Raw genomic sequence first — 922,746 nt, 5'->3', positions numbered from 1 at the left:
GGGGATGTAGCGGCTCCTGATGCCGTATTGCCACTGGAGGTAGTCGCGCACCGGCAGGGAGTCGGCGATATAGTGATGGCTGTAACGGACCGCCAGGCTTTCGGCATATTTCAGAAACGCCCGGACCGGCCGGGAATATTTGGTTCGTTTCCACTCCAGCCCGTCCATATTGTTGATGATGACCGGCCCTTTCGGATAAAGCGGCCCCCACACCGAACTGCTGGTGTAGCCTAAGAGCAGGAGGATGTCGAAATTCCGCCGCCTTGCGTCCAGCAGACATTCCAGGTCGTATATGAATTGCCCCGGCGTACCGGGAGGATTGTACTTACGCAGGAGACGGACGCCTTCCCAGGTATCCTCCTGGTAGGGATGATCGTGGGGGCAGTAGACGCTGACGGTATGCCCTTTCCCGACGAGCCCCTTCGACAGATAAGAGGCCACTTGTTCAAATCCGCCATAGTGGTTGGGGATGCCCCTGGTGCCCAATATGCCAATGTTCAATTCCATGCCAAACGGTTTTGCTGTATGATCGTATAGAAGGCGCGGGCACTTTCCGCCCGCGAGTATAAACGGGAAACTTCGTTCGACACCCGCCGGAGATATTCCGTACCTGGTGGGGTATGGATCATGTCCAGGAGCTTGTCCGTGAGCTCGGACGTACACCGGGGATCAAACGTATAGGGATCGAAAAAACGGAAGTCCTCCATGGCCGTGCTCCGGGAGCAGAGCACAGGCGCCCCGCACAACGCGGCTTCCAGGGGCGGGATGCCAAACCCTTCCGCCCGGGAGGGATAGACAAAAAGACGGCAGGCTTTATAAAAGGCCGCAAGGTCTTCGGGTGTTACGGCCTCCAGCCAAAGGACGCCCTGCCGGTCCAGCCGCTCCTGCAAACCGGGCACCTTGATGGACGCGGCTCCGATCAGCACCAGGGCGATCCCTTGCCTTTGCAGACCGGAAGCCCGGTAGGCGTCCAGGAGCAAGAGGTGGTTTTTGCGGGGCTCCACACGGCTGACGCAAAGGATAAAGTTGTCCAAACCAAACTCCCGTCGCACCCGCGCTTCCGCTTCGGCCCGGCTGGAGAAGACCCTCGCCAGGCCCACGTCCACCGCGTTGGGAATGATGTGGATGTCCTTTTCCCGGACCCGGTAGTGCCGGGCGATGCGCCCCTTTGAATAATCCGACACGGTGGTCATGACGTCTGCGCGCCGGAGGCTGTCCCGGAAAAGTATTTTCCGGATCCACCGGTACAATAGGGGATAATCACCCGGATAATCCAGGTAAAGAACGTCGTGTAGGGTGACGATGGAACGCGTAGCCGTCCGCCAGGGCACGCCGATATATTGAAAGTGCGCATAGTCGAACCGGTACTTCCGGAGGTACCGGGGTATGTCGTACAAAAAGCGGACGAAGCCCGGATATGTCTTTTTATAGGGGAGGATATGCGTGTCCGGCAGCTCCGGGAAAACCCGCCGTATGCAATCCGGGTCATACGTCCCGAAATAAATGTCCAGCCCCGGGTAGCGGTCGAGCAGCTCCGCATACAACTCCCTCAGGAAGCTGTGCGTCCCCTGGTAGCCCTTGTCCAGGCTGTGGGCATCCACAAATATCGTCACTGGTCTAGCTCCGTTCATAACCCGAGAAGTTGAGCGTCCGGTATAAAAAGACCAGCAGCCGGCCGGGGAGGTAGGACAACAGCAGCAGGTACAAACCTTTGCGGGTGTAGTGCCGGTCGGAGAGGACCCTGCGTGCATGTTCCCTGGCCTTCCGGGGCTGGGCATTGTTCCACAAATATTTTTTGGCAAGCAAGACATGGTAGGCCTGTTCTCTTTCGCCGCTTTGCTCCTGGGACTTGATGACCTCCAGCAGCAGTTTACCCTCTGCGGCGTGTATGGACTCTTTGCGCAAAGCCTCGTACTTGGTGTGGAGGTACAAGGGACTGCGGCAGGTCTCGTCCATGGTCAGCGAATTGGGATTGAAGCGCACCCGCATCAACACCTCGGGCATATTGTAGACCTTGCCCACACGGATGAGCCTGCGCCACAACAAGTGGTCTTCAAAACCATGCGCGTGGACGTTGTAGCCCCCCAGGGAGCGAACCGCATCCCTCCGGTAAATGACGCTGGAATGAATGAAGGGACAGATCTTATAGGAAAGCCGCCGGATCACCCGGTCGGTGTTCCCGGGCGGGCGGTAGGTAAATACAAAGCGGCCTTCCATGTCCGCATAATCTACCATGGACCCCGCCAGGACATAGTCCGGGCTTTCCCGCATAAAACTGTACTGGCGCTGGAGACGATAAGGATAGCAGATGTCGTCCGCGTCAAAACGCGCGATCAACCCGGAACGGGCGATACCCAGCCCCGTGTTGAGGGCACCCGCTATCCCCTGGTTGGCCTGCCGGATCAACACGATCCGGGAATCCCTGAAGGATTGCACGACCTCCGCGGTGCCGTCCGTAGACCCGTCATCCACCACCACCAATTCAAAATCCGCAAAGGTCTGGCCCAGCACCGAGGAGATGGCTTGTCCGATATAGCGTTCCGCATTGTATGCGGGCATCAATACAGAGAGTTTCATACGCCGTCCATATAAATCATGAGTTCGAATAACACCACTATCGACAATTGTTCAAACCAATAACCCATGCAAAACGCACCCGCCATCAACCCCAGCAGGGGCCAGGCCGCCGCGTTGGTCTTTCCCCTGAGCCGGTCGGCCCGAACAGCCTTGCGCGCAAAAAAAACCAGGTACCCACCCACAAAAAGCCCCAGGCCCAGCAGCCCATATTCCCCCAGCAACTGCCCCGGCACACTGTCCGGGGTATTGACCAGGGAGTGGCTTTCCTTCGGCCTGGAGAAATAGGCAAGGAAAAGATCCAGGTGGTACTTTAAAAAATCCGGGTGGATGTATGTCCAACGACCCGGGTACCCGCCCGCGACACCCAGACCGGTCGCCCGGAACGCCAGCTTGCTGGAAAAATTCCCCGGGCCGTCTCCCAAAAACACCCTGGTGGGATGCTCCCGGTAAAACGAAACGAGGTCCTTCAATGCCAGTACCTTCCCAGGCACGTGGCCGTTCTGCGGCAAGCCCGTGGCTGAGGACCGCGGCAGACCGGAAAGGTGCGCCGCGACAAACTGCTGTACCCGGCGTTGTTCGTCGGTGGTATCGGCCCGGCTTTGATACGGCGCGGAATTGATGTCGGGTTGCGGGATCTCGGGTTTGGCGGTCCAGGCCGGGGCCACGGTTTGCGCCTTTATCCTGGCGATGCCCGCCTGTTGTACACTGTCCATGTAGTGACGGGCAAACATCTCACGGTCCGATGGACCGGCGCCCGCTGTAGTAGCCTGGTCGTTCTGCGTCCGGTGCATCCACCGGTCAAATGTCTCGTCGACATAGGCCTGGTTCTGCGGCGTCACCTTGCCCATAAAGATGACCCCCATCAACACACACAGAACGATGCCTCCCTTTTGCAACCGGTCCGACCGGAAGATGAACATCCACGCCATCACCACCAGCAACAACAGGTTGGTGAAATTGCTGCCCGTAAGCAGCAGACAACCCATACAACAAAGCATCATCCACCCTTTTCGCCTGGTCAGAAAAAAGACAACGCCGAAGGCGTTGATCAATGCGTTGGTGGTCGACGTATCAAAGGTGACGCCCCGGATGAAGTCACCGGTGCGGATAAAATATTTTTGGTACATCCCCTGGTAGAGATAGGGGTTGAGCGCCTTTATTTCCCACATAATCCGGCCCAGTTCGCAAAGCGATACGAGGATATTGATGAGAAAAAAGACCGTCAGCGTGCGCTCGACGTCTCCTTCCGAAAACCCGCGCACCTGTTGAGCGGCACCCGCACACAAAATCCAGCCAAACAACGCCAGCGCAGCCACCAGGTCATAGTGCGGTGGCACCGATCCCCGGTGCAACAGCCACTCCACTACCGTCAAAAGAATGATCCCGATATAAAACGGCGGTATCTTTTTGGAAAATGCCGGCTGGTACAAAAACGCCAGGATGAGCGCAGGAATCTTGACCGCCACCTTTACGTCCAGGAACAACAGCAGAAAAAGGAGCAACCCTACGTCAATGGACCCGTGCAAGAAGGGCGGGGTCCATGTCAGAGCGCGTCTTTTCCGTTTGCTCAGGTGCGGGGCCAGGGGAGCGGCAACTGTCGTCAATTCATCGATCATCTCCCTTTTGTATACGAGAGAGACACGGGCAAGGTTGCCTGTTTATACAAATCGAAGACGCAGATAAAAAAAATCCCGGGGACGGATGCGGCCCGTAAGCACCAGGCCCACGAGGTAAAGCAAACTGGCGGCGCATAAGCGCGCCCATCCGGTCAGCCACGCCGTCCCCACCATCGCGCCCCCCACGCAAAGCGCACACAACACCTGTGTTCCCCAGGCCTCCGGAACGCTCACCTCCTCGATCCCCTTGTGGTACAACAAGGTCTGCACGAATATAGCGCCCAGGAATGCCACCGCCGCGCCCTCGTTCCCAAAACGGGGGATCAACAAAACATCCCCCACCACGTTCAGGACAAAACCCACGGCAAACGCCTTTAGGATCCAACCCAGCCGGCCATGCGCAAAGTGAATTGTCCATAGGTAATTATTGAGGTAAGTCACCGGGAGACAAAGCGACAACAGGAAAATGGTCCGCACGTTCACCGACCCATACATACCACCCGTCAGCGGGTCCACCACGGGCACCCAGGCCAGGTTAAGCCAAAGGACGGTTCCCCACGCCATCACCAGTTCTGCCCGGAGAAGGCGGTGGAGCACCTCTGCCCTGTCCGACGTCATTTCCCGGACCCAGCGCGTAAAAAGGGGCACCAGCAAAGGAGCCAGCGCCAGCAACGGCAGGGACGCCACCTCGAAAGCCTTATAGGCAAAGCTGTATTCCGCCAGCCGTGCCGCCGATACGAAAATGCCGATGAAGATCCAGTCGAAGCGGGAAAGTGCGGAGGAAAAAAGGACGACACCGGCCTGGGGGAGCGACTCCCGGACAAGGGCCACCCAGGAGAGGCGCTGCGTCGCCGTCGCTGTGTACAGCCCTCGCCCCAGGTACCAGCTCACCCCCCACTCCGCCGCATCCCCCGCGATAAAGATGCCGGTCAGCAGCGGCACCGACCAATTCCCCGTCGCCCAACACACCAGGATCGCCGCGGTCTTGACAACGGTGGATACGATCGACATCCTCATCAGGATCCCAAACCGCTCTTTACCCGCCGCCAGTTGTTTGTAGGGAAGCGCCCAAAAAAGCAAGGTCTTGGCCAACGCGATCCCCGGCAGGAACAGGTGCGGTTTGAAAAAACCGGGGAACAGAAACCAAAGCATCAGGACCCCGGCATAAGCCCCTACCCCCACCCAACCCACGTGGGCCCGGTAAATAGACAGCAGGGCCCCCGGATCGTCACCCGACGCGATCCGTTTGACGACCAGGGCATCCAAGCCCATCCCGAGGAGGGTATACCCCGTCAGACAAACTGCCAGCGACCAGTTCAGCTCGCCAAAGACGTCCTTGGAGAGCCCCCGGGAAAGGGCAAAGAAAAGGAGGACCCCCAAGGCCTGGTTAAGGCCGAATTGCAAAGCGCTGGCCGATATGTGCCGGAAAAACCGAGGCATCGCCTCCAAAGTACGGGGAAAAACCGTGTGGGTTGCGCAGGACATCAGTACATTTGCGCCATGTGCGATTTTACCTTCCCGATGACCACCAGCCCCGAAAGCCTGGTCGAAAAAATGAGCAAGTCCATCAGCGGCATCGGCGGAACCCTCACCGGTGACGCCAAGGCAGGGCAATTTCAGATCTCCACCCCCGTCGGCAAGATCACCGGCAGCTACCAACTGGCAGACCAGAACCTGCAGATCCACATAGAGGAAAAGCCTTTTTTTCTGTCCTGTGGACAGATCGAGGGGCAGCTCAAAAAGGCACTGGAAGGTGCATAAAAGACCACATAAGCGCATCCAATAGGTTGATTACCTATCTTTACCAAAATTAAATGGCCTATGTCACTACCCGTTAATAACAAAGGAAAAGGAAAAAAAGACGGCAAAAACGCCGGCGGTGCCGCCGGGGGATCCAAATTCATCGTCAAGGCCACCGCCAAGGCCGTGGGTGGCAGTAAAAAGATCATGAAGACGGGCGGGACCCGGGGGAGCTGACCAGCTTCATCACGGCTTCCTTATACACAAGACCGATCGGGATCTCTCCTTTTGCCAGGGTAACCGAATTCCCATAGATACTGCGGATCCGGGAGATGGACACAATATAGGACCGGTGGACGCGGATAAAGCGCCCGGAGGGCAGTTGTTTTTCCATATCGCCCATGGTTTGGAGGGTGACCACCGTGTACCCTTCCGCCACGATCTTCAGGTAGTCGCGCATCCCCTGGATGTAAATGACCTCCGCAAAATTCACCCGGAAGAATTTCCCGCCGGATTTTACAAACATAAAGTCCTCCCCTGGAGTATCGGGCAGACGGCTGAGCAGCCTGCCCGCATCCACCTTTTGAAGGGCCTTGGAAAACCTGTCGAAAGAGATGGGTTTTAACAGGTAGTCGATCACGTTGAACTCATAGCTTTCGAGGGCATATTCCGCATACGCGGTGGTCAGGATGACCAGCGGCGGATCGGGAAGCGTGCTCAGGAAGCTCAAACCGCTCATCCCCGGCAAACGGATGTCCAGGAACATCAGGTCGACCTCGCTTTGCTTCAACGCCTCCCGGGCTTCGGACGCCGTACGGTAAACCCCCACCAGTTCAAAGGAAGAAATGCGTTCCAGGTGACGCCGGATCACCTCCTGCGCCAGCTCTTCGTCCTCTACGATGATACAACGGATCAAGCCACCTTGGATTTGAGGATTAAAGATACGGTGAAGGCGTTCTTATTGAGCATGATGTCCAGGTGATAAGCATCCGGATAAAGGGTTTCCAGCCTTTCCTTGGCGTGTTGCAGCCTGAGCGCGCTTTGACGCGAAGCCTCTTTGTCCGTCTGGATAATGTCCAGCTCATAGGAGCCCGGGTACAACAGGTCCAGCAGGCTCTTGCTGTTCGTAATGCCCTTGCCGTTGATGCGCTTCGCCTGGGATTCGATGTCCGCCTCCGTGCTGTTGATGACGTTCAGCACAATCCGTCCCTGCCCGATCTTTAGCGTGATGTAGATGAACGGTTCGGCATAATCATTGTCCATCGCGTGTTTAAAGCCATTTTCTATAAAGGCAAGGAAAATAAACGGCTCGATCATCACGTCCTTCGGATCCCCTTCCACGCTAAACCGGATGTCCGCCTTGTGCCGGATTTGTTCGAGCGCAATATAATTCTGAATAAAAGCAATTTCCTTCTCCAGCGGTATCTTCTCCTCGTTGCATTCGTAGATCAGGTACCGCATCAGGTCGGCCAGCCGCACCACCACCTCCGGAGCCTTGTCCGACTTTTGAAGACTCAGGGAATAGATGCTGTTGAGGGTATTAAAAAGAAAATGCGGGTTCAGTTGCGACCTCAGGTAGCGAAGCTTGAAGAAAAAGCTTTCCTCCTGCGCCTGGGTGACGCTCTCTTTGTCTTCCACAAACCGGAGCGCAAGGGCGATGACCACCGACAAAAACATGTTGATGAGGATCCAGATGCTTTCCCTGACAAACGTCGGTGTCGAATACATAAAGAACGCCTTTTCCACCTCTTTTAAGGGGGCAAGGGACAGTAAGGCATACACGCCGAGTACCAGGCCATGGATCAAGACGAAAAGCCCTACACTCAGCAAGCCAAACATCCCAAACCGCCGCGCGATCAGGTGCCCCCATACCGCCTCCCGGGCATACAACATATACACCGGCCAAAGCGCCAGGTTGATATTAAACAGGATGATCCACATCCGGGCGTCTCTCGGAAAAAGGGTAACGCTATTGACCAATGGGTAAATCAGCAAGAGGGGCAGCCAGAACAAGGACACCGCCCGGGGGCCGCGCATCCTTTTGCGGTCATTATCGTATTCCATATTGTGCGTACCTTTTCCATAAAACTACACAGCGGTTACCACAAGAACGAGGGAATTCGACCAATGCAGGACAATCTCCGACAAACTTTTACCGGCCTGGCGGGCATCCTTTTTGTAGCCCTCCTGGCCTATACGATCACCCACCACGAGCTCTGGGGAGACGAGATCCACAGCTGGAACATCGTCAAAGCCAGCAGTTCCCTCGCCGCGCTGTTCCACAACATGCGCTACGAAGGACATCCCCCCCTGTGGTACCTCCTCCTATATCCCCTCACCCGTCTGACCCACGACCCCCGGGCCATGCAACCCCTTCAGTTCGTCATCGCCTGCGCAGCGATGGGGTTGCTGCTGTTCCGCTCGCCGCTGCCGCTCTTTGCCCGCCTGCTGGCGCCTTTTGGGTATTTCTTGTTGTATGAATACGGGGCCTTCAGCAGGAACTATGCCATCGGGGTGTTGCTGGCGTTTTGCATTTGCATCGTGCTGGCCCGCGCGGCTCCGATGCTGCCCGCTGCTCAGCGCGGGGCCGACGAGCCCGCGCTCCCGGGACGGCAGGCCGGGGGCTCCACTCCCACTGAGCGCGGCGCGGGGGCGCGCCCCCGCTTCCGCGTCTGGCTGTACTACCTTTTGCTCTTGCTGCTATCCAACACCCACCTCCTGGGCTTGCTGCTCGCGTTCAGCTTTCACGCCTGGTTCCTCCTGTCGCCGCGGAAGACGTCGCGCCGGAAGCTGTCGCTCCACCTGCTGGGTTTCGTGGTCCTGTTGCCTGCGGTCTTCTTCATACTGCCTCCGGGTGACAGCCAGATGAACGCCGGTTTCTGGCTCCACCACTGGGACCTGCACCGGCTGACGCCATCCCTTCAAGCACCACTCCGCGCATTTCTCCCCATGCCCGCCTGGTGGGAGGACCACTGGTGGAACACCGAATGCCTCCTCGGCTGGAAGAGCCTGGCCCTTTTTGGCGCACTGGCAGGGCCCGTGTTGGGTTGGATGGGTTTGACGCCCCGTGGCAGGGTGCTCTTTGCGATCAATTTTATCGTCACGCTTCTTGCCGGGCTCGTGTTCCCGCTGACCAGCGCCAGGTATACCGGATTTCTGCTGATCGGGTGGTTTGCGGCAGCTTGGGTGGGGACGGCCCGCGACGGCGGCGGCCGCAGCGACGCGGACACCCGCGGCGGTGTCGGCGCTCCCGCCAGGCCCCGCCGATGGCCGGCCCTCCTCCTTCTGGCGCTGCAAATACCCGCCGCCGTTTTTGCGGTCTGGCAGGACGGGCATCGTCCCTTTTCACGGGCGGATACCGCTCCCCAGTTGGTGGGCGAGGTTCCCGTAGGCGCGCGACTGGTCTGCGACTACTGGGCCCTCAACCCCCTTGCCGCCTTTACAGACAGCGCATTTTACTGTATAGACCTCGGGGAAAAACGGGCCTTCCTCCGGTGGGACGGCGACTTTGCCGCCAGGCTTCAACGACCGGACCGTTATGTGGATGGCGCGCGCCGCCTCGGACCGGGGGCGCTGTACCTCATCTCCACGGCCTCCCCCCCGGAACTGGAGCGGGCAGCCGGCCCCGGTTTCCAGGTGCGGTTAATAGACTTCAGGGATGGTGCGATTGAGAAAGGCAGTAACCTTTATCTGTATGAGGTGGACACCATGGGGAGCCATTGACGCTCGCCTTCGCCGTACAAGGTGCTTTGACGCAACCCCCATTTGTGGAGCCGGTAACTGAGTGCCACGCGCAGGACGCCGAGCCCGTAGACGACACTGGCCCTGAAATGAATGCTGGAGGCATCCGGGAAATAGGCCGTCGGGCAGGTGACCTCCGCGATCTCATGACCCTGCATACAGATCTGGGCCAGGAGCTCGTTGTCAAAAACAAAACCGTCGCTGTTCCGTTTAAAATCGATACCCGCCAGTACCCGGGCGGAGAAGGCCCGGTAACCCGTATGGTATTCGCTTAACTTCTGCCCCATCAGGATATTTTGGACCAGCGTGAGCACCCGGTTGAAAAAATATTTATACCGGGGCATTCCCCCTTTGATGGCCCCGCGTCCAAGGATCCGCGACCCGAGGACGACCGGGTACACCCCCTGTGCGATCAGGGAGGCCATGGCCGGGATCAGCCGGGGCGTATACTGATAATCGGGATGGAGCATGATGACGATGTCCGCCTCCAGCGCCAGGGCCTTTTGGTAACAGGTCTTCTGGTTGCCCCCATAGCCCTTGTTGCAATCGTGTTCGATGATGTGCCGGATGCCTAGGCGGCGGGCCACCGCCAGGGTTTCGTCCTTGCTGGCGTCGTCCACCAGGATCACCTCGTCGACGATGTCAAAAGGAATGTCACGATAGGTCCGCTCCAATGTGCGGGCGGCATTGTAGGCCGGGAGGACGACGACGATCTTTTTGTGCTGGAGCATGTTGCTCGTAAGTACGAAAAGAGTGCCCCCGGGGTTGCGGGGCCGCCCGCCCGCTTTGCGGGCAGAATCAGTAGATTTGACGCATGAAGGTCTTCCTGGGCACCATCCTCCTCCTGGGCTGTCTGCAAGGCATCGTCAGCTGCGTCCTGTTGTTTCGCTCCAAACGGCACAGGCAGGCCAACCGGCTGCTGGGGGCATTGATCCTGGTGATTACCCTGGCGACCCTAAGGGTGTACGGCAACGACGAAGGGTGGTGGGACAAAGGGCTGGTACTCATACTGGTCGGGAACTTTGTCCCTTTTTTCCTGGTCATGGCGGCTGGCCCGTTGGCCTATCTGTATGTGCGGGCGTGCCTGGATCCCCGGTTTGTGTTCCGGAAACGGGACCGGATCCATTTTGTGCCCGTTCTTCTGGACCTGGTGCCCGTGATCACGGTTTGCATTTATGTCGTACTGCTGGCGTTCGGGCGGGTAAAACCCGGGGGCGGGGCCTGGGGAAATTTTATCGATTCCTATAATGTGTACGTGGATATACCCCGGTGGATTTCGGTGACCGTATACGTCCTGGCGGGGTGGAAGATGCTAAAGGGCGCGCCGGATAGTACCCGCTGGATACGGCATTTCCTGACGGGTCTTACAGTTTTCCAGGTCATCTGGCTGATCAACCTGATCCCTTATGAGTTTCCAGCCAGCGGCAACTGGATGCTGGATCACCTCGACTGGTATCCGCTCTATATTCCCATGACTGTCCTGAGCTATTGGTTGGGGATCAAGGGATATTTGTCTTCCCAGTTGATGCCGGTGTCGGGTGCATTGCTCACAAAGACGATGGCTCAGCAAACGATACGCACGCTGGAAAAGATCATGAAAGAGGACAAGGCGTACCGGAACCCCGACCTTAACCTGGCCCAGCTGGCCAAACAGGCGGGCGTACCCACGAAAACCGTATCGACCGTGTTGAACCAACACCTGGGGCAAAGTGTAAACGAATATATCAACGGGTACAGGATTAAGGAAGTACAGGAAAAGTTGCTGGAAGGTGGGGCCAGGGAGAGGACGATCGCGGGGTTGGCCTATGAGTCGGGGTTCAATTCTTTGCCGACGTTTCAACGGGCTTTTAAGGCCATCAGCGGGGTAAGCCCCAAAGAATTTCTGATCAAATCCGGTATTGAATAGGTCTGATGGAGCTTCGGGTCTTGTTTTGCTTCCATGAAACACTACCTGATCCTTCTCGCCCTGCTGCCCTTCGCGGCCAGCGCACAGTATGCCGGTGAATACGGCACGGCCGATACAACCCTTTTCCAGATCCTCCAACGGCCGGACGGATATTACTTATCCACCGAACATTACGGGAATATCCGGATGATCCCGGAAGGCGGTGGCCGGTTTACCCTCGACAGGGTAAAACCGGTGGCCATCGTCGATTTTGACACCAACAGCACGGGGCAGGTCACCCGGATGCTCGTGCACCAGGCGGGCCGCTTTACCTGGATCAAAGACACCCTTTCGGCGTCCCTGTTGGGGAGCTATCACCAGGATATAGACGCGTCTCTTCATATCCTGATTCACCAGGACGGGGAACAGTTGAAAATGGAAACCAAAAACCTGGATCAACTGAAACGGGACAAATACCGGGTCCTCGATGACACTTATACCTTTCAACGGGACCGGAACGGGCAAGTGGAGCGCCTGTTGATCGACCGGATCGGGGAACAGGTGTACCTCCCCCGGAAAAGCCAGGGGCTACAGCCGGCCCTGCGCATGCACGCGCCGGACCGTCACCTGGGGTTTACCCGGGCGGATACGCTGGAAGGAGCACCTTTACCGGCCAGGACGTGCTACGACGTCCTTTTTTACGACCTGGACGTAGCGCTGGACCCGTCACAACGGTCGGTCCAGGGGCGTAACCGGATTCGCTTCCGTGCGGTGCGGGATTTTGACAGCCTGCAACTGGACCTGTATGCCAACCTCCGGATCGACCGGATCCTTTACCAGGGGCACGAGCTGACTTATCACCGGGAATACAATGCCGTTTACGTGGATTTCCCCTCCACTGTATCACAAGGGACGCTGGGCGAGCTCGACGTCCAATACCATGGCAAACCCATCCTCCCGGACCCTTCGGTCCTGCAAGGCGGCATCCTCTGGTTGCACGACACCCTGGGAAACCCCTGGGCGGAATCCGTTTGCCAGGGAACGGGTGGCAGCCTTTGGTGGCCCGGCAAAGACCTGTTGAGCGACAAACCCGACAGCATGCGCATCACCTTGACGGCGCCTGCCGGGCTCACCGCCATATCCAACGGCAGGCTCCTTTCTACCCATAAAATGCCGGATGGGCGGAGCCGTTTTGAATGGTATGTCAGTTACCCCATCCTCAACTACAACGTGGTTTTTTACCTGGGAGACTACGTGCACTTTTCAGACAAGCGCATAGACTATTACTGTCTGCCGTACAGCCTGGACAAGGCGAAAACGGTTTTTGGCGGCGCCCCGGCCATGATGGACCTGTATGAACGGGATTTCGGCCCCTACCCTTTCGCCGGCGACGGGTTTAAGCTGGTGGAAGCCCCCTATCCCATGGAACACCAAAGCGCGGTCAGCCCGGGGCCCATTACCCCCTTGCCAGGCGGCACTTATGACCAGGCCGAGGTCATCCGTACCCTCTGGCACGAAAGCGCCCATGAGTGGTGGGGCAACAGTGTCAGTTGCGCAGACTTCGCTGACCTTTGGATACACGAGGCTTTTGCTACCTACACAGAGGTCCTGGCGTATACCGCTTTTTCCGGTGACAAAGCGGCGGCGGACTACCTCCGGGCACAGGTACCGGTAAACAAGGAGCCCATCATCGGGGTGTACAACGTCAATTATTTCTACTTGGGCGATATGTACAGCAAAGGGTGCCTCCTGTTGAACACCCTGCGGCATGCCATCCACAACGACTCGCTTTTTTTTGGCGCCCTCCGGGGTATCCAATCGCAATGGCGCTTCCGCTCCATCACAACGGAAGACCTGATCCGCTCCTTCAACGCCTTCACCGGAAAGGATTATACCTGTGTATTTGATCAATATCTGCGGCATACCGCCCTGCCAGTGCTGGAATGGTCCCTGCAAGACCGCCGTTTCCGTTACCGCTGGCAAGCGGACGTCCCGGGGTTTCAGATGCCCATACGCATAAACCTCGGGCCGGTCCTGCTCTCCGCCACCAGCGAATGGCAGGCGTTGAATCTCCCGGAGTCGGCCAGCCCCGAAGACCTGCGCGTAGATACGGACGAATTTTATGTACGGACAGTGCACAACTAGTATTCCAACCGCAACCCAAAAGATGGAAATATACCCAACCCGTCATCATAAGTCTTGCCGGTGATCGGCTGAAACTCCTCCCCGGCCTGGTCATAATAATCCAACAGGTCCACAATATCGACAAAGGCAACCATTGTCTTTTTCCCCCACCGGACCCGGTAGTCCCCGCGGATGTCCCAACTGATGAAGTCGTCGAGACGTCGGGTGGCACGGCCCGTGATCTCCTGGGAATAGCGGAGATAGGAGGGGTCCCCAAAGACGTCGCTGTGGATCACATAGGCATCCTTGGGCCGGCCTGTGGCATAACGGAATTTGGTGGAAAAGGCCCAGCGGTTGTTGGGCTGATAGCTGGCCAGGAGGCTGACGATATGGGGCTGGTCATAGTCGAAGTTGTACATACCCCGCCCGTCATGGTCGTCCCTGCGCGAGCGCATGTAGGAATAGCCGATCTGGCCGTAATATTTGCTGGACAATCGTTTCGTAAGGCTTACATCCACCCCGTAGGCGTAGCCGGTGCCGTTGTTATTGAGCAGGCTTTGACCACTAAAAGGTTGTACGATGAGATCGTTGAATTGTTTCCCCCAGGCTTCCGCAACCCACTTGAGGTCTTCGGAGAAATAGTGTTTGTACCCAAGGATGTATTGGATGGTTCGTTCTTCCTGAAGCCGGTGGCCGGAAGGTTGTCCACCGATATCTTCGGGGAGGGGGTCTTGGTAAAATATGCCGGTGGCGAAATTGATGCTCCGGTGGGCGTCCAGCAGGAAACTCCCGCTCAGACGGGGGGAAAGTGTTTGCTGAGCAGAGAACCAGGTGTAATCATAACGAAGACCGGGGTTGAGCACCAGCCAGGGAAATGCCGTCCAGGAGACGTTTGAATAAACGGATGCATTCCAGGCGCTGCTATGCACCGAGGCATTAAACAGTGCGGGCGTCAGCTCCAGGTAGTTCTGGCCGGGTGCCCGAATATCGTCTTCCGTAAAGGTATACAGCGTATCGGTATGTGTCAGGGTCTGGGCGTTGTCAATAGACATCCACGAGGCGTCGACGCCGGCGGTTAGGGACATCCGTTCCCAGTGCTGGACGAAAACAGACCGGTATCCTGCTTCGGCCTGGTCGTTTTGACTATGCTGCAAACCCGTTTCATAGCGGATGTGGGACTTATCTGCAAAGTTCCCCTGGCTATCGGCTTCGGGATAGGCAATACCCAAGTCTGCCCGGGCGTTCAGCGAGCGGTAATACACGACATTTTTCCAGTAACTGTTCTTGCTCGTCAGTGTCCTAAGGTTCAGCCCTGCAAGGAACTTGTTGTTGGTCGTCGTCACCAGATCGGTGCTTTGAATGGTGGTTTGTTGCTTGACATCATCTATACCCAAGGTATACTTCTCCGGATTGTACATGACCAAAAGAGATAACTTGTTGTGTGCGTTCAAAGCCGTTGTCGTTTTGAGCATATAGTCACCATACATCGGCAACCCGACGTCCTTTAGGCCGACCACCTTTTCCAGCAAATAGAAATTCTGATAACGCGCCGTGGCGAACATACTGGTGTTCTTATCCATATACGAAGGCCCGTCATAAATCAGGGTAGCGCCCAGCAGGTCCACCTGGGCGCTAAAGGAAGGCGTTTCCCGGTTGCCTTCCTTGATACCCAACCCCAGGTAAGACGACGACTTCCGTCCGTATTCCGCCCCGAAGCCCCCACCCTGGAAGGTGGCATTGTCGACGACCCGGGGCGCAAAAATGCTAAACCGGCCACCGTTGGGATCATTAAAAACGGATCCGCCGCCCGACCCTTCCAGGTGGGATACCGCTGTCATAGGAATATCGTCCACCATGTAGACATTGTCTCTTACGCCTTGTCCGCGCACGGCAATGGCAGAAAACTGTCCACCGCTGCTGGTGACCCCTGGAAGGATGCCGATCACCCGGAAGATGTCCCCCTGAGCTCCCGGTGTGCGGAAGATCTCTTCCCGGGAAAAGGAGTACGTGGAAACAGGCAACGCAGGGTTTTGCTCGTTCCGGAACGTTTTTATCGTTACTTCCTTTAACGACGATATATTATTCAGGAGTTCCGTTTCAAGGTAAAAAGTCTTCCCCGATGTAATGACGACCCGGTCTGTTTCTTTTGGTTGAAATCCTACGCTGCTCACCTGGAGGATATATTCCCCTTCGGGGATCCCCTTTATGGAATACATACCCAAGGTATCCGTAACGGTCGTCCAGCGGGTATCCTTAATAGAAACGACGGCAGCGGGTATCGGTTGTTTGGTGGATTGTTCCAGGATCCGTCCTTTTAAGCTACCCTGGGCGAATGCGGTACCCATAGTCATAAGGACCAGGCAGCAGAATAATGCGCATTTCATACGATTTCGGTATTTATATGATAAAAATAAACCGAAATCGAAGTATTAAATACCGGTAACGAAGTTTTTACATAGATATTACACCGAATTCGAATATCATGAAAAGTTTAAGCAAGCGCTTAATGGGCAAGATGTGTCTTTACTGAATGGGGCTTAAAGGTGAATCTCTGGGCCCGGACGATGCTCATTCCCGGTGCCTGACGCGGCCGTGGATAGTCCTCCCCCGGGCCTTCTACAATAGCCAGGAACAAAAGGGTGAGGAGCAAACGCGGGGCCATGTCTTGTATTTACCGCAAGGTATGGTTCCGTTGCAGGGACGTATCCAACGATGGTGTGGAAAACCGGAATTTGTGGGTCAACGACGGGAGCGAGAGGGCAAACAGCGGCAACGTAGTGTACGGTTGGGAAAATTTTGATTAAATTGATCTTTTGCTTGCTATGCGACTCCTTCTTTGCACAGCCCTGGCGCTGGTCACCCTGATTGGCCGGGCCCAGCACCTGGACCGGCGGCTCCAGAAACGGGTGGATTCCCTCACGCAGGGCTTTCATGGCGATGTGGGTATTTATATATACGACCCTGGTCGGGACCGGTATGCAGCGTGCCAGCCGGATGCTCTTTTTCCGACGGCGAGTATCGTCAAGATCAGCATTCTCCTGGGGATCATGGACAAGATCCGCACGGGCGCCCTGGATTACCACCAGCGCCTGACGTATACGGATTCGCTTTTCTTTAAAGAAGGAGACGATATCCTTTCGGACTTTACACCGGGGAGCACCATCGAATTGAGCAAGGTGATGATGCTGATGCTGACGATCAGCGATAACTGTGCGAGCGTTTGGCTACAGGGGCTTGCGGGCGGGGGTACCCGGATCAATGCGCTCCTGGATAGCCTGGGTTTTTCAAAAACGAGGGTGAACAGCCATACACCGGGCCGGAGCGCCGACTGGGAGCGATATGGCTGGGGACAAACGACGCCCCGGGAGATCGTACACATCATGGACAGGATCGTCCGGGGCGAAGTGTTTGATCCGAAGTCCAGCGCGATGATGCTTCGGTTGTTGGGCCGTCAGTATTGGGACGAGGAGGCTTTGTCGCAAATCCCGGCGGGTGTTTTTGCGGCGGACAAAAACGGGGCGCTGGACAGTAGCCGGAACGAGGTGGTGTATGTCCATGGCAGACACCCTTACATTTTCAGCATTTTTACAAAGAACAATACGGATACGCGGTGGACGCAGGACAACGAGGCCTGGGCGCTGACGCGACGGCTTTCCGCGTTGCTTTGGACCTATTATCGATGACATGAAGACGATCCTTGCTTGTTTGGTGCTTTGTTGTGTAAAAGGGTATGGGCAAAAAGCGGATACCCTGACCTTGCTTTTTCCTTACAATCAATCCATACTGGCACCGGGAGACACGGCCCGGATCAAGGGCTTCATGCATCTGCCCCCGGGCCGGGTGATGACGGGGTTGAGCCTTGCGGGACACTGCGACAATATCGGGGGAGATCCGTATAACGATAGCCTGTCCCAGGCACGCGTGGATGCGGTGCGGCGGTATCTCCGGGGATTGGGCATAGCGGATACCCTGCTGCGCACGACACGGGGATACGGCAAAAGGCAGCCACTGAACGACAACGGCAGCGAGGAGAAACGCGCACTCAACCGGCGGGTCGAAATGATCCGATACACGGGAACGGCCACAGGGCTGAGGACGGGGCCGGGCGACTCCGTATCGAGGGGTGGTGACTCCCTGATCGAATGGAACGAAGGCCCCCTGTCCGCCCTCTTTAAGGACCCGGCGTCCATGCCGGGCAAAACCGTCGTCCTGCGCAGCGTCAACTTTTATGGTGGACATCATTACCCCGAGCCTTCTTCTTATAAAGCACTGAACGAACTGATCCGGTTGATGGCGGAGCAAAAGGGCCTGCAGATCGAAATACAGGGTTTTGTCTGTTGTCTGCCGGACAGCGTGGACGCGCTGGACCTGGACACCCACATCATCAATCTCTCCACGGCAAGGGCCCGTTTTATCTATGACTATCTGGGCGCGCATGGTATCGACACGGCGCGCATGCGGTACAAGGGATTCCAGGCGAGCTACAAGCTCTATCCGGACGAACGCAACGAGCGGGAAAGGGGGGCGAACCGGCGGGTGCAGATCAGGGTCATCGCCTGGAAGCCGGGGTGATCAAAATGCTCGTCGTATCCAGGTAGACTTTTACATAGAGTTGTTCGAGGATGCTTTTGTACACGAAAAAAGCATTATTTGTGCTGGGCAGCTTCATGTCCGCGCTAAACCCGTTTTTCAGGGCTTCATACGCCCGGGACGCGTCCGCGCTGTCATAAAAAAGATTTGTCCATTCAGCGGGTACCCTTGACAGGGGCTTGAGCGCCATCCCATTGCCATAGAAGGCCAAAGGGCTGGTGAATTCGGTTACGGAGAGGTATTCTTCTTTTTTGTCAATGGCCTTTTGTATATATAACAGCTGACACTTTAGGTGATTGCGGACGCGGGCCAGGATAAGGGCGTCGGGTTCCTTTTGACGGGCGGGTATTTCCCAAAGATTATTCTGGAGGCTGAAGGCATCCTGCGCCGTATCATCGATGACGGGTCCCGCCTCATAATGCAGGTTGACGTCCATGGGATGATCCACCCCACTGGTTATAAAAAGCACGAGGTCACTCCTCCAAAAAGAAACCACCTTATACCGGAAGGTGGTACCGTCTTCCGCGACCAGGGTCAGTTTATTTTTGTCCAGATTCCATTTCCCGTACCGGAATAGGGTCTGGATCTTCGCGGTGAATGATCCGTTGTCGTAAAATCGAAAAAAGCTACCCATATCTTCCAGGGGAGGCGTCATGGGGAGGCCCTCATTCGTTTTGCCGATGCGGGGCGTCGAGACATCTACCAGGGACCAGACCTTTCCGGTCAACCGCGGTTTGAGCGAACACGAGGTGAGCAAGACAAGGAGGATGAAGAAGGACATGGGTTTCATGTCCTCAATATACGGACGTACGCGCATATACGTCCCCGTAATCAGCCCCCGGCCTTAACAATAATGTAACCTTCCGTTATCGGCCTATTCATATCTACTTGGCAACTTTGAATAACCAACCCATTCAATCATGAAGCCAACCGGGATCCGTGTTGCCCTACCCGTATTTCTATTGGTTTTACTATCTTCGGCGAGGGAGAAACACTCCATGGATGACCTACCCCTCAATATGATCCAGGTCATCGGCTCGCACAACAGCTACAAACAAGCCATCGACCCGCCGCTTTTCAACATGATCCGGTATATGGGGCAGTCCATTGCCAATTCCCTGGACTATACCCACATCAGCCTTTCGGATCAGCTTTCGATGGGCTTATGCAACCTGGAGATCGATCTGTATGCGGACACGCAGGGAGGCAAGTATGCCCATCCGAAGGGACTTTCATGGGAAGGCCGGGCCAGCCGGGACTTTCCTTATGATCCGGCCGGGGAGATGAAGGCGCCGGGTTTTAAGATCATGCACATCCAGGACATCGATTTCCGGAGCAGTTGCCCTACACTGACCGCCTGTCTGAACGAGTTACGGGCATGGTCAGACGCCCATAAAGGACACCCGCCGGTCTTCATTACCGTCAATGCCAAGGATGACCGTATCCCGGGCCTGACAAAGCCGGAAAAGTTCACTGCCGGCGTTTTTGACCAACTGGACAAGGCGCTCGTTGAAGGCCTGGGCGCGGACAAGCTGCTCACCCCGGACGACGTCAGGGGCAGCGAACCTACGCTGGAACGCGCGGTTCTGGACGGACATTGGCCTACCATGAGCAATGCTAAAGGAAAGTTTATTTTTATCCTGGATGAAAAAGGCAAAAAACGCGCCGCGTACATGGCCGGGCATCCTTCGCTGCAACACCGCGTTTTGTTTGCCGATGCGCCCTCAGGGACACCGGAGGCGGCTTTTCTGATCATCAACGATCCCATCAAAAACCTGGACAAGATCCGGGAATATGTGCGGCGGGGCTATATCGTCCGGACCCGCGCGGACGAGGGCACGACGGAGGCCCGGCGCAACGACCTGAATCGCTTTCGCGCCGCCTGCGCGTCGGGGGCGCAGATTATATCCACGGATTACTACAGGGAAAGTACCTTGTTCTCTTCTCCATACGTCATCCGGTTCGGAGAGGGGGGATACCTAAGAGAAAACCCACTCATGGGAGATGAGCGGGTTTTAGCGCGGCAATGATTGATTCCTTGTATTTAAAACACCTGTGTAATCGACTCGTTGTTGTTATTCAACACATCAATGAGATTGGTACCCGCGTCATAAAATACCAGGCCTGTATTTTGCCCGATACTTTGATTGTCGAACGCAAAGCCGCGATCGCCGATATACCCGTCGACGTACGTGGGATCGTAGGGGAAAGCATACCCCGCGAGCCCCTGGCCCAGTGAGCTAAAATTGGAATTGAAACCGCCCGAATTCCGTTGCTCTACAGCAAATACCCCTGTTCCCGGACGATAGCAAAACAGCGCGTCCTGATGCCCGTTGCCGGTGAAATCATAGGCGAATATCCGATCCTGTGGCAGACCGACGCTGAATTGCGGGAACCCGCTGGATGTTTGGTATACAGGGCTGAAGGACCCGTTTACATTTTGCAAGACCCATACGGCCTCATTGCCGGGACGATAACAAACAAGATGGTCCATTAAGCCGGAGCTATTCCAGTCATACGCGATGATCTGGTCCTGAAGCTGATTCATATTGTACCCACCAATGCCGCCGCCTTCAAACACGGGAGAAAACGTCCCGTTTACATTCTTCAATATCCAGACGGTTGCGGCAGAACCGGACCTGTAAATCAATAGGTGATCCATTTTGCCGCTGCCGTTATAGTCGAACGCGATGATCTTGTCTTGAACCTCGGAAAGGTCAAATCCGCCGATCCCGGTGGAAGATTGAAAAACGGGGACCCAGCTTTCCGTCTTTAGCCGCCACTGCAATATCCAGACCGTCTTGGTCCCAGGCCGGTAACAGAGGAGACAGTCGTTGTGTCCCGAACTGGTATAATCAAAGGCGATGATTTTATCCGCTGCAAGGTCCAGCGCATTGTCGCTGGCCGTCCTCGGCCCTCCCAGAAGGTCATATCCTCCAATGCCCGTGGTTGACTGCCAGATCGGAGAAAACGAATTGCTGTTGTTCTGCATAATGGATATCAAACCGGCCCCGGGACGGTAGAGCAGTATATGGTCCATTTTCCCGGTACTGCCTACACCGTTAAAGTCAACGGCAATAGCCCTGTCGTTAACGGAGGTCAGGTTATACCCGCCCATGCCGGAGGTAGAGGCTTTCGCTCCGGAGGAAAGGGACAGCGCTGAAGGCCCGCTTTTCCGGCAGGCCGCCAGGATGGAAAGCAGGGCAATGACACCGAGGATTTTGATTTGGTTCATGGTTATATTTTTGGCAATGAATATAAGTAATCCTACCTAACAGACTGGACAACTTGGAGAAAAATCCGGGCTGCGCCGCAAAAAACCACATAGATTATACTGACATTCAATGACGTAAGCAAAAACAAATCCCTCAAAATCAGATAATAAAAAAATGTCGTACCTTCAGGATGCCTTACAGGCGTATAAACACTAAATCCGATCCCATGAAGACATTCAACATTCTTTTGTTGGCGGTCCTTTGCAATGCATTGCTCATCTTTGGCATTCTGGTCGCCATCAACATCCCCGACCTCGATCGTCTTTCACAAACCAACTGGCTTACTTTTGCACCGATCGCGGTCGTGTACGCCATCGTCGTCGCGCTGCTCGGTTTATTGATGGGAAGCGTCGTCAACGGATTGCTGGTGTATCCCAAAAAACGCTGGCGCAACTTCCGCATCAGCCAGCTGAACGTAGGCCTTTTCTTCCTGGTGCTGGTCCTTTATTTTGCGTGGGCCACGGGTTCGTTTGGCAACAGCAACAACGATCCGTCGAAGAAACACGTAAGCCAGTCCTGGATGCACGGTGATTTGTTGTACAAGGACATCTCGGAAAGAGGGTTCAAGGCATTTTAGCCTTTGAAGTGATACGTAAAGGTGAGGAGGTAGTACCTTCCCAGCATCTGCCCATAATTGTATTGTTTCATGGTGGGGGTGATGACCTCGTTTACGCTGGCAGATTGATCGAGCAGGTCGTGGGCGGACAACTTCAATTCCCCCTGTTGCCTTTTGAAAAAAAGATGGGCCAGGGAGGCATTCCATACGTACGTGGTGGGGTTAAAACCCACCGGCCGGCCGCTGTAGGCGGTATAGGTGAGGTCGCTGCCCAGCTCCCATCCGTTCCGGCTATAGTATAGCCCGTCTACACGCAGGTTTTGCACCGCATAGTGGGTGTTTTGCGAGGGCTCTGCGGAATACACCGCGATGTTGTACGCAGGGTGGTAGCTGACATTCAAATCGAGGTGATCGGGCAGGCTGCTGGTCCATTTGATATTGCCCGCCAGGGTATAATTGCTGGACGTGTTCAGGATGCCGTTTATGTAGCCGACACTGTGCATATCCCCCAGGTCCAGCCCCAAACCGACATTGGAGGCAGGGTGTTTTAACCGGAATCCATAATCGAAGTTCCCCGAAAGGTTATAGTTCCCATTCAGGTTGGAATAGGTGGTGGTATCGACCCCGGTGGCCAGGTTGACGGTGGTGCGGTCGGTGACCTGGTTCTCCGTGACCGAGGCCCGCACGGAGGCAAAAACATGGCTGAAGTCTTTTCGGCTAAACGTCCGGAAAGAAACGCCCACCGAATGGGTAAACGACTGCCGGAGCCCGGGATTACCAATGATCACATTGAGGGGATTGCTGTTGTTCACCAGGGGCTGGAGCGCGGTCAGCGGAGGCTGCGTCGTCTGGCCCTGGTAGTCTATCCGGATGCTTTTACCACCCTTGGGCATAAAGTCAAGGGTGGCCAGGGGGGAAAGGTTGAGGTATCGTTGCGACAGGGTGGTGCCGTTACTGAGGTTGTTGCTTTGGTTCTCCCCGTCCTGGAGGTTCAGGCCGGCCGTGGCCTGGAGGTGGTTGCTCCCATATTGGTACCGGAGACCACCGGAGTGTTTCCAGTATCGGTCGGCAAAAAGATTGGTCAGCAGCGAATCCGGTACATCATACCGATGGGTGGTGCTGTCCCACTCGCTGGTGGCGCGGCCGGTGCGAGACCGGACGAAGGAATAGCGGTAGTCAGCCGTCAGGGAGGAGTGTTTGCTCAGGGGCTCGGTATAAGATACCGCCACTCCATACGAGAAGTTTTTGTTGGGATCGGTGTAGTACTGGTTCGCCGAGGCGAGGCTGTCCGGGCGGCCCGGGTTGAAATAGGTGTTTTGGTATTGATTGGTCCCGCTGCCGGTCCCGTTGGTGGCATTGATGTCCGCCGACACCGAAAAGTTCCGTCCTTTTTTCCCCAGCCGTCGTCCCCAAAGGATGGAGCCGCCGCCGTTGGTGGTGGAATTGGAACTCCCGGACGTACTGTTGGCGTTATTCAAAGGAACCGTCACTCCCTTGATGGAGGTGGAGGTATTTTGATTGCTGCTGACGTTCGAATTCACCGACCCGTTGGCCCGGATGGTCAGGTGGTCGGCGCTGTCCAGGTCGGTCTCAAAATTCAGGTTCAGGTTTTGACCGTTGCCATGGTTTTGGCTGCCTGATTGCTGGGTTTTAAAGATCGAGCTGTCACCCGGGATCAGGTTCTCGGTATAAGACCCCACCGATGAATTTCCCTTTTGGCCGTTGGCCTGGTAGCTACCGGAAAACTGGGTTCGCTTTGTCCATTGGTCGGAGAAATTGATCCCCCCCATCAGGTTCCGCTGGGTGCCACCCATGACGGGTGTGGTATTATCCGCCCGCCCGATGAGGGAGTTCATCATGTTGCCGTGGAATTGGTGCAACCCCACCCGACCCGAGTAAAGGGTCTCGTTCCCATCCCCACCGGCGCCGGCCTCCGCCTGTCCGAACAAGCCTGCCTTGATGGATTTTCGCAGCACGATGTTGATCGTTCGGATACGGACACCATCGTCCACGCCCGTAAACTTGGCCTGGTCGCTTTTGTCGTCAAAAACTTCTATGGTCGCCACCATGTCCCGGGGCAGGTACCGGAGCGCGACCTGGAGGTCGTTGCTAAAAAAACGTTTTCCGTTGACGAGGATCTGTTTGACGGTATCCCCCTGGGCCATCAAGGTACCGGTCTGCAGGATATCTATCCCGGGCATCTTTTGCAGAAGGTCGCCTACCGCCGCGTTGGGCCTTGTGTGGAACTGGTCCGCTGCGTAGCTGGTCGTGTCCCCGTGTACGCGCACCGGTCTTTCATCCCGGACGACCACGTCCCCGAGTTCCGCCATGGCAATCTGCATGTAGATCCGTAGACGCACGATGTCCGGCTGGCGGTCGCTTAGACGGATGCGCCCCCACCAGGTGCGATACCCCTGAAAGCTTACGGTCAGCAGGTAATCTCCCAGGGGGAGCCGGCCAACACTAAAGTTATTGCCCCGGGTTAAGGCCGTAGCCGCAGTGGTCGTGTCCTTACCTACGATCCGTAAGAGACGAACGGTGGCCCCGTCAAGTACTTCGTGTTGGGTCGTGTCCAGTAAACGGCCGCTCACACTCCCCTGAAGTTGGGCCGCGGCGGGGCAAGTTATCAAGAGCAGGGCAAACCAAAGGGCAGCAAGACGCATATGGCAAGATAACGCGTCTTTTCCAAGTATGGTATACCGCCCGTCACGCCCTAGGGTTGTCGCGCCCTAGGGTTGTCGCGCCTGGAGCAGCGACATCGCGAGCGTCCAGCTAAAAAAGCCGCCGCCGCCGGCCTGTTGTATCACTGGCAGGTATGAACGATCGAAGTAGGCCGCCAGCGACAATGCATACAACCCGTTTTTGGGATCGAAAAGCGTCCCCGACTCGTACCCCTTCTCGTGGTTCTTTCCGCGCTGTTGGTCGAAGGCCACCTTGCTGTTGACAAACTCCCCGTGGGTCTTCTCACCGGTCATGTAGGGCAGGAGGTAGTCGACACAGTGTTTGATGGAGGCACCTTTGGGGGTTTGCCAGGTGAAATAGTCTTTGCCGGTGGCGCGCTGCAGCACCATACAGGTCCTGAGCAAGGGTTCAAGGTCGTAAAGGTGGTAGTGAAAAGCGTCTCTTTCGAGGAGGTCCCAGGTGGTGCCATCGGCGTTGAGGTTGACGGCCAGCTGTGCTTCGAGACCCTGCCGGCAGATGGTGTCGTATACTGTCGTATGGATGGTGTACGCAATGAGCGTGACGATCTTCAAACGATGGGAGTTCCAGTTGTTGAAGGAGGTGGTTTTCCCGGGTCTGGCGTACTTGCTGAAAGCTTCGGCGGCGGCAACGCTGTCGAGCCAGGCGTCGACCGGGGACCGGTCCGCGGTGGAAAACTCGCCGCGCACGAGGTCGTAGCCGGTGATCATGTCTTCGAGCTTTGTCTCGTCGATGGGGTCGCCGGTGGCTTTGTTGGTGCGCGCCCAGGCGAGCAGGTAGTCGCGGGCTTTGTCAAGGTAGCGTCTTTGGCGATCGAGCCGGTAGACGAGCGCCAGGCTGTAGACCTTCTGCCCGTCTTCGACAGCCTTGAGGCTCGCCGTCTTGAGGGGGTTACCCTGGAGGAGCCCCTCGGACCGGATCTTTTCGATGGGGTTGGGGGTCTGTCCGAGGGCCTCGTCGGCGGCGGTCTTCAGGGGTGCGAAAACGGTTTTGTACGCGTCGCTGGTGTCGATCAGGTGACGAAGGGTGGACAATTCCGTTTTGTTCAGACTGACGAATTGGGCGCGAGTGCCAGCGGCGAGGGCGACGAAAAAGAGTATAAAGGGGATGCGCGTCATCAATAGCCGGGATTTTGCACAAGGTTCGGATTTACATCCAGTTCACTTTGTGGTATAGGGAAAAACAAATGGTTGTTGTCGATGGTGTACCCCTGGGCGGCCTTGATGGACTGGTATTTGCCCAGCCGGATGAGGTCCCAGCGTCGTTGCCCTTCGGCTCCAAGCTCCCATGCCCTTTCGTTGACGAGGGCGTTGATGAAATCGGAGGAAGCGGGGGTATTGGTAAAAGTAAGCAATTTGTTCGCAAGCCCCGCCCGGGTCCGGACCTGGTTGATGCCGTTGAACTTGGTGGGGTCGGCGGGGTTGATGTTGTTGAGGGCTTCGGACTGCATGAGCAGGACGTCGGCATAGCGGAGCACGATAAAGTTGTTGCGTCCGCTGGCACCGGCCTTAACACCGGGGTCACGGTACTTGGAGATCCAGTGGAAACCGCCGGAGACGGTGCCCACGGCGACGTCACGGCGGATGGTATCTTCGGGATCAAAGGAGTTGAAATAGGAATTCAGCGCGATCAACGAACCATATCCTCCGTAGGTGGGGAGTGTGGTGGGATCGAACATCCGGTTGGTGAGGTTGACGGCGTTGGGGGCCGCGCCGAACTGGATGCTGAACAGGCATTCTGGACCGTTCTTGGTACCCACGGCAAAAATACTGGCATAGCTGGACACCAGGGTGAGCACGGTGGGATTCGCCTGGGCATACGCGATGACCTTGTTGCACTCGGCAAGCGCGTTCTGGTTATCGGAGGCGTTGGCAAACGAGGTACTTGCGTGTTGGAGGTAAACCCGGGCGAGCATGGCGGAAGCGGCTTCGGTGGAAATCATGCCGATGTCGGCAGTGGGGATCTGGGCCATGTGGACGCAATTGGTCTCGGCATACTGGAGGTCTGCGATCACCTGGGCGTATACCGTCGCGGCGGCGGTCCGTTTGGGGTAAAGGGGTACGCTATCGGAATAGGGCGCCAGCAGGAGCGGGACGTCCCCATAAGCCCGGACGAGGTCGAAATAGGCCATGCCCCTCAGGAAATGGGCGTTGCCCACGATGTTGTTCCGGGTGGGCACGTCCATGTTGATCCCCGGTACGTACGCGATCACGTCGTTGGCGTTTTTGATGAGCTTGTAGCTGTTGACCCACCAGTTGGTGACCTCGCTGTTGGTGCCGGTATAGGTACCCGCGTACAGGTCACCCCGGTCGCCCGAAATGGGATTGGGGTACCACATATCCATGGGGTCGCCGACGATGTATACGGTCCGCTGGTAATAGGTCTGGGCCTGTAAGGGGGAAAAGACGCCGTTGAGCGCGGTCTGGGCGTCCGCGGCGGTTTTATAGAAATTGGAGGGCGTCAGAAAGCTGTGGGGGGTTTCCGTGAGCTGTTTGGTACAGGAAACGCTGGCCAGCAGGGCGAAAAATCCTATGATTCGTTTCATGACAATCGTTTTTTAAAATCCAAACCGTACGCCGACCAGGTAGGTCCGGTAGTTCGGATAGGCATTGTAATCGGTGCCCAAAGAAAGGGCGTTGCTGGTGGGAAAAGAATTGACCTCGGGGTCATAACCGGGATAAGACGTGATGGTGGCCAGGTTCTGGACGGTCGCATACACGGACGCGGACTTGAACACGGCGGTCATTTTGGGGAGCGGCAACTCGTAAGACAAGGTCACTGTCTTGAACCTCAGATAGCTCCCGTTTTTGATCACGTCGCTGGTGACCCCCATACTCCTCCGGAGGACGCTGCTGACCCTGGGGAGCGTATTGCTGGTGCCGGGTCCCGTCCAGCTTTCCGTACCGATATAGGCCAGGCGGTTGAAGTTGTTGGACCCGTTTTGCACTTCGTACAAATTCTCGTCGAAGATATTGTTCCCATAGACCCCCTGGATAAAGACGTTCAGGGTGAACCGGCCGTAGGTAATGGTATTGGTCATCCCGTAAGTGAACTTGGGCAAGGCGTGACCGATGATGGTCCGGTCGGAACCGTTAATAAGGCTGTCCCCGTTCAGGTCTTTGTAGATGGGGTCTCCGGGCTGGACGGCTTGTTTGGTACCGCTTTCGGCGATCTGTTGTGATGTCTGCCAGATGCCGTTGAAAACGTAGCCGTAAAAGGAACCGATGGGTTTACCCACCAGCAGGATCCCCGACTTGAAGGTAGCGGACGGGAATATGCTGCTGCTCAGGTCCCCGGCATAAATCTGCTGGTTGCTGCCCAGGCTCAGGACCTTGTTGCGGTTGGTGGAAAAATTGAGGTATGTCGACCACTTGACCTTGTGGGTTTCTATATTCCGGCTGTTGATCCCAAACTCGAACCCCTCGTTTTGCACCGCCCCGGAATTTTCCAGGATGCTGGAGTAGCCGGAGGTTTGCGGGATGCTGACGTTCAACAGGAGGTTCGAGGTTTTTTTATAGTAGAAGTCCCCGGTAAAGGTCACCCGGTTGTTCCAAAGACCAAGGTCCAGCCCCGCGTCGAAGGCGGCGGTGGATTCCCAGCTCAGGCTGGGGTTGGGGATGTTGCTGGGGGAAATGCCGACGACCGGGGTGGGCGTTCCGCCCAGGGAATAGGCGTTGTTGGAATAGGCGGATAAAGATTGATAATCCCCGATCTCCTGATTACCTGTCACCCCATAGCTGGTCCTGAGTTTCAGGTCGCTGATCTTTTTGATCCGGCGGATAAACGGCTCCTCCGACAGTCTCCACGCAAAGGCCCCGGAGGGGAAGTAGCCCCATTTGTTGTTGGCCCCGAAACGCGAAGATCCGTCCGCCCGCATGGTGAAGGTGAAGAGGTATTTGTCCATGAGGCGGTAGTTCAGCCGCCCGAAATAGGAAGAGAGCACGTTGTCCTGGTAGGAAGAAGCGGGCGTCCCTGGTGTACCGACGCCTAAGTTGTTGGATCCTTCGGCATTCGTGGAAAGGTTGGTGATGCCTTCACTAAAGCTTTTCTGGTACCAGTGCTGGAAGGTAAAACCGCCCACGACGTTGATGGCGTGGATGCGGTTGAATTCCCTATCGTAGGTGATGGTGTTTTCGTTGAGCCAGGTATAGTTCTGGGTAGAGCTTTGGGAAGCGGACCCGCCGTTGGCGGCCGCAACGTAGAGGTCGGTGGGGACGAACTTCCGTTCCCCTCCGTTGAGGTAATCTACGCCAAAGGTGCTCCGCAGGTGAAGCCCGCGAAGCAGTTCATAGTCTGCAAACACGTTGGTAAAGGCCCTTAGTCCATAGTTCCCGTCCTGGGCCTCGTTGGCATACGCCACCGGGTTGCCGATAGGAGACACGATCGGGCCTGGACCGTTGACATAGGTATAGGCACCGGTGCTGTCCCGGACGGGGAGGATCGGGCTGAAACGGACGGCATCCCACAGGACGCTGGGCGTAGTCCCGCCCCCGCTGGTATTGACCGTGGGCGCGTCCTGGTACCCGTAGGACGCCTGGGACGACACGGCGACATGGACTTTCCCCATATACTGATCCAGGTTGAAGTGGACGATCCCCCGTTTGTAATCGGACCCGATGATGATCCCCTGCTGGTCAAAATAGTTCAGACCGAGGTAGTACTTGCTATCCTCGGTTCCGCCGCTCAACCCCACCGACATATTCGACACGGGGGCGACGCGGAAGATCTGGTTTTGCCAGTTGGTACCGGCGCCCATGGCGTTGACCTGGGCCTGGGTATACGGTGGGGGTATGTTGGTATTGTTGAGCTGGTTTTGCTGGGTCTGGAGGGTGATGAGGAAGTTGCCGTATTGCTGGGCATTCATCATCTTGTATTCTTTCGTGACCTGTTGCTCGCCCGTATAGGCTTCGATCGTCAGGGAGCGGCCTACCCTGCCCCGGCGCGTCGTAATGATGACGACCCCGTTGGCACCCCGGCTGCCGTAAATGGCCGTGGCCGAGGCGTCTTTGAGGATGTCGATGGATTGGACGTCCGAAGGATTGATGGTGGTGATATCGGCCCCCGCAAAACCATCAACGACGTACAGGGGTTCACTGCTTGAATTGATCGAGTTGGTTCCGCGTATCCGGATGGAGAAAACGGTGCCCCCGGGTTGAGACTGGCTTTGCGTCACCTGTACCCCGGGCACCTGCCCTTCAAGCATCTGGTCCGTACCGATCACCGGCACCTTGTCCGCATCGCGCATAGGGACGGAAGCCACCGCCCCGGTCAGGTCTTTTTTCCGGGTGGTCCCGTAACCGACCACCACAACGTCCTCCAGCCCCTTGGAGGTTTCCTTGAGGACGATCTTTAGCGGGGTTTCCTCCGCTTTGATTTCGGTGGATTCATAACCGATGGCCGTCACGATGAGGATGGGATTTTTCGTCCGGCGAACGTCGATCGAAAAGGATCCGTCATCTGCGGCGATCGCACCGGCGCTTCCGCCTTTTTGGTGAATCGTAGCACCCGAAACAGGGTGACCGGTCGCGGACACCACCGTCCCCGTCACCTTGATGGTTTGCGCCTGTAGCGGGACATAGGCGCATAGCAGCAGTAAGAGTGGAAAAAATAGTTTTGGCATGGCAATCGTTATTAAAAAGAACTATAGAAGGTTTGACAGCAGGCGTCCCTCCTGGTCCCCGGTGATCTTTTTGATCATTTCGGGACAGGTGGTACAGCCATATCGTTGGGCGCTCCTCAATAAAAGGGGCACCGCATTTTTGAATTCAAAGGGATGGATCTGCGGACCCGTCCACGGCTTGTCCCCGTCGAGGAAAGGCAGGATGGCGTCAAATGCCTTTTGGAGCGATTTCCCTGAAGGAGACGTCCACGTCCAGAGGTTGGTCGGGGTTTGTTCCGACATCTGGGCGATCACATAAAACGCGTTCAGCACAAAAACCGAATAGTGCAGGGAAGTCGTCCGTTTCAGCTCCAGGGGGAAAAGGCCGTCGTCGTTCATTTCCGCATCCAGCCTTCCGGCCGCCCTCAGCGCAATCTGGTTCGCCAGCTGTGTGCTGTCCAGGTAAAGGGCAATGGACAGGCTTTGGGCATCGTACCAGACGCCGTGGTTGTTTTTGGCATGCATCTCGTCCAACCCGATCGGGCTGGTCTGCAGCCAAAAGAGGAAAGACCGGAACCAGTCTTTGAGGCCCTTTTGATCACCCGCTGTCCAGGCCTTCGAAGTCTTTATAAGGTCCACCCCATCGAGGAGGAACGCAAAATTCCGGGTTTCGATCAACCCCGGCGCCCGCCCGTCGGTGACGCCTTTTACGGCCTGTCCGAAATTCAGGTTGGGGTTCATCCGGGTAGCGGTATCGAGGAACCATACGCGCAAAAGCTCCGCCGCATGCCGGGCATACTTCTCTTCCCCGGTGAAATAATACGCCAGACCCAGTGTATAGACGCCGTCACAAAGTTTGGTGATGTTCTCCTTGTCCTTATAGTTTTTGACTTCGGGGTTGACGTCTCCATCCCTGCCTATATAAGGTACCCCGCCCGGCTTTGACGGGTCGGGCCAGAAGTAGGGCGCGATGCTCATATAATCGTGCTTGCTGCCGCTGGGCGGCATTCCATCCTTTTGCATGACACTCACCGGTCCCCAGCCCAAAAAACCGTCGGCGTCTTCCCGCAGTTGGGCAAACGCCTTTTGACAGGCCGGGTCATGGGCCTGTACCGCGCGCTTCCTTTCGGCAAGCAGGCGGAAGTCCAGTTTGATCATGTCGGACCTGGACAACAGTTGTGTCTGTGCAAAAACGTCCTTATACAAAGGACACAGGAGTAAAGCAGCAAAGAACATCCTTTTCATCAGCAATCAATTTTGGGCGCTATAGCAAGAAATCCTCACGGGTGGGGCTAAACGCATCGACCAGGACACCCTGTTCCAGGCATACCGCCCCGTGCACCAGGCCGGAGGCTACGTAGTAAGCATCTCCTCCTTTCAACACCCTTTTCACTCCGTCCATTTCTATCTCGAAAACACCGCTTTCGACGTAGGTGATCTGCGAATGCGGGTGATGGTGCAAGGGGCCGATGCCCCCGCTCTCGAAACGCACCCGCACCACCATCAGGCGATCGTCATACGCCAGTATTTTCCGTTGAACACCATCACCCACACTTTCCCAAGGAAGGCTTTCATCCTCTACAAAACCTTTAACCAGGCCGTTTATCTTCATAGTTGCATTTCCATCAATATTATTTCAAACATGGGGCGAATGCGGTCTCCTGTGCAGAAAAAGATTTCAAAAAAAATCCCCTAATCTTTAATTTTCATTCAGTATTTCCAGCGAAGTACCTCTTTTTTTTAAATATTCTCTCACCGGCAACGTTTCCGGTAACGCTATCGGCAGTTGGTCCATCGGGCATATTTTTCCCCCTATCTTTATACCGTAATGAACAAACCCGCTACGATAAAAGACATCGCGCAAAGGCTGGGGATCTCCATTTCGACGGTGTCGAGGGCCCTCAGAAATGCACCCGATATAAACGCCGAAACCAAACAGGCGGTGGTCCTTTTATCAGAGGAGCTGAACTACCAACCCAACAAGCTGGCGTTGAGCCTGCGTCAAAAACAAACGCACACGATCGGGGTGATCGTGCCCAATCTGGATTATGTCCTGTCCACGATGATCCGGGGCATCGACGAGGTCGCCCTCGAAGCGGGCTATACGGTCATGGTCTGTCAAAGCAATGAATCGTTCGGCCGGGAAATCCTCAACACGGGACGGTTGCTGGACAGCCTGGTCGACGGGTTTATCGTGTCCGTGTCGAGCGAAACGAAGATCTTCGATCACTTTAAAAAGGTACAGGCCAGAGGGCTACCCATGGTCGTGTTCGACCGGGTCACGCCGCACCTCACGGCGCCGAGCGTGCGCCTGGACAACGAAGAGGGCGGGCTGCTGGCCACCGAACACCTGTTGGACCAGGGGTACAAACGGATCGCGGTGCTGGCGGGTCCGGCTAACTTAGGCGTCAGCAACAGCCGGGTGGACGGCTATCTCAAAGCGCTGAAAAAACGAAAGGTCAATATCGACAGGCAATTGGTCGTTCACTGCGACTTCAACCAGAACTATGCGTACTACGCCACGCTTGAATTGCTGGCCATGCGCAAAAGACCGGACGCGATCTTTACCATCAGTGACCGGATGGCGCTGGGGGCGATGCTGGCCATTAAGGAAAAGGGACTCTCGATGCCCCACGACATCGGCCTGGTGGGTTTTAACAACGAGCCCATCGTCAACCTGCTGACCCCTACCATCTCCAGCGTCGACCAGCCGTCCTTTGACATGGGGAAGGCTGCGGCCAAGCTGTTTATCGAGGCGATGCACAACCAGGAGGATATGTATCATGTAGAGGAGGTGCTACGACCGAAGCTGTTTGTCCGGGAGTCCTCGAAGAGGCTTTAAGAACGGGTCAGGCATTCGCGGTACGGAGCGCGGCGATGCGCTCGTCCAGGCCCTCCGGGCCCCCTTCGAGCAAGGCCCACCGGACGAATTCGATCGTCTCCTGCGTGTGTGCTTCCTTCCGCCCGGTCGCCGCGTTGACACGGGTAAAGCTCGTCCAAACGATCGCCTTCAACTGCCGGAGCGGCTCGTCCCACATCTGTAACTCCACGTGTAGTTCCGTGTCGGTCCAACCGATCAACGCAGACCGGATGGCTACGCGTTCGTTATAGCCCGCGGGGCGCAGGTAACGGATGTCGTGCCGGTTGACGACAAAACCGATCCCCCTTTTGGCCCACTCATTGAGTTCGATCCCATAGTGATCACGGAGATGATCCTCCCGGGCATTCAGGAAATAATCGATGTAGCGCCCGTTGTTCAGGTGCCCGAAAGGGTCGCAGTCGCTGAAACGGATGGTATAGAGGGACATAGGTTCCTTTTCCATAATTCAGTATTTTAGCCGGACAAACATACACCTTGGAGTATAGTCAACGGTGTTCACCACCCCTCAAAAATATTTTTTATGCGGATCGGCGAACTTTCCAGAAAGTCGGGCTTTAGCAAGGATACTATCCGGTTTTATGAGAAAAAAGGCCTGATACGGCTGGAAGACCGGACAAGGAACCGCTTTGCGTTCAAGGACTACCCGGAGTCCGTCCTTCGCCGGTTGTGCGCCATCCGGCAGATCAAGGAGTACGGTTTTACCCTCCAGGAAACCCTGGGCATCATCACCCTGATGGAGGAAGGGGTGATGCAGCCGGAGCGGGGTATCCGTTATGTGCAACGAAAGATCGCGCGGATAGACGAGACCATCCGGCAACTGGTGGCGACCAGGACGAAGCTGGCGTCGATCGTTTCCGAGGACGCCGCCGGCAGGTGTGTCATTGGCGACATTATGGAGGGTTGTCTATGATCACCGCCGAGATCCCCATCCCACACTATCCCTTCGAACCGGATCCCGCGACGGGCAACCCCTGTTTTCGTGCGTTCTGGTACGATCGTTCGTCGGGCTATGTAAAGCTTGACTTCCTGGTGCCGCACCGGAAGGATTATTTTTTCCTGAGTTTTGTCAAGAACGGGAGCAGCCGGCACTGGGTGGACATGAAGCCCTACGTTTTACAGCCCAACACCTTTTATTTTACGGTCCCGCACCAGGTCCATCTAAAGGAAGAACCCAAACCTATCTCAGGGGTGGGCATCAGCTTTACCGAGGAATTCCTGGCACTGGACGAAAGCGGTTTTCTCAAAAACCTGCCGCTGATCCGGAACCCACAGGGCGGCCACGAGCTTACCTTAGGCGAAGCGGATGTCGTATTCGTGGAAGGCCTTCTTGGCCAGATCCTCGCCGAATACGGCAACAAGGGCCCCTGGCACCAAAACATGCTGCTGGCCTATACGAAAGTATTGCTGATCTACCTGAGCCGGTTGTATACCGAACAATACAGCGCCGCTGCGTCTACGCCCGACCGGGTGTTGCTCCACCGTTTCCTGTCCATGATCGAGGAGTCGTTTGCAGCACTCCACGAGGTGGCGGACTATGCGGACAGGCTTCACCTATCTCCAGGTCATCTGAGTGACGTGGTCAAGGAGCAAAGTGGCAAGCCCGCTATCGTGCACATCCATGATCGCCTGATCGTGGAGGCCAAGCGCCTGTTGTTCTATACGGACCGGGCCGTTAAGGAGATCGCGTTCGAGCTGGGTTTTGAGGACGCGTCCTATTTCAACCGGTTCTTTAAACGACTTACCCAGCGCACCCCGGTCGAATACCGGACCTATATCCGGGAAATGTACCATTGAAACCTTTCAGAGTGCAACGGGCTTTTTATACGCGCTGTCTAGCTTTGTGTCATGAAAAAGACAGCACTCATCACAGGCGCGAACAAAAGCATCGGTTTTGAAACCGCCAGGCAATTGGCGCAGCAAGGGTATTTCGTGTATATCGGTAGCCGGGACCTCGCCAAAGGGTCCGCCGCCGCCGCAAAGCTTCATGCGGAAGGGCTTTCTTCGGTAGCGGCCCTGCAACTCGACGTCACAGACCCGGCTTCGATCGCTGCCGCGCGGGCTTCCGTGTCCTCGCTCGACGTCCTTATCAACAACGCCGGCATCAGTGGGGGCTTCCCGCAACCGGCCTCCACCACCACTTCGGCCCTGGCCCGGGAAGTGTATAATACCAACGTATTCGGGGCCATGGACATGGTCGGCGCCTTTATCGACCTGCTCCACCAGTCTCCCGAGCCCCGGATCGTCAATGTGACGTCCTTGCTGGGCTCCCTGACCCTGCACAGCGATCCCAGGTGGAAGTTTTACGCCATCAAGGGCGGCGCCTACGGTCCTTCCAAATCGGCCCTGAACGCCTATACGGTGGCGCTGGCTTATGACCTGAGGGATACCCCCTTCAAGGTGAACGCCGTGTGCCCTGGGCATACTGCTACAGACTTTAACCGCCACAATGGCCCGGGCTCTGTGGAAGACGCGGCGGCGATTATCGTCAAGTACGCTACCATCGGGGCCGATGGGCCTACGGGGAAGTACTTTAGCAATGACATTCCGGACAGGGGGGAAAGTCCGTGGTAAAATCCGCCTATAAGGCGGCCAGCGTACGTTCGATGGCTTTCAGACAGCGCCCGATCTCCCCGATCAGGGGGGCGGCATCTTTGTCGCCGTCCGACACTTCCAGTTCCCGGGACAAAGCCGCCAGGGTCGTCATCCCCGCGGATGTAGCGGTGCCGTATAAACGATGGGCGAGGGCCCTTAGACGCCCGTTGTCGTTTTTTACTTGTTGAAGATCCGTTCTCGTGCGCTCCAGGTCTAGGGCCGTGGCTTGCAGGATGGCCGTTATCGCCTCGCTCGTGGCAGCGTCACCCAGGTTTTCCTTCAGGCGGTCGATGTCAAAGGCCTGGCGGGGGAGCCATTGTTCAAACACCTTGACCAGGGTATCTTCCCGGAAAGGCTTTGCGATAAAGTCGTCCATGCCGGCGCGGAGACAGTTTTCTTTTTCCCCGGCTACGTTGCCGGCCGTGAGGGCGATGATGGGGATGTGCTGATGGGGGTAGCGTTGTCTTAACAGGGTCGTGGCCTCATAGCCGTTCATCTCGGGCATCTGCACGTCCATCAGAATGAGGTCGGGTAACAGGCGTTCGCAGGCGAGCAGCGCTTCCTTCCCGTTGCGGGCCACCCCGATGTCCGCCGCGGGGAGCAGGTTGGCGATCACGGTTCTGGCCAGGATGATGTTGACTTCGTTGTCTTCTACGAGCAAAATGCGAACCGCCTGACCGTTCGATACCGGTGTCCGTGTTTTGGTCTCCCGGGAGCGGTCATGCGCGCGGAGCCCGGCGAGCGACCGGTAGAACTCCTCCATCTTGATGGGTTTCATCAAACGGGCGTCGACATCCAGGTCCCTGGAGGCCTGGATGATTTTGTCGTCTTCGGCGGAGCTATGCAAAAGTACAAACGGCGCAGGCCCCTCGAATTCGTCCCGGAGCATCCGGATGGCGTCCAGCCCGTTCATACCCGGCATATAGTAGTCCATGATAATGACGTCATAGGCCTGTCCCTTGCTGACCTTTTGAACGGCCTCCTGCCCGCTGGCCGCTTCATCGCAGGGGATGCCCTTCAGGGAAAGCATATCCCGGATGATCGTCCGGTTATTTTTATTGTCGTCGACCACCAGCGCCCTTCGTATACCGGGCAACGCTTCCCCCTGGTACGGGGCCTCATACGAGGCCATGACGTCCAGGTCGAAGAAAAAAGTGCTGCCTGCGCCGGGTGTACTTTCCAACTGAAGCCGGCTGCCCATGAGGCCGAGCAGCTTGTTGGAGATGGTCAGGCCCAAACCGGTGCCCCCGTATTTTTTTGTCGTAGAGGTGTCTTCCTGCAAAAAGGCTTCGAAGATCTTGCCTTGTTTCTCCGGTTGTATGCCGATGCCGGTATCCCTCACCTCGAAACGGATCGTCGCCTGGTTACCCTGGAGCTTTCGCTTCAAGGCCACCTTGAGTTCTATCTCTCCTGCCTCCGTAAACTTGACCGCGTTCCCCAGCAGGTTGATCAACACCTGCTTTAAACGGATGGCGTCCGCCCAAATATACCGGGGGAGCTCCGAAGAAAGGTCGAGCAGCATCTCCAGCCCTTTGCGCTGGACCTGGTAGGTCACGATGTCGCTGGCTTCCCCGCTGAGTTGTAAAAGGTCGCACCGGTCTACGTCCAGTTCGAGCTTTCCGGCTTCTATCTTTGAAAAATCCAGGATGTCGTTGATGATGTTCAGCAGCGAATTGGCCGACTGGTTGACGATCGTCAGGTATTGTTCCTGGCCCTCGCTCAGCTCGGTCCTTAGCAGGAGGTCGGTGAACCCGATCACCCCGTTCAGCGGGGTGCGGATCTCGTGGCTCATATTGGCCAGGAATTCGGATTTGGCGAGGCTGGCCTGTTCCGCCTGGCGCTTGGCCCGCTGCAACTCTTCTTTTTGCATCCGTTCCTCGGTCACGTCCTCGTTCAAGGCCATGACACCGCCTATCTTCCCGTCGTGTCCGGTCCAGGGCCGTATTTCCCAGCGCAGATACATGTCCGGCCGCCCCGGGTGCTGTATCCGGTATTCCCCCTTTTCCACCGCGCCGAGGAGACACCGTTTGTAGATTTCCTTCCACATTTCTTCCACCTCGCCAAACACCTCGGTGATGGTCCGGCCGGCCACGTCACCCACCTTTTGCCCGAACATTTCCAGCCAGCGGCTGCTGCAGGTGACAAACCGGAGCTCTTTGTCCAGCATGGCCATGGCCGCGGGTGCGTATTCCACAAACGCCTTTAGCAACGCCTCATTCCTTCTCAGCTGCGCTTCCAGGTTATACCGGTCGGTGATGTCCAGGGCGTTGCCAAAAACGTATGCCGTCCCGCTCGATCCCTTTTCCAGCACGTTACTAAACAACCAGATCCGCATCGCTCCGCTCTTGTGCTTCGTCCGCATGATCCCGCTGACCTTCCCCATCGCCCGTATCGCCTTCAGATATTGGTGCAGTTCGTGATGATACTGTTCCAATACCACGTCAAACAAGGTCATCTGCCGAAGCTCTTCCAGGGAATACCCCAGGCTTTCCGCACTCGCTTCGTTGACTTCCAAAACCCTTCCGTCCAGGTCATGGATACACATCAGCCCTTTGGCGTTCTCAAAAAAACCCCTGTATGCCTCCGGTGGAAGGTCCATCATATCAATATTCAAAGCAAATATTGGACAGATATGTCACAAATGGGAGAGGTCCGGATTAAGTGGTTGATTATGAACAAAATGAATACCCGTTATTCCGTCCGGAGGCGCTGGGCCGGCCGGGCGGCCGCCGCGCGCAACGTCTGGTAGGAAATCGTCACGAGCGCAATCAGCAGCGCCAGTATACCCGCGAGTGCGAATATCCACCAGCTGACCTCCGTCCGGTAGGAGAACTGTTCCAGCCAGCGGTGGATTGCCCACCAGGCGACGGGAGCGGCGATCAGGAAGGCGATGACCACCAGGAGAAGAAAGTCCTTGGTGAGCAGGGCAAAAAGGTTGAAAAGCCCCGCCCCGAGGACCTTCCGGATGCTGATCTCCTTCATCCGCTGCTGGGCCGTGAAAACGGAAAGCCCGAGCAGCCCCAGACAGGAAATAAATATGGCCAGGGCCGCAAAACCCAATGCCAGGTGACCGACGACCTCCTCGCTCCTGTATTGACGGACGTATTCTTCGTCCGAAAAGCGGTAGTTGAACGGGAAAGCCGGGTTCAGGCTTTTGCACAGCCTTTCCAACCCTTTGATGGCGTCACCGGTTTGTCCCGCGCGGATACGGATCAGGGCGACCGTCAATTGGCTCAGCGTATCCAGGTGGATCACCATCGGCTTGATTGGTTCGTGCAGGGATTGAAAATGAAAATCCCTGACGACACCGATAATACGACCCGGTTTGCGCCAAAAAGTAAGCGGTTGCCCGATGGGGTCTTTGTAGCCGATCTTTGCCAGGGCGGCTTCATTGATGATATAGCCGGTCGAATCCGAGGGAAGGCTTTTGTCAAAGTCCCGCCCATAGCGCATTTGGAGGCGAAGGGTGCTGACAAAGTCATACCCGACGGAGGCCCACGAAAACTGTATTTTGGCATCAGGATCCTTCCCGGTCCACTTCAGCCCGGAGGTCCCGTTGGCAATGTTCGTCGGGTCGTTGGACATCCCTGTCATCGCGATGACTCCCGGGATCTCCTGTGCTTCCTGCTGGAACAATTTCAGTTTGGTTTTCAAATTGCCTTCCAGGGGAATATACACCAGGTTCTCCCTGTCATACCCCAAATTCGTCTGTTCCAGGAAGCGGATCTGCCGGGACACCAGGATCGTGGCAATGATCAGGACGATGGATAAGGTAAACTGGAAAACCACGAGGGTCTTCCGAAGCCAGGTTCCACCGGGGGATGCCCCTTTCAGGACTTTGATCGGTTGAAACTTCGAAAGGACAAGCGCGGGATAACTACCCGACACGATACCCGTCAGGAGGATCATGCCAACCAATGCTGTCCAGAAAAGCACGTGTTGATAAGGAAGGCTCACTTGTTTCCGGGTGAGCTCGTTAAAGGCAGGCAAGGTCAAGACCACCAGCAGGAATGCCACTCCACCCGATAGCAGGGCGATAAGGATTGCCTCCCCCATGAATTGACGAATCAGCGCCCCGCGTACCGCACCGATCACTTTCCGAACCCCGATCTCCTTCATCCGCCGCACCGAACGCGCGGTCGTCAGGTTCATGAAATTGATACAGGCGATCAAGAGGATAAATGCGGCCACCAGCGAAAACAAATGCACGTACGCGATCCTGCCCCCCGCCGGTTTTCCCGCTTCAAATTGCCCATGCAGGTAGACATCCCGAAGCGGCTGCATACCCATGGTCATAGGGATTGCCTTCTTGTCCAGGTAAGGGTCCATAAAATGCAGGAGCTTTGCGTCGACGGCCGCGGGGTGCGCGTCCGGGCGCAGCATGATAAAGGTCTCGGGTCCGAAATTGGTGATGTCCCTCGCCCACCCGTTATTTTCGTCCAGGAAGGTTTCCCAGTTCAACACAAAATCATCCTGAAACATCGTCCGGACGGGCATGTCTTCGTATACCGCCTTCACCACGAGGTCTTTGGTATTTTCATACCGGATGGTCTTTCCGATGGCGGCTTCCGGGCTTCCAAAAAAGTGCACCGCCATTTTTCGGGAAATCGCGATGCTTTCCGGGCTGTTCAAGGCATCGCCCGCCGTGCCTTCCAGCAAAGGGAAGCTAAACATGCGAAAAAAATCCGGCCCCGCATGGGCGCCCGATTCCTTAAAGATCTTGTCTCCCACCTGGAAGGTATGTTGCTCGTTCCAGGAATGGGGAGTGGCCGCGACGATGTCGGGTATCCTCCTTTTCAGCTCCCCGTACAACAAAGGGGGTGTTCCATAAGAACCGTCGATTTTCCCTTCAACGAATGCAGCCCCGTATACCTTATACAACTGCCCGCTGTGTTGGTGAAACCGGTCGTAGCTCCACTCATCCCTCACCCACAAAAGGATGAGCATACTGGCGGCCAGCCCCAGGGCAAGGCCAAGAATATTGATAATGGAAAAGGCCTTGCTCCGGGCAAGGTTTCGCAGGGCAATGGTCAGGTAGCTTCGGAACATGCCTTTGTGCGCACTAAAAAAATGCCATGGTTTTTAAAGTTGGCATTCAATCGTTTACGCCGCCGCACGGCCGTCTACTGTTCGTTTTCAGTACACCGTTTTGACCGTTGCCGGGCAACTATTCTTTAGGAAGCCGTTCCATATTGGACCGCAACGCCCGGTAATACCTGACCGCGTTCCGGTATTTCTCCACCTCCCCCCAGCCTACCTGCCAGGTCTTGCTGCTGTATCCGTCCCCTGCCTGATCCCGCAGCAAGACACCGGTTTCTCCGAGGTCATAGTGATAGAAATCGTGGCCGTCGCCTTTATACTTGATGATGGTCGCGCGGGGCGTACGCCCGCTATCGGCCTGCCGGAACTCCACCTGGCCATTGTTGATATAAAGTACCTCCCCGTCGTCATTATAATAGTCACTGTACCTGGTCTTGACAACCGGTATATCCAACATCTTTTGAAGGGAGGCCGGGGTGACTGTTTCCTGGAATTGCGCATACCAATATTCTATTTCCGACCATTCTTCCAGCAAGGCCTCCCACAGGGGTTGGGTCATCTCCGCGAATGTTGCGTGCTCGCTTCGCCTGGGATCATAATAATACCAGGCGGCTTGTTCCGATTCCCTGCACAAAACGGCCAGGCGCCCGTTTTCATACCGGATCAAAATGCTTTTGCCTTCCTTTTGTAAATAGACCTGTTCCGAGAGCGTTGTGTCCCGGTTAGCCAATACCCTTTTAAAAATATCCCCTCTCCAGTACTCCAGCATTTCAGTGTGTTGGAAAACCGGCGACTCCCTTAGCCTTTGCAGGTTTGCGGGGTTAAAGGTTTTGCTGCCAAATACAAATGGAATAGCTTCTTCCCTGACGGGTTCGATATGCTCCAGCAAAACCGGCAGCCCCTTCTTGATCCGGTCCATCAGGTTCCAGGAGGCGATCCAGTCTTTCCAACTGCTGGCCCAATCCTCCAGCTCGTTTTCACCGATCAGGCAGTCCGGTTGGAAAATGGTGTTCAACCGCTCCCGGTCGTACTCGTCCTCTCCTTCGTCCCAAAGAAAGTGCGCCACCTGTACCCGGTTTTTTGTCTCGAACCTTTTTACGTCAAAACTGTAGTCGGTCGAGATAAAAACATGGAAGGTCATAAGGCCTTCTACTTGCAGATTCCCGTGGTTATAGTCCCCCCAGAACAGACCCGTGACCGTCAGGTCACCACATACGTAGACTTCCTGACCACCCACGATCATATTGTCCACCACCAGGTTTTTTTTGACGATCAGACCTGTGGAGCCATCGGTTTCTTCGCAATAGATGTTTTTGATCTTGCAATGGCCGGTCACGAATAAGGCTATAACACCCGGCTGGTCGTCAAGGTCGAGGCTGTCGGCTTCAACATCCCCCTCTATAAAGGCTATCGATTCATCGTCCAGTTCGCCGGGGTTATGCTGGTCGCGCTTGACCAGCCAACTGTCGGGGGGGAGGAGGTGTTTAAGGTCTATGAATTTTTGTAGTGTTTGCATAGGTGTTGCAAATATAGGGAGTTTGATTTTTTCTCTACGCCCCCGCTTTCGCTCATACTACAAGTCCCCTCCGTTGAAATACGGATTTCCCGGTAATAAGTCGTTATCAGCCACTATGGGTTTTTGTCACCCCTTACCTTTGCGCCCGTTATAAGGTTTTTTAAGAAGAGATAAGGTTTAATGGTTAAGGCTTTCCGGGCGCTCCTTTTGGGGCGCCCTTTTCATTTGGACTCCTATTCATGAAAGACCCAAAAGGGGCGCTTTTTTTAAACTTTGAAAAATTCCTGAAATTCATTAATCTTATCTAATTATTACTCCTTATAAGCGTCTTGGAACCCTCTTTCGATGACAACGACCTCTACAAGGGGATCTCTGAAGGAGATCCTTCCGCTTTCCGGGCCCTGATTGCTTTGTACTTCCCGGTACTGTGCGCCTTTGCGGAAAAGTATACCCCGGACGCGGCCCTGGCCAAGGACATCGTCCAGGAGGTCTTTATAAAGTTGTGGAGCCGGCGGCCGGTCTTTGAGTCCCTGGGGGGGCTGAAGGGGTACCTGTTCGTGGCCGTCCGGAACGGATGCCTGAACCTGATCCGGGACCGGGAGCGGCTGGAATCGAGACATCAAAAGGCCGCGCCCGAACCGGAGGACAACGACCGCCTCCTGCAAAACATCGTGGAATCAGAATTTATCGCCTTGATATATAAAACCGTCAGGGAGCTTCCGGAGAAGATGCGGGTGATCTTTTACCTAAGTTATGAGGAAGGGATGACGGTCGGGGAAATCGCCCTTCGGCTCAAGATGAACCTGAAGGCGGTCAAAAGACAAAAGTACCGGGCGGTGCAAACCCTGCGAAAAAAGCTGGGGCGACGCCCGGGCACCTTGTTGTTCATCCTGACGGTTATGCAATCCATTGATTTCCATCACTAGAATTTTTTTAGGAGGCGTGGGGTCGATTCTTTGGTGGTGGTGTCTTAGGGGTGATGAACGAGGAGAAAGCAGTCTATATTGCCGCGCTGTTCTATAAGGAACAGGAACAGATACCCCTGACCGAACAGGAGAGGGCCGACCTGGACGAATGGCGGGCGTCTTACGGCGGGTTACCCGACCGCCCGGAGGTGATCGCCAAGGTCAAACGGCTTGGGGAATACGACGCCGAAACAGCGGCCAATGAAATTTTCCAGAGGCTTGGCATCCTGGAAAGGTCCATATACCTACGCTGGATCTCCGTTGCAGCCGCGGTGCTCCTCCTGGCAGCCGGGGGCACCTGGGCGTACTTAGCTACCCGGGTAAAACCGAAACCGGTAGCGGTCCTTCCCGCCCAGCCCCGGGATATTGACCCGGGCACCACCAAGGCGGTGCTGCGTCTCTCGGACGGACGCCGGATCACGCTCGACAGCGTCCACAACGGCGTGGTCTTGCAACAGGGAAATATCAAGATTACCAAAGCCGGCGGGCAGCTCACCTACATCCCCACAGGAAAAACCGCGGCGGTACTTTATAACACCATGACAACGCCCAGGGGCGGGCAGTTCCGGGTCATCCTCCCGGATGGAAGCAAGGTCCTCCTGAATGCCGCTTCGTCCCTCACTTATCCCAGCGCTTTCCAGGGACAGACCCGGTCGGTGACGCTGACCGGGGAAGCCTATTTTGACATTGCCCCCGGCAAACAGCCCTTTGAGGTGAGCGCGGAAGGCGTGGACACGCGGGTACTGGGCACCCGATTCGATGTGATGGCCTACCCGGATGAGCCCTATCTCCGCACCACGCTGGTGGAAGGAAAAGTGCAGGTAGCCGGGGTAACCCTCCTGCCCGGCCGGGAAGCCCTGGTCGATCACCAGGGGCTACGCGTACAGGATGGAGACATAGAACGGGCGATTGCCTGGACCACGGGCTTCTTCGAGTTCCAGGATGCCGATATAGCCACCATTATGCGGGAAGTCTCGCGCTGGTACGACATCGACGTCGTGTTCACCAAAGGGGATTACCCGGGCAGGTACGGAGGCCGGATGAGCCGGTACCTGAAACTGTCGGAAGTGCTGGCCTTCCTGGAGGGTAACGGCATTGACCATTACCGGCTGGAGGGAAGGAAGCTGGTTGTTTCGCCATAAGAGCCTTTAACGATTGTAAACTATAAACTGCTGTCAATTATGTTAGCAAGCTGCTATGTGAGACCCCCGTTCACCATTCTTCTTCTGGCACTTTGTCTGAACGTCTCGGCCAGGAGCTTTTCCCAAAAGGTGACCCTGTCCTTCAGAGACGTGCCCCTGTCCCGGGTGCTGGACGAAATTTCCAGGCAGACAAATGTATCCATCATCTACCGGGAAGATGTATTTCACACCAGGGTATCCGTCCACGTCCGGAATTCCACGGTGGAGGAGGCCCTGGAAGCCTGTTTGAGGGGGCAACCCTTAACCTACCGGATCGAAAACAACAGTGTCCTGATCCAGGAAAGACCAAGCCCCCCCGGGGGCCCCTTGGAAGGCAAGGTCGTGGACGAACGGGGATCGCCCCTGGCCGGCGTGACCGTGGAGGTGAAGGGGGCGCAGCAGGCGGCTGTCACCGACGACAAGGGGGTTTTCTCCTTTACTTCGATAGACCCGGACGCTACATTAGTCGTTTCCTATGTCGGTTACCAGACGGAGGAAATAAAGCTTAGGGGCCGGTCATTTTTGGACATCCGGCTTACGCCATCCACCAAAGCCCTGGACCAGGTGGTCGTTATCGGGTATGGTACCCAGCACAAAAGGGACGTTACGTCGGCCATCTCCACCATAGATACCAAAGACATCTCCAGCCGGCCGATCGTCAGCGGCGTGGAAGCGCTGACGGGGAAAGCACCCGGCGTACAGGTCACGGTTCCCTCCGGGACACCCGGAGGAGACCTTTCGGTCCGCATCCGGGGTGTGGGCTCGCCCAACGGATCCGAGCCCCTCTACGTCGTGGATGGCGTACTCACCAACGATATCCGCGGCCTCGACCCTGGAAACATCGAGTCCATCAGCATCCTTAAGGACGCCTCCGCGGCAGGGATATACGGGGCGGCCGGTTCCACCAACGGGGTGGTGATGATCACGACGAAGAAGGGCGCCAAAGGCAAAGCCAAAATAGAAGCCAGCACCTACACCGGCATCCAGCAGATCGTCAAAAAGATCGCCGTGCTCAACAACCAGCAATGGCTGGACCTGGAAACGGAGATCTTTGGGACGGCACCCACCATTCCTTCTTACTATAACCTCACGACGACGAACAACAACTGGCAGAACCTGATTTACCATTCCGCGGCCCAGACGGGCGCCAACGTGGGCATGTCGGGGGGATCCGAGAAGGGAACCTACTACTTAGGCGTAGGCTACCTTACCCAGGACGGGATCATGGTGGGCTCCAATTTCGACCGCTACTCCGCCAAACTCAGTGTGGACCAGAACGCCGCCAACTGGCTTTCGCTGGGGGCCAACCTGAACTACAACCGGTCCAACCAGCGGACCGTCCCCCAGGACGAATCGGCTCAGAATGGAGGAGCGGTAATCGCCGCCCTGGTCACGCCGGAATACATCCCGATCAAAATGCCTTCCAATGCGCCTTATCCGGGCGTCTATGGGTATAGCTCTTTTTATTCGGGGGACAACCCGCTGTCGGACATCTACAACAATACCAACAGCACCCTGGAAAACCACCTGTTGGGAGACGCATACGTAGAAGTGAAACTGCCCTGGGCATTGAAATACCGCAGCCAGTTCAATATCGTGCTGGACAACTCCAACTACAATTACTTCCTGGATCCCTACAACAACCTCTACGGGATCACGCTGCAGGGCAAAGGACAAAACAACTCCTCCGAGACGTTCCGCTGGGCCTGGGACAATACCCTGACATTTGACAAGACCTTTGGGGCCCACTCGATCAACATCGTGGCGGGGACCTCCGCCCTGGACGAAAATATTTTTCTGTCCAGCCAGTCCGGCACCGGCTTTTCCTCCAACGCGGTGCAGACGCTTAACGCCGCCAGCGCCCAGTACTCGATCAGCACACAGAAATTCGAGTGGACCACCCATTCCTACTTCGGAAGGTTTATGTATGCGTATAAGAACCGCTACCTGTTGACCGGTACGCTCCGGGCAGACGGCTCTTCCCGGGTCGGGTCCAACAACTACTGGGGGACCTTCCCCGCCCTGTCCGCCGGTTGGAAAATCTCCCAGGAAAAGTTTATGCAGAACGTCCTCTGGATAGAGGACCTGAAGCTGCGCGCGGGCTGGGGCGCCACGGGCAACCTGCCGCCCTATACCGTCCTTTACCCCTCCTACACCCTCCTGAGCGCGGGCGCCAGCTATGCCTATAGCGGTTCCAATGTGGAGCCCGGTGTCAGCCCGGGAACCCAACTGGGCAACCCGGCCATGAAATGGGAATCGGCGCACCAGACCAATGTCGGTTTCGACGCCGGTTTCTTAAGCCACCGGTTATCCGTTTCCGCCGATTACTATTATAAGAAGGTCTACAATATGATCTTTACACAACAGCTTCCCCTGACCACGGGGGGCCTTGTTACCGCGGTGAACCTGCCCGGTTATGACGTCAACAAGGGCTTTGAATACAGCATCGACGCCACCGTCATCCACACCCACGACATCAGTTGGGACGTCACCTGGAACATGTCCATCAACCACAACGAAATGGAAGGTCTGGACACGGCCATTTCTTACCAGACCGGGGGCGTAACCGTAGGCGGAAGCAAGGCGCCCATCTATACCGGTCTTATCAAAAACGGGTATTCCCTGGGGACTTTCTACGGCTACCAGGCCCTGGGGGTCAATGCGGCTACCGGGAACATGACTTACTCCGCCAACCCTACCAGCTTAGGTTCCGCCCTTCCAAAGTATACCTTCGGCCTTGGCAGCGAATGGCGGTATAAAGCCTTCACCCTCTCGCTTCTCTTTGACGGGGTGCAAGGAAATAAGGTATACGACGAAACCAGGATGGAGATCGAGAACCTGACAGGATACAACAATGAGAGCGCCGCCGTCCTGGCCCGCTGGAAAAACGACGGGGATGTGACCGCCATCCCCCGCGCCCTGGACAACGGGACGACCAACGCGACGGCGGCCGCCCTGTTGCAAAGCCAGATCGCCTCGAACTATGTGGAGAACGGTTCCTTCGTGCGCCTGCGCAACGCCACCTTAGGCTACGCCTTCGACCCGAAGGTGCTTCGCCGTCTGGAACTCTCCGGCCTGCGGATCTATGTGACGGCTCAAAACCTCTTTACCATCACTAAATACAAAGGATACTATCCCGAGATCAACGGCTTCGGCCAGGGCACCAACAACCAGGCGGTCAACGCCGGCGTCGGCGCCACGCTGATGGCCCTGGGTATCGACAACGGGGCTTATCCCGTCGCCCGGACCTATATCGTCGGTGTAAATATTCAACTCTAAAACTTCGATCCTATGTCATGTAGAATATATGCAGCGCTGACTTTCGTTTTTGGTCTCGCTGCCTGTGGAAAAAGCTTCCTGGCCAAAACGCCGGAATCCAACCCGACCACCGGGAACTATTATACCTCGGCCGTCGCCGCCGAAAACGGTCTCACGGGCGCCTATCACGACCTGATCAACGGGAACTTTTACATGTACGACAACTTCATGAACACCGACGGACGATCCGACAACTGCTTCGTGAACGGAGACAATGTGACTGCAGAACACCCGCTGGAGAATTTCACCTTAACTGCCGCCAATACCAACGTGCAACGGGACTGGCAGGAGATGTACCAGGATATAACCGCCGCCAATATCATCCTGGACAACGTACCGGGCATCGACGACCCGGTGTGGAATGGAACCAACCGGAAGGTGCAGATCCTTGGAGAGGCCCGGTTTCTCCGGGCCCTGGCCTATTATTGGCTGGTCACCGAGTGGGGTGCCTGTCCGCTGATCCTGACCACCACCAACGGCGGCAACTATTATCCCCCCAGGGACAGCGTTTCTACCGTCTATGCCCAGATCGAAACCGACCTGAAATTTGCGGACAGCGTGCTTCCGGTCGCACCCTACAACGGAGAATACGGCCGCGCGACCAAGGGGGCGGCCGACGCACTCCTGGCCAAGACATACGCCCAGTCAGGGGATTATACCGATTGTCTCTCCTTTTGTAACAAAGTCATCAACGGAGGCGCCTATTCCCTCGTACCCAACTTTGCCAACCTTTGGGGACTGGCGAACAAGAACAACGCCGAATCGATTTTCGAGGTCCAGTTCACCGGAACAGGCACCCCCTACGCCAACTGGGGCGTGGAGCTTTTCGCCTACGTCTCCTCGGACGGCTGGCCCAAACGGGATATTGGCGCCTGGGACCTTGTCCGGACCTTTAAAGCTGCAGGGGACACCCTGGTCCGCTATAAGACCACCTTCAACTGGCAGATCGCCAACGCCTCCTTCAACATGCCCTCGGGCGCCTGGAACGCCGATTCCGTCATCCCTTTCATGCACAAATACCCCGACCCCAGCGGCTTTAACAGCCCCGACAACATCGTGGTGCTGCGACTGGCCGACATCATCCTTCTCGCGGCGGAAGCCAACAACCAACTGAACAATACCGCCGCCGCCATCGGCGAGCTCAACCAGATCCGGAGCCGGGCGGGCCTTCCCCCCACAACGGCGGGCACTCAGGCTACCCTGGGACCCGCCATCTTGTTGGAGCGAAGGCTGGAGCTTGTCGACGAGTGCAGCCGCTGGAATGACCTGCTGCGCGCCGACGCCAACGGTTATCTCAATGTGGTGGACCTCATGAACAGCCAGACGGATGTGTATGGAAACAACCTCAATTATAACGTCGCCGCCGACAAGCACCAGTACCTTTTCCCGGTACCCTTGCAGGACCTTCAGTTGAATAAAAACCTGACACAAAATCCCGGATACTAACCCTGTAAAACCGATAAAATCTTTTGAAAGACAGGCGCCCCGGCCCCCTCCAGGTAAGCCATCGTATACTTCAGGAGGGCCTGAATATTGGCGGGACTAATATCGTCCATGGCGGCCTGCGCCTGGGGCAATACCGGCTCCAGGCGATAAAATTCCAGGCCGCTGCGGGACAGGCCGGCCAATTGGTTGCACGATACCTGCTGTACGGAATCCATAATCACGTCGAGGATGGTCCTCCCTTTGTTGAGGTTGCATTCCAGGTCATACATGGGAAAGACCGCCCAGGGCGTACCGCCCCAGTTTCCGTTCCTTGGCACGCGGTCAACCCAGGTGGAATTTTTTTCGATGGCCACGCCCGCACCCCCCGGGTAAACACCCGTTCCCAGCGAGATGAGGGCGATGTCATTAAGGCTGCTGGCCAGGCCGGTGCGGAAAGCCTCGGAGACCGCCCACACGGCGGGGTTATTGGACATGACGCCTCCATCTACCACCCAACGTTCCGAAGCCGGGGAAGTGACTCCGTTGCCGCCGCCGACGTGCGCGATCGGGAAAAAGACAGGGGCTGCACTGCTGCTCCGGGCAGCTTCCCATACATAGTAGTCGTCTTGCTCGCTGATGGCTGCATCCGCCCAGTTAAAAAGGTAAGGACCATAATCCACACCAGGCTGGGGGCTGCCAGGGCATTGGTCTTTGCTGTTGACCGCGTAACCCGTTGTAAACATCTGCCTGACCCGGGCACCCGGCAATGAAGTGACCACTTGTTTGGCCAGGGAAAGGCTGGTGTCTGCGCCCAACTGGTTTTGCAGGTACGGTTCTACACCATTGCCCTGACCGTCGTCTGCAAAATAGGTGGCGCAGAATTCGGTGTCGCATTCCTGCGGGACAAAGATCCTGCCGCCCTCGTTCTCGTACATGTCAAGCACCTCGCCGGCGGAGTAAGGGTGTAGTCCTATGCCATTGGGATTGGTCGTCGTCAGGGCCGCCGCAATAATCCCGCCGGTGGAGGTCCCTCCGATGATGTCAAACATCTGGTAACAGGACTTGCCGGTCATCTGCTCCATCTGTGAGAGTATGAACGCAGGTATAATACCCCTGATGCCGCCTCCGTCGACGGCCAGGATGATGACTGATTTGTTGGACATAAGTGTAGGGTTTGAGCCGGAAAAATAGAGCGGATGGTTAGCCCGGGGAAGGGTATTTTTATCTGAAAATCATCCCCGTCATGGTGTTGTATCAAAACCGCACAGCCGTGTATTAAAAACGGACGGATGAAGCGCGGAAGGGTGAACTATTTCACTGATTATGAATACAAAAGAGGAATAGGACTAATTTTGGATGATCATTTCCAAATTTTCACCCAACATGATCCGTAATTATATCCGCATAGCCTGGCGTAGTCTTTCTAAAAACAGGGTGTACACGATCATCAATATGGCGGGGCTCGCCACCGGCATGGCGGTGGTGATGCTGATCGGCCTGTGGATCCGGGACGAGCTGAACTACAACAAAGACTTCGCGCATTATAACCAGGTGGTGAGGGTCATGCTGACACAAACACGGGGAAACGAGGTCAGTACCAGCTTTTCGACCTCCATTCCGCTAGGAGTGGCACTGCGAACCCAATATGCAGCCGGTTTCAAAAAAGTGGCAACGACCTCGTGGAACGCTCCACATATTCTAACGGTGGGAGACAACCAATTGAGCAGGCAGGGTATGTTCGTTCAGCCGGACATGTTGGACATCCTGGCTTTGCAAACGGTGGATGGGCGGAAAGCAGTGTTGAACGACCCCTCCTCGATCCTGATCACGCAATCGGTCGCTATCGCCTTATACGGTCATGCCGACGCCACCGGGCAATCTTTAAAATTTGGTGACAGCACCATCTTCCGGGTAGCAGGCGTCATCCCGGACATGCCGTATAACTCGGACTTCCGGGATGTCTATTACTTCGCCCCGTGGGCCAATTACGTAAGGACGCATCCCTGGGTGAAAATGGCGGAAGGTACATGGAGCGAGAATTCTTTTCAGACTTTTGCGCAGCTGGAGGATCACGTTGACCTGGACAAGTTGCGTGACCGGGTAAAAAGCGCCGAAGATGGGCACGGTCAGACGGACAAGCCCGTTGTTGTGTTGCACCCGATGAGCCGCTGGCACCTATACAATTCATTTTGGAATGGGAAAAACACGGGTGGATCCATACAATATGTATGGATGTTCGGCCTCATCGGGATTTTTGTCTTGTTGCTGGCGTGCATCAACTTCATGAACCTATCGACGGCAAGGTCGGATAAGCGGGCCAAAGAAGTAGGCATCCGCAAGTCGGTAGGGTCGATGCGCGGCCACCTGATCGGGCAGTTCCTGAGCGAGTCCATCTTGATGTCGCTGCTGTCGTTTCTGCTGGCACTCGCATTGGTAGCGGTAGCATTGCCATGGTTCAATGCCGTTTCCGATAAACAGATGCACATATCCTGGGGAAACCCGGTCTTCTGGTTACCGGCGTTAGGGCTGACGTTACTGGTGGGCCTGATCGCGGGTAGCTATCCTGCGTTCTACCTTTCCTCTTTCAAACCGGTGAAAGTGCTGAAAGGGGCTTTCAGGGCAGGGCGGGCCGCCACGCTTCCGCGGCAGATACTGATCGTGGTACAGTTCACCGTATCCGTTGCGCTGATCGTCGGAACGATTGTCGTCTACCAGCAGATCAACTTTGTCAAAGACCGCCCTGTAGGTTATTCACGGGAGGGATTGATCACGGTAAGCCTCCTCAACAATGACATCCCGAACCATTATGCCGCGCTTCACGAGGAGCTCCTGCAATCGGGGGCTGCCGTGAGCACGTGTATGTCGAGCAGCCCGACAACGGATGTCTGGAATAACCAGAGTGGCCTGACCTGGGAGGGCAAAGATCCCACGATGACACCTACCTTTTCGATATTCTGGAATACGATCGACTATGGTGCTACGGTGGGCTGGCAGGTTTCCGCAGGCCGGGACTTCTCGCAGCGCTTCCTCTCGGATTCCCTGGGGATGATCCTGAATGAGACAGCGGTCAGGTATATGGGGTTGAAAAATCCCATAGGTGCGCAGATCAGGTTCGTACATGGCACGGCCAATCCGATATATTATCATGTCGTCGGGGTGGTGAAGGATATGGTGATGCAATCGCCCTTTGCTCCTGTCAAGCAAGCCGTTTATGTGCTCGACAACAACAATAATGTGAATGTGCTGACGGTGAAGATCAACCCGGGTTTATCCGTCAGTCAGGCGCTGCCGGCCATCGGGCGGATCATCAAAAAGTATAACCCCTCTGTTCCGTTTGAATACACCTTTAATGATGAGGAATATGCCCGGAAGTTCGAGCTGGAGGACCGCGTAGGGAAGCTGGCGGCCTACTTCACCGTGCTGGCGATACTCGTCAGTTGCCTGGGTCTGTTTGGCTTGTCCAGCTTCATGGCGGAACAACGGATCAAGGAAATAGGGGTGCGGAAGGTCCTGGGCGCGTCGATCGTCAGTCTTTGGGCGTTGTTGTCGCGGGATTTCCTGTGGCTGGTGGGCCTGTCGTTTTTTATCGCGATCCCATTGGCTTATTATGTCATGAGCGGATGGTTGTTGCGCTATGCCTATCGGGTTCCCCTTTCGATTTGGGTCTTTGTGGTGACCATGGGACTGGCATTACTGATTGCGCTTCTGACCGTGAGCTGGCAGGCGCTGCGCGCGGCACGGGCGAATCCGGTGCGGAGTTTGCGGACGGAATAAGGGCCGCGGCATCTGTCATATTTGTTGGATTAACCTGATAAATGCATCAAGCGTATGGGCGCCTTCCACTTCCTTTTTATCAAATACCATGAAATATTTGAAATCACTCCCTGCCTTATTCGCCCATGCCTGCCCTAAACGGATTTTGGCATGGCTGTCGCTGTTATCCCTGTCATCTCCTTTGGCTTCCAATAATATCGTCTTGCCGCTTTTGGTTCGAACAATAAAATCCGGGTAGTGATTAATAAACCCATTGATACGAAAACCTTTTTTCTCCTTATTTTTCGTCCAGAATAATACCGATGGCACATTAGCAATGTCATTGATGACCTTTTCCTCGAAAGAATTCATCTGTGCTTCCTTTTAATAAAGAGATTTGGTAATGTCCTTTGCCGTCTCACCCGGCGAAATCTGCAACTTTAATGTGTAAGACGGCTTTACAAAGAGTTGATCGGTATCTAAAGAGTCACGGAATGTCTTTTCTGCCGCTACGACCGAAAGGGCGTCTATTTTCTCCTTTATCTTCTGTATATAACTATACTCATGGTCTACAAAATCTTTGAACTGTTCGTCCTTAAAGCCTTCTAAAATCCTTATTATATATTTCTTTAACTCTTTGTCGTCTATGGCGTAGATATTGCCGATCATATCTAAAATGAGTGCGGCCAAATTTTTTATCCTATTTTCCTTTTGAGAGGGATCAAGAATATACTCCTTTATCCTGCCGGCAATTTTACCGTCCAACTTTACAAAAGTTGGGGTGTGGTCCTTCTTGGTTTCGTCCAGGTCCACTTTAAAAAGGTCCGCAGAAACGCCATCAAAAGAAATATGCGTGTCTGCTTTCCCTAATTCAAACTCCTCCAGTAAACTCTCTTTCTCCAATAAAACATCTCCCGTACCCGAGCTAAATAAATTGAGTACAGGGGTTTTCAAGTAGAACTGCGGTATCACTATTTGCGACGCCTCTTCTTTGAAAACCTCCTTCATATCGTACTGTTTTACCATACCCGTCAATTCGTTTGGCAATGGAGCATCATTATTTTTTTCCGCCATGGCTATTTTCTCTTCAAATTCGGCATTCTGCGCTTCAGCTTGCGTCAAAATTGCATCCACCGACTTGGAGTGATCAATCCTTGTAAAATCCGGGATTCTCCTGGCGTCAATATCATCCGTCCAGTCCAACTGGCTCACTTTGTCCTGACTGCCAGCATCCTCCAGTTGATTTTCGTCTGCCAGCTTATAGTCCTTGTCGCTGAAACCCGCATTGTTCAGGCCTTCGACAATGTGTTGCAATGTATCTATAAACTTTGACGAAGCCGTAATCACATAACTGAAATTCAGGAAAGGTGCGTTGTTTTTTGACACATAAGGCAATCTTAATACCCTACCCAGAATTTGCGTGACATCAACGGCAGAACTCTTGTCTGCCAGCGACGCAAGTATGTAAGCAAACGGACAATCCCAACCCTCCCTCAAGGCATTTACGGTGATAATATAGCGAACAGGACAAGCCTTGTCCATTAACCCATTGGGATATTTTGACGTATCATCGAACTCCTTCAATTCATTTATATCCGCCGTTTTTATCTTTATTCTCTCCGCGGGGATTTTTAATTCAATCAGCTTTTCTTTTAACTTTTCAAATGTGGTATTATCTTTCGCGTTTCTCGGTTGGGCCTGAAACAGGACAATGGGCCGGATATACTTACCCCCGTTTTCCTCATCTTCTTTAGCCTGCAATTCCAATCTACGCTGCAATTGCAAGGCGGCGTTAATCACTTCCGTTTTGTCAGGCTGGTTATAGACAATGACAGGCAATTTTACCATATTGTCTTTCTTCAATTCTATCGCATCAACAAAACTGATAATGTTGCTATTACTCCTTGGCGTTGCCGTCAAATCAAGAATGAAGCAGGGGTTTAATTCTTTCAGCATCTCAATACTCAACTCACTTTCCGCATTGTGACTCTCATCGACCACAACTATTGGGTTAAGGTACTTGATGACCGACCCCAGCGTAAGCTCGTCTCCTTTTGCAATCAGCGTCTCAAACGATTGTAGATTCCCGTTTTCCTGAAACACCTTTCTATCCTCCATTTTTCTTGCCCGAAGACTGTCAAAGCTGAAGACCATGATGCTTAGTTGCTCTTTTATAGAAGTGGCATTGAACCCACTTCCCATCAATAAAGCAGCCTTGTCGAAAACTTCAACTTTATTTCGAAAATGCGCATTTATTTTCTGTCTGTAGGGGTGACTGGTATCCCGAAGATTTTTTATGGTCTGATCCAAAATCGTGATGGAGGGTACAAGCCAGACAACGGCCCTGGGTCTATTGTGATCAAACGAGTCAAAAATTGTCTTGAGCGCATTGCAAGCAATAAAAGTTTTCCCTCCTGCCGTTGGAACCTTGACACAGATATGAGGCACCCCGGTAATATTGTCCTTATACGGCTCGACAGCTTTACCTGGCAACGGCTTCACCGGGGTAACAGGATGCGTTTTCCAATAATCCTGAAAAGCGTCTTCTATAACCTTTGATTGCTGAATTTTTTCCAAAAACCGGTCAAGGTCTGTAATAACATCCTGCTGATATCTTTTTAGCTCCATATCGTACCGCTTAAAATCTGGTTATATCCCTGGGTATTTTTTTAAAAACGATATTATTTCTTGTCATGAAGTCTTTTGTAAGCAAGCACTTGTCGGCATAAATTACATATTGTTCCGCCCTGGTTTTGATGGTGCTCAAAAACTGGTGATTCAACGTGGTAACCCCTCCGGTCTCGTAGTGAAAGTAATAAGCGGTTTCGTTGATTTTGTCTAAGAAGTAGTGGTTGTCTTCGCTCGCCCCAGATTCAAGTGCTTTCTGCGTTTCGGTGTAGAAAATGTAGTTTCGGATTTTCTCTACACCGACAGATTCATTAAAGCCTCCATCTTCATTAAAAAGCGGTTCTCCCAACTCATAGAAATCAAACCCGCCTGTTATTCCTCCCTTAATAACCCTTCTTACCCTTTCAGCCGTTGTCGTTTCAGCAATATTATTGAACGCTCCATTCTTATCAGTCTCGTCTACCTGCACCAAAATAAATTTCCTTTTGCCTTCGTCTTTTTTATTCAAATCCAAAACGGCATGCCCCGTTGTCCCGCTACCGGCGAAACTGTCCAGAACAATTGCCTCGTTATCAAAATACGTAATCGAGTTTATCAAGTAGGAAACAAGTTGGTACGGTTTGGAATAATCAAAAATCCTATCCGTTCCAAATAATTCCCTTAATGTTTCATAGGCATCATCGGTGGTTGCGCTAAACTCCCTACCGTCCAAAAAAGACGGAAATCCTTTATGCTTATCGTCCGAATTTCGAAACGCCCTCGGCTGAAGGTTTAAGGTATTAATCACCAGTTGCGTTTCATTCTGCAATTCATTGTCTAAAAATGACTGACTCCAGATAAAAGGAGCTTCAATTATAAATTCGTTTGTAATTACTCCTTCGGCTACCGTGATGTCGGTTTTCAAATGAACCGCACTTGTACCGCTACCATATTTCCCCGCACGATATTCCCCTTCTTTCAGTTTCGTTTTCACCGCGCCTGCAGGGAATTTCAATTCCCCGGTGGCGTTGGTTCTTTTAACCAACGGCTGTGACTCTTCGCTATTGGGCTTGCCCCCAAAAAGCAATAATTTCTTCTTTTTACGATATGCATAAATGTATTCTGTCAGACTCACAAATTCCTTTGAGAGATAAGAGCCCTTTCGCTTCTTGAACCAACTAACCTTTCCGATAAAATTACCCGTACCCCAAATTTCATCCATCAATAATTTCAACGTCGCCTGTTCATTATCATCTATTGAAACGAAAATCGCCCCATCATCTGCCAACAATTTGTGCAACAGCACTAATCTCGGATACATCATGCAACACCACTTGTCGTGTCTGCTTAAGTCCTCCCCTTCTGTTCCCACTACTTTCTTCAACCACTTCTTTAGTCTCGGATCATTTACGTTGTCGTTGTAAACCCAATTCTCCGTCCCGGTATTGTAAGGAGGGTCAATGTAGATGCACTTTATTCTTCCTTCATATTCCGGCAGCAACGACTTTAGGGCCTCCAAATTATCCCCGTGAATGATTTTGTTTCCACTTTTGGTTTCTGTTTCCGATTGCAATCCGTTATCAAAACCATAAGAATGTTCAAGAACCTTGTAGGGCACATCCATATGATGATTTATAACCTTGTCTTTCCCTATCCAATTTAGCGTGGGCATGTATCACAAATCTTTTAAGAGATTAAATATAGTCAATATCACCGGCAGTGCTGTTTATCACCTCTGAAAGCTCCCACTTAATCACCTCCCAATATTTACCCCGAAGGCATATAGGATCAAAGTCACCATCAGCTTTCGAAAAATCAATAAAATTTCTGCGTATCGTTGATTCATTATGATTGTAGGGATAGCGTTTTTTATGAAGCTGAATCATAGCATCCAACGTAAGGCTATCCAGGAGCTCATGTACATCAAAAAAATCCTTCTTCCGTGCCTGCCGTTGGACTATATCAATTTTCATTGCTGCGATTTCTTCAATGGTCGCCATTCTGATACCGTCCTCAACAAGAGGCGGCTGAATAAAAGCATCCGTATAATACAAATCCAATTTTATCGCTTCCCTGTCATTTTCTCCAACCATATATGATGTTCCCATTCCTATTGGCCCTTGAATTCGAGGGGTAACGTATGGAAACTGTTCGCGCAGGTATTGATCAATGACATCAAAACCTGCGCTGTTATATTCATCGTCTGTAAACAAATCGATATCATCAGACATTCTATGCCCTAATTGAAGGCTCAGGGATGTACCGCCAACAAGTCTAAACGGAGCAAATAATCCCGCCGCCATAAGCTTTCTGAGGGCCATTTGAAGAATGGGCCGCGTTGTATTCCAGTAAAGCCTAGACATGAGGACTATTCTTTAGTATCCTATCGACTTGTTCTTTCCCATAAAACCGGACAATTTCCGCCTTTTCTTCTTCGTTACCTCGTTCAAAAACACGATCGATAACCGCGGCCTGTTGCTTCTGCCAATCTATTTTTTCGATTCGTGTATCCCAGAAAAGAACAGGACGCAATTTGGAGAAGTCAGGTCTATTTTTTTCACTGCGCTTACGTTTTTCCTGTTCAATATCATAAAAGATCTGAAGGGTCATCAGATACCCTTCTTCCAAGCCCAATGCCTCCTCTATCCGCAGGGACAATGCGGTATTCATATTCCTTCGTCCATTTAAAATCGCAGCCAAGGTCTGGGGATATTCATCAATGGATAAAGCAAATCGCCCCTTTGGCAGTTTTCGCTGCCGGAGTTCCCTTTCTAAGATGATACCGGGATGTATACCTTTTACGATTTGAATCGTCGGATGCATAATGCAAAAATAAACATTTTTGATAACACAGTTTTGATAATTTTGAAGAAATTTTCTAATTTGGTACGGAAAACCGCCCCCCTTTTGTCTCTCTATAAAAGCCATATAACGCACCATGGAGAAATTCCTTTTCATTATCCGCGAAGACCTGGTCAGGCTGGGTACGTTAAGCGAAGACGAGCGTTATGACGCCATCAAGGAAATGGACCTGTGGGTGAAAACATTGGTGGCCAAGGGGAATTATGTCGGGGGCGATGCTTTGCGGATAAAGGGCAGCTATGTGAGCAAGGACCGTGTGGTTTCCGACGGTCCGTTCATAGAAGCAAAGGAGGGCATCAGCGGATTTATGTTTATGCAAGCCAGGGATTTGTCGGACGCCGTCTCCCTCGCGCAAACCTGCACGCTGGTGAAAAGGGGCGACATGGCCATTGAAGTGCGTCCGATGATGGATGTAAAAGATATAAGGGAGTTAGGTGATGAACCGAGAAGAGCAGGCGGTTGACCTGTTATACAAGACCCATTTCGGGAAAATGGTTACAGCCATGCTTCAGTTTTCGAGGGACATAGACCTCGAATGGGCTGAAGACCTGGTACAGGATGCCTTTTTTTCCGCACTTTCCACCTGGAAGCACAAAGGCATCCCGGAAAACCCGGCCGGCTGGATGTATAAGGTTTGCAGGAACAATGCCATCAATTCCCTGAAAAGGAATAAAACCTTCAAGAACCCATTCGAGGGGGACCCTGCGGCCGACGCGGCGGCGGAACCGGACGAAAGCGTTTTTGACGACCGGAAAATGCAATTATTGTTCGCCTGCGCGCACCCCCGCCTGTCGTCCAAAATGCAGGTGGTGATAACGCTGAAGTACGTGGTGAACCTGAGGATTGAATCCATATCGAGGGCATTGGGCATGACGGTCGACGGTATCGATAAAATGCTGGCAAGGGCGAAGCACCGGATAAAAATGGAAAGCATTTTTTTGAAGGAGCCTTCCCCCCGGCAATTGACATCAAGGTTACCCGTCGTGCATAAGATCATATACCTCATCTTCAATGAAGGATACCGGGCGGGCAGCGGCAGGGAATTGGTCCGCCAGGACCTGTGCGAAGAAAGCCTGATCATGACCAAGTCCCTGCTCGACAACCATATTTCCGATGGGGATACGGCCGCGTTGTACGCCTTGCTTTTGTTCAACGCGGCGAGGCTTGGGGCCCGTTTTTCGGCAGCGGGTCAACTATTGGACCTCGAAGAGCAAGACAGGACGTTGTGGAATAAGGATCTGATTGCCCTGGGCAATCACTACATCCGCCAGGTTAACATGGATCATGTCTCCTCCTACCACTATGAAGCGGCGATCGCCTATCTGCATTGCCATGCCAAAAGCTTCGCCGACACAGACTGGTCGACCATCACACAATTATATGCGAAGTTGTTGCAGGACAACCCTAATCCATTTGTCGAGCTTAATTATGCCATTGCCCTCTATTATGACCGTCAGGCACCGAAGGCGTTCGGCATTCTCCATGATTTGCAACAGACCTTCCTGGAGCGGTACTACCTGCTGCACGCCACCATGGGGAAATTGTATTTTCTGGAGGGGGAATACCGCGAAAGCGACCGGCATTTGACGAAAGCCCTCGCCCTAACAAGTTTTCAGGCGGAAAAGGATTTCGTCCAAAAAATATTATTGAAAAACTGAGTATCAGAGATTAAAAGAGGTAGAGCCATGAAACCCGCATAAACTGCGGGTTTCATCGTTTGTAGAATCCCCCCCGTTAAATCACCCTATAAACTCTCAAAAATTTGCCCTATTTTAAGCTCCATGAGGCACCAGCTTCTCCTCTTTGCTTACCTGTTTTCCCTTGGCTGCGCAGGCGCCCACGCGTTCACGCCAACCGGGAATACACTTTCTGTTAAACACAGCAGGAGATTTCAATTTTCACTGCCCTCAAACCTCGGGGATGGACACCAATGGATATTGCCCGACACCTCCTCTATGAAGCTCATATCACATGTGGCTATTGACAACAAAGATTCCACGGGATCCACCAATGTCGAGGTATTTACACTACGCCCGCTCCTGAAAGGAGATTTTACCCTGGCATTTTACCGGATCCGGCCTTTCGATAACATTACTGACAGCGCGGGGGCTCAAAAGCTATATCAAAAAATTCATGTTAGATGAAAGCATTTATTGTTTGTCTACTTCTGACGCTACAAGGGTTTGCCGAGGTGTATGCCCAGGACCATCCGCTAGGCTATCTCCCATTGACCAGCGATCAAAAGGCAACCATCAAGAAGAACCAGGATCTTTTTTTTGGCAGTGAATATGTGGATTATGATGATCACGATCATCCATTCCCTCAAATTGACTATACGGAACGTCATATTGATTTAAGGGATTGGGGTCTGGTAAGCCCGGTAAAAGACCAAAAAAGTTGCGGAAGCTGCTGGGTTTTTGCGACTTTGGCAACCTATGAATCCTCGTATGCCTTTCGGAATAGCAAAGCAATCGTCAACCTTTCCGCACAAAATGCGTTGAATTGTTCGGGGGCCGGCAATTGCATAGGGGGAAATCCTGCCATGTTGCTTGATTGGTGGGTAAGTAGAAGAGTGTTGTTGAAAAACGAATTTGATCAGCCCTATAATGGCTTTTTTGGATCGTGCTCCGATGTCATGGGGAAATACAAAGCCGTTGCCTGGGATTTCGTAGATGCCAGCAGGTTCATTCCCTCCACCACAGATATAAAAAGAGCGATAAGCCGCCATGGAGCTGTATTGGCCGGCGTTTCGGCTACACTCAGCTTTGAAAGGCTCAGGGGAAGTTATACGTACAACGAATCCACCAATCTCAGAACCAACCATGTCATTTCCATCGTTGGATGGGACGATGACCGGGAGGCCTGGTTGGTCAAAAATTCATGGGGCACCCAATGGGGCGACAATGGCTATGGATGGATAGGCTATGCCAGTAACCTGATTGGCGCATCAGCCATGTGGGTAGATGCCGAAGTAGACAATACCCTTCAGCCGGACAACAATGACCAGGACAATCATTCTTTCAAGGTAACGGACAACCTTTCCAACGACCAGGTATATGAAGAAGTCTATCTAACCATCAACGGTAAAGTCCAGGTATTCAGCCTGGGGACTTCCGGGCAGAAAACCGCCACCAAAACATTCCATTTCGATCCCAATCAGGAGGTGACTTACAAGATATATTCAAAGACCATATTCAAGGATAACAATGGCAACACCCGGCTGGGCATAGGAACGGGGGAAGGAAGTATTCATATCGACAATAACGAAGACCTGCACATCTACATCACCCGATTCCTCAATGACGACAGAAGCAAATACAACATCATTATAAAGAAATTCACATGAAACATCTTACCTCATTGATGCTGGCTGCCCTCTTTATGATGGCCGTAAAGAAAGAGGCCTATAGCCAATCGCTGAACTATCTTTCTTCCGAATACCTGGTCACCGAGGACAATACCATTTGCTCGCAGGCCCAGGCCAATTTCGCCATGGACATAGACCTGTCCAAAACCAATTTGGCGAACATCCTGGAAGCACTCAATCTATCCGCCTACAAGGTCGACGTTGTCATGTGTAATCAGATAAGGCATTCGGCTTTGGCCTATTTGGACCACAATACAGGCAGAAAGTATATCCTGATCAACGGCAACATGTTAAGTGACCTGGACACCCGCTATTATTCACACCTGTTCATCATTGCACACGAGTTCTCCCACTTATACCTGAATCATTTCGAACAAACCGATCTCACCCAGGAAAACAAACGAAGAATGGAATTAGAGGCGGACAAGAATGCCGCCATGTTGGTCAAAAAGCTGGGCGGAGCGATAGATGATTGTTACTACGCCCTGGACCAGTTACACCATCCCACGGTCGACACCTATTATGACCATCCTACCAAAGACAAAAGGTATGCTGCAGTCTTGGAAGGCTGGAATATGGATGCCCCCGCCCCCACCAATACCGTTTATTCTAATTACACGGACTACTTCAATGATTTAGACGATATTTCCCTTTTGAAATATACCAATAACGTAGGCGCATACGACTTCAACCACTATAAGGAAAAGCATCCGGATATGCAGCCAAAATCCATTTTCTATTACCAGAATGCGTACTGGGTGGTTTGGGAAAAGGCCGAGGCCGGCAGCGCCTCGCGGTATTATTGGAATTACGATGAATTTCCCCAGCAAGACATACAATCATACCTGGACAATGGCTACAGGTATCAATTCATCGAAAGAATAAACGATGCATGGTTCATAGTGCTTAGAAAATCTTCAAACCAGCCGGCCCAGAAAACAGTGGATATATCCAAATATGATTTGGAGAACTTCACAAGGTCTTATTCATCGTTGGTGGTAGACAACTTAAAGGCGGGGTATACCATTCAAAACCTGATCGAAAACAGCAATGGCAACTATACGATATTCTTCACCTACACGGGAAACCAGACCTGGGCCTTGAACTTTTTTCCTACGTACGATGAGTTGATCAGTTGGCAGCACAATATGGAAAATCAGAATTTTAATTTCATGAGCTTCTTTAAATATGTCGACGGCCGCTTTTTCGGTTTCATGGTCAACGATCCTCAGGTAAACAACTGGCATATCAGGGCTCTCGATGTGAACAGCCTGGATGAAGTGAAAAATTTCATTAAAGATGGGTTCAGCGTGGCCAATATTACTGCCGATCCTGAATATATAAGGTTAACCCTGGCGAAAGGAAATTAAAATGAAAAAACCCGACCGAAGTCGGGTTCTGTGCCCAGAACAGGAATCGAACCTGCACTCCATTGCTGAAACCAGATTTTGAGTCTGACGCGTCTACCAGTTCCGCCATCTGGGCAATAAACGCTGCGGTGTAGCAGCGGGGTTGCAAATGTAGCCAATTCTTCCAAAATGGTAAACAATTTTTAAGGCCGTACATTTAACCCATGTTGACGATTGGCTTGATCAAAGAAGGCAAGGTCCCGGCGGATAACCGGGTGGCGTTTACCCCTCACCAGTGCCAGTGGCTACAGGAGCAGTACCCGGACTTAAGGATTGTGGTGCAAAGCTGTCCAACGCGGTGTTTTAGCGACCGGGAGTACCAGGCGGCGGGTATAAAGGTACAGGACAACCTGGAAGAGGCGGACATCCTCCTGGGCATAAAGGAAGTACCGAAGGAGCTGCTCATCCCGGGGAAAACATACTTTTTCTTTTCCCATACCAAAAAGAAGCAGGCGGGGAACCAGGCGCTTTTCCGGGCAATCCTCCGCGAAAAAATCACGCTCATCGACTATGAATGTCTCACGCACGAGGACGGGCAGCGGATCCTGGGGTTCGGGTTCTTTGCCGGTGTGGTGGGCGCGCATAACGGGATCATGGCTTATGGCCGCAGGACGGGTGCCTTCGCGCTGGGGCGTGTCTACCAGAGCAAACACTTCAAGGGGCTTATCCATACCTATTTTGAACTGCGGTTACCACCGCTGAAGGTCGCGGTGACGGGGACGGGACGGGTATCCTCGGGGGTGTTGGAGATCATGAACCTGATGGGGATCAAGGAGGTGGAACCGGAGGAGTACCTGAGGAGGAATTATGCCTACCCGGTCTTTGCCCACCTGAGGGGGCAGGATCTTTATAAACACAAGCTGACCGGGGGCTATAGCCGGGAAAGTTTCCACCTGCAACCAGGGGAGTATGCGTGTTTGTTCGAGCCTTACCTGGCACAAACCGACGTGTTGATGAACGGGATTTACTGGAGCGCGGATATTCCACCCTTGTTTATGATGGAAGACATGCGAAAGGCGGATTTCCGCATAGCGACCATCGCGGACATCACGAATGATCTAAAGGGGTCGATCCCCTGCAATATCGGGGACTCTACGATGGAAGACCCGGTCTACGGGGTGGATAAACAAACGGGGCAGAAGACGGCTCCTTATCTTCAGGGGAGCGTGGACGTGATGGCGGTGGGCAACCTGCCGAACGAGCTGCCGAGGGATGCCTCTCAATATTTTGGCGAGCAATTTATCAAGTTTGTTTTGCCGGAGCTTTGGAAGGTCCGCAGCGACCTGCTCAAAAGGGCCACGATGGTCCGGGAGGGGCAGCTGACGGAGGGGTTCCGGTACCTGGAGGACTACGCCGGGCTCACGTGATCGCGCAGCACCCGCACCTGGTCCCGCGCGATCTCCATCAATTGTTTTTCTTCAAAAAGTGTCGTTGCCATGTGCAGGGGCAAGTGTGGGCTTTCAAGGGCGGTCTCATACGCCTTCTGGGCAGTATCTTCCCCAAAAATACAGCCGGCCAGGATGGCACGACGGCTGTGGTTCTCCGCAACCGGAGTCACATTCGCCCACATTTTATAAATGGAACCGCCCAGGGAATCGTCGATGTCAAGGTCGCCGCCCAGCGCCTGAAGCTCGGTCACCAGCACCCTCCGGAAACGCCGGCTCTGGTCTATATTCCTGACAAATAAGATGTTAAGATCGGCGTCTTCGGGCTTTAGGGCTTCGAGGGCCTTCATATAAGCGGCGATCCGGTCGTTGTTGACGCGGATGAGGTCATTGAAAAGATCGAGGGTTTCCTTGGTAGCGACGTCTTCCATGAACGCAGTTTTTCTCTTTATAAGGAAAAAAAGAATGCCAGAACCGCTGCACTATAGATATAGGTAGTAATCCTTTAACAATTCTTTGCATTCCGGTCCGTAGTCTTCTCCAATCTTGATGATCCACTGGTGGGTTAACGTAGGGGGATCGTGGCGTACGTCCAGGCTTTGTCTTTCCAGCCAAAGCATCGCCCGGAAAGGGGAATGGGCGGGGGTTTGCTGTAGGAACACCTGTTCCCGGCAAAAGAACCCGAGGTCAAGGGCATCGCTCAAAAAGGAGTCCAGCCGGTGAAAGGGGATAAGGACCCCGGCAATACCATTGGCAGTGAGGTCTCTGAAGATGGCCCTTAACATTTGAGGAAAAGTAAGTGTTTCCCCGTGACGGGCGAGGTTTCGACCGACCTCCGGGCTGGGCAGGTCATCCTCGAAAAAAGGAGGGTTGCTGATGATCGCGTCAAAAGAACTGGAAAAAGTAAAATCATTGATGTCCCCCGGCACAACGCGGAGACGGCCGGACCAGGGGCTGGAAGCCATGTTACTGGCTGCCTGAATCGTAGACGATTGCTGGATCTCTACACCGGTAATAAAAGCAGGGCATTGCTGGGCCACCATGAGGGCGAGCAGACCGGTCCCGGTCCCGATGTCAAGGACGCGGCTTTCATCTCCGACGCGCTCTTTGAGTACGCCGGCCATCCAGGCGCCGAAGATACAGGCATCGGTGCTGACCTTCATGGCACATTGGTCCTGGAATACGGTAAACTGTTTGAATCGAAAAAATGGGTTGGCCATACCGTGAGCCTTACGGGGCACAAGCTACGAAATTTTGCGGCGCAAGCACCCGGTGGCGGCCCGCGGCTAGCGCTGCCCCCCCACGATCTGCTCCAGCGTCTGGGTAAACCCCGCCCCTATCGGCACGCAAAAGTCTCCCAGCCACACCTGGGTCTTTTCGATGCGATCGATCCGGTTCCTGTTGATGATGTACGAGCGATGGATGCGGAAGAACTGGTTCCCGGGGAGCAGCGCCTGGGCTTCGGCCATGGTCAGACGCGACAGGATCTTGCCGGTCGGCGTGATGAACTGCATATAATTGCCTGCGCTTTCCACGAACAGGATGTCCTGTAAAGAGACACGCACCTGGTCATAACCGCTTTTTACAAAAATAACGGGGGACGCAAAATCCTTATTGGTACGGAGCTGCAGGAGCTCCTGGGCTTTGTTGCAGGCTTTGAGAAAGCGGCTGAGTGAAAACGGCTTCAGCAAATAGTCGATGGCGTCGAGCTCAAAACTTTGAACGGCGTGTTCAGCATACGCCGTGGTAAAAACGACCATGGGGGGCTGGGGCAGGGATTTGAGGAGCTCCAGACCGGAGATGTCGGGCATTTTGATGTCCAGGAAAATGAGGTCGGTCTTATTCTTCTGAAGATAGTCGAGGGCCTGGAAGGCGTCGGTAAAAGAGGCTCGGAGGTCCAAGAATGGCACTTTCTCCGCGAGGGATTTCACGACCTCCAGGGCTATGGGTTCGTCGTCTATGGCTATAGCGGTCATCATCGTCTTTGCGATTTGAAGGTACGCTATTCCTCCCTCAACCCCTCCACCGGATTCCCCAAAGCCGCGCGCAGCGCATGTCCGCCCACCGTGAGCAGGGCCACCCCCAGCGTCACCCCACCGGTCAGGAGGAACACCCACCATTGGATGCCGATGCGATAGGCATACCCCTCCAGCCACCGGTGGGCAAAGTACCAGGCTAGCGGGGCGGCAATGACGAGCGCCACGAGCACCAGCCGGGAAAACTCGACGGACAAAAGCCGGACGATGGACCCAACGGAAGCGCCAAGGACCTTCCGGATGCCGATTTCCTTGTGCCGGTTGACGGAGACAAGGGCGGCCAGGCCAAAAAGACCCAGACAGGCGAGCCCGATGGCAATCCCCCCGGCGAGCCCGAGGATCTGGATCCAGCGGGTTTCGGTGGCGTAAAACCGGTTCATTTCTTCATCCTGGAAGTTATATCGGAAGGCCAGCGAAGGGACCAGGGTTTTCCAGGTCCGGGCCAGGAAGGGCAGCACGATGGACGGGTCCCCGGCGGTCACCCGGACATAGATATGATTGACTTTTAGCCGGGCCGGCCAAAAAAACAGCTGGGGCCGGACCTGCTGGCTAAGGCTGACAAAGTTGAAGTCCCGGACAACGCCGATGATGCTGTAAGGGATCTTCCTGCCGTTGTCATCGGCTTTTTCGAGGACCTGGTCAAGGGCACTGTCCAAAGGGATATGAAATTCCTGGAGCAGGGCCTGGTTGACGACCACGGCGCCCGTGGAATCGGAGGACATGTTCCGGTCGAAGTCACGGCCGGCCAGCAGGGTCATCCCCATCACGTCGATATAACCGGGGGCCACGGGGTATTCGATGGATCCCCCACCCTTTCCCCTGAAGGAATAACCGCTGCCCATAAAGCCGCTGCCTTCGCCCAAACCAATCTCGGCGGAAGTCACCCCTAAAACGTGGGCGTTACCCAGTGCACGACGGCGGAAAGTACGATACACCCGCGGGTCGTCCACACCTGAAGCGTCTATATCGATCACGTTTTCCTTATGGAAACCGAGGTCCTTGTTCCGCATAAAGGAGACCTGCTGAAGAATGACAAAGGTCCCGGTGAGCAGACCCGCCGACAATACGAACTGGGCGACCACGAGGGAACGCGTAAAGAGGTTGGACCCGCGAAGGCGAACCTTGCTTTTAAAAACATCCAGGGGCTTGAACCCGGAAAGGACTAGGGCGGGATATGCGCCCGCCATCAGGCCTGTCAACACGGTCAGCCCCGTCAGCATCCACCAAAGCTCGGGAAAGCGGCTGAAACTGAGGTGCAGGGCGACACCGGTCAGGGAGGATACAAGGGGCAACAACAGCGCCGTGAGCAACAAGGCCAGCAGGGCGGAGACGGTGGTAAGCACCAACGCCTCCGCCAGGAACTGGACCACCAGATGGTTTCGCCTGGAGCCGATGACCTTTCGGACGCCGATCTCTTTGGCCCGGCTGGCGGAACGGCCTATGGACAGGGTCGTAAAGTTGATACACGCGATCAGAAGGATACCGGCCGCCATGGCGATGAGCAGCCAGACCTGACGGGGTTCCACCGGGTCGCCTGTGCCGTCGATGTGTGGATTGGTATGGATGTCCGTCAACGGTTGGAGCCGGAACGTAATGGGCGGGGTGCCCTTGCCATTCCATTGTTTTCGCTGGATCAGGTCGCGTTCTTCGTCGGGCAAATGGCGCTCCCGGAAGGCCACCATCTGCGCCACGGACAGCTTGCTGCCGGGTTTGAGTTGTACAAAGGTCTCGTCTCCCATGGTCTCGTACCAGTCGGTGAGCGCGCGGGCGTCGGCATGGACCAGGGCATAAGGATACCCGATGAGCAGTCCGAAATTGAAGATGGAATTGGAGGGCAGGTTTTGCGCGATACCGGTGACCTGGAAGGTCTCAAAGGCCGTGTCGATCTTGACCTGGAGAAAGCGGCCGGTCACATCCTGGCGTCCGAAAAGCCGGGCGGCCATGTCCTGGGTCAGGACGATGCTGTGCGTTCCCTCCAGAACATGGGCCGGGCTCCCGCTGACCAGGGGAAAAGAAAACATCGAGAAAAAAGGAGTGTCTGCAAAGGATACGGAAAGGCGGGAGACCTGGTCTCCCACCTTTACAAGTACCCTTCCCCGCGTACGGAAACGGACGAAGCGTTCCACCTCTGGTAGATCCTGGGCGAGGGCGGGTCCCATCGCCATGGATAAACCGGCGTAGCCTCCGGGTTCCCGGTCGGGAAGCCCCTCGGCCCACTCGACGACGCGATAAATGTCCCCGGCCCTTTTGTGGAACCGGTCGTAGCCCGATTCGTTCACCGCATACAAAAGAAAAACGATGAAACACGTGAGGCCTACGGACAAACCAAGTACGTTGATCAGGGCAAGGGCTTTCTGCCTGCCCAGGTTGCGCAGGGCAACCTTGCAGAACTGTTTGATCATGGCTATACTTTCTAAGAAAAAATGCGTTTCACGGCGCGCGGCGCCCACTTATCGCGATCCGCTCCGAGACGACAGCACTTGTCGTCTGAATTTCTTCCACAACTGACTATACGACTGCCCCTCGCTCCCGCCGACCACCGTCTTCCCCATCTGTTCCTTGGCAGTACGCGAGTCTTCAAAAAACTGGTCCACCGAGGCCTTATCGGCTTCCAGGGACTTCTCTGCGTAATAGGCTTCCAACTCCTTTTCCCGCTCCGAGGCCAGCCCGGCGCGATACACCCCGAGCTCGGTGGCCTGGGCCAGCCTGGCCTCGTATTCTCCTTTGGGCAGGAGCAGCTTGCTCAACACCGGCATCACTTCGATCAGGGTAATGATCAATATGATCAGCTGGTATCGCGTCCGCAGAGGGGCGTGTTCCTTGAGCAGGTCGCTCAGGGCCTCCACCTGCGCGAGAAATCCGTTGGAAAGGTTGGCGGAATAATCCTGTTCCTTGACTTTATTTTGCGCTTCGATGGTGTCGAGCTTGGACTGGTACAACGCGATCTGGGGATCGTTCTGACGGAGGAGTTGGTCCTGCGCGTCCTGGCTTTTCAGGTATTCCTGTTTTTTGACCCGGGCGACAGCCGCCTCCCCGATCTTACCCGATCCCCCGGTACCGTCGGTTTCCTTAATATAGCCGTCCTTCAGGAATTTCACCTGGTCGGCGCCCGCGGCCTCCTGTTGCTGAAGCGCCTTGATGTGCGTCTGGTAGTCCGCGACCAGCGGCGCGTTGAGCGTGGTCAATTGCTGCCTGAACGTTTCCAGTTTCTTTTCCTTGTTCAAAGCCATCTGGCTTTGAATGTCCTTTTGGAAAAGCATCAACACGATCGGCTGCGACAAAAACAAGCCGATCGTCAACGCCAGTGCCAACCGGAAGACCACGGGCAGCCAGCTCCCCGATTTGCCCATGGCGGCGATCAGGTTCCGGTCGATGGCGAGGATGGCGAGCCCAAAGAAAACCGCGAGCGCGCCCACGATCAATTCGTCGTCGATGATGGTGGAAAAAAAGTAGCCCCACGCCAGGGTGGCGAACATCCACGTGATCAGCACCGACATACCGATGATGCGGTAGCGCTCCTTTTCGGCGTTGCACTCACGCATGACGTCCGCGTCCACGGTGGCCAGCCACCACAGGAACCGGGAAAAGCCGTCGGGTTCTTCCTTGCGGATCGGGGGCTGTCCGAAGGGCGGGTTTTTGCTCGACCGCTCCGCCCTTTCTCTCAGGGAAATGTTGTTACCGTCCATGTGGGAACAATAGGGTTAGGTGAATAAAATATTCGGTTTGGGATTGATGGATCGACAACTCGTGCCGTCCGGGGTACAAGAGTTGGAGACGCTGACGCACATTTTCCAGGCCGATACCGGAACTGTTCTCCTCAGGGTCTTTTTCCGGGGACGGATGGACGCTGTTGTAGACGTCGAAGTAAACTTTATCAGGCGTACACGTCAGGGATACCTTGATCCAGCTTGGTCTGATCAGGCTGATGCCGTGTTTGAAGGCGTTTTCCACAAAGGGGATCAGCAACATAGGCGCTACGGTGTGCTGGCAACCGGCCTCCTCCAGCATCGTGTCTATCCTTATCTTGTCCGAGGCCTGGGTGCGCAGCTTCTGCAGGTCGATGTAGTTGCGCATGTACTGAATCTCCTTTATTAACGGAATACCATCCTGCATATTGTCGAAAAGCATAAAACGCATCATATCCCCCAGCTTTTGGATGCCCTGGGCGGTGTTTTCGCTCCGTTCCTGGATGGCCGTACCATAAAGGGTATTGAGCGCATTGAAGAGGAAGTGGGGATTGATCTGGGACTTTAAAAAATCCAGGTTGGCGTTGGACGTGCTCAGGGCGGAGGCCAACTGGTTCAAACGACCGGTTGTCTTGCGGCCGTACAGATAAAGTATCCAGGTCAGGGGGGTGACCAGGACAAGGATCCATATATACGTCACCACCAGCACCGCCCCGGGGTCAAAGGAAACCGACCCTATCGTCGCCTCGAACACCAGCACGACCGGCACGCACATGGCAAAAGAAAGAATCAGATACAACGCCCAATACTTCCACCAGGACAACCGCTTTTGCTCCCTATACGGGATCAGCCAGTTATAATTCAGGGCGTGGACCAAAAAGGCCAGGGGCAGGGCACAAAAAGCAACAAAAATCATAAAGTCAAGCGCATCCCGGCGCACAAAAAAGACCGCGGCTATGGCCGGTACCCATATAAAAAGAAAGGCCTGAAAATGCGTCATAAAGGACTGCGCCTTCAGGCTTCGTTTGCTCCGCGACATCAACGCCGGTATGACATAAACCCTGATCAGGATATACGCCGTTATCAGCGCCATAAATTGCAAGGCCATGATGAGTCCGCGGCTGAAAAAGGTCACCAGCCTGCCCGCCAGCCGTTCCGGCCCGGTATAATTCTCGCTATAGCCCGGGCTTCCCAGAAAGGTATTAAACGCAAACAACAACGTCATCGCTCCCAGGACGCCCAGCAGGAAGGTGATAAAAGCATCATTTCTTTTGGTTTCGAAAAAGCGCGGATACCCCAGGAACATCACCGCCAGGAATCCTCCATAATAGAACAACGCCGGGAGGATGTGGGGCAGGAAATAATTCATGACATAGTTAAACCGCAACCCGGAATTCCAAAATTCCCGCCGTACATCGGCCACCGACGCCTGGCCTGCCCCGTCCATCCAGGCCAGGGAAGCAGAAAGCGATACAGTGACGAGTAAGGTGGCCACCCAAAATTCCAGCTGTCGTAGGTTCATGCGGTAAACTTTCACACAATGTTACGGCGCCCGGCGGGGCCGGAAGTCATCATGTGACGAACCGGTGAAAAGATGTGACAAACCCGCCGGCTGGGTTATGCCCATTCCGCCCTTGCGCTCGGGCTGACCGAAAGGTCTGCAAACTGCCCCGCCTGATAGAGGTACCACGCCGTTTGGGCGATCATCCCGGCATTATCCGTACAATATTGAAAAGCAGGGATATACGTATTCCACCCCCGCCGCTCCCCCATTTCCTTCAGGGCCGTACGAAGGCCGCTGTTGGCGGATACGCCCCCGGCGATACACACCTCGCGGATGCCGGTTTCCTTGGCCGCCCGGCCGAGTTTGTGGAGAAGGATGGTGACGATACGGTGCTGGATAGACGCGCAAATGTCGTCCAGGTTTTTGCGGACGAAATCCGGGTCGGCACGCTTCCCGTCCTGGAGAAAATAAAGGATGGAGGTCTTCAGACCGCTGAAGCTAAAGTTCAGACCCGGGATCTGAGGCTCGGGGAAAGCAAACCGTTCGGGGTTCCCGGAGCGCGCGTGTTTGTCGATCAAAGGCCCCCCGGGATACGGCAGATCCAGGAGCTTGGCGCTTTTGTCAAAGGCCTCGCCTGCCGCGTCGTCCAGCGTCTCCCCCAACACCTCCATGTCCAGGGGCGACCGGCAAAGTACAATCTGAGTATGTCCCCCGCTGACCGTCAGGCAAAGGAAAGGGTAAGAAGGCGCCGGCTCCGCAATCAGGTTGGCCAACACATGGGCCTGCATGTGGTGCACCGCGATCAGGGGCTTGTCCAGGGCAAGCGCCAGCGATTTGGCAAAACAGCTCCCCACGAGCAATGAACCGATCAACCCCGGTGCCTGGGTAAAAGCAATGGCGTCCAGGTCGGTGACCGTAACGCCCGCCTGTTTGAGGGCAACGTCCACCACCGGGACGATGTGCTGCATGTGGGCCCGGCTCGCCAGCTCGGGGACTACCCCACCAAACTGCTCATGGACCGCCTGTCCCGCGATATAATTCGTAAGGATCTGTCCGTCCTTACAAACCGCTGCGCTGGTTTCATCACAGGAAGACTCGATGGCGAGGATGGTCGTACTCATGGCCGCAAAGGTACGCCATAGCAGCCATTAGCTGCGAATGGCCTTGACGGGGTCCATCCTGGCGGCGATGGACGCGGGGATGATGCCCGCGAGCATGCCGGTGAAGATGCAAAAGAGGACCGATCCGAGAAAGAGGCCGAAGGAAATGGAGACGGTAAAATGGACGACGCTGCTGAGTAAAAAGGTCAGGAGGAAAACGAGGATGAGCCCGATGACACCGCCGAGTACGCAAAGAAAGGCGGATTCCAGCAGGAATTCGAGGAGGATGGTCCGGCGTTTGGCACCGATGGCCTTTTTGAGGCCGATCATGGGGGTCCGTTCCCGGACGGTGACGAACATGATGTTGGCGACGCCGAAGATGCCGACGATAAAGGACAGGATGGTGATGGCAAAGCCCCCGAGCGTCATCCCGCCAAAAATGGAATTGAGTTCGCTGGTGCCGCTGGTGACGTCGTTGAGTGCGAAGTTGTCATCTTGTTTGGGGCTGAGTCGCCGGACGGCGCGCATGACGCCCCGGAGCTGGCCCTTGACCTCGTCGAGGGGGATGCCTTCTTTACCGCGGACGAGGATGGCCATGTCCTGGTTGTGGACGTTGGCGAACGAGGTGCAGAACTGGTAGGGAATGACAACGACGTTGTCAAAGTCCCATCCGCCGATGAGCGAGTTGCCTTGTTTCCGGATAACCCCCACGATCAGCACTTTGTGTCCCTTGATCTCTATGGTTTTGCCAACGGCGGTGGGGGGATCGTCAAACAATTTCTCAGCGGTGGTGTAGCCCATGACGGCCACCGGCGTCCCATACTGAAACTCGGAGGGGAGAATAAAACGCCCATAACCGACGTCGACGTTTTGAATGAGGTTGAACTCTTCAGTAACCCCGTACCAGTTGACGTTGGTCAGGGCAAAATCTCCGTATTCGAGGTTGGTCTGACCATTGAAAAAAATAGCGGCGTGTGCAGCATAGTCCGCGCGCTCCTTGATAAACCGAAGCTCTTCGTACTTGGGCGTGGGCCGGCTGAGGTACTTCCACCAGGGGTAATCCGCCCCCCCGCCCCAGGGCCATTTCTGGACAAACACCGTATTGGTCCCCATGGCTTTGAGCTCTTCGTGGACGGTGCTGTCCAGGCTGTTAACGGTGGCGAGCACCGCGACGATGCAGAAGATCCCGATGGTGATGCCAAACAGGGACAGGAAGCTCCGGAGCCGGTTCTTTCTGAGCTCGTCCATCGCCATGCGAAAACTGGTGGACAGGATGTTCAGGGTCTTCCGCATGTTTCAAACCTACGAAAAAAAGTCGTACCTTTGCGCGCCCATGAACAAGTATAACGAACAGATCCAACGTCGCAAGACGTTCGCCATTATTTCGCACCCGGACGCCGGTAAAACGACGCTGACGGAGAAATTCCTCCTGTTCGGGGGCGCCATCCAAACGGCAGGCGCGGTCAAGAGCAACAAGATCAAAAAGCACGCGACGAGCGACTTCATGGAGATCGAACGGCAGAGGGGTATCTCCGTGGCCACCTCGGTCATGACTTTCGAGTATCGCGGGATGTTGGTGAACCTGTTGGACACACCCGGCCACAAGGATTTTGCCGAGGATACCTACCGGACCCTGACCGCGGTGGACAGCGTCGTGCTGGTCATCGACAGCGTCAACGGGGTCGAGGAACAGACGCGCCGGTTGATGGAAGTCTGCCGGATGCGGGATACGCCCGTCATCGTCTTTATAAACAAGATGGACCGGGACGGCAAACAGCCCTTCGACCTACTGGAAGAAATCGAAAAAGAACTACACATCAATCTCCACCCCATCACCTGGCCGATCAACAACGGGCGGGACTTCAAGGGGGTATACAACCTGTTTGACAAAAACCTGCTCCTATTCACCGCCAATACCAAAGCGGCGGGAGATGATACCGTGCTGATCGAGGACCTGTCCGCACCGGTGCTCGAAGACAAGGTCGGCTTGTCCGATGCCACCCGCCTCCGGGAAGACGTAGAGCTGATCGACGGGGTATACGGGGAGCTCAACGTCCCGGATTATCTGGCCGCCAAGGTCGCACCCGTTTTCTTCGGGAGCGCCATCAACAACTTCGGGGTAAAGGAACTCCTGGACACCTTTGTCCGGGTCGCCCCCTCTCCCCTCCCCCGGCCCACCAACGTCCGGGTTGTTCCTCCCGCCGAGGACGCCTTTAGCGGTTTTATTTTCAAGATCCACGCCAACCTCGACCCGAAACACCGGGACCGGATCGCGTTCTTACGCGTCTGTTCCGGTCGTTTCCAGCGCAATACGTTTTACCACCACGTCCGCCTGGACAAGGATGTCCGTTTCAGCAACCCCTATTCCTTCCTGGCCAGGGACAAGGATGTCATCGAGGAAGCCTTTCCCGGGGACGTCATTGGTCTCTTCGATACCGGCCAGTTCAAGATCGGAGACACGCTGACGGAGGGGGAAGACTTCTTCTATACAGGGATTCCGTCCTTTTCCCCGGAACTGTTTAAGGAACTGGTGAACAAGGATCCGATGAAGACCAAACAACTGGAAAAAGGCATCCGCCAGTTGACCGACGAGGGCGTCGCCCAGCTCTTTACCCAGCACGGGGGAAACCGGAAGATCATCGGCTGCGTGGGCGACCTCCAGTTCGAAGTTATCCAGTACCGGCTGTTACAGGAATACGGGGCGGCCTGCCAGTTCAACAGCCTGCCTTTCTACAAGGCTTGCTGGATCACCTCGGCGGACCCCAAAAAGCTGGAAGACTTCGCCCGCTTCAAACCCTCGAACATCGTGGAAGACAAGGACGAACACCTGGTTTATCTCGCGCAAAGCGAGTGGTTCCTCAATACGGAGCGGACCAACAATCCGGATATCGAGTTTCATTTTACGTCGGAGATACACAAGTAGGCGCTACGCGCTTCAGGCCGCGCCGCGCGTTTGCCGGAGGGCGCAGCCTGGGCGCCTACGGCTGCCGCAACTCCAGCGGCGTCGCAGGCGGCACCTTTTTGCCCGTGATCATACCCTCCAGGTGCTCGACCCAGCGCTGGGTCGCGGGACAGTACTCGACGTTCTGTTTGTAGACGTGGATGTAGTCGAGGGTTTTGCGCTTCGTCAAGTGCGGGAACCCGGAGCAATCGGCGGGACGCACCTCGTAGATGGAGCACTTGAAGTCCTCGGTATTAAAAAACTGGCAGGGACGCGACTTGTTCATCCAATCCCCGTCCGTATCCTTGTACAGCCATTTTTTGCGGAATTCGTCCGGGGTCATGGACAGGTGGGCGGCAATGCGAATGACGTCTTCCTTGGTAAAGGTCGGGGTCATGGACCGGCAGCAGTTCCCACAGGTCAGGCAATCCACCTCTTTCCACGTCAGCGCATCGGCCCCGACGGCCATGTGTTCGATCCCGGGAGGGGGGTCGTTTTCTATCCGGGTTAGGATGCGGCGGAGCCTCGGTTTTTTATCTAGGAGTTTTTTCCTGAACGAGCGGAGATTCATCTGGGAAGTGCGAATTTTGAAAAATAAAGGTCGAAAATAAGGCAAAATTGTTGTAGCGCATGTGGGAACCGTATAAAAAGGGGTTCAAGGCCTATCTTCAGCTGGAGCGATCGCTCTCGCAGCACTCGGTGGAGGCCTACTTGGGGGACGTGGAAAAGCTCACCCAATACCTCCTTTTTGTCCAAACCCCTCAAAAACCCTCGGAGCTGACAACGGACGACCTCCGGAAGTTCCTGCAATGGGTGGCCTCCCTGCACATGACCCCGTCCTCGCAAGGGCGTATTTTGTCCGGACTCCGTTCTTTTTACAAATACTGTCTCCTGGAACAGATCGTGCAGGCCGACCCCACCGAACTGCTGGAGGGGCCAAAGCTCAAACGGGCGCTGCCCGACGTGCTGAGCTTTGAGGAGATCGAATCGATGCTGTCCCAGATCGACCACAGCACCCCCGAAGGCGGACGCAACCGGGCCATCCTGGAAACCCTGTACAGCTGCGGGCTCCGGGTGAGCGAACTCGTATCCCTGCGGCTTTCCTGTCTGTACCCGGACGTGGGCTTTATCCGGGTGATCGGCAAAGGAGACAAAGAGCGGCTGGTGCCCATCGGCAGGGCCGCGCTGAAATATATCGGTATTTACAGGGAGCAAATACGGGTGCACCTGCCGGTCAAACCGGGGAGCGAAGACATCGTCTTTCTAAACCGCCGCGGCAGTGCACTCTCCCGGGTGATGATCTTTTATGTCATCAAGGCCCTCGCACAGAAGGCGGGTATTGCCAAAAACATCTCCCCGCATACCTTCCGCCATTCTTTTGCGACCCACCTCGTGGAAGGCGGGGCGGACCTGCGGGCCGTCCAGGAAATGCTGGGTCACGAAAGCATCACCACCACCGAGATCTACACGCACCTGGACAGGGAGTACCTGCGGAAGACGTTGCAGGAGCACCATCCGGGGTTTCAATAGTCGTCCACGGCCCTTGCGCCGCCCACGACGACGACCGGCTCCCGTTCCAGGCGGACCGTAACTTCTTTTGTTCCCACCTTGGAAGGGGGATAACGCATCCTCATTGTCCGTGGGACAAACCCTGCCGCTGAAATGGTATAGATGACGCCCCGGCGCGTACAAGCCGCGCGGATATCGGCGCCTGGGATCACCCGTCCGCCCGTGTCGACAACGGTGATCCGGACGGAAGGAATATCCCGGTCCGGGTTGACCGCTACTAAGCCGGTGAGCGCGCTGTGCACGGTGTCTATCCAAATCGATGGTAGTGTCTTATGCGTAACGATGGCGTTCCCCTGCGTCGTCTGTCCAGTCGCCCGGAGACATCCCAACAGCAGCGCCAGTATCCAGCCAAAACGGGAAGGAGCAGGGCGTAGCGGCCGCCGCAACTGTCCGGTAGTAAACCGACCGCAGGTAGAACCGGCAGCCGTTTGAAAATACCGCAGCACCTGCTCGTCAGTCAACCCGGTAAAATCGACGACTTGTTTAGCACACGCCGCGCAGTGGCGGCCTTTGTCCGTGGGCGTCATCTGATCCCAGGAAGCGGTGCAGGGTTCGGGGATATGTATTTGCATCGGCTGTTTATTTAATGACTACAGGGGATGATACGGACCCCGGGGACGGTATTGGGTTCCTTCAAACGCGTCATCCCGACGTACATGGGCTGCACCGGCCGGCTGGATAAATCCACCGTCCTCCGGACAGGGGCATAGCCGCAACTGTATATCATCAGGGTCAGCCTGGCGCAGCCGGCCGGTGCGATACAGGTACAAAGGCCATTCCCGTCAGAGAGGACGAGCAGGTTGGTTTCGAGGACCGAGATGGAGGCGTTGAGCATGAAGCCGCTCTCGTCCATGGCATAGACATATACAGGGGTCTCGACGAGCACATCAGGCAGGGCGGCCGACGGAAGGGGCAGCGCCAGGGGCGGAAGCGGCAGGACCACAGGGGGGAGGGGCTGAACCGGGGACGGGAGGCGTTTGCCCGGGGGCGGGAAGCGCTGAGCCATGAGCGGGTCCGCCGAGGTCCGGGGAGCCGACGCGACTTGCGCCCAAAGGCCGGAGCGCACCGCGATAAACGCACACAGGATAAGTATAGCTTTCAGCATGACACCGTTTTCCATAGAGGTGCAGCGGCCCGGGGAATTACACATCCTTTTTCCTTAATTTTCTACCCAGATGTCCTTTTTACGCTCTATAAGGGGGAAAAGACCGGATCCGTCTCAGCCGGACGAATTTTTGGTAAAGGCTTACCAGGACGGGGGGGACCTCCAGGCCCTGGCGGACCTGTACGAGCGGTATATGGACCTGGTCTATGGCTTGTGTGTGCGTTACCTGGAAGACCCGGAGCTGTCCAGGGATGCCGTCATGGGGATTTTCGAGGTCCTGGTTCGGGACGTCGCCAAGTACCCGGTCCAACATTTCAAGTCGTGGCTCTACCGGGTGACACGGAATTACTGTCTGATGCAACTCCGTTCGGGCGGAAAGGGCAAAATCGTGGAATTCGGGGCGGATTTTGTGTATTCTGAGGAGAATCCGCACCTTAATGGAGGCGAGGAGGAAGAAACCTTCCTGCGGCTGGAGAAGTGCCTGGAAGCGCTGCCAGCCGAACAAAGACAGGTAGTGGTCCTTTTTTATAAGGAAAATAAATGTTACCAGGAGATTGGAGCGTTGACAGGTCAGGAATGGAACAAGGTCCGGAGCCACATCCAGAATGGGCGAAGGAACCTGAAAATATGTATGGGGGAAAGAACGCATGTTCAAAAAGGAGTCCGATAAAACCATTTTTACGGCGGAGGACATCGAGCGTTATCACCAGGGCTTGATGACCCCGGCCGAACGGCACGCCCTGGAAAAGGCGGCGCTGGAGGACCCCTTTTTGGAGGAGGCCCTGGAGGGCTTTGCGGGTTTACCCCCCGGACAGGCGTCAAAAGACTTGTCGATCCTCCGCCAACGGCTCGCGGCCCGGGTACACCGGAACCGCGGTTTGGGTGTTTGGTGGCGGGCGGCGGCGGTGGTCGTGGTCATGGCAGGGGCCGGGGGGCTGGCTTACCGGTATTGGTGGGCGGGCAGCCCGGAGAAGAGGGTGGCTGCGGCGCAAAAAGCGCCTTTGGCGCAAAAAGTTGCGCCGCCCGCGACGCCAGGCGCATCGCACGCGCCGGAGGGGCCCGCGCCAACGACGCCGGAGAGGCACGCACCAGCGGCGGAGGGGCAGGCGCCAGTCGTACCCAGGGTGCAGGCCCCGAAGACAGAGGCGTCCGGCGTGAAGAACCCCGCGGCGGCGGCCACGGCGGCGGCGCCTAAGGCGCAAGCGCAGAAGCCACGCACAGCAGCGGCGCCCGCGCAAAGCGCGGCGTTGCTCAGTGCTGCGGCCCAGGAGTCCAGGGCGGTACCGCCGGTGGCGGCGCCCACAACAGCGGCGCGAAGGCCGGCAGCGCCCGCCGCACCTCAGGCGCAGAAGCAAGAGGCAAAGGCATTTGATACCTTGGCGCGGGGGGTGGACGTAACGGTCACGGGAAATGTGGCGCCGGCCGCCGACACGAGCTATGTAACGATGCCCCATGCGGGAAACGCAACGACGGTCCCGGCGGGAAACGCAACGATGGCCCTGGCGAGAAACGCCAACGCACTCGATATCAGGATCAGAGGGGTACCCGACAGGAAAACCTATTTCCAGAACCACATCACCGATGTCTTCAACCAGCCGATCTCGTACGCATCCATCCGCGTCCTGCCCTCGGGGCGGGAGTGGTCGGCGGACCAGAACGGTTTTTTCCGGCTGGGGACGACGGATACTGCCACCAAAGTACTGGTTACCGCGGTGGGGTACGCGCCCCGGCAGTTTAACGAAGACGAGCTGAAGAACCTGCCTTCTCTTCAACTGATCCTTGACACGGCCCAACTGGACAAGGTGGTGGTGGTGGGCATGGGTACAAAGAAGAGCAAGCCGGACCTGCCGGATACAACCGGCGCCGAGCCGCTGGAGGGGTGGAGCAATTACAACGACTACCTCACCAACAATATCCAGATGCCCGACGAGGCGCTTCAAAACCACATCCACGGGTATGTGCACCTGACCTTCCAGGTGGACGCAACCGGCAAACCCACCAACGTCAGCGTGACGAAGTCTCTTTGCAATCCGTGTGACGCGGAAGCGGTCCGGCTATTGTTACAGGGGCCGAACTGGAAAAAGGCAAAGGAGGGCAAAAAAGTAAAGGGGAAGCTGAAAGTGCACTTTTGAACGGCGGGCCCCGCGCGTGCGGGTATGAACGCGGATTGTATTAAAAGCGGACAGATTGCGCCCGCATTTTTTTTCCAACAAATTACTTACCAATCCCTTAGACCTTTGGCACCGAAATCGTGCGAGAAAAGGGTATGCTGAAACACTATATCCGGATCGCCTCCAGGTCCCTGCAAAAAAATAAGGGCTATGCCTTCCTCAACATCCTTGGACTTGCAACGGGGATCGCCTGCGCGGGGCTGATCTTTCTTTGGGTGGAGGACGAGGTGACGTTTGACAGCAACCAGGCGAACCGGGATCGGGTCTACGTGGTCAAGGTGAATGACCAGGAGGACAAGGGCGTTTTCACCCATACCTCGACGCCGGGTCCGCTGGCCCCGGTGATGGCGACGATGCCGGGGGTGGAAGCAACCTGCCGGACAACGGAGGGAACGGATGCGGTGATGTTCCGGGTCGGCGACCGGTCGATGAATGCGTCGGGCAAATACGTGGAGCCTTCGTATTTCAGCCTGTTCACGCTGCCGTTTGTGGAAGGGGGCGTGTTTACGCAACGGCATTCGATTGTGATCACGGAGAGCGCGGCAAAAAAATTCTTTGGGAGCGTTCAGCATATCGTCGGCAGGACGGTGAACATGGACAACAAACAAGACTACGTGGTCTCGGGGGTGATCAGGGACTTTCCGGCGAACACCTCCCTACCCTTCGAGTGGGCGGTACCGTTTGACGTATTTTTCCGGGACAATGAGCACTTTCATAAGTGGAACAACTTCGGCATCACGACGTATGTGGAGTTAAAGCCCGGCGTGGATCCGGGGGTGTTGAACCGGCAATTGCTCGAACCCCGTTATGATTTTACGACCCAGAAAGTAGAGAGCGAAGTGTCGACGGTGCACCTCTTTCTTTTTGGGATGAAGGACTGGCGCCTGCGGGACCAGTTCGATAACGGGAAACCAACGGGAAGCGGGCGCATCACTTATGTGCACCTGTTTTCGCTGATCGCCTGGATCGTTTTACTGATCGCGTGTATCAACTTTATGAACCTGGCCACGGCCCGGAGCGAAAAGCGATCGAAGGAAGTGGGCGTCCGCAAGGTACTGGGAGCCGGCAAACCGGGGTTGGTCGGCCAGTTTATGGGCGAAGCGCTTGTCCTCAGCCTTGCGGCGACGCTGGTGGCGGTGTTGCTCATGGCCTTGGTATTGCCCGCGTTTAACCTGTTGGTCCAGAAAAACCTGACCCTCGACTTGTGGAAACCCTTGCACCTGGGGGCCTTGTTCCTTCTGGCCCTGGTCTGCGGCCTCGTCGCAGGCAGCTATCCGTCGCTTTACCTGTCGTCTTTTAACCCGGTGTTTGTGCTCAAAGGCATCCGTTTGAAAACGGGGAGCGCGGCCCTGATCCGCAAGGGGCTGGTGGTCCTGCAATTCACAGTATCGATCGTGCTGATCATTGCGACCGTTATCATCTACCAGCAGATTCAGCACGTCAAAAACAGGAACCTTGGATTTAACCGGAAGGACCTCGTGCAGATCCCGCTGCAAGGAAACCTGCTGCCGTCTTTTACCGCCCTCCGCCAGGAACTGATCGACGCGGGCATCGCAAAAAACGCCGCGCTCACCGATCACGTCACGCTGGAGGCGGGGAACAATACCGGCGGCATTGGCTGGGTGGGGAAGCCCCCGGCGAGTAACGTCATTATTTCCGTGCGGTTGACCAGCCCGGAATTTATGTCAACCCTGGGGATGCACATCCGGGAGGGCCGGGACTTCGAAGCTACCGATACGATGCACTTCATGGACCCGGCGCACATAAAGGATTTCCCGGTTATACACGTCCTGGTGACGCGCAGTATGGAGCAATTGATGGGGGGCGGTAGCGCTGTTGGCAAAACCCTCACGCAGGACGGCAATCTTCACGTCGATATGGTCGTGGCGGGTGTCGTGGACGACTATATGTACGGTGATATGTATGGGCATCCCGATCCGGTGGTATTTTGGTGTATCCCTCAATTCACCACGTATATGTATGTGCGCCTGCGGCCAGGCATTGCCCCCGACGTGGCCATCGCGAAAATGACGGCGCTCTGCAAGAAATACAACCCCGGCTATCCTTTCGATTATTTGTTCGTGGAGGATCAGTTTAATGACAAGTTCATGAGCGAAATGCTGATCTCGAAGTTGTCGCGGGTCTTTGCGGCACTGGCGATCCTCATCTCCTGTCTTGGGCTTTTCGGCCTGGCCGCCTATACCGCGGAACAGCGCGTCAAGGAGATCGGCATTCGCAAAGTGTTGGGGGCAACCGGCGCACAGATCGCAGAATTGTTGTCGCGGGATTTTATCCGCCTGGTGCTGCTGTCCTGCCTGATCGCATTCCCGGTCTCCGGTTGGATCATGCACAACTGGCTGCAAGGCTTTGCATACCGCATCGGCATCCAATGGTGGGTATTCGCAGTGGCGGGTGCAGCCTCGATCCTGATCGCGCTGGGAACCGTCAGCTTCCAGGCTATCAAGGCGGCAGCGGCTACTCCTGTGAAAAGCCTTCGGGCCGAATAATCATTCTTTTTGGGAAAAACAGGGAACCCAGCCAGGCCAGGACAACCACGCCCAGCGCGCCCACGGCATTGAGCCAAAGAAAACCGATGGGAGACCATTTGAAAAGCGCGATCACGAAACATTCCACGACGACCGCGCTCCAAAACGTCACGCTGCCCCCGGCGCGTTTTACATAAAACGCCACGAGGAAGATCCCGAGAATGGTCCCGTAAAAAAGCGACCCCAGCACATTGACGGCTTCGATGAGGCTGCCCAGGCGGGAAGCGAACTGGGCGGTCAGGATGCAAAAAAGCCCCCACCCCAGCGTATACCAGCGGGACCACCGGACGTCTTCGTGGTCGGTGCACCGGCGTTGGATAAATTTTTTGTGGATGTCCACCACGGAACAGGAGGCCAGGGCGTTGAGCGCAGCGGCAATGCTGCCCCAGGCCGCGAGGAATATGACGGCAATCAGGAGCCCCACCATGCCCATGGGCAGATAGTCTACGACAAAACGGAGGAAAATATAGTTGGTGTCGTTGTCGTCACCGCCCCGGAGACCGGGTTTGTCCAGGAGGGCGCGGTAGTCCTGGCGTAACCCCAGGTCCTTTTGATGGAGTTCGTTCAACAACAGACCGGTTCGGCGTTGTACGACGGTGTCCCCCCGGTGGACGGCGTCTGCGTAGGCGCTGACGGCCAGTTGTTTTTCCATGGACAAAGTATCGTACCGGGTCTGGAGGGCGTGACCGGCGCTTCGGTAAGCGGAGGTTTCGACACGGTGTGTCTGGACCTTGTTGAAGAACAACGGCGCCGGGTAGAATTGGTAAAATACAAAGACCAGCGCCCCGAGCAAGAGGATGGCAAACTGCATGGGGATCTTAACCAGGCCGTTCATGAGCAGGCCGAGCCGGCTTTCGCGTATACTCCTGGCCGTAAGGTACCGGCCCACCTGTGACTGGTCGGTGCCGAAATACGACAACGCGAGAAAAAAGCCACCGATCAACCCGCTCCAGATATTGTATTTGTCCGTCCAGTCGAATCCCCCCTTCGATACGCCCGTCGTCAGGGCGTTGAGACGGCCCAGCCGGCCGCTGATGTGGAGGGCCTGCCAAAGCCCCACACCCTGCGGCAGGAGGTGGATGACCATATAGGCCACGATGGCCAGCGAGGCAAAGATGACGATCAGTTGGAGCTGCTGGGTATAGGCTACGGCCCGGGCGCCACCGGTCACGGTGTATACGATGAGCAACCCGCCCATGACCGCGTTTGTCCAGTAGATGTTCCAGCCGAGGAGGGACGACAGGATGATGGAAGGCGCATAGATGCTGATCCCCGTGGAAAGTCCCCGTTGCAGCAGGAAAAGCGAGGACGTGAGCGTCCGGGTTTTGACGTCGAAACGGCGCTCCAGGTATTCGTAGGCCGTATAGACCTTGAGCCGGTGAAAAAGCGGTACGAAGACGATGCACAACACGATCATCGCCAAAGGGAGTCCAAAATAGTATTGTACAAAACGCATCCCGTCGGTGTACGCCTGACCGGGCGCTGAGAGAAAAGTAATGGCGCTGGCCTGGGTGCCCATGATGCTGAGCAGGATGATGTACCAGGGCAGGCTCCGGTCACCTAAGAAATATCCATCCAGGTTTTTGGAACCGCGGCTTTTCAGCACCCCATATATCGTGACGCCCAAAAGTGTGGTGACCAGCACTATCCAATCGATGACGCTCATGCGAAGGCTTTGGTGAACCAATACAGGGCGCCTATACAGAGGAATAGGACGAGAAGGACGAGCCCATACCAGGCTGTCCAGTTCCCGAATAAGGGAGCACGCTCGTCGGGGGGACTATTCTTCTCTTTCACGTCTTCCCCGGCTTCGTGAGAACAACAGCAATCCTATGCCGCCGCCAACGAGGACCCCCACGGCCATTTCTTTCCAGAGCATCCCCAGGGCGATTCCCAGGACGACGCCCACGACCAGCCCGAATTCCGGGCCTTTTCTGTTACTACTTTCAGACATCCTAGACAGCAATTGATCGGCAAATATAACCCCCTTTGTCCGGGGAGAAAGGGTTATTGTACGGGCGGCGGTGCGAGCAGGTTGGCAAACAGCCGGTACGCCCCGGGAACGCCCGCCGGCAGTTGCCGGAAGAAGGCCAGGGAGGTATAGACGAACTTGCCCTTTCCATAGGCCCCTACGATGAGCGATCCCTTCTGGATAGCTTCGCCCGGGTCGTGCATGCCCAGGAGCGCCTTATAGTGCGGGTCCAGACCGTCGGCGTCCACGTAGTAAAGCCCTCTTTCCTGGATCCAGCCGTCAAAGTCTTTGGGGGTGATCTCATTGGGATAGTGGAACGCAGCATTACCCGGCTCCAGGAAGGAGACGTCGGCCGCCTCATCGGTCACCCGGCCGCCCCCCACGTGGAAAGCATAAGGACCAAGGGCCGGCGTAACGAGTCCGTTCAGGTTGTTGTACTGTTCCAGGAGGACGCCCCCGGCCTTGACGTAGTCCATCAGCCCCGGCATGACGTTCCGGAGCCAGGGTTGGGTGTTGAAGGCCCTTACCCCGGTGATGATGGCGTCAAAACGGCCCAGGCCCCCGTCCAGGAGGTCGGCTTCGTGGAGGATGGTGACGTCGTACCCCATCTCCTCCAGACAGCCGGGCATCTTGTCCCCTGCACCAACGATGTAGCCGATGTGCTTGCCCTTGACATTCACGCGCTCCCCAATCACCTTGGTGGAGGTGCCGTGGAAGTAGTGGATAAAAGGAATATGAGGATAGTCGATCTCCTTGAGTCCCGCGCTGTAACCAGCCACGTGGTCACCTTCCTTTAGTTGGACACTGACGTCGAAGACACTGTCCCTGTCGATAAATTTTTCATTATAGGGGATCTCGTACTGGTACGACTTATCCCGTTCCAGGTCCACCGTCCCTTTGTCGATCTCCATGACCTGGCCTGGTTTGGCGAGTCGAACGGTCATGCTCGCCCCGTGTATGTCGGTCGTGGGCACGACCGTCAGTTTTAACGTCGGGCGGAAAACGGGCTGCAGGTTGCTCAGGATCGTGCCTGGTGTGAAATAAACCAGGAGCGCGGGTACGATTTCCAGCGGCTGGTAGAGCTCGCCCCGTACCGGGTCGGTGTGCCTGTACATAACGGGCAGGGCCACCCGCCGGTCATCGCCGCCCTGTGCTACCCATATAAAGGCAGACAGGGGTGGATCGTTTTGCGGCTTCCCGATGTCGTGCTGATCTTCCACGGAAAAACGCCCCTCCGTCTTCTCCCGCCTCAGCCAGTACGGCTGGGACAGGGGTTCCCCCTCCCAGACATGGAAGGGGATGGTAAACGACACGGGGATGTTCGGGGACAGGGTAGCCGTGATCGCCGTGTCTATTGTCCCCACCATGATATGCGTGACCGTGATGGGTTCCGGTCCGCGGTTGACCATCGATACGGTCACGGGGGCCGTTTCTCCCCGCACCAGGTAGGGCCGGGTCACAAAGGCTTCCGTCCAAAGGCCGCTGCACGCGTTTTCCAAAAGATGCAATTGGTCCAACTTATAATTCCACCAGATGCCGGTGTGCAATTCCGCCACCCGGCCGGTCAACCGCTCCAGGGCGGGCATGCTGGCGGAAGGATGTAAAGGGTCAAAGCTGTTAATAACTGAATCGATGGCGGCATTGATCTCCGGTGCCCCCAGCCTGCTCCAGTCGGCAGTTACACCGTCCAGGAGGTCGTTTTTCGGTGCGTCCCCGCCTACGGTTTGGAAGTATTCGAAGGACCGGCCGCGGGAAGCGGCCACGCCGAAGCCCTGGCTTTTATGCTGGCTGCGGCTTTCCGCGGCGATCTCGCCATAGCTTTTCCCCAGGAGTGCATTGTAGGTGCCCACGTCGATTTTGAACTGGTCTTCCGACGTCGTGTTGTTCCCCCCGAAATTGAAGGTATTCCAAAGGATGCGTTTGGCCTGCCAGGGTTTTACCCCCAGGGCAAATTGCTCGGGAAAACGGTTCGGATCCGCGGCTGCCGTAAAGGCTTCCCGGGCCAGGATGGCCGAAGCCGCGTGGTGTCCGTGTCCCGCCCTCCGGTCTTCCGGGAAACGGGTGATGATCACGTCCGGCTGGAATTTGCGGATCACCCAGACGACGTCTGCCAGGATGGAGTCCTCCCCCCAGATCTTTAGCGCCTCCTGGGCCGATTTGCAAAATCCGAAGTCATAAGCCCTGGAGAAAAATTGTTCCGCTCCATCGATGCGGCGCGCCGCCAGGAGTTCCTGGGTGCGGATCAGCCCCAGTTCGATCCCTTGTTCATCCCCCAGCAGGTTTTGCCCACCGTCCCCCCGGGTCAGGCTCATGTACGCCGTGCGGACCTTTCTTTCCCGTGCCAGGTAGGCCAGCAACCGGGTGTTTTCGTCATCCGGGTGCGCCGCTATATACAGGACGGAGCCCACCACTTTGAGTTGCTGCATCAACTGGAGGATGTCAGCACTGCTGTAGGAGCGGGGGGCCTGGGCAGAGGTGGAGGTGATTACACTGATGGCTGCTATAGTCGGCAGGAGTCGTCTGAGGATCATCATGAAAAGTGGCCCCGGCTTTTGCCCCGGGGCCACTGCAATTTAACACTTCGGCGCTTATGCCGGCTTCTTCTTGCCCAGCTCTTCCAGGAGCTTGAGCCCCAGAAGCCCGTTGACGGGTCCGCTGCCGTTGTCCGCACCGGCGATGAGGACGTCGGGCATGATCCGGATGTGTTCGGATCCGATGGCTTCCATGACCTTGAGCTGGGTGAAGTTGTCCCCGCCCATGGCTTCCACGGCCAGTTTGTACGACTCGGCGCTCGACTTACCGATCGCCAGGATCTTTTCGGCTTCGGCGTTACCCGTGACCGCGATCCTTTCGGCATCCGCCTTGGCCATGAGCTCGGTCTTTTCGGCTTCGGCCTTGGCCAGGACGCGTACCTTTTCCGCCTCACCGCTGGCCAGGAGTTTCACCCGGTCGGCTTCGGCGTTGGCCTGGAGCCGGACGCTGCTGGCGTCACCCGTGGCTTTTTTCACGGAAGCGTCGGCGATCCTTTCGGCGATCCACACACCCTGGTCCGCTTTGACGACGTCCTTTTGGATCTCGGCGATGGCGGTTTCCTTTTCCAGGGCCTGACGGGTCTCCTGGGCCTTCATTTGCGTTTCATAAGTCACCTTTTGTTCCTCCGCGATCTTACGGTCGGTGAGGGTCTTCATCAGGCTTTCGGGGGGTACGATGTCCCCGATCAGGGTATCCACCCCGTTGACGTTGTACTGGTCCAGGACGACCCCGATGTGCATCTTGGCCTGCTCCTGCCGTTCCTTACGGCTTTTCAGGAAGTCGATCACGTCCGCGTCCTGGGCCGAGTTACGGAAATAGTTCCCGATGGTCGGCTCCAGTACTTGGGTGACAAGGTTGCTCATGTTCCCGAAACGGCCGATGACCTTCGGCGCCTCGGTCGTGGGGATATGGATGATCTGCGACACGTCCAGGTTAAAGGAGAAACCATCCTTCGAACGGACCGTGATCGTGCTCAGGTTTTTGTCCAGTTGGTGCGCCTCCGACCGGGTATTCGCCCAGTTCAGGACGAGGTTGGTCGTAGGCACCAGTTCCACCTTCATGATATACGGGTTGATCGGGTACTTACCCGGTCCAAGGGGTTCGGCCCAAACCCCTTTGTTCCCGCGGGCCACAATGTTCCCGTGTTTAAAAGAGGCCCCGCTCAGGTCTTCCCCGTCATTCCCCACGAAGGAGATCACTACACCGACGTAGCCGATGGGGATTTCGGTCATCCGGACCACTTCCACGCTCGCAAACCAGGGGTTTAGGAAGTAGGAACCCGCCAGGATCACCTGTTCCTGCAGCCCCTTATGACCGCCTTGGTTCAGGAAGGTGTCCACGTCCTGGAAGTTGTTGTGTCCCTGGATCGTGCGGCCCGCAATCTGGCCCGGGTCCAGCACCTTCCCTTCCTGGGTGGTGACGATCCCCACCCCGCTTTCCGGGACATGGATCATGTCCGTCACCTCGATGTCAAAAAGAAGGGTATTGACACGGTAAGAACCCGGTGTCATGATGGCCGTTTGCCGTCCTTTCTGGCCCCCGTTTTTGAGAAAGGCCTCGGCGTCCTGGAACGAGTCGCACTCCACACGCCGGGCGAGGATGTCCCCGGGGAGAAGTTCCTTCCCGTCCTTGGCCAGCACCAGCCCGATCTTCCCCGTGGGGATCACCGTAAAAGGTTCAAAGGTCACCGTATATTGCCAGGGCCATTTAGCAAAATACACCCCGGGCGCCAGCGTTTTTGCCTGGAAACCGGCTTCACCGGCCGTAGCGACGATACGGCCCACCGGTAGTTCCTGGCCACCCGAGAGTTTAAATTTTTTGGTCACGATACCGATCCTGTTCTCCGGCACGATGATCACGCCAAAGAATACGCGCAGAATGACTTTGTAAAAGATCAAACAAAGCAGGGGAATACCAATCAACAGGATCCACCTGAGGGTTTCAGTTTGTGTCATAGACATTATGGTTTGGGTATGTAAAAAAAACATTGCTTGCGCCCTCCTGGTGGGGCGCCGTCAGGTATATGCACACGACTGCGGGCGGCCTTTTACAGCGCCTTGCGTGCACTCGTTTTGTTAGTCAATTGTTGGGAGGAAAGTTGTTGAAGATTCTCAGACCAAGAGAAGTAACTGACAGAAGGATTGCCTTATGGCGTTTGTCCGTTTCCATTGTAATGTTGGAATTACTTCACAAAGTTAATATAAAAGAAATCGTGTTTGCAAGACAATTAACAAAAAAGGGGACCGCCCTGCTGATGGACGGTCCCCCGGCTTGACATGAGGCGGAATACTACTTAAACGTCTTCAGCTTAATGTATTCCTGCAAATCGTTAGAGACAAAACCTTTGTTTTTCATGGAAGTAATGTACTCCGGCGTAATTTCCATCGATTTCAGGGCGACCAGCGTGTGCGGCGGAATATCTTTAAATCCGAGCGCCGCATATTCTTTTACAAATCCAGGCGTGATGCCTTGTGATTTGAAAGAAATTAGTTCGTGCGGTTCCAGGTGGGCATACCCTGCGTCCTGGAGCTCTTTGATATATGTACGTTCCACGCCCATCGATTTCAATGCCACCAGCTCATGAATGGGCAGGTCGGTGTAACCCAGTTCTTTCCAGGACCGGACATAATCTGGGGTGATATCCATCGATTTGGCGGCGATGAGTTGGTGCGGTTCCAGGTCTGTCAGCCCGGCTGCCTTTAACTCCTGTATGTAACTGGCGTCTACCTTCTGCGACTTCAGACCCACCAGGTCATGGATCGACAAGTCTTTATATCCTGCATCCGACCAGGACTTGACATACGCAGCGTCGATGTCCATCGACTTGGCGGCCATCAGTTCGTGAGGACCCAGGTCCTTTAACCCCGCGTCCTGCAGTTCTTTTAAATAACCGGCGTCGACGTTCATGGATTTCAGACCGGCCAGCTCATGCATCGCCAGGTCTTTATACCCCAGTTGCGCCCATGTCTGCGCATACGCCGGGGTGATGCCCATGGCTTTGGCGGTCGTCAGCTCACGCGGTTCCAGGTCTTTAAACCCGGCGGCCTGCCATTCTTTTACAAAGTTGCCGTCCACGTGGAGCGCCTTCAGCGATACCAGCTCATGCGGATCCAGGTGCGGATACCCCAGTTGTCTCCAGGAGTCGATATAGGCCGCATCGACCTTCATCGCGCACAACGAGCACAGATCGTGGATGGAAAGCTGTTTATAGCCCGCCTGCGCCAGGTCCTCCACCGCCTTCCGGGTCACATTCGCCCGGAAGACACGAAACATCTGGTCGTCCGATACATCGGCAAGCCCATGGCTTTTTAGAAAGACTTCAAAATCACTATTCTCTTTAAACGTAAAGTGACCATAGCCCTCGTTCCCGTCAAACAACCCGTTCAACACAAGCGTCCCCGCTTCCCGGGTGATCGTAAACTCACTTTTCGTCGTAGGCAGGGCCGAGAATTCCGACTTCAAAAACCACTCGGTATTCGTCCAATTGTCGTTCGCGTCCCCGCTCCGCATCGTCATTTCTACCGTATCTCCATCGATGGTGGCCATCCAGGTGCCGCTGCGATGGTCGCCATCGACCCTTATATCCACATCGGGCATCGGGTTGACATCGATGACGGGGGTGACCACCGGGTGTACGTTGACCATGGGCATCGGGTTCGGGACCGGGACCGCAACACTTACATCTAAGGGGTCCGGATTGGCAACGACAACCGGGTTCGGAACTACCGCGTATACCTGGGGTTCGCTCTCTCCATCCCGTTCCGTGATCGTACGTGGATTGCTGTTGGTATCTATTTTGTTCTCGATCACTTTCCTGACCCGGACTTGTTGGGCCTGTTGGGCCTTTTGGACCTGTTGGGCGGTAACCGCCAGCGTATGGTTAAATACGCAGACCATAACGGCCAGCAAAGGGACCAGGAAAAGATACTTCCAGGTCGTACCGGCCGAGGATTGTTTGGAATGCATCATTAGAATTCGTTTTTTGAGCAGTGATTGGTTATAGTTCGAAGTGATGCTCAGGGGCAGGTGCGGGACCGACACCTTCAGCAGGCTCAATTGATAGTTCGAGGGATTGATCCGGGGATTGTTGATCATCGCCGCGTCGGTAAGAAATTCGAGGTTATCCTCCAACGCCCGCCTGTACCACCAGGCAAAAGGATTAAACCACTGCAGGACGATCCCCAGCTCCGCCAGCAGGATGTCCACGCTGTGCCGCCCCCGGGCGTGCACCTTTTCGTGGGTCAGGATCTGCTGATAGGTCTCCTCGTCATACAACGAGGGATTGATAAAGATAATGCGTCCAAAAGAGCAGGGCGCCTTATCCCCCTTCGTCTCCACGATCCGGAAAGCCCCGTCCCGGATCACCTTCCCCTGCTTCACCTGGTACCAGACCACGACGAACTGGAGCAACAGGTTGAACGCAAAGATCAGGACCCCGCAGAAGTAGCCGTAATAAAGGATGGTCAGCACCAGCGACAGGGTGATCCCGTCCCAGATCCCGGGTGTCTCCGTGGTGGCCACGGGGGCCGGGCGATCGGGTGTGTGGGGGCCCGTGAGCGTCGATTCGACGGGCGCGGTGGCATGCGCACGGGGCGTTGCGGCGGGCGCGGTGCTCGCATATGTCGCGGAGGGCGCGTTGCTCGCATAATTTGCGGTAGGCGCGGTGCTCGCGGTAGGCACGGTGTTCGCAGTAGGCGCAGTACTCACAGTAGGCGCGGTGTTCGCGGTTATTATCGCGGCGCGTGCGTTTTCATACGCGGGGCCATTCGTGCGCATCGCATTGGCGGGGGTACGCATCGCTTCCGTCGTCGCTTTTTGAACGGGAGCCTTGGTCTCCGGGCGGATCGCAGCGGCGGTGAAGGGGCCGAACGTCTCCGGGTCGGGGGCCGCCGTGCCGGGCGCAACGGTGCTGGGGACGGATGTCGCGGCAGCGTCCCGGGCAGGTGTCGCAGCAGCGCCCTGGGCGGATGTCGTCGCGGGCAAGACCTCCTCCATTCGCTCGCGCAGCGACCATGCCCTGGGCACGGGAAGCAGCGGCAACACAAAGGAGCAAGCAAGCCCCCCCAGGAAAAACCACCGGTTCAACCGGAAAAAGGTCTCTTTGTGGAGCAGCAGGCGATAGAAGAGGAAGTAAACCGCCGTGACCATCGCAACGTACATGATATAGGGTATCATGGCTTCTTGGATTGTATGATTTTCAAGATCTCCTCCAGGTCCGTTTGGGATATTTTTTCTTCCTTGGCGAAAAAAGCGAGCATACTCGGGTAGGAGTCATTAAAATATTGTTTCACGATGTCCCCGAGGGTGTGTCTCTGGTAGGTTTCTTTGGAAACGACAGGGAAATAACGGAATGTATTCCCAAAGGCTTCGTGGTCCACAAACCCTTTTTCCTCCAGGATTTTTACCATGGTCGCCACCGAATTGTAGTGGGGTTTTGGGTCGGGCAGACCGGCAATGATATCCTTGACGTACGCCTTTTCCAGACGCCAAAGGACCTGCATGATCTGTTCTTCCCGTTTGGCAAGTTTTTGCATAGCTATATTCTTTTGGTAAACCTAATACTAATTAATTAGTTTTTCAACTAATCGATTAGTTTTTTGGAGGAAAAATAGGCACCCGGCCCCCGGCCGGCACCCAAAAAAGGGCCGCCAAGGGGGTGCCAAAAAGGTAATCGACTGAATGTCAATGGGAAAAACGGAGCCAACGCCTGGCGGGTGTTCGGTTACGATACGGGAACGTGTGCGGAGCGTACGGGGCCCTGGGGATTCCGGCGGATCCGGGTGCCCGACGGGGTGGACCGGCGGGGGTAGCCCGGCGGGGTGACCTGGCGGTGGTGGCCCGGCGGGGGTAGCCCGGCGGGGTGGCCTGACGGTGGTGGCCTGACGGTGGTGGCCCGGCGGGGTGGCCTGACGGTGGTGGCCTGACGGTGGTGGCCCGGCGGGGTGGCCTGGCGGTGGTGGCCTGGCGGTGGTGGCCCGCCCGATGCAGTTGTCCTCCTGCATCATTCAGTTATTCTCTTCACAAAGCACTTGTCGTTACGCAAGAACCCCATATGAAACAAACACTATTTTCAGTTACCCGAACCAAATCAATAGTCCATGAAACGCATTCTCTTTCCTTTGCTTGCATTTTCCGTGCTCCTCCTGACCGCAGGTTGTAAAAAGGACCTGAAGTCTTCCGTTGACTTAAGCAAAGGTGCAAAGGCATATAGCTCCAGTTGGCATGCGACCACGCCCACCAGCCAAATTATCCGTTTCGACCTCGATGACGGCCACGGGTCGAGCTGCCTGTTGTATTATGACCTAAGCGAGGACGTGGTCAAGCTTACTCAGTTTGTCGGGGCCAATATTACCGATTTGTGGTTGACCGAGGGGTTTCAGTTGGATGATGGTCAGTCTATCAATATCGGCCAATTTTATGACTACGTCATCGATCCTTATAACGCGACTGGTGGACTGAATGCCATCCCCTTCGATGCAAACGGCACGGGACATGAGGATCACGTGCTCCTGTATGCTCCGGGACAGGGCATAGCCTACCTTTTGAAATACGTGGGCGGAGGTGTTTGGCATTTGGATTGGCCATCATCGCTACAATATACAGGGGGAATCGGAGGCTATGACCTGATGAACGTAGGCGACAAAGTTATCTCCTATGATTACGGCAGTGGCGCCAAGAACGCGCTGATCTGTTACCGGCCGGGTTTTGGAAACATTTGGGTGATCACGAATACAGGCTCGGGAGACGCACCCGTTTGGAACGCCGTGGTAAGAGGCAGTGGCGGTATCGGCGGGTTTGACCTGAAAGGAGTGACGGACCAGGTGGTCGCCGAAGACAACTCTCCGGGGGTCATGGACCTGGTTTGCTATCGACCGGGATATGGTTACGTCTGGTATTTACACCACAATCAGTATAGCACCACTTTTTCTGCCCAGTATACCACCAGGAACGGGTTTTTTAATTTCAGTTTCCTGGATTTCCAGGACCGGATGATTGCCACCAATTTATCCGGGAGCACCGCCTCTACTGCCAATAACGACATGCTCTGCTATCGGCCTGGTGCCGGGATTGCCAGCCTCGTAGTCGATCATATGTACGGCAACACGGTAAATGGCGGGACTCCTCAAGGCCTGTATTACCCCATGACCATAAATCCTTATATCCCCAATACTACCTACACAGACATAGGAGACCACGTACTCAACTTCAACGCCAACGGCCTGGGAAACAGCAGCCTGGTCTTTTACAGCAATGGAGGCGGCAATCCATCGGAGGTGTATGAACTCAATCCCAACACGAATTCATACATACAAATTTATTAAGATATCCATACAGCCTCCGGCCGGTGCTCAAAAAAGAAGCCGCCGGTGCAGTTGTTTTTTAAAAGACGCAGTTATTTTATAAACACGGCATTTATCAACATGTAAGGATAGTTAATTATAATTTTTCCCGCTTCACGCAATAAAATATTTATCCAGATCGAAAGGTGTGATTTGAAATTATCCCTACTTTCGATTTCGAAAACTTCAAACCTTGAAAAAACCCAGTTAAAACCAAAACCGTTTTTCACATCTCTTCAGCCTCGTAACATCAAACAGGAAATTCCTGTATTTCATTAACGCGCATCTGCCTCACCGGCACGATCGACAGGATTCTATTGCCGTAAACTGTAAACCTATAATTACCTAAACAAATCAATTAAACTATGAAACGCAATTCCAGCTTCGTTTTGGCTCTGGCAGCGCTTGTCCTGTCCGCAGGATGCAGTAAAAACCCTCTTTCCTCTTCCGTCGACGTGTCCAAGGGCGCCAAAGCGGGCTTCCCGTCGAACTCGTATTGGCAAACACCCAGCGCCGCAGGAAGGCTTATCCGCTTTGACATCGGTGATGGCAACGGGTCGGACTGTCTGTTGAGCTATGACCTCGTGAACAACTTTTTTTCGATCACGCAGGTTAGCGGCACTACCGGCACCACGATCATTTCCGACAACCAGGGGATCCCGATGGCCGGCGGCTCCTACTTCAGTCTCAACGAATATGCCGGTGATGTTACCGACAATTTCAACGAGATCGGCGGCATCCACATCATTCCCTACGATGCAAACGGAACAGGACATGAAGATCACCTGTTGCTCTATATTCCGGGGCGCGGGATCTGGTACCTTTTCAACTATGCCGGCGATGGAAAATTCAACGTCCAGGGGTCAGGCACCAATGGGATCGGCGGTTACGATCTCGCGGGATCGACCAAAACGGACAAGATCATCGCTTATGACTACGGCAGCGGTTACAAAAATGCCCTGATCTGTTACCGTCCGGGCAATGGCTATGCCTGGGTGATCGAAAATACAGCGTCAGCCGGGGCCACCCCCAACTGGGTAGCCGTTGTAAAAGGCTCCAGTGGGATCGGCGGTTTCGACCTGAAAGGGACGAGTGACCAGATCATCACAGAAGACTACAACCCCGGTTATCAGGACCTGGTCTGTTATCGCCCCGGCTATGGCTATGTCTGGTACCTGACGCATACGCCCAACAGCACGAATTTTACCGCGAGCTATACTTCCCGTAGCGGTCTCTCTGCCAATGGCTATACCAGCAATTTCATGGATTATCAGGACCGGATGTTCCCGAGCAATGTATCCGGGAGCACGGGAAGCACTGCCAATAATACGCTGTTCTGTTATCGTCCGGGCACGTCCGGCTCAAGCAACGTTTTTGCAGTCAGCGGCAACACCGTCAGCGGGGGTGGAACGTATTCCGGGTTGAGTTACACCATGCCCTACAACCCGTACGGTTCTCCCTATACTTATATTGGGGATCATGTGCTGAGCTTTAGCGGCAACGGATACGGTAACAGCAGCCTGGTATTTTACTCCAACGGAGGCGGTAACCAATCTCAGATATACGAGTTGAATCCCCAGACGTCAACCTATTCTCAGGCATATTAATCGAGTCAACCATGAAACACCATTTCAACCTTCTTCTTGGCTTATCCGTGCTCATCCTGACCGCAGGATGTAGCAAGAACCCGCTTACGTCGTCTGTTGGTCTTACCAAAGGCGCGAAAGCAGGGTTCGTGTCAAACGCGGATTGGCAGGCGCCCAGTGCCACCGGCAGGGTCATCCGCTATGACATCGGTGACGGCCACGGGTCGGACTGTCTGTTCACCTATGACATCGGAAACGGGCATGTCACGCTCACACAGGTCAGCGGCACCAACTCGACCACCATTTATTCGGGCACCGGGATCCCGACGCTCAACGCGGGTACCATCAGTGTCAGCCAGTATAACACCGATTGCACGGATAATTTCAACGAGCTCGGCGGGGTTCACATCATCCCCTACGACGCGATCGGGAACGGTCACGAGGACCATCTGCTGTTGTATATTCCCGGAAGGGGCATCTTATACCTCCTGCAATATAATGGCAACGGCGAGTGGGAGGAGGATTGGCATTCCACGACGGGCATCGGCGGATACGACCTCGCGGGAGCAACCAAGACGGACAAGATCATCGCCTATGATTATGGCAGTGGTTATAAAAACGCCTTGATCTGTTACCGGCCGGGCAATGGGTATTGCTGGGTGATCGAGAATACAAACGTCGTAACCGCGCCCATCTGGACCGCGGTGGTAAAAGGCAGTTCCGGTATCGGCGGGTTCGACCTGAAAGGAACCAGCGACCAGATCATCGCCGAGGACTATAACCCGGGGGCCATGGACCTGGTGTGCTATCGCCCCGGTTATGGTTATCTTTGGTACCTGACCCACAGTGCGAATAGCACGAACTTTACGGCGACCTATACCACCCGTAGCGGTTTCAACAATTTCAACTTCGAAGACTACCAGGACCGGGTGTTTGCCAGTAATATTTCAGGGAGTACCGCCGCCAACGCGGACAATACCCTGTTCTGTTACCGTCCGGGCGGCGGCAACGTGACCGTTGTCGATGCGGTGAGCGGCAATACGGTCAGTGGGGGCGCTCCTCCGGGTGGCTTCTATTATTATCCCTTTTCCTACAATCCGTATGGATCCCCCTATACTTATATAGGAGACCATATGCTTAACTTTGCCGGAAACGGATATGGGAATAGCAGTCTGTTGTGTTATTCGAATGGAGGCGGAAGCTCCCAAGTCTACGAATACAGCCCGCAGACACAAAACTATACCCAGGTATATTAAACCATGAATAGCAAGCCATTTTTACTGGCAGTCATACTTTTATCACTCAAGGCCTCCCTCTTCGCGCAGACCCTCGTCGGCGTGGAGGGGGGCCTTAGTTATAATACCTATCATACGAATATCGCCAACAGGGCGGCAACCAGCCTGACTGGCAATTCGGGTTTCACCGTCGGAATTCCGATCCTCTACAGGATATATCCCTGGTTATACATTACTGCCATCCCGGGACTTGTGCAAAAAGGGTATACCATGAACCGGACGGATTCCCTGGCGGGCGAATACGACCGGCACAAGAACACGTACCTTCAACTGCCCGTCGGCGCCCACCTGGAGTACGGGGGACGACGCCTTCGGTTCGGGTTGGATGCGGGGTTGTATGCCGGCTATTGGCTGTATGGACGGGTCAAAGGCCGGACCGCGGATATATTTAACGGCACCTCCGCAAACGGTGGCGAGCAATTCCAGCTCGACAGCTACAACCAGTCCTATTCTTTTCTTTCGGAGCGGGATAACCGCTGGGAAGAAGGATGGTGGCTCGGGCCGGGAATACAATATCTGTTGACCGGTTACTGCCGGGTAACGGTCGCGGCCAGGTACTATCAATCCCTGACCAGCCAGGAAAAAACAGCGGCCAGCGCCATACCCGCCTATAACCGCACCTGGACATTTTCGATCGGTGCTGCATGGTCAATACACAAGTCAAAACCGCGCACATGAAGCGATACCGGCCATTCATACTGCTTTCCCTGATAACCTTGGCGGCCTGCAAGAAAAATATCTCCAATCCTGTTAGTGATTTGCCCCCATCGACTTTTAGCCAGGCATTCGACGAATTCTGGAATGAGCTAAACGTGAACTATGTGTATTGGGATGTCGATACGACCAACTGGGACGCAATGTACCAGCGATACAAACCACTGTTCGACAGCCTGAAGATCGACGACACGGCTGACCTCTCCAAGTCGGTTGGTTATTTCCGTCAAATGACCGATGGTTTGATCGACCACCATTTCTCCATTGCCTTCACCAACAACGTGCTGAAAGACTCCAGCGTCATTCCATCCTATGATCAATGGCGAAAGGATCCGGCCTTCCGGTTTCCCTATTCCTATATCGGAACGGATGAACGCTACCTCGATTCGGGCTACCGCATGGGGAATAATCTGCTACCGGGGTCCGGCAACTACGTCCTGGCGGTTTCCGGGACGATCCACGGCAATATCCTGTTCTTTACCTGTAACCAGTTCCAATTATCCGCCTCCTTTGGGTCAGTGGCGGGCAACGGCGTTCAGCTGGTGTTGAATTATTTCTTCCAGCGCCTGGAAAACCCCACCGGCCTGAAAGCTGTCGTACTGGATTTCCGCGACAACCCGGGCGGGGACGTCAACGACCTGAATTTCCTGGCGGGACACTTTATCGATCAGTCGTTGCATTTTGGCTATACGCGCAACAAAAGCGGCAACGGCCGGCTGGATTATACGCCCTGGATCGATGCGGCGGTGGTACCCCAGTCGGGTGCCCAGGCGGTTACGCTTCCGGTCATCATCTTAGCCGACAAATATTCCCAGTCCATGGCTGAGATCATGACTATGGCCTTGCGAACCCTGCCCCAATGCCGGGTGGTGGGCGAAACGACTTTTGGGGCCACGGGGCCTTTCGCGGCCAATGCCCTGTACGATGACGGTTCCTTTTCATTGCCGGGCTTTCTTTCCGTGACCACGTCCTCCGTCGAATTCAAATACATCGACGGGAAAATGTATGAGGGAAAAGGGTTCCCCCCGGACTATCCTGTAGCCTTCAATGTGAAGGCGCTGGATACCCTTGATGATCCCCAAATGGATAAAGCGCTGTCGCTCGTACAATAACCGCGGCGGGCGTTTAGTTGCCCACCATAAACACGGCATTGCAGAACAACAGTTTGCCGTTCTCCCAAAAGTCGCGGAACAACGGATCGTCGGCGAGGAAGACGATTTTACCGCGTCCCATGTCCTCGACACCGAAAAGAAGGCCGTCCTCCATTTGTTGTCTGGCCTTGCTGCCGACAAAGCCGCTCACATAGTTGTCCTTTTTGAGAATGCCGACATTCCAGCCCTCTTCCATGAATTGGTAAACGGTATTGTCCTGGCGGAGGGTGTAGTAATAGGAAGGAAAACCAAAGGCCAGGGGATGGGTATTGTCAAGATCGACGCGGTAGATGGCGCCGGGCACGGATCCGCGCAGCTCATCCCGGTCACGGTTGGCGTAGTCTTTCAGATAAGCGTAAGGATCCGTTTTGTCTTCTTCGTCCTTTTTGTCTTCACCGCTCTTTTTGGCCTTGAATCCCCAATCGTTATTGGCAAGACCGGTAGCGGCGCTTTCCAGGGCAACCAGCCGGCCACCCTGGTTGACCCAGGCGCGGAGGGCGTCGGACACTTTTTTGTCGGTCATCCAGGGATAGTATCCGTCGGGGAGAATAAATACGTCAAAGGCATTCCAGTCGATCCTTGCAAAGTTCGAGGCGTTGACAAGGGCAAGAGGGTATCGCAGCTCGTGTTCGAAAAGGTACCAGATCTCTCCCGCAGAAGTGGAGGAAATATTGTCCCCCGTGAGCACAGCCACCCGGGGCGTCTTGAGCGGCCGGACTTCGCTGCTGCCAAAGTCAAAACCTTTGTCGACGAAACCGGTGCTCAGGGGAACCGGTGCAACGTCGTTTATTTCGGCCACCTGCGCCATCAATGAAGGGAAATCGTCCTTTACACTGGCATTGCCTGTGGCGAGGATCAGGAGGGAACCTGCGCCAAAGGTCCGTCCACCCTCTTCGAAGGGGCGCTGGTTGACGCGGACCTTTACGTGGTGGCTGACCAGGTAGCTCATGGCTGCGGCGCTGTGGATGTCGGTCCAGGGGATGAGGTAGCCGTAGGGTGCGGCGCCGGCCGCTGTCGCGGGGGCGGCGGTCGCGGGGGCGGTGGTCGCGGGAGCGCGGGCCGCTGTCGCTGGGTCGTTGGTCGCGGGAGCGCCAGACGAAAGCGGCGGGTACGCGACCCAACCGGTGTCCACGGGGAGTGGCGCCAGCAGGTGCACTGCGGGGGCTTCCTTCAGGGCGATGGTATGGAGCCCGTACACATACGGCAGGGACCATGCTGTGATATCGTAGGTCGCCGAATCGCTGATTTTGGAGTCGGGCTCGAACAGGACTTTGACGAGTGTAGCCTTGACCTGGCGGGCGGGGATGACGAGGTCTCCCGGGTGGAGGGTGTAGGGCGCGCCCTGGGCGCGGGTAAAATAGTCCCAACCCCTGACGGAACCGGAGGCGGTGCCGTAACGGACCAGGTTTCTATCGAGGAGGGCGCGGAGGTCATTGATCCGGCCGGTGGAGGCGCTGTCGGCGCAAACCACGTAGGCCTGATAGGGTCCCTCGCCGGTTTCGGCGCTCCGGCGAAAATAAGTGTGGAATTCGCGGATGAGGTCGGTGGCGTGTTGGGAGCCCATTTCGATGGTGCTTATCCCGGTTGTGAAGTGGTGCAGGATGCGGTCACGAAGGGTCAGGGTGTCGCCGGTTTCGGTGAGCACCGCCAGGCCTCCGCGGGGTCCCCCACCCTGCTCGTACGTCATCCCGATGGAGCCGTTGTAGATGGGGTAGGTATCGCCATAACTGGGATAAAAGAGGTCGAATTCCTGTTTGGTAAAAAAGAGCCAGCCGTTTTGGTCGAAATAGCGCGCGTTGTTTTTCCCGATGGCGACCTGGAAGTCGCGTTGCCAGCGGGTGATGACTTCGTGGTAGGGTTCCGCGGCGGGTGCAAAATAATACGGCGCGTCTACGCCCTGTTCGTGGTAATCGACATGGACCTGGGGCAACCACTCGTTGTAGAGGGCTACGCGCTTCCTGGATTCGAGCTGGGTTTGCCAGAACCAGTCACGGTTGAGGTCGAAATTGTAATGGTTGGTTCTGCCCCCGGGCCAGGGTTCGTCGTGCTCCCTGGCAGGCCAGTTGGGATCGGGGTTGTCACCGACGACGCCATTGAACCAGTGGACATAGCGGTCCCTTCCATCGGGGTTGAGACAGGGATCGATGATGACCAGGGTATTCTTGAGATAGTCCCTGGCACGGGTGTTGGTGGGATCAACCAGGGCGTACAGGGTTTGCATGGCCGCCTCCGAGGAAGAGGGCTCGTTCCCGTGTACGTTGTAGCTGAGCCAGACGAGGACGGGTGTGGATTCGGTGGGCGCTTCGTCGGTCAATACACCGGCCAGGCGCAGGTTGTTCCGGCGGATGTCTTCGAGATGGGCGATGTTGTCCGGGTTTCCTATAAAAGCGACCATCAGCGGCCGGCCTTCATTGGTTTGGCCATACTTCTGGAGTTTGACCATTTGGGGATTGGCGGCGGCCACCGCTTCGAAATACTGTACGATCCTGTAGTGGGGCGTATAATGTGCCCCCAGCGGATAACCCAAAAAGGCTTCGGGAGAAGGTGTTTGCGCGCAAAGGGTGGTGGCCTGGGCACACAGGATCATCAGCAGGAAGCGGAATTTTTTCATACATCCGTAATATAGACTTATTTGCGTAAATTTTGGTGACATCGACACACATGAAGAGGCATACTTTAATCCTGTTACTGTTAGGGTTCACCGTTAGCGGTGGATTGCGCGCGCAAAAGGTCGTTACGGCCACCCACGGGGTCGTCGTTTCGGCGCATGCCCTGGCCAGCCAGGCAGGGCTGGACATTTTGAAAAAAGGAGGGAATGCCGTGGATGCGGCGATCACGACCGAATTGACCCTGGCGGTGGTTTTCCCCGGGGCGGGGAACATCGGCGGGGGCGGTTTTATGATTGCCCACCTCGCGGACGGACGTTCGCTGGCGCTGGACTTTAGGGAAGCCGCGCCGGAAAAGGCGTCCAGGGATATGTACATCGACAGCACGGGGAAGGCCCGCACGGACTGGTCACAAACCGGACACCTGGCCTGCGGGGTCCCAGGAACCATTGCGGGCATGTTCGCCGCGCACCCATACGGCCGCCTTCCTTTCCGGGAGCTGATCCAGCCGGCGATCGACCTGGCGGAAAACGGCTTTGTGCTGAACGAATCGGAGGCCGCGAACCTCAACAACACGCGGGAAACCTTTTTGAAAAACAATACCGTTCCCATCGCCTTTGTACGGGACCGGCCCTGGAAAGCCGGAGACACGCTGGTGCAAAAAGACCTGGCTGCCACGCTACGGCGTATCCGGGACAAGGGAGCCAAAGGATTTTATGAAGGCGAGACGGCGGCCTATATTGTTGCCGAGATGCATCGGGGCGGGGGCCTGATCAGCCTGGAGGATCTCCGGTCGTACAAGGCGAAGGAAAGAGCGATCCTTACTTTTCCCTACCGTTCCTACACCGTCCTGACCATGCCTATGCCCAGCAGCGGCGGGCTTTTACTGGGTCAGATGCTCAAAATGATCGAACACAACCCGGCCCTGGCGCAAGGGTACGCCTCTGCCGCCGCCGATCAGCTCATGATCGAAGCGGAGCGGAGGGCGTTTGCCGACCGCGCCACATTTATGGGAGACCCCGATTTTGTAAAAGTCCCGGTCGTCACCCTGCTAAGTGACAAGTACCTGCAGGGCCGGATGCAGGATTTCACCCCCGGTAAGGCCGGCAGCAGCCAAAACATCCAGGCCGGTGTCATTGCCCCCGAGAGCACCGAAACCACGCACTTCGACGTTATCGATAAAGACGGCAACTGTGTCTCCGTCACCACCACCCTGAACGGCTGGTACGGGAGCAAGACGGTCGCGGGGAAGGCGGGCTTTTTCCTCAACAACGAGATGGACGACTTTAGCATTAAGCCTGGGGTCCCCAATATGTTCGGGGCCATCGGCGGAACGGCCAATGCCATCCAACCCCACAAACGCATGCTCAGCTCCATGACCCCGACCATCGTGCTCCGGGACGGCAAACCGTTCCTGATTGCGGGTACGCCGGGAGGGACGACCATTCCGACCTCCGTTTTCCAGACCATAGTAGACATCATCGATTTTCACCTGAGCCCGGAAGACGCCGTCAACGTCCCCAAGTTCCATCACCAATGGCTTCCCGACGAGGTCGACCTCGAAAAGGGATTCCCCGATACTACGGCTGCCTCGCTGGCACAGATGGGATACACCCTCAAACACTGGGGCCGGATCGGGGCGACCGAGGTGATCATGATCCAGCCGGACGGCACGTATAAGGGTGTCGCCGACGGCCGTGGCAACGACGCCGCCGCGGGATATTAAAAACTTCTTGTTATGTCGATAGCCTCCATGTACAAAGAATCTTTGCTCAACCGCCTGTTCGCCCTGCGCGCACTGGGCGACAAGACCTTCGATCAACTCTCCGAGGAGGAAATGTATTTCCGGCCCGAAGACGGGTCCAACAGCATCGCCGTGATCATCCGGCACCTCCATGGCAACATGCTGAGCCGGTTCACCAATTTCCTGGTGGAAGACGGTGAAAAATCCTGGCGCGACCGGGACGCAGAATTCACCGATGAGCGCGTCCCGAAATTTCAACTGCTTTCGCTTTGGGAAGACGGGTGGGCCTGCACGCTTGGCGCCATCCACGCTATGTCGGACGCAGACCTGGAACGTACGGTCACGATCCGCGGGGAACCCCATAGCGTCGTCGACGCCCTCAACCGCAACCTTGGCCACTCGGCCTATCACGTCGGCCAGATCGTTTACCTCGGCAAGGTGATCCGGGCGGGCGCCTGGAAAAACCTGTCGGTGCCCCTGGGCCAATCCAAAGAACATACTGCCGCGATGCGGCGGAAATTCGGGCAGGAGCCATGAGTGCGGGGGAGCACCCGCAGGGCGCGGGGCCTGGGGGCGCGGGCGCTCACGGAGCCCGGAGGGAGGCCGCGGGCCCCGCGGACGCGCCCGGGCGGTTTATTCACCTGGATGGGCGGACCTACCTGTTTTTCTCCGGCTATTCCTACCTGGGGATGTCGCACGTGCCGGCTTTTACGGAATTGTTGAAAGAGGGGATCGACCGGTATGGTGTCGTCTTTCCCTCTTCACGGGTGTCCAATACGCCGCTGCCGTTGTATCGCCACCTGGAGCATTACCTGAGCCAGCTCACGGGGTCGGAGGCAACGGTGTCCTTTGCCTCCGGCTACCTGGCCTGCCAGGCGGTGGGGCATTTGCTGGCGGACGCAGGCGAGGTGCTGGTGGCGCCGGGGACACACCCGGCGACGGGGTTGGGGCGGAGCGCGCACGCGGCGGGCGGTACCGGTGCGAGCGGCGGTGCGGGCGCGAGCGGCGCGCACGCGGCGGGCGATGGGCACGCGGCGGACCCTGCCGCAGCGCCGGCTTACGACGCCTGGTGCGCGTGGGTGCTCCGGCACACGCGGTCGTCCGCGGCGCGCGCATTCGTCCTCGTTATGGATTCGGTAGCCCCGCTGGAGGGCTCCGTCCACAACTTCATGTTTCTGCAGGATCTGCCGAGGGACAAGCGGTTTATCGTGGTGATCGACGACTCGCACGGGATCGGGTGGATGGGGGAGCACGGGGAAGGGATCAGCGGGGCGTTGATGCGGCTGCCGCACGTCGAATATGTGTTGGTTTATTCGCTGTCGAAGGCGTTGCATGTACAGGGAGGCGCGGTGGGGTGTACGCAGCGGATGGCGGAAAGGCTGAGGCGTTCGCCCTTTTATACGGCGGCGACGGCGATGGCGCCTTGTTTTGCCCACGCGTTGTTGCAGGCGGGGCCGCTGTACGAGGTGCAGCGGACACTGCTGGCCCGAAATGTGGCGGCGTTGACGCGGATGGCGGAGGGAACGGGGCTGGTGCCGACGCGCACGCCGGTGTTCCTCTGGGGCAATCCGCCGAGCGAGGGTCAGGCGCCGCGGAGCGCGGACGGGGTGCCGCGGGACGCGGACGGGGCGCCGCAGGGGCTGGGCGCCTACCTGAAAAGCGAGGGCATCCTGATCTCCTCTTTCGCCTACCCCGACCCGGAAGGCCCCCCCGTGGAACGGGTCGTCGTGAGTGCCCTGCACCAGGAAGAGGATATGAAAATGTTAGCCGGCCGGCTGTTATTTTTCCCACCATCCTTACACTAATAGCGTATTGGAACTGGCGAACCGACAAAATGAATTCGCTCGCCTCATGGAGGCGAACCGGGCCTTGATCTTCAAGGTCTGTCACCTGTATGGCAAAACGGAGGCGGATCGCGAGGACTTGTTCCAGGAGATCGTATTCCAGCTTTGGAAGAGCTTTTCGACGTTCCGCGGGGAAGCGGCTTTTACGACCTGGATGTACCGGGTGGCGCTGAATACGGCGCTTTCGGGGGTCCGGAAGGATCAGTTGGGGCGGCTGACGACGTATGTGGAAGAACTGCCGGTTCATCTGGCGCAGGACGACCGGGGGGCGGAGGTAAGGGAGCAAATGGAGCAACTACGGCGGGCCATTGACCGGTTGAGCGGGGTGGAGAAAAGTATCGTCATGCTCTACCTGGAAGAAAAGTCTTACGAAGAAATGGAGGCCATCCTCGGAATCAAGGTGGTCAACCTAAGGGTAAAAATGAACCGGATCAAGGAAAAACTCAGGAAGTTAACGCACACACCCGTTTGAACATGGAACTAGATCAGCTTAAAGATTCCTGGCGTCAACTGGACGACGCGCCGCCGCTGCGGGTGGACCTCCCTGCCCTGTTGCAAAAGGCAGAGAGGGCTGCGGCCGGGCCCCTAAGGCGGATGAAACGGAACGTCCTTTTGCAGTCGGTGACCCTGGTCATTGTGTATGTGCTGGCCTATACACAGTTCCAGGGGCCGGAGCGGATACCGGTCGGCGTCTTTTACCTGCTCATGATCCTCACGGCGGGCGTCTATTATGGTAAGAAGTACCGGCTGCTCAAAAACATGGAGAACATCCGGGCGGACGAGGACCTGCTGACGAATTTCACCCACCAGTTGGAACGCTTCAAAAGCCTGATCGGGCTGGAGCTGTGGATTACCTATATGTTGCTGCTCCTGGTGATGTGGTTTGTGTGCTGGCTGTTGTGGGCGTACCAAAGACACGACTTCTATTCTTTTCTGGGTTTGCCGCTTCACCGGGGACAGGAAGCCCTGGTCGTCGGGGGCTGGACCTTGTGCGCCTTTGCGCTGATGGTACCGGGTCATTATGTGACGATCTGGTACAATCAGCGGCGGTATGGACGGCATATCGACGCCCTGGAGAAGACCTTGCAGGAGTTGGAGCAATAATGCCTACTTTTAGGGCATGTACCGTTTGCTTCTGTTCCTATTGTCTGCACTCCTGGCCGTATCCCCGGGAGCGAAGGCCCAGCAAAACTCCCTACTCTGGGAAATCAGCGGACGGGGTCTTCTCCATCCCTCCTACCTTTTCGGGACGATTCACATGATCTGCCCGGATGATTTTTTCCTGACACCGGCGATGAAGTCGACCTTTGAAAAGGCCCATACCGTATACCTGGAAATCAACCTGGACGATCCTTCCGCACCGATGAAGCTGATGGGGATGATCCAGTATAAGGACGGCCGGAAGCTGAGCGACTTTTTCGATTCGGCGGACTACAAGGACCTGGGCCGGTTTGTCAAGGACTCCATGAAGATGGACGTGCACTTTTTCGAAAAATTCAAGCCGCTGATGCTGTACAGCATGATGAGTGCAAAGATGCTGCCCTGCGCCAAGGAACAGGCGTACGAGACGGAATTTGTCGAGATGGCCAGGGACCGGAACAAACCGATCCGCGGACTGGAAACCATGGAAGAACAGGTATCGATCTTCGACAGCATCCCGGGTAAGATCCAGGCGGGCATGATCATGGACATGGTACGGCATTACGATTCCCAGAAGCTGGACTTTCACCGTATGGTGGCCTTTTACAAGGCCCAGGAGGTGGACTCCCTTTACCAGATGCTCCAGGAGTCGCCGGATACAAAAATTGACCAGGACCTGCTGCTCAACCGGCGGAACCGCAAATGGGTGCCCCTGATCGGGGCGGCCATCCGGCAGGGGCCTTGCTTTATTGCCGTGGGAGCGGGACACCTCGGGGGTCCCCAGGGATTGCTGAGCCTGCTGCGGCGCCAGGGGTATACTGTTAAACCTGTGCAATAACGCTCGCCGGACCACCGTTTGGTATTATTTTTAGGGATTGGTTTACTTTTACGGTGCATGTCGGTATTCAGAAAGATCAGCCGTTTTTTTATACGCCTTGTAGCCATCCTGCTACTACTGGTCCTGTCCCTGTGGCTCCTTATCCAGACAGACCCGGTGCAGAACTGGTTACTGGGCAGGGTAACGACTATTCTTTCCCGCGACCTGAAGACCTCCGTCAGCGTCCGCCACATCAACTTTATACCATTTAACCAGGTGGCCCTCCAGGGGGTGCTGGTCCGGGACCTGCGCCAGGATACCCTGTTGTATGCCGGGGCGGTCAACGTCAATATTACCGACTGGTTTTTCCTCAAAAGTGCGTTCGACCTGGAATACATAGGCCTCCAGGACGCGCGGGTGAACCTGACGCGGTCGGACTCGACCTGGAACTACGGTTTCCTGGTGGATTATTTCTCCACGCCGGGTCCGTCAAACGGGTCCCCAAAGAAAGGAGCCGCCATTTCGCTCAAGGAGGTGCGGCTGTCGGATGTGGTCGTGTCCCAGGTGGACAAATGGATAGGTCAGGACATGGTCGTGGAGGTGGGGCATTTGCACCTGCAAGCCAATGAGGCCAACCTCAATACCAAAAAAGTAGATATTGACGCGTTGTCGACCACACGGCTGAGCTTTATGTTAAAGAATTACCCGGGGAACCGGCCGGATTCGCTGAAACCGAAGGATACCCCGATGCCGAAGGATACCCCGGTGCCGAAGGAGGCGTCCCGGGTCGCCGCGGGGAAGGGCCCCCACCCTTTGGAATGGAACGAGGACGGCTGGGTCGTCTCCATCCACCAGCTGAACATGGACGACTGCCGGTTCCGGAACGAGGGATATACCCCCGGGCGGGGGTTGTTTAGCTGGTTTGATCCCCAGCACATCGACTTTAACCACGTCAACGCCCACATCAACCATGTCCGCTTTGAAAAAGATACCCTGTCCGCCTCCATCGCGACGCTGGGGACAAAGGAGCGGTCCGGGTTCGAGGTCAAAAAACTGACGGCGCACGTCAAATTCACCCCCCGGGCGATGGAGTTCCGGCAGCTCGACGTCACCACGAACCGGAGCAGGCTCCGGGATTATTTCGCGATGCGGTACGAGAACTTCAACGATGACATGGCGGACTTCGTGAATAAGGTGAATATGAAGGCGGACCTCAAAAACAGCCTTGTTTCCACGGACGACATCGCCTTTTTCGCACCTGAGCTAAGGACCTGGAAAAAACTGGTGGACCTGACGGGTAAGGGAGAGGGGCCGGTGGCGGCCCTCAAGGGGCACGACCTTACCCTCAAAGTGGGGCAGACGACCTTTATCAACGGGGACTTTTCGATGACGGGTCTCCCGGACATCAACCGGACGGTCATGAATTTTTCCCTGAACGAGCTCCGGACGACCTTTGACGACGCATCGGACATCGTGCCGGAGCTTCGGCAGGTGACCGAACCCAACCTAAGTACGCTCCGGAGCATCCGTTACAGGGGCAGCTTTACCGGGAAGATCGACGACTTTGTCGTTAACGGGGACCTGCAAACCAACCTGGGCAGGGTCGTGAGCGACCTGAACCTGACACTGCCGGAGAAAGGGACGCCTTCCTATAAAGGAAAGATCACCGTCACGGAATTTGACCTGGGAACCCTCACAGGGGTGGACGAGGTCGGTAACTTCAGCTTTGACGGCACGGTGGATGGAAAAGGGTTTTCCTTCGACCAGCTCGACGCCACCCTCAAGGGTCAGATCGCCGACGCGAACATCCACCATTATACATACAAAAACCTCACCGTAGAAGGGGTTTTCCGCAAAAAGCTTTTTGACGGGACCCTGTCCATAGACGACCCGAATGCCGCCTTTGCCCTGAATGGGAAGATCCAGTTGGACAAGGCTGCCCCTGTCTTTAACTTCGACGCGGACATCACCCGCCTGAATTTCCAGCCCCTGGGGCTGATCGACAGGAACCTGGCATTCCAGGGGAAGCTGGCGTTGAACTTTGCCGGGCGGAACATCGATGACTTTACCGGTACCGCCAGGGTCTTTGACGCCACCCTGAGCAACGAAGGGGAGCCCTTGTCTTTCGATTCCCTGAGCCTTACGTCGGATACGCTGGAAGGTAAAAAGGTCCTCACCCTGCAAAGTCTCCCGGTGAACGCGCGGGTAGAGGGACAGTACCATATCCTGGAGCTGCCGAAGGTTGTCCAGTGGTACCTGGGTAAGTACTACCCTTCGTACATACAGCCCATCGCGCAGCCGCCCTTGCAGGAGGACTTTACTTTCGCAGTGCATACCGACGACGTAGAAGATTACCTGGACCTTTTGAAAATGCCGTTGTCCGGGTTTGACAACAGCGATATTTCAGGCCGGATCAGCACGGTGAACCACGTCTTCAACGTGGACGTGAACGTGCCCGAGTTTGGCTATAAACAGTTTGACTTTAGTGACATCGACCTCAAGGCCCAGGGGGATGACCAGCGCATCCGCCTGGAAGGCCTGCTGGGAGAAATCGACCTGAACGACTCGCTCCGCCTGCCCAACACCCGGATCAGCATGGCCGCGCAAAATGACAATTCCGTCATCGCCCTGGAAACAAGCGCCAACCAGAACCTGAACTCCGCCATCCTCACGGTCAAGGTGCACAATACGGCCGACGGGATCAGCGCGCATTTTGACTCGTCCTCGTTTGTGCTCAACGACAAAAAGTGGTTGATCGCCTCGAACGGCGAAATCGACCTCAAAAAGAACTGGATCCAGATCAGGGACCTGAAGGTGTCTTCCGCCCTGGAACAGATAGCGCTCTCCACCCATCCTTCAGAGACGGACCCCGCATCCAACGACATACAGGCGGACCTCACCAATGTCACCATCGAGGACCTGCTCCCATTGGTGTTAAAGGATCCCCGGCTGGAAGGACAGCTGAACGGCACGGTCGTCATGCGGGATCCTTTTGGCAAGATGGCCTTGGAGACAAATACCCTGGTCAACCGGTTCCGCTTTGAAAGCGACTCGATAGGAAAGGTGGAAGCCACGTCTACGTATGACGGGAGCGGGCACCTGAAGTTCCACATCGGCTCGGACAACCCTCACTATAACTTTGACATCAACGGGGGGCTCGACCTGAAGGATTCGCTCAACCGGAGCATCGACGCCTCGATTAACCTCAACAATACCTCCCTTCACCTGCTGGAACACTACCTGGACTTCTTGTTTTCGGATATCGACGGGACTGCCACCGGGACCATCCGTTTGACGGGTCCCCTGAGCGATCCGCAAATGACGGGCCGGGCAACCGTCCATAACGGGAGCCTGAGGATCAATTATACGCGTTGTAAATATTTGTTTGACAACGAGGACATCGACTTCACACCGGGCGTGATCGACTTCGGGCAAATCACCCTGCGGGATACCCTCCACAATACCGCCATTCTGCAAGGCAGCATGAACCACGACTTCTTCAAGGACATGAGCTTTAACCTCCGGTTGAATACGGACAGGCTGCTGGTGCTCAATACGACGGCCCGGGACAACAAAAACTTTTATGGTAAGGCAGTGGCCAGGGTAAACGCTTCCCTGACCGGGCCGGAATCCAACATATTGCTGAAGATCAACAGGGCTGAAGCGGTGGACAGCTCCAATATTTACCTTCCCAACGGGGCTTCAAAAGCCGGTTCGTTGCCTACGTTTATCGTATTCAAGGAATACGGCCGGGAAATGCAGGGGGAGGAACCGGAATTCCGGAGCCCGTCCAATTTTACGGTGGACATGAACCTCCAGGTCAACAGCTTTGCCACGATCTATGTCCTCCTCGACCCGACCAACGGGGACGTGGTCCGGGCCCAGGGGAACGGGAACCTCCTGATCCGCGCCGGTACCGCCACCCCGCTGACGATCAACGGCACCTACAATATCGAACGGGGGGAGTATACGTATATCTATTCGAATATCGGGCTGCGGAGACCTTTTTCACTGACCGACGGGAGCATCCGCTGGACGGGCGATCCCTATAAGGCATACATCGATATCAACGCGTCTTACCTGGCCCAGGACGTCACCCTTCCCACGATCATCACATCCACGCTGGCGACGATCGTGCAGTCGTCAGACATCATCATCCTTTGCCACCTGACCAACACCCTGGACCATCCGGACATCAACTTTGAATTCCAACTACCCCCGGACAACCCCTATAAGGGCGACCCAGTGGTGGCGGCGCAACTCAAAAAATACGAGGATGATAAAAGCGAAATGAACAAACAGGTGGCCAGTTTACTGGGTTTCGGCACCTTTATCTCCAGCCAGGATGCCCTGGCCGCCAACCCCAACAGCAGCACCATCGTCGCCAATACCCTGGGCCAGGTGGTGGCGGGCCAGTTGAGCAACACCGTTCGCGAGCTTGTTAAAAAGGTGTTGAAAAACAATACGATAGATCCTTATATTTCGATCAACCCGGCCTTTGCCATCCAAAACGCCAACCAATCCAACTTCAACTGGGTGACCAATGCCGGCAAAGCGGGGATCAATAAGTACTTCCTCAGCGGGCGGGTGATCGTCAAAGCAGGTGCCACGGTCGACTATTCGACCGTCCCTCTCTTTACACAGGGCAACACGGACCTGCTGACCTCACCGGACCTGGCGGCCCAATGGAGCATCACCCCGGACGGCCACCTTCGCCTCGTGGGGTATAACCGTACGAACTACGACATGACATATGGGCGTTCCAACCGGACGGGGCTCAGCCTGAACTACCGGAAAGACTTCGACCGGCTCATCGACCTTTTTGTCAATGAGCGCAAGCGCGTGAATGCGAAGCGTCCGGCGCCGCCGTCGGGGGGGACAAACTAAGGGCGCCCCTTGTGAGGGCGCCCCGGCTTATTTCAAAATTTCGTGTCCCAGGCGGTCCCGCTTCGTTTGCAAATACCGCTCGTTGTGGGGATTAGGATCGATGCGAATGGGCACCGTCTCAACGATCTCCAGGCCATATCCCAAAAGACCGGCCCGTTTCCGCGGGTTGTTGCTCATCAGGCGGAGCTGGGTGATCCCCAGGTAGCGCAGGATCTGTGCACCCACGCCATAGTCCCGGTCGTCCATCCCAAAACCCAAATGGAGGTTGGCCTCCACGGTATCCATACCTTCTTCCTGGAGCTTATAGGCCTTGAGCTTGTTGAGCAACCCGATACCGCGGCCTTCCTGGTTCATGTACAGGAGTACGCCCTTGCCCTCGCGTTCGATCATTTCCATGGCTGTGTGGAGCTGTTCGCCGCAGTCACAACGCATGGACCCCATGATGTCCCCGGTGAAACAGGAAGAGTGTACCCGGGTCAGGACCGGCTCCCCGGGCTCCCAGGAGCCCTTGATCAACGCCAGGTGCTCGTTTTTGGTCCCCTTTTCGTGGAAAGCGATGAGTTTGAAATGCCCCCATTTGGTGGGCATGTCTACCCGGACGACCTCTTCGATGAGGGAATCGGTTTTCAGGCGGTATTCGATCAGGTCCTTGATGGATATGAGTTTCAGGTCGAAGGTTTTGGCGATGACCTCCAGTTGGGGGAGCCGGGCCATGGTCCCGTCCTCGTTCATGATCTCCACCAGAACGCCCGCGGCGTCAAAACCGGCCAGGCGGGCCAGATCGATGGTGGCCTCGGTATGCCCGGTCCGGCGAAGAACGCCTTCCTTTTTGGCCTTCAGGGGGAAAATATGCCCCGGTCTGCCGAGGTCCTCGGGGGTCGTGGCGGGGTCGATCAGCGCCTGTACGGTCTTGGCCCGGTCGTGGGCGGATATGCCCGTGGTACAGCCGTGACCGATCAGGTCGACCGATACGGTGAACGGGGTTTGGTGCAGGGCCGTATTGTTGGTGACCATGAGGTCCAGTTGGAGCGCCTCGCACCGGTCTTCCGGAAGGGGTGCACAAATCAGCCCCCTGCCGTGTTTGCTCATGAAATTGATGATCTCGGGGGTGACGTTAGCAGCCGCGGTGATAAAATCGCCCTCATTCTCACGGTCTTCGTCGTCCACGACGATGACCAGTTTACCTTGTTTTATATCTTCTATAGCGCTTTGTATACTATCCATAAACACTCCTTTATAGTAATGCAAAATTAGTGAATTCGGGGGTCTTCCCCATCTGTCACCACAAGCGGCTCATAGTCAATACGTGGTCTTCCCCCTCTAGGAAAGCTTGCTTCGTCCTAACAATTTGTTAATATTTAGCTCAAAAATCTGAAGATTTATGTTTTTTCTTTGCACCCAAGAAACTAAATAACACCATCATGAGTCTGAAGAAACTGCTTTTGACTATTTTGGTTGCCTTGGGCCTACCTACCTTGCTGCTAGCTCAAGAAACCACCTCCGGCGTCTCGGGGAAAGTCACCAACAGTAAAAATGAAGCACTGGGCGGGGCCACGGTCACCGCCATCCACGTTCCCTCCGGTTCCAAATACCATGCGTTGACGCAACCGGACGGCGCCTTCCATCTTTCCAACATGCGGGTCGGCGGTCCCTACAGGATCGAGATCTCTTATGTGGGCTATGGCACAAAAACATTTACGGACCTTACCCTCCAGTTGGGATCTCCCCTGGACCTGACGGTCACCCTGGCGGACGCCTCCCAAACGATCAGCGAGGTGACCATCACCGGGTCGAGGAACAAGAATGCCCTGATCAGCCCCGAGCGGATGGGCACGTCTACCAACTTTTCCCTCCAACAACTGAGCATCCTCCCGACCACGGGGCGTAACGTCGATGACTTCACAAGGCTGGTGCCCCAGGCACAACCCCGCAAGAGTACGGTGGACGGCAGCACCCTGGGTGTCTCTTTCGCTGGGGAAAGCAACAAGTACAACCAGTTCACGATCGACGGCGCCAACGCCACCGACGTGTTTGGTCTGGCGGCCAGCGGCACCAACGGGGGTCAGGCTTCTTTGAACCCCATCCCTTTTGACGCCATCGACCAGGTACAAGTGATCCTGGCGCCCTATGACGTGACCCTGAGTGGTTTCGTCGGTGGCGGCGTCAATGCCGTCACGCGTTCAGGGACCAACACCCTCCACGGTTCGGTCTATGGGTTTAACACCAACCAGTCCTTCGTGGGGAAACAAGCCGTCACCGGCAACTCTTACGGGAATTTCAAGGACTGGACCTATGGCGCCCGTCTCGGTGGCGCTTTCATCAAGAACAAATTGTTCTTCTTCGTCAACTATGAAGGAGAACGCAAGTCCAACCCGGTTTCCTACATGCCGGGCAGCGCCACTTCCCAGATCCGCACCACGGCCCTGGACAGCATCACCTCTTTCCTGAAGAACGAGAGCGCTCACCCCGGCTGGAGCTACAATCCCGGCGCCTACAACGGGTTTAATACCGACAAACACTCTGATGCCGTATTTGCCCGCATCGACTGGAACATCGACGAGAAGAATAAGCTGACCATCCGGCACAGCCTGGTGAAGGGGTACAACTTCATCTTCTCCGACGCTGCTTCCAGCGCCTATTTCTACAACACGGGTTACCGTTTCAACTCCACGAACAATTCGACCGTCGTGGAATTGAACTCCAATATCTCAAACAAGGTATCCAACGTACTTCGCGGTACCATGACGATCACCAGGGACAACCGGAAGACCCCCGGCACCCTGTTCCCTTACGTCAAGGTGTCCGACAACGGCGCGACCTATTACTTCGGCACGGACGTGAGCTCACAGGCGAACTCCCTGGGTCAGAATACCTACACCATTACGGACAACCTCAACCTCTACGCGGGTAAAAATACCTTCACCTTCGGGACCGACGACGAGTTCTATCACTCGAAAAACGTCTTCCTGCAAGGGATCGTAGGGAGCTACACCTATGCCAGCCTCGCCAGCTTCTTTGCAGACGCCGGTGGTTCCGCCACGGCTTACCCGACGGCCTATTCCACGGTGTATTCCACCGACAAGAGCAACCCCGAGCCGGCGGCCAAGGTGTCCGCAGGCCAGTTCTCCCTGTACGCCCAGGACGCCTACCAGGCAGCCCCCAACTTTAAGCTGACGCTGGGGATCCGCGCCGACGCGCCCACGTTCTTTACCAAACCCGCGGACAACACCACCTTCAATTCCACCTCCCTGGCCACGAGCAACGGGGTCGCCACCAACCAGGTCGCCAAGACCGCGGTCGTGCTTTCTCCCCGCGTCGGTTTCAACTGGGATGTGAAGAACGACAAGCAAACGCAGATCCGTGGCGGTGTCGGCATCTTTATGGGCCGCACGCCCTTCGTCTGGCTGTCCAACCAGTACAGCAACACGGGCATCGGGACAATCTCCGGTAGCCTGAACGCCGCCCAGGTCGTGACCGACAACGTCCACTTCAACCCGACCAGCCCGTACCAGCCGGCGCCCTCCGGGATCCCCCTCGTCATCAACGTCACCGACCCGCACTACAAATACCCCCGCAGCCTCCGCAGCAACCTGGCCATCGACCAGCGCCTGCCCTGGGGGCTCGTCGGTACCCTGGAAGGCATTTTTACAAAGACCATCCAGGACATCAGCTATCAGGACCTGAACCTCGCGCCCTCCCAGTATACGCTGGTGCTCGGGAACACCACCCGCCCCTTCTACGGTTCGCGGAACAATGCCAGCTACGCCAACGTCCTGGAACTGACCAACACCAAACAAGGGTACGGGTACAGCATCACCGGCAAGATCGAAAAGCCGTTCAGCCATGGCTGGACCGCCAGCGTAGCCTACAGCATCGGCCACTCTTACGCAACCAACAACGGGACGTCTTCCGTCGCCCTTTCCAACTGGAGGTATGCCTACAACGTCAACGGCCTGAACAACCTGAGCCTGGGACACAGCAACTACGACCCCGGGTCCCGCGTCATCGCCTATGTGGGCAAGCGCTTCGAATACGGCAAGATCTTCTCCACGAGCCTGGGTCTGATCTACTCCGGTACCTCTGGTCAGCGCTTCTCCTATGTATACTATGGGAACATCAACGGGGACGACGGTTCCACGCTGAGCGCCCCGACCAAACCCAGCACCGCCGGTGGGGCCGACCTCATCCAACTGCCCGGCGACTCCACGCAGTTCGTCGCCCACGGCGGCCTGACCGCTACCCAGCAGTGGACCGCTTTTCAGCAGTTCGAGAATTCGACCAAATACATGCGCAAGCACATCGGTCAGAATACAGCCATCAACGGCGACATCATGCCCTGGGAAAACCACTTCGACCTGAAGATCGCCGAGTCCATTGCGTTCTACAAAGAGCATACGCTGACGATCACCCTGGACATCTTCAACGTAGGCAACCTGGTCAGCAAGACCTGGGGCCGTGCCTACTACCTGAGCAACCAGGAAAGCCAGCCCCTCAACGTCGACCACTTCACGGTCAGCGGCAACACGGTTAAACCCTACTACTACTACACTCCCCAATACGGTCTTAACGCCCAGACGGGCAAGCCCTGGGGATATGCCGACTACGAATCCCGCTGGAGCATGCTCCTCGGATTGCGGTATAGCTTCTAAGTATCATACCTATACAAAAAGGGGGTGTCTCATGAGGAGACACCCCCTTTTTTTTGCGCTCTAACAATTTGATAATGTGCTTAATTAACGATCTCTTAAATTAATTGTTTTCTTTGCGCCTCGAAACTAAAACTTAATATCAAATTATGAGATTGAAGAAGCTGCTGTGCACCATCATGGTCGCGCTCCTCATGCCATGGGCTCTCCTGGCGCAGGAAACGACTTCAGACATGCAGGGACGGATTACGGACGGGACCAACGGCCTGGCGGGTGCTACCGTCATCGCCCTTCACGTTCCCACCGGTACCAGGTACTCCACGACAACCCGTAAGGACGGACGTTTTAACCTCTCCAATATGCGCATAGGCGGCCCGTACACCATCACGGTCACCTACACGGGCTACCAGGAACAAAAACAGGAAAACGTAACCCTCGTCCTTGGCCAAACATTTTTTGCGGACTATTCGATGGTACAGGAAACCAAGCAGCTCCAGGAGCTGGTGGTGACCGCGACCCGCCAGAACAAGATCTTCAACACCAGCCACACCGGTCAGCAGGAGATCATCACCCGCACCCAAATGGAACAGCTCCCGACGGTCACCCGTTCGATCCAGGACTTCACGAGGCTGGAACCGACCGCTAACGGTCTCAGCTTTGCCGGGACCAATCCCGGCATGAACAACGTGACGGTGGACGGGGCTGACTTCAACAACTCCTTTGGTCTGTCCAGCACGCTGGGGGGCCAGGCAAACGCCCAACCCATCGCCCTGGACGCCATCGACCAGATCCAGGTCAATATCTCCCCGTATGACGTCCGCGAAGGCGGTTTTACCGGTGCCGGTGTCAACTCCGTTACCCGCAGCGGGACCAATAAATTCCGGGCAACCGCTTATGACTATACCAAAGGGCCCGGCAACATCGGATACCACGTCGACAACATCATCATCCCGCGGACGCCCTTTAACTATAACGTCCTCGGCGCCAGCCTGGGTGGCCCCATCGTGACCAACAAGCTGTTCTTCTTTGTCAACGCCGAAGAAGACCTGCAATCTGCGCCCTCCACCAGCTATGTGGCCTCTACCAACAGCAACCCTCCGTCGCAGGGGTCCGTATCCACTGCCAATTACGATTCGCTCAATGCCATCGTACAATACCTCAAAAATAACGGCAAGGGTTTTAGCTATGACCCCGGTGCTTTCGAGAAGTACTCTTTCAAAACCAACAGCTACAAGGTCAACGCGCGCGTCGACTGGAACGTCAATGCACACAACGTCCTGACGCTGAAATACAACTACCTGAAATCTTACGCCGACCAACCGGTCAGCAACAGCCGCGCGGTGGGTGGCAGCGGCCTGGTGACCACGCAAACCGGAGCCGATGCGAGTTTCTACTCCCTGCCTTTCGAGGGCAGCAGCTACCGGATCAACAATGACCTGAACATCTTTATCGTTGAACTGAACAGCCGTTTCGGTAATTCCGCGTCGAACAAATTCCAGGTCGGGTATACCCGCGAACGTGACTTCCGGACGTCCCTGTCCTCCTCCAGCACTTTCCCGCTGGTGGACATCCTAAACAACGGACAGTACTATACGACCTTCGGGTATGAGCCGTTCACGTACAACAACAAGCTCTTCATGGACTCGTACCAGCTGACGGACATCTTCTCCCTGTACAAAGGGGCTCATGAAATCACGTTCGGCACGCAGAACAGCTATAAAAAGTACCAGAACGCCTTCGCACCCTCCTGGAACGGTGTATACCAGTTCGCCAGCCTGGACGCCTTCTTAAACGGGGCCAACGCGGAATACTATGCACAGGACTACTCCACCCTTCCGGGCGGTGCCTTCCCCTGGGCGTACGCCGGGGCCACGAACCTGAGCCTTTTTGCCCAGGACAAATGGCGTGTTACCAATTTTTTCACCCTGACCTACGGCATCCGTGCCGACTATACCACCTACCAGAACAAGTTCACGGACAACCCGCACTTCGACGCCCTGACCTTCCTGAACGGCGCCCAGTATAACGTGGGGTCCGCACCGAACGGCTTCCTGGTAGTATCCCCCCGCGTCGGCTTCAACTGGGACGTCAAACACGACCGGACCTTGCAGATCCGTGGCGGCGCCGGTGTCTTCGAAGGCGCCCCGCCCTTCGTCTGGATCGAAAACCAGGCTGCCAACAACGGGGTACAGATCGGTTCTTTTACCGAAAGCAATGTGCCCTTCTTCCCCACGGCCCAACAAGGTCTTAATTATTACCTGACGTCCAAGGGCCTGAGCCAAACCTCCACGCCGACCGGTTACTCGGTCAACGTTGCAGCAAAGGACCTCAAATACCCGACGAAATTCCGCGCCAGCCTTGGTATCGACAAGAAACTCGACAACGATTGGGTGCTCACGGGTGAGTTCATCTACTCCAAGGACATCCACGGCACCTACATGTACAACGCCAACCTGAACGAATCCCACGGTTTCGCCATCACCAACGGGGACGTCGCCAATGGCGGTGATACCCGGACGCGCTTCCTGACGACCACGGCGGGCAGCAACAAGTACTACTACCAGGCCACCAGCTTGAGCAATCCCAACCTTGGTTCGGTCATCGTCCTGGGCAATACCTCCAAGGGGTATTCTTACTCCGCCGTCGCGCGTATCCAGAAAAACTTCCGCAACTTCAACGCCAGCCTGTCCTACGCGTACAACAACACGATGACCGCCATGGAGAACGGAAGTACCGCCTTGAGCCTTTGGGCGGCCAGGCCGGTGTCGAATACCGATCCCAACAAAGCTACCCTGGCGCACCCGAGCTGGTACCAGCCGCACCGTGTCATCGCCAGCGCCAACTACAAGATCCCCGAGGGGAAATTTACCTCCACTACCCTCGGCGCGGTTTTCGAGGCAGCACCGGCCGGCGCGACCTCGTACGTCTATAACGGCGACCTGAACGGGGACGGTAATTCCAGCAACGACCTGATCTATATCCCGAAGTATGCAAAGGACATACAGCTGATCGACGTCGGATCCATCTCCGCCGCGAACCCCAACGGGGTCACCATCGGTACGGCTTCCGATCCCCGGACTTCTGCGCAAATGTGGACCCAGCTGAACAATTTCATCAGCCAGGACCACTACATGAACAGCCACCGCGGCCAGTATGCCAAGGCGAACGCGGTTACCCTGCCGTACTACAAGCGGCTTGACCTGCACATCGCCCAGGACATCTTCTTCTCGACCAGGAAGGGTGGTGACAAACACCAACTGACGCTCAGCCTGGACCTCGTCAATGCCGGTAACTTCCTGAACAGGTACTGGGGGCTGCAGAAAAGCGCAAGCAGCACCAACTTCATCAAATTCGAAGGGATGGCCAGCGATGGCAAAACGCCCCTGTTCTCGTTCCCTTATGCGGACGCCAAGAACCAGGTTCCCCTGGTCAATTCCTTTAGCTACAACACGGCGCTTACGAGCACTGCCAACGGCCAAACCTTCTACGGTTCCAGGTGGCAGATGCAGTTCGGCTTCCGGTACACGTTTAACTAGTCGTTCGATCCGATCTGTTCTATAAAGAGGGGGTGTCTCATAAGACACCCCCTCTTCTTTTTTGGGAGTCACAATTCCATAATATATATAAACAAAAAATTAGATTATATTCGGAATACTACTCAATCAAACCTAGCTCTCGCATGAAAAACAAACTCACGGCCTTTTTGCTGCTGATAGCGGCAATGGCCTCCTGCCGGAAAGACGGCAACCAAACCACCTCCACGTCCACGTCTTCTCATCCTCTCCCCTTACAGTATCATCCCGCCGAACAGGCTTTCCCCGGTATCCAGGGCCAGGTCATCGGCATACAGCACGGAACGGACAGTATTTATGTCGAGAAAAAAGGCGGCTATTACGTCTGGATGGGTGACATCATCCTGGATGAAAAAGGCTTCAAGGCCCTGCAAAAACCCGAAGGGATCACCACCGACAATACCTTCACGGAAGATCCCTCGACCCTATGGCCGAGCGGACAGGTCTTTTATACCATCAAATCGGGTTTCAGCGCCGCCGAACAAACGGCCATCACCGACGCCATGACCAGCTGGCAAACGAATACACCCATCCGTTTCACGGCAAGAACGAACCAGACAAACTATGTGCTGATCGAACCGGGTGCCACCGGAAGCGGCTTCGGTTCCAGCGGCATAGGGATGACGGGCGGACAACAAACCATCAGCCTGGAATCCGGGAACGTGAACAACCCGATTACCGCCGGTGTGGTGATGCATGAGATCGGGCATACCATCGGTTTTTTTCACGAACAATGCCGTGCCGACCGGGGAGATTGGATCAATGTCAATTACAACTTTATATATCCGAATAACTCGTCCAATATCTATCAATATCAAACCTATTACGAAAGGAACCAACTGGGATGGCAAATCTCTCAACTCGATTTCAATTCCATCATGATGTATTCTTCCTTCGATTTTTTGCAACCCGGCACCACCAACTATCCCATGACCGATTTGAACGGGAATCCCTTTTTCAGCCAGCGGGATTTCCTGTCGGCGGGAGATATCGCCACGGCCTTTTATATGTACCACCCCGTATACGTGCGGGTCACTTATACCACCACGGATAGCGAGGACGACCTGACCTATGTATACAACGCGGGAACGGTAACCGCCAACTTCTATTCCGATGCCGCAGGGACCGTCCCGGCTACCCTCACATACCCACTCCTGTTGAACATTGGGGTTACCTCCACCAACGACTGTCAGTCTTATGTAACGGAGAACACCAACATCATCATCAACGCCGGCAATCCTGGTACCGTGTCCATAGGGCAGTTCCAGTACACCAACACCTATGATGCCAACGAAGACCCGATCTCGTGCAGCAGCTCCACCGCGGGCGTGGCGCCGGGGGTCGGCTACTGGCAAATTAATTAATATCTAAAACCTTTCGCTTCTCATGAAAAACAATTTCCCAGCCTTATTGCTGCTGGTAGCGGCAATGGCTTCCTGCCGGAAAGACGGCAACCCGCCTGTTTCTACGCCTTCCCAAACGTTTACGCTCCAGCAGCACCCGGCCGAGAAGGCCTATCCGGGGATTCAGGGGCGGGTCATCGGTATACAGCATGGGTCAGACAGTATCTTTGTGGAAAAAAAAGGCGGGGGGTATGTATGGATGGGGGACATCCTGCTGGACGAACAACACTTTAACGCCATGAAAAAATCAGGCACCATCACGACCGACAGGACCTTTACAGAAGACTACACCCGCCTGTGGCCCAGCGGACAGGTATTTTATGCCCTCGATCCGAACTTTACCGCGACAGAACAAGGGTTCATAAACGATGCCATAGCCGATTATCAAAATAATACACCGATTCGGTTCACCGCCCGGACAAACCAATCCAATTACATTTACATCCAGCGGGGCGCCACAGGGACCGGTCTCTATTCCACCAGCATCGGCATGGCGGGAGGACAGCAAATCATCAATCTGGAAGGAGGGATGTTCGGGCCGGGTGAGATCGAGCACGAAATGGGGCACGCCATCGGATTTTATCATGAACAGTGCCGAACGGACAGAGACGTTTGGATCAATGTCAACTACAACTACATATACCCGAACACCCAGTCCAATATTTATCAGTACCAGACGTACGACGAAATAGGCTCCAGCGGGTGGCAGATCGATCAGTTCGACTTCAATTCGATCATGCTTTATTCTTCCTACGACCTGGTGCAACCCGGCACCAACAACTATCCGATGACGCTGACGAATGGGCAGCCCTTTAACAGCCAGCGGAATGCCTTGTCTGCCGGTGACATCGCCACGGTTTTCTACATGTACCAACCGGTGTATGTGAGGGCTACCCTGAACTATACCGACGACGAGAATGATCAAACCTACCAACATTCGGAGGGAACGGTCAGCGTTAATTTCTACTCGGATGCTGCCGGAACGGTTCCCGCCACCCTTACTTATCCGCTCGAATTGAATTATGCGGTGGTTACCACAAGCGATTGCTCGGGTACGATGGGTGTAGAAAATACCTTTACGATCATCCCCGCGGGAAACCCGGGCACCGTGACCATCGGGAACTTTTCGATGACCTATACCTATGATTCCCAGATGGACCCGCTCACCTGTTACAGCCAGACTACCGGGGTGGCGCCAGGTGTGGGTTATTGGCAGATCTATTAGCCGCTTCGAGCATCAGCAGGTCCGCCAAAACGATGGCCGTCATAGCCTCCACGATCACCGGCGCCCGAAGGGCGACGCAAAGGTCGTGGCGGCCTTTGACGGAAAACGGTTCAACCTGGCCGGTTTCCCAGTTGAGGGTTTGTTGTTCCTTGGGGGTGGAGGAGGTGGGTTTAATAGCAATCCGGAAAACGAGCTCGTTCCCGTTGGTGATGCCGCCTACGATCCCACCGGCGTGGTTGGTGCGGGTATGGCCTTCGGCGTCCAGGATGGCGTCGTTGTGCTCGCTGCCGAACATACGGGCCGCGGCAAAACCGGTCCCGAATTCGATACCGCGGACGGCGGGGATGGCCATCATGGCATGCGCCAGCAGGGATTCGGCAGAATCCCAGAAGGGTTCGCCCAACCCAATGGGGAGCCCGGTCGCGCGGCATTCGATGATACCGCCGACGGTGTCTTTGGCGTCGATCGCCCTTTGAAGACCGCGTTCCTGGTCGGGTTCGCCGGCGACTTCGGCGATCACTGCGGTGATGGTCGCTTGTGCGAGGAGCTTTTTTGCGATCACGCCCGCGGCGACGATCCCCGTGGTGAGGCGGGCGCTGAAGTGGCCGCCTCCCCGGTAGTCTTCGAAGCCCCCGTATTTATGGTGGGCAACGAAATCGGCGTGTCCCGGTCTGGGTGTAGCGCGTTGTTTCTCGTAGTCCCCGCTGCGGGTATTGTTGTTGTCAAACAGGATGGTGATGGGCGCTCCGGTGGCATGGCCGTTGAAGATCCCGCTTTTGACATGAGGGATGTCGTCTTCCTTTCGGGGTGTGGTGCCCTTGGCGCCGGCTTTACGGCGTTCCAGGTCGGGGGTGAAATCGGTCTCTTCCAGGGGAAGACCGGGCGGGCACCCGTCGATGGTCACACCCACGCAGGGGCCGTGGGACTCGCCGAAAATATGTACCCGGAAGATGCGTCCAAAACTGTTCATACGTTCGAATTTACAGGTACCCCCCACGCGCGGAGGTGGTCATAGAAGTCGGTATACGATTTGTTGACGGCCTGGGCCTCTTCGATGACCACCGGTCCATCGGCGCCCAACGCTGCCACGGCGCAGGCCATCGCGATCCGGTGGTCGTGACGGGAGTGTACCCGGGCGGCCTTGACGCCGGTACCCCCGTGGATCCGCATCAGGTCCCCCTCCACGTCGATGCGTATACCCATTTTGCCAAATTCCTGCTGGAGGGTAGTGGCGCGGTCGCTTTCCTTATGCGCGAGGCGGCTGGCGCCTTTTACTATGGTCTGCCCGTCCGCATAAGCCGCGAGCGCCACCAGAGGCGGAAAAAGATCGGGACAATCGGTGGCGTCGAACGCGAAGGGTTTCAATGGCTGTGACGAAATGAGGATCTTTTCTTTCGATACATGCATGTTCACACCCGAATCCTGCAAAGCATTCAGGATCGCTTTATCGGCCTGGGTGGAATGCGGGTCGAGCCCGCGGACGTCGACATTCCCCGCCACCGCGCCGGCGACGAGCAGGAACGCGCCTCCACTCCAGTCGCCTTCCACGGTATAGTGAAGGGTACCGGGTTGTGCCTCTGCTTTTCCAAAATGAAACGTCCGGTGGTCCCGGTGGGTCACGTTCCATCCAAAGTCTTTTAGGACGCTTAGGGTGAGGTCTATATAAGGTTTGCTCTTGAGGTTGTCCACGGTGATGACCTCGTCTTGTGCGCCGGAAGCGGCGTACGCCATGAGCAACCCGGTCAGGAACTGGGAGCTGAGCGAGCCGTCCACGGTGATCGGGGCGGGTTGCAGAGGCCCCTGTATGGACAAAGGCAACCGCCCTCCATTGGACGTGATCCTTATGCCCAATTGGGGGAAGATCTCGTCGAAAAAATGCAGGGGCCGGGTAAGCAGGCTTCCTTCCCCGTCAATGTGCAAGGGAAGGTCGCTCATTGCGGCGATGGGTGTAAACATCCGGACACCCAACCCGGATTCGCCGCAATTGATCTCGGCGCTTCGGGGATGGACGCCCAGGCTTTGGATGTTCAAAGAGTTGTCTGTTCGCTCTATTTTGGCCCCCAGTTTCTGTATGGTATCGATGGCGGCCCGGTCGTCGTTGGAATGACCGGGGTTGTGCAAAACGGTCAACCCTTTGCGCAAGAGCGCGGCGGCACAGGCCCTTTGCATCGAGCTCTTGGAAGCAGGTGCATACATGGGCCCGGCGACCCGGGAGGGTTGTATGGAAACGATCATGATGTCACGAATTCAATGAGTAAAGACTGAAGCCCTTCGAGGGGAATGGACTGGATGATCCCCTGGCCTATTTTATTGAGCAGGATGTAGTTCATGGCGTCAGCGGCCCGTTTTTTATCCATCTTGAGGATGTCCCAGGCCTTATCCACGTCGAAGACGGCATAGGTAGGCAACCCGTACTTTTCTAAAACATCCACGACGCGTTCGGTCTGTGTGAACCCGGTGAGCCGGGCCGACAGATGACAGGCTACCGTCATGCCGATGGACACGGCGTGCCCGTGGGGGAGGTCGTACATGTTCTCTATAGCGTGGCCCAGTGTATGGCCGAAGTTGAGGAGCTTGCGTTCTCCCTGCTCGAACTCATCGGCCTGGACGACCTTGGTCTTCAGCAAGGCGTTGCGCCGGATCAGTTGGGCCAGCAACGCTTTGTCGCGTTTGAGCTTGGCGAGCGTATTCTCCTCCAGCAGCTTGAACATGGGGGCGTCTTTGATACAAGCGTGCTTGATCACTTCCGCCATGCCGTTGATCCACTCGGATTCCGGCAGGCTTTTGAGCAGGTCTATGTCGTACAACAGGAAAGACGGTTGACGGATCAACCCCACCATGTTTTTATAAATGCCTACGTCGATCCCGTTTTTCCCACCGATGCTGGCATCCACCATGGCCAGGATGCTCGTCGGGATAAAACCGAATTGGAGCCCCCGCATATAAATGCCCGCTACATAACCGGTGAGGTCCGTGATGACGCCTCCACCCACGCCCACGATCCACCAGCTTCGGTCCGCCTCGAAGTCCAGGAGCTGGTCGATGATGGCGTTGACCGTTTCCTGAACCTTGTACTGCTCACCCGGCTTGAGGACGATGGTGTTCCAGTCGCCAAAGAGGGCCTGGTGGTGGGCGAAGACGTGCTCGTCGGTGACCAGCACGGTCTTCGCCCGGGGTACAAGCTCCTCCAGCCGGCGGGCGGAGGTATCGAAATAATAGTCACAGGAAGCGTTGGAAAAGGAGACTCTAGTCTTCATTCATCACTTTGTTCTGATGACGGATGCTCTCCAGGTGCACTGCATCGAAATACTTGGTGATAAACTCCTTGCCCAGACCCTGTTTCTCCCCTTTGCGAACGGCGCGTTCGAGGATTTCATTCCAGCGGCTGGTCTGGAGGATGGTGATGTTGTTCTCCTTTTTGTATTGTCCGATCTTCTCGGCGATCTTCATGCGCTGGGCCAGCAGGCTCAGGAGTTCGTCGTCGATGTGGTTGATCTGTTCGCGCAGCTTGGCCAGGGCGTTGAGGAATTCCTCGGCCTGGGTGCTTTCGTGCCTCCACTTGATGGAGTCCAGCATCTCGGCCAGCTTCTCCGGCGTCACCTGTTGCTTTGCATCGCTCCAGGCTTTGTCAGGGTCGATATGGCTTTCGATCATCAGACCGTCGTACCCTAAGTCCACGGCCCTTTGGGCGGTATCCTGGAGGATGTCCCGGCGGCCCGCCATGTGGGAAGGGTCGCAGACCATGAGCAACTCGGGGTTGCGCCGGCGCATTTCGATACCCAGGTGCCACATCGGGGCGTTGCGGTATTCCGTATTCCCGTAAGAGCTAAAACCCCGGTGGATCAGACCGATGGTCTTGATCCCTGCCTTGGCCACGCGTTCAACGGCGCCGGTCCACAGCTCCAGGTCGGGATTGATGGGGTTTTTGATCAGGACGGGTACGTTGGCACCCCTCAGGGCGTCGGCGACTTCTTGCACGCTAAAGGGGTTGACCGTGGTGCGGGCCCCGATCCAAAGGATGTCCACTTCAAAGTGGAGGGCGTCCTCGACTTGTTTGCCCGTAGCCACTTCCACCGCGGTGGGGAGGCCGGTGAGCTTCTTGGCCTGTTGCAGCCAGGGAAGCCCTTTGGTGCCTATGCCTTCAAAACTGCCCGGACGCGTACGGGGTTTCCAGATACCGGCCCTGAGGGCGTCTACCTTGCCGGTAGCGGCCAGGCGGGTGGCGGTCGCCAGCACCTGTTCTTCCGTCTCCGCGCTGCACGGACCGGAAATGATGAGGGGTCTCTTGCTCAACACCGCCGTTATGTCGACCGGTGTGGTTACTGTCGCTTCCATATATGTAGTTTTACCTGTTTGCTTCGTTCATGCGGATCTTCCGACCCTTAAAGGTTTTTCCGTCTATGGCCCGGATCATTTTCGAGGCCGATTTCTTGTCCACTTCCACCCAACTGTTCATTTCCTTGAGGTCGATACGGCCCAGGACTTCTTTGCGCAGGTCGCTCATGTCCAGGATGAACTGGAGGAAGCTGGCCTTATAGAATCCGTCTTTGATCCCCAGGTTGATGAAGAGCTTTGTGAATTCGCCATTGCTTTCAAACCTTCTCCGGTCGCCGCCTCCGCTTGCAGGCGCGAAGTCCCGGCCGCCGGCGGTGCGGGGCGCTTTGATATCGCGCACATTCAAATCGGCCGCGTTCTCGTAGTAGCGTAAGAAGCGGTCGAATTCAAGGGCGGCAAAGCGTTTGACGATCTCTTCCTTGGAAATATCGGCGAACTTCTCCTCGATCATCGGTACAAAGGCCTCGTAGTCCCCATGGCTGGTATCGGCGTTGAGGATCCGGTCCATGAAATAGTAGAACTGTTTCCGGGTGACGTCTTTCCCCGTGGGGATGTCCATCTTGTTCAACCGGATCTGGTTTACGCGCTCGATTTGTTTGAGCTTGAACGTCTCCCTGGAATGGACGATCGACAGGGCGATCCCGTTTTTCCCCGCCCGCCCGGTACGGCCGGTGCGGTGCGTGTATACTTCTACGTCGTCGGGTAACTCATAGTTGATGACGTGGGTGATGTTGTTCACGTCGATCCCCCGGGCGGCCACGTCGGTGGCGACAAGCAACTGGAGGCTTTTGTCCCGGAACTGGCCCATCACCTTGTCGCGTTGTACCTGGGTCAGGTCCCCGTGAAGGGCGTCAATGTCGTAACCGTCCCGGACCAGCTTTTCCGCGATTTCCTGGGCGTCGAGCTTGGTGCGGGTAAAGATGATTCCATACATCCCCGGGTTAAAGTCGATGATCCGCTTGAGGGTTTCGAACCGGAGCGGTGCGGACGTCACATAGTATTGGTGGTCGATGTTGGCGTTCGCCGTGTTCTTTTTCCCCACCGTCACTTCCACCGGTTCCTTCATATACCGCTTGGATACCTGGCGAACGGCGTCCGGCATCGTGGCGCTGAACAACCAGGAGCTTTGCCGGTTGGGCGTGTTCTGGAGGATGAATTCGATGTCGTCCCTGAAGCCCATGTTCAGCATCTCGTCGGCCTCGTCAAGGACGACATAGTGGATGTTCTGGAGGTCGATCGCCTTGCGTTCGATGAGGTCGATGAGACGGCCCGGGGTGGCAACCACGATCTGTACGCCTTTGCGGAGGTCCTTGATCTGGAGGCCGATGGACGCACCGCCGTAAACGGCGGTCACGTGCATGCCGGGTATGAATTTCTTGAATTGTTCAATCTCGTTTACGATCTGCAGGCAGAGTTCGCGAGTGGGGCAAACCACCAAGGCCTGCGGATAGCGCTTCTCGACTTCCAACAGGTGCAGCAAAGGCAGGCTGAACGCAGCCGTCTTTCCCGTCCCTGTCTGTGCCAGCCCGACAAAGTCCTTTTGCCCGCCCAGGAGCACCGGGATCGCCTTTTCCTGTATCGGCGTCGGTGTCTCAAAACCCAGGGCGTCTGTGGCTTGTATCAGTCTGGCATCCAGTCCCAGCGCTTCGAATGTACTCATTAGTCAAAAATTTGTGTAAAGGTAGCGCTATTTATTCAGCACCCGCCTGATCTCTCCGGCCTGTTCTATCAACTCCTTTAAGTAGGTGTAGTTTTCTTTTTCCAGGCAACTTTTGAATTTTCGCAACTGTGTGATGTGTTCGTTAAGCACGTCCAGTACGTTTTCCCGGTTCTCGCGGAAGATCGGCACCCACATCGAAGGATTGCTCTTTGCCAGGCGCACGGTGCTTTCAAAACCACCGCTCGCCAGCGTAAAGATCGCGTCCTCCTCCTTCTCCTTCTCCAGGACCGTGTTGGCCAGGGCAAAAGACGTGATGTGCGAGATGTGGCTGACGTAGGCGGCGTGCATATCGTGGCTTGCCGCGTCCATATACACCTTGCGCATCTCCAGGTTATCGTATACCTGCTCCACCAGCGCCAGGGCATCCGGGGCCGAGTCTTCCCGGTCACAAATCACCGCGGCTCTCCCGGCAAAAGCGTGGTGTTCCGCCGCCTGGGGCCCGCTAAACTCCGTCCCCCACATGGGGTGGGTGGCCACAAAACGCGCCCGGTTCGGCAGTTTGCGGGCGGCAGCGATGATGCCTTCCTTTGTAGAGCCCACGTCCATGACGACCTGGTCTGGTTTGAGTCTTGTTAACACCTGGGGCAGCAGGCCCGCCCCCGCGTCCACGGGTATGGCCAGGATAATCAGCTTTGCCGCATCCACCCCTGCTTCCAGGGACGCCCCTTCGTCTATAATGCCCAGCTCACGGGCCTTTTGCAGGTGTACGAGGCTGCTGTCCACCCCGATGACCCGCTCCGCAAAACCTTTTTCTTTTAGCGTGAGCGCCATCGAACCACCGATCAAACCCGTACCGACTATCGCGACGACCATACTGTTGCTTTTATACGTTCCATGGACTGTTCCAGTTTCTCTTCCGTGGCGCAAAGGCTGACGCGGATATACCCGTTCCCCTCCGAACCAAAGATGCCGCCCGGCGTGATAAATACATTCGACCCATACAGGACGGCGTCGCTCACGGCGTATCCGTCTTTATAACCCTCAGGAATAGACGCCCAGACAAAAAGGCCGACCTGGTCCTTGTCGTAGGTGCAATTCAATACATCCAGCAACTGGAAGACTTTTTCCCGACGCTTTTGGTAAACCGCGTTGACGGAGTCATACCAATCCTTCCCGAGTTCCAGCGCCTTTGCCGCCGCCAGTTGTACCGGGAGGAACATGCCGCTGTCCATATTGCTTTTGAACCGCAGGACTTCGTTGATCCGCTGTTGGGCACCGAGGAGTGCGCCGATGCGCCAGCCCGCCATATTCTGCGACTTGCTCAGCGAATTCAGCTCCAGGACAACGTCCTTTGCGTTTTTTACTGCCAGCAGGCTTTCTGGCCGATCGTTGAGGATAAAAGAATACGGGTTGTCGTGACAAATCAGGATGTTGTGCCTCCGCCCGAAGTCAACGAGGCGTTCGAAAAGTTCCTTATTGGCCCGTTGCCCGGTAGGCATGTGCGGGTAGTTGACCCACATCAGTTTAACCTTTTTAAGGTCGGTCTTCTCCAGCGCCTCCCAGTCGGGGGCCCAATTTTTTGAGGCGCTTAGGGTATACGGCACCGGTGTTCCCCCCGCCAGCTTTACCGCGCTTTGATAAGTCGGGTACCCCGGGTTGGGGATGAGGGCCTCGTCTCCCTCGTTGAGGTACGTCATGCAGATGTGCATGATCCCTTCTTTGGACCCGATCAGCGGTAGGATCTCCGTATCCGGGTCCAGGTCCACGCCATACCAGGTATTATACCAGCCCGCGAAGGCCTTGCGCAGGACGGGAGAACCTTTATAGTTCTGATAACCGTGGGTATCCGGCCGGGCCGCCGCTTCCTGGAGGGTCTTGATCACCTCCGGGTGCGGGGGTTGGTCAGGGCTGCCGATCCCCAGGTTGATCACCTGCCTGCCTTGACGGTTCATGTCGTCGATCTCGCGGAGCTTTGTCGAGAAATAGTATTCCCCGATGCCCTCCAGCCGTTGTGCTGTCATGCTGTCGTTCCTTTTTTGTAAATACCGTAAACTTTTAAATCCAGGGTCAGCTTCCGAAGGTCGTGCAACACGTCCTGGAACTGTTCTTCCGTATCGAACTCCATATCCACATGGAAAAAATACTTCCACTGGCTACCGGGTATGGGGAACGACTGGAGCTTGCTCAGGTTGATCCCCCCTTCGGCAATCCGGGTCAAGACCCGGGCCAGGCTCCCCTGGCTATGGTCCGTCTCGAAATACAGGGAGGACTTGTCGACTTTTGCGATGGTCTCCGCCTCCCCTTCCCTCCGCAGGATAAGGAAGCGCGTATAGTTGTTTTTCAGCGTATGAATGTCCGGGGCGATGATGTCGAGCCCGTATAATTCGGCGGCCGCCTGGCTCGCGATCGCCGCGATATGTTTGGACCGGTGTTGATGTATGTGCTTGGCACTTAACGCTGTATCTTCGGTTTCAAGAAGCTTCCAGGGGCGTTTGTCCAGGTAATCCATACACTGGAGCAGGGCCATCGGATGGGAATGCACCTCTTTTATGTCGTCCAAAGATACACCCGGGTTGACCATCAGGTGCTGGCGGATCTGGAGATACACCTCCCCCACGATCCTTAATTCACTCTTTTGCAACAGGTTATAATTCGGAAGAATGCTCCCGGCAATCGAGTTTTCAATCGCCATCACCGCTCCCGCCGACAACGTGGCGTCCGAGGCGATCCGGACGACGTCCCGGAAGGTAGCGCAGGGAATGACGTTGATCCGGTCGCCTAAGAAAAGCCTGGCGGCTTCCTGGTGAAAGCTGCCGGCGTAGCCCTGAATGGCCACACCCTTTTGCAGGTCCTCTTCTGAAAGTTCAATTTCTGCCATATCGTAAAAAAACGAATCCCGGCCGTTTGGCCGGGATTCTTTATGTTTTGTGTGTGGTTACATTTTAACAAAAGCATCCCGGCCTACCTGTAAAGTAGAAGTAAAAAAAGTAAAAGAAACCGGTATTTGCCTTAGTAGTCAACATGTTTTCACTGATGGACCAAAATTAGGCGAATATGTCTAAACAATCAAAGAAATCTTTAGAAAAAAATTAGGCCACTCTTAGAAAAGAGCGGCCTCTAACGATTGCTTGCCATATGAAAAACGTTTGACGTTCCACTGGAAAGGTCAACTTAACACGGAAGCAATCTCATGTCAACCTGTACCCGTCCGGGGACGGGCGTTCCAGCGGTCGAATTATTTCTTGGTAGTGTCCTTCTTTGCAGAAGTGTCCATCTTTGCAGCAGAAGTGTCCATCTTCTTTGCGGAAGTGTCCATCTTTGCAGTGGTGTCGGCAGTAGCAGCCTTGGCGGTATCACCGCTGTCGGTCTTAGAACCTTCGGAGTTACAAGCAGTTGCGAAAGCGATAACGCAGAATGCAAACAATACCTTTTTCATCATGATGTTTTTTAATTGTTTACTAATGGTTTGGGGTTTATACCTGAATTAAAAAAAGGTAACCCACCTTTTAGAAAAAAAATAATTTTACCGTCTTTTGGGTTACAAATCGCCCCATTTCGTATTAATATTTGCCTATAGTGAAAACCGGATCAACGGACGAACAATTACTGGCTGGACTGGCACGCAACGACAAGAACGCCACGGAGACCCTGTACAGGGAGTATTTTGGTATGATCCAGGCGTTCATACTCAATAACAACGGATCGAGCGAAGACGCAAGGGATATTTTTCAGGAGGCGATGATCGTGTTGTATGAAAAAGCAACATCCGGACGGTTTGAACTGACGGCCCAGGTAAAGACCTACCTGTATTCGGTTTGCCGGCGGCTCTGGCTCAAAAGGCTCCAACAGGTACAGCGTTTTGGCACCCCGGTGGAGTCGATGCCTGAGCTGGTGCAGGTGGAAGAGGACCTGGAGGCCCACGAAAGACGGAATGAGGCGTTTATGATGATGGAAAAGGCGTTGGGACACCTGGGAGAGCCTTGCAGGAGTTTGTTGGAAGCGTATTATCTGCAAAAGAAAAATATGCAGGAGATCTCCGAACACTTTGGATATACCAATGCGGAGAACGCCAAGAACCAGAAATACAAATGCCTTACCCGACTGAAGAAAATGTTCTTTACCCAATTTAAAAGCGGGAACTGAGATGGACGAAGTATTATTACAGAACGCGGTGGACAGGTATTTGCGCATGGAAATGACGCAGCAGGAACGTCTTGTATTCGAGGAACTCCGGCGGACCAACCCGGAAGTGGATCAGTTGGTCGTGGCGCATTCCTTTTTCCTCCAGGAGCTGGAAAGGTTTGGGCAACTGAAAGAATTCAAGAGTACCCTTAATACGGTGGAAGCGGAATTGCTGGAAGAGGGCGCGATCAAGCCCGAACGGCTCACCGCGGGTGCCAGGGTCTCCAATATGTGGATACGCTACCGCCGCACCATCGCCGTGGCGGCCTGTATCGGCGGGATTACCGCCGTGTGCATTAGCGGGATGATGCTGGCGATTGCCCCGAAACACGACGCCAGGCTGATGGAACTGGCCAATAAGGTCAATTCCGTAGAAAACTCTCAAAGGGTGTTGCGTCAGCAGCTCAACGAGGTGACCAAGACCATTACCCCTTCTCCTGCCGAACTAAAGGTGTCGGGGACCAGTTTCCTTATCGACGGCCGGGGTTACCTGGTGACGAGCGCCCACGTTGTAAAGGACGTCTCCAGCGTGTTCGTCGCCAACCACAAAGGCGACAACTTCAAGGCCCGGATTATTTTTGTCAATCCCCTCCAGGACCTGGCCATACTGAAAATAGAAGACTCCAACTGGACGACCTCCGGTCCGCTTCCCTACGGGATCAAACGGACGGGAGCGGAACTGGGCGAACCCATTTTTACATTAGGTTATCCCCGGAACTATGCCGAAATCGTGTACGGCGAGGGCTACCTAAGCGCCCAGACGGGTTATAATGGAGATTCCATCAGCTGCCAGATCACCGTGTCTGCGAACCCCGGCAACAGCGGTGGACCGGTGCTTAACGAGAAAGGCGAAGTGGTCGGCATCCTCAGCACCAAGCAGCCCCAGACAGACGGCGTTGTATTTGCGCTGAATGCCCGGAACATATATAGTGCCCTGGACTCTCTGAAGAAAGACACGACCAATACCTACCCAACGATCAGGGTCTCTTCGGTATCGACCATCCGCTCCCTCGACAGGGTCGACCAGATCAAGAAGATCGAGGATTGTGTGTACATGGTCAAGGGGTATTGATCTCTTTGCGATACACCACGCCGTCTTTCATGACCAGCCGTATTTGTCTTACCGCATGTATGTCTTTGGACGGATCGCCGCTGACGACGATGATGTCCGCGAGATAGCCCGGTTTGATGTTCCCCAAAGAATCCCCGATCCCGAAGACACGGGCGTTAACGGACGTCGCCGACTGGAGAACAGCCAGGGGTGACATACCGTACTCCACCATCGTTTCCATCTCCCGGGCGTTGTCGCCATGCGGGAAAACGCCCACGTCACCCCCCATAAGGATGGTCACTCCGTCGGCGAGAGCCTGCCGGAAGGCACGGCGGGCCTGGGTGACGCGTTGGGGTTCGGGGTCGATCCCCTTGCGCCAGCCCTGGTAGCCGGCGATGGCTTCCACCGCGGAGAGTGTGGGACAAAGCGCGACCCCTTTGATGCGCATGAGGCGGAATACGGTATCGTCTCCTCCTTGTCCGTGCTCGATGGTGCTTACGCCGGCATCGATGGACAGGATCATTCCAATTTTCGTCGACGAGTGGACGGCGACCATGCGCCCGCTGAAAACGGCGGCAGATACCGCCGCCTTGAGTTCGTCCTCCGTAAAGGTGGGTAGATTTTGGCCTCCCGGTCCCCAACGGTAGTCTGCATACAGTTTGATGACATCCGCCCCGTGGCTGACCTGCTCCCGGACCTCGTGCGTGATCCCCTCCACCCCATCCGCCTCGGCGGCTCCCTTGGGCAGATCCACGTCGGAAGACTCGCTTTTAACACCATAGCTACCCGTGGCGACGATGGCCCTGGTCGCGACGAGCATGCGGGGGCCGGGGATCACCCCTTTTTGGATGGCCCGTTTGAGCCCTACGTCGTCGTACATACAACCTTCGGTCCCGAGGTCACGGACGGTGGTAAACCCCGCCATGAGCGTGGCTTCGGCATGGGTAACCGCGCGCGCGGTGCGTTCCGCCCTGGACTCCTTGGTCACCTGGTCGTCCCAGGAGACCTCGTTATAAGGATGAAGGAATAGATGGGAGTGGCCTTCGATCAGTCCCGGCAACAGGGTGCATCCAGGGAACTCCCAGACGGGTGTGGTTTCCGTCCCCGCCGGCCGGCGGCCATGGGTCGCCTCGACGATGCGTTTTCCGCGGACCAGGACCCAGCCGTCGGCATGGATATCGGTTCCGTCAAAAAGAAAGGCGGCGTGCAACAGGCGGGCGGTGGTATCCTGCGCCCGGGCCTGGCTTGTGCACGCCGCCCAACACAAAAGCGTTATAAGAATTTTACCACTGAATGGTGATCGGATCATTGCTGTTGTTGAATTCAACAAAATACAGCTTTTGATCCTGTGAAATCCGCGTAGTTTTCCCGTTTATTTGGACGTTATCCCAGCCAGTGGCGCCGTGGAGGACGACCCGCACTTTTGAAAACCGGGTAGGATAGCCGGCGTCAGCTTTTCCCAGTACAATCCGTCTGGCACCGGGATCATAACGGATTTGGCGCCGATAGCTTTTACCCTGCTCATAGTCATAAGTATGTCCATCGTCCTCGTAGTAGTCAAAACTGCTGCCGGTTGCCCCCTGCCATACGTGGAGGTAAAGGATGCCGTCCCCGGCTTCCTTGGTATCCTGGATCACCGCCTGTTCAGGGATGATGGCGCCCGCGCGTACGAAAACGGGAAGGTCCGTCAGGGGGCTGCCGACAAACTGGCTATCCCCGCCCGGATAAGCCTCGTCCGTACTAAACCGGTACCAGGTGGTGCCTTTCCCGGGGAGGTAGACATCGGCAATCATGGTTTTTGAATCCACGGGGCAAACCAGGAGGTTATCCCCAAACTCGAATTCCGTCCCGTATTTGTCTGTATACACCGCACTGTCGTACGTATAATGGATCGGCAGCATGCGGTTCACCGGCATACCCGTTTTATGGGCCTGGTAAAAGGCGCTGTAGAGATATGGAAGGAGGGCGTAGCGCTGGCCGATGACGTGACGCATGATCTCCGTGGTGGCCTCCCCGTATTCCCAGGGCTCATGGTAGCGGTTGTTGATGGCCGTATGGTTCCTGTACAAGGGTGCATAGACGCCCAAAGACATCCAGCGTACAAAAAGGTCCGGGCTGGCGTCCCCCGAAAATCCGGCGATGTCCATCCCGACAAAAGGTACGCCACTCAATCCCATGCTGTTCAAAAGACGGTACCCCAACAACATGTGCTCGTCTTCCGGTCGGTTGTCCCCGGTCCAGACGGCGGAATATTTTTGAATCCCTGCGTAAGACGCCCGGGTGAGGTTGAAGGGCCGTTCGTTCCCGCCCATGTCCTTTTTGGTCCCTTCAAACGTCGCGCGGGCCATTTGCATCCCGAATACGTTTTTCACGGCAGCTAATGTAGTCCGGTTGTTGCCGGTTCCAAACTCCACCACGGTCGGGATTTCTTTACCGCCTAATACAGCGGGTTCGTTCATATCGTTCCAGAATCCACGGATACCGTTGTCGGTATGAGACGCCTTGAAGTTGTCCCCCCACCAGGCCCGTACCTCCGCCCTCGTAAAGTCCGGGAAGTTGCAACGCCCCGGCCAGACGGTCCCGATATAGGGTTTGCCCCCGGGATAGCGGGCAAAAAAACCCTTGGCCGTACCCTCTTCATACGCCTTATAACCGGTTTCTATCTTTACCCCCGGGTCGATGATGGTCACTACATCAAATCCCATGTTTTTGAGGGAATCGATCATCTCTTTCGGATGGGGAAAACGTTCCTGGTTCCACGTAAACACCTTATAATGATCCATGTATTGGATGTCCAGGTAAATCACATCCGCCGGGATCTGTTTGATGCGAAAGGTCTTTGCCGTTTGCAGGAGCTCCTGTTCCGTCATATACCCCCAGCGGCACTGCTGGTACCCCAGGCTCCACAGCGGGGGCATGGGCGTCCGGCCCGTCAGGGACGTATAGTCGGCGATGATCCCGGGGACGGTGGACGCTCCGAAAAAGTAATAGTTCATGTCCCCATCCGGCGCGCCGAAGTAGTAACGGTCGTCGTCCACGCCGCCGCCGAAGTTGGCAAATACCTTACGGGTATTGTCGAAGAAGATGCCATAGCAGACCTTGTCGTGCACCCCGATAAAAAACGGGATAGACCCATAGATCGGATCCTTGTCCTCCGCATACCCATAGGCGTCCGTATTCCAGTTGACAAAACTTTGTCCCCTCCGGTCCAGGGGCCCCGTCTTCTCCCCCCAACCGATAAACTTCTCTCCGGGTGCCATCTGGCGATAGCTGGTCACCTGGGGTCCTTCCCAACTGATCCCCAGGGCGGGGTCGTCTCCGCTTAGGAAATTTCCTTTTTTATCCTGGAAAGAAACCCGGAAGGGGGTTTTGGTAATTTTTATCGTGAGCGAATCGGTGGTGAGCGCATCGTTCTCCGCCTTTATCCATGACCTGTGGGGGGTAAGGTCGTCGATAGCGTAGGAAAAATCAGTTTTGGGTGTTTCCTTGGTTACCCGGACCCTTATAATGGTCGGAGAATAAGCGGTGATCGTCGCGTAGCCGTTGTCCAGTTGAAAGGCGTACCCTCCCGGAATGGCGTGGGTTTGGACGACATTTCCGGCCTGTTCACTCAGACGGGTGGATTGTGCATAGACACTCGTACCCGCCCACAGCGCGGCCATCAATAGCAAGCATGGTTTTCTCATCAGATTGTTCAATGAGGCCGCAAAATAGGCAAAAGGTTGCTTAATGTGTATTTTTTACACAACATTTTGTCCGTTTTCGCTGTTGGGCGTGTCGTCCATCCATCGCCTCCCCCGGGTCAGCCGGGCGATCAGCATGGCCGAAGCCGTATCCCCGGTTGCATTGACCACCGTCGAGATGGGGTCGGTGACCGTCCCCAGCAGGATGATCGGCGGCAGCGCCTCCGGAGGCAAGGTCAGCACCGAGAGGGTCAGGACCTCGCCAATATACCCCCCGTTGGGAATACCGCCCTCCACGATGCTCACCAACCACGCCAGACCGATGGCCAGCAAAAAGCCATACAACGGGGAAATAGCCGGGTGGAAAAGCGCAAAAAGCAGGTACATCTTCACCACCTCGCAGATCGCAGACCCCTCTTTATGGAGGGGACCGCCAATGGGAATGACCAGGTTGGCGATCAGGGGCGGTATCCGCATCTTCCCCGCCGCCTCAAGGTTGGCCGGGATCGCCGCAATGCTGCTGCTCGTGCCCAGGGCGGTGGCCGAGGGTATGATGTTGTTCCGCCAATAGGTCTTTAGCGCCCATTTCCCCCCTGCCAGGAGGGCGTAGAGGCTAAAGAAAAATATATAGTAAAAAATACTCACCCCGCTCAGCAATGCGATGGCCTGGCCATAAGCCCCCAGGACGCCCCCACCCCAGTTGGCCACCTGGCAGGCGAAATATGCGCCCAAACCAAAAGGAGCGGTGTACATCACCAGGGCCAGCAGTTGTTGCATGACCTCGTTACCGGAGGTCAGAAAGGCCCTGAAGGGCTTCCCCTTCTCCCGGGCTCTTTGAGTGGCGAATCCCGTCCCTACCGCCAAAATGATTAGCGCCAGCATGCTCTTGCGGCTAAAAAGGGAGAAGAATTCCTGGACGGTGAACAGCTGGGTGAGGACGTCTCCGGCGGAGCGCGTGTCCGCGGGGGCCGCTTGGGCCGCGGGGGCCGCGCCGGGTCCGCCGGTCACGTGGACCGCCGAGGTTGTTGTGACCGACACCGGGTGCAGCGGCCAGCACCACAGCGCCACGACCGTGACCAGGGCGCTCACGATCACCGTGCCCACCAGGACAACCACCGTCATCCTGGCCACCTTGCCGATGTGCGCGGAAGACTCCACCCCGGCGATGGCGGAAGCGATGGCGAAAAAGACCAACGGAACGACGACGGTAAAGAGCAGATTCAGAAAAATATTGCCGGCCGCCTCCAGGAAAAGGATGCGCTTGCCAAAAACGAGACCGAGGATACAACCGGCAAGGATACCTCCCAAGAGAGAAAGCATGCTACCGTAGTGAGACCAGAAACGTGTCATCTCCGAATTTAAGACTTCCGCGCGAACTGGGCGCGGATCGTCTTGAGCTCGGTATCGGAGAGGGTGGATGTTTCGTGGAGCAGGCGGACGAAATACGTCAGTTCCTCGTCGCTGTCGGGGCAGCCGGTATTGTTCCCCCAGCTGCCAGGGGCCGCCCCTTCCGGTTTTATCCGTGAATCCTGGAGGACGGTCCCGTCGGGATTAATGATGAGGAAAAAGGGAATGCCTTGTCCTTGGGCCCCTGCGTACTTGGTATACAGCTCCATGGCGCCCGGGTTGACAAGCGCCGCCTTTGACCCTGTCTCCAGGATCACCAGGTGGGTGACCACATAGTTTTTTTCGAACAGTGGCTGACATACGGGCGCCTTCATGATGCTGTCCATGCGATGGCACCAGCCACACCAGGACGCGTGAAAGATCACGAAGACCTTGCGGTGCGTGGCGGCGGCCTCGCGGTAGGCGGCGGCAAGGACGCTGTCCGCCGAAGGCGGGGCTGGCGCAGGCGTCGCGACAGCGCGGCTGGCGGGCCGTGTCGCCGTGGCGGCCTTCATCGGCGCGGCGCCGGCGGCCGCGACCAGGGTCGTCCATGCAATGACGGCTGTCAGCGCGCGCTTCATGCCCAAAGGTTGGACGGGTACTCGCCGCTCGCAACGAGGGACTGAATGCTGTTGGTGACAAAAGGAGCGTCCTCCTGGTACGTGACGCCGAACCACTGGCTGGATGTGGGTACCAGGTCGACCGCGCCTTCGCCGCTGCGGATGAATTCATCGGCCACCAGCGGGATGAAGAACTCGCTTTTCAACTCCTGGCCATGGCCCCTGAGGAACTCGGTGAATTGTTGCTTGGTGATCTCAAATATGTTGGGGTGAAAGCACCAGAAGTTCATGGACACCTTGGAATCGACCGGCACCTCGTGTTTCCCGGTTTCATCTTCGTATACGATCTTCCCGTTCTCTGGATAGATCTTCGTGCGTTCGGTGATGCCGGTAAGATGGTTGTTGGCATCGACGGTGCAGACGCCCCGGCTGACCGTACCGTGGTCGGAAAGGGTTTTGCGCAGTTCGTAGCCTACGATCGCATAACGGTCGGGGGCTACGCGTTTATCGAGGAAGCCGCACGCCTTTTCGAAGGCGTCTTTGCCATAGAAGTCATCGGCGTTGATGACGATAAAGGGCTCGTTGATCTTTTGCCCGGCACACAACATGGCATGGGCCGTTCCCCAGGGTTTTGTCCGGCCTTCCGGTACGGTAAATCCTTTGGGCAAGTCGTTGAGTTCCTGGTAAACGTATTCCACTTCCACCTTACCCTTCAACTTCGGTTCGAAGATGGCCTTGAACTCCTCGGCAAATTCCTTGCGGATGATAAAGACGACCTTTCCAAATCCGGCACGGATGGCGTCAAACAGGGAATAATCCATGATGGTCTCCCCCGAAGGGCCGAATTTCTGTATCTGTTTGAGGCTTCCGCCGTACCTGGAGGCCATACCGGCGGCCAGGATCAATAAGGTGGGTTTCTGCATGGTGGTGCGAATATAATCCAAAAAGCTTTCATCTTTGCCCGGTGTACACCGGCGACTTCCTGCGCAATTTGCTACAAAAACCGATACCGCTTGCCCCCCTGGACCTAGGGGGGGAGGTGAGCGGGGCCGTTGCCCGGCTCGATCTCTTACACCCGGTGGTGTCGGGGAATAAGCTTTTTAAATTGTGGTATTACCTGGACCGGTACCACCGTGAAGGATATGAAAGTGTCGTCACGTTTGGAGGCGCGTATTCCAACCACCTCGTGGCCACGGCCTTTGCCTGCAGTGAGATGGGCATACCGTGCATGGGGGTGGTGCGGGGGGAGGAGCCCCGGCGTTGGGGACAAACCTTGGAAGACTGCCGGGCGCTGGGGATGCAGTTGGCGTTTGTGTCCAGGGAGGAGTACCGGGCGTTGGCGCGCACGGAGGCGGGGGCTGCGGCCCGCGGGGCGCTGGTCATCCCGGAAGGCGGTGCGGGAGCGCTTGGGATAAGGGGCGCCGGGTTGATCCTAAAAGCGATTGCGGAGCAACATACTTTTTCTCACATCCTCATGGCCGTCGGTACCGGGACGACCTTGCAGGGCATAGACCGCGCCCTTCTGCCCGGGCAAAGGGCGGTGGGCGTCCCTGTGATCGCCGTGCCACCGGAAGAACAGGCAGCTTTTGCGGAGCGCCTGGGCGGTGTCGGACTGGTGCACGGCTATTCGTTGGGGGGATATGGAAAACATACCCCCGGATTGCTCGATTTTATGCGGTCCTTTTATGAACAACAAGGGGTGCCTACGGATTTTGTGTATACGGGGAAGGCGGCTTTTGCGCTGATGGACCTGGCGCACAACGGGTATTTTCCACGGGGGAGCCGGGTCCTTTTTTTGCATACGGGGGGTCTTCAGGGAAACCGGTCCTTATCCCCCGGGGTGCTCGGATTTTGAGTTCAGGCCCTATTTTTGCAGATATACAGCACCATGCGACTCCAAATCCTTACGACCGCCATTATCCTATGCGTTTTCTCAGCCCTCACTCCGTGTACCCGCGCCACCGCCCAGGACACTTTGCCTAAGTTCCAGGTAATCAATGCAAAAGGAAGGATCATCGTGGCCTTTTACAATCCCTATGTCTCTGCCCTTCAGGTCAACGTGGAGCGTTCTTATGACAGTGCGAAGAATTTTACGACGATTTATGCGCTGTCCGAACCTCGCCCTGGTGTGTATACGTACAACGACGCCAAGGCACCGACGGTCCGGATGTACTACCGGGTGTTTATCCAACTGCAATCCGGCTATTCCTTTACGCACGCCGATACCCCTGTCATATTTATAGCACCGCCCCCGGCGATCAAAAAGATCGAGGAGGCTGCGCCTGCCGGTCCTGCGTCGATTACCCTGTCCCCCAGGAAAAAACCCGAGTGGGAGCCCTCGACGCATATTTTTACAGACGATTACGGGAACGTCAAAGTGGAGTTGCCACCACCGGGCGCCAAAAAATACCTGATCAAATTCTACGACGACCAGCAACACTTTCTTTTTGACATGCAGGATATAAAGGACCTGCCGCTGACGATCGACAAATCGAATTTCCTCCACGCCGGCTGGTTCAATTTCGAACTGTACGTGGACGGGGTATTGCAGGAAAAGAATAAATTCCTTTTAAGTAAGGATAACTGACGGTTTCAGGGTGGCGCCAAACACCTGCTCGAAGTGATGTTTTACCCTCGTTTTTACCTGAGACTCGTCCACCGGGCCGCCCAATTCCTTGTTCAGCGAAGTCACCTGTTTCTGTTGTATGCCGCAAGGCACGATATAATTGAAGAAATCCAGGTTGGTATTGACGTTGAGGGCCAACCCGTGCATCGTGATCCAGCGGCTGCAACGGACGCCCATGGCGCAGATCTTGCGTTCGCGGCCGGGCAGCGTGGGATCGAGCCACACGCCGGTTTCACCGGGGCTTCGCTCCCCCTTTAACCCGTAGTCGGCGAGGGTCCGGATGATGACCTCTTCGAGGTTCCGGAGGTACTTGCCGATGTCGGTACCAAAATACTCCAGGTCAAGGATGGGATAGGCCACCAACTGACCCGGACCGTGAAAGGTGATGTCCCCTCCCCTGTTGGTCTTGAAGAACCCGATACCACGGCGCAACAACTCGGCATCGTCGATCAGGACGTTTTCGATGTGCCCGCTTTTGCCCAGGGTATACACCGGTGGGTGTTCGCAAAATAAAAGACGGTGGACGGTCGGCAGGCCGTTCATCCGGGCCTGTACGTTCTCCTGTAACAAGCGCTCCTGGTAGTCCCAGGCTTCCTGGTAGCCGATGCGGCCGCAGTCCTCGAAGAAGACGGTTTGCATCCGGCAAAGGTAGGAAAACTCGTCGTACCTTTGCGGACATGATGGACAGCGAAGATATCGTGCTCGACAACGGGGATGCCTCCGAAGAGCTCTATGTCCGCCGGAATATCCGCGTGGACAAGGGGCAGGACCTCTTGCGCATCGACAAGTTCCTGATGACCAGGATCGAAGGCGCTACCCGGAACAAGCTCCAGCAGGCCATCGAAGCCGGGCTGGTGTTGGTCAACCAGCAGCCGGTCAAACCCAATTACAAGGTGAGGCCGCTGGACGAGATCGTCTTGTACTCGGAAGAAAGCCCCGAGTCCACCGAGATCATCCCCGAGAAGCTCCCGCTGAATATCGTGTATGAAGACGATCACCTCATGGTGCTGGACAAGCCCGCCGGTATGGTCGTCCATCCCGGTTGCGGGAATTATTCGGGCACCCTGGTCAACGGTGTCGCCTATTACCTCCGCGAGCAGCAACCCGACCTGACCGAAATGCAGCTTTCCCGCTTCGGCCTGGTCCACCGCATCGATAAAAACACCAGCGGGTTGCTCGTCCTTGCCAAAAACGAAAAAGCCAGCGCCCACCTGGCCCGCCAGTTTTTCGACCATACCGTTGACCGCCTTTACCTGGCGCTCGTCTGGGGTGACTTTGCCGAAGACGCCGGTACCATCCGCGCCCATGTTGGCCGCCACCAGCGCTTCCGTAAAATCATGGCCGCCTACCCCGATGGCGACTACGGCAAAGAAGCCGTGACCCATTTCCGCGTGCTCGAACGCTTTCACTATGTCAGCCTGGTCGAGTGCAAGCTCGAAACCGGCCGCACACACCAGATCCGCGTCCACATGCAACATACCGGCCATCCCCTCTTTAACGACGACACCTACGGGGGTGACCGTATCGTCAAAGGCACGGTCTACACCAAATACAAACAATTCGTCGACAACTGTTTCGCGCTCTGCCCCCGCCACGCCCTCCACGCCCGCACCCTCGGGTTTACCCATCCCTTTACAGGGGAGCGGCTCTTTTTCGAAAGTCCCCTGCCTTCCGACATGGGGTTTGTGATCGAGAAGTGGCGCTCGTATGCGGCGCACCGCGAGGCGTAAGGGGCAAAAATAAACCGCCTACAGAAGTAGGCGGTTTCACTACACATGATAAATATACCTATTGGGCAATAGCGGTATTTTAGGGTATGACGACGAGCTTGCCTATGTACCGTTTGGAGGTGAACCCAACGATCTGCACGATGTACACCCCTGGGGACAGGTGTGAGGTCGGCAGTTGATAGGTTACCTTGCCGTCACCCGACTTGAAGTCGTCCTCGTAGACGCACTTGCCGTTCATTTCGAATACCTTCATGTGGAGCTGGGTAAAGCTCTCGTTGAGGTAGAATTGAACAAAGCCAAATTGGTGGCAAGGGTTCGGGTAGAAGGTCAGCGACTCGATCGCGTCAAACGGGTCGTAAGGTTTGACCCCGTAACCGTCGGGTTGCTGGAAGCCTTCAGTGACGTCAAATTTTTCCAGGTGGTCGAAGGCGATACAGGGTTCCCCTACGGTGTAGGAGACCTCTACCGCCGTGTACCGGCATTCCAATCCCCAGCCCTTGTAGGGAATGGAGTCGGAGCCACCACCGGAAGCGACCACGTACCAGGCCGGACCCGGCAGCGACTGGGCTGAAGCGGCGCCCGCGCTGACCAAGAGCGCCATTACAGCGGCCGCGAAGATCGATGGTTGGATGATCTTGGTCATACATTAAGGTTTTGCCAGTTTCTTTTCCAGTTCATTGAGCCTTTCGGTCAGGGCATCGATCTGGGCTTGCTGGGCCTGTTGTTTGTCAACGACGCTTTGCAGGTCCTTGATCTTCTGCTCGTCTTCCTGAAGCTTCCGGTAAAGGCCCTGAACAGCGGCCAGGGAAACACCGGAAGGATCGATGGTCGAGATACTCTTATTGTCGATGCCGAGGTGGAACTGACGGTAGAAGTCCTGGGCCATGGGGCCGATGTGCTTTGTCTGCAAGGGGTCGCCTTTATAATTCCAGCGCGTGATCGGGATCTCGTTGATCCTTTCGAGCAGCGTATCCAGGTCTATGGTCTCAAAATTCTCCTTGCGGTTGACATCGGAAGTATAACTCCATACACCGCCGGCACGGGCGAGATTTGCCGTGTTGCCGGAACCCAGGTTGATTTGCATGGCGTAAGTCGTCGGGTTAGCGACTTCCACACCAAAACCAAAAGCCTTGACGGTGCTTCCACCGATGACATAAGAATTGATATTGTTGGCGGTTACGCCGTCCCCAAGAGCAAGAGAGTTGTCTTGGTTCGCGGTGGCGTTGGTCCCGACAGCAATGGAATTGTTGGCGGTGGTGCTGCTGTTCCCGGCATTGGCACCGTCCCCGATGGCGATGCTGCTCATGGAACCGTTGCCTTGATTGTTGACGGTGGCATTCACCCCCATCGCAATCGAGTGGTTATCGCCTGCATAGGCGAAGTTACCAATCGCAACGGCATAGTCGCCAAATGCGGACGCGGAGAACCCGACGGCGGTACCGGCATTCAGATTTTGTCCCATGGCAAAGGAATAGGCACCGACGGCGGTAGCCCAGTCACCGGCAGTCGTCGCCCCGGCGCCAACCGAGGTGCTACCCGAACCGTCTACGTAAGCATGTTCACCGACAACGACGGCGCTGTCCGATGAATTGCTGGCCAGTGTGCTATCCCCGATGACGACCATGTCGTCACCGTCTGCGTTGGAGGCACGGCCGATGCTGACGGAGTTTACACCGCCCGTCCGGGCGCGTGTCCCGAGGGCAATGCCGTTGTCGTTCCTGACGCGGGCCAAAGTACCCATGGCCAGGCCTTGCTGAATAGACGCTCCGGTGGAATCTTCCACGATATCCGCGCCAGCGCCTACGGCGATGTTGTTGGAACCGTTACTGATCCCCGGTGCGGCACCGGGTCCAAGGAAAATATTCTGGGAACCACCGGTCAATATACCGGCTGTATTCGCACCTAAGATTACGTTCTGTGAACCGGAGGTCGTATTGATGGCCGCCGCATAACCCATCGTCGTGTTGAGGTTTCCCTGCAGACCGGTGGACGTAGAGGCATTACCTGCCATCGCTTGCGCACCGACGATCGTGTTACCGTTACCGGTAGCAGTGGTGGAGGCGGCGCGTGTACCCAGAATCGTATTGGCGTTACCGGTGAGGTTTTGGGCGGCAAAGGCACCGGCCACAAAGTTACTGTCCCCGGTAGCGGAGTTCTGAGAAGCCGCATACGCACCTAAGAAGGTGTTGTAGCCCCCGGCGAAGTTTTGACCGGCATTGGCACCGAAATAAGAGTTGCCTGCGTCGCTCACTCCGCTCTTGGAATTGGCGGCGGTGAGGGCACCGGCCTGGTAACCAAACATGCTATTGAGAAGGGCGCCCGTGGAGTTGTCCCCGGCACCGGCGCTATATCCCATCAGGGTATTTTCCTTACCCATATTGCTCATACCGGCTTGAGCACCGACGAATACGTTGTACCCGGCGGCATTGGACTTACCGGCATTGTAGCCTAAATAAGTATCGTAGATGGCGTTCTGACCGGCATAGGAACCGTTGGCGCTGTCTCCGACCATGATCGAGGTAAAAGGTGCCCCCGAATTGATACGGAAGGCCTTTAGCATCGGGTGGTAGTCAAAGTTCAGCACAGGGGCGACGGACACCGAGTCGTTCAGGTTCATCGAGCCCACCATGTCGAACGTCGTCAGGGGGGAAGGATTGTTGATCCCGACCTTCGGAAGGTTGGCATCATTTAAGATGTTCCCGTTGGTGGCTTTCCAGAGGGAGTCGCCGGCTGCTGCAGGAACAATTTTTATTTTGGACTTATAGATTGTACCGTCGGTATAGGTTGCCCCAAACGTAGAGTCGGGATTGACGTATACGGAGTCCAGGCCCTTGCCCGGACGGCCGACGATCTTTGTAACCGAGTTCCAGGTACTGCCGTCGGTAAAGGTGAACGACAGGGTCGAGTCACTGTTGAGGGCGGTACTTGAAATACCGGTACCGGCAGCACCTGTGGCGCCGGTGGCACCCGTAGGACCTGCGGGACCTTGGGGACCCGTGGAACCGGTGGCGCCTGTTGCGCCGGTGGCACCCGTTGCACCAGTAGGGCCGGCGGGACCTGCGGGACCTTGGGCGCCGGTAGCGCCGGCAGGACCGGTCGCACCGGTGGCGCCTGTTGCACCAGTCGCACCAGTGGGGCCGGCGGGGCCGACAACAGAGGTGGTCGTGGTGAGCGTGCTACCGTCGGACAAACTCAATACAAGGTCGCCGGAAGCATTTATGGAAGCACCCGTCACGCTGACGCCAGCGGCCCCAGTCGCACCGGTAGCACCCGTGGCACCGGTAGCGCCAGTTGCACCCGTAGGACCGGCAGGGCCGACAACGGAAGTAGTTGTGGTGAGCGTGCTACCGTCGGACAAACTCAATACGAGGTCGCCGGAAGCATTTATTGAGGCACCCGTCACGCTGACGCCAGCAGCCCCAGTCGCACCCGTGGCACCGGTTGCACCTGTAGGACCAGCGGGACCCTGCGCGCCCGTGGCGCCAGTAGCACCGGCGGGACCAGTCGCACCCGTGGCCCCGGCAGGACCGGTAGCACCAGTGGCGCCGGTCACACCCGTGGGACCGGCAGGCCCGACAACGGAAGTAGTCGTGGTGAGTGTGCTACCGTCGGACAACGTCAACACGAGGTCGCCGGAAGCATTTATTGAGGCACCCGTCACGCTGACGCCAGCGGCCCCAGTCGCACCCGTGGCACCCGTAGGACCAGTGGCGCCCGTGGCACCGATAGGACCAGCGGGACCCTGCGCGCCCGTGGCGCCAGTAGCACCGGCAGGACCAGTCGCACCCGTAGCCCCGGCAGGACCGGTAGCACCTGTGGCGCCGGTCGCACCCGTGGGACCGGCAGGCCCGACAACGGAAGTAGTCGTGGTGATCGTGCTACCGTCGGACAAACTCAATACGAGGTCGCCGGAAGCATTTATTGAGGCACCCGTCACGCTGACGCCGGCGGCGCCAGTCGCGCCCGTAGCACCGATGGGACCTTGCGCGCCTGTTGCACCAGTCGCACCGGCAGGGCCAGCGGGGCCTTGGGCGCCAGTCGCACCCGTAGCACCGGCAGGACCAGCGGGACCGGCAGGGCCGGTGGCGCCCGTGGCACCAGTCGCACCGGCGGGACCTGTTGCACCCGTAGCACCAGTCGCACCTGTCGCACCCGTAGGCCCGGCAGGCCCGACAACGGAGGTCGTCGTGGTGATCGTGCTACCGTCGGACAACGACAATACGAGGTCGCCGGAAGCATTTATTGAGGCACCCGTCACGCTGACGCCGGCGGCGCCGGTCGCACCCGTGGCACCGGTCGGACCAGTGGCGCCGGTGGCACCCGTAGGACCAGCGGGACCCGCAGGGCCGGTGGCGCCCGTGGCACCGGTAGCGCCTGTAGCACCGGTTGCCCCCGTGGGACCGGCAGGGCCGATGATGGAAGCGGTGGTTGTTGCAGTCGTACCGTTGGAAAACGTCAACACCAATTGCCCGGAGGCGTCGACGGAGGCACCGGTAATGGTGATGGTTGCACCGGCAGGCCCAGTGGCACCGGTAGCACCTGTAGCACCTGTCGGGCCGGCGGGGCCTTGCGGACCGGCAGGACCTTGGGGACCTGTGGCGCCCGTGGCACCTGTTGCCCCGGTGGGGCCGGCGGGGCCGGCCGGACCGACCACGGAACTGGACGTCTTGGTCGACGTGCCGTCGGAGAAGGTCAGCACCAGTTGCCCGGAGGCGTTGATGGAGGCACCGGTAATTTTAATGGTCGTACCGGTAGCTCCGGTGGCCCCGGTAGCGCCTGTGGGACCGGCGGGTCCGGCAGGGCCGGCAGGACCGTCGGCACCCCTGATGGGACCGATGTTGGGCGAGGTGGAGCCGTCGGAATACGTAAAGGTCAGGGTGTAATCCGAATTAAGGGTCACCTTGACGATACCCGTCCCCTGGGCACCGGCAGGACCGGTTGCACCCGCAGGACCCGCGGGGCCTGCTGGACCGGCAGGTCCGATGATGGAGGAAGACGTCGTGGTCGTAGTGCCGTCCGAGAAGGTCAGGACCAGGTCACCAGAAGCGTTGATGGAGGCGCTTTTGATGGTGATCGTGGAACCCGTGGCGCCTTGCGGACCGGCGGGACCTGCGGGCCCATCCGGACCGGCAGGGCCTTGGGGACCGGCAGGACCTTGGGGGCCTTGAGGGCCGGCGGGGCCTGGTGTACCACCGTTCGCGGCATAGAGTGCGTAAGGCACGGCAGCGAAGGGGTTGTTCCCCAGCTCGATAAAGCTGTTGCCGGTCAAATCCTCGGCCATCAGCTCTACCTTTAAATACTGGTTTTGATTTTTCCACGGAATGGTAGAAAAGGTTCCTTGCGTCACCGTCCCAGTTCCTATCTGGCAGGAAAACTGACCATAGTAGTTGGTTGTTAATTGTTGTGTTTCCTGGTACTGTACAGCACCATTATTCCCTGCGGTGATGGTAAACCTCAGGGTCACACTTTTGTTGGCGATGACAACGCCCCCTAGGGCCCTGGCAACCGCCTGGTAATTGATCCCAACTTGCTGAGCTCGGATGGTGGTGGAGAGGAAGCACGCTACCAAGAGTGCATAGAGGTACTTGGTTTTCATATGTAGATTTTAAGGAATCTATTAGGTACGGTATTGGACTTTCACGTTCTCATAACAATATTACTTAAAGTTTTTTTAAATACATAAAATCCATAAAAAAAGGGTATTCTCCGCAATTTGTAGTTGGAGAATACCCTCAAAGTAGTTTGATTTCTACCTAGATATCAATCGCTTCGCCGTAGGCGGCGGCAGTGGCTTCCTTTACGGCTTCGCTCATCGTGGGGTGGGGATGGATGGCAGCCAGGACCTCGTGGTAGGTCGTTTCGAGCTTGCGGGCGACCGAAACTTCTGCCACTAATTCAGTGACATTGTGTCCGATCATGTGGGCGCCTAAGAACTCACCATACTTGGCGTCAAAGATGACCTTTACAAAACCATCGGTGTTGCCTGCTGCGGTTGCCTTCCCGCTGGCGAGGAAGGGGAATTTGCCGATCTTCAGTTCATAGCCGGCGTCCTTGGCTGCCTTTTCCGTCATACCTACGGAGGCAACCTGGGGTTCGCAATAGGTACAACCCGGTACGTTCCCGTAATCGAGGGGTTCCGGCTGGTGGGCCAGTTTCTTTTCCGTATAGGCAATGGCCTCGGCGGCCAGGATGCCTTCCTTGGTGGCTACGTGCGCGAGTGCGGGACCGGGGATACAGTCGCCGATGGCGTAGATCCCGGCAACATTGGTCTGGCAATATTTATCGGTAACGATGCGGCCTTTTTCGGTTTTGATCCCGTTTTCTTCCAGACCGATGCCTTCGATGTTGGCGGCAATACCGACAGCACTCAGGACGACGTCGGCTTCGAGGGTCACTTCACCGGTCGGTGTCTTTACTTTGGCCTTGACCCCGCTACCCTTGGTATCCACGCTGGTCACCTCGCTGGAGGTCATGATCGTGATACCTTGTTTTTTGAATTGTTTTTCCAACTCCTTGGAGATGTCCTCGTCTTCCACCGGTACGATCCGGGGCAGGAACTCGACGATGGTCACCTTCGTGCCGAGGGTATTGTAGAAAAAGGCGAACTCGCTTCCGATAGCGCCGCTACCCACGACGATCATGCTTTTGGGTTGCTCGGGCAGCGACATTGCCTTGCGGTATTCGATGACCTTGGTTCCGTCGATGGGAAGATTGGGCAACGTACGGGCGCGGGCGCCGGTGGCCAGGACGATGTATTTGCCTTCAACGATTTGTTTTTTCCCGTCAGCAGCCGTCACTTCCACTTTCCCTTTGCCGGCCACTTTGCCAAAGCCCATGATGACGTCGATCTTATTCTTCTTCATCAGGAACTGAACACCCTTGCTCATCTTGTCGGCCACACCGCGGCTGCGTTTGATGACGGCGCCAAAGTCGTGTTTGGCGTCCGTTACATTGATGCCATAATTCTGGCTATGCTTTGTATATTCGAAAACCTCGGCGCTTTTCAGGAGGGCCTTGGTAGGGATGCAACCCCAGTTCAGGCAAATGCCGCCCAGACTTTCCTTTTCTATGATCGCTACTTTAAATCCCAGTTGAGAAGCTCTGATAGCAGCGGGATAACCTCCTGGGCCGCTACCTACAACGATTACATCGTAAGCCATAGCTAATGATTATTGATGATTTAAGGAAGCAAAAGTACTGGATTTTATTTTAATTTTGCAGGTCATGCGCAAACTCAAGACCGTGGAACTCGGGCGCAAGTCCGTGGAGGAATTCAGACAGTCTGAGAAACTGCCCGTGACCGTGGTCCTGGATAACGTCAGGAGCATGCACAACGTCGGGTCTGTTTTCAGAACAGCGGATGCGTTTTTGTTGGGTGGTGTTTGTTTGTGCGGCTATACGCCCCGGCCTCCACACCGGGACATTCAAAAAACGGCCCTGGGTGCCACGGAATCGGTGGACTGGTCGTATTATGAAACGACGGAGGAAGCAGTAAAGGCGCTCCGGGCGCAGGGCTACCGGGTCTGGGCGGTGGAGCAAACCACGAACAGCACAGCCTTGCAGGATTTTGAACCGAAAGGACCGACCGCGGTGGTGTTTGGCAACGAAGTCGATGGCGTTACGTCCTCCGTTCTCCCGCTTTGCGACGGGGTGCTGGAAATCCCGCAGTGGGGCACCAAGCACTCGCTCAATGTATCGGTCGCTGCGGGTATTGTCTTATGGGAAATCAGAAGATCTTTTATAGTATGACAACCTTCAAGAATTACCTAAGCCTTGTCAAGTTTTCGCACACCATCTTCGCCATGCCCTTTGCCATGATCGGCTACTTCACCGCCGTATTGCGCACCGGTCATGGATTCAGCTGGTTCACCTTTTTGCTGGTGATCGCGTGCATGGTGTTCGCCAGGAGTGCCGCGATGGCCTTCAACCGCTGGCTCGATGCACACTTTGACGCTCTCAACCCGCGCACGGCTTTACGCGAGATCCCCGCGGGCATCATTTCCCGGAGCAGCGCACTTTGGTTCGTCATCGTCTGCTGCCTGCTTTTTATCGGCAGTACGGCATTGATCAACCGCCTTTGCCTGTTCCTGTCTCCGGTGGCGCTTTTCGTGGTCCTTTTTTACAGCTATACCAAACGCTTTACCGCGCTTTGCCACCTGGTCCTGGGCGTGGGACTATCCCTCGCGCCCATCGGCGCCTACCTGGCGGTGACGGGGACGTTTGCGCTTTTGCCCGTGCTGTTCTCTTTTGCCGTGGTGTTTTGGGTGAGCGGTTTCGACGTCATCTATGCGCTCCAGGACGAGTCCTTCGACAAGGAGCAGCACCTGCATTCCATGCCCGCAGCCGTTGGCATACGGAGGGCCTTGCGCATCTCCGAACTCCTGCACGTCCTTAGCGCGGCCAGCGTCATTGCGGCGGGCGTTTATGGTCACTTCGGGGTTTGCTACTGGATCGGGGTCGCGGTATTCGTGGGCATGTTGATCATGCAGCACCGCCTCGTCAAACCGGGAGACCTGAGCCGGGTGAACCTGGCGTTTATGACGACCAATGGGATCGCCAGCGTGGTGTTCTCCGTGTTTGTCGTGGCGGATATGTTCCTCTTCAAGGGACCGCTATAGGAGCGACGCGCCGCAAGTCACCCTTAGCGGATCAACCGGAAGTTGAACGGATACCGGTAGGGCACCCCGTTATTCGTCCGGATGCTGGCGACGATCACCAGGATGATGTCGACCAGGCGGACAAGACCCAGGATGCCGGCCAGGCCGAACACGCCGGTCAGGACGTGCGGGGCCGAAAACAGGTCGAACGGGCTGCCGAAAAGACCCGACAAGCCCCATGACCCGAAGAACGCCAGACCGAGGACGATGCTCAAGGCGAGGGAGATGATATAGATGGTGATCTGGAAGTTTAACGATTCTTTACCCTGCTCATCGACCTCGGGGGATTCGCCCCGCTTAATGAGCCAGATGATGAGGGGGCCGAGTACGGCTCCCCAGGTATAAAAAAGCATCAGCAGGGCGCTGAGGTGGCAAAGCATGGTCCATGTTCTGGTTTCGCTGGCGGAAAGGCTCATGGTGTTTGATATTTGAAACCTAAAATACACATTTTTTGATGGGGAGGATACTGGCCATCGACTACGGGAAAAAACGCACGGGCCTGGCGGTGACCGATCCGTTGCGCATCATCGCCACGGGGCTCACCACGGTGGAGACCCCGCAGCTTTTTACCTGGCTCAAGAACTATATGACCCGGGAAACCGTCGATCTCATACTGATCGGGATGCCCACCAACTGGGACGATACCGATACCAACGCCACCCCCCTGGTCCGGCAGGCGATCGCCCGGCTCCGGAAGGAGTTTCCGCATATTCCCCTGGAAACCGCGGACGAGCGCTATACGTCGAAAATGGCCACCCAATCCATGCTGGACAGCGGGCTGAAAAAGAAAGAACGGCGTAATAAGGCACTGGTTGACGAGATCGCGGCGACGATCCTTCTCCAGGACTATCTGCGGGCCCAAAACGGATAAAAACGTACCTTTGCCGCTTATGATTCTTCCCATCGTCGCATACGGCGCCCAGATCCTCCGGGCCGAAGCAAAAGATATAACGCCGGATTACCCGGACCTGAAAGAACTCCTGGAAAGCATGTGGGAAACCATGTATTATTCCCAGGGTGTCGGCATCGCCGCGCCCCAGGTCAACAAACCGATCCGGATTTTTCTGGTGGATACGGCCCAGGTTTTCGAGCGTATGGATGACGAGGAAAAAGAGGAGTATGACGACGATCCGGGCATCAAGCGTGTTTTTATAAACGCCCACGTCCAGTCGCTGGACGGGGATGAATGGGCCTATAATGAAGGCTGTCTCAGCATCCCAAAGATCCGGGAAGACGTCCTGAGACCGGAAGAGATCACGCTATCCTACGTCGACGAAAACTTCGAACCCCATACCGAAACCTTTTCAGGTCTCACCGCAAGGGTCATCCAGCATGAATACGACCATATAGACGGCAAGCTTTTTATCGACTACCTCAAACCCCTCCGCCGGAAGCTGCTCAAGGCCAAGCTGGACGATATTTCCAAAGGAAAAGTTTCCGTGGACTATAAAATGACCTTCCCCAAATAAGGCATTATCCTTGATGTATTATCGCCTATGACAAACCGGATCTGTCTTTGCCTGATCGCCCTGGTACCCCTCGCCGCTCTAAAGGCCCAGGACACGAGCGTCAATGTGCAGGGCCGGTATATCCAGCTCAGCGAGGTCGTTGTCCGCAGCGACATCGACGTCCGCGATTTTATCCGCCGGGTCCAGGAAGACACTACATTTTACAAGGCCTTCAAGAACCTGCGCGTCCTCAGCTATTCTGCGATCAACGACATCCGCATGGTGGATAAACGCGGCAATATGGTGGCCAGCCTCAACAGCCGCACCCACCAGAGCCGGATCGGCAATTGCCGGACCATGCAGGTCCTCGATGAAAAAACAACCGGGGACATCCGGGACAACGAGGGCAACTGGAACTATATCACCGGGCAACTGTATGCCGCCCTGTTCTTCACAAACGGCTCCGTCTGCGGCGAAACCAATATTGTGACGGGTGCCGTGCACAACGTCGAAAATCTCAGCGGAATGGAGAAACACAAGGAGCAGCTCAAGCTTCTTTTTTTCAATCCGGGCAAACCCATCCCCGGCGTCCCTTTCCTAGGGAACAAAATGGACATTTTCTCCCCGGATGCGGCCAAGCGCTATGACTACAGCATCGACATGCAACGGTACAACGGCCAGGACTGTTATGTTTTCAAGATCAAAGCCAAGGACGACGCCAAGGGAAGCGTCGTCATCGATGAAATGACAACCTGGTTCGACCCCAAGACCATGGACGTCCTCGGGCGCGTCTATGACATGAGCTACGACGCGGGCGTCTATGATTTTAACGTCCACATGGAAGCCCAACTCAGCAAGTATGGCGACCTCCTCGTCCCCACCCTTCTCCGTTATAACGGCAACTGGGGTGTGCTCTTCAAGAAACGCGAGCGCGGGATCTTTACCGCGACCCTCTTCGATTTCGGAAAGTGACCCCTGTATCAAAACCGGACATCATTTTGCCGAAAGCGAACACATCCACTCATAGCTATCAAGCATGACCCCCTAATTATCAACGCATTGCCACTTGGCACCACGCTTGGATTGCATGTACCATCTCATGTCTACAATCGTGAAGAAGGTTTAGTTTTCAGCACGCCCCCCGTCCTCCACGGGGGGCTTCCTTTTTCTATTAAAATCATTCATAGGTGGAGTGCACCGGTGCAAAGGTTCGCGTGTGTCTCAGCAAAGGGGTGTGTCTTTTTCCCTCTTTTCCGTAGGTCTTAAACACGCAATGTGGGCCTAAATCCTACGGAAAAGAGGGAAAAAGACACACCCCTTTGCGGTCCCGCAGCCCGGTGGCGAATTTGAGCAGGGAAGGGCGGGTCTCGCGGGCCGGTGGCGGGGCAGGGCCAGACCCGCAAGGAGGAGATTCCGGCTTTAATTTTGTATATTATCCTACAAACCAAGAATCTATGGATATTTTTCCCGTGCGGGTCCTCTCGACGAGGTGGGTGACCCATGACGTCAGGCAATTCATGGTGGATAAGCCGAAGGGGTACAGCTTTGTACCCGGGCAGGCGACGGAGGTGACGCTTCCGGGGGATAAGTGGAAAGGCGAGCGGCGGCCGTTTACGTTTACGGGGTTGAATGAGTGGGACCATCTGGAGTTTACGATCAAGATTTACAAGGATCATCATGGGGTGACGGAGCAGTTGGGGAAGATCGAGGTGGGGGACGAGATCGTCTTGCACGATGTCTGGGGCGCCATACAGTATAAGGGGGAGGGAACGTTTATTGCGGGCGGGGCGGGGATTACACCTTTCATCGCGATTCTGAGGCAGTTGCGGCGGGACGGTGCTTTGGGAAACAACCGGCTTATTTTCTCCAACAAAACGGAAAAGGACATCATCCTGAAGGAGCAGTGGGATGAATGGCTGCGGGGGCGCGTCCAGTATACCCTGACCCGGGAAAAGGTGCCGGGTTTTGGATATGGGAAGATCGACGAGGCCTGGCTGAAGACGAACATCAGCAACTTCAAACAACAGTTTTATGTCTGCGGACCGGACGGCCTGGTGGCGGATGTCAAAAAGGCGCTGGAACACCTGGGGGGAGCGGATACATTGGTGACTGTGGAATTGTAAGGATAAAATATGAAATACATCTTGCTTACGGCGCTGGTTATACCCTGTTTGGTTTGCGCACAACTCAGGCCCGGGTTCGACCCTCGTGAATACATCCGGTTGCTGGAGATCAGCAACCGGCAGATTGATACGCCCTGGAAAATGAACGACCGGATGCTCCCGGAGCCAGCGGGTTGCCGGCTGGTCTACCGGTCGCCGGTAACGGGGCTGGATAACCGCTGGGACCTTTGGCTGGACGGGGACTCGGTGGGGATCATCAGCATCCGGGGATCGGTCGGGCGGGAGGAATCGTGGTTGGAAAACTTTTACTGCGCCATGGTACCGGCAACGGGTATCCTCCAATTGAACGACAGCACTTCCTTTCACTATAAACTGGCGGAAGACTTCAAGGCTTCTGTCCACGTGGGCTGGCTCATCGGCATGGCGAGCCTGGCGCCGACGGTGGTGGAGAAAGTAAAAGAATACAAAGAAAAGGGTGTACGGTCTTTTATCATCATGGGGCACAGCCAGGGCGGGTCCATCGCCTTTCTGCTGCGGTCCTACCTGTATTACCTGGACAAAAGCCTCGTGATCAAAACCTATTGCAGCGCGGCGTCCAAACCTGGCAACCAGTACTATGCCTACGACTTCGACTTTATTACGCGGGGCGGCTGGGGGCTGCGGGTCGTCAATACCCGGGATTGGGTGCCGGAGACGCCTTTCTCCATACAGACCCTGCGGGATATGAACCCTGTCAACCCGCTGGCCAAGGAGTCATTTTTCTCCAAAATATATTTGGGGAATGATTATAAAGAGCTGGACGAGGCGACGACGCAGGCCGCCGCGACGTACCGGAAGGACCTGGGCGAAAAGTTGTTCCAGAAGGTCCGGAAATTCCTGCCGGAGCTGGTAGAACCCAAATACGACCCGACCATGAACTATACTCCGGCAGGCACGACGGTCGTGTTACCCCCCTACCCCGGGTATGACAAGGCGTTTGTGGGTTCCGCCCTGGCCGTGATGGTGCACCATGGGCTCAGGGCCTATTACGAGTTGACGGTGCATGATTATTAAACCGTTTACCGGCGTTTTACCCCCCTTTACCGACCTTCCCGCCCCCCCGGCCTAAAGCGGCTTGTAAGCCCCGTTATAGGCGTTTAGCTTTGTGTCATTGTTGATCAAATTCTGATAAAATGGAACCAAGGGATATTCAAGACGAGCAAAAGGAAGAAAAGCCGAAGCCTGGTGGTCCCCGCTTTAAGAAGAACCCCACGGCCTGGAGGATACTGGCTGGATTTTTTGTGGTGCTGGCCGGCTGCGCCTTGTTGTTGCAGCGCCTGGGATACTTTTTCCCCTGGTGGCTGTTCACCTGGCCGGTGCTCCTGATCGGGATCGGGTTGTTCACCGGAATAAAAAGCGGATTCCGCTTTTTCGGATCGTTCATCCTGGTCGCGATCGGCGCCCTTTTCCTGGCGCAGGAGGTCTTCAAGGACTTCCAGATCGAGCGCTATATCTGGCCGGCGGTCATCATCACGATCGGGTTGGGGGTCATGTTCGGACGGAACAAAAAGTGCGGTCACTGGGGCGGTCACCCCTGGGGCGGGCAATGGGGAGGCCCCGGAAATCCCCGCTTCAAAAAGCGTTGGGAGGACAAGATGCAGGCCCGCTGGGGAAACGACTGGCGGCAAAAATTCGAACAAATGCGCCAGGAAAAACATTCCTGGAGAGAATTCGAACACCATTGGCGGAAGTCCCGGTATAACCCCGGGGCTTCCACCCCCGATGGGGAAATGATCGAGGTCAATGCCGTCTTTGGCAGCTCCAAGCGCACCGTCCTTTCCAAAAACTTTGCGGGCGGGGAGATCAACGCCGTCCTGGGGGGAGCCGAGGTAGACTTCAGCAAGGCGGACTTTACCGGCCGCATTGTCCTGGAGGTCAATTCCGTTTTTGGAGGCACCCGTATCATTCTCCCGCCGACCTGGACGGTCATTTCAGAAATGGACACCGTTTTCGGCAGCCTGGACGACCACCGTCCCACCCAACTGTTACACCCTGACCCTGAAAAGGTCCTCGTGCTGCAAGGCGCTTCCGTATTCGGGGGCACCGAGCTCAGCGTCGGATAAGCCAAACACCTACCACACCAAACTCTTTTTTATGAACTGGTATCTTGCGAAAATTTCATTCCAAATCATTTGCGGCGAAGGGAACCATCATCCCCAGTTTGACGAACAGCTCCGGTTGATCTCGGCACGAGATGAGGAAGAAGCCCTCCAAAAGGCCAGAACCATCGGCCGGAAGGAACAGGACACCTTCCTGAACCAACACCAGAAGCTGGTCCAATGGAAATTCATCGACGTGTCGGAGCTCTATAAGATCAGCGACCTGATCGACGGTGCTGAGCTGTATTCGAGGATCGAAGAACCCACGAACGCGGATACCTACATCGAGCTGATCCACCGGAAGGCACAACACATCGAATCCCATACGACTCACTCCCTACTGCAACTCGTCTGATGGCAAAGCCTCCGATAACAGTGACCCGTTTTAAGATCATCTTCTCCGCCTGCTGGCTGGCGTGGGCGCTTGCGAACACCTGGCTGCTGGTGCGTTTTGGGTTCAAGCCGTATGTCGCTTTTGATGACGCTTTTGTCACCAACGGCTTGTTTTGTGCGGCCTCCGTTATGCTGAGCAACAACCTGGGGTATTACCGGCCCCGTCAGGGAAAGATCTATATCCTGTTGATATGGGGGCTGGGCCTGGTCGGTATATGCATCGGCCTGGACCACCTGCTCCTGTCCTCCCTTCTCCCCGGGGAGACGGCTTACCTGGACTTCCTGTCCAAATCGCTCCCGGCCCGTTTTTGTCTCGGGCTCCTGCTCCTTGGTTTTACCGCCATGTTGAGCCTGTTGTGGTATAACATGGAGGACCAGCAGGAAAACGAGCGCCGGCAAAATTCGACGGAGCGCCTGGCCCGGGACGCGGAACTGTACAACCTCCGCCAGCAACTCCAGCCGCACTTCCTTTTCAACAGCCTGAACTCGATCAGCGCCCTGGTCTGCAGCGAACCGGAACAGGCCCGCAAAATGATCCAGCAGCTATCCGAATTCCTGAGGGGAACGATCAAAAAGGACGAGCAGTCCCGGGTCCCCCTTTCCGAGGAGCTGGAATATTTACAACTTTACCTGGAGATTGAAAAAGTCCGGTTCGGGCACCGCTTGTCCACGGTGATCGAAAGCGACGAAGCGGCGAAGATCCTCACGATCCCTTCGCTTTTGCTGCAACCCATTGTGGAAAATGCAATCAAGTTTGGTCTTTACGACACAACGGAAGCGGTGGAGATCCGCATCAGCGCCGCCGCAGTACAAAAGGACCTCGTCCTTGAAGTGACCAATCCCTTTGACCCGGAAACTTCGTCTCCGCGCAGGGGTACGGGGTTTGGGCTGAATTCGGTGCAAAGAAGGCTTTACCTGATCTATGCCCGCAACGACCTGTTACAAACTTCCGTATCCGGAAACTTATTTACGACGATTATTAAAATACCACAGATACATGATCAAAGCGATCCTGATTGATGACGAGCCGCTGGCCAGGGCCGTGCTGAAAGAATACCTCCGGGACTACCCGGACATCGAGGTGGTGCAGGAATGCAACGACGGCTTCGAGGGCGTAAAGGCGATTCAGCAACACAAACCGGATTTACTTTTCCTTGATATACAAATGCCGAAGATCAACGGTTTCGAGATGCTCGAATTGCTGGAACAACCACCCGGCGTCATTTTTACAACGGCCTTCGACGAATTCGCCCTAAAAGCCTTCGAGGCCCATGCAGTGGACTACCTGCTCAAACCCTTTAGCAAGGACCGGTTTGCCAAGGCGCTCCAAAAATGGAAGGACCATGCGCCGGCCGTCACCCCCGCGCTCCTCGATACCGCGGCGGAAGCGCCTCAACAACAGGAACGCGTCGTCGTAAAGATCAACGGCAAGATCAAAATCATTCCTGTCGAAGACATCGAGTATATCGAGGCGGCCGACGACTATGCGCGCATCTTCACCAAAGACGGCAATTTTCTAAAGAACAAGACCATGGCCTTCTTTGAAAAAAGCCTGCCTTCTTCCGATTTCGTGCGGGTCCATCGCTCCTACATCCTCCATGTGCGGCAGGTGACGCGTATCGAACCATACGAAAAGGACCAGCAGATCGCGCTGCTAAGGGGCGGGGCGAAAATTCCCATCAGCAAAAACGGATACGCCCGGCTTAAACAGGTACTCGGGCTTTAATGTCCCGAGGCCTGTGCGCTGCCAAAGACTTTTTGAAGGAGTGCGGTCGTTCGCGCGGCAGGATTGGCGCGGATGTCTTTTTCCTGCAGGGAGATTTCGTAAAAGATACCGTCCAGTGCCTTTCGGGTACAATACGCGACCAGGTCGGGGTTGACTTTTTTGACAAAGGGTGCCTTATTATAGGTATTGAAGACGTCGCCCCAGTATTTGGTGGCGTCGGTCTTTTGCAGGGAGGTATTGATGATGGGTTTGAAGGAAGTCGTGAGCGCGATGGTCGTCTTTACCCGCAGGTAGTGGGTGGCGGCGGTGTCCCCTCCCTGGAGCAGCCCAAGGGCGTCCTGGATCGTCATCTGGGTAATGGCATTGAGAAATATCTGGGCCGCCGACTTGGTGGCGTCTTCCGCCGCACGGTTCATGGATAGGATGGCCTGGTCTACCTGGGGGCCAAAACCCATACCCCTTAGGGTATTTTCTACCTTTGCAGCCTCGGGCGGCATCAGGATCTTGATGGCCGCATTCTTAAAAAATCCATCCACCGCGGAAAGCTGGGTCGTTCCTTTCTGGACACCGTTGCTGAGCGCTTCTTTTAGAGCGGATCCCACGTCCCCCTGGGAAAGGCCACCGCCACCGCTGACGGCGTTTTGGACATCCTTGAGAATTTGCGCCTGGGCGGCCGGGGCGGCCAGGAGAATGAAGAGTACTAGGGCGTATTTCATGCCGTTTTGCATAAGGATTGTAATTTTAGCAGTGCTAAATGTAGGCAAACCCGCGCTTATGGCAATGGAGAACGCAACTTTCAGTATCTGGGAAAAAGAAAGCTACCTGGGTCCCCGGGATGTCGTCATCGTCGGAGGCGGGCTGGTGGGCCTTTGGAGCGCCTGGTTTCTCAAGCAGGCCCATCCTGCGCTGACGGTTACGCTGTTGGAACGGGGGCTGTTGCCCTCGGGGGCCAGTACGCGGAACGCGGGGTTTGCCTGTTTTGGAAGCCCGTCGGAGATCCTTGCGGACATGGCTTTGTCGGGGCGGGATGCTGCCCTGGCCCTCGTAGACATGCGGTTTCGCGGGTTGGAAATGATGCGCCGCCTTTTGCCGGATGCAGTTACGGGGTTTGAAGCTTGTGGAGGGTATGAGTGTTTTACCAGTGCCTCCGTGTTGGACCGCCTCGATGCGTTAAACGCGGACCTCCGGGAGATCACCGGGGTTTACCCAGTCTTTTCCCCCGCGGATGAGCGCCTGGCCTCCCTGGGCCTCACTGGTTTCGACCATCTGATCGCCAATCCCCTGGAGGGGGCGCTTCATTCCGGTCAACTCGTCCGGGCATTGACCGCGCGGGTACAGGATCTGGGGGTTACCTGTCTGACCGGGGTCACCGTACAGGGGTGGGATGAGGGGCCGACCGGTGTAAGGGTCCGCACGGATCGCAGCTTTTCGCTGGAGGCGGGTCGTTTACTCCTGTGTACCAACGGGTTCACCAAGGAGTTGCTTTCCGTCGACGTCACCCCTGCCCGGGGCCAGGTCCTGGTGACGGCCCCCATACCCGGTCTAAAACTCCGGGGGACCTTTCATTTTGATGAGGGATTTTATTATTTCCGGCACTTAGGCGACCGGGTCCTGCTGGGGGGTGCACGCAACCGGGCCTTTGCCGAGGAGACCACGGCGGTCCTGGAGACCAGTCCTACGATCCAGGGAGCGCTGGAAGCCTTTCTACGGGACCACGTCCCCCAGGCGGCGGGGGTTCCCATCAACCACCGCTGGGCGGGGATCATGGGCATGGGGGCGGAAAAACGCCCGCTGCTAAAGGCGGTGAGCGACAAGGTCTTTTGCGCCGTCCGTTTAAGCGGGGTGGGCGTGGCAATCAGCCCGCTGGTGGGGTCGCAGGCGGCGGACCTGGTTCTGGGTAAGGCCTAGACCGCCCATCCGGTGGAGGGGCACTTGGTAGCTTGGCACTTTTTTTTGCTCCGGTTGCCCAACGTTTGATATAACATGGCCCGTACATGACCATATCAAACATTCCCGATGAAACAATTTTACCTCCTGACATTATTGTGCTGCCTTGGCCTCACGCTGGAGGCGCAGCCCATGGATACCACCACTTGCTCTTTTGGGCCTGTATCTTTTTCCTACACAACGGATACGCCCTTTACCGTTCACCTGACGGCCCTTCCCAACGACACCGGTTTGTCGTATAAATGGGCCTTGGGGGATGGGGATACTGCCTTTGGCAGGGTGGTTACCCATAGATATTCGTCCAGCGGTCCGTACACGGTCACCGTTTTCGTTTCTAACGGCACCTGTACCGGCCAGTCCACGATGAACGTTGTACCCGGGCCTCCCCCACCCCCTCCACCCTGCAGCGTGACCATTTCTTCGCAGCCGGATACCGGTAAGACCTATACCTTTTCCGTCTCCGCCTCCAACCCTGGTGGCGACAGCACTTTTGCTTACCGCTGGTTGATCAACGATAGCGTGATCTCCAGGGCACGAAGCTTCGTGTACACCTTCCCAAAAGCCGGTACTTACCAAGTGTGTGTCTTCCAGACCTCACCGGATTCCAACTGCAACGCGGAACAGTGTGTGCAGGTGACTGTTCCGGGAGATACCACCGGCACGCCCTCCTGCAGTGCTGCTTTTGCTTACTTCGTCAACGGGAATTCCGTTCAATTTTACTCGAACGATACGGCACCCGGCGTGGTCAATACCTGGTATTTCGGGGACGGCAGCGCACCGGGGACCGGACCATCACCCGTGCATGTGTTTGCCCCGAACCAGATTTATTCCGTATTACACCTGGTGTCCGATTCCGCCCATCATTGCCAGGACTCGTCCTCCCAACGCATTACCATCGGCCGTCCTCCCTGTTCCGTGACCATCAGTACCCAGCAGGATACCGGAATGACGTATACTTTTACCGCCGCCACCACCAATTTTGGTACGGATACCTCTGAAACCTATCGCTGGTACATCAACGCTACCCTTGTCTCCACCGCATCGAGTTTTACGTACACCTTCCAGCTGGCCCGCGACTACCAGGTCTGCGTCCTCCAGACCTCGCCTGATTCGGGTTGCACGGCGCAACAATGTATAACCCTGACGGTCCCCGCCGACACGACCACCCCGCCGCCCCCCGACACTTGTTCGGTATTCTTTGTCTACAGCATGGATACCCTGCATCCCGGTTTGGTCGCCTTTCATGCAATAGCCACACCGAAGTCTGACTCGACCGTGTATACCTGGTTTATCAGTACCGACTCCGGATCGACCGGGCCTGCGATAACGCCGGTTACGCTGACGGGAAGCAACCCGGAATACACCTTCCAGGACAATGGCGAATACGCTGTGCAGCTCACGGCGGCTACGCCTGGCTGTACGGCATTCACGGACCAGGTCATCACCATCAGCCATATACAGAACACCCGCATAAAAACATACCCGAACCCGGTCACCGACATCGTGCACGTCAATCTTAATTTACCGGTGACAGAACCCATCCGCGTCACTATCTACAATGCAGAGGGTGTTCCGATGGATGCGTTCCAGACGGGAGGCGTGAGCGGGTTGAATATCCTGAGCATACCCGTGAAGAACCTGTCCAGGGGGATCTATTTTATGCACATACAATATGGTAATACGAGCAGGGAAAGCCGGTTTCAAAAACTGTAAATGCCGCCTAGCGACGACGACATACGGATATTGATCAAAGGTTGCTTGGATAACGACCGCAAGGCACAGGAGCAGGTGTATAGCATGTTCTATGAGGCCATGATGCTCCTGTGCCTGCGGTATACCAAAAATGAAGCGGACGCCGTAGAGGTATTGAACAACGGTTTTCTGAAGGTGTTTAAAAAGATCGGCCAGTATGACCCCTCCAAGGCCGCTCTTTCCACCTGGATCAGGAGCGTTATCGTTCACGCGGCGATCGACTTTATCAGGGTGCGAAAGCCGCCCCTGGTTTCGATGTCTCCTTCCTACGAGGAGGCCTCGCCCATCGAAAACGTGGCCATCCAAAAGATCGCCGCCGGGGAGTTGCTCGCCTTGGTACAACAATTACCAGGCACCACCCGGCTGGTGTTCAACTTGTACGTCATGGAAGGTTTTAACCATAGGGAGATCGCCTCGCTCCTGGATATGAATGAAGGAACAAGCCGCTGGCACCTTAGCGAAGCCCGAAAACTCCTGAAGCAAACCATTCAATTACAGCAAGTGAAAACATGAGCGACCAAAGGGAAAATAGGACAACGTGGGAAGAGATCCTCTCGCAGGCGCAGACGCCGCCGCTCCCGGCTTCCTGGAAGGCCATGGAAGGGCTCCTGGACCAGGAGATGCCGGTTCGCCGGGGCGGGCGCGGTTGGCGATGGATGCTGCTGCTCCTGCTGTTGCTGCTGATCGGCGTTTGCCGGTTGTATAGGGGCGGGGGGCGCAGGGGGGACCCTCCCGCGGTGGCGACTTCCGCTGCAGCGGGCACTGCCAGAGTGCCTACTGCCAGGACACCCTCTGCGGAAGCGCCTTTTCTGGCGGCGCCAGAGGACGGGTACACACAGCATGCGGGACGTACGCCGGAGGTGGTGGTCACGCCCGAAACGGAAGGCGCTGGATCGGTGAGCAGCGCACCGGGCGCTGGAGAAGCCTCCGGGCGGGGCCTTGATGAGCGGGCTTTCGGTGCGCCGAACGCCGATAAGCAGCCCCCCGGCGCGTGGACCTTTGGCGCGCGGCAGACAAAAAACGCGCATGACAAGCCGACGGGGGAAACAGCAGGCATTGTCGGCGAGGACACCGCCGCAGGCGAGCAGCCCGTGAGCGGGCAGCCGGCAGGCGAGCCCGCGACGGACACCGCGGCAACGGCATCCGACGTTACAAAAAAACAACAAACATCCTTCACCCGCTCACCCTCAACCATCGCGCCCGCGCCGGCTCCGCAAAAACCGGCGCAACAGAAACCGGCGCCGCAGAAATTGGCGCCGCCCAAAAACAAAAAACCGCCCCCGGTGCCGGACGGCCCCTACAAGGGCATTACCGCCGGTATCGGCCTGAACCAGTTTTTCCCCGTGGGCCAGCAGGTCAATGCCCATTTCAACGCAGAGGGCACCAACGGCACGATCACCGACTACCTGCCGGTGCCGGTGCTGCGGTATTTTTTTAGCAGGAAACTGTATGTACAGGTAGAAGCGCAATTCAATACGCCACAGTATACAGGTAAGAACGTGCTTGCCAGTGAGACCGTTGACTCCAGCAATCTGGGCGGCGCCACTGCCAATTCCGTGTATATCCGGAAACTTTTTTACTTCAACCTCCCGGTCAGCATATACTACAGCCCGATCAAGCATCTTTACGCAGGGGTCGGTCTGGAGTATGCAAGATTGACCAACGGGGTGGCGGATTTTCAGGCGAGCCAGTCCTATGGGACAAACGGCCAACACGACTCCATCCTGTATACCAAAATCCAGACATTTAAAGGCGACTCCATTTATCAAAAGCTCCGGACACACGAATGGCGGTTAACCGGAGACCTGAACTACCAGTGGGAGGGTTTTACGCTGGGGGTCCGGTACAATTGGTCATTAAACAAGTTTATCAACGTACACGTCTCCAGCACCCAGGTCACACAGTCCCGGAACAGCTCGCTTCAAGTATATCTTAGGTATACGTTATGGCGGCAAAAATCCTTGCGTAAGCTAAAAAAATAAGGTACTTTTCTTAAAACATTGCTTATGCACATCATCTGGACTCTGATTCTTGGCGGCCTGGCCGGTTTTATCGCGGGCAAACTTATGCGTGGAGAAGGATTTGGCATCCTGTGGGACATTGTGGTCGGGATCATCGGCGGTTGGGTCGGCGGCTGGATCTTCGGCCTTATTGGTCTCCACGCAGGCGGCACTTTCGGTTCCTTTATCGTGGCCATCATCGGTGCCGTCATCCTGATCTGGGTCATACGCATGATCAAGCGCGCCTAGTGCCCCATCCAAATCACTGAATTGCCCGTTCCAAATTCATTGTCCTCCCACAGGGGGTTACCGGGATCGATCATCCACTCTCCGTCGGCGATAAATTTATACAAATGCTTGCCGACCGACAGGTGGACACTGAAGATCCAATCCTCCCCTATGCGTTTCATGAGCAGGGAGCCGGTAGTCCAGGCATTGAAATCCCCCGCCAGAAACACCCGGGTCACGCCCGCAAACCCGTGCAACCGGAAAGTATAGTTGGGTGAAATGATGACATAGGAGTCGTCTGTCCCTTTTGCCGTGTTCTGCACGAAATAAGGGTTCTCCGGGTCGGGGATCGATTTGCCATCGACGATAAACCGGTAGCTGTAGTTGCCCGGTCCGAGGACATAAGGGAGCGCCCAGCCCGTGCTTGTTTTTCGCATCAGCAGTTCATAGGGTTTCCATCCATTAAAGCTCCCGGCCAGCACAACACTGGTGGCGGTGCCGTACCCCTTCAGGAAGAAACGATGCGGCTTTCCGATCGTGACAACCGAGTTGTACCCCTGGGCGCCGTCCGGCAGTTGGGCAGGGTTTTCCGGGTCCTGGTACCAGGTACCGTCGACGACGTATTTGTAGGTATGCGTCCCGGCCGCCAGGTAGATGTTCACCTGCCAGCCTGATGCAGTCTTATCCATGTTTAATTCGTGAGAAGCCCAGTTGTTAAAACTGCCCGCCAGGCAGACCTCCCGGGCGTTCCGGAAGCGGTTGAGCGTAAAGACGAAGTTGGGTTTGTAGTATACCGAATTGACGTTGCCTTGCCCGTCGTCTTCCTGGAGACGGTTGTCCACATCGATGGTCCAGCCGCCGTCGATGATGAATTTGTACCAGTATTTACCCGGTCCCAGCTTGACGTTCATGATCCACCCGCTATCCGTCAGCGTCATCCGAAGCGCGGCGTTCTGCCAGTTGGTAAAGCTGCCCGCCAGCAGGACGCCCCGCGCGCCGGTATGGCCGCGCAGGAAAAAGGTCACCATTGAATCCTGCACCAGGAAGGGATACTTGTGGATAAACCGGTTAAACCCATACAAAAGGTTGTCGTTCTCTGCCGGGAAAAGTTCCGCGAAGGTGGGATGCTCTTCCGTGATCTTCATCCTTTTGCCGACATCGCCTAAGTCGTCCGGTCCCGCGACCTGTTTGGACAGTTGGAGGACGCCCCTCGAATCCCGCTCGACCCTCCAGCCCTTTTTTTTCAGCCCATTGTAGTTGCGCGTGATCAACACCCGGCTCAAATCCATGTCGCCCAAGTCGTACCGGACGACAAAACTGTCCAGTTGCATTTTGCTGAGGTGCACAGGCAGGGTGATGTACATACGGCCGTTCATCAGGGTGAATTCCTGCGCCCGGCCCTGCAACACGAGCAAGACACCTATCAGAAGCCCTATGACCGTCCGCCTCATTTCCATATATACATTTTGCGGCTTACAAAGTTAAAACCTATTTTATGCAAGGAGAGAAAATCGAAGCTGAGCATCCCGTCGATACAATTGTTATAGGCGTCACACATGCTCTGTAGGTTGGTGATCAGGACGGGGAGGGAGGCAATCGTCTGGTCCCCCAGTTGCAGATCCTTCAGGTTCCCATAAAGGGCGTCTACCCGGGTATTGCCGCTCCCGCTCAGGTGTACCCTCCGGGTCACCTCGACGCTTTCAAAGACCTTGTTCGGCAGCCGGCTGTCGAGGACGCTGGTCTCCGCCCCGCTGTCGACGACGAAGCGCAGCTTTTTACCCTTCAGGGTGGTGTGGACGATGATTTTGTCGGCGTCCAGGTCTATGGGCACCGTGCCATAAGCGGAGGTATCGTTGAGCAGGGCGCTTCTGTACCCAGGACCATCTTTCCGGGTGAGCAGGTGCAGGTAGATGAGGCTTTGGTCATAGTCGATGATGACCTCGAATTTTTCAAAGAGTTTCATGCCCAGCAAGCCGAATATTTTTACCCCCTTTGTATTTTCTATATGTCCGAGGTTGATCAGGTCTGCGTCGAGGTGGAAGTAATGGACCGGACCCAGGTGAACACTGTCGACATGGGTCTGGAGCGCGTTCACTACCGCCCCGGTCACGCCCCCGCTTTCCGTAGGGTTGGTGGTCGGATACCGGCGGAAATAGGTAATGTTCAGGACCAGGTTGGGGGCGCCGGTGTCAAAGACGAAAAAGCCGTCCGTGGTATCCGCCTTGGCCCTGACCAGGATGAGGTTCCCTGCCCTTGTAAAGGGCAGGATACAGGTGGCCGAATCGCTGGTGACGACGGGATCCAGGGTAATGACGAGCGGGCGGCGGCCGGGCGGCGGGTCTTTCGGGTCGCCCGGGTCCGCCCGGACGGGCGCAGATATACAGATCCACCATATAGCCAGCAGGCAATACTTCACACTTCAAAATACACTATTTTTGCGTCGATTTAAGCAATCGATATGGGTCAAAAAATGGGGTGGTTACCCCTTGTCTTACTTTTCCTGGCAACTGCCTGCAACCACGACAGCGGCGATTCCACCAGCAACGATCCGCTGGCCCTCCATTATAAGATCATCCGCAAGCTTCCCCACGACACGACCGCCTTTACACAGGGGCTGGAGTTTTTTAAAGGCGTTCTTTACGAGGGCACGGGGGAAAAGGGCGAGTCCCAACTGCGGAAGGTAGACCTGGCCACCGGTAAAGTGCTCCAAAAAGTGGACCTGGATAAGGCGTACTTCGGGGAAGGGATTACCATCTTCGGGGACAAGATCTACCAGTTGACCTGGCAGAACCATGTCGTTTTACAGTACGACCTTTCCTTTAACCTGCTCCGGCAATTCACGCTCCGCACCGAGGGTTGGGGAATGACCCACGACAGCACCCACCTCATCATCAGTGACGGGTCCTCCATGATCTATTACCGGGATCCGGCTACCCTGGATTCGGTAAGGGTGATCAATGTGACGGATGGGAGCAACCTCGTTAACAACATCAACGAGCTGGAATATATCCACGGCTTTATCTATGCCAATATCTGGCAAACCGATTATATCTATAAGATCGATCCGGCCACCGGAAACGTGGTCGGAAAGGCCGATTTCTCCAACCTCCTCAAACACGAAGGCGAAACGGTGTATGACAGCAACGCCGTGCTCAACGGGATTGCGTATGACGACCAGACCGGGAAACTATACATCACCGGGAAGTACTGGCCGGCGATGTTTGAGATTCAGTTCCAATAACTCCGCGCTAGCGGCACACGTAGATGACCGACGAGCATAGCGCGGTATTGCCCCATGCCTTCCCGTTCGAGCGCAACCCGGTAAACACCGCCCCGATCAGGTTCTCGTGTCCGCTTTTGTACCGCTCGCTGAGCATGCTCACGTAAAAGCTGTCAAACCACATGGGTTGCAGACCGGTCACGCGCAAACCCACGGGCTGGAGCAGGCGCTCCATGGAGGCCGGGGAGAAGTGATACAGATGCCGGGGCACGTCGTAGGCCGCCCAGGCCGCCCCATACCGGTCCGCATCAAAGGAAGTATAGTTGGGTACCGCGATGATCAGGGTTCCCCCGGGTTTTAAGAGTTTCCTGAACTGGTCCACGTAGGCCTTCAGGTCGTGCACATGTTCCAGCACGTGCCAGAGGGTGATGACGTCGCAGGACGCAGGGGGCAGGTCAAACAGTTCGTGTACGGGCTGTACCGTCAGGCCATACAGCGAAGCCGCCTTCTCCCGGGCACCCGCGTCGGGTTCCAGGCCTTTGACCGTCCAGCCGGCAGTTTGCATCGTATGTAAAAACGCCCCCGTCCCGCAGCCGATGTCCAGCAGGTCTCCGGCTTTTTTCCCGGAGGCACGCTCCACGAGCTTTCGTTTGGACTGCAAGGTATAGGCGCGCACCTTATGGTAAAGACTGTTGACGAGGCCTTCCCTGGTGTCGCTGTGCGATATGTAGGCATCCGACTGGTAATAGGGACCAATATCTTCGATTCCCGGTACGTCCTGGGTAAAACGGACGGTGCAGCCGTCACAATGCCAGATGGCGAATGTTTGGCCGGATACCGTATAATCTTTTGCCTCCAGGGCGGGATGGATCGTGGACGCCCCGCAGACGGGGCAACGGTCGTAATGGATCATGCTGGTGCAAAGAAAAGGCTTTTACGGCGTATTCTGCGGCAATGCCTGCTGGTTCCGAAAAGCATCGACGTGCCCGTTATGGTCATACATATAATAGGCCAGCACGGTGATGCCGATCACGGCAAGAATCAGCGCCCACACCCACCAGCGGGACCGGCGGCGCGACGAAGCCTCCTCCTGGAGCAGCTCAGCCATTTCGGTATTGGTCTTTTCGGTATCCCCCACCTGGATCGTATGCTCGGCGTTGGGGTGGATGACCCTTTCAGCGGCAACGGGAGGGAAGGCAAAAATAGATTTGGAGGTCAGGTCGAAGGTCATATCCCCGGCAATGCCTTTGCGGATGATGCCAAAACCGTCCCATTCGAGGGGAACGCCCTTTCGGATACCTTCGACAGCCGCGGTGCAAAAGTCATCCAGTTGCCGCTCGGCCACGGCCTCGGAGACCTGCATACTGCGGGAGATAAACCGGACCTGGTCGTGGTGCGCCGGAACGGGTATTTCCGGGGTGATCCGGGCAGCCGGCGTGGGGGGCAGGATACGCTTGTTGACGATGTCCGTCTGGCTGGCCCGGATATAGACTTGCACGAAGCCGATACCCGGGAGGCCCAACTGCTGGTATTGCAGCAAATATTTTAAAAGGATTTCCTTCATATTTTTCTGTCGCTAGCGTCGCTGGCCGAACGAAAATACAACTCCCCCCAGAATATTAAAGCCGAGCACGTCATATTGATTCCAGCGCTGGTATGTGTTGTTCAGGATGTTGTTGCAATCCAGCCAAAGTCCGACGGTTTTGGAAATATTGAACTGGATGCCCGCGTTGACGTCGAAGGCGCCGCTCTGCTGTGCTTCGGTCTTGCCCAGGGTACGGTAGTACGGCCCCTGCCAGGTAAAGAGGTCGGCCTTGAGGGTGACGTCCTTGACGGGTTGCCAGCGCAGCTTGGCGTTCAGGTCGAAGGGCAGGAGCTCCCAGGGTTCGGGCTGGGACGACTGACTGATAAAATTATTGATGTCGGCCCCCACCGTCAGGCTGAAATTTCCCGGCGCGGTAAACCCGAGTTCACCGTGGACCTGCAACTCGTTCAACTTGGACTCCTTGACCGTCTCAAAACCCATGCCCGTTATCGTATCGTTGACAAAAAGCGGCAGGTCGGCGTATGTTACATAAGACATTTTAGCCATATACGTTACATGGGGACCGGCGCTCCCTTTGATCCCGCCCCACAGGTTCCTGACCTCGGTGTTGTATTGCGACAGGGGTTGGTCTACATAAGGGTTGAGGCTTTCGAGGTACTGATAGGTATTCTTTTGATAGTACCCGTTCCAGCCTCCGATCAGGGAGAGCGGTTCGGTGAGCTTCAGGCTGAAATCGATGTGGGGAAAAAGATTGAATTTCCCCCCCGCGCTGTTGTCCCAACTGGGGTTGATCCCTGCGTTGAGGGTAAAGACCTCATTGTGATAGTTCAGGACGGGTGTGACATAAAAGATGTTGTTGGTGATCGTACTGGCCAGCGAATCGGTTTTGTAGAAGGTGAGGTCACCCGCGACATTGACACGGAAGGCCCAGTTGTCGCCGAAACGACGCTCCAGGGGTACGGACACCAGCGCATTGATCTCGTTACCGCTCCGGTTGTCCCTAAAGACGTTGAAGTCGACGTTGGGATCGTAGGAAAAGCCATATTCGTTGGAGGTCGCGTTGCGAAGCCCGACCTGTGCGTGAAACGTCGTGAAATTGTGGGCGATCTGGTCCTGGGAAAACGTGTACAGGCTGTGGTTGTAGCCATACTGGTTGTACTCGTCGAGCTTGTACCCTACTTTGCCATAGAGGATCGAGTTGCCGGTATGGACATGGCCGTCGGCCTGGACGGCGGTATTGCTGTAGTTCTGGAACTGGATATTGCCCTTGGAGGATATATGGCTTGCGTAAAGGCCAAACATGTTGTCTTTGTTCCCAAAGCTAAACCCGGCCTCTGCATAAGGGGTGGTAAAATTGCCAAACCCGGCCTTGACATAGTTCGCGTTCTCGTGGATACCGTTTGAGTCGGGCTGCATAATCATCGGCTCCAGACCGGCGGGGAGATAGCTGAAGTACAGGCTGGGGGCGGGAATATCATAAGTCAGCACGGGGAGCTTGTTGTCCACGGCCGGAAGGGTGGCGTTAAAGTTGATCTTGGAAGCGGTCTGCAAAACGGGTTTATACGTGGACGTCACGTTGACCGTACGGTTGGGCAATACCGTGTCCTTATCCTGGGCGTGTACCGTAAAGGACCCGAGCGTGGCCATGCCTATCAGTAGAATGTTGCGTTGCTTCATATCTTATTGATCACCGATTTTGGAATGTTGGGCTTCTTCCGCTTTGACCTGGTCCAGCCGCTGTTGGGCGAGCTGTTTCAGTTCGGGAATAGAGGCGTTCTGCGCAATGCTCTGGAAGGTCGCCTTGGCGTTGAAATAGTCCTTGCGTTTGTCATAGACATCCCCCAGCAACAAGTAAGCTTTGGTCACCCAGAGGTCGTATGACCCGCTTTTGTTGATGACCTCGAAACCGGCCTTTTCCGCGGCATTGAGGTTGTTCTGGTCCAGGAGGATGTGGGCGATCTCGTACCTCGCTTCGGCAGCCCATTCGCCCCGGTTGAGGGAAATAACGGTTTTATAGGAGACGGCCGCCTGGTCGTCTTGACCCTGGAGCTGCTGGTTTTTCCCGGTGACCAGGGCACCCAGCGCCTTATCGTCCGAGCTCAGTCCTTTACGGGACAGCAGGTCGCGGGCCACGAGGGAGGCGGAGTCATAGTGCTGGAGCGCGTATTGACAACGGAGCATCCCCCTCAGAGCCTCCATCTGGTTCTGGTCGCTGGTGGCATAGTCCCTCAACCGGCTGAAATAAATGCTGGCCGAAGGGATGTCCTTTAACTCGAAATAGGCGATCCGGGAAGCCGCCAGTGCGGACTTCTCAGCGTATTTGCTGTCCCCCTGGCCGACCACGTAGTCGTAACCGGCGAGCGCTTCCGGCCATTTCTTTTGCTGGGAAAGACACTCGGCACTATAAAAGTGAGCGGGGATCAGGTGCGCCCCCTGTGGGTATTTGGCGATATAGTCGGCAAACTGGCGTACGGCGTCGGGACAACTGCCGTTGTCGTATTGAAGCTGTGCCGCCGCATACGTCAGCGAGTCGGCCTCGCTCCCCGAGACGCTTTTGCCCGTCGTATTGGCGTAGGATATATAATCGCCCGGCCTTCCCAGGTCGACGTAGATGGACTTGATATTCGCCAGGGCCTCGTCGGCTTCGGGGGCGTTGGGGTATTGCTGCACGAGCTGTTTGTACGAAGCCAGCGCAGCGTCGGTTTTATTCAGGTTATAGTTGACAACCCCCAGCTTCAGGAGCACCTTTGGTTTCAGGGTCGTCGCAGAGGGATCCGCCGCGATGTTGTTGAGGTAGGGTATCGCGTCCGAAAAGCGTTCTTCCGCGATAAGGGTGTTGGCGATCTCCATGTTGCTTTCGGACACCAGGCGGCTACCCGGATATGTCCGGGCCACCTGCTGGAGCAACTTCACTTTAGCATTGCCGTTAGTGATGCCCGCGATCATCGCTTCCTGGTAAAGCGCATAGTCGCTCCCCTGCCAGTGGTAGGTCAGTGCCAGGTCGTAGTTTTCCTTGGCCCTTCGATAGTCACGCGCTACGAAATAGCAATCCCCGGCCCTTACATACGCGTCCTGTTCGACCGCGGGGGTTCCAATGGCCGGTGTCGCCGTCCTGGCTACCTGCTGAAAATACCCAAGCGCCTGGTTGTAGTCCTGGAGTTGGAAAAGACAATACCCCATGTCATACCTGGCTTCCTTTGCACCAATGTCCCCCTGGCCGGTCCGGCCGCTCCTCAGGTATTGATCGAGGTAGCGGATCGCCGTATCGTATTTGCCGGCTCTGTACGCCAGCTCTCCTTTCCAGAAAAGGGTCGGGGCCAGCACCTGGTCGTGGTAGGGCGCCGCCAGCACCTTCCCAAGCAGGTCGTCGGCCTCGGTGAGTTGCTGGTCGTTGATGTACTCCACCGCGCGTCCGTAGAGGATGCGGGGATACAGGCGCTGGGTCGTTTCGGACGGGTTCTGAATGCCTTGCAGGAGTTCGAGCGCTTCCCGGTAGTTGCTGGTGTTGGCCAGCAGCCCCACGAGCAGCTCCCGGGCTTCCGGCGCATAGGTGGACTGGGGGTAGGCCGACAGGAATTTCTTCAGGCTCGTCAGCGCGATGTTCTGGTATCCCAGCTCGACGGACAGCTTGCCGTAGTTGAACAGGGACACTTCCCGCTGCTGGGGATAGCTGCTGTTGTCGGCGCAAAAAGAAAACGCGTTTCGGGCGCTCGCTTTCTGCCCGGTCTTCAGGTAGGCGTCGCCTAATAGGTACATCGAGCTTTGGCTGAGGGAATCGGTCCGGTCGCTCAGTTGCTTGAAACCATCAATCGCTTTGTCGTATTGGGCATTCTGGTAATAACAATAGCTCAGCTCGTACATCTCCTCCCTCGTGATCTTGTCGGATCCGTTCATATACGCTTCAAGGTAGGGAAGCGCCTTGGCGAATTCTTTTCTTTCAAAATACATGTGTCCGACCAGCCGGTTTAACTCAAGGGCGTAGGAGCTGCCCAGGTATTGCTTCAGGACGGCCGCGCCCTTGCTCAGGGCCTTGTCCTTCTGACCGAGGAAATAGTAGATCTCGGTTTCATAAAAGGAAGCGGTACCCTGGTACGCAGGGTTGGCCTCTGCCTTTTGAAAACAGTCCAGGGCTACGGGAAACTGTTTGTCCGCATAGGCGATATAGCCGTAATAGTAGTTCGCGTCCACATAATGGGGATCACCCGGTACCTGGCGGATCGCGTCAAGAAGGGGTTTTGCCTTGTCGTATTGTTTTTCGCTGAAATAGGCGTATCCCAGTTCAAACTTCTGCTTGGCAATTTCGTCGTTGCTCAGGTTGGCGATACCGGCCCCCTCCAGGTAGGTCAACGCCTTGGCGAAGTCCTTGCGCCTGTAGTAGTAGTCCCCTAAGTAGAACGACAATTCCTGGACCCGGGCCTGGTTGTTAACGGAATTGATATACTCCTTGGCCGGTTCCACCGCGTCGTTCTCGTCGTCCAACAACTGACTGGCATAAAGGTAAAAGTAGATCTCATCCGTCTTGAGCGACTGGGGATCGGCGCCCGGCTCCCTTAATCCCTGCTGGAGCTCGCGAAGCAAAGGCAGGGCCAGGGTATATTGCTCGTGGTTGAAGAACCACTCCGCCTGTTTGAATTTCGCATCGGGGTCTGTATGAATCGCGGAGGGCTGGGCCTGCAAGGTGCATATACAAAAAACCAATCCTGAAAGGAGAATCAAGTGCTTCGTCATGCTATGGATTAGGTATATTGATGATAATAACGGCTTTTTCACAGGTTATAGTATGTAAAGATACAAAAACCGTACCTTCGCCCCTACCCTATAGCAGTATATATGAGCAAATTAACATCCACCAACTACTCTGAAGGCGCATTCAATTTCGCCACGCTTATCCTGCGGCTTGCTTTTGGCTTCATCATCCTTTGGCACCATGGCGTTGAAAAGCTGATGAACTTCTCCACCCTGCAATATACGTTTCCCGACCCGCTTCATATCGGGCACCGTATTTCGCTCGTGCTCGTGCTTTTTGCCGAGGTGCTGTGCGGCGCCCTGGTCATCATCGGTTTTGTGACCCGGATCGCACTCATACCCCTTATCATCACGCTCGGGGTTGCCCTGGCCATCGTACACCGCCACCAGGGACTGATGAGCACGGAGCTGGCGTGGCTGTACCTGACGGCGTTCCTGGCCCTGCTCTTTGTCGGGCCCGGGCGGATCAGCGTGGACGGGATGCTGAACTAATTCGAAATGTTTATAGCAACGACGCAGGTCCGCGTCCGCTACGGCGAGACCGACCAGATGGATGTGGTCTATCATGGCAACTACGTAGAATACTTTGAGGTGGGCCGTGTAGAAGCCATCCGCACCTTGGGCATCACCTACAAGGAAATGGAAGCATCGGGCGTCATCATGCCCGTCATCGAATGGACCGCGCGTTTCCTGCGCCCCGCGAAATACGACGACCTGCTCACTATCCGAACGACCCTCCGGGAACTCCCGGAGGGCCACCGGATCACCTTTCACCAGGAAGTCCTCAGCGAAGCGGGGAAGCTCCTGACGTCCGGGAAAGTCTTGTTGTACTTTATGACTGCGGGGGACATGCAACGGACGGATATGCCGGCGGCGCTTCGGGAGAAGCTGGTGCCGTTTTTCACTTGAGTTCATCTAAGATTTTCCACATCTTGTGCTGGATCTCGGTCCCATTCCCGTCATAGTTGTTGATGATAAAAGCAAAAGTATATTTCCTTCCATCCTTCCCCCCCACATACCCCGCGTAGGCACGAGCCCCACCGATGGACCCGCTTTTCATCGTCATCCCGTCGATCACCGGCAAAGCATCATAAAACGCGCGGAACCACGGCCGCTTCCGGGCATACTCCAGGACCTGTACCAGGCCAAACGCCGTCACCCGGTTCTGGGGGGATAACCCGCTCCCATCCTGGATGTGAAACGCCGTCCGTTCCACACCTCTTTTAATCCAGAAGTCCCGGATGACCGACACGCCGGTGTCGGTAGCCGCCGTCCCCGTCTTCTGAAGGGCCAGCGTCCTGGCCAGCGCTTCGCCGTAGAGGTTGATGCTTTTTTTCAGGAACCAATAGACAAGGCTGTCCAGGGAAGGCGAAGGAAGGCTGCCCATGACCGTGGCAAAAACCGGGAAGGCCCGGTGAGCCCTTGTATAGTCGAGACTGTTCTGCACACTCCCGTCGAGTGCAATATTCCAGGTTTTCAAATTTTCGGCCAGCGCATTGATGAAAAGCCGGCCCGGATCCGGGATAGACCCGGCAATCGTTATGTTCTTTCCGTCTGCCGGGATGCTGCCGTTTACATAACCCAGTTTTGTGAGGGGTGCCCAGTAAATATTGCTTTGATCACCGCTGCCCTTCGGGCCGGTCGTCAGCTCATTGAGGAGGGTATCCCCCTCCAGGGCCGGTCTTTGCGCAACGATCCGGACACTGTCCCCCACCCTGTCCCCGGGTTCGAGGTCCAGGTCGTACTGGTTTTCGTGCCAGTTCAACCCCTGGGCGCCGGCCCCGTAATAGTTGCCTAAGTCTTCCCACACCCACCCGCGGGGTACGGGCTGCAGGGGAAAAGTATGGTCGTCCAGGAGCAGGTTGCCCTCGATTCGCGTGATCCCCGACGCCTGGAGGATGCTGTGGATCGCCTCCATGACTTCTTCCGGGCGCGACCCTGCATACCTCCAGCTCCCCAGGCTCGGGTCTCCGCTGGCGATGATGTACAGGTTGCCCCTGAGCACACCGTTTTGTATCGACCCATCATAACCGATGCGTGTCTGGTATTGGAAATCCTCCCCCAGAAGCTCCAGGGAAGCGGTGGAAACGATCACTTTCTGGCAGCTCGCGGGGGCGAGACCGGTCTGGCTGTTTTCGTCCCAGATCGCCTTACCCGTTGCAGAATCTTTTATGTAAAAGCCATAGATGGCGTGGGTCATTTGGGGGTCGGCGCGCAGGGCCTTGAGGGCTTGCGCGAGGCGGGCGCCAAGCGGCGAGGGCTTCGCCGGGGCTTGCGCGGGCTTTGCCGTGGCGCCGCCGGCCGTGGGCGCGGTTTTCGCGGCGGCCGCTGCCGGGGCGGTTTTCGTAGCTGCCGGGGTCGCGGCTCCCGTGGTCGCGGTTTTCGTCGCGGCTTTCGCCCCGCGCGTGGCCGCGGGGGTGCCCGCCGGGGGCGTCGTCTGCCCCGCTGCGCGGGCACTGATAACGGTAACGCTTATCCAAAAAAGAAGAGTACGCATCATTTCGATATACCTTTGGGCCCTAAAGTAGGTTTTTCCATGGAAAAAGTGCTGGCCAGCATCATAACGATAGGAGACGAACTGCTGATTGGGCAGACGGTCGATACCAACAGCGCGTGGATCGCGCAACGGCTCAATGCGATGGGTATATGGGTACACCGGAGGGTCGCGGTGGGGGACCAGCGCGACGCCATCTGGAAGGCCCTTGATGACGAGTGCGCCCTTTCTTCCATCGTCCTGGTGACGGGCGGGTTGGGGCCCACCGCGGACGACATCACCAAACCCTTGCTGGCAGAGTATTTCGGGGGGAAGCTCGTCGTCGACGAGCGGGTCCTCGCGCACGTGCAATACCTGTTCGAAAAAGTGTTCCGCCGCCCGGGTCCTATGCTCGAACGGAACCTCAAACAAGCCGAAGTACCGGACGTTTGCACGGTTCTTTTTAACCGCATCGGCACGGCGCCGGGCATGTGGTTCGAGCGGAACGGCACGGTCGTCGTTTCGATGCCGGGGGTACCCGCAGAGATGAAAGGGTTGATGACCGACGAGGTGCTGCCGCGCTTGCAACAACATTTTAAAACGCCCATCATCGCCCACCGGACGGTCTTCACGATCGGCATGGGCGAGTCTATGATCGCCGAACGGCTAACGGGGTTCGAAGCCGGGCTGCCGGACACCGTCAAGCTGGCGTATCTCCCCCATTTCGGCACCGTCCGCCTCCGGCTGACGGCCACCGGGGAAGGCCAGGACATCGACGGGCTTTTCGCCACCCTTTGCGCCCTTGTCAAAGACATCACGGTGGTCGCCGAAGACATCAGCCTGGAAGCCTATATCGGGCGCCTTCTCCTCGAAAAAGGCAAAACCCTGGCGACAGCGGAGTCTTGCACCGGTGGGATGCTGGCGGAAATGTTGACCAGCATACCGGGCTCGTCCCGGTATTTCCTGGGGAGCGTCGTCTCTTATTCGACTTCTGTAAAGGAAACGCTGCTGGGTGTGGATGCGTCCGGAGGCGTTTACAACGAGGCCACGGTCACCCAAATGGTGAAGGGGGTGCTGGAACAAATCCCGGCGGACTACGCCATCGCTACATCCGGGATCGTCGGCCCTGACGGCGGTTCCGAAGAGACGCCGGTGGGCACCGTGTGGGTGGCGGTCGGGACCAAAACGCGCATCAGTGCCAAGGTATTCCATTTCCGGTGGGACCGGGGTATCAATACGCAACTGGCCGCGATGAATGCACTCAACAACTTACGGTTGTTTGTGCTGGAAAACTAGTACTTTTGAGCGAAACTCCTTTGCTATATGGCTATTGTTGACCTGGTTATGCCGAAGATGGGCGAAAGCATCATGGAAGCCACGATCCTCCGCTGGAACAAGAAACCCGGGGAACCCGTGAAACAGGAAGAAACCGTCCTTGAGATTGCCACCGACAAAGTGGATAGTGAAGTCCCCTCCACCGCCGAAGGCGTATTGGAGGAAGTGCTGTTCCAGGAAAACGACGTAGTCCCGGTGGGGACGGTGATCGCTCGCATCCGTACGGAGGTGGGCAGCGATGCCGTACCGGCACCCATGCCCGCACCGGCTCCTGCCGCAGTTGTTTCCGCCGCTGCCTCCGAGCCGGACGACGTCGAGGAGCTCATGAAGGCCGTCCCTTACCAGCCACAGCCCGTCACGGTAAACGGCGCCGCTTCTTCCGGCGGGGCCCGCTTTTACTCTCCGCTCGTCCTCAACATCGCTTCCAGCGAAGGCATCACCTTGTCGGAACTGGAACATATCCCCGGGTCGGGGAATGAAGGCAGGGTCACCAAAAAGGACATCCTCACGTATATAGAACATAGACACGCCGGTGGTGTAAAGGCGGCGCCGGGTGAGGCGTCCCGGCTCGCCCAAAGTGTGCCGGCCGGTTCAGCTCCGGCCGCAGATCGGCCTTATGCGGCGCCGGCAACCACACCGGCAACCGCACCCGCGTCTGCGTCCGCCGCAACACCCGCCGAACCGGCGGTTGCCGTCAACCCCGCCGCTTATTCCGGCCAGCACGTAGAAATCGTCGAGATGGACAGGATGCGCAAGCTCATCGCCAAGCACATGGTGGATAGCAAGCACACCAGCGCTCACGTCACCAGCTTCGCCGAAGCAGATGTGACCAACATGGTCCTTTGGCGGGAACGTATCAAAAAGAGCTTTGAGCAAAGGGAAGGGGAAAAGATCACCTTTACCCCCCTCTTCATAGAGATCATCGTCCGTTGCCTGAAACGATATCCCTGGCTCAACAGCAGCATCGACGGAGACAAGATTATCATCAAGAAGGACATCAACATCGGCATGGCTACCGCCCTGCCCACCGGCAACCTCATCGTCCCCGTCATCAGAAACGCCGACCAGCTCAACCTCGTCGGGCTGACCAAACAGGTCAACGGTCTGGCCGCCGCCGCCCGGACGGGCAAGCTCAAACCCGAAGACACCCAGGGCGGTACTTTTACCCTGACCAACGTCGGTACCTTCGGAAGCATCATGGGGACCCCTATCATCAATCAACCCCAGGTCGCCATACTGGCCGTAGGCGCCATCAAGAAACGCCCCGTCGTCGTGGAGACGAAGGAAGGAGACAGCATTGCCATCCGGCACATGATGTACCTGTCGCTCTCCTATGATCACCGGGTGATCGACGGTGCCCTCGGATCTACCTTCCTGAGCGCGGTGGCAAAGGAACTGGAACACTTCGATCCGCACCTGACCGTATAAGTTAAACGTCCGTTATAGTCGATAAAATTTGCCTGGAATTTCGTAAATTCCATAAGGAACGCTTAAGGAAAAGGGGCGCGCCCGCGGCGCCGCAACACAATTATCGACTATGAAGACGTTAAGTGAGACCTGGTTCGCCGAAGGGTACATTGATTTCGAGCTGAAAAAGTACACGTTGCTGGCTTATCTCCAGGAGGTGAACCGCTGCTTCGACGAGAATAAGCTGTATCCGCAGCTGTCCGATATTATTTTCCATTACAACAACCTCTGCGCCTTCCGGGAAAACAAACAGATCCTGCAAAAGTTTTTCCCAAAACGGCTGTCGAAGATCGACCTCGAACGACTCCAGCTCCTCTACGAGCGAATGGTGGAAGACGAGGATATCATGCTCCAGTTGGAGGAAATCATCCAATTTGCGATCGGCCGCCTGACACCGACGATCCGGAACGGAACCGATCTTTATGAATTTGTCGAGGAACGCCTGTCCATCACACCCGTGGGGCTCATCCCGTTGGACGTTCAGGAAGGCTATATGTTCCTCAGCAACGGATCCACGCGCCAGACCCGGGTGTACCAGTATCGCCTGTCCATCTTCGAGAAACACGACGAGAAATACCGCGCCATCAAAACCGAATACATCGAAACCCGGCGCCGGAGCATCGTGTATACCTACGAACAAATAAAGGCGGAATTGCTTCGCTCCCGGGCGACCCTGCCTAACCCGGCGGTCTACAGCGTGGAAACGGAGCTCACCTACCCGCTGGAGGAAACGCTGTTACCCATCGCCAAACGGAGGTTGGTGCGGTATCTGACCACAGCGGCGTAGGGCGGCAGTGCCGCGCTCTGGCGAGCGCCTATTCCCCATCGGCCTCCAGCCCCCACGTCCGCCCCTTGGCGGTGGCGGGCACCCCCTCGGTAAGCCAGCGCGCCGGACGCGCGCCCTTCAGTTGCCAGTCGAAAAACTGCTGTTCCCGGATCTGTATGTCCTTACGGTTGCGGCGTTCCATGAGGTTATGCGCCTCGCCGTTGTACGTCAGCATCCACACTTGTTTGCCCAGGCGTTTCATGTCGGTGAACATTTCTATGCCCTGGTACCAGGGGACAGCGCCGTCTGCGTCGTTGGCCATAATGACCAACGGCGTGGTGACCTGGGGTAGGTGGAAAAGGGGGGAATTCTCGATGTACAGGTCGGGGCGCTGCCAGGGTGTGGCGCCGATACGGCTTTGGGTGTGCTCATACTGGAACTGCCGGTTCATCCCCGACTCCCAGCGGATGCCCCCGTAGGCGCTGAACATATTGACGACGGGCGCGCCGGCCCAGGCTGCCTTGAACAGGTGGGTGGCGGTGATGAGGTAGGCGACCTGGTAACCGCCCCAGCTTTGCCCCTGGATGCCGAGACGGGTGGCGTCGACATAGGTGTTTTTGCAAAGGGTCTTGACCCCGCTGACGACATAGTCATAGGCGCTTTTGCCCGGGTGGCCGATGGTATACCGTATGTCCGGGGTGAATACGAGGTAGCCCCTGCTTACAAAAAACGGGATGTTGAGCGCACTGGGCGTGGGCGAAGGCGGCAAATAATGGTACAGGTCGTCCGAAAGGCGCTCGTAGAAATAAGTGATCATGGGATACTTCCGGTGCGGATCGAAGTCTTCGGGGACATACAGGATGCCGTCCGTCTTTTTCCCCTGAAATGTCGTCCAGTGTACCAACCGCGCGTGCCCCCAGTTGTACCGGGCCTGTTGGGGGTTGATCGCACTGATACAAACGGCGGACGAGAGGCCGCCGCCGGAAGACGGCTCGCCGCCCACCCAAAGGTCGGCAGGCATTTCAAAGGTTTCACGGGTGAACAAAAAACGGTCCGCACCCTTTGCGCGGATCAGTCGCCGGAATGTATAAGGACCATACAGCGGGCGACCGCCATTCAGCAGCGCAAAGCCCGAGTATTTGGTACTGTCATTAAACACGTCCAGCCATATAGGTTTCCGAGTGTCGATCGCGCGTTCCTCCTTGTCCAGGAGAACGTACCGGTATTGATCCCTGTTCCGGCGGCCGGACGTCAGCCTTTCGGGTTTACCAGCGCCCTGTGGATCCAGCGCCCAGATGTCGTACCGGTCATACACCCACACCGCACTGTCCCCCTTTGTCCAACCCGCTATGCCATAGGAGTCGGGCTCATTAGGTTGGTCGTTTTGCTCGTCCGCCAGGAGGGGGCGCACCCCCACAGAGATTTTCCGAACACCCCCTTTCGGGGTATAGGTCGAATATTGCCGCTCCTTCATGTCATACCAGGCAATGTAGTGTCCCAGGGGAGAGATCGTGGGCGTACCGTCCACGTCCTTCCGGACCAGTGTGACCGTACCCGTGACCGGATCCACCGCAAATACGTCTTTGTGCGTCCGGCCTTCCCATTGCAGCGGGATGCGCTTTCCAAAGTCCGTTATTCCCAGGTATAGCGGGCCGTCCCCTTCGTCCGAAGGCACCACCGTGGGCATCTTTATATCCGCCAGTTGCGTAAAGGTCTTGCGTTCCAGGTCATATACCGAAAGATAGCTTCGTTTGAGCTCCTTGTCCCTGTCCTTTAGCTGCATCGGCTGGAGGTAATCGTCTTTATAGTTCCAGATGTCGAGGTGGGCTATTTCCGTTTCCGCCTGGGTTGTATCCTTTGGGGGCGCCACCGGCGCTGTACCCAGCAACAACCGTCGTCCGCTCCGGCTGAACACTACGTCTCCGTTTTCACTAACGGTCCAGCCCACCTTCATCCCCCCGGTCGTCCTGGAGACCAACAATTGCGCGCTATCCGTCCCCGGTGTGTAGTAGTACAAATGAAAAAAATGCAACAGCGCTGCTGTGGAATCCTGGTCCGCCAAAAAGGCAACCTGTCTGCCCGTATCGTCTATGGCGATCTTCCGGTAGTCGTAACCGCTGTGCAGGATCGTATCCGTCTCTTCGTCGTGCCAGACGCAAAACCCGCGGGTGACGATCGAATCCTTGGGCCGTCCGATGAGGCCAAAGGCCAGGAGGTTGCCGCGCCTGGCGAGCTGGTACTCTCCTACTCCCTGCCAATGCTCTTCGTGCCCGGTATTGAGGTCGCGGAAGACGAGGTCGGCGCCTTCCGGTTTTTTGGGCGCGGGGGCGTCGTCGCCGTCGGCCGCGTCCCCCCGCGAGAAGTAAAGGTCCGCCGCCGAAAGCGGCCGCTTTGGTTTCGGTCCGCCGGCAGGCTCCGCCTCGTAGGCGACGCAGTCGCCTTCTTTATCCGGGAGCTGGAAGCTCTTGACGCGGGGGGCGCGCAAGATTGTTTTACGCTCCAGGTTGAGGATGCCGAGGGAATCCTTTGGACCGTCCTCGGGTTTTTTCTTTTTGATCCGGGCCTGGCGGATGTCGGTGTATAACGGTTTGATGCGGAAAACGAGGAACCGGCTGTCGGCGGTAAAGGCGGCCATATAGCCCCGTGGGATCGGGAGGCGATAGGATGTGTCGGGGTTGGTGACGTACAGGGTCCCGTCTCCCTCCTGTATGTCCACGGTATAAGCGATCCATTGACCGTCGGGGCTGATCAGGCGTTCGCCGATCGATTCCCAGGTGTCGTAGACGCTGTGGTCGAGCGGCTTTTTGGACTGGGCGGTGGCCGCAGACTGGGCGATCGCGGCGGTTGCGTTGAGGGTGAAAATGCAAAATAGGAGGCGTCTCATGTCCGATGGTGGCTTTGACCCTGAATTTAATAAAAACCCCGTTACCGGGTCATGATCGTCAGGTATTGTACCCAGGGCCGATCTTCCTTGACCGGAGCCAGGCGATGTTGCCGGTCCTGCGTTTTTTGAACTCCTCCAGCAAGGCGGCGACGGGTTGCTCTTTCATGACGTCCAAATTCCTGAACCGGTCAAATGGAACAAATCGCTTGTCTTCCTTGTCTGAAAGGATGATGTCAATCCTTGGAATCCAGTTCACGGCTTCGCACTCGATAAGATGGCAAAGGACGTCATGGGGGCTCCAGGAGTCGCCGCCTTCGTTATTCATCAGCCATGCGGGGGCCAGGCCCTCCAGCAAATTATCGAGCACGTCGGGGGTGCGTTCCAGCAGGGCGAGGGTGTCGTTCAGGTCAAATGGGATCATTCGCCGAAGGTAGGAAATGTCCGCGAGCGGCGGCGGCCACGGCCGCGCCCGCGGCGACGCGGAACTAGGACGCGATGCCCGCAGGGGTACGACGTCCGGCGCGTAGCAACCGCAACATCTGTAGCGTCACGGAAAGGATAATCAACCCAAAGCCGATATAAAACCCGCCACCGAGGTAGCGGTTCTCATGGTATACGAGGAACGCCAGGATGATGCCGTAAACGGGTTCGAGGTTATACGTAAGGGTGAGGGTGAACGGGGTGATCTTGCGAAGGGCGTGCAGGGAAAGGGTAAACGCCAGGACGGTGCAAAGCCAGCTGAGCAGGAGAAGCCAGCCGAAGTTGGCCCAGCCGGGGAAGAAAGAGGGCTCGGGGAAAAAATGCAGGTAAACCGGCAACGCCAGGGACCAGAAAAGAAAACCACCGGTCAGCTCATACAGGGTGACGTTATCGGAGGTGTGGTCGGTGACGAGGCGTTTGTTGGCGAGCGTAAAAAGACAGCTCAGGAGGGCGGCGATCACCCCCAGGATGATACCGGTCTTGAAATGCGGGTCAAACTGGAAGATGCAATAGATCCCGCTCATGCACAGAAGCCCGAGTGCGATCTCCTGGAAGGAGACGCGGCGCCGGAAAAAAAGGGGTTCGAGCAGGGAGGTGAACAACCCGGAAGAGCTCAGGCAGACGAGGGCAATGGAGGCGTTGGCGTATTTGATACTTCCGTAAAAGAAAACCCAGTGGAGGACGACGAGACAGCCAACCCCAAAGGCACGGAACAGGGGTACGAGACCGAAGCGTTCGACGCGGCGTTGGTATAGGAGGAGTGCCCAAAGGGAGACGACGGTGAGCGCCATGCGCCACCAGACGAGCAGTCCCTCGTTGAGGGTGATGAGGCGACCGAGGACGGCGGTGAAGCCCCAGAGGAAGACGGCGATGTGCAGTTGGATCAGTGCGCGCTTCATACGCGACCCTTTAGGAACCAGCGGTCGAAAACGAATGAATCGTCTCAGCGTTGTTCTTGACGCGAATACGATAGTTCTTGAAGAGGCTTTGCCACTGTATCTTCATGACCCCGAGGATGCCCTCCTTGACGATGTTGCGGTTCATTTTGGACGTGCCGAAACGACGGTCGGTGAAGGTGATGGGCACTTCGACAATCTTGAAGCCGAGCTTCCAGGCGGCAAATTTCATTTCGATCTGGAAGGCATAGCCTACGAAGTTGATCTCGTCGAAATTGATGGTGGCCAGGACTTCCCTGCGGTAGCAAACAAAACCTGCGGTGGAGTCGTTGACGGGCATCCAGGTCACGAGACGGGTATAGATAGAGGCTCCTTTGGAAAGGAAACGGCGGTCGAAGGGCCAGTTCTCCACATTTCCCCCCCGGACATAGCGGGAGCCTACGGCTACATCGCCCTTGCCCTTGGTGCAGGCATCGTACAATCGGGGGAGGTCTGCGGGATTGTGGGAAAAGTCTGCGTCCATTTCGAAGATGAAACGATACCCCCGTTCCAGCGCCCAACGGAAACCGAAGATGTAGGCGGTTCCAAGGCCGAGCTTCCCTTTGCGTTGTTCCAGGTGGAGCAGACCCGGGTATTGGGGTTGCATTTCCTGGACGATGGCAGCAGTACCGTCGGGGGACCCGTCGTCGATGATGAGCACGTGGAAATCCTGATTCAAATCCATAACCGCCCTGATAATCGCCGAAATGTTCTCGCGCTCGTTGTACGTGGGTATAATGACTAACTTTTCCAACAGGTTGTGTTTAAAGGAATTCACGAATATAGTAAGATTATCCCTTTTTTAGCAAAGTACGGTTTAGGATCTCCGTGAGCTTCTGCTTGGTGTGCAGGGGGAAATCCCCCTTCATCATCCAATCATAGTATTGGGGCTCGGCCTTGAGCACCTCCGACACCGGCCGGCCTTTGTGTTTCCCGAAGTTAAAGACCTCCACACCGTTCTCGAAAACCATCCGGCGGGCGAAGTCGACAAACCGGTCTTCACCTATGTGTTTGAGGAGGGACTCCACGGTTTGCCCCAACTGGGGGTAACGCACCACCTGCGCCTCCAGGACTTCCAGGGTGGCGGCGGCGTCCGCCTCGGCGCTATGGGCGTCCTCCAGGATCTTGTCGCAATAGAACTTATACGCAGCCCCCAGGGTTCGCTGCTCCATCATGTGGAACACTTTCTGGACGTCCACCAGGCGCATATGTTGCATGTCAAATTCCATGCCCGCCCTCAGGAATTCCTCCATCAGCAGCGGAATATCGAAACGGTTGGAGTTATAACCGGCCAGGTCGCTTTGACCGATAAACTGTTTGATCTCGTTGGCCACCTGTTTAAACGTCGGTGCGTCTTTGACCATCTCGTCGGTAATGCCATGAATCGCCGTTGTAGCGGGCGGAATGGGCATCTGGGGGTTGATCAGTTTGCGCTTTGTCTGGCGGCTGCCATCCGGGTTTAGCTTGATGATGGCGATCTCCACAATGCGGTCTTGGGATAATTGGGTGCCCGTTGTTTCAAGGTCTATAAAAACGAGCGGCCGCGTTAATTGTAAGTTCATGTAGTCGAATGTTGAAACCGGGCTGCAAAAGTAGACAAATTTAAGCCATCAAAAGTACCGGAGCTCATCAGGACGAGGTTGGCATCCTGGTAATCCCTGGCGTTGAGCCAGGCCAGCAGTGCTTCCGGCGTATCGAGAACGGCCAGACCGGGCTTCCCAAAGGCCGCCGCCACTTCCGCCGGATCCAGGGGGGGCAGCCGTTTGAGCGCCAGCGCGTGCTGGCTGTAAAAAACGGCGGCTTCGTCGGCCGGGTCGAGGGCACCTGCATATTGGGGCAGAAAGGCGGCCTGGAGGCTGCTGTAGGTATGGAGCTCCAGGACGGCAATGAGCTTCCGCCCGGGGAACTGGTCCCTGACCGCCTGGATGGTAGCTTTGACTTTCGAGGGGGCATGGGCGAAATCCCGGTAGGCGGCAGACCGGGGGCCTCCATAGAGCCACTCCAGGCGTTTGGAAGCGCCCTTGAAAGTCGACAAGGCCCGGACGAAGTCGGCTGCTTCGATGCCGAGGGCTTTACAGACGTACCAGGCGGCGTGTGCGTTGAGCAGGTTGTGGTTCCCGAACACGGACATGGGCGCGGTATGGCCTTCGAGTGTCAGATAGGTCCTGCCGTCCCTGACCTCGTGTGCAGGCACTCCGTAGGGCTGGAGACGGATATTCCCCTGGTGCTCCCGGACGAGTTTGTCCAGGACGGGGTCGGTTTCATTATAAATCAGCAATCCCCCCGGCTGGATTTTGTCCAGGAAAATCCGGAACTGTTCCAGGTATCCTTCGAAGGTGGGGAAAACATTGATATGATCCCACGCAATCCCGGTCAGGATGGCGATTTGGGGGAAAAGGAAGTGGAATTTGGGGCGTTTTTCCAAGGCCGAGGCCGGGTACTCGTCTCCTTCGCAGATGATCAGCGGCGCCCGGGTAATCCTGACGGAGCGGTCAAAACCCTCCAGGCGGGCGCCCACCATATAGTCGAAGTCCTTGCCCAGGGTCTTCAGCACGTGCATGATCATGGACGTGGTCGTCGTCTTTCCGTGGCTACCGCCCACCACTACGCGGGTTTTGTCCCGGCTTTCCTGGAAAATGTATTCGGGAAAGGAATAGATCGGGAGTCCCAGCTCGCGGGCGCGGATCAGCTCGGGGTTGTCTTCCCTGGCGTGCATCCCCAGGATCACCGCGTCCAGGTCCGGTCTGATCTTCTCCGGGAACCAGCCAAAGGCCGGGGGAAGAAGCCCCAACGCCCGCAGGTTGCCGGAGGCCGGCTCAAATATCTCGTCGTCGCTTCCGGTCACCCGGTATCCCTTTTCATGCAGGGCGATGGCCAGTTGGTGCATCACGCTACCCCCGACCGCTATAAAATGAACGTTCATCTATTCCGTGAATTCAAGTAACTTTAGCAAAGTAACCCGTTTTTAGTATATGAAACACCGACACATCATCCTGGCCGTCTTATTGGCGCTTATGGCCTGTGCTTGGGGGAGCTGTAGCTCCAGCAACCGCATGGGGTGTCCCGCTAACAGGCCATACAAGTATCATTATTAATGGCTTAGAAAAAACCGGGGGCAAAGACTACCTACGTATATATTTTTGTGTATATCTTTGACCCATCGGACCCCAGCGGTCCCGGCAAATTTCGCCGCTTTCACGGAAAACCACTTCCCATATCCCCCTAGTCTTGTTAACATTGTGCTCCGGTTCACCTGAAACCATGTTAACCGGATCTTCTCCGTCCAACGCATCCTTTTGAATTGCTCAACGTGTTCCACGGGAACACATCCGTTTGTCCCTGTAGCATTTTTTACTTACCTGCAAAACCAAAAATGTACCGAGCAATGAAAAAGAATGCAATTGCCGTTGTTATCCTCGTCGTATTGATCGCCACCGTCATGGCCAGCTGCGGAACGTCTTCCTCGCTGAAAAGAAGCCGCATCGGTTGCCCCTCCACGAGGTATTCCATTGGTTATTAAGAGCCGCAGCGTACCTTTGCGGCATGAATTGGATCGATTTGACCGATGCCTCGGGCGTTGACCGGCTTGTCGAGCAGTCAAAAACGAGGCCCCAGGTGATCTTTAAGCACAGTACCCGCTGTTCGATCAGCAGTACTGCGAAGTTCCGCCTGGAAAGTGCCAAAGGAAGTGAAACTGTGGACTTCTATTACCTGGACCTCCTGTCCTACAGGAGCCTGTCCGGGTTGATCGCCGAACGTTTCGGGGTGCCCCATGCCTCTCCGCAGGTATTGGTCATCAAGGACGGGCGGTGCGTGTTTGACGAAAGCCACCTGGGGATCCGTATGGACGAGATCCTGGCCCAGGCGGCCGCATAGAATTGCGGCGGCGACCTAAGCGGACAATTTAGGCCGCCGCCGCAATATCGCTAATGATTGCCCCGCACCTTTTTCATTTCTTTAAGGATTTAATCGGTAACTTGGCGGCAAATTTTCCTTCCTATCCACGGCACGGCACATACACGAAACCGCAAGGAGCCATTCAGGGATTTGGCTTCTAAAGCACTTGTATCCGTCGCCTATTTACTTTTCTTCAGCGTTCAGATTTGTTTCAGGTATACCGCCCCGTCGGTGGACCTGGACGAATATGCTTCGGTCATCAAAACCAGCGGGCATACCGGACCACAGGTGCAAACCATCGTCACCGGAATTGCCCAGCACGGTAAGCGTCACATCCTCAACAAACGCTTTCAGCCGGGGGACGCCGCTGCGGTGTCTTCCCTGGAATTCCACCTTGAACCGGTGACGTATCCCGTCCTGGAAGTATTCATTCCCGCCGTCGACCCGATCGTTTCCAGGGATCGCGCGGCTGCCTTGCTGAGGGGCCCCCCTGTGCGTGTGTGTTAGCCTTCCCTTTCTTTATCTTTTTTGGCTGGCCGATTAGCCTCGTATAGGCTCATACCGCCAGCCTCCACAAATACGCTTTTTTAATGATACGTGCAGCATTAAAAAGACCCATCACCATCCTGGTGTTGTTCATGGGCCTTTTACTGTTCTCCATCATGGCGCTCCGGAAAATACCCATCGATATTTTCCCACAGCTTAACCTCCCCGTTATCTATGTCATCGAGCAATACGGGGGGATGTCCGCGCGCCAGATGGAGGGCTTCTTTGCCACCCGCATGCAGGACCAGTTCCTATATGTCAACGGTGTCAAAAACATCGAAAGCAAGAATATCCAAGGCCTGTCCCTGATCAAGCTGACCTTTTATGAAAGTACCGACATGGCCGAAGCCTCGGCACAGGTCGCCTTGCAGGTCAACCGGACCATGGCCTTTTTCCCGCCGGGCGCCCTTCCGCCCCAGGTCATCCGTTTCGACGCCTCCTCCCTTCCGGTGGGTGAGCTCGTCTTTAGCAGCAAGACCCGCACCCTGGCGGATATTTTCGACCTGGCCATGACCCGGATACGGCCCCTTTTCGCCACCATTCCCGGGCTGACCGCTCCCCCGCCCTTCGGGTCCAACGCCCGGACGGTGGTCATCAACGTCGATCCGCAGAAGCTCCTGTCCTTCAATCTCTCCGCCGACGAGGTGGTGAATGCCATCACACAGAACAACGCCATGACGCCCTCCGGGAACCTCCGTGTGGGCAATATTATGTACGTCACCAGTGTGAACTCCCTCGAAGACCAGGTCAAGGAATTTGGAGACATTCCCATCAAAAGCAACGGCAGCACGTCGGTCTTCGTCCGCGACGTGGCGAAAGTGGAAGACGCCACGGACATCACCGTGGACTATGCCCTGGTGAACGGCAAACGGTCCGTATACATGCCCATCGTCAAGACGCCGGACGCGTCCACACTTACGGTGGTCAACATGCTCAAGGACAAGATCGCCGAGATGAAAAGCCTGTTGCCGCCGGACGTGGATGTGAGCTATAAATTCGACCAGAGCGTTTTCGTCATCAACGCTGCCAAAAGCCTGATGACCGAGGGCATCCTGGGGGCCATCCTGACGGGTTTGACGGTTTTACTTTTCCTAAAGGACTGGAGAAGTAGCCTGGTGGTGATCATCACCATCCCGATCTCCGTTTTGGGGGCCATTTTTTTCCTCAATCTGACAGGCCAGACGATCAACATCATGACGCTGAGTGGCCTGTCCCTGGCCATCGGTATCCTCGTCGACCAGGCCACCGTGACGATAGAAAACATTCACCAGCACCTGGAGCGGGGCAAAAGTAAGCGGCGCGCCATCCTGGATGCCTGCCAGGAGGTTGCCTTCCCGGAATTCCTGATCCTTCTTTGTATCCTGGCGGTGTTCGCCCCGGCCTTTGTCATGAATGGCGTACCTAAGGCCATGTTCCTGCCGCTGTCCCTGTCGATCGGGTTTGCGATGATCGTGTCTTATGTGGCGGCGCAAACGCTGGTGCCGGTGATCTCGAACTGGCTGTTGAAGCACGGCGGGCCGCTGGTGCCGCATGGCGACGACGCAGCTACCGCGCACAGCGAACCACATGCGACGCAGGTCGGCGACGGTGCAGCCACCGCGCAGGAGGCGCAGAGCGCCCACGGCGCCCACGCGCAGGAAGAGGGCTTCTTCCAACGCATGAAAGACGCGTTACACAGCCGCCTCGAAAAATGGATGCCGCGGCGGAAGACGGTCGTCCTTTTGTACCTGGGTCTTTCGCTGACCGGCGCGGCGGTCTGTCTGACGGTGATCGGCAAGGACCTCCTGCCAAAGAGCAACGTAGGCCAGCTCCAGCTCCGCCTCCGCGAACCCGACGGCACACGCCTCGAAGTCACCGAACGCGCCACCAAAGGCGTCCTCGACATCCTCGACTCTACCGTCGACCACCACATCGACGTTACGTCCGCTTATGTCGGCCTCGTCCCTTCCAGCTTCGGCAGCTCCAACCTCTATATCTTCAACAGCGGTACCCACGAAGCCGTCATCCAGGTCAACCTTGACGATCACTTCAAGGGCAACGTCGAAGAACTCAAGGATCAGCTCCGAAAAAACATCCTGGCTCGCTACCCTGAACTCCGTCTCTCCTTCGAGCCCATCGAGCTCACCGAGAAGATCATGTCCCAGGGCGCTTCCACCCCCATCGAGGTCCGCGTCGCCGGCAAGAACATCGAGAATATCGAACAATATGCCGACAGGCTCGTCGATACCCTAAGTCATATCTCTTTTCTCAGGGATGTCCAGATCGCCCAGCCTCTCAAATTCCCCGTCGTCGACATCAATGTAGACCGGCAGCGTTTGTCCCTGATGGGGCTTAGCCTGGACAATATTTCCAAGAGCATCACCGACGTGACCAGTTCCAGCCGGTTCACCAATAAGAACCTGTGGCTGGACGACCGGAACTCCTACACCTACCAGACACAGGTGGAAGTACCGGAATACATGATGACCTCCCTGGAACAGCTCCGGAACGCGCCCCTGGTTGCAGGACAGATGCGGCCCGTCCTCTCCGACGTCGCCACCATCCGTATCGATACCTTGCCCGGGGAATACGACCGGTCGGGGCCGAGGCGTTTTGTCACCGTCAGCGCCAACATCTACAAAAAGGACCTGGGCGCCGCCACCAACGCCGTCCAAAAAGCCATCAATTCCCTGGGCACGCCGCCCTCCGGCATGGTGGCCCAGATCAAAGGGATGTCCTCCCTCCTGACCGAAACCCTGGATTCGCTTCAAAGCGGGCTCCTGGCAGCCATCATCGTCATCTTGCTCCTGCTGGCCGCCAACTACCAGTCCTTTGGGGTCGCCATCAGTGTCCTGGCAACGGTGCCGGCGGTGCTCCTGGGCTCGCTGGTCATCCTCCTGGCGACCGGGGCTACCCTCAATCTGCAGTCGTACATGGGGATCATTATGTCCATCGGCGTATCCGTCGCCAACGCGCTGCTGATCGTCACCAATGCGGAAAACCTGCGGCTGGAATACAAAGATCCCTTCAAGGCCGCCATCGTCAGCGCCGCTATGCGTTTCCGGCCCATCCTGATGACCAGTGCGGCCATGATCGTGGGGATGATCCCTATGGCGAGCGGCCTCGGGGAATCGGGCGACCAGACCGCCCCATTGGGGCGCGCCGTCATCGGCGGACTAGCCGCCTCGACTTTCGCCGCTTTGTTCATGGTCCCCCTCGTGTATGGCTGGATACAGCAAAAAACATCCTTCCGGTCGGCTTCCTTGTACCCTGGCGACAATGAAGATGAACCAGGTGATCTTATTCAAACTACTCATTAACTTATCCGATATGAATCGCGTTACATTACTGATACCCTTTATCATTCTCCTGGCCGCCTGCGGGCACCAACAAGAAGCCGACCCCGCGGTCGCCTCCGCCGCAGCGCCCCATTATTCGCTGGCCGCAGCCAGTAAAACACCAGTGGAACAGGTAGAACAGCTCCCTGCCCAACTGGCCGCCTACCAGGAAGTATCCATCTTCCCGAAGGTCAATGGATATGTGCAATCCGTCCTTGTCGATATTGGATCTCACGTCCGGCAGGGTCAGCTGCTCATGGTGCTCGTCGCCCCGGAATTGGAACAAGCCACGCTTCAGGCAAAAGAGAAATTCGAACGCGCGAAGGCGGACTTTACGATCAGCAAGGAAGAATACGAACGGCTTACAGAAGCTGCAGCGACACCGGGGGCCGTGTCTCCCCTGCAACTGGCCGCCGCCAAGGCCAAAGCCTCCGCCGACAGCTCCCTCGCCAATGCGGAAAGGGCCAATTGGCAGCAACAGCAGGTCATGGGTTCCTATCTCAACGTCACGGCGCCGTTCACAGGGGTGATCACGGCCCGAAACGTCCACCCGGGCGCCCTCGTCAGTGCGGCAGCCAAGGATGCGCCCCCCATGCTGGAGCTAAAACAAATCGAACACTTGCGTCTGCAGGTGGACATACCGGAACATATCGCGGAAGACCTTCGCAATAGCGACACCCTGTCCTTTTACCTGACGGCGTACCCCGGGAAAGCCTTTACGGGACGCATCGCCAGGAAGTCGATGAATATCTCGCCTCAATTCCGGAGCGAGCGGGTGGAACTGGATGTGTATAATCAAAGCGAAACCCTTACGCCGGGTATGTTCGCCACGGTATTGTTCACGTCAAAGGGGAATCCCAGCGCGCTATCCGTTCCCAAATCAGCGGTCGTCACCTCCACCGAACGGAAATACGTCATCGTCATAATAGACGGGAAAACCCACAAGGTCGACGTGTCCACGGGCAATCAGTCCGCCAGCCAAATCGAGGTCTTCGGAGCGCTGAACCCCGGGGATTCCGTCATTGCCAACGCCAACGACGAAATCAAAGACAACATTACCATCAAGCAATAAACCGGACCAACATGATCATTCAACATATACGAAGGTTCTACCTGTGCGCCGTCTTGGGACTCGTGTCGGGAGCCGCCTTCTCCCAGGCTACGGGTTCGACTGCGGCTACGACTGCGCAAGACAGCACGGGCGGCCCCCTGTCTGTCCTCGTCGACGCCGCCACCCGCCATCTTCCCTTGCTGTCTCAGAAAAAGGCCCTGGTGAGCAGTGCGCAGGCAGGTGTTTCCTATGCCCGAAACAGTTTTCTGCCCAGCGCCATGGCGCTGGACGAGGTGAATATGGCATCCGCCAATTCCCTCCCGGGGGCTTACGAGTCTTTCGGCATCATCCCCTCCGTGAGCAGCAGCGTTCGCAGCGCGGAGAACTGGCAGGCGGCCACCGGGAACATAGGCGTGCTGTACAGCGAATACGAGCTCGTCAATTTCGGCCTTCGGAAAGCAAAGGTCAGTAACGCTCAGTCGCTCGTCGGCGTGCGCCAGGCCGACCTGGATTTCCAAACCTATCTCCTCGAAGAACAGGTCAGCAAGCTCTATTTCGAACTCCTGAAGAGCAAATACCAATTGGCAGTCGATCAACAGAATATCCTCCGTTATTCGACGGTCGATACCGTGATCCACGCCCTGACCTTCAGCGGCATACGGGCAGGGGTCGATTCATCCCTGGCCCAGGCGGAGCTGTCCAAGGCCCGGGTAGCCTATAACGAGCGGCTGGGCACCATCGCCCAGCTTACCCAGGAGATGGCCTACCTCACCGGCCTGGCTCCGGACAAGGTAAGCGTAGATACGATGGCGACACACCCGATGATGCCTTCCCTGGATACCCCCGCGGGTAGCAACCCCTTTCTCAACTATTACCTTCAGCAAAAGCAGTATTACCTGTCCTCGGAAACCCTGGTGAAAAAAAGCTATCTGCCCAAGATCATCCTTTCCGGGGGCGCCTGGGGCCGGGGCTCCAGCATAGCGTATAACGATCAGTACAAGGACATGGGCACCGGCCTGGGCTACCAACGGTACAACTATATGGTTGGGCTGACATTTGCTTATAACCTTTTCGACCCTGTCCATCGGAGAGACGCGCTAACGCAAGCCCGCTTCGAAACCCAATCCACGGACTACGCCCTTCAGCAGGAGCAATTAGACCTGAATTCGGCCGCAGCCCAGGCCCAGGAGGCCATCCGGGAAGCCGAGGCCAACCTCCGGGAGATCCCCATTCAGATCAAGGCCGCCGGTGATGCGTATAACCAAAAACTGGCACAGTATAGGGCCGGCCTCATCAACCTGGTGGACCTGACCGAAGCGACCTACGTCCTGTATAGCGCCCAGATATCTTATGCCGAAACGCTCAACAACTGGTACCTGGCGAATCTCGACAGGGCCACCGCGACAGGCAACCTCAACCAATTTATTCAAAGCATCAAATAACCCTCCTGATGATACGAGCAGCCTTAAAAAGGCCCATCACTATCCTGGTGATGTTCATGGGTCTTTTGTTGTTCTCCGTGATGGCCGTGCGTAGCATACCCGTTGACATCTTCCCCCAGCTCAACCTACCGGTCATCTATGTGATCGAGCAGTACGGAGGGATGTCCGCCCGCCAGATGGAAGGTTTCTTCGCGACCCGCATGCAGGACCAGTTCCTGTATGTCAACGGTGTGAAAAATATCGAAAGTAAAAACATCCAGGGGCTCTCCCTGATCAAGCTCACCTTCTACGAGAATACCGACATGGCCGAGGCCTCCGCCCAGGTGGCCCTGCAGGTCAACCGGACCATGGCCTTTTTCCCACCGGGCGCCCTGCCACCCCAGGTCATCCGTTTCGACGCTTCTTCCCTACCCGTGGGCGAACTCGTCTTTAGCAGCAAGACCCGGACCCTGGCGGATATCTTCGACCTGGCCATGACCAGGATCCGCCCCCTGTTCGCCACCATCCCCGGTCTTACCGCTCCCCCGCCCTTCGGGTCCAACGCACGGACGATGGTCATCAATGTGGATCCCCAAAAACTCCAGGCATTCAACCTCTCTGCCGACCAGGTCGTGAACGCCATCACCCGGAACAACACCATGACCCCTTCCGGGAACCTCAGGATGGGCAAGATCATGTATGTCACCAGTGTGAACTCCCTGGAGGATAGTGTCCGGAATTTCGACGACATCCCTATCCAAAGTCAGGGAGCGGCGACGGTGTATGTGCGGGACGTAGCCAAGGTGGAGGATGGGACGGACGTAACGGTCGACTATTCCCTGGTGAACGGAAAGCGTTCCGTCTATATGCCCATCGTCAAGACCCCCGATGCCTCCACCCTGACGGTGGTCAACACGCTCAAAGAACGTATCCCGGAAATGAAAAGCCTGTTGCCGGCGGACGTGGAGGTGAGCTATAAATTCGACCAGAGCGTTTTTGTCATCAACGCCGCCAAAAGCCTGATGACCGAGGGCATCCTGGGGGCGATCCTGACGGGTTTGACCGTTTTGCTTTTCCTCAGGGACTGGCGGAGCAGCCTCGTGGTCATCATCACCATCCCGATCGCCATCTTAGGCGCCGTGTTTTTCCTACACCTCTGCGGGCAGACGATCAACATCATGACCCTGAGCGGTCTTTCCTTAGCCATCGGTATCCTCGTGGATGAATCCACGGTGACTATAGAGAACATCCACCAGCACCTGGAAATGGGTAAGTCCAAGCAGCTGGCGATCTGGAACGCCTGCCAGGAGATCGCTTTCCCAAAGCTCCTGATCCTGCTCTGTATCCTGGCCGTCTTCGCGCCGGCCTTTGTCATGAATGGGGTCCCCAAGGCCATGTTCCTGCCGCTGTCCCTGTCGATCGGGTTCGCCATGATCGTCTCCTTCTTGTCGTCCCAGACCATCGTACCCGTGATCTCGAACTGGCTACTGAGGGAGGAGATGTACCGGCACGCACACAAGGAGGAAAATGACTACTTCGGAATCGTCAAACAAGCCCTCGCCGACCGGCTGAAAAAATGGATGCCCCGTCGAAAACTCGTGGTGATGATCTACCTGGCCTTCACGCTCACCGGGGCAGGCCTCTGTCTGGTCATCATCGGCAAGGATCTCCTGCCCAAAAACAACGTGGGCCAGCTCCAGCTCCGCCTCCGCGAACCCGACGGCACACGCCTCGAAGTCACCGAACGCGCCACCAAAGGCGTCCTCGACATCCTCGACTCCACCGTCGACCACCACATCGACGTTACGTCCGCTTATGTCGGCCTCGTCCCTTCCAGCTTCGGCACTTCCAACCTTTATATCTTCAACAGCGGTACCCACGAAGCCGTCATCCAGGTCAACCTTGACGATCACTTCAAGGGCAACGTCGAAGAACTCAAGGATCAGCTCCGAAAAAACATCCTGGCCCGATACCCCGAACTCCATCTCTCCTTCGAGCCCATCGAGCTCACCGAGAAGATCATGTCCCAGGGCGCTTCCACCCCCATCGAGGTCCGCGTCGCCGGCAAGAACATCGAGAACATCGAACAATATGCCGACAGGCTCGTCGATACCCTAAGTCATATCTCTTTTCTCAGGGACGTCCAGATCGCCCAGCCCCTCAAATTCCCTGTCGTCAACATCGCCGCAGACCGGCAAAGAATCGCCATGATGGGGTTGAATTTGAGGGACGTATCAAAAAGCATCACCGACCTGACCAGCTCCAGCCGCTTTACCGACAAAAATCTATGGCTGGACAACCGGAACTCCTACACCTACCAGACACAGGTGGAAGTGCCGGAATATATGATGACCTCCCTGGAACAGCTCCGGAATGCGCCCCTGGTCGCGGGACAGGTGCGACCCATCCTCTCCGACGTCGCCAGCCTTCGTATCGATACCTTACCCGGGGAATACGACCGGGCGGGACCGAGGCGTTTTGTCACCGTCAGCGCCAACATCTACAAAAAGGACCTGGGCGCCGCCACCAACGCCGTCCAAAAAGCCATCAATTCCCTAGGCACGCCGCCCTCCGGCATGGTGGCCCAGATCAAGGGAATGTCCTCTTTGCTCACAGAAACCCTCGACTCCCTTCAGAGTGGGCTCCTGGCGGCTATCATTGTCATCTTGCTCCTGCTGGCCGCCAACTACCAGTCCTTTGGCATGGCCATCAGCGTCCTGTCCACCGTACCGGCGGTGCTCATCGGCTCCATGACCTTATTGCTGGCAACCGGGGCCACCCTGAACCTGCAATCGTATATGGGGATCATTATGTCCATCGGCGTATCCGTCGCCAATGCGCTGTTGATCGTGACCAATGCAGAACACCTCCGGTTGGAATATAAGGACCCGTTCAAGGCCGCCATCGCCAGCGCCTCCATGCGTTTCCGGCCCATCCTGATGACCACCCTGGCGATGATCGTGGGGATGATCCCCATGGCGAGCGGCCTCGGGGAATCCGGTGACCAGACGGCACCGCTGGGACGCGCCGTCATCGGCGGGCTGATCGCGTCTACCTTTTCCGCCTTGCTGATCATCCCGCTGGTGTTCGGCTGGATCCAGCAGAAAAAGACCTTTGCCTCCGTTTCTTTGCTACCGGAGGATGAGGAACCAATGGCTTTAACCCTTACAGCGTGATGTACCCATTATGTGTGAAAACGGCCGGCTCTTCTGGGCCGGCTTTTTTGTGCTCAAACCTTCGCTGAAGAAGGAGGCAATGTCACGATAAAGGTGGTACTCCGAAGGTCCCGGTCCCCGGTCACTTCGATCGTGCCCTTGTGCAGGCGTATGATACTCCGGGCGAGCGTCAGCCCGAGTCCCCAGCCGCTATAGTCGCCGGCGGTGCCCCCCCGGAAAAAGGGCTGAAAGATTTTGTCGTAGTCTTCCTCGTTGATGGGATTGCCGTTGGTGGTGACGCAAACGCTGATCCCCTGCCGGGCATAGTATAGGTGTACTTCTACAGTATGGTCCGCGGCGTATTTACAGCCGTTCTCCACGACATTCCGAAAGGCACTGTAGAGGAGCTCATAGCTGCCGAACACCAGGCAATCGGGTTCGTCCTCGGGGAATTCGCCGAAATGAAGGTCGACAATATATTGCCGGCGGAGTTGCCCCATGTCGGAGGCAACCTTTAGCAAAACCTCGTCCACCCGGACGCCCGTCAGCTCCATGCCTCCACTCGTGTCGGCCTTGGCCAGCTCCAGCAGGCTCCGCGTCAGGCGGCGCAGTTGGATGACGTCTTCGTGGACGGACAACAAGACCTGTTTGTATTCCGCTCCGCCGCGCTCCCGTTGCAAGGCTACTTCGAGCTGGCTGGAGATGGACGTCAGCGGCGTCGACAGCTCGTGGGACGCATTGGCGATAAACCGGCGTTGCATATCAAAGGATTCCTGGAGACGGTCCAGGAGACGGTTGAAGGTATCCGCCAGCTGGCTCAGCTCGTCCTTATTGTCCCCGGCGTCGATACGGTGCGCCAGGTTGTCCGAGGAAAGGTCGTTGACTTCCCGGATGATGGTCGTTACGGGCCGGATCAGGCGTCTTGCAAAAATGCTGCCCGCGATGGCGGTCAGCAACACCGACACGGGAAGGCTCCCCAGGAGGATCTTGAGCAGCTCGTCCAGGCGGGCCAGCCCTTCGACATCGCGCGCCGCTACCGCCACGATGACCTCCTTTCCCCCTGCCCTTCGCTTCAAAGCGATCGCCTCCCGCGTGTCCAGCGTAAAAAAGGCTTCGCCTGTCCGTCCGACCGCCTGGAGCGTTTGCGGATCGAGGGCGAAACGCTGGGTGTCCTTGCCCTGAAATTGAAAGACCGGTGGCTCCCCGGCCTGGAACAGGGCAATCGTGCGCCGCGGCAAAAAACCCGCCGACAGCGATGAATCCATACCTGACAGTCGCGCATAAGCGCTGTCCCCTAAGAGGTCATACAATTGCGCGCTATAGTTGGCCCTGCTTTTCAGGTGAGCCCGGAAGGCTTCCCGGCGCTCCAGGGCGAAAAGGTAATACACCGACGCGGCGAGCAGGGCGATGATCCCGCTCACCAGCAATACAAACAACAATTGTATTTTATACCTAATGGTCAAAGCAGATGGTCTTTGAGGATGTACCCTCTCCCCACCAGGGTATGGATCAATTTGGGGTTGAAATCCCGGTCGATCTTTTTACGCAGAAAGTTCACGTATACATCGATCACATTGGTCCTTGTTTCCCAGTCGATGTCCCAGACATCCCGGGCAATGTCCACCCGGGACACGATCTTGTTCTTATTCCGAACGAGGTATTCCAACAACTGGAATTCCTTGGCCGTAAGCGCAATCGCCAGGCCGTCCCGGGTCACTTCCTGTGTGTCCAGGTACATGGTCAGGTTGGCCGCGTGGAGATACCGCTTTTCAGCGACAAACGCCGGAGACCGTCTGAGCAAGACCCCGACACGCGCCACCAGCTCCTTGAAGTCGAAGGGTTTGACAATATAGTCGTCCGCACCCGCCTGGAAGCCGTTGAGCTTGTGTTCGGTCGTACCCAGGGCGGTCAGGAGGATGATTTTGGCGTGCTCGTCGGAAGCCCGGACGAGCCGGCAAAGCTCGTATCCGTCGAGGAGGGGGAGGTTGATGTCGATGATGTACAGGTCATAAGGGGTCTCCTGGGACCGTTTTTTACCCTCCAGGCCGTCCCGGGCGATATCCACCGAAAACTGTTGTTCACCCAGCCCCTGTTGCAGGGATTCCGCGATCTTTCTTTCGTCTTCCACCAGGAGAATGCGGGCGCTTTCCATGAGACAAAGATAGCTTCCGGCAGGGGGCGGTGCGCATTTTAATCCCCTTTTAATCACAGACGGTAAATCCTGTTAAACAACGCCCCGGATTTTCCGGAACGCCGCGTCCCTGTTTACTTTTGAATCAAATAACAGCATCATGAAAACACTATTTTTTCTACTCCTGATAGGGGCCGTGTCCCCCACCCTTGCGGCGTATAAACCGACAGGCACCGTCCCTGCCGCCGTGACTTCCTCTTTTGAAAAACGCTATCCCGACGCCCTGGTCAAAAAGTGGATGCCGGTGAGCCTCAATGACTATGCCGTCCGCTTCAAGCTCCATGACGTCAAGTATACCGCCGTTTTCCAAACCAATGGGAAATGGGAAAAAACCGTCCGGATCTACGCGCCGACCCACCGGATTCCCGATGGCGTCCGGCAGGGTTTCCGGCACAGCGGGTATGAGGGTTGTAACATCGACGGGATCAAAGAGGTTATTACACCCGAGGGAAGCACGTATGTCATCGCGGTGGATGATGGCAATTACTATGATTCCGATCACCACGACGTCTTTACAACAGATTACCTGCTGACCTTTACAGCGGATGGGAAAATGATCGGTGCGCACAGGGCGGAATTCCGCGACAGCGCGGGGTTGTAACTCAGGTCTTCGCCCCGGGCAGCTCGAAGCTAAACGCGGACCCATACCCCGGCTCGCTCCACACCCCGACGGTGCCCCCCTGGGCTTCGATAAATTCCTTGGAAATAGCCAGCCCCAGACCGCTGCCGGTCTGATCCCGGTTGCCGGGAACGCGAAAGTACCGGTCGAAGAGTTTCGGCAGGTACTTTGCATCTATACCGGGGCCCTGGTCACGGACGACAAAACCCACGGTCCCTTGGTCGTGTGCCTGTACGGTCACCGTGACGAGCCCATCCTCCCGGGAATAGCGGATGGCGTTGGTGAGGTAGTTGATCAGGACCCAGGACGACTTTTCCGCATCTGCATAGACCAGATAGTCTTCGTCCTGGACATCCGTGACGATCTGGATGCTTTTCTGGTGGGCCTGGAAGGACACCGCTCGGGTGGCCGTTTCTACGATCAGCGAGGGCGCCACGAGGTTGATCTGGAGCTGGATACGACCCGTCTCCGCCTGGGTGAGGTGGAGCAGTTCACCCGTGATGCGCAGGAGACGGTTGGCGTCGTCGGTGACCTGGCCGACCAATTCCTTCTGCTCCGCGTTCAGGGCACCGACCCGTTCGTCTTCCAGGAGGCGCCCGGCCATTTTTATGGAGGACAAGGGGGTTTTGAGCTCGTGGGAAATCGTGGCGATAAAATTGGTTTTGGCCTCGTTTTGCTCCTGGATGGGGCGGGACACCGCCTCGGGGAAGTTCAGGATAAAGAGCAGGGCGACCAGGGTCAGGGCCGCAACGATCAGGCTCATCCAGAGAATGGCCCGGTGGGCCGTATTGGTCGCCACCTGGCTTTTGCGCTGGATCGGCCGTTCGTTGACTTCGGAAATGCCATAAAGAAGTTGCCGGACACGGGGGTAAAGGGTGCTGTCGGCGGGGTGCTGTTTCAGGCTGTCGAAAGCGGCCCTCAGGGCTGAAGTAAGGGCGCCCTCTCCTGGTTCGGTAACGTTGTGCTCCTGGAGGACAAGGGCGCGTTCAAAAGCGGCGAAGCCAGAATCGCGCGTGTCCAGGCTTTCCAGCATGGTCCCGCAGTAAAGCACCGAATTCTGGTTGTCCCGCAGGACCGCCTCCGAATCGGCAGCGAGCCGGTGAACGGAATAAATACCCACTGCACCCAGGGCAAGGATGACCAGGAAGAGGAAAATCAGGCCCGCGGTGAGTTTGGTTTTGAGTTGCATGTCCCTGTTTTTACCGCCCTTCGTCCAGCTTATACTCGTCGATCTTCCGGTAGAGGGTCGTCAGCCCGATATTGAGCAGGCGCGCTGCTTCCGCCTTGTTCCATTTGGTATGGTTTAGGACGCGCTGGATGTGTAATTTTTCTACGCTCGCCAGGTCAAAGGCACTCAGGACGTGGGGCGCGCTGTGGGGAACGGACATCTGGATGTCGAGGGGGAGGTCTTCGGGGGAAAGCACACCGCCCTCCGCCAGGATAACGGCCCTTTCCAGGACGTTTTTGAGCTCCCGGATGTTGCCCTTCCATTCATGGGCCTCCAGGAGGCTCAGCGCTTGCGGATCGAGGGTAAGCCCCTTCCGGTTGGTTTTACTGGAAAAAACCTCCAGGTAATGGTTGGCCAGGGCCGGTATGTCGTCCTTTCTGGACCGCAGCGGAGGCAGTTCGATGGTAAACACGTTGAGCCGGTAGAGCAGGTCTTCCCGGAAGTGACCCGTCTTGACTTCTTCGGCGAGGTCGCGGTTGGTCGCCGCGATGATCCGGACATCCACCCGTAAGGTCTTGGTGTCCCCTACCTTTATAAACTCCTTGCTTTCCAGGACGCGGAGGAGTTTGGCCTGGAGCTCCATCGGCATTTCACCGATCTCGTCAAGAAAAAGCGTGCCCCCCTGGGCTTCTTCGATAAGTCCCTTTTTGTCCTTCGTTGCCCCGGTGAACGCCCCGGCCTTGTGGCCGAAGATCTCGCTTTCGAGCAGCTCTTTGGAAAAGGCGCTGCAATTGATGGCGACAAAAGGTTTGTTTTTACGGCTGCTTTCCTGGTGGATGGCTTGCGCAAATACTTCTTTTCCGGTACCCGTCTCTCCTGTCAGCAAAACGGTCGTCGGTGTATCCGCTACTTTTCGTGCCAGTGCAATGGCCTGGCGGAGGGAGGCTGACTTGCCGATGATGCTGTCCCAGGCGTATTGTTTGCCCACCCGGGCTTCAAGCTGGGTGATGCGTCGCTGCATCTGGACGCGTTCTTCCGCCCGGGCCACGAGCGGGATGATCTTGTCGTTGTCGTCGCCTTTAGTGATATAGTCAAAGGCGCCGTTTTTGATGGCCTTTACACTGTCGGGTATATTCCCATAAGCAGTGAGCAGGATGATCTCCGTCAGCGGCGACTTTTCCCGGATCTGCTGGACCGCCTCCACCCCGCTGCCGTCGGGGAGCTTTACATCACAGATGACAACGTCGATTTCCTGTTGTTGCAGCGATTGCAAACCCTGGCGGAGGTTGCCCGCCTGCAGGAGCTGATAGCCTTCGAGTTGGAGGATACGAGCCAGGAGCTGGCGCAGCTTCTCCTCGTCGTCGATGATCAGAATAGTGGAGGACATAATCTTACAAAAGTAACGACTGGCGCGGGAAAAATTGCGCAATCGATTGATGCATTTTTAGTTGGAAAAGATCCCGATATTCACGCCATGCATACCAGAAGAGACTTCGTCAAAAACGTATCCCTGGCGTCTGCCGGGCTATTTGCGGGATCCAATGTATTGGCCGGATCCCTGATACCGGGTTTGAACCTGGACGCCAAAGCGGTGCGCCTTGGCATTATTGGCGTGGGTTTCCGTGGGGAAAGCCACCTTGCGCTGGCACTCCGCCGCCCGGACGTGGAAGTCGTCGCCATCTGCGATGTGGATGACCAGATGCTCCAAAGGGCGCACAACATCATTGCCAAATCCGGCAAACCCGCGCCAAAGGTATTTACCGGGAGTGACTATGCCTACCGTGACCTGCTTGCCCTCCAGGGGTTGGACGGGGTCATCATCGCCACGCCCTGGGAATGGCACGCGCCCATGGTGCTCGACGCACTTGCGGCGGGGATCAAATACGTGGCGACGGAAGTCATCCTGGGGATCACCCTCCAGGACCATTGGGACGTGGTCAAGGCCGCGGAAAGCCGGAAGGCGCACGTGATGATGCTGGAAAACGTCTGTTATCGCCGGGATGTGATGGCAGTGCTGAATATGGTTCGACAGGGTGTTTTTGGAGAGCTGTTGCACCTCCAGGGAGGCTACCAGCACGACCTGAGGGGCGTGAAGTTCAACGACGGCCAGCCCCCCTACAACCACGGCGTGGAGTTTGGCCCCAAGGCCTTCTCCGAAGCCCGCTGGCGGACCAACCACTCGGTACACCGGAACGGCGACCTTTATCCTACACACGGCGTCGGTCCGCTGGCTATGATGACGGGGATCAACCGGGGGAACCGCTTTTTGTCGCTGTCCAGTTTTGCCACCAAGACCCGGGGGCTGCACAATTATATCGTGGCAAACGGCGGAGAAAACCATCCCAACGCCAAGGTGCGTTTCCGGTTGGGCGACATCGTGACCACACAGCTCCACTGTGCCAACGGAGAAACGATGCTTCTCCAGCACGATACCAATAACCCGCGCCCCTATTCCCTGGGCTTCCGGGTACAAGGCACCGAGGGGCTTTGGATGGACGTGGCGAATAGCGTCTATGTACAAGGTAAAAGCGCACACGAGGACGAGTGGGACGTGGCCACGGACTGGCTGAAGAAATACGACCACCCGCTTTGGCAACGCTGGAGCAAGGATACCGAGGGCGCCGGGCATGGAGGCATGGACTTTTTTGTACTCCATGGCTTCGTGGAAGCGATCAAGAGAGGTGTCGCCACGCCGATGGATGTCTACGACGCCGCCACCTGGAGCGTCATCACCCCTTTGAGCGAGTCGTCCATCGAGCTAGGATTCCAGACGGTGGATTTCCCCGATTTCACGAGCGGGCAGTGGATGTACCGCGCCAACGATTTTGCGGCGGGAGACGAGTTTTAGGAGGGCCTGCACGTACAGCGCCCCGAGCAACGGGATCCGCAAGGCGTTGAGCTTATTGAGCCGCCACGCCGCCATGGGGTCCAGGTGCAACACCGCGGACAACCCGCGGAGCGTCCCGCATCCATAACAAGGATGCCCGGTCATCAGCTTGAACAAACAAAATGAAAGGTCCCGGTCTCCTGCGTGATAGTCCACGCAAAAGACCAGGACGGGTGCCGCCAGGAGCGCAAGCGCCCAGACGGTGCGTTTACTTCCTGACCAACGGTCTGCCCAGGCCATCCCGGTAGCTGCCAACGATGATCATAATAAGGTCTACAAGCTGCCAGATACCACACCCGCCGAGGGTGAGGAGTTGGGCGATGCCGATGCCGGTCTTTTTGGTGTAAAAGCTGTGTACGCCTAACCAGCCGAGGAACCAGCAGAGGAGAAGCGCGGTAAGCCAGTCATAGCCGACGAGGTCTGGGTCGGCGACTTTGGATACGGGTACATTGCCTGTGAGAACGCCGCATTTGACGCAAACGACTGCGTTATCGTCGATCTGGGCGCCGCAGTTGGAACAATACATAAGCGGTTCTTTGTTTTTGTACGCCCAAGATAATGATTATTTGGAGGCCGGCGTTATTTTCGTATTCGACAGCGCGGATCCGTCCCGGATCTCTTCCGAAGCCGCCGTTACCAGTGTATCTCCTTCCTTTAGGTCTCCATACACCTCGATCCGCCCGCTGGCTTCCCGGCCGGTCTTTACGGTAATCCATTCGGCCTTGCCGTTGTTGGCCCGGATGACAAAAATCTTCTCAGTCGAATTGACGACGGCCGTGCGCGGTACCAGGAAGGTGCTGTCATTGGAGGGCAGGGGGACGCTGACCTCGGCGACCATACCGGGCAGCAGTTGATTCCGGGGGTTTTCGACGTCCATTTCTATGCGTTCAGAGCGGAGACGGTTGTCGATGGCCCCGGCAAGCCGGCGGACGCGGGCGGTAAAGGGCTGGTTGGGCAGGGCCTTGACCGTGAATTTGACAATGTCCTTGTCGCTAAGATAGCCGGTGTAGAGCTCCGGCACGGAGACGACCAGACGCAGCAGGCTTTGTTGCTGGAGGGTGAACATCGGCAGGTCCTGGCCCTTGCCCGAAGGACCGACATAAGCCCCCGGGTTGATGTTACGCGCGCTGATGACGCCGCTGAACGGCGCCTTGAGCACGAGGTAGTCCCGGGTATCCACCGCTTCCTTCAGGTTGGAGCGCGCCGCTTCGAGCTGGGCGGAGTCCGAATTCTTGCGGGCGGCCGCCTGGTCCAGGTCGTTCTGGGAGATCGTGCCCGGGGTCAGGCTGGTCTCGTACATGCGGTCGTAGTTGGCCTTGCTGGCGATAAATATGGATTCCTGCGCCTTGACGCGGGCGGAGGCGGCGTCGATCTGCGAGGTAATCTCCGGGGCCTCCATGGTGGCCAGGATCTGCCCGGTGGTCACTTCGGAGCCAATATCGACATACAGCTTTTTGACAAAGCTGTTGACCTTTGCATAGAGGTCTACCTGTTGATAGGCGATCAGCTCACCGGGAACGTTGAAATCGGTGGAAAGCTTTCCCTTTTGCAACGCGAACGTATTCGTGACCACGGGCGCAGCAGCGGTCGTGTCGTTGTCGGGTTTGGCGGAGGAACTGCCGCAGCTGTCCATGAGGAAACCGGAAGCCAGCAGGGCGCCGAGAATCAGGCGGCTATTGATGAGCGTCATGTTCATACAATGAAGGGATAAAGTGTTCACTTTCTTTGTCTTCGGGGTCCAGGGACACCGACTTCGTGGAGGTCTTGTTCTGTACCCACGAAAATACGAGGGGCAGGATGAAAAGGGCGGCAAAAGTAGAGGCTACGAGCCCGCCGATGACGGCGCGGCCCAGGGGAGCGACCTGTCCCCCGCCCTCGCTCAAACCGGAGGCCATGGGGACCATCCCGACCACCATCGCAACGGCGGTCATGATGATGGGCCGGATACGAAGACCGGCCGCTTCTTTGGCGGAAGCTACCGCGTCCCCATTCTTCATTCGCAGGGTTTCTGCGTTGGTGATCAGGAGGACGGAGTTGGAGATCGATACGCCCACCGACATGATGATCCCCATATAGCTCTGGAGGTTGAGGGTTTCTCCCATCGCCATGAGCAGCAGCAGGGATCCCAATATGACCGCGGGCACCGTAAACAGCACGACCATGGAGACCTGGAAGGACTGGAAGTTGGCCGCCAGCATCAGGAAGATGACGACGATGGCGACGATCAGTCCTGTCTGTAAACTGTCCAGGGTATCCGTCAGGGTCGGGCTGAGACCACGCACCTCCAGGGAAATGCCGCGGGGCGTGGGACCAAGCTCCTGGAGCGCCTTGTTGACGTCCCTGGTGGCGGTACCCTGGTCCGTATTATGAAGGTTGGCCGTCACCGATAGTTCCGAAATGGCGCCGATGTCGTCGGCCTCCCCATAAAGGGTGCCCTTGGTGATCGTCGCGACGTCCCCCAATACAGGGCGCGGCTGGTTCGACTGTAGCGGGATCTCTTTGATGTCGTCGATGCTCGTCATCTGGTTCTCCGGTACTTCGACCTGGACGAGGTAACCGAGACCCACTTTCGGATCCATCCAAACGTTTTTGTCGGTGAACCGGGAAGAGCTTGTCGCGGGAACCATGGCCCGGCCGATGCCGTTGACATCGACCCCCATCTGGGCAGCCCGGACACGGTCGATGTTGATGTTGATCGCCGGGTAGCGGATGGACTGGCCGATTTGCACGTCACGCATATAAGGGATCCCTTTGAGCTTGTCCACAATCTTGAAGGCCTCGGTCTCGTTTAATTCGTGGTTTTTGCCGGAGATCATGATTTCCACAGGTGTGGGCGATCCCTGCGAAAGGATCTTGTCGGTGAGCTCGATGGGTTCAAAGGAAACCCTGACCTCGGGTTGGGTTTCGGACATCGCTCTGCGGAAGCGCTCCTTCAGGTCTTCCAGGTTGACCTTATAGCCTTCCTTCAGGGCGACCTGGAGCACTCCGTCCTGGGGCCCGCTCATAAAGAGGTAGATGGGGTCCGTGGAGAAGGTGGAGGGGTGGTTTCCCACAAACGCGGAGGTGATCTCCACGTTGTCATGTCCCACCAGGCTGTCCAGGATGTGGAGGGTCCGGATCATCGTCATTTCCGTCCGCTCCAAACGGGTACCGTCCGGGTTGCGCAGACGCACTTGGAACTGGCTCCCGTTGGTCCGGGGCAAAACGTCCCGGCCGATCCGGCTCAGCAGAAAACCGGACACCAGCAGCGTGAGCACCACATACACGATGGTGATGATGGCCCGGTGCGGGAAAAACCGGTCCAGGAAACGCAGGTAGCGCGCCCGGAAGCGATCGAAAAGGGGCACCTTCCCGCTTTTAGTGCGGTGCTCGGCCACCACGGCGGTTTTGTCCGCCCAGCCTTTGTCCCGCCCCTCGGCATGCAGCGCCTTGAACTCCTCTTCGTCGGATTGTTTGCCTTTGTTGTGTCCCTTCATCAACCAGTTCCCCATGACCGGTACAAAGGTCTGGGCCATGAGGTAGGAGGTAATCATGGAAAAAGCAATGGCCAGCGAAAGCGGCATAAAAAGCGATCCCGGGATACCGCCCATGGTAAACGCGGGGGCAAAAACCGACAGGATACAAAACAGGATGAGGAGTTTTGGAAAAGCAATTTCCTTACAGGCATCCCAGATCGCCAGCGACTTGGGTTTGCCCATGTCCAGGTGTTGGTGGATGTTCTCGATCGTCACCGTCGATTCATCCACGAGGATACCGATGGCCAGGGACAGACCGCTCAGCGTCATGATGTTGATCGTCTGTCCAAATAAGTTGAGGAAAAGTACACCCGAAATGATACAGGTGGGGATGGTCAGGATGACGATCAAGGCACCCCGGACGTCCCCGAGGAAAAGAAGCACCATCAAACCGGTCAGGATGGCCCCGATCGCCCCTTCGCTCATCAGGCTTTTGACCGCATTGATGACATAGACGCTCTGGTCGAACTCATAGGACAGCTTTACGTCGGGGGGAAGGTTGTTTTGAAAACGGGGGATGGCCTTTTTGAGGTTTTGAACCACCTCCCAGGTGGAGGCGGCGGCGGACTTGGTGATCGGCAGGTAGACGGAGCGCTTCCCGTTGACCAGCGCATAGCTGGACGTAATGTCCGCACCGTCCTCCACCTTTGCCACGTCCTTCAGATAAAGGTTCTGCACCCCTTGTCCCACGTACAGGGGAATATTCTCGAAGTCCTTGACGGTGGGCTCTGTGGCATTACTGGGCGTAAGGTAGTTGATGTCCCCGATCCGGACGTTGCCCGCCGGGGTGTTTTGGTTGTTCCGGTCAAGGGCGGCGACCACCTGGTCGGCCGTCAGGTTATGTATCCTCAGCAGCTCGGGATCCACCTTGATGACGATCGTCCGGACGTTCCCCCCGAAAGGCGCGGGGGATACCAGCCCGGGAACGCTGGTGAACTGGGCGCGGACATACACGTTGGCCATGTCCATGAGCTCGTTGTTCGACCGGATCGGGCTGCTGAGGACAAGTTCTCCCACGGGCAGGGTCGATGCGTCGAACCGGAGGATAAAGGGGGGCTGGGAACCCGGTGGAAAGATCGCCTGGGCGCGGCCCGCGTAAGCGGTGACTTCCGCGGCCGCCTGGGCCATGTTCGTACCGGGATAAAAGGTCAGCTTGATCAGGGTAAGCCCCTGGATATTCTTTGTCTCGATGCTTTTCACACCGGAGACGTACAACAGCAGGTTGACGTATTGCTTTCCGAAGTAAGCCTCCATCTGGGCCGGGGTATACCCACCGTAAGGGTGCGACAGGTAAATGACCGGCAGGTCGAGCTGGGGGAAGATGTCGATCTTGATCGAGTTGACCGCCTTGATTCCAAAGAAAAACAACCCTGCTACCAGTACCAGTATCGAAATCGGTTTTCTAAGCGCAAATTTTATGATTCCCATGACCTTTCGCGGTTTTTAAAATGCAGTGATGAACAAATCCCAGTCCCCGGTGGCCGCGGCCTTGAGCAAAAGGGCCTGCCAGACGTTGTTATACGCGATGTCCCGGTCGATTTCCGCACGGTTCAGCACATACTGCGTCTGGGTAAGGTCGAGGATGTTGGCCAGCCCGTGGTTGTACAACACATTTTTCTGGTTGAAGGCGTCCTGGGCGGCCTTGACCTGCACGGGTGCTTCCCGGTAGTTGCTCAGGGCGTTGGTGATCCGGGTCTCCGCCAGCACGCGCTGGGCGGCGAGCCTTTGGTTGATCAGCTCGTACTCGTCCCCCAGCCCCAGGGAGGTAAACCGCTGCGCCGCTACCTGTTCGTGGATGCGCAAAGGGTTGGTCAGGTTCCAGGTCACCCCGATCCCGACCAGGTAGTTGATCCGTTGCACACCCACGCCCTGTCCGTAGGAATGTGTGTAGGCGTCAGGGTTAGCCGCGCTGTAGTTATAGTCGAACCCGGAGCCCCTGCCCTGTGTCAGACCGAATAACGAAAAAGTGGGGTAGTTATAGGTCTTCAGGTATTTGGTCTCTTCATCGCTCACCGCGATCCGGCTCTTATAGAATTTGAGCAAGGGGTGGTCCTGGGGGTTGACGGTGGAGGGCGTGATCATCGTCGAGGGGACCTGGGACAGGAACAAGGTGTCCAGGACAAATTCTCCCGCGGGTACGCCCATCAACTGGGCGAGCTCGTTGGCCCGTTGCTGTTCGGCGTCGACGGCGTTGGTCAGTTCGATCCGCGCCGCCGAAACCTCCGCGTTGGCCTGAGAAGAATCCACCCCCGGGTTGAGCTGCCCCTTTACCCGGGCCAGCACCACCCTTTGCACGGCCTGGGCACGCTCCAGGTTGCTTTCCTGGGTATGGATCAGCTGTTGGGCGGCCAGGAGGTTCAGGTACGCACCGGCCACCTCGATTTCCTCCTGGAAACGTTCCTGGTATAGGTCGCTGGTGTCCTCTTCCAGGACACGGCGGGCAACCGCTACTTTTTCCTTATACCGGCCAAACGCAAAGAAGTTCCAGTTGACATTCGCCAGGTATAGCGCGCCAAAGGCCGCGGCATTGTTTTGGTCGGGGAAAACAGGCCCGGAGGAAGCGGCCGTCAGCCCGGTAAAGCTGTACAGGGGTCCGTTCTGGCCGTTAACGGTCCCATAATCCTGCTGGGCGGATACCGTCAGGTCGGGGAGGTATTCCCTACCCGCTTCCTTGACTAAGGCCCTGGAAGACTGCACATAGTGCGCTTTGGCCTTTAACGTCGGGTAGTTGGCCAGGGCCGTTTGTACCGCCTGTTTGAGCGTAAGCACCTGGGCGGTGCCAGGAAAGACGCTACAAGTTGCCCCTACAACAAAAAGAAAGACGATTGGAAGTTTTAACATTATGCTAAAAGGATTAAGTCCTACGAGATCCCGGCAAGCTAGCGTCGCAAAGTAGTGAGGGTGCAAAGGTACAACGGCTAGCACTATGAGGGAAATGAATTAACTTTGTGTCTTCGATTAATTTTATTCATACATGAACATCGGTCTGCACCATTTTCGTCTGGTCGATGCCATCGTAAAGGAGGGCACCCTGACCCGCGCCGCGGACACCCTACACCTTACACAATCGGCTCTGAGTCACCAACTAAAGGAGCTGGAACACGAACTGGGTTTGTCTGTTTTTTTTCGCAACGGAAAGCGCCTCGAACTCACCCCCGAGGGTACCCGTTTTTTACACGCCGCCGAACGCGTATTAGCGGAACTCATTTCTTTGGAAGCGGATATGCGGCACATCAGGGACGGTGTCAGCGGCACCCTGCGCGTCACCACGCAGTGCTATACCGCCTATCATTGGTTGCCCGGCATCATCAAACAATATAAGCGTATTTCGCCAAGCGTCAATATACATGTCGTCTCCGCCGCCACTTATGTGCCGCTCGAATACCTGCTCCGCGGTGACGTGGATATCGCCATCGTCCGCAATAAGCTGGACAACCCGCGGATCAACTACGAACCCATCTTCGAAGACCAGGTATTCGCCATCCTTTCCAAAAACCATCCGCTAGCGGGCAAATCCCACTTCTGCACGGAGGACTTCGAAGGCCAGGAGCTTTTTCTCCCGTTCAACGACCCCGCTTCCGGGAACATACCGGTCATCGAGAACCTGATGAAGGCGCACCACGTAACACCGCACCATGTGCACCGCATCCACTATACCGACGCCATCATCGAAATGGTGGATGCCAACTTAGGCATCAGCACGCTGGCGGACTGGATCGTCCAGCCCTACCTGGAGAACCGGGATATCGTGGCCCTTCCCCTGCCCGCGGAAGTGGCGAACCGTACCTGGTGCGCCGCCACTTGCAAGGACACCCCCGCTATCCGGGAATTCCTCAGGTGCCTGAAGCTGCACTTCCAAAACATCCCCCTACCTTTATCGTCCGATGCGGTATGAAGCCATCACGATAAAGGACATCGCCAAAGCCCTGAACCTCTCGATATCCACGGTATCCAAAGCGCTCCGGGACAGCTACGAAATCAGTGAGGATACCAAGGACATGGTCAAGGCATACGCCCGGGACCATAACTACAAACCCAACCCCATTGCCCAAAGCCTGAAAAAAGGCCTGAGCAAATCGATCGGTGTGGTGGTGTGTAACATCGACAACCATTTTTTCTCCCAGGCCATCAACGGCATGGAAGTCGTGGCGGGCAGCCGCGGGTACAATGTCATCATCACGCAAACACACGAATCCTTTGAGCGGGAGGTGGCAAACGTCCGCCACCTCTCCTCCAGGTCCATAGACGGGTTGATCGTCTCGCTCTCGGCGGAGACTGAGGACATCGGCCACTTCAAACAGTTGCACGACCAGGGTCTGCCCATTGTCTTTTTCGACCGGGTGACCCCGGAGATCAAGACGCATACTGTTATTTCCGGGAATTTCAAGGGCGCCTACGACGCCACCCTCCACCTGGTCGCCCAGGGTTATACCCGGATCGCCCAGATCACCAGCGCCAACCAGTTGTCCATTACACTGGAACGCCTGGAAGGCTACCGCCAGGCGCTGGCCGACAGCGGCATTCCCCTCCGGGATGAATACGTCCGGTTTTGTCCGCACGGGGGCATGATCCAGGCCGAAACCGAACAGGCCATCCGCGGGCTGCTGGCCCTCGATCCACGACCCGAGGCCATCCTCACCGCCTCCGACCGGCTCAGCACGACCACCTTTAGCCTGCTGAAAGAAATGCAGGTGGCCATCCCCGGGGAAATGGCCATCGTGGGCTTTACCAACTCCGTTTCCGCCCACATATTCGACCCGCCTTTCAGCGCCATCATGCAACCGGCCTTTGATATGGGGAAGCAATCGATGGAGCTGCTGGTGCAGCTGATCGAGGCCAAGCGGCCGGTCACGGAATTTGAGCGAAGGGTGCTGGATGTGGAGTTGCGGATAAGGGCGTCGAGTCAGCGCGCGCGCTGACGCGGGTGGCGCGGCCGTGCGAAAATTTGTGGCTATTTTGCGAATAATTGTTAATATTACACTTAATATTCGCCGATTATGACGTCTACGCTCCGCACGATTGCTGTCTGCTTGTTGGCCTTTGGCGCCACCACGGCCTTTGGCCAGGCTACCCTGACCGTTACCGATACTTCCACCCAAACCATCAGCCGCTTTATTTACGGCCACTTCGCCGAAGACCTCGGCCGTTGCATCTATGACGGCTTTTGGGTGGACGACTCTATGAAGGTGCCCCGGAAAGACCGGATCCGCCTGGACGTGGTGGAAGCGCTAAAGCGCATCAAGGTGCCAGACCTGCGCTGGCCGGGCGGTTGTTTTGCGGACCAATACCACTGGAGCGACGGGATCGGTCCCCGCGCCCAGCGCCCCACCCGGGTGAATACCACCTGGGGGATGATCCCGGACGACAACAGCTTCGGTACCCACGAGTTCCTGGAGCTTTGCGGGCTGATCGGCTGCGAACCCTATATCGCGGGGAACGTTGGGTCGGGTACGCCCCAGGAAATGGAAAACTGGCTCGAATACCTCAACTATGGCGGTAAAAGCACTTTGTCCGCGCAGCGCGCCGCGAACGGGCATCCCGCACCTTACAAGGTGTCGCTATGGGGTGTAGGCAATGAAAGCTGGGGTTGCGGCGGAAGCATGACCCCCGAGTTCTATACCGATCAATTCAAACGCTACGGCGAATTCTGCAAGGACTACCCCGGCACCCACCTGAAGAAGATCGCTTCCGGTCCCAACTCCGACGACTACCATTGGACGGAGGTGTGTATGCAACGCATTCCCGCCTGGGATATGTACGCGCTTTCGATGCACTATTATACCGTCGTGGGGGACTGGGACCACAAAGGTTCCGCCACCCGCTTCGGGGAAGACGAATACTTTACCGGCATGCGCAAGTGTATGTTTATGGACACCCTGGTCCGCAAACACAGCGCCATCATGGACAAATACGACCCGGCCAAACGCGTGGCCCTCGCCGTCGACGAATGGGGGATCTGGACGGACGCCGAACCCGGCACCAATCCCGCGTTTCTTTACCAGCAAAACAGCCTGAGGGACGCCCTGATCGCCGCCACCACGCTAAACATCTTTAACAACCACTGCGACCGCGTACGCATGGCCAACCTCGCCCAGGCGATTAACGTCCTCCAGGCGTTGATCCTGACCAAGGGCGCCCGCATGGTACTCACGCCGACCTACTATGTCTTCGAGCTGTATAAGGTGCACCAGGACGCACGGTGGATACCCATTTCCCTGAACAGCCCGGACTATACCTATAACGGGCAAAGCATCCCTGCCGTAAACGCCTCGGCCTCCAGGGACCAACAAGGCCGGGTACACATTTCATTGGTGAACCTGGATCCCAACAAGGAGGTGACCGTTTCCGCAAACATCCAGGCGCTGCATGTCCGGTCCATGTCCCAAGAGGTGTTGACGTCCGCCCACTTTACGGACATCAACACCCTTGACGAACCGAATAAAATAAGGCCGCTGGCTTCTACTGCCGAGCCGCTTTCCGGGGACAGTTTGTCGGTCACGCTGCCGCCCGCGTCGATTGTGGTGGTGGAGCTTAGGCCTTAATACTGATCCGGACCATCTTCGGGCAAAGGAAGTGCATCAGGATCCACGCCAGCAGGTAGGCTACGGCGCAAATCGCAAAGATGATGTTGTAGCCCACACCCAGGTGGCCAAGCGCCTTGAAATGATCAAGGACAATTCCCGTGATGAGGGGGAAAACAACGCCCCCCAGGGACCCGGCCATGCCGCCGATACCCACGACGGAGGAGACTGCGCGTTTCGGGAACATATCGGAAGCCGTCGTAAAGATGTTGGCGCTCCAGGCCTGGTGGGCAGCGGCGGCGAGGCTGATGAGGCCCACGGCGACCCATACATGGTCGGTGAACCGGATCAGGATGATCGGGAAAACGCAACACGCAAAGATGAACATAGCGAGTTTCCGGGCTTTGTAGTCGGGAAAGCCCTTGTGATGGATGAGCCAGCCCGACAAATAACCGCCCAGGATGCTCCCGAAACTGGCGACTGTATAGATCACGGATACATAGACCCAGGACTTGGTGATGTCGAGGTGATAGGTGGCGTTGATGTAGCTGGGCACCCAGAAAAGGTAGAACCACCATACGGGGTCCGTGAGCAACTTGCCGACAAAAAAGGCCCAGGTTTGTTTGACGCCGAGGAGGGTTACCCAACTGATCCGTGTCTGTTGCGCGGCCGGGAGCTCGTCCTCATCATCGGAAAGAATATGGTCGTATTCCGGTTGTTGTACCCGTTTGCCCAGTAAACGCTGGGGTGTATCGTAGAAAGTCAGCCAGAACGCCAGCCACAAAAAACCCAGGGCGCCCGTGACGAGAAAGGCCGAACGAACACCCCAGACTGCGCCGCCGACGCTGAGCAGGAGGGCGATCAGGGCGGGCCCCAGGATAGCCGCGACGTTGGAGCCGCTGTTAAAGATCCCGGTCGCCAGGGCCCGTTCCCGTTTGGGGAACCACTCCGCCACGCTTTTGATGGCCGCGGGAAAGTTGCCGGACTCACCCAGCCCAAGGGCGGAACGGGCGATCCCAAAACCCAGCGTGGTTCTCATAAATGCGTGGGCCATGGCGGACAGGCTCCAGATGATGATCGACCATGTATACCCCAGCCTGGAACCGATGCGGTCGATGATGATTCCAAACACCAGTAACCCCAGGGCGTAAGAGGCGGTAAAGGCCATAACGATATGGCTATAGTCCTGTTCGGACCATTGGAGCATATTGGCCAGTCTGTCCTTGAGAAGACCGATCACCTGCCGGTCCATGTAGTTCACCGTCGTGGCAAAGAAGAGAAGCGTGACAATCGTCCACCTGTATTTTCCTATGGCTGTCTTGGGCATCGTGCGCACAATTTAACGATAAATCACTTCAACCCGGCAATCGGTACGGCGTCCATGTCCGTATAGGTGTAATTTTCCCCGGCCATGCCCCAGATAAATGCATAGTTGGCCGTGCCTGCGCCGGAGTGAATGGACCAGGGCGGCGAAAGAACGGCCTGGTGGTTGGCCACCAGAAGATGACGGGTCTCGGCGGGTTCGCCCATGAAGTGAAATACACGGTGCCCCTCGGGGATGTCGAAATAGAAATAGGCTTCCATCCGCCGGGTGTGGGTGTGCGCGGGCATCGTGTTCCAGACACTGCCGGGCTGTAGGATGGTCAGCCCCATGACCAGTTGGCTGGAGGAAATGCCCTTGTCGTGGATGTATTTGTAGATGACTCTTTTATTAGAGGTCAATGCGTCACCCGTTTCAACCGGCGATGCCTGCTCTTTGGTGTAACGGGTGTTCGGATAGGTTTGGTGGGCGGGAGAAGACAAAAGATAGAATACGGCCGGTTGGGTGGGATCGTCGCTGGCAAAGGACACTTCTTTAGTCCCCTTACCTAAGTATACACAATCCATACGGTCCGCCTCGAAGCGGGTGCCGTCAGCGTGTACTGAGCCCTTCCCGCCTACATTGATGATACCGATTTCCCGGCGCTGGAGGAAAAAGTCCGCCTTCAGTTCGGAGGGGTTGTCGAGAGCGACCGGTGTTTTACCGGGTATGGTGCCGCCGACGATGACGCGGTCGTAGTGCGAATACACCCACGTCAGTTGCCCCGGCTTCATCAGGTCTTCGATCAAAAAGTTGTCGCGCAGGTCCCGGGTACCCATGCCCGCGGTTTCTTTAGGGCTGTTTTGAAAACGTATCTGCATTGTTTTTTTTTATCGGCCCATCCAACCGCCGTCGACGGTCAGCAAGGTTCCTTGTACATAATCTGAGGCCGCGGAGGCGAGGTACACGGCCGCGCCCTTGAAGTCTTCGGGCTGTCCCCAGCGTCCCGCGGGAATCCGGGAGAGGATGGCCCGGCTGCGGTCGGGGTCGCCCCGCAGGGCTTCGGTATTGTCGGTGGCGATATAACCCGGGACGATGCCGTTCACGTTCACGTTTTGGGAAGCCCATTCATTGGCGAGGGCCTTGACCAGGCTGGCCAGTGCACCCTTGCTGGCCGCATAACCTGGCACGTTGATGCCCCCCTGGAAACTCAGCAGGGAACACGTAAAGACGATCTTGCCCCCACCTTTTTCCAGCATGTGCCGCCCGAACTCACGGGCCAGGATAAAAGGGGCGTCCAGGTTCAGGGACATGACCCGGTCCCAGTATTCGTCCGGATGCTCCGCGGCGGGTTTGCGGAGGATGGTGCCTGCGTTGTTGAAGAGGATATCGATGCGGGGATGGTGGTCCAGTACTTCCCGGATAAAGGCGTAGAGCGATTCCCTATCGGAAAGGTCGGCCTTGTAGGGTGTAAAAACGCGCCCCAACGCCGTCACTTCCTTCTGGATCTCGCTTCCCTGGCGCTCCAGGGAGCCCGCCACGCCGACGATGTCGGCACCGGCTTCGGCCAGCCCCAGCGTAATGGCACGCCCTATCCCCTTGTTGCAACCGGTCACCAGCGCAATCTTACCGGTGAGGTCGAATAATTGGTTCAGCTTCATTTAGTCGCTAAAAATAGGGGATGCCCGCGAGCCGCCCTTTTTTTTTCACGCAAACGTTGTCGTAACCCAGCGCACCGTGACCAGCAACTGGCCCGTGTGGCGCATGGTATGCTCCGCGGCGTGGAACAAAAGCCCCATCACCGTAGACGGTAGTTGTGCGCGACCTACGCCCCGGAAGTCGGTGAAGGTGGCAGGGTCGGTGCCCGCCAACTGGGCAAGCGATTTTTCGACCTGGCGGTCGAGACGATCGAGTAGGGTTTCTAACGATTCTTCCTTTAGCCCCTCTTCTTTCAGCGCACTTAGTTGCAGCAGCGCGGGCACGCCCTCTACGGGGCCGGAAAGCCAGTATTCTTTCATTTGAGGTATTGTTCCAGGTAATGATAGCCTACCCCGGCGATCAGCAAATAGCTTTCCAGGTTGTAGACCGCCCCGTGACCACCGGGCGGATAGATCCTCAGGTCGGCGTCCCTACCCGCGTTGGTCAGTGCCGTCAGGAGCTGCATCGTATGCGCGGGGTGCACATTGTCGTCGCTCATGGAATGGATCAGCAGGAGGTGTCCCTGCAGGTTGGCCGCATACGTTTCGCAGGCGCTCTTGCGGTAGCCGTCCTCATTGCCGGCGGGCAAACCCATGTAACGTTCGGTATAAATGTCGTCATACAGCCTCCAGTCGGTCACCGGGGAATTGGCGATACCGGCCTTGAAGACCCCCGGGTGCGTCAGCAGGGTGTAAACGGTACTATACCCGCCATAACTGGTCCCCATGATGGCCATACGGGTGCTGTCCACGAAGGGGAGGTTGCTTAGGAAGCGCGCGGTTTCGGCAAAGTCGTTGCTTTCCCAGCGGCCCAGTTGTTTGTAGACGATCTTTAGAAAGGCGCTCCCATACCCCGCGGAGCCCCGGTTGTTGACGTCCACCACGATGTACCCATTCTGGGCAAGCCATTGTCTCCATCCGTCGATCGCAAAACGGTTGTACACGTTGTGCGATTCGGGTCCTCCGTAGACGTCGAAGACAACGGGGTATCGTTTGGAGGAGTCGAAGTGAAAGGGTTTGATCATCGAAGCGTCCAGGGTTGTCCCGTCCGTCGCCGTCACCTTGAAATATTCCGTAGGCGCGTAAGCATATTGCTCCAGGAAAGCAGCCCCCGCGCTTCCATCGGCCAGGATCTTCAGGGTTTTCCCGTCCCGGTCCCGGAGTGCCACCTGTGTAGGTGTACCGGAGTTTGAATACGTATCCAGGTAAAAACGGGCATTGGGGCCCATGTCGATGTCGTGATAGCCTGCTTCCTGCGACAACCGCTGTTTCCCTGTCCCGTCAAAATGGATGCGGTACAACTGCTGTTCGAGGGGGCCGGCCTCCCCGGACAGGTAATACAGGGTTTCCGTGGCAGGGTCTATCCCCGTAACCTTGAGCACGTCCCAGTTCCCGCTGGTCACCGTCCCCAATGTCTTGCCGTCATAACCGTAACGATAAATGTGGCTGTAGCCGGAACGGTCGGACACCCAAAAGAATTCCTTTGTTTTTTCGGGGAAGTAGAACATATCGTCTACGCCCGTATAAAAATTGAAAATGGAAATCCAGGTCTGGTTTTTTTCTTCCAGGACGACGCGCCTTGCACCGGTCCGGACGTTAAAAAAGTACAGCTTCAGGTGGTTCTGCGCCCGGTTCAGCGTTACCAGCGCCACGACGTCAGGGTCGCTGGTCCAATACATCCGCGGTATATAAAAGTCTCCCTTTTCTTCAGGTTCCAGCCAGACGTTTTTATGGGTATGCACGTCCACCACCCCTATCCGGACCGAGGGGTTGGGGTCCCCCGGGTCGGGTATGGGTATTTGCTCATACTCCGGGTGGGTTCCTTCGAAATTGGTCATCTGGAAAACGGGGACCTTGCGCTCGTCGAAGTGCCAGTAGGCGATATAGCGGCTGTCCGGGGACCAGTTCCAGGCCTGGGCTTTGCCAAACTCTTCTTCGTACACCCAGTCATAAAAGCCGTTGAATTCGCCCACGCCGTCGTCGTGGGTCAGCTGTGCTTCCTTGCCTGCGCCCAGGTCGTCCACATACATATTTCCTTCCCGTACGATCCCCACCATCGATCCGTCCGGAGACAGACCCGCGCTACGGGCGTCTTTGGCGGCGAGCCGCAGCTCTCCCGCGCCAAGGTCGTACACATAAAAGTCCGACACCGTCGACCGGCGAAAGATCTGACGCGGATTGGACGTAAACACAAGGTGCTTCCCATCCGCAGCCCATTGAAAGGATTCATAGGAAAAAACTTTTCCGGACCCCGGAAACCGCAGGTTTTTGCCCTTCAGCACGGGATGTTCTTCCCCAGTAGCGGGGTCAAGCGTAAGGATGCCTTCGCTTTCCGTTTTATAGGAAAGCCGGTTCCCTCCTTCTATCCAGGTAACCTGGCTGGGGCCGGGGGATTCCCCGAAACGGTATGCGGTAAAAAGGGCGTCTTTGAGGTCGGTGTATTCCTTTTTGTCCTGCGCCTGTACGAACAGCGGGAGGACGAAGACCAGGGCGGCGATCCGGCGCATGCTGCGGGTTTTTAGTCAGGGCAATATAGCCCTTTTTGAAGCACCGCCCCTCGTCATATCTCAACAGCCACCGGCCGCCCAGGTGTCAGCCAAACCAACCGCGGTCCCAGGTCGGACATTGCGATGTGCTCATGGGTGAATTCGGCGCTTTCCTGAAAGTGCTCCCAGCCCTGCATGTGCGTCGGGATCACTTTATTTACCTTCAAGGCCCTGGCGGCCTGTATGGCTTCTTCTGTAGTAAAAGTAAGGTGTTCGTTCCCGATCTCCTTGGGGAAACCTGCGCGGCCGACGTGCAACAGGGCCGTATCGACCCGGAACCTGCGGCCCACTTCGAGTACCCCGTCAAAAAGAACGGTGTCCCCCGATATATACAAGACGCCATTAACCTGCCCTTCCCATTCGATCACAAAACCGATGACGTGACCGGCCATTTGGTGCAAGGCCTCGGTCGATCCGTGCCGGGCCGGGGTGGCGGTTACCTTTACATTCCCGGTAGTGAGGCTGTTCCATTCGGTGAGACCGGCGACGTTGTCCTGGCCAAGACGCTCTTTTGCCTCCGGCGTGGAGATTACCAGCGGTACCGTCCTGATAAACGCCCGGCCCGCATCGTCAAGGTTGTCTTTGTGCTGGTCGTGGCTCAACAGCACGAGGTCCACGCGGCCTATTGTAGCGGGGTCCAACGCGGGGCTCCCGGTCTTGTGCAGGATCCTGCCTGAACCGGACTGGTAGGTGCCACCTGCCTTGTCAAAAGCCGGGTCGGTCAGGATGACGAATCCGCCCAGGTCGATCCGCACACAGGCGGTGTCAATTTGCGTAAAGGTAACTTTCATAGCGCCACAAATGTACCTCCATTCCCCTACCTTGCCCTCTTATGATCGAATCTTTCCACAGAACCGAAGGGGATGTCAATTTTTCCCCCGCCCGCCAGGGATGGTATGCCCTGATCAGGAATGGCGAGACCGCGCGTTACCTGGAGGAGGACGAGCGTTTTTTCCTGCACCAGTCGATGTCAACCCCTTGCCTGGACGTGCTGGAGGCCTGTGAGGGTATTTACCTCACCGATCTCCAGGGCCGGCGATATATGGATTTCCACGGCAACAACGTCCACCAGGTCGGGTACCGGAACGCTTTTGTGATCGACCGGGTCAAGGCGCAGATGGACGTCCTTCCGTTTAGCCCCCGCCGGTATACCAATGCACCCGCCGTGGCCCTCGCATCCCGGCTGGCAGGGTTGATGCCCGAAGACCTGAACCGGGTGCTTTTTGCACCTGGCGGAACCAGCGCCGTTGGTATGGCCCTCAAACTCGCACGGCTGGTCACGGGGAAGCACAAGGTCATTTCCTACTGGGATTCTTTCCACGGGGCCTCGCTGGACGCCATCTCGGCGGGTGGGGAACGGGAATTCCGCAAGGGCATGGGCCCGCTGATGCCGGGGGTGGAACGCATCCCGCCCCCCGAAACCTACAGGGGTGTATTTGGTTCCGAACCGGCGTACGCCGATTACCTGGAATACGTCATAGAAAAAGAAGGAGACATCGGCGCCTTTATCGCCGAAACCGTCCGCAATACGGACGTACAGATCCCGTCGGCCGCCTATTGGCAGAGGGTGCGTGAGATTTGTACGCGCCACGGTGTACTCCTCATCCTGGACGAGATCCCCATCGCCTTTGGTCGCACCGGCCGCATGTTTGCCTTCGAGCACTACGGCATTACGCCCGACATCGTTTGCCTGGGGAAGGGGTTGGGCGCGGGCATCATCCCGATGGCCGCCATGGTTACACGGGATGCCTACAATATCGCGCCCGAAGTATCGCTCGGGCATTACACGTTTGAGAAAAACCCGTTGGGTTGCGCCGCCGCCCTGGCCATGCTCGACTTTATTGACGAGCAACGGTTATTGGACAAAGTCGCTTCGGACGAAGCGTTTATGCGCACCCGTTTGGAAGACCTGCGGCAGCGCTGCCCGCTCATAGGGGATGTCAGGGGCCTGGGGCTTCTTTGGGGCATAGAGCTCGTCCGCAACCGGGATACCCGGGTCAAGGCGGTCGCCGAAGCCGAACAAGTCATGTATGCCTGCCTGGAAGCAGGGCTTAGCTTCAAGGTATCTCAGGGGAATGTGCTGCAGCTGTCCCCGCCCCTCGTCATTACCCGCGAAGAGCTGGAGACAGCCTTGCACATCCTGGAGAAAGCGCTTCTTTACCGGAAGTAGATATCAACCTGTCCGCCCGGGGAAGCGTTGGATACCACGACCGCCTTTTGCGCGGAACCGGACACGGCCTGGGCGGTGCTCCAGCTCAGGGATGCATTGGTGCTACCCTGGAGGATCTGGATCGAGCTCATGGCCACGTCGCTGTTGGGCGGGTACATGGTACTGGGGGTTGTTACGCCGTAGGATTCGAGGGTTTCCGCGGCCCAAAAGGCTTCGGGCACGTTGTTCACCTGGAGGGCCGTGGAGGAGGGATAGCCCGTGAAGTAGCAATAATAGCTGTAATTCCCCCCGGAAGCGGCGGTTTCTTCCATGATACCCTGGAGCGAGGTGCCCGCGCTAACCGTGGCCAGTGAGCCATAAAACGCCTGGCTGCTGGACACATACCAGTTGGTGATGGCCCAGTATTTCCCTCCGCCGGCGGCAGACGGTCCCCATTGCAAAACCGGCTGGATAATGTAGGAGGTGGAGGTTAACCCGTCCTGCATACCGTTGAACAGGAAAATGGTTTGGCTGCCCTGGCGGGTCGGCGCGGAGGGCACAGTCCAGTTGGTCGTGAAATACGTGATCGGCTTCGACGTGTTTGGGTTCGACCAATACGAATACGCGATCCAACCGGAAGCCGCGGGTACCAGAGCGGATTTACCGGGGTTGTAACGGTCTTCCAGCGGTTTTACTTCCCCGAAGTCTTCCACCATCCGTCCCTCCCGGTCGACCTTTTGCAGACGGCCGTGGGAGACGCTGAGGGAAAAACCGTCGCCGATGAAGTGGACTTTGGACCGGTCCATATATCCTACGGGCGTGAGCACCTGGTCCGTAGGAGTCATCATCGTGTCTTTTTTACAGGCAGCAAGGGCGAACAGGGTGGCGATGGCCACGAGTTGAATTCTTTTGAAAGGAGTCATAACGATTAGATTTTGGCCGTAAATTTATCTAGCCGCTTGGACCGTTTCCGGAGAAAAAATGATGATTTTGGGAATTTCGAGCCCTTTTTAAAATTATCTTATCTTTAAGCGGTGACCGATTACTTGCTATTTATCGATACAGAGGCGACGGGGCTTCCCCTGAATTGGGAGCTACCCTATTCCACGCCGGGGAACTGGCCCCATGCGATCCAGGTGTCCTGGCTGGTTTACAGCCGGGAGGGAGTAAAGATCAAAGAGGAAGACCACTATATCCACGAGCCGGGGATCACCATCAGCCCGGACGCCGCGCGGATACACCGGCTCCGCCGGGACTTCCTCCAGATCAACGGCAAACGCCGGGCTTCGGTGTTGCAACTGCTGGAGGCGGACCTCGCCCGGTACGAGCCTTTGCTCGTGGGTCACTTTCTGAACCTGGACCTGCACGTTCTGCGGGCGGAGTACTTTAGGGAAGGGATGAGCGACCCCACCCGGCAGTTGCCGACGTATTGCACCATGCTGGGCAGCAAGCACCTCCAACCCAACCCATCGTTGCGGTACCTGAAGCTGGGGGATCTTTGCGAAACTCTTTTCGGACGGGCCCAGCAGCATCCCCACGATGCTTACTGGGACGCCAGGACGACGGCTGATTGCTATTTCGAGCTGGAAAGGAGAGGACAGATCCAAACATTATGACCAAACCCAAAAGGCGGCAAGAAGACTATACCGTATTTGACCAGCTCTACTCGCGCAAAATCGACGAGGTGGAGCAAAGAGCCATTGTTTCCTGCCCGGGGGACACCCCGGTGTATGTGGCGGCGCGCGTCATGGCGGAGCACAAGGTCAGTTGCCTGTTCATCACGGCGGCAGCTTCCCCGGAGGCGCTACGGCCGGGTTCCGTGCTCGGCTACGTGACCGACATCACCCTCCGCGACAAAGTCATCGCCCGCCAGGGAGACACCGCGCAGCCGGTGGAACAGGTCATGGATGCCCCTATCGTCACCATTTCATCTGACGCATACGTATATGAGGCCCTGCTCCTGATGTTCCGGACCAAGGCACGTTATCTTTTGGTGGACAAAGAAGGCGCGTTTACCGGTTTCCTTAGCCGTAATAAGCTTCTGACCGAGCAGGCACAATCTCCCCTGGTCTTTATCCAATCGGTCAAATCGGCGGTGTCGGACGAAGAGCTGAAGCGCAGGTGGGAAACCGTTCCCCGGATCGTGACCCAACTCCTGGACCGGGGTGTGCGCGCATCGATCGCCAACCAGGTCATCACGACGGTGACGGACACGATCGCGCTCAAAGTCATCGAAGGGGTGATCGAAACGATCGGGCCTCCACCCGCACGTTTTGTCTTTATGGTGCTGGGTAGCGAGGGCCGTAAGGAGCAAACGCTGAAAACCGACCAGGACAACGCCATCATTTACGAGGACAAGGCCAACGAACACCGGGAAGAGGTCAGGGCGTATTTCCTGGACTTTGCCGAACGCGTCTCCGAGCGGCTAAACGACATCGGTTTTGTCTATTGTACGGGCGATTACATGGCCAAGAACCCCAAGTGGACGCATTCGCTTTCGCACTGGAAACGCAACTACCTGACCTGGATGGAGGAATCGGTGCCCGAAAACGTCATCAAGTTTTCTACTTTTTTCGACTGCCGTTGTCTGTACGGGGACGAGGATATCCTCCGGGAACTCCAGTCCTTCTTAGACGCCGAGCTCCAGAAGCCCCACGAAAAACTTTTTGCGGCGATGGCGCAAAATGCGCTCCAATACCAGCCACCCCTGACCTGGCTGAAAAATATCCGCACCATTACCCAAGGCGAGCGGGAGGTATTTGACATCAAAAAAGCCATGACACCCATCGTCGACCTCGTCCGGGTATACGCCTTGCGCTACCGCGTCTTCGAGGTCAATACGGGGGAGCGCCTCCTGGCCTTGCGGGACAAGGGCGCCTTTACCGAAAACGAATACCAGGAATTGTCCCAGTCGTATTACCTGCTCATGGGAATGCGGTTGCGCAAACAGGCCCGGCAGATCCTACAGGACCACGTCAAACCCGACAACTTCATGGAGCTGGAGGGTCTGACACGCATAGAACAACGGACGCTCCGGGAAATATTCAAAACCATCGAACACTTTCAGGAGCGGATCCGGGTGGGTTTTACCAATAATTTATTTGGATAGGCGGGTGTCTTCCAGCGCCTTCAAACGCGCTTCAAGCCCGGCGATCTTCTTGTCCGCCTCCACCTGGTAAAGGGTCAGCTCTTCCACCTTGCGCATCAACACCGATTCCATGTTCCCCAAGTCCAGGCCTTTCGTTCGAATCTCCGAAGCCGCGGGTACCCCAGGCAGGTGACCGTGTTCCCGTATATAGGCTGATACAACTGCCAGGGAATCGAGGGGATAGTCCGGTGCGAAAACATAATCGGGCCAGTTGGCGTAGTTTTTCACGACCATCTTCGTGGCGATCGCGGAACCATTTACCGCCAGCGTATATCCGTCGTTGGTCGTGGTGCCGACACCGAGGGTTCCCGTCATGTAGGTATTGGAATTGACAAAATATTCGAAGGAAACGACGTAGGCTGTACCAGGGTCGGTCGTTTGCTGGTTGGTGGCGGTCCAGGAGCCGGTGGATGCCTGCACTGTATAAAAGGAGTTCCCCACGTAGTTATAACAATGCGCGTATACGGTATAGGCTGTGGCAGAAACGCCCGATGCGTTAGGGACGATCTTGATATTGTCCACCATAAGGGCCCGTTGGAAAGTGTTGGCCGTAGCATCAAAACCATAGCCATTAGGATCCAGGGAACCACCGTTACTGGTGCGAAGATGCAATTCCACAATTGCATTCTGGGATATCTGCGCATTATACCCCGAACCGCCAACGATACGGATAAATGCGTCATTTCCGCCTTGTGGCAGTGTCAGCGTACCCATATTTATCCAAGCCGGCGACCCACCGGTTTGGTTATTCAAGGTGCTGGATACGAAATAGGGTTGGGCCATAACGCCCGTACAGAGGAGTGCCAGGAGGCAAGCAAAAAGAAAGGATTTCATACGAAGTGCGTGTTTACACTAAATATATACTTTTCCTTAGCAGGATACCCATCTTTTTTCCCTGTTGCTCAGCGCCGCGGCTTCTATCACGCGCATCACGGCCAAACCTTCCTCCGCGGTGACCGGCAAGGGGCGGTTGCCTTCCAGCGTTTCCGCGAGCTCCCGGTAAAAATCTCCGTAGTCGCCTTTTAATGAGGGCACCGTCTGACGCCCCGCGTCGGTATGAAGAAGCCCCCACTCGCTTTCCGGGTCCTCTCCGGCAGACGGTTTCCCCGCCGTCAGGTCTGCTTCCTGTACGTCGCTCCGGCTCTTTAAGAAACTCCCGTTTGCCCCATGCATCACATACGCGGGCAGCGCCTCCCTTACGAGGTAGCCCGACTTCAAACGGACCGGGAACCCTCCGTAATCGAGGACGATTTCCATATAGTCTTCCACCCGGGAGGTGGGACGTTGTATCCGCAGGTCCGCCCAAACGGCCTCCGGCCATCCGAACAGTTGCAGCGCCTGATCGATAAGGTGGGGCCCCAGGTCGTAGTGGATGCCGGTACCCGGGCCCGGCACTTCCTTGTGTGTCTTCGGGCTGAGGACCCGGTTGTACCGGTCGAAGTGGATCTCCGCCTCCGCCATGTTGCCGAGGACACCGGAGTCGATGACCTGTTTGACCGTCCGGTAGTCGCTGTCGTAACGGCGGTTTTGAAAGACGGACAGATAGAGGCCATTTTGCTCTGCGATAACTTTGAGCTCTGCCGCCTCCGCCACCGTCGCGGTGAACGGCTTTTCGACGACGACGTGTTTGCCCGCCAGCAATGCTTGCTTTGTATAGGTATAGTGCGTGTAGTTGGGCGTATTGACCACCACCAGCGCTATGGCGGGGTCCTCCAGCAGGGCTTCCAGCGAGCGGTAGGTGCGGATATCCGGGTAGAGGGCTGTGGCGAGGTGCTTGTCCCTTTCCCAGACGGCATATAGGCGGTACTCCGGGAGTGCATGGAGAAAGGGCGCGTGGAAGACGCGACCGGACATTCCGAAGGAGAGAAGCGCAGTGTTGATGGGCATACGCTAAAATTACAACTATTCGACGACCCGGATGTCGTCAGGATGCTCCGGCTTTAGGGGCACCCCTTGTTCGGTCGTGATGCTGACGCGCCTGAGAAAAATGTCGCGGGCATCCTTAGTTGTGAGACCGGTCCTCGCCGAAATGCGCACCCTGTCAAAATAAATCCCGTGCACCGGCATTTCCGGCAACCCGGTGAGGGCGATGGCCTGGGCGGCGCCGCGGCAGTAGACGTTGCTGATGTGGAAGCCGGTAAAAATCGGTGTCTTCCCGGGTTTGGGCGCGGTGCGTTTGTTCGGGTCGGCGCCCGCGGGCATGTCTTCGTAGTACGTGTTAAAGGAAATGGCTTCGTGGACGATGTCGGTCATAAAGATGTTGTCCACGTATACTTCCCGGACGAGACCGCCGCGGCCGGCATTGCTTTTGACGCGGATACCGATGTCCGTTCCGACGTAGTCGCAGTCGGTCACGAAGATGCGGCGCATACCGCCGTCAGTATTGCTGCCGATGACAAAACCGCCATGGGCGTGGTAGACGTGGCAACCGGCGATGACGACGTTTTCGAGGGCAGCCGAGTCGGGGGCAGTCATCCAGTCTCCGCTGGACTTCATGCAGATCCCGTCGTCCCCGGCGCTCACGTTGCAGTGGTACAGCAGCACGTTTTTACAGGCGCTGATGTCGATGCCATCGCCATTTTGGGCGTAGTATTCGTTAAAGACGTTAATGCCGTCCAGGGTCAGGTCGGTACATTTGTTCGGATCTACGACGAATTTGGGTGAATTGCGAAAGGTAACGTCTTTGAAAAGGACACGGGTACAACCCACCAGGTTGATCATATAAGGCCGGTAGTCTTTGGCCTCGGTCCCGGGCCACCAGACGGTATTGTTGTTGCTGAGGGTCCCCCCCGAGGCCAGCATGGCCTTCCATTGGGCGTCGGTGACCTTTTCCTTTTTTACCGGTCTCCAGGCGTCTCCTCCCCCATCCAGGATGCCGCCGCCGGTGATGGCAACGTCGTGGAGGTTTTCGCCATAGACCAGGGGCGTCGGGTTAGACCCTTGCGGTGGATATTGAGTCCGGTCGCGGGTAAACTGGATCAGCGCGCCGCGCTGTACCTCCAGGTTGACATTGCTGGCCAGCCGGATCGGACCGGTGAGCCAAAGACCCGGGGGGACGATCACCCGGCCACCTCCCGCCTGGGTGCAGGCGGCGATGGCCTTGGAGAAGGCCGCGGTATTGAGCGCCTGGCCGTCACCGATAGCACCGAAGTCGGTGATCAGGAAGATGCCCTGGCGGAGCTCCGGCAAGGCCGGCAGTGCCATCGGGAAAGGCGCCGCGCGGACATAGTCCTGGGCGGAGCGGACATCGCCCGCCGTGGAGCGTGCCTCGGACTTGTCCTGGGCACGCGCGCCCGTCAGCAAAAAGCAGGCGAGGACGAAGCAAAGCGTTTTCATGACCAATTAAAATATTGCTTGGCGTTATAATAACAAATATCCTGAATGACCTTCCCCACCCAGGGGATATCCCCGGGGAGCTCGCCCTTTTCGATCTCCTCACCGAATATATTGCAAAGTGTCCTGCGGAAATACTCGTGCCGGGGAAAGGACAAAAAGCTCCGGGAATCCGTGAGCATACCTACGAAGTGGCTGAGCAGTCCCATGTTGGACAGGGCGTTGACCTGGCGGATGATGCCGTCTTTCTGATCGAGGAACCACCAGGCCGACCCAAACTGGATTTTGCCGGCCACGCTGCCGTCGTTGAAATTGCCGGCCATGGTGGCCATGAGTTCGTTATCGGCGGGGTTGAGGTTGTACAGGATGGTCCGCGCCAGGCGGTTGTCCCGGTCGAGCTTGTCCAGGAAGGTGGCCAGGGTTCTTGCCTGTGGAAAATCGCCGATAGAGTCCCAGCCGGTGTCGGGTCCAAGCTGGCGCATCATGCGGGCGTTATTGTTGCGCAGGGCGCCTAAGTGGTATTGCTGCACCCATCCTTTTTCCCAATCCCATTCGGCAAAATGGGTAAGCATCGCGGATTTGAATTTTCGTTGTTCGGTTTCCAACAGGGTCTTCCCGGAACGGATCTTGGCGAAAATCGTGTCGATCTCGGACCCGGTGAATTCTTCGGCATAGATCTCCTCCAGCCCGTGATCGGAGAGGCAACAACCCATGGAAGCAAAGAAGTCGTGCCGGTTTTGAAGGGCGAACAGGAAGTCGTCAAAGGACGAAATGGCGATGTCGGTCACGGATTCGAGCTTCCGCAGGTAGGTATTGAACCGGGCCGGGTCGGACACGTTCATAGCGTTGTCGGGCCGGAAAGCCGGGTACATTTTGACCGCGGCGCCGTCTTTCCGGAGCTCGTCATGATACCCCAGGGAGTCGACGGGGTCGTCGGTGGTACAGATGATCTCCACCTTCATTTTCTCTAAAAGATGACGGACCGAATGGTTCTCGCACCGGAGCAATTCGGAGCAATGGTCATAGATACGCCGGGCGGAGGAGGGGCTTAAGAGTTCCTCCACGCCAAAATACCGCAGCAGCTCCAGGTGGGTCCAGTGGTAAAGAGGGTTGCGCAAGGTGTAAGGGACCGTGGCAGCCCACTGTTCGAATTTTTCCCAGTCGGAGGCGTCTCCCGTGCAAAAGCGTTCTTCCACGCCATGGGTACGCATGGCCCTCCACTTATAGTGGTCGCCGTACAACCATGCCTGCGTGAGGTTTTCGAAGCGGCTGTCCCTGGCAATGGCCTGGGGCGGCAGGTGACAGTGATAGTCGATGACCGGGAGGTCCCGTGCAAACTCGTGATAAAGGCGCTCGGACGTGGCGTTAGACAGTAGGAAGTTGTCGCTTAGGAATGGTTTTATCATCTCTTTAAAATTCTATGGACTCCGGGTCCCACCGGGCACCAAACACCCAACCGGAACGGATGTCACCGGGCAAAGGCGCGTTTTGTGCAAGGTTGTCGGCAAACCAGGGGTAGTCACCACCCATGCGGTGACAGTTATAGTAATATATTCGTTGGCCCCACTGGAGCCGGTTGTTGGTTTTTATAAGGGTAATGGGCTCATTCGCCAGGTCAGTGGAGAACGAGCAGTTCACCAGGTAGAATTGGGCGTCCCGGTGGTAACGGCCCAGGTGAAACCCGGGATACCCTTCGAACGAACAATCCCGGAGCACGGTTTTCGCGTCCGGGTTGGCCGATCCATCGTGCCAGATGCTGGCAGGGCCCTCCAGCGCGATGAAATGACAATGTTCGGCATACGCCCAGCCGCGGGGACAATAAAAGTCGACGCCTCCTTCCATCGTGCAGTCCTTGAAATAAAACAACCCGTCCTGAACATTCCACGGGCTTACGGTGTCGCCCCCGAAGGACTTAAAAACGCAGTTTCGCGCGCGAAGGCGGGTCGTGGCAAAGGTCCGGAGCGCCATTTGGTGGCCGGTGCGGGTGACCTTGCGGTGGCCCGGCGCGGCCGGGGCGGCGGCACCGGATGAGCCCGGGGCGCGCGCAGCGCCGCCCGACGCGTGGGTGCCGGCTGTATCTAAGGCGCAAGCGATCACGGTATCCTGCGTATGATCGAAACCATAACTGTTCTCGATGGTAAGGTTCACCAAATCAACATCGCTGCCGGAGGCATTGACGGTAGCCACGCCCCAGTCATCCTTATGGTCGCAACGCCATATATCCCTGGCGATGGCCTGGGTGATCACGGTCGTGGCGGGATCTTCGCCCACAAGGGCCACGTGACTTTGGGTGAGCGACAATTTCTCCCGGTAGATCCCCGGCCGTATGTCGATCACACGCTCATGCCCCGCGTCGTCAGGAAGGCTGTTGAGCGCTGCCTGTATGGTGGTAAAATCGCCCTTCCCCGAAGGATCGACGACGACGTGCTGCACCCCGGTGGTATCGGTATGCAAAAACACTACACCATCGCCGATCAAGAGCGGGGCACCGACAAAGCGCAGGCTGTCGAAGGTAATGTCGCGGCTGCCGGTGGTCCGGATGACAGGCCCCGTCTTTGGATAGAGCTGTACATCGCGCAACAGGACGCCGGTGGCATACCGGCAGTCCATACCGGTGGTTGTCGTCAGGCTTAGGTGCTCCATCCGGACGTCCTGTACGGGCATCTCGGGCAGCCCGCGGATAAAGATGGCTTTGGAAGCGCCGTTGCACACGATGTGGTCCAGGAAGAAGTGACGGAACACGGGCGTGCCTTCGTCGACTGGCTTGACGGCGACGGCGGGCTCGGTCCTGGTTTCACCGGGTTTGGGAACGGGGTCCTGGGCCATATAGTACATGTCGAAGAGGATGGCCTCTCCGGCTATGTCCTTCATGTAGATGTCGTGTACGTGGATGTTCTCCACGACGCCTCCCCGGCCCCGGGCCGATTTGAAGCGCAAACCGACGTCCGTGCCTAAGAAGGCGCAGTCGTATACCTCCATGTCCCGGACACCGCCGCTCATCTCGCTACCGATCACAAAACCGCCATGGGCGTGATACACCGTGCACCGGCGGATGACCGCGTGTTGGGTAGGCGCGCCCCGGCGCCGCCCTTCCTCGTCCCGGCCGCTCTTGATACAGATCCCGTCGTCCCCGACGTCAAACCGGCTGTCTTCCACCAAGACGGTGTCGCACGACTCGATGTCGATGCCGTCGCCGTTTTGGGCATACGGTGGGTTTTGCGCAAATATTTTCCGGACGGTGAGGTCCCTGCACAACAAGGGATGGATACACCAGGCGGGGGAATTGCGAAACGTCACGCCTTCGAGGAGCACGTGCGTGCACCCATGGAGATAGATGAGGTTGGGTCTCAGGAAATCTTTGATATCCGCATAGTCTTGCACGGAAGCGCCTTCGTGCCATACGCCCGGGTCCTTTGTCTCCGACCCTTTGAGCGCGGAGGCGGAAGGCCACCAGGTTTTCCCACCCGGTGACAGGACGCCGGTCCGGATCTGCCGCGCCCATACATCAGCGGGGGCCTTTGATTGTTTGAGCGGCCGCCACGCGTCTCCGCCCCCATCGATCACGCCGTCCCCTGTGATGCTGATGTGGTCTGCACCGGTTGCGGAGATCGGGGATTGGTTGCGGACCGCTTCGCGGCCTTCCCAATTGCCCCTGACGAGAGGATAGGCGTCGAAGTCACGGGTGAACTGAAGGACGGCACCTTTGGCCAGGTGAAGGTCCACCCCGCTTTTCAACACCAGGGGCCCGGTTAACCACGTACCGGCGGGTACGAGGACAGCGCCCCCGCCCTGGCGGTTGCAGGCGTCAATGGCGGCTTGTATGCCAACGGTAGCGAGTTTGCCGGGTTGGGCGCCAAAGGTGACGATAGAGACGGTATCCCGATGGGATCCGTAAACGAGTAATGCCAGGAGCAATCGAATCATAGCCGTAATCTGCTAACGATGCTACGCAGATATTCCATAAGGATAAAGGGTTTCAGGACTTTTATTTACGCAAACGTTCCCGAGGGAGTTCGCCTGTTTTTTCGTAAACTTACAGCACGATTACGCCCAGCCACATGAAATTCGAAGCGGTCACCATCAAGGATATTGCGAAGGCGTTGGGACTATCGACCTCTACGGTCAGCAGGGCCCTCCGGGACAGTTACGAGATCAGTCCCGAGACCAAACAAGCCGTCCTGGAATACGCCCGCCAGATCAACTACCGGCCTAACCCGATCGCGCTGAGCCTGAAGGAAAAGCGCAGCCGGTCCATCGGCGTGGTGGTGTCTGAAATCGCCAACAGCTTCTTTTCCCAGGCCATCAACGGCATCGAGTCCATCGCTTATACAAAGGGATATCATGTAATCATCACCCAAAGCCTGGAGAGTTACGAAAGGGAGGTGATGAACATGCAATTCCTGAGCTCCCGGTCGGTGGACGGCTGTCTTATATCGGTCTCTTCCGAAACCAACGACTTTACCCATTTATCCGACCTCTACCAAAGAGGGCTCCCCATCGTTTGTTTCGACCGCGTGGTGGAAGACATCGCTTGTCACAAGGTCTCCGTGGATAACGTCCAGGGCGCCTATGACGCGACCAGCCACCTGATCCGGAGCGGGTTCCGGAGGATCGCCTTTGTCGCCAACGCCGAGGTGTTGTCCATCACCCGGGAAAGACAGGCGGGGTATCGTAAGGCCCTCGAAGACCATGGGCTTTCCTTTGACCCCTCTATTGTACAATATTGCACCCACGGCGGCATGCGGCTGGAAGAGGTGGAAACGGCGGTCCAGGGGCTGCTACAGCAACCCCTGCGCCCGGACGCTGTTTTTGCCTCCTCCGACAAGCTGACCACCAATTGCATGCGGTACTTCCGAAAGGAAAAGATCCGGGTCCCCGAGGACATGGGCGTCATTGGTTTTTCCAACCTGGATCTGACCGATCTCCTGGCGCCGCCCCTGTCGGTCGTGCGTCAACCCGCTTATGAAATGGGCCGTCTGGCGGCCGAGCTCCTGATCCGGGTCATCGAAAGCAAAAAGCCTGAAACGGCCTTTGAAAAACGCGTGCTGCCCGCGGAGCTCCTCGTCCGGGAATCATCCCTGAAGGGGAAAAGGTAAGTCGTTTTGCTCCCGCATACGTTCGTATTCTTCCTTGGGCATTTGCACCAATAGCGGATGCTTGCGGGCGCGTATCCAGTGCAACAGGTACAGGAGGTCGCTTTCCTGCATGGCCGTGCAGCCCGCCGTACCCTTCCCGGCGCTCCGCCAGATGTGGAGGAAAATACAGGATCCTTTTCCCGGAACGGGTTTGTCTGCATTGTAGTTGACAAAAAGTCCCCAACGGTAAAGGGTATCCTGCCGGTGCATGTATTCAAAGCTGTGGTAGTCGGTCGAGGCGGAATCCTTTAGCAATAGGGAGTTGTAGTACCTGGAATGAATGTCGTCCACGCACACGAGGGTGTCGGCCGCACACACATAGGGGTTTTTGATCCAGGACGCGCGGCGGGCGTAGCCGAAAGCAGTACCTATGCTGAAGATACCGGCGGGGGAACGGTTGTCTCCTTCCTGTTTGACGGGTGCCCCTTCGATAGGCAACGCTTCCCCGAGTCCCATACCGGCGCTGCCGACTACGACGGGATGATGAAAACATTCCTTCCAATGGCCTTTGTGCTTTTCAAAACCATACATCGTGCCGTCTACGCTGTTCCAACCGTCCGTCACGACAACGAGCACCTGTTGGGAGCGGGAAAGTTGCGCCCATGAAACGGAGGCCCATAAAAGACATGTAAGGCCCAGGATAGATTTTCTCATACCCTAAAATAGCGTTTTCCCGCCCAAAATTTTGTCTGGCGTATAGGCGGCGGCTTCCATCGGGTCGAGCTGGCGGCTCCACCCCACTCTCTTACCGGGAGCCGCGCCCGGTCCGGTGGAGCGGAACTCCGAAAACCGCGCCGTTTTCTCCCGGGCGGGGTTTTTCCAGTTGTTCCATCCTTCGGGCAGGATATGCGCGCCCATCGTGCAACGGATATACGCGGCAGCAGCGTGCGCCCTCCAGGGTCTCCCCAGGAAAACCTTGGTCACGCCCGGGTCTGCCGTCAGCCGGCAGTCCAGGAAGACGATCCCGTAGCGGCTGTCCGCCGGGGTAGAGGGCGCGGCGATATAGGAATCCCTCAAGCTATGGATCTCACAGTGGTCGAGGACTGCGGTGGCGGCGCCAAAAACAAAGTCCGTGGTGCCTTCGATATAACAGTCCTTATAGTATTGCAGCGTACCCGGTCCCTGGCAAAACAACACATCCTGGTTCCCCAGCAACCGGCAGTGGTCAAAGGACGCGCGCGACCCGCTGACCTCCAGGGCCACGGCCTGGCCGGCATTCAAAGGGGCGTCGTTGGCGATCGAGAGGTGTTCCGCATGAAAGGCATACCCCTCCACCCAACAGGTGGCGGAGACCCAGGTATTGACAGTATCCCCCGGCGCCAGGACGCTCCCGGTATGGAGGCCATAAGTAATGACGGTGCTGTCCTCGGACTCACCCACCAGGCTGATGTGGTCCCGGCCGGGGGCGATCAGCACGCGTTCGTGGTAGATACCCTTTTTGATAAAGATCGTATAGGTCGTGTCGCTCCCATAGGGGATGGCGTTTACGGCGGCTTGTATGGAGCGAAAGTCACCGGAACCGTCGGGGGCGACGGTTACACGGTGACCGATGGCGAGAGACAGCAAAACGCAAATAGGTAATGGGCTCAATATCCGGGATTTTGTGTCAGGTTATAGTTGGCATCCAGCGAGTGTTGCGGGATCGGAAACAGGTTCGTATGGAAAGATACGGAATCATAATACCCGGCAAACCCGATAAACCCGCCGCTGGTCGTCAGGAACGTATTGATGATGCTCCCCGTGGCGCCCCCGCCCAGCCAGTTGACCTTCGTGGTGTTCGCGGGTGCGGTGGAAGGTTGTTTGACAAAGAACGAGTTTGCCCATAAGGCGACGTTGTCTGCCGTAGACCCTTTGTAATAGTACATGGACGTCGGATAGTTGTTGTAAGGGGCCTCCCCGTAGCCCATCGCCACGAGGGTGTTGCGTGCCAGCTGGAGTTTTGTCCACAGGAGGTTCCAGCGGATAAGGTCGAAACGGCGGACGCCTTCGGCTCCGAATTCGCGGGAGCGTTCGTTCACCAGGGCATTCTTAAACCCGGCATAATCGGTCGGCGGCGTACCGGCCAGGGTGGTGTTTCCGCCGTAAGCCCTTGTCCGGACCTGCTGATAGGCCGCGGTGCCGGTGGCGGTAGGGCCGTTGTTGATCTCGTTTTCCACCTCGGCATACATCAGGAGGATATCGGAATACCGGAGGATCGGATAGTCGAGCCCGAAGTACTGGGCGGACGAGGTGCCCGGGGAAGGGCTGATCCAGTCCCGCCGGAACTTACCGTCCCGGATGGCCGAAGACTTCTGACCAACTTTTGTAAAGTCGGCGTTGGCGTCATAAGGGGCGATGGTCACGTCCCTGCGCAAATCCGTCGAATCGAACAGGTAGAAGTAAGAAGGAAGGATGGCAAAGCTGGAATTGCCAAGACTGGCAAACCGGGGACCGTTATAGTAGCCCAGCTTGCTGTCGGTGCTGGAAGTCCCCCCCGTCATCCCGACCTCGAACATGATTTCCCCATAAGTATTGTCGATCGTATGGGCGCAGATATAGTCGTGGAAAATGGACCGGAAGCTGGGATTCAGGGCGTGGTGCCCGGAGTTCATGATCGCCAGGCATTCGGTGTCGCAGATGTTGTAATAGACATTGGCGTTGCTGCCCTGGACCATCTGGCCGTTGCTCCGGAGCGAGTACCCCGCCCGGTACAAGGCGATGCGCGCCCGGAGCCCCTTGACCGCGCCCTTGGTAAGGCGTTCGTCCACGCTGGTGATGATGGGGTCTCCCCTCCAGGGTACCAGGGACTCCGCCTGCTGGAGGTCCGCCAGGAGCTGGTCGTAAATGCTGTCCCGGTCGGTCTTGTGGAGATAAAGGGTGGTGGCGAGGAAGGAAGGTACATAGCTGGCGGGTATATCCCCCCAGTTGCGGATCAGCTCGAAAAAAAACTGCGCCCTCAGGGTCAGCGCCTCTCCGTACATCCGATGGAGCTGGGCTTGCTGGGTGGCCGTCCCCTGGGTATACAGGGCCATCTTGGGGATATAATAGATACATTGGTTGGCCCTTTCTATACCGGAATACATTTGCTCAAAGGGCGATTCCAGTTGAGCGTTCTGAGCCGTCAGGTGGTAGTGGGCCATGCCCTTCCTGTCCTGGTCGTCCCCGGTGGGGCCCATGGTCTCGTCGTTGTCCGTCCAAAAGTACATGCCCACCACCTTCCCGTAGCCCTGGTCCCCGGTCAGCTCCTGGTACACGCCCAGGATGGCCTGCTGGGTGGTCGTCACATTGCTGAAGACCAGGCTGGGTACCTGCCCGGAGATAGGGCTCAGACCCAGGAATTTCTTACACGCACCGAGGCAAAGGAGCGCCAGGACGGCGAAAAGTATATAACGAAGTTTCATATAATCAGATTAAAGAGTCAGGTTTACGCCAAATACATAATTCCGGCTGCGGGGATAAGCGGAATAGTCCACGCCCGGCGTTGTCGGCGTAGCCCTCCGGGTGTTGACTTCCGGGTCATACCCGCTGTAGTGCGTCCATACATACAGGTTGTTGCCGGTAACGTATATCCTCAAACGCGTGACCTTGGCGCGGCGCAGGAGGTTGGATTGTACCGTATAGCCGATCGAGACGTTGTTGAGCCGGATAAAGGAGCCGTCCTCCACGGCCCAGGATATGGGATTAAACACGGTGGAACTGCCGGATACCGAAGGCTGCCATATCGTGGCGTTTTTGTTGAGGGCGGCCAGGGCGACGGGGTCCTTGACGAGGTTGCCGTTGTCGTCTACGTTGCGCCAGCGGTTGTCGAAGACCGACAGGAGGTTGGCGCCAGGGGTGTACCCACTCGAAAACTCGATGCGGTTGGCGTCGAAAATCTTGTTCCCGTAGGAGAAGTTGACAAAAACGCTGGCGTCAAAGTTCTTCCAGATGAATTGCTGGTTGATCCCGCCAAAGAACTTGGGTTGGGCGTTCCCGATGATCGTCCGGTCGGCCGCGCTGATGGCCGAATCCCCGTTGAGTCCTTTCAGCTTCATGACCCCCGGTTGTGGTGCAGTGCCGGTGATGCCGACGTCATTGGCGACGCCTTTTTTAAGGGTATAGGTCTGTGTGGTGGCGTTATAGTTAAAGTCGCTGATCTGGTAAAAGCCGTCGGATAAGTATCCGTACATGGACCCCACCGGTTGTCCCTTCTGGATGATGTAGTCCGACGCGGTACCGAGCGCGCCCGAAGCAACGGGGATGGGCGGCAGACCGCCGATATTGGTGATGATGTTCTTGTTAAAGGAAATATTGAAGCTGACGTTCCAGCTGAAATTCTTGCGCTGGACCGGGAAACCGGAGAGTTGTTCTTCAACGCCCTTGTTGGACGTAGACCCGATGTTCTGGAACTGGTTGTTGTACCCCGAGCTGGTGGGAAGGCTCGGGTTATCGATGAGGAGCTTTTGGGTATTGTCCCAATAGACGTCTGTCGTCGACGTCAGGCGTCCCTCGAAAAGGGAGAGGTCCAACCCCAGGTTTTTGGTGTGGGTGACTTCCCATTGCAACAGGTTATTCCCCAGCGAGGATGGCGCAAACCCTGTATTGAGCTGGCCGTTCAGCCCATACCCCACCGGCGTCGTATTGGGCGCGGTGCCCGTGGCCGTCACGAACTGGGTCAGGTACAGGAAGTCGGGTATACGGTTGTTCCCCGCCGTTCCGTAGGTGGCGCGGATTTTCGCGTCATTGACAAATTTGAGTTTCTGGAAAAAGGGCTCATTGGAAATCCGCCAGGCCACGGACGTCGAGGGGAAATAGCCCCACATCCGCTGGGAGCTGAACTTCGAACTGCCATCCGCCCGGAGGGTGGCGGTGGCAAAAAAGGTCTTTTCATAATCATAGGTCACTTTTCCAAAAAACGAAGCAATCCGGCTCAACACATCCGAAGACGTGGGAAGGGGTTGTACCGATCCTACGGGCGGGGCCACCAGGTTCATATTGGCCAGTGCCGTGGCCGCACTGATACCCACCGGGAAGTATTTGGTGGTGATGCTGTACCCCTTGGTCTCGGTCTGGTAGATCTCCTGACCCGCCAGGACGCTGATGGTGTTGTGGCGTGCAAACCGGGAAGTACCCTGGGCATTCGTATAGGTCAGGACGTTGGAATTGTTGAGCGTGGACACCACGGTCGTGGTGATGCTGGCAATCGGCAGGCTGGCCCCGTTGAGCTTGGAATTGATGGTGAGGGTGTCGTCAAAGGCGTCCGCCCTCAGGTTGTTGTTGTCGTACCCAAAGGTGCTCCGGAACGATAACCAGGGGGTGAAAGTATAGTTGAGGTAGCCGCCCATATCCAGGACATTGGTGGTATTGCGCCGGTACTGGGCGGCGCTGAGCAGGATGGGGTTGATGAGGGAAAGGCTGTTCCCGGCAGAGACGTCCGTCCCGTCGATGAAATAGGCCCCGTTATAGGTTTGGGGATTCTGGCCAAAAATATACGGGGTGTAGCGAACGGTCTGCCGCAGGTTACTAAACGACTGTACGCTGGAGGTGGTCGTCGTTTCGCCGTTGGTCGTCCCCGCTCCATCCACCACCTGGTTGTTGTAGCGGAACGATATGCCCACTTTCAAACGGTCGGTCACCGTCTGGTCCAGCCGGAAGTTTGCCAGCTTTCGGCTAAATACGGAATTGAGCATGATCCCTTTTTGTTCGTTATCCGTAAGACTTACATTATACTGGGTCGACGCATTTCCCCCGTTCAGGCTTACATTGTGGGTCTCGAAAAAGGCATGCCGCCCGAAGACCAGGTGTTGCCAGTCGGTGGCCGGCTTGGTTTTATAGGAGGCTACGTCGGACCAGTTCTGGGCATACATCTGTATCACCGCCGAGTCCTGGGGGGACAGATAGTGGTCCCTTTCCCACTGGTACTCCACATAGTTGTAGGGATCCATGACGCCCAGTTCCTTGGGCAACTCGGAGAAACCCACCAGGCCGTTATAGGAGATGGACATCTTGCCGTTGGTGTTGCGCCCGCCCTTCGTCGTGATGATCATGACGCCGTTGGCACCCCGGGCGCCGTAGATGGCGGTGCTGGCAGCGTCCTTCAGAAAGTCGATGGAGGCGATATCCTGGGGCGCCAGGAAGGACAAAGCGTTGTCCACCTGTACCCCGTCGACGATGTATAGCGGGGAATTGTCCTGGGTGATGGACCCACCCCCCCGGGACTTGACGACAAAGTCGGAACCGGGCGCGCCCTGGTCGCTGGTCACCTCCACACCCGCCAGGCGGCCGGAAAGCGCGTCGGCGGCGGAGTTAATCGGAATATCCTTGAGTTGCCGGGCGGTCACGCTGGACACCGCCCCGGTCAGGTCCCGGCGCTGTACGCGCTGGTACCCGATCACAATCTCGTCTTCGGCCGACGCATGGGCCAGCCTGACCGAGAGGGGGGCATCCCCCTCGATCGCCACCTCCTGGGTGGTGAATCCCACATAGCTGACACTGATCCGGTGGCGGTGACCGTCTTTGGGTACACTAAGGGTAAAGGCCCCGTTGGGGTCGGTCTGCACCCCCTTTTTGGAACCCGCCAGGACGACGGAGGCGCCTTCGAGGGGATTCCCCGTATCATCCGTTATCCGCCCGTGGATGACGGTTACCCCGGGGGTCTGCGCAAGGAGGAGGGAAAAGCATGGCAAAAGCGCCAGGCATAGCAACAGCAATCGTTTCATATAGCGGTAGTTCTACCGTCAATTCTACTCCGATATTTCCTATACAACCCTACATATAATGAACTTTTTTTACGCAATCGTTCCCGAGAACGTTACTGGAGGAAAAGGGTGCTATAACGTTATAGGCGCCCGGGAATCCGCAATTACCTGCATAAACGCTGGGAATTCCCGGAAATGCTGTATCTTAGGCTGGCTTATCAGTCTCTAACCGCCTGTATGAAATACGGCCTGCGTATAATCCTTATCCTACTTCTGATTCCGGCGATGTCCCGGTCCCAGGAGTTAAACGCTTTACAGCAGGCGCTCCCCACCATTAAAGACAGCAACCAATACGTAGACGCCCTCAACAGGATCGCCCTCCTTTCCTATCAGCACAACATCGATTCCTGCCAGGAATACGCCCGGAAAGCCTTTGCCATCGCCGTACGGCGGCAATACGACAAGGGCAGGGCCGACGCCCTCAACAACATCGGGATCGTCTATGACCTGGCGAACAATCCCTCCCTGGCCTTCCGTTATTACAGCGACGCCCTGGACATCTATAAAAAGATCAAGGATTCAGCCCAGGCGGTGGAAGTGACGATGAACATCGCCCTCGTCCTCCAGGAGCGGGGGGAAGACGACAAGGGGCAATTGTATTTCAGGAACGCCATCGACTGGGGACGGCACCTGCGCAACGACTCGGTCATGGCCCTGCTGCTCGTCAACTACCTGTCCCTCTACCTGGACCATATCCCTCAGGATTCCTTCCAGATCTACCTGGACAAGGCCCGGTATATTGCCACGAGGGACCATGACCAGGACGCCATGGTGATGGTCACCCAGACAGAAGGGATGAACGACCTCCGGATCGGCAAACGATCCATAGGCGTGGCCCTGCTCAAGGAAGCGGCCACCACGGCGCTGGCCCACGACGCCAACTATGTCGTCCTGGACATCCTCCAGGCTTTGGGCGACTACTTTATAAAGGACGAACCCGATACAGGTCTGGCGTACTATCAGCAGGGTTTACAGATTGCGGAGACACAACACTACAATACCTACACCAAGTCTTTCTCCCGGATTCTCTACGACTACTACCACGCCAGGGGAAACCTGGCGGGTGCCCAGCCGTACGCGGAAAAGCTCATGACCATCTATTCCGGAGAGGACACCACCAATGTATTCTCCGGCGTCGACTATATCGACTATGCCGTGGCGACAAAGGAGCTGGAGAATGCCCGGACCCGTGACCAAAACCGGAAACTGGTGATCCTGATCCTAAGCATCTTTTCGATTTCGGTCGCCGCCATCGGTCTGGTCCTGTTCCAGCTCTACCGGCTCAAACAACAACACGCGGTCACCCTGGAAGCGCTCAACAATGTCGTCAACGAACGGAACAACCAGCTCCAGCAAAAACACGAATTCAACAACAAGCTGATCTCGCTCCTGGCCCATGACTTCCGTCAGCCCATCAATACCGCCAAGAACCTCACCCTTCTCCTCAAGGACCCGGATGCATTGTCCCGGGACGAAATGCAGCTCCTGGTCCAAACCATAGAAGTATCCTCGGACAACGCGATCGATATTTTCGAGAACATCCTTCAATGGATCAAACGCCAGCTCTCCGGATTTAGCTACGAACCCGTGCCCCTTTCCCTAAGGGAATTGGTGGACGAGGCCATGCGTCCCTTTTTACCCACCGGTGAACAACGCCATGTCGCGCTGGTCAATGCGGTGTCCGAAACCATCACTATCCACGCCGACCGGGAGCTCCTGCAGTTCATCAACCGGAACCTGATCCACAACGCGGTCAAGTTCACCCCGGACGGCAGCTTTATCACCGTTTCCGCGCATTTGACCAGGAATGAGGTCATCGTCTGTATCCAGGATGAAGGCAAAGGCATCAATCCTTCCAAGCTCCCGCAACTTTTTGGCGCCAAGAAGGAGCTCAAATATGACAGTGAAAAGGAGAAGGGCGCGGGGGTGGCGCTGATGATCTGCAAGGACTTTGTCGACCGGATGTTTGGGCGGATCTGGGCGGAAAATGGGAAGACCAAAGGCGCGATGTTCTACTATGCGCTGCCCATTCCAGGAAAGTAGCCGCTCATTTTGCTGTCCGCCGCTTTGCCGCGCCCGGGGCCGCGCGATGCCTAGTGCCGTACGAGATGCCCGTCGCTCAGCTCGATCACCCTGTCGCTGCGGTGAGCAAAATCGTCGTCATGGGTGACGGTGATGATCGTCTGTCCCCGTTCACTCGTGAGTTTCCGGAAGATATCGAAAACGATCTCCGAGTTCCGCGAATCGAGGTTCCCTGTCGGTTCGTCCCCCATGATGATAGAGGGGTTGTTGATCATCGCCCGGGCAATGGCGACCCGCTGCTGTTGACCGCCCGACAGCTTTGACGCCAGCTTGACTGCCTGATCGCGAAGGTCGAGGCTGGACAGCAACTCCAGTGCATCGGCTTCGACTTCCGCCCGGGGCTTGCGCTTCAGCTTCAGCCCGGGCAGCATGACGTTATGCAAGACGCTAAACTCCGGCAGGAGGTAGTGGAACTGGAAGACAAAGCCGATATGCGCGTTCCGGAAAGCGGCGAGCTCGTTTTGGGTCTTGCCCGTCAGGGTTTCTCCGTTGATGGACAGCGTTCCTTCATACCCCGTGTCCATTGTCGACAAGACATAGAGCAGCGTTGACTTTCCGGAGCCTGACTTGCCGACCAGGGAAAGGAATTCTCCTTTGTGTGCTTCGAAGCTGATGTCCTTCAGGACCTGGAAGCGCTCGGGCTGGTCAAAGTATTTGACGATATGTTCCGCCCTCAGGGCGATGGTTGCAGACATACTATCCTCTTATGATTTCTACCGGATCGATTCTGGAGGCCTTCCGGGCGGGCAGGTACCCCGCGACGAAGGTCGTGGCCAGGCCAAAAGCAAAGGCGTACAGGTAGTCCTGCCAGCGGTAAGCCATCGGCAGGTGCTCCAGGTTGGCGATCCGGAACGGTATATGGTTGACGGTGACCGAGACCGTATACCCCAGCCCCAGCCCGATCACGCCGCCCACGACGCCGATCACCATGGCCAGCGTCAGGAAGATCGTGGTGATGTCCCTCCCCGCAAAACCCATGGCCTTCAGGATGGCGATCTCCCGTATCTTCTCGTTGATGGTCATGTTCATGATGTTGTAGATGCCAAAACCCGCCACCAGGAGGATGGTCAGGGACACCGCTACCGCAATGATGTCCCGGAGCCGGGAACCCGCTTCCAACTGCTGGTTGGACTCCGACCAGGACTCGGTTTTATAAGGGAAGACCGGGGCGATCCGGTGGGCCACCGCGGTCGCCTGGTGAAAGTCGGCGATGTTCACCTGTATGTCGGTGACATAGTCTGCGTTTTTGGAGAGGAGCTGGCGGGTGGGTCCGATGGCGAGGTACGCCTTTGTTTTGTCGACGCTGGTCACGCCCGTCTCGAAGGTGCCGATGACCTTAAAGGTTTTGCTGACGCCATCCGGGGTGAGCACATTGACGTTGTCGTCGACCTTCAGACTGAGCGTTCTGGCCAGGCCCGTGCCCAGGAAAACCCCGTCGCTCCGGTATTTCAATTCCTTCCAGTTGCCTTCCTTCATATAGGTGGAAATGTGAAAGACCTTGTCTTCGTTTTCGACGTCCACCCCGGACAAAGTACCGTTGACGTGGTTGGCCCCGTTCCGGAAAAATACATTCACATTCACCTGGGGCGTGATCGCCGTTAGCTCCGGTTGCTGTCGGAGAAAAGCAAGGATCTCCCCGGAATGTTTGATGCCCTCGGTATACTGGATGATGCGGGCACTCCGGATAAAGGCGATCGTACCCGCCGGCCGGACCTTGCTCACCAGGTCGGTGTTGTCCGCCGGACCGTCGTTATACACCCGGATATGGGCCAGGGAGCTAAAGGCCAGGTCTGTCTGGATGTCGTTTACGCCCGTCATAAAGCTGTTCATGAACACATACATGGAAATACCGAAGGTGACGCCCAATACGGCAACAAGGGTCTGCTTCAGCTTTGACGTGAGGTAGACGGTGGCGATTTGTTGGTTGGTAGACCCGGCCATGGCTATTTCCGGTTGGGTAAGGTGATGTCGTCTTTTTCACTTAGCCCGCCCAAGACCTCGGTATAATCAAGATTGCGGATCCCCGTCTGGACAACGCTATCCTTGCCACCCAGGGAGACTTTATTCCCGGGTTCGAGGTAGACCGTGGGGATGACCAGGGCCGACTTTCGCTCGTTGATGATGATGTTCGACTGCAACTGGGTTCCGTCCTTAAGCTCCGGTGGTACTGTACCGGTAAACATCGCTTCGGCAATAAATGCCTGGTTGCTGTCGTCGAAAGACGGGTATATTTTGGTAAGGGTGGCATTATAGACCTTGTCTTTGTCGGTGTTGAGGGCAATCAGCACTGCCTGGCCCGGCCGGACTCTTTGGATGTCATCCTCCGCGATATACAGCTTCGCGTAAATTTTCCCCGCGGCCAGGGTCGCCAGGACGTCCCCTTTCCGGACCAGTTCCCCGGCCCGTTTGTTGACCGTCAGCACGACACCCGGATGGGCCGCCGGGACCAGGAAATAGTCGTTTGCCAATTCCTGTATCCGCAACTGTGCCCGGGCGTTGTCCACGCCTAAGGAAAGGTTGTGCTCCAGATCAGCTTTGTTTTTCCTGAGGACCTGGAGACTGGTGGCCGAATTCTGCATCGCCAGCAGGGCATTGTCATAGTCCACTTTTGCCACGGCCTGGGTGGGCAACAGGCGCTCGTAGCGCCGGAAATTGGTGGAATCGACCTTGTATTTTTCTTCTGCCTGTACGATCTGGAAGGTCAATTGTTCAAGCTGGGGCGATCCCGGTTCGTTGTTAACGCGGGCAAAACGATAATTATCGCCCGCGTTGGCCACCTGGGTCAGCTGGGTCCGGCCGTCGATACGGAAAAGAAGACGGCCCGAACCCACCGTATCCCCTTCGGTTACGTAAGCGGTGAGCAGGTAGCCGTCCGCGTTGGCGGTGACTTTGTATCCATCCTTGGTTTCGATGTCCCCGCTGGCAAATACAGCGTCCACGATGTCCCGGCGGACAGGATGGGTGGATTCCGTACGACGGCAGGAAACCAGAAGGACGAGGGCGGCCGCAAGTATTTTTTTCATACACTATTCTTAATTCCTGGCCAGGATGGACGCCTGGACGTTCAGGAGGTTGCTCATATTGTTGAGGTAGGTATTCTCCGCATTCAGGTAATCCTCAAACGTCTTCAGGTAGCTGTCTATCGCCAGAAGGCCTTCCGAAAATTTCGCCCGGGACAGTTCAAGGTTCTGCCCATACAACAGAAAGTTGTCCCTGGATACCTGGACCATGTCCAGGTAATCCGCGTACTGCCGGCGCAACAGGTCATCCGCCTGCAGGCTTTGCAAACGGGCGTCGTCGTATTGAAGGTTCGCCACGGCTTCCGACACCCGGGCGCTTTTCCAGTGTTCGAGGTTGTAAAAGCCGGTGAACAAAGGCACCGACAGGTTCAACCCGATATAGGAAAGGTTGTTCCAGGCGCCGGGTTTGAAGGACAGGGCGAATTCGTCCCGGAACTGCTGGACGCCGAGATAACCGTCCAACCCAAGCGTGGGATAAAACGCGGTTGCCCGTTCCCGTTTGGTCAGGATCGCGCCTTCGACTTGCGTGCGGTAGACGTCCAGGTTTTTGTCGGGGCCAAGGGTAAAGGCGGTGCCTGCGGTTAAGCCGGCGCCCGCGGCAACTTCCTGACGCAGGTCTAGCCGTTCGCTGATACTCAGACTATCCCCCGGTCCCATCCCCAGCAAAACGCGCAGGTTCTCCAGGGCCTGGTCGTGCAACAAACGGCTCTGGGCCAGGTTGGAACGAACGTTGCCCGCGTCGATCTTCGCCAGGTTGACCGCGCTGGCGTCCGTCAGTCCTTCCCGGAGACGCTGCCCGGTCATTTCCACGAGGCTGTCCGCCAGGAGGAGGTCCTGGCCTGCCACGAGCGACGCCGCATCGGACACAAGCAGGGTAAAGTAACCCCGGGCGGTCTGCTCCTTCAGGGTCTGCTCGAAATAGGCCGCCTGGGCCTGGTTCAATGCGATGGTGTTGGTGGCAATGCGGTTGTCCAGGACCGATGTCCAGTTGAATACGGTCTCGGTGGCCGTCAACCCTGTTCCATAAGTATAGTGCTTTCCGAACTGGACGTTATAGGTGGTGCCCGGACGGCCGACCAATTCCCCGGGAACGGGTGTCACGGCCAGCGACAGGTTGTCCTGACCATTAAAGGCGCCGCCGACGCTGGGGTATAAAAAACTCCGGGACGCCGCCCGGTCTATCCTGGCCTTTTGCACATTGAGCGCGTATACCCTTTGCGATGGGTTATCCCGGCGTACCTTTTCCCACAACACGGCAAATGAGGAAACGGAGGTCAAGCGGGTACTGTCCTGGGCCCGGGCCGGCAGAAACAGGCCGGTCAGGAGGACAACGATGAGGGTCTTCTCCATAACGGGGCAAATATGGGGAAAAGTAAGCATGGACCTTCTCTTAAACCCGGTGAACTGAACATTTAAAGGGGCGGATTGACAGATTTTTCGACCCACCGGAGAAATTCGCTCACCTTTAGCCGGCTGACGACCACCTCCTCTGCGGGCGAAACCTTTGTATGTACGCGGACTTTCCTGTTGACCAGGGGTTCTATGACCCGGATGGCCTCCCGGCTCAGGATCATCTGGCGGTTGATCCTGAAAAAACAGACCGGGTCCAGGGCTGCTTCCATTTCCTCCATGCCTTTGAAGAGCGGGTGTTTTTCCCCATCAAACGTATAGAGATAGGTGACTTCATTTTCGAGCGCCACCAAGGCGATGTCCCTGGCGGCTACGGGGTAGATCTTGTCCCGCACCTTTACGAGAAACTTGCGGGCAGCCTGGGCAACCGCTTCGGTGTCCGACGCCAGCACGCGACGGACCACGTCAAGACGGGCAAATACGCCGGCGATGTCGTTGTCTTTGAAAGGTTTCAGGATATAGGCAATCCCCCCGGAACGGAAGGCTTCGAGGGTGTATTCTTCGTAGGCCGTACAAAACACGACCGGCGATACGACCTCCGTTTGGTGAAAGATGTCGAAGCTGGTGCCGTCCGCCAGGTGAATATCCATGAAGATAAGACCGGGAGGGGCCGTCCGTTCCTCCAGCCAGCGTACGGTAGAACGGATGCTGTCGCAGATACCGACGACCTCCGCTGCCGGTTCGGCCTCCAGGAGCATGTCCCGGAGCAGGCGGGCGGTCTTTGGCTCGTCCTCTACGATGAGAATGGTCATGACGGGACAAAGGTAAGGGATACCTCAAAGGTATCGGCGGTCTCGGTGATCCGGACGCCGTTGTCGACGCCGAGCCATTCGTAGCGCTTGCGCAGATTAACGAGGCCCACGCCGCCTGTGGATAGGCCTGCGGTTGCGGCGCCTCCCGTGTTTGCGGCGGCCCAGGCCGCTGCCTCGGACGCCCACGTTGCGCCTTTCGGGCTCCGTCGGTTCGAAACGACGAGACGCCCGTCCCCGTCGACATGTATCTGTACGCGGAGTGGGTATTCCGCGGACACGACATTATGCTTGATACAATTCTCGACGAGCATTTGAAGGCAAAAGGACGGCACGCGACCATCGAGGCTCGCCTCCGGGACCTGGACGGATACGGTAAAGGCTCCTTCGAAACGGGCTTCCAGCATGTAGAGGTAGGAGTGTAAAAAGTCCAGCTCTTCCGACAGGGGCACCGTAACGCCTTCCTTACGGTTCAGCAATTGCCGGTATACGTCGGAAAGGTGCAGGATGAACTGCTCCGCGGCGGGGTTGTCCGGCCGCACCATCGACCGGAGCGTTCCCAGCGAATTGAACAGGAAGTGGGGGTTGACCTGTTCCCTGAGAGCATCCAGCCGGGCCTTCAGGTTTTCGTTGAGTAATTGCTGGTTGTGCAGGGCAAGGGCTTTTTCTTTCTCCCTCGCCTTCAGGGACGACTGGACGAGCAGGACGAGGATGACGGCCATCACGAGACGGACAGCAATAAACACCTGCGGGATTTCCCCTCCCACGCGGTAGGGACCCAGCCAGGCCAGCAAGGGCTGCATTCCCAGGACCAACACCGCGTTGACGGGAATGTATACCCAACCCTTCACCCCCCTGTCGCGAAGCACCTGGTTGACCATCCAAGTGAACAACAGGAGAATAAAACCGACCCCCCAGGAGAAAAGGACCTTCCGGTAGTCGATACCCTTGCGGATCACGTCATTGTTGACCAGGTTCAAGGCGGGCACCAACAACGAGAAAAGGAGGCCGAGGGGGAGTTGTTTGCGCATAGCGGACCGGTGTAAAATAGTTATTTTTTACCGGCTCGACCATTTACTGCGGCACTAGCGCCGCGGTTTTGGCCTGGACATAGGCCGCACCGGTGGCTTTGCTTTCTGCCGGGACAACACCGGGATGGGTTTCACCGGTTTTATCCTGAATTTGTTCAGGTACATGCGCATCTGGGAAGGGACAAACCGGACGCACTTTTGAGAGAGTTTAATGAATGGGATCCTCCTTTCACAGACCCACTTGTCGATGGCCTTGACACTTACGCCCAACACCTCGGCTATCTCTTTCTTATTCAATAGCTTTTCCATACTACAAGGTTCTAAAATATTGCTTTTATACACTTTATTGCAATAAAAATATAGCTTTGCAGGGAAACTTCATAATATTATATTGTCAAAAACAAGAAATGAGTATAAAAACGGATATTGAACGGGTGCTCAAGGACCTCAGACGATATGGCAAGGACCGGCGCACGATCGAGCAGGAACTCCGGTACTCACCGAATTATATCGATCAGATGTTGTCCAAAGGCGGCAACGCACGATTTTATACTGCTTTGAAGCGTTACCACGACATGCTCACCCAGCAGGCCCAGGAGGAAACGGTGGTGCGGGAAGACCCGGCTCCTTACGGAAATGCATTCTGGTCGTATATCCCCGAATACAGGCATTGCAATTACGCAACCACTGCCCACGGAAGCGCCATGCACCCCTTGATCCTCCACAACGCCATCGTGGGCGGTAAGCTGCTCTCCGACCCGGGATTCGTCGTCTACGGGGAAATATACATCATACGCACCCAGAACGGGATGGAGACGATCCGTTATGTCCAGCCGGGAGCCGGCGACAACCTTCTACTGGTAGCGCTAAAGGAAGGCGTCCCGGCCACGGAGTTGCGCAGGGAGGACATCGAGTACATGTATCATGCGCAGTTCGTCGTGAATCCGTTGTAGGATCAGTCGTTTTGTTTACCGGGAGGGGGTGGCAACGGCGGCGGTGCGTGCGAAACGACGCCGGACCGCGTCACCGTAGCGATCCGGATGTTCATTTTTGTAAACAGCGCGTCTTTGTGAAAGGACAAAAGCTATTTTTTTCATGGCAAACTTTGATAAACGACTTGTTCGAATTTGGCTGCCAGGTCTCCATGGCTGTTGGGGGTCTGCTGGGTCATGATGAGGCAGACCAGCTTTGCCTTGGGATCGGCCCAGTAGGTCGTCCCGAAAAACCCGCCCCACGAAAACGTACCCTCGTTGCGGGCTCCGCGGGCCGCTCCCTTGGCGCTGGTGATCTCGAAGCCCAGGCCGAAGTTATCGGTGCCGTTAAAAGGCGCGTCGAGCTGGCCGCTGGTCATCAATTCCACCGTGCGGGGGGCGAGGATGCGGGCGCCGTTGTAAATCCCTTTGTTGAGCATCATCTGGAGGAAGACGGCGTAGTCCCAGGCTGTGGAAGTCAACCCCGCGCCACCGGAGAAATAATGCTTGCGCACAAGTGGATAATCCGGGTCGATGTCATGTTCACCTTGTGCCCAGCGATGGATGTGATGCCCGTCGTCTTCAGTATACACCGCGCTGAGCCGGCCGGCCTTGGCCGCCGGGACGTTGAAATAAGTGTCCTTCATGCCCAGGGGGCGGAACAACCGCTCCCGCAAAAAGGTCTCCAGGTCCTGGCCGCTCATGACCTCGATGAGACAACCGATAAGGTCCACACTCAAACCATACTGCCACTTTTCTCCCGGCTGGTGAACCAGCGGTAACGCGGCCAGGGCGTTCATGCGTTCTTTCAGGTCCTTGTCAAAAACGCCCAAACCGGAAGGGATACCCGCCTTTGCATAGATGGCTTTCATCGCGTCGCTGCCGATCCCGGGATAGTCCAGACCGGATGTATGGGTCAACAGGTCACGGAAGGTAATTCCCCGTTTAGCCGGGACCGTGGTATAGGTGGTGTCCGTCTTATTAAACTGATCCAACACCGTCATCTGCGCGTAAGCAGGCAGAACGTCCGAAATGGGTTCGTCCAGGGTAAACCGCCCTTCTTCCCACAATGTCATCAGCCCGACGCTGACGATCGCCTTTGTCTGCGAAGCGATGCGGAACAATTCGTCCGGCATCATGGGCTTCTTCGCCTCGGCGTCGGCATATCCATAGCCCTTGTTTTGGATCAGCCGGTTGTCTTTGATGACCAGGGTGACGGCCCCCTTGATCCACCCGTTCCGGACGTATGTATTGACCAGGGTGTCGATACGCCCCAGGCGGGTATAATCGATGTCTGCCGCGGGGGAGGGGTGTTGCTGGATGACCTGGGCACCGGTGGTGCACCAGGCGAATACAGAGAGGAGAAGCAGGGCTTTCTTCATATGGACAATATAGGTCAATTTTGCCGCCTGGGGCCTACCTTTATGTAAAACCTTGCCCATGGTACGGTCTTGCTTCCTGGTTCTGTGCACCCTTGCCCTCGGCGTCTGCACTTCCGCCCAAACCGCCCCGGGGGGGCCACCCCGGGAGTTGCCTCCCAGGCAGGCGCCGCCGGAGACTCCGTAAAGGCCGTCGTGACGCAATTGTTCGATGCCATGCGCAAAAGCGACTCTGCCCTTATCCAGGCTTGTTTCGCGCCTGGCGCGCTCCTCCAGTCACTGGACGAAAAAAAGGAGCCCGTCACAGTGGTGACGGACCCCATTTCGCAGTTTGCCCACATTATTTCCGCGCTGCCCGTGGGGGCGGCCGACGAGCGGCCTCGTATCGACGCGGTCAGGGTCGACGGGAACCTGGCGACCGTATGGGCGCCTTACCAGTTCTATTACAAGGGTACCCTACACCATTGTGGGGTGGATTCCTTTCAACTGATCCGTTCCGGTGGCGTCTGGAAGATTCAGTACATTATCGATACGGAGCACCGCTGTCCATAAACTACGTATAAAAACGGATTTACAAAGTCCCCGGTTCTAACGATTTTTATGGAAACAAATACCATGAATAACAATTTGGGCAAGAAATTAACCCCTAAAGAGCTCCTCAACATCAGGGGTGGGAATGCATGTCTGAGCGGCAATTCGAGCTGCACAGTGGAACCCCTGCGGTGCTGTCCCGGCCTCGTCTGCAATGGCACTACCTGCGTGAAAGCTTAAGGGAGGGGACGCGCCCCGAATATCTCCGCCAGCTTCGCGTCCAACTGCGCTTCTGTGGGATTATATAACACGATGCGGCCTTCCGGATCGAGGAGGACATACATGGGGATGTACGCGCTCAGGTAGAGCTGCCCTACCCTTGCCGGCATCATCGGCTTGGGGAACTCGTCGCATACCTGCGTCCAGGGCATCTTTTCCTGATCCATTGCCTTGAACCGGCTATTCCAGTTGGAGTCATCTGAAACGCTGACGATGTCGAACACCTTGTCGGGGCAATGCTAACAGGGCTCCACCCAGCGGGGATGGCTTTCCCTCAGGGATAGCACAAGCTGTCCCTGAAGTCGATCATTTGGTATTACCGCTGATCGAAGACAGGATGAACCTGGAGCTGCCGCGCCGCATGACTGAGAAGTCCGGCACCACCTGGCCAGAATCCAGAGCCCTGCACATTGGTGGAAAATGCAGGAAAGCGCTGTTAATTTAGACAAATCCACAGTCCTCCGCCTTCATTGACGCAAGGCCCAATGCAACAGTCCTCGTTCATCTGACAGAGCTGTCCCTTTTCTTTGCAACGCCCGACTATGCACATACTGCCGGAGCAAATTGTCCCCGGGGGGCATGGCGGAAAGCCTGGACCACACGGTTGACCACCACCTACGATTCTTTTCATGTCGTCCTTTGAAAGTCTCTCGGCGATTTTTGATAACACATTTATTTTATCCATCATTTCTATGGTTTTACCCTATAAATTACTACAAAAAAGGAATTCTCCAAAGCTGTCATAGTCCCTCCTTTGCCTTCCTCAGGAAAATATCCCCGCTGATGGTCTCCAGGTCGATGGATTTGCCCCCACCCCCGTTCAGGGTCGTGACGACATTCCCCCCGACCTGGTGAAGGTAGTGTTTGTCCTGCACCTCCAGGTTGAGGTTGGAGTACATGTTGCCGCTGATGGTCCTGAACTTCAGGTCGGCCTTTTGAGCGGGGTTGACGGCCATGTCAACGAACCCGCTGATAGAGTGGGCGCGGACGGCGCCGGTCTGACCGGTGATGGTGATGTTGCCGTTGATGGTTTCGATCGAGACGTCGGTGCCGGCGGGCACGTATACCGTAAAGGCCGCCTGTACATTGTTACAGTTGCAATTGCAGCCTTTGTTCTCTTCGATCTTTTCCAGCCGCGTCTTTACCTCCACCTTGTCCGGCGATTTATCGAACGTCACGACATATTTGTCGTTCTCCTTGTTGTCGTTCACGTCGATGGATCCTTTGACCCAGACCTCGTTTTTGTCCCAGGTCACGACCTGGATGGAATCGACGATCTGGATGTCCAGCTTTACGTGGCCCCCCGCCCCCAGGGGGACGTGCTCGTCCACGAGCCGGGGCGTCTGGGCCCTTGCCGCGGCGCTGCCGGCGGTCAGGAGCAGTAGGGTGATCAATGTTTTCATGGTCTATCCTTTTCTTAAGTAGATGTTGCCGCTGATGTCGGTGATCTTGAAGTCGACCCCTCCTCCGTTAAGGTTGGCCTTGACACTGCCGCCCCCGACCTTTTGCATATCCTTGCTGGCCTGTTTCAGGTCGAAGTCGGTATACATCCCTCCAGACATCGTGCTCATCTCCAGGTTGATCGGCGCACTGGCGGGAAGGGTCACGTCGATTTCGCCGCTGATGGAAGCAATGGAAATGGGTTTGTCTTTGGACACCTGTGCAAAGGCAACCTTAATGTCGCCGGCGATGGTCGAGAGTACCAGCGGCCCGGTGACGTTTTTAAGGGTGATGTCGTGGCAGTTGTCGACGTCCACTTCATTGGTCATGTTGGAGATAATGACCGCCGAGGAACGCTCGCATCCCCTTTTGACCGTGAGCCGGAGGTTGGAGGGCACCTTGATCTTGTAGTTGGCGTCCCGGTTAAACGGAAGCACGCCATGGACAAAAATGTGTCCGCCGTCTTTCGTCACGCTGAGACCGATCCCGGTATTGTCGTCGCCACCGGGAAAAACGGCTTTGAGACCCTTGGCACGTTCGGGCGTTTCGCCCATGCCCTCGGTGGTAATGACGATTTCGTTCCCGCTGTAGCCTTCTATGGGCAGGTCGCCATTGATGTCTTCCAGGAAAAGCTGGGCGTCTTTGACCGACGATACGTCGATCTTGTATTCCTGTGCGTGCAGGGTACGGGAAGCCAGGAGCAAGGCGCCCAGCGCCAGCCCATAAGTCAGAATCTTCATAATATGTGTTTGGTTATAGTTTGTTCAGTTCTTTGCGGGCCATGTCTTTGACCTCTTTGAGCGTCTTTTGGTTGTCGAGCAGGTTCCGGATCGGCTGTATGGCCTTGGGTTCCCTTCTTTCGCCGAGGATATTGATGAGTACGATTTGTATGATGGGTTCGGTCTGCCGGCCCAGCGACGACACCAGGGAGTCCGTTACCGCCCGGTTGTCGTTGTACCGCGCCAGGGAATATAGTGCCGCCAGGCGTACGTTCACGCTCTTGTCGGTGTTCAAGGCCCCCACCAGGGCATTGATGACCCGCTGGTTCGGCGCCGGTATCTCCTCTGCATAGTTGACGGCCTTTATCCTTTCGCTGGCCGATTCGTTGCCCAGCATATTGATCATCAGCGTTTCCTTCACGTCCTTTACCGCATTTTTCAGGTCGGCTACCTCCTTGGAAGAGGCGGCTTCGGAGCCATTGTGTATCCGGTATCCGATACCGATCCCCAGGAGAAGGATCGCTGCCGCCACCGCCGTTTTCCCGAGGGCCGACCACCAACTCATAGCGACCAGCTTGCCGGCGTCCCGGCGCTTCGACGCCTCCATTGCCACCGTTTCCGCTTCCACCATCGCAAGGAAGTTATCCTTCAGCGCAATGGAGGGTCGAAGGGGCCGGTCGTTTTCCATGGCTTTAAAAAGTTCCCTGATCTCGCTCGACGCCTGGCTACATTCCGGGCAGGTCAGCAAGTGACGGTCCACGTCGGCCTTCAGGGAAAGGTCCAGCGTCTCGTCTATCAATTCCGGCAACATCGCCTGTACTTCTGCACAAGTCATGTGAAATAGTATTGTCTCAGTTCTTTGATGGCCCGGTGTATCCGGACCTTGATCGCGGGCACCGATATATCTTTGATCTGTGATATTTCGTCGTATTTCAACCCCTGGTAGCGGCTCATCACGATCAGCTCGCGTTGCTCCGGGTCCAGTTTTAACAGAGCCGCATCCAGTTGCACCAGGTGGTCCTCGTTATACCGCTCTCCCCCGTCCGCCAGCCGTTCCAGGTGCTCCTCCGCGTGTTTGTACCGGTCCGGGCGCTTTGCCTGTTCGTTGCAAAAATCCACATGGATATTCCTCGCCATCCTGTACACCCAGCTTTTAAAACTGCCCTGCTCGACATTAAAGGTCAACCGGTACTTCATCACCCTGTAAAAAAGCGTCTGCGTCAGGTCCTCGCTCGCCGGTTTGTCGAACGTCAGCTTCCAGAAGAAGTTGAACAGCTTCAAATGGTAACGGTCGAACAGCTCCGTCAGTTCCGACAGGTGGCCTTCTTTGACCCTCAACATTATTTTCTCATCGGACAGTTCGACCGGCAGCATTCGGCTATTTTGGGGGTTTACATCTATTTATACCCGGGGATGGGGAAAAGGTTACCGGAATTTCCGTATTTTTTCTTGTATGCGGTATATACTCTTATTATCGATCCTGTTTGGGCTGGCCGCGCCTATGCGGGGGCCGGAGCCCGTTGGGGGCCTTGAGCCCGCCGTCCGGGGACCTGAGCCCTTTATCCTCGAACATGAGCGCGACATTGCCCAGGTCCAGCCGGGGCCTCATAACGGTACGGGCACCACCATTGCGTATAGCTTTTTTGCCCATGCCCAGGGGCTTACCCTGGTTTTCCGCAAACGGGTCTTGCTGCCGGGGGCGTCCATTGGGTACCACCTTCAGGAGAAGGATGAGATCTACTATATTCTCAGCGGGTCCGGCACCATGCGGATGAATGACAGCTCCTTTACCGTTCGGGCGGGGGATGCGGTGTTGACCCGGCCGGGGAGTTCGCATGGGGTGTTCGCGGGGGCGGATACATTGGTGGTGTTAATCAATTACTTGCAGAAGTAATAGCTTGTTCTTTGTTCGCGAAATGCGAACAGTGTTTTAAATTATGATTTACATTTTGCAAATTGTAAATCGAAAATGTATCTTTGGGCATGCGAAGTCACAACGGCATGCGTCCTCAGGATATCGTCATCCTATTGAAGGTTATTATCTACGGAGAGCACCCCTGGCAAAACAAGGACCTGGCGAGTGAACTATTTCTTAGTCCCGCAGAAATTTCATTGTCCCTTCAGCGAAGTGCTGTTGCAGGATTGATTAACCCCGAAAAACGGAGGGTACACCGGCAAACACTGATGGAATTTATCGAATACGGGCTTCATGTTGTATTTCCTGTTATCCCCGGTGGCATTGTCAATGGACTTCCAACGGCGCATTCACATCCTTTTATCCAACAATTCATTAAGAGCGAACGAGCCTACGTGTGGCCAGACGCCATGGGGAAGGTAATAGGCGAGTCGATCCTTCCGCTTTACGATAATGTCACTCACGCCGCCGCAAAAGATGATGATCTTTACAAGATGCTTGCTTTGATCGATGTGATCAGGGTGGGCAAAACGCGGGAGCTTAAGATCGCGATTGAGGAATTACATCGGATAATATTGTAGCCGTATGAGCGATCACACAAATATTGTACGCATCAAGGCAGTGAATCAAGCGCTTGCCGGCCTCTTAGGGCAGAATTTTGTTTTCGTAGGGGGTGCTGTTTCGTCGTTGTATGCCGACCGTGAAACGAGAGAAATCCGACCTACAGATGACGTCGATGTCTTGGTTGAAATCTACACCAGGATGGCATTTGCGCAACTGGAGGAGCACCTTCGTTCATTGGGATTTAAAAATGATACCAGTGCAAAATTTGTCGGCCGGTTTCTCATGGACAACCTAATCGTTGATTTTATGCCTCTGGAGGAAAAAATACTGGGTTTCAACAATAAGTGGTATCTCGAAGGGTTTAAGAACTCCATATTGATAATACTGGACGAGCGGAATACCGTCAATATTTTTAAAGCGCCTTTTTTTCTAGCCGCCAAGTTTGAAGCATTCAAGAGCAGAGGGAAAAATGATGGACGTGTCAGCACTGATTTTGAAGATATTGTCTACGTCCTAAACAATAGAAGCAGTATATGGCAAGAGATGGCAGAGTCAGAAAGTGTGTTAAGGGAGTACTTAAAAACTGAGTTTGCCGATTTGCTTGCCAACCGAAACGTAGAAGAATGGCTGAATGCGCATATTAGCTTTTCAGCAGGGGCAGCGAACACCTATCTATTGCCCAACATTAGAAAATTCGTCACTGACTAACCAACGTCACAAAACTCCCCTCCTCCAACTTCAAAGCCACCTTCCCCCCCACGACCTTCAAAGGCGCCTCCACCTCCATCGACTTCGTCGCACTCGTCACATACACGCGAAGGGTCTTCACTGCCGCCGGCACCCCCTCGATGAAAGCCTCGCAGGTAGCCCCGTTGTTCACAATATGAATAGCAAAGCCCCCCTTGGGTGGATTGCCGAGGGCCGCGCATTCGATGTCGGAACGATCGCAGGATACGGGCAAAAAGTGCAGACCAAAAGGTGTCGCGGACAACTGCCGCAGGTTCCAAAACCGCTGTGTAGGACGGAACATGCCGTTGTCCCCGCAAAGGCCGTTACCGGCCAGCAGGGAATAGTCGCTGGTCAGTTGCCAGGGAAGAATGCTGGTAGGTTGACAGACACCCAGGATACGGGTATAAATCATGATCTCTTTCAAAGCATACGATGGATCCTGGAAAAGCACGGGGTACCTCCAGGCGCCTGCGTCTATGCCGCCCTCGGCAACAAGAAGGGGTACGCCCAGCTGGGTGGCCGCGGCCGACCAGGGGCTGAGGTGGGCGGTGTCCCAGCCCCTCCAGGCATGGAAGGACACGGCGCCGATATACGGGCGGGCGGCAGTGTCGGCCAACGCCGGTTGGATAAAGGCTGGATCGAGCGCGTCGCCGTTGTCGCCCAGCAGGAGTTTCGTATGAAGGCCGCGGGAAGCGAGATAGGCGCCCAGGGCTTTGATAAAGGCGTCGTGCTCCTCACCGGTCATGCGGACGTTGATACCGATGTTGGATTCGTTGAGGGAAAAATACCTGACCTCGGTGCCATAGTGGTCGTGCAAACAGGCGATATAGTCGGCGATGGACTTGCAAACGTCCGGAATACGGGTGGGGTCGAGGTGATTGTTTGTGGGTTGGTAGGTCCCTTGAACGGCCCAGTCCGGGGCGGACCAGGCGGACAAAACAATAGGGATACCCATTTTGGAAAGACGGGCGGCCATGTCCATGGCCTGCGTGATGACCGTGGGCAGGTGGCCAAAAGAATCCAGGGGATGGTCGTCCAGATGGGGTTGCCAAAACCGCCAGGGCAACTCCACCCTCCCCCACGCGACGCGAAGATGGCTGAGGTTGTAGTCGATGACCGGCGGATCGAGCCTCGGGTTTTGCAACCGGAAGTTGCCCCCGATTCCGTCGAACACGCGGCCGGGGTGGTCGGCATGGACCGTCAACTGTACAGGAGCGCGGTCGACCGGGCCGCTTACCCGGAGGTCGATCGTCGCTTTAAGGGTATCCCCCAACGAGACGTCGCCCTCATGGAGGGGGATGTTGGCCTGGGTGGGCGTGCCGGAGTAAAGGGCATGGCTGCCGGACGGCAGCGTATAGACGATCGTGTCGGGTGGCCCCGCTTCCACGGGCACCTGCAAGGAAAAATAAATGCCTTCCAGGTGTTGGTCGGCGGCGGCATAACAGGTAAGGTGCACCCTCGCGCGTCCTTCGCCCAGGTCTTCGACTTCTTCGGTGAAATAAAGGCTGTCGATACGGGTCGTCACCCATTGACGGTGGCCATCCCTTCCGTACCGGGGTTGTTGCTTATCCCTGGCGGTGCTGACGATTAGCGTCCCATCCCCGGAGACGACCCTCAGACTGGTCATGAACGGGATAAACCGCCCATGGAGCCGGATGCCGTTCAGGTTGCCCCAGGGCTCCAGCTCAACCTGGGCAAGGGTCGGGGCAAAGGGCAGGGTCGTGAGCAGCAGCAGGGAGAAAAACAGCTTCATGGTTTCTTGATGTCTATCGAATAGGTAAACTTGTCGGCACGATAGAAGCCTGTATTGTATTCGATGGGCCGGTCTCCCGGATCGTAGACAAACCGCTCCCGGAAAAGGACGGGCGCGTGAGGTTCCATCCGCAGTTTCCTGGACACAGGACCCGCCAGCCGGGCACTGATGTGTTCGCTGGACCGCACGACCACGACCCCGAATTTTTCTTCCAGGAGGTGGTACAATGGACCGGAAAAGTCTTCGTGTTCCGTCAACCCGATCCGGGGATGAAAAAAGCTTTCGAAGTACACAAAAGGTTCACCCGCCGTGCCCCTCAGCCGGGACAGTTTGACGACATTGCGGTGGAGGGGGATGTTAAAAAACTTGGCCACCTTTTCGTCCGCCTTTACCTTTTCCACCCGGACGTCAAGGTTTTCCACCTGGACACCTTGCTGGAGCATTTCTTCCGTAAAGCTGTACCAATGATCCAGACCGGTAGACAGGGCACGTTGGGCGACTTTTGTCCCTACACCCTTTTTGCGGACGAGGAGTCCTTCGTATTCCAGCTTATTGGTTGCCTGGCGGATCGTATTACGTGACACCCCCAGCCGGTTGGCCAACTCTACTTCCTTCGGGAGGAAATTCCCGCTTCGGAATTCAGGAGCGTCGATCAGTTTTCTGATCAGCTCCTCGACCTGGGTGTGGAGAGGGATCTTGCTTTGGTGGTTGATCTGCAGCTTCATGAAGGGTCAAACCTACACATTTTGTGGCAGAAGTCCCGCTGGGGAGGGAAAAAGTGCCCGCCGGGCGGCGACTTCCCGGGCGCAGGCGCCCTGTGGGGCGGGCCGGCCGGGGCCCGACTCACCGCGCCGCCGCGGCTCCGCCCAGCCACTGCAACGCGTGCACGATCAGGCTATCCTGAGGTGCACTATCGAAAGTGTGGGACAGCTCAACGTTTGTATGATGCTCATAGTCGATGTCGTTATGCCCCATATTCAGGTAGATCATCCGGAAACGCCGGTTGGTCCACACAACGGGATAATAGCCGCTGTGCCAGATCTCGGATGGCTTTGGCCCGGTCCCCAGCGGGAAGCTGGAGGGGTCTATCGACGCCAGGATGTCTATATCGGGGTTGGTGCGGAGGTCTTCGGACCAGCGATACCATTCGCTGGGGGCGGTGGTAAACCGGGCGGGCAACCCTTTGGTGGCCGGGTGGTTCGGGTCTTCGACGCGCAAAACAGCGGATACCGGTCTCCAGGTATTGCTGACATAGGAACCCGAACCGAGAAACGTGTGGTGATACCAGGGCCAGTTATCCGGGTAGTCTGATGGGGTCAGCGCAAAAGCAGCAAAGTGAAAACCCATCCATCCCCCGCCGCGCTCCATATACCGCTGAAAGGCCGCCCGCTGGGCCGGCGAATCGGGCCGGGTATCCAGGAAAAGCACGACCTGATACCGGGAGAGGACGCTGTCGTTGAGGTCATTCCAGTCCCGGGTGGAGTCGTAGGTGAAGTGGTAGCGGGCCGCCATCTCCGGGAACCAGCGGTTGGCCTCGTGGACAAAGCTGATGTGGGCCTGGTCGTTGCGGGCAGTATAAAAAGCCAGGACGTGGAAAAGGATAACGGTCGCTTTATTCATTACGTCGAGGGTTTAGAGATACCAGGCCTCACCGGGCGCGGGTGCCAGGTACACCTTGTCGCCCGCCGATACACCGGTTTCCCGGGTATTGACGGTAAGCGGTCCCGAACCGGTGGACACCGTGACGTCAAAGGAATCGCCTAAGTAGGCTACCCTCGTCACCGTTCCGGGGATACCCTGACCGTTGATCTGCAGATCGGCGGGCCGGAGAAAACGCCTTCTCCCGTCTGCATCGGGGATCAGGTTATAGTCCCCGAAAAGGCCGCCCACGTATTCGTTCGCCGGGCAACGGTACACCTCTTCCGGCGTCCCCGTTTGAACGATCACACCACCCCGCATCACGAGAATCCTGTCCGCCCAGGGAAGGGTGTCCATCGGGTCGTGGGACACCAGCAAAACGGTCAGCCCCAGTTGCTCCCCGATGTCCTGTACCACGGTCTTGAGGATACCCTTATGAATCAGGTCCAGGTTGGAATAGGGTTCGTCGAGCAGGAGAAGGCGCGGAGCGCCCACCAGAAGCCTGGCCAGGGCAATGCGTTGTTTTTCCCCCCCGGACACCTGGTGTGTCTTTCGCTTTAAGAACGGCGTAATCCGGCAGATGTCGAATATCTTTTGCGCCGCTTCATCCGGCAGTTGATTGGCGTAAGCCAGCACTTCCTCCACCCGGTAGTTGTTGCGCAACTCGAAGTGCTGGGACAGGTAGGCAATGCCCGGGTGCCCCATGATGAGTTGTTCGTCGGGCCCCAACACACGTTTGTCCAGAAAGAGGACCTGACCCGCGTCGGGCTGGGTATACCCCGCAATCATTTTCAAAAGGGTGCTTTTGCCGGAGCCGGACTCCCCCACGATGGCCAGGCGTTCGTGTTCCTGTTGGGAAAAACGAACGTCTTGGACGACCGTGAGGGAGCCTTCGGTTTTGCGGATGTCGGTTACGGTGAGAAATTTCATGCGCTCAAAGGCGCAAAGATACCGAACCCGCGACAAATACGCGCCGGGCCTGCGCGTCAATTGCACTTCGACAGGTAGTCGTTGTTGTCCTGCTCGCCCCAATACGGCTTCAGTATGGACGTCGTATCCTGGCGGGCAAAAAGCTCCTTTGCCTTTTCAAAATCCGGTTTTGCCTTATCGGGCCCGCCTCCCCAAACTTTGGGTTTGTGGAACAGGGGCACCCCTTCCAGGTAGTATATACGGGGATTCGAGGGGTTCACCTGTTTGGCCTTTGCCAGGCTCGCATTAAAGACCGGCAGACACGTTTTCCACCGGCTGGAAGGGTTTACCATCATACGGGCATAGGCCACATACGCGGTAAGCACCTGTCCTTCGTCCGAGTTGGGGTGGAGCGCGTTCATCTGCGCAACAAATTTGTCCGCCTCGTCCAGCAAGGCGTCTTTTTTCGCCGCTTCGTCGACCTTTTGGGAAATAAACGCTTTGGCGTAGGCCGCATAATAATTGGCGGCCCACTCCTGGCCCCAATGGGCGGCGATCAGGGAAAACCGGTTGCCCGCCTGCATCAGCGCACCTTCGTCCCGGGCGGACATCAATTTTGTGTAGGCGTCCCCGAGGGAACCGCTAAGGCTCTGGGCTCCTGCGCTACCTACCGTCAGGAGGGCCAGGGCAATGAACATCATTTTTTTCACAAATCATCTTTTTTGAAGGCAGTTAAAGAAAGGTATACACCAAAAAGAACCGACCTGTTCTGAGGCGGAAGCACCGGTACCTTCACCGCCCCGTCGGCGGAATACCGGTATCCGAGTACATTCCGGTAATTGGTCAGGTCGTCCACGTTTACATAAAAAGCAGCAAATACCCTGTGAAAGGTGGCGAGGTAGCTCACCTTGCCCGAAATATTCTGATAGGCAGAGGCCCGGTCGCCAAAAAAAGTGGCGGACGCCGGGTTATAGTAGGGCCGGCCGCTGGCATAGTTGTATCCCGCGGAGGCAAAGACGTGTCCATTTGCCGAGAGATACTTCAGGATCAGGTTGAGGTTGTGGGTGGACACGAAGTCAGGGGTGGCCTCTGCCAGGTAGTTCTGGTACAACCGCCGGGTGTCCACATAGCTATAGGTAATCCAGTAGTCGATGTAAGGAATACTGACCTTATCCCTCCAAAACACGTCAAACCCCCGGGCAAAGCCATACCCTGTATTGTCCACCGTACCAAAATCCGTACGATACGGATTGGGGGTGTACGGAACACCTTGCTCCCGGACCAGGTGGCGGTACCGTTTGTAGTAGGCTTCCAACCGGAAAGAACGGTTTTCGCGGATCCATTCGTAATTGACCAGATAGTGGATGGCCTCCTGGAACCCGGGCCGGTAGCCAAAAAGAAGGTAATTGGCGGACGCCTCCTCGTAGAACAAACCGGTGGCCGCCCCCAGTTGGCCGTGGATGCCGGTACGAACCGCCAGCGCCATCCGGGGCGACGCATCGGCATTGCCAAGAAGGGCGCTGTACTCCGCCCGGAATCCCGGTCTCACCGCGAGCCAGCGAACCGGTTTATACTCCGCTTCGGTGTACCCTGCCAGCAGGGTTTCGTCAAAGGTCCCCTTGAGCGTGTCATACTGTTCCCTGTACCCGAAATGCTGTACTTCGCTCCCATAAGTCAGCCGGAAATGGGACCGGTCCTGGTAGGTCGCCTCCACCCGGGCCTGTACACGATGGTCATAACGCAGAAAGGGCGTGTCGTTCCAAAGAATGTTGTCCTCGTTGTTGCTGTACCCAAGGTCGGTCAACAACCGCCAGCGCCCCGACAAAGGGCGGGCATAAGAATTATACAAGTCGAAATTCTCGTTATGAAGGTTATAGCTTACCAAGCGGCCATAGTCGTCCGGATCCGGTACATCCGCCCCCGTATGGCTGGTGCCGTAGGAAAAATTCACCTTATACAAACCCCCATCCGCCGCCTTCGACGCCCATTTTGTCGTCACGCCCGCATAGACCGGCTTTGCAAAAAACGCGTCGTTCGTTTTGGACAATCCATAGTACGGACCGAAGTCTGTATAATTCAGAAAATACTCCAGGCCGTCGTTTCCGTTGCGCAACGCCCCCGACAGGATCAACCCCGCCACGTTCGCCGAAAGGGAGACGCTGGTGGTGTCCGGGAGGTCCGTCGTTTGCAACGCCAGCACGGACGAAAGGGCTTGTCCATACCGGGCCGGATAGCCACCGGTACTAAAAGAGGTCCCCTTGAGCTGAAAAGGTGTAAACCGGCTCCGCTGCCCCACCCCCGGCACGTCGCTGAAAAAAGCGTTTTGCTGCGTGGCGCCGTCGACGACCACCACCGTTTCGCTCGCGTCGCCTCCCCGTACAAACAAACCCGTTTGGTCACCTCCGTTGCGCTGTACACCCGGCAGGTTTTGCACAGCACCCACGATGTCCCCCGTCGACCCCGCGTTTGACATAAGATCCACCGGTTTCAACACGGTCAGCAGGCGGTCGTCCGTGGCCTCAATGGTCCCGGCGGTGATGACCACCTCCCCCAGGTCCTTCGCCACCGATGTCATCCGGAGCTCTATAGTATCCGCCCCCGGTGTGACCGTCACCTCCAGGTCCTTGAATCCGATAGCCGTTACCACCAGGACCAGGGGCCCCTTTTGTTCCGTCTCCAGCGAAAAGTATCCCGCGGAATCCGTCGAAGCGCCCTCCAGTGTGTTCTTTATCGTTACGGACGCGAAGACGACCGGGTGGCCACGGCCGTCCGTGACACGGCCGCGCAGCGCAATTCGCGCATGCGCCGCGCCCAGGGCGCCTGTCGCGGCTGGCTGTGGCTGCGTCCCCCGGGCGCTGGCCACTGCGGCCAGGAGCAATATGATAGAGAAAAAAAAGGTTTTCATAACTAATGTAGTTTATATTATAAACTAAAAGAATCAAAAAAAACCGCGTGAGCGGGATCACAGGGCGCGGCGTGAGCCGCAGGCCACGGGCGAATTTTACAGGTGCAAGTACTTCTTTATATCCTTCACATACCGCTCAAACGCGCGCTTCCCCTCGGGGGTAAGCTTGCAAAGGGTATGAGGGTAATTATTTTGGTATTCCTTTATGATCTCGATGTACCCTGCCTCTTGCAGCTTTCTGATTTGTTGGCTGAGGTTGCCCTGGGTTGTGCCGGTGACCTCCAGCAGGTGGCTGAAGCCGGCCTGTTTCAGGGGAATCAGGGCGGAAACCACGGCCAGGCGGACAGGCGTATTCAAGACAGGATCCAATGAGCGATACATCACCAATACATTAAGAACCGGAACGCCGGAGCATATAGCCAGGTACGAGGTAGCCGGCGATAAATACCAATCCTTGTAACAATGCTTTATAGGGATCGGGGAGGAACACCGAGGCCATCGAAGCGAGCAGGAACAGGGCGCCCCCTGCCACGAGGGGCCGGAAACGCATGACGGCTCCCGTCGCAAATGTTCCGATCCCGCCCATCAACAATGTATAGGTAAAGGGCGTATTGCCCTGGAAAACATTGATGAGCACTACGAGGATAAACCCGATCCCCACGGCGAGCCAGAGCTTGGCCATGTAAAAGTCAAGATAACTCTGCACGGTCATGGCCCTTCGACGGAAATACAGGAAGGTCAAGACGATGCCCACCGCGGCCGCCACGGGAAAGGGCAGGAAGCTCAGCCGGAAACCGGTGAACTCCTGGAGGCCAAAAGACAGCAGGCTGGCCCCGGCCATCAGCCATCCCCAAAGCAGGAAACAATAACTGTGCTCCCGGATATTGTCCCGGGTCCTTGCGATCACCGAAGCGATCAGTTGCAGGCTCTCCGCGGGCTGGAGGGTGTCGTCGGTCGTATCCATACAAACAATTTACTTTATAAAAGTAATGTAGTTTATAATACAAACCAAATTTATTTTGCAGCCCGGAGCGCGAGAGGCGCCCGCCCGGAGCGCGCCGCCGCGGGGCGACGGCGACGCGGGGCGACGCAGCGGCGCGTTACCCTAGGGCCGCGGTATAAAGAGAATCTTACCCGTAAGGGTCTCCGGGACAATGAATTCCACGCCGTGGACGCAGAAATCGGCCGGGCCGGCAATAAAAGTGCGGGCAGCACCGGCGCCGCCGCCCAGCGGCACCTCGCTAACCGCGTGCGACCGCAGGTCCAACGCAAGAATCACCCCCTTTGAATCCTGCACACCTCTCCAGTCGGAGAAGTAAAGGGTATCCCCCACCCGGTCTACCCCATCGAGGAGACCACGGTAGTTGCAAAGGGGGGTGACGGAAAAGGAAGAAAGATCGATGGCGACAACACGGCCGTCGTTGCTGCCCCAGTGACCGACACCGACACAGTACAACAAATGATGCGCGCCATCGTAACAAAGGCCGTTGGCGCCGGTGACGGTATCGGACAGAGGCAGGGCACGGCAGGACAGCGAAGAGAGGTCTATCTCGTAGACCTTTCCGTTGTCGGTGGCGGAGGCGTAGAGTTTGCCGTCGCCGAGGGCGAGGTCGTTGAGGAAGTGGGTGCCGGGGATGGGGAGGTCGAGGACGCGACGGCGGGTAGGGATGTCGATGCCGACGATGTGGTCGATATCGGCGACGTATAGGGTCTGCCCGTAGAGCGCCATGCCTTTGGGGGCATCGAGGCTGTCGAAGAAGTGGGTGACCTTGTGGGTGGTGAGGTCGACGCAGCTGATGTAGCCGTCTCCGTCTTTGCCGGTGGCATCGAGGGTGCGGCCAATGTTGGAGACGTACAAAACGTTGCCGGAGGGAAGGACGCTTTCGGGGTGATCGAACCCGGAAATCAGGGACAGGACAATAAGAAGGAAGTACATATTTTTTTTCCTTCAAAACTACCCGCGCCGCAAGACAGCGGGTTTGGTCTATCGTCCAAAAAGTATCGCGGGCGGTTCAGGGGCGAGCTGGCGCTGTTTGGGCGTGATGCCGTAGCGTTCTTTGAAGGCATGTATGAAGTGGGCGAGGTTTTGGAAGCCTGTTTCGTAGCAGACTTCGGTGACATTATACCGGGCGTCGGTCAGGAGGAGGTGGGCTTCCTGGAGACGGCGTTGCTGGATCCAGCGGCGAGGGGGCATGCCGTAGACGGTTTCGAATTTGCGCTTGAAAGAGGACAGGCTTTGGCCAGCGAGAAAAGCCCATTGTTCGAGGGTAAGGGGTTCCTTGTAGTGGGCTTCCATGAGGGCATGGAGGGGATCGGAGGGGGCGGTGGGGCCTTTTCGCAAAAGGGTGCTGAAACCCTTATTGGCAGGGGCGGTGGCGAGTAAGGTAAGGAGCTCACGGATCTTTAATGGAAGAACCGTTTCGAGCCGGGGCTTTTCATAAAAGCGGTCGAAGTAATGGGAGAGCTGGGCGACGAGGTCATCGATGAGGGGGTCCTGCCGGAGCAGCATGACGGGGTCCAACGAAGCAGAGACAGGTTCAGAGGGAAGAAGGAGCGAAGCCAGAAACGCGTCGGAGCACCGGATGACGAGCGTCACATAACCGCCGGGGCCGTTTCCTCTTCTTTCAGTGCGGAGGTAGTTGCCGCGGGCGGCAAAAAAACCTTCGCCGGGGCCGATCTCTACTTTGCCACCGGTGTGGTAGAGGTGTTTGCGGCCTTTCAGGACGAGGGAAAGGATGCTGTGATCCAGGGACAGGCAGGCCCGTTCGGTGTCCTCGTATTGCACATAGCGGACCATCCGAAGGTCGTCACCGGCGGAAAGGACGTGTTGGGGGGCTGAAAAAATGTCCTGCATGACGTGGCTAAGTTAGCCAAATTGCATAAGTTTATCGCAATGCAGAACTATGGCTTCGTCCTGTTGATCTTAGCGGTCATGATCGGGTTGTCGGCGCTGGCGCAAAAGGCGCGCGTCCCTATGCCGGTATTGTTGATCACCGCGGGGATCGTATTGGGGTTTATTCCTTCTGTGCCAAAGGTGGAACTGGACCCGGATGTGATTTTCCTTATTTTCCTGCCGCCGCTTTTGTTTGATGCGGCTTTTAATATACCGGCGGCGGAATTCCGGGAGAACCTGCCGACGATCAGCACGCTGGCGATCACGCTGGTCTTTATCACGACGGCGGGGATCGCGGTGGCGGCGAAGTTCCTGATCCCGGGGATGACGTGGCCGCTGGCTTTTGTGTTGGGGGCTATCTTGTCGGCGACGGACGCGGTGGCGGCGCTGAGCATCACGAAGGGGCTGGGGCTTCCGCACAAAACGACGACGATCCTGGAGGGGGAGAGCCTGGTGAACGACGCCTCGTCGCTCGTGGCCTACAATTTTGCGGTGGGAGCGGTGACGGGACTGGCCTTTGTCTGGTGGAAGGCGGGGATCCAGTTTGCCATCCTGATGGCGGGTGGATTTCTGGTGGGCTTTGTGTCGGGCAAGGTGCTGTCGATCATCCTGACAAGGTTAAAGGAGAATTACGCGGTATCGGTGAGCTTTGTGTTCCTGGCGCCCTTTGTGACGTATCTGCTGGCGGAAGCGTTGCATGTATCGGGAATCATTGCGGTCGTGGTGTTGGGGATCGGCATCGGACAGTTTAGCAATAAGGTGCTGCCACCGCACCTGAAAAATCAGGCGAAGGCATTTTGGGAAATCATCATCTTCCTGCTCAACGGGCTCATATTTATCCTGATAGGGTTGGAATTTCCATTTGTGATGGCGCACATCGACCACAAGCGGATACTTCCCTACCTGGGATATGCGCTGGTCATCACCGTCGTGGCGCTGGCGCTGCGGATGTCGCGTATTTTCCTTCAACAGGCAGGGCTTCAACGGGCCTTCCAGTCGACGCGGAGACGCCGGAAGCCAAGCGAGGCAGCGCTTTTGGATACCCGGACGAGCCTGATCATCGGGTGGTCGGGTATGCGGGGGATTGTGTCCCTGGCGATTGCGATCGGTTTGCCGTATACTTTTCCAGAACGCGGCATGATCATCTTTATATCGGTGGCGGTGGTGCTTTTCACCATCTTCGGCCAGGGGCTGACGCTGCCGTGGCTGATCCGGAAACTGGAAAAGCGTCTGCCGATTTAGCGTACGCGTTCACCTAGTTGGCCGGAGAAAAAACAAAATGGCTATTACATTAGCCGTATGAGAACGCGACTGGCCTTGACGGTGCTGGTCTGCTGCTTTTTTGCCCTTCAAACCAACGCCCAGGCGAAGCTCAGGGGTTCCGTAAAAGGCGCAGTAGCGGACACCGCGGGCAAACAAAGCATGGAGGACGCTACGGTGTCCCTGACACCGGAACAAGACTCCACCAACATCCAGTTTGTCATCACGGACAAACATGGGGCTTTCCAGTTCAGAAGCCTGCCCGTGGGCCGGTACCGGCTGCTGATCACCTTTGAGGGATATATGCACATTGCCAAAGCGTTTACCGTAAGTGCTACGCACGCGGACTATGACTATGGCACCTTATATATGCAAAGGATCACGGACAAATTGCCGGACCTGGTGATCCAAAGTCCACCGATTACCATCAAAAAAGATACGGTCGAATACAACGCGGATATGTTTGCCACCAAGCCGAATGCGGTGGCGGAGGATCAGATCAAAAAGCTACCGGGGATACAGGTGGACGCGAGTGGCAACATCACTGCCCAGGGGGAGAAAGTGCAGCGGGTATTGGTGAACGGGCGGCGGTTTTTCGGGGACGACCCGAAACTCGCGACGCGCAACCTGCCGCCGGACATCATCGAGAAGTACCAGGTGTTTGACGACCTGGACGACCAGAGCAAGTTTTCGGGGTTTGATGATGGGAACAGGGTGAAGACGATCAATATCATTACCAAAAGGGACAAACGAAAGGGCTATTTCGGGCGGGCGATCGCGGGGCTGGGGACGGACGAGACGTATAACGAGAGCGCCAATTTCCACCGTTTTAACAACGACCAGCAGATCTCGCTGCTGGGAGAGGGCAACGACATCAACAAACAAAACTTTACAGTCCAGGACATCCTGGGGTCCTCGGGGAGCCGGAAGGGCAGCGGGGGCGGGCCGGCGGCGGCCACGTACCAGGGCGGATCGGGGATCACCACGGTCTGGGCAGGGGGCGCCAACTACAGGGACGACTGGGGGCCGAAGATGGATGTGGCCGGCAGTTATTTCTACAACTATAACCATGTCTCTACGAATACCCAAAGCCTGACCGAGCGCTTTTTTGACCAAAACCAGGATACCTCCAACACGACGCAGCGGACCTCGCCTGCCATCGCGCGGACCACGAACCAGCGCGCGAACTTTAACCTGGAGGACAGGATCGATTCAAACGACGCTTTGGTCGCCCGCCCCAATATCGCGTTCCAGACGACCAGCCCGAACTCCTCGTCCGTTTCCTCCACCGTGGACCAGAACGGGCGGCCCATCAACAGTTCCACGTCAAACGCCTATGGCACCACATCCGGCTTTAACATCAACGGCTCGAACCTGACGTACCGGCACAAATTTGGCAAGGCACACCGGACCCTGTCACTGGACCTTACCGGGACGGTGAACAACAACCAGGGGGACGGATACAACAACGCGGTCAATACCTTTTACAACCTGGATTCGACACAGACGCTCAGACAGTATTACAACGATACGCTGCGGTCGGCCACCCTGAGCCCTACCCTGTCGTATACGGAACCGGTGACACGGAACTCCATCTTCGAGCTGAACTACAACCATACCTATACCAAAAACGTCGCCACGAACAACACCTACGACTATGACAATGCGGTGAAAGGCTATACGAGCTTTGACAGCCTTTTCTCGAATTCCTACCGGTTCCTGTCAAACTCGGACCGGTTTACGCTGAACTACCGGGTTCAAAATCCCCGGTACAACTTAAGCGTCGGTTCGGGAGTCCAGTTTATCCATTTCAACAGCCTTAATACGACAAAGGACATAGACGTGGCGCACAGCTTTGTGAACCTGACGCCCACGGTCAATTTTACGTATTCGTTTTCCTCCTATCAGCGGCTGCGGTTCTATTACATGGGCCGGACGGGGACGCCGTCCGCCTCCCAGCTCCAACCCCTCACAACGACCAGCGACGACATCAACTATACAGTGGGCAACCCGAACCTGAAGCCGCAGTTTACACACAGCATCCGGATGCTGTACTCGTCCTTCAACCCCTCTAACCAAAACGTGCTGTTCGCGACACTGAACGCGAGCACGATCGTCAATGACATCCAAAGCGAAATCACACCCAACAACAAGGGCGGGCAAACGACGACGTCGGTGAACCTGAATGGGACGTACAATGTGGCGGGTTATTTCGAATATGGGTTTGCCCTTAAACATCCGAAGTCGAACCTCAATTTTATTACCAACATTAATTACAACCAGAGCCAGACGCTGGTAGACTCAGCCCATGACTATTCAAAAAATACTGGCCTCTCCGAAGAACTCTCCTGGACAACAAACATCAAAAAGAACTTTGACATGAACCTGAGCGCGAATTCCACCTATAACATCGCGCTCAATACGTTGCGGCCCAGCCAGGACTTTGACAACTTTTCGGAGGTTGTCACGGCGGAAATCACGGCCTATACCAACAGCGGCTGGCTGATCGCCACGGACTTTACCTACACGTATACCAACAACCGGACGCCGGGGTATAACGCCAGCGTGCCGCTCCTGAGCCCGTCCATCGCCAAGGAACTTTTTAAGAAAAAAAACGGGGAGCTCCGATTAAGCGTCTTCGACCTTTTGAACGAAAACACCTCGGTCAGCAAAACCGTGAGCCTGAACCAAGTCTCGGACAGCAGAACGACGACGCTCACGCGATACGTGATGCTTACTTTTACGTACAATCTAAACAACTTTGCCGGTTCCAAGCAACGGCGGATGCCCGGGGTCTTCCCGGGGAGGTTCAGGGATGGCGGCTTTGGCGGAGGAGGCGGTTTCCGGAAGGGAGGCTAATTTGCCGCTTTCTTCCAAAGTTGGTATCTTATCGGCGCCATGCCCCGTCCCTTATTCATATTGCTCATCTTTGTCTGCTGTGTCCGGCCGGCCATCGGCCAGGTCAGGATCATCACCGGTACCGTCGTGGATTCCGCCAGCGGTTCACCCCTTCCCAATGTAAGCGTGACCGTCAAGGGCGCGCGGGCAGGGCGAATCACGGACGCGCAGGGGCATTTTAGCATCGAAGTGACAGGGAGTGCCCGGCGGCTGGTGTTTACGGCCACGGGCTATAAGGCGCTGATGGTGACGGTTTCCGACACTACGCCTATAAAGGTGGCGTTGACAGTCGCCTATACCTCCATGGCGGAAGTGGTCGTCAAAAGCAAAAGACACTACCGGAATAAACACAACCCCGCGGTGGAACTGATCCGGGAGGTCATTGCCCACAAGTCCCGGAACGCACCTTCCTCCTACCCTTTCCTGACTTTTGACCAGTACGAAAAGCTGCGCCTTTTGTCGGACCAGCCGCCGCGTTTTCTCCGGGAGGGAAGCGTGCTCAGGAAATACAGCTTTATCCTTGATAACCCGGACACGACCCTGGTGCCGGGCAAACACCTCATTCCGCTGTATATGGAAGAAACCGCCTCCCGGAATTATTACCGGCTGTCACCCCTAAGGCGGAAACAGGTCATCCTCGGGCACAACCGGGTCAACTTAGGCGAATACGTGGACGCGGGCGGGATCGGCGCCATCATTGCCTGGATGTACAACGACTTTAGCGTGTACGACAACACCATGACGATTTTTACGATCCAGTTCATGGGGCCGCTGGCGGACCTGGCGCCACAGTTCTATATGTATTTTATCCGGGATACGTCGGTAGAAAACGGGACAAAAGTGGTACACGTTTCTTTTATGCCCCGCGACCCGGAGGACCTTCTTTTCCGGGGGGAATTATACATCGCCCTGGACAGCAGCTATGCCGTCCGGAGGGCGGACCTGCAAACGGGAAGCCACGCCAACCTGAACTGGGTCCGGTCGTTTAATGCCCACCAGGAATTCGAGAAGGGTCCGTCGGAACGGTACTATCGTTCCCTGGCGCGCGAGACAGCCTTTCTGAGTCCGTTTCCAAAAAGCAGGGGCTTTTTTGGAGAGCGGACGATGATCGTTCGCCAGGTGAATGATTCGACCTTACCCGACTCGGTTTTCCACGGGTTGCCGGTGGATACGACCCTGGCATCGGTTCCTTTGCCGGATACCTTTGCCCGCCCCGTGCCCCTGACCCAAAGCGAGGCGGAGACCTTTACGCGCATCGACAGCCTGGCCCGGATGCGGTCATACAGAAGAACCATGGATATCCTCACCCTGCTCTCGGTGGGGTACAAAACGCTGGGGCCCATCGACCTCGGCCGGGTGGGCAACTTTTATTCCTTTAATCAGCTGGAGGGGCAACGGTTCCAGGTTGGGGGCCGGACGAACACGCATTTCAGCACGCGCTATTTTGGAGATGGATACATCGCCTACGGGACAAAAGACAGACAGTGGAAGTACAACCTGACCGCTACCTATTCGATCAACCACAAATCGATTTATACCTATCCCTTTCATTTTATACAGGTCAATTACCAGCACGACGTAAAGAACCCGGGGCAGGAAACCGAATTCACCCAGAACAATAGTTTCCTGTCTTCCTTCAGCCGCGGCATTGGCGGCAAATGGCTGTACAGCGACGTGGCGAGCGTGTCCTATATCCGGGAGTTTGGAGACCACTTTTCCAGTACCCTCCAGGCGAAATACTGGCAACAAAGCCCGGCCCAGTCGCTGGTATACCTGTATGGCACCGATACCGTCCGCCACCTCACGACCACCCAATTGTCCTTTACGCTGGGCTGGGCGCCCCATCAGCAATTTTACCAGGGCAAACTGACCAGAAGGACGATCACCAATAAATACCCGGTCCTTTCGCTTCAATATTCCAGGGGCATCAAGGGGCTGGCGGGGGGCGAGTACAACTATGACGCCTTTCACCTGAACGTGTTCAAACGCTGGTATGTCGCACCCCTGGGTTTTACAGACATCACCCTGGACGCGGGGCTGATCACGGGCAATCTGCCTTTCCCGCTGCTCGTGATTCACCCGGCCAATACGGCGTATTTCTATAGTTTCAGCGCCTACAACCTGATGAACGTGGCCGAATTCGTCAGCGACCACTACGCGGGGTTGAACCTGGAGCATTATTTCAACGGCTTTTTCTTTAACAGGATCCCGTTACTCAAACGGCTACGCTTACGCGAAGTCGTCGCGGGAAAGATCCTGTTCGGGGGCGTCCGCAGCGAAAACGATCCCTTGCAAAACCCGGAGCAGATGAAGTTCCCGGCGCTCAATGGAACCAACACCATCTATACGCTGGGGAGTTCACCGTATATCGAGGCGAGTGTGGGGATTTACAACATCTTCAATATCCTGCGGCTGGATTATGTACAGCGGTTTACCTATCTGGGGCACCCGGGTATTTCCACCTCGGGGATACGCTTTAGTACCAGCTTGGATTTCTAAGATTTTCCCGATATTGGTCCCATGAAAATCGCCACCTATAACGTCAACGGCATCAATGCCCGTTTGCCGGTGCTTTTGCGCTGGCTCGACGAATCAAAACCCGACGTCGTCTGTCTCCAGGAGCTCAAGGCTACCCTGGATAAAATACCCGAACAAGCCATCAGGGAGGCCGGGTATGAAGCCCTTTGGCATGGGCAAAAAAGCTGGAACGGCGTAGCCATCCTGACCCGTGGGGCACAGGCCCACGAGATCCGCCGGGCGCTCCCCGGAGACGCGGAGGACATACAAAGCCGGTATATAGAGGCGGTGGTCGGGGACCTGACCATCGGCGGTTTGTACCTGCCCAACGGGAACCCCTACCCGGGTCCGAAGTTCGATTACAAGCTGAGCTGGTTCGAGCGGCTGAACACCCACGCGGCGGGACTGCTGGCTTCCGGCAAACCCGTCATCCTCACGGGTGACTACAACGTCATCCCCACCGGGATCGACGTGTATAAACCCGAGCGCTGGGTCAACGACGCCCTTTTCCGGACGGAAACGCGGGAAGCTTTTAATACCCTGGTCGGCCAGGGTTGGACGGACGCCATCCGTCATCTTTATCCAAGCGATGTAATTTATACGTTTTGGGATTTTTTCCGCGATGCATACGGGCGGAACGCAGGTTTGCGGATCGACCATTTCCTGCTGAGCCCTTCTGTTATAGGACGTTTAAAAGCCGCCGGTGTGGACAAACACGTCCGGGGTTGGGAAAAGTCAAGCGACCACGCGCCGGTGTGGATCGAACTTTCCTAGCGCATCAGCATCAACGTCCCTGTCCGGGTGATCTTACCGCAGGCCGTTTCCGCCCTGATGACAAAGACGTAGGCGCCCGGGGGCTCCGGTTGCCCGCCCACGGTGCCGTCCCAGCAGTCGGCGGGGTCTTTCGTTGAAAAAACCTTAGTGCCCCAGCGGTCGAAAATATCAAACTCATCAAGCGTCACCTGTCCCCAGGTGTGGATCCCAAAACAGTCGTTGTGTCCGTCTCCGTTCGGCGTGAACCCATTGGGGATCATAAACGCTCTTTTGACCGGCCCGGCATCCTTGATCGCCACTGTATCGCTGGCGGCGCACCCATCGGAGTCTATGACTTGGGCCACATACGTGATCGACCCGTCCAGTTCGGCCGTGGGATTGGCGACGGTGGCGTTGCTCAGCCCTGTGGCGGGTGTCCAGGTATAGGTCGCCCCACCTTTTGCTGCGGATACTTGTATGGGTACGCCCTCGCAACCCGTGATCATCACTTCCGCCTGAACGGGCGCCGGGTTGACGACAATCTGGTTGCTGTCGGCTGCCGTGCAACCATCGTTCGCGGTATAGCTATACAGGATCGTGTGTGTTCCCACTCCTGCGTCAGCCGGTGTGAAATTTCCGGCCGCATCCGTACCGGGTCCCGAGTACGCGCCGGAACCCGGCAGCCCTGTTGTTTCGGAGGCGGCGGTCAGCAGTTCCGGGGCGGCGTTGTAACATATCGAGCCCGGGCTGTTGAATTGTACAACTGGGTTGGGTCTGGGCGTCAGGGTGACTGACGGCGTGTCGAAGCCGCTGCGGCGCTCGCAGTACTTGTCAACGACCCAGAGCAGGTTAAAGGTGGTCTGTTGCGAGAGCGGGAGTGTAAGGGTTTGTCCCGGGTCGAGAAACGCGGTGCCGCCCGGAGAAAGTTGCAGGAAAAATGGTCCGGTCCCACTGCTGGCCGTAAACCAAAGCGTCGCGGAGTCCGATCCGCAGTTGGCGATACCGGCAATCCCACCCTGTGGTAAAGGCTTCATCGATACGTTGACCGTCTCTGTTGTATCGGTGCTACAGCCGTTGGAACCTGTAATGTTCGTAAGGGTATAGGTGCCCAGGGCCGGAACCGTGATGAGCGACTGATACACCCCTGGCAGCCCTCCCTGCGTATAGGTATGGGTCCCGTCCGTATAGCTGATCGTAAATGGAGCGGCCCCCTGGGTAGTGTTGTTGAACGTGTTGAACGATATACTGGGGCTATCGCCGGTGCAAACCGTATCCCCTATCAGCGTCCCCTGGGGCAAAGGCGCTACGTACACCTGCTGGCAATAGGAAGTTTGGGTCGGCAAACCCAGGTCGACCATTAGGTTTATATCGTATACGCCCGGGTTCGGATAGGTAACAGGCGCGGGGTTTTGAGCGGAAGACCCGGGAATGTCCGAGCAACCGGCGAAACGGAGCCGGGTCAGGGAGTTGCTATTGGCATTGGGGACGAAAGTATAAATGTCGTTCCCCACCCGAAAAAGGTCTGAAAGGGAATGCGGAAAGCTGAAATTGCCGATATTCCCCAGGTCTGTAGCCCCTGGTACGGTGGTAGGATCGTTGCCAAAATAAAGCTTAACCAGGTCATTGTTGTTCATACCGGTGACGAAACCGTATACCCCGCTGCAGGTTGTAAAAAGAACGATGTCCCTGGGGGTGTTCAGGACGCCGCCCGGGTTTCCTATGTTGACCCCGGTGGGGGTATTCAAAAGGGATGTCCCGAAGTCCAGGCGCGTCAGGCTGTTGCTGTTCATATTGGCTGTCAGGCAATACCAGTTGCCGGCATATTTCACAAACGTCAAACCACACGGATAGTCGAGGTTTCCGATATTGCCCATATTGATCCCCGTGGGCAGATTGGTGAAATCCGGTCCAAAACTTAGCCGGGTAATCGTATTGTCGATGACATTGGTCGTAAAGCCATAGTAGTTGCCCCCTTCGAACCCGATATAGAGTTTATGGGGCAGGTTAAGGCCCCCCACGTTACCCCAGTTGGTGGCGGTGCCTGGATTTGTCAGGGCATTGCCGAAATCGACCTTTACGACCCGAGGGGAGGAATTTGCGGACTGGTTGCCGCCTCCGACCATGATAGCGGTCCAATTCCCGTTGACTTTCAGCAATTGGATGCCCTCCAGTTGTTCGGGAATAACGCCGCCAAAAGTCCCCAGGTCTTCCGCCGTCGGATTATTCAGAAGGCTGTTGCCAAACCGCAACCGGATAAGGTGACCTTCGGCGTAACAAGTGACCAGTCCATAAAAATTCCCGTCTGCATCCTGGACATAACAACCGAATACCGGGTTGTTCACGACGCCGTTTGGATTACCCAGGTTCACGGCATCCGGGTTGGCGCTGAAATCCGCCGCGCAAAAGCTCCAGTAATAATTGGTCGCGCCCACGGAGGTATTGTTGACCGTGAGGGGGGTACCCGCGCAAACCGTGGCGGGGACGGTAAAGCTGGCCGTCACTTGCGCGGCAACAGGGCTATAGAGCAGGAACACCGTGGGCAGGAGTAGGCAGCAAGATCTATTCATGGCTAGGGTAAAAATATAAAGAAATTTCCGTCCCTTTGTCCTAATCAGATCCTCCCGGTTGTCTATACGGCATTAATCACCCAAAAAATCATGGTTATGAAAGAGTTCGCATTATTATTCCGTGTCAACGAAGACCGCGCCACCGTCAGCCCCGCCGAAATGCAGGAGAGGATGACGAACTGGATGAACTGGATGGGAGGGATCGCCGCCCGGGACCGGCTGGTCAGCAACGGCAACCGTCTGGGCGTTAAGGGGTCCAAAGTAGTGACACCTGATGGGTTGGTGTCCGACGGCCCGTATACCGAAGTCAAAGAATTCATCAACGGCTACATCGTGATCAAAGCCCCCACCGCCGAAGAAGCCGCCGAGATGGCCAAAGGCTGTCCCATTATCACTGGCGGGGGTGGCAGGGTCGAGGTCCGTCCCCTGGTAACCCCGGACAACCAGGAATAAGATGATCGCACAGCTCTACCGGGCGGAATACAGTAAGATGGTGTCCGTTCTTTGCAGTCGGTTTGGGATCGAACAGATCGACGCCGCCGAAGACATCGTCAGCGAGACCTTTTTGTCTGCCGCGGAGACCTGGGGGTTGAAGGGCGTGCCGGACAACCCGGTCGCGTGGCTGTACAAGGTGGCTAAAAACAACGCGCTCAACGGCCTGAAACACGACAGGGTCTTTCGCGAGCGCGTCCGGGGCGCGTTGATCCGTGAAGCAGCCGGCAGCCTGGACCCCGACCTGGATTTCACCCCCGAAGGCATCGCCGACAGCCAGCTACGGATGCTATTTGCGGTTTGCCATCCGGTCATTCCCCTGGAGGGACAGGTTTGCCTGTCCCTTCGGGTGCTTTGCAGCTTTGGCATCGACGAGATCGCCCGCGCGTTGCTGACCAACGCATCCACGGTCAACAAGCGATTGTACCGGGCCAAAGAAAAACTGCGGGCCGAACACATCCCCCTCGATGCCGTTTGCGGCCCCCGGCTGGATGCCGTGCTGATCACCCTTTATCTCTTGTTTAACGAAGGGTATTATTCCGCCAGTCCCGACCACGTCCTCCGAAAGGACCTTTGCCTGGAAGCCATGCGGTTGGCCTACCTCGTGGCCCAGCACCCGCGCCTGGTCCGCCCGGATGTCTATTCTCTCCTGGCCCTCTTCTGTTTCCAGGCGTCGCGTTTCGACGCCCGTCTGGGACCGTCGGGCGAACTTATCTTGTACGAAGACCAGGACAGGTCATGTTGGGACCGGGAGCTCATCGACCGGGGCAATTATTTTTTTGTGCAAGGCTGCAAGGCTGATACACCCGGCCGGTATCACCTGGAGGCGGCCATTGCCTGGTGGCATACCCACCCCGCAGAGGACGAGGAAAAGTGGTCTCAGATTCTGAGGTTGTATAACCGTTTACTCGTGGTACACTATACCCCTGTCGCCGCTTTGAACAGGGCGTATGCTTTTGCACGGGTATACGGGAATGCCAAGGCCATCCCGGAAGTGGAGAACCTCGACCTCGACGGAAATCTTTTTTACCATAGTCTGCTCGGGGAGCTCTATACAGGGGTGTCTTCGGACAAAGCCACGCAACATTTTGAAAGAGCTCTGGCGCTCGCCGACAGTGCGGCCGAAAAGGAAGTGATCGCGCAAAAACTTGCCCACCTACAGACTGCCTGACTTTGCGTATCTTGTAAGCCCTGTATGAAGCTCCTTCTTTTTTGCACGCTTGCCGCGCTCACCGCGTGTATGTCGGCGGGTAAACCCGGGCCGGGTTTTGCCGTCGTGGAGTTGTTCACCTCCGAAGGCTGTTCCAGTTGTCCTCCTGCCGACCGCCTCATAGCCCGGCTGGCCAAGGAATACGGCGATGAGCCGGTATACATCCTGGCCTATCACGTCGACTATTGGGATCATCAAGGTTGGAAAGACCGCTTCAGCAACCATGCGTTCACCGAACGGCAAGGCCGCTACGCTGAATGGCTGCGCCTGTCTACTGTATACACTCCCCAGGTGGTCGTCAACGGCGTCGCGGAAAATGTGGGATCCAATGAGGCGTTTCTCCGCCGGGTCATTGCTTCCGGTTTGGCGCAGCATCCGGAGGGTTCCCTCACACTTCATGCGGCGGCCGGCCGTTCCGCTGTTGCTGTCTCCTTTCAGACCACGGGTACCTTCCCGGGAGCCTCCCTGGTGCTCGCCCTTGTACAAAAGGACGCGCAAACGGACGTCAAAGCCGGGGAGAATGCGGGCAGAAATCTTTCGCACGTACAGATCGTGCGCGCGTTGGACACCGCCGATCTTCATAAAACGGCCGATACGTTGGCGCTTCCCGCCGATTATACCCCCGGAGGATGGGAAGTCATTGGGTTTGTGCAACGCGCCTCCGATGGGCAGATTCTTTGCGTCGCGCGTTGTAATATTGACGGGGAAAAATAAGCGCGTGTAGTTCTCTTTTCCGCGCTCAAAGCTTATCTTGGTTTTACTATGGGAGTGTTCGCCTCTTTCTCCGGCATCGTCGGCAAAAACTACCAGGAAGTCGTTAAAAGCCTTGTCCGCTTCGCACAAAACCGCGGCGGCGCCTTCGAACCGGCGCAGGTTAAAGGAAAACCCGATCATTTCTGTATACTACAACAACAGGGTGCGCACACGACGATTTCGTATCCGGACTATTTTGTAGAATGGGACGAATGCGCCGAATTCCTGTCCCAGGATTTGAACACCGCTGTTTTCTCCTTTCATGTCCACGACGGCCTCTTATGGCTGTATACGTTTTTTGTAAACGGGGAAACGGCGGACCAGTATAGCCCGATGCCCGACTTTTTCGAAAAGCTCACCGGGGAGGAGGTCCGGCGATGGGATGGCAATGTGCAGGTACTGGCTCAATATATACCCGGTCTCGATCCTGTCGCCACTGGAGAATACCTGGTGCGGTGGGAAGGGGTCAGGAAAGACGCCGTGGAGAAACTACGAGGCTTTATTGGTTTAATCGGGCTCCCTTACCCTTTTGACGAAAATGGTCGTCCGACGGGGCAGGCGTATCGGTTTTGGACGCATGCGTCGCCTTTGGAGGAAAAGGAGGAGCCGGCTTTCGAGGATCCGAAAAAGCCTTGGTGGAAATTCTGGTAGAGATTTTGCAGATCAACCACCGAAGATTTTTCGGTAGTTCTAAAATATTGATTATCAAATACTAGGCCGTGACTGAAGGAAAAGGGGAGATTATAATATACGAAGGTGACGCTCAAATCGAAGTAACCCTCCAGGATGACAACCTATGGCTCTCACAACGCCTTATGGCTGAGCTATTTGACAAAAACAGTGACACCATCGGGGTCCACATCAGGAATATCTTTGATGAAGGTGAGTTGCCGGAAGATTCAACTACCGAAAATTTCTCGGTCGTTCAGCAGGAAGGCAATCGCAAAGTCAAAAGGACGGTCAAATATTACAACCTCGACGTCATTCTATCCGTGGGCTACAGGGTGAGTTCCAAAAGAGGAACTGCCTTTCGCATTTGGGCCAACCGGATATTAAAAGATTATCTGGCAAAAGGCTACGCCTTAAACGAGAAAAAACTAAAAGAAAAGACCGAGCAATACGAGAAGCTGAAGCAAGCCATGAAACTGCTGAGCAATGTCATGGAGACCAAGGCCCTCAACTCCGACGAAGCCACAGGTCTTATAAAAGTGGTCACCGACTACGCCTATGCCCTGGACGTACTGGACCGTTATGATCACCAGCGTCTTGAAATAGACGCCACATCCACGCGAGACCTGTTTCGGATCACCTACCCTTCCGCCATTGATGCCATCAAAGGATTGAAGGATAAGTTTGGGGGAAGTGCGCTTTTCGGCAACGAAAAAGACGAATCCTTCCACGGTTCACTTGCCGCCATTTACCAGACCTTCGATGGAAAAGATCTCTACCCAAGTGTAGAGGAAAAAGCGGCGAACCTCGTGTATTTTATCGTAAAAAATCACTCGTTCTCCGACGGCAATAAACGGATCGCGGCGTTTCTTTTTGTCTGGTTCCTGGAAAAAAACGCCCTCCTCTACCGGCCGGACGGTTCCAAGAAAATCGCCGACAATGCATTGGTCGCCTTGACCCTCATGATTGCGGAAAGCAAGCCGGAGGAGAAGGATATGATGACGACGGTGGTCGTCAATCTAATTAATGCCAAAAATTAAGGCTATATTTGCCCCAATGAAAAAACAACTGTTATACTGTAATCCGCTCTGTTGCGTCCCGCAAGGACACAGGCGATCTATTGTATGACATAAGATATTTGCATACAAAAAGCCCGCCTGGTTCTTACCATGCGGGCTTTTTGTATTCCCCAGGAGCATGTACCCAATGTTGGCAGTGGGAATAGTCTGCAAAACTATTGAAACAGTGGTTCGATTCCGCTCGTGCTCTCCTATTCGTTAATAGCATATATGTACCCGACGCCGAGCTCACCATCGTCTAATTCAAACGGAGCCAGGAGCCTTTTGTACTCTTCTCCTTCGAATTCATCCAATCGCGGCCAGTGGTCCGCTAGCTCTTCTGAAGTCAGCACGAACACCGGGATTCGGTCGCCTTCATCAGCGGGGCGAAATCCCAAATAACCGAGGCCGGCGCCCCAGCCTCTGTCCTCAAGCTTGCCCAGGACAAAACCTTGCCGCCAGGTACCCGCGATGTACTCGACAATATGATGATTAGGTCTGCCGGGGGCGAGCGAGCCATAGACGATCAGAGACCGCTCCGGTAGGTAAGTTCGATTCATCCGTTTTACCACCATCACTTTGAGAAACAATTTTACTTCGTCGTTGGCGGCATTGTCATCGAGCTTTTTCTTGGCATTGCGTATCAGCTCGTCACCGGCACTGTCCCGCAATATCCAGGTAAAATCCTGAATCAAGTCTTCTATAATCTCCCAGTCCAAATAAGAATTGAGCGGTTTCCCAATACCCATCTTGGGAAGTTTGTGCCAGTCTCCGTCGACACATTCAAATTCTTCCAGTTTTTCCATGGTGAGCATACCCAAAAGTACCTCTTTACCTCATACATTTACCCCATGAACCTCACCCTGCTCGTCATCCGTTCGGCCATCCCGGAACAGTTGGCCGAATTTTATACGCTTTTCGGATTGACCTTCGATTACCATCGGCATGGGAATTCACCCTACCACTATTCTGCCCATATAGGACCTACCCTGTTGGAAATCTATCCTCTTTTAAAAGGTCAAGAGAAAGCCGACACCTCTATCCGCTTGGGGTTTGCCATCAACGAATTTGAACAGACAGTTGCGGATCTGACCCTGCTCGGCGCCACCATCCACCAGCCGGCCGTGGAAACGGAGTGGGGGCTTATGGCGATTGTCGGTGATCCCGAAGGGAGGAAAATAGAACTGTATAAGGAGACTAAAATTTAAAGCTCACCCCCACCTGCCCCAAAAACGCCCCCTGATTATAGGACACCTCCGCAACCCGCTTGTTCAAAGCCCCGAAGTTGTCAAACCCCACTGTCTGGTTGTTGTCAAACGTCCGCAATTTAGAGCTGACGGCGTAACCGGCGATGAGGTGCGTGCTCCAGCGTCTGTTGAAGGTGTGCTCGTACATCAGCCCGGTGCTGATCTGTTGCAGCTCCAGGTACTTCCCGATGCCACTGGGGTCGTTCAGGCGGTAGGCGGTGGTATAAAACCCCTGTGTCAGGGCCAGCGTTTCGGTCTTGTTGAGCTTGTATTTAAGCGACGTCCGGAACGGTAGGAAGCCCTCCAGTTCCCATTTCTTGCTGATCGTCCAATCGATATCGGGGAGGGGGATCAGAACATTGCCGCTGTAGGCGTGGGAATATAAAAGGGTTACGCCGAACTTGAAGTGGGTGGCCTGGCGGAAACCCCAGCGGATACCGGCGCTGTATATAATATCGGACGCGTCGACGTCTTTTCTGAAGTCGGAGGCGACGCCGGCTACACCGAGGGCGGTGATGTTGGTGTTTCTGGACAGCATGTAGGTGGCGCTGAATGTGGCGCTGACGGATTGGAAGTTGGACACGCCGATGGGGTCGCTGCCGGAGCCGGATAAAAACAAGCCCTGGTAGCGGGCGCCGCCTTTTATCAGCAAGGGGTGTTTCGTCTTCATGACTTTGTAGACGGGGCTGCTTTCATCTACGATCGCCTGTTGCAGGGTCTGAGACCCGCCCATGGGGGAGACGATGTAGCTGGTGTTGACCCCGCCGAGCAGGGGGGCATAGGTCGTGAGCGGCTGGCTGAGGGAATCGTTGCGAACGATGCGGCCCTGCGCGCAGAGGTGGAGGGCGGAGCCCATAGAAGCGAGTAAGAGGAGAACCGGGAGACCTTTCATGGGACGAAGGTCCGTTCTTGCCTGGGGGGCGGCTAGCCCGGCGACCGCGAAGCGGACAAATTGCCCGCGGAAGCGGGGCGCTGCGGGAGCCGGCGACCGGGAAGCCGCGGCTGGGAAGCGGGCGGCTGGGAAGCGGGCGGCCGGGAAACGGCCAGCTAGGAGCTGGCGAGCCAGTCCAGAAACTGGGTAATCTTCTCCCTGCTCACCGTCACGCTCTCGGGCGCCTGCACCGAAAGATGCACTGACAGCTTTCGGGCGAGGTGACTGGAGGCTTTGACGACCGCTTTCCGGTTGACGAGGAACTGGCGGTTGGTCCGGAAGAAAAGGGGCTCCGCCACCTTCCCGACTTCGTCGAGGCTTTTGTTGAGGGAAAAGGTTTTGTTTTCGAAGGTGGTCAGTGTTACGAGACCGTTCCTGAGGTAGAAAAAGGCGATCTGGCCAAGAGGGACCGGCAGGATCTGGTCCTGGTAATAAACCAGGACGGAGCCGGGTTCGGCGTCCCTGCGGACGGCAAACAGTTTTTCCAGCGATCCGTAGTCTATGGCGGCGCCTCCCTTGCCGGAGGTGAAGGAAAGATATTTGCGGATGGCCGCCGATACCGAATCCAGGGTAAACGGCTTTAAGATATAGTCGATCCCGTTTGCCTTGAAGGCGTTTAGCGCGTACTCGTCAAAGGCGGTGCAGAAAATGACGGGGATCTTCAGGTCGACCCTGGAGAAAATGTCGAAGCTCAGGCCGTCGCCCAGTTGTATGTCCGAAAAAATCAGGTCGGCGTCGCGATGGGCTTCCAAATAGGCCACGCTCTCCCGGACACTGTGCAAAACGGCTTCGATCCGGGCCTCGGGGTGGCGCTCCACGATGGTGTCCGCGAGGTCATCGGCGGTCAGCTCCTCATCCTCTATGATGATAATCTTCATACGACAATACTTTGATGCTTACGGAAAAAAGGCCGTTTTCGCGGCCGACGAGCACGCGCTCGTCTGAAATCAGGCGGTAACGCTCTTCCAGGTTGGCCAGGCCCTTCCGGCTGGGGACGTCGATGTAGGCCTTGGGACGGATGCTGTTCTCCGTGACGATCCAGCCGTCCTTGTAGTACACCTTGATCAGCAGGGGGGCGTAGGCGGTGATTTCGTTGTGTTTGATGGCGTTTTCGAGCAACAATTGCAACGCGAAAGAGGGGACGGCGCCCGTCTGCATCACTTCGTCCGGGACCTGTATGTCGCAATGCAGGGCGTTTCCGAAACGGATCTTTTGCATGACGATATAGTCGTTGCAAAGTTTGATTTCGTCCATTACGGTGGATACCTTTTGCTGGCTGTTCGTCAGCGATGCCCGTAGAAAATTGACGAGGTGGGCCAGGTAGGCCTCCCCGGCGGGCACGTCCCTTTTGTAAAGACTCTTGAGCATGCTCAGGGCGTTAAAGAGAAAGTGGGGATGCGTCTGCTGTCTCAACAACTGGTAGGCCGATTCCATACTGGCGGCCTTTAGCTCGGCGTTCTCCAGGAGTGTCTTTGATTTTTCGTAGTCCAATATCGTGACCTCGTGCGCAGCGGCAACCATCATGTAATTCAGGGAGGCTTGCAAAACGATGCTGGGAAATTCGTGATAGAAATGCCAATTGCCCGTACTACCACGAGACGTCCAGGTGAAAAAGACCCAGTCTGTCAAAATGGATAGGCAAAAACTGAGGACCGCGGTGGCCAGGTAGCGCAGCGTTCTTTTCTTGCGTTCGCTCCACCGGACGTATCGCTGGCAAAAAAGGAAGACGCCGATGTTGATCATGCCGATGATCGTCGTCCGCACCCCCACGATGATGGCGGACTGGACACCCGCGCCGCGGCCCAGCTTGAATACGGCCACAAAGGAAAGGGCATATGTAGCAAGCAGAAGCGCAAGTACCAGGGTCGCCAGGATCAACCTTCTTATAAGACGTTGCAAACTCACCCGGCAAAGGTACTGCGGGGGGGCATCATTTACCCCCCGCAGCGCCCAAAACGGACAAAACGCCCCTTGAACCGGTCATTCCTTTATAACCTCCGTGGCGTTTCCGTTAAAAACAACGAAATAAACACCCATGGGGAGCGCCCCCAACTCAAGGCTCGTCGCCGTTGTTCCGGCAGCTATATTCCTGGCAAGCCATATCCGGCCATCCACGCTCACCACTTTGACCAGCCCATTCCCGTCTGCTTTGGGGTAGGTTACAGTCACGGGTCCGGCGCCGGTGAACAGGCGGGGGTATACCGTATATAAAACGGCGCTGCTCACGGAGATCACTTGACTGTAATGGACTGTCCCGCCGGCTTCCACCATCTGCAACCGGTAGTAAACTACCCCCGAAGGCGGGTGCGCGTCCGTCGTTGCATAACTGTTCATCGTCCCGTTCTTGGCTGTTACCTCCCACAGGGGCGTAAAATTGATACCGTCCGTGCTTCGTTCCACGACATAGTAGGCCAGGTTCGTTTCGATGGCGCTTTGCCAGTTGAGTTGCACAACACCGCCGTTGTACTGACCGGTGAAGGTCAGCAACGACTCGGCCAGCACCGTGCAGAATTCCAGGCTCACGCTCGTGCTGCTGGTGCTGGTGCACCCGCCGATCACGCTGGTCAGGGATATCTGGTATGCACCCGTATCCGTGGCCGTCACCGGGTTGATCAAGAGCGAGTTCCCGGTACTCGTGCTGCCGTCGGGGTGTTGCCAGGTATAGCTGTAGAAGGGGCTGGCGGGGAGGGAAAAGGTCGCCGCCCCCCCTGCGCAGGTGCCGCCCGTGACCGTCACCACGGGCGGGGCCAGGGTATTGACGGACACATTGCTCGAATAACTGTTGCCACAGGCGTCGGACATTTCAAAAGTATAGGTCCCTGCCGTCAGGCCGTCGAATACCGGTGTCGACTGAACAGCAGACGCTGTCGGGGAAATCATCTGGAACGTGTAGGGTTGAACCCCGCTGGCGCTGTCGGGCAGCAAGGCCACGTTCCGTGTAGTGCCGCAGTTGGCAATGGCCGGCAGGGTGGAAAAACTGGGTTGTGTGTACGCGGGAATGTTGATCGTGTCCCGGAGAACGTCGCAACTGCCGTCCAGCCCGGGAAGATAAGTCCCGTTACTCCCAAAAAGGTTACTATAATTATAAGACAGATAATAGGTGCCGCCGGGCAGGCCACCGTCGGTGGAGGAATAGGAATAGCTGTTAATGTCTGCGTAGTGCGCCGAATTGACATAAATGGAAGCAGAATTAACGCCCCACTCACCGGCAGTTGACGTTACTTGCATCGTGATCTCATTGTTACCGCTGCAACCAGCTTTCATCGTAGCCAAAAAGGTATCATGGCGCAAATCGGAAGCCTGTACGGTCACGGTAATGCTGTCCTTCTCCCCGCAGGTGCTCACGGCATAGAATTTATAGGTGCCGACGGGAAATTCATCCAGGTACCCGGCATTGCTCATGTCGGTTGTAAGGGTATCCGGGTACGAAAAGGTATGCACCGTGCCATCGGCAAGTGTCATCGATGGCGCACCGGAAGCGATGATGATATAACTCAGATCCGCAATGTTCGTGGTTAAAATTATCGCCGCGGTCCCCTCCCTGCAGGTGCTGTATGACGCCACCTGAACGCCCGAAAAGTGAAACCCGGGCGGGGCTGCCCAATTAAATGATACGGTATCCGAACTACAACATTCCTGCCGGACGAGTTTATACCCGTTACCGGGCGGAAAGCCAGAAAACCAATTGCTTGTCTGGGTTGCCAGAACGGTACCCGACGGGCTGATCAGGGTATAGGTTGGTGTCCCGCAAAGAATAGGTGTACCGAATAAATACGAATATTGTCCCCCGCAGCCCACCGGTGGTACGGAGCTGACTCCAATGTCCAGGTATGTCTTCAAGTTTAAAGACGACCCTTGTTGGGAACCGCAATTATCGGTTATGCTATAGCTCACCAGCTCGTTATTGCCATAAATGTGGTGAAAATGGAAGTTAAAGGTAACGGTGCCCGGCGCGCCCGTGAACACCTGGGACAGCACCCGTCCATCGGGTAACGTGACCGAAACGGTATACGGCGGTCTACTACCAGGCACGCCCGTTAATATCTCAAGGGAAAATGAGTCACAGGATATGGCTGACAGAATTCCAAAAACAGACATAGACTCCGCGCTGGCGGCGGCAAGGGTGACGGTCCGGGTCTGAAAATTGCCGCAGGAGTCCGACACCCGGTAAGTATAACTGCCGGGCGCCAGATTGGTGAACACATTGCTTGTTTGCGGACCCGCGGTCACGGGAGATGGGCTGATCAACGAATAGGAAAACGGACCAACGCCACCGGTCACGGCGACCGTTAGCGATCCGTCACTGCCGCCCGGGCAGGTTGGCGATTGGGTGGTCGCCGCCGGCGACGGAATGGTATAGCTGCCCGTCACCGTAACGGAGACCGTATCGGAGGTATTGCAATTATCGGTCACCTTTACGGAATATGCACCCGGGACCAAAGACGAAAACACGTTGGACGATTGCGCCGGAGCTGTCGACGGTCCGGCAATGATCGTATAGGTATAAGGCGTCGCTCCTCCGGAGGCCAGTACGGTTATCGTACCGGAGGCCTGGCAACTGCTTTGAGTCGCCGTAATAGAATTAACGACCAGGCTGGAGGCGGCAGGACATTGCGCTTTTACCGAAAAGATACTTACGGTGACCAGAAGAAAGCAGAGTAGGATACGGATCATGACAGTGCAAGTTACCCTATGGGTTGCAATGGCCGTGTAGAGCCACGTCGACTTGGTGTCACGCAGTCGGCCGTATAAGCCCGTAGAAGTGTTTGTACAAAAACCCGTCTTTTTACGGGGGGTGGGGATAAGAAAGCACAGTAACTTAACCCCATGGACACCTTACAACTTGACGTCGCCGTCATCGGCGCGGGCTGTTCCGGCGCGTATAGCGCATGGAGGCTGCAGCACCAGTTTGGCAACAAACAACGCATCGCGCTCTTTGAATACAGCAACCGCATCGGCGGCCGTCTGTATACGGTAACCCTCCCGGGTTTACCCAACGTAAAGGCGGAAGTCGGCGGGATGCGGTATATCCCTTCCCAACACAAAATGGTGGCCGGACTCGTTGCCCACCTGGGTCTGGAGACAAAAGACTTCCCGATGGGCGCACCCAAACCCGTAGGCTCTAACTGTAACCTTTTTTACCTCCGCGGCAAACACCTTCGCCTCCATGAGCTGGCGGATCCCGAAAAGGTGCCCTATAACCTTTCTCATTTGGAACGAGGCCTGGGCCCGACCAATTTGCAGGTGCAGGTCATGAACTATCTCGCCCCCAATATGCAAAACCTCTCTCTTTGCCAGCAGATGCAGCTCAAGGTCTTTGGCAAAGAGCTCTGGCAATACGGGTTCTGGGACCTGATGTACCGCGTCCTGAGCGGTGAGGGGTATCGTTTTATGAAAGACGCGGGCGGGTACGACGCCAACGTGGCCAATGCCAACGCAGTCACACAACTGCCCGCCACCGAATACAGCGACGAGACGCAGTTCCTGACGCTAAAGGACGGCTACGACCAGTTGCCGATACGGCTGGCAGAGCAGTTCGAACAAATGCGCGGTGTCACCGAAAAAGAAGAACGGCTTTTCCTCAACCATGCCCTGACGGAAATCCAAACCAGCGACACCAACGGGTACAAATACAAGCTCGTTTTCCGGCTAACGGAGACGACCAACGGCAAAACAACGATGATACCTGGCACAACGCGCGTCGCTTATGCCAACAAAATCATCCTTGGGCTTCCCCGCCGTTCGCTGGAGCTCATCAAAAGCCCGCTCTTCGAAGACAAGCAGTTTAAGTCCAATCTCAAATCGGTTCTGATCCAAAGCGCCTTCAAGCTTTTCCTTGCGTATGAGCGGCCGTGGTGGCGCACCCTGGGACTCGTGGCGGGCCGGTCCGTCACCGACCTCCCGGTCAGACAGGTGTACTACTTCGGTACGGAATCGGAACAAAAGGGAGGCAAGCCCTGGCTGAATTCCCTCCTGATGGCGTCTTACAACGACATCAGCACCGTGCCATTCTGGAAAGGCCTCGAACGGGGGGAGCCCTTTACCGGGTACCGTCCCTCCTGCATAGAGGACAACGTAAAGTCGATGGTGTTGCCCCTTCCCCATCAGCCGACCGAAGAAATGGTCCTGATCGCCGGCAGGCAGCTTGCCGAAGTCCACGCGCAGCAGGAAGTCCCTCCGCCTTACGCGGCCGTTTACCACGACTGGAGCGACGACCCCTACGGCGGCGGCTGGCACGAATGGAAAGCCGGCTATCGCCTTGATGAGATCATGTGGCAAATGCTGAAACCCTTCGAAGGGAACGACGTTTTCGTGGTGGGAGAAGCCTATTCCATCGGACAAGGCTGGGTAGAGGGCGCCCTGGATACGGCGGAGACCATGCTCGAAACATACTTTGGCCTTGACCGGCCTTCCTGGCTGGACAAGGATTATGCGCTGATGCCGGTGCCCCAGGGCGGGTGCGGGGCCCTTGGAGGGTGTATACCCGCCACGGCGATGGGCGCCACCCTATCCTCGATGACACCCAATTGCCTTGACAAAATACAGGAGGGTTGACCATGAGCTATACCATTTCCAATTACATATTGGATCGCCTGAAAGAACTGCACATCCGCCACGTCTTTTCGGTCCCGGGGGACTATGCCTCTATTTTCCTGGAAACCCTGGTTGACGACAAAGACATCGAACTCATCCCCAACATCAACGAACTGGGGGTGGGCTATGCCACGGACGGCTATGGCCGTTTTAACGGGGCCGCTGCCTGTAGCGTCCAGTACGGCGTGGGCACGTTTAGTATCCTGAACTGTTTTGCGGGCGGCCTCGTCGAGCGGGTGCCCATGGTGCTCATCGGACCCACCCTCAGCACCACCTCCATGGAACTGGAACGCACGAAGGGGATCCTGTTCCACCACAGCACGGGAGACCTTTCGTCCAACTATGAGGCCATGAAGTACGCGACCATCATGGCCGTACAGGTAGAAGACAACGAAACGGGGCCGGCCAGGATCGATGAGGCGCTCACGGCAATGATCAGCTTTAAACGACCTGTATATATTGAAGTCCGCCAAAACGTATTTGGGGAACCTTGTACGCCGCCCACCCGTCCGTTGTCGGTCGATTCGTTTGACAGCAACCCCGGTAATATACAGGCCGCCGTCGATGCCGCCTGGGAAAAGATCAGCGCAGCGTCGGCGCCCGTCCTTTGGTACGGCATCGATATACAGCGGTTTTCCTTGCAATCCTCCGCCCAGGCATTGGTCGACGCCGGCCACCTGTTGTTCACGACCACCAGTCTTGGCAAAACCGTGTTGGATGAAACACAGCCCAACTTTATCGGCACGTATGCCGGCCCCGCCTCCCCCGATTATACAAGGATCGTCATGGCCGCCACCGACTGTCCCATCGCCCTCGGGGCCATCATTACGGACGACTACCTCGACATCATGCGCGACAAGTACGACCTGATGATCGAAGCGTCCGGAGACGAAGTCAGGGTGGGCCGGGAACATTTCTGGCATGTTCCGCTGGCCGCCTTCATGGAGGGTATTCTGGGGAAAATCAAGGCCGAGGGGCTGTCACCGTTAGCCTACCCCACCAGGCCGGCGGTGCCAGCGCCCGCGCCGCTCTCCCCGTCCGCCTCCCTGACCTACGAACTTTTTTACGCCGTCATGGACCGATGGCTCGTCGCCGAAGCACACATCAAGGAATCGATACTGATCCTTGGCGAAAGCTCCAGCCTGTATGTATTTGGAAACCTGATGGGCCTGCCCGCCAATTCCTTTGTCGCCCAGGCGGCCTGGGGCTCCCTGGGTCACGAAACCGGCTGTGCCCTCGGCATCGAGCTCGCCACCGGCAAGCGCCCCCTCGTCGTCGCCGGTGATGGCGGCTTTATGATGGTTTGCCAGGAAATCTCCAGCCTGGCCCGCCAACACTCCAACGCGGTGGTCTTCGTGATGTCCAATGCCAGTTATACCATCGAACAAGCCTTTGTCGATATAAAGGCATTCTCCCCCGGCGGACAATTCGCCCCCTTTGACTTACTACCCAAGTGGGACTACCTCTCCCTCGCCAAAGCCTTCGGCGCAGACGGGTACTCGGTGGGGACCGTGGGCGAACTGGCGGCGCTGCTCAACGAACTGTCGGCGCCTTCCGGGAAACCTTCGCTGGTGGAAGTGCGGATCCCGCAAAAGGATTTGCCGCCGCAGATCAGGCGGCTGGCGACGCCGGGGTCGCCGTTACAGGCCAGGCGCCACAGGGGAATGTAAACGGCCACCCGTTGATACGGGCGGCCGTTGGCTTACTTTTACTCAAAATTTAACGATGGTTATTGCTTGATCAACTGCCATTGTTGGTTATAGCTCGAACCGCTGTACCATTGCTGCATGGAGGAGCCATTGGTCGTCCCGCCACCGGTGTCCAGGCACTTACCGGTCGCGAGGTTCACGATCTTGTAATAGCCGCTGCCCACGGAAACCAGCGTCCATCGCTGCGTCGTGCTGTTGCTTAGGGTCAGTTGTTCGACATAGGAACCGTCGGTGGTATTACCGGCGACGTCGAGACAGTTCTGGCCGGTGGCGCAGGCCAGGGTATAGTACCCTGCTGTATAGCTTACGTTCCACTGCTGGTTGGAACTGGAGCTGCTGGCCCATTGTGCGACGACGGCGCTGTCGGCGGTGCTGCCAAGGTTGTCTAAGTAAAGACCGCTGGCACGGTTGAGCAGCTTATAGGTACCGTCTGCAATGGGGCCTTCCCATTTGGCCGGGACCGTTGTCTGCCATGCCCAGCGGAACATGTTGGCGCAACCGGGATTTACTTCTATGAGGTTCGTGTTCGACATGTACCACCGGTAGGTATCGGTATCGTTGACACCCGACCAGGCAATAGACCCCATCGAATTGTCTCGTGTATAGGCGAGACCGCCCGTGATGAAGGCCTGGTCGACATAGACGCCGGTATTCCATTGCCACCAAAAACTGATGTTCCGGAAGGTTTCCACGCCGATTTCGGTCATGACGGTCCGGGAGGCGTAGCTTCCCACATCTCCGGATACAATGTTATAATAGCTCGACCAGACATTGTAGGAACCGTAGAACCACCAGTAGCAGTGGATACCCAGGTATTGGCTCGTCAGGCGGCTGTCGGCCCCGACGGCGGTCACGTTGGCGGCATACCCGGTGCCGTCCAGGATACACTTCCAGGAGGGGGACGTGAGGGTGTCCAGGTAAGTCGCATACAGGTTGACGAGGTTGGCAGCGGAATAATCCACCGGCTCGTTGATGGGTTCATAATAGACGGAGGCGTTGTTGCGATACACCGCGTCGACCGTTTTCCACATCGTGTACCATTGGGTGGTGTCCGGTACATGGTGGACACTGATCGGCCAATAACAAAGGATCACATTACACCCGGCGGAAACAACCGCATTGATCGCCGCCTGGTAGACCGGCCAATACGTTGAATTGCTGGCGGTCAGCGGCGTGATCGGCATCCGGATCGTCGTCCCGCCGGCGGCGAGCAATGAATCGGCGATCCGTGTCCCGACGGCGGCCGCGGCGGTGGCCGTCATAGTCGAGGTAAGGCCGCTGGGGGTAACGACCCTGCCGCTCGCGTCGTTGCCATTGGGGTCCGCCCAGTTGATCCCCCTCAGGTTATTGGTGTTGGTGGGGGTACTCGCAAACGAGGCCTGCGCGGATAGCTTGGAGGTGGCCAGTTCTTTTTTGGCGCAGCCGGACAATAAGAGGCCCGTTCCTGCTGCCAGGAGAAAAATCAACCTTTTCATATAGCTGTGATTTAGTAGCCGGGATTATTCGGGAGCAGGTTTTTGTTGATGTCTATATCCGCCTGGGGGATCGGCCACAGCCAGCCTTTGGACGCGTCGAAGGTCCTGGTGTCCTGCTTGATCAGGGCGAAAGTCCAGGTCGACGGGCTGGACGGGTCGGACAACAACGCCTTGTTATAACCGTAGACGTCATGCACCAGCGACGTGTCCTTCCAGCGCAACATATCGGCGTAGCGTGTCCCTTCGTTGTAAAACTCTACCCTTCTTTCGTGGCGTACGATCGCCCGGAGCTGCGCCTGGGTCAAGCCGGTCCCTTCGACGGACTCGACGGTCGGCATATTTACCCTGGCCCTTACCTTGTCGATCAGTGTATAGATCTCCTGGCTGGTGCTGCCGGATTCGATCAACGCTTCCGCGCGCATCAGGTAGATGTCGGCATAGCGCATCAGGATGGTGTTGAGGGAGCAGTTGTTGACATTGGCGATACCGATGTCCGCATACTTGCGCGGTCGTGCCCCACAGGGTACCTGGTCGAGGGATGGAATAAAGGTGGACGTACCGAAGGATGACCCCGGCAGCACCACCGACGCTGCCAACCGGGGGTCCCGGTTAACATACGGGTTTTGTGCGTCGTAGCCCGAGGACGCGTTGGTGATCGGCAGCCCGTTCGTCATGTAATAGGAATTGATCAGGTCCGCGGACACGTTTGCAGTGGGCCAGCTGCTCAGCGACAAGGCAGAGGATGGCCAGGGTTGCGGTTCGGTCGTAGGGATGTATTGGATGTCGAAAATGACTTCGATATTGTCCTCGTGGGCCTCATCAAAGACGCTGGCGTAGTCGGGATAAAGGCCGTAGACACCCAGGTTCATGACGTCCAGGGCCGCCTGCGCCGCATCCGACCATTGCTGGTTGTACAACAATACTTTGGCCTTGTAGGCCAGGGCTGCGCCCTCCGTGGCGCGGCCTACGTCCGACCCCGAAAAGGAAGTGGGCAGCGCCGCCGCCGCACTGTCAAAGTCAGAAATAATCTGGGTAAGCACCTGGCTTTTCGGCGTCCTCGATACATAGGCGTCCGACAGGGCCAGTACTTTCGTGATCAACGGTACATCGCCGAAGTAACTGATCAGATCGGTGTACGCGTATCCCCTCAGAAACCTGGCTTCCGCAGCCATTTCAGCTTTGATGTCATCCGTCACGGTCGCGGTAGCGATATCCTGGATGAATTCATTGGCCCTGGAAATGATGGTATAATCTTGCGTCCACTTGGAATAGGGCGCCCAGCTCGACGAGTTGGTCAGCCACTCGCCCACCTCCCTCGACCCCTGCCAGGAATCCTGGCAGAAACCGTTGTCCGACTCGAAGTCGAACTGGTAAAAATGACCCGGCGTCGCATTGGGTGGCAAGGCGCTGTAAATGCCCATCAGCGCCATTTTGCATTGGGATTCGTCCTGGAAGAAGGTAGAAGGCGACAGGGTGTCCTTCGGTGTTTTATTCAGCAGGTCCTTGGAACAACCGGATAAAAGCAGTAGGGCGATAAAACTATATGTAATCTTCATAAACAATCGTTTAGAAATTAAGGTTTACACCCGCCGTCATGACGCGGACTTGCGGGAAGGCCTCGGCCCGGGTTTGATCCACGGTTTGCTCGGGGTCGAACCCTTTAAACTTCGTAATGGTGAAGGCGTTCTGGATGTTTCCATAGATGCGGAGGGAACTGATCCCTGCCCTGGAGAGGGCTTTGGGGCTAATGGAGTAGCCCAGTTCGATATTTTTCATCCGCAGGTAAGACGCATTCTCCACGTAGAACGAAGAGTGGATGTCGTTCCGGACGCCGTCCAGGGTCAGCCGGGGCAGCGTATTGGACGGGTTTTCCGGCGTCCACCGCCCGAGCCACCAGGAACCCATATTGGCAAACCCGCTGAACTGCGTGGCGATTTCGTAATAGGTATACCCTTGTATGCCTTGTACGCCCTGCACGAATGCACCCAGGTCAAAGCCTTTCCAGGACACGTTCAGGTTCACCCCGTAGGTCAGTTTCGGGAACTGGCTCCCGAGGATTTCCCGGTCGTGGTTCATATCCACGGTGCCATCACCGTTGAGGTCCTTGTACTTGATGTCGCCTGGCTGGGCCGTAAAATCGGAAGACGACACCACGCCGGGTTTCAGGGTATAGTTGCGGCTGGCATACGGTATCGTCGGGTCGCTGTTGTTTTGCCAGGTGAAGTCCGATATCTGGTAAATCCCGTTCATTTTGTAGCCGTAAAACGAGTTGATCGCCGCACCTACCTTGATCGCTTTGGGGGAGGTGAGCTGCTCCGCGACATTCATCTTCGTAATCCTGTTGACGATATGGGAAGCGTTGACGGTGACCCTGAATTTGATGCCGTTGGAAAACTGCGTGCGGTAGGTGACCGCGGCCTCGATGCCTTTATTCTGAACCTCCCCGGCGTTGGCATAGGGGGCGGATTCCGCCATCGTCAGCGGTATGGGCTGTATCAGCAAAAGATTTTTGGTCCGTTTGTCGAAAAAGTCGGCGGTGACGTCAAAACTGTTCGCCAACATCATATCCACCCCGAAGTCGAGTTGTTGCGCCGTTTCCCAGGTCAATTGTTTATTGGTCATCGTGGTGATCGCCACACCGGAATACAGCGTACCGCCGAGGGAGTAATTCTGCCCCGACGTCAGGAGGTCGCTCCCATTATAATAGGTGTTGATGTTCTGGTTCCCCAACTGGCCCCAGGAAGCCCGCACCTTTAACAGGTTCAGCCAGCCGATGTTCTTTAGGAAATTCTCCTTTGACATGACCCAGCCACCGGAAAAGGAAGGGAATGTCCCCCACTGGTGACCCGCGGCAAAACGGGATGACCCGTCTCTCCTGACGTTGGCCTCGAAAAGGTATTTACCTGCGAAGGCATAGTTCACGCGCCCGAAATAGGACCGCAACCCCAGGTCATAGCTACCCGCATTGTTGGTTTGCGTGGAGGCGTCCCCCAGGTCGAGCACCCGTTGCGTATTGTTGACAAAATTGGCGCGGTAGCCGCTTTGCCAGTCATACGTAAACTCTTCCTCGGAATAACCACCCAGCAAACCGATGTCGTGTTTCCCAAACGACCGGTTATACTTCAACAGCGACGTCAACATGGTCTGGACGTCCGTCTCGTTGGTCACCGTCAGATCGGACGCCAGGTCGGTCGTGGTTCCGCTTTGATTATATAAAGTCACATTCGCGTGGAACGCATTGGTATTTGTCGCTGTGACATTGTACCCATAGGTTACCTGGGCGCTCAGGCCGTCCAGGATCTTATACTCGGCCTCCGCCTGCCCGCTGAAATTGTAGCGCTTCGTCAACGCCGTGCTGCCTTCCTTGATCTCCCCATAGTAATTTCGCTCCCCGTTGACGGATACCCATTGGCCGGCGTCATTCTTCAAAGGGTGAATGGGCGCCAGCGTCGCATACCACTCGGCGTCCCAAAGATCCGTCGGTTCGTTTTTCACACCCAGGTTGCCCGCCAGCTTGCCCGAAATCCTTAGCCTTTTGTTCTTCAGGAAATAGGCGTCGATATTCGACCGGAAGTCTGATTTCTTATAGTTCGTCCCCACCAGCACTCCATTCTGGTCCAGGTGGCCGAGCATAAAGGCGTAGTTGATGTTGTCGCTTCCCCCGGTAATACTCAGACGGTGATTTTGCATCGACGCTTTTCCATAGTACACATCGAAATAGTCAATATCCGGGAACATGACGTTGTTGTGTGCGGCATACTTCTGGATGGTCGTGTCTGCATAGACCACGCTGCCCCCCGAATTGACCGACGCCTCGTTATACAAAGTCGTATACTGCACGGAATTCAGCACATGCGGCAACCTGGTGGGGCTTTGCGAACCAAAATAGCCGTTGTAGTTCACGTGCATGGTGCCCGAGCTTCCTCTTTTGGTCGTGATCAGTATGACGCCGTTGGCGGCCCGGCTCCCATAGATCGAAGAGGAGGCCGCATCTTTCAGGACGGAAATGGACGCGATGTCGACCGGGTTGACATCCGTCATATTGCCCGGGAAACCATCGATCAGTATCAGGGGGGTATTGTCCCCGAAGGTGCCCACCCCGCGGATGTCGATGACCGCCCCGTCGTCTCCGGGTTTGCCGGAGGCCTGCAGCGCGTATACGCCGGAAACGGTGCCCTGCAATGCCTGGCCCGAATTCGTCAGGGGCCGGGTTTCCATGTCATCCATCTTGACGACACCGACCGCCCCCGTCAGGTTGGTTTTCTTTTGCGTGCCGTACCCCACGACAACCACGTCGTTTAGCGCAATCTTCAGCTCATTCAGCACGACCGAAATACTGGTGGCGTTGGTGACGCGCACTTCGGCTTTTTTATAACCCACCGAGCTGATCTCCAGGACATCGCCTGGCCGGGCATCGATTTTGAAATTGCCGCCGGCGTCCGTGGTCGTACCCTTCCCGGTGCCCTTGATGACGATCACCGCTCCTTCTATCGGTTGGCCGCCTTTATCGACCACTTTTCCGCTTACACCCGTTTCGGTCACCACCAGTTTGGTTTCCGGCTCAGGACTCTTTTTGGGCGGTATTACGGTCACGACATTTTTGGACCATTCAAAAGAAGCACCGGATTGTTTGCTTATTTCGGAGAGCAGGTCCTTCAGCTCTATATTTTTGGCCGGGAGCGCTATGGGCTCGTTTACATTCAGCTCGCTGGCATCATACGCAAACCGAACGCTGGTTTGCGCTTCCACGGCCGAAAACAGCGACCCAAGCGATAGGGTCTTTTTATTCAACCTGATCTTCGAGGTGTTGGGGTCCTGGTTGCCTTCACCCCCTCCGGCTTTTGCTTGTTGGTACAGGAAAATCGTAAACATCAGGGCAAGTAGGGACAATACTCGCCCTCTGAGTAGACAGGGTTTACCCATGGCAGTCGCAGTTTTAACGTTAGAAATTTTAGTGGATGGTTATCACATTTCCATCGATTATATAGGAAAGGTTACTTGAAAGACAAATACGTTTTATGATGTCTTCGCCGGAGACATCGGAAAATGTTCCGTTGAATTTGAAGTGCGTCTTATGGCTTTTGTTGACCAGCCGGATATTGTATACCCTGTCCAGACGGTCCTCTATGTCGTTGAAATCCGCGTCCTTGAATACCACTACGCCTTGTCTCCAGCCCGTTTCCTCATCCGGGTCGAAATTCGTCCTCCGGAGCGACAAGTCATGTTTGTCGAAAACACCCATCTCCGTAGGTGTTAATACAAGCGCTTCGCCCATGATGTGTCTGGTCGCGATGTCGGTGATCCGGTCAAGCCGAACCTTACCCGTGACCAGCGCCACCTTTGTGTGGCTCTTTTCGGGATAACACTCCATATTGAAGGAAGTGCCCAGGACCGTGACCACCAGGTTAGACGTTATGACGTGAAAAGGATGTTGCTGGTCCTGTTTGACATTAAAAAAGGCCTCACCCGACAATTTCAATTCCCTTGCTTCGCCGGTAAATTTGGAAGGATAGGTCAACCGGCTGTCCGAATTCAGTGTTACCTCCGTGCCATCCGGGAGCGTGATATGGGCGCGCTCGCCTTTGGGGACGTACTTTTCCATCATGGCGACCTTTTCCTGCTCCCGGGCGCTTTTTTGTACGGCTACATAGGCTACCGCGGCAATGATGATGGCTACCGCCCCCCCGATAAGACGCCTCTTGCGGGTGCTTCTTCGTGGAGCCGCGTCCAGCGCGTCCAGGCTTTCGGTGAACCGCTGCTGCTCCCTGTGAAACTCCGCTTCGGAAAGCCGTACGGCGAAAGCATCGATATAGTTGTTCGCAGAGAGCACCACATCCAGCTTTTCGGGATGGCGCTGTATCCATTCCGTCCAAAACCGGATGTCTTCTTCATTTTCCCTGAAATAATACCTCAGGTAAGATTCGTCCGTGACAAAATCTTCAACGCCGTATAACAGATAGTCCTTCATTCCATCATAATGACGGAGAAGGTGGGCATTTTTACCGTAAAATTTTCAGATTTTTTTTAGGAAGTGTGCCGGACGGAGAAATAATGCCGGAGACGTTCCACTGCCTCATACACCCGGTTGTAGATGGTGCGGGGCGCACAGCCCTGTAACCGGGCTATTTCGTCGTAGTTCTTATTTTCAAAAAAACGAAGCCGGATGACCTCCTTTTGGGCATTTGTCAGGCGTCCCAGGGCATCCTGAAGCGTTTTCTTTGTCGCCTCCTGCTCCTGGAATGCAATAATAACCTCCTCATAGGAGAATTCGTGTCCCGGGTCTACACCCGTTACAATGTCCGGCTCCTGTCGCAACACATCGATCACTTTCCGGCGGACACAGGTATTCAGATACCCTCCCACGGAGGCCACCACCGGGAGCTTCTCCCTGTTGACCCAAATACCGATAAAAGCGTCATGAATACTGTCCTTTACGATGTCCGGACGCAGACAAAGAGCAAAATTAGCCGTAAAGAGGTCGTGATAATAGGCATTATACAACTCCTTCAAAGCCTCCGCATCCCCTGCACGCATGCAGTTCCAAAGCTCGTTAGTCCTGGATGTTTGCAATGTTAATGATATAGCAAGCCGGAAAAATAAGTGTCAAAATAGCAATTATTTTTTGTCCGCCAAATTTTCTTTTGTTCGCCTTGTTTTTACAAACATGTAGCCATTCGTGACTTTATCGTATTAAAATCTCCTAATATGAATTTTTTGTAATCGCTTTGTGGCGGTCCGTTTTTTGCGGAATTTTAGATGTATACGCTTACCTCCTTAATTGTTCATTAATCTCACTACTTTGCCACAGCTCCTCAACCTTGAAGAAGCCGTCAAAACCACTCCGCCAGTTCATTTCCCGGGTATCAGGGGCAGTGTTGTCATGGCCCAGCATCGCGACAAAACTTTACATGTCCTCCTCGATCAACAAGCGGAACGATGCCCGGACAAAGTTGCCTTTACATTTGAGGGAAATACGCTAACGTTCCGGGAAATCCGGGAACAATCGAACCAACTTGCACACTGGCTAAAGTCCCTGGGGATACAACCGGGTGACCGGGTCGGGGTTGCCCTGGATCGTTCCCTGGACCTGGTGATCGCCCTGATCGCCGTGTGGAAGACCGGGGCCGCGCATATTCCATTGGACCCCGAATTTCCGCGCGAACGCATCAGGTTCATGCTGGAGGACTCCTCGGCCGTTCTTTTGCTGACCTCCCGGCGATACGCGGGATATTTGGAGAGCCCGGTGCCTGAAGCCTTCCTGGAAGACCTCCCGGTTCAACCGACGGCAGACCTCGTATCCGACGTAGGCCCGGATGCCCTGGCCTACATCCTTTATACTTCCGGTTCCACCGGAAAGCCCAAGGGCGTGATGGTGGAACACCATAACCTGGTCAACCTGCTGTATGGCATGCTGGTCCTGCCCGGTCTTTCCGTATCGGACAAAGTCCTGGCCATCACCAGCGTGACCTTTGACATCGCTTTTGTAGAACTTTTCCTACCCTTTCTTATAGGGGCGGAAACCCTGATCGCCACGCGGGAAGTGGCCCGGGATGGTCGCGCCATGCTGGAGCTGATGAGGACCAAAGGGGTCACCTTCATGCAAGGCACGCCCGCCACCTGGAAAATGATCGTCAATGCGGGCTGGAATGAACGTCTTCCCATCCGGGTGATCTCCACCGGGGAAGCCATATCCAGACAATTGGCGGATCAATTGCTGGAGCGCAGCCTGGAGGTATACAACCTGTACGGGCCCACGGAGACCACCGTGTACGCCACGGGCAGACGGATATTTCCGGGCCAGGAAAGGATCACGATCGGCTGGCCGCTTTTGAACACCAGCGTGTACATTTTGGATGCCGCGCAAAACCCCATCCAGGCGGGAGAAACAGGAGAAATCATCGTAGGCGGAAAAGGCGTGGCCCGGGGTTACCTGAACCGTGACGTACTTACCGCGGAAAGATTCCTACCGGATCCATTTTCGCCCGGGAACTGGATGTACCGCACGGGAGACCTTGGCCAGTGGTCACAGCAGGGCGACATTGAATACCTCGGAAGGGCGGACCAGCAGGTCAAGATCCGGGGTTACCGGATCGAGCTGGGCGAAATTGAAGATCAGTTGCGCCAATTAGAAGGCGTAAAAGAAGCGGTGGTGGTCACCCGGGAAGATCAGCCGGGAGAGCCGCAGCTCGTTGCCTATCTCGTAACGGAATGGGAAGCCCTTTCGAAGGGCCAGGTCATTGCCTGGCAGCAAACGCTAAAAAAATCCCTGCCGTCTTACATGGTCCCTCCTTTCTATGTACCTATAAAAGAAATGCCCCTCTCCCCCAGCGGCAAGGTCGACCGCAACGCCTTGTTGAAAACGCCCAAGGGCAATGCCATAGGGCACAGCCACAAGCCCCCGCGTACGCGTCTTGAAAAAGAAGTGGCCGAGGTTTGGCAAACCGTTCTCGACATAGAGGAGATCGACGTAGACGATGATTTTTTTGACCTGGGTGGCCATTCCCTCATTGCTTTGGTGATGATGACCATGCTGGAAGAACGGCTTGGGAAAAAGTTGCCCATCGCCTCCCTCTTCAAGGCGCCCACGATCGGGCAACTCGCCCGGTTGCTGGAGTCGGAGGAAGGCGTGTATTGGGGTTCGTTGGTGCCCATCAAACCCACTGGTACCAAACCACCCCTGTATATCGTGCACGGGCTTGGCCTCGAAGTCATGATTTTCCATGGCCTGGCGCGGCAACTGGACCCGGAACAACCGGTGTTTGGGATACAGGCGCGGGGACTGAATGGGGAAGTAAAACCCCAGCGCACGATGGAAGAAATCGCGGCCTCATATATCGAGGAAATCCTTACCCACAATGCCACCGGTCCCTATTGCCTGGCGGGCTATTCCATGGGTGGACTGATCGTCTTCGAAATGGCCAGACAGCTCAGGGCCCTGGGGCGGGAGCTCAAATTGCTGGCAGTCTTTGATACGTATGTCGGAGACAAACACCCCGACGTCGGGCTGATGTACAAAATAATGCAGCAACCACGCAAGTTCCTTTTTTACCTGGGGGCATTTCTAAAAGATCCCCGCTCCGCTGTACAATTTCATTGGAAAACGAAACTGGGGTTTGCGCGCCGGGGAAAAACGGGTTCGAAAAACCCGGAGGGGGTGGTTGGGGAGATCGTTGCGGCCTTGAAGGAGGCCAATATCAACTATCGTCTGCAAGTCAATGAGACCGATGTTCTGGAACTCTTCCGGGCCAAAAAACGCGACGAATTTATTTACGACCCTGTCTACATGGGATGGAAGCCCTTCTTAAAAAAGGGCGTCCGTATTACGGAAGTGCCGGGTGACCATCATAACCTTCTGCAGTCGCCCAATGACGTGGAGGTAGCCCGGTTGCTACAGCGAATTCTTGATCAAAACGGCGCATCTAATTCCAGGCATTGAGCCGCCCATTGCAGCTCGATAGCAATAAGCCGTTTAAACACATTCTTTAACCAATCGGGCATCTGGCGATCGGCGGACAAACGATAAATATGCCCCGCACAACCCATGGCCGCTTCGCCCCCTCCATCAGGCATCACCAGATAGGGAGCAGGTCCACCTTCCAGATGAAGCGTGGGCAGTAAAGTGGCCAGGTCGTGCCGTCCGTAACCCCGTGACGCATGGCTCCAGTCGACAAAAACGATCTGCCCATCCAAAAAGCAAATATTATCGCTTCGGACATCTCCATGAACGAGCTGTTCGCCGGTTACATCGAGGCTGACTTCCGCTTTGATCAACGCATCGATCGATTGCTCCAGCCAGCTTTCCGGGCAAATCTTCAAGCGCAGCAATGCCTCAGGATCGCCCGCGATGCGAGACCAAATGGACGTTTTCCGGTTTTGTAATTCTTGCAGGCCCGGTGGCGCCGGTACAGAGGAGAGCACTTTTAGCCCATCCAGTAAAAGTTCCATATCGCCCGCCCGCCAGGTCGTTCCGCCATGGCTTGCGGGCCAATAAGCATGGCTAAGGTCCTGGCTGATCAGGACGGGAGGCGTATCGACCCACCCAATAACATGGGGTATAAACGATTCCCGAAGGGAGGATAGTACAAAATGTTCTGTCCGCAGCCATTCCTCCGTGTCATCGTCTGTCGCCGCTTTGACAAAAACCCGGCTGTTGTCTTCGAACTGCACGGAATATCTGAGTGCGGCGGAGAGGCCGCAGTCGGGGACGGTCCAGCGGGTGGATTTTTTACCGACCATATCTTCCACGATATCCAGGAGATACTGGGGTGGCAGCATTTCAGCATTGGTTTGCATGATTCTTCCTATAGCTTTCCGGCGAAACACCCACCTTTTCCTTAAAGAGCTTTGAAAAATACAAGGGGTGTTCGAAGCGAAGCTGGTACGCAATCCCTTTGATGGTATTGCCGGAATCGGCCAGCAGGGCTTTTGCCTTGTCCATTTTCAATTGGATCACATATTGCTGCGGCGCCAGGCCGGTGTATAGCTTAAACCACTTCCGGAACCAGGCATAGCTGACATTCAACTGCTCTGCGATTTCCCGGATGCTGACGTCTTCGTCGATCTTGCTTCGCAACAGCATAATCGCGTGCTCCATCTTATTTTTTATCCCATCCGTATCGCCAAACGATTGTTGCCTGGTCTGGGAAAAGACGTAACCAAGCAGGTGAAGCAGGATGCCGGCGGCATAAGGTTGATAGCCCGGCCGCTCCGTACGGGTTTGGTCGATGATCGCGGAAAACAGGTCCACGACCGCTGCGCTGTATCCAACAGGCAGCAACGCCATGGATGTGTCAAAAAATTTTCTTTTGACGAGGTTATCCGCCACTTCGCCCCTGAACCCCACCCAATATTCATCCCACCCCGTCCGCGTCGCAGGTTTGAAACGGTGCCATTCTCCAGGAAAAAGCAGGATCACCGTTCCCGGAGGGACAGCGGTTTCAGGAACGTGGGTAGACTCGAACGAACCTTCGCCCCCGGCAATATAAATGACCTGGTACTCCTGCAATACCCGTCCTTTATTCCAGGTGAAATAGTGATCACTGGGGTGCTGCCGGTAGGGATAGTCCCGGTGGGCGGGTATCCGCGTACTTCCGGCATTCAGGATGGACAGGCCCCAGTACTGATCGCCCTCGCTGATGGGGAGATAACGGTAATAATTGACCATGTCTAACACACTTTTATGATGTCCATGCCTATCAAGATAGCAAATTTTTCCAGCTTGGACCAAAGGTGTCCGACCCCGACCGCACAGTGGTGTGCCGGCCCATGGCTGTTCCAGCGTTGGACAAAATTCCGCGCCCCCGGTGGGAACCTGTACCGGCTGTTGGTATTTCCGATCTGTAAAACAGGGCCGTCCACCGATTCTCCTTCGGCCACCAGGAGGAATAAGCCTCCCCCCGTCTTTTCCACCACAGACAACAGGGTCACCGGGCCCTTCCGCACCGACATCTCCACCGAAAGCCCGCGGCTCACCTTACCGTGGTAAACCTGTAGCGGCCGGACGATCGTCCGGCTGCCGGCAATGGCCGGATGACCCGGTCCGTCGTGCCCCATCAGTACGACATCGGCATCGAAGTCGATGGCGTAATATTCCGTAAACGATCCCCCCGCCCCAAAACTGTCCAGGATCTTCATCGCCTGCACATTTTTGACCTCATATTCACCCGCCACCGGCACGCCGTTCGCCGTCAGCCAGGAGTTCCCCAGGATCATGGAAGCGATGGCCAGTTCATTATCCGGTTGGCCGGAACCCTTATAATAGTAGGCCAGCGACCCCAATTTATATTTTGCCACCATTTGCGCCAAGGCGATCGACGTCACCGCCGCCTGCTCCAGATCGGCCGGCGGGCATTCCGGCCGGACGTCAAACACTTCCCGGAACAGGCGTACCCGGTCGCCGGCGGCCGCCGGTGTCACGGTCTTACGCAAAGCGGAAAGCTCGTCCACTTCCAGCAGTTCGATATGCCCACCGAAAGAAGCATATTGCTGGGTCAGGTCGGTATACACATCCAGCATTCCGCTATAGTAATGCCCCATCAACCCCAGCCGGTTGTACCGCATGACGTGCGCCACCCGGGCCGCCGAAATCCATTCGCCGATCTCCGCCCAGCATTCCTTATCCCGCTCCAGCATACCGGTGACCTGGTGACACCGGATACCTACACGGCGGCATACATTCATGAGCTCCGGGACGGGGCAGGAGGAACAATAGGCCAGCCATTCCCCCGTCATTTGCGTCCGGTCCTGTAACGCATTAAAACGATCGTAGTCGATGGCGGCCGAAGGAGACAGGTTCAGGATCACCACCGGCACTTTCGCGGCCTGTACCACCGGAAGGACCGTCGAAGAAAGCGCATAGGTCGTTGCGTACAGAAAGATCAACTCGACATCCGCCGATCTGAAAAGCCGGCCCGCGGCAAAAGCCTTGTCCGTCGTATCCACCAATCCGGCGTTGACGACGTCCGGGTGTACTGCAGCCAGTTTTTCCTCCACGATCCCCAGATACGCCCTCAATCTGGCTTCCAATCCGTCGAATTGCGGCCAGTACGTATCCAACCCTATACCGAACAAACCGATCTTCATCACAGAAAGGTATTTCCTGAAACCGGGCCGTTTATGTCTTTTTTGAGATTACAAATATCCTTTTTGCGATTTCGTGCTCCGGCACTTGGCGATCCCGGGCCATTGTCGAACTTTAATGCAATGAAGACGCTCTTTTCTATTGTGTTGGCGCTTATAGTCATAACCGCCCGTTCCCAGGTGACCATTCAATGGGGGCAAACCCAGATGATCTCAAAAACCACGCTGACCCTTCAGGTAGTGGTCAATCCACCCATGCGCCGGGGAACGCCGATACACGACTCCATTTTTACGGCCTTGCAGGCACTGGGCTGCGACTACGTCCGCTTTGTCCCGTGGCTCCCCTATCCGCGGCTGGGCGTGGCCGAGCTGAAAGAGAATGTCTGGGACTTCAGCGTCATCGACCCCATTACCCTCGACTTCCTGGAGGCGACCAAAGGGCATTCCGTCATTCTGAACTTTAGTACGATCCCGGCTTGGATGTATAAAACGGCCCAGCCCGTTGCTTATCCCGATGATCCTTACGCCGTCTTTTGGGATTATACCCAGGGCAATGTGCCACGCGATACCACCTACGGCGAAATCGCCCGTTACTACGCCCGGTTGTACAGTTGGTATACAAAAGGAGGATTTACCGATGAAACGGGGGCAAGGCACGGGTCGGGCCATCACTATGCCGTTCCCTACTGGGAGGTACTCAACGAGGTGGATTTTGAACACGGCAACACCGCGCAAAGCTACACCCGGCTATACGATGCCGTGACCGGTGCAATCAAAAAAATATCACCCGGTACCAAATTCGTGGCAATGGCTCTCGCCGATCCGAACCGGCCCGAATGGTTCGAATATTTTCTCGATCGCAAGCACCACAAAGACGGCGTACCGCTCGATATGATCTCCTATCATTTCTATGCCACGGGTAACGCACATCAGGTCGGGGATGTCCTGCAGTATACCTTTTGGGAGCGTGCGGACGGCTTCCTAAATACCGTCAAATTTATCGAAAGCATCCGCAAAAGACTTTCCCCGGCGACAAAGACGACGATCGATGAGCTGGGCAGCATCCTGGACAACGACAACACCGTACCCGACAGGGATCCCATACCCGACGATTATTGGAACCTTTCGGGTGCGTTGTATGCCTATACCTACCTTGGCCTGGCGCACCAGGGCATCGACGTCGTAGGCGAATCCCAATTGGTCGGCTATCCCACGCAATACCCCAGCGTCAGCATGATCAACTGGAAGACGGGCCGGCCCAATGCCAGGTATTGGGTGCTCAAACTCCTGAAAGATAATTTTGGGCCGGGCGATACGTTTGTCAACAGCGCCGGCGCGCCGGATGCGATCACCCTACAGGCAGTAGCCACCGCGAAGGGGCGAAGGTTGCTCCTGATCAATAAACGGGACAAGCTGGTGAGGCTTGTATTGCCAAAAGAATTTGATGGAGGATGGCTCCACGTAGTGGATACTTCCACCGGTGACGAAAAACCCGCGGAAATCCCGATCACAGGGGCTGCCATCGAGCTTAAGCCATTTGCCGTGGCGGTGGCGGGGGCTCACTTCCTGGACACCTCCCGGAAAGCAATCGCCGGCATACCCGCCGCCTTTCGAAAGAAGCGGGAAAAATAGGCAGGATCTTCATAGCCCAAATCCTCTGCAATCTCTTTTACGCTCAGTTCGCTGTGGTACAATAGCCGCTTTGCTTCCATGAGCACCTCCTGTTTGATCCAATGACTGCAGGGCAAACCGGTCTCCCCCCTGATCGCTTCGTTCAGATAGGACGTCGATACGTGCAGAGAGGACGCATACGCCGAAGGGGTTTTGATCGTGCGGATATTTTCTGACAACAACAGCCTGAATTGCCGGCATAGCTCGGCCGGTCTGGACAAGGTCTTATGGGGCGATGTACTGTCGTCATAGGCATCAGCTGCCAGCCAAAGAAATGACTGCGCCAGCGAATGCGCCACCGGTGCGTAAAGGCGGGTTTTGTCCGTAGACCTCTTAACCAGGAGCCTAAGCAATTGAACGCATTCCTCCAAAGCCGCCGGGGTTAGGGAGCAGGGCGTTTGCAAGGTCAACCTCCCTTCCAATATATTCCGGCAGCCTTGGGGCACCAGCGATCTGTCGACACCCATAAACCAGCCTTCTGCGCAGTGGGCCCGTATGTGATCATGCACCTGGCCGGGAAGCACATAGAACAACTGTCGCGCTTCCATCCTGATCTCCTGCAAATCGACCATCATAACGCCGGAGCCTGACACTAACAACAGGAAGATATAGTGATCGTCCCGATGCGCCCCCATTGCCCGGGCCTTTTGTAGCGATCTGTTCTATTTGCGAGGCCGGGAGTGGGATATTACGCAAAAATTCGAGACCCATTTCGTTGGTGCTAAAGGGATAATCCACGGAGAACAGGATGTTGTCGATACCAAAGGTGTCTATGGCAATACGCAGTGGCGGCTGGGTAAAAATGCCGCTGGTGGTGATGAATACCTGTTGCCGGAAGGTTTCGATCAGCGTCCGTTGGTTCGCGCCTCCGTTTCCAGGGGCAAAAACCCGGGTCGCCCTCACCATCATCATGGGCAGCATTTCCCCCATATGACCGATAATGACGCGCAGCCCCGGATATTGATCAAAAACCCCGGCAAGCAGCAACCGTAACACGTGTATCGCCGTCTCCGAATGCCAGCCCCAGCCATAACAGGCAAGGGACTCCATCAGACCGGGATGATGGGGCAGGTCGCTGTAATAAGCATCGGCTACCGCTTTGGGTGGCATACCCGGATGGATATAGACCGGCACACCCAGTTTCTCCGCCATTTGTAGCAAGGGGGCGAAATCCGGATGATCCAGAAAACGGTCCTGGGACAGTCCTCGGATCATGGCCCCGCGAAAATGGTGTTGATGGACGGCTCGCTCCAGTTCATCCGCCGCGGCCATCGGAGCGGTAATGGGCAGGTGGGCAAATGCGGTAAACCGGTTGGGGTAATCCGCGATCTTTTCCGCAATAAGATCATTATACCGGCGGGCAAATGCAGGACCGGCTTCAGGGTTTAGTAGTTGCGCCCCCACGCCATCCACGGAAAGCACCTGCATGGCAATGCCATTCTCGTCCATCGAGCGCAACCGTTCCCCTGTGATGTCTGCCAGTTTCGGCTGAAGCCGTTGTATGGCGGGGGAAGCGTGGGGCCGTAACTCCGAGGGTAGTTGTTCGATCATCTCCGGCAAGGAAATGTGTTCTTCAAGAGACACGATACGCATATTGACTTTTTCTTGCAAAGGAACAACGCGGGGACATGAGGAGAAATGGCAAAAACGGGGGATGACATGGACAAAACGGGGTGAGCCACCCAGACAACTAAATTGAGCCATAAAAGAAAGCCGCCAGTTGGCCCACCCCCGACCTTTGTGTAATGACGACAATAAATCTGGGCAACAACGGCCCCCTCGTATCCAAACTCGGCCTTGGCTGCATGCGCATGTCCTCTGTCTGGGGCTCCCCGGCAAAAGATGAAAACGAAGGCATCGCCACCATCCGGATGGCCTTGGACAACGGCGTTAATTTCCTGAATACGGGAGACTTTTATGGTAGCGGGCATAACGAACTGCTGGTGGGCAAAGCCATCAAAGGCCGGAGAGACGATGCCTTCTTAAGTGTCAAGTTTGGCGCGATCATCTACGGCGGTCGGTTCATTGGTTTGGACTTGCGTCCTTTGTCCATAAAGAACTTCATCGACTACTCGTTAGTGCGCCTGGGTGTGGAAATCATCGATCTTTATCAGCCGTGCAGGCTCGACAATTCCGTTCCGGTGGAAGACGTGATCGGGACGGTCGCCGACCTGATCAAAGAAGGAAAGGTTCGTTACCTGGGGGTGTCCGAAATCAACGCGGAGCAACTGCGTAAGGCGCACAGCGTGTATCCTGTAACGGCACTGGAAATAGGCTATTCGCTGGCGGACCGAGAGATAGAACGGGACCTTCTTCCCACGGCGAAAGAACTGGGTATTGGCGTGGTGAGCTTTGCCAATACGGCCGAAGGTCTGCTCACGGGCGAATTGACAGCGCCCCTTGCCGCGGGAGACTATCGCCACCATTTTTCGCGTTTCCAGGGGGAAAACCTGGTCAGGAACCTTGCGAAAGTCGAGGTATTAAAGGCAATGGCAAAGGAAAAAGGATATACACCGGCACAACTGGCGATCGCCTGGGTAAACGCACAGGGAGATGACATCATGACCCTGGTGAGCATGAGCCGGCGGTCACGGCTTCCGGAAAACATACAAGCCCTCGGAATCACCTTTACATCGGAAGAGATGCAAACCCTGAACACCCATTTCGCACCCGGCGAAATCGCTGGTGGGACGTACTTGCATAGATAATATTTATCTTTAGGTCGTGACGAATGCCACCGAAATAGTACCGGGAGTAATCTTCTATTCTTTCCTTGCGGCCCTGCGGAAGGAGAAGGTGTGGTTCGTCGAGCACAATACCCTGGTATTACAGGTCTCCGGGCAATTTACATTGGAAACCTCCAGCCAAAAATTGTCGATGCGACGGGGCCAGATGACCCTGATCCGGAAGCACCAGCTGGCCCAACTGACCAAAACACCGCTGGACGGAGAGGATTATCAAACCATCGTCATTTTCCTGCTGGAAGACCAGCTCAGGAAGATGGCCCTGGAGGAGCATATAGACATCAGACAAAAATATACCGGTCCATCCAACATCCTTATACCCGGAAATGATTTTCTGCAGGGCTTTTTCCATTCTGTGATCCCCTATGTCCGCCATCCGGAGGAAAAGATGACGGCGGCCCTGGGCATGCTAAAAGTGAGGGAGGCGGTGCAATTGCTCCTGCTGACCATGCCGGAACTCAGGGAATTCCTATTCGACTTTTCCGAGCCCCATAAGATCGACCTGGAAAAATTCATGCTCCACAATTTTCATTTCAATGTCCCCGTTGAAAAGTTTGCACAACTCACGGGGAGAAGCCTGGCGGGGTTTAAGCGGGACTTCCAGAAAACATTCGGCATGTCGCCCCGCCAGTGGTTACAGGAAAAACGGCTGACCGAGGCCCGACACCTGATTGAGCAAAAGAATAAGAAGCCCTCGGCGATTTATCTCGACCTGGGGTTTGAAAGCCTTTCGCATTTCTCTCATTCTTTCAAGAAAAAGTTTGGCAAGGCGCCTTCCCGCTGAAGGGACTCCATGAATTCGTCGATAGATGTCTTACTGCAGCCAGGCATACAGATGATATGGCTCCATCCTCCTTCCGTTGCCAGTTGCCATTTCTGACGGATAAGAGGTCCGGGCGCCGGGAATACCACCGTAATGGCAGAAGGGTTTCGCCAGGCGGGGATGCCGATGGACTGGAATCTTTCCACGACATACGCGGCCATGGCCAGACAGTCGACGGCGCGTTGCCGCAGGCCTTCGACACCCAGTCGTTTTATTGCATACCAAAGGAAAAGCGGGCTGTGCCCATTCCGGCTGCCGGAAATGGTGGTATCCAGGGTGCCGATATAAGAAACGGCCTTCCCTATCCTGTCTTTGTAGTTCTTCTTCACGAGCACGACGCCACAGGGGATCGGCGAGCCGATGAACTTGTGTCCGCTGATCGCGATGCTGTCCGCTCCGAAACTGAAGTCGAAACCGGGCTCCAGTTCGAGCAGGGCGCTGTACACACCGGCCAGCGCAGCGTCACAATGGATATAGTGGTTCCTAATGGCCGAACGCTTAAAGACCTTCCGGATAGCCCCCAGGTCATCTTTGGCCTCGGTCATCGTCGTCCCGATGTTGGCCAGCACGATGACCGGTTTTTCCCGGTGTAGCTGGATCATTTGCTCCAGGTCGTCATAGTCCATCTCCCCCTGGTCGTTGGTCCGTATAACGATGCTGCGCAGGCCAAGCAACTGAATATTCTTTTGGACACTATAATGCGTCGCCTCCGAATAGTAGACGATCCCTTCCGGGTACAATTCCCGGGCGATATAAAGACTATAAAGGTTGCCTTCGGAACCCCCGTTGGTGACATATCCCCACCAGTTGTTCTCCGGCGCGCGGAAGATCGATGCGAAAAACTGCAATACCTCGACCTCGATGCTGCGGGAGTTGAGGTCGTAGGTCGACTCGACAAAGGGGTCGCCGACGTTGTTCAGCGGAAGCGACAGCAAAGGATACAACTCACTGTAGTCAAAGTCCGTGGCGATCGGGTAGCCGATAAAATGCTTTGCCCTCTCAAAGGCTTTCGCCATATAGTCTTCCAGACGCCGGTGATGGGCGACAGTCAAGGTATTCATACGGCGAAGTTGGAGAATGCCGCCCCTTTTTCCTACACATCGGCAGTTAGGCGGAAAATAAAACTAACTTTGGGGCCGACAACAGAAAAAATTTCAATTGTATGCTTGCCGATCTCGACGCTATTGACATCCAGATCCTCTCTGTCCTTCAGTACGATGCGCGCATGACGACCAAGGAGCTCTCGGCCAAGACGGGCAAGTCGGTGACTGCCGTCCATGAGCGGATCAGGCGCCTGGAAGAGCGGGGTGTAATCCGTTCGTATGTTGCGTTGCTGGACAGGAACTGCATCGGAAAGAAGCTGATTGGTTTTACCACGGTCAAGCTGAAAGAACATTCGGATACGATCCTCAGCCAGTTCGAAAAGGAGGTGGTCAAATTTCCCGAGGTGATGGAATGCTATCAGCTGACCGGCGTCGCCGATTTCCTGCTAAAGGTGGTGATCGCCGACATGGATGCGTATAACCATTTCCTAAAGAGTAAACTGGCGCCCCTGCCCCATGTCGGCAATTTGATGACGTCGTTTGTCCTTGTCGAGGCTAAAAGGACAACGGCCTATCAGATTACTCCTTAGGTTCAAACAATTCAATTTTGTTGCCTTCTATATCCAGAATGTGCACAAATTTTCCATAATCATACGATTCCACAGCGTCTAACACCGTCACGCCTTCCTCTTTTAGCGCTGCGACGAGCGCTTCGATGTTGTCGACCCGGTAATTGATCATAAAGTCCTTTGTGGAGGGTTCAAAGTATTTGGTCTTTTCAGAAAAAGGGCTCCATACCGTATATCCCTTCTTCGCAGTGTCCTCTTCCTGTCGCCAATCAAATTTTACGCCATAGGGACTTACGTCAAAACCGAGGTGGGTTTTGTACCACTCTTTCATTTTTTCCGGGTCCTGGCATTTGAAGAAAATACCCCCGATTCCTGTGACTCGTTTCATTTGTGGAAAATACAAATAATCTCCTTATTTCGTAAAGGCCTCGCCATTTTTCACGCTATTCAGCAACGACCCCGGCCCCGGGTTTCTTAACCCGTTGACCGGCCAAGGTTTATGTATTGGCATACCCATTGTCGCCCCGGTACTGATATGAGCTGCGCAAAAGAACTATTGTTGGAGTATCTGGCGGTATTCCGGGTCCCTGAAAAGGCGGCTTCTTTATTTGCGCCGGATGGCGTACTGGAGCTGCCTTACCTGGCAAGCCTGAATATGCCGACGCGGTTGACCGGACCCGTAGCGATCGTAAAATACATCGCCGGTTTGATGGCCATGATGCCGGATTTGGCATTTTCCAACCCCGTGATACGGATGGAGAGCGAATTCCAGGTGTTTGCCGAATACGAGGTCCACACGGTTGCCGTGCATACAAGCCGGCCTTTCCACCAGTTGTACTTTGGGTGGCTGATGTGTGATGAGGAGAGGAAAATCAAGGTGCTTAGGGAGGCCCTGAACACGATAGAGGTGGTCAGGGCGCTCCTGCGCGAGGGTTTTAATTAGTCGCCGCCTTCTCAATCACGGCGGCTACTTCTGCCGGATGGCTCACATAGACTGCATGACTTGCGTCGATCTCGGTAACCGTCGATCCCGCCCTTTTGGCCATCATGCGTTCGACATCCGGGGGTATCATCCGGTCTTTCTTGGATACGATATACCAGCTTTTCTTGGTCTTCCAGGCCGCCGTAGTAAGGTCGGTCGTAAAGGCTGCGACACCGACGGGTACCTGGGCGTCCGCCATAAATGCAGCCTTGCCGGCCGGAAGGTCTGCGCAAAAGTCCTCGTGAAATTTCGATTTGTCAAGCCAGATAAAACCGTCCTGCGGCGGAAGTATCGGCGTATTGGGATCCGCCGGCCCGGCCTGCTGCATTTTCAGCAGGGACTCTCCTGCGTCCGGAGCAAAAGCAGCGACATATACCAGCCCCGCCACTTTTGGGTCGTCACCGGCTTCAGTGATGATCGCGCCCCCATAGGAATGTCCTACAAGAATCGTCGGGCCGTCTTGCATGGCGAGGACCGCTTTCGTGATCTTGACGTCATCCGTGAGGCTCGTATTCGGGTTGGGCACGACTGTGACGTGATAACCTTTATCCTTTAAGATTTTATACACGCTTTCCCAACCCGAACCGTCGGCCCAGGCGCCATGCACCAACACGATGTTGTGCACTTTGCCGGCGCTGCCCGAGGGCCGGTCGCCAGGGCTTGGGTACCGCAGCAAAACGGATCCAAACAATGAAAACAGGCCTGCGGCCTTTACCAGTGTAAGACTTGTCATAGTGATGTTTTGGAGAAGCGAAACCAATGCTATGCCACCTCAATAACAACTCACAATCAAAGTCTTACAGGTGTGGATGGGGGACGCTCCTGCGAAATAGCGTAAGTCTCGTCAGAATTTACGAAATAGCGTTTGCCAGCTGACACGGATCACCGTTCCGTGGTGCCCGCTTATGTCGATGGTGGCTTCCAGGTCCTCTGCCATTCCTCTGATCAAGGTCATTCCAAAAGTGCCGGAACCGGCTGCATCAAAATCTTCCGGCAGCCCCCTACCGTTGTCCGCTACCCGCAAAATCGTTTTTTCACCCTCGGAAAACAGACGGATGGAAATTCTGTCATCTGCCCCATGAGGGAATGCATATTTAAAAGCGTTGGTGATCGCCTCATTTAGGATCAACCCGACCGGGATCGCTTTCGAAACGTCCAGTGATATTCTTTCGATGTCCAGGTCGAAGACGACCTTTTGCGACAGGACAAAACTATCCCTAAGGTAATCCACCAGTTCTCCGATATAGTCAGGCATGTCGATACTGCTCAGGTTCCGGGAGTTGTACAACTTCTGATGGATCAGAGACATCGCTTCGACCCGGTGCTGGCTTTCCAGGATGACGTTCACCGCATTTTTGTCCGTTAGAAATTCCGACTGTGACATCAGCAGACTGGTGATGATCTGCAGGTTGTTTTTTACCCTATGGTGTATTTCGCGGACGAGCCATTCCTTTTCTTCCAGCAGTACCGTCTGCTGGCGGTTCAGCGCCTGCAATTGCCTGTTGGTGCGCTTATTGTTACGGTAGCGGACATACACCATCACGATGACAAAGCCCAAAAAGACAAATCCAGCGATGTACAGTTGTTTTTGTGTCCGAAGCTCCTGGAGACGCTTTTCCTTTTGCAGCGTCTCATACTTTACGTTCATATCTATGAGTTGCCTGGCCTGCGCCTGAAAGTTCTCCTTATCCTCCAGGTCGCTGTATTGCACGAGCCAATGCGCCGCATCCTTGAAATCCCCACAGGCCGAATCGACCCTGTACATTCCATAATACGCATGGGAAAGGTCTTCCTGGTCAACCTTGCCGGCAAGCGCCGGTGAAAGCAACATCATCAAAAATTTTCGACTCCCCTCCCAATCTTCCAACGTCAGATTTATCCGACCCAACCTTCGGATCAGGTATGTATTCGTCATGCCGCCCCTTGTCTTCGATGCCTCCCCTTCCAGTTGCCAGGCCCGCATAAAGTATTCCCTTGCTTTTGGATAGTCCCGGGCACTTTCAAAGGCGCTGCCCAACGCTTCAAAGGCTAGTTGTGACTCATTTCTGCTCCCGGGAGGATATTGGGCGATCATATCTTCCACCGTATGTACAGCACCGGGCGACAGGTCAAGGCTGATATTCTTTGCGCCGAGGTTCTCCAATACCTCGTACAAGTCCTCATCTCTCCGTGTCCCTATGGCGGCCTTCAGCGCTTGTTTATACCAACCGGTGGCGGCCGTCACGTCCTCCAGTTGCTGCACGACGTCGGCCACCCGGAGATACGCATGAGCGCTGTATAACCGGTCATGCGTAGCCTCGGTTGCCTTTACACATTCCATCGCCAACGGCAGCGCTTCGCTATACTGGCTGGCAAAAATTTTCAGGAAGGCCAGCAGGTCATACGTATATTGGGTATATGGAAAACCCCAGGCCTTCTCTAAACTCAGGGCTTGCCTGGCTGCCTGTTGCGATCCCACGGGGTCTCCCCCCGCAAAGCGCAAATAGGCAATATCCATCAACGTGTTCACCTGATTGCCGGTATCTTTTAAGGCCTGGTAGCGCGACAGTGCTTCCGAAAGACATTGGAGCCGGAAACCCGTGGTCCCGGGACGAAACGGACAGAAAACACCCGCATATTTGCGGACTTTCGCCTGCAATGCCGCCAGGTTGCTAAATTCGGGATGGTGGAGGAAGGACAAATACCAGGCGTTGCCCCTGGCCGTGTCACCCAGCATGTAGTACGCCTTCATCAGCAGGCAATAGGCTTGGGCGGCCCATTCTATACCCTTCTCATGCTGAGCCATGGTCAGCTCCGTAATGGCCATGCGGTAGTGTTCAGCGCCGGGCTGGTACGCATACCAGGCCCCCAGCAGGATCCGTACTCGTGTCTGAATGTCCCCTCCAAGACCGGGCAATACCTTAATTATACTGTCGACGTTACCCGTACGGACCCAACCTGCATACCGTGCGCAAAAATCATCATCGAAGCCCTCGGTGATGACGGAGCTACGGCTTACTCCATGATATTGCGAGACGAGGATAAGGGTGCTATCCAATAGGACACGCCCCTGAGTGGTGACAGTGATCGCCGCAGCGCCCAATTCCAGCATCGTTCGTTGCCCGGCTTTTCCGTTGAGTTGCTGCCCGTTGACGGAGGGATACACCAACAACATGACCAGAACAAGAAGGCGTGCTAAAGTACTCATGATCAAGCCTTGGAAAGCGGCCACTTGATCCCCAGCCGCTTCATTTTCGAATTAAGGGTTGTCGGCGGCAGGCTCAGCAACTCCGCCGCCCCGCCTCTGCCCGAGATTTTCCCGTTGCACCGCTTGAGGGCGGTGATAATATGATCGCGGTCCATATCCGCGAACGATTTCAGCTCGCGCACGTCCTTTGACCAGTGTTGAAAAGGGATGGGCTCCGGCATGTCAAACCTATCGATGATACCCGTTCGGCACTGCAAGACATGCCGCTCGATCAAATGTTGCAGTTCCCGGATATTGCCCGGCCAGGAATAATTTTCCAGTTGCTGCATGGCCTCCGGTGTGATCGTCATCCTACCCCGGTTTATTTTGTCACCGTACAGTTGTAGAAAATGAGAGGCCAGGGCGTTAATATCTTCTCGCCGTTCCCTGAGGGGGGGCAGTTTAATCGGGAAAACATTGATGCGATAATACAAATCCAACCGGAAGCGACCCTCCGCTATTTCGAGGAGAAGATTCCGGTTTGTGGCGACCACGATCCGCACGTCCGTTCGAATGGTCGTCCGCCCGCCAACCCGCTCTATTTCCTTTTCCTGGATAGCCCGCAGGAGCTTACTTTGGATGTCTATGGGAAGCTCACCGATTTCATCAAGGAAAAGTGTTCCCCCGTGGGCCTGTTCGAATTTACCGATCCGCTGTTCGATGGCCCCGGTAAAGGCTCCTTTTTCATGCCCGAAAAGCTCGGATTCCACCAGGTTTGCCGGGATCGCCGCGCAGTTTACTTTTACCAGGGATTTGTCCTTCCTTGGTGATAGCTGATGAATGGCCTTTACCAATCCCTCCTTTCCCACACCCGTTTCTCCAAGGATTAACACCGTGTTATCAAACGGTGCGACCTGTGACACTTTATCCAATGCCTCCAGCAATTTCACGCTCTTCCCGATAATTCCACCCACCTTTGGCTGCAGCAGTTGATTGGGCGCCATGGACCGGTTACGTTTATGCCCGGGCCGTGATGCAGCGTTGGCGGTCTTTATATGTCCGACAACCTCCCCAAGAAGTTCCTGTACTGAGTTCATCAGTTGCAGGTGGTCAGCTGTATATTTTTCCTCGTTACAGCAATAAAAAGCAATGGACATTTCCACGTCCCAATGCTTTAACAGCGGAACCCACAACTTGGATTTAAATCCCTCTTTCCGGAGATCAGCTTCATCAAGGAAATAGGCGCTTCGATTTTCCCGGTTCGCTTTTCGGATGTCGTTGATCGTGTCTCCGTCATCATCAACCCTGATATATTCATCAAAGTCAACCCGCCGGTATCTAAAAAAAGCCCCGGCGGCCGAATCGCGCAAGTCAGTGTCGATCATGATGAAGTCAAAGGGAAGGAAAGACGTAAGCGCCCTTATGAGCGAGAGAACCATTTCGTCCTTCGTTTCATCGGTTGCGATAATATTCTTCAGGAGGCTTGTCAGCCATTTTTGTTGCCGGGATATAAACTCCTGGTGTTTTCGGTAACGATAGGCGGCTATGTTCAGCGCAATCAAAATTTGCCGTTCCTTGAATGGTTTTACTAAAAAGCCATAAGGTTTTGTGGCTACCGCTTCTTCTAACGTCGATGTATTGGAATTCGCGGATATATATATGAAGGGAATGTTTCTCCGGTCAAGTACCCGGGCGAGGTCTATCCCGTTCGCTTCCCCTTTCAGGAGAATGTCCACCAAGACGATTTCCGGCTTTTTTTTGTCCAGAATGAGCAGTGCTTGTTCTACCGATTTAGCTATACCCTCCACCGCATGCCCGCCGTTTTTCAGCATGGTACTCAGGCTCCTGGCCTCAAGGAATTGGTCTTCAACGATGAGAACCTTTAAACTCATGGGGATAAATAGGCAGCTTTTGAACCCTAATATCGCAAATTTTCGCAGGCCATGCAACATGCGGGGGCCTTTAGTGACTATATTGAATACCAAAAACAGGCCGGCATGTCCTTCCAATACCGTGCGTTCGCCCTCATCCTTCTTTTTTCCTCCTGCATCCCGTCCATGAAAGCCTGGGACAGGCAGCATGTGCGGCGCTATGCGAAACACGCCGATGACATACGGGCGTTGGGAAAATTCTCTGTTGACTATTCCAGCCACAATGCCTGGCGGGAATTTTTGATAGATACCATTCAGAACAAAACACTTAAAAAACGGTTTCACAGTGTAGGCATTTACGGGAGTGTCAGCGTAAACCTCCGCGACAGTACCGTGACCTTTAGCCGACTCTACCTAAGGGGATTGTTAGACCTTGTTTATGTTTGGGCAAAGGTCCCACCGGATTCTGCAAAGTACAAAGACTACACCCGGGTGGCCGATGGGCTTTATTACCTTCAGGGAGACTTTCCATTGATGTGATTTACGCAAATTTCGCATGGAGCCTGGTGTTGGCCGCGCTTGTCAACGGCCCACCATGGCCGAAAACGGCCATGTCGAAGTCGAACGCCGCAGCTTTCAGGATGCTTTGGCGGCCAAGCTCCCGGTCTTCGTAGACGGTGCGCCAATGGAGTCCGGCAGCGTTGGCGCATATATCCGCGGCAATGAGCACCCGGTCGGTCTGCAGGAGAAGGGCAAGATGGCCTGCACTATGACCGGGCGTATAGATGACCCTGACACCACCGGGAAGGACCTCTCCGTCGTTAAGCAGGCGGGTAATGGTAAACGGATCGATGGTGCTGCCTCCGCGGCGGATAAACAATTGGTATATGACTTGGTTCAGCAGACCGGGGCTTACGTGCAATGCCGCGTCACCAGGGAGACCCCGTTCCACAAGCCTGGCCGTATCGGCGTGGGCCCATACCGGAATATCAAGTTCCTTGCTGATGGCCGCGGCGCTCCCGGTATGGTCGGTATGGGCATGTGTAACGATAATACGGCGGATGTCACGAGGGTCTTTGCCGGCCTTTTCCATTTGGGCGAAGATTTTGGGGAGACTACCCGGGGTCCCGGTGTCGACGAGGGTTAGGCCTTGTTCATCGTCTTCAATAAGGAAGGCGTTGACGAAACCGAGGCTCAGCTGATAAAGATGGGAGGTAATCTTTTTCATAAATGAATATTTTTTCATTTTTTATGCAAAAAAAATTTACGCACGTACCGCATCCCATAGGAACCTGAAGGAGCTGTCCATAAAGGCTTTGGAGAGTTGTGCGGGCGTGTGATGAATACGGGCGGCAATCTGCTGGACAAAGCCAAAGAGCAGGCTTGGCACAAGGAGTTCTTCATCTGCTTTTAGCAATCCCTCCCTTTGCCCGCGTTCCAGCAGTTGGGCGAGAGGGGCCATCACCGGCCTGGCAAAGGCCACGGCCTGGTCTTCGCGTTTGTAGGGAGACGCCATGAATTGTTGCAGGAAAACCTGTTCGGGGAAGTTGGAGACTACGTAGCGGAGGCTGTTCTCCCAGACAACCCGTAAACCCTCTTCGACGGGGAGCTCAGGGCTAAATCCGATGAAAATGGTGGCACCAAAGCGATTTTTTACCTTTTTATACAGGGCAAGGATGAGGTCGTCCTTGTTCTTGAAATAGATGTACAGCGTTCCGGTGGCAACGCCCGACTGTTTTGCGATGAGGGGCATGGTCAGGCCTGCGAGACCGACCTTTCCAACAAGGCTAAGCGTGCTGGTAAAGAAAATGTCGATCTTTTGCTCATCTTTGAGGCGCATGGGGCAAAGATAGGGAATAATGAATTATTTTTCATTTTTCCTCAGAACACCATCCCACAAAGCCAACCGTGCTTCCAGTGCCGCACCCGCAGCCGATGTCGCCTCCTCCCATTTTTTCGCATCATCCCCGCAAAGCCCGGTTGTCATCTGGTAGGCCAGGTGCGAATGATGATCGCCATCCACTTCAATATGCCGCTCCAGGTAATATTTCAGGATGTCCACGCTTCCCGGGAACTGAATCGCAATTTCCCTGACCATTTCGATAAAGATGGCTGGTATAAGGTCCTCCCGTCCAAACGTGAAAACCGCCGCTATAATATGTGGCTTTCCGGTGGCGATAACACTAAACGTATGTTGTACAAATTGCTTGGCTGCTGCGGGAGCCTCCGCCTCGTCCAGTGCATCTTCGACGTTCCTACCCTTTTGCAACAATCCAATAAACCGGTTGATAGGCGTCACATCGGCCCCGGCCTGCCGCATGGCACGCAAATACAGCTCGAAGTGGCTGGCGCGGTTGCCGGATTCATCAAGATCGCTTTCCTCCCCCGTCACGATTTCATTGATCAGGTACCGTGTTTCAGCGTTGCCCACCGGCAGCCATGGCACGGTCGTACACGTGAGGGATTGAGATAACGCTTTAAGTAAGGACATAAAATCCCAAACCGCGAAACAGTGTATTTCCATGAATGCGCGCAAATACTCCAGCCTGTCGAGCGTACGATATAAAGGATGCCCGATCAACTTTTCCCGGGTGGGCGCCGTTGCCACCAATAGATCGCTAATATTCTTTTCCATTGCGCGGCAAATATAGGCCATTCTACAGCGCCTCTTTCAGCATCATTATTCCCTTAACGACCCGGTCGAAGTCAATTTCATTACCCATGGCGACCCGTATGCCCGGTCTGTGGGCAGTTTCATGAACGGCAAAGCTGCTTGAAGGAACAACAAGGACACCCCGTTTTAGTAAGGCATTACTTACATCTGCCGATTGTTTAGCGGAGGGCAATGATATCCAAAAATGCCAGCCATTCCTGTGGCCGGTAATGTCATAGTCGCTCAACAGCAGCCGGGCCTGTTGTTGCCTGAAGTTGCCTTCTTGTCTTTTTGCAGCAATAAGGGCACTTACGGCACCGGAAGCAATCAGTTTGTTTAGCGTAATGATGGATAAGGTGGCAGGCGTAGATCCGGTCAACCTGAAAGATTCGGTCACCTTTTCCGAATACCGGTCAGGGGCAAGGAGATAGCTGGTTTTGATCGCCCGGGCAAGCGGCTTTGAAAAACTATAAATGTAAAAAGACCGTTCGGGCGCTACATGAAAAAAATTCGGAATGATGGCGTCTTCAAGAAAACCATACGCGTCATCTTCAATAATGACCAGGTCCTTGTCCCGCGCCACCGCAATAATTTCCTCCCGCCGCCTCAACGGCATCACCGTACCCAGCGGGTTGTGGACAGTCGGCATCAAATAAACCGCCGCCACGCCGGCGGTCTCGCATGCTACAGCCAGCGCAGATGGGTCCATCCCATCGGCGTCCATAGGGCAAGGGATGAGCCTCAATCCAAATAGCTTTGCAATAGATTTAACATTCGAATAGGTCAGCTCATCGGTAGCGATGGCTTTGTTTGTAAGGCTGGCTGATAAAATCGCATTTATAAGCGCATTATGCCCTCCCGTTCCTATAAAAAGATTTTGGGACGACACCGTATATCCGGGCTGTGACAACCATTTCGCACCTACCTCTCTATCCGCCGGATTCCCGCCAGGTTCACAAATGGGGAGTATTTCATGGATTTCAGAAAGCGCCTGTGTCATGGCGCTCTTTAATTGTTTTTCCTGGCCCTCTAGTACGGGGTAGTTTAGTTGTAGATCGATTATGTCGTTCATGGCGATGGCTATATACAAATATAGTCAACGGACGATTTTAATCACCACCTTCCCCAAACGGTCCTTTGGTAATTTTCACTTTAATTCAGAAATTAATGTCCCATTAACCCCTGTATTAGTGCTTCATCCTTTTCTTACAGTATGATCCGACTTGCTATTTCTCTGCTGCTCCTCATCCCATTGTGGAGCCGGGCACAAAACTGCCGCTATCCCACGTATAAGGGCCTTGTCATGGCGGGCTACCAGGGCTGGTTTAACACCCCGGGTGACAGCACCGGCCGCCACTGGCACCACTACGAACACCGGGGGGTATTCGCACCCGGCAGTTCCGAGATCGATTTGTGGCCGGACACCCGGGAGTATGCGAAAACTTATCCCACACCCTTTCATTTCACCGATGGAAGCCCCGCCGCTGTTTTCAGCTCCTACGACGCCTCTACCGTCCGGCTGCATTTCAAATGGATGAAGGACTATGGCATCGACGGCGTCTTTATGCAGCGATTCGTAGCGGAGATTCGCAATCCCAGCGGGAAACGCCACTTCAACACCGTGCTGGACAACGCGATCAGCGCGGCCACGCAATATGACCGCGCTATTTGCATCATGTATGACCTCAGCGGTATGCAGCCGGGAGAAGAGCAAATGACACTGGCCGATCTCGACGAGCTGACCACCAAATATGACTTGCTACACGGCACGCGAAGCCCCACTTACCTGCACCATCATGGCAAGCCGCTGGTCGTCGTGTGGGGAGTAGGATTCAACGACCACCGCCGTTACGGTTTCCGGGAAGCGGAGACCCTTATCGACGGGATCAAGTCACGGGGTTTCAGCGTCATGCTGGGTGTCCCCACCTATTGGCGGACGCTGGGTCGGGATTGTCTCCAAGACTCGACCCTTCATCGCCTTATCCGGAAATGCGATATCGTAGCCCCCTGGTTCGTTGGACGCTATAACGAAAACAGCTACCCCGTCTTTAGCAGCCTTCTCAAAGACGATCTGGCCTGGTGCAATGAAAATGGCGTAGACTATGCCCCCTTGGCCTTTCCGGGTTTTTCCTGGAAGAACATGAACGGACCGCAATCGACCGCCGTTCCAAGAAACCGGGGCCATTTCTTCTGGGAACAGGTGGCGGCCGTCCGGGCGGCCGGTGCAGGCATGCTCTATATCGCCATGTTCGATGAAATGAACGAAGGGACCTCCATTTTCAAGTGCAATACGGTCGACCGGCTCCCGCAGAATGATGGCGGCAGCTTTGTCGGCATCGACACCGACCTGGGCAGTGACTACTATCTTTGGCTGGCGGGGCAGGCTGCGGCGTGGTGGCATGGGAAGAAAGAGTATAGTGCGGAATTGCCGCGGCGGGGGCGCTGAGGCGACGTGAAAAAATATTCCCGCCAAAGCAGGTGACTTTTTTAGGAGCCTTCCTCTCATCGAGGAAGGCTCCTGACCGAAATATGATTTATCTTGATAAAGGCGTTTCGGCATTCTTATCCATCTTGACACCTGCATAACCATCCAATCCCATTTCATGGAGGTCGAGACCGTACAGTTCAACTTCGGGGTTAACTCTGTTCCCAGCGATCTTATCCAGCAGTTTGAACAGGATCCAACCGGCCGCTGCAAACCACACAAAATTAACCACCCCGCCGATGAATTCCGCGACAAATTGCCCGCCGTCTCCGTAAAACAGGCCCCTTACTCCTCCTTTTACCCCATTCAGCCCATCGCCATACGTTCCGTCTGCAAAGAGGCCGAGCGCCAAAATCCCCCACAAACCGTTGGCTCCATGGACTGCCACGGCACCAACAGGGTCGTCGATCTTTAACTTTCTATCCACAACCAAGGTGACCTCGACGACGATCAATCCGGAAATTAGTCCGATGGCCACCGCTCCCAGCGGCGATACGAAGGCGCACGGCGCAGTGATAGCCACCAGCCCCGCCAGCAATCCATTCACCATCATCGTAACGTCTGGCCTATTTCCGCGTACGAACCATATCCACAATGTGGATGCCGCCGCACCCATGCAAGAGGCGATCAACGTATTGAATGCAACAACGGATAAACGAAGGTCAGTCCCTGCAAGGGTCGAACCTGCGTTAAAGCCAAACCATCCAAATGCAAGGACCAACGCGCCCAGGACGGCCATCGGAATATTATGACCGGGAATCGCGTTGATAGAGCCGTCTTTATTGTATTTCCCCAGCCGGGGGCCGATCATTTTTGCGCCAACCAGTGCCAGGACACCGCCGGCCATATGCACGACCGATGATCCCGCGAAATCGACATGGCCATGGCCTAACCCGAAATTGGCGCCCAGCTGAGAAAGCCATCCCCCTCCCCAGACCCAGTTACCGTAGATGGGGTAGATCAGTCCGCCGACAAATAATCCCGAAAGTGCGAACGATGCGAACTTCCATCTTTCAGCCATGGCGCCCGTAGGAATGGTGGCAGTGGCATCCATAAAAACCACCTGGAAGACGAAGAACCCCAGGACGCCAACATCATATACGCCATTCATGCAAAAGCCTTTTGCACCAAATAGGCCAAACGTGTGTCCAAAGAGGTTAACAGTCACTTCGTGGTTTAATCCATCAAACCCACCTAACGTGCCTAAGGCCCCCAAGCCGCCAAACATAATGGCAAAACCTGAAACAAAAAAGCCAACCACGCCTGCGGGATAAATAAACAAATTCATGGCCATCGTATGTGCAACGTTTTTTGCGCGGGTGAGGCCTGTTTCAACCAAGGCAAACCCCGCCTGCATAAAGAACACGAGAAAACCGCCCATCATAAGCCAGACAAAATTGATGGATATCTTGTTGTGGCCGTCCCCGTTGGCAAGCGTGCTCACTGCATTGGCCAGCTTGCTTACCGAGGCGCTAACGCCTGCCACCGTCGTGTCTTTTGCCTTCGCGACAGAGTCGATTATCTTGCCGGCCGTTGAGTCCAGATCTACTACCGTTCCGGTATTTCCGCCATTGGGGTCCGGGGCTTTTTGAGCATATACCGTCGATGATAACGCAGAGAGGGTGACAATAAGAATAAATAGTATTTTACGAAACATAATTATTTAGTTTGGGTTGATGGGTCAAAGTTTTTCGTCTCCGGGGCCGGCAGTTGAAGCATCGCCCCTGGCGCCGTTGCTTATCCTTACGGACTCCTCGATGTTATAAGTGAAGATCATACCATCCCCGATCTCTCCCGTATACGCGGCTTTTTCGATGCAATCGACCGTTTTCTGAACGTTTGCATCTTTTAGCACGATAGCAATGAAAATTCTGGAAATGTACTGGGTATCATAAATAGTACCCCTGTAAGTGTGATGCTCCCGAAGATGCTCATTCCCGATGCCGGCGGCCTCCCAATAGGAAAAAAAATCAATACCGATCTTCTTCAGCTCGCTTTTGACCTCCTCGAATTTGGAAGTTCTAATGATTGCTTCAATTTTTTTCATCATTTGCAGTTTTAGCGAATTGATTTCATTTAGAATTTATAAACTGGCCTTATAGGAATTTTGTGTTCATCATGATTGTTTAAGTTTTGAGTGTTTTTGCGCTTAAAAAGATGTACTTCATGACGGCAAAGCGGTTTTTTAGACGAAAAATGGGGGAAATGTATGTCCCCAATGGCAATTTTATAAATATAAACTTGTTTATTGATATAGCGTTCGCGTTGCCTGATGATTCGATTGCCGAGAGCTGAAAAGCGAATGACGAACGAACCTTTGTACGCTATAGCGAAAAAAGCCGCTGACAAACAGCGGCTTGAAGAACGGTGGAGGGGGCGAGCGTTCTATCGAACACCACGAAATTGCGCGGCCCCAAAAAACTGCGCTCAGTTGTAACCTTTTCGCACTTTTCAGGTACATCATTATACGATAACTGCAAACTTGTCCATATGCTCAAAAATCACATTACATCCGCCTTCCGCAATCTTTGGAAGAACAGGACATATACCATATTGAATATCATTGGCTTAACTATAGGAATCACCTGCGCTGCGTTTATTTTCCTCTGGGTGGAGGATGAAACTACCTTCAACTACAATTTCGTAAACCGCGATCATCTGTATCATATTATGCAGAACGAAAAGAGCAACCGCGGCATCTCCACCAGCGGCTCTACCCCCGGCCCGCTCTCGGACGCCGTTAAAGCCGAGATCCCCGGTATCAAAAATAGCGGGCGCCTTAGCTGGCCCATGGACGAACTCGCCATCGTAGGCGATAAATCGATTAAAATAAATGGCATTTATGCCGATCCCTCCATCCTTTCCATGTACACCCTGCCTTTTATCCAGGGCAACGCCAAAACCGCCTTCCAACAAGTACAGTCCGTCATCATCAGTGAATCGATGGCCAAGGAAATCTTTGGCGAAACGGACCCCATGGGTAAGACGATAAAAATGAACGGCAATGTAGGCTATGCAGCCGATGGTCTTTATTCCGTGACAGGAGTCTTCAGGGACCTGCCTGCCAACTGCAATTATCATTTTCAATGGATCTCACCCTTCAAGGCCTGGGAAATAGCCAATCCCTGGGTGAACCGCTGGGATAATCCCATGCCAGAGGTCATCGTCCAACTCGACCCCGCCGCCTCCCGCGACGCCGTCGACAATCAATTGACCCATTACCTCAGCAAAAAGGTCGACGGTCAGGAGAACACCCTTTTTCTTTGGAGCATGAACGACTGGCATCTCCGCGCCAATTTCGAAAATGGCATGCAAACCGGTGGCACCATCCGGTATGTTCATCTCTTCACCCTCATTGCCATTGCAATCCTGCTCATCGCCTGTATCAATTTTATGAACCTCGCCACCGCCCGCTCCGAACAACGGACCAAAGAAGTAGGCGTTCTAAAAGTCTTGGGCGCCGGCAGGGGTAGGCTCATCGGAAAATTCATCAGCGAAGCCGTCGCACTCTCTTTCTTAGCCGTCCTGTTATCCATCGGCCTGCTCTACCTTCTCTTACCCGCGTATAATACCCTGGTCGACAAACAGCTCTCCATACATCTCTTCCAATTCTTGCATTGGTCCAGCCTGCTGGCAGTCGCCATCGTAGCAGGTATCGTTGCCGGCAGTTACCCCGCCTTCTACCTATCCTCCTTCAACCCCATTTTCGTGTTGAAGGGGCTGAGAATAAAGAGCGGCGGCAGCGTAGTCTTCATCCGAAAGGGACTGGTCATCGCCCAGTTCACCGCCTCGGTTATTCTCATTATTTGCACGGTCATCATTTATCAGCAGGTGCAACATATCAAAAACCGCAACATCGGTTATACGATGGACAAACTCGTTTATTTGGATTTGCAGGGGAATATGAAAAAGAATTTCGAGGTCCTGAAGAACAGGCTCATCGCCACTGGTTATGTAGAAAACGCCGCTACGGCCCTGCATGACGCTCTGCATATATATAGCGCTGGAAACGACATGACGTGGCAAGGCAAAGACCTCAACATGAAGCTCCCCATTCATTATAACGCCGTCAGCCCTGACTATATTTCAACCATGCACCTGCAATTCCTTAGCGGCAGGGACTTTTATCCAACATTCGGCATGGACAGCCAGAGCGTGATCATCAATGAAAGCATGGCGAAACTAATGGGCAAAGAAGGAAAGACCGGCAGTATCCTGAGCAACGGCTCCTATCACGCACAAGTGATCGGCATCATAAGAGATTTTGTGTATAATGATATTTATGGTCCCGGCACTCCGCTGATCCTGTTTCCCGACCTTCGCGGCGCTACGGTTATGGCCCTCCGGTTTAAGCCAACCGCCGACCTGTCCAAAGCGCTGGCCGCCACCGAATCCGTGGTCACCACCGAAAATCCCGGTTATCCCTTTGAGTATCATTTTGCGGATGAGGCATTCGATGCCTTGTTCGCCGTTGAAACGCTTATCGGCAAGCTTGCCGGTGTCTTTGCCACCCTGGCGGTATTTATCTCCTGCCTGGGTCTGTTTGGCCTGGCCGCCTATACCGCAGAGCGTCGCGCGAAAGAGATGGGCATCCGAAAAGTATTAGGCGCCTCAACCCGCGGCCTGGCGGGTTTGTTATCAAAAGAGTTTCTTCAATTGGTTATCATCTCGTGTTTAATCGCCTTTCCTGTCGCCTGGTGGGCCATGAAGGGCTGGTTACAGGGGTACGAATATAGAACTACCATCCATTGGTGGGTCTTTGCCGTCGCTGGTGTGCTGGCCTTGGTCGTCGCCCTCCTCACCGTCAGCTTCAAGGCCATCCAAACCGCATGGGCAAATCCTATAAAGGCTTTGCGGAGCGAGTAAAATTCGAGCTCTCTTGGGTTGTAATAAAAAAGCCGCTGAAAATCAGCGGCTTGAAACCAATCGTGGAGGTGGCGAGACTCGAACTCGCGTCCAAACACTCTCTCCGTAAGCTTTCTACATGCTTATTTACTCATTGCTTGTCGGGGAAACGCAGGAGAGCAACACACCAACGTTTCCCTTATCCGCTATTGTTTTGCGCAAAAGCCACGGAGAACTAAGACGCTATCCCGTTATTGGTTTGGTTCGTCGGCATTAGCGGCAACGGGCAGCCCCCATCTGCGGACATAATGGATGCTAATCTATCGACTAGGCAGCCATGGCAAAGTTAGATTCGCCATTTGAGATTTGAGTATTCAGATTATCGTGCTAATTACACAACGCACGGCATGCTTACCTAAAAAGACCAATGCTGTCAAAACCTGTCACCCCCATGTGCGGCCCGGAGGGCGTCGCCCCTTGGGGGGCGGGCCGTTAAAGGACCTGCGGGTTGAGCCTGCAAATATACAATTTTTTGCGCGTTTGGCAAGGGTACTTACCTTCAGGGCTATGAAGGCAATGGATTATTACGCGCAAAAACTGGAAGCCACAGCCGGTCTACTGGCCCAAGCCCGCCGCAGGCGCTCCGCCCTGGCCTGGGCGAGGGCCATCGCGATCCTAACGGCGTTGGTCACGGGGTATATGGCCTACCAGTACCAGGAACCTTGGTGGGTGTTGGTCGTGGTGGCGGGGCTGGCGGCTTTTGGGCGGGCAATCATCCTGGATGTGAACAATAACGCGCGAATAAGGCGGCTGGAGGGGCTGGAGACCCTGGTGAAACAAGAGCAGGACGGCGTGACGGACCTGAGCGGGGACATGCCGTATGAGGAAGATCATCCGTATGCGTATGACCTGGACATCTTTGGGAAGGGGTCGCTGTACAAAATGGTGAACCGTTGTCATTCGGAGCCGGGGCGGCTGAAAATGGCGCATTGGCTACTACATCCAGCGGACCGGGAAACAATCAGAGCGCGGCAAGAGGCGGTAAAGGAATTAGGAACCGACCCGGACGGGATTTTCGACCTGGCGGCCTTATGCCGGGAGACGCCCCTGAAAATACAGACGGCGGAGCGCATATCGAGGTGGCTGAGAAGGGGCCACACTCCGTTTCAGGAGAAGTACTGGACGTGGGTGCGGTGGGGTTACCCGGTGGTGACGCTGGGGCTCCTGGGCTTTTATATAGGGGGGATGATCCCGGCGGCCGTGTTTGGGTTTTGTTGCGTGGTGTTCCTGGGGGTGTCGTCAAGCCTGAGCAAACGGGTGATTGAACCTTACATCGTCCTTTCGGGGATCGTGGGGGAGATCGGGAGCCTTTCGGAAGGTGTAAGTCTGATGGAGAAGCGGGCGGCAAAAACAATATTGACAAAACGCTTGCAAGAAAATCTAACCACCCCGAAGAGCGCCGCGCACGAAATCAAACAACTGGACCGCCTGCTGCACCGGTTCGACTACCGGCTGAGCCCTTTGATTTTCCTTCCCCTAAATGCCTTCCTGCTTTGGGACCTGTGGCAGATGCACGGGCTGAACCAATGGCGGGAGCGGAACCGGGAGGGGGTGGAACGGTGGGTGGAGACGCTGGCGGAAATGGAAGCGCTGGGGAGCCTGGCGTTGCTGCATTTCAACCACCCGGAGTGGTGTTTCCCGGAAATAGACGCGGAACAGAACGTGTTCGAGGCAACAGCCCTCGGTCATCCACTGATCCAAGCAGAAAAACGGGTAACAAACGACTTCAAAACACAAGGCGCGGGCCAGTTGGAGCTGATCACAGGCTCCAACATGGCCGGCAAAAGCACTTTCCTCCGGACCGTGGGCATCAATATGGTGATGGCGATGGCGGGTGGGCCGGTATGTGCAACACAAACCCGGGTGTCGACGGTGTTGGTGGTGAGCAGCATGCGGATCGCGGACAACCTGGAGGACAGTACGTCGACGTTTTATGCAGAGCTGAAGAAATTAAGAAGCATCATCGACCGGGTCAAAAGAAAAGAACAGGTCTTTATCCTGCTGGACGAGATCCTGAGGGGGACGAACTCACGGGACCGGCTGGCCGGGTCTAGGGCGCTGGTGCGCCAGCTGATCCGTGGCGGTGCGGCAGGGATCGTGGCGACGCACGACCTGGAGCTGGCGCAGATGGAAACGGAGCTGCCGGGGCATGTCCACAATTACTACTTTGACGTGCAATTCGAAGGAACCGAATTGCACTTCGACTATACGCTGCGCAAGGGGGTGTGCACCACGCGGAATGCGGAGGTGTTGATGCGGCGCATCGGGATCGAAATGTAGCGCGCCGCGGGCCAAAAGGCCGCGGCTAGTGTTTGAAGAACGCCCGGAACACATCCAACCCGAGGGCATACGCCATCAGCGCCACCAGGATAACCATCCCCGTGACCTGCGCATACTCCAGGAACTTATCCCCGGGTTTGCGGCCGGTGATCATTTCCACGAGCAGGAACAGGATATGCCCGCCGTCGAGGGCGGGAATGGGAAGGAAGTTCATAAAGCCCAGGATGACGCTGAGGAAAGCGGTGAGCCTCCAGGTGCTTTCCCAATCCCATTTGGTGCGGTAGGCCTTGGCCATGGTGAGCACGGAACCGAGGGAGTCCTGGGACTTGACGTGTTTATTGGTGAACAGGAGTTTGAGCTGGGCGATATAGTCCTGCATCACTTCAATGCTTTTGCGGACACCCGCGGGGAAAGAGGCAATGAAGTCATACTTGACGGTGGTCAGCCGCACGAGGGAATCGGGAGGGACGGGGATGAACCCGACGGCGCCGTTGGAATCCAGGACGGACTTGATGTGTACGGTGTCTGTACCACGGATCAGGCCAAGGTCAACGGTATCCTTTTTATAGTGGACACGGGTTGTCACAAAGGTCATGTAGTCCGGGGTGGGTATGCCCGCGAGCGAAATCACGCGGTCTCCCCTTTTCAGTTCGCCCGAAACGATATTTGTCTTTTTGACCGTATCGACGATGTTGGGGAAAGCCACCTCGGCGAAGCCGTCGAGCCTGTTGTGGCTGAGCTCGCCGATGAATTCGTCGGGGATGGAGAGGTTGATCATCTGGCCGTCGCGCTGGACCTGGATGCTTTTGGCGCTGTGGGTGAAGATATCGAGGACGACCTTTTCTTCGTTTTTGACGGGTTTGCCGTCGATGGACATGATCCGGTCACCGGTCTGGAGACCGATCTTGCGGCCAAGGGAGTCGGCGTACAGACCGTAGGTTGTACTTTGAGGCGGCAGGTAGGTGTCGCCCCATATCTGGAGAATGACGGCAAACAATACGAAGGCCAGCAGGAAGTTCATGATGACACCGCCGGACATGATGATGAGGCGTTGCCAGGCGGGTTTGCTCCGGAACTCGTAGGGCTTGGGCGGCAGCTTGAGCGCCTCCTTGTCCATGCTTTCGTCGATCATCCCGGAGATCTTGACGTAGCCACCGAGAGGGATCCAACCGAGACCGTAGACTGTTTCCCCTATTTTTTTCTTGAATAATGAAAAGCCGGCGTCAAAGAACAGCATGAATTTTTCGACACGGCATTTAAACCACTTGGCGGGTAGGAAGTGCCCCATTTCGTGGAGTACGATGATAACGGAAAGGGATAAAATGAATTGTCCGGCTTGGTTCAGAGGGCCTGACAAATCGGCCACGAGTAATACGGTCATGGGCGTAAGTTACAATTTTATAAGACTTGCGGCATAGTTCCGCGCTTCCCCGTCGCTTTCCAGGTATTCCTCCATGGTGGGCTGGGAAATAAACGGAAGTTTTTCGGCAGTCTTCTCGATGACCTCCGTCATGTCCAGGAAACCGATGCGGTTCCGCAAAAAGGCCCAGACGGCAATTTCGTTGGCGGCGTTGACGATACAAGGAAGGTTTCCCCCTTTATGAAGGGCCTCGGTGGCGAGCGCCAGGTTCCGGAACGTCTTTGTATCGGGGTCCTCGAAGGTGAGGGTGCTGATCTTTTTGAAGTCAAGCCGGGGAAAATCATTGGGAATGCGATGAGGGAAGCTCAGGGCATATTGTATCGGCACCTTCATATCGGGCACTCCCATCTGGGCCTTGATGCTCCCGTCCTCGAACTGGACCATGGAGTGGATGATGCTCTGGGGATGGATGACGGCCTGTATCTGGGACGGCGCGAGGTTGAACAACCACCTGGCCTCGATCATCTCCAAACCCTTGTTCATCAGGGTGGCGGAATCGACGCTGATCTTGGCGCCCATGTTCCAGTTGGGGTGCTGGAGGGCATGGTCGCGTTTGACATTGACCAGGAAATTGGGCTTTTTTCCCAGGAACGGGCCCCCGGAAGCGGTGAGGATGACCTTTTCGATTCGGTTGCGGGTCTCCCCGACCAGGCACTGGAAAATGGCCGAATGCTCGGAGTCCACGGGGATGATAGGTACCCGGTTCTCCAGGGCGCGGCGCATCACAATGTCCCCTGCGACCACAAGCGTTTCTTTGTTGGCCAGGGCGATGGCCTTGCCGTTTTCAATAGCCTGCATGACGGATTTAAGACCGGCAAAGCCGACGATGGCGGCGACCATGAGGTCGTAGGAATCGAAAGCGGCGGCTTCTTCAAGGGATTTTTCCCCGGCAAAAACCTTTATATCGGTGGAGGCAAGGGCCTGTTTTACCTTGCCGTACCTGGTCTCATCGCTGATGACGACGGCATTGGGATTGAACTGCAGGGCCTGTTCTACAAGGAGTTCATCGTTGGAATGGGCGGTCAGGAGCTCTACCTCGAAAAGATCGGGGTGCGCTGCGATGACCTGTAGTGTTTGCGTGCCTACAGAGCCGGTTGAACCGAATATGGCGATTCTTTTCTTCTGGTTAGTCATGAATGGGAATGGATTATGTAAGCATCTAAAGCATCTGCGATCTTCCGGTCGTTGCTCAGGCGGGGCACTTTATTCTGTCCGCCCAGCTTTCCGATGGATTTCATATAGTCGATAAACGCATTTTTCCGCAGGGGTAGTATTTGCAGCGGGCGCAAAATATTACCCGTGATCAGGTCATCGTAATAAATATTCTTTGCCCTAAGGTTGTCGTCCACCTTTTTTATAAAGGTGCCCAGGTCGTCGGGCGTTTGCTCAAACTCTACAAACCACTCGTGGAAGGACTTTCCCTGATCGTTGCTGATGTGCGGGGCCACCGTGAATTCGACGATGCGGACCCCGGCTTCATCGGCGGCACGGAGCAGGCTGTGCTCCACTTCTTCCCCGATGACGTGTTCGCCAAAAGCCGAGATGAAGTGTTTCGTCCTGCCGGTGACCACCAGCCGGTAGGGATTGGTGCTGACAAAACGGACGGTATCGCCGATGGAATACCCCCACAAGCCAGCATTATTGTTGATGATCAGGGCATAGTTCTCCCCTACCTTGACATCCTCCAGGCTAAGCCGGGTGGGCTTTTCCGCATAGATCTCGCCGGCGGGGACGAATTCGAAAAAGATGCCGGAATTGGTGTTCAGCAGGAGCCCTTCCGCATTTTGCGAGTCCTGGAAGGCGATAAAACCCTCGCTAGCGGGGAAGGTCTCGATGGTGTCGACCTTGCCACCGATGCTTTCAAACAGCTTTGCCTTGTAGGGTTCGAAATTAACGCCCCCGTGGACAAGGACCTTAAAATTCGGGAACAGGTCCTTGATTTGTTTGCCACTGACTTCCCTCAACCGGTCGAAATACATCTGTACCCAGGGCGGGATGCCACTGATCAGGGTCATATCCTGTTCTATGGTTTCCTTTACAATGGCGTCGAGCTTGGTCTCCCAGTCGTCGATACAATTGGTCTCGTATGAGGGTAATTGATTGGTCCTTAAATACTTGGGGACATGGTGATTGACGATCCCGCTGAGCCGGCCCGTAGGGACGCCACCGATGCGCTCCAGCTCGGGAGAACCGGAGAGAAAGATCATTTTCCCATCCGTAAAACCGGTGTTTCCCGTTTCTGCGATATAGCACAGGAGGGCGTTCCGGGCGGAATCGATGTGGTTGGAAATGGACTCCTTGGAGATGGGGATGTACTTGATCCCGCTGGTGGTCCCTGATGTTTTGGCAAAATACAGGGGCAGTCCCTTCCAGAGGATGTTGTGCTTCCCCTGTTTGACCTGTTCTATATAGGGCTTGTACTGTTCATAGTCCCGTATAGGGATAGCCGCCCGGAATTCCTCGTAGGTTTTGACCTTGTCCAGGCCGTGCTCCTTCCCAAACTGGGTTTTGGCCCCTACTTTCAACAACTCCTGCAGCACCGCCTTCTGGTCTTCCACCGCCGACTGCATATCCCGGCGGACCTTGGCATATATAAAATTGGCGAAAGGCCTCGCCAGCAATGACTTGATCTTCATTTGGATGAGGGTCTGTTATCCAGGCAGCAAACCTACACCAAAAACCCTCAATTTTGGGGTCAGTCGGTTTTTTTTGCCTGGAAGTTTCCGATTTTGAGGGATTTCACCTACTTTTGCACTCCTAATTTTGGACAGTTATGTTTGCAGTTGTTAAAATAGCCGGCCAGCAATTTAAGGTACAAAAGGACCAGAGCCTGTACGTACCTCAATTGACTGGGAATGTTGGCGATAAAGTTGAGTTCCCGGAAGTCCTTCTGGTCGACCTGGACGGTAAACTGAGCGTAGGCGGCGCCGTAAAGGCCACCGTCAAAGCCGAAATCCTCGGTCACGTACAAGGGGACAAGGTGATCGCCTTCAAAATGAAGCGTCGCAAGGGCTTCCGCAAGAAGATCGGGCACCGCACACATTATACACAAATCAGGATCAGCGACATTGCATAAATGTTGCCGGTTGAAAAACTAGTATATGGCACACAAAAAAGGGGAAGGTAGCGTAAAGAACGGCCGGGATTCGCAAAGCAAGCGTCTCGGTGTAAAAATATTCGGTGGTCAACCCGCCATCGCCGGTAACATCATCCTGCGTCAACGCGGCACGGTGTATCATCCTGGCAAGAATGTCGGTGTGGGCAAGGACTTCACGCTGTTCGCACTGACGGATGGTGTGGTTGAATTCCGCAAAAGCAAGGACCACAAAACGCTTGTTTCGGTCACTCCGTCTGAAGTGATCGCCTGACAAAAAAGGGTTGCCGATTGAATTTTTGGCAGTTTTATTTGGCAAAAAAAAATATGTTTTATATTTTTAGGCCATAATTACTAACCATTTAAATTCTAAAAGTTATGGCAACCGCTAAAAAAGCTGCTAAAAAGCCAGCTAAGAAAGCCGTAAAGAAGGCTGCTCCCAAAAAAGCAGTAAAGAAAGCCGCTAAGAAAGCTGCTCCTAAAAAAGCTGCTAAGAAAGCCGTAAAAAAGGCCGCTCCTAAGAAAGCTGTAAAAAAGGCCGCTAAGAAAGCCGCTCCCAAAAAAGCTGCTAAGAAAGCTGCCCCGAAGAAAGCCGCTAAGAAAGCTGCCCCGAAGAAAAAGAAGTCCGCTCCCAAGCCCGCTTCTCCTTCTCCGATGCCCCCGGCTCTCTAAATTAGAAGGAATCAGCCAGATGATAGTAAGTCCCGTATTCTACGGGACTTTTTTTTTGCCCGCCCGTCTGGGGCGCCCGCCCCTGCCCTATCTTTAACGCATGACCAACGACGCGATCGCCGACGCATTCTCACTTCTCTCGAAGCTCATGGATATCCATGGCGAAAACAGTTTTAAGGCCAAAGGCTACTCTATTGCCGCATACAATATCGAGCGGCTCCCCGGCGAGCTGACGGAGATGGAGCAGGCGGAGATCTTTGCCATCAAGGGTATCGGGGACGCGATCGGGAAAAAGATCCTGGAGCTGAACCAGACGGGAGAAATGAAGGTCCTGAAGGACCTGATCGAGCGGACACCATCGGGCGTGTTGGACATGATGCAGATCAAGGGGCTGGGTCCGAAAAAGGTGGCGACACTCTGGAAGGAGCTGGGGATTGAGTCCCTGGGAGAGTTGCTGTATGCGTGTGACGAGAACCGTTTGACATTGTACAAGGGCTTTGGCGCGAAGACACAGGCCAATATCAAGGAAAGCATCGAGTTTGTCCTCCAGAACCAGGACCGTACGTTGTACGCACATATAGAACCGTATGCGCTCGAAGTGGAGCGGTTGGTGCAGGCGAAGTTTCCCGATGCGAAAACCGCGCTGACCGGGGCTTTCCGGCGGCAGATGGAGATCATAGACGAACTGGAGTTCGTGACGACCGTGCCCCTGGAGGAACTGGCGGACTACCTGGAGAACGAAGGCTTCGTTTTGGAAGAAGCCCCTTCGGGTGCGCTGGTGGCGCGCGGTGGACGGAATTTACCATTGGTGTGGCATCCCGCGGGTGAGGATGACTTTGGAACGCAGCTTTTCCAGACGAGCGCGTCGGAGGAATTTTTAAAAGCCTGGGGTGTGATCGGCAGGGCGTCCACGGAGGAGGCACTGTTCGAAAACAAAGGCGTCCCGTTCATCATCGCTGCCCGTAGGGAACGGGCGGAGCCATCGCGCAACGCGGTCCTGCAACCCGAAGACATCAAAGGCATCATCCACTCCCACAGCGACTGGAGCGACGGAGCCCACACCCTGGAAAAGATGGCGTCGACCGCCAAAGCACAGGGTTTGGAGTACCTGGTGATCAGCGACCATTCCAAGTCTGCGTTCTACGCCAACGGCCTCAGCGAGGAACGGATCAAAGCCCAGCACGAGCAGATCGCGGCACTCAACGAGCGGCTGGCGCCCTTTAAGATCTTCAAGAGCATCGAATCGGATATTTTAAACGACGGCAGGTTGGACTACAGCGACCAGGTCCTGGCGACCTTCGACCTGGTGATCGCGTCGGTCCACTCCAACCTGAATATGCCAAAGGAAAAGGCCATGCTGCGGGTTCTAACGGCCATCCGCAACCCTTTTACGACGATCCTGGGTCACCCGACCGGAAGGCTCTTATTGAGCCGCAAGGGCTACCCTGTGGACCACCTGGAGCTTTTGGATGTCTGTGCCGCTTCGGGGGTGGTCATGGAACTTAATGCCCATCCCCGCCGGCTGGACATGGACTGGCGCTGGCTGGAGGATGCCCTTGCCCGGGGTGTACTGACGTCGATCGACCCGGATGCGCACGCGGTCGAGGGTTTTGCCGATACCCGGTATGGGGTGTTGGTGGCCCAGAAGACGGGGGTTGGGCCAAAGCAGAATTTGAGCAGCTTTTCGAGGGCGGAGCTGGAAGCGTGGTTGGCCGCCCGCAAAAGCGCGAAGGGCATTTAGTCGTGTATCAGCGGTATCTCCACGTAAAACGTCGTCCCCTTCCCCAGCTCGGTGTCGAACCAGATGGTCCCGTTCATTTGCTCCGCAATCCCCTTGCACATGGCCAGCCCCAAGCCGGTCCCGGATGACTTCGTCGTGAAATTGGGTATAAAAATCCTGTCCCGGACCTCCGCGGGTATCCCCGTACCGTTATCGTGCACCGTCACGACGACCTTCCGGGCTTCTTCCCAGATCGCATAACGGAGCTGGATAACGCCTCCGGGCTCGTCCTCGGGGATGGCATCCATCGCATTCCGGATAAGGTTGGTAAACAACCGGTTGAGGTGTGTTTTGTCCGCCAGGACGAAGATCGGGGAGACCGTCTTTTCAAAATGCAGGCGCACCTTGGCGTCCATGCTGAAGAGCTTGACGACCGATTCGAGGACTTCCACCAGGTCGACCTCCTCCTTTTTGGGGTGGGCGATGTTGGCAAAGCTGGAGAAATCCGTGGCGATGTTGGACAGGTAGTCGATCTGCTCGACCAGGGTCTTGGCCACCCCCGCGGCCAGGGCCTTCGAGTTGGGATGGTTGTTGTTGATGGCACGCTGGAGGTACTGGATCGAGAGCTTCATGGGCGTCAGCGGGTTCTTGATCTCATGGGCCACCTGCCGGGCCATTTCCCTCCAGGCGCCTTCGCGTTCGCTTTTGGCCAGCAAGGTGGCGCTTTCTTCCAACTGCCGGACCATCTTGTTGTATTCCTTGACCAGCTCGCCCAGCTCGTTGTTGCGGTGCCAGACGATCTCTTCGTTCTGGCCGCCCAGCTTGATGGCCTTCATTTTCTCCCCGATCAGGGCAAACGAATCGGTGATGCGGTTGGTGATGAGCAGGGCGATCATCCCGGCCACGACGAAAATAAAGGCATTCAGGTTGATCAGCGTGACCAGGAAGTTGGAGATCTCCAGGTTGAGCTCGTCCTGGGTGGCAAAATAAGGAATGTTCAAAAAGGCGTAGGCTTTCCCGTTCTCGTCCCGGACCGGGACGTAAATGCTCATAAACGTCTTGGAGCCGATTTTCTCGTTCTGGATCACCTGCACCTGGTGTTCGCCCGCCAGCTGGTAGAAGGCGGAGGGGTCCATCTTTTCGCTCAGGAGTCCCCTGCCCTTTGAATAGTATTGGGGCTGGGACGTATACAGCAGCGTGCCGGAAAGGTCATACAGGTTGACCGCGACGCTGTGCACGGCCGCAATGCTCCCCAGCGTCTCGTCCATTTTACGGGTGGCGATGGAGTCCTGGTAAGAAGCGGCGTTGAAAAAGCCCTCTTCCCCCACCTGGCCCTGTACCTCCCCGACCATGATCTGGATGGTCTTGGACAGCTTGTCCTCGTTGTTGTGCGTATACCGGTTCCGCAGGAAGACAAAGGTGCTGACACCGATGATGATAAACGAAAACAGGCTGATGAAGGTAATGGTCAGGTGGACCTGGGTCCGGATATTGACCTCCCAAAGCTCGCGGATGTTGCGCCAGCGGAACCGCGCCCGTATGAGAAAACCGGCCAGCCGCATGGTCCCCGAAAGAATGAGGAACAAACAAAACAGGTAGGCAAAAAGCGTGATCGCTTCTATAAAGTACTGGGACTTGAGGACCACCACGATCACCTTTGTCCCGGATTTATACCAAAGCTCCTCGTACCCGTTCCGGGAGCGCGTCTCGTACTCCGACAACGGCACATCCTTTTCGGGCAACGGGGTGGCAAAATTATAGTCGGCGTTGTGTTTAATAAGTTCCCGGTTGTCGTAGATCGCATAAGCATAGTCCGGTGTGCTGCTGGCGTCCTCCGAAGGGGCGCCGATCAGCTGGGGATAAAACACCTCGCTTTCAAATTTCTTGGGGCGGGCCAGCAGAAAGACATACCCCAGCCTGGACTGGTGGGCGGAGTCTTCCACCACCCTGCGAACGATATAGGTGAACTTGTCAAAGGCCTCCCGGTGGTACAACAGGTCCTTGACCTCGGTGGGGTTGGACTGCCCCGTATAAATGTTGCTCAGGGTATAATAGCCGGTCGTGTCGGGGTTGTTGATCGGGTTGTCGAAAACGTCGTAGACATAGACGCGGGTATCGTAGTTGTTGCGGTATTCCCGGAACACCTCCCCCAACAGGCTATCCTTGAAAAACTGGGCGTTTTCCGGGTCGCTCAGTCGGTTGAAGTGCTGGTACAGGAAGGAAGCGTCAAAATTGCTGAGGTTAAAATCCTCTGACGCCTGGCTGTACGGGTCCGCCTCCAGCGACCGTCTTTCCGCAAACCAGCGACGCTGCTGGAGTTCTTTGTTGTTGTTTTCCCTGATGATCAACAGCGCGACCGAAGCCGAGAAAAAGAACAACCAGAAGATGATGTTTCCCGCCCCGAGCCCCTCGGCCATGTGCCAGCGCCGGGCGTTCCCCAACAGGACGAGGAAAAGCAGCAGCCATCCCAGCAGGATCAACTGATAGGACACCGAGTGCTCCGTCATCTGCAAGCTCAGGAGCAACAACCCCAGCACGCTCAGGATCAGGAACTGAATGTCCTTTCGCTCCCCGGTGAGGATCACGTAGTACCGGAAGAGGATCTGGATGCTGATGAAGTACCCCAATGCGATCCCGCAAAAACAGATAAACCCGTACAGGCTGTATACGTTCAGGATGCTAAAGAAGTTCGTTACGTTAAAGGAGATCTGCGAGTCCGCCACCAGGCTCCGGATGATGTTCCCCGAGGCCAGGGTGACCAGGAAAATCAGCATGGCCAGGAAACCCGCGAGGATCCACCGCAGGTATTTGTCCCTGAGGATACGGTCGTGCACCCGGAAGGACAAATGGTCCAGGGCAAAAACGGCCAGCCAGAAAAACAGCAGGGTATTGATCAGCACATCCCCCAGCGAACGCAGGATGGGGCCCGAGCTATAGATCCCCGGGTCGAAAATGCTGAATTGCCGCAGATCCAGGGGTTCCGCCAGCCAGTAGGTAAGGATGCGCGCCAGGACCACGATGGTGATCAGGCTCAGGATGCCCCATACCCTCCCCCTTCTCCGGGCGACCCAAAGGGCGAAGCTGTGGACGAAAAATAGTAGGAAAAAGATACAGGCGACCCTGAAAAACAAGGCCCACCCGCTGTGCTGGGCAACGGCAGGCCCCGGCTTTTTCTCCAGGTAGAACAGGCGCGTCCCGTCCATACTGCTGACCGCGTTGTCATTGGGGTTGACCGTGATCTGGTAATTCCGCTCGATCCCCGGTTTGCCCATGAACGAATTCTGAGGGGCGTTCATCCGGATGTTCCATTGGACCTGGATAAGCGCGATCAACAAGGCGGCACGGCCGTCCTTGAAGATGATCTCCTTTTTTATGCTCACGTAGCGCCCGTTCGGCAGTTCCACGTAGTTGGTGCCATAGTGACCCGCCACGATTTTCTCGTCCGGGATGACGATGTTGGTGCTCCAGAAGACCGGCTGGGCCGCATTTGCCGAAAAGATGGGGTAAAGAAAAAGAAAATAAGGCGCCGATTTGAACGTTTCCAGGTCTTCCTTGCTATATGCCCCCGAATACAACCTGTCCAACAGCGCCCTGTCGGTGGACAGCCCTTCGACCGTCTGCTCGCTGCTTTGAATATAGGACTCCAGGGACCGCGTTACCGCCCGCTCCGAGGATGTATACGACCAATAGTTGCTGATGACAAAAGACAGGGTGAACAACCAGGCCGAAGTTATAAGGAGGTAGCCGTGTTGATAAATAAACTGCCTGAAGGTGCCTTCTTTCATCACTGTTTTTAGGGCTTTTCGTCCCGGTGCTCTTTCTTCGCCTGGTTCCAGAGGTCGTCCATAGCGGTAAGACTCAGGTCGGACAGGGTCTGTCCCTGCTCCGCCGCCAAAGCCTCCATGCGCGTAAAGCGCCGGATGAACTTCTTGTTCGTCCTCTCCAGGGCGTTTTCCGCATCTACCTTCAAAAATCGTGCATAATTTACCATGGAGAACAAGAGATCCCCCCACTCTTCCTCTATTTGGCTCTGATCCCCTTCCGCGACCGCCTCTTTTAATTCCCGGGTTTCCTCCTCTACTTTGTCCCACACCTGGGCTGCGTTTTCCCACTCGAAACCCACCTGTTTGGCCTTTTCCTGGAGCCGCATGGCCTTGACCAGGGCCGGAAGGCCCCCGGGAACACCCGCCAGGACCGACTTTTTCCCCTCCTTTAGCTTTAGCTTTTCCCAGTTCCGTTTGACGTCCTCCTCATCCCTGACCTCCACCTCCCCGTAAATATGCGGGTGACGGGCCACCAGCTTGTCGCTGATCCCCTCCAGCACCTCGTCCAGGGTAAACCGGCCCTGCTCCGTCCCGATCTTCGCGTAAAAGACCAGGTGGAGGAAAAGGTCCCCCAGCTCCTCCTTGATCCCCTTCCAATCCTCTTCCGTGATGGCATCCGCCAGCTCATACAGCTCCTCTATCGACAGCTGCCGAAGGGTTTGGATCGTCTGTTTCCGGTCCCATGGGCATTTTTCCCTCAGGTCATCCATGATCCGGACCAGCCTCAAAAATGATTCCGCTACTTTTTCCATATACGCTAAATTGACATCACCGCCCAGACCGAAAAGACCGCCGTCAGGAGGCCGAGGAGGATCGCTGCCGCCGTGTTCAGCAGACAGAATTTTACGAATGTCTTGAACCAACCCTGTTTGTAAAACCGCAACATGGCGATATACTCATAGACAAAGACCGAAAGAACCAGGATGGTCATGACCGCCGCAAGCCACCCTATGTTGTAATTGTCCTTGAGCTTTTGCAAAGGCAGTATGACCAGCATGACGATAAAAGTCGCCACATACAGGTGGATCGTAAATATCCCATGGTCCACATAGAAGAATTGTTTCCGGCGCCGTTTGCTGACATTCAACAACCGCAGGAAAAGCGCAAACAACGGCAATGACACGAAAAGGATTTTGGGAAAAGTATGAAGTATGCTCTCCTTGGTCTCCTCCTTAAACCGTTCCGGATCCCGGTGTCTCTTCTCGGTCATCGCCACCAACCGCCGGTTGACATAGCGTACGAAGGCCGAATGTTGCCCGGTGGGCGGCAGCGCGGTTTCCATAGAGTCGTAAGCCGACACCCGGTCCGGTAAGTGTTCCCCCGCCAGCCCCAAATTGTAGTTGGTGGAATCGTTGTCGTCGGTGATCATCACGATCTCTCCAGGGTGACGCTTGACGTCGGCCACCAACGAGTCGAAGGTATACTGACCACCCGCCGCCGCCAGCCCCGCGGTATCACCCGCAATACTTTGACCACTGGCGGCCTTCTTTGCCAGGGCCAGCCCTTGTTTGACAATCTTTTTTTGCGTGGACGTGATGTTTTCCTGGTCATCGCTCCGGTCGCCCGCGTTCGTTTCCGCCGCCAATTCCTTTTGCAGCTTACCCAGTTTGGTGTTCAGCTGAACAAAGGCCGGCCCTTCGTCTTTGATATCTACCGTGTTCGCCCCGTTCAATGAGAAAAATACCAGGAAAAAGATCGCCGACGTAAACACATACAACCGGATCGGGTGCAGGTAGCTCATCCGTCGCCCCCGGATATATTCCTCCGACAGGAACCCCGGTTTGAAAAGAAGGTACTTCAGGGTGGAAAAAAACTTTCCGTCAAAGTGTGTAATGTCGTTTACAAAATGCGTCACCAGGTGTAGTACCGTTTCCTTGGGTTCCAAGTTCTCCTGCCCGCAAACATGGCAATACCGGCCAATGACCTCCGTTCCGCAGTTCAGACAATTTTTTTCCGTACGTTCCGTTAAATGAGACACAAAGGGATTTTTGGCTAAAATAAATGATCTTTGTTTATAAATCGTAAATATCCATCATGAGACCCTTAAAGGCCATCACTCTTGTTTTCATCCTTGTTTCCACCCGACTTTCCGCTCAATTTTACTATAAGGACATCCTCAGTACCCAGGAAACAGGCTCCCGCCAGCAACTCTACAGGACCAACCACGTCCGCAAAGTCACCGTCCGCAACTACAATCCCGATGGCAGCGAGGTCAAGGACTTCGTTTGCCAGCAGGACATCGACCCGTCTTTTGCATCCATGGTAACGCTTACCTCGGCTGCGTCCACCGCCCCGTCTACGCTTACGTCCTTTTTTGGGGACGGTTTACGCCTCGCGCGTTCCACCGACAGCAGCGCCGACGCTGTCACCACCACGTTGTATACCTATTCTCCCTCCGGCAATCTTTTAAGCATCCGGAGTGAAAGCCGCGGCGCCCTCTCCGATACCGTCCACCACTCTTCTTCCGTCGAGGTCCACAACTGGGAATACAGCCCCACCGGCCAGCCCACCGGCATGCTAGACATCAAAAACGGCACCGACACCACCTGGGTCAGCATCAAGACCGACGACCAGGGCACCGTCACCGACGAGCTCACCTACCGCGCCGGCAGCCCCCAACAACACTATTTCTACTATTACGACGACGCCCACCACCTCACCGATATCGTCCGCTACAACGCGCAGCTCCAACGCATGGTCCCCGACTATATGTTCGAATACGACGAAACCGGCAAGCTCGACCAGATGATGATCGTGCAGATGACCGACAACAACTACCTCGTCTGGCGGTATCAGTATGATGCCAATGGACTGAGGGACAAAGAATTATGTTACGATAAGACAAAGCAGTTGCTCGGGAGCATTGGATACGAGTACACCCGATAAAAATTTTGCTGTTTTCAAAAAAAGCCTATTTTTGCACTCCCAACAACGGGAAGCTCTTTATAACACAAGCGGAAGTAGCTCATTTGGTAGAGCACGACCTTGCCAAGGTCGGGGTGGCCGGTTCGAGCCCGGTCTTCCGCTCACAATAAAAAAAGGTGTGAAGGTTTCACACCTTTTTTTTTATCTTTTATGTCGCCTGCCCTGATGGTGGAACTGGTAGACACGCAAGACTTAAAATCTTGTTCGCCGCAAGGCGAGTGCGGGTTCAACTCCCGCTTGGGGCACAACATTCAGCCGATCAGTTTTGATCGGTTTTTTTGTTTAAAGAAACGCCACGTCCGGTTCCGGACACTTTGATATTTCGCCTCAAAATCGGACAGCGTCCGGACCGAATCCGGACACAACGGAAAATATGGATAACCCGAAATCTGCTGATTATCAATCAATAATACCTTTGGAACGCCTTTGGATGACTTCGTGGCAAATCATATTGTTTCCATGATAAAGCCCGCACTCCGAACATTGACGATCGCAGCCGCCCTGACAGGGCCTATCTGCTTTTCCCTCCAAGCCCAACAACCGGACCTGAAGCGTGAGATAGAACGCGAAGTGGCGGGCTTTCAGCAAGCCTACCACGTTCCAGGACTTTCGGTCGCTGTCGTCCAGGCAAACCATATCGTCCTTTGTGAAGGATTCGGGCTTTCCAACCCCGGGAAGAAAATCCCCTTCGATCAACATACCGTCGGTCGGCTGGCCTCTGCCACCAAGTTCTTTACTTGCCTGGGTATGCTTGTCGCCCAGCAAAAGGGGCTGATCGACTTAAATGCGCCGCTAGGTTCTTACATCGACGGCGTGCCCACCGACTGGCGCGCGATTCCCCTCTGGCAGTTGCTCAACCTGACGTCCGGCATTCCCGGTACGGAGAAAACCCCGTTCGATACATTGCCCGTTCCACAGCAACGCCTGGTCTCTGAGCACCAACTTTTCGATATGCTCCGCGTCCTGCCACTGGACTACCCTCCCGGCTCCAAATGGAGTTACCGCCAAACCGGCTATATGACCGCAGCGATGATCGTCGAGGACAAGACGGGCAAATCCTGGCCACAATTCCTGGAAGAAAATATCCTTGCACCCAATGGCATGACCGGAACCGCCCATAATGACATCGCCATCTATTCCGAAGACCAGGCACCCGCGAACTACGTCTACAACGACAGCGGGCAGTTCGTCAATGCACCATTCTTCTTCCCGGTCGTCCTGGCAACCGGCGGCGGCTACAATACAACCGCTGCCGATATGGCCCAACTGTTCCTGGCAATCAATGGGGGCAAAACGCTGTCGCCCGGTATTCTCCGAGACCAGGTTTTCAATCGTGAAAGAATGTTCCTCTTAGGTGACAGCGACTTTTATAGTATCGCCAGTGAAATAAAAAAGTTTGGCCCCTATTTGACGCTCGGGCATACCGGAGGACCCGATCTGGCCAGCATCCGGTATTGTCCCGACAAAGAAATCGGTGTTGCTATACTCGCCGACCGCAATACCACCGGTATAGCCGCTCTGTTGACCAGCAGGATTCTAAAAAGAATGCTGCTGGACAGCCCCTTTAGCAAGCAATTAAAGCCCATCGCCTTTGCCATTCGCCAACAAGCCGCGCACACCAGTTACGAACAGCTTTTGCAGCTTTACGTAAAGGCCAAGGAGGGAAATGCATATTCCTTTGACAATGAGGAGGACGACCTCAACAACGCAGGCTATGAATTCCTTAACCAGCACAACTACCCGGCAGCTTTGCATATATTTCAGCTGATCGTCCACGAGCACCCCACATCGGCCAATGCTTTTGACAGCCTGGGAGAGGCCTTTCTGAAGGCTGGAGACAAAAAAAACGCGCTCGAAAACTATAAAAAATCCCTGGCGCTCAATCCTGCAAACGACAATGCAAAAAAAATCATTCAGCAATTGCAGTAACATCGCCTGGCTATGGAGCCGCGACATACGTGGATCCTGACCAAACCAACTGCCGGTATTTTCCCCCAAACCCTTCCTCTTCCGTTGCCACCGGCACCAATATCCGCCGTCCCCCCTCCCGAACCTTTATCGTTGGAATCCGATCCTCTTCGCCAAACTGATGTGTATCGAATTCGACAAATACGGTCGATTTCCGGTCCGGGAAAAAGGCGGGCTCGACAAGGTCACTCCCTTTTAGCGCAAGCACCCTTACCTCCTGCCAGGGAAGCGCCGTCGATCCTTGTCCAAAGCCCTGGGCCAGGTAGAACGTCTTGTCGCCGTCCCGAACCGTGTATACGGTGTCATAATGCATCGTCGAGTTATCACCTTCATCCGTGGTATCGGATACTACTTTGGAAAATATCGATCCGTCAGTCCCCTTAAATAAAGCCAACGTCTCGTATATAACCTCCGTGCCACCCCTTCGGGTATCCCAGGAGACCAGGCACAACCTGTCATCAGCCGATTTTGCGATGTAGAGCCAGTCAAAATCGAGGCTATCGGCCATTTTAAAGATGTTCTCCTTGTAGCGTGCCAGTGCTTCTGCAAGGCGCGCATTTTCATTTTCCAAAGTGTCCGGGTCAATCAACCGCGAAGAATCCAGCATAGAAAGGCGGTACTGCACCGCCTTGAAAAAAACCGAATCGGGGGTAGTCGCCAATTCCGAGGAATGAATTCGCGCTCCGCAGGCCGCAAGGCTAAGCCAGAGGGATAAAAGCAAAAAGGGCCGGTCCATGAGGGTGAATGTAAGCAATCTTTAGCGCATGAACACCACCGTCCCTCCCTAGAGGACACTCCTAAGAAAATCCTTTGCGAACTTTTCAAGAGAACTAGTAAATAGTTAAAATGCTTTTATTCGTTAGGAACTCCCCACCCCGTTCCGTATTTTTCTAATATATGAAACAACCGCTACTCCTCTGTCTTGCCGCCCTTTTTACCGCCTACCACAGCACTGCCCAAACCAAAGGCTCGCTCAGCCTGTCACTGGGCCCGGCGATCCCCGTAGGCGCATTCGCCAGCAAAAACGACCACAGTGCCAACACCGGCCTGGCCAACGTCGGCCCCCTGGCAGACCTCACATACCAGCACCCCATCGGGAGCAAAAGTTTCGGTTGGATGGCATCCTTACGGGGGCGTTTTAATGGCGTGGACAGAGCGGCCACGCTGCAATCCCCTGAGGATTTTTTCCCTGGCTACGAATGGACGTTGAACCGTAGCCGCTGGACCGTCGTGGAGGTCGTGGCGGGTAGTTATTTTCAGCGCCCTTTAACCAAAAGGCTCCACCTTTTCGCCAACATCGAACTCGGCGTGGCGGAAGCCTGGTCGCCCAGGGAGTCCATCCTCGGTGTACGCGATTCCGTGGGGTATGGCTACACGGATATGGTCGTGGCACATCTTAGCCCTGCTTCCAGGACAACTTTTACCGGCCTTGCCGGTGTGGGCGTTTGCTACCGCTGGCGTGGTCGCTGGTCTTTGTTGGGACGGGTGGACTTCACTTATCTGGAACCTACCTTTAAGAACGTCCAATCGACCCTCGCCATTGGAGATCACCTGGCGATCCCCTCGATTATATCGCTGTCAAACGCACAGGAAGTCTCGTTGTATAGTTATTCAAATACCAACAAGCAGCCGATGAACAGCGTCGATGTGTCGGCAGGCTTAGCCCTGGCCCTGAAATAATCTTAGTTACCTGAAGTATTGTCTCCTCCACGCACATACAACCGGTTCATCCAACCGGCTGCGGTGATTTCCTGGTTGTTGATGTCGAGCGTGTCGCCGCGGAACGAGTGGTTGTAGGAGGTATCCCCACCCCCGGACGGGGCAAAGAAGAGCGAGCTGATCGGCCCATCGAGCGAGATCAAGGTATCAATGCCCCAGCGCCCGGAACTTCCCGTTCCGTTGCTACGGCTTAAGGTATAGGTTTGGTTGGCGTTGAGGGTAAGGGTTTCCTGGTACCCCATGTTTGCGGGTGTCAGCGCATAGTTCGCGATGTCGGCAGGGTTACCGTTCGTAACGGCCTGGCTTCCATAAGTCACCACCCACTGCCAGGTCCCTACGAGGGGCGCATCCGCCGGGTTCGTGGTCGTGTTGTGCGATTTTTTGCAGGAAAATAAAAAGAGCCCTGTAAGGAGGAGGAAAGCGCAGCGCATAAAGGGGGTTTTCCGCATGACAGAACCGTGCGGCAAAACGTTGCAAAGGGCCGGCTAAAAAAAAGGCCGGCCAAAAGAGCCGGCCCTTTTTTGAAAATTATTACTGCACCACCACCTTCACAAACTTACTCGCTGTCTCCCCCTGCACCACCAGGAAATACATCCCCCGGGACGTCCCGGAACGTAAGTAAATCGTATGATTCAAGGCGCCGGCGTCCACCCCTACCCTTTCCCGGTATACACACGAACCCATGGCGTCATAAAGCAACAGGTTCACGAACCGGTCCGGGCAGTTGCTCATACTCATGTTGACACAGGAATGAAACGGATTGGGGAAGGCCCGGACGTTCCAGCGGCCCCCGTCGTACAAATGCGCCAGCGCTTGCCAGGTCGAGTCAGATTCAGCAATTGAAGAATCGATCAACGCCAGCGGCACGCGTAACCCACGCGGGCGATAGTAGTCGGGGTCCGCACCGTTGTTGATGCAAAAGGGCTCGCAGTTACCATAGCCATTGATGTCATAAGTGATGAGGATCTCGTTATGACTGTTGATGTACTCGGGGTGGAGCTGCGGCCCATAAAAGAAGGGCGTGTTGCCCAGAACGTTGTCCGTGATGGTATAAAGCGGCTTCAGGGCGGAAAAGGGGCCCGTAATGCTGTCGCTTGTCGAGGAGTAGATGATCGTTCCCGCGTTACAGCCCACGGTGAATTGGGTGCTCAGGAAAACGTATTTGTTCCGCACCTTGGCGATATAGGCGCCGTTTGAGGCGGCGGTCGCAATGACGGCGGCCTTGGCCGCGGAAGTATCCCAGGAGGAGCCGTTCCAGAAGTTCCAGGGGCCGCCGGGGTTGTTCCGGGCAAAGCGGGCCACATACATATTGCCGGTAATAAAGCCGCTGCCCTTCACGCCCCAGGTATAGATATAATTCCCGCGCTCCGCTGTATCGAAGCCGATCCCGAAGCTAATGCCGTTGAAGTTTTGCAAGGTATCGAAACCGACAACGGTTAACGAGGGGAAGGATATTTTGGCGAGGAAATCGTTTCCTCCGCTGGCAAAGCCGAGCCCGCCGCTGGCGGCCATGATGTTCATGCCATAGACATACACGGTGTCCCCGCGTTGGTAGCCTGCATTGGGCCAGATGTAGTAGTTGTTGTTCGAGTTGTTCTTCAGGTAGCTGGGGACGCTGGCACTGTCGCCGAGGAGGGTCGGGGTGTTGACCCAGTTCCAGTTGTTGTAAGGTTGTGCGAGCACGTCGTTGTGTACCTGGAAAAGACAGGGCATGGTACCGCCCAACGTATCGAAGTTGTTGATATAGCTGTCGTCCATCGCCCAAAGGATCCTTCCGTCTGAGAGCGGTATGGTGGCGGCGCCGTCGCTGGCAATCCAACCGCTGTCCCGGTTGAAAAAGGCCGTTACGTTGGGATCGAGGTAAATGCCCGCGTTCCCCGGGATATCAGGCGCGGGCCGGATCATCATGTCGGGGAGGGGGCTCACGTAGTTAAAGCCGTCCGTGGTACCGGTGTAGGTCATGCGAAACTGGTAGAGCGAATCGGGAGAATACGTGCCCGTGGGCTTGATACACCATTCGTATTCTTTTTTCGTACCCGCGTTGAGGGTATCCGTCCAGGAAAAGGTGCTCACCAGCACCCGTCCCCCTTCAAAGGTACCCGCCCCGGGGTCGTTGACCTGCATGGTCACGGGTTCTCCGTCCGTGACATACGGACTGGAACCGGACATCACGAAGTCATGGGCACTAACGGTGTTGGACACGTTGATCCAGGTACCGGTGGTATCCATGCGGTACTGAAGACCCACGGTTCCCATTTCGTTGTTTCCCGTGCCGTTGTACACCTCGATGCGGAGCCGGATACCCGCCGAATCCATGATGGTGCCCGGAAAGTCTTGTGAGGCCCTCCAGGTGGCCCCGGCCTGCGGGCCGTTGTCCTTCCGCCAGCGCCAATGCGCTTCGCTGAAGACGGCAAAAACCCTCCCGCCGGTCAGGAGCAGTAGAACGATGATGGCAATGTGTTTCATTTGAGTTTCTCATTTAAGCGTTTTATAATATGGAAGCAATAGAAGAACAAAAGAAAGAGACCGCACAGGGCCACGGGCAACCAGGGCACGCGCACGGCAAGGGTTTCCCCATCGTGTGGATACACCCGTACGATCGACACATAAGGATCATCGCTCCGGCGCGCTTCCTGTATGCGTCCCGAGGCGCTGACAAGACCCGTGATCCCGTTGTTGCTGTTGACCGCGATGTCGCGACGCGTCTCCACCGCCCGAAGCCGCACGTTGGTGAAGTGTTGATCGACGAGGTAGGTATCGCTAAACCAGCCGTCGTTGCTGAGGTTGAGCAGGAACCGGGCGCCGCCGCGGACCGCCGACGCCGCGCAGGCAGGCACCGCTGATTCGTTACAGATCAGGATGCCCGCCGCGCCAAAGGGTGTTTCTAGCGGCGCCGCATAGGGTCCCTTCCGCACCTCGTACCCATTGGAAGAAAAGAAGGGGATCAGCCACCCCCGCCAGCGTTGTTCTATCCCCAGCAAAAGCACTTGCTTGTCATACCGCCCCGGGGGCAACCCTTGCCGGAAACAATAGGCTGAGTTGTACACAACACCCTCCGCACAAGCTGTATTCATGCCCAAAATATGGATCACGCCCGGAGACTGCCGGAGGATCTCCCCGACCAGGTCATCACCTTCCTTATAGGTCCAGGGAATCGCCGACTCCGACCAAAGCGCCATATCCGGTTTCTGTGCGGCCGCCGCCCGGTCCAGGTCCAGCAAGCGTCCCACCAGCTGGCCCCCGCTGTTGCTGTCCCATTGTACGTCCGGCGTAATCTGTTCCGATAATAGGGCCAGGGAAAAATAAGGACCCCGAGGCTCCTGCCGTGTTTCCAAAATGCCCCACCCTATGCCCATGTAGACAGCGATGGCGGCTGCGGGCATCCAAAGGCCTTTCCAGTCTCGTTTTGCAACACAGCGTCCGATCACAGCGTTGACGGCCACCACCACAAAGGTGGCCCCGTGGATGCCCGTCCAGGAAATGGGCTGTATGGCGTAAAGGTTTCCGGCCAGGGCATTGCCTGAATGAAAAAGGAACCAGGGCATTCCTTTTGCCAGCCATTGCAAGCCTGCTTCCGCACAGACCCACAGCGCGGCCGCCGCCAGCACACCGCGGCTACACGCCGCGAGAATCGCCCAATAGAGGGAGAGGAGTAGCGTACATACCGCAAATACCGCCACGCCGTACCAGATACTGCTGCCCGTGAAAGTCTGCGCTCCGGGGATCATCCAATAAAATGCGCAAAGCGATAGCGTGAGACCGGTGACAAATCCTAGCTTGGCCGCATCGCCGCGGCGCGCGCCCTCCAGCGCCGCAAAAAGCGGCACCATGCAGACCCAGGCCAGCGCGAATACCGTGTGCAGGACGGCAAAGAAGATCCCCACCCCGGCAAGAGACGCCGCCAGGTAAAGACGAAACCTGTATGTGCGCATTTCGGTGAGTTTGAACTCAGGGTAGTTCTCTCAATTCCACGCTATGAGTCACCGGCCGGTTGATGGTATAGATATCGTCGATTATGGTGTTCATTTGTTTGAGCCAGCCCTGGCGGACGGCGGGGTACCGGGCGGCCCGGTAGTTGTCGCGCTTGGACGCTACGTCCCAGCGTTTGGCCGCGGCCGTGTTTACGGAATCCATGGCCGCCGCGTCGTCCTTGTACATCATGTTCAGGTCCCGGAAGTAATCGAACTGAAGCCAGTAGTAGGCCCTGATCTTCGATTCCACAGCCATCCGTTCTTCATTCAGCAGCAATACGGACATGGCCTGTTCGTATTCCGGGGTATTGGTTTGCATGGCCAGGTTGATCCCCTCGCCCAGTTGGGCGCCGGTCCATTGGCCAATAGGCTTCCCATCCATTCGTAATTCATACGTCTTATCCCCCAGCCCGTTCACCCGCAACATTTCCCGGTTGAACTCGGTATAAAAAGGGAGGAGGCTGACGGCCCCGGATTGCGGGCGGGGGTTCCCCCACAAACGGGGTACCGTGTCGACAGGGTACGGCAAGGAGGCGGCGAGATAGTTGAAATGGAGGTCTGCCGGGCTGCCGGTAAGACCGGTGATGCTGCAATTGTCTTGCTTCTGAACCTGGTGGGTACGGGCGTCGAGGGATATGTCCGCTACTACCCGCCCTCCCAATCCTTGAGCCTTTAGAAACAGGTAAGCCATGACGAAATGACCCGCATTGCCCGGGTGGATACGGTCGTCCCCGGTTAAAGTAAACGCGGAGTCCTTTTGTTGTTCTCTAAGCGTGATGGCCGTCATAGGGTGAAAAAAATCCACAAAGCCCCAGTGATTTTCGTTTGCCGCCGCCTCCTGGAATTGGGTGATCTGTTCCATGGCCAGGCTCTTTTTAGGGAAATAGTTCTTTGGGTTTTTCATGGTCTCGTCGTACGGTGAGGACGAGATTAATATTTTCCGGGCGCCGCTGAGCGCCTTCAACTTCGGTTCCAGCAGTTCGAAAAAATGACGGGATGTCGCCACCCGGGCCCGCGCCCCGGAGTCGGGGTTCGGCCCAAGGAATTCAAAATAACCGGAGTCGTTCATCCCGAAAGTGAGGCAAACAACGGTCGGCCGTTTGGAAAGGACGTCGTCGTCAAAACGCTTGTACATATTTTCCGCCCTATCACCCCCGATGCCCACGTTAAATACGGTGATGCGTTTCTCCGGGAAGTGGAGCATGTAATACAACCAGATATAAGATTCATAGTAGCCGGCCTCGGTGATGCTGTTCCCCATAAATGCGACCCGGTCTCCTGTTTGAAAAGGCGCGGGGGCATGGAGCTGGGCCGTGGCACGGCCGCAAACAATAAGGAATACAATAGCGAAAACTTTTTTCATTGCAACGATGGTTTGGAAACGTGTATAAATTTCAGCGTCCGGATGCCAAAACGGGGCATGGCCAGCGCGATAGAAGTATGGTCTTTCCCCGGCGTGAGCGTTCGGATGATGTGGCCGTCCAGGGCGATCAGTTGTACCTCCCCCGAGGAAAACCCGGTGTAGACGCGGTGGACGTTATCATCCCCCGACGCGTTGAAGATACGCACCTCAAGGTCTCCGCCGGACATCAGCAGGGTCGTGACCTGCCAGCCTTTGGCGTCGGTGTGAAGGAGCGACGCGGCGCCCGGGCCCGCGGCCAGGCTCACACGCAGCGGCTCCTCCCACTTCATCTCCTCCGATGCAACATCAGCCTGATCCCAGGTTCCCTCGTGGGGTACGAGCGCGTAGCCGAGTTCGGAAGGGCCCGTCAGCGTATAGTTCCGGCCAAAGAGGCCATCCCCGGAATACTGTACTGTCAGCCCCAATGGATCATGAGGACCATGTGCATACGAGGTCGTATGGTCGGACAACACCGCCATGCCATATTGCCCCGTTCCGTCGGTCACATCCACCCAGTGCAACAGGACAACGTTCTTGATACTGTCCCAGCTATTGAAAAAAGTATTCGTCAACCGGCTCCTCAATACGTCAAAGGGCGCATCTTTATATACTTTCTGACCGGACAGCGCCAGGGGGAATACTGCCTGTAGCTTGAAACTGTCGTTGTAAAAAGCCTTTTGCAACAGATGTCCCTTTACACTGTCGGGCGACTCCCCAATGCCCATATTGTCCGTCCAGTCGATGTGCAAGCGTACGTCGATCCGGCGCTGGCCCTGCGCCAACGTAAGATACTGGGTAAAGGGGACGCCGGCGATCTGCCCTTGCACCTCCACTTTTACCCTGAGCGGGCCGTTCTCCAGGATATGAATGCCGGCCGGCGTTTCCGTGCTGGAGTGGAATCCGCCCAGGTGGTAAAAGTTCCCCCGGAGCGCTCCCAGCGGGCCCGCCGTGAATGTCTTGTTGTGGAGCCGCTTTGCCGCCAGGCTTTTGATAGCGCCGCCTTTGGCCGGGTCCAGGACGAGGCTATAGAGATCGGTTTCGATGCGGCAGGTGCCGTCTTTCTGAAAAAATGCCTGGGCGCCTTTTCCGGCGGGTGTGGGACCCTTCGCCCCGGGGGTGGCGCCCTTTTGAGAAGGGGTGGCGCCTTTTTGAGAAGGGCCGGTGCCCTCCTTCAGGAAGTACGTGGCATATCCCAGCGAGGGCACACGCGCGCGGAAAAGCCACCCCGTCGTGTCTGCGGCCTGCGAGGGGACGACATAATGGTGTTCGTCGAGTATCGTCGCGCCTTTCCAACCCGCCGGTAACGGAAAGGCTACACATTCCTCCCGCGCCGTGGCGGTGCTGTTGAAAACGCGCACGGCCTGCTCACGGGGCGCCTCGTGTGGCGCGCCTGCGCCAGAGGCGGCGGGCGGCGTGGTGGCGCCAGATGGCACGGGCGGTGTGGTGGCGCTAGGCGGCACTGGCGGCGCGCCCGACAGCGCGTCCATAGACCGCTCCAGGATGCTGTCGCACCTCCGATCAGTATTCCCCGTCCACTGCGTCACGTGGTCCGCCCAAGTGAGGCCCCCGCGCTCGTTGTAAGGGACAATCCAGCAATCGTGGTGCTGGGACAACAAAAGGGTGCGCCAGGCCTCATCCAGGGAGAGGCCCGGCCAGGGTTCGTCCCCGAAGACAGCCGCCATGGCGGCCAGCTTTTCGGTGGCAACGATCTTGTTTTCCGATGCGCGTACCTGGCGGGCAATCCGCTGAAGTACCTGGCCGCCCCAAACGAGGCTTACGAGGACATCTTCCTGGGAGAAGCGCCAGTCGTCTTGTGTGCGCCCGGACGTCCGGCGGTCGATATAGCCCCTCCAGGTCTCGAAGACCGTGGGCATGTAGGGCGTCGCCACGTCGGCGGTAGCGATTGCGCCGGCGGTGCCGGCCGCGGCGGCGCCCGGCTTTATCCACGGCCCGTTATTCCACCCCGCATCCTGCAGACACATCCCCACAGGATGCGCTATGCCCGCCGCAAAGGCGCGCGTGATGTAAGCCACGGAGTTGTTACAGGCGATCGTTTCCCAGGTAGACCGTGGTTTTAGCGCCTCGACGGCGTAACGGGGAACGGCGAGGATCCGGCTTCCATCGGGCCCTATCCAATTCACCAGCTCGCCCCCATAAGCCCTCGTATAGCCACCCCAACACGTATTGGGGTTTTTCAGGGAGGCGTATTTGAATCCGTAAGAGGATAAGATTTGTGGCAGTGCGCTGGTGAAACAAGGTTCTTCGGAAGAGTAGGTGGTGAAAACAGCCCCGGGGAAGTGGGCCCGCAATTTCCGGATGCCGTAGTAAAACTGGCGGATGATGCTTTCACCGGAAATATTGTACAGGTAGCTCTGTCCGTAGGCGGGGTTGATGTATTCGATCCTGCCATCGGAGGACTGGTCCGCGAACATCTTTTCGAAATCGGCATAAGCGGCGGGGTCCTTTTCTTCGATCGTATCCCAGGACTCGGGTTCGAGCTCCAGGTTGATCTTCCACCAGGGATGGGCGTTCAACTGGTCTACCATGAAACGGGTCTGCCAGGGCGGGAGGTGTCCGTAGATGCCACCGTGATAGCCGTCGATGAAATAGGCGGCCCGAGCCGCGGCGTCCGGCGCGGGGCGGGCCGTGGTGCGCGGGGCGAGGCAGGCCCCGGCGCTATCCTGCGCCCGCACCCCCGCGCCCGCGGTCAAAAGTAAGCTCCATATCGTCAGTAAGTACTTCATTTTTCCACCCAGTCATCGGTTCTAAAGGGCACCGCAGGCCATCCCGCCCCGTTTTCAAGGTTGGTCACCGGATAATTGGTAAACGCATACCGCGCCGCCAGGGGTTTCCTGACTTTGTCCGAATGCAATACCACGTGGTCACCCTCGATCGTAGCCACCGCGGGGTAAAACACCTTATCCGCTCCAGCCATGGTAAAAAACAAGGGCGCCCCGCCATCGATGGTCTTCAGCCCTCCGCTGAGGGTGCCTGGTTCGAAATGAATAACAACATCCCGACCCCGGACTTCCATACATTGGTAGTGGGGGCCGCTGTGCACGATCCCTTCGAGACCGTAAGTGCCGGCGAGGGCGGTAGCGGCAAGACGCTCGCCCACGGGTTTTTTGTTGATGGGGTGCAGGTTTTTGGATTCTCCCACGTCCATGGTGACGACCATCGCGGTATGGTCGAGGTCGGAAATGCGTTCCTGGGCTTCCCGGAAAAAAGCATAGTCCGCCAAAGTGGGATCTTCTTTGTCATAAAAGTAAGGGGCCACTTGTACATAGTAGAAGGGCAGGTCCCCCTGTGCAAAGCCGGTTCTCCAACACCGGACAAGGGTTTGGGTCAGGCGGGTATAGCTGTCCCTTTCCATACGGTTGGATTCTCCCTGGTACCAGCAGATGCCGCGTATCGACAAGTGACGGAAGGGATGGATCAATGCATTGTATAAGAGAAAAGGACGCGTGACCTTTTCAAAGCTAAAGCCACCGTCGATGACCTCCTTGGAGCGGGGACTGGACAGGTAGGGTTGCAGGTAGACCCGGTTGAGCTGGGTATCGGCGGCCAGGGCCTCTTCGGGCACATACGCCTGGGCAGCGGAAGCGCCGATCCCCGAAAAAATAAGCCCCACGGGCACGTTCAGGGTTTCCTGGAGTTTCCGGCCAAAGTAGTAAGCCACGGCGCTAAAACCCTTTACGGTTTCGGGAGAGCAAGGCACCCATTTCCCTTTTACATTCTCCAGGGGATGGTCGCTAAAGTTGAGGGCCGTGTTAAAAAGGCGTATCGACGGATGGTCGGCCGCGGCGATTTCCGAAGTGGAATCCAGCACGGTGATCATGCTGAACTGCATATTCGACTGACCGCTGCAAAACCAGACTTCGCCTACGAGCACATTGTGCAGCGTGATGACCGACGCGCCCGCCCGCACGGTGAGCGTGTGGGGCTTGTAGTCGCCGGGAGCCACGCGAGGAACATCGATGATACCCAGGAAGGTATCCGAACGGTCAGCTATTACCGTGACGGGGTTGGACATCCAGTCCGCCTGGATCTCCACGGTGGTGCCGGCCGGAGCGGCGCCCCACACTTTGAAGGGCTTGTTTTGCTGGATCACCATGTTGTCCTGGAGGACGATGGCCAGCGTCAGGGTCACCGCGGGCCGGAGGCCGTCCGCCCGCCGCGTGGCCGGCTGCGAGCCCCGTGCGGCCGCCGCAGGGCCGTGAGGCCCCCGCGGCGGGGCCAGCTCGCCCCTCCGCGGGGGCCTCACGGCCCCCGGCAGAACGGGGCTGATCATCAACAATGCAAGTATCGGGAAAAGAATCTTTTTCATTGCGGATGGTTGTATGGTTCAACAATCAGCTTATAGCCATCGCTCCCCAGCAAGGTAGGATCGAATTCGATACCGACTTTCCTGGACTCCCCCGGCAGGAGGGTGAAATAGTTGTCGTCTTGCAACGCCGGCAAAATCCGGTCTCCGGTGGCGGCCCGCACGGCCTGTAGGCGAACGGCAAATGCCACGACGGCGGTGGGGTTGGTGACCGTTGCCTCGATCGTGTCGGACGCGGCCCCCCGGAGGAAACGGGAGGTCACGCGGAGCCGGACGGGGCGCAGCTTGTTCAACGCCGTATAGTCCGAAAGCTGGTTGCCACGCCAGTAAAAGTTATCCGACAACAACCGGCCGCTGTCGTCTTTTAGCAAAAGCCGGATAAAATGGAGGGGCGAGGTTGCCGCGCGTTTGCGTCCATAGACTTCGAAGTCGTAGAGGGAATATCCGAAGGCGGTTGCCCGGCGGATACCCAGCATCCGCACATACTGGGCCGTCACCGGGGCAAAAGTAACAGGATCGATCCCGCCCTTTCCATCCCCGGTGGCATACACGTCTTTCCAGGTGACGGCGTCTCCGGAGACTTGTATCTTGTAGGCTTTTCCGTAAGCGGCCTCCCAGTGGAGGGTAACGGCCCCGATCTCCCGGGGTTCGCCCAGGTCTACATAGATCCATTCGTCGTCCCGGTAGGCGCTGCTCCAGCGGGAACCGGCATTGCCGTCGGTCACGGCGCCGGCATCGGGTGCCTCGGTGGCGCCGGAAGAGGCAACGGCCGTTTTTTGCCGCGCCAGGTCGTCTATGCCAAAATCCAGGGAAAAACAGGCTGTCGCGGTGTCTGAAGGCGCGTCCACAACGGCGGTCCGGCCATAGGCAGGGAGGGGCCTGCCGTCGAGGTCATAGACGATGGCCTGGGCGTGCAAACCATGTAAGTCGTCCAAGGTCGTATTAATCACCTTTACAGAATTGTCCGCGTAGCTCCATTGAATGTGAATGGGCTCGCAGGCCTTGCGGACGCCCCAATAGGCACCGGTGAGGTCGTAATAGTAGTCGTACGTCTGCCATACCATCGACGGATAGGCAGACTGGCTCATCCAGGTCATGACACCGGAGGCGTCGTCCCATATATGGTGTTGCCACCCTTCATAGAGGGCTTTGTTGGTCTCTATATTCAACAACTGGGCCTTGCGGCAGAAGTCCTTGATGCCTTCCGCTTTCCCGTAACTGGCATCGATCGTGGCCATATAGCTGTCGGGGCCCGCGTTGGCGGCCGACGGCCCAAAGAAATGTTTGTCCCACATGGGGTTCCTGGGCCACCAGGTACTGTCGGGCATAAACCGGGAAAAACTCTCATAAGTAGGAAAGACCGCCGTTCCAATCTCCGTCCGGAAACCCCAGCCAGGGCTCCCCCCAAACCCACCCGGATAGCGGGTGAAGTACCAGGTGGGGTGGGCGTTGGTCCAGGGTCCGCTCCCCGTAAGGGCTCCTAAATGGGAGTTGGGCTGGTACCAGCGGTCTCCCCCGTCGAAAGCGCTAACGTCTTCCCGGAGCCAGCCGTTCAATGGGGGAAGGGGCGTACCCTCGTTGTCTCCGCACCAGACGGCGATGGAAGGGTGGTTCCGGAACCGTTTGATTTTTTCCACGGCATTGGCGTTAAAGGCAAATACGTCGTCCGGCAGGTTGGGATGAGAGTTGAGCCAGAAGTCATCCCACACCATGATCCCATATTTGTCACAGGCATCATAAAAGGCCTCGTCGGTCGTAGACCCGATCCAGTTGCGGATCATGTTGAGGTGCATCTCCCGGTGAAGCCTGACTTTCACATCATATTCCGCGCCCCTGCACCGGAGCAGGTATTCGCTCATGCCCCAGTTGCCGCCCCGTACAAAGATCCGCTCGCCGTTGACCTTGATGTGGAGCACCCCCCCGGTGGTATCGTAGCCGTACTGGCGAATACCAAAGGTCACACGGCGGCTGTCGGACACCTGACCGTCTACCGTAAATGTAACATCACAGGTATATAAATTCGGGGCACCGTATCCATTCGGCCACCAAAGGGCAGGGTCCTGCACCCGCACCCGATCGAAGGAAACGTCCTGAGGCCCGCGACCAAGGGTCACCTTGCGCGAAAGAACAATATTTCCGGGCTGGATGACCGCCTTTAGCACCCCTTCCTCGGTTTGCCCCGAATGGTTGTCAAGCCCCACCCTTACCGCAATGGATGCTTCTTTGCGTGAAGGCACTTCCGTACGGATCCAGGGATCGACGATCGTCACCCGGCCGGTCTCGGTGAGGTATACCTCGTCCGTAATCCCATTCAGCAACCCCGGAACCGAGGGCATCCAGTCCCAGCCGTCGCTGGATATATACGTCGGGCTGGCATGGTTGGGGATGGGCAGGCCGGGCCAGTGCACGAGCACCGCCAGGACGTTCCTGCCGCCCGGCGCGACCAACCCGGTAATATCGTAGTCGCCCCGTTGCATAAAGCCATCCAGGAGACCGAGACGGACACCGTTGAGAAAGACTTCGCCCTTGCGGTTGACGCCGCGGAAGTGGAGCCAAAGGTGCGCGGCCGCGCCAACCGCCGCCGGCGTGGCACCCACGTTGGCTCCAGGCGCGCCAAGCGCGCCACCCGCTAAGCCCACCGGTGTGGCAAACTCCGTTCGGTACCAAAAATTACGATCGTATTTTGACTTATCTACGTGGTAGATATTATCCGCATAATTGGGATCCTTTTCCAACCCCGCCCGAACGTATGCGTCGAACACCACACCCGGGACGACACCGGGTACCCAGTCTCGCGTATCATACCCCAACTGAACCATCTTTACACTATCCACTTCCGCTTGCGGCTTGATCCGCCATTGCACAGCGGGATTGTCGCTGCCAAGGGAAATCCGGGTCTGCGCCCATAAAAGTCCGGGCCGACAAAACGCCAACCATAGAACCGTGACCGTCTTTACAATTCGTGCCATTCTTATTTGCATTTGGACAGCGAGAAGGGTTTGTCTTCTTCCGCCGTGCCTCTTTTAAGATTGGGTTTGTTGCTCATTTGCAATCGTAACACCCCGCCCCGGGCGATGTCCCCATACGTGATCCAGTTGTGCGTATAGGGTACGCCGTTGAGGGTAGCGGCGTCGATGTATACGTTGTCTTTGCTGTTCCCATCGGCTTCGATGATGAATTGCCTGCCGTCCTCCATCGTCAGGGTGATTTTATTAAACACAGGGCTGCCCAGGACGTATTGATCGGTGCCGGGGCAGACGCTGTAGATCCCCATGGCGCTAAGGACGTACCAGGAGGACATGCCACCCTGGTCCTCGTCCCCGGGGTATCCGTTTTCGGTGGCGTTGTAGAGCTTGTCCATGACCTGGCGGATGTGGAACTGGGTTTTCCAGGGTTGACCCGCGTAGCTGTACAAGTAGATCATGTGTTGGATGGGCTGGTTCCCGTGGGCGTATTGTCCCATGTCCTCGATGACCATTTCCTTCATCTCGTGGATCATGGCGCCGTACGTGCCGTAGTGGACGGTGTTGGATACGGTAAAAACGGAATCCAGTTTCAAAATAAAGGGCGCGTCGCCCCCCATGAGGTTGATCAACCCCTGGACGTCATGGAAGACGGACCAGTTGTAGTGCCAGGCATTGCCCTCGGTATAGGGGCCGCCCCATTCATAAGGATCGAAATGAGGGACCCAACTGCCGTCAGCCTGACGGCCGCGCATGAACCCGGTAACGGTATCGAAAACGTTCCGGTAGTTGTACATCTGCCGGCCAAAAACGTGCGCATAAAACTCGTTCCCTGTGAGCCTTGCCAGGTGGTAGGCGCAAAAGTCGTCATAGGCGTATTCCTGGGTCTGCGCAGTCGAGCCCTGGGATTCAGGGTACGGTACATAGCCGAGCTCGAAATATTCCTTCCAGCCGGCCCGGCCGTTGGCGCCGCCCCAGGGCCCTTTGTTCATGGACTCGTGGGCGTAGGCCTTCAGCGCGGAATCGGGACTAAAGGTCCGGATGCCCTTTACCCAGGCGTCGGTAAGTAAAGATATGGCGTGGTTGCCCAGCATGCCCCCCGTTTCGGAGGGTGCCGACCAGGCGGGCAGCCAGCCGCACTGGTGCCAGGCGTCCAGGAGCGCCTGCATATAACGACCCTGTTGCGTCGGCTGGAGAATGTTGCTTAGCGGGAACTGTGAGCGGAAGGTATCCCAGAAGCCGTTGTCCGTATACATATACCCGTCGTGGATCTGGGCGTCGTACGGACTGTAGTAATAAGGGTGGCCATCTTTCCCGTATTCGAAGAAAGTATGGGAGAAAAGGCTGGCGCGGAAGAGACAACTATAAAATGTGGCCTTGTCGGCCTCAGTCCCGCCTTCCACGAGGACGCGGTGGAAAAGATCGTTCCAGACCTTGTCGGCGGCTTTATGAGTGGCGTCGAAGGTGGGAGCGACCTCACGGTCCAGGGTAACCGACGCCTGGTCGGGACTGATGTAAGAGGAGGCGATGCGTGCCTCAACAACGGCACCGGGTTTGAAGCGCAAGAAGGCCGCGACCGGACGGTCGCCTTCACCGGAAGTATCGCCCGTGGCGGCATAACCGGTGAACGGCGTATTGAATGCAATCACGAAGTAGTTGCGGAAGCCCCGGGGCACCCAGCGCCCGTTGTCGACCCACCCGGAAATACTGCGGTGGTCGGGCGAAACAAGCAGGTGGCAGTGTTTGATGTACCCGTCGAACACGACAAAGGCGTCGTGGCCTTTTGGGAAAGTAAAGCGCATCGCGGCCCCGCGCTCGGTGGGGGCGATTTCGGCGCGGATGCCATTGTCCAACCGGACACTGTAGTAGCTTGGTTGGGCGATCTCATTGCGATGGGAGAACGCCGATGCGCGTTGATCGGCGCTGGTATCGAGCACGGGCATCAGCGAGAAAACACCGTAGTCGCCAACCCAGGGGCTACACTGGTGGGTTTCGCCGAAGGCTCGAATCGAACCGGACTGATATTGGTATTTCCAACCATCCCCGTCGCGGCCGGTCTGCGGGGACCAGGCGTTCATGGGGAATGGCAGCGCGGTGGAGGGGTAGGTGTTGCCGTAGCTAAGGCCGAAATCGGAATTCGTGCCTTGTAACGTGTTGGCATAGTGTACAAGGTCCTGCGCCTGCGCGTAAGCGCAAAAAAGGCAACCGGCGAGGTATAATAGCGATTTCATTTGCCCCATTTTTTATTGGGGCTGGGCCCCATTTGTAATTCCAGCACGCCGCCCGCGAGGAGTTGCGCGTGGTCGATATGGCAATACGGATAAGGTTGTCCGTTGAGGGTGGCGCTTTGAATGTACACGTTCTTGGCAGCGTTGTTCCGGGCCACGATGGTGAAGGTCGCACCGCCCGCGAGTGTAAAAACGATGCGGGAGAACACGGGACTCGTGATTTCATACCGCGTATCGCCGGGGCATACGGGGTGAATCCCGCTGGCGGCCAGGACATACCAGGCGGACATTTGTCCCACGTCTTCGTTTCCGACGAGGCCTTCCACGTCGTCGTGGTAAGCGCGGGCGCAGACCTGGCGGCTCCAGTATTGCGTCAGCCAGGGAGCACCGAGACGATTGAAAAGGAAGGGTACGTGGTGGACCGGTTCGTTGGCCTGATTGAAATAGTCGTTCCACAACATGCCGTCGGGTGTATGCCGGAAGAGATACAGCAAGTCGGCAATGACCTTGGACCGCCCGCCCATGAGTTGCACCATACCGGGTATGTCGTGGGGAACAAACCAGCCTTGCTGATAGGGGTTGCTTTCCACCGTTCCGTAGAATTGGGTCAGCCGCCCGGTGGCAGGCCAGGCCTCCCAGGAACCGTCGGCCTTTCGGGGGCGGAACCAGTGAACGGTGGTGTCCCAGATGTGGCGATAGCTCTGAGACCGGGCGGCGTAGCGGGCCGAATCATCGGTATGCCCCAGCGCCGAGGCGAGGCGCGAAAGGCACCATTCCGAAAAGGCGTCTTCCAGCGTATTGGAGATCACGAAAGGAGAAGATGCATAAGACGTCCCGCTATGGTCGTCGGGGTCGCAGATATATGCCCAGCCGCGATCACCGTTGCCAAAACGTTCGCAACTGTTTACAGCATACGTATACGCTTTGGAGACGTCAAAGTTCCGGATGCCCTTGGCGTAAGCGTCGGCGATCATGATGACCGCCGGGTTTCCGATCATGCAACCGGTATAGGCATTCATCAGCTCCCAGCGTTCGAGGTAGTGTTTGCCGCTTTGATCGGCCAGCTCTACAAGAGAGTTGATCATGTCGCTCACGACGGTGGGGTTGATCAGGGCCTGCAGGGGCATCTGGCTCCGGAAAACGTCCCAACCGCTAAAGACGGTCCGCTTGGAAAAAGTCGGCGAATGGTGTATTTGACCGTCTCCGCCGGGATAGCTTCCGTCTGCATCGGAGAGTACCCGGGGATCGATGAGGCTGTGGTAAAGGGCGGTGTAGAAGACGGCCTTTTCAGCGGAAGTTCCCCCGCTGACGCGGATCTTGTCCAAGGCCCGGCTCCACAACAAGCGGGCTTGCGCATGAACGCGGTCAAAATCCCAGTCCGGGATTTCGGTCGTCAAATTGGCGCGGGCGCCTGCCACCCCAACGAAGGATATGCCCACCTTTAACAGCACCTGTTCCCCCGGCTTTGCGGCAAACTCGGTGAAAAATCCGAGGTGCTTGCCCTGTTTTTCCCCCACCCCACGCAACACTTCGGCTTCACCGACACGTTCCTGGTAAAGGTTGCTTTCGATGGATTCGCGTTTGCGGGACCAGTTGTCGGGTATATCGGCGGACCATATTCCATAATGAAGAAGGGGCTTGCTGAATTCGGCGTGGAAATACACCGTGTAATACACATGTCCCGCACCGTCACCCCAGCCGCCGCCGTCCGGCGTGCATTGCATCCAGCCTTCTATGCTGTGGTCGTCCGTTACGTGTACGTATTGCAGCGTGGAGGTCCCACCCACCCGCCTGGCCAGGTCGATTTGTATACGGGAAGGGCCGCCGGCATTGTAGGTAAAGCGCAGCATGCCGCTGTGGGGTGCGGCCGTCATTTCGGCGCGGACCCGGTAGCGTGTCAACAAGACGGAGTAATAACCCGCGCTGGCCTGCTCCGTTGTCTTTGCATAACCGGAGCGATAGCCTTCCGGGATATGATCCGGCCGCCCGGCCCTTGTTTTCAGGGGGCCCGTCGCCGGCATCACCAGGAAGTTCCCCAGGTCACCGTACCATCCTACCCCGCTGAGCTGAGTAAAAGCAAAACCTTCGATACTCTTGTGTTCATAACTGTACCCCGAGCCGTTGTCCCCACCGGTGATGGTGTTGGGGCTGACCTGTACCAGGCCGAAAGGGGTGGTGGCGCCGGGGAATGTTTTTCCAAGGCCATGAACGGCCCCGGCCTTTTCAGCACTGGCGCTCGCACCGATAAAAGGGTTTACATAGTCGACGGGCTGTTTCGACTGGGCAAGGCCCGCCAATGGGGTTAGCCATAAGAGTACGTGTAGCCATCTCATAATCCAATCTGTATACCGATGTTTAATACTTTTTGTGTCAGGTAGGCGTCCCCCGCGGTATTGGACTGTACTTCGGGGTCCTGCTGGTATTTTTTGGAGACGTTGCTCCAGGTGAGGAGGTTATAAGCGCTGAGGTAGAGCCGGGCGTTGTTCAGGCGGAAGGGCAGGTCCTTTTTGGGGAACTGGTAGGAGATATCCACCGTTTTCATCCGGATATAGTGCGCGTTGATCAGCCAGAAGTTCGACATATAGTTGGACGGGCTGTTGATCGTCGTGGCGTCGGTCGTGAGCCGGGGGAACTCCGCGGCGCTGGCGGTAGCCGGTGTCCAGGCCGTTTGGTGTATGGGCTGCCACTGGCTCTGGAAGGGTTCGATGGCGATACCGGAAAGGCCCAGGCTGTACTGGAAGGCGCCTTGGAACAGGATACTTACGTTCAGGCCTTTATAGCCCAATTTAATGGGCAGCCCGACGGTGGTATTGGGTATGTTCGGCCGCCCGATCGCCGTTTCGTCGTTCTGGTCGATGACGCCGTCGCCATTGAGGTCTTTGTACTTGATGTCCCCGGCCACCACGGGCGCGGCGGTGTTGGGTTTGGCCACCTTGGCGTTGTTGATGTCGGCCTGGGTATAGAAGCCCTGGAAGACATAGCCAAACGGCTGGTTGATCTGGTGACCGGTTGCGGCCAGCCAGGGAAAGCGGGGCGCGGCCTCGGCCTCATAGATGATTTTGTTGCGGTTGTGCGAATAGACGACGCCGATGCTGTAAAAGACCTTACCGGCGGTCGCGCTCCAGGTAAGGGTTTCTTCCCAGCCCTGGTTGGTCGTGACACCGACGTTGGTGGGCGAGAGCCCGATCCCTAATATAAGGGGCGTGTTTCCGGGTGTCACCAACTGGTTGAAGCGATACTCATGGAAGTAATCCGTCGTCGAGCTGAGCCTGTCGCCAAAGAGGTTCAGGTCCAGGCCCACGTCGGCCTTCCGGGATTTTTCCCAGGTCACGTTGTTGTTCCCGAGCGGTCCTTCGTACACCGTGGCCTGGCCCTGGGGTTGGGCGCCAAAGCTGTAGTTGGACCCGGTATAGTATATCTGCTGGTAGAGGTATTGATTGCCCAGGGCGACGTCGGAACCGACGACGCCGTACGTGGCCCGGAGCTTGAACAGGTTGATCTTTGGGAACAGGTCGCCGAAGAATTTCTCCTTGGCGACGTTCCAACCCGCGCCGGCGGCGGGGAAGAACCCGTAGCGGTGGCTGGCGTGGAAGCGGTCCGAACCGTTGTAGGCGGCGTTGAAATCAAGCAGGTACTTCTGTTTAAAGTCGTACCCGACCTTTAGCGAATATCCCTGGAATTTCGAAGGCACCGTGGCCACCTGGGCGGTCGCGGCATCGTCATCCACCCGGTTCGTCTGCTCGTGCCACAACAGCAGGGAGTTGAAGTGGTGGGCGTGGCTGAAAGTCCGGTCATACGAAAAATAAACCTGGGCGTCGACGTTCTGGATGTCCAGGTCGGGATACCCGGAGCTGGACCAGGTGCTTTCCACATAGCCGCCGCCGTTGGGGCCCGTGTTCAGGGTATAGGACCCGTCGGTGGGGTTGTAATGATAACTGGGCGGGTTCGCAAACGCGTGGTTGAGCGTCAGTACACTTTCCTGCTGGCTGGAATAGGCCAGTCTGCCGGTAAGGGATAAGCCTTCGGTGATGTCGCCCAGCTTCTCGTCGAAACCCAGGAGCGTATTGAAGTCCGTCCGGCGGTCGCGGGTGTAGCCGCCGGAAGCCAGCAGCGCGTTTAGCGTGGGCAACTGGCTCTGTGTGTCGTAGGCATACGCAAAGCTGCCGTTGGGGTTGATAAAGGGCGCGGAAAAGGGATGGAAGTCGTTATAGTTATAAATATCGGTGACCACGCCTACGTTCGAGGGTTGGTTGATGTCCATATACCGGGTGGTGAGGTCGAGCCGGAGCGAGAGGTTTTTGGTGGCCTGGATGTCCAGGTTGCTCCGGACGTTATACCGGTTGTAGAAATAGTTGTTGTTGACACCGGCAGAGTTGATGCCGGCTTGCTCGGTACCAAAGTTGCGCACCGTCCCATTCTGGGTAAAGACCCCCCCGGTGATGAAATACCTTACGTTGTGCGTGCCGCCGGAGACGTCCAGGTCGGCATTGGCCTGTTCGGAATGGGGACGCATGATGGCCTTGTACCAGTTGACGTTCGGGTGGCCGTAGGGATCGTCGCCGGTCTTGAAGTGCTGGAGGTCGGAAGCGGTGAACTGGGGCGAGAGGCCGTCATTGGCATAAGCCTCATTGACCAATAAAGCCGAGTGGTAAGCATCCAGGAACTTAGGGACAAGGACAGGCGATTGGGCACCCGCCTCTCCCCGGACATTGAACTTGGGGCGTCCCGCGAGACCGCGCTTGGTCGTGACCAACAGCACCCCATTGGCGCCCTTGATCCCGTAGATGGCCGTGGAGGAAGCGTCTTTCAGGATGGTGATGCTTTCGATTTCATTGACGTTGATCTGCGCCAGCTGGTCGTAGGTGTATTCGATGTCGTCCACCAGGATGAGCGGCTGGTTACCGTTCGGGTTGAGGGAGGAGACCCCGCGGATGTAAAAGTCGGAGGCGTCCCGGCCGGGCTGGCCTGACCGCTGCACGGTGACGAGGCCGGGCAACCGTCCGGCCAGTGCATTCTGTACGCTGGAAGTGGGGACGTCCTCGATCTCCTTGGCGTTGATCGCGCTCACGGCGCCGGTCATCGTCGTGCGGGGCTTGGCCGCGCCAAAACCCACGACGGTGACCTCGTCCATGCTGGACGTATTTTGTTCGAGTTTGACCTCGACGTCGTTTGTGCCTTGTTTGACCGTGATCGTCTGTTTGACGTAGTTCACGTAGGTGATGATCAGCTTCCCGACGTTCTCCCTGAGGACAATCCGGAATTCCCCCTTGTTGTCCGTGGGGACGGAATTTCGGGTCCCGGCCTCGGTTACCGTTGCACCCGACAGCGGCCCGTACTGGTCCCGGACGATACCGGTGATGATCCGGCCCTGGGCCAGGACGTCCCCGGCGTCCAGGAGGAGCGCCAGGACAAAGACATATAGCAGCAGCTTTTTCATTACCAGTTGGGGTTTTGTTTCATTTGAGGATTTTTGACCACTTCACCATAGGGGATGGGGTAGAAATACATTTGCGGGTCCTTAAAGGCCGTTGTCAAGACATTGATCCGGTTGTACACCAGCCCGGAGGCTGTCTGCTGGATGTCCATGCCCTGGAGCGGTGCCGCATTGTAGGCCTGGGCGGCGGTCTTCCAGCGGCGGATGTCCCAGAAATGGTGTTCCTCGAACGCCATCTCGATCCGCCGTTCGTTGTGTATGGCCGCGCGCATGGAGTCCTGGTCCATACCCGCCGTCAGACCGTACAGGTTATTCGTGCCCGGTGCGATACCGGCGCGCTGCCGGAGCGACGTCAGGACGTTATACACCGCAGCCGAAGGACCGGAGTATTCGTTGGTCGCTTCGGCAAAATCCAGCAGGATTTCCGCGTAACGGCAATAGATAAAGTCGTGGATCGTGTTGGAATATTCCGCAGGACTGCTGTTGACGGTCTCGAAGGGCCCCATGAACTTGCGCATGTAATAACCGGTCTTGGTCTCGGCAGACGTGCCGCCGGGTTTATCAAGCCCCCCGTCAAAGGTTTCCACGTTGCGGTTCAGCCAAAGGTGGCCGTTGTAGAAGATCGTGGCGTTCAGCCGGGGATCGCGGTTGCTGTAGGGATCCAATGGATTGTAGCCGGAAGCCGGGTCGGTGATCGCCAGGCCGTTGTTCATCGGGTAAGCATCCACCAACCCCTGGCTGGGACTGGTTTCCCCACCGCCCCCCGCGGACCCGTAACCGACAGGAGAATTGGTGGTCTCCACCGCCGTGGTCGGCCCGATCTGGACCCAGAAAATGGTTTCGGTATTGGTGCCAATGGGGTATGCCTGGGTGGTAAAGACGTTCTCGAAGGAAGGCACGAGGCTATAGAAGCCAAGGTTCATGACGTCCTGTGCCGCCTGAGCGGCTGTCTGCCAGCGGGTCGCGTCATAGCTGGGATAGCCGGTGAGGGGGTCGGCACCGTCGATGTTGCCGCCGTTGAAGAGGGGGCTTGCCGCCGTCAGCAACACCTGTGCTTTCAGCGCCATGGCCATGCCTGACGTGATGCGGCCGTAGTTGTTGGCGTCGAGCTCCTGGGGCGTGCGGAGACTGTCCTTGATGTTGTCGCACTCCGAAACAATATAGTTGACGCAGTCGGCAAAGGAATTCCGGGGGAGCTGGACGTTGTCGGTGATGGAAAACACCGTATCACCCACCAGGGGTACGCCCCCGTACCGTTCGATCAGCTGGTAATACAACCACGCCCTCAGGAACCGGGCCTCGGAGCGCAACGCGCCGATGGCCTTCCGCCCGTCCGGCAGCAGCAGGATGAGCGGCACCCGGTAAATGTTGTTGATAAATACGTTGCAGTCCCGTATGGCGTTGTAGTTTCTGGACCACTCATCGTCGGCGTTCGGAGAAGCCGCCGTATATGCCCCGGTGGCAATCATCTGGACATCCGACACCGTAAGCGAGCTGGAGACGGCGTCGTCCGAGGCGGCGTCCAGGTAGTCCCCGCCGACCCGGTTATGCCCGTTGGGCAGCGTCACCAGGTAACAGTTGGACAGGTAAAGGATCGCCTGCTGGCCGGACGAGTCCTGCGTATTGAATACGTCGTTTATGGTCGCTTGCTGACCCAGGGGCACCGATTCGTAGTTCTTCTGGCAGGCAGAAAGCCCCCACACGCACAGACCAAGGAAAAGACAATAGTTGCGCATCGTCGTTAGAATTTAAGGTTGATCCCCAGGTTCAGCACCCGTTGCAGGGGATAGTTTGGTAAGGACACTTCGGGATCGATCCCCTTGAAGGCTTCGTGGGTGAACAAGTTCTGGGCGCTGCCAAAAATCTTAATCCCGCCGATCTTCGCCCGCCTGAGTACGCGGTACGGCAGGTTGTAGCCGACGCTCAGGGTTTTCAGCCGCCAGAAGTCGCCGTTGTGTAAGAAATAAGACGAGTAGACGTTATTGGGGCTGTAGTTATAGTTATTGCCGCCGGCCGTCAGCCTCGGGGAAGTCGCGACGGCCGCGTTTTCCGGTATCCACCGTCCCAGGACTTGCTGATAGGCCTGGGAGTATTGGTTGTTTTGGGCGATAAAGCCTTCGTAGATATAGGGGTTTGCTTCGTATTCCTCCCGGTTGGTCACGCCCTGGAACAAGGCGCTGCATTCGATCCCCAGCACACTGAAGCCCAGCGTCAGCCCGTAGTAGATCAACGGGCGGCCCTTGCCAAGCGGGGCCTCGTCGAACTGGTTGATGATTCCGTCGCCGTTCAGGTCCGCGTACCGGAGGTCGCCGGCCTTGGGCGTATACCCCGGGATGCTGGGGCCGGTGGCCGCCGCCTGGCCCGTCTGGTAAAGGCCATTGACGATATAACCGAAGAGCTGGCCCACCGGCCGGCCCGTACGGACGTTCCAGGCGTTCTGCTCGTATTGCTCCTGCATGTACAGGACCTTGGTCTGTTGAACCGAGGCGTTACCGGTCGCGAAATAGTTGACGTTACCCACGTGGTTCTGGTAGGTCAGGGAGACCTCCGCGCCCTGGTACAGGTCTTTGCCGATGTTCTCGTTTGGATAACTGATCCCTATCAGCGCGATGTTGTCGCCCCGTTGCTGCATGACGTCGAAGTAGCGCTCGTGGTAATAGTCTCCCGTGAACAAAAGCGTATTGTGCAGGAACGACAAGTCCACGCCCCCGTCGAATTTGTCCGCCTTTTCCCAGGTGGCGTTGCTGTTGGGCAACACCTGGCTGTTGTTGGTGCCGTCTTCCGCCCAGGCGTTGACCTGGCCGCTGCTATAGGAGCTTCCGATCGCATAGGTCCCGGCCACATTCTGGTAGTGTTCCCGCCAGATATAATATCCATAATAATCTACGTTGGCGTTGCCGGTAAGGCCATAGGTGGCGCGCATCTTGAAATGATCGACCCAGGGGAAGAGGCGTTGGAAGAAGGGTTCCTTCGTGACATCCCAGCCCAGCCCGCCGGCGTAGAAAAACCCGTACTGATGTCCCGGGGCATAGCGGTTGTACCCGCTGACACTCGCGGCACCTTCGACAAAGTATTTTTGTTTGTAGTTATAGGCCACCTTGCCGTTGAAGTTGGTCAGTTGGGAAGGCAGGTCGTAGTTGAGCAGCGTGCGCTTCTGGTCGGCCATGATTTCCGCGCTAATGCCATTGTCGCCGAAGGTCCGGTCGTACCCGGCCGCCAGGCGAAAATACCGGTACCTGGCCCAGGCCGTCTGGCTGTAGAGGTTGCTTTGGGCCACCGATTTGCCGAAGCCGAGGTAGGTGGTGTCCACCCCCGCTGTGCCCTTCATCTGGTATACCTGGGTCTGGAGGCTTCGGTTGATCAGGGTTTGGGACTCCACGGAGACGTTTCCGCTGCCTTCCACCCAAAGCCCTTTGGTTACCTGGTCCAGTTTATACTTCAGGTCCAAGTTCGTCAATACGTCGTGGAGGTGGCTTTGTTCGTAACCCGAGCCCACGACTTCGGCCATGAGGTTCTGGGTGTAGTATTGGTTGCCCCCGAAGGAGCCGTCAGGATTATACACCGGGTAAGCGTTGTTGGGCGTGCTGAGGAGCCCCGCAAGGATGCTCGGGACGCCGCCGCCGGCGGCCGGGCTGGCATTGCCGTTGCTGCCGCCGGGCTGGTTCCCGTCCTGGAGACGGCCAAAGAGTTGCAACCTGACCTCGAAATTCTTATTCACGTTGACGTCGATCTTGGAGTCGATGATGTACCGCTGGAGGTCCAGGTTGGTGTTGTATGGATTGGCCGGGGACGTGACGAACATCCCCTGTTGATCCATATAGCTGACGTTAATGACATACCGCGCCACGTTTGAACCACCGGAAGCGTTCAGGTTGATCCGGCTGAGCAGTGGGTTTTTCCGGATAATGGTATTGTACCAGTTCACGTCCGGGTGGCCGTAGGGATCGGTATGGTTCCGGTAGGCGTTGAAGTCCGCCTGTGTATAGGCAACGGGTTTACCGTCGTTCAGGAGCGCCTCGTTGAGGAGGTAGGCGTATTGATAGGCAGGCAGCGGTACGGGCAGGCCCAGCGACGTCTGGGCGCCGGATTCCGCAGTGATGTCCAGGTGCGTGGGACCGGACTGCGGCTGCCTGGTCGTGATGATCAGCGCCCCCCGGGAGCTGTTCTGGCCCAGGAAAAGGTTGGACAAGGGATCCTTGAGTATAGAGATCGATTCTATCGTCCGCGGATCGATGGAATACAGTTCGCGTTGCACGCCGTCGACGATGGCGATGGGGTTCTGTCCCATGCTCTCTCCGTGTCCCCGGAGTGTGACGTTGAACTCCGAATTGTCGGTCGGGCCGGCCCCGCTGTTATTGTTCGGCACAAACGTACCCAGGAAAATGTTTTGGGAGGTGAGCGCGGATGTACTGAAGCTGGAAAAACCGGCGGTCTGATTCACATCCAGACCGGCCAGCCGTCCCGGCAGTGCGTACAAGATAGACGGGGCCGGCGTCTCCCCCACTTCGTGGGCGCCTATGGTCGAGATGGAGCCGAGGAAGGATTCGCTGGAGGTCTGGCCGTAGAGGACGTCTATTTTACCGGATGCGCTCGCCGGAAGTTCCACGGTGTCCGCTTTTTCGGCTGCCCGGCCCGGTGATTGTTGTGTCGTCAGAAAACGCTCGTTGAGCCGGACGACGACGTTTGCAGCCCCCACCCGTACCTGGGTAAAGTCAAACCGGGGGTGTTGAAAGGTGAGGGTCGACCCGGGGCCCGCGTCGATGTGGAACGCGCCGTCCTCGCCGGATACCGTAGCTGTTTTTTGTCCCTTGACGCTAACAAGCACACCTGCCAGCGGATGGCCATAGCTGTCTGTTACGATACCGCTCACCGCGGGTTTGCCGCCACCCGCCAGGACGGCCTGGCACGACAGCAAAAGGATCAGCAAGCATATTGGGAATCTGGGTGAGCGCATATCATTGGCAGTTGAAGGTGAAAGTAAAAGGAGACGAGCCCCCCGCGTATCCAACCTTGGTGGCGCCGGTGGCGTCGGTAAAGAAGTAGTGCAGGCTGTCTATGGTTTGCCCGGCGGGGACGTTGAAGAAACCCCTCGGCCATATATCGATCTGCCAGTTCCCGGTGCCATTCGGTTGCAACTGGGTCTTGCTGGTCTGCTGGCAGACCGTAATGCTGTCACCGTTGCTGGTATAGCCGGTCGCGCAGAGGTATACGCTGGTAGCGCTCGTGAGCCCGTTGTTGACGAGGCCCGCGTTGAACGGGAGCGCGATGATGTCGTTGTCCAGGGCGGTGGAGGGTGTCACGACCGAGAGCTGGGGGTGGATGAAGTCCACCAGCGTGCCTTGTCCAAATACCCGCAGGGGGGTGGTAGGGATAAAGGCGCTGTAGTACGACGTAGGCGGCCAGTTGGCGAATACGGTACTGTGCAACCCGTCGTTGCTTTCCGCGACGACATATTCCATGTTGAAAAGAAGGTTCGACTCCCCGACGGGTACCTGGATGTTGACCGTGACGGTGTACGTACTGTTGTCCGAGGTGGGGTACTGCTGGTCTGAATAGAAGGCCACCCATTCATATTCCGGGATCAGGTTGCCCGCGTGCCCGATCGTATTCATCAGGTCCGTTTGCCAGCTCAGACCGTTCCCGTTGGGTGCGGGCGTCGTCGTGGGTATGGGCGACATGCCCTGCGGTCCGTTGGAGATGTTGCTGGTAAAGGTCAACTTCGCGTTCGCGGCGGCGTTCCAGACCTTGGGCGCCAGGAAGGCCACCATCAGGTTGGCGGTGGGATTGGAGTTGGTGATGATGGTGGCGTTAAGGGTGACGTTCAGGACGCCGCCCCCGTTGACGCTGGCGGGCTGGGTTACGCTGTCGATCGTGACGGAACAGGCGACGATGACGAGGACGGCTACCGTACCGCCTATCTTCCACAAAAGGTTCCAGCGCTTTCGGCTAAGCTTGAGTGTCATGGTGAAGCGGTTTATTGGGTGACCGGTTGAAGGGTGTATTGATACGAATTCTTGTTGCAGCCCGGGCTGAACGTAAGGATCATGTTCCGGACGCCGCCTACCACGGGGAAGCTCAGCGGAGAAACAACCGCGGCGCTGTCCGTGGGCGTAAGCGTGATCGAAAACGGATATTGAGGGTCGTCGACCTTCCACTTCCCGTTCGCGGAGACCATGAAGGGCAGCAGGCTGTCGAGCGTATAGGTACTGTCCGCAAAAGTGATCCGGAATTTGGTGAAATCGAACCACTGCATCAGGTCCGTCCCGTTCTCGGTCGCATCCACGATCTGCCAGGTACCGGTGATTTTCTTGACCGGTTCCACCGGCGCCTTGAGGTTGCTCTCGACCTTACAGGCGGCCGCCATCATGACGAGCAGGGCGGCTTTGAGGATTTTGTTCATATCGGCAAGTTGAGCGCTTAGTAAAGGGGGTTTTGTTGCAACTGGGGCAGTTTTGCGATCTCCGACAGGGGGAGCGGCCAGAGGTACATGGCCTTGGAAAAGTGGTGCTGACGGACGTTGAATTCCTTGTACACCGTACCCGAACTGCTGCGGTCTATTTCCATGCCGTGCATCATCTGGTTGTCGGTCGAGTCGGCGATCATCCACCTCCGGACGTCGAAGAACCGGTTACCCTCGAAAGCCAGTTCGATCCGGCGCTCGTTCTGGATGGCCTTGCGCATGTCCGCCTGGCTGAGGTTCGTGGGGAGTTGATACGGCCTGAGCCCCGCCCGCTGACGGATGGCTTCCACCGCCTGGTAGACCGTGGTCACCGGGCCCTGGGACTCATTGGTCGCCTCGGCATAGTTGAGCAGGATCTCCGCATAACGGATCAGCGGCAGGACGCGGCTGGATGTCGGGATGTTGATTTGGATCACCCCCGTATCGATCATCTTGTTGATATAGTAACCGGTGGGTGTTCCCTGGTAGACGGCGTCCTGGCTGGACGCCACCGGCGGGCTGACGTTGGCGTTGAGGTATATCTCCAGGGGAGACGGTGCGTTGGTGCCCACCTGGGGGCGGAGCGTACTGTCGTGCATGTAGGTGTACCCCATCCGCGGATCGCGGTTCTGGTAAGGCTGGCTCGGATCGTAACCCGAATTCGGGTCGGTGATGGCCAGGCCGTTGCTCATAGGAAAGGCATCCAGCAGTTCCTGGTAGGGATGCGGACCACCCGAACCGCCCCGCGAGGGAGCGTCCCAAAGGTGCTCCAGGTAGCGGTTGGGATCCATCATGTGCGCCAGGATATACTCGGTGTTGTAGCGTTGCAGGAAGATGGACATAAACCCATACCCCAGCTTCCCGGGGATACTGTCCACGAAAAGGCTATAGGCGCCCGTAGTGATCACCGCCTGGGCTGCGTTTGCCGCCAGTACCCAACGGCTGGGGTCGGCATCCGGGTAGGCAACGATCGAGTCTAACGCCGTCCCCTGACCGATACCGCCGTTTTGGAACAGCGGGCTGGCAGCGTACAGGTACAACCGCGACTTGAGCGCCAGGCAGGCGCCCTTGCTGGCCCGGCCATAATTCGAGCCCGATTGCGTGAGCGGCAGCGCCACCGCGGCAGAATCGCACTCGGAGGCGATATAGTTGACACAGGCCCTGAAGCTGCTCCGTACCGCGCTGATCTGGGTGGCGTCGGCGTAAACGGTGTCCCCGATCAAGGGTATGCCGCCATAGTGTTCGAGCAGGATAAAATAATACCATGCCCTCAGGAAGCGGGCTTCCCCTTTGGTTTCCGCTTTCAGTTGGGCATTGAAGGGGATGATGCCCAGGTGCCGCAGGTATTGGTTGGCCGCGCGGATCATCCCGTAGGAGGTGCCCCAGGCATCGGTGGGTACCACCGTGGGCGTGACCGTCCCGAGGGCGAACATCGTAAAGCCGTTGGAGCTGGAAGCATTCGGACCCTCCGCCTCATCACAGGCAGACTCCAGTCCGGCCGCATAAGAGCCGCCGTTGAAGCGCATGGGGTCGGTGGCGAAACCGATGTTGACATAAAGATTGTTGAGGAACTCCATCGCGTAGGTACTGTCCTGGAAGACCGCGTTGGAATCCAGGTTGGAGGTCACCGTGGAGCTCAGGTAGCCGTTCTTTTTACAGGCCCCCATAGAAATGCACACAGCAAGCACCGCAGGAAGTGCAATATTTTTTCTCATAGAAAAAAAGGTTCTGTTCCGGCCGGGCAGTTCTTGCCGTCGTACCGGTCAATAGATAAAAGGTCAGAGAGGGAGGAACTATGCAGACGAATGAGGCTGGAAAAATCCCTTCATATATGCAGCAATTGTTTTAGTGTACAAGCAAACTAACCGGGATAAAAGTAGGATTAAAAATCGTTTAAGCAAACAAATTTTGTACTTTTTTGACAATTTATCTTTTAAATTTAGCAAAATAGTGCTATTCACTAGTCCTTATTTGCTCCATCCGGCCATTTCATTACATCAAAACCCTCAGTATGAAAAAAACCATCTATCTATTGCTGGGCCTCTTTTTGCTGGCCCCGGCATTCGCCCGATCTTCTGCCAAAGCCGACACCTATGAATACGTGTTCGCTTATACAGCCGTAGCCACCGGTACCCCCGACTATTATGACGTCACCGTCGGCTTCTGGCAAATGGACCTCAACACCGGTGTCGCCACGAACATCCCTGCGCCGGTCGCCTGTACCATCACCGTCACCGGCGGACCGCTTCAAGGCGATGTGCTCGACTGGCCGGCGGGTACGCTCAACGAATCCCTCGGAACGATATACTATACGGGGTCGACCAGCGCCATTATCCCGGCGAGTATATCCCCGACCACCATTTACCAAGGCATTGTTCCCCTGACGCAGCTTTAAGCTGTTTAACAACCGGATGGAGCAAATTTGGTCTTATATTGGCTCGTATGTATCCCACGCTCTCCTACCTGATCCATGACCTGACGGGCCTCGACGTCAACTTACCGGTGCCCACGTTCGGGTTTGTGGTGGCCCTCTCCTTTTGGGCGGCCTACTGGGTATTTACGCGGGAATTCAAGCGGAAAATGGCCATGGGCGGAATTCCCCCGCTTTCCGTGCACCGTCTTATGGATACCCTGCTCCTTTGTTGCGGGGTCCTCGGTTTCGCGGGAGCCGTGTTGCTGGCCATGATCGAAGACCCGCACGGGTTCCACTACAATGGGTTGAACTATTACGGCGGGCTGATCTTCGGCTCCCTGACGTACCTTGTCATCACGCGTTTCAAGGGTATCCCTTTCGCCGTTGCCGCCGACATAGGCAGCCCCGGGATGATGCTGGCCTATGGTTTGGGAAGGATCGGGTGTCACTTGTCGGGAGACGGAGACTGGGGAACCGTTCATACCGCACCCGCTCCGTACTGGCTGCCTGCCTGGGCCTGGGGCTGCCGTTACCCCCACAATGTGATCCACGAAGGGGCGTATATACCCGGATGCGGCGGCGCCTATTGTACGGAGCTGGTCGAACCGGTGTACCCTACCTCGCTTTACGAGGCGATTGCATGCCTGCTGCTTTTTGCATGGCTGTGGTTTTTGCGGCGCCGGATCACCCGGCCCGGGCTCCTCTTCGCGCTTTTTGCTTTCCTCGTGGGGACGGAACGGTTCCTCATTGAATTCATCCGCGTAACCCCCCGTTATGCTTTCTTAGGTTTGAGCCAGGCACAATACATATCATTGTTATATATTGGACTATCAATTTTTATGTACTTTTATGCTTTGAAGTCCGGCTCTAATGCCAAAATAGTGCCGATTAAGACGTGAAGTGAGTATGTCAAGACCTATACTGAAAGAAAGCCCTCCCCTGACGAAGGCCGATTGTTTTTCCATCTTTTCCAGGTATAAGACGGAATTCAATTTCCCGGTGCACTACCATGAGGAATTCGAACTGAACTTTATCGAAAGCGCCCCCGGCGTGCGAAGGATCGTGGGCAGCAGCATGGAAGAAATCAACGACCTGGAGCTCGTCCTGGTCGGGCCCAACATCCCCCATGCCTGGTTCACCCACAAATGCACCAGCGAACAGATCCTGGAGATCACCATCCAATTCCACAGGGACCTCTTCCACGAAACCTTCCTGAAGCGGAACCAACTGAATTTCGTCCGGATGATGTTCGAGCGTTCCCTGAAAGGGATCTCCTTTTCCCGGAGAACCATCGAACGGCTCGCACCCAGGCTCAAAACGCTGCCCGGTAAGGAAGGGTTTGATTCCGTCATGGAGCTCATGGGCATCCTCCACGAACTCTCCATCTCCCCCGATTCCAGGACCCTGTCGGACGACGTTAATTACAATTCAGACATGATCTATGCGGACGTACAGCGGGTGGAAAAGGTCGTGGACTTTATCAACGAACACTTTGGCCGGACGGTCCGCCTTGCTGAGGCCGCCGACCTTGTAGATATGTCCGAGACCGCCTTTAGCCGGTTCTTCAAGGCCAAGACCGGTATCACCTTCGTGGACTACCTCAACGACATCCGCATCGGTCATGCCTCCATGATGCTCATCGACACGACCACCTCCATCTCCGAAGTGGCCGCGGGCTGCGGTTTTACCAGCATCACCAACTTCAACCGGATCTTCAAAAAACGGAAAGGGATCGTACCGACGGAGTTTAGGGAGAAGCATGGGACGCCGAATAGGCGGATTTTTGTGTGATTTTACCGGCGTCACGCTTTTTTTCCGCCTCGAACTGGTGTTTCCCCGCCAGTTGATCTTCCAGGAAAGACAGGGTAAAACCTATAATAACCGGATAAGGATCCTCCGTCCCGCAATGTTGCCCCGAGGCCTTTACCACAAAGGGCAGGCATCCAAAATTCTCATGCCGGGAAGAATCGACGGCAAATATCCGGATGAGACCGGACAGTTTTTCTTTGAAATCATACACCGAGTCAAAGGGTTCGGGTTTGTCGTCCTCGTCCGGGAGGGTACTTTCCAGCCGGAGATAGGGTACAGCCAGCTTCATTCCTGCAAAATCAGCGTGATACCTTATACTGTCGAAATTCCTGTTTTCTTCCTTCGCCGGGCCATAATGGTGGAACTCCGATCCATCAAAGGATACGACGCACTTTGCAGCGGACAGCTTACCGGCCAGGATGGTCCCGGCAAGGCCGCCCCAGCTATACCCCACGACGCCAATACGGGTGGGATCGACTTCCGGGTTTTGTTTCAGTACATCGATAGCGTTAAGGGCATCCTGTACCTGCGCCATCAAGTCCACCCTGCGCATCGTCATTTCCCCGGGATATTTCGCCCCGATGGAGCTCACCGCCACGACCACCAAGCCATGCTGCGCCAACGCCTCGAAAAAAGGGAAGTTCTCATAGCTCATCCCGTTAAAGGCGGAGAGATAGACCACCAAAGGGAATCTGCCGGTCGCAGGCGCGGCACCGGCAAAACTGCGGGTCTTGGCATTCAACACCCTTGCCGAATCGGAGCAGTGCAAATGGTCGCAGAAAAGCTGGGCGATCTGCCCCCCGAGGCCATTACCAAACTTGGTGCCGGTGTAATAGTTGGCCCTTTCTTCCAACAGCCGGAAGACGTTCCGGACCGACATGGAAGTGTCCGCGGAGTTTGCTTTTGCCGGGTACCAGATGTCTATATCGATCGGCCGGAAATGCAATTCACTCCCTCTGTCCGAATTCGTGCTGTAAATCCTGGTGGTGTCTCTTAGCCGGAGCGTTTTGAAACCGGCGGTATATGCTCCGGTATCTCCGCCCGTTTGGCCGGCAGGTGTGCATACGGCGCCCGCGGGTCCGCATAAGGTCAATAGTGAGAAGGCAGCAAGGACAATATTCATCAGGCATCATTTTGATAACGCCCAAAATAGAGAACCCTTTGTTAGGGTTATCTTAAAGTCTTGTGATGCTCATTATCGGCACCGTTGGATACAACGACTGCCCGTTCTCCGGATCGCTATAGATGGCCTTTACCACGTCCATCCCCTTGACGACTTTGCCGAAGGCGGTGTACCCCAGGCTATCGGGACTGTTTTCTCCCCCATAGTCATACCCCGGCTGGTTGCCCAGGCAAATAAAGAACTCCGTGGTCGCCGTACCGGGCCCGGTGCGCGCCAGGGAGATCACCCCGTCTGTGTGCAGGATATGTGTCTGCCGTGTCGGTTCATCCGGCAACCCGGGAAGCGATACGGCCTTCGCGTGATTGGTCAGCCAGATGCCCCCTTGGATCATCTTGACAGCGCCCGAACCCGACGGCTGGTTATCCTCGCTGAGTACGCGATAGAATGACCCATTCTTATACAGCCCCGAATCGACATAGGACAGGAACGCCTTGACGGTTTTCGGCGCCTGGAGGGGATAGAGCTCGACCTCGATGTCCCCCGCCTGGGTCTGGATCAGGATATGGGGCTTGTTAGGATCGGAAGACCGGCAGGACAGGAGTCCGCAAAGAAAAAGACCACAAAGAAGAATACGCATAAAATGTCTAAATGACAGTAATTTAAAGTGAGGAGTCGAGTTTATACTACAGTGTGTCTTGTTCCATACTATCCAAATATCAAACAATATCCTATTCCACGGATCCCGGGGACAACGCATATTTGTATCGCTACAGGAATCCAATACCCTCATGATGACATTTAAGAATCCGTATCCTAGTCAAGCCCATTGGTAGGCTTTATTCCAAGGAAGGTTAAGGTAAACGGAGAAATCGTGGTGCAATCGATTTCTCCGTTTTTTTATGCCTGTTTCAGCGCCCAGCTCGGTCGTATGTAGTGACAGGTATACCCGTTCGGGTACTTCTGCAGGTAATCCTGGTGATATTCTTCCGCCACCCAAAAGTCCGTCGCGGGAACGACCTCGGTCACGATGGGGCCGGGATACATACGCGCCGCGTTGAGTTCGGCAATCAGCTTTTCCGCAATGTCCTTTTGCTGCGCATTTTCATAAAAAATGGCCGAACGATAAGAGGTCCCCACGTCGTTACCCTGGCGGTTCACGGTAGTGGGGTCGTGTATCTGGAAAAAGAATTCAAGCAACTTTCGATAGGTGATTTTCGCAGGATCGAATAGGATCTCGATGGCCTCGGCATGGGTACCATGGTTGCGGTAAGTGGCGTTGGGCACGTCCCCACCCGTATAGCCTACCGTGGTGGAGATCACGCCCGGAAGCTGACGGATGAGCTCTTCCACTCCCCAAAAACAACCGCCTGCGAGAATAGCTTTTTCGGTGGTCATTGTTTTTGCCCCAAAGGTACGAATTATCAAGGTTGCAGCTTCTTCAGGTGCTCCGCTGCATTGGTGTTGTTCGGGTTAAGCTCCAGCGACCGTTTGTAAAATTTGATGGCATTGGCCGTGTCCCCGGTGTCCTCGTACCCTTCCGCCTCACTGTCATAGTCATTCCAGCTATCCGGGTGCAGGGAAGTATTGAGCTTGAAAATCTCCAGGGACTCCTTCAGCTTCCCCTTTTGCAGCAACGAATACGCCCAGTTATTGAGCTCGTTGTCGTCCAGGGCAAAACCCGGGTGGCTTTTGGAAAGGTCGCGGGCAACGTCTATCGCGCTGGCGAAACCCCGTTTTTGCAGCCCCTTTAGCAAGAGGTTGATGGAGGACGAGAAACCAAAGCCGTCCGAGGCTCGTTCGGCCGCGGTGTAAAAGCTCTCGTTGTATATTTTATCCGCCATCCCATACAACATCCCCTGACTGGTATGGCCCATTTCGTTCGCCATGATGACCACGCCGAAGTGCCGTTCGGGATACAATATGGAACAACTGGTAAAACCAAAGGTGGTTCCGTCATGGCTCACCTTTCTTTGGCCGTCGAAATTGGTATTTAAGATCCAATTCAACCCCACCGCAAGCTGTTGGATGTTCCCCCAGGCCACCTGGTGGGAGAGGCGGACCACCGCCTCTTTTTCTTCGAGCTGGTACGCCATATAACGCGTCATGTCCTCTATGCAAGACTTTATCCCCGCAGCCGGACCCGAGTTGAGTGCGATGTACGGCATGGGTGTGCCGTTATCGTTATAACATTTTGCCAGAAGCCCCGCCTGGTCGGCAGGTATGTCGACATAGGTATGCGTCATCTGCAGCGGGTTCAGTATGTATTTTTCCACCAGGTGCTCATAGGAGTCCCCATAGATATTTTCCAGGATAAAACCCATCAACTGCGCCGCCGCGTTGGAGTGCTGCGGAATCAACCCCGGAAAGGTGTCCAGCTGCACCTGGTGGAGGTCCCTCAGGAAATCTTCCCGGCCATAGCCTTCATTGATTTTTATGACCGCATAGTACATAGAGTCGGGCGGCACTTTTTTTACCGCCTCCGTAAAGTCCGGTATATTGTTCGGAAGGTGGGAAGTGAGGTTGGCCAGATGGATCAACTGGATCGGTTGCCCTTTGTATTCCAGGTTGGGGTATTTTTCTTTCAGGTAAAGCCGGATATCGTCCGTCAGCTTTATCTTTTTGTCAACGACGGCTTGCGCCAGCAAAAGCGAGGTAAAAGTCTTGGTGATGGAACCGAGCTCGTAAAGGGTAGTCCCCGTCGCGCCATAGTTGTAGGTATGTACTTGTCCGTCCTTGATCACGCCGATCGAAAGGCTCGCCCACGGCTTTTGCGCATAGTCGGCGGCGGCGTGTTGGACGATCGTGTCCATGGGGGTGACCTGGGCGGTTGCGACGGTCGCAATGATACTTAGCAGAAGAAGGCTATACTTTAGCATTAGGGGGTGATTTTGATCGATATAACCCCCTAAGGGTGTGCCAGTTATTTAAGTTCCGGAGGATCAACTAATTGATTAGGAGTTTGGGTGTAGCGGTGTACGGTTTTGATACGGTGGGTGTTCGGGTTTGGAAATTTCATCGGAAGTCGTATTTTTGCAACTGGAATGTAGTTGCAAAGTGCTCGCAACACTCTGCAACGTAAATTCCTCCTAAAATACTCGCACTATGTATCGCTATTTGAACCCAAACACGGCAAGAGTATGTCACAAGCGGAGAAATTGGTACACCGACTGCTATCTCTTCCCAAGGACTTCACCTGGGACGAACTCATTAAAGTCTTAGCCTATTATGGCTATGTCGAACTCAAAAAAGGCAAAACCGGCGGCTCCAGGCGCAAATTTGTGGATGGCCAAAAAAACGTCATTATCCTCCACAAGCCGCACCCCGGCAATATCGTTAAAGAATACGCGTTAAAACAGGTGATCGAACACTTGCAAGAAAAGAAGAAAAATGAATGACATTTTACAATACGAAGGTTACTACGCATCTGTGCACTTCAGTTCGGAAGACGAGGTGTTCTACGGAAAGATCCTTGGTATTGACGACCTCGTAAACTTTGAAGGAGCTTCGGTAAAAGAACTCAAAAAGGCTTTTCACGAGGCGGTAGACGACTATATAGAAACCTGCAAGGAATTGGGGAAAGAACCCAATAAAACTTATAAGGGCACCTTTAACGTCCGGATCTCAACGGAGCTGCATAAGGCGGCAGCGGTGTATGCCGCGCATAACAATGTTTCCCTGAACGACTTCGTCAAGACCGCCATCCATTTCGCGTTAATGCACCAGGAGGACCTGGGCAAAGGGTTGTACGGCCGCTAATTTATTGCGCCACCAGCCGCATCTCCTTCACAATATTACTCTCCATAATTCCCCCTGCCTGCATAGTCATGAGCCCATCGTAGGAAAGCCAGCGTCCCCGGTTGACGGAAAATTCGGCCTGGGCCTTGTGGGTCATGCGCATGAAGGTCGGGGTGCTGCTGTTGGCGGAAAAGGGGGATTCGAAGCCGCCTGATACGTATTCAACCAGGTCGTATTGGATAACGGCAATGGTGTCGTCCCCCGACTTTTTCAGGTCAACCAGGGTGACCTTGTTTTTTCTAAAGGAGGAATCGCAACTGAAATTCTGGTCCATGGAGATGAGGTGTACGTCCAGGGGCCAACTGTCCCCTACCTGTATGGGTTTACCGGGCAGTTCGAATAAAAGGGCAATCAGGTTCCGCTGGTCGTTTTTGACATAAAAACTTTGGATGGTCCCGTCCTCGTTGATGGCCCCGCGGAGCATCACGCCACGGCCCATCATTTGCAGGAGGCTTGTGGTATCCTCTGTTTGCTTTTTCAAATCGAACTTCATGGCGATACCGATCAGGCCGCTCTTTTTTTCCGAGAGGTTGACGATCAGCCCTGCGTTGACCACTTCTTTTTGCAGGTTCTTTAAAACGGTGTCAAAGAGATATCTGGTGCCTCCGCTGTCTTTGCCAAATAAGATCCTGCCAAAATTTGCCCGGGCCTGGTTGGTGTCGAGCTCTTTCATATCGGCCTTATACGTGAGCACCTCCCCTGGCTGGAGCTTCCACCGGAGAGAAACTTGGGAAAGCGCGGGTACGGCCGCGAACAAAAGGAGCATCAGGAAGGAAGGTCGCATAGGGTATTTTTTTATTGCACCGTAATCTGAGAAGGGTCCGTAACCACGATCTCCGGCCGGCCCTTGTACATTTCCTGTTTGCCGGTGACGCAGATCTGTTTTCCCATATAAAACGTTTCGGGGGCGTCCTTGAACTTGGAGCGGTCCTCCCCGCGGATGACGACGGTCATCTTTTGGTTGGGATATTCGCCGCCGAGGTTGAGGAGGGTCATACCGGAGTTGTCGAAGTAGCGGCCGCCGTAGACTTTGTCGCAATAGGGGCCGGAAGCGGCCGACACGACGGCGGGGGCAGTGGCCGAAGCGGCCGAGGCAGGAGCGGCGGCGGGCGCCGCAACAGATACCGCCGGCACTGCCGGCGCCACAAAGTGCCCGCTAAAGATTTGATTGAGCAACCCCGCCAGGCGGATCCCCGCCATCTGTATCCTTTCCTTGACGATGGGTATATGGGCGTCGTAGTAGGCGTCGGGGACGGTGCGGTTTTTCATCTGGTCGACCTCGGTATACAGACGCGCGGTGATCTGGTAGCTTTCCCACATCCATTGGATCATGGAGGCGTGTTGCCATTCCTTGATGGTGGCGGAGGGGATATGGTCGTATTGGGCGGCGAGTTGTTCGTCGTTGAGCCCGCCGTGGTCGATGAGTTTGGAGTCCCAGAGGGCGTGGAGGTTTGTCCCCTGGCCGTCGTAGTTGAGCTGGATGGTGTTGCCACCCTTGTCTTCGGCGCGGCTGACGTGCATGGGCTGGTGGAGGTCTTCGACGATGTGGATGATGTATTTGAGGGCCACGGCCTTTTGTTCAATGGAGGTATGGGGGGAAACAAGGTCGTTTTCCAGTTTGCACACGGCCCAGTAGGCGTTGGGCTGGGTCATGCCCTTGACCTGGGTGGAAAAGTCGTCAAAGCTCAACCCCAGGGGCAGGTCGATGTAGTGCCAGGGGCCGTTGTTTTTGAACTCGGGCACGGAACGGACCTCGTCGGCCCAGGTGCTGGCGTCGGCGATGGACTCGTCACCTAAGATGTCATGGATGGCGGCCCGGGCGGCGGGGGTCAGGTGGTTCTCGGCGATGCGGCCGCACGTACGGTGACCGGTGACGCCCCAGGACAACAGCGCGCAGGAAAGCGCCAGAATGAAAATGGCTTTTTTCATGTCGATGGATGAAGTGGGGCAAATATAGGATAGGGTTTTCAGTTGTTGACGAGCTTCATAGCCCCTTCTCCATACCGATTACCGGTATTGGGATAAGCGGCGAGGAGGTCGTCGACGGCCTTGAGGTCTGCCGGGCTGAGCACGAGGTCTGCGGAGGCGGCATTTTCTTCCAGGTATTTGCGGCGCTTTGTGCCGGGTATAGGGATGATGTCTTCCCCCTGGGCAAGTACCCAGGCCAGCGCCAGTTGGGCGGCGGTACAGCCTCTGGCGGCGGCCAGCCCGGCAAAACCCTTGGCCAGGTTTTCGTTGTTGACGCGGACCTCCTCCTGGAAGCGGGGCAGGGTTTTGCGGAAGTCGCCCTCGCCCAGACCGCTGACGTCCAGGGTGTTGGTGATCAGACCCCGGGACAGGGGGCTAAAGGGGACGAGGCTGATCCCCAGTTCCCGGCAAGCAGGCAGGATATCGGCTTCGAGGTCCCGGGTCAGGATCGAATATTCGGACTGCAGGGCGGCGATGGGATGGACAGCGCATGCTTTGCGCAGCGAGGCCGCGGACGCCTCGGACAATCCGAGGTAGCGGACCTTGCCTTCCCGCACGAGGTCGGCCATGGCCCCCACCATCTCTTCGATGGGAACGTTTGGATCGACGCGGTGGGCATAATAAAGATCGATCACGTCGACGCGTAACCGCTTCAGGTTGGCCTCAACGGCTGTTTTCATATAAGCGGGTGACCCGTCGAAGATGGTGCCCGGCTGGCCGGGAAAAGATTTGTCACCGGCCACGATCTTGCGAAATCCAAACTTGGTCGCGATAAAGATCTTGTCCCGGTTGGGCACCAGGACCTTGGAGACGAGCTCCTCGTTGGCGCCGTCGGCGTAGATGTCGGCGGTATCCCAGAAATTGATGCCGAGTTCGAGGGCGCGGTGAAGGGTGGCGATGGACTCCTTTTCGTCGGCAACGCCATAGCCGTGGTTCATACCCATGCAACCGAGGCCGAGGGCGGAAAGCTTTTCTCCTGTTTTTCCCAGAGTTCTATACTTCATAACGGAACGATTTGGTAGGGCAAAGATACGGGGCGGCGCGCCGGGGCGCTTTGTCCATTTCAAACGAAACCTTGCGCAAATCAAACAGCGAGGTCCCCGTCAAACAGCACGCGCCCCCAGCTCCGACAGCGCCGCGACGAGCACATCGAGCTCCGACGGCAGCGTGAATACGTTGGGTGTGATCCGGCAACCGTGGACCCCCGCCCCATCAATAGCGACCGTGTAAATCTTATACCGCTTCATCAGCGTATCGGCCAGGTCCGCGGGTTTCATCCCCTTGATCCCCACGTTGGCGATGCCGCACGCGCGGGCGGGGTCGGCGGGCGTATTCACCTCGACCCCGGGGAGGTTTCTCACCTTAACCGTCCAGTATTGCTGGAGATAACGCAGCCGGGCTTCTTTCCGGTCGGCGCCGAGCCGGAGATAGTAGTCAATGGCTGCTCCGACAGAAAGGTCCGTATATACCGGCAAGGTACCGGTATGGTTCAGGGTACCGATGCCCGTGATCGTGGGGTCAGGTTCGGGTAACAGGGGCCAGACGCCGGGGATACGGTCCTTCCGGACATATAACAAACCGGTTCCCAGGGGAGCGGCCAGCCATTTGTGCAGGCTGCTCCCGAAATAGTCACAACCGAGGTCCGGTATGGCGAATTTCAGGTGGGCGACCGTGTGGGCCCCGTCCACCATGACCGCTACGCCCCTGGCCCTGGCCATGTCGCAGATCTTGCGTACCGGCAGGATCTGGCCGGTGATGTTGATCATGTGGGAGACCATGAGGAGGCGGGTCTTTGGGGTTAGGGCGTTTGCATACAGCGACACGATTTCGTCGTCCGAAGCCGGAAGGTTTGGCACGGACACGATCTTGTTCACGACGCCGTAACGATCGGCGACCTGGCGGAACATCCGGAGCATGGAACCATAGTCCTGCTCGGCCATAACGGCCTCATCCCCTGCCTGCCAGTGGATACCCCCGATGATCATATCCAGGGATTCGGTCGTATTGCGGGTGATCACGAGCTCCTCGGGTGAACAGCCGGTCAGGTTCGCCACCCGTTCGGCCATGGCCCGTTTGTTGTCGAACTGGACGGTCCGCATATAGTGCGACCCCTGGTAGTTGATGTCCCGGATGTGGCGGACGAGCGCTTCGAGTGTTTCCTCCGGGATGATATTGTAGTACCCGTTTTCCAGGTTGATATAATCGGGGGTCAGCCGGTAGTCTACCCGGATCCCCTTCCAGAAGTCTTCTTCGGAGGCCAGGGCCTCGGGCGTCCGGTGCTCGAAACGGGAGACCCAGCGGCTCAAAGCGTCGCCGGTGAGGGGCAGTCCCAGTGCCATGCCTTTTACAAAGGTCCGTTTGTGCATATCAGTAGTAAAGTACTGTATCTTTCTGGAAAAATAAATGCCCGCCGGTTACTCCAACACGCCCCTCCTCAAAAAACTCGGTCTGAAGGAAGGTTTTCAGGTCCGGCTCTTCCATCCTCCGGCGTTCTATAAGGCGCTGATGCCGCAGGAGGCGCCCCGCGACGCCATCGAACTTGATTTTATCCACCTGTTCACGAATGCCCGCACAGAATTGGAAGAGCTATTGCCCGTCTGCAAAAAGGCCCTCGCCATGAACGGGATGCTTTGGATCTCCTGGTATAAAAAGGCCGCGGGCAAACCCACGGAGCTGAACGAGACGCTCGTCCGCGAAGCGGGGCTGGGCATAGGGCTGGTGGACGTCAAGGTCTGCGCGGTCGATGAGGATTGGTCGGGGCTGAAGTTTGTGTTCCGGCTGAAGGACCGCGTAAGCTAAAGCGCGCAGGCGCTGCGGACCGCGCGGGCTAAAGCCCGCTGGCGGCGGATGGCCCGGCGCGAAAAAGCCCGGTACCACGTGGGCACCGGGCGCGTATTTTTCATGGCATAATACGTTCGGGGCTACGTATGGCTCAAAGGATCCGGGGTCGCCACGGGCATGAGGATTTTAAGACGGAAGCTCGCGCCATAGTGGTCCTCCTCTTTGAGGAACTCATGTTTCTTTTTGCTGATCCAGTAAGTTTCGGTGTAGTGCATATCCTTGACGTGACCCTCGGTCACGAGCTTCCAGCAGTCGACCTCGGCGCCGCCGAGGGTTTGGATGACTTCGCTTCCCTTGACGCTGTATACGACATATTGGGGTGGGTCGAGGCCGGCGTCGTAGAAGTTGATGGCAAAGGCTCGCCCTTCGGCCAGCGGAAGCATTTCAAAGGTCTCGATGTCGAGGTTCCAGTTAAGGTTCGGCCGGGTGAAGGCCAGGGAAAAATCGTGAGCGGTGTTGCCCCATACGGTATCGGCGCCCTTGATCCCCTGATCGTCCCAGTTATAGGCAAAGACCTTTCCCCTTTTGATCTCTTCGTGATAGACGGGGGCAAAGTCAGCAACCTTGTTCACAGAGTATACCTCACGGTACATGGCCGTGTCCTGGCCGTACCAGTGCTGACTGATATGGAAAACGGGCACCCCGTCCCTGGTTTCCAGGTCGACGCGGCGGAGCCAGTACCAGAATACGAGGGTCTTTTTGCTGGCGGTATCCTGCATATAGATGAAGTACTGCCGGAGACCAGGCTTCAAATAAGCGGTAGACAGGTGTTTAACGGTGTCGACGTGCTGTGCGCGCGCCGCGGCCGGCGCCGCAACGAGGAGCACCATGGCCAACGGGCGAAGTTTTGCAAGAAGCGTCATAGCACAAAGTTGGCGCGCGCGTAGCCCCCCGGCAACACGATTCAATGGCCGGCGGGAAATTTTAAACCGGGCAAAGCGTTGAAAGATTACGGTCAGCCGTTGAAGGGCTCTATGGACGCTGTTATCCAAAGCCCAAAAAGGATTGTACTTTTAGGTCGATGAAACCTTTTTTTGAACGGGCCTCTACGAGAACGCTGCAATGGCTGATATGGATCTTCGTTTGCCTGATCATTTTCGTCACCTATGTCTCTGAAGACGGCTGGCGGCAGTCGGGTACCTACGCGGTACTGCACTGTCTGTTTTATGCCACCCTGATCTATACCAACATCCTTGTCCTTTTCCCCCGGTTATACGTCACCGGTAGGAGGACCTGGTATTTCATCTGCGTCGCGGCCCTTATCCTCGGCCTGGGGGTCATCCGGGGTTTTGTATACTGGTGGGTGTACAACACTTATTTTGCCGTCCAGCATGACGAGATGCTGATGAATACAATCTACAGCTGTATCCTTTCCAATATTTTTATTTACATCCTCAGCCTGGTTTTCCGGATCGCGCTGGCTTATTTCGGTTTGAAAAAACAAGCCCAGGAGATCCTGCTGCAAAAAAGCCAGGCAGAGCTCAACCTGTTGAAATCCCAGGTACAACCGCACTTCCTTTTCAACACGCTCAACAACATTTATTATGAATCTTACCGGGAGTCGCCCCGGACCGCGCTACTCATCGAACGCTTGTCGGAGATCATGCGGTATTTCGTGGACGAAAGCCCCAAACAATACGTCCAGTTGTCCACGGAAATCCGTTTCCTGGAAAATTATATGGCCCTGGAACAAATCCGCATCCGCTACGGGGTGCACATCCGGTTCACCAAAGAGTGCGACCCGGAAACGAGGGTACCCCCGATGTTGCTGATGACCTTTGTCGAGAATATTTTTAAACACGGGATCGACAAAACGAGCCCGCTCAATTCGGTGGACCTGGTCTTGTCGGGCGACCAAAACCGTCTCCGCTTCCGGACCCGGAATAAGCTCCACCGGCCACCGGGTACGGCCCCCGGCAGCGGCTTTGGCATCAAGAACCTGAGGGAGCGCCTGCGGATTTTGTTCGGGGAGGATTTCGAATTGGACACACACGTAGAAGGGCTTTATTTTGTAGCTTTCTTATCGATACCTGTACCATGCAACTAAGCTGTATCATTATCGACGACGAACCCAACGCGGTGGACCTCCTGGAGATGTTTATCCGCCAGGCCACGGGATGGACCCTTTGCCACAAATGCTATGACGCCCTGGAAGCCATGACGGTCCTGAAACAGCAACACGCGGACTTCGTTTTCCTTGACATCAATATGCCCCAGCTCAGCGGGATGGAGCTGGCGGCGCTGTTGCCGCCGGACACCCGGATCGTTTTTACGACCGCCTATTCGGAATACGCCCTGGACAGTTACAATTTCCCCACCATCGACTACCTGCTCAAACCCATTACGCTCAAACGCTTCCTGGCGGCCCAGCAAAAGGTGGAAGAGTATTTCACCACCCACCGGCCGGGGGAAACCGTGGCCACGGGCGGAACACCCACACCGGGTGACTATTTCTTTGTCAAGTCGGGGAAGGAACTGCGCAGGATTTTGCTGGACGACATCCTGTACTTCGAGGGAGAAAAGGAGTACGTGCGCCTGGTGACCGGAAAGGAGCAAATGCTCATCTACCGGCGGTTGAAGGATATCGACGACCAACTGTCGCTGCCCTTCGTACGGGTACACAATTCTTTTATCATAAACCTGCGTCAGCTACAGAAGATACAGGACAACCACGTCTATATCGGCACCAAACAGATCCCGATCAGCGAGAAGTACCGGGACGCCTTCATGGGGGTGATACAGAACAAGCTGTTTTAGGGCTTGTGCATTTTGCTGCCCATCGCCCGGTCTGCCAGGGTAAGGACATAAAAAAGAACGAGAAATACGCCCAAAAGAACGGCGCTGTTCCCGAGAACCATGGCATACCCGAGGTCGCCGGCGTTCAAAAAGGGATAGGGATACCAGCCAAGAAGTGCCCCCCTGCCAAGGGTATAGAGCAGGTATACCAGGGGATACAACAGCCAGGGCAAAGGAGCGCTTAACCCCAGGTTACCCTTGGGAACGAAGAGGATCCAATACACCAGGTAAAAGAGCGGGAGCACGGTATGCAGGAGGACGTCGGCCGCCCACTGGCTCCCGTGGGGGTTCCAAAGTTTGGCTAAGACGAGATGATAAACACCCCCCACGACCAGCATACAACCGGCGATCGCGGTTTGCACGGAAGCCCTGGAGAAAAATGCACCCATGCCCGACCGGGTATAAAAGAGGGCTACGCTCAGGCTAAAGGCTACGAGAAGGTTGGTGAGTATGGTAAAATAGCTAAAAAAGTTGCCCGTGGTCATGCCCAGCGTCTGACCCATCGCTTCTCCGGCCGAACGGATCAGGAAGAATTGAAGGATCAGTGTCACCCAACCTGCGATCGCGAGCAGGATCCGGCAGAGGACGGCAGGCAACGAATAGGATTCAAGCATAGCTGAAAGTAAGAAAAATTACTCACTCTTCCAGGATACGTAGCTGGCGCTCATAGTCGTATTGCAGGTCCTCGTGGAGCCCTTCCAGGGCCTTGCGGATCTTTTTGAGCTGCTGCGCAAAAAGGTTGACCATCTGGGTGCTCCGGTGGATCGGAATTTTGTCAGCCCTGATTTGTTTGCAAAAGAAAAGCAGCAACTCGACCTCAACCTCTTTACTGGCGGCATACCGGATGTGCTTGTTGGTCGTCCGCAACACCTTTCTCAAGGTCTTTTTCATCAGGTAGGGTTGTGTGTTGACTTCCTTGAGCTGTTCCCTGATCTCCACCTTTGCGCCCTCCATATAGCCCGTGAGGTCGTGTGCCTCGAACAACAGGAAGGTGAGTAACTCTTTATTCTCCTTTTTGTATTTGGCAAGCCGGAGACAAGCCTCCACCAATTCGGCCGGGGGCAAGGTCGCCAGCTCTTTTTTCAGATCGTGAATCGTCGCCGCATTCATTTTATTGTTTTAACAATTATATGTATCTTATTGAGATACCAAATCTATACGTATGAGGATACTTCGGGATTATCTCACATTGTTATTTTTAACTATCTATTTCAGCGCTAACGCTCAGACACATGTTATCAAAGGTAAGGTGACGGACGCCACCACCGGCCAACCGGTGGACGGGGCGGCGATCCGTCTCAAAAGTACGGGCCGGGGTACCACCACCAACGCGGACGGTTTTTTTAGCCTCTCGGCCCCGGCGGGGGCTGTGCTCCAGGTCAGCAGTGTAGGGTATGCCGCCGTCGAGGTCCCCGTTGCCGAGGGACTGATGGAGATCCGGCTGACCCCTTCCGTTTCGGAGGTTGCCCAGGTTGTCATGGTCGGTTCGAGACGGCCGCGGGTCAGCACGGAATCAAGCACGCCCGTGGACGTCATCAACATTGGGTCCGTGGCGAGCACAACGGCCAAACCGGACATGACGTCGCAACTCAATATGTCGGTGCCTTCCTTCAACTACAATAAGCAAAGCGGCGGAGACGGGGCGGATGCCATCGACCTGGCCACGCTCCGGGGCCTGGGGCCGGACCAAACGCTGGTCCTCATCAACGGCAAGCGGAGACACCAGACCGCTTTCGTGGCGCTTTTCGGCACGCGCGGCCGGGGCAATTCGGGAACGGACCTGAACGCCATCCCCACGGCAGCCATCGACCGGGTGGAGATCCTGAGGGACGGGGCCTCCGCACAGTACGGTTCGGACGCCATCGCCGGGGTGATCAACATCATCCTCAAACGGGACGTGGGCAAGTTTACCGCTTCGGCGGGCTGGTCGGGGTATTACGATCACCAGTTCAACGCCCTCCACGCGATCCAGCCCAGCCAGTATGTGACGGGCAAATGGGTCGACGGACAGACGGGTACGGTCGGCCTGCACTATGGTATTCCCCTTGGTAAGAACGGCGGCTTCCTGGACATGTCGGGTAACCTGATGATCCAGGGCAAGACCTTCCGCCAGGTGCGGGATACCAACGTCTGGACCAACCCGAAAGCCCTTACGATCAACACCGGGCGACGCGCCAACGGAGACGGCTCCGTCACCTCGGGCGGCGTGATGCTGAATTCGGAAGTGCCGCTCGGACCCAGCAAGAAATCCACCTTCTATGCGTTTGGTGGTTACAACTATAAATACTCCAACGTCTACGCCTATAGCCGGAACTTCTCCGGCAGCCCGGGCCGCTTTCCTACGGATGCGAACGGCGACCTGATCTATGTGCCGGGTATCATGCGCCTGGTGGACCCCAGCGCCCCGGTGGATACAAACCCCAACACCATCACCTCTGCCAACGACGTGTACTTCAATCCCCAGGAAGGCGTACACATCACCGACGGCTCCCTGGCCGTTGGCGTTAGGGGTACGTTCCCGGGCGGCATGGACTGGGATTTCAGCAACAACACCGGTGGCAACAATTTCCACTATCACGGTATAAAGACCTTCAACGCTTCCTTAGGCGCTGCGGGAGCCAACCGGAACACTTTTAACGACGGTGGCTTTTACCTCTTGCAGAACACGACCAACGCCGACTTTTCCAAAACTTATGCCCACGTAGCCTCCGGTTTGACGTTTAGCTTCGGAGCGGAATACCGCTATGAACAATACAGCATCTATAAAGGCGAAGAGGCGTCCTATACCAGCTATGCCGCGGGCAAGGCCGCCGGTTCCCAGGGCTTCCCGGGTTTCCAACCCGCCGACGTGGTAAAAGCCAACCGGTCGAACATTGCGGGCTATGCGGAAGCGGAGCTGGATGTAACAAAAAAATGGCTGTTGGATGGCGCCGTGCGGCTGGAGAACTATAACGATTTCGGATTCGTTAATACGTATAAACTCTCCTCGCGGTACAAGATCACGCCGACTTTCAATGTAAGGGGATCGGTGTCCACCGGTTTCCGCGCGCCTTCCCTGCAACAGATTTATTTCAGCAATACGGAGACCAACGTCCAGGCGGGTTCCATCAGCGTCGTCAAGATCTGTCCCAACGACAACCCCATCACCGAGGCCGCGGGTATTCCCAAACTCAAACAGGAAAAGTCCTTTAACGCCAGTCTTGGTTTTTCCTGGAAGGCCATGCCCGGCCTGACATTCACCGTAGACGGCTACGTCGTCAAGATCATGAACCGGGTGGTGCTCACCGGAGAGTTCGACACGTCCATCCACGCCATTGCAGCGGCCCTCAACGCCTTGGGGGTCAACGACGCCCAGTTCTTTGCCAACGCGGTCAACACGACCAACTTCGGCCTGGACGTGGTGGCAGACTATACGTTGCGCCTCAACCGGCGTGAGAACATCAAGGTCCTTTTTGCGGGGAACGTGAACCACCTGAACATCGACAAGATCAACATCCCCGCCGCCCTGGCCATCGATTACAACCACGAACAGACCTTTTTCAGCGACCGCGAACAGGATTTCGTCAAGGCCTCCGCTCCTCCCGAAAAACTGGACCTCAACCTGGAGTACAATTGCAATAAATTCAGCGTAGGCACGCACCTTACCTACTTCGGCAAGATCGTCCTGCTGGGCTACGGGTATTCCAACCAATCCGGCACCTTCCCACCCACGGTCAGCCTGGACAAAGACCCCAACACCAATGTGCTGGAGCAGTTCAACTACAACGGCAAGCTGGTCACGGACCTGTATCTCGGCTACCGGTTCACCAAACACATCAATGCCAACATCGGCGTGGATAACCTCTTCAACGTGCACCCGGATCTTGGTGCCGTACCAGGGGCCCACTACTCCGGGTATGACGGGGAGACCGGCGGCCCCTGGGACGCCGTGCAAATGGGCTTTGACGGGCTGAGGATGTTTGGGAAGGTCGGCTTTAGCTTCTAGGCAGTTTTCCTATCTTCGTCCCCCATGACGAAGTATCTCTTTTTTATCGCCTACGGCAAACGGGACATTTTCCATGAGTGCAAATACGCCTTACTCCGCCTGATTGCCGTATACGATGCTGTAAAAACCGCTCCCCCGGAGGTGATCATCTATACCGACACCCCGGGGGAGTTTGTTTTATTCCAGGACCGGTTGACACTCCATATACACCCCATCACCACCGAACAGGTCCGTGCCTGGAGGGGGGAAATCGACTTTGTTTTCCGGCCAAAAATTGAAATGCTCCTGGACCTGACCATCCGTTACTCGGGGAAGCTGCTGTACCTGGATTGCGACACGTATTGTCTGCAGCCCCTCGACGGCCTGTTCGACACGCTCACCTCTTCCGGGGTGGTCATGCACAACTGCGAAGGGTCCATCGGTTCGCTGACGAATGTACACATCAAGAAATGGCGGGCTTTTTTAAAACGCATGCCCGGTATGTTGGATGCCCTGACCATGGATATGTGGAACGCGGGTACGATCGGTTTTGATACGGTGTTCGCCCCGCTGCTGGAAGAAGTATTGTCGCTGACGGACAAGCTCCACCCAAAGTTCCGCCGCCACACCGTCGAACAATTTGCTTTTGGATATACCTTTCAGAAACACGGATTGCACATCCACCCCGCCACCCCCTTCCTGTTCCACTACTGGAACCTGAAAGAATACCGCGTGATCCTGGATCACTTCTTTACCAAGTATGCGTCCGCGTCGCTTGCGGTCCTGCTGGAGAAAAGCGCGCTGATCCTGCCGGAGATCATTCACCCGGACAAGATGGCGTATGAGCGGATCTCTTCCTTACAACGCCGGTTTATGAAATGGAGGGGGAAGGACTGGAGGATTCAGCCTTACCTGCGGCTCCTGGATGAGTAGCGCCGCCGGAGTGGCCCTGATGCGCGCCGTTCGCGTGACCCTGGTTCGCGCCGCCCGCGTGCTGGCCCTGTGGCCGGGGTCCGCCGCCCTGGCCGTTGTGCTGGGGCTTGCCGCCACGATGCTGGCCGTTGCCGCCGTGGCCTTGCGGACGACCGCCGCCGTGACCACTCTGCTGGCCTTGGGGACGACCGCTGTGCTGCCCCTGGGGTTTGCCGCCGCCATGGCCCTGGGGCCGGCCGCCCTTGCGTCCCCCGCCTTTGCCGCCTTTTCCACGGCCCGCGCCGCCACTGCCCCCGCGGCTCTTCGGATTGTAGGCCGGCGTGGCCCCGAATTCCTCCGGTACCACCGCCTTGGTCACTTCTTTGCCGAGCAGTTGCTCGATGCGCGCAAACTTCCTTTGTTCCTGTTCGGTCACAAAAGTATAGGCGGTGCCGTCTGCGGCCGCCCTGGCGGTACGCCCGATCCGGTGGACATAGTCCTCACCGTCGTTGGGGACGTCATAGTTGATGACGAGGTCGATGTCGTCTATGTCGATGCCGCGGCTCAGGATGTCCGTGGCCACGAGGATCTTGATGCGTTTGGCCCTGAACTGGGAGAGGGATTCCTCCCGCTGGCTTTGTTCGAGTTCGGAGTGGATTTCCCCGACTGAAAAATTGGCGCGTTTGAGTTCGCGGTACAACGCCTTGACGTTCTGGATACGGGAGCAAAACACCAAAACGCTGTTGAATTCCTTTAGCCGCAGGACGTGCTTGACCAGCGGCGCCTTTTGGGCCTCGTAGACCACAAAGGCTTCCTGGACGATCTTTTCCGGCGGTTTGGAGATCGCGATATTGACCTCCAGCGGATCGTGGAGGATCCTCCGGGCCAGGTCCCTGATCTTCGGAGGCATGGTCGCAGAGAAAAGAAGGTTCTGACGCTGCTCGGGCAGGTAAGAAATGATCTGGACGATGTCTTCGTGAAAACCCATGTCCAGCATACGGTCTGCCTCGTCCAGGACAAGGTATTTGACACCGGCTGTTTTGACGTATCCCATCTTGAGGTGGGTCAGCATACGGCCGGGTGTACAGATCAGGATGTCTACCCCGGTGGACAGGGCCTTTTTCTCGATGCTGAAAAGGTTCCCGTCGCTGCCGCCATAGACGGCAATGGAGGAGATGTCGGTATAATACAGGATGCCTTCAAGGATCTGGGCAATCTGGATGGCGAGCTCCCGCGTGGGCACAATCACCATGGCGTTTACCTGGTGCGGATCGTGCGGGAGGGTCAGTAGCTTATGAACGATAGGCAAAAGAAAGGCGGCGGTCTTACCGGTCCCCGTCTGGGCGGAAGCGATGATGTCCCTGCCATCAAGAATGGGCGGGATGACTTGCTCCTGCACAGGGGTGGCTGTTACGTATCCCATCGAATCAATCCCATCCATCAAATCATCGTCAAAGCCAAAATCTATAAACTCCAAAGTATAGGTCGTTAAATGATAAAATTGATGCAAAGATACGCCGTATCTGCCAAATTGGCTCTTTTCTTATATTCGCGGGGTATGCGACACCTATCGATGGTTACTTTGCTGACCGGCGTCTTCGCGGTTGCGTCGGGGGCGGCGCGGGCTCAGACGACGGCTATCGCCCTTCCGGCGCGGCCGAACATCATCTTCATCCTGGCGGACGACCTGGGATACGGCGACACGGGCCCTTACGGCCAGCGGCTGATCCGCACCCCGAGCATCGACGCCCTGGCCGCCTCCGGCAGGGTCTTTACCCAGATGTACGCCGGGACATCTGTCTGCGCGCCCTCCCGGTGCTCCCTGATGACCGGTTTGCATACCGGTCACGCCTATATCCGGGGGAACAAGGAGGTGAAACCCGAGGGACAGGAACCCCTCCCCGGTTCGGCGGTCACCCTGGCTGCAGTGCTGAAAAAGGCCGGGTATACCACCGGGGCGTTTGGCAAGTGGGGGTTGGGACCGGTGGGAAGTACCGGCGATCCCCTGCGGCAGGGCTTCGACGTCTTCTACGGCTACAACTCCCAGTTGGAATCACACCGTTACTATCCAACACACCTTTGGGACAACGACCGCCGGGTGCCCCTGGAGGGTGTCTATGCGCCGGACCTTATCCAAAAGCGTTTGCTGTCGTTTATCGACAGGCAGGCGGGCGGGGGCGATCACGCCGGAGGGCGGCCTTTTTTCCTTTACGCGGCGTATACCCTCCCCCACGCGGAACTCGTCGTGCCGGACGACAGCATTTTCGAGTCCTACGTAGGACGGTTCCCTGAAAAACCGTATAAGGGCGATGACTCCACGGTGGGCGGGTATTCTTCCCAACCCTACCCACACGCCACGTACGCGGCCATGGTCACCCGCCTGGACCGGTATGTAGGGCAGATCATGGTGAAATTGAGGGAAAAAGGGTTGGATTCGAATACCCTCGTCATCTTTACCAGCGACAACGGTCCCCATGTAGAGGGCGGGAACGACCCTGCCTTCTTCAATAGCGCGGGTGGCCTCCGCGGGGTCAAACGAGACCTGTATGAAGGGGGCATCCGGGAACCTTTTATCGCCCGCTGGCCGGGACAGATCCCGGCCGCCAGCCGGAGTACCTTTATCGGCGCCTTTTGGGATATGCAGCCCACGTTCGCCGCGCTGGCGGGAGCGCCCGGCCTGCCGGGCCCGGATGGCCTATCGATCGTGCCCGCGCTGACCGGTAGCGGCACGCAACCCGAGCATCCCTGGCTTTACTGGGAGTTCCACGAAGATGGCGGACACCAGGCCGTGCGTCAGGGACGCTGGAAGGCCGTGCGGCTGCACGTGGACAAGGGGCCTGGCGGGCCGGTAGAACTCTATGATCTGGAAAAGGATCCGTCGGAACAACATAACGTGGCAGCCGGCCATCCCGATGTCGCGCGGACGTTGGCCGCCATCATGGACAGCGCGCACATCCCCTCTTCTCTTTTCCCCTTCGGATATGAGCATTAATACAACCAATATGACCCGTTTACTTTTATCCACCCTCCTCGCCTGCCTGTGCTTAGGGGCCAGGGGCCAGGGCAAGCACCCAAACATCGTCATCATCTTTATGGACGACATGGGATACGGAGACCCCGAATGTTACAACGGCCTCCTGTACCACACGCCCAACATCAACCGTCTTGCGGCGGAAGGGATGCGGTTTACAAACTTCTATGCCGCCCAGGCGGTGTGCACGGCCTCGCGGGCGGCCCTTCTGACGGGTTGCTATCCCAACCGCCTGGGGATTTCCGGGGCCTTTGGACCCTGGACCCGCATCGCCCTCAATCCAAAAGAAGAGACGCTCGCCTCCATGCTCAAATCGGCGGGGTATCATACGGGTATGATCGGGAAGTGGCACCTCGGCAGCAAAGCGCCCTTTTTCCCCATCCATTACGGCTTTGACGAATACCTCGGACTTCCCTACTCCAACGACATGTGGCCCGTAGATTATAATGGGAAACCCATGACGGACACGGCGGACTGGCGGTACAAATGCCCGCCCCTTCCCCTGATCGAAGGAGACTCGACCATCCGGTATATCCGGAACCTTGACGACCAGGGCGAACTAACGGGGATCTATACCCGAAGAGCGTGCCGGTTTATCCGGGACAACAAAGACCACCCCTTCTTCCTCTACCTGGCCCATTCGATGGTCCACGTACCGATCGCGGCGTCCGCGGCCTTCCGGGGCAAGAGCGGCCAGGGTCTTTTTGCGGACGTGATGCTGGAAGTGGACTGGTCGGTCGGTGAGATCATGCGCACCCTGAAAGAGGCGGGCGTGGACCGGAATACGCTGGTCATTTTCACCAGCGATAACGGACCCTGGCTGGCTTATGGGAACCACGCCGGCAACACCGGGGGTTTGCGCGAAGGAAAGGGTACCAGTTGGGAAGGTGGTCAGCGCGAACCTTGCCTCATGCGCTGGCCGGACGTCATCCCCGCGGGAACCGTCTGTAACCGGATAGCCGCTACCCTGGATGTGTTGCCGACGCTGGCGCGCATCGCCGGTTGCTCATTGCCGGCGAACCGTATCGACGGCGTAGATATCTACGCACTGCTCAAAGGTGACCCCACGGCCCACCCCAGGGATGAGCTCGTGTATTATTACCACACGAACAGCCTGGAAGGCGTCCGCCAAGGGCAGTGGAAACTCGTGGTCCCCCACCGGAGCCGGACCTATAAACTGAACATGCCCGGCCGCGACGGGTATCCCGGTAAACAGCCGGACATAGACGTCCCCATGGCGTTGTACGACCTCAGCACCGACCCGGGGGAAACCCTCGACGTACAGTCGGAGCATCCCGATATCGTCCGGGAGCTCCAGGCGCTGGTCGATAAATACCGCGCGGACTTAGGGGACGACCTGACCCACACGCCGTGCAGCGGTTGCCGGGCGCCGGCGACGATTCCGTAAATTTTTTCGCATATTTGCGCTATGGATCAGTCTACCAAATTACTAGGGTTATTGACACTCGCCCTTTGGGGTTGCCAGGGGGCGCCCACGAGTGGGGCCGCGGCGCGCGCGGGTGACACCGCTGTGCGGGCCGCCCAGGGCAAGGCGCTTTCGTGCGCGAGCAACTTGCCGGCGCGGCCGGTGGCAACCACTGCGGTGGCTGCGACAATGCAAGTGGAGCCGCCCGGCCATGTCTCCCACACCGGCATGCTCCTCATCCCCGCCGGTACCTACCTCATGGGCGCAGCCGACCAGGACGGCCGCCCCGACGAATACCCGGCACACGCGGTGCGGCTCGATAGCTTTTGGATAGACGCCACGGAGGTCACCAATGCCGAGTTTAGAAAATTCGTGGAGGCCACGCACTATGTGACCACGGCGGAGATCAAACCGGACTGGAATGAACTCCAAAAACAAGTCCCGCCGGGTACGCCAAAACCACCGGACAGCGTGCTGGTGGCGGGGTCGTTGGTGTTTACGCCACCGGATCACGCGGTGCCTTTGGACGACGTCAGCCAGTGGTGGACGTGGACAAAGGGCGCGAACTGGAAACATCCCGGTGGGCCGCGTACGGACATCAAAGGCAAGGACAACTATCCCGTCGTCCAGGTCAGTTGGGAGGACGCCGCCGCCTACGCGCGCTGGGCGGGGAAGCGTTTGCCCACGGAAGCGGAATGGGAATACGCGGCAAGGGGTGGGTTAAAAGGACAACCTTTTCCGTGGGGGCGAGAAGACGTCAGCACAGGGAAGCCGAAAGCCAATACCTGGCAAGGACATTTTCCCAACCTCAATACACGATGGGATGGCTTTTACGGTTTGTCACCCGTGGGCAGATTCGCACCCAACGGGTACGGCCTTTTCGACATGGTGGGTAATGTGTGGGAGTGGTGCAGCGACTGGTATGACGAAGGAACCTACGCCGCGGAGGCGGGCAGCATTGTCGTCAATCCTCGGGGACCCGCTACAGGCAACGATCCCATGGAACCGGGTGTACCGAAGAAGGTCGTGCGCGGGGGGTCCTTTCTTTGCAACGCAACCTATTGTAAAGGATACCGGGTATCCTCCCGGATGAAAACCTCTCCGGACACGGGATTGGAACACACCGGGTTCAGGTGTGTATCGTCGAGGTAGCTTATTCAGCAACGGCAACAGCTACCACCGGCTCTACATCGAACTCGAACAAGTCGCGGGGATGAACCTGGAGGGCGTCTGACAACTCAAACAGTGTGTTGAGTGTGATGTTCATTCTACCCTTTTCGATCTTCCCGATCTTGCTGTGGTCCAGATTACAACGGTAGGATAGCTCACGAAGCGCTAGTTTTTGGCTTTCCCTTAGTTGTTGCAATCGAGCCCCCAATTTCTTTTGCAGTATGAGTTTCTGTTCTTTATCCATAGAAGGCTGGCTTACAAGCCTGAGCATTAAAGTCTACATTTTCAGAATATATTGTGTGGCCGATGGAAACCACATACGGAAAATAGTTCAAAAAATTTAGTTTTCGCTCAAAAAAGTGGCTATCAGGGGATTTCACATGGGGCAAAAACTTATTTAGTCACCTTGAAACAATCTAGTCGGCGGCTCACCTCCAGCAGGGCACGGCTGTTGTGGTAGGGGCATTTCCAAAGGCCTGCTTTGTCTTCTCCCTGCATCAGGCTATTGTCCTCGTGCAGCCCCCACACCCATTCTCCACCCTCGTGATCGATGATGCGGCGATCGATAAAATTCCAGACGCGTTCGAAGCGCTCCAGGTAGACGGCGTCACCGCTGATCTGCCACGCATGGACAAGACCGGCCATGGCTTCCGCCTGGACCCACCAGTGTTTTTCCTTGCGCCAATGCCCGCGGGAGGGTTCATATTCGTAATAGAGCGCACCGTCGGGGGCCAGGCCTTTGCAGGCGGCGTCTACCATGTCCAGGGCGGCCCTTCGCAAAAAGGCATCGTTGCTCCCGATCACCTCCGCCGCTTCCAGCAACAACCAGGAGGCTTCGATGTCGTGCCCGAAGGAAATGGTATCCGACCGCGGTGTCCAGTCCTCGTCCAGAAAAAGCACCAGGTGATGGGTGCGCGGGTTGATCATGTAGTGAAGAAAGTCCGTGATCAGGCGGCCGGTCTGTACCCGGAGCCCGTCGTCCTTCCACACCCTATACAGGTTCGTGTACGCTTCCAGGATGTGGAGGTGGGTATTCATCGTCTTTTTTTCGTTGGCGTCCTTGGCGCTGAGCCGCATATCACCCAACGCCGACCAGTCTCGGGCAAAGGCCTCCAGGTAGCCGCCCCTGGTCGGATCGAAACTGTGCGTCTCTATATCCCGGTACAAACGGATCGCCTCGTCCAGCGCTTCTTTTGAACCCGTGGCGGCCGCGTATTCCGTCAGACCGTATATCGTAAAGGCTAAGGCGTAGACCTGTTTTTTGGTATCAAGGGGTTTTCCTTTCGCATCCACCGTCCAGTAGACACCGCCGTATTCGCGGTCGATGAAGTGCGCCCGTATGTAGTCAAAAGCCCGGGTGGCGGTTTGAAGGTAGGCGGTTTGGGGGTCCTGCTTATATGCCGCGGCAAAAGTCCAGAGAATGCGTGCGTTCAACACAGACCCCTTGGGGGCCCCCGGCTCCACCTCATTGTTGGCATGTATTTGCCCGTAAAAACCGCCGGCCGGGTCGATCGTATGGTCCATCCAGAAGTCCAGGATGTTCATCAGCGCCTTTGAAAAATCGAGGATATTGGTCATTACCCAAAACTAAGTACCTATACCCATTCTGACCAATACTATTTTAACACTTTATAGCGACCATACTAATAATTGTCAGAAGAACACTTTTAGAAGGTCCAATGGATTTGGACTTCGGAGGAGTAGTCCAATAGTACTTTTTTAACTATTTTCAACCCAAATTTGACACTTCCCCTTGGGAAAATGCCTGGAAGTCCGTAATTTAAATGCATGAATGCGAACATCATCAGGGAAATCACCCCCCTGACCCAGAACGATTGCTTTATGATTTTTTCCAGGGTGAAGACACGTTTTGATTTTCCCTTGCACTACCACGAAGAATACGAGCTTAACCTGATTCTCAACGCAAAGGGCGCCAAAAGGATTGTCGGAGATCATATTGAGGTCATAGACGACCTGGAACTGGTTCTGGTGGGCCCCAACCTCTCCCACGCCTGGTTCACCCACCAAAGCGAAGGCAAAGAAATCACCGAAGTCACCATCCAGTTTCACAAGGACCTGTTGGACGACCGTTTCCTCCGGAAGAACCAGCTCAGCTTTATCCGGACCATGCTCGAACACGGACAAAGGGGCGTACTTTTTGCCCGCGACACCATCGAACGGCTCAAAGACCGCATCCTGGGGTTAAACCGGAAGGCGGGGTTCGATTCTGTGCTGGAGCTTTTTTCCATCCTCCACGACCTGTCTACTTCCCGGAACATACGCACGCTTTCGGACGCCTCTTTCAACAGCGGCACCCTTCACTTCAACAGCCGGCGGATCGAAAAGGTCTTCCAGTACATGAACGACAACTACAGCAAACCCATCACGCTGGCGGATGTGGCCAAGATCGCCAATATGCCGGAAGCCTCCTTCAGCCGTTTTGTCAAAAAGCGTACAGGGAGTACATTTATCAACAGCCTCAACGAAATCCGCCTGGGGAATGCGTCGCGGATGCTCATCGAGAGTACCCACAGTATTGCGGAGATCGCTTATGACTGCGGATTTAACAATATCTCCAACTTCAATAGGATCTTCAAGAAAAAGAAGTCTTGCACACCGAAGGAGTTTCGGGAGAATTTCTCCGGGAGCCGGATATTCATTTAGTCTTCGAGCTTGTCGTACCAGGTTTTCTTCAGGATAAGCGCGATCACGATCAATATGCCGACGGTAATCGCGAGCGGTCCCTTCATCATCAGCACAATGTACATCGGCAGGATCGTCAGACACAACTGTCCGACAATCCCGAGTGCCACGTTGAACATGTCCATGCCAAAGCGCTTGTTGGCTTTGAAGTCCGGGTCCTCCGCCACGACCAGCTGGTGGATGGGACCCCATATACCCCACGGCCTGACGGTCTTGTAGAATGTCTTGAGGGTTTCGGTTTCCGTGGGCGGGGTCAGGAGCGTCCCGGCAATACAGCCGCCTAAGGAAAGGAGGAAAAGGAGGGGAAAATAATACAGGCTGACCGTATCCGGGAAAATATACGGCAGGATCAACGCGGGGATGATGCCCGCCAGCATACCCCAAAAGAAGCCGCTGGCGTTGAACCGCCACCAGTGCCACTTCAGGACGTTGGCCGCGACATAGCCCCCATACAGGGCCGACACGATCCATTGGAGGATGCTGTTGACGTCTTGTACAAAAAGCCCCAGGATGATGCCCGTCAGCGCAACGACCAGCCCGCTGGCGTAGTTCATCCGGCTGATGGTTTTGTTGCTGGCGTCCGGCTCCACGTATTTCAGGTAGATGTCGTTGACGATATAGGCCTGGGCCGCGTTGAGGGTTCCGGCAAAAGTACCCATGAACGCCGCCAGGAGCCCGGCCAGCAGCAACCCCATAAGACCCACCGGTACGAAGTTCATGATGGCGGAGGGGAGGATCTTCTCGAAGTCGATGCCCGCAGCCGAATGAAGGTCCAGTTGGTTGTAGTGCAACAAGGCCAGGACCACAAAGCCGATGATCATGGCATACCGGATCGGCAACAGCAACACGGAAACGAGGCCGCTCATTTTGGCGGCGTCCTTCGGAGACCGGGTGGACAAAATCTTTTGCATATCGTAATTGGGTGCCGGCCCCGCCAGGCTGGCGAGTATGCCCTTAAACAACATGAGGGAAAAGAAAATCCCAAACAGGGAGTACCCGTCGCTTTTGATCTTGGCGTTGACCTCGGCAATTTTCCCCGTCCAGTCGAGGTCGTCAAGGTGTGTATGGAAAAAGGGGTTGAACCAGCCCTCGGGCACGTTCAGGACATGACCCGCCAGGTTCTTCATCGCGATGACCGCGATAACGATCGCGGCCACCCCCATGATGACGTATTTGAGGACGTCTCCGATGACGATGCTGGTCATCCCCCCGAGGATGGCGTAAAAGACAGCAAAAGAAGTAAAGACGATACCGTAAAAGTGCGGCACATACGCCGGTGGCACACGGAAAGGCACGTAAGGCGCGATGACCTTGAAGGGGATAAAGATCTCGACAAATTTCCCCAAACCGACAAAACCATAAGCCATAAACCCAAGACAGCTCAGCAACGCAAACACCACCACGATCGTATGGGAAGAGCGAACACCCCTTCCCATGCCGAACCGCGTACCGATCCATTCCGCGCCCGTCGTTACTCCCGAACGGCGCAGCCAGACCGACAAATACATCATAAGGAATATCTGATTAAAAACGGGCCATAACCAAGGGATCCAGATGCTTTTGAGCCCGTACACGAAGGAAAGGGTCACCATCCACATGGTCCCGGAAATATCGAACATGTCAGAGGCATTGGACATGCCCAGCATATACCAGGGGAGCTTTTTCCCGGCCAGCATATACGCTGTTTTGCTCGTCCGCGCTCTTTTTCTTAGGATCAGACCAAGAAGGATAACCGCAGTCAGGTACACCAGGATGATCAGAACGTCCACCAGTTGCAATCTCATATAAGCAGGCAATTCTTTGTCAAATCTAGCGGAGGGCCCCGCTCTCAACTAATAGTTTTTTACCCTTTTGTGAAAAAATAAAAGCCCGGAGGTTCACTCCGGGCCTATTGTATCGATGTGCACGATGTTGCTTATTTGTATACAGGATTGTACAGGGTGTTGCCCGGGATTTCTACTTCCGGCTTACCGGCATAAGCGTGGGTATACAACGCATAACTGCCGCCAAGGACAAGGGCGAGGATAAGGGCGACCTGGACATAGAACAAAAAGCGGGAAGAGCTTACCCAACTGTAGGCGAAGTCTTTCTGCTTGGTTTCGATAACTTCAGTAACGTGTTCCTGTGACATATTTTTACTGGCTTTTGCTGGGCGAAGATAGGTCTTTTTCCATAATCTCATCAAAGGTTTTGACCCCCCGGACAAAGTACTCCCAAACCACGCTCCCGGCGTACATCCCGTCGGGGGGCATGATCCTTTTTGGGGGCCAGGCGCCGGGTTTGGAACGGGAGAAAAGCCAACACCAGACCTGGGCGTGGGCCTGGAGAATGGCCTTCCAGTAGACCACGTTGCCGTGGGCGAGCTCCCGGTAAGCCGCCACGATGTCCAACAGGTAGCGCAGCGGGAAAACCCAGCAAAGACGGCCGTAAGGCATGTTCTTCAGGAGCAGGAGCAGGTTGTTGCGGTAGTTGAGCATGACCTTCCGCCGGTTGCCCTTGGGCAGGGTCCCTCCGCCTACATGGTACACAACCGAGGCCGGGCAGGCAAACAACCGGTACCCCGCGGCCTGAAGCCTCCAGCATAGGTCGATCTCTTCCTGGTGGGCAAAAAAATACGGATCCAGCCCCCCCGTTTCGTGAAAAACCCTGGCACGGATGAACAGGGCCGCGCCCGACGCCCAGGAAATGGGCGCCACGCTGTCGTACTGCCCGTGGTCGATTTCGCAGGTTTCAAAGATGCGCCCCCGCGCAAAGGGGTATCCCAACACGTCCATCCAGCCCCCCGCCGCCCCGGCATACTCAAAGCTTTGCCGGTCGTGGTAAGCCAGGATTTTGGGTTGGCAGGCGCCGATGCCCGGGTCCCCGTCCATCAGTGCTTTCAGGGGCTCCAGCCATCCGGGGGTCACTTCCACGTCCGAGTTCAGGAGGACGTAGTAGTCGGCGGACACCTTTGCCAGGGCTTCGTTATAGCCGAGGGCATAGCCGCCGTTGGTGCTGTTGCGGATAACCTTGACCGTGGGGAAGGTTTTTTCTACGAAGGAGACGGAATCGTCCGTGGAGGCGTTGTCCGCCAGGATCACCTCTACCGCGGCCCCGGCTGACGCCAGGACGCCCGGCAGAAACTGTTCAAGGTACGATCGGCCGTTCCAGTTGAGGATCACTATTGCGATGGTGGACATGGGGGGCAAAAATACAGGATGCTTCGCTATTTTTATGCCCATGATAAGGGCTTTATTCAACTGGCGAACCCTCCTTAGCGTCATTGCCATCGGTATCGTCACCGGCAGCATCATCTATTCCGACTACCTGAGCCGGAAGCTGGCGGAGGCGGAAAAGCAAAAGGTCGAACAATGGGTGGAGGCCAACCGTGTCCTGGCCGCCACCAACGAACGCGAGGCGCTCAACCTGGCCAGCAGCATTTCCTCCCATAACATTGACATCCCCCTCATCGCCACCGACGAGCAGGACTCGATCGTGGACTGGCGCAACCTCGACAGCACCCGGGTCCTCCAGGACAAAGGCTTTCTGAAAAAGGAACTGAAGCTGTTCAAAACCCAGCACGACCCCATCATCTGGGAACAAAGTAAAAAGCCCTATATCTACAACAAGGTGTACTACGGCGAATCCCTCCTCCAAAAGGAGATCCGCTACTACCCCATCGTCCAGCTGACCATCATCGCGCTTTTCCTCATCGTCATCATCACGGCGATGAATACCCGCTACAAATCCACCCAAAACCAGGTATGGGCGGGCATGGCCAAGGAAACCGCCCACCAGCTCGGCACCCCGGTGTCCTCGCTGGAAGCCTGGGTAGAGCTGCTCAAAGAAGGACACGACAACGCTTCTATCCTACCCGACCTGGAGCGGGACGTCGCCCGGCTCCGGCTTGTGTCCGACCGTTTTAGTAAGATCGGGAGTGCCCCCAAGTTAGAACAACGCGACCTGCTGGCCCAGGTCCAGCAGATGATCGAATACATGCGCAAACGCGCCAGCGGGAAGGTCCAGTTCCACCTCAATGTCCACGGCGCCCAGCCCGTGCTGATCGACCTCTCCGGCCCCCTGTTCGACTGGGTCATGGAAAACCTCATGAAAAACGCGCTCGACGCCATGGAAGGCAAGGGCCTGATCGTCATCGACGTCCACAACCATCCCACCTACGTCACCGTCGACGTCACCGACAGCGGCAAAGGCATCCAGGGGAAAAACCTCCAAAAGGTTTTCAAACCGGGGTTCACCACCAAAAAACGCGGCTGGGGGCTGGGGTTGTCGCTTTCGCGCCGGATCATCGAACAATACCATCACGGTACGCTCAATGTCAAGTGGAGCGAACCGGGGAAGGGGACGGCGTTCCGCATTGTGCTGAAGCGCTAGCGCGCGGCGGCGGCGCGGTCCGGCGCCGCCTTTTGCGGCCGCCAGCCCAAGCGCCGGAAGCCCCAGAAGTTGAGTATCCCCACCCCCACGAGTATCCCCCACAACCACTGGAACCCCCAGAGACCGGCGATTTGCGCGCCCAGCGAGGGGCCGACGACCTGGGCGGCGGAAAAAGCCATCCCGTAAAACGCGGCGTATTGTCCGCGGCTTTGGGGGGTGGAGCGGCTGATCCAGTAAGCATTCATAAAGGGCATCGACATCATTTCCCCGACCGTAAACAGGAGCATGGAGGCCACGGCCACCCAGCCGTAGGGGCCGCACACGCCTAAAACGACAAAGGCCGAGGCGTTGAGCAGGGCGCCATAGCCAATGTATACAGTGTCAGGCCGGCGGTTTTCGAGGCGGTAGACCAGGACCATCTCGACAAGGGCGATGATCAGGCCGTTCATCGACAACACCAGGCCGATCTGGCTGCTCGTGAGGTGAAGGTTGCGCTGGTAGTATAACGGAATGACGGAAAAAAGTTGGAAAAAAGAGAGCGCAAAGACCCAGACGTAAAATACGAAACGGACAAACGTCTTGTCCCTGTAGGGGGACTGCACGGGGCCATCCGTGGCTTTTTCTTTTGTTGGCCCTTTACCTTCCGCGGGTTTTAGTGACCAGCGGAGCGCCAGGGCCGCCGCGATACAGGTCAACCCGTCGGTCCAAAACAGCCAGGTATAGCTGATTCCCGCGAGCAGACCGCCCACGGCGGGACCGACGGCAAAACCCAGGTTGACCGCGAGCCTGTTGAGCGAGTAAGAACGGGTCCGGTTGTCGGCCTTGCTGTAATAAGCGGTGGCCGCGGCATTGGCGGGCCTAAAGGACTCGCCGATCGTCGCCAGCAGGAACACGCACCCGCAAATCGTCCAGAAACCGCGGAGGTAACAAAGCCCCAGGAACAAAAGCCCGTTGGAAAAAAGGCTCCAGAACTGGACGGGGAAAAAGCCGATCGAATCGGTAAGCTTTCCGCCCAGATAGACACCCAAGATGGCACCCGCTCCAAAAACGGAGAGGACGATCCCGGCCTGGGGGATGGTAAAGTGAAGGGCGCTCGTCAGGTAGACGGTCAGAAAAGGGATGACCATCGTCCCGCTCCGGTTGATGAGCATGATCGTGGCCTGGATCCAGATGGGACGCGAGAGGCCGCTGTAGGCGTTTTGGTATTGACGTAAGATTTGGCGGAACATGGCTTGTGGGCCCGTTTATGGGACCTCCTCCCAGTAGAACTCGGGGGACTTGGGGAAGTACTGGTACAATTCCAATATCTCTTGGGGCGGCACCGCCAGCTTTCGTTTGACGGTATCCAACCAGGCTCCGTCCACGGTGACCACGGCCGACAGGGTGTCCCCGTTTTTGATGACCTCGTGGCGGATCGACCAGCGGGAGGCGTCGCGGCGGCTACGCGTCAACTGGACGCTCAGCGTGACCTGGTCCCCAAAGACGATCTCCCGCTTGAACACGCATTCTTCCCGGAAAAGGATGGGGCCTATGTTGTGTTCAAGCAGGAAGAGAGGGGTGATCCCCGACGTGCCCAGGTAGGAAAGACGCGCGTAAGCGCCCCAGTCGTAATATACCGAGTGGCGAAGGTGAAAATTCGGATCGAGATCGGACCATCGGACTTCCACCGGTTGGATATAACTGTCCATAGCGCGGTTTGTGGCCCGGGGGGCCGGTTATGCATAGAGTTTCTCGTAGTACTCGTGGGCCATGCGGCTCGCGTCAAACTGGAAACGCACGTCGTTCATCCCGTTTTTGATGATCTGGCGCCAGGTGTCCTTTTGCTCGTAGTAGAGCGGGAGGATCTGCTGCTCCAGGATCTGGTACAGTTGTTCCAGGTCGTATTCGTCCTGGTCGTGTACGTTCATATTGGTGTAGTCCGCGGGAGGGACGACAAACCCGTTGTTGCCGGAATTGATAAACTCAGGTATCCAGCCGTCGTTCGTCGACAGGTTGACGGCGCCGTTCATGGCCGCGGTCATGCCGCTGGTGCCGGACGCTTCCCGGGGGACGCGCGGGTTGTTGAGCCAGATGTCGGCGGCTTGTTTAAGACGCTTGCTCACCGTCAGCTCGTACCCGATGCATACGGCCATGTTTTTGTATTGCTTGCTGAGATGGACGAGGTTATTGAAGTCGCTGATGGCGGGATAGTCCACCGGGTAGGGCTTTCCAGCCCAGATAAACTGGACGGGGTGCTTGGGGTGGTTCATCATCGCCTCGAAACGCCTCAGGTCCCTGGTCAGCAATTCGGCGCGTTTGTACCCTGCAAAACGGCGGGCCCATACGATGGTCAGCGCGTCCGGGTTAAACCACTTGCCGGTCTGGTCGGCGACAAGTTCGAACGCGCGTTTTTTCAGGTGGCGTTTGCGGTCGTCGAAACGGTCGTCGGCGCCTTCATCCGAAAAACGATAGAGCTGTTTGTCGGCCCAATACCGCCAGCTTTGGGCGTTGGTGATGGCAATGATCGGGCAGATGCCTTGGTACTTGCTCCACATGTGCCGCGCGACTTCCCCGTGCAGTTGGGACACCCCGTTGGCCAGGTGTGCGAAACGCAGGGCCACCAGGGAATGGTTGAACGGTTCGTCCCCCTGGATGCCGCAAAGCGTGCGGACCTCGTCCAGGGGCAGGCCGTTGAAATAGGTCATTTTATAACAAAGCTGGAGGTCGTGTTTTTCGTTCCCGGCTTCTTCGGGGGTATGGGTCGTGAACACAAGACGCTTCCGGACTTCTTCCTTGCTTCCGAACTTCTTATAGAGATAGAACACGGAGGATACCCCATGGGCTTCGTTCAGGTGATACAGGTCTGGATTAAAACCCAGCTCGTCGATCAACTTGGCGCCGCCGATCCCCAACAGGATAAACTGGGCGACCTTGGTGGCTACATTGGCGTCGTACAGCCGGTGGGTGATGGTCTGGGAAACATAGTCGTTTTCGGGAACGTCGGTGCTCAACAGGAAAAGCGGGGCCGACTGAAAGGTTTCCGGGTTGAGGTACCACACCTTTACCCAAACAGGGGCGTCATGGATGAGGATCTGGAATTTGATCCCCGTGTCCTCCAGGAAACTGTACAATTTTTCGTTCCACTGCACCTGCAGCGTCTGGTCCTGGTTACGAGCCTGGTCATAATATCCATACTTCCACAAGATCCCGACGGCAATCATGTTCTGACGCAGGTCATAAGCTGCGCGCAGATGAGAGCCTGCCAGGAAACCCAAACCACCGCTATAAATCTTCAGGGGCTGGTGAACAGCAAACTCCATGGAAAAATAGGCGATCTTCTTACTGTAGCGTTCATCGATGGAATAAGGCACCCTGAAATTCGAAAAACTCATAATGCGAAAACTTTTTAGACTATTGCTGCAATATAACGGTTATTTTTTCTTTTTAGATTTAGGTGACTTTTTCTTAATGTAGTTTCCTTCAAAGAAACAACTCACGTCCCGGTAGGCGCCACACCCTCCTACTTCCCTGATGGAGAGCTCATTTCCATCGATGTGGAACTCGATCCCGCAGGGGCCGCCACGGTCCGAATATTTCAGCTTGTTGTCCCCTGTGACTTCGGCTATCCCCTTCAGTTCACCCTTGCAGGGGGTCTCCCCTTCTTCGTTGATAAAGTGTATAAAAAACCTATATTCCCTGGGCGTCACACCATCCCGGAGGGACACGATGTTGTTCTTGCCGGCCCCGTAGTCCCCGGAGAGGCGGAAACGCCGCGGCAGCGTATCGATCGGGTTGTACACTTTCCGGTCGGCCGATTCCTCGTTGGAATTGGTCATGACAAGGGCGAAGCCCCCTTCGTCGGACAGCCCGTAGATGCTTTCGCGAACCGCCGTAAAGCCGCCTGGTTTGCGGGTTTCCATGACCAGGGCGACATTCATGCGGTTGTCCAGTTTGCCATACGAACGCGTGTGTGTATCGTCGTCCGCTTCAACCAGGCGCATCCCGCCCCCGAACTTGTTGGCCTTGTCAAAATAAAAAAGATAACCGGTACGCCCCTGGCCGCTGATGGCCTTGACCAGTACATAGGTCCTGCGTTCCTTGTCCTGTATCTTGCCCACGGCATACAACCGGAGACCGGTTTGTCCCCCGAAGTTTTCGTCATAGACACTGTCGGGGATGAGCTGTTTCCAGGAGGACACACGCAGCCTCAGGGAATCGGGGGATCGCCTGACCAGGGTGGAATCGCTAAATATGTAGGGCACTTTTATCTGGGGAAAGGGCTTCAGGAAGTCCTCCACCGTCACGGGGACTTCCCCGGGCGCCAACTTCTTTTTGCCGCCACCACATCCGGCCATCACTAACAGAGCCACCAGGCAAACAAGGGATCGAACGCGCATAGTTGGTTTATTGGGGGCACTAAGATAAGCAGATTCTAAAAAAAGGCCTGTAGTACAAATAAGGGGTTATTTTTGTATGTCAAATAAATTTTTTAGATTCGTCTAAATTATTTGTTGACTATGACCCTATCCAAAGCGGAAGAAGACTACCTCAAGTCCATATTCAGGCTCCAGCAGGAGACGGGGCAGGTCAACACCAATGCGGTGGCCCAGGACTTGCGGACGAAGCCGGCGTCGGTGACGGACATGCTGAAGAAGCTGAAACAGAAAAAACTCCTGCACTATGAGCCTTACCAGGAATTCAAGCTGAGCGCGGAAGGCCGGAAAACGGCGTTGGGCATCGTCCGGAGACACCGGTTGTGGGAGTATTTCCTGGTGGAAAAATTAGGAATGGGCTGGAACGAGGTCCATGACATCGCCGAGCAACTGGAGCACGTGTCCGACCAGCGGCTCATTGAACGGCTGGACACCTACCTCGGGTTTCCGGACACCGATCCGCACGGGGACCCGATCCCGGATGCCCAGGGACGGATGAAGGTGCAGCCAAAAATCAGCCTCGCCCTCCTACCCCTAAACATGCCCGCCGAGGTCTGTAGCGTGGGCAACCAATCCTCCGAAATGCTGGAAATGCTGGAACACCTGCACATCCGGCTGGGGACCCGCCTGGAAGTAAAACGCCGTTTCGACTTCGACGGGTCTGCCGAAGTCAAAATCCGTAATAAACCCTTGTTCGTCATTAGCCGTACCATGGCGCAAAACCTGTTTGTTGTTTATGATCAATAAAATACACGAGGATAGCTCATTGGGGAACGTACATGCCAGTGTTTCCGTCAAGCGGATTTTCGCCTTCTTTGGGCCGGCCTACCTGGTCAGTGTAGGCTATATGGACCCGGGGAACTGGGCCACGGACCTGGCGGGGGGTAGTAAGTTCGGCTACACGCTGATCTGGGTTCTCCTGTTGAGCAACATCATCGCCCTCCTGCTGCAGGCCCTCAGCGCGCGTCTGGGGGTTGTCCGGGGGCGTGACCTTGCCCAGGCCAACCGGGAACTGTATCCCCGCACGGTCAACTTCATCCTGTATATCCTGGCGGAAGTCGCCATCGCCGCCTGTGACCTCGCAGAGGTGTTGGGGATGGCCATCGGTATCAACCTCCTGACCGGTCTGCCCCTCCTGGGCGGGGTCGGGCTAACGGTCCTGGATACCTTTCTTTTCCTGCTGCTGCAACGGCTCGGAATGCGTAAGCTGGAAGCCTTTATCCTGGCGCTGATCGCAATCATCGGTGCGTCTTTTCTCATCGAGATCCTGATGGTTCGTCCGCACCTGGGTGAGGTGGTGAGCGGTTTTGTCCCCCGCCTGCCGAATACCGAAGCCTTGTACATCGCGGTCGGCATCATCGGCGCCACTGTCATGCCCCACAACCTTTACTTACATTCGGCGCTCGTCCAGACACGGAAGTTCCCACGGGACCTGGGCGGCATCAAACAGGCGCTGCGGTGGAACAACTGGGACAGCGCCATCGCGCTCAACCTTGCGTTCCTTGTCAATGCCGCCATCCTGGTGCTGGCCGCCACCGCCTTTTTCAAAACCGGGCGGACCGACGTGGGAGAGATACAGACGGCCTATAAGTTGCTCAACCCCCTTTTGGGTAACCGGCTGGCGCCCCTGCTTTTTGCCATTGCCCTGATTTGCTCCGGTCAAAGCTCCACCATCACGGGTACCCTGGCCGGACAGATCGTCATGGAAGGCTACCTCCGGCTCCGGATCAACCCCTGGCTGAGACGGCTGCTGACGCGGCTGCTGGCCATCATACCCGCCCTGATTGTGCTCTGGATCTACGGGGATCAGGAAGTTAACCAGTTGATCGTCCTGAGCCAGGTGATCCTTAGCCTTCAACTGGGGTTTGCGGTGATACCGCTGATCCACTTCGTCAGCGACAAAAAAACCATGGGGACCTTTGCCATTCGGCGCCGTACCCAGGTCCTCGCGTGGGCGGTTGCCGGCATACTTTTATACCTGAACCTCGACATGGTCTTCGGGCTCGTCCGGGACTACTTCCAGCAGGGGGCATCCCCGGTCTGGAAAGCCTTGATCATCGCAGGGATCGCGGGATATATCGGCCTGCTGGCGTATACTTTTTACCTGCCCCTCCGGCTGCGCTATAAAAAGCTGGCCCCGCCGCGCATCCACGGGGACATCCAAACGGAGCTCCGGCTGGACATTCCGCACTACAAAACCATTGCCATCGCGCTGGAATTCAGTTCGTCCGACCTCCGGATCATCAACCACGCCCTGGGACAGGCTTCGGCGGGTACGGAGTTTGTCCTCATTCATATCGTCGAAAGCGCGTCTGCCCGCATGCTGGGGTCGCACACCTTCGACGAGGAAAGCAAAGAGGACGAACGCCGGTTAGCCGTATACGTAGACTTCCTGCAGGAAAAGGGTTTCCAGGCAAAAGGGTTGCTGGGCTATCGCAACCGCATCCGGGAGATCCTGCGCCTGGTGCGCGAGAATAAGGCCGACATGTTGGTGATGGGCGCCCACCGGCATACCGGGTTGCAGGATTTTATCCATGGGGAGACCATCGATTCGGTCCGGCACGGGCTGTCTATTCCGGTTTTTGTGGTGAATGTGTGATCACCACAACTTGACCAAAGCCCGGGCCCAAAGGGCCATTTCCTTACCGGAATAGTGCAATCCGTCCGGCGCAAAAAGCGAGCTGTCGCCCTTCGCCTGGCGGGTATACCCCGTGATGTCCAGGTATTGCACACCGTACTGCGTGCTGATCTGCAAGTTCGCCGCGTTGAAGGTGTCGATCGCTGCCGAAATAGCCGCCGGATCGGGCTGGGATTGTCCGTAAAAAGAGTCCCCGTAGTCGGGGATCGAAAGGACGATGACGTGTTTGGGATTGTCTCCTGCCCAATGGATGGATTTTTGCAAAAGCGCTGCAAACTGGGTTTGATACTCCGACAGCGAGCGGCCCTGGTATTGATTGTTCACGCCGATGAGCAATGTTACATGCCCGTAGCCGGGGCGTTTCGGGGGATAGCCCGCCAGGTCGTTTAATAAGTCTCCCGTGGTCCAACCCGTCGTCGCAATGATCTCCGGGGCAGCGATGGTGTCTCCCATTGTCGCCAGGAGCGCCGCTGCCTGATTGGGATAACGGTCCTGGATGCCCACCGACTGTCCGATCGTATAAGAGTCGCCCAGGGCGAGGTAGGTACTGTCGGAAGTCTTGGGGCGCGCTGCCGTGTCCCCGGGCTGGGTTTGCGCCGCCGTGTCCGCGGGCGGCACGGGCACCCACCCTGTCGCATACCCCGGGTTCTTGCCGCAGGCCATGACAAGCTGGCCGCCCAGCAAAAGGACGGCCAAGCCAACTTTTCTAATTCCTTTATGCCCCATATTCGTTAATTTAGCTGCCCGATTACAAGTAAATACGTACAGAATTAAAATCTAGTTTAACACTATGGCAAAAAAAATCACAGTAAAGAACCCCGTCGTTGAACTGGATGGGGACGAAATGACCCGCATCATTTGGAAATCGATCAAAGACAAGCTGATCCTCCCATATCTGGATATCGATATCAAGTACTTTGACCTGGGCATGGAATACCGTGACGAGACGAACGACCAGGTCACCGTGGACGCTGCCAATGCCATCAAACAATACGGCGTGGGCATCAAATGCGCCACCATCACCCCCGACGAGGCCCGTGTAAAGGAATTCAACCTGAAGCAAATGTGGAAAAGCCCCAACGGCACCATCCGCAACATCCTCGACGGTACCGTTTTCCGCGAACCCATCGTCATCAACAACATCCCCCGGCTCGTCCCCAACTGGACCGCGCCCATCTGTATCGGCCGTCATGCCTTCGGGGACCAATACCGCGCCACCGACTTCCTCACCAAGGGCAAGGGCAAGCTCACCGTTACCTTCACTCCCGAAGACGGCAGCGCGCCCCAGTCCTACGAAGTCTTTAACTTCAAGGGAGATGGCGTCGCCCTTACCATGTACAACACCGAGGAATCCATCCGCGGTTTTGCACACGCCTGTTTCAACATGGCCCTCCAGAAGAAATGGCCGCTGTACTTCAGCACCAAGAATACCATCCTCAAAAAATACGACGGCCGTTTCAAAGACATCTTTGAAGAGATCTATGAAAAGGAATTCAAGGCCGAATTCGAAAAGCACGGCCTCACCTACGAGCACCGGCTCATCGACGACATGGTCGCCAGCGCGCTGAAATGGCATGGCAATTTCGTATGGGCTTGTAAAAACTACGACGGGGACGTACAAAGCGACACCGTTGCCCAGGGCTTTGGCTCGCTCGGTCTGATGACCTCGGTGTTGATCACTCCGGACGGCAGCACGATGGAAGCCGAGGCCGCCCACGGCACCGTGACCCGTCACTACCGCGACCACCAAAAAGGGAAACCGACGTCCACCAACCCCATCGCCTCCATCTACGCCTGGACGCGTGGCCTGGCCTTCCGTGGCAAGCTCGACGGCAACCAGAACCTCATCCACTTCGCCGAAGCGCTGGAAGCCGTGTGCGTGGAAACCGTGGAGAGCGGGAAGATGACCAAAGACCTCGCGGTTTGTATCCATGGGAACAAGGTCGAGCACGGGACACACTACCTCTATACCGAGGAGTTCCTCGATGCGCTGGATCAGAACCTGAAAAAGAAACTGAAATAAAACCCCGGCAGGCGGAGGGGCCGGCTACACGCCAATGCTCCTCCGCCTCGCCAATACGGGCCATACGTCCACTTCCTCCCCGTCCACGATGATAATGGCCTCGTCATGCAGGGCCACCGACGGACAAACGTGATACGGCAGCCCATACAAAACGGCGCCGATTTCCGGCTCCCGCCCCTCGGGAACCCTGATCACCAGGTGTTCTTCGCTTTGAGACACCACCTCATATCCTTCGAGGTTTAGAAAAAAGATCCTCTTGTCGATCGGGTTTTCCGCCGCCACTGACTTATGCCCCAGGTCCGTCGTGACCAAACCGGGTCCCGGCCGGGACACTACCCGCGTCATCAAAACCACGGCGGGTTGAAAATGCTGCTCCTTTAACTGAGACCCATACCCATGGTCCGAAAACACACAGGTCCCCGGGCTGCACCAAAGGTCTTTGTGTTTGGCGTGCACCGTAAACGTGGGCGTCCCGCCGGCAATGATCAGGGGCTCGTCAAACCCTTCGGCTGTCATTTTTCTGGCCAGCTCGCGTACAGGGCGCATGGCGGCTTCCGCCCGCTCCGTGCGTGTCGCGAAGTCTGTGTCCCTTATATGGCCGTCGTAAGCGTGCAACCCCAGCAGACGCAGGTTTTTTATACTTTTTATGTCCCGGGCGAGTTCCAGTGCGTCCTCCGGCGGGATCCCCGTACGGTGCATTCCGCTGTCTATATCCAGGAAGACCGAAGCGTGTACATTTCTTTGTTGCGCTTTTCCCGCCAGCGCCCGTGCCGAGTCGATATTGTCCACGATGGACGACCAGACGATCCGCGGATATTTGCCCACCAGCTCCAGGTAACGGTCGATTTTCGGTCCGTTCAACTGGTACGCCACCAGGACCGCAGAAGCGCCCGCCAGGGCCAGCATTTCCGCCTCCGCAATGGTGGCACACTTGAATCGCCGGATGCCCTTGTCCAGTTGCATCTCGACCACCTCCCGCATCTTGTGCGTCTTGACATGCGGGATCAGCCGGGACGCATCCCCCGCCGTTTTAACCATCAGGTCAATGTTCCGGGCTACCCGGTCCCGGTAGACCAATAAGGCCGGCGTGTCGATCTTGTCCGGGTGCGCCAGCACAAACCAGTTTTCCATAGACTTTGCAAATTTTGGGCCTTCGGCCCGCTATGCCAATTCAAAAATTGCTTCGATCTCCACCGTAATGTTATCCGGTAAGGACCCCATCCCAACCGCGCTCCGTACCCCTACGCCAAGGTCCGGTCCCCAGACCTCCGCGAACAGCTCGCTACAACCGTTGACCACATAAGGGTGATGTTGGAAATGCGGCACCGCGTTCACCATCCCCAACACCTTGACCACACGCTTGATTTTGTCCAGCGAGCCAAGGTGAGCGATAAGGGTCGACAAGATCGTCAGCCCGACCTGTCTTGCCGCCAGCTTTGCTTCATCCTTGTCCAGTTCCGCACCTGCTTTTCCGATGATCAACGAACCGTCTTCCCGGTCGGGGCCATGCCCCGATACATACACCAGCCGGTCCACGACCAGCAAGGGTTTATACACTCCCGCGGGTTTTGGTGCCGGCGGCAATACCCATCCTTTCTTGGTAAAACTTTCCTGAGGCGTCATAAATTCATCCTATAATTTGGTTAAGAATCAAAACCATCCCGAGCCCCACCAGCGATACGATCGTTTCCATCACCGACCAGGTGAGGAACGTTTCCCGTACGCTTAGATTAAAATATTGTTTGAACAGCCAAAAGCCACCGTCATTCACGTGCGAACAAAAAAGGCTCCCTGCGCCGATCGACAAAACCATCAATTCCGGGTGCAACTCCGGGTGTTGCCCCATCAAAGGTAAGATGATCGCCGCTGCCGTCAGCCCCGCCACCGTTGCCGACCCCACACTGACCCGGATCATCGCCGCTATCCCCCAGCCCAACACCAGCGGGGACAAGGGCGCATGGCTCAGAACCCCCGCGATATAGTCGTCCGCGCCCCCCTCCTTCATCACTTCCGCAAACACCCCAGACCCCGCGATCACCATCAACACCGGCGCCACGCCCTTAAAGGCGTCTTCCAGGGACTTCATCACCTCCGTCATCCGTTTACCGCGACGGAGCCCCAGGACGTAAACCGCCACCAATACGCTGATCAGCATGGCGATGTTCGGATCGCCGATAAAGGTTATTATATCCTTTATGGTCCCCTCCTGTTTCGGCGCCACCGCCTCCAACACCGTCGTGGCCGTGAGCAACACCAACGGCAACAAGGCCGTCAGCAAACTCACCCCCAACCCCGGCAGCTCCTCTTTGGGCAATACCCTCGACCGGAGCAAGGCCGGATCCGGCCGGGCCGTATACTTTTTAAGCGTCTGCGCAAACAAAGGCCCCGCAATCACGATCGCCGGGACGGCCGCCATCAATCCATATAACAGTGTCCGGCCCAGGTCCGCGTGTAACATGTGCGTGATCGCCGTGGGAGAAGGATGCGGCGGCAGAAACCCATGCGCCACCGACAAGGCCGACAACATCGGCATACCCACATGCACCAACGGGAGCCCCGTCGACGCCCCCACCGCTGCGATCAGCGGCATCACCACCACAAACCCCGCCGTATAGAATAAGGGAATACCGATCACCAACCCTGCCAGCGCCATCGCCCACAAAAGCCCTTTCCGTCCCGACACCCGGATCATCGAATCCATGATCTGCTGCGCCGCCCCGCTGTCCGCCACCAACCGCCCCAACATCGCCCCAAAGCCCAAGATGATCACCAGCGTGCCCAGGATACTTCCGATCCCTTTTTGGATCGCCCCCGCGATTCCCTTAATGTCCAATCCGTACGCCAACCCCAGCCCCACGCTCACTACGATAAACGAGATAAATGCGTCCAGTTTACACCAAACCATCAGCAGAATCAGGCACAAAATGCCTATGACACAAAGGATTAAGGGCATACCTTGAAAGCTACAATAATTTTCGCCAATATCATTTTTGTTTTATACCTTTTCCCCATTTTACGCTTACCGCTTACCCCATGATCCGAAGGATATTGGCAACAGAAGAGACTGGTTCCGTCTTGTTTATCCGCTTGATGGTCGGAGGCATCTACCTTTCCGAAGGCATCCAGAAATTTGTCTACCCCGCAGACCTCGGCGGGGGGCATTTTCATTCGATTGGGTTTCCACTTCCCTACTTTTCTGCGGGTCTTGATGCGGTCTTGCAGATCGTTTGCGCGATCCTTATTCTCGCGGGTCTTTTCACCCGCCTGGCGGTAGTGCCTTTACTTATTATCACCATTTTCTCTCTGGTCGCCATACAAATGCCCATCTTGATCTCCCACGGTCTCTGGGCCATGCTCCACGCCGCCCGGACTGACTGGTGTATGCTCCTCGGCACCTGCTATTTGCTGCTGAAAGGCGGTGGCCGGTGGTCTTTTGACAGAAAATGGTTTTCGTAAAAATAAATTTCCTATATTTGCAGCCCCTTGCGGAGGTGGCGAAACTGGTAGACGCACTACTTTGAGGTGGTAGCGCCGTAACTGGCGTGTGAGTTCGAATCTCATCTTCCGCACAGGACTCAAGTCCCTGCCCCGAGCCAAAGGCTCGGGGTTTTGTCGTTTATGGAGCGGGAGCGAGCTTGCTCGCGGACGCGCAATAAATGACAAAACTTAGGCCGCGCAGCGGCCGGGCAGGGACGGGGACTGTAAGCCTCCCCTTCGGAGATCACCGGAGGCACCGAAGGTGCCGGAGGTAATCTCATCTTCCGCGCCTAATTGTTCCTGCCCGGGGCAATTTCATTAACTTGAGACATACCAGCAACCTTATGCCATCCACATCACTATGCTTATCCGGCGGCGGCGCCCGGGGAATGGCCCACCTGGGCGTCCTGCAATACCTGTATGAAAAAGGGTATAAAATTGAGGCGATCAGCGGCACCAGCGCAGGCGCCATCATCGGGGCTTTTATCGCAGACGGGTTTCATCCGGCGGAAATAGGAGAACTGATCCTTACGCATATCAAAAGGTTGCCGGTGAACAGACACCATCTAAAACAACAAGGGCTTGTCAACGTCAACTTCCTGAAGGACCTGGTCAGGAACAACCTCCGCACCAAACGAATCGAAGAGCTGCCCACCCCTTTTTTCGCAAACGCCACCAATTATGCAACCGGCCGGGGAGCCACCTTCACGACCGGCCCTATCCTGGATGTGGTAATCGCGTCGGCTTCCATACCCATCGTCTTTCCTCCGATGATGATTGAAGGTATCCCCTACGTGGATGGCGGGCTCTCTTGTAATTTTAATGTAGAACCGCTGAAGAAATATGCTTTCCCCATCATAGGGGTTTTCGTCAACCCACTGGTCCCGTACGACCCTGCCGCTTCTGTTATCGCTCAAAGTGATAGAGCGATTCACCTGACGTTAAGGGAAATGATCCTGGAGACTATCCCTCTGTGCGACGTATTCCTGGAACCGCCGGATCTGAAAGATTTTACCGTCCTGAATGTAAAATCACTACCCGTCATTCGGGATATTGGCTACCAATTTGCAAAGCAAATGCTGGAAGCGAATGAACAAAGCTAAAGCCCGCAGCTTTTACCGCGGGCTATGTTTACAACGGCATATATGGCACTTAATTGAATGAATTCCTATATTCCAAAGGCGAGGTCTTCGTAAGGTTCTTAAACAGCCTATGAAACGACTGCGGGTAATCAAACCCCAAGGCATAAGCAATTTCACTGACGGATAGATCCGTTGTCGACAGCATCTCTTTCGCCCGTTCAATGACCCTGCTTTGGATATGTTGCTGTGTGCTCTGCCCGGTAAGCGCGCGCAACATATCGCTCAGATAGTTGGGGGACACGTTCAATTGCGAAGCCAGATACTGGACGGTAGGCAACCCTCTTTTCTCATTGAAATAGGCATTCAACTGATCCTCCAGCTTTATCAACAAATCGTCATTCACCACCTTCCGGGTGATAAACTGCCGGTGATAAAACCGGTTGCAATATTTCAATAACAGGTCAATGTGCGAGACAATCAGGTCCTGGGTAAAGGCATCAATGGAGGAAACGATCTCCCGATGTATATTGGTCATCATATTGGTGATCAACTGCTCCTCAACTTCGGACAAGTGCAAGGCCTCATTGGTCGCATAAGAGAAAAACCCATAGGACCTGATCGTTGTCGCCAGTGGATAATTCTTAAAGAAATCGGGGTGTACGATCAGCATCTGGCCTTCCACCTGTGGCAGCGTAGATACATCGAAATGCATGACCTGCTGGGGCGCAATAAATACCATTACGCCTTCATCAAAATCATAGTATTGTTGCCCGTAGCGCAATTTCCCCTCAAAATTCTTCTTGATGGCAATGGAATAAAAATTATATGCCAATGATTGTTCAATCTTTTCCGCACGGCCATATACTTCCCGAAGGTCGATGACGCTTACCAGGGGATGCGTCGGCTTTTTCAAATCCATCATTTGATGCAAGGCCGAAATGGACACAATCGTAGGCGATGGCGACTTCTTTTTCATCACTTAAAATTAATCAACCTGCTGCATTCCCGCTTCACCATAACGGGCGCCCGTTTGGGCCCCCAGTGGAATGATGCTTTCCAGGTGGTCCATGTCTTTGGGCGTCAACTCAATTTTCGTAGCAGCAATATTGCTTTCTACGTATTTTACGCGTTTGGTGCCGGGGATAGGTACTGCCCCCTTGGCCATTACCCAGGCAAGAGCGAGTTGGGTGCTGGTAATACCCTTTTCAGCAGCCATGGCTTCGATTTCTTTTAGCAATTCAAGGTTTTTGTAAAACTGGTCGCCCGAGGTCTTGGGTATATGTCGCCTGAAATCACTTGCGGAATAATCATCCGGGGACCTGAACTGACCCGACAAAAAGCCCCTCCCCAATGGAGAATACGCCACGAGTCCAATGCCAAGTTGGTTCAGCGTATCGTAGATTCCGTCTTCCTCAAGGCTTCTTTCAAACAGCGAATACTCGGTCTGCACTGCCGTCAAGGGGTGGACTTTATGCGCCTTTCGGATGGTGGCAGAAGATACTTCCGAAAGACCGATGTACCTTACCTTTCCCTCTTTCACCAGCTCAGCCAGGGCGGCAACTGTTTCCTCTACCGGAGTGGTTTTGTCCAAACGGTGCAGGTAATACAAGTCGATGTAGTCGGTCTGCAGATTTTTCAGCGATCTTTCTACTGCCTTTCGTACGTAATTCGCTTTACCGTTGACCAAACCGGTGTATGCACCCTCATCATTCACTTCGATACCGAATTTGGTGGCTATGATGTATTGGCTACGGTTGCCACCCATCGCTTTCGCAATCAACTGCTCATTGAGAAAGGGCCCATACGCATCGGCCGTGTCCAAAAAGTTGCCGCCTAATTCGAGCGAACGGTGAATGGTGGCGATCGCTTCTTTTTCATCCGTCTTTCCGTAAAGTTCTTCGAATCCGAAGCCCGGGGTCATGCCCATACAGCCCAGGCCGATGGCCGGGACGACGAGGCCTTCGCTGCCAAGGCGTGTTTGTTTTAATTTGTCCATAACTTATTGGGTTTAAATTATGGGACAAAGGTCTTTAGGGCTGGAGGAATAAAAGTAACAGAATCACTTGGCCATGTAACAAAATCTCTGTTTGGCAAGGATTCAGTTGAATCTCCTTCACACCTTCGACAAACCTGCTAACTATTTCCTCTGAATTTTGCTTGAAGCACTTCCAATCCCTCCATCAACTCCTCAAATGACACCGAATTTCCATAGATCATTTGATCCTGCATCTTTGCGTAATCTTCCTGGTATACCTTCCACAACGCCCCAGGCGGACAAAAAGAAATAGTAGCCCGCTCCAAGGTCTCATACCGGACATGCTTCAGTCTGCTGTATTGCTTTCTATGTTCGATAATAGCCGCATATAATTCATTATCGGCCAACGCTTTATCTGATACCCCCGATCGATCCAACCGGTACAAATCATACAGATGCCTGGACATTCGCTCGATCCGGATTTTATTCAAATCCGGCTTCATAAACTCCTCATGCAATAGGAAGGCTTTTTCAAGGCAAGTCTTTCTCGGATCCACCACGGCAATCTCCAGCGGGATTTCCGCATATACCTCATTCGGGAACCAGGTATATAAAATAGATTGAATGCCTCTTTGCGTATAAGGTTCCTTCAATGACCGGACACTGACCTCTACTCGTACTTCATCCCTCAAATAAGGGTTCGCCTCGTACAAAGGTGGATACCCTACCATCAATACCTGTGGGTCCTTATCCGGCATCTTTTCATTGACCTCTGCAGCCGTAATGCTTATCATGCCTTCCGGTACGCCCATTTTCGTCAATTGTCCCTCTAACGCGGCTTTTAACTCCATACTGGTGAAAGCGCAGCCCCTGCGCTTTAGCCTTTCAATATCACCTTTCGTCGGAGCCGCTTTGTGCTCCATATCGAATGCCTTCGCATCCAGGGCGATATCTATATCCTCCGAGAATCGCTCGATCAGGTTCCAGCTCTTACTTAATGACGTGCCGCCCTTAAATATCATGTACTTCCTATACGGTCCTTCAAACAAAGCCTTTAACGCCAGCGTAACCCACCAGTCTTTCTCGATCGCTTTAGGACCAATCCCGCTTTTACGCCACGCTTGCTCCAAGGTTGCCCGTCTCTGCTCATTTGAAAGTGCAAGCCAGCCCGTCATATCTATTTTTCCTTTAACAGTTTAACAATATAATTATATACCCGTACCGGCGCCAGCCCAAGGTCATGTTTCAACTTCTTAGCATCTTCCATTAACAACAGCTTCTTTATCCGGGCCGCCGTATCAACGTCAATATGGTTTATATCCAACTCTTCCAATGCCTGAATCACTAGCGCGCTGATCTGTCCGATGGTAGCTAACTTTTTGTGCGATGTTGCCTTGAACCTGATCTTCATCTTACCTATATTCAGCTGGCGGGGAGGCCCATCCGTTATAAATACCAGTCGGGTGGGTACCTGTGTACTCAGTCCGAGCTTATTCAATGCATACGCGCCTGCAGGTCGAATCCGTATCTTCTCCTTCTTCGCCAACATAGTCGCTATCTCTTCCGCTCCAGGATGTAGTTCCCCCAGGACCGGATCTATTTTGGGCTTATAATAAATCCCATGCGCCGCCCTTTTCAGTATCCCCTGCACCGTCAAACGTGAGAGCGCCTTTTTAATAGCCGCTTCACTACCCATGCCTCTAAAATCAGAGGGAAATATCAAACTCCCATTCTTTTTCTTTGATAATGAATATTTTATATTTTTTTGTACATTCTCCATTGTCACCAATTTACAAAAATAAGTGACAATTTAAATCAATATTTGTTACCTTTTTTTATAAAATAAGTGACCAAAATAGTCAACAACCCGACATGCTATTTCATGTCTATAAAAACAATTTTCATTTAAGAAATAACCTATCGTTCACCAACAAAAGAGCTCGGGCAGCCCGAAAAAATAGTTTTTCGAAACCGATTGGTTACCCATATATTTGAAACCTATCCGTTTACCACAAAACAACACCAATGAAACGTATCATCCTTTTTATCCTTTGCCTGCTGGCAGGCCTGATGTTTATCAACGCCGGCCTGGACAAGTTCTTCCACTACATGCCGGTGCCAAAACAAGTGCCCGAAAAAGTGGCGAAAACGGTGGCGGCATTTATGGAGATTGGCTGGCTGATGCCGCTGACAGGTACCATAGAAATTCTTGGCGGTTTACTGTTGATCTTCCCCAGGACCAGGGCGCTGGGCGCCATCGTGATCCTGCCGGTGTTGGCAGGTATTCTACTGGCGAACATCAACATGAACCCTTCAAGCTTGCCCATCGTATTGGTACTGATCGCCATCGTTTTCTGGGCAATCTTCGACAATAGGGCCAAGTACCTGCCGATGATCGCAAAATGAGAAGGGGCCTGTAGAAACAGGCCCCGTTGGTTCAAAGTCACATGAGAAACCTGTCCGTCTAATCTTGCTTTGGATTTAAAACTTTCTTGATCACTGCGATCTGGCTCTCCAGGTGGGCCTTGTCAAGGCCGGAATATTGTTGCAAATGAGCCGTCATCTCGTTCTGCGCGCGTTGCAGGTCGGCCCTGACGAGGCCATAGGCTTCTGTCTCCGTGACACCGGGGTCGAGGGAAGACAGGATGTCGGCGAGGGCTCCGATGTATGTTTTTTGCAGATTGCGCCGGTAGAGGTCCATGGGTTTGCCGGTGGGCAAACCGCCCAGGATGTCGTGGTGGATGTCGGAGAGGAACTCTTCGGTGGGATAGGACGCAGCTGTTCCAAACCGGGCGGTGTTGGCCGCGAGCTTGGCAAACATGGCGCTGTCCAGCAACGTATTCATTACCCGGTCTTGCAGGTCTATGACAAAATTTGCCTCCAGCGGGTTCGTCACCTTCCTGGTTACCGTGGGATCGAGCAGCCAATACGGGGTGGTAAAGAGCTGGTTGTTGAGGAACGCCAGGGCCTGTTTCTGTTTGGCGCGCGCCACGGGTGCGTATACGTCGCCGCCGGAATCCTCGCTTTGGTAGGTACGTTCTACCCCCCCGATGTTGGTCAGGACATGGCCCACATAGCGTTTGAACTGGCCGGTCAGGGCCTTATAGGCCTCGCCGAGGTTGTCGTACAGGCCGCCTTCTTCCTTACACCAGGCCGGGAGGTTGGGGAGAATGCGTTTAAGGTTATTAATCCCGTAGGTACCCGCGGTCATGTTGTTATCGCCCAGGTCTTCGGTCTGACAACGGGGGTCGTCCGGGCGTGCGCCTGCTTCTTTCTTTTCCCCTTCCTGGCTGCCGAACCAGAGCCGTGGATTGGCGGCGAGCCTTTGGCTGATCCACTGGCGGGTGATCTTCTTGTCCTCTTCCACCGTCTGGGCGCCGGAATATTTATACCCCCATTCGATGGCCCAGCGGTCGTACTCGCCAATATGCGGCCAAAGGCATTCTTCGGGGATATTGTCTTCGGGCTGGGCTACATAATTGAAGCGGGCGTAGTCCATGATAGAGGCGGTGTGGCCGTGTTGTTTGAGCCATTCCTTGTCGCGAAGCTTTTCCACAGGGGTCATGCTGCTGGAGCCGAAGTTGTGCCTAAGGCCGAGCGTGTGTCCTACCTCGTGAGAGGAGACAAAACGGATCAACTGCCCCATCAGCTCGTCGTCGAATTTGGCGTGGCGGGCGCGGGGGTCGGTCGCCCCTGCCTGCACCAGGTACCAATCGTGCAGCAGGGTCATCACATTGTGGTACCAGCCGATATGGGTTTGGATGATCTCGCCGCTGCGCAGGTCGTGTACATTCGGGCCGTAGGCGTTGATCACATCGGACGGCAGGTAACAGACGAAGGAGTAACGGGCGTCGTCGAGGTTGGCGCTGTCTCCGTACGGCCATTCCTTCCCCATGATGGCGTTTTTGAAGCCTGCCTGCTCGAATGCTTGTTGCCAGTCGTTGATACCCATGATAAGGTATTTGACCCATTGCTTGGGCGTATGCGGATCGATATAAATAACGATGGGGTTTGCGGGCTCCACCAGCTCACCCCGCTGCCAGCGCTCCCGGTCTTCGGGCTTGGGTTCCAGGCGCCAGCGGTTGATAAACTCCCTTTTCTCCACCTGGTGTTGTTCATCGGAGAAATAAAACACGTCATCGGCAAAGTAACCCACCCGGCGGTCGTACAACCGCTGCTGCATCGGCACCCTTGGCAGCACGACAAAGGAGGTGTTGGTCACCACCGGGGCACCGCTGGAAGTCCGGTAGATACCGATTTCCACATTGATGGGATAAGCATGCACGTACTCCACATGAATGGCGGTCGCCGTAGCTTTCCCGATATTGGTCAACTGGCCCGGGATTTTCAAAAATGCCGTGGCATCCACCAGGATGGAAGACTTGTTCTTTCCCAAAGCCACGATCTGGAAGGTTTGTACGATGGGATCGGTATTGGCGTTGGCTACGGCTCCGGCGATCCTGCTTCCGGGTTCGGCCTGGTCGGCTTGCAGATCGGACAAAAGGTTGATCGCGGAATCTGGTGCCGTCTTGAAGTACACGTTTTTCTCGTCCAGGCTTTCCCCGGGATATTTGCTGCCCCCGAGTGCGTCGGACGAGCTTACGGAACCTTTTACCACGCGCGTGATCATGACCATATCACGGCCCAGCAACGTATCCGGGATTTCTATGAAGAATGAGTCCCGAACGGCATACACCGAAAATAGGCCGTTGTACGCCACCGCATCCCTTGTAATGACCGACTCGTAGGGTCGTGTCTTGTATTTTTTCTTATTTAGCAGCGACAGCAGGGAATCCAGCCTGTCCTTGCTCGATTCTTCCTTCTTTGTGTCCCCCCCGGGCAAAGGGAACGGGAGCTGTGCCCAGAGCGCATGGGAGGCAAATAGTACAAAGAATATCAACATTAACTTCTTCATCGCAGTATTAAGCTTTTAAAGGTTTTTGCATTCTATGGTCGTAAGGCTTTGCAGCAATTGCGTATAAAAGCCGGCGCGTTGCCCGGAGGCATCGTCCCAAAGCAGGACCAGGGGCACCGGGCTGTCCAAACCGGGCGCGGAGAGCTGAAAGGTGGTCCTCCCCGTAGCCTTTCCGGAGGACAGGTCGATGACCAGGCCTTGCCTGCCCGTTTGCGACCAGCTTTTTAACCAGCCGGGGAACCAGGCCTCGTAGTTTTTGGCGCCGAGCAACAAGAAGTCGACATCGGCCGAAGGCATGCGTAACAACACATAGGGCTCCATACCGGCGCGCCCTTGCAACAAGGTATCACTCATGGCAAAGGGCAGCGACGGCGCAACCATGGCGTTGGGCAGACGGGAACCTGGTGATGTGAGGCTATTGCCCTCCCAAAGACCATCCGTTTCATCGAGCGTAAACATTTTTTTACGCGGCGCACGGGAAGGTCCAGCGGGAGAAGGCAGACAACCTGGCGACAGGCTGATGCACACGAGCAAAAGCACCACGAATTTGGCTGTATCAAAAGAGAGGGCTTGTATGTGTTTCATACTTTTTATTTTAAAAGTTTTAGTGGACATGGAGGCGATGGATCTGTTGCAACACGTTTTGCAAGTGGGCCTGATCGGCTTCGGAGGTATATTTCGGCAAAGCAGCCTTTACCTCACGGTCGATTTGCGCCAGGTCGGCCCGTGCCACCGACCAGGTATCGGTCTCGCTGATATCGGGGTCATGGCCTGCGACCAGCGCTGCCATGGCATCGATATAGCTTTTCTGCAAGTTGCGCCGGCAATCATCCATCTTCTTTCCGGCAGACAACCCACCCCAGATATAGCGGTGCAGGTCGGCCACGTATTCTTGCACGGGGTAAGAAAGGCTGTCGCCAAACTGGCTGCTGGCCGCCAGCAGGTTGGCAAGTTTGTCAGCCCCCAGGAGGGTCTTTAATGTCTTTCGCTGTAGTACGCCGATTGCATCCCCCGGAACCACGATCTTGTTGACGACCCCGGGATCGAGCAACCATTCCGGTGTGGTAAAAAGTTGCTCATTCAGAAACGCCAGGGCTTGTTGCTGCTGTTCCTTGGGAACAGGCGCATATACATCACCACCCGAGTCTTCGCTGCGGTAGGTCCGCTCCGCCCCCCCGATATGGTTGACAACATGACCCACAAAACGCTTGTATTCATCCAGCAGCGCCTTGTAAGCACCGTCGAGGTTGTCGTACAGGCCTCCCTGTTCTTTGGTCCAGGCCGGCAGGTTAGGCAGGACGCGTCGTAGGTTCTTGATGCCGTAGGCATTGGCGATCATGTCATTGTCCCCCAGGTCTTCCGTCTGGCAACGGGGATCGTCCGGTGGGTCGGTCTGGAGCAACTTTTCCGCTTCCTGGCTGCCAAACCAAAGCCTCGGGTTGGCGGCCAGGCTGTCGGAGGCCAGGCGGTACAATACTTTCTTGTCTTCTTCAGCGTTCAAGCCGGTATACTTGTATCCCCATTGGATGGCCCACCGGTCGTATTCGCCGATATGCGGCCAGAGACAATCCTGCGGAACGCTGTCTTCCGGTTGGGCGACATAGTTAAACCGGGCGTAGTCCATGATGGAGGCTGTATGGCCGTGTTCCTTCAACCAGTTCTTATCCCGCATTTTTTCCACCGGGGTCCTGCTGCTGGAGCCGAAATTGTGCCTGAGCCCCAGCGTATGCCCTACCTCGTGGGACGACACAAACCGGATGAGCTGCCCCATCAGCTCCTCGTCAAACACGGGACGGCGGGCGGCAGGGTCGGTAGCGCCCACCTGGCTTCTATACCAGTAATCCACGAGCGTCATCACATTGTGGTACCAGCCGATATGGGATTGGATGATCTCGCCGCTGCGCGGGTCGTGGGTATTGGGCCCATAGGCATTCATGACTTCCGAGGGCAGGTAGCAGAGAAAGGAATAACGGGCATCGTCCAGACTGACGCTGTCCCCATAGGGCCATTCCTTGGCCATGATGGCATTTTTGAACCCTGCCTGTTCGAAGGCTTTCTGCCAGTCGTTAACGCCAAGGATCAGGTATTTTACCCACTGCTTCGGGGTATGGGGATCGATATAGTATACGATCGGTTTGGCCGGTTCCACCAGCTCGCCCCGCTCCCACCGCTCCCTGTCTTCGGGCCGGGGCTCCATTCGCCAACGGTCGATAAAGTCGCGTTTTTCGACCGCCTGCTGGTTGTCGGCAAAATAGAAGGTTTCATTGTTGAAAAAACCGACGCGACGATCGAATATCCGTTGCTGCATAGGCGTTTTGGGAAGCGCGATGAAGGAGGTATTCATCACATAAATTTCCCCCATGCCGGTCTCCTGGTACATACCGATCTCTACATTGACCGGGTAGCCATGCACATACTCCAGGCGACTACGCCCTCTGCCGGTCCAGTCTTTAGCGCTCATTACCGGGGAGGATTTCAGGAAACTGCTGACACTGATCACAAAACCCTTTCCTGACGGACCCATGGCTACTATGGGGAAGGTGGCCACCACCTGATCCGCTGTGGACTGCCGGACGGCGGCGGACAGCCTGCCTTCCGGTTCCGCCTGTTTTCTTAGGAGATCCGTGCAAAGGTTGATCGAAGAATCCCTTCCCAGCATAAAATAGCAAGGCGTTTCACCGTTTTCCTCACCGGGATACTTGCGGGGCATCAAAAAACTTTTTGCATACGGCATTTGCACAAAGCGGTTGATCACGAGCATGTCCCGGTTCAACAAGCTGTCGGGGACTTCGAAATAGACGGAATCCCCCACCTGGTACACAGTGAAAAGTCCTCGCCAGGCAACGGCATCCTTTGGGATCACTTTGTCGAAAGGCTTCAGGCCACGGGCAGACTGCCCCCGGGCGTTGCCGATGGCAACGCTTAAAGCGATAAGAACAAGATATTTCATAATTAGATGGCTAGTATCCCGGGTTTTGTACGAGCGTGGGATTGTAAAGAAGATCGTTATAAGGGATGGGGTATAAAGCCGCGTGGCCGTCGGCGGGCCACCAGGGCTTTTCGCGTCCCAGCACGGCATTGATGGAGTCGGTCCGCTTCAAATCGAACCAGCGGTGGCCCCATTCCGTAAAGAGCTCCGTTTGTCGTTCATGCAGAATCACCCCCATGGCCTGTTGCAGGTTGCTGACCGTCGTGTCGCCCAGACCGGCCCGGTTGCGGATCACGTCGATGTCCTGCATGGCGCCGGTGTAGTTACCTTGCTGCGCCCGGGCTTCGGCCCTGATGAGGTAAATCTCCGCCAGGCGGAAGACCATCAGGTCTTCGGTCGTGTTGTGGGGGTTGGAAAAGAGGCTGTTTTTATATTTGTAGGGATAAGGATAGGTGGTCGCGCCTACTTTTGACGTGCCCGTCCAATGGGCCTGGCGCAAATCACCGGGTTCAAAGGCCTGTAGGACAAAAGGCGACAGGGAATACGTAGGTGCCAAAAAACTAAATATGGGCGTGAAGGGTGTCCCGGATGCCGGAGCTATTTTTGGATAGTAGGTGGAATTGTTACCTATCTGCCAGATCGCTTCCTGGCTTTGGTCCAGGAAAACATTGTCGAGATTAGCCACCAGCGCATACATACCGCTGTTCAGGATGGAGTCGCACCGGGTCTCTGCATTGCTCCATTGCTGGTTGTACAGGTAGACGCGCGCCAGCAGGGCATCGGCCGTATAGCGGTTCGGGCGTAGTTTGCCCGCGGAAGGATACGCCGGCCGCATTTGCTGGCGGGCCGCCAGCAAATCCTGCTCCATGGAATTGTAAATGGCGCTGGCAGGAGTGGCGGGCAGCCGTTGGTTCACCATATAATTGGTGGACGTCACATAGGGCACATTGCCGAACCTGTTCACCAGGTAGAAATAATAGAACGCCCGCATGAAGGTACACTCACCCTCCAACTGGTTGCGATAGGAAGTGGACAAGAGGCTGTCGGTCGCCAACGCTTCCAGTGCGGCATTGGCAAGGTAAATAGCTGTGCTGTTGTAATAGTTGTCGTAGAAACTAGTGCTGGTCGACGCGATGGTGGGGGCGCCTGCATAAAGCGAATCCCGGTAATAGGCCAGGTTCGTGGTATTGGTCAGGGAATTGCACAACAGCTCGTCTGCCCCGAGGCCTCCGTAAATGTCGGGGTACCAGTTATCCCAAAGAGTGGAGGAATACATGCCGAGAACGCCCCCGGTCGCGTTGAGGCTATCGGAAAATACCTGGGTGGTAACGATCTGCCCTGCGACATTATCGGGAACAGTCAAGAGTTTATTACAGGAGGACAACAGCGTCATTCCCATGCCTGCACAAAATATAACGTACTTTCTCATAGCCGATGTATTAAAAAGTTAGGTTAACCCCACCGCTGAAAACCCGCTGGAGAGGAATATTGTAAATGCTTTGCGTGGCCGGGTCACCCACTTTGTAGGGTGTGATGGTGAACAAATTATGACCCGTCAGGTTGATCACGCAATTGGTCATCCCCAGCTTGCGCATCCACCGGGCAGGTACCTGGTAGCTGATGGCAAGGTTGTCGAAGCGTAGATAGGAAGCATCCGTGATCACCCCGGTAGAGTATTGAAAAACCTGCCCCGATGAGGTAAGGTTGGAAGAAAACTTCTGAATGGTCGCATGGTCGCCCGGTTGCCGCCATTCTTTGCCCAATATGAGGGCCGGCATATTGCTGGAGGGATAGCCCGGGCTCATCAGGGAACCGTTAAAGGCATATAGGCCCCTGAGGTAGCTCATTCCCTTTTGTTTCACGAAAAGCCCGTGGAAGTTCACTGAAAAACCTTTCCAGGAAAAACCGTCCGAGAACCCGAAGTTGACCGTAGGCACCAGGCTGATCATCTGGTTGGCATCACCACCGTATTGATACGTGGAGAGTTGGTTGGGCAGGTTGGTAACGGTTTTGCCGTCCGCTTTCAGGTAGTCGAACAACCCGGTTGCCGAATCCACGCCAATGTATTTTACAAAAGGGGCGGCGGAGCCCGGAAACCCCTTGCGATACACGGCGGCATACGTGGAATTGGGGTCGACCCGGGTGACCTTGTTATAATTCCGGGCGATATTGAAAGAGGGTGCAAACCAGATGAACTTGTTGCGGTCGCTGCCCTGTAGGTGCGTATTACCAGCCGTTATCGTCACTTCCCAACCCGAGTTCTGCAAGGTAAAGGGTGCATTTTGCGTTACGGCGGCAAAACCGGCCTGTGCAGGCAAGGGTGAAGGCAACAATTGGTCGCCCGTCCAATTCAGGTAGCTGCCCACGTTTATCAACAGCCAATTATTGAAAAAGCCCAGCGTCAAATTACCGCTAATGTCGTGCTTGGTGGCCCAATGGAAGTTGGGATCATACAAGTTATTGGGGGTATAGACCATCGAACCCTGGTACGTGATCAACGACCCATACGCGGTCCAGTTGGGTTGGTATGCATAAGGCGTTACGTTGTTGGACCCGGTGATACCGTAGTCGGCCGTCAGCTTGCCAAAGCTCAGCCAGGGCATTGTCCTTTTACTCCATTGCTCTTCGGTGAAGATCCAACCCGCGCCCGCCGAACCGAATTCACCAAAGCGGTGGCCGGGCCCGAACAAAGAAGACCCGTCGATATTGCCGGTCAGGTTCAGGATATAACGGCTGTTCCACACCAGGTTGGCGCGGCCAAACCCGGCCACATATTTATCCACGAGACCACTCGATATAATCTCGAATGAAGAGGCGCCGGACAGCGAATTCAATAAGGCGTCATTGGTATAATTACCCCCACTGATATACTGCGCGCCGGTGATATCTTTTTCATAGGTGCCACCCGCGAGCACATCTAGCTTGGCCCTTCCAAACGTGCGGTTGTACCTGAGCTGTGGTTCGATGTCGATCGATTCTTTGGTGTCGTTCTGGAAATTGGCGGTCCCGTATACCGTTCCGTAGGCCGGTGTCTGGGCGGCAATCGGTGTCGCGCTGTACCCTTTCGACTCCAACCTGCTGTAACCGGCGGTCGTTTCGAAACTGAGCCCTTTAAACAAGGAATAATTCAAACGCAACGACTGGTTCAACATATAATCCTGAGACTGGAACGGCTGCCGCAGTTGCGCATAATAATTATTGCTTTTGTTGCCCGACAGTTCATTAAGTGTATAGCCCTGGTAATACCACACCAGGTTACCCTTGCTATCGACCATATCCGGGAAATTGGGCGGCAGGTTGATCAAACCGGACGTGCCGATACCGCTGCTGTTCTTGTTATCGTCATAGCTCAGCCCGGAGACAATATCCAGGGTCAGCTTGTTGTTGGTCGACCGGATCGTCACATCGCTGTTGAGGCTGTACCGCTGGTCGGAGAAGTTGCCGGGGTAATTAAACCCGGACTTGGTGTACCCCGCCCCTACACTATAGGTGACGGTGCCGATACCGCCGGACAGGCCGACATGCACATCCGTATGCTGTGCCGTTTCTCCCAGGAGCTGTTTATACCAGTTGGTGTTTTTGGTGCTGTCGAACAGCAACAGGTCGAAATCCAGGTTGTTGAGGGATGCGGCCCGGCCGTCGTTTTTCAACGCTTCCCTGCGCATTTGCAGGTATTGCTGCGTATTCATCATGGTCACATTGGTCCCGGCTTTCGTAGGGCCCGTATTGATGGATACGTTGAGCGACGTTTTTCCCATTTTGCCTTTCTTGGTATTGATCAGGATAACGCCGTTGGCGCCCCTTGACCCGTAGATGGCCGTGGCATCGGCATCCTTTAACACCGAAATGCTTTCAATGTCCATCGGGTTGATGCTGTTCAAGGGGCTGAGACCACCATAAGGATTATTGAAGAACACTGAACTCGGTCCCGCAGACGTGCTTTGCAAAAAGCCCGCCACGTTGTTGTTTTGGGCGGCGTACGGGATCCCATCGATGATATAGAGCGGCTGGTTAAAGGTACCCTGGGTGATATACCCATTCACCAGGGTGGGCAGGGTATTCTGGCCCCGGATCTGCGTCATCGTCATGCTGCCCGGGGCGCCGCTGGTGGAGATCACCTGCAAACCGGCCACCCTTCCGGCCAGCGCATCCAGCGGATTCATCACCGGTTGCGACTCGATGTCCTGGGAGCTCACGGTCGCGATCGAGCCGACCGTATAACGCTGGGTAGTCGTGCCATAGGCAACGATCTGCAACTCGTCCAGCGTGTTGACGGCCAACTTCATGCTGATATACATCAATCCATTGACCGCCTGTCTTGTAGGGACTTCCATCGTCTGATACCCTATGAAACTGGCGACCAGCGTATCTCCTTCGGGTAAGCCGTTCAGTTCGAAGTTGCCCAGGTCATCGGTACTGATTCCTTTATGTGTCTTCCGGCTTTCGACCGACGCGCCCTTCAGCGGGGCGCTTTCGCCAAAGATGCGTCCTTTGATCTGCCCCGGCGGCGAAAGGTTTGCGGCGTTGTCCGCTACATGGGTTTCTTTAGGCTTCACCACCACCGTCTTCTCGATAATGGTGTACGTAAACGGCTGGTTGCCGAAACAGAGTGTAAGCGCCTGTTCAAGGGTGACATTCTTACACTCGACGGTGACCGGGTTTGCCTTTTTGAGCATACTCTCGGTATAGGCAAACGTATAACCGGTTTGCCTTTTGATCTCCTGGAATGCCTTTTCGAGTGGGACATTTTTCAGAGAAAGGCTGACATGCTGCGCCGCGGCGCGGTGACCCCAAAGGAGGGCCGCCATAAGCAGAAAAATGGTGACAAAATGAGCCTTTAAATGCATAACTTTGCATTGTTTGGGTGAACAATAAGCAGTCTGAAAGGGATTGTATAAATGGGCAACCCGGACATCCGCCGGAAGTATCGCAACTACTTCCGGTTTTTTTATGGGGTGACCCGTATCTTTTTACCGTTGATTTTGAAATGTACGCCGCCCGTCGTTTCCAATATCCTGAAGACGTTGGAAACATTGGTATTCCGGCTGATCTCCAAGTGAAATTTTTCCTTTATGTCTCCTTCAAAGGTTATGTCCACGTCGTACCACCGGGAGATTTGCCTCATGATGGTATTTATATCGGTCCCGTTGAAAGTAAATAACCCGTTCTTCCACGCCATCGTTTGTTCAATGTCCGGATCGGGTACGAGCCTCATAACGCCCGCCGGCTCCAGTTCGGCCTGCTGGCCGGGTTTGAGTACGGCTGTTGCAGCGTCCTTCGATACCTTTACGGCGCCTTCAAGGAGCGTGGTCCGCACGGCGGGTTCATCATCGTAGGCGTTCACATTGAAACGGGTCCCCAAAACATACACCTCTTCTTTTGAACCCACCTTTACGCTAAAGGGCTTGCTTGCATCTTCGGCGATCTCGAAATAAGCCTCTCCCGTAATCTCCACCTGTCTATCCGCTCCTGAAAACACCGTTGGGTACCGGATAGAGGACGCTGCATTGAGCCATACTTTGCTTCCGTCGGGCAACATCAGCTGGTACTGCCCTCCCCGGGGCGTAGCCAGCGTGTTGTAGAATATTTCCGTCGGTTTTTCATTTGTCGTGTGGTATGCCAATTGGCCACTGTCCGTTTTGAGCACTTTTGCGCCCCCCTGCTGTGCCAGTACACCGTTTGCCGCGCTGTCAAGAAGGATGGTCGCGCCGTTTGCCAGTGTCAGTGTCGCTTTGTTGCCACCCGGCGGTACATCATTCCTGAGGATCGCCGCCGTGGGCCTGGGTTGTCTGTGACCAAAAAAGAAATAAGCCCCAACGCCCGCAAGGATAAGGATGCTGGCCGCCACTGCCACCCACCGGCGATAAGACATCCGGCGCACCGGCGTTTCCTCCACTTCCAGGCGCTTCCCCGTTTCCAACACCTCCTGCAGCGCCGACCTCCAATACGCCATATCATACGGCATCGGAGCCATGCCCTCCACGTCATGAAAAGCATTCACGCTACGGACGATAACACCTGTATCATCCGCATCGATCAGCCCTATCAATTCTTCCACGTCCTCCGCACTGGCCTGGGAGGCCCTGATCTTCTCCAATAAAAAGGTTAGTCTGTCTGTAGTGGCCATATCACGTGACATTAAATTAACAGCCGCTTCATCATTTCTTCATCCCCTTTCTATATACGTTCGCCGAAAAGGCAAAAAGTACTCACGGGAAATAAAAAAAATGATGTGTGAGCAGCACCAACGGGACAACGATGCCCTTTTTGGCGAGGTAACCCCTCATAAACTGGCCCGACCTGTACAGAGAGTTTTTGACGCTTTGCGGGGTGATATTCAAAGCGGCCGCGATGTCCGAAGTTTTGATTCCTTTTTCCCGGCTTAAAATATAGATGTTGCGCGCCTGCTCCGGCAGCGCCTGCACGGCCTGCCGGATCGCCTTTACCGTTTCTGCAAATGCCAGGCTTTCTTCCGTATCATTGGGCGCAGTGTCCTCCAGCCGCCGGTGAAGGACCTCGTTTGCTTTCCGGGCCACCAACTGGCGCTTGAGGTACCGGTAGGCGCGGTTATAGGCGATCCGGAAGATCCAGTTCCGGGGTTCTTCGATGTCCGCCAGCTTGTGCCGGTCAAGCCAAAGGCTCAGAAATACTTCCTGAATGATGTCTTTTGCCGCAATGTCGGACCCGACCACCTTTTCGATCACCGGGTGCAAACGGGGCACGTAAGCATGGAACAGCCGCTCAAAGGCGGCTTCATCACCCGCTGCAATCAGCCTTAACAGTTCATTCTCATTATGTGATGCCACTTCCGGCACGTCTATAAGCAGAAATTTTGTGATACCCGACAAAACTAATAAAAAACCCCAACTATTGTTGGGGTTTACTATCGGGCATGCGCGGTGCTACGCCGTCACACCCGCGAGTTCCACGGCTAATTCCGCCAACCTGTTGGATATGCCCACTTCATTGTCATACCAGGCAACGACTTTTACCAGGTTACCGATGCTGCGGGTCAATGTCCCGTCGACGATGGACGAATGTGTATTCCCCAATATATCCGCAGAGACAAGCGGCTCCTCGGTATATTCCAAAACCGGGGAAGCATGATCACGGAACAGTGCATTGATGTCCGCGGCGGAAGCCTTTTTGACCAGGTTAATGGACATATCGGCTATGGACCCGTCGATCACCGGTACCCGGTAAGAGAACCCGTCCAGCTTACCTTTCAAAATCGGCAATACATCTCCGATGGCGCGCGCCGCGCCGGTGGTGGTGGGTATGATGGACTGAGTGGCGGCGCGGGCCCTTCTAAAATCCTTGTGGGGGCCGTCCTGGAGCATCTGGTCCATGGTAAAAGCGTGGATGGTGCTCATAAAGCCGGAGGCAATGCCGTATTCTTTTTCCAAAAGGTATAAAAGAGGAGCGATACAGTTCGTCGTGCAGGAAGCAGTAGACAGGATCTGGTCGTCCTCTGTTATCCAATCATTGTTGACACCGGACACGATCGTCTTTACGCCACCGGTAGCAGGGGCAGTGATGAGCACCCTCGAAGCGCCGGCATCCAGGTGCAGTTGTGCTTTGGCCCTGTCTGTAAACCGGCCGGTAGATTCAATGACGACGTCTATGCCCAGATCGGCCCAGGGCAGTTTTTCGGGGTCTTTTTCACTCAGGAGGATGATCGGATGTCCGTCGACAACGATGGTGTTGTCTTGTTGAACGACTGTCCCCTGGAATTTCCCGTGGGAAGTGTCGTATTTGAAAAGATGGGTAAGGAGCCCTTTGTCCGAGAGATCGTTGATGGCGGCTACCTGTACTTCCTTTTTATCCAACAGGGCGCGCAGGGTCATCCGGCCTATCCGGCCGAATCCATTGATGGCTACTTTCATGGTGTTATATTTCTAAAGTGTGAAGTGACGTTCTGAAGGACCGGCGATAATCACTGGGGGATATATCTATATGCCGCATGAACGTGCGGCGCATGGATACGAGGCCACCGAGACCACATTTTTCGGCGATCTGATCCATGGTGAGGTCGCTGTCTTCAAGGTATTTCCGGGCGACTTCGATGCGAAGTTTTTCCACGAATTTGGCGGGCGTCAGACCTGTTTCTTTCTGAAATACACGGTTAAAATTGCGCACGCTCATGTTGCAGCGTTCGGCGAGTTGTTCGACGCTGAGCGCTTCGGCGAGGTGCCGGATCAGCCAGGGATGAAGCCTGCCGGCGATCGAGTTTTCAAGGCTGTGGACCTGGAGCAACGTGCTGAACTGGGACTGGAATCCCGGTCGTTTTAGCGGCAGCACCAGTTTCCGGGCCGCGCTCAGGGCGACCTCACGCCCATAGTCTTCTTCCACAAGGGCCAGCGCCAGGTCGATGCCGGACGATACCCCACCGGAGGTGTATACATTCCCGTCACGCGTATAAAAAGGGTTTGTGTCTACCTTGATGGCGGGATACCGGTACTGGAACTCCTGGCTGAATTCCCAGTGGGTCGTGGCATTTTTGCCGTCCAAAATACCCGCTTCCGCCAGGGCTATCGTCCCTATGCAAACAGATCCGATGCGACGTACTTTCGGATAAGTCTTTTTCAGCCAGTGGAAAAAAGGGTGTCCGCTTTGGAAGCGCATCCTGGAAAAACCGGCGACGATCAGGGTATCTATAGGGCGGTCGATCTCCGATACCAGCGCGGGGCATCCGATTTCGACGCCGCTTTTGGTCACCACTTTTTTGGTATCGACCGGGGAGGCCAGTAAAAGTTCATACCCTCCTGCCCCCATCCCGGGATTTTCATTCAGAACCCTGTTCGCCGACATAAACACATCGCAGGGACCCGCTATATCCAGGAGGAAAATGTCGGGCATTGGGATGACTACGATCAGCTTTGGGGCTTCCTTTGACATGGCCGCTAATAATTACAGCAAAGGTAGGGCCTTGCCAGGATGGCACAAATGACATATTTTATACAATTTCGGCCATCACCGGTTATTGGCCGGCCGGTCCTTGGCCTCTTTGATGTTCAGCGGATTCGTGGCCAGTACTTTCCCCTGCAACGCCGCCATGGCCTGCTTTGCCTGGTCATCCCGCTTCATTTCTACCATTCCTTTACCGGAATTATTACCTGTAATGGGGTCAATAAAAATTTTGGCGTAGTCGACCCAACCGTAAGGGCCAAACAGTCGCTGAAGGTCATACTTGTCAAAGTCGCGCGGCAGTCCGGAAATTGTCATTCGCATTAGGCAAATATAACATTTTAGAGCACTATCAAGCCCTTTTGGGGAATATTCCATCTTTTCGGTTGAATCTGCCATTGCCGGCGCACGCTATTCGCCAGAGTTTAGCGCCTACACTAATGCATGCCAGATATGAAAATGACATTTGTACTTCTTTTTACCGTAATCTTCGCTTCTGCCCAACAGCATCGATTCTCCCTGGAGGGTACCCTTAAAGGAAAAAACGATGGGTTTATCTACATGCGGTATGCCGGCGGGAAAGGGGAATACAGAAATGATAGCGCCCTCATAACCGACGGCCACTTTCGCTTTACGGGACGTACCGGCGGGCCCGCCATCGCTTTCCTGACGACCGTGGAAAAGTCGCTGCCGGACGATGATAAAAGGATCACCAAGGCAGACGGGAAAAATGCCGTCCTTTTCTTTTTAGAGCCCGGTGCTATGGAGGTCGTATTGGATACGTCCGATTTTAAGGACGGCCGGTTTACCGGCTCCAAGACCCAAATGGACTTTGCCGCGTTCCGCGAGCAAAATGCCCTTCCCCGTTTTGTGGAGCAATACCCCAATTCCTACGCAAGTGCCTACCTCCTCTCTTTTCACCATTTTCCCCTGGATACCCTAAAGTACCTCTACAACAGCCTGACGGCAACCGTCCAGAAATGTACCTATGGGAAAATTGTCCTGAAAAATATCGAAAGGAAAGAACGGGTAGCCGTGGGCAAATACGCCCCCTCTTTCCGGCAGAAAGACCGGAACGGAAACCCGGTATCCTTAAAAGACTTTAGCGGCCATTATGTCCTGCTGGAATTCTGGAGCTCGTGGAACAGCGCCAGCCAAAAGGAAAACCAGGAACTATTAAAAACCTATCATCAGTATAGAAATCTCACGATCATCGGCATTTCGCTGGACGGGCAAAAAACCAGGCAAACCTGGCAGACCGCGGTGGACAACCTTCCCTGGCTGCAACTGGCTCCCTTAAAACTCGCGGACAATCCTGTAGCCGTCAAATACGACGTAGAAACGTCGCCCACGAATTTCCTGATCGACCCGAAAGGGAGGATTGTTGCCAGCGATGTGAATGGGGCGGAGCTTGAAAAGGCATTAGATGGATCCAATGACACGCTCTATCGCCCATAAATAGCATCTATCAACACCGTAACAAAAGTTCAATACTTTTGATGAGCACAAAACAAAACCATTATGGAAAATAACACCCATGGGCACCCGGCCGGTGCCGAGGCCAAGTGCCCCTTTCCCCACGGACAACTCAAACAAAGTGCAGGCGGCGGAACAAGGAACCGTGACTGGTGGCCGAACCAGTTGCCACTACATATCCTGAGGCAGAATTCTTCGTTGTCGGACCCGATGGACAAGGGGTTCGATTATGCCGCAGCGTTTAAAACGCTGGACCTGAAGGAAGTTAAAAAAGACATCATTAAGGTATTGACGACCTCGCAGGATTGGTGGCCGGCGGACTTTGGTCACTATGGGCCGTTTATGATCCGGATGGCGTGGCATAGCGCGGGTACGTACCGTATCGGTGACGGCCGCGGCGGTGCGACCGGGGGGTTGCAGCGTTTTGCACCCTTGAACAGCTGGCCGGACAATGGCAACCTGGACAAGGCACGGCGGCTGCTTTGGCCCATCAAGCAAAAATATGGGAAGAAGCTCTCCTGGGCGGACCTGATCATCCTCACGGGGAATTGTGCGCTGGAGTCGATGGGTTTTAAAACCTTTGGGTTTGGCGGCGGCCGGCCGGATGTGTGGGAAGCGGCGGAAGACGTGTATTGGGGCGCGGAAACCACCTGGCTGGGCAACAAAAGATATGAAGGGGACCGCCAGTTGGAAAACCCGCTGGGCGCGGTCCAAATGGGGTTGATCTACGTCAACCCGGAGGGACCGGATGGCAAACCGGATCCGCTGGCGGCGGCCCGGGACATCCGCGAGACCTTTGGCCGGATGGCGATGAACGACGAGGAAACCGTGGCGCTGATCGCGGGCGGGCATAGTTTTGGTAAAACACATGGCGCCGCGGACGCAGGGAAGCATGTAGGCAAAGAACCGGCTGCGGCCTCGATCGAAGAACAGGGGCTGGGTTGGAAAAACAGCTATGGCAGCGGCACCGGGAGCCACGCCATTACGAGCGGTCTGGAAGGGATCTGGACCGTAACGCCGACAAAATGGAGCAACAATTTCTTTGAGAATTTGTTCAGCTTCGAATGGGAACTGTCCAAAAGCCCTGCGGGCGCCTATCAATGGGTGCCAAAGGACGGAGCCGGCGCGGACCTGGTACCGGACGCGTTCGATGCAAAAATACGCCACGTGCCGACGATGCTGACGACGGACCTTGCCCTGAGGGTTGACCCCGCCTACGAGGTCATTTCAAGGCGTTTTTATGAACACCCGGACCAGTTTGCCGATGCGTTTGCCCGGGCTTGGTTCAAGCTGACACACCGCGACATGGGTCCGCGTGTCCGTTACCTCGGTTCGGAAGTTCCAGCGGAAGAACTGATTTGGCAGGATCCCATCCCGGCGGTGAAGCCGTCAAAAATCGACGAAAAAGCGCTAAAGGAGCAGATCCTGGCATCCGGATTGTCGGTCGCCCAACTGGTGACGACCGCCTGGGCTTCGGCTTCTACTTTCCGCGGCTCCGATAAACGCGGCGGGGCAAATGGCGCGCGTATCCGGCTGGCGCCGCAGAAGGATTGGGAGGTGAACAACCCGGCAGAGCTGGCCAAAGTGTTGAGCAAACTGGAAGATATCCAAAAGACCGCGAAAATTTCCCTGGCCGACCTGATCGTCCTGGGCGGTTCCGTGGGCATCGAGCAGGCGGCAAAAAACGCCGGCTACAATATTACCGTTCCTTTTACACCCGGTCGCGGGGACGCTACCCAGGCACAGACCGACGCGGCCTCCTTTGAGGCGCTTGAACCGGTCGCAGACGGGTTCCGCAACTATGCGAGGAAGGAGTTTGCCGCCAAAGCGGAGGTGTTGTTGATCGACAAGGCACAATTGCTGACACTGACCGTACCGGAATTGACGGTGCTGTTGGGCGGTATGCGGGTGCTGAATACCAACTTCGACCATTCGAAAGACGGAGTGTTCACCCAAAAGCCCGAGACCCTGACCAACGACTTTTTCCTCAACCTGTTGGACATGGGTACGGTGTGGAATGCCACCTCGGAGACGGGCGAACATTTCGAGGGTCGTGACCGAACCACCGGTAAAGTCAAATGGACGGCCACCCGGACGGACCTGATCTTTGGTTCGAATTCCGAACTCCGCGCGGTAGCCGAAGTGTACGCCTGCGCGGACGCAAAAGAAAAATTTGTACAGGATTTCGTGTCGGCCTGGACCAAGGTGATGAACCTTGACCGGTTTGAACTGGCCTGATCGTTTGGACATGGGTTGGATATATTAAGGTGGGCCACAGTGCCCACCTTTTCTATTTTACCCCCTGTTTTTCGCCGATTTACCCCCTATGGCCCCCCACCCCACAGCGTATTTTGGGCCAACCAAAAAACCCAAATAAGTATATGAAACGATTGCTTTGCCCGGCAGCGGGTATGGGAGGCCTATGCCTGCTGGCCTCCATCTTATTTTTTTCCTGCCAAAAAAATGCCCTTACCAAAAGCACGCCGCTCCAAAACACCGGCACCTTTGCCTCCGCTGCGTCCGGTTACAAAGGATTGAACTGGGCGGACCCCAACGACAACTTTTCGACCGGAAATGTAGTCCCCACCGGGCTGACGTCGACGGACAGCTACGCCACCACCCAATCGAAGGCGAATACCATCCTCGCGGCTTTCCAGCAACAGGGGGCCAATACGATCCGCATCCCCATCAATACCTATACGGTCCTGAGCGGCTGGTGGAGCGCCTATACGGGCGCCATCGACGCCGCGGTGTCCAAGGGTATGAACGTCGTCCTGGGGTATTGGGATGTCCCCAGCGGCACCGGTACCGTGGCCAACACGACCGACTTCTGGAACATGTGGCAGACCGTGGTGAATAAATACGGGAGCACCTCCGCCGTGTATTTCGAGGTATTCAACGAGCCGCACGGGTATTCGGTGTCCAACCTGACCAATTTGTACGCGACCTTTTTGTCCAACTATTCCTCAATCCCCGCGGGCCGGGTCTTGTGTGACGGTGCCGGCTATGCGACCGACGTCAATGACGTCGGTGCCGATTCCAGGCTGACCGGTTGTCTGTTATCCTATCATAACTATACCTGGTTTAACAACAGTCTGACCACGTCCGCCGACTGGGAAAACTCGCTCCAGGGCATCAGCTACCCCACACGGACGATCATGACCGAGTTTGGCGCCCCCATGAACACCGGGGACAATTTTCTCGGGTCACCGGGTACCAACAGGGACATCGCCTACCTGCAAGGGGTCACCAACCAGCTCAGGGCAAGCGGTATGGGGGGCATTTACTGGCCGGGCCTGCGCTCGGGTGATTCCTACAGCCTGCTGACGCTTTCCGGGAGCACGGTGTCCGTCAGCAATAGCAGCGGGCTGAGCCGTATCCAATACGCCTGGGGCAATACCAGCATTACGCAACCGTACGGCTCTTTTACGTCGGGCACGTACTATGAGATCCTCAACCGCAACAGCGGTGATGCGCTGGAAATCTATAACCAGTCCACGACCGCGGGGGCCATCGCCGACCAATGGTCGTATTGGGGCGGCAACAACCAGCAATGGTCGTTCACCAGCCAGGGTAGCGGCTATTTCAACCTTGTCAATCATAACAGTTCGCTGTTGCTGGACGTCAACGGCGCCTCGACCACCAACGGTGCCTCCATTATTCAATGGTCATCCAACGGTGGCTCGAATCAAAAATGGCAGGTCATCGACATCGGCTTCGGTTACTACAAGCTGATCAACGAGAACAGCGGCCAGGTGGTGGACGTCAGCGGCGCCTCCACGGCAAACGGCGCGGACATTATTCAATGGCCAAGCAACGGGGGGAGGAATCAGCAGTGGCAGATCACCGCGCTGTAGGTTTATTTTTGCCGGAAATGGTGGGGGGTCTCCCCCACCATTTTTTTAAAGAAAATAGAAAAATTCGTCGCGTGCGCAAACCCCAGGCAGTAGCCGATTTCCGCCACATCCCACGTCGTGTGCTGCAAAAGTGCCTTGGCTTCTTTGACGATGTGCTCCACGATCCATTCGGTGGTCGTTTTGCCGGTCACGGCTTTGACCGATTTGTTGAGGTGGTTGACGTGAACGGACAGTTGTTCTGCAAAACCGGCGGCCGTTTTGATCCGGATCCGGTCGTGCGTGGAGGCGATGGGGAACTGGCGCGCCAGCAGCGTCAGAAACACCTCGGTGATCCGGTCGGCGGAGGTGGTCGGTGTGTACGCGTCGACCGGGGGCGTCATTTTATGGGCCTCGTGGATCAGCAACTGGACGTGGCTTCGCAACACGTCATACTTGTACGCGTAGACACCCTCCACTTCCTGTAACATCATCCCGAAGACAGCGGCGATCCTTTCCGCGGCTAATGGATCGGGGAAAAGGACGTGGTCGCCCTGTGCCCTGAAAAAAGACGACCCGGCGGGGCTTTCATTCCTGACCTGGTTGTTCAGAAAGGCCTCGGTAAACAGGCAAAAGTAGCCGGTCTGTTTTTCAGACACGCGTTGCCAGGCATAAGGGATCATCGGGTTGCTAAAGATCAGCGCCGCGCCCTTTATCGGGATGGTCCGGTCCGCAAAGGCAATGACGGCCGCCCCTTCCAGCAACAACGAAATCTTATAATAGTCCCTGCGCATCAGCGGAGAGCGGTCGCTCACAGGCGTATCGTCCAGCCGGTATACGTGAAAGCCGGAGGCCTTGTCCTGGGCCTTGCCCCACCGTTCCAGAAACCGGTCGACGCGCTCACGGGTTTGCATGACCCGAAGTTATGCATTTCAAACGGGGTAGCGGACGCCCGTTGCCGCTTCGCTGAACCGCCAAAGGGCCGCTGCTTTAACCGGATCGATCGCATAAGGGCGGACGCCCAGGGGCTCGGGGGAATCTTCCGGGACCACCGCCGCGATGCGGCAGTCCTGGCAATAGACGCCGCCTTTGCCTTGTAAGGCTTCGCTGATGGCGCACCATACGGACGTCGCAGCGCCCTGCTCTAACGTCTTAAACGGCGTAGGCGAGCTCATGACCCGCTCGTTCCAGTTTTGTTTTTCCTCCTCCGTCATAAAGCGAAAGATGTCCGTTTGTATGCCCCCCGGATGCAGGGCAAAGGCCCTTACCCCATCCGCTTGTCCGGCCCTGTCCAGTTCGACGGCAAAAAGCACGTTGGCCGTTTTGGACTGGCCATACGCCGCCCATTTATCATAGGGCTTTTTGTCAAAGTTGGCGTCGTCCAGGTCTACATCCATACGCCGGTGCCCGATGGAGGAAACGGCCACGACCCTGGCGCCACCGGCGTTTTTTAACGCGGGCCACAGCCGCCCCGTCAGCTGAAAATGCCCCAGGTGGTTGACGCCAAACTGGAGCTCATAACCGCGTTTGTCCTTTTGCAAGTCCGGCACCAGGAAAAGGCCGGCGTTGTTGACCAGGATATGCAACCGGTCGTATACCGACTGGTACTTCTTTGCAAAGGCGTCGACGGACACCGGGTCCGCCAGGTCTAGCGGGATAAAGGATACATTTTTCAACCCGCTGAGCCGGTCGTCCGCCTTGGTTATGTCCCTGGCGCCCACGACGACTTGTGCGCCTATTTCCGCCAGCGTTTTGACCGTCTCGAAGCCGATACCCGAATTGCCGCCCGTGACGACGGCGATCTTTCCTGTCAGATCGTGGCCTGCAGCCGCCTCGGCGGCCGTGGTGCTGAAGCTGAAACCTGTTTGTGCTGTTTTCATACAGGGGCAAAATTAAGACAGGGGTGGCGGCAAAAGTTATGCGAATCAATCCAATGATGATGCCAAAAGAAAAGCGCTTACATTTCCATCATGAAGCGGTGCGTTTTATATTGCATGGCCATCGCCTGGATCGGGTGCACCACCAAGGTGTCCAAGATCACCGACATCTGCCGGGACACCCTGACGATGAATACCTTCCTGCACCAGGATATTGGCGGCGACAAGGTCATCTCCTACAATTCTTATGACAACGGCCGGGTCAACCGGTATCACTTCGTACGAAAGGACGGCCGGTGTATCCTAACGGAGCACGCCCTTCAATACAAGCCGGATTCCACCCGCGACGGAGACGACGGGATCACACGATACGTCGATACGCTGCTCCACCGGATGGACCGGATGGGTATCCGGGCAATAAAGGCGGACACCACCGGTTCCGGCATCGATCTGACGATCTACCCGATGGATGCGGATGGGCTTTTGTTTTACGTCAAAGACCCGCAAAAGGTAACCGCCCCGTCTTGGGTAAAGTACCTCCGGTCGATCGAAAAGATCGATGAGCATTGGTATTATGATAAAAAGGCATAGGTCCTTTTCGCGTATATTGCTCCCATGAAACGATTCGCCGTTTGGGTCCTTACCCTCCTCCCCCTTGCTCCCGCCGCACAGCCACTGCGGCTTTGGTATGACAGCCCTGCCACTTACTGGGAAGCCACGGTACCCTTGGGCAATGGCCGTCTCGGTGCGATGCCGGACGGGGGCGTAAAAAACGAAACGGTCGTTCTTAACGACATTACGCTTTGGTCCGGGGGTCCACAGGACGCGGACATACCGGATGCCTGGCAACACCTCCCCGCGATACAGCAGTTGTTGGCGACGGGCAAAAATGTCGAGGCGGAGCAACTGATGGCCAGGTATTTTGTCTGCAAGGGGCAGGGCTCCGGATTCGGAAGCGGCGCCAAGGTTCCTTATGGTTGCTACCAGGTCCTGGCCAACCTCGGCATTCACTATGACTACGGGGACGATAGTATCGCCACGGGTTATTACAGGGACCTGAACCTGGACAGCGCGCTGGCGACGACGACGTTTACCCTCGGCGGTACACAATACCGGCGGGAATACTTTACGAGTTTTAACAGCGATGTGATCGTCATAAGGCTTAGCGCCAGCCAAAGAGGGAAAGTCAATGTCGATCTTGGTGTGACCCGGCCGGAAAGCAACAGTCCCGCCACCATCAATGACGGGGTATGGGCATTGAACGGCCGCCTGACCAACGGCACCGACGGCAAGGGAATGCGGTACACGGTTCGCGTCGCTATCAGGACGGAAGGCGGCGAGCGTGTCGGCACGGGTGTCCGGCATGCCGACGCGGCGGTGATCTATATTTCCGCGGGCACGGATTTCCATAACCCCGGCTACATACAAACCGCGCAACAGCGGCTGGCGCAAGCCATGGCGCATTCTTACGCGGAGGAAAAGGCCGCGCATATCCGTCGCTTCCGCCGGCTTTTTGCCCGCGCCACCCTCACGCTGGGCGGACCATCGGGCGACAGTCTTCCCCCGGACCGCAGACTGGCAGCCTTTGCCGGCGGCGGGCAGGACAATGGTCTCGCGCCTCTTTATTATCAGTTCGGACGCTACCTGCTGATCTGCAGCGACCGGCCGGGTTTGCTTCCCCCCAACCTCCAGGGTTTGTGGGCCCATTCGATTCAAACGCCGTGGAACGGGGACTACCACCTTAATATCAACATCCAGATGAACCACTGGCTCCTGGAGGAAGCCAACCTCGGGGAGCTGAACCAGCCCTTTCTGAAGCTGGTGGAGGGGCTTGTCGAACCGGGCGAAAAGACGGCCTGGGCCTACTATCACGCCAAGGGATGGGTGGCGCACACCATCACGAATGTCTGGGGATATACGTCACCGGGAGAAGGATATTCGTGGGGCTCCTTCAACACCGGGTCTGCCTGGTTGTGTATGATGCTGTGGGAGCACTACCTGTTTACAAAAGACGAGGCATACCTGAAACGGTTGTTCCCCTTGCTCAAAGGCTCCGCGGACTTTTACCTGGGCTCCCTGGTGCGGTCACACGGCTGGCTGGTCACGTCGCCGTCCAACTCTCCCGAAAATGCGTTCCGTCTCCCGGACGGGCAGACGGCCAATGTGTGCGAAGGGCCGACGATAGACAACCAGATCCTCCGGGCGCTTTTCGGGGCCACCATCGTGGCTTGCCGGAAACTGGGTCACGACTCTTTGCGCATGGCCTGTGAAAAAGCCATGGCCTTGTTACCGCCCACGCGCATCGCACCGGATGGCCGCATCATGGAGTGGTTGGAAAATTATACGGAGACGGAACCCCACCACCGCCATGTGTCGCCCCTTTGGGGCCTCTACCCCGGGAACGAGATCGGGCAGGGCGATACGGCGCTGGAAAAAGCAGCGATGGCTACCCTGGAAGCCCGGGGCGATGCAGGCACGGGCTGGTCGCTGGCCTGGAAGGTCAACTTTTGGGCGAGGCTGCACGACGGCGACAGGGCCTATCGCCTGTTGCAGGACCTGTTGAAGCCGATATACGCCACGGGGGTCAATATGCGTAACGGCGGCGGGACATACGCCAACCTTTTCTGCGGCCATCCGCCCTTCCAGATCGATGGGAATTTCGGGGGCGCTGCCGGGATTGCGGAAATGTTGTTACAAAGCCAGAACGGGTATATCGAATTGCTGCCCGCGCTGCCCAAAGCGTGGCGGGACGGGTCCTTTAGCGGCTGGAGGGCCCGGGGAGGCGTGGAAGTTTCTCTACAATGGAAGGATGCGAAACCCGTGAGGGCAGTCATCACGTCTATGGTGGGAGGGCGATATACCCTAAAAATACCGGGGGGTACGAGAACGCTGGCGCTTAAGAAGGGGGTGCCTACTAAAATTGATTTTGAATAATTCGACTATCTTGCCGGCATGAGCCCCGAGGAAGAGAAAGTCTGGCAATCCATACAACGAAAGGAAAGCCGTGTCTTTGAAGCCTATTACAAGGAGCACTTTCGTTTTTTCCTGCTGGCGTCGAACAAATACCTCCAGGACCCGGGACGGGCGCAGGAAATCGTCAATGACGTCTTTCTCAAACTTTGGGAAGACGCGGCCTCGATCACCATACAATCCACGCTGACGTTTTATATCCACCGGGCGGTGGTCAACCGCAGCCTCAATGCGCTGGACAAGGAGAAAAGGGAGCGGATGCGCCGGCAGGCGTTTGATCATGGACCGGAGGAAACCGCCGAGACACGGGAAATGGAATACGACGAGCTGAAGATCCGCTTATACCGGGCCATCGACCAGCTCCCCGATCAATGCCGGAAGGTTTTTACCATGAGCCGTTTCGAAGAAATGAAACAGCAGGAGATCGCGGATCGGTTGGGGATTTCCATCAAAACCGTAAAAAACCACATCACCCACGCATTGAAAGAACTAAACAAAATGAACAAGACACTAGGTCCTTGGGTGATTTTTTTTGTCTTATACCTGAACCATGGATTCCCGCGATACATATAATGACTTTCCCTGGGAGCTGATCGTATCGGCCCTGGAGGGTTCGTTGACGCCCGAAGACGAGCTGCGGTTCAGCCAGTGGCTGGCCTCTTCCGAAGCGAACCGGGAGAAGTACAGGGAGCTGTCGCGTCTTTGGAAGGAGGGGGTGACGGACTATCCCGTGTATGCCGCGGCGGATGAAGTCCAGGCTTGGGAAGCCCTGCAAGGGAAAATGCCCCGCACGATCCCCGCAGACCGCACCATCACGGCGGGCCGTGTCCTCCCCGTAGGCCGGTGGTTGGCGGTGGCAGCCCTGCTGATCGTGGCTGTGGGCGCCGGGTGGTGGTATTTTGCGGGGAAGGGCACTTACCAAACCGCCGCAGGCGAGCACAAGGACATTACGCTGCCGGATGGCTCTTCCGTTGTCTTGCAACCCCGGACGCGGCTCGAACAGGTAAACGCAAGAACGGTTCGACTGGTCAGCGGCGAGGCGCGCTTTATGGTGATCCACCATGCGGAACAGCCTTTCAAGGTGGACATGGACGCGGCGATCGTCGAGGATATTGGAACCACCTTCACCATTGATAAAACCGCGGACAGCATAGCAGTAACAGTGTCTTCGGGCAAGATCGCCTTCTTTCAGAAAAAGACCGGGGAGACCCGGGACATCGGCGAAGGCGGTCACTTTTGTTTGTACACCAACCCCCTGAGGTTTGACAATGCACCGCTGTCACAGGTGCTCGCCGCCCTTGAACAACGTACCGGCCGGACAATCCGGATGGACGATACGTCGTACTTGCAAAAAAAGCTCACAGTCAACCTGGAAGGAGAAACCCTGGCAAACGCGTTACAGGTGATCTGTGTATCGCTCAACCTCGATTATACCGAAAAGGACGGGGTCATTATCCTCAGCCCAAAGAAATGAGTACTTTAGCGGTATAAATGACCCGGTTGACTGCATATATCGTGTCGGCTCTGTTTTTTTCCGCCCTATTTCAGACTGTCGCCGCCCAGGACAGGCCTGAGCTCCAGGTCACGGTCACCCTCATCAACACGCCGCTGCCCGAAGCATTGGCGGTCATCGAATCCAAGGTTCCCATTCGTTTTGCTTACCCGACGGAGCTCCTCCGCGGACAGAAAAATGTGTCGGTCACCGCCACCCGCATGCCCCTGCACGCGTTCCTCGATACCCTTTTCCGGCAAACGACCCTCACCTACCGGGTCATCGGGGACCAGGTCGTTTTGCAAGCGTCTACCCAACCGGCAAAGGTCACCTTCGACGGGTTTGTCCGGGATGCGGGGACGGGGGAGTCGCTCATCGGCGCCAGTGTCTATATACCGGCAACCGGGATCGGCGTAACCACCAATAACTACGGTTTCTTTTCCCTCACCATTCCAGGGGCGGATAGCGTCGGGCTGGAGGTTTCCTATGTCGGCTACAAGATCCTCCGGCAACAAGTGTCCGCGCATAGCAGCCTTGAAGTCTCCTTCGATCTTCCCGTCAATATGGAAAACATCCCATTAACCGTTGTCCACGACAGAAGGGAAGACTTTGTCAAAAAGAACCAGATGGCCAGGATTGACCTGTCCTCTGATATGATCGTCGCCGCGCCCTCGGTCAGCGGCGGCGGAGACCTTTTATCCAGCGTGGAGATGTTGCCCGGGGTACAGGCCGGCATCGACGGTACGCCGGGTTTCTTTGTACGGGGTGGGAACACCGGGCAGAACCTCATTTTGCTGGACGACGCCACCTTGTATAACCCCAGCCACATCTTCGGGCTGGTCAGCGTATTCAACCCCTCCACCATCAAACACGCCAGCCTGATGAAAGGGGGATTTCCCGCCACTTATGGCGATCACGTCTCCTCCGTGTTGGACGTGGCGATGAAAGACGGCAGCAACCAGCAATACGGCGGCACCGTAGAAATGGGCACCGTCTCCACCGGCGCCACGGTGTATGGCCCTCTGCAAACCGGCAAATCGTCCTTCCTGGTATCGGCCAGGAGGAGCACGACCGACTGGCTGTTGCATCCTTTTCTAAAGAACAACTACTTCAGCAAATATTATTTCTACGACGTGAACGCCAAGCTCAACTTCCAGGTCTCCCCGAAAGACCGGGTCCTGTTGAGCTTCTATAGCGGACGGGACAACAATACCTACACCAGCGATTCCACCGATACCACGGGCCTCAACTACGCCATGCATTTCGGCAACACGGCCGTCACCGCGCGCTGGAACCACCAGTATTCGGGCAAACTCTTTTCCAATACCTCGGTGGAGTATAACCATTATCACCAGTTCCTATCGGCTACCCAGGAAGGTTATTTTGCGCAGTTGTATTCCGGGATCAAGGACATAGACGCCAAAACCAACCTTACCTGGTATCTCTCCCCTGCGCATAAGTGGAACGCCGGCGTCGATTACCTCTATCAAACGTTATATCCGGCCACTTTTACCGGGAAAATTGCGCCGCCGGATTCTTCCCAGTCAATCATTCCCTCGGGGATACCGCCCAAATTCTCGAACCGCCTGGCGGCCTATCTAAGCGATGACATGACCTTCGGCAGCCGGTGGCAGGCATCCGTAGGAGTCCGCGTCCCTTATTTCTTTAAGACAGACGCCCATTACCTGGACGTCGAACCGAGGGTGTCCTTGTTATACCTGATCGATCCGGCGACCAGCGTCAAGCTGTCCTTTACCACCATGCACCAGTATATCCACCTGGTCCAAAGCTACAACGCCAGTTTCCCCGCCGAGATCTGGATCGGCAGCAGCAGTCTTGTCCGGCCGCAAACCGCCCAGGAAATATCGGCGGGCCTGTTCCGGAATTTCTCCTCAAACACGTTTCAAACCAGCCTGGAAGTCTATTACAAACACCTGTCGCACCAATTGTTATTCGGGGGAGACTCGACGGCGGCCATCGACAACAATATCGAAAATCAACTGATCTTCGGGAGAGCATGGGATTACGGGGCCGAACTGTTTATCCGGAAGAACAGGGGCAAATGGACGGGCTGGCTCGCCTATACTTTTGCTTACGCCTATCAGCAATTTGATTCGTTAAATAAAAGCCAGACCTTTCCCTTCGCCTACGACAGGAGACATATGCTGGACCTCTCCATGGCGTATGCCCCGGTCCGCCATTGGAAAGTAGCCGCTAATTTCCTGCTGGCAAGCGGCCGGGCGTTCTCGTTAAGCCCGGATTCTACCTGGGTCCCGGGTAGTAATCCACTATACCACGGCAATGGCAAGGGCAAGGGCAACGGCAACGGAAATGGAAACGGGAATGGAAACGGCGGGGGACAAAGCGGGAATCCCCACCGGGGTTCCTGGGACATCATCACCAATAATTACCGCTTAAGTCCTTATGACCGGCTCGACCTGAGCGTACATTACGCGAAAAACAAAGCCGAATGGATCTTCTCCGTTTATAACGTGTACGCCCGGCCCAATAACTCCTTTGTCTATCGCACAATCGATCCAACCACGGGAAAAGTGATCGCCCGTCAGCTTCCATTGATCCCCGTAATACCAAGTATTACATACACCTACAGTTTTTAAGTCAGAAATCGCTGCTTCCGCTAGGACCAAGAGCGGCCGTGTACTGTCTTATCTATATGAAAATGACTTTTGTATCGCTGACAGCGGGCTTTCTTCTTTTTGCAGCTTGTCAGAAAAGCAACAACAGCAGCGGAAACAGCCAGTTGGAAGTACGGCTGACCGACGGTCCGGCAAACTACCAGGCCGTGTACATCGACGTCGAGAAAGTAGAGGTCAATGTTTCTTCCGATACCGGTACGACCTCGGGTTGGCAGACATTACCGCTGTTACACCCCGGTGTCTATAACCTTCTGGATTTCAGAAATGGCATCGATACCGTGCTGGCGTCCGTAAGCCTTCCCGCGGGAACACTGTCCCAGATGCGCCTGGTCCTTGGGAGCAACAATTCCGTGGTCATCGACGGTCAAAGCTACCCTTTGAAAACACCTTCGGCCCAACAATCGGGTCTGAAGTTCAATATCCACAGTACCCTGACCCCTGGTATCGTCTATCGTCTTTGGATCGACTTCGACGCCAGCCATTCCATCGTTGCCACCGGTAACGGCAAGTATATCCTCAAACCGGTGATCCGCACTTATTCCGAAGCGCTGGGCGGCAGTATCAAAGGATATGCCCTTCCGGCCGCGGCCAAACCGGAGGTTTGGGCCATCCAGGGTACGGATAGCCTGCTCGCGTTGCCCGATACGGCCACCGGGTACTTTTTCTTCGGAGGGGTACCCTCAGGTTCCTGGAACCTTTTCTTCCACGCCCAGGACTCTGCGTACAGGGATACGACGATCGCCGTAAACGTGAGCGACGGTGTGGTCACCAATGCGGATACCGTCACGTTGCGTCCATAAAAAAAGTTTCCCGTTCACTAGGACCATGGGAAAGCTCGTTCTGTCTTACTCTATGAAATCTATACTCAATGAAAAAGACAAACAAACTGCTCCTGTTTCTGGCACCGCTGGCCGCGGGTACCCTGATTTTTGCCGCGTGCCAAAAGAGTACCAGCAACAGCGCTACCTCTGGCTCCGGCCACCTGACCATACACCTGACGGACGATATCGCCCCCCGGCCCACGACGGCGGTGTACATCGATGTAGAGTCGGTATGGGTTCACGCAGCCCCCGACAGTTCTTTGAATGGCTGGGTAGAAGTACCCCTGTTGCGCCGCGGGATCTACAACCTGCTAAATTTCCGCAACGGATTGGATACCGTGCTGGCGGGGGTCGACCTCCCTTCCGGTATCATTTCGCAGATCCGCCTGGTTCTCGGGGACAGTAACTCTTTTGTACTTAACGGCATCCCATATCCTCTTAAAACTCCGTCGGCCCAGCAATCCGGGCTGAAGTTCAATGTCCACGCACCCATGACTCCAGGCATCGACTACGCGCTCTGGATCGATTTTATGGTTTCTCAGTCCATTGTTGACATGGGCAACGGCACGTATATGCTTAAGCCCGTGATCCGTACTTATTCCAAAGGCCTCGGCGGCAGCATCCAGGGCTTTGCCCTGCCTTCCGTTGCCCTTCCGGATGTCTGGGCCATCCAGGGCACGGATAGCCTGCTTGCCCGGCCGGACTCCGCTACCGGGTATTATTTCTTTGGCGGTGTAACCGCGGGGACCTGGAACATCTATGTCCATCCCGAGGATTCACTGTACAAGGACACGACGTTCTCTGTGACGGTAGCCGATGGTGTCGTCACCAACGCCGATACGGTCACCTTGCATAAATGAATGTGGGTTAAGGTTCGTGGATAGGATAACGCTCATCACCCAGCAGGTTTTGGAGCGACAAAGGCCCGGCAACTGCCGAGGCCTTTGTGTTTTATACAAACTCCAGCTTCTCCTCTTCCAAATCGAGATAGCGCAAATATTTGCGGATGAGCTCTTCGTTCAGCAACTTCTCGTGCCTGTTCTTGGCACGAAGCCAGCTCCTTTGGTGGTGCAGGATGTCGCGGTAGGCCTCCTTACCGGCGGCAGTCATCATGGCGCCGTCGGAGACCGCGCTACTGTTCGTCCATTTGACGGCCATTTGCTGGAGCGTGGGATCGCTTTGCAGCAATTCGCCGTATTTGTGTTCCAGGTGATGCAAGGCATAATCCGCCAATTGCTTCCGGAGGAGGGCTTCGACCTCTTCTTCCGGCGCAACCGCGTCGGGGTCCGGGAGCCGCATGTTGCGGATGATGAAAGGAAGCGTCAGTCCTTGCACCACCAACGTACACAAGATCACGACGAATGTAATGAAGAGGATCAGGTCCCGCTGCGGAAAGTCCGCTGGTATCGATAAAGCCGCCGCCAGGGACACGACGCCCCGCATGCCCGTCCAACCGATCACCAGCGGCGCTTTGAGGCCGGGGCTTCTCGCATCCGCCACCGTGATAAAATTGCGCATGATGAGGGTGACGATGACGGCCCCGTAGGCGGCCAGTATCCGGCCCACGATCAGTACGGCGGAGATCAGCAACCCGTAACCGATGGCGGCGGACAGGCTGACGCTGCCCAGTCCGTTGACGATTTCGGGCAGGTCCAGGCCAATAAACATAAAGACCAGGCCGTTGAGCACAAAGGTCAGGTTTTCCCAAAAGTTAAAGCCCCTCAACCGGGACGTACTGCTGAGAAAAAGGTGGCTGTTATTCGCCAGGAACAAACCGCCGGCAACCACGGCCAGCACACCGGAGCTGTGTGCTACCTCCGCCGCCGTGTACATCACGTAAGGCGTGACGATCGTCAACACGATGTCGGTGTTGGCGTCGCTGTGGAGAAACCTGTGGACCTTCATAAAAATCCAGCCCACCAGCAACCCCACACCGATCCCGCCGACGACCATCCAGGAAAAGCTCAGGGCAGCCTGGTACCAGATAAACTGCCCGGTCGCCACCGCGATCAGGGCAAACCGGAAAATGATCAGCGAAGACGCGTCGTTTAACAGGCTCTCCCCTTCCAGGATCGACGCCATACGCATCGGTACCTTTACAAACCGCATGATGGCCCCGGCGCTGACCGCATCCGGGGGCGATACAATACCCCCCAGCAAAAAACCCATCGCCAGCGAAAACCCGGGTATGTAATAGTTGGCCACGAGTGCCACCGAAAGCGCCGTCAGGAAAACCACGACAAACGCAAAACTGCCGATGATGCGCCTCCACCGCCACAGCTCCTTCCACGAGATGGACCAGGCCGCCTCGTACAACAAGGGCGGTAGGAAAATAACAAAAATGAGGTGGGGGTCGATGTGAAGGACCGGGAGGCCCGGTATAAAACTGATGGCCAGGCCACCGATGACCAGCAATACGGGGTAGGCGACCTGCAGCCTTTTGGCCAGCAGGATCAGTAGGACGATGACGACAACGAGGCCGACGTAAAAGGGGAAATTTTCCAGCACGGTTGCAATATCGTAACTTCCGGGCATGTCCTTGCCAAAACGTCTATTCGTACTCGTCGCTTTTTTAATCGCCGCCGGCGCCCCTGTGCACGCCCAAAAGCTGGCCCCCCTACCCAACTTCCAGGAAGACTGGGTCCGGGACCAGGAACCCTTCCGGATCGCCGGCAACCTGTATTATGTCGGGTCTTATGACCTGGCCTGCTACCTCATCACGACACGGGTGGGGCATATCCTCATCAATACAGGTCTCCCGGGTTCGGATACGATGATCCGGCGCCACGTGGAGGCCCTGGGCTTCCGGTGGAGGGACATCCGGATCCTGCTCGCGACCCACGCCCATTTTGATCACGTGGGTGCCATGGCGGCCGTTCAAAAACAAACGGGCGCGCGATTGATGATCGAGGAGGCGGATGCCCCGCTCTTGGCCGACGGAGGAAACTCCGACTTTAATTTTGGAGGAAAAGGGCCCATTTTTGAACCCGCTCGCGTGGATCGCCTGCTCTATGACAGGGACAAGGTTGCCCTGGGAGAGATGATCCTCACGGTCCTGCACCATCCCGGTCATACCAAAGGCGCCTGCAGCTACCTTTTTACCGTCCGGGATTCCGCGCGCGCTTACCGCGTGCTGATCGCCAATATGCCAAGCATCCTGGACGAAACAAAGTTCCCCGGCATGCCTGCGTATCCGAACGTCCAAAAGGACTATGCGCATACCTTTCGGGTAATGCCAGGCATTTCCTTCGATATATGGCTGTCTTCTCATGCTGGACAGTTCGACCTGCACTCCAAATGGAAGGAGGGCTATCATCCCGACGCATTTATTGACCGGAAAGGGTACGATGCGGCGCTGGCCAAACTGAAAACGGCGTATGACAAAAAGTGTCAAAGCGGCGGGAATCCTGGCGTAGGAAAAATTCGGTGAAACCGCTGGTTCTCAGCACTTACGGCCCGATTTTTGCGGCAAAAAGGTCAATCCGTCCATACTATGTGGAAAACCTTACAACCCGGCGATAATATAGCCGTAGGCGATACCGTCCGGTATCAGACAAGCGATTACAGCCGCGTCCCCAGGGACGAAGTCTACCAGGTCGTCAAGCGGGACCAACACTATTTCGAAATCCGACTACAGCCCGCCGCCGAGGACAGCCGGCGCAAAGCCATCCGTTATATCGATGTAGGGTACACCCTCCGCCTGGAGAAATGGTGCGACGGCTGACAAGTCGGCAGAACTCCCCTCTAAATAGTTCAGAATCTACAGATTTGGTCGTACGCCAATTAATGGCACTATAGTTGATTTATTACAATTGGTTTTTCATAGGATATTGGATTTTAAGACGGGCCAGGATTTCTATCCAGGCCTTTTTTTTGTGCCTCCATTTCAAGTGTCACGAACACACTTCTTGTTTTCTAATCGTTAATTACCTGTCTTAATCATATCAAATAAAAAAATTAAACGAGTTTTACCGGGTCCAGTTTTGTTTACCATCCACAACCCGGTATGAAGACTCTGATCCGTATTACGCTGCTTACCTCGTATGCCCTGTATGGCACGGGCGTTTCCGCACAAAGCTATTACCCTGGCGGGCTTGGCAACGCCAACCTGATCCTCTGGCTGAATGCCTCCAAATCTTCCTCCATTACCATGAGTTCGAACCAGGTTAGTCAATGGAATGACCTGAGCGGGAACGGGTACAATTTTACCCAGGGGACGTCCGGCAACCAACCGGTGTATAGTGCCACGGCGGGGAACGGCAACCGCCCGGCGGTGACCTTCACCTCCACCAGCTCGCAATACCTGTCCACGCCGACCCTGCCGGCTTCCCTCAGCTTTACAAAGGGCCTTAGCACCTTTACGATGGCCACGTACAATGCACCCCAGACCCCCCAGGGCTGGCAAAGGATCTTCGATTTCGGCAACGGCCAGCAAAACAACAATTTCATGACCGGGCGGTACGGGAGTACCAACCAGGTCTATGCCGAGGGCTGGAACGGGGGTACCGGGGATCAGACATGGACCACGACGACGCCTATCGTCAATGGAACCGCCAATATGTTCGAAACCGTCCAGGCAGCCGGGGCTGCGAGCACCACGACTGCCGTCACTTTTTATATCGCAGGCACGTCCCAGGCCAGCAGCGGCGCCGCCGGGAGCGTTACGTATATCCCCAAATCCATCGCCCGTGCCTCCAACTTCATAGGGCGCAGCAACTGGAACGTCGACAATTATTTTTCGGGCAACATTTCCGAGTTGATCATCCTCGACACAGCCGTCAGCACCACCGAGCAAATCATCCTGGAGAATTATATGTGGGCGGGCTGGGGTAAGGCAGTGGCCAACACCAAGTATACCATGACGGGCACGACTTATGGGACCAACCTTGTCGGGATCGGGTATACCAGCCTGGCCGACAATTTCCTGGCCAATCCGGCCGGGTCGACGGATGGCCTCGGTCTGTCCAGCGCCAGCACAGGCTTTCTGAGCAGCGCCGGTTACCTGATGGCGGCCCACAACGGCCAGGCCAATACGGTCATCACGAATGCGACGATCCCCGGTTTTAGCAGCACCAGCTCCATCAGCAAGTGGAACCGCAGTTGGTATGTCCAGCATACGGGGGGGAACACAGCGGCGACCGCCAACCTGAACTTTACTTTCCCGGACTATAACGGGACGACACCCGGTGCCGCCAATTATTATTTATTGTACAATGCCAACGATGGCAGTTTCGCCACCGGCACCAACCAGATCGTCACCACCAACACCACGTCGGTCTCCGGGACTACGGTTTCCTTTAACGTGACCGTGTCGAACCTCGCAGCAGGGTATTACACCATCATCTACAGCACGACGCCGATCACCCTGCCGGTCACCCTGATTTCCTTTACGGGTCAAAAAGACAATACCGCAAGCCTTCTTCAATGGACGACCGCGGGTAAGGACGGCACCGGGGACTTTGTCATCGAAAGAAGCACGGATGGGCAGCACTTCGACTCCCTTGCCCTGGTCACCAATCCCCTCGATATTTCCACGGAATACAGCTACCAGTATAAAGACCAGACGCCTTTCGCGGGCCGCAATTACTACCGGTTGAAAATGATCGATCCTTTCGGTGACGTCTCCTATTCCAACATCGTCCTGGTCGGGTTTGATTCCGAAAATAAAACCGGTATCACCTGTTATCCCAACCCGGTGCAAGACGTCTTACACGTGTCCCTGCCGGTCGCTTCCGAGGTAACGGTAAGGATCTTCGACCTCCGCGGACGGGAAGTCGGTGTCTACAAGGACGACAACACCAACCAGCTCAGTCTGCCGGTGCAGACTTTGAGTACGGGGATGTATGTCGCGACGATCGAACAAGATGGGGAACGATATACCCAAAAAGTGGTCAAACACTAAATACAAATTCGTTGAGCGTGGCGTCGTACCGGTAATCACTCCCCCACTGCGCATGGTAGGTCGCGGTCATCTCCACGGCGTCGAGGATGTAGTCCACTTCCGCGTCGCTCATGATGGGATGAAAAGACAAGCGGACCCATCCGGGTTTGGCGCTGAGGTCGCCCTTTTCCAGCGCCGTGCGGATTTGATAGGACCGGGTTTTATCAATCCCCAGCAGTACATGCCCGTAGGTCCCCGCGCAGCTGCACCCGCCCCGGGCCTGAACGCCAAACCGGTCGTTCAACAGCTTTACAAAAAGGTTGTAATGGACGTACGGGGTAAGAAAGGACACGATACCCAGCCGGTTGCGTTGGCCGCCGGCCAGCAACGTCACTCCGGGCACACCCGACAGGCGATCGAAGACGGTTTGCAGGATCTCCTTTTCCCGGGCCAGCATGCGCGTCATCCCCATCTCCTCCTTCAGTTGGACACAGAACCCGGCTTTGATCGCCTGCAGGATGGGTGGCGTTCCGCCGTCCTCCCGTTGTTCGATATCGTTCACGTATAACCGCCCGCCCCAAGGGTTGGTGTAGAACACCGTCCCTCCACCCGGCTGGTCGGGGACGGGGTTTACGCACAGCCGTTTATTAAAGACGAGTACGCCGGGGGTGCCGGGGCCGCCCAAAAACTTGTGGACCGAAAAGTAGATGGCGTCAAGATCGCCAGATCCCGGGTGCATATCGATCGGCACGTACGGCGCCGCGGCAGCGAAATCCACCACGCAAATCCCCCCATGGGCGTGCATCAGCGCAGCGATCTCGTGGATGGGTGTCCGGATCCCGGTTACGTTCGAACAGGCGGTAATGGCGGCGATCTTCAGCGGCCGGCCTCTATAGCGATGAAGTAATTCCCGGACATGCCCGAGGTCGACGTTTCCGTCTTCGTCCGGCCGGATGACTTCCACCGTCGCGCCCGTTTCCAGCCAGCTAAGGTGGTTGCTGTGGTGTTCCATGTGGGTCACCAGTACCAGCGGGGTGATGGCAGCGGTCTTTAGCCCTATCATCCGTTGGAGCTTGTTTACCGCAGACGTGGTCCCGCTCCCGCAAAAAAGCAGGGCGTCCTCTTCCCCGGCGTGGACGTGCGCCTTGATACGGTGCCTTGACTGTTCATACGCCCCGGTCATGCGGCCGCCGGTGACGGTCGATCCGGTATGGGTGTTCCCGAAGAACGGCAGGACCTCCTCCTGGAGCCGGTATTCGATCGGGCGGTAGGCGCGGCCGGAAGCCGTCCAGTCGGCATACACGATCCGCTGCGGGCCAAAGGGGGATTCGAAGGTCTGGAGGTGGCCGATGACCTGGTCGCCGTAGGGGGAGAACCAGCGTTCGAGCGCGTCCCCACCTTGGGGCAGGGCGCTATTTGGTCGGAGTGTTGATGCCAAAGAGGTCATACGGCTGTCTGTTATAGTACCCGTTAAAAAAGTAAACCAGTGCCACGATCCCCAATATGAAAGCGGCCATGACCAACCATTGGGCGGCAGTAATCTTCTGCCGGGTCTTGACGTCACACACCTCGCCGGGGCAATACTGTGCCTTTTTCCGGAAAAAGAGGGTGTACATTTTACACGCGATACAGATGCCAAAGACAGACTCGAAATACAAAAAGACCAGGCACGCCATGCACGCGAGCCCCGTGATAGGGCTATAGGCGTTGACCACCACCAGGAACACGAATATCGTTGCCGACAAGGCCAGACCGACGGCCCAGGCAAATCGTTTTTGGCGGGCGCCGACATACTCCGGAACCTGCCGGCTCACGATCCACCTGCCCAGGATAAGGGTGGGCGCGAACCGGGGGCTTATAAATACCCTGATGATAAAGTCCAGGAAAAAAAGGGTAACGACGTATTTGACCGGTCTGAAATTCCCCTGGAAAAATATCAACATGATGGATGTAAAGGTGGCGAGGAAAAGAATACCCGCCGCGGCCCTGATCTCGCGTTCGTTCAGGACCCGGATTTGATAACCGGGGACATCTTCGCCAAATTGGATGGGTTTGCTCATAAAGGTTTATTTTTCCATAATACTACCTAACACGCTAAATATCTGCAAGTTGCATCAATAGACGACCGATCACCGTCTACGAAAGTGCTTTTGCCGTCAACGAGCAAATCACGGGACAAAACGGTCGAAAGAATTCCCGATATTTAAGACAGGATGAAGGACCTTTTGGACATAAAACGTTTCATGCTGTATGCCTGGGTAGGGCTGGCCATCGTCGTCATGTGCACCATCCAGGAGGTATACCACCACGCGACGTTTGGGATGGCGCTGCTCGAATGCATCTGGCTGACGATTTACCTCACCCTGGTGAACTATGTGTTGTTCGAGTATACCGTTCCCCGCCTCCGTGTGCGGAAGTTTTATATAGGAATCCTTCTTTTTGTTCTTTACATTTTTTTATTCACCGCTCTCTTTCACCATTGGGCGCAGTTGGGGCATCTTTTGCACCTAAACGACGACTATATCGATCCGCCCGGCAAACACCACGACCTGGGGGAAGAAGCGAGCTTTAGCATCCCCTCGGCCTTTATATTCGGGATCGTCAGCCATTTGTACAAACACGCCCAGCTCCGGCAAACGGCGCAACAACTGCGGATCGAAAAACAGACGGCGGAACTGAACTACCTCAAGTCGCAAACCAACCCCCACTTCCTGTTCAACACCCTGAACAACATCTATTCGCTGGCCAGGGACAAGTCCGACCAGGCGCCGGAGACCATCCTCCGGTTGTCGAAGATCCTGCGCTATATGCTGTATGAGGCGGGCGGATCGTTTGTCGCCGTCGAACAGGAACTGAAGGTCATCGGGGACTATATATCGCTGGAGAAGCTCCGCTATGACGAATCGCTCCGGATCAACTTCAACTACGACGTCGAAGACATGAAACAGGCGGTGCCGCCCTTGCTGTTGATGCCGATGGTCGAGAATGCCTTTAAACACGGCGCCTCCGAAACAAGGATTCATCCCTTTGTGGATATACACCTATCCATCGCCCAGCGGAAACTGGCCTTTTACGTCCGGAATTCGACGGAAGAACACAACGGTAACGGACAGGTCAGGGAAAATATAGGGCTATCCAACCTTCGCCGCCAATTGGAGTTGTTGTACACGGACTATGAAGTCTCGGTGGAGCAGAAACAATCGGAATTTTCCGCCACGCTAAAGATCAACCTCGCCAGCCATGTCTAAAATAAGATGCATCATCATCGAAGACGAGCCCCTGGCGGTAAAGATCCTGTCGGACTATATTGCGCAAACGCCTTTTTTGCAACTGGACGCGACGTTCAGGGACGCCCTCTTAGCCACCGATCATCTTCGCCGTGCCGGTACCGATCTTATATTTTTGGACATCCACCTGCCCAAACTCAAGGGTATGGCCTTTCTCAAAACGCTGTCCGATCCGCCCGCCGTTATTGTCACCACGGCCTACCACCAGTATGCCGTGGAGGGGTTTAGCCTGAACGTGACCGACTACCTGCTCAAACCGTTTGACTTCGAACGCTTCCTGGTAGCGGTGAACAAGGTGAGAAAACCCGTGGAACAGCGGGACTACATTTTTATCAATGTCCAAAAGAAAAAAGTAAAGGTCCTTTTCGAGGACATCCTTTATGTTGAAAGCCAGCGCGAGTACGTGAAGATCACCACGACGCAAAATATTTTTGTAACCAAAATGAGCACGCATGAAATCGAGGCGGTGCTGCCCGCCCATTTATTCAAACGGGTGCACCGGTCCTTTATCGTGTCCATCCGCAGGATCGAATCCTATACCGCGGAGATGATCGAGGTGGGTGGTGTGTCTATCCCGATCGGAAAAGGATACCGGGAAGGCATGGACGACCTCTGACGACAACGTTTTCGTGCATGGATTTGAAAAAAGTACGGACAAGGTGTACATTTATCCGCTGCGACGATTGCTACTATATTTCTTTTTGTGGACCTGCGCCTGCCCGGTCCTTGCCCAGCTCCGGACACCGGTCACGTTCCTGGACGCGGAACACGGTTTGTCCAACAACAACGTCCGTTGTATCACCAAGGATCACAATGGTTTTATGTGGATCGGCACCCGGGACGGCCTGGACCGGTATGACGGGAACACCTTCACCGTCTGGCGTCACCAATTCAAGGATACCAACTCACTCATCTGCAATTTCGTGCTGACGCTGGCGGTGGACCACGCGGGTCTGCTGTGGATCGGCACCCGGGAAGGGCTGGACGTGTACAACAGCCTTACCGGGCGGTTCTCGGTCGTTACCTGGGGGCACGGTCAACCCCTGACCGGTCTTATCAAAGAATTGAAAGAGGATGGCAAGGGCAATATGCTGATCGGTGTCCAGGGTCTTGGCTTATTGATCAAACGGCCGGGTGCATCGCCGGCCCTCCAGGTGCCGCTGGACGGCTCGTATCTCTACGGGGTGCAGTCTATCCAGGCCGGGGAGGACGGGCGTATATGGGTGCAGGTACAGAACAAAGGGCTTTGTCTGTTTGATGAACCGGCGGGCCGGCTACACCTGGTCAATACACAGTTGCCCCTTGCCTCCGCCCTGGAGCAGGTGGGGGGGACCCTCTGGCTTGCCAGTGGGGAAAGCCTGTATACCTATTCGAACGGCGCCTGTATCAAAAAATGGACCTTACCGGCGGGCGGTTCCGCCCCCGATGAGATCTGGAGCTTTGCGCGGGGAAAAAACGGACACTTCCTGCTGGGCACGCGCCAGGGGCGGCTGCTGGAGTGGGATGCGTTGTCGGGAGAGCTGTTCTCCCAGGACCTTCACTACGGGACCATCTATGGGCTTTTTGCGGACGACGTCGCCTGGCTGGGCACGGCCAAGGGCGGGCTCGGTTTGATCGACCCGGGGCGCAGCCGTTTTCATACGGAGGTGCCCGTCCCCGCTAGCGCCGGACGTCCCCCCGCCTTTGTCACCTCGCTCGTAGAAACCGGGAATGGAAACCTGGTGGTGGCGACGGAAAGCGACGGCGTCCTGCTTTTCGACCGGCGGACCGAACGCTTTACGTCCTACCGGGGTCCGACGTCCATATCCGATATGACGGGGGACGCAGCCGGTCAGGTGTGGATCGCCGCCAACTACGGCGGCGTGGACCGTTTCGATCCGGTCACCCACCAGTTCCGCCGGTACCGTTGTACCCCCGAGGCCGGGGGGATCGATAACTTCGTGTGGACGGTGTACGAGGACAAACAGCGCAACCTCTGGGCGGCCACGCTAAGACAAGGATCGATCATGGGCGCCCTTTTTCGCTTCGACCGGGCGGCGGACCGGTTTGTCCTTTTCGACAGCAGCCTGTCCGACCTGTTTACCTTATATGAAGACAGGGAAGGTGTGCTTTGGGCGGGCAACCTCAACCAGCTCGTCGACATCGACCGGGTCCACCACCGTCATCGTTTTTACACGATCAACAGCGCGCTAAGGGCGATATGGGAAGATAAAAACGGAGACCTGTGGCTGGGCACCGAAGGCGGCGGCCTCCTGCGTTTCGACCGGCAGACCCACAAAATCGTCCGCCGGTATACGACCGACGACGGGCTTTGCCACAACTCGGTCCTGAACATCCTGGAGGACAAGGAGGGCGGTCTTTGGCTGAGCACAGGCGGCGGTCTTTCCCGGTTCAGCCCGTCCAGCGGAAATTTCCGCAACTATTACCAAAGCGACGGTTTGCAAAGCAACGAGTTCCTGTTTAATTCCGCGCTCCGCCTCAGGTCAGGCGAACTTGCCTTTGGCGGTATCAAGGGCTTCAACATCTTTGACCCGGCCGCCATACTGGAAACAGGCCAGATGCCCCCGCTCCGGCTGACCGGCATTACCGTCAACGGGACAGCAGTAGAAAAAAACCCGGGCCTTGTGTCGCGATGGGGCGCCAACCAGGTGGAAGCCATCAGGGTTCCCTTTGACAAAGCCTTTTTCTCCTTTGACTTCACGACCCTCGATTATTCAACCCCCCAGTCCATCACCTACGCGTACTACATGGAGGGATGGGATGGGAAATGGACCGAGGCGGGTACGCAACGCAAAGCCACCTATACCCACCTCAACGAGGGATCCTACACGTTCCGGGTCCGGAGCACCAACACCGAGGGCAAGTGGAACCCCCAGGAGATCGCCCTTTCGATCGTCGTCCTTCCACCCTGGTACCGCACCTGGTGGGCCTATTGCTTTTACGGGCTCATCCTCCTGTCCCTTGCCCGTTTGTATTGGATCTACCGCGAACGCCAGACGAAGCTCAAATACCAGGTGGCCCTGGAAAGACAAAAGGCCGACGAGCAACGTTCCTTTTTCACCAATATTTCCCACGAGTTCCGGACGCCGCTCACGTTGATCATCAACCCCGTCAAAGACCTGCTTACCCAGACGGAGCGCCGGGCTCCGGATTTCTCGTCGCCGGAGGAGGCCGCCTTTGAACGGGCCGAACTCCAGGTGATCCACCGCAACGCCCGCCGGATGCTGAGCCTGGTCGACCAGCTTCTTCTTTTTGGAAAAGCGGACAGCGATCGGCTCACGACCGCCGCGCTCAACCTCCGGGACGTCTGTCACGAAGTATACCTCAGTTTTTCCCAACAAGCCAGGGCAAAAAATATACACTATACCTTCTCCGATGAAGGGGACATGGAGGTGTATGCGGACCGGGAAAAGGTGGAGATCATCTTGTTCAACCTGGTGTCCAATGCCCTGAAATACACCCCCCCTGACGGTTTCGTATCCATGCGGCTCCGCCGCGGTCCCGCGGGGATCACGGTGGAGGTGGCGGATAGCGGGTCCGGTATCCCGGCCGAAGCCGGCGAGCGCATTTTCGAACGCTTTTACCAGGCCGCCGGCGCCGCGACCAAACCCGGTTTTGGGATCGGGCTCTTTCTGGCGCGGCAGTTTACGCTTGCGCATAAAGGGGCGCTCTCCTATCGGAGCGAAGAGGGAAAGGGGACCGTTTTTACGTTGTGCCTGCCGGTGGGCCACGTACCGATGGGTTCCGCGCCGGTGGGCGCCGCAACGGCCGGCGAACCGATGGGCGCCGCGCCCGCCGAACGGCAGCCCGTCCGCCTGTTCCAGGAGCTGCTGGTGGAAGAAGCGCCCGCCGCCGAGGCCCCCCTGGAGGCCCCCCCTCCCCTGGTGGAAGAGCGCAAATCCATCCTGGTCGTGGACGACGATACCCAGCTCCGTCAGTACATCGTGTCCAGCTTCCGCGAGCGCTTTACCGTACACGAGGCCACCGGCGGGGAAGAAGGTATGCGGCTCGCGCTCGAACACTACCCCGACATCGTGATCAGCGACATCTGTATGGAGGGCAAGAGCGGGATCGATCTTTGTAAAACGCTCAAAGGCAACCCCGCTACCGCCCACATCCCTGTCATCCTGCTGACCGGCACCCTGGCAGCCGCCTCCCGGCTGGAAGGGATCGAAGGGGGCGCCGACGACTATATCACCAAGCCTTTTGACATGGAGCTGCTCCAGGCCCGGGTCGCCAACCTGTTGCAAAGCCGCAGCCAGCTCCGGCAGTCCATTTTCAACGAGATTACCCATAACGAGGCCCCCCGGAAGATCTCTGCCACGGACAAAGCCTTCCTCGACCGGTGTACCGCCGTTATCGAAAGCCACCTCCTGGAGGAAGATTTTTCTATCGCACAATTGTCCGTCGAGATGGGGATCAGCCATTCCAGCCTGTATAAAAAAGTAAAAGCACTGTCCGGGCAGTCCCTCAACGGTTTCATCCGCCTGGTCCGGTTGCGCAACGCCGCCATTCTTTGCATCAATTCGGACTACAACGTCAACGAGATCGCCACGATGATCGGCATCATCGACCGGACCCACTTCCGGGAGCAGTTCCAAAAAGTATACGGAATGACGGCGGCGGAATACATCCGGAAATACCGGAAGCCGCTGGCCTCGCAGTACACCGTAAAGAAGCCCAAATAACCGGTTTGCCCTCTTTTTATGAGAATGCCCCCCTGACGCCCGGTAGGAGCGCGGCTAGTTTTGTATCATGCAGAGATACAGACTTTTCGCCCTCCTGTTGTGCGCCCTGACGCACGGTCGGGCGCAACAGATTTACCCCGCCACCGACGCGCTTCCGCGCAGCACCGATTTTTCAGTCCGGGTCCGCACCTCCGGCGGCCCCTGGAAAGACCTGCCCGTGTACGGGGTAAAGGTCGCCGACGGCAATACCGGGTTGTTTCACCCCGAGGTGACGAACATGGCGTACTTTGACTTTACGGACAGCGTCGAGGTGGCGGTTACCCCACGTCGTGCCTTTTCTAACGTCCGCATCCGGCCTGCACTGGCGCCTCGCTTCGAGGGTCGGACGATCCGTTTTACCCTTTCGGGCCCCCGGAACCTTTCCATCGAGTTGGACGGGGACATTTTTCACAACCTTCAGCTTTTTGCGGGTGCGCCTGAAACCGCCGCGCCGGACTCGAACACGCTCTACTACGCCCCCGGCGTCCACATCGCGGGCACCGTCCACCTGACCAGCGGTCAACACGTCTACCTGGCCGGTGGCGCCGTAGTGGAAGGCCAGTTCCTCATCGACCACCAACACGACGTCCGCATCTCGGGCCGCGGGATCCTTTTTCAACCAGGTACCCCGGGCGGGCGTGACGGCCGGCACGACGCCCTTCTCGTTCAATATTCCCAAAACGTGGACATCAGCGGGATCATCGTGCTCCCTGCCACCTATACCGTACTTATGGGCAACAGCCGGCACGTCACGATCCGCGGCATCAAATCCTTTAGCGCCGGGGGGAACAACGACGGCATCGACATCTTTTGCAGCGAGGACGTTCTCGTCGACAGCGTCTTTATGCGAAACTCCGACGACTGTATCGCGATTTACGGCCACCGCTGGGATTTTTATGGCAATGTACGGGACATCACCGTCAGCCATTCCTGTCTGTGGGCGGACGTCGCCCACCCTATCTTAGTCGGCACCCACGGCGACCCCGCCCACCCCGACACCCTGGAGGGGCTGCACTTCCTCGACCTCGACATCCTCGACCACCACGAAAATCAAATCGACTACCAGGGTTGTATGAGCCTGAATGCCGGAGACAGCAACCTCATCCGCCATGTCCGTTTTGAGGACATCCGCGTCTCCGATTTCCGCAAGGGCCAATTGGTCAACCTGCGCATCATGTTCAACCACAAATACAATACCGCCCCCGGCAGGGGCATCTCCGATGTGCTGTTCAAAAACGTCAGCTATACGGGCAGCCATGCCAACCTGTCGATCATCGCAGGCTATGACGATAACCACCTCATCCGAAACGTCACCTTTCAGAACCTCCGCATCAACGGAAAGGTTATTTCAGACAATATGCCGGGTAAACCCGCCTGGTACAAGACCTCTGATTTTGCCGGCTTCTTTGTTGGTGAACACGTGGACGGGCTCAAATTCGAAGCCCAATAAAAAAGGCCGGCAAAATTGCCGGCCTTTTTATTAACTATTGCCTCTTTTCAGCTTATCCAAAATACTTTTCAATTTAGACATACAAGATGTCTTTTTCTACAAAGGGGAGATACGCAGATTTAATGGAGCGTTTGGGTACAACATCAACCTTTACGCCAAATAGGTTCTCTATCTCGTCGGCCATAGCCACGAAATCGAGTCCCATTGGTCCATTGAGCTCAACAGCTACATCAATGTCACTGTTCTCTGTAGCTTCGCCACGTGCGTAAGAACCAAATATACCCAATCGGCTTATTGGGTATTTCCGTTGAAGTTCCGGCTTGTATGCACGAAGCTTTTCCACGATGGTTTCTAACGTATACATTTCCTGCAATTTACAGAAATTTTTCTAAAGCAGGAAGGCGGGGCGTCTCCTAGAGACGCCCCGCCTTATTTAGTACCCGGGATTCTGCAAAAGCTTTGGATTCAGGTTGATCTGATCCTGCGGAATCGACGTCAGGTAATTCTTTTTGGTCATGGGGACCTTCGGTGGAAGGTAAAGGATAAGCGCCCCGTTCGCGGGGTCCACCCCGTAGCTGTAGGTCGCCTGGCTGTAGATCGCTTTACCGGAATTGGGGTTGATGGCGGTGGCGTATTCTGTGGGCTGGCCCTCGTATTGGATCACGACGCCTTCCGCGGGGGTGTTCAGCTCCTGTTCGGCGGTGCCCCAGCGGTAGAGGTCGGTGAAGCGGGTGTTCTCATCCAATAGTTCGATGGTGCGCTCGCGGCGGATTTCTCCGAGCATGGTCAGGCTGGGATAGGGGGCGATGAGTGCGTTGGTGAGGGGGGCGACGCCGGCACGAGACCGGAGCAGGTTGACGGAGATGTTCAGGTCGTTGTCCGAAATCGTTCCGCCGTTGAGTTCGCAGGTGGCCTCGGCGTAAGTGAGGTAGACTTCGGCGAGGCGGATCTGCGGGTAGTCGTAGGATTCCTGGTAGTCGTTCCGGTTGGGGTTTTCGCAGGCCCACTTCCGGTTGGCATAGCCTGAATTGGAGGCGCTGACCGTGAGGTCGGGGTAGAACGGCTTGATGTAGGAGGGCCAGTTGAAGAGGTTGATGTAATTAGCGAGGGTATAGTTGGACCCCATGCCGTTGCCGCCATAGCCCCAGTAGCGCTGGCCGGGGATCCTCATATTGCTGCGCATCCGCCAGTCGCGGTTGGTGAACTCGTCCATCATGTGGGCGTAGCCCTTGAAGGTGGGCGAGACGGAAGGCGGCAACCCATCGCGGCAATCGTACATATCCATCAGCTTCCGCGTGGGCCCGCCCGCGCCGGTATGGGTCAGGTTGGCATCTCCCTGGAGGAGGGTATAGTCGTACTTGCTGGCAAGGATGAATTCCTTGTTGGCCGTTTTGGTCAGGCCCAGCGGGTTGGAGGAGGCGTCTTCAAGGACGAACTCGTAATAATAGCTGAGCGAATCCACCCCGCCAAACGTAAAGAGCTGGTAGTCCGGGTAGGTCATCACCTGGGCCGACAGGGTTTTGGCCATGGTCAGGTAGGTGGTGATGTTGGCGGCATTGGCGCCCTTGCTCCCGGCGCCGGCGCTGGCCCCGTCTCCGTCCGTGGCGTTGCCGACGTATTTCTCGTATGTGCCTTCGTAGAGACATACGCGGGCCTTGAAGGCCATGGCCGCCTGCTGGCTGACCTGTCCCTTATCCGCGGCGGCAATATTGGCTTCCAGGGGGAGACCGGCAATGGCGCTGTCGAGGTCGGCGAGGATCTGTTGGGTTACTTCGTAGCGGCTGTTGCGGGGAGCATAGAGCATCGGGCTGCTGACGTCCGCCACGATGGTGTCGAGGGGCACGCCTCCAAAGCGCTTCAGGAGGAAGAAGTGCTGCCAGGCCCTGAAGAAATACGCCGCGGCGCAGTACTGACGGATGTCGCTGTAGGCACCGGGATAGCTGCGCGCGTGCATCAAAAGCACATTGTTGGCGCGGATATAAGAATAGGGGTTGTTCCAGTAAATGTCGGAGGGGTTGTTGGTGACGGGCCAGCCATACCCGCCGTTGAGGATGTCGCTGCCCCAGTCTTCCCAGTTGTAAATGCTGCTGCCGTTGATGGGTTTAAAACCGATCATCTTGTTGTAAAAGTCGTTGGCCGCCGCTTTGAACTGGTCGGGTGTTTTGAAATACACGGCCACCGTGGCCTGGTCGAGCGGGTTGAGGTCCAGAAAGGTCTTTTGACAAGCTGCGCAAAAGAACAATATGATTAAAAAAGATTTTTTCATAACGATGTAAGTTTAGAAGCCGAGGTCCAGGCCAAAGGATTTTGTCCGCATAAAAGGATAACTGCTGTCCGAGCTGTTGCCGCGCTCGGGGTCGAAACCGTCCTTGACGGACGTGATTTCCCAGAGGTCATTGGCGGAAAAATAGAACCGGATACGGGTGGCCTTTATCCGCGCCGCCCACGAGACCGGGAGGGTGTACCCGAGCACCAGCGTCTTCAATCGCGCGTAACGGAGGTGTTGGATGTTGACGTCATTGTATTGCCAGTTCCAGTTATTGATGCTGTTGTCAAACGACAACCTCGGATAAGGGGCATTGGGATTCTGGGCGGTATAGGTCTTGCCGATATAGGTCGTATTGACGTTGAGATAATTCCGGAAAAAAGGGGCACGCGCGTTCCCCGTCCGGAGGATGTTCCACTTCGCGACACCCTGGATAAAGGTCGAAAAGTCAAAGCCCTTCCAGGAAGCGCCGAGGTTCAGGCCAAAGCTATAGTGCGGGTCGGCGTCGCCATAATAGTACACATCGCCGCTCCCCTTCTGACCCGTGCCGTTGGCCGTGATCTTTCCATCCCCATCGAGGTCCACCACTTTGAGGTCACCCGGGTGAAAGGTGTTGGTCGCGCCGTCATATCCCGCGGCGTTCCCGGAGGCGCCGTACTTGGCAAAATAAGCGTCTGCTTCCGCCTGTGTCTTGAAGTACCCGTCGGTCTTATACACATAAAGCTGGTTCAATGGATACCCGACACGGGGCGTGGTATAATTGCCCGCTGCCCAGGTATTCGCGCCGGCATAAGACGTGACGACGTTGTGCGCATCGCTCAGTACAAAACCGACGTTGTAGGTGACAGGACCCGCCTTGTCCTTCCACGCCAGGGCCAGCTCCCAGCCACGGGTCCGGAGGGTGCCGCTGTTCGTGGTCGGGGCGGTACCCCCTAAGATGGAAGGGTACACCAGCGAGATCAGCATCCCGATGTTTTGCTTTTCAAAAAAATCAAGCGACCCCGTCAACCGGTTTTGCAACACACCGAAGTCGATCCCCAGGTTCTTATTGCGCATCCGCTCCCAGGTGCGCTGGTCGGTGACGATGGCGTTGGCGTTGGAGGAGGTTTCCATCCCGGGGGTCGATCCGAAAAGCGCCGTACCCAGGCTGACCACGGCCAGGTAGTCGTAGTTGCCGATGTTGGCCTGGCCACCCGTTTCCCCATAGTCCGCACGAACCTTCAGCTCGTTCACATAAGGCGTGAGCGCGTGGAGAAAGGGCTCCTGTAAAAGCCGCCAGCCCACCGATACGTCATAAAAGTTGGACCAGCGGTTGGACACGTCGAATTTGGAGGACCCGTCCCGGCGCCCCAGCACTTCGAGCAGGTATTTCTTTTTATAGTCGTAGTTGAACCGGCCGATATAGGAGATGAACCCCCAATGGCTGTCTCCGCCAGAATTTTCGGAGCTGTAGGATACCGTGGTGGGCGAAATCGCCGTATTCAGATCGTACAGACCGGGGAACTGTAATTGAGAGCGGGTGGCGCTGACCGTTTTGGTTTGATAGAGTTCCGCGGTATTGCCCACCATGAGGGAGATGTTGTGTTTACCGGCGATCGTTTTGTTATAGTCCACCTGGCCGCCATACGTCTGGTACAATGCATCGTTGACCGTCTCCGTAATGGACGGGTTGTTCGGGGGACCGTACTGGGTGTTTGTGATCATCGTCCCGAGCCAGTTGTAGAAATTGAACGTCTGGTTGTAGGCCGTCATCCAGCCGTCGTTTTTGGTGACCGCGGCGGTGGCCGACAACTTGAGTCCGCTGATGATTTCCGCCGACAGCGTACCGTTCAACCGGAAGATCCCCTGGCTGTTTTTCGTGGTGCCGCCCGACGTCGTAAAGGCCACGGGGTTCCGGTAGCCATAGTCGTCGTAGTATTGGCCCAGTTTATTATAGACGGGGAAAATAGGGGCGTCGAAATAGCCGGTCCCTACCCCGTTCCTCGGGCTTTGAACGACGCGATCATCATAGGAGACACCCGTCTGGAACTTGATGCGGTCCGTAATATTATAGTCATAGTTGAACCGGATGTTGTATTTTTTTTCCCCGTCATACGCCGTCTTGAGCACCGACTGGTTGTTGGAATACCCCGCCGACAGCATATACGCGGTCTTGCCGGAGGAGCCGCTGATACTGACATTCTGTTGCTCGGACCAGGAAGGAGCATACAACGCGCTTTGCCAGTTGTTGTCTGCATAGTGGTGGACAAGCCCGTTGGGGTCGGTATAGTCAAAGGAAGAGTCTTTGGCCATGGCCTCCAGGTTGGCATTTGTCCATTGGGGCAGCCACTGGACCGGGTTGCCGCTGGCGTCCCGCTTGTCGCTATAGGAGGTCTGAAGATAAAGGGCGGCCCATTGGTTCATGTGTGCCCAGGGAACATGTATGCCGATGGTGTTCAGGTCCGCGTTGCTCCGGAAGTTGACCGACATCCGGCCCTTCCCGCGTTTGGTGGTCACCAGGATGACGCCTCCCTGGGCGCGGGCCCCGTAAATCGCGGCGGAAGCATCCTTGAGAACGGTCACGCTTTCGATATCGTTCGGGTTGAGCTGGCTGATCTCCCAGGTGCCCAGCGTCGGGACGCCGTCGACGATGATCAGCGGGTCCGTGGCCACGACGGAAGAAGCACCCCTGAGCACAATCGCCAGCCCCTCGTTCCCCGGCCGGGTCGACGTCCGGGTGATCAACAATCCCGGGATTTCCCCCTGGAGGGCCTGCTCTACATTGGGTACGGGCCGGTCCTTAAACACCTCGGGGCCCACCTGGTAGATGGCGCCTGTCAGCGTTTCTTTTTTCTTCACCCCATACCCGACTACGATTACGTCGTTCATCGACACGCCGACGGGGATCAGGCGTATCAACTGGGCAGAACCGATGGCCACTTCCCGCTCTTTGAACCCGACGCTGGTAATCACCAGTGTCGTGACCGTGGCAGGTACCTGGAAGGAAAATGTCCCGGAGGACCCTGTGGTGGCCCCGGCTCCGGTGCCTTTGGCCTCGACACTCGCGCCCATGACCGGCTCCCCTGTGGAGTCGTTGATGACCCGACCGGTGACGGTCTTCATATAAGTGACGGGGTAAACTTTGACCTGGGCGTGAATAAGGAGGGGGGTGAATAAGGTAAATAGCAGCAAGCCTCGAATTTTTCTCATAAACGGCAAGTTTTAATACAAAATAACCGTTTCGAGGCGCAAACCCTGATGGGGGCATTCTCATAAGAATAGGGCAAATTCGTAAATTAAAGGGATGGATAACCAGCCTTCGCGCCCGTCTTACTGGCTCACCCGGTTTGTGATCCTTCGCCTCCTCGGGGCCGTCTATGCGGTGGCCTTCCTGGTGGCGATCAACCAACTCGTCCCCCTGGTGGGCGCGCACGGGCTGCTGCCCGCGGGACTGTTCCTGCAGGAGGTGCGATCGGCCGGCGAAGGTTTTGTCCAGTTGCCGACCCTTTTTTGGTGGGGCCACAGCGACACGGCGCTGCTCACCGTGTCCTGGACCGGTTTCCTTCTCTCCATGATCGTGGTGGCGGGTTTTGCCAACGCCCCCCTGCTGGGGGTCCTTTGGTTCCTTTATATGTCGATTGTCAATATCGGCCAGGACTGGTATGGATATGGCTGGGAAATCCAGATGCTGGAGACGGGTTTTCTCGCGATCTTTCTTTGTCCCCTGGTGGAGGCGCGTCCCTTTCCCCGGCGGGAACCGCCGTTCCAGGTCATCGTTCTTTTCCGGTGGCTGATTTTGCGGATCATGCTGGGCTCCGGTCTGATCAAGCTCCGGGGAGACAAAGTGTGGACCCACTGGACGGCGCTCTACTACCACTTCGAGACCCAACCCATTCCCGGTCCCCTCAGCCGGTGGTTCCACTTTCTGCCGCGGCTGGTCCTCCGGATAGGCGTCTGGTACAACTTCTTAGCAGAACTTGTCGCGCCCTGGTTCGTTTTTTTCCCCCGTCCCTGGCGGCACAGTGCGGGGGTGATCATCGTCCTGTTACAAATCGTCCTGATCTTTAGCGGTAACCTGTCCTTTCTCAACTGGCTGACCATCATCCCCGCGCTGGCGTGTTTTGACGACAGCTTCTGGGCGAGGCTCCTGCCCCGTGCCCTTGTCCGGAAGGCCGAAGCCGCCCGGGACGCCGCCCAGCCTTCCCGGGCCATGCAGGTCACGGCCTGGGTCCTGACGGTGGTCATTGCCCTTTTCAGCATACAACCGGTCCTCAACCTCCTGTCCAACGAGCAGGTCATGAACGCATCTTTTGACCCCCTCGACCTGGTCAATACCTACGGGGCGTTCGGGTCGGTGGGTCAGGAGCGGTTCAATGTCGTCTTCGAGGGGAGCCGGGATTCCGTCACCTGGACACCCTACCCCTACAAGGGTTTGCCGGTGGCCCCGGACAAACGGCCTCCCCAGATTGCGCCCTACCAGTTGCGCCTGGACTGGCAGATGTGGTTTGCCGCCATGGCCACACCCGACGAATACCCCTGGACCTATACTTTGGTATCCCGGCTTTTGCGGGGCGACCCGGGTGCCGTAAGTTTGTTTGCCGGAAACCCTTTCCCCGGCCAGCCCCCGCGGTATATACGGGCCATCTTGTATCGATACCGGTTCGCCCCACCCGGGGACTCGCTTTGGTGGAGAAGGGACCGGCTGGGGATATGGATACCCGCAACCTCACTTCATGAATAAACACGACATCCTCCGCGCACACGTTGCCCGGTTTGTCCCGCTCACAGACGAACAAGCCGACTACTTCGTGTCTCATTTCCGGGAGCACTCCTTTAAAAAGGGACAAACCGTCCTTGGCGAAGGCGAGCGCGTCGATAAGGAATACTTCGTGCTCAGTGGGTGTCTGAAGGCGTTTTTTATCAACGATGACGCGCGGATGTTCATCCTGCAGTTCGCCCTGCCCACCTGGTGGACGTCTGACTATGGTGCGCTCTACAACGAAGCTCGGGCGTCGATATGCGTCGACTGTATCACGGACGCTGTCGTATTGTCCCTCACCAATACGGACCGCGAGCAAATGTGTAAGGAAGTCCACGCCATCGAGCACTTTTTCCGCTGGAGGACCAACCGGGGGTATGTCGCCGCCCAAAAGCGGCTTCTGTCCCTGATGAACAACGACGCCCGGGCCCGGTACGAGGAGCTGATGCAACAATACCCGGAGTTGTACAACCTGGTCCCCAAACAATGGATCGCGGCTTACCTGGGGGTGTCCCGGGAGACCCTCAGCCGGCTGTACCAGAATGTGAGGTAGGTCACATGACTTTGGGCGGCGGCTGTCGACCTTTGAGGTATGATACACACCTATCTTTTCCTCATATTATTCGCCATGAACCGCTCCGATTCCGCCGCCATCGCGCACGTCCTGACGGACGCCTATTTCCCCGGCATCTATGAAGGGAACGTGCCCCTTCTTTCCGGCACATTTTATCCCGGCACCCTCCTCTTCGGAGACGCCGCCGGCAAACCCTACTTCAAAACGCTCGCCCAATACCTGGACGGCGTGGCGCACCGCCAAAGCCCCAAGGATTCGGGGAAGCCCTTCAAGGGAGAGATCGTCTCCATCGACGTCATTCAGTCCATCGCCGTGGCCAAGGTACACGTACAGATGTACGACTTCAATTACTATGAGCTGCTGTCCTTCCACGAGCTGGACGGTAAGTGGGTCATCGTCAACAAAATGATCGCCGACGTCAAACCCTGAATCCTATGTGGTACAACACAAGCGCGACGAAGGTGATGGGTACTGCCTACCCTATCCTTCAGGGCCCCTTTGGAGGGAAACTCTCCACGGTGCAACTGGTGGCAGCCGTTTCCAACAACGGGGGCCTCGGGGGATATGGCGCTTACACGCTGACCCCGGACGAGATCGTCCGGCTCGATGCCGATCTACGCCGCGCGACCGATAAGCCTTATAATATCAATCTTTGGGTGTCGAATACGGATATGCCTTTACAAGGCGTTACCGCCGCAGCGTATGCGACAGCGGCGGCGGCCTTGAAGCCATTCTTTGACGAACTCAACCTGGATCTTCCCGCACCGCCTTCGGCTTTCATGCCCCGCTTCGAAGACCAGGCACAGGTTATCCTCGACGTTTGTCCCCCCGTTTTCAGCTTTGTCTTTGGCATCCCATCGGCAGACATCCTGGAACAATGCCGGCGCAAGGGGATCGTCACTGCCGGTGGCGCCACGACCCTGGACGAAGCACTTTCATTGGAAGCCGCAGGGGTAGACCTGATCGTGGCTTCCGGCTTTGAAGGCGGTGGACACCGGCCCTCTTTCCTCGCCCCTTCAGAGGCATCGCTCACCGGTACATTTGTCCTGATACAACAGGTCCGGGAAAAGGTCCGCACGCCCGTCATTGCCGCGGGTGGGATCGCCACCGGAAAAGGCATCGCCGCGGCGCTAACACTGGGGGCGGACGGTGTACAGGTGGGCACCGCATTTTTAGCCTGCGAGGAATCGGGGGCGCCGGCCATGCACCGGGAGCTATTATTCTCGGAAGCGGGTAAATACACCGTGCTCACCCGATCCTTTACCGGGCGGCTGGCGCGAGGCCTCGCGAACCATATCGCCCCCCGGTGGACGAACGGCGCGGCGACGCTGCCTTTCCCCCTGCAAAGCCGCCTGGTCGGCGCCCTGCGCCAGGCCGCGATCGACCAGGGCAAATGGGACCTGATCACCCTTTGGGGCGGCCAGGTCGCCCCCCTGCTGACCCACACCCGGGCGGAAGCGCTCATGACCGCCCTGATCAAGGACACAACAAAAATTTTTAACCATGAATAAGATCTGGTACGTGACCGGGGCCTCCCAGGGTTTTGGGCTGGCCCTCGTCCAACAACTGCTGGCGAAGGGTTACCGCGTGGCCGCCACCAGCCGCTCGGCCGCATCGCTTCCAAAGGCCGACGGCTTACTGGCATTGGAAGTCGACCTGACCAAACCCGCGTCCATCCGCAAATCGATCGAACAAACCGTCGCCACCTTTGGTGGTCTCGACGTCGTCGTTAACAACGCGGGGTACGGCATGGAAGGCACCGTGGAAGAACTCGAAGAAGAAAAGCTGCGCGCCATCTTCGAGATCAACGTCTTTGCCACGATCCACGTCACCCAGTTCGCCCTCCCTTATTTGCGCGCGCAGCGCTCCGGGCACATCATCAACATGGCGTCCGTGGCGGGTTTTGCAGGCGCGCCGGGCTGGTCGGTTTACTCCGCCACCAAATCGGCGGTGATCGCGTTTTCGGAGGTACTGGCCCTCGACGTCCGGGAACTCGGGATCAAAGTGACGGTCGTCGGCCCCTCCGGTTTCCGCACCGGGTTCCTCACCAAGGGGTCTCTTGTCACTACTGAAAGCAAGATCGCGGATTACCAGGCCGTCAAAAAAACACAATCCCAATACGCCGCCATGGACGGCCAACAGGAAGGCGACCCGGAAAAGGCAGCCGATCTTTTTATCGAACTGGGCGAAATGCCCGAGCCACCCCTGCATTTATGGTTGGGTGCCAACGCGGTGGACCGGGCCGGGGCAAAGATCGACGCCCTGGCGAGAGAGCTTACAACATGGAAGACGCTGTCTGTAGCGGCGGATTACGCCTCCGCCGAAGGAGCAATGCCGACAGCAGGGAAATGACGATCGTTACAGGGAGCACCTCCATATAGGTCATCAGGATCACCCAAACCGGACTTTTATACATGTCCTTCATATTGTCAAGCTCCGCCGTTTTCCGGGCCAGGGCCTCGGCCGACACCCCGCTCTTCTTTGCTTCTTCCAGGATATGGGCGGAATACTTGTCCATAAAGTCGGGCATGAATACATAAAAGTCGACCAGCCAGAACAGCACATACAACGTCGCCCCTATCAGGGAGATACCCAGGCCGACCTTTAGCCCCTGGGCAAAGGTGAGCCGGCCGTCGTTAAACCGGTCCCTGTAATTGCGGACACCGACATATATAAAGGCGAAGGCGACGACCATCACGGCGTACCCCAGCCATACATTTTCGGTATGCATCCAGATGGTAATGTTGGAGAGAACACCGACGAGAAGGCCGGAGATCAACCCGAAGACGAGAATGCTTTTTCTCATAGACAATTTTTTAGGCCTCAAAAATGGGAAGTGCCTGCGGTTTTGGGGTCATCCTTTCGGGTGATTTTTGATACCCAGCTGTCTTGCCTTGGCAATGGCCTGCGTCCGGCTGCGTACGTCGAGCTTGGAAAAGATACTGGCTGCGTGCGTCTTGACGGTATTCAGCGAAACAAAAAGGCGCACGGCGATCTCCTGGTTGGTCAACCCCTCCCCCATCAGTTGCAGGACCTCCAGTTCCCGGGCGCTCAGACCCCACCGGGCAGCGGCGGTCTCATCCACGACCGGGGGCGCCACCACCACCGTTCGCACCTTTGGCTTTGCCAGCCGGAGCGCCAGCCATATCCCCAGGCCGGTAAACACCACCGCCAGGGCACCGCTGTACAGTTCCAGGGTGTGATCCATGACAATAAACTTCCATTCCAGCCATTTGAGCAGGAAGATGAGCAATGCCAGTGCGAGGCCGTAAATGACTAAAGCGCGATAACGCGGTTGCATCCTCTTCAATATAGCGAAAATTCAGATTTCCTCCAGACTTAGCCCGCATTTTGCATGGAATATTCAACCCATGCGTATTCTGATTGTCGAGGACGAAGTAGAGCTCTGCCGAAGCATTGTCACCTACCTGAAAAGAGAAAACTATGTGTGCGATACCGCGGACAAAGTGAGTACCGGCCTCGACATGATCGATGCCTTTGACTACGACTGTATCATCCTCGATATTTCACTACCCGACGGCACCGGCTTCCGTATCCTCAAGGAACTCAAGATCAACCACCGCACGGATGGCGTCATCGTCATCTCCGCCAAGGATTCCCTGGACGACCGGGTGACCGGGCTGAACCTGGGGGCGGACGACTACCTCCCCAAGCCCTTCCACCTTTCCGAGCTCAATGCCCGTATCTCGGCGCTCATCCGCAGGCGGTGGTTTCAGGGGAACAAATTCATCACGGTCAACGAACTCACGATCGACCTCATCGGCAAAATGGTGATCGTCGAAGACAAAACGGTGGAACTGACCAGAAAGGAATTCGACCTCCTGTTGTACCTGGTGTCCAACAAAAACCGCGTGGTGTCCAAAAATGCCCTGGCCGAGAATATTTGGGGAGAAGGGGGAGAACTTTTTGATAACTTTGACTTCCTGTATTCCCACATGAAAAACCTAAAAAAGAAACTGGCCCAGGCCGGATGCAGGGACTACATAAAGTCCGTTTACGGCCTCGGGTATAAATTCGTGGATTAAGTGCGTCTGCTCCAAAAAACGATCCGCAGCTATATTGCCTATTCCGTGGTCGTCCTGCTGGTGGCCATCCCCGTCTTTTATTTTTCGATCAAAAGCCTGGTATCCGAAGATGCGGACGAACACCTCCAGACGATAGAGGCGTCGGTCCGGCAGAAGATCGTGCAGGCGGTGCAAACCCGCACGCTGACCCAACTGGCGTTTGCCGACCAGGACGTCACGCTTTCCCCCGGCAACGGGTCTCTCGCTTTCGACACCCTGACAGACGAAGACATTTATGATTCCGTCGTACACGAACACGTTCCCTATCGCGTCCTCACCAGCCAATTTATGGTGGGCGGGACGCCTTACCTGCTCCGGATCCGGAGTTCGATGCTGGATAGCCAGGACCTCATCGAGAACATTGTGTATGTCCAGGTGGTGTTGCTGCTTATTTTGTTGTGTGGTCTATTGCTCATCAACCGGCGCTTGTCCAAACGGCTTTGGAAGCCCTTTTATTCCACCCTGGAAAGGCTCCGGCAATACGCCGTCGAACAGGGCGAAAGCCTGCCGCTGGCCCCTACCGAAGTCATCGAATTCCGGGACCTCAACCGGTCCCTGAAAGAACTGACCCTGCGGGCACACGCGGCCTACAAGGCACAAAAAGAATTTACGGAGAATGCGGCGCACGAGGTCCAGACACCCCTGGCGGTGTTGCAGTCCAAGCTGGAGCTCCTGATGCAAACCCGCCCCCTGACCGAAGAACAGGCGGGGCTTATCGGCGACCTGGCCAACGCCATCCAACGCCTCAGCAGGCTCAACAAAAGCCTGGTCCTCCTCACCCGCATCGAAAACCACCAGATCAAGGATACCGAGCTGATCCTTGTGGGCGGCATCCTGGAAAAAAGCCTGGCCAACCTCCAGGGCCCCGCGGGCGGCCACCAGATCGATGTTACCAAGGACATCCAGGGCGACCCGGTGGTGGAAGCCAACCGTTCGCTCCTGGAAGTCCTGGTGGGAAATTTATTGAGCAATGCTTTCCGGCACAATAAAGCGCAGGGGGCCATCTACATCACGCTGACCAAAAACCAACTGAAGGTCCGCAATACGGGCAGACCCGCCGCCCTCGACCCCCAGCGCATCTTCCAGCGCTTCTATAAAGAAAGCCAGGACCGCAACAGCATCGGGCTGGGTTTACAGATCGTCTTTCAGATCGCCGCTTTTTACGGCTGGGCGCTGGAATACGGTTACCAGGAAGGCCTGCACACGTTTATTATTTCTTTTGCGTAAACACCAGCACCTTGAAGGTGTCGGGTACCCGGGTCTTTTTATCCTGCTGGAAGTCGTAGCAGCTAAAATATACATTCTTCGTAGCGGGGTCCAGCGCCATCGTCTTGGCCCGGAATTGCGTCGTAAGCGTCTGCACGACAGCGTAATCATCCGCGGATTTCTGTTGAATGATGGTAGCCGTGCCGTCGCCGTTGGAGCAATACACCAAGCCAGTCGCCGGATCATAGACCACGGCGTCCACACCCGCTCCGATAGGAACGGTGGTGATCACCCGCCCGGTGGCCGCGTCGAGCACGCTCATGCCCTTGTTTTTACGGCAAACCGTAAACAACCGCTGGTGTGTTCTGTCCAGCGCAAGACCCGTGGGTCCGCCGCAGGGCGACAAGGGATAGGTTTTTAACACCTTCAGCCCCTTCGCGTCGATGACGTTCATCAGGTTTTCGTCTTCGAGGTTATTATAGATAAGCCCTTTCCCATCGGATACGGCAAACTCGGGTCCGCCGCCCAACGCCACCGTGCCCACCTGTTCCAGGGTTTTGGCGTCGATCACCGAAGCGTCTTTACTGTCCCCGCCAAAGGCAAAAACCCGTTGGGTATAGTCGTCATAAATGATGCAATCCGGGTCCTTGCCCGTGATGGCGATCGTTTTTAGTGTCTTTAAGGTAGCCAGGTCGAACACCACAACGGCGTTGCCCTTGCCGTCGCTGATAAACCCTTTGTGCAAAGCGGTGGCCACGGCGATCCCGTGTACCCCCTGCATCCCGTCCACCGAACCAACGAGCGTCCCGGTGTGCGCGTCCAGGACGTCCACCTTCGTGCCATGGGATACATACAAACGCCCGGCGGCGGCATCAAAATACAGATAGTCATATCCACCATTCCCGGCGAGCGGAATCGTTTTGTCCATGACATAAGGGGTGTAGGTCTGTGCAGACACGGCCAGGCCGGCAAGACAACATAAACTTAAGAGGAGGGTTCTCATCCGAGTAATTTTTGCGCCAAGCTAGGATCTGATTTTGGGGAAAAACTGAAAAAAAAATGCCGTCCCAAAGAATTGGGACGGCTCGAACCCTATATCCAATGTAGCCTTATTCGCGTGTTTACATATATAAAACGGATGCCCCACGCGAAAGACACCATGTTTTTCCGAATTTTGTTCTATATTTTTCTACTACCATGATTTACAACCTTTTAAACACCCTTGTACTGTTGGGATCCCTGCAAGGTTTTATCCTCGGTATCCTGCTGATCCGGCGTAAAAACGCCCGCTTACCCAACCGGTTGTTGGGCGCGTTGCTTGGCCTGATCGCCTTGGCAAGTCTTAATGTATATTTAAACACACAGACCTGGTATAACACCCTATACTTTTGTAAATATTTTGATGCGCTTTTCCCTTTTATGCTCCCGATGACCTTCGGGCCCCTTCTTTTTTTATATACCCGGGCCACCCTCGACCCTGGTTTTGCGGTCACCCGGCGGGACCGGTTGCATGTTGTCCCGGTGCTTATCGACCTGATTCCCTATGGTTTTGCGTGGTGCGTCGTGTTGGGGTTCATCCCTTCTCATCATGGATCGGCGGGGCGTTTTATAGACACATACAATGTATACGCCGATATACCCCGATGGCTGTCGATTACCTTTTATGTCTTTCTGTCAATGCGTTATGCCCGTTTGTACCGGACGGCTCCCGGGTATTCCTGGATCCGGGAGTGCCTGTGGGTTTTTGCGGGTTTCCAGGCGATATGGCTGGTGTACCTGGTGCCCTACATCCTCCCGAAATATACCTATTGGATGCTCGATCACCTGGCCTGGTACCCGCTCTTCCTCCCGCTGGGGGTCCTCACTTACTGGCTGGGCCTGAAAGGATACACCATGGTCTATCCGCGGACCTCATCCGTTTCGGGGCACCTGGCGTCCCTTTTAATAAAAGCGGTCGAAGACGGTCGTCTTTTTTTGAACCCGCAGCTCAACCTCGACCAATTGGCGGCGGGGGTCGGTCTTTCCCCAAAAATGGTGTCCGCGGTGCTCAACCAACACCTCCGGAAGAACTTTACGGAGTTTATCAACGAATACAGGGTCCGTGCTTTCCAGGAACGGATCCAAACAGGGCATGACAACCACCTGACCATCGCCGGTATCGCATCGGAATGCGGGTTCAATTCCCAGGCGACCTTTCAGCGGATCTTTAAACAATATACCGGGCTGACGCCCTCGGCCTTCCGGAAGACCACTCAAATCCGGAAATGAGCAGTCCCCCGCTTGATTTTTGCGTGGGCATGACGGACTTTTGAGGTCATGCATACACTACTTTATCTCCTGTTGGATAGCCTGATCTCCCTCCACTTCCAGGGCAACGTACCGGGCATGGCCGTCCTGGTGGCGCAAAAAGGGCAAGTACTTTTTGAAAAAGCCTACGGAAGCGCCAATATAGAACTGGAGACACCCCTGGAACCATCCATGGCTTTCAAGATCGGCTCCGTGACCAAACAATTTACGGCGGTGGGTATCCTCCGGCTGGTGGACCAAGGCAGGGTTCACTTGTCCGACACGATACAACAATATATAAAGGGCTTTCCTTCCAAGGGGTACCCCATCACCATCGAAAACCTCCTCACGCATACCTCGGGGATCGTGGACTATATGTCTCTCGACGACCCTGATCCTTATATCGAACGCAGGGATTTTACCCCGGAGCAGATTATTCATTATTTTCAGGACCGGCCTCTTTTATTCCGGCCCGGCTTCACCTTTAGCTATTCCAATTCCAATTATACCCTGCTGGGGTATATTATTCAAAAGGTCACCGGTATGCCCTATCATCTTTATATGACGGATAGCGTGCTCAAACCGGCCGGGCTGACCCATACCGGTTTCGCCACCGAACAGGATGTCCTCCCCGGCCGGGTAGAGGGATACTCCCGGGACAAAGGGTATTACCAGAATGCAGACTACCAAAGCATGACCCTGGCCTACGCCGCGGGCGATCTATATTCCACGGTCGAAGACCTGTACCGTTGGAATTGCGCCTTGCTGGAAGGAAAGCTCCTTCCCCCGTCCCTGCTCCAAAAGGCATGGACCGCTCACCGCCTGGCGGATAGCAGTTCCACACACTACGGCTATGGATGGTATGACAACCTCCTCTATGGGGTACGCTGTATCCACCATGAAGGTCAGATCAACGGTTTTATCGCGGAGGTTAAATATTTTCCCGGCGAAGACCTTTACGTTTGCACCCTCACCAACCTCCGCTCAGGGGAAGACCGGACCACCTTCAGCGAAGGCCGGTTTCGATTGATGGAGAACATCGCCCTTGCCGCCCTGGGGAAACTGGGACCGCCGCCGGCGTCCCTGCCCAGCGGTGCGATCGATCGGTTCATCGGATCGTACCGGTGTGTTGAAAAACCCAAACTGGTCCTTAAGATTTATAAGGAGAACGGCCGGTTATACGCCGACCTCTCCAACGGCACCGGGCGGCACATGGTCCTTGAGCCGGAGACCGCCACCCGTTTCGTACTACCGGATGTGCTCAATGTCCGGACGACCATCGAGTTTACACCGGACGGAGGGCTGATCGCCACACAGGACAAGCCGTATGTGTTTAAAAAGTTCTGACGTATCTTATGTCCATGAAGTCAATCCCCTTCTGGACAATGATCGTACCGTTGGCAGCCCTGTCGGCGCTGATGGTGACGCCGCTTTTCGGTTCCCCACTGCTCACCCTTATCCCGGGCGCCCTGCTGATCGCCACGGTCATCGCCTCCGTCCATCACGCGGAAGTAATCGCCCACCGTACCGGCGAGCCCTACGGCACCATCATCCTGGCGGTAGCCGTGACCGTGATCGAAGTGTCCCTGATCCTGTCGCTGATGCTGGTGGGCGGGCCCGGGTCGGAGGTGTTGGCGAGGGATACCGTTTTTGCCGCGGTCATGATCATCCTGACGGGTATCATAGGGCTTTGCCTGCTGATCGGCGGGTACCGGCACCGGGAACAACGCTTTGTCCTCCAGGGTGCGAATGCCGCGTTGATCACATTGACCGCGATCACAGCCCTGACACTCATCCTGCCCAATTATACCACGACGGTACCCGGGCCGGCCTATAGCCGCACCCAGCTGGTGTTCGTGGCCATCGTCTCCCTGGTGCTGTATGGCACCTTCTTAGCGGTGCAGACCGTACGGCACCGGGATTATTTTCTGAGCGATGACGCCGCTGAAACCCACGCGGCGTCCCCGGGGAACACAAAGGTGGTGCTGAGTTTGTTCTTCTTGTTGGTGGGCCTCACCGCCGTTGTCTTGCTGGCCAAAAAACTGTCCCCTACGATAGAATCGGGTGTCGAGAACCTGGGCGCGCCCAAGTCGCTGGTGGGCGTGATCGTTGCCACGGTCATCCTGTTACCGGAAGGGCTGGCCGCCGTCAAGGCCGCCCGTAAAAATCATCTGCAAACGAGTCTGAACCTTGCGTTGGGGTCCGCGCTGGCCAGCATCGGGCTGACCATACCTGCGGTGGCCTTTGCCTCCATCGCTGCAGGGCTGGACGTTACGCTGGGGCTGGACGGCAAGTCCATGATCCTCCTCGTGCTGTCTCTTTTTACGGTGACCCTTTCCCTGGGCACGGGCAGGACGACCATCCTCCAGGGGACGGTGCTGCTGGTGTTGTTTGCGGTGTATTTGTTTACGACGATTTTCCCTTAGACAATTTGCAGCACGATCTTCCCTTGTACATGCCCCGTTTCGCTCAGTTCCTGCGCTGCTGCCGCCTGTTCCAGCGGAAAGACCCGGGCGATCACCGGGTGGACCTTGCCCTCGTCGATCAGGCGGGCGATCGTTTCCAATTGCTCCGTATTGGCCAGGGTTGTAAAAGCCTCTACTGCCTGATCTTCCGGAGCCAGGGTCGTAACGATCCTGCCCCCCTTTCTGATCACGGACAGGGAGCGCTTTTGCGTATCGCCCCCGAGGGTGTCGAGGACCAGGTCCGCGTCGTGGACGACGTCTTCAAAACGCTGCTTCGTATAATCGATCACCACATCGGCCCCGAGCCCCTGTACAAAATCGATTTTGGGCGTAGAGGTCGTACCATACACCCGGGCCCCCACCCAGCGCGCGAATTGTACCGCGTATATCCCCACCCCACCCGAGGCGGCCTGGATGAGGACCGTCTGGCCTCGTTCCAGGTGACCGTGGTCGAAGAGTCCCTGCCAGGCCGTCATACCCGCCAGCGGAACCGCCGCCGCGTGGACATGGTCGATCGTCTTTGGTTTTAGGCCGATCTGGTCGGCCTTCACCGCCACATACTCGGCATAAGTACCGTTTCGCGTGGGGTCGGGCCGGCCGTATACCTCGTCTCCCGGGCGCCATTGGTGGACGCCGCTCCCCACTTCTTCCACAACGCCGGACATGTCCCAGCCCAGCGTTAGGGGGAAATCGGTGGGGTACTTTTTTGCCCGGAGCCCCTTGCGGATCTTCCAGTCAAGGGGGTTCACCCCGGAGGCATACACCTTTACAAGCACCTCACCGGGAGCAGGCATGGGACGGGGTACCTCTTCCAGTTGGAGGACCTCGGGTCCTCCGAAGGCATGGATCCGGACGGCTTTCATATTGAAGTTTTGCTTTCCGCCACAGGAATCGTGCCTATCGCAAGGGGATTCTTATAATGTTGAAAGAATAAGGTTCCATGGCCAGGGAGATGGTCTTGCCGGTTTGCAGCGTCGTTGTGTGCGGTGCCACCTGCCGTGGTTGATCAAAGGTATTGACCGCGCCGAGGTCGTTGTTTTGGAGAACCGTCAAGGTGCCGGTTTTACCAAGCTTACGGCCCTCCACTGCGATTGTTTTAACGGCGGGTTGGCCCGACGCATTCACCACCTTGATGATCAGGTCATGCGTTGCATCGTCCACACAAGCCGTTGCATACAGGCTGTCCTGACCCGCCACGGTGTGCCCGTCCAGGGTCAGGGGCACCACCCCGGTCCCTTTGTTAAGCGAAAAAAGCTGCTGGACATAATAGTCAGGAGTCCCGTAAGATTGCAGGTTATTCACCCAAATCAGGTCCGGGGTCCACTGCCAGGCGTCGGCATTCGCAAAAAGCGGGGCGTAAGACGCCATGCTGACCACATCGGCGTTCCGCTCCAGCCCCGTCATAAAGGCGGCTTCGGAAAGTGCCGTCAGCCAGCAGTTTTTGTTTTCGGGGCTGACCGTATGGTCGCTTTGGGCGGCGTATTCCCCGGCAAAAATGTGGCTGCTCCCCCTTGGATAGCCGTCATACCGCCGTGCGTTGGCAAAAAACCATTCGGGATTCCGGTAATAGTGTTCGTCGATGAGGTCGGCGTGCATCGACCGTAGTTCGCCGTTGAGGTAGTCGAAGCGCGCGCCGTCGGGATCGGTGCCTGAGCTGTTGACCAGCTTCAGATCGGGATAACGGGCTTTGATGGCTTTCGTAAATTCCTGGAGCCGTTCGACATACTGCGGCCCCCAGTTTTCGTTCCCCACACCCATCATCTGCAGGTGGAAGGACGCCGGGTGCCCCATGGAGGCCCGGAGTTTTCCCCAACGCGTCGTGGTATCCCCATTGGCAAATTCAACCAGGTCCAGGGCGTCCTGGATATACGGATCTTCCTGGTCCAGGGGCACCAGCTCCGCGGTATTGAACTGGCAGGCCATGCCGCAGTTCAGGATCGGGAGCGGCTGCGCGCCTATATCCTCCGCCAGTTGAAAGTATTCGAAGAAGCCCAGGCCATGGCTTTGAAAATAATCCGGTGTCGACCGGCGGGGAAATTCGACGTTCCATCGGTTGATCTCAAACTGCCGGTCTTCCACAGGACCTACCGTTTTTTTCCACTGGTAGCGGTTGTTCAGGTCCATGCCTTCCACGATACACCCACCGGGAAAACGGATAAATCCCGGCTTCATATCCGCCAGCCATTGCACCATATCCGCCCTAAGCCCCCCGGGCCGGTTTCGCCAGGTGTCACCGGGGAAAAGGGAGATCATATCGACATCGATCCGGCCGTCGCCTTCAAAACCGAGGGTCATCGAGGCCTTTGGTTCCGTAGCCGTGGCGGTAATTGTCGCGGTCGCCTTATGCCATTGTTCTCCTGTTTCCGTGGGTACCAGCACCGTATCTCCAAGGCTGTTGCCTTTGGCGTCCTTTAAACCGATGTGCAGCGTTATACCCGTTTGCGGTTGCCGGTATAGGATGGAAAAAAAGTAACGGACGCCCTTCTTGATCCCCATCCCCCTAAAACCTTCATTGACGAGCCCCAGGTCTCCGGGTCCCTCGTGGTCCGCGGTCACGCGGAGAAAACGCGGGTTATTCGGATCTTCCGCCTTCCGGTTCAGGATGAGCATACTCCCCTCCACCACCTTGTGGCCCTCTTTTGTCCACCCCATCAAAGGTTTTGTAAATTCAAAGGAACGGTTCTTCACCAGCTCCGCGTATAATCCGCCGTCGGCTCCGAAATTGATGTCTTCGAAAAAGATGCCCCACATCGTGGGTTGAATAGTGGCGGTGACCTTGTCGGCCTGGACTTTGAGGATGCCCTGCTGAGCGCGGGCATTTAGTCCTGTTGCTATGAAGCAGGCAAGCGCGAATCGTCTTACTATTGTCATATTGACACTTATTTCAGGCGTCAATATACGCAAAATTTTACACGTTCATCACCCCGGCGACCGCCCCCGACCAGCCCGGGAACAGTACCTTTTCCCCCGCTATCCGCAGGTGCCGGTCCGCGACCTCGCTAAACACCGACCGGAAGTCCGTCGTCACCGGCAGGTCGCGCCCATCCTCCAGGTTTTCCACCGTGAGCGGCTTGATGCTCCCGTGGACAATCCCACCCGCCGTATCGTTCCCCAGAATAAAGTTGCAGGAGCCCCGCCCGTGGTCCGTTCCACCCGTCCCGTTCTGGTGGACCGTCCGGCCAAATTCCGTCATGGTCATGACGGTCACCTCGTCCTGGTAGGTCCCGAGGTCGGTCCAGAAGGCCATGACGGCCTGGGAAAGGTCGGTGGCGCTGCGGGCAAAAACCCCGTTGGTCGTGCCCTGGCCATAGTGCGTGTCCCAGCCGCCACATTCGGTGAAGGCGATTTCCATCCCCACGTCCATCTTGATGAGCTGCGCGATTTGTTTAAGGGCGTTGCCTAATGGAGAGTTGGGATATTGGGCGCCACCAGCCGGTTTGTAGTTCTTGGTATCCGTCTTTTGCAGCATTTTCATCGCCTCGAAACTTTCCTGCCCGGCCTCCTTCAAAAGACCCGGGCTTGTCTGGTCATACAAATCTTCAAAGCTTTTTGCCGTGAGGTTGACCGCCGCGGGATTACCCCGCATCTGGATGGTAAAATCCTGGAGGTTGGCGATGGCCACGGCGGGGTTGTCCCCATACAACGACCGCGGCATGGCGGACGTCAGGCTGACCGCCGCAAAAGGCGTCAGGGCGTCGTGCCCCAGCAAACCCACCGCCCGGTTCAGCCAGCCGCTGGGCGTGGCCTTGTCAAACGGGGTACCCGATTCCATATAGTCCTGGGCGTCGAAATGGGAACGCGTATTATTGGGTGAGCCTATACCGTGTACGATGGCCAGCCGTTTGTCCCTAAACACCGGTTCAAACGCCTGAAGGGCAGGGTGCAAACCAAACCGCCCGTCCAGGTCGATCAGCGGGGACGTGTTGCCGGTTTTGGCAGGGGTCATAAAGAGCGTGGGCCGGGCCGTCTGCAGATAGGGATCGGCATAAGGCGTCACCGCCATCAGCCCATCCATGGCACCCCGCTGGAAAATGCAGACAAGGATCTTGTTCTTCTTGTACAGCCGGAACACCTTTTCCCGGGCCGCCGCCTCTGCAATAAAAGGAGGGATGCCGCCTAAAAGGCCTACACCAAAGAGGGCGAGGCCCCCGTTTTTTAAGAATGCTCTTCTTGTGACCATATAGAAATGTTTTACCGTCTTTGAAATTCGGGCGAACCTATGATGACGCCCACCACTTGCGACAGCATTGCGGGCGAAGGCGGGGCCTCCGTCATCGCCACAGGCTGCGCGATGCCTGGGGCCGCTTCCTCCCCTTGCGCAGGATTCTTTTTACTGGCCGCCTGTACTTTTCCCGCCAATGCCGGATCATTCACCATCGGCGTCAGCCGCCGTATCGTCTCGTCTACCTTTCGTTCCGGCAGGATCAGGTGCGCATACGTTTCCAGCGCAGCCTCCGCACTCTCCGGCTCGTGGTGGTTGTTCAGCGCCGCCAGGTCTACGCGCACCCCGGGTATCCGCCCGGAGGCGATCGCCAGGCCAAAATTCATCCGGTTGAGCAGGGATCCCGTATTGATCCAGTACTGCCCCCTGTCCGGGAAACCCGTCGGGGCCTGATAGGAATAAAGCCGTTCTCCCATCCTGGAAACCCAGTTGTACACCTGGAAGGGTTGATCAACCGTGGCGTGAAGACTGCGTATGGAGCTGATCGCCAGCTCAAACGGGGATTTTATTTTTTCCCGAACCGCGTCCGGCCCCCAGAACTCGGGGGAAGACACCATCGTCAGCAGGACCTGGCGAATGTCCCCGTTTTTGGCCAAAAACGTTTTGGCCATGCGATCGACCAACGCCTCGGAGGGGGTGTCGCAGACAAACCGGGTCGCCAGTTCCTTACATAAAAAGTGAGCGGTCGACGGATGGTGGGCCAGTATGTCCAGCAGACGTACCCCTTCGTCATACCCCTCGTCCGGTCCAAACGTCTTCCCCAGCACGGTTTTCTCGCCCTTGTCGTGGCGGTTGGGGATAAAGACAAAGTCGCCGTCGTGTACAAAACCCTGTTTAGCCATCTCGGCCGGGGGCATGGCCTCCAGGCGCTGCACCATCGGATTCTGTTCCTGGCCCATCGGGAAAACGGTCCAGCCCGTCAGGACACGGGCCGCCTGGGTGACGTCCGATTGCGTATAGCCGCCGTCCACCCCCATCGTATGCAGTTCCATCACTTCCCGGGCGTAGTTCTCGTTGATCCCGCCGGACCTGCGGGGGGGATTTTTTCCATTCGGCTGGTCCACGGGTGCCGTGCTGCTGAAATTATCCAGGTAGTACAACATCGCCGGGGACTTGGCCGTGGCCAGGAGCAAGTCTCCAAAGTGTCCCAAAGCGTTGGGCCGGATCACGTCCCGCTCATACGCCGGAATAAATTCGGCGCAATCCCCTTTGGTCACCGATACGTTGAAGTGGTTAAACCAAAAATCCGTCATGACTTCCAGGACCTGGTTGTTCGTATAGATCGCCCGAAGCACCTTCTGGCAATAAAATTGCCGGTACAATTCCTGGATGGGTTTAAAACCCTTTTGGTCCATATAGGTTTTCAGGAGGTCTTTGTATACCTTAGGGTCGGCCATGGCGGAGTCGGACGAAATCGTCCCGTCCTTGCGCATCATGCGCAATACCTCCCCCTGCCGGGGAAAGGTCTGGCGGACCTGGGCATTGGTCAGTTGAAGGGCGTCATACCCGCCCAGAAGGCGGTTCAGCGAATCCTCCGGAAGATCGGCTTCCAATTGCTTTGAAAACCAACGCTCCAGCCCCTCATGAACCACCTCGTCGATCTGACCCGGGGTCGGGCCGTAGGTAAAGCGGCTCAGCAAATGGGCGGCCGCCTGGCGCTCGGTAAGACCGGCTTGTTTGTAAGGGAAATGCGTACGCTTGGCCGCCGGGGGCGTACCCGAGCCGGGCGCTGGGGTCGTACCCGGGCCGTGCGCCGGGCGCGAGCCAGGCCCCGTGGACGCCAGCAGTCCCGGCCCTGTGCACAAGGAACAAAGGGCAAGCCCCAGCACGACAATCGAAAATGGTCTTCGCATGGAATTTAAGACACCGTCATCCACTTAAAGTTTAACATCATAAAAATTGCACCTATGACCACGCAACAAATTGCAGACCGTTTGGTCACGCACTGCAAGGCAGGCGAATGGGGCAAGGCCCACAAAGAGTTGTACGCCAACGACGCGCTCAGTATCGAGCCTTATGCCACGCCCGCGTTTGAAAAGGAAGTCAAGGGGCTGGACGCCATCACAAAAAAAGGTAAGGACTTCGACGCGATGGTAGAGTCCCTGCACGGCGTTGCCATTTCCACCCCCCTGGTGACCGGGAACTCGATCGCCTTTGTACTTGACATGGATGTCACGATGAAGGGGCGGCCGCGGGAACGCATGTCGGAACTGTGTGTGTACACCGTCAAGGACGGGAAGATTACGGCGGAGCAGTTCTTCATGTGACTCACGCCAGGAACATCCGCCAAAGGATGAACAGCGAGCTCCCTACCCCCAGCACGAGTATCAACCCGAGCTGCAGCCGCGCGTACCTGACCTCCCTGGTCGTTTTCCCCCGGTACAACCGGAAAGACCAGACCAGGAAGGGGCTATAATAGGCGGTGGCCAGGCAATAGTATACGAAAAAGTACACCGGCCCCATGGCCCCGCCGTTCTGTTCATAGTCCTTATTAAAATGGATAAGACAGGCCAGCCCGAAAAGACCCAGAAGGAAAAAATAGATCACCAGGGCCCCGGAGAGCATTTTGACGTATTTAGGCATAGCAAAAGTTATCCTAAAATACGAAAATTATCGCTAGGCCCGCGCCGTCTCGCTGCACGGGCCTTAACGCCTTACAACGCCGGGTTTGCCGCATAATCCGCCCACAACTGGTCCACGTCCTTCCCGGTAAGCTGTATCCAGGTCCCGTCCGTGTAGGTCGCGGTCCGCATGATGCCATCCAGTTTTTTGATGACACCCGCATAGCCATGCGCTTCGAGCCATGCAAAAAAACGCGCCGTCACCCGGTAAGCGTTGCGATAGCTTTGCTGGGGCGCATAATCCGGCAGGTGCCAGTTCGCCCCGGCATTGTCCACGCCCAGGGTATAGCGCACATAGTCCGCGATGCCCTCGGTGATCCAGCCCGGCCCGGCGCCGTTGGGATAGGCCTGGACGATGTGCATCACTTCATGGGTGACGACGTCGACGTCCCCGGGATGTTTTTTAAACCATTGGGGATTAAAACGGGTTACGCCCCCACCCGTCTCGGCCACGCCATTATAGCTAGGATCGACGACAAAGGTCACCCGGGTAAGGGTCTGCGGATTATACAACGCCGCTTCCTTTGGATAAACGGTGAAAAAGGTGCTGATCAGCCGGGCCTTGACCGCCGGATCAAAGGCCGTATCCTGGTTGACAAAGATGAGGGTATAACCGGAACGGGTCACGGTGTCGCGGGTTTCAGCGCGAACGCCCACCTGTACGAGCAGGCAAAGGGCAAGAAAACATGTCATGTGTTGCTTTTTTTATGGGTCTAAAGGATCGATGGCATCCATTTGAAGGGAAGCAGGGTCAATGCGGTAAGACACGCCAAACGCGTCCTCTGCGTGGAGGTCCGTAAACGGGACATAGCCCATTTCCATACGGCAGCGGGCGGCAAAGAATGGTGCTTCGATGTACGCCGTCTGGCCCGCCGTCGACATACACAACACCCGTTTATCCGGGGGAAAACCCTTCCGCAGCAGGATCCGGTTGGCGTTACGGATGTTGGTTGTCGTATGCCGGGCGTGCGGCTCCAGGATCACCGCTTCGGCCGGTACGCCCAACACATGGATCAGGTACTCTTTCATTTCCTCCGCCTCGCAATATGGGGTTTGGAAAGGATGGACAAACCCGCCCGACACGATGAGGAAAGGTGCCTTCCCCGCCCGGTAGGCCTCCGCGCCCAGTTGGCAGCGGTATTTGCCCATGGGGCTCATCGGCCATTCATTTTCCGGCCCTTCTCCGGGGATCAGGATGGCCGAGTAGGGAAAGTTTTTCCACACGGTCCCGGTTACACGCGTGTAGGCCGGACGGTTGGTGCTGTCCAACGGTTCAAAACGGCCCGCCTCGTCCCGGTTGTTGATAAAGAGGATATTCAGGGCCGTTTCCAGCGACGGCTGAAAAAAGGCAGACATCTTATCCTTGCCATGCCAAAGCATCATCAGCATTTCTCCCAGCATTTCCCTGGCAATAGGGCTCCCCGGTCCAAACGTCGCCGAGTCTATCGCCGCATAGCGGAAGCCCTTGTTCGTTGTATAGTTCGTGATGACCCGGTTTTCTTTAAGCGCTGCGTCTTCCCACGCCTTCCGCACCAATGCGGAGTCGTTAAGGGACGCGTCCCTGATCCAACACCCGGAGCGGCGCATCTCCGCCGCCAGGACGCCCATCACTTTTGGCGATTTTGCACACACCAGGCACAAGGCGCTGTCCACTGAAGTAATCTCTTCCGGTGTCCAGACAAAAGCCTTGATAAATTCCTGGGGTGACTTTCCACGTGCATGCACGATCGAACCCAAGAGGCTGTCCTTCGATGTCAACAGATTGGCGAAAAAAGGTTCGTTTTGCACCGCGGTTTTTACCGCCGTCCCTTCCATCAAGGTAAACAGGTAAAAGTCCTTGTCCTGTATCCACGAGCCGCTTCGAACAGGCGTATAATGCGGATCCCAGGCGGTTTGTGCGTGTACGGATATCGTGAGCAAGGTCAGAAAAGACACTCCCATGGACAGGCGCATGTCGTTTGATTTGATGGACGCTAAAGATCTGTAAAAAATGACATAAACCTACGTACTTTGCAAAAAAAGAGGATGGCAACAGATATCAAATGCCCGAATTGTGGTCACCGGTTTCCCATGGAAGAGGCTGTTTCCGAAGAATTCAAGAATGACCTCAGAGAAAAGATGCTCGAATATAAGCGGCAGCGCGATGATGAATTTATACGCAAGGAAGCCGAGCTTCAACGCCAGGCCAAGGACCGCGAAACGCTTTTGACCCGGCAGGCGCAGGAGAAAGAGGCCGACCTCCAGCGCCAGGCCAAGGAGCGCGAAGCGCTGCTGACGCGGCAGGTACAAGAGGAACGCGAACAACTTCGCCGCACCGTCGCCGCCGACTACGAGAACCAGCTACAACTTTTGCAACACGCCAACCGCGAGGGCGAAGAAAAGCTAAAGGAAGCCCGGCGGAAGGAAATGGAATACCTCCAGAAGGAACAAGACCTCACTACCAAGGAACAGGAGCTCGAACTAACCCTCCAAAGACGCCTGCTCGAAGAACGCACCGCGCTCACCGAAAAGATCCGGAAGGAAGAACTCGACAAGGTTGCCTTGAAAGAAACCGAACACCAGCTCCGTGTCCGCGAGCTCGAAAAACAACTCGAAGACCAGAAAAAGCTCGCCGAGGAAATGAAGCGCAAAGCCGAGCAAGGCTCCACGCAGCTCCAGGGCGAGATCCAGGAGCTCGCCCTCGAAGAAATGCTCCGGACCGCCTTCCCCTTCGACCTCGTCGAAGAAGTCGGCAAGGGTATCCGCGGCGCCGACTGTATCCAAACCGTCCGCAACAGCTTCGGACAGGTCTGCGGCAAAATCATCTACGAAAGCAAGCGCACCAAAGAATTTTCCAAGGACTGGCCCGAAAAGCTCAAGGCCGACATGCGCCACCTCTCTGCCGACCTCGCCATCCTCGTCACCCAGACCATGCCCCGGGATATGGACCGCTTCGGCGAACGCGACGGCGTCTGGATCTGCACCTTTAGCGAGGTCGGAGCCCTGGCCCACGTCCTCCGTGACGGCCTCCTCAAAGTATACAACGCCAGCCGTTCCCAGGAAAACCAAGGCGAGAAAATGGTCATGCTCTACCGCTACCTCACCTCAAACGAGTTCGCCGAACAATGGAAAGCCATCCGCGAAGGCTTTGCGTCCATGCGCCAGTCCATCCAGCGCGAACGCGACGCCATGGAAAAGCTGTGGAAGGCCCGGGAAAAACAATTGGAGAAAGTGCTGCTGAACGCCGCCCACATCAAGGGCTCGATCGAGGGGATCGCGGGGTCGGATTCGGTGGATTTGCGGCTGACCGACGAGGAGGACGAGGCGTCCGATCTCCTGTTGAATTAGGGCAGCGCCCGCCGACGCTGCACACGGCGCTAGCCGCGGCTGGGCCTTCGGCCGGCGCGGCCTCGCCAGGCTCTTAGGGCTCCGTCACCAGGTGCACCATCGCCATGTCCCTCCAGGTTTTAAACCGCATCGGCAGGATGCGCGGGGGCTCCTGTTTTGAAAAACGGCATGCCAGCGCGCCCTCTGATCCATAGGTAAATGGTTCCAGCGGCATGTCCCGCATAAAGTCCATCTCCCCGATGCCATACCATTTATAGACCGCCTCCTTCGCGCCCCAGCACACGATCGCGTGCTGCAAGGGTGCACGAGGGTCCAGAAAAGCCTGCTCGGCCGGGCTTAGGAATTTATGGATGATCTTCTCCACCTTGGGGGTAAACGCCTCGATGTCTATACCCACACGATAGTGGCGGCTCACGATGGCCGCCGCGAAATTTCCGCAGTGCGAAATGGAAAAATGGAAGGACTCCCCCGGGACATACGGCTTCCGGGTATTCGCTATAAGGATGTCTTTGTATGGGAAATCGGGGTAAAGGTAGCGGAGCAGGAAGCGTCCGGCCAGGTGCTGCAACCGTTTGTGGGGGTGTGAGATTTCCCGCTGCAAGGGGACCGATTTCAGGAAAAAGTCGGCCGGCTCTGCGATCTGCCAAACCCCCAGGCGCGTACATTCGTTTATATCTTGTTGAAAAAAAAGTCCCATCTTCGCACCCTGATTTTCAAAACCTCCTCAATTTACGGCAATGATACTGTCCGACAAGCGCATCCTGGAAGAAATGGACAAAGGCACGATCAAGATAGTTCCTTTCCAACCCGACTGCCTTGGAAGCAACTCCTACGACGTACACCTGGGCAAACACCTGGCGACCTACGTCGATGACACGCTGGACGCCCGCAAACACAACACCATCACGCACTTCGAAATCCCCGAAGAAGGCATCGTGCTCCTCCCCCACAAGTTCTACTTAGGCGTCACCCAGGAATACACCGAAACCCACGCCCACGTCCCCTTTCTGGAAGGCAAATCCTCCACCGGCCGCTTGGGCATCGACATCCACGCCACCGCCGGCAAGGGCGACGTTGGCTTTTGCGGCAACTGGACCCTCGAAATCTCCGTCAAACAACCCGTCCGCGTCTACGCCGGTATGCCCGTCGGCCAGCTCATCTACTTCCCCGTCGACGGCGAAGTGGCCGTCAAATACAACAGCAAGGCTGGCGCCAAGTACAGCGGGCAGCCGGACAAGCCGGTCGAAAGTATGATGTGGAAAAATAAGTTCTAGCTCCGCCCGCGCGGATTGCGCCGCGCGCGTTCAGAGCAGCGCCGCTGCGCGCGGGCCGCGCCCCCTGCGGGACGCTCAGAGCCGCCCGTATTTTTGCCTGTAGGCAATCAGCCACGCTGTCACCTCGCTATAGCTTTCGATCCCCTTTTCCTGGTGGTGCGCCTTCAGATACCCGTCATACATCCTGTTCAACACTGGCTCCAGCGGATTTCTATGCGCCCTTAAAAAGTTGATCAGCGTGTGATAATCCGCGCGAACCAGCGTATCCAGCGCGTGATAGTTCCGCCGCGCCGCCGCCGAATCCCGGAGGAAGAGCTCCCGGTTGGCGTAACTGAAAAGGTCGAAATAGGCCGAGTAGCGGAACCACGGATCGGTAGAGTGCACCGCCGCAAGATACCCCACGAAGTTGGCCTCGCTTTCGCTGGCATACCCCAGTTGGTGCGCCATTTCGTGACAGGCGGTATACGGCAGCGTAAAGGCCGGAACGGTACAATTCACCTGGGCTTCTCCCGTAAAGGGATTGTAGTAGCCCAGAAAGCCCATATAGTTTCCCCATTCCCCATACATCGAGGGTTTGATCGACTTATACGTATAGTGGATAAAGGCCAGGCTCGTATCCCCCTCGATGCCCCGGTATGCTTCCCGCGCCTCCCGGAGGATCACCCCGGCATCCGGCAGGGGTGCCACCGCCGCCCGTCTTTCGTCATTGACGCGAATGAGCAGAGAGTCGATCAGGTTTTGCAACGTATCCCGGCCGTAGGGACGGGGATCCAACCTCAGTTGGTAAGCGATCCCCAGCCGGTTATAGTTGAGCGCCCACGCCAGGTTGAACACCAGGATGATGACCAGGCACCATTCCACAAAACGCCTCCCCCACCCCAACCACTGCCGGAAACTCCATTCCCTTTTCAACAGGCGGGCCACCAGGATAACCGCCCACGTGAGCAACAGGACTCCCGCGGCAAAATAAAATACGTCCCCCGCGCTAAAGGGTACCCAACCCCAAAGTCCCCTCAGGAGCGCCGCCAGGTGCGGATATATGCCCGTGCTGTACGCCCGTTCCACCCATTCCGGATACATCCCGAACCAGGCCACCGCAAGAAATAAGACGACGAGGATCAACAGCCTTTTATATTTTGCCATAGCAATAAAAATAAGATGAACCCGTCATTTTTCGACCGCGTCCTACAAATGCTTCGCGAGGGGGCCCCCGACGTAGGCGCCGCAAGCGCGCCGGGCGCAGGGGACGCAAGCGCAACGGGCGTGGGCGCCGCGGGCGCAACGCGCCGCGTTGGCGGCGGCACGGTGACGCATATCTCCCGTGTCTCCGGCGGAGACATCAGTGACGCCTATGTGCTGGAGACCGGCGGCGGCCGGTTCTTTTGCAAGGTGCAGGACGCCACCCGCGGACAGGCAATGTTCGAGGCCGAGGTTCGCGGGTTGGAGGCGCTGCGGCCGCACTTTCCGCGGGTACCCGCGGTGGTCGGCACCGGTACCCTGGAGGGGAAGGCCTTCCTGGTGCTGGAATGGCTGCAGGAGGGGAAGCCCCGCCCGGATCGCTGGGAGCGCCTGGGCGAGGCGCTTGCGCGGCTGCATCGGGGCGCGGGCGTGGCCGCAGCGAGTGGCGCGGCAGCGGGTGGCGCGGCAGCGAGTGGCGCGGCAGCGAGTGGCGCGGCAGCGGGTGGCGCGGCGGCGAGTGGCGCAGCGGCGAGTGGCGCGGCAGCGAGTGGCGCGGCAGCGGGGCCTGCGGCCCCAAGCGCAGCGCTGACCTTCGGCCTGGAGGCCGACAACTTCATCGCCACGCTCCCGCAAGACAACCACCCCGAGCCCACCTGGCCCGCCTTCTACACAAAAAGACGGCTGCTGCCCCTGTGGAAACAGGGCATAGCCCGTGGGCTATTCAGTGTCAAGACGTTAGGACAGGTAGAAGCGCTCGAAGCGCGCATGAACCAATTTTTCCCCAAAAATTTGCCCTCCCTCCTTCACGGAGACCTTTGGTCCGGAAACACCAAAACGGGCCCGGACGGGGACATCTGGATCTTCGACCCGGCGGTGTACCGCGGGCACCGGGAAATGGACCTGGCCATGACGCGGCTTTTTGGGGGTTTCCCGCCCGAGTTTTATGAAGCGTACGGCCCGCTGGACGCGGGTTGGGAGGAACGGGTGGCGATTTGCCAGCTGTACCCGCTCCTGGTGCATGCGCTTTTGTTCGGGGGCGGATATGTACAGGAATGTATGGGGATCGTGGCCACATACGCCGGGGGATGAGGCATTTATCCCTACCTTTGTGAAAGCCGCATTCTTTCAAGAAAAATTCGGCGATTCCCCCGTTTTTCTCTACCTTTGCAAACCTTTTAAAAACTTCCGATGAGTAGTCGCCGGGCTTTTGAAATCGCGTTCGTGGGTTTGAAACCGGGTATGCATGAATACCGGTATGAGATCGATGATGCGTTTTTCGAGGAGTACGGACACCAGGATTTCAAGGGTGTAAAGGCGGAAGTAAAGTTGACCCTGGACAAAAAGGCGTCTTTTTTGATCCTGAAGTTCGAGGTCGGCGGCAAAGTGGATGTATCGTGTGATCGCTGCGGGAATGACCTCCCCCTGGACCTTTGGGATGAATTCAACATCCTGGTCAAGATGGTGGACAACCCGGATGAGATGAATGAAGAAGAATCGGACCCGGACGTATTTTATATTTCCAGGACCGAAAGCCACATCGACGTGAAGGGCTGGATCTACGAGTTTATCAGCCTGAGCGTACCGATGCAGCGGATGTGTGCGGAGAATGAGATCGGCGGTCCGTATTGTAACAAAGAAGTGCTGGCCCGTCTGGCCGGTATGAAGCCTTCCGATGGGGAAGGCGGTAAAAAAACGACCAATTCCCTTTGGAAGGGATTAGATAAATTTAAAAAACAATAAAAGAGTAGCGCAATGCCCAATCCTAAACGCAGACATTCCCAGCAACGCAGCGCCAAGAGGAGGACCCACTATACCGCCGAAACGGTGACCCTGAGCAAGGACAGCACTACCGGTGAACTGCACGTTCGCCACCGCGCCCATGAGAGCGAAGGCAAGCTGTACTACAAAGGCAAACTGGTCGCCGAAAAGGCCCCCCGGAAGGCATAACCATTACCCTGCTGTTGATGCGCATCGGAATCGACATGATGGGAGGCGACTACGCTCCACAGGAAGCTGTGAAGGGTGTAGTGCAGTATCTTCAGTCATCTTCGGCTATCGATGTGACCCTGATCGGGGACGAGCAGCAGGTGAAGTCATTGCTGACCGACGCTCCCCCGACGGTCCGGTTCGTACACGCACCGGACGTCATCGGGATGCAGGAGCACCCGACCAAGGCCCTCAAGGAAAAAACGAACTCATCCATCGCCATAGGCTTCAAGCTGCTGGCGACCGGTGAGATCGATGCATTTATCAGCGCCGGCAACACCGGCGCCATGATGGTGGGCACCTTCTACAGCATCAAGTCGATCGAAGGCGTTCTCCGACCCACGATTTCGACCATCATCCCCAAGCTCGACGGAAGCTTTTCCCTGCTCTTAGACGTCGGTCTGAACGCCGACTGTAAGGCGGAAAACCTGCTGCAGTTTGCCATTCTGGGCAGCCTTTACGCCCAGCACATCCTCAAGATCGACGACCCGAAGGTCGGCCTGGTCAATGTCGGCGAGGAAGAAGGCAAGGGCAACCTCCTGGCACAGGCGGCCTATCCCCTGCTCAAGGCCAGCGAACAAATCAACTTCCTGGGGAACATCGAAGGACGGGACATCCTGCAAGGAAAGGCCGACGTCATGGTCTGCGAAGGTTTTACGGGCAACGTCATCCTGAAAATGGCCGAGTCCCTGTATGACGTGGCCGTCCACCGCGGTTTGAAGGACGATGAATATTTCCACCGCTTTCACTACGAGAATTACGGGGGTACGCCCATCTTAGGCGTTTCCAAGCCGGTCATCATCGGACACGGCATCTCCGAAGCCCCCGCTTTCAAGAATATGATCATTCTTGCCCAAAAGATGCTGGAAAGCGATCTCCTGGGCAAGATGAAGTCCTGTTTTGTTGCCTAACTTATTTGATGGTCGAAGACTGCAGTTGTTCCGTAAACTGGAACCCGTACAGCTGGGCATTCACGTCTACTTCGATGACGCCTATCCCCTTTGCAAAATAATACGTTCCCACGATCGCCAGGGTGCTGGTGGGTATGCCGGCCTGGGCCGCCAGTGCCGTCAGACCCGACGGTACCGCGCTGACCGTTTCCGTAGTGACATCGATATAGCTCTTCCCGTTGACGGTTTTCGAGCCGCCGGTGCCGGTAATGGTAATGGTATAGGTCGTCGTGTCTGACGCCGCCGCATCGATGACGGTTTGTACCCAGCTCGCGTTGGCCACCGTATCCTTCAGGTAAAGGATGGGAGACGACGTCGCCAGACCACCCACGCCGGACAGCTGGAATTCAGGGATGATGCCGATTCCATAATAGTTGGTGCCTTGTTGTGCAACAACTACGTCTTGCGTCACGGTATCACCGGTCAGGACAGAGAATGTAAGCCCGCCGATAACGGTGTCCTTGCCCGAGGCCGTGATCGTAGACGTCCATGTCGTGTCGATCGCTTTAAAGGTGGTGTGCAACTGGTTTTCCGCCTCGACCAGGAGAATGGAACTGGAGGGATTAAAAACCTCAGATACACTGTACGTCCAGGTAGAGGCGCTCTCCGTGGGTTGGTAACTGTTGTCCGAAGAGTTGGACGTGGGGGTATTGGATGATTTTTTGCTGCAGGAGGTCAGCGCCATGCCCGCGCATACACATAATGCAAGAAAACGTTTCATAAGAATAGGGGTTGCTTGGTTTATCGAATATTGGAGTTAACAAGACTCGCGTTTACGGTAATGCCTAAGAATGGGTTGCTAAGATCTTCTTCGATTAATCCCACGTTTTCTGCATAATAATACTCCGTCGTCGTGTTCAGGTTCACTCCCTGTATACTTAAGAGAACGGTGAAGCTTTGCAGCGCGCTGGGTATCGTGGTCGACTCTACCTGGATCACATTAGGATAATTGATGCCATTGACCACCTTGGTCAGTCCCCTCGCCTTTATGGTAAAAGCATAGGAGGTCGTGTCTTCAAAGCCAAGCCCATCCTGTATGACCGTCGTTTGAGACCAGGAGGTTCCCACCGGTTTGTCTTCGAGGTAGGTCAATGTATCGTCGTTGAGCGAAAAACCGCCAAAGCTGCTTCCCCCTATCCACATCAGTCCCCACACCTGGTCCACGCCCGTGTATACCCCCTGGGACAGGGCGATCGCCGGACTGTATATTCCCCCGCCATAATCATTCGAATACTGTTGGAAGGTCAAGCCGCCTGCCTGGGCGGTCGTGTTCAGGGCGGCCACGTGATAAACGATCGTCGTATCCATCTTAAACGCTGAAAAGACACTCGCCTCCTGCGGAAAGAGCTGGCCGATGGTCGACTGGCCGATGTTAAAGACCTGGTGCACCTGGTAGGTCCACGTAGATCCGGATGAATCAGGTTGATAATTATTGGTGACCGGCCCTTTATAGGTGGAATCTGCGGGCGGTGTGGTTGTGGTCGTATCCGTCGCTGCCGGCCCAACAGGCTTAATCAACCCGTTTTCCCTCGTACAGGCAGCAAAAAGAAGCAGTGTTATAGCGGCAAAACCCGTCTGGAGCTTTGTTTTCATGGATCGAGGCGCTTAAGGCCGTACCCTAAATTAGCCAAAAACCGCGACTTTACTCAAAATAAATCCTGACAGTCTGGTAAAACAGCCGGTTCGCCAGGTAGGTATTTCCGGGATTGCTTTTTTCCGCAAACCCTTGCAAGCCCAGCAAACCCGCGGCATTCCCCTTATTGATGGCGATCTCCAGGTAGCCGGCGGCGTTAAACAACGCCAGCTTCTCCCCTTCCCCCGCGTCCGCATACGTCTCGCTGATCTTGTCGATCACCTCGTCGCGTTTAAAAACGATCTTAAAACTCCGTCCCTTCCGCTGTTCCTCGAACTCTTCCCGGCTGATGTTCACCACCACGTTTTCGAAGTGATCGATAAAGATCACCTGCCCTTCCATCCAGTTGTTGCCTAACTGCGGCCTGAGCGGGTTCTTGACGTTGATCTCCACCCCTGCATCGCCCAGCTCCTCCGGCCGTTTGCCGTTTTCAATGTCCCGGATCGCCTTCCCGAACACCTGGGCAAAATACAGCGTATCCTTATGCGCCCCCTTCGAAATGGGCAGCCCCACCACCAACTCCGGCACTTCTTCCAGGATCATCGTAATCAACCCATTGTCCGCCACCAGGAAGTACTGCCCATGGTGCCTGATCAACAACAAATGATCCGGCCGCACGTCGAAAAGGTTCACCAGCAACAGGTGATACGTCCCCAGCGGAAACTGCCGGAACGCTCCCCGGCACACATAGGCCGCCTGAGGGTAATTAAAAGGCGATAAAGCATGGGTTATATCCACCAGTTGAAACCCGGGATCAATGCCCAGCAACTGGCCCCTAACGGCGCCCACCAGGTAATCCTGGTGTCCAATATCGGATGTCAGGGTAACAAGCGCCATCGGGCTATTTGACGAGTTCTCCTTTTTTGAAGAAAAATTTATGGACCAGCTTGTCCGCCAGCCCCGGCAATAATTTGTTCAGCCAGACCGTCTCGTTCCCCTGGAAGGTCATCACCAGGGTTCTTTTGCGGTGCCCTATCGCCTTCACGATTTGTTTGGCACACTCCTCCGCACTCATCAGCTTCCCTTCCTCCAAGGGCGATTCCCCCTGGGGGGCTCCCTTTTTGTTCAAGGCCACATTCCGTATGTTCGACGTCGTAAAGCCCGGGCACACCCACATGACGTGTACACCTGACGGTAATAATTCGGTTTTTAGGGCCTCCAGCCAGCCATTCACCGCGAACTTGCTTGCCGAATACCCGCTCCGGCCCGGCAGCCCCCGGTATCCTGCGATGGAAGACACCCCTACGATCACCCCCTTATTCGCAATAATGCTGTCCAGGGCGAACTTCGTGCAATACACCGTCCCCCAGAAATTCACATCCATGACCGTCCGTAGCGTATCCAGCTCCGTTTCCTGCACCAACGCCCGCATCGAGATGCCCGCATTGTTCACCAACACGTCCACCCCACCGAATTCCCGGATCGCCGACTCGATAAACCGCCGGCAATCCTCCTCCTTCCGCACATCCACCACCATCGTATGCAGGAACTTGTTGCTATGCCTCACCTGCAGCTGGTACAGCTTGTCCGCACTCCGTCCGCAGGTCGCCACATACGCGCCCGCCTCCAGGAAGCGCTCCACCAGCGCCTTGCCGATCCCGTCGCTCCCACCCGTGACAATAACTCTTTTGCCTTGAAAATCATCCATAGCTGTGCATTTTCCCAAAATGCAAAAATAGGCTAGTTGCACATGCCCTGTATCTAAAAAACAACGCAAAAAAATTTGTATGGAACGGTTTTTCAGCTATTTTTGCACTCCCAAAAGAAAGGGCGTTCCCCTTTTTTGATTCCGTAGCTCAGTTGGTAGAGCAATACACTTTTAATGTATGGGTCCTGGGTTCGAGTCCCAGCGGGATCACAAGATCATCTATAAACCGTCAAGTCCTTGTATTTGACGGTTTTTCTATTTAAAAACGTCAGATTCCGAACCACCGTGCTTTACGGCTTGTGCCGAAATTTACTTTATCGCGGGTAAGATCGGCAGAGGCGTCGTAATGGATGCCTACAGGCTTTGGACCGGAGAAGAAATCGACATCTACGCGAGCCACCGTTCCCTTTCCAAACTCGATATAGCAGGAGCCGCTGCCGGTGTACGGGGCAGGGTCATCGCTGCCGTTGAATGCGGCGATAATGGACGCCGCGGCGATCTTTGCGGCGCCCTCGGCGAAGACACCTGCTTTTGGCGTGCCCACACTCGTTACATCGCCTATGGCATAGACGTTGGGATATTTTGTGCGGAGACGGGTTCGGTCCACGGGTATCCAGCCATTTTCGGCGAGACCGCTTTGAAGGACCACGTCAGGGGCGACGTGCTGAGGGATCCCGAGGAAGAGATCACAGGGTAGCTGCGTGCCGTCATCGAGGACTGCTAGTTTTGTGGTTCCCGCCGCGGAGGTCAGTTTTCGGATCGAGCTGACTTTCCGTTGAGGGATGAACCGGATGTTCCTTTCTTCAAACGCCTTTAACAAGGCCTTTGAGGAGTCGGGGGACGGGGGAATGGGCGATCCGAAAGGGATGACCAGCGTGATGGTGCACGCATCGCGGACACCCCGGCTGACAAGGTAGTCATGGAGCATCAGGGCGCCCTCGCTGGGTGCAGGAGGACATTTGAACGGTGCGTTGCAGACCCCGACAACGGCGTGCCCTTTTGTGAAGCCCGGGAGAATGTCGCGCAGCTTTTCGGCGCCGGAGAAGCTGTAGTATTCATTTCCCCATTCAGCGAGACCCGGCGTTGCAGCGATATCGTAGTCGGCGCCCAGGGCTACGACCAGGACGTCGGCTTCGTACCTGTTGCATTGTGTGGTGACTGTCCTGGTGACCGGATCGATGGCGGTGACGGTTTCCCGGTGAAATGTGAGCCCAGGCTTGAGGAGGGTGCTATAGGGGATTTTCACCGCATCCGCTGGTTTGCGGCCAAAAAGGACATCCAGTTTGGAGAAACCAAAGAAGAAGGCGTCATTTTGGTCGATGAGGGTGAGTTCAAGGCGATCACCCAGCGCTTCGGAAAGAAGGGTACTGAGCTCCAGGCCGCCGAAGCCGGCGCCCAGTACCGTTACACGTAGTTTCATATTGTTGGTTGTGAAACGATCCGGAGGTAGGGCTTGAGCGTTTTCCAGCCCTGGGGATATTTTTCCTTTGCCTCGGCATCTGATACGGCCGGGACGATGATGACGTCTTCCCCTTCCTGCCAGTTGACGGGCGTAGCGACTTTGTGCGCGGCAGTCAATTGCATCGAGTCGAGTACCCGAAGGATCTCGTTGAAGTTGCGGCCCGTGGTCATTGGATAGGTGAGTTGCAATTTTATCTTTTTGTCGGGGCCAATGACAAAGACGGAGCGGACGGTTTGGTTGGTGGCCGCTGTACGGCCTTCGGAGGTGGCAGGTTCTTCGGCGGGAAGCATGTCGTAGAGTTTGGCAATAGCCAGGGTCGGATCGCCGATCATAGGGTAATTGACGGAGGCGCCCTGCGTTTCTTCGATGTCTTTTTCCCAACGAAGATGGCTTTCCACCGGGTCAACGCTTAGGCCGATGATCTTGCAATTGCGTTTGGCAAACTCGGGTTCGATACGGGCCATAAAGCCGAGTTCTGTCGTGCACACAGGGGTGAAGTCCTTTGGATGGGAGAAGAGAATTGCCCAGTTGTCTCCGATCCACTCGTGGAAGCGGACGGTCCCTTTGGTGGTTTCGGCAGTAAAATCCGGGGCGATACTGTTTAAACGTAAGCTCATGACATTTGCAGTTTTGGGGGTGTATGTTTTAATGACACTGCAAATATGCGCAGCACCGGGAAGGATACCGGTAACAACGGTTACAAGCTGCTGTAACAAATGTTACAAATCCCGGAGGAGCTTGATCTGTTTGTTATAAATGAGGAGTTTTTTGTCGTTTTCCATTTTCTTGAGCAGGCGGGAGATAACGACGCGGTTGGTCCCCAATTCGTCTCCAATTTGTTGATGTGTGAGGTGGAGGACAGAGGAGCCGGTTACCCTCGATTTCTCTTTGAGGTAGTTCAGGAGCCGTTCGTCCATTTTTTTGAAGGCAACCTCATCAATGGATTTTATCAGCTCGGTAAAGCGGCCGAGTATGGTGGACATGACGTATTTCTTCCAGGACGGATATTTGACCATCCATTCTTCCATCAGTTGGGCGGGAATGCAGACCAGCACGCTATCCTCCTCCGCCGCGCCTTTGATCACGCTTTGCCTGGCAAGCATGCAGCAGTTGAAGGTCATGGCACAGCTTTCGCCTTCTTTTACATAGTATAGTAATAACTCCTGGCCGTCATCCGTGATGCGGCTTACTTTGACGACGCCGCTTACCAAAAGTGGTACGGCCCTGATGGTTTGCCCAACGTTGAGAAGCGTGTCGCCGCTTTTCACCTCCATGATCATGGACTTTTGCTCGATTTCGGCGAGCAACGCGGGCTCAAAGAGCCCGGAAAATATTTGCAGGTGATTCAGGGGTTGACCGATCATAATTGTGGCTTTAGAGGTAACAGTGAAGGTACAAATTTATGTACCAAAAGGTCACTGAATCTCAAACCCATCTCGCATTGCCGCCTCCAGTACGTCGATATTTATATCCTTTAACGCTTTGAACTTAATGCAATACCCGGTGATGCTGGCCTTGCCCAGTTTCACCCCATAAGTCTCGGCCAGGTATTTCTTATCCTCTATACCCATGATATAGACGGAGATTCCGGTTGTGTTGGCACTCAACCCAATTTGATAAAACTCCCTGGTTGTTCCATCCGCATATTTTATGGTGTGAGACCCATAACCTATATTAGGATTGGAGACAATTTTACCTTCGCTGTTTTTACCATCCAGGAACCACAATTTACATGCAGGCATTACTTGAAGTGCAAGGAGGTGCAACGCTTGCATGTCACTTCGTTTGGGTTCAGGTTGGCTGGCAATATACCCGCCGATTTGTTCCTTTACGTTCATAGCGCCTATTTTTCCGCCGCCGAAAGCGCCACCGCCGCCTCCGTCGTCAGCAGCCGGAAGGTGAAACTTTCCTGCAGATAAAGCCTGACGGTGGTCTCGGAATGACTAAGGTAACCGATGGAGATGTCCTGGCCAAGGTCCAATTCGAAATCACCTCCGCGGGTGGACAACACGAAACCGCCCCTGATGGCCGGAGCCCAGATGACGTCTCCATCGATCAGTCGCTTGATATGTTGCAAAACGGGGTAGCCTTCGTCGCTGCCGCCGCTGACAGACGTATATGGATCGGAGCCGAGGACGAGTGCATAAGGACCGTTGACCCCTGCAAGTCGTAATTGACTCACTGCCTGTGCCACGACATCCGGGTAACTTCGCACACTGGAAGGAAGCGTCAGTATCGGGTTACAGTTTCCACGACGGATACCCAGTATTCCCGCGGCCTCGTATCCTTCGAAGACGGAATTGTCTTCGGCAAATGCGATCTTCCGCGCGGCCTCTTTCACGGATGACCAGTCCGAATCCGTCGCGCCGCGTTCCACATCGTCCACCGCCTGGCGCGTGAGCTCGAACGGCACCCGAAGTTCCACCAACGCCTTTACCTCGCGTTGAATGGCCTGGATCCCTTCGCCGGGCGACGGGATTCCCTGGGTATGTCCCGTGCCGACCGCTGAGAAGTCAACACCTTTTGGACCTTCCACATCCACGACACGGCGTGCCGCCAGGTGCCGCTTGAGGGTTCGACGGGCCTCTTCTTCTATTTCCGCCCAGGCTGCGCTTGAAATAGGGGCGAGCTCCCGAAAAAGGTTATTCATATCCTGCCTCTTTTTTTAGTGATCCGATAGATAATGAGCTGCTGCCGGGAGCCGGCGCTCCCGAAGCGATATTTTTCAAAAAGGAAGCCGAAGGAACAAAGAACAGGCTTCCCGTCTTTGGCGTGCTGAAATCGAGTAACCGATCGTAATTCCCTTCCGGCGAACCAATAAACATATTATCCAGCATTTTCTTTACGGTGCTGAACGTACGCGCATAAGCGATGAAATAAGTCCCCATCTCATTGGTCGACATATTGCCAAAAGGCATATTGTCCCGGACGATCTTGAGCTCGTCACCGACGTTGGCCAGCGCAATATGGGCATTGGAAGGCTTTACGTCATCCGGCATTTCAATGTCATTCTCCTTTGATCTTCCAATGACCTTTTCCTGCTCCCCGACAGGCAGTGCCTTAAATGCCTTCAGGTCATGTATATATTTTTGAACAAAAAGGTAGCTCCCCCCTTGATAAACGGGGTCCTCGTCTCCGATCAAACCAAAAAAAGCGCGCTTTTCCCCTTTCGGATTTTCGGTACCATCGACAAATCCAATAATAGACCGGCCATCCCAATACCGGAACCCATGAACCTCTTCCACAGGGACCGCCACGGGGTCAAGGACTTCAGCGAGCGCGGCGGCCATGTCGTAGCAAATACTGCTGGCGCTCCCCCTGAGGTGAAAATGCAGATCGCCCCGGGTAGCCACCGCCGTGTGTTTCTCACCGGAAATGGGATTGAAATTCTCCAACTCCTTTGGGAGCGGAACCGGAAGACCAAGCCGCAACCACGCTTCATAGCCAATGCCCATCACGCAAGACGCCCCGGCGCCGGGAAAACGTGTCCCGCCTGAGTTGTTGAGGTTGATCACCAGCGCACAAATCCTTTGAAAAACGCTCCCTGGCTCCTGGTCCTTTTTAAAATTCCAGACCAGGAAGATCGTATTGTCACCACTGTAATCCAGTACGTTTTGCGGCTCTGGGTTCATATTTTGCTAATGTACGAAAAGAAAGGGGATGTCTGTAAAACATCCCCTTTCCTTGTAACCGATGCAGCGTTATTTTACTGACCGCTAGTCAGCAATAGACAACCAGGTATTTTGTGCATCCGTTATCTGGACATTATCCCAGCTACAAAAAAATTCGCCGGGCCAGTCTGCCGATTGTGTGGTGCCATTGAAAGTAACGCTAAAAAGGCCATCGTTGGCCGTATTGTTCACATCGACCAGTACGTCATAGTTACCCGTCGGAATCGTCACCTGGAAACCACTCGATCCCTCGGCGAAATAATACGTGTTGTCGGCAAACGTGTCCTGATTGACAAGCTCGACGCTGCCATGTTTGTCATAGGGAGAATTAATAGAAACCGTAAAGGTTATGTTGTCGGCGACCGCCTTGAAGGAGGATAGACCACCTAAGATCACAAGGCATAAAAGTGTTAATAAATGTTTCATAAAAAGTTAACTTTTTTGGAGATTAAATAATTAGCATCGTTACCTTTTCAATGTAGAAGGCGGCGATTAAAAATTGCTTAATTTTAGCTTAAGACAGACGTATGAGCAAACCCCTCCTCCTGTGGATAGGATTAATTTTCCTATTCGCTCTCGAAATCCTGCGTGTATACTTCATCATGCCCTTCCCCGGGAGCCAAAAGCATGATACCGTTGCCTTCGCCTATTTCCTGGACAGAAATATTTTCTGGCTTCGGATCGCCGCGCTGGTCCTGTTTATCTGGCCGCTGTTGTACTATCTGCGCTCGGGAAAAGCCTGGCAGAAGATCACGCTCATCGTGGTCTTGCTGGTGTATGGCGGGATTTTCTATTTGTTCAATTTTAAGTTCCTCGCCGATAAAATGTTCTATCCGCCCAAGGTAAAGCAATTCGCCACGACCGGTGCCAGCAATGATCAACTGGTCATTGGCGTTGCCTTACACGGCGAAGCCAGGGCCTATCCCATCGAAGTGATCGGTTATCACCACCAGGTCATGGACACGGTGGGCGGTCAGCCGGTCCTGGTCACTTACTGCACGGTCTGCCGGACCGGCCGGGTATACAGCCCGTTTGTGCGGGGTAAGTTGGTGACTTTCCGCCTGGTGGGGATGGACCATTTCAACGCGATGTTTGAAGACGCAGATACCCGCAGTTGGTGGCAGCAAGCCACGGGAAAAGCGATTACCGGCCCCTTAAAAGGACAACAGTTGCAGGAAATTCCGTCCGCCCAGATGACGCTTGTTGACTGGCAGATGTTACATCCTAACAGCCTGACCATGCAACCCGATCCGAATTTTGCCAGCAGGTATGACAGCCTGAAAGGCTATGATGAAGGCACGATCAAAAGCAGCCTGGAGAAAAGAGACACGGGTTCCTGGCAATTTAAATCCTGGGTGATCGGCGTAGAATCGGATGGGAGAAGCAAGGCTTATGATTGGAATAACCTGGTAAGAGAGAGGATTATTACGGACACGCTTGGCGGGTTGCACCTCTTACTGACCATCGAACCCAATAACAAGACCTTTTACGCTTTCTCTTACAACGACAGCCTGCGTTTCCAATATGAAAAGACGCTCCGGGATATCAATACCCGGAGCACCTGGCAGCCAAACGGTGTCTGTACGGACGGGCCGCTGAAGGGCGCGCGGTTACAGCCGGTGCAGGCCTACCAGGAATTCTGGCATTCCTGGCGGACCTTTCATCCGGCGACAGCTATGGTAAAGTAGTCCCGCTCACCTGAGCGCTATTCACACTTTCCCCTCCATTGATATACCCGGCGGAAACCACATAGTAATAGGTCGTACCCGCCGTCAAACCGTTGTCCGTATACGTCCCCCCCGTAATCCCGGCGGCGACCGTCGTATAAGGTCCCCCGCTGGCGGTGGATCGTTTGAGATTATAACAAGGCGCATCGGTGACCGCCGACCAGTCGATCTTTATGGAACTGGAAGAAAGCACGTGCGGCGTAAGGCTCGATGGTGCGGACAAAACAGGAGGGGTAGGCAGCGTCGTGGTATAGGCGGTCTGTCCCTTCACCATGGCCGCGCCGTCTTTGGTCAGCCTGAGGTAAAAGTCGGAAGAGCAATGTACACCATCGGCGTCGAGGGTTAAAAAATACTGGCCCGCAGGAATGGAGGAGGCGTCCTCGGCGCAGTTCAGGATGCCGGTCGCTTCGTTTTCTTCGTCAAACATAGAAATGTATACGCTGGGCACCCCGGCGGCCCGGACTGCGGCGAACTGGGACCACATAAAAAGACCGTGGTTTCGCGGGATCTGGTTTTTGGGGGATGTTGCCCCGCCGTTGGTATTGTAAAAGGCGGTTCCCGGATATACGTCCGCCTGAAAATCGATCCCATGCGCGGTGCAATAGGCCATGTCGGCAGCATAGTCTGCTTCAAAGTTGGTCGCGGCTGTTTTGCCCACCATCCAGGGCATGATCATATTACAGAGGTTATAGGCGGGCTGGTTGGGGGTATCCTTGGCAAAGCCTTCCAGGGGGCCGCCGATCACATAGCAGCCTTGGTTTTTGAACCAGTTGATCGTATTCTCCCAGTCGGTAACGGCGCCGCGGCCCGATTTCCCCACGCCCCAGAGGGCGACGACGGGCTTCCCGTTCTGATGGGCGTAGGCAGGGGAAGAAGTGATATGCTGGGCGGCCACGATCGTATTGGTCCAGTCGGATTCAACCGGGTCGGTCGCGCTGCAATCGTACATGATAAAAAATTTACGGCCGTAGGTTTGGGCGGCTTTCATCATTTTTTCATCCACGGAATCGTGAAAGTTTTTTATCGAACCGGGGCTGGTATAGCTTCCGAACCGTTGCAGGGCAATACAATCGATGCCGTTTTGTTGCATCCAAAGACAATGCACATTGGCGACCTGCTGATCGTCAGCGCTGTACATCTTTGCGGGCTGGCCATTGCCCAGTTTACCCGTAAACCCGGGTTGTTGCACGCCATCCTGATAAAACGGATCGCCGGAATACGTCTGGGCATACTGGCGTATGTCGGGCCAGGTTTCCATATTGGTGTGGCCCCAGGAATTCAGCGGGGACCCGTCCCCGGCCGCGGAGAACCATCCCTGGTAACCCACGGTAATTTTCCCTACTACGTCGCCGGAAGCGGAAAGGGCGAACGACGTGGATGGAAGCGAATCTGATTTGTTGTTTTTTGCACAACTAACGGTCGACAGGACGACCAGCGTGAAGGGGAGTACACGGCAAAGCATATCGATTTGGTTTGTTTGCCGGTAAAGTAGCAGGCGGGTATAAAAAATACATTAATATTTTACAAATGTCCTAAGTTTAGCCAATGAATCAAGCAAATCCCAAAAGCCGTATCCTCCTGGCCAGCCTGGTCGGCACCACGATTGAGTTTTTTGATTTTTATATTTATGCGACCGCGGCCGTACTGGTTTTTCCAAAATTATTTTTCCCTGCCACCGATCCCACGTCGGCGACGTTGCAGTCTTTGGCGACGTTTGCCCTGGCTTTTTTTGCCCGGCCTTTGGGCGCCGCCTTATTCGGGCACTTTGGCGACCGGAAAGGCCGCAAAGCGACCCTGGTCGCGGCGTTGATGACGATGGGCCCCTCGACGGTGGCGATTGGCCTTTTACCCACCTACCATTCCATCGGTATTGCGGCCCCCCTCCTGCTGGCACTGTTCCGTTTTGGACAAGGACTGGGACTGGGCGGCGAGTGGGGTGGCGCCGTCCTGCTGGCCACGGAAAATGCACCGGAAGGCAAAAGGGCATGGTACGGGATGTATCCGCAGTTGGGAGCGCCTGTCGGGTTTATCCTTTCCAGCGGCACCTTTCTTATCCTTGGCAAATGCCTGAGCGATCAGCAATTCCTTGATTTTGGCTGGCGCATTCCCTTTATCGCCAGCGCCATCCTTGTTTGGGTGGGCCTTTATGTCCGGTTAAAGCTCACCGAGACACCCGACTTTCTAAAGGTGATGGAAAAAAACGAACGCGTAAAGGTCCCCGTGGCGGACGTTTTCGTCAAGCACACCCGCGCCATCCTATTGGGTACGGCGGCTTCCATCACGACCTTTTTGTTGTTTTACCTGATGACGGTTTTTACGTTAAGCTGGGGGACCTCCGTATTACACTACCCCAAGACCAGTTTCCTGATCGCCCAGATCATCTCCATGGTGTCTTTTGCGGTGGGTATTCCACTTTCGGCAGTCCTGGCCGACCGTTATAGCCGGGGCGGCGTCTTGATGCTCGCCACCGCGGGCATCTTTATCTTCGGGTTGTTCTTTTCACCCTTCTTCAGCACCGGTAGCCTGGGCATCACCATTCTTTTCCAGGTGACAGGCATGTTCCTGATGGGGCTGACGTATGGCCCCCTGGGAACGGCCCTGGCAGAGATCTTTCCGGCGGCGGTGCGGTATACCGGTTCCTCACTGGCGTTTACGCTCGCCGGGATCATCGGGGCTTCGCTGACACCCTACCTGGCCACCACGCTGGCCAAAAACTATGGACTTCCTGCGGTGGGGTATTATCTGTGCACTGCCGCTGTGGTCACCTTTGTGGCGTTGGCCGCGGCGCAAAAGAGCACCAAGTTTACAAATTAATAATCTTAACCACCGGTTTTTAGCTTTACATTGGTTAAAACTAAAAACGATGGCAAACGCTATTAACTGGTTTGAAATTCCTGCAAAAGATTTTGCAAGGGCAAAGTCTTTTTATGAGACGGTATTGGGCGTTGAAATTATGGAAATGCCCCACCCTACCATGAAGTATGGGATGTTCCCGGCGGATATGGCAAGCGGGCAGGTAGGCGGAGGACTAGCCCAAGCCGAAGGCTATGAGCCCTCTGCAACCGGTACGTTGGTTTATTTGAACGGCGGAGACGACCTGTCGGTTCCTTTAGCCAGAGTCGAGGCCGCCGGCGGCAAAGTCGTTTTGCCCAAAACCTCGATCGGCGAAAACGGGTTTATGGCACATTTTATAGATAGCGAGGGCAACAGGGTGGCGTTTCATTCCATGCAGTAACATTATTATTGGCAAAGCCGGCCGGGCATATCCGGCCGGCTTTTTTCACACCGAAAGTTTACTGCAGCAAACTTGAACTAAGCATTTTTTGAAGCCTATCCTGAATGATGCTGTCACCACCATCATTGGACATCCTGGAGACCGTTAAAAGAAGTTCGGTGACTTTTATGGTAAAATTTTTAATATCCTTTTGATTCTGACCATCAAATATTGACGATTTCAACAAGTCAAAAAGGAGCATGACATTAACCAAGTTGATATAATAAAATACAGTTATTTGATCTTTATTTGCATTGTGAGATAAATATCCATCTTTAAAGAAATGTCCAACCACTCTTATATCCGGGTGAATAAAATTTGATAAATATCCATATAAAGTAAAGTATAAATGCGTGTTTTCGTGCCGAAAATCTTTATCTAGCATAGCTCGCTGTTTGTTAGATATAATTTTCGTTTTGCTCCCACTCGAAACATCAATTATACAGTCATATTCCTGTTTATGCGTACCTAAATAAAGACCAACTTTCGCATCGAGCTCCTTTTGCATCTGCACTGGATAGTGAACGATCGTGGATATCTGTAGATAATTCTCATACATGGTTCTGATTAAGCTAAAAGTGTCTTCGTTAAAATAATGACTAGTGAGAGGTCTAGTCGCTTTCATTGTCTTTAAGTGCTTTGTAAGACAAAAAAGAGTATAACTCTTCATGTTTAGTTCCTCATAGAAATGGGTAGACTTAAACTCAGCTTCGGATTTGTACAAGATTAATGCATATAAATGAATCAACTTAATAACCCAATTCTCAAGATGGTTCTGAAACTCAGTATATAAATCCACCTCCTCCCGTATCTTTCCTGAGAAAAGATCGAAATATTCTTTCCTTGCCTCGTCCCACGCTAGTAGGTCTTTGTCAGGTACATTTTTTCTATTTCCTTTTTTTACTATAAATCCTAACTTTCGAAATGCATAGAGATCTTCGTCTGGAACGCCATAGGCATACTTTAAAGCCTCCTCAGACTTTTCCATTATCTCCTCTTCAGAGTATAGAGTCATCTCCAAAAAAAGCGGGTCATCATCAACGGCTTCCCTGTCAAAAATCTCCTGATATGAACCAATTGCGCCTAATGCTGCTTCCCTCGTTTCAGAATCCATTTTAACCGTTCTCGCGACGTTACCCTCCCTATCATAGGTATACTCGATACCTTTTTCCAAACAACAACTCCCATATTTTTTTCCCGATTCGCATGGACAAAGGCTATCCTTCCGGACCCTTCTCCTGCTTTTCTGATTTGCTAACAAAGACAACCCTAGGCTCATTTTAAATATCTAATTAAATTTTTTACATTCGACCTTTTCAAATTCAAACACTATAAAGAGCTTCCACTCGTTCTTTCATGAATGACGGATAATTTGGAAAATCCTTTTCAACCTGACCGAATATTTTGATTAGATGCGGTGCTGTCGTTTGCGTAAATCTATCGATATCAAGAATAGAGGTATTATCAATACCGTTCAAATTCTTAATCTCATTCAAAATCAATAAATTAAAAAAACTGATGTATAAAATAGATTCGGAGGAAAAATTACGCTTCTGATAATTAAACCCATTTTCATCTACGTAGCAGGATAATGTCACCAGATCTGGGTGTGTAAAGCCGGAAAGAAAATCATAGAGATAGTTGTATATCTCAATATCCATTTTTCCATACAATGGATGAAGCAAGGCTAGTTGATGATTTTTGGTAAATTTCAATCTAGCTTCTTTGCCAGTTGCAACTTCGACAACCTTCTCCGCTCCTTTTCTTATATACTTATGTGTCCCTAAAAGTAAGCCAATCTTGATCTTAATGTCATTAATAAAATCATTGTTTCTAATAGACATCGCGACATGAAGATAGTTCTCGAAAATGGACCTAATCAGATTCAACGCGTCTTCTCCAAAATTTCCCTCAATTAGATTTAAAGCTGCCCGCAACGTCTTCAAATTCTTTGTCAAGCAGAACAGTATATATTCAACCTCAGTTATGTTCTCGTCAAATCTCTTTTGCCTTTGGATGTCATTTTGCTTAAAGATGATAAGCCCAAGCAAATATTGGCAAAAATTCAACCGCTCAGATAGCGACTCTATCCTGTCGAGTATTTCTGGTCGGTTAATTTTCTTCTTCCCTTTTTCTATGTCTCTGTATTCCTTTATAGCCGCATCCCACCTAAGCATATCTGAAGTTGGTATCAGGTGTTCATTCATCTCAGATACGGCCATACCGGTTTTCCTATGTGCATACGCGATTTCTTTTGGTATGCCTACCTTGTCAAAAATTTCCTGAATACCCTCCATGTAATCATCATCAGACATCAGTAGCGTATGAAATAAGACTGGCTCGTTTGGCTGGGGTTCTCTGCCAAACAATTCGCTAAATTCCCTTTTATTCTTCTCTACGATTTCCACAGCTTTTGGATGCAGTTCTACACGCCTTACCACATGGCCATTATCGTCAAGCTTAAATATATTCTTCTCTTTACAGCAACGTTTATACTTCCGTCCGCTACCACACGGGCAAAGCACATTAGAAGGTATGTCTTTCATACAATATCTATTTGCTATATACCTTAATGTCCGAAAGCTCTTTACCGATACAATGTATCGCTTCTTCTATTTTCTTGGCCTGTGATTTAGACGCATGTTTCTTTCCGGTCACGTATTGTCGTAGAAGGCTAGCATTCATTCCTGCGATCTTTGCTACATTTGAAATCTTCAAATAGTCAAACTTTTCGAACAAGGCAGATAGATCATATTTATGTTCAAAATATACACTTCCAAGTTCTAACTCGTAAAAATCGCGGAGAATCTTTTTAATCCCCACATCTAATTTCGCGAGGGTCTCAGCTTCTTCAATAATCAAATCATCCTTATAGGAAACCCGACCTAGAAAACCGTCGTCGGTCTTTTCAATAATCAAAGACACCTTTTTCACCCTTACTTATTCATTTGATAAAATCATCTTTAGATGCTATTTGCATGCAGGGCTAATGATTCAGCCCTGCATGCTTCCAAATAGCTTTTAATGTGCCGGGCGCAAGATCACTTTTCCCATGCTTCGGAATTGTAATTTTACCTGGCTTCGAGGGATGAATCATATGTACATGACTCCCCTTTTGATCTTTAATAATCCAACCGGCCTGCTTTAAGCAAAGCACAACTTCGGCAAAGCGCATTTGATTTAATTAGAACGTGTGAGAAATGTTTGTTATCAGCTTAACAACTCTATTCTCTGTCCTAAATGCGTTTATCATAAAGACCAGAGCAAAGGTAACTAAAAAGTTACCAAAACGTCAAAATAATGGTACCTTAACAAAACACTCATTTATATTATATTTTTGCAATATAAAAACTCTTAGAATGTCCATCCATCCATTAGAAGAAGCCGGTTTTAATATATCAACACCTATAACCAGGATTGAAACGCAGGAAGACGATGATATCTTTTATTACCTTACAGACCCCTTTTCACCAACATCAAATGAAGAAAAGGTGGATTTTGTCTTCACCAGACTAAATGTGTTGACAAAACTAATAGGCAATGACAAGAAAAACGGTATACAAAACCCCATCGCCATAGGATATTCGTTCGCTGAAAGCAGAAAAGTTAGAATAATAGATAACAATCCAACGATAGGCGAAGTATGGGGCGATCTGGTGAACGACGGCCTAATCCCTGGTCTTGCCAAACTTAAAAAAGATAAAATCGAGTCCTTCGTTCAGGACATCGCTTACGGCTACTCACTATATCCTAAAGTACAATCTTTAAAAAGGTATAAGGAGATACTAGACCAATGCCGAGACTATTTTATACATAGCAAAGCTAGTAGCTACATTAGTTTCGATAGACATATCTACTTATTAGAAATATTTTTCGATCTCGGTTTTTCTATTGGGGACAGGATAAGGGACGTGGTAGACAAAAACAACCTCATTGAAAAAATGAGGCTTGACTTTGAAAAAATAACAACTCCGGATATAAAACGAACGATCGAGGCCAGGCTTGAAAATATCAATGCCCACTTTGGGAAGCAAAAAAGACTAAAATCCAGCAAATTTGATAATCCTTATTATCAAGGAAATCTAATTGCGCTTAGGGATCAGAATCCATTACTCATAGAATTAGCAGAGACAAACTCACCTATAGTGTTTTCAAGCGAAATTTTGAATACGTATGAGGGATTTAACCACACCCCCGAAAATAATATCAAAGAGTTGATCAAACAAATTTCCGAAGGATATGCCTATACGCACCATATTGTTTACCTGGAAAAGAAACTTTCAAATATAACTAACAAACTGTCTGTTAAAAGGCAAACTGCCCCGGAACCTGAAGTGAAAAAGCTGAAATGGAAAGGTCAGAAAAACCAGCTTTATTATGTACTCCGATTGCTCAAGAATAAAGACCTTATCGCCAACAGCTATGAAGAACTTTCCGTATTTCTACAAACCAACGTAGATGTATTTAAGGATACAAGCCTATCTACGATTACAAAGCAATTAGCTAGGCCTCAGAAACTTCCGAAAGCAAGGCGAATTGATCTTGATGAGTAAAAAAACACTACGGCGAATATTACGGCGTAATTGTTTCATAACCCTGGTTTTTCTCCCTTTGTACCGAAAATCTCAACTTTATGCGGTTCAAAGGCAAATTGACAATTACCATCGAAAAAGCTGAAATGCATATCTCTATCTATTTCATAGCTATCCTACTCGCAACCATTTCTCAAAACAGCCGCTTCTCCTTACAGGAAGCGCCCCAGGATGACGCCTTAACCGGCACTTGGATGGGCACCTCCATCTGTCAGGTAAAAAACTCCCCCTGCAAAAACGAAACCGTCGTTTTTCATTTCTACCAAGCGGCCGAAACCTACACAGTCACAGCTGACAAAATCGTAAACGGCCAACCGATCAACATGGGCAAGCTCAACTTTACCCTAAACAAATCCACGCTCACCTGCGTACAACCGACTGGCACCTGGGTGCTCAAAGTAAACAACAACCACATCGACGGCACGCTTATCACCGCCGACAAAGTTTTGTACAGAAAACTGTCGCTGACGAAAACGCCAGCTCAAGCCAGCGTCCTTACAAACTGATCAAGACTCTCCTCCTTCCCCAACCCCAGCTTCTGCTTTATCCGGTACCGCGCCATGCGGATGCTCTTGGCCTCGATGCCGAGGCGTACGCCGACCTCTTTATTGGAGAGCCCCATGAGGATGTACGTGCAGTATTTGAGGTCGATCCGGGTGAGGCTGCCGGAGGCTTTTTGCTGGAGCTTTTCGATGAATTCGGGGTGGATATGGGCAAAATCCTGTTTGAGGGATTCGAAGTCTTCGTCGAGCCGGGTGCGCTCGGTAATCAGGCGGCCCACCTTTTTCAGGCGCGGGTCGCTGATCTCCGTGATCTTTTGCTGGAGGGATTGCAGCAAACCGTCTTTTTCCTCCAGGGCGAGGGAACCGGCAAGTAATTCTTTTTGCAAATATTCTTTGCGGGCTTCGAGCAATTGTTGTTCGGCAAGGAGCCGCGCGCTTTCCTCCTTGTGCAGGCGAATATGGAGGTGATAGGAGCGGAACAAAAATAGTAACCCTGTCAGGCTGGCCGCGAACAGGATGATATACACGATTTTGAGCTTCCGGTTGTTGGCGGCTTGTTGCTGGGCTACCAAAAGGTCGCGTTCCGTTTTTCCGAACTGGTATTGGGCGTCGAGCTTTTGGGCGGCGGTGACCTGTGCGGCGTCGAAGTAGGCTTTGTAATAGTCGATGTATTGTTTATAGAAGTCGAGGGCGGCGGCCTTGTCTCCTCTTTTCTCCGCGAGGTCGGCGAGGTTGTGGATGATGTGGAGGCGGAGGGGGCTGTTGACTTCTTTTTGGGAATTGACCACGGCGAGGGCCTCCAGTAAGTAGGTTTCCGCCCTCCGGTTGTCGCCGGCGTCCTGCGCATAGTCGCTGAGCCGGCCGAAACAACTGGCCACGACGCTTTTTTGCTTGGTTTCCTGACCCAGGTCAAGGGCCAGAGAAAGGTAGTGCATGGCGCTGTCCTTATAGCGCGCGGGATAAAACTCCGCGTAGAGGTTGGACATATTGAGGGTGATCACCGCGAGGATGCTGGGTGCCAGCAACCGGTCCTTGTTTTGCACACCGAGGATGCAGGCAACGCGGTTGTAGTACATACAGGAATCCCGCAGGGTAGCGTCCGAGGTGTCCTTGCGGTAGCGAAACTCAAAGCTGCTGGCGAGGGCCTGGTAACCGTTGCAAAGGTTGTCAGGCAGCCCGCTCGCCAGGGCCGTCTGTGCACAAAAACGGGCATACCTGGCCTGACCTGCCAGGTCGCCCTCGCTCCCGTAAGTCCCGGCCATGATATAATATATACCGGCTTCGGTGGCGTACTCCTTTTGCCCTTCTAAAAAACCCAGGGCGGTGATAAAGCTGCGCATGGATTCTTCGACCTTGTCGAGGTAGTCTTCCACCAGGCCCTTCCGGTACCAGACCATCCCCTTTACCGTCTTGTCCTCGGTACGCCCGGCAAAAAAAAGGGCGCTGTCTATGGCCCTGGACGCAGGTACGAGACTGTCTACGGCGATATATAGTTGGGAAAAATAGGAATATACAAGGGCCATACGCGCGGGATCACCCGTGTCGCGGGCCAGATCCAGGGCTTCCTGCTCCAGAGCCAGTCCCTCCTGGGGGTTGGAGGCGCTGAGCGCCTTACCCAACTGGCCGAGGGTTCGGATCCGGCCGTCTACAGAAAGGCGGCCACCCGCCAGCACCTGCCGGAGCGAGTCAATGATCTTGTTCTGCGCTTTTACCGGGCGCCCCCAACCGATCCCTATAATTAGGAACAATAAAAATCCGTGTCGATACATTGGAGGGTCAAAACTACGCCATTTCTGATGAGTAGCACTCCTGTAGACGTTTTGTAGACGCCCTTCAAGGAAGTGGTAGACGGTCCGTAGGGGGGTAAAATGCGGTCATTGGGTACCCGGCACCGTAGATTTGCACCACCAAATCACTCGACAATGCAAAACAAAACAATCGCCGCTATCGCCTATGTCACGCTCATCGGATGGATCATCGCCCTGGTGAAATTCAAAAACAGCCCCGACAAAAGCCCCCTGGTCCGCTACCACCTGGGTCAGGCCCTGGGCTTGATCCTTATCTCCATCCTCCTGAGCATCGCCCTGATGGTCGTCATCCGGATCGTACCCGCCCTTGGCCTGGTGCTTACATTCGTCTCGTTTATCCCTATGATTCTGATGATATTAGGCATTATTGCCGCGCTCAATGAAACAGCCAAACCCCTGCCCATCATCGGGAAGCTGTTCGAGGAAAAATTTAAGTTTTTGAATGCGTAAGCCCTGCTTAGTTTATTGAAGGCCCGTTTGTTAAGGCCCTTGCACCTATTGAAAGCACCCGTAAAAAGGCCCGGTTTGTTCCGGGCCCTTTTTTTCATGGCTATACCCTCAATTCTTCGTCATATCCATCTCCACGTTGAAATAGTGGCTGTACGCCTGGAGCCTTTTGACCAGGTCTTTGCCGTCCTCCATGATCTTGGCCGTAGTGGCTTTGTCGGCCGGCATGATGAAATACCCTTCCGGTCCCTTACCATCCCCCAGCACCGTGTTGCCCGAATTAATCAGCCAGGGCCCCGATGGAGAATTGCTGTCAAAACCGACATCGGCCACCGTGATATAGGGTGCGTAAAACATAAAGTGCGGCATGCTCATCGTCATAACACTTTTATCCCCCGGCTTGCCGGTATACACCCTCATGACGGGGGCCAGCATATAGGAAAGACCCGCTTTTGCAGGCGGCGCATAAAAGCCCCGGACGATCCGGCCGGCGATCGTATCCCTGACCTGTTCGGCGATATACATCCCCGTGGCCCTCATGGCCGCCGCATCCCTATACAACGGGAAGATCGTCCGGGCGCCCTCGGGATCGTAGCCCATGGGCGTGTACAGGTCCTGTCTGTATTCTGCCCATTCCCAGTTGGTCCGCGTCACAAAACAGATAAAACCGCTGGTCCCCTGTTTGCCCACATAATAGCCCTTGGCCGGGTCCAGCAGGTACACCGTGGCGTCTGCCCTCAGGTTCGGGGGCAAGGCGTGCAACGCCAGGTCGGTTTCCAGGTCGGCAGGCATTTTGTCGAGTTGCCATTGCTGGGCAAAGCCGCCGGTAACCATCAACAGAAGGGCCAGGGTCAGCAAGAGACCCCGGCCGTTGTTTTTTAATCTCTGTGCCATAAAAAAAAGATATTTGCTCATGCTGATCCAAAATACGGCGGTCATTTAAGGGTATGGGGGTGCAAAAACGCCATATAGAGGGCTTAATTGGGACATTCTTGACACGACTCCCTTTTGCCCTGGTCCTCCTCCGCCTCCTCCTGGCGCCCGTCATGCTGTGTTGGGCCTACCAAACCCACCGGACGGGTTGGTTCCTAGTCGCCTGTCTGTGGGCCGGCCTGGTGTCCGACATCTTCGACGGCATCATCGCCCGGCGCCTCGGCGTGGCAACGGACGCGCTGCGGAAATGGGACGCCTGGGTGGACCTGGTGTTTTGGCTGGCGGCGGGGGTTTGTATATGGATGTTGAATGGAAGACTTTTACAGACGCACGTGGCCTGGATTGTCCTGTTGTTCGTTTTGGAGCCTGTGTCGGACCTGATCAACTTTATAAAGTTCCGGAAAAGCGGTTGCGCACACAACTGGCTCTCCAAATTGTGGGGGATCCTGCTGCTGATCACCTTTACCATTCTTTTGGCCGGTGGAGCGCCTGTCCTGTTGTTCCGTATATGTCTGGGACTGGGCGTGGCGTCGATGCTGGACAGGATCCTGATCTCTTCCCTGTTGCCCAAACCCGAGTGCGATATTCCGTCTTTTTACCAGGCGTATTTAAGACGCAAGGGCAAAACGTTCAAACGATACAAGATGTTCAACTAAGCACCCTGCATTCCTTCGATGATCTTACTCACCTCTCCCTCGGCCGATCGGAGCTTTTCCTGGCAAAAAGCAATTAATTCGGCCGCCCGTTTTACTTGTTGTGCCAGGACGTCGATGGAGACGCTTTCGGATTCGATCTCTTTCGAGATGGCGGTTAGTTCTTTAAATGCCGCATCATAAGTCATATTATCTTCCATTGCGATCGGTTTTTGATTCAACGATGGCGGAAACCGTTTTGTCGTGAAAAATCATGTCCACGGCGTCCCCTTTGTCGAGGGCCTCGCCGCTGGGGATGATCCGGTCGCCCGACTTGACGAGAACAAAACCGCGCTTGAGCGTATTTTCGGGCGATACCAGTTTGATGACGGAGGCAAAATGGTTAAGGGACCCGGCCTCTTTCTTAAGATTCAGGCCCGCGACGAGCCCCAGCCTTTCTTTGGAAAGCCGGAGGTCGGTTTTCCGATGGTCAAAAAGGATCCTCAGCGCAGACCCCAGCCCTGACGCGGCCGTCAGCACCTTCCGCCGGCCATTGAAAATGACCTCCTTGGAATGACTGATGATATCCGCATTGATCTGGAGCAGCATTCTGTCCCTTCCTGCCAGCAGTTGCTGGGCATACACGACGATATTCTTTTGCTTACGGGCCAATTCCTCTTCAAAATCCCGGTTGCGTTGCAAAATAAATTCCGCTGCCTCCGTGGGCGTTTTTCTGGGCGTATTGGCCATCAGGTCGGTGATGGTCTCGTTTTTCTGGTGCCCGATGCCGGTGATAATGGGTATGGGATAAGTCGCCACGGCCAAACCAAGATCATGGTCGTCAAAAATCAGGAAATCCGTTTGTGCCCCCCCACCCCGGACGATGACCACACAGTCGTAGGGTTTCCGGCTTTCCAGGATCCCGGCCAGGCGGGCCAATACCTGCGCCGCGTTGTGTTCCCCCTGTACCACTGTAAAATAATCGTCGATCAGGAACCGGTACCCGGATAGATTGGTTTCCAGCGTGTGTCTGAAGTCTTCCCTTCCCGCCGATGTTTCCGAGGACACCAGGGCGATCCGCTGCAAGACACGGTTCATAGCGACCTGCTTGTTGGCGGTCACATACCTGTCCCCGATCTTCCATATAGACTCGGGGTTTTCCCGGACAAGCCGGTCGAGGACGGCCTGCCGCTGTCTTTCCAGGGCACCAAGCGTATACGCGCCGTCTACCGAAAGGACGGTCAGTTGCAAACCATAGACCTCATGGAATTCCACCCGGACCTGCAACAATACATCGATATTGTTTGTAAACCGTTGGCGCGTCTCCTGCTGAAAGCGGTCGATGGCCAGGGAACCCTCTCCCCACGCGCTGGCCCGCATTTTGGCCTTGATCCGGTTGGTCAGGGGATCCTTTTCGACGAGTTCGAAATAATGGTAGCGTTTATCGGGTTTGAAGGTATGACTGGTCACCTCGCCCTTTACCCAAAAGGTGCTCGGGCCAAAGTGTTGCGACAGCGAATCTTTGATCGCCGACGTCAATTGTGAAAGCGTCAATGGGGCAGAAGACAATGCCATGGCCAAAAATAAATATTTTGCGTTAACTTGTTAGGATGCCGGTAAAAGTAGCGTTGAATGACGGGCAAAAAAAAGCATTCAAGGCGTTGCAGGAATTCATACAGCATCCCGAAGCAGACACCTTTGTGCTCAAGGGATACGCCGGAACGGGCAAGACTTTCCTGATGCAACACCTTGCCCGGTGGCTGGAGGAAAAACAGTACAAGTTTTCCCTGCTGGCGTCCACCGGCCGGGCGGCCGCCGTGTTGAGGGGGAAGACGGGGCTGATGACAAAAACCGTGCACAGCCATTTGTATCAATTCCTGGAGGTCATCGAAGACCTCCCGAAAGAGGCCTCCGTGCAGCTCACACTGAAGTTTGACCCCAGGCCGCCTGAATCCGGCAAACGTGTCTATATCGTCGATGAATCCTCGATGCTCTCAGACGATCCGCCCGGGGAAACGGAGCTGATGACTTTTGGCAGCGGTCATCTGTTGAGCGATTTTTTTACACACACCGGCAGCAACAAGGTCATCTTCGTAGGCGACCCCGGACAACTGCCCCCGGTCAGGCAAACGTACAGTCCGGCGCTCGACCTCAACTGGCTTTTCAAACAAAACCGCACGGCCACTTCGGAGACGCTTGAAAAAATAGAGCGGACGGAGAACGACCTCCTCCTCCTGGCATCGGCCATCCGGGATATGGAAAATAAAGTACTGGGCCTCCGTCCAAAATTACCCGCGACGGGTTGCAAAAACGTCGAATTTTTCCCAAACGACGAACAACTGCTTCAAAGCTACACGCACCGCTTCAAAGAATTGGGCCCCCACCAAACGATCGCCATCGCCAGGAGCAACAAAACGGTAGGTCATATCAACGAATACGTAAGAGCGGACGCGTTTCACCAATCCAACAAGAATCTTCAAACGGACGAGATCCTGCTGGTGACGTACAACAATCCGCCGGTCCGCCTCACCAACGGGGATTTTGTGACCGTCCTGCAGCTCGGTACGATCCGGGTCCACCAAGGCCTGCATTTCCAGGAAGTCCGGATCAAAGCGCACCTGTCCGGTGAAGAAAGCGACCTGCTCCTCTCTCTCGATATCCTATATGGGGACGCCCAAAATTTTTCAAAAGACGACCAACAAAAGCTGCTCAGGGATTTCCATCGCCGGATGAAGAACATCGGCATATCCTCCAACACCGAGCTTTTCCGGGAAAAGATGCGCGAAGACCGTTTTCTCAACTGCCTGCGGGCCAAATATGGATACGCGGTAACCTGTCACAAGGCACAGGGGGGCGAATGGGATCATGTATACCTGTTCCTGGAGGAGACCATGTACCAAATGAAGTACCCGGAGTTGCTCAAGTGGTGGTATACCGCGGTGACCCGGGCCAAAAAGAAGCTGTACCTAGTTCGGGAGAAGTGGATCCAATAAGGGAGACAGGATAAACGCCAACCGCTTGCGATTCGCGGCATTCCAATAAGCTCCGGGCGCGATCCGGTCTCCGCCGCTTACCCGCGGATAGAAATAATTCCCGATCATCCAGAACCGGCCGGCGCTGTCTTTTATGGGCCGCGTATACACCTGGGGATTGGTGGGTAAAAGAGCGGTGTCTATCCGTTCCGCCTCATTAAAGCCGTGCCGCTTCAAGGGTTCCCGGGTCTTTACGATGACCATGTGAAAACAGCCCCCGGCGCTATCCACAGGCGTCAGGCACCCGCTGCCGCCCTGGCTGGACATGGCGAAAACCGACTTGTCATGGACCCAAAGGGCGCGGATGTCGACGGTCTGGTTGGCCGACGGGTCGTTGGGGTCGGGCGCCCAGACTTCGGTGGTGGCGGGTTCGTCGGTGGTGTGGACGAGGCCGCCGGCGTGTTGCAAAACAGCCGGTGCCGCCCCGCGGACCGAAACCCCGCTGTCCGAGGCGGCCAGCTCCGCCCCGCGGACCGCGATCCTCAGAAACTGCCCGTTGCGGATCGTAATGTCCGACCAGTACAGATACAGGCGGTCCCGATACACCAACAACTCAGGCACAGCGGCGACATCAATCAGCCCACCGGTACCCCGGATGGCGCCGATGATCACCACCGTCCGGCTCATGTCCAGCGTTTGCGTAACGGGATCGTATACGCTAAGCCCAATGGAGGTGCCTTGCACACCGTAGGCGGCCCCGTTCGCCAGTGTGCACTCAAAAACGACGATATACGCGCCCTTGTAAACGACGACATCGGCGTCATAAGCGGACTGTATGATCGCCCCCCGCATCGGCCCCTCGGTGATGATGGCGCGGGAATGCCCGGTGGTGGTATCGACAGAGGTATTCAGCAAGGCTTTTACAAGAGAGAACTTCCCGGTCCGCCAGTCCAGCCGGTCGATTACCAGGCCTAACCGGTTGATTCGCCCACCGCTACAATCGTTCGGGCCATCGACACCGGCGAGCTGCCCCCGGTCGGTGAGCAACCGGCGGTTGATAAAAAGATCAGCGCTGCCGGGTATTTGAACTGGGGAGACGGCGTTACAGCCGGGCGCAGCCAAACGGATATAGTTGCTGCTGCCGATAAACCCCGGCTGGGCAAACGCGCCCATGGGTAGTAGGAGTACGATCAGGAGCCTTGCATAGTTCATAATACTAAATTTAGGCATAAATTACCTATATGAAATACCTATGGTTGATCGCACTCCTACCGGCCCTGACGGCGAGCGCGCAGGAGCGCCGCGACTTCCCCAGCGTCTTCGAAGCCTGGAACCCCGCCCAAAACCTAAACGAAGGCCCGTCCGGCCCCACCGTCCCCCTGACCGGAACCAAGTTTGAGATCATGGCGCGCCACGACCTCGTATTCCTGGGCTGGCAGGGGCTCTGGTTGCACACCAACGATTCATCGATTACGCTCGCCAGCCACTTTACGCCCCAGAGCATCCAAATGGCGCTAAAGGTACGGGCTTCACTGCTGGCCCTCAACCCCCATATCATCCTCCTTGCCCAGGTCGACTACCGGTCGTCGAACGACAAGCTCCTGCGGTTGCCGCCCGGCTCTCCGGTCTGGAAACACGACGCCTCGGGTAACCGCATCCCCACGGGTGAACCCGCGGAATACGGGGTCAATTACTTCCTCGATTTTGGGAGCCCTTTGGTGCAGCACATGGCCGCCGAGCAATGCGCGGCCCTGGTGAAATCGGGTGTTTTCGACGGCTGTATGCTGGACTGGTGGCACGACAAAGCATCGGATGACCCGGACGGAAGCGCCCGCGTGGGGCTCATCAAGGCCATACGCGCCGCGGCCGGACCGGACGCCCTCATCCTGGGGAATGTCAACGGCTCCCTGCCCACCAAGACCGCCGCCGACCTGAACGGCATGTACATGGAAGGATTTGGCAGTCCGTTCTTCCCCGACTGGCACACCGCCGCGACAAATTTGATCTGGGGGGAAACACACCTGCGCAAACCCGGCTTTACCGCCCTGGAGGGTTGGTGGAAAAACAGCCGGAACGACTATGCGCTGATGCGCATGGTGACTACGCTGGCGCTGGTGTTCTCGAACGGCTATGTCCTGTTCTCCGATCCCAATGCGCTCCCGACGCCCGATCACCTCCACGATTGGTATCCTTTTTGGGACAAGTCCCTGGGTAGACCAATGGGTCCGCTCGCCGACCCCGGCAAACCCAATCTTTCCGGGGCATTTATGAGGGCGTATGAAAAGGGAGAGGTGGTGTTCAATCCTTCCACCAACAAGGTGGTAACGGTCCGGTTCGACGAACCGCATACCAGCGTCGCCACACACCAAACGAATCGCTCCTTCACCGTGCAGGCGGGTGACGGCGATATTTTTTTAAAAAAACAGTGACGCGATGAACAAACTCTTGTGGCAACAATTCGGCGCAGCAATAGACATGCTGGCGTTCCTGGAGGAAGGGCGCGCCAAATTGCACCGGCAGTTGTCGGGTACGGACGACTTGCTGACCAAGCGCTTTGTCAGCGAATACAAGGATTATAGCCTTTTCGAGTTATTGTTGTACAATATGCGCCATGTGCAGCACCATGCGGCGCAGTTGAATTTGTTGCTGCGGCAGGCCGGGCAAACCCCTCCGGATTGGGTGTCTAGAACGAAAAAATCTTTTTCTCCCCTGTCTTAAGATCGATCCGCGTCACCTCGTTCAACTGATCGCCGTTCCCGCCTCGGGTATTCCCCGCGACATAAAGCGCATCCCCGGCCTGGTCATGGAACCGGAATGGGATGGCGGCATAACCGGTATTCACCTGCCAAAGGGTGCCGCCGGAGGATGAAATACCGGTGAGCAGCAAAGTGGCATCGGGTTCAATGGACGACTTGTGGAGGAGGACAAAACCACCGGAAGCCGTGCGAAGGGGTGCAGCGGCATCCACCAGGAATCCGCCAAAGAGAAATACCGAACCATTCAGGCGTGTCGTGTCGGACGCGCAACTGTACAGGGTCCTCCGTACCGGTTCCCGGATGACCATACAATGAGGCCCGTCATTGGTCGTGGAAGCAATATGGTCCTCATAATTGTTTCCAAATTGGAATGGGTTCTTGAAATAGCCGTCGGGATCCGGTATGTCGATCGTGCCCGTCTTGAGGCTGGTTCCGTCAATGGTATAGAAAAGACCGTCGGTCCCTTTGACGACAAGCGCCTGTAGGGAATCGTCATAGGCATACCCGGCGTCGCCCTCATAGTCCCCCACCGGCTGGCTGGACATCTTGTCCCGGATGGCAGGGAAGTCCTCGTTGCGGGCCACCACCTTCTCCTCCTGTTTATCGACGACATACAGCCCGTCGTTGTAAAAGAAAAGGTACCGGGCGGACTGACCCAACAAACGAACACCGCCATTTCCGTGGAAGTTGACCTTCCACAACCGCTTGCCGGTTTCCAGGTCCATCCCTTCGGCATAACAATTGGTGCTGCCAAAGGTGCCGGCGTTGCTCACCTCGCTAGCCTGGAAATGAGTGACCGCGGTCGCCAGGACGGGTTTGCCCTCCAGGACGTACACCAGCGCGTCCGGTTGCGCATACGTATTGCTATGGCTTTCCATCACCCTGTTGATGATATAGATAATCCCGACAACCAAACTCAATGGCAGGATCAGGAACAACAGCCAGCCCAGGGCCCGGCAGCCGGTTCTCCGCGGGGGCGGCTCGGGCAACGTAAAAAGACCCGCGGGTACCATCATGCCCGGGTACCGGTCATGGGTGTAGACCGACTGTTTCGGTATCGTATAGACGCTGATCACGTAAGGATTAAAGGTCTTTATCTGCACTGGCGTCCCGTTGCGTTCCAGGGAAATGACCTGCTGGGGCGCGCCATTCAACTTGATGGCATAGTTGTTGGACTGCTCCTTGAACACGAGCCGCTCCTCCTGTCCGTTTTCGTATATGAATAACGCGCGGGCGATCCTGCGTTTTATGCGGAAGCCACGAAGGAGCAGCAACAGCAAGGTGACAACGGTTCCTGTCGCCAGACCATAGTAGATATTCCAAAACGGGCCCAACAGACCAAGGCCCAACGTAATGGGTAGAAAAACCGCGAGATAGACGCCCACCTGGGAAGTGGGGGTGTAAAAATAAACGAGGGCTTTTTTCCGGTTAGGGTCGAGGGTGCGCATCATAGGGCCCCAAAATACGGAAAAATATGTTGATAACCAGATACTTATGAGTGTTAATTTTGTGTGAATCATTTTGCATCAAAAATCATTACATTTAAATAATTAACTAACCCATCTAAAAGCCCACCTGTTATGGCAAAGACTGTCAAAAAAGCGGCAGCAAAAAAGGCCGCACCCAAGGCCGCAAAGAAAGCCGTAAAGAAGGCCGCTCCGAAAAAAGCAGCAAAAAAAGCAGCCCCGAAAAAAGCGGCAAAGAAGGCCGCACCCAAAAAAGCAGCGAAGAAAGCCGCTAAAAAGGCGCCCGCGAAAAAACGGACTCCTAACGCCGCGTTTATGGTCGAGCTGAAACCCAGCCCGACGCTGGCCGCGGTGATTGGCGACAAACCCGCTCCCCGCACGGAGATGATCAAAAAGATCTGGGACTACATCAAGAAGAACGGTCTCCAGGACAAGACCAACAAGCGGATGATCAACGCCGATGACAAATTGAGAGCGCTGTTTGCCGGCAAGGGACAGGTCTCCATGTTTGACCTCGCGAAGATCGTGAGCCAGCACGTAAGCTGATTTTGTCGCAAATTGCGCCCCCGATTGTCGCAATCTCACCGCGCCCCGGTGCAGGGGTGAATGTACATTTGTCTTATAAAAAACCAAGACTATGTACAAACGCGCCTTCAGGGCCGGTTGGATATTGACCGGTCTGTGTCTGCTGTTCCTTTTTTTCGACGCGGCGATGAAGATCGTCCGCGAGATCCACACGATCCAGGCTTCCGCAAAAATCGGCTGGCCGGCCGACCTGACCCAGGGGCTGGGAGTGATCTTGTTGCTGTGCACGCTGATCTATGCCTACCCGCGGACGGCCGTGCTGGGCGCCCTGCTGGTCACTGCTTACTTAGGCGGAGCCGTGGCGATCATGGTGCGCGTGGGCGAAAACTTTGTTTTCCCCCTCATTTTTGCGGCCCTGATGTGGACGGGACTCTATCTAAGGGATCCCCGCCTGCGCTCGCTCTTCCCATGGACAAAGGCATAACGCAACCCATCGGGTTTCCTTATCGTTTATAAAATGATACGGAAACCCGATGTTGTTTAATTCCCTGCAATTCCTCGTTTTCTTTATGGTCGTGACGTTGAGTTACTACCAGCTTACCCGCCAAAAAACGAGGATTCTTCTGCTCCTGGTCGCCGGCTGTTATTTTTACATGACGTTTGTCCCCTGGTACATCCTGATCCTGGGGGGGATGATCGTGATCGACTTCCTGGCCGCGCTACAAATAGGCCGGAGTCGGGGTTACACCCGGCGTGCCTGGCTGACGGCCAGCATTGCCGCCAATGTCGGGTTGCTGGTGGTGTTCAAATACGCCCATTTTCTTCACCTCCCCTTCCCCTACCTGATCCTGCCGATCGGATTGTCGTTTCATACGTTCCAGGCCATGAGCTATACGATCGAGGTCTACCGCGGACGCCAGGAACCGGAGCAGGACTTCTCCGTGTACGCGCTGTATGTGCTCTTTTACCCGCAGCTCGTCGCGGGGCCGATCGAGCGCCCCCAACACCTGTTGCCGCAGCTCCGCGAATACAGGGAATACCGTTGGGACAATGTAAAGGAAGGGCTGGCGCGGATGTTTTGGGGTTTCTTTAAAAAGGTCGTCATCGCCGACCGGTTGGGCATGGCCGTGGATTATTCTTATGACCACCTGCACACACAGGGGTCCCTGCACCTGTTCACGAGCGCCCTGTTGTATTCTTTCCAGATATACGCCGACTTCTCGGGGTATTGCGATATTGGGATCGGCGCTGCGCGGGTGATGGGGATCGGGTTGATGGAGAATTTCGACGAACCCTATACAGCAGGGAGCATCGCATCGTTCTGGACGCGTTGGCATATTTCCTTATCCACCTGGTTCCGGGACTATGTGTACATACCGCTCGGCGGTAAGCACCAGCGGAAGCGGAATGTGATGATCACCTTTTTGCTCAGCGGTCTCTGGCATGGAGCCAACTGGACCTTCGTCCTTTGGGGCGGTCTGCACGGCCTGCTGGCCCTGCTGGGCCGGAAGCGGATCGGTATGATCCTGACCTTCCTGGCCACCACGTTTCTTTGGGTGTTCTTCCGTGCCCGGGGGATCCGCCAGGCAGGGGCTTACCTGGCCGGTATCTTCTCTTTTCGCAGCGGCGCCCCCGGCTATGGACTAAACCCGGTGGAACTGGGGCTGTCCTTTGTGCTGATCGCGATCATGCTCTTCCGGGAACACCGGTGGAAAAGCCATTTTATCCGGAGCGATACCCGGTTTGCCCTTTTTGCGGGCAGCATGACCCTGGTCTGTTACTACCTGGGAGTTTTTAACGAAAACCAATTCATTTATTTTCAATTCTGATCACCATGCAAAAGGTCCTGGCGTACGTTGGCATTTTTCTCGGGCTGGGGCTCCTGGTCCTGTCGACCTCCCGGCCGGCCATGCAATGGTTATCCGACAAGCGCTATGCGATGAACGGCTTTTGGGGCGTACACCATGCCCCGGCCGGGGGCGACCTGGTTACTATGGCCTACCTCGACAACCAACCCCGGTTTTGCGAACCATTCGGGTATACGTTTACAAAACCCCCGGACACCGGGGCAAAAAACGTCGACCTGTATGTATACGGCGACAGCTATGTCATGTATGTCCCGGACTCGGCGTTTGGTCCTATCCGGCGTTATCATTTCGGGCGAAGGGATTATACAGACCTGGACGATACCCTGGACCGTCATCAGCGAAATATACTGATCATCGAAAACAGCGAAAGGTTTATGCGGCTGGTGTACCGGAACCTCGCGATCTTCGACCATGTACGAGCCGCATACGCCGGGATTGATGTGCGGTTGTTCAACCCCGTGATCAACCAGAACCTGGAATTCAACCTGTTTAGCTATACAGGTCTTGCGCCCCTGCGCACGTTTAAAGCCGACCTGACGTATACCCTTTTCCACCGCGCATCGGGGGACGTCACCCTCTCCGATAACGGGAGGTACCTCTTCCTCACGCGCACCGTCCTGGCGCAAGACGACCTCAGCAGCTACGCCCCCGTCCCCACACCGGAGCTGACCCTCCTCGAAGCCAATATGGATAGCACTTACAGGCATTACAAAAGAGCGGGTTTCGACGAGGTCTATTTCTCCATCATCCCCAATCCGGTCACCATCCTGCAACCCCGGGACTACAACGGCCTCATCCCTGCCCTTCATCAATACGCCGCCGCCCATGGAATCCCGGTCATCGACGTCTATACGCCATTTACCAAGGCGAAAGATCCGGCCCGCCTGTACAGGATAGGCGATACCCATTGGAACAACAAAGGCTTGCAGGTTTGGCTGGCAACGGTTAATCATTTATTGGAAACGCAAGCGGCTTATCCTTCAAAATAAATTCCCCTTTGGTTAGCCAGGAAATACCAAAGGAGACGAGCGCGATCGTCTCCAGGATAAGCGTCGGTTTTAGAAAACCGATGCGCGCGTGTATCACGCCGATCTCGTCTATGGGAATCAATACCACGGAAACCGCCATCAGGATCCCGCAGACGCGGTAGACGCGGTTCCTTTTTATTTTTTGTTCCGTTTTGTGCCCGGCGCTTTTTGTAAAAAGGGCGATGGACATAAACGCCAGCAGCGCAAAAAAGATCCCCGAAGTCGTGTAGTGGAGGATGCTCAACAGGTCGGTTTTGCTGGATGTATCAGACGTTGGCAGAAAGGCGATCCCCAGCGCAAAAAAACCCGCCAGCTTGCTGATCACCGAATCCAGCGTGGAATACCCGTGGTAACACATCAGGAAAAGCGCGATGCCGCAGATGATCCCCTCCATTTCGTCCCGCATGCCGGTGTAATAATACGCGCTGACCGAAACCTGGATAACGGGGGGATGATCCAGGAGAAGGGAGCCTATGACAACGACCGGGACAAGGCCTATCCCCAGGAACCCCACGACTTTGTGGAGCGTTGCATAAGAAAGGACGGCGTCATTCATACGATCAATCGCTCCAGCCAGGCATTCCGGAACTTTCCCCCCGGGTCATACGACCGCACGAGCTCGCGGAAATCCTTCATTTTTGGATATAAGGCTTCCAACTTCGTCTTGTCCATGGCAAAGAGCTTTCCCCAGTGGGGTCTGGCGTGGAAGGGTGCGAGTTGCGCCTCGATCAACGGCAGGAGCTGTCGCACTGCTTCCCATTCGGGTTTCCAGGTAAAGTGAATAGTGGTACTGGGCCTCCTAAAGCACGGGCTCATCCAAAAGTCATCCGCCGCGATGCAGCGGATTTCACTGATCAGCAGGTGCGGCGACACCTGTTCGTGCAATTGTTCCACCGCCTTGATGGCCTCGTAGGCGTGTTCGAGGGGCACAAAGTATTCCGTCTGGAGCTCTTTCCCGCTGCTGGGTGTAAAACCCATCTTGAAGTGCGGCAGGCGTTCGTGCCAGGGCCCCGGTACCCCCATCTGCGGAGTGCAATTGTCGGCCGAAATGTCGTGGATGGGGTGCAGGTTGCGTGTGGCAGCCGTTGCACCGAAAAATTCGGGGGGCGCCGCAAAGGCATCCCTGCATTTGATCCACACCTCGTTAATGTTCCGGTTCTTCCAATCGGTAAAAAGACTGACGCTATACCCGGCCGTCATGATTTCCCCGAAGTGTTGCTCCAGGGCGCTCATCGGCATATTCTCGTAGACATACTGGCGGACCTGATAAGTGGGTTGTATCGCCAGCGTGAGGTGGGTCACCACCCCCAGCGCACCCAAATGGACCGTCGCCGCCTGGAGTTCTTCACCGGACAATTGCCGGAGGTCGCCCGAAGCCGTGAGCAACTCCATCCCAGCCACCGCGCTGGAAAGATTGGCGTTGTGCACCCCTGAACCGTGGGTGGCCGTGGCACATCCACCCGCCACCGAAATATGGGGAAGCGACGCCAGGTTGTGCAGGGCAAACCCACGGTCGTTCAGGTACACCGCCAGCTCACCATAGCGGATACCGGCTTCGACGGTAACGGTATTCGCGTGTAAAGCGACCACCTTTCGCATCGGTTCCAGGGACAGGAATTCATCCCTGGAGTCCGCGATGTCGTTAAAACAGTGGCGGGTGCCGAGTACTTTGAAACGGGTTTGCGCCTTTATCCAGGGTCGTGCTTCCTCCACGGAGGATACCCTTTTCAACCGCGAAGTTCCATACGCAAGGTTTCCGGCCCAGTTGGTCAAGTCTTGCTGTGCCCAGTCGATCAACGGTGAAAACAGGGAGCCTGCGGCCATAAGGGAGGATAGTTTTATGAAGGTTCGTTTTTTCATATAGCGTGTTCATGGATCTGCCTTCTGAAAGCCGACGGGCTCATCCCCCTATACTTTTTAAAAAGCCGGTTGAGGTGGCTTTCATCTGTAAAACCCAGTTCGGAAACGATCTCGTTTATACGGAGGTCGCTATACTGCAGACGGGTTTCCACCAGCTTGAGCTTGTAGCGGGTGATGTATTGCTGGAGGCTTTCGCCGGTTTGTTTCTTGAAGTACTCGCTGATGTAGTTCAGCGAAATATGGAAGTGGGCCGCCAGGGCGCCGGCCTTGAGCCGTTCCGGGTCGTAGATGTGCTGGTGGATATAGCCCACCAGGTCCTGGCCGCGACCCTGGCGTTCTTCCTGTCCCAGCAGGGAAATGTTCCGGGCAACAATTGTCAGGAGCGTATTGATCAGTTGTTGCAGGACCTCCCGGTGTAGGGACCTGTCCTCCGCCGATTCCCGGCGGATGGCTTCCAGCAGAGCTCTGACCAGGGGTTTGTCGGCCTGTTCCCGGAGGATGCAGCCCGGGAGGTGCGGCGTGTTGTGAAAGATATACTCCATCTTGGCCGCCCAGTCCCCTAAGCCGCCCCGGTCGTCCCGGGGTTTCTGGGATGTCAGGTAGACCTCGTTAAAACGGATAAAAAGGAAGCCCGTCTTTTCGGTACAGATAAAATGTTGAACGTCCTGGGGGAACAACAGGAACATATTATCGGGATAATAGTTCAGGGTCTGCTGGTTGACGTGTTGGACACCCTTCCCGAAAAACGTATAGATCAGTTCGAAAAAGGTGTGCCGGTGTTCGTTGACGGGGCACGTCTCTATTTCGAGGTATTCGATCTCGAATGGCTTGTACAAATTATGGACGAGCATACCCCTAAATGTACAAATTATACCCCGGACCGTACAAGGACCGGGGGAAGGCACCGGCGTAGCTTTGTGTCATGAAAGCCATCATTCTTACCGAACCGGGAGGAGTGGACAAACTCAAAGTCGCGGAGATACCCGCGCCGGTTCCGGGGGACCACGAGGTCCTTATCCAAAACAAAGCCATTAGTATCAATCCTGTAGATACTTTCGTCCGGAGCAGACAGCAGTACGTCGATTATGTCCTGGGAGAGGGGGCTAAAGAAAAGCCCATCATCCTGGGCTGGGACGTCTCGGGGGTCGTCGTGGACACCGGCAAAGCGGTGACCCGGTTCAAAAAGGGCGACGAAGTCTTTGGCATGGTCAAATTCAAGGGTCACGGCAAGGCCTACGCCGAATACACCACCGCGCCCGAAGACCACCTGGCGCTCAAACCAGCCAACACCACGCACGAAGAAGCCGCCGCCGCTACCCTTACGGCCCTGACCGCCTGGCAGGCGCTGGTCACGTATGCCAGGATCCAAAAAGGCGACAAGGTCCTCATCCATGCTGCCGCCGGGGGTGTCGGGCACTATGCCGTACAAATCGCCAAACACTTTGGCGCCTTTGTGATCGGTACGGGCTCCCCAAAAAATAAGGAATTTGTTCTCGGGTTGGGTGCCGATCAATTCATCGACTACACCACCGAACGATTTGAAGTAGTCGTTACGGATGCAGACATCGTATTGGATTCCCTCGACGAGCCCGGCCGCTCGCTGGCAGCACTCAAAAAGGGTGGCCGGCTGATCAGCATCCTTACACAATTCGACGACGCACTCCTCGAACAGGCCAGGGCGAAGGACGTGTACACCTACCGGATGAGCGTCTACTCCGACGGGGAGCAGATGAAGGCCATCGCCGGATTGCTCGCGGGCGGGGAACTCCGCAGCCATGTGTCGGAAACGTACACGTTTGACCAGATCGCGGCGGCCCATCAAAGTGTGGAATCGGGCCGGACACGGGGGAAAATCATCCTGAAACCCTAACGGAAGTGAAAGCGCTTTAAAAATTCCTCCCTATACGTCCGCCCGATCGGCAGCACCGTTTTCCCCACGGTCACCTCTTGTTCGTTAAAAGCGTGGAGGACGTCGATGTTGACGGCATAAGAACGGTGGATGCGGACCAGGGGCTTGTAATCGATCTTTTCCAGGAGCTGGGCGAACGACAGGCGCAACAGGAATTTCCGTTCGGCGGTGACCAGTTGGACGTAATTGTTTTCGGCCTCCACATAGTGGATGTCGGCAAGCCGGATCCGGACAAACGTATATTGATGCTTGACAAAAATATAGTCGTCCAGCCGGAGGATGGTCTCTTTGTCGGAAGCCTCGGCAGGGGAATGCTTTTCCAGGGAAATCACCTTCCCGGTGGCGCTCCCCTGCCGGGTGACGGCGAAGTTGTGCATGGCCATCTCGATCGCGATCCGCACATTGGTCAGGGTGTAGGGCTTGGCCAGGTAAGCGGACGGCTGGGTCGCCTTTGCCCTTTCGAGGGTTCGCGGGTCGGTAAAGGCCGTCAGGTAGATCAGCGGAACGCTTCGGTGTTTCAGGAGTTCCGTGGCCGTGTCGATCCCATCCTTGTCGCCGATGATGTTGACGTCGACCAGCAGGATATCGACCGCTCCGGCCCGGAACAGCTCCACCGCCTCACGGGCGTTGTCGGCGATACCCGTGACCTGGTAGCCGTCTTTTTCCAGCCCCTTGGCCAGGTCCATGGCGACCAGCGCCTCGTCTTCGATAATCATCACGCGGGTGGGTTCCATCAGGCGGCTTGTTTGGGTATGGTCAGCGTAAATGCGGTTCCCCCGTCGACTACCAGGGTTTGTTCCGCCCTTAGTTGTTTGCAAAGGGCGGTGATGAGCTGTTTGCCAAAAGAGCTCGTCTTTTGTTTCCAGCGATCGAGGTCTATGCCCACGCCGTTGTCCCGGACCTGGCAAACCAGGCGCAGGGGCTCTTCGGTGATCCGGATCTGCAGCGAAGGCCGGGCAATGCCGGGATAGGCGTATTTCAAGGCGTTGGTCACCATTTCGTTTATGATCAGCCCGATAGGCAACGCCTTGTCCACATCCAACCATTCCGGGTGGACGCTGACATCCAGGTCAAAGGTGTCTCGCTCGAATCCATAAGAGGCCAGGAGCGACTCGGCCAGGTCGGAAAGGTATTCCTGCAAGTTAACCGTCGTCAGGGCGTCCCGGTTGTACAACCGCTGGTGGATGAGGCTCATGGCCTCCACGCGCTGGCGGCTTTCCCTGAGCGCGGCCGAAGCACGCTCGTCCTGGACGTCATAGCTTTGCAGGCTGAGCAGGCTGGAGACCACCTGGAGGTTGTTTTTGACCCGGTGGTGGAGCTCCTTCATCATGACCTCCAGACGGGTGGACTGCTCGGCGATCTGCCGGCCCTGTTTGCGGACCCGGTTGTACAACGTGATCATCCAGGCGGCGAGACCACCCAGCAAAAGGGCCGTGGCTATGAGGGAAACGATCTCTTTGTTTTGTGCGCTCCGCTCCGTGCGAAGGCGGCCGATTTCCGCCTCCTTTTTCGCAGTTTCGTACTTCGTCTGGAGTTCCGATACCTGCCGCGTCTTGGCAATGTTGGTGAGCGAGTCGTTGAGCTGGTTGGCGGATATATAGTAGGTCAAGGCAGAGTCGGACCGGCCGGCGTCCCTGAACACTTCATACATTTCGAAAAGGCCGTTCAATTCCCGTTCGGGCTGCCGCAGGCCCCGGGCGGTGCCGAGCATTTTCCGCGCATACACCAAGGCCTGCCGGTAGTCGTGTTTGTTCCGGTATACATGAGCGATGTTCCCGTAATTGTAGGTCAGCCCGAGGGGATACTTTTGTGCCTCGTTGGCCTTGACCGCCATAAACAGGTACGCCAGGGCCGAGTCGAGGTTGTTTTTATGCTCCAGGTAGACCTGGCTGATGTTGTTGTACAGCTTGGCGCGGCTGTCGACGCCCTTACCCGACAGGTCGATCAACCGAAGGGCCTGCAGGTACTCGTCGAAGGCCGTGTCGTAGTACCAATCGTGGTTAAAATTCCTGGCCTTGTCCCGGAACAGCACGCCCATCTGATTAAGGCTGCTGATCAGGCCCGACGTATCGCGGGTCCCATCGAAATAGGCGTACGCCATCCGGCAGTAGCTGATCCCCTTGTCTACATAGACTTCCGTCCTGCCCTCCCCTTCCATTTCCTGGTACACATTGGCAATATTCACCCAGCACATGCCCATAAGGTGGTCGGGGCGCAAGGACGCCATGATTTTTTCTGCCTGCAGGCAACGGTCCAACCCCTGGGCATAGTCGCCCTTTGCCCGGAAAGCATTGCTTTCCCGCAGGAGCGCCCGCGCCCGGGCCGTATCGCTTCGGAAGACGGTGTCGGTTTGGGCTTTTAAGAACAACGGAAGGATAAGGCAACTATATACAAACCTGGAATACACGCGTTAAAAATAGCCTATTACCGCCATTGGCACAAACCAACCCCCAAAATGGCACGTTCACACAGGCACAATGCGCGCACCCGCGCGTAGGTTTGGGTCATTAAATTAATCATTATGAAACACGTGACGACTTTCCTTTGGTTCAATGATGCCGCGCTGGATGCCGCCCGCTTCTACACTTCCATCATCAAGAATTCCCGCATCCTTGGGGTCGCGAACAACCACGATGGAGACAAACCCATGGTGGTTCATTTCGAGCTCGACGGTCAACAGTTTATGGCCCTCAACGGCGGCCCGCTGTTCCCCTTTACCGAAGCCATTTCTTTGTATGTAAATTGTGAGACCCAGGAAGAAATCGACTATTATTGGGACAAGTTATCCGAAGGCGGCGCCCACCAACAATGCGGCTGGCTAAAGGACAAATGGGGTCTTTCCTGGCAGGTCGTGCCCGCCGCACTCACCAAACTGCTGGAAGGAGGAGACCCCGCCAAGGCCGGGCGCGTCATGAACGTGGTCATGCGGAGTGTAAAACTCAACGTCCGGGAACTCGAAGAAGCCTAAATAAAACGCTATGATACACCCAGTTCGCACCTTCAGCAGCTTTTCCGTCGACGACCTCGACAAGGCCCAGGCCTTTTATGGCAAGACCCTGGGGCTCCCGGTGAACCGTAACCAGATGGGGTTGAACATACAACTCCCGGACAACGACATCTTTGTCTATGTCAAGCCCAACCACGAGCCTGCCACCTTCACCGTCCTCAACTTCCGGGTGAAAGACCTGGAAGCGACGGTGGACGCCCTAACCGCCCTGGGCGTGCCTTTCCAGCACTATACCGGGCCACTGCAAACGAATGCAAAAGGCATTCATTCAGGCGGCGAGGACCCCACCATCGCCTGGTTTGCCGATCCCAGCGGAAATATCCTGTCCGTCATCCAGGACAACGGCGCGTAAGGGTTTGCTGTTTTTTCCTATATTGTATAGGAAACCAGTGCTGCCCTAGTGATGAGACTTGCCACTATCCTATTTTGCTTGGCTGTATGCGTCTGTACAATATCTCATGGTCAACCCGCTCACATTGGGTCCGATGAGGGCATCCTGCGTAATAAGGAAAAGAACCCGGATGTCGAAAAAGACACCGGTTATATAAACCGTATGGTCGTGCTGTCCAGTGACTTTTACGGCACAAGCGCGGATAGTCTTTTGTTCTATGCCCAGAAGGCCTTTGCCCTCTCGGCTAAAATCAACTATATACGCGGGGAAGCATTGGCCATGCGTTCGAAGGGCGACTATTACACGCTCGTCGGGGACCTTTCGGAAATGCTGTCTTCCTACCAGCAGGCGTTGACGCTGGCGGAACGGGCCGGGGATACTTTCCTGTCCGCCAAGGTCCACCGGAACCTGGGACAATACTACCTGAACGGCAACAGGACCGACGACGCCCTGGCGCAATTCCTCAAGGCCTTCCAGCTCGTCGAACACTACCCCGACAGCAACTTCAAGGCGTACCTCGAAGTGGACATGGCCGCGATTTATATTTTGCGCGACCAATACGACAGCGCCATGCTGAGGTACCAAAAGGCCATGGACCTGGCCAACGACCCCAATGGGTATATCGCGGCATTCGTGCGGAACGATATGGGGTATACGCTTGTCCTCATGAAGCAATACGAAAAGGCGAGGGAGTACCACCTCGTCTCGCTGGATTACTATAAACACACGTCGGACCGGCTGGGCCAGATGAATACGCTGTTGATGCTGGGGGACGCCTGTGCCGGTCTTGGCCAGACGCAGCAAGCGATTGCCTACAACCTGCAGGGACTCGCCCTGGCCAAAACGCTTCAAAACAAACAATCCATCACGGACGCCAGCGAACAGTTGTCCGCCTGGTATGCAAAGGAAGGGGACTACAAAAGCAGTCTCCAATACCTGAAGATGAACAAGCTTTACGCGGACAGCCTGTCCAACGAAAGCACCCGGGAAAAGGAATACGAACTCGAAACAAAATTTGCCTATACGCGCAAAGAGGACTCGGCCAAAATCGTCCGCGCCAGGGAGTCGCTGATCGCGGAGCAAAAGATTGAACGACTGAAGTTGCAGGCCGGCGTCGCCGTGCTCGTCAGCGTCCTGTTGGGTATCCTCGTGTTGGTGCTGTTCTACAACCGGAAGGTGAAACAGGAAAGCAACCGGATCCTGGCCACCAAGAACCAGGAAATTTCTTTGCAAAAGGCCGCCATAGAAGATCACGCGGAACGGCTCCGGCTTTCCAACAGGGACAAGGACCGCCTTTTCTCCATCATCGCGCACGACCTCAACGGTCCCCTTGGATCCCTGAAGTCGCTGCTCGACCTGCTGAAAGAAAACGAACTCACGGAGGAGGAAGCCGCTGACATCCTCCGGCACCTGTCCGTAGACGTCAACAGCACGTCGGAGCTGGTGCAAAACCTGCTCTACTGGGCGCGGAGCCAGCTCGGCGGTATCGTGGTCAAGCCAAGGGTGTTCGAGATGACGGAAGTCCTGGAGGAGATCGTCCACCTGTTCACCCGCCAGGCCTCCGCCAAGGGCATCCACCTGGTCAGCGACATCAAGGGTTCGTTCCCGGTATACGCAGACTCCAACATGATGCAGGTCGTCTTCCGCAACCTGGTGAGCAATGCCCTCAAGTTTTGCCACAAGGGAGACACGATCACGATCACCGCGCGACGCAAAAGCGCAACCATCGATGAATTTTGTGTAACGGATACCGGTACCGGCATGACCGCCGATGTGCTCGCCAAGGTCCGCAACGGAGAAAGCGTCACAACCTTTGGTACCGCTTCGGAAAAAGGAACGGGGCTTGGCCTGCTGCTGTGTTGGGATTTTATCGAGAAAAACGCCGGTACCATGCACATCGACAGCGAAGAAGGGAAAGGCAGCTGTTTTTGCGTATCGCTAAACCACGGCACCCCCTTGGATGCCTGATTATTTCAACCGGCTCAGCAAGGCGGCGTCGATCACCTTATCCGGCATCCACTTCCGCAAGGTCAGCACCGTCCCGGCCATATACCCCCCATGATACCGCGTCCGTGGTTTTTTCACCAAAAGGACCCGGGCGATCAGCTTTGCGATGACCGATGGCGGCGCTGCTTTCGCCTCGATCCCCGGCATGATCGCCAACACCCGGTCCACAAGGCCTTTGTAGGCACCCTGTCCCGACACCTTGACCAGGTTTGCCATGGCGATATCACCCCACTCCGTTTGTACACCCCCCGGCTCGATCACAATCACGTCCACGCCGAAGGGTTTCAACTCCATCCGCAGGGCATCGCTGAGGGCTTCGACCGCAAATTTGCTCGCGTGGTACCAGGCTCCGAAAGGCGTGACGACCTTGCCCCCTATCGAAGTGATGTTGACGATCTTCCCCGACCCCTGGGCCCGCAGGTGCGGGATCACCAGCTGGCAAAGCCTCGCCAGGCCAAACACGTTCACTTCCATCTGGTACCGGGCGTCGGCCATGGGCACGTCCTCTACGGTCCCATAGGAGCCAAAGCCCGCGTTGTTAATGAGAACGTCGATCCGACCCTCTTTTTTCAGCATTTCTTCCACCCCCCGGACCATGTCGTCATCGTCGGTGACGTCCATCCGGAGCACCTTGCCCCCCAGTTTTTGGACGTCTTCCATGCGCTCCACGCGCCGGGCGGCGCCATACACGGTATATCCTTGTTGTAACAACAATTTCGCGGTTTCTTTGCCCATGCCGGAAGAGGCCCCGGTGATGAGTACGACCTTTTTCATGGTAGTTTTATTTACAACAAAGGTCGTCCGCGCGACGCAAACTACTTTTGGCCGGCAGCTCAAAGATGGTTTGGTCAGCGGGTCAGGCTCGACGGATTGTACCCAAACTGTTGTTTGAAGGTCGTGGAAAAGTGAGAGAGGTTTTCAAAACCCACTTCCATACAAGCTTCCGATGGCTTTAGCTTCCTCTCGGTGATCAGGAAATGGGCTTGTCTCAGGCGACGCTCCAGTAGCCACTTTTGCGGAGGCGTTTGAAAGGTCTTCCGAAAATCCCGTTTAAAGGTCGCCAGGCTCCGCCCCGTCAGGTAGGCGAATTTTTCCAGGCTGATGTTGAAGGCAAAATTTTTCTCCATGAAATCCGCCAGGTCGATCTTACCCGGTTCCGAAAAATCCGATAAAAGACCATCTACTGCCGGATCCAGGGGCCTTAGGATAGTGACGGCCTCGGTCAGCTTCAGCCCCACCAATTCCTCCGGTAGCGCGCCGTTCAACTCCTCGTACGGCAAAAGAGAGGTAAAAAAGCTATCCAATAAAGGCGTGGGCGGGAAACACAGGACATCCTTCATCCGCACCGCATCCCTGCGGACCGTGTGCGCCGCATAGTATTGTGCAAGGAACGTTTGTCTGAAAAAAACCGTAATCATCCGGAAGGTGCCGTCGCCCAGCGGGTTTTTGACAAACCTTGCCAACCGGTTTCTGCTAAACAGCACCGTTTGACCCGGCGACAGGATATAGCTCCGGTCCGCCTCCGACACCTGCATTTCCCCGGAAATGATACGCGCCAGCCCGTGTTCGGACGCGAAGTGTTCGCCGCTGTACTCGGCAACGTCCGTACACGAAAAAAAGATATCCTGTATGCTAAAGACGCTCATTTGCCCAATGCGATAATGTCCTTCCCGGACAATATTTTTTTGTCATACCCTTCCTCCGCCAGGTGGATCATCGCCCGGCCAAGCTCGGTCAGCGTACAAAAACCCGAAGGATACAGGGCCCTTCCCAGGGGAAAAAGCCAGTTGATGTAGTTGTAAAACGAATGCGCGTTTTGCAGCCCCGGTATGGGTTTTATAAACCCCGGCCGCAAGGCAAAGGCGCGGCGGAAGGGGAGTTGCAAAAGGTCATTTTCCGTTTTGCCCTTGACCCTCGCCCACATGCTCCGGCCCTTTTCGCTGCTGTCGGTACCCGCCCCCGATATGTAACAAAAGGTCATGTCCGGGTTGAGCCGTACGAGCGAGGTCGCCACGTTCAGGGTCAGGGTATGGGTAACCCTGTAATAGTCCGGCTCTTTCATCCCGACGGAGGAAACGCCCAGACAAAAGAAACAGGCATTGTACCCTCTTAGCAACGACTCGATCGCCGACAGGTCGAAAAAGTCTGCATGGATGACCTCCCTGAGCTTTGGGTGTTGTATGCCCAGCGGTTTGCGGTTGATGACCAGCACGGCGCTGACCCTCGGGTCCTGGAGGCAGACGTGCAGTACGCCTTCGCCCACCATCCCCGTGGCGCCCGTGATGATTGCTTTGATGTCCGTCATGTTCCTATGAAGGTAGACAGCGGGCGTTGAATAAAAAAGGGGAACGATTGAAGGGCTTTCTTTTTCCTCTGTAAACGCGGCAGCTTCGCCTTCATGAAGACCATCTTTGTCCTTCTTTTGACCGCCTGCTCCCCGGCCGTTTTTGCGCAAACCGCCGTGGTCGATTCCACCGCCCTGCCCCAGGTCTTTGCCCCCGGGGTCGTTTCCACCCCTTACGAGGAATGGGCCACGTCTTTTAGTCCCGACGGGCGGACCGTATATTGGTCTGCCGGTGGCGTCTACTGGACGATCTGCGCGTCCGAACGCGTGGGCGACGCCTGGTCCAAACCATGGGTCCTTCCGTTTTCCGGGGCCTGGAACGACACCGATCCCTTTATCACCCCTGATGGCCAAAGGCTCTTTTTTATATCCAACCGGCCGCTTGTCAAAGGCGCGGGTCAAGCCCCACGCAAGAACTTCCACATTTGGTTCGTAGACCGGCTCCCTTCCGGTGGCTGGTCCGAACCCCGCCACCTCGACGCCCCCGTTAACGAAGAGGGCGTCAGCAATTTCGCCCCCTGCGTCACACGCTCGGGCGACCTCTATTTCTGTTCCCGCGACAGGGACGGACACAACGGCATGAACGGCTTCTACGCCCGTTGGACGGGGAGCGGGTACGAGACGCCCCGGCTCATTTTGCCTGCCGGTGTAGACGGTCTCCAGGATCCTTTTGTATCGGCCGACAGCCGGTACATGGTCTTTATCAATGGGAACGATCTTTATGTATCCTACCGGCAGGGCGACACCTGGTCCGCCGCCCAAAAGCTCGGCCCCCAGGTCAACGACGGAGCGGGAAACTCATCCCCCTACGTCAGCCCCGACGGCAGCCGGTTGTACTATTCAAGCAACCGCGTTCGGGGGCTTTACAAACGCGACCGGGACCATACCCTGGATTATGACGGCCTGACCCGGGAGCTGCAAAGCCCCCTCAACGGGTCGGGGAATATCCTCGTGATACCGGTGCATTTGCCAGCGGCCACTTAAGCACGGTTTTTGCTATCTTAGGGCACGCAAATCCATGCCCCCATGACAAAAACCGTTTGCTTCCTGGCCACATTGGCGATCCTGGTTTCTTGCGCCAAAAAAAGCGCCACCCCCGTCACCACCGGCGGGTCCACCGACACGACCGGGTCGACGACCAGTACAACTCATTCCGCCAAAAAAGGGGGCTGTTTCAGCACCAACACGACCAACGGCACCTGGCAAGGCGACCTCGTCTCGCTCAATGCGCAATGGTTCTATACGTGGGGCACACCCCTCCCCCCTTCGCCCCCAAAGGGTATGGAATTCGTACCGATGTTTTGGGGGGCCGGTAATGTGACCGCGGCCAACATCACCCTCGTCCAACAGATGAAGACACAGGGCACCGCAAAATATGTCCTGGGTTTTAACGAACCCGACCAGTCCGGTCAGTCTAACATGACCGTCTCCCAGGCGCTGGCACTTTGGCCCCAGCTCGAAAGCATCGGCCTGCCCCTGGGCAGCCCCGCCGTTTCCTACCCCACCGTGACTTGGTTTACGGAATTCATGGACTCGGTGGCCGCCGAACACCTCCGCGTCGACTTTATCTGTGTGCACATGTATGTCGGCCTGGATGCCAATAATTTCGTACAGGTGCTCCAAACCCTCTACAACCAATACCATTTACCCATCTGGGTCACCGAATTCGCCAGCGCCGACTGGAATGCCACCAGCCCCACCAACAATGTGTACAACGCCGGTCAGGTGCTGGGCTTTATGCAAAGCCTTTTGCCAAAGCTGGACAGCCTTTCCTTCGTCCAACGGTACTCCTGGTTCTCGGGCGACCCCAACAGCGCGGCCCTCTGGCCCTCTGCCATGGTCGACGCGAACGGGCAGTTGACCACCCTGGGCAGTTGGTATGCCGGGCACTAGTGCAGCAGCTTTGCCAGCAATAGGGCGTGGTTTTGCGTCTCCTCCCGGGAGGCATACAAAAGGGTGACGTGCGGATGCTTTTTTACCAGGGCCTTTAACTCCGCCAGCGCGGCCGAGCCGTACAGCTCAGCGTCATAACGCCTGGAAAAAGTCTCCCATTGGTCCATGTGGGCGTGGAACCACTGGCGCAGTTCGGTGGAAGGCGCGACTTCCTTCAACCATAAGTCGATGTGCGCCTTCTCCTTGCTGACCCCGCGGGGCCAAAGACGATCCACCAGCACCCGGTACCCATCCGTGTTGGCGGGTGGATCGTAAATACGCTTCACCGTGATCGTTGCCATATACTAGTCGTTTTCTTCCAACGAGAAAATGTCCTCCACCTTCTTCCCGAAAGTCCGCGCGATCTTGAGCGCCAGGATGGTCGAGGGGACATACCGGTTGCTTTCGATCGCATTCACCGTCTGCCGCGACACCTTTATCCGCTCCGCCAGTTGCGCCTGTGTGATGTCCAGGATCGCGCGCTCCACCTTTATAGTGTTTTTCATACCGCCTCGGATTTAAGGTGTTGGCGTTCCGAAAACATTACCCAATGGTACCGCCCGATAAAGATCACCAGGGTCGACACCATGTTATAGACCATCACCGCGAGGAACATCGTCCCATAACACAAAATAATGGCCAGCAAGACCAGGGCCGAATTCACATAAAACGCCCACAACAATGATTCCAGCCGCAACCGTATGGTCCGTTCGTCTTCCACCCGCTCCCTGGAAAAAGCCACCATCAATAAACCCACCATTAGCAGGATCAGTGCGATGTCCCCCGTGAAGTTATGGTACGTCAGGTTAAACAGGAAGTACGCGTCCTGGAACCCCGGGTTCCAGGGCCCCGACGTATAATACAAAAACGGGAATCCGAAGTCGTGGTAAAAAGCCAGGATCGCCAGCGCAGCCGACGGCAGGGCCAATATCCAACCGATCAACCGGTACCGGTGCGGGAAAAGGAATTTCATCTCCATAGTACATTTTTTTTGTCTAAATGTAACTCACAGTTTCCAAATTGGAAAGCATACTTTACATATTATAACAATTTATTAGTAAATGCATACCGCACCAACCCCGGCGCATTTTGCGTCCTCGTCTTCTGGAGCAGGTTCTTCCTGTAGGTCTCCGCCGTCCGCCGGCCAATCGACAGCTCCACGCTGATCTGGGGCGTGGTCATGCCCGAGGCGATCAGGCGAAGTACCTGGAGCTCCCGGTTCGACAGTTTCGCCTCTGCCTTCATGCGGGTTTCGTAATCCATCCGCTCGTCCTCCAAAAGACGGTTGGCCACCGAAGAAGAATAATAGACGTTGCCGTTATACGTCTTCCAGATGGCCTCCAGTAGATCCTGGTGGGTAAGGTTCTTGTGCAGGTAACCTAATGCACCGGCTTCCTGTGCCGCCTTGACATGGTTGGACAACGGAAGGTCCGCCATGACGAGGATGCGAAGGTCGGGGTAGACCTTCAGCATTTCCTTGATGAGCAAGGGGGTGCCCCCGATTTGTACATTGTCCCCCATCAGCACGATGTCGACCGGGTTCCGCGTCAGCTTGCGGATCGCCTCCGAAGCGTCCTGGGCAAGCAATACCCGGTAACGGTACACCGGTTCGTTCTGGGACTCCAGGATTTGTTTGACCCCCGACCGGATCAACGCCCATAGTTCCACAATCAATACAGTACAAGGCCTTTCCATTGAAAACAGCTCTTCCATACGTCTTTGTTTAAGGATGATCAAAACCGGGCGATGATATAAGACGCTCATGGGTGCATTTTTCCATAAACAAAACCTAACTTTTTTTTCGACCTCCGGGAAAATACGGATGGACTCCTTCCTTCATAATGCACAGCATACTGTAAAGCAGCGGTCTATTATTAAATAGCGCTGCCACCTCGTCCTTCATCGCGCCTCTGCCGGATAGTTTTGTATCCTAAATAATTTTTATGGTCAAAATAGTTGCCGCCGCCATCGTGCTACTCGCGGGCATCAACCCCTGTACGGGACAAAACCTGGACACCTTTTCCCGCGTCCCTTCCGGACCGTCTACCCGGTATACCGTGGAGCTGCTCGTGTCCATACCCGACACGGCCCACCCCCGGGCGTTGTTCACCTGGCCGCGGGGCCGGCTGGGTCACGTTTTCCTCGGTTTATCCAAAACCACCGACACCACCCGGGTCGTCGAATACCTGGGTTTTTACGCACGGTCCCCTTTCCTGGCATTTACCACCGGGCTGCCCGTAAAGTCCCGTCTGGCCGACAACCACGGTCATGTCTATAACGCGGGCATCCGCCTGCGGCTGACGGCTGGTGCCTGGGATACGCTCCTGGTCCGCCTTCGCGAGGATGCCGGCCGGCGGTATTCTATCCTAAGTTTCAATTGTGTACACTATGCCCTGGATGTGGTCAACTCGGTGCGGAGGAAGCCCCTGAGTCCGCCGCTGGCGCGGGTACCCGGGAGGGCTTCCGGGGGGTACCTTACCCCCAATGGGGTGTATATACTGTTGTGTACCATGCGGTCGGGGCCCGAAGGGAAGGACATAATCGTGCGCCGGGGGTGGGCGGACCCGGAGAAGGACATTCTGCTTGCGTCGGATACGACGGCCGGGGACCGGGACTCGACGGCAGGGGCAGCCGCGTTCGGCCGGCGGCGGGGATAATGCGTATCTTTAGGCACGCATGGAACCCCTCGAAGTACACTCCGACAACGGCGCCATCCGCTCGACCATCTGGAACTGCGACGGCATCCGCCTGGGGCACGCCGTGTCGCGTGCTACCGGTGAGCGCCCTTCCAGGCCCCCGGGCCCGGGACCCGACGTGGTACGCCTGCACTTCGGGCTGAGGGGAAACTACAGCTTCACCTACCGGCAACTGGACCGCACCTTCGACCTGATCGGTGGGCACCACAACCTGATGTATTCGAGGGAATTCAATATCGAGGTCACCCCGCACAGCCCCGAGCTCGAAACTTTCGGGGTCCAGTTTCCGCGAGACAAGTTCATCCAATTTACAACCGGGGCCAGCGACGCCTTGCAACGCTTTGCGGAAAGCGTGCTCGAAGGAAAGAACATCCTTTTTTCGGAGCACTGGGGCGCCATCGATCCGGGTATGGAACAGGTGATCCGGCAGATCATCCATTGTTCCTACGGGGGCGACCTCAAACGGCTTTTTCTTTTGTCCAAAAGCATAGAGCTCCTCGTCCTGTCGGCGGACGCCTGCAGCGCGCCGCCCGAACCCGTTTTTTTAAAAACCCGTTCTGACAAGGAACGGATCATTGCGGCCCGGGACTTTGTCAATGAACGCGTCGACAACCCACCCAACCTCTCCGAAATCGCCAGAACGGTCGGGCTCAATGAATACAAACTCAAACGCGGATTTAAGGAAACCTTCCGGACAACGGTTTTCGGTTACCTGTCCGAACAGCGGCTCCAGCTCGCCTTCGAGCACCTGCGGAACAGCGAAAAGACCGCGGCCGAGATTTCGGCCGAGCTGGGGTATGCCTCCCCGCAACACTTCAACAATGCGTTTAAGAAAAAGTTTGGGCGGACACCGCAATCTGTTAGAAATAATCCTTAAAATATTACCCGGTCTTTAAGCGGCGGCGTAATCTTGCATCAAAATACACACGATGAGTCTGATCGTTCGCAACAACATTACCATCGACGCCCCCGCCGCCACGGTATGGGACGCATTGACCAACCCGGAACAAACCGCAAAGTATATGTTCGGATGCGCCGCCCTGTCCGACTGGACGGTCGGCAGTCCCCTGGTGTGGAAGGGGAATTTCAACGGCGTGGAGCTGATCGCCGTAAAGGGCACGGTCACCGGTATCCGTCCGGGGCAATTCCTTGCCTATACCACCATAGATCCTAACTCCACCATACCGGATGTCCCGGAGAATTATGTAACGGTGACCTATACCCTTACGGAAACCAACGGCCAGACCCTCCTGGAGGTGACCCAGGGCGACTTTGCCGGGGTGACCGACGGAGAGCGGCGTTATAAAGAAACCTACAACAACGGCGACGGCTGGATGCCCATCCTCGTCCAGATCAAGCAGCTCGTCGAGGCCTCCTAGTGATCCGACAACACCACCGCCGGCGTCCCCCGTCTCCGCGCGCGTGTCAGCAACAACAGCGGCAGCGCCGCCATGAAAACGATCCCCAGCAGGAGAAATCCGTCGAGATAACTCATCAGCAAAGATTGCTGATCCACCGAGAAGTTCAGCACGCCCAGGGCCCGGGCCCCCGCTTCCTGGGCGTCGCTGCCCTTCGCCTGAAAGTAACCGGTGTACTGCCGGAGCCGTTCGTTATACGCGGGGTCGTACGCGGTGACCTTTTCCAATAAAATGCTCCGGTGCTGCGCGAACTTCCGCGCCAGGAACGTATTCACCAGCGCGATACCGAAGGACCCACCCAACTGCCGCATCATATTGTTGAGCGCCGCCCCTTGCGCAAAATCCTTTGGTTCCAGGGTGGACACCGCGAGTGTCGTGAGCGGGACGGTCACGATCGCCAAACCCACCCCGCGAAAGATCAGCGGCACCGACATGTCCGTCGCACCGGCGCCCAGGTTCAGCACCGACATCCGGTAACTGAACAACACAAACAACAACATACCGGTCGCCACCATCACCACGGGGGATACCCCCCTTTGCAGCAACCGCGCGGAGACGATCAAACCCCCGATCGCCAGGATGGCGCCAGGTAACAACAAAAGCCCCGTTTGCGTCGGCGTAAAACCAAGGATCCGTTGGGCCAGGACTGGGGTCAGGTATACCGAACTGAAGATCCCCATTCCAGAGACAAAAGTCAGCGCCGCCGCGATGCTCAGGTTCTTGCTCCTGAGTACGTGCAAATTCACCACCGGGTGTTTGACCCGCAGCTCCCACCAGATAAACAGCGTCAGCCCCAACACCGCCGCCGCCGTCAAACACACGATATACCCTGCATTAAACCAGTCGTCGGTCTCACCCCTCTCCAGGACTGTTTGCAGAGAGCCCACGCCCACCGCCAAAAGAAAGATCCCCGTCCAGTCAATCCGACCCGCCACCGGTTTTATCGCCGGTTCTCCCAGGCGGGAAAGACAAACCAGCGTCACCACCAGTCCTATCGGCACGTTGATGTAAAAGATCCAGGGCCATTCGAAATTCTCCGTGATAAAGCCGCCGAGGGTGGGGCCGATCGTCGGTCCCACGAAAACGCCAATCCCGAAAAGCGCGCTGGCGATGTTTTGTTTTTCCCTTGGGAAAAGCTCGAAGACGATCGCCTGCGACACCGACAACAGCGCCCCACCGCCAATGCCCTGGAAAAACCGGCAGGCCACGAGGGTCCAGATATTGGTCGCCTGCCCGCACAAAAGGGAAAAAACGCTAAACATAATGATCGACCCGATATAATAGTTGCGCCGCCCCAGTTTTGCCACCAGGAAACTCGTGATCGGGATGATGATCACATTCGCGATGGCATAAGCCGTGATCACCCAGCTTGTATCCTCCAGGGTCGCGCCCAGGTTCCCGCTCATTTGCGAAAGCGCCACATTCACGATCGAAGTATCGATCAGTTCCATGACTGCAGCCGCGATGACCGCGATCATCAGCACGGGGTTTTTCATAACCGGGCGGCGTTTATGGCATGCAGCGCATTTTCAGGGGAAGACAGGTAAAGGCGGTACACATCGGCGGTGCCGGCCACATGGATTTCATAGGTATCGTTTTCCAACGCTTTCAGCAAATGGTCCGCCACCACGCCGGGGGCAATACCCTTGTCACCTCCGATCATCTTGGAGAAGTCCGTATTCACCAGCGGCGGCATCAATTCAAATACTTTTACCGTGCTGTTGCGCAGCGTCAGCCGCAGGGCCTGCGTAAAAGAATGCAGTGCCGCCTTTGAAGCCGAGTAGGTAGGTATCGTCAGGGAGGGCGTAAACGCCAGCACCGACGTGACATTCACTACCGCCGCCTCCGGCTGCTGCTTCAGGAGGGGAAGCAGGTACTCCGTCAGTTCGATCACCGAAAGGTAATTGGTTTGCATTTCCTCCCCTGCATTTTCCGCCCCTTTTGCGGGGTCATATACATAGGCCGTGCCGGCATTGTTGACCAGGACGTTCAAGCCCGGGAAATCCTTGCGCATGCGTTCCGCCAGGTTTTGCAAATCGCTGTGCCGGCTCACATCACTCACGATCGTGGTCACCCTTCCGCCCAACCGCCGCTTTGCTTCCGCGAGCCGTTCCGCGTCCCGTCCGGTGATGATCACTTCATTGTCTGCCGCCAGAAATGCTTCGGCGATGCTAAGCCCGATACCGGCGCTCCCGCCTGTAATCAATACAGTGTTTTTTGTCGTTTTCATTGCGTGTTTATTTATATACCGATCGGTATATTTTTTAGTAAAAAAAAGGATCAGAATTTCCTGATCATTTCTTCGATGGATCGCGTGACGAGCTTAAGGTCATGGACGCGACTCTTTAGCCTTGACAACATGACAAACCCCTCGATCGTCGCGATCAGCGTCAGCGCCGCCTGTTCCGCGTGCAGATCCTGCCTGAACTCACCCCGGCGCTTGCCTTCCTCGATCAGCCCGGTCAACCGGTCTTTCATCCCCTGGACCACACCCGCCACCCGCGTCTTCAGCTCCGGATGCGTATCGTCCGCGTCCACCGTCGTATTCAGCAACGGGCACCCCCCCTGGGGAAAAGGAAACTTCTCGAAGTTCTCATACACGTGTATATACACCAGGAGCTTTTCCCGGATCGTATCGTGCTTGTCCATTTCCCGGCGCATCACCTCCTGTACCTTCCGCGCATTATAATCAAACGCCGCCAGGGCCACCGCGTCCTTGTCCTCGAAGTTCCCGTAGATGCTGCCCTTCGTCAGCCCCGTCGCTTCCGTCATGTCCGACAACGAAGTCCCTGCGTACCCCTTCATATTGAAGATGGGGGCGGTTTTTTCGATGATGAACTGACGTGTTTGTTCTGCCTTTTTCACTTTTGTTCTGCCTTTTTCACTCCCCAAAGTTATACCGATCGGTATTATTTTCCAAATTATTATTTCTTTTCCAGCCGCGACCACTGCCAAAGCAACCCCGACACCTCCGCCGGCAGCGGATACCCCAGTTGCCGGGCCGCCATCGTCAGCTGTCCCCGGTGGTGCGCCTCGTGTTCGATCATATAGTGCAGGAACTGGACCGCACCCGGACCAAAACCGGGCAGGACGTTCCCGTTGTCAAGACCCTTCCGGAACAGCTCCTCCATCGACCGGGCGCTTTTGTGCAAAGCGGCGATCAACCCCTTTGTCGTGACCGTTTTGTTATCCACCACCTCCGGTACCGGTAATTGCCACTTCCGGCCCAGGTGCCGGAGGTGGCTGCACCGGCAATTGTGGATATGCGCGCCGATCATCCGGACCGTCTTTTGTGCATACCCAGGGATCTTTTCCGTCCAGATCTGCGGTGGCAACGCTTCCAACAAGGCGATGTCCACCAGGTTGTTGATCGTCCACCCACGCAGGATCTCATCGGACAGTTCGTATGTCATAACAAAAAGTTGCTGATCGGAAACGTATGCACCCCTTCTACCAGCCTGTAAGAATCCGTTGTATAGATTTTGTCTATCCCGTCGATCACCGGTCCTTTGCTGAAGATACCGTGGCTGACCACCAACACGACCATCGCCGCTCCTTTCCCCTTCAACAACGCCGCGGTCCCTGCAAAAGTACCGCCCCCGTCACATATATCGTCCACAATCACGCAGGTCTTCCCCTCCAGGTCGTCCGCCGTCGTCTTGAAATGGGTCAGCGCACCCGTGCGCAAGTCCCGTTCCTTCATACACTCGACCACCTCCGCCGCGCCTAAAAAAGACGCCAGCTTGTGTATCTTTTTAAGCGCCCCCGCGTCCGGGGACACCAGGCAATACGGTTCCACCCCAAAGTCCTTTAAAGCCCCCTGCACAAACGTATGATTCGACACTGCATAAGACCGGTCGATCAACGCCGTGCTCACCTCCGAATGCGGATCGAAGATCTTCACCTTCCGGAACTGCGCCTGGTTCAGCACCTGCGCGACCACCTTCAGCGAGAACGGCTCACCGTCCAGCATCACCCGGTCCATCCGCGCCGCCAGCAGGTACGACACGTGTAGCTCGACGTGTTCGAATTCCAGGTAGTCCAGCGTGTTCTTGACGAACAAGACCGTCATCAGGTCGTTTGCATGACTCAACCGCGACAGGATCCGGACCGGGGTGGCCCGGTCGAGGGCTTTGATGGCCTCCATTTTTAGTTTTACGTGGGGTTGGCCGTCGGGGAAGACCATGGCGTGGAAAGGGATGTCCGAAAGGTTCGGGTATATCAAATTGAATGTGTACATGATGTTACGCGTTTTAAAATTTTAGCAAAAGATCGGTTGCCATTCCAACAGGGGAGGAAACCTTTTCCAATCAGAGCCTGCAATCAGCTCCAGCTCTTTGAGCCCTACCGGTTTGCAATGCCGATTCTTTTTTCCAGATCCGCATCGCCTATCGACCAAACCGTCTCAACCGGCACTTCAAGCAAATCGAGTCGACGGGCGTCGACATGTTGCTTCTGCACCCGGACAAAGTCGGTTATATCTTCGATACGATGGATTTGTTCTTTTGCGAAGCGTCCCAACGCCGAGGCCTTCAGACCCAGCTGGATGGCCCTGCGTGATTGCTTGACGCCGTACGGGTCGTGATCGGGGTCCCACTGCAGGCGTACGTCTTTGGATTCGAGGTCTTGCTTCCATGTTGTCGAATCGCTATAAAAGTCGGGATCGAACGCGGTGATGACGGCCTGGGATAAAATATCCCGCAATACGCCCTTGCTGATCCAAAGGGCAAGTACCCGCTCTTGATTGGGCTTTTCAGCCCAACCGCATCGGTACATCATCCAAAGGAAGTTGGGCTTGATCCATGACATCCGCTGATAACTATATTCGCTGCCGCCAAAGTATTGATGCCGGACGGCGAAGTCGGCTATCGAATGCTTATAAGCCTGGTAGACAACGACTTCTTCTGCCGTGTGTTGCGCGATGACCTGCTGGCCGGCGGGCGGCCAGCGATCGCGTAAAAGTGTATATTTTTCAATAGAGAGGTTCATGATAAATAAGTTTTCAATCGCTCACGGATCTCCGCCAACGACCGTTCCACCAGGAGTTTCCCGTCACGGAACACGGTCTTGAGCTCGCCCTGCCCCTCTTCCTCCCAGGTACAATCATTCTTCAATTCAAGCACCCCGCTAGCCGGGTTGCGGGTCACCTGCAAAAGCCCCCGGGCCGATTTCTTCGTACCATCATCGGTCTTGGGATCTTTAAAAATAGCGCGCCCTTCGCCGTTCACTTCGCCGTAGGTCGCTTTCATCGCAAACCCGAAGGTGTCGCGGGTGACGTATTCGTAGGTGTAGGAACCGATCCCCAGGACCACGTTGTAGCTGGCAAAACCCTTTTGCTGGAGGCCTTCCAGGATGGCGTGCTGTCTTTCGAGGGTGATGCTGTCGCCGTAGATCAGCCCGACGTGGGCGTCCAGGAGTTTGTACCCGCGAGGGGTAATGGTGCCGCCAAAGGTTTCCCAAAGACATTCGATGGCGCCCTTGTATTCGGGGCTGCCGGCGGGGGCGGCGGGATCGCCCACGATGATCTTTACCGGGTCACCGCTGTCGGGGCGGATGACGACCTTCCCGTTTCGGGCAAGGATGCGGTCCTTCAACTGGGGAAGAAAACCGGTGACGACCTGCCAGAAGTCCCAGGTGTCGCTGACGATGGAGACGATCCCCGCGGGGTACACGACGGTGATGAGGCGTTCGAAGGTACCGATTTCGTTGTCCTGGGTGCCCATGCACATGACGCTGTGTTCGGTCGCGGGTACGGAGCCCCCGATGAGTTCCTGCTCGCAGTCGGCGTTATAGTATTGTTCGAGAAAGTCGATGGCGGGTATGGTGTCCGTGCCGGTAAAGCTGAGCAGGTGACCGGCGCCGCTCATGATGGCGTCTTCGATCCCGCTCATACCGCGGAAAGAAAAGTCGTGACCCTGCCAGGGTACAAAGCTGAGATCGTCGCCCACTGTTTCCCGGGCATACTTTGTAAAGGTCCTCAGGTATTGGAAGGCGGTCGTGGCGGAGGTGCTGGGTTTCCAAAGCACGGCGCTCAACAGCGTCTCCAGCATATTGGTCAGCCAGAAAAATTCGGGTTTTGTGTTCCGGATCGTAAACAGGGGCACCCGGGGTGGCACCAGGGTTCCTTCGGGGAGCGCCTTGATCTCCAGCGGCAGATAGCCGAGGTCGTGCAGGTCGGCGATGTGCTGGTACGTGATGCTGTCTTTGCCTAAGTAGAAGTCCATGCGCCGGGCGTATTCCTTGAGGACTTCGGCCTTTGGCCGTTGAAAAAAACATTCGTCGAACTGGCGGATCAGGTATTCCTTGATGAAATACTGCAGCCCGAAAAACACGACGTCGTGGATGTCGTCGTTCCTGGATTTTCTCGGGGTAAGGTTGCTGTACACGAGGGTTGTCCCTTCAGGGTACTGGAACTTGTGGCCTACTTTGTAACCGTCCTTTAGTAAGATCGGAGAGGTTTTCATTGTGCGATGTTGTTTAGGTTAATGTTTGATTTGCGGCGGCGGACTAAGCGGACAATTTAGTCCGCCGCCGCAAATCAGTTAATTATTGGCCCTTCGGGCAGGGCGCCTCCGGCGCCCTTGAGTTTTAATCTTCTGTTGAATTTGTAAAGCTCCGGATGGCGGTTCTGCAACCCCTCCCGCTTCAAACCGGTGGGGAGCACATATTCGGAATCCAGGATCTTTCTGCGGAAGTTTCTCCGGTCGATCGTCGTGTCCAGGATGCACTCGAACAGCTCGTGGAGCTCAGTCATGGTAAAGAGTTCGTCCAGCAGCTCGAACCCGGCCGGATGGTAAAGGATCTTGGCTTTTAGCCTTTGCAGGGCGGTCGTGAAGATCTCATCGTGGTCGAAGCCCAAAAAGGGTCTTTTGTGCACAGGAAACCACTCCGCATCACCCGACTTGTGCCCGGTAGTGAACCGTTGCGGATTGACCAAAGCGTAATACGCCACCGAAATCGCGCGCCCCCTTGGGTCCCGGGAGGGTTCGTCAAATGTATAGAGTTGCTCCGTATAGAGGTCGTCCATCCCGAGCTTTGTCCTCAGGACCCTGGAACAGGCGTCCCCGAAGCGTTCTTCCATACCCAGAAACACACCGGGCAGCGTCCACTTTCCTTTGAAGGGTTCTTCGTTCCTTTTTAACAAGAGCACCGACAAGGTCCGGTCGTTATAACCGAATACCACGACGTCCACGGCTAAGGAAGGGTTCTTGTAGGAGGAAAAAGAAGGCACTTTGTTTGCGTTATTTTGACGCAAACTAAAACATTTTACGTTACCCGCAAAGAAAATTTTCATCGCGGCGGTGACGGGGTGACGGGGACGGGGCGACGCCCCTTTACGGATTCCGCCCCTTCTCCTCCGGGTACAACCCTTGCACCACCTCGCTTTGCCAAAATTGATAGGTATCCACGTTCATGGCGGTCAACCGGCCGGTAAACGCCGCGCCCGTGTCCAGGTTCCACACATTACAGGCGTGCATGGGCAAGGTCTGGTCAAAATTGGTCGTGGGCGTATGCCCGATAAAGACTTCGGAGAAACGGGTCAGCCTTTTCGGGTACCGGTTGGAATCGGCCGTCAACGCCGGATCGGTCGCCAGGGCCAGCTCCCAAAGGGTCCGGTCCCAGGTAAGGGTGGCCAGGAAGTGCTCTCCTTCCGGCCCTTGCTGTGAGGTAAACCCGGCATGTACAAAAAGCCGGTTGTTTTCATCGACATGATAGAGGCTCATCCGCCGGAAAAAAGAAAGATGTTGTTTCCGCCGGGTCTTTGTCAGCTGCGCATAGCTTTCGACCGTGGCCAACCCGCCGTGCATCAGCCAGTTGACGTCGGGGAGCAGCCCGTCCAGCCATTCCTCGCACCATACGTCGTGATTTCCTTTCAGGAAAATACAGGAATAACGCTTCGCCAGCTCCATCAGGTATTCGATCACCTCCGCCGACTCCGACCAGCCGTCCACGTAGTCCCCCAAAAAGACGAGGGTATCGTCCTTGCGCAGCTCCAGCCGCCCGATCAAAGGAGTAAGTGCCCTAAAGGCGCCGTGGATATCACCGATGACAAAAGTGCGCGCCATACAACTAATCGTTCTTTGCCCTCCCAACCCTTTTTTCGATACGGGGATCGGGTATAAACCAAACGACCGCCACGACCCAATACAAACACAAGGCGGCAATGGGGCTGACAAAAGATATACCGATCGCGCAGGCATAGACGACGACGGACAAAGTTCCCTTACGGTCGTTTCCTATAGCCTCGGCCAGGGTGGTATTGTGACCCGCACAACGGATCAGCATCCGCGAGAGGATGTTGTAGGCAAGGCCTGCCATAATGAGGATAAAACCATAAAGGGCAACGGGACCGCGGCTAAAATGACTTCCCCCCATCCATTCGGTCACAAAGGGGACCAGGGACAGCCAGAACAACAGGTTCAGGTTCGCCCAAAGGACGCCACCGTCGATCTTGTCCACCACGTAGAACATGTGGTGGTGGTTGTTCCAATAGATCCCCACATATACGAAGCTGAGCACATAGCCAATAAAAAGTGGAGCGGCCCCCATCAGGTCTTTTAACTGGTCCCCGTGCGGGACGTGTAGTTCCAGAACCATGATCGTGATGATGATGGCGAACACGCCATCGCTAAAGGCTTCCAGGCGACCTTTTTTCATAGGACCGAAGATACTGTATCTTTGCTTCCTCAGATGGACCAGCCTACCCCCTCCCTCCGCCGCCTAAGAATCGCCAACGCCGTGTTCTTTTTCCTGTCCGGGTTTGGATACTCCTCCTGGGCGTCCCGCATCCCCTCGATGCAGTACAAGCTCCACCTTAACGAGGCGCAGCTGGGCGCCGTTTTGTTCGCCCTTCCCATCGGCCTGATGATGACGATGCCCCTGACCGGTCGTCTGCTGGGCCGTTTCAACAGCCGAAGCATCCTCCTGATCGGCGTACTCATCTTTAACGTGATGCTGGGTTTCGCGGGATTTTCCAGCCAGACCTGGCAATTGGTGGCCATCCTGTTTTGTTTCGGATCGGCGCGGAACCTGTTCAATATTTCCCTCAATGCCCAGGCCGTGGGCGTACAGGGGCTTTTCCAACGGTCCATCATGACGACTTTCCACGGGATCTGGAGCCTCGCGGGTTTTGCCGGGGCGGGTCTGGGGTACCTCATGGTCAACTACAACGTGTACACGTCCTGGCACCTCCTGGCGGTGAGCATCGCCATGACCATAACGACCTTTCTCGCCTACCCCTACCTGTTGCACGACAAGCCCACCCCATCCAACGAGAAAAAACCATTGTTTTCGCTCCCGGACAAACACCTCCTGAATTTTAGTTTTATCTGTTTTGCCTCGATGGCCTGCGAAAACACCATGTATGACTGGAGCGGCATCTATTTTCGCAAAGCCGTTGGCACGTCCAAGGCGGAAGCCACCGCGGCCTTTGCCGTATACATGATCGCCATGACCACCGGACGGTTTGCGGGCGACCGGATCGTCGGCCGTTTCGGCATCAAATCCCTTCTAAGGATCAGCGGCGTCCTGATCTGCTCCGGTCTTCTCCTGGCGGCCATCGTCCCCTACCCGCTGGTGGCGGGCGCAGGTTTTATCGCCGTGGGCCTTGGTGTTTCGTGTATCGTCCCCCTGGTCTTTAGCATGGCGGGCAAATCCACGACCATGAGCAGCGGCCCCGCCCTGGCCGCCATCTCCACCGTGGGCTACCTGGGCTTTCTCATCGTCCCGCCCCTGGTGGGCTTTGTCGCGCAGGTATTGTCGCTCCGCTGGTCCTTTGGGATCATCGGGTTGCTGGGTGCGCTCATCGTCTACCTGGTCTCCAGGATCGGGCGGGAGCAACCGGGCGAGCCACCGGTGGCGGCGACGCCGATACAGGTGGTGCCGGGGGCATAATGCAGCGCGCGGCCACGACCCGCGGGCCGCGGACCGTGCTCGCCGACACATCCCCCGCGGGACGGGGCCGCCGCCGGTGCGAGTGCGGGGCCTAGCGCGCCATCTGCGCGTCCGGTATCACAGCAGGCGCCACGTCGGGATAATCCGCGCCGAGCGTCAGTTCCTTTACAGCTTCTACATTCTCCCGAAGCATATCCAGCTTTTTGTTGATCATGTCATACGCGAGCCTCCCCAGCGGCAACCGCAGGTAGGGCAGGTTCTCGCTGACCGCCTGGATAACGGCCTCGCCTGCCCGCACAGGATCACCCTGTTGGTTCCCGCTCCGGGCCGCGGTCCCCTCGATGCGTGCACCCACGACGGGTATATAGTCTTCTATGACGGGCGACGTAGCGATGATGGAACGACCCGCCCAGTCGGTGCGGAAGGGTCCGGGCTCGACGATCAGGACCTTGATCCCGATGGGCGCCAGCTCTATGGACAGCGATTCGGACAAGCCCTCCACGGCAAACTTGCTCGCATGGTAAAACCCGGAGGCGGCAAAGCTCACCAGGCCGCCAATCGAAGAATAGTTAACGATATGTCCTTTGCGGCGGGCACGCATGCCGGGTAAGGCGGCCTGGATGGTGTACAGCGTCCCGTAAAAGTTGGTGTCCATCTGTTCCCGGATCTTTTCTTCCTCCCCCTCTTCAATGCTCGAAAGGTATCCATATCCCGCGTTGTTAACCAAGACGTCGATGTGTCCGAAGGCCGCCTCGGCTGCTGCGACCGCCGTCTTTACCCCGGCCTTGTCGGTGACGTCCAGCGCCAGGGCGAGCGCCCTTCCTTCGTTTCCGTGGACCAGGTCCTGGATCGTTTCCGGGCGACGAGCGGTGACGACGGCCCTCCAGCCCCTGGACAGGATCAATTTGGCCAGCTCCCGGCCAAAGCCCGTGGAGCAGCCCGTGATAAACCAGACAGGTGACTCATTCATAGTTGTATATTTTTTGAGCAAAAATAAGGCGCACCCCGCGGGAGCGGGTAGCCCAAAGCAAACAAACCATTGCGAAATTCAAACACCCTCTCAGGCCCGGAACTCAGTGGGCCGCATATTCGTGTGCTTGCGGAAGAAGTTATTGAAATGCGCCGGCTCTTCAAACCCGAGCCCGTACGCCACCTCGGACACGTTCCAGTCCGTGTGCCTCAGGAGCGCTTTTGCTTCCTGCACCAACCGTTCGGCAATGAGCACGGTTGTCGTCTTCCCGGTGACTTCCTTCAGGGCCCGGTTGAGGTGGTTGACATGGACCGCGAGCTGGCCCGCAAAATCAGAGGCGGTGCGCAGGCGTACCTGTTGCTGGGGCGTCTCTATCGGGAACTGGCGCTCCAGGAGCTCGACAAAAAGCGTGGAGATCCGCATCGACGCGTTGGCATGCTGGTAATGGGTGGTCACCGGCTCCATCTTTTGGGCATGGTGAATCAGCTCGAACACGTAATTGCGCAAGGCGTCGTATTTGTATACATACTCGGAAGCAATCTCCGTCATCATCCGGAGAAAGATGTCCGTAACGACCTGGGTATGGTCTTCATCCAAAATAAAAATGGGATGTCCGCCCGGGCGGAACACAGGGAGGTCCTGGAGACGCGCGCCCCAGGAACGGCTCATAAAGGATTCGGTAAAGATGCAAAAGTACCCGCTTTGGTCCCCCTCCTCCAGGGCCTCTACCTGGTAGGGCACCTGCGGATTGGCAAACAAAAGCGCCTTTCCCCGGATCTCCAGGCTCTTGTCCGCATAGTGAAAACGGTTGTTGCCGATCATCAGGCTGATCTTATAATACTCCCGGCGGCTGTAGGGCGCCGGTTTGGCACGGGGGCCGCAAAATTCGTCCCGTTTGAACACGTTGAAGTGCCCGATCTCGTTTTGGAGGTTGGTGGGCACCCAGGACAATTTGTTCTTATAGAAGTCTTCCAGCGTTTCGATGGTGGGCATAACCCGAAATTACGAAAATCAAATAAATTAAATCCGTACTTTTATCCATAAACCCACATCCATGCGCTTCCCCGTTGCGATTGCTTTTCTTTTCCTTGGCTCCGGCCTCCACGCCCAGGTTGCCCATATCAACCACATCACCGTCTATGGCACAGACCTCAAACGAGCCTCGGACTTCTACCACGACGTGATGGGGTTTGACACCATCCCCGAGCCCTTTCACGACGGCCGCCACACCTGGTTCCGCATCGGCCCCCACCAGGAGCTCCACGTCGTCTCCGGTGCCAAAGCCGACGAGCCCCACCACGTAGACGTCCACATGGCCTTTAGCGTATCCGACATCGCGGATTTTGCCAAACGCCTCGACAAGGCCGGTGTCCCTTACGGTGGTTGGAACGCCACCGATAAAAAACCCACCCGCCGGCCCGACGGCGTGCTCCAGATCTATTTCCAGGACCCCGACGGCTACTGGATCGAAGTCAATAACGACCGTTTCTAACCATGCCCATTATAGATATCATCGGCTGGCTGGGGTCCGCCCTGGTCGTGTTTGCCTACGCCATGAATATGTTCGGGCGGATGAAGGCGGAAAGCCTACCCTATTACCTGCTGAATATCAGCGGGAGTGCGTGCCTGATCGTCAATACTTATTATCATCATGCCATTCCATCGGCGGTGGTCAACGTCATTTGGGTGGGGCTGGCCGTCTGGGCCATGGTCCGGCCGAGGGGGAAGTAACCCCTGGCGGGGTGCCTCTGGCCCTGGCGGGCAGCCCGTCGCCCGGGGAGGGCGCCGGTCGGTGCGCGTTTGGTGTAGGTCTGTCAATGGCGCCGAAAATAATTTTAATCATTTGATTAAATAATTTGTTTAAATCAAAACCCAAACTATCTTTGTCCTAACAAATCAATGCGACGTGGCGACAGAAGGAAAGCCGAAAAAGGCGCCGGCGAAAAAACCCAGGGCTCCAAAGGACAAGGACCAATCCACCGAAGAAAGGATTAAGGAGGCGGCACGGAAACTTTTTACGCAAAAAGGTTTTGCGGCCACCCGGACCCGGGACATCGCGGAAGAGGCGGGGATCAACCTGGCGTTGCTGAACTACTACTTCCGGAATAAAGAGAAGCTCTTTAACATCATCATGTGGGAAAATATGCAGCTCTTTTTGGGGGTGATCCTACAGAATATGGAGAACAAGAACATGACTATGGAAGAAATGCTCTCCTTTGTGGCGGACGCCTATATTAATATGCTCCTGAAAAATCCTGACCTCCCGTTTTTTGTCCTGAGCAATATCGCCAACGACCCGTCGGGGGAAATCAATAATTCGGGGTTCATGGACCGGTTGAGCAGCCTGCGGAACACGTTCTTTGCCCGGTTTGGGGAAGCGGCGCAAAAAGGAGAATTCAAAGACGTCCACCCGCTGCACCTGATGGCCAACCTGATGGGGATGATCATCTTCCCCTTTTTGGGGAAGCGGCTGCTGACCTTCCGCTTCGGTCTTTCAGAAGAGGAATTCGTGCAACTCATGGAAGAGCGGAAGAAGATGATCCCGGGATGGATGATGCGGATGTCGGCGGCCTGAATGCGGCGGATTTTTCCGCCTTTTTTTGGAACTTCTGTTAATCAAATGATTAAAACAAGATATTAAAAACTCGCGTATGCTACGACAAATCTTTATCCTCCTCTTCATCGCGACAGCCAGTGCGGGAGCGAGCGCGCAGCCGCTGACCCTGCAAGAATGCTACACCCTGGCCGAAGCCAACTACCCCCTCACGCACCAGCGCGGCCTGATCGCCAAAACGGAAAGCTACACCATCGACAACCTGTCGAAGGGCATCTATCCACAGCTTGCGGTGAGCGGATCGGCGACCTACCAATCGGACGTCACGAGCGTGTCCATACCGGGATACAACATCCCGACGGTCTCCAAGGATCAGTATCAAGTCCACGGCGAGGTGTCGCAAACCCTCACGGACTTTGGCATTACGCAACGCAAAAAGCAAATCAGCCGTACGGACGCCGCCGTCCAGGAAGAGAACCTGAACGCCCAATTGTACGCGCTGAAGGACAGGGTAAACCAGCTGTTTTTCGGAATCCTGTTGATCGACGGACAACTGGAGCAAAATGACCTCTCGGTGGCCAATATCCAGACGGGGATCGACAAGGTGCAGGCGGCCATCGCCAACGGGACGGATTTTCACTCCAGCCTTGCCAAGCTGCAGGCTGAGCTGCTGACGACGGACCAGCACGCCATCGAGCTACGGGCGTCACGCCGGGCTTATACGGACATGCTTGGATTGTTCCTGGACCGGACGCTGGACGACAGCGCTCAGCTGGTGAAACCCGGGACGCCGGACATGAACGACTCCATCAACCGGCCGGAAGTAAGGTCGTATGATTTGCAGATCCAATCCTATAAGGACCAGTTGCAGCTGACCCGGGCGAACCTCTTCCCCTCGTTGAGCGCTTTTTTCCAGGGCGGATACGGGAAGCCAAATCCGGTCAATGTCCTGGCGCCGAACTGGTCGCTTTATTACATCACGGGGTTGAGGCTGAGCTGGAACATCGGCGGGTTGTACACCTACCGCAAAGACCGCCTCACGAGCCACAACAACGAGGCGATGGTGGAAGCGGACCGAAATACTTTTCTTTTCAATACCCAGATGACCCTGCATCAGCAAAACGCCGACGTACGCCGCTACGAAGCCCTGGTTAACTCGGACGACGAGATCATCCGGCTCCGGCAGTCGGTGACCAAGACGTCGGCGGCCCAACTGGCGAACGGTGTGCTGAGCGCCAACGACTACCTGCTGGACGTCAATGCGGAGGCGCAGGCCCGCCAGGACCGGGTCGTCCACCAGATACAAATGCTCATTTCCGAATACGATCATAAAACTACTTCAGGCAACTAAAACTGTATACTCATGCGACACATCACTTTTCTCACATTGGCGCTTGGATTGGCCGCCTGTGGTTCGAACCGGCTCAAGAGCGATGCTTCGGGTGTTTTCGAATCCGACGAGGTCATCGTCTCGGCAGAACAAAACGGGAAGATCCTGGACTTTACCCTGCAGGAAGGCGACTCCCTGGCAAAGGGCGAGGTCATCGGCCAGATCGACGTCAAGGGGCTCGTCCTTCAAAAAGAACAGGTCCAGGCCACCATTACCGCCCTGGCGCAAAAGACGACCAACCCCGCTCCCCAAAGCCTTTTCGTACAACGCCAGCTGGACGTCACCAAGGCCCAGCTTGCCCAGCAATACCGCGAAAGGACGAGGACCCAGAACCTCCTCAAGGCGGACGCCGCCACCCAGAAACAGCTCGATGACATCAACGCGGGCATCGACCAGCTCGAAAAACAAGCGGCGGTGTATGAACAACAACTGAAGCTGGACCAGTCCAATATCGCCACCCAGAACCGGACGGTCTATGCGGAAAAAAATCCGTTGGAAAAATCGGCCGCCAATTACCAGGACCAGATCGACAAGGGGCAAATCGTCAATCCACTGACGGGGATCGTGTTGACGAAATATGCTTTTGCCGGGGAAATGGCCACAACGGGCAAAGCCCTGTATAAGATCGCCAACCTGGATACCATCACACTGCGGGTGTATGTCACCGGGCCACAACTCACCGGTTTGCGGCTTGGACAAACCGTCCAGGTGTTTGCAGACAAGGGGACCGGGGAATATCAACCCTACAGCGGCTTTATATCCTGGATTTCCGACAAGGCCGAATTCACGCCGAAGACCATCCAAACCCGGGATGAGCGCGCCAATCTTGTCTATGCGATCAAGATCCGCGTCAAAAACGACGGTCTGCTCAAACTCGGCATGTATGGGGAAGTAAAATTCTAAGCCATGATCACCCTCGACCAAATCTCCAAGACATTCAACAAAGGCACCGTGCAGGCCGTACAGGATGTTTCCTTCCAGGTAGAGGAGGGCGCGCTTTTCGGTCTCATCGGACCGGACGGGGCAGGGAAAACAACACTCTTTCGCATCCTGACCACCCTCCTGCTGGCAGACAAGGGCCACGCTACGGTTGACGGCCTGGATGTGGTAAAGGACTATGCGAAAATCCGGGAGCGCGTGGGGTACATGCCCGGCCGCTTTAGCCTTTACCAGGACCTCACCATTGCGGAGAACATCCACTTCTTTGCCACCGTGTTCGGAACGACGCTCCAGGAAAACTATGACCAGATTAAGGACATTTACCAGCAGATCGAACCCTTCAAGGACCGGCGTGCGGGTAAGCTTTCCGGCGGGATGAAACAAAAGCTGGCGCTTTGCTGCGCCCTGATCCACCAACCCCGGGTCCTCTTTCTGGACGAACCCACCACGGGTGTGGACGTCGTTTCCCGCAGGGAATTCTGGGACATGCTGGGCAAGCTGAAGGAAAGGGGCATGACGATCCTGGTCTCCACGCCCTATATGGACGAAGCCACGCTTTGCGACCGCATCGCCCTGATCCAAAAGGGGAAGATCCTGTCCATCGATACGCCCCAGGGCATTGTCGATTCCTTCCCCGGGACGCTGTACTCCATCCGCTCCGCCCAACCCTTCAAGGTACTCCAGGACGTCCGGACCTTCCCGGGCACGAAAACCTGTTTTGCCTTTGGGGAGGCGTTGCATGCCACTTTCGAGGGAGACCTGAAAGACTACCTGGAGGCTAAAGGGCATAAAAATGTAGACATCGCGGAAATAAAGCCCTCTATCGAAGACTGTTTTATCCATCTTTTAAAAGACTAAGCCATGGCACCCGTGATCACGACACAAAAACTCACCAAACGCTTCGGGAGCTTCGTGGCCTGTAACGAACTCACCTTCCAGGTGGACAAAGGGGAGATCTTTGGCTTCCTGGGCGCCAACGGGGCAGGCAAAACCACCGCGATGCGCATGTTATGCGGCCTGCTCGCACCCACCTCGGGGGACGCCACCATCGCCGGTTTTGACGTCTATACCCAAACGGAGCGCATCAAACGCCGGATCGGCTACATGAGCCAGAAGTTCTCCCTCTACGACGACCTCACCGTGACCGAGAACATCCGCTTTTATGCCGGTATCTACGGGATGTCCACCGCACAGATCCGGTCCAAGACCAAAACCCTGTTGGAAGAGCTCCAGCTCCAAAACGAAGCAAAGACGCTGGTCCGGGAGCTGCCCCTGGGGTGGAAACAAAAGCTGTCTTTTTCCGTCTCCATCGTCCACGACCCCGACATCGTTTTCCTCGACGAACCGACCGGTGGCGTCGACCCCGTCACCCGCCGGCAGTTCTGGGACCTCATTTACCACGCCGCAGACAAAGGCGTCACCGTCTTTGTCACGACCCACTACATGGACGAGGCCGAATACTGCAACAGGGTCTCCATCATGGTCGACGGGGTGATCGCCGCCCTCGACAGCCCCGGCGGTTTGAAACAACAATTTGCCTGCGCGAATATGGAAGAGGTGTTCTACCAGCTCGCCAGGAACGCAAAACGTAAAGCCGATTAATATGAAACAATTAATTGTCTTTGTACAAAAAGAATTCCTGCACGTCTTCCGGGACCGCAAGACGCTCCTGATGCTATTTGGCCTGCCCATCGCGCAGATCGTGCTTTTTGGCTTTGCCCTCTCCAACGAGATCAAGAATTCGAAGATCGTCGTGGCCGACTATTCCAAGGACCCGGTGACCACGGAGCTGACGCAGGAGATCGGATCCAGCCGCTATTTCAAGGTCACCCGCGCCCTCGAAAGCGCGGACCAGATCGACGCGGCTTTTAAAAGGGGCGACATCAAGATGGCGGTCGTTTTCCCCGCACACTTTTCAGACGACCTGACGCATACCGGGACAGCCACCCTGCAGGTAATCGCCGATGCCTCGGACCCCAACCAGGCCACCACGGTCACCAACTACCTGACCGAGATCGTCGGCTCCTATAATGCCGGTCTGGCCCAGGCATCCGGACAACCCCTCCAGATCGGCACCCAGGTCAGGATGCTCTATAACCCCGAACTCAAAGGCGCGCCCAACTTCGTCCCCGGGGTCATGGCGCTCGTCCTCATGCTGGTGTGCACCATGATGACCTCGGTCGCCATCGTCCGGGAAAAAGAGCTCGGCACCATGGAAATCCTGCTGGTCTCCCCTTTCAAGACGGTCTACATCATCATTTCGAAACTGATGCCCAACCTCATCATTTCGATCATCAATCTTTTTATCATCCTGGCGCTGAGCGACGTTTTCCTCGACCTCCCCGTCAAAGGAAGCGTCTGGCTCCTCCTGCTGGCCAGCTTCTTTTTTATCCTGACGTCCCTGTCCATCGGCTTGTTGCTCTCCATCAACGCCAAGACCCAACAGGCCGCCATGATGAACAGCCTGATGGGCATGATGCTGCCCACCATGCTCCTGACGGGTTTTCTTTTCCCCATAGAAAACATGCCGCTCCCCCTGCAATGGCTATCCAACCTCGTCCCCTCCCGCTGGTACTTCATCATCGTCAAGCGGGTCATGCTCAAAGGCCTTGGCTTCGCCACCGTTTGGAAAGAAACCCTGATCCTGGCGGGAATGTCCCTTGCCCTGTTAACCATAAGCCTCCGGAGATTTAAAACCAGATTGCAATGAGAACGTTCCTTTTCCTGCTGGAAAAAGAATTCCGGCAAATGCTGCGCAACCGCCAGCTGCTTTCGATCCTCCTGATCGCGCCCCTGATCCAGCTCATCCTGCTGCCCCTGGCCGCCGATTATACCGTGAAGAATATTGCCATGGCCGTCGTGGACCAGGACCATTCCCCGTCCAGCCGCAGGCTCATCGAAAAGATCACCTCTTCCGGTTATTTCAAGCTGACAGGGTACACCGCCTCCTACAACGAAGCACTCGCCCTCGTCCAACGCGACAAGGCGGACCTCGTGCTCCAGATCCCCGCTCACTTCGAACGCGACCTCGTCAAGGAAAACGCAAAGGACCTCTACATTTCGATCGATGCCATCGAAGGCACGAAGGCCAACCTTGGCGGGGCGTACCTGTCGAGCATCGTGAGCGATTTCAATAGCGAGATACGTCTCCAGTGGCTGGGGCCTGCCGCCCCTGACGCCACGCCCCAGGTCACCGTCGCCCCCGCCAACTGGTACAACGCTTTGCTAAACTATCACCTCTACATGGTCCCCGCCATCCTGGTCACCCTCGTCACCGCGATGGCGACGATGCAGTCGGCGTTCAATATTGTCCAGGAAAAAGAAAGCGGCACCATCGAACAAATCAACGTCACCCCTATCCGCAAACACTGGTTTATCCTCGGCAAACTGATCCCGTACATGGTACTCAGCATCATCGTCTTTACCCTGGGTCTGCTGGCGGGCTGGGCGTTTTACGGGATCGTGCCCGTCGGCAACCTCCTCACCCTATATGGCGCGCTCATCGTTTATTTGTTCGCCATGCTGGGCATGGGGCTGTTGATCTCCACCTACTCCGCAACGCAGCAACAAGCCATGAGCCTTTCGTTCTTTTTCATCAATATTTTCAACCTCATGAGCGGCATATTCACGGCCGTGGACAGCATGCCCGACTGGGCGCAATACATCGTCGAGACTTTTCCCCCTTCCCACTTTATCAAGATCATGCGGATGGTCGTCCTCAAAGGAAGCGATTGGTCAGACATAGGCTATCACCTGGGCGCCATGGCGCTCATCGGGCTCGGGCTCAATGTGTGGGCAATACTGAATTACCGGAAGACGGTCTAGGGTCGTTTACCGCGGCACCCACTTATTATCCCTCAACCAATCCGCCATCCTTACAGGCCAGTCCTGAACCGACCAAAGGTCGTTGCGGTACCCCATGTTAAACCCATGACTGCCGTGGGCATAGAGGTGAACCTCCACCGGCACCCCCGCCGCGCGATACGCGGTCATCAACCGCATGATGGACGGGGAACAACAGGTATCGTCGTCCGCCGCTACCAGGAACGCGGGCGGCGCATTGGCGGACACGCGATCGGGAATGCCCAGGGGGCCGGGGTAGACCAGCATGGCAAAGTTGGGCCGCGCGCTTAGCCGGTCGACGGGGTCTGCGGCGGTGGGGTCGCCGGCAACGGGGCCGCCGGAGCCCGACGGGCCGCCGTCGCTATACGCCGCGAGAGCCGCCGTTTCCCCTCCGGCGGAGAACCCAAGGATCCCTACGCGAGCGGTATCGATCCCCCACTCGCCTGCGTGGGCGCGGATATAGCGCATAGCGCGGTATACATCGGCGCGGGTATCGCGGTCGAAGGTATAGATCGAGTCTTCGCGGAAAAGGCGGTACTTCAGGACGAACGCCGTAACGCCCAGGCTATTCAGGAAAACCGCCGGGTCACGGCCCTCGCCGTTATAGACCAGCAAGCGGTGCCCGCCCCCGGGACAGATGAGCACGGCGGTGCCGTTGGCTTTGCCGGGCGGGGGCGCATAGACGGTCACGGAGGGGTTGTGGATGTTTTTTACCCAATAATCTTTTGCCTGCTCGGGTTGGTCGCGAAGGCGTTCAAAACCGGGGGCACCCCCAGGCCAGAGGGGGATGCGCAACGGACCGGCCAGCCGCCAGGTGTCCATATACTTGTGGTAGAGTTCGACGGCCACCTCGACAGGGTCGCCAACCGGCTGGTCGGGATAGGGATCGTGCTTGTTGACCCAGTCCCATTCCCAGTCGCGGATGCGAAGGCCGAAGGCGTCGATGTCGATCTTTTTGTGTTGCTCCAGGCTGTCGATGGCTTCGGCAAAAAATTTCGCCCAGCGGGGTTTATAAAAGTCGCGGATCAAACCGGACCATTGTTTGCAGGCGTATTCGTGGAGGGGCGAATTTTTGTCGCCCCAAAGGGTGATGAGGTCGCGGGCGTTCCGTTCATAGAGGTCGGCTTCGGCGGGGTTGGTGCCCCAGGCGCGGGCGGTGTTGAGCCAGGGGCCCAGCAGGAAGTCCTTGCGCGTGGCGAGCAGCCGGTCGATGTCGTCGAGCAATTCGAGGAAACGCGTGCTGCGGTCCCGGAGCAAAATAACGTTCCGTTCCCTATAGGCTTCCGCACAGGATTGTTGTAACGTGTCCGCGTAGTCGGCGAGCACCTGGCGCGTGAGGTCCACGAGGTCGTACCGGTAGCCTTCGCTTCCCCGGAGCGTCGATGCCGATCCGATCAGGGCAGTCCAGGCGGGCCAAAGGTCTTGGGGCGCATAGGAGGCACCGCCGGTGTTGGACCACTCGGCGCTTTTTGCCCAGGTAGGCCGCCCCGTGAGGATGGATTCCGGGGCGCCATCCCGCTGGCGGCCGTTGTACACCGTCCGGGACAATATCGCCCAGGCGCTGTCTGCGCCTGCATCTTCCTGACCATAGCGGCGGCGGGCATAGTCCTTTAGCCAGGCGTCCAGGTCGATGGGCTCTTTACTCCAGGTATTGTCGAGCATCAGCTCATACAGGGCGGGGTTTTGTTCGATGGCTTCGGGTGTAAGACCGATCCCCGACAGCTTGCCGGCGTTCGGATCGGCCAGGGCAGAGGCGGGTCCGGCCGCGACGGTCGGCATGCGTCCGAAAAGACCGGTGTTCCCGCCAAAATTGTGGAGCATACACCAGATCCAGGGTTTCCCATAATAGGCGTCGGTCTTGCCCCAAACAGGAAAAGTCTCCGACCATAGGTCCAGGATGATCATCCGGTCGTCGGGCACGGCCTTGAGCAACGCCTTTACCTGGGTGGGTTTCCAAAAAGAAGCGTCGTTGACAAAGAGCCAGCCTTGCATGACCCAAACAGCTTTTGGATCCCCCGACGCCATCGCGCCAAAGACCTTCCGGCTGATATTGCTGAGGAAAAGTGAATCGTTCGACGGCGGCACGTTCTCGTTAAACGTATCCGCGGAATACAGGTGATCGGTCCCGTAAGTTTTGACCTCTTCTTCCAGGAAGCGGCGGCCGATCTCCGTAAAGTGGGGATCACCCGGGTCCAGGATGTATACATCTCCAAAACCCGCACCCCAGTTGGTCTTGCGCAGTTTTGCTTCGGGGAAGCGCTCCTGGAAGGCGGGAGGGACGTGTCCGGTAAAGGCAGGCAGGACGGGCGTCATCCCGAAGGAGCGTTCCCGGGCCAGGATTTGTTTTTGCAAGGCCTCGTGGGTTTGCATCCAGCTGTCCGGCAGGGGCCCACCCCACCCGTCGAGGTTCCCCATCCAAAACCAGTTGAAGTAGGCGGGGCCGCTAAAAAAGCCTTCCAGCTCCTTATCCGTAAAGCCAAGGCTTTTGTATACGCGTTTCCAGATGACGTTCTGCCCCGTGAGGGCGAGGGGCATGTTGATGCCGTTGAGGGCCATCCAATCGATTTCCCATTGCCAGCGTTTCCAGTCCCACCAGCTGGCGGAATAGTTGAAGGTGCAATAGTTGAGGTAATAGCGATAGGTATAGGGGGTTTCCTTGCGGACCTTTTCCGGGACGGCCGGGAGGACGTCGGGAAGGTTCAACTGGGTTCCGTTCCAACCGATGTCGCAATGGCCGTACGTCTTCAGGTAATAGCCGAGGGCGCTGGCGGCGGCTACGCCGGTGCTGCCCTTCAGCACGATCTTGCCACCCGCGCTTTCGAGCTCGAAAACGTCTTTGCCGTTCTCCTTTGGGATACGCATGACCGTAAAGTCATGGGCGTGCGCGGGGAGGACCCGCGCGACCAGGTCGTAGACGGCGCGGACCTGGGGGTCAGGGGTTTGCGCGACCGCTGTGCCGCACAAAAGGATCGCCAATACTATAGGACAAAGTTTTGACATGGCAAGTACGTTTGTTTAAATGTACAGGATTATTTTTACAGAACATGGCTGCTGCGCTTTCCCCCGACGCGGGTAACAAACCCGCCTTGTTGAGGTCCCTTTCCCTGGCACAGGGCACCGCGATCAACATGATCGACATGGTCGGGATCGGGCCTTTTCTTGTCGTCTCGATGGTGACCGGCGCCCTCCAGGGACCGGCCTGTGTGCTGGCCTGGCTGCTGGGGGCCTTGCTGGCGTATACCGACGGGATGGTCTGGTCCGAGCTGGGCGCGCGCTGGCCCGAGGCCGGCGGCAGCTATGTCTTCCTGAGGAAACTTTACGGGGACGGGCGGCTGGGGCGGTTGATGCCCTTCTTGTTCGTCTTCCAGACGGTCATCCAGGCACCGCTGACCATGGCTTCCGCGGCCATCGGGTTTGCGCAATACCTTCATTACCTGGTTCCCATTACCCCTGTGGAGCAAAAGATCGTCAGCGGCGGGCTTGTGATCCTGGTGGTCATCGTCCTTTACCGGAAAATACACGTCGTCGGCAACATATCCATGATCCTCGGGCTGATCACGATGGGCACCATCCTTTGGATCATCGGCTCGGGTCTCCCGCATTTTAACAGCGCGCAGGCTTTCCATTGGGACTTGTCGGGTTTCAAGGCGTCCACGCTTCTGTGTACCGCCATCGGAAACGCGACCCTGAAAACGGTCTATTCTTATTTGGGCTACTATAACGTTGTCAACCTGGGCGGAGAGATCAAAAACCCGGAGCGGAACATTCCCCGCAGCATCTTTCTGTCGGTGACCATCATCGCGCTCCTGTACGTGGGCATGCAACTGGCCCTGCTGGGCAACCTGCCCTGGCAAACCATCGGTCGCCGGGACTTTTTGATCAGCACCTATATCGAAAAGTTGTACAACCCCCACGTCGCCTCGATCGCCACCGGGCTCATCCTGGTGATCGCGTCTTCTTCTCTTTTTGCCCTGACCCTGGGGTATTCGCGGGTGCCTTACGCGGCGGCGGTGAAGGGGGACTTTTTCCCCGTATTTGCAAAGCTGCACCCCAAGCACCGGTTTCCCCACGTGTCTCTCCTGGTCTTGGGCGCCCTGGGGTTTATCTTTAGTCTTTTGTTCAGAATGGAAGCGGCCATCACCGCGATCATCGTGATGCGCATCCTGATCCAGTTCCTGAGCCAGTCCGTCGGCCTGATCCGCTGGCACCGGCTTCAGCCCAACGACCGGAGACCCTACCGGATGCCGTTATATCCCCTCCCCGCGGTGCTGTCCATGCTCATCTGGCTCTTTATTTTTTGCACCAGCCCCCTCCCCTTTATCGGCTTTGCCTTGGGGATCATCGTGTTGGGCGTAGCGCTTTTCTTTATTAAAGAACTTTAACGATTCCCGGTGTCACTTTTTGCACCCACGGCCGTCATACAAGCAATAAAAAACGTGCAGTATGGTGAACAGTATGCTTCCGGAAGTAGCCGCCGGCGTTATTACTTCGGTTACGATTATCCTGATTGTGGTTTTTAACGTCGTTCGTTTTAACAAAGAGCAAAAGGGTAAGATTCACGCATAAAGGCTATCCATATAGCCGCCTGGCTGCCGCCTATTGCGGCAGCCATTTTTTTGCTATATTCACAACGCTTGCTTTTCAAAACCTCTTTGATATGAACTGGAAACTTCTCTTTCTGCTTTCCCTGTTGGGACTGGCCATGGGACTGGCCACGGTTTCCCTGATCGGCCAAAACGTAGAACCGATCTTTTGGCTGATCGTCTTTCTTTTCTGCGCATGGATGATTGCCCGGAACGCACCCGGGCGGTTGTTTTTGCACGGCGTCTGCCTGGGCCTGCTCAATTGTGTGTGGGTCACGGCGGCACACGCCATTTTTTTCCATACTTACTGGGACAACCACCCGCAAATGGCCCAAATGAGCCATAACATGCCGTGGCCGGATCATCCGCGGCGGGGGATGATCATCTTCGGGCCGGTGATCGGATTAGCCAGCGGGGTTGTGATCGGGTTGCTCACCTTGCTGGTGAACCTGATCGTTCGGAAAAAGCCGGCGACCGCCTAGTCCCCTTCCCCGAGGAGCTGTATCCCCGTCTGGGTAAAGACGATCTTCTGTTGCTTGTACAAGGCGCCGGTGGTCATCTTGAAGGTTTTTTTGCTCATCCCGAGGGTTTTGTAGATGTCCTCGGGATCGGATTTGTCGTTGAGGGGGAGGTAGCCTCCATGATCCTCCAGGTAGCGAAGGATGCGGGTGGCTTCGTCGCTTACCTTTTGGTAACCCCTTTTCCCTGCGACCACGTCGATCTTTCCATCGGGGCGGATCTTGCGGATAAAACCGGTGAGGGTGTCGCCGGGTAAGAGGTCAGTAAACACTTCGTCGCCATAGAGCAGGCCGGTATGGAGGCCGTTGATGATGACGACAAAACCCATGTCGCTGGGCCGGTAAACGGTCAGGGCGACCTCGTCGTTTTCTTGTACCGTCAGCGGGTCGTTGCTGAGAAAGGCGTCGATCTTTTCCGTGGCGGCAACGCGTCCCGTCTGGCGGTCGATGTAGAGGTGCACGAGGTATTCGCCACCCAGCCGCATAAAAGAATGTTGCTGCGACTTGGGGACAAAAAGGTCTTTCATCAGACCCCAGTCCAAAAAGGCACCCTGGGGTGTCACGGCCACGACCTTGAGCCGGACGTTGTCCCCTACCACGGCTTTCGGGGTCTCCGTGGTGGCGATGAGCCGGTTGTCGGAGTCATGGTAGACAAAGACTTTTAGCTCGTCCCCGGTCTTGGTTCCCTCGGGTACGGCGCGGTTGGGCAACAGGATGCCTTCCCCTCCGTCTTCGAGGTAGACCCCGGGTGTGGCCTTGCGGATGACTTTTAACGTATTGTATTCACCGACCTTAATCATGGCCGCAAGTTACAACTCTAGCAGCGTCTTCCACGCTTTGTCGTTCACGGGGATGCCTTCCCGGCGGTTTTTCAAACGCGTGGCCAGCGTCCGTTCGCCCGGATACGCGACATTGTCCCCGGACCGGGTATACGCGAGAATGTCTTCCATTACCCCCTCGTCGAGGTAGGCGGCGTTTATGCAAAGGAAAAACTGGGAAAGACGGTACTCCTTACCCGACGCGGTGATCTCCCCTACCGACCAGCCACCGCTCAATCCCGCCGTCAGGACATCGAGGATCAGCGATAAACCGGACCCCTTCCAATAACCGATGGGCAGGGTCCGGCGGGAAGCCTTTATGGCCCCGGGGTTGGTGGTCAAAACGCCTTTGTCGTCATACCCCCCGGGCACGGGCAGTTCGCGGGATTCCCATTCATACTCCTGGAGTTTGCCATAGGAAAACTGGGACATGGCCATATCGAGGACCACGGGTCCTTTCACCCGGGGTATGGCGATGACGAGGGGGTTATTGCCCAGCCGGGGCTCCGTACTGCCCCAGGCCGGCATATTGGCGATCGTATTCGTGGCACAGATCCCGATACAGCCCGCTTCGGCGGCTTGCCACCCATACGTGCCTCCGCGCATCCAGTGGTTGGTATTGCGTACCGATACCGCACCGATGCCTCCCTTTTTAGCCAGTGCCACGGCACGGGACATGGCCATGGAAGCGATATACATACCCGGCCCCTGCTGACCGTCCCAGTATTCCACGCTGCCGCCCGTGCGGACGAGCTCCGGTTCTGCCGCGGGGTCCACCAGTCCTTCGCGCACCGAGCGGACAAAGGCGGGGAAACGGTTCAGCCCGTGCGAGTACACCCCGTCCAGGCTGTTTCCCGCAAAGATACCCGCACAATGCCCGGCCTTCGGAGGGCTAAAACCAAGCCCTTCCAGCACCCTCAGGAATTCTCCTTCCATCTCTTCAAATGAGACCCTCATGCATCAATTTTTTAGTATTTTACCATTGATGAAAAAACACGTTCTCGTTGCCCTGTTGACCGCGCTTTGCTGCGGCGCCCGTGCACAAATGGATACTGGGAGTTTCGTGCTGCATAAATTCCAGCAGGCGATCGGTAAGGAGTCCTATACTTCCGAAGAAACAGTCGGCGGACGCACCTATACCGTTGATTTTTCATTTACGGACCGGGCGCACAAGGTCCCGTTAAAAGCGACCCTGACCATGACGCCGGCCGGGGAACCCCTGGGTCTCCGGATCAAGGGAAGTACCTCCAGGATGACGGTCATCGATGACGAGGTGGCCCTGACCGGCCAGACGGCCCGTATAAAGATAAACGATTCCGCGTATTCCACGTCCCCGGGACCCCTGGCCTTTCCCGTGACGGGTTACGCGCCGGTCATTTTCCAGCAATTGCTCCTGGAATACTGGCGCAAGCACGGCCGGCCCGCTACCCTTCCCTTGCTGCCTTCCGGCAGTGTCACGATCCGGCAGGAAGGCATGGACACCATTAACGGGGTCGTCCTGGAGCGGTACGCCGTCGGGGGGCTTATCTGGGGGAACGAATTTGTCTGGACGCTGCCCGGCGGCCAACTTGTTTGCCTGGTCACGATAGACGCGGAAGCCGACAAGTTCGAGGCGACCTGTCCACCTTATGAAAACCTGTTGCCGCAGTTGTTGAAAAAGGCCGCCCTTTATGGGGTTCGATCGTATCCGCGGTCTCGCATAGCCACCGGGCGCCAGCAACCCAACCTGGCCTTTTCCGGGGGGGCAATGGTGGACGTTGGCAGCGGCCGCACCATCCCGCGGGCAACCGTTCTCGTAAGCAATGGCCTGATCACCGCCGCGGGCAGCGCGGACAGCATACCCATCCCGAAGGAATACGAGGTCATCCATACCGACGGCAAAACAATGTTGCCCGGTCTTTGGGACATGCACGCCCATTTCGAACAGGTGGAATGGGGACCGGCGTATTTAGGCGCCGGCATTACGACGGTACGCGATTGCGGGAACGAATTTGATTTTATCAATGCCGTTCAGCAGGCCATCGACGACGGCCAGGGCATGGGGCCCCACATCCTCAAGGCGGGCATCATCGACGGCAAGGGTACCATGTCCCTGGGCGTCATCCAGGCGGACAACGCGGCCGAAGCGGTGGCCGCCGTGGACCGGTACAAGGCCGCGGGTTTTATCCAGATCAAGATCTACAGCTCCGTCAAACCCGAGGTGGTCAGGGCCATCTGTACCGAAGCCCACCGCCTGGGACTGACCGTTACAGGACACATCCCCGAGGGCATGACCCTTCTGGCCGGGGTGGATTCTGGTATGGACATGGTCAACCATATCGTATACGTGGCGGCCGTGCTGAAGCGCCAAACATCCGGCGGGTTTGACTATACCGATCCAAAAAACAAAGCGGTATTCCAGTTTTTAAAGGACCACCACACGGTCGTCGACCCTACCCTGGCTATTTTCGAGATCGCTTTCCGTTCGCTGGCCGACAGCATTACCGCTATAGAACCTAATTTTTATACGTTGCCGCCGGTGTTACAGGCGCTTTTTGTCAATGCGGGGATGGACGCCAAAAAAGCCGCGTATTATAAACCCGTTTTCCAGTCCTGGGTGGGCATCGTCAAGGTACTCCATGATTATGGCATACCTATTGTCGCGGGAACGGACGAAGCCCTTCCCGGATACAGTTTGTACAGGGAGATGGAGCTATATGTGCAGGCGGGATTGACCCCTATGGAAGCCCTCCAGGCGGCCACCATCACGCCCGCCCGGGTCATGGGGATGGCATCCCGGTCGGGATCGCTTTCACCCGGTAAAGACGCCGACCTGATCGTCGTCGACGGAAGCCCGGAAAATGACATCCGCCAGATCCGGAAAGTAAACCTGGTATGTAAAAAAGGCGTCGTATATGATCCGGTGGCGTTACACCGCCTGGTCGGTTTTAATCTATAACATTATGAGACAACTCTACCTTACCCTTTGTCTTTCCGCTGTTCTTCTACAAGGGCACGCCCAGACGTCCGACAGCGTCGCGCGTTCCATATACGGGGATTTCAATGTCCATTCTCCTTTTAAAACGCTCTCGGTCGATCGCGTGTCGGCCAACGGCCACAAAGACTCCGGGACGGTAGACGTCGTTTTTACCGCCACGAATGCATCCACCCAGACGGCCTCCCTTCTTTTCTCCATGGATTCGGCGTTGTCCAAGGCATCCGATGACCTGGACACTTTCTATGCCATCAACCAGGTACGTTTGGGCAGCAACCGGAAAGACCCCGGTACCGTTACGGTCGTGGAGCTCCGCCCGGACCAGGCGATCCACTGCGGGCTTTATTTCGTACACGTGCCCCTGACGGCCCGTTACATCACCAAGCTGGTGTTGTTCACCAGTTTAAAGCTGGACGAGGTGTCCCAGGGGGAGGATAATATCGTGCTGACGAACCTGGAGATTCATTGGAAGTGACCCCGCCGGGGGCGGGGTCGAAAATAATAAAATAAGAAAGCCGCCCATGGGGGCGGCTTCCGGTAAAAGGTATTGCGAATGCAAATTAGTCAATACGCTTGACGTTTACAGCGTTCATGCCTTTCCTGCCTTCCTGCAATTCGAATTCCACGCGGTCGTCTTTTTGGATCTCGTGGATCAATCCGTTTGCATGGACGAAGGTTTCCTGGTTGGATTCATCGTGCTTGATAAAGCCGAACCCTTTTTCCTCATTGAAGAACTTTACAGTTCCTGTGATTGTGTTGCTCATTAAAAAATAAAAATTGTGAAGTCGCAAAGGTAGCATTTGTTTTCGGTATATTCATAATAGATGATGAATAAAGTATTACGACCTGCGCATCTTTGGGCTATCGCCGTCGGACTGGTCATTTCCGGGGAATATTTTGGCTGGAATTACGGGTGGGGCGTCGCCGGCACCTTGGGGATGCTCCTGGCGACGCTGGTGATCACCGTGTTATACGTCACCTTTATATTCAGCTTTACCGAGCTCACCACGGCCATTCCGCACGCCGGAGGGCCTTTTGCCTACGCTTTCCGGGCGCTGGGCCCGCTGGGAGCGCTTTGCGCCGGGTATGCCACGGTCATCGAATTCCTTTTTGCCGCCCCAGCCATCGCCCTGGCGCTAGGGAATTATGCGCATTTCTTATATGCCGCCCTGCCCGTACAGGGTGTCGCGGTCTCTGCCTATGTCCTTTTTACGCTGGTCAACCTCTTGGGTATCAAGGAGTCGGCCCAATTCACGCTGGTGGTCACCATCCTCGCGGTCCTGGAACTCGTCGTATATGGCTGCATCGTGGGCCCTTCCTTCCGCGCCGGCAATTTCCTAAGCCACCCGATGCCCCAGGGCGCCGGGGGTATTTTTGCGGCCCTTCCTTTTGCGATCTGGCTGTATGTCTGTATAGAGGGTGTCGCCATGGTGGCGGAAGAAACGAAGGACGTCCGCCGGGATATCCCGCGGGGGTATATATCAGGCATCCTTACGCTAACGGTCCTGGCCCTGGGGGTGATGATCCTGACCGGGGGGATCGGGGACTGGCGGCCCATGGCGGCCATAGACTATCCACTGCCGGCTTCCATCGCACGGGTTCTGGGGAAAAACAATACCCTGACGGGTCTTTTTGCGGGGATCGGTCTTTTTGGACTGGTAGCCTCTTTTCACGGGATCATCATCAGTTATTCCCGGCAGATATTCGCCCTGGCGAGGAGCCGTTACCTTCCGCATTTCCTTTCCCGGTTGAGTCCCCGGTTTAAAACACCCCACTGGGCCCTTGTGGCAGGGGGTGTCGTGGGGCTGATCTCTTTAAAATACTTCGACACCAGTAAGCTGGTGATCCTGTCCACGCTGGGCGCCGTCGTCCTCTACGTGATCAGCATGGCCAGCCTGTTGATCCTGCGACGCAAGGAACCGGAACTCGATCGTCCTTTCAAGGCCCCCTGCTACCCCTGGTTTCCCTGGATCGCGCTTGTGCTGTCGATCGTAGCGGGGATCGCCATCGTATACTACTATCCTTGGCTGAGTCTTTTATTCGCCGGAGGTCTTGTCTTGCTGGGCGGCGCCTTTATGCTCGTCCGGCGCCGGCTGAACCTTCACCTGACACCCGTCGCATGAGCTACCGGCACACCATAGCACACCAGACCTATCCTTTCGGGGACCTGAAAACACTTCTGGCCAAGGCTTCCCCCTACCGCTCCGGGGATGCCCTTGCGGGGTTGTGCGCCGCCAGCTATGAGGAAAGGGTAGCCGCCCAGATGGCCCTGGCGGAGGTCCCCCTCCGGGACTTCCTGGCCGATCCTCTTGTCCCCTATGACACCGACGAAGTGACCCGGCTGATCCAGGACAGCCACGACCGGGAAGCCTTTGCGCCCGTAAGCGCCTTTACGGTCGGAGACCTGAGGGATTGGCTTTTGGGAGATGAAGCGGACGCGGACCGTCTCCGCGCCCTGGCCCCCGGTCTGACCCCGGAAATGACGGCTGCCGTGAGCAAGCTCATGCGCAACCAGGACCTGATCCTCGTGGCGCGGAAGTGCTCCGTCGTCACGCGTTTCCGTAATACCATCGGACTAGCTGGCCACCTCTCGGTCCGGCTACAGCCCAACCACCCTACGGACGATCCGAGGGGTATCGCCGCTTCCATCATCGACGGCCTATTGTACGGGACGGGCGACGCCGTCATCGGCATCAATCCCGCCACCGACAATTTACCCTCCGGTCTGAAACTGCTTCATTTCCTGGACGAGTTCCGGATGCGTTTTGACATACCTACCCAGACCTGCGTCCTCAGCCATATCACCAATACCCTCGAACTGATCCGCCAGGGGGCGCCGGTGGACCTGGTGTTTCAATCCATAGGGGGCACCGAAAAAACAAACCGCAGCTTTGGCGTCGACCTTTCGCTTCTCCGGGAAGGGTACGAGGCGGGGTTATCCCTGGGGCGGGGTACGCTGGGGGGAAACCTGATGTACTTCGAAACGGGCCAGGGCAGCGCCCTATCCGCAGGAGCGAACGAGGGTCTGGACCAGCAGACCTGCGAAGCCAGGGCGTATGGCGTGGCCCGGGCCTTTCACCCGCTCCTCGTCAATACGGTCGTTGGATTTATCGGCCCCGAATACCTGTACGACGGCAAACAGATTACCCGCGCCGCGTTGGAAGACCATTGCTGCGGCAAGCTCCTGGGGCTGCCGATGGGGGTGGATATTTGCTATACAAACCATGCCGAAGCCGACCAGGACGACATGGACAACCTGCTCACCCTTTTAGGGGTGGCGGGATGCACGTTTATCATGGGCGTACCGGGGGCGGACGACGTGATGCTCAACTACCAGTCCACGTCCTTTCACGACGCCCGTTTTGTCCGGAAGGTGCTGGGGTTGAAGACCGCCCCCGAGTTCGAAGACTGGTTGTGCCGCCAGGGCATCACCGATGAGGGGGGCACCCTCCTCCCCGTACAGGCTTCGCATCGCTTACTTCAAACCATCCCATGAAGCCGATTGTCGAAGAAGATGCCTGGAGCGCGCTTCGCGCCTTTACCCCCGCCCGGATTGCCCTTGGCCGGACGGGCAACGCCCTTCCCTTGAAAGAGGTACTTCATTTCCGTATGGCCCACGCGCATGCGCGGGATGCGGTGTATTCGCGCCTGAACGTCGAAGGACTGGACGCGCTGGGTTTACCGGTGATGGCTTTGCACAGCCAGGCCCGCGACAGGCATACCTATCTACAACGGCCGGATCTGGGCCGGTTACTGGATGAACGCTCCGCGGCCACACTCGAACACGGCGCGTATGATCTTGTTTTTGTTATCGCCGACGGCCTGTCTGCCACGGCAGTCAATCACCATGCCGTGCCCCTGCTCCATCGGCTCATCCCGGCTTTGCAGGAAACCGGTATCCGCCTCGCGCCCCTTTGTTTGCTGGAAGAAGGCCGCGTCGCAGCCGGGGATCCCATCGCGCACCTGTTGGGCGCCCGTATGAGCATCGTACTGATCGGCGAAAGACCCGGTCTGAGCGCTGCCGACAGCATGGGTGCCTACATGACGTTCGCCCCCCGCCCCGGTCTGACCGACGAATCCCGCAACTGCGTGTCCAATATACGCCCCGAGGGATTGTTTTACGCCGCCGCGGCCGACCGCCTGCTGCACCTCATCGGCGCGTCGATGCGGCTTGGTCTCTCCGGCGTAGGGCTCAAGGACCAGAGTGGAGGGGGTGAAAACACCTTTCTTGAATAATTTGTATAGATAATTAAATAAATTGTCCCGATATTTGTTCCATCCTGTGTCTCCTGCTGTCGTTGTGCCTTTTTCCGTCCTGTGCACACCATTAAAAATCTTCTCTGGACATGATCAAAAACATTCGGAAGGACGGTTCCGACAACCCCGATGTAACATTGCTGCAAGGGCTAAAGGAAGGGGACCGTACGGCCTACGGCCGCCTCTTGGGCAAGTACTACAACATGGTCTTCCTCATCGTCTCGGCCTTGGATGACACCGGCAAAAATGACGAGGTCAAGCGGAAAACAGGGGATATCCTCCTGGAGATTTGGACAAGGCGGGGGGACATGCCCGCGGACAAACCCTTGAGGGAATTTCTTTTCGACTTGATTTACAAGCGTTTCAAAGAAAACGGCGGTTTCCTTTAAAAAATTCCTTCGCAAAAGTTTCAATTTCTGAACACCGTTCAGTAAGTTTGCACTGTATGGGAATCACAGAGCGCAAAGAACGGGAGAAACAAGAGATGCGTCAGCGCATCATCGACGCCGCCATGCACATGTTCCTGGAAGACGGGTACAACAAGACCTCGATCCGGAACATCGCGGAAGCCATAGAGTATAGTCCCGCGACGATCTACCTGTACTATAAGGACAAGGATGAGTTGTTGTACGAGGTGCAGCGACAGGCTTTTGACAAATTGTTCGACGCTTTTCAACGGGAGGCGACCGACCCGGATCCCTGGACACGCCTGACGCAAATCTGTAAGTCCTATGTCCGGTTCGGGCTTGCCAACGAGGAGTTGTACGACCTGATGTTTATCATACGGTCTCCTATGAATGTAGACGAAAAGATACACGAGACCAATGGCAAGGATTGCTTTGGCTATGTCACGGACTGCCTGGTGGAGTGCATCAAAAAGGGCCTTGTGCGTTTTGATAACCCGCATATAGGGATGTTGTCCATCTGGTCGATGGGCCACGGCCTGGTGTCCTTACAGGTACGTTGCCGGTTGAAAGTGCTGGACATGGCGGAAAGCGACGTGGATACCTTGCTGGATCATGCAATAGAAACATACTTGAGCCAAATCAAGCGCTAACCCGCTTTTTTTTTGGCCCCACCAATAAACACTGTTCATTATGTCAACATTATTAAACCTATCATGTGTGTTCATCGTCGGAATGGCGATCAGTAGCCAGGCGGCGGCGCAGGAACGCACGTTGGATGCCTACATCCAGCAAGCCTTCCAAAGCAACGATGGCCTGCGCCAGCAACAATTCCAGCTCGACAAGTCGCTCTACGCCCTGGACGAGGCCAAGTCCCTGTTCCTCCCCAACGTCAGCCTGCAAAGCAGCTATACAAAAGCATCGGGGGGCCGCGCCATCGACGTTCCGCTGGGGGATATGCTGAACGGCGTGTATACCACGCTGAACACCCTCACGGGTACCCATCGTTTTCCCCAGCTCCAAAACGAGACCATTACCTTCAACCCCGACAACTACTATGACGCCCATCTGCACACGACCCTGCCTTTGGTGGACGCCGAGCTGTGGTACAACAAACGCATCAAACAGCAACAGATCACGGGTCAGCAGGCCGCGGTGAACGTCTACAAACGGGAGCTGGTCCGAAACGTAAAGACGGCCTATTTCCAGTACTACCAGGCGGTCCGGGCGGTATCGATCTATAACGCGGCGCTCGACCTGGTGGCGGAAAACATCCGGGTCAACCAAAGCATGTTGGCCAACGGTGTCCGCAATAGTACCGCCCTTACCCGGTCACTCTCCGAACAGCAACGGACCCTTGCCCAGCGCAACCAGGCCGCCAATACCGCCCGGAACGCCAAGGCCTATTTCAACTTCCTGCTCAACCGGCCGTCCGCGGATACCATTCTCCTGGACACGAGCCTTTTTGTATTGCCCGGGATGCTGGACACCACGGGGATCGACCACCGGGAAGAGCTCGAACAATGGAAGGTTGCCGAACAAACCAACGCGCTCAACCTGCAGCTCCAGCGGTCCTACATCATCCCGCAACTGTCGACCTTCCTTGACCTGGGCTCCCAGGGAGTGGGTACGTTCGACAACCAAAGCCGCTATTATTTCTGGGGCGTCAGCCTGCAATGGAATCTTTTTGCGGGTGGTCAGCATACCTACCGGGCCCGCCAGGCCGAAGCCGACCGGCGCACCGCCGAAGCCGGATACGACCAGACGGCCGAAACCCTGCACCTGGAGTTGACCCAGTCTTTTAACAACTACCACAGCGCCCTGGAGACCTACCAAAGCACCGGCGCCCAGCTCCGGTTTGCCCAGAAATACCTGAACGACCAGAACAAGGCCTATAGAGAAGGACAGCTCCTCTACGTGGAACTGCTCGACGCCCAGAACCAGCTCACCGAAGCCAGTCTCGAAGAAGACCAGGCCTTTGCCGGGGTGCAAATCGCCCTGGCGGATCTCGAACGTACACAAGCTACATATCCCCTTAAGTCGCCGTAGGCGACTTGCCCGAAGGGCCATCATTAGCGGTGTTGCGGCGGCGGACTAAATTGTCCGCTTAGTCCGCCGCCGCAACTCATAAACCAGAAAAACTGAATTATATGCGCATTCTGCTCATCATCCCCGCCGCCCTGCTGCTGCACGCCTGCGGGACCCCCGCCTCGGGAAAATCCACGGCAAAAACCGACAACGATACCATACCCGTCCAGGTGATGACCCTGGAAGGGAGCGGAGACCCCTCGGCCGGTATCGCCGTTTCCGGCCAATTCACCACCGACGACGAGACACAGCTTTCTTTTAAAACAGGGGGTGTGATCCACGCCCTGCTCGTCAAGGAGGGAGACCGCATCCACCGCGGCCAGTTGCTGGCCACCCTTGACCTGACCGAAATCAACACCCAGGTCCAACAGGCGCAATTGAATCTGGACAAGGCAAAGCGCGACTACCAGCGCATCCAGAACCTGTACAAAGACAGCGTCGCCACCCTCGAACAATTGCAAAATGCGCAAACGGCCCTTGACGTCGCCGGCCAACAGGTCAACGCCGTGCGTTTCAACCAGAACTATAGCGAGATCCGCGCCGGCGAGGATGGTTTTGTCCTGCGCAAACTGGCCAACCCCGGCCAGGTGGTTTCTCCCGGGACCCCGGTCCTCGAAACCAACGGGGCCGGGAGCAAGGGCTGGCTGCTGCGTGTCGGGCTCAGCGACCGCCAGTGGGCCCAGATCCGCCTGGGGGACAAGGCCCGCCTCGAAACCGGCGCTCTTCCCGGTCAGACCCTGAGCGGGACCGTTAGCAGGAAGTCGGAAGGGGTGGACCCGCAAACGGGGACCTTTTCGGCCGACATACGCGTGGACGCCGGCGGCACACACGCGGCAGGCGTGCTCGCGGCCGGGCTTTTCGGCAAGGGCGTCATTCAACCTATAGCCCGCTCCGCCGCGAACGGCACCTGGGCCATCCCCTACCAGGCCCTCCTCGACGGTGACGGCAGCAGCGGCTACGTCTTCGTCACCGACGACGGCCACACCGCGCATAAAGTGCGTGTCCGGCTTTCCGGTATGGAAAAAGACCGCGTCATCATCAGCGACGGCCTCCAGAACGCCCACGCGCTCATCGTCTCCGGGTCCGCTTACCTGACGGACAGCAGCCCGATCCGCATCACCTCCCCCAATCCCGCGTTATGAAGAAGTTGAATATTTCCACCTTTGCGGTCAGGAACAGCGCGTTTACCACGGTCATTTTCATCATGATCATCGCCCTCGGCCTGACCACGATCCTGAACATGCCCCGGTCGGAAGACCCCGAGGTCCATGCACCCACGTTTTCCATCATCGTCGTGTACCCCGGGACCACGCCCAGGGACATCGAAGACCGGGTCGTCAACCCCCTGGAAAAAGCCATCTCCGCCCTCGACGATATCAAACGCATCCGCACGAATATCGCCAACGGCGTGGCCGTCATCCAGGTTGAATACAACTATAATTCCAACGTCGAAGCCAAATACCAGGAAATCGTCCGCGAGGTCAACAGCCAGCGCGGCGATCTGCCCGCCGAAATCGCCAGCATCGAGGTCCGGAAATTCCAGCCCTCCGACACCAACATCCTCCAGATCGCACTGATCTCCGAAAATGCCCCCAGGGTGACGCTGCAATACTATGCCGAGCGCCTTCAGGACGAGCTGGAAAAACTTCCGCCTCTTAAAAAGGTCGACATCTTCGGGCTGCCCCAGCAACAGGTCCGCGTGGAGCTCGACCTGGAACGCATGGCCCAGATGCACCTCCCCCTGTCAGCGGTCACCGGGGCCCTCCGAAGTGAAATCACCGATATTCCCGGAGGCAGCATCGACGCCGGACACGAGACCTTTAACGTCAAGACGAACAACTACCACACGCTCGACGAAGTGGCCAACACGGTTGTCTTTTCCGCTGGCGGTAAAAACGTCCTCCTGAAAGACATCGGCCGGGTCTACTTCGGGTATGCCGACGACACCTACCTGACAAGGCTTAACGGGCACCGCTGTCTTTTCGTGGGCGCGTGTCTGAAGGACAAAGAAAACATCAGCAAGGCGCAACTGCTCTACGTGCCCGTCCTCGACGCGTTCAAAAAAACCCTCCCCGCCGACATCGACATGGTCGTACCCTTCGACCAGGCCACCAACGTCAACCATCGGTTGTCAGGTCTGGGCCGGGACTTTCTGATCGCCATCCTTTTGGTCGCCTTTACCCTGCTGCCCCTCGGCGGCCGGTCCGCCGCCATCGTCATGATCTCGATCCCCCTTTCCCTGGCCATCGGCATCGTGCTGCTCCAGGTCGTCGGCTACAACCTTAACCAGCTCAGCATCGTAGGCCTGGTCGTCGCCCTTGGTCTGCTCGTGGACGACTCGATCGTGGTGGTGGAAAATATAGACCGGTGGATCCTCGAAGGCCACAGCCGCCTCGACGCCACCCTCAAAGCCACCGGCCAGATCGGCATGGCCGTGCTGGGATGTACCGTGACCCTGATCATCGCCTTTATGCCCCTCGCTTTCTTACCCGAAGGCGCCGGCGACTTTATCCGGAGCCTGCCCGTGGCCGTGATGTTCTGCGTGCTGGCGTCCATGTTCGTTTCCCTGACCATCATCCCTTTCCTCTCCAGCCGCCTGCTCAAACCCCACGCCGGTAACCCCGAAGGAAACATCTTTATGCGCGCCCTGAAGAAGGGGATCCACAGCAGCTATGCCCCCCTGCTCAACCGCGCCCTGAAACGGCCCTGGCTTACCATCACCGCTGCCGTCCTCATCTTTGCCGGGTCCATCGCGGTCTTTAAGGTCATTGGCTTCAGTCTTTTTCCCTCCAGCGAGAAACCACAGTTCATGATCAACATCACCGCGCCCTCCCAGTCCAACCTCGCCTATACCGACAGCATTACGCGCGACATCGAGGCCGAACTGAAAAAGGAGCGCCTCGTGAAATACTACGCCGGCAACGTCGGCAAAGGCAATCCCCGGGTATATTACAACGAGGTCCAGGAAAATGAACGGAGTGATTTCGCCCAGATCTTTGTGGAGCTCGATCCCGATACGCCACCCGCCGCCAAGCTGGACTTTATCCAAACCCTTCGCAACCGCTGGACGCCCTACCCCGGCGCCAAGATCGAAGTCAAGAATTTCGAACAGGGACCACCCGTCGTCGCCCCCGTGGAGGTACGGCTCTTTGGCGATAACCTCGACACCCTCCGGCAGATGGCCGCCAAGGTCGAGACCCTGCTCAAAAGCACCCCTGGTACTTTTTATGTCACCAACCCCGTAAGCCTCCTCAAAAGCGACCTCCGCGTCGACATTAACAAGGAAAAAGCACAGTTGCTCGGCATTCCCTCCGCCACCATCGACCAGGCCGTCCGCATGGCCGTCACCGGTCTGACCGTAGGGAAGTTCTATACCGACTCCAAAGACAACTACGACGTCATCGTCACCCGTGACCGCGGCGGCCGTCCCACCTTCGACGCCTTCCGCGACCTCTATGTCAACAACAACCAGGGCACCGCCGTTCCCCTGGCCCAGGTCGCCGACCTCCGGCTGGAAACATCACAGGCCGTCATCAAACACCAGGAAAAACGCCGCGTCGTTTCCCTGCAAGCCTACGTTTCCAAAGGTTTCCTCGTCGACCGCGTCCTCGACGACGTCATCCGCCAGATGAACGGGTTTCATTTTCCCCCGGGCTATTCCTATGAAATGGGCGGCGAAATCGAAAGCCGCAACAACTCCTTCGGTGGGCTCGGCGCCATCATCATCGTCACCGTCTTTCTTTTTATCGGTGTCCTGATCCTGGAGTTCAAAACCTTTAAAAGCACGCTGATCGTGTTAAGCGTCATCCCCCTCGGTGTCGTCGGCGCGTCCCTGGCACTTTGGATCACCGGCAACACCCTTTCTTTCGTGGCCGTCATCGGGCTCATCGCCCTAGCCGGGATAGAAGTAAAGAACACCATCCTCTTGGTGGACTTCACCAATCAGCTCCGCGCCCAGGGCAGGCCCCTCGAAGACGCCATCCGCGAGGCCGGTGAAATCCGCTTCCTGCCGATCGTCCTGACCTCGCTCACCGCAATCGGCGGGCTGATCCCCATCGCCGTCTCCACCAACCCGCTCATCTCTCCCCTCGCCATCGTGCTCATCGGGGGGCTGATCAGCTCGACCCTGCTGTCCCGGGTGGTGACCCCTGTGGTGTATAAATTGATACCCCCCCGCGTTGAACCCGTAGTTTAACGGTTGTTTCTAAAGGTTGGCGCTCCTATATTGGGCGCCAACCTTTTTTTATGACTGCATCCAACTGGCAGACCAAGCTGCTTCCGTTTATCCTGATCGCCTATTTCGCCTTTGCCGCGGCTTACGTGGTCTTTTTTTATTCAGAAATCCGGGACATCGCCATGCCTGCGGTACACGACCAGCCCTCGCTCCGCCTCGACACGAATCTTGTCCGCTCCGAGGCCACCCGTAAGGAAATGCTGATGTGGAAAGACCGGGTTGCCCTTGAAGAGGGTGTGGTCCACCACCGTTATGCCCTGATGCAAACGCTGGTGACCGCCCGGTTAAAAATCGTTGCTTTTGCGTTCGCCCTCGGGTCGATCTGCGTCCTGATCGGCGCCTTCTTTGTCCTGGCGCGCATCTCCGAGCCTGCCAGTGAAGTTGGCCTCGGGACCGAGGTGATGAAGGCACGGTTACGGTCCAGCTCACCGGGGCTCTTCCTGGCGTTTTTGGGAACGGTGATTATCGTTATTTCGATGCTCGTTAAGGGCAATCTCGCGATGAATGAGGAAGCGGAATATGTTCCTACTGCGGTGCAGAAATAGCGCCGGCGCTCTTAACAACCCATTAATAGGTTGGAGAAACGGACTTAAGTGTTTATAATAGTATAAAGTTTACCTCATGAAACGCATCTATTATCTTCCGCTTATGGCCGCGTTGAGCCTCTCCGCCGCCCATGCACAGACCATCCACATGGACTCCAGCGACAGCAACCACATCCATGTGGACAAACAGGGCGGTCTAGACAGCCCCACCAATCTCGACCTCCACAACAGTCACGGCAACACCATCATTTACAAAGTGAATCCCAGACCCGCGACTTCGCCTGCCCATCGCCCGCATCCCGCCGCGCCCCAACCTAAATCCGACCTTGTCAAGGCTTCCGCCGACAAGGACAAGGGCGTGGAGAAGGCTAGTATATATTTAAGCATTGCAGCGTCGCTGCTTACGATCCTGGATTTTCTTTTGTAGCCCCTTTTATGCCCTTGCAAAATCTATTAAAGGCTTAATATCTCCAGCATCGGCTGCTCCTATTGCCTTAAGGTAGGCTGCTCGCGGGTCGCCTTGTTTTACCAAATTGGCTGCTCCCCAGGTGTAGATGGGGTGCTTAAATATTTTCTGTATTACTATATCTGCCATCAGGCGGCTGTGCCTGCCGTTGCCATTAGGAAAACAATGTATGCTCACTAGCCGGTGCTTAAACCGTATGGTACATTCATCAGGGCTGTAGGTGCCATTGGCGTACCAGTATTTAACATCGTCCAGCAAAGTCCTTAACGCTGTTGGTATCTGCCATTTATCAACGCCAATGTTTTTATTAGTACGCCGGTACTCACCGGCCCATGCCCATACATTGCCATACATCCGCTCATGCACTGTTCTGAGAAAATGTTCGGTAAATACATTGTCTGCCTTAAAGGATCGACGTAAACTCCATGCAATTGCTTGTTCAATATTTTGCTGTTCAAACTCGTCCAGTTCGCTACGGGTGGCAATGGTGGGAATGAGCAGCCCTTCTTTCTCGTCTTCATCCAGTGGTGTTTGACCGTCTATATAATCGAGGTCTAATCCCATAAGGTTTTAGGCATTTCATTTTTTATAATGGCTGCGCGTTCCTGAATAGCTTTTTCAATACGCTGTTTGGTGTTTTCCTGGTCTTCCAGCTTCATGGTGTTGGAAGTGCGTAAAACTATTTGTGTGGCTAGTTCTTTCGCTTTGCGGTCTATTAACGCTTCTAAACTGCCGTCGTTTGGCACAAGGCCGTACACCAACTGCATGTCCAATGCCTTGGCCGCTTCCCTGAGGGCTTTGATGGAAATAGAGCCATCTTTCTCCCTGCTTTCCATGTTCTGCACACTCTGCTTTGTAATAGAAAGGCGGTTACCCAATTGCAACATGCTCATGCCAATGGCGGTGCGGATGGCTTTTATCCAGCCCGTAGGCGGAGGAGCCACTTTTTGCAGGCTGGTATAAACCAGCATCTTGCTATTGAGTTGCTGTATCTGCAATGACTTTTTGCCCATGATAGTAAAGTTATACTTTGACTAAACAAGGGTAAATGTAAGAATATAATCTGACTAAAAGAAAGAAAAAGTAAGCCTTTGATTTGACTTTATAGTAAGGGGGAGTAAAGGTATAGCCTGACCCCACAAAGACAAGGCCCCCGCGAACAGAGGTAAGCAATTCTGTCCGCCGGGGCTCTTGTACAAAGAAATGCAAGGTGTATACTGTTTTTATTGAAATCCCATTCATTACCCCAGTAATCATCCTAGCTCACGCAAGGTACAGCGCGTCGGCTTTATTCTACTAGGTAGTAATACCTATTTTACGCGTCAATCCATCAGGTTAAACACCTCGTAGCGGATGGCAAAAACCACAAGCCCTGCGGTATTCTTGCACCCCGTTTTGGCCAGGAGGTTGTTGCGGTGTCCCTCGACGGTGCGGACGCTGATGTTGAGGGTGTCGGCCATTTCGTTGTTGGTGTATTCCTTGCAAATCAGCTTGAGGACTTCCCTTTCGCGGTCGGTGAGGTCGATGGGGATGCGGCTGAGGTTGCGGATGTTCTGGTTGCGGTATTGCCAGGCGTTTTTCATGGCCGCCAGGCTGGCCTGGTTGAAGTAAAAGCCGGTTTCATGGACTTTGCGAACAGCCGTTAGCAGTTCGTCTACCTCGGTGTTTTTGATGAGGTAGCCGCAGGCCCCGGCCTCGATCATTTTGCTGATAAACCGTTCCTGGTCGTAGACGGACAGGATGATCACTTTGATCTCAGGGTACTCGTTGTGAAGAATGTCGTTGAGCTCTACGCCGTTCATGACGGGCATGTGCATGTCCAGCAAGGCAACATCGGGTGGTTCGGGGAGTTCGCGCAGCTTATCGAGCAACTCCTGCCCATTGTCGCCCTCGGCGACCATTTCCAGGTCATGTTCTTTTTCGATCAATGCAGCCAGCCCTTTGCGGAATAAACGCTGGTCGTCTGCGATGACCATCCTGATCTTTCTCATCGTATATATAGTCTAGTCTGGTATGTTGATCTGTATGCCGAAGCCCTGTTCTGACGGATCCTGCAGTTGGTATGTCGCCCGGATCATCCCCAACCGGCTTTCAATGTTGCGCATCCCGATCCCCCAGGACGGCTGGCCGGGGGTCTTTTTACCAAGCCCTCGCCCGTTGTCTTTATACACACACACCAATTCGTTCCCCTCTTGATAAAAGGTCAGACTGACCTTGCCGGCGCCCGCGTGTTTGACCGTATTGGCAAACAACTCTTGAAGGACCCGGTACAGCGATAACGCCCGTTCGTAGGACAGCCGTTTCATTTCTGCGGGTGCCCGGTTGTCAAAGGTAACCTCCACGGCCCCGGATTGATGGATCACCAGGCACAATTCCTCGATGGATTCTTCGAGACCGAACATCTCCAGCTCCGCGGGGGATAGCATGTGCGAGATGGAACGGACCTTATCGATGATCACGTCCACCTGGGTGCGGAAGGCTTTGTAGGTGGCAAACGCCTCGGGCCGGCCCTCCTGGAGCTGGATGGTGTACAGTTTCAGGTTAGACAGCGCACTCCCCACGTCGTCGTGGAGGTCACGCCCGATACGCTTGCGCTCGGCTTCCTGGGACTGGATGACGGCGTATGTCAGCTCCTTCTGGTAGCGGATTTGCTCTTCCTTTTGGCGTTGCAACCTTTTTTGGTTACGGACATAAAAAAGAACCACCGCTGACGCCAGGAGGAACATGCCCGCCATGCCGATCAGCAGCAAAACATAAATGTTATCCGTATTATTTACCTGCGGCATTTGTAAAATCCTACTGCACACAGCATATACAAAATGAGCTCAAAGGTAGCGCCAAGAATCATCATTAAAGCAGCGAATGCTTGCCCTTGTACGAGATAGTTGTAAAAAATAAAGATAAAAAAAGATAGGGAAAAATATAAAAGCAAGCCCGCATTCATCCATGAAAGCCCCAAACGGGAGCCATCTTTGGTGTCGACCGCCGCGTGGCTTGTTTCAAAAAAATAGACAATACCCAGGTACATCAGCAGGAGTGCTTCGACGGGACGGGTGTAGGTATTGAATCGCTTCATGCTTTGCCACCAGAGTATGTTGGCGGTACAGAAAAGAGGGAAGGCAACCATTAAAAATGGAATGACCCGCCGGTACCAAGCCTCCCGAAGGATCAACCGGTAGAACCATAACAACAGTACGGTCTCTACAGCGGTGTAGGTATGGAGCAGCCATAGGTTGTTGATCCGGTGGTGGGCGGTGTACGTAGCCACTGCATCGGTCAACCCGCCGAATACCAGGTAGTAAAACAGAAAACGTGCAGGCGGTCGCAGCGCCTTGTACCGGTATATGCCCACCGCCAGCGGGACCACGACTGTACAAGGCACCACGACCGCAGAATACACAAAACTCGGGGTCATCTACTTCTGAACCTTTAACGCGTTGGTTTCGGAATAAAGTACGCTGGCCGTATCGCAATTGACAGGACAAGGCGCGGTGAAGTCATAGATCGTCGAGCTGCTGTCACCGAGTACGGCGACCATGGAAGGCGGAGCCGTTAAAATGTCGCAGCCATTCTGGTCAACCGGGCACAGCAACATTTCGGTTTCGTAAATGGTGGGATCAATAGGCATGTTTGGGTTGTGCCCGAAATACCCTCTTACGCCCTTGACTTCCACCTGGTACTGTTGGTAGAATTCATACAGGCAGATGATGTCTTCGATGGGGATGTAAAATGCACGGAGGATGTCCTTTTCCTCGCATTTGATGGCATCCTTGTACAAATGTCTCCAGTTGGTGGTTCTAACAACAGCTTCATCAACGGGGACGCTGTTTTGCAGGAAAGCGGGGGGTTGTTGCTTGTCTTTCATTTAGATATAGTTTAAGAGGTCAGTGCCAAATATATAGAATCGACTAGGTTCCCGCGAATTATTTTAATAACAAATTAACCCGCTTCCAGGGTAGCCCCTTGGCGGGATTGCCTATTTTGGGCCCAAACCCATCCAACTATGACCTTCGTGAAATGGCTCCTTCACGCAGATAAGCAGTGTTTTAGCTTTATCCAAACCCACTTGACGGCAGCCTGGCTGGACCCTGTGATGATGCTCATCAGGAATCCCCTGACCTGGATCCCCCTTTACGCCTTTATCCTGTATTGGATCCTCCGGAATGACCCGAAGGCCTCCATCCGTTTTATTCTCCTGACCCTGATCGCCGTTGGCATAACCGACTATACGGCCGCGAGCCTGTTCAAGCCCCTTTTCGGACGTGTGCGGCCTTGCTACGACCCTGACGTCATGGGGCTCCTCCGGGGGCTCATCAACTGCGGGGGGCTGTATTCTTTCCCCTCCAACCACGCCACCAACCATTTTTGCATGGCCGCTTTCTGGTTCGGCAGCGTCCGTTCCCTGAAGGGGAAACGGTGGTATTGGCTTTGGGCCTGGGCAGCGTTGGTGTGCTTTGCCCAGGTGTATGTCGGCAAACACTTTCCGTTAGACGTCACCGTGGGTGCCATCTATGGCATGGCCGTCGGCGCCGGGGCTGCCTGGGTCTTCCGCCAGTGGCCGCAGTTGTGGGTCCGCCGGGCAAAGGAAAAAAAGGTCTGTGCGACTAGCGGGGAGACCGCTTCCGCAGAATATACACCGGGGTAAGCTCCGTGGCCCGGGTGGACGGGTTTAGAAAACCGATGTCCAGGGTGGACACGTGAAAGAAGCCGCCCGTATATATTACGTCGAAGCGGTTGCCCAGGCTGTCGAGACCCGCCTTGTTCGTCAGGATAAAGCCGTCCGACAGCGTGTCCGGGTCCCCGGTATGGGCGTACAGGTGGTTCGTATAGAAGTCCAACGCCCGCTCCTCGTCCATGTTATAGACGAACAACCGTTCCGGCGCGATGTGCTGTTCCGCCATACCCGTCATCACGACGCTGTGGAGCTGGTAGTCCAGCAGCCGGGGATAAAAGCAAAAGTCCACGAAGAAGTTGACGGCCAGCATGGTCCCCACGCCCAAGACGACGAGGCGCGTCAGGCGTGTGCCCTGGTAACGGATCAACAGCCATAGCCATACCAGGGCGGCGATCACCAGCGCGACCTTGAAACCCACGGGCGTTGGGAAGGGCAGGAAGACCACCGCAAACAGGGCGACCCAGAGCAGGCAGAAGATCACGAGGTGGGTCACCCACAGAACCTTGCCCGAGGCTGTCTCGTACACCGCTTTCCCGGCAATGATCGCCGCCAGCGGAAACACGACGAATATGTAATGCGGCAATTGGTAATGGCTCAGCCCCAGGCAGCAATACGTGAGCAGAAACCCACCGGTCGTGATCCACTCCTCCCCTTCCGGCAGCCGGAACCGCGACCGGACAATATGCCGCAGATCGCGAAACAGCCCCACGACAAAAAAGATGATCCAGGGCAAAAAGCTCCAAAGCATATTTTGGAAAAGAAAGAAAAAGGAGTCATTCTCGTGCCATTGGCTCTCCCCCGTGATCCGGCCAAAGCTTTGGGTCCAGAAGAAAAAGCGCAGACCCGACCGGATCTCCTTCCCATCGATGACCTTGCCCGGGTGCAGGTCGTACTGTTGATAGAGCCCGATACACATCGGGATGAGCAGGAGTCCGATGAGCACAAGCAGCGCCAGGTATTCCCAACGGAAAAACTGCCGGAAGTTCCGCTGGAGCACAAAATGGGGCAGGAAGCAGAACACCGGCACCATGAGCGCGATGGGCCCTTTGGTCATCATCCCCCCGGCCAGGGCAATGGAAGCCAGCAGGAGATGCCGCCAGGCGCCTGACCGGTACCAGGCCGCCAGTTGCCAAAGGGCAAGGGTCACCCAGCCCATCAGCATCGTGTCCGTCCGGACGTCGTGGTTGATCAGGAAAAGGGCCTGGCAACTGGCCAGGACAAGCGCGCTCAGGGCCGCGATCTCTTTTTTATAAAACAGCAGGGCCAGCCGGTAGGTACTGTACACGGCCAGCAAGGCAAAAAAGAAAGAGGGAAGACGGTAGGCCCAGTCGTGCACCCCGAAGATCCGCATACTCAGCGCCCCCAGCCAGAAGAGCATGGGCGGTTTGTCCAGGTAGTCCTTGCCCTGGTCATAGAGCTGAAGGTAGGTTCCGTTGTGGAGCATTTCCCGGCTGATGTTGGCGTACTGAACAGCGTCTATCTCCATCAGGGGAATGACCCAACCAAAAAGATAACAAACGGCGCAGGCCCCGATCAGCGCCAGGCAGAGCGGGACAAATCCGCGGTTGCTGGTTTGCATAGGGCGCAAAATACGTATCTTTCCTACGCTAATACGATCCGCATGCCAACAAGAAGCGTTTTCTTAACGTTGACCCTCAGCCTAGCCCTTATGTACAGCCACGCCCAAACCGTCGTTCCTCTTTACCCCGACGGTATTCCCAACGCCAAGACCGCACCGGACCAGGAACAAACCGACCCAAAGGCCGGCCACCTGCGCATCTTGCACGTCAGCCATCCGACACTGACGATTTACCGGCCTGCCACGGGAAAGGGAACGGGGACGGCCATCGTTATATGTCCTGGTGGAGGGTATGTCGCTCTTGCCGCCGCCCATGAGGGCAGCGAGGTCGCGCAGCGGTTAGCCGACTCCGGTATGGTGGCCCTGGTACTCAAATACCGTCTCCCCGACGATGCCATCATGACCGACAAAACCATCGGCCCGCTCCAGGACGCGCAACGCGCGATCCAGTATGTCCGGGAACACGCGGGAGAACTGGGGATCGATCCCCACAAGGTCGGGATCATGGGTTTTTCGGCCGGCGGCCACCTGGCCTCGACCGCGGGCACGCACTTCGATCATTCATATATCGCCAATCCCGGACACATCAGCCTTCGCCCCGACTTTATGGTGCTGGGGTATCCCGTGATCAGCTTTAGCGATAGTACCGGTCACCGCGGTTCCCGGGACAACCTGTTGGGCCCGAATCCAGCTGCAGATTCCATCCGCAAATATTCCAACGAACTTCAGGTCACCCGGCACACGCCACCCACGTTTCTCGTCCATGCGAAAGACGACAACGTGGTGCCCGTTGCCAATACCGTCGATTTTGCCGCGGCGCTCCAGGCGCACCACGTACCGGTGGAGGTCTATTATTATGACAGGGGCGGACATGGCTTCGGCCTCCACAACCCAACGAGTGAGGTGGACTGGCTGGCCATTGCCCTGCAATGGTTACACGGTAGGGGATTCTAAAGCGCCGGTTTGAGCACCTCGGTCTTTTTGCGGCCGCGCATATACAGCACAAGACCGCCAAAGGCCACGATCAATGCCATCGGCAGGAACATGGTGGTATGGAGCATTTCCGGACCCGCCGCCGACCGCGCCGCGTCAAACGCCCTGGCCATCTCCGAACCCGCGGGAGCGGACCGGTACAGGTCGATGTTGGCGCCCGCGGGCAGGTTGCTGGCGAGGATCCTGTCATAATATCCCCCCATGAACATCATGTAGATGGAGACGCCAAACATCCCCGCGCCCCCCATCAGGTTGAGCCCGACGGCGCCCGTCTTCGGCAGGTTTTCCGCGACGAACCCGATCATACAAGGCCAGAAGAAAGCAACCCCCAACCCGAAGATGACGGCCGCGGCATAGATGCCCGCGCCCTGCAAATGGATCAACAGGTAGATCCCCAGGGCCGACAGGATCGCCGAGATGAGCAACACCCCCTGGGGTGCCAGCCGGTGCACCACCGGTCCCGCAAAGGCCCGGCCCAGGACCTGGACCGAGGCGACAAAGGTCAGGATGAGCAGCGCATTATCGGTCACCGTCTTGAAAAGGACGTCGGTCCATTGGTTCGTATACAGCTCCGTGATGGCGGTGGCGAACATACAAATGATCATGAAGAAAAACAGGGGATTGAGCAACGCCGCATACATGTCGCCGGTCGACACCCCTGCCGCCACCCGTTCGGTCACCGGGAACTGCAGCCTGGAGAAAAGATAACCGTAGATGACGGTCGGGATCAGCATTACACCGACCTCGATCTGCCAGTTCACACCCAATTTGTTCAGGAAGAATACCACCAGCGTCCCGATCACGATCCCCGCCGGGAACCAAAGGTGAAAGTGGTTGAGCTTGGTCGTTTTGTTGTCGGTAAACAACGAAGCCACCAGCGGATTACAGGCCGCTTCGACGGTCCCGTTGGCGATCCCGATCAGCAGGGTCGACAGGAACAAGGTCCAATACCCGGTGGCAAAGATCGTCAGCAGGATCCCCGCGAAATGGAAAATAAAGGCGCCCATCAGGAGTCTCTTCATCCCGATGATGTCGACGATAAAACCGCCGATGATGATCGCCAGCGGGAAGCCCCAAAAGGCCGTGGCGGCGATGGTGCCCAGTTCGGAGGCGTTCAGGTGGAATTGGACACCGAGGGTGTCGAGGATACCCGCCCGGATCCCAAAGCTCAAAGAGGTTACCAGCAGGGCGAGACAGCTGGCCGTGAAAAGTTTGTTGCGCTGTATGGCAGCAGACATGGCAAGTCGTTTAGTGTAAGATATGGATTTTATGTTGCACTGGACGTCGCCCAGCCCTTATCGCCCTTCTTATAAGGGACGTCACCGTCAAACCTTCCGGGCACCGGCACATACCGGCAGGCTTTTGTCGCCCCCGGTTCAGAACTAAAGAAACCCCAAATGGTCAGCTGCTTCATCATGGTAAAGTAGTGTTTGGCCGCACCCGCGTCCGGGTCGACCCAGGCCGTAGGGTCAGGGTGCGTTTTGGGCGCTTTGTCGTCGTTGGCTTTATCGTAATCCTTGGCTTCCTTGTCCAGCCCCACCAGCAGGTCGTGTTTCTGCGCAGCGGTCATGTTCATAAAACCCTTGTCCTTCAAGGCCTGGAGGCCATTCAGGAAAACCTTCTGGTCCCTGGGTGAATAACAATCCGTGACGATCAATTTCATGAAATCGCCGATCCTGGCGTCTTTGGCGCCCGGGGAATCGGGCGTAACAGGGAGGATGGTTTCTCCGATCTCGTCGAGCAAAGCACCGTCCGTATCCGCGAACAACCCCGTTTGGGTGGGGGTGGTTTTGCAACCCGTCAAAAAGGCCTCCGCGCCGATGATCGTCCCGCCCATCAGGACGGCCACCATCTGTAAAGCTTCTCTTCTTTGCATATCAGGTCAAATTAGAGGTTCATTTTTTTCAGCTCTTCCACCGCGTGATTTGCCGCGCGGGCAGTAAAAGCCATATAGCTCAAAGAAGGGTTGACACAGTTGGCCGATGTCATAAAGGACCCGTCCGTGACAAATACGTTGGGCGCGTCCCACACCTGGTTCCATTCGTTGAGCACCGACGTCTTGGGGTCCCGGCCCATGCGTGCCGTACCCATCTCATGGATCCCGCGGCCCAGGACAGGGTTGTTGTCAAAACCCTTGACATCCTTTACCCCCGCGGCGGTGAGCATTTCGATGGCGTCGGCCTGCATGTCCTTGCGCATCTTCCATTCGTTGTCGTGCAGCGTGGCTTCCACGGCGGGGACGTTCAGTCCCCATTTGTCCTTTTTCGTTTTGTCAAGGGTGACCTTGTTGTCGTGGTACGGCAGGGTTTCGCCAAACCCGCCGATCCCCATGCTCCAAGGCCCGGGTTCGGACAGGGCTTCCTTCAGATCGGCCCCGATGCTGAGCTCGGCAATCTCCCGCTTCCAGTTGCCGCGGCCCGCGCCCCCCTGGTATCCAAAGCCGCGGAGGTACTCCCGCTTGTCCCCGAAGAGGTTCCGGAAACGGGGAATATAGACCCCGTTGGCCCGGCGGCCGTAGTAATATTTGTCGTCGAACCCATCGACCGAGCCACTGGCGCCCACGTCCAGGTGATGGTCCATCAGGTTGTGCCCCAGCTCGCCGCTGCTCGATCCCAAACCGTCCGGCCATACGTCCGTGGCGGAGTTCATCAGCAGCCACGCCGTGTTGATTGTAGAGGCGTTCAGGAAGACGATCTTGGCTTTGTACACATAGGTCTGGTTATTCTCCGCGTCCAGGACTTCCACCCCGGTCGCGCGTTTCTTGTCCTTGTCATACAGGACCCGGGTCACGATGGACCAGGGCCGCAGCTTTAGATTATTCGTCGCCAGCGCCGCGGGCAGGGTCGAAGATTGGGTGGAAAAATAAGCCCCGAAAGGACAACCCAGCCAGCATTCGTTCCGGTACTGGCAATTGGTCCGGCCCGGTAAGGGCTCGGTGATATTCGCGACACGCCCGATGATCATGTGACGGGCATCCTTGTAATAGGCTTTCAGACGGGCGGCGACATCCTTTTCCACGACGTTCATCTGCATCGCCGGCAGGAAGTGGCTGTCCGGAAGCTGGGGCAGGCCTTCCTTCGACCCGCTGATCCCCGCAAACTTTTCGACGTATTCATACCAGGGCGCGATGTCCTTGTACCGGACCGGCCAGTCGATCCCAATGCCATCCTTGGCATTGGCCTCAAAATCAAAATCGCTCCAGCGATAGCTCTGCCGGCCCCACATGAGCGAACGCCCGCCCACATGGTACCCGCGGAACCAGTCAAAACGCTTTACCTCGGTATAGGGTGATTCTTTCTCGTTGACCCAATAGTCCAGGTTGGTCTCGTTCAAAGGATAATCCCGCTTCAGCACCGGATAATTCTGGATCATCTCCTGGGTCCTGGAGCCGCGGTGCGGGTACTGCCAGGGCGCCTTGCTCGCATTCACATAGTCCTTCACGTGCTCGATATTGCGTCCCCGTTCCAGAAGCAATACCTTAAGACCTTTTTCGGTCAGTTCCTTCGCCGCCCAGCCTCCGCTGATCCCGGAGCCCACGACGATCGCATCGAATTCATTGTCGGGCATGATAGTTGGTTAAGTGCAAACAATCTATGTTATCGATTACAAAGTAAGGAATAATTATCAAAGCGGGCGACCGCTTGTCCATTGCGTTCTATCACGCACTTCCCCGCGCGCAATCGATCGCGCAACTCAAATCCCCAGTACCCTTCGGTTCGCCGCCGCGTCCACGCCGCTCGCTGCAAAATCGTCAAAGGCCTTGTCCGTCACGTGAATGATGTGTTCCTTGATAAATTGGGCGCCTTCCCGCGCCCCATCCTCCGGATGCTTCAGACAACACTCCCATTCCAACACCGCCCAGCCCGGAAAATCGTACTGCGCCATCTTGCTGAAGATGGATTTGAAATCTACCTGCCCGTCCCCCAAAGAGCGGAAACGCCCCGCTCTGTCGATCCAGCCGGAATAGCCCCCATACACACCCTGACGGCCCGTGGGGTTAAATTCCGCATCCTTGACATGAAACATCCGGATGCGCTCATGGTAGATATCGATAAAGGACAGGTAGTCCAGACACTGAAGCACAAAGTGAGAGGGATCATAGAGTATATTGGCGCGCGGATGATCGTGTACCTCTTTCAGGAATCGCTCGAAGGTCACCCCGTCGTGTAAGTCCTCCCCCGGGTGCAACTCGTAACAAAGGTCGATCTCTTGTATTTCAAAGATTTGCAGGATGGGTAGCCAGCGCTTCCCCAACTCCCTGAACCCATCTTCCACCAGGCCGGCGGGCCGCTGCGGCCAGGGATACACCATCGGCCAGAGAAACGATCCGCTAAACGTCACATGAGCTTGTAACCCCAGGTTCTTCGATGCCTTGGCGGCATACGTCAGTTGCTGCACTGCCCACGCTGTCCTTGCCTTGGGGTTTCCACGGACGGCCGCAGGGGCAAACCCGTCAAAAAAAGAATCGTAAGCCGGGTGTACCGCCACCAATTGTCCCTGCAGGTGCGTAGACAGTTCGGTGATCTCCAGCCCGTGGGCCCCCACCCTGCCCTTCAGTTCGTCGGCGTAGGTCTTGCTCTCCGCCGCTTTTTGCAGGTCGATAAACCGGGTGTCATTCGTCGGCAATTGAATACCCTTATACCCAAGGCCCTTGGCCCAGGCGCAGATGCCGTCCAGGCTGTCGAAGGGCGCCTTGTCCCCTATGAATTGGGCCAGGAAGATGGCCGGTCCTTTGATGGTTCGCATGGCAAGAAAAAAGTTATTATGAAATGTTCAACGGTATCCATTTTTGGTCCGACCGCCCGGAGGCGATGGCCGTCTCGATAAAGGCCATCCCGCGTACGCCTTCGGCGATACCGGGATAATCCAGCGACTCAGGCGATGGTGTCCTGCCTTCCAGGTCCGCTACGATGCACTCGGCCACGTTTCGATACAAGTTGGCAAACGCCTCCAGGTATCCTTCGGGGTGCCCCCCCGGTGTGCGCGTGTTGTGCCGCGCAAACGAGCTTGTATAGGCCTGTGCCGTCCGGTACAGCTCCGTCGGTCTGTCCAGCCACTTTACCTGTAGGGTGTTTGCGTCGTTCTGTTGCCACTCCAGGCCGCCCTTTTCGCCATACACGCGGATGCGGACATTGTTCTCCTCTCCCGCCGCGATCTGGGTCGCCATCAAAACGCCGCTGGCCCCGCCTTTGAAACGGAGCAGGATCGACCCGTCATCGTCCAGGCGCCGGCCCGGTACGACCGTTTGTATGTCTGCATTCATGTGAGACACGGTCAGGCCGCTCACATATTCCGCCAGGTTAAACGCGTGCGTGCCGATGTCCCCCATCGCCCCGGCGATCCCGCTTTGGTGCGGGTCGGTCCGCCAGGCCGCCTGTTTGTTGTTCCCGCTCTCCTCGCTTTTACTCAGCCATCCTTGTGGGTATTCTACGTATACCTTACGCACCGCGCCCAGAACCCCCGAAGCCACCAACGACCTGGCCTCCTTGACCATGGGGTAACCCGTATACGTATGCGTCAGGCAAAAACGTCTGCCGCTGGCCACCACCGTCTTTTGCAACTCCAGCGCCTCCGCCAGCGAAAAAGTCATCGGCTTGTCCAGCACCACGTGCATCCCACACTCCAGCGCCAGCCGCGCCGGTTCGAAATGGACGTGGTTCGGTGTCACGATGCTGATCACCTGCATCCTCCGGTCTTCCGGCAGGGCCATTTCCTTGTCAAAAAGTTCCCGGTAAGAACCATAGCAGCGGGCCGGGTCCAGCCCCAGCGCCACCCCGCTCGCCCTGGAGCGTTCGGGATCCCCGCTAAAGGCCCCACCCACCAGCTCATAAGCGTCATCCATCCGGGCCGCGATGCGGTGGACCGCGCCGATAAAGGCGCCCTGCCCTCCGCCGATCATCCCGAGGCGTAATTTGTAGTGCATGTCGATCGGTGTTGTAAAAGTGGGCTTAAAGCTACTGGAAAAGTGGCATACATTCGTAGCTAAAATCGATCGCTGCTTTGCCTCCAACCATCGTCCGCTTCGCCCGTTTACCTGTAACCCTTCCCCTGGCCACATTACAGGCGGAAGTGGCCGCCCTTCCCTCCGTGTGGAAGGCCCACTTCAATACCGCCCACTACCAGGGAGACTGGACCGTGCTCTCGCTCCGGGCCCCCGGCGGCAACCCCGGTCACGTCGTCGCCGATGCCCTCGGCCAGGCCCCCTTTGCCGACACCCCCCTGATGGCGCACACGCCCGTGCTGCGCGCCTTTTTGGATTCCTTACCATTCCCGCTCTGGTCCGTCCGGCTCCTCCGCCTCGCGCCGGGTGCCCTGATCAAGGAACACCGAGATAACGACCTCAGCGTCGAACAAGGCGAGGTCCGTCTCCACTTCCCCCTCTTCACCCACGAGGCCGTGGAATTCGTGGTAGACGGGGAGCGCGTCCCCATGCGCGCCGGCGACTGCTGGTACATCAACGCCAACCTCCCCCACCGCGTCTCCAACCCAGGACCGACCGACCGCATCCACCTCGTTGTAGACGGTCCCGTGACCCCGGAGCTCCAGGAACTGTTCGCCCGGGGCGAGCTTAGCTACGCGTCGTCCGCGCCCGCACACGGCGAGCAGGAGGCGGTCATCGCGGAGCTGCGGCTTCAGGGGGCGCATGCGCTCGCCGACGAGCTGGAGGCTGCGCTCCGCGCAGCGCCGACAGCGGGTGCTGGCGCGGCGCCCGGCGCGGTGCCGAAGGCCGCCGCCAGCGAAGACGGCGCGGGGCGCGAGCGCGACGCCGCCTCGGCAGGCGCCATGCGCAACGCAGCGCCGCCTGACGGCGGGCGCGAGCCCGCGCCGGAGGCGCGCGCAGCCGCGCTGCGCAACTGGATCCCCGCCGCGCTGATCCGGCGCGAGGACGAATGGCTGTGCCGGTGGATCGACGCCGGGGACGTGCCGTTCACGGATCCATTCTTTGACGAGACGCTGAATATTTGCCGCAACCAACCGGGGAACCGGCGGGCATTCCAGGTGCTGGGGAGCGTCCCGGCGATGATGGAGTGGGCGCCGGAGATGCCTTCGGTGGCGCCGGGCGCCATCATCTTTCACGTGTCACGCTGCGGGTCGACGCTGGCGGCGCAACTGTTGGGGCTGGAACCAAAGCACATCGTGCTCGCCGAGGTGCCCTTTATCGACGATCTTTTGCGGGCGGAATACCGGGTGCCGGAGGTGCCTCCTGGAGACGTGGCGGGCGCCGTCAAAAGCGCGTTGCAATTTTATGGACAAAAACGGTCTGGCGCAGAGGAACGGTTATTCGTAAAGACGGACAGCTGGCACATCTTTTTCCATCCACTATATAGATCCCTCTTTCCGGACGTACCGTTTTTCCTGCTCTACCGTTCCCCGGAGGAGGTGTTGTACTCGCAGCGCAAACAAAGGGGGATGCATTCGGTCCCGGGGGTGATCGAGCGCGAGATTTTCCGGGGCGCCGCGAGGCGGAGCGAAACGGGCAGCCCTGGACGGAGCGAACCGGGCGGCCCGGGGCGGAGCGAGGCGGGCGCCACCGGCCCGATGCCGGACGCCGACACCGCGCCCAACGACCTCGACGCCCACATGGCGTGGGTGCTGGCGCAATACATGAAGCGCTTCATGGAGGTGGCGGCGGCCGATCCACATGCCTACCTTGTCAACTATACGGAAGGGATTCCGGCGATCGTGGAACGGATCGCGCAAAGGACGAACACGCCCATCGGGCCGGAGTGGAGGGACAAGATGGCGGAGCGAAGCCGGTTCCATGCGAAACGCCCGGCCCAGGTCTTTTCGGAGGAGGCGGGCGCGGGGCTGGCAGACACCTTGCTGGAGCCCTTATTCACATTGTACCAACAGCTGGAACGGCAGCGCCGGGGACAGTAATTTTTCATTAGGTTTGTCGCCCTATGCAGTTTAGGAAAGCCAACAACATCACCGGCTGGATCGTCGGCGGAATCGCGTGTATCGTTTACCTCATGACCAGGGAGGCCACCGGGAGCTTCTGGGATTGCGGGGAATTTATCGCTTCCGCGAGCAAGGTGCAGATTCCCCACCCGCCGGGGGCGCCTTTGTTCATCCTGATGGGCAGAATTTGTATCCTTTTGTCTCCTGCGCACCCGGCGATGGCGGTGAACACGTTGTCGGCGATGGGGAGCGGGTTGAGCATCCTTTTCCTTTTCTGGACCATCACACATTTTGCGCGGAAGATCGTACCGGACGACACCTTTACGATCCTGGCAGCGGGGGTGGTGGGGGCGTTGGCGTATACCTTTACGGACTCTTTTTGGTTCTCGGCGGTGGAAGCGGAAGTCTACGGGATGTCGGGCTTTTTTACCGCCCTTGTTTTCTGGGTGGCGCTGAAGTGGGAAAACCGGGCGGATGAGCCGGGGGCGGACCGGTGGATCGTGTTGTTGTTTTTCCTGGTCGGGTTGAGTATCGGGGTCCACTTGCTGAGCCTGCTGGTGCTGCCGGCGGTGGTGATGATCTATTATTTCCGCCGGTATCCCTTTAGCTGGCTGGGGATGTGCGTGGCGTTTGTCACCGGCTGTGTGATCACCGGCGTCGTACAGATCGTGGTAATCCAGAAAACCGTGGGCTGGGCCGGGGACCTGGACATCTATTTTGTCAATAAGCTTGGGCTGCCTTTTTTCTCGGGTTTTGCAACGTTTTACTTTTTGCTCGCCCTGGCGATCGCTGCGGGCCTACGCGTGGCGAAGCGGAGAAACCTGGGCTTTTTGCGCCTGGGGCTTTGGTGCCTGACCTTCCTGCTGATCGGGTATTCGACCTATATCACGACCATGGAGCGTTCCAATGCGGACCCGGGGGTCGATATGTTTAACGTCGACAATCCGATCAGCCTGGCGGGTTACCTGGGGCGCGACCAGTACCAGGACTTTCCGTTGCTGTATGGCCAGAACTTTACCGCCCGGGCGCATTATGTGAACGACGGCGACCGGTACGCAAAGGGTGAGGACAAGTATGTGGTCATTGGGCGAAAGCAACACGCCGAATACGCCGCGGCGGACAAGATGTGGTTGCCCCGGGTTTGGGACGCAGACAACGCAGACTTTTATGCGGAGTGGCTGGGGATCGGCAAAACGGCCGACGGCTACGAACGCGCGCCGAACCAGTGGGACAACCTGACCTGGTTCCTGACCTACCAGCTTCACTGGATGTACTGGCGGTACTTCGCCTGGAACTTTATCGGCCGCCAGAACGACCTGCAGGGGTATGGGAATCCACGGGACGGGAACTGGATTACGGGGTTCACGTGGATCGATAACCTGTGGCTGGGCGATCAAAACAAAATGCCGGACACCGCGCGATCGGCCAACAAGGGCTACAACCCGATGTATGGACTCCCGTTCCTGCTGGGGGTGCTGGGCTTTTTTGTCCAGTTCCGCCGGGGACGGAAGGACTGGGTGATCAACGGGGTGTTCTTCTTCTTCACGGGTCTCGCCATCATCCTTTACCTCAACCAACCGGGGAACCAGCCGCGAGAAAGGGACTACGCCTATACGGGGAGTTTTTATGCTTTTGCGGTGTGGATCGGGTTGGGGGTGATCGTCGTCCGGCGGTTCGCAGGGCGGCTCTTAAAGCACCGCGCCGCGGGCGCCGCGGCGATCTTGTGTCTGGCCGTGCCCATCCTGATGGCCGCCCGCCAGTGGGACGACCACGACCGGAGCCATAAAACGCTGGCCCTGTCGATGGCGACCAATTACCTCGAAAGCTGTGCGCCCAATGCCATCCTGTTCACCTTCGGGGACAACGACACCTACCCGCTGCTTTTTGCCCAGGAAGCCCTGGGCATACGACCGGACGTACGGGTCCTCAATACCAGCCTGCTCAGCTTCGACTGGTACATCCGGCCGCTCCGGTATAAGATCAACCAAAGTGACCCGATCGACCCGATCTGGTCCGCGGAGGCCGTCGCCGGGGACAACCGGGACGCAATTTATGCTTTGTCTTATGTCGACCGGAATGCACCGCCGGATACGTTGACCGACCTGGAGACGATGATGCGGGAGGTCGGCGGTGATGACCCGGCCTTCGCCGCGCAGACGAGAGATGGAGAGACCTTTCACACTTACCCTTCCCATCTCATCACCATACCCGTGGACACCGCCCTGGTGCGGCAAAACGGGACCGTGGACCCGTCGGATTCGGTCGTGTCCAACCTGTTCTTCCGTATCCCGGCCAACGCCATCGAAAAGGGCGACGCCATGGTCCTGTCGATCATCGCGGCCAATCATTGGGCGAGACCGGTTTATTTCACGTCCATCTACGACGCCATGGGTTTTGACGGTTACCTCCGGCAGGACGGCCTGGCCTACCGCCTGGTCCCCGTGCACAACCAGGCGGTGCACATCGCGACGACGAAGGATAAACTATTGAATGTCTTCACCTTCGGGGGTGCGGAACGCCCGGGCGTGTATTTTGACGAGGAAAACAGGAGCCACCTGCTGACCCTGCGCAACGCGTATATATCGCTGGCAGCCAGTCTCATCGGCGCCGGGCGCCCTTCCGAAGCCCGCGCTGTCCTGGAGCGCTGCGACCGCGGCACGGACCCGACGAGTATGCCGTATGGCTTCTGCAGCCGCTATGGGAATTACCACAACCACGTCTCCACGCGTTTTGCGACGGTGGCCTACCAGGCGGGCGACCTGGCGCTGGCGGCAAAAGTGGACGCATCCGTCCGCAAGGACTGCCTCCAGCAGATCGCGTATACGGCGTCTTTGCCGGCCTGGAGAAGGCGGCCGGGGAGCTTCCTATGGTACGAGGGCCAGAAGGCGGGTGACATCGTGCACCTGCTGGATTCGCTGAAGACGCGGTACATACGGCGCGATCCATAACGCCCATTGGGCGCCGCCTGCACGTGGGATTTTTTTTATTCCCCTTATTTAAGGAAATTTATGTCCTGAAGATAAGGAGGCGTTATGATTGGCTACCACTTTACAAAGTTCGACCCGAATAGCCAGGGAAAAACTACTTTCGAACAATTGCTGGATATCTTTCTTCAATTAATCACCTACACGAGCGGTGACGTCAGCGAAGCCCTCAACTGGCTTACCCAATTGGACAAAGAATACGGCCTTACGGATGACGAATACGGGCTCGGCGATTTTATCGACGAGCTCAAGGAAAAGGGCTACCTGGAAGAAAACAAACAGGATGGCTCCATAAAGATCACGTCCAAAAGTGAGCAAGGCATCCGTAAGCGTTCCCTCGAAGAGATTTTTGGCAAACTAAAGAAAAGCAAACAGGGGAACCACCAGACCTTTAAACCGGGTCAGGGGGACGAGCAAAATCCCGATACCCGTCCGTTCCAGTTTGGGGATACGGTGGAACAGATCGATTTCACCAACAGCATCCGGAACGCCCAGATCAACCATGGGTTGGACCAGTTCCGGTTGCAGGAGGACGACCTGGAGATCCGGGAAACCGACTTCAAGGCCCAGACGTCCACCGTCCTGATGATCGACATTTCCCACTCGATGATCCTTTACGGAGAGGACAGGATCACCCCCGCCAAAAAGGTGGCGATGGCCCTGAGCGAACTCATCACGACCAAGTACCCCAAGGATACCATCGACATCGTGGTGTTTGGGAACGACGCCTGGCCCGTGGAGATCAAGGACCTCCCCTACCTCCAGGTCGGCCCCTACCACACCAATACCGTGGCGGGCCTGGAACTGGCAATGGATCTTTTAAGACGGAGACGGAACCCGAACAAACAGATCTTTATGATCACCGACGGCAAACCGACCTGTCTGAAGGTGGGCCGGAAGTACTATAAAAACAGCTTTGGCCTGGATCGCAAGATCACCTCGCGTTGCCTCAACCTGGCTGCCCAGTGTAAAAAGCTGAAGATCCCCATCACGACGTTTATGATCGCCTCCGATCCTTACCTGCAAAGGTTCGTGCAGGAGTTTACCGAAACCAACAACGGGAAGGCGTTCTTTGCCTCCCTGGACCACCTGGGGTCCTTTATTTTCCGGGATTTTGAAAGCGGCAAAAGGAAAACCGTTTATTAATGCAAATTGATTACATGGACATAGCAAAGATCAATACCCTTGGTAAGTTAAAAAAGAGCGGATATACCCATAAGACCGTAAAAGAGGAAATCAGGCGCAACCTCATCAAAAAGCTCCAGCACAAAGAACCCACGTTCCCCGGCATCATCGGTTATGAAGACACCGTGATCCCGGAGACCGAACGGGCACTCCTTTCGCGGCATAACATACTTTTTCTGGGTCTGCGCGGCCAGGCCAAAACCAGGATGGCCCGGCAGATGACCGACCTCCTCGACGAATATATCCCGGTGGTGGAAGGCAGTTCGATAAACGACGATCCTTTGCGGCCGATCAGCCGGTACGCCCTGGAGCTCATCGCCGAAAAGGGCGACGACACCCCCATCACCTGGCTCCACCGGAGCGAACGCTACGGCGAAAAGCTCGCCACGCCCGACGTGACCGTGGCCGACCTGATCGGGGACATCGACCCCATCAAGGCCGCCAACCTGCGGCTCAACCTCGACGACGAGCGCGTCCTGCACTATGGCATCATCCCCCACAGCAACCGGGGTATTTTTGTCATCAACGAACTGCCCGACCTCCAGGCCCGTATACAGGTCTCCCTTTTCAACATCCTCCAGGAAGGCGACATCCAGATCCGCGGCTTTAAGCTCCGGATGCCGCTGGACATCGTGTTCGTCTTTACCGCCAACCCGGAAGACTACACCAACCGCGGCTCTATCGTGACCCCGCTCAAGGACCGGATCGAAAGCCAGATCCTCACCCACTATCCCAAAACGGTAGAGTCCTCGATGCTCATTACCGCCCAGGAGTCCGACATCCACCCCGACCAGGCCGGCCGGATCGAAGTAAGCGACCTCGTCAAACGGCTGATCGAGCAAGTCTCCTTCGAAGCGAGGACGAATGAATATGTCGACAAAAAAAGCGGCGTCTCCGCCCGTCTGACCATCGCCGCCTTCGAGAATGCCGTCAGCTCCGCCGAACGGCGCGCCATCGTCAACAACGAAAAAAATACGTTTGTCTGGATCGGCGACCTGGCCGGCATCATCCCGTCCATCACCGGCAAGATCGAGCTCGTCTACGAAGGCGAACAGGAAGGCCCCTACCAGGTCGCCTACAACCTCCTGGAAAAGGCCATCCGGACCTTGTTCACGACCTATTTCCCCAACCCCGAACAAAGCAAAAAGAAAAAGGAAACCGGCGACAACCCCTTCCGCCCCATCATTACCTGGTTCGACCGCGGCAACCAGCTCAACCTGTTTGCCGACATGAAGGATGACGCACGCATCCAGCAGCTCTACAAGGTAGACGGTCTCCACGCCCTGGTAAAAAAACACTTCAAACAGGCCAGCGAAAAAGACGCCGCGCTGCTCATGGAGTTCGTCCTCCACGGCCTCTCGGCTTATTCGCTCATCTCCAAAAAGGTGATCGACGGGAAGATCGAGTTCAAGGACCTGATGGGGTCGATGCTCAACTTCAATAGTAAGGCGGGGTTTGAGGAGGATGCGGAGGCGAATGAGGAGGATTTTTAAAGAAGGCTCATCCACTTCGCCACCACCAGACCCACTACGAGCAGGATGAAGACAAACGAGACCCAGGCCCTTTGCTTCGCCCTGAGGTCCACGTTCCGGCTCCGCCGGATCGCCCAAAACCGCCATACGGATAGCGCCACCAGCAAGACTCCGCAACCGGTGGCGATCGCCTTGTTGTTCACGTACAGGATGGCGATAAACAACGCCACGGCCGACAAGGACAAGCCGATCCTGGCCGCACGCAAAACCAACTCATTGCGCCTGGCTTCGATGGGCATGGTTTGCGCCAGGGCGGCGGTCAGTTCCTCGAAGCCGTCGATCTCCGGCAGGATAGGGATGATGGCCCTTGGGTCCTTACCCTTGACGCAAACCGTCCCATTCCTAAGCCGGGTGATTTTTTTGATGTCGTCCCGGTAAATGGCAACGGTCGGCAAAGTAGACGCTTCCCGAGAGATCAGGTTGTCGGTCAGGGTCACGGTGTACGTGGCATAAGTCTCTTTCTGCCGCTTGAAGACCCGGAAAAAATTCCACCCCATCCACCCGCATATAAGCGGGATGATGATCCATAGCATGTTTCCGCTGTCGGATGTCCCTATGTATTTATAACACACAACGGAAACAGCGCACACACCCGCAAACAGATATACGAGTATAAGCCTTGTCGCTATTTTTTCGCGGATCGCCTTTTGGCCTTCGACGGAGAATTTGTATTCTTTCATGGTTCGGAGTGTGCCCGAATATACTATATGTTTCTATATTGCTCATTATCAATTTTTTGCGTTTGGAAATAAAAAAGATGTTGTATCTTTGACCAACATTCATACATTTGTTATGCGTACGGTCGACATCAGATTATACGACATCTTCAGAAAGGATCTGAGCCTTCCTGATGAAAAAGCCCAGGAGCTTGTGATAGCACTGGATGAAGCCTCAACGCAAAAAATGGAGGAAACGCACAACCATACAGTGGACGTCATTCGAAAGGATATTCAATCCTTGAAAGAATCCTTGAAAGAATACATGGATCAACGATTTGACAATATCGATCAGAGGTTTGCGCAGGTCGATCAGAGATTTGTGCAGGTCGATCTTAGATTTGCCCAAATCGATTCCAGGTTTGCGCAGATCGATTCCAGGTTTGCGCAGATCGATTCCAGATTTGAGAAAATCGATGAAAGATTTGTCCAGATCGATAAGACCTTCGATCAAAGATTTGCCCATGTTGATAAAACCTTTGCCACCAAAGAAGACCTCGCCAAAACCGAGTCCAACATAACCCGGTGGATGTTTATTTTCTGGGCCGGTCAGATCGGCGCCACGGTTGGATTTATTTGGGCATTCCTGAAAAAATAGCGCGCATTACTTTTTCAGCAACAACTCTTTGGGGAATCCATATTTTTCCAAAAAGGCTTTCGAATCCTCTGCTTTCTTTACAAAGAAGGGATCGTTGCCATAGCCTTTGGCTTTTGCCTTTGACGGCTTTTTCAAGGGTGGGTTTTGATTGTTCATTTACCCAACCATCGTATCTTTTATGACGTAACTCATAAATTATGATGCATCTGGCGCAAAAATACAATTACTAATCAATAATAAATGATTTAGTAAATTTTTTACGTCAAATAAAACACAAGACTATCCATCGCAGGTATCAGGGAATAATATTCACCTCCCTCTCCAACCCCACCCCAAACCTCTTCTCCACACTCTCCAAAATCTCCTGCGAAAGCGCATACATTTCCTCCCCGGTCGCCCGCCCATAGTTGACGAGCACGAGGGCCTGTCGCTCATGTACCCCCGCGTCTCCGCGGCGAAAGCCCTTCCACCCGCATTGCTCGATGAGCCAACCGGCGGCGAGCTTCATGGCGCCGCTCTCGACGGATGGGCTGGAGCCGGCATAAGCTTCCTGCGCAGCAGGATACGCGGGCAACGCGGGGTATTCTAAGTGCAAACGTGCGTAGTCGGAAGCGCTGACGACAGGGTTTTTGAAAAAGCTGCCGGCGTTACCGATCTTCAGGGGGTCGGGCAGACGGCTGGAACGGATGCGGATGACCGCTTCGCTGACGGCGCGGAGGCTGAGTTCGGTCACACCCATGCGGGCGAGCTCTTGTTCGATGGCGCCGTAGGTCGTGTTGTAGATGGGGTTTTTGCGAAGGCGGAAGGTCACGTGCAAGATGGCGAACTGACCTTTGTATTTGTTTTTAAAGACGCTTTCGCGGTAGCCAAAAGCACAGTCGTTGACGGTGAAGCGTTCGACGGTGCCGTCGGAGAGGTGGAAGGCTTCGAGGTCTTGGAAGACCTCTTTGATCTCTACTCCATAAGCGCCGATGTTTTGCATGGGGGATGCCCCGACGCAACCGGGGATGAGGGAAAGGTTTTCCAGGCCGCCAAGGTCGTGGGCGATGCAGTGTTGCACGAAACGGTGCCAGTTCTCTCCCGCGCCTGCCCGCACATACGCATAGTCTTCGTCTTCGGCCACGGTCTCGATACCCATGACTTCGTTTTTAAGGAGGAGTCCATCGAAATCCCTGGTAAAAAGGACATTGCTTCCCCCGCCGAGAATCATCCGGGGGCTGTGCGGGACCCGGGCGAGAAGGGCGGCCAGCTCTGCCCCGTCCGAAAAGGGGGCGAAGTAGCGGGCCTGGACATCCATGCCAAACGTATTGTACGGTTTCAAAGAGGTGTGTTGCGCGATATGCATAATGTTGCCGAAGGTACAAATACCGCACCGGAAATTCACGCGCCGAAGCCGCGGGGCGCGCCTATACGGGATCCACGTCCGGCACCACCGTCACGCTGCGGAACCGCTGTTCCCCATGCACCAGGGCCTCCGCCATCCGGATCGCCTGTTTGCAACGGTGGATGAGGGCGCCGTCCCTGGGTAGCTTTATCAACAGCTCCATGAGGTATTGGTTGCGCACCCGGTTGACGACGGGGGCGGCGGGACCGGTGAGGTAGGGCCCGAACTCCGCCCGCAGGTGGCCGGTAAAGGCTTCCGCCCCGGCCATGACGGTTTCTTCGAGCTTGTGCCGGAAGGTGATTTTGAGTAGCCGGGAAAAGGGGGGGTATCCGAACTGCTGGCGGCTTTGGATCTCGTAGTCATAGAGCGCCTTGTAGTCGTGGGCCTGTACAAAGTTCAGGACGGGGTGGGCCGTGTCGGAGACCTGGATCATGACCTCCCCGCTCCCGGTTTTCCGGCCGGCCCGGCCGCTGACCTGTTCCATGAGCTGGAAGGCGCGTTCGTGTACCCGGAAGTCGGCGAAGTGCAGCATGCTGTCGGCGTCTAGTATGCCCACCAGGTCGACAAATCCGAAGTCGAGGCCCTTGACCACCATCTGGGTGCCCACGAGGATGTCGATGCGCCGGTCCTCGAATTGGTGGATGAGCTGGTCGTGGGCGGTTTTTCCGCGTACCGTGTCCAGGTCCATCCGGGCGACACGGGCGCCGGGGAAGCTTTCCTGGAGGACCTCTTCGATCTTTTCGGTGCCAAAGCTTTTTTGTATGAACCGGTGTCCTCCGCAGGCGGGACAGGTGTGGAGGACCGGGTAGGTCGTGCCGCAATAGTGGCACTGCCATTTGTGGGACGCCTTGTGGTACGTAAGGGTCACCGCGCAGTTCCGGCATTCGGGGATCCACCCGCAGGTCGCGCAGACCTGGTAAGGCGTGTACCCCCTTCTGTTTTGGAAAAGGATGACCTGCCGGTCGCGGGCGACCGTCCCTTCGATCGCGTCTTTGAGCGCGGGGGACAGGAGTACCTTGCCCTTGTCTTCGCGGACGACCTTCCGGGTGTCGACCAGGACAATGGGCGGAAGGGCTGCCCCGCCGTATCGTTCGGTCAGGGTCACCAGGCCGTATTTGCCCTGGACGGCGTTGTAATAGCTTTCGATCGAGGGCGTGGCGCTCCCGAGAAGGACCCTGGCGCCGTGCAACTGCGCATAGTAGATGGCGGTGTCCCGCGCATGATACCGGGGCGCGGGCTCCGTTTGCTTGTAGGAGGCGTCGTGTTCTTCGTCTACGATGATCAGACCCAGATCCTTGAAGGGCAGCAGGAGCGAAGACCGGGCGCCTAAGACAACCCGGATGTCCCCGGAAGCGACCTTGTTCCAGATCTCCACGCGCTCATTCTGGTTGAACTTCGAGTGATAGATACCGACATAGCCTCCAAAGTGTTTTTGCAGCCGGCGGATCACCTGGGCGGTGAGCGCGATCTCGGGCAGGAGATATAATACCTGCCGGCCTTCCTTTATTAAGGCTTCTATGAGTTTGATATAGACCAGGGTCTTGCCGCTGGAAGTAACGCCGTGGAGCAGGCAAACGGATTTCTCCGACAGATGGCGCCGGACCTCACCAAGGGCGTGCTCTTGTGCCCCGGACAACTCGAAGTCCACCTGTATCGCACGGGGCAGGTATTGCAACCGGTCCACCTGGCGTTGTTCGATGATAAGGACATTTTTTTCCGCAAGTCCTTTCAACTGGGCGGGGGAAGCGCCCGACTTGTTCAACAGGTCCTTCTGGCTGACTTCGCCTTGTACCTTTTGGAGGTGCAGATAGGCCAGCAAAAGGTCGAGCTGTTTGGGCGCCCGGGTCCACTGGTTCATCAGGTCCGCAAGCTTCTCTTCCTCCTTGTAGTCCGGGTGGAGGAGGACATATTTTTCCCTGCGTTCTTTGTACGTATCCTGTAGCGCTTCCCATACAATACACACCCCCTTATCGATCAGGGAACGGACGACGGGATAAACGTGGGTGGCGTCCAGGATCTGCTGGATCTCCCCTATCCGGAGCTCCTTTTTGAGCAGGAGGCCCTCCGCCACAAGGTATTCGTCGTGGTCGAGGGCCGAAAAATCGTCTCCATAGACCTCGTTGTACAGGAGGATGGTCTCGCTGGAGAGCTTGAAGTGCGCGGGCAACGCGGCCGCCATGATCTCGCCCTCGGAACACATATAGTAGTCCGCCATCCACGCCCAAAGCGCGAGCTGGGCCTCCTGCACGATGGGCTGGTGGTCGATCACCCCCTCGATGGGTTTTGGATGAAAGGCCTCGGGGCCTTCCCGGTGCAGGGTCCGGACGATCCCGGCGTATTTCTTGTTTTTGAGGGACACCTCTACGCGCACGCCTACCTGCACACGGGGAAGCAGGTGGTCAGGGATGGACCAGGTGTAATTCTTGGGTAACGCCAGTGGTATGATGATCTCCGCAAACAAAGTCCTGCAAATATAAGACCCCGGAGCACGACAAACGCCGTGTCCGGGGTCAGACTATGAAGGGAAACTACTGCCAACCTGGATTTTGAACAAGATTTGGATTCAGCAAAAGCTCTGAATACGGTATCGGATACAGTGTTTGATAGCTGGACCAGCTCCTGGGCACGTTGTCGAGCCAGTGCAGCTCTCCGGAGGTGCCGTTTGCCAGGATCTGGGGATTGACGACCCCGTTTGCGGTAGGGGCTACGTTGATATACGTGATCGTACTGACCTGGTTGGAAGGCGGCGTCCCCTGGTAAAAATAAACATCGGGTATACCGTCCCCGTTAAGGTCCATCGGCTGGTTGAGGGCGGGTACGTAGAAACCGTTCCACCCGCCCGTGAGCAGGCCAGCGTGTCCCCAGCGGACCAGGTCGTAGAAACGGAAGCCTTCCAGGGCGAGCTCTATGCCGCGTTCCCGGCGGATCTCCATCAGGACGGGGTCGGTGATGTCGGAGTAATAGTGGGCTTGCATATACGGGTCAACCGTCGTGGGCAGCGTGGTCAACCCGCCGGTGATGCCGGCCCGGGCCCGGAGCGCGCCGACGGTGTTGGTCCAGTCGGTGGCGGTCAGGGAGCCGGGGTTGAGCTCTTCCTTCGCCTCGGCGTAGTTGAGCAGGATTTCCGCGTACCGCATCAGGCAGATGGAATTGGTGTTGTTGGCCCCGTTGTCGTAGTATTCGTCATCCAGGCACCATTTGATGGGTTGGTAGCCGGTATAGGTGTAGGAAAAAACAGGGGGCGCCGGTACCGTAGCCCCGTTGAGCGTCCGCGTATACCCCGGGGTACGGATCGTCTGGGACAGCCGGAGGTCGCGGTTCTGGGTTTCCTTCAGGAAAGGCAGGGTATCGTGACCGGAGATGTTGGTAAAAGGGGTGCCGTCTATATTCAGATACGTGTTGATAAACGTGCGGATAAAACTGAACCGGTTGCCGTAGGTGGAGCTGGTGTAGAACCAGTTGGCGTCGTTGAGCACCGCCAGGGACTGGCTGGCGACCTCCGCCAGCATGACTTCCTTAGCAATGGGTGTATTGCTGATAAAGAGCTGGCGATAGGACGTGGCCGTTCCGGCCCCGTTGTACAAAGCAAACCCGCTGCTGTCCATGACGGCCTTTGCGGATGTCACGGCCAGTTGGAGGTAGGCCTGGGCGTTCCCCAGGTGGTACATGGTATCGAGGTATTTCTCGAAGGTCCCTTCGAACAGGCAAACCCGCGAAAGAAAACCATAAGCCACCCATTTGGTGATCTGGCTGCTGGTGGGATCGGTCTGCAGGGAAAGGTGGCCGCAGGCAAATTGAAGATCCGCCACCACGGAGTCCATCACCAGGTTGCGGGGCGAACGGGCGCCGTACAGGGCGCTGTCGGAGGGGTCCAGGGGTTTATTGATCCAGGGGACGTCTCCGTACCGTTGCACCATGCCGAAGTAAAAATACGCGCGGAAGAACCTGGCGAGGCCCATAAAGTTGGCCTTGTCCGCGGAATCCACGGGGGAGGTGGCCAAACCCTGGATGAAGTAGTTGATGTTGCGCAAGGGTCCCCAGCTCCAGCCGGTGGCGTTCCGGGAGCTGTAGGCGCCTTGTTGCAGGTAGGTTGGACAGGAGTTGGTGGCACCGAAGTCCGACATGTTGGCGTCGGTTTTGTAGATGTTGTCCATCGAAGGCAGCGTCTGGTCGTAAAACGAGTTGGCATACAGTTGCAACCCCTGGACGCTGCCGAAGATGGCCTGCTGGCTGGCGGTGGACTGGGGTACCTGGTTGAGCTGTTTGGTACAACCGCCCAGCAACAACGCCATGCACAGTATTTTTATTTGTTTCATGATCAAGGTTTAGAGTGTTAAGGACATGCCCACGGACAGGCTCTTCAGGAGGGGGTAGTTGTTGGCGTTACCGCTGCTGGACCCGTTGGTCAGGATGACGTCCGAGGCACCGATGCTCTCGGGGTCGATGTTCCTGGTCAGCTTGTACATGGGTGTCCAGGACCAGAGGTTCTCACCGGACAGGTAGACGCGGCCGCTGGTAAAGCCGGTCTTGCGGATCCACCGTTCGGGGACGTTGTACCCGACCTGGATGTTCTTCAGACGGATATATGCTACGTTTTGCAGGTACTTGGTCTGGGGTACGTTCAGCTCGCCGGGATAGCCGTCCTGTGCCACATACCCGCGGTAACGGGGGAAGTAGGCGTTGGGGTTGGAAGGGGACCAGATCTTGCCCTGCTGGTATTGCATGGCATATTCGTAGGGGCGGTTGTATTGACCCCAGAATTCGTCGTCCTGGGCGCCGGGCCACCATTTTTGCTGAAGTACACCCTGGAAAAAGACGCCTAAGAAGAAGTTGTTCCAGTCTCCGCCCAGTTTGATGCCGTAACGGTAACGCGGGAGGGAATTCCCGATGATCTTCCGGTCGCCCGGGTCGGTAGCGGTATTGTTCCCGGGTGTGATGATGCCGTTTTTGCCGTTCGGGTCGATGGACTTGAACTTGATGTCACCCGGCAACCACTGGCCGGAGGTGGAGGCGTGGTAGAGCGCCTGGGTGGTGAAGGCCGTCTGGTAGTTGGATGCGGTCCAATACCCGTCGTCGACATACCCCCAGATCTCCCCGAGCTTCATCCCGGAGTAATAGTCGGTCAGGGATTTGCTGGTATTGTCATAACCGGTGATCGTGGACGTATAGTCGGACATCCAGATGCCGATGTTGTAGTGCAGCGGTTTGGACGCTACGGTGAACTGATCCTTCCAGGACAGCTCGGCTTCCCAGCCTTCCGTCCGCATGCTGGCATAGTTGCCATAAGGGACCGTCGTACCGAATACAGCCGGCAGGGTTTTGCCGACGGTAAACATATTGGTCGTGTTCCGGATATACCCGTCGGCGGTAAAGGACAGCCGGTTGTTCAGGAAGGTGGCGTCCAGACCGAGGTCGCTGGTCGTGGCCCGTTCCCAGGTCAGCCCGTTGGGCAATACGTTAGGCTGGCTGGTTTCCTGGGGGCGGATACCGTTCAGGATGAAACTGGATTCCTGGATCGAAAAGTTTTGCTGGTACAGGTAGGAAGCCACGCTCCCGTTCCCCAGCGAGCCGTACGAACCGCGGATCTTCAGGTCGCTGACCGCTTTGGGCGACACGTGCCAGAAACCTTCCTTGGACAGCCGCCAGCCGGCGGAGCCCGAAGGAAAGAAGGCCCAGCGCTGGTTGTACGGGAATTTGGAAGACCCATCGATGCGGCCGTCGAATTCCACCAGGTAGCGGTCCTTAAAGGCATAATTCAACCGGGAGAAGCCGCCCATGATGGCCCATTTGTTATACCCTCCCGCCGTCGTAATGTTGGGTCCCTGGGCCAGGCTGATGTCGGTCGCGCTGCTGTACACCAGGCCGTTGCGCTCGGTGTTGAGGGCGTTGAACACCGACTGTTCGTAGTTATACCCCAACAGGGCTTTGAAGTAGTGGTTCTTGCCAAAGGCCGACTCGTACTGCCCATACAGGTTGGTCGCGATATAGTTGGTCTGGTTGAAGTCTTCCCGGATGTCGTTGGTGCTGGAGCCTACGTACTGGACGACGTGGGGCGCCGGGCTGTAGGGAACGGGCACCTGGATTTCCTTGACCGTGGAGTCGGTATTCTCAAAGGTAAAGTCACCCTTTACCTGGAAACGGTTCTGGAAGAATTTAGCAGTGAAGGCCGCCGTGTTGCGGATTTCATTTTCCTTCAAATCCAGGCCGTTTTTGCCATAGTAGAAGTCGCCCACCGTATAGGCTGCCGAATACGTCAGCGTACCGTCGGGGTTGAGCAACATCGAAGACGGGTGCGCCTCGTCGGCCATATTCCGCCAGATACCGCCGCCCTCACCCACGTTTTCGGGGTTGTGGTAAAAACGGCTGTTGAACTGAAGGTTGTCGCTGACGGTCAGCCAGGGGGTCACATCGACGCTGCCCTTGGCCATCAGGTTGTACATGTGGTAGTCATCCGAATTGTAGCGGAAAAGCCCGTCCTGGCCATAATAGCGGCCGGTCAGGTAGTACGTGGCCTTGTCGCTCCCACCGGATACCGACAGGTTCTGGTCCACGGAGTTGGTATGATTCTTATACAGGACGTCGTACCAGTTGGTGTTCCCATAGTAAACGTAGTTACCGTTGACGACCTGGACCTTTGGAAGGGAGGGGTTGGCATTGACCTGGGCATATTCCGTCATATAGGCCTGGGAGAATGCCTGTGTCTTATTGATGTTTTGGGGTACCTGGGAATAGTTGTTCCAGGCAGACCAGGCGGAATCAAACAAAGACGCATACTGGTAACCGTTGGAGATGATCTTGGGGAGCGTGGTCGGCTTTTTGGTGGAGTAATTGGCCGAATACGTGATCGATGCATGGCCCTTTTTCGGCGTCCGGGTCGTGATCAGGACAACACCAAAGGCGGCCCTTGCCCCATAGATCGCGGAAGAAGACGCGTCCTTCAATACGGTAATCGTTTCGATGTCGTTCGGGTTGAGCAGGCTCGGATCGCCTTCGATCCCATCGATCAACACCAGCGAATTCCCGCCGCCCGCACCGATGGAGGTGCCGCCACGGATGTTGTAAACCGCGGAGGTAATGGGTTTACCGTCTGCCGGTACGAGGTTTAGGTTGGGGATGACGCCTTCAAGCCCTTGGGTAATATTGGGGAGGGCGCGATTGCTCAGTACGTCCCCGCTCACCTGGGCCACCGCACCGGTCAGGTCCGCCCGCCGTTGTGTGCCATACCCTACGACCACGACGTCGCTTAAGTAGCTGGCGGCATCTTTCATTTTGACAAAAATAGACACGGCCCCGTCCGCTTTGATGGCATACCCGCTGAGGGTTTGCGCCTGGTATCCCACGGAGCTGAAGGCAAAGCTATACCGTCCTTTGACGGGCAATTTTTCGAACCGGAAAATCCCGGTAGAGTCCGTCATGGTCCCGGCCGACAGCCCGGTCTCCATGTTCGTCGCCACGACCGTCACCGCGTTCAGCGGCAGGCCGGACTCCGAGCGGACGATCCCGTTGACGCTGCCCACTTTATCCTGGGCCACGGCAGTCGTGAAAAGGCAACAGAGTGCCATTAAGCAAAAAATGACTTTTTGCAATCTCATGATACAAGAGGTTTGTTTTGTGAAAAAGGTGTCTGCTACCTGCTGCCCGCGATGATATACTTACCGTCGCGGTGTGTTACCGTTAAATGATTCAATGTGGCGAGGTCGTTTAAGATTTTGTTCAGAGAGTCCCTTTTGTCCAGCATGCCGATAAAGAAGATATTGTGGATGGCGTGGTCGTCGTATTGTATGTCCGTTCCGTAAATGGCTGCCATTTGATCGAAGACCGTTCCCAGGTTCTGGTTGTTAAACATAAACCAGTTGGCCAGCGTTCCCGTTTGTCCTTCCAGGAGCTTTGTCCGGCCGTGTTTCCGGTTGAAGTTGTCCACCCATACCCTTTGCGTCTCCCTCGCCCAGGTCAGCTCCTGGCCCGGTTGCAGGTCAACATCCGAATCCGGGAGGCATACCCGGACCTTGCCCGTATACAGCTCAACACGGATGTCGCCGGCCGCACTGTCGTTGATGACCTTGAACGCCGTCCCTAAGACGACGGTCCGGATCTTGTCCGTATAAGCGACGAAAGGGGCGTCCGGGTTTTTCACGACTTCGAAAAAGGCACGCCCCGTTACACGTACTTCTCTTTTACTATACCGGCCGAAGTCCTCACGATATTGGATGGTGGCATGGGGATAAAGGATGGCGGTGGAGCCGTCGGGCATTGTCCAGGTGTCCGGCTGGCTGCCGCCGTTCGTGCGTTGGAGCCAGCGCACGGTCTTTGCCGCCAGTGCCGTGACGGGGCTTTTTTGACGCGTTTGCTTCAGCAGCAGTCCTACGCCGGCGAGGAGGAGGACCGCGGCGGCGGCGGAGAGCGTGATCCGGATCGCGCGGACCCGGCTGCCGGCCGGCTGCGCCGTTTGCGCGCCGCCCGGCTGCGTGGCCCCGGGTTGCGCGGCCCCGGGTTGCGTCCGCGCCGTGATCGCCTTCAGCATATCCTCGCTATAGCCTTCCGGCAAAGGCGTCTCGCCGTCCGCCTGCTCGAATTCTTCCTGCAAATTCCGGAGTTCCGGGTGCTGCCGCAGGTATTCCTGATCCTCTTTTTCTGTCTGCATGAATGGGACTCTATACTATATACAGCCAAAGGGTGCGTTTACCCCTGCTCGTTAGAAAAAAAAACTGGACACCACCTGGCGGAGGTGCCGGAAGGCCTTTGTAATATGGTCTTCGACCGTTTTGACGGAGATATTCATCCGGTCGGCCACCTCCCGGTTGGAGAACCCATGGAGCGACTTCAGCATCACCACCTTCTTCCGCACCGGTGACAGCGTCTCCAGGGCGGCGTGCAGATGAGCCGACAATTCAAAGTGGGCGTGTTCGTTGGATATACCTTCTTCCACCGGCGCCACCTTCCGGCGCACGGCTTCTTTCTTCAGGTAATTGATCAGCACGCTGCGGGCAATGATAAAGACCTGTTTTTCCAGGGGATGTTCTTCGGAGAGGGTGTGCCTGTATTCCCAGAGCCGTATGAAACACTGCTGGGTCAGCTCTTTGGCCGGGTCGTCGTGCCGCACCCGTTTCGCATAAAACCGGAACACTTTTATATGGAGGAGGCCGTACACCTCCACGAAGGCTTCGTGGGAACCGTTCTTAATCGCAGCCAGACCTTGGTCCATAGAGCCGGCAAATTGCAAAAAAATGTAAACGGCCCGTGGTTGCGCGACTACACTTAACCGAAAGATAAAGGACCGTAGTCGTTTAAACCCTTTTCCATCTTTTCGTGAACCAACGTTTTTAATCTATGCACATCGTCCAGCGTAAGCCCGTCGACCGGCACCGATTCGAGGAAGACCGCCCTGCTCCGGCCCGGGTTGAGTTTGAAAATGCTTGTATTTGGTAAGCGTTTGCCGGCGTCGAGGAACAACACCGGCTGCACCGGGTAACCCGTCTCGATCGCCATGCGGAACGCGCCGTCATAAAAAGGCGCCAGCGGTTTGCCCGTGAGGTTGAAGGTACCCTCCGGAAAAATAAATACCGAAATCCCTTTCTGTAATTGTTTGACCAGGCGTCTCACGCTCGCCGCCCGGTGCTCCGGGTCGCTCCGGTCCACGACAACAATCGCCTTCTTATAAATAAAGCCAAACAACGGCGCCTTTGTCATCTCGATCTTCCCCAGCGGCCGCACCGGGTAACGCACCGCCTTGACGATCAGGGCAGCGTCCAGGAATGAAATATGGTTCGCCACATAGATACAGGGACTCCCCTTTTGCGGCCGGTGGACATAGATATTCTTATGCCGTATCCCCACCCCAGCGAGCCAGACATCCGCCCAGGCGCGGCATATTTTATAGATAAGATTTCCGCCCCTCGTCTCTCCCAGGAAAGAGGCCGGCACGGCCAGGAGAAAAGTAAGGATCAGCGTTAGCCCGAAGAGGATGAGCGCGTATAACACGTATAACCAATGCAATAGCCTTTTCACGCGTTGAAAATAGGGGATTTTCTTAATTTTGCGCCCTATGTCAGACAAGCGGACCGTGGCCTTCCACACCCTTGGGTGCAAGCTCAACTTTTCCGAGACCTCCACCCTATCGCGTCTCCTGGAGACCGAGGGCTTCGAAAAAAAGGATTTCGAAGACCGGGCCGACGTTTACGTCATCAACACCTGTTCCGTTACCGACAACGCCGACAAAGAGTGCCGCCAGCTCGTACGCCGCATCCAGCGTAAGGCTCCCGAAAGCCTCGTCGTCATCACCGGCTGTTACGCCCAGCTCAAACCGGAGGAAATCGCCGGCATTCCCGGCGTGGACCTTGTATTAGGCGCCGCCGAAAAATTCAACATCGCCCAACACCTCCGCGAGCTCACCAAAGGCGACAGCGCCCGCATTTGCAGTTGTGACATTGAAGAAGTCTCCGGGTTCAATGCTTCTTATTCGCTGGGCGACCGTACCCGGACTTTCCTAAAGGTCCAGGATGGTTGCGACTATACCTGTTCTTTCTGCACCATCCCCAAGGCCCGGGGGCATAGCCGCAGCGACTCGGTTTCCAATGTCGTGGCCACCGCCCACCGCCTGGCCGCCGAAGGCGCCCGCGAAATCGTCCTCACCGGCATCAACCTGGGCGACTTCGGGCGCGACGCGTCCGGCCGTTTCGCGGCGTTCTACGACCTTATTACCGCCCTGGACGACGTCCCGGGTATCGACCGCTACCGCATCTCCTCTATAGAGCCCAACCTGTTAAGCGACGACATCATCCGTTTTGTCTCCGGGAGCCGGAAGTTCATGCCCCACTTCCACATCCCCCTCCAAAGCGGCAGCAACCGCATCCTCGGTCTTATGCGCCGCCGCTACCGCCGCGAGCTCTATGCCGAACGCGTCGCCCTGATCAAGGAGCTCATGCCCCACTGCGCCATCGGCGTGGACGTCATCGTCGGCTTCCCTACTGAAACCGACGCCGACTTCCGGGAGACCTTCGATTTTTTGCATTCCCTCGACGTCTCCTACCTACACGTCTTTACCTATTCCGAGCGCGACGACACCCACGCTTTGACCCTGAAACCGGTAGTGCCCATCTCCGTCCGCCACGAGCGCAATAAAACCCTCCGCAACCTGTCTTTCATGAAGTTGCAGGCGTTTACCCGGGCCCACGAGGGGGAAACCCGGCCGGTGCTTTTCGAGGCGCGGACGCACACCAGTGCGGACGGCCCCGCCATGATGGAAGGGTATAGCGACAACTACATTAAAGTGACAACGCCCTACCGGGCGGAGTGGGTGAACCAGGTCGTCGACTGGCGGCTTTAGGCCCACCGGGCCACGCCGCAAAAAAAATTTTGCAAATTTCGATTTCCGCATATCTTTGCACTCCAAATCTATGGCCGGCTACCCGGCCAGGAGGATGGAAAAGGGAGCATAGCTCAGCTGGTTTAGAGCATCTGCCTTACAAGCAGAGGGTCCTTGGTTCGAACCCGAGTGCTCCCACAGATAAAAGGCAAAATACAATATAGGCACTTGGAATCTTCCAGGTGCCTTTTTTTTGCATACAAAAATGTCGGAATGGCACAACACGTCTATCACAAAGCAGAAACCCGCGGTCACGACCACCACGACTGGCTCGACAGCAAGAAAACGTTCAGTTTTGGGGACTACTATAACCCAAAGAGAATGGGGTTTGGTGCCCTTAGGGTATTGAACGACGATACGTTGCCTGGCGGTCAGGGATTTGGTTCCCATCCACATGACAACATGGAAATTGTCAGCATCCCGCTGAAAGGAAGTCTCCGGCATGAAGATTCGGAGGGGAATAAGGCCATAGCTGCGACAGGAACCATACAGGTGATGCACGCCGGCAGCGGCTTGTTCCACAGCGAATATAACAACAGCGAGGACGAAACGGCAGCGTTTCTGCAGATCTGGATATATCCCGAGGAGCTGAACACCAAGCCGCGATATACGCTCGGCACGCTTCCGCAGTCCACCGGCAAGTTGCTTGAATTTATTGGACCGGACAGTACGCCCGTTCGCAAAGACGTATGGTTTAGCATCGGCCGGTTTACCAATGGCCGGTCATTTACCTATCCGCTACATAAGCAGGGCAACGGCGTATATGCGTTCGTGATAAAAGGTCAATTTGCAATCGATGGACAGGAAGTGTCCGACAAAGATGGCTTGGGTATATGGGACACGCCGGGCATCGAGGTTAAAACGCTTAGTGATGACGCTGAATTGCTATTAATGGAGGTACCCATGTCAATTGATAAACTATGACGTTAAGAATACTAGCTGTCGGATACAACCCAGCCATTATGAAGGTCGTGGAAAGACTGTTGAACAGCCATGAAGGATGGCAGGGTGTTGTGGCGCTCACCAGGGAAGAAGGGTTGAAAAAATTGAACGGCGACCTGTATGATGCCGTATTGCTCTGCGTAGGCGTAACCGAAACAGACGAGGTGGAATTCCGTAAGGCAGCAACGAATCAAACAAAAGTCATAAGACACTATGGGGGTGGCAGCGGCCTTCTTGAAAATGAAATCCGCTCCGCAGTTTCGGATACAAGGCTGTGAAACCGTCTTTGCAAATTTTTTACTCCACCCTCAGGCTCTTCACCGGGTTGGCCGTAGCCGCCCTTATGGCCCGGAAACCCACCGTAACCAAGGCAATCAACAAGGCCAATGCCCCCGCCAGGGCATAGATGTACCATTGTATAGCGATGCGGTAGGCAAAATTCTGTAACCACCGGTGTGCGACAAAGAATGCAAGGGGGGATGCGATCACGAACGACAGACAAACCAATTGTAAAAAATCCTTCGACAGCAGGGTTACGATACCCGTGACGCTCGCGCCCAACACTTTGCGTATGCCGATTTCCCGGGTCTTTTGTTCGGCGGTGAAACTGATGAGCCCGAAGAGACCGATGCAGGAAATAAAAATGGCGATGAGCGTGGCGGCTACCACGACCTGTTTCGTCTGCTCTTCCCTGGCGTAAAAGCCGGCGATGGTCTTGTCCAGGAAATAATAGTCAAACGGCTCGCTGGGATACACGCCTTTCCAGCATTGTTCGATCCCCGCGAGTACGGTTGCATAAGGGATGCCGCCGCTGAGTTGCACATTGAGCTCCCCCCATAACGGCCGCCTGGAGCCATACACAAAGAGAGGGCCGATCGGCGAGAACAAGGACCGTTCGTGATAATCAGCCAGGATGCCGACGACGGGGCCGCTGATGTCTCCCGCCGCGACAACGTGCCCCAGGGCGTCAGAAGGTCTTGTAAAACCCAGTTGCCGGGCGCAGGTTTCATTGATCAGGAAATCGGTCCGGACCTTTGGGAACTGGTATCCGTAGGGTATCCTGGAAGGGATAAATCCTGCCGTATCGTCCCGGGGCGCGGCAAAATTCCGTCCCGCCACCAGCTTTAAACCAAATAAGGGCACATAAAACTCGTCCCCTACCCGCTCGGACGCGACGACCTTGGTACCTTTTTCCCTGCAATCCAGGTCTCCTCCCCTCAGCCTGTCGATCATCGGCGGCTCGATGCTCACGCTGACCATGCGTACCCCCGGGACCTGCCTTATCCGGTCAGCCAGTATATTCCGGTCCCTGGTGGCATAATTGCCGCTGGTCGGGATCGTCACGATGGCATCCCTGGCAAACCCCAGGTCCTTGTTCAGCAGGAAGCGCAGTTGTTTTTGCACCACCAGGACACTGATGATAAATGCGATCGACATGGTGAACTGAAAAACGATCAGCGCCTTTCGCACATAGTTCCTGTTGCGGGTCCTGCCCCCTCCGTATCCCTTCAGGCTGAGGACGGGTAACCAGGAGGACAATACCCTCGCCGGGTAATAGCCTGCCAGCAACGTCGTCCCCAAGGTTATAAAGGCCAGAAAAATCCAGAGGGCAGGTGTCACCAGGGGTACAGCCGTACCTGCCGGGAAAAACGACGGGAAATTACCGACGACAAGCCTGACGATCAAGACCGCCAGCAGCCCGGACATGGCCACGAGGATAAACGTTTCGGTCAGGAATTGCCGGATCAGCCCTCTGCGGTCGCTGCCCAGGACCTTCCGCACGCCGATCTCCTTTGCTCTTTGCAAGGACTGGGCCGCCGACAAATTGATGAAGTTGACGACCGCCAGGAGCAGGATAAAGACGGCGATCCCCATCAATCCATACAGCGTAGGCGCGTGCGCCTTCCCGGAGTAAAAATCCTCGAAGTCGGCGTCGAAATGAACGGCAGACAGGGGTTGCAGGTACATCCGGACCTTGCGGCCGTCGGAAGCGGTCAAATGCTCCCTGAACATTTTTTCCGCCTGGTCCACAAACCCGGAAGGCGTCTCCCCCTTGGCAAGTTTTACAAATACCTGCTCGTTGTCCCCCCATGACCATTGAGAGGGCACCGTTTCCGTCCCCAAACCCTGGATGTCCTTGAGAAAACTGTTTTGAACCGTGGACAGGGATATAAAATCCTTGAAGATCAGGTCTGTGTTCTTATTCCAATCTTTTACGATACCGGATACCGTTAGTCTTAGAGAGTCGTCATAGACGACCTCCCGGCCGATGACCTTATCCAGCGGCACATCGCCAAAATACGTACGCGCCTTGCTCTCGGTAAGCACTACCCGGAACGGTTCCCGGAGGGCCGAGACCGGGTCGCCAAAAAGCCACACCCGTGGGAAAATGGCAAAGAAACCGGGATCCGTGAACATAATATCCGAAGGATAGGCCGGCGCCCACTCCTTGTCCCGGACCGTCACTTTTGTTTGAAAGCCCATAAAGAAACTCATATCCTCGACGCCCCTGAACTCCTTTATCGCCAATGCCGCCCGGTACGGCGCTGAAGGCATATAGAATTTCCCACCTGCAGGATTGGGAAGGTCGGCCACCACCCTGTAGATCCGCTCCCTATCCGGATGGAACCGGTCAAAGCTCCATTCGGAAGCCACAATAAAATAGATCAGGAGACAGGCCGCCAGGCCCACGGACAAACCGGCCACGTTGATCACGGCGCCCATCTTCCGCTTCCGGAGGTTTCTAACGGCAATCTTCAGGTAATGGGTCCACATAAACGAAATATACTCAAAAAAGCGCCATTTCATCTACACATCCCGCCTTTCTGTATCAACCTGCAAACGCCGCCCTCCCTTTGCCCGTTTATACGGGTAAGTCCACCTTCCCGCTCACGCCCCTTCACCAATCCCGGCGCGTTAATTAAAAAACAGCATAAAATGAAAAACTGGAAACTTCTCCTGTGGACCCTCGTGGCGGCAACGCCCATTTTCTCCTGCCAAAAGATGGGCATCGGCACTACCGCTACCGGCACCTCCGACACCTCGGCCGTCTTCTCGGCCACCATTGCCGGGACCGCCTGGACCGCGGATTCCGTAACAGCCGTACTCGTCTACGGCAGCCAGCTCCCCGACAAGGTGCTGACGCTGACCGGGAAAAGCAGCGGCAAGATCGTCACCCTGAGCATACAGGACACGGCCTTCTCCTCCTCCACCGACAGCAGCCTTACCGTCAAGGAATATTCGACGAGCGGCCTTGTCACCGGGACAGCGTTTCAGTACGCCATCGATACGACCCTGCGAAACGGGGACACCACCTGGGTGCCGCAGTTGAGCGCCGAAACGGGTGAAACCACGGTTACGTCTACCAGCGCTTCGGGCAAAACCGTTACAGGGACATTCGCCTTTACGGGGATTATCTGTGTCGTGGACTCTACGCATACGATGACCTTTGACACTGTGGCCATCACCAACGGTGTCTTTAAAAATATCAACTATACCTTTGTGAAGACCAGGTTTTAAGTGAGCGGGGAGGGGCGCTGCCCTTCCCCTATTTTCAGGCTTTTAAGTCTGTCTTCGAACACTTCCATATACCTCGCCTTGGCTTCCTCGCTTAAAAAACTGCGCTCTACCAGCGATTTGGCTTTCGGAGCATCCCTTAGCAGAATGTCTATCGTTTTCCCTGCCAAATCCGGGTGGATACCGGCCATTTGTGCAAATACCAAAAACGAAGAACCGGTATACGTCCCGTATTGCAAATAAGTTTCTTCATAATGATCACCGTCGTAGAGGCCGCCATGAAGGGCAAGCACACCATCGTCCAAATGCAATGCCGTGCATAAAAGGTCATAGGCGGGAGAGAGCACGAAATCTCCCTGTTCGGTTTCCATAACCGAGAAATTCTTCAGGTGTGCATCTCCATTGCCGATTATATAATTAAAGACCAGCAGACGAAAGAAATCCAGCAACACTACCGGCGATGCAGCTACATGCCGCTGGATCTGTTGGGCGATATCCAGGTAAGAGGCATTGTACTTGAAATCATGCCCTTCCCTCTCGGGTGTCTTTGACAGGAGCGTGGCAAAATCCTCTACCTGGTATTTACCGCTTCCGTCCGGTTTGAGATCGAACCGTCTGGTTATATAGGCAGGTGATCCGTCATCAAAAAAGATCATACCGCATGCCGCCGTTTTGATGCCGAAAACCTGCGTAGCGATCTGCATACTCACGTGCTCATTGGCAGGAATGTCGGTCACCCTGTCAATTCTTTCGGCCGGAACCGGTTTTAAGAGGTGCGTTCCCCCGCTACCGGTGAGCGACAAACTATTTTTTTGAAGCCGCAGGCTGTATTTCTCTTGTACGCCGCTTATGCTGATCCGCTTTGTTTTCTCATTGTATTCACGGGTCAGGACACTATTTTTACCCGGAGGGCCAAACTGGAGAATATGCGATACCTTCTTAGAGCGACTGCCAAAAAGTGACTGTTGTGCCAACGGGCTATAGGTGGAAAAGCCAGGCTGTAGAGTGGATGGACAATATTGTATTTCAGGAACGCTCATGAATCTCTTTTATACTGACCGGCCCGATACTGTCGCCACCCGCCGTAGCCAACAATAGACCGAAATAGTCGTTTTCATCGATTTTCAATAGCCTGTTTTGCAGGGCTTTGTTGGCGCCCTCGCTTAACCTGTTCACGAAGGCAGGAAACAGGACATCACTTTCGTATGGCGCCTCCCGTAAGGGCAAAGTGAGGCTGACAGGCCGGCTCCCGGCTGCCGCCAGGTACGACTGATGATAAGCGAAGCGATACATTCCCCCTGTCTCAGAGAGGATCCCGGCGAGTACGCCATTGTATAACACCTCCGCAACCCTCATACGTTACCATTTTTGGAAGGATCTTTCAGCACCAGTTCAAATTGCATTCCAAGCGTTTCCGCGAGTTTAACAAGGGTGTCCAAAGAAGGATTGCCCTTCCCCCGCTCCACCAATTGGATGGTTCGGATACTGATCCGGGACAGGTCGGCCAGTTGGGTTTGTAGCAAGCCCAATAGTTCCCGCCTTTCCCGGAGGATCGCACCTATTTTGATCATGAATTCGCGCATTATACTTCGCTTTTCGATACAAAAATACGAAAATGAGTCAAATTCTCAGATAAAAATGAAGTATAATTCGCTTTTTGATGTTTTCGGGAATCCGTTTATGAAAAAACGGCCGAAAGCGAAGTATAATGCTAACGAAACCGGTGCATCAGGTTCTCCCGGTACACCTTCCCCACCGGCAACCTTTTGCCTGCCAAGGTAACCTCGTTGCCCTCCACGTATTGGATCGCCTGCAACGCAACGATATACGATTTGTGGATCCGGGTGAACCGGTCCGCTGGCAATTGTTCTTCGAACTGTGTCAGTGTCTGTTTCGACATCAGGCGGCCGCTTTTCTGGTGGACAAAAATATAGTTGCCGTAGGCTTCGACGTATAAAATGTCGTCCAGCGGGACCTTGACGAGCTTTTTGTCGGCTTTGACCACGAGGAAGGCCGGCGCTTCGACAGTTGGGGCTGGCCCGGGCGCGGCCACTTTGCCGGTCGCCTGCACAAACCGCGCAAACGAAAACGGCTTTAGCAAATAATCCGTCACCGACAACTCGAACCCCTCCAACGCATACTCCGGATAAGCGGAAGTAATGATCACCGCCGGATATTTTTTGAGTGACCGCAACATATCAAAACCCGTCAGCCGGGGCATGTTGATGTCCAGGATGATCAGGTCCACCTCCCCACCCTTCAGCGCATCCATGGCTTCAAAGGCGTCCGTACACACGGCGGTGAGGTGTAAGTAAGGAACCTGGCTGACATAAGTCTTGAGCAGGTCCCGGGCAATGGGTTCGTCATCGACGATGATGCAATTCAGGGTCATGTCTATCCAATTCTATGTGAAGCCTTACTTCGAAAAAATCGCTCCCCTTGTCGACCGCAAGCACATACCGTCCCGGGTAGATCAGGTCCAGCCGTTGACGCACGTTGACCAGGCCGATGCCGCCTTTTTCCGCCGCAGCCGGAGGCGCGCTGTCTTTTCGCGCCGGGGCCGGAGCTGCATTGTAGTCTGGGTCCACTGTATTCCGGACGTTCATCCGGAGGCGTTTGCCCTCCAGGGCGAACACGATGTCGATCACGGCCGGCGTGCCCCTGGGGGAGGAAAAATGTTTGAAACAATTCTCGATAAACACGATCAGCAACAAGGGCGCAATACTAACACCGGAAGCATCAACGTCCGCAGACAGAGAGATCCGGGCCTTGTCACTCAGTCTGAGCCGTTCCAGCGCCACATAGTTGGCAATATAATCCAATTCTTTTTGGAGGGGGACGAACGCCAGGGAGGTATCGTACAGCGAATACCGCAGCAGGTCTGACAGCTTCAGCATGTGTTCGGACAATTGTCCGGAACCGGTGGCCACGGCCAACCCGTAGAGGTTATTCAGGCTGTTAAAAAGGAAATGCGGGTTGAGCTGGGCTTTCAGGTGCCGGAGCTCGTTTTCCCGCCGTTCCTTTTCCAAAAGGAGACGGTCCACTGCCAGCTTCACACAGGTGGCAATCACCGTGAAGGCGACGATACTAAAAGCGATATGCTCCTTTCGCCAGTCCACCAGGTCCGTTACGTGGAAAAAAAGACCGAACAGGTAGCCGACCGCATTCAGCACATATGGCAACAAAAAAATCAACACCACCACCTGCAGCAGGTACGCCAGGGTCCCCAACAGCCACCGTTTCTGACGGAACAGCGGAAGCACCAACAGGTTTTGCGTATAGGACGGCAGCGCAAGCTCCAGGGTCTCCTGGAAAACCAGGCAGATCAAGGTCACGCCGGTCATCCGCTGGGGATATTCCTTGAGCACGATATAAAGGGCGAAAACAACAACCCAGAAAACGGCCTGGGTGTATACCCGGTATGGTCCAATAAACCATTTCATCCTTCAAATAAACCGCAGCCCCCCGGATAAACCAAATTTTGAGGACCAACGTCCGTTTTCCGGTGATGAACGTCTTATCACCGCGGGGCGCAGGTTGATCAGCGGACACCCACGATCCATCAACATTATTTTCCTCCGCCTTACATCCCCTCTACTTTCGGATCACAAACGCTGAAAATATGAAAGTCCTGCACACATTGCTGCTCCTCGTGATCATCCTGTCCGCCCACGCGCAAAACGATACACTCGAAAACGGGCTGCTGAGGGATATCCCCCGCTGGATGGCCGAAAACCACGTCCCCTGTGTAGGGGTCGGGCTGATCTCGGACGGGAAGATCCAATGGATAAAGACGTTCGGGTCCCTGCAACAGGGAAGCCCCGCGCCAGGCAATACGCTGTTCAATATCGCTTCCCAGACAAAGCCCGTTACGGCCATGCTCACCCTAAGGCTGGTGCAGTTGGGGCTCTGGAACCTGGACGAGCCCTTATCCCGGTACTGGATCGACCCCGATATTGCCGGTGATCCCAACCTGGACAAATTGACGACCCGCCTTGTCTTAAGCCACCAGAGCGGTTTCCCCAACTGGCGTACCGACAACGGGTCGAAGAAGTTGCATTTTGTCGCCGCGCCGGGCACCCGTTTTGGATACTCGGGTGAAGGCTTCGAATACCTCCGTCGTGCCCTGGAGCACAAGTTCCAACGCCCCCTGGATGCCCTTCTGGATTCCTTCCTCTTCAAACCGGCGGGTATGAACAATACGCAATATTGGAGCGACCGGCTGGATACCGCACGCATGGCCCGGTGGCACGACGGCCAGGGTCACCGCTACCCCCTCTCCATGCAAACATCCGTGAGTGCTGCGGACGACCTGATTACGACGGTAGAGGACTATTGCCGCTTCGGGATCTATACCATGAACGGGGGCGGTCTGTCTGATACGCTTTTTGCGGACATGACCACCCCCCAGGTCAAAGTCAAGACAGACTATTACCGGGGCCTGGGCTGGGGTCTGGTCAAAGGGCTGCCGGGAGGAGAATACGCCCTGGAACACGGAGGCTCGGACATAGGCGTTCGGACCATGGCCATTTTCCTGCCGGTATCGAAAAGAGGAATTGTGCTGATGACCAACGGCGACAACGGAATGTTCGTCACCGATCAGATCATCAGGTGTGCACTATCCCACGGCGCCCAGGTGCTGGAAACCATGAACAAGGGGGCCAGGGACCACGAGCGGATCCACCTGCCGGACAGTGTCATCGACGCCTACACGGGTTCGTACGCGCAGGACAACGGCAAAGTGATGAAGGTCGAGCGGGAGGGGGATGCCATAAAAGTCTCCGGCGACGGCGTGCCCACCGCGGTGCTTTATCCCGAATCCACAAATAGCTTTTTCCTCGAAGGCTACGACGTCCAGATACAATTTCCCGATCCCACGCACCTGGTCGTGTTCGAAAACGGCAAACAAGTGATGACCATCCGCCGGGCCTCACTGAAAGCGGACCTGGAGGCCATCGCCTCCGATTCGACCGAAGGCCGGTTCACCGCATCGGCAGGTTACCTCAAAGCGGCGGACTATCTTGTCCGGGAACTGAAGAAGGCCGGGTTGCAACCGTACCTGCAACCGGTGCCTTTTACCTGGGATGACTATACGGGGACCACTGTCAGGATCGACGGCGTGGTCTATCCACACACGCCGGAGAATTTTGTGGTGGTGCAGGGCGGGGCCGCCGGCCGTGTGCGCCTCCCCGACAGCACCCAGTCCGCCGACTGGGAAACCACGGTCATCCGTCAATACCGCTTCGGCTACATGCACTATGTCCCGGACAGCCTTCCAAGCACCGACTCGTGCATCCTCCTAAGCCCAAAGCTCGCCGCCCTGCCGCACGCAAACATCAGCATCACCTTCCATCATCGGATAGAACAACGCACCGGCTACAACGTGATCGCACACACCCCCGGCGAGCCCGTCATCATCGTCACCGCACACCTCGATCATATAGGCCGGATCGGAAACCATATCTACAACGGGGCCAATGATGACGCCAGCGGTTGCGTTGCCGAACTGGGCGCCGCCAGGACCCTGTCGCGGTCCGGTGTTGCCGTGTACTTTGTGTGGACCACGGGCGAAGAGCTCGGGTTAAAAGGCTCCCGCTGGTTTGTAGACCATTTACCCGTACCAAAAGAGAACATCCGCTTACACATCAACCTGGAACAGGTCGGCAGCCAGCACCGGTCTTTCCAGGAGGCAAGGTTCATTCCTGCCGACAGCCTGGGGGAAGAATTGCGCAATACCGACGGGTACAGCTTTACACAGCAACATATCCCCTCCGTCTTGTTGACCTCCGGCGGGTTTCCCGAGCACCATACGATCCGGGACACGATCGGGCTCATCGATGTTGATCACCTGCAACGGGTCACCGATGCGTTAAGCGATTTAATAATCTCGTTGGATAAATCGACACCCCCACGCTCCCATTGAAATAACAGAAGTAATAGGTGACGGCCGAGGATCCGTTATTCGAACCGATGTTTGTACTCCCCTGGATATCCAGTTGCAACCAGGACAAATGAGGGCTTACCCGGAATATCCAAAAAGGTTGCACCATATACATGGTTTTGCCCTGCAAATTGTTGACGACAAAATCCACCTGAAGGGAATCCGGGTAGTTGGTGTGGACCCGGCTGTAGTACGTACCCGACAACTTTACGCCGACACCCACTTCCACCCAATGGGATTTGAAATACATAGCAGGCTGTACAAACAACGCCCTCTGGTGCGCATCCAGGAAACACCGGTAAGGGGTGCCATGTTCTGCACCCCAGTCGTCTATATGAAAATCACCACCCCCGCCACCCCCGCTCAGGGACAGGTAGGCGTGCCGGCTAAACCGGATCATATAGGCGGCGCCGAGCTCCCAGGTGTTGTTCTGGTAATGAATGCCGGCCGTGTCCATACTAAAGTAGCGGTTGTTGCCAAAATAATGATAGGCATCGTTGAATCCCTGGTCGTCCCCCTTTCTGCCCGAATATGCGCCCAGCAGCGTGATGCGTTTACTGACCGCATACGCGCCCTGGACATCCGCCCCGCTCACAGTAGATGTATGGTCGAACTTCAAATTAAAGCCCCCGTCCACGGTAATGCGGCTGTCCCCCTTTTCGGTAAGACCGGGTAGGTTTACGGGGTTGGCGCGGTACACGATACGGTTCACAGGCGTACAGGAGGTCAGCACGGCTATGCCCAGGAAAAGCAGCGTCCGGGGGTTCATAAGGAGTCGTTTTCCCTAAAAACGACAAAACGGAGTCACTTGATGGCTTTACAACCCCAGTCCTTGAAGGACATCCTGAAAAGTGCCATAGACCCCCCTGATGTCCCCTTCCTTGTCGACCACCACATAAGTGGGAAACGCCTGTAGGGACAAGTAACCGGACAGCCTGCTGCTTCCACCCTCCATATAGTTCGGCCAGTCATAGCCGTTTTCCGAAAGGTAGGCCCGCCAGGTATCGAAATCGCCCCGGTGATCGGTGGTCACGCCGATCAACTGGACGCGCCCCGTCTTCAGGCGGTCAAGCGCCGGTTTGATGTCCTTGTGGTCTTCGAGACAGGGCGCACAGTGCAGGAACCAGAAGTCGAATACGTAGGCATCCGCGCCGTCGAGGTGAAGCATGGTTGCCTTTCCCCTTTTGTCGATAAAGGAGAATTGCTGCAAGGGGAGCTTGTGGATGCGCAGGCGGGCGTCGAGGTTGTCCACCAGGGCCGAATACATAGGTGAGGTGTTGAACCGCCGGCCCTGTCCCGCCATAAGGGTCTTCAACCGGTAAAGGTTTCCCGGATTGTTGGCGTTGTGCCGGAGATACGTCAACCCGATGAGACAGGAGAAGAGGTTGCCGCTGTTCGCCGTGTAGGCGTCCAGCATCAACCGGTTCAAGGCGGCAGAGTCACCCTGTTGGTGCAAAGACTGAAAGGACTGGTCATACTGTCGTACGGCATAGTACAAAGGAGATCCCTGTACGGTATCGATCACGAGGGAGTCTTCCTCGATGTGCGCAAAGACCGTATCGCTGGCTGCGTCCAGCCATACCTGCTGATGGTAGTCTTTCCCTTCCTCCGAAAAGGTGAGGCGATAACACGTTCCTGTGCGTTTGTTAAAGTCGAAGCGGGCCGTGTCGGTATACGGGACCGAAAGCCGTTCGCTTTGTTCGATGTCAGACGCCTCTACCCTCCCGATCGGGCGGTTGGTCACGAGGATGACCCGGATATGGGTTTGCGCCCACACACCGCCTGGCGCCAGCCACAGAGCCAAAAGGACAAGGCGTTTCATACGGAACAAGATACGGCGGCGCCGGGCCAGATGCAAGCCCCTAGCGGTTTAGCTCGCTCAAGATAAGATCCGTCATCTCGAACCTCGGGAAATCGCCCGTATTATTGAGCAAAACGATCGTCGCGTTGCGGTCGTCCTGCCGGGCAAACATCGTAAAAAAGCCCAGGTCCGTCCCCGGGTGATAGATCACGATGTGTTTAACGGAGAAACCGTCCTTATCCGTCATCCAGCCGTAGTCATACCAGGCCTTGTATTCGTCCCAGTCCACCCTGGGTTTTAGCATGTCCTGCAAACGATCAGGCGGCAGGAGCCGGTGTAGTCCCTCGCTGTATTTCAGCAGGTCCTCCGAGGTGGTAACGATTCCCCCGGCCCCTATCAGGTTCCGGGCGTCATAGGCATACTCCGGTCCACCGTTGATATACCCGATTGCTTCCGGGGGTGTACGGCGCATACCCACATACGAATGGTCCATCTGCAACGGCCGGAAGATGCGTTCTTCCAACAGGGTATCAAAAGGTTTCCCCGTCACCGCTTCTGCAATCAAGGCAAGGACGACAAACCCGGAGTTGCTGTACCTGAATTGGGAACCCGGTGGGAAATCAAGGGTATCGCTGCAAAAACGGGTCACGACCTCTTTCAGGGAATACTTCCTGGTCAGCTCCTGGCCCAGGTAGTCGTCCTCTTCCGTGAGATTATGGATGCCTGATCGATGCGTCAGGAGCTGGTCGATGGTCACGTTCCCGTTCGCGTAATAGGGGATGTAGGCACGTATGGGCGTGTCCAGCCGTAGCCGCCATTCGCTCACCAGTTGGTTGATGATGACCGACGTAAAGGTTTTGCTCGTGGACCCTATCCGGTACCCGGTCGTCCCGTCCGCAACGCGTTTTGATGAACGGTCTGCAAAGCCGTACCCTTTATCGATCAATACCTTCCCCTTCCAGGACACCAGGGCGGAGCCGTTAAACAAACCCTGTGCATGATAAGCCGCCAGGATGGTATCGATCCGGAGCGCGGGATCCTTTGGCAGCTTGCGCAACCGATCTTCCAACCGTTTGCGGACCGCAAAGACGGCATTGGCCGCCTTGATCCTGCTGATCACCGGCTGTTCCGGGAAGTCCGGGAGGATAACAGTGTAGTCCTTCCAAAAGAGGCTGTCTTCATCGGTTTGTTCGTCCTCGATCATCTCGTTTCCGCGCGTCGTCTCATGATCGGAAAAAGGATGGGTGACAGTGGTGTCGACGTCCGTCACCACATAGTGCACATCATCATGCAGGTCCTCGACCGACGCATTTTTATGCCGCTGGAGGCGAAACTCATTGTTCATAGTGACATCGGATAACACCCACTTATTGCCGATCGGACGATAGCGTATGCGTTGACGGCCGGCCACCTTCTTTATCGTGATGCCAAACAATTTCAGCAAAAACCGCTTCCCCGATTCTTCGGGATACTGGAGATAGGCGATCCCCTTCGGGCTGAGGCCGAAGTCGAAATATAGAAAAGCATAGCTCCCGGCGTCGATAAAGACCTCTCCTTTAAGCCGGCTTTCTTTCAGCCCGTCCTTTTCGTCAAAGGAGACCTCATACGCCTTCCGCCCGTCCAGGGCGACGAGCCCCTCCAACCGGTAGTCATAAAAGTTCGGTCCCTCGCTGCTAAAGACCTTCATCCCTTCCAGGTGGCGAACGATGTCACCCCCGATCAGCCCGTTTGGGCTTAGCCCCATAGTGATTCCACTCATCAACGCGCTGTCCTTAAACTCCCGGTGCTTTACCAGGTGGAACTGGCTGGGTTGCCAGTCCGCAACGGCATAATTGTAAATGTCGAACAACGTCTCCGACAAAAAACCGTATTCCTTCGTCTTCCTGCCCGTAGCCCTGTAAAAACCCCGGGTAACGTACGGTTGCGTCAGGTAGTTCTCCGGTATGCGGGCCGCGGCCTTCAGGATAATCTGGAGCGGATCACCCACGACGACCTCGCGCATTTCCACCGCTTCTTTTTCCAGGATGATCGCATCCCCCTTTTGCAAGGCCGCCACCGGCAATTTTTGTGACCGGAAACCCAGGTGCGAGATCAGAAGCGTATCGGTGCGGTTCTCCGCCGGTATCCATATAAAAAACGCCCCGCTGTCGTTCGACACCGTCCCCTGGCCGCTGCCGGTCAGCCGGACACTGGCATAACTCAGCGGGCTACGGTCATCGGAAGAAAGGATCCTCCCGGAAATACCCCTACGCCCGTTCTGAGCAGACAATGAGGAGACCATAAAAAAGGCAATGATCAAGCAAGAGAAGCGCATACACAGCAGGGTTACAGGTTGAAAATAATAAGGGAATTGCCTTATTTTTTGTTAATTCCCTATCCGATGCCGTAGCTTTATTGCTTCAAAACGCCGGTCTATGGAATGGCCCGAAGCCATCAAGCCTTTGTTGAAAAAATACAAGGGCCATAAACATCCCCTGGAGTACAAAAACTTCTACCAGCTTATCGTCCTGGTCGTCCTGTCCGCCCAGGACACCGACAAAAACATCAATGCGCTGGCCCCGGAGCTCTTCAAAGCCTACCCGGATTTTACCAGCCTTGCCAAGGCCACACCCGCGAAACTCTACCCTTATGTCCGCGTCCGGAATTTCGCCAACAAAACAAAGTGGCTCCTGGAGATCGCGGAGACACTCAAGGACGACAAACACATACCCCAAACCCTCGATGAGCTCACCGCCCTTCCGGGCATCGGGCGCAAGTCCGCCCTGGTCATCCTCCGCGAATCCGGGAGACCTCCCGAGGGCGTGATCGTCGACCTGCACGTGGTCAGAGTGGCCCCCCGCCTCGGCATCGCCGCCGGGACCGATCCCAAAAAGATCGAAAAACAAATCATGGAAATCCTACCGCCCAAAGAATGGGACGCCGGCATGGCCATGTCCTTTCTCGGGCGCGACGTCTGCCGGCCCAAGCCCAAGTGTGAAGAATGCCTGATGCGGAACGTTTGCGCGTATTACGCGAACCTGGTTACTCCATAAACTCCCAGGCACTCCTGTACTCCCCCTGCGTTTGCGCGTATTCGATAAACTCCGCGTAAAAGGGCGTTTGCGACAACGTGGCGCTGTCCCCGATCACGACCAGGCGTTTCCGCGCGCGGGTCATGGCCACGTTCATCCGGCGGATTTCGGAAAGAAAACCGATGCGGTTGTCCGTATTGCTGCGGGTCAGGCTGATGTACACGACGTCTTTTTCCTGGCCCTGGAAGCCATCGATGGTGTTGATCGTGATGTATGCGGCAAAAGGCGTCAGGTCGGGACTATGGTCCAGTTGTTCTTTGAGCAGTTGGACCTGTAACCGATACGGAGAGATGACCGCGATGCTGGGGAATGCCGCCGGATCCAGTTCACCGGCCAGCCGTGACAGGTGTTTAAAAAGGAAGGCGGCTTCCTCCGGATTGCCGAGGGCATTCCCCTCCTGCCGTTCTTCGAACCCGCAACCCGCCGTGTCGATAAACGCCAGCGGGGACTGGCCGGGCAACAACCGGCCTGCCACTAACGGGTGCGCCCTTACGCGGTTCTCATAAAACACGCGGGAAGAATACCCCATGATCACTTCGTGCATGCGGTACTGCTCTTCCAAAAGCGTCACCGCCTGCGGATGCCGGGCCACGCATTTTTCCATCAGGGTCTCCCCCAAACCCCGCCGGGCCGCCTCCTCCGATTTGATCACGGGCGGAAGCTGGAGGTGGTCCCCCGCCAGCACCAACCGGTCAGCCTTGAGCGCCGGTATCCAGCACCCCGGCTCCAGGGCCTGCCCCGCCTCATCGATCACCGCCGTTCCAAAATGCAGGTCCCGGATCATATAGTGCGCCGCGCCGACCAGCGTGGCCGCCACCACTTGTGTCTTGGCCATCAGGTCTTCGAGGATATAGCGTTCCATGTTCTCCACGTCCTTCATGATCTTACGGGCCTCATCCAGGAGCGCCTTGCGCTGGTCCCGCTCCGCCTTTCCAAACTGCCGCTTGTACTTATGCGCCATGTCCCTGAACTCGACGGCCCTGCGTTTCAACTGGCGGATGTCCCGGACCGAAGGATGCGTCGCCATCCGGCTGTCCAGCGTCAGCGCCCCCAACCGTTCGGATACCCGTGCGGGGTTCCCGAGCCTCAGCACGCTGATCCCCGCCTCGGACAGCCGTTCACTCAACAGGTCGACCGCGGTATTGCTCGGTGCCGTGACGAGGATCTTTTGCGCGTCCCGCTCCAGCAGCGCTTTTATGGCGTGCACCAGTGTTGTCGTCTTGCCCGTCCCGGGGGGTCCGTGGACGATGGCCAGGTCCTGGGCGGAGAGGATTTGCTGCACGGCGGCTTGTTGGGAGGGGTTGAGCCCGGCGGCCGCCGCGGGTTGTGCGCCGGATGCTCCGGGTCGTGGGCCGGCCGCCGCCGCGCCGTGGGCCCCGTGGGCCGCCTCGTCCCACAGCGCCTCCTCCGCCCCCGTCAGCACCCTTACCAGCCGTCCCTTGCGACTATCTTCGACGAGCGCGGCGGCGCGGCGAAGCGCCTGCAACATCTCATCGTAGCTGTTATCATCAAAAAGCAGGTCGATCCCCAGCTTCCCATCGCTTGCCCAGTCCGGCAGCTCTTCCTCCTTCAGCGTAATCTTCAGCCGGTCACCGCCCAGGTAGGAAATGACCCCTTCGACGTGGTGCTCTTCCGGGTTATGGTTGGAAAAAAACAGGGCCGACACCCCAAAGCGTAGCTGATGAGGAATATCCCGGTGGGTCGTTCGTTCGACTTCGAGGATGAGGTAGTCCCCCCGACCCGGCTCCGAACCCCGGATCGCCACCGGATACCAGGCCAAACCCGCCGCCCGGCGGTCCGACACCGACGAGCTCCGCACCAAGGCCATATACGCGGCCTTGTCTTCCGTCCGCTCCATCAACAACAATTCCTGCAACGCTTTGAAATAATCCATGGCCCAAAGGTAGGGTGTCGTAGCTTTGTGTATAAATAGGCCCTTTATGAAAGTGGAGATCTGGTCCGACGTCATGTGTCCCTTTTGCTATATCGGCAAACGCCGTTTTGAAGAAGCCCTCCAGGCCTTCCCCGCCCGGGAAGACATACAGGTTGAATGGAAAAGCTTCCAGCTCGACCCTTCCTTACGCAAAACCACCGGCAAAAGCATCAACGAATACTTAGCCGAACGCAAAGGCATGACCGTCGACCAAGCCCGGCAACTCAACGACCACGTCACCCGTATGGCCGCCGAGGTCGGTTTGCACTATGACTTCGACAAGGCCGTCGTTGCCCCGTCCTTCGACGCCCACCGTTTCTCGCACCTCGCGTCCGCCCACGGTCTGGGAGACGCCGCCGAAGAGGCCCTTTTCAAGGCTTATTTTACCGAAGGCAAAGACATCTCCGACCGGGAAACCCTGGTTCAATTAGGCCAACACATCGGTCTCGATGCTGGCGAAGTCCGTGCCGCGCTCGACAGCGACGCCTTTGCCACTGACGTCCGCCGCGACATCGCCGAAGCCGCCGAACTGGGCGCCAGGGGCGTCCCCTTCTTTGTCCTCGACCGCAAATATGCCGTCTCCGGTGCACAACCTACCGAAACCTTTACGGGGGCTCTTACCCAGGCGTATGCCGAGTGGGCGCAGCAAAAACCCTTGCAGGATATTGCGGGCGGGGAAGTGTGCGTCCCCGGTGGAGACTGCTAGGCACATTTCGTATACACATCCACCCCGCTCGTATCAACTCGTTTCCCTATCCAGGCGGTCCGCCTTAGATTTGATTAGTGGCTCTTAAAGCAATATCTCCGATAGTTTTAGGCTGGTTTCTAGGAGCAACTCTAGGTTTAGGTACAAGACCCGGGCCTCCGGTTTACCGTCTCCGGAACCCGGGTCCTTCTTTGGTCCTCCGGTTCAGCCCGCGGGTGGGATCCCAGGACCTTCGCCTGTCGGGACCGTCGTATACCAACGCCTGGGGCGAACACTTCACGGTCACGAAATTCCGGTATTATATTTCCCACCTGACGATCCGCGGCAAGGACGATCAGGTCCTCTTTAACTCGGACGAGTGTTTTCTCGTCGAAGGATCGCGGGACCTGACGCTCCCGGTCATCCCGGCGGACGTCGCCTCGGTCTCTTTTCTGCTGGGGGTCGACAGCACCCATACGGACGCGGGTACGGGCGACCTGGATCCCTTTAAGGGCATGTACTGGTCCTGGAACAAAAGCTATGTGTTTGCCCGGCTGGAAGGGCAGAGCGATTCTTCCCACGCCCCCATCCACCTCCTGACCTGGGACATCGGCGGAAGCACCGCCCGCAGGACGGTTACCCTTCGTACCGGGCCCGCCCCGGATACCCTGCGGATCACCGCCGACGTGCTGGCCTGGTTTGACGCGGTCCATCCTATACACATTTCCCATTCTCCGGTCTGTCATCAGCCCGGGGTGCTTGCCTCTGACATCGCAGATAATTACGCAAAGATGTTCGCCATCGCGCCATGAGGACGATCATCGTCACGGGGTTGCTTTGGAGCGGCCTGACGGCCGGAGCCGCTTGGATGGCGCCCGGAGGCGCTGCCGGGGCCGCGTGGCTCGGCCGCGACGACGCGGCGGGCGCCGGCAGCGCGGCGGCAGGCACGACGCCGGTGGCGCTCGTTTACCCCTCCACCTGGCCCGCCCCCCTCTATAAAGGCCCCCTCACGCAAGAAGGCATCGCCCTCGGCCGCAAACTCTTCTACGACCCACGCCTCAGCAAGGATTCGACGATCTCCTGCGCCAGTTGCCACGAACAATACGCTGCCTTTGCCACCTTTGACCATAGCCTCAGCCATGGCTACAACAATACCCTCACGACCCGGAACGCACCCGCCCTGCAAAACCTGGCCTGGCAAAAGGCCTATATGTGGGACGGGCGCATCCCGCACCTGGAGGACCAGCCGGCCGCGCCGATCACGGGTTCGAACGAGATGGGCGAGACCCTGCAAGGGGTGCTGGCGAAATTAAAAAAAGACCGGACCTACCGCCAGATGTTCGCTGCCGCAAAAATGGCCATCAATGAAAAGACCCTTGGAAATGCGTTGAGCCAGTTCATGGTCTGCCTCATAAGTTCTGACAGTAAGTATGACAAAGTAAAAAGGGGGCAGGCAACCTTTACCCTCCCCGAGCGCCTTGGCTACGCAATCTTCCAGCAAAAGTGCAGCGCCTGCCATCCGGAACCTTTTTTCACAGATGGTTCCTACCGGAATATAAGCATGACGCTCGATACGACGCTGAACGACGTGGGCCGGATGAAAGTCACGGGCCGGAAGGAGGATTCCCTTGCGTTCAAGGTGCCCTCTCTAAGGAATGTTGTCCTTACTTTCCCTTACGGACACGACGGGCGTTATCCCGATATACGGACCGTCCTTGAAAGATACCACCTGACGAACTATGAGATCGGTCAGCTCAAGGCGTTTTTGTACACCCTTACGGACAGTACGTTTATAAAGGATCCGCGGTTTAGCGCTCCAGGGTGACGGTTCCCTTTTTGAAAATGATTTTCCCTTTGTAGTCCACGGCTTCGATCATGTATACGTACGCCCCGATGGGTTGTAACCGCTGGTGTAGCGTTCCGTCCCAGCCATCCTCCAGGCGGCTGGTGGCAAAGACGAGCTGACCCCAGCGGTCGTATACCCTGAAAAAACGCAGGGACGAAATACCCGCCGCGATGGGTTTGAAGAGGTCGTTGTGTCCGTCGCCGTTGGGCGTAAAAGCGCTGGGGACGAAAATATCCGGTAAGGTGGAATACACGGTGACGGTCAGGGCCGCGCTACCCTTGCACCCCTGGGCGGTGCTGGCCGTCACGGTATAGGTAATGCTGTCTACGGAGGAAGACGTGATGGTGGCCACCGGGTTGTAGATATACGCGTTGCTCAGCCAATCCGCCGGAGTCCAGGCATAGTCGAAGGTGATCCCCTGGTTGGCCGTGGCGTCGAGCTGCAAAGGTTGCCCGATGACGATGCTGGTGTCGTCACCGGCAGAGACGACGATCTTCGGGGTGACGGCCACCGTGACCGAGTCGGAAACGGATTTGGGGCAACCCAGGGTATCGGTCACCGTGATGAGGTAGGTCGTACTGCCGGCCGGGTGCGCCACCGGTTGCAGGGTACCCGGTTCATATAAACTACTGTCGGGTGCCCACACCCAGTGGGCGGCGGTGGTGACGGCCGTTATCTTAGCGGAATCCCCATAGCATATCGTGGTGTCCCCACTGGTGGTCACGCTGGGATAAGGAACCACCTTTATGTATTCCGAGGCGGTGGCCTGGCACTTGCCCAGGTTGGCAATGACGGTATAGGTCGTACTGGAAGCGGGCGCCGCCAATGGATATTTAATCGCTGTATCACTCAGCCCCGTGGCGGGACTCCACCGGTAGGCCAGTGCATAGCTCACGGGATCCAACCGGATGCTGTCCGTGGCGCAAACCGTCGTATCCGCGGGGAGGCTGACGGTGATGTATTGCAGCACGTCGACCGTGACGTGCGCGCTATCCACGCAACCCTTTTGCGTCACGGTGACCGTATAGACCGTCGTGTCCTTTGGATACACCACCGGGTCCGCGCTATCGGGGTGAATGATGTTGTATGCGGGTGTCCACTTATAGATCACGCCGGTGTCGCTGACGGCTTTTAAGGGAAGGCTGTCGATACTACAGATCAGGGTGTCCGTGAAAGGGAGGGTCAGGTCCGGCTTTCCGCTGACCACGACGGTCTTTGACACCGTGCCCGAACAGCCCTCGGTGCTGGTGACGGCCAGCGTCACGGTGACGGTGTCCGGACTGCTGTACTGGTGCGTAGGGTCCTTTTGGGAGGACGTATCCGAATCTCCGAAATTCCAGCTCCAGGAACTGATCGACCCGTACTTGACATAAGAGGTATCCGTAAACGTAAACGGCGCCTGGTAACAACTGCCCGCGACCGTAAACCCGGGGGAGAACCCCGGGTAGACCTTGACCACGGAGCTCGCCGAATCCGTACAACCACCGCTGGTGGCCACGTACAGCTTTAGGGTATAGGTCCCCGTGTCCGCGTAGGTGTAGGTAGGAGCCGCCTGGGTCGAGGTGTCCGTTGTACTGCCCGGTACGCCAAAATTCCAGAGGTAAGACGATATGGAGGAAGAGGAAGATTCGTTTTCAAAACTGAACGTATAGTTTCCGCAGTTAAGGTAAGAGGTATTGAGCGTCGCCGCGGTGAGGCTACAGTCGTACACATAAATCTGGAGCTCTTTTTTCACGGAGTCCATGAGCACGCCTTTTCGCCATTCCTTGACGTACACCGCGATCACATATTCCCCGGTCGTAGAAGGGGCCGTGCCGGAAATCAGACCGGTGGTCGGGTTGATGGTCACCCCGCTTCCCAGGGGCGCCGCCCCGCTATAGCCGGAGGTGTAGGTCAGCGACGGATAGGGCGGGGTTTCGGGAGCGCTGCCGGATGCATTTCCGCTGGGACTTTTCATGTTCAGCCCGTTGCCGAATTCGTAGGACAGCGAATCCCCGTCCGCGTCGGTTGCCCCGAACTGGTAGGTGAAGGGGCCCTTGTAGCAAACGATCGCCGTATCCCCGAACAAAAAGTTCGGGCTGCTGTTTTTGTGGTAGTCCACCCCGCCAATCGTCCCCGGGATATTGGCGGTGACCGAGATGCCGTCGGCGGACGAATTGGTGATGTTGATGATCCCCGAGGTCCGGTACGCGTCCTGAACCGCCAGGATGTACCCCGCCGAAATGTCCGGAAGATCCGTCGTATACACATACGTATAGATCTCGTAGCAGATACTCGGCGGGTCGCTCATACAGGGGTTATAAGTCGTTTTGGATACCGTGGCGGACGTGGTCGTGCTGATCTGCTGGGTCAGCACCGTCGCATAAGTAGAGGCATTGAAAATACCGAGGTAGACCGCGTTCCTGGGCCCCTGTGCCGTACAGCTGTAGAAAATCGTGATGGTAATCGTATAGTTGGAAGTTCCGGAGGTAGACCCCGCGCCGTTATAGGTATAGTGAATAAATCCACCTTTTACGTGCATAGCGGACGCGGGTAGGACAATGCCACATAGGAGTACCACGGGTAAGGTCTTCAGGAACGTTTTCAGAAGCGCGTTTTGCGGTAAATCTATCACAACACCCTTGCCGGAAAAACCATGTTGCGACCAGAACGACGCTTCCGGAGACCAGTGGGGTTAGGTGGTCTCCCCCGATTCGAGTACATTTGGTCAACCCACGCCGATGAACAGATTCCCTGCCTTGACGCTGGCCAGGTACAGCCTGCTCGCCACCCTCCGCAGCCCCACATCGGTGGTGTTTTCCCTGTTATTCCCGGTGATCTTTATCGTGGTATTTGGTTCGATGGTCGACCAGACCCCCACCTTCAAAGTGGCCGTCGCGCCGGACTGTGACACCAACAATGTCGTGTTCAAGGCCATCGAAGCCATTCCCTCGATCACGCTGGTCCGGGACCTGACGTCTGCCGGGCAGGCAGAGGCCCTCCGCAAGGGCCGGATCAGCGCCGTGCTACACGTGACCGGGAGCGCACCGTATGACATCCGCCTGGATGTCACGCAAACACCCGACTACCTCGACATGCTCCTGCACGAAGCCATCCGCGGCATCGACGCCCGGGCGTTTCCCCAAAACCCTTCGGTGGCCCGCCTGGAGGTGACCCTGGTAGCCGGACGAACCTATCGCCAGATCGATTTCATCCTCCCCGGGCAACTCGGTTTTTCTCTCCTGATGGCGGGCGTGTTCGGGTCTTCTTTTCTCCTGTTCAACCTCCGGCAAAGCCTCGTGTTGAAACGGATGCGGGCGACCCCCGTCCGGAGACGGACCATTATCGCAGGTGAGATGCTGAGCCGGCTTTTTTTTCACATCATCGGGTTCATCCTTATGGTCGCCCTCGGGTACTTCGCGTTTCATTTCACGTTGGTCAACGGCATGGCCACCTTTGGAGAAATGCTCCTGTATTCCCTTTTCGGCCTGGGGATCTTTATGGGGATCGGGTTCATCATCAGCGGCACCCTGCAAAACGAAAGCTCGATTTCCCCCGTGGCCAATACAGTGGTCTTGCCACAGATCCTTCTTTGCGGTTTATTTTTCCCCATCGAAAGCTACCCCCACTGGCTCCGCGGTTTCTGCGACATCCTCCCGCTGACCTTTTTCGTAGACGGTTTGCGCAAGATCGCCTTCGAGGGCACCCATATATGGCAGATGCCCGCCCAGGTGGGCGGGCTGATCCTTTGGACCATCGCGATCGGCGCCTGGTCCATAAAAGCCTTCAAATGGGAGTAGCCGCGTCTAAAATAAATAAAAACAAAATTAATTTGATTAATTACGAATCTTTCGTAGGTTTACGAAAAGTTCGTAGACATGGAAAAATTATCCCCCCAGGAAGAAGACGCGATGAAGGCGATATGGAAAACCGGCGAAGGCACCATCAAGGCCTTCCTGGACCATGTCGATTCCCCCGCTCCCCCTTACACGACGTTGGCATCGACCGTTAAGAACCTGGAAAAAAAACGGTTCGTCACGTCCCGGCTGATGGGTAAAGTGTATATCTACAAAGCCACCATGACCGAAGAAGAATACAAAAACCGTTTCATGACGGGTTTTGTCAAGGACTACTTCGCCAACTCCTACAAGGAAATGGTCAATTTTTTTGTGGAAAAGAAAAAGCTGAGCCCGGCGGAACTCAAAGAAATCCTTCACCTCATCGAAAAAGGACGGTCATGAATCTCCTTTCCTACAGCCTTCAGGCGGGTATTGGCCTCCTCCTGACCTATGTCTTCTACCAAGCGTTCCTGCTGCGCCTGACTTTCTACAAGGCGAACCGATTGTTCCTCGCAGGATCTATCCTGTTGTGCCTGCTCCTGCCCCTCCTGAACACCAGCGGCCTTTGGCCGGAGAAAGTGGAGCACATCACTTTTTATATGCAGACGGCTCCCGTGGCCGCCCCGGTGTTGTCGCCTGCCAGGGTAGGCCCCATTGTACAAGCCACCCCCCATAGACCTTGGCCCTTATACTTCCTTCTGGCGGGCATGACCGTCATGTTGCTCCGCCTCCTCTTCCAGACGGCTTCCCTGATCCGGATCCGTCGAAAAGCTACCCTTGTCGCCCGGAACGGGCGTATCCGACTCATGGCGTTGCCCTATCCGCTGGCTCCTTTTTCCTTCGGACATAGTATTTTTTTCCACCCATCTGTCCAGACGTCGGAGGACTTTCACCGTATCGTAGAACACGAAACCGCACACATCAACCAGCGCCACACGCTGGACATTTTTCTTTGCCAGGTCCTCCTGATCATGCAATGGTGGAATCCTGCCGCCTGGCTGCTCGACCAATCCGTCCGTCAAAACCTCGAATTCCTGGCGGACCAGAACGTCCTCGAAGGAGGCGCGGATCCCCGGCAATATCAGTATTTACTGCTGAGGGTATCCGGGATAGCGGGACCTGTCCTGAGCAATCCATTTAACTTTTCACCCCTCAAAAAAAGAATAGCCATGATGAACAAACAACGCTCGGGAAGAAGACAGGGGACTCGTTTCCTTTTTGCCCTTCCTCTTTTACTCCTGCTGTTGGCTGCGGCCAGCCGGCACCGCATCCATCCGCAGGACAACCACAGCCTGCTCCGCCTGTACGGCTTCACCGTATACGGCGCCACATTACGGCCGTTGGAAGGGGCCACCATTTACGACAAGGTGTCCGGTAGGTCGGTGCGCTCTGATGGCAAGGGGTTTTTTATGCTGACCATTCCCTTTTCCGAACCTACCGATACCGCAAACATACGCGTGCTTGCGTTCAAGGAAGGATATGACACCGGTTACTACACCGTACACAGTTCGCTAAAGACCGTCTCCAAACAAGCGGGCCTGGGAGCAAGCCTTTTATATATCGGTCTTACAAGCCTGAAACCGGATAAGAATGCAAGTGGCTTTGTCGACAATACCGTGCTCTTTCCCGAACAGGAACGCGCCCTGAAACAGATGAGTTCCCCGGCCCGAAAGGATATTTTTGACAAATTCTTCAAGGATACGGCACCGCCTAGCCGTAGTGACATCGAAAAGGTTTTTGCATCGTCGCCCGATCAGATTTACTTTGTGATCGACGGCAAGTCCTATGCTGTTGTCCCACACGCGTCGGCTTCCTTTGACACTACGGTGGACCTTTTCCTGGTCGATGAAAAGACCCGGATGACCGGAGAGGAGGTTAATAAGATGTACAAAAGAAGCCAGCTTCAATTTGCAGTCGGCTCCTTCCCTGCCGGGAACGCCGAAAATACATACGGGATCGACGAAAACCTCTTTGTCATCAAACTCAAGGCACCACAGCCTTGAACAGCAACCACCCATCGAAAAAGGACAGTTTATGACGCTTCTATCCTACAGCCTCCAGGCGGGTCTGGGTCTCGCCCTGACCTACCTCTTCTACCGGGTTTGCCTGGTCCGCCTGACCTTTTACAAGGCAAACCGGTTGTACCTGTCTACCGCTATCCTGCTTTGCCTGCTCGCACCGTTGATGGATACCAGCGGGCTCTGGCCCCAAAAGGTAGAGCGGTTTACGGTCTACGTCCAAGGCAACCCCGGCCCCGAAATGCCGGTCGCGGCGGCCCCCACAGCGGCCCCCAGCCACCATTTGCCCCTCCTGGAATACGTCCTGTTCGCGGGTATGGTCCTCATGGTCCTCCGCCTGTCGATACAGGTCATATCCCTGACGCGCCTCCGGTTCAAAGCCGTTCCTGCCGGCGAACGGGGCCGTATCCGGTTGTTCCTGCTCCCCTACCCGCTGGCGCCCTTTTCCTTCGGACACAGTATTTTCTTCCACCCATCGGCCCAGACGTCCGCGGACTTTCACCGCATCGTAGACCACGAAACCGCGCACATCGAACAGCGGCATACGTTGGATATCCTCCTCAGCCAGGTCCTCTTGGTCCTGCAATGGTGGAATCCTTTTGCCTGGCTGATGGACCGGTCCATCCGGCAGAACCTCGAATTCCTGGCCGACCAGGCGGTCCTGGACAATGGGGCCGATCCCAAACAATACCAGTATTTGTTGTTGAAGGTATCCGGGGTAGGCGTGCCGGTGCTGAGCAATCCCTTTAATTTTTCACCCCTCTATAACAGAATAGCCATGATGAACAAAAGAAGATCCGGGACGAAACAAGGTGCCCGTTTCCTGTTTGCACTCCCCTTATTACTCCTGCTGCTGATCGCAGCCAGCCGGCACCGCGTACCGAAAACGGGTGACGACCACACCTACCGGCTTTATGCATTTGTCGTCGACGGCGCCACGCTCAAACCCCTGGCGGACGCGGATGTCAAAGACGACGTATCCGGTCTGTCGACGAAGACGGGCGCCGACGGTTTTTTTAGGTTGACATTTCCCGTGCCGCCTGGTAAAACCGACACCATGAAATTCCACGTGGTCGTCTCCAAGGACGGGTATGATCATTTCCAGGACAAATTCCAGGTACCGCTGGCAAACCTGGGAATCAACCCGAAATTCAACAGCGATCTTCAGCTCATAGGGCTGGCCGGGAGTGGCCCGGACCGCAGAAGTTTTTCCAATAGCCACATGGCGATGCCTTCCGAAGAAGAAGCATTGCACAACGAGGGGTCGCCCTCCCGCGAGGAGATTTTTGACAAACTGATTCAAAGACAAAAACAGCAACGGGAAGTCGAGGCCGTCTTTGCAGCCTCCCCCGACCAGATCTATTTCGTCATTAGCAACCAGACCTATGTCGTTATGCACGGCGGTTGGGCATCCCAGGAAGGCACGGTACATACGATCCTTGTCGACGGCAAAATCCGGATGACAGGGGAGGAACTCAATAAGACGTACAAAAGAAATCAGTTGAGTGGTTATTGTTCTACCCTCCCCGCCTCGAAAGCCAAGGAGAAATATGGGATTGATGAAGACATCTTCGTTGTCGGATTAAATAAATAGCCATGATCAACAAACTTTCCTTATTATTCCTGCTGACGATCAGCTTAAGCCGGGCATCGTTCGCGCAAAGCAACGAAGTCTACCGTCTATACGGCTACGTCGTAGACGGCGCCACGCTCCAGCCATTGGCGGGCGCCACGGTCAAAGACCAACTTTCGAATACGGAAGCCGTAACCGACGAGCACGGTTATTATACGCTAAAGTTGCCCGCACCGGGCCGTACCGAAACGTTGAAGGCCCACCTGTTGGTTTCCAAAGACGAGTACAAAAACCTCGACGACATCTTTTCTGCCACCCTCTCCGAAGAAGGTCAAAAAAATGGCTGGGGTGCGCAGCTCCAGTTCCTTGGGCTCGCCGGTCACGGGGGAAACAAGTACTCTTTCAGCAATAGTTCCGAGCTGACGCCCTCCCAGGAGGAAGACTTCCAGCGGGAAGGATCCCCTTCCAGGGCGGAGGCCTTCGAAAAATTCTTGAAGGAGGCGACCGGAAACGGTAGCACCTTTTTGAAAAATGCTTTTGAAGCCGCCCCCGACCAGATCTATTTCGTCATCAACGGAAAGGCCTATGTGTCTTATAGCAGATATCCCAACGTGGCCTATATGTCCTTTGACACCACCGCGCACCTGCTTGTCAACGGCAAGACGGAAATGACCGGTGATGAGGTAAACAGGCGCTATAAAAGAAGCCAGATCAGCGGACGTGAAAGCCGGTATATGAACGCAGACAAAGCCGAAAAACAATTCGGGATCCACAGGGACCTTCTCGTCATTTATTTCGAGACACAGCTGTAAACCGAAACACCGAAATGGAAAAAGCGGGTACGACAGTATCCGCTTTTTCTATGTCATGGGGCACAAACGCCGCCGGGTGCTCCAAGGAGTTTTCGGACTCCGGCCCGAGTGCGGTGAGCAGGCTCCACCGGGTGAGCGCATAACCGGGCAACGCAAAGCGGGTGGCGCAGGCGTCCGCTCCGGCATTGACCACCTTCACGACCACGTCCCCGGTCTTGTCCTCTTTACCTGACAACGCGAAAAGGGTGGGAAGTCCTTTGTACGACATCAACAGCTCCCCGTCCAGGTAACAATCGACCTTGTCGCGTCCCACCTCCAGGCGTATCGTGTACCAGCGGCCCGTTTCGATGGGATGGAGCAACCTTTTCTGGTTGGTGATATCCGCCACCTCATACCCGTCCGTCACCGATTCGAACACGCAATTGGCATTGACATAAGACCCGATGTGCGCGCGCAGAAAGGTGTTGCTGTCGCGGACGGCAAACGGAATAATAAAGGCATTATAGCCGCCGAGCTTGCGCGCTTTCAATGTCAATGTATAGGTATCGAAGGAGCGGCCCTTAAGCAACGCCAGGAGTTGGGCGCCCTCGGCTTTTTGGGCAAGACCGCCGCTGTCGGTGGGTTCCCAGGTCCCGCGAAGTTTTAACCAACCGGTGTCAAAGCTTTCACTGGAGCTGTGATACGCGCTTCGGCCGTTTACAGACACCTCCACATCCTTATACTCGGTCTGCGTATCCCAGGTAGCCAACCCGATGCCCCCGCTAAAGGCGGCGCTACCATGTCCCGCCGGCGCTACGTCAACCTGCGTCGGCAGGTTGACGTCCGGCCGGTTGTCGGTGAACATCCTGATTGCGTAATACGAGATACGTCCGTAACTGCGGGCCGCGTCGAAATTGATGAGGTTCACCGGCCAGTCCACGTCGTGAACGTTGGCTAAGAGGGGCGCGTAGCTGGACATTTTGACAAGGTCGGCGTTACGCTCCATCCCCATCATATAAATTGCATCGCTGAGGGCGGCGCGCAGGTTCCCATGACCCACGCCGGCATTGGTCGCGAATTCGCCGACATACATGTCCCACTGCCCGCGTTTGTACCGGTCAAAGTGATCTGTATTACGCAAGCTCCAATAGGCATCCTTGTACGCGTGCTCGTCCACCATTTCCGTGGTCTTCATCCCCTGGAGGGTATTCCGGTTCACGTCCCCGATACCCATGCTGGCAATCAGGGTGATGTTTGGATAACGCCGGTGGATCGCCTCATAAAAAAGGTTGTACCGGCTGGCGTACTTCGGGCCATGTTGTTCATTCCCGATCTCCACATATTTCAGGGGATAAGGCGCGGGGTGACCGGCCCGGGCGCGCCGCTTCCCCCAGGGGGAGGTAACGGGTCCGATGGCGTATTCGATCGCGTCCAGGGCGTCCTGGATATACGGTTGCAAACTGTCTTCGGGTACATACGTCCCGCTCCGGTATTCACAGGAGACGCCGACATTACACACGAAAAGGGCCGAAGCACCGATGTCTTCGCAAAACCGGAGGTATTCGTCATACCCGAACCCATTGGTGCTCCAATAGCCCCAGGGGCTAAAGGTTTCGGGCCGCTTTTCCACCGGCCCGATGGTTTTTTTCCAATTCGCCGCACTGGCGATGGTGATACCCTCGGCATAACAGCCGCCCGGCCAGCGGACAAAGGCAGGTTTGAGGTCCGCGATCAGGCGGCCCAGGTCGTCCCGGAGGCCGTTCGGGCGGCCTTTAAAAGTTTTTTCAGGGAAAAGGGAGACAAAGTCCAGCCACAGCTTTCCTTGCCCCTTAAAGGAAAGGACGAAACGCGCGGCGGAATCGGTACGCGTGGCTTTTAGCACGCAGGCGAATCGATGCCAGCCAGCCTCGCGCATCGCGAACGTATGTGTCGCCAACGCCGACCCATCCGCCGACTGCAGGGACACCGTGACCGGCCCCGTATAGGAACCGCCACGACTATAAAACGACAGCTTATAACTGTCTCCGCTGACGACGTTGATCCCCCAAAACCCGTCATTGATGACACTCCCCTGACCGCTGACCTCCACACTCAACGAGTGCGGGGTTGCGGAATTGAGTGGATGCTCGGCCGTGAGCGACAACGTCACCTTTCCTTCAGAGTGCCACCCCGGCCACGGATCGTTGACATACGGCCACTCCATCTTCCAGTCCGTCTTTTGCGGTTCCAGCATAAAATGCGGCTTCTCCGGAAACGGTACCAGGTAGCCGCTGTCCAGCCGTGTCCCCTGGGGAATCGTACTTTCCTCGAAACCCCGGTTCTGGATCAGCTCCGCATAAAGACCGCCATCACCCCCGTGACTGATTTCTTCGAAAAAAATACCATGGAGCGTGGCGGGGATGCGCGCCGCGGGATGGGCTGTGTCGATGGTGATGACGGCACTGGCGGTGGGCCGCAGGATGACCTCCGTACCCAAGGGTACCTTGTACGAACCGCGCGCCATCGGGTATACCGCGGTATAGGCGCCGTCGAGGGTCATCCACCCATCGGGCGTGACCGCATCCGCGCTGTCAAGTAGCAACCGTATCTCCCCGGACAAGGTATCGTACGTCAACGTACGGATCCGCCCTGCATTCATCCGCACCCACAGCCGGGCGGGGGCGATAAACACCGAAGACCGGCCCGCGGTGGTTGGTTGCACGCGGACGAGCGAGCCTTCCGTGGACAAGTTCCCCCCATAAGCCAGCCATCCGAACACAGGATGATGGGCTATGAATGTCCCGGTATTGACAGCATATCCGAAAAAGCCGGACCCGTAGTCCCCTGTGTAGCCGTCGTTCGCCAAAGTGGATGGCCAGGCATGGAAGGCGCAAGGCGCAAAACCGTCTTCTGTGATGTTGGAAAGCGCACCCATCCGGCCTCCGTACCCCACCCGCAACAAATAAAAGTCGTCCGGGTGTTCACAATAGGCTTCCAACACAGGCAAGGCATTCAGCGGAGATCCGTAGTGATGGATCATCCGTTCTACCCGTTGCGTTTTGCCTGCATACAAAAAATCCCAGTACCGCCGGGCGTTCCCGTTATAGGCCCAGTGCGGGATCGTGGGCATATAGGCAAGGATCGCCTTGAGCGTCACGTCCGCCTTGTCCAGGAAACCGAAGTAATGGGACCACACATACACCTCTTCCTGCCCCGTGGAATCCCAGGGCATCTCGCTCCCAAACGGATAGGGCAGCGAACGCCAATGCAGGGCGCGGCCCTTCATGGCTGTCTCCAGAACCCTCGCCTGTTCGATCATCCCTTCCGACTGGAGGTCCCGGAGGATCAGGTAAAACACCGTCCCCTCCATTTGACCAAACTGCGCATAATACGGCGCCAGTCGCAACATCGCCATGGCGGTTTCATACGCCTGGCCCAGGTACCACGTCCATTTGTCTGCCGGCAACAGGTCTTTGTGAAAACGCGCCAGACGGTACATGACCCAATAAGCCGCCGCCACGTGTGGATAGTTGTAGGAGCGTCCCACCGAGGCGGCCTCCTTCAGGGGCCAGGCCGACCAGGTCTTGTAGTGGATGCCGGTGCTGTATGTGCCCGCGGGCATGCCCTCCGGCTCATAATAAAAAAGACTTTTCCGAACCCCGTATTTTTCCGGCCCGTTCGCATATTGTATCCTTCCCCACAGGGTCGAATCCACAAAACGTTGCAACTGCAAGACCTCCGCCTTATCGGGGAGCACCGCCTGTTTCATCAGCGCGCCCAGCCAGCTGCCGGCCCCGGCCTCGTCGCTCAGCCCCGCGATCCAGGCCCGGTTATCTTCCGTCACCTGCCGGTGCAGGGTATTGTCGTAGCTGATCACGGAAGGATTCCTATGAAAAGTGTCCCCTGCCTGGTCGTACCACTGGCTGGTCATCAGGAAGTGTCCATAATGCCGGACGACGTTGTCTTCGGGCTGGATCACCTTGTAATGGATGGTTTGTTCGGTCCCGTCTTCGTAGGTGACCGTCAGACGGGCACGGCCCCAGGTGCGGCCTTGGATGGCATACGCCACCCAGCCACCTGGCAATGTGTCGAGGGCGTGCAGCACCAGGGCCGGGCCCGGGCGGTTGCCGCCGGAGTCTGGGCCGCTGCCGCCGACGGCGGTCGAATCGGGCGTCACCGAAAATGACCGTACCGGTGCCCTATAATGCAGGAACAACTTTCCCTGCACATCCTGCGGCAGCACATACCCCGGCACCCCCATGGCAACGGGCCGCCCGCGGGCCATCAGGGTACTGTCGATGGAACGCACAGAGGGGCAAAGGGAAAAGGCGAGGGCGACCCGGTACTCCTGCCCCGGTTTTATAACGATCGATGTCGGCTCGTTCCAGGGTTCGGCGTTTTTCCATTCTTTCTCCGCGTAGGCTTTGCTGCAAACCATCCACTCATAAAACCCCTCGAAAGCGGCGCTTCGGGGCGTGGGGTCGTCCAGCAGCGGATTGTACGCCTCGAATGGCGCATGCCCCGAAGGCGTCACCAGCAAACCGGGCCCTTCCCCGTTAAGGCGCGTCACCTGCAGGTAACCCGCGTCCTTCCCGATATAAGGATCATAAAAAACATTCCGGGCGTGTGCCTGCTCCAGGCTTTCCCCGTCGAGGATGTTGTCAAAGATCAGGGGGATACCCAGAGCGCCGACCTCCACGGGGCGGTCCCCTTTATTCCTAAGGACAAAAGCCAGGACAAGCTGGCCGTCCTGTACCTCCCAACGTCTTTCGACGTTCAACGGAATATTCTGGGGAAAAGTGGGTCCCAGGTCGGCGGCAGCGAGCAATGTGGTCCCCGCGGGCGCAGAGCCCATGGGCCGCAAATCCCCCGCGGGCGCCGAGCCCATCGCGGGTGCCGAGCCCATCGCGGGCGCAGAGCCCATCGCGGGCGCAGAGCCCATCGCGGACGCAGAGCCCATCGCGGACGCAGAGCTCATCGCGGGCGCAGAGCTCATCGCGGGCGCTGCGCGCCCTACGGGCAGTCCCCGCACAGGATGCCGGTCAGCCGCCGTGGAATACCTCGTCCACGCAGTATCCTCCCCCACCCTCAACCGCAGGTTCAAGTCCCCCAGTTGGTAAAGCCCGTTCCCGCTCCGCACCAGCAGACTATCCCCGGGCGTAAAGTCAAATCCCGGAAGAATAACGGGCCGCAACGAAGCCACCGTCTGCGACGCCCGAACGAGCGTCAACTGAAAATCGGGTGTCGATAACGATAGGTACCCCTGTTCCAACCCCAGGGTGGAAGGCCTGTTCCTCAGCCGCACCCAGGGCGATTGCGCCTGCAGGCCCTGGGTCATCAACAGGCTGGCAGCGACCAGCCCCATACACATCCTCTTGGTCAAGATATCTGGTTTTTCAAAAATCATCAATAAAGGCGAACCAATAATACCCCGTGGGGCATCAGGGTGGCGTCAAGCGTCTTTTGAACGGCACCCAGGTCGCGTTGCCGCCAAACGTCGCGGAGGATATGGTAACGGCCCAGGCCCAAAGAATCCCAGTTCAGGCGGACCGGCCGGCACGTATCCTCCATATTGAAAACCCCCACGGCCGTACTTCCATCCGCCAGGGGCTTTATCCATACCTGGTATCCCGGATCCGGGACCACGCGTTGCGCCTGCCGGCCAAGGGCGTCCTGGTCGATGGCCAGCACCTCGTCGTTGGTCAGCAAGCCGAGTGTAAAACCGTCGAGCTTGCCAAGGTCGCAGCCCAGGAGCAACGGGGCGGACAACAGGGACCAAAGGCTGACCTGGGTGTATTGCTCGTCGGGCGTCAGCCGGCTGGGCCGAAGGGTGGCGCCCCAGCCCACCCAGCCCACCGTGAGCATGTCCGGGTCGTTCCAGTGACCCGGGCCCGCGTAGGGGTATAGAGGGTATTGGCCAAAACCTATCCGGTGCAGGCTTTCCCAGGTGTCTTCGATGTCTTCGGTCGTCCTCCAGGACTGGCCGTCTACCGAAGCGCCCCAGGTCCAGACGTCCTTCATTCCGTATTGGCAAAGGCTGTACAAAATATCGCGGGGTTGTGCCCTCAGCGCCGTTTGCATGACGCGGTAGGGCTTTTGGAAAGTATTGAGCGCAGTGTCCGTGCCGGCAATCCCGTCATAGCTGCACCAGTCGTATTTCAGGTAATCGATGCCCCAGCCGGCATAGGTGGCCGCGTCCTGTGCCTCGTGTCCGTAGGATCCCAGGAAGCCACCACAGGTCAGGGGGCCGGGGGAAGAGTAGATTCCGAACTTTAACCCCCGCGCGTGCAACCAGCCACTCAGCGCGGTCAGATCCGGGAATTTGTCGTTGGCGACAATACGGCCGTCGGCCGCGCGCGCGGATGCCTCCCAGCCGTCGTCGATATTGATATAGGACCAACCGTGATCCGCCAAACCCTTTTGCACAAACGCCGCGGCGGACCGGCGGACTTTTTCGTCATCGACGGTCAACCCCCAGCAGTTCCAACTGTTCCAGCCGAGGGCGGGTGTATAGGAGAGCGTGTCGCCGATAACGATCGTCAAGGGCGCCGTGGCCCGGCCATAGCGGTTGGAGGCTTCGAGGGTCACCGGGAAGCGGCCCGGCGCCGGGACCGCTCCGCGGATGATGCCATCCGACGCGTCGATCACCAGCCCCTCCGGCAAACCCGTGGCCCGGAACCGCAGCGGCCGTGCCCCCGACACGGGCACCTTATACAAAAAGGGAGACCCGGGTCGTGCGCCGTAGATCCGGGGACCGTTGACGCGCGGCGACAACGGGGACACCGGTGTCAGCGTATACGGAAACCAAATCCTGCGTTCGACGGTCAACCCGCTCCCCGCTTCGGTAAAGGCCAGGTGTACTTCCAGACCCGGCCGGTTCGGCAGGTGGAACGCAAAGCGGCGCGTGCCGAAAGGGCTCAGCGTCACCGGAACCGTATGCGACCCGATGTCCTTACCCTGGGTCACATCCCGGACCCCATAGGTGATGACGCCACGCACCGGCACGGCAAACCGGTTACCGGCGGTCAGGGTAACGGTGGCGGCGCTCCCATAGCGGATCGAGTCCGCGGGAACGTCCAGGTCTACGGCATCTATTTTTTCCAACATATCGATAAACGGATGCCCCATAAAGATGCCCCCGGTTCCACCGCCGTCATACACCCGCACCGCCAGGACATTGTCCTGGTCCCAACGGATGCCGGTCGCGTTGAGCGGGAGGTGGTATTCCCGCACCAGCGGCCAGCGGCTTTTGTAGCCGCCAGGGTCTTCGGGGAAGCCGCCCGTTTTGCCGATGCGCACCCCGTTCAAAAAGGTTTCATCAACGTCGTTGACATGAGCCAGGAATATTCGTAAGCTATCCTTCCAAAAAGCATGCGCCCTAAGCGAAGAGGGGATACGCACATGGATGCGGTACCAGGCATAGCCGTGGTAGCCCTCGTACCCCTGTTCCTGCCAGACGGTCCCCGTCCGTTGGGTCGCCCAGCGGCTGTCGTCAAAGTCAGGGGCGGCCCAGGCGGCGCTGTCGCCTGTGGAGAAACGGGCTGTGGGCAAGGGCAAAGTATCGCGGACCCCGCCAGGCTGGGCGGCCGCATCGCCTGCCGCCAGCCCACAAAGGCAGAAACCGATCACAAAGTATTTACGGCACACGCGCAACAATATTTACAAGATAAGTAACCACATACGTCCCCTTGGTCAGGTAATACTGTATGGAAGATACGGTATTGACGTAAAGTCCAATATCCGTATGCGCAGCCGCCAGTTGGTAGTAGCAGATGCCCCCGCCAAAAGAGAGACCGCCCGTGGAGACGGTGCTGAACGCCGGCAGGTAGGGAACGCCGTCGGGGTATTGGTATTCGATGGACGTATCCGTCCGTGTCTCGGGGTAATAGGGGTCCCAGTTGTGAAAGGTGGGGCGGGCGACCCGGGCGTTGACCTCGCCGGCGGAGGGGTTGAAATTGTTCCCGTTTTTATCCTTCCAGACAAAAATGATCTTGTCCGCCCCGCCTGGTACGTAGGTCACCGTCACCGGGATCTGGCCGGCCACCGGGGTAAACGGTCCGGTGGCCGTGGGCCCCGTCGTCCAGGATTGATACGTGAGCGTGTCCTTGGTGGCAATCGGCGTAACCACGAGCTGACAGGCGTCCTTCACCACCCTGCTTCCGCGGACGTTGGAAATCTGTATGTCCATCGAATACGTTCCGGTGTCCACATACAGGTCGGCCCCGGTGAATTGTAGGCGTCCCCCGATGGGATTGACGCTAAAGGGTGCCACCATGCTGTCCTCCAGCTTGGCATTTAGCATAGCCAGGGTCGAGTCGTCTTGCGTAGGCGTACCTGTAAAGATTTTGATCAGTTGGGTTTTCAGGAACATACTGTCGGCGGACGCCCCGGTGGATACGTCGGTGACCGAGAGGAGTTTTACGTTTAACGGCTCGGTCGACCCGTTGGACACCAGGGAGGAAGAGGTCGTCGTGATCCCCTGTTGTACATAAAAGGGGTTGACCTGGTAAAACACATCGTCGCTGAGATACCCGTGGGTGATCTTTTCGCAGGCCCATGCCAGCGGGATCAGCAACAGAAGCCAAAAAATTTTATATAGTCGCATCGTTTTTCGCTTTAAAAGATTATCGGATAGCCAGGGACGCATTGTTGGCCAATACATTGAGGGTCGTCCCGGTCGACGTTTGAATACCCTCGGTCTGACAGTTGAGGACCACATCCGCGGGGTCTCCGGCCACCGGCCCGTTGACACCATCCATCTGTCCGTTGATCTTGACGTATTGCAGGATGTAATAGTTAAACGCCGAGTTGGCCACGGTTTCGGTAAAGGCCGTTTTTTTCACCGCGCAGATGGTGTCTGCCCAATTGGGGAACGCTTCCGGTGCCACCGTGGCGGTGGTGACGTTGAGCCCTTTTTGCGACAGCATGTATTGCGTCAGGAACTTGGAGGTAATATGGTTGTACAGGGAGTCCAGCGTGGTGATGTTCAGCGTGTTCATGAGCGCGTTGATCGAAAAATCCGTGGGCGCGAAAAAGGTCCCGGACATATTCATCGAGTCTTTCAAACCAAAGTGGTCGGCGATCAGGAGGACCGTATCGAAATAGTGATAGGTGTTCCCCGCGAGATAGTCGTAGGTGGACAGAGAAGTATTGGCCTTGCTGGTTCCCCCGTCGGTGAGGTAGTTTTTATTGCAGGACAAGGCCAAAAGGGCGATCGATATGATGAGCAAATAGCGCATGGTATACAAAATTTGTCGTGATCAATTGGTGAGTGCCGCTGCCCAGTAAGGGGTTTGTTTGAGCAAGGGGTTCAGCACGAAGAGGGTCGGGTCCAGGGGCCAGTAGTATTTGCCCGCCTGGAACTGGGCCGCGGTCATATAGGGGAAGGGCGTGGCGCCTGTCAGGCGTTCGTTGCGCACCAGGTCATAGTAGCGATGTCCTTCGCAAAAAAGCTCCCGGCCCCTTTCCGCGGTGACCGTATCGATCACCGCCGTTTTACCGGTGATCCCGGTCAGGTCCTGGATACCCGCCCTTTCGCGGACCTGGTTGACGAGCGTCATGGCACCGGCAAAATCGGCCTTGGGACCCGCGGCGAGGGCTTCCGCCTTCAGGAGCAGGATATCGGCCAGCCGGAACACCACGATGTTGTTGAGCAGCAAATAATAATTCACACTGTTGTTGGTAATCTTCTGGATGTTGGAATACTTGATACAGGAGTAATACGTGACGCTGCCCGAATTGAGCGAGGTGTACCCGCTCTTGTACCGCAGGTCGGTGGTGTCGCTATAGAGTTGAAACAAAATACCGGGATTGATCTGCCAGTTGGGGACCGTGTTGGTGGGCAGGAGCGGCGTACACAACAAATAGTTGGCGATGCTGGCGCTGTACGCGGTGGCGGTCATGGACTCCGCGGTCGTGTTTTGGGCAATCTCGAAGATGCTTTCGGGGGACTGGCCCTGGTAGATCGTCGCATAAGACGAGCCGGGCACCAGCGTATAGGAGCCCGACAGGATCACCGAGTCGCACGCCATCGCACAACTGTCGTATACACCCTTCCAGGCATAGAGGTGCGCCATCAGGGCAAATACGGCGCCCTTGTCGCCGCGGACCACGCGGTCCTGGGAGGTAGGGTCCTGCCAGTTCAGGAACGCCTTCGCCCTGGACAGATCCGACAGGGCCGCCTCCAGCACCTGTGCCTGTGGAGAACGGGCAATGCCGTTGAAGGTGGAGATGTCCGCCTGGTAAGAAGTATCCAGGGGTACGTCGCCCCACACGCGTGCCATATAGAAGTAGTTGAACGCCCGGGTGAAATACGCCTCGCCCAGGTACTTGTTTTTTTCCGCCTGCTGGGAAGCAGCATCGTCCCCGTTAAAGGCACTCACGGGCATCTGGTTGATAAAATACAGACAGCGGTTGGCTTGCTGGATGGCCGCGTAAAAGGGCGTATACACCCGAAGCTTTAGTTTCGGGTCGTAGGTATTCAGGCTGGAAACCGAGATCGCCCAGTTCATTTCCGAAATATTCAGGTAGTCCGGGTCGAGGACGTTTCCAAATTCATCCGTGGGCAGGTCTCCATAGCTGTAATAAGACACGGCTGCGTCGAAAGCCGACCGGATGAGTGCGTAACAGGCGGCCACGCCGGAATTGGCGTCGGCATCCGTCTTCCAGGAGGTCGCATCCGTCAGGGAGCTGACGGGCTCCTGGTCCAGGAATTTCTTGCAAGAGACTCCTCCGAGGGTAAGAAGAAGCAGGATATATATGCGTTTCATAAAAAGTTTATTGAAGATCAGCCCTGAGGCCAAAAGTGAATTTCAAACCGGTAGGATAAATGATGTTGACCGAACCCGTCGTCGGGTCATACAGCTCGGGGTCCGGTATATCCTTGGCTTGTTTGAAAATGTGCAGGTTTTCCGCCATCCCGTAGACGTTCAGTCCCTTGATACCCATTTTGGCCGTCAGGGAGTGAGGCAGGTTATATCCCAGGGTCACCGTTTTGATCTTTATAAACCCGCCCTTTTCCAGGAAATAGGACCGGCTGATGTTCCAGGGATCCACGGCAGACGTGCCACCGGAGGGATAGACCAGCCTGGGGTAGGTGGTTTGGTCCCCCGGTTTGCTCCAGAAATTGCTCAGCGCGTCTCCTAAGGAAGCAGGGCCCGCGTTGACGCCCCAACTGCCGTAGCTCGCACTTCCGTTCAGGGCGTCGGACAGGTTTCCGTTCAGGATGTCGTTCCCGTAGGAGAAAGAGGCAAATACGGTCAGCGAAAGGCCTTTATAGGAAACCGTATTGGAAAAACCACCGGTCGCTTTTGGCAGGGGGCTTTTCCCATTCGTCACCTGGTCCTCGTAGTCGATGTTGTAGTCACCGTTCTGGTCCACGATGCGGGCATCCCCTGCCTGCATGGGCGTGCCGAAATACGTCATCTTCTGACCGGTGATCGGGTCGGTGGGCACGTCCGCATTGGTCGCATACACCCCGTTCACTTGCCAGAGCTTATAGGCAAAAAGCGGAGACCCCAGCGTCAGGGCTTTGCGGAACCAGGGTTGTCCGAAAAGCAGGTCCCTGTTGCCGTTGGGCAGTTGCGTCACCCAGTTCTTGTTAAAGCTGATGTTGAAAGTACTGTTCCACTGGATCTTCGAGGAAGGACCCAGGTTCCGGGTGCTGAGCGCGAACTCCAGACCGGTGTTGCGGACACCGGCATAGTTGCCGGAATAGTACATATAGCCCGTTGTGTACTCCGCGGGTATCTGCCAGAGGTACTTGTCCTTTGCATCCTTCTGGTACCAGTCCACGCTCAGGTTGATCCGGGAATTGAGCAACTCGATGTCGCCGCCCAGGTCCCACTGCGGATACTTCTCCCAACGGACGGAATTGCTGGATTTCGTCCCGGCGTTGACATAGTTGTCGCCATAGTTAAAGGGCGATACGACAGCCGTTCCATTATAGGTCGATGGCGTTCCCGACAGGTAGATGTACGAGGCATTCCCTGCCAGTGTACCGGTGGTGGCGCCGAGAAAGCTGGCGTCGTTGTAGAGGGCCTGGTATTTGGCGTACCAGCTCCCGGGGTCCTGGCCTGTGATCCCCCAGCTGGCCCGGAGTTTCAGGAAATTTACCGTCTTGTTCAGGGGCTTGAAAAAGTCCTCGTCGCTGGCGATCCAGCCCGCCGAAAAGGCGGGGAAGGTTCCCCAGCGGTAATTGGGGCTGTAGATGGAGCTGGCATCTCGCCGGAAAGAGGCCGTCGCCAGGTAACGGTCTTTGAAACGATAGCTGGCCCGGGCATAGTAAGACTCGGTCGTCTTCGTCATCCGTGACGTGCTGACCTGCAGGTTGGCGCCCGGCGGTACCGTCTGGAGGGTATAGATGCCCGATACCTGGATGCCGGCCGCGGATGCGGCGGTATAGTATTGGTTGGCCTCATACGCGGAATAGCCCCCGACCAGGTCCAGGTGGTGTTTGGCAAAGTCCCTGGAGAATGTCATGTAGTTCTCCCACGACCAGTTGGGGTTGCTGGCGTCGTTCATATAGGCGATGTTCTCCACCCCGTTTAAAGCGGTGGGGGAAAAGTATCCATACGACTCGTGGAAGTTGTTCGCGCCGAAGTTGGTGGTGATCATCAACCCGCGCGCCAGCGTGTCCGTCGCATTGACGCTGCCGAGCAGCGTAAGGATCTTGTCGTCGTCATAGACATCGGCCTGACCTGAATACTCGGCCACTTCCGCCGGTGTCAGTTGTATCAGGGAGGTGGGGAAATTCCAGGAAGTAAACAGGAACGGATTCCCCTCCTGGCCGGCCCCGTGCATATGTTTTTCCGAGGAAAGCCGCAAGTCCGCATTCACGCTCAGCTTCCGCATCGGGTTCAGCGTAAGGTTGATGTCCGGGGACAGGCGTTGGAGCGAGTAGCCCTTGACCACCCCTTGTTCGCTATAGTGGTTCAGCGAGATGCGGTAGGCGTTGTTTCCCGCGAAGTAACCCGCCACGCTCAGGTCCTGGTTATTGACGATGGCCGTCTTCCGGATCAGCATGGCCTGCCAGTCCACATCCCCGTTGAAAACGGGATTCAGGCTGTCGGTCAATGCCTGAGGGATGCCACCCAGGGCCAGGTCGGAATAGCCATCCTCTGTGTTGAGGAGCTCCAGCTTCAGCGCACGCTCTGCCGCACCCGTGAGTACTTTTTTGAAGTTGGGTTGCGCCGTCACACCCCCGTAAGCGCTAAAGCTGACCTGGGGTTTTTCCGACCGCCTGGCCCTTTTCGTCCTGACGATGATGACGCCGTTACCGCCCCTGGCGCCGTATATGGCGGAAGCCGATGCGTCTTTTAATACGTCTATGGATTCGATGTCGTTCGGGTCGATCAGGCTCAGCGGGTTGGACACCGAGTACGCCCCCTGCATATTGTTTACATCATAAATCACCCCATCGATAACATATAAGGGGCCGGTGTTACCGCCGTTCGCATCCCCGTAATCCATGTCCGTGGATCCCCGGATGACGATGTTGGGTTTTGCTCCGGGTTCACCTGTCATCGACTGGACACTCACGCCCGCCAGGCGGCCCTGGAGCATCACGTCGAAACTGGCCTCGGGGACGTTTTCGATCTCCTCCCCTTTGATAGACGACACCGCAGCGGTGACATTCCGTCTTCGCTGTGATTGGTAGCCCACCACGACCACGTCGGACATGCTCGACTTGGACGCCGTCATAATAATGTTCAGGTCACCGGATCCCTTGACCACCCTGGTCTGGTAACCTACATAGGTAATGGTCAGGCTGGCCGGAAGATGACCGACGGTGATGGTAAATACACCTTTACTGTTGGTGGTGACGGCGTTCCGGGTGCCGGTCTCCGTGACGGTAACACCCTGGAGGGCGTCACCCGCGTCCGTCCGGACGGTGCCGGTTACGGCGGAGGGTTGTTGCGCCAGTAGCGGGACGCAAGGGGCCATAAGGGTGACAGACACCCAGCAGGCAAGCAGATAAGCTCTCATAAGAAGTTAATTTTTAGAGCAAAACAATCGCTGTCCCTCTCTTCAAATGAAGGAAGGATCTAATAATTGTCAATTTTACATTTATTAAAATAAAAGTAAGAAGTCTGTCGTACTGGAACAGTAACGGAATTATCCTTTTCTTATCAGAAATTGATGCGCTATTTCCGGCCCTTGAAAAACCGCTTCACCATCTTTCCAAGACGGTTGAAGTTTTCGATCTGTTCCTGGATCGGCGTCAGGATCAGGTCCTCGGAACGGATGCCGGGCTCGAACGCCTCCGCCTCATTTTGTTCAGGATAGATGACGATGAGGTTGGTCGCGGGGAAATGCCGCTGCAGACGGGCGGGGGCGTTGTCTGCATAATGATGGTAGGACAAGGTCCCCTTCCGGGCGCTGACCAGGATCAGCAGGTCGTTCCCCGACACCGTGCCGTCGAGCGCACCCGTAAGGTTTTCCGGGTCCTTGAGCAATTCATGGCTGTATTCCAGGGCAAGTTGGGCGCCTTGTATAAAAGCGTCGCAGGCGACGAAAGTCGGCTGGGCGCAGCAAAGCACCAGCCGGGAACCGGTTTCCTTGCAAAGCCGGAGCACTTTGTGCATCCAGTGCGAAAACCCCACCTCGTATTCCGCATTCCGGAAGGCAACGACGTATATTTTGGCGGTGGTGTTCAGGGGGACGTGGAACAAACAGGAATAAATGGTTTCCCGGACGCTGCCCAGGATGTTCTCCTGGGTCGTCCCGAAAAGGGTGCCCCAAAGCCGCTCGGTGGTCGATGCTTTCTCCTCCCAGTCCAGGACAACGTCGGTGATCGCCAGCTCCTTCACGGTACGGGCGATCCCGTCAACGACATTGAGGTCGATACGCGTGATGGTCTGTACTTCGTTCTCCGTGGCGGAGGCGCGCGCCACCGTCTGTTCCTGGACGCGATGGCTCAGGACGATCTTTTCCCGGGCTTCGTCGTCGTCCTTGACGACCACCAATGAAACGATGGGCGTTTCCAGGCTCGACTCCTTGATCATCACGGCAAAGTCCAGCAGCCCTTCCGCGCGCGAAGGGGACAGTACCGGGAGCAATATTTTTTCCGGCCCCTTGTCCAGGTCCGGCTGTCCTTCGGCTTCGGACACCGCCAGGCGGGTGCCGGCGTTGGACGCCACAAAGGAGGCGACCATACACGTGATCAGGATGAGGATGATCGTCCCGTTCAGGACGTTTTCGTCGACGATCTTCATATTATACCCGATCAGGATCACCGCGATCGTCGCCGCCGCGTGCGCGCTGCTCAAACCGAAGATCACGTTCCGCTGTGTCGGCGTATACCGGAAAAGTTGTTGGGTGATCCAGGCGGCAGCCCACTTTCCCCCGAGGGCGACCGCCGTCAGCACCCCTGCGATGATCAGCGCTTCGGGCCCCCTCAGCAGGATGTGCAGGTCCACCAGCATCCCCACGCTGATCAGGAAAAAAGGGATAAAGATGGCGTTCCCCACAAACTCGATCCGGCTCATCAACGAGGACGTCGTCGGGATAAGCCGGTTCAGTGCCAGACCCGCCAGGAAGGCGCCGATGATCGCATCCACGCCGGCCAGCTCCGCCAGGAAGGCTGCCAAGAACACCAGCGCAAAAACAAATATGAAGTGGGTCACCTTGTCGTCCTTGATCTTTTTGAAAAACCAGCGGCCCAGCCATGGGAAACCCCACAACACCGCCGCCGCAAAAATGGCGATCGACACCCCCAGTTGTATCCAGAAACCCTGCCCCAGTTGTCCTTTGCCATACCCCGTAATCACGGCTAAGATCAGCAGGACCGCCGAGTCCGTAATGATGGTCCCCCCCACCGTGATCGTCACCGCTTCGCTTTTGGTGATCCCCAACCGGCTCGCGATCGGGTAAGCCACGAGTGTATGTGTCGAGAACATACTGGCCGTCAGCAGGGAGGCGATAAAATTGAAGTGCAGGACATACGAGCACACCAGCATACCCAGGCAAAAGGGAATACAAAACGTCAGCAGTCCGAATATTCCGCTCCGGTACCGGTTCTTTTTGAATTCGTTCATGTCCAGCTCCAGCCCCGCCAGGAACATGATGTACAACAAACCCGCCCGGCCAAAAAGGTCGATCGATCCCTTTTCGATCAGGTCAAAACCATGGTCGCCGATGGCTACACCCGCGAGGATCAATCCTATGATGCTGGGTATGCGGAACTTCCTCAGGACGATCGGTGCCAGGAGAACGATAAACAGCACCAGGGAAAAGATGGGCACGGGGTCCTTCAGGGGCAACGTCAGACTCATCGCTAGAGATAACGGGTGCATCATAGGCCTGTAATTTAAGGGAATAGTGTAAATTTGCCGCAGACCAATTTCTTTCACCCTATGCCTGCAACCCGCCCCTGGGAATCGGAAGACCTCGAAACGGACATACTGGATGAACAGCCCTGGAGCCTCATCGTCTGGAATGACGAGGTCAATTCTTTCGACTGGGTCATAGAAACCCTGGTGGAAGTATGCGGACACAGCTACGAACAAGCCGAGCAATGCGCCCTGCTCATCCACCACCGGGGTAAATACGCCGTCAAAAACGGCTCCTACGATGACCTGGAGCCTCAATGTACCGCCATCACCGACCGCGGCATCGGCGCCACCATCGAAGCCGCCGTCCGGAGCTAATGCTGTTTGCGCTTGATCATACGCTGTCCTTCCCCCCCGTCGACCGGGCAGAGCCCGACGGTCTTTTGGCCATAGGTGGGGATCTTTCTACCCAACGTTTATTGATGGCTTACCGGGAAGGGATCTTCCCCTGGTACGAAGGCGACACCCCTCTCTGGTGGTGCCCCGATCCGCGCTTTGTCCTGTATCCCCCCGCCCTAAAGGTGTCCAAGAGTATGAAGGGGCTCTTCCGCAAAGGCGTGTTTACTTACGCCACCAATCAAAACTTCCCTGCCGTCATACGCGCCTGCAAACAAACACCCCGCAAAGGTCAGGCCGGTACCTGGATCACCGACGAAGTGGAAAGGGCCTATACCGAACTCCACCGCCTCGGTTATGCACACAGCGCCGAAACCTGGCAGGACGGTGTCCTTGTCGGTGGCCTGTACGGCATCCGCCTGGGGCGGGTATTTTTTGGGGAAAGCATGTTCAGCCACGTCAGCAACGCCTCCAAGTTCGCCTTTATCTCCTACGTGGAACAACTCCGCGCCGAAGGCGTCGAGCTCATCGACTGCCAGGTGTATACGGCCTACCTGGAGAGCCTGGGGGCGCAGATGATACCGCGCAGCGAGTTTGTGGCGCGGGTGCGGGGGCTGCTGTAGGGCGCCGCAGCGGGTTCAGCAGCGACGTAGCGGGCGCCGCGACCCGCGAACTTTATTTTCCGAACTTCTTCTTGAGCTGCGCCAGCGCGTCCTCCATGGACTCGGATTCCTTTCCGGGGCCGCCGTGCGCGTCGCCGCGGTTGCCGCGATGATCACCGCCGCGACCGCCGCCGTGATTTCCGCGCTGATCGCTTCCGTGTTCGCCGCCGCGGTGTGATCCGCCATGATCACCGCCGCGGCCACCGCCGTCGCGATGCGATCCACCGTGATCACCGCCACGCCCGGCGCCATGCTCGCCCCGCTGGCCGCCGCGGCGCTGGTCGCGCCCGCCGCGGGCCGCCGCCGCCCCCTCAGGATCCGCCTGCTTGATCGACAGAGAGATGCGCTTGCGCACCGTATCCACCTCCAGCACCTTCACCTGGACCTGCTGGTTCAGCTTCAGCACAGTAGAAGGGTCCTCGACATACTTATGCGCGACCTCGGAGACGTGCACCAGCCCGTCCTGCTTCACGCCAATATCCACAAAGGCGCCAAAACGGGTAATATTGGTTACAATACCGGGGAGGATCATCCCCGCCTGGACTTCTTCAATAGAATAGATCTGGGCGAATTCAAACTGGGTGGCCTCGCTCCGCGGGTCGAGCCCGGGCTTTTTCAGTTCACCTAAGATGTCCTTTACGGTGTGCTCGCCAAAGGAGGCGGTGACATATTTTTTGACCGGTATCTTCCCGATCAGGGTGTCGTTACCGACGAGGTCCGAGACCGTGGTGCCGAGGTCGCGCGCCATTTCCTCTACGAGGGCGTAGGCTTCCGGGTGGACCGCGCTTTTATCCAGAGGGTTGTCGCTTTCCTTGACACGGAGGAAGCCCGCGCATTGCTCGAATGCTTTTTCACCCAGACGGGGAACCTTGAGCAGCTCGCGGCGGCCGCCGAATTTGCCCACCTCGCTCCGGTAGCGGACGATGTTTTCCGCCAGCGAGGGGCCGATACCGCTCACATAGCTCAACAGGTGTTTGGAAGCGGTGTTCAGGTTGACCCCGACCTGGTTCACGCAGGACACCACGGTCTGGTCCAAGCGCTCCTTGAGCCGGACCTGGTTGACGTCGTGCTGGTACTGCCCCACCCCGATGGACTTCGGATCGATCTTGACCAGCTCGGCCAGCGGATCCATCAGGCGGCGCCCGATGCTCACCGCGCCCCGGACCGTGATGTCCTGTTCCGGGAATTCCTGGCGGGCGGTTTCTGATGCGCTGTACACCGACGCGCCGTCCTCATTGACAAGGAAAACCGGGAGCCCCAGTTCCAGCCGTTTGACGAACTGTTCCGTCTCGCGGCCCGCGGTTCCGTCCCCGATGGCAAATGCTTCTATCTTGTAATGACTGACCAGGTGACGCAGCTTGCCCGCCGACGCCTCCGCCCGGTTGGCTTCGTGTACATAAATAAGGTCGTTGATCAACAGGTCGCCCTTTTCATCCAGGCAAACCACTTTACAACCCGTGCGATACCCCGGGTCTATGGCCAGGACGCGTTTGCTCCCCAGCGGGCTGCCCAGCAACAGTTGGCGCAGGTTTTCAGCAAACACGGCAATGGCGTCTTCGTCCCCCTTTGTCTTTAGCAACGTCCGGAGTTCGCTTTCCAGGCTGGGTTGCAGAAGGCGACGATAGGATTCCTTGACGGCTTTTTTGACTTGTTCGCCCGCCTCCCCGGAAGACTTTACATATTGGTCTTCGATCTGCTGAAGGGCCAGTTCTTCCTCGGGCCCGATGGCCACCCGGAGAAAGCCTTCCAGGAAACCCCTCAGCACCGCCAGGATGCGGTGGCTGGGGACGTCCGACACCGGTTCCTGGTAGTCGAAATAGTCCTTGTATTTGATGGCTTCCTGCTCTTTGTCCGGCACGACCTTGCTTTGGAGCGTGGCCTTGCGCTCAAATAAACTGCGCATCTTGCCCCGAACCGTTGCATCCTCGTTGATCATCTCCGCGATGATGTCCCGGGCACCCTGGAGTGCGTCGTCCGCGGAGGCGACCTTCTCGTTGATAAAACCGGCCGCGGAAGCGGAAACGTCCATCGGTTTTTGCTCCAGCAGTTGCATCGCCAGCGGTTCAAGGCCGTTCTCCCGGGCGGTCTGGGCGCGGGTCTTGCGCTTGGGTTTGTAGGGCAGGTAGATGTCTTCCAGTTCCGCCAGGGTCGTGGACGCATTGATCTTAAGCTGAAGGTCGTCCGTCATCTTGCCCTGTTCCGTGATGGTCTTTTCGATAAACGTTTTCCGTTCCGAAAATTCCTGGAGGAACTTCGCCGTGTCCTGGATCTGCTGGATCTGTACCTCGTCCAACGCCCCCGTCCGGTCCTTGCGGTAACGGGCGATAAAGGGGATGGTGGCGCCTTCTTCGAAAAGGGTCAGGGTCGCCTCGACCTGTTGTATGCGTATCTGGAGCCGAGCGGCTACATCCTGGGCAAACTGTACCATGGCGCGAAAGTAAAAACCGGAAATGAAAGAAAAAAGTTGTCTCGTATGTTTCGGCGAAAGGTTATATTAATAATATAACCTTTCGCCGAAACATCGCTAATGACCTGCGGTCGGGCCCCTACGGGGCCCCCTTCGGGCAGCGGGCCTGTGGCCCGCTAGACTGTAGCTAACTCTATTTTTTTCCCTGGCCACCGTTGTATGTATCTGTAGATCAACCCCCGTATATAATCATGATCGGGATAGGGCGTGAGCATATTTTTGAGTTCTTCCACCTGGGGTACGGGTACGCCCCTGGGCAGGTAACCCATCCCGTAGAACCGGCCTTCTTCCATAAGGATGCACGCCTCGTCCGCCGACCCTTCCGCGCGTTCGACGACGGCGAAAGTAGGCAGGCTTTTCCGCAACGACGCCACGGCCTCCATCACCCTGGCATTGTAGGCCTCCACCGCCTCCCCGCGTTCCTCGTAAAGGAAGGGGCCCGCGGTCCTGTCCAGGAAACACATCCGCGGACAAAGGTCAAACTGCTGGATCAGTTTGCGCAGCATGGACTGACCTTCGACGAGCATGTTAAATGTATATACGGGTTCGAGGTGCTTTTTCTTCCCGTCCAGGACCAGGTGGAGGTACCCTTTGACGTCCTCGAAAACATAGAGGCTAAACGCTTCCACGGGGTGTTTGTGGGCATAGTTGAACAGGGGCCAGAGCCGCCGGATCTCGGCGTGTTCGAGGATAAAAGCCATAAGCTCCGACCCGCAGACCTGGAAGGTCACTTCGTGAATATGGCCCAGGAAAGACTGGCGTTTGAGCCCCGTATCGTTCCCGGCAAAATGCCCCAGGACCCGCTTTTTCAGGTTGTTGGCTTTGCCCACGTAGACCACCTTGCCGTGGGCGTCGTGGAAGTAGTACACCCCGGGACCGGTCGGCAGTTGCTGGATGAGCGTTTCCGACAAGTTCGGGGGGAGCTGTTGCTGGTGTTGTTTGCTTTTCAGCATGGCCTCCACGTGACCGCCCCGGTCTTCCCCCAGGATGCGGTGGAGCACTTCCGCCGTTGCCTGCGCGTCCGCCCCGGCCCGGTGGTGCCGTTCCATGGTCACGCCCAATTGCCGGGTCAGCTTGCCAAGGCTATACCCCGCCAGACCCGGGAAAACTTTACGCGAAAGCCGGACCGTGCAAAGCTTGCGTGTATTCAACCCAAACCCCGCGTGGCGCAGGTGGTGCTGTACAAAAGAATAGTCGAAGTTGACGTTGTGCGCGACAAAAACCTTGTCCTGCAAAAGCTCGAAGATGCGGGGGGCCACCTCTTCAAAAAGCGGGGCCGAGGCCACCATCTCGTCATCGATGCCGGTCAGGACCTGGATAAAAGGCGGGATAGGCTGTTCGGGGTTGACCAGGGTTTCGTAAAACTCCAGCACCCGTTTGCCGTCGGTGATGACGATACCGATCTCGGTAATGCCGTGCTCGCTGGCATGGCTCCCGGTGGTTTCAATATCGACGACCGCGTAGAGCATGGGGACTGTGCAAAGGTATTACATTTCCTTTTCCCCCGTTTCCCGTACGTAAATATCCTGAGCGGGATTGACCAACCGGATCTTTTCCCGGGTAAAAGCGTCTTTTAGCTCGGAAATGACCGCGTGTGTAAGACTCCCCGTATTCCCCAGGTCTTCCGCCCAGAACAACAGCTGGAATTCCACCCAGTTCCCCGCAAAACCACTGATCAGGACCGAGGGGCCGGGGCTGCTCATGATATCTTTGTGCGCGCTCAGGACGCCTTTGAGGACGTCGGTTACCTGGGCCACGTCCGACGCCTGGTCGACCCGTACCCTGACCTCCACCCTCCGGTTCCGGTTGGACAGGGTCCAGTTGACGAGGTGTTGGCTCAGCAGGTCGCCGTTGGGGATGATGATGTCCGCGCCTTCGAAGTTGGAAATCTTGCTGGCCCGGATCCCGATCTCCTTGACGATCCCCGAGCGGCCCGCCACTTCGATCTGGTCCCCCACCTGTATCGGCCGTTCGAAAGCCAGGATGATCCCGCTGACGAGGTTGTTGACGATGGTTTGGAGACCAAAACCGATGCCCACACCCAGGGCGCCGATGATAAAGGATATTTTTTCCAGGGGAATACCGGCCGCCCCGACGGCGATCAGGAAGCCGATGGTCAATACCCCCAGCCGGACGATCAGGGCCATGGTGCCCATCTTGCCTTTACGGCCCTCCTGACCCGATCCAAAAAGGAAATTGATGAATTGGGAAAGAAAGGAGGCGATCCAAATGATCAGCAGGAAGACAAACACGCTGCCAAAGCTGAAGGTAATGCTACCCAGGGTCCTTTGTTTGGCGATGAAGTCCGCCGTCAGCTCGTACAAGGGCTCGAAAATGCTCATGTTCCGGGTGAACATGATCAACCAGAAAAGACCGGAGAAAAGACGCAGGAAAAACTGAAAGCGTTTTCTCAGCTCGGTGAAATTCAAAAAGGCCGAGAACCGGCTTTCCTTGTAGGCCTCCGACTGCATATAGATGATCTCCAGGACGATCGTCGACGATACCCAAAGCAACGCGGCGTACATCAGGCTGTGGATCCCGGTGAGGCCAAACAGTTTCGACAGCGTGGTCCTGCCGGCCACGTTAAAACCCAATGACAGGGTGGAAAAGATCGTCGTAACCACCACCAGGCTCCGGAAAATAGACGGATAGGTGATCCCGGCGAGCAGCTTCCCCGGGGACCGCAACAACCGGTAACAAAGAAGCAGGCTTGCAATCGCTCCGGCCACCAGCAACCAGCGTTCCAGGTAAGCCGTTTCACCCAGCAGGTCGTCTATGGCATAGCCCACCCAAAGGATGGCCAGCCAAAGACCCAGCCGCCGTCCCTCCCTGGTCAGGTAGGGATACAACAGGTAGCCGAGACCGATCAACTCCAGGATCCCCGTGAAGTGCAGGTAAGACATGGGTATATTGGTTTCCAGGAAGGCACCGAAAGTCATCACCAGCACGATACACCCGACCAGGATGCTCCGGCGCAGGAAATGGACCGGCGCCAGGGAAGCGACCTTATCCCCTTTGCGTTTGATTCTGAAAAGGTTAGCCCAAGTCCACAGCACCAGCACGACCAACACGACCAGGTTGATGCTGCGCGTATCCCAGGTGCTCGTCATATAAAACCCGATGACCCGGTAAGCGCGGGAGAAACCCTCGCCGATGATGGTAAACAGGTTGGTTTTATACTCCGCCGGCCGGATGCCCCAGAGCTCATTTTCTTCCCTGTTCCAGATCTCTTCCTTGACATGCTTGATGCGGTAATTCACTTCATCGCTGATGTCGTTGGCCGCCAGGTAAGCCATTTCCACGCGTTTCTGCAACAACCCGATCCGTGTAAAACCCGTCCGCTGCAGGGAATCCACCTGTTTGTATTGGGAATCGATGATCCGGAGCTCCTGTACCGCCACCTGGTACAAGGCCGAGTCGGCGGGAAGGGTTTTGATCGTGGAGTCGTCCACGATATTCTCCACCTCGCCCGATATGGCGTTCATCTCCTGGGAATAGCCATTGAGCGTATTCTGCCAGCCTTTCAATTTTTCCGTGGATTCCGACATGAGGACCAGGAAACTGTTCAGGCTTCGCAAATTCATTTGCTGTCCACGGGTGGCCAGGAAGTCCTTGAACCGGGCTAACCCGGCCTCCACCGTGGGCAGTTCTATCGAGATGGCAATGGTATCGAATCCGTGTTGGTAAAACGTCCCGATCTGGTTGATCGCCAGCGAAAGTCTTTCCTGTTTGCCCAACAAATAGGGCACCACCGTATCCGAAGCCCCCGTCACCTTAATCACCGAATCATTCTGGTCCACCTGCTGGAGGATGCGCTGCTGTATCGGGACGACCGCCTTGTGGTGGTGCTGGGCGTGGAGGGTCACCGTCCAAAAAAGCGCTAACGACATCAACACCGGTGTTCTCAAAAGCCTTATAGGGTGCATTTCAGGGAGATTTGAGGGGAAAAATACAGTATTTTTGCCCTCCCATGGAATTAAGCAAGAATTATATCCCCTCCCAGGTAGAGGACAACTGGTACCAACATTGGCTGGACAAGCGTTATTTCAACAGCAAACCGGACAACAGGAAAGCGTTCACCGTCGTCATCCCCCCGCCCAATGTCACCGGCGTGCTCCACATGGGTCATACCCTGAACGAGACCGTACAGGACACGCTTGTCCGGAAAGCCCGTATGAACGGGTATAATGCCTGCTGGGTTCCCGGAAGCGACCATGCCTCCATCGCCACCGAGGCGCGAGTCGTCAATATGCTCAAGGAAAAGGGTATCGAAAAATCATCGCTCACACGCGAAGCCTTCCTCCGGCATGCCTTTGAATGGAAGGACAAGTACGGGGGCATCATCTATAGCCAGATCCGCAAGCTGGGTTGCTCGGTCGACTGGGACCGCGTCAGCTTCACCATGGACGATCACTATTACAAGGCCGTCATCCGGATCTTTATCGACCTCTATGGCAAGGGCCTCATCTACCGCGGCGCCCGCATGATCAACTGGGACCCGAAAGCCAAAACCGCCCTCAGCGATGAGGAAGTAGAATACAAGGAGCTCCAGGGACAGTTGTACCACGTCCGGTACCCGTTGCTCGATGCCTCCGGGGCGCCGTCCGGCGAGTTCATTACCATCGCCACCCAGCGCCCCGAAACGATCATGGGCGACACCGCCATCTGTGTCAACCCCGGCGACGAGCGCTACCGGCACCTGCGGGGATGGAAGGCCGTTGTCCCGCTGGTCAACCGCCCCGTGCCCATCATCTTCGACGACTATGTCGACCCCACCTTTGGTACCGGTGCACTCAAGGTGACCCCCGCCCACGACATCAATGACTATAACCTGGGGCTGAAGCATCATCTGCCCATCATCGACACGCTCAATGACGACGGCACCCTCAGCGCCGCCGCCGAAGTCTTCGTCGGCGAAGACCGCTTTGTCGCACGCAAAAAAGTCGTCGCTGCGCTGAACGAAGCCGGACTCCTCGTCGGTACCGAATCGTACGCCACCCGCCTCGGCTATAGCCAGCGTAACCCCGACACCGTCGTTGAGCCCCGCATCTCCACCCAATGGTTCCTAAAGATGCAAGACCTCGCCGGCCCCGCGCTGGCCGCCGTCAACGACGGCGACGTCCGCATCCACCCCGGCGACAAGTTCCTCGCGACCTACCGGTATTGGCTGGAGAACGTCAAGGACTGGTGTATCAGCCGGCAATTGTGGTGGGGGCAGCAAATCCCGGCGTTCTTCGCGCCCGACGGGACCTTTGAGGTCGCCGCGACCGTGGAAGAAGCGCTCGCACAGTTTCAAGCGCGCGAGGCGCAGCCTGCTGGTGCGGGCGGCGGCGCCGCCGCGCCATCGGCGACCGCCGCTGCCTACAGCGCCCTCCGCGCGGAGGACCTCCGCCAGGACCCCGACGTCCTCGACACCTGGTTCTCCAGTTGGATCTGGCCCATCGAAGTTTTCCACGGCATCACCCAACCCGGCAACGCCGAGCTGAAATATTATTACCCCACCACCGTCCTCGTGACCGGCCAGGACATCATTTTCTTCTGGGTCGCGCGCATGATCATGGCCGGTATGGAATTCGAACACCTCCGCCCCTTCGACGACGTCTATTTCACCGGGATGGTCCGCGACAAACAGGGCCGCAAGATGAGCAAGAGCCTCGGCAACTCGCCCGACCTGCTTGACCTCATCGACCGCTATGGCGCCGACTCCACCCGTTTCGGGATCATGATCGCTGCGCCTGCGGGGAATGACCTCCTGTTTGACGAGGCTTCCCTGGAGCAGGGGCGCAACTTCAACAACAAGCTGTGGAACGCGCTAAAGCTCGTCAAGATGTGGGAGGCGCGGCAGGCGCCCAACGCGGCCGGTGGGCCCGGCGCGGCGCCCCTTGCCGGCGACGCCCTCCCCTTCGCCGTCGAATGGTTCGACCACCGCCTCCGCGAAGTCCGCGCCGAGGTCGACGCCCTTTTTGCCGACTTCCGCCTCAGTGAAGCCCTCAAGACGATCTACTCCCTGATCTGGGACGACTTCTGCAGCTGGTACCTCGAATGGGTCAAACCCGGTTTTGAACAACCCATCTCCGCGGCCGTCTACGCCCATACCGTCCGTTTCTTCGACCGGCTCATGGAGCTCCTTCATCCTTATATGCCCTTTATCACGGAAGAGATCTACCACCTGCTAAAGGAAAGGGCCGAAGGTGACGACCTCTGCATTGCCCAGTGGGTCGCAAGCGCCCCGCCCGATAAAGCGATCCTGGAACAAGGGCTCTTTCTCAAAAACGCCATCACTTCCATCCGTGACGCCCGCAACAAACAACAGATAAAACCCAAGGACCTCATCCAGCTCTGGATCCAGACAAAGGAACCCGTAGACCGGATGATTTCCCTCCTGCAAAAACAAACCGGCGCCGAAAACGTTTATATCAATACCGAACCCGAAGCCGGGGCGGTATCCGTTGTCGTCGGAACCACGGGCTTTGCCCTGAAAGCCCCGCACACCCTCGACACCGGTCTGCAAAAAGCCCAGCTCCAAAAAGACCTGGACTACCAGCGCCGGTTCCTGGATTCGGTGGAAAAGAAGCTGGGCAACGAACGCTTCGTTGCCGGCGCCCGCCCCGAAGTCATCGAGCTCGAACGCAAGAAAAAGGCAGACGCCCTGGCAAAGATCAAAACGCTGGAAGAAAACCTCCTGGCCCTGGGGTAAAAGGGCTGCGCCTGTTATGACCCGATTATTGTATATCGTACCCTTCCTGTTCTTGTGTGCTGCGGCCCCGGTCCGCCTCAAAACTACCTGGGGCAGCCAGGCCGGCGGTATCATCGACACCAACGTCGCCCGTACCGTACTGTCCGTTCCGGTCACCGTCACCGACGACAAGGGCGGCACCTACACCGTCACCCGTTTCCGTTTCAGCTTCCGCCAGCAGTCCTTTTACCAGGACTCCACCGGCAAGATAGACACCACCTTCCGCCTCTTCTCCCGCATTTTCTACGCCTCCACCATCGACACCGCGTGGAGCGCCAACATCGCGGAACAGGTACAACCCGGCGATGCTTTTTTTATAGACAATGTCATCGTCAAAGATGCGAAGGGCGCAAAAGCGCTCGCGCCTGACCTGGAGCTCGATATACGCTAGAACAGGATCGGCAGCAGGATCTGGAACTGGTTCGGCCCGATCCCCAAAAGGTTGTTGTCAAGCAACCGGTAATACCCGATCCCAAAACTCACCGGCAACTGGTTCCACCACTGCGTATCGAAGTACAACTCCAACCCCGCCGTACGCAGGTGGTATTGGGAATTGGGCACCAGCCCGTTCAGGTACGTCTGGTCGTACAGCACGTTCGCCCTTAGCCGGAGCAGGTAGACGATCCCTCCGACGCCCGCGTCCGGGTAGGCCAGCGGAAAATGGTAGTTCACACCCCACTTATACATCTCCGGGAAATTGATCCCCGGATACCCGCGGGAGATCGGAAAATCATTGGTAAACGTATAATGCCCCAGCGTGTCCCGCCGCTGGTACGCCCCGTTCAGCACCAGGCTGTGGCTCTTCCAAAGCCCCGGCAGATACACCGACCCTTGAAGCAGCACCTGCCAAGCCAGGGGATCGCCTAAGGTAGACCGCTGAAAGTCCGCCGAAAAAGTATGGGCCCAGTGCGGAAAGATCTGCTGGAGCGTCTGCTGTGTCTGGGTGCTCCAGGTCAGGTCGTATTGAAGGTATTCGACGTGGGAAGTCGAGAAATATTTCCCATACACCGGCGGGATCGACAGCTGATCCGTATGGACAGAAAACGCCGGTGTCAGAAACTGGTACAACCGCCCATGCGAAAGGTCCAGGGGCACGCTCGTCCCCAGCCCCGCCTGGAGCTCGTCCCAGTGAACGACGTTCCCCCGGTTCGTCACGCCGGTGCGGTGCGTCGTATACCCCACCGACCCGCTGATCCACGGATACCAGGCCCCGTACGTCGCGCCCGCGCTGACATTGCTGCTGGCTTCGTTCTGGTTGTAGTCATACCCTACCTGCGACTGGAAAGTATTGAGGACGTTTTGTCCATACACCGTAAAAGACCAGTCCGGGTTGCTGTAGTAAGGCCGGAAGCTATGGAAGTTAAACAGGTGGGAGGCTTTATGATACACCTTTGACGGGTAAAAAACATTCGTGTCCAGACGCGTCAGCGCATCCAGGGCCTTGTCCTGTGTAAAACCCGCGGGCAGCAAGGGCGTCGTTGCATTCAACGCAAAAGAATCCGCCGCCAAAGGCGTCCAGGGAAAGCTCGCGGTGGGCGCCGTGTACAACGCCATGCCGTCCGCTGTAGGCGTCGTCCACGTGACCTCGTTTCCCTGAACCGACGGCATATAATAGGCCCTGACCCCGTCCGTTAGCCGGTACAGCATCCCCTGCCCCTTTACAAAAGCCATCAGTTGTTCCCCCTGCCCCTGCCGGGCCGAAAAGAAGACGGTATCCCCCGCTATATAGGGATACGCCAGTACATGGAAGGAAAAGGGTAGCAGCAATGTTTCCTCGTGCGTGCCTGCGTCCATCCACAAAAGAGACATCCGCCCGACCCCATCCCTGACACCCGCCACGATATGCTGCCCGTCCGGCGTCCAGCGCGGCATGACATAGAAGTAACGGTGCGGATTCGGCATCGTATCCAGGACGTGTCCGTCACCGGTACTCAGAATCCGGAGCGAGGCCGCGCCCTCCGATGGCATATTCACCGCCACGACCTTTTGTCCGTCGGCAGAGATATCAGGGGCGAAGTAACGCGCCTTGTGGGTGAGTGTTTTTTGCTCCCCCGTACGGACGTCCAGGAGCCGGATGTCGTTGTATTCCCTCAGCCCCCACCGAAGGTCCGGCTGAAACGCGGCGTACACGGCCTTTCCATTATGGTAGGAAAAATAGTTATCCTGCACGACATCCATCGTCCTGAGGCGACGCCCCCGTACATAGAACGCGGGGACCTGCGCATAACCGGCTTTCGCCACAACCTGCGCCCCGTCAAAGGCCTGTTGATAGGTCACCAGTGCATGTTTTTTCAAGGGCGTCAGCAAACGCCCGGCCACCGCGGTATCCCCCGCCAGGATCCGGTCTTTATAGGTACGCATGGCCGTATCCCGGAAGGCCTGGAATGAAAGCCCCGTATATCTTTTCACCGCCTTCTGAAACGGGTAGAAACCACCCCGGGCCGCCGCCGCGTCTCCCGCGATATTCCTCCAGACATCCGTTCCATACGTCGCCCGTCCATAAGACACCAGGATGAAGCCCAGGGGATACCAGTTCGGCACCAGGTCCCGGTAAGACCCGTTGCGCCACTTTTCCCACGTATACTCCCGGTTACCTGCCCATAGCGCGGTAAAATCATCCAAGAATGACGGTAACCTTCCCCTACCCTCCCGGCTCACCAGCGTCTCCTGGAAAACCGCGTCCCCTTCAAAAAACCAGTTCGGCACCGTCAAAGCGTTCCCCAGGTCCTGCCCCTGCTGACCAAGGATATAAGACAACACCTTCGAAAACCCCCGGTCGAAGTTCGTATACTGCTGTACGTGCCGGTATTCATGGATGGCCAGGTTTTCGTAAGGGGGCAGGCTCCCCAGGCTAAACACATCCTGCGGGGGATTCAGGTAAAACTCGCTCCGGAAAGGCCCCAGGGCGACAAAGCCGTTCTCATACGTCACATCCTTCTGAAACACGATGTCGATCTTCCGCAACCGGTTCCCGATCGAATGCCCCGTCGAACGGTTCAGGTAGTGTACAATCTGGGCCACCCGCAGCGCCTGGCTATCCATCCCCGCGGGATAGATGATCCTGGCCGTATCCGTATTCAGCTGCCGCCAACGGACCGAAGCAGGATTCCCCCCAAATACGTCTTGCGCGAAAAGAAATTGTTTATATTGTATCGAAACGAGGAAAAGAACGGTTATGAATACCTTCATGGCATCAATTTACAATGTTTTCTAATATCCTGTCTGCTATGGAACTGAAAGCACCCACCCCCGCCAAGATGACCCACCGGTTCGCATTTAAGATCATGGTCTGTGCATTTTGCGGCATCCACATCCCCCTAATCGGTATGCTCGTCTATTTTTTTTCCGTCTCCGGAACACCCTCTACCCTGCGGATCCTTTTCGCCATCCTTATTTTTACGCTGGCCGGCACCGGGGCCACCCTTTTGATCATCAGCCGGATGATGCGCCCCCTCCGGTCCGGTAACCTCGCCCTCCAGCAATACATCTCCACCTGGCAGCTCCAGGCCTTACCCAAACATTCAAACGACGAGCTCGGCATCCTTTTCCAACAAGTCGAATACCTCATGTTCGTCCTCCAAAGAACCGTCACCGAACGCAACAAAATCCTCGAAGCCGCCATCACCTCCAACGAAGACTTCCACCGGTCCATCCAGCAATTCATCGAAGCCCGCGATGCGGCCTATATCCACGACGACCCCGGCCAAATGCGCGCCGCCCTCGAAGACGTCCTCCTCACCGTACAGGCCAAGCTCGCCTCGGCGACCCATATTTTGCATACCTTCGAGGAATCGCCTACAAGGCTCTAGAAAGACATGACCACCATCCGAGACGCCGTCATCGAAGACATCCCGCTGATCCGCCGCCTGGCCCAGGACATCTGGCCCGCCACCTATAGCGAACTGCTCAGCCCCGAACAACTCCAATATATGCTGGAGCTGTTTTACAGCCCCACCGCCCTCGACACCCAGATGCGCGAGGGACACCGCTTTCTCATCCTCGAAGAAGACCACGTCCCCCAAGGCTTTGCCGACTTCAGCGAAATAGACCCGCCCGGCACCATCAAGCTCCACAAGCTCTACGTCCTCCCCACCGGCCAGGGCAAGGGCTGGGGCCGCCAACTCCTCGGACAGGTCATCCGCCTCTCCGAAGCCCTCGAAGCCCACGCCATACAGCTCCAGGTCAAGCGCGACAACAAGGCCAGGCATTTTTACGAGAAAATGGGGTTCCGCGTGTTGCACGAGCTCGACCTCGAAATCGGGAATGGGTATTATATGCGCGATTATATTATGCAGTACGACCTCAGTACACCAACTGATGGGTCTGCTTGATAATGCCCATCACGAACACGCTCTGGAGGTGCCCAATATCTTCGATTTCGCTGAGTTTGTGGACGTGGAAATGGTAGTACGCATCCATGTTCTCCACCGCCACCTTTAGCATAAAGTCAAACTCGCCGGAGATGTTATAACACTCGATCACCTCTTCCATCGCGTCGATCGCCCGGATAAATTGAGCCCCCGACTGTTTGTTGTGCTGTTTCAGCGATACATAGCAGATCACCATCAGTCCCTTTTTGACCTTCGCATGGTCCACCAGCGTCACGTACTGGCGGATGACCCCGGTCTCCTCCATGCGCTTGATCCGCTCGTGCACCGGCGTTGTGCTCAGGTGCACCTGGGACGCGATCTCCCGGACCGTGATCCGGGCGTTTTCCTGCAGGAGCCGCAATATTTGGAGGTCCTTCGTGTCCAGCGCCGGGATAGCACCCGCGCCCCCGGCGACAGCGTTTTTGCCTGCGGAGCCCTCTTTTTCCATGAGTTTTATGCTGTTTGTACTACAAAATACACCTTAAACCTTATTTTTCCCTAAAATATCAAAATCTTACTGATATTTTATTCTACAAACTTAGCTTTGCACGTAATAAAACAATGATCATGTCCACCACGTACACAAAAGCCAAGATCGACCTGAGTCTTCCCTATAAGGTAAAAGACATGGGCCTGGCCGCCTGGGGCCGCAAGGAAATCGAGCTGGCCGAAGCAGAAATGCCCGGTCTGATGTCCCTCAGGGCTGAATATGGAAGCACCCAGCCCCTCAAGGGCGCCCGCATCGCCGGTTGTCTCCACATGACGATCCAGACCGCGGTCCTCATCGAAACCCTCGTGGCCCTCGGCGCGGAAGTCCGCTGGAGCTCCTGTAATATCTTCTCCACCCAAGACCACGCCGCTGCCGCCATTGCCGCCGCCGGCGTCCCCGTTTTCGCCTGGAAAGGCCTGAACGAAGAAGAATTCAACTGGTGCATCGAGCAAACCCTTTTCTTCGGCAGCACCGACCGCCCCCTCAACATGATCCTCGATGACGGCGGCGACCTCACCAACATGGTGTTCGACGTCTACCCCGAGCTCATCCAGCACATCCGTGGTCTTAGCGAAGAAACCACCACCGGTGTACATCGTCTCTACGAGCGCATGCAAAAGGGAACCCTCCCCCTGCCCGCCATCAACATCAACGACTCCGTCACCAAGTCCAAGTTCGACAACAAATACGGCTGCCGCGAAAGCTGCGTCGACGCCATCCGCCGCGCCACCGACGTCATGATCGCCGGTAAGGTCGCCGTCGTTGCCGGTTTTGGCGACGTAGGTAAAGGTTCCGCCGAATCCCTCGCCGGCGCCGGTGCCCGTGTCATTGTTACCGAAATCGACCCCATCTGCGCCCTCCAGGCCGCTATGGAAGGCTACGAAGTCAAGAAAATGTCCAACGCCGTCAAGGAAGCCGACATCATCGTCACCACCACCGGTTGCCGCGACATCATCACCGAGAAAGATTTCCGCTCGATGAAAGACAAAGCCATCGTCTGCAACATCGGCCACTTCGACATCGAAATCGACGTCGCCTGGCTCAACAAGAACTATGGCTCGACCAAGGTCGAGATCAAACCCCAGGTCGATAAATACACCATCGACGGCAAGGACATCCTCCTCCTCGCCGAAGGCCGTCTCGTCAACCTCGGCTGCGCCACCGGCCACCCCAGCTTCGTGATGAGCAACTCCTTCACCAACCAGACCCTCGCCCAACTCGAACTGTGGGTCAACCACGGCAATTACGAGAACAAGGTCTACGTCCTCCCCAAACACCTCGACGAAAAAGTCGCCCGTCTTCACCTCGCCAAAATTGGCGTCGAGCTTGATGAGCTGACGACCGCGCAGAGCGAGTATCTGGGGATACCCAAGGAAGGGCCCTTCAAACCGGATTACTACCGCTACTAAGCGGCACGTCTATATAAACGCACAAGGCCCCGGATTGCTCCGGGGCCTTTTCCTTGATCACACACTTGCCTATTATATATTTGGTTCCAAACATTTACCACCTACGGCCTCTGCAATAGTCCCTGTGGACGTGTACCGGGGCATAAAACCTTTCGCGATAGACCGGCGCGCAGTAGGCCGGGGCCGGAGCGCAATAAACGGGAGCAGGAACTGGTGCGGGCGCGCACCAAACACGCGGAGCAGGTACAAACACCCTGGGCGCGGGTATGATAACCCGGGGAACCGGTACGAAGGCACGGACGCTCACAAACTGAGCTTTCGCGGAAAAAGCAGCACCGGCAAGAGCAACGGTGGCGATAACGGTCAGGAGAGTAATCTTCGTTTTCATAACCTTGTGTTTTAGTAGTGTTCTATATATAAGACATCGAAATGTATTTTACGTTTAAATCCACAGCGTTAGCATCATGTTAAAGGCCCCGGTCGAAACCGGGGCCTTGCATTACACATTATTCTTCAAACACAAACCAAATCCATTTTTACTTACCACCTGTCGTGACGCAGGTCCCTGCGGTCATGACCCAGGTCGCGGTAGGTCCGGTCCATACGGCCGCGGTCGATGCGGGCGTCGTAACGGTCCCCATAAGCGCGGTCCCTGTACAGGTCGTAACGGTCGCGGCCGATAGCGCGTTCATCCATATAGATGTCCCTGCGGTCGCGGTACACATCACCCCTGTGGTAATACCCGTAGTTGTAAGCGGGAGCCGGCGCATAGTAGTGAGGAGCAGGAGCGTATCCATAACCACACTGAGCCTTGGCAGTAATAGCGGCACCGGCAAGAACGACAGTAGCGAGAGCGGTCATCAGTGTAATTTTCGTTTTCATAACATTTGTTTTTACGTAGTGAGCAAATTGTGTTGCTGTATATAGGACCGCGCGCTGTATTTGCAGTTTAAGGGGAGGGCGTTAGGGGTGTGTTAAAGCCGTTGGCCTCTTTTAAGGGGATAACCTGACCATTTGGTCTCTCTGCGCGGCAAAAAATACCCTTTGATCATATTGGGGTTGCGGATCGCAATCTGGATGTGGGTATTCTCCCTGAAGCCTGCGCCATTGTAAAGCGCCCGACCCTCCGGGAATAATGCCCGCACCGAGTCAAAAGGCGCTAAGCCTTCCTTATGGAAAAACTGGTGCACCATCTTTATAACTGCACAATCCAGACGCCTGACAATATGGTCTGCGGGTTTCTTAATCTTTAAGTTACCGGGAGGGTGATGCGCATAATACCAAGCCCGCTCGTAGTTGTTTTGCCAGAAATATACCCCGTCTCCAAGCCAATCCCAGGAATTATTGCTTGCCTTCATTTGCTTTTTGCCTGAGACAATATCATCACAAATTGACCGCTCGCAGCCATGGAATCCTATCAATAATCCCGGCTCGGCAGAATAAATGAAATCCGCCATGGATTATAATTTACATGGAAACGCAGAGAGGTAGAATGAGGAGTTGAAAAAGTCAGGCAGGAGACTTTTTGCCACGGGCCTTTTGGGTGGCAACAGATTTACCGCTTTTCAGAGAAGGAGCGTTCGCAAGAATATCACCCAAGCCGCTTGCCAACAAAAATTGTTTGGCTGCAGCAGGAGATACCCTTACTTCCGCCTTTTTCTTAAGCAGGGCCTTCTTCACAATTTGATATGCGGTATCTGTCATCACACAAATTTAAGAATTATTTGCCGGTTACGAAATTTCCTGTTTAGTCTTCATACAACAGCTAATTTCGCCGACTTATCCGAATCCCCAATAAACTATTACACTATTATAAATAAAAAGCCGCCCCGAAGGGCGGCCATTATCAAAACCAAAAATCCAACTGTTTACTTAGCAATCCAAATCTTGGCACTGACGACATCAACCCCTTTCGTCTCCGCATACCAGTTGTTATAGTTCAACTGGGACTCGGAAGAGGGATAGGTATACCGTTGATACCCCCCGTAGGTCGTGGTATAGTAGGAGGCGTTGTTGGGATCCTGCGGCGTCATGATGCCGGTCCGGCGCATGAGGGTCCAGGCGTCCCAGGGCTGGCGGATCATATCGATCCACTCTTGGGCATATATCTGCTTGAGGGCCGTTGCGGAATTGAAGGCAACCACGGGATTCGCCAGGAAAGCGGTCATGGTGGCGTTGTTGGGGAGGCTGGTCGGTTTGTTGACCACCCATACGCTGGAGGTCATGGCCATAGTGGTCCAGAAATTTACGGAAGCGGTGATACCGGCATAGTATTCTGTCTGGGCGGTGGCCATGTCCTGGGAGACACCGTACCCACCGGCGTAGGCTTCGGCCTTCAGGAAGTGGACCTCGGCGGCGGTCATGAACAGCTCGGGGATGGCTCCGTTGCTGCCGGAGATGACGCCGTCGCGGCTCCAGTAGTAGTTGAAGTTGGCGTAGAGGTTGGTCGTGGGGTTGCTGGGATCACCGTCCTTGTTGGCCCAATCGGCGTCCCTGAGGGTGTTATAGGGGTCGCCTTGCTCGGCGGGTGTCGAGGACGTCGGGTTTTGGGGGTAGGGGTTCCATTGGTTGGCGTTGTTGCCTTCAAAAAAGATGGTACACCTTGGGTCGAAGATGCCGCTGCCGTCGAGGGCGTTGGTGCTGGACATCCATTCCCACATACAGGTGCCCATGCGGAGACGGCACTCGGTCCCAAAGGAGTACGCCCGGGCGGGGAAGGTCAGACCGGCAATGTTGGCTTCGTACAAGCCGATATTGTCTGCCGTGGTGTAAGCGGACAGTAAGGGCTTGGTCAAAGCATCGGCGATGATCGGTCCCGCATCGGTGGGGTCCTTGCCATAGATCGTCAGCGCAAAACGGAGACGAAGGGAATTGGCGAACTTGATCCATTGGGTGATGTTTCCGTTCAGGACACCGTCGCTGGTGCCGAGGGCGAACTGGGTGGCATCGGTAGCACTCAGGTTGTTGACGGCCCAGGTGAGGTCGGACAGACAGGACAGGTAAATGCTTTGCTGACTGTCGTAGGCAGGCGTGAGGGCCGCCGTACTGTTGGAGATGGCTTGTCCGGCCTTGGAAAAGGGTATGTCCCCCCAGAAGTTGGACACCTTGATTGCCTGGTAGGCGCGCAGGGTCTTCAACATGGCCTTTACGTTGGTGTAAATCGCGGTGTCAGGCTGGGCGGTGATAAAGTTCATGGCCGCGGTATAGTTGGACAGGTTCGAATAAAAGTCGGACCAGGCGCTGGTGCTTCCTCCATAGAGGTAGTCCGATTTTGTATACACCGCACCTTGTTGGGTGATGGGATAGATCCAGCCGTTGTCGTCGCGTTGTTCGGTATTCGCTGTGGCATCCAGGTTGGCAACAAATGCAGTAAACAATTGGGGAAGGGTCGGCGTGGGTGACCCGTTCCAGGGGGTATTGATCGTTTTAAAATTCTTGGTACAAGACGCAAGCCCCACGATCAGCATCAGTGCTGTGCCCAGGGTTAGCGCATTGCCTTTATTGTATCTGGTCATAAAGAAGTTATTTAATGGTTAGAACCCTGCTTTTACTGAAATACCGTACGAACGAACACCAGGCAAACCGCCAAACTGGATGCCCTGGACGTTGGTCGTGCCGCTCAGGCTTTCGGGGTTGATACGGTCGGGGAGTTTCGTAAACAGGTAGAACAAGTCACGACCCACCAGGGATACCTGCAGGTTCTGGAAGACCTTTGTTTTTTGGACAAAAGAGCGCGGAAGCCGGTACGTAAGGGTCGCCTCGCGCAGTTTGCCCCAACTGTTTGTAAAGATGGAGTTGTTCCGGACGACGGGTACGTTATCCCAGGATTGGTAGTTGCCGGCATATTTCCACCAGGCGTTGACGACGGTGGTGTTCGTCTTACCGTCGGGTGTTACACCGGGGAGGATGACACCGATCTTGGACGATGTACCGTCGGGAAAAGTATAGGCCAAACCGCCGCCGTCCCTTTCCTTGACCGTTTCGGGCGCTTCACCCTGACCCATCATGGTGGCATAGTCACCGGACCAGATCTGGCCGCCGATGTTGAAGTCGGTCAGGACATACAGGCTGATGTTCTTGTAGGTAAAGGTATTGCCGATGCCGCCGGTGATTTTCGGCGTGGCATCCCCAAGCTTGACGGGCGCTGCGGTGGTGGCATATTGGGCGCCGATGACCGAGCCGTTGCCGGTGTTGGCACCGTCAGCATATAGGAGGTTGACAACCGGCTGGCCGTTCTTATACACATAACCCAGGCCGTAGATGCCGCCATAGTTGTCCCCCACTTTTACATTCATAGCGACACCGTCGCCGCCAAACCAGCTACCGAGTTGTAGAGAATTGACACCTGTTTCCAAGGCTACAACCTTATTCTGGTTGTGGGCACCGTTAATGGTCACGTCCCAGGAGAAGGGCATGTGGTCAATAATCTTGGCGTTGATGATGAATTCAAATCCCCTGTTCCGCAAGGCGCCGGTATTGATGGTGATCTGGCTGGCGCCGGAGCTGATGGCCACGGGGATAGGGATGATCTGGTCGCTGGAATAGATATTATAATAGGAGAAATTCAGGTTGATCCGGTTGTTGAGGAAACCCAGGTCGGTACCCACTTCAAGCGAGCGGGAACGCTGCGGTTGGATGTGCAGTGCAGGTAGCGTACCCGGAACCGACAAACCGTTGGTGAACCCGGCCGTCGTTACGGGCAGATAGTTGAACTGGGTGGAATAGGGCACATATCCATTGGCGCTGCCGGCGTCCCCTACCCTTACTTTGCCATAGCTCAGCCAGTCTTTTGCGCGCCCCATATTGAAAGCATCGGTGAACACAAAGCTCAGCGTGGCGGAGGGATAGAAAAAGGACCATTCGTTCTGCGGCAGGGTGGACGACCAGTCGTTCCGTCCGCTTGCTTCGAGGAAAAGGTAATTCTTGTAGCTCAGGTTCAGGATACCCAGGACCGAGCTGATTTCGCTTTCGTTCCGGTTCTCGGTCGGGTGCGGATAACTTGCGGCTGCCCCGTTATAGTTGTTCAGGTTATAGGTAAAGGGGTAGCTGAACGGGCCAGGGTTGGAGGCCGCGAGGTCGTACATCTTGTAATGGTACCAACTGCTGCCCACGCTCAGGCTGGCGTTGAAATCCTTGACGAGGTTGTCCTTGTGCGCCGTGATCATGGCGTCCAGGTTTTCAGTTGATATGGTCGACAGGTCGTTGGCATAGTCTCCCTGGAGACCAGCGGCGTCGGTAGGCCGGTTCTTGGTCTCGAACTGGTTGGTGTAGTAGTTGATCCCTACGTGACCATTGGCCGACAGCCAGGGCAGGATGTCACCGGTGAGCTTGACGGAACCCAGCAACTGATTTTGTGTCAACGTCACGTTGTTGGCGAAAAGGTTCCACCAGTAATTGCCCATGCTGGAGGAGGGATAAGGGTTATTGTTCGGCACGGTAGTATTCCGGGAACCATCGGCATTGACCGACATGCTCCGTTCGAGGGGTTTATAGTCCCGGGGCAGGTGGTACATGGTCATGTACCCGATCCCGGAGTACGTGTACCCGTTCGGCGTACCGATGTTTTCCCCCAGGATATTCGGGGCATTCAGACGGTTGATGTTGATATAGCTTACCGTGGCCTCCGCCTTTACCTTTTTGGATACATTGATCGACGAACCAAGGTTGAATACATTTTGGGTATAATTGCTGTTGTAAGTGATGGCATCGTTATACGTGCGGGTATAGGAAGCACGAAGGGTACCTACGTCTCCTCCACCGGAAAACGACACATTGTTGGTCGTCGTATAACCGGTTTTGTAAAAGCTCTTGAAGATATTGGGGTTATTGGTATAAGGTCTTTTCGTTCCATCCCACCATGTCAGCGATTGCCCCTGCATCTTCGGTCCCCAGGAGGCGCCGTCGCCCGGGAAACCGATGTAGTTGTAAAAAGGCCCGCCGCCGGGGATATTCTGGTAGGTCCCGTATTGGTCGTTTTCCGTAAACTCCCTGGGGTTCCCGCTAGCATCCGTCACAAAAGGCGGATTGGCGGAATACAAGGTAGTCGTCATCCCGCTCCCATACTCATTTTGCATTTTGATAAACCGATACGGGTCATTCCAACGCACCGAAAAGTTATAGTCCAGGCCAAGCCCTTTTTCCTTCGATCCCTTTTTGGTCGTAATCAGGATTACGCCGTTCGCGCCACGGGCACCGTAAAGAGCGGCAGCCGTTGGCCCCTTGAGGACGTTCACGCTTTCGATGTCGTCAGCATTGATCGTATTGAGGAAGGAGCCGTAGTCGGTCGCGAGTTGGGACACGTCCGTCTGGCCGGGATTGGCGAGGTTGTCCAGCGTTTGATTGTCCCCCTTGGGCAGGATGGGTTCGTTGTCGATCATGACCCCGTCGACGACAATCAAAGGCTGGTTGTTTCCGTACAAGCTGTTATTCCCCCGGATCACAATCCGGCTGGAAGCCCCTTCCACCCCATTGGGCAGCGTGACATTCATGCCTGCCACTTTCCCCACCAGCCCTTCGGAAATATTCGGGGGATCGGCTTTGACGACGTCGTTGCCCGATACCTGCTGGACCGAGTACCCGATGGACCGGCTCTCTCTTTTAATCCCCAAACCTGTGATGACCACTTCGTGCAAGGCATTCCCCCCTTGATTCAAAGTGATGCTGATGCTGGTGGCATTTCCCACGGCCATACGATAGCTCGTATACCCTACATAAGAAAATACCAAAACATCCCCCTTCTTAGCCTCGATCGTAAAGTGCCCGGTCGCATCGGTCACCGTCCCTTTTTCCGTCCCTGCAATCGTCACACTTACTCCAGGTAGCGGTGTGCCGTCGGCAGAAACAACCGTCCCCTTGACACCTTCAGGCGCTTTAAAAGCGGTGGGGGGGTCAATCACCGGCATCCGTTGTAAAATGATCTGGTCGTTTACGACCTCGTATCGTATATTCAGAGGATTCAGCAGGCGGTCGAGCACGTTCTTGAGGTCCTCGTTCCGGACATCCAGGCTCACCTGACCCCTGGAGGCCACCAGGCGGGTGTCGTATGTAAACTTTACATCAGCGGCCTGTTCGATGGTCTTTAATACTTTTTTCAGGTTCTGGCTGTTTTCCGTAATGGATATCTTACGGTCCAGGATACCCTGGCCGCTGACGCGGCCGGCGGACGCACTAGCGACCAGCCCTCCCGCCAACAGCAATTGTAACAGCGTAACTCTCATAAGCAATCTCCATGTTAGATGGCACTTTGCGCATTTGTTCATAACTTTAATCGGGTTGTTGTAGTGACGAATAGGAAATACAATGACCTTCTCCCCTCGTCATGCCTTCCGGGGTCCAATCTGTCGGGCATTAGGGGGAGTCAAAACCTGGTGGCGGTTTCCGCCATCAGTTTTTTTTATGGGGGTCTATGGGGAGAAATAAACGTGAAGTGGCATAAGCATCTCGATTTAGATTTGTTTTGGTTTTTACGTTATGGACAGCGTCCACCCTGGATCACGATGGCGTCACCCTCGGTGCGGTAGCTGGCGTTGATGGCCCGGCAAATGATGTCGAGTTTGTCGGCCAGCCGCTCTTCCGCCAGGGAAGTCGTCAGCCGGCATTGTTGCAGGCTATCCTTGTTGTACTGGATACGGATGTGGTACATGTTTTCCAACCGGCTGAGGATGTTGACCACCGGTTCGTCGTCGAAATCCAGGGAAACGGTCTCCACGGCGGGCGGCGTCAGGAGCTGGGCCTCTGCGTTGGATACAAAGGCCAGGTTCTGTTCTCTTTTGTGAAACACCGCCTCCTGGTGGGGTAGAAGTATGCAAAACGCCCTTTGTCCTTTATCAAATTCCGCTGCTTTGTAGACGGATACTTTTCCGGTCCGGACGGCCACGTGAATGTCGTCGGTACCGGGATCCGACATGACCCGGAAACTCGTCCCCAGGACGCGGGTAACCACGTCTCCGGAACGCACGAGAAAGGGGTGTTGGGGGTCGGGGGCGATCTCGAAAAAGGCGTTGCCCTTTAGGGTTACCTCCCTTGTGTCTTTGTTGAGAAAACGGATATAGGATAAAGTACTGTGTGGTTCGAGGGTCACGACGCTGCCGTCCACGAGGTATATCCGCTGGGGGGCCTGCGATTGGTTGCTACACTCGATCAGGTCGTTGCCATTACCTTGCACGGGGTGTACGGCGATGGGGGCTACCGGGGTCTGGGAACGGACCGGCCGGCTGCCGCTGTACCAAAGGGCGGCGCCTGCCCCTGTCAAAAGGACCACCGTGGCGGCGACGGCCCACCAGCGGTTGGAACGCCGGGGAATATGAATGACGTCGGCCTGCAGCTCCCTTTGGATGCCCTCCCAGATCTTTTGGGAAAGGCCTTCCCTGGGAGCGGGGGATTGCTGTAATTGCAAAAGGGCCTCTTTTGCCTGCTCCACCAGGGTCACCCGGCTGGGGTCCTGCCGCATCCATCCCTCCCAATAACGGTCGGAGGTGGCGTCCGGTTTTAAAACCCAGTGTACAAAGGCCTCATTTTCCAATAGTTTCCAGCAATCCAGATGTTCCATATATCTGTAAATGACCACGACCCCGGACTTATACTCGTTCGGAGGGGACTTTTTTTAATTTTTTTTTAAGTTTTTCGGGGAAAGGTTCTTTAAAACCACAAAAAGGCCAGCAAAAAGAAGGGCAGCATAGGCTCCCTGAAGTACTGTCTGATGCGTTGAAGACTTCTGTGGATAAGGTTGGTAGCCGATTGGTATTGAAGGTTCATCAGGGAGGCAATCTCCTGGTTGGAAAAACCCTGGAAAAAACGCAGGTGGATAATTTCCTGCTGGCGCTTGGGTAATTTACCGATGGCTTCGTGGAGGTGTCTGGCGGTAAGGTATTCTTGTTCTTCGGTCAGGATCCGGCTTTCTACCGACTCTTCGCTGGGGATCCATTCCCCGTTGAGGGGGAGGGCGGACATGGCCTGTTGGTTATGCCGGATCATCTTGTACCGCAACGCCTTGAAGAGGTAGAACTTGGCGCTGTCCGTCTCGGCGATCCGTTCCCGGGACCTCCAGATCTCTACGAACAGGTCCTGGATAAGGTCTTTGAGGACGTCTTCGCCCATACCCATACGTTCTCCGTAGTGCAGTAGGTCTCCTACATATTTCCGGTAAATGGCTTCGAACGCATCCTCCTTCCCTTGCTTCATCAGCAGCCAAAGTGCAGCATCGTCTTGATGGAGAATGGAGGACATGCAGTTAATTTACTAAACTTTGCTGCAATATCCGATTATTCTCGGGATTCTGTTATGTATAAAAATATAAGGCCACAGCCTTATATTTACCGATTATAAGCCCACAGCCTTATATTTACCGATTATAAGGTTATAGCCTTATATTTACAGAAAAATGGAAAAGATGGTCGCCGTCCTCACCGGGGACATCATACGCTCCTCGGACCTGTCCCCCGAAAAACGGGAGGAGCTTCAAGTTGTCCTGAACCAGGGTTTTGCCGAGGTCACCCGGCTTAGTCCTTCTTTTAGGGCCGAGCAGTTCCGGGGGGACAGCTTCCAGGGTATCCTGGACCCGCAGGAAGGCCTTAGGGCCCTGCTCCTCCTGATCAACTTCCTCTACCTGCGACAGTTCGGGGTACGGATCGCCCTGGGGCTGGGCACGGTTTCCTATGAAAGCGACAGCATCCTGACCTCAGACGGGAGCGCCTTCCAGGCCTCCGGTCCCGCCCTCGACGACCTCAAAAAGAAAAACCAGTTGCTGGCGATCGCCGGTCCTTCGGACTCCTTCAACCAGGAATGGAGGGTGCACGCCCTGACCCTGGACTACCTCCTGAGCCGCTGGACCATCCCCCAGGCGGAAGCGGTGCTGGGTGCGCTCCAGGGGTATACCCAGGAAGAAACCGCCCGGCAACTGGGGATCCGGCAACCGGCGGTCCAGCAACGCCTGCAGGCGGTAGGTTGGCCCGTTATGGAAGCGATCCTCGAAAGATTTGTACCTTTCACACATGCTACTCATCTATAAATGGATCTGCGCGCACCTGCTGGGAGACTTTACTTTCCAGAACAAAAAAATGGTGGCGCACAAACGCCAGTATAAGGCGCGCTCGGGCTATCTCTACCTGCACGTCTTTATCCATGCGGCCCTGATCTACCTGTTCACGGGTTGGTGGACGTGCTGGGCCCTGCCCCTGACGGTGGCCGTTACCCATTACTGCATCGACCTGTGGAAACTCTATCGCAAGGATACCCTGCTCTACTTCCTAATCGACCAGGCGCTCCACCTGCTTGTCCTGGCCGGACTCTGGTGGGTGTACCAGCCGCCCGACCGGGGCGCCGCGCTCCTGACCGCCCAGGCCCTGCTGGAAAACCCGGTCCTTTGGATCACGGTCTCCGCCTACCTGTTTATCATCTGGCCCTGCGCCCTGTTGCTGGGATACCTGACACGCCGCTGGAGGAATATGATCCCCTCGGCGACCTCCAGCATGGGCGAGGCCGGACGCTGGATCGGCATCTTCGAACGCATCCTCGTCCTCACCTTTATCCTGGTAGGCCATTTCGAGGGGATCGGTTTTCTGATCGCGGCCAAGTCCATCCTCCGTTTTGGAGAAATCAAGGGTGCCGACAGCCGGGCCGAAACCGAATACATCCTCATCGGTACGCTGATGAGCTTCAGCGCGTCGATATTAGTCGGGCTCGCCTGCCGTTATCTCCTTGCGATTTAAGACCTTTGCGTCATGACCAGGCTATCCGTCAACATCAATAAGATCGCCACGCTGCGCAACAGCCGCGGCGGCAACAACCCTGACCTCGTCAAGGCCGCCCTCGATTGCGAACGCTTCGGGGCGGAAGGCATCACCGTCCACCCCCGGCCGGACGAACGGCACATCCGCTACGCCGATGTACGGGCGCTCAAAAAAGTCCTCACCACCGAGTTCAATATCGAGGGCAACTGCACCGAGCAAAAGTTCATCGACCTCGTGCTCGAAGTCCGTCCCGCCCAGGTCACCCTCGTCCCCGACGCCGAAGGACAGCTGACCTCCGACCACGGCTGGGATACCCTCCGGCACAGGGACTACCTGGTCGGGATAATCAAGGTCTTTAAGGACGCCGGTATCCGGACCTCCATCTTTGTCGACCCCGTCATTGCCATGGTCGAGGGCGCCGCCGAAACCGGCACGGACCGCATCGAACTCTATACTGCCGACTACGCGCACCGCTATCACCAGGACAAAGACGCCGCCGTGGCGCCTTATGCCGCCGCCGCCCGGAAAGCCGTGGAACTCGGGCTCGGGCTCAATGCGGGCCACGACCTCGACCTCCACAACCTGCACTGGTTCGCCGGTCAGGTGCCCGGTCTGTTGGAAGTATCGATCGGTCACGCCCTGATCAGCGACGCCCTTTACTTAGGTTTGGAAAACACCATCCAGTTGTACCGGCGTCAATTACAATTCTAGCCATGTCTGACTTCAGGCTCGAAGTTTTTTATAAGGTCGCTACCTTGGGCAGCTTTACAAAGGCGGCAGAAGCCCTGTACATCACCCAGCCGGCGGTGACCAAACACATTCGCGAGCTCGAATCCCAATGGGGGCTTCCCCTCTTTGAGCGCAAAGGCAACACGATCCACCTGACCGACGCGGGTCAGATCGTCCGCCAGCACGCCGAGCGGATCTTCGACGCCTACCGCGGTCTTGAATTCGATCTCAGCACGCTCAAACAACAGTTGTCCGGGCGTCTCCGCCTGGGCGCCAGCACCACCATCGCCCAATACATCCTCCCCCCGGCCCTCGCCCTTTTCAACCAGCGTTTTCCCCACATCCGCGTCTCGCTCATCAACGAGAACAGCCATATCGTGGAAAAGGCGCTCCTCGAACGCGAGATCGACCTCGGTCTTGTCGAAAACGCTTCCCGCAACAAGACCCTCAAGTACGTTCCCTTTATGGAGGACGAGCTTGTCCTCGTCACCGCGACCCACCACGGTTTGTATAGGAAGACGCCTCTTTCCCTGAAGACCCTTATGGGCATCCCGCTGGTTCTTCGCGAAAAAGGCAGCGGCACGCTCGAAGTCCTCGAAAAATACCTCCGCGCCCAAGACTTGTCACCCCGCGACCTCAACGTCCGCATGTACTTAGGCAGCAGCGAAGGCATAAAAGCCTACCTCCAGGCATCCGATTGTTGCAGCATCGTCTCCATAAAAACCATCGCCCCCGAAGTCGCCTCGGGCCGGTTGCGCGTCCTGGAGATCGACAACTGCCGCCTGCTCCGGCAACTCTCCTTTGTCCACCTCCAGGGCCAGGCGGAGCCGCTCCCGGCCTTCTTCATGCAATACATCGGCCGCTCGTTATAACTTCCGGTTATACGACATCATCATTTCTCATATACACCGCCTTGAAACCCGCGCTAGCTTTGCCTTTCGAAACACATCACCTATGGCAAAGAAGATCATTTTCCTGTTGGGCGCCGGGGTTTGTCTCCTCCCCTTTATGGACGCGGGTCTCGCGCTCCTCCTGGGTTTCGCCCTGGCCTTATGTATGCCCCACCCCTACCCCATACAACACAAACAATGGTCCCACGTTTTGTTACAGGCATCCGTCGTGGGGCTGGGTTTCGGCCTCAATATCCACAGCGCCGTGGCCGCGGGCCGCTCCGGCCTCCTGCTCACCGTTGCCTCCATTTCCATTTCGCTTGCTTTCGGCATCTGGCTTGGCGCCCGGCTCCACATCGGTCGTAAGGCAACCTACCTGATTTCCGCGGGCACTGCCATTTGCGGCGGCAGCGCCATCGCCGCCATCGCCCCCCTCGTATCCGCCAAGGAGTCCGACATGTCCATCTCCATGGGCACCGTATTCCTGCTCAATGCGATCGCCCTCTTTCTTTTCCCCTGGGTTGGACACCTCTTCCATCTGAGCCCCGCCCAGTTTGGCCTCTGGGCCGCCATCGCCATCCACGACACGAGCAGCGTCATCGGCGCCGCCAGCCGCTACAATCCCTTGTCCGTGGAGATCGCCACCACCGTCAAACTCGCACGCGCCCTCTGGATCATCCCCGTGAGCCTCGCCACGCTGTTGGTCATGCGCAAGCGCGGTGCCTCCAGCCGGGTCCGCATCCCGTGGTTTATTTTTCTCTTTATCCTCGTCGTCTTGCTCCATACTTTTCTGCCCGCCTTTATCGCGCCCTTTGTATTGTTCCTCGCCAAACGCGGCCTCGTGCTCACGTTGTTCCTGATCGGGACCAGCCTCTCGCCAAAAGTGATCCGCCAGACCGGTGTCCGTCCGCTCGTACTCGGGATAGGCGTGTGGACCTTGATTGCAGTCGGTTCGTTATCCGTGATCCTATGGCACGCATAAATTTAATTTCACAAAAGTTTGGCATTGTTGAAAAAATAGTTTCATCTTTGCACTGTCAAAAACATTAACCATGTCATTCATGTCACAACATATCGCAAAGCGCAACTGGCTGACCCTCGTGGAGGGCATTGGCGATGGCGGGGCATGTTCTGCTGGTGAAAAGTAAATGAAACGATTCACTGAAACATACACCCCGCAAGCGATTGCGGGGTTTTTTGTTTTTATCAATTGGTGCTGACCTTTTCTATATAGGCCCGGTCCACCAGTGACCGGGCATTTTTTTGCCCATTAAAAACGACCGTTATGAAACAGACACAGCAATGGAGAAAATTAGACGGCACCAGGATCGTGAGACCGATCGAAGACGAAATCAGGAGCGTGCTCGTGCGGGAAAAAGAAGCGGGGCACGAATTGAAAGTCTGTATCGGTACCGACAGCCAGGTGAAAGGCGAGGACATCGACTTCGCCACGGTGATCGTTTTTATCCGGAAAGGAAAGGGGGGCTTTATGTACATCGCCGACCGGACCGTCCGGAAAAAGATGAGCGTGAAAGAGCGGATGTTGATGGAAGTCGCCGCCAGCGTGGACACCGCCTACCGGTTGACACGCCTGTTCACGCGCTACGGAGTGGACATGGAGGTACACGCCGACATCAACACCAACCCTTCCTTCAAAAGCAACGACGCCTTGAAGGAAGCCATGGGGTATATCCTCGGGATGGGTTTTGCCTTCAGAGCCAAGCCCCACGCCTTTGCAAGTTCGAGCTGCGCCAATAAGATGGTGCAGTGAGCAATAAAAGCTTCCTTAACGGGAAGAAGGGGTCAAGGGTGTTCCCTTGTGAACCTGGTGAGGGCTTTACAGGCCCCGCAGTACGGAGGCCGTAGCCGGCCGTATGCTGTCACAAGTACATCCCCGGTCCCTTTTGCGGAGGTTCGAATCCTCCACCGTTTGGTACACGGTTAGCTCAAGTGGTTAGAGCAGCTGACAGTTAATCAGTTGAACGAGGAAGTCCGCCGCTTCCCCAAAAATGGCGATCCAACATAAAGAACGGCCTCGCCGGCCTGCCCGTGGGAATGAATGGAGGGAAGGAAAAGGGCAGTCTACCGGGCGCCAGCGGGTTGTACACCGCTGCCCCAAGCCCCGACCTCCCTCCGGACACACGCGTCACCCTATACGCGCGTCGACGGATGCGGCCGGCCGGGAGCGCGGCGCAGCCCCCTGCAGCCCCCGCCCCCGGCGGACGGCAGGCGAGTCCGGGCTTTATACTTTTTGTAAAAAAATTAAAAACCATACACCATGAAAAGGGTAAACATCAACGCCTACCAGGTGGGCCTTTTGTTCCGGAAAGGAACCTATCAGCGGATGCTGACCCGGGGTGGGTACTGGCTTTGGTCCGACATGGACTTGTACGTTTGCGAACGGACCCAGCCCCTGACCGCCCCGGTGGAATTGAACATCCTTTTGGAGGACCTCGAACTGAAGGAGGCGCTCCATGTGGTCGAGGTCAGGGAAAACGAGATCGTCCTTTTGTACGCCAACAGCCTGTTAAAGGAAGTGTTGACGCCGGGCCGGTATGCCTTCTGGAAGAGCCCCGTCCGGTATGATTTCGTCAGGATCGACCTCGGCAAAGTGGAGATCACCGAGCCCATCGACCGGATGACGCTCCTGAGCAAGCAAGTCGCTCCCTATGTCCGGAGCATCGTCCTGGAGAACAGCGAAAGGGGGGTGCTCTTCATCGACGGCCGGTACGACAAAATGCTCGACAGCGGTGTCTACTACTGGTGGAAAAACAACACCTCCATCCATGTAGGCAAGGTCGACGTCCGGCAGCAGCAACTCGAAATCAACGGCCAGGAAATCCTGACCAGGGATAAGGCCGCGCTCCGGATCAACGCCTGGGCCCAGTACCGGGTCGTGGACGTGGAAAAGGCCCTGTTGGCCAACAAGGAATACGACAAGCAGTTGTATATCGCCTTTCAGCTGGCCCTCCGGGAATACGTGGGGGGTCTCGGGTTCGATGAGCTGTTGGAAAAGAGGGAAACCCTGGCACCTGCGATCCTGGCCTCGGTGAGGGATACCGTCGAAAAGCTCGGTGTCGCCGTCCTGAACTTCGGTATCCGGGACATCATCCTGCCCGGAGATGTCAAGGACATCATGAACCAGGTCCTGGTCGCCGAAAAGAAGGCCCAGGCCAACGTGATCCTGAGAAGGGAAGAAACCGCCAGCACCCGGAGCCTTTTGAACACCGCCAGGCTGTTGGAAGACAGCCCGATGTTGTACAAGCTCAAGGAACTGGAGTATGTCGAAAAAATCGCCGAAAAGGTCGGCAGCATCAGTGTGAACGGCACCGGTGTGTTGGTAGACCAGCTTCGGCAGATCTTCGCAAGCAAATAGTAATACCCGGCCCTCAAGGCGCCGGGTATTTTTTATGTAGCTAATGTATAACTGGTGCTTCGCCCCCCACCTGGCTCTTTGACCAGAATTCCTTTTTCCATCAGGTCTTGTATATCCCTTAAAGCAGTATCGTCCGAACATTTTGTCATCTTTGCCCATTTGGAAGTAGTTAGCTTTCCAAAGAATCCATCCAGCAGATGGGCAACCATCTTTTGCTGTCGCTCGTTCAACGGTATATCCCGATGTTTCTCGTAGAATCGCTGTCTCGTAAATACTCCGGATAAAACCTCTTCCGTACTATCCATGGCGTGATAAAGGCAATCCAGGAACCATAGCAACCATGCTGTTATATCCAAGCTCCCTTTCTGGGAATCCTCCAATAAATGATAATACATTTCCTTTTCCTTCAGGATCTGTGCTGATATGCTATAAAATCGCTGCGGGCTTCGATCTGCCCTAGCCAGGAGCATGTCTGTCAAGGCGCGCGTTATACGCCCATTACCATCGTCAAAGGGGTGAATAGTGACGAACCAAAGATGGGCAATGCCAGCTTTGAGAACCGGGTCGGTATCCGGAGCACGATTGAACCAATCGAGAAAACGTCTCATTTCTAATGGAACCTGCTCGGCTCCGGGCGCTTCGAAATGTATCGTTTCCCGTCCCATAGCACCTGAAACGACTTGCATCGGCCCACCTTCCGGAGTCCGCCAATTACCGACAGTGATTTTATGCATCCCACTCCTTCCTGTAGGAAAGAGCGCCGCATGCCATCCAAACAAACGATCCTCCGTCATTACTTCCTCAAACCGTTGGGTGGCATCCAACATCATCTCCACCACACCCTCCACGTGACGATCCACCGGAACCGCACCGGCTATATCTATTCCAAGGCGCTTTGCGATGGAAGAACGCACTTGGGCGGTATTCAATCGCTCTCCCTCTATTTCGCTCGATTTTGTTACGTCCAAGGTCAATGTGTTCAGCAACGCATCTTCCCGAACCTTGAAGCCAACAGCCTGCATCTCTCCTAATATTTTACCCTGACGGTGCCGCACTACCCCAACTTTGGGGAGAATGGCGTCCGCATCCCAGGTAAATTTTGGCCAGCCCTTATGCTGATATAGGTACATAATCTCCGCAATTATGCGGTGAATATAGCAATTTTTCGCCGCAAACACATACAATCACCGCAAATTTGCGGCAATTAATCCTTCTATTCACCGCATCATGATGCTTTTTTCCTCCCCCCCACATACCGCTCCAGCGGCACCCCCAACCCCACCTGGTTATACCCCGTATTCAACTGGTACGCCGTCCGCGCGTAGCGAAAGGTGATCTGCGGCAGCAACACCCCCACCCCGAAGGAGACCCCCGTCAACCCGTTGGACGTGCTCGCCACCGACAACTCCTGCCGGAGAAGATAATTATACCCCAAAGAGACTTCTATGTATTTGGACGCAAAGAGCTGTGCGCCCAGAATGACGTGCTCCATCAGTTTATGTCCGAAACCCGTTTTCGTAACGGCCCCGGTCTGTGCATTAAAGGCGGAATCCGCATAGTCCAGGTTCCATTGGTGGAGGTGCACCAGCGTCAGCGAAAACTGAAAGGGCGCCTTCAAAAGCCGTTTCGATACACCGGCCCGCAAATCAAACGGCAACTCCTCTTTCCCCGACCCTTCAAAGCTCTTCAGCTGCGTCCCCATATTCACCGCCGTCAAACCGAATTGCCATCCCCGCTCGCCGATCTGGTAGTTCAACCCCACGTCTCCCGCGATCCCGCTGCTCCGGTAAGGTCCCAGGTCCGACCCGATAAATTTTAACGTAAACCCGTAATACCACCGGTCGAGGTACCTCCCCGCCACCGTCCCCTGTACATCATAATCGTGCGGCCGGAACTGCCCCAATATATTCCCCGAAGGATCCGTCTCCGTAATGCTCCCATAATCCACAAACATCCCCCCGAGCGCAAAGTTCATCCCCAACCCCGCGTGGTGGTACGCCAGCATCCAATGATAGTCATCGATCCCCGCATACTGCGCATTGATCGAAGCCCCCATCTGCAAGTGCATGGAATCCCTCAACAACGCCGGCTGCGCAAACGCCATCATCACATCATCCCCCGCATTCGATACATTCACCCCCCCCAGCGCATTCACCTGCGGCCCCGCCCCTTCATTCAAAAACGTAAACACCGCCTGTCCTCCCAACGTCTGCGCGCTCACCACGCCGCCGCCACCCGCCAGCACCGCGACCGCTATAACCGTCTGAAAGACCGCCCGTTTCAAGTTCATCTCCAAATGTACCGCAACCCGCCCGATGTAGCGTGCGGGGACGCGCCTAAAAAGCAAAACCCCTCACGGAGGCCGGGGCGAGCCGAAAACCGAAGGGGTCCGGGGCAAATCCGCGGCACGTCGAGAATCGAAGGGGTCCGGGGCGAAGCCCCAATAGTGAACAAGCCTACAAAAAGGAGGGGATTACAAAGGGGGACCATGGGTCCCCCTTTGTCGCGACGCATAAGACGGTGCTTTTAGGGGGCGGAACAACCTAAATTTCCATAGGTTGTTCCGCCCCCTAAAAGCACATTCCCCCATAGAAATGGGGGAATCTCTTTAACCCTTAAAACAACCAACATGAAAAATTTTCTGAGTAACAATATTAACAACAATCAAACCAATTAATATGATTTATTTTGTTATTTTTTCATAAATGAACGACATTAAAATTCCTTAATTCAACGCTATATCAAGGACTTGTTGCATGGTTTTGACATAGTGGAACTGCATACCGCCGATAAATTCGGAATTAATATCTGCGACGTCTCTTTCGTTCTGCCAGCATAAAATTAATTCTTTTATTCCAGCCCGTTTAGCTGCCAAAACTTTTTCTTTGATGCCCCCGACGGGCAGCACTTGTCCGCGCAGGGTGATTTCACCCGTCATGGCGAGGTAGGGCTTGACCTTGTGACCGGAAAACGCGCTCACGAGGGAGGTGAACATCGTAATACCGGCGCTGGGTCCGTCCTTTGGGACGGCGCCTTCGGGGACGTGGATGTGGATATTTTTCCTTGTAAATAATTCAGGATCAATATTATATTTCCTAGCGTTGCCTTGGAGGTAGCTGAGGGCCGTGCTGGCGCTTTCTTTCATCACGTTGCCGAGGTTGCCGGTCAGTTTGAGTTCCCCTTTGCCGTCGCTCAACAGGGTTTCGATAAAGAGGATATCCCCGCCCACGTACGTCCAGGCAAGACCGACGGCGACACCGGGGAGCTGGGCCGTCTTATAGAGTTCGTTGTTGTATCGTGGTTTGCCGAGTATCCGCGCGATGTCCTGTCCGGTCAACGTCTGTTTCAACTTTCCGGAGAGCGCATAGGTTTTTGCCAGGGAACGCATAATGGCCGCCAGCTGGCGGTCGAGCTCGCGGACGCCGCTTTCGCGGGTGTATTCCTCGATCACTTTTTCCAGGACCTTAGGCCCCACTTTCAGGTCTACTTTTTTGAGCCCGTGGGCCTCTTGTTCCTTAGGGAAAAGATGGCGCCGCGCAATCTCTATTTTTTCCTCCACGGCGTATCCGCTGAGTTCGATGATCTCCAGGCGGTCGCGGAGGGCGGGCTGGATCTCGCTCATGGAGTTGGCCGTGGCGATGAAAAGGACCTTGGACAGGTCGTATTCGAGTTCCAGGTAGTTGTCGTAAAAAGTATGGTTTTGTTCGGGATCCAGGACTTCCAGCAAGGCACTGCTGGGATCGCCCCTGAAGTCTTTGCCGATCTTGTCGATTTCGTCGAGGATCATCACGGGGTTCGACGTCTTGACCTTGCGCAGGGCCTGGATGATCCGTCCGGGCATGGCGCCGATATAGGTTTTCCGGTGACCGCGGATCTCGCTTTCATCGTGCAGGCCGCCAAGGGAAAGCCGGACGTATTTACGGCCGATCGCGCTCGCGATACTGCGGCCCAGCGAGGTTTTGCCGATCCCGGGAGGGCCCACAAAACAAAGGATGGGGCTTTTCATGTCGCCCTTGAGCTGGAGGACGGCCAGGTATTCCAGGATGCGTTCCTTGATTTTGGCCATGCCATAGTGGTCGTCATCCAACACCTTTTTGGCCTTCCGCAAGTCGTACGCGTCCTCGGTATGCTCGCCCCAGGGCAGGTCGAGGAGCAGGTCCAGGTGGTTGAAAACCACCGAGTAATCAGGGGTGCTGGGGTGCATCCTTTCGAGCCGTTCGATTCCTTTGAAAAAAGCCTCTTTGGCGGCCTGGGGCCACTGCTTGGTCTCGGCCCGTTTTTGCATTTCCTTGATTTCCCGCTCGTTGGTATCTCCACCCAGCTCTTCCTTGATGCTTTTCATTTGTTGCTGGAGGAAATACTCGCGTTGCTGTTTGTCCAGCTCGGCCTTTGTCTTTTTGGTGACCTGGTTTTTGAGTTCCGCAAACTGGAGTTCCCGGTTCAGGTAGTTCAAAAGCAACGCCGCCCTCTCTTCCAAATCATTGACTTCCAGCAACTTTTGCTTTTCCGGAAGTTCATTATTGAGGTTGGAAGAGACAAAGTGGATCAAAAAGGCGGGGTTTTCGATGTTCCGCATGATCACCGCGGCCTCCGAGGGCAGGTTGGGCGAGAGCTGGATGATCTGCCCGGCCAGGTCCTTAATGGAACTGACCGTGGCCTCGAATTCCTGGTCCCGGGTCAGGGTTTGTTCCTCCAGGAGCTGGATGGTGGCCCTGAAATAGGGCTCCTCCCGGGTAAATTCCCGTACGGAAAATCGTTTGCGCCCCTGGATGATGACGGTCGTGCCGCCGTCGGGCATTTTGATGAGCTTGATGACCTTGGCCACGGTACCCACGTTTTCCAGGTCCTGGATGGCGGGGTCTTCGACAGTACTGTCTTTTTGCGCGAGAACACCTACCAATTTGTCAGTTTTATAGGCATCGTTGACGGCCTTTATGCTTTTGTCGCGGCCAACGGTGATGGGTAGCACGATCCCGGGAAAAAGAACCGTGTTTCTTAGTGGTAACAAAGGTAACTCCTCCGGGATCTCCAGTTCATCCTCCTTTTCGCCGTCCGGTTCCCCCAACGGGATGATCGGCAGGAATTCCATTTCGTTGTCCGGAGAGGTAAAAAATTCAGAAATGATCATACACGTCAATGTTAGTCAATATGTCACAAATCCACCCACTTTTGGTTGTAAAAGGGCCGAGGAGCATAAAGCCCAAGAACGGGGCCAAAAACCATGGCTAAAAAAAGAGGGGCGCCCCCTCTCTGGACGCCCCCAAATCTACATACGCGGTCCACCACGGACCCGCTGGGTTGAATACAACATTAAAGAATATTAATCCCGAGACCGAGCTGTATGCTCTGGTTCTTCCAGGTATCCGATTTCGTAGCGTCGGATGCGCTGATATTGTTGATGTTGCCAAGGCCCCAGCCATAACGGGCATACACCCTCAGACGCAGAATATGGACTTCAGCCCCCGTCAGGATCGTGACATCGCCACCTTTGAAGGCGGTCTGTCCGTTCTGGAGCAGCGTCTTATCGTTGTTCAGCAAAATACCGAACTGGGGACCGGCCTGGAGGTCGATGATCTTCAGGATGCGGTAGGTCAGCAGGACGGGAATGCCGAGGTAGTTCAGGTGAACATCCTTGAGCTGGCCGGGATTTGCTGCCACGCTGCTGTAGATCTGGTTAAACGACGAATCGGTCTTGGTATTGCTTTGGATGAACAGGACCTCGGGCTGAATCCCCCAGTGGCTGCCGATACGGATCTGTGCATAAGCACCGGCGAGAAAACCCGATTTGAACGCGGTGTTAAAGGAAGTACCATTGATCTTGCTCAGGTTGTCGCCCAAGGTAGCCCCCAGGTGGAAGCTTTGGGCGGAAGCACCGGCGTGAATGCCGGACACAACGACGAGTAGTGCAACTAGTTTTTTCATTGAGTCTGATTTTAAATAAATAATAACGGACAAAGACGTCCATTTAGTACACCTATGCAATTAAAATACCAAACCTATATTGAAAAGATAGGATACCCGGAAGGGTTGCACCCCAGTGCTGGCGTTGAGGAAATAAGTCGCCAGAACCTGTGGGGAGATCAAAAAATGTTTGTAGGTGTATACGCCATTCAGGAGGGCGGAGATGGACTCGAAGGTAACCGGCGTGGTTTGCTTGGGCTCTCTCAATGCCTGGAGCTTGCTTTTGGACTTTCCGCCATCCTTTTGGACACGGGAGACGGAAATATTATAGTTAGAGGCGTCCGCCAGCGTCATTAAGGTCGGGGTAAAAGCAAAATGGTCGTTCTTATTGAAAAGCCCGAACCATTCAAAATCGTGCTGGAGTGTAAAGATGCCCGCAAACACATGCGCATAAATATTGTTGGCAAACGTATCCAACCTGTTATTTGGTGGATAGGCCGTCGGCTGGATAATCGTCTCCAACTGGTACATATCGAACGTCCAGTCAAACGCCAACCCCGGTTCCAGCCAGTATTTCTTAAAGACACCGTAAAGATAGACGTCGTTCCTGAGAGGGCTCACGCCAAACGATATGGAGTCCTTATTAAAATACCGGGTATAGGAAATACCCGCCGCCCAGTGGCGCCGGCCGATGTCGAAAGAAGGGGTAATGGCGCCCTGGTACACCGTCCACATACCCTGATCCTCGGTGGCATACGCCGCGGCCGATATCCCAAAGCCGCTTTTGTGGAGGTACGAGACGGAAGGGTTTAGAAAGGTTTTGGTCGTATACCCCGTTGCGGCGGTGGCGCTTTTGGTGGTAAAAAAACCATTCCCGACACCCAGCTCTATAGCCAGGAGCGTTTTGGGCCTCGACAAAGAATCGATAAAGGCGCTCAGGTCCTTCATGAGGCTGTCGTCGGACATCAGCGAATCCACATAGGCGGCGGTGATCTGCCGGCCGGTATCCACGGCCGGTGGGATCGTGTCCCGCCGGGCTGTGTCCACCACCTGGGCGCCTGCCAGCGTGGGCATGACCACGCAAAGGATTAAAATGTACGCCGCCCTCATGAACTTTTTTGTAGTTCGAATACGGTAATTTCCGGCAAGATCCCTACCCTGCCAGGGTAGCCGAGAAAACCGAAACCCCGGTTTACATACAGCTTCTGCCGCCCCTCTTCATACAAACCGGCCCATTCTTTATAAACATATTCCACGGGGCTCCATTTAAAACCCGGGAGCTCCACCCCAAACTGCATCCCATGCGTGTGCCCCGACAGGGTCAGGTCTATATCGGGATAGGCCGGCCTGACCTGGGCATTCCAATGGGAGGGGTCGTGGCTCATCAGGATCTTAAACGGATACCGTTCCGAACCGGGGTAAGCCAGGTCCATCCGCCCGTGTTTGGGAAACCGGGCCTTGGCGCTCCAGTTTTCGATCCCCAAAAGGGCGATGTCGTCTCCGCCCCGTTTCAACGCCACGTGTTCGTTCATCAGCAAGCGCCAGCCCATTTCCCCGTGGATGCCCTTGAGGCGTTCGAGGTTCTCCCGTTTCGCCTCGTCCGAAGGCCACCAGGCGTAGTCGCCATAATCATGGTTGCCTAAGGTGGAAAAGACCCCCATGGGTGCCTGCAGCCGGCTAAACACGTCCTTGTAATGGTCCATTTCCAGGGACCGGTCATTGACGAGGTCCCCGGTAAAAAGAATACATTCCGGTTGTTCCCGAAGGATCAGGTCCACGCCATGGTTGACCGCCTCCTTATTGGTAAAGCTGCCGGAATGGATATCGGATACCTGGACGAATTTGAAACCATGAAAACCTTCCGGCAGGTTTGGAAAGGATAAAACGACCCGCCGGACATGATAATTATATTTATTCCGGAATCCGTAAAGAAGGGTACCGAAAAGACCGCCCCCAACAGCCACCCCCATCCAGCTCAGGAAAGCGGAACGGCTGACTTTATCCCCCACGACGGCCTCGCCTTCGTTTTGATGGAAAAACAACCGGCCGACCGCCCATTGGACCGCCCGCCGGAAGTCGTCCGCCAGAAAAAAGAAGCAGGCCAGGAGCTTGGCAACCAAAAGCCCCAGGATGATGGCGATGATATAGGTCCGGGCGATGGAATCCCCCATCGAGGGAAGGATGGTGATACAAAAGGCCACAGCCAGGGAGACCACCCAATAGGCGATCCCCACCACCAGGCGTGTCCTTGTCCCCGCCTCATTGGTCAAAAAACGGACTACCTGAAACACATACGTGTCCAGGAGGAGCATGAGCACTACCAAGATCCAGGTCGAACGTCCAAGCATATCTAAAAAGCAATGAATTCATCCAATTGTTTCCCTACCACCGTCAGCGTCGCCGGATCGGTGAGCTTCCCCTCCTGGTCGAGCAGTCTGTCGACGACGGAAATGGGTAGCTTGTCGTAATAAACCGATACTTTTAAATAATGGAGAACACCCGTCAAGTGTTCCATTCCCCTCAGATTCCCCGCCCTGCCGGTGGATACCCCGGTCAACAGGGCTTTTTTCCCCCACCATGCCTTTTGGATATCCGAGTTGTCCATCAATGCTTTTAAGACTCCCGGAAAACTACCGTTGTATTCGGGAACGATAAAAATAAATTTACCGGCCGGGATCAGGTATTTTTTTTCCACAGATTCCAGTTCCGGGGTCCTTTCAAGGGTGTTTAACCCGACCAGGGACAGCAACTGCGCCTCGATCCCCTTCTCTTTCAAGAGTTCAAGGTAAACTTCGGCGATTTTTTGTGTGTTACTGGCTTTCCTGTTGGTGCCGGAAATGACGGTGTACAGCATATAAAACATCGCAAATTACGCACATACTGAGAATTGTTGCCGAATTTTGTCCTGAAAACGTATTTTTGGCGCTTCAGCAAGCCCCTTATGAACCTTACATATTTCGGACACGCGACTTTTCAGGTTGAGATCAAGGGAAAAAAAATTTTGTTTGACCCGTTCGTCACCTACAACGAACTGGCCAAGGGCAAAGTGGATGTCAATACCATTGAGGCGGACTATATTTTCCTGTCCCACGGACACCAGGACCATGTCGCGGACGCCGCCGGCATCGCGACCCGTACCGGGGCCAAGGTCGTGGCCGTGTGGGAAGTCTGTACCTGGATGCAAAACCAGGGCGTCGACAACGTCCACCACATGAATACGGGGGGGAAGTGGACCTTTGACTTCGGGACGGTCAAGACCGTCGTCGCACAGCACTCCAGCAGTTTTCCCGACGGGTCTTATGCCGGGAACCCCGTGGGATTTGTCTTTAAAACGGACGAAGGCAACTTTTACTATAGCGGAGACACCGCCCTGACCCTGGACATGCAGCTCATCCCCGACTGGGTCGTACCCGACTTTGCCGTCCTGCCCATAGGCGACGACCTGACGATGGGTGCGGATGACGCCGTAAGGGCGGCGCAGATGGTCAAGACCAAAAAGGTGGTCGGGGTTCACTACGATACATTCGGTTATATCAAACTCGACAAGGACGCAGCCAGGTCGACCTTTTCCAAGGGCGGGATTGCCCTGGAGCTGCCGGCCATAGGACAGACCATAAAACTCTAGCACCATGGGAAGAATCATCGGAATAGCCAATCAAAAAGGGGGCGTGGGGAAAACAACCACCGCGATCAACCTGGCCGCCAGTTTTGCCGTGTTGGAATACAAAACCCTGCTGGTCGACGCCGACCCCCAGGCCAACAGCACCACCGGTGTGGGTTTTGACCTGCACAACATCACCCAGAGCCTGTATGATTGCATGGTCAACGAGACAAAGGTCAAGGACGTCATCCTCCGGAGCGACATCCAGTACCTGGACGTGGTGCCTTCCCATATCGACCTGGTCGGGGCCGAGATCGAAATGATCAACCACCCGCAACGGGAAACCGTCCTGAAAGGGATCCTGGAGCCCATCAAGGATGAATACGACATCATCATCATCGACTGCTCTCCTTCCCTGGGGTTGATCACGGTCAACGCGCTGACCGCGTCCGACAGCGTGATCGTCCCGGTACAGTGCGAGTTTTTCGCCCTGGAAGGCCTGGGTAAGCTGCTCAATACGATCAAGATCGTCCAGAACCGGTTGAACACCGACCTGGCCATCGAGGGGATCCTCATGACCATGTACGACGGCCGTCTGCGGCTGTGCAACCAGGTGGTCAGCGAGGTCCGGCGGCACTTCGAAGAACTCGTCTTCGAATCCATCGTCCACCGCAATACCCGGCTCAGCGAAGCCCCCAGCTTTGGCAAACCGGTCATCCTGTATGACGCGGAGTCCAAGGGGACCCTCAATTACCTCAACCTGGCCAAGGAGATCCTGCAAAAGAACAACCTTACCAAAATAAAACAGGAAGACAGAGTCCTGACAGAAGTACAGCATGACAAGTCCTAACAAGAAAGAGGCCCTGGGAAAAGGCATCCGTTCGCTCCTGCAAAATATTGACGCAGACCTGAAGACGACCGCGGGTACCTTGAAGAGTTCGGCAGTGGAGGCGGCCACGGTATCGTTACGGATCCCACTGGACCAGATTTCCATCAACCCCAAACAACCCCGCCGTGATTTTGACGAGCAAGCCCTGCAGGAACTGGCGGCCAGCATACGCATACACGACATCATCCAACCCGTTACGGCGTCCAGGCTCCCGGACGGCAAGTACCGGCTGGTAGCGGGCGAACGCCGTTTCCGGGCGGCAAAAATGGCCGGGCTGGCCGACATCCCCGCCTATATCCGCCAGGCCAACGACACAGAGCTCCTGGAACTGGCCCTGCTCGAAAACCTGCAACGGGAAAACCTGAATGCCATCGAGATCGCCCTGAGTTACAAACGCCTCATGGAGGAGCTCGAACACACCCAGGAGCAGGTGGCCGAACGCATGGGGAAAGAACGAAGCACCGTCACGAACTACATCCGCCTGCTCAAGCTTCCTCCCGACATCCAGGTCGCGGTCCGCAACGGCACGCTGACCATGGGTCATGCCCGCGCGCTGATCAACGTAGACGAAGTGGACAAACAGCTTTTTATATTCGGTGAGATCAAAAACCGCCACCTGTCGGTACGCCAGACCGAAGAGCTCGTCCGGAAGCTGTATCGGCCTGGAACAGCGGCTGTTAAAAGTGCGACAAAAAATGCCCTCCCTGCTGCATTTAAAAAGATAGAGGATAACTTAGCTTCCCATTTTGGGACGAAAGCAAAACTCAATCACAACAAAAAAGGGCACGGTTCTTTGACCCTGGAGTACTATTCCATACAGGAACTGAATGCCCTGCTGGAGAAAATGCATGTCAAGGTGTAAAACATGGGTGCTGTGTGCCCTGCTATTGCCGCTCTCGATCGTTGCCAAGGCGCAGATCGTCCGGATCGACAGTGTGGCGGTGGCCCGGCCACAGGAAGATACCTCGGAGTACACCACGAAACACCACCGGGATCCCCGTAAGGCCACCATCCGTTCGGCGATCATCCCCGGCTGGGGACAGATCTACAACCACAAATACTGGAAAGCGCCGATCGCCTGGGGCGGTCTTGTCGCCTGCGGCATCGTATTTAAATTCAACCTGGACCAGTACAACCTTTTCCGCCGGGTCTACAAGGAGATGAACGGGACGGACACCAGTTGGTACAAGAGGGCCCCGGATTCCACCTACCGCTACAACAGTCCCCAGGACATCCAATATGCGCGCAATTATTACCGGCAATACGTCGACTATTCCGTCCTGGCCTTTGTGCTGGTATGGGGGCTGAACGTGGTCGACGCCACGGTGGACGCCCACCTGCACGAATTCGACGTCACCGACAACCTCACCCTGCGGATACAGCCCACGAGCGGCTTTATGAGCGGCTACACGGGTCTGTCCCTGGTGCTGGACATACACAAAGCGAAACACAAACTGCTACCTGCATTTCCATGAAGATCGCACTCATAGGCTATGGTAAAATGGGTAAGGCCATCGAAGACCTCATGCCCCCCCGCGGACACGAAGCCGTCCTGAAGATTGACGAACACAACCGCCCCGGTCTGACGGCGGAGCAACTGCGCGAGGCCGACGTCGCCATCGAATTCACCGGCCCCGACAGCGCCGTTGACAACATCCTTCTTTGCCTGGACGCCGGCATCCCGGTCGTCGTCGGTTCCACCGGCTGGCTCAAGAAATGGGCGCAGGTCAAAAAGGTCTGCGAGGCGACCCAGGGCACCCTGTTGGCATCCAGCAACTTCAGCGTGGGGGTGAACATCTTTTTTGCCCTCAACAAACGCCTGGCGGCCCTGATGAACACCCACCCGGAATACGCGGTCAGCGTCACCGAGATCCACCATACCGCCAAAAGGGATTCCCCCAGCGGGACCGCCATTACCCTCGCGGAGGGGATCATCGGGTCCCTGGACCGGAAAAAGGATTGGGTCAACCACCTTAGCGACCACCCGGAGGAACTGGAAATTGTCAGCGAACGGGTCGACCCCGCCCCCGGGACACACAAGGTGCGCTATACCTCCGATATCGACGACATCGAGCTGATCCATACCGCCCATAACCGGAAGGGGTTTGCCTTAGGCGCCCTGCTGGCGGCGGAGTACATATACGGCAAGAAAGGCATATATACCATGCAGGATGTGTTGGGCATCTAAAATCCCACTAAATTTACATACCTTTGTCCGTTATCGTACGAACACATGTTATCCAAGAAAACGCAATACGCCTTTCAGGCCCTGATGTACCTCGCCAAAAAAGAGGAAAATGAACCCGTGCTGATCGCCGAGATCGCCAAAAAGAAAAAGATTCCCCTGAAATTCCTGGAGAACATCCTGTTGGAACTCAAGAATGCGGGTGTTCTGGATAGTAAGAAAGGAAAGGGGGGCGGCTATTTCTTCAAAGAATCCCCCAAAAAGATCAAGCTGTCCTATGTCATGCGCACCCTGGACGGCCCGATTGCGCTGCTTCCCTGCGTCAGTCTGAACTTCTATGAGAAGTGCAAAAACTGCGACGAGAAGAATTGCGGGCTCAACGGCGTGATGTCTGCCGTCCGCGACTCTGCCCTAAAGATCCTCGAAAAAAAGACGGTGGCGGATATTGCCACGGAGGACTAGACGCCAAACTTCGCCTGCCATGCCAGCATGCCCCCTTCGAGGTTGATGACGTTGGCAAAACCCATCTGCTCCAGGAACATGGCCGCCTGGCCGCTGCGGTTCCCGCTCCGGCAATAGACGATGACTTCTTCGTCCTTCAGGGGTTCGAGTTCGTCCACGTCCATGGAACGGATGCGTCCCAGGGGATGTAAGATCCCGCCTATATTGAACTCTTCGTGTTCGAAGGGTTCCCTGACGTCGACCAGGTGGAGGGTCTCCCCCTTGTCCAACCTCGATTTCAGCGCTTCGGCTGTAATAGTATTCATAATGTTTTATTTAGTCGTATCCTGCCTTACCGGCAGTTGTTTGCCCACGTAGACGTCGATGGTCTGACCCGAATGGATCAGGTTAATGATCCCATCGGCGCTGACGGGGGGCGGATTCTGACGATAGATAAAGGCGGCTGCCGTATCGGTAACGTCCGCGTCCGGGACCACCGATCCCATCACCACCCCGTTGGCCTCCATGACAATCCTGGCATCCGCCAGGCGCATCCCGAAGAGGTCGGGGACAGGGATCTCCGTCTGTGCCACGCCCTGACCCAAAACCAGGGAAACCACGGTCCCCAGGGGGATCTTGGTACCGGCCTTGGTCGATTGCCCGTTGACCAGGACGTCCAGGACGGTATTGCGCGCAAAGTCGGGTTTGTAGGTCGTATCCCCCAGCTTCAGACCGTAACCCGCCAGGCTGCTTTCCGCGAATTTGAACTGAAGCCCCAGCAGGTTGGGGAGTTCGATCACGGGCGGAATGGCGCGGTTGATGGTCAGGTATACCGTCCGGCCGACCTTGACCTCGTCACCCGCATCCGGGCTTTGCCATACAATAGACAGCTTGGGCAGGTTGTCCCTATACGCAGAGTCCTCTACTGATACTTCAAGCCCAAAGCTTTTCAGGGTGCGGGTGGCTGCTTCCAGGTCCATGCCTTTGACCGAGGGTACCTTGACCGACTGGTTGTGGTGGGTGAAACTTCGCAGCGCAACGATAAAAACCAGCAGCAGCACGAGGGAAATGACCACAACGGCCAGCAGGTTTGCCAAAAAGGAACGGTGCGTGATGAATTTGAACATAGTTTGAATTAACGCCCGGTGGCTAAGGCTTCGTCTATAAGAAAAGAATAAAACTCTTTTAGTGACCAACCCGCAGCCTTTACCTGCTGGGGCACGATCGAGGCCTCGCTTTGGCCCGGAACCGTGTTCACCTCCAACAAGAACGGCTCATTCACCTGCTCGTTGTATATAAAATCGATCCGCACAATGCCTCTGCAGTTCAGCAACCCGTATACCTTCCGGGCCGCCGCTCTTGTTTTCTCCGCCATGGTCTCCGGGACCTCCGCAGGCGTAATCTCCTCGCTCGCGCCCAGGTATTTCGCCTCGAAGTCGAAAAACGCGTTTTTGGAACGGATTTCCGTGATGGGAAGCGTCACGACCTCTCCTTCACGGCGGAATACGCCCACCGTCAATTCCCTGCCCTCGATGAATTCCTCCACGAGCACCTGGGAATCGACGCCAAAAGCCTTTTCAATTGCCGTGCCTAACTCTTCGCTGGGCGTCAAAACCTTGGACGTGGCTATGCTCGACCCCCCGTTGTTGGGTTTTACAAACACCGGGAAACGCAGCCCCTTTATCTGGGTTTCGGGACTTTCGAAAAGATCCTTCACCAGGAGCACGGAACGCGCGACGTGTATGCCCCCCATGCCGGCCACCGCGACGGTAAACCGTTTGTTGAAGGTCAGTGCCGACGTGGCTGCGTCACAGGAGGTGTAGGGCAACCCGAGCATATCGAAATAACCCTGCAGCTTTCCGTCTTCCCCCGGTGTGCCATGGATGCCGATCAGGACGGCGTCAAAATGAATGCCGGCCACCGAGAAATCATTCTTATCCACCGCATGCACCACGCCCGCGGGATCGGTATACCACCAGCCGTCCGTGCGGACGTCAATGGTGTATGCCTCGTACTTGTCCCGGTCGATGTTCGCCGAGATCGTCACCGCGCTTTTATAGGATATCTCTGCTTCACCGGAATAGCCACCGGTGACAAAAGCAATACGTGGTTTACTCATATATGCAGCCGCTCCTTTTTGGACAGCAGCTCTTCCACGGTCTCCCGGTACATCTCATCGGGAACACAGCAGTCCACGGGGCAAACGGCCGCGCACTGGGGTTCTTCGTGAAAGCCCTGGCATTCCGTACACTTATTGGGAACGATGAAATACGTATCGACACTGATGGGCGCGAAGCGCTGACCGGCCTCAACGGACGATCCGTCCATCAACTGGTAGCTTCCTTTAACGGTGGTGCCATCCGAAATAGCCCACTCCACTCCTCCTTCGTAAATCGCGTTGTTCGGGCATTCCGGCTCGCAAGCCCCACAATTAATGCATTCTTCGGTAATCTTAATTGCCATACAATCAATTATTTTTGCTGAACAAAAATAGGCAAGCGCAGTGAATTTACGACAAAGAATTGAATTGCTGGGAAGGCTGGGGGACTACATGTCGTCAGCCGATCCGGCCTGGCTGGAGGCCAAAGAACGGGCGTTCGCGCTCAACCATTGGTTTGTTCCCGAATTCACCGACCTGGCGGTTGGTAACATCGTCAACCATTTCCTACAACCCTCCCTGCTGGATACCTGGACCGCCCGTTATCCCGGGCTGGGCAAGGGCCCCGCGCGGAACGTGGGCGTCGTCATGGCGGGGAATATTCCCCTGGTCGGGTTTCACGACTTCCTTTCTGTCTTTGTCAGCGGCCACCGGCAAACCATAAAGCTCTCCTCCAAGGACAACGTGCTTCTCCCCCACCTCGTGGGAATGCTTAGGGAGTGGGCCCCGGAACTGGCTTCGACGATCGTTTTCTCCGACCTGCTCAAAGGTTGTGACGCCTACATTGCCACCGGCTCCAACAATTCGGCGCGGTATTTCGAGTACTATTTCGGCAGGTATCCCAGCCTTATCCGGCGCAACCGGACCTCGGTGGCGGTACTCGACGGGTCGGAGACACCCGGAGAGCTGGACAAACTGGCTGACGACATCCACCAGTATTTCGGTCTGGGCTGCCGCAACGTAACTAAGATCTATGTACCCACCGGGTACGATTTCATACCGCTGCTTTCGTCGTTGAAACGCTATTCCTGGTTTTTCGACCACCACAAGTACAAAAACAACTATGACTACCAGCTGGCCATCTACCTGATGAACAATCAGTTTTATATGACCAACGATTCCATCGTCCTCCTGGAGCACAAAGACCTTTTTTCGCCCATCGGCACCTTATATTATGAATACTACCAATACCAGCCTTCTTTAGCCGGGAATCCCGATGTTCAATGCGTCGTGGGCCACGGCGGTCTGCCGTTTGGCGCAGCGCAACAACCGCTCCTGGAAGACTACGCGGACGGCGTCGATACCCTCGCCTTTCTGGCCAAAATTTAGTAACTTTAAGAGGGTCGTTCGCGCATCTACGAAGACCTTCCTAATAATTTGTTAATTCAAAATCCTTTAGGATCCATCCTGATAAGCTCTTCGTTAATTTTACATTCTAACGAAGAAAAAACGAAACAACCATGAACTGGAAAGGTATCCTGACAACAGTATTGGTGAGCGCGGCAACCGCTGTCGTGAGCGTAGGGCTGTATTCCAAATATGAACAAAAGAACAGTTACGTTTGGAAAGACAGCCAGGGAAAGGTGCCCGTGAACTATGCCGGCTTTTTCAATAAAGACGGCTCACCCGCTGAACCCGTAGACTTTGAAACCGCTGCCAGCACCGCCATCCCCGCGGTCGTACATATCAAGACCGTGACCAACCCCCGCCAGGTCTCCAACAACCTGCCCCGCCAGCGCAATCCTTTTGCCGAGCTGTTTGGGCTGGGTGACGACGATCCCTTTGGCGACTTTTTCCGGCAACGGACCATCCCCGGTCAGCAAGCCTCCGGGTCCGGGGTATTCATCAGCGAAGACGGGTATATCGTGACCAACAACCACGTCATCGACGGGGCAGACGAAGTCAACGTCACGCTGAGCAACAAGAAATCCATGAAGGCAAAGGTGGTGGCGGCAGATCCCAGCACCGACATCGCCGTTTTAAAAGTGGAAGGCCACGGGTATCCCTACCTGCTGTACGGGAACTCGGACGACGTCCATATCGGGCAGTGGGTCCTGGCCGTGGGTTATCCGTTTACACTGGAAACCACGGTGACCGCCGGTATCGTCAGCGCAAAGTCCAGGGCCCTGGGGATCAATTCCCGCAAGGCCGCCAACACCGCCGTGGAATCGTTTATCCAAACCGACGCGGCCGTCAACCCCGGGAACAGCGGGGGCGCCCTGATCAACCCGAAGGGTGAGCTGATCGGGATCAACTCCGCCATCGCTTCCCCCACCGGTTCCTTTGCAGGGTACTCCTTTGCCATCCCGGTCAACATCGTCAAGAAAGTGGTCAACGACCTGATCGCTTACGGTTCGGTGCAACGCGGTTACCTCGGCATCGAATACCCCAATGAACAACAGCTCGACGAACTCACCCCCGAACAACGCAAACAACAAGGGATACTGGACGACGTCAACGGCGTCTATATCTCCGCGGTGACCAAGGGTGGCGCCGCCGAAGCCGCCGGCCTCCAAAAGGGCGACGTCATCACAAAAATGGACGGCTCCACCATCAGCGGAGGCGCCGACCTCCAGGGGATGATTGCCCGTTTCAAACCCGGTGAGAAGGTGACTATCACCTATAAGCGCAACGGTAGCGAGCATTCCGTGGACGTGGTGCTGAAGAACAAGATCGGTACCGAGGACGTCACTGTCTCCACCGTCCTGGACAAGCTGGGCGCCCAGCTCACGACCCTGGACGAGAAAAAAGCCAAGCAACTGGGTGTCAAAGGCGGGGTCGTCGTATCCGGCATCAGCCGCGGTATCATCAGCGACCAGACGATGATGAAAAACAATTTCGTCATCCTGCGCGTAGACGGCAAGGATATTACCACCGTCGACCAGTTGAAAAATGCACTGGCCGGTAAATCCAGCGTCAACGTCGAGGGAATCTACCCCGGTTACGAAGGCGTTTACCAATACGGCCTCAACGACCTGAACGGCGCCTCCAGCCAGGGCGGTGACGACGACGGCGGACAATAAACACTAGTCTACCAATTATATGGGGAAAAGGGCCGCCTGTCATGCGCGGCCCTTTTTCATTGACCTACCCTCTTTACCTTTGCAACATGAGAAGAATAGCGTTTGCAGTCCTGGCCCTCTCCCTATCCTTGGGCGCCTCCGCCCAACTATACCATGGTTGGTGGCAAGGCAACCTCGTCCGGCCCGATGGACAAAACATCGTCTTTAATTTCCTGGTCAGGGATTCCGCGGGTAAGACCGTCCTCTATGTACGCAATGCTTCTGAGCGGCTCCTGGTCGATGACATCCGTTTTGCGGGGGACTCCGTGCATATCCGTATGCCGTTTTTTGAGGCGGGTTTCCGTTTGCAGCTCCAGCCCGATGGCCGGCTCACCGGCCAGTTTGTGCGCCGCCTGGCGCAAGGGGAGCTCGTCCAGCCGTTTTTTGCGGTACCGCGTACGACAGAGCGCTTCTTTTTGAGCAACGGCCCCGCCACCGTCCAGGCCCAGGGACGTTACGCCGTGCGTTTTATCGGCCGTAACGGCGCCACGCTTGACACCGCCGTGGGTGAATTCTTCCAGGACGGCAACCACGTTACCGGGACGTTCCTGACGCCTTCCGGCGACGACCGCTACCTGGAAGGTGTTGTTACCGGGGATTCGTTAAAGGTCTCCACCTTCGACGGCAACCATTCCTTTGTATTCGCCGCCGCTATCGATGGCAACCACGCGCTCCATGGCCGCGTGTATTCCAATATAGCGCCCTCCGGGACCTGGGAAGGTGTTTGGAACCCCCAAGCCGGCCTGCCCGACGAGGCTTCCCACCTCCTCAACAAGGACTCGTCCGTATTGCACTTCCGTTTTCCGGACCTCGACAGCAGCCTCGTTTCCATTGGGGACGCCCGTTTCCGCGGTAAGGTTGTCGTCATCCAGATCATGGGGTCCTGGTGCCCCAATTGCATGGACGAGACCGCCTTCCTCGCGCCCTGGTATAAGGCCAACCGCCACCGGGGCGTGGAAATCATCGGCCTCGCTTACGAGCGCTCCACCGACTTCGCGCGCTCCAAACGCGGGGTGGAAACCTTTAAAAACCGGTTCCACGCGACCTACCCCATGCTCATCACCGGGGTCACCGTCGGGGACCCCGACAAGGCGGCCAAGACGCTCCCGCAACTGGACGCCATCAATGCGTTTCCGTCGACCTTGTTTTTGGACAAGCACGGGCGTGTGCGCCGCATAACCGCCGGTTTCGAGGGGCCGGGCACCGGGGAGCACTACGCGGAATTCCAGAAGGATTTTAACGATTATATCGATTCGCTCTTAGCGGAGAAGGACTAAACAAAAAAGCCAGCTAAAAGCTGGCTTTTTTAATATAGATAGTATACACTAAGCAAAATGGTACCATTTGTTTAGAATAGCACTCGCATCCTTCAAATCATTATCCGTAAGTCCGATGGTAGGGCTTGTTATTATCGAGTTTTTCCTTAAAAAAGGTGGCAGGGAATTCAAGGATTTATCGTCATCTATGATGATAAAGTCTTCGCTTATGTCGTGGGAAGCGAACCATTCTACAATTTCATCTTTCCGACTAAGATTTCGCTCATTGTTGCCAAGAGACTCTATTTCTTTGACATCAATACCCCTATTGCTGAAAATATTTCTCCACTCGTCAACAGTGTAATTTGATTTATGGGACGTTGTAAGCATAACCGTTGTATCATCAGAAATAAGACGTTTAAGTGCATGACTTGCCTTTTTACTAAACGCCGGAAATCCGTCGTTAAGCAACTCAGGCCTTTGCCAACTTTTGGCTGGAACCATGACTCCATCTATATCTAAGAATATCAACATCAATAGCAAAATTACGCCTTATTTCAGCGATTCCAGGATTTTTTCAATCGGCAGATTGTTATATACTGCGTCGGTCTTAACTCAATGTCAGTTTTACGTATAAATTCTTCCAGAACTTGTTTTGTGATATTTTCCAATGAATTTACTTTTTGGCTGTAGATAAAACACCCAACTGAAACCTATCAACCAAAACCTGTATAAAAATTATGAGGGTAGAAATTACCGCTCCATCACGGTAAACCCCCAGGGCTGTAGCAGTACATCCCGGTCGCGCCCTACATCGCTGCGGCGCCCCGTAAAGGCGTCCGTATACGCGCCGACCGCCCAGTCGTCGTTCAACCGGAAAGTCACCGCGTCCTTGGAGAAGTTCAGGTACACCAGCACTTCTTTATCCCCGCGCTTGCGCAAAAACGCAAACACCTTGTCATCAGCAGTAGTATGCAACCGGTAGGTGGTCACCAGCGAGTCGCCGGCGCGGAGCGCGGGATTGCGGCTGTGCAGCGTCAGCAGCGTATGATAAAACTCCTGGAGGGCCGGCGTGCCCCCGCCCCACTCGATGGGGTCGTGCTCGAAGAATTTCAGGCGCTTATGATTGGGCAGTTCCTGCCCGCTGTAGATCATGGGGATCCCGTTCCAGGTACAGCTAAAAACCGCCAGGGGAAGCGCCATATCCCCATATTTCTCGTATTCGGTGCCGTTCCAGGTGTTTTCGTCGTGGTTGGACGTAAACAACAGCCGCATGGCGTCAAAAGGCGGCTTACTATTATAAGCATACAATACACTGTCGAGTGCGGAGAGGGGGCCGTGCTGCTGGTAGAAGGTCTGAGTGGTATGCATCCAGGTCCAGGTATAGGCGGCGTCAAACACCGTCAGGTAGTCGGGGTTGTCGAGCTGGTCGAGCTCGGCCATCCAGTACAACGGCTTGACGGAATCCACCGCGGCCCGGGCCTGGGTCCAGAAGTCCAGGGGGACAAGCATGGCCATGTCGCAACGGAAACCGTCTATGTCGCAGGTCCGGACCCAGAATTTCATGCTTTCGATCATGGCCTGGCGGAGACCGGCATTGCTGTAGTCCAGGTCGATGACGTCCGCCCAGCCATGGGGGTCGTAAAACTGCCCGTGTTCGTTGCGCTTGTAGTAGTCGGGGTGCGCCTTTGTCCAGGGATGGTCCCAGCCGGTGTGGTTGGCGACCCAGTCGATGATGACCTTTAGACCGAGGCGGTGGGCCTGCTGGACGAGGTTGCGGAAATCTTCCAGGGTGCCAAATTCCGGGTTGATGGCGGTGTAGTCCGCGCAGGCGTAGTAGCTGCCCAGGGTACCCTGGCGTTTTTCACGGCTGATGGGGGTGACCGGCATAAACCAGAGCGTTTCCACGCCCATGGCCTTTAGCCGGGGGAGCGAACGGGAAAAGCCGATAAAGGTCCCTTCGGTAGAATATTGACGGACATTGACTTCGTATATATTCGTGGCGTTTACCCAGGGAAGGGGTTGAAATCGTTTTTCCATAGTTGTGGGTTGGCGGCCGGACACCGTCAGCGCAAGACAGGCAAAACCTATATATGCCCGGATACTCATGGAACAAACCTACGAAAAAGGGCCGTACCTTTGCCCCGAAACCGAGCTTTCCATGAAGCAATTCGACGTTCCCATCATATACCGGAGCCCCCTGATCAGTGCCATCAAACAACACCGGAAGGAAGGCGACAAGCTGAAAAAAGACTTTAGCCCGACCCTCCTGGATTTTGGAGACATGCACATTTACCTGGCCCGGCACTTCGGTTTTTGCTACGGGGTGGAAAACGCCATCGAGATCGCCTTCCGGACCATCGAGGAGAACGCAGGACGCAGGATCTTCCTGCTCAGCGAGATGATCCACAATCCCCAAGTCAATGCGGACCTCCAGGAGAGGGGGGTACGTTTCCTCATGGACACTTATGGACACCAGCTCATCCCCATGGAAGAGCTGACGGCGGAGGACATCGTGATCATCCCGGCCTTTGGTACCACGCTGGAAATCGAGTCCAGGCTGAATGCCATTGGGTTGAAGACGGAACGCTACAACACCACCTGTCCCTTTGTGGAAAAGGTCTGGAACCGGGCCGAAGCGATCGGGCAGAAAGGGTATACCATTATCGTCCACGGCAAACCCCGGCACGAAGAGACCCGGGCCACGTTTTCCCACGCCGCCGCCGATGCGCCTACCCTGGTGGTCAACGATATGGCGGAGGCGCAAACGCTGGCGGCCTTCATGCGCGGCGAGCAACCCCTCCAGGATTTCTACACCACTTTCAAAGGACGGTATTCGACAGGCTTCGATGTCACCAAGGACCTCCACCGGATCGGCGTCGTGAACCAGACCACACAGCTGGCCAGCGACACCCAGGCGATCGCGGAATACCTCAAACAGGTCGTCGAGGCCTTACCCGGGGGTGACTTTGCCGACAACCGGGACACGCTTTGCTACGCCACGAACGACAACCAGACGGCCGTGCACGGGTTGCTGGAAACGCCCGCCGACGTGGCCATCGTGGTGGGCGGGTACAACAGTTCCAATACCACCCACCTTGTCGAGCTGTGCGAACAGCGACTGCCGACCTTTTTTATCAATTCGGAAGAAAAGATCCTTTCGGTGGAAGAGGTCCTTCACTATGACTTTCACCATCGCCAGGAACGCCTGACGAAAAACTTCCTGCCCTGGAAACGGCCGGTGCGCATCCTGCTCACCAGCGGGGCGTCATGCCCCGATGCGCTGGTCGAGGGCGTGATCCGAAAACTGGCGGCGTTTTATAGAAAGGAATACCTGATCGACAAGATCATCGCGCGTTATACGCGTTCGTGAACGAGCTTGATGGCCCAGGCGAGCTGCTCCTCCATCGTCATATACGAGTTATCCAGGACCACCGCGTCCTCCGCCTGCCGGAGCGGGCTGATGGCCCGGTGTGAGTCGATATAATCCCGCATTTCGAGGTTGCTTTTCACTTCTTCGATGGTAATATTCGGGTTTTTGGCATAGAGCTCCTTAAAACGGCGCTCCACGCGGATGGCGTTGTCGGCGGTCATAAAGATCTTGAGCTCTGCGTGAGGGAAGACCACCGTGCCAATATCACGACCGTCCATGACGATCCCCTTGCGGGCACCCATCTTGCGCTGCTGGGCCACGGCAAAGGTCCGCACGGGCCCCAGGGCCGCCACCTCGCTCACTTTCTCGGCAACGACCAGGTCGCGGATGACGTACTCCACGTTTTCCCCGTTGAGATACATCTCGGATTGATCGGTATGGGCGTTGTGGTGGAACTCCAGGGATACATCGGCCAGGTGTTGCTGGACGGAAGCGTTGTCGGACCAGTCGACGTGGTGACGGAGGAAATAAAGGGTAATAGCGCGGTACATGGCACCGCTGTCGATGTAAACATACTTCAGCTCCTTTGCCAAACCGCGCGCCAGCGTGCTCTTTCCACAGGAAGACCAGCCGTCGATGGTGATGATGATCTTTGTCATGTACAGACACAAAAATGCCGCAAATTCGGGGGAAAACCAAACTTGCGGCAGTTGTTGTATGTGGCCCGGCGGGCCTCAGCGCGGAGGCTTACGCCTCTGCGGACTTCTCTTTCTTAGAAGGCTTCTGCTCCTTCTTCTTAAACTTGATCTTCCCGGCCTCTTTATCCAGTTCGGCGAGCAGGATGTCGCCCTGGTTGATGTGCAGGTTCAGGATCTCTTCGGCCAGGGGGTCTTCCAGGTATTTCTGGATGGCCCTGTGCAGGGGTCTTGCGCCAAATTGGGAGTCATATCCTTTGTCGGCGATAAAGCCCTTGGCCTCTTCGGTGAGCTCCATGGTGAACCCCAGGTTGGTCAGCCGGACCATGACGCCCTTCATCAGGATGTCGATGATCTGGAAGATGTGCTCCTTGGTCAGTTGGTTGAAGATCATCACGTCGTCCACACGGTTGAGGAACTCGGGAGAGAACGTGCGTTTCAACGCCTTTTCGATCACGGCCTTGTTGTTATCGTCGGCGTTCTGCATCTTGGCGGCGGTGGTGAAACCCACCCCGTCCCCGAAGTCCTTCAGGTGACGCACCCCGATATTGGAGGTCATGATGATGAGCGTGTTCTTGAAGTCCACCTTGCGACCCAGGCCATCCGTCAGTTGCCCGTCGTCAAGGACCTGCAGGAGGATGTTGTAGATGTCCGGGTGGGCCTTTTCGATTTCGTCCAGGAGGATCACCGAATACGGTTTCCTGCGGACGCGCTCGGTCAACTGACCGCCTTCTTCATATCCGACGTAACCGGGAGGCGCGCCGATCAGGCGGCTCACGGTGAACTTCTCCATGTATTCGCTCATGTCGATCCGGACGAGGGCTTCCTCCGAATCAAACATATAGCGCGCCAGTGCCCGTGCCAGCTCGGTCTTACCCACCCCGGTAGGTCCGAGGAAGATAAAGGTACCGATGGGTTTCTTGGGATCTTTCAAACCGACCCGGTTGCGCTGGATCGCTTTCACCACCTTGTCGATGGCTTCTTCCTGCCCGACAACGGCACCCCTCAGGTCCTCGGCCATACGGCGGAGTTTGTCGCTCTCCGCCTGTACCATCCGGCGGACGGGGATACCCGTCATCATGCTGACGACCTCGGCAATGTCTTCTTCGGCTATGGGATAGCGTTTGTGCTTCGACTCTTCTTCCCAGATACCTTTCGCCTTTTCCAGCTCTTCACCGAGACGCTTTTCGGTGTCGCGCAAAGAAGCGGCTTCTTCGAAACGCTGGCTCTTGACGACCTTGTTCTTTTCCTGTTTGATGTCCTCGATCTTTTTCTCCAGGTCCAGGATCTCCTGGGGCACGTTGATGTTCTTCAGGTGCACCCGGGCGCCCACTTCGTCCATCACGTCGATGGCCTTATCGGGCAGAAGCCGGTCGGTGATGTAGCGGTCGCTCAGCTTGACGCAGGCTTCCACGGCATCGGCCGCGTATTCCACGTTGTGGAACTCTTCGTATTTGGGTTTGATGTTGTTCAGGATCTGGATGGTTTCGTCCACGGTGGGCGGATCGACCATGACCTTCTGGAACCGGCGGTCGAGGGCACCGTCCTTTTCGATGTACATACGGTACTCGTCCAAAGTGGAGGCGCCGATGCACTGGAGCTCACCCCTGGCCAGGGCGGGCTTGAAGATGTTGGAAGCGTCCAGCGAACCGCTCGCACCCCCGGCACCGACGATGGTGTGGATCTCGTCGATGAACAGGATCACGTCCCGGTTCTTTTCCAGCTCGTTCATGATCGCCTTCATGCGTTCTTCGAACTGGCCTCTGTACTTCGTCCCTGCCACCAGGGCGGCGAGGTCGAGGGAAATGACGCGTTTGTCAAAAAGCACCCGGCTGACCTTCCTTTGGACGATCCTAAGGGCAAGGCCTTCCACGATGGCGGTTTTACCCACACCGGGTTCACCGATCAGGATGGGGTTGTTCTTCTTGCGGCGGGAGAGGATCTGGGAAACCCTTTCGATCTCCTCCTCACGGCCGACGATAGGGTCCAGCGAACCCGTTTCCGCCAGGCGCGTGATGTCCCGTCCGAAATTGTCCAGGACCGGGGTCTTGCTTTTCGCATTACCGGCGGCCTTTGCCCTTTGCCCGGCGTAGCGCGACTTTTCGTCTTCGAATTCTTCTTCCGCCGGGTCATCCGCATACTCCGACCGGGGATTCGCATTGGATTGTACCATCCCAAGCTCGTTGCGGAACACATCATAGTCCACGTCGAACTGGTTCAGGATCTGGGTCGCAATGTTTTCGCGGTTCTTGAGGATCGACAGCATCAGGTGTTCGGTCTCGACCTGCGGGCTTTTGAGGGCCTTGGCTTCGAGCACGGTCACCCGGATGACCTTTTCAGCCTGCTTGGTGAGCGGTAGGCTGTTGATATTGGCGATGTTCTTGCCGGTTTTATCCTTTACAGCGAGTTCGATTTCCTTACGAAGTTCATAGAGGTCGACGTTAAGGGTCTTCAATATCTTCACTGCCGTATTATCACCCTCCCGGATCAGTCCCAACACAAGGTGTTCGGTACCGATGAAATCATTTCCCAGCCGCAAAGCCTCCTCCCTGCTAAATGAAATGATCTCTTTTACCTGCGCTGAAAAATTATGGTCCATTTTTATAGGTTTGATTTTTCGTGTCTTTACAATAATAACAAATATTTTTGACTAGCGTTAGGCGGTTGTTCCGCACATTCTGTTAATAAGTAGTTTATTAGCGTTATGAATTGGAAAGAAGTCAAAATTGATACCAAAGAGAAATTTCATGTTATAACGCCTTTCGGGCCGGATCTCCCTGCTAATTTGACAGATAAGATACGGAATATGATGCATGAATTCCTTGAAAATCCCGTTAAAAACGTTGTATTTAACGCTGAGAACGTGGAATCCATGGCCGACGACGTGGCTGACTGCCTGGCTGCCCTGCAAGCCGCTTTTCAGGCGCATCATGCCTCTTTTGTCACGTGTTGTCTCCAGCCCGCGGTCAGGCAGCAACTGGCCTCCCGGGACCTGTTAGACCTGCTCAACGTCACACCGACAGAAAGCGAAGCCTGGGACATCGTACAGATGGAAGAGATCGAAAGGGAGATATTTGGGAACGAAACGGAGGACTAACACAGTATGCAGGGCGTCACAATTTTGGGGAATAATTCGGCGGTTCCGGCATTCGACCGGCACCCTACAGCCCAGGTCCTTACCGCACGGGACCACCTGTACCTCATCGATTGCGGGGAAGGGACTCAAATACAAATAATCCACTATAAGATTCGGCGCTCGAAGATCCATCGCATCTTTATCTCCCACCTGCACGGCGACCACTACTTTGGGTTGATCGGCCTGATCAACAGCATGGGGCTTCTTGGACGCATACAACCCCTGCACATCCACGGCCCCGAGCCACTCTGGCAAATCCTGCAACTGCAACTAAGAGAAGCAGATACGCATTTGCCTTTCGATCTGCAGTTTCACCCGCTGCCCGAAGAAGGCTTTGTTGCGGAAGACAAGAATACCACGGTGCACTGTTTCCGCACCAATCACCGGATTGCCTGCTGGGGCTTTTTATTCGAGGAGAAACAACCGACCAGGACCGAACGGGCGGCCGGCAGGGACAGGGGCATGTCTTATGCATTTTGCGCCGACACGAAGTATGACTTAAGCCTGGTAGAGAAGATCAAGGGCGCCGACTGGGTGTACCACGAGACGACCTACCTGGATGACCTCAGGGCCAATGCTGAGATGCGCTACCACAGCACTACCCGCCAGGCGGCGGAGATCGCGCGCCTGGCGGGGGCCGGGAACCTCCTCATCGGGCATTTCAGCAGCAAGTATGCAGACCTGGAACCCTTCCTGGAGGAGGCACAAGAGGTGTTTCCGCGCACTTATCTGGCGCTGGAAGGAACAACTTTTCTGTTTAAATAAGTCGTCTGTTTCGGAAAGTCATCGGTCCAACCCGCCACCGTCAGGTGGAATGTCGTATCACTGTTGACGGTCACTTTCCGGTTGTCCATCGGCTTGCCGTCGCCCATACACTCGACGGTTTCCTTGGTTCCCCGCGTCACCTTGATCTCGTACATATTGGCGGGTACATTCTCCGCCGTCATCGTCCACTTCCCGGTAGCGTCCTTGACAAACTGGGAATTCGGATCGTTAGGAGTCCACTGATTATATTCCCCCATGAGGTACATGGCGTCATCGGGGTGTTTGGGCGGGATCGCGTCCAGGACGAGTTTTACGGTATACTGCGCCCGTACTGTGATACAGAGGAAGGCGGCGACCACGAACAAAGAAACTTTTTGGAGCATAGATAGGGTTTTGTGGGAAAAAGTACGTCTTTTCTCACGATTCCCCAAGCGCCGCTGCATAAGCACGGACCTGTTCCATCAACGGCTCGCTCAAAGGCACGAGCGGCAGCCTGAGCACGTTCTTGATGACTTTGTATTCGGCCAGGAATGCCTTTACACCCGCGGGGTTGTTCTCGGCAAAAAGCAGGTTGATGCCTTCGACAAGTTTTGCCAGCAACGGCTGGGCTTTGTCATAATCTTCGTCAAGCGCATACCGGATCATCCTGGAGAAAATCCCCGGCCAGGAATTGGCGGCCACGCTGATCACGCCTTCCATGCCACAGGCAATCAGGGGGAGCGCCAGGTGGTCGTCACCCGAGACGACAAGGAAGTCCGCGGGCCGGTCCCGGAGGATCTCCATACACTGCACCATATTCCCGCTGGCCTCCTTGATACCGGCGATACCCGGTACCTCCCGGGCAAGGCGAATCGTGGTCGCGGCGCTTATATTGGACCCGGTCCGGCCGGGTACGTTATAGAGGATAACCGGCTTGGGGGAAGCGGCGGCGATGGCTTTATAGTGCTGAAAAATGCCCTCCTGGGATGGCTTGCTGTAATATGGACTGTTGCTGAGTACGGCCACGGTTCCCTCCAGGGGCAGGGTTTCCAGGTCACGGATCACCGAAGCGGTGTTGTTTCCCCCGACCCCGGCGACGACCGGCACCCTTCCGGCTGCTTTTTCGACCACGAATGCCAGCACCTTCCGTTTCTCTTCGGCGGTCAACACCGGGGGTTCGCCCGTGGTGCCCAAGGCGACCAGGTATTCCACCCCGCCTTTGATCACGTACTCGATAAGACCGGCCAGCGATCCATAATCTACCTGTTGGTCCTCGCCAAAAGGAGTGACCAGTGCGACTCCCGTCCCACGCAGCAATGTCCTTAACATAACCTATTGATTTCTAAGAAATTTCTTCAAAAAAGCCCATTTGGCTGAACTTGTTGATCCGTTGTTCGATCCGTTCTTCGGGGGTCATCTGTTTAAGTTCCCCCAGGGCTTGGACCAGGTGGTCCTTCAGGATGGATGCGGCCATGTCGTAATCCCAGTGGGCGCCGCCATCGGGTTCAGGGATCACCCCGTCGACCAGGCCGAACCGGGACATGTCCTGGGAGGTGAGTTTGAGCTCCTCGGCAGCCTTTTCCTTTTGCTCCCAGCTCCGCCACAGGATGGAGCTGCAGTTTTCGGGAGATATGACGGTGTACCAGGTATTCTCCATCATAAAGACCCGGTCGCCCACACCGATACCCAAGGCTCCCCCGCTGGCGCCTTCGCCGATGATGACACAAATCACCGGTACCCGGAGCCGCATCATTTCGAAGATATTTTTGGCGATCGCCTCCCCCTGTCCCCTTTCTTCCGCTTCGGGACCGGGATAGGCACCGGGGGTATCGATCAGGGTGACAACGGGTTTATTGAACTTCTCGGCCAGTTTCATCAGCCGGAGCGCCTTGCGATAGCCCTCGGGGTTGGCCATGCCGAAGTTGCGCAACTGGCGCATCTTCGTATTGATCCCCTTTTGGTGCCCGATGAACATGACGGTCTCCCCGTTCAGTTGTCCGAAACCGCCCACCATCGCCTTGTCGTCCCGCACATTCCGGTCCCCATGGAGTTCGATGAAATGGGTGGTCATGCGCTTGATATAGGCGGCGGTATAGGGACGTTCGGGGTGGCGGCTGAGCTGCACCCGTTGCCAACTGGTCAGATGGGAGGTCATCTCCTTCCGTCTCTCCTGGACCTGGTTCTCCAATTGCTCCAAAGAAGCCCTGTAGTCCACCTTCTGGTTCTTCTCCGCCATGTGCTTCAACTGCGCGATCTGGTCGTAGAGCTCTTTGATCGGTTTCTCAAATTCCAGGAATTGTCGATTTTGTGTGGTAGCCATATCCGGGTTGAAAGGTAAAATGGGGTGTAAATATAGGCATTTAGCCCTTCCGCCGCGCAAACTCCTTCCGATACGCGATCCGCATAATCAACACAAAGAGAACAGGCACGAAGAAAATCGCCAACCCCGTGGCCGCCAACATCCCCCCCAACACCGTGATCCCGATGGTCTGCCGGGACACCGCGCCCGCGCCGGTCGCCAACACCAGGGGCATCACCCCCAGGATAAACGCCAGCGACGTCATCAGGATCGGCCGGAGCCGGACCCTGACCGCGTCGAGGGTCGCCTGTATCAACTCCATCCCGCTGTCCACCCGCTCCTTGGCGAATTCCACGATCAGGATGGCATTTTTCGCGGCCAGGCCGATCAGGGTCACCAAACCGATCTGGGCATAGACGCTGTTGGAGATCGCCGGTTTGCAGACCAGGGCGATGATGGCGCCAAAGGCCCCGATGGGTACAGCCATCAGCACCGAGAAGGGCACCGACCAGCTTTCGTACAATGCAGCTAAGAAAAGGAAGACGAAGACAATGGAGATGGCAAAAATATAGGTCCCGCTGGATCCTTGCGTGACTTCCTGCCGGCTGAGACCGGAAAATTCATACCCGTAGCCAACGGGCAGGGTCTGGTCGGCCACCTCTTTCAGGGCCTGGATGGCCTGGCCGCTGCTAAAGCCGGGTTTGGCCGTGCCGTCGACTTCCGCGCAGCGGAAAAGGTTGAAGTGGGTGATGAGGGGCGCGCTTTCGACGACCCTGCTGCTGATGACGGTGCTGAGCGGGATCATCGCGCCCTCGTTGTTGCGGACGTAATAGTTCCCCATCTCGGCGATGTTGTCGCGGTACGTCGTGTCGGCCTGGGCCACGACGTGAAACGTCCGTCCGTAAAGGGTCAGGTCGTTGACGTACTGGCTCCCCATCATGGTTTGCATGGCGGTGAATACGTCCGACACGGCAATGCCCAGTTGTTTGCATTTTTCCCGGTTGACCGTGACCTGGTAACCGGGTGTACGGGCGGTAAAGAACGAGAACGCCCGCCCGATTTCGGGACGTTTGTTGACAGCGGCCAGGTAGTTCTGGAGCACTTTTGAGAATTCCTGTATGTCGCCGTTCCCCGACTTTTGCTCCAGCATAAAGGTAAAACCCGCCGAAGCGCCCAACCCGGGGATGGCCGGGGGTTGGATGACAACGACGTTGGCTTCCTTCGCCACCATGCTGAACTTCCGCTGGAGGTCGGCGACGATGGCGTCGCTTTTCAGGGAGTCGGCCTTCCGCTGGTCCCAGGGTTTGAGCTGGCAAAAGATCGTGCCGCTGTTGGACTTGGCCGCACCCGTCAATACGTTGTATCCCCCCAGGGCCGCAAAATGCGCGACCGCATTGGAGTCCGCCGCCAGCACCTTTTGCATCCTGAGCAGGGTTTGGAGACTTCGGACGGTGGATGTGGCCTCCTGCAGCTCAAACGTGATATACACACGGCCCTCGTCTTCCTGGGGGATGAACCCGGTGGGCTTGGCCTTGAACAAAAGAGCGGTGACGATGAAAATGCCGATCAGCAGGGCCACTATCACCGGCCAGACCTTAATGGCGCGACGGACGATCAGGGTATACCGGATGGTGAACCGGTTAAAGGACCGGTTGAACCAGTAAAAGAATTTGTTGATTCCTGTGGAGTCTTTGGCAATGTGCATAGGCTTCAGGATCAACAGGCAAAGGGCGGGCGTCAGGGACAGGGCCACAAAAGCGGAGATCACCACCGAGACCGCGATGGTAATGGCGAACTGCTGGTACATCCGTCCTACGATGCCCGGTGTAAAGCCAACGGGGACGAATACCGCGGCTAAGATAAGGGCGATGGCCACGACAGGACCGGAGATGTCCTTCATCGCATGGATGGTGGCGTCCCTGGGGCTGAGGTGTTGTTCGTCCATATAGTGCTGGACCGCTTCGACCACGACGATGGCGTCGTCGACCACGATCCCGATGGCCAGGACGAAGCCAAACAAGGTCAGGGTATTGATGCTGAAACCCAATGGAATGAAAAAGGCAAACGCCCCGATGATGGATACGGGTATCGCCAGCACGGGGATCAGCGTGGCTCTCCAGCTCTGAAGGAAAAGAAAAACCACCAATACCACCAGCCCCAGCGCTTCGAGGAGCGTCGTCTCGACTTCATCGATGGAAACCTTGACAACGGACACGGACTCGAAAGGCACGACGTAGTCTACGTCGTAAGGAAAAGATTTTTTGAGCTCCGTCATGGTCGCGTAGATCCCGCTGGCCACCTGCAGGGCGTTGCTGCTCGGGGTCTGGTACACCAGGAGGTACGACGCGGGCCGGCCGTCCACAAAGGAATTGCTGGCATAGGCGAATTTCCCGAGCTCGACCCTGGCCACGTCCTTGAGGTAGATGAGCGAATGCGTGGCGGGGTCCGTTTTGACGATGATGTTTTCGAAGTCCGATACCTGGTTGAGCCGTCCGTTGACGTATACGTTATACTCGAACGGCTGGCCGCCCGGCTGCGGAGGGGCCCCTACGGCGCCGGCGGCTACCTGCACGTTTTGTTCCTGCAGCGCATTGGTAATGTCCCCGGCCGTGAGTTTGTACTGCGCCAGTTTGTCCGGTTTCATCCAGACGCGCATGCTAAAGTCGTCCGCCCGGGAAATGACGTCCCCCACCCCCGGAACCCGCAACAGCGCATCCCGGAGATAGATGTTGGCGTAGTTGTCCATGAAGGGGACGCTGTGCGTCCCTTTGGGGGAGAACAATGCAACCAGCAGGAGGATGGTCGGGCTTCTTTTGCGGACCACCACGCCCAGCCGGCTAACTTCCTGCGGCAACAAGGGCGCCGCGATGGCGGCCCGGTTCTGGACGTCCAGGGCCGCGATATCCACGTCCGTGCCGATCTGGAAGTTCACGCTCATGTTCATGACGCCGGAGCTCGTATTCGCCGTCTGGATATAGTCCATGCCCGGTACCCCGTTGACCTGGATTTCGATGGGGGTGGCCACCGTCTGTTCGATCGTCTGGGCATCCGCCCCGGTATAGGTCGCCGTGACCGACACCACCGGGGGAGAGATGTTGGGATACTGGCTGATGGGCAGGCTGGACATGGACAGGAGCCCCACCAAAACGATGACGATGGAAATGACGATGGCGGTATTGGGACGTCGGATGAAAGTATCGGCGATCATAACGGTCTTATTTGAGTTTCACCACACTCTTGTCGTGCAGGCGCTGGATACCATCCCGGGCGATGACGTCCCCGGGCTTCAGCCCGTCGAGCACCACGACCAGGGCGCCGTTCCTGGAGCCCAACTTCACGCGCTGCTGACGGACGGTGGAATCCTGGACGACAAAGACGAAGTATTCGCTCATTTGCTCCACGGCCGCGATCATCGGGATAACGGTCTGCGGTCCGCCCGATGGATTGAGCACGCGTACGTTGACGCTTAGCCCCGCCCTGAGGTCGTTCATTTTGTTGGGCGCGGTCACCCGGACCGTGATCGTCCCCATCTGGGGGTCCACCGCCCGGTCCATGGTATAAAAGGTGCCAAAGGCCGGGTAACGCGTCTGATCGGGGAGGTACAGCGTGAACAGGGAGTCCAGCCGGCCAAACTGATGCAGCACCTTTTCAAAGGCCGGGAGCTGTTTTTCGTCCAGTTGGAAATCCACCGCCATGGGGTCGTCGCTGGAGATGGTATTGAGGATCGTGGAGCCTTGGGTGACAACCGCGCCCAGCCTGACCTGGGAAATCCCGATCGTACCGTCGAATGGCGCCGTGATCGACGCATATTTCAGGTCCGTGCCGGCACTGGCCATGGCCGCCTTGGCCGCCTCGACCTGTGCCTGGTCCGACTTCTGGGCGCTCACGGCATAGTCCAGCTTTTGTTTGGCCACGGCGTCCTGCTGGTAGAGACGGGTATAGCGATCCACGTCCTGCTGGTCCTTGACAAGGGAGGCCTCCGCCGTGTGCAGGCTGGCGACGGCCTGGTCATACGCCGCCTGGTATTTTCGTTTATCAATCTCATACAGCAATGCCCCCTGGCGGACGTGTTGTCCGTCCTTAAAAAAGATGCCGGTGACGTACCCTTGGACGTCCGCGTGTATGTCCACCTGCCGCAAAGGCACCACCTTTCCGGGGTAGACCGTGGAAAACGTCATGTTTTGTTCCTTCACCGTGTCGGTCGTGATGGGGACAGGGGGAACCGCCACCGGCGCCGGGGCGGATGTGCTCCCGCAGGAGGACAGGACCAGGGCGGTCGCCGCCAATAACTGTAGACGTATCGTCATGACTCGTACATTAATTGATGTTTATATTGACCGTACCCAGGGCCTTGAGCACGTCCATCTTGTCACTGAGCAAAGAGAAAAGGGCATCCAGGCCGGTGATCTCCGCTGTCCGGAGCGACGTTTCCGCGGTGATCACGTCGAGGTAGGTTTTGATCCCTTCCTTGTACTGAAGGGTGACCGTCGCATAGACTTCTTTGGACAAAGTGATGTTGTCCTGGGACACCCGCCAGTTGTCCAGGTCCCCGCGATACGCCGCCATGGCGGTCGTATACTGGGTATTGATCACCCGTTTGGTATCCTCCAGCCGGAGGTCCACCAGGTCTGCACTCAGCTTCGCCGCGCGCATCGCATAGACGCGCTTGAACCCCTGGAAGATCGGGATACCCAGCGTAACCCCCAGGTAAGAATTGGGGTAGTTGGCGTTGTATACCTTGCTAAACGTGTTGTTCCCGTAAAACAGGTTATAGTCGTAGAAAAAAGAAAGGCTGGGCAGCCAGCCGTACCGCTGATAGTCATACTGGGCGGTGGCCAGCGTTTTTAGCGTCTGGAGGCTTTGTACTTCCACCCGGCGGTTGTAGTCCAGTTGCTGGGTCGTGTCCAGCATGGCCTCGGCCACCATGGCTGCCGAATCCGACTGGAGCTTCAGGACGGAGTCCACCGGAAAACCCAGGAGTTGCTTGAGGTAAGCGTATTTCGCGGGGATGGCCAGCGCCGCCTGCCGGTATTGCACCTGTGCGGTATTGAACTGGATGACGGCCTGTTTGTAGTCGGTCTTGTCGACGATACCCGACTGGTATTGGTTGTAGGTATCCTTTACGCTTTGCTCCAGCCGCCGCACGTCCTCTAAAAGGATCCCCAGTTGGAGCTCGCTGGTATATACGCTGTAGTACGCCTTGCTGACATCCACCACCAGGTCGATCCGGGCGCTGTCCACGGATTCCCCCGCGTAGCGGCGGTAAAACTTCGACGTCCGCGCCGCCAGCATCACGTCCCGGTTATACAGGTTCTGGGTCGCGGAAATTCCGATCTGGGAGGTATTCTTTACCCCGCTGGCCACCGGCACATAACCCGTGGCGCCCGGGGTGATGAGGGATGCCGGCAGAAAGGAAACCGGGAGCTGGATGTTGTGCTGGAAGTCGCCGTTCCCGTTGACCTGGGGCAGCCAGTCGGACAAGGCCCCCTTAACCTGGTAGTCGACGATCCGCTGATTGACTAAGGAAGCCCTCAACCCAGGCTGGTGATGAACGGCATAGCGCAGACACGAGGCCATATCCATCACGACCGTATCCGTCTGGGCATACGCGCAGCGGCTTAGGAGAGCCAACGCGAGCAGGCAAATACAAAGGTTCTTTGGCATAGCACGAAGAGGTGTATGCCGAAAGTAGCCCAAATTTGGGTTGTGGTAAAAAATAACTACACCAGCGGTACTAGAGCACTCTGCGGCCCCGGGTAAACCAGCGGTCCCAGTAGTGGATCGTCACCGTCAGGCGAACAAAGTTCTCTTTGAGGGCCCCCTGCTCGTAGTTGCTCGTCGTCCCGTATTCCAACGCAAGGTGGTAGCCCCATTGCGGGTAACGGAGGGGGTTGATCCCCAAACCGACCGAAGCACCCCATTCGAGAACGGGATACCCGTCGACGCTGACGTAGGTCTTTTGGTAATAGCCCCCCAGCTGGTAGTAGACGTGTTCGACGGGGGTATTGAGGATGTTGGTCTTTTTCGAGATTTCCATACCGGCGGAATAACGGTCGCTGTTCCCCAGCGCATACCCGGTCCCCGAGTAGCCCAGGGGGGTCCACAGTTGGCGGCTGAAGTCCCCTAAGAACGTGATCCGCTTCATCGCGGTTTCCTTCGATAGGGCAAAACCACCCCCATATCCTTGCGGCAGTTGGAAGACGTTCCGGTCCAGCAGCGCGTTCCCGTTGGGCAGCACGGCCCCGTTCTGGGTGACGCTCAAGCTGTCTTCCGCGTACAACGGCTGTTGGGGCGTCCAGGTAGCCCCAAGGGTCAGCCCCCACTTCTTTTCCCTGCCAAAATGCGTATAATATTGGGCGCCGAAGTCGAAAACAACGTTCCGCATGTACAGGTTGCGGGTCTCTACCAGGTTGGCGTTGGCTGTCGATGCCACCTCGGTTTTGTTGGACTGCATGGCACCGAAGAGGAAAGAGGTATTGACCCCCACGCTGAAGTGTTTACCCAGGGAGAAGCCATTTCCGAAGTAGGCCTTGTGGATGCCGCCCGACCCCGTAAAAGTAACGTTGGCGACCTCCCCCTGGGGACCCAGGGATTCCGTGCCGGTAAAGTCATAGTCCATTTTACTATACGGCATCAGCCCCATGCTGGCGCCCCACCACTTGTTGATTTTCGTGGCAAAGGCGATACGGGTCACTGTGAAGTCGTTGGAGACCTGGTGCGTGTACCCGCTGGCGGCGTTGGCAAACTGGGCACTGCTATAGGACGAATAATCCCCCCTGCCCCCGCCTTCGATGTGGAACATCTGCGTGATAAGGGCCGTATAGGCGGCAGGGTTATTCTGGATGATGTTGTTGTCGCTCCGGTAGGCGATCCCGGTACTGCCCATCCCCGTGGTACGGTTGTACCCGCTGGTCTGGATCTCCCCGATCCCGTAAATGGAATATGGGGAGGAGGTATTTTGGGCTTGTACTCCACCAAAACATGCCAGGGCAACCAATATCAGACAATTTTTTATACGCATTACAGGCAGTCTATAAAGTATTCTTTGTGGACACGTAATATAGGATCACTTCGCTTTGATAGTAGGTGGGCGACGTATACTGGGATTGGTAGTCCTTGTCCCCGAATACGAACCGGTTGAGCGAGCTATAGAAGTAGGTCGAGCTCGGCGCGATGATCAGGCCTCGCTTGTAGGCCGTGGATGTCGGGTCATTCAGTTGCTCCTGCAAATAGGACGTGATGTCGAACGTATACTGCGTGTTCGATGTCCCATAATCCAGGGTGAGGACACCCGTTGACACGGTGCTGCTGGGTTCGTTGCTGTAGTCCGTGGATTCTGCAACCAGGCTGGGCGGGAGCAGGTACTGGGTGGAATAACTTGGTACCAGCGGCCTCAGGATCAACTCCGCCTTTGTGATGATGCGCATGGTCGTGTCCTGCAGCAACATATTCCGGAGATACGGGAACTCGACCTTGGCCGAATACCCCAGCAGGGGGTCGACATAGACAAGGTGGTTGAAATCGGGATCGGTGGAATAGATCTGGCGGACGACCGAGCTATAGCCTCTTTGGAACTTTGTCAGGGGAGCGATGGGCGTGTTCTGGACCTCCATAAACTGGTAGCTGGACTGGGTGAACTTGAACGTCATCGCGTTGATGGAACGGTTCAGGTCCGACGTATGATACCAGAGTTTCATAAAGACACTGTCCTTGTACCCATAAACCAACTGCGGATTTGCCCCATAACCGGAGCTGATACGGATCCCCGGGAAATACACCAGGAACTCGTCGGCGTTCGTAATGGTCGGAGAGTTGTTCTTCATGAGGTTGAAAAACGTCTGGCCAAGGCTGTCGTTGAGGCGGATATAGACCGTGTCCACGACGCTCGGCCTCAGGACGCTCCGGACGTGCCCCAGGACGGGGCTGCGGACGGCAAAGCTGTCGTTGTTGTAAAAGCTGTAGTTCGTGGGCGGGAACAACATCTGCGACGCGATCTGCTCGGCATAAAAGTCCATCGGCTGGGTCGTATCCCCGTAATAATATTTATTGGGCACGACATATAAGACCAACGAATCGTAGTAGTACCCTATCCCCAGGTTGGTCACGGGGGGAGGCGCAAACTCAAAGTAGGTGCGGGTTTTGACCGACCCGAAATAGGGGTCGTCGTAACCGCCGACCATGGCTACCCCTTTGCCGGATGTGGGAACGCTGTCCACAAAGAGGGTGGACAGGACCGGTGTGAGCGTATCTATTTTTACGATCTTCGTCAGCCCGTCGTCGATCTGATTCTGACCGAAAATAATGTTGGCTTTGACACAGCCGCTTAAGCCGTAGACGCCCAAAAGCCCAAGCATCCCCAGCCAGAGCAGCCTAAATCTCATAACCCCTCCTATCATGAATGCAAAAAATTTCGACTGCAATATTATCGTCTTCCCTGTTAGTATTTTGTTAGTATGGATCAAAAGTCGATTCTTATATACCAAATCGAAGATTTTACCTATTAACCTGCTATGATCATATACATCCCTTTTGCGCAATCACGGTTTCAAAACAAGCCTTTTCCCGCAAAACGGCCAATTGTGTCAAAATCGTATATAGAAATAATTAGTTGGTCTATAAAAGTTAGCTGTAATTCCATTTTAACTATTTTAGCGCCGTAATTAAAAATAGTTTAGCCCCCAAATTCAAAAAGTGCAACTAATGAAAGTGCAAAGACTACTGTTTATTGTGTCGATGTCCGTGGTGTTGTTTTCCTGTGGCAATTCGAGCAACAACAACAACGGTGACTGGGTTACGAAAGCTGTCTTCCACGGGCAGAACCGTATCGGTGCTGTCGGTTTTGTCATCGGAGATACCGGTTATGTTTCCACCGGCTTCGATGGTACCTACTACTATAACGACCTCTGGGCCTATGATACGACCAACAACGCCTGGGTACAGCGCGACAGCTTCCCCGGCCCCCGCCGGGCCACGGGTGTTGCCTTCGCCACCTCCGATTATGGTTATGTAGGCGCCGGTTTTAACGGTTCCGGTGTCACCGTAAGCGGCGCGACTCAGTATTATCTGCAGGATTTTTACAAATATAGCCCGACGACCAATTCTTGGACCCAGATCGGCAACCTGCCGCTCACCCAAGGCTCGCCCGGTCTCCGTTTTGCTACGGCCTTCGGTATCGGTGGTACTTATAACATCGGTGGTGTCGTCGGCGGAACCGACGGTCAGTTCAACTACAATACCTTCTACAAGTGGACCGAATCCACGAACACCTGGACTGCGGACAACTCTTACCCCGGCCCCAAACGCGTAGGTTCCGTTTCCTGGGTATACAGCAGCAAGGCCTATGTCATTACCGGCACGGGTGACAACAACACCAACCTGACCGACTTCTGGAGGTACGACCCCAGCCAGTCCGGTTCCAACCAATGGTACCAGTTGCGCAGGATCTCCGGTGTAACCGACCAAAGCTATGACGCCGGTTACCGCATCGTACGCACCGATGCCGTCGCCTGGCAGCAAAACAATGCCGGCGTACCCAAGGCCTACATCACCTTTGGTTCCAACGGCGGTAGCCTGGTGGACTGCTGGGAGTATGATTTTGCCACCGACCTGTGGACACAAAAGAACAACTTCCCTCCCGGTGGTGGACGCGTAGGCGCCGTTGCCCTCACGATCGACGGCCAGGGTTTTGTCGGCCTGGGTGGCACCAGCCTCAGCTCCGGCCCCGGCGGTACCTATTACAGCGACTGGACTGCATTCCTGCCCAACACGCCTTATAACCCCGATGACTATTACGCTCAATAAGAAATCCTGGCTTTCCTGGGCCTTGCCCCTGGTCGGCGCCGCACTGGTGATCTGGTATTATACCGGCACCATGCCGTGGACCCGGCACAAAGGCCATGAAGGTGAGGTATGGCTGGAATGCCGGCCCTTCGAAGTGACCGCCGGTAACGGCTGGGGATACAACATCACCCAGGACGGCAAGCTCCTCATCCACCAGGACCGCATCCCGGGCGTACCCGGCACCAGGCCCTTCCTTAGCAGGGAGGATGCCCTCAAGGTGGGTACGCTCATGATCAGTAAAATGAAAAAAGGACTTTTCCCGCCGGGTGTATCCTACCAGGAAATGCAAGGACTTGGCGTGACACTCAATTGAACATAGTCTTTACTCTATATCCAGCCCATCCGTTCGCGGATGGGCTTTTTTGTGCGCCCACCCTTCGCGCCGGGCGGCGCGGGCGCCCTACGAATTGCTTTCCACGATGTGGAAGAAATCGTTCCGATAGCTGTTCCCGATGGGAATGATCTTTTTCCCTACGGTAATCTCATTGCGCGATATGCTGTCGATATGATGCAGCGATACCACGAACGACCGGTGTACCCGGACAAACACGTCGTCCGGGAGCTTTGAGGAGAAGGTTTTCAGGTTCTGAAGCGTGATCACGGGCTGGGCCTTGGCGGCCAGGTAGATCTGGGTATAGTCCTTCATCCCTTCGCAGAACTGGATGTCCTCGAACTTGATGCGGATGATCTTGTATTCGGAATTGATAAAGATAAAGCCGTCCCGTTTCCAGCGGTTATACCCGCCTTCCTTGGGGCTGTATTTGTTCCGGACAGCCTGACGGATGGTCTCGATGATCTGCTCCTGGGTGGAGGTTTTTGTCAGGAATCCAAATACGCGATTCGCGCCCAGTTCTTCCAAACGGTCGTTTTCCGACAAAAGACAGACGACGGGGGGGACCTTGACGTTGTAGATATAGCTATACGTAGTCAGCGGTTCGACAAAGCCGTAGTCGCAAAAGATCAGGTCCGTATCGGCCAGGGATCCTTCCAGCACGTCCTCCAGCTGTGAGGCACGCTTCTCCAGGATGGCGCCGGGAATGTCCTTCATATGCTGTTCCAGGGCTGTCCACTCCTGGGGCTCCTTGGCCAGGATCAGGCATTTAATACTATGCATACGGACAAATGTAGAAATTTATCCTTTACCCCGGCCGGCGAGTCAGTGCCTGCAACGCCGCCCGGTAGTGATCGCTGACAGGAATCTCCGTTTCCCCCAGGAAAATGCTGTTCTTCCGGATGGAGTGGATACTCTCCACAGATACGATGTAGGACTTGTGGACCCGGATAAACCGCCCCGTGGGAAGCATGTCTTCGATGGTCTTCATACCCATCCGGGTGATAACCGGTTTCGAGACGCCCTTCAGGTAGATCTTGATATAGTCTTTGAGGCCCTCGATCCAGGCAATATCCTTAAAAACGATTTTGACAAGGCTGTAGTCCACGTGGACAAAGAAAAAACCCTCGTCCGTGGACGGACGGAGCTCCCGGGCGCGGTTACACGCTTTTATAAAACGTTCGAGGGATACGGGTTTCAAAAGGTAGTCCACGACCTCCAGGTCGAACCCCTGCAGCGCGTACTTTTCGTAAGCCGTGATGAGGATGACCATGGGCTTGCGCACCTGCGCGTTGATCCATTGCAACCCGGTCATCCCCGGCATCTGGATGTCCATAAAGACCAGGTCGATGTTCCCTTCTTCCAGGGCCCTGGTGGCCTCCACGGTATTCCGGCAGGTTTTCACCAGCTCTAAAAACGGCACCTGCCGGATGTTGTCCTCCAACAGGTCCAACGCCAGTTGTTCATCGTCCACGGCAATACAACGCAACATACGCTACAGTTTTATTTGAAGGAATACGAAAAACCATTCTCCCTCCTTACGGATGTCCAGGGTGTAGCGGTCCTTGTACAACAAGTCCAGCCTTCTCCGGACGTTGGTCAGGCCGATGCCCGGTGTCTTGTCCTCCTGTTCCCCAAAGGTATTTTGAACCGAAAACGCCAAAATCCCGTTCACCGCCTTCCAGGCAATCCGGATGCTCCCATCTCCCAAACCGTCCCGGCCGTGTTTGAACGCATTTTCGACAAAAGGGATCAGGAGCATGGGTTCGATGTCCAGGCCCATATCCCGGGGGCCTGCGTCCACCGTCACCGCCATCGAGCCTGCAAAGCGCTGCCGCTGGAGGTCGATATAGTTCTCAAGATATTCGATTTCTTTGTCCAGCGGTACTTTCCCGTCCGCTTCATAGAGCATATACCGCATCAGCGAGGAAAGCTTGATCAGGGATGGCTCCAGTTGCTGGGAACGCTTCCGGGCCAAAGCAACCATGTTGTTCAGGACGTTAAACATGAAGTGAGGGCTGACCTGCATCCTCAGGAGGGCCAGCTCGGTTTTCAAACTTTCATTTTCCCGCTCCTGCCGGCCCCGTTCTTCCTCCAGCTTGCCCCGGACAAGCCGGTAGATGACCCCAGAGGCGGCGACCAACAGATAGGGGAAAAGGGTGAATTGTAACGGCCCCGGCCACCCGCCCATCGCAGGACCGATAAAAAGGACGAAAAGGATGCGGTTGAATATCAGGAGTCCCGCAAAAAGAAGGACATGGCTGATGGCAAAATACAGGTAGCGCCTGGGTTTGAAAAACGCGGGGATCAGCACCTGGGTATTGAAGTAGAAGACAAGGACGAGCCAGAGGTCGGTAAAGAAGTTGAACCACCCGAAGACGTCGGTCCGGACGGCGCCATTGCGTAGTACTACGCCGCGGCCGTCGAACCGCAGAGCGGGCGTGTCACCGGGGCCGCCCGGGCCACCGTCTCCAAATCCGCCGCTCGCCCCAACCCTGCCGGTACCGGCCGAATCCGCCGGCCCATGCCCGAATCCGCCATCGGCTCGCCGCCCGGAATCCCCGTGCGCAAACCCATCGGGGGGAGGTCCGGGTCTGCCCGCCCGGAAGAAACTATCGACTTCCGCCGGGCGCGGCCCGCGGGCGATAAACCGCCGGTTCGCCGGGGGCCGTAAGAGCACAGGCAAAAGAAAGAAAAGCAGCCACACGGCTGCATGCATCAGCACCACGATTGATTTCCGCCTGTACCAGTGCGCTTTCATGGTGCAAAGTACCGGTATTTCGGGGTAAATGGCGCTGAAATTGAGACCAGGAGACGGTTTCTATCTACGAGCCCGTTGTGACGTCTGCGCGCTTATGCGCCGGCAGTGGCCGCGGCGGCGGCGTGCATCAGCGGAAGCGTCCCGGCAAAGGTACACAGCTGATCGAGCAGTTCCGAAAGCTCGCGTCCCTTCTCTGTGATGGAATACTCCACCCGCGGAGGAACGGTATCCAGTTGCAGCCTGGAGACAAGACCGTACTTTTCCAACTGGCGAAGCCGGTCGGAGAGAATATGGTCACTGATGAATTGCAGGTCCTCCTTGATGGAGGTGAAACGCGCGTGCCCTTCTTCAATGCTGAACAAGGTTTCGCACAACCAGCGTTTGCTGACCAGGTAAAGGAGTTCGTTCAACTCACATTTTTCTTCCAGGAACGATTGGTTGAGGTAGTTGGTTGAATTTAATTTTCTTTCCGCCATCGTTAAAGTTTTAAATTGTGTGGGCGCCCCGCGGAGCCATGCCAGACTATCGAAATAATGAGTACGGGCGCATTTGCAAATAGCACTTATTTTGCTTCTCGTGTATTACCATTCATCAAATATGAAATTAACATATGGTACCTAATCGTTGTATTCGTATGGCCCTTTTGGCGCTGACGCTGCTGGGCATCAATTCGTTGCAAGCCGGCAACGGAACACCCCCGGCAAAAAAGACCGCAAAACCCAAGCCGGTTCCTGCGGACGTTGTCCTAAAATTGCCGACCGGTTTTCACGCCGCTGTTTTTGCGGAAGGTCTGGGGCAACCCCGCCACATCGTCGTTACCAAACAAGGTGACGTGTACGTAAAACTCAACAGGGTTAAAAACGGCAAGGGCATTCTCCGCCTGCGGGACACCAACGGAGACGGAAAGGCCGATGACATCACGGGCTTCGGGGATTACGGGGGCACCGGGATCGCGATCAAGAACGGCTACCTTTATGCTTCTTCGGACGAAGAGATCTTTCGTTATAAACTCGACGACAAAGGACAGGTGATCGACCCCGATCATCCGGAGCGGATCGTGACCGGGCTCCTCAACCGTCACGAACACGAGTCCAAGTCCATCATCCTGGACGATGCGGGCAACCTGTATACCAATGTAGGAGCCTATTCCAACATCTGCCAGGTCGAGGACCGGGCCAAGGGTTCCCCCGGGCAACGCCCCTGTCCCATCCTGGACTCCGCCGGCGGTATCTGGCAGTTCAAGGCCGACCAGACCGACCAGACCTATGGTACGGGTGTCCGGTATGCCACCGGTCTTCGCAACGTCGTTGGTCTCGACTGGAACAATACCACGAACTCGCTTTTTGTCATGATGCACGGACGTGACCAGCTCCACGAACTTTTTCCCGATCTCTATACCCAGGAAATGGGCAACGAGCTGCCCGCCGAAACCATGTACGAACTCCATAAAGGATCCAATTGCGGCTGGCCCTACATCTATTACGACCAGATCCAGCACAAAAAGATCCTTTGCCCCGAGTACGGCGGGGACGGCAAAAAGACCGCGGGTGAAGATGCACAGGACCCCATCATCGCCTTCCCCGGGCACATGGCGCCCAACGGGCTTCTTTTCTATACCGGCAACCAATTCCCGGCGCGGTATAAGAATGGGGCCTTCGTTGCATTCCACGGCTCCTGGAACCGTCAGCCCCAGGAAAAAGGATATTTTGTCGTCTTCGTGCCTTTCAAGAACGGAAAGCCCACGGGTAAATGGGAAGTGTTTGCCGACAACTTCGCCGGCACCACCGACATCACCAGCCCCGGCAAGGCGGCCCACCGCCCCTGCGGCCTGGCCCAGGGACCCGACGGTTCGCTGTACGTCACGGACGATGCCCACGGTACCATTTTCAAAATATCCTACACCGGTCAATAAATGAAGTATTTCTGGACTTGCCTGCTGCTCGCCTGTTGGGGAGCGGCAGGCGCTGTTCCGCCGGGTTATTACCAGCTCCGTGTCTACCGCGTCACCCAGGCGCAACTTCCCGGGCTGGAAAAATTTATGGCGGATGCGTTTGTACCTGCCCTGCACAGGGCAGGGATTCCCTCCGTCGGGGTATTCATCCCCGTGTCCCCCGACACCGGTACGTTATACGTCCTGATTCCATTCAAAACGCCGGACGCATGGCAAAAACTCGATAAGACCCTGGCGAAGGACGAGGCGTTTGCGCGGGACGGCCGGGACATCCTGCAGGCGCCCTTCGATCACCCACCCTACCTCCGGATGGAATCCATCCTTTTGCGGGCCTTCCCGGACATGCCCGCTCCCGCGGTCCCGGACCTGAAGGCGCCCAAAAGCGAGCGCGTATATGAATTGCGCAGCTATGAAAGCGCCACGGAGGCCCTCCACGAAAACAAGGTCCGTATGTTCAACGAAGGCGGGGAAGTCACGCTTTTCAAGCGTCTTGGTTTCAACGCCGTCTTTTATGCGGACGTTCTTTCCGGGTCCCATGAGCCCAACCTGATGTACATGACCACCTTTGAAAACAAGGCCGACCGGGACCAGCACTGGAACACCTTCAGCAACGACCCGGAGTGGAAAAAGCTGGTCTCCTCGACGGAATACCAGCACAACGTGTCCAAGGCGGACATCATTTTCCTGAGACCGGAGGCTTTTTCCGATTTTTAAGTAACATATAAGGCGGCCCTTTTTTCCAATCCGTTGCTGAAGACAGGAATCCAGGCCCCACCGAACAATTTCCCAATAAAATATCGGGGGTACCGTTCCCGTCGAAGTCCCCCACGTCCATGGTGATCCAGCGTCCCAGCTTTCCCTCGGGAAGCGTATAAGGATGGTAGTCAAAGTTCCCTTCGTTGCTGAGGTAGACGAACCCCTCCCCGGGCTGGCGCTTGAAGTCGGCGAAGTAGGCAATGGCCGCGATGTCCAGATCGCCGTCTCCGTCGAAATCCCGGGCCACGGCCTTGTAACAGCCGTTCATGGGAAAGAACCAGCGCTGGTGGAAGTGGTTGTGTCCATCGTTTAGAAAAATATACACCCCGTGGTAGGGTTTGAGCACGGTGGAAAAGTCGCCGTTGTCCCCGCAGGTGTATAGGATATCCGGGTAACCGTCACCGTTAAAGTCATCCAGCTCGAAATACGTGGACCCATAACAGGGCGGAAAACGCAACAGCGCCTGCTCTTCAAAGACGCCATGGCCCTTGTTGGTGTACAGGAATATGCCCTCGTCTCCCTGTGCGAACTGGGCCCAGATATCGGGCAGGCCGTCGTGGTTGTAATCCTGTATATATACCCGGATAGCCCCGGGTACGTCCCTGAGCACGTGCCGCTCGTACCGGCCATCCCCCTTGTTGTCCCACCAGCTCAACGCGCCCTTGATAAACCCGAACTCGCAAACGACAATATCGGGTCGTCCGTCTCCGTTCAGGTCACCCACGGCCAGTTGGACCGGGCGGCGGAGACCGCCAAAAACCGTATCGGCGGCGCTAAAGCGGTTCCCTTTTGTGCGCAGCTTCTCCACCCTGCCCACTGTCGCATTGTTGGGTGCCAATATACCAATGTCACACGCAAGGATGCTGTCACCCTGGAACGCAAGGTCGGTAACGGGTCCGCGCAGGTGGACCGAATCCGTGAGGGCAAGAGCCCTATTCCCGATATAAGTGTTCCCGTTGATCGCGTCGCTGGTGTAGAAGACGCCTCGTGCGGTGTCCATTCGGGTGAGAACGGTGGCGGGTTTATAAAGGCGTTCCGCCGGCAGGTGCGGCTCGAACAACGACAGCCCCTCCGCGATCGGGTACGCCCGTTTTTGTCCCGGCAGGCTGTCCGGGGACACGGCCGTGTAATAATCCACGATATACCCCCATTCCTCTTCAGACAGCTGTGGGCTGGCCGGGTAAAACGCCCGCCCCACATTGGGATCGCTTGCGTTGGAAGGATAGTTTTGGTTTTGGTAGGACCAAATACCCAGGCGCGGTCCCATCTCCGGCAGGACGCCGTTTTTCCAACTGTTCATGTCCAGGAGTTCCGGGCCGGGCAAGAGGTGACAGGACGCACAATACTGCGCCGCCAGCACTTCTCCTTTGGCAATGTTTTCATCCGGGGTGTCTCCGTGGTGTGTATTCTTGTGATAGGTCTTGGGATGCCCTCCCTGCGAGACACAGGCAGACACAACAATGATGGCGGCGACAACGAAGCTTTGGCGATAACGCATAGACACAATATAAAAAATTGGGGCGGCTTTTGAAGGCCGCCCCTTGTCGTTTTGACATTCCGAAAGCAGAAAATCCTTAGTTGTATCCCGTGTTTTGTTTCAGCTTCCCGTTGGAAAGGGAAATCTGGTTGGACGGGATCGGGAAGTACTCGTTTTTGTTGGCGGTAAAGTTCCCGGTCGACAGGTCGCCCGTGATCTTGCCTTCAAACGAGTAGTACGCGTTCATCGTCTGGGCGGCGATACCCCAGCGCGCCAGGTCGAAGAAGCGGTGTCCTTCGCACGCCAGCTCCAGCTTACGCTCGAAGTAGATGGCGGGCAGGGCCGTGGATGCCGTGAAATAACCCGAGGGATACGGGCTGATCACGTAGTGCGCGGCGGGTGTCGTGGAAAACCCGCCCGTCGGGTTGGAATTACTCTTGTATTGGTAGAGGATGTTCGCGGGATTGGCCGCGCGGTTGCGGACATCGTTCACATAGGTCTCCGCCTGTGCATAGTTGCCCAGTTGTGCTTCAGCCTCGGCAGCCATCAGCAATACATCCGCAAAACGGATGACGTGCAGGTTGATGGCCGACCCGGGCGCCCAGGTGCTTTGGTCGGAATACGTCCCGGCCGATGCTTGCCAGTACAGGTTCTTCTTGTTGGAGTAGGGGCCGGCGGAAGCCTGGTCCCGGATCCAGTTGTAACCGGGGTGCAGGCCCCAGTCGTGGACGGGGATGCCCCTGCGGGCCACGGTCCAGTCGAGACGGGGATCGATGTTCCCGGCGTCGGGTGTAAAGGGTTGAGCGGAGGTAAGCCCTTCGTCGTTGGCGATGCCATGACTGTTATACGTGGTGACGTACGGCAGGCCGTTGGCGTCCGTGCGATAGGAATTGGCGAGGTCCACAGACGGCTGGAAAAAGCCGCAGCAGCGGAAGGGGCTGTTGTACGGGAAGTTAAGCATATCGCCCCCGTTGGCATGGGCGATGGACAAGGTCCCGTCGTTGGCCACCATCTGTACGTCAAACACCGACTCCTTGTTGTTCTTTACCGACGCATCGAAATTGTCTTCGAAACGGTCCGTCAGACCATAGGACAACCCGTTGGATGTTTCTCCGCCGGTCCCGGTGCCCCCGTAGCTGGAAGGGATGATCTGGTCGTACAAGGCTTTGGCCTGAGCCCATTTTTGTTCATAGATATAGACCTTCGCGAGGTAGCACATCGCCGCCCACTTATTGCACTGCCCGACATTGGGCTGGGTGGCGGGAAGGCTGTCCATGGCGGACGTGAAATCTGCTTCGATCTTCGGGTAAATATCCGCGTCGTTGGGCTGGTTGTAGTCCGTGGTGGTTTCGTCGATCCAGGGCACCATGTGGAAATAGCGCCGGAGCTCGAAATAGAAGTGCCCTCTCAGGAAATGGGCTTCCGCGGCAAACTCGATGGCGTCCGCCGAGCTGATCGATGGGGATATTTTCAGCGTGGCCAGGACGTTGTTGCAACGGTCCACCCCTTCGTAGAGCGATATCCATTTGTCGTTAAAAAACCCATTGGAAGAAACCTCCTGGGCATTGGCGATCGGCACGATCGGCGGCTGGTCACTGATGGAGCTACCCTTGTGGGAATCCCCCCCGGCGACACTTCCGTAGATCCAGTTGGAAGGGGAGGCTTCCCAGGCATTGCCGCCGCCCAACGCTGTGTTGCCCGCGCCTTCCTGGTACATGGCTGCATACGCCCCGTTTAACAAGGCTTGCACCCCTGCTGTATTTTCGATTTGCGCCTGGGTCAGCGAACCCTGGGGTGTTTTGTTCAGGAATTTCTTACCACAGCCCAACCCCAGCAAAGCCATCGAGGCGGCAAGCGGCATCCAAAGTCTATATTTATTCGTTTTCATGATCATTTCTTCGTTTTGTCTTAGAAGGTTAATTGAAGACCGAGAAGGTACTGCCGGGGATTTGCGTACGCGCCTTCGTCTATACCGAAGTCCGTCGTTGAATTCTGCGCCATCCCGTTGGTGCCCGCCACCGTGTTGACGGAGATTTCCGGATCGAGCCCGGAATACTTGGTCACCGTAAACAAATTGATGGCCTGGACATAGATCCGGCAACGGGTAATCCCGATCCTGCTCAACCGCGTGGGATTGAGGGTATACCCGAGGGTCATGTTTTTGGCCCGGAGATAAGATCCCTTTTCCACGAAGTAAGAATTGGGGACCGTGTTGGTGCTGGCGTTGCTGCCGTTGATGGCATCCTGGATGGGCGCCTTGCCGCTCTGCTTGCTGAACGTCCAGGAATCATACAAAGCCGTCTGGCTGCTGGCCGCGCCGGGGAAGGATGCATAGAAGTCCGTCCACCATTTGACGTTGTTCCAGATGTCGTTGCCGTACACCCAGTACAGGAAAACGCTGAAGTCAAAATTCTTGTAAGACAACCCAAGGTTGGACCCGAGGTTGAACTTGGGGTTCGGGTTCCCGAGGAATTCCTTGGAGTTGGCGGTAATATACCCCTGGTGGGCGCCGTCTTCATAACGGAACCGGCCGACACCTTCATCCGGCTGGTACTGGGTAACAGCCCCTGCGGACGCTTTTTGCGCCGCCTGGTCCGCCGCGGTGATCTGGGCCTGGCTGTTCCAGAAACCGGCGATCTTATACCCATAGAAGGCGCTCACGGGGTGACCGACTTCGTTGCGGATGATATAGCTACCGTTAAACCGCCGCCCGTCCAGGTCGAAATAAGGATCCCCGCTGGCGTCGATCTGTTTGATGACGTTGTGGAAAGTCGTAAAGGTCAGCGTCCCGTTGAACTGGAGGTCGCGCGTGATGTTCGTCTGACCGCTGATCATGATGTCGATACCGTTGTTGGTCATCCGGCCGACGTTGTACGCGGGCACGGTGGCGGCGCCTTGGGTACCTATCAGAGTGGTGGCGTACAACAGGTCCTTGATGGTCTTGGCATAATAGTCGGCGGTGATGGACAACTTACCCTGGAAGAGGGTCATGTCGAAACCGATGTTCGAGTTGACGTCCGATTCCCATTTGGCCGCGGGGTTGCCGATCTGGGATACGCTAAGACCCAGTTGGGGCGCCCCACCGCCGATGGGATAGTAGGTCGTTTGTTTGTTGGCCCCATAGAGGGTATACGCATTCGCGTCGAGGGCGTTAAACTGGTTCCCCATGATCCCCCATGATCCCCTGATCTTCAGTTCGGTCAGCCAGCGGACGCTTTTCAGAAAGTCTTCCTGGGACACACGCCAACCTGCACTCACCGCGGGGAAATTACTGTACTGGTTGTCCGGGAATTTGGAAGACCCGTCCCGGCGGAACGTTCCACCGATCAGGTACCTGTCCTTATAGGCATAGTCCACCCGGCCGATATAGGAGAACAAGGATTCCCCACCACCCAGTGAATTCAGACTATACCCGGGTAAGTTGTTGCTGTTGGAATAATTGGTTGACGTACCATAACCCGACGTCAGGTTGACGAAATTCGGGTCGTTGGTGAAATACCCCTGGGTCGATCCGCCGTAGTTGTGGTTGATGAAATCGTAGGCTTCGATCCCCCCGATCACTTTCAGGCTGTGATCTCCTTTGACCAGGTTATAGGTGAGCGTATTGGTCCAGGTCCAGTCGCCGCCGTTGTAGCCATTTTCGAGGTAGGTGGCGATGGTGTATTGCGGTTCGGCGTTGTAAAAGTCCGGTGTTTGGTACTGGTGATTCCAGTCGCTGTAGTATTCACCCCCGAAACTGGTCCGGAACGTCAGGTTCTTGAGGACGTCGGCTTCTCCCCACACGTTACCGAAGATTCTTTGATATTGTCCGCGGTCGTTGCGGGTGTTGTATTGGAGCGCTACCGGGTTCCTGGGGTTGTTCAACCCCTTTGGTGCCGAACCGGCGAAATTGCCGCCGATGTCGTACACCGGGATGATGGGGTTTTCGCGCATGGCGAAACCGATAGGACTGCCTTCCACCAGGGTTCCGCTCTGGGACTGGGGGTTTTGGGTGGAGGAATACGCCATGTTCTCCCCGACCCGGATGCGGGACGTGAAGTTATACGTGGCATTGGCCCTGATCGTATACCGTTTCAGGTAGGTCTCGATCATCGTCCCTTCCTGGTCGAAATAGCTCAGCGACATCAGGTAACTGCCCTGGTCGGTCGCACCCGACACACTCAGGTTATGCGACTGGATCTGCGCGGGTTTGAACAGCTCGTGGTACCAATCCGTCCCGGTCTTGTTCGCTTTTGCGATCTGGTAGTAGTTAGCCCCCGTAGGATCCGCGAATTCCAGCGAAGGATTGACGGCGGGTGAACCCGAGGCAAAACCACCGGATTGCGCCACCCCGTTCAGTGTACCGTTGACCAGGTAATCCGGAAGGACCGGTGAAGCACCGCTTCCATAGATCGCATTCCCCAACGTCGTAGGCGAGCTTGGGTTGAGGGTATTGTAGTTGGTTTGTGCCTGGTACAACAGCGTGCCCTCATCCGTGGGGTTCAGGATATGGAAGGCATTCCCGCCCTTCGGTTGCTGGGTGCCGTAAAAACCATCGTAGGTGATTTTTACGCGTCCGCTCCCCTTCCGGGTCGTGATGATGATGACGCCATTGGACGCCCTGGAACCGTAAATGGAAGCGGCCCCTGCGTCTTTCAACACCTGCATCGTCGCGATATCCGCGGTATTGATGTCGGAGACACTTTGTGTCGGCACTCCGTCGATGACGAACAACGGGCTGTTGTTCCCAAAGGAGTTAAAGCCGCGGATGTGAATCACGGGCGACTGGCCGGGTTCACCGGAGCTCACGACCGATACGCCGGACGCCTGCCCCTGGAGCATGTTTACGGCATCAGGCACGGGCTGTTTCTTTGCGTCGGTCAGGTCGACGACTGCAACAGCACCCGTCAGATCCTTTTTCCGCTGGGTGGTATAACCCGTGACCACCACTTCGTTCAGGGTGTTGCTTTTTTCGACGAGGGTAACCGTCACTTCCGTGCCGGAAAGCGTCACCGTCTGGTCCTGGTAGCCGATGGAGGAAATGTCCAACCGCGTCCTGCCTGCGGGAAGCGTCAGGGAGAAAACCCCGTTCCCGTCCGTGACAGCCGCCACCTTCGCCCCCACCACCTGGACAGTAGCGCCGGGGACACCTAATTTCGAGGAAGCGGCGATTACCTTACCGGTAATCCTGGTTTGTGCATAGGAAGAAATGCTTATGAGGGTGGCTAGGAGCAACAGCCAACCCCTCAAGCAATCGAGTTTTGGTTTCATTTGGAACAATCGTTTTAAGTAGTAAGGAATGCAATTCAACGCGCCCAAATAAATAATTGTTAACCGGTTGTTATAATACTATTTTAACAAAGTCTTGACGAGTGATTTTCAAAATGTATAACAGACACGCCAATAATATTTTATGGAAAATTTGGACGAGAACATCCACAAAAAAGAACAAAAAATCAGTATAAAATCGGAGGGACACAAGACAACAATAAAAAAAGCGCAAACGTTCCCGCAAGCGCTTTCATCATTGAAATGGTCCTATAAGACCTCGAATTTTGATCAATTTTTGGTCCTTAAAGACCCCGGAAATAGCATTTTTTGACGTTCCAGCCGTCCAAACAGAGGTTCCGAAGGCCGTTTTTTGACACCGGAAATTCCAGTTTAACTTTTCCGGTTTCCCCCGGCATCAGCGAGATGTAGTTGTCGGAATAAAACGACGGCAGCAGCCGATGGCCGCGGTTGTCCGTCACCGAGAGACGTATAAAAAACGCCGGGATGCGGCCGGGATTATGAAGAACAACCTCCGCTTTGCCCTCGCTTGTCACGCGTATCCGGACATCCACTTTGGCCGCCTGGAGTTGTTGCAGCCCGGTGTAGTGACCGGTGCTGTCGGGGAGCCAGTAGAGGTTGCGGCTGAGGGGCGCTTCCGCGTCTGCTGCGCCCTTGGTGCCGCCTGCGGCGTTTTTGGCCCCGCCCACGCCATCGGCCCCCACCAACAGGAAGATCCCCTTCCCCGCCCGCAGGCGGTCCACCGCTTCGCGAAGATCCGCTTCGACGAGGGTCGTGTCCACTTCCATGTCGACCTTCTGCTCCAGCAGGGGTGTTTCCTGCCCTTCCATACTATAGGCTTTCGCCCAAAGCCGCACGGTCCGCCGGTCCCCGCTGTTGGTCAGACACAGCTTTTCTTCCACCGGATTGAAGGCCGCGTGAACGGTTTCGCCCGCCTGATGGAGTCCGTACAAACAGGCATTGGGGTCCAGGTAGTAGTCGTACATCTGACCCCTCATCGCAGTCCAGGGGTTTTGGGTTTTCCAGATGATGACGCCCGTATACCAATCCCAGGCGTGCGCCGCAAACCCCTCGATCAACCCCCGGTACTGGTCATAGTTGAGCAGTTGGGCGATCCGCGTAAACCCGGCCAGGTCGGTAGCCGGTCCATACGCGTCCGGATAGTGCCCGTACGGAATGTATTTGTGGTAGTCCCACACCGAATCCTGCTCCCTCCCCGCCAGGGGCACCACCCGGTTGGCCGCCGGCAGGAAGCGTTCCAGGGATTCCATGTCCCCCAAACCGACCGAACCCACCTCCGAATTAAAGGGGAAAGTCCGGTGTTCCCAGAAGGTTTCGAGCGGCTGTATGCCATAGGGCCCGTCCCCGTTGCCCCCCAGGGTATTATAGGACATCGTGCTGTCGTTGGAATAAGGGGTGAACCAGCGCGTCCCATCCAGCGACGGAAGTAAGGAATCCTGTAAGGCATGAAGAATATCGTCCGGAGGCGTGATCTCGTTCCCGCCACACCAGAACGCCAGCGAAGGGTGGTTGCGCAACATGCGGATCTGATCCGCCGCCGAGCGGATGTACAGGTCATGGTCGTCGGGATAACGTTTCCGGGTCGCCTGGTCTTCCAGCTTTTTGGGATCCGGCCAGCGGCCGTCACAGTCCCCGGAGCCCCAAAAGTCCTGCATGACCAGCAGACCGTACCGGTCGCAGGCGTCATAAAATTCGGGCCGTTCCGTAAGCGCACCGCCCCAGACCCTGATCAGGTTCAGCCGCATATCCCGGTGAAACCGGACCTCTGCGTCATAACGAGCCTTCGACAACCGGAGCATGGCGTCGGAGACGATCCAGTTGCCCCCCTTTATAAAGACGCGCCGCCCGTTCACCCGGATCTCCCGGCTGCGCGTATGCGCGTTCCAGGGAGCGGTTAGCTCGCGGACGCCAAAGGTGAGGGGGGCTTCGTCGGAGACGCTGCCCCGCGCCAGGACCGCGCCTGCGCGGCCGCCCGCGGCGGGCGTAACGGAGCCGGCAGGCGTAGCCCCGGCGCCGCCGGCGCGGAACCGCAGCTGGATCGCATACAACGGCTGCGCCCCATACCCATTGGGCCACCACAGCCGCGGGTGCCGGAGCGTATCCACCGGCAAGCGCACGGTTTGCGTATCGTGCGCCCCAAGCCTCACGAGGGTGGATACCGTCTTACCCTCCAGCGTATAGGAAAGGAGGCCGCTTTGCGACACACCGGAGGCATTGACGAGGTCCGCGGTCACCTCCAGGTATGCCGGTGCCTGCGGACCTAAGGCCTCGCGCGTACCCGGTACCCGGGTGACGATATGCGGATGGTCGATCCTGACCGGTCCTGTTTCTTTGAGCAAGACCTTGTCCCAGATCCCCGTGTTACGGTCACGGATGGGCTGGATCCAGTCCCAGCCTGCCACGTATTGGTGGGTGACGTTCCGGGCGATGGTCCCGTCCCCACCCTGTCCCCCGTTCGCGTTGCCGGGGGGATCGGGGGGATACACGATGACGGCTAACCGGTTGTGTCCGTCCGCGGCGAGCCATTTCGTTATATCGAACGCCGCCCGGAGAAACATCCCGTAATGGGTCTTTTCGGTCAGGCGATGTCCGTTCAGAAAAACATCAAAGCCATAGTTCACGCCCCTGAACTGAAGCCAGATGTGCCCGCCGTGCTGGGGGCGGGCGTGGGCAAAGTCGCGCACAAACCAGTATGTGTAGTAGTCATTCCCAACCGTATAGATGTCAGGAATCCTTTCATTATTCATTCCATAAAACGGATCGGGTATCTGGCCGGCATTCAATTGGGTGGTCAGGACCGTGCCCGGGACGACGGCGGGGGTCCAGCCTTTGAGGGCGGTGCCCGGCCGGGAAAGCGCGGCGCCCGCGCTATCGGCCCCGCCTACCGCCGAAGCCCTCCGGCAAACCCACGGCCCGCTCAATTCCTGCTGTGTAAAGGGTGAAGTCGACTGCTGCGCAGCGCGCTGTGCAAAAAGAGGCAATGCCATCCATAAAAAGCCTCCGGCCATCCATAAACCTGTCCGTTTCATCGTGGGAAGATACTATCTTAGGCGAACATCCCCACAAGACATGAAAACCCGCCTAACGATTGTTCTTTTGCTCGCTGTTATCACTGCCTCCGCGCAGACCTTTAACGGGGTCGACGTGAACCTTGGTAATTTATACAGGACGGCGCCCGCCCAAAGCCGTTCGATCAGCCCCGAAAACTTTACCGGGGAGAAAGGAGAAGGTGGCAAAGCCACAAAGGGAACCGGTTCCGGCCCCGCCCGCGAGCTGGGCCAGGGCTGGAAGGTCAGCCCCTCGGTCGTGATCAAAGCGGGCGCCACGTTTACGCTGGCCACCATCGACGGACCGGGTTCGGTCCAACACATCTGGATGACGCCTACCGGTAACTGGCGCTATTCGATCCTGCGTTTTTATTGGGACGACGAGACCACGCCTTCGGTGGAGGTGCCCGTGGGTGACTTTTTCTGCATGGGTTGGAACCAATACGCACCGGTTACTTCGCTGCCCGTGGTGGTCAACCCGGGGAGCGCTTTTAATTGTTATTGGCCCATGCCCTTCCGGAAAAAGTGCCGGATCACCATGGAAAACCTGGACAACCGGGACATGGTGCTGTACTACCAGGTGGACTACCTGCTCACCGAAATACCCAACGACGCGGCCTATTTCCATGCCCAATACCGGCAGGTGGAGGCCGTTCCCTACAAACACGACTATGTGCTGGTCGACAGCATCCGGGGAAAGGGTCAGTATGTCGGCACCTATATAGCCTACGAGTCTCGTAATAACGGCTGGTGGGGAGAAGGAGAAATCAAATTTTTCATGGACGGGGACACCCAGTTTCCCACCATTTGCGGGACGGGGACCGAGGACTACTTCTGCGGGTCTTATGATTTCGACACAAAAGCGCCCGGCACGGACGGCTCCGCCTACACGGAATTCAGCGGTCCCTATACGGGCCTCCCCCAGGTCATCAAGGGCGACGGCCACTACAACATCATGCAGCGCTTCGGGCTCTACCGCTGGCATATCCGGGACCCGGTCCGCTTCGACAAGAACCTTCGGGTGACGATACAGGACCTGGGCTGGAAAAGCGAGGGACGCTATAAACCCCTGCAGGACGGGATCGCGTCGGTGGTGTACTGGTACCAGGATGAACCGCATACACCGTTTCCGCCGTTACCGGACAGGGAGGGGCTGGAGATCCAATAAAAGCGTGGGGCTCAAAAACTCAGGCGCGGACGGCCTCCGCCGCCGGCGCTGCAGCCGGGGTTTCTTCTTTAATGATCCCGAAGGGAATCCTTTGCCAGATGCGCTCGTGAATATAAAAGAACCCGATCTTGGTAAAGACTTCGGTGACGCCTATACTAAAGGCCTTGGTATAGTTCCCGGTGATGAATAAGGCGATGACAATGGTGTCCAGGGTACCGAAAAAGCGGTAGCTGGCGCCCTTGATCAGGCTGCGGTAGTGGTTGTCGACCATCGTCCCGTCGGCCGAGCGGGTTTTCAGCCAGTCCACGCGCATCCAAAGTCGCTCGTGGAGGTAGTACAAGAGGATTTTCGTCACCACCTCCACTGCACCGATCTTCAGGGCGGACGTGATCTGCCCGGTGAAGATATAGGACAAAATAATCGTGTCCATCGAAGCGCAAATTCTCCAGGTGGCTCCTTTTACAACACTCCTGTAATGATGTTCTTTCATACCAGGGACAAGATTACGGCTTTTTTTCCAAATACCCTACTACTTTAATGGACTAATTTGATCTTTCCCGAAAATCAGTATATTGACGGTTACAAATGCAAGACATGAGAAAAAACACGTTAATTCTTATCGCTCTGTCAATTTTGGCAGGTTGTCACTCCAAGAACGACCGTTTGGCCGGCGCCTACCGGTACAATAAGAACGGCTGGATCTATGTCCACCTCGAAGGCGCTCCAGAACAGATTGGTTATCAGCACGGTTATCTGCTGGCCGACGAGATCGACGACAACGTCAAGTCGACGGCTTTTGTCCTCGAACACGAAACCGGGAAGGACTGGGGCTTCTACCGTAACGCCGCCAAGACTATGTTTTGGCCAAAGATCGACTCCGAATACAAGGAGGAGCTCGGGGGGATCGTAGAGGGGCTGGCAGCCAAAGGCAAAACGTATGACGTCTATGACCTGGTCGCCCTCAACGGCAATATCGAGCTTTCCCAATATTATGTCCCCTATCTTCAAAACCTCGCCAAACCGGGGTCGGCCCTCAACAAGGCCCCCGGCAACTGCAGCGCCTTTGTCGCCACCGGCAGTTATACGACCGACGGCAAAATCGCCATCGGGCACAACAACTGGACCAACTATGTACAGGGTGAGCGGTGGAACGTGGTGGCGGACATCGTCCCCGCGAAAGGCAACCATATATTTATGGACATGATGCCGGGTTACATCCACAGCGGGGACGACTTTGCGATCAACGGGGGTGGCCTGATCATCACGGAAACGACCATCACCCAGTTCAACGGCTTTGACACCGCGGGTGTTGCCGAATTTGTCCGGGCACGGAAGGCGGAACAATATGCCAACACCGTCGATGACTTTGTAAAATTGATGTCCGACGGCAATAACGGGGGGTATGCGAACGACTGGTTGGTGGGTGACATCAACAACAATGAGATCGCCCGGGTGGAATTGGGCCTCAAACACGTACAGGTCTACCGGACAAAGGACGGGGTCTACTACGGCTCGAACTTTGCCAGCGACTCCGCCGTCATCAAGGACGAGACCAACTTTAACCCCCACGACACCACCAACTCCCCCAATACACGCCGGAGGCGCTGGGAAGCCCTCACCACCCAATACAAAGGCAAAATAGACGACTCCGTGGGCCGGGTCATGGAAAGCGACAACCTCAACGCCATGACCGGGACCAAAGAAGCTACCCGCTGCGTCATCGCCGGCAGCGTGGATACCGACCCCAAGGGCTGTCCCGAATGGGACTGGGCGCCTTACTACCCCGGGGGTACGGTCCAGTGCAAACTCACCACGGCCACGATGGCCAAAAACTTTTCGTTCTGGGCCCACATGGGCAACCCGTCCGGCAAGGACTTCCTGGCGGCGCCGTTCCTGGCGGCACACCCGGAATATCAGTGGCAGTCGGCCTATCTTCGCGATATGAAGGCGGAGCCGTGGACGCTGTTCACGGCGGGCAGCCATCAATAATATTCATTCATGTACCTGAAAAGACTTTTTACATACCACAAGGGTTGGTTTGCGTTTGTCGCCTTGTTTGCCCTTGCCGGGGTTATTGTCTGTATAAAAAGGGGGGTCGTATTGACCCCCTTTTTTCAGTATGGCATGTATTCGAAGGTAGAAAACCCGCAGGGGAGTTATACCATACCGGTGATCCTGGTCAACGGGCGTCCATTGCAAACGGCGGATTATTCCGGCCGTGCCTGGGACAAGATCGTCGCGCCACTGGAGGCGTTCCGCTCCGGCCAGGAGGGAAACCGGCAGCTCTGGACCACCGATATCAGCCGTCTGTTGCACCTCCGGGACTCGACGCCGTATGTCAACAGGAGTATAAGCGACGGCCAATTCCTGGCCTGGTATAAAGCGTATGTATCCCGGACGATTCACCGGTCCGTCGACACCTTGTCCATCCAGTACGCCACGTATTCATGGGAAAATCGTTAAAACATACCGTTGTTCTCGGGTACCTCCTGTTGTTCTATATACTGATGTTGTATAAATGGAAGAGCGGGCTTTGGCTTTTCCAATTGCAGCCGTTGTTCTTCCGTACCCGGCCAGACCTGTTCACCTGGGTGTTTATGCAGACCCGTCTCCACCTCTGGCTCCTGGACCACCCGGCCCGGTGGATCCTGGCGGATACCCTGTTTTATACGGCGCCTCTTTTTTATTATATCACCTACCGGTGGGCGCCCCGGTACTCCTGGGGGGCCGCTCTTTATCTCCTGGCCGTCCATTGGTGCTACATCCAATGCTATACCCTTTACCCGTTTGGGCTGTCCATAGAGGGCTTTGTGGGTTGGCTGCTCTTTCCCATCGTGTTTTTGCCCACCCGTGACAAGACGTTTGTTTTTCTTTGGGAAGGGCTGCGCTATTTTTTCCTTTTCTTTTTTGCTTCGGCCGGGATTTGGAAATTGATGCAGGGGGGTATCTTTAACGGGATGCAGATGAGCGCCATTCTCCTGGACCAGCACAAGGACCTGTTGTATAATTCTCCCGGCGCCCCCCAGGCCTGTTTCTTCAGAGGACTGATCGGACATCCCGCCCTCTCCTATGCACTATACGCCGGGGCAACTTTGATGGAATTGTCGTTTATAACGGGCTTTTTTACCCGGCGGTATGACCGGGTACTGGCGGGCATATTCGCAGTCTTCGTCCTGGCGGACGTTCTCCTGATGCGCATCGACTATACCGAGACCCTTCCCCTAATCCTGACACTTCTTCTTTCAACAAAAAAGCCCGGCCAAACGGCCGGACCTTTTTTTGGCACTTCTAACAGTACAAAGGGGGACTGCGCCCCCCTTTCGACGTGACGCACCCTACCCTCCGTAGGATACAGAATAACTGTTGCAGTCAAAATTCAGCCCCGAAGGCGAGGAGGTAATCTCGAAACCGAACTGTACCTTCCCGAGGGTGATGCTTCCAAACCACCCCTGGCTCTTGATCCAGTTCAGGATGGCGCGTATGTCGACCGTCCCGGAATTGGTCTGGCTCGTGCAGAGGAAGGAAAAAACGGCGTTGGAACCGTTGGACCCTTTGTACACGTTCCAGGTGTGACCGCCTACATTGACATTGGTGGCAACGGGGGTGGGCTGACCGCTGGAATTGTAGGTGTAGGAAATAGGCCCGACGCTCCCGGTCCAGTTCATCCACAACATGATTTCGTACGCATTGTTGCTGTCCCAGATGTCATAGGTACTCTCGTAGGACCCGGTGCCCGGAGGCGTGACGTTAAAGCTGCTGGTACAACTGGTCAGCGAGCTGAGCGCAACCCCCACGGTCTTGGTACTGTTCGGGAAGGACTTGACGCCACTGGTGTTCGGCTGTTCGGACCAGACACCCCAGTTGCTGTAGGAGTTTGCCCAGATGACCTGCGGACCTGCGCCGCTTCCCCATACGTCATTGTAGATGGTGTATCCCCCGTTGGACCAGCTCGCATATTGGGCGGAGGAGGACCAGTTGGCGGCCACCTGCCCGGTGGACGGCGCCATGGAATGTTTGGAACAGGCGGGCAAAGCAAGGATGCCCAGGGCTAACCCCAATAATTTGGTTCTTTTCATATAGCACTATCGTTTAGGCTATAATATTATCAAGCTCTCCGATACCCGATGGCCTTGTATTGTTACCGATCGGGCGTCCGATTGTTAAGCGCTATTGGCAGTAAAAACGGGCGGGAGTACATTTGATAAATGCCGCGTCTCCGTTTGATAATCCTCTTTCTGGCCATAGCCACCGGCTGTCACAAGTCGCCCGTTCAGGTACCCTGGCAACAGACGATGCTGGACACGGTCAATGCATGGCGTACCCGCGGTTGTCTCTGCGGTACGGATACCATGCCCCCCGTCGCCCCCCTGGTATGGAACGATACCCTGGCCGCCGCCGCCCAGGCACACGCCACCGACATGCTCGTCCACGACTATTTCGCACACATCGCCCCAAACGGCTCCTCCCCCCTCCAACGCGCCGCAGAGGCGGGATTCGCCGGTGACTATGTAGGTGAAAACATCGCCGAAGGCTTCACCACCCTCACCTCCGTGATGCAAGCCTGGAAAAACAGCCCCGACCACTGCCAAAACATGATGGACAGCACCTGGACCACCCTGGGCGCCGCCACCGCGGGAAATTATTGGGACCAGGAGTTCGGCGGCTACTAGACTGGCGGTCAATGCCCTATTCGGGCGCCCCCGCAGAGGTGGCAAGACGATCGAGGTAATCCGCGAATTGACTAAGGACCGCAGCGTCGAGGTCAATCTGCTGCTGTACCTCCGCCCAATTCCGCTGCTCCAGCGCCTCCCGGATCCCAGGCAGCGTTTTCACGCCGTAGCCCGTATAGAACCCGGGGGCATAAATGGTGTGCCGGTACCAGGGCCGGCGGGGTAACCCCTGGTCGCTGAGGAGCTGCTGCTCCGCCTGGTAAAGACCGGTATTGACGACCCGGAGGGTATCCCCGGATAAAGCAGGTGTCAACACCTTTTGGAGCCGGCCACTGGCTTTGGACAGGGCCGCCTGGGCGTTTTGCAGGGGTGCGAAGTTGAAAAAGGGGACCGCGGTTTTGGGGCTGGGCGCCTGGATAGGCTCGGCAGGGTTGTCCGCGAGGCGGTAGTAGCCTTCCCTGATCAACCGGTTGTCAACCGTTGTTGATTCCCGCATTTTTTCGGCTAAGGCGGTGACCTCTCCCTCGTAACCCTCGATGGTTTTGGAGAGCGCGGTAAAGTCGAAGGGCAGCACGTCGGCTTCCGACAGCCGGAGCATGGTGCGGCCGGCGGTCTTGGCCAGGGTTACGCCGTAGACGAAGCCGGGGTCTTTGAACCGCCGGTAGTCGTCGTAAGAGTCATAGATCGAGTGGTATTCGCCCCCGGGGTCTTCGCCTCCGTAGGCGAGGTCGATGGAAGGCACGCCGATGTGCTGGATAAAAGGTGAAAAGTCGGAGCCGGAGCCCAGCGCGCCGATATGAAAAGGGTAAGACGCCAACAGCTCCGAGCGTTGTTTGGTGTCGGCACTATTCACCGCCTCGCGCGCGCGTCTGCGTTCCAGTACGCTCACACCGGTTTCGGGATCCTTTACGTCACGGGCGACCTGCTCCAGGAAGGGTTGGAGGGCGTGCGATCCTTCGGCGTTGAGAAAACCGCGTCCGTTCCCGTCGGAGTTGATGTAGGCCACGGCGTGTCTTTGCAGGTCCCGGGCGTGTTCTTCGACGAACTCGGTGGAACCCAGCAGGGCGGGTTCTTCCCCATCCCAGGAACAAAAGACCAGCGTACGTTTGGGCCGCCAGCCGGTTTTGAGCAGCTCGCCGATGGCGTGGGCTTCTTCCAGCATGGCTACCTGTCCGCTGAGCGGGTCTCCTGCCCCGTTAACCCAGGCGTCGTGGTGGTTTCCGCGGATGATCCATTGGTCGGGGAAAACGCTTCCCGGTACCCGGGCGACAATATCATAAATGGGCTTGATGTCCCAGTTAAATTCCAGTTTCAGGTGGACCACCGTTTTCCCGGGACCCAGGTGATAGGTCATGGGCAGAGCGCCTCTCCAGTCTTCCGGCGCCACCGGTCCACCCAGGCTTTTGAGCAGGGGCTCGGCGTCGTGGTAGCTGATGGGCAAAACAGGGATCTTCAAAAGATTTACGGCATCCTTACGATCGATCCGGGGAGCGTCTTTGGTGGCGCCGATATTGGGCGTCAAAGGATCACCCGGGTAGATCGGCATGTCCATGACCGAGCCGCGCTGTACGCCGTATTCATTCTTAAAGGCGCCTTCGGGGTATACGTCGCCCGCGAAATAACCGTCGTCTTTGGGATCGGAATAGATGATGCACCCGATCGCTCCGTGTTCCTGGGCAACCTTTGGCTTGATCCCTCTCCAGGAGCGGCCATAACGGGCGATCACGATCTTTCCCTTGACGTCGATGCCCCGGCGGGCGAGCTGATCGTAGTCATCCGGCAAACCATATCCCACGAAAACCAACTGACCGCTCACGTCCCCGTCAGCGGACCAGGCGTTGTACGTGGGCAGTTGCTCGGACGTCTGGCCGGAGGTCGCGTCTTCCTTGAGGGAGGGCTCGGCGAGGAGCGCCTTGTAGGGGACGGGGGCCGTCATCTCCAGCAAGCGTGTCTTTGGTGTGGGGAAAAGTACATAAAACGTATCGACCGATACGTCGAAGCCACAGGCTTTGTACTCGTCATAAATGCGGCGGGCGTTCAGTTGATCCCCCGGGGAACCCACGTGGTGGGGCCTGTCGGACAGCACCTTTAGCCGCGCACCGATCCGCGTGGCGTCGAGGTAGGTGTCGAAGCGCGCTTCCAGTGCGGTCTCTGCGGACGCACCGGCAGGAGCAAAACCAAGAAGGGATGGGGTCTGGGCGGTGGCCGCGCCGGCAAAACAGCACAGGGCGGCGATCAGGATTTCTCTCATGTCAGGTGGTTGGGCTACAAATCTAAGCCTTCGTCTTCAACCAACCTAAGGCCCTGTCCCGGTTGATGAACAACCGTACGGGAATATGGGGCTTGTTCACCTGGATGATAAAATTTCCGATGATAGCGGTCGCCGCGGTATCGCTCAGGATGGCGGCCGCCTTGATGCCATGGGTGCCCTCTTGCGATGACAGGTAGGCCCTGGACTCCTTGTCGATGCTGATCACACCCTGGTTGCACAACAGGACCAGCACAGGCGCCCCGCCTGTGTATTCAACCCTGTCACGGACGATCTGTTGGGCAGCTTGCAGGTCTACCTTTTTTCCTTTCTTGTAGGTGGCGACCAGGATATCGCCTTCCATTTCGAATCGAACGTACTCGGTTTCCAGTATCGGGCTCATGATTGTCATTGGATATAGGGCAAGCTAAAATTATGTTAAAGTACGGACAAAAAATCAGTGTACCAAAACTCAGATGAACTAACGATTTCCCCAGTAAATCCCGCAAGTAATTTTACGAATGCCCTGGGATCATTGTCCCCAGGGCATCTGCCCGAATCTCTTTCCTCCATGCGAAGAAGCCCTGGACGGCAATGACGAATAAAAAGACGGTTAACGCGGCAAACATCGGGAGGTGTTTGTAAAACAATAAAGGAACCGCAAAGAGGTTAGAAATATTCAGCAAGATCCAATTTTCAATCTTTCGGCGGGCCAGCAGCCACATCCCCGCCCAGGCCGTTGCACTGACCCATGCGTCCCAAAAAGGGACCGTAGAGGGCGTTTTATACTTCAGGATAACGTAGAGCAACAGGGTCCCCAAGACGACAATCGCACCCGTGATCCACCATTCGGCGGCGTTGCAATAAGAGGCCTTCACCGGGGGTGTATTTTTTTTCCTTGCCCAATGCCACCACCCGTACACACTCATGACGAAATAATATCCGTTCAGCCAGCATTCGGCATAAAGCCCGGAGCACCAAAGGATGTAAATGGTCAGCACCGTTCCGAGGATACCGGTGGGATAAAGCCAGATTTTTCCCGCGCGGGCATACAGGACTTCAGCCACACCGGCCGCGACGGCTACCCATTGCAGCCAGTCGGTTTCCGCTACCTGTTGCACCAGGAGGCTCGCCCATTCGTGTACAGTCATGCGGCAAGATAATTTATATTTGCCCAAACAATTTTTTGATGAAACGGTTGGCAGTTTTTTGCGGCTCCAGCGCGGGCACCGACCCGGTCTATCTGCACCAGGCGCGGCTTTTGGGCGAAACCCTTGCGGGCAAAAAAATCGGAGTCGTTTACGGTGGCGCTTCGGTGGGGCTGATGGGAGCGGTGGCGGACGGGGCGTTGGCCGCTGGTGGTTCCGTCACCGGCGTCATCCCTGCTTTTCTGAAGACGAGAGAAATCGAACACCGGGGGCTGACGACCCTCGAAGTCGTGGAAAACATGCACCAGCGCAAACAGCGGATAGCCGAGCTCAGCGACGGCGCTATCGCACTCCCGGGGGGATTCGGAACGCTGGAGGAACTCTTCGAGGTGCTGACCTGGGGACAGTTGGGGCTTCACCAAAAACCCATCGGGTTGCTCAACACGGGAGGATTTTACGATGACCTTCTCCGTTGGTTGGACAAAGCCGTATCGGCAGGATTCCTAAAGAAACAAAACCGCGAGACCATCCTGGTATCAGAGGTTGTCGGTGGGTTGCTGGAAAAGATGATGGTTTAGCTCAAAGCCAATCCAGGTCCAGCAAATCCCGGGGATGTACACCCAGGCCTTCGGCTAGTTCGACCAGCGTGGTGACGACCAGGTTGGCCTTGCCGTTTTCCAGTTTGCTGATCTTTGCAAAATCCACCTCGCACCTGGCGGACAAGGCTCTTTGACTCAGTCCTTTTTCTTCCCTCAGCCTGGCCAGGTGGGCGCCGAATTTGTCCAACCTGATTTTGTCTTTTTCCTTCATGGTCAAAAGGTCCTGGAAAATAAGAAAAAACATGTTGGCATTTCTATCAACAATACGCCAAATTATACGTATCTTTAACGCCGGGTTCCTACCCTTTCAACTTTTTGCCATGCGCCATACCAACAAATCGGTCATCGCCCTCAATACCCCGCTCCGGCTTACCCCCGATCAGATCGAGGCCCCGGAAGCCGTCGTCACCGACTTTTTTTCCAACCTGAGCCTGGATGAAACCCGTGAAATACTTTGGGAAGCGTTTTCCCGGGCCTTATGCACCGAGGAAGAGGGCGAACGGGGCCTTTCCCACAGGGAATTATTGTATTTCCATCAGGAAATCGAGGCGCTCATCGAGGCGGCGTTCCTTTTGAAGCATTAGGAATTCGTCTCCGATTTCGCCCCTTTTACCGCTATTTAACCAACGAAGTCGTCCTTTTTTTCGTACTTTGTAGAGAGAACCCCAACCTTTGCCGTCTCCTCTGTTTACGTCAATAATGAAAACCCCCGATGAAATCCTTATTGGGCATCTTATGTGTGTTTTGGTGTATTCCGACGCTGGCGCAGATGCAGGCTTGTCCGGCGAATATTAATTTTGCCCAGGGGACACTGACGGACTGGGGCGCCTATACCGGTCTCTTCAATGACAACACCAACAACCGGCAGATCGCAGATTCCGTATCATACCCGATGAACCAGGCGGCTCCCGCGGGTACGATCGGCGCCACGACCATCTCCGAATACCAGTTGCCGTCCATGAACGGGATCTCGGTGATCACCACGAGCACAAACGACTATTTCGGGGGATTCCCTACCATTCCAACCATCAACGGCTATTCTTATTACCAGTCGGTCCTGCTGGGCTCCACCGCCATTTCCCATTCCAACGGGGGTGGCCAGGGGGGGTATGTCCGCGGGATCCGCTACCTGATCAGTGTTCCACCCGGTCCCACCACCACCCCGTATACCATGACGTACGCCTACGCCATGGTGCTGGAAAACGGGACCCATAACTCCGACCAGCAACCGATGTTTTCGGCCACATTGGCGGTCGGGGACAGCATCATCACCTGTGCCTCCCCCAGCTACCTTCTTCCGACGAACAACAACGCCCAAAACGGGGGCACCGGTGCCACCCTCGATTCGGCAGCGGCCAAAGCCGAAGGGTTCGCCCCCAGCCGGAATCCTTCCGTCAATCAAAACCCGAACTCCCCCACCGGCGGCCACCTCTATGACGTCTGGTGGAAAAGCTGGGTGGAAGTGACCTTCGACCTGAGTGCTTACCGGGGGCGGGTCGTCACCCTTACATTCGAAGCCGACAACTGTGTCCCGGGCGGCCACTTCGCCTACGCCTACGTCGCCCTGCGCAATACCTGTGCGGGCCTGCTCATCAGCGGGGATACCGTCGCCTGTACCAACTCGGACCTGATGTATTCGGTTCCGTCCCTGGCCGGGGCTACCTATTCCTGGTCGGTCCCGGCGGACTGGTCCATTCTTTCCGGGGCTTCCACCAACATCATCCAGGTGGCTGCCGGCGTCGACCCGGGCAAGATCGTCGTCCACGAGGTCAACGGCTGTGCCAACTTACACGACACCCTGAATGTCATTACCGCTCCCCCCACCATACCGGGTTCGCTCGTGGGGACCAACACCGTTTGCACGGGTACCAATTCCAGTACCCTCGACCTCACGGGTAGCAGGGGCAGTGTCCTGAACTGGTTGTACTCCACCAACAACGGGACCACCTGGACGTCCATTGCAGATACCAATCGTACCTATACCGCCCAAAACCTTACGGCCACCACGACGTACGCGGCGATGATCCAGAACGGGCAGTCCTGCGCCGTCGATACCAGCGGTACCGCGACCGTTACCGTCGACCCGAAAAGCGTGGGCGGCTCGCTGGAACCACCCTTCACCGAAGTCTGTACGGGGCAGAACAAAGGCGCCATCCTGACCCTTACGGGGGCGACGGGTAACCCTTCGGGCTGGCAAACCTCTCTTGACGGGGGCGTGACCTGGTCGCCGATGGTCCCTCCGGATACCTCCCATACGTATGGCATCCAGAACGTGACCGGGAATACGGACTACCGGGTAGTCGTCCAAAGCGGGGTTTGTCCTGCAGACACGAGCTCCGTGGCCCAGGTGACCCTTTTGCCCGCCCTTTTCCCGCAAGTGGACATCACACCGGCCGATACGCTGATCTGTTACGGCGCGACGGCCCCGCTGGGCGCCTCCGTCACCATCGGAACCAGTTATACGTGGACCCATACCAGTCCTTTGTCAGGGGCTTCGTCCGGATCGATCCCCTATACACCCTACGCGATCGACGCTACAGCGACGCCGACAACGTCTTCCATGTATATCCTGACCGTCTACAACACGGGTTGCCCCAACCCCCTGGTGGATACCTTCCAGGTGAACGTCTACCCCCAGATCGTCGTCAATGCAGGACACGACACGGCCGTCGTCATCAACCAGCCCTTGCAACTCGATGCCCGGTCCAGCGATTCCAACGATACCTTTAGCTGGACCCCGGCCACAGGGCTCAGCAGTACGGAGATCTACGATCCCGTGGCCATTGAGAACGGGGAGCAAACCACCATCCACTATACCGTGACCGCCACCGCTGCCAACGGATGCACCGGAGATGCCGGTATTACCGTCACGGTCTTCAGGACCCCGGCCGATATTTTCGTCCCCAGCGGTTTTACACCCGGTCTCAACATCGACAATATATTCCGCCCCATCCTCGTGGGGATCTCCTCCCTCCAGTTCTTCCGGGTCTACAACCGGTATGGACAGCTCGTCTACAGTACGTCCTCCACCGAAACAGGCTGGGATGGTACTGTCAACGGCAAGCCCCAGCCTTCCGAGGCGTATGTCTGGATGGTCCAGGGCACGACGTACCTGGGAAAAACGATCTTTAAGAAAGGAACCGTGGTGCTGATGCGGTAGCGTTATATTTGCTAAGATGGTGTTACAGTACTGCTCCGATCTGCACCTGGAGTTCCCGGAAAACCGGGCATTTCTTGAAAAGAGCCCCCTTGTACCCAAGGGCGACATCTTATTGCTGGCCGGGGACATCGTGCCCTTCAAGGTGATACGGCACTACGACTGGTTTTTCGACTATGTCGCCCAACACTTCAAAAAGACCTATTGGATCCCCGGCAACCACGAATACTACGGATCCGACGCCGCCGAACGATCCTCTTCGATGGAAGAAGCCATCCGGCCCAACGTCTTTCTGGTCAACAACCTCGTCCGTGACGAAGGCCCCGTCCGTCTTGTTTTTTCCACGCTTTGGTCCAGGATCACCCCTGAACACGAATGGCCCATTTCCAGGGGGATGAGCGACTTCCAGGTCATCCGCTACCTTGGCGGCGTGTTTAGCCCTTCCCTATTCAATGCACTGCACGCGTCCAGCCTGGATTTTTTATCGGATGCACTGGACCGGGTGACGGATCGCCCCACCGTCGTCGTGACCCATCACGTACCCACCTTTTACCGGTACCCCGGGAAATACGCCGGGAGTATTCTTAGCGAGGCTTTTGCCGTGGAACTTTCGGACCTGATCAAGGCCATCGGCCCCGGGCATTGGATATTCGGCCACCACCACTGCAACGTACCCGACTTTACGATAGGCAACACCATCCTGCACACCAACCAACTGGGCTACGTCCGGTATGGGGAAAACCAGGGCTTCGCGCCCGACAAAGTTGTGATTATATGAGAGTGCACTACCTCCAACACGTTCCCTTCGAAGGCCTGGGCTACATCGATACGTGGCTCAAAGCCCACCGGCATACGGTAACGGGAACCGCCTTTTTCGAACCCGGGTCCCCCCTCCCCGACACAAAGGACATCGATGCCCTAATCGTTATGGGCGGTCCCATGGGCGTGTACGATGCGACAGTATATCCCTGGCTGATCCGGGAAAAATCTTTTATCAAGGACTGTCTGGCTGCACACAAACGCATCCTGGGGATTTGCCTGGGCGCCCAGCTCCTGGCGGACTGCCTGGGCGCCAGGGTCCATCCAGCGCCCCACAAAGAGATCGGCTGGTTCGCCGTCCGCCCTACCCCACCTGCCGCCCGTGGTACGACCATGCCCTCCTGGCTGCCCGGTCTTTTTAAGGACGAGCCCACCGTTTTCCATTGGCACGGAGATCAATTCGATATCCCTCCCGGCGCGGCGGACACCCTGTCCACCGCAGCCAATACCGCCCAGGCCTTTCAATGGAACGACCGGGTGCTCGGGCTTCAATTTCACCTGGAGGTTACACCCGAGTTGCTCGACCAGATGATCGCCCACGGTACCCACGAGCTCATCCCCTCGCCTTATATACAACCTGCGGAAGCCTTACGTGCCGGCAATGTGTATATGGCTTCCTGCCACCGGCTGATGGGCCACTTGCTAAAAACGTGGATGGGGGAAGGGGGGTTATGAAAACCCGCATCGCCCCCACCCCCAGCGGCTACCTCCACTTAGGCAACGCCCTTTCCTTCGCGCTGACCGCGGGCACGGGCGCCCGGATCCTGCTCCGGATAGACGACATGGACAGGGACAGGGTGAGCGATGCGTACGTACAGGATATTTTTGACACACTGCGTTTTCTGGAGATTCCCTGGGACGAGGGGCCGCTAGATCTGGAGGACTATAAAAAGTCATGGGCCCAGGTGCACCGGTTGGGGTTGTACCATGCCGCGCTGGAACGTCTCCGGGCGAAAAACGCGGTTTTTGCGTGTACCTGTTCGAGGAGCCAGATCAAAAACGGGATGTACCCGGGCACCTGCCGGGAGAAACACATCCCCTTGGACACCGAAGGCGCGAGCTGGCGGCTTCGGACAAACGCACCGCTTCCTCCCGACATGCAGGACTTTGTCGTTCGCAAAAAGGACGGTTTCCCCTCTTACCAGCTCACTTCGGTGGTGGACGATCTTCACTATGGGATCGACCTCGTCGTAAGGGGTGAGGACCTCCGGCCGTCCACCCTTGCGCAGCAGTACCTCGCGCAGGTATTGGAGGAGCAGGCGTTTTCCGGTATACTTTTCCTACACCATCCGCTCCTCGTGGACATGGACGGGCAAAAGCTATCGAAGTCGGCTGGGTCTACTTCCATACAGGCCATGCGCAAGGAGGGGCGGACCGCGCGGGAAGTATACGGCAACATCGGGCGCCTGTCACGGCTGAACGAACCGGTCGACAGCTGGCGGACGCTGGCAGCGGCGTTTAAAGGCCTTTAAAACTGCCCGCTAAACACCGCCTGTAGCCCGCTGGGCACCTGCTCGAAGTGGAGGGCTATGCCGTTACCGGGGAGGTGGGTTTGTAAAAACCGGTGCGCCTCTTCCCGGGAGGTTTCGAAGATGCTCAATCCTTCAAACGGCAGCACGGCCTCGAACGTATAAGGGATGGCGGCGTGTCCGTGTTCCGCCTCGATCATGCCCTGCCCACGGAGGGTAATGCGCTGGGTGGTTTTGTCCCAGGAACCAAAGGCCATGTCTACGGATTCCAGAAAACGGTCTTCGCCATTCACCCGGACGGTATGTTCGTACAGGTCGAGGGTCCGGTTGTCGCCTTTATAAACCAGCGCACCAAGACCGTGCGGGGCATAAACCCGGTCAAAGACGAGCGCATTGAACATGATATAGTCATCGTCCCCGGGAGGGAAGAGCTCAATGTACCAGGTCATCTTTCCGTGTGGCTCCAGGATGCCGTAAAGGTTGGTCTTTTCAAAGTCAAAGGCCGTATCGCCAAAACGTAAGGAGTTTGTCATAATGTTTGATAGCGTAGCTTCAATCAAGATAGCAAATTCCGGCCGTTTTTCCAATTACTGCACGGACCCGCGGATGGCGTCCAGGTCCTTCTCGGTGAAGCGCCCTTCTACCTCGGCGAAAATGAGGCCGTCGTCGTCACCCCGGACAAATAAGACAAGATCCCGGTGATCACCCGCGAGGTCCTTGCACAACAATTGACCGCCTTTGGTGCCTTTGTGGACGGTGATCAACTCGTCGTAGTGGTCCTGCTGCAGCCGTTTGAACAGATCCCGGATATCTTCGGCCGCCGATGGCACTTTTTTGGCGTCTAAAATAAACAACCGGAACTTGGATACCTTGTCTTTCCACGCGTTGTTTTGCGTGTCGGAAAACCCGACGGACATCAGGAGAGAAGGATTGATGGAGATTTGGGTGGTCAGTGCGTCGTTGGACTTGTACTTGTCGTAAAAACGGTCCAGATCCCTTTGTTGACCACAGGCGGTAAGGCTTGCCAGCAAGGCCGGCAGAAGAAAAATTTTCATGGCTTTTTTGCGTCTTTTAGGTGACTTAATCCCTGGATCTTCATGTCAGAGGAGAGCTTGGAGAGGGCGTCCAGGTCGATGTCCCCGACAAAGCTCAGGAGTGTGAAGTCTTTGCCATCCACCGAGATCATGAGCAGCTCGTGGATGACCTTGCCGTCTTCCCGGACCAGGAATCGCGTGTTGTCTTCCTTGTCCCTGACGGTGATGAGTTCTTCGTACTGACTCCTGTCTATTTTCGCCAGCGCCTCCTTGTAAAAGGTCATAGGGGTGGTTTCCGTGCTCAGGATCCGGAGGCTTTGGAGCTTTTGCACGGCCTGACGGATATTGGGGGAGACCGTGTCCCAGTTCACGCTGGAGAGCAGCCGGAACATTTTGGGGCTGACGGACACGACCGTAAACCGGTCGTCGTCGATGTATTTGCCAAAGAATTTACCGATGGCGTCGTCCTGGGCAAAGACAGCCGAGCCCATCAGGAGGGCGAGCGCGAGCAGGCCACCCTTTCGAATCATCCGTTTCATAACTAGTTTTTAAATGCTAGACGATAGTTTGTTGACAACCGGCCCATGCGGGACGCGGTGATTTCTGTTCCTTTATTCATCCGGGCGGACACCGTGCGTAAGGCATTTTGCACGGCAGCCAGGGCCTGGGCGGGGTCGTCATAGGTGTCGGTAACAGTGGCTTCCGCGGCGCGCTCTTCCGCGGCGCGCGTTTCCGGCGGACCCGCTTCTTGTACGCGGGGCACAAGGTTGATCGCCAGACACACCACCAACACAGCCGCCACGCCATACAACCAGCCCTGCCGGTACAGGTTCCGCACCCGGCCGGAAGCCCCCCGGGACGGTCCTCCGATCACCCTGGACGGCGCGCCGATCAGGTCGAGCACCCGCTCCTGCAGATGCGCCGGGGCCGAAGGCACCTCCCCGAAAAAGCCAAACACCGGTATGTACATTTCCAGCTCCGGGGCCACTTCCCCGCCGGTAAAATATTCCTGGAGTGTTTGTTCCTCTTCCAGGCTGGTCTCCGCCTGCCAGTACTTGTCCAGCAGGTTCCTTATATATGTGTGCTCCATGACAGGTCCTCCTTTAGTATAACGTTCTTTACGGCGTTTCTTGCCCGGTGCAGACAAACTTTAACTTGATCCAAACTCATGCCCAGGGTCGTGGCGATTTCCTGGTAACTCAGGCCTTCCACTTCCCGGAGTTGTATCACCAGGGCGTGTTTTTCCGGAAGGGCCTCCATACAGGCCTGGAGACGGTCCCGGAGTTCCCGGTCCTGGGTACGCTCCATGGGGTTGCGGTCGGTGCTGGCCAGGTGCCCCGCGGCGTCAGGATCCTTGTACACCTTTTTATTCCTCAACCGCTCCAGACACAGGTTCCGCATGGAGGTCATGCAATACGCCTCCAGGTTTTCCCACCGGTCCCACTCCCCTCTTTTGCCCCAAATCTTCAGCAGCAGGTCCTGGACGGCGTCTTCCGCCTCCTCCGCATTCTGCAGCAAACGGAAGGCAAACCGGAAGAGTTTGTCCGTCATGGGCAAAATGCGGTGGTGAAAGACTTCCAGGGACATTACAAAAGGGATGACGGTAAAATGGGGAAAATGTTACAGCAACCCGGGGAGAAAATTAATCCCCCTCCCAAACCCGGTGCGCCGAGCCCTTGAACCGGTAGATCGTCCAGCCGCCGGCCTCCGCCTGTCTGAACAGGATCGACCGCAGATCCCTGGGCAACAGGATCTTCCACCACGTGGCCCGTCCATAGTCCCGGACCACGCCCGCCCTGGCCAGGATCTCGTAGGTTGCAGACGCGCAACGCATCCCCGCCGTCGCATAGTCGTAGGGGGTATGGTGCAGGTACCTCCGGGCCACGCTGTCGATCATCCGCTTCTGCTCCCGGGTCACCGGTATGACAAAAACGACGCGTTTCAGGTCGGCCTCCACATAATTGTGGGGCGGGAACGTCTCCCACATTCCGTGGAGCGTCCTGATCTCGAAGGTCGAACTGAATTTTTTATGGGGGAAAAAATGACATGGATATTCGGTAGACCGGAAGCTCAGCACACTGTCCCTCCCGATCTCCATCCCTACGTGTCCGCCGTACATGCCGCCAAACCACTTGCGTTCGGTCTTCTCGTAGGCTTTTGCGGGTTTGGAGCCGTAGATGAAAAGGACACGGACGGAGTCGGGGGCGCCGCCACTCCCGCGTGCGGCGGCCCAGGTCATGGCAAACAGCAGGAAGGCGATCCATTTCATACAGCCTGGAAATTACAAAAATCCGATATTTGTATGACCTATGGCCACCCTCAAAATACGCCCACGCCCCCACGAGATCACGGAATCTTTCCTACAGGAGCTTGACAAGCACCTCGCCGATATCGTGGAAGGTCGCAGGCAGGACATGTTCGAGATCCGTGACTTCGCCGCGATCCTGCACATCCACCCCACCCACCTGACCAATACCGTTAAGCAAATCACCGGCCGGACCCCTTGCGACTTTTTTGAAGACCGCATCCTCGAACGGGCCAAAAACCTGTTGGCCGGCACCGACCTCCCCATTAACGAGGTCGCCACCCTCCTGACCTACGACCCCTCCAACTTCACCAAATTCTTCAAACGCTTCTCCGGGCAGACGCCCAAGCAATACCGGGAAGAGGTCCGGGCGACCCCGGCGCGGCGCGTACTCACCATTTAATCTGAAACAGTCACCATTTTTGGAACCCGGGCCTGGTCTACTTTTGTATCGTAAAAAACAACAGATATGGTACAAAACAATATCGCCCTGGTCACCGGCGGCAGCCGTGGTCTTGGCAAAGACATGGTCCTCCGCCTGGCCGAAAAAGGCATCGACATTATCCTTACCTACCGCACCCAAAAAGACGAGGCGCTGGCCGTTGTTGCAGCAGTAGAGAAACTCGGCCGCAAAGCCGTGGCGCTTCCCCTGGACGTCAGCAATGCCTCCGGCTTCGAGGCCTTCTTTTCTTCCGTGGCCACGGCCTTAAGGGCCACCTGGGGCGCAGAGAAATTCCAGTTCCTGGTCAACAATGCCGGCATCGGCATCCACGCAGCTTTCGCGGACACCACCGAAGCGCAGTTCGATGAACTCGTCAACATCCAGTTCAAGGGGCCGTTTTTCCTTACCCAGCGCGCGCTACCGTACATCGCCGACGGCGGCGGTATCGTCAACATTTCTTCCGGTCTGGCGCGGTTTTCCTTCCCCGGGTATGCGGCGTACGCGTCCATGAAAGGCGCCATGGAAACCCTCACCCGCTACCAGGCTAAAGAGCTTGGTGCCCGTAAGATCCGCGTCAACATCGTTGCACCCGGTGCCATAGAAACGGATTTTGGCGGCGGTGTCGTCCGGGACAATGCCCAGGTCAATGCACAGATTGCCTCCGTCACCGCGCTGGGCCGCGTCGGCTTACCCGAAGACATCGGTGGGGTCGTGGCTTTTCTTTGCACCGACCCTGCCCGCTGGATCAATGCGCAGCGGATCGAAGTTTCCGGAGGAATGATGTTGTAAGGTCCCAATCCCCCTTGCCGGCATGCCAAAGAGCCCTCAATGGTTCTGTCAGGCCGGTGGGTGGGGTTGGGTTTAGCAGAGAGGTTTTAAATTGATCGAGGGTCATAGGTAAAGTGTTGGCCTATAGAGGCGGATTGGCCACCCAGGAGCCCTTTTGTACATAGCCTTCTTTAATCCAGGCATCGGCACCATAAGTCTCCGCCCCAAGCGTTTGTATGTTAAAATCGATTTGGTAGGTGAAGAGGGCATGGAAAATCCGGTTACCGGGCTCATCTTCATCCATATACCAGACCCGCAGTCCCTCGATAGCCGTTGTGCAGATCCGGTAGGGCACGAATCTATATCCCTTGAACCGGTCTTCCACGATGTCACAAAGTTTCCGGAAGGAATCCTCATATTCATGTTGCGGCGACACCACCATGTAATTGGTGCTGCGCACCGGATGCCTTTCCCCGGTTTGGATCTCGTTCCTGTCGATACCAATGACCGTATAAAAAGGGCCCAGGATGCTCACGAAACACTGAAGCTCCCTTATACGGGTAATGTTCTCCAACACTTTCCTTTCCAGCTCCACGGCAATGCTATAACAAGGTGCCTGCCCATACGTCCTGCCAAAAACCGGTTTACCCAAACCCAGCGTGACTTCGTTTACGAAAGGCGCCCAACGTGCTTCACACCGGTCGGCATTGACGATCTCTGATTCCCATAGGGCAACCGCCTCTTTAAAACCGGCGTAATCTTTATACAGGCTTCCCCGCGGTATACCCAAGGGATAAAACCGCTTGATGCAGTCATATACAGGCCAGAAATCGAATTTGTCAGGATGGAAGGAAAACATGGTACATGAATATAGCTAAAACTTCACCCGCACCGCTTTCGCCCTCGAAGAGTTTTTTCCACAATCCATTACTTCAACAATGTTAACCCCGTATACATTGCAAAAAAACAATTTTATTCCTTTAAGCATTGCTTGGTAATTTTCGACTATAAGCCGCCCCGTGTATGATTGAAATTCTAGGTCTTGGGTTCCTTGTATTGCTCTGTGCCACTGTACTTTTCTCGGTATTTTTCGTGAAACACCGCACCTCCAAACTGGACAAGGCGTATCACGAGGCGCTCCATGCGGAAAGCGTAGAGGATTTCGCGCGCGCTACCCAGTTGTACGAGTCCATTCTTGAAAAATACAGCGGCGTCCTCGACGAAAAGATCCGCCACCAGATCAAAAGCAGGATCAACACCATGCGCTACCAACAGGAATATTCAAAACGATTTGAAGAACGGCCGGCGCCCGTTAAGCGGCAGTCATCGCTTCGGTCATAAGATCAGTCCTCGTTGAGGCCTTTCCCATGAAGAATTTGCTGGACACATTTTTCCACCCTCGATTCCCGGGTTTTCGCTTGTTTGGGTTGGGAAAAATAAAAAACATAGGCCCTCTGCCGTCCGGGCGTCAGTGCGGAAAAAGCCTTTTTTAAGGCAGGCGTCTTGTCCAGTTTGTGTTGAAATTCTTCGGGTATGTTGGGTTCCTTTGTTACGGGCGCCTTTACATCGGCTTCCTCCACTTCGACGGCCTGATAAATATAGGTTTTCAAGACATCCTTTATCGCTGCAATTTCCCGGACACTGTTCACCCGGATCTGGCGCCCGACCACCGTATTCTCCCCGGTTTTTTGAAGGATCCCATGGGTATCGCTTAAGGCGTAGCCCTTGAGGAACAGGAGCGCGCAGTATTCTTTAAAACCCTGGATGACGACTATATTTTTACCCTGATACGCATAGCAAGGTTTGCCCCACTTCAGCTCCTCGGTCAGCCCGCAGTCAAGGACGATCGTCCTCAACGCCGCCATTTCTTTTTGCCACTGGGTGGCTCTGTCCAGATATGCGTCAACTTTGGGGTTCATGCCATAGCGATTTTTCTATCCAAAGGTCGGAAATACCACGATACCAAGGTAAGTACCAGCAACAATAGGGCCGGAAGAAGGTCCTTGACGGGGTCCCCGTCCGCGATATGGGAAAATATCGCCCCCGTCATGATAAAGAAAAAGCCCGCATACGCCCATTCTTTGAGGAGCGGGAATTTGGGGATAAGGATGGCGACAACGCCCAATATTTTCCAAACCCCGATAATGGTCAGCGCAAAAACCGGGTAGCCCAAATGGGTAATGTAATCCGCCTCCGGTTTCCACTTTAAAACCTGCACGCTCCCCGTGGCCACCATGCCCAAAGACAGCCAAAGGGTGGCAATCCAATAGATGATCTTGTTTCTCATTGGTTTATTTTTTTAAGTTACCAGCAATCGCCTGTATCCGGTCATGCGCCCAATTGATCCCCTGCGTCATCCCCATTTGTACGACCTGGTCTCTTTGCGTTACCGACTCGTAGATGACGTGCATATGCAGTTTGCTCGTATCATCCGTCAGCCGTTCAAACGCATAGATTTCCAATTGGACACCCAAGGGCACATTCGCCATTTCGAATGTCCGGATGATCTTATGGTTCGGTATAAATTCGTGGATCACCCCATCCGCCTTAAACAAAACGTTTCCTTTGTCGTCGGTTTTCAGGTATTGATAGCTGCCGTGCTTTTCGCTCTCCAGCTTTATGACCTGCGTGCCCATCCACTGCTCGACAAGTTCGGCCTCGGCATGCGCCCTAAAAAGCAAGGCTACCGGCAAATCGAATTCCCGGGTAATCACCATTTCCTGTTTGCCGTCTTCGGCAACGATTTTAGTTTTTTGTTCCATATTATTTATATTTTTTCATGACAGATTCCAATTTGTTAAAACGGTCATCCCACATCTTGCGGAATGGCTCGATAAAGTCCGCTACTTCTTTCATTTTGCGTGCATTTAGGTGATAATAAATCTCCCGGCCGTTCTGCTCCTGTTGCAGCAGCTCGCACTCCGTGAGTATTTGCAGGTGTTTGGAAACCGTCGGTCTCGCCGTATCGAAGTTCGCGGCAATCGCCCCCGCCGTCATCGAATGCGACGCCACCAACAAAAGTATTGCCCTCCTCGTCGGGTCTGCTATGGCTTGAAATACATCTCGTCTCAGGTTCATTGCGAAGCTATTTGACTACAAATATATGTGAAGTTATTTGGCTACGCAAGTTTTTTGGAGGATTTTTTAATTTCCATTGTATTTTTTTCTAAAACCCAGGACTTGCGCCATTCATCATTTACTGATGCAAGCCGCAAGAAAGATTATAACGGCCACAAAAGATCCGATCCTATTTCATTGATAATCAATAGAACGAATTAGCAAGAATATTCGTAATTTTCTGGAATAATCCTTGGATTACTACTCTTGGAGCAGGAGTCAAATAAGGGTAGATTTGTAAAAATTTATGTATGGCATCAGTTCCGGGACTTGACGCAGAATTCATGCAATACTGGCTTAGGCTTTCCTCCGGCCAGAAAGAATCCTTGTTAAATGTTGCCAAAAACTTCGTCGGTCTGAGGGATCGGGACAAAACCACCGTAACAGATCTCCGAAAAGAGATTATCCAGGAGGAAAGAGAAAAATACCTTCGAGGAGAGGGCCAGTCTTTTAGCTGGGAAGAAGTAAAGAATTTGGCGCGTCATAAAGACCAAAGGAATGCATTTTAAACTGGAGATCAGGCCACTGGCAGCAATAGAAATTTGGGAAGCCTTTGATTGGTACGAATTGCAAAGGGATGGTCTTGGAGCCGAGTTCATAGACGAGCTGGATGCTTTCTATACCAGCTTACTCCGTAATCCAACTTCCTATAGTTACTATGACAAACCAGTACGTCAAGGAAAAATGAGCAGATTTCCTTATGTCGTCGTTTTCGAAATTATTGATGATTCGATCATAGTATATAGTGTTTTTATGACTAGTCAAGATCCAGGAAAAAAGAGATCTGGATAACAAAAGCTAAATCATATTTCCCCTTTTTTTGCTCAGAATAATATCTATTTCTCCCCCCTCCTTTGATGAATTACCGTGCAATTCTGTTTGAGTACGCCTCTTGAAAGGATTGTCTACAAGCTTATATCGATATTCCGGAAAATGTTTTTTCAATACTCCCATCGTTGATTCAAAGGTAAATTCACGTCTGTCCGTCCGGACATAAATTGTACTCTCATTATCCATAATTTTCGAGCAACTACCAAAAACAGAATCTAAAAGATTGTAATAGTCTTCTTTTGAAACAAATCTCCCTTTATGTTTCTCCCCGATCGCTTTGGGGCGTTCAGGGCCACCTAATAACCAAAGGCGAAGCCATTGATCTGCATAATAGTCTGTAAGCGAACAATAGGGAGGTGATGTAAATAAAAGAGAAAACTTGATCCCTGTTTCTTTTGATCTTTCAACTATCTTTCTTAGTTCAATAGTACTGTCACCAAATACAATTTCGCTGTCGAAAATGCAAGGCTTTCCTTTTTCGTATCTCCATTCAATCTTCTTTTTAATAAATTCAACCGGATTAATTTCTGGTGCACTTTTGAAACCGTTTTCCAACCACCATCTCACTGAATATTCCATTCCCATGGACTTTGTCATTCTCATCTGGTTTGATAGACCTTCTCCCAGCTTACCATGAAGATATACCAATATAATGGACATCAGTGTTGCATCCACACTATCGGTTTGCCATTTCAAAAGACTGCGCGCCGCTAGCAAAAACTTTAACACTTCGTTACTATAGCACATTCTATAAAAAATCGGCATTTTGCTTACACTCCGGTTATAAAAATTTCGCCTGCTGTATATCTGATATAGCCGTTCAATGACACACTCTTTGTCCGCCGGAGACAGCTTTACAGTTCCGTAAAGCCACCCTACAGGATTAATTTCAATTCCAAGACTATGCCTACCCAAAACACCCCCAGCATACACACTTGAACACCTTCCAGCAAAGGGGTCAATAATAAAATCACCCCTCTTGGAATATTTAGAAACGACTTCAAACGCAAAATCAAGCGGAAACATAGCATAATAAGGTCCAAATCGCGCCCATCTTGCCTCCGGTGATTGAAAGCCAGTGGTAACATCCTTAAGCTCTATCATGATGCGTTTGATTGTTCTTTAATTTGGCGGGCAATATCCTCAAAAACGGATTTTCCCAAATTTAGGGGAATTGCCGCTTCGGCATGAGCAGCGGCCAAAGGGGTAATGGAGTTCTCATAACGGCTAGAGACCAATTTATCCAATAATACAAGCACGTCCGAAAGTCTCGGGAACTGTGCTGGGAAAGCAGTATCCGTATTGGATTGGTAATTACTAAAGGTAGCTACGGAGGAGACCACCCGATATCCACCCTTTGTTTTATAAAAAAATTTCCTTCCGAACGACGTGTCGTTTAAATATACAAAATGGGGATTCTCATTATATACAATATGCTCTTTTATATAGCTATTGGTTAATAGAAAAGCACTTTGGTTGGGAAAATTGTTGTCAGTACCATCTTTTTTTGTGTCAATGTCCATAAAATGCTTTACAAAATTACCAGTTCGCTCTATTCCTAAAATAATCAAATCCGCACCGAATTCCGCCCTAACCTTATCATTCACGCGTTCCAATTCTTTGCGGATAGGCCTGGCCAGCCATGAAGCCGTACTAAAGACAGCCAAGGGCCCCTCCATAAAAAAGACCATCTCACGTAACAATGAAAAATACTTCGGGTGTTGTTCAAAAGTCCTCAAAATATGAATTAGCTGAAGTTTTTTAAATGTTTCTTTGATCTGCCCATACATTTCCCCACTAGTCCCAGAATTATTCAGCAGCTCATGAAGTCTCAGTGCATCTGTGGAATAAAGTTTTCCACCGCATGACTTACAAAGATATTCCCCCTCGGAAAATTCATAATCGGCCTCACATTCGTCATAAGGACACTTCGGTGCCCGCCCACCTTTGGGTCGCTCACGAAGTAAGGTATGATATGTATCCAGCAGCGATTCCGAATCTTTGAAAATATGACACTTATAAAGTTCTTTGTACAAGATCTTCCTCATGGAAGACGTGGCCGACTGCTCACCTTGAAGAACAACATTGCACCCAACAAATAAGCTATCAATGGAAGAAGTTTTCTCAGTCTCACGAAATTTCTTGGGATCTATAAATTCTTCCTTTTCAAGCTCTCTAACTTTATTCAATAGTATTGCCACGGTAGAAACTGTGATATACCCTATTTCAGCACCGGGATAACCATTTTCAATAATTGACTTGCTATAGTCGCCATCGATCGCAATAAGTACCTTGGATTTTATATCAGAAACATCAAGCTCGTCCAAATGCACAGTTTCCTCACTCCAGTTAGTCTCCTTTATAGACGACTTGATACGAATCTCCGCTTGCATCGCCTGAATCTTTGAATCAGATAACAACCTCCTAAGCGGCTCATATGCTTGCCCGCCGATAAAATTGCCTTCACTCATATATATTGATATTTCTACCCATTAATGTCAAATTTGTCGACCTGGACCGGAATGACAAACATATTACTTAATGTCTTTACTCTTAGAAACCCCTTGTCTTGGGCCCTTCTAATAGACGGCTCGAAATCTTCAAAATCATAATATTTGCACAGCTCCTTTGTTTCATCCGCATTATTTAAATGACTTATAAACCAATTTGCAGTGTTCTTTAGAATATTCTTTTGGACACTACTCACTTCTTGTGTCGCGTAGACCATCCCGATATGGTACTTCGATCCTTCCTTCGCAGTTCTAACCCAAACATCGGAAAGGTCCAAATCATTCCCTGCCGGCAAAATATTGTGAGCCTCCTCGATATATACCAAAATTTCCGGTATTTTATTTATCCCATTCCTAAACACATCCTGGTTCCCTTTAAAGATGTGCCACATGATCCTTGTAGCCGATGATTTATTTAGCTCTGGTTCTCCGCTTGACTGATCGACAATAACCAATTTACCTTTTACCAAGTCATCATATATATCTTTCGCATAGTCGGTTCCAATAGATGTTGTATGCTGAACGCTAACACCCCCTATCAGATTGATGGCTTTAGACCAAATAAACATTTCCAATAAACTTTCCAATTCCACCTCAGCCCAACCCTCGCCCGTCCCTTCTGATTCTACACTTTGATTACTATTTATGTACTCTTGGTTGAATGTGTTAAAGTCCGCCGTTGACAAGAAAAGGAAAAGGCCTTCGAACGCGGGCGAAAGGGCATCCCAACTAACTTCCTTTAACCCAAGAGTATGGGCGGCGGCATTTATAACCGTCTGCTTCTTTTGTGCTTTTTTATCCACATAAGCCCCCATAACTTCTCTTAATCTCTTACTAAATACTCCGTCTATTGTAACGGTCCGTTTCGGAGGCGCAAACCCAGCTTTACAAAGTAAGGCTCTATAGACCAATACTCTTCTGTTATACCGTTTAAGCTGGCCCCGATACTCTCCTTCATTTTCGTATTGGCTTTCTTCCGGCTTAAGAAAAACAACTTGTTTAAAATTTCTAAAATATTGGGCTGTTTGGTCGATTATCTTGAAATCAATAATTTCTTTGCCTATTTGCAAATTATCATCGGCGTGAAAGTTCAGTTTCATTAATCTTCTAAAAGGATCCCTTGGATGCTCCAAAAGGCCATAGGTTACAACCTCATTCTCCGCAATGGACTTAATTTGACTCTTTATCTTCGCCCTTAGTTGTTCATCGCCTTTCGCAGCCAAATATTGATTTTTCAAATCATCCGATTCCTTTCTGATTTTAGGGTCTTGCCTCCAAATGTTTTTAAGTGCGTTAGGATTTCCTCTTTCGTCCTTGTCTTGGGCATTTTCATTAGCATACTCACCATTGGGGTCAAAAATAATTTGACCAATACGCAATGGGGCATCACTAACGCTTTGTGGTAATCTCAATTCAAAAACAGACTTTGCGATTATTTTTGTGGTATTTGACTTCCCTGTTCTCGTCATGCCAAATAGTGCAGACTTTTGAGAAAGAAGGTCTGCAGGATATATATAAACAGGCACGTCATCTATTTTTTGATATTTTCTATTCGTAGAGGCATACCTAACAGAACCTAATTTTACCCTTTCCTGACTGCCGTATAGTTCGATATGTGTTTGAATAGTAGCCGGATCACAATAATTAACAATTTCTTCAAGGGCTTCGGCGTTGGGCTTATAGATCTTGAACCCTTTATTGGAATAATAGTTAGAAATATCGCTTCCAAATTTCAACTTAAGTCCTGGCCTCAACCCCGATTCATCCTCCTCTAGGAAAAAAGTTCCTATAATCCGACATGAAATACCAGCATAACTAAAAATGTGTCTTGTCTTTACATCCATTGTCTCATCTCCATCCCATTGCTTATCGGCCTCGCCGCTAATCCTTTGGGCAGTCTCAATCCGCACCTTTTCAGCCTCTCGGTCTTGTGGAATTTGAGCCGCATCCATTACCCGGAGGAGAATAACAGATGCGTCCTCTTCCTTAAAATCAATGTCTTCATCCGGATTAATCCTTGTCGCAATAAGAAAACTCAAGCTGGGTATTCCCCCAACTTTATGTCTAAAAAAATCATGAACCAGAACTTTCCCCTCTTCATAGTTGATAGAGTATAAATCCCCCACCAGCTGCTCCTTCTGAATTAATTTTGAAAATATGGATTTCGCTTCATCCTTATTAGTTTCCATAAGCCTTATCAGTTTTTTCCTCGACTACGGCGTTTATTGCCTTTTCAAAACTGGTTTCCTCTTGATTTTCATCGACGGATATTTCTAGTTCATCGGCCAATCTTGCCTTTCGCATTTCCCGTATAGCATCACTATCGGTATCCTGTTTAAGGTTTTTACCTGCCATTTCAAAGAACACATCCGCCTGATAGATATTGATCCTCTTTCCAGTAATATCTTGAAATTCTTTAATCAATTCTGGTCTCGGACTTATCGTCTTTCCCTTAAATTTATACCACCAATCTTCCTTTAAGTCGTCTGTAATCAAAATGATGGAGTGGTGGACCGTCTTCGCTTTTTCAATTATTTGCTTCCAGACCAACAAATCCCCAAACAAAGACTTTTCCGGTTCATTCTTCTTATTCCGAAAGTCCATATATCCCGGTGGCACGTTTTCTTCATACCGCTTTCTGCCTTCCTTATACACTTTTTCAAGGTTCTCCTTTGTAAAATCGTCTCCAACCTTAGAATCGAGTAATGTCGTCAGCTTATCCAAAATAGGGTCCTCTGTTAAATAATCTGGGTGATTCCGCTCAAGCTTATCCAAATCTTTTTGAATGGAATGAAAGGCGGATTCTATCTGATGCTTTAATTCACCCGCCGGCAAATAAGGATGTTTTTTAAAGCTGTTTAATTTGGCTTCAATCTCACCCTTCTTTTTTTCTAAAGTATCACGTATGTCTTTATAGGCCTCCTTTTGGGCGTTTATGACTATGAGTCGATTCTTTTGATACTCATATGCGGCTTGATAAGAAATCCAAATCCGGTCTTTTATTTTTTCGAGGAGATTGAAAAAGGCATTTCTTGTCTTGGGGGAATATCGATACAAATTCAGTAACACATTGGCATCAAAACTGAAGATATCCTGTTGCCAATGCTCTTTTATGGTATTTTCATCAATCTTGTAGTATTCACTAAACTTATCCCTCATAGCCTTAATTGGATGATTTATAGGCACTTTTATGAAGCGTAGGCAATAATGACCAAGTTACTTACCTTTTTAGAAAAATATATCCGTATAAAAACGGATATAGGCTATTGAAAACATAGTATGTCCAAGCCAAAGATTCCTATAAAACATTAACAATCAACATAATAATAATTTCTAGTAATATATATCATTATTTTTTTGCGGACCGGACGGACTCGAACCCGCGACCTTCGCCGTGACAGCGCGGTGTTCTGACCAACTGAACTACTTATGATGATCGATAATAAGACGCAATAGCGCCCATCAATCATCGAAACGATCCCAATATGCAGGCGATTCATTTTTTCAATTAGGCAGGACCCCTTGCCCACGTATAAACGAAAGCTATAGATGGCGGTAACCTCAGGCACAAGCCCAGAATTGCCAATAACACCCCGATAAATCAGTAAAATTCCTTATATTTACCATATCCAACACGTGTTACATTGACACCTTATCCTATTGGCTCATGAAAAAGGCACTGATTGTACTCTGGCTGCTGATTATTTTCGGCTGCATAGGTTACATTTTCTGGTACACCGACTGGAAATACAGCCTCCCCACACCCGTTCCAAAAGACTATCACGCCGTCGCGGCAGGAGCGTATGTTGCGCTGGACGGGAAGTTGCGGGTGGCCCACGACAAGCCGGTATTCATTCATTTTTTTAACCCGGATTGTCCCTGTTCGCGCTTTAATATCCCCTACTTCAAATCGCTTGAAAAAAAATACCGGGACAAGATCGCCTTTGCCATTGTTGTCTTGAACAACCGGGCGTATACGGCCGGGCAGATACAAGACAAGTTTGATATGGACATCCCGGTGTCCTTCGATTCCAGCATAGCGGCGGCTTGCGGCGTTTATTCGACGCCCCAGGCGGTTCTCCTGGATGCGGACCGGCATTTATACTATAGAGGCAATTATAACAAGAGCCGGTACTGTACGGATACAAGGACGAACTTCGCCCAGATGGCCATCGATTCCTTATTTCATAATTCCTATAGGCCGGTCTTCAGCGCTTATGCACTGAAGGCGTACGGCTGCCAATTACCCGCCTGTACCCAATAATCGTATATGTTACCCCTGCAAACAACCTACCAATCGCTACACGATGATTACCTGTCGGAGATAAAGCGCAAATCGGACAGGCTGATGAATTATTTCCTGGTCAGTTTCTTTATAGCCGGTTTGTTGCTTGCGTTTTTTTATGACACCTGGACCATTGCCATCGGCGTAGGAGGATTATCCTTGCTTGCTTACTATTCTACAAAACTTCTTTTACCCAAGTCGGACGCCTGCCAATACGTTGCCAGCTTAGTGCTGGGTATTTTCATGGCCCAATACATTTACCAGATGCACGGGCTTTTCGAGATGCATTTTATCGCCTTTATCGGGAGCGCCATATTGATCACGTATCAGAACTGGAAATTGCAGATCCCGCTTGCCGTACTGGTCATCGTGCATCATGCCACCTTCGGTTATCTCCAGTATTTGGGATACGACAAGATCTATTTTACCCAGTTGGATTACATGACCCTGCAAACCTTTCTGATACATGGTTTCCTGGCAACCGTCGTTTTCTTTATCTGCGGCCTGTGGGCCTATCAGTTGAAGATACTGAACGAACGCCAGATTGTGCAGACCTTTGAAATGGGTCGGTTGCAGGAAGAGCAATTACAGAGAAAAGCGCTGCTGCAGTCGAATGAAGAACTGAAGAAATCCAACAAAGAGCTGGACAGTTTTGTGTACAGTGTATCCCATGACCTCCGGGCACCGCTCACCTCTATGCTGGGGGTGGTCAATCTTTGTGAAACGGGGACGCTTGACCCGTTTATTCTGAAAAACGTAGGCTTTATCAAGAGCAGCATCAAGAAATTGGATGGTTTTATCATGGATATTCTGGACTATTCCAGGAACGCCAGGCTGGAAGTGGATCGTCATGAAATACATTTCCAAGACCTGTTGGCGGACATTTCAAATAACCTGAAATTCATAGGCGCCGAGGAACAAAGGAAAGTCAATATCAGAACGAAGATTAAAAACGGTATCCCCTTTTATACCGATAAGGGCCGCTTAACGATGATCCTCAATAATCTGGTTTCGAACAGCATGCGGTACCAGGACCCCCAGACTCCCGATCCTTTCGTGGAGGTCCGCGTGCATATAACCGAAAGTGCCGCGGAAATTTCGGTCCTGGACAACGGGATTGGCATTAAAGAAGAGCACCAGGAAAAAGTTTTCAATATGTTTTACCGCGTTTCCAGTAAATCGATCGGCTCAGGGCTTGGTTTATACATCGTCAAGGAAGCGGTCGATAAACTGAATGGCACGATCGAACTCAAGTCCCAGATTGGTAAAGGGACCGAATTTAGCATTTGCCTGCCTAACATGACTTCACATGGACTATAAATTCAAAAAAGTATTAGTCGTAGACGATAACGAAATCGACCTCTACATCGCGGAAGTAGTGATGAAAAACTACGGATTCGCCGAGGATGTGGTTTGCGTAAGCTCTGCCAGGGAAGCACTGGAATACCTCAGGCCTTTACAGGACAATCCGGAGGAACTCCCGCATTATATTTTCCTTGACATCAATATGCCCGAAATGTCCGGCTTTGACTTCCTGGACGAATACCAGCATCTGCCCGAAAATATCAGGAAAAGGTGTATCGTCATGATGCTCACGACCTCCATGGATAGGGAAGACCGGATACGGGCGGAAAGCAATCAGTTTGTACAGAAGTTTTTGAACAAGCCGTTGGATAAGGAGAAGCTTTCCCAGTGCGTATAGTTTTGCTATCTTAGTAGGATATGAAACGATTCTCTGCCGCCGTCGTCGTATGCGTCCTGCTGTCTGTAAGCGCCTTTGCCCAACTCCCCCGCTCCACGCCCGAAAGCCAGGGGGTATCTTCCAAAGCTATCCTTGATTTCCTGCAAGCCGCAGGCCGGAGCGCCAACGAATTCCACAGCTTTATGCTCCTGCGCCACGGCCACGTCGTCGCCGAAGGCTGGTGGAAGCCGTATGCAGACAGTTTGCTACATCCCCTTTATTCCGTCAGCAAAAGCTTTACCTCCACCGCCATCGGGCTGGCGGTGGCCGAAGGACGGCTGCACGTGACCGACAAGGTCGTGTCTTTCTTTCCCAACGATCTGCCCGCCGATGTTCCAGAGGACCTGTCCGCGTTGACCGTCAAAGACCTGCTCACCATGCAGGTCGGTCAGGACCCGGACCCCACGGGCCCCGTCACTTCCGGCGACACCAACTGGGTCAAGGCTTTTTTCCGCCTGCCCCTCGTCAATAAACCCGGTACCACCTTCCTGTACAATTCCCTTGGCGTCTATATCCTGTCCGCGATCGTCCAGAAGGTCACCGGCGAAAAGATGATCGACTACCTCCGTCCCCGCTTGTTCGAGCCGCTGGGCATCACGGGTGAAAACTGGGCAACCAGCCCCCAACACATCAATACGGGCGGCTGGGGCCTTAGTCTGAAAACGGAGGACATGGCCCGGTTCGGTCAGCTCTACCTACAGGGCGGTCAATGGAACGGTCGCCAGATCGTTCCGCGTGCCTGGGTCACCGAAGCCACCACTTCCTATAACGACCGCGGCCCTTCCTGGTCCTGGCCCACGCCCCGCGACTCCAGCGACTGGCAGCAGGGCTATGGCTACCTTTTTTGGCGATGCCGGCACGGTGCCTTCCGGGCGGATGGCGCCATGGGGCAGTACATCATCGTGATGCCTGCCCAGGATGCCGTTGTCGCCATCACCTGTCAGACAAAGGACATGCAGGATGAGATTAATCTGGTATGGCGGTATTTGCTCCCCGCTTTCCACGACGGCCCATTGCCCGCCGACGATGCCGCCGTTAAAGCATTGCACCAAGTGGAGGCGTCGCTCTAGTTATTGGGAACCGGTCCAAAATACAAGGTGCAATACGCCGGGTTATCCCCCACGATTGTCGAAGACTGGCCCGCGTCATCGTCATAGGAAAACGCATATTGCAACCTATTGTACGACACGCCCGGTGCATGCCAGAAGGCCGCATAATAATTGAAAGGGTCTGTTTTGTAGAAAGTCGACACGTCGTCCGGATATTGGATCTGTCCTGTCGCGGCATCGGTCATGATGCTGTGCCGGTTTAAGGCAGCCACAAAGGCCACACGCAGGGAATTATCCAGCTCGTGACCCGGTGTTCCATTCAAAGAAGAATTATTAAAGGCCCCTGTACCGGCATTTCCACCTAAAACGTCCGATGTCGTCGGTTTGACAGGCAGCGTTCCCCCCTGTGCCCCTTGGGTGAAATGGAAAACATTATTGCTGTCCACCCTTCCCCGGATCACCAGGCTTGTATCCGTACTGCCCACATTGTTGCTGCCTAAAATCATCACCAGGTCCTTGCTTTTATAATTCTGCCAGATGCTATCGATATAGGTTTGAAAATGCTGGTAAGAAACCGATGCAGTCCCCAAAATCCCCGGGTTGACGATGTCTTGAAAAAAGGCCCGGTAGCAGGAATCATAGTCCGCCGGCTTGTTAAAATTCAGAAAAGCCTGGAGGGTATTCTTATGGGTCATGAGTTCCCCCGCCCTTTGTATGGTTCCCGCCGTTCCCTGGAGCGCGTTGAGTTCAAAGCCCATGGAAATGGCGTATTCATCGACCCTGGAGGTATTGGCAAAGACCCGCGCGCCGCCGCCGGTGGAATAATAAGTGAATTCCATAAAATCAAAGACGGTTCCATAGTTGGAGTCGGTGGGACGGGTGCTCTTTACCGGAGCAGCCAGGCTGGTGCCTCCGGGGTTTATATAATAATTGAGGGGCTTTCCGATCGACAACAGGATCCGCCCGCTCTGAATAAAGGGCAACGGGATGGATCGATGACCGGTGGCCGGATCAAGCGGCATATCGGACATTTTTGTCCCGATAACGATATACTTGCTGCCGTCCGTTGGATTGTTTGGATTAACCACCTGGGGCAGGGCGCTGAGATTGTTCAGGAGAACCGTCTTCCCCGTCTTCAAATCGATGTAGGCGCTTTGGGAATTCGTCCCCGTCGTTGCTCCGATGACACCTACATACAACTGGTCATCGTTGTAGTCAGCCGGGTCGGAATTCACGATCTCCAGGTGAACGCCTCCGTTTGCATAATCATTGTAATTGATCGGGCCGGTGGATGTTGTTTTACTGTTATGTTTTGAACAGCCGGCCAGGATGACCATGAGGGATAAGGCAGCAAGAATGGCTTTGGTTTTCATAAAATTGGATAGATACCTCCATTCGGCAAATATGATGCCACATGCCGCTTATTTGATAAATGCCTTCACCACTTTTATCGGGGCATCTCCTTCCGCCTGAAGCATATAACTTCCGGCTGCCGCAGGGAGGACAAAGGTTTCCGCAAAATGGAAGCGTTTCTTTTCTCCCATGGGAGTCCATACCCAAAGGGCGTTTCCTTCGACCAGCATCAGGACGTGGCACTGGTTGCCGGTGGTTATCGTGATCTCTTTGCAGAACTCCAGTCGATGCACATCATAGAAGTGATCGGGATGGGTGGGCAGGTGCACCAACCGGTAGTCTTCCCGTTCCTCCAGCACCAAAGGGCGGGACAACAATTCCTGCCGCACCTTGTCTCCTTTCCGTTCGAAGTGTAGGTTTTGGAAGGCGTGGGCAATGTTGATGGGCCGGGGCTTGCCGTCAAGGTCCAACCTCAGCCAGTCGTACATTTTGAACGTGTAGATATAGGGGGTGGCGCTGATCTCCAGGACGAGGTTGTTCTTCCCCGAGCTGTGGATCGTGCCGTTGGGGATCAGGAAAAGGTCGTGCCGGTGGGCGGGGTGCCGTTGGACGTAGCGTTCGATATCGACCTCCGTCCCGGTGTCGTTGCTTGTTTCGAGGACCTCCCTGAAGGACCCGGGGTCGATGTCTTCCTGAAAACCCAGGTACACGCCGGCGTCCGGGGTACAGTCAAGGATATAATAGGTTTCGTCCTGGGTAATCCGTTCTCCGAACTGCTCTTGTATATAGGAAAGCGAAGGATGGCATTGGATGGACAGGTTCCCCCCATCAAACGTGTCCAGGAAGTCGAACCGGATGGGAAATTCGGTCCCGAACCGCTCCGCATCCCGGCCCAGGACGGATGCACTTTCCTGCTCCATGAGCCAGTCGAAGGCAATTTCCAAAAGGTATCCCGCGCTTTCAAAGACGAGCCCGTTTTCAGGCACGATAAGCTCGAAGGACCAGGCATAGTTCACCTCTTCCTGTGGCAGTTCAGGGACGTGCGCCTTTAGCCACTGGCCTCCCCAGGCCCCGGCTTCGAACCAGGGGCGCACCCGTAAAGGTGTGGTCGTCATTTGCCGGAGGCTTTCACGGATGGCCTCACCGGTCGTCCAGGTGATGTCGTCCCTCCATTGCCCGTCGGCAACGACGGCGATCCGGTCTTTGATCCGTGCCCGGTGCCGGTTCAGCACGACCCAGTCCACGAAATAATAGCGCTTGTACTCACCTGGAGTGGACAGTCCAAGGTTGACCGTGCTACCCGCGCGCATCCGGTATTGGATCTCGTTTTTAGGAAGGTCGACGTACACCACGGGCGCGTCCCAGGAAACCAGGGCCGCTCCTATGCCCAGGCAGACCGATAGGTCGTAGCCCTCTTCCTCCGCACGCACCTTGCGGAGGATATCCATTTGATAAAAGTCCTCCAGCGCGAGATGGGTGATCCGGCCCCATACGGAACCCGGTTCTCCCATAAAGGGCGCCGTCATCGCAAGGACATCCTTTTCCGGCTTTTGAAAAGACCTCGTCTCGTACCACGCCACTTTTTTCCCAAGCGCCCGGAAGGCTGCGCCCAGATGGGCTTTGAAGACATCCCAGTCCTGGCCGGCGTATCCGTCGACGAGGACCTTTCTGTGAGAGGCCATCCAGGCGGCCAGGGAATCAAAGCCCCCGGCGATGGTGCCGCCCTCCAGGTGGTGGAAAGGATATAGGTCATACGCGCCGGAGACAGGGGCGTTGGCATGGAACGGAAGCAATGGTTGCAGGGTTTTGCGCCAGGGGGCGACGGTGAGCGCCCTTCCTTGCTGCAGGAGCGCCGCCGCGCCCACCAACGCCGCCCGCTCCATCTGGTCCGAAAGGTGGATGGGTAGGTGTAGACCAGCCTCCAGGGACGGTAGGAAAAGGGGTGCCGCCTTACGGATGCTCCCTCCGATCACCAGGCAGTCGGCATCGAAGTCCCGGATCCAGGGGGCCACGACTTCCGCAAGCTGGCGTCCGAAATCGCCGAAGACCTCCAGGGCATCCCGGTCACCCAGGGCAGCCAGTTCCCGGACATCCGCGACACGCCGGCCGGTCCGGGCAGCGTAAGCTGAGACAAGCCAGCGGGAAGAGACATAGTCCTCGGCGATACCATCCCGGAAGGGAACGGCGTAAAGAAAACCATCGGTGGGTACACCGGGGCCCTCGCTGCAAACCTGCCCGTCCAGGACAAAAGCGCTCCCGAGGCCGGTGCCCAAGGTCAGGGCGATGACGCGGCGGAAGCCGGCGCCTTTCCCGGTGAGGCTTTCGCCTACGCCAAAGCAGGCGGCGTCGTTCCTGAAGACGAAGGGTAGGTCTGTCTCCAACTCGTCTTTCAAGGCCAGGCGGATGTCAAGCCCCATAAGCCGCTCGAATTTGTGCACACCGTCAATAAGAGACACCCCCCGGTCATAATCGAAGGGACCGGGCATGGCGATCCCGATGCCCAGGGGGCAGCATCCCGGGCGCTTTTCCAGGGCAGCCCTGATCGTACCGGCCCATCCCCGGACAACTTCCCGGGGGCTTCCGCCGGGGTCGATGGGGCTGGTACATAACGTGTCTTCGAGTACGGATCCCCGGGTGATGTTCACCCAGGCAGCGGTCACATGAGAACCGCCTATGTCTACGCCAAGCGTTAATTTGTCTGAATGTATGAACATATAAAGGGGCTGAAGGTAAAATAATTATACATAATATTTGAATCGTACGATTTAAATTCTACCTTGTACCTGATGAATAAAATAATCTTATCGCTTTGCCTAAGCGGCGGCTTTTTCACATCTATGGCGCAAAAGTATGATCAGCACAAGGTATTCGACCCTTTGTTTTATAAAGGACAACAAGGGAACGAGTACCGGACCGGTTCCGGTGCGCCGGGTATCAAATACTGGCAAAATCGCGCAGATTATACCTTGAATGCAACCCTGGATACCACCAGGCACCGTCTCAGCGGTACCACGGTGATCAACTATACCAACAACAGTCCGGATGCCCTGGACTTCCTTTGGTTACAGCTTGATCAAAACATCTTTAGGGAAGATTCGCGCAGCGAAGCAACCAGCCCGGTGGAAGGAGGCCGCTTTGATAATAAAACCTTTACCAAGGGCGACGAAATCGAAAGCGTCTATATTACCGGCGACGGGAAATCAGAGAAAGCCGATTATATAGTATCCGATACCCGTATGGAGATCAAGCTGAAAGAAGCCCTGAAAAACTTCGGTGGCCGAATACAGATCAAGATAACGTATGCCTTCGATATACCCGGATATGGCACAGACCGGATGGGCCGTATGGCGGCAAAGGACGGCTGGATCTATGAACTGGCTCAATGGTATCCGCGTATGGAGGTGTATGACGACGTTACGGGCTGGAACGTGATCCCTTACCTGGGAGCATCGGAGTTTTACCTCGAATACGGCGACTTTGATTATACCATCACCGCGCCGTCCGACCTGTTGGTAGTTGGTTCCGGCGAGTTATTGAACCCGGCCGAGGTGCTGACCCCTAAAATCATGGCCCGCCTGGCAACAGCCAGAAGCAGCGATAAGACGATCATGATCAGGGATTCCGCCGATCTGAAAGAACATCCCCTGAAACCCAATCTGACCTGGCACTTCTTCTGCAAAAATGCACGCGACGTGTCTTGGGCGGCATCCAAGGCGTTTTTGTGGGATGCGGCAAGGATCAATTTGCCGGGCGGCAAAAAGGCCCTGGCACAGTCGGTTTACCCCATCGAAAGCAAGGGGCAGGATGCCTGGAGCCGCAGCACCGAATACGTCAAGGGCTGTATCGAGCTTTATTCGCAGGAGTGGTTTGCTTATACCTATCCGGTGGCCACCAACGTGGCCGGTATCGTAGAGGGTATGGAATACCCGGGTATCGTGTTCTGCGGTTGGCCAAGCAAAAGCGACAATTTGTGGGATGTGACCAATCACGAATTCGGCCACAACTGGTTCCCGATGATCGTGGGATCGAACGAGCGTAAATACGCCTGGATGGACGAAGGCTTTAATACCTTCATCAATGGCGTAGATACCAAGGTATTTAATAAGGGGGAGTATGACCAGCCACACGATGCCGAGAAGGATGCCCCTGGTCTTTTTGCGGACAATATGGATGCCATTATGAACGTACCCGATGTGATCCAGCCGGAAAACCTGGGCGGCGCAGCCTATTCGAAACCGGCACTGGGACTGAACATACTGCGTGAAGAGATCCTGGGCAGGGAGCGTTTCGATTTTGCTTTCCGTACGTACATCAAACGCTGGGCTTTTAAACACCCCACCCCATGGGATTTCTTCCACTCCATGGATAATGCGGCGGGCGAAGACCTGAGCTGGTTTTGGAACGAATGGTTCCTGACCACCTGGAAGGATGACCAGGCCGTCAAATCGATCGCCTATAAAGACAATGACCCATCAAAGGGCTCACTGATCACCCTTACGAACAATGAAGAGATGGCACTGCCGGTTACGGTCGAAGTTAAAGAGGAAAACGGCAAAGTATCCCGTAAACAACTGCCCGCCGAAATATGGCAGCGCGGCAATAAATGGATATTGGCCTGTAGAACGACCTCGAAAATCGTTTATGCGACGGTCAATCCCGATCGTACCTTGCCGGACGTAAATCCCGATAACAATGCCCTGAGCGGCATCGCAATGGATTCAAGCGTTACTGCCGGGTCGGTGATCAAATCCTATTTTGATGCCATTGGCGGCGAAGACAGGGTAAAATCGATCAAAGATCTTACCATGACGCTGGTGGATACCTTGCAGGGCATCGTCTTCACAAAGGTAAACCAGTACAAAATGCCGGATAAATTCCTGCAGGAGGTCTCCAGATCCAATACCGTGGTCTCGCACGTCGCTATCAACGCGGATACCCTTACAGTCGTACAACAGGGCAGAACGCAACGCATCACCGGCACGCAGGAAAATGCAGGGGCCAAAGCACGTTACAAATTGTTCCCCGAGCTGAATTTCGGTCAGGCGGGTTACACGATGGAGCTTGACAGTCAGTACCACATCATTGACGGGGCGCTGACCTACCTCATCACGGTAAGCCAGCCAGACGGCCTTAAGGTAAAATATTTCTACGATCGGCAGACGGGCTTCAAGGTCCTTCAATATGCTGACAGGCCTAATTATACGCATTTGGCTTTTAGCGACTACCGCACTAGTGGCACCGGTGTAAAAATCCCCTTTACCCAGCGCGATATTAGAGGGGGTAATACGCTCACTTATAAGGTCACTACCGTCGCCGCAAATACCAACCTTCCGGATGACATTTTTAAATGAGTAAAGATGCATGTACCCTCCAAATCCGAGTTGGAAATACTACAAGTCCTGTGGGACAAAGGCCCCTCCACTGTCCGCGCAGTCAATAGCGAATTGGTGAAGCAAAGAGAAGTGAACTACACGACCACCCTCAAACAAATGCAGCTCATGGCGGATAAGGGTATGCTCAGCCGCGATGAAAGCCAGATGAAACACATCTACAGCGCCACGGTGGATGAACAAAAAATCAAGGCCCGCCTGCTGGATATATTTGTGGACACGACCTATAAAGGTTCGGCCAGCAAACTGGTGCAGCAACTGCTCGGCAACGGAAACACGTCCCCGCAGGAGCTTCGGGAAATAAAAGAAATGATCAAAAAATATGAATCACCCCGAACAGGAAGGGGAAATTGAAATAAAGATTTTTTTAATAGCTTCGCAGCATGGCCAAACACTTCGCCCTCCTCGCCTGTCTGCTTTGCTACACCTGGATGATTCAGGCCCAGGACACGAGTCACCACCCTGTCCCGGATACAGCGGGTCATCTGGCGCATCAGACCCCCGGAAAGCCCGCCAAAACCGAAAAAAAGAGGCTGGAATACTTCCGGGACACCATCCGCCGGGAGAGAAGGAAGTTCGATTCTACTTTTTTTTCCGATATAAAAGTCCCCACCACCGGAGACTATGCGCGGGCGCTTGGTAACGTCTATCAGACTATGACCGATATACCCAGCGACATCAGTTCTTTCGACAGGCTGCCCTCCATCGGCAAAAGCCTTGACCTGGACGACTCCGCCCTGGAGGTCGTCAACACAAGGATGTCCCAGAACGACCGCACGTTCAACGTGCGGAACCTTCAGATGATCAATACGCTGCTCGATGTCCTGGACAAGAATACAGATGACTATTCCGACTACCTCGACCAATGCGACTCCACCCTCGAAGAGGTACGGAACAACATCAGCGACCTCCGGAAAGACACGTTGATGCGGGCGATATTCAGGGATTCTTCATTAAGAAATGCGTTTCAACCCCAACTACAACTCCTAAAAGAAAAATGGCGGGAGATCGACAGTCTGGTGACGGAAGACGGCAGGATCATCAATACACTAAAGTCGCAGGCATCCGCCCACTCCATGTTGATCGGCGAACTCATTGCGAAGGTTGATCTGGAATTGAAGGCTGTCGGCACACGGGCCTTTGCCAAAGAGCAACCCTTTTTATGGGAGGAAGGCACCCGGCGGCAAAGGCTCTCGGCCGACGACTATAAGGAGTCGATCGGTGAAGAACGAGCCATGACCAAGTTTTATTTCACGAATACCCGGAGCAACCGGTCCTGGCTGTTGATCATGGGCCTCGTCTTCTTTCTCTGGGTGGCCGGTAATTTCAGGACGCTCAAACGGCTCCACAAACTGGATGTGGTGGGCAAGCTCGGTCTTTCCAACCTGGGTCCGATACCCGTGGGCGCCACGTTGATCTTCATGCTCAGCCTCGCGCCCTTTTACGACATGCATGCTCCGGCGATCTATATCGAATCCGTCCAGTTGCTAAGCATGATCGTCGTGACCTTTATGCTCCGCAAAAAAAAGGTCCCCGCCCAAACCTTATTCGGCTGGGTGATCTTCGTGGTGCTCTTCCTGCTGCTCCCTGTCACACGCATCCTCCTGCCTTCTACCCAGATACAGCGATGGGCCACCCTGCTGATCAACTCGGCCGCCCTCCTGCTGGGGGTATACTATATCACACACCTGAAAAAGACATTCGGCAAGTGGACCACGTTTGCCGTCGGTCTGTATTTACTGCTGAACCTACTCGCCGTCATCTGCAACCTGACCAGCCGGGTGACCCTGTCCCAGATATTCGGTTACACCGCCGCTTATGCCTTCGCCCAAATCGTCAGCCTGACCATTTTCACACAGGTGGTGGTAGAATCATTCCTGTTGCAGGTCCAGACAAGCCGCCTCCGGAAACGATACCCCGAAGCCTTCGAAGTTTCCTCCGTATCGAAATCGGTACGCCGCTTTTCCATGATTGTCGCCGTAATTATCTGGCTGATTGTATTTACCATCAACCTGAACCTCTTCGACGCCCTTAATGATGTGCTCGTAGAGTTCTTTACCAAAGTAAGAAAAGTCGGCAATTTCAATTTTTCCATCGGCGGCATCCTGCTGTTTATGGGTATTATCTGGGCCGCCAACTTCCTCCAGAAATACATATCCTACTTCTTTGGCGATACAGGCGATGACGCGGCATTCGATGACAAGGGACAACGTTCCCGTTTGATGGTGACCAGGCTCATTCTCCTCATCGTCGGTTTCTTGCTGGCGGTCGCCGCCTCCGGCCTCGCCGTAGACAGGATCACCGTCATACTCGGCGCCCTCGGCGTCGGTGTCGGCCTGGGCCTGCAAAACATCGTCAACAACTTCGTATCCGGGATCATCCTCATCTTCGACCGCCCGCTGCGCATAGGCGACACCGTCGACATCGGCGACAAACGCGGACGGGTCAAGGAAATCGGCATCCGGGCCATCACCCTCCTGACCGAAGACGGGGCCGAAGTCATCATCCCCACCGGAGATGTCCTCTCCCACAACATCGTGAACTGGACCCTCAGCAACAACCACGCCCGGGTAGCCCTGTCATTCACGATGGACAAACCCGAGAACGCCGACGCCATCGACCTCGACGGCATCCGGAAACTGATACAGGAAAACCACAACGTGCTCCAGCAAAGAGCGCCCGAGGTTTCCCTGAATGCCGTGAATACAAAGACCGTCGAGCTGAGGATTTTCTTCTGGATCGTCGACTTCAATAAAGAAGGGGCTACGGCGGCGGAAGTGAAGACTGCTATTTATCGGTTTTTTGAGGAGAAGGGGATAGTGATCGCGTAGGTAAACCTGTCTGCCCGGTAGTAACCGATATTATATTCGATGGGCCGGTCCCCGGAATCGTAGACAAACCGTTCCCTTAAAAGAATGACCGCCCGGGGATCGATCTTCAACCTTTTGGCCATCGGCCCCGCCAGGCGGGCGCTGATATGCTCGTTCGACCGGACGACGACGACCCCGAAAGCGTCTTCCATCATACGGTATAACGGACCGGTAAAATCTTCTTTGCCCGTCATCCCGATCCGCGGATGGAAATAGCTTTCGAAATACACGAACGGCTCCCCTTCGGTTCCCCGGAGACGGGTCAGTTTCACCACATTCCGGTGGAGCGGCACGTTGAAAAAACGGGCCACCTTTTCGTCCGCCTTCACCTTCTCTGCTTTCATGTCTAAATTGGCCACAGCCACGCCGTGTTGAAGCATTTCTTCGGCAAAGCTGTACCAGTGGTCGAGCCCCGTCGATAAGGCCGGTTGGGCGACAGTGGTGCCGAGACCTCTTTTCCTGGCCAGGAGGCCCTCGTTTTCAAGCTTGCCGGCAGCCTGCCGGATCGTGCTCCTGGAAACACCCAACCGGTTGGCAAGCTCGACCTCTTTCGGCAGGAAATTACCGTTCTTGAATTCCGGCGACGCGATCAGTTTCCTGAGCAACTCCTCCACCTGTACGTGCAGCGGGATCTTGCTTTGATGATTGATGACAAGCTTCATATTTGAACTTAAAAAACGATTAACTTTATATCGTAACCGAGACTAACATGCAGTATATCTACGAGAATTTCACGTTCCATCCGGATCAATCGTTTACGATCCGGTCGGAACTGCTGGAGATCAAGAAATATACCTCCCTGAAATCGCATGTCAATTTCGAAATCGCGCTCATCGAAAATTGCAGCGGCAAACGATTTATCGGGGACCATATCGAAGACTTCGAGGGTACCGAACTGGTATTGATGGGCAGTTATCTTCCCCATTGCTGGCAGTACTATAAAACAGTCGATCCGACCCTGCAGCCGCACGCGGCCATCATACACTTTTTCCCTGACTTCATGGGCAAGGAACTGCTCGACAAACCGGAAGCAAAAGGATTGAACGAGCTTTTCGACAAGGCGGCCAAAGGCCTCCTGTTTACAGGAGACACGTTGCAGCATGCCAAGATGATCATCCAACAAATGCTGTTCGAATCCGGGCTGGCAAGGGTTTCATTGATGATCCGGCTATTGGACATCCTGGCGCGATCCTCCACTTACCGGGTGCTTTCTTCCCCCTATTATAATGCGATCGAGACGTCGGCAGAATCCAAAAGGATCAACATCGTCTTCGATTATATTTTTGCCCATTTCAAGGAAGAGATCAGCTTGCAGGAAATCGCCGATCTCATCCCCATGTCGACCGCGGCCTTTTGCCGTCTATTCAAGCGAAAGACCAACCGGACGCTTACCGACTTCCTCAAAGAGCTCCGGATTGGTCACGCTGCAAAGCTCCTGCTCGAAGGGAAACACAATGTAACAGAAGCCTGTTACCAAAGCGGTTACAATAATATCTCCAACTTCAACAAACATTTCCGGGAGGTCAAGGGGTTGTCTCCGCGGGATTTTGTAAAGCAATACGAGTAGTATCTCCCGTGAACCGGTAAAAGAGGTCTGCCTGGGCCCACTTCTGCCCCGGCGCCGTCCCAGGCACCCCGACCTGGAAAGCATCCATCATCCGGTTCCATTCCCTGCATTTAGGATCATACGATTCGGCCACCCGTCCCATTTCGCCAAGATCGGCGTTCGCAGGCACGGTAACGATCATCACTAGCGTCCGGTTATACCGGTACAGGCGGATGTCTTTGTACCCCGCTTTCCGGAACCCGGCTTCCACCTCCGGCCAAACCTTTTGGTGATACGCCAGGTATTGGCTGACCTTCGTGGAGTCGTCCACGAGATTGACCACCATCACCACGTCCCGGGTGGCGGTGGATACCGGATGCCGGCACGAGGCGAACAGCAACAGGATGGCCAGGTATTTACTCGAAAAACGCATATATAAAGATCATGATAATTCCCAATAAGCCCCATGCCACCCAAACCCTTTGGGATCGAACGGCGTAACGGGCGTATGTGTCGGACAGGGAGGGTAGAACCGAACCTATCCGGGGTGTCGTCGCCAGGGAAATAACGATCATCGCCGCTAAAAGACCCACAAAAAGGTAAAAAGAAAGCATGAGGAAACCCGGCCAGAAATGCGGGCCCGGGTAATTAAGAACGTAACAGGCTCCAATAACCAGGCAGACAAGACCGCCCCCGTACAAAACCCATTCCGCGGCGATATGGTTCGCTTTTTTCCAAAGGGCGCCGGCCAGGAAAACAACAGACAGGGGGGGCGCCAGGATGGACACGAGACCCTGGGTCAGTTCGAAAAACCCCTTCCCGGAGTAGGAAAACAGGACGGCGATCAAAAGCGCCAGTACAGCAGCGATCACCGTAATCACCCGGCCGGCCAGCCGGCTCTGACGCTCATCCATCGTCCGGAGCCTTCCGACAACGTCCAGGGTGAATACAGTGCTAAATGAATTCAAGCCCGAAGACACCGTATCGATCAGCGCGGCGATCAGCGCGGCCATGCTCAGTCCGAGCAAACCGGTCGGCATCAGGTGCTTGACCAGCACCATGTAGGCGGTATCGGGGGTCGCCTGGTCCCTGAACAGCAGGAAGCACAGGATACCCGGAAATACAAACAGGCAGGGCATCAGGATCTTCAGTCCTGCGAGGAAGAGCGCCCCATATTGTCCTTCGCGTACGTTTTTACCGGCCAGCACCTTTTGGACAATCGTCTGGTCTGCGCACCAATAATAAATGGCGACCACGGGATAACCCACCAGGACCGAAATCCAGGAATACGAAGGCGACGACGCCGGCCGGAGGAGCTGCAGGTAATGATGGGGAATCACAGATATCGCCTGGTGAATACCGCCTGCCTTCCGGAGGGCAAAGAACAACAACAAGCCGGAGGACAACAGGATGACGGAGGATTGGAAAATGCCGGTCCGCATCACGGCCTTCAGGCCACCCAGGGTGGTAAAGCTGGTGGCGACGATGGCGACGCTGACCATAGACCGGATCAACCCCCAGCCGAACATCTGCGAAATCAACAGGCCGCCGGCGTACAACGCACTGGCGAGCCATACGACAAGTATGGAGACCAGGCTATAGAAAGTGAGGAACTTGTAGGCTTTATTCCCATAGCGGACCATAAGGAACTGGGGCATCGTGGAAATACCGGTGGACCGGTAAAGCGGTATGAAAACAACCGCGAGCAGCAGGATAAAGATCCAGGCCAGCCATTCGAAATTGCTCCCCACCATCCCTTCTGAAAAGCCGATGCCGGCAAAACCGATCAGCATGGTCGGTCCGGCATTGGCGCTAAACATGGAAAATCCGATCTGCCACCACTTCAAGGACCGGCCACCGAGAAAAAGGTCGCTCCCCTTCCCCATTTTCCTATCCAGGAAGAAACCGACAAAAAGCAGGCCGGCCAGGTATAGAAACAAAACGGCATAATCTCCTATAGCAAGCGATACGTTCATTCCATCACCACATTTAAGACACGACAAGAGGAGTATACCGGCCGACTTCGGACACGGTCCAGGTTTTGTGTGTCAGGATTTTATTCTTCCGTTGCAGGCGGTCCCAGTCAATCCTAATGGGAATACCCGTACTATCAGGTAAGACAAAACGCCCTTTTTCCAAAATAGGATATTCCGAGAAGTATTCACATAGGCCGTTCATCAGGGGATACAGGTATTCCACCATGGCCTCTTCCGAGGCGGTTGCAACCAACGCCGCGGTATACAGGGAATAGCCGCCGGAACTAAACGTCAACCCGGATTTTTCCGCGAGATCCCGGACCTCCATCCACTCACGGACACCCGCGAGGTGCGTAGGCGAAGGCTGCAGATGGGTCACCCCCGCCTTTGCCAGCTCGGGAAAAACCCTGCTGGATTTTTCGGACTCTCCGAAGGAAAGGCTGACCGGTGACACTGCGGACAGGCGGGCGATGTCCGAAAGGGCGGCCGAATGAACCGGCTCCTCGAACCACGCAATGTCCTGGTCTTCCACCTTGCTCAGAAACGCCAGGGCTTCCGGCACCGTCCAGATCTGGTTGGCGTCCACCGCCAGGCGAACGTCTTTGCCGATAAGATTCCGCACAAACCTTACCCGTTCAACGTCCTCTTTGATGTTACTCCCGAAGTGCTTGCCGACTTTCATCTTTACACAGGAGAACCCCTTATCCATGAAGTACCCCATTTCCTTTTCCAGCTCGGCATAAGAATAGTTCGTACCCGCGCCGCTGCCATACGCCTTTGCAAAATCGCGCGTACCGTACAGGTACCGCTGCAAGGAAATGCCCCGGCGGCGGCACGCCAGGTCGTGCAACGCCAGATCGACCTGGCCGAGGAGCGACGAGGCGGGTCCCCGGAAGCCCTCATTGCGGATGGACCAATAAAGCCGGGGGTAGAGCGTGTTGTACCGCACCCCACGGTTGTGCAACAGGTGGGGGAAAATACATTGCTGCAATACGTGCGCATAACTCCCCATCACCGGCCCTTCCCCGATATTACCCTCTTCGTCTTCAAGAGTCAGTATGGACAAATTGAACGTGCGGAAGGGTCCCATGGATGAATCCTGGAAAGGCGTAACGGCGGGTACGTCCTCAAGGATCCGGATGTGTATCTTTTCGATATTGAATATCTCTTCTCCGATCGGGTCTAGGTTAAAGCTGGTCTGGTTCATTTAACATTCATTTTCTGAAATTAACCGTATCTGTTCAATGACTTCTTTGGGTAAGGGGCCCGATAGGATATCCTTTATGGATTCCCCCAGCTCATCGGGTTTGGAGGGTCCGATGACTACTTTTATATCGACCGGGGCGAAAAAAACATACCGGTGTGCAAGGGAAGAAAGCGTGAGCCCATAGCTGGAGGCCACGGCCTGCACGGCTGTCGCCCGTCGAACGAATACAGGATCCAGCCAGGACGGTGTCGCGACGGTGAATTCATCAAACCGTCTGCCCAATAGCCCTAACTGTAACGGGCTTGCCATATAGGATTGGATACCCAGGGATGCGTATTTCGGTATGCTGTCGGTCAGGGCGTCCTGGCAAATAGCTGTCAGCCTGCCGAACTCCATGACGACGTCAAAGACGCGCCGGTCGATGTATGGCCGGAGCGTGGAAGGGGGATTTCCCCCCACACCGATCCGGTCCGTATATCCTTTTTGCCTGAACAACTGCATCTGGTCGATCACCATGTCCAGCTCGCCCGGAGGTATCGCCCAGGGATCGTGGAGGAACAAGACATCCAGCTTCGGAAGGCCAAGGAGCGTGAGGCTTTCGCCTACGCTCCTTTCCATAGTTTCCGAACTAAAGTCGTAGAGGCCTTCATGGCTGGCATACGACCTGAGCCTTCCTACTTTTGTGCTTACAGAGGGTTTTGATCCGCTCCATTCTTTCAGTGCCTTACCCAGAAAAATTTCGGCATCTCCATAGGCCGGGGCCGTATCGACCGCCGGAATACCTTTCTCCAGGGCTTGCAGGATGGTCCGGACGGACGTCCCTGGATCGACCGGTCCATATACACCGCCAAGCGCTGCTGTTCCCAATATGTACCGGTCTATGTTCATGATTTATTGCTATTGCAAGGGGTCAAAGGTACCACCCCATTCATTATTTTGTGGAAGATTTGAAGGCTCCAGCGAGATCTGTGAAGGACTGAGCGCCCAAAACCAGTGGTGCAAATCCAGGTTGTAGAACACCGTCGGATCGGTGTCCAGGCTATTCACATACACTGCCGAGAAATTCGCCCTTATTGTGGGATCCATGATCGTGGAAGTAAGCGCCGGCGATGGCAGCGGCGCGCCAACGTTGAGCGCCACGTGGAGCCCGTGCCGGTAACCCTCGCTGTTCAGAATATCGTACCGTTTCCACCTCCGCAAATCAGCGAGCCTAAAACCCTCGAACGCGAACTCCACAAAACGCTCATTGATATACGCCGTACGGATATCCGCCTGGGAGGCGGCGGTAATGCCGTAATTATTGGACGGACCCGCTGCCACATTGGCCCTGGCCCTGATTTGATACAGCACACTCAATGCCTCGTTGGGTTTACCGATTTCATTGGCGCACTCCCCATAATTCATCAGCAGTTCGGCAAAGCGCATCGGGCTCCAAAAACTCTTGGCACCCGCCGCACCATTCACGACAGTGGCCGCCGTCATCAGGGTATCCAGGCCTTTTCTTTCACAAAACCCTACACCATCGCCGCCGGCAGCGGATCCGTTGATCAGCGGCTCGATGTTGACATAGGCATTGTTCGTCGCGCTCCACTGAAATACATCCCATGTGGTCTCCTTCCCTGTCTGACCGGGCACAATATCAGGCGTTGGATAAGGTGTCCCCCCTACCCAAACAGTTGCATAAAAACGGTCGTCCCGATTGGTGTAGAAATCAGTGAGAAACTGTGCATTATATGCCGGGTTGGTTCTCAATTGTGTCGTATCAAACTCCATAGGGCTACCGTCCCTTTTAGGGTAAGCCAGCAACATGCTCAATAAGGGCTGGTCATTACCTGTTGAGCCGTTCGTGTAGGGAATAGGCCTGATGGGTGCAAAATTCATATAGTGGTCCGGGTAAAAATACTGGTTCACCATGATCAGTTCAGGATTCCCCTGGCCGGAATACCATATAGAACGGTAATTCGGATTCAAACCATAGCCATCCGTGGTGGCTTCATTTACAGCAGCCAGACAGGCCGTATAGGCGTTCTGCCAACGCGTCGGGTCGCCCGTCGCATTAAACAGCGGACTCGCCCACGTCATGAGTATCCGTCCCTTCAGTCCCATCGCCGCCGCCTTTGTAATCCTGCCGTAGTCATTGGGATCGCTGTAAGTGCCCGGCAACAACATGGCCGCGCTGTCCAGGTCAGCAACGATCTGCGTGATGCATTCCGATGTCTTGTTCCTGGGGACAGCAAGCGAGGCGGGCTTTGTATAGTCCTGCGTATGCAATATCAACGGCACGCCACCGACCGACGCCACCATGCCCCAGTAAGCCCATGCCCGCCAGAACTTCGCTTCACCCACATATTGCTGGTTCAGGCTGGGGTCCAGCACTGACGCGGGTACCTGCGTCAATTGGTCCCGTAGAAAGTTGCACTTTTCGATATTGGTATAGTTCAGCGTCACATTTGTGTTATCTACATTTATTCCTCCTTTTTGATAAACACCCAGATTATTGACGCCGGAAAATCCTTCATCCGAATTATTCCCGCTGCCCAGGGGCCACCCGGGCATCGAGCCGCCATAAATATCTGTGAGGAATGCCTTGATCATCGTTGAATTTGTCCAGACCGCACTGGGCGTAATGGCAACGGGATTATTGAAATCCAACCCCTTTTTGCAAGACGATATGACAGCCGTACCTCCGAACAATATCGCCAGTATAAATATATATTTTGAACTTATTCTATACATAGTATAACGCTGTAAAGTGATTAAAATGATACGCTGATGCCTCCGTTGAAAGACCGCATGATCGGAAAGTCCGTACCGTCCCCATATGCACTACCAGTGGCAGCGATGGCAACCTTGGCCGACTCAGGATCCCAATATTTCCTATTGAACCTGCTGATGATAAACAGGTTGGCGCCGCTGACAAACAGGTGAACGTTGTCTATCCCATACCTTTGGTATAGGTATTTGGGGATGGTGTAGGCCAGCGTCAGGTTTCTAAGCCGGATAAAGTTGGAATGTTTCAACCAGAAGGAACTACTGACCGCACCATTCGACGTATAGTTCGGATTGGCGGTAATCCATTCCTCATAGGGATAGGTCACCTGGTTGTTGGGGTCATTTGCGGAATATTTATAGGGGAGCGACGCATTGGGGGTACTGGGCGACCAACTGTCCGTGGCCCACTTGCTCCACATCCTGTTCCATTCGACGCCACCCGCCACGGGTGAAATATCGGTCATCTGGTGGAAGTAACCGGCAAACGTAAAGGCCAGGCTGAATCCTTTCCATTCGGATTCGAAATGCCAACCCACCACGACCGGGTTGTTGTCCTTTCTCAATACCGTGATGTCATTGTCGTCGATCACACCGTCGGGTTTGCCGGAGGGTCCGCTGAGGTCCTTATAGACCAACTGGCCCAGCGCCGGCGTTGTGCCATAAAAATTGTAGTTTGGCTTAGCCGCCGCCAGATTGTTCAAATCCGCCTGCGTCCGGAGGATCCCCGCTACCTGATAGCCCGGGATATAGCTGGCATGCCGGCCACCGGCGCTGCCTACAAGATTTTGCCAGGGATAGGTGAGGTTCTGATCCATCTTTGTATACCATGCGTATCCGTACGAAGCATTGACGCTCGTATTGAACCGTACACGACCGATCTGTCCGTTATATCCGACCATAAGCTCCAGACCTTGGTTTTTTTCCGCTCCGTAATTCACCGCTGGAAGCGCCCGGGGGAAGGTCGGGGGAATGGTCTGAATTCTTGCCCCCAGGATATCGTACGTATTGTTATGATAGGCATCGATGGTGGCTGTATAATGCTTCAGGAACGACACATCGATCCCTATATTCGTGTTCAACGTTTTCTCCCAGGTAAGGTCGGGGTTGATCACGCCCCCATAGGTGATCCCCGCGTTCGTAGAAGGCGTGGCGCCGAAATATGCCGAATTCCCGGCCTGATAGCTCTGCTGCCACTGCCAACTGCCCACTTTGACGCCGTTCACAGTTAAGCCGGGCAAATTGTCATTCCCGACCAGCCCAACCGTAGCACGTAATTTCAATTGGTCGACCCCCTTTACATGCTCGAAGAACCGCTCCTTCGACATGATCCATCCGAGCGAACCGGACGGGAAGAAGCCCCAACGCCTATTCGGCGCAAAGTTGGCCGACCCGTCATACCGGTAGGCGAATGTCGCCAGGTACTTGCTGGCGTAGTCATAGAAGAACTGACCGGCCCACGACTTCCGACCATTTTCATAGGTCGAGTAATTCGGACTGTTCGACACAAACTGGGTGCCGGATTTCGTACTGGCCGCCCACCATTGATCGGTCACGGTAACAGGAAAGCCGTTGATCAACGCATTGACACCCGATCCACTGGTCCCGTATTGCTCATAGATCAGCCATGCTTTGAAGTGATGCACGTCAGCAATCGTCTTTTCGTAGTTCAGTTGGAAATTCAACTGCCTGTCCTCACTCCAATTGACAACATCCTGTATGGACGGCACGTTCTGAGAAGTCACATAACCGGTGGTGGAATCGGTATACCAAATGTGGTTGGCGTAAGGTGCACCGGTCGCCACGGTCGCCATCTGGTATGGCTTGATAAAACTATGCAGCCTGTTTTGGGTATAGGACTTGATGAAACTGGCTGTAGCACTCAACCCCGGCACGAACGGCACCTTATAGGTACCGCTCAGCGTAATGACAGGCTTCAGGTAATTGGAATTGTTCCCACCGCCCATTCCGCTCACCTCGGCGCCCATATTGGCGATCCAGCCATAACTGATGGGCATGCCCGGATTGGCACCAGTAGTCCAAACCGGCTCGTCAGGCTGCCATACCAGAAGTTTTCTATAAAGATCATACGTACTTCCACCCGCGATTCCGGTGGCATTGTTGGTAATATTTGAATTCAACGCCATTCCCGCAAAAACCTGGAAATTCTTGGTCATGTCCGCGGTGACGTTGGCCCTGAGGTTATATTTATCATACGTGGTTGTACTCAGGAACCCATTCTGACGAACATAAGACCCCCCGATAAAGTATTTGACATTATCCGACCCGCCTGAAACACCCAGATTGTGCGTCATCGTGGACGGATCGCGCCAAACATCCTTCAGCATATCGTACCCCCAACCTTTGCCGCCACCGAAATTATGGCTATTAAAATAGTCATAATCCGCTTGCTGCCAACTCCAGAATGAGGTCGTACCGTCGAATTCGTTGAATAATTGTCCCGCTTGCACCGCGCTGGTTAGCGAAACCCCTTTGGTCCGGGTATCAATACCTGTATTGTAGGAATAGGTAATCACAGGCTTACCCGATTTCCCTTTTTTCGTCGTGACCACGATAACCCCGCCCGCAGCCCTTGATCCATACACTGCTGCAGTAGCAGCGTCTTTCAGCACGGCGATATTGTCTATCTCCAGGGGGCTTAGGTTATTGAAGTCAATACCCGTCGATATTTTACCATCAATGACGTACAGCACAGGCTGCGCATTCCATGAACTGTTCGTACGGATGATGATATTGGGGTTTTGTTGACCGGGCAGTCCGCTGATGTTCCCGACGTCAACACCGGCAACCCTGCCGGCGAGCAAATTGCCGGTCATGGTCGTAGGGACTTCCACGTCCGCATCCTTGAACTTGACGGTAGCGACGGAGCCCGTCAGCAATTCTTTCTTTTGCGTACCGTAACCCACTACCACGACGTCTTGCGCTTGCATGACCGCATCCTTCAAAACAACTGATATGGTAGACTTCCCCCTGACATCCATTTCCACGGTTTCCTTTCCGATATAAGAAACAACCAGCGTTTTGGCGTCATCCGGTACATTTAATTCGAATGCTCCGTCTTGATCGGTTTTGACGCCCAGCCTGGTTCCCTTCACCAGGATGCTGGCGCCAGACAATGGTTTCCCGTCAGCGTCCAATACACGGCCTTTCACCGGTCTGGGCAGACGGACAATGTTGTGTGTAATGGGTCTCGCCGCCAATGTAGTCTGCGAGAACGGGAGGGTCAGGAGTGCAGGGATCGCTATCCCCCGCAAGCCCGACAAAATAGTTTTACCCACGCGTCGTGGGGCATGCTGGCAATCGCTTCTCATAAGCATGTGAAGATTAGAAGTTTCGATAATGACATGTAGCAATTCGTCAGAACAGTCAATACAATTGTTGTTCATACGTATGAACATAATAAAAGTAGAACAGGCACTGGGGCTAAACAAATGCTATCTTGACCAGTAATACCGCTTTCTTGACTAGGGTTCCTGATTCACTATTTTCAGCGCATCCTGGTCATCATACTGATGCAATAGGTGGACAAGCACTTTACGTAGACGCGCTTCGGTCCGCTCAAAACCTGTCTTCCCGTAGAGGTTGTGGATTTCGTTCGGGTCTCTGGCCAAATCGTATAATTCCCAGGCATTTACCTTCTGGTAAAAGCGGACCAGCACATATCGTTTGGTCCGGACCCCAAAATGGGGGGACACGGAATGCTCGCCATTTTCGTAATAGTGGTAATAGATTGCCTTGCGCCCTTTTCTCCTTCCATCCTTTAAAAGGGGGAGGAACGACTGCCCCTGCATGTCGGCCGGAATAGCGACGTGGGCGGCATTCAGCAAGGTTGGCCCGATATCGACATTCATCACCAGGCGGTCATCGCGGGTATTCGGTTTTACCACACCCGGGTATCGCATGACCATAGGCGTTCTAAACGACTCCTCGTATATCCAACGTTTGTCAAACCAGCCATGTTCCCCCAGGTAAAAGCCTTGGTCCGACAAATAAATGACGATGGTGTTCCTCGTCAGGTGGTGACGGTCCAGGTAATCCAGCATGCGGCCGATGTTCCTGTCAAGGGACAACGCCGTGCTCATATAATCCCGCATAAAATGCTGGTACTTCCATTCGGTAAGCGTGTGTCCGCTGAGGTGACGCGCTGCCAGGTCAGCCTGGACCGGTTGATAATAGGCGGCATACCGGGCACGCTGGGCCGGGTTCATCCGGGCGAAGCTACCGTCCTTGTCCTCCGCATCCTGCGTATCGAACATCTTGAGGTCATATCCCATCAACATCGTTCTGGCAATGGTCATGTCCTGAACCTGGGCGGCCTTTCTCCCCTCATAATCATCATAGAAATCATGGGGCAGAGGGAACGTGACCTTGTCGTATTTGCCCAGGTCACAGGTATCCGGCATCCAGGTCCGGTGGGTCGCCTTGTGCCCTACGACCAGGCAGAACGGTCTACTGGTATCCCGGCTGTCGAGCCATTGCTCGGCCACATCCTCGATGACATTGGAGGCATAGCCGTCGACACGCTTTTTGCTGCTGTCCATCAGGATGAAGTCCGGGTTAAAGTAGTTCCCCTGACCCGGCAGGATCTCCCAAAAGTCAAAGCCCCGGGGTTTTGTCTCCAGGTGCCATTTGCCGATCCAGGCCGTCAGGTAACCGTTTTTTTGCAACTCCTTAATAAAGCTTTCCTGGCTGCCATCGAACCGTGAATGTTCATTGTCCGTAAACCCGTTCTTATGGCTGTACTTCCCGGTCAGGATGGCGGCACGGCTCGGGCCGCAAAGCGAATTGTTGACATAGGCGTGGGTAAAAAGCACCCCTTCGCGGGCGATGCGATCGATATTCGGCGTCCGGCCCAGCGGGTTCCCGTATACACCGATGGCCTTGTAAGCGTGGTCGTCTGAAATGATCAAGACGATATTGGGGCGGCCTTGTGCGTAGGAGTAGTCAACGACACCAACGGCTACAGCCATCCATATCAGCAAGCGATTCACCATACCCTGATGCGCTGCCGCCCGCTTCGGGTAATCTCCAAAGGCCCCGGGGAAGGATTGGCCACCACTCTCGTCCGGCCGCTGTAGTCGGTATCGATCCGCACTGCTGATCCATCAGGGTTTTCGAACGGCAGGCCGGGGACAAGCGCTTTCCCCAGCAAAGCGGAAGTCACGAGGTCCCTTTTACTCCCGTCGACCCAGCCCTTATCGAGAGAGATTTCCAGGTACATCGCGTCGTGGTCCTCTACCAGATGGGCATCTGCTGCGAACCCGTCGGCCACCAATGCATTGGACTCCTTCTTATCCTTTAACGCCAGGCGTTGCGCCGGGCTGAGAGACGAATTCTTGGTATAATAATCGTCCTTCAGCGGCACATTGGTCCCTTTCGTATACACGTTTCCCGAAAAGAAGGCGCCTTGCAGTGACTTATCATATTCTCTTGCACTTCCATGCCCGACAAAAAGATTGTTGATAAAACGCACATCCCCCCCGGGATTGTCGTGGAGGGAGTCCACGTAGGTCGAATGCGGCTTCATAAAGGGGGTCAACCGGCTGTCATATTGTATGACCCAGGTGTTTCCCGAAAAAAGGTTATGCACGAACGCGGCCCCGCTCGAATTCATGACCAGGCTGGCCTTGGACAAACAAATATTGTTGGCGACCAGCACGGGGCCATGGTCGACCTCCAAAAAAATATCTTCATTTGTATTGTCATAGAAAAGGTTATTCCTGACCTGGGCTCCCTGCGCCATCCAGTCGAGCCAGATACCCCTGTCGGTCCGGTAGATCCGGTTATGCGCTATCACCACGTCCACCGCCCCGTGAAACTTTATGCCGGCCATCTCGGCCCCGGTGAACAACCGGCGGATGTGGGCGTCGTGGATGACGTTGTCCCGGACAACGCTGAAGGCGCAACCCATGCTGCCCACGATGCCGGTTTGCTCGCAATAGGCGATCTTGTTGCGCTGCACGAGGTGCCCACCGACAGTCCCCTTATTCCATCCAAAAGCAAGGGCGCGTTTGATGGTACCCACATAGCCCTCAGCGGACTCGGTTTGGTTGTTGTCCCAATTGTCGCCGTATTTGCCCAAGGCAATGCCCGAGCACTTAGAATATTGGACGGTATTGTCCTCGATGATCCACCCCCTGCTCCAATGCGTGCCGATCAGCCCCATTTGCTCCGCAGTCGGCGGCGCCCAATTGGTGGCGGCGTTCTCCATGACAAAACCTTTGACCGTGATGAAATTGATAAAGGGTTTATCGGGATAAAAAACGGTTTGTCGTACGTTGATCTCCACGGTGTCCTTATTGGGGTCGGCGCCCTTGAACTGCGCCCATATCGTGGTCGTTGCGGAGTCCACGGTAGCCCACCAAAGCGGGTTCTTTTCGTCTTCCGGTCGCAGGACCTCATCCTTGGACGCGGCCTCCATCAGCCAGTCCCCATGTAGATATACGGCGCCCGTATGGTAGACCCTTTCCTTGGGTGTAGGCCAGAACCAATCACCCCTGATCCGGTCGCTATACGGGTTGAATTTCCCGAAGAACGTATTGGGGATATGGACGACCCAGGTGTCGCCACCGGCATTTTCCCAACCGTTGACGATCTCGGAACCCTTTACGATGACCTGTTCCCCTTTCGCTGCCCGGTAGACGATCCGCTCCTTGTCTGAATTTCCGCCACGCGGGGGGGTGATCTGCTCGCGGTAGGTTCCGGCGTGTACGGTAATGACGTCCCCCGGCATCGCAACGTTCGCGGCTGTCATGATGGTCCGGAAGGGATGATTCACGGAACCATCGCCGGCGTCATTCCCCTGGACAGACACGTGATATTCCCTATGCTGCCCTTGTGCATATCCGCATAAGAACAACGCAAGGCAAATACAACCGATCGATTTCATGTTGTCTTGATTTTTAGTACTTCGGGTCTTAAATAAGGTTTGTTCAGATCCGTGATCCCTTTCCAGCTGTATGGATCCGTGCCGGCGACCATGAGGATGTCCCGCAAGTCCTCGGTGGGCGGGAGCTTGCCGTCCTGGTCCCAGGGAAGCAGGGATTCGGCGCTCATGTAGTGATTGACGAGTGCCATCCGGAAACAATCGGCGGTTTTGTTCCGAAGCGAGCTATGCAGTGTATATCCATTGAAGAAAATGACCGAACCGCTTTTGACCTCCACCGGCAGGTGCATTTCTTTTGGATAAGTGGATACGTCGACCGTATCCACATCCGCGTATTCGCCGCTGTCGCTGGGCACGCGGCGAAACAAGACGCCCGTCTTTTGCGACCCGGGAATGATCCAGAGACAGCCGTTTCCGATGGTGGCGTCGTCGATCGCGATCCAGGCGCCGACCAGCGACCTGTCCCGGGTCGGGATGTAAAATTCGTCCTGGTGCCAGGCCTGTCCCGCCTTGCCGGGTCCTTTGACAAAAAGCATGGACTGCATGCACTTCACGTTCGGCCCCACAATTCCGCTTAGGATGTCGACGACGAAGGGGTGCGACAAATAACCTTGTATAACGGAAGATAGTTTGTGCGGGAAGTGGACCGCCACGTATTTCTTCAACACCTCGTCGTCCGGCAGCCCTTCGACATCCGTCATGCCGTCCACGTGTCCCCGGTTGCCCTTGAAGATTTCAACGGCTTCCTTTTTCAAGGCCTGGATATCCCGTGGGCCAAGGAGATCGGGTGCGATCAGGTATCCCTGTTTTTTGTAAAATTCGATATTCCCTTTGGTCAATCCACTGGGTAAAACGATACCATATTCCATATACGTACTATTCAAATAATGCTTCGGCCTCTTCCAGCGACCGCCCCTTTGTCTCCGGTACTTTGACGAGGATAAAGAGAAAGGCGATCAGGCAAAACGCCGCGTAGACGAAAAATATGGAGGCGGTCCCCAGCCGCTCCGTCATCACCGGGAAAGAATAGGTGACGGCAAAGTCCGCCACCCATAACGCCAGTGTCGCTATAGAAAGCGCCATTCCCCTAATGCGGTTGGGGAACATCTCCGATAGGTATACCCAGACGACGGCGCCCAGGGTACACCCGAAGGCAGCCACGTACAGTAACATGAAGATGAGCACCAGGTAATGGCCGAAATAGCCGAAGCGGAAACACAACCCCAGGGCGGTCAGCATGAGCCCCATGAGCACACAACCCGCCACCAGTAATTGCCGGCGTCCCCATTTATCGACCAGGCCTATGGCGACACAGGTCGCCAGGACATTGACCACCCCGATGGCGATGGTTTGCAACAAGGGGGACGCCATGTTTCCTCCTATATGTTGAAAAATGACGGGGGCATAGTAGATGATCGCATTGATGCCGGTGACCTGCTGAAAAACGGCCAGAAGTATCCCCGTGATCATGGCCGGACGGTAACTTTTCTTCCACACCTCCGCCACACCAATTTGCTGACCTTCAAAACTCCGGTCAATCTGCTCCAAAAGGGCAGGCGCGTCCACTAGTCCATTGATCTTCCCCAGGACAAGCAAAGCGTGGGTCTTTTTACCCTTCGCCGCCAGCCACCGCGGCGTTTCCGGGACAAAACACAATAAGACGGCAAACAAAGCGGATGGCGCGGCCTGGGAAGCAAACATCAGACGCCAGTCGTCCCTGCCTATTCCTGCCAGCGTATAGTTCGAGAAATAAGCACCCAGGATCCCCAAAACGATCGCCAGCTGATACAGGGACACCAGCCGCCCCCGCCAGGCCGCCGGGGAAATCTCTGCTATATACATGGGAGAGACCATCGCGGCCGCTCCGACGCCCAGTCCGCCGGCCAGGCGGAATGCGATAAATACCGGGAGACTGCCGGACAGCCCCGCACCTATCCCCGATGCAGCAAAAAGAAATGCGCAAACGATCAGCATAAACCGCCGCCCCAGCGCATCGGCCAGCCGTCCGGCGAACAACGCGCCCACTGCACAACCGATCAATACGGCGCCGACCGCCCAGCCAAGGGCGTTGCCATCGAGTTTGAAATAGGCAGTGATGGCCGGAATGGCCCCGGAGATCACCGCGGTATCAAAACCAAAAAGCAAACCGCCCAGTGCCGCGACACCGCTGACGGTAATCATAAATTTCCTATTCACCATGGTAAATTACGAGGCACGGGTTTATCGTGACAACGCTATCATATTGAAAAACTAAACTATTTTAATATCGAAAGATTCTTAAATTCGTCCAAGGACTAAATATAGTCGAACCATGAAGCCCCTGACACAGAAACTCCCGCTCAATGAAGACGGATCGTTCGTGGCGAGGACGTACCGGACACCTCATTTCGAGGTCGGCTGGCACCAGCACACCGAACACGAGTTGATCCTCTTCACCGAGGGCGCCGGTCTGAGTTTCGTGGGGAATCACGTTGGCGAATTCGAGACGGGAGACGTCTACCTCCTTGGAAGCAACCTCCCCCATACTTTTCAAAAACGGGACCCGGACCTTGTTACGTCCGCCGTTGTCGTACAGTTCCTCGACGACTTCTGGGGCGGGGAATTCCTGCGAATCCCTGAAAGCCGCTCCATCCGGCTGCTCCTCGACGAAGCCCGCCATGGGCTCAAAATCTGCGGCTCGCTTCTTCGGCAACTTGCCCCCCGCATCAATCAGTTGGAGCATGCAAAAGGATTTACCCGGATCCTTCTTCTTGGTGAATGCCTCCACCTGATCGCGGAGGAAAGGACGTTCGAGGCGGTATCGACCCAGGATATCCGGCCGAACCCCGGTACGACCGCCATCGACCGTGTTTTCCAATATACCATCCAATCCTTCAGAGAACCTATTACACTCCGGCAGGCCGCGGACATTGCCTGCATGAGCGTCCCCGCCTTCTGCAACTATTTCAAAAAGTGCACGAAAAAAACGTACATCGACTTCCTCAACGAGGTCCGTATCGGCTTTGCGTGCTCGCTGCTCGTCGACACCCAGGCTTCCGTATCGGACATCTGCTACGAAAGCGGTTATAACACGATGGCCAACTTCCACAAGCAATTCCTGAAGGTCAAACGTATGACACCGCTTCAATACCGGAAGGCGTTTGCAGGTGCGAAAGCGAGTCCTATGTAACGCGCGCCCTCGCAAAAGGCGGCGAAAGACATCGTCGTATCGGTCCCTCTCCACATCTTTTGCGCCAACACCCGCATTGCCGGGAATACGCGGTTGTGAATGTCCTGCAGGGTAATGCCGCTGCCTATTTTATCGTTCCACACGGCGAAAGAGCCCCCCTTGATCTGTGGATCTCCTTCGGGGAAACGGACGTCGCCCACCTGGATGGGTTCCCATTCGTTATACAGCTTGGCGGTGTCGAGATAGTCATGGTAGTAGTTCGCCCCCGGGACGATGTATACCCAGTCATCCGGGGTGGATATGATATCATAACCCAACTTTTCCATTTCCCTTGGATCGGCGTACCCGTTGTACCAGACATTCATCGTGACCCCTTTCGAGGTGACCGGCGTCACGCCCGCCGCGTGGGTGAGGGCGCCCCAAAGCCGGACCCTTTTGCCGTATCCTTGTACCAGGCGGATATAATGATCGCTAAAGGCCCGGAATTGCTCCGCGGCTTTTTTGTTATACTCGTCGGTCCCGATGTGTACGTCCGGGCCCGAAAATACGGGGTCGGGTCCTGCCAGGTATTCCGTGAAGATGCTGTCGATGACCCGGTAGGTGACTGGGTTGTCGAGGTCGAGGTGGTCCATCCCGTACTGTTTGCTCCCGATCTCGGGGCGCATCCGTGTAAACGCCAGGGAATGCGCCGGGACATCGATTTCCGGTACGATGTTGACCCCGTACGAATGGGCAAACGCCTCAAATTCCCTGAACTCTTTTTTTGTGTACGAGCCGTCCCTGGCGGTCAGCGCCGGATAGGTCTCGCATTCGAGCCGGAATGCAGCATAGGTGCTGTCCCAGGAGCCGCCCTTCGCATGAAATCCATCGTCGTTGAGGTGTATATGGAAGTCGTTCATTTTGTAGTAGGCCATGAACTTCACATATTGTTTCAGGACGTCCATGGGGAAGAACTTGCGCCCAGCATCAAGCATAAATCCGCGGATGGCATATTTGGGAAAGTCGCGCACGACGCCGCAGGGGAAACGCCGGTGCAAACTGTCCTGCTCCAAAACCTGGAGCAAGGTCCTGGTGCCCCAGAAAAGGCCCTGCGGATTCCTTGCGGAAATACGTAGCACCGAAGGCGTTACATCCATCAAATATCCTTCCCTTCCCAGTGTAGTGTCGGTGGCGTCCAGGCTAAGCCATATATCACCCGTGGAAGGCTTTCCTACCCTGACGGGGATCTTAAGGTCCCCCTGAAGCACACGGGCAGCCGTTTGTAGCCTATCCGTACCGGCCGGGTCGAGCACGATCGCAGACCCGCCGCCGATATGAAAATGACCGAAGTCACCAGACCATTCCTGTATCCCCGGGATAACAAAGGGTTTTGCATTCGCGAAGCGCACATCGGACAGTCGTCCGTCCGTGCTCACGTGTACCACTGTCCGGCCACCGGCCTTCACCTTCACCACCGGCCAATGAAGGAAGGCGGTATACCCCATGGGGACGGCCGCCTGCCGGCTGGTCTCGGCCATCACCGACACGAAGGCGTCGTACACGGTGGGGTTCTCTAACAAGAGGTCGTCACCGGGTAATATCTTTGCCGATACATGATCGAAAACCTCGATCCTTTTCGTATCCGTCTGGAGGTATACCCCCGGTAGCTCCATTGCCATCAGCACCCCATCCGTTTCCGTCCAGGTATTCCGGGTGTTGATAAAATTACCGGTCGCACCACGCCCCTCGGCATCGGAGGGCTGGATCCGTTCCATGGAAGACCCGGTCAGGTTGTGGGTCGTCAGGTGCCCCGGACGGTTTACCGCTTCCGAGGCCGCGTGTTGGATGTCCCGGATCAGGTCCGCATATAACTGATTGCCCGTTGCCCGGTAAAGTTTGAACAATTCATCGTCGGATGAGGTACACGTACCCGGTGCCGCGTGTTTATTCTGTATGCTGGCAAAAACCGCTCCCGCCATGTGCGCCCCCAGCCGGCCGATATCCGAGCGGGGAGGAAATTGTTCATCATACGAAAGCGTCCAGGTCGAACAAAGTGCCGCTTCTGTTTCCGCTCTTTTTAACCAAAGAGGATCCCCGGTGGCATGGTACAACGCCATCAGGGATTCGAGAAAACCGAAGGCGGATTCAGAATCCGCATCCTGCGAGATGTCCCCGCAGTTGCCGCCGGTCAGCCCCTGTTTCACCACATCCCGCTCGTAATAGTAGGCGGCCGCCGCTTTGGCTACCGCGAGGAATTCCGGGTCCTTGAAATAATCGTACGCCAGCACAAGACCCGCCGGTGCGATGGCGCCGGCCGCGGAATTGAATACCGCGATGTCTCCGTTGTCCGGTACGATGTACTGTCCGAACTGGCCGTAGCGTTTCCATGTCCGGACAAAGGCCTGGGCCAGTTTCCGGGCGGACGCCTCCCATTCCTTTTTTATAAAAGGCCCGTGTCCCTGGGCCCTGAGCAACGCCAGGTGTTTGATCATCCAGAACAACGCGTCCCCGTTTTTGCGTACCATGGCCTGGATCGCGGGGTAATCGGGACTCATCTTTTCCGGTATGATTTGGCCGTCCGCGGTGATCCCGCCGTAAAAAAAGCCACTCCGGCCTTGCAATTTGTTGACGACGAAGTCCATTTCCTGCCCGACGCGTTCCCGTTCCAGGGGACTATCCAACGCCAGCAGCGGATAGGTATTCATCAAGCCGCCGACCCACCCCAGTTGAAAGTCCCGGTTGTTTTCCGGCAGGTAATAATTGCCGGCCGGGTTCTCCGACCAAAGCCCCCGGCTGATGTCGGTTCCCCACGCAAACTGTTGACTTTTCGGTAACAGGTTACGGGGTTGGTTGGGGCCGGTCAGCGATTTGCGCACCTGTAAAAACTTGCGCAGCAAGGCGGGTATGTCCCGCGCATCGAATACAAAGACCCGGAACCGGAGCGTTAGGGAATCCCCTTCCGCCCAGTCCGGCGCCTTGTCACCGCTTGGATGAAAATCCCCGAAACCGGCCGCCAGCTTCCGCAGGGCGGGCGCACTGACCTGGAACGAGCAACTGTCCTGACGCGCATTTTCGGCAACCGTCAACCCGTTGTACCCCACCCTTGTTCCCTGGGTGGTCAGGATGATGCATCCTTTCTTCAGCCGTGGGGAGAAAAAACAAAGGGCGGGCGTGGCCGCGTTGCCTGTCTGCAATTCGATACAGGAGGATTGCCCGTTGTCCAGGGCCAGTCTCGGATTATTGGAAATGGTTAGCTGTACGTGTGGGTTGTAGTACATATCCCGGGGATACTGCGGATTGTATCCATTCCCGATCGCCCGGTAACGGTTGCCGTTATACACGGACGCGGGTACCAGAACATAGTTCGAGCGGTCCCAACCGGCAAAGTTGAAAGACACCGCTACGGCCGTGGCCGGGATGGCAGTCCTCGCTTTGCAGGAGGCAGTGATGTCTATTGCTCCCGGTACATCGCGTACATGGAGCGTCAACTGAAGCGCTTGATTCCGGGAAGGGTATAACGTATCTTCCCTGACCATGTCGGCGCCTTCGTACCGACGCGCGGTCACCACCAGGTTTCCCCGAAGCAAACCCAGCCGTTGGTTCAATTGTGCGGACGCGGTGCCCGTCAGCATCAGTATCGTTATCCATCGTTTCACCATCTTAATACCCCGCCTCCCTGGAAAGTTTTATGTACAAAATGGGGTTCTTCCCACCGGCGTCGACCCGGTACAAGTCCCAATGATCCGCGTCGACTTGCTGGAGATGGAAATATTGTGTGGGGTCAGCCAGTTCGTTTTTGAGCCACCGGGGGAAGGCACCGGCAGCCCGGGCGTTCTCCCAGGTCCTGATGGCGGAGAAAATGCCATACTTGACCGGGCAGGATTCCACGCTGCTCTGCCGGAGTTCCAACATATAGGTCACCCCTACGCCGACGGAAATGGCCTCCAGGTTTTCAAACTGCTGGACGGTGGTGGAAGGCCCGATGCCCTCGGTGATCCCGAAGGTCGCGGGGAAATAATTGGCAAACGCCACATTGCGTATATCCTTGCCCTCGATCCCCCAGCTCCGGTGTACCTGGTCGTACATATTCTTTCCGCCCCCTACATTCCACACGCTTTGATAGTGCCAGGAACCTTCGCTGACACCCGCGCCCATGATCCGCATGTAGGAAATGCCGCCTTCGGCGGCCCGTTGGAACAACACACGATGAAACCTCTTGACCGAGTACGTACCCATCCCCTGGTCGAACAGGAATTCCTCCCCATCCCAATCGATAAAATGGATTCCGTTTTTGATACTGACGTCTGCATAGTAGGCTGCAATGGAATCCTGCAAATTGATATCCGGGATCAGGCCGGCGTACCCGCCGCCGCAGCTTGCCTGCATTTTATAAATCATGTCGCCCTTGGCGTGTGGTGTAGCCGTCGTCCCCCAATATCCCCTGGTGACATTTTGCAGCGTATAGGGAACGGTTTTGCTTACGCCTATGTAATGGATGAGCTCTTTGCCTATCTTCAGGATGTTCAACGTCGTATCGTGCCCTTCGGCGGATCCCGTTTCATCCAGATAGGTCGGATCGGTGACCGTGATCACCCGGTCGGTCGCATCGATGCCCTTTGCCAGGATTCTTGTCAACAGCACGCAAAGGCTGTCGCTGGGGGGATTCACATCCTTCGTACCCCGGCCAAGCGCCGTCGTCACCGTATGTCGCCCGATATCGATGCCGAACGGGTTGGACATATCCGAAAACTGCTTATGGGTCTTGTTGCCCGCGGTGAAATGGAAGGGGAACTTGTCGGCCGGGTCTCCGTCTATGTATCCCCGGTCCGCCCTGTTGGGCCAGTAAAAAGGCAGGTCTTCCGCCTGGACCGCCTTGAATCCCATCTGGCGTACATACGAAATGGTGCTATCGAACAACCTACCTGCGGTGGCGACGTCCGGGGTGTACCGTGCGGGGTCTTTTACCCAAATCCGGCTGGCACTACCGTTGAAGGCGTACGCCGGGTAGGGCAACCCTTCGTTCAGCACAATGTTCCTGATGACCCCCAAAAGTGCTACGCTATCGGGACATCCATAAAAAGCAATAGACGATCCTTTTACGTCTACGAATGGGACCTGTTGTACGTCCTGGTGGACAGCCGCGTTGGCTGGAAGCTGTGTGGGGGAAAAGGGATAGATGGATCTTTTCTGGCGCCTGTCTATCGCATGGTAATAGATCGATATCCGGCCCACGCTATCCACGGAAGCGGCATCCCCGTATAGCATCCTGAAATATTCTTCCGGGTGGGAGTAAAAAGCAACATCGTTTATACCATCTCCCCCGACCGAAAAGTTCTCTCCTTCCCAAAGACCGGCGGGAAGCGGAAACCGCTTTGGATCGGGTGTATGTATGATGTATTGAAAAGGTACCTGATCCGCAGCAGGTCCGCCAACCGTGGTGTCGTTCAACGCCAGGGCGCCGATGGCAAAATTCCCTGTCTCGCTGGTATCCCGCGCCACCCCGATGATCTCCCCGAAGAGGTTCGTGATGTTCGTATGATATGGCCCCCACTGGACCGCGTCAATCCCGTGGCGCGGGATGACGTCCTGCAGGACGAATTTGAAGTACTGGTTGTGGACCGTGGAAATGGTGACGGTGGCCACCGAACCGTTTGCGTAGTGCAGGCGCGCCGACCGCCCGGAATAGCTGGCCGCGATCGGGTAGAAATAGGTATTCCTCTTACTGTCGTATAGACACAGCAACGGCGACGGCTTGTCCGAGGGGCAGAATTCGCGGTGAGGGGTCACCGAGGTGTTCTCCATATGCATGATATACCCCTTGCCGTTTAAGGTCATCGAAAAATACTGTGTGGTTATTGTCCGTTGAGCCTCGGCACCGTACAAAAACAAGGAAAACAGCAACAAAAATGCTGCCCGTTTCAGCGAAAATAAATCGATCATCTGGAAGCAGGTTTTAATAGAAAACAGCAGTCAATACTCAAAGCGATTAGCCGATTTCGGGTAGGGATGTACAATGATAAACATTGTTTTTTTTCAAACGGGAGCATATCAAAATAGCGGCAGTATTAGACTGCGCATACGTTTGCGCACTAGCGGTACCGCTCCCCGAGCATCCGCATCATCCAGGCGTTGATCTCCCATTGGCTGGTGAGGGGTTGACGGGTGAAGGGCAATTCCACCATGTAAGGATAAGGGCCGAATTCGGGCGTGACCGTCAGCGGTTTGTTTTGCGCCCTGTGTCTGGCCACGACCGCATCCCACCACACGAGGTGGTGCCGCAACGCAATATCCCACTCCGGCACCCGGGGATCCGGGATCTGCGGACCTTCGGGGTATCCGACGCGCGCATGCAGGTGATCGGCCCGCTCTATGGCCAGCGCCACTGTTTCTTTCTGATCTTCAAGGTATGACTCCGCTACGCACACCCAATGTGACACATCCAGCGTCAAACGAAGATGGGGTATCCTCTGCAAAAATTCTTTGGCGATATGGGCGGCAAAAGAGAATTTGTGCCGGTGGGTCTCATGGACCACCGCTATGTCCGTATCGACGGTGAATTGCGTCGCAGCTTCGATCAACGCTTTGTTCTGGTCGAAGGTGAAAATGTCCCGTCCGGTTTGCGAATTGATCTTCACCGCCGGGTATCCTTTCACCATGGACAGCCACCGGCAATAGGTATCGTAATGCCGGTTAAAGTCCGCATCCACCGTATCGTAATGTTGAAGGATAACAGCGACCCTCTTTTGCTCCGCCAGGTCCCAGATCTTATCCAGCTCCGCGTGGGGCGTATCCAAGGCGACGCCCCATTCCATGCCGTTATATCCTTCCGCTTTGAGGCGGGCAAAAAAAGTCTCCCATCCCGTGCCCTCGCTTCCCCAGCGGGGGCAAAAAAATTGCAGATTAGTCGGTTTCATATAATTCCTTCGGATCTATTTTCGGTATATCAAGCGACGGCAATGCCGCATCCCCGTCAAATAGCAAGGGGAAAAAGCGGCTGTCGAGTACATGATCCTGTAGCATGGATGGAAAATGCTTTAACGCATCCATCCGCTCGTAATTAAAGGTATTGCCCATTGTTCCGTGCGCCATCGCGTTGAGCACGACCGCCCTCCTGGGCCGCTCCGAATGGTTGGCATAAGAGCCGTGCATGGTCAACGGGTGATGAAAGCTCGCAAATCCCTTGGGCATGACATTGGCAACCTTCCGGTCGAAGGCCACCGCCTGCGCCTCCGTTAAAATGCTCCGGACCGCGTCCATGTCGCCCGTCAGACCGGTGATGGGCAGCAAGCCCCACCGGTGGCTCCCCGGCACGAAATACAAACAACCGTTTTCAGTGGTCGCATCGTCGAGCCCGATCCAGCAGGTCAGGTGGTGCATCGGCTTGGTGAATGTCCAATAGGAAAAATCCTGGTGCCAGGCGACGACGCCGCCATGCCGGGCGGGTTTGCAAAACAATTGGTCATGAAAAAAACGGACCGAACTGCCCAGCAACTGATAGGCGGCCATCCGATAGGCTGGCGACCAGATCAGGTCATGGAAACCAGGTGTCAACCTCCACCCGCCAATGGCATGGAAGAGTACCTTGTCGGGGTCCTCCGACTCGTTGCTCTCATAATGATAGAACAATTTTTTTTCTTCCTCGCCCGGTGCCTGCAACCGGATAATTTCCTGATTCAGGAGGTCCACTTGTCCAGGACTGAGGATGGGGACATCTTTTACAAATCCATCCTTCCGGAACGATTCGACCTGCGTTTCGGAAAGTATATACGGTTCCCACTCCTGTACGCTGGCGGGTTGTTCAAATAGGCCGCCGATCGGGCTCAGCCTCAGCGAAAGATCATTGATCATAGCAATCGTTTTATTTTAAAATGATCGACAGCGGCCGGTTAGCCTCGATGGCCAATTCCATTTGCCCATTTACGAGCGGAAACGGTTTTGACACCGGTTCTCCCCTGAGGTCGCAGAACTGGGCGGAGGTAAATCCAGCCGGTAATTGCACGGTGCATTTCCCGGACCGGCCGGCCTCTTCCCAGAGACGCAGCAGCGTTCCGTTCCCATCCGGATTTTGCCCAAACGCGGTGACCATCACTCCTTTCATAGACAACCGTATACCCGGCGCAGAAGCTGGAAGTGGACCTTTCGGTCCTTCCACGAGCACGGCCCTTAGGGGCGACCTGAATTCAGCGGAAGGCGTGATGATGGAGCGTTCATTATCGAATGCCCCGACACGCCACAATTTCATCCGAACCGACCAGGAACCTTCTACCCATTCTGTAAAATTGGTTCCCCAAAGGTTGTTATACAGATTGACAAATACAACCGGTTTCCGGGACCCGAATTCCCTGGAATACTTCCATAGTCCCGGTGTTCCCAGGCTGATCCCGGGTGCCTCGGGGGAACACAGTCCGAATCCCTGGTCACCGCTATCCAGAACGGCCATGCCGGTATTCAGAAAACCGTAGTCCATATTGCTGCCTTTGATAAAACCTTTGGAGGGGTCGACAATGGCGCCCAGCCGGCCCAATTTAAATACCGGTTGTTTCACATTGAACGGGAAACAGAGCCATCCGGCTTCCGGCCAGGGATCCGCCGGCTTCCCGTTGATACTCCAGGTCAGTTCGATACCCGTCGAGTCTTCGGGTAATGTGACCGTAATGACATAATCGTGCGGCTTACTGATCATCATCGATGCATGGAGACCCGCCGCATCCCTGGAAAAAAACATCCTTGCCGCGCCCCCTGCGACGGACACATGAGCCCCTTCCGGCAAAAAAGGTCTTGCGAATTCGGCATCGCTGGGATGGGTGCCGTAGGGCTTCGAGTAGGCGAGACAATAATCGTCGGCATCCTTCTTACTATATCGCTCGTACAAATACTGCCCGAATCCATATCCTTGTGTCGTGTCCACCATGTCACTGCCCGTCTTTTTATCCAGGATCGAGCGGATACAACCATGGGCGGTGTCGAACCTCACCACGACATAGTTATTTTCGATGGAAGCCGTCGCCGTGTCGATCCTCATATTGTCGTGTGCCGGGGTGGCATTTTCCGCCTGAAGGGTATAACAGGCATACCCCATGGGCGGGACATTCTTTGCCGTAAATCTTATGATGTTGTCCTCATTGGATACAGGTATTACCTCGCCCGTCCTAAGGTCTTTTACAGCGGAGCCGGGGCTGCTTTCTTTGACCGTCACTACCCCATCCCTGGACCATGGCAGCTCGTTATACACCAGGATACGCTTCCCGGAGACGTCAATGTTCAAAGCCAATTGTTGCATTTGTCTTTTCATCGAAGGCACGACGATTTTCTCCGCGTCGAATTCCCTGTCCCCTTTTTCATGCCAGGACCGCTCTATATCGTCGTACATACCTTCCGCCCGGTTCAGCTTGAACGCATCGCCATACCCCCACACGCCGTTCTGTTTATAGCTCATCGACAAGCCGAACGTATGCTCGTCGAAAAGGAGGTCGTTGAGATAGGCTCCGGACAGGGCGCCCGTAATATCCCTGGTGCGCCTCATCCACAACGACGACAAGGCATCCAACGATTCCCAGGCGAACAGGTCCCGGCTTGTATTCCGTGATCCCTTTACTTCCCTGGGCATCGACATATACCCATGTATCCAGGTATCCGGCATATCTCCCCGGACCACAGGCAGGCTGGGATGCTCTTTCATGATGTCGTCGTAAAAATCGGAGATGCGGCCTATGCGGATCCGGGCATTCGGCGCCAACCGGTGTGCGCGGGCGATCAACGCATCCAGCTCCTTTTGACTGGGTGGGGGTTCGTTGTCATTCTTCACCATGAGCGCCAGCCAGGTCTTAAAGGGCCAGCCCACCGTGGGCAGCAGTTGTGTACCGTATGCCGGCGCATAATACATCGTCATCAGCCGCGACCCGTCCGGTCCTTCCCACCAGAACAGGAGGGGAACTTCCGGCGGTCCGGAAGAATAGTTACATCCAATGTGCAAAAAACGGACGCCCGCGTTGGTCAGCAACGTGGGCAATATCCAGGAATGACTCGGCACGTCGGTTTGTTTGGCGTCCCTCGGCAACGGCAAACCGTATTCCCGGGAAAGGGCGGAGGATACCCCCAGCCCGCGCACCAGCATTTCCGGGTCACAGGCTTCCGTTTCGATGTTGAATGGCAAGGCGTTCAACGCAAGGTTCCCCGAACGTAAGGCAGCTTCGAGGCGTATTTTCGTCCCCGGCTGCGCACGCTCCAGCATTTCCTTCATCTCCCATCCCGGCGTGGTCCATACGAACCGCTTCCCGGTTTTATCGATCAGGTCCAGCGCGTCCACCACATTGCCCCCGGTGTATTTCTGTAATACCCCTTCTGCATAGTCGCTATAGCCGACATCCAGGTGCGATTTGAATACTAAAATGATTTCTCTGACGGAGGTATCGACCTTCTCCTGTGCGCTGCAAGGTAACGAGCAGGCAAACACACACGCGGCAATCCATATCTTCATGTGCAATCGTTTCAATGTTTGATCGTGTACAATAATAATTCGTATTCTTCAGATATTGTCAATATGTCTGAACATATAAGAAAAAGAGCCATTGGGCAAACGTTTGCGCATGTTTTTGAGGTCTGGTCAATAAAAAATTGGTAGCTGTTCAGCTATATGATCCCTGGCCTTACAACTATTCAACAACCGATGTAACGCTATTTCCCGGGTAGCCAACTTTTGCCAATTTAGAAGATCGGCACGAAGGTTTTCCCGGCGCCAGAAATGGCCTCGGGTTTTTGAATAAGGTAAGATTTATGGTTTTTGGCTTGGCCAGGGGCACGGTGAGGTGCTATCTGGTAACACGGGGAGAGTTTCTATTCTCCCCGTATTTATTTTTCCGGTTTGGGGGAGCTTTCACCCAGCTTGTTCTCAAAGACATAAAGGGTAAGCTCTGCATTCGATTTCATGTGCATTTTCGCGAGTATCCTGGCCCGATGCGTGCTTACCGTCGATGGACTTATGGAGAACAGCTCGGCAATTTCGATAATAGATTTACCGGTAGCCAGTTGCCGCAATATTTCAAATTCGCGATCCGAAAGCAATTCGTGCGGCACATCGCTACCGGGCGCGTCCAGGTCTTCTGCCAGCATTTCGGCTACCGTGGCGGAAATATATTTCTTGCCCGCCATGATCTTATGAATGGCCTCGACCAACTCTTCCGCAGCCATATCCTTCTTCAGGTATCCTGAGGCTCCCGCTCTTAATACCCTTGTGGCATAAAGATGTTCGGAATGGAAGCTAAGTATTAATATGGGTAATTTCGGGCGAAATTGCTTGATTTGTTGAATGGCCTCCAGACCGCTACGTCCGGGCATGTCGATGTCCGATATCACGATGTCCCAATCCTCTTTGAAAACTTCCCCGATCAACTCTTCGGTAGTGGATACTTCACCTATTGTAGCAAAGGGAAATTTGATGGACAGGATATTGATAAGCCCTTTCCTGACAACAAGGTGATCATCGGCAATCAAGATGCGCATGTATAACAATTAAGGATGGACAATTTTACTTAACGGTATCGACAAGGACAGAGTGGTTCCCTTGCCAGGTGCGGTCGTGATCTCAAAATGACCGTTCATGACCAGCGCCCGCTCCTTGATCCCCACCAATCCCAGCGATTTCGTCGTTTTTAAAAGTGTCGGATCAAACCCGTCTCCGTCATCCTCGACGATGAGCTGAAGGGAATCCTCCTCTTCTTTCAGGATGGCCGACACATGACCGGCATGGGCGTGTCTCATAATATTCGTAAGGGACTCCTGGTATATACGAAATATCGCAAGCCCGTTTTTGGGTTCAACGTCTATGTCTATAACATTGCTGGTGAACGCGCTCTTTATCCCGGACCGCTTTTCGAATTCCCGGGTTTGCCACTGGAGAGCCGCCACGAGGCCAAGATCGTCCAAAACGTACGGTCTCAGATCTGTGGCAATCTTTCTGACGGTATTGATGGTCGTGCTGATCAGGTCGATGATCTCGCCGGCCTTTTGCCGGGCGACGTCATCGGTGAGCTTGAACCGAAGGGCAGATACCTCCAGTTTCAGTGCTGTCAACTGCTGGCCCAGTTCATCGTGTATTTCCCGGGACATCTTGTATCGCTCTTCTTCCCTGATGTCCTGAAGATGGGATGCCAATTCCCTCATGCTCTCTTCCTGTCTTTTCCGTTCGCTTATATCCAACAAAGTGCCGATAATGGCAAGGCCGCCTTCATAATAAGTCCTGGAACCGAAGACCTCCACCCAAAAAGGTTCCCCACCCTTCTTCATACCTCTTGCTTCATAGTGAACATAATCGACCCTGCCGGAAAGCCGGTCCTCCGTATATTCATAGTATAGGTGGCGGTCTTCCGGATAAGCCGCGGTTTCTGCAGGGAAGCTGTTAGTCATTTCTTCCTGCGTATAGCCAAATATTTCCGCATATCTGGGACTCACATAAGAGAAAACACCGTTTTTAATGATGTACACCCCCACCAGTGACTGTTCTACCAGGGTGCGGAACTTGTTCTCGGATTCCATTAATTGCTCGCTGATTTTTTTCTTTTCAGTAACATCTTCAACCTGGGAAACAAAGTACATGGGGACATTCCGTTCATCCCTGATAAGGGAGGCGGTGAGGTTGATCCATACGACGGAACCATCTTTATGGATATACCTTTTCTCTATCCTGTAGACATTGATCTTCCCGTCCAGGGTTTGCCGCAGCAGCGTCAGATCCGCCTCCAGGTCATCCGGGTGGGTAATGTCCTGGAACCTGCAACGCATCATTTCTTCCTCGTTATAGCCGACAATTCTGCATAGTTGCCGGTTGACCTTGATCCAATTCCCTTCGATCGATACCAGGCCCATCCCAATAGCCGAATGTTCAAATGCGCTTCGAAAGAGGGATTCGCTCACGGCGATCTGTTTCTGCACGGTTCTCAGGTAGGTGATGTCCCGGATAATGGTAATGATCCTGCTGTTGTCGATTTTCTTTACGGACGCCTCTACGAAAGCAATATTTCCGTCCTTTTTGATCATTTTTCTTTCGGCTAAAAGCTCCCTGCCTTCAAAAAGCTCCCGGAAACGGAGGGGGAATTGGTTTAGTTCATCCGGGTCCAGCAACTGCGTGAGGTTTTTGGATAACAATTCGTCCCGGGTATATTGCAAGAGCCGGCACATATTCTCATTCACGTCCAGGATGAGACCGGTGAATTCCAGCACCATGATGGCATCCGAGGCATACTCGAAAAGGGGATAATATTTCTCGTCTCTCCCCTTCTTGTTCAACTGGAGCCGGCGCCAGAAGTTCATGAGATAGCATTTACCTTGTTGCCTTACAAAATAATCAATTTTAGGTTAAAGTCAATTATCTCATTCTCCGATAATATGGAGCCCCTTCGCATCACTGACAATCGTATACATTTTCTTCTTCCAGGACACATGTTTCAATACGCCTTCAAATCCCCGGGGAACACCAGGGTCCAGCAACACTGGCTTGTCGCCGGACAGATCCGCGCGGAACCCAAAAAAGGAGCGTATCACCACCTCCGCAAACGATCCGCCGCATCCTTCGTTCGCGTCCTGACCTCCCCGGCTGGCCACACGAACGACAGGGTCGGAACCGCGGCTGTCCGGCCCCAGGAACTCATGTGCCTGCGCCCAGGGACCCTGGTGCGTCATGGCTTCGGTGGCGCGCAGGAAAGCGACTGCATCGTCGAAGTCTCCAAAACGGCACATCACATCCATCGTTTCCGGAGGCCAGGCATCATAGCTACCCATGGGACCATGGTCGGGACGGTCAGATTTTGCCGCCGCCGGGTCTTTGAGCGACATCGCCCGCATCCATGTCCTAGTGCGCAGCTCAGTGGACACGAAACGATTCATTTCTGTCTTTGTCTGACTCGACAGGTCATTTTCCAGGGCCTGCCCCGTAACGATATAGTCATAACAGTGCCGGACAGGTACCTTGTGTCCAGCGCTGTCCAAGGCATCCCACACCCCCTGACCTGCATCATACAATGACAAAACAGCGGGAAGGAGCCTCCCGGCTTTAGCCATCAAATCGGCCGCCCGGACACCGTTACCGGATATTTTATAATAGTGAGCGGTCCTGCGAAGCATATAGACATCGGCTGCATTTAACGAAGCGACGCCCTCGATATAGCTGGGTGAACATTCCAGCAGGTTTTCAGGCCCCCCATAATCCGCCAAAGCGTCCCCCTTTTTTAAAGGGCGGGATTCATAAAAAGTCGCGATGCTATCCAAGTGTTCGAGAACGGTTTTGTCTCCGATACGCCTGTGTAGGAAAGCGCTGTCTCCGGTAACGCCGATATAGGCTTCCACGCAACGAAAAACCGACCAGTCATTCGCCGCATACCAGGGGCCCGCGCCTCCACCGGACATACAATCCACCGCATAACAATGATGAATATCCGTAGAAAGCCATTTTTCCAGATGTGCCTTCATCGTTTCCGGATCCAGCATGGCCCAGGTGTTGGCCCACATCTCCGTGTCCCAGAAATACATCAGCGTATTGGCCCAGCGGGGGCCCGCCGTGACGAAACACCTCCGGTTAAGCGGCAACGTAGTCCTACAAAGCAACAAAGGGGTCAAGGCCCCCATATAATACACGCGCCTGATTTTTGGGTCGCTCGTAACAAGGACCGGAAAATGTCCGGAAAAAAAACGGTTTCCGGGCGTGAACGATCCCTGCCAGCGTTGCTCCCATTGTATCTTTGCCGCATCGAATTGGTGGCCAAATGAAGAAGCCCACTTGTCCGCCAGTGAAGATACCTTGCCGGTATCGTTCCCGACGGCACACACCCATTCGATGATTTTTTTCTCGCCCGGGGCAAGCACGACATTCCAGGTGACTTCGCCCTGGTGTATCTCTGATGGCCGGGTCGAAAAAGCAAACCGTGTTACTGCACCGGAAAGTGGTTCAGTTTCGTCCGGACGCGTATTCCCCCATGTCCGCCACTCCTCGTTTGCATACCGGCGCACGCGTCCGTGACAATGCAAAGAAATGACCAGACTGCGTCTTCCGGAGGACCTGTTATCCAGGATCAATTTCTGTAAAACGCCCATTTGTTCAAACGGCAATCGAAGGAAGGATTGCATCCCGACGCTATCGACAACCGTCTTTCGTTGTACCTCATAGGGGAGCCACCGGCTGCCGGTGGCGTTGACGGGCTGTCCGTTTATCCGTAACGTGCATTCCCCCCGGCCTTTTGGATCTGGCGAGAATCCTTCGCCCCATGAATAAGGCATCCCTCCGCCTTCGGCATAGGGTGGAAAGGTCAGGTTTTGAAACCCGGTAAGGTTTTCGGTGGTCTGAAGGCCCCCGGCAAAATTCATGACCGAAGGAAAATTCCGCAATGTCGGCACGTCCATCCAATCAGACGCCAATTCATCCAGGGAGGGAACATCTTCCCCTTTAATCATCAGCACCTCGCCCGGAAGCGTCGGCAGGCTGATAACCTCACCGGATTTCCGCTCCATTCTCCCTTTATTGCTTTTGACCACCAGGAATCTACCCGGCCAGGGATTTTGCAAGACACAGGTACGTCCTTTTTCGCTTACGATCTTTACATATTGTACGGTGCCATTTTTCAACGCCGACGATACCAGGAATGCGCCTTCGCTCCTTAAGGTCGAAAAAGAGGCGTCCCTGTTCATTGGCCAGTCCGCAAATACACGCAGGATATGCTGGTTCGACATACACAGCATCTCGTCGATGGTATTGGGAACCGTGCTGCAATTTTCAATGCCATGTGGGTTGTGCAGTTGAAACCCATTTGGATGCGTGTGCAGGCAATACTCGTGAAGTCTTTTGAGTACGGTGTCCGCATTATACCCTACCCGAACGGCCGCGGGGAAGAAACTGTTCGACCCGTTTACATCCATCCATCGTTGCATCTCGTCGATGGTGTTTCGGGCGATTTCCAGCAAATGCGGGTCGCTGCTCAATCCGATCCCGCCGGCAGGATAGATGTGTTGAATGCCCAGTGTATTACCATCCCACCAATCGACCCCGCTATCGGTATAGCGGAAAACAGTCTTACCGTGCCGCTGTTGCACAGGGTAGGCAGACAGGCTATCCATCTTTCCCTGCCAATCACCCCTCAGATGTTCATCCACCCCCAGCAACACGCTCATATCCATCGCCGTTTTCAATACCATAGGCACAAGCCCCAGCGAAAGGATCGGGTTCTTTGTCCCTATGGTCCCTTCATGAATGGCATCGTTCAAAATCACATACCGGTCGCCCTCCTTTTGCAGGTAATGTTGCCAAAAAACAGCCACCGATCTTACAAATGGATACACCCGGCGGGTAAACGCGACATCATAGGTGTGGTAAAACTGCATGGACAAGTCGGTGACGCAATACGCAGCGTCGCTTTTCTGACCAAAGAACAACCCTTCGTCTTCCACCTGCCCGCCGGACACGTATTCGGAGTCGTGCTTATCAAGGATGGTATCTTCCCGTGTGGTTTCAATACCCAGCGGCCCAATGCCTACAGGGTACAATGCGCCACCGTCGATACCGGTAATTTTCTTCGAATAGTACTTTCCCCGTAGCAAAAAATCGGTCAGCGGTGTTTCATAAGGCCGGGCCTGTTGCAGATGATTGGATGCGTACAAGGCATAAAACGGCGCGCTGTAGTTGTAGTTGAGGTGATAGTCTCCGTTCCAGGCAGGGATCTCCCTTGTGATCCAACTCCCAAAAATTCCGGGTGGAAATTTTGGATCACGGCTGCAGGAAGCCATATTGTACTGCGATGTATAGTAAAGCGCTTCAATCAATGAGTCGCCAATGCTCACGAAACTCTCGTTCCAATAGCGGCTCCACCAGTCCGCATGTTCCCGGAGGGCTTTTCGAATGGCCTCCGGGTGCATATTCCGTACATCCCCCAGTACCCGGGCGAGGCAATCCTTTGCGCTAAAATTGCTCGCCAGGGCGCACACTAGCGTATCTGTTTTGCCGGGCGGAATAGAGAGTTCACCCGGCGTTTTAATAGCCGCCGCCGCCATAGTAGGTATGTCCACCCCCCTGACAAAGCCCCGCTCTATCCATTGCAGGCCGTCGCCGCTACCTGTTGCCACCGTGTCGGCAAACTTGTTTACCGTTGGAGGATCTATATGAAACTGATCATCACCCGGCAAACGCAAAACCGTTTGCACGTTCAGCCTTTGGGTCCCGGTATTTGTCAGAGCAATAACCAACCAGTCTTTTGTTGCTGCAACGAGTGACGTTATCCGAAGAGAAGCGCTCCCCTTTTTAAAGTCAGCAACCGTAACCGCTTCATATAATTTCTGCTCCACCCGGTAAGAGGCGCCCTTGAGCGAGGGTACCAGGATTTGCAGTTTACCCAGGACCGCGGGAAAAGATTCATTGTATGCGGATGTCAATCGCCAGAAATCATTGCGGGCGAGGAAATAAGTTTGGCTGTCCGGTGGACCGGCCATGGCCGCGGCTATAAAACCGTTACCCAGTAACGGGCCGTCAACAGAAACGTCCGATGGCGTTTGGACAGGCGGGGTCTTAAACACATTCCGGTATTTACCCATTACATGCTTAGCATCAGTACGTTGCGCGGCAAGTGTACCGGAAACCGCTATACAAGGTATAGTGACGAGGATATTCTTCCAATTCATTGTTGCGACTCAAAGTAATAACTAATTGTTCCATAAGGCAGTATGGTCCTATCATTTTTTATTTCGTCTCCGGGCTTTTCATTTGCCAAACATTCACGTACCACCTTTGGTTCTTCATTTGTCCATTGCAGACGAAAATTTTCCGATATTCTTCCTGACGATATTCGTTTTTATAAAAATGATCAGCTGTAATTTATTAAGGGGCATGTAGAAACATGCCCCCGGTTTTGCTGAAAATGGAAAATCCTAAGGCTTGTCCCACCAGACACGCCCCGTCATATCCGAAGGCGCCCCGTAGTTGGGATCGAGCGCCATTGAATCGATGGCATTGGTCTCATTGGTGTAGTTGAGGTCACCAAGGCTTGGCTGTAAGGCCGGGTAACGCCTGGGCATTTTACCGCTGGCGCTGACGTCCTCAAAGGGCATGACCTGTCCACCGACGGCCGGAAAACCGGTCCGTTTGATCAGCGCCCAACATTCATTGGGTTGAACGAAGAAGTTCAGGTATTGCTGGTCACAAATCTGCTCAAGCGCTGTCGAGGCGTTGTAGACCACCCCGGGTTGCGCCAGGTAGTTCGTGATTTCGGCGTACTGGAGCGGCGTATATCCTGGGAGAAGGGTAATGGCCCCCCAGTGGTCATAGTCCATCAGGGAGGCACGGATGCCGCGGTAGTACAGGGAATCGGCCCGTACATTGTCGTTATCCAACCCGCGCACGCTGAGCTCCGCCCGCATAAAGCAGACGTCTGCATAGGTGATCACCGGGAACATATTCGTCCCGCCGCTACCGTTATAGACGCAATAGGTAAGACCCTGGTTGATGATGGACGGCCAATAAACTTGCGTGGGTATGCCTTTATAGCTGAAGGTTAGCTGGTGAAACATATAGCCCTTGCTTGGATCCTGGGAAGCGGTGGGGCTGGCGTATTGGCCGCGATAGAGCTGTCCGTCCCAGGTAACCGAGTTCGGGATCACACCCTGAGCCTCGGCGGAGTCGAGCATATCGGCAGAGGTGATTCCCGCCGGTTGATAAAAGATCCGGAGGCGTGGGTCGGTCGTAGCCCACATAAAATTAACCGTGTTGCGCGCCCCGGACTGAAGACCGGGGTTGCTGTTCCCCCCGGTACCTACCGTCGTGGAATACAGGATCCAATCGTCCGTATTGGCAGCAATCAACCCTACTGGATCCGCCAGGACGGCATTGGCAATAGCGGTAAGCCTGGCGGGGTCTTGTTTCATCAGCCGCATCGCGATCTTCAGCCGGAGACTGTTGGCCGCTTTGATCCAGTGCGCAATGTCGCCTCCATAATAGAGGTCGTTTGCTGCCGGGCTGATCTGTGTCACAGCGGGATTTGCTTCGAGGACGGCGACAGCCCTGGCCAACTGGGCGTCGAGGGTATCAAACAATTGTTGTTGCGGGTCGTAAACAGGTGTGAAATACGCCGGCTTGGTATACCTGGCGAGGAACGCCTGGTTATAGGGGATACTCCCGTTGGCGTCCGATGTATAAAAAGCATAGTAGATCCGCGGGATGGAAACGATGGCACGGAACTGCTGGTATTGAGCACGCAGGTCCGGCGACATATTGTCAATGATGTGTAGCACATCCGTAAGGTTGTCTCCCACCCCACCGTAAAAGTTGCCCCAACGGTAGTTGATGTTGCTGGTGCTGGCACCCGTGAGGAAAGTGGACGTATTCCCTGTTGGTAATACATAGGTTTGCGTCCAGGGTTTGATGTCGCGGACAAAATCGTAAAACACCTCAAAGTCGTTGACGTGAATGTCCACTTCCGCCGGCGTCAGCTCGGTCTTGGGGTCTATGGACAGCACGGCGTCCGGGTTCGTATTCAGGCCGGCGAAATTCGAACGGCTACAGCCGAAACAGAACAGCAGGGCGCCAAGAATATATGTACGTTGATACATCTTTGTCATGTTTAAAAGTTTGCATTGATCAGGAAGCTGAAATTCCTGACATAGGGTACACCCCCCTCTTCAAAAGCGCTGCCGGCGCCGGAGTCGTTGGTATTTTCCGGGTTGATATGGTCGGGTGCGCTGTTATAGAGGTAGAGCAGGTTGCGCCCGGCCAGGCTGAGCCGTAAGTTGTTAAAGCGCAACTTATGGATGAGGGAAGCGGGCAGGTCGTATCCAACGGCCACCTGGCGAAGGGATACCCAGGAATTGGTAAAGACACCCGCCTGCCGGATACCCGCGCTCCAACTGTAGGTCTTGACGTAATAGTCGGTGGCATTCACCGGAAGCACATAACCCAGCTTATAGGCCTGGTCAAAGGTCATCCCGGATACGTCGTGGGTAGCCCCGTCGGATCCCAGCGACGTGGACCCGGATTGGAATACACCATTGAGTGCAATGCCGTCATGCCGGGGAGCCGTGCCCAGCGGAAACCCGAGATATTGTGACGTCGCGTTGCCCGGTGTAAAGGTTAACCCGCCCAACGCCGCTGAACGGCCAAAGAGGGTACTCTTGATGTTCCCATCCTGGGACCCGTAGAAGTAGGTCGTCGAATATTCCGTCCCCCCGAAACGGGCGTCCAGGAAAATATTCAGGGAAAAATTCTTGTAGGTGAAGGTGTTGAACAAGCTACCCAGGAATTTTGGCTGGATGTTGCCGATGACCGGTTCCTTGGTCTCGGGGGTCGTGCCGTAGTCTCCGGCCCGTTTATAATAGGCCTGTGTTCCGCCGTATCCCATCGCCAGCACCGGCATCCCGTTCAGCGAGCTTTTGGGGTCGGGCGCGACGTATTTCGCATACCCGTACCGGGCAACCATGGCGCCATACGCACCGCCGGCTATGGCTACGCTTTGGATCCCGTCTTCACCTTCAAGGGTTTCATACCGGGCGCCAAAGGGAAGGCTGACCACCGAGTTTCGGTTTAGCGTATAATTGAACCTGGTGGTCCATACAAAATTCTTGCTTTGGACCGGGACGGCGTTGATGGTTAGCTCGATGCCTTTATTCCGAACCAGGCCACCGTTCACCAGGGCCGCCGAAACACCGGAAGTGCTGGGCACGCCGAATGCGATGATCTGGTTGCGCGTATCCTGGCGGTAGACGGCAAAATCCGCACCCAGGCGGTCGTGGAGGAAAGAAAGTTCGAGGCCGCCTTCCAGCTTGGCGCTTTTCTCGGGAACAAGCGTCTGGTTCCCCAGCGTCGATGACTGGTATTGGTACTGGCTTACGGCGGTCGTTCCGCCGCTATACGCCCCGATGGAGGTGTAGGCACCGGTATTGGCGGTATAGGGATCGGTCCCATTGCCTGCCTGGGCGTACGACAAGCGGAGTTTCCCATAGCTTAGGAAGGACGGCTTCTGGTCGAGCAGGTCGCTAAACACGAAGGCAAGGTCGCTTCCACCGTAGAAATAAGAATAAACGCCGTGGCCGTTGTTGTACACAAGGCTGGAGTTCCAGTCGTTACGACCATATAGGTTTAAGGTGAGGTAACGCCAACCTACGGCCGCCTGAAAATAAACGGCGGTCAGTTGGGATTTGTTGGGTGCATTTTCGGTGATGTTCGCCGGCTTTGCCGAATTGCTCAAACGGTAGATATCCGGCAGGACCCCTCCGCCATTCATGCTCCAGGAGTTTCCTGTTTGCCCCGATGTAAATAGATCTCCCCCGACATGGAGGGAAGGAGTGAGCTCTCCGAACTTGTGGGCCAGTATGAACTCTCCCCTGTAACGGGCTTGCAACAGGTCACTGATGGATCCGGAATAATTGGGGTTGCCGAAGTGCGGTTGCTGTCCCCTGATCTCGCTTTGGTGGTTGACGTTGTACAAGTTCATGCTGGCATTTCCGGCAAAGCTCAGCCAGGGCGTAATGGTTGCCGTCAGGTCCAAACCTGCCCTGAGGTTGTCCTCCGTCTGGAAATAATTGTTCTCATACAACGGATAAAAGATATAATAGGAAATCCCCGAAATATCCGCGTTGTTGATCCCTCCCACTACAGAATCGGCATAGTGGGTAGACCAGTATTTAGCGTCGTAGTTCCGGGCGCCGTCATAGGAAAACTGGTACATCGGGCTGTTCCCGCCTTGCTGGGCCGGGTTCAGGTTATAGGAATGTACATAGGTAGCGGTCGCATCCAGGTTTACCCAAGACCCGATCCGATGGGTGGCCCGCACGAAAAAGCTGTTCCGGTCGAATTTATTGTTCGGCAGGACGGTATTGGATCCCAGCCGGGAGTAAGACATACGGATGGTGCTGTTCTCGTTTCCCCCCGACAGAGACACGTTCGTGTTGTATACGTGGCCGGTCTGGTAAAGGTCTAGCAAGTCGTGCGAATTGGGGTTGTTCTTGCGGATATAGCCATTGATGTCCTGGAAGGTCTGACCCGTCATCGCGGGTCCGAAGCTAATGCCATAATCGCTTTGGTTGATGGCCAGGACACCATTGGGCCCCGTACTCCAGTCGTCGGCATAAAGACCGGCCCCATAAGTATTCTGGAAGTCGGTCGTTTTATAAGCCCTTTGGAAAGTCACCTCCTGGGAAAATGACACCCCAAGCCCCTTTTGTGCCTTGCCCTTTTTAGTCTTGATCAGCAGCACCCCGTTGGCGGCCCGGCTGCCGTATAGAGCGGTGACGGCGCCTCCCTTGAGGACGCTGATGGATTCCACGTCATCGGGGTTGATGTCCTTGAGGATGTTCCCGAAGTCGGTAGAAGCTCCCTGGGTCTGTGTAACGCTTTGGTCGTCCAGGATGACCCCATCCACGACGACGAGCGGGTTGTTCTCATAGGCATTGAGCGAGCTGGCGCCGCGCAACAAAATGCGGGGCGTGGATGCCTGTCCGGCCACGCCGGGCTGGACCTGAAGGCCTGTCACCATGCCCTGGAGGGCGGAGATAGGGTTTGCCTGCATCGTTGCCCGGATATCGTCCCCGCTGACCTGGGTCACCGAATACCCGAGGCTGCGCTTTTGGCGGGTCTCGCCAAAACCGGTCACGACGACCTCACTGACCTCCTTGTTGGCGGCCTTGAGTTGTATGGATATGGTTTCGTCTTTGCGAACGGTGACTTCCGTGGAGCCGTATTCGGCGCTGGATATGATCAACACGGTCCCTTCCGGCACCTTGAGCGAGAAGACGCCGTCTGCATCTGTGGACGTACCTATATTACTTCCTTTCACCTTTACGCTGGCGCTTACAACCGGGTTCCCTTTTTCGTCGATGACCTTACCCCGGATCGTGATGGGTGGCGCCGCCCCGGTTGTATTCACCGGGGCTACCTGCCGCGCGGTAATCACCACCGTTTTATTCTCGATGGCGTAACCCAATGGCTGACCCGCAAAACAAAGGTCCAGCACCTTGAGCAGCGGCATATCCCGGGCATCCAGGTCGACAGGATGCGCCTGTTTCAATAACGAATAGCTGTAGAAAAAGGCATAGCCGGTTTGCCGCGTGATTTTGGAAAAAACGGTTTTAAGCGACAAATGCTGCCCCGAAAGATTGACATTCTGGGCCATCCCTCCCCCGTGCGCTTCCACCAGCGCAACGGTCAACAGCAGTGTAGTCAATTTCATAGCAATGCACATTTGATGAAAGCCGGGAGCCCGGCCCTTACCAACTTTTTTCATACCTTGGCAGTTGTTTGGTTAATAATAAATGATTCAGTACATGGGTTATTTGGAAGAACCAAACTCCGGCCAGGGGCGGTTGCGTCGTCCTTGGCTTTTTTTGGCCCTACATTTACTTTCTCAAGGCAGGACGGTCAACACCTTGCCGTCGAGGCGGAAGTGGACCTGGCTCTTTTCCAGAATCGTCAACGCCTGCATCAGCGACAAGTCCCGGCCTATAGTGCCTCCGAACAATTCCCCTGTGACCGGCCCCTCGTAACGGATGTCAACATCATACCATCGGCCGATCTGCCGCATCACCGTCCGTATGTCGTCCTGGTCGAAGCTGAAATAGCCGGTCCGCCACGCCACCGAGGCGCCGACGGCATCAGCATCGGCGAGACGGTCGACCCGGGCGTCATCAGTAATGCTGGCTATTTCGCCGGGGTGCATCAGTATGCTGGCTCCGTTCCGCTCGATCCTGACCGATCCATCGATCAGGGTCGTCCGTATGGCGGGTTCGTCTGGGTAGCCGTTGACGTTGAACGTCGTTCCCAACACGGTTACCGCTTCGTTCCCCACCCTGACCACAAAACTCCTGTGGACGTCCGGCGCTACTTCGAAATAGGCCTCTCCTTCCAGGAAGACTTCCCGGTTCCCTCCCGGAAATGCAGTAGGAAAACGCAGTGAAGAGGCCGCATTGAGCCAGACGCGCGTGCCGTCTTCGAGCATAAAAGGGAACTGTCCTCCCCGGGGCGCGGATATGGTGTTATATAAAACGGTCGCTTCTTTCGTGACCGGCGATGTATAAACCCATTCCCCGGCAGCGGTCCGGACAAGCCGGGTTCCAGCCGGGAGTGTCAGCGTGGACTTGCTATCGCTGTCCAAGTCAAATGACTTGCCGCCCTGCAGCGTGAGTACGGCGTGGCTCCGGCCGGGAGCCATGTCTTTAACGGCCGTCACGGCAGGCGCGACAGGGGTGATAGGACGGTGGCCGGCCCGCCACCAGGTCGCGGCGCCCACAACCAACCCGCAAATAATGGCGGCTATGGCGTAGGTACGCCAGCGGCCAGATGCCCTTTCTTCCTCCCCGGTGAACTGTTTCAGCAAGTCGTTTTCGTCCCGTTTCATTGCGGTACGAAGGTGGCGATTCAGCTTGCCTTCGCGTATCAGACTGAAAAAGACCTCCAGTTCCTCCTCGGAGGCTTTGTGGTCCAGGTATCGCCGGACAATCTCCCTGTAATGTTTGCGTTTGCGGATCATTAGTCAATAGTATAGACAATTAATCCCCGGGAGAGGGTAGCGTTGCCGTCACTTTTTTTTACGTCGGGAACGCAAAGAGCAGGACACATGCGCCAAGACTAATGCCCAGCTCTTTGTAGGCCGCCTCCCGGAGGACCCGGATGGTGCTGACCATGTGGTTCTTGACGGCGTTACGGGAAATACCGATTTCCAGGGCGACTTCTTCGTAGGAAAGGCCCTGCTCACGGCACTTACGGAAGATATCCCTGGAGCGGGGAGGTACACGCCGAAGGACTTTTTCGATAAATATGCTGTAGTCCTTGTTGAGCACTTCGTCGTCCTGCCGTTGTTCCTGATAGTGATGGGAGAGCGTTGCCATGGCGTTCTGTGAACGGCTGACGGATTGCAACACGTTGAGCGAGTGATTGCGGGCAACGGAAAAAAGAAAGGCGGGGAAATGCCGTACGCCTGTCAACCGGTTGCGGGCTTCCCATATCTTGACAAATACATCCTGTACTATATCCTCGGCCAGCGCAGGGACATTGATATATTTGAGGACAAAGCCAAAAACGACCGGAAAGTAATGGGCATATAGATCACAGAAGGCTCGTTCGTCTCCCGAGGCAATGGCGCACAACAGCTCCTGCTCCTCATATCTCGATGATAATGCCAAGATATATGTTAGTAGTGGTGTTGCAATAATATCCTATTTGTTCGAACATACCAACCGTCTCCGGCCTTATATTCTTGCGCAATCGTATGCGCAAATTATTTGTCTTCCGGTGTCGAAGGAGTATACAACAACATCAATGTCATCATTTCATTGGTGGATGTCATTTCTCCGGTGGAGACCACCAACCGCGGTGGATGGAATGGATTGAACGGGTTGCCATCGGTGTTGTCGTACACACCTCTTATATGCACAACAGAGCCCGCGGGTAGCCGAACCATACGGTCAAGCCGGTAAAGCTCCTGCCAACGGAAATCCCAGCGGGGAATATGCACAAGCGGAATGGTGTCGCCCCGGGGCGTCTCGGCCCACGCCGTGAATTCCTTGCCAAGGTAATGCATGTGCGGCCAGATATAGAGTATCGACTGGTCCTGCTGGGTGCGCACACTCAGGTTGAATGTATCCACTTGCCCTGCGGGAATGAGCAGCGGAGGCATGATGTCGTTCTCCCCCACTCCTCCCGAACCCAGGCTGATGATTTGTATGGGCCGCAGGATCGGCTTGGATGTAAAGAAAAGGTTTACGCCCACGACAGAATGCTCGTCTGCGCCAATGGCTGAATAGTGGACCGTCAGCAATACGACGCCTCTTTTGGGCAGTGTCCAACCGAAGCCCGTAGGGTAACGTTCGTAAGACGCACCCGGTATCCAACCGGTATAATACACGAAATTCTTTTTGAGGCCGTCATATTCCACCTGTCTGGAAGCGGGATCTTCACTATCGATGTAAGGCCTGCCGCCCTTTATATCGATCGTGCTGTCGGGAACGGCGTAAAAGCCATAATTGATGTGGTGGATGATCTTTTTGTTGTTGCAATAGAATTCCACAGCTTCTATGTTCCGGTCCGCAGGCAGTTCGTAGGGGAGCTTGAACACCAGGAATCGCTCAGCGTCGTCACCGGGAACCAGAAAGGGGGAGTCAATGGTAAGTGTCAGGTCCGGCCGCCGGCTATAGGCGGTTCCTTCTGGTATGTTGGCCTGTGTTGCGGCACCCCTGGGCGCTCCGGCATCGATCCATTTGACCAGGGCGTCCCGCTCTACCCGGGAGAGGGAACGGTTGTTGGCAAAATCACGATAATGGGTGTCGGCCCTCCAGGGTGGCATGTAGCCGGTTTGTATCACCTGTTTGATAAAACGCGCCCGTTTGGCAACGTCCTCGTAAGTAATCAGTGGAAAGGGTGCAGCCTCACCCGGACGGTGACAGGGGGCACAACGGGAGAGGAAGATCGGCTGGACGTCGGCAAAGGTTTGGGCATGGGTCCTTCCGGCAAGACATAGCGCAGCAAAGCAAATCGTTATAATGGACAACAATTTCATATCAACTTAAGCGCAGCATTCATAAACCCCAGGGTATACGCCATCCCGGCATGCCAGGGGGCATCGCAGCTCATTTGGGGCGTATGATCAGGGATCAGCACGCCCTCAAAGTTCCGGACCCTGAGGATCTTCAGGATCCGCAGCATATCTATATCGCCTTCGTCGACAAAGACCTCCCGGTAGGAAGGGGCCTTGCCTCTGACATTCCTGAAATGAATATACGCGATATGATCGGTGTACTGTTCCGTTGCGGCATAGACATCCCCCTCGGTCATCTCAGCGATGCTGCCCAGGCAGAATTCGAGGGCATTTGCGCTGCTTGGCATGATGTCGAGCAATCGTTGGTAGAGGCCGGGTTGATACACCAGTCTGGGTGTCTGTCTGACGACGGGCACGGGAGGATCATCAGGATGTGCGGCGAGTCGCACGCCGGCCTCTTCCGCGACGGGGACCAATTCCTGGAGGAACCAGGCCAGCCGGGCCCATAACTCCTCGTGGGTGATCGCCGGCACATACCCCGGCGCTGCATCCCGATCATAGACCATATTCCAGATCATTCCATTGGGAATAGGGCGAGCGTCGACACCCTCCATGCCGACCGAAGAAGCACCGCCCCGGGCAAATTTCCCGGTGATCCGGCTGCTGACACCCGCAAGACTAAAATTATAACCGAATACGGGAATCCCCGCCTTGCCCACATTACGGATCAGCTGCTTTAGCTGCTCCATTTGCTCTTTTTTCCGGGGACCATCCAGCAGGATATCATACCAGTTGGCAGGATCGAAATTCTCGATGGCCTCCCACTGGAGACCGGCATCGTTGATCTCCTTTTTCAGCGCCAGCAGTTCTTCCACCGACCATATCCTATCGGGATCGCCGGCCAGGCCCCAACCCGACCCATCACCGATGGGCTGGTCATTTTTGTTGGCCTGTACCCCCTTATTGAAATAGTCGACCAGGTGGACAACCAGGTGGGTACACCCGCACTGTCTCGCAAAATCAAAATAGGGCCGGCTCAGCATGTGCCGATATAATCCTAATCCCAATTTCATAATATTCCATATTTTTTGAAAGCATCGGTGCTGGACAATCCATTTTCAATCTGTTTGCGAACCAGTTTCTCCCCCCGTGCTTTTTCCAGCGACCTGGCGATGACCTCCTCCTCATATTCCCGGGGGATGACAAGGACACCATCCATATCCCCGAAGATCAGGCTGCCCGGTTTTACCCATACTTCTCCGATTTGTATATCGCACCGGTAATCTACCACCTGGGTGCGTACGCCGGAGTCTTGCGCAAACCGTCCCCGGCTGAAAACAGGCCAGTTTTGCTCCAGCACAGCCGCGGTATCCCGATAGTATCCGTTGATCACGGCACCGACCGCCCCCCTTTTCTTGGCCGTAGCCGTGAGGATCTCGCCCCAATAAGCACAACGCATTTCTCCTCCGCTGGCCAGGTAGACCTCGCCGTTCTCCAATTGGTCGAGGGCTTCGGTCAGTTTGCCAAAAGGCTGTTTTTGCGGACCATACACATCGATCATCAATACGGGCATAGCCCTGCCGATGAGCTTATCTTCCAGATGTATCGGCTTTATTGGCTGCGGCAGGAACTGGTGATAGCATCCCAGTGCATCCAGGATATCCCCGACTACGGGCGTATACAATTCCTTTTTAAACAATTCAAAAAGCTGTTGATCGTTCATCTTGGATTTCTTTATATAATCTTGTTTTTTCTTCGGGGTTCAGCTCCCGGTACGTAACGTCTGTCAGGTGGGTGTCATTGACTTCCACAATCATTACCTGCGCGCTTTCCTCCAGTGCGATATTGTGCCAGGTATCCATGGGGATATTATAGGTCAGACCCGGCTCCATACGAAGACAGTGAAAGATGAAGCCCTCTTCTCCCGCCTCGCCGGCAATAAGAATAGCGGTTCCTTTGAGGAGGATAAAGACTTCGTCCGTCCGGCGGTGGACTTCCATCTTTGTGATGGCCTGAAATCCCTGGGGTTCGATATAGTTCAGTTGCGCCACCTGCCAGCCCTCGCGGATAAAAAAAGGATGAAAGCCTTCCCCTGTATGTACATAGGTTTGGATGATGGCCGGTGTCATAGTCAGGATTTTTTTGTTCTTGGGTCGTATGGTATCGTATTTTGCATATATCCGCCGTCGATGTATATTTCGGTGGCTGTGAGATAGGCAGCCATGTCCGATGCAAGGAAGGCGCAGGTCCAGGCCACATCCTCTACCGTTCCCAGCCTTCCAAGCGGTATCCACCCGTTGAACTTCGCCTTCCCAAAAGCGGCGATCTCTTCTTTGTTCATCTCTGTCTCGATGGCACCCGGCGAGACCGCAATGACGCGAATTTGGTCTTCAGCCAGCTCAAGGGCCAGGCATTTGGTCATCATGTTCAGGGCCGCCTTTGCGGAGCAATAGTGGATAAGGCCCTTCCGGGGTACCTTATCGTGAATCGAGGAGATATTGAGTATCACCCCTTGTCGCCGCTGCTGCATTCTTTTGGCCGCCGCCTGCGCGCAGATAAAGGCGCCCCGGAGATTGACATTAAATACCCGGTCCCAGTCCTCCAGGCTCAAGTCTATGGCATGCGCTATCGTTTCGCAGCCTGCATTATTCACCAGGACATCGATCGGCCCCAACTGCCGGTCGAAGAAATCGAACATGGCCGCCACCTCCTCAGGCCTGGAAATATCCGCCTGGTACGTCAGCGCTTTAATGCCTGCCCGCTGCGTAAGCTCCGACGCGAGGTCCCCGGCCTTTTCCGGCGCATTCAGGTAGTTTAGGAGGAGATGCGCACCGCAGGCCGCCATGGCACGGCCGATAGCCGCCCCGATGCCCTGCCCTCCACCCGTGATGAGTACATTTTTATGGCGCAGATCGATCCCGTTGTTCATAGTTTATATCGTTAAATCCCTGTAATAATCCGATAATATCCTGTATCCGTCTTCCGTCACCAGGACATTGTCTTCGATCCGTGCCCCGCAGGCGATGTCCACACCATAGATCCCGGGTTCTACGGTCAGGATCATCCCCGGCCGCAACAACGCCCTCGATCCGGGCCAGAGCCCCGGCCCCGGGTCATGATACCGAAAACCGACGTGATGTCCCAGGCCATGTGCAAAATGATCCCCATAACCGGCCGCCCGGATGACCCGGCGGGCCCGCTCATCAATGACCTCCATGGCAACGCCCGGTCTCATCGACTCAATGGCGGCGGCCTGCGCTTCGGCGACGATGTCGACAATTTTTTTGTGTACCGGCGGCAGTTGGCCCGTTTGGCCGACCCGGGTTATGTCCGCCCAGTAGCCGTTTATGCAGATGCTGAGCTCCAGCAATACACCTTCGCCTGCTGCCAGCGCCTTACCGGTGGACCTGTTGAACCGTCCCGCAGCAGCCGTGTTGATCCCCGACTGGACCAGGCCCCAGGCCTTGGCATAGTCAACGCCTTCGCTCCCGGTCGCCTCCTGTACCGCCGCCTCAACCGCCGCGGCGACGGCGGCTTCCGTCTTTCCCGGCTGCAGGTTCCTGTAAAAAGTCCGCACGGCCAGCGTCGCCACCCGGTGTGTTACTTCCAACGCGGCAATATCCTGTGGTGTCTTCACCGTATACAGGCTTTCGGTGTCAGTTTCTATATATCCGCCCAGGCACAGCAGGGAAAGCCTGTCGCACAAACCTGGCGGCAACGGCGCTTGTTCCCCGGCCATCCTGCAGGGAGCGGACCTACCAATATCCTTTGTAAAAGAAAGGGGCAACCGGTGTAGGCCCCGGACTTTGAGAACGCCCCTTATCCCCGCATACAGTTCCTCCCAGGGGTCGGGGCCATCCAATACCCCCCAGGGAAAGGTATGGACGGCGATACCTGCGGGCAATATGTCCTCCGGTTCGAGCTCGGGCACGAACAGAACCGGCTCTCCATCCCGGGGATACAAAAGAAAGGAGATGCCCCAGTGCGGCAGGTACCCCAGCGTCAGCACCAACTCATCCGGCCTCCAGAACAGAAAGGCACCTGCGCCCCGCTGTTGCAGCATGCCGTCGAGCTGTTGTTTTCTGGATTCATTCATGCTCATCGAATCCGTATCGTTTCAATCGAATAGGGTGTTATGGTCAACTCGGCACCGGTCACCGTCTTCGTCGCGGGCCGGTCCTCTTCTTCGATCATATTCGTCTTTGTAACGCCAGTGACCGGGCCGAACCAATCGACCTTTGCGTCCGTCTTTATCCCCTGCATATCTACCAGCCGCATGACGATACTGTTTTCATCTTCGGATTTTTTAATCGTCGTGATCAGCACATTGTCCGCATTGGTACCGGCAAAACTGTAGCTCGAAGGAAGGCCGCTGCGGGGCTGTGCCACGTCTACCACCAGGGGGCGCAAGGGCTGGTTCTGTTGTTTACCCACGTTTGCGGAGGTTTTCCAATCCCCCGCCGAAGAGGTCAGGGTAAACTCGAAATGGTGGTTGCCGGGCTGGAGATAATAGTTGCCTTGCCAATGACAGCTCTTCCGGCTGGCCAGCAGGATAGGTTGCAGAACGGTTTGCCTGTTGTTACTGTCGGTGGGGTCGATCCAGTCGAATACGGCTACGGAGCTGCTGATCGTGACCGAAGCATTGTCTTTGCTGGCGTTGAACCAGTCCTGGACCTCCCGGGGATGTACCTTGCTGCACAGCGTTGCATAATCCTGCGTGCCGTAGGAATAACCCGCCGCGCCTTTTAACTCGTCTTTGCCGACTTCCACCACCCCCATCGGGACTTCGTAGGCGACCCTGGAATCTGTTTGATTCAGGGGAAAGGCCATCCTGTATTCCCGGTAGCGCTCGCCCGAAAACCCAAGAATATCTGCTTTAAAATCTATCTGCTTCAACGAATCGTATACAGTTACCGTCTCCCTGATGGTGGCAAATTGCGTCTGCTGCACCAGCTCCCAGGTTTTCCGGACGGGGCCGGATTCGGTACAATTCCATTTGGGCGCATACTGGCTTACTTTTTCAAACCCTTCCATTGTCACCGGTTGCACATCCGAGAATTCGCCGGCGCCGTTGCCGACAGACTGTAGCTGGAATATCTCGCCGCCCAGCAATTTATCCGTCTTCAGCAGTTCGGTTCCCAGGGCTTTGTCGACAATACTTTTCAGCCCACCCGGTGCAAATTCGATCCTATAGAACTTGTTTTCATACACCGAGGATGCCGCTTGCACCGTTACTCCAGAAGGATGCGAAGGTCGCAGGGTATAGGTCTTATACCCCAGAGAGGGCACTTTTTCCGCCACAAAACAAAGGGTAATCGTCTCGTCCGTGCCTCCGGCCGGACGGCTTTCGATCCGCTGGCTGGGTACTTCTTTACCCGAGGTGGCATCGATCACTTTATAGGACACCGTGTCCTGTCCATACACTTTGATGCTGACCTCTACCTTATCCGTCCGTTCTTTGGATAAAGGGTTAAATATGACCAGCGCCCGGCCTTTTTGATCAAAGCCGATCTCTTGCGCTATATTCTCCAGGCTGCCCTGCAACACTTTATCGGAAATCGCATAAGCCTCTTCGAATTTCGTCCTGAATGCCAGATCCGTCATGTCCCCGTGCTTGCCTCCCCAGCCGTGATCCGGGTAGATGGCTTTTTCCCAGGCTGAGGTCAGCTCCGTCTGGGGATACCGGGAAAAATCTTTATTGAGGGTCGCATCGACTGCCGAAAAGATCTCCGCAGCGACCAACGTCCGGTTGGCTCTGCGGGAGGCCGTCAACGCCCGCTCGTGGGTCGGGCCATGGATGTACAGCCAGACGTTGGGCCGTTCCCCCTTCAGCGGTTCGTAGACAGCATGGGGCGCATCCAGCGCTTTGAAGACGCTGGCCGCGGTTCCGTATGTCAGGGAAGGTAGCCCTTGGCTCCTTGCTTTTTGGTTCCAGTCCTGGAAGAGCGTATGATAGTCATTGGGCCTATTCCAGTCCCCGTCGATCAGGATCGGCAATGCCGGCCGGAACTTATTATCCTTAAAATAGACCGTCCAGCTATTAATATGATTGAGCACTGCCCGCTCCCTTGCTGTATCGCTCTTTGCCGTCCGGATATCCTGGTTTGATCCGTCATATTGTCCGGGGGTATACATGAGGACGCTGCTGCTGTCCGGACCATACCACCGGTAGATACCTGGTTCATGCCTGGAAATAGAGAGATATTTTATACCTGCCTTCGACAGGATCTGTGGCATCTGGAATGCCCTGCCTGGCACGTCATCGTTCCAGGCGGAGAGGAAATCGCAGCCGGGCAACATCTTCTTCAGCCATTTCCTTCCTAAATAGGTCTCCCGGATGAGGGCTTCCCCGTCATACATGGACTCATAAGGCATGTTATACGTTCCACCCCATTCCAACCGGCCTTCCTTTGTATATTTCAGGATCTCGTCATACCGGTCGGGATGACGGGCGAGATACTCACGCAGGCTCAGGGCGTCTTCAACGCTGAAGCAGTAATCCGGATTGCTTTTCATCAGCGCCAATGCCGGCGTGATCATGTTCTCGTCCCTCCACACCTCGCATGCGCCGATGGAATCCATCCAGGCAATGTCCTGGTGGCTTGAATTGACAAAGCTGACGGTTCCTTTCTTAAAATAGGAAGGGTTGGTATTTTTTGACCCGTGGGGCCGGTAATTGGTTTGCGCGTACAGGGAACCGGCGCCGCATGTACAGCACAGCAATAAGATTAAAACGATCTTTTTCATAAATGTCTTTTCTCTTTCTTCCCAATATTGTTCAATCTGTTCCAACGATTTCCCTTTTGTCTCCGGCACCAGCTTCTTTACGAATAGGACGGCAGGCAACATCATCAACCCATATAGCATGAAAACGTTCCCGATACCGATCGATTCCCGCAGCATGGGATAAGTCTGCGTAACAAAAGTCGACCCCAGGAACAGGGACAAGGTGCCAAGCGACATCGCCCGGCCCCTTATCTTCGTTGGATAAATCTCGGCCAGCACCACCCATACGCCGGGACCCAGCGTAGCGGCAAAAATCGCAATATAGAATATGAAAGCCGGCAACAGCATACTTGCGTTCTCCGAATGGGTATTGAATGTCCAGCCGATGAGGAGCAGCGCTACTGCCAGGAAGATAAATCCGCCGATCAGCAGCGGCTTGCGACCCCATTTATCGACTTTCCAGATAGCCACGAAGGTAAAAACCATGTTAAAAAAGCCGATGACGGCCGCGCTGCCAAAAGCCGATCCGGACGCCAGCCCCGCCTTCTCGAAGATCGCCGGTGCATAATACATCACCGTCGTGATCCCCGATAGCTGGCTCAAAAAAGGAAGCACAAGGCCGATGATAAGCGCGACACGCATAGCGGGACCGGCAAGATCACTAAAACGGCCTTTTCCCATTGCCAGAAAATCGCTATCGATAGCCTTCAGCTCAGCCGAAACGCCCTGCGGTCCATTGATCCGAAAAAGGATACGTTCCGCCGCCGTCCTCATCCCCTTTGACAATAGCCATCTAGGACTCTCCGGCACGAATAAGAGGAACAGGAAGAACAACAGCGCAGGCACCATATTAGATCCCAGCATCCCCCGCCAAACCTCGGTGACCATATAATGGTATAACACTCCGCCTTCGCCGCCCGTGTGATGACCAGCGGCATAGGATAAAAGCCAGGAATTGGACAGGTAGGAGCATAAGATGCCCATGGTGATGGCCAACTGGTAGAGGGAGACAAGTCTCCCGCGCAAACGCGCCGGCGCGAGCTCGGAGATGAACATAGGGGCAACCATAGCTGCGAACCCTACGCCCACGCCACCGACGATCCTGGCCACCACGAGAAAGGAAGGCGAGCTCGCTACTGCGCAACCTGCCGCCGAAAGAATAAACAGCAAGGCGGACAGCAATAGTACCGGCTTTCGCCCGAAGCGGTCTGCCAGGTAGCCGGCGATAGCGGCCCCTGCCACACAGCCCGTTAGTGCGGAGCTCATCAGCCACCCTTCCATCACCGGCGACAGTTGGAACTGGCTTCTCAGGAAATTGATGGCGCCCGAGATCACCGCAGTATCGAAACCGAATAAGAACCCTCCGAGCCCCGCGGTCATGCAGACCAGGATGATATAAAGCTCTCCGTTTATTTTCATCATGTGTAGATTACGCACGACTCGAAATTAGGCGGATGATCCGGATTTTTTTATAATTGGATTAATGGATACTTAAAGTATTTTAATCATTTTATCACAATTTCTCTATTTTTAGAAAAAGGCTGACATGAAAGCCAATTTAATCCCCATAGGCGCAACAGAAACCATCTCCATCAAAAAGATCAATGAACACCATTATAGCTCCCCCTTCCATTTTCACAAAATTTGCGAACTGAATCATGTCGTCAGCAGTTGCGGCAAAAGGATCGTGGGGGATAATATCGACAACTTCTCCGACGGAGACCTCGTGCTGATGAGCCCGGATCTGCCGCATATATGGTATAATGATCCTGTTATTTTGAATAATCCGCCCAAGACTAAATTGGCCAAGGCCGTCGTCGTGTATTTCCCCATCAACTTTCTTGACAAGCTGACCTCCGACAACCTGGCCCTCATAAAGACGAAGAAAATGATGGAAAAAGCGAACAGGGGTCTTCGCTTTTATGGCACTACCCAGAAATTCGTGTCCAAAAAACTGAGCACCATCGCGGAAAAAAATGGGTTCGAAAGAATCATCGCCTTCCTGGAGATCATCGAGGCTCTTACCGAATCCCGGGAATACGAGCAGCTGGCAAGCGTCGGTTATGCCCACAATTTCAATGAAAGGGATACGGAAAGGATGACCAGGGTTTTCAAATACCTGATGCAACACTTTGCCGATCCCATCTCGCTACAGGAGATCGCGGACGTGGCCAATATGACGCCGCCAGCCTTTTCCACCTATTTCAGGAAACGGACGCAAAAATGCTTTACGACCTTTCTGAATGAGATCCGGGTCGGGCATGCCTGCAAGCTGCTGGAGGATCCGGACCTTGCTATTTTAGATATTTGTTTTTCGTCCGGGTTCCAGAATGCTACGCACTTCAACAAAATGTTCAAACAATTCATCGGGAGGGCTCCGAGCGAATACAGGAAGTTTGTGGTCAGTTAATATTCCATCGGATAATACCGGTTCTCCACCGACCCGTCGGCGTATAACTCCAGGATGGCATAACCGGGCGGGGTTTCTTCGTAATAATAGGGGCCTGCGGAATGTTCGTCCCCTTTCCCCCACCAGAATCCACTCACCGCCCCGTTGCAAAAATAATGCACCCCATTGTAGAGTGCGGTGTCCACCAAATGCTCGTGTCCGCTGATACAGACCTTTACCTTATCCCGATGCTTATAAAACAACGTCTTCAACTGCTTGCTATCGGAATGTCCCCCTCCTTCCAGTATGGGGATCACGCCCAGGATGGGGTAATGGGACATCACCAGTGTGGGTGTCCCCGCCTGCAGGTTATCGAGGTCCCTGGACAACCACTCCATTTGTTCTTCGTCAAGAGAGATGCCTTTATTGTTCCCATCCAGAATGATAAAGTGCCAGCCCCCTTTGTCAAAGCTGTAGTACCGGTGGGGGATACCAAGGCGTTTTACGACATAGTCTTTCCCGTACATGTCGTCCTCATGGGACGGAGCGGCCCACCATGTATCGTGATTGCCGATACAGGCATACATGTCATAGTGCTGCAGGGTGGACTGTACGCACTCGTCCCATACACTCCAGAGTTCGGTGACCTGCTCTCGGGGTACCTTATCATAGGAGGCATCCATGATGGAATCGCCTCCATTTAGGAAGAAGTCCGGCTTGTGCTGTTTGACTTGCTCCAGGCATTGTTTGAATTTGGCGGGGGCATCTCCTTTGGTGATGTGTATATCCGTAATATGGGCTACCGTCAGGACCGGCTTTTTCTTTTTTCCCGCGGGGGCGGCCCCCAGCGCCACGGCAGCCAGGGGGAACGATTTTACAAATGATCTTCTTTCCATGCGGTTTATGTATTACCATCCAAAAATCTGCACCAGATTCGGGTTTAAAATGACCTCGGAGGCCGGTATGGGCCGGTAATAGTATTTAGGGTCGATAAACGTCCTGAGCGTCACGTCAGTAACGGTGGCGCCACCGCCAGTACCGTTTTGCAAAGGGATAACGGTCGTGCCGTCGCTGAACTGCCCTATTTGGTAATAGATCAAGGGCACGCCCAGCGAATTGTTGGCTGGGGGACTGGGAATAGGCTGACCGTTATCGATCAGGCAGATATCCGCTACCCCGTCGCCCGTGAGATCGTAATTGCCCGGACCGGGAAAATACATGCCCACCGGAATATTGGTCAATAATTTACCGGCGTCCCAACGCATGAGGTCATCAAACCGGAAACCTTCCATGGCCAGTTCCACCCTTCTTTCCCTGCGGATCTCCAGCAGAACGCCCTTATCCGGCCCGTTAACCGCGGGATAGGCGGTCTCCAATACCGGATCGGGGTTTCCATTGGCCAGCACCAGGTTCATATTGGGCAAACCGGCTCTCGCCCTCAAAAGGTTTACAGAGATGTCCAGGTCGCTTTGCGTGATCACCCCCAATTCGGCCTGCGCTTCCGCATAGATCAACAGGGCCTCGGCATAACGGTAGGAGGGATAATCGGCGCCGCCTATGATATTCGGGTCCGTGCTGTTGATATATCCTTTCAACTGGTGATACCCCGTAAAACCGCTGCTCAATACCTGTACGTACGGCACGGTGTTGGGCGCCTGTATCCAACCAGGGTAAACGATCGTCTGGGAAAGCCGGGGATCCCTTCCCTGGAACTCTTGTACGAAGCCAAAGGTTTTATAGCCCGGCTGGTCCGTAAACCTTGTTCCGTCTTTCATGAGATAGGTCTCTACGAGGTCCCGGGAAGGTGATTGTTCATAATTCCCAAACAAATAGCCGTTATTGCTTCCGTCTACCTTCAACGACACATCGTAGATATAGGGCAGTATCACTTCCGGGTTCTTCGTAAGGTCCTGGCTATTGAACAAGGTAGCATAGTCCTGGCTTGGGTTGCCGGTATTGTATATGGAGAATCCGCCGTTGGCCATAATGTCCTTGGTGACATTAGCCGCCGTTTGCAGGAAGCCCGTTGCAGTAGCCGCCAGGTTCAATTCGGCATGGTATTTCCGGAAGGTGCCCTCATACAGGGCTACCCTGGCATAGAACAGCTTGACAGCCCACGCGCCGGGCGTACCCTGGGGCACCGACACATTCACGTGGCCGGCGGCAAAATCCAGGTCGGCCATGACGCTGTCCATCACCAGGGCCCGGGGATCCCTGGGTTTGGTCAGGCTTGTATCGTCAGGGGTGAGCGTATGGGAATACCAGGGCACGTCGGAATACCGCTGAACCATGCCGTAATAAAACATGGCCCTATAAAATCTTGCCAACCCTTTATAATGGTTCAATACGGTGGAATCCACTTTGGCTGTTCCACAATTGTCCAGGAAATAATTGACATCCCTCAAACGGCTCCAGGACCAACCGCTGGTGATATTCTGGGCAGTAGGCGTTCCGGTCATGATCACCTTCATCTCCACGGCCCCGGTGGTGGCCATATTGTCGCTGCTTTGCTCCGATGAGGCCAGGTACTGCCCTCTCCCGGGGAGGGTTAGAAGCCCATTGATGTATAGGGATAGGTCCTGCTCGGTTTTAAAGAACAGGGAGGGGGATATTTCGGTTTGCGGGTAGCGGTTCAGGAAATCCTTATTACAGGAAGCCGTGCCCGTGGCAATCCCTGCGATAGCTATATAAATCATCAGACGTCGCATACAAAATGTTTCAGGTTTAGAAATCAAGATTTAGGCCCAGGGCATATTTCCTCTGGAACGGATAGGCAAACGCATTCGTGGCATTGACGGCTTCGGGATCCACATATTGCTTGATCCTGGAAAACTCAAACAGGTTTTCACCAGAGAAATAGAAGCGCAAACGGCTGATCTTATAGCTATTGGTCATTGAAGCCGGGAGGGTATACCCAATGGTAACGTTTTTTACCCTCAGGTAAGCGGCATTCAGCAGGTAGCCCGTCTGTGGAATATCGAGACCGGCGCCATAGTTGTTGTCTGCAAGCCACGATTCAAGAACGGGATATTTTGAGTTGAGGTTTTGGTCGGCCAGTCCTGCCGCGATATAGGACTTGGAGTCCCCTGCCCGCTGGGCGGGGGATTCCGCGGTACCGCGGTAAAAATTCAGGTTCCATTTATACAACCCGGCATAAGGTTGTTGAAAGGGGCCCCAGTAGAGATAATTATGCGGGTACCAGTCCATCTTTCCTACGCCCTGGAAAAAAGCGGAGAAGTCAAAACCCCTGTAATCCGCATTGATATTAAACCCGAAAAGAAAACGAGGAGAGGTGTTCCCGATGATGCGCAGGTCCTTGGGGTCCTTTGCGGAAAGCCCCACCTCGATTTTTTGGTTGCCGTCCAGGTCCTTGTATTTGGGCCATCCCGGAACGATGGCCAAGGCACCCCAGGGGACGATGGCAGACTCGTCTAATTTGGCGATTTCGTCGGTGCTTTTGAACAGGCCCATGTTGGTCAGGCCCCAAAGCTCGCCCAACTGTTCGCCCTGACGATAGTTGGAAAAGAGTTCCTGGGGATTGTCGTATTTCGTAATCACGGAGCGGGAATCGGACAGGGTAAACCTGAGGCCAAATCCCAGGGGTTTGTTGCCTACCCTGTACACATCCCTATAGCTGATCGCACCCTCCCATCCCTTTGTCCGCATGTCGGCTGAATTCTGCATGGGTGCGGAGGTGCCCAATACCGCGGGCAAGGGTTGGGTGGGTCCCAACATCCCGGTCGTATTCCGGACAAAATAATCGAACGACACCTGGACCTTGTCCTTCAGCATTCCGATGTCCGTTCCGACGTTGGTGGTGCTCACTTTCTCCCAGGTATAGTTATTCGGGTCAACGCTCAACGCAGGCGCGCCCTCGACCACGGTTTGCAGGGCCCCGTTGATGAGGGTCGGGGAAAGGCCGGTGGTCAATTCCTGCATATAGCCGAAACTGGAGACGTTCTGGTTGCCAAGGCTGCCGTAGGAGGCGCGGAGTTTAAAGGTAGAGACGTAATTCAGTGCCTTTCTAAAAAAACCCTCCTTGCTGACGTTCCAGGCGCCCGATACGGAAGGAAAGAAACCCCAGCGATCCGCGGCGGGGAAGCGGGAAGACCCGTCATAACGGCCGTTTAATTCCAGGATATACCTATCCATATAGGAATAGCCGATCCTTCCGAAATAGCTCCTGGTGGCATACGCATCATAGGTCGGGGTTACATAGTTTGTCCCCGTGGTGAGCCCGATATAGGGCAGCGAGGCGGTGATCAGGCCATCCCGTTCGGATTGAACGGTGCTGTAGGTATAGCTTTCCTGGTTATAGCCGGCAAGCAGCCTGATCGAATGTTTTCCCAATACCTTATTGTAGTTGGCATACACGTCGTAAATGTCGTTGATCAACGTACCGTCCTTCTCCGTAACCGAACCTGGTGCGCCTTCCTCCCGGATGTCGTTGGGTCCGTAGCCTATATAATAGGGATTGTAATTGTCATTGTATTTCCATTGCTCCATTTTCACACTGGCGTCGCCGGTCAGTTGCAGGTCTCCGTTCAGAAAGCTGGCCGTGGCCCTCGCTATATTCTGGAAGCCGAACACGTTTTGCTGGTTGCGGCCGCCATCCACCAATTGGGCGGCAAGCGTGCCCGGCCCCGAATTGGCCCACGTTCCGTCCGGGTTTACCGCCTGGTCGATCGGCCGCAGGTAATACACGTCGGTCAGCGCCGTAGAGGGATTGGAAGTAATGGTCTGGTAAATATTGAGGTTATTGTCCAGTTTCAACCATTTTAAGGGGGAGAAATTCACCCTGGCCTTTATGGCATACCTTTCCCAATCATCCTTTGCCAGCTTGTCCAGGCCATTTTCCTTGGTGTAGTCGGCGGAGAGGTAATAACCGAAAGGCAGCTTTTTCGCCGTTTCGCCCGATCCACTGATGGACAAGCTGTGGTTAAAGGACATACTGCTGTGGTTGAAAAAATAGTCATACCAGTTATTATTCCCCATATATGTCCACTGGGTGGGATTATTGGGATCCAGGCGTGTGCCCGCAATGCTGGGGTCATCCGAGCGGTCTTTCGCCCATTGGTATTGGTAGTCCGAGAACTTGATATATTGCCAGGGCGTATTATCGGTCGATTCCTGCAGGATCCTGGCATAGATATACGGGTCCGTTACCGGATCGGGCAATACGGTGGGTTTGGAACTGCTGACATAGGCATTGTAACTGATCACCTGTTTACCCTTCGCACCCTCCTTGGTCGTGACGATGATCACCCCGAACGCCGCCCGGGCCCCGTAAATCGCGGCGGACGCCGCGTCCCGAAGGATGGAAAAGGAAGCGATATCGGAAGGGTTCAACCGCAGCAGGTCATCAGAGGTCCCGGCGATACCATCGATGACGATCAATGGCGATCCCCCATTGATGGAGCCGATCCCCCGGATATTGAAAGTGGGCGTCTTCCCCGGCGCACCGCCGGAATAGGTGATATTCAAGCCTGGACTTAGCCCTTGCAATCCCTCAAAAACGTTGGCCACCGGTCTTTTGTCCACCTCTTTCCCGGAAATCTGGTCTACGGCGCCTGTGACATCGATCTTCTTTGCCGTCCCATATCCCACGACAATCACTTCGCTCATATCCGCCGTTTGCGGCTTCATTCTTACCAGGAAGGCGTTGTTTTCCCCCGCATTGACGAGAAAGCCTTTTACCTTCTTGGGTTCGAAGCCCACATAGGAAAACGAAAAATCGTACCTGGTCCCCGCCTGTAGTACTTTGACAGTAAAGACCCCTTTCTCGTCCGTCAGTACCGTTGCCACAGGTTTTCCCGAAGGATCATCGACTTTTACGGTAACGCCGTGTAAAAATTCGTTGCGCTCGGACATGACAGAGCCCTTTACCTGCGCAGACTGCTGGGCCTTGAGCGACAGACACAGCGCTGCCAGGATTACCATAAGTAGTCCTCTTGATTTCATATTGATTTCTTTTACTTGTGAGAAGTGATCGTTATCCCGCCTGGCGTTTCTTCAAAAGTCAGGTCGTTTGTATTGCATATCGCAGCAAGCACTGCGTCAAGTGAGTCGGATGGGTAAAATTCCCCTGTAAAGAAAAGCCCGTTTGCGACCTTCGCCGTACAGTTTATTTTTATATGGTAAAACTTTTCCAGCGTCCTGAAAACATTGGATAACGGTTCCTTTGAAAAACTCAATTTGTCCACCTCTTCCAACCTGCTGTTCCTGCTACCCTTTTTCCCGGGGATCATCAACGTGATCTTATTGAGCACATGATCGAGGGTAAATTCTTCCCCGGGCTTTAAATAGGTGACCTCATTGGAGGTTCCGATCACACGGATGGCGACTTTCCCTTGTATTAATCGAACACTGACCATGCTGCCGGCAGGCTGGTCACTCACCATAAACTCCGTTCCCAATGCGGTGGTCGCCGTGCCTGCCGCCATGACGGTAAAAGGCCTTTTTATATCACCGGTCACCCTGAAAAGGGCCTTACCCTGCAAATTGATATTTCGTTCAAGCCGGTCAAAAGGCTGCTTATACGTCACGGTACTCTTAGGATACAGGATCACCTGCGAACCGTCTTCCATCCGGAGCTCCCTGGGCAAGCTGGTGTTATTGGCCACCTGCTTCAGCCCGGAACTTGCGCCTTCCTCCGCGTTACGCGCGACTATGCTAACCGGCGCAGGTGCTGTCCCTTGTTCCTCGTGCATCACCAGGCGCACAAATAAAATGACGCCCACCGCCACGGCAGCCACCCATGCCATCGCCCGGAAATAAGGCCGGATAACCTTTGGCGCAGGAACATTGCTCAACTCCCGCTGATCTATCTGTGTATGTATCTTTTGCAAAACCCCTTCCGCCTTATCCTTCATAGGTGACAGATCCGTATCGCCGGTGCATTCCTTTTCCAGGTAAGCCTGTATGTCCGCCTCCCTTTCCGTCAAAAGGGCCAGCAGTTTCCCAACCTCTTCCTGTGTAGCCGTTCCAGCCCAATACTTTTCTAATAAGGGTGCTAATTCTTCCATCGCTTCATGTATAAATACCCGCTGATGGGCAAAAGGGGGGTGCCTTGAATGTTAAGGAAATATTACCAAGACGGCGAGGCCGGTCATGGTTGCCAGGGTAGAATAGTCCTGTTTGGAAAGGATGGACTGCCGTATGGATTGCGCCGATGTTTTGACGTATTCCTTTACGGTGATGGAGGAGATGCCTAATATTTGTCCCGCTTCTTCGTAACTCCTGCCCTCTAGTTTGCAAAGCTTGAATGCCTGCTTCTTCCGGTGGGGCAATTCTTCTATTACGGAATTCAACAGGTCCATTTGTGCCCGGAAGTTATCTTCCTCCGGTTCCGGCGCATCGTCATACGAACCCATCGCCAGGTAGTTCCGGTATAAATGGTGTTCCCGTATATCTGCTTTCAGCCACTTTAAGGACTTATTGTAACTGACCACGAACAGCCAGCCCGCAACCGGACGGGAGGGATCTATGGAAGAACGGTTGTCCCATAAGGCCAGGAAAACTTCCTGCAAGATATCTTCCGCGATCTCGTATTTGTGTATCAGCTTGCAGATATTCCGATACACGCCTGGATAGTAACGATAGTATAGGGCATCAAACGCACTTCTGTCACCCTGTTGTAGCCCTATGACCAATTCTTTATCTTCCACAGATAGTATGGTGGGTTTAATATTGCGCTCAAAAGTATTGTCAATAGCGCTTCATACAAAGTTATTTTAGTATTACGGAAACGCAGGTGGGGCTTGGATAAAACGCGCAATCGATTGCTCAGGGCCCAATAAATGTTACAATATTTGCCCTATCGAAGTTATATTCGCATAAAATCACATTTGTTTTATGAACGGCTCTAAGGAAATTGTCACTATATCGGTACCCAAAGGCGACCTCGAAAACGACTACACCTTTTTCGAGGACGGCAAGATCCGACACAACTACGACCAAAACGAGAACAAACGGGATCTCGAAGCGTGGATTACCCCGAGAAGTATTGCCGATGGAGATAAGGACAAAATTATAAAGGCCTGTCCTTTACAGTTCAAGGCTAAAATCACAGCCTTATTGAAAAAGTAATTTCAAATCCTTTTCACAAATGCCTTCGGGGGTCGAAGGAATTCGACATCCTCCAAGTCCCCTGTGGAATATTTGAAATAATAAAAAGAGGGAGTATTCTTTCCGTGCCGGCTTTTGATTAAATTAGGACTGCATCATTCCCTCAAAACGCTTTCTATGCCGCACAATTTCTCCAGTGCATGGTCCGGCGCGATAGCCAGTCGCGCTGTTGCTAACAATAGCTCCAAGGGGAAGTCCATGCCGGCGGTTCGTCCGCTACAGTTGATGCCGAACTCTCGCGAGGTGGTACAATTGGTGAAGATGTATAACCATAGCAAAAAACTCTATGTTAACGATGAAGACCATGAAGCGCCTCCCACTGGCTACCAGCTTGTAAGTGCCACACAGCATAATATTTACAACGGTGAATGGACATCAGAGCGCGTTCCCAGCCGATATTACCTCGGCTCCGGTGACTTAAGCAGGCCGTCGAGTTTTTATTCTGGCGAAGTTTCCCAGGGCCGTCATCCCAAAATGACGGTTACTACCTACGATTCGGCGCAACAAGCAGGAGGGAAATATGGGACGAATTACAATGCAAACAGGCAACAACTGGAACACATGGGAGTGCAGGTAAAGGATAAGGTGGATGCCACTAATCCGGACACCATGTCGGATACCGAATATGACGAAGTGCATTTTGAGTTTCCGCATACAGGTGATTACGGCGGAACGACTGTAAAGGATCAAAAGGCATTGGCATCCAACACCGGGCTTATGACAGGCACTATGTCCAGCGCAAAAAAGAAACTCCGACCTGGCGGATCCCTTCGCATTTCAGAAGGCAACTTCCCCTACCGGAATAGCACTATTTATGACAAGTCAACACCGGGAGTTTTCACACCTACAGGCGTAAGGGTCGGCATGAACCTTGACCAGATGGCTACATCCATCGGCTATACTGTTACTCCCTCTAATCCGCTAGGCACCGAACATGTGGGTAGAACCAGCGGCGGTTATATTGACCTGCCTAATTCCGTCCGTCATAACTACCGACTGGATGGCACGGCTAGGGTCCAAGTTACTATTGAGGAAGAAGAAGATGAGGAGAACCGTGGCTGGATGGCCCATGAAGGCAGAGAGATTGTCGCCTTGTGCGAAAGATTCCACGGACGGCTGGTCAGCTCTTCCCAAAATTCCATTACGGTTGAAACAACGGAAGCACACCACAATGAACTGATATATGAACTGCAAAAAAGTTATGGGTATAAGACCTCTATTACGAGTGATTATGTCTAGGTGATCACAGACTCATTAAAAAAGTTTGATGTAAAGCCCCCCATGGTAGCCTACAAGCCCCTGTATGGGGGCTTTGAGCACAGTCCCCCACGGCATCTGATAACGCGCCGCAGTATCCGCCAGGATATCGCGAAAGGCATAGGCTACCGAGCCGGTGCAGTTGAAGCTATAGCGTTTATAATCGGCATATTTACACACGAGGCATTTGAAGAAATCCGCGAAGGCAGAGGCGACAAGGCCCCGGGTGTAGTCCACATCGGCCTGGCTATTTTCGAGAAAGGGAACGAAGCCGGCACAATAACGATTGGGCGAAGGGCCGCTGTAGAGTCTTGTCATGATGGACTCGCGCGTGACGCTATAGGTGGAGGCGAGTTCCCCGGCCACCGGCGCAGGCATATAACCGCGGATAAAGTCGCCGAGCAATTTCTTTCCTATATAATAGCCGCTACCTTCATCGCCGAGCAGGTAACCCAGTGAATCGATGTTGGCGGTTATTCGGGTCCCGTCGTAAAGGCCGGTATTGGCTCCCGTTCCAAGGATGGCTATGAAGCCCGGGCCATTACCGAGCAGGGCTCTCGCGGAGCCGAAAAGGTCGAGGCCCACGAAGATTTTCGCCGCAGGAAAAAGTTCACGAAGCGCGGCGGCAACGATGTCTGCTTTGTCTTCGAAACAACCCGCGCCGTAAAAATGGATGCCGCCCACAGCACGCCTATCCAAGTCCGCCGGCAGGCTGCCGGAAAGCGAGGAGGCAATCGCTTTACTATTCTGAAAATACGGGTTATAGCCCTCTGTGTCGAAGAACCGGGGGATTCCGTCTTCCCCGATGATGCTCCAATTGGTTTTTGTGGAGCCGCTGTCTGCAATGAGCATCATATAGCCAATCCGATTTTATGGCCTGCCGTTGCATAATACCAGATGCACGCATAACAGGGAAGGAGCAGCAGGTACGCCAGGTGCGGAGAAACGACGTCGGCAAGCCGGCCGTAAGCAAGCGGCAGGAACGCGCCGCCCCCCACGGCGACGATCAGCAGGGACGCACCCAAAGGCGTGAATTTCCCGAGTCCGCGTATAGCCAGCGGCCAGATGGAAGGCCAGACCATGGCATTGGCGAGGCCCAACAGCGCGATAAAGGCCACGGACAGGTAACCTCGGGTGGAGAGCGCCAGGCATACAAGGGCGATGCCCAGCAGTCCCGAAAACTTTAACACGCTTGTTTGAGAAAGGTATTTCGGTATTAGGACTATGCCTAGGAGATAACCCAGCAGCATACAGGACAGCGTCGCGCTCGTGAAAAAACGGGCTGAGGCCAGAGGAATGCCTTGCGAAGAGCCATAACTGATAATGGTGTCGCCGGAGATCACCTCCACGCCCACATATAAGAATAGTGTAAAAGCCCCAAGCAATAAATACGGGTACTGGAATATGCTGGCCCTTTCGGAAATGACCCCTTCCGCAGGCTCGTCAGAAGGGCCAACCCCGGGCTCCGGCAACCGTGAAAAATACACCAGCAGTGAAATCGCCAACAACGCTAAAAGAATCAGCCCATAGGGCATCACTACGCGGTTTGCCAAGTGCTGCAACAACTGTGTTCGAACTGCCGGCGACGAACGGGCGATGGCGACCTTCAGGGAGTCGGCATCCTTGAGGACCACTGCACCCAGGATCAGGGGCGCCACGACGCCTGCTATTCCGTTGCATACGCCCATGATCCCGATACGCCTGGCAGCGGTTTCCAACGGGCCGATGATGGCTACGTAAGGGTTGGATGCGGTCTGGAGCAAGGCGAGTCCCGAACCTTGTATAAAAAGACCCGTCAGAAACAAAGGGTAGGACCGCAAAAAAGCGGCGGGGATAAAAAGACAACTGCCAACGGCCATGATCAGCAGGCCCAGAGCCATCCCCCGCCGGTAGCCGGTCATCCGAAGAACGCCTGCGGCTGGTAATGCCATCAGCATATACGCTATATAAAAAGAAAATGCGACAAGATAGGAGGCAAAATTATTCAGCTGGCAGGCGATCCGGAGGTAGGGTATGAGGACGGAACCCAGCCAGGTGATGAATCCGAATATAAAGAACAGCAGACCCAGGATCAGGATAGACCTGTTGCGTTGAGATTGCATAAGTAAAAATATGTCATTTCAAACTATCTATCGCGCTCCGTACACTTCCGTGTTGGAGCAGGAGTCTCTTTGCCGCATCGTAGTTGTCTAGCGGAGCCATCTCCATAAGCATCCTGACCGCGCGGTCTGTTATCTTATCATTAATAAGCTGGACGTTGACCATGCGGTTGTCTTCCACCCGCCCCAACTTGATCATTACGGTGGTGCTGATCATGTCCAGGAGCATTTTTTGCGCCGTGCCGCATTTCATCCTCGTACTTCCCGCGATGAACTCCGGACCGGTGATCGCTTCCACGGGCCAATCGACAGCGGCGGCAATCGGCGACCCAGGGTTGCTGACGATACACCCGGTGGTAATGCCATTTTTGCGGCAGGCCTCCAGGCCGCCGAGGACGAAGGGGGTCGTTCCGCTGGCGGATATCCCTACGACAATATCTTTGCCCGATACATGCTCGCAGGTTAACTGGCTCCATCCTTCCTGTACATCGTCTTCCATTTCCTCCCGCGCCTCGATGAGCCTGTCCATGCCTCCGGCAAGGATAGGGAGAACTTTTCCTTTAGGGATGCCGTAAGTGGTAGGGAGCTCGATGGCATCCAAAACCGCTAACCTCCCTCCGCTCCCCGCGCCCAGGTAAAACATCCTTCCGCCATCTTCCATCTTGCGAACAATGGCCTCTATGAGCAGGTTGAGCTGCGGCAGCGCTGTTTCGATGGCGCCTGCCACGGCGGCATTTTCTCTATTGATCAACCAGGTAATTTCGTGGATGCTTTTCTTTTCAAGGTGTCTGTGAACCGGTGTTTGCTCGGTGATCTTTTGCATGGTTCAATGTTAAGTTTGCGTTTCTTTTCTGGATTTGAAGATGAAGTTACGCAAAGAGCCGCAATTTCTTCCTAACTTTGGTTGAAGAAAATAAAAATCACGAACGGTGCTAAAAGAAGAAAGACATAAGTTCATTTTAAAGGAGATCAATCTTCATAATAAGGTGCTTTCGACAGATTTAAGAGACCAACTTATTGTAAGTGAAGATACTATAAGAAGAGACTTGAATGAATTGGCCGACCAGGGTCTGATTGTCAAGGTATATGGCGGAGCCATGGGCCGGACCTTTCACTATCCCTTCAACGGGGAGACCCAGGTCTATGCCCTGGAAGCGAAACAGGTCATCGCCGACAAAACGTTGCGGCTTTTCCGCAACGGCATGCTCATCCTTATGGAGGGGGGGACGACGATCATGGAAATCGCGAAACGGATCCCGGACGACCTGGAGGCGACCGTTTTCACTGTAAGTCCACAAGTCGCGCTCACCCTGGCGTATCACGAGAAATTGGAGGTCATCGTTATCGGCGGCCGGTTGGCCAAGAACTCCAATATTCATACCGGGGCCAGCGTCATCAATGAACTCTCGAACATCAAGCCGGACCTATGCGTCATCGGCGCCAACGGCATATCGGTCGAAGACGGGATAACGGATTCGGATTGGGAGGTCGTCCAGGTAAACAAGGCGATGATCCGTTCGGCCAAGAAAGTCGCACTGGTGAGCATAGCCGAGAAATTCGGAACGGTGCGCAAGTTGAAAATTACGGACATCGAAAACATAGACTATATAATAACGGAACTAACCCCCGGCAGTCCTGAACTTGCGGCTTACGACGGAAAAGAGAAGCCGGTGTTACTGTAATCCATCCATACCTTGATCTACTCCCCGGCAAAGTGGGCGAAAGCCCGCGAGGGAATCCTTTTGCATGAACATAGGTCCATGTGCGGTTCCTTATTGCCCCTGCCGTCCTTTTCGCTTCATCAAATTCGAGCATAACATGATTACGTTTTTCAAATTACTTCTAAGGCTGCACCTGCTTACGGCCTTCTTCCTGCTGCTGGTCGGCCCCTCGTATGGACAGGAGGCACCGGCGGGAAGGATAACGGTTAAGGGTAGTGTCGTGGACGCGGGTGGGCCACTGGACGGCGCCAGCATTTCGGAAAAGGGGGCACAAGGGGGCACCACATCGGACAAGAACGGGAATTTCTCCTTGTCTGTTTCCGGGCGTAATGCCGTACTCGTCGTCTCCTATGTGGGGTATAACAACACCGAGTTGGCGTTGAATGGAAAGAACTTCGTCAAGGTGACCTTACAACCCACCAACGGAAATACGATGTCGGGGGTAGTGGTGACGGCCCTGGGTATCACCCGTAGCAAACGGTCCCTCGGTTATGACGTAGGACAAGTCTCGGGGGAGGACCTGAACCATGTGCCGCAAAACAACTGGGAGGAATCCATGGCAGGCCGGGTTTCCGGCGTGGCGATCGCCAGCACCAGTTCTGCTCCGACCGCCTCTGTCAGTGTGGTTATTCGCGGTATCCGGTCGTTGAACAGCGACAACCAACCCCTCTTTGTCGTCGACGGGGTACCCCTGCAGAATTCCATGAACAATGTCGGCGTAAATAACGGTAGCGGCAATGACGCCGATTACGGCAATGTCATCTCCGATATCAACCCCAATGACATCGAGAGCGTTTCGATCCTGAAAGGACCCAGCGCAGCGGCATTGTACGGTTCCCGCGCCGGTAACGGCGTGGTGCTCATCACCACCAAATCCGGAAAAAAAGCCAGGGGTCTGGGCATGAGCTTCAGCTCGAACGAGGAACTGGCGGCGCCCTACAAAGTCTTCCCGACCATACAGGACTATTCCATGGGAACGGACCCCTATACGGTGGCCAACGGCTACAATAGCTGGAAGGGCGTCATCGTCGATGTTCCGAGCTGGGACACCTACTATTTCGGGACCCCGCTCAACCAGGGGATCAACGCCATTCAATGGAACAGTCCCTTACAATCGGATGGGACCTACAAACCGCTCCCGCTGGTATCCCACCCCAACCTCAAGAATTTCGTACAGGACGGTCTGACGGCGACCAATACCGTCTCCGTCGAGAATGCGACGGATAAGGACAACTATCGCTTCTCGTTTACCAACCTCGTCAACCAGGACATTATTCCCACCGGTGGGATGAACCGCAACAACCTGTCGCTGAACGTCGAACATAAAATGTCACCCGGCGTCAAACTGTCCAGTTCCATCAATTATGCCCGTTCCGCTTCCAATAACGTACTGGGCGGTAATGAGAACAGCGCCTTGACGGACGTGATAACCCTGCCGGCGAGCATCGATGTCCGCCAGATAAAGAATTACTGGCTGACGCCGGGTATCCAGCAAATGAAACCGCTGCCTCCCGTCGGCGTCGACCAGAGCCCGGCGCCCGAAACGGCTTACGGCAACAACGTCAATGACAACCCCTGGTTTGTCGTCAACCAGGTAAAGAACGGCTATGTGCGTAACCATCTTTTGGGGAACGTCAAGGCCAGTGTCGATTTTTCGTCGCACGTCAGCGCCTTCCTGCGTTATTCGCAAGACCTGTTCTATGACAACAGGGAAACCAAAATTTCCAAGAGCTATGACAGTGAGCTCAACGGTTACTATGGACTCGACAACATCTTCAATTCCGAAAGCAATACCGATTTCCTCGTAACCTACAAGAAGCGTTTTTTGACCAAGCTGGACATCTCCGCTTCCGCGGGCGGTAACCTCCTTTATCAGTACAACTCGAACAACCAGGTATATTCCGCGCCGGGAACGGGCATCATCGCTCCCGAGCTGTTCAACGTATCGAATATCGCGCAGGCCAATATCCGCTACAACTCGGCCTATTATAAAAAAGCCGTGTACAGCGCCTACGCTACCGCCTCGTTGGGTTACGACGATATGGCTTACCTGGACCTGACGGGCCGTAATGACTGGTCGAGCACCCTGCCCCCGGGATCGAATTCGTATTTCTATCCCTCCGCCTCGCTAAGCCTGCTGTTGAACCGGATATTCCACATGGCGCCCTGCATCAGCCTGGCAAAAGCCAGGTTTGGCTGGGCCAGCGTCGGCAAGGACACGGACCCTTATAACCTGTACGGGGTAGTAGGTATTGGCAGCTTCGGGGGAACTACGACCGAATCGCTCTCCACTACGCTGCTAAACCCTAATTTGAAACCCGAGCTGGCGGTTTCCAGCGAGGGGGGGATCGACCTTGCTTTATTCAAGAGCCGCCTGCGTTTCAGCGGTACGGTGTACCGGAGTGACAACAAGAACCAAATCCTGGGTATCAGCACTCCGCCGTCGAGCGGTTATGGCGGCCGCCAGATCAATGCCGGCCTGGTCCGCAGCCAGGGTATCGAATTGTCGCTGGGCGGTACGATCATCTCTAACAAGAACTGGAACTGGGACGTCAACTTCAACTGGACAAAAAACAATGCCTATATCATTTCTCTTGCCAACGGGGTGCCTTATTTTTCCTTCTGGCAGGACGGACCCACCGGTTCGTGGACCTATGCCAAAGGCCAGCCGATACCCAACCAATACGACAGCAAGGGTCACCAGGTCATCAGCGATGGCAAGATCGGCCAGCTTTGGGATAACCAGATCGCTACGGTCACCGATCCGACCTCGGCCTATTACGGCTACCCTTTGCTGAATTCATCCGGGACTCCACAGAAATTGAATGGCGGCGACTTCCAGCATAAGGTAGTGGCCGGCAATTTCAACCCCAAACTGTTGTTGGGCTTCCAGACCTCGGTACGCTACAAACGGTTTACACTTTCTGCCAATATCGACTCGCGTTTCGGGGGCATATTCTACTCCAAGACGTACCGGTACCAGGGAAGCAACGCCAACCTGCGGCAGCAGGAGAATATGGGCATACCCATCCCGTCTGCGTACGCCAATAACATTCCCGCTTACCTCAAGACCAATCCGGGTAAATATATACTGCCTTCCGGCTTTACACAGGTACACATGGTGGGAGGTCCCACCAAGGCCCAGGGGGGATTGTACAACGACCCCAGCGGGCCGAACAGTACCGCCATCCCCGGCTATCCCATCTATGACGCTGCCTTCTATCCCGGTGTGCGCAGCGACGGCAGCGGCGGTTACATTGAAAACCTCGGCGATCCCAACACGACCGTTTATGACGACTATGAAGATGCCACCACCAACGGGTACTGGTCCTTCGCCCGCATGGATATGTTCAGTGCCTCCTATATCAAGCTGAGGGACCTTACGCTTTCTACGCAACTGCCCGCCAGTTGGTCTAACGCGCTTCGTCTCCAGGGAATAAGCTTCGGTGTCTATACGCGCAACCTCATCCTCTGGACGAAGGCTAAGATAAACGTCGACCCGGAGCAGGCCTTCGACCTCAGTCAGTCACCCCAAGGCAACGGTTCCCAGTTTAAACAGGGTATCGAGTATTATAACATCCGGCCCTGGACGATTCCTGTGGGCGTCAAGCTGAATGTTCGGTTCTAACCGCTTCAAACAAAAAAAATGAAACGAAAACATACATATATCATTTTGGCCGGCCTCATCGCGATGACCTCCTGCCAGAAATTTTCCACACTAAATACCAATCCCAATAGCCTCACGCCTTCCGGAGCCTCGTCGGACTACCTGATGGCGGGTGTGCTCACGAATACGGCAACCTGGTATGGGGACCTGGGTTCGGGGGTCCTTTCCGGAACCATGCAGCAACTTTATCACGACGCCTATGATTACGACCTAACCGACGACCAATGGGACCCGGGCACATTCGACTGGAGCGGCAATTATTATACGCTGAACAACAACAAGCTCCTGCTGCAGCAGGCACAGGCCTCCAAATGGGATTTCCACCAGGGTGTGGCTCTTGTCATGCGGGCATTCAATTTTGGCAATATCGCGGATTTTTGGGGGGATGCGCCTGACTCCATGGCATTGAGCGGGGACCAGGGCGGCGTGTACAATTTCCCCACCTTCGACAACCAGCAGAGCATCTATACCCGGGTGATCGCCGACCTCAAGTCCGCCATCCCGTTTTTTTACGGCACTACGGCGGATCATCCCGAAATCACCGCAGCCACGCAGTCTTCGGATGTATACTACGGCGGCGATCCCACAAAATGGAAAAAATTCGCTTACTCCCTGCTCCTCCGCTATTACCTGCGGCTTTCCGCCAAGATGAACGTGCAGGCCGGTGTAGAAGCTGTAGCGGATAGCGTCTTCCAAGGTACGGCCGATGACTGCACGATGCCCTTCCCGGGCGTGGACAAGGCATCCAGCTATCAATTTTGCTCGGTGTACAACAGCGCCTCCGAGTTTAACCGGAATAAGCTCTGCGGTACGCTGACCATGACGCTCAAGTCCCTGCAGGACCCCCGGATCGTCATCATGGGGGAACCAATTGTGACGCCATCCGAAGTAAGTGCTTCCCAATTTGTGCCTGGCGACAACACGACCCTTGTCAATACAGTGAACAATATCCGTTACATCAATCCGGCTGCTGCCGCGGCCGCGAATTATAAACAGTACAACCTGGCGACTTACGCACAGGACCGGCCTTACGGCGCTACCGGCACTACCGTCAAGAATTTGTATGATACTTCTTCGGTGTATGTCGGCATCCCGCCGAGCTATAGCGGATACCCGGATTTTCAGTACAACCTGAACCTTTCCGGGCAACAAGCTACCTCCATCAACAACTACGTTTCCTACCTGCGCCGCGACATTTATGACAACCCGAAGGGTTCCCTGCTTGCACAGCGTCTGGCGTCCTACAGTGAGATCTGCTTCGACCTCGCGGAGGCAGCCCTCAAAGGCTGGAACGTGAACGGATCGGCCGCTACCTGGTATTATAATGGTATCCAGGCCTCCTTCGCCACCTGGCAGGTATTCACCACCTACCAGAACGACGTCAACAATTATTACGGCTGCGTGAAAAATTACAACGCCTATATTGCTCAACCTTCCGTGGCCTTTAACGGGACGCTGGCGCAAATTATCCAGCAGAAGTGGATTGCTGCCTGGCAGGCGTGCAATGAGGCGTATATGGATTGGCGCAGGACCGGTTATCCCTCTCTTACGGTAGGCTGGGCCTCCGAGCGGGCAGAGATCCCGGTACGGTTTACCTATCCAAACAGTGAGCTGCAAAACAACATCACGAATGCCCAGGGGGCTATCAACAACCTGCAAACGACGCCTTATATTGGTCCAGACGGCGCGAATAGTTCGTGGTCGAAGTTCTGGCTCATCGAAGGTACGAACCAACCATGGTAAAATTTTTGACCTTAGCGGTTTTGCTTCATGCGGCGCACCTGGCAGCCGCCCAAGAGTTCCACCTGATGCCGATACCTTCCTCCCTGACGACCAATGACAATAAAGTTTGGATCGATGGGAATTTCAGGATAGGCATCTTGGGGAACCCCGATCCCCGTCTCTTTGCAGAGGCCAGCCGGTTCGTCCGGCGGCTGGGTGGGAAGACGGGGATCTTCCTTTATCCTACGGCAAATATTACGCCCCGTGACCGCGATAGTACCGCCACCCTGGTCCTCCGCGTCGGAAGGCCGGGACGGCTGGGTTTGGGCGAAGACGAGCGGTATACCCTCCGCGTGGACGCTAAGCAGGTCGTCGTTGACGCGCCTACCGATCTCGGCGTCCTCCACGCGTTGGAAACGCTCCTGCAGCTTGTCTCCGCCGACGGGACGGGTTACTTTTTCCCTGGCGTATCCATCCGGGACCAGCCGCGATTTGCGTGGCGCGGGTTGTTACTCGATGTCGCGCTGCATTTCGAGCCCGTGGAGGAAATAGAAAGGACGATCGATGGCATGGCGGCCGTCAAGCTGAACGTGCTGCACCTGCATCTTTGCAACGACCAGGGATTCCGCGTGGAATCGAAACGTTTTCCGCGGCTGCAGCAGTTGGCCTCCGACGGACAATACTATACGCAAGAGCAGATCCGGGGTTTGGTGCGTTATGCAACTCAGCGGGGTATCCGTATCGTACCGGAGTTCGTCGTACCCGCCCACACAACGGCCATCCTTACGGCCTATCCTCTATACGCCAGCATCCAGCGGGATTACCGGCTACAGCGCTATTTCGGGGTCTACGATCCAGTGCTGGATCCGACCAATGACCAGGTCTATTCATTCCTGTCCGCGCTCTTTACCGAGATGGCCGGCCTTTTTCCGGACCGCTATTTTCATATCGGCGGCGATGAGAATACGGGTAAAGACTGGCAAAGCAGCCCCCACATCCGTGCCTTTATGACATCGCATAGGATGAAAAGCTATATGGATGTGCAGACCTGGTTCAACAGGCGCCTGACGCCTATATTCCAACAGATGGGCAAGACGATGGTGGGCTGGGACGAGATACTGCAGCCGGGTTTGCCGGCCCAGGCGGTGATCCAATCCTGGCGGGGCAGCGACAGCTTTTATGCGGCGGTTCATGAGGGGCATCCCGCCATTTTGAGTTATGGATATTACATCGATTTGATCCAACCGGCCTCCTATCACTACCTCAACGACCCCCTGCCCGACAGCGTGCGGCTCAGCCAGGCTGAGCGCCGCCTGGTGCTCGGGGGCGAGGCGACCATGTGGGGCGAGCTTGTCAACCCTACAACCATGGATAGCCGCATCTGGCCGAGGACGGCGGCTATCGCGGAGCGGCTTTGGTCGCCCGCTTCGGTACGCGACGTCGACGATATGTATCGCCGGCTCGATGACGTCAGCCGGGAACTGGAGGCGTTGGGACTACGGCATAAGAGTTATAGGGAGCCGCTGTTGCGTCAATTGTCCGGCGGAGACGATATTCAACCCCTTCAGACCCTGGTGGACGTCCTCGAACCGCTCAAGATCTATGATCGTAATGAGGGAGATACTATGTATACCGTATTTTCTCCGCTTACCAAGCTGGCCGATGTCGCGGCGCCGGATCAACCGCTGCCGCGGGCTTTTACGAAACAGGTGGATGAATTTTTGCAAGGTGGGAACGCCGCTGTTATCAAGCGGCAACTTACGATTTGGAGAGACAATGACACGGCTTTCCGCCGGATATTGCGTGGGTCACCCGTATTAGAGGAAGCCGCCTCGCTTTCGGCCCACCTGGCGTCGCTCGCCTCGGTGGGGCTGGAGGCAGTATCCTGTATCGAGGCCGGGGGGAAAATGGACACGGGCGAGGCCATGCAAGTGGTGCGTCTCGCCAGGCAGCAGGGTGGACGGTGCGAGCTTCAGGTCGTGGAACCGGTGGCCAGGCTTATTGCCCGGGCCGCGGGTGAGCCTGGTTCGGCCGCGGGCGAACCCGGCGCCACTGCTTTTACCGATGCAGCTTTTTTGCAGGCCTTTTCCGTACAATATCCCTTGGACAGCACAGACTTTTGGAAGGTGCGCTGCGACAGGAATGGCGTAATCAAGGTACTTTCCTCCGAAGGCCTGCTGACACCGTCCGGCGGCCAGCCGTTGTACCCGGGTAAACTGGTGAGGGATCTTTCCTACCGGCCTCTTGCGGACAAAGACATTAAGGATATGGAACTCACGGACGGCCAATTCGTATACCTGGACGACCAGGCGGTGCGGAGCAATGCCTGGGCAGGCGCTTACCCCGTCCCGCATGGCATCACCGGCGCCCGGTTATTTTGTTCCGGGTCGCAGGCAACGCTGTTGGTCGCCGGCGAACACGACATCCGATACTTTGACGGGGGGAAACTGGTATACGAATGGAAGGTTACCGAGGCGCCTATCGCGCTTCGATACGAGCCAGGACGCCGTCGTTTCTGGTTGCTGGACCGACACGCCCTTTGGGAATTCAATCCGGCGGATCGGAGCGCGACCAGGAAATTTACCGGCGACGGCTTTACCTGTTTCACCTTTACAGACGACGGGGTGGTGATCGGGACCCACGAAGGCTACTGGCAGGGCGGCGTCATTCACGACAAGTTACCGTGTACGGATCTAACGACCGTAGAAGCTATTGACGGCCGGTTATGGTTCGGTTCGGTAAAGGGCGCCTTTTGTCTGAAGGCCGACGGCCGTTTCGATTACTATTCCTCACGTCGATGGCTATGCGACGACAGCATCGCGGATATAGCAACGGGTCCCGGTAATTCCATCCTGTTGCTTAGCCGTACGGGACTAAGCGTTCTCCATTTTGATGACATGACGCTGGAGCAGAAGGCCTCCTATTACGAGCGGCAGGTCCGGCAACGGCATATCCGCTACGGATTCAATGCAAGCCTTTCGGGTATCCGCGGCGGTGATCCTGCGACGGGAAGCCTTGAAGATTCGGACAACGACGGACTTTGGACATCAATGTACCTGGCGGCGGAGGGTTTCCGTTATGCAGCCACCAGGTCCACAGAGGCCCTGGAGAATTGCCGCGAATCCCTGAACGCCATGGAACGGCTTTTTACCATAAATGGACTGCAAGGATTTCCTTCCCGCTCTTTCGAAAGGCATGGCTATGAGGTCAGCGACCACCGCGCAGCGTCCAGTCCCTGGCGGACCGCACCGGACACAGCGTGGGACTGGAAGTCGACGACGAGCAGCGATGAAGCGATCGGCCATATTTTCGCCTATGCCGTTCTGGCAGAGCTCGTCGACGACACGGAGATAAAACAAAAAGCCATTCACCTGATGGATGCGCTGATGCAGCATATCGTGGATCATGACTTCTGTCTCGTAGACTGGAATGGACAGCCCACCACATGGGGGCATTGGAATCCCGAATATGTCAACGCACATGCCAAGGTCGTAGGCGACCGGAAACTCGAATCTTCCAATATCGTCTCGATGCTCCAAACGGCCTATCATTTTACGGGTAAGCCCATATACAAAGAGAAAGCTTTGGAATTGCTTTACCGGTACGGATACCTCGAAAATACCCTGCGGCCTTGCGCGGAGATCGGGCCTGCTCCAGCCGACGCCAGCGCCCTCGACCGCATGGTGTCCGATCACTGGAATCATTCCGATGATGAAATGTATTTCCTCGGCTACTGGGGGCTTTACCGCTACGCCTTGAATGACAGCCTGCGGGCGGCATTCCGTGGGGCGATCCTGGATCACTGGAAGATGGAACGACCCGAAAAAGAGGGACTTTGGGATATTATGGCGGGGAGGGATATAGACTCGGCGGCCTGGTATCTTCAACGATATCCCCTGGATCTCAGGGACTGGAAGGTCGTCAACAGCGGGCGGCGCGACCTTGAATTCCTCCCGCCGAATTTTCGGGAGCAGACTACCCGGGAGGTGTTGCCCCCAGATGAGCTGCCGGTCTCGCGCCACAACGAAAACCGTTTCCGGCTGGATGGCGGCGGAAAGGGCGAACTCGAATACAGCGCCGGCGACATCTGGTTGCTGCCTTATTGGATGGAGCGATGGCTTAGCCAAAATAACAACCCATGACGATGACAAAACGCCTTTTATCGCTCGACGCGCTTCGGGGTTTCACCATTGCGGCGATGATCCTCGTAAACTATCCCGGCAGCGAGAACGCCGTTTATTTCACCCTGCGCCACACCGAGTGGAATGGTTTATCCCTTACCGACCAGGTGGCTCCGTATTTCCTGTTTTTCGTTGGCGTTTCTATTACCCTTGCCTATTCAAAGCGGTTGGGAGCCGGTATAGGCCGCGGCGAATTGTACCGGAAGATATTCTTCCGTGCGCTGAAGATCTATGCGGTAGGAATGATCCTCAACCTCATGCCGGCATTCGATGTCCACCATATCCGCTGGACGGGCACCCTTCAGCGTATTTCCATCGTCTTTTTCCTATCGGCCTTCCTGTACCTGAACAGCAACTGGAAGCAACAGGCATGGATCGCCGGCGTTTTGCTCGTCATGTACTGGCTGGCGCTGACCTGTATCCCCACCCCGGGGCAGGGCAGGGTCATGCTCGAACCCGGGGTCAACCTGGTGGCCTGGTTCGACAGCCGTTTCTTGCCCGGAACGATGTGGCGAGGGTCGTGGGACCCGGAAAGCATCCTCAGCACCATCACTGCACTCTGCTCCTGTATTACGGGGATGCTCGCGGGCCGGCTGCTGCTCACCGATATACCCGCCGGCGAGAAGGTCAACTACCTTATGACGGCAGGGACGTTTACGGCCATCGCCGGTTATCTCTGGGGACTGGTCTTCCCGGTGAACGAAAACCTTTGGACCAGCAGCTTTGTCCTCGTGACTTCCGGTTTTGCATCGTTGCTGCTGGGTGCCTTCTATTTCCTGGTCGATATCAGAGGAAGGACTGCCTGGACAAAGCCGGGTATCGTTTTCGGCGCCAACGCCATTGCTATTTATTTCCTAGCCGATGTATGGGCGATACTTTTCTATGAGACGTCCTTCGCTGGCCGGCCGCTCAACGATTGGTTCGTGAGCGGTCTGTTCCGGGCCGGCGCCGATCCGCGGCTTGCCAGCCTGCTCTATGCGGTATTGTTCGTCGGAGTCAATTACATTCCAGCCTGGTGGCTGTATAGAAAAAAAATATTCATCAAATTATGACTAAAAAGCTTTTCTACTTGGCGGTTTTCTGCCTGCTGGTTATACCCGGGAGAGCGCAAAAAACAGAAAATATCATTCTTTTTGCTATGGATGGCATGCGCTGGCAGGAGATATTCGGTGGTGTCGACTCGGTGTTGATGGAGGACCGCGCCTTTACCCAGGAACGGAAACAAATGCGAAAGGACTATTGGGCGACATCGCCGGCGGAAAGACGCAGGCGACTGATGCCGTTCTTCTGGGATACCATAGCCCTGCGCGGTCAGCTCTATGGCAACCGCAACCTGGGCAACGACGTTGACGTTGCCAATCCCTACAAGATCACCTATGCCGGTTTTAGTGAGGTCATCACGGGTAATCCCGATTCTGCAATCAAATCGAACGCCCTGGTCATAGACAAGAATACCAATGTGCTGGAGGTGATCGATAGCCATCCGGCGTTCAAGGGGAAGGTCGCTGTATTTTCAACGTCCGACCTCTTCCCCTATATCCTCGACAAATGGCGAAACGGGTTGTATGTCAACTCGGACACAGATACGACCGAGTCTCCGCTACTCAACCGGATGGAAAGGCTCACGGCGGAGCCTACCGGCGAACGGCCCGATCTCCTGACGTATTTTGCCGCCCGGGAGTATCTCCTAAGCCATCATCCACGGATATTATATGTCGCCCTTGGGGAGACCGATGCCTATGCACACATGGGGTCATACGACCAGTATATCAGCGTAGTGCACGCGGAAGACGCGATGATCGCAGACTTTTGGGCTACCGTGCAGTCGATGCCGCAATACCGGGGCAAGACCACGCTGATCGCCTTCTGCGATCATGGGCGTGGTGGAGCCGGGACAAAGGAGTGGACGGATCATGGAGACAAGATAGCCGGTTCCGGCAATATTTGGATCGCCGCCATGGGACCCGATTCCGCGCCCTTAGGTGAGGTTTCCCGTCCCGAACAGCTCTACCAGGGACAAGTCGCCGCCACCATCGCCGCGTTGCTGGGTATCCGGTACACGCCGCCGCAAAAAGTGCTTCCACCTATTGAAAGTGTATATAAATAGCATGTTGAAACCATTTTTATACGCCGCGTTTTTGGCCGCGGTTTGTGCCCAGCCCGCGCCTCGTCCGCTGCCAAAGTCCGCTCATACCCTGGTCGTGATCTCGCATCGTGGTTATCACCTGCGACTACCGGAAAATTCCGTGGCCGCAGTAGATGGAGCCATCGGCGTTGGGGCCGACTATGTTGAAATAGACCTGCGGACAAGCCTGGACGGGAAGCTTGTGCTCAGTCACGATGCGACCCTCGACCGCATGACACACAGCCATGCCGGTAACGTAAGCGACCTTACGCTTGCGCAGATCCGCCAATTGACACTGTATTCGCCGGATACAGCCGACAAGACGATTTACCGCGTTCCCGAGTTCAAGGAGGTGTTGAACCGCTGTAAAGGGCGCATAAACATCTACCTGGATTTCAAAGTTGCGGACGTAGCGGAAACCTGGAAGCAGATCCGGCAGGCGGGCATGGAAAAGCAGGTGGTCGTCTACCTCAACAAACCCGGGCAATACGAAGATTGGAGAAGGATTGCCCCAGACATGCCATTGATGGCAAGCTTGCCCGATGAATGCCAAACAGAACAACAGGTGGATTCCTTTTTCCGGTCGACACCCGTAGAGGTTTTGGATAATGTTTCCGATCCCGTGCTGTTGCGGGCGGTGAACAAACACGGTGCGGTAGTCTGGTTGGATGTTCAGAGCGCGGATGAAGACGCTGCCAAGTGGCATAAAGCGATCGACATGGGCGTGCAGGGATTGCAAACCGACCATCCCGCGGATCTGGTAGCGTTTCTTTTGGGAAGAGGTGGCTCAATAAAAAAGAAAACCCGCGACTAGCGCGGGTTTTAGACATTTCTTGCGGACCGGACGGGACTCGAACCCGCGACCTCCGCCGTGACAGGGCGGCATTCTAACCAACTGAACTACCGATCCGTTCCGTTGTTGGGAGTGCAAAGATAAGGGGAAAAGCAAGCGAACAAAAAAAAACACACGATTTTTTTACAAAAACACGCCCTTACCTTTACACCGCAAAATCATCGCTAAAAGGCTAATAATGATTAAAGTAGGGGTTTTCGGCGTAGGCCACCTGGGTAAATTCCACCTGAACAACTGGCGGGAAATGCAGAACGTCCAATTGGTAGGCTTCTACGACCCGAGCGACACGACGGCGAAGGAAGTGGAAGAAAACTATGGTTTGACACGCTACAAAAACCCGGATGACTTGCTCAAAGCCGTGGACGCGGTAGACATCGTCTCCCCTACCCCTTATCATTTCGAGCTTTGCGCCGCGGCGATCCGGAAGGGGAAGCACGTTTTCGTGGAAAAGCCGCTGGCGAACACGATGGCGGAGGCGAAGGAGATCGTCAAGCTGGTGAAGGAAGCAGGTATAAAGCTCCAGGTGGGGCATATCGAGCGATTTAACCCGGCGTTGCTGGCATTAAATGAAACGGCCCTGAACCCGATGTTTATCGAGGTCCACCGCCTGGCACAGTTTAACCCGCGGGGGACGGAGGTGAGCGTGATCCTGGACCTGATGATCCATGACATCGACATCATCCTGCACCTGGTCAAAAGCGACGTGCGGTCGATCAGTGCGAATGGGGTGGCGGTGATGACGGATACACCGGACATCGCGAACGTGCGGATCGAGTTTCACAACGGGTGCGTGGCGAACCTGACGAGCAGCCGGATCAGCATGAAACGGATGCGGAAAATGCGGATCATCCAAAGGGAGGCGTACATCTCGATTGATTTCCTGGAGAAAAAGACGGAGATCATCAAGATGCAGACGGAACAGGTCCAGGGGCAGTTCAGCTTTGACATCGAGACGAACAATGGGAAAAAGACCATCGCGATCATACACCCAAAAGTACCCGAGGAAAACGCGTTAAAACTTGAATTACAGTCATTTATAGAGTCAATCGAGCAGCAAAGGCCGACCCAGGTGGACGAAATGGACGGATACCGCTCCATGGAGGTGGCCCACCAAATACTACAAAAGATACAACGGAATCAACCCGTTGTATAATAGCAATTAATGCTTATTTTTATGGGGAATCCAATGCTATGAAGACCTTTGCACTAGGGGTCGTAAAAGCCCCCATTTTAAAGCCGAAAGGACCACAAGGCACCCGTTTTCTCGACCTGTTTATGGCCTCGCTAGGACTCATCCTTGCAGCCCCCATCATGTTGGTGGTGGCATTGTTGATCAAACTAAGCGACAAAGGACCTGTGTTGTACAAGCAAGTACGCGTGGGTCAAGGGGGGAAACCCTTTACCATTTTTAAATTCCGTTCGATGCGGTTGGACGCGGAACAAAACGGTCCTGCGCTGGCGAAAAAGGATGACCCTCGAACCACAAAAATCGGAAACGTCTTGCGGAAGTGGCGGCTGGACGAATTGCCGCAGTTGTGGAATGTGTTGAAGGGAGATATGGCGATGGTGGGCCCCCGGCCGGAAAGACAGTATTATATAGACCGGATCATGGACCATGCACCGAACTACGGACGTTTGCTGGAGCTCAAACCGGGGTTGACGTCGATGGGGATTGTCCGTTTTGGGTATGCTTCCTCCGTGGAGGAAATGATCGACCGGCAAAGGCACGACCAGTATTATTTGGAAAACCGTTCCATTGCACTGGATCTGAGGATTTTGGTACAATCTGTGCAGGTGGTGCTGGGCCGGAAAGGCAAATGAAAGGCAAGTGAAAGATAAAAGACTAACCTTAACACCTCGTGGCAGTACATTATTTTGCATACGAAGACATAGACCGGCGTAAATGGGACCGTTGCGTCGCCGAGGCTTCCAACGGTTCTGTGTATGTGTACGCTTCTTACCTGGACCACATGAGTGCCCATTGGGACGGTTTGGTCCTGGGCGATTATGAAGCGGTCATGCCACTGACGTGGAACCGGAAGTGGGGCATTACCTACCTCTATCAACCCTACCTGAGCGCCGAAGGCGGCGTTTTCCAACAAGAGCCGGTGACCAGCGAGACGCTAAGGGCATTTCTGGAGGCGATCCCGGGCAAGTTCCGTTTTTGGGAATTTTCGCTGAACGCAGAAAACCTTCTGCCGGATACCGGATTCCCCCTTTATCCCAGGGCCAACTTCCTGTTGCCGTTGCGTGCGTCATACGCCGAGCTGAGCGCGGCGTACAATAAGAACCTGAGGCGGAACCTAAAAAAGGCGGAAGACGCCGGGCTGGTCTATACAAAGGACACCACCTTGCCAACCGTGTTGGCGCTGGCCAGAGAACAGTTGAACGGGCACACAGGGTTAAAACCGATACACTACGCCCGGTTCGGGCAGCTCTACGAAAAACTAAGCGAAGACCGCATGGCGGTCACCCGCGGGATTACAGACGAGCGAGGGAAGCTCCTGGCATCGGGTGTGTTTTTATTCTCCCACGCCAAAGCCTACTACCTCATCGGTGGCAATCACCCCGACGGCAGGGATAACGGGGCGTCGCACCTGTTGTTGGATCAATTCATCAGGGAGTATGCGGGATCGGGGCTGACGTTTGACTTCGAGGGGTCGGACATACCGTCGCTGGCGCAATTTTACCGGTCATTCGGGTCTTATGAGCAACCTTATGCGGCGATAAAATTAAACCGGCTGCCGGCGCCGCTGCGATGGCTTAAAAGGTGACCCTTTAAACGACAGCCGTAGCGCGCTCTTCAAGGATCCGCTCCGCCAGGAACATATCCACCGGCCGCGTCAGCTTGATATTGGTCTCCTCGCCTTCGACCAGGCTTACCTTCAGCCCAAACGCCTCCACCACGGTGGCTTCATCGGTAAAGCGTTCCTTAAAGTCGATCTGAAATGCAGGCAACAGCAGTTTCGAATGAAACGTCTGTGGTGTCTGGACGAGGTGGACCTTGTTCCGGTCGATGGGCTCGTTGCCTTCTTCGGTCTCCACCCGGACGCTGTCCTTGGAAATCAACGTGGGGATGGCGCTTCCGGTTTCCAGGGCCTGCATATAACAGCGGTGGATGAGCTGGGGGGTGACCAGGCAGCGGACCCCATCGTGGACAAAGATGATGGATTCGTCCTCGATCAGCGCCAGGCCGTTTTTGACGGAATGAAAGCGGCTGTCCCCGCCCGTGACGATGCGGATCCGGGAGGAATCGAAATAACCGTCGATGATCTCCTTGCCGAGGTCGATGTATTCGAGGGGCAATACGAGGATGATCTGGAGGTCGGGATAGGACTCCAGGAAGGTTTGCAGGGTATAGTACAACACGGGCTTGTCCCTGAGCATCATAAACTGCTTGGGCAAGGCGCTGTTCATGCGCTTCCCGCTACCACCGGCCACGATCACTGCGTACTTTTGCATACCTAAATTTAACGATTTCTATAACAAGACCTTGCACTCTTCCAGGAGGCGCTCACGACGGATGGCCGCGGTGCCGACTTCCTCGCAGACAAGCCCGCCGGCGATGTTGGCGACGGCTGCCATCAGCGCGACATCGCCGGTGGCAGCGTACACTAAAGACGCCACGGCGATAACAGTGTCCCCCGCACCGCTGACATCGGCGATGTTCCGGACATGGGAGGAGATCATACCGGAAGCGTCCGGGGACTGGTAAAACACGCCTTTCTCGGACAGCGTAATGAACGAGATCCGATGCTTGAGCTGGGCATGCAACTGCTCGTGTACCCCCTGGAGCCAGGGAAGGGTCGCGTCTTCCCCGATCAGGTTGAGCCCCTCGCGCACTTCCTTCAGGTTGGGTTTGAAGATGTCTACGTTGCGGTAAGAAAAAAAGTTTTTCCGTTTGGGGTCCACCGCCGTCAGGATGCCGCGCTCCCGGCAAAGACGGACGACTGTAGCGATGATGGCCTCGGTCAGCACGCCTTTATTGTAATCTTCAAAGATCAGGATGTCCGGTTTTACCTCGTCCAGGTAACGCAGCACATGCGCTTCCAACAGCATGGCGTCCTCGACGGCGAGGTCGGACGTCATCTCGTTGTCGAGGCGCATCATTTGCTGGTTGCGGCTGATGATGCGGGTTTTATTGGTCGTGATGCGCGAGGCGGTATCCAATAAATACGAAGTATCGATACCTGCGTCCAAGAGCAACTCCCGCAACACACGCCCGTCATCGTCGGCCCCGATCACGGACAGTGTCGACACCGATGCCCCCAGCGCCCGCAGGTTTAAGGCCACGTTACCGGCCCCCCCGATGCGATAGTCCTTTTTATTCAGCGCCACGACGGGCACGGGTGCTTCGGGAGAAATGCGTTCCACCCTGCCCCACATATACGTATCCAGCATAAGGTCCCCGAGGACGCCTACTTTGATGTTCTTAAACCGGTCAAAAAGCTCTTCAAATTGCATACTACGAACGCTTACGGACTGCAATATAGTAAATGGGGATGCCGGAGACAACTATCAGCGCACCCGGCCAGGTAGTCGAAGGCTGGAAGACGAACAGGCAAACGGTGATCACCGCGGCCAGCACGCAATAGATCACGGGCAAAACGGGATACCCAAAAGCCCTGTAGGGACGCGGAGCGGAGGGCTGCCGGCGGCGCAACAGGAATATGCCAATCAACGTCAGGATGTAAAAGATCAGGACGACGAAGATGACGTACGTCAGCAGCGCGTTATAACTACCACTCAGGCACAACAAACAGGTCCAGGCGCATTGTATCCACAACGCATACGCGGGGACGCCGTTTTTATTCAAAGAAGCCGTCTTTTTAAAGAAAAGTCCGTCCTGGGCCATCGTATAGTACACCCGGGCCCCGGAAAGGATCAGCCCGTTGTTGCAACCAAAAGTAGAGATCATGATCATCACCGCGATGATCACGCCCCCAGTCGCGCCAAAAATGCGTTCCGCCACGGCCACGGCCACGCGGTCCTTTGGTGCAAACGCAATATCGTGTAAGGAAAGCACCGATACATACATCAGGTTGGCGGACACATAAATGATGGTGACGATCAGGGTGCCCAGCAAAAGGCTCAGCCCGATGTTTCGCTCAGGCCTTTTGATCTCCCCGGCGATAAAGGTGACATTGTTCCAGGCATCGCTGGAGAACAGCGATCCCACCATGGCGGCGGATACGAAGCCAAATGCGCCTATAAGGCTCACGGAAGACCAGGAAACCCCGGAGAAATGCTGCATGTCCCAAGCCCCCTGCCAGTTGGCATGCCAGATGGACCCGCGCGCGGCGACCGCCAACCCGAAGATGATCAACCCGAAAAGGGACAGCAGCTTGATCACCGTGAAAAAAGTCTGTATGAATTTCCCTTCGCGTACCCCGCGGGTATTGATGTATGTCAGGAGCACCACCGTACCCAACGCCAGCAGGCTTGCGTACGAGATCTTTACAAACCCCACCTGGAGCAGGACGGTATCCAGTCCCGGAATCAAATACCCGCTATAGATGGAAAACGCCACCGCCACCGCCGCGATGGTCCCCGTCTGGATCACCCCGAAAGTGCTCCATCCATACAGGAAACCCACCAGCGGACCATAGGCCTCACGCAGGTACACGTATTGTCCACCCGCCTTCGGATACATCCCGCTCAGCTCGCCATAGCTCACCGCTGCGGTCAGGGTCAGAAAACCGGTCAATACCCAAACCAGGATCAACCAACCCGAGGAACCGACCTGGCGGGTAATGTCGGCGGACACCAGGAAGATCCCGGATCCGATCATGGAGCCTGCTACGACCATGGTCCCGTCCAGGAGACCGAGCGATTGTTTGAACCCGGTGGTATTCGCCATAATTATTTATCCTTTGGAACCTGGATGGTGGCATTGAGCCCCGCCAGCACTTCATCGGTAATATTGTAAGTCGTGTCCTCGTAAAAAAGGTTCAACGCACCTTTACCGGTGGTGAAAATGAAAGAATAGCGTTTGCTCTTGTTATAGTCGTCCAGGAAAGACTTGATCTTGCCCTGGATGTCTTCCATGATTTTCTGTTGTTCGGCGGCGAATTCCTGCTGCTTCACGTCGTGCTGCCTTTGCAGGTCCTGCATGCCGGCGGTGTATTCCTTCTGAAAAGCTTCCACGTCGGCTTGGGTCAGCGCAGCGCCTTTCTGTGCCATTTGCATCCGCTTCCGTTCCCATTCGTTCGCGGCAGCGTTCAGGTCCCGATCGGCGGCTTCCCGTTTCCGGTCAAAGTCATTTTGCTTCTGCTTGAAATAAGCAAACTTTTCCTCGATCGAGTCCAGGTCCACATAAGCCACCTTGAGGGGGCGCGCCAGGAGCGAGGTATCCTTGGAACTGGGCTCGAAAGTGACCTGTTGGCCGGCACCGGAGCCGGTTCCCTTGAAATGCCAATAGAACAAAACACCGACCGCCACGAGCAAAACCGCGTTCAATACCAGGGATAAATTCTTCACTGTCTAGAGTTTTAAACTAAAGGGGCTGTCAATCTAGACAGCCCCTTATTCCATTAAAGCAATATGGTTATTCTTCTTCGTCGAACTGCATGACTTCGCGGGAGGTCTGGAGCAGTTCGTATTCTTCCTTCGATCCTACGATCATGTTCTCGAAGTCGCGGAGACCGGTACCGGCCGGGATCGGGTGACCCGTGATGACGTTCTCTTTCAGACCGAGCATGTCGTCGGTTTTGCCCTGGATGGCAGCGGAGGACAGGACCTTGGTCGTTTCCTGGAAGGAAGCGGCGGAGATCCAGCTTTGTACGCCCAGGGAGGCCTTGGTGATCCCCAGGAGGACCGGCTGGGAAGTCGCGGGTTCCGCGTCGCGGAATTCGACGAGCTTCTTGTCGTTCCGGCGCAGGACGGAATTTTCTTCCCGTACGTCGCGCAGGGTACCGATCTGGCCGGGTTTCAGCTTACCGCTTTCACCGGCGTCGGCGATGACCTTCTTGTCAAAGATCCAGTCGTTCTCGTCGATAAATTCGAAACGGTCGACCAGGTCGCCTTCGAGGAACTTGGTATCCCCGGGGTCGACGATCTCTACCTTCTTCATCATCTGGCGGACGATGACCTCGATGTGCTTGTCGTTGATCTTTACACCCTGGAGACGGTAGACTTCCTGGATTTCGTTGACCACGTATTCCTGTACGGCAAAGGGTCCCTTGATCGACAGGATGTCGCCCGGGCTGATCTGGCCGTCGGAAAGCGCGGTACCTGCTTTTACAAAGTCCCCGTCCTGGGCCAGGATCTGGCGGGTCAGGGGCACCAGGTATTTCTTCACCACACCATCCTTGGCTTCCACGATGATCTCGCGGTTACCGCGTTTGATGTTCCCGAAGGCCACCACACCGTCGATTTCGGCAACGATGGCCGGGTTCGACGGGTTCCGGGCCTCGAACAGCTCGGTAACGCGCGGCAGACCACCGGTGATGTCGCGAAGCTTCCCGATGACACGGGGGATCTTCACGATGACCTGGCCGGCTTTCACCGCTTCATCGGCGTCCACACTGATGTGCGAACCGACAGGCAGGTTGTATGACTTGACTTCCTTCGCGCCTTCTACGATAAGGGCGGGGATCTTCGTCTTATCTTTTGTTTCGATGACGACCTTTTCGCGGTGGCCGGTTTGTTCGTCGGCTTCTTCGCGGTAGGTAACACCTTCGATGATGTTCTCGAACTTCACCGAACCGATGACTTCGGATACGATGACGTTGTTGAAGGGGTCCCAGGTACAGATCACGTCGCCTTTGACGACCTTCTGCCCGTCCTTCACATTCAGCGTCGCCCCGTAGGGGATGTTGTTGGTGATCAGGAGACGGTCGTTCTTCACGTCCATGATCCGGAGTTCACCCGTACGGCCGATAACGATCTGGATCTTGTCGCCTTCGTTATTTTCGGTTTGTACGGTACGGAGACCGTCGAACTGGATGGTCCCGTCGAACTTGGCGAGCATCGTGGAATCGACCGAAGCGGAACCGGCGACACCACCCACGTGGAAGGTACGCAGGGTCAGCTGGGTACCAGGCTCACCGATGGACTGGGCGGCGATGATACCGACCGCGTCGCCTTTCTGGGCGATGTAGCCCGTGGCCAGGTTCTTGCCATAACACTTTACGCACACCCCGCGCTTGCTTTCGCAAGTCAGCACGGAACGGATCTCAACGGTTTCAATACCGCTGTGTTCGATCTCCTGGGCGATTTCTTCGGTAATGGGCTGACCGGCCTTTATGATCAGGCGGTCGGTTTGCGGATCGTATACGTCGTGAACAGAAGTACGGCCAATGATACGGTCGTACAGTGGTTCCACTATTTCTTCATTGTCCTTCAGGGCGGAGGTCGCGATACCACGCAGGGTGCCGCAGTCTTCTTCCGTAATGACCACGTCCTGGGCGACGTCTACCAGACGGCGGGTCAGGTAACCGGCGTCGGCCGTTTTCAGGGCCGTATCCGCCAGACCCTTACGGGCACCGTGCGTGGAGATGAAGTATTCCAAGACGTTCAGACCATCCTTGAAGTTGGACAGGATCGGGTTTTCGATGATTTCCGAACCGGTAGAACCGCTCTTACGGGGCTTGGCCATCAGACCCCTCATCCCGGCGAGCTGTTTAACCTGCTGTTTGGAACCACGGGCCCCGGAGTCCAGCATCATGTATACGGAGTTGAACCCTTGTTTGTCGGAGGCCATTTCGCGGATCAGGGTTTCGGTCACCTTGGTGTCGACGCGGGACCAGATGTCGATGATCTGGTTGTAGCGTTCGTTGTTGGTGATCAGACCCATGTTGTAGTTCTCCCACACTTCGTCGACTTCACCCTGGGCGGATTCGACCATCTCGTGTTTGATTTCGGGGATGGTCAGGTCAAGCACGTTGAACGACAGACCGCCACGGAAGGCCGTGCGGAAGCCGAGTTGCTTGATATCGTCCAGGAACTTGGCCGTTTGGGGAACGTCCGTCCACTTGATGATGTTACCGATAATTTCGCGCAGGTTCTTTTTGGTCAGAAGCGCATTCACAAAACCGACGGCCTTGGGAACGTTCTGATTAAAGATCACGCGACCCACCGTGGTCTCGATGATTTTCCGGGAGATCTGTCCTTCGTCGTTGCGGACGTCGGCTTTTACCTTGATCCAGGCGTGAAGGTCGACGCGGTTTTCGTTATACGCGATGATGACTTCTTCGGCGGAATAGAACGCCATGCCTTCCCCGCGGACGGTTTCGGTTGCGTTGGTCTTTTTGCCCTTCGTGATATAATACAGCCCCAAGACCATGTCCTGCGAAGGCAGGGTGATCGGGGTCCCGTTTTGCGGGTTGAGGATGTTGTGGCTGGAGAGCATCAACAACTGGGCTTCCAGGATGGCGGCATTGCTCAGGGGCACGTGCACGGCCATCTGGTCGCCGTCGAAGTCGGCGTTGAACGCCGAGCACACGAGCGGGTGGAGCTGGATGGCTTTCCCTTCGACCAGTTTGGGCTGGAAGGCCTGGATGGACAAACGGTGGAGCGTCGGGGCGCGGTTCAGGAGAACCGGGTGCCCTTTCAGCACGTTTTCCAGGATGTCCCAGATGATGGCTTCTTTCTTATCGACCAGCTTGCGCGCCGATTTCACGGTCTTGACGATACCGCGTTCGATGAGCTTGCGGATGATAAACGGTTTGAAGAGCTCGGCCGCCATATCCTTCGGCAGACCGCACTCGCTCAGCTTCAGTTCGGGACCGACCACGATGACCGAACGGCCGGAGTAGTCGACGCGTTTACCCAGCAGGTTCTGACGGAACCGGCCTTGTTTCCCTTTCAGCACGTCGCTCAGGGACTTCAGCGCGCGGCCGCCTTCGGCCTTCACGGCGTTGGACTTACGGCTGTTGTCGAAGAGAGAGTCGACGGCTTCCTGCAGCATACGTTTTTCGTTGCGCAAGATGACCTCGGGGGCCTTGATCTCCAACAAACGCTTCAGACGGTTGTTGCGGATGATCACGCGGCGGTAGAGGTCGTTCAGGTCGGAAGAGGCAAAGCGGCCGCCGTCCAGGGGAACGAGGGGACGAAGCTCCGGCGGGATGACGGGGATGTATTGCATCACCATCCATTCCGGGGAGTTTTCGATACGGTTGCTGGCTTCGCGGAACGCTTCCACCACGCTCAGACGCTTCAGGGCGTCCGCCTTCCGTTGCTGGGAGGTTTCGGTAGCGGCGGCGTTGCGGAGGCTATAGCTCAACGCATCCAGGTCGATCCGGCCCAGCATGTCGTGCACGGCCTCGGCGCCCATTTTGGCGATGAACTTGTTGGGATCGTCGTCGGGCAGGTACTGGTTGTCCTTGGGCAGGGCATCCAGGATGTCCAGGTATTCCTCTTCCGTGAGGAGGTCGCCGGGGTTTTGTCCCTTGTCCACCCGGATACCCGGCTGGATCACCACGAAACGTTCATAATATATGATCGACTCCAACTTCTTGGAGCTGACCCCCAGCAAGTAGCCGATCTTGTTGGGCAGGCTCTTGAAGTACCAGATGTGTACCACCGGAACCACCAACTTGATGTGGCCCATGCGCTCGCGACGTACCTTCTTCTCCGTCACTTCCACACCGCAGCGATCGCACACGATACCCTTATAGCGGATGCGCTTGTATTTACCGCAAGCACATTCATAGTCTTTTACCGGCCCGAAGATCCTTTCGCAGAACAAGCCGTCCCTTTCCGGCTTGTAGGTACGGTAGTTGATCGTTTCGGGCTTCAATACTTCACCGTAGGACCTTTCCAGGATGCTGTCGGGAGAAGCCAGGCCGATCGTAATCTTGGAAAACGTCGCCTTTGGACGATTATCTTTCTTGAGCGCCATATGCCGAATTAATAATGTTAAAAAATTTATTCAAACTTCAGATCCAGGCCCAGCCCGCGCAGCTCATGCACGAGTACGTTGAAGGACTCGGGTACACCCGGACGGGGTACGTTCTCACCCTTCACGATCGCCTCGTAGGTCTTGGCCCTGCCGATGATGTCGTCCGACTTGATCGTCAACAGTTCCTGCAGGATGTTGGAGGCACCGTAGGCTTCCAGGGCCCACACTTCCATTTCCCCGAAACGCTGACCACCGAACTGGGCTTTACCACCCAGCGGCTGTTGCGTGATGAGGCTGTAGGGCCCGATCGAGCGGGCGTGCATCTTATCATCGACCATGTGGTGGAGTTTGATGATATAGATGATCCCGACGGTCGCCTTCTGGTGGAAGCGCTCCCCGGTTTCCCCGTCGTACAGGTAGGTATGGCCCATGGTCGGGATACCGGCCTTGGCGCAGAACTCGGAGATTTCCTCTACCGAAGCCCCGTCGAAGATCGGCGTGGCGAACTTGCCTTCCAGCTTTTCACCTGCCCAACCTAAGATGGTTTCGTAGATCTGCCCGAGGTTCATACGGGAAGGTACCCCCAGCGGGTTGAGGACGATGTCCACCGGCGTGCCGTCTTCCAGGAAGGGCATATCCTCGGCGCGAACGATCTTCGCGACGATCCCCTTATTCCCGTGGCGGCCGGCCATCTTGTCCCCTACCTTCAGCTTGCGCTTCACGGCCAGGTAAACCTTTGCCAGCTTGAGCACGCCCGCGGGCAGTTCGTCCCCGATGGAGATATTGAACTTCTCGCGTTTGTAGCGGCCCAGCTCCTCGTTGTACTTGATGTTGTAGTTGTGGAGGAGCGTATTGATCTGGTCGTCGATCTTGGCGTCGCCCGTCCAACCCAGCGGGTTGACGTTCTGGTAGTCGATACCGGCCAGGTTCTTTTGGGTGAACTTGGCACCTTTACCGATCAGCATTTCGCCGAAGTTGTTGGTGACCCCTGCGCTCGTATGGTCTTTCAGGAGCGTGAGGAGCTTGCTGAGAAGCACGTCCAGCAACTCTTTCGTATTCTGTTCGTGTACCTTTTCGACTTTTTCCAGGGCGGCCTTTTCACGGACCTTTCCGTTCTTATCTTTCTTCGCGCGTTGGAAAAGCTTCTTATTGATGACCACGCCTTCGGTCCCCGCGGGGGCCTTGAGCGAGGCATCCTTGGCGTCCCCGGCCTTGTCACCGAAGATCGCGCGGAGCAGCTTTTCTTCCGGCGTGGGATCGGACTCACCCTTGGGGGTGATCTTACCGATCAGGATGTCGCCTTCCTTGACGTGGGCGCCGATCCGGATGACCCCGTTCTGGTCGAGGTCTTTGGTGGCCTCTTCAGATACGTTCGGGATATCCGGGGTCAGCTCTTCCTCACCCAGCTTCGTATCCCGGACTTCCAGTTCGAACTCCTCGATGTGTACCGAGGTGAACAGATCCTGGCTGACCACCTTTTCGGAGATCACGATGGCGTCCTCGAAGTTATACCCCTTCCAGGGCATGAAGGCTACCTTCAGGTTCCGGCCAAGGGCCAGTTCCCCGTCGCGGGTAGCGTACCCTTCGGTCAGGAAGTCGCCTTCCACGACATGCTGTCCTTTAAAGACGCACGGCCGGAGGTTGATACAGGTGCTCTGGTTGGTCTTGATAAACTTGGTGAGCCGGTATACTTTCAGGTCGTCTTCAAAAGAGACCAGTTTTTGCGTTTCGTTGCGGTCGTAACGGACGTGGATTTCATTGGCATCCACGAATTCGACCACACCCTTGCCCTCCGCATGGATCTGGATACGCGCGTCACGGGCGGCTTTTCCTTCCAGACCGGTACCGACGATGGGTACTTCGGGACGGATCAGCGGTACGGCCTGACGTTGCATGTTCGATCCCATCAGGGCGCGGTTGGCGTCATCGTGTTCCAGGAACGGAATCAGCGAGGCGCTCAGACCCACGATCTGGTTGGGGGCGACGTCCATATATTCTACCTCGGCCTTGTCCAGGATGGGGAAGTCACCGGTTTCCCGGGAACGTACCTTTTCTTCCAGGATATGACCCTTGTCGTCCATTTCGATGTTGGCCTGGGCGATCTTGGCGGTATCTTCTTCTTCGGCGCTCAGGAAGGTCAGGTGTTTCATGTCCACTTTGCCTTCTTTCACGACGTGGTAAGGTGTTTCGATAAAGCCCATCTCATTCACCTTGGCGTGAACGCAAAGGGTCGAGATCAGACCGATGTTCGGTCCTTCCGGGGTCTCGATCGTACACAGACGGCCGTAGTGGGAGTAGTGTACGTCACGGACTTCAAAGCCGGCGCGCTCACGGGACAGACCGCCGGGCCCGAGTGCCGAAATACGACGCTTGTGCGTGATTTCAGACAGGGGGTTGGTCTGGTCGAGGAACTGCGACAACTGGGAAGTACCAAAGAAGCTATTGATCACCGAGCTCAACGTCCTGGCATTGATCAGGTCAACAGGCGTGAACACCTCGTTGTCACGGACGTTCATGCGCTCGCGGATGGTACGCGCCATACGCGCCAGACCTACGCCGAACTGGGCGTAGAGCTGCTCACCCACCGTGCGGACGCGGCGGTTGCTCAGGTGGTCGATGTCGTCGATTTCCGCCTTGGCGTTGGTCAGACGGACCAGGTATTTGATGATCTCGATGATGTCTTCCTTGGTCAGCGTCTTCTGGTCGAGCTTGTAGTTCAAACCCAGTTTCCGGTTGATCTTATAGCGGCCGACTTCCCCGAGGTCATAGCGTTTGTCGCTAAAGAACAGCTTGTCGATGATCCCGCGCGCGGTCTCGTCGTCCGGTGCATCCGCGCCGCGCAACTGGCGGTAGATGTGCTGAACGGCTTCCAGCTCGGAGTTCGAGGTGTCCTTGTTCAGGGTATTGTAGATGATCGCGTAGTCACCGCTGACTTCTTCTTTTTGCAGGAAGACCGTTTTGATCCCCATGTCAACCATGGTTTCGATAGCGGCCTTGTCCAGGACCGTGTCACGCTCCATCACGACCTCGTTCCGCTCCAGGGAAACGACTTCCCCGGTATCCTCGTCGACGAAGTCCTCTACCCAGCTCCTCAGGACGCGGGCCGCCAGGCGCTTGCCCAGGAATTTCTCCAGGCTCTTGCGGTCAGCCGGTACTTCGTCGGCCATCCCGAACAGTTCCAGGATATCCTTATCGGTCTCGTAACCGATGGAACGGAGCAGGGTGGTCACCGGGAATTTCTTTTTCCGGTCGATATAGGCGTACATCACATTATTGATGTCCGTCGCGAATTCCATCCAGGCGCCCTTGAAGGGGATCACGCGGGCGGAATAGATCTTCGTCCCGTTCGGGTGAACCGACTGGCCGAAGAATACACCGGGAGACCGGTGCAGTTGGGAGACCACGACGCGTTCCGCACCATTGATGATGAAGGTACCGCGGGGGGTCATATAAGGAATGTTTCCCAGGAATACGTCCTGGACGATCGTCTGGAAGTCTACGTGTTCCTCGTCGTTACAGCTCAGGCGGAGTTTTGCTTTCAGGGGAACGGCATAGGTCAGCCCGCGCTCCATACACTCTTCGATGGAGTAGCGGGGCGGGTCAACGAAGTAATCAAGGAATTCCAACACGAAGATGTTCCGGGTGTCCGTAATGGGAAAGTTTTCCTTGAAAACCCGGAATAGACCTTCGACGTTGCGCTTATCGGGAGTAGTTTCCAACTGGAAAAAATCCTTAAAGGACTGCAACTGGATTTCCAGCAGGTCCGGCGTCTCCGCCAGGTGCTTGATCTTACCGAAGTTGACCCTGTTGTTCACTTGTGTTGATGACATATTGTTAAAAACGCGTTTTCTTGTTTAAATAGGACGTACACAAAACAATCAAGCCCATACTTTGGATAAAATATGGGTCACTGAAAATCAATGCTTCATGACTGAATTCTGTCGTTCAAGATGTATTAGGCCTAACGTAAAGGATCGCAAAGATAATCATTATCCAAAAAATAACCAACATTTTACGGTCATTTTGGCGTCTGGCCACCAGGGCGCATTCCACCCCCCCGGGATGGGTGCCGGGGGGCGCCCCCGCCTACAAAGCGGACTCCCGGACCACCAATTCCCCCTTCAGGAGGTGGTGCGCGTCATTTTTGAGCCCGTTTTTGATCTCTTCCAGGAGAATTTGCATGGCCGTGCGCCCGATATCCTCCACCGGCTGGGCCAGGGCGGTGATGCTCGGGGTATGCAGCCGGAAGATGTCATGGTCGTCGAAGCTGACGAAGGCCATTTGGTCCGGCACCTTTAATTTTAGCTTTTTGAGACATTCGAGTCCCAGGATCCCTAAATAATTAGTCAGGAAAAATACAGCATCCTTCTTCGGCCCCCCGTCCAGGAATTCGGCCACCGACTCCAGCGCCTTTTCCCGGGAAGCGTCAAACGGGATGATCTTGACCAGGTCCTTGCGGAAGGGCAGCTTGGCGGCCTTGAGGGCGTCCTTGTAGCCGTTCATGCGCTGTTCCATGTTGATCATGGCCAGATCCACCGTCACCACGCCGATTTGCTGGTATCCCTCCCCGACCATCCGGGTGATCGTGTCAAAGACGGCCTGGTAGTTGTCCACCAGCACATAGTTGGTGGTCAGGTTGGCAAAATACCGGTCCACCAAAACGACCGGTTTTTTCCCCGCGATCAGCTTTTCGATATCCCCCTCCAGCCCCTCGGTGGGGGTAATGATATACCCGTCCACCTGGCGGTCCTGGAGCATCTGGATCAGCTCCTTGGCCTTTAGGGTATTGTTCTCGGTGCTGCAGTAAAGTACCTTATAATTGTACTTTTTAGCCTCGTCCTCGATCACCTTGGCGAGGTTTCCAAAGAAATGGTTCGAGATATTTTCCACGATCAGCCCCAGCGTGTGGGTTTTCCCTGTCCTGAGGCCCCTGGCCAGCTGGTTGGGCTGGTACCCCAGTTGCTTGGCCAGTTTGGTGATCTTTTTGGCCAGCGTATCGCTGATCCGCATTTCTTCCGCTTTCCCATTGAGCACAAAGGACACGGTTGCAGTGGACACACCCGCCTTCTGTGCTATGTCTTTAATGGACAACTTCTTCATGTATTCATTACTCCGGTCATGTAATTTATCATTTAGTTTGCACTCATACAAATCGTTTTAGCAGGCCGGCATAAAAGAAGCCGCCCTTTTGGGGCGGCTTCGTGAAAATACTATAAGGAGCGTCCTTATTTGATTTCTACATCGGCACCAGCTTCCTTCAGCTTGGCGGCGAGTTCCTCGGCTTCTGCCTTGGAGATGCCTTCCTTTACGGGCTTCGGAGCGCCGTCTACCAGGTCCTTGGCTTCTTTCAGACCCAGACCGGTCATTTCCTTTACAATCTTTACGACACCCAGCTTGCTGGCGCCGCCGCTCTTCAGGATCAGGTCGAAGGAGGTCTTTTCTTCAGCTTTAGCTGCTCCGCCACCACCGTCGCCGGAGGCTACTACTACAGCGGCTGCTGCGGGTTCGATGCCGTAGTCGGCTTTCAATACGTCGGCGAGATCCTGTACTTCTTTTACAGTCAGGCCAACCAGTTGTTCTGCGAGTGCTTTAACGTCTGCCATGTTTTTAAATTTTTAGAGTTTATAAATTCCACCTTCATAGCGCGGGCTCCGGTGGATACATTTTGCTGATTATTCTGCTGCGGGTGCCTCTGCGGCGCCTGCATCGGGTGCACCGGCTTCGACACCGGCGGCTTGCTTCTCGTGATGATGCAACAGGGCGGCCAGTACGCGCTTGGCGGGCGACTGGAGCAACCCGAGGACTTCCCCGATGAGCTCTTCCTTGGTCTTGATCTTGGTCAGGCTCTTCAGGTTCTCATCCCCTGTGTAGACATCGCCATTGATAAAGGCGGCTTTCAATTCCGGCTTTTTCAGGTTCTTGTCGTTCCGGAAGGAAGTCAGGATCAGGGCCGGTTCCTTCGGGTTCTCGGAGAACATCAGGGCGGTCACCTTGTGCAGGGAGTCATAGACACCGCTGTACTTGGTGCTGTCCAGGGATTCCAGGGCCTTTTTGATGAGGGTGTTTTTGGCAACCTTCATCTCTACCTTCTTGTCGAAACAAGCGCGGCGCAGGTTGGAGACCTGCTCTACGGTCAGGGACTCAGTGTCCGTAACGTAGAAGTTATTATATTGAGCGAATTTCCCTTTCAGGACTTCGATCACTTCGTTCTTTTGCTCTTTTGTCATGATAAGTCGTTTTAATTCGTTACAGATTTGGTATCGATCATGATACCGGGGCTCATCGTGCTGGCCATGGACAGACCCTTCAGGTAAGTTCCCTTAGCCGTGGAGGGTTTCAGTTTGACGATGGCATTGATGAGCTCCTGGCTGTTTTCGGAGATCTTGTCCGTACCGAAAGAGACCCTTCCGATAGAGGCATGAATGATACCAGCCTTGTCTACTTTAAACGCGATCTTACCACCCTTGACCTCGTTCACGGCGGCGGAGACGTCGTTGGTCACCGTACCGGTCTTGGGGTTGGGCATCAGGTTGCGGGGGCCGAGGATCTTACCGAGCTTACCGATCTTAGGCATGACGGAGGGCGTGGCGATGATGACATCGACGTCGGTCCAGCCGCCTTCGATCTTGGTGATGAACTCGTCCAGACCAACGAAGTCGGCGCCGGCGGCCTTTGCATCATTTTCCTTGTCGGGCGTGCAAAGGACGAGCACCTTTTTGGTCTTGCCCGTTCCGTGGGGCAGGGTTACCGTGCCGCGAACGGCCTGGTCGGCCTTTTTGGGGTCGACACCCAGGCGGATATGAAGGTCAACAGAGCTGTCGAATTTGGTGCAGTTCACCTCTTTTACCAGGGAACTCGCTTCTTTCAGCGAATACAGTTTGTTCTGATCCACTTTGCCTTGGGCTGCTTTTCTTTTCTTAGTGATGGCCATGTGTCAGGTCTTTTGAGGTGAACAATTAATTTTCCCAGGGGGCTTTACCGTCCACGGTGATTCCCATGCTGCGGGCCGTACCGGCCACCATGCGCATAGCACTCTCTACCGTGAAACAATTCAGATCGCTCATTTTGTCCTTGGCGATGGCTTCCACCTGGGTCCAGTTCACCTTGCCGACCTTGTTCCGGTTCGGCTCTTTGGAACCACTTTGAAGTTTTGAAGCTTCCAGCAATTGTACGGAAGCGGGGGGCGTCTTGATGACGAAGTCGAAAGACTTGTCGGCATAGACGGTGATCAACACCGGCAGGACCTTACCGATCTTGTCCTGGGTCCTGGCATTGTACTGCTTACAGAATTCCATGATGTTGACACCTTTGGAACCCAGTGCAGGACCTACGGGAGGAGCGGGGTTGGCCTGGCCACCCTTGACCTGAAGTTTTACGAAACCTGTGATTTCTTTTGCCATTTGACTGGTTTTTTGGTCATAGCGTCCCAGGCCTTCCAGCCTGAAACTCCCAAAATTGGGACGGCAAAGGTAGGAAATAAATCATTCCATCACAAATTTAAACTGCTGGTTCGTCCCCCCGTTCCGCCACCAGAGCTGGATGGCGTTCCCGTTATTCGTCTGGCTGTTAAATACGTCCATAACAGTATTGGGTGCGGCAGCCGGCGACAGGGTGTTGTATCCTCCACCAACAGGTTTTACTTTCCACGCCTGGGTGGGGGCTCCCGTATAGGGCTCGATCACGATCTGGGCGCCGTAACCCGGCGCACTGGCCGTGTCGGTCAGCGCCATGGTATTGTCGGACCCTGACAGGAATGCATAATATCCGCCCGAAAGCGCCACTGCCCGCCAGAGCTGATTGCTGGCTAACGGGGAATCGGGGCTGAAGAGGGTTACCTTGTTGCCGGGAAAGGTCCAGCCGTAGTAGAGGTCGAGCAGGCTGGTGCCGTTAAGACCGGTCACGATATAGAAGCTGGAGTCAGGGGTGATTCCGGTACCGTCGCCAAAATACATGTCCACCTCCCCATTCGTAGCGCTGCTATTGACAATCACGGCATTAAGCAGGGAAGGCGTCACCGTCTGGTCTCCGCCCCCGGTAAAGTGAAGGCTGTCGGGAGCGGGCCCCTGCCTCATGGTTACGCGGATATTGGTGAATTGTATGTACGGCTGATTAGGCCATTGGGACATGATCTTGGTATAGGACTCGAAGCAAATGGCGGGGTCTACGGCTTCACTCGTCCGCGTGATGTATACGTCTCCCGCAGGGAAACCCGTAAAGCTCTCCTTATAGTTCCAGGTTGTGTCGTCGGGGTTGGAAATAAACGTAACGACACCCGTTAACTGGACACCGGGCGCGACCCTGATAAACGGCCCGTGAAAGTAATGGCCATAGGTAAAATACCAGTTGGCAAGGGAATAGACATTCCCAAGCCCCTCGTTGTATTGCAGGACCGGTTGCAGGGCCCCCCCACTCAGCGCGTTCCACCAAAAAAGCGTCCCGTTGTTGACGGTGTCCATCGGGTAATTGGGCACCAGCCAGTTGGTCGACAGGGATTGGATGCCGGACAGGCTGGCTTGGGTGTAATCGGCTTGTTCATTCCTCCCGGTAGGGCCGGGCGTCCCAAAGGCCGGGTTGGTCCCAAAGGTCGTGACCAGGGGAACCGTCACCTCTCCCCTCAACGCCTGGGCAAAAGCATAGGGATCGGTGGCAGCACGGTCGACCGCGGTGGGTACACCCAGGTCTCCCAACTCCTGACCGTTATTGATGTCGATCAGCCGGAGACGGCCGCCCATCAATTTAGCGACGGTGTGGTTGTCCACCTGGTGAACCCGGGAGGCAGGAACAAGCCCATAGGGGGTTTGGACCATGCCCTCACTGGAAGTCAATGGCGTCTGGGCGTGTTTAGTACAAGAAGCAAGGAACAGCAGGGCAATGCCTGCAACGATGGTTGATTTCATATACGGATAAATTGATTCAACTAAAATTAGGCTCCTTTCCATTGGTGCCCTGTCTGACCATCCCGCTCCTGGGTGACGGCCAAATCCTACGTAAAAAGGCCCGGAGTTTTTCTCCAGGCCTTTGCTACATAGTTGTTCGACGTCCTTACTCAAGGACAAACCTGAACTGCTGATTGGTCCCTCCATTCGCCGACCAGATCTCGATCTTGGTGCCATTGCCGGTGTCGTGGGCATATACGTCAAGGTTCGAAGAAGGCGCACTGGCCGGTGACAGGGTATTATACCCTCCTCCCACCGGGGTGACCTTCCACTTTTGAGCCGTGGACCCCGTGTAAGGTTCGATCACGATTTGGGTGCCGTTACCGGTCCCCCCGGCGCTGTCGGTCAGTGCCATAGCAGTATCGTTACCTGCCTGGAACTCGTAATAGCCGCCTGGCAACGCCACTGCCCGCCAAACCTGGTTGCTGGATACCGGGGAATTGGGGCTCCACAACTCCACCTTGGTGCCGGGGGAAGTACCGCCTGCCGTGATGTCCAGCACGCTGGTCCCATTGACGCCCGAGACGATGTGGAAGCTGGAGTCCGGCGTGATCCCCGTTCCGTCCCCAAAATACATGTCCACTTCACCGTTGGTCGCGCTGCTGTTCACCACCACCGAGTTGAGTAAGGACGGTGTCACCGGCACGCTTCCGCCCCCGGGGGTCCAATGCAGGCTGTCCGGGGCCGGTCCGCTCCGCATGGTGACGTCGATGCTGGTAAACTGCATAAACGGCTGGTTCGGCCATTGGGCCAGGTTCTGGGTATAGGCCTCCAGGCAAAGGGCCGGGTCCGTGGCCTCCGTTGTACGCGTGATGTTCACGTCCCCCGCAGGATACCCCGTAAAGCTCTCTTTATAATTCCAGGTCGTGTCGTTGGGGTTGGAGACAAACGTAATGACCCCTTGCAAGGACGTACCCGGCGTGACCGGGATAAAGGTTCCATGGAAATACTGGCCTTCCGTAAAATACCAGTTGGCAAGCGTATAGGCGTTGCCGTACCCCTGGTCATACTGCAACACCGGTTGCAAGGCGCCCCCGTCCAGCGCGTTCCAATAAAAGATGGTAACCGGGTTGACCGTGTCCAGCGGAAAATTGGGCACCAGCCAGTTGGTCGACAAAGACTGGATACCGGACAGGCTGGCGGATGTATAATAGGAGCCTTCGTCCCTACCCGATGCGCCGGTCGTCCCAAACGTCGGATTGGTTCCAAAGGTGGTCACTGTGGGAACGGTGACTTCCCCTCTCAGCGTACGGGCAAAAGCGTATGGGTCCCTGGCGGCCCGGTCGGCCGCCGTGGGCACGCCCAGGTCCCCGACGGTCCGGCCGGTATTCATATCGACCAGGGAGAGGCGGCCGTCCACCATTTTGGCGACGGTATGGTTGTCCACTGCGTGAACCCTGGAGGCGGGCACCAGGCCATAGGGGGTTTGGACCATGCCCTCTGTGTCGGCGGAGGACAACACGGTACGGGCGTGTTTGGCACAGGATGCCAACAGCAGCAGGGCGAGCCCTGCGACGATTGATGATTTCATATAGCGAAAATTGGTTAGCTCATTTGTGCGTTAAGTCTGGAAATCGCATCGTGATCGAATACACCCCCGGCACCCAAAGCCGGAACGGCAACCTCGGATTCGCACTCCACATCCCGTCCGGCTGACCCGCGGCAGAGAAATACTGGGTGGGAATCCGGTAATACAGGTTAAACCCATTCCCCAGCGAAGCAAAAGGGAACGGGGTCAGGGCGTAGTTGAACAACATCGCCGTATCCGTATAGGTATAACTGTTCGTATAGTTTTCGAAACACTGCAAATAAGGCGGCGTGGGATTGACCCCGCTGTTGGGCCGTTTGACGATCTCACCGGTTTTCGGATCGAAGGGCACGCCGTTTTGGTCCACCATTTTTAATATGATCAGGTTGGGGGTATCGGCGAGGTAGTTGATGGTGATGACCGGCGTGGCCGCCAGGCGGGTCACGGATTCATTCCCCACCTTGAACAGCTTGTCGTAGGTGGTCCCCAGGTCCGGCACGGACTGGTACGCGGGCGCATCCACGAGGGTGATCTTTACAAAGTTGTGGAACATCTCGCTGCCGACGACATTGGAAATCCGCTCGTCCAGGGAATAAGTACCGGCAGGCAGATAAATCGTCGCAAAGTTGGCATCGATCACCCCGCTCCCCGAATTCAGGCTGATGGGCGGCAATTGCTGCACCTGCTGCTTCGCCTTTATGTCGCTGAGGGTAGTGTCCGTCGTGGCATTATACGCGCTGGTCCAGGTGGTGACCGGGTACTTTTTAAAAAAGATGCTGTCCACGTTGTTCCCCGCCGAGTCATAGACGTGCACCAGGGTAACCGTCAGCGGCTGGGAGGAGCCATCCGGGTTGACGGCATCGGATGTGTACACCCTCCCCTTTGAAATGGTATAGTCGCTTTGAAGGTATTGTATGTTGGGGCTCAAAAAGCCCTTCTCGTATTTCGTACAGGATGCAAGCGCCGCCAGCAGGGCGGCGAGCAGGCATAAGGAGCGTTTCATCTGCAGTCTATTGATTGGTTCCATAAAAAAACAGGGTATGTCCGTTTTCCAGGACGTTCAGCATCCCTGTCGTGGTTTGTATCCCCGATGTCTGGCAAAGCGTATGCACCCCTACGTTGGTCGGCAGGTCCGGTGCATTGATGGGCAGCGGGGGTGTTCCCCACAGTTGGCTGAAATATTCCACCTGGGGCTCGCTGGACACGAAGGTGGAGTAGCCCAGGTTGGGGTTTTGGGTATATTCAAACGACACGATCACCGAATCCCCCGGCAGCGCGGAATGATAGACGGTGCCGCTGTTCGTCAGGACACTAAAGGGCAAGGGCTGGTGTACGATGTACATCAGCAGGGAGTCCTTCACCTTGGCCAGGTCGTATTGGAGCATCGTGTCCAGGGTATATTTTGCAAAAGGATTGACGTTTTGCGCCTTGAGCGTTCTGGCCAGGAAATAGTTATCGATGGCATAGTCGGTGGGGGCGAAAAAGGTAATCCCGTTTTGGTTGATCGTGTCCTTCAAACCCGCTGCGTCGATCAAGAGGATCAGCGTATCGAACAGGTGCATCGAGTTCCCCTTGAGGTAGTCATACGTCGTCATGTTGACCTTGGGGTTGGAGACCTGTCCCCCGGTGATATAATTCTGTTTCCTGCAGGAAAGGATCACCAGCGGTACAAAAAACAAAAGGCAAATATTCTTTTTCATCGCTTGTCGTTTTATTTGTTGCTGGACCAATAAGGATTCTGTGTCAGTAATGGGTCCAGGGCGAAAAGAGACCCCAGGTCGAGGGGCCAGTAGTATCCTTTTTGCGTGACCCTGGCCGGGGGATAGTTCAGCCCTTCTTCCAGGACATGCAGCACCGTGTCCGTGCGGATCATGTCGTAGAAGGTCTGGCCTTCGCCGATCAACTCGCGGGCGCGTTCACTGAGGATCGCATCCACCAGCGTCGTGGGATCGGTAGGACCCGTATAATTGCTGGCACTTGCCCGCGCGCGGATCTGGTTGATCTCCGCCACCGCCGCCGGCCCGTTGCCGGTCATGGCCTGCGCTTCCGCGTCCAAAAGGATGATGTCCGCCAGGCGGAAAAGCGCGAGGTTGTTGCTGATGTAGGCGTTTTGCTGGATGCCGGGGTTCTGGTAGGCAAAGTTGGCATACTTCAACAAGAGATACCCTGCGGGGTCGCCGTTGGTGGCGTTGACATATTTGAGGACCGTGTTAAACCGCATGTCGGATGAGTTCCCGTTCGCATCCACGGCAAAAAGCGTATCGATCTGAACCGGGTCCGCCACCCAGGCCGTGTTGGTGAGCTGGTTGTCCAGCGAATCCTTTAGGAAGATCGAGAAGAAACTAAACTGGGCTTCCGTCCAGGCGCTATAGGTATTGGCATATCCCTGGGCAAGGTTGGCCGCCGCCGAAGGCAGGAACTGGGGATCGTTCGCATTGTAGGTCATGGCGATTTCCATGATGTTTTCCAGCGATGCTTCTCCCTTCCACAGGTTGGTATAGGTTGCCCCCGGCTCCAGGCTGTATCCACCGTTTTGTATGACCTGCTGACACGCCAGGTGTGCGTGGGAATAGTCGTGCATCCAGGCGTAGATGTGCGCCATCAGTGCATAGACCGTTCCCCGGTTGGCCCGCAGCGTCTGGGTTGGATCCCCACCCTTGAAGGCCAGGTAACGGGCCGCGGTCTGCAGATCGGCAAGACAACTGTCGAGCGCAATCGTTTCGCTCGTCCTGGCCACGGGCGGGATGTTCCCATAGTCCACCTGGTCGTATGTCCTCGTGACATACACAGGGTCGCCCCAATTCCTGACCATAAAAAAGTAGGCCAGGGAACGCATAAACAAAGCCTCGCCTATGTAGGCGTTGCGCACCGAAGTATCGCTGCCCGTAAAATCCGACAACGGCATTTGCGGCACCTGCTGCAGGATCAGGTTGCACTGGGCGATGAGCGTATAATAGCGGCTCCAGTTGGTGAGGTCACCCAGATAGTCGGCGGTCGCCGTAAAAAAATCAGACCCGTTGGCCGGTGACAACGGCGTATAGTTCCAGGCCTGGGAAGAAAAGATCCCCACCACAAAATCCCCGTTTGTAAAAAAGGCGTTGCTGGACCGGAGACAGATCCTGAACTGTCCATACATGCTGATGGCCGCCTGCTCCACCGCGGACTGGGACGTCCAGAATTCGGACCCGTAGGTGGAATCGATGGGGCCCTTGTCAATGTATTTTTTGCAGGAGGTGAGACAGGCGATCGCCAGGCACCCTGCAACTATAATGATTTTGTTCATCTGCATCATGTTTAAAAGGTGACGTCTACGCCAAACGTAAACTTGTGTGGCACCGGGTAATTGCCCCCGGTGTAGATCCCCAGTTCGTTGACCGCCTCAGGGTCGGGAACGGTCGCATGGGTAAACGTGTACACATTGTCCACCGTACCATAGATCCTCGCCCTGGTGATCTTGAGCTTGTCGGTCCACGAGTTGGGAAGCGTATACGCCAGTATGATGCTCTTGACCTTGAAGTAGGCCCCGTTTTCGTTAAACATCGTCGAAAAGGGCAGGAACTGGTAGAAGTTCGGGCCGTAAGGATTCAACGCGGGGAAAGAGGCGTTGTAGCTGCCGCCGTTCTTCGACGCCTGGCTGGGAACCCAGTAGTTCAGGCTCGACAGGTTGGGCAGCCAGTTGGCGGCCATGGCATTGGCCGTGGATGAATAGCTGCCCGACGGAAAGCTAAACACGTCCGCGATCTGGCTTTGTTTGTAAATATTGACGATGTCCCTTTTCCCGCAAAAGACACTGATGACGCTTAGCGTGAAATTTTTGTAGGAAAAATCATTAATAAACCCACCCGTGTACTTCGGATTTGGATTTCCGCTTGGGATCCGGTCTCCATAGTTGTCCCCGTTGTTTTCCCCGCTCCATACGTCATAGTCGTGGTTCTGGTCGATCCAGATCGGGTATCCGGGCTGGACCGGGTAGTAGCCTTTGAAATAGGTGAGGCGTTGACCGGTGATGGGATTGACCGGGATCTGGCTGGCCGTGTTGTATACCCCGGCATACTTCATCTGGAACATCTCGTAGATCGGCTGTCCCACCGCGTAAATACGGCCCACCCCGTAATAGTCGTCGATCTCAAACGTGCGGTTGTTGTTCGGCAGCTTGGCGATGACGTTTTTGTTAAAGGAAAGATTCAGGGTGGACGTCCAATGGAACTTGCTGTGCTCCGGCAGGATGTGTCCCGTCAGGCTCAGGTCCAGGCCGCGGTTGTCCACCCAAAGGTCGTTGCCGTTAAAGGTGATCTGGTTATACCCGGTGAAAAAAGGAAGGTTGAAGGTGAAATAATCCCCCTCAGTCGTCTTGTCATAGATATCCGCCATGGCGTATACACGCCCGTTCAACAGTTGGAATTCCAGGCCGAGGTCCTTCTGATACGTCCGGGACCAGGTCAGGTCGTTTTTGGTCAGACCATTGTTAAAGCTGGGGGAGATCCCGGTACTCCCGCCATACGTCCCGTTGACCGTATAGGAATTGTAGGGTGCATAATAGTCCAGCGACTGCTGACCCGACAACCCATAGCTCGCCCGGAGCTTCAGGTAATTCACATACGGCTTTATACCCTGCAGATAGGGCTCGTCCGATAAGATCCAGCCCACACCGGCGGAGGGGAACTTGCCCCATTTGCTGTCCGATCCAAACCGGGAAGAAGCATCGGCGCGATCCGCCACATAGACGATATAGCGGGTATCATAGTCATACTGTACCTGTCCGGCAAAAGACAGGATCGCCGAAGACTGGTAGTCCGACGAAGCCGTCAGGTATTGCTGCGGAATACCGCTGACCACCTGGATGCCGTTGGAAGGGACGTTGTACCCCGAGGCAGAGGTGATTTTGGAAATGTCTTCGTTAAACTGCTGGGTCCCCGTCACCACCAGGTGGTGTGCGTGTTTACCCGCGTTAAAGGTGTGCGCATAGTTCAGCGCGTTGGACACAAAATATTCCACATAGCTGTTGGCGTCCGATTCCGCGTAAGAAGGCTGGCTCGTCCCCTGTTGTGCTTCCAATGCATTCTGGTTGGAAGGCCGGAAGTAGTCCTTGTTCGAAAGCGAGGCCGACACCGATCCCTGGGTCGTCAACCGGAGCCCTTTGAGCACATCGTAGTTCAGGGTCATGGAACCGGAGTACCAGTCGTTGGTGTTCTGGTTCCGCAGGTCGCTGGATAAACCTAAGTAATTGGCCGAGTCAAAACCATTCAAGCCAAAAAAGGAAGAAGGCAGGTTCCCGTTGTTGACATTGAACGGCGTATTGTTGTCGCTATTGCTCAGCTTCGCCCCCCGCTGCCGGTCGCTGTGCGACATCGACACCACGAACTGCGAATTCAACTTGGGACTCAACCGGAAATCGAAATTACCCCGGACCGAATACCGTTTGAAGTCAAAGTCCTTGATGGTGCCCTGTTCGTCATAGTAGTTCATGCTGACCCGGTAGCTGACCAACTCGTTCGCCGCGGAGATCGAAAGGTCTGCGTTCTTGACCGCCGCATTCCGGTAAAAAAGCCCCTGCCAGTCCGTGGCATTGTTGAAATACGGGTTTACGCTGTCGGTCAGCAGTTGTGGCAGGTTGGAAAAGTTGTTATACGATCCGTATGTCTGCAGGAGCCCCAGCTTTTGCGCGCGTTCGGCGGTACCGGTAACCGTCGGCAACAGCTTGGGTTCCTCTACCACGCCTCCATAGAGGTTGACATAAAATTCGGGTTTGCTGCTCCGGCCCCTTTTGGTCTTAATATACACCACGCCGTTGGCGCCCCGGGAGCCCCAGGCCGCGGTGGCCGCCGCGTCCTTTTGCACATCTATGCTTTCGATGTCGTTGACGTTGATCCCCGCCAGGAAGTCCGTACCCGTGGACGTCCCCGCGGCGTCCTGGTTATAGGAGATGTCTTCCGGGTTGACCGGCACCCCATCGATGACATACAACGGTCCGCTCAACGCGTGCGCCTGGTCCAGGTTGCCTACGCTCTGGCTGACCCGTGTATTCCCGCGTACCGTGATGCTCGGGGAAACACCCGGCTCCCCCGAAGTGACCTGTACATCCATCCCTGGTACACGCCCCTGCAAAAGATTGTCGAAGGAAGGAGACGGCAGGTTCTCGATCGCCTTGCCGCTGACCGAAGAGATCGCCGCGGTCGTCGTCTTCCGGGACTGGGTTTGCACCCCGACGACCACCACGTCCTTTAGCGCGCCGTTTGACAGGTCGTTCCTCAGACCGATAGCCAGTTCCTGGCGGCCGTTCAGTTTGACCCGCTGGTGAACAAAACCCACATAACTAAATTCGAGAGAGACGTCACCGGAGGCGACGCGAAGACTAAAATTTCCGGAGGCATCGGTGGTCGTTCCATTCTTGGTTCCTACCTCCCGGACGGAGACGCCGGCGAGTACCTGGCCGTCTTCTCCTTTTACGGAACCCTTGACCGTAAAACTTGCCTGGGCAAGCGCAAAGGCCGGTATACAAAAGCAATACAGCAGCAGCAGCCGCAATCGAAAGGTCATCGGTTGTTGTTTTGGTGAAGCGCTTCTAAAATAAACTTCGGCATCCTAAAAAAACACCCCCCCGAAACGTCCACCCCGAAAGGCTTTCATGCGCAATCGATTGAAAATTCCACAACAACCGTTTGCGCATTTTTTCAAAACACCAAAACTTGCGCAACCGTTTGTCCAGGCGCGTTTTTGCCTAACCGGTGATTTTTAGTAACTTGTAGGTATGCGCACTTTTGCCTCCAGGAACAAGCGGTTTGAGAGCAGGGCCGTTGCCCACACGCTCCAGCGAAGCCGTGACCAGAAAGAGGTACGAGCGATCGTGGCTCCCACCATCCCCCGGGGCAAAGGCATCATTCAACCCCAGTGGGTATATCTGGACCGGGAGGGCGGCCAAAGCCTCAACCTTCGAAAGACCAACGATCCCAACGTGTTCGAATTAAGCCGCGACGGCAGCAAGTATACAGTTATAGGATACGCCACCAACGGCAGACCCATTGTGCAAAAAGTCAACCAACAGCTCCACTCGGAATGGAGGTATGATCGTTTTTCCACTTACCAGAACTGGACGTCCCAATCTCAGGGTATTTCCGTAGAAGGCCCTTTCGGCACCGGTAACATCAACTCCGTCCATAAAAGGGGGGCGCCCAAGATCTCCTCCCGGAAAGAGGACTTTGGAAACGTCCGTCTCGGGGATACCTATGACGAATATATCAGGGGCATTAAGTCCGGCGGAATGACCGAAGCGGAGATTGCCCAGGCCTTGCTGGACCTTGACGACAACGCCCTGGTGTCAGACATCGAAAAACGCGCCGCCTCCATGCTCCACGTCACTGTATATCTGGCCGAGGAATGGCGGAAACAAGGCGCCGCCAAACTCTACCGCGGCTTTCTCCGGTCGATCGTTGCCGGCCAAAAATCCTTTGACGACTTCCGCAACGAATTCGAGTTCATCATCAGCGCCGATGAAGGGCGAAAGCAGGTCGCCCGTTTCAGAGATGTCTACAGGGGCGAGAAGAAAGAGACCGACCTCCCTGTCCATGAACAAATCTTGTATGAGAACCTAAGCCCCATCAGGGATGAGGACTTCGAGTCGGACGAGGAATTGGAAGATCAGAAGTCCCTGACGAAGACCCGCGACCACAGCCTGCAAAATAAAGGCACTAAAGGCTGGCAGAATGCATGGAATTTTTAGTAAATAGCGGCTATGGATCAGAAGTTGCCCACCATTAAAGAGATTGCGAAACGTTTAAACATTTCTGTATCAACCGTCTCACGCGCATTGCACAACCACCCGCGGATCGGCCTCCGGACGAAGATGCAGGTACAAAAGCTCGCCGAGGAGCTCCACTATGAACCCAACACACTCGCCATTTCGTTCAAGCAGAAGAAATGGTTTACCATAGGCGTGATCCTTCCCGAACTCAACGAGCAGTTCTTTTCCCAGGCCATCAGCGGCATCGAAGACGTCGCCACCGCCCAGAACTATACCGTCCTCATCGGCCAGTCCCACGACTCGATGGAGCGCGAACGCATGCTGGTGGAAGCGTTCCGGAAACACCGGGTGGACGGCATCGTGCTCTCCATGGCCAAAAATACAGACGACTACCAGCACCTCGAAGTCCTCGACAAATACAACATTCCCTTAGTCTATTTCGACCGCATCCCCAAGGGAGGACAAGCCCTTTCCGTGAGCAGCAACATCCGCTCCGGGGCCGAACAAGCCGTCCGTTACCTCCTCGAAAAAGGACACAAGCGGATCGCCCTGCTCAAGGGCCCCGATAGTCTCATCGCCAGCGCCCAGCGCCAGGAAGGGTATACGTCGGCACTGAAACAACACGGGCTCCAACTCGACCCCGACCTCATCAAGGAGATCGACCTTTCCCCCGAGGGCACCCGCGCCGCCCTCACACAGCTCCTGGCGCTCCCACAACGCCCCACCGCCATCCTTTGCTTCAACGACTACGTTTGTTTCGACGCCATCCAGGCCGCGAGACAAGCCAAAATCCGCATCAATAAAGACATCAGCTTCGTCAGCTTCGCCAACCTGCCCATCTGCAATTTCCTCGACGTACCGCCCCTCGCCTCCGTCGAGCAACATCCCTACCGCCAGGGCCAGCTCGCCGCCGAGATGCTCCTGGATATAGTCGAGAAGCGAAAGACAATAACAGATATAAAACCGGTCATCCTGGACACCGAATTAAGGATTTTCTGACCTATCTTCATGCCCCTTATTTACGCGTAATATGTTTTCTCTTCAGCAAAAATCCGCCGTCATTACCGGGGCGGGCAGCGGCATAGGCAAAGCCATTGCCCAGACCTTTTCGCAAGCCAGGGCCACCGTCCATCTCGTCGACCTGAATCCCGATGCCCTCCAGCAAACGCTCAGCGACCTTCCAGCCGAACGCTCATTTGCCTATCCCTGCAATGTCGTCAGCCAGGAAGCCGTAGCCGGCATCACGTCCAAGATCCTGGAACGGTCCGGTGCGATCGACATCCTCGTCAACGCCGCCGGCATCGCCCACGTCGGCAAGCTCGACACCACCACCGAAGAAGACTTCGACAAGGTTTTCGCCGTCAATGTCAAAGGCGTGTACAACATGATGCGGGCCGTGATCGGCCCCATGACCGCCCGTAAGAACGGCGTCATCCTCAATATCGCCTCCATCGCGTCGACGGTAGGCATCCCCGATCGTTTTGCCTATTCCATGAGCAAGGGCGCGGTCCTCACCATGACCTTGTCCGTTGCCAAGGACTATATCGGCCAGGGCATCCGCTGCAACTGCGTTTCCCCCGCCCGCGTCCATACCCCCTTCGTGGATGGCTTTATCGCCAAAAATTATCCCGGCAGGGAAGCCGAGATGTTCGACAAGCTGTCCAAAACACAACCCATCGGCCGCATGGCCAAACCCGCCGAAATCGGCGCCCTCGCACTTTACCTATGCTCCGACGAAGCCGGCTTCATCACCGGCTGCGACTACCCCATCGACGGAGGTTTTATCAAACTCAACAACTAGACATCATGCAACTGATACGATTTGGCGCCCCCGGGGCAGAACAACCCGGTATCCATAAAGACGGCAAACGCTTTTCCACCGCAGCTTTCGGTGAAGACTATACGGAGACCTTTTTTGCCACCGACGGCATCAACCGCCTCCGCGCCTGGCTGGACACAAACCCCACCCTGCCGGAAGTCCCCGCCGCCGAACGCTGGGGCGCGCCCATCACCCGTCCCTCCAAAATCGTATGCATCGGTCTCAATTATGTCGACCACGCCCGCGAGACAAACGCCGAGATCCCCAAAGAACCCATCCTGTTCTTTAAATCCACCACCGCCCTCGTCGGCCCCAACGACCCCGTCCACATCCCCCGCGGCAGCGAAAAACTAGACTGGGAAGTCGAACTCGCCGTCGTCATCGGCAAGCGCGCCACCTACGTATCCGAGGACGACGCCCTCTCCTACGTCGCCGGCTTCGCGCTCCACAACGACTACAGCGAACGCGCCTTCCAGATCGAACGCGGTGGTCAATGGGTCAAAGGCAAAAGCTGCGACACCTTCGCCCCCCTCGGACCCTGGCTCTCCACCCCCGACAGCATGCCCGACATCAAAAGCCTGCGCCTCTGGCTCACCGTCAACGGCAAGACCTTCCAGGACGGCAACACCTCGAACATGATCTTCCCCGTCCCCTTCCTGGTCTCCTACGTCAGCCAGTTCATGACCCTGCTCCCCGGTGACATCATCTCCACCGGCACCCCCGCCGGCGTAGGCCTCGGCTTCAAACCCGCGATCTACCTCCGCGAGGGTGACGTCGTCGAACTCGGCATCGATGGGCTCGGCACCTCGAAACAGATCGTCACGAAGCTCCCGTCCTAAACCAACCCGGTCAGCACTTGGCTCCCACCGTTCTCCCCCTTAGGCCTGTGCCGCCTGGGGAGGGTAGGTAGGTTTTTTCCCACTTTTGCGTGAAATATTTGGGTGCAAGCCAGTTTAAATCCCACGCAAAAGTGGGAAAAAACCTACCTACCCTCCCCAGGCGGCGCGCGCCGATGGGCACAGAGTCACGGCGCGGAATTGCGGTGCGGAGTCGAGGCACTAGGTCTGATGGATAGGAAAATAAAAAAGGGAGCCAACCGGCTCCCTTTACTCATATACCCAAGCCACGCGCGCTTACGCGAGCTTTTCTACTTGCATGTAATTCAGTTCGACAGGCGTAGCGCGTCCAAAGACTTTCACCGCGACTTTCAGTTTCTTCTTTTCGTCGTTGACTTCTTCGATCACCCCGTTGAAGTCGTTGAACGGACCGTCGATGATCTTGATGGTCTCGCCCACGATAAAGGGTTCGCTCATGGTGACGCCGAGGTCGGACATTTCATCGACCTTACCCAGCATCTTGTTCACCTCGGCTTTGCGAAGGGCGATAGGATCCTCCTTGCCGAGGAAATGGATAACGTTCGTGGTATTTTTGATGGCGTCGCGAATGTCGTCGTTCATCTTCCCTTCCACCACCTCGATCATCACATAACCGGGGTAGAAGTTCCGTTCGCGCATCACCTTCTTTCCATTCTGTACCTTATATACCTTCTCCATAGGCAGGAACACCTGTTTGATCAGGTCACTCCAACCGCTCCGGGAAATTTCCTTATCCAGGTACTCCTTTACCTTACGCTCCTTTCCACTCACGACACGGAGGACGTACCACTTGGTTTCTTTTTCTTTTACTTCCTGGTTTACAGCTTCTTCCATCACTAAATGATTGAGTAAAAGGCTTGTAATATCCGGGATATGGCGGCATCCATGACCCACACCAGGAAGGTGATCAAAGCCGTGGCGCCCAGGACGATCGTCGTGGACTGCTGGAGCTGAGACCAGGTTGGCCAGGTGACCTTCTCGACCAATTCCCGGTACGAGTCTTTAAAATATGTTGCTATCTTATTCATTCTCTGAATCTTGCAGCACGGGCTCGCGGATTCGAACCACGATCAAAGGTTTTGGAGACCTCTATTCTACCATTGAACTAAGCCCGTAAGAGACCAATAGTCATCGGTCGACGAAGTTACAAAAACTTCGGGACTAATGACTATTGGATGTATAAAGCCAACTATTTCAGGATCTCGGTTACCTGACCAGCGCCTACGGTACGGCCACCTTCGCGGATAGCGAATTTCAGACCTTTTTCCATGGCGATGGGGGCGATCAGCCGAACGGTCAGCGAGGTATTGTCACCAGGCATGATCATTTCGGTGCCGGCGTTCAGTTCCACTTCACCGGTAACGTCCGTGGTACGGAAATAGAACTGAGGACGATACTTGTTGAAGAAGGGCGTGTGACGGCCACCTTCTTCTTTGCTCAGTACGTAAACTTCCGCCTTGAACTCGGTGTGGGGAGTGATGGACTTCGGTTTAACGATAACCATCCCGCGACGGATGTCTTTCTTTTCAATACCGCGGAGGAGCAGACCTGCGTTGTCACCGGCCTGGCCTTCGTCGAGGAGCTTCTTGAACATTTCAACACCGGTTACGGTGGACGTCAGGGGCTCGGGGATCAGACCAACGATTTCAACAGGCTCACCTACCTTGATGATACCGCGTTCGATACGACCGGTAGCAACGGTACCACGGCCAGTGATCGAGAACACGTCTTCCACGGACATGAGGAAGGGTTGATCGATCGGGCGGGGAGGCAGGGGAATGTAGGTGTCAACAGCATCCATCAGCTCTTCGACAGCTTTTACCCATTTTGCATCACCAGCCAGTGCGCCGGTTGCGGAACCCTGGATGATGGGCGTATTGTCACCGTCGAAGCCGTAAGAGCTCAACAGTTCGCGGATTTCCATTTCAACGAGTTCGAGCAGCTCGGGGTCGTCAACCAGGTCAACTTTGTTCATGAAGACCACGATACGGGGTACACCTACCTGGCGGGCCAGGAGGATGTGCTCCTTCGTCTGGGGCATGGGACCATCGGTTGCAGCCACAACTAGGATGGCGCCATCCATCTGGGCGGCACCGGTGATCATGTTCTTCACATAGTCAGCGTGACCGGGGCAGTCAACGTGCGCATAGTGACGATTGTTCGTCTGATACTCGACGTGTGCAGTATTGATGGTGATACCACGCTCTTTTTCCTCGGGCGCCGCATCGATTTCATCATACTTTTTTGCTTCTGCCCAGCCTTTCTTCGCCAGGATCGACGTGATGGCGGCCGTCAATGTAGTTTTACCGTGGTCAACGTGACCGATGGTACCTACGTTGACGTGGGGTTTCTCCCTCTTAAAGGTCTCTTTAGACATTTTTATCGTTTTTTAAGTTGTGGTTTAAATTTGTTTGCCCCATGGGTTACCACGGGGTTTGCAGTTTCACTTATTTCCTTTCTCAGAGCCGTTAAAGAGAATTGAACTCTTGACCTCTTCCTTACCAAGGAAGTGCTCTACCACTGAGCTACAACGGCTTACAAATCAATTCTTTGGAGCGGAAGACGAGGGTCGAACCCGCAACCTATAGCTTGGAAGGCTATCGCTCTACCAATTGAGCTACTTCCGCGGGAGGGCGACGACGCTTACGCATCGTCCATGTTGGTGGGCAGGAGAGGATTCGAACCTCTGAAGTCGAAAGACAGCGGATTTACAGTCCGCCCCAT

General features: G+C 55.7%; 768 protein-coding genes, 12 tRNA genes and 1 other RNA gene (2 of these 781 running past the window's edge). 324 read left to right on the top strand and 457 right to left on the bottom strand.

Annotated elements, in window-relative coordinates; all coding sequences use genetic code 11:
- The 5 genes in view from EDB95_RS21995 to EDB95_RS21975 are tightly spaced (at most 42 nt apart) and all read right to left on the bottom strand, a layout consistent with a single transcriptional unit that may run on beyond the window.
- Positions 1-507, bottom strand: the 5' portion of a protein-coding gene (locus tag EDB95_RS21995; RefSeq protein ID WP_133997362.1) for a DUF1972 domain-containing protein. Its footprint begins 633 nt before the window's first position; only the first 507 of its 1,140 coding nucleotides appear in the window; the start codon lies at positions 505-507; its stop codon lies beyond the left edge, outside the window.
- Positions 498-1,631, bottom strand: a complete 1,134-nt coding sequence (locus EDB95_RS21990) for a glycosyltransferase family 4 protein (RefSeq protein WP_162852725.1) — start codon at positions 1,629-1,631, stop codon at positions 498-500. Before EDB95_RS21990 ends, EDB95_RS21995 begins: the two co-directional genes overlap by 10 nt.
- Entirely contained in the window at positions 1,618-2,577 is a 960-nt protein-coding gene (locus tag EDB95_RS21985) for a glycosyltransferase family 2 protein (protein WP_133997356.1), read from the bottom strand. The genes EDB95_RS21990 and EDB95_RS21985 overlap by 14 nt, the downstream gene beginning before the upstream one ends.
- Entirely contained in the window at positions 2,574-4,193 is a 1,620-nt protein-coding gene (locus EDB95_RS21980) for a hypothetical protein (RefSeq protein ID WP_133997353.1), read from the bottom strand. The genes EDB95_RS21985 and EDB95_RS21980 overlap by 4 nt, the downstream gene beginning before the upstream one ends.
- A gap of 42 nt (positions 4,194-4,235) precedes the next feature.
- Positions 4,236-5,633 (bottom strand): lipopolysaccharide biosynthesis protein, encoded by a 1,398-nt coding sequence (locus tag EDB95_RS21975; protein ID WP_162852724.1) that lies wholly within the window; start codon positions 5,631-5,633, stop codon positions 4,236-4,238.
- 60 nt (positions 5,634-5,693) lie between these two features.
- On the opposite strand from EDB95_RS21975, the gene EDB95_RS27370 reads away from it, so the two are divergent.
- Both EDB95_RS27370 and EDB95_RS27365 read left to right on the top strand, forming a co-directional pair.
- Positions 5,694-5,954, top strand: a complete 261-nt coding sequence (locus EDB95_RS27370) for a hypothetical protein (protein WP_162852723.1) — start codon at positions 5,694-5,696, stop codon at positions 5,952-5,954.
- A gap of 60 nt (positions 5,955-6,014) precedes the next feature.
- Positions 6,015-6,170: a hypothetical protein gene (locus EDB95_RS27365; RefSeq protein ID WP_162852722.1), complete on the top strand. Its 156-nt coding sequence runs from the start codon at positions 6,015-6,017 to the stop codon at positions 6,168-6,170.
- Here EDB95_RS27365 and EDB95_RS21970 read toward each other — a convergent pair.
- Positions 6,139-6,849, bottom strand: a complete 711-nt coding sequence (locus EDB95_RS21970; RefSeq protein WP_133997348.1) for a LytR/AlgR family response regulator transcription factor — start codon at positions 6,847-6,849, stop codon at positions 6,139-6,141. The genes EDB95_RS27365 and EDB95_RS21970 overlap by 32 nt on opposite strands.
- Positions 6,846-7,997, bottom strand: coding sequence for a sensor histidine kinase (locus EDB95_RS21965; RefSeq protein ID WP_133997345.1), 1,152 nt, complete (start codon positions 7,995-7,997; stop codon positions 6,846-6,848). Before EDB95_RS21965 ends, EDB95_RS21970 begins: the two co-directional genes overlap by 4 nt.
- Before the next feature lie 63 nt (positions 7,998-8,060).
- On the opposite strand from EDB95_RS21965, the gene EDB95_RS21960 reads away from it, so the two are divergent.
- The gene (locus tag EDB95_RS21960) at positions 8,061-9,656 is read left to right on the top strand and encodes a hypothetical protein (protein ID WP_133997342.1); all 1,596 of its coding nucleotides are present in this window, start codon (positions 8,061-8,063) and stop codon (positions 9,654-9,656) included.
- Here the strand turns inward: EDB95_RS21960 and EDB95_RS21955 are convergent.
- Entirely contained in the window at positions 9,620-10,405 is a 786-nt protein-coding gene (locus EDB95_RS21955) for a glycosyltransferase family 2 protein (RefSeq protein ID WP_133997339.1), read from the bottom strand. The two genes, EDB95_RS21960 and EDB95_RS21955, sit on opposite strands and share 37 nt — an antisense overlap.
- 83 nt (positions 10,406-10,488) lie before the next feature.
- Here EDB95_RS21955 and EDB95_RS21950 point away from each other — a divergent pair, with 83 nt between their 5' ends.
- A complete protein-coding gene (locus tag EDB95_RS21950) occupies positions 10,489-11,580 on the top strand; it encodes a helix-turn-helix domain-containing protein (protein ID WP_133997336.1) in 1,092 nt (363 codons plus the stop codon).
- A 33-nt stretch (positions 11,581-11,613) separates the two neighbouring features.
- On the top strand, positions 11,614-13,704 hold the full coding sequence (locus tag EDB95_RS21945) for a M1 family metallopeptidase (protein ID WP_133997333.1): 2,091 nt from the start codon (positions 11,614-11,616) through the stop codon (positions 13,702-13,704).
- Here the strand turns inward: EDB95_RS21945 and EDB95_RS21940 are convergent.
- The gene (locus EDB95_RS21940; RefSeq protein WP_133997330.1) at positions 13,701-16,067 is read right to left on the bottom strand and encodes a TonB-dependent receptor; all 2,367 of its coding nucleotides are present in this window, start codon (positions 16,065-16,067) and stop codon (positions 13,701-13,703) included. The two genes, EDB95_RS21945 and EDB95_RS21940, sit on opposite strands and share 4 nt — an antisense overlap.
- A gap of 276 nt (positions 16,068-16,343) precedes the next feature.
- Here EDB95_RS21940 and EDB95_RS27360 point away from each other — a divergent pair, with 276 nt between their 5' ends.
- Genes EDB95_RS27360 through EDB95_RS21930 form a run of 3 tightly spaced genes read left to right on the top strand, consistent with a single transcriptional unit; the run spans position 16,344 to position 18,255 of the window.
- Positions 16,344-16,487, top strand: a complete 144-nt coding sequence (locus EDB95_RS27360; protein ID WP_162852721.1) for a hypothetical protein — start codon at positions 16,344-16,346, stop codon at positions 16,485-16,487.
- Between the two features lie 18 nt (positions 16,488-16,505).
- Positions 16,506-17,366: a serine hydrolase gene (locus EDB95_RS21935; RefSeq protein WP_133997327.1), complete on the top strand. Its 861-nt coding sequence runs from the start codon at positions 16,506-16,508 to the stop codon at positions 17,364-17,366.
- A 1-nt stretch (position 17,367) separates the two neighbouring features.
- Positions 17,368-18,255 (top strand): OmpA family protein, encoded by an 888-nt coding sequence (locus EDB95_RS21930; RefSeq protein ID WP_133997324.1) that lies wholly within the window; start codon positions 17,368-17,370, stop codon positions 18,253-18,255.
- On the opposite strand, the gene EDB95_RS21925 is transcribed toward EDB95_RS21930, so the two are convergent.
- Entirely contained in the window at positions 18,233-19,063 is an 831-nt protein-coding gene (locus EDB95_RS21925; protein WP_133997321.1) for a lipocalin-like domain-containing protein, read from the bottom strand. The two genes, EDB95_RS21930 and EDB95_RS21925, sit on opposite strands and share 23 nt — an antisense overlap.
- Before the next feature lie 208 nt (positions 19,064-19,271).
- Between EDB95_RS21925 and EDB95_RS21920 the strand changes: the two genes are divergently transcribed.
- The gene (locus EDB95_RS21920) at positions 19,272-20,303 is read left to right on the top strand and encodes a phosphatidylinositol-specific phospholipase C1-like protein (RefSeq protein ID WP_246073762.1); all 1,032 of its coding nucleotides are present in this window, start codon (positions 19,272-19,274) and stop codon (positions 20,301-20,303) included.
- 14 nt (positions 20,304-20,317) lie between these two features.
- On the opposite strand, the gene EDB95_RS21915 is transcribed toward EDB95_RS21920, so the two are convergent.
- A complete protein-coding gene (locus tag EDB95_RS21915; RefSeq protein ID WP_133997315.1) occupies positions 20,318-21,508 on the bottom strand; it encodes a hypothetical protein in 1,191 nt (396 codons plus the stop codon).
- A 206-nt stretch (positions 21,509-21,714) separates the two neighbouring features.
- Between EDB95_RS21915 and EDB95_RS21910 the strand changes: the two genes are divergently transcribed.
- A complete protein-coding gene (locus EDB95_RS21910) occupies positions 21,715-22,125 on the top strand; it encodes an Asp23/Gls24 family envelope stress response protein (RefSeq protein WP_133997312.1) in 411 nt (136 codons plus the stop codon).
- Here the strand turns inward: EDB95_RS21910 and EDB95_RS21905 are convergent.
- From EDB95_RS21905 to EDB95_RS21880, 6 genes are all read right to left on the bottom strand, one after another.
- A complete protein-coding gene (locus EDB95_RS21905; protein WP_133997309.1) occupies positions 22,122-24,767 on the bottom strand; it encodes an outer membrane beta-barrel protein in 2,646 nt (881 codons plus the stop codon). The two genes, EDB95_RS21910 and EDB95_RS21905, sit on opposite strands and share 4 nt — an antisense overlap.
- Positions 24,768-24,833: 66 nt before the next feature.
- Positions 24,834-25,922 (bottom strand): alginate lyase family protein, encoded by a 1,089-nt coding sequence (locus EDB95_RS21900; RefSeq protein ID WP_133997306.1) that lies wholly within the window; start codon positions 25,920-25,922, stop codon positions 24,834-24,836.
- Positions 25,922-27,349, bottom strand: a complete 1,428-nt coding sequence (locus tag EDB95_RS21895; protein ID WP_133997303.1) for a RagB/SusD family nutrient uptake outer membrane protein — start codon at positions 27,347-27,349, stop codon at positions 25,922-25,924. Before EDB95_RS21895 ends, EDB95_RS21900 begins: the two co-directional genes overlap by 1 nt.
- Positions 27,350-27,361: 12 nt before the next feature.
- The gene (locus EDB95_RS21890) at positions 27,362-30,424 is read right to left on the bottom strand and encodes a SusC/RagA family TonB-linked outer membrane protein (protein ID WP_133997300.1); all 3,063 of its coding nucleotides are present in this window, start codon (positions 30,422-30,424) and stop codon (positions 27,362-27,364) included.
- A gap of 21 nt (positions 30,425-30,445) precedes the next feature.
- Positions 30,446-31,648: an alginate lyase family protein gene (locus EDB95_RS21885; protein WP_133997297.1), complete on the bottom strand. Its 1,203-nt coding sequence runs from the start codon at positions 31,646-31,648 to the stop codon at positions 30,446-30,448.
- A 19-nt stretch (positions 31,649-31,667) separates the two neighbouring features.
- On the bottom strand, positions 31,668-32,015 hold the full coding sequence (locus tag EDB95_RS21880) for a cupin domain-containing protein (RefSeq protein ID WP_133997294.1): 348 nt from the start codon (positions 32,013-32,015) through the stop codon (positions 31,668-31,670).
- Between the two features lie 216 nt (positions 32,016-32,231).
- Here EDB95_RS21880 and EDB95_RS21875 point away from each other — a divergent pair, with 216 nt between their 5' ends.
- Positions 32,232-33,245, top strand: coding sequence for a LacI family DNA-binding transcriptional regulator (locus EDB95_RS21875; protein ID WP_133997291.1), 1,014 nt, complete (start codon positions 32,232-32,234; stop codon positions 33,243-33,245).
- 7 nt (positions 33,246-33,252) lie between these two features.
- On the opposite strand, the gene EDB95_RS21870 is transcribed toward EDB95_RS21875, so the two are convergent.
- Positions 33,253-33,726, bottom strand: coding sequence for an acyl-CoA thioesterase (locus EDB95_RS21870; RefSeq protein ID WP_133997288.1), 474 nt, complete (start codon positions 33,724-33,726; stop codon positions 33,253-33,255).
- 78 nt (positions 33,727-33,804) lie between these two features.
- Here EDB95_RS21870 and EDB95_RS21865 point away from each other — a divergent pair, with 78 nt between their 5' ends.
- The 3 genes from EDB95_RS21865 to EDB95_RS21855 are packed head-to-tail and all read left to right on the top strand — an operon-like array spanning position 33,805 to position 35,855.
- Positions 33,805-34,194: a MerR family transcriptional regulator gene (locus EDB95_RS21865; RefSeq protein WP_133997285.1), complete on the top strand. Its 390-nt coding sequence runs from the start codon at positions 33,805-33,807 to the stop codon at positions 34,192-34,194.
- Complete coding sequence (locus EDB95_RS21860; protein WP_133997282.1) at positions 34,191-35,078, top strand: AraC family transcriptional regulator; 888 nt, start codon at positions 34,191-34,193, stop codon at positions 35,076-35,078. Before EDB95_RS21865 ends, EDB95_RS21860 begins: the two co-directional genes overlap by 4 nt.
- 51 nt (positions 35,079-35,129) lie before the next feature.
- Positions 35,130-35,855, top strand: coding sequence for an SDR family oxidoreductase (locus EDB95_RS21855; RefSeq protein WP_133997279.1), 726 nt, complete (start codon positions 35,130-35,132; stop codon positions 35,853-35,855).
- Between the two features lie 7 nt (positions 35,856-35,862).
- Here EDB95_RS21855 and EDB95_RS21850 read toward each other — a convergent pair whose 3' ends face one another.
- The 3 genes from EDB95_RS21850 to EDB95_RS21840 form a co-directional block, all read right to left on the bottom strand.
- Positions 35,863-38,478, bottom strand: a complete 2,616-nt coding sequence (locus EDB95_RS21850; RefSeq protein WP_133997276.1) for a PAS domain-containing hybrid sensor histidine kinase/response regulator — start codon at positions 38,476-38,478, stop codon at positions 35,863-35,865.
- 89 nt (positions 38,479-38,567) lie between these two features.
- Positions 38,568-40,925 carry an ABC transporter permease gene (locus tag EDB95_RS21845; protein ID WP_133997273.1) on the bottom strand — a complete coding sequence of 786 codons (2,358 nt, stop codon included), beginning with the start codon at positions 40,923-40,925 and terminating at the stop codon, positions 38,568-38,570.
- Between the two features lie 118 nt (positions 40,926-41,043).
- Entirely contained in the window at positions 41,044-42,432 is a 1,389-nt protein-coding gene (locus EDB95_RS21840; RefSeq protein ID WP_133997257.1) for a hypothetical protein, read from the bottom strand.
- 329 nt (positions 42,433-42,761) lie between these two features.
- On the opposite strand from EDB95_RS21840, the gene EDB95_RS21835 reads away from it, so the two are divergent.
- From EDB95_RS21835 to EDB95_RS21820, 4 genes are read left to right on the top strand one after another with little or no spacing between them, the layout of a single operon-like run.
- Complete coding sequence (locus EDB95_RS21835) at positions 42,762-43,358, top strand: RNA polymerase sigma factor (protein ID WP_162852720.1); 597 nt, start codon at positions 42,762-42,764, stop codon at positions 43,356-43,358.
- A gap of 53 nt (positions 43,359-43,411) precedes the next feature.
- Complete coding sequence (locus EDB95_RS21830; RefSeq protein WP_133997252.1) at positions 43,412-44,539, top strand: FecR family protein; 1,128 nt, start codon at positions 43,412-43,414, stop codon at positions 44,537-44,539.
- 39 nt (positions 44,540-44,578) lie between these two features.
- On the top strand, positions 44,579-47,857 hold the full coding sequence (locus tag EDB95_RS21825; RefSeq protein WP_133997249.1) for a SusC/RagA family TonB-linked outer membrane protein: 3,279 nt from the start codon (positions 44,579-44,581) through the stop codon (positions 47,855-47,857).
- A 12-nt stretch (positions 47,858-47,869) separates the two neighbouring features.
- Positions 47,870-49,342, top strand: a complete 1,473-nt coding sequence (locus EDB95_RS21820) for a RagB/SusD family nutrient uptake outer membrane protein (protein WP_133997246.1) — start codon at positions 47,870-47,872, stop codon at positions 49,340-49,342.
- Here the strand turns inward: EDB95_RS21820 and EDB95_RS27355 are convergent.
- Positions 49,339-50,484 carry a patatin-like phospholipase family protein gene (locus tag EDB95_RS27355; protein WP_162852719.1) on the bottom strand — a complete coding sequence of 382 codons (1,146 nt, stop codon included), beginning with the start codon at positions 50,482-50,484 and terminating at the stop codon, positions 49,339-49,341. The genes EDB95_RS21820 and EDB95_RS27355 overlap by 4 nt on opposite strands.
- A gap of 220 nt (positions 50,485-50,704) precedes the next feature.
- Between EDB95_RS27355 and EDB95_RS21810 the strand changes: the two genes are divergently transcribed.
- Positions 50,705-53,095: an ABC transporter permease gene (locus tag EDB95_RS21810; RefSeq protein WP_133997243.1), complete on the top strand. Its 2,391-nt coding sequence runs from the start codon at positions 50,705-50,707 to the stop codon at positions 53,093-53,095.
- Between the two features lie 15 nt (positions 53,096-53,110).
- Here EDB95_RS21810 and EDB95_RS27575 read toward each other — a convergent pair whose 3' ends face one another.
- From EDB95_RS27575 to EDB95_RS21790, 5 genes are read right to left on the bottom strand one after another with little or no spacing between them, the layout of a single operon-like run.
- Complete coding sequence (locus tag EDB95_RS27575) at positions 53,111-53,446, bottom strand: hypothetical protein (RefSeq protein WP_211352175.1); 336 nt, start codon at positions 53,444-53,446, stop codon at positions 53,111-53,113.
- A 12-nt stretch (positions 53,447-53,458) separates the two neighbouring features.
- Positions 53,459-55,702, bottom strand: coding sequence for a DEAD/DEAH box helicase (locus EDB95_RS21805; protein WP_211352174.1), 2,244 nt, complete (start codon positions 55,700-55,702; stop codon positions 53,459-53,461).
- Positions 55,703-55,712: 10 nt separating this feature from the next.
- Positions 55,713-57,353, bottom strand: a complete 1,641-nt coding sequence (locus tag EDB95_RS21800) for a site-specific DNA-methyltransferase (RefSeq protein WP_133997240.1) — start codon at positions 57,351-57,353, stop codon at positions 55,713-55,715.
- 22 nt (positions 57,354-57,375) lie between these two features.
- Positions 57,376-58,044: a nucleotidyl transferase AbiEii/AbiGii toxin family protein gene (locus tag EDB95_RS21795; protein ID WP_133997238.1), complete on the bottom strand. Its 669-nt coding sequence runs from the start codon at positions 58,042-58,044 to the stop codon at positions 57,376-57,378.
- Complete coding sequence (locus tag EDB95_RS21790; RefSeq protein ID WP_133997235.1) at positions 58,037-58,504, bottom strand: helix-turn-helix transcriptional regulator; 468 nt, start codon at positions 58,502-58,504, stop codon at positions 58,037-58,039. Before EDB95_RS21790 ends, EDB95_RS21795 begins: the two co-directional genes overlap by 8 nt.
- 115 nt (positions 58,505-58,619) lie before the next feature.
- On the opposite strand from EDB95_RS21790, the gene EDB95_RS21785 reads away from it, so the two are divergent.
- The 5 genes from EDB95_RS21785 (at position 58,620) to EDB95_RS21770 (ending at position 63,280) form a co-directional block, all read left to right on the top strand.
- Positions 58,620-59,006, top strand: a complete 387-nt coding sequence (locus EDB95_RS21785) for a YciI family protein (protein WP_133997232.1) — start codon at positions 58,620-58,622, stop codon at positions 59,004-59,006.
- A 40-nt stretch (positions 59,007-59,046) separates the two neighbouring features.
- Positions 59,047-60,201 carry an RNA polymerase sigma factor gene (locus tag EDB95_RS21780; protein WP_246073761.1) on the top strand — a complete coding sequence of 385 codons (1,155 nt, stop codon included), beginning with the start codon at positions 59,047-59,049 and terminating at the stop codon, positions 60,199-60,201.
- A 123-nt stretch (positions 60,202-60,324) separates the two neighbouring features.
- Positions 60,325-60,687 carry a protease inhibitor I42 family protein gene (locus tag EDB95_RS28025; RefSeq protein ID WP_394346390.1) on the top strand — a complete coding sequence of 121 codons (363 nt, stop codon included), beginning with the start codon at positions 60,325-60,327 and terminating at the stop codon, positions 60,685-60,687.
- Complete coding sequence (locus EDB95_RS21775; RefSeq protein WP_133997226.1) at positions 60,684-61,889, top strand: C1 family peptidase; 1,206 nt, start codon at positions 60,684-60,686, stop codon at positions 61,887-61,889. Before EDB95_RS28025 ends, EDB95_RS21775 begins: the two co-directional genes overlap by 4 nt.
- The gene (locus EDB95_RS21770; protein ID WP_133997223.1) at positions 61,886-63,280 is read left to right on the top strand and encodes an ImmA/IrrE family metallo-endopeptidase; all 1,395 of its coding nucleotides are present in this window, start codon (positions 61,886-61,888) and stop codon (positions 63,278-63,280) included. Before EDB95_RS21775 ends, EDB95_RS21770 begins: the two co-directional genes overlap by 4 nt.
- Positions 63,281-63,311: 31 nt before the next feature.
- Here the strand turns inward: EDB95_RS21770 and EDB95_RS21765 are convergent.
- Positions 63,312-63,395, bottom strand: a tRNA-Leu gene (locus EDB95_RS21765).
- A gap of 88 nt (positions 63,396-63,483) precedes the next feature.
- On the opposite strand from EDB95_RS21765, the gene EDB95_RS21760 reads away from it, so the two are divergent.
- Positions 63,484-64,686 (top strand): NAD(P)-dependent oxidoreductase, encoded by a 1,203-nt coding sequence (locus EDB95_RS21760; protein ID WP_133997220.1) that lies wholly within the window; start codon positions 63,484-63,486, stop codon positions 64,684-64,686.
- Here EDB95_RS21760 and EDB95_RS21755 read toward each other — a convergent pair.
- From EDB95_RS21755 to EDB95_RS21720, 8 genes are all read right to left on the bottom strand, one after another.
- On the bottom strand, positions 64,668-65,135 hold the full coding sequence (locus tag EDB95_RS21755) for a PA2169 family four-helix-bundle protein (RefSeq protein ID WP_133997217.1): 468 nt from the start codon (positions 65,133-65,135) through the stop codon (positions 64,668-64,670). The two genes, EDB95_RS21760 and EDB95_RS21755, sit on opposite strands and share 19 nt — an antisense overlap.
- 51 nt (positions 65,136-65,186) lie before the next feature.
- Entirely contained in the window at positions 65,187-65,924 is a 738-nt protein-coding gene (locus EDB95_RS21750) for a tRNA1(Val) (adenine(37)-N6)-methyltransferase (RefSeq protein ID WP_133997214.1), read from the bottom strand.
- Positions 65,925-65,990: 66 nt separating this feature from the next.
- Positions 65,991-66,683 (bottom strand): LytR/AlgR family response regulator transcription factor, encoded by a 693-nt coding sequence (locus EDB95_RS21745; RefSeq protein ID WP_246073760.1) that lies wholly within the window; start codon positions 66,681-66,683, stop codon positions 65,991-65,993.
- A gap of 23 nt (positions 66,684-66,706) precedes the next feature.
- A complete protein-coding gene (locus EDB95_RS21740) occupies positions 66,707-69,142 on the bottom strand; it encodes an ABC transporter permease (RefSeq protein WP_133997211.1) in 2,436 nt (811 codons plus the stop codon).
- Between the two features lie 48 nt (positions 69,143-69,190).
- On the bottom strand, positions 69,191-70,426 hold the full coding sequence (locus EDB95_RS21735) for a DUF4407 domain-containing protein (protein ID WP_133997208.1): 1,236 nt from the start codon (positions 70,424-70,426) through the stop codon (positions 69,191-69,193).
- A complete protein-coding gene (locus tag EDB95_RS21730; protein ID WP_133997205.1) occupies positions 70,416-71,948 on the bottom strand; it encodes a sensor histidine kinase in 1,533 nt (510 codons plus the stop codon). The genes EDB95_RS21735 and EDB95_RS21730 overlap by 11 nt, the downstream gene beginning before the upstream one ends.
- A gap of 95 nt (positions 71,949-72,043) precedes the next feature.
- Positions 72,044-73,051 (bottom strand): tRNA (adenosine(37)-N6)-threonylcarbamoyltransferase complex transferase subunit TsaD, encoded by a 1,008-nt coding sequence (tsaD, locus tag EDB95_RS21725; RefSeq protein WP_133997202.1) that lies wholly within the window; start codon positions 73,049-73,051, stop codon positions 72,044-72,046.
- 27 nt (positions 73,052-73,078) lie between these two features.
- Positions 73,079-74,323 (bottom strand): ABC transporter permease, encoded by a 1,245-nt coding sequence (locus EDB95_RS21720; RefSeq protein ID WP_246073759.1) that lies wholly within the window; start codon positions 74,321-74,323, stop codon positions 73,079-73,081.
- A gap of 40 nt (positions 74,324-74,363) precedes the next feature.
- Between EDB95_RS21720 and EDB95_RS21715 the strand changes: the two genes are divergently transcribed.
- A complete protein-coding gene (locus EDB95_RS21715) occupies positions 74,364-75,953 on the top strand; it encodes a peptide chain release factor 3 (protein WP_133997199.1) in 1,590 nt (529 codons plus the stop codon).
- 55 nt (positions 75,954-76,008) lie between these two features.
- On the opposite strand, the gene EDB95_RS21710 is transcribed toward EDB95_RS21715, so the two are convergent.
- Positions 76,009-76,542, bottom strand: a complete 534-nt coding sequence (locus tag EDB95_RS21710; RefSeq protein ID WP_133997196.1) for a YkgJ family cysteine cluster protein — start codon at positions 76,540-76,542, stop codon at positions 76,009-76,011.
- A 59-nt stretch (positions 76,543-76,601) separates the two neighbouring features.
- Here EDB95_RS21710 and xerD point away from each other — a divergent pair, with 59 nt between their 5' ends.
- Positions 76,602-77,501, top strand: a complete 900-nt coding sequence (gene xerD / locus EDB95_RS21705; protein ID WP_133997193.1) for a site-specific tyrosine recombinase XerD — start codon at positions 76,602-76,604, stop codon at positions 77,499-77,501.
- Here the strand turns inward: xerD and EDB95_RS21700 are convergent.
- Both EDB95_RS21700 and EDB95_RS21695 read right to left on the bottom strand, forming a co-directional pair.
- Positions 77,495-78,112, bottom strand: coding sequence for a hypothetical protein (locus tag EDB95_RS21700; RefSeq protein WP_133997190.1), 618 nt, complete (start codon positions 78,110-78,112; stop codon positions 77,495-77,497). The genes xerD and EDB95_RS21700 overlap by 7 nt on opposite strands.
- An 11-nt stretch (positions 78,113-78,123) precedes the next feature.
- Complete coding sequence (locus EDB95_RS21695) at positions 78,124-78,645, bottom strand: hypothetical protein (RefSeq protein WP_133997187.1); 522 nt, start codon at positions 78,643-78,645, stop codon at positions 78,124-78,126.
- 70 nt (positions 78,646-78,715) lie between these two features.
- Between EDB95_RS21695 and EDB95_RS21690 the strand changes: the two genes are divergently transcribed.
- The 3 genes from EDB95_RS21690 (at position 78,716) to EDB95_RS21680 (ending at position 83,323) form a co-directional block, all read left to right on the top strand.
- Positions 78,716-79,315 (top strand): RNA polymerase sigma factor, encoded by a 600-nt coding sequence (locus EDB95_RS21690; RefSeq protein ID WP_133997184.1) that lies wholly within the window; start codon positions 78,716-78,718, stop codon positions 79,313-79,315.
- Positions 79,293-80,777 carry a TonB family protein gene (locus tag EDB95_RS21685; protein ID WP_133997181.1) on the top strand — a complete coding sequence of 495 codons (1,485 nt, stop codon included), beginning with the start codon at positions 79,293-79,295 and terminating at the stop codon, positions 80,775-80,777. The genes EDB95_RS21690 and EDB95_RS21685 overlap by 23 nt, the downstream gene beginning before the upstream one ends.
- Positions 80,778-80,911: 134 nt before the next feature.
- Entirely contained in the window at positions 80,912-83,323 is a 2,412-nt protein-coding gene (locus EDB95_RS21680; protein WP_133997178.1) for an ABC transporter permease, read from the top strand.
- Here the strand turns inward: EDB95_RS21680 and EDB95_RS21675 are convergent.
- The 6 genes from EDB95_RS21675 to EDB95_RS21655 form a co-directional block, all read right to left on the bottom strand.
- Positions 83,292-85,028 carry a sodium:solute symporter gene (locus EDB95_RS21675; protein ID WP_133997175.1) on the bottom strand — a complete coding sequence of 579 codons (1,737 nt, stop codon included), beginning with the start codon at positions 85,026-85,028 and terminating at the stop codon, positions 83,292-83,294. The genes EDB95_RS21680 and EDB95_RS21675 overlap by 32 nt on opposite strands.
- 114 nt (positions 85,029-85,142) lie before the next feature.
- Positions 85,143-85,316 carry a hypothetical protein gene (locus EDB95_RS27350; RefSeq protein WP_162852718.1) on the bottom strand — a complete coding sequence of 58 codons (174 nt, stop codon included), beginning with the start codon at positions 85,314-85,316 and terminating at the stop codon, positions 85,143-85,145.
- Between the two features lie 53 nt (positions 85,317-85,369).
- Positions 85,370-87,868 (bottom strand): PIG-L family deacetylase, encoded by a 2,499-nt coding sequence (locus tag EDB95_RS21670; protein ID WP_246073758.1) that lies wholly within the window; start codon positions 87,866-87,868, stop codon positions 85,370-85,372.
- 54 nt (positions 87,869-87,922) lie between these two features.
- Entirely contained in the window at positions 87,923-89,821 is a 1,899-nt protein-coding gene (locus tag EDB95_RS21665) for an SPFH domain-containing protein (RefSeq protein WP_133997172.1), read from the bottom strand.
- 334 nt (positions 89,822-90,155) lie between these two features.
- On the bottom strand, positions 90,156-93,041 hold the full coding sequence (locus EDB95_RS21660; RefSeq protein ID WP_133997169.1) for a M56 family metallopeptidase: 2,886 nt from the start codon (positions 93,039-93,041) through the stop codon (positions 90,156-90,158).
- Positions 93,038-93,400: a BlaI/MecI/CopY family transcriptional regulator gene (locus EDB95_RS21655; RefSeq protein WP_133997167.1), complete on the bottom strand. Its 363-nt coding sequence runs from the start codon at positions 93,398-93,400 to the stop codon at positions 93,038-93,040. The genes EDB95_RS21660 and EDB95_RS21655 overlap by 4 nt, the downstream gene beginning before the upstream one ends.
- A gap of 564 nt (positions 93,401-93,964) precedes the next feature.
- On the opposite strand from EDB95_RS21655, the gene EDB95_RS21650 reads away from it, so the two are divergent.
- From EDB95_RS21650 to EDB95_RS21630, 5 genes are all read left to right on the top strand, one after another.
- Positions 93,965-95,188 carry a hypothetical protein gene (locus EDB95_RS21650; protein WP_133997164.1) on the top strand — a complete coding sequence of 408 codons (1,224 nt, stop codon included), beginning with the start codon at positions 93,965-93,967 and terminating at the stop codon, positions 95,186-95,188.
- Between the two features lie 383 nt (positions 95,189-95,571).
- Positions 95,572-96,813: a hypothetical protein gene (locus tag EDB95_RS21645; protein ID WP_133997160.1), complete on the top strand. Its 1,242-nt coding sequence runs from the start codon at positions 95,572-95,574 to the stop codon at positions 96,811-96,813.
- An 11-nt stretch (positions 96,814-96,824) separates the two neighbouring features.
- A complete protein-coding gene (locus EDB95_RS21640) occupies positions 96,825-98,048 on the top strand; it encodes a hypothetical protein (RefSeq protein ID WP_133997157.1) in 1,224 nt (407 codons plus the stop codon).
- A 3-nt stretch (positions 98,049-98,051) separates the two neighbouring features.
- Positions 98,052-98,765, top strand: a complete 714-nt coding sequence (locus EDB95_RS21635) for a porin family protein (protein ID WP_133997154.1) — start codon at positions 98,052-98,054, stop codon at positions 98,763-98,765.
- Positions 98,762-99,913 carry a S41 family peptidase gene (locus EDB95_RS21630; RefSeq protein ID WP_162852717.1) on the top strand — a complete coding sequence of 384 codons (1,152 nt, stop codon included), beginning with the start codon at positions 98,762-98,764 and terminating at the stop codon, positions 99,911-99,913. The genes EDB95_RS21635 and EDB95_RS21630 overlap by 4 nt, the downstream gene beginning before the upstream one ends.
- A gap of 13 nt (positions 99,914-99,926) precedes the next feature.
- Here EDB95_RS21630 and EDB95_RS21625 read toward each other — a convergent pair whose 3' ends face one another.
- Entirely contained in the window at positions 99,927-102,563 is a 2,637-nt protein-coding gene (locus EDB95_RS21625) for a M14 family metallopeptidase (protein WP_133997148.1), read from the bottom strand.
- 50 nt (positions 102,564-102,613) lie between these two features.
- Between EDB95_RS21625 and ggt the strand changes: the two genes are divergently transcribed.
- From ggt to EDB95_RS21590, 7 genes are read left to right on the top strand one after another with little or no spacing between them, the layout of a single operon-like run.
- Positions 102,614-104,284: a gamma-glutamyltransferase gene (gene ggt / locus EDB95_RS21620; RefSeq protein WP_133997145.1), complete on the top strand. Its 1,671-nt coding sequence runs from the start codon at positions 102,614-102,616 to the stop codon at positions 104,282-104,284.
- 12 nt (positions 104,285-104,296) lie between these two features.
- The gene (locus EDB95_RS21615; protein WP_133997142.1) at positions 104,297-104,839 is read left to right on the top strand and encodes a DUF1572 family protein; all 543 of its coding nucleotides are present in this window, start codon (positions 104,297-104,299) and stop codon (positions 104,837-104,839) included.
- A complete protein-coding gene (locus tag EDB95_RS21610; protein ID WP_133997139.1) occupies positions 104,836-106,107 on the top strand; it encodes an aminotransferase class I/II-fold pyridoxal phosphate-dependent enzyme in 1,272 nt (423 codons plus the stop codon). The genes EDB95_RS21615 and EDB95_RS21610 overlap by 4 nt, the downstream gene beginning before the upstream one ends.
- Positions 106,108-106,114: 7 nt before the next feature.
- Positions 106,115-106,618, top strand: a complete 504-nt coding sequence (locus EDB95_RS21605) for an RNA polymerase sigma factor (RefSeq protein ID WP_394346389.1) — start codon at positions 106,115-106,117, stop codon at positions 106,616-106,618.
- Entirely contained in the window at positions 106,615-107,250 is a 636-nt protein-coding gene (locus tag EDB95_RS21600) for a hypothetical protein (RefSeq protein WP_162852716.1), read from the top strand. The genes EDB95_RS21605 and EDB95_RS21600 overlap by 4 nt, the downstream gene beginning before the upstream one ends.
- A 16-nt stretch (positions 107,251-107,266) precedes the next feature.
- Positions 107,267-108,124 carry a TraB/GumN family protein gene (locus tag EDB95_RS21595; protein ID WP_133997129.1) on the top strand — a complete coding sequence of 286 codons (858 nt, stop codon included), beginning with the start codon at positions 107,267-107,269 and terminating at the stop codon, positions 108,122-108,124.
- 57 nt (positions 108,125-108,181) lie between these two features.
- The gene (locus EDB95_RS21590) at positions 108,182-112,990 is read left to right on the top strand and encodes a translocation/assembly module TamB domain-containing protein (RefSeq protein WP_133997126.1); all 4,809 of its coding nucleotides are present in this window, start codon (positions 108,182-108,184) and stop codon (positions 112,988-112,990) included.
- A 27-nt stretch (positions 112,991-113,017) separates the two neighbouring features.
- Here the strand turns inward: EDB95_RS21590 and EDB95_RS21585 are convergent, their stop codons facing one another.
- The gene (locus EDB95_RS21585; RefSeq protein ID WP_133997123.1) at positions 113,018-114,214 is read right to left on the bottom strand and encodes a bifunctional 3,4-dihydroxy-2-butanone-4-phosphate synthase/GTP cyclohydrolase II; all 1,197 of its coding nucleotides are present in this window, start codon (positions 114,212-114,214) and stop codon (positions 113,018-113,020) included.
- A 197-nt stretch (positions 114,215-114,411) separates the two neighbouring features.
- On the opposite strand from EDB95_RS21585, the gene EDB95_RS21580 reads away from it, so the two are divergent.
- From EDB95_RS21580 to EDB95_RS21565, 4 genes are all read left to right on the top strand, one after another.
- Entirely contained in the window at positions 114,412-117,639 is a 3,228-nt protein-coding gene (locus EDB95_RS21580; protein ID WP_133997120.1) for a TonB-dependent receptor, read from the top strand.
- A 146-nt stretch (positions 117,640-117,785) separates the two neighbouring features.
- Positions 117,786-121,172, top strand: coding sequence for a TonB-dependent receptor (locus EDB95_RS21575; RefSeq protein ID WP_133997117.1), 3,387 nt, complete (start codon positions 117,786-117,788; stop codon positions 121,170-121,172).
- A 143-nt stretch (positions 121,173-121,315) separates the two neighbouring features.
- Positions 121,316-122,572: a M12 family metallopeptidase gene (locus EDB95_RS21570; RefSeq protein ID WP_133997114.1), complete on the top strand. Its 1,257-nt coding sequence runs from the start codon at positions 121,316-121,318 to the stop codon at positions 122,570-122,572.
- Positions 122,573-122,594: 22 nt separating this feature from the next.
- Positions 122,595-123,836: a M12 family metallopeptidase gene (locus EDB95_RS21565; protein ID WP_133997111.1), complete on the top strand. Its 1,242-nt coding sequence runs from the start codon at positions 122,595-122,597 to the stop codon at positions 123,834-123,836.
- Here the strand turns inward: EDB95_RS21565 and EDB95_RS21560 are convergent.
- From EDB95_RS21560 to EDB95_RS21520, 9 genes are all read right to left on the bottom strand, one after another.
- Positions 123,793-124,806: a chorismate synthase gene (locus EDB95_RS21560; RefSeq protein WP_133997108.1), complete on the bottom strand. Its 1,014-nt coding sequence runs from the start codon at positions 124,804-124,806 to the stop codon at positions 123,793-123,795. The two genes, EDB95_RS21565 and EDB95_RS21560, sit on opposite strands and share 44 nt — an antisense overlap.
- Positions 124,803-126,071 (bottom strand): 3-phosphoshikimate 1-carboxyvinyltransferase, encoded by a 1,269-nt coding sequence (gene aroA / locus EDB95_RS21555; RefSeq protein WP_133997105.1) that lies wholly within the window; start codon positions 126,069-126,071, stop codon positions 124,803-124,805. The genes EDB95_RS21560 and aroA overlap by 4 nt, the downstream gene beginning before the upstream one ends.
- Complete coding sequence (gene aroB, locus EDB95_RS21550; RefSeq protein ID WP_133997102.1) at positions 126,068-127,093, bottom strand: 3-dehydroquinate synthase; 1,026 nt, start codon at positions 127,091-127,093, stop codon at positions 126,068-126,070. The genes aroA and aroB overlap by 4 nt, the downstream gene beginning before the upstream one ends.
- Positions 127,083-128,171 (bottom strand): chorismate mutase, encoded by a 1,089-nt coding sequence (locus EDB95_RS21545; protein ID WP_133997100.1) that lies wholly within the window; start codon positions 128,169-128,171, stop codon positions 127,083-127,085. The genes aroB and EDB95_RS21545 overlap by 11 nt, the downstream gene beginning before the upstream one ends.
- A 10-nt stretch (positions 128,172-128,181) precedes the next feature.
- Entirely contained in the window at positions 128,182-129,831 is a 1,650-nt protein-coding gene (locus EDB95_RS21540) for a DEAD/DEAH box helicase (protein WP_133997098.1), read from the bottom strand.
- A 27-nt stretch (positions 129,832-129,858) separates the two neighbouring features.
- Entirely contained in the window at positions 129,859-130,704 is an 846-nt protein-coding gene (locus tag EDB95_RS21535; RefSeq protein WP_133997096.1) for a prephenate dehydrogenase, read from the bottom strand.
- Positions 130,689-131,852 carry a pyridoxal phosphate-dependent aminotransferase gene (locus EDB95_RS21530; protein ID WP_133997094.1) on the bottom strand — a complete coding sequence of 388 codons (1,164 nt, stop codon included), beginning with the start codon at positions 131,850-131,852 and terminating at the stop codon, positions 130,689-130,691. The genes EDB95_RS21535 and EDB95_RS21530 overlap by 16 nt, the downstream gene beginning before the upstream one ends.
- Complete coding sequence (locus EDB95_RS21525; protein ID WP_133997092.1) at positions 131,849-132,709, bottom strand: prephenate dehydratase; 861 nt, start codon at positions 132,707-132,709, stop codon at positions 131,849-131,851. Before EDB95_RS21525 ends, EDB95_RS21530 begins: the two co-directional genes overlap by 4 nt.
- A gap of 357 nt (positions 132,710-133,066) precedes the next feature.
- Positions 133,067-133,270, bottom strand: a complete 204-nt coding sequence (locus tag EDB95_RS21520; protein ID WP_133997090.1) for a hypothetical protein — start codon at positions 133,268-133,270, stop codon at positions 133,067-133,069.
- A 137-nt stretch (positions 133,271-133,407) separates the two neighbouring features.
- On the opposite strand from EDB95_RS21520, the gene EDB95_RS21515 reads away from it, so the two are divergent.
- Both EDB95_RS21515 and EDB95_RS21510 read left to right on the top strand, forming a co-directional pair.
- Complete coding sequence (locus EDB95_RS21515; RefSeq protein WP_133997087.1) at positions 133,408-133,974, top strand: RNA polymerase sigma factor; 567 nt, start codon at positions 133,408-133,410, stop codon at positions 133,972-133,974.
- Position 133,975: 1 nt separating this feature from the next.
- Entirely contained in the window at positions 133,976-135,085 is a 1,110-nt protein-coding gene (locus EDB95_RS21510) for a S1C family serine protease (protein WP_133997084.1), read from the top strand.
- Here EDB95_RS21510 and EDB95_RS21505 read toward each other — a convergent pair.
- Genes EDB95_RS21505 through EDB95_RS21485 form a run of 5 tightly spaced genes read right to left on the bottom strand, consistent with a single transcriptional unit; the run spans position 135,072 to position 141,616 of the window.
- Complete coding sequence (locus tag EDB95_RS21505) at positions 135,072-136,373, bottom strand: metal-dependent hydrolase family protein (protein ID WP_133997081.1); 1,302 nt, start codon at positions 136,371-136,373, stop codon at positions 135,072-135,074. The two genes, EDB95_RS21510 and EDB95_RS21505, sit on opposite strands and share 14 nt — an antisense overlap.
- Positions 136,348-138,750: a glycoside hydrolase family 31 protein gene (locus EDB95_RS21500; RefSeq protein ID WP_133997078.1), complete on the bottom strand. Its 2,403-nt coding sequence runs from the start codon at positions 138,748-138,750 to the stop codon at positions 136,348-136,350. The genes EDB95_RS21505 and EDB95_RS21500 overlap by 26 nt, the downstream gene beginning before the upstream one ends.
- Before the next feature lie 54 nt (positions 138,751-138,804).
- On the bottom strand, positions 138,805-140,097 hold the full coding sequence (locus EDB95_RS21495) for a dicarboxylate/amino acid:cation symporter (RefSeq protein WP_133997075.1): 1,293 nt from the start codon (positions 140,095-140,097) through the stop codon (positions 138,805-138,807).
- 8 nt (positions 140,098-140,105) lie between these two features.
- Positions 140,106-140,714 (bottom strand): thioredoxin family protein, encoded by a 609-nt coding sequence (locus tag EDB95_RS21490; protein ID WP_133997072.1) that lies wholly within the window; start codon positions 140,712-140,714, stop codon positions 140,106-140,108.
- A complete protein-coding gene (locus tag EDB95_RS21485; protein WP_133997069.1) occupies positions 140,711-141,616 on the bottom strand; it encodes a nucleotidyltransferase family protein in 906 nt (301 codons plus the stop codon). Before EDB95_RS21485 ends, EDB95_RS21490 begins: the two co-directional genes overlap by 4 nt.
- Before the next feature lie 41 nt (positions 141,617-141,657).
- On the opposite strand from EDB95_RS21485, the gene EDB95_RS21480 reads away from it, so the two are divergent.
- Positions 141,658-142,548, top strand: coding sequence for a 1-aminocyclopropane-1-carboxylate deaminase/D-cysteine desulfhydrase (locus EDB95_RS21480; RefSeq protein WP_162852715.1), 891 nt, complete (start codon positions 141,658-141,660; stop codon positions 142,546-142,548).
- Positions 142,549-142,581: 33 nt separating this feature from the next.
- Positions 142,582-143,280 (top strand): hypothetical protein, encoded by a 699-nt coding sequence (locus EDB95_RS21475; protein WP_133997063.1) that lies wholly within the window; start codon positions 142,582-142,584, stop codon positions 143,278-143,280.
- Here EDB95_RS21475 and lipB read toward each other — a convergent pair.
- Positions 143,263-143,958 (bottom strand): lipoyl(octanoyl) transferase LipB, encoded by a 696-nt coding sequence (gene lipB / locus EDB95_RS21470; RefSeq protein ID WP_133997060.1) that lies wholly within the window; start codon positions 143,956-143,958, stop codon positions 143,263-143,265. The two genes, EDB95_RS21475 and lipB, sit on opposite strands and share 18 nt — an antisense overlap.
- A gap of 38 nt (positions 143,959-143,996) precedes the next feature.
- Here lipB and EDB95_RS21465 point away from each other — a divergent pair, with 38 nt between their 5' ends.
- Positions 143,997-145,049: an RluA family pseudouridine synthase gene (locus EDB95_RS21465; RefSeq protein WP_262710553.1), complete on the top strand. Its 1,053-nt coding sequence runs from the start codon at positions 143,997-143,999 to the stop codon at positions 145,047-145,049.
- A 79-nt stretch (positions 145,050-145,128) separates the two neighbouring features.
- Here EDB95_RS21465 and EDB95_RS21460 read toward each other — a convergent pair whose 3' ends face one another.
- The 3 genes from EDB95_RS21460 to lpdA all read right to left on the bottom strand — a co-directional run bounded on the left by EDB95_RS21460 (position 145,129) and on the right by lpdA (position 152,209).
- Positions 145,129-145,692: a T9SS type A sorting domain-containing protein gene (locus tag EDB95_RS21460; protein ID WP_133997057.1), complete on the bottom strand. Its 564-nt coding sequence runs from the start codon at positions 145,690-145,692 to the stop codon at positions 145,129-145,131.
- A 3-nt stretch (positions 145,693-145,695) separates the two neighbouring features.
- On the bottom strand, positions 145,696-150,645 hold the full coding sequence (locus EDB95_RS27955; protein ID WP_133997055.1) for a tail fiber domain-containing protein: 4,950 nt from the start codon (positions 150,643-150,645) through the stop codon (positions 145,696-145,698).
- 157 nt (positions 150,646-150,802) lie between these two features.
- A complete protein-coding gene (gene lpdA / locus EDB95_RS21450) occupies positions 150,803-152,209 on the bottom strand; it encodes a dihydrolipoyl dehydrogenase (RefSeq protein WP_133997052.1) in 1,407 nt (468 codons plus the stop codon).
- Between the two features lie 64 nt (positions 152,210-152,273).
- On the opposite strand from lpdA, the gene EDB95_RS21445 reads away from it, so the two are divergent.
- The gene (locus EDB95_RS21445) at positions 152,274-152,798 is read left to right on the top strand and encodes an RNA methyltransferase (RefSeq protein WP_133997049.1); all 525 of its coding nucleotides are present in this window, start codon (positions 152,274-152,276) and stop codon (positions 152,796-152,798) included.
- Positions 152,795-153,667 carry a UbiA-like polyprenyltransferase gene (locus tag EDB95_RS21440; RefSeq protein ID WP_133997046.1) on the top strand — a complete coding sequence of 291 codons (873 nt, stop codon included), beginning with the start codon at positions 152,795-152,797 and terminating at the stop codon, positions 153,665-153,667. Before EDB95_RS21445 ends, EDB95_RS21440 begins: the two co-directional genes overlap by 4 nt.
- 23 nt (positions 153,668-153,690) lie before the next feature.
- On the opposite strand, the gene EDB95_RS21435 is transcribed toward EDB95_RS21440, so the two are convergent.
- The gene (locus EDB95_RS21435) at positions 153,691-154,122 is read right to left on the bottom strand and encodes a DUF4870 domain-containing protein (RefSeq protein ID WP_133997044.1); all 432 of its coding nucleotides are present in this window, start codon (positions 154,120-154,122) and stop codon (positions 153,691-153,693) included.
- A gap of 38 nt (positions 154,123-154,160) precedes the next feature.
- On the opposite strand from EDB95_RS21435, the gene ruvX reads away from it, so the two are divergent.
- The 9 genes from ruvX (at position 154,161) to EDB95_RS21390 (ending at position 161,534) form a co-directional block, all read left to right on the top strand.
- Positions 154,161-154,577: a Holliday junction resolvase RuvX gene (ruvX, locus tag EDB95_RS21430; protein WP_133997041.1), complete on the top strand. Its 417-nt coding sequence runs from the start codon at positions 154,161-154,163 to the stop codon at positions 154,575-154,577.
- Between the two features lie 19 nt (positions 154,578-154,596).
- Complete coding sequence (gene def / locus EDB95_RS21425) at positions 154,597-155,175, top strand: peptide deformylase (protein WP_133997038.1); 579 nt, start codon at positions 154,597-154,599, stop codon at positions 155,173-155,175.
- Between the two features lie 27 nt (positions 155,176-155,202).
- Complete coding sequence (locus EDB95_RS21420; RefSeq protein WP_133997035.1) at positions 155,203-156,126, top strand: hypothetical protein; 924 nt, start codon at positions 155,203-155,205, stop codon at positions 156,124-156,126.
- Between the two features lie 482 nt (positions 156,127-156,608).
- Complete coding sequence (locus EDB95_RS21415) at positions 156,609-157,277, top strand: FAD-binding oxidoreductase (RefSeq protein WP_133997032.1); 669 nt, start codon at positions 156,609-156,611, stop codon at positions 157,275-157,277.
- Between the two features lie 9 nt (positions 157,278-157,286).
- Positions 157,287-158,330, top strand: coding sequence for a lipase family protein (locus EDB95_RS21410; protein WP_133997029.1), 1,044 nt, complete (start codon positions 157,287-157,289; stop codon positions 158,328-158,330).
- Between the two features lie 119 nt (positions 158,331-158,449).
- Positions 158,450-159,379 carry a LiaF transmembrane domain-containing protein gene (locus EDB95_RS21405; protein ID WP_133997026.1) on the top strand — a complete coding sequence of 310 codons (930 nt, stop codon included), beginning with the start codon at positions 158,450-158,452 and terminating at the stop codon, positions 159,377-159,379.
- A gap of 31 nt (positions 159,380-159,410) precedes the next feature.
- Positions 159,411-159,770, top strand: coding sequence for a DUF4288 domain-containing protein (locus EDB95_RS21400; protein ID WP_133997024.1), 360 nt, complete (start codon positions 159,411-159,413; stop codon positions 159,768-159,770).
- Positions 159,770-160,828, top strand: coding sequence for a sensor histidine kinase (locus tag EDB95_RS21395; RefSeq protein WP_133997021.1), 1,059 nt, complete (start codon positions 159,770-159,772; stop codon positions 160,826-160,828). Before EDB95_RS21400 ends, EDB95_RS21395 begins: the two co-directional genes overlap by 1 nt.
- Positions 160,806-161,534, top strand: a complete 729-nt coding sequence (locus EDB95_RS21390) for a LytR/AlgR family response regulator transcription factor (protein WP_133997018.1) — start codon at positions 160,806-160,808, stop codon at positions 161,532-161,534. The genes EDB95_RS21395 and EDB95_RS21390 overlap by 23 nt, the downstream gene beginning before the upstream one ends.
- On the opposite strand, the gene EDB95_RS21385 is transcribed toward EDB95_RS21390, so the two are convergent.
- On the bottom strand, positions 161,531-162,262 hold the full coding sequence (locus EDB95_RS21385; protein WP_246073757.1) for a DUF4197 domain-containing protein: 732 nt from the start codon (positions 162,260-162,262) through the stop codon (positions 161,531-161,533). The genes EDB95_RS21390 and EDB95_RS21385 overlap by 4 nt on opposite strands.
- Positions 162,263-162,308: 46 nt before the next feature.
- Here EDB95_RS21385 and EDB95_RS21380 point away from each other — a divergent pair, with 46 nt between their 5' ends.
- The 5 genes from EDB95_RS21380 (at position 162,309) to EDB95_RS21360 (ending at position 167,482) form a co-directional block, all read left to right on the top strand.
- Positions 162,309-163,442, top strand: coding sequence for an NAD(P)/FAD-dependent oxidoreductase (locus tag EDB95_RS21380; protein WP_162852714.1), 1,134 nt, complete (start codon positions 162,309-162,311; stop codon positions 163,440-163,442).
- Between the two features lie 108 nt (positions 163,443-163,550).
- The gene (locus EDB95_RS21375; protein WP_133997010.1) at positions 163,551-165,194 is read left to right on the top strand and encodes a PKD domain-containing protein; all 1,644 of its coding nucleotides are present in this window, start codon (positions 163,551-163,553) and stop codon (positions 165,192-165,194) included.
- The gene (locus EDB95_RS21370) at positions 165,195-165,746 is read left to right on the top strand and encodes an RNA polymerase sigma factor (protein WP_133997007.1); all 552 of its coding nucleotides are present in this window, start codon (positions 165,195-165,197) and stop codon (positions 165,744-165,746) included.
- Positions 165,743-167,215 (top strand): porin family protein, encoded by a 1,473-nt coding sequence (locus EDB95_RS21365; RefSeq protein ID WP_133997004.1) that lies wholly within the window; start codon positions 165,743-165,745, stop codon positions 167,213-167,215. The genes EDB95_RS21370 and EDB95_RS21365 overlap by 4 nt, the downstream gene beginning before the upstream one ends.
- 84 nt (positions 167,216-167,299) lie before the next feature.
- Positions 167,300-167,482: a GlsB/YeaQ/YmgE family stress response membrane protein gene (locus EDB95_RS21360; protein WP_211352173.1), complete on the top strand. Its 183-nt coding sequence runs from the start codon at positions 167,300-167,302 to the stop codon at positions 167,480-167,482.
- Here EDB95_RS21360 and EDB95_RS21355 read toward each other — a convergent pair.
- Entirely contained in the window at positions 167,479-168,918 is a 1,440-nt protein-coding gene (locus EDB95_RS21355; protein WP_133996999.1) for a hypothetical protein, read from the bottom strand. The two genes, EDB95_RS21360 and EDB95_RS21355, sit on opposite strands and share 4 nt — an antisense overlap.
- Entirely contained in the window at positions 168,909-169,877 is a 969-nt protein-coding gene (locus EDB95_RS21350) for a pepsin/retropepsin-like aspartic protease family protein (protein WP_133996996.1), read from the bottom strand. Before EDB95_RS21350 ends, EDB95_RS21355 begins: the two co-directional genes overlap by 10 nt.
- A 54-nt stretch (positions 169,878-169,931) precedes the next feature.
- On the opposite strand from EDB95_RS21350, the gene EDB95_RS21345 reads away from it, so the two are divergent.
- Positions 169,932-170,702 (top strand): glutaminyl-peptide cyclotransferase, encoded by a 771-nt coding sequence (locus EDB95_RS21345; protein ID WP_162852713.1) that lies wholly within the window; start codon positions 169,932-169,934, stop codon positions 170,700-170,702.
- Positions 170,703-170,709: 7 nt separating this feature from the next.
- Here EDB95_RS21345 and EDB95_RS21340 read toward each other — a convergent pair whose 3' ends face one another.
- From EDB95_RS21340 to EDB95_RS21325, 4 genes are read right to left on the bottom strand one after another with little or no spacing between them, the layout of a single operon-like run.
- Positions 170,710-171,594 carry a class I SAM-dependent methyltransferase gene (locus EDB95_RS21340; RefSeq protein ID WP_133996990.1) on the bottom strand — a complete coding sequence of 295 codons (885 nt, stop codon included), beginning with the start codon at positions 171,592-171,594 and terminating at the stop codon, positions 170,710-170,712.
- A 21-nt stretch (positions 171,595-171,615) separates the two neighbouring features.
- Positions 171,616-172,245: a hypothetical protein gene (locus EDB95_RS21335; protein WP_133996987.1), complete on the bottom strand. Its 630-nt coding sequence runs from the start codon at positions 172,243-172,245 to the stop codon at positions 171,616-171,618.
- A 12-nt stretch (positions 172,246-172,257) separates the two neighbouring features.
- Positions 172,258-173,904: a TonB-dependent receptor gene (locus tag EDB95_RS21330; RefSeq protein WP_133996984.1), complete on the bottom strand. Its 1,647-nt coding sequence runs from the start codon at positions 173,902-173,904 to the stop codon at positions 172,258-172,260.
- A 3-nt stretch (positions 173,905-173,907) separates the two neighbouring features.
- Entirely contained in the window at positions 173,908-176,955 is a 3,048-nt protein-coding gene (locus EDB95_RS21325; protein WP_133996981.1) for a tetratricopeptide repeat protein, read from the bottom strand.
- A 102-nt stretch (positions 176,956-177,057) separates the two neighbouring features.
- Here EDB95_RS21325 and EDB95_RS21320 point away from each other — a divergent pair, with 102 nt between their 5' ends.
- Positions 177,058-177,465 (top strand): DoxX family protein, encoded by a 408-nt coding sequence (locus EDB95_RS21320; RefSeq protein WP_133996978.1) that lies wholly within the window; start codon positions 177,058-177,060, stop codon positions 177,463-177,465.
- 6 nt (positions 177,466-177,471) lie between these two features.
- Positions 177,472-177,882 (top strand): acyl-CoA thioesterase, encoded by a 411-nt coding sequence (locus tag EDB95_RS21315; RefSeq protein ID WP_133996975.1) that lies wholly within the window; start codon positions 177,472-177,474, stop codon positions 177,880-177,882.
- Here EDB95_RS21315 and dacB read toward each other — a convergent pair.
- The gene (gene dacB, locus EDB95_RS21310; RefSeq protein WP_133996972.1) at positions 177,875-179,470 is read right to left on the bottom strand and encodes a D-alanyl-D-alanine carboxypeptidase/D-alanyl-D-alanine endopeptidase; all 1,596 of its coding nucleotides are present in this window, start codon (positions 179,468-179,470) and stop codon (positions 177,875-177,877) included. The genes EDB95_RS21315 and dacB overlap by 8 nt on opposite strands.
- A 39-nt stretch (positions 179,471-179,509) precedes the next feature.
- On the opposite strand from dacB, the gene EDB95_RS21305 reads away from it, so the two are divergent.
- The 3 genes from EDB95_RS21305 (at position 179,510) to EDB95_RS21295 (ending at position 183,035) form a co-directional block, all read left to right on the top strand.
- Positions 179,510-180,742 carry a CinA family nicotinamide mononucleotide deamidase-related protein gene (locus EDB95_RS21305; RefSeq protein WP_133996969.1) on the top strand — a complete coding sequence of 411 codons (1,233 nt, stop codon included), beginning with the start codon at positions 179,510-179,512 and terminating at the stop codon, positions 180,740-180,742.
- A 27-nt stretch (positions 180,743-180,769) separates the two neighbouring features.
- Entirely contained in the window at positions 180,770-182,209 is a 1,440-nt protein-coding gene (locus EDB95_RS21300; protein ID WP_133996966.1) for a dihydrolipoamide acetyltransferase family protein, read from the top strand.
- Between the two features lie 109 nt (positions 182,210-182,318).
- On the top strand, positions 182,319-183,035 hold the full coding sequence (locus tag EDB95_RS21295; protein ID WP_133996963.1) for a hypothetical protein: 717 nt from the start codon (positions 182,319-182,321) through the stop codon (positions 183,033-183,035).
- A gap of 28 nt (positions 183,036-183,063) precedes the next feature.
- Here the strand turns inward: EDB95_RS21295 and EDB95_RS21290 are convergent, their stop codons facing one another.
- The 6 genes from EDB95_RS21290 to EDB95_RS21265 all read right to left on the bottom strand — a co-directional run bounded on the left by EDB95_RS21290 (position 183,064) and on the right by EDB95_RS21265 (position 190,236).
- A complete protein-coding gene (locus EDB95_RS21290) occupies positions 183,064-185,898 on the bottom strand; it encodes a S9 family peptidase (RefSeq protein WP_133996960.1) in 2,835 nt (944 codons plus the stop codon).
- 58 nt (positions 185,899-185,956) lie between these two features.
- Positions 185,957-186,319, bottom strand: coding sequence for a DinB family protein (locus tag EDB95_RS21285; RefSeq protein ID WP_133996957.1), 363 nt, complete (start codon positions 186,317-186,319; stop codon positions 185,957-185,959).
- A 64-nt stretch (positions 186,320-186,383) separates the two neighbouring features.
- Entirely contained in the window at positions 186,384-187,277 is an 894-nt protein-coding gene (locus EDB95_RS21280) for a DMT family transporter (RefSeq protein WP_133996954.1), read from the bottom strand.
- A gap of 10 nt (positions 187,278-187,287) precedes the next feature.
- A complete protein-coding gene (locus EDB95_RS21275; RefSeq protein WP_394346388.1) occupies positions 187,288-188,091 on the bottom strand; it encodes a polyprenol monophosphomannose synthase in 804 nt (267 codons plus the stop codon).
- Between the two features lie 13 nt (positions 188,092-188,104).
- Positions 188,105-188,875 (bottom strand): 3'-5' exonuclease, encoded by a 771-nt coding sequence (locus EDB95_RS21270; protein ID WP_133996952.1) that lies wholly within the window; start codon positions 188,873-188,875, stop codon positions 188,105-188,107.
- The gene (locus EDB95_RS21265) at positions 188,872-190,236 is read right to left on the bottom strand and encodes a UDP-N-acetylmuramate--L-alanine ligase (RefSeq protein ID WP_133996949.1); all 1,365 of its coding nucleotides are present in this window, start codon (positions 190,234-190,236) and stop codon (positions 188,872-188,874) included. Before EDB95_RS21265 ends, EDB95_RS21270 begins: the two co-directional genes overlap by 4 nt.
- A gap of 462 nt (positions 190,237-190,698) precedes the next feature.
- Between EDB95_RS21265 and EDB95_RS27910 the strand changes: the two genes are divergently transcribed.
- The 7 genes from EDB95_RS27910 to EDB95_RS21235 all read left to right on the top strand — a co-directional run bounded on the left by EDB95_RS27910 (position 190,699) and on the right by EDB95_RS21235 (position 200,721).
- Positions 190,699-190,833, top strand: a complete 135-nt coding sequence (locus EDB95_RS27910; RefSeq protein ID WP_262710552.1) for a hypothetical protein — start codon at positions 190,699-190,701, stop codon at positions 190,831-190,833.
- Positions 190,834-190,856: 23 nt separating this feature from the next.
- Entirely contained in the window at positions 190,857-191,189 is a 333-nt protein-coding gene (ytxJ, locus tag EDB95_RS21260; protein ID WP_133996946.1) for a bacillithiol system redox-active protein YtxJ, read from the top strand.
- A 171-nt stretch (positions 191,190-191,360) separates the two neighbouring features.
- Positions 191,361-191,717: a hypothetical protein gene (locus tag EDB95_RS21255; RefSeq protein ID WP_133996943.1), complete on the top strand. Its 357-nt coding sequence runs from the start codon at positions 191,361-191,363 to the stop codon at positions 191,715-191,717.
- Positions 191,718-191,800: 83 nt separating this feature from the next.
- The gene (locus EDB95_RS21250; RefSeq protein ID WP_133996940.1) at positions 191,801-195,055 is read left to right on the top strand and encodes an efflux RND transporter permease subunit; all 3,255 of its coding nucleotides are present in this window, start codon (positions 191,801-191,803) and stop codon (positions 195,053-195,055) included.
- 10 nt (positions 195,056-195,065) lie between these two features.
- Positions 195,066-196,145 carry an efflux RND transporter periplasmic adaptor subunit gene (locus EDB95_RS21245; RefSeq protein WP_162852712.1) on the top strand — a complete coding sequence of 360 codons (1,080 nt, stop codon included), beginning with the start codon at positions 195,066-195,068 and terminating at the stop codon, positions 196,143-196,145.
- Positions 196,146-196,156: 11 nt separating this feature from the next.
- A complete protein-coding gene (locus EDB95_RS21240) occupies positions 196,157-197,566 on the top strand; it encodes a TolC family protein (protein WP_133996934.1) in 1,410 nt (469 codons plus the stop codon).
- 8 nt (positions 197,567-197,574) lie between these two features.
- Complete coding sequence (locus tag EDB95_RS21235) at positions 197,575-200,721, top strand: efflux RND transporter permease subunit (RefSeq protein ID WP_133996931.1); 3,147 nt, start codon at positions 197,575-197,577, stop codon at positions 200,719-200,721.
- Positions 200,722-200,774: 53 nt separating this feature from the next.
- Here EDB95_RS21235 and EDB95_RS21230 read toward each other — a convergent pair whose 3' ends face one another.
- Both EDB95_RS21230 and EDB95_RS21225 read right to left on the bottom strand, forming a co-directional pair.
- Positions 200,775-202,136 (bottom strand): HAMP domain-containing sensor histidine kinase, encoded by a 1,362-nt coding sequence (locus tag EDB95_RS21230; RefSeq protein WP_133996928.1) that lies wholly within the window; start codon positions 202,134-202,136, stop codon positions 200,775-200,777.
- Positions 202,137-202,159: 23 nt separating this feature from the next.
- On the bottom strand, positions 202,160-202,852 hold the full coding sequence (locus EDB95_RS21225; RefSeq protein ID WP_133996925.1) for a response regulator transcription factor: 693 nt from the start codon (positions 202,850-202,852) through the stop codon (positions 202,160-202,162).
- Positions 202,853-202,991: 139 nt separating this feature from the next.
- Between EDB95_RS21225 and EDB95_RS21220 the strand changes: the two genes are divergently transcribed.
- The gene (locus EDB95_RS21220) at positions 202,992-203,492 is read left to right on the top strand and encodes a PepSY-like domain-containing protein (RefSeq protein WP_133996922.1); all 501 of its coding nucleotides are present in this window, start codon (positions 202,992-202,994) and stop codon (positions 203,490-203,492) included.
- 1 nt (position 203,493) lies between these two features.
- Here the strand turns inward: EDB95_RS21220 and EDB95_RS21215 are convergent, their stop codons facing one another.
- Both EDB95_RS21215 and EDB95_RS21210 read right to left on the bottom strand, forming a co-directional pair.
- Entirely contained in the window at positions 203,494-204,699 is a 1,206-nt protein-coding gene (locus EDB95_RS21215; protein ID WP_133996919.1) for a sensor histidine kinase, read from the bottom strand.
- A gap of 10 nt (positions 204,700-204,709) precedes the next feature.
- Positions 204,710-206,065, bottom strand: coding sequence for a sigma-54-dependent transcriptional regulator (locus EDB95_RS21210; protein ID WP_133996916.1), 1,356 nt, complete (start codon positions 206,063-206,065; stop codon positions 204,710-204,712).
- A gap of 87 nt (positions 206,066-206,152) precedes the next feature.
- Here EDB95_RS21210 and EDB95_RS21205 point away from each other — a divergent pair, with 87 nt between their 5' ends.
- Entirely contained in the window at positions 206,153-207,526 is a 1,374-nt protein-coding gene (locus tag EDB95_RS21205) for a Gfo/Idh/MocA family protein (protein WP_133996913.1), read from the top strand.
- On the opposite strand, the gene EDB95_RS21200 is transcribed toward EDB95_RS21205, so the two are convergent.
- The 5 genes from EDB95_RS21200 to EDB95_RS21180 are packed head-to-tail and all read right to left on the bottom strand — an operon-like array spanning position 207,437 to position 213,921.
- Positions 207,437-207,805 (bottom strand): DUF2752 domain-containing protein, encoded by a 369-nt coding sequence (locus EDB95_RS21200; RefSeq protein ID WP_133996910.1) that lies wholly within the window; start codon positions 207,803-207,805, stop codon positions 207,437-207,439. The two genes, EDB95_RS21205 and EDB95_RS21200, sit on opposite strands and share 90 nt — an antisense overlap.
- A complete protein-coding gene (locus tag EDB95_RS21195) occupies positions 207,774-208,091 on the bottom strand; it encodes a zinc-ribbon domain and TM2 domain-containing protein (RefSeq protein WP_133996908.1) in 318 nt (105 codons plus the stop codon). Before EDB95_RS21195 ends, EDB95_RS21200 begins: the two co-directional genes overlap by 32 nt.
- Positions 208,092-208,127: 36 nt before the next feature.
- The gene (locus EDB95_RS21190; RefSeq protein ID WP_133996905.1) at positions 208,128-209,261 is read right to left on the bottom strand and encodes an efflux RND transporter periplasmic adaptor subunit; all 1,134 of its coding nucleotides are present in this window, start codon (positions 209,259-209,261) and stop codon (positions 208,128-208,130) included.
- A complete protein-coding gene (locus EDB95_RS21185; protein ID WP_133996902.1) occupies positions 209,239-212,508 on the bottom strand; it encodes an efflux RND transporter permease subunit in 3,270 nt (1,089 codons plus the stop codon). The genes EDB95_RS21190 and EDB95_RS21185 overlap by 23 nt, the downstream gene beginning before the upstream one ends.
- A 15-nt stretch (positions 212,509-212,523) precedes the next feature.
- Positions 212,524-213,921 carry a TolC family protein gene (locus tag EDB95_RS21180; protein ID WP_133996899.1) on the bottom strand — a complete coding sequence of 466 codons (1,398 nt, stop codon included), beginning with the start codon at positions 213,919-213,921 and terminating at the stop codon, positions 212,524-212,526.
- A 133-nt stretch (positions 213,922-214,054) separates the two neighbouring features.
- Here EDB95_RS21180 and EDB95_RS21175 point away from each other — a divergent pair, with 133 nt between their 5' ends.
- The 3 genes from EDB95_RS21175 to EDB95_RS21165 all read left to right on the top strand — a co-directional run bounded on the left by EDB95_RS21175 (position 214,055) and on the right by EDB95_RS21165 (position 217,622).
- Positions 214,055-214,975 (top strand): LysR family transcriptional regulator, encoded by a 921-nt coding sequence (locus tag EDB95_RS21175; RefSeq protein WP_133996897.1) that lies wholly within the window; start codon positions 214,055-214,057, stop codon positions 214,973-214,975.
- Positions 214,965-215,999, top strand: a complete 1,035-nt coding sequence (locus tag EDB95_RS21170) for a LacI family DNA-binding transcriptional regulator (protein WP_133996895.1) — start codon at positions 214,965-214,967, stop codon at positions 215,997-215,999. The genes EDB95_RS21175 and EDB95_RS21170 overlap by 11 nt, the downstream gene beginning before the upstream one ends.
- A gap of 78 nt (positions 216,000-216,077) precedes the next feature.
- Positions 216,078-217,622, top strand: a complete 1,545-nt coding sequence (locus EDB95_RS21165; RefSeq protein ID WP_133996892.1) for an alpha-N-arabinofuranosidase — start codon at positions 216,078-216,080, stop codon at positions 217,620-217,622.
- On the opposite strand, the gene EDB95_RS21160 is transcribed toward EDB95_RS21165, so the two are convergent.
- From EDB95_RS21160 to EDB95_RS21135, 6 genes are read right to left on the bottom strand one after another with little or no spacing between them, the layout of a single operon-like run.
- Complete coding sequence (locus EDB95_RS21160) at positions 217,612-218,928, bottom strand: MFS transporter (protein ID WP_133996888.1); 1,317 nt, start codon at positions 218,926-218,928, stop codon at positions 217,612-217,614. The genes EDB95_RS21165 and EDB95_RS21160 overlap by 11 nt on opposite strands.
- A gap of 23 nt (positions 218,929-218,951) precedes the next feature.
- Positions 218,952-219,782, bottom strand: coding sequence for a 5-dehydro-4-deoxy-D-glucuronate isomerase (kduI, locus tag EDB95_RS21155; protein ID WP_133996885.1), 831 nt, complete (start codon positions 219,780-219,782; stop codon positions 218,952-218,954).
- 9 nt (positions 219,783-219,791) lie between these two features.
- The gene (locus EDB95_RS21150; protein WP_133996882.1) at positions 219,792-220,562 is read right to left on the bottom strand and encodes an SDR family oxidoreductase; all 771 of its coding nucleotides are present in this window, start codon (positions 220,560-220,562) and stop codon (positions 219,792-219,794) included.
- Positions 220,563-220,607: 45 nt separating this feature from the next.
- Positions 220,608-220,919, bottom strand: coding sequence for a DinB family protein (locus tag EDB95_RS21145; protein ID WP_133996879.1), 312 nt, complete (start codon positions 220,917-220,919; stop codon positions 220,608-220,610).
- The gene (locus EDB95_RS21140) at positions 220,916-223,105 is read right to left on the bottom strand and encodes a S9 family peptidase (RefSeq protein ID WP_133996876.1); all 2,190 of its coding nucleotides are present in this window, start codon (positions 223,103-223,105) and stop codon (positions 220,916-220,918) included. The genes EDB95_RS21145 and EDB95_RS21140 overlap by 4 nt, the downstream gene beginning before the upstream one ends.
- A gap of 53 nt (positions 223,106-223,158) precedes the next feature.
- The gene (locus EDB95_RS21135; protein ID WP_133996873.1) at positions 223,159-223,935 is read right to left on the bottom strand and encodes an MBL fold metallo-hydrolase; all 777 of its coding nucleotides are present in this window, start codon (positions 223,933-223,935) and stop codon (positions 223,159-223,161) included.
- A 41-nt stretch (positions 223,936-223,976) separates the two neighbouring features.
- On the opposite strand from EDB95_RS21135, the gene EDB95_RS21130 reads away from it, so the two are divergent.
- Positions 223,977-225,314, top strand: a complete 1,338-nt coding sequence (locus EDB95_RS21130; RefSeq protein ID WP_133996870.1) for an aspartate aminotransferase family protein — start codon at positions 223,977-223,979, stop codon at positions 225,312-225,314.
- Here EDB95_RS21130 and EDB95_RS21125 read toward each other — a convergent pair.
- Positions 225,302-226,216, bottom strand: a complete 915-nt coding sequence (locus EDB95_RS21125; RefSeq protein WP_133996868.1) for a hypothetical protein — start codon at positions 226,214-226,216, stop codon at positions 225,302-225,304. The genes EDB95_RS21130 and EDB95_RS21125 overlap by 13 nt on opposite strands.
- A gap of 111 nt (positions 226,217-226,327) precedes the next feature.
- On the opposite strand from EDB95_RS21125, the gene EDB95_RS21120 reads away from it, so the two are divergent.
- Both EDB95_RS21120 and EDB95_RS21115 read left to right on the top strand, forming a co-directional pair.
- Positions 226,328-226,909: a 3'-5' exonuclease gene (locus tag EDB95_RS21120; protein ID WP_133996865.1), complete on the top strand. Its 582-nt coding sequence runs from the start codon at positions 226,328-226,330 to the stop codon at positions 226,907-226,909.
- Positions 226,906-228,402: a DUF294 nucleotidyltransferase-like domain-containing protein gene (locus EDB95_RS21115; protein WP_133996863.1), complete on the top strand. Its 1,497-nt coding sequence runs from the start codon at positions 226,906-226,908 to the stop codon at positions 228,400-228,402. The genes EDB95_RS21120 and EDB95_RS21115 overlap by 4 nt, the downstream gene beginning before the upstream one ends.
- On the opposite strand, the gene EDB95_RS21110 is transcribed toward EDB95_RS21115, so the two are convergent.
- Genes EDB95_RS21110 through EDB95_RS21090 form a run of 5 tightly spaced genes read right to left on the bottom strand, consistent with a single transcriptional unit; the run spans position 228,391 to position 235,698 of the window.
- The gene (locus EDB95_RS21110) at positions 228,391-229,275 is read right to left on the bottom strand and encodes a hypothetical protein (RefSeq protein WP_133996861.1); all 885 of its coding nucleotides are present in this window, start codon (positions 229,273-229,275) and stop codon (positions 228,391-228,393) included. The two genes, EDB95_RS21115 and EDB95_RS21110, sit on opposite strands and share 12 nt — an antisense overlap.
- A gap of 36 nt (positions 229,276-229,311) precedes the next feature.
- Entirely contained in the window at positions 229,312-230,328 is a 1,017-nt protein-coding gene (locus EDB95_RS21105; protein ID WP_211352172.1) for a Gfo/Idh/MocA family oxidoreductase, read from the bottom strand.
- 15 nt (positions 230,329-230,343) lie between these two features.
- Positions 230,344-231,777, bottom strand: a complete 1,434-nt coding sequence (locus EDB95_RS21100; RefSeq protein ID WP_133996858.1) for a glycoside hydrolase family 28 protein — start codon at positions 231,775-231,777, stop codon at positions 230,344-230,346.
- On the bottom strand, positions 231,774-233,180 hold the full coding sequence (gene uxaC / locus EDB95_RS21095; protein ID WP_317129036.1) for a glucuronate isomerase: 1,407 nt from the start codon (positions 233,178-233,180) through the stop codon (positions 231,774-231,776). The genes EDB95_RS21100 and uxaC overlap by 4 nt, the downstream gene beginning before the upstream one ends.
- 4 nt (positions 233,181-233,184) lie before the next feature.
- Complete coding sequence (locus EDB95_RS21090) at positions 233,185-235,698, bottom strand: pectinesterase family protein (RefSeq protein WP_133996855.1); 2,514 nt, start codon at positions 235,696-235,698, stop codon at positions 233,185-233,187.
- A 134-nt stretch (positions 235,699-235,832) separates the two neighbouring features.
- On the opposite strand from EDB95_RS21090, the gene EDB95_RS21085 reads away from it, so the two are divergent.
- Complete coding sequence (locus EDB95_RS21085; protein WP_133996852.1) at positions 235,833-236,870, top strand: LacI family DNA-binding transcriptional regulator; 1,038 nt, start codon at positions 235,833-235,835, stop codon at positions 236,868-236,870.
- Here the strand turns inward: EDB95_RS21085 and EDB95_RS21080 are convergent.
- From EDB95_RS21080 to EDB95_RS21065, 4 genes are read right to left on the bottom strand one after another with little or no spacing between them, the layout of a single operon-like run.
- Positions 236,847-237,563 carry a L,D-transpeptidase family protein gene (locus EDB95_RS21080; RefSeq protein WP_133996849.1) on the bottom strand — a complete coding sequence of 239 codons (717 nt, stop codon included), beginning with the start codon at positions 237,561-237,563 and terminating at the stop codon, positions 236,847-236,849. The two genes, EDB95_RS21085 and EDB95_RS21080, sit on opposite strands and share 24 nt — an antisense overlap.
- Before the next feature lie 3 nt (positions 237,564-237,566).
- The gene (locus EDB95_RS21075; protein WP_211352171.1) at positions 237,567-238,475 is read right to left on the bottom strand and encodes a pectinesterase family protein; all 909 of its coding nucleotides are present in this window, start codon (positions 238,473-238,475) and stop codon (positions 237,567-237,569) included.
- A 20-nt stretch (positions 238,476-238,495) separates the two neighbouring features.
- Positions 238,496-240,289, bottom strand: a complete 1,794-nt coding sequence (locus tag EDB95_RS21070; RefSeq protein ID WP_133996846.1) for a RagB/SusD family nutrient uptake outer membrane protein — start codon at positions 240,287-240,289, stop codon at positions 238,496-238,498.
- 9 nt (positions 240,290-240,298) lie between these two features.
- Positions 240,299-243,586, bottom strand: coding sequence for a SusC/RagA family TonB-linked outer membrane protein (locus EDB95_RS21065; RefSeq protein WP_133996843.1), 3,288 nt, complete (start codon positions 243,584-243,586; stop codon positions 240,299-240,301).
- 216 nt (positions 243,587-243,802) lie between these two features.
- Here EDB95_RS21065 and EDB95_RS21060 point away from each other — a divergent pair, with 216 nt between their 5' ends.
- Positions 243,803-245,668, top strand: coding sequence for an ATP-binding protein (locus tag EDB95_RS21060; RefSeq protein WP_162852711.1), 1,866 nt, complete (start codon positions 243,803-243,805; stop codon positions 245,666-245,668).
- A gap of 50 nt (positions 245,669-245,718) precedes the next feature.
- Here the strand turns inward: EDB95_RS21060 and EDB95_RS21055 are convergent, their stop codons facing one another.
- From EDB95_RS21055 to EDB95_RS21025, 7 genes are all read right to left on the bottom strand, one after another.
- Positions 245,719-246,402, bottom strand: coding sequence for an ABC transporter ATP-binding protein (locus EDB95_RS21055; RefSeq protein ID WP_133996837.1), 684 nt, complete (start codon positions 246,400-246,402; stop codon positions 245,719-245,721).
- Position 246,403: 1 nt separating this feature from the next.
- Positions 246,404-247,648 (bottom strand): ABC transporter permease, encoded by a 1,245-nt coding sequence (locus EDB95_RS21050; protein WP_133996835.1) that lies wholly within the window; start codon positions 247,646-247,648, stop codon positions 246,404-246,406.
- 2 nt (positions 247,649-247,650) lie between these two features.
- Positions 247,651-248,730 (bottom strand): efflux RND transporter periplasmic adaptor subunit, encoded by a 1,080-nt coding sequence (locus EDB95_RS21045; RefSeq protein ID WP_133996832.1) that lies wholly within the window; start codon positions 248,728-248,730, stop codon positions 247,651-247,653.
- A 9-nt stretch (positions 248,731-248,739) separates the two neighbouring features.
- Positions 248,740-250,077 (bottom strand): TolC family protein, encoded by a 1,338-nt coding sequence (locus EDB95_RS21040; RefSeq protein ID WP_162852710.1) that lies wholly within the window; start codon positions 250,075-250,077, stop codon positions 248,740-248,742.
- A gap of 62 nt (positions 250,078-250,139) precedes the next feature.
- A complete protein-coding gene (locus EDB95_RS21035; RefSeq protein ID WP_133996826.1) occupies positions 250,140-250,889 on the bottom strand; it encodes a LytR/AlgR family response regulator transcription factor in 750 nt (249 codons plus the stop codon).
- Positions 250,886-251,917 (bottom strand): sensor histidine kinase, encoded by a 1,032-nt coding sequence (locus tag EDB95_RS21030; RefSeq protein ID WP_133996823.1) that lies wholly within the window; start codon positions 251,915-251,917, stop codon positions 250,886-250,888. The genes EDB95_RS21035 and EDB95_RS21030 overlap by 4 nt, the downstream gene beginning before the upstream one ends.
- Before the next feature lie 54 nt (positions 251,918-251,971).
- Complete coding sequence (locus tag EDB95_RS21025) at positions 251,972-252,226, bottom strand: helix-turn-helix transcriptional regulator (protein ID WP_133996820.1); 255 nt, start codon at positions 252,224-252,226, stop codon at positions 251,972-251,974.
- Positions 252,227-252,324: 98 nt separating this feature from the next.
- On the opposite strand from EDB95_RS21025, the gene EDB95_RS21020 reads away from it, so the two are divergent.
- The gene (locus EDB95_RS21020) at positions 252,325-252,870 is read left to right on the top strand and encodes a hypothetical protein (RefSeq protein WP_133996816.1); all 546 of its coding nucleotides are present in this window, start codon (positions 252,325-252,327) and stop codon (positions 252,868-252,870) included.
- Positions 252,871-252,872: 2 nt separating this feature from the next.
- Here EDB95_RS21020 and EDB95_RS27905 read toward each other — a convergent pair whose 3' ends face one another.
- Positions 252,873-252,998, bottom strand: coding sequence for a hypothetical protein (locus tag EDB95_RS27905; RefSeq protein WP_262710551.1), 126 nt, complete (start codon positions 252,996-252,998; stop codon positions 252,873-252,875).
- Between the two features lie 12 nt (positions 252,999-253,010).
- Positions 253,011-254,270 carry a serine hydrolase domain-containing protein gene (locus EDB95_RS21015; RefSeq protein ID WP_133996813.1) on the bottom strand — a complete coding sequence of 420 codons (1,260 nt, stop codon included), beginning with the start codon at positions 254,268-254,270 and terminating at the stop codon, positions 253,011-253,013.
- Positions 254,271-254,354: 84 nt separating this feature from the next.
- Between EDB95_RS21015 and EDB95_RS21010 the strand changes: the two genes are divergently transcribed.
- Entirely contained in the window at positions 254,355-254,819 is a 465-nt protein-coding gene (locus EDB95_RS21010) for a nuclear transport factor 2 family protein (protein WP_133996810.1), read from the top strand.
- Positions 254,820-255,034: 215 nt separating this feature from the next.
- Here EDB95_RS21010 and EDB95_RS21005 read toward each other — a convergent pair whose 3' ends face one another.
- The 5 genes from EDB95_RS21005 to EDB95_RS20985 all read right to left on the bottom strand — a co-directional run bounded on the left by EDB95_RS21005 (position 255,035) and on the right by EDB95_RS20985 (position 258,610).
- Positions 255,035-255,244, bottom strand: coding sequence for a hypothetical protein (locus tag EDB95_RS21005; RefSeq protein ID WP_133996806.1), 210 nt, complete (start codon positions 255,242-255,244; stop codon positions 255,035-255,037).
- Between the two features lie 573 nt (positions 255,245-255,817).
- Positions 255,818-256,480 (bottom strand): DUF4097 family beta strand repeat-containing protein, encoded by a 663-nt coding sequence (locus EDB95_RS21000; protein ID WP_133996803.1) that lies wholly within the window; start codon positions 256,478-256,480, stop codon positions 255,818-255,820.
- 3 nt (positions 256,481-256,483) lie between these two features.
- The gene (locus EDB95_RS20995) at positions 256,484-257,257 is read right to left on the bottom strand and encodes a DUF4097 family beta strand repeat-containing protein (RefSeq protein ID WP_133996800.1); all 774 of its coding nucleotides are present in this window, start codon (positions 257,255-257,257) and stop codon (positions 256,484-256,486) included.
- Between the two features lie 13 nt (positions 257,258-257,270).
- Positions 257,271-258,071: a zf-HC2 domain-containing protein gene (locus EDB95_RS20990; protein ID WP_134000298.1), complete on the bottom strand. Its 801-nt coding sequence runs from the start codon at positions 258,069-258,071 to the stop codon at positions 257,271-257,273.
- Complete coding sequence (locus tag EDB95_RS20985) at positions 258,068-258,610, bottom strand: RNA polymerase sigma factor (RefSeq protein WP_133996798.1); 543 nt, start codon at positions 258,608-258,610, stop codon at positions 258,068-258,070. The genes EDB95_RS20990 and EDB95_RS20985 overlap by 4 nt, the downstream gene beginning before the upstream one ends.
- Positions 258,611-258,689: 79 nt before the next feature.
- Between EDB95_RS20985 and EDB95_RS20980 the strand changes: the two genes are divergently transcribed.
- The 3 genes from EDB95_RS20980 (at position 258,690) to EDB95_RS20970 (ending at position 260,423) form a co-directional block, all read left to right on the top strand.
- Positions 258,690-259,130, top strand: a complete 441-nt coding sequence (locus EDB95_RS20980; RefSeq protein WP_246073756.1) for a cupin domain-containing protein — start codon at positions 258,690-258,692, stop codon at positions 259,128-259,130.
- An 89-nt stretch (positions 259,131-259,219) separates the two neighbouring features.
- Entirely contained in the window at positions 259,220-259,732 is a 513-nt protein-coding gene (locus tag EDB95_RS20975) for a hypothetical protein (protein ID WP_133996795.1), read from the top strand.
- 4 nt (positions 259,733-259,736) lie between these two features.
- The gene (locus tag EDB95_RS20970) at positions 259,737-260,423 is read left to right on the top strand and encodes a hypothetical protein (RefSeq protein ID WP_133996792.1); all 687 of its coding nucleotides are present in this window, start codon (positions 259,737-259,739) and stop codon (positions 260,421-260,423) included.
- On the opposite strand, the gene EDB95_RS20965 is transcribed toward EDB95_RS20970, so the two are convergent.
- The 10 genes from EDB95_RS20965 to EDB95_RS20920 form a co-directional block, all read right to left on the bottom strand.
- Positions 260,413-262,197: a glycoside hydrolase gene (locus EDB95_RS20965; protein WP_133996788.1), complete on the bottom strand. Its 1,785-nt coding sequence runs from the start codon at positions 262,195-262,197 to the stop codon at positions 260,413-260,415. The two genes, EDB95_RS20970 and EDB95_RS20965, sit on opposite strands and share 11 nt — an antisense overlap.
- On the bottom strand, positions 262,194-262,922 hold the full coding sequence (locus tag EDB95_RS20960) for a GntR family transcriptional regulator (RefSeq protein WP_133996785.1): 729 nt from the start codon (positions 262,920-262,922) through the stop codon (positions 262,194-262,196). The genes EDB95_RS20965 and EDB95_RS20960 overlap by 4 nt, the downstream gene beginning before the upstream one ends.
- A gap of 118 nt (positions 262,923-263,040) precedes the next feature.
- Positions 263,041-263,817 carry a ThuA domain-containing protein gene (locus tag EDB95_RS20955; protein WP_133996782.1) on the bottom strand — a complete coding sequence of 259 codons (777 nt, stop codon included), beginning with the start codon at positions 263,815-263,817 and terminating at the stop codon, positions 263,041-263,043.
- A gap of 12 nt (positions 263,818-263,829) precedes the next feature.
- The gene (locus EDB95_RS20950) at positions 263,830-264,765 is read right to left on the bottom strand and encodes an ABC transporter ATP-binding protein (protein WP_133996779.1); all 936 of its coding nucleotides are present in this window, start codon (positions 264,763-264,765) and stop codon (positions 263,830-263,832) included.
- Between the two features lie 56 nt (positions 264,766-264,821).
- Entirely contained in the window at positions 264,822-265,445 is a 624-nt protein-coding gene (locus EDB95_RS20945; protein WP_133996776.1) for a hypothetical protein, read from the bottom strand.
- Positions 265,446-265,450: 5 nt separating this feature from the next.
- A complete protein-coding gene (locus EDB95_RS20940; RefSeq protein WP_133996773.1) occupies positions 265,451-267,649 on the bottom strand; it encodes a TonB-dependent receptor in 2,199 nt (732 codons plus the stop codon).
- A 96-nt stretch (positions 267,650-267,745) separates the two neighbouring features.
- Positions 267,746-268,030, bottom strand: a complete 285-nt coding sequence (locus EDB95_RS20935; RefSeq protein WP_133996770.1) for a winged helix-turn-helix domain-containing protein — start codon at positions 268,028-268,030, stop codon at positions 267,746-267,748.
- A 10-nt stretch (positions 268,031-268,040) separates the two neighbouring features.
- The gene (locus tag EDB95_RS20930) at positions 268,041-268,613 is read right to left on the bottom strand and encodes a hypothetical protein (protein ID WP_133996767.1); all 573 of its coding nucleotides are present in this window, start codon (positions 268,611-268,613) and stop codon (positions 268,041-268,043) included.
- 141 nt (positions 268,614-268,754) lie between these two features.
- On the bottom strand, positions 268,755-269,585 hold the full coding sequence (locus EDB95_RS20925; RefSeq protein ID WP_133996764.1) for a YncE family protein: 831 nt from the start codon (positions 269,583-269,585) through the stop codon (positions 268,755-268,757).
- Between the two features lie 48 nt (positions 269,586-269,633).
- Complete coding sequence (locus tag EDB95_RS20920) at positions 269,634-270,503, bottom strand: helix-turn-helix transcriptional regulator (protein WP_133996761.1); 870 nt, start codon at positions 270,501-270,503, stop codon at positions 269,634-269,636.
- Between the two features lie 39 nt (positions 270,504-270,542).
- Here EDB95_RS20920 and EDB95_RS20915 point away from each other — a divergent pair, with 39 nt between their 5' ends.
- Genes EDB95_RS20915 through xth form a run of 4 tightly spaced genes read left to right on the top strand, consistent with a single transcriptional unit; the run spans position 270,543 to position 277,991 of the window.
- Positions 270,543-271,784 (top strand): Na+/H+ antiporter, encoded by a 1,242-nt coding sequence (locus EDB95_RS20915; RefSeq protein ID WP_133996758.1) that lies wholly within the window; start codon positions 270,543-270,545, stop codon positions 271,782-271,784.
- A gap of 57 nt (positions 271,785-271,841) precedes the next feature.
- Positions 271,842-274,661: a TonB-dependent receptor gene (locus EDB95_RS20910; RefSeq protein ID WP_133996755.1), complete on the top strand. Its 2,820-nt coding sequence runs from the start codon at positions 271,842-271,844 to the stop codon at positions 274,659-274,661.
- Between the two features lie 39 nt (positions 274,662-274,700).
- On the top strand, positions 274,701-277,199 hold the full coding sequence (locus EDB95_RS20905) for a DUF5686 and carboxypeptidase-like regulatory domain-containing protein (RefSeq protein WP_133996752.1): 2,499 nt from the start codon (positions 274,701-274,703) through the stop codon (positions 277,197-277,199).
- 21 nt (positions 277,200-277,220) lie between these two features.
- Entirely contained in the window at positions 277,221-277,991 is a 771-nt protein-coding gene (gene xth / locus EDB95_RS20900; protein ID WP_133996749.1) for an exodeoxyribonuclease III, read from the top strand.
- Here the strand turns inward: xth and EDB95_RS20895 are convergent.
- A complete protein-coding gene (locus tag EDB95_RS20895; protein ID WP_133996747.1) occupies positions 277,988-280,537 on the bottom strand; it encodes a gliding motility-associated C-terminal domain-containing protein in 2,550 nt (849 codons plus the stop codon). The two genes, xth and EDB95_RS20895, sit on opposite strands and share 4 nt — an antisense overlap.
- Positions 280,538-280,633: 96 nt before the next feature.
- Here EDB95_RS20895 and EDB95_RS20890 point away from each other — a divergent pair, with 96 nt between their 5' ends.
- The 6 genes from EDB95_RS20890 to EDB95_RS27345 all read left to right on the top strand — a co-directional run bounded on the left by EDB95_RS20890 (position 280,634) and on the right by EDB95_RS27345 (position 284,930).
- Positions 280,634-280,990 carry a YciI family protein gene (locus EDB95_RS20890; protein ID WP_133996744.1) on the top strand — a complete coding sequence of 119 codons (357 nt, stop codon included), beginning with the start codon at positions 280,634-280,636 and terminating at the stop codon, positions 280,988-280,990.
- A 1-nt stretch (position 280,991) separates the two neighbouring features.
- Positions 280,992-282,200 carry an RNA polymerase sigma factor gene (locus tag EDB95_RS20885; RefSeq protein WP_133996741.1) on the top strand — a complete coding sequence of 403 codons (1,209 nt, stop codon included), beginning with the start codon at positions 280,992-280,994 and terminating at the stop codon, positions 282,198-282,200.
- 24 nt (positions 282,201-282,224) lie between these two features.
- Entirely contained in the window at positions 282,225-282,953 is a 729-nt protein-coding gene (locus EDB95_RS20880; RefSeq protein WP_133996738.1) for a DUF1223 domain-containing protein, read from the top strand.
- Between the two features lie 48 nt (positions 282,954-283,001).
- Entirely contained in the window at positions 283,002-283,643 is a 642-nt protein-coding gene (locus EDB95_RS20875; protein ID WP_133996735.1) for a hypothetical protein, read from the top strand.
- A 164-nt stretch (positions 283,644-283,807) separates the two neighbouring features.
- On the top strand, positions 283,808-284,701 hold the full coding sequence (gene rhuM / locus EDB95_RS20870; RefSeq protein ID WP_133996732.1) for a virulence protein RhuM/Fic/DOC family protein: 894 nt from the start codon (positions 283,808-283,810) through the stop codon (positions 284,699-284,701).
- A 153-nt stretch (positions 284,702-284,854) separates the two neighbouring features.
- A tRNA-Cys gene (locus tag EDB95_RS27345) sits at positions 284,855-284,930 on the top strand.
- 1 nt (position 284,931) lies between these two features.
- Here the strand turns inward: EDB95_RS27345 and EDB95_RS27570 are convergent.
- On the bottom strand, positions 284,932-285,534 hold the full coding sequence (locus EDB95_RS27570) for a gamma-glutamylcyclotransferase family protein (protein ID WP_211352170.1): 603 nt from the start codon (positions 285,532-285,534) through the stop codon (positions 284,932-284,934).
- A gap of 36 nt (positions 285,535-285,570) precedes the next feature.
- Between EDB95_RS27570 and EDB95_RS20860 the strand changes: the two genes are divergently transcribed.
- The gene (locus EDB95_RS20860) at positions 285,571-285,927 is read left to right on the top strand and encodes a VOC family protein (RefSeq protein WP_133996729.1); all 357 of its coding nucleotides are present in this window, start codon (positions 285,571-285,573) and stop codon (positions 285,925-285,927) included.
- Here the strand turns inward: EDB95_RS20860 and EDB95_RS20855 are convergent.
- The 4 genes from EDB95_RS20855 to EDB95_RS20840 all read right to left on the bottom strand — a co-directional run bounded on the left by EDB95_RS20855 (position 285,917) and on the right by EDB95_RS20840 (position 291,571).
- The gene (locus tag EDB95_RS20855; protein ID WP_133996726.1) at positions 285,917-286,858 is read right to left on the bottom strand and encodes a DUF6268 family outer membrane beta-barrel protein; all 942 of its coding nucleotides are present in this window, start codon (positions 286,856-286,858) and stop codon (positions 285,917-285,919) included. The two genes, EDB95_RS20860 and EDB95_RS20855, sit on opposite strands and share 11 nt — an antisense overlap.
- A gap of 155 nt (positions 286,859-287,013) precedes the next feature.
- Complete coding sequence (locus EDB95_RS20850; RefSeq protein WP_133996723.1) at positions 287,014-287,775, bottom strand: LytR/AlgR family response regulator transcription factor; 762 nt, start codon at positions 287,773-287,775, stop codon at positions 287,014-287,016.
- Complete coding sequence (locus tag EDB95_RS20845) at positions 287,750-288,802, bottom strand: sensor histidine kinase (protein WP_162852709.1); 1,053 nt, start codon at positions 288,800-288,802, stop codon at positions 287,750-287,752. Before EDB95_RS20845 ends, EDB95_RS20850 begins: the two co-directional genes overlap by 26 nt.
- 75 nt (positions 288,803-288,877) lie before the next feature.
- Entirely contained in the window at positions 288,878-291,571 is a 2,694-nt protein-coding gene (locus tag EDB95_RS20840; protein ID WP_133996717.1) for a SprB repeat-containing protein, read from the bottom strand.
- Positions 291,572-291,724: 153 nt separating this feature from the next.
- Between EDB95_RS20840 and EDB95_RS20835 the strand changes: the two genes are divergently transcribed.
- Together EDB95_RS20835 and EDB95_RS20830 are read left to right on the top strand one after the other, a co-directional pair.
- Positions 291,725-293,452: a flavin monoamine oxidase family protein gene (locus EDB95_RS20835; protein ID WP_133996714.1), complete on the top strand. Its 1,728-nt coding sequence runs from the start codon at positions 291,725-291,727 to the stop codon at positions 293,450-293,452.
- A 2-nt stretch (positions 293,453-293,454) separates the two neighbouring features.
- Entirely contained in the window at positions 293,455-295,161 is a 1,707-nt protein-coding gene (locus EDB95_RS20830) for an alpha-keto acid decarboxylase family protein (protein ID WP_133996711.1), read from the top strand.
- A 59-nt stretch (positions 295,162-295,220) separates the two neighbouring features.
- Here the strand turns inward: EDB95_RS20830 and EDB95_RS20825 are convergent, their stop codons facing one another.
- The 5 genes from EDB95_RS20825 to EDB95_RS20805 form a co-directional block, all read right to left on the bottom strand.
- Positions 295,221-296,675, bottom strand: coding sequence for an RICIN domain-containing protein (locus EDB95_RS20825; protein ID WP_133996708.1), 1,455 nt, complete (start codon positions 296,673-296,675; stop codon positions 295,221-295,223).
- 11 nt (positions 296,676-296,686) lie between these two features.
- Positions 296,687-298,231: a RagB/SusD family nutrient uptake outer membrane protein gene (locus tag EDB95_RS20820; RefSeq protein ID WP_133996705.1), complete on the bottom strand. Its 1,545-nt coding sequence runs from the start codon at positions 298,229-298,231 to the stop codon at positions 296,687-296,689.
- Between the two features lie 10 nt (positions 298,232-298,241).
- Positions 298,242-301,547 (bottom strand): SusC/RagA family TonB-linked outer membrane protein, encoded by a 3,306-nt coding sequence (locus EDB95_RS20815; protein WP_162852708.1) that lies wholly within the window; start codon positions 301,545-301,547, stop codon positions 298,242-298,244.
- A 79-nt stretch (positions 301,548-301,626) separates the two neighbouring features.
- Positions 301,627-302,643, bottom strand: coding sequence for a FecR family protein (locus EDB95_RS20810; protein WP_133996700.1), 1,017 nt, complete (start codon positions 302,641-302,643; stop codon positions 301,627-301,629).
- 56 nt (positions 302,644-302,699) lie between these two features.
- Positions 302,700-303,245: an RNA polymerase sigma factor gene (locus EDB95_RS20805; protein WP_133996697.1), complete on the bottom strand. Its 546-nt coding sequence runs from the start codon at positions 303,243-303,245 to the stop codon at positions 302,700-302,702.
- Positions 303,246-303,474: 229 nt separating this feature from the next.
- Here EDB95_RS20805 and EDB95_RS20800 point away from each other — a divergent pair, with 229 nt between their 5' ends.
- On the top strand, positions 303,475-306,111 hold the full coding sequence (locus EDB95_RS20800) for a non-ribosomal peptide synthetase (protein WP_133996694.1): 2,637 nt from the start codon (positions 303,475-303,477) through the stop codon (positions 306,109-306,111).
- On the opposite strand, the gene EDB95_RS20795 is transcribed toward EDB95_RS20800, so the two are convergent.
- The 3 genes from EDB95_RS20795 to EDB95_RS20785 are packed head-to-tail and all read right to left on the bottom strand — an operon-like array spanning position 306,081 to position 309,257.
- Positions 306,081-306,968 (bottom strand): phosphotransferase, encoded by an 888-nt coding sequence (locus EDB95_RS20795; protein WP_133996691.1) that lies wholly within the window; start codon positions 306,966-306,968, stop codon positions 306,081-306,083. The genes EDB95_RS20800 and EDB95_RS20795 overlap by 31 nt on opposite strands.
- Positions 306,952-307,839, bottom strand: a complete 888-nt coding sequence (locus EDB95_RS20790) for an AraC family transcriptional regulator (protein ID WP_133996688.1) — start codon at positions 307,837-307,839, stop codon at positions 306,952-306,954. The genes EDB95_RS20795 and EDB95_RS20790 overlap by 17 nt, the downstream gene beginning before the upstream one ends.
- A gap of 2 nt (positions 307,840-307,841) precedes the next feature.
- Positions 307,842-309,257, bottom strand: a complete 1,416-nt coding sequence (locus tag EDB95_RS20785) for an arabinose isomerase (RefSeq protein WP_133996685.1) — start codon at positions 309,255-309,257, stop codon at positions 307,842-307,844.
- A gap of 120 nt (positions 309,258-309,377) precedes the next feature.
- On the opposite strand from EDB95_RS20785, the gene EDB95_RS20780 reads away from it, so the two are divergent.
- Entirely contained in the window at positions 309,378-310,886 is a 1,509-nt protein-coding gene (locus EDB95_RS20780) for a glycosyl hydrolase family 39 (RefSeq protein ID WP_133996683.1), read from the top strand.
- On the opposite strand, the gene EDB95_RS20775 is transcribed toward EDB95_RS20780, so the two are convergent.
- Together EDB95_RS20775 and EDB95_RS20770 are read right to left on the bottom strand one after the other, a co-directional pair.
- Entirely contained in the window at positions 310,814-311,518 is a 705-nt protein-coding gene (locus EDB95_RS20775) for a helix-turn-helix domain-containing protein (RefSeq protein WP_394346387.1), read from the bottom strand. The genes EDB95_RS20780 and EDB95_RS20775 overlap by 73 nt on opposite strands.
- On the bottom strand, positions 311,427-312,518 hold the full coding sequence (locus EDB95_RS20770; RefSeq protein ID WP_133996677.1) for an amidohydrolase family protein: 1,092 nt from the start codon (positions 312,516-312,518) through the stop codon (positions 311,427-311,429). Before EDB95_RS20770 ends, EDB95_RS20775 begins: the two co-directional genes overlap by 92 nt.
- A 152-nt stretch (positions 312,519-312,670) precedes the next feature.
- Here EDB95_RS20770 and EDB95_RS20765 point away from each other — a divergent pair, with 152 nt between their 5' ends.
- The gene (locus EDB95_RS20765; RefSeq protein WP_133996674.1) at positions 312,671-313,633 is read left to right on the top strand and encodes an aldo/keto reductase; all 963 of its coding nucleotides are present in this window, start codon (positions 312,671-312,673) and stop codon (positions 313,631-313,633) included.
- Between the two features lie 16 nt (positions 313,634-313,649).
- The gene (locus tag EDB95_RS20760; RefSeq protein ID WP_133996671.1) at positions 313,650-314,453 is read left to right on the top strand and encodes a helix-turn-helix domain-containing protein; all 804 of its coding nucleotides are present in this window, start codon (positions 313,650-313,652) and stop codon (positions 314,451-314,453) included.
- Here the strand turns inward: EDB95_RS20760 and EDB95_RS20755 are convergent.
- Positions 314,411-315,553: a histidine decarboxylase gene (locus EDB95_RS20755; RefSeq protein WP_133996668.1), complete on the bottom strand. Its 1,143-nt coding sequence runs from the start codon at positions 315,551-315,553 to the stop codon at positions 314,411-314,413. The genes EDB95_RS20760 and EDB95_RS20755 overlap by 43 nt on opposite strands.
- Positions 315,554-315,654: 101 nt before the next feature.
- On the opposite strand from EDB95_RS20755, the gene EDB95_RS20750 reads away from it, so the two are divergent.
- Positions 315,655-316,125: an Lrp/AsnC family transcriptional regulator gene (locus EDB95_RS20750; protein ID WP_133996665.1), complete on the top strand. Its 471-nt coding sequence runs from the start codon at positions 315,655-315,657 to the stop codon at positions 316,123-316,125.
- On the opposite strand, the gene EDB95_RS20745 is transcribed toward EDB95_RS20750, so the two are convergent.
- Positions 316,115-316,492 carry a VOC family protein gene (locus EDB95_RS20745; RefSeq protein ID WP_133996662.1) on the bottom strand — a complete coding sequence of 126 codons (378 nt, stop codon included), beginning with the start codon at positions 316,490-316,492 and terminating at the stop codon, positions 316,115-316,117. The genes EDB95_RS20750 and EDB95_RS20745 overlap by 11 nt on opposite strands.
- Before the next feature lie 147 nt (positions 316,493-316,639).
- Here EDB95_RS20745 and EDB95_RS20740 point away from each other — a divergent pair, with 147 nt between their 5' ends.
- Entirely contained in the window at positions 316,640-317,047 is a 408-nt protein-coding gene (locus EDB95_RS20740) for a nuclear transport factor 2 family protein (RefSeq protein WP_162852706.1), read from the top strand.
- On the opposite strand, the gene EDB95_RS20735 is transcribed toward EDB95_RS20740, so the two are convergent.
- From EDB95_RS20735 to EDB95_RS20705, 7 genes are all read right to left on the bottom strand, one after another.
- Positions 317,040-317,819 (bottom strand): alpha/beta hydrolase, encoded by a 780-nt coding sequence (locus tag EDB95_RS20735; protein ID WP_133996657.1) that lies wholly within the window; start codon positions 317,817-317,819, stop codon positions 317,040-317,042. The genes EDB95_RS20740 and EDB95_RS20735 overlap by 8 nt on opposite strands.
- 111 nt (positions 317,820-317,930) lie before the next feature.
- Positions 317,931-320,273: a tetratricopeptide repeat-containing sensor histidine kinase gene (locus tag EDB95_RS20730; protein ID WP_133996654.1), complete on the bottom strand. Its 2,343-nt coding sequence runs from the start codon at positions 320,271-320,273 to the stop codon at positions 317,931-317,933.
- Between the two features lie 2 nt (positions 320,274-320,275).
- Entirely contained in the window at positions 320,276-322,468 is a 2,193-nt protein-coding gene (locus tag EDB95_RS20725) for a sigma 54-interacting transcriptional regulator (RefSeq protein ID WP_133996652.1), read from the bottom strand.
- Between the two features lie 196 nt (positions 322,469-322,664).
- Positions 322,665-323,351, bottom strand: coding sequence for an MBL fold metallo-hydrolase (locus EDB95_RS20720; protein ID WP_211352169.1), 687 nt, complete (start codon positions 323,349-323,351; stop codon positions 322,665-322,667).
- Positions 323,352-323,387: 36 nt separating this feature from the next.
- Positions 323,388-323,963, bottom strand: a complete 576-nt coding sequence (locus EDB95_RS20715) for a TetR/AcrR family transcriptional regulator (protein ID WP_133996646.1) — start codon at positions 323,961-323,963, stop codon at positions 323,388-323,390.
- Positions 323,964-323,987: 24 nt separating this feature from the next.
- Positions 323,988-324,758 (bottom strand): DUF3050 domain-containing protein, encoded by a 771-nt coding sequence (locus EDB95_RS20710; RefSeq protein WP_133996643.1) that lies wholly within the window; start codon positions 324,756-324,758, stop codon positions 323,988-323,990.
- Between the two features lie 22 nt (positions 324,759-324,780).
- On the bottom strand, positions 324,781-325,848 hold the full coding sequence (locus tag EDB95_RS20705) for an aminotransferase-like domain-containing protein (protein ID WP_133996641.1): 1,068 nt from the start codon (positions 325,846-325,848) through the stop codon (positions 324,781-324,783).
- A 141-nt stretch (positions 325,849-325,989) separates the two neighbouring features.
- Between EDB95_RS20705 and EDB95_RS20700 the strand changes: the two genes are divergently transcribed.
- The gene (locus tag EDB95_RS20700; RefSeq protein WP_133996638.1) at positions 325,990-327,222 is read left to right on the top strand and encodes a glycoside hydrolase family 71/99-like protein; all 1,233 of its coding nucleotides are present in this window, start codon (positions 325,990-325,992) and stop codon (positions 327,220-327,222) included.
- Between the two features lie 88 nt (positions 327,223-327,310).
- Here the strand turns inward: EDB95_RS20700 and EDB95_RS20695 are convergent, their stop codons facing one another.
- Both EDB95_RS20695 and EDB95_RS20690 read right to left on the bottom strand, forming a co-directional pair.
- The gene (locus EDB95_RS20695; RefSeq protein ID WP_133996635.1) at positions 327,311-328,918 is read right to left on the bottom strand and encodes an ammonium transporter; all 1,608 of its coding nucleotides are present in this window, start codon (positions 328,916-328,918) and stop codon (positions 327,311-327,313) included.
- Positions 328,919-328,942: 24 nt separating this feature from the next.
- Positions 328,943-329,308, bottom strand: coding sequence for a P-II family nitrogen regulator (locus EDB95_RS20690; RefSeq protein WP_133996632.1), 366 nt, complete (start codon positions 329,306-329,308; stop codon positions 328,943-328,945).
- A 443-nt stretch (positions 329,309-329,751) separates the two neighbouring features.
- Here EDB95_RS20690 and EDB95_RS20685 point away from each other — a divergent pair, with 443 nt between their 5' ends.
- Complete coding sequence (locus tag EDB95_RS20685) at positions 329,752-332,127, top strand: ABC transporter permease (RefSeq protein WP_133996629.1); 2,376 nt, start codon at positions 329,752-329,754, stop codon at positions 332,125-332,127.
- 60 nt (positions 332,128-332,187) lie between these two features.
- On the opposite strand, the gene ssrA is transcribed toward EDB95_RS20685, so the two are convergent.
- Positions 332,188-332,557: a transfer-messenger RNA gene (gene ssrA, locus EDB95_RS20680) on the bottom strand.
- Between the two features lie 116 nt (positions 332,558-332,673).
- Between ssrA and EDB95_RS20675 the strand changes: the two genes are divergently transcribed.
- Entirely contained in the window at positions 332,674-334,446 is a 1,773-nt protein-coding gene (locus tag EDB95_RS20675; RefSeq protein WP_133996626.1) for a MutS-related protein, read from the top strand.
- A gap of 25 nt (positions 334,447-334,471) precedes the next feature.
- Here EDB95_RS20675 and rseP read toward each other — a convergent pair whose 3' ends face one another.
- Genes rseP through EDB95_RS20660 form a run of 3 tightly spaced genes read right to left on the bottom strand, consistent with a single transcriptional unit; the run spans position 334,472 to position 338,502 of the window.
- Positions 334,472-335,827: an RIP metalloprotease RseP gene (gene rseP, locus EDB95_RS20670; RefSeq protein ID WP_133996623.1), complete on the bottom strand. Its 1,356-nt coding sequence runs from the start codon at positions 335,825-335,827 to the stop codon at positions 334,472-334,474.
- Positions 335,828-335,836: 9 nt separating this feature from the next.
- On the bottom strand, positions 335,837-337,000 hold the full coding sequence (locus tag EDB95_RS20665) for a 1-deoxy-D-xylulose-5-phosphate reductoisomerase (RefSeq protein ID WP_133996620.1): 1,164 nt from the start codon (positions 336,998-337,000) through the stop codon (positions 335,837-335,839).
- On the bottom strand, positions 336,997-338,502 hold the full coding sequence (locus EDB95_RS20660) for a GH3 auxin-responsive promoter family protein (protein ID WP_133996617.1): 1,506 nt from the start codon (positions 338,500-338,502) through the stop codon (positions 336,997-336,999). Before EDB95_RS20660 ends, EDB95_RS20665 begins: the two co-directional genes overlap by 4 nt.
- Before the next feature lie 137 nt (positions 338,503-338,639).
- Here EDB95_RS20660 and rplU point away from each other — a divergent pair, with 137 nt between their 5' ends.
- The 4 genes from rplU to EDB95_RS20640 all read left to right on the top strand — a co-directional run bounded on the left by rplU (position 338,640) and on the right by EDB95_RS20640 (position 341,373).
- Positions 338,640-338,942, top strand: a complete 303-nt coding sequence (rplU, locus tag EDB95_RS20655) for a 50S ribosomal protein L21 (RefSeq protein WP_133996614.1) — start codon at positions 338,640-338,642, stop codon at positions 338,940-338,942.
- A 25-nt stretch (positions 338,943-338,967) separates the two neighbouring features.
- Positions 338,968-339,234 carry a 50S ribosomal protein L27 gene (gene rpmA / locus EDB95_RS20650; RefSeq protein ID WP_133996611.1) on the top strand — a complete coding sequence of 89 codons (267 nt, stop codon included), beginning with the start codon at positions 338,968-338,970 and terminating at the stop codon, positions 339,232-339,234.
- 104 nt (positions 339,235-339,338) lie between these two features.
- Positions 339,339-339,632: a histone gene (locus EDB95_RS20645; RefSeq protein ID WP_133996608.1), complete on the top strand. Its 294-nt coding sequence runs from the start codon at positions 339,339-339,341 to the stop codon at positions 339,630-339,632.
- A gap of 100 nt (positions 339,633-339,732) precedes the next feature.
- The gene (locus EDB95_RS20640) at positions 339,733-341,373 is read left to right on the top strand and encodes a helix-hairpin-helix domain-containing protein (RefSeq protein ID WP_133996605.1); all 1,641 of its coding nucleotides are present in this window, start codon (positions 339,733-339,735) and stop codon (positions 341,371-341,373) included.
- Here EDB95_RS20640 and EDB95_RS20635 read toward each other — a convergent pair.
- From EDB95_RS20635 to EDB95_RS20625, 3 genes are read right to left on the bottom strand one after another with little or no spacing between them, the layout of a single operon-like run.
- Entirely contained in the window at positions 341,370-345,137 is a 3,768-nt protein-coding gene (locus EDB95_RS20635; RefSeq protein ID WP_133996602.1) for a sensor histidine kinase, read from the bottom strand. The two genes, EDB95_RS20640 and EDB95_RS20635, sit on opposite strands and share 4 nt — an antisense overlap.
- Before the next feature lie 8 nt (positions 345,138-345,145).
- Complete coding sequence (mazG, locus tag EDB95_RS20630) at positions 345,146-345,928, bottom strand: nucleoside triphosphate pyrophosphohydrolase (RefSeq protein ID WP_133996599.1); 783 nt, start codon at positions 345,926-345,928, stop codon at positions 345,146-345,148.
- A gap of 5 nt (positions 345,929-345,933) precedes the next feature.
- Positions 345,934-347,154: a DUF3667 domain-containing protein gene (locus tag EDB95_RS20625; protein WP_162852705.1), complete on the bottom strand. Its 1,221-nt coding sequence runs from the start codon at positions 347,152-347,154 to the stop codon at positions 345,934-345,936.
- Positions 347,155-347,210: 56 nt separating this feature from the next.
- Between EDB95_RS20625 and EDB95_RS20620 the strand changes: the two genes are divergently transcribed.
- From EDB95_RS20620 to EDB95_RS20605, 4 genes are all read left to right on the top strand, one after another.
- Positions 347,211-348,062 carry a hypothetical protein gene (locus EDB95_RS20620; protein ID WP_133996593.1) on the top strand — a complete coding sequence of 284 codons (852 nt, stop codon included), beginning with the start codon at positions 347,211-347,213 and terminating at the stop codon, positions 348,060-348,062.
- Positions 348,063-348,130: 68 nt separating this feature from the next.
- A tRNA-Gly gene (locus EDB95_RS20615) sits at positions 348,131-348,203 on the top strand.
- 57 nt (positions 348,204-348,260) lie between these two features.
- Positions 348,261-348,346, top strand: a tRNA-Leu gene (locus EDB95_RS20610).
- A 214-nt stretch (positions 348,347-348,560) separates the two neighbouring features.
- Entirely contained in the window at positions 348,561-350,030 is a 1,470-nt protein-coding gene (locus tag EDB95_RS20605) for a serine hydrolase (RefSeq protein ID WP_133996590.1), read from the top strand.
- A gap of 10 nt (positions 350,031-350,040) precedes the next feature.
- Here the strand turns inward: EDB95_RS20605 and EDB95_RS20600 are convergent, their stop codons facing one another.
- Positions 350,041-350,676 (bottom strand): hypothetical protein, encoded by a 636-nt coding sequence (locus tag EDB95_RS20600; RefSeq protein ID WP_133996587.1) that lies wholly within the window; start codon positions 350,674-350,676, stop codon positions 350,041-350,043.
- 290 nt (positions 350,677-350,966) lie between these two features.
- On the opposite strand from EDB95_RS20600, the gene EDB95_RS20595 reads away from it, so the two are divergent.
- Entirely contained in the window at positions 350,967-351,749 is a 783-nt protein-coding gene (locus EDB95_RS20595; RefSeq protein WP_133996584.1) for a hypothetical protein, read from the top strand.
- Positions 351,750-351,751: 2 nt separating this feature from the next.
- Here the strand turns inward: EDB95_RS20595 and EDB95_RS20590 are convergent, their stop codons facing one another.
- The 15 genes from EDB95_RS20590 to EDB95_RS20520 all read right to left on the bottom strand — a co-directional run bounded on the left by EDB95_RS20590 (position 351,752) and on the right by EDB95_RS20520 (position 380,264).
- The gene (locus EDB95_RS20590) at positions 351,752-352,219 is read right to left on the bottom strand and encodes a hypothetical protein (RefSeq protein WP_133996581.1); all 468 of its coding nucleotides are present in this window, start codon (positions 352,217-352,219) and stop codon (positions 351,752-351,754) included.
- Positions 352,220-352,319: 100 nt separating this feature from the next.
- Positions 352,320-354,254 carry a hypothetical protein gene (locus EDB95_RS20585; RefSeq protein WP_133996578.1) on the bottom strand — a complete coding sequence of 645 codons (1,935 nt, stop codon included), beginning with the start codon at positions 354,252-354,254 and terminating at the stop codon, positions 352,320-352,322.
- Positions 354,251-355,720, bottom strand: coding sequence for an apolipoprotein N-acyltransferase (gene lnt, locus EDB95_RS20580; protein ID WP_133996575.1), 1,470 nt, complete (start codon positions 355,718-355,720; stop codon positions 354,251-354,253). Before lnt ends, EDB95_RS20585 begins: the two co-directional genes overlap by 4 nt.
- A 16-nt stretch (positions 355,721-355,736) precedes the next feature.
- Entirely contained in the window at positions 355,737-357,122 is a 1,386-nt protein-coding gene (locus EDB95_RS20575; RefSeq protein WP_133996572.1) for an SGNH/GDSL hydrolase family protein, read from the bottom strand.
- On the bottom strand, positions 357,119-359,905 hold the full coding sequence (locus EDB95_RS20570) for a glycoside hydrolase family 38 C-terminal domain-containing protein (RefSeq protein WP_133996569.1): 2,787 nt from the start codon (positions 359,903-359,905) through the stop codon (positions 357,119-357,121). The genes EDB95_RS20575 and EDB95_RS20570 overlap by 4 nt, the downstream gene beginning before the upstream one ends.
- The gene (locus EDB95_RS20565; RefSeq protein WP_246073755.1) at positions 359,902-361,488 is read right to left on the bottom strand and encodes a sialate O-acetylesterase; all 1,587 of its coding nucleotides are present in this window, start codon (positions 361,486-361,488) and stop codon (positions 359,902-359,904) included. Before EDB95_RS20565 ends, EDB95_RS20570 begins: the two co-directional genes overlap by 4 nt.
- Positions 361,485-364,454: a galactose-binding domain-containing protein gene (locus EDB95_RS20560; protein WP_133996566.1), complete on the bottom strand. Its 2,970-nt coding sequence runs from the start codon at positions 364,452-364,454 to the stop codon at positions 361,485-361,487. Before EDB95_RS20560 ends, EDB95_RS20565 begins: the two co-directional genes overlap by 4 nt.
- Before the next feature lie 2 nt (positions 364,455-364,456).
- Positions 364,457-366,679 (bottom strand): GH92 family glycosyl hydrolase, encoded by a 2,223-nt coding sequence (locus EDB95_RS20555; protein WP_133996563.1) that lies wholly within the window; start codon positions 366,677-366,679, stop codon positions 364,457-364,459.
- Positions 366,676-369,009 (bottom strand): GH92 family glycosyl hydrolase, encoded by a 2,334-nt coding sequence (locus tag EDB95_RS20550; RefSeq protein WP_133996560.1) that lies wholly within the window; start codon positions 369,007-369,009, stop codon positions 366,676-366,678. Before EDB95_RS20550 ends, EDB95_RS20555 begins: the two co-directional genes overlap by 4 nt.
- Positions 369,006-372,113, bottom strand: coding sequence for a SusC/RagA family TonB-linked outer membrane protein (locus EDB95_RS20545; protein WP_133996557.1), 3,108 nt, complete (start codon positions 372,111-372,113; stop codon positions 369,006-369,008). The genes EDB95_RS20550 and EDB95_RS20545 overlap by 4 nt, the downstream gene beginning before the upstream one ends.
- On the bottom strand, positions 372,113-373,846 hold the full coding sequence (locus tag EDB95_RS20540) for a RagB/SusD family nutrient uptake outer membrane protein (protein WP_133996554.1): 1,734 nt from the start codon (positions 373,844-373,846) through the stop codon (positions 372,113-372,115). The genes EDB95_RS20545 and EDB95_RS20540 overlap by 1 nt, the downstream gene beginning before the upstream one ends.
- A 5-nt stretch (positions 373,847-373,851) precedes the next feature.
- Positions 373,852-377,064, bottom strand: a complete 3,213-nt coding sequence (locus EDB95_RS20535) for a SusC/RagA family TonB-linked outer membrane protein (RefSeq protein ID WP_133996551.1) — start codon at positions 377,062-377,064, stop codon at positions 373,852-373,854.
- A 1-nt stretch (position 377,065) separates the two neighbouring features.
- The gene (locus EDB95_RS20530; protein WP_133996548.1) at positions 377,066-378,073 is read right to left on the bottom strand and encodes a DUF4961 domain-containing protein; all 1,008 of its coding nucleotides are present in this window, start codon (positions 378,071-378,073) and stop codon (positions 377,066-377,068) included.
- An 11-nt stretch (positions 378,074-378,084) separates the two neighbouring features.
- Positions 378,085-378,510 (bottom strand): DUF5004 domain-containing protein, encoded by a 426-nt coding sequence (locus tag EDB95_RS20525; RefSeq protein ID WP_133996545.1) that lies wholly within the window; start codon positions 378,508-378,510, stop codon positions 378,085-378,087.
- Positions 378,511-378,527: 17 nt separating this feature from the next.
- The gene (locus tag EDB95_RS20520) at positions 378,528-380,264 is read right to left on the bottom strand and encodes a RagB/SusD family nutrient uptake outer membrane protein (protein ID WP_133996542.1); all 1,737 of its coding nucleotides are present in this window, start codon (positions 380,262-380,264) and stop codon (positions 378,528-378,530) included.
- Positions 380,265-380,560: 296 nt separating this feature from the next.
- On the opposite strand from EDB95_RS20520, the gene EDB95_RS20515 reads away from it, so the two are divergent.
- The 3 genes from EDB95_RS20515 to EDB95_RS20505 are packed head-to-tail and all read left to right on the top strand — an operon-like array spanning position 380,561 to position 382,753.
- Positions 380,561-380,944 carry a hypothetical protein gene (locus EDB95_RS20515; RefSeq protein ID WP_133996539.1) on the top strand — a complete coding sequence of 128 codons (384 nt, stop codon included), beginning with the start codon at positions 380,561-380,563 and terminating at the stop codon, positions 380,942-380,944.
- Positions 380,945-380,991: 47 nt separating this feature from the next.
- On the top strand, positions 380,992-381,861 hold the full coding sequence (locus tag EDB95_RS20510) for a prolipoprotein diacylglyceryl transferase (protein ID WP_133996537.1): 870 nt from the start codon (positions 380,992-380,994) through the stop codon (positions 381,859-381,861).
- Positions 381,862-381,868: 7 nt separating this feature from the next.
- Complete coding sequence (locus EDB95_RS20505) at positions 381,869-382,753, top strand: helix-turn-helix domain-containing protein (RefSeq protein WP_133996534.1); 885 nt, start codon at positions 381,869-381,871, stop codon at positions 382,751-382,753.
- On the opposite strand, the gene EDB95_RS20500 is transcribed toward EDB95_RS20505, so the two are convergent.
- The 4 genes from EDB95_RS20500 to EDB95_RS20485 form a co-directional block, all read right to left on the bottom strand.
- A complete protein-coding gene (locus EDB95_RS20500; protein WP_133996531.1) occupies positions 382,710-383,894 on the bottom strand; it encodes a dienelactone hydrolase family protein in 1,185 nt (394 codons plus the stop codon). The genes EDB95_RS20505 and EDB95_RS20500 overlap by 44 nt on opposite strands.
- 52 nt (positions 383,895-383,946) lie before the next feature.
- Positions 383,947-384,531, bottom strand: a complete 585-nt coding sequence (locus tag EDB95_RS20495; RefSeq protein WP_133996528.1) for a peptidylprolyl isomerase — start codon at positions 384,529-384,531, stop codon at positions 383,947-383,949.
- A 260-nt stretch (positions 384,532-384,791) separates the two neighbouring features.
- Positions 384,792-385,289, bottom strand: coding sequence for a peptide-methionine (S)-S-oxide reductase MsrA (gene msrA / locus EDB95_RS20490; RefSeq protein ID WP_133996525.1), 498 nt, complete (start codon positions 385,287-385,289; stop codon positions 384,792-384,794).
- A 26-nt stretch (positions 385,290-385,315) separates the two neighbouring features.
- Positions 385,316-386,770, bottom strand: coding sequence for a serine hydrolase domain-containing protein (locus EDB95_RS20485; protein ID WP_133996522.1), 1,455 nt, complete (start codon positions 386,768-386,770; stop codon positions 385,316-385,318).
- Between the two features lie 261 nt (positions 386,771-387,031).
- On the opposite strand from EDB95_RS20485, the gene EDB95_RS20480 reads away from it, so the two are divergent.
- Together EDB95_RS20480 and EDB95_RS20475 are read left to right on the top strand one after the other, a co-directional pair.
- Positions 387,032-387,289, top strand: coding sequence for a type II toxin-antitoxin system HicA family toxin (locus EDB95_RS20480; protein ID WP_133996519.1), 258 nt, complete (start codon positions 387,032-387,034; stop codon positions 387,287-387,289).
- Positions 387,282-387,650, top strand: a complete 369-nt coding sequence (locus EDB95_RS20475) for a type II toxin-antitoxin system HicB family antitoxin (protein ID WP_133996516.1) — start codon at positions 387,282-387,284, stop codon at positions 387,648-387,650. The genes EDB95_RS20480 and EDB95_RS20475 overlap by 8 nt, the downstream gene beginning before the upstream one ends.
- 1 nt (position 387,651) lies before the next feature.
- Here EDB95_RS20475 and EDB95_RS20470 read toward each other — a convergent pair whose 3' ends face one another.
- The 4 genes from EDB95_RS20470 to EDB95_RS20455 all read right to left on the bottom strand — a co-directional run bounded on the left by EDB95_RS20470 (position 387,652) and on the right by EDB95_RS20455 (position 392,023).
- The gene (locus EDB95_RS20470) at positions 387,652-388,473 is read right to left on the bottom strand and encodes a hypothetical protein (RefSeq protein WP_133996513.1); all 822 of its coding nucleotides are present in this window, start codon (positions 388,471-388,473) and stop codon (positions 387,652-387,654) included.
- Between the two features lie 11 nt (positions 388,474-388,484).
- Entirely contained in the window at positions 388,485-389,618 is a 1,134-nt protein-coding gene (locus tag EDB95_RS20465) for a S1/P1 nuclease (protein WP_133996510.1), read from the bottom strand.
- A 38-nt stretch (positions 389,619-389,656) separates the two neighbouring features.
- Entirely contained in the window at positions 389,657-390,661 is a 1,005-nt protein-coding gene (locus tag EDB95_RS20460; RefSeq protein ID WP_133996507.1) for an aldo/keto reductase, read from the bottom strand.
- Positions 390,662-390,760: 99 nt separating this feature from the next.
- Positions 390,761-392,023: an aminotransferase class V-fold PLP-dependent enzyme gene (locus EDB95_RS20455; protein WP_133996504.1), complete on the bottom strand. Its 1,263-nt coding sequence runs from the start codon at positions 392,021-392,023 to the stop codon at positions 390,761-390,763.
- Between the two features lie 37 nt (positions 392,024-392,060).
- Here EDB95_RS20455 and EDB95_RS20450 point away from each other — a divergent pair, with 37 nt between their 5' ends.
- Positions 392,061-392,456 (top strand): DUF3052 family protein, encoded by a 396-nt coding sequence (locus EDB95_RS20450; RefSeq protein ID WP_133996501.1) that lies wholly within the window; start codon positions 392,061-392,063, stop codon positions 392,454-392,456.
- A gap of 122 nt (positions 392,457-392,578) precedes the next feature.
- On the opposite strand, the gene EDB95_RS20445 is transcribed toward EDB95_RS20450, so the two are convergent.
- Positions 392,579-393,361, bottom strand: a complete 783-nt coding sequence (locus tag EDB95_RS20445; protein ID WP_133996498.1) for a DUF3108 domain-containing protein — start codon at positions 393,359-393,361, stop codon at positions 392,579-392,581.
- 158 nt (positions 393,362-393,519) lie between these two features.
- Here EDB95_RS20445 and EDB95_RS20440 point away from each other — a divergent pair, with 158 nt between their 5' ends.
- Both EDB95_RS20440 and EDB95_RS20435 read left to right on the top strand, forming a co-directional pair.
- Positions 393,520-394,545 (top strand): sensor histidine kinase, encoded by a 1,026-nt coding sequence (locus EDB95_RS20440; RefSeq protein ID WP_133996496.1) that lies wholly within the window; start codon positions 393,520-393,522, stop codon positions 394,543-394,545.
- Complete coding sequence (locus EDB95_RS20435; RefSeq protein ID WP_133996493.1) at positions 394,536-395,255, top strand: LytR/AlgR family response regulator transcription factor; 720 nt, start codon at positions 394,536-394,538, stop codon at positions 395,253-395,255. The genes EDB95_RS20440 and EDB95_RS20435 overlap by 10 nt, the downstream gene beginning before the upstream one ends.
- On the opposite strand, the gene EDB95_RS20430 is transcribed toward EDB95_RS20435, so the two are convergent.
- Together EDB95_RS20430 and EDB95_RS20425 are read right to left on the bottom strand one after the other, a co-directional pair.
- The gene (locus tag EDB95_RS20430; RefSeq protein WP_133996490.1) at positions 395,252-395,908 is read right to left on the bottom strand and encodes a Pr6Pr family membrane protein; all 657 of its coding nucleotides are present in this window, start codon (positions 395,906-395,908) and stop codon (positions 395,252-395,254) included. The genes EDB95_RS20435 and EDB95_RS20430 overlap by 4 nt on opposite strands.
- A 22-nt stretch (positions 395,909-395,930) precedes the next feature.
- Positions 395,931-396,404 (bottom strand): hypothetical protein, encoded by a 474-nt coding sequence (locus EDB95_RS20425; protein ID WP_133996487.1) that lies wholly within the window; start codon positions 396,402-396,404, stop codon positions 395,931-395,933.
- Between the two features lie 139 nt (positions 396,405-396,543).
- Here EDB95_RS20425 and EDB95_RS20420 point away from each other — a divergent pair, with 139 nt between their 5' ends.
- Together EDB95_RS20420 and EDB95_RS20415 are read left to right on the top strand one after the other, a co-directional pair.
- Complete coding sequence (locus EDB95_RS20420) at positions 396,544-399,279, top strand: TonB-dependent receptor (RefSeq protein ID WP_162852704.1); 2,736 nt, start codon at positions 396,544-396,546, stop codon at positions 399,277-399,279.
- Positions 399,280-399,303: 24 nt separating this feature from the next.
- Positions 399,304-400,191, top strand: coding sequence for a hypothetical protein (locus tag EDB95_RS20415; RefSeq protein WP_133996481.1), 888 nt, complete (start codon positions 399,304-399,306; stop codon positions 400,189-400,191).
- Here the strand turns inward: EDB95_RS20415 and EDB95_RS20410 are convergent.
- Positions 400,130-401,647: a DEAD/DEAH box helicase gene (locus EDB95_RS20410; protein WP_133996479.1), complete on the bottom strand. Its 1,518-nt coding sequence runs from the start codon at positions 401,645-401,647 to the stop codon at positions 400,130-400,132. The two genes, EDB95_RS20415 and EDB95_RS20410, sit on opposite strands and share 62 nt — an antisense overlap.
- Before the next feature lie 81 nt (positions 401,648-401,728).
- Here EDB95_RS20410 and EDB95_RS20405 point away from each other — a divergent pair, with 81 nt between their 5' ends.
- From EDB95_RS20405 to EDB95_RS20395, 3 genes are read left to right on the top strand one after another with little or no spacing between them, the layout of a single operon-like run.
- The gene (locus EDB95_RS20405; protein ID WP_133996477.1) at positions 401,729-403,162 is read left to right on the top strand and encodes an arylsulfatase; all 1,434 of its coding nucleotides are present in this window, start codon (positions 401,729-401,731) and stop codon (positions 403,160-403,162) included.
- 10 nt (positions 403,163-403,172) lie between these two features.
- Positions 403,173-404,609, top strand: a complete 1,437-nt coding sequence (locus EDB95_RS20400; RefSeq protein ID WP_133996474.1) for a sulfatase family protein — start codon at positions 403,173-403,175, stop codon at positions 404,607-404,609.
- A 21-nt stretch (positions 404,610-404,630) separates the two neighbouring features.
- Positions 404,631-405,779, top strand: coding sequence for a formylglycine-generating enzyme family protein (locus EDB95_RS20395; protein WP_133996472.1), 1,149 nt, complete (start codon positions 404,631-404,633; stop codon positions 405,777-405,779).
- A 1-nt stretch (position 405,780) separates the two neighbouring features.
- On the opposite strand, the gene EDB95_RS20390 is transcribed toward EDB95_RS20395, so the two are convergent.
- Together EDB95_RS20390 and EDB95_RS20385 are read right to left on the bottom strand one after the other, a co-directional pair.
- Positions 405,781-406,041, bottom strand: a complete 261-nt coding sequence (locus EDB95_RS20390; RefSeq protein ID WP_133996470.1) for a helix-turn-helix domain-containing protein — start codon at positions 406,039-406,041, stop codon at positions 405,781-405,783.
- Between the two features lie 149 nt (positions 406,042-406,190).
- Positions 406,191-407,375, bottom strand: a complete 1,185-nt coding sequence (locus EDB95_RS20385) for an AGE family epimerase/isomerase (protein ID WP_133996467.1) — start codon at positions 407,373-407,375, stop codon at positions 406,191-406,193.
- 210 nt (positions 407,376-407,585) lie between these two features.
- Here EDB95_RS20385 and EDB95_RS20380 point away from each other — a divergent pair, with 210 nt between their 5' ends.
- On the top strand, positions 407,586-408,461 hold the full coding sequence (locus tag EDB95_RS20380) for a helix-turn-helix domain-containing protein (RefSeq protein WP_133996464.1): 876 nt from the start codon (positions 407,586-407,588) through the stop codon (positions 408,459-408,461).
- On the opposite strand, the gene EDB95_RS20375 is transcribed toward EDB95_RS20380, so the two are convergent.
- The 3 genes from EDB95_RS20375 to EDB95_RS20365 all read right to left on the bottom strand — a co-directional run bounded on the left by EDB95_RS20375 (position 408,458) and on the right by EDB95_RS20365 (position 411,679).
- Positions 408,458-410,284: a sodium:solute symporter family protein gene (locus tag EDB95_RS20375; protein ID WP_133996461.1), complete on the bottom strand. Its 1,827-nt coding sequence runs from the start codon at positions 410,282-410,284 to the stop codon at positions 408,458-408,460. The two genes, EDB95_RS20380 and EDB95_RS20375, sit on opposite strands and share 4 nt — an antisense overlap.
- A gap of 131 nt (positions 410,285-410,415) precedes the next feature.
- On the bottom strand, positions 410,416-410,631 hold the full coding sequence (locus tag EDB95_RS20370; protein ID WP_133996458.1) for a hypothetical protein: 216 nt from the start codon (positions 410,629-410,631) through the stop codon (positions 410,416-410,418).
- 4 nt (positions 410,632-410,635) lie between these two features.
- Positions 410,636-411,679 carry a glycosyltransferase family 2 protein gene (locus EDB95_RS20365; RefSeq protein ID WP_133996455.1) on the bottom strand — a complete coding sequence of 348 codons (1,044 nt, stop codon included), beginning with the start codon at positions 411,677-411,679 and terminating at the stop codon, positions 410,636-410,638.
- 40 nt (positions 411,680-411,719) lie between these two features.
- Here EDB95_RS20365 and EDB95_RS20360 point away from each other — a divergent pair, with 40 nt between their 5' ends.
- Positions 411,720-412,871, top strand: coding sequence for a sensor histidine kinase (locus tag EDB95_RS20360; RefSeq protein ID WP_133996452.1), 1,152 nt, complete (start codon positions 411,720-411,722; stop codon positions 412,869-412,871).
- Here the strand turns inward: EDB95_RS20360 and EDB95_RS20355 are convergent.
- From EDB95_RS20355 to EDB95_RS20340, 4 genes are read right to left on the bottom strand one after another with little or no spacing between them, the layout of a single operon-like run.
- Positions 412,868-414,100 carry an MDR family MFS transporter gene (locus EDB95_RS20355; protein ID WP_133996449.1) on the bottom strand — a complete coding sequence of 411 codons (1,233 nt, stop codon included), beginning with the start codon at positions 414,098-414,100 and terminating at the stop codon, positions 412,868-412,870. The two genes, EDB95_RS20360 and EDB95_RS20355, sit on opposite strands and share 4 nt — an antisense overlap.
- Before the next feature lie 15 nt (positions 414,101-414,115).
- The gene (locus EDB95_RS20350) at positions 414,116-414,559 is read right to left on the bottom strand and encodes an acyl-CoA thioesterase (RefSeq protein ID WP_133996446.1); all 444 of its coding nucleotides are present in this window, start codon (positions 414,557-414,559) and stop codon (positions 414,116-414,118) included.
- Between the two features lie 27 nt (positions 414,560-414,586).
- Entirely contained in the window at positions 414,587-416,242 is a 1,656-nt protein-coding gene (gene glgP, locus EDB95_RS20345; protein WP_133996444.1) for an alpha-glucan family phosphorylase, read from the bottom strand.
- 39 nt (positions 416,243-416,281) lie between these two features.
- Positions 416,282-417,247 carry a hypothetical protein gene (locus EDB95_RS20340; RefSeq protein WP_133996441.1) on the bottom strand — a complete coding sequence of 322 codons (966 nt, stop codon included), beginning with the start codon at positions 417,245-417,247 and terminating at the stop codon, positions 416,282-416,284.
- A 120-nt stretch (positions 417,248-417,367) separates the two neighbouring features.
- Here EDB95_RS20340 and EDB95_RS20335 point away from each other — a divergent pair, with 120 nt between their 5' ends.
- Positions 417,368-418,030 carry a metal-dependent transcriptional regulator gene (locus EDB95_RS20335; RefSeq protein ID WP_133996438.1) on the top strand — a complete coding sequence of 221 codons (663 nt, stop codon included), beginning with the start codon at positions 417,368-417,370 and terminating at the stop codon, positions 418,028-418,030.
- Positions 418,020-419,882 (top strand): Nramp family divalent metal transporter, encoded by a 1,863-nt coding sequence (locus tag EDB95_RS20330; protein WP_133996435.1) that lies wholly within the window; start codon positions 418,020-418,022, stop codon positions 419,880-419,882. Before EDB95_RS20335 ends, EDB95_RS20330 begins: the two co-directional genes overlap by 11 nt.
- Here the strand turns inward: EDB95_RS20330 and EDB95_RS20325 are convergent, their stop codons facing one another.
- The gene (locus EDB95_RS20325) at positions 419,883-420,647 is read right to left on the bottom strand and encodes an SGNH/GDSL hydrolase family protein (protein WP_211352167.1); all 765 of its coding nucleotides are present in this window, start codon (positions 420,645-420,647) and stop codon (positions 419,883-419,885) included.
- 64 nt (positions 420,648-420,711) lie between these two features.
- Here EDB95_RS20325 and EDB95_RS20320 point away from each other — a divergent pair, with 64 nt between their 5' ends.
- Positions 420,712-421,944 carry an isocitrate dehydrogenase (NADP(+)) gene (locus tag EDB95_RS20320; RefSeq protein WP_133996432.1) on the top strand — a complete coding sequence of 411 codons (1,233 nt, stop codon included), beginning with the start codon at positions 420,712-420,714 and terminating at the stop codon, positions 421,942-421,944.
- A 24-nt stretch (positions 421,945-421,968) separates the two neighbouring features.
- Here EDB95_RS20320 and EDB95_RS20315 read toward each other — a convergent pair whose 3' ends face one another.
- From EDB95_RS20315 to EDB95_RS20305, 3 genes are read right to left on the bottom strand one after another with little or no spacing between them, the layout of a single operon-like run.
- On the bottom strand, positions 421,969-423,075 hold the full coding sequence (locus tag EDB95_RS20315; protein ID WP_133996429.1) for a D-TA family PLP-dependent enzyme: 1,107 nt from the start codon (positions 423,073-423,075) through the stop codon (positions 421,969-421,971).
- Between the two features lie 30 nt (positions 423,076-423,105).
- Positions 423,106-423,567 (bottom strand): RidA family protein, encoded by a 462-nt coding sequence (locus tag EDB95_RS20310; protein WP_133996426.1) that lies wholly within the window; start codon positions 423,565-423,567, stop codon positions 423,106-423,108.
- A 4-nt stretch (positions 423,568-423,571) separates the two neighbouring features.
- Complete coding sequence (locus EDB95_RS20305) at positions 423,572-424,897, bottom strand: gluconate:H+ symporter (RefSeq protein WP_133996423.1); 1,326 nt, start codon at positions 424,895-424,897, stop codon at positions 423,572-423,574.
- A gap of 80 nt (positions 424,898-424,977) precedes the next feature.
- On the opposite strand from EDB95_RS20305, the gene EDB95_RS20300 reads away from it, so the two are divergent.
- From EDB95_RS20300 to EDB95_RS20290, 3 genes are all read left to right on the top strand, one after another.
- Positions 424,978-425,400 (top strand): DoxX family protein, encoded by a 423-nt coding sequence (locus EDB95_RS20300; RefSeq protein ID WP_133996420.1) that lies wholly within the window; start codon positions 424,978-424,980, stop codon positions 425,398-425,400.
- Positions 425,401-425,429: 29 nt separating this feature from the next.
- Positions 425,430-425,513 (top strand) — tRNA-Leu (locus EDB95_RS20295).
- A 252-nt stretch (positions 425,514-425,765) separates the two neighbouring features.
- A complete protein-coding gene (locus tag EDB95_RS20290) occupies positions 425,766-426,524 on the top strand; it encodes a patatin-like phospholipase family protein (RefSeq protein ID WP_133996417.1) in 759 nt (252 codons plus the stop codon).
- A gap of 49 nt (positions 426,525-426,573) precedes the next feature.
- Here the strand turns inward: EDB95_RS20290 and EDB95_RS20285 are convergent, their stop codons facing one another.
- The 4 genes from EDB95_RS20285 to EDB95_RS20270 all read right to left on the bottom strand — a co-directional run bounded on the left by EDB95_RS20285 (position 426,574) and on the right by EDB95_RS20270 (position 430,258).
- Positions 426,574-427,479, bottom strand: a complete 906-nt coding sequence (locus tag EDB95_RS20285; RefSeq protein WP_133996414.1) for a helix-turn-helix domain-containing protein — start codon at positions 427,477-427,479, stop codon at positions 426,574-426,576.
- Positions 427,480-427,488: 9 nt separating this feature from the next.
- The gene (locus tag EDB95_RS20280; protein WP_133996411.1) at positions 427,489-428,499 is read right to left on the bottom strand and encodes an aldo/keto reductase; all 1,011 of its coding nucleotides are present in this window, start codon (positions 428,497-428,499) and stop codon (positions 427,489-427,491) included.
- A 137-nt stretch (positions 428,500-428,636) separates the two neighbouring features.
- Positions 428,637-429,653, bottom strand: coding sequence for a nucleotidyl transferase AbiEii/AbiGii toxin family protein (locus EDB95_RS20275; RefSeq protein WP_133996408.1), 1,017 nt, complete (start codon positions 429,651-429,653; stop codon positions 428,637-428,639).
- Between the two features lie 2 nt (positions 429,654-429,655).
- Positions 429,656-430,258: a DUF6088 family protein gene (locus EDB95_RS20270; protein ID WP_133996405.1), complete on the bottom strand. Its 603-nt coding sequence runs from the start codon at positions 430,256-430,258 to the stop codon at positions 429,656-429,658.
- Positions 430,259-430,503: 245 nt separating this feature from the next.
- Between EDB95_RS20270 and EDB95_RS20265 the strand changes: the two genes are divergently transcribed.
- The gene (locus EDB95_RS20265) at positions 430,504-430,884 is read left to right on the top strand and encodes a DoxX family membrane protein (RefSeq protein ID WP_133996402.1); all 381 of its coding nucleotides are present in this window, start codon (positions 430,504-430,506) and stop codon (positions 430,882-430,884) included.
- Positions 430,885-430,942: 58 nt separating this feature from the next.
- On the opposite strand, the gene EDB95_RS20260 is transcribed toward EDB95_RS20265, so the two are convergent.
- The 10 genes from EDB95_RS20260 to EDB95_RS20215 all read right to left on the bottom strand — a co-directional run bounded on the left by EDB95_RS20260 (position 430,943) and on the right by EDB95_RS20215 (position 445,553).
- Complete coding sequence (locus tag EDB95_RS20260; protein ID WP_133996399.1) at positions 430,943-433,393, bottom strand: zinc-dependent metalloprotease; 2,451 nt, start codon at positions 433,391-433,393, stop codon at positions 430,943-430,945.
- A 15-nt stretch (positions 433,394-433,408) separates the two neighbouring features.
- On the bottom strand, positions 433,409-433,978 hold the full coding sequence (locus EDB95_RS20255) for a hypothetical protein (RefSeq protein WP_133996397.1): 570 nt from the start codon (positions 433,976-433,978) through the stop codon (positions 433,409-433,411).
- A gap of 19 nt (positions 433,979-433,997) precedes the next feature.
- Positions 433,998-436,343, bottom strand: coding sequence for a zinc-dependent metalloprotease (locus EDB95_RS20250; RefSeq protein WP_162852703.1), 2,346 nt, complete (start codon positions 436,341-436,343; stop codon positions 433,998-434,000).
- Between the two features lie 10 nt (positions 436,344-436,353).
- On the bottom strand, positions 436,354-437,751 hold the full coding sequence (locus EDB95_RS20245; RefSeq protein WP_133996393.1) for a RagB/SusD family nutrient uptake outer membrane protein: 1,398 nt from the start codon (positions 437,749-437,751) through the stop codon (positions 436,354-436,356).
- Between the two features lie 10 nt (positions 437,752-437,761).
- Complete coding sequence (locus EDB95_RS20240) at positions 437,762-441,130, bottom strand: SusC/RagA family TonB-linked outer membrane protein (RefSeq protein WP_162852702.1); 3,369 nt, start codon at positions 441,128-441,130, stop codon at positions 437,762-437,764.
- Between the two features lie 140 nt (positions 441,131-441,270).
- Positions 441,271-442,449 carry a FecR family protein gene (locus EDB95_RS20235; protein ID WP_133996387.1) on the bottom strand — a complete coding sequence of 393 codons (1,179 nt, stop codon included), beginning with the start codon at positions 442,447-442,449 and terminating at the stop codon, positions 441,271-441,273.
- 82 nt (positions 442,450-442,531) lie between these two features.
- Positions 442,532-443,128 carry an RNA polymerase sigma factor gene (locus EDB95_RS20230; protein WP_162852701.1) on the bottom strand — a complete coding sequence of 199 codons (597 nt, stop codon included), beginning with the start codon at positions 443,126-443,128 and terminating at the stop codon, positions 442,532-442,534.
- Positions 443,129-443,224: 96 nt separating this feature from the next.
- On the bottom strand, positions 443,225-444,208 hold the full coding sequence (gap, locus tag EDB95_RS20225; protein ID WP_133996382.1) for a type I glyceraldehyde-3-phosphate dehydrogenase: 984 nt from the start codon (positions 444,206-444,208) through the stop codon (positions 443,225-443,227).
- 4 nt (positions 444,209-444,212) lie between these two features.
- A complete protein-coding gene (locus EDB95_RS20220; RefSeq protein WP_133996379.1) occupies positions 444,213-445,220 on the bottom strand; it encodes a GlxA family transcriptional regulator in 1,008 nt (335 codons plus the stop codon).
- A gap of 75 nt (positions 445,221-445,295) precedes the next feature.
- The gene (locus EDB95_RS20215) at positions 445,296-445,553 is read right to left on the bottom strand and encodes an RNA recognition motif domain-containing protein (RefSeq protein WP_162852700.1); all 258 of its coding nucleotides are present in this window, start codon (positions 445,551-445,553) and stop codon (positions 445,296-445,298) included.
- Between the two features lie 129 nt (positions 445,554-445,682).
- Between EDB95_RS20215 and EDB95_RS20210 the strand changes: the two genes are divergently transcribed.
- From EDB95_RS20210 to EDB95_RS20200, 3 genes are all read left to right on the top strand, one after another.
- Positions 445,683-446,687, top strand: a complete 1,005-nt coding sequence (locus EDB95_RS20210; protein ID WP_162852699.1) for a TlpA disulfide reductase family protein — start codon at positions 445,683-445,685, stop codon at positions 446,685-446,687.
- Positions 446,688-446,750: 63 nt separating this feature from the next.
- Positions 446,751-448,943, top strand: coding sequence for a catalase/peroxidase HPI (gene katG / locus EDB95_RS20205; RefSeq protein ID WP_133996370.1), 2,193 nt, complete (start codon positions 446,751-446,753; stop codon positions 448,941-448,943).
- A 143-nt stretch (positions 448,944-449,086) separates the two neighbouring features.
- Positions 449,087-450,562: an RICIN domain-containing protein gene (locus tag EDB95_RS20200; protein ID WP_246073754.1), complete on the top strand. Its 1,476-nt coding sequence runs from the start codon at positions 449,087-449,089 to the stop codon at positions 450,560-450,562.
- Positions 450,563-450,564: 2 nt separating this feature from the next.
- On the opposite strand, the gene EDB95_RS20195 is transcribed toward EDB95_RS20200, so the two are convergent.
- Together EDB95_RS20195 and EDB95_RS20190 are read right to left on the bottom strand one after the other, a co-directional pair.
- Entirely contained in the window at positions 450,565-451,452 is an 888-nt protein-coding gene (locus EDB95_RS20195) for a helix-turn-helix domain-containing protein (RefSeq protein WP_133996366.1), read from the bottom strand.
- Between the two features lie 18 nt (positions 451,453-451,470).
- On the bottom strand, positions 451,471-452,418 hold the full coding sequence (locus EDB95_RS20190; RefSeq protein ID WP_133996365.1) for an SDR family NAD(P)-dependent oxidoreductase: 948 nt from the start codon (positions 452,416-452,418) through the stop codon (positions 451,471-451,473).
- A 90-nt stretch (positions 452,419-452,508) separates the two neighbouring features.
- On the opposite strand from EDB95_RS20190, the gene EDB95_RS20185 reads away from it, so the two are divergent.
- From EDB95_RS20185 to EDB95_RS20155, 7 genes are all read left to right on the top strand, one after another.
- Positions 452,509-453,006: a hypothetical protein gene (locus EDB95_RS20185; protein ID WP_133996363.1), complete on the top strand. Its 498-nt coding sequence runs from the start codon at positions 452,509-452,511 to the stop codon at positions 453,004-453,006.
- Positions 453,007-453,030: 24 nt separating this feature from the next.
- A complete protein-coding gene (locus EDB95_RS20180; protein WP_133996361.1) occupies positions 453,031-455,349 on the top strand; it encodes a glycoside hydrolase family 95 protein in 2,319 nt (772 codons plus the stop codon).
- 18 nt (positions 455,350-455,367) lie between these two features.
- Positions 455,368-455,958 (top strand): RNA polymerase sigma-70 factor, encoded by a 591-nt coding sequence (locus EDB95_RS20175; RefSeq protein ID WP_133996359.1) that lies wholly within the window; start codon positions 455,368-455,370, stop codon positions 455,956-455,958.
- On the top strand, positions 455,936-456,859 hold the full coding sequence (locus EDB95_RS20170) for a FecR domain-containing protein (RefSeq protein ID WP_133996358.1): 924 nt from the start codon (positions 455,936-455,938) through the stop codon (positions 456,857-456,859). The genes EDB95_RS20175 and EDB95_RS20170 overlap by 23 nt, the downstream gene beginning before the upstream one ends.
- Positions 456,860-456,876: 17 nt before the next feature.
- A complete protein-coding gene (locus EDB95_RS20165; protein WP_133996356.1) occupies positions 456,877-459,495 on the top strand; it encodes a TonB-dependent receptor in 2,619 nt (872 codons plus the stop codon).
- Positions 459,496-459,551: 56 nt separating this feature from the next.
- Positions 459,552-460,334: a DUF4382 domain-containing protein gene (locus EDB95_RS20160; RefSeq protein ID WP_133996354.1), complete on the top strand. Its 783-nt coding sequence runs from the start codon at positions 459,552-459,554 to the stop codon at positions 460,332-460,334.
- Positions 460,335-460,402: 68 nt separating this feature from the next.
- Entirely contained in the window at positions 460,403-461,215 is an 813-nt protein-coding gene (locus tag EDB95_RS20155; RefSeq protein ID WP_133996352.1) for a DUF4382 domain-containing protein, read from the top strand.
- Positions 461,216-461,306: 91 nt separating this feature from the next.
- On the opposite strand, the gene EDB95_RS20150 is transcribed toward EDB95_RS20155, so the two are convergent.
- Positions 461,307-462,863 (bottom strand): Na+/H+ antiporter, encoded by a 1,557-nt coding sequence (locus tag EDB95_RS20150; protein ID WP_133996350.1) that lies wholly within the window; start codon positions 462,861-462,863, stop codon positions 461,307-461,309.
- Between the two features lie 25 nt (positions 462,864-462,888).
- On the opposite strand from EDB95_RS20150, the gene bla reads away from it, so the two are divergent.
- The 3 genes from bla (at position 462,889) to EDB95_RS20135 (ending at position 466,257) form a co-directional block, all read left to right on the top strand.
- Positions 462,889-463,785, top strand: coding sequence for a subclass B3 metallo-beta-lactamase (bla, locus tag EDB95_RS20145; protein WP_133996348.1), 897 nt, complete (start codon positions 462,889-462,891; stop codon positions 463,783-463,785).
- A 63-nt stretch (positions 463,786-463,848) separates the two neighbouring features.
- Positions 463,849-464,079: a hypothetical protein gene (locus EDB95_RS20140; RefSeq protein WP_133996346.1), complete on the top strand. Its 231-nt coding sequence runs from the start codon at positions 463,849-463,851 to the stop codon at positions 464,077-464,079.
- 282 nt (positions 464,080-464,361) lie between these two features.
- Complete coding sequence (locus EDB95_RS20135) at positions 464,362-466,257, top strand: T9SS type A sorting domain-containing protein (protein ID WP_133996344.1); 1,896 nt, start codon at positions 464,362-464,364, stop codon at positions 466,255-466,257.
- Here EDB95_RS20135 and EDB95_RS20130 read toward each other — a convergent pair.
- Entirely contained in the window at positions 466,247-467,683 is a 1,437-nt protein-coding gene (locus EDB95_RS20130; protein ID WP_133996342.1) for an aminotransferase class V-fold PLP-dependent enzyme, read from the bottom strand. The genes EDB95_RS20135 and EDB95_RS20130 overlap by 11 nt on opposite strands.
- A complete protein-coding gene (locus tag EDB95_RS20125) occupies positions 467,649-468,296 on the bottom strand; it encodes a DUF4395 domain-containing protein (protein WP_133996340.1) in 648 nt (215 codons plus the stop codon). Before EDB95_RS20125 ends, EDB95_RS20130 begins: the two co-directional genes overlap by 35 nt.
- A gap of 153 nt (positions 468,297-468,449) precedes the next feature.
- Here EDB95_RS20125 and EDB95_RS20120 point away from each other — a divergent pair, with 153 nt between their 5' ends.
- The 4 genes from EDB95_RS20120 (at position 468,450) to EDB95_RS20105 (ending at position 475,700) form a co-directional block, all read left to right on the top strand.
- Positions 468,450-469,484 carry a sensor histidine kinase gene (locus EDB95_RS20120; protein ID WP_133996338.1) on the top strand — a complete coding sequence of 345 codons (1,035 nt, stop codon included), beginning with the start codon at positions 468,450-468,452 and terminating at the stop codon, positions 469,482-469,484.
- Complete coding sequence (locus EDB95_RS20115) at positions 469,477-470,139, top strand: LytR/AlgR family response regulator transcription factor (RefSeq protein ID WP_133996336.1); 663 nt, start codon at positions 469,477-469,479, stop codon at positions 470,137-470,139. Before EDB95_RS20120 ends, EDB95_RS20115 begins: the two co-directional genes overlap by 8 nt.
- 85 nt (positions 470,140-470,224) lie before the next feature.
- Positions 470,225-474,211 carry a two-component regulator propeller domain-containing protein gene (locus EDB95_RS20110; protein ID WP_162852698.1) on the top strand — a complete coding sequence of 1,329 codons (3,987 nt, stop codon included), beginning with the start codon at positions 470,225-470,227 and terminating at the stop codon, positions 474,209-474,211.
- Between the two features lie 67 nt (positions 474,212-474,278).
- A complete protein-coding gene (locus EDB95_RS20105; RefSeq protein ID WP_133996332.1) occupies positions 474,279-475,700 on the top strand; it encodes a glycosyl hydrolase family 28 protein in 1,422 nt (473 codons plus the stop codon).
- Between the two features lie 73 nt (positions 475,701-475,773).
- Here the strand turns inward: EDB95_RS20105 and EDB95_RS20100 are convergent, their stop codons facing one another.
- The 3 genes from EDB95_RS20100 to EDB95_RS20090 form a co-directional block, all read right to left on the bottom strand.
- Positions 475,774-476,064, bottom strand: coding sequence for a nucleotidyltransferase family protein (locus tag EDB95_RS20100; protein WP_133996330.1), 291 nt, complete (start codon positions 476,062-476,064; stop codon positions 475,774-475,776).
- A gap of 69 nt (positions 476,065-476,133) precedes the next feature.
- Positions 476,134-477,966 carry a RagB/SusD family nutrient uptake outer membrane protein gene (locus EDB95_RS20095; protein WP_133996328.1) on the bottom strand — a complete coding sequence of 611 codons (1,833 nt, stop codon included), beginning with the start codon at positions 477,964-477,966 and terminating at the stop codon, positions 476,134-476,136.
- Positions 477,967-477,978: 12 nt separating this feature from the next.
- A complete protein-coding gene (locus tag EDB95_RS20090) occupies positions 477,979-481,155 on the bottom strand; it encodes a SusC/RagA family TonB-linked outer membrane protein (RefSeq protein ID WP_133996326.1) in 3,177 nt (1,058 codons plus the stop codon).
- Positions 481,156-481,249: 94 nt separating this feature from the next.
- Here EDB95_RS20090 and EDB95_RS20085 point away from each other — a divergent pair, with 94 nt between their 5' ends.
- Genes EDB95_RS20085 through EDB95_RS20065 form a run of 5 tightly spaced genes read left to right on the top strand, consistent with a single transcriptional unit; the run spans position 481,250 to position 485,630 of the window.
- Positions 481,250-482,686 (top strand): lipase maturation factor family protein, encoded by a 1,437-nt coding sequence (locus tag EDB95_RS20085; protein ID WP_133996324.1) that lies wholly within the window; start codon positions 481,250-481,252, stop codon positions 482,684-482,686.
- On the top strand, positions 482,679-483,257 hold the full coding sequence (locus EDB95_RS20080) for a Crp/Fnr family transcriptional regulator (RefSeq protein WP_133996322.1): 579 nt from the start codon (positions 482,679-482,681) through the stop codon (positions 483,255-483,257). The genes EDB95_RS20085 and EDB95_RS20080 overlap by 8 nt, the downstream gene beginning before the upstream one ends.
- A gap of 39 nt (positions 483,258-483,296) precedes the next feature.
- Positions 483,297-483,707 (top strand): nuclear transport factor 2 family protein, encoded by a 411-nt coding sequence (locus EDB95_RS20075; protein WP_133996320.1) that lies wholly within the window; start codon positions 483,297-483,299, stop codon positions 483,705-483,707.
- A 5-nt stretch (positions 483,708-483,712) separates the two neighbouring features.
- Positions 483,713-484,789, top strand: coding sequence for an NAD(P)H-dependent flavin oxidoreductase (locus EDB95_RS20070; RefSeq protein WP_133996318.1), 1,077 nt, complete (start codon positions 483,713-483,715; stop codon positions 484,787-484,789).
- A complete protein-coding gene (locus EDB95_RS20065; RefSeq protein ID WP_133996316.1) occupies positions 484,782-485,630 on the top strand; it encodes an SDR family NAD(P)-dependent oxidoreductase in 849 nt (282 codons plus the stop codon). The genes EDB95_RS20070 and EDB95_RS20065 overlap by 8 nt, the downstream gene beginning before the upstream one ends.
- On the opposite strand, the gene EDB95_RS20060 is transcribed toward EDB95_RS20065, so the two are convergent.
- Together EDB95_RS20060 and EDB95_RS20055 are read right to left on the bottom strand one after the other, a co-directional pair.
- Entirely contained in the window at positions 485,554-486,084 is a 531-nt protein-coding gene (locus EDB95_RS20060) for a DUF4199 domain-containing protein (RefSeq protein ID WP_133996314.1), read from the bottom strand. The genes EDB95_RS20065 and EDB95_RS20060 overlap by 77 nt on opposite strands.
- Before the next feature lie 48 nt (positions 486,085-486,132).
- Positions 486,133-486,579, bottom strand: a complete 447-nt coding sequence (locus tag EDB95_RS20055) for a response regulator transcription factor (RefSeq protein ID WP_133996312.1) — start codon at positions 486,577-486,579, stop codon at positions 486,133-486,135.
- Positions 486,580-486,649: 70 nt separating this feature from the next.
- Between EDB95_RS20055 and EDB95_RS20050 the strand changes: the two genes are divergently transcribed.
- Both EDB95_RS20050 and EDB95_RS20045 read left to right on the top strand, forming a co-directional pair.
- Positions 486,650-487,324 carry a response regulator transcription factor gene (locus tag EDB95_RS20050; protein ID WP_133996310.1) on the top strand — a complete coding sequence of 225 codons (675 nt, stop codon included), beginning with the start codon at positions 486,650-486,652 and terminating at the stop codon, positions 487,322-487,324.
- A complete protein-coding gene (locus EDB95_RS20045) occupies positions 487,325-488,590 on the top strand; it encodes a sensor histidine kinase (RefSeq protein ID WP_133996308.1) in 1,266 nt (421 codons plus the stop codon). It begins immediately after the preceding gene.
- Here EDB95_RS20045 and EDB95_RS20040 read toward each other — a convergent pair.
- On the bottom strand, positions 488,574-489,572 hold the full coding sequence (locus tag EDB95_RS20040; protein WP_133996307.1) for a YncE family protein: 999 nt from the start codon (positions 489,570-489,572) through the stop codon (positions 488,574-488,576). The two genes, EDB95_RS20045 and EDB95_RS20040, sit on opposite strands and share 17 nt — an antisense overlap.
- A gap of 194 nt (positions 489,573-489,766) precedes the next feature.
- Between EDB95_RS20040 and EDB95_RS20035 the strand changes: the two genes are divergently transcribed.
- The 3 genes from EDB95_RS20035 to EDB95_RS20025 are packed head-to-tail and all read left to right on the top strand — an operon-like array spanning position 489,767 to position 493,281.
- Positions 489,767-490,837, top strand: a complete 1,071-nt coding sequence (locus EDB95_RS20035; protein WP_133996305.1) for a helix-turn-helix domain-containing protein — start codon at positions 489,767-489,769, stop codon at positions 490,835-490,837.
- 48 nt (positions 490,838-490,885) lie between these two features.
- Positions 490,886-492,202: a serine hydrolase domain-containing protein gene (locus tag EDB95_RS20030; RefSeq protein ID WP_133996304.1), complete on the top strand. Its 1,317-nt coding sequence runs from the start codon at positions 490,886-490,888 to the stop codon at positions 492,200-492,202.
- A 14-nt stretch (positions 492,203-492,216) separates the two neighbouring features.
- The gene (locus EDB95_RS20025; RefSeq protein ID WP_211352165.1) at positions 492,217-493,281 is read left to right on the top strand and encodes a calcium:proton antiporter; all 1,065 of its coding nucleotides are present in this window, start codon (positions 492,217-492,219) and stop codon (positions 493,279-493,281) included.
- On the opposite strand, the gene EDB95_RS20020 is transcribed toward EDB95_RS20025, so the two are convergent.
- From EDB95_RS20020 to EDB95_RS20005, 4 genes are read right to left on the bottom strand one after another with little or no spacing between them, the layout of a single operon-like run.
- Complete coding sequence (locus EDB95_RS20020) at positions 493,278-494,183, bottom strand: NADP-dependent oxidoreductase (RefSeq protein ID WP_133996300.1); 906 nt, start codon at positions 494,181-494,183, stop codon at positions 493,278-493,280. The genes EDB95_RS20025 and EDB95_RS20020 overlap by 4 nt on opposite strands.
- Before the next feature lie 34 nt (positions 494,184-494,217).
- The gene (locus EDB95_RS20015) at positions 494,218-496,191 is read right to left on the bottom strand and encodes an alpha-L-arabinofuranosidase C-terminal domain-containing protein (RefSeq protein WP_133996298.1); all 1,974 of its coding nucleotides are present in this window, start codon (positions 496,189-496,191) and stop codon (positions 494,218-494,220) included.
- Between the two features lie 37 nt (positions 496,192-496,228).
- A complete protein-coding gene (locus EDB95_RS20010) occupies positions 496,229-497,500 on the bottom strand; it encodes a DUF1501 domain-containing protein (protein ID WP_133996296.1) in 1,272 nt (423 codons plus the stop codon).
- Positions 497,501-497,511: 11 nt separating this feature from the next.
- A complete protein-coding gene (locus EDB95_RS20005; RefSeq protein WP_133996294.1) occupies positions 497,512-499,395 on the bottom strand; it encodes a DUF1800 domain-containing protein in 1,884 nt (627 codons plus the stop codon).
- Between the two features lie 54 nt (positions 499,396-499,449).
- On the opposite strand from EDB95_RS20005, the gene EDB95_RS20000 reads away from it, so the two are divergent.
- Positions 499,450-499,809, top strand: a complete 360-nt coding sequence (locus tag EDB95_RS20000; protein ID WP_133996292.1) for a nuclear transport factor 2 family protein — start codon at positions 499,450-499,452, stop codon at positions 499,807-499,809.
- Position 499,810: 1 nt separating this feature from the next.
- Here EDB95_RS20000 and EDB95_RS19995 read toward each other — a convergent pair whose 3' ends face one another.
- The 3 genes from EDB95_RS19995 to EDB95_RS19985 form a co-directional block, all read right to left on the bottom strand.
- Complete coding sequence (locus tag EDB95_RS19995; protein WP_133996290.1) at positions 499,811-500,125, bottom strand: hypothetical protein; 315 nt, start codon at positions 500,123-500,125, stop codon at positions 499,811-499,813.
- 71 nt (positions 500,126-500,196) lie between these two features.
- Positions 500,197-500,856: a basic secretory protein-like protein gene (locus EDB95_RS19990; protein ID WP_133996289.1), complete on the bottom strand. Its 660-nt coding sequence runs from the start codon at positions 500,854-500,856 to the stop codon at positions 500,197-500,199.
- A gap of 12 nt (positions 500,857-500,868) precedes the next feature.
- Complete coding sequence (locus EDB95_RS19985; protein ID WP_133996287.1) at positions 500,869-502,116, bottom strand: YdcF family protein; 1,248 nt, start codon at positions 502,114-502,116, stop codon at positions 500,869-500,871.
- Between the two features lie 72 nt (positions 502,117-502,188).
- Here EDB95_RS19985 and EDB95_RS19980 point away from each other — a divergent pair, with 72 nt between their 5' ends.
- Positions 502,189-503,490, top strand: a complete 1,302-nt coding sequence (locus tag EDB95_RS19980) for a DUF2130 domain-containing protein (RefSeq protein WP_133996285.1) — start codon at positions 502,189-502,191, stop codon at positions 503,488-503,490.
- A 73-nt stretch (positions 503,491-503,563) separates the two neighbouring features.
- On the opposite strand, the gene EDB95_RS19975 is transcribed toward EDB95_RS19980, so the two are convergent.
- On the bottom strand, positions 503,564-504,187 hold the full coding sequence (locus EDB95_RS19975) for a 4'-phosphopantetheinyl transferase family protein (RefSeq protein WP_133996284.1): 624 nt from the start codon (positions 504,185-504,187) through the stop codon (positions 503,564-503,566).
- Between the two features lie 40 nt (positions 504,188-504,227).
- On the opposite strand from EDB95_RS19975, the gene dcd reads away from it, so the two are divergent.
- Positions 504,228-504,764, top strand: a complete 537-nt coding sequence (gene dcd, locus EDB95_RS19970; RefSeq protein WP_133996282.1) for a dCTP deaminase — start codon at positions 504,228-504,230, stop codon at positions 504,762-504,764.
- Between the two features lie 75 nt (positions 504,765-504,839).
- Here the strand turns inward: dcd and EDB95_RS19965 are convergent, their stop codons facing one another.
- A complete protein-coding gene (locus EDB95_RS19965; RefSeq protein WP_133996280.1) occupies positions 504,840-505,907 on the bottom strand; it encodes a DUF3810 domain-containing protein in 1,068 nt (355 codons plus the stop codon).
- Between the two features lie 15 nt (positions 505,908-505,922).
- On the opposite strand from EDB95_RS19965, the gene EDB95_RS19960 reads away from it, so the two are divergent.
- The 4 genes from EDB95_RS19960 (at position 505,923) to plsX (ending at position 508,840) form a co-directional block, all read left to right on the top strand.
- Positions 505,923-507,032 (top strand): fructosamine kinase family protein, encoded by a 1,110-nt coding sequence (locus EDB95_RS19960; protein ID WP_133996278.1) that lies wholly within the window; start codon positions 505,923-505,925, stop codon positions 507,030-507,032.
- A 99-nt stretch (positions 507,033-507,131) separates the two neighbouring features.
- Positions 507,132-507,683, top strand: coding sequence for a YceD family protein (locus EDB95_RS19955; protein WP_133996276.1), 552 nt, complete (start codon positions 507,132-507,134; stop codon positions 507,681-507,683).
- Positions 507,684-507,695: 12 nt separating this feature from the next.
- Positions 507,696-507,890, top strand: a complete 195-nt coding sequence (gene rpmF, locus EDB95_RS19950; protein WP_133996274.1) for a 50S ribosomal protein L32 — start codon at positions 507,696-507,698, stop codon at positions 507,888-507,890.
- A 17-nt stretch (positions 507,891-507,907) separates the two neighbouring features.
- Positions 507,908-508,840: a phosphate acyltransferase PlsX gene (gene plsX, locus EDB95_RS19945; RefSeq protein WP_133996272.1), complete on the top strand. Its 933-nt coding sequence runs from the start codon at positions 507,908-507,910 to the stop codon at positions 508,838-508,840.
- A gap of 1 nt (position 508,841) precedes the next feature.
- Here the strand turns inward: plsX and EDB95_RS19940 are convergent, their stop codons facing one another.
- Genes EDB95_RS19940 through EDB95_RS19925 form a run of 4 tightly spaced genes read right to left on the bottom strand, consistent with a single transcriptional unit; the run spans position 508,842 to position 512,160 of the window.
- A complete protein-coding gene (locus tag EDB95_RS19940) occupies positions 508,842-509,600 on the bottom strand; it encodes a hypothetical protein (RefSeq protein ID WP_133996270.1) in 759 nt (252 codons plus the stop codon).
- 20 nt (positions 509,601-509,620) lie between these two features.
- Positions 509,621-510,472: a hypothetical protein gene (locus EDB95_RS19935; protein WP_133996268.1), complete on the bottom strand. Its 852-nt coding sequence runs from the start codon at positions 510,470-510,472 to the stop codon at positions 509,621-509,623.
- A 49-nt stretch (positions 510,473-510,521) separates the two neighbouring features.
- Complete coding sequence (locus EDB95_RS19930; RefSeq protein ID WP_133996266.1) at positions 510,522-511,349, bottom strand: SAM hydrolase/SAM-dependent halogenase family protein; 828 nt, start codon at positions 511,347-511,349, stop codon at positions 510,522-510,524.
- A 4-nt stretch (positions 511,350-511,353) separates the two neighbouring features.
- On the bottom strand, positions 511,354-512,160 hold the full coding sequence (locus tag EDB95_RS19925; RefSeq protein ID WP_133996264.1) for an SDR family oxidoreductase: 807 nt from the start codon (positions 512,158-512,160) through the stop codon (positions 511,354-511,356).
- 137 nt (positions 512,161-512,297) lie between these two features.
- On the opposite strand from EDB95_RS19925, the gene EDB95_RS19920 reads away from it, so the two are divergent.
- Positions 512,298-512,370, top strand: a tRNA-Lys gene (locus EDB95_RS19920).
- A gap of 58 nt (positions 512,371-512,428) precedes the next feature.
- Here EDB95_RS19920 and EDB95_RS19915 read toward each other — a convergent pair.
- The 7 genes from EDB95_RS19915 to EDB95_RS19885 all read right to left on the bottom strand — a co-directional run bounded on the left by EDB95_RS19915 (position 512,429) and on the right by EDB95_RS19885 (position 517,719).
- Positions 512,429-513,580: an NAD(P)/FAD-dependent oxidoreductase gene (locus tag EDB95_RS19915; RefSeq protein ID WP_133996262.1), complete on the bottom strand. Its 1,152-nt coding sequence runs from the start codon at positions 513,578-513,580 to the stop codon at positions 512,429-512,431.
- Positions 513,577-514,239, bottom strand: coding sequence for a peroxiredoxin (locus EDB95_RS19910; RefSeq protein ID WP_133996260.1), 663 nt, complete (start codon positions 514,237-514,239; stop codon positions 513,577-513,579). Before EDB95_RS19910 ends, EDB95_RS19915 begins: the two co-directional genes overlap by 4 nt.
- A 102-nt stretch (positions 514,240-514,341) precedes the next feature.
- Entirely contained in the window at positions 514,342-514,986 is a 645-nt protein-coding gene (locus EDB95_RS19905) for a Crp/Fnr family transcriptional regulator (RefSeq protein ID WP_133996258.1), read from the bottom strand.
- Positions 514,987-515,037: 51 nt separating this feature from the next.
- Positions 515,038-515,460 carry a DUF1801 domain-containing protein gene (locus EDB95_RS19900; RefSeq protein WP_133996256.1) on the bottom strand — a complete coding sequence of 141 codons (423 nt, stop codon included), beginning with the start codon at positions 515,458-515,460 and terminating at the stop codon, positions 515,038-515,040.
- 5 nt (positions 515,461-515,465) lie between these two features.
- Positions 515,466-516,272 (bottom strand): family 1 encapsulin nanocompartment shell protein, encoded by an 807-nt coding sequence (locus EDB95_RS19895; protein WP_133996254.1) that lies wholly within the window; start codon positions 516,270-516,272, stop codon positions 515,466-515,468.
- Positions 516,265-517,254 (bottom strand): Dyp-type peroxidase, encoded by a 990-nt coding sequence (locus EDB95_RS19890; protein WP_133996252.1) that lies wholly within the window; start codon positions 517,252-517,254, stop codon positions 516,265-516,267. Before EDB95_RS19890 ends, EDB95_RS19895 begins: the two co-directional genes overlap by 8 nt.
- Before the next feature lie 84 nt (positions 517,255-517,338).
- Positions 517,339-517,719 (bottom strand): hypothetical protein, encoded by a 381-nt coding sequence (locus EDB95_RS19885; protein WP_133996250.1) that lies wholly within the window; start codon positions 517,717-517,719, stop codon positions 517,339-517,341.
- 101 nt (positions 517,720-517,820) lie between these two features.
- On the opposite strand from EDB95_RS19885, the gene EDB95_RS19880 reads away from it, so the two are divergent.
- Complete coding sequence (locus tag EDB95_RS19880) at positions 517,821-518,981, top strand: DUF3179 domain-containing (seleno)protein (RefSeq protein WP_133996248.1); 1,161 nt, start codon at positions 517,821-517,823, stop codon at positions 518,979-518,981.
- On the opposite strand, the gene EDB95_RS19875 is transcribed toward EDB95_RS19880, so the two are convergent.
- Positions 518,968-520,482 carry a glycoside hydrolase family 71/99-like protein gene (locus EDB95_RS19875; RefSeq protein ID WP_133996246.1) on the bottom strand — a complete coding sequence of 505 codons (1,515 nt, stop codon included), beginning with the start codon at positions 520,480-520,482 and terminating at the stop codon, positions 518,968-518,970. The genes EDB95_RS19880 and EDB95_RS19875 overlap by 14 nt on opposite strands.
- 83 nt (positions 520,483-520,565) lie before the next feature.
- Between EDB95_RS19875 and EDB95_RS19870 the strand changes: the two genes are divergently transcribed.
- Positions 520,566-521,834: an MFS transporter gene (locus EDB95_RS19870; protein ID WP_133996244.1), complete on the top strand. Its 1,269-nt coding sequence runs from the start codon at positions 520,566-520,568 to the stop codon at positions 521,832-521,834.
- A 49-nt stretch (positions 521,835-521,883) separates the two neighbouring features.
- Positions 521,884-522,255, top strand: a complete 372-nt coding sequence (locus tag EDB95_RS19865; RefSeq protein ID WP_133996242.1) for a VOC family protein — start codon at positions 521,884-521,886, stop codon at positions 522,253-522,255.
- A 58-nt stretch (positions 522,256-522,313) separates the two neighbouring features.
- Here EDB95_RS19865 and EDB95_RS19860 read toward each other — a convergent pair whose 3' ends face one another.
- From EDB95_RS19860 to EDB95_RS19845, 4 genes are all read right to left on the bottom strand, one after another.
- Positions 522,314-523,468: a DUF5677 domain-containing protein gene (locus EDB95_RS19860; protein WP_133996240.1), complete on the bottom strand. Its 1,155-nt coding sequence runs from the start codon at positions 523,466-523,468 to the stop codon at positions 522,314-522,316.
- 148 nt (positions 523,469-523,616) lie between these two features.
- On the bottom strand, positions 523,617-524,840 hold the full coding sequence (locus tag EDB95_RS19855) for a DUF5677 domain-containing protein (RefSeq protein ID WP_133996238.1): 1,224 nt from the start codon (positions 524,838-524,840) through the stop codon (positions 523,617-523,619).
- A 7-nt stretch (positions 524,841-524,847) separates the two neighbouring features.
- The gene (locus EDB95_RS19850) at positions 524,848-525,228 is read right to left on the bottom strand and encodes a hypothetical protein (protein WP_133996236.1); all 381 of its coding nucleotides are present in this window, start codon (positions 525,226-525,228) and stop codon (positions 524,848-524,850) included.
- 52 nt (positions 525,229-525,280) lie between these two features.
- A complete protein-coding gene (locus EDB95_RS19845) occupies positions 525,281-525,469 on the bottom strand; it encodes a type II toxin-antitoxin system HicA family toxin (protein WP_133996234.1) in 189 nt (62 codons plus the stop codon).
- A 184-nt stretch (positions 525,470-525,653) separates the two neighbouring features.
- On the opposite strand from EDB95_RS19845, the gene EDB95_RS19840 reads away from it, so the two are divergent.
- Both EDB95_RS19840 and EDB95_RS19835 read left to right on the top strand, forming a co-directional pair.
- Positions 525,654-526,847 (top strand): protein kinase family protein, encoded by a 1,194-nt coding sequence (locus EDB95_RS19840; protein WP_133996232.1) that lies wholly within the window; start codon positions 525,654-525,656, stop codon positions 526,845-526,847.
- A gap of 80 nt (positions 526,848-526,927) precedes the next feature.
- Positions 526,928-527,392 carry a hypothetical protein gene (locus tag EDB95_RS19835; protein ID WP_133996230.1) on the top strand — a complete coding sequence of 155 codons (465 nt, stop codon included), beginning with the start codon at positions 526,928-526,930 and terminating at the stop codon, positions 527,390-527,392.
- Here EDB95_RS19835 and EDB95_RS19830 read toward each other — a convergent pair.
- Complete coding sequence (locus tag EDB95_RS19830) at positions 527,368-529,137, bottom strand: transcriptional regulator (protein ID WP_162852697.1); 1,770 nt, start codon at positions 529,135-529,137, stop codon at positions 527,368-527,370. The two genes, EDB95_RS19835 and EDB95_RS19830, sit on opposite strands and share 25 nt — an antisense overlap.
- Before the next feature lie 174 nt (positions 529,138-529,311).
- Here EDB95_RS19830 and EDB95_RS19825 point away from each other — a divergent pair, with 174 nt between their 5' ends.
- The gene (locus EDB95_RS19825; RefSeq protein WP_133996227.1) at positions 529,312-529,647 is read left to right on the top strand and encodes a DUF4870 domain-containing protein; all 336 of its coding nucleotides are present in this window, start codon (positions 529,312-529,314) and stop codon (positions 529,645-529,647) included.
- 108 nt (positions 529,648-529,755) lie between these two features.
- Here EDB95_RS19825 and EDB95_RS19820 read toward each other — a convergent pair whose 3' ends face one another.
- Positions 529,756-530,538, bottom strand: a complete 783-nt coding sequence (locus tag EDB95_RS19820) for a hypothetical protein (RefSeq protein WP_133996225.1) — start codon at positions 530,536-530,538, stop codon at positions 529,756-529,758.
- A gap of 98 nt (positions 530,539-530,636) precedes the next feature.
- On the opposite strand from EDB95_RS19820, the gene EDB95_RS19815 reads away from it, so the two are divergent.
- The gene (locus tag EDB95_RS19815; RefSeq protein WP_162852696.1) at positions 530,637-531,233 is read left to right on the top strand and encodes a CDP-alcohol phosphatidyltransferase family protein; all 597 of its coding nucleotides are present in this window, start codon (positions 530,637-530,639) and stop codon (positions 531,231-531,233) included.
- On the opposite strand, the gene xseB is transcribed toward EDB95_RS19815, so the two are convergent.
- Positions 531,230-531,430: an exodeoxyribonuclease VII small subunit gene (gene xseB, locus EDB95_RS19810; RefSeq protein WP_133996221.1), complete on the bottom strand. Its 201-nt coding sequence runs from the start codon at positions 531,428-531,430 to the stop codon at positions 531,230-531,232. The two genes, EDB95_RS19815 and xseB, sit on opposite strands and share 4 nt — an antisense overlap.
- The gene (xseA, locus tag EDB95_RS19805; RefSeq protein ID WP_133996219.1) at positions 531,420-532,784 is read right to left on the bottom strand and encodes an exodeoxyribonuclease VII large subunit; all 1,365 of its coding nucleotides are present in this window, start codon (positions 532,782-532,784) and stop codon (positions 531,420-531,422) included. Before xseA ends, xseB begins: the two co-directional genes overlap by 11 nt.
- A 35-nt stretch (positions 532,785-532,819) precedes the next feature.
- Between xseA and EDB95_RS19800 the strand changes: the two genes are divergently transcribed.
- The gene (locus EDB95_RS19800) at positions 532,820-534,202 is read left to right on the top strand and encodes an ATP-dependent DNA helicase (RefSeq protein ID WP_133996217.1); all 1,383 of its coding nucleotides are present in this window, start codon (positions 532,820-532,822) and stop codon (positions 534,200-534,202) included.
- Here the strand turns inward: EDB95_RS19800 and EDB95_RS19795 are convergent.
- Positions 534,176-535,393: a hypothetical protein gene (locus tag EDB95_RS19795; RefSeq protein WP_133996216.1), complete on the bottom strand. Its 1,218-nt coding sequence runs from the start codon at positions 535,391-535,393 to the stop codon at positions 534,176-534,178. The two genes, EDB95_RS19800 and EDB95_RS19795, sit on opposite strands and share 27 nt — an antisense overlap.
- A 29-nt stretch (positions 535,394-535,422) precedes the next feature.
- Here EDB95_RS19795 and EDB95_RS19790 point away from each other — a divergent pair, with 29 nt between their 5' ends.
- Both EDB95_RS19790 and EDB95_RS19785 read left to right on the top strand, forming a co-directional pair.
- On the top strand, positions 535,423-536,610 hold the full coding sequence (locus tag EDB95_RS19790) for a putative glycoside hydrolase (protein ID WP_133996214.1): 1,188 nt from the start codon (positions 535,423-535,425) through the stop codon (positions 536,608-536,610).
- A gap of 4 nt (positions 536,611-536,614) precedes the next feature.
- A complete protein-coding gene (locus EDB95_RS19785) occupies positions 536,615-536,899 on the top strand; it encodes a DinB family protein (RefSeq protein WP_133996212.1) in 285 nt (94 codons plus the stop codon).
- On the opposite strand, the gene EDB95_RS19780 is transcribed toward EDB95_RS19785, so the two are convergent.
- Both EDB95_RS19780 and EDB95_RS27795 read right to left on the bottom strand, forming a co-directional pair.
- Positions 536,865-538,388, bottom strand: coding sequence for a PA2928 family protein (locus tag EDB95_RS19780; RefSeq protein WP_133996210.1), 1,524 nt, complete (start codon positions 538,386-538,388; stop codon positions 536,865-536,867). The two genes, EDB95_RS19785 and EDB95_RS19780, sit on opposite strands and share 35 nt — an antisense overlap.
- A 65-nt stretch (positions 538,389-538,453) precedes the next feature.
- Positions 538,454-538,654, bottom strand: coding sequence for a hypothetical protein (locus tag EDB95_RS27795; RefSeq protein WP_246073753.1), 201 nt, complete (start codon positions 538,652-538,654; stop codon positions 538,454-538,456).
- Between the two features lie 64 nt (positions 538,655-538,718).
- On the opposite strand from EDB95_RS27795, the gene EDB95_RS27790 reads away from it, so the two are divergent.
- The 4 genes from EDB95_RS27790 (at position 538,719) to EDB95_RS19760 (ending at position 541,785) form a co-directional block, all read left to right on the top strand.
- Positions 538,719-538,949: an SWIB/MDM2 domain-containing protein gene (locus tag EDB95_RS27790; protein WP_246073752.1), complete on the top strand. Its 231-nt coding sequence runs from the start codon at positions 538,719-538,721 to the stop codon at positions 538,947-538,949.
- 91 nt (positions 538,950-539,040) lie between these two features.
- The gene (locus EDB95_RS19770; protein ID WP_133996206.1) at positions 539,041-539,412 is read left to right on the top strand and encodes a DoxX family protein; all 372 of its coding nucleotides are present in this window, start codon (positions 539,041-539,043) and stop codon (positions 539,410-539,412) included.
- Between the two features lie 49 nt (positions 539,413-539,461).
- Positions 539,462-540,757 carry an MBOAT family O-acyltransferase gene (locus EDB95_RS19765; RefSeq protein WP_133996204.1) on the top strand — a complete coding sequence of 432 codons (1,296 nt, stop codon included), beginning with the start codon at positions 539,462-539,464 and terminating at the stop codon, positions 540,755-540,757.
- A 5-nt stretch (positions 540,758-540,762) separates the two neighbouring features.
- Complete coding sequence (locus EDB95_RS19760; RefSeq protein WP_133996202.1) at positions 540,763-541,785, top strand: hypothetical protein; 1,023 nt, start codon at positions 540,763-540,765, stop codon at positions 541,783-541,785.
- On the opposite strand, the gene EDB95_RS19755 is transcribed toward EDB95_RS19760, so the two are convergent.
- Genes EDB95_RS19755 through EDB95_RS19745 form a run of 3 tightly spaced genes read right to left on the bottom strand, consistent with a single transcriptional unit; the run spans position 541,742 to position 544,535 of the window.
- Positions 541,742-542,380 (bottom strand): hypothetical protein, encoded by a 639-nt coding sequence (locus EDB95_RS19755; protein ID WP_133996200.1) that lies wholly within the window; start codon positions 542,378-542,380, stop codon positions 541,742-541,744. The two genes, EDB95_RS19760 and EDB95_RS19755, sit on opposite strands and share 44 nt — an antisense overlap.
- Entirely contained in the window at positions 542,377-543,684 is a 1,308-nt protein-coding gene (locus EDB95_RS19750; RefSeq protein WP_133996198.1) for a D-arabinono-1,4-lactone oxidase, read from the bottom strand. The genes EDB95_RS19755 and EDB95_RS19750 overlap by 4 nt, the downstream gene beginning before the upstream one ends.
- Positions 543,681-544,535 (bottom strand): AraC family transcriptional regulator, encoded by an 855-nt coding sequence (locus EDB95_RS19745; protein ID WP_133996196.1) that lies wholly within the window; start codon positions 544,533-544,535, stop codon positions 543,681-543,683. Before EDB95_RS19745 ends, EDB95_RS19750 begins: the two co-directional genes overlap by 4 nt.
- A gap of 71 nt (positions 544,536-544,606) precedes the next feature.
- Here EDB95_RS19745 and EDB95_RS19740 point away from each other — a divergent pair, with 71 nt between their 5' ends.
- On the top strand, positions 544,607-545,554 hold the full coding sequence (locus EDB95_RS19740; RefSeq protein WP_133996194.1) for an NADP-dependent oxidoreductase: 948 nt from the start codon (positions 544,607-544,609) through the stop codon (positions 545,552-545,554).
- Here EDB95_RS19740 and EDB95_RS19735 read toward each other — a convergent pair.
- Positions 545,551-546,327: a response regulator gene (locus EDB95_RS19735; RefSeq protein ID WP_133996192.1), complete on the bottom strand. Its 777-nt coding sequence runs from the start codon at positions 546,325-546,327 to the stop codon at positions 545,551-545,553. The genes EDB95_RS19740 and EDB95_RS19735 overlap by 4 nt on opposite strands.
- On the bottom strand, positions 546,327-548,000 hold the full coding sequence (locus EDB95_RS19730; RefSeq protein WP_133996190.1) for a sensor histidine kinase: 1,674 nt from the start codon (positions 547,998-548,000) through the stop codon (positions 546,327-546,329). The genes EDB95_RS19735 and EDB95_RS19730 overlap by 1 nt, the downstream gene beginning before the upstream one ends.
- A gap of 114 nt (positions 548,001-548,114) precedes the next feature.
- Here EDB95_RS19730 and EDB95_RS19725 point away from each other — a divergent pair, with 114 nt between their 5' ends.
- The 3 genes from EDB95_RS19725 to EDB95_RS19715 all read left to right on the top strand — a co-directional run bounded on the left by EDB95_RS19725 (position 548,115) and on the right by EDB95_RS19715 (position 550,959).
- Complete coding sequence (locus EDB95_RS19725) at positions 548,115-548,561, top strand: VOC family protein (RefSeq protein WP_133996188.1); 447 nt, start codon at positions 548,115-548,117, stop codon at positions 548,559-548,561.
- A 10-nt stretch (positions 548,562-548,571) separates the two neighbouring features.
- Positions 548,572-548,952 (top strand): VOC family protein, encoded by a 381-nt coding sequence (locus tag EDB95_RS19720; RefSeq protein WP_133996186.1) that lies wholly within the window; start codon positions 548,572-548,574, stop codon positions 548,950-548,952.
- A 201-nt stretch (positions 548,953-549,153) separates the two neighbouring features.
- Entirely contained in the window at positions 549,154-550,959 is a 1,806-nt protein-coding gene (locus EDB95_RS19715) for an ATP-binding protein (protein WP_162852695.1), read from the top strand.
- On the opposite strand, the gene EDB95_RS19710 is transcribed toward EDB95_RS19715, so the two are convergent.
- The 3 genes from EDB95_RS19710 to EDB95_RS19700 all read right to left on the bottom strand — a co-directional run bounded on the left by EDB95_RS19710 (position 550,960) and on the right by EDB95_RS19700 (position 553,303).
- Complete coding sequence (locus EDB95_RS19710; protein ID WP_133996182.1) at positions 550,960-551,772, bottom strand: oxidoreductase; 813 nt, start codon at positions 551,770-551,772, stop codon at positions 550,960-550,962. It lies immediately after the preceding gene.
- 74 nt (positions 551,773-551,846) lie between these two features.
- Positions 551,847-552,644: a helix-turn-helix domain-containing protein gene (locus EDB95_RS19705; RefSeq protein ID WP_133996180.1), complete on the bottom strand. Its 798-nt coding sequence runs from the start codon at positions 552,642-552,644 to the stop codon at positions 551,847-551,849.
- Positions 552,641-553,303 (bottom strand): NAD-dependent epimerase/dehydratase family protein, encoded by a 663-nt coding sequence (locus EDB95_RS19700; protein WP_133996178.1) that lies wholly within the window; start codon positions 553,301-553,303, stop codon positions 552,641-552,643. The genes EDB95_RS19705 and EDB95_RS19700 overlap by 4 nt, the downstream gene beginning before the upstream one ends.
- Positions 553,304-553,396: 93 nt before the next feature.
- Between EDB95_RS19700 and EDB95_RS19695 the strand changes: the two genes are divergently transcribed.
- The gene (locus EDB95_RS19695; protein WP_133996176.1) at positions 553,397-554,326 is read left to right on the top strand and encodes a TolB-like translocation protein; all 930 of its coding nucleotides are present in this window, start codon (positions 553,397-553,399) and stop codon (positions 554,324-554,326) included.
- A gap of 42 nt (positions 554,327-554,368) precedes the next feature.
- Complete coding sequence (locus tag EDB95_RS19690; protein WP_133996174.1) at positions 554,369-555,235, top strand: glycosyl hydrolase; 867 nt, start codon at positions 554,369-554,371, stop codon at positions 555,233-555,235.
- Here EDB95_RS19690 and EDB95_RS19685 read toward each other — a convergent pair.
- From EDB95_RS19685 to EDB95_RS19670, 4 genes are all read right to left on the bottom strand, one after another.
- Positions 555,232-555,576, bottom strand: coding sequence for a DUF488 domain-containing protein (locus EDB95_RS19685; protein ID WP_133996171.1), 345 nt, complete (start codon positions 555,574-555,576; stop codon positions 555,232-555,234). The two genes, EDB95_RS19690 and EDB95_RS19685, sit on opposite strands and share 4 nt — an antisense overlap.
- A 3-nt stretch (positions 555,577-555,579) precedes the next feature.
- Positions 555,580-555,780, bottom strand: coding sequence for a helix-turn-helix transcriptional regulator (locus EDB95_RS19680; RefSeq protein WP_133996169.1), 201 nt, complete (start codon positions 555,778-555,780; stop codon positions 555,580-555,582).
- Positions 555,777-556,253, bottom strand: coding sequence for a hypothetical protein (locus EDB95_RS19675; protein WP_133996167.1), 477 nt, complete (start codon positions 556,251-556,253; stop codon positions 555,777-555,779). Before EDB95_RS19675 ends, EDB95_RS19680 begins: the two co-directional genes overlap by 4 nt.
- A gap of 62 nt (positions 556,254-556,315) precedes the next feature.
- On the bottom strand, positions 556,316-557,038 hold the full coding sequence (locus EDB95_RS19670; protein ID WP_133996165.1) for a LuxR C-terminal-related transcriptional regulator: 723 nt from the start codon (positions 557,036-557,038) through the stop codon (positions 556,316-556,318).
- 179 nt (positions 557,039-557,217) lie between these two features.
- Between EDB95_RS19670 and EDB95_RS19665 the strand changes: the two genes are divergently transcribed.
- The 3 genes from EDB95_RS19665 to EDB95_RS19655 are packed head-to-tail and all read left to right on the top strand — an operon-like array spanning position 557,218 to position 559,349.
- Entirely contained in the window at positions 557,218-557,931 is a 714-nt protein-coding gene (locus EDB95_RS19665; protein ID WP_133996163.1) for a hypothetical protein, read from the top strand.
- 19 nt (positions 557,932-557,950) lie between these two features.
- Positions 557,951-558,847, top strand: coding sequence for a helix-turn-helix domain-containing protein (locus EDB95_RS19660; RefSeq protein ID WP_133996161.1), 897 nt, complete (start codon positions 557,951-557,953; stop codon positions 558,845-558,847).
- 52 nt (positions 558,848-558,899) lie between these two features.
- Positions 558,900-559,349 (top strand): SRPBCC family protein, encoded by a 450-nt coding sequence (locus tag EDB95_RS19655; RefSeq protein ID WP_133996159.1) that lies wholly within the window; start codon positions 558,900-558,902, stop codon positions 559,347-559,349.
- On the opposite strand, the gene EDB95_RS19650 is transcribed toward EDB95_RS19655, so the two are convergent.
- From EDB95_RS19650 to EDB95_RS19605, 10 genes are all read right to left on the bottom strand, one after another.
- Positions 559,346-560,884 (bottom strand): DHA2 family efflux MFS transporter permease subunit, encoded by a 1,539-nt coding sequence (locus EDB95_RS19650; protein ID WP_133996157.1) that lies wholly within the window; start codon positions 560,882-560,884, stop codon positions 559,346-559,348. The genes EDB95_RS19655 and EDB95_RS19650 overlap by 4 nt on opposite strands.
- A complete protein-coding gene (locus tag EDB95_RS19645; protein ID WP_133996155.1) occupies positions 560,881-561,618 on the bottom strand; it encodes an SDR family oxidoreductase in 738 nt (245 codons plus the stop codon). Before EDB95_RS19645 ends, EDB95_RS19650 begins: the two co-directional genes overlap by 4 nt.
- 50 nt (positions 561,619-561,668) lie before the next feature.
- Positions 561,669-562,253 carry a TetR/AcrR family transcriptional regulator gene (locus EDB95_RS19640; RefSeq protein WP_133996153.1) on the bottom strand — a complete coding sequence of 195 codons (585 nt, stop codon included), beginning with the start codon at positions 562,251-562,253 and terminating at the stop codon, positions 561,669-561,671.
- 59 nt (positions 562,254-562,312) lie between these two features.
- On the bottom strand, positions 562,313-562,801 hold the full coding sequence (locus tag EDB95_RS19635) for a DinB family protein (protein ID WP_133996151.1): 489 nt from the start codon (positions 562,799-562,801) through the stop codon (positions 562,313-562,315).
- Positions 562,798-563,628: a phosphoribosyltransferase family protein gene (locus tag EDB95_RS19630; protein ID WP_133996150.1), complete on the bottom strand. Its 831-nt coding sequence runs from the start codon at positions 563,626-563,628 to the stop codon at positions 562,798-562,800. Before EDB95_RS19630 ends, EDB95_RS19635 begins: the two co-directional genes overlap by 4 nt.
- Positions 563,629-563,732: 104 nt before the next feature.
- Positions 563,733-564,377: a DUF4291 domain-containing protein gene (locus tag EDB95_RS19625; protein WP_133996148.1), complete on the bottom strand. Its 645-nt coding sequence runs from the start codon at positions 564,375-564,377 to the stop codon at positions 563,733-563,735.
- Positions 564,374-565,852 carry a nicotinate phosphoribosyltransferase gene (locus EDB95_RS19620; protein ID WP_133996146.1) on the bottom strand — a complete coding sequence of 493 codons (1,479 nt, stop codon included), beginning with the start codon at positions 565,850-565,852 and terminating at the stop codon, positions 564,374-564,376. The genes EDB95_RS19625 and EDB95_RS19620 overlap by 4 nt, the downstream gene beginning before the upstream one ends.
- A 74-nt stretch (positions 565,853-565,926) precedes the next feature.
- Positions 565,927-566,643, bottom strand: a complete 717-nt coding sequence (locus EDB95_RS19615; RefSeq protein WP_211352164.1) for an NUDIX hydrolase — start codon at positions 566,641-566,643, stop codon at positions 565,927-565,929.
- A 79-nt stretch (positions 566,644-566,722) separates the two neighbouring features.
- Positions 566,723-567,454: a metallophosphoesterase family protein gene (locus EDB95_RS19610; protein WP_133996142.1), complete on the bottom strand. Its 732-nt coding sequence runs from the start codon at positions 567,452-567,454 to the stop codon at positions 566,723-566,725.
- A gap of 4 nt (positions 567,455-567,458) precedes the next feature.
- Entirely contained in the window at positions 567,459-568,046 is a 588-nt protein-coding gene (locus EDB95_RS19605; protein WP_133996140.1) for a TMEM175 family protein, read from the bottom strand.
- A gap of 33 nt (positions 568,047-568,079) precedes the next feature.
- Between EDB95_RS19605 and EDB95_RS19600 the strand changes: the two genes are divergently transcribed.
- On the top strand, positions 568,080-569,282 hold the full coding sequence (locus EDB95_RS19600; protein ID WP_133996138.1) for an MFS transporter: 1,203 nt from the start codon (positions 568,080-568,082) through the stop codon (positions 569,280-569,282).
- 91 nt (positions 569,283-569,373) lie between these two features.
- Here the strand turns inward: EDB95_RS19600 and EDB95_RS19595 are convergent, their stop codons facing one another.
- Both EDB95_RS19595 and EDB95_RS19590 read right to left on the bottom strand, forming a co-directional pair.
- A complete protein-coding gene (locus tag EDB95_RS19595) occupies positions 569,374-570,252 on the bottom strand; it encodes an oxidoreductase (protein ID WP_133996136.1) in 879 nt (292 codons plus the stop codon).
- Positions 570,253-570,342: 90 nt separating this feature from the next.
- Positions 570,343-571,245 carry a helix-turn-helix domain-containing protein gene (locus tag EDB95_RS19590; RefSeq protein ID WP_133996134.1) on the bottom strand — a complete coding sequence of 301 codons (903 nt, stop codon included), beginning with the start codon at positions 571,243-571,245 and terminating at the stop codon, positions 570,343-570,345.
- Positions 571,246-571,306: 61 nt separating this feature from the next.
- On the opposite strand from EDB95_RS19590, the gene EDB95_RS19585 reads away from it, so the two are divergent.
- The 9 genes from EDB95_RS19585 to EDB95_RS19545 all read left to right on the top strand — a co-directional run bounded on the left by EDB95_RS19585 (position 571,307) and on the right by EDB95_RS19545 (position 578,960).
- Positions 571,307-571,744, top strand: a complete 438-nt coding sequence (locus EDB95_RS19585) for a VOC family protein (RefSeq protein ID WP_133996132.1) — start codon at positions 571,307-571,309, stop codon at positions 571,742-571,744.
- A gap of 2 nt (positions 571,745-571,746) precedes the next feature.
- A complete protein-coding gene (locus tag EDB95_RS19580) occupies positions 571,747-571,983 on the top strand; it encodes a CBU_0592 family membrane protein (RefSeq protein ID WP_133996130.1) in 237 nt (78 codons plus the stop codon).
- A 175-nt stretch (positions 571,984-572,158) separates the two neighbouring features.
- Positions 572,159-572,827, top strand: a complete 669-nt coding sequence (locus tag EDB95_RS19575) for a TetR/AcrR family transcriptional regulator (protein ID WP_133996128.1) — start codon at positions 572,159-572,161, stop codon at positions 572,825-572,827.
- 76 nt (positions 572,828-572,903) lie between these two features.
- Complete coding sequence (locus EDB95_RS19570; RefSeq protein WP_133996127.1) at positions 572,904-574,157, top strand: TolC family protein; 1,254 nt, start codon at positions 572,904-572,906, stop codon at positions 574,155-574,157.
- Between the two features lie 12 nt (positions 574,158-574,169).
- A complete protein-coding gene (locus tag EDB95_RS19565) occupies positions 574,170-575,099 on the top strand; it encodes an HlyD family secretion protein (RefSeq protein ID WP_133996125.1) in 930 nt (309 codons plus the stop codon).
- A gap of 3 nt (positions 575,100-575,102) precedes the next feature.
- The gene (locus tag EDB95_RS19560; protein WP_133996123.1) at positions 575,103-575,993 is read left to right on the top strand and encodes an ABC transporter ATP-binding protein; all 891 of its coding nucleotides are present in this window, start codon (positions 575,103-575,105) and stop codon (positions 575,991-575,993) included.
- Positions 575,994-575,996: 3 nt separating this feature from the next.
- Positions 575,997-576,737 carry an ABC transporter ATP-binding protein gene (locus tag EDB95_RS19555; protein ID WP_133996121.1) on the top strand — a complete coding sequence of 247 codons (741 nt, stop codon included), beginning with the start codon at positions 575,997-575,999 and terminating at the stop codon, positions 576,735-576,737.
- A 1-nt stretch (position 576,738) separates the two neighbouring features.
- Positions 576,739-577,845, top strand: a complete 1,107-nt coding sequence (locus EDB95_RS19550; RefSeq protein ID WP_133996119.1) for an ABC transporter permease — start codon at positions 576,739-576,741, stop codon at positions 577,843-577,845.
- Positions 577,842-578,960, top strand: a complete 1,119-nt coding sequence (locus tag EDB95_RS19545; protein ID WP_133996117.1) for an ABC transporter permease — start codon at positions 577,842-577,844, stop codon at positions 578,958-578,960. Before EDB95_RS19550 ends, EDB95_RS19545 begins: the two co-directional genes overlap by 4 nt.
- 6 nt (positions 578,961-578,966) lie before the next feature.
- Here the strand turns inward: EDB95_RS19545 and EDB95_RS19540 are convergent, their stop codons facing one another.
- Complete coding sequence (locus tag EDB95_RS19540) at positions 578,967-581,978, bottom strand: alpha-N-acetylglucosaminidase TIM-barrel domain-containing protein (protein WP_211352163.1); 3,012 nt, start codon at positions 581,976-581,978, stop codon at positions 578,967-578,969.
- Between the two features lie 44 nt (positions 581,979-582,022).
- On the opposite strand from EDB95_RS19540, the gene EDB95_RS19535 reads away from it, so the two are divergent.
- Together EDB95_RS19535 and EDB95_RS19530 are read left to right on the top strand one after the other, a co-directional pair.
- Positions 582,023-583,360, top strand: coding sequence for an APC family permease (locus EDB95_RS19535; protein ID WP_133996115.1), 1,338 nt, complete (start codon positions 582,023-582,025; stop codon positions 583,358-583,360).
- Positions 583,361-583,635: 275 nt separating this feature from the next.
- Complete coding sequence (locus EDB95_RS19530; RefSeq protein WP_133996113.1) at positions 583,636-584,043, top strand: hypothetical protein; 408 nt, start codon at positions 583,636-583,638, stop codon at positions 584,041-584,043.
- On the opposite strand, the gene EDB95_RS19525 is transcribed toward EDB95_RS19530, so the two are convergent.
- Together EDB95_RS19525 and yiaK are read right to left on the bottom strand one after the other, a co-directional pair.
- Positions 584,040-584,879: a CvfB family protein gene (locus EDB95_RS19525; protein ID WP_133996111.1), complete on the bottom strand. Its 840-nt coding sequence runs from the start codon at positions 584,877-584,879 to the stop codon at positions 584,040-584,042. The two genes, EDB95_RS19530 and EDB95_RS19525, sit on opposite strands and share 4 nt — an antisense overlap.
- 9 nt (positions 584,880-584,888) lie before the next feature.
- The gene (gene yiaK, locus EDB95_RS19520) at positions 584,889-585,854 is read right to left on the bottom strand and encodes a 3-dehydro-L-gulonate 2-dehydrogenase (protein WP_133996109.1); all 966 of its coding nucleotides are present in this window, start codon (positions 585,852-585,854) and stop codon (positions 584,889-584,891) included.
- Between the two features lie 28 nt (positions 585,855-585,882).
- Between yiaK and EDB95_RS19515 the strand changes: the two genes are divergently transcribed.
- Positions 585,883-587,835: an amidohydrolase family protein gene (locus EDB95_RS19515; protein ID WP_162852694.1), complete on the top strand. Its 1,953-nt coding sequence runs from the start codon at positions 585,883-585,885 to the stop codon at positions 587,833-587,835.
- A 4-nt stretch (positions 587,836-587,839) separates the two neighbouring features.
- Positions 587,840-588,346, top strand: coding sequence for a hypothetical protein (locus EDB95_RS19510; protein WP_133996105.1), 507 nt, complete (start codon positions 587,840-587,842; stop codon positions 588,344-588,346).
- A gap of 85 nt (positions 588,347-588,431) precedes the next feature.
- Here EDB95_RS19510 and EDB95_RS19505 read toward each other — a convergent pair whose 3' ends face one another.
- Positions 588,432-588,635: a cold-shock protein gene (locus EDB95_RS19505; protein WP_133996103.1), complete on the bottom strand. Its 204-nt coding sequence runs from the start codon at positions 588,633-588,635 to the stop codon at positions 588,432-588,434.
- A gap of 60 nt (positions 588,636-588,695) precedes the next feature.
- Between EDB95_RS19505 and eat the strand changes: the two genes are divergently transcribed.
- The 10 genes from eat (at position 588,696) to EDB95_RS19455 (ending at position 599,826) form a co-directional block, all read left to right on the top strand.
- On the top strand, positions 588,696-589,994 hold the full coding sequence (eat, locus tag EDB95_RS19500) for an ethanolamine permease (RefSeq protein ID WP_133996101.1): 1,299 nt from the start codon (positions 588,696-588,698) through the stop codon (positions 589,992-589,994).
- The gene (locus EDB95_RS19495; RefSeq protein WP_133996099.1) at positions 589,991-591,367 is read left to right on the top strand and encodes an ethanolamine ammonia-lyase subunit EutB; all 1,377 of its coding nucleotides are present in this window, start codon (positions 589,991-589,993) and stop codon (positions 591,365-591,367) included. The genes eat and EDB95_RS19495 overlap by 4 nt, the downstream gene beginning before the upstream one ends.
- A complete protein-coding gene (gene eutC / locus EDB95_RS19490; RefSeq protein ID WP_133996098.1) occupies positions 591,364-592,107 on the top strand; it encodes an ethanolamine ammonia-lyase subunit EutC in 744 nt (247 codons plus the stop codon). Before EDB95_RS19495 ends, eutC begins: the two co-directional genes overlap by 4 nt.
- A gap of 110 nt (positions 592,108-592,217) precedes the next feature.
- Entirely contained in the window at positions 592,218-592,517 is a 300-nt protein-coding gene (locus EDB95_RS19485) for a hypothetical protein (protein WP_133996096.1), read from the top strand.
- A 56-nt stretch (positions 592,518-592,573) separates the two neighbouring features.
- Positions 592,574-593,185, top strand: coding sequence for a TetR/AcrR family transcriptional regulator (locus EDB95_RS19480; RefSeq protein WP_133996094.1), 612 nt, complete (start codon positions 592,574-592,576; stop codon positions 593,183-593,185).
- A 67-nt stretch (positions 593,186-593,252) separates the two neighbouring features.
- On the top strand, positions 593,253-594,581 hold the full coding sequence (locus EDB95_RS19475) for a TolC family protein (protein ID WP_162852693.1): 1,329 nt from the start codon (positions 593,253-593,255) through the stop codon (positions 594,579-594,581).
- A gap of 101 nt (positions 594,582-594,682) precedes the next feature.
- Positions 594,683-595,762, top strand: a complete 1,080-nt coding sequence (locus EDB95_RS19470; protein WP_133996090.1) for an efflux RND transporter periplasmic adaptor subunit — start codon at positions 594,683-594,685, stop codon at positions 595,760-595,762.
- Positions 595,759-598,815, top strand: a complete 3,057-nt coding sequence (locus tag EDB95_RS19465; RefSeq protein ID WP_246073751.1) for an efflux RND transporter permease subunit — start codon at positions 595,759-595,761, stop codon at positions 598,813-598,815. Before EDB95_RS19470 ends, EDB95_RS19465 begins: the two co-directional genes overlap by 4 nt.
- 50 nt (positions 598,816-598,865) lie before the next feature.
- Positions 598,866-599,399: a hypothetical protein gene (locus EDB95_RS19460; protein ID WP_133996088.1), complete on the top strand. Its 534-nt coding sequence runs from the start codon at positions 598,866-598,868 to the stop codon at positions 599,397-599,399.
- Between the two features lie 76 nt (positions 599,400-599,475).
- Positions 599,476-599,826, top strand: coding sequence for a hypothetical protein (locus EDB95_RS19455; protein ID WP_133996086.1), 351 nt, complete (start codon positions 599,476-599,478; stop codon positions 599,824-599,826).
- 6 nt (positions 599,827-599,832) lie between these two features.
- Here the strand turns inward: EDB95_RS19455 and EDB95_RS19450 are convergent, their stop codons facing one another.
- From EDB95_RS19450 to EDB95_RS19425, 6 genes are all read right to left on the bottom strand, one after another.
- Entirely contained in the window at positions 599,833-600,429 is a 597-nt protein-coding gene (locus EDB95_RS19450; protein ID WP_133996084.1) for a mobile mystery protein B, read from the bottom strand.
- Entirely contained in the window at positions 600,420-600,878 is a 459-nt protein-coding gene (locus tag EDB95_RS19445) for a mobile mystery protein A (RefSeq protein ID WP_133996082.1), read from the bottom strand. The genes EDB95_RS19450 and EDB95_RS19445 overlap by 10 nt, the downstream gene beginning before the upstream one ends.
- A 309-nt stretch (positions 600,879-601,187) precedes the next feature.
- Complete coding sequence (locus EDB95_RS19440) at positions 601,188-601,856, bottom strand: response regulator transcription factor (protein ID WP_133996081.1); 669 nt, start codon at positions 601,854-601,856, stop codon at positions 601,188-601,190.
- A 12-nt stretch (positions 601,857-601,868) separates the two neighbouring features.
- Positions 601,869-602,615, bottom strand: coding sequence for a sensor histidine kinase (locus tag EDB95_RS19435; RefSeq protein WP_162852692.1), 747 nt, complete (start codon positions 602,613-602,615; stop codon positions 601,869-601,871).
- A 23-nt stretch (positions 602,616-602,638) separates the two neighbouring features.
- The gene (locus EDB95_RS19430) at positions 602,639-603,280 is read right to left on the bottom strand and encodes a hypothetical protein (protein WP_133996077.1); all 642 of its coding nucleotides are present in this window, start codon (positions 603,278-603,280) and stop codon (positions 602,639-602,641) included.
- Positions 603,281-603,730 carry a hypothetical protein gene (locus EDB95_RS19425; protein ID WP_133996075.1) on the bottom strand — a complete coding sequence of 150 codons (450 nt, stop codon included), beginning with the start codon at positions 603,728-603,730 and terminating at the stop codon, positions 603,281-603,283.
- A gap of 138 nt (positions 603,731-603,868) precedes the next feature.
- Here EDB95_RS19425 and EDB95_RS19420 point away from each other — a divergent pair, with 138 nt between their 5' ends.
- On the top strand, positions 603,869-604,510 hold the full coding sequence (locus tag EDB95_RS19420; protein ID WP_133996073.1) for a phosphatase PAP2 family protein: 642 nt from the start codon (positions 603,869-603,871) through the stop codon (positions 604,508-604,510).
- Here EDB95_RS19420 and EDB95_RS19415 read toward each other — a convergent pair.
- Positions 604,470-606,119: an ArnT family glycosyltransferase gene (locus tag EDB95_RS19415; protein ID WP_133996071.1), complete on the bottom strand. Its 1,650-nt coding sequence runs from the start codon at positions 606,117-606,119 to the stop codon at positions 604,470-604,472. The two genes, EDB95_RS19420 and EDB95_RS19415, sit on opposite strands and share 41 nt — an antisense overlap.
- 42 nt (positions 606,120-606,161) lie before the next feature.
- Here EDB95_RS19415 and EDB95_RS19410 point away from each other — a divergent pair, with 42 nt between their 5' ends.
- Positions 606,162-607,073: an alpha/beta hydrolase gene (locus EDB95_RS19410; protein WP_133996069.1), complete on the top strand. Its 912-nt coding sequence runs from the start codon at positions 606,162-606,164 to the stop codon at positions 607,071-607,073.
- On the opposite strand, the gene EDB95_RS19405 is transcribed toward EDB95_RS19410, so the two are convergent.
- From EDB95_RS19405 to EDB95_RS19385, 5 genes are all read right to left on the bottom strand, one after another.
- Entirely contained in the window at positions 607,070-608,350 is a 1,281-nt protein-coding gene (locus EDB95_RS19405; RefSeq protein ID WP_133996067.1) for an MFS transporter, read from the bottom strand. The two genes, EDB95_RS19410 and EDB95_RS19405, sit on opposite strands and share 4 nt — an antisense overlap.
- A 29-nt stretch (positions 608,351-608,379) precedes the next feature.
- Positions 608,380-608,988: a gluconate 2-dehydrogenase subunit 3 family protein gene (locus EDB95_RS19400; RefSeq protein ID WP_133996065.1), complete on the bottom strand. Its 609-nt coding sequence runs from the start codon at positions 608,986-608,988 to the stop codon at positions 608,380-608,382.
- Between the two features lie 11 nt (positions 608,989-608,999).
- Positions 609,000-610,679: a GMC oxidoreductase gene (locus EDB95_RS19395; RefSeq protein ID WP_133996063.1), complete on the bottom strand. Its 1,680-nt coding sequence runs from the start codon at positions 610,677-610,679 to the stop codon at positions 609,000-609,002.
- A gap of 126 nt (positions 610,680-610,805) precedes the next feature.
- A complete protein-coding gene (locus tag EDB95_RS19390) occupies positions 610,806-611,858 on the bottom strand; it encodes a sugar phosphate isomerase/epimerase family protein (protein ID WP_133996061.1) in 1,053 nt (350 codons plus the stop codon).
- Positions 611,859-611,874: 16 nt separating this feature from the next.
- Entirely contained in the window at positions 611,875-613,035 is a 1,161-nt protein-coding gene (locus EDB95_RS19385; RefSeq protein ID WP_211352162.1) for a Gfo/Idh/MocA family protein, read from the bottom strand.
- 77 nt (positions 613,036-613,112) lie between these two features.
- Between EDB95_RS19385 and EDB95_RS19380 the strand changes: the two genes are divergently transcribed.
- From EDB95_RS19380 to EDB95_RS19365, 4 genes are all read left to right on the top strand, one after another.
- Positions 613,113-614,993, top strand: a complete 1,881-nt coding sequence (locus EDB95_RS19380) for an aspartyl/asparaginyl beta-hydroxylase domain-containing protein (protein WP_162852691.1) — start codon at positions 613,113-613,115, stop codon at positions 614,991-614,993.
- A 23-nt stretch (positions 614,994-615,016) separates the two neighbouring features.
- Positions 615,017-617,962: a glycosyltransferase family 117 protein gene (locus tag EDB95_RS19375; RefSeq protein WP_133996057.1), complete on the top strand. Its 2,946-nt coding sequence runs from the start codon at positions 615,017-615,019 to the stop codon at positions 617,960-617,962.
- 84 nt (positions 617,963-618,046) lie between these two features.
- Complete coding sequence (locus tag EDB95_RS19370) at positions 618,047-619,144, top strand: vWA domain-containing protein (protein ID WP_133996055.1); 1,098 nt, start codon at positions 618,047-618,049, stop codon at positions 619,142-619,144.
- 14 nt (positions 619,145-619,158) lie between these two features.
- On the top strand, positions 619,159-620,676 hold the full coding sequence (locus tag EDB95_RS19365) for a magnesium chelatase (protein ID WP_133996053.1): 1,518 nt from the start codon (positions 619,159-619,161) through the stop codon (positions 620,674-620,676).
- Here EDB95_RS19365 and EDB95_RS19360 read toward each other — a convergent pair.
- Entirely contained in the window at positions 620,673-621,395 is a 723-nt protein-coding gene (locus tag EDB95_RS19360) for a hypothetical protein (RefSeq protein ID WP_133996051.1), read from the bottom strand. The genes EDB95_RS19365 and EDB95_RS19360 overlap by 4 nt on opposite strands.
- A 112-nt stretch (positions 621,396-621,507) precedes the next feature.
- Between EDB95_RS19360 and EDB95_RS19355 the strand changes: the two genes are divergently transcribed.
- Positions 621,508-622,029, top strand: coding sequence for a hypothetical protein (locus EDB95_RS19355; RefSeq protein ID WP_133996049.1), 522 nt, complete (start codon positions 621,508-621,510; stop codon positions 622,027-622,029).
- 6 nt (positions 622,030-622,035) lie between these two features.
- Here EDB95_RS19355 and EDB95_RS27900 read toward each other — a convergent pair whose 3' ends face one another.
- The 8 genes from EDB95_RS27900 to EDB95_RS19320 form a co-directional block, all read right to left on the bottom strand.
- Positions 622,036-622,164 (bottom strand): hypothetical protein, encoded by a 129-nt coding sequence (locus tag EDB95_RS27900; protein WP_262710547.1) that lies wholly within the window; start codon positions 622,162-622,164, stop codon positions 622,036-622,038.
- Positions 622,165-622,324: 160 nt separating this feature from the next.
- Entirely contained in the window at positions 622,325-623,374 is a 1,050-nt protein-coding gene (gene murB, locus EDB95_RS19350; protein ID WP_133996047.1) for a UDP-N-acetylmuramate dehydrogenase, read from the bottom strand.
- A gap of 61 nt (positions 623,375-623,435) precedes the next feature.
- A complete protein-coding gene (gene priA, locus EDB95_RS19345) occupies positions 623,436-625,874 on the bottom strand; it encodes a replication restart helicase PriA (protein ID WP_246073750.1) in 2,439 nt (812 codons plus the stop codon).
- 67 nt (positions 625,875-625,941) lie between these two features.
- A complete protein-coding gene (locus EDB95_RS19340) occupies positions 625,942-627,729 on the bottom strand; it encodes a RagB/SusD family nutrient uptake outer membrane protein (protein WP_133996043.1) in 1,788 nt (595 codons plus the stop codon).
- Positions 627,730-627,738: 9 nt separating this feature from the next.
- Entirely contained in the window at positions 627,739-630,975 is a 3,237-nt protein-coding gene (locus tag EDB95_RS19335; protein ID WP_211352161.1) for a SusC/RagA family TonB-linked outer membrane protein, read from the bottom strand.
- Positions 630,976-631,040: 65 nt separating this feature from the next.
- Positions 631,041-632,054 (bottom strand): FecR family protein, encoded by a 1,014-nt coding sequence (locus EDB95_RS19330; protein WP_133996039.1) that lies wholly within the window; start codon positions 632,052-632,054, stop codon positions 631,041-631,043.
- Positions 632,055-632,105: 51 nt separating this feature from the next.
- A complete protein-coding gene (locus tag EDB95_RS19325; protein WP_133996037.1) occupies positions 632,106-632,615 on the bottom strand; it encodes a sigma-70 family RNA polymerase sigma factor in 510 nt (169 codons plus the stop codon).
- Positions 632,616-632,668: 53 nt separating this feature from the next.
- Positions 632,669-633,418, bottom strand: a complete 750-nt coding sequence (locus EDB95_RS19320) for a lysophospholipid acyltransferase family protein (protein ID WP_246073749.1) — start codon at positions 633,416-633,418, stop codon at positions 632,669-632,671.
- A 37-nt stretch (positions 633,419-633,455) separates the two neighbouring features.
- Here EDB95_RS19320 and mtaB point away from each other — a divergent pair, with 37 nt between their 5' ends.
- From mtaB to EDB95_RS19300, 4 genes are all read left to right on the top strand, one after another.
- Positions 633,456-634,736 (top strand): tRNA (N(6)-L-threonylcarbamoyladenosine(37)-C(2))-methylthiotransferase MtaB, encoded by a 1,281-nt coding sequence (gene mtaB, locus EDB95_RS19315; RefSeq protein WP_133996035.1) that lies wholly within the window; start codon positions 633,456-633,458, stop codon positions 634,734-634,736.
- Positions 634,737-634,838: 102 nt separating this feature from the next.
- Positions 634,839-634,913 (top strand) — tRNA-Val (locus tag EDB95_RS19310).
- 75 nt (positions 634,914-634,988) lie between these two features.
- Positions 634,989-635,699, top strand: coding sequence for a pirin family protein (locus EDB95_RS19305; RefSeq protein ID WP_133996033.1), 711 nt, complete (start codon positions 634,989-634,991; stop codon positions 635,697-635,699).
- A gap of 38 nt (positions 635,700-635,737) precedes the next feature.
- Positions 635,738-635,995: a hypothetical protein gene (locus tag EDB95_RS19300; RefSeq protein ID WP_133996031.1), complete on the top strand. Its 258-nt coding sequence runs from the start codon at positions 635,738-635,740 to the stop codon at positions 635,993-635,995.
- A 19-nt stretch (positions 635,996-636,014) separates the two neighbouring features.
- Here EDB95_RS19300 and EDB95_RS19295 read toward each other — a convergent pair whose 3' ends face one another.
- Positions 636,015-638,492, bottom strand: a complete 2,478-nt coding sequence (locus EDB95_RS19295; protein WP_162852690.1) for an ABC transporter permease — start codon at positions 638,490-638,492, stop codon at positions 636,015-636,017.
- Positions 638,493-638,654: 162 nt separating this feature from the next.
- Between EDB95_RS19295 and EDB95_RS19290 the strand changes: the two genes are divergently transcribed.
- Positions 638,655-639,236: a DUF6252 family protein gene (locus EDB95_RS19290; RefSeq protein WP_133996027.1), complete on the top strand. Its 582-nt coding sequence runs from the start codon at positions 638,655-638,657 to the stop codon at positions 639,234-639,236.
- On the opposite strand, the gene EDB95_RS19285 is transcribed toward EDB95_RS19290, so the two are convergent.
- The 5 genes from EDB95_RS19285 to EDB95_RS19265 all read right to left on the bottom strand — a co-directional run bounded on the left by EDB95_RS19285 (position 639,233) and on the right by EDB95_RS19265 (position 642,676).
- Positions 639,233-640,273, bottom strand: a complete 1,041-nt coding sequence (locus EDB95_RS19285) for a type II toxin-antitoxin system HipA family toxin (RefSeq protein WP_133996025.1) — start codon at positions 640,271-640,273, stop codon at positions 639,233-639,235. The two genes, EDB95_RS19290 and EDB95_RS19285, sit on opposite strands and share 4 nt — an antisense overlap.
- Positions 640,260-640,589 carry a HipA N-terminal domain-containing protein gene (locus EDB95_RS19280; protein WP_133996023.1) on the bottom strand — a complete coding sequence of 110 codons (330 nt, stop codon included), beginning with the start codon at positions 640,587-640,589 and terminating at the stop codon, positions 640,260-640,262. Before EDB95_RS19280 ends, EDB95_RS19285 begins: the two co-directional genes overlap by 14 nt.
- Complete coding sequence (locus EDB95_RS19275) at positions 640,586-640,804, bottom strand: helix-turn-helix domain-containing protein (protein WP_133996021.1); 219 nt, start codon at positions 640,802-640,804, stop codon at positions 640,586-640,588. Before EDB95_RS19275 ends, EDB95_RS19280 begins: the two co-directional genes overlap by 4 nt.
- Positions 640,805-640,944: 140 nt before the next feature.
- On the bottom strand, positions 640,945-641,625 hold the full coding sequence (locus EDB95_RS19270; protein WP_133996019.1) for a LytR/AlgR family response regulator transcription factor: 681 nt from the start codon (positions 641,623-641,625) through the stop codon (positions 640,945-640,947).
- Positions 641,597-642,676, bottom strand: coding sequence for a sensor histidine kinase (locus tag EDB95_RS19265; RefSeq protein WP_133996017.1), 1,080 nt, complete (start codon positions 642,674-642,676; stop codon positions 641,597-641,599). The genes EDB95_RS19270 and EDB95_RS19265 overlap by 29 nt, the downstream gene beginning before the upstream one ends.
- A gap of 179 nt (positions 642,677-642,855) precedes the next feature.
- On the opposite strand from EDB95_RS19265, the gene EDB95_RS19260 reads away from it, so the two are divergent.
- On the top strand, positions 642,856-645,156 hold the full coding sequence (locus EDB95_RS19260; RefSeq protein WP_133996015.1) for a serine hydrolase: 2,301 nt from the start codon (positions 642,856-642,858) through the stop codon (positions 645,154-645,156).
- Here the strand turns inward: EDB95_RS19260 and EDB95_RS19255 are convergent.
- The 3 genes from EDB95_RS19255 to EDB95_RS19245 are packed head-to-tail and all read right to left on the bottom strand — an operon-like array spanning position 645,092 to position 649,289.
- Complete coding sequence (locus EDB95_RS19255; RefSeq protein WP_133996013.1) at positions 645,092-645,943, bottom strand: hypothetical protein; 852 nt, start codon at positions 645,941-645,943, stop codon at positions 645,092-645,094. The genes EDB95_RS19260 and EDB95_RS19255 overlap by 65 nt on opposite strands.
- 48 nt (positions 645,944-645,991) lie before the next feature.
- Entirely contained in the window at positions 645,992-646,996 is a 1,005-nt protein-coding gene (locus EDB95_RS19250; protein WP_133996011.1) for a TlpA family protein disulfide reductase, read from the bottom strand.
- Between the two features lie 40 nt (positions 646,997-647,036).
- Positions 647,037-649,289 (bottom strand): serine hydrolase, encoded by a 2,253-nt coding sequence (locus EDB95_RS19245; RefSeq protein WP_133996009.1) that lies wholly within the window; start codon positions 649,287-649,289, stop codon positions 647,037-647,039.
- Between the two features lie 100 nt (positions 649,290-649,389).
- On the opposite strand from EDB95_RS19245, the gene EDB95_RS19240 reads away from it, so the two are divergent.
- Positions 649,390-650,007: an endonuclease III domain-containing protein gene (locus EDB95_RS19240; protein ID WP_133996007.1), complete on the top strand. Its 618-nt coding sequence runs from the start codon at positions 649,390-649,392 to the stop codon at positions 650,005-650,007.
- Here EDB95_RS19240 and EDB95_RS19235 read toward each other — a convergent pair.
- Positions 649,997-651,940, bottom strand: coding sequence for an AAA domain-containing protein (locus EDB95_RS19235; RefSeq protein ID WP_133996005.1), 1,944 nt, complete (start codon positions 651,938-651,940; stop codon positions 649,997-649,999). The genes EDB95_RS19240 and EDB95_RS19235 overlap by 11 nt on opposite strands.
- A gap of 46 nt (positions 651,941-651,986) precedes the next feature.
- Here EDB95_RS19235 and EDB95_RS19230 point away from each other — a divergent pair, with 46 nt between their 5' ends.
- From EDB95_RS19230 to EDB95_RS19215, 3 genes are all read left to right on the top strand, one after another.
- Positions 651,987-652,685 (top strand): DsbA family oxidoreductase, encoded by a 699-nt coding sequence (locus tag EDB95_RS19230; RefSeq protein WP_133996003.1) that lies wholly within the window; start codon positions 651,987-651,989, stop codon positions 652,683-652,685.
- Positions 652,686-652,876: 191 nt separating this feature from the next.
- On the top strand, positions 652,877-653,476 hold the full coding sequence (locus EDB95_RS19225; RefSeq protein ID WP_133996001.1) for an MbnP family protein: 600 nt from the start codon (positions 652,877-652,879) through the stop codon (positions 653,474-653,476).
- Entirely contained in the window at positions 653,473-654,489 is a 1,017-nt protein-coding gene (locus EDB95_RS19215) for a cytochrome-c peroxidase (RefSeq protein WP_246073748.1), read from the top strand. The genes EDB95_RS19225 and EDB95_RS19215 overlap by 4 nt, the downstream gene beginning before the upstream one ends.
- Here EDB95_RS19215 and EDB95_RS19210 read toward each other — a convergent pair.
- Positions 654,473-657,031 (bottom strand): PKD domain-containing protein, encoded by a 2,559-nt coding sequence (locus EDB95_RS19210; RefSeq protein WP_133995995.1) that lies wholly within the window; start codon positions 657,029-657,031, stop codon positions 654,473-654,475. The two genes, EDB95_RS19215 and EDB95_RS19210, sit on opposite strands and share 17 nt — an antisense overlap.
- A 199-nt stretch (positions 657,032-657,230) precedes the next feature.
- Between EDB95_RS19210 and EDB95_RS19205 the strand changes: the two genes are divergently transcribed.
- The 5 genes from EDB95_RS19205 (at position 657,231) to EDB95_RS19185 (ending at position 662,731) form a co-directional block, all read left to right on the top strand.
- A complete protein-coding gene (locus tag EDB95_RS19205; RefSeq protein ID WP_133995993.1) occupies positions 657,231-658,289 on the top strand; it encodes an ABC transporter permease in 1,059 nt (352 codons plus the stop codon).
- Between the two features lie 78 nt (positions 658,290-658,367).
- Positions 658,368-658,730 carry a BlaI/MecI/CopY family transcriptional regulator gene (locus EDB95_RS19200; RefSeq protein ID WP_133995991.1) on the top strand — a complete coding sequence of 121 codons (363 nt, stop codon included), beginning with the start codon at positions 658,368-658,370 and terminating at the stop codon, positions 658,728-658,730.
- On the top strand, positions 658,727-660,331 hold the full coding sequence (locus EDB95_RS19195) for a M56 family metallopeptidase (RefSeq protein WP_133995989.1): 1,605 nt from the start codon (positions 658,727-658,729) through the stop codon (positions 660,329-660,331). The genes EDB95_RS19200 and EDB95_RS19195 overlap by 4 nt, the downstream gene beginning before the upstream one ends.
- A gap of 31 nt (positions 660,332-660,362) precedes the next feature.
- Positions 660,363-661,940: a M56 family metallopeptidase gene (locus EDB95_RS19190; RefSeq protein ID WP_133995987.1), complete on the top strand. Its 1,578-nt coding sequence runs from the start codon at positions 660,363-660,365 to the stop codon at positions 661,938-661,940.
- A 2-nt stretch (positions 661,941-661,942) separates the two neighbouring features.
- A complete protein-coding gene (locus EDB95_RS19185; RefSeq protein ID WP_133995985.1) occupies positions 661,943-662,731 on the top strand; it encodes a peptidase associated/transthyretin-like domain-containing protein in 789 nt (262 codons plus the stop codon).
- Here EDB95_RS19185 and EDB95_RS19180 read toward each other — a convergent pair.
- The 7 genes from EDB95_RS19180 to EDB95_RS19150 all read right to left on the bottom strand — a co-directional run bounded on the left by EDB95_RS19180 (position 662,706) and on the right by EDB95_RS19150 (position 678,987).
- Positions 662,706-668,072, bottom strand: a complete 5,367-nt coding sequence (locus EDB95_RS19180) for a DUF5695 domain-containing protein (protein ID WP_133995983.1) — start codon at positions 668,070-668,072, stop codon at positions 662,706-662,708. The two genes, EDB95_RS19185 and EDB95_RS19180, sit on opposite strands and share 26 nt — an antisense overlap.
- Positions 668,073-668,095: 23 nt before the next feature.
- Positions 668,096-670,336, bottom strand: a complete 2,241-nt coding sequence (locus EDB95_RS19175; RefSeq protein ID WP_133995981.1) for a putative Ig domain-containing protein — start codon at positions 670,334-670,336, stop codon at positions 668,096-668,098.
- Positions 670,326-671,294, bottom strand: a complete 969-nt coding sequence (locus tag EDB95_RS19170; RefSeq protein ID WP_133995979.1) for a hypothetical protein — start codon at positions 671,292-671,294, stop codon at positions 670,326-670,328. The genes EDB95_RS19175 and EDB95_RS19170 overlap by 11 nt, the downstream gene beginning before the upstream one ends.
- 19 nt (positions 671,295-671,313) lie before the next feature.
- Complete coding sequence (locus EDB95_RS19165) at positions 671,314-671,928, bottom strand: hypothetical protein (RefSeq protein ID WP_133995976.1); 615 nt, start codon at positions 671,926-671,928, stop codon at positions 671,314-671,316.
- Between the two features lie 21 nt (positions 671,929-671,949).
- Positions 671,950-673,458: a RagB/SusD family nutrient uptake outer membrane protein gene (locus EDB95_RS19160; protein WP_133995974.1), complete on the bottom strand. Its 1,509-nt coding sequence runs from the start codon at positions 673,456-673,458 to the stop codon at positions 671,950-671,952.
- 7 nt (positions 673,459-673,465) lie between these two features.
- The gene (locus EDB95_RS19155; RefSeq protein ID WP_133995972.1) at positions 673,466-676,675 is read right to left on the bottom strand and encodes a SusC/RagA family TonB-linked outer membrane protein; all 3,210 of its coding nucleotides are present in this window, start codon (positions 676,673-676,675) and stop codon (positions 673,466-673,468) included.
- Positions 676,676-676,833: 158 nt separating this feature from the next.
- Entirely contained in the window at positions 676,834-678,987 is a 2,154-nt protein-coding gene (locus tag EDB95_RS19150; protein WP_133995970.1) for a cation:proton antiporter, read from the bottom strand.
- A 57-nt stretch (positions 678,988-679,044) separates the two neighbouring features.
- Between EDB95_RS19150 and EDB95_RS19145 the strand changes: the two genes are divergently transcribed.
- Together EDB95_RS19145 and aat are read left to right on the top strand one after the other, a co-directional pair.
- Positions 679,045-679,338 (top strand): ATP-dependent Clp protease adaptor ClpS, encoded by a 294-nt coding sequence (locus tag EDB95_RS19145; protein WP_133995968.1) that lies wholly within the window; start codon positions 679,045-679,047, stop codon positions 679,336-679,338.
- Positions 679,338-679,979 carry a leucyl/phenylalanyl-tRNA--protein transferase gene (aat, locus tag EDB95_RS19140; RefSeq protein ID WP_246073747.1) on the top strand — a complete coding sequence of 214 codons (642 nt, stop codon included), beginning with the start codon at positions 679,338-679,340 and terminating at the stop codon, positions 679,977-679,979. Before EDB95_RS19145 ends, aat begins: the two co-directional genes overlap by 1 nt.
- A gap of 52 nt (positions 679,980-680,031) precedes the next feature.
- Here the strand turns inward: aat and EDB95_RS19135 are convergent, their stop codons facing one another.
- The 3 genes from EDB95_RS19135 to EDB95_RS19125 form a co-directional block, all read right to left on the bottom strand.
- Positions 680,032-682,446: a Tex family protein gene (locus tag EDB95_RS19135; protein ID WP_133995964.1), complete on the bottom strand. Its 2,415-nt coding sequence runs from the start codon at positions 682,444-682,446 to the stop codon at positions 680,032-680,034.
- Positions 682,447-682,601: 155 nt separating this feature from the next.
- Positions 682,602-683,954 (bottom strand): exonuclease domain-containing protein, encoded by a 1,353-nt coding sequence (locus EDB95_RS19130; protein ID WP_133995962.1) that lies wholly within the window; start codon positions 683,952-683,954, stop codon positions 682,602-682,604.
- Between the two features lie 18 nt (positions 683,955-683,972).
- The gene (locus tag EDB95_RS19125) at positions 683,973-686,375 is read right to left on the bottom strand and encodes a mechanosensitive ion channel family protein (RefSeq protein WP_162852689.1); all 2,403 of its coding nucleotides are present in this window, start codon (positions 686,373-686,375) and stop codon (positions 683,973-683,975) included.
- Between the two features lie 80 nt (positions 686,376-686,455).
- Here EDB95_RS19125 and EDB95_RS19120 point away from each other — a divergent pair, with 80 nt between their 5' ends.
- Together EDB95_RS19120 and EDB95_RS19115 are read left to right on the top strand one after the other, a co-directional pair.
- Positions 686,456-689,182, top strand: a complete 2,727-nt coding sequence (locus tag EDB95_RS19120; protein WP_133995958.1) for a valine--tRNA ligase — start codon at positions 686,456-686,458, stop codon at positions 689,180-689,182.
- Positions 689,183-689,198: 16 nt separating this feature from the next.
- On the top strand, positions 689,199-689,612 hold the full coding sequence (locus tag EDB95_RS19115) for a hypothetical protein (protein ID WP_133995955.1): 414 nt from the start codon (positions 689,199-689,201) through the stop codon (positions 689,610-689,612).
- On the opposite strand, the gene EDB95_RS19110 is transcribed toward EDB95_RS19115, so the two are convergent.
- Positions 689,609-692,410 carry a TolB family protein gene (locus tag EDB95_RS19110; RefSeq protein ID WP_133995953.1) on the bottom strand — a complete coding sequence of 934 codons (2,802 nt, stop codon included), beginning with the start codon at positions 692,408-692,410 and terminating at the stop codon, positions 689,609-689,611. The genes EDB95_RS19115 and EDB95_RS19110 overlap by 4 nt on opposite strands.
- Positions 692,411-692,448: 38 nt before the next feature.
- Between EDB95_RS19110 and EDB95_RS19105 the strand changes: the two genes are divergently transcribed.
- Positions 692,449-693,030, top strand: a complete 582-nt coding sequence (locus EDB95_RS19105) for a hypothetical protein (RefSeq protein WP_133995951.1) — start codon at positions 692,449-692,451, stop codon at positions 693,028-693,030.
- A gap of 6 nt (positions 693,031-693,036) precedes the next feature.
- On the top strand, positions 693,037-693,552 hold the full coding sequence (locus EDB95_RS19100; protein WP_133995950.1) for a GNAT family N-acetyltransferase: 516 nt from the start codon (positions 693,037-693,039) through the stop codon (positions 693,550-693,552).
- Here EDB95_RS19100 and EDB95_RS19095 read toward each other — a convergent pair.
- Complete coding sequence (locus EDB95_RS19095; protein WP_133995948.1) at positions 693,524-694,039, bottom strand: Lrp/AsnC family transcriptional regulator; 516 nt, start codon at positions 694,037-694,039, stop codon at positions 693,524-693,526. The genes EDB95_RS19100 and EDB95_RS19095 overlap by 29 nt on opposite strands.
- A gap of 119 nt (positions 694,040-694,158) precedes the next feature.
- Here EDB95_RS19095 and ahcY point away from each other — a divergent pair, with 119 nt between their 5' ends.
- Complete coding sequence (gene ahcY, locus EDB95_RS19090; protein ID WP_133995946.1) at positions 694,159-695,490, top strand: adenosylhomocysteinase; 1,332 nt, start codon at positions 694,159-694,161, stop codon at positions 695,488-695,490.
- A 540-nt stretch (positions 695,491-696,030) separates the two neighbouring features.
- Here the strand turns inward: ahcY and EDB95_RS19085 are convergent.
- The 7 genes from EDB95_RS19085 to EDB95_RS19055 all read right to left on the bottom strand — a co-directional run bounded on the left by EDB95_RS19085 (position 696,031) and on the right by EDB95_RS19055 (position 704,715).
- Entirely contained in the window at positions 696,031-696,372 is a 342-nt protein-coding gene (locus tag EDB95_RS19085; protein ID WP_133995944.1) for a hypothetical protein, read from the bottom strand.
- A gap of 92 nt (positions 696,373-696,464) precedes the next feature.
- Complete coding sequence (locus EDB95_RS19080) at positions 696,465-696,947, bottom strand: hypothetical protein (RefSeq protein WP_133995942.1); 483 nt, start codon at positions 696,945-696,947, stop codon at positions 696,465-696,467.
- 52 nt (positions 696,948-696,999) lie between these two features.
- Complete coding sequence (locus EDB95_RS19075; protein WP_133995940.1) at positions 697,000-697,194, bottom strand: hypothetical protein; 195 nt, start codon at positions 697,192-697,194, stop codon at positions 697,000-697,002.
- Between the two features lie 164 nt (positions 697,195-697,358).
- The gene (locus EDB95_RS19070) at positions 697,359-699,005 is read right to left on the bottom strand and encodes a SusD/RagB family nutrient-binding outer membrane lipoprotein (protein ID WP_133995938.1); all 1,647 of its coding nucleotides are present in this window, start codon (positions 699,003-699,005) and stop codon (positions 697,359-697,361) included.
- An 18-nt stretch (positions 699,006-699,023) separates the two neighbouring features.
- Positions 699,024-702,707, bottom strand: a complete 3,684-nt coding sequence (locus tag EDB95_RS19065) for a SusC/RagA family TonB-linked outer membrane protein (RefSeq protein ID WP_162852688.1) — start codon at positions 702,705-702,707, stop codon at positions 699,024-699,026.
- 251 nt (positions 702,708-702,958) lie between these two features.
- On the bottom strand, positions 702,959-704,038 hold the full coding sequence (locus tag EDB95_RS19060; RefSeq protein ID WP_133995934.1) for a FecR family protein: 1,080 nt from the start codon (positions 704,036-704,038) through the stop codon (positions 702,959-702,961).
- Between the two features lie 89 nt (positions 704,039-704,127).
- On the bottom strand, positions 704,128-704,715 hold the full coding sequence (locus tag EDB95_RS19055; RefSeq protein WP_133995932.1) for an RNA polymerase sigma factor: 588 nt from the start codon (positions 704,713-704,715) through the stop codon (positions 704,128-704,130).
- Between the two features lie 154 nt (positions 704,716-704,869).
- On the opposite strand from EDB95_RS19055, the gene EDB95_RS19050 reads away from it, so the two are divergent.
- The 7 genes from EDB95_RS19050 (at position 704,870) to EDB95_RS19020 (ending at position 711,212) form a co-directional block, all read left to right on the top strand.
- Complete coding sequence (locus EDB95_RS19050; protein ID WP_133995929.1) at positions 704,870-705,496, top strand: hypothetical protein; 627 nt, start codon at positions 704,870-704,872, stop codon at positions 705,494-705,496.
- Entirely contained in the window at positions 705,480-706,196 is a 717-nt protein-coding gene (locus tag EDB95_RS19045; RefSeq protein WP_133995927.1) for a DUF3307 domain-containing protein, read from the top strand. The genes EDB95_RS19050 and EDB95_RS19045 overlap by 17 nt, the downstream gene beginning before the upstream one ends.
- A gap of 12 nt (positions 706,197-706,208) precedes the next feature.
- Entirely contained in the window at positions 706,209-706,928 is a 720-nt protein-coding gene (locus EDB95_RS19040; protein ID WP_133995925.1) for a pyridoxine 5'-phosphate synthase, read from the top strand.
- A 2-nt stretch (positions 706,929-706,930) separates the two neighbouring features.
- Positions 706,931-707,818, top strand: coding sequence for a LysR family transcriptional regulator (locus EDB95_RS19035; protein WP_133995923.1), 888 nt, complete (start codon positions 706,931-706,933; stop codon positions 707,816-707,818).
- An 82-nt stretch (positions 707,819-707,900) separates the two neighbouring features.
- Positions 707,901-708,818 (top strand): YeiH family protein, encoded by a 918-nt coding sequence (locus EDB95_RS19030; RefSeq protein WP_133995921.1) that lies wholly within the window; start codon positions 707,901-707,903, stop codon positions 708,816-708,818.
- A 303-nt stretch (positions 708,819-709,121) separates the two neighbouring features.
- A complete protein-coding gene (locus tag EDB95_RS19025) occupies positions 709,122-709,607 on the top strand; it encodes a ribonuclease H-like YkuK family protein (RefSeq protein ID WP_133995919.1) in 486 nt (161 codons plus the stop codon).
- A gap of 507 nt (positions 709,608-710,114) precedes the next feature.
- Entirely contained in the window at positions 710,115-711,212 is a 1,098-nt protein-coding gene (locus EDB95_RS19020; RefSeq protein ID WP_133995917.1) for a slipin family protein, read from the top strand.
- A 32-nt stretch (positions 711,213-711,244) separates the two neighbouring features.
- Here EDB95_RS19020 and EDB95_RS19015 read toward each other — a convergent pair whose 3' ends face one another.
- From EDB95_RS19015 to EDB95_RS18985, 7 genes are all read right to left on the bottom strand, one after another.
- Positions 711,245-712,342, bottom strand: coding sequence for a Fic family protein (locus EDB95_RS19015; RefSeq protein ID WP_133995915.1), 1,098 nt, complete (start codon positions 712,340-712,342; stop codon positions 711,245-711,247).
- A 95-nt stretch (positions 712,343-712,437) separates the two neighbouring features.
- On the bottom strand, positions 712,438-713,502 hold the full coding sequence (porQ, locus tag EDB95_RS19010; protein WP_133995913.1) for a type IX secretion system protein PorQ: 1,065 nt from the start codon (positions 713,500-713,502) through the stop codon (positions 712,438-712,440).
- A gap of 435 nt (positions 713,503-713,937) precedes the next feature.
- Complete coding sequence (gene lon, locus EDB95_RS19005) at positions 713,938-716,340, bottom strand: endopeptidase La (protein WP_133995911.1); 2,403 nt, start codon at positions 716,338-716,340, stop codon at positions 713,938-713,940.
- A gap of 182 nt (positions 716,341-716,522) precedes the next feature.
- On the bottom strand, positions 716,523-717,134 hold the full coding sequence (locus EDB95_RS19000; protein WP_133995909.1) for a porin family protein: 612 nt from the start codon (positions 717,132-717,134) through the stop codon (positions 716,523-716,525).
- A gap of 60 nt (positions 717,135-717,194) precedes the next feature.
- On the bottom strand, positions 717,195-718,187 hold the full coding sequence (locus EDB95_RS18995) for a hypothetical protein (RefSeq protein ID WP_133995907.1): 993 nt from the start codon (positions 718,185-718,187) through the stop codon (positions 717,195-717,197).
- 32 nt (positions 718,188-718,219) lie between these two features.
- Positions 718,220-719,461 (bottom strand): metallophosphoesterase, encoded by a 1,242-nt coding sequence (locus tag EDB95_RS18990; RefSeq protein ID WP_133995905.1) that lies wholly within the window; start codon positions 719,459-719,461, stop codon positions 718,220-718,222.
- A gap of 2 nt (positions 719,462-719,463) precedes the next feature.
- On the bottom strand, positions 719,464-719,967 hold the full coding sequence (locus EDB95_RS18985; protein WP_162852687.1) for an NADPH-dependent FMN reductase: 504 nt from the start codon (positions 719,965-719,967) through the stop codon (positions 719,464-719,466).
- 87 nt (positions 719,968-720,054) lie between these two features.
- Here EDB95_RS18985 and EDB95_RS18980 point away from each other — a divergent pair, with 87 nt between their 5' ends.
- From EDB95_RS18980 to EDB95_RS18955, 6 genes are read left to right on the top strand one after another with little or no spacing between them, the layout of a single operon-like run.
- The gene (locus EDB95_RS18980) at positions 720,055-720,738 is read left to right on the top strand and encodes a metal-dependent hydrolase (protein WP_133995901.1); all 684 of its coding nucleotides are present in this window, start codon (positions 720,055-720,057) and stop codon (positions 720,736-720,738) included.
- A gap of 4 nt (positions 720,739-720,742) precedes the next feature.
- Positions 720,743-721,564, top strand: coding sequence for a ParA family protein (locus EDB95_RS18975; protein WP_133995898.1), 822 nt, complete (start codon positions 720,743-720,745; stop codon positions 721,562-721,564).
- Entirely contained in the window at positions 721,551-722,465 is a 915-nt protein-coding gene (locus tag EDB95_RS18970) for a ParB/RepB/Spo0J family partition protein (RefSeq protein ID WP_133995897.1), read from the top strand. Before EDB95_RS18975 ends, EDB95_RS18970 begins: the two co-directional genes overlap by 14 nt.
- Positions 722,452-723,078, top strand: a complete 627-nt coding sequence (locus tag EDB95_RS18965; protein ID WP_133995895.1) for a DUF5683 domain-containing protein — start codon at positions 722,452-722,454, stop codon at positions 723,076-723,078. The genes EDB95_RS18970 and EDB95_RS18965 overlap by 14 nt, the downstream gene beginning before the upstream one ends.
- On the top strand, positions 723,075-723,791 hold the full coding sequence (gene dapB / locus EDB95_RS18960; protein ID WP_133995893.1) for a 4-hydroxy-tetrahydrodipicolinate reductase: 717 nt from the start codon (positions 723,075-723,077) through the stop codon (positions 723,789-723,791). The genes EDB95_RS18965 and dapB overlap by 4 nt, the downstream gene beginning before the upstream one ends.
- Before the next feature lie 45 nt (positions 723,792-723,836).
- The gene (locus EDB95_RS18955; RefSeq protein ID WP_133995891.1) at positions 723,837-724,250 is read left to right on the top strand and encodes an RrF2 family transcriptional regulator; all 414 of its coding nucleotides are present in this window, start codon (positions 723,837-723,839) and stop codon (positions 724,248-724,250) included.
- Here EDB95_RS18955 and EDB95_RS18950 read toward each other — a convergent pair.
- The 4 genes from EDB95_RS18950 to EDB95_RS18935 are packed head-to-tail and all read right to left on the bottom strand — an operon-like array spanning position 724,247 to position 726,692.
- Positions 724,247-724,555 (bottom strand): rhodanese-like domain-containing protein, encoded by a 309-nt coding sequence (locus tag EDB95_RS18950; protein ID WP_133995889.1) that lies wholly within the window; start codon positions 724,553-724,555, stop codon positions 724,247-724,249. The two genes, EDB95_RS18955 and EDB95_RS18950, sit on opposite strands and share 4 nt — an antisense overlap.
- Before the next feature lie 6 nt (positions 724,556-724,561).
- Entirely contained in the window at positions 724,562-725,356 is a 795-nt protein-coding gene (locus EDB95_RS18945) for a PASTA domain-containing protein (RefSeq protein WP_133995887.1), read from the bottom strand.
- Between the two features lie 8 nt (positions 725,357-725,364).
- Positions 725,365-726,348 carry a D-alanine--D-alanine ligase gene (locus EDB95_RS18940; protein ID WP_133995885.1) on the bottom strand — a complete coding sequence of 328 codons (984 nt, stop codon included), beginning with the start codon at positions 726,346-726,348 and terminating at the stop codon, positions 725,365-725,367.
- Complete coding sequence (locus EDB95_RS18935) at positions 726,345-726,692, bottom strand: 4Fe-4S dicluster domain-containing protein (RefSeq protein WP_133995883.1); 348 nt, start codon at positions 726,690-726,692, stop codon at positions 726,345-726,347. Before EDB95_RS18935 ends, EDB95_RS18940 begins: the two co-directional genes overlap by 4 nt.
- Before the next feature lie 40 nt (positions 726,693-726,732).
- On the opposite strand from EDB95_RS18935, the gene EDB95_RS18930 reads away from it, so the two are divergent.
- From EDB95_RS18930 to EDB95_RS18920, 3 genes are all read left to right on the top strand, one after another.
- Positions 726,733-727,716 carry an aldehyde dehydrogenase family protein gene (locus tag EDB95_RS18930; protein WP_133995881.1) on the top strand — a complete coding sequence of 328 codons (984 nt, stop codon included), beginning with the start codon at positions 726,733-726,735 and terminating at the stop codon, positions 727,714-727,716.
- 131 nt (positions 727,717-727,847) lie between these two features.
- Positions 727,848-729,410: a S1C family serine protease gene (locus EDB95_RS18925; protein ID WP_133995879.1), complete on the top strand. Its 1,563-nt coding sequence runs from the start codon at positions 727,848-727,850 to the stop codon at positions 729,408-729,410.
- 86 nt (positions 729,411-729,496) lie between these two features.
- Entirely contained in the window at positions 729,497-730,726 is a 1,230-nt protein-coding gene (locus tag EDB95_RS18920) for a TlpA family protein disulfide reductase (protein WP_162852686.1), read from the top strand.
- A gap of 48 nt (positions 730,727-730,774) precedes the next feature.
- Here the strand turns inward: EDB95_RS18920 and EDB95_RS18915 are convergent, their stop codons facing one another.
- Both EDB95_RS18915 and EDB95_RS18910 read right to left on the bottom strand, forming a co-directional pair.
- Positions 730,775-731,239, bottom strand: a complete 465-nt coding sequence (locus EDB95_RS18915; RefSeq protein WP_133995875.1) for an HAD domain-containing protein — start codon at positions 731,237-731,239, stop codon at positions 730,775-730,777.
- Positions 731,240-731,458: 219 nt separating this feature from the next.
- Positions 731,459-732,745, bottom strand: coding sequence for an alpha-amylase family glycosyl hydrolase (locus EDB95_RS18910; protein ID WP_246073745.1), 1,287 nt, complete (start codon positions 732,743-732,745; stop codon positions 731,459-731,461).
- 67 nt (positions 732,746-732,812) lie between these two features.
- On the opposite strand from EDB95_RS18910, the gene EDB95_RS18905 reads away from it, so the two are divergent.
- The gene (locus EDB95_RS18905) at positions 732,813-734,078 is read left to right on the top strand and encodes a 4-hydroxy-3-methylbut-2-enyl diphosphate reductase (protein ID WP_246073744.1); all 1,266 of its coding nucleotides are present in this window, start codon (positions 732,813-732,815) and stop codon (positions 734,076-734,078) included.
- Here the strand turns inward: EDB95_RS18905 and cmk are convergent.
- Both cmk and EDB95_RS18895 read right to left on the bottom strand, forming a co-directional pair.
- Positions 734,063-734,737 (bottom strand): (d)CMP kinase, encoded by a 675-nt coding sequence (cmk, locus tag EDB95_RS18900; protein ID WP_133995871.1) that lies wholly within the window; start codon positions 734,735-734,737, stop codon positions 734,063-734,065. The genes EDB95_RS18905 and cmk overlap by 16 nt on opposite strands.
- Positions 734,738-734,825: 88 nt before the next feature.
- A complete protein-coding gene (locus tag EDB95_RS18895) occupies positions 734,826-737,372 on the bottom strand; it encodes an ATP-dependent Clp protease ATP-binding subunit (RefSeq protein WP_133995869.1) in 2,547 nt (848 codons plus the stop codon).
- Positions 737,373-737,579: 207 nt separating this feature from the next.
- Between EDB95_RS18895 and EDB95_RS18890 the strand changes: the two genes are divergently transcribed.
- Both EDB95_RS18890 and EDB95_RS18885 read left to right on the top strand, forming a co-directional pair.
- Positions 737,580-737,870 (top strand): anti-anti-sigma factor, encoded by a 291-nt coding sequence (locus EDB95_RS18890; protein WP_246073743.1) that lies wholly within the window; start codon positions 737,580-737,582, stop codon positions 737,868-737,870.
- Positions 737,871-737,876: 6 nt separating this feature from the next.
- Entirely contained in the window at positions 737,877-738,674 is a 798-nt protein-coding gene (locus EDB95_RS18885; protein ID WP_133995865.1) for a ribonuclease Z, read from the top strand.
- Here the strand turns inward: EDB95_RS18885 and EDB95_RS18880 are convergent.
- The 8 genes from EDB95_RS18880 to EDB95_RS18845 form a co-directional block, all read right to left on the bottom strand.
- Positions 738,635-739,057, bottom strand: a complete 423-nt coding sequence (locus tag EDB95_RS18880) for a hypothetical protein (RefSeq protein WP_133995863.1) — start codon at positions 739,055-739,057, stop codon at positions 738,635-738,637. The two genes, EDB95_RS18885 and EDB95_RS18880, sit on opposite strands and share 40 nt — an antisense overlap.
- A 34-nt stretch (positions 739,058-739,091) precedes the next feature.
- The gene (gene dapA / locus EDB95_RS18875) at positions 739,092-739,982 is read right to left on the bottom strand and encodes a 4-hydroxy-tetrahydrodipicolinate synthase (protein ID WP_133995861.1); all 891 of its coding nucleotides are present in this window, start codon (positions 739,980-739,982) and stop codon (positions 739,092-739,094) included.
- A gap of 13 nt (positions 739,983-739,995) precedes the next feature.
- Entirely contained in the window at positions 739,996-740,973 is a 978-nt protein-coding gene (locus EDB95_RS18870) for an acetyl-CoA carboxylase carboxyltransferase subunit alpha (RefSeq protein WP_133995859.1), read from the bottom strand.
- A gap of 40 nt (positions 740,974-741,013) precedes the next feature.
- Positions 741,014-744,160, bottom strand: coding sequence for an efflux RND transporter permease subunit (locus EDB95_RS18865; protein ID WP_133995857.1), 3,147 nt, complete (start codon positions 744,158-744,160; stop codon positions 741,014-741,016).
- Positions 744,161-744,167: 7 nt separating this feature from the next.
- On the bottom strand, positions 744,168-745,259 hold the full coding sequence (locus EDB95_RS18860) for an efflux RND transporter periplasmic adaptor subunit (protein WP_133995855.1): 1,092 nt from the start codon (positions 745,257-745,259) through the stop codon (positions 744,168-744,170).
- A 10-nt stretch (positions 745,260-745,269) separates the two neighbouring features.
- Positions 745,270-746,616: a TolC family protein gene (locus tag EDB95_RS18855; RefSeq protein ID WP_133995853.1), complete on the bottom strand. Its 1,347-nt coding sequence runs from the start codon at positions 746,614-746,616 to the stop codon at positions 745,270-745,272.
- A 70-nt stretch (positions 746,617-746,686) separates the two neighbouring features.
- Positions 746,687-747,949: a PorV/PorQ family protein gene (locus tag EDB95_RS18850; protein WP_133995851.1), complete on the bottom strand. Its 1,263-nt coding sequence runs from the start codon at positions 747,947-747,949 to the stop codon at positions 746,687-746,689.
- 34 nt (positions 747,950-747,983) lie between these two features.
- A complete protein-coding gene (locus EDB95_RS18845; RefSeq protein ID WP_162852685.1) occupies positions 747,984-749,333 on the bottom strand; it encodes a DUF4270 family protein in 1,350 nt (449 codons plus the stop codon).
- A gap of 319 nt (positions 749,334-749,652) precedes the next feature.
- On the opposite strand from EDB95_RS18845, the gene EDB95_RS18840 reads away from it, so the two are divergent.
- A complete protein-coding gene (locus EDB95_RS18840) occupies positions 749,653-750,753 on the top strand; it encodes a Kelch repeat-containing protein (protein WP_133995847.1) in 1,101 nt (366 codons plus the stop codon).
- Positions 750,734-751,105: a DUF4907 domain-containing protein gene (locus EDB95_RS18835; RefSeq protein ID WP_133995845.1), complete on the top strand. Its 372-nt coding sequence runs from the start codon at positions 750,734-750,736 to the stop codon at positions 751,103-751,105. The genes EDB95_RS18840 and EDB95_RS18835 overlap by 20 nt, the downstream gene beginning before the upstream one ends.
- An 87-nt stretch (positions 751,106-751,192) precedes the next feature.
- Here the strand turns inward: EDB95_RS18835 and EDB95_RS18830 are convergent, their stop codons facing one another.
- The 4 genes from EDB95_RS18830 to EDB95_RS18815 form a co-directional block, all read right to left on the bottom strand.
- Positions 751,193-751,906, bottom strand: coding sequence for a LytR/AlgR family response regulator transcription factor (locus tag EDB95_RS18830; protein WP_133995843.1), 714 nt, complete (start codon positions 751,904-751,906; stop codon positions 751,193-751,195).
- Positions 751,907-751,931: 25 nt separating this feature from the next.
- On the bottom strand, positions 751,932-752,615 hold the full coding sequence (locus EDB95_RS18825) for a LytR/AlgR family response regulator transcription factor (RefSeq protein ID WP_133995841.1): 684 nt from the start codon (positions 752,613-752,615) through the stop codon (positions 751,932-751,934).
- A gap of 3 nt (positions 752,616-752,618) precedes the next feature.
- Entirely contained in the window at positions 752,619-753,884 is a 1,266-nt protein-coding gene (locus tag EDB95_RS18820; protein WP_133995839.1) for a sensor histidine kinase, read from the bottom strand.
- Positions 753,885-753,976: 92 nt separating this feature from the next.
- Positions 753,977-754,360 (bottom strand): winged helix-turn-helix transcriptional regulator, encoded by a 384-nt coding sequence (locus tag EDB95_RS18815; protein ID WP_133995837.1) that lies wholly within the window; start codon positions 754,358-754,360, stop codon positions 753,977-753,979.
- Between the two features lie 158 nt (positions 754,361-754,518).
- On the opposite strand from EDB95_RS18815, the gene EDB95_RS18810 reads away from it, so the two are divergent.
- Together EDB95_RS18810 and EDB95_RS18805 are read left to right on the top strand one after the other, a co-directional pair.
- Positions 754,519-755,796 (top strand): PQQ-dependent sugar dehydrogenase, encoded by a 1,278-nt coding sequence (locus EDB95_RS18810; RefSeq protein ID WP_133995835.1) that lies wholly within the window; start codon positions 754,519-754,521, stop codon positions 755,794-755,796.
- Positions 755,797-756,549 (top strand): NIPSNAP family protein, encoded by a 753-nt coding sequence (locus EDB95_RS18805; RefSeq protein WP_133995833.1) that lies wholly within the window; start codon positions 755,797-755,799, stop codon positions 756,547-756,549.
- Here the strand turns inward: EDB95_RS18805 and EDB95_RS18800 are convergent.
- The 4 genes from EDB95_RS18800 to EDB95_RS18785 all read right to left on the bottom strand — a co-directional run bounded on the left by EDB95_RS18800 (position 756,512) and on the right by EDB95_RS18785 (position 766,386).
- A complete protein-coding gene (locus tag EDB95_RS18800) occupies positions 756,512-758,089 on the bottom strand; it encodes an FG-GAP repeat domain-containing protein (protein ID WP_133995831.1) in 1,578 nt (525 codons plus the stop codon). The genes EDB95_RS18805 and EDB95_RS18800 overlap by 38 nt on opposite strands.
- Before the next feature lie 76 nt (positions 758,090-758,165).
- The gene (locus tag EDB95_RS18795; protein ID WP_133995829.1) at positions 758,166-759,956 is read right to left on the bottom strand and encodes a RagB/SusD family nutrient uptake outer membrane protein; all 1,791 of its coding nucleotides are present in this window, start codon (positions 759,954-759,956) and stop codon (positions 758,166-758,168) included.
- Between the two features lie 20 nt (positions 759,957-759,976).
- Positions 759,977-763,318 carry a SusC/RagA family TonB-linked outer membrane protein gene (locus EDB95_RS18790; RefSeq protein WP_133995827.1) on the bottom strand — a complete coding sequence of 1,114 codons (3,342 nt, stop codon included), beginning with the start codon at positions 763,316-763,318 and terminating at the stop codon, positions 759,977-759,979.
- A 302-nt stretch (positions 763,319-763,620) separates the two neighbouring features.
- Complete coding sequence (locus EDB95_RS18785; RefSeq protein WP_246073742.1) at positions 763,621-766,386, bottom strand: glycoside hydrolase family 2 protein; 2,766 nt, start codon at positions 766,384-766,386, stop codon at positions 763,621-763,623.
- A 40-nt stretch (positions 766,387-766,426) separates the two neighbouring features.
- On the opposite strand from EDB95_RS18785, the gene EDB95_RS18780 reads away from it, so the two are divergent.
- A complete protein-coding gene (locus EDB95_RS18780; protein WP_133995825.1) occupies positions 766,427-767,572 on the top strand; it encodes a glycoside hydrolase family 172 protein in 1,146 nt (381 codons plus the stop codon).
- Positions 767,573-767,591: 19 nt separating this feature from the next.
- Here EDB95_RS18780 and EDB95_RS18775 read toward each other — a convergent pair whose 3' ends face one another.
- A complete protein-coding gene (locus EDB95_RS18775) occupies positions 767,592-768,062 on the bottom strand; it encodes a DUF2061 domain-containing protein (protein ID WP_133995823.1) in 471 nt (156 codons plus the stop codon).
- A gap of 104 nt (positions 768,063-768,166) precedes the next feature.
- Here EDB95_RS18775 and EDB95_RS18770 point away from each other — a divergent pair, with 104 nt between their 5' ends.
- Genes EDB95_RS18770 through EDB95_RS18760 form a run of 3 tightly spaced genes read left to right on the top strand, consistent with a single transcriptional unit; the run spans position 768,167 to position 770,901 of the window.
- A complete protein-coding gene (locus EDB95_RS18770; protein ID WP_162852684.1) occupies positions 768,167-769,561 on the top strand; it encodes a C45 family autoproteolytic acyltransferase/hydolase in 1,395 nt (464 codons plus the stop codon).
- A gap of 9 nt (positions 769,562-769,570) precedes the next feature.
- The gene (locus tag EDB95_RS18765) at positions 769,571-770,035 is read left to right on the top strand and encodes a hypothetical protein (RefSeq protein WP_133995820.1); all 465 of its coding nucleotides are present in this window, start codon (positions 769,571-769,573) and stop codon (positions 770,033-770,035) included.
- The gene (locus tag EDB95_RS18760) at positions 770,020-770,901 is read left to right on the top strand and encodes a hypothetical protein (protein ID WP_133995818.1); all 882 of its coding nucleotides are present in this window, start codon (positions 770,020-770,022) and stop codon (positions 770,899-770,901) included. Before EDB95_RS18765 ends, EDB95_RS18760 begins: the two co-directional genes overlap by 16 nt.
- Before the next feature lie 6 nt (positions 770,902-770,907).
- Here EDB95_RS18760 and EDB95_RS18755 read toward each other — a convergent pair whose 3' ends face one another.
- On the bottom strand, positions 770,908-771,648 hold the full coding sequence (locus EDB95_RS18755; protein ID WP_162852683.1) for a GH12 family glycosyl hydrolase domain-containing protein: 741 nt from the start codon (positions 771,646-771,648) through the stop codon (positions 770,908-770,910).
- 144 nt (positions 771,649-771,792) lie between these two features.
- Here EDB95_RS18755 and EDB95_RS18750 point away from each other — a divergent pair, with 144 nt between their 5' ends.
- Complete coding sequence (locus tag EDB95_RS18750; protein WP_162852682.1) at positions 771,793-772,242, top strand: CAP domain-containing protein; 450 nt, start codon at positions 771,793-771,795, stop codon at positions 772,240-772,242.
- A 16-nt stretch (positions 772,243-772,258) separates the two neighbouring features.
- On the opposite strand, the gene EDB95_RS18745 is transcribed toward EDB95_RS18750, so the two are convergent.
- The 3 genes from EDB95_RS18745 to pnuC all read right to left on the bottom strand — a co-directional run bounded on the left by EDB95_RS18745 (position 772,259) and on the right by pnuC (position 775,641).
- Positions 772,259-774,493, bottom strand: a complete 2,235-nt coding sequence (locus EDB95_RS18745) for a M28 family metallopeptidase (protein ID WP_133995814.1) — start codon at positions 774,491-774,493, stop codon at positions 772,259-772,261.
- Between the two features lie 22 nt (positions 774,494-774,515).
- A complete protein-coding gene (locus EDB95_RS18740) occupies positions 774,516-774,893 on the bottom strand; it encodes a DUF7793 family protein (RefSeq protein WP_133995812.1) in 378 nt (125 codons plus the stop codon).
- A 112-nt stretch (positions 774,894-775,005) separates the two neighbouring features.
- The gene (gene pnuC / locus EDB95_RS18735) at positions 775,006-775,641 is read right to left on the bottom strand and encodes a nicotinamide riboside transporter PnuC (protein WP_133995810.1); all 636 of its coding nucleotides are present in this window, start codon (positions 775,639-775,641) and stop codon (positions 775,006-775,008) included.
- 38 nt (positions 775,642-775,679) lie between these two features.
- Between pnuC and EDB95_RS18730 the strand changes: the two genes are divergently transcribed.
- On the top strand, positions 775,680-776,216 hold the full coding sequence (locus EDB95_RS18730; RefSeq protein WP_133995808.1) for an LOG family protein: 537 nt from the start codon (positions 775,680-775,682) through the stop codon (positions 776,214-776,216).
- Position 776,217: 1 nt separating this feature from the next.
- Here the strand turns inward: EDB95_RS18730 and EDB95_RS18725 are convergent, their stop codons facing one another.
- The gene (locus EDB95_RS18725) at positions 776,218-776,481 is read right to left on the bottom strand and encodes a helix-turn-helix domain-containing protein (RefSeq protein ID WP_246073741.1); all 264 of its coding nucleotides are present in this window, start codon (positions 776,479-776,481) and stop codon (positions 776,218-776,220) included.
- 76 nt (positions 776,482-776,557) lie between these two features.
- Here EDB95_RS18725 and EDB95_RS18720 point away from each other — a divergent pair, with 76 nt between their 5' ends.
- The 5 genes from EDB95_RS18720 (at position 776,558) to EDB95_RS18700 (ending at position 781,685) form a co-directional block, all read left to right on the top strand.
- Positions 776,558-776,821, top strand: a complete 264-nt coding sequence (locus EDB95_RS18720) for a hypothetical protein (RefSeq protein WP_133995806.1) — start codon at positions 776,558-776,560, stop codon at positions 776,819-776,821.
- Positions 776,822-776,949: 128 nt separating this feature from the next.
- Positions 776,950-779,397 (top strand): Ig-like domain-containing protein, encoded by a 2,448-nt coding sequence (locus EDB95_RS18715; protein ID WP_133995804.1) that lies wholly within the window; start codon positions 776,950-776,952, stop codon positions 779,395-779,397.
- Between the two features lie 16 nt (positions 779,398-779,413).
- Positions 779,414-780,172 (top strand): metallophosphoesterase, encoded by a 759-nt coding sequence (locus tag EDB95_RS18710; protein ID WP_133995802.1) that lies wholly within the window; start codon positions 779,414-779,416, stop codon positions 780,170-780,172.
- Positions 780,169-780,888 carry a type 1 glutamine amidotransferase gene (locus EDB95_RS18705; RefSeq protein ID WP_133995800.1) on the top strand — a complete coding sequence of 240 codons (720 nt, stop codon included), beginning with the start codon at positions 780,169-780,171 and terminating at the stop codon, positions 780,886-780,888. The genes EDB95_RS18710 and EDB95_RS18705 overlap by 4 nt, the downstream gene beginning before the upstream one ends.
- Positions 780,885-781,685: a glutamate--tRNA ligase family protein gene (locus EDB95_RS18700; protein ID WP_133995798.1), complete on the top strand. Its 801-nt coding sequence runs from the start codon at positions 780,885-780,887 to the stop codon at positions 781,683-781,685. Before EDB95_RS18705 ends, EDB95_RS18700 begins: the two co-directional genes overlap by 4 nt.
- Here EDB95_RS18700 and EDB95_RS18695 read toward each other — a convergent pair.
- From EDB95_RS18695 to EDB95_RS18670, 6 genes are read right to left on the bottom strand one after another with little or no spacing between them, the layout of a single operon-like run.
- Complete coding sequence (locus EDB95_RS18695; protein ID WP_133995796.1) at positions 781,682-782,215, bottom strand: hypothetical protein; 534 nt, start codon at positions 782,213-782,215, stop codon at positions 781,682-781,684. The two genes, EDB95_RS18700 and EDB95_RS18695, sit on opposite strands and share 4 nt — an antisense overlap.
- Before the next feature lie 54 nt (positions 782,216-782,269).
- Entirely contained in the window at positions 782,270-782,737 is a 468-nt protein-coding gene (locus EDB95_RS18690; RefSeq protein WP_133995794.1) for a DUF4252 domain-containing protein, read from the bottom strand.
- Entirely contained in the window at positions 782,734-783,255 is a 522-nt protein-coding gene (locus EDB95_RS18685) for a DUF4252 domain-containing protein (RefSeq protein ID WP_133995792.1), read from the bottom strand. Before EDB95_RS18685 ends, EDB95_RS18690 begins: the two co-directional genes overlap by 4 nt.
- A 2-nt stretch (positions 783,256-783,257) precedes the next feature.
- Positions 783,258-783,806, bottom strand: coding sequence for a hypothetical protein (locus tag EDB95_RS18680; protein WP_133995790.1), 549 nt, complete (start codon positions 783,804-783,806; stop codon positions 783,258-783,260).
- Complete coding sequence (locus EDB95_RS18675) at positions 783,788-784,303, bottom strand: RNA polymerase sigma factor (protein WP_133995788.1); 516 nt, start codon at positions 784,301-784,303, stop codon at positions 783,788-783,790. The genes EDB95_RS18680 and EDB95_RS18675 overlap by 19 nt, the downstream gene beginning before the upstream one ends.
- A 55-nt stretch (positions 784,304-784,358) precedes the next feature.
- Positions 784,359-784,985 carry a hypothetical protein gene (locus EDB95_RS18670; protein WP_133995786.1) on the bottom strand — a complete coding sequence of 209 codons (627 nt, stop codon included), beginning with the start codon at positions 784,983-784,985 and terminating at the stop codon, positions 784,359-784,361.
- A gap of 40 nt (positions 784,986-785,025) precedes the next feature.
- Between EDB95_RS18670 and EDB95_RS18665 the strand changes: the two genes are divergently transcribed.
- Together EDB95_RS18665 and EDB95_RS18660 are read left to right on the top strand one after the other, a co-directional pair.
- Positions 785,026-785,424 carry a helix-turn-helix domain-containing protein gene (locus EDB95_RS18665; protein WP_133995784.1) on the top strand — a complete coding sequence of 133 codons (399 nt, stop codon included), beginning with the start codon at positions 785,026-785,028 and terminating at the stop codon, positions 785,422-785,424.
- A 66-nt stretch (positions 785,425-785,490) separates the two neighbouring features.
- The gene (locus tag EDB95_RS18660; RefSeq protein WP_133995782.1) at positions 785,491-786,252 is read left to right on the top strand and encodes an SDR family NAD(P)-dependent oxidoreductase; all 762 of its coding nucleotides are present in this window, start codon (positions 785,491-785,493) and stop codon (positions 786,250-786,252) included.
- 121 nt (positions 786,253-786,373) lie between these two features.
- Here the strand turns inward: EDB95_RS18660 and EDB95_RS18655 are convergent, their stop codons facing one another.
- Positions 786,374-787,090: a hypothetical protein gene (locus tag EDB95_RS18655; protein ID WP_133995780.1), complete on the bottom strand. Its 717-nt coding sequence runs from the start codon at positions 787,088-787,090 to the stop codon at positions 786,374-786,376.
- 233 nt (positions 787,091-787,323) lie between these two features.
- On the opposite strand from EDB95_RS18655, the gene EDB95_RS18650 reads away from it, so the two are divergent.
- Positions 787,324-787,572, top strand: coding sequence for a hypothetical protein (locus EDB95_RS18650; RefSeq protein ID WP_133995778.1), 249 nt, complete (start codon positions 787,324-787,326; stop codon positions 787,570-787,572).
- A gap of 2 nt (positions 787,573-787,574) precedes the next feature.
- Here the strand turns inward: EDB95_RS18650 and EDB95_RS18645 are convergent, their stop codons facing one another.
- The 4 genes from EDB95_RS18645 to EDB95_RS18630 are packed head-to-tail and all read right to left on the bottom strand — an operon-like array spanning position 787,575 to position 789,309.
- Positions 787,575-788,150 (bottom strand): YdeI/OmpD-associated family protein, encoded by a 576-nt coding sequence (locus tag EDB95_RS18645; RefSeq protein WP_133995776.1) that lies wholly within the window; start codon positions 788,148-788,150, stop codon positions 787,575-787,577.
- Positions 788,147-788,518: a DoxX family protein gene (locus EDB95_RS18640; protein ID WP_133995774.1), complete on the bottom strand. Its 372-nt coding sequence runs from the start codon at positions 788,516-788,518 to the stop codon at positions 788,147-788,149. Before EDB95_RS18640 ends, EDB95_RS18645 begins: the two co-directional genes overlap by 4 nt.
- A gap of 4 nt (positions 788,519-788,522) precedes the next feature.
- Positions 788,523-788,993, bottom strand: a complete 471-nt coding sequence (locus EDB95_RS18635; RefSeq protein ID WP_133995772.1) for an SRPBCC domain-containing protein — start codon at positions 788,991-788,993, stop codon at positions 788,523-788,525.
- 1 nt (position 788,994) lies between these two features.
- Positions 788,995-789,309, bottom strand: a complete 315-nt coding sequence (locus EDB95_RS18630; protein ID WP_133995770.1) for a metalloregulator ArsR/SmtB family transcription factor — start codon at positions 789,307-789,309, stop codon at positions 788,995-788,997.
- A 290-nt stretch (positions 789,310-789,599) separates the two neighbouring features.
- Between EDB95_RS18630 and EDB95_RS18625 the strand changes: the two genes are divergently transcribed.
- Both EDB95_RS18625 and EDB95_RS18620 read left to right on the top strand, forming a co-directional pair.
- Complete coding sequence (locus tag EDB95_RS18625) at positions 789,600-789,857, top strand: hypothetical protein (RefSeq protein ID WP_133995768.1); 258 nt, start codon at positions 789,600-789,602, stop codon at positions 789,855-789,857.
- A complete protein-coding gene (locus tag EDB95_RS18620; RefSeq protein ID WP_133995766.1) occupies positions 789,847-790,140 on the top strand; it encodes a type II toxin-antitoxin system RelE/ParE family toxin in 294 nt (97 codons plus the stop codon). Before EDB95_RS18625 ends, EDB95_RS18620 begins: the two co-directional genes overlap by 11 nt.
- A 6-nt stretch (positions 790,141-790,146) precedes the next feature.
- Here the strand turns inward: EDB95_RS18620 and EDB95_RS18615 are convergent, their stop codons facing one another.
- Genes EDB95_RS18615 through EDB95_RS18600 form a run of 4 tightly spaced genes read right to left on the bottom strand, consistent with a single transcriptional unit; the run spans position 790,147 to position 795,848 of the window.
- Positions 790,147-791,283, bottom strand: a complete 1,137-nt coding sequence (locus EDB95_RS18615; protein ID WP_133995764.1) for a site-specific DNA-methyltransferase — start codon at positions 791,281-791,283, stop codon at positions 790,147-790,149.
- Positions 791,280-792,650, bottom strand: coding sequence for a DNA double-strand break repair nuclease NurA (locus EDB95_RS18610; RefSeq protein WP_133995762.1), 1,371 nt, complete (start codon positions 792,648-792,650; stop codon positions 791,280-791,282). The genes EDB95_RS18615 and EDB95_RS18610 overlap by 4 nt, the downstream gene beginning before the upstream one ends.
- Positions 792,651-792,664: 14 nt before the next feature.
- Positions 792,665-794,878 (bottom strand): helicase HerA domain-containing protein, encoded by a 2,214-nt coding sequence (locus EDB95_RS18605; RefSeq protein ID WP_133995760.1) that lies wholly within the window; start codon positions 794,876-794,878, stop codon positions 792,665-792,667.
- On the bottom strand, positions 794,868-795,848 hold the full coding sequence (locus EDB95_RS18600; protein WP_133995758.1) for a PIN-like domain-containing protein: 981 nt from the start codon (positions 795,846-795,848) through the stop codon (positions 794,868-794,870). The genes EDB95_RS18605 and EDB95_RS18600 overlap by 11 nt, the downstream gene beginning before the upstream one ends.
- Before the next feature lie 508 nt (positions 795,849-796,356).
- On the opposite strand from EDB95_RS18600, the gene EDB95_RS18595 reads away from it, so the two are divergent.
- The 4 genes from EDB95_RS18595 to EDB95_RS18580 are packed head-to-tail and all read left to right on the top strand — an operon-like array spanning position 796,357 to position 799,785.
- Positions 796,357-796,953, top strand: a complete 597-nt coding sequence (locus EDB95_RS18595; RefSeq protein WP_133995756.1) for a TlpA family protein disulfide reductase — start codon at positions 796,357-796,359, stop codon at positions 796,951-796,953.
- Positions 796,954-796,959: 6 nt separating this feature from the next.
- Positions 796,960-798,294: a sensor histidine kinase gene (locus EDB95_RS18590; protein WP_133995754.1), complete on the top strand. Its 1,335-nt coding sequence runs from the start codon at positions 796,960-796,962 to the stop codon at positions 798,292-798,294.
- Entirely contained in the window at positions 798,284-798,676 is a 393-nt protein-coding gene (locus EDB95_RS18585) for a response regulator (RefSeq protein ID WP_133995752.1), read from the top strand. The genes EDB95_RS18590 and EDB95_RS18585 overlap by 11 nt, the downstream gene beginning before the upstream one ends.
- Positions 798,677-798,696: 20 nt before the next feature.
- Positions 798,697-799,785: a serine hydrolase domain-containing protein gene (locus tag EDB95_RS18580; RefSeq protein WP_133995750.1), complete on the top strand. Its 1,089-nt coding sequence runs from the start codon at positions 798,697-798,699 to the stop codon at positions 799,783-799,785.
- Here the strand turns inward: EDB95_RS18580 and EDB95_RS18575 are convergent.
- Positions 799,782-801,137, bottom strand: coding sequence for a beta-1,3-glucanase family protein (locus tag EDB95_RS18575; protein WP_133995748.1), 1,356 nt, complete (start codon positions 801,135-801,137; stop codon positions 799,782-799,784). The two genes, EDB95_RS18580 and EDB95_RS18575, sit on opposite strands and share 4 nt — an antisense overlap.
- A gap of 48 nt (positions 801,138-801,185) precedes the next feature.
- The gene (locus tag EDB95_RS18570; RefSeq protein WP_133995746.1) at positions 801,186-803,831 is read right to left on the bottom strand and encodes an ROK family protein; all 2,646 of its coding nucleotides are present in this window, start codon (positions 803,829-803,831) and stop codon (positions 801,186-801,188) included.
- Positions 803,832-803,903: 72 nt separating this feature from the next.
- Between EDB95_RS18570 and EDB95_RS18565 the strand changes: the two genes are divergently transcribed.
- From EDB95_RS18565 to EDB95_RS18555, 3 genes are read left to right on the top strand one after another with little or no spacing between them, the layout of a single operon-like run.
- Positions 803,904-806,468, top strand: a complete 2,565-nt coding sequence (locus tag EDB95_RS18565) for a M1 family metallopeptidase (protein WP_162852681.1) — start codon at positions 803,904-803,906, stop codon at positions 806,466-806,468.
- Between the two features lie 6 nt (positions 806,469-806,474).
- Complete coding sequence (locus EDB95_RS18560; protein ID WP_133995744.1) at positions 806,475-806,861, top strand: BlaI/MecI/CopY family transcriptional regulator; 387 nt, start codon at positions 806,475-806,477, stop codon at positions 806,859-806,861.
- A 29-nt stretch (positions 806,862-806,890) separates the two neighbouring features.
- The gene (locus EDB95_RS18555) at positions 806,891-809,338 is read left to right on the top strand and encodes a mechanosensitive ion channel family protein (RefSeq protein ID WP_133995743.1); all 2,448 of its coding nucleotides are present in this window, start codon (positions 806,891-806,893) and stop codon (positions 809,336-809,338) included.
- Here EDB95_RS18555 and EDB95_RS18550 read toward each other — a convergent pair.
- Positions 809,299-810,039: a GntR family transcriptional regulator gene (locus tag EDB95_RS18550; protein ID WP_133995741.1), complete on the bottom strand. Its 741-nt coding sequence runs from the start codon at positions 810,037-810,039 to the stop codon at positions 809,299-809,301. The genes EDB95_RS18555 and EDB95_RS18550 overlap by 40 nt on opposite strands.
- A gap of 47 nt (positions 810,040-810,086) precedes the next feature.
- Between EDB95_RS18550 and EDB95_RS18545 the strand changes: the two genes are divergently transcribed.
- The gene (locus EDB95_RS18545; protein WP_133995739.1) at positions 810,087-810,944 is read left to right on the top strand and encodes an AraC family transcriptional regulator; all 858 of its coding nucleotides are present in this window, start codon (positions 810,087-810,089) and stop codon (positions 810,942-810,944) included.
- Here the strand turns inward: EDB95_RS18545 and EDB95_RS18540 are convergent.
- The 10 genes from EDB95_RS18540 to EDB95_RS18495 all read right to left on the bottom strand — a co-directional run bounded on the left by EDB95_RS18540 (position 810,901) and on the right by EDB95_RS18495 (position 825,981).
- Positions 810,901-811,356, bottom strand: coding sequence for an L-rhamnose mutarotase (locus EDB95_RS18540; RefSeq protein ID WP_133995737.1), 456 nt, complete (start codon positions 811,354-811,356; stop codon positions 810,901-810,903). The genes EDB95_RS18545 and EDB95_RS18540 overlap by 44 nt on opposite strands.
- Positions 811,340-812,899, bottom strand: a complete 1,560-nt coding sequence (locus EDB95_RS18535; protein WP_133995735.1) for a sodium:solute symporter family transporter — start codon at positions 812,897-812,899, stop codon at positions 811,340-811,342. Before EDB95_RS18535 ends, EDB95_RS18540 begins: the two co-directional genes overlap by 17 nt.
- Before the next feature lie 13 nt (positions 812,900-812,912).
- The gene (locus EDB95_RS18530) at positions 812,913-814,106 is read right to left on the bottom strand and encodes a mandelate racemase/muconate lactonizing enzyme family protein (RefSeq protein ID WP_133995733.1); all 1,194 of its coding nucleotides are present in this window, start codon (positions 814,104-814,106) and stop codon (positions 812,913-812,915) included.
- The gene (locus tag EDB95_RS18525) at positions 814,107-814,994 is read right to left on the bottom strand and encodes an aldo/keto reductase (protein WP_133995731.1); all 888 of its coding nucleotides are present in this window, start codon (positions 814,992-814,994) and stop codon (positions 814,107-814,109) included.
- Positions 814,995-815,003: 9 nt separating this feature from the next.
- On the bottom strand, positions 815,004-816,701 hold the full coding sequence (locus EDB95_RS18520; protein WP_162852680.1) for a RagB/SusD family nutrient uptake outer membrane protein: 1,698 nt from the start codon (positions 816,699-816,701) through the stop codon (positions 815,004-815,006).
- A gap of 161 nt (positions 816,702-816,862) precedes the next feature.
- Entirely contained in the window at positions 816,863-820,207 is a 3,345-nt protein-coding gene (locus EDB95_RS18515) for a SusC/RagA family TonB-linked outer membrane protein (protein ID WP_162852679.1), read from the bottom strand.
- 153 nt (positions 820,208-820,360) lie between these two features.
- A complete protein-coding gene (locus EDB95_RS18510) occupies positions 820,361-821,866 on the bottom strand; it encodes a sulfatase family protein (RefSeq protein ID WP_246073740.1) in 1,506 nt (501 codons plus the stop codon).
- 17 nt (positions 821,867-821,883) lie between these two features.
- Positions 821,884-823,785: a right-handed parallel beta-helix repeat-containing protein gene (locus EDB95_RS18505; RefSeq protein ID WP_133995724.1), complete on the bottom strand. Its 1,902-nt coding sequence runs from the start codon at positions 823,783-823,785 to the stop codon at positions 821,884-821,886.
- A complete protein-coding gene (locus tag EDB95_RS18500; protein ID WP_133995722.1) occupies positions 823,782-824,651 on the bottom strand; it encodes a phytanoyl-CoA dioxygenase family protein in 870 nt (289 codons plus the stop codon). The genes EDB95_RS18505 and EDB95_RS18500 overlap by 4 nt, the downstream gene beginning before the upstream one ends.
- Positions 824,652-824,658: 7 nt before the next feature.
- The gene (locus tag EDB95_RS18495) at positions 824,659-825,981 is read right to left on the bottom strand and encodes a sugar porter family MFS transporter (RefSeq protein ID WP_133995720.1); all 1,323 of its coding nucleotides are present in this window, start codon (positions 825,979-825,981) and stop codon (positions 824,659-824,661) included.
- Between the two features lie 112 nt (positions 825,982-826,093).
- Between EDB95_RS18495 and EDB95_RS18490 the strand changes: the two genes are divergently transcribed.
- The gene (locus EDB95_RS18490) at positions 826,094-826,951 is read left to right on the top strand and encodes an AraC family transcriptional regulator (protein ID WP_133995718.1); all 858 of its coding nucleotides are present in this window, start codon (positions 826,094-826,096) and stop codon (positions 826,949-826,951) included.
- On the opposite strand, the gene EDB95_RS18485 is transcribed toward EDB95_RS18490, so the two are convergent.
- The 19 genes from EDB95_RS18485 to EDB95_RS18395 form a co-directional block, all read right to left on the bottom strand.
- Positions 826,906-830,586, bottom strand: a complete 3,681-nt coding sequence (locus EDB95_RS18485) for a family 20 glycosylhydrolase (protein WP_162852677.1) — start codon at positions 830,584-830,586, stop codon at positions 826,906-826,908. The two genes, EDB95_RS18490 and EDB95_RS18485, sit on opposite strands and share 46 nt — an antisense overlap.
- Before the next feature lie 4 nt (positions 830,587-830,590).
- Entirely contained in the window at positions 830,591-832,870 is a 2,280-nt protein-coding gene (locus tag EDB95_RS18480; protein WP_133995714.1) for a hypothetical protein, read from the bottom strand.
- Between the two features lie 149 nt (positions 832,871-833,019).
- Complete coding sequence (locus tag EDB95_RS18475; RefSeq protein ID WP_133995712.1) at positions 833,020-833,844, bottom strand: sugar phosphate isomerase/epimerase; 825 nt, start codon at positions 833,842-833,844, stop codon at positions 833,020-833,022.
- Positions 833,831-834,778, bottom strand: a complete 948-nt coding sequence (locus EDB95_RS18470) for a phytanoyl-CoA dioxygenase family protein (protein ID WP_133995710.1) — start codon at positions 834,776-834,778, stop codon at positions 833,831-833,833. Before EDB95_RS18470 ends, EDB95_RS18475 begins: the two co-directional genes overlap by 14 nt.
- Before the next feature lie 10 nt (positions 834,779-834,788).
- Positions 834,789-837,407 carry a hypothetical protein gene (locus EDB95_RS18465; protein WP_133995708.1) on the bottom strand — a complete coding sequence of 873 codons (2,619 nt, stop codon included), beginning with the start codon at positions 837,405-837,407 and terminating at the stop codon, positions 834,789-834,791.
- 371 nt (positions 837,408-837,778) lie between these two features.
- The gene (locus EDB95_RS18460; protein ID WP_133995707.1) at positions 837,779-838,429 is read right to left on the bottom strand and encodes a response regulator; all 651 of its coding nucleotides are present in this window, start codon (positions 838,427-838,429) and stop codon (positions 837,779-837,781) included.
- Positions 838,430-838,438: 9 nt separating this feature from the next.
- Complete coding sequence (locus EDB95_RS18455) at positions 838,439-840,235, bottom strand: PAS domain-containing sensor histidine kinase (protein WP_133995705.1); 1,797 nt, start codon at positions 840,233-840,235, stop codon at positions 838,439-838,441.
- A gap of 60 nt (positions 840,236-840,295) precedes the next feature.
- On the bottom strand, positions 840,296-844,477 hold the full coding sequence (locus EDB95_RS18450) for a glycosyl hydrolase family 95 catalytic domain-containing protein (protein ID WP_133995703.1): 4,182 nt from the start codon (positions 844,475-844,477) through the stop codon (positions 840,296-840,298).
- Positions 844,478-844,828: 351 nt separating this feature from the next.
- Complete coding sequence (locus EDB95_RS18445; protein WP_133995700.1) at positions 844,829-846,514, bottom strand: SusD/RagB family nutrient-binding outer membrane lipoprotein; 1,686 nt, start codon at positions 846,512-846,514, stop codon at positions 844,829-844,831.
- Between the two features lie 2 nt (positions 846,515-846,516).
- Complete coding sequence (locus tag EDB95_RS18440) at positions 846,517-850,116, bottom strand: SusC/RagA family TonB-linked outer membrane protein (protein WP_162852676.1); 3,600 nt, start codon at positions 850,114-850,116, stop codon at positions 846,517-846,519.
- A gap of 174 nt (positions 850,117-850,290) precedes the next feature.
- Positions 850,291-851,412, bottom strand: coding sequence for a FecR family protein (locus EDB95_RS18435; protein ID WP_133995696.1), 1,122 nt, complete (start codon positions 851,410-851,412; stop codon positions 850,291-850,293).
- Positions 851,413-851,470: 58 nt separating this feature from the next.
- On the bottom strand, positions 851,471-852,064 hold the full coding sequence (locus EDB95_RS18430; RefSeq protein WP_162852675.1) for an RNA polymerase sigma factor: 594 nt from the start codon (positions 852,062-852,064) through the stop codon (positions 851,471-851,473).
- A gap of 95 nt (positions 852,065-852,159) precedes the next feature.
- On the bottom strand, positions 852,160-853,437 hold the full coding sequence (locus EDB95_RS18425; RefSeq protein WP_133995692.1) for a cytochrome c: 1,278 nt from the start codon (positions 853,435-853,437) through the stop codon (positions 852,160-852,162).
- Entirely contained in the window at positions 853,434-854,489 is a 1,056-nt protein-coding gene (locus EDB95_RS18420) for a mannonate dehydratase (protein ID WP_133995690.1), read from the bottom strand. Before EDB95_RS18420 ends, EDB95_RS18425 begins: the two co-directional genes overlap by 4 nt.
- Positions 854,486-855,139 (bottom strand): RraA family protein, encoded by a 654-nt coding sequence (locus tag EDB95_RS18415; RefSeq protein ID WP_133995688.1) that lies wholly within the window; start codon positions 855,137-855,139, stop codon positions 854,486-854,488. The genes EDB95_RS18420 and EDB95_RS18415 overlap by 4 nt, the downstream gene beginning before the upstream one ends.
- Positions 855,117-855,545 carry a hypothetical protein gene (locus EDB95_RS18410; RefSeq protein ID WP_211352160.1) on the bottom strand — a complete coding sequence of 143 codons (429 nt, stop codon included), beginning with the start codon at positions 855,543-855,545 and terminating at the stop codon, positions 855,117-855,119. The genes EDB95_RS18415 and EDB95_RS18410 overlap by 23 nt, the downstream gene beginning before the upstream one ends.
- A gap of 2 nt (positions 855,546-855,547) precedes the next feature.
- Entirely contained in the window at positions 855,548-856,345 is a 798-nt protein-coding gene (locus EDB95_RS18405; RefSeq protein ID WP_133995686.1) for an SDR family NAD(P)-dependent oxidoreductase, read from the bottom strand.
- 3 nt (positions 856,346-856,348) lie between these two features.
- Positions 856,349-857,512: a M24 family metallopeptidase gene (locus EDB95_RS18400; RefSeq protein WP_162852674.1), complete on the bottom strand. Its 1,164-nt coding sequence runs from the start codon at positions 857,510-857,512 to the stop codon at positions 856,349-856,351.
- Between the two features lie 2 nt (positions 857,513-857,514).
- Complete coding sequence (locus EDB95_RS18395) at positions 857,515-861,579, bottom strand: sugar porter family MFS transporter (RefSeq protein WP_133995682.1); 4,065 nt, start codon at positions 861,577-861,579, stop codon at positions 857,515-857,517.
- Between the two features lie 109 nt (positions 861,580-861,688).
- Here EDB95_RS18395 and EDB95_RS18390 point away from each other — a divergent pair, with 109 nt between their 5' ends.
- Positions 861,689-862,552: an AraC family transcriptional regulator gene (locus EDB95_RS18390; RefSeq protein ID WP_133995680.1), complete on the top strand. Its 864-nt coding sequence runs from the start codon at positions 861,689-861,691 to the stop codon at positions 862,550-862,552.
- Here the strand turns inward: EDB95_RS18390 and EDB95_RS18385 are convergent.
- Genes EDB95_RS18385 through EDB95_RS18365 form a run of 5 tightly spaced genes read right to left on the bottom strand, consistent with a single transcriptional unit; the run spans position 862,549 to position 870,198 of the window.
- The gene (locus EDB95_RS18385) at positions 862,549-863,427 is read right to left on the bottom strand and encodes a metallophosphoesterase family protein (RefSeq protein ID WP_133995678.1); all 879 of its coding nucleotides are present in this window, start codon (positions 863,425-863,427) and stop codon (positions 862,549-862,551) included. The genes EDB95_RS18390 and EDB95_RS18385 overlap by 4 nt on opposite strands.
- A gap of 12 nt (positions 863,428-863,439) precedes the next feature.
- Positions 863,440-865,239, bottom strand: coding sequence for a RagB/SusD family nutrient uptake outer membrane protein (locus tag EDB95_RS18380; protein ID WP_133995676.1), 1,800 nt, complete (start codon positions 865,237-865,239; stop codon positions 863,440-863,442).
- A 16-nt stretch (positions 865,240-865,255) separates the two neighbouring features.
- Positions 865,256-868,492: a SusC/RagA family TonB-linked outer membrane protein gene (locus EDB95_RS18375; RefSeq protein WP_246073739.1), complete on the bottom strand. Its 3,237-nt coding sequence runs from the start codon at positions 868,490-868,492 to the stop codon at positions 865,256-865,258.
- An 11-nt stretch (positions 868,493-868,503) separates the two neighbouring features.
- Complete coding sequence (locus EDB95_RS18370; RefSeq protein WP_133995674.1) at positions 868,504-869,556, bottom strand: FecR family protein; 1,053 nt, start codon at positions 869,554-869,556, stop codon at positions 868,504-868,506.
- A gap of 51 nt (positions 869,557-869,607) precedes the next feature.
- A complete protein-coding gene (locus EDB95_RS18365) occupies positions 869,608-870,198 on the bottom strand; it encodes an RNA polymerase sigma factor (protein ID WP_262710544.1) in 591 nt (196 codons plus the stop codon).
- Positions 870,199-870,385: 187 nt separating this feature from the next.
- Here EDB95_RS18365 and EDB95_RS18360 point away from each other — a divergent pair, with 187 nt between their 5' ends.
- Entirely contained in the window at positions 870,386-870,619 is a 234-nt protein-coding gene (locus EDB95_RS18360) for a hypothetical protein (RefSeq protein WP_133995670.1), read from the top strand.
- A 156-nt stretch (positions 870,620-870,775) separates the two neighbouring features.
- Positions 870,776-871,897: a Rossmann-like fold-containing protein gene (locus EDB95_RS18355; protein WP_133995668.1), complete on the top strand. Its 1,122-nt coding sequence runs from the start codon at positions 870,776-870,778 to the stop codon at positions 871,895-871,897.
- Positions 871,898-871,912: 15 nt separating this feature from the next.
- Here the strand turns inward: EDB95_RS18355 and EDB95_RS18350 are convergent, their stop codons facing one another.
- From EDB95_RS18350 to EDB95_RS18340, 3 genes are read right to left on the bottom strand one after another with little or no spacing between them, the layout of a single operon-like run.
- Entirely contained in the window at positions 871,913-872,770 is an 858-nt protein-coding gene (locus EDB95_RS18350) for an N-acetylglucosamine kinase (protein ID WP_133995666.1), read from the bottom strand.
- Entirely contained in the window at positions 872,767-874,017 is a 1,251-nt protein-coding gene (locus tag EDB95_RS18345; RefSeq protein WP_133995664.1) for a sugar MFS transporter, read from the bottom strand. Before EDB95_RS18345 ends, EDB95_RS18350 begins: the two co-directional genes overlap by 4 nt.
- Before the next feature lie 13 nt (positions 874,018-874,030).
- Positions 874,031-874,837: an N-acetylmuramic acid 6-phosphate etherase gene (locus EDB95_RS18340; RefSeq protein ID WP_133995662.1), complete on the bottom strand. Its 807-nt coding sequence runs from the start codon at positions 874,835-874,837 to the stop codon at positions 874,031-874,033.
- Positions 874,838-874,943: 106 nt separating this feature from the next.
- Here EDB95_RS18340 and EDB95_RS18335 point away from each other — a divergent pair, with 106 nt between their 5' ends.
- The 7 genes from EDB95_RS18335 to EDB95_RS18305 all read left to right on the top strand — a co-directional run bounded on the left by EDB95_RS18335 (position 874,944) and on the right by EDB95_RS18305 (position 888,244).
- Positions 874,944-875,696, top strand: a complete 753-nt coding sequence (locus EDB95_RS18335) for a DeoR/GlpR family DNA-binding transcription regulator (protein ID WP_133995660.1) — start codon at positions 874,944-874,946, stop codon at positions 875,694-875,696.
- Between the two features lie 136 nt (positions 875,697-875,832).
- Positions 875,833-879,363, top strand: coding sequence for a SusC/RagA family TonB-linked outer membrane protein (locus EDB95_RS18330; protein WP_162852672.1), 3,531 nt, complete (start codon positions 875,833-875,835; stop codon positions 879,361-879,363).
- An 18-nt stretch (positions 879,364-879,381) separates the two neighbouring features.
- Positions 879,382-881,145, top strand: coding sequence for a SusD/RagB family nutrient-binding outer membrane lipoprotein (locus EDB95_RS18325; RefSeq protein ID WP_133995656.1), 1,764 nt, complete (start codon positions 879,382-879,384; stop codon positions 881,143-881,145).
- Positions 881,146-881,150: 5 nt separating this feature from the next.
- Positions 881,151-885,266, top strand: a complete 4,116-nt coding sequence (locus EDB95_RS18320) for a beta-N-acetylhexosaminidase (RefSeq protein ID WP_162852671.1) — start codon at positions 881,151-881,153, stop codon at positions 885,264-885,266.
- Positions 885,263-886,357, top strand: coding sequence for an acyltransferase family protein (locus tag EDB95_RS18315; RefSeq protein ID WP_133995652.1), 1,095 nt, complete (start codon positions 885,263-885,265; stop codon positions 886,355-886,357). The genes EDB95_RS18320 and EDB95_RS18315 overlap by 4 nt, the downstream gene beginning before the upstream one ends.
- Positions 886,354-887,412 (top strand): phosphoglyceromutase, encoded by a 1,059-nt coding sequence (locus EDB95_RS18310; RefSeq protein WP_133995650.1) that lies wholly within the window; start codon positions 886,354-886,356, stop codon positions 887,410-887,412. Before EDB95_RS18315 ends, EDB95_RS18310 begins: the two co-directional genes overlap by 4 nt.
- 1 nt (position 887,413) lies before the next feature.
- Complete coding sequence (locus EDB95_RS18305) at positions 887,414-888,244, top strand: glycerophosphodiester phosphodiesterase family protein (protein ID WP_133995648.1); 831 nt, start codon at positions 887,414-887,416, stop codon at positions 888,242-888,244.
- A 22-nt stretch (positions 888,245-888,266) separates the two neighbouring features.
- Here the strand turns inward: EDB95_RS18305 and EDB95_RS18300 are convergent.
- Positions 888,267-888,340 (bottom strand) — tRNA-Asp (locus EDB95_RS18300).
- A 121-nt stretch (positions 888,341-888,461) separates the two neighbouring features.
- Between EDB95_RS18300 and EDB95_RS18295 the strand changes: the two genes are divergently transcribed.
- The 3 genes from EDB95_RS18295 to EDB95_RS18285 are packed head-to-tail and all read left to right on the top strand — an operon-like array spanning position 888,462 to position 891,057.
- Complete coding sequence (locus EDB95_RS18295; RefSeq protein ID WP_133995646.1) at positions 888,462-889,436, top strand: Gfo/Idh/MocA family protein; 975 nt, start codon at positions 888,462-888,464, stop codon at positions 889,434-889,436.
- 38 nt (positions 889,437-889,474) lie between these two features.
- Complete coding sequence (locus EDB95_RS18290) at positions 889,475-890,104, top strand: sugar transferase (protein WP_133995644.1); 630 nt, start codon at positions 889,475-889,477, stop codon at positions 890,102-890,104.
- A gap of 38 nt (positions 890,105-890,142) precedes the next feature.
- The gene (locus EDB95_RS18285; protein WP_133995642.1) at positions 890,143-891,057 is read left to right on the top strand and encodes a GNAT family N-acetyltransferase; all 915 of its coding nucleotides are present in this window, start codon (positions 890,143-890,145) and stop codon (positions 891,055-891,057) included.
- A 4-nt stretch (positions 891,058-891,061) separates the two neighbouring features.
- Here EDB95_RS18285 and EDB95_RS18280 read toward each other — a convergent pair whose 3' ends face one another.
- The 17 genes from EDB95_RS18280 to EDB95_RS18200 all read right to left on the bottom strand — a co-directional run bounded on the left by EDB95_RS18280 (position 891,062) and on the right by EDB95_RS18200 (position 916,127).
- Positions 891,062-891,745: a 2-C-methyl-D-erythritol 4-phosphate cytidylyltransferase gene (locus EDB95_RS18280; protein WP_133995640.1), complete on the bottom strand. Its 684-nt coding sequence runs from the start codon at positions 891,743-891,745 to the stop codon at positions 891,062-891,064.
- An 18-nt stretch (positions 891,746-891,763) separates the two neighbouring features.
- Complete coding sequence (locus EDB95_RS18275; protein WP_133995639.1) at positions 891,764-892,747, bottom strand: bifunctional heptose 7-phosphate kinase/heptose 1-phosphate adenyltransferase; 984 nt, start codon at positions 892,745-892,747, stop codon at positions 891,764-891,766.
- 1 nt (position 892,748) lies between these two features.
- Positions 892,749-894,143 (bottom strand): APC family permease, encoded by a 1,395-nt coding sequence (locus tag EDB95_RS18270; RefSeq protein ID WP_133995637.1) that lies wholly within the window; start codon positions 894,141-894,143, stop codon positions 892,749-892,751.
- A 2-nt stretch (positions 894,144-894,145) separates the two neighbouring features.
- Positions 894,146-894,763, bottom strand: coding sequence for an OmpH family outer membrane protein (locus EDB95_RS18265; protein ID WP_133995635.1), 618 nt, complete (start codon positions 894,761-894,763; stop codon positions 894,146-894,148).
- A 67-nt stretch (positions 894,764-894,830) separates the two neighbouring features.
- Positions 894,831-899,126 carry a DNA-directed RNA polymerase subunit beta' gene (rpoC, locus tag EDB95_RS18260; protein ID WP_133995633.1) on the bottom strand — a complete coding sequence of 1,432 codons (4,296 nt, stop codon included), beginning with the start codon at positions 899,124-899,126 and terminating at the stop codon, positions 894,831-894,833.
- Between the two features lie 26 nt (positions 899,127-899,152).
- A complete protein-coding gene (gene rpoB, locus EDB95_RS18255) occupies positions 899,153-902,956 on the bottom strand; it encodes a DNA-directed RNA polymerase subunit beta (RefSeq protein ID WP_133995631.1) in 3,804 nt (1,267 codons plus the stop codon).
- Between the two features lie 256 nt (positions 902,957-903,212).
- Positions 903,213-904,226, bottom strand: coding sequence for a LacI family DNA-binding transcriptional regulator (locus tag EDB95_RS18250; RefSeq protein WP_133995629.1), 1,014 nt, complete (start codon positions 904,224-904,226; stop codon positions 903,213-903,215).
- A 125-nt stretch (positions 904,227-904,351) separates the two neighbouring features.
- Positions 904,352-904,729 (bottom strand): 50S ribosomal protein L7/L12, encoded by a 378-nt coding sequence (gene rplL, locus EDB95_RS18245; protein WP_133995627.1) that lies wholly within the window; start codon positions 904,727-904,729, stop codon positions 904,352-904,354.
- 69 nt (positions 904,730-904,798) lie between these two features.
- The gene (rplJ, locus tag EDB95_RS18240; protein ID WP_133995625.1) at positions 904,799-905,353 is read right to left on the bottom strand and encodes a 50S ribosomal protein L10; all 555 of its coding nucleotides are present in this window, start codon (positions 905,351-905,353) and stop codon (positions 904,799-904,801) included.
- A gap of 11 nt (positions 905,354-905,364) precedes the next feature.
- Complete coding sequence (rplA, locus tag EDB95_RS18235) at positions 905,365-906,057, bottom strand: 50S ribosomal protein L1 (RefSeq protein WP_133995623.1); 693 nt, start codon at positions 906,055-906,057, stop codon at positions 905,365-905,367.
- A 25-nt stretch (positions 906,058-906,082) separates the two neighbouring features.
- A complete protein-coding gene (gene rplK, locus EDB95_RS18230) occupies positions 906,083-906,526 on the bottom strand; it encodes a 50S ribosomal protein L11 (protein ID WP_133995621.1) in 444 nt (147 codons plus the stop codon).
- Between the two features lie 81 nt (positions 906,527-906,607).
- The gene (locus EDB95_RS18225) at positions 906,608-908,023 is read right to left on the bottom strand and encodes an RICIN domain-containing protein (RefSeq protein WP_162852670.1); all 1,416 of its coding nucleotides are present in this window, start codon (positions 908,021-908,023) and stop codon (positions 906,608-906,610) included.
- Between the two features lie 145 nt (positions 908,024-908,168).
- Positions 908,169-909,593: an RICIN domain-containing protein gene (locus EDB95_RS18220; RefSeq protein ID WP_133995617.1), complete on the bottom strand. Its 1,425-nt coding sequence runs from the start codon at positions 909,591-909,593 to the stop codon at positions 908,169-908,171.
- 19 nt (positions 909,594-909,612) lie between these two features.
- Complete coding sequence (locus tag EDB95_RS18215; protein ID WP_162852669.1) at positions 909,613-910,593, bottom strand: DUF5007 domain-containing protein; 981 nt, start codon at positions 910,591-910,593, stop codon at positions 909,613-909,615.
- Between the two features lie 7 nt (positions 910,594-910,600).
- Positions 910,601-911,290 (bottom strand): fasciclin domain-containing protein, encoded by a 690-nt coding sequence (locus EDB95_RS18210; protein ID WP_133995613.1) that lies wholly within the window; start codon positions 911,288-911,290, stop codon positions 910,601-910,603.
- Positions 911,291-911,301: 11 nt separating this feature from the next.
- Positions 911,302-912,873 carry a RagB/SusD family nutrient uptake outer membrane protein gene (locus EDB95_RS18205; RefSeq protein WP_162852668.1) on the bottom strand — a complete coding sequence of 524 codons (1,572 nt, stop codon included), beginning with the start codon at positions 912,871-912,873 and terminating at the stop codon, positions 911,302-911,304.
- A gap of 11 nt (positions 912,874-912,884) precedes the next feature.
- Complete coding sequence (locus EDB95_RS18200; RefSeq protein ID WP_133995609.1) at positions 912,885-916,127, bottom strand: SusC/RagA family TonB-linked outer membrane protein; 3,243 nt, start codon at positions 916,125-916,127, stop codon at positions 912,885-912,887.
- Positions 916,128-916,338: 211 nt separating this feature from the next.
- Here EDB95_RS18200 and EDB95_RS18195 point away from each other — a divergent pair, with 211 nt between their 5' ends.
- Genes EDB95_RS18195 through EDB95_RS18180 form a run of 4 tightly spaced genes read left to right on the top strand, consistent with a single transcriptional unit; the run spans position 916,339 to position 919,986 of the window.
- A complete protein-coding gene (locus EDB95_RS18195; protein WP_133995607.1) occupies positions 916,339-917,307 on the top strand; it encodes a hypothetical protein in 969 nt (322 codons plus the stop codon).
- A 12-nt stretch (positions 917,308-917,319) separates the two neighbouring features.
- On the top strand, positions 917,320-918,327 hold the full coding sequence (locus EDB95_RS18190) for a LacI family DNA-binding transcriptional regulator (protein WP_133995605.1): 1,008 nt from the start codon (positions 917,320-917,322) through the stop codon (positions 918,325-918,327).
- A 31-nt stretch (positions 918,328-918,358) separates the two neighbouring features.
- Entirely contained in the window at positions 918,359-919,129 is a 771-nt protein-coding gene (locus EDB95_RS18185; protein ID WP_133995603.1) for an SDR family NAD(P)-dependent oxidoreductase, read from the top strand.
- 5 nt (positions 919,130-919,134) lie between these two features.
- Positions 919,135-919,986, top strand: a complete 852-nt coding sequence (locus EDB95_RS18180; RefSeq protein ID WP_133995601.1) for a fumarylacetoacetate hydrolase family protein — start codon at positions 919,135-919,137, stop codon at positions 919,984-919,986.
- A 294-nt stretch (positions 919,987-920,280) separates the two neighbouring features.
- On the opposite strand, the gene nusG is transcribed toward EDB95_RS18180, so the two are convergent.
- From nusG to EDB95_RS18145, 7 genes are all read right to left on the bottom strand, one after another.
- A complete protein-coding gene (nusG, locus tag EDB95_RS18175) occupies positions 920,281-920,856 on the bottom strand; it encodes a transcription termination/antitermination protein NusG (protein ID WP_133995598.1) in 576 nt (191 codons plus the stop codon).
- A 2-nt stretch (positions 920,857-920,858) separates the two neighbouring features.
- Entirely contained in the window at positions 920,859-921,050 is a 192-nt protein-coding gene (secE, locus tag EDB95_RS18170; RefSeq protein WP_133995596.1) for a preprotein translocase subunit SecE, read from the bottom strand.
- 16 nt (positions 921,051-921,066) lie between these two features.
- Positions 921,067-921,137 (bottom strand) — tRNA-Trp (locus tag EDB95_RS18165).
- Between the two features lie 74 nt (positions 921,138-921,211).
- On the bottom strand, positions 921,212-922,399 hold the full coding sequence (gene tuf / locus EDB95_RS18160) for an elongation factor Tu (RefSeq protein WP_133995594.1): 1,188 nt from the start codon (positions 922,397-922,399) through the stop codon (positions 921,212-921,214).
- Positions 922,400-922,485: 86 nt separating this feature from the next.
- Positions 922,486-922,557, bottom strand: a tRNA-Thr gene (locus EDB95_RS18155).
- Positions 922,558-922,573: 16 nt separating this feature from the next.
- A tRNA-Gly gene (locus EDB95_RS18150) sits at positions 922,574-922,649 on the bottom strand.
- A 33-nt stretch (positions 922,650-922,682) separates the two neighbouring features.
- A tRNA-Tyr gene (locus tag EDB95_RS18145) sits at positions 922,683-922,746 on the bottom strand; it runs 22 nt beyond the window's last position.

It is taken from the genome of Dinghuibacter silviterrae (assembly GCF_004366355.1).
Taxonomy (GTDB): domain Bacteria; phylum Bacteroidota; class Bacteroidia; order Chitinophagales; family Chitinophagaceae; genus Dinghuibacter; species Dinghuibacter silviterrae.
This window is presented reverse-complemented; position numbering and strand designations above follow the sequence as displayed.

What these genes read in the sequence shown, in the direction of transcription:
- EDB95_RS21990 (WP_162852725.1), bottom strand. Translation starts at nt 1,631, where the DNA reads ATGAACGGAGCTAGACCAGTGACGATATTTGTGGATGCCCACAGCCTG.
- EDB95_RS21985 (WP_133997356.1), bottom strand. Translation starts at nt 2,577, where the DNA reads ATGAAACTCTCTGTATTGATGCCCGCATACAATGCGGAACGCTATATC.
- EDB95_RS21980 (WP_133997353.1), bottom strand. Translation starts at nt 4,193, where the DNA reads ATGATCGATGAATTGACGACAGTTGCCGCTCCCCTGGCCCCGCACCTG.
- EDB95_RS21975 (WP_162852724.1), bottom strand. Translation starts at nt 5,633, where the DNA reads ATGCCTCGGTTTTTCCGGCACATATCGGCCAGCGCTTTGCAATTCGGC.
- EDB95_RS27370 (WP_162852723.1), top strand. Translation starts at nt 5,694, where the DNA reads ATGTGCGATTTTACCTTCCCGATGACCACCAGCCCCGAAAGCCTGGTC.
- EDB95_RS27365 (WP_162852722.1), top strand. Translation starts at nt 6,015, where the DNA reads ATGTCACTACCCGTTAATAACAAAGGAAAAGGAAAAAAAGACGGCAAA.
- EDB95_RS21965 (WP_133997345.1), bottom strand. Translation starts at nt 7,997, where the DNA reads ATGGAATACGATAATGACCGCAAAAGGATGCGCGGCCCCCGGGCGGTG.
- EDB95_RS21960 (WP_133997342.1), top strand. Translation starts at nt 8,061, where the DNA reads ATGCAGGACAATCTCCGACAAACTTTTACCGGCCTGGCGGGCATCCTT.
- EDB95_RS21955 (WP_133997339.1), bottom strand. Translation starts at nt 10,405, where the DNA reads ATGCTCCAGCACAAAAAGATCGTCGTCGTCCTCCCGGCCTACAATGCC.
- EDB95_RS21950 (WP_133997336.1), top strand. Translation starts at nt 10,489, where the DNA reads ATGAAGGTCTTCCTGGGCACCATCCTCCTCCTGGGCTGTCTGCAAGGC.
- EDB95_RS21945 (WP_133997333.1), top strand. Translation starts at nt 11,614, where the DNA reads ATGAAACACTACCTGATCCTTCTCGCCCTGCTGCCCTTCGCGGCCAGC.
- EDB95_RS21940 (WP_133997330.1), bottom strand. Translation starts at nt 16,067, where the DNA reads ATGAAATGCGCATTATTCTGCTGCCTGGTCCTTATGACTATGGGTACC.
- EDB95_RS27360 (WP_162852721.1), top strand. Translation starts at nt 16,344, where the DNA reads ATGTCTTGTATTTACCGCAAGGTATGGTTCCGTTGCAGGGACGTATCC.
- EDB95_RS21935 (WP_133997327.1), top strand. Translation starts at nt 16,506, where the DNA reads ATGCGACTCCTTCTTTGCACAGCCCTGGCGCTGGTCACCCTGATTGGC.
- EDB95_RS21930 (WP_133997324.1), top strand. Translation starts at nt 17,368, where the DNA reads ATGAAGACGATCCTTGCTTGTTTGGTGCTTTGTTGTGTAAAAGGGTAT.
- EDB95_RS21925 (WP_133997321.1), bottom strand. Translation starts at nt 19,063, where the DNA reads ATGAAACCCATGTCCTTCTTCATCCTCCTTGTCTTGCTCACCTCGTGT.
- EDB95_RS21920 (WP_246073762.1), top strand. Translation starts at nt 19,272, where the DNA reads ATGGATGACCTACCCCTCAATATGATCCAGGTCATCGGCTCGCACAAC.
- EDB95_RS21915 (WP_133997315.1), bottom strand. Translation starts at nt 21,508, where the DNA reads ATGAACCAAATCAAAATCCTCGGTGTCATTGCCCTGCTTTCCATCCTG.
- EDB95_RS21910 (WP_133997312.1), top strand. Translation starts at nt 21,715, where the DNA reads ATGAAGACATTCAACATTCTTTTGTTGGCGGTCCTTTGCAATGCATTG.
- EDB95_RS21905 (WP_133997309.1), bottom strand. Translation starts at nt 24,767, where the DNA reads ATGCGTCTTGCTGCCCTTTGGTTTGCCCTGCTCTTGATAACTTGCCCC.
- EDB95_RS21900 (WP_133997306.1), bottom strand. Translation starts at nt 25,922, where the DNA reads ATGACGCGCATCCCCTTTATACTCTTTTTCGTCGCCCTCGCCGCTGGC.
- EDB95_RS21895 (WP_133997303.1), bottom strand. Translation starts at nt 27,349, where the DNA reads ATGAAACGAATCATAGGATTTTTCGCCCTGCTGGCCAGCGTTTCCTGT.
- EDB95_RS21890 (WP_133997300.1), bottom strand. Translation starts at nt 30,424, where the DNA reads ATGCCAAAACTATTTTTTCCACTCTTACTGCTGCTATGCGCCTATGTC.
- EDB95_RS21885 (WP_133997297.1), bottom strand. Translation starts at nt 31,648, where the DNA reads ATGAAAAGGATGTTCTTTGCTGCTTTACTCCTGTGTCCTTTGTATAAG.
- EDB95_RS21880 (WP_133997294.1), bottom strand. Translation starts at nt 32,015, where the DNA reads ATGAAGATAAACGGCCTGGTTAAAGGTTTTGTAGAGGATGAAAGCCTT.
- EDB95_RS21875 (WP_133997291.1), top strand. Translation starts at nt 32,232, where the DNA reads ATGAACAAACCCGCTACGATAAAAGACATCGCGCAAAGGCTGGGGATC.
- EDB95_RS21870 (WP_133997288.1), bottom strand. Translation starts at nt 33,726, where the DNA reads ATGGAAAAGGAACCTATGTCCCTCTATACCATCCGTTTCAGCGACTGC.
- EDB95_RS21865 (WP_133997285.1), top strand. Translation starts at nt 33,805, where the DNA reads ATGCGGATCGGCGAACTTTCCAGAAAGTCGGGCTTTAGCAAGGATACT.
- EDB95_RS21860 (WP_133997282.1), top strand. Translation starts at nt 34,191, where the DNA reads ATGATCACCGCCGAGATCCCCATCCCACACTATCCCTTCGAACCGGAT.
- EDB95_RS21855 (WP_133997279.1), top strand. Translation starts at nt 35,130, where the DNA reads ATGAAAAAGACAGCACTCATCACAGGCGCGAACAAAAGCATCGGTTTT.
- EDB95_RS21850 (WP_133997276.1), bottom strand. Translation starts at nt 38,478, where the DNA reads ATGATGGACCTTCCACCGGAGGCATACAGGGGTTTTTTTGAGAACGCC.
- EDB95_RS21845 (WP_133997273.1), bottom strand. Translation starts at nt 40,925, where the DNA reads ATGTTCCGAAGCTACCTGACCATTGCCCTGCGAAACCTTGCCCGGAGC.
- EDB95_RS21840 (WP_133997257.1), bottom strand. Translation starts at nt 42,432, where the DNA reads ATGCAAACACTACAAAAATTCATAGACCTTAAACACCTCCTCCCCCCC.
- EDB95_RS21830 (WP_133997252.1), top strand. Translation starts at nt 43,412, where the DNA reads ATGAACGAGGAGAAAGCAGTCTATATTGCCGCGCTGTTCTATAAGGAA.
- EDB95_RS21825 (WP_133997249.1), top strand. Translation starts at nt 44,579, where the DNA reads ATGTTAGCAAGCTGCTATGTGAGACCCCCGTTCACCATTCTTCTTCTG.
- EDB95_RS21820 (WP_133997246.1), top strand. Translation starts at nt 47,870, where the DNA reads ATGTCATGTAGAATATATGCAGCGCTGACTTTCGTTTTTGGTCTCGCT.
- EDB95_RS27355 (WP_162852719.1), bottom strand. Translation starts at nt 50,484, where the DNA reads ATGTCCAACAAATCAGTCATCATCCTGGCCGTCGACGGAGGCGGCATC.
- EDB95_RS21810 (WP_133997243.1), top strand. Translation starts at nt 50,705, where the DNA reads ATGATCCGTAATTATATCCGCATAGCCTGGCGTAGTCTTTCTAAAAAC.
- EDB95_RS27575 (WP_211352175.1), bottom strand. Translation starts at nt 53,446, where the DNA reads ATGAATTCTTTCGAGGAAAAGGTCATCAATGACATTGCTAATGTGCCA.
- EDB95_RS21805 (WP_211352174.1), bottom strand. Translation starts at nt 55,702, where the DNA reads ATGGAGCTAAAAAGATATCAGCAGGATGTTATTACAGACCTTGACCGG.
- EDB95_RS21800 (WP_133997240.1), bottom strand. Translation starts at nt 57,353, where the DNA reads ATGCCCACGCTAAATTGGATAGGGAAAGACAAGGTTATAAATCATCAT.
- EDB95_RS21795 (WP_133997238.1), bottom strand. Translation starts at nt 58,044, where the DNA reads ATGTCTAGGCTTTACTGGAATACAACGCGGCCCATTCTTCAAATGGCC.
- EDB95_RS21790 (WP_133997235.1), bottom strand. Translation starts at nt 58,504, where the DNA reads ATGCATCCGACGATTCAAATCGTAAAAGGTATACATCCCGGTATCATC.
- EDB95_RS21785 (WP_133997232.1), top strand. Translation starts at nt 58,620, where the DNA reads ATGGAGAAATTCCTTTTCATTATCCGCGAAGACCTGGTCAGGCTGGGT.
- EDB95_RS21780 (WP_246073761.1), top strand. Translation starts at nt 59,047, where the DNA reads ATGCTTCAGTTTTCGAGGGACATAGACCTCGAATGGGCTGAAGACCTG.
- EDB95_RS28025 (WP_394346390.1), top strand. Translation starts at nt 60,325, where the DNA reads ATGAGGCACCAGCTTCTCCTCTTTGCTTACCTGTTTTCCCTTGGCTGC.
- EDB95_RS21775 (WP_133997226.1), top strand. Translation starts at nt 60,684, where the DNA reads ATGAAAGCATTTATTGTTTGTCTACTTCTGACGCTACAAGGGTTTGCC.
- EDB95_RS21770 (WP_133997223.1), top strand. Translation starts at nt 61,886, where the DNA reads ATGAAACATCTTACCTCATTGATGCTGGCTGCCCTCTTTATGATGGCC.
- EDB95_RS21760 (WP_133997220.1), top strand. Translation starts at nt 63,484, where the DNA reads ATGTTGACGATTGGCTTGATCAAAGAAGGCAAGGTCCCGGCGGATAAC.
- EDB95_RS21755 (WP_133997217.1), bottom strand. Translation starts at nt 65,135, where the DNA reads ATGGAAGACGTCGCTACCAAGGAAACCCTCGATCTTTTCAATGACCTC.
- EDB95_RS21750 (WP_133997214.1), bottom strand. Translation starts at nt 65,924, where the DNA reads ATGGCCAACCCATTTTTTCGATTCAAACAGTTTACCGTATTCCAGGAC.
- EDB95_RS21745 (WP_246073760.1), bottom strand. Translation starts at nt 66,683, where the DNA reads ATGATGACCGCTATAGCCATAGACGACGAACCCATAGCCCTGGAGGTC.
- EDB95_RS21740 (WP_133997211.1), bottom strand. Translation starts at nt 69,142, where the DNA reads ATGATCAAACAGTTCTGCAAGGTTGCCCTGCGCAACCTGGGCAGGCAG.
- EDB95_RS21735 (WP_133997208.1), bottom strand. Translation starts at nt 70,426, where the DNA reads ATGGACGGTAACAACATTTCCCTGAGAGAAAGGGCGGAGCGGTCGAGC.
- EDB95_RS21730 (WP_133997205.1), bottom strand. Translation starts at nt 71,948, where the DNA reads ATGAACCTACGACAGCTGGAATTTTGGGTGGCCACCTTACTCGTCACT.
- tsaD (WP_133997202.1), bottom strand. Translation starts at nt 73,051, where the DNA reads ATGAGTACGACCATCCTCGCCATCGAGTCTTCCTGTGATGAAACCAGC.
- EDB95_RS21720 (WP_246073759.1), bottom strand. Translation starts at nt 74,323, where the DNA reads ATGCGGAAGACCCTGAACATCCTGTCCACCAGTTTTCGCATGGCGATG.
- EDB95_RS21715 (WP_133997199.1), top strand. Translation starts at nt 74,364, where the DNA reads ATGAACAAGTATAACGAACAGATCCAACGTCGCAAGACGTTCGCCATT.
- EDB95_RS21710 (WP_133997196.1), bottom strand. Translation starts at nt 76,542, where the DNA reads ATGAATCTCCGCTCGTTCAGGAAAAAACTCCTAGATAAAAAACCGAGG.
- xerD (WP_133997193.1), top strand. Translation starts at nt 76,602, where the DNA reads ATGTGGGAACCGTATAAAAAGGGGTTCAAGGCCTATCTTCAGCTGGAG.
- EDB95_RS21700 (WP_133997190.1), bottom strand. Translation starts at nt 78,112, where the DNA reads ATGCAAATACATATCCCCGAACCCTGCACCGCTTCCTGGGATCAGATG.
- EDB95_RS21695 (WP_133997187.1), bottom strand. Translation starts at nt 78,645, where the DNA reads ATGCTGAAAGCTATACTTATCCTGTGTGCGTTTATCGCGGTGCGCTCC.
- EDB95_RS21690 (WP_133997184.1), top strand. Translation starts at nt 78,716, where the DNA reads ATGTCCTTTTTACGCTCTATAAGGGGGAAAAGACCGGATCCGTCTCAG.
- EDB95_RS21685 (WP_133997181.1), top strand. Translation starts at nt 79,293, where the DNA reads ATGTTCAAAAAGGAGTCCGATAAAACCATTTTTACGGCGGAGGACATC.
- EDB95_RS21680 (WP_133997178.1), top strand. Translation starts at nt 80,912, where the DNA reads ATGCTGAAACACTATATCCGGATCGCCTCCAGGTCCCTGCAAAAAAAT.
- EDB95_RS21675 (WP_133997175.1), bottom strand. Translation starts at nt 85,028, where the DNA reads ATGAGCGTCATCGATTGGATAGTGCTGGTCACCACACTTTTGGGCGTC.
- EDB95_RS27350 (WP_162852718.1), bottom strand. Translation starts at nt 85,316, where the DNA reads ATGTCTGAAAGTAGTAACAGAAAAGGCCCGGAATTCGGGCTGGTCGTG.
- EDB95_RS21670 (WP_246073758.1), bottom strand. Translation starts at nt 87,868, where the DNA reads ATGATGATCCTCAGACGACTCCTGCCGACTATAGCAGCCATCAGTGTA.
- EDB95_RS21665 (WP_133997172.1), bottom strand. Translation starts at nt 89,821, where the DNA reads ATGACACAAACTGAAACCCTCAGGTGGATCCTGTTGATTGGTATTCCC.
- EDB95_RS21660 (WP_133997169.1), bottom strand. Translation starts at nt 93,041, where the DNA reads ATGATACCCTATATCATGTACGTTGCGATGGTCACGGCGGTTTACTTC.
- EDB95_RS21655 (WP_133997167.1), bottom strand. Translation starts at nt 93,400, where the DNA reads ATGCAAAAACTTGCCAAACGGGAAGAACAGATCATGCAGGTCCTTTGG.
- EDB95_RS21650 (WP_133997164.1), top strand. Translation starts at nt 93,965, where the DNA reads ATGAAACGCATTCTCTTTCCTTTGCTTGCATTTTCCGTGCTCCTCCTG.
- EDB95_RS21645 (WP_133997160.1), top strand. Translation starts at nt 95,572, where the DNA reads ATGAAACGCAATTCCAGCTTCGTTTTGGCTCTGGCAGCGCTTGTCCTG.
- EDB95_RS21640 (WP_133997157.1), top strand. Translation starts at nt 96,825, where the DNA reads ATGAAACACCATTTCAACCTTCTTCTTGGCTTATCCGTGCTCATCCTG.
- EDB95_RS21635 (WP_133997154.1), top strand. Translation starts at nt 98,052, where the DNA reads ATGAATAGCAAGCCATTTTTACTGGCAGTCATACTTTTATCACTCAAG.
- EDB95_RS21630 (WP_162852717.1), top strand. Translation starts at nt 98,762, where the DNA reads ATGAAGCGATACCGGCCATTCATACTGCTTTCCCTGATAACCTTGGCG.
- EDB95_RS21625 (WP_133997148.1), bottom strand. Translation starts at nt 102,563, where the DNA reads ATGAAAAAATTCCGCTTCCTGCTGATGATCCTGTGTGCCCAGGCCACC.
- ggt (WP_133997145.1), top strand. Translation starts at nt 102,614, where the DNA reads ATGAAGAGGCATACTTTAATCCTGTTACTGTTAGGGTTCACCGTTAGC.
- EDB95_RS21615 (WP_133997142.1), top strand. Translation starts at nt 104,297, where the DNA reads ATGTCGATAGCCTCCATGTACAAAGAATCTTTGCTCAACCGCCTGTTC.
- EDB95_RS21610 (WP_133997139.1), top strand. Translation starts at nt 104,836, where the DNA reads ATGAGTGCGGGGGAGCACCCGCAGGGCGCGGGGCCTGGGGGCGCGGGC.
- EDB95_RS21595 (WP_133997129.1), top strand. Translation starts at nt 107,267, where the DNA reads ATGTACCGTTTGCTTCTGTTCCTATTGTCTGCACTCCTGGCCGTATCC.
- EDB95_RS21590 (WP_133997126.1), top strand. Translation starts at nt 108,182, where the DNA reads ATGTCGGTATTCAGAAAGATCAGCCGTTTTTTTATACGCCTTGTAGCC.
- EDB95_RS21585 (WP_133997123.1), bottom strand. Translation starts at nt 114,214, where the DNA reads ATGGATAGTATACAAAGCGCTATAGAAGATATAAAACAAGGTAAACTG.
- EDB95_RS21580 (WP_133997120.1), top strand. Translation starts at nt 114,412, where the DNA reads ATGAGTCTGAAGAAACTGCTTTTGACTATTTTGGTTGCCTTGGGCCTA.
- EDB95_RS21575 (WP_133997117.1), top strand. Translation starts at nt 117,786, where the DNA reads ATGAGATTGAAGAAGCTGCTGTGCACCATCATGGTCGCGCTCCTCATG.
- EDB95_RS21570 (WP_133997114.1), top strand. Translation starts at nt 121,316, where the DNA reads ATGAAAAACAAACTCACGGCCTTTTTGCTGCTGATAGCGGCAATGGCC.
- EDB95_RS21565 (WP_133997111.1), top strand. Translation starts at nt 122,595, where the DNA reads ATGAAAAACAATTTCCCAGCCTTATTGCTGCTGGTAGCGGCAATGGCT.
- EDB95_RS21560 (WP_133997108.1), bottom strand. Translation starts at nt 124,806, where the DNA reads ATGAACAGTTTTGGACGCATCTTCCGGGTACATATTTTCGGCGAGTCC.
- aroA (WP_133997105.1), bottom strand. Translation starts at nt 126,071, where the DNA reads ATGATCGTTTCCATACAACCCTCCCGGGTCGCCGGGCCCATGTATGCA.
- aroB (WP_133997102.1), bottom strand. Translation starts at nt 127,093, where the DNA reads ATGAAGACTAGAGTCTCCTTTTCCAACGCTTCCTGTGACTATTATTTC.
- EDB95_RS21545 (WP_133997100.1), bottom strand. Translation starts at nt 128,171, where the DNA reads ATGGAAGCGACAGTAACCACACCGGTCGACATAACGGCGGTGTTGAGC.
- EDB95_RS21540 (WP_133997098.1), bottom strand. Translation starts at nt 129,831, where the DNA reads ATGAGTACATTCGAAGCGCTGGGACTGGATGCCAGACTGATACAAGCC.
- EDB95_RS21535 (WP_133997096.1), bottom strand. Translation starts at nt 130,704, where the DNA reads ATGGTCGTCGCGATAGTCGGTACGGGTTTGATCGGTGGTTCGATGGCG.
- EDB95_RS21530 (WP_133997094.1), bottom strand. Translation starts at nt 131,852, where the DNA reads ATGACAGCACAACGGCTGGAGGGCATCGGGGAATACTATTTCTCGACA.
- EDB95_RS21525 (WP_133997092.1), bottom strand. Translation starts at nt 132,709, where the DNA reads ATGGCAGAAATTGAACTTTCAGAAGAGGACCTGCAAAAGGGTGTGGCC.
- EDB95_RS21520 (WP_133997090.1), bottom strand. Translation starts at nt 133,270, where the DNA reads ATGATGAAAAAGGTATTGTTTGCATTCTGCGTTATCGCTTTCGCAACT.
- EDB95_RS21510 (WP_133997084.1), top strand. Translation starts at nt 133,976, where the DNA reads ATGGACGAAGTATTATTACAGAACGCGGTGGACAGGTATTTGCGCATG.
- EDB95_RS21505 (WP_133997081.1), bottom strand. Translation starts at nt 136,373, where the DNA reads ATGATCCGATCACCATTCAGTGGTAAAATTCTTATAACGCTTTTGTGT.
- EDB95_RS21500 (WP_133997078.1), bottom strand. Translation starts at nt 138,750, where the DNA reads ATGAGAAAACCATGCTTGCTATTGATGGCCGCGCTGTGGGCGGGTACG.
- EDB95_RS21495 (WP_133997075.1), bottom strand. Translation starts at nt 140,097, where the DNA reads ATGACACGTTTCTGGTCTCACTACGGTAGCATGCTTTCTCTCTTGGGA.
- EDB95_RS21490 (WP_133997072.1), bottom strand. Translation starts at nt 140,714, where the DNA reads ATGAAGCGCGCGCTGACAGCCGTCATTGCATGGACGACCCTGGTCGCG.
- EDB95_RS21485 (WP_133997069.1), bottom strand. Translation starts at nt 141,616, where the DNA reads ATGCAGAAACCCACCTTATTGATCCTGGCCGCCGGTATGGCCTCCAGG.
- EDB95_RS21475 (WP_133997063.1), top strand. Translation starts at nt 142,582, where the DNA reads ATGCGACTCCAAATCCTTACGACCGCCATTATCCTATGCGTTTTCTCA.
- lipB (WP_133997060.1), bottom strand. Translation starts at nt 143,958, where the DNA reads ATGCAAACCGTCTTCTTCGAGGACTGCGGCCGCATCGGCTACCAGGAA.
- EDB95_RS21465 (WP_262710553.1), top strand. Translation starts at nt 143,997, where the DNA reads ATGATGGACAGCGAAGATATCGTGCTCGACAACGGGGATGCCTCCGAA.
- EDB95_RS21460 (WP_133997057.1), bottom strand. Translation starts at nt 145,692, where the DNA reads ATGACCAAGATCATCCAACCATCGATCTTCGCGGCCGCTGTAATGGCG.
- EDB95_RS27955 (WP_133997055.1), bottom strand. Translation starts at nt 150,645, where the DNA reads ATGAAAACCAAGTACCTCTATGCACTCTTGGTAGCGTGCTTCCTCTCC.
- lpdA (WP_133997052.1), bottom strand. Translation starts at nt 152,209, where the DNA reads ATGGCTTACGATGTAATCGTTGTAGGTAGCGGCCCAGGAGGTTATCCC.
- EDB95_RS21445 (WP_133997049.1), top strand. Translation starts at nt 152,274, where the DNA reads ATGCGCAAACTCAAGACCGTGGAACTCGGGCGCAAGTCCGTGGAGGAA.
- EDB95_RS21440 (WP_133997046.1), top strand. Translation starts at nt 152,795, where the DNA reads ATGACAACCTTCAAGAATTACCTAAGCCTTGTCAAGTTTTCGCACACC.
- EDB95_RS21435 (WP_133997044.1), bottom strand. Translation starts at nt 154,122, where the DNA reads ATGAGCCTTTCCGCCAGCGAAACCAGAACATGGACCATGCTTTGCCAC.
- ruvX (WP_133997041.1), top strand. Translation starts at nt 154,161, where the DNA reads ATGGGGAGGATACTGGCCATCGACTACGGGAAAAAACGCACGGGCCTG.
- def (WP_133997038.1), top strand. Translation starts at nt 154,597, where the DNA reads ATGATTCTTCCCATCGTCGCATACGGCGCCCAGATCCTCCGGGCCGAA.
- EDB95_RS21420 (WP_133997035.1), top strand. Translation starts at nt 155,203, where the DNA reads ATGACAAACCGGATCTGTCTTTGCCTGATCGCCCTGGTACCCCTCGCC.
- EDB95_RS21415 (WP_133997032.1), top strand. Translation starts at nt 156,609, where the DNA reads ATGGATATTTTTCCCGTGCGGGTCCTCTCGACGAGGTGGGTGACCCAT.
- EDB95_RS21410 (WP_133997029.1), top strand. Translation starts at nt 157,287, where the DNA reads ATGAAATACATCTTGCTTACGGCGCTGGTTATACCCTGTTTGGTTTGC.
- EDB95_RS21405 (WP_133997026.1), top strand. Translation starts at nt 158,450, where the DNA reads ATGGAACCAAGGGATATTCAAGACGAGCAAAAGGAAGAAAAGCCGAAG.
- EDB95_RS21400 (WP_133997024.1), top strand. Translation starts at nt 159,411, where the DNA reads ATGAACTGGTATCTTGCGAAAATTTCATTCCAAATCATTTGCGGCGAA.
- EDB95_RS21395 (WP_133997021.1), top strand. Translation starts at nt 159,770, where the DNA reads ATGGCAAAGCCTCCGATAACAGTGACCCGTTTTAAGATCATCTTCTCC.
- EDB95_RS21390 (WP_133997018.1), top strand. Translation starts at nt 160,806, where the DNA reads ATGATCAAAGCGATCCTGATTGATGACGAGCCGCTGGCCAGGGCCGTG.
- EDB95_RS21385 (WP_246073757.1), bottom strand. Translation starts at nt 162,262, where the DNA reads ATGCAAAACGGCATGAAATACGCCCTAGTACTCTTCATTCTCCTGGCC.
- EDB95_RS21380 (WP_162852714.1), top strand. Translation starts at nt 162,309, where the DNA reads ATGGCAATGGAGAACGCAACTTTCAGTATCTGGGAAAAAGAAAGCTAC.
- EDB95_RS21375 (WP_133997010.1), top strand. Translation starts at nt 163,551, where the DNA reads ATGAAACAATTTTACCTCCTGACATTATTGTGCTGCCTTGGCCTCACG.
- EDB95_RS21370 (WP_133997007.1), top strand. Translation starts at nt 165,195, where the DNA reads ATGCCGCCTAGCGACGACGACATACGGATATTGATCAAAGGTTGCTTG.
- EDB95_RS21365 (WP_133997004.1), top strand. Translation starts at nt 165,743, where the DNA reads ATGAGCGACCAAAGGGAAAATAGGACAACGTGGGAAGAGATCCTCTCG.
- EDB95_RS21360 (WP_211352173.1), top strand. Translation starts at nt 167,300, where the DNA reads ATGCGTGGAGAAGGATTTGGCATCCTGTGGGACATTGTGGTCGGGATC.
- EDB95_RS21355 (WP_133996999.1), bottom strand. Translation starts at nt 168,918, where the DNA reads ATGGAAATGAGGCGGACGGTCATAGGGCTTCTGATAGGTGTCTTGCTC.
- EDB95_RS21345 (WP_162852713.1), top strand. Translation starts at nt 169,932, where the DNA reads ATGGGGTGGTTACCCCTTGTCTTACTTTTCCTGGCAACTGCCTGCAAC.
- EDB95_RS21340 (WP_133996990.1), bottom strand. Translation starts at nt 171,594, where the DNA reads ATGATCCATTACGACCGTTGCCCCGTCTGCGGGGCGTCCACGATCCAT.
- EDB95_RS21335 (WP_133996987.1), bottom strand. Translation starts at nt 172,245, where the DNA reads ATGAAGGAAATCCTTTTAAAATATTTGCTGCAATACCAGCAGTTGGGC.
- EDB95_RS21330 (WP_133996984.1), bottom strand. Translation starts at nt 173,904, where the DNA reads ATGAAGCAACGCAACATTCTACTGATAGGCATGGCCACGCTCGGGTCC.
- EDB95_RS21325 (WP_133996981.1), bottom strand. Translation starts at nt 176,955, where the DNA reads ATGACGAAGCACTTGATTCTCCTTTCAGGATTGGTTTTTTGTATATGC.
- EDB95_RS21320 (WP_133996978.1), top strand. Translation starts at nt 177,058, where the DNA reads ATGAGCAAATTAACATCCACCAACTACTCTGAAGGCGCATTCAATTTC.
- EDB95_RS21315 (WP_133996975.1), top strand. Translation starts at nt 177,472, where the DNA reads ATGTTTATAGCAACGACGCAGGTCCGCGTCCGCTACGGCGAGACCGAC.
- dacB (WP_133996972.1), bottom strand. Translation starts at nt 179,470, where the DNA reads ATGCGTACTCTTCTTTTTTGGATAAGCGTTACCGTTATCAGTGCCCGC.
- EDB95_RS21305 (WP_133996969.1), top strand. Translation starts at nt 179,510, where the DNA reads ATGGAAAAAGTGCTGGCCAGCATCATAACGATAGGAGACGAACTGCTG.
- EDB95_RS21300 (WP_133996966.1), top strand. Translation starts at nt 180,770, where the DNA reads ATGGCTATTGTTGACCTGGTTATGCCGAAGATGGGCGAAAGCATCATG.
- EDB95_RS21295 (WP_133996963.1), top strand. Translation starts at nt 182,319, where the DNA reads ATGAAGACGTTAAGTGAGACCTGGTTCGCCGAAGGGTACATTGATTTC.
- EDB95_RS21290 (WP_133996960.1), bottom strand. Translation starts at nt 185,898, where the DNA reads ATGAGACGCCTCCTATTTTGCATTTTCACCCTCAACGCAACCGCCGCG.
- EDB95_RS21285 (WP_133996957.1), bottom strand. Translation starts at nt 186,319, where the DNA reads ATGATCCCATTTGACCTGAACGACACCCTCGCCCTGCTGGAACGCACC.
- EDB95_RS21280 (WP_133996954.1), bottom strand. Translation starts at nt 187,277, where the DNA reads ATGAAGCGCGCACTGATCCAACTGCACATCGCCGTCTTCCTCTGGGGC.
- EDB95_RS21270 (WP_133996952.1), bottom strand. Translation starts at nt 188,875, where the DNA reads ATGAACTTACAATTAACGCGGCCGCTCGTTTTTATAGACCTTGAAACA.
- EDB95_RS21265 (WP_133996949.1), bottom strand. Translation starts at nt 190,236, where the DNA reads ATGAACGTTCATTTTATAGCGGTCGGGGGTAGCGTGATGCACCAACTG.
- EDB95_RS27910 (WP_262710552.1), top strand. Translation starts at nt 190,699, where the DNA reads ATGAAAAAGAATGCAATTGCCGTTGTTATCCTCGTCGTATTGATCGCC.
- ytxJ (WP_133996946.1), top strand. Translation starts at nt 190,857, where the DNA reads ATGAATTGGATCGATTTGACCGATGCCTCGGGCGTTGACCGGCTTGTC.
- EDB95_RS21250 (WP_133996940.1), top strand. Translation starts at nt 191,801, where the DNA reads ATGATACGTGCAGCATTAAAAAGACCCATCACCATCCTGGTGTTGTTC.
- EDB95_RS21245 (WP_162852712.1), top strand. Translation starts at nt 195,066, where the DNA reads ATGAATCGCGTTACATTACTGATACCCTTTATCATTCTCCTGGCCGCC.
- EDB95_RS21240 (WP_133996934.1), top strand. Translation starts at nt 196,157, where the DNA reads ATGATCATTCAACATATACGAAGGTTCTACCTGTGCGCCGTCTTGGGA.
- EDB95_RS21235 (WP_133996931.1), top strand. Translation starts at nt 197,575, where the DNA reads ATGATACGAGCAGCCTTAAAAAGGCCCATCACTATCCTGGTGATGTTC.
- EDB95_RS21225 (WP_133996925.1), bottom strand. Translation starts at nt 202,852, where the DNA reads ATGGAAAGCGCCCGCATTCTCCTGGTGGAAGACGAAAGAAAGATCGCG.
- EDB95_RS21220 (WP_133996922.1), top strand. Translation starts at nt 202,992, where the DNA reads ATGAAAACACTATTTTTTCTACTCCTGATAGGGGCCGTGTCCCCCACC.
- EDB95_RS21215 (WP_133996919.1), bottom strand. Translation starts at nt 204,699, where the DNA reads ATGCAACTCAAAACCAAACTCACCGCGGGCCTGATTTTCCTCTTCCTG.
- EDB95_RS21210 (WP_133996916.1), bottom strand. Translation starts at nt 206,065, where the DNA reads ATGTCCTCCACTATTCTGATCATCGACGACGAGGAGAAGCTGCGCCAG.
- EDB95_RS21205 (WP_133996913.1), top strand. Translation starts at nt 206,153, where the DNA reads ATGCATACCAGAAGAGACTTCGTCAAAAACGTATCCCTGGCGTCTGCC.
- EDB95_RS21200 (WP_133996910.1), bottom strand. Translation starts at nt 207,805, where the DNA reads ATGGCCTGGGCAGACCGTTGGTCAGGAAGTAAACGCACCGTCTGGGCG.
- EDB95_RS21195 (WP_133996908.1), bottom strand. Translation starts at nt 208,091, where the DNA reads ATGTATTGTTCCAACTGCGGCGCCCAGATCGACGATAACGCAGTCGTT.
- EDB95_RS21190 (WP_133996905.1), bottom strand. Translation starts at nt 209,261, where the DNA reads ATGAACATGACGCTCATCAATAGCCGCCTGATTCTCGGCGCCCTGCTG.
- EDB95_RS21185 (WP_133996902.1), bottom strand. Translation starts at nt 212,508, where the DNA reads ATGGGAATCATAAAATTTGCGCTTAGAAAACCGATTTCGATACTGGTA.
- EDB95_RS21180 (WP_133996899.1), bottom strand. Translation starts at nt 213,921, where the DNA reads ATGTTAAAACTTCCAATCGTCTTTCTTTTTGTTGTAGGGGCAACTTGT.
- EDB95_RS21175 (WP_133996897.1), top strand. Translation starts at nt 214,055, where the DNA reads ATGAACATCGGTCTGCACCATTTTCGTCTGGTCGATGCCATCGTAAAG.
- EDB95_RS21170 (WP_133996895.1), top strand. Translation starts at nt 214,965, where the DNA reads ATGCGGTATGAAGCCATCACGATAAAGGACATCGCCAAAGCCCTGAAC.
- EDB95_RS21165 (WP_133996892.1), top strand. Translation starts at nt 216,078, where the DNA reads ATGACGTCTACGCTCCGCACGATTGCTGTCTGCTTGTTGGCCTTTGGC.
- EDB95_RS21160 (WP_133996888.1), bottom strand. Translation starts at nt 218,928, where the DNA reads ATGCCCAAGACAGCCATAGGAAAATACAGGTGGACGATTGTCACGCTT.
- kduI (WP_133996885.1), bottom strand. Translation starts at nt 219,782, where the DNA reads ATGCAGATACGTTTTCAAAACAGCCCTAAAGAAACCGCGGGCATGGGT.
- EDB95_RS21150 (WP_133996882.1), bottom strand. Translation starts at nt 220,562, where the DNA reads ATGAAGCTGAACCAATTATTCGACCTCACCGGTAAGATTGCGCTGGTG.
- EDB95_RS21145 (WP_133996879.1), bottom strand. Translation starts at nt 220,919, where the DNA reads ATGAAAGAATACTGGCTTTCCGGCCCCGTAGAGGGCGTGCCCGCGCTG.
- EDB95_RS21140 (WP_133996876.1), bottom strand. Translation starts at nt 223,105, where the DNA reads ATGCGCCGGATCGCCGCCCTGGTCTTCGTCCTCCCGCTGTTCGTACAG.
- EDB95_RS21135 (WP_133996873.1), bottom strand. Translation starts at nt 223,935, where the DNA reads ATGAAAGTTACCTTTACGCAAATTGACACCGCCTGTGTGCGGATCGAC.
- EDB95_RS21130 (WP_133996870.1), top strand. Translation starts at nt 223,977, where the DNA reads ATGATCGAATCTTTCCACAGAACCGAAGGGGATGTCAATTTTTCCCCC.
- EDB95_RS21125 (WP_133996868.1), bottom strand. Translation starts at nt 226,216, where the DNA reads ATGACTCCTTTCAAAAGAATTCAACTCGTGGCCATCGCCACCCTGTTC.
- EDB95_RS21115 (WP_133996863.1), top strand. Translation starts at nt 226,906, where the DNA reads ATGACCAAACCCAAAAGGCGGCAAGAAGACTATACCGTATTTGACCAG.
- EDB95_RS21110 (WP_133996861.1), bottom strand. Translation starts at nt 229,275, where the DNA reads ATGAAATCCTTTCTTTTTGCTTGCCTCCTGGCACTCCTCTGTACGGGC.
- EDB95_RS21105 (WP_211352172.1), bottom strand. Translation starts at nt 230,328, where the DNA reads ATGCCCATCAACACTGCGCTTCTCTCCTTCGGAATGTCCGGTCGCGTC.
- EDB95_RS21100 (WP_133996858.1), bottom strand. Translation starts at nt 231,777, where the DNA reads ATGAAAACGCTTTGCTTCGTCCTCGCCTGCTTTTTGCTGACGGGCGCG.
- uxaC (WP_317129036.1), bottom strand. Translation starts at nt 233,180, where the DNA reads ATGATAAAACCATTCCTAAGCGACAACTTCCTACTGTCTAACGCCACG.
- EDB95_RS21090 (WP_133996855.1), bottom strand. Translation starts at nt 235,698, where the DNA reads ATGATTCGATTGCTCCTGGCATTACTCGTTTACGGATCCCATCGGGAT.
- EDB95_RS21085 (WP_133996852.1), top strand. Translation starts at nt 235,833, where the DNA reads ATGAAATTCGAAGCGGTCACCATCAAGGATATTGCGAAGGCGTTGGGA.
- EDB95_RS21080 (WP_133996849.1), bottom strand. Translation starts at nt 237,563, where the DNA reads ATGAGAAAATCTATCCTGGGCCTTACATGTCTTTTATGGGCCTCCGTT.
- EDB95_RS21070 (WP_133996846.1), bottom strand. Translation starts at nt 240,289, where the DNA reads ATGAAACTTCGTTATATACTTTTCGCCGTCCTGGCGCTCCTTTGCCTC.
- EDB95_RS21065 (WP_133996843.1), bottom strand. Translation starts at nt 243,586, where the DNA reads ATGAAACGATTGCTGTTGCTATGCCTGGCGCTTTTGCCATGCTTTTCC.
- EDB95_RS21060 (WP_162852711.1), top strand. Translation starts at nt 243,803, where the DNA reads ATGAAATACGGCCTGCGTATAATCCTTATCCTACTTCTGATTCCGGCG.
- EDB95_RS21055 (WP_133996837.1), bottom strand. Translation starts at nt 246,402, where the DNA reads ATGTCTGCAACCATCGCCCTGAGGGCGGAACATATCGTCAAATACTTT.
- EDB95_RS21050 (WP_133996835.1), bottom strand. Translation starts at nt 247,648, where the DNA reads ATGGCCGGGTCTACCAACCAACAAATCGCCACCGTCTACCTCACGTCA.
- EDB95_RS21045 (WP_133996832.1), bottom strand. Translation starts at nt 248,730, where the DNA reads ATGAAAAAAATACTTGCGGCCGCCCTCGTCCTTCTGGTTTCCTGCCGT.
- EDB95_RS21040 (WP_162852710.1), bottom strand. Translation starts at nt 250,077, where the DNA reads ATGGAGAAGACCCTCATCGTTGTCCTCCTGACCGGCCTGTTTCTGCCG.
- EDB95_RS21035 (WP_133996826.1), bottom strand. Translation starts at nt 250,889, where the DNA reads ATGACCATTCTCATCGTAGAGGACGAGCCAAAGACCGCCCGCCTGCTC.
- EDB95_RS21030 (WP_133996823.1), bottom strand. Translation starts at nt 251,917, where the DNA reads ATGCGCAAACAACTCCCCCTCGGCCTCCTTTTCTCGTTGTTGGTGCCC.
- EDB95_RS21025 (WP_133996820.1), bottom strand. Translation starts at nt 252,226, where the DNA reads ATGGAAAAGCTATTGAATAAGAAAGAGATAGCCGAGGTGTTGGGCGTA.
- EDB95_RS21020 (WP_133996816.1), top strand. Translation starts at nt 252,325, where the DNA reads ATGAGTATAAAAACGGATATTGAACGGGTGCTCAAGGACCTCAGACGA.
- EDB95_RS21015 (WP_133996813.1), bottom strand. Translation starts at nt 254,270, where the DNA reads ATGAAGAAAGCCCTGCTTCTCCTCTCTGTATTCGCCTGGTGCACCACC.
- EDB95_RS21005 (WP_133996806.1), bottom strand. Translation starts at nt 255,244, where the DNA reads ATGGATCAGGAAAAGATGCCCTGGACGCAGGTATGCGACGAGTTCCCC.
- EDB95_RS21000 (WP_133996803.1), bottom strand. Translation starts at nt 256,480, where the DNA reads ATGAAAACATTGATCACCCTACTGCTCCTGACCGCCGGCAGCGCCGCG.
- EDB95_RS20995 (WP_133996800.1), bottom strand. Translation starts at nt 257,257, where the DNA reads ATGAAGATTCTGACTTATGGGCTGGCGCTGGGCGCCTTGCTCCTGGCT.
- EDB95_RS20990 (WP_134000298.1), bottom strand. Translation starts at nt 258,071, where the DNA reads ATGACTTGTGCAGAAGTACAGGCGATGTTGCCGGAATTGATAGACGAG.
- EDB95_RS20985 (WP_133996798.1), bottom strand. Translation starts at nt 258,610, where the DNA reads ATGCTGCCGGTCGAACTGTCCGATGAGAAAATAATGTTGAGGGTCAAA.
- EDB95_RS20980 (WP_246073756.1), top strand. Translation starts at nt 258,690, where the DNA reads ATGCGGTATATACTCTTATTATCGATCCTGTTTGGGCTGGCCGCGCCT.
- EDB95_RS20975 (WP_133996795.1), top strand. Translation starts at nt 259,220, where the DNA reads ATGCGAAGTCACAACGGCATGCGTCCTCAGGATATCGTCATCCTATTG.
- EDB95_RS20970 (WP_133996792.1), top strand. Translation starts at nt 259,737, where the DNA reads ATGAGCGATCACACAAATATTGTACGCATCAAGGCAGTGAATCAAGCG.
- EDB95_RS20965 (WP_133996788.1), bottom strand. Translation starts at nt 262,197, where the DNA reads ATGAAGCTGTTTTTCTCCCTGCTGCTGCTCACGACCCTGCCCTTTGCC.
- EDB95_RS20960 (WP_133996785.1), bottom strand. Translation starts at nt 262,922, where the DNA reads ATGAAGCTGCAGATCAACCACCAAAGCAAGATCCCTCTCCACACCCAG.
- EDB95_RS20955 (WP_133996782.1), bottom strand. Translation starts at nt 263,817, where the DNA reads ATGAATAAAGCGACCGTTATCCTTTTCCACGTCCTGGCTTTTTATACT.
- EDB95_RS20950 (WP_133996779.1), bottom strand. Translation starts at nt 264,765, where the DNA reads ATGAAATTTCTCACCGTAACCGACATCCGCAAAACCGAAGGCTCCCTC.
- EDB95_RS20945 (WP_133996776.1), bottom strand. Translation starts at nt 265,445, where the DNA reads ATGATGTTCATTGCCCTGGCCCTCCTGACGGTAGGTAGCGCAGGAGCC.
- EDB95_RS20940 (WP_133996773.1), bottom strand. Translation starts at nt 267,649, where the DNA reads ATGAAAACCTTTTTTTTCTCTATCATATTGCTCCTGGCCGCAGTGGCC.
- EDB95_RS20935 (WP_133996770.1), bottom strand. Translation starts at nt 268,030, where the DNA reads ATGTATCGCTCATTGGATCCTGTCTTGAATACGCCTGTCCGCCTGGCC.
- EDB95_RS20930 (WP_133996767.1), bottom strand. Translation starts at nt 268,613, where the DNA reads ATGGATACGACCGACGACACCCTCCAGCCCGCGGAGAGCCTGCAACTG.
- EDB95_RS20925 (WP_133996764.1), bottom strand. Translation starts at nt 269,585, where the DNA reads ATGTACTTCCTTCTTATTGTCCTGTCCCTGATTTCCGGGTTCGATCAC.
- EDB95_RS20920 (WP_133996761.1), bottom strand. Translation starts at nt 270,503, where the DNA reads ATGCAGGACATTTTTTCAGCCCCCCAACACGTCCTTTCCGCCGGTGAC.
- EDB95_RS20915 (WP_133996758.1), top strand. Translation starts at nt 270,543, where the DNA reads ATGCAGAACTATGGCTTCGTCCTGTTGATCTTAGCGGTCATGATCGGG.
- EDB95_RS20910 (WP_133996755.1), top strand. Translation starts at nt 271,842, where the DNA reads ATGAGAACGCGACTGGCCTTGACGGTGCTGGTCTGCTGCTTTTTTGCC.
- EDB95_RS20905 (WP_133996752.1), top strand. Translation starts at nt 274,701, where the DNA reads ATGCCCCGTCCCTTATTCATATTGCTCATCTTTGTCTGCTGTGTCCGG.
- xth (WP_133996749.1), top strand. Translation starts at nt 277,221, where the DNA reads ATGAAAATCGCCACCTATAACGTCAACGGCATCAATGCCCGTTTGCCG.
- EDB95_RS20895 (WP_133996747.1), bottom strand. Translation starts at nt 280,537, where the DNA reads ATGAATAGATCTTGCTGCCTACTCCTGCCCACGGTGTTCCTGCTCTAT.
- EDB95_RS20890 (WP_133996744.1), top strand. Translation starts at nt 280,634, where the DNA reads ATGAAAGAGTTCGCATTATTATTCCGTGTCAACGAAGACCGCGCCACC.
- EDB95_RS20885 (WP_133996741.1), top strand. Translation starts at nt 280,992, where the DNA reads ATGATCGCACAGCTCTACCGGGCGGAATACAGTAAGATGGTGTCCGTT.
- EDB95_RS20880 (WP_133996738.1), top strand. Translation starts at nt 282,225, where the DNA reads ATGAAGCTCCTTCTTTTTTGCACGCTTGCCGCGCTCACCGCGTGTATG.
- EDB95_RS20875 (WP_133996735.1), top strand. Translation starts at nt 283,002, where the DNA reads ATGGGAGTGTTCGCCTCTTTCTCCGGCATCGTCGGCAAAAACTACCAG.
- rhuM (WP_133996732.1), top strand. Translation starts at nt 283,808, where the DNA reads ATGGCTGAGCTATTTGACAAAAACAGTGACACCATCGGGGTCCACATC.
- EDB95_RS27570 (WP_211352170.1), bottom strand. Translation starts at nt 285,534, where the DNA reads ATGCTCACCATGGAAAAACTGGAAGAATTTGAATGTGTCGACGGAGAC.
- EDB95_RS20860 (WP_133996729.1), top strand. Translation starts at nt 285,571, where the DNA reads ATGAACCTCACCCTGCTCGTCATCCGTTCGGCCATCCCGGAACAGTTG.
- EDB95_RS20855 (WP_133996726.1), bottom strand. Translation starts at nt 286,858, where the DNA reads ATGAAAGGTCTCCCGGTTCTCCTCTTACTCGCTTCTATGGGCTCCGCC.
- EDB95_RS20850 (WP_133996723.1), bottom strand. Translation starts at nt 287,775, where the DNA reads ATGAAGATTATCATCATAGAGGATGAGGAGCTGACCGCCGATGACCTC.
- EDB95_RS20840 (WP_133996717.1), bottom strand. Translation starts at nt 291,571, where the DNA reads ATGATCCGTATCCTACTCTGCTTTCTTCTGGTCACCGTAAGTATCTTT.
- EDB95_RS20835 (WP_133996714.1), top strand. Translation starts at nt 291,725, where the DNA reads ATGGACACCTTACAACTTGACGTCGCCGTCATCGGCGCGGGCTGTTCC.
- EDB95_RS20830 (WP_133996711.1), top strand. Translation starts at nt 293,455, where the DNA reads ATGAGCTATACCATTTCCAATTACATATTGGATCGCCTGAAAGAACTG.
- EDB95_RS20825 (WP_133996708.1), bottom strand. Translation starts at nt 296,675, where the DNA reads ATGAAAAGGTTGATTTTTCTCCTGGCAGCAGGAACGGGCCTCTTATTG.
- EDB95_RS20820 (WP_133996705.1), bottom strand. Translation starts at nt 298,231, where the DNA reads ATGAAGATTACATATAGTTTTATCGCCCTACTGCTTTTATCCGGTTGT.
- EDB95_RS20815 (WP_162852708.1), bottom strand. Translation starts at nt 301,547, where the DNA reads ATGTTTACGATTTTCCTGTACCAACAAGCAAAAGCCGGAGGGGGTGAA.
- EDB95_RS20810 (WP_133996700.1), bottom strand. Translation starts at nt 302,643, where the DNA reads ATGAAGGACTATCTGTTATACGGCGTTGAAGATTTTGTCACGGACGAA.
- EDB95_RS20795 (WP_133996691.1), bottom strand. Translation starts at nt 306,968, where the DNA reads ATGCAAACCAATGCTGAAATGCTGCCACCCCAGTATCTCCTGGATATC.
- EDB95_RS20790 (WP_133996688.1), bottom strand. Translation starts at nt 307,839, where the DNA reads ATGGTCAATTATTACCGTTATCTCCCCATCAGCGAGGGCGATCAGTAC.
- EDB95_RS20785 (WP_133996685.1), bottom strand. Translation starts at nt 309,257, where the DNA reads ATGAAGATCGGTTTGTTCGGTATAGGGTTGGATACGTACTGGCCGCAA.
- EDB95_RS20780 (WP_133996683.1), top strand. Translation starts at nt 309,378, where the DNA reads ATGAAGACGCTCTTTTCTATTGTGTTGGCGCTTATAGTCATAACCGCC.
- EDB95_RS20770 (WP_133996677.1), bottom strand. Translation starts at nt 312,518, where the DNA reads ATGCGTATCGTGTCTCTTGAAGAACACATTTCCTTGCCGGAGATGATC.
- EDB95_RS20765 (WP_133996674.1), top strand. Translation starts at nt 312,671, where the DNA reads ATGACGACAATAAATCTGGGCAACAACGGCCCCCTCGTATCCAAACTC.
- EDB95_RS20755 (WP_133996668.1), bottom strand. Translation starts at nt 315,553, where the DNA reads ATGAATACCTTGACTGTCGCCCATCACCGGCGTCTGGAAGACTATATG.
- EDB95_RS20750 (WP_133996665.1), top strand. Translation starts at nt 315,655, where the DNA reads ATGCTTGCCGATCTCGACGCTATTGACATCCAGATCCTCTCTGTCCTT.
- EDB95_RS20745 (WP_133996662.1), bottom strand. Translation starts at nt 316,492, where the DNA reads ATGAAACGAGTCACAGGAATCGGGGGTATTTTCTTCAAATGCCAGGAC.
- EDB95_RS20740 (WP_162852706.1), top strand. Translation starts at nt 316,640, where the DNA reads ATGAGCTGCGCAAAAGAACTATTGTTGGAGTATCTGGCGGTATTCCGG.
- EDB95_RS20735 (WP_133996657.1), bottom strand. Translation starts at nt 317,819, where the DNA reads ATGACAAGTCTTACACTGGTAAAGGCCGCAGGCCTGTTTTCATTGTTT.
- EDB95_RS20730 (WP_133996654.1), bottom strand. Translation starts at nt 320,273, where the DNA reads ATGAGTACTTTAGCACGCCTTCTTGTTCTGGTCATGTTGTTGGTGTAT.
- EDB95_RS20720 (WP_211352169.1), bottom strand. Translation starts at nt 323,351, where the DNA reads ATGAAAAAGATTACCTCCCATCTTTATCAGCTGAGCCTCGGTTTCGTC.
- EDB95_RS20715 (WP_133996646.1), bottom strand. Translation starts at nt 323,963, where the DNA reads ATGCGCCTCAAAGATGAGCAAAAGATCGACATTTTCTTTACCAGCACG.
- EDB95_RS20710 (WP_133996643.1), bottom strand. Translation starts at nt 324,758, where the DNA reads ATGGAAAAGAATATTAGCGATCTATTGGTGGCAACGGCGCCCACCCGG.
- EDB95_RS20705 (WP_133996641.1), bottom strand. Translation starts at nt 325,848, where the DNA reads ATGAACGACATAATCGATCTACAACTAAACTACCCCGTACTAGAGGGC.
- EDB95_RS20700 (WP_133996638.1), top strand. Translation starts at nt 325,990, where the DNA reads ATGATCCGACTTGCTATTTCTCTGCTGCTCCTCATCCCATTGTGGAGC.
- EDB95_RS20695 (WP_133996635.1), bottom strand. Translation starts at nt 328,918, where the DNA reads ATGTTTCGTAAAATACTATTTATTCTTATTGTCACCCTCTCTGCGTTA.
- EDB95_RS20690 (WP_133996632.1), bottom strand. Translation starts at nt 329,308, where the DNA reads ATGAAAAAAATTGAAGCAATCATTAGAACTTCCAAATTCGAGGAGGTC.
- EDB95_RS20685 (WP_133996629.1), top strand. Translation starts at nt 329,752, where the DNA reads ATGCTCAAAAATCACATTACATCCGCCTTCCGCAATCTTTGGAAGAAC.
- EDB95_RS20675 (WP_133996626.1), top strand. Translation starts at nt 332,674, where the DNA reads ATGAAGGCAATGGATTATTACGCGCAAAAACTGGAAGCCACAGCCGGT.
- rseP (WP_133996623.1), bottom strand. Translation starts at nt 335,827, where the DNA reads ATGACCGTATTACTCGTGGCCGATTTGTCAGGCCCTCTGAACCAAGCC.
- EDB95_RS20665 (WP_133996620.1), bottom strand. Translation starts at nt 337,000, where the DNA reads ATGACTAACCAGAAGAAAAGAATCGCCATATTCGGTTCAACCGGCTCT.
- EDB95_RS20660 (WP_133996617.1), bottom strand. Translation starts at nt 338,502, where the DNA reads ATGAAGATCAAGTCATTGCTGGCGAGGCCTTTCGCCAATTTTATATAT.
- rplU (WP_133996614.1), top strand. Translation starts at nt 338,640, where the DNA reads ATGTTTGCAGTTGTTAAAATAGCCGGCCAGCAATTTAAGGTACAAAAG.
- rpmA (WP_133996611.1), top strand. Translation starts at nt 338,968, where the DNA reads ATGGCACACAAAAAAGGGGAAGGTAGCGTAAAGAACGGCCGGGATTCG.
- EDB95_RS20645 (WP_133996608.1), top strand. Translation starts at nt 339,339, where the DNA reads ATGGCAACCGCTAAAAAAGCTGCTAAAAAGCCAGCTAAGAAAGCCGTA.
- EDB95_RS20640 (WP_133996605.1), top strand. Translation starts at nt 339,733, where the DNA reads ATGACCAACGACGCGATCGCCGACGCATTCTCACTTCTCTCGAAGCTC.
- EDB95_RS20635 (WP_133996602.1), bottom strand. Translation starts at nt 345,137, where the DNA reads ATGAAAGAAGGCACCTTCAGGCAGTTTATTTATCAACACGGCTACCTC.
- mazG (WP_133996599.1), bottom strand. Translation starts at nt 345,928, where the DNA reads ATGGAAAAAGTAGCGGAATCATTTTTGAGGCTGGTCCGGATCATGGAT.
- EDB95_RS20620 (WP_133996593.1), top strand. Translation starts at nt 347,211, where the DNA reads ATGAGACCCTTAAAGGCCATCACTCTTGTTTTCATCCTTGTTTCCACC.
- EDB95_RS20605 (WP_133996590.1), top strand. Translation starts at nt 348,561, where the DNA reads ATGATAAAGCCCGCACTCCGAACATTGACGATCGCAGCCGCCCTGACA.
- EDB95_RS20600 (WP_133996587.1), bottom strand. Translation starts at nt 350,676, where the DNA reads ATGCTGGATTCTTCGCGGTTGATTGACCCGGACACTTTGGAAAATGAA.
- EDB95_RS20595 (WP_133996584.1), top strand. Translation starts at nt 350,967, where the DNA reads ATGAAACAACCGCTACTCCTCTGTCTTGCCGCCCTTTTTACCGCCTAC.
- EDB95_RS20590 (WP_133996581.1), bottom strand. Translation starts at nt 352,219, where the DNA reads ATGCGCTGCGCTTTCCTCCTCCTTACAGGGCTCTTTTTATTTTCCTGC.
- EDB95_RS20585 (WP_133996578.1), bottom strand. Translation starts at nt 354,254, where the DNA reads ATGAAACACATTGCCATCATCGTTCTACTGCTCCTGACCGGCGGGAGG.
- lnt (WP_133996575.1), bottom strand. Translation starts at nt 355,720, where the DNA reads ATGCGCACATACAGGTTTCGTCTTTACCTGGCGGCGTCTCTTGCCGGG.
- EDB95_RS20575 (WP_133996572.1), bottom strand. Translation starts at nt 357,122, where the DNA reads ATGAAAAAAGTTTTCGCTATTGTATTCCTTATTGTTTGCGGCCGTGCC.
- EDB95_RS20570 (WP_133996569.1), bottom strand. Translation starts at nt 359,905, where the DNA reads ATGAAGTACTTACTGACGATATGGAGCTTACTTTTGACCGCGGGCGCG.
- EDB95_RS20565 (WP_246073755.1), bottom strand. Translation starts at nt 361,488, where the DNA reads ATGAAAAAGATTCTTTTCCCGATACTTGCATTGTTGATGATCAGCCCC.
- EDB95_RS20560 (WP_133996566.1), bottom strand. Translation starts at nt 364,454, where the DNA reads ATGGCACGAATTGTAAAGACGGTCACGGTTCTATGGTTGGCGTTTTGT.
- EDB95_RS20555 (WP_133996563.1), bottom strand. Translation starts at nt 366,679, where the DNA reads ATGAAATCGCTATTATACCTCGCCGGTTGCCTTTTTTGCGCTTACGCG.
- EDB95_RS20550 (WP_133996560.1), bottom strand. Translation starts at nt 369,009, where the DNA reads ATGAGATGGCTACACGTACTCTTATGGCTAACCCCATTGGCGGGCCTT.
- EDB95_RS20545 (WP_133996557.1), bottom strand. Translation starts at nt 372,113, where the DNA reads ATGAAAAAGCTGCTGCTATATGTCTTTGTCCTGGCGCTCCTCCTGGAC.
- EDB95_RS20540 (WP_133996554.1), bottom strand. Translation starts at nt 373,846, where the DNA reads ATGCGCAACTATTGTCTTTTCCTTGGTCTGTGCGTGTGGGGGCTTTCT.
- EDB95_RS20535 (WP_133996551.1), bottom strand. Translation starts at nt 377,064, where the DNA reads ATGCGCTCACCCAGATTCCCAATATGCTTGCTGATCCTTTTGCTGTCG.
- EDB95_RS20530 (WP_133996548.1), bottom strand. Translation starts at nt 378,073, where the DNA reads ATGACACTCAAGCTTAGCCGAAAGCGCTGGAACCTTTTGTGGAAGATA.
- EDB95_RS20525 (WP_133996545.1), bottom strand. Translation starts at nt 378,510, where the DNA reads ATGAACAAAATCCTCAAAGCCGCCCTGCTCGTCATGATGGCGGCCGCC.
- EDB95_RS20520 (WP_133996542.1), bottom strand. Translation starts at nt 380,264, where the DNA reads ATGAGAAAAAATATTGCACTTCCTGCGGTGCTTGCTGTGTGCATTTCT.
- EDB95_RS20515 (WP_133996539.1), top strand. Translation starts at nt 380,561, where the DNA reads ATGAAAAAAACCATCTATCTATTGCTGGGCCTCTTTTTGCTGGCCCCG.
- EDB95_RS20510 (WP_133996537.1), top strand. Translation starts at nt 380,992, where the DNA reads ATGTATCCCACGCTCTCCTACCTGATCCATGACCTGACGGGCCTCGAC.
- EDB95_RS20505 (WP_133996534.1), top strand. Translation starts at nt 381,869, where the DNA reads ATGTCAAGACCTATACTGAAAGAAAGCCCTCCCCTGACGAAGGCCGAT.
- EDB95_RS20500 (WP_133996531.1), bottom strand. Translation starts at nt 383,894, where the DNA reads ATGAATATTGTCCTTGCTGCCTTCTCACTATTGACCTTATGCGGACCC.
- EDB95_RS20495 (WP_133996528.1), bottom strand. Translation starts at nt 384,531, where the DNA reads ATGCGTATTCTTCTTTGTGGTCTTTTTCTTTGCGGACTCCTGTCCTGC.
- msrA (WP_133996525.1), bottom strand. Translation starts at nt 385,289, where the DNA reads ATGACCACCGAAAAAGCTATTCTCGCAGGCGGTTGTTTTTGGGGAGTG.
- EDB95_RS20485 (WP_133996522.1), bottom strand. Translation starts at nt 386,770, where the DNA reads ATGCTAAAGTATAGCCTTCTTCTGCTAAGTATCATTGCGACCGTCGCA.
- EDB95_RS20480 (WP_133996519.1), top strand. Translation starts at nt 387,032, where the DNA reads ATGTCACAAGCGGAGAAATTGGTACACCGACTGCTATCTCTTCCCAAG.
- EDB95_RS20475 (WP_133996516.1), top strand. Translation starts at nt 387,282, where the DNA reads ATGAATGACATTTTACAATACGAAGGTTACTACGCATCTGTGCACTTC.
- EDB95_RS20470 (WP_133996513.1), bottom strand. Translation starts at nt 388,473, where the DNA reads ATGCGACCTTCCTTCCTGATGCTCCTTTTGTTCGCGGCCGTACCCGCG.
- EDB95_RS20465 (WP_133996510.1), bottom strand. Translation starts at nt 389,618, where the DNA reads ATGAAAAAAGCCATTTTCATTCTGGCGCTTTCCTGCGCGCTGTTGTCC.
- EDB95_RS20460 (WP_133996507.1), bottom strand. Translation starts at nt 390,661, where the DNA reads ATGAAGTATAGAACTCTGGGAAAAACAGGAGAAAAGCTTTCCGCCCTC.
- EDB95_RS20455 (WP_133996504.1), bottom strand. Translation starts at nt 392,023, where the DNA reads ATGCACAAACGGACCTTTGTAAAAGGCATGGCACTGGGACTGCCCCTC.
- EDB95_RS20450 (WP_133996501.1), top strand. Translation starts at nt 392,061, where the DNA reads ATGCCCGCCGGTTACTCCAACACGCCCCTCCTCAAAAAACTCGGTCTG.
- EDB95_RS20445 (WP_133996498.1), bottom strand. Translation starts at nt 393,361, where the DNA reads ATGACGCTTCTTGCAAAACTTCGCCCGTTGGCCATGGTGCTCCTCGTT.
- EDB95_RS20440 (WP_133996496.1), top strand. Translation starts at nt 393,520, where the DNA reads ATGAAACCTTTTTTTGAACGGGCCTCTACGAGAACGCTGCAATGGCTG.
- EDB95_RS20435 (WP_133996493.1), top strand. Translation starts at nt 394,536, where the DNA reads ATGCAACTAAGCTGTATCATTATCGACGACGAACCCAACGCGGTGGAC.
- EDB95_RS20430 (WP_133996490.1), bottom strand. Translation starts at nt 395,908, where the DNA reads ATGCTTGAATCCTATTCGTTGCCTGCCGTCCTCTGCCGGATCCTGCTC.
- EDB95_RS20425 (WP_133996487.1), bottom strand. Translation starts at nt 396,404, where the DNA reads ATGAATGCGGCGACGATTCACGATCTGAAAAAAGAGCTGGCGACCTTG.
- EDB95_RS20415 (WP_133996481.1), top strand. Translation starts at nt 399,304, where the DNA reads ATGACGAAGTATCTCTTTTTTATCGCCTACGGCAAACGGGACATTTTC.
- EDB95_RS20405 (WP_133996477.1), top strand. Translation starts at nt 401,729, where the DNA reads ATGCGACACCTATCGATGGTTACTTTGCTGACCGGCGTCTTCGCGGTT.
- EDB95_RS20400 (WP_133996474.1), top strand. Translation starts at nt 403,173, where the DNA reads ATGACCCGTTTACTTTTATCCACCCTCCTCGCCTGCCTGTGCTTAGGG.
- EDB95_RS20395 (WP_133996472.1), top strand. Translation starts at nt 404,631, where the DNA reads ATGGATCAGTCTACCAAATTACTAGGGTTATTGACACTCGCCCTTTGG.
- EDB95_RS20390 (WP_133996470.1), bottom strand. Translation starts at nt 406,041, where the DNA reads ATGGATAAAGAACAGAAACTCATACTGCAAAAGAAATTGGGGGCTCGA.
- EDB95_RS20385 (WP_133996467.1), bottom strand. Translation starts at nt 407,375, where the DNA reads ATGACCAATATCCTCGATTTTTCAAAGGCGCTGATGAACATCCTGGAC.
- EDB95_RS20380 (WP_133996464.1), top strand. Translation starts at nt 407,586, where the DNA reads ATGAATGCGAACATCATCAGGGAAATCACCCCCCTGACCCAGAACGAT.
- EDB95_RS20375 (WP_133996461.1), bottom strand. Translation starts at nt 410,284, where the DNA reads ATGAGATTGCAACTGGTGGACGTTCTGATCATCCTGGTGTACCTGACT.
- EDB95_RS20370 (WP_133996458.1), bottom strand. Translation starts at nt 410,631, where the DNA reads ATGTCACAGGAACACGTTACTGAAGTTATCGAAACCAAGCAGAAAGAC.
- EDB95_RS20365 (WP_133996455.1), bottom strand. Translation starts at nt 411,679, where the DNA reads ATGTCCACCATCGCAATAGTGATCCTCAACTGGAACGGCCGATCGTAC.
- EDB95_RS20360 (WP_133996452.1), top strand. Translation starts at nt 411,720, where the DNA reads ATGATAAGGGCTTTATTCAACTGGCGAACCCTCCTTAGCGTCATTGCC.
- EDB95_RS20355 (WP_133996449.1), bottom strand. Translation starts at nt 414,100, where the DNA reads ATGTTCCGCCAAATCTTACGTCAATACCAAAACGCCTACAGCGGCCTC.
- EDB95_RS20350 (WP_133996446.1), bottom strand. Translation starts at nt 414,559, where the DNA reads ATGGACAGTTATATCCAACCGGTGGAAGTCCGATGGTCCGATCTCGAT.
- glgP (WP_133996444.1), bottom strand. Translation starts at nt 416,242, where the DNA reads ATGAGTTTTTCGAATTTCAGGGTGCCTTATTCCATCGATGAACGCTAC.
- EDB95_RS20340 (WP_133996441.1), bottom strand. Translation starts at nt 417,247, where the DNA reads ATGCGCGTTCGATCCCTTGTTTGCCTGGTGGCTCTGTTAGTGATGGCC.
- EDB95_RS20335 (WP_133996438.1), top strand. Translation starts at nt 417,368, where the DNA reads ATGACCCTATCCAAAGCGGAAGAAGACTACCTCAAGTCCATATTCAGG.
- EDB95_RS20330 (WP_133996435.1), top strand. Translation starts at nt 418,020, where the DNA reads ATGATCAATAAAATACACGAGGATAGCTCATTGGGGAACGTACATGCC.
- EDB95_RS20325 (WP_211352167.1), bottom strand. Translation starts at nt 420,647, where the DNA reads ATGGGGCATAAAGGAATTAGAAAAGTTGGCTTGGCCGTCCTTTTGCTG.
- EDB95_RS20320 (WP_133996432.1), top strand. Translation starts at nt 420,712, where the DNA reads ATGGCAAAAAAAATCACAGTAAAGAACCCCGTCGTTGAACTGGATGGG.
- EDB95_RS20315 (WP_133996429.1), bottom strand. Translation starts at nt 423,075, where the DNA reads ATGGAAAACTGGTTTGTGCTGGCGCACCCGGACAAGATCGACACGCCG.
- EDB95_RS20310 (WP_133996426.1), bottom strand. Translation starts at nt 423,567, where the DNA reads ATGACGCCTCAGGAAAGTTTTACCAAGAAAGGATGGGTATTGCCGCCG.
- EDB95_RS20305 (WP_133996423.1), bottom strand. Translation starts at nt 424,897, where the DNA reads ATGCCCTTAATCCTTTGTGTCATAGGCATTTTGTGCCTGATTCTGCTG.
- EDB95_RS20300 (WP_133996420.1), top strand. Translation starts at nt 424,978, where the DNA reads ATGATCCGAAGGATATTGGCAACAGAAGAGACTGGTTCCGTCTTGTTT.
- EDB95_RS20290 (WP_133996417.1), top strand. Translation starts at nt 425,766, where the DNA reads ATGCCATCCACATCACTATGCTTATCCGGCGGCGGCGCCCGGGGAATG.
- EDB95_RS20285 (WP_133996414.1), bottom strand. Translation starts at nt 427,479, where the DNA reads ATGAAAAAGAAGTCGCCATCGCCTACGATTGTGTCCATTTCGGCCTTG.
- EDB95_RS20280 (WP_133996411.1), bottom strand. Translation starts at nt 428,499, where the DNA reads ATGGACAAATTAAAACAAACACGCCTTGGCAGCGAAGGCCTCGTCGTC.
- EDB95_RS20275 (WP_133996408.1), bottom strand. Translation starts at nt 429,653, where the DNA reads ATGACGGGCTGGCTTGCACTTTCAAATGAGCAGAGACGGGCAACCTTG.
- EDB95_RS20270 (WP_133996405.1), bottom strand. Translation starts at nt 430,258, where the DNA reads ATGGAGAATGTACAAAAAAATATAAAATATTCATTATCAAAGAAAAAG.
- EDB95_RS20265 (WP_133996402.1), top strand. Translation starts at nt 430,504, where the DNA reads ATGAAACGTATCATCCTTTTTATCCTTTGCCTGCTGGCAGGCCTGATG.
- EDB95_RS20260 (WP_133996399.1), bottom strand. Translation starts at nt 433,393, where the DNA reads ATGAAGAAGTTAATGTTGATATTCTTTGTACTATTTGCCTCCCATGCG.
- EDB95_RS20255 (WP_133996397.1), bottom strand. Translation starts at nt 433,978, where the DNA reads ATGAAACACATACAAGCCCTCTCTTTTGATACAGCCAAATTCGTGGTG.
- EDB95_RS20250 (WP_162852703.1), bottom strand. Translation starts at nt 436,343, where the DNA reads ATGAAATATCTTGTTCTTATCGCTTTAAGCGTTGCCATCGGCAACGCC.
- EDB95_RS20245 (WP_133996393.1), bottom strand. Translation starts at nt 437,751, where the DNA reads ATGAGAAAGTACGTTATATTTTGTGCAGGCATGGGAATGACGCTGTTG.
- EDB95_RS20240 (WP_162852702.1), bottom strand. Translation starts at nt 441,130, where the DNA reads ATGGCGGCCCTCCTTTGGGGTCACCGCGCCGCGGCGCAGCATGTCAGC.
- EDB95_RS20235 (WP_133996387.1), bottom strand. Translation starts at nt 442,449, where the DNA reads ATGGCCACTACAGACAGACTAACCTTTTTATTGGAGAAGATCAGGGCC.
- gap (WP_133996382.1), bottom strand. Translation starts at nt 444,208, where the DNA reads ATGAAAGTAGCCATCAATGGATTCGGCCGGATAGGCCGGATGACCCTG.
- EDB95_RS20220 (WP_133996379.1), bottom strand. Translation starts at nt 445,220, where the DNA reads ATGTCAAAGGAAGCCCCAAAGCTGATCGTAGTCATCCCAATGCCCGAC.
- EDB95_RS20215 (WP_162852700.1), bottom strand. Translation starts at nt 445,553, where the DNA reads ATGCGAATGACAATTTCCGGACTGCCGCGCGACTTTGACAAGTATGAC.
- EDB95_RS20210 (WP_162852699.1), top strand. Translation starts at nt 445,683, where the DNA reads ATGAAAATGACATTTGTACTTCTTTTTACCGTAATCTTCGCTTCTGCC.
- katG (WP_133996370.1), top strand. Translation starts at nt 446,751, where the DNA reads ATGGAAAATAACACCCATGGGCACCCGGCCGGTGCCGAGGCCAAGTGC.
- EDB95_RS20200 (WP_246073754.1), top strand. Translation starts at nt 449,087, where the DNA reads ATGAAACGATTGCTTTGCCCGGCAGCGGGTATGGGAGGCCTATGCCTG.
- EDB95_RS20195 (WP_133996366.1), bottom strand. Translation starts at nt 451,452, where the DNA reads ATGCAAACCCGTGAGCGCGTCGACCGGTTTCTGGAACGGTGGGGCAAG.
- EDB95_RS20190 (WP_133996365.1), bottom strand. Translation starts at nt 452,418, where the DNA reads ATGAAAACAGCACAAACAGGTTTCAGCTTCAGCACCACGGCCGCCGAG.
- EDB95_RS20185 (WP_133996363.1), top strand. Translation starts at nt 452,509, where the DNA reads ATGAAGCGGTGCGTTTTATATTGCATGGCCATCGCCTGGATCGGGTGC.
- EDB95_RS20180 (WP_133996361.1), top strand. Translation starts at nt 453,031, where the DNA reads ATGAAACGATTCGCCGTTTGGGTCCTTACCCTCCTCCCCCTTGCTCCC.
- EDB95_RS20175 (WP_133996359.1), top strand. Translation starts at nt 455,368, where the DNA reads ATGAGCCCCGAGGAAGAGAAAGTCTGGCAATCCATACAACGAAAGGAA.
- EDB95_RS20170 (WP_133996358.1), top strand. Translation starts at nt 455,936, where the DNA reads ATGGATTCCCGCGATACATATAATGACTTTCCCTGGGAGCTGATCGTA.
- EDB95_RS20165 (WP_133996356.1), top strand. Translation starts at nt 456,877, where the DNA reads ATGACCCGGTTGACTGCATATATCGTGTCGGCTCTGTTTTTTTCCGCC.
- EDB95_RS20160 (WP_133996354.1), top strand. Translation starts at nt 459,552, where the DNA reads ATGAAAATGACTTTTGTATCGCTGACAGCGGGCTTTCTTCTTTTTGCA.
- EDB95_RS20155 (WP_133996352.1), top strand. Translation starts at nt 460,403, where the DNA reads ATGAAAAAGACAAACAAACTGCTCCTGTTTCTGGCACCGCTGGCCGCG.
- bla (WP_133996348.1), top strand. Translation starts at nt 462,889, where the DNA reads ATGTCCTTGCCAAAACGTCTATTCGTACTCGTCGCTTTTTTAATCGCC.
- EDB95_RS20140 (WP_133996346.1), top strand. Translation starts at nt 463,849, where the DNA reads ATGTGGAAAACCTTACAACCCGGCGATAATATAGCCGTAGGCGATACC.
- EDB95_RS20135 (WP_133996344.1), top strand. Translation starts at nt 464,362, where the DNA reads ATGAAGACTCTGATCCGTATTACGCTGCTTACCTCGTATGCCCTGTAT.
- EDB95_RS20130 (WP_133996342.1), bottom strand. Translation starts at nt 467,683, where the DNA reads ATGACCTCTTTGGCATCAACACTCCGACCAAATAGCGCCCTGCCCCAA.
- EDB95_RS20125 (WP_133996340.1), bottom strand. Translation starts at nt 468,296, where the DNA reads ATGAGCAAACCCATCCAATTTGGCGAAGATGTCCCCGGTTATCAAATC.
- EDB95_RS20120 (WP_133996338.1), top strand. Translation starts at nt 468,450, where the DNA reads ATGAAGGACCTTTTGGACATAAAACGTTTCATGCTGTATGCCTGGGTA.
- EDB95_RS20115 (WP_133996336.1), top strand. Translation starts at nt 469,477, where the DNA reads ATGTCTAAAATAAGATGCATCATCATCGAAGACGAGCCCCTGGCGGTA.
- EDB95_RS20105 (WP_133996332.1), top strand. Translation starts at nt 474,279, where the DNA reads ATGCAGAGATACAGACTTTTCGCCCTCCTGTTGTGCGCCCTGACGCAC.
- EDB95_RS20100 (WP_133996330.1), bottom strand. Translation starts at nt 476,064, where the DNA reads ATGTATACGTTAGAAACCATCGTGGAAAAGCTTCGTGCATACAAGCCG.
- EDB95_RS20095 (WP_133996328.1), bottom strand. Translation starts at nt 477,966, where the DNA reads ATGAAAAAATCTTTTTTAATCATATTGTTCTTTTGCGCAGCTTGTCAA.
- EDB95_RS20090 (WP_133996326.1), bottom strand. Translation starts at nt 481,155, where the DNA reads ATGAGAAAAATTCGAGGCTTGCTGCTATTTACCTTATTCACCCCCCTC.
- EDB95_RS20085 (WP_133996324.1), top strand. Translation starts at nt 481,250, where the DNA reads ATGGATAACCAGCCTTCGCGCCCGTCTTACTGGCTCACCCGGTTTGTG.
- EDB95_RS20080 (WP_133996322.1), top strand. Translation starts at nt 482,679, where the DNA reads ATGAATAAACACGACATCCTCCGCGCACACGTTGCCCGGTTTGTCCCG.
- EDB95_RS20075 (WP_133996320.1), top strand. Translation starts at nt 483,297, where the DNA reads ATGATACACACCTATCTTTTCCTCATATTATTCGCCATGAACCGCTCC.
- EDB95_RS20070 (WP_133996318.1), top strand. Translation starts at nt 483,713, where the DNA reads ATGTGGTACAACACAAGCGCGACGAAGGTGATGGGTACTGCCTACCCT.
- EDB95_RS20065 (WP_133996316.1), top strand. Translation starts at nt 484,782, where the DNA reads ATGAATAAGATCTGGTACGTGACCGGGGCCTCCCAGGGTTTTGGGCTG.
- EDB95_RS20060 (WP_133996314.1), bottom strand. Translation starts at nt 486,084, where the DNA reads ATGAGAAAAAGCATTCTCGTCTTCGGGTTGATCTCCGGCCTTCTCGTC.
- EDB95_RS20055 (WP_133996312.1), bottom strand. Translation starts at nt 486,579, where the DNA reads ATGCAACCGCGTTATCGCGCTTTAGTCATTTACGGCCTCGCACTGGCA.
- EDB95_RS20050 (WP_133996310.1), top strand. Translation starts at nt 486,650, where the DNA reads ATGCGTATTCTGATTGTCGAGGACGAAGTAGAGCTCTGCCGAAGCATT.
- EDB95_RS20040 (WP_133996307.1), bottom strand. Translation starts at nt 489,572, where the DNA reads ATGAGAACCCTCCTCTTAAGTTTATGTTGTCTTGCCGGCCTGGCCGTG.
- EDB95_RS20035 (WP_133996305.1), top strand. Translation starts at nt 489,767, where the DNA reads ATGATTTACAACCTTTTAAACACCCTTGTACTGTTGGGATCCCTGCAA.
- EDB95_RS20030 (WP_133996304.1), top strand. Translation starts at nt 490,886, where the DNA reads ATGCATACACTACTTTATCTCCTGTTGGATAGCCTGATCTCCCTCCAC.
- EDB95_RS20025 (WP_211352165.1), top strand. Translation starts at nt 492,217, where the DNA reads ATGAAGTCAATCCCCTTCTGGACAATGATCGTACCGTTGGCAGCCCTG.
- EDB95_RS20020 (WP_133996300.1), bottom strand. Translation starts at nt 494,183, where the DNA reads ATGAAAGCCGTCCGGATCCATGCCTTCGGAGGACCCGAGGTCCTCCAA.
- EDB95_RS20015 (WP_133996298.1), bottom strand. Translation starts at nt 496,191, where the DNA reads ATGACAATAGTAAGACGATTCGCGCTTGCCTGCTTCATAGCAACAGGA.
- EDB95_RS20010 (WP_133996296.1), bottom strand. Translation starts at nt 497,500, where the DNA reads ATGGTCACAAGAAGAGCATTCTTAAAAAACGGGGGCCTCGCCCTCTTT.
- EDB95_RS20005 (WP_133996294.1), bottom strand. Translation starts at nt 499,395, where the DNA reads ATGCGAAGACCATTTTCGATTGTCGTGCTGGGGCTTGCCCTTTGTTCC.
- EDB95_RS20000 (WP_133996292.1), top strand. Translation starts at nt 499,450, where the DNA reads ATGACCACGCAACAAATTGCAGACCGTTTGGTCACGCACTGCAAGGCA.
- EDB95_RS19995 (WP_133996290.1), bottom strand. Translation starts at nt 500,125, where the DNA reads ATGCCTAAATACGTCAAAATGCTCTCCGGGGCCCTGGTGATCTATTTT.
- EDB95_RS19990 (WP_133996289.1), bottom strand. Translation starts at nt 500,856, where the DNA reads ATGACATGTTTTCTTGCCCTTTGCCTGCTCGTACAGGTGGGCGTTCGC.
- EDB95_RS19985 (WP_133996287.1), bottom strand. Translation starts at nt 502,116, where the DNA reads ATGCGCCTGTCCATGGGAGTGTCTTTTCTGACCTTGCTCACGATATCC.
- EDB95_RS19980 (WP_133996285.1), top strand. Translation starts at nt 502,189, where the DNA reads ATGGCAACAGATATCAAATGCCCGAATTGTGGTCACCGGTTTCCCATG.
- EDB95_RS19975 (WP_133996284.1), bottom strand. Translation starts at nt 504,187, where the DNA reads ATGGGACTTTTTTTTCAACAAGATATAAACGAATGTACGCGCCTGGGG.
- dcd (WP_133996282.1), top strand. Translation starts at nt 504,228, where the DNA reads ATGATACTGTCCGACAAGCGCATCCTGGAAGAAATGGACAAAGGCACG.
- EDB95_RS19965 (WP_133996280.1), bottom strand. Translation starts at nt 505,907, where the DNA reads ATGGCAAAATATAAAAGGCTGTTGATCCTCGTCGTCTTATTTCTTGCG.
- EDB95_RS19960 (WP_133996278.1), top strand. Translation starts at nt 505,923, where the DNA reads ATGAACCCGTCATTTTTCGACCGCGTCCTACAAATGCTTCGCGAGGGG.
- EDB95_RS19955 (WP_133996276.1), top strand. Translation starts at nt 507,132, where the DNA reads ATGAGTAGTCGCCGGGCTTTTGAAATCGCGTTCGTGGGTTTGAAACCG.
- rpmF (WP_133996274.1), top strand. Translation starts at nt 507,696, where the DNA reads ATGCCCAATCCTAAACGCAGACATTCCCAGCAACGCAGCGCCAAGAGG.
- plsX (WP_133996272.1), top strand. Translation starts at nt 507,908, where the DNA reads ATGCGCATCGGAATCGACATGATGGGAGGCGACTACGCTCCACAGGAA.
- EDB95_RS19940 (WP_133996270.1), bottom strand. Translation starts at nt 509,600, where the DNA reads ATGAAACGTTTTCTTGCATTATGTGTATGCGCGGGCATGGCGCTGACC.
- EDB95_RS19935 (WP_133996268.1), bottom strand. Translation starts at nt 510,472, where the DNA reads ATGAAAACAAAGCTCCAGACGGGTTTTGCCGCTATAACACTGCTTCTT.
- EDB95_RS19930 (WP_133996266.1), bottom strand. Translation starts at nt 511,349, where the DNA reads ATGGCGCTTGTTACCCTGACATCCGATATTGGACACCAGGATTACCTG.
- EDB95_RS19925 (WP_133996264.1), bottom strand. Translation starts at nt 512,160, where the DNA reads ATGGATGATTTTCAAGGCAAAAGAGTTATTGTCACGGGTGGGAGCGAC.
- EDB95_RS19915 (WP_133996262.1), bottom strand. Translation starts at nt 513,580, where the DNA reads ATGAAACTACGTGTAACGGTACTGGGCGCCGGCTTCGGCGGCCTGGAG.
- EDB95_RS19910 (WP_133996260.1), bottom strand. Translation starts at nt 514,239, where the DNA reads ATGAGCTTACGTTTAAACAGTATCGCCCCGGATTTTACTGCCGAAACC.
- EDB95_RS19905 (WP_133996258.1), bottom strand. Translation starts at nt 514,986, where the DNA reads ATGATCGGTCAACCCCTGAATCACCTGCAAATATTTTCCGGGCTCTTT.
- EDB95_RS19900 (WP_133996256.1), bottom strand. Translation starts at nt 515,460, where the DNA reads ATGAACGTAAAGGAACAAATCGGCGGGTATATTGCCAGCCAACCTGAA.
- EDB95_RS19895 (WP_133996254.1), bottom strand. Translation starts at nt 516,272, where the DNA reads ATGAATAACCTTTTTCGGGAGCTCGCCCCTATTTCAAGCGCAGCCTGG.
- EDB95_RS19890 (WP_133996252.1), bottom strand. Translation starts at nt 517,254, where the DNA reads ATGAACCCAGAGCCGCAAAACGTACTGGATTACAGTGGTGACAATACG.
- EDB95_RS19885 (WP_133996250.1), bottom strand. Translation starts at nt 517,719, where the DNA reads ATGAAACATTTATTAACACTTTTATGCCTTGTGATCTTAGGTGGTCTA.
- EDB95_RS19880 (WP_133996248.1), top strand. Translation starts at nt 517,821, where the DNA reads ATGAGCAAACCCCTCCTCCTGTGGATAGGATTAATTTTCCTATTCGCT.
- EDB95_RS19875 (WP_133996246.1), bottom strand. Translation starts at nt 520,482, where the DNA reads ATGCTTTGCCGTGTACTCCCCTTCACGCTGGTCGTCCTGTCGACCGTT.
- EDB95_RS19870 (WP_133996244.1), top strand. Translation starts at nt 520,566, where the DNA reads ATGAATCAAGCAAATCCCAAAAGCCGTATCCTCCTGGCCAGCCTGGTC.
- EDB95_RS19865 (WP_133996242.1), top strand. Translation starts at nt 521,884, where the DNA reads ATGGCAAACGCTATTAACTGGTTTGAAATTCCTGCAAAAGATTTTGCA.
- EDB95_RS19855 (WP_133996238.1), bottom strand. Translation starts at nt 524,840, where the DNA reads ATGAAAGACATACCTTCTAATGTGCTTTGCCCGTGTGGTAGCGGACGG.
- EDB95_RS19845 (WP_133996234.1), bottom strand. Translation starts at nt 525,469, where the DNA reads ATGCGCTTTGCCGAAGTTGTGCTTTGCTTAAAGCAGGCCGGTTGGATT.
- EDB95_RS19840 (WP_133996232.1), top strand. Translation starts at nt 525,654, where the DNA reads ATGTCCATCCATCCATTAGAAGAAGCCGGTTTTAATATATCAACACCT.
- EDB95_RS19835 (WP_133996230.1), top strand. Translation starts at nt 526,928, where the DNA reads ATGCGGTTCAAAGGCAAATTGACAATTACCATCGAAAAAGCTGAAATG.
- EDB95_RS19825 (WP_133996227.1), top strand. Translation starts at nt 529,312, where the DNA reads ATGCAAAACAAAACAATCGCCGCTATCGCCTATGTCACGCTCATCGGA.
- EDB95_RS19820 (WP_133996225.1), bottom strand. Translation starts at nt 530,538, where the DNA reads ATGGCACAGAGATTAAAAAACAACGGCCGGGGTCTCTTGCTGACCCTG.
- xseB (WP_133996221.1), bottom strand. Translation starts at nt 531,430, where the DNA reads ATGGAAGATAATATGACTTATGATGCGGCATTTAAAGAACTAACCGCC.
- xseA (WP_133996219.1), bottom strand. Translation starts at nt 532,784, where the DNA reads ATGGCATTGTCTTCTGCCCCATTGACGCTTTCACAATTGACGTCGGCG.
- EDB95_RS19800 (WP_133996217.1), top strand. Translation starts at nt 532,820, where the DNA reads ATGCCGGTAAAAGTAGCGTTGAATGACGGGCAAAAAAAAGCATTCAAG.
- EDB95_RS19795 (WP_133996216.1), bottom strand. Translation starts at nt 535,393, where the DNA reads ATGAACTATGCAAGGCTCCTGATCGTACTCCTACTACCCATGGGCGCG.
- EDB95_RS19790 (WP_133996214.1), top strand. Translation starts at nt 535,423, where the DNA reads ATGAAATACCTATGGTTGATCGCACTCCTACCGGCCCTGACGGCGAGC.
- EDB95_RS19785 (WP_133996212.1), top strand. Translation starts at nt 536,615, where the DNA reads ATGAACAAACTCTTGTGGCAACAATTCGGCGCAGCAATAGACATGCTG.
- EDB95_RS19780 (WP_133996210.1), bottom strand. Translation starts at nt 538,388, where the DNA reads ATGATGCGCACCCTCGACCCTAACCGGAAAAAAGCCCTCGTTTATTTT.
- EDB95_RS27790 (WP_246073752.1), top strand. Translation starts at nt 538,719, where the DNA reads ATGGTCGAGCTGAAACCCAGCCCGACGCTGGCCGCGGTGATTGGCGAC.
- EDB95_RS19770 (WP_133996206.1), top strand. Translation starts at nt 539,041, where the DNA reads ATGTACAAACGCGCCTTCAGGGCCGGTTGGATATTGACCGGTCTGTGT.
- EDB95_RS19765 (WP_133996204.1), top strand. Translation starts at nt 539,462, where the DNA reads ATGTTGTTTAATTCCCTGCAATTCCTCGTTTTCTTTATGGTCGTGACG.
- EDB95_RS19760 (WP_133996202.1), top strand. Translation starts at nt 540,763, where the DNA reads ATGCAAAAGGTCCTGGCGTACGTTGGCATTTTTCTCGGGCTGGGGCTC.
- EDB95_RS19755 (WP_133996200.1), bottom strand. Translation starts at nt 542,380, where the DNA reads ATGAATGACGCCGTCCTTTCTTATGCAACGCTCCACAAAGTCGTGGGG.
- EDB95_RS19750 (WP_133996198.1), bottom strand. Translation starts at nt 543,684, where the DNA reads ATGAAAAAACGAACCTTCATAAAACTATCCTCCCTTATGGCCGCAGGC.
- EDB95_RS19745 (WP_133996196.1), bottom strand. Translation starts at nt 544,535, where the DNA reads ATGCTCGTCCATAATTTGTACAAGCCATTCGAGATCGAATACCTCGAA.
- EDB95_RS19740 (WP_133996194.1), top strand. Translation starts at nt 544,607, where the DNA reads ATGAAAGCCATCATTCTTACCGAACCGGGAGGAGTGGACAAACTCAAA.
- EDB95_RS19735 (WP_133996192.1), bottom strand. Translation starts at nt 546,327, where the DNA reads ATGGAACCCACCCGCGTGATGATTATCGAAGACGAGGCGCTGGTCGCC.
- EDB95_RS19725 (WP_133996188.1), top strand. Translation starts at nt 548,115, where the DNA reads ATGAAACACGTGACGACTTTCCTTTGGTTCAATGATGCCGCGCTGGAT.
- EDB95_RS19720 (WP_133996186.1), top strand. Translation starts at nt 548,572, where the DNA reads ATGATACACCCAGTTCGCACCTTCAGCAGCTTTTCCGTCGACGACCTC.
- EDB95_RS19715 (WP_162852695.1), top strand. Translation starts at nt 549,154, where the DNA reads ATGGTCGTGCTGTCCAGTGACTTTTACGGCACAAGCGCGGATAGTCTT.
- EDB95_RS19710 (WP_133996182.1), bottom strand. Translation starts at nt 551,772, where the DNA reads ATGAAAAAGGTCGTACTCATCACCGGGGCCTCTTCCGGCATGGGCAAA.
- EDB95_RS19705 (WP_133996180.1), bottom strand. Translation starts at nt 552,644, where the DNA reads ATGAGCGTCTTTAGCATACAGGATATCTTTTTTTCGTGTACGGACGTT.
- EDB95_RS19700 (WP_133996178.1), bottom strand. Translation starts at nt 553,303, where the DNA reads ATGACGGACATCAAAGCAATCATCACGGGCGCCACGGGGATGGTGGGC.
- EDB95_RS19695 (WP_133996176.1), top strand. Translation starts at nt 553,397, where the DNA reads ATGAAGACCATCTTTGTCCTTCTTTTGACCGCCTGCTCCCCGGCCGTT.
- EDB95_RS19690 (WP_133996174.1), top strand. Translation starts at nt 554,369, where the DNA reads ATGACAAAAACCGTTTGCTTCCTGGCCACATTGGCGATCCTGGTTTCT.
- EDB95_RS19685 (WP_133996171.1), bottom strand. Translation starts at nt 555,576, where the DNA reads ATGGCAACGATCACGGTGAAGCGTATTTACGATCCACCCGCCAACACG.
- EDB95_RS19680 (WP_133996169.1), bottom strand. Translation starts at nt 555,780, where the DNA reads ATGAAAAACACTATAAAGGTGGAGCGCGCGATCCTGGACATCACACAG.
- EDB95_RS19675 (WP_133996167.1), bottom strand. Translation starts at nt 556,253, where the DNA reads ATGGAGATGAAATTCCTTTTCCCGCACCGGTACCGGTTGATCGGTTGG.
- EDB95_RS19670 (WP_133996165.1), bottom strand. Translation starts at nt 557,038, where the DNA reads ATGAGCGTCTTATATCATCGCCCGGTTTTGATCATCCTTAAACAAAGA.
- EDB95_RS19665 (WP_133996163.1), top strand. Translation starts at nt 557,218, where the DNA reads ATGGTCAAAATAGTTGCCGCCGCCATCGTGCTACTCGCGGGCATCAAC.
- EDB95_RS19660 (WP_133996161.1), top strand. Translation starts at nt 557,951, where the DNA reads ATGGAACCCCTCGAAGTACACTCCGACAACGGCGCCATCCGCTCGACC.
- EDB95_RS19655 (WP_133996159.1), top strand. Translation starts at nt 558,900, where the DNA reads ATGAGTCTGATCGTTCGCAACAACATTACCATCGACGCCCCCGCCGCC.
- EDB95_RS19650 (WP_133996157.1), bottom strand. Translation starts at nt 560,884, where the DNA reads ATGAAAAACCCCGTGCTGATGATCGCGGTCATCGCGGCTGCAGTCATG.
- EDB95_RS19645 (WP_133996155.1), bottom strand. Translation starts at nt 561,618, where the DNA reads ATGAAAACGACAAAAAACACTGTATTGATTACAGGCGGGAGCGCCGGT.
- EDB95_RS19635 (WP_133996151.1), bottom strand. Translation starts at nt 562,801, where the DNA reads ATGACATACGAACTGTCCGATGAGATCCTGCGTGGGTGGACGATCAAC.
- EDB95_RS19630 (WP_133996150.1), bottom strand. Translation starts at nt 563,628, where the DNA reads ATGTACACATTCAATTTGATATACCCGAACCTTTCGGACATCCCTTTC.
- EDB95_RS19625 (WP_133996148.1), bottom strand. Translation starts at nt 564,377, where the DNA reads ATGAACCTCTCTATTGAAAAATATACACTTTTACGCGATCGCTGGCCG.
- EDB95_RS19620 (WP_133996146.1), bottom strand. Translation starts at nt 565,852, where the DNA reads ATGAAAACCTCTCCGATCTTACTAAAGGACGGTTACAAAGTAGGCCAC.
- EDB95_RS19610 (WP_133996142.1), bottom strand. Translation starts at nt 567,454, where the DNA reads ATGGCGCGCACTTTTGTCATCGGTGATATCCACGGCGCCTTTAGGGCA.
- EDB95_RS19605 (WP_133996140.1), bottom strand. Translation starts at nt 568,046, where the DNA reads ATGAAAAAAGGTCGCCTGGAAGCCTTTAGCGATGGCGTGTTCGCCATC.
- EDB95_RS19600 (WP_133996138.1), top strand. Translation starts at nt 568,080, where the DNA reads ATGGACCAGCCTACCCCCTCCCTCCGCCGCCTAAGAATCGCCAACGCC.
- EDB95_RS19595 (WP_133996136.1), bottom strand. Translation starts at nt 570,252, where the DNA reads ATGAATGAGTCACCTGTCTGGTTTATCACGGGCTGCTCCACGGGCTTT.
- EDB95_RS19590 (WP_133996134.1), bottom strand. Translation starts at nt 571,245, where the DNA reads ATGCCCACCATCGAAACGCTGGAAGACTTCTATAAGAACAAATTGTCC.
- EDB95_RS19585 (WP_133996132.1), top strand. Translation starts at nt 571,307, where the DNA reads ATGCGCTTCCCCGTTGCGATTGCTTTTCTTTTCCTTGGCTCCGGCCTC.
- EDB95_RS19580 (WP_133996130.1), top strand. Translation starts at nt 571,747, where the DNA reads ATGCCCATTATAGATATCATCGGCTGGCTGGGGTCCGCCCTGGTCGTG.
- EDB95_RS19570 (WP_133996127.1), top strand. Translation starts at nt 572,904, where the DNA reads ATGCTACGACAAATCTTTATCCTCCTCTTCATCGCGACAGCCAGTGCG.
- EDB95_RS19565 (WP_133996125.1), top strand. Translation starts at nt 574,170, where the DNA reads ATGCGACACATCACTTTTCTCACATTGGCGCTTGGATTGGCCGCCTGT.
- EDB95_RS19560 (WP_133996123.1), top strand. Translation starts at nt 575,103, where the DNA reads ATGATCACCCTCGACCAAATCTCCAAGACATTCAACAAAGGCACCGTG.
- EDB95_RS19555 (WP_133996121.1), top strand. Translation starts at nt 575,997, where the DNA reads ATGGCACCCGTGATCACGACACAAAAACTCACCAAACGCTTCGGGAGC.
- EDB95_RS19550 (WP_133996119.1), top strand. Translation starts at nt 576,739, where the DNA reads ATGAAACAATTAATTGTCTTTGTACAAAAAGAATTCCTGCACGTCTTC.
- EDB95_RS19545 (WP_133996117.1), top strand. Translation starts at nt 577,842, where the DNA reads ATGAGAACGTTCCTTTTCCTGCTGGAAAAAGAATTCCGGCAAATGCTG.
- EDB95_RS19540 (WP_211352163.1), bottom strand. Translation starts at nt 581,978, where the DNA reads ATGTCAAAACTTTGTCCTATAGTATTGGCGATCCTTTTGTGCGGCACA.
- EDB95_RS19535 (WP_133996115.1), top strand. Translation starts at nt 582,023, where the DNA reads ATGGCTGCTGCGCTTTCCCCCGACGCGGGTAACAAACCCGCCTTGTTG.
- EDB95_RS19530 (WP_133996113.1), top strand. Translation starts at nt 583,636, where the DNA reads ATGAACTGGAAACTTCTCTTTCTGCTTTCCCTGTTGGGACTGGCCATG.
- EDB95_RS19525 (WP_133996111.1), bottom strand. Translation starts at nt 584,879, where the DNA reads ATGATTAAGGTCGGTGAATACAATACGTTAAAAGTCATCCGCAAGGCC.
- yiaK (WP_133996109.1), bottom strand. Translation starts at nt 585,854, where the DNA reads ATGAGGGTCTCATTTGAAGAGATGGAAGGAGAATTCCTGAGGGTGCTG.
- EDB95_RS19515 (WP_162852694.1), top strand. Translation starts at nt 585,883, where the DNA reads ATGAAAAAACACGTTCTCGTTGCCCTGTTGACCGCGCTTTGCTGCGGC.
- EDB95_RS19510 (WP_133996105.1), top strand. Translation starts at nt 587,840, where the DNA reads ATGAGACAACTCTACCTTACCCTTTGTCTTTCCGCTGTTCTTCTACAA.
- EDB95_RS19505 (WP_133996103.1), bottom strand. Translation starts at nt 588,635, where the DNA reads ATGAGCAACACAATCACAGGAACTGTAAAGTTCTTCAATGAGGAAAAA.
- eat (WP_133996101.1), top strand. Translation starts at nt 588,696, where the DNA reads ATGATGAATAAAGTATTACGACCTGCGCATCTTTGGGCTATCGCCGTC.
- EDB95_RS19495 (WP_133996099.1), top strand. Translation starts at nt 589,991, where the DNA reads ATGAGCTACCGGCACACCATAGCACACCAGACCTATCCTTTCGGGGAC.
- eutC (WP_133996098.1), top strand. Translation starts at nt 591,364, where the DNA reads ATGAAGCCGATTGTCGAAGAAGATGCCTGGAGCGCGCTTCGCGCCTTT.
- EDB95_RS19485 (WP_133996096.1), top strand. Translation starts at nt 592,218, where the DNA reads ATGATCAAAAACATTCGGAAGGACGGTTCCGACAACCCCGATGTAACA.
- EDB95_RS19480 (WP_133996094.1), top strand. Translation starts at nt 592,574, where the DNA reads ATGGGAATCACAGAGCGCAAAGAACGGGAGAAACAAGAGATGCGTCAG.
- EDB95_RS19470 (WP_133996090.1), top strand. Translation starts at nt 594,683, where the DNA reads ATGCGCATTCTGCTCATCATCCCCGCCGCCCTGCTGCTGCACGCCTGC.
- EDB95_RS19465 (WP_246073751.1), top strand. Translation starts at nt 595,759, where the DNA reads ATGAAGAAGTTGAATATTTCCACCTTTGCGGTCAGGAACAGCGCGTTT.
- EDB95_RS19460 (WP_133996088.1), top strand. Translation starts at nt 598,866, where the DNA reads ATGACTGCATCCAACTGGCAGACCAAGCTGCTTCCGTTTATCCTGATC.
- EDB95_RS19455 (WP_133996086.1), top strand. Translation starts at nt 599,476, where the DNA reads ATGAAACGCATCTATTATCTTCCGCTTATGGCCGCGTTGAGCCTCTCC.
- EDB95_RS19450 (WP_133996084.1), bottom strand. Translation starts at nt 600,429, where the DNA reads ATGGGATTAGACCTCGATTATATAGACGGTCAAACACCACTGGATGAA.
- EDB95_RS19445 (WP_133996082.1), bottom strand. Translation starts at nt 600,878, where the DNA reads ATGGGCAAAAAGTCATTGCAGATACAGCAACTCAATAGCAAGATGCTG.
- EDB95_RS19440 (WP_133996081.1), bottom strand. Translation starts at nt 601,856, where the DNA reads ATGAGAAAGATCAGGATGGTCATCGCAGACGACCAGCGTTTATTCCGC.
- EDB95_RS19430 (WP_133996077.1), bottom strand. Translation starts at nt 603,280, where the DNA reads ATGACCCCGAGTTTTGTGTATTCTGCGGTCGTGGTGCCTTGTACAGTC.
- EDB95_RS19425 (WP_133996075.1), bottom strand. Translation starts at nt 603,730, where the DNA reads ATGAAAGACAAGCAACAACCCCCCGCTTTCCTGCAAAACAGCGTCCCC.
- EDB95_RS19420 (WP_133996073.1), top strand. Translation starts at nt 603,869, where the DNA reads ATGACCTTCGTGAAATGGCTCCTTCACGCAGATAAGCAGTGTTTTAGC.
- EDB95_RS19415 (WP_133996071.1), bottom strand. Translation starts at nt 606,119, where the DNA reads ATGCAAACCAGCAACCGCGGATTTGTCCCGCTCTGCCTGGCGCTGATC.
- EDB95_RS19410 (WP_133996069.1), top strand. Translation starts at nt 606,162, where the DNA reads ATGCCAACAAGAAGCGTTTTCTTAACGTTGACCCTCAGCCTAGCCCTT.
- EDB95_RS19405 (WP_133996067.1), bottom strand. Translation starts at nt 608,350, where the DNA reads ATGTCTGCTGCCATACAGCGCAACAAACTTTTCACGGCCAGCTGTCTC.
- EDB95_RS19400 (WP_133996065.1), bottom strand. Translation starts at nt 608,988, where the DNA reads ATGCAAAGAAGAGAAGCTTTACAGATGGTGGCCGTCCTGATGGGCGGG.
- EDB95_RS19395 (WP_133996063.1), bottom strand. Translation starts at nt 610,679, where the DNA reads ATGCCCGACAATGAATTCGATGCGATCGTCGTGGGCTCCGGGATCAGC.
- EDB95_RS19390 (WP_133996061.1), bottom strand. Translation starts at nt 611,858, where the DNA reads ATGCGAACCATCAAAGGACCGGCCATCTTCCTGGCCCAATTCATAGGG.
- EDB95_RS19385 (WP_211352162.1), bottom strand. Translation starts at nt 613,035, where the DNA reads ATGCACTACAAATTACGCCTCGGGATGATCGGCGGAGGGCAGGGCGCC.
- EDB95_RS19375 (WP_133996057.1), top strand. Translation starts at nt 615,017, where the DNA reads ATGCAGTTTAGGAAAGCCAACAACATCACCGGCTGGATCGTCGGCGGA.
- EDB95_RS19370 (WP_133996055.1), top strand. Translation starts at nt 618,047, where the DNA reads ATGATTGGCTACCACTTTACAAAGTTCGACCCGAATAGCCAGGGAAAA.
- EDB95_RS19365 (WP_133996053.1), top strand. Translation starts at nt 619,159, where the DNA reads ATGGACATAGCAAAGATCAATACCCTTGGTAAGTTAAAAAAGAGCGGA.
- EDB95_RS19360 (WP_133996051.1), bottom strand. Translation starts at nt 621,395, where the DNA reads ATGAAAGAATACAAATTCTCCGTCGAAGGCCAAAAGGCGATCCGCGAA.
- EDB95_RS19355 (WP_133996049.1), top strand. Translation starts at nt 621,508, where the DNA reads ATGCGTACGGTCGACATCAGATTATACGACATCTTCAGAAAGGATCTG.
- murB (WP_133996047.1), bottom strand. Translation starts at nt 623,374, where the DNA reads ATGCATATCGCGCAACACACCTCTTTGAAACCGTACAATACGTTTGGC.
- EDB95_RS19340 (WP_133996043.1), bottom strand. Translation starts at nt 627,729, where the DNA reads ATGAAACAAATAAAAATACTGTGCATGGCGTTGTTGCTGGGCGGTTGT.
- EDB95_RS19335 (WP_211352161.1), bottom strand. Translation starts at nt 630,975, where the DNA reads ATGGCACTCTGTTGCCTTTTCACGACTGCCGTGGCCCAGGATAAAGTG.
- EDB95_RS19330 (WP_133996039.1), bottom strand. Translation starts at nt 632,054, where the DNA reads ATGCAGACAGAAAAAGAGGATCAGGAATACCTGCGGCAGCACCCGGAA.
- EDB95_RS19325 (WP_133996037.1), bottom strand. Translation starts at nt 632,615, where the DNA reads ATGGACCAAGGTCTGGCTGCGATTAAGAACGGTTCCCACGAAGCCTTC.
- mtaB (WP_133996035.1), top strand. Translation starts at nt 633,456, where the DNA reads ATGTCAGACAAGCGGACCGTGGCCTTCCACACCCTTGGGTGCAAGCTC.
- EDB95_RS19305 (WP_133996033.1), top strand. Translation starts at nt 634,989, where the DNA reads ATGGCACAACACGTCTATCACAAAGCAGAAACCCGCGGTCACGACCAC.
- EDB95_RS19300 (WP_133996031.1), top strand. Translation starts at nt 635,738, where the DNA reads ATGAAGGTCGTGGAAAGACTGTTGAACAGCCATGAAGGATGGCAGGGT.
- EDB95_RS19295 (WP_162852690.1), bottom strand. Translation starts at nt 638,492, where the DNA reads ATGTGGACCCATTACCTGAAGATTGCCGTTAGAAACCTCCGGAAGCGG.
- EDB95_RS19290 (WP_133996027.1), top strand. Translation starts at nt 638,655, where the DNA reads ATGAAAAACTGGAAACTTCTCCTGTGGACCCTCGTGGCGGCAACGCCC.
- EDB95_RS19285 (WP_133996025.1), bottom strand. Translation starts at nt 640,273, where the DNA reads ATGAGCGTTCCTGAAATACAATATTGTCCATCCACTCTACAGCCTGGC.
- EDB95_RS19280 (WP_133996023.1), bottom strand. Translation starts at nt 640,589, where the DNA reads ATGAGGGTTGCGGAGGTGTTATACAATGGCGTACTCGCCGGGATCCTC.
- EDB95_RS19275 (WP_133996021.1), bottom strand. Translation starts at nt 640,804, where the DNA reads ATGATCAAAATAGGTGCGATCCTCCGGGAAAGGCGGGAACTATTGGGC.
- EDB95_RS19270 (WP_133996019.1), bottom strand. Translation starts at nt 641,625, where the DNA reads ATGACCCTGAATTGCATCATCGTCGATGACGAACCCATTGCCCGGGAC.
- EDB95_RS19265 (WP_133996017.1), bottom strand. Translation starts at nt 642,676, where the DNA reads ATGAAATGGTTTATTGGACCATACCGGGTATACACCCAGGCCGTTTTC.
- EDB95_RS19260 (WP_133996015.1), top strand. Translation starts at nt 642,856, where the DNA reads ATGAAAGTCCTGCACACATTGCTGCTCCTCGTGATCATCCTGTCCGCC.
- EDB95_RS19255 (WP_133996013.1), bottom strand. Translation starts at nt 645,943, where the DNA reads ATGAACCCCCGGACGCTGCTTTTCCTGGGCATAGCCGTGCTGACCTCC.
- EDB95_RS19250 (WP_133996011.1), bottom strand. Translation starts at nt 646,996, where the DNA reads ATGAAACGCCTTGTCCTTTTGGCTCTGTGGCTGGCGCCAGGCGGTGTG.
- EDB95_RS19245 (WP_133996009.1), bottom strand. Translation starts at nt 649,289, where the DNA reads ATGCGCTTCTCTTGCTTGATCATTGCCTTTTTTATGGTCTCCTCATTG.
- EDB95_RS19240 (WP_133996007.1), top strand. Translation starts at nt 649,390, where the DNA reads ATGGAATGGCCCGAAGCCATCAAGCCTTTGTTGAAAAAATACAAGGGC.
- EDB95_RS19235 (WP_133996005.1), bottom strand. Translation starts at nt 651,940, where the DNA reads ATGGATTATTTCAAAGCGTTGCAGGAATTGTTGTTGATGGAGCGGACG.
- EDB95_RS19230 (WP_133996003.1), top strand. Translation starts at nt 651,987, where the DNA reads ATGAAAGTGGAGATCTGGTCCGACGTCATGTGTCCCTTTTGCTATATC.
- EDB95_RS19215 (WP_246073748.1), top strand. Translation starts at nt 653,473, where the DNA reads ATGAGGACGATCATCGTCACGGGGTTGCTTTGGAGCGGCCTGACGGCC.
- EDB95_RS19210 (WP_133995995.1), bottom strand. Translation starts at nt 657,031, where the DNA reads ATGCACGTAAAAGGTGGATTTATTCACTATACCTATAACGGCGCGGGG.
- EDB95_RS19205 (WP_133995993.1), top strand. Translation starts at nt 657,231, where the DNA reads ATGAACAGATTCCCTGCCTTGACGCTGGCCAGGTACAGCCTGCTCGCC.
- EDB95_RS19200 (WP_133995991.1), top strand. Translation starts at nt 658,368, where the DNA reads ATGGAAAAATTATCCCCCCAGGAAGAAGACGCGATGAAGGCGATATGG.
- EDB95_RS19195 (WP_133995989.1), top strand. Translation starts at nt 658,727, where the DNA reads ATGAATCTCCTTTCCTACAGCCTTCAGGCGGGTATTGGCCTCCTCCTG.
- EDB95_RS19190 (WP_133995987.1), top strand. Translation starts at nt 660,363, where the DNA reads ATGACGCTTCTATCCTACAGCCTCCAGGCGGGTCTGGGTCTCGCCCTG.
- EDB95_RS19185 (WP_133995985.1), top strand. Translation starts at nt 661,943, where the DNA reads ATGATCAACAAACTTTCCTTATTATTCCTGCTGACGATCAGCTTAAGC.
- EDB95_RS19170 (WP_133995979.1), bottom strand. Translation starts at nt 671,294, where the DNA reads ATGCGACTATATAAAATTTTTTGGCTTCTGTTGCTGATCCCGCTGGCA.
- EDB95_RS19165 (WP_133995976.1), bottom strand. Translation starts at nt 671,928, where the DNA reads ATGCGCTATTTGCTCATCATATCGATCGCCCTTTTGGCCTTGTCCTGC.
- EDB95_RS19160 (WP_133995974.1), bottom strand. Translation starts at nt 673,458, where the DNA reads ATGAAACGCATATATATCCTGCTTCTTCTTACCCTCGGAGGAGTCTCT.
- EDB95_RS19155 (WP_133995972.1), bottom strand. Translation starts at nt 676,675, where the DNA reads ATGAGAGCTTATCTGCTTGCCTGCTGGGTGTCTGTCACCCTTATGGCC.
- EDB95_RS19150 (WP_133995970.1), bottom strand. Translation starts at nt 678,987, where the DNA reads ATGATGCACCCGTTATCTCTAGCGATGAGTCTGACGTTGCCCCTGAAG.
- EDB95_RS19145 (WP_133995968.1), top strand. Translation starts at nt 679,045, where the DNA reads ATGCCTGCAACCCGCCCCTGGGAATCGGAAGACCTCGAAACGGACATA.
- aat (WP_246073747.1), top strand. Translation starts at nt 679,338, where the DNA reads ATGCTGTTTGCGCTTGATCATACGCTGTCCTTCCCCCCCGTCGACCGG.
- EDB95_RS19135 (WP_133995964.1), bottom strand. Translation starts at nt 682,446, where the DNA reads ATGGTACAGTTTGCCCAGGATGTAGCCGCTCGGCTCCAGATACGCATA.
- EDB95_RS19130 (WP_133995962.1), bottom strand. Translation starts at nt 683,954, where the DNA reads ATGCTCTACGCGGTCGTCGATATTGAAACCACCGGGAGCCATGCCAGC.
- EDB95_RS19125 (WP_162852689.1), bottom strand. Translation starts at nt 686,375, where the DNA reads ATGTCGTTAGCGCTTTTTTGGACGGTGACCCTCCACGCCCAGCACCAC.
- EDB95_RS19120 (WP_133995958.1), top strand. Translation starts at nt 686,456, where the DNA reads ATGGAATTAAGCAAGAATTATATCCCCTCCCAGGTAGAGGACAACTGG.
- EDB95_RS19115 (WP_133995955.1), top strand. Translation starts at nt 689,199, where the DNA reads ATGACCCGATTATTGTATATCGTACCCTTCCTGTTCTTGTGTGCTGCG.
- EDB95_RS19110 (WP_133995953.1), bottom strand. Translation starts at nt 692,410, where the DNA reads ATGAAGGTATTCATAACCGTTCTTTTCCTCGTTTCGATACAATATAAA.
- EDB95_RS19105 (WP_133995951.1), top strand. Translation starts at nt 692,449, where the DNA reads ATGGAACTGAAAGCACCCACCCCCGCCAAGATGACCCACCGGTTCGCA.
- EDB95_RS19100 (WP_133995950.1), top strand. Translation starts at nt 693,037, where the DNA reads ATGACCACCATCCGAGACGCCGTCATCGAAGACATCCCGCTGATCCGC.
- EDB95_RS19095 (WP_133995948.1), bottom strand. Translation starts at nt 694,039, where the DNA reads ATGGAAAAAGAGGGCTCCGCAGGCAAAAACGCTGTCGCCGGGGGCGCG.
- ahcY (WP_133995946.1), top strand. Translation starts at nt 694,159, where the DNA reads ATGTCCACCACGTACACAAAAGCCAAGATCGACCTGAGTCTTCCCTAT.
- EDB95_RS19085 (WP_133995944.1), bottom strand. Translation starts at nt 696,372, where the DNA reads ATGAAAACGAAAATTACACTGATGACCGCTCTCGCTACTGTCGTTCTT.
- EDB95_RS19080 (WP_133995942.1), bottom strand. Translation starts at nt 696,947, where the DNA reads ATGGCGGATTTCATTTATTCTGCCGAGCCGGGATTATTGATAGGATTC.
- EDB95_RS19075 (WP_133995940.1), bottom strand. Translation starts at nt 697,194, where the DNA reads ATGACAGATACCGCATATCAAATTGTGAAGAAGGCCCTGCTTAAGAAA.
- EDB95_RS19070 (WP_133995938.1), bottom strand. Translation starts at nt 699,005, where the DNA reads ATGACCAGATACAATAAAGGCAATGCGCTAACCCTGGGCACAGCACTG.
- EDB95_RS19065 (WP_162852688.1), bottom strand. Translation starts at nt 702,707, where the DNA reads ATGAGAGTTACGCTGTTACAATTGCTGTTGGCGGGAGGGCTGGTCGCT.
- EDB95_RS19060 (WP_133995934.1), bottom strand. Translation starts at nt 704,038, where the DNA reads ATGGAACATCTGGATTGCTGGAAACTATTGGAAAATGAGGCCTTTGTA.
- EDB95_RS19055 (WP_133995932.1), bottom strand. Translation starts at nt 704,715, where the DNA reads ATGTCCTCCATTCTCCATCAAGACGATGCTGCACTTTGGCTGCTGATG.
- EDB95_RS19050 (WP_133995929.1), top strand. Translation starts at nt 704,870, where the DNA reads ATGGAAAAGATGGTCGCCGTCCTCACCGGGGACATCATACGCTCCTCG.
- EDB95_RS19045 (WP_133995927.1), top strand. Translation starts at nt 705,480, where the DNA reads ATGCTACTCATCTATAAATGGATCTGCGCGCACCTGCTGGGAGACTTT.
- EDB95_RS19040 (WP_133995925.1), top strand. Translation starts at nt 706,209, where the DNA reads ATGACCAGGCTATCCGTCAACATCAATAAGATCGCCACGCTGCGCAAC.
- EDB95_RS19035 (WP_133995923.1), top strand. Translation starts at nt 706,931, where the DNA reads ATGTCTGACTTCAGGCTCGAAGTTTTTTATAAGGTCGCTACCTTGGGC.
- EDB95_RS19030 (WP_133995921.1), top strand. Translation starts at nt 707,901, where the DNA reads ATGGCAAAGAAGATCATTTTCCTGTTGGGCGCCGGGGTTTGTCTCCTC.
- EDB95_RS19025 (WP_133995919.1), top strand. Translation starts at nt 709,122, where the DNA reads ATGAAACAGACACAGCAATGGAGAAAATTAGACGGCACCAGGATCGTG.
- EDB95_RS19020 (WP_133995917.1), top strand. Translation starts at nt 710,115, where the DNA reads ATGAAAAGGGTAAACATCAACGCCTACCAGGTGGGCCTTTTGTTCCGG.
- EDB95_RS19015 (WP_133995915.1), bottom strand. Translation starts at nt 712,342, where the DNA reads ATGTACCTATATCAGCATAAGGGCTGGCCAAAATTTACCTGGGATGCG.
- porQ (WP_133995913.1), bottom strand. Translation starts at nt 713,502, where the DNA reads ATGAACTTGAAACGGGCGGTCTTTCAGACGGTTATAGCGGTCGCGGTG.
- lon (WP_133995911.1), bottom strand. Translation starts at nt 716,340, where the DNA reads ATGATCATTTCTGAATTTTTTACCTCTCCGGACAACGAAATGGAATTC.
- EDB95_RS19000 (WP_133995909.1), bottom strand. Translation starts at nt 717,134, where the DNA reads ATGAAAAAACTAGTTGCACTACTCGTCGTTGTGTCCGGCATTCACGCC.
- EDB95_RS18995 (WP_133995907.1), bottom strand. Translation starts at nt 718,187, where the DNA reads ATGCCCACGCTGGCAGGCGCCCAGGTGGTGGACACAGCCCGGCGGGAC.
- EDB95_RS18990 (WP_133995905.1), bottom strand. Translation starts at nt 719,461, where the DNA reads ATGCTTGGACGTTCGACCTGGATCTTGGTAGTGCTCATGCTCCTCCTG.
- EDB95_RS18985 (WP_162852687.1), bottom strand. Translation starts at nt 719,967, where the DNA reads ATGCTGTACACCGTCATTTCCGGCACCAACAGGAAAGCCAGTAACACA.
- EDB95_RS18980 (WP_133995901.1), top strand. Translation starts at nt 720,055, where the DNA reads ATGAACCTTACATATTTCGGACACGCGACTTTTCAGGTTGAGATCAAG.
- EDB95_RS18975 (WP_133995898.1), top strand. Translation starts at nt 720,743, where the DNA reads ATGGGAAGAATCATCGGAATAGCCAATCAAAAAGGGGGCGTGGGGAAA.
- EDB95_RS18970 (WP_133995897.1), top strand. Translation starts at nt 721,551, where the DNA reads ATGACAAGTCCTAACAAGAAAGAGGCCCTGGGAAAAGGCATCCGTTCG.
- EDB95_RS18965 (WP_133995895.1), top strand. Translation starts at nt 722,452, where the DNA reads ATGTCAAGGTGTAAAACATGGGTGCTGTGTGCCCTGCTATTGCCGCTC.
- dapB (WP_133995893.1), top strand. Translation starts at nt 723,075, where the DNA reads ATGAAGATCGCACTCATAGGCTATGGTAAAATGGGTAAGGCCATCGAA.
- EDB95_RS18955 (WP_133995891.1), top strand. Translation starts at nt 723,837, where the DNA reads ATGTTATCCAAGAAAACGCAATACGCCTTTCAGGCCCTGATGTACCTC.
- EDB95_RS18950 (WP_133995889.1), bottom strand. Translation starts at nt 724,555, where the DNA reads ATGAATACTATTACAGCCGAAGCGCTGAAATCGAGGTTGGACAAGGGG.
- EDB95_RS18945 (WP_133995887.1), bottom strand. Translation starts at nt 725,356, where the DNA reads ATGTTCAAATTCATCACGCACCGTTCCTTTTTGGCAAACCTGCTGGCC.
- EDB95_RS18940 (WP_133995885.1), bottom strand. Translation starts at nt 726,348, where the DNA reads ATGAGTAAACCACGTATTGCTTTTGTCACCGGTGGCTATTCCGGTGAA.
- EDB95_RS18935 (WP_133995883.1), bottom strand. Translation starts at nt 726,692, where the DNA reads ATGGCAATTAAGATTACCGAAGAATGCATTAATTGTGGGGCTTGCGAG.
- EDB95_RS18925 (WP_133995879.1), top strand. Translation starts at nt 727,848, where the DNA reads ATGAACTGGAAAGGTATCCTGACAACAGTATTGGTGAGCGCGGCAACC.
- EDB95_RS18920 (WP_162852686.1), top strand. Translation starts at nt 729,497, where the DNA reads ATGAGAAGAATAGCGTTTGCAGTCCTGGCCCTCTCCCTATCCTTGGGC.
- EDB95_RS18915 (WP_133995875.1), bottom strand. Translation starts at nt 731,239, where the DNA reads ATGTTGATATTCTTAGATATAGATGGAGTCATGGTTCCAGCCAAAAGT.
- EDB95_RS18910 (WP_246073745.1), bottom strand. Translation starts at nt 732,745, where the DNA reads ATGGAAAAACGATTTCAACCCCTTCCCTGGGTAAACGCCACGAATATA.
- EDB95_RS18905 (WP_246073744.1), top strand. Translation starts at nt 732,813, where the DNA reads ATGGAACAAACCTACGAAAAAGGGCCGTACCTTTGCCCCGAAACCGAG.
- cmk (WP_133995871.1), bottom strand. Translation starts at nt 734,737, where the DNA reads ATGACAAAGATCATCATCACCATCGACGGCTGGTCTTCCTGTGGAAAG.
- EDB95_RS18895 (WP_133995869.1), bottom strand. Translation starts at nt 737,372, where the DNA reads ATGGACCATAATTTTTCAGCGCAGGTAAAAGAGATCATTTCATTTAGC.
- EDB95_RS18890 (WP_246073743.1), top strand. Translation starts at nt 737,580, where the DNA reads ATGATGCATGAATTCCTTGAAAATCCCGTTAAAAACGTTGTATTTAAC.
- EDB95_RS18885 (WP_133995865.1), top strand. Translation starts at nt 737,877, where the DNA reads ATGCAGGGCGTCACAATTTTGGGGAATAATTCGGCGGTTCCGGCATTC.
- EDB95_RS18880 (WP_133995863.1), bottom strand. Translation starts at nt 739,057, where the DNA reads ATGCTCCAAAAAGTTTCTTTGTTCGTGGTCGCCGCCTTCCTCTGTATC.
- dapA (WP_133995861.1), bottom strand. Translation starts at nt 739,982, where the DNA reads ATGTTAAGGACATTGCTGCGTGGGACGGGAGTCGCACTGGTCACTCCT.
- EDB95_RS18870 (WP_133995859.1), bottom strand. Translation starts at nt 740,973, where the DNA reads ATGGCTACCACACAAAATCGACAATTCCTGGAATTTGAGAAACCGATC.
- EDB95_RS18865 (WP_133995857.1), bottom strand. Translation starts at nt 744,160, where the DNA reads ATGATCGCCGATACTTTCATCCGACGTCCCAATACCGCCATCGTCATT.
- EDB95_RS18860 (WP_133995855.1), bottom strand. Translation starts at nt 745,259, where the DNA reads ATGACGATACGTCTACAGTTATTGGCGGCGACCGCCCTGGTCCTGTCC.
- EDB95_RS18855 (WP_133995853.1), bottom strand. Translation starts at nt 746,616, where the DNA reads ATGCCAAAGAACCTTTGTATTTGCCTGCTCGCGTTGGCTCTCCTAAGC.
- EDB95_RS18845 (WP_162852685.1), bottom strand. Translation starts at nt 749,333, where the DNA reads ATGAGATTTAGGCTGCTCTGGCTGGGGATGCTTGGGCTTTTGGGCGTC.
- EDB95_RS18840 (WP_133995847.1), top strand. Translation starts at nt 749,653, where the DNA reads ATGAAAGTGCAAAGACTACTGTTTATTGTGTCGATGTCCGTGGTGTTG.
- EDB95_RS18835 (WP_133995845.1), top strand. Translation starts at nt 750,734, where the DNA reads ATGACTATTACGCTCAATAAGAAATCCTGGCTTTCCTGGGCCTTGCCC.
- EDB95_RS18830 (WP_133995843.1), bottom strand. Translation starts at nt 751,906, where the DNA reads ATGCATAGTATTAAATGCCTGATCCTGGCCAAGGAGCCCCAGGAGTGG.
- EDB95_RS18825 (WP_133995841.1), bottom strand. Translation starts at nt 752,615, where the DNA reads ATGTTGCGTTGTATTGCCGTGGACGATGAACAACTGGCGTTGGACCTG.
- EDB95_RS18820 (WP_133995839.1), bottom strand. Translation starts at nt 753,884, where the DNA reads ATGAAAGCGCACTGGTACAGGCGGAAATCAATCGTGGTGCTGATGCAT.
- EDB95_RS18815 (WP_133995837.1), bottom strand. Translation starts at nt 754,360, where the DNA reads ATGGCGGAAAGAAAATTAAATTCAACCAACTACCTCAACCAATCGTTC.
- EDB95_RS18810 (WP_133995835.1), top strand. Translation starts at nt 754,519, where the DNA reads ATGGCCCTTTTGGCGCTGACGCTGCTGGGCATCAATTCGTTGCAAGCC.
- EDB95_RS18805 (WP_133995833.1), top strand. Translation starts at nt 755,797, where the DNA reads ATGAAGTATTTCTGGACTTGCCTGCTGCTCGCCTGTTGGGGAGCGGCA.
- EDB95_RS18800 (WP_133995831.1), bottom strand. Translation starts at nt 758,089, where the DNA reads ATGCGTTATCGCCAAAGCTTCGTTGTCGCCGCCATCATTGTTGTGTCT.
- EDB95_RS18795 (WP_133995829.1), bottom strand. Translation starts at nt 759,956, where the DNA reads ATGAAAACGAATAAATATAGACTTTGGATGCCGCTTGCCGCCTCGATG.
- EDB95_RS18790 (WP_133995827.1), bottom strand. Translation starts at nt 763,318, where the DNA reads ATGAAACCAAAACTCGATTGCTTGAGGGGTTGGCTGTTGCTCCTAGCC.
- EDB95_RS18785 (WP_246073742.1), bottom strand. Translation starts at nt 766,386, where the DNA reads ATGAAACGGACAGGTTTATGGATGGCCGGAGGCTTTTTATGGATGGCA.
- EDB95_RS18780 (WP_133995825.1), top strand. Translation starts at nt 766,427, where the DNA reads ATGAAAACCCGCCTAACGATTGTTCTTTTGCTCGCTGTTATCACTGCC.
- EDB95_RS18775 (WP_133995823.1), bottom strand. Translation starts at nt 768,062, where the DNA reads ATGAAAGAACATCATTACAGGAGTGTTGTAAAAGGAGCCACCTGGAGA.
- EDB95_RS18770 (WP_162852684.1), top strand. Translation starts at nt 768,167, where the DNA reads ATGAGAAAAAACACGTTAATTCTTATCGCTCTGTCAATTTTGGCAGGT.
- EDB95_RS18765 (WP_133995820.1), top strand. Translation starts at nt 769,571, where the DNA reads ATGTACCTGAAAAGACTTTTTACATACCACAAGGGTTGGTTTGCGTTT.
- EDB95_RS18760 (WP_133995818.1), top strand. Translation starts at nt 770,020, where the DNA reads ATGGGAAAATCGTTAAAACATACCGTTGTTCTCGGGTACCTCCTGTTG.
- EDB95_RS18755 (WP_162852683.1), bottom strand. Translation starts at nt 771,648, where the DNA reads ATGAAAAGAACCAAATTATTGGGGTTAGCCCTGGGCATCCTTGCTTTG.
- EDB95_RS18745 (WP_133995814.1), bottom strand. Translation starts at nt 774,493, where the DNA reads ATGAGAGAAATCCTGATCGCCGCCCTGTGCTGTTTTGCCGGCGCGGCC.
- EDB95_RS18740 (WP_133995812.1), bottom strand. Translation starts at nt 774,893, where the DNA reads ATGAGCCCGATACTGGAAACCGAGTACGTTCGATTCGAAATGGAAGGC.
- pnuC (WP_133995810.1), bottom strand. Translation starts at nt 775,641, where the DNA reads ATGACTGTACACGAATGGGCGAGCCTCCTGGTGCAACAGGTAGCGGAA.
- EDB95_RS18730 (WP_133995808.1), top strand. Translation starts at nt 775,680, where the DNA reads ATGAAACGGTTGGCAGTTTTTTGCGGCTCCAGCGCGGGCACCGACCCG.
- EDB95_RS18725 (WP_246073741.1), bottom strand. Translation starts at nt 776,481, where the DNA reads ATGTTTTTTCTTATTTTCCAGGACCTTTTGACCATGAAGGAAAAAGAC.
- EDB95_RS18720 (WP_133995806.1), top strand. Translation starts at nt 776,558, where the DNA reads ATGCGCCATACCAACAAATCGGTCATCGCCCTCAATACCCCGCTCCGG.
- EDB95_RS18715 (WP_133995804.1), top strand. Translation starts at nt 776,950, where the DNA reads ATGAAATCCTTATTGGGCATCTTATGTGTGTTTTGGTGTATTCCGACG.
- EDB95_RS18710 (WP_133995802.1), top strand. Translation starts at nt 779,414, where the DNA reads ATGGTGTTACAGTACTGCTCCGATCTGCACCTGGAGTTCCCGGAAAAC.
- EDB95_RS18705 (WP_133995800.1), top strand. Translation starts at nt 780,169, where the DNA reads ATGAGAGTGCACTACCTCCAACACGTTCCCTTCGAAGGCCTGGGCTAC.
- EDB95_RS18700 (WP_133995798.1), top strand. Translation starts at nt 780,885, where the DNA reads ATGAAAACCCGCATCGCCCCCACCCCCAGCGGCTACCTCCACTTAGGC.
- EDB95_RS18695 (WP_133995796.1), bottom strand. Translation starts at nt 782,215, where the DNA reads ATGACAAACTCCTTACGTTTTGGCGATACGGCCTTTGACTTTGAAAAG.
- EDB95_RS18690 (WP_133995794.1), bottom strand. Translation starts at nt 782,737, where the DNA reads ATGAAAATTTTTCTTCTGCCGGCCTTGCTGGCAAGCCTTACCGCCTGT.
- EDB95_RS18685 (WP_133995792.1), bottom strand. Translation starts at nt 783,255, where the DNA reads ATGAAACGGATGATTCGAAAGGGTGGCCTGCTCGCGCTCGCCCTCCTG.
- EDB95_RS18680 (WP_133995790.1), bottom strand. Translation starts at nt 783,806, where the DNA reads ATGGAGCACACATATATAAGGAACCTGCTGGACAAGTACTGGCAGGCG.
- EDB95_RS18675 (WP_133995788.1), bottom strand. Translation starts at nt 784,303, where the DNA reads ATGTCCCTGGAAGTCTTTCACCACCGCATTTTGCCCATGACGGACAAA.
- EDB95_RS18670 (WP_133995786.1), bottom strand. Translation starts at nt 784,985, where the DNA reads ATGAAATGGATCGCCTTCCTGCTGTTTGCCATGACCTGGGCCGCCGCA.
- EDB95_RS18665 (WP_133995784.1), top strand. Translation starts at nt 785,026, where the DNA reads ATGGCCACCCTCAAAATACGCCCACGCCCCCACGAGATCACGGAATCT.
- EDB95_RS18660 (WP_133995782.1), top strand. Translation starts at nt 785,491, where the DNA reads ATGGTACAAAACAATATCGCCCTGGTCACCGGCGGCAGCCGTGGTCTT.
- EDB95_RS18655 (WP_133995780.1), bottom strand. Translation starts at nt 787,090, where the DNA reads ATGTTTTCCTTCCATCCTGACAAATTCGATTTCTGGCCTGTATATGAC.
- EDB95_RS18645 (WP_133995776.1), bottom strand. Translation starts at nt 788,150, where the DNA reads ATGAACCCCAAAGTTGACGCATATCTGGACAGAGCCACCCAGTGGCAA.
- EDB95_RS18640 (WP_133995774.1), bottom strand. Translation starts at nt 788,518, where the DNA reads ATGAGAAACAAGATCATCTATTGGATTGCCACCCTTTGGCTGTCTTTG.
- EDB95_RS18635 (WP_133995772.1), bottom strand. Translation starts at nt 788,993, where the DNA reads ATGGAACAAAAAACTAAAATCGTTGCCGAAGACGGCAAACAGGAAATG.
- EDB95_RS18630 (WP_133995770.1), bottom strand. Translation starts at nt 789,309, where the DNA reads ATGAACCTGAGACGAGATGTATTTCAAGCCATAGCAGACCCGACGAGG.
- EDB95_RS18625 (WP_133995768.1), top strand. Translation starts at nt 789,600, where the DNA reads ATGGCATCAGTTCCGGGACTTGACGCAGAATTCATGCAATACTGGCTT.
- EDB95_RS18620 (WP_133995766.1), top strand. Translation starts at nt 789,847, where the DNA reads ATGCATTTTAAACTGGAGATCAGGCCACTGGCAGCAATAGAAATTTGG.
- EDB95_RS18615 (WP_133995764.1), bottom strand. Translation starts at nt 791,283, where the DNA reads ATGATAGAGCTTAAGGATGTTACCACTGGCTTTCAATCACCGGAGGCA.
- EDB95_RS18610 (WP_133995762.1), bottom strand. Translation starts at nt 792,650, where the DNA reads ATGAGTGAAGGCAATTTTATCGGCGGGCAAGCATATGAGCCGCTTAGG.
- EDB95_RS18605 (WP_133995760.1), bottom strand. Translation starts at nt 794,878, where the DNA reads ATGGAAACTAATAAGGATGAAGCGAAATCCATATTTTCAAAATTAATT.
- EDB95_RS18600 (WP_133995758.1), bottom strand. Translation starts at nt 795,848, where the DNA reads ATGAGGGATAAGTTTAGTGAATACTACAAGATTGATGAAAATACCATA.
- EDB95_RS18595 (WP_133995756.1), top strand. Translation starts at nt 796,357, where the DNA reads ATGAAAAAGGCACTGATTGTACTCTGGCTGCTGATTATTTTCGGCTGC.
- EDB95_RS18590 (WP_133995754.1), top strand. Translation starts at nt 796,960, where the DNA reads ATGTTACCCCTGCAAACAACCTACCAATCGCTACACGATGATTACCTG.
- EDB95_RS18585 (WP_133995752.1), top strand. Translation starts at nt 798,284, where the DNA reads ATGGACTATAAATTCAAAAAAGTATTAGTCGTAGACGATAACGAAATC.
- EDB95_RS18580 (WP_133995750.1), top strand. Translation starts at nt 798,697, where the DNA reads ATGAAACGATTCTCTGCCGCCGTCGTCGTATGCGTCCTGCTGTCTGTA.
- EDB95_RS18575 (WP_133995748.1), bottom strand. Translation starts at nt 801,137, where the DNA reads ATGAAAACCAAAGCCATTCTTGCTGCCTTATCCCTCATGGTCATCCTG.
- EDB95_RS18570 (WP_133995746.1), bottom strand. Translation starts at nt 803,831, where the DNA reads ATGTTCATACATTCAGACAAATTAACGCTTGGCGTAGACATAGGCGGT.
- EDB95_RS18565 (WP_162852681.1), top strand. Translation starts at nt 803,904, where the DNA reads ATGAATAAAATAATCTTATCGCTTTGCCTAAGCGGCGGCTTTTTCACA.
- EDB95_RS18560 (WP_133995744.1), top strand. Translation starts at nt 806,475, where the DNA reads ATGCATGTACCCTCCAAATCCGAGTTGGAAATACTACAAGTCCTGTGG.
- EDB95_RS18555 (WP_133995743.1), top strand. Translation starts at nt 806,891, where the DNA reads ATGGCCAAACACTTCGCCCTCCTCGCCTGTCTGCTTTGCTACACCTGG.
- EDB95_RS18550 (WP_133995741.1), bottom strand. Translation starts at nt 810,039, where the DNA reads ATGAAGCTTGTCATCAATCATCAAAGCAAGATCCCGCTGCACGTACAG.
- EDB95_RS18545 (WP_133995739.1), top strand. Translation starts at nt 810,087, where the DNA reads ATGCAGTATATCTACGAGAATTTCACGTTCCATCCGGATCAATCGTTT.
- EDB95_RS18540 (WP_133995737.1), bottom strand. Translation starts at nt 811,356, where the DNA reads ATGCGTTTTTCGAGTAAATACCTGGCCATCCTGTTGCTGTTCGCCTCG.
- EDB95_RS18535 (WP_133995735.1), bottom strand. Translation starts at nt 812,899, where the DNA reads ATGAACGTATCGCTTGCTATAGGAGATTATGCCGTTTTGTTTCTATAC.
- EDB95_RS18530 (WP_133995733.1), bottom strand. Translation starts at nt 814,106, where the DNA reads ATGAACCAGACCAGCTTTAACCTAGACCCGATCGGAGAAGAGATATTC.
- EDB95_RS18525 (WP_133995731.1), bottom strand. Translation starts at nt 814,994, where the DNA reads ATGAACATAGACCGGTACATATTGGGAACAGCAGCGCTTGGCGGTGTA.
- EDB95_RS18520 (WP_162852680.1), bottom strand. Translation starts at nt 816,701, where the DNA reads ATGATCAAGGCATTCCTCACAGATATTTATGGCGGCTCGATGCCCGGG.
- EDB95_RS18515 (WP_162852679.1), bottom strand. Translation starts at nt 820,207, where the DNA reads ATGAGAAGCGATTGCCAGCATGCCCCACGACGCGTGGGTAAAACTATT.
- EDB95_RS18510 (WP_246073740.1), bottom strand. Translation starts at nt 821,866, where the DNA reads ATGGCTGTAGCCGTTGGTGTCGTTGACTACTCCTACGCACAAGGCCGC.
- EDB95_RS18505 (WP_133995724.1), bottom strand. Translation starts at nt 823,785, where the DNA reads ATGAAATCGATCGGTTGTATTTGCCTTGCGTTGTTCTTATGCGGATAT.
- EDB95_RS18500 (WP_133995722.1), bottom strand. Translation starts at nt 824,651, where the DNA reads ATGGAATATGGTATCGTTTTACCCAGTGGATTGACCAAAGGGAATATC.
- EDB95_RS18495 (WP_133995720.1), bottom strand. Translation starts at nt 825,981, where the DNA reads ATGGTGAATAGGAAATTTATGATTACCGTCAGCGGTGTCGCGGCACTG.
- EDB95_RS18490 (WP_133995718.1), top strand. Translation starts at nt 826,094, where the DNA reads ATGAAGCCCCTGACACAGAAACTCCCGCTCAATGAAGACGGATCGTTC.
- EDB95_RS18480 (WP_133995714.1), bottom strand. Translation starts at nt 832,870, where the DNA reads ATGATCGATTTATTTTCGCTGAAACGGGCAGCATTTTTGTTGCTGTTT.
- EDB95_RS18475 (WP_133995712.1), bottom strand. Translation starts at nt 833,844, where the DNA reads ATGAAACCGACTAATCTGCAATTTTTTTGCCCCCGCTGGGGAAGCGAG.
- EDB95_RS18470 (WP_133995710.1), bottom strand. Translation starts at nt 834,778, where the DNA reads ATGATCAATGATCTTTCGCTGAGGCTGAGCCCGATCGGCGGCCTATTT.
- EDB95_RS18465 (WP_133995708.1), bottom strand. Translation starts at nt 837,407, where the DNA reads ATGAAGATATGGATTGCCGCGTGTGTGTTTGCCTGCTCGTTACCTTGC.
- EDB95_RS18460 (WP_133995707.1), bottom strand. Translation starts at nt 838,429, where the DNA reads ATGCGCATCTTGATTGCCGATGATCACCTTGTTGTCAGGAAAGGGCTT.
- EDB95_RS18455 (WP_133995705.1), bottom strand. Translation starts at nt 840,235, where the DNA reads ATGAACTTCTGGCGCCGGCTCCAGTTGAACAAGAAGGGGAGAGACGAG.
- EDB95_RS18445 (WP_133995700.1), bottom strand. Translation starts at nt 846,514, where the DNA reads ATGACAAAGATGTATCAACGTACATATATTCTTGGCGCCCTGCTGTTC.
- EDB95_RS18440 (WP_162852676.1), bottom strand. Translation starts at nt 850,116, where the DNA reads ATGAAATTGACTACACTGCTGTTGACCGTTGCGCTGGTGGAAGCGCAC.
- EDB95_RS18435 (WP_133995696.1), bottom strand. Translation starts at nt 851,412, where the DNA reads ATGATCCGCAAACGCAAACATTACAGGGAGATTGTCCGGCGATACCTG.
- EDB95_RS18425 (WP_133995692.1), bottom strand. Translation starts at nt 853,437, where the DNA reads ATGAAATTGTTGTCCATTATAACGATTTGCTTTGCTGCGCTATGTCTT.
- EDB95_RS18420 (WP_133995690.1), bottom strand. Translation starts at nt 854,489, where the DNA reads ATGAAATTGGGATTAGGATTATATCGGCACATGCTGAGCCGGCCCTAT.
- EDB95_RS18415 (WP_133995688.1), bottom strand. Translation starts at nt 855,139, where the DNA reads ATGAACGATCAACAGCTTTTTGAATTGTTTAAAAAGGAATTGTATACG.
- EDB95_RS18410 (WP_211352160.1), bottom strand. Translation starts at nt 855,545, where the DNA reads ATGACACCGGCCATCATCCAAACCTATGTACATACAGGGGAAGGCTTT.
- EDB95_RS18405 (WP_133995686.1), bottom strand. Translation starts at nt 856,345, where the DNA reads ATGAACAACGGGATCGATCTGCGCCATAAAAATGTACTCATCACGGGT.
- EDB95_RS18400 (WP_162852674.1), bottom strand. Translation starts at nt 857,512, where the DNA reads ATGAATGAATCCAGAAAACAACAGCTCGACGGCATGCTGCAACAGCGG.
- EDB95_RS18390 (WP_133995680.1), top strand. Translation starts at nt 861,689, where the DNA reads ATGAAAGCCAATTTAATCCCCATAGGCGCAACAGAAACCATCTCCATC.
- EDB95_RS18385 (WP_133995678.1), bottom strand. Translation starts at nt 863,427, where the DNA reads ATGGAAAGAAGATCATTTGTAAAATCGTTCCCCCTGGCTGCCGTGGCG.
- EDB95_RS18380 (WP_133995676.1), bottom strand. Translation starts at nt 865,239, where the DNA reads ATGCGACGTCTGATGATTTATATAGCTATCGCAGGGATTGCCACGGGC.
- EDB95_RS18375 (WP_246073739.1), bottom strand. Translation starts at nt 868,492, where the DNA reads ATGAAATCAAGAGGACTACTTATGGTAATCCTGGCAGCGCTGTGTCTG.
- EDB95_RS18370 (WP_133995674.1), bottom strand. Translation starts at nt 869,556, where the DNA reads ATGGAAGAATTAGCACCCTTATTAGAAAAGTATTGGGCTGGAACGGCT.
- EDB95_RS18360 (WP_133995670.1), top strand. Translation starts at nt 870,386, where the DNA reads ATGAACGGCTCTAAGGAAATTGTCACTATATCGGTACCCAAAGGCGAC.
- EDB95_RS18355 (WP_133995668.1), top strand. Translation starts at nt 870,776, where the DNA reads ATGCCGCACAATTTCTCCAGTGCATGGTCCGGCGCGATAGCCAGTCGC.
- EDB95_RS18350 (WP_133995666.1), bottom strand. Translation starts at nt 872,770, where the DNA reads ATGATGCTCATTGCAGACAGCGGCTCCACAAAAACCAATTGGAGCATC.
- EDB95_RS18345 (WP_133995664.1), bottom strand. Translation starts at nt 874,017, where the DNA reads ATGCAATCTCAACGCAACAGGTCTATCCTGATCCTGGGTCTGCTGTTC.
- EDB95_RS18340 (WP_133995662.1), bottom strand. Translation starts at nt 874,837, where the DNA reads ATGCAAAAGATCACCGAGCAAACACCGGTTCACAGACACCTTGAAAAG.
- EDB95_RS18330 (WP_162852672.1), top strand. Translation starts at nt 875,833, where the DNA reads ATGATTACGTTTTTCAAATTACTTCTAAGGCTGCACCTGCTTACGGCC.
- EDB95_RS18325 (WP_133995656.1), top strand. Translation starts at nt 879,382, where the DNA reads ATGAAACGAAAACATACATATATCATTTTGGCCGGCCTCATCGCGATG.
- EDB95_RS18315 (WP_133995652.1), top strand. Translation starts at nt 885,263, where the DNA reads ATGACGATGACAAAACGCCTTTTATCGCTCGACGCGCTTCGGGGTTTC.
- EDB95_RS18310 (WP_133995650.1), top strand. Translation starts at nt 886,354, where the DNA reads ATGACTAAAAAGCTTTTCTACTTGGCGGTTTTCTGCCTGCTGGTTATA.
- EDB95_RS18305 (WP_133995648.1), top strand. Translation starts at nt 887,414, where the DNA reads ATGTTGAAACCATTTTTATACGCCGCGTTTTTGGCCGCGGTTTGTGCC.
- EDB95_RS18295 (WP_133995646.1), top strand. Translation starts at nt 888,462, where the DNA reads ATGATTAAAGTAGGGGTTTTCGGCGTAGGCCACCTGGGTAAATTCCAC.
- EDB95_RS18290 (WP_133995644.1), top strand. Translation starts at nt 889,475, where the DNA reads ATGAAGACCTTTGCACTAGGGGTCGTAAAAGCCCCCATTTTAAAGCCG.
- EDB95_RS18280 (WP_133995640.1), bottom strand. Translation starts at nt 891,745, where the DNA reads ATGCAAAAGTACGCAGTGATCGTGGCCGGTGGTAGCGGGAAGCGCATG.
- EDB95_RS18275 (WP_133995639.1), bottom strand. Translation starts at nt 892,747, where the DNA reads ATGCAATTTGAAGAGCTTTTTGACCGGTTTAAGAACATCAAAGTAGGC.
- EDB95_RS18270 (WP_133995637.1), bottom strand. Translation starts at nt 894,143, where the DNA reads ATGGCGAATACCACCGGGTTCAAACAATCGCTCGGTCTCCTGGACGGG.
- rpoC (WP_133995633.1), bottom strand. Translation starts at nt 899,126, where the DNA reads ATGGCGCTCAAGAAAGATAATCGTCCAAAGGCGACGTTTTCCAAGATT.
- rpoB (WP_133995631.1), bottom strand. Translation starts at nt 902,956, where the DNA reads ATGTCATCAACACAAGTGAACAACAGGGTCAACTTCGGTAAGATCAAG.
- EDB95_RS18250 (WP_133995629.1), bottom strand. Translation starts at nt 904,226, where the DNA reads ATGAAGAAGTTGTCCATTAAAGACATAGCACAGAAGGCGGGTGTGTCC.
- rplL (WP_133995627.1), bottom strand. Translation starts at nt 904,729, where the DNA reads ATGGCAGACGTTAAAGCACTCGCAGAACAACTGGTTGGCCTGACTGTA.
- rplJ (WP_133995625.1), bottom strand. Translation starts at nt 905,353, where the DNA reads ATGACAAAAGAGCAAAAGAACGAAGTGATCGAAGTCCTGAAAGGGAAA.
- rplA (WP_133995623.1), bottom strand. Translation starts at nt 906,057, where the DNA reads ATGGCCATCACTAAGAAAAGAAAAGCAGCCCAAGGCAAAGTGGATCAG.
- rplK (WP_133995621.1), bottom strand. Translation starts at nt 906,526, where the DNA reads ATGGCAAAAGAAATCACAGGTTTCGTAAAACTTCAGGTCAAGGGTGGC.
- EDB95_RS18225 (WP_162852670.1), bottom strand. Translation starts at nt 908,023, where the DNA reads ATGAAATCAACCATCGTTGCAGGCATTGCCCTGCTGTTCCTTGCTTCT.
- EDB95_RS18220 (WP_133995617.1), bottom strand. Translation starts at nt 909,593, where the DNA reads ATGAAATCATCAATCGTCGCAGGGCTCGCCCTGCTGCTGTTGGCATCC.
- EDB95_RS18215 (WP_162852669.1), bottom strand. Translation starts at nt 910,593, where the DNA reads ATGAAACGCTCCTTATGCCTGCTCGCCGCCCTGCTGGCGGCGCTTGCA.
- EDB95_RS18210 (WP_133995613.1), bottom strand. Translation starts at nt 911,290, where the DNA reads ATGAAAAAGAATATTTGCCTTTTGTTTTTTGTACCGCTGGTGATCCTT.
- EDB95_RS18205 (WP_162852668.1), bottom strand. Translation starts at nt 912,873, where the DNA reads ATGAACAAAATCATTATAGTTGCAGGGTGCCTGGCGATCGCCTGTCTC.
- EDB95_RS18200 (WP_133995609.1), bottom strand. Translation starts at nt 916,127, where the DNA reads ATGACCTTTCGATTGCGGCTGCTGCTGCTGTATTGCTTTTGTATACCG.
- EDB95_RS18195 (WP_133995607.1), top strand. Translation starts at nt 916,339, where the DNA reads ATGCGCACTTTTGCCTCCAGGAACAAGCGGTTTGAGAGCAGGGCCGTT.
- EDB95_RS18190 (WP_133995605.1), top strand. Translation starts at nt 917,320, where the DNA reads ATGGATCAGAAGTTGCCCACCATTAAAGAGATTGCGAAACGTTTAAAC.
- EDB95_RS18185 (WP_133995603.1), top strand. Translation starts at nt 918,359, where the DNA reads ATGTTTTCTCTTCAGCAAAAATCCGCCGTCATTACCGGGGCGGGCAGC.
- EDB95_RS18180 (WP_133995601.1), top strand. Translation starts at nt 919,135, where the DNA reads ATGCAACTGATACGATTTGGCGCCCCCGGGGCAGAACAACCCGGTATC.
- nusG (WP_133995598.1), bottom strand. Translation starts at nt 920,856, where the DNA reads ATGGAAGAAGCTGTAAACCAGGAAGTAAAAGAAAAAGAAACCAAGTGG.
- secE (WP_133995596.1), bottom strand. Translation starts at nt 921,050, where the DNA reads ATGAATAAGATAGCAACATATTTTAAAGACTCGTACCGGGAATTGGTC.
- tuf (WP_133995594.1), bottom strand. Translation starts at nt 922,399, where the DNA reads ATGTCTAAAGAGACCTTTAAGAGGGAGAAACCCCACGTCAACGTAGGT.